808 protein-coding genes, 3 tRNA genes, 3 pseudogenes and 1 riboswitch (2 of these 815 running past the window's edge) are annotated in these 922,746 nt (G+C 36.8%); of the genes and pseudogenes, 478 read left to right on the top strand and 336 right to left on the bottom strand.

Annotation, left to right across the window (positions count from 1 at the left end):
- The 10 genes from M2265_RS04345 to M2265_RS04300 form a co-directional block, all read left to right on the top strand.
- Window positions 1–484 carry the 3' portion of a helix-turn-helix domain-containing protein gene (locus M2265_RS04345; RefSeq protein WP_132767497.1) on the top strand. It extends 419 nt beyond the left edge of the window, so the window shows 484 of its 903 coding nt (coding positions 420–903); its start codon lies off the left edge, out of view; the stop codon is at window positions 482–484.
- 592 nt (window positions 485–1,076) lie between these two features.
- Window positions 1,077–2,081 carry an LLM class flavin-dependent oxidoreductase gene (locus M2265_RS04340; protein ID WP_132767499.1) on the top strand — a complete coding sequence of 335 codons (1,005 nt, stop codon included), beginning with the start codon at window positions 1,077–1,079 and terminating at the stop codon, window positions 2,079–2,081.
- Window positions 2,082–2,214: 133 nt separating this feature from the next.
- Window positions 2,215–2,508, top strand: a complete 294-nt coding sequence (locus M2265_RS04335; RefSeq protein ID WP_132767501.1) for a thioredoxin family protein — start codon at window positions 2,215–2,217, stop codon at window positions 2,506–2,508.
- Window positions 2,509–2,529: 21 nt separating this feature from the next.
- Window positions 2,530–3,162, top strand: a complete 633-nt coding sequence (locus M2265_RS04330) for an FMN-dependent NADH-azoreductase (RefSeq protein ID WP_132767503.1) — start codon at window positions 2,530–2,532, stop codon at window positions 3,160–3,162.
- Between the two features lie 380 nt (window positions 3,163–3,542).
- Window positions 3,543–4,091, top strand: coding sequence for an OsmC family protein (locus M2265_RS04325; protein ID WP_132767505.1), 549 nt, complete (start codon window positions 3,543–3,545; stop codon window positions 4,089–4,091).
- Window positions 4,092–4,232: 141 nt separating this feature from the next.
- Window positions 4,233–4,931 (top strand): DsbA family oxidoreductase, encoded by a 699-nt coding sequence (locus M2265_RS04320; protein WP_132767507.1) that lies wholly within the window; start codon window positions 4,233–4,235, stop codon window positions 4,929–4,931.
- Between the two features lie 47 nt (window positions 4,932–4,978).
- Window positions 4,979–5,365, top strand: coding sequence for an OsmC family protein (locus tag M2265_RS04315; RefSeq protein WP_132767509.1), 387 nt, complete (start codon window positions 4,979–4,981; stop codon window positions 5,363–5,365).
- Window positions 5,366–5,434: 69 nt separating this feature from the next.
- Window positions 5,435–6,190, top strand: coding sequence for an SDR family NAD(P)-dependent oxidoreductase (locus M2265_RS04310; protein ID WP_132767511.1), 756 nt, complete (start codon window positions 5,435–5,437; stop codon window positions 6,188–6,190).
- A 420-nt stretch (window positions 6,191–6,610) separates the two neighbouring features.
- A complete protein-coding gene (locus tag M2265_RS04305) occupies window positions 6,611–7,054 on the top strand; it encodes a hypothetical protein (RefSeq protein WP_132767513.1) in 444 nt (147 codons plus the stop codon).
- 463 nt (window positions 7,055–7,517) lie between these two features.
- On the top strand, window positions 7,518–8,219 hold the full coding sequence (locus M2265_RS04300) for a hypothetical protein (protein WP_132767515.1): 702 nt from the start codon (window positions 7,518–7,520) through the stop codon (window positions 8,217–8,219).
- Between the two features lie 302 nt (window positions 8,220–8,521).
- Here M2265_RS04300 and M2265_RS04295 read toward each other — a convergent pair whose 3' ends face one another.
- Window positions 8,522–9,022 (bottom strand): hypothetical protein, encoded by a 501-nt coding sequence (locus tag M2265_RS04295; RefSeq protein ID WP_132767517.1) that lies wholly within the window; start codon window positions 9,020–9,022, stop codon window positions 8,522–8,524.
- A gap of 589 nt (window positions 9,023–9,611) precedes the next feature.
- Here M2265_RS04295 and M2265_RS04290 point away from each other — a divergent pair.
- From M2265_RS04290 to M2265_RS04280, 3 genes are read left to right on the top strand one after another with little or no spacing between them, the layout of a single operon-like run.
- Window positions 9,612–13,163 (top strand): SusC/RagA family TonB-linked outer membrane protein, encoded by a 3,552-nt coding sequence (locus M2265_RS04290; protein WP_132767519.1) that lies wholly within the window; start codon window positions 9,612–9,614, stop codon window positions 13,161–13,163.
- A gap of 11 nt (window positions 13,164–13,174) precedes the next feature.
- The gene (locus M2265_RS04285) at window positions 13,175–14,533 is read left to right on the top strand and encodes a RagB/SusD family nutrient uptake outer membrane protein (RefSeq protein WP_132767521.1); all 1,359 of its coding nucleotides are present in this window, start codon (window positions 13,175–13,177) and stop codon (window positions 14,531–14,533) included.
- 17 nt (window positions 14,534–14,550) lie between these two features.
- A complete protein-coding gene (locus tag M2265_RS04280; RefSeq protein ID WP_165905812.1) occupies window positions 14,551–15,804 on the top strand; it encodes a TlpA family protein disulfide reductase in 1,254 nt (417 codons plus the stop codon).
- Window positions 15,805–15,885: 81 nt separating this feature from the next.
- Here the strand turns inward: M2265_RS04280 and M2265_RS04275 are convergent, their stop codons facing one another.
- The 3 genes from M2265_RS04275 to M2265_RS04265 all read right to left on the bottom strand — a co-directional run bounded on the left by M2265_RS04275 (window position 15,886) and on the right by M2265_RS04265 (window position 18,205).
- The gene (locus M2265_RS04275) at window positions 15,886–16,113 is read right to left on the bottom strand and encodes a hypothetical protein (protein ID WP_132767525.1); all 228 of its coding nucleotides are present in this window, start codon (window positions 16,111–16,113) and stop codon (window positions 15,886–15,888) included.
- 548 nt (window positions 16,114–16,661) lie between these two features.
- Window positions 16,662–17,648 (bottom strand): helix-turn-helix domain-containing protein, encoded by a 987-nt coding sequence (locus tag M2265_RS04270; protein ID WP_132767527.1) that lies wholly within the window; start codon window positions 17,646–17,648, stop codon window positions 16,662–16,664.
- Between the two features lie 170 nt (window positions 17,649–17,818).
- A complete protein-coding gene (locus M2265_RS04265; RefSeq protein ID WP_132767529.1) occupies window positions 17,819–18,205 on the bottom strand; it encodes a hypothetical protein in 387 nt (128 codons plus the stop codon).
- Window positions 18,206–18,560: 355 nt separating this feature from the next.
- Between M2265_RS04265 and M2265_RS04260 the strand changes: the two genes are divergently transcribed.
- From M2265_RS04260 to M2265_RS04220, 9 genes are all read left to right on the top strand, one after another.
- The gene (locus M2265_RS04260; RefSeq protein ID WP_264599340.1) at window positions 18,561–19,442 is read left to right on the top strand and encodes a LytTR family transcriptional regulator DNA-binding domain-containing protein; all 882 of its coding nucleotides are present in this window, start codon (window positions 18,561–18,563) and stop codon (window positions 19,440–19,442) included.
- Between the two features lie 110 nt (window positions 19,443–19,552).
- Window positions 19,553–19,924: a helix-turn-helix domain-containing protein gene (locus M2265_RS04255; RefSeq protein WP_132767533.1), complete on the top strand. Its 372-nt coding sequence runs from the start codon at window positions 19,553–19,555 to the stop codon at window positions 19,922–19,924.
- A gap of 441 nt (window positions 19,925–20,365) precedes the next feature.
- The gene (locus tag M2265_RS04250) at window positions 20,366–21,007 is read left to right on the top strand and encodes a DUF6266 family protein (protein ID WP_132767535.1); all 642 of its coding nucleotides are present in this window, start codon (window positions 20,366–20,368) and stop codon (window positions 21,005–21,007) included.
- Between the two features lie 67 nt (window positions 21,008–21,074).
- Complete coding sequence (locus M2265_RS04245; protein WP_132767537.1) at window positions 21,075–21,530, top strand: DUF5675 family protein; 456 nt, start codon at window positions 21,075–21,077, stop codon at window positions 21,528–21,530.
- A gap of 120 nt (window positions 21,531–21,650) precedes the next feature.
- A complete protein-coding gene (locus tag M2265_RS04240; protein WP_132767539.1) occupies window positions 21,651–21,875 on the top strand; it encodes a hypothetical protein in 225 nt (74 codons plus the stop codon).
- A gap of 619 nt (window positions 21,876–22,494) precedes the next feature.
- On the top strand, window positions 22,495–23,076 hold the full coding sequence (locus M2265_RS04235; protein WP_207902328.1) for a Crp/Fnr family transcriptional regulator: 582 nt from the start codon (window positions 22,495–22,497) through the stop codon (window positions 23,074–23,076).
- Window positions 23,077–23,166: 90 nt separating this feature from the next.
- A complete protein-coding gene (locus M2265_RS04230; RefSeq protein ID WP_132767543.1) occupies window positions 23,167–23,874 on the top strand; it encodes a DUF5131 family protein in 708 nt (235 codons plus the stop codon).
- A 169-nt stretch (window positions 23,875–24,043) separates the two neighbouring features.
- Window positions 24,044–24,424: a VOC family protein gene (locus M2265_RS04225; protein ID WP_132767545.1), complete on the top strand. Its 381-nt coding sequence runs from the start codon at window positions 24,044–24,046 to the stop codon at window positions 24,422–24,424.
- Between the two features lie 35 nt (window positions 24,425–24,459).
- A complete protein-coding gene (locus M2265_RS04220) occupies window positions 24,460–25,224 on the top strand; it encodes an MBL fold metallo-hydrolase (protein ID WP_132767547.1) in 765 nt (254 codons plus the stop codon).
- A gap of 140 nt (window positions 25,225–25,364) precedes the next feature.
- Here the strand turns inward: M2265_RS04220 and M2265_RS04215 are convergent, their stop codons facing one another.
- Window positions 25,365–25,697 carry a winged helix-turn-helix transcriptional regulator gene (locus M2265_RS04215; protein WP_108160939.1) on the bottom strand — a complete coding sequence of 111 codons (333 nt, stop codon included), beginning with the start codon at window positions 25,695–25,697 and terminating at the stop codon, window positions 25,365–25,367.
- Between the two features lie 113 nt (window positions 25,698–25,810).
- Here M2265_RS04215 and M2265_RS04210 point away from each other — a divergent pair, with 113 nt between their 5' ends.
- The 9 genes from M2265_RS04210 (at window position 25,811) to M2265_RS04170 (ending at window position 32,174) form a co-directional block, all read left to right on the top strand.
- Window positions 25,811–26,707: an SDR family oxidoreductase gene (locus tag M2265_RS04210; protein WP_132767548.1), complete on the top strand. Its 897-nt coding sequence runs from the start codon at window positions 25,811–25,813 to the stop codon at window positions 26,705–26,707.
- Between the two features lie 17 nt (window positions 26,708–26,724).
- On the top strand, window positions 26,725–27,114 hold the full coding sequence (locus M2265_RS04205; RefSeq protein WP_132767550.1) for a nuclear transport factor 2 family protein: 390 nt from the start codon (window positions 26,725–26,727) through the stop codon (window positions 27,112–27,114).
- 36 nt (window positions 27,115–27,150) lie between these two features.
- Window positions 27,151–27,327 (top strand): helix-turn-helix domain-containing protein, encoded by a 177-nt coding sequence (locus M2265_RS04200; protein ID WP_132767552.1) that lies wholly within the window; start codon window positions 27,151–27,153, stop codon window positions 27,325–27,327.
- Between the two features lie 100 nt (window positions 27,328–27,427).
- A complete protein-coding gene (locus tag M2265_RS04195) occupies window positions 27,428–27,841 on the top strand; it encodes an OsmC family peroxiredoxin (RefSeq protein WP_132767554.1) in 414 nt (137 codons plus the stop codon).
- A gap of 195 nt (window positions 27,842–28,036) precedes the next feature.
- Window positions 28,037–28,579, top strand: a complete 543-nt coding sequence (locus tag M2265_RS04190) for a cysteine hydrolase family protein (RefSeq protein WP_132767556.1) — start codon at window positions 28,037–28,039, stop codon at window positions 28,577–28,579.
- Between the two features lie 546 nt (window positions 28,580–29,125).
- Window positions 29,126–30,235 carry a hypothetical protein gene (locus tag M2265_RS04185; RefSeq protein WP_132767558.1) on the top strand — a complete coding sequence of 370 codons (1,110 nt, stop codon included), beginning with the start codon at window positions 29,126–29,128 and terminating at the stop codon, window positions 30,233–30,235.
- A 138-nt stretch (window positions 30,236–30,373) separates the two neighbouring features.
- The gene (locus tag M2265_RS04180; RefSeq protein ID WP_132767560.1) at window positions 30,374–30,748 is read left to right on the top strand and encodes a hypothetical protein; all 375 of its coding nucleotides are present in this window, start codon (window positions 30,374–30,376) and stop codon (window positions 30,746–30,748) included.
- A gap of 144 nt (window positions 30,749–30,892) precedes the next feature.
- Window positions 30,893–31,273 (top strand): hypothetical protein, encoded by a 381-nt coding sequence (locus tag M2265_RS04175; protein WP_108160931.1) that lies wholly within the window; start codon window positions 30,893–30,895, stop codon window positions 31,271–31,273.
- Between the two features lie 31 nt (window positions 31,274–31,304).
- Entirely contained in the window at window positions 31,305–32,174 is an 870-nt protein-coding gene (locus M2265_RS04170; protein ID WP_132767562.1) for a helix-turn-helix domain-containing protein, read from the top strand.
- Between the two features lie 112 nt (window positions 32,175–32,286).
- On the opposite strand, the gene M2265_RS04165 is transcribed toward M2265_RS04170, so the two are convergent.
- From M2265_RS04165 to M2265_RS04125, 9 genes are all read right to left on the bottom strand, one after another.
- The gene (locus M2265_RS04165; RefSeq protein ID WP_243655354.1) at window positions 32,287–32,781 is read right to left on the bottom strand and encodes a c-type cytochrome; all 495 of its coding nucleotides are present in this window, start codon (window positions 32,779–32,781) and stop codon (window positions 32,287–32,289) included.
- 43 nt (window positions 32,782–32,824) lie between these two features.
- Window positions 32,825–33,790: a transporter gene (locus M2265_RS04160; protein ID WP_317126519.1), complete on the bottom strand. Its 966-nt coding sequence runs from the start codon at window positions 33,788–33,790 to the stop codon at window positions 32,825–32,827.
- A gap of 129 nt (window positions 33,791–33,919) precedes the next feature.
- A complete protein-coding gene (locus M2265_RS04155; RefSeq protein ID WP_132767564.1) occupies window positions 33,920–34,984 on the bottom strand; it encodes a cytochrome-c peroxidase in 1,065 nt (354 codons plus the stop codon).
- 3 nt (window positions 34,985–34,987) lie between these two features.
- Window positions 34,988–35,869 carry an MbnP family protein gene (locus M2265_RS04150; protein ID WP_132767566.1) on the bottom strand — a complete coding sequence of 294 codons (882 nt, stop codon included), beginning with the start codon at window positions 35,867–35,869 and terminating at the stop codon, window positions 34,988–34,990.
- Window positions 35,866–36,963 (bottom strand): cytochrome-c peroxidase, encoded by a 1,098-nt coding sequence (locus tag M2265_RS04145; RefSeq protein ID WP_243655355.1) that lies wholly within the window; start codon window positions 36,961–36,963, stop codon window positions 35,866–35,868. Before M2265_RS04145 ends, M2265_RS04150 begins: the two co-directional genes overlap by 4 nt.
- Window position 36,964: 1 nt before the next feature.
- Window positions 36,965–37,831, bottom strand: coding sequence for an MbnP family protein (locus M2265_RS04140; RefSeq protein WP_132767568.1), 867 nt, complete (start codon window positions 37,829–37,831; stop codon window positions 36,965–36,967).
- A 42-nt stretch (window positions 37,832–37,873) separates the two neighbouring features.
- The gene (locus M2265_RS04135; RefSeq protein WP_132767570.1) at window positions 37,874–38,719 is read right to left on the bottom strand and encodes a FixH family protein; all 846 of its coding nucleotides are present in this window, start codon (window positions 38,717–38,719) and stop codon (window positions 37,874–37,876) included.
- 30 nt (window positions 38,720–38,749) lie between these two features.
- Window positions 38,750–39,409 carry an SCO family protein gene (locus M2265_RS04130; protein ID WP_207902331.1) on the bottom strand — a complete coding sequence of 220 codons (660 nt, stop codon included), beginning with the start codon at window positions 39,407–39,409 and terminating at the stop codon, window positions 38,750–38,752.
- A gap of 188 nt (window positions 39,410–39,597) precedes the next feature.
- On the bottom strand, window positions 39,598–39,903 hold the full coding sequence (locus tag M2265_RS04125) for a hypothetical protein (RefSeq protein WP_264599339.1): 306 nt from the start codon (window positions 39,901–39,903) through the stop codon (window positions 39,598–39,600).
- A 461-nt stretch (window positions 39,904–40,364) separates the two neighbouring features.
- Between M2265_RS04125 and M2265_RS04120 the strand changes: the two genes are divergently transcribed.
- Complete coding sequence (locus M2265_RS04120) at window positions 40,365–41,075, top strand: type 1 glutamine amidotransferase domain-containing protein (RefSeq protein ID WP_165905813.1); 711 nt, start codon at window positions 40,365–40,367, stop codon at window positions 41,073–41,075.
- 483 nt (window positions 41,076–41,558) lie between these two features.
- Here the strand turns inward: M2265_RS04120 and M2265_RS04115 are convergent, their stop codons facing one another.
- Entirely contained in the window at window positions 41,559–41,750 is a 192-nt protein-coding gene (locus M2265_RS04115) for a hypothetical protein (protein WP_084825366.1), read from the bottom strand.
- A gap of 174 nt (window positions 41,751–41,924) precedes the next feature.
- A complete protein-coding gene (locus tag M2265_RS04110) occupies window positions 41,925–42,533 on the bottom strand; it encodes a hypothetical protein (RefSeq protein WP_132767573.1) in 609 nt (202 codons plus the stop codon).
- 207 nt (window positions 42,534–42,740) lie between these two features.
- On the opposite strand from M2265_RS04110, the gene M2265_RS04105 reads away from it, so the two are divergent.
- Complete coding sequence (locus M2265_RS04105) at window positions 42,741–43,190, top strand: hypothetical protein (protein ID WP_132767575.1); 450 nt, start codon at window positions 42,741–42,743, stop codon at window positions 43,188–43,190.
- Between the two features lie 352 nt (window positions 43,191–43,542).
- A complete protein-coding gene (locus tag M2265_RS04100) occupies window positions 43,543–46,239 on the top strand; it encodes an alpha-L-rhamnosidase (protein ID WP_243655356.1) in 2,697 nt (898 codons plus the stop codon).
- 346 nt (window positions 46,240–46,585) lie between these two features.
- On the opposite strand, the gene M2265_RS04095 is transcribed toward M2265_RS04100, so the two are convergent.
- Together M2265_RS04095 and M2265_RS04090 are read right to left on the bottom strand one after the other, a co-directional pair.
- Window positions 46,586–47,641, bottom strand: coding sequence for a serine hydrolase domain-containing protein (locus M2265_RS04095; protein WP_132767576.1), 1,056 nt, complete (start codon window positions 47,639–47,641; stop codon window positions 46,586–46,588).
- A 190-nt stretch (window positions 47,642–47,831) separates the two neighbouring features.
- A complete protein-coding gene (locus M2265_RS04090) occupies window positions 47,832–48,161 on the bottom strand; it encodes a DUF6122 family protein (protein ID WP_132767578.1) in 330 nt (109 codons plus the stop codon).
- Between the two features lie 409 nt (window positions 48,162–48,570).
- Here M2265_RS04090 and M2265_RS04085 point away from each other — a divergent pair, with 409 nt between their 5' ends.
- On the top strand, window positions 48,571–49,017 hold the full coding sequence (locus M2265_RS04085; RefSeq protein WP_132767580.1) for a nuclear transport factor 2 family protein: 447 nt from the start codon (window positions 48,571–48,573) through the stop codon (window positions 49,015–49,017).
- A 59-nt stretch (window positions 49,018–49,076) separates the two neighbouring features.
- Window positions 49,077–50,882, top strand: coding sequence for a serine hydrolase (locus M2265_RS04080; RefSeq protein WP_132767582.1), 1,806 nt, complete (start codon window positions 49,077–49,079; stop codon window positions 50,880–50,882).
- A gap of 62 nt (window positions 50,883–50,944) precedes the next feature.
- On the opposite strand, the gene M2265_RS04075 is transcribed toward M2265_RS04080, so the two are convergent.
- The 3 genes from M2265_RS04075 to M2265_RS04065 form a co-directional block, all read right to left on the bottom strand.
- The gene (locus M2265_RS04075; RefSeq protein WP_132767584.1) at window positions 50,945–51,484 is read right to left on the bottom strand and encodes a GNAT family N-acetyltransferase; all 540 of its coding nucleotides are present in this window, start codon (window positions 51,482–51,484) and stop codon (window positions 50,945–50,947) included.
- Between the two features lie 109 nt (window positions 51,485–51,593).
- Window positions 51,594–52,442 carry a sialate O-acetylesterase gene (locus M2265_RS04070; protein ID WP_132767586.1) on the bottom strand — a complete coding sequence of 283 codons (849 nt, stop codon included), beginning with the start codon at window positions 52,440–52,442 and terminating at the stop codon, window positions 51,594–51,596.
- 224 nt (window positions 52,443–52,666) lie between these two features.
- Window positions 52,667–53,746, bottom strand: coding sequence for a hypothetical protein (locus M2265_RS04065; protein ID WP_132767587.1), 1,080 nt, complete (start codon window positions 53,744–53,746; stop codon window positions 52,667–52,669).
- Window positions 53,747–54,207: 461 nt separating this feature from the next.
- Here M2265_RS04065 and M2265_RS04060 point away from each other — a divergent pair, with 461 nt between their 5' ends.
- From M2265_RS04060 to M2265_RS04035, 6 genes are all read left to right on the top strand, one after another.
- Complete coding sequence (locus M2265_RS04060; protein ID WP_132767589.1) at window positions 54,208–55,512, top strand: Gfo/Idh/MocA family protein; 1,305 nt, start codon at window positions 54,208–54,210, stop codon at window positions 55,510–55,512.
- A gap of 26 nt (window positions 55,513–55,538) precedes the next feature.
- On the top strand, window positions 55,539–55,670 hold the full coding sequence (locus tag M2265_RS04055) for a hypothetical protein (RefSeq protein ID WP_262708402.1): 132 nt from the start codon (window positions 55,539–55,541) through the stop codon (window positions 55,668–55,670).
- Window positions 55,671–55,900: 230 nt separating this feature from the next.
- Window positions 55,901–56,257, top strand: coding sequence for a response regulator (locus M2265_RS04050; protein ID WP_132767591.1), 357 nt, complete (start codon window positions 55,901–55,903; stop codon window positions 56,255–56,257).
- A gap of 537 nt (window positions 56,258–56,794) precedes the next feature.
- The gene (locus M2265_RS04045; protein ID WP_132767592.1) at window positions 56,795–57,142 is read left to right on the top strand and encodes a RagB/SusD family nutrient uptake outer membrane protein; all 348 of its coding nucleotides are present in this window, start codon (window positions 56,795–56,797) and stop codon (window positions 57,140–57,142) included.
- Between the two features lie 23 nt (window positions 57,143–57,165).
- A complete protein-coding gene (locus M2265_RS04040; protein ID WP_132767594.1) occupies window positions 57,166–59,877 on the top strand; it encodes a GH116 family glycosyl hydrolase in 2,712 nt (903 codons plus the stop codon).
- Window positions 59,874–60,440, top strand: coding sequence for an RbsD/FucU domain-containing protein (locus tag M2265_RS04035; protein ID WP_132767595.1), 567 nt, complete (start codon window positions 59,874–59,876; stop codon window positions 60,438–60,440). The genes M2265_RS04040 and M2265_RS04035 overlap by 4 nt, the downstream gene beginning before the upstream one ends.
- Before the next feature lie 147 nt (window positions 60,441–60,587).
- Here M2265_RS04035 and M2265_RS04030 read toward each other — a convergent pair whose 3' ends face one another.
- Together M2265_RS04030 and M2265_RS04025 are read right to left on the bottom strand one after the other, a co-directional pair.
- Complete coding sequence (locus tag M2265_RS04030; protein WP_132767597.1) at window positions 60,588–61,259, bottom strand: DUF6624 domain-containing protein; 672 nt, start codon at window positions 61,257–61,259, stop codon at window positions 60,588–60,590.
- Between the two features lie 141 nt (window positions 61,260–61,400).
- On the bottom strand, window positions 61,401–62,012 hold the full coding sequence (locus M2265_RS04025) for a hypothetical protein (RefSeq protein WP_132767598.1): 612 nt from the start codon (window positions 62,010–62,012) through the stop codon (window positions 61,401–61,403).
- A 209-nt stretch (window positions 62,013–62,221) separates the two neighbouring features.
- Between M2265_RS04025 and M2265_RS04020 the strand changes: the two genes are divergently transcribed.
- Together M2265_RS04020 and M2265_RS04015 are read left to right on the top strand one after the other, a co-directional pair.
- Complete coding sequence (locus M2265_RS04020) at window positions 62,222–62,698, top strand: hypothetical protein (protein WP_132767600.1); 477 nt, start codon at window positions 62,222–62,224, stop codon at window positions 62,696–62,698.
- Window positions 62,699–62,970: 272 nt separating this feature from the next.
- Entirely contained in the window at window positions 62,971–63,666 is a 696-nt protein-coding gene (locus M2265_RS04015) for a hypothetical protein (protein WP_132767602.1), read from the top strand.
- Window positions 63,667–63,792: 126 nt separating this feature from the next.
- On the opposite strand, the gene M2265_RS04010 is transcribed toward M2265_RS04015, so the two are convergent.
- Window positions 63,793–64,065: a hypothetical protein gene (locus M2265_RS04010; RefSeq protein WP_132767603.1), complete on the bottom strand. Its 273-nt coding sequence runs from the start codon at window positions 64,063–64,065 to the stop codon at window positions 63,793–63,795.
- A 105-nt stretch (window positions 64,066–64,170) separates the two neighbouring features.
- Complete coding sequence (locus M2265_RS04005; protein ID WP_132767605.1) at window positions 64,171–64,716, bottom strand: hypothetical protein; 546 nt, start codon at window positions 64,714–64,716, stop codon at window positions 64,171–64,173.
- A gap of 254 nt (window positions 64,717–64,970) precedes the next feature.
- On the opposite strand from M2265_RS04005, the pseudogene M2265_RS26925 reads away from it, so the two are divergent.
- Window positions 64,971–65,198 (top strand): annotated as a pseudogene (locus tag M2265_RS26925) (phosphoethanolamine transferase domain-containing protein); the annotation flags it as partial.
- A 270-nt stretch (window positions 65,199–65,468) separates the two neighbouring features.
- Here the strand turns inward: M2265_RS26925 and M2265_RS04000 are convergent.
- Window positions 65,469–65,678, bottom strand: coding sequence for a hypothetical protein (locus M2265_RS04000; protein WP_132767608.1), 210 nt, complete (start codon window positions 65,676–65,678; stop codon window positions 65,469–65,471).
- A 233-nt stretch (window positions 65,679–65,911) separates the two neighbouring features.
- Here M2265_RS04000 and M2265_RS03995 point away from each other — a divergent pair, with 233 nt between their 5' ends.
- The 11 genes from M2265_RS03995 (at window position 65,912) to M2265_RS03945 (ending at window position 80,497) form a co-directional block, all read left to right on the top strand.
- Window positions 65,912–66,949: a sensor histidine kinase gene (locus M2265_RS03995; RefSeq protein ID WP_132767609.1), complete on the top strand. Its 1,038-nt coding sequence runs from the start codon at window positions 65,912–65,914 to the stop codon at window positions 66,947–66,949.
- Complete coding sequence (locus M2265_RS03990) at window positions 66,946–67,707, top strand: LytR/AlgR family response regulator transcription factor (protein WP_132767611.1); 762 nt, start codon at window positions 66,946–66,948, stop codon at window positions 67,705–67,707. Before M2265_RS03995 ends, M2265_RS03990 begins: the two co-directional genes overlap by 4 nt.
- Window positions 67,708–67,881: 174 nt before the next feature.
- Window positions 67,882–68,916, top strand: a complete 1,035-nt coding sequence (locus M2265_RS03985; RefSeq protein ID WP_132767613.1) for a DUF6268 family outer membrane beta-barrel protein — start codon at window positions 67,882–67,884, stop codon at window positions 68,914–68,916.
- Window positions 68,917–69,070: 154 nt separating this feature from the next.
- Window positions 69,071–69,688, top strand: a complete 618-nt coding sequence (locus M2265_RS03980) for an RNA polymerase sigma factor (RefSeq protein ID WP_132767615.1) — start codon at window positions 69,071–69,073, stop codon at window positions 69,686–69,688.
- Between the two features lie 65 nt (window positions 69,689–69,753).
- Entirely contained in the window at window positions 69,754–70,728 is a 975-nt protein-coding gene (locus tag M2265_RS03975) for a FecR family protein (protein ID WP_132767616.1), read from the top strand.
- Between the two features lie 127 nt (window positions 70,729–70,855).
- Entirely contained in the window at window positions 70,856–74,503 is a 3,648-nt protein-coding gene (locus M2265_RS03970; protein ID WP_243655357.1) for a SusC/RagA family TonB-linked outer membrane protein, read from the top strand.
- Window positions 74,504–74,516: 13 nt separating this feature from the next.
- Window positions 74,517–76,169, top strand: coding sequence for a SusD/RagB family nutrient-binding outer membrane lipoprotein (locus M2265_RS03965; protein WP_132767618.1), 1,653 nt, complete (start codon window positions 74,517–74,519; stop codon window positions 76,167–76,169).
- A gap of 30 nt (window positions 76,170–76,199) precedes the next feature.
- Window positions 76,200–77,396, top strand: a complete 1,197-nt coding sequence (locus tag M2265_RS03960; RefSeq protein ID WP_165905814.1) for a purple acid phosphatase family protein — start codon at window positions 76,200–76,202, stop codon at window positions 77,394–77,396.
- Window position 77,397: 1 nt separating this feature from the next.
- Complete coding sequence (locus M2265_RS03955) at window positions 77,398–78,258, top strand: glycerophosphodiester phosphodiesterase family protein (protein WP_132767622.1); 861 nt, start codon at window positions 77,398–77,400, stop codon at window positions 78,256–78,258.
- Between the two features lie 159 nt (window positions 78,259–78,417).
- The gene (locus M2265_RS03950) at window positions 78,418–79,956 is read left to right on the top strand and encodes a SulP family inorganic anion transporter (protein WP_132767624.1); all 1,539 of its coding nucleotides are present in this window, start codon (window positions 78,418–78,420) and stop codon (window positions 79,954–79,956) included.
- A gap of 70 nt (window positions 79,957–80,026) precedes the next feature.
- Entirely contained in the window at window positions 80,027–80,497 is a 471-nt protein-coding gene (locus M2265_RS03945) for a DinB family protein (RefSeq protein ID WP_132767626.1), read from the top strand.
- Between the two features lie 52 nt (window positions 80,498–80,549).
- Here M2265_RS03945 and M2265_RS03940 read toward each other — a convergent pair whose 3' ends face one another.
- The 4 genes from M2265_RS03940 to M2265_RS03925 form a co-directional block, all read right to left on the bottom strand.
- Window positions 80,550–81,509: a helix-turn-helix transcriptional regulator gene (locus M2265_RS03940; protein WP_206368235.1), complete on the bottom strand. Its 960-nt coding sequence runs from the start codon at window positions 81,507–81,509 to the stop codon at window positions 80,550–80,552.
- 168 nt (window positions 81,510–81,677) lie between these two features.
- Window positions 81,678–82,676, bottom strand: a complete 999-nt coding sequence (locus tag M2265_RS03935) for an ATP-grasp domain-containing protein (protein ID WP_132767630.1) — start codon at window positions 82,674–82,676, stop codon at window positions 81,678–81,680.
- A 14-nt stretch (window positions 82,677–82,690) separates the two neighbouring features.
- Window positions 82,691–84,529, bottom strand: coding sequence for a flavohemoglobin expression-modulating QEGLA motif protein (locus M2265_RS03930; protein WP_132767632.1), 1,839 nt, complete (start codon window positions 84,527–84,529; stop codon window positions 82,691–82,693).
- A complete protein-coding gene (locus M2265_RS03925; protein WP_021191141.1) occupies window positions 84,516–85,301 on the bottom strand; it encodes an N-formylglutamate amidohydrolase in 786 nt (261 codons plus the stop codon). Before M2265_RS03925 ends, M2265_RS03930 begins: the two co-directional genes overlap by 14 nt.
- 126 nt (window positions 85,302–85,427) lie before the next feature.
- Here M2265_RS03925 and M2265_RS03920 point away from each other — a divergent pair, with 126 nt between their 5' ends.
- The 24 genes from M2265_RS03920 (at window position 85,428) to M2265_RS03805 (ending at window position 120,486) form a co-directional block, all read left to right on the top strand.
- Window positions 85,428–86,444: a ligase-associated DNA damage response exonuclease gene (locus M2265_RS03920; RefSeq protein ID WP_132767633.1), complete on the top strand. Its 1,017-nt coding sequence runs from the start codon at window positions 85,428–85,430 to the stop codon at window positions 86,442–86,444.
- Complete coding sequence (locus tag M2265_RS03915) at window positions 86,441–88,039, top strand: ATP-dependent DNA ligase (protein ID WP_132767634.1); 1,599 nt, start codon at window positions 86,441–86,443, stop codon at window positions 88,037–88,039. Before M2265_RS03920 ends, M2265_RS03915 begins: the two co-directional genes overlap by 4 nt.
- A complete protein-coding gene (locus tag M2265_RS03910; protein ID WP_132767636.1) occupies window positions 88,036–90,516 on the top strand; it encodes a ligase-associated DNA damage response DEXH box helicase in 2,481 nt (826 codons plus the stop codon). Before M2265_RS03915 ends, M2265_RS03910 begins: the two co-directional genes overlap by 4 nt.
- Before the next feature lies 1 nt (window position 90,517).
- A complete protein-coding gene (pdeM, locus tag M2265_RS03905; RefSeq protein ID WP_132767638.1) occupies window positions 90,518–91,180 on the top strand; it encodes a ligase-associated DNA damage response endonuclease PdeM in 663 nt (220 codons plus the stop codon).
- A 352-nt stretch (window positions 91,181–91,532) separates the two neighbouring features.
- On the top strand, window positions 91,533–94,724 hold the full coding sequence (locus M2265_RS03900) for a SusC/RagA family TonB-linked outer membrane protein (RefSeq protein ID WP_132767640.1): 3,192 nt from the start codon (window positions 91,533–91,535) through the stop codon (window positions 94,722–94,724).
- Window positions 94,725–94,738: 14 nt separating this feature from the next.
- Window positions 94,739–96,637 carry a RagB/SusD family nutrient uptake outer membrane protein gene (locus M2265_RS03895; RefSeq protein WP_132767642.1) on the top strand — a complete coding sequence of 633 codons (1,899 nt, stop codon included), beginning with the start codon at window positions 94,739–94,741 and terminating at the stop codon, window positions 96,635–96,637.
- A 24-nt stretch (window positions 96,638–96,661) separates the two neighbouring features.
- Entirely contained in the window at window positions 96,662–97,849 is a 1,188-nt protein-coding gene (locus M2265_RS03890; RefSeq protein ID WP_132767644.1) for a DUF5000 domain-containing lipoprotein, read from the top strand.
- A 20-nt stretch (window positions 97,850–97,869) separates the two neighbouring features.
- On the top strand, window positions 97,870–99,045 hold the full coding sequence (locus M2265_RS03885; RefSeq protein WP_084825391.1) for a DUF4998 domain-containing protein: 1,176 nt from the start codon (window positions 97,870–97,872) through the stop codon (window positions 99,043–99,045).
- A gap of 15 nt (window positions 99,046–99,060) precedes the next feature.
- On the top strand, window positions 99,061–101,082 hold the full coding sequence (locus M2265_RS03880) for an alpha-galactosidase (protein ID WP_132767646.1): 2,022 nt from the start codon (window positions 99,061–99,063) through the stop codon (window positions 101,080–101,082).
- Window positions 101,083–101,102: 20 nt separating this feature from the next.
- Window positions 101,103–102,143 carry a GntR family transcriptional regulator gene (locus M2265_RS03875; protein ID WP_132767647.1) on the top strand — a complete coding sequence of 347 codons (1,041 nt, stop codon included), beginning with the start codon at window positions 101,103–101,105 and terminating at the stop codon, window positions 102,141–102,143.
- 22 nt (window positions 102,144–102,165) lie between these two features.
- Complete coding sequence (locus M2265_RS03870; RefSeq protein ID WP_132767649.1) at window positions 102,166–103,761, top strand: solute:sodium symporter family transporter; 1,596 nt, start codon at window positions 102,166–102,168, stop codon at window positions 103,759–103,761.
- A gap of 11 nt (window positions 103,762–103,772) precedes the next feature.
- On the top strand, window positions 103,773–106,025 hold the full coding sequence (locus M2265_RS03865) for a glycosyl hydrolase family 95 catalytic domain-containing protein (protein WP_132767651.1): 2,253 nt from the start codon (window positions 103,773–103,775) through the stop codon (window positions 106,023–106,025).
- Between the two features lie 130 nt (window positions 106,026–106,155).
- Window positions 106,156–106,617, top strand: a complete 462-nt coding sequence (locus M2265_RS03860; protein ID WP_132767653.1) for a hypothetical protein — start codon at window positions 106,156–106,158, stop codon at window positions 106,615–106,617.
- Window positions 106,618–106,784: 167 nt separating this feature from the next.
- The gene (locus M2265_RS03855; protein WP_132767655.1) at window positions 106,785–107,555 is read left to right on the top strand and encodes a hypothetical protein; all 771 of its coding nucleotides are present in this window, start codon (window positions 106,785–106,787) and stop codon (window positions 107,553–107,555) included.
- Window positions 107,556–107,754: 199 nt separating this feature from the next.
- Window positions 107,755–108,654 carry a helix-turn-helix domain-containing protein gene (locus M2265_RS03850; RefSeq protein WP_132767657.1) on the top strand — a complete coding sequence of 300 codons (900 nt, stop codon included), beginning with the start codon at window positions 107,755–107,757 and terminating at the stop codon, window positions 108,652–108,654.
- A gap of 191 nt (window positions 108,655–108,845) precedes the next feature.
- Window positions 108,846–110,003 carry an efflux RND transporter periplasmic adaptor subunit gene (locus M2265_RS03845; RefSeq protein ID WP_132767659.1) on the top strand — a complete coding sequence of 386 codons (1,158 nt, stop codon included), beginning with the start codon at window positions 108,846–108,848 and terminating at the stop codon, window positions 110,001–110,003.
- 22 nt (window positions 110,004–110,025) lie between these two features.
- On the top strand, window positions 110,026–113,190 hold the full coding sequence (locus tag M2265_RS03840; protein WP_132767661.1) for an efflux RND transporter permease subunit: 3,165 nt from the start codon (window positions 110,026–110,028) through the stop codon (window positions 113,188–113,190).
- Between the two features lie 32 nt (window positions 113,191–113,222).
- Entirely contained in the window at window positions 113,223–114,641 is a 1,419-nt protein-coding gene (locus tag M2265_RS03835) for an efflux transporter outer membrane subunit (RefSeq protein ID WP_243655358.1), read from the top strand.
- A 221-nt stretch (window positions 114,642–114,862) separates the two neighbouring features.
- A complete protein-coding gene (locus M2265_RS03830; protein WP_132767664.1) occupies window positions 114,863–116,188 on the top strand; it encodes an inositol-3-phosphate synthase in 1,326 nt (441 codons plus the stop codon).
- Window positions 116,189–116,253: 65 nt separating this feature from the next.
- Window positions 116,254–116,967 carry a nucleotidyltransferase family protein gene (locus tag M2265_RS03825; protein ID WP_132767666.1) on the top strand — a complete coding sequence of 238 codons (714 nt, stop codon included), beginning with the start codon at window positions 116,254–116,256 and terminating at the stop codon, window positions 116,965–116,967.
- A complete protein-coding gene (locus M2265_RS03820; RefSeq protein ID WP_132767668.1) occupies window positions 116,964–117,872 on the top strand; it encodes a hypothetical protein in 909 nt (302 codons plus the stop codon). The genes M2265_RS03825 and M2265_RS03820 overlap by 4 nt, the downstream gene beginning before the upstream one ends.
- Complete coding sequence (locus tag M2265_RS03815; protein ID WP_132768925.1) at window positions 117,865–118,800, top strand: CDP-alcohol phosphatidyltransferase family protein; 936 nt, start codon at window positions 117,865–117,867, stop codon at window positions 118,798–118,800. Before M2265_RS03820 ends, M2265_RS03815 begins: the two co-directional genes overlap by 8 nt.
- Window positions 118,781–119,782 (top strand): lysylphosphatidylglycerol synthase transmembrane domain-containing protein, encoded by a 1,002-nt coding sequence (locus tag M2265_RS03810; RefSeq protein ID WP_132767670.1) that lies wholly within the window; start codon window positions 118,781–118,783, stop codon window positions 119,780–119,782. Before M2265_RS03815 ends, M2265_RS03810 begins: the two co-directional genes overlap by 20 nt.
- Complete coding sequence (locus M2265_RS03805) at window positions 119,779–120,486, top strand: HAD family hydrolase (protein ID WP_132767672.1); 708 nt, start codon at window positions 119,779–119,781, stop codon at window positions 120,484–120,486. The genes M2265_RS03810 and M2265_RS03805 overlap by 4 nt, the downstream gene beginning before the upstream one ends.
- Window positions 120,487–120,571: 85 nt before the next feature.
- On the opposite strand, the gene M2265_RS03800 is transcribed toward M2265_RS03805, so the two are convergent.
- On the bottom strand, window positions 120,572–122,677 hold the full coding sequence (locus M2265_RS03800) for a hypothetical protein (RefSeq protein ID WP_132767673.1): 2,106 nt from the start codon (window positions 122,675–122,677) through the stop codon (window positions 120,572–120,574).
- Window positions 122,678–123,054: 377 nt separating this feature from the next.
- On the opposite strand from M2265_RS03800, the gene M2265_RS03795 reads away from it, so the two are divergent.
- Window positions 123,055–126,192: a GH92 family glycosyl hydrolase gene (locus tag M2265_RS03795; protein WP_132767675.1), complete on the top strand. Its 3,138-nt coding sequence runs from the start codon at window positions 123,055–123,057 to the stop codon at window positions 126,190–126,192.
- 84 nt (window positions 126,193–126,276) lie between these two features.
- Here M2265_RS03795 and M2265_RS03790 read toward each other — a convergent pair whose 3' ends face one another.
- The 3 genes from M2265_RS03790 to M2265_RS03780 are packed head-to-tail and all read right to left on the bottom strand — an operon-like array spanning window position 126,277 to window position 128,821.
- Window positions 126,277–126,906: an NAD(P)H-dependent oxidoreductase gene (locus tag M2265_RS03790; RefSeq protein WP_132767677.1), complete on the bottom strand. Its 630-nt coding sequence runs from the start codon at window positions 126,904–126,906 to the stop codon at window positions 126,277–126,279.
- On the bottom strand, window positions 126,903–127,859 hold the full coding sequence (locus M2265_RS03785; protein ID WP_207902334.1) for an alpha/beta hydrolase: 957 nt from the start codon (window positions 127,857–127,859) through the stop codon (window positions 126,903–126,905). The genes M2265_RS03790 and M2265_RS03785 overlap by 4 nt, the downstream gene beginning before the upstream one ends.
- A gap of 14 nt (window positions 127,860–127,873) precedes the next feature.
- Window positions 127,874–128,821, bottom strand: a complete 948-nt coding sequence (locus tag M2265_RS03780; protein WP_132767681.1) for an NADP-dependent oxidoreductase — start codon at window positions 128,819–128,821, stop codon at window positions 127,874–127,876.
- 83 nt (window positions 128,822–128,904) lie between these two features.
- Here M2265_RS03780 and M2265_RS03775 point away from each other — a divergent pair, with 83 nt between their 5' ends.
- Entirely contained in the window at window positions 128,905–129,738 is an 834-nt protein-coding gene (locus tag M2265_RS03775; protein ID WP_207902335.1) for an AraC family transcriptional regulator, read from the top strand.
- Between the two features lie 88 nt (window positions 129,739–129,826).
- Here M2265_RS03775 and M2265_RS03770 read toward each other — a convergent pair whose 3' ends face one another.
- Window positions 129,827–130,327 carry a hypothetical protein gene (locus M2265_RS03770; protein ID WP_132767683.1) on the bottom strand — a complete coding sequence of 167 codons (501 nt, stop codon included), beginning with the start codon at window positions 130,325–130,327 and terminating at the stop codon, window positions 129,827–129,829.
- A 289-nt stretch (window positions 130,328–130,616) separates the two neighbouring features.
- Here M2265_RS03770 and M2265_RS03765 point away from each other — a divergent pair, with 289 nt between their 5' ends.
- The 4 genes from M2265_RS03765 to M2265_RS03750 all read left to right on the top strand — a co-directional run bounded on the left by M2265_RS03765 (window position 130,617) and on the right by M2265_RS03750 (window position 135,020).
- The gene (locus M2265_RS03765) at window positions 130,617–132,371 is read left to right on the top strand and encodes a sensor histidine kinase (RefSeq protein ID WP_132767685.1); all 1,755 of its coding nucleotides are present in this window, start codon (window positions 130,617–130,619) and stop codon (window positions 132,369–132,371) included.
- 4 nt (window positions 132,372–132,375) lie between these two features.
- Complete coding sequence (locus M2265_RS03760; RefSeq protein WP_132767687.1) at window positions 132,376–133,134, top strand: LytR/AlgR family response regulator transcription factor; 759 nt, start codon at window positions 132,376–132,378, stop codon at window positions 133,132–133,134.
- Window positions 133,131–134,666, top strand: a complete 1,536-nt coding sequence (locus tag M2265_RS03755) for a TlpA family protein disulfide reductase (RefSeq protein ID WP_132767689.1) — start codon at window positions 133,131–133,133, stop codon at window positions 134,664–134,666. Before M2265_RS03760 ends, M2265_RS03755 begins: the two co-directional genes overlap by 4 nt.
- A 117-nt stretch (window positions 134,667–134,783) precedes the next feature.
- On the top strand, window positions 134,784–135,020 hold the full coding sequence (locus M2265_RS03750; protein ID WP_132767691.1) for a hypothetical protein: 237 nt from the start codon (window positions 134,784–134,786) through the stop codon (window positions 135,018–135,020).
- An 89-nt stretch (window positions 135,021–135,109) separates the two neighbouring features.
- On the opposite strand, the gene M2265_RS03745 is transcribed toward M2265_RS03750, so the two are convergent.
- Window positions 135,110–135,805, bottom strand: coding sequence for a tetratricopeptide repeat protein (locus tag M2265_RS03745; protein WP_132767693.1), 696 nt, complete (start codon window positions 135,803–135,805; stop codon window positions 135,110–135,112).
- A 307-nt stretch (window positions 135,806–136,112) separates the two neighbouring features.
- Here M2265_RS03745 and M2265_RS03740 point away from each other — a divergent pair, with 307 nt between their 5' ends.
- The gene (locus M2265_RS03740) at window positions 136,113–136,976 is read left to right on the top strand and encodes a GLPGLI family protein (protein ID WP_132767695.1); all 864 of its coding nucleotides are present in this window, start codon (window positions 136,113–136,115) and stop codon (window positions 136,974–136,976) included.
- 14 nt (window positions 136,977–136,990) lie between these two features.
- Here M2265_RS03740 and M2265_RS03735 read toward each other — a convergent pair whose 3' ends face one another.
- Complete coding sequence (locus M2265_RS03735) at window positions 136,991–137,350, bottom strand: bleomycin resistance protein (protein ID WP_132767697.1); 360 nt, start codon at window positions 137,348–137,350, stop codon at window positions 136,991–136,993.
- Window positions 137,351–137,559: 209 nt separating this feature from the next.
- Here M2265_RS03735 and M2265_RS03730 point away from each other — a divergent pair, with 209 nt between their 5' ends.
- Entirely contained in the window at window positions 137,560–139,863 is a 2,304-nt protein-coding gene (locus tag M2265_RS03730) for a WG repeat-containing protein (protein WP_132767698.1), read from the top strand.
- 53 nt (window positions 139,864–139,916) lie between these two features.
- Window positions 139,917–142,397: a WG repeat-containing protein gene (locus tag M2265_RS03725; protein WP_165905815.1), complete on the top strand. Its 2,481-nt coding sequence runs from the start codon at window positions 139,917–139,919 to the stop codon at window positions 142,395–142,397.
- A gap of 130 nt (window positions 142,398–142,527) precedes the next feature.
- Here the strand turns inward: M2265_RS03725 and M2265_RS03720 are convergent, their stop codons facing one another.
- Window positions 142,528–143,997 carry a sulfatase family protein gene (locus M2265_RS03720; protein ID WP_243655359.1) on the bottom strand — a complete coding sequence of 490 codons (1,470 nt, stop codon included), beginning with the start codon at window positions 143,995–143,997 and terminating at the stop codon, window positions 142,528–142,530.
- A gap of 236 nt (window positions 143,998–144,233) precedes the next feature.
- On the opposite strand from M2265_RS03720, the gene M2265_RS03715 reads away from it, so the two are divergent.
- Entirely contained in the window at window positions 144,234–145,106 is an 873-nt protein-coding gene (locus M2265_RS03715; RefSeq protein ID WP_132767702.1) for a hypothetical protein, read from the top strand.
- Between the two features lie 104 nt (window positions 145,107–145,210).
- Here the strand turns inward: M2265_RS03715 and M2265_RS03710 are convergent, their stop codons facing one another.
- Window positions 145,211–146,278: a DUF6688 family protein gene (locus M2265_RS03710; RefSeq protein WP_132767704.1), complete on the bottom strand. Its 1,068-nt coding sequence runs from the start codon at window positions 146,276–146,278 to the stop codon at window positions 145,211–145,213.
- Window positions 146,279–146,535: 257 nt separating this feature from the next.
- Between M2265_RS03710 and M2265_RS03705 the strand changes: the two genes are divergently transcribed.
- Both M2265_RS03705 and M2265_RS03700 read left to right on the top strand, forming a co-directional pair.
- The gene (locus M2265_RS03705) at window positions 146,536–146,928 is read left to right on the top strand and encodes a hypothetical protein (RefSeq protein WP_132767706.1); all 393 of its coding nucleotides are present in this window, start codon (window positions 146,536–146,538) and stop codon (window positions 146,926–146,928) included.
- A gap of 163 nt (window positions 146,929–147,091) precedes the next feature.
- Window positions 147,092–148,507, top strand: a complete 1,416-nt coding sequence (locus tag M2265_RS03700; RefSeq protein ID WP_132768930.1) for a PLP-dependent aminotransferase family protein — start codon at window positions 147,092–147,094, stop codon at window positions 148,505–148,507.
- A gap of 316 nt (window positions 148,508–148,823) precedes the next feature.
- Here M2265_RS03700 and M2265_RS03695 read toward each other — a convergent pair whose 3' ends face one another.
- Together M2265_RS03695 and M2265_RS03690 are read right to left on the bottom strand one after the other, a co-directional pair.
- Window positions 148,824–149,654 (bottom strand): aminotransferase class IV, encoded by an 831-nt coding sequence (locus tag M2265_RS03695; protein WP_132767708.1) that lies wholly within the window; start codon window positions 149,652–149,654, stop codon window positions 148,824–148,826.
- 320 nt (window positions 149,655–149,974) lie between these two features.
- Window positions 149,975–151,003 carry a hypothetical protein gene (locus M2265_RS03690; RefSeq protein WP_132767710.1) on the bottom strand — a complete coding sequence of 343 codons (1,029 nt, stop codon included), beginning with the start codon at window positions 151,001–151,003 and terminating at the stop codon, window positions 149,975–149,977.
- Between the two features lie 402 nt (window positions 151,004–151,405).
- On the opposite strand from M2265_RS03690, the gene M2265_RS03685 reads away from it, so the two are divergent.
- The 6 genes from M2265_RS03685 (at window position 151,406) to M2265_RS03660 (ending at window position 162,237) form a co-directional block, all read left to right on the top strand.
- Complete coding sequence (locus M2265_RS03685) at window positions 151,406–152,281, top strand: helix-turn-helix domain-containing protein (protein ID WP_021190526.1); 876 nt, start codon at window positions 151,406–151,408, stop codon at window positions 152,279–152,281.
- 64 nt (window positions 152,282–152,345) lie between these two features.
- Window positions 152,346–153,512: an iron-containing alcohol dehydrogenase gene (locus tag M2265_RS03680; RefSeq protein WP_021190525.1), complete on the top strand. Its 1,167-nt coding sequence runs from the start codon at window positions 152,346–152,348 to the stop codon at window positions 153,510–153,512.
- 535 nt (window positions 153,513–154,047) lie between these two features.
- A complete protein-coding gene (locus M2265_RS03675) occupies window positions 154,048–157,296 on the top strand; it encodes a SusC/RagA family TonB-linked outer membrane protein (RefSeq protein ID WP_132767712.1) in 3,249 nt (1,082 codons plus the stop codon).
- Between the two features lie 13 nt (window positions 157,297–157,309).
- Window positions 157,310–158,830, top strand: a complete 1,521-nt coding sequence (locus tag M2265_RS03670) for a RagB/SusD family nutrient uptake outer membrane protein (RefSeq protein ID WP_132767714.1) — start codon at window positions 157,310–157,312, stop codon at window positions 158,828–158,830.
- A gap of 79 nt (window positions 158,831–158,909) precedes the next feature.
- Window positions 158,910–160,085, top strand: a complete 1,176-nt coding sequence (locus tag M2265_RS03665) for a YdcF family protein (RefSeq protein ID WP_243655361.1) — start codon at window positions 158,910–158,912, stop codon at window positions 160,083–160,085.
- Between the two features lie 97 nt (window positions 160,086–160,182).
- Window positions 160,183–162,237 (top strand): glycoside hydrolase domain-containing protein, encoded by a 2,055-nt coding sequence (locus M2265_RS03660; protein WP_132767718.1) that lies wholly within the window; start codon window positions 160,183–160,185, stop codon window positions 162,235–162,237.
- 71 nt (window positions 162,238–162,308) lie between these two features.
- Here the strand turns inward: M2265_RS03660 and M2265_RS03655 are convergent, their stop codons facing one another.
- On the bottom strand, window positions 162,309–162,437 hold the full coding sequence (locus M2265_RS03655; protein ID WP_021190091.1) for a hypothetical protein: 129 nt from the start codon (window positions 162,435–162,437) through the stop codon (window positions 162,309–162,311).
- A gap of 184 nt (window positions 162,438–162,621) precedes the next feature.
- Here M2265_RS03655 and M2265_RS03650 point away from each other — a divergent pair, with 184 nt between their 5' ends.
- The 3 genes from M2265_RS03650 (at window position 162,622) to M2265_RS03640 (ending at window position 166,806) form a co-directional block, all read left to right on the top strand.
- Window positions 162,622–163,557 (top strand): proline dehydrogenase family protein, encoded by a 936-nt coding sequence (locus tag M2265_RS03650; protein WP_132767720.1) that lies wholly within the window; start codon window positions 162,622–162,624, stop codon window positions 163,555–163,557.
- 93 nt (window positions 163,558–163,650) lie between these two features.
- On the top strand, window positions 163,651–166,131 hold the full coding sequence (locus M2265_RS03645; RefSeq protein ID WP_132767722.1) for a phosphocholine-specific phospholipase C: 2,481 nt from the start codon (window positions 163,651–163,653) through the stop codon (window positions 166,129–166,131).
- A 210-nt stretch (window positions 166,132–166,341) separates the two neighbouring features.
- The gene (locus M2265_RS03640) at window positions 166,342–166,806 is read left to right on the top strand and encodes a GyrI-like domain-containing protein (protein WP_132767724.1); all 465 of its coding nucleotides are present in this window, start codon (window positions 166,342–166,344) and stop codon (window positions 166,804–166,806) included.
- 155 nt (window positions 166,807–166,961) lie between these two features.
- Here M2265_RS03640 and M2265_RS03635 read toward each other — a convergent pair whose 3' ends face one another.
- The 3 genes from M2265_RS03635 to M2265_RS03625 form a co-directional block, all read right to left on the bottom strand.
- Complete coding sequence (locus tag M2265_RS03635; RefSeq protein ID WP_132767726.1) at window positions 166,962–167,801, bottom strand: DUF5694 domain-containing protein; 840 nt, start codon at window positions 167,799–167,801, stop codon at window positions 166,962–166,964.
- A gap of 300 nt (window positions 167,802–168,101) precedes the next feature.
- Window positions 168,102–168,794 carry a DUF1080 domain-containing protein gene (locus M2265_RS03630; RefSeq protein ID WP_132767728.1) on the bottom strand — a complete coding sequence of 231 codons (693 nt, stop codon included), beginning with the start codon at window positions 168,792–168,794 and terminating at the stop codon, window positions 168,102–168,104.
- 287 nt (window positions 168,795–169,081) lie between these two features.
- The gene (locus tag M2265_RS03625) at window positions 169,082–169,696 is read right to left on the bottom strand and encodes an MCP four helix bundle domain-containing protein (protein WP_165905817.1); all 615 of its coding nucleotides are present in this window, start codon (window positions 169,694–169,696) and stop codon (window positions 169,082–169,084) included.
- 210 nt (window positions 169,697–169,906) lie between these two features.
- Between M2265_RS03625 and M2265_RS03620 the strand changes: the two genes are divergently transcribed.
- From M2265_RS03620 to M2265_RS03610, 3 genes are all read left to right on the top strand, one after another.
- The gene (locus M2265_RS03620; RefSeq protein WP_132767732.1) at window positions 169,907–171,028 is read left to right on the top strand and encodes a vWA domain-containing protein; all 1,122 of its coding nucleotides are present in this window, start codon (window positions 169,907–169,909) and stop codon (window positions 171,026–171,028) included.
- 65 nt (window positions 171,029–171,093) lie between these two features.
- Window positions 171,094–172,560 (top strand): sigma 54-interacting transcriptional regulator, encoded by a 1,467-nt coding sequence (locus M2265_RS03615; protein WP_132767734.1) that lies wholly within the window; start codon window positions 171,094–171,096, stop codon window positions 172,558–172,560.
- 278 nt (window positions 172,561–172,838) lie between these two features.
- Complete coding sequence (locus M2265_RS03610) at window positions 172,839–173,363, top strand: hypothetical protein (protein WP_132767736.1); 525 nt, start codon at window positions 172,839–172,841, stop codon at window positions 173,361–173,363.
- A 990-nt stretch (window positions 173,364–174,353) separates the two neighbouring features.
- Here M2265_RS03610 and M2265_RS03605 read toward each other — a convergent pair.
- The 3 genes from M2265_RS03605 to M2265_RS03595 form a co-directional block, all read right to left on the bottom strand.
- Complete coding sequence (locus tag M2265_RS03605; protein ID WP_132767738.1) at window positions 174,354–174,587, bottom strand: TIGR04139 family peptide modification target; 234 nt, start codon at window positions 174,585–174,587, stop codon at window positions 174,354–174,356.
- Window positions 174,588–174,952: 365 nt separating this feature from the next.
- Window positions 174,953–175,981 (bottom strand): helix-turn-helix transcriptional regulator, encoded by a 1,029-nt coding sequence (locus M2265_RS03600; RefSeq protein WP_132767740.1) that lies wholly within the window; start codon window positions 175,979–175,981, stop codon window positions 174,953–174,955.
- On the bottom strand, window positions 175,981–176,961 hold the full coding sequence (locus M2265_RS03595) for a helix-turn-helix transcriptional regulator (RefSeq protein WP_132767741.1): 981 nt from the start codon (window positions 176,959–176,961) through the stop codon (window positions 175,981–175,983). The genes M2265_RS03600 and M2265_RS03595 overlap by 1 nt, the downstream gene beginning before the upstream one ends.
- A gap of 404 nt (window positions 176,962–177,365) precedes the next feature.
- Here M2265_RS03595 and M2265_RS03590 point away from each other — a divergent pair, with 404 nt between their 5' ends.
- The gene (locus tag M2265_RS03590) at window positions 177,366–177,854 is read left to right on the top strand and encodes a hypothetical protein (protein ID WP_132767743.1); all 489 of its coding nucleotides are present in this window, start codon (window positions 177,366–177,368) and stop codon (window positions 177,852–177,854) included.
- Window positions 177,855–177,935: 81 nt separating this feature from the next.
- Here the strand turns inward: M2265_RS03590 and M2265_RS03585 are convergent, their stop codons facing one another.
- On the bottom strand, window positions 177,936–178,160 hold the full coding sequence (locus tag M2265_RS03585) for a DUF1456 family protein (RefSeq protein ID WP_232789260.1): 225 nt from the start codon (window positions 178,158–178,160) through the stop codon (window positions 177,936–177,938).
- A 332-nt stretch (window positions 178,161–178,492) separates the two neighbouring features.
- Window positions 178,493–178,810, bottom strand: coding sequence for a hypothetical protein (locus M2265_RS03580; RefSeq protein ID WP_132767745.1), 318 nt, complete (start codon window positions 178,808–178,810; stop codon window positions 178,493–178,495).
- A gap of 313 nt (window positions 178,811–179,123) precedes the next feature.
- Between M2265_RS03580 and M2265_RS03575 the strand changes: the two genes are divergently transcribed.
- The 6 genes from M2265_RS03575 to trxB all read left to right on the top strand — a co-directional run bounded on the left by M2265_RS03575 (window position 179,124) and on the right by trxB (window position 185,642).
- Complete coding sequence (locus M2265_RS03575) at window positions 179,124–180,128, top strand: NAD(P)H-dependent glycerol-3-phosphate dehydrogenase (RefSeq protein WP_132767747.1); 1,005 nt, start codon at window positions 179,124–179,126, stop codon at window positions 180,126–180,128.
- 6 nt (window positions 180,129–180,134) lie between these two features.
- Window positions 180,135–181,034, top strand: a complete 900-nt coding sequence (gene hemF, locus M2265_RS03570) for an oxygen-dependent coproporphyrinogen oxidase (protein ID WP_132767749.1) — start codon at window positions 180,135–180,137, stop codon at window positions 181,032–181,034.
- A 19-nt stretch (window positions 181,035–181,053) separates the two neighbouring features.
- Complete coding sequence (locus M2265_RS03565) at window positions 181,054–182,307, top strand: M16 family metallopeptidase (RefSeq protein ID WP_132767751.1); 1,254 nt, start codon at window positions 181,054–181,056, stop codon at window positions 182,305–182,307.
- On the top strand, window positions 182,297–183,601 hold the full coding sequence (locus M2265_RS03560) for a M16 family metallopeptidase (RefSeq protein WP_132767753.1): 1,305 nt from the start codon (window positions 182,297–182,299) through the stop codon (window positions 183,599–183,601). Before M2265_RS03565 ends, M2265_RS03560 begins: the two co-directional genes overlap by 11 nt.
- 92 nt (window positions 183,602–183,693) lie before the next feature.
- Window positions 183,694–184,644 (top strand): 3'-5' exonuclease, encoded by a 951-nt coding sequence (locus M2265_RS03555; protein ID WP_021190300.1) that lies wholly within the window; start codon window positions 183,694–183,696, stop codon window positions 184,642–184,644.
- Between the two features lie 47 nt (window positions 184,645–184,691).
- Window positions 184,692–185,642 carry a thioredoxin-disulfide reductase gene (trxB, locus tag M2265_RS03550; RefSeq protein ID WP_021190301.1) on the top strand — a complete coding sequence of 317 codons (951 nt, stop codon included), beginning with the start codon at window positions 184,692–184,694 and terminating at the stop codon, window positions 185,640–185,642.
- Between the two features lie 71 nt (window positions 185,643–185,713).
- On the opposite strand, the gene rnhA is transcribed toward trxB, so the two are convergent.
- On the bottom strand, window positions 185,714–186,217 hold the full coding sequence (rnhA, locus tag M2265_RS03545; RefSeq protein WP_021190302.1) for a ribonuclease HI: 504 nt from the start codon (window positions 186,215–186,217) through the stop codon (window positions 185,714–185,716).
- 107 nt (window positions 186,218–186,324) lie between these two features.
- Here rnhA and M2265_RS03540 point away from each other — a divergent pair, with 107 nt between their 5' ends.
- From M2265_RS03540 to M2265_RS03495, 10 genes are all read left to right on the top strand, one after another.
- Entirely contained in the window at window positions 186,325–188,166 is a 1,842-nt protein-coding gene (locus M2265_RS03540; RefSeq protein WP_132767755.1) for an alpha-L-fucosidase, read from the top strand.
- Between the two features lie 42 nt (window positions 188,167–188,208).
- Window positions 188,209–188,655, top strand: a complete 447-nt coding sequence (locus M2265_RS03535) for a hypothetical protein (RefSeq protein WP_132767757.1) — start codon at window positions 188,209–188,211, stop codon at window positions 188,653–188,655.
- 14 nt (window positions 188,656–188,669) lie between these two features.
- Complete coding sequence (locus M2265_RS03530) at window positions 188,670–189,371, top strand: SIR2 family NAD-dependent protein deacylase (protein WP_132767759.1); 702 nt, start codon at window positions 188,670–188,672, stop codon at window positions 189,369–189,371.
- Window positions 189,372–189,548: 177 nt separating this feature from the next.
- Window positions 189,549–191,174 (top strand): beta-N-acetylhexosaminidase, encoded by a 1,626-nt coding sequence (locus M2265_RS03525; protein WP_132767761.1) that lies wholly within the window; start codon window positions 189,549–189,551, stop codon window positions 191,172–191,174.
- Window positions 191,175–191,184: 10 nt separating this feature from the next.
- Window positions 191,185–192,687, top strand: coding sequence for an alpha-L-fucosidase (locus M2265_RS03520; RefSeq protein WP_132767763.1), 1,503 nt, complete (start codon window positions 191,185–191,187; stop codon window positions 192,685–192,687).
- Between the two features lie 86 nt (window positions 192,688–192,773).
- Window positions 192,774–193,898: a DUF2891 domain-containing protein gene (locus tag M2265_RS03515; protein WP_132767765.1), complete on the top strand. Its 1,125-nt coding sequence runs from the start codon at window positions 192,774–192,776 to the stop codon at window positions 193,896–193,898.
- Between the two features lie 4 nt (window positions 193,899–193,902).
- The gene (locus M2265_RS03510; RefSeq protein ID WP_165905818.1) at window positions 193,903–194,763 is read left to right on the top strand and encodes an energy transducer TonB; all 861 of its coding nucleotides are present in this window, start codon (window positions 193,903–193,905) and stop codon (window positions 194,761–194,763) included.
- Between the two features lie 129 nt (window positions 194,764–194,892).
- On the top strand, window positions 194,893–196,782 hold the full coding sequence (gene htpG, locus M2265_RS03505) for a molecular chaperone HtpG (protein ID WP_132767769.1): 1,890 nt from the start codon (window positions 194,893–194,895) through the stop codon (window positions 196,780–196,782).
- 115 nt (window positions 196,783–196,897) lie between these two features.
- A tRNA-His gene (locus M2265_RS03500) sits at window positions 196,898–196,971 on the top strand.
- Between the two features lie 243 nt (window positions 196,972–197,214).
- On the top strand, window positions 197,215–197,901 hold the full coding sequence (locus M2265_RS03495; protein ID WP_132767771.1) for a hypothetical protein: 687 nt from the start codon (window positions 197,215–197,217) through the stop codon (window positions 197,899–197,901).
- A gap of 139 nt (window positions 197,902–198,040) precedes the next feature.
- Here the strand turns inward: M2265_RS03495 and bglX are convergent, their stop codons facing one another.
- The 5 genes from bglX to M2265_RS03470 all read right to left on the bottom strand — a co-directional run bounded on the left by bglX (window position 198,041) and on the right by M2265_RS03470 (window position 209,601).
- On the bottom strand, window positions 198,041–200,329 hold the full coding sequence (gene bglX, locus M2265_RS03490) for a beta-glucosidase BglX (RefSeq protein ID WP_132767773.1): 2,289 nt from the start codon (window positions 200,327–200,329) through the stop codon (window positions 198,041–198,043).
- Between the two features lie 33 nt (window positions 200,330–200,362).
- Window positions 200,363–201,709 carry a glucoamylase family protein gene (locus M2265_RS03485; RefSeq protein WP_021188400.1) on the bottom strand — a complete coding sequence of 449 codons (1,347 nt, stop codon included), beginning with the start codon at window positions 201,707–201,709 and terminating at the stop codon, window positions 200,363–200,365.
- Window positions 201,710–201,795: 86 nt separating this feature from the next.
- Window positions 201,796–203,223 carry a RagB/SusD family nutrient uptake outer membrane protein gene (locus M2265_RS03480; protein WP_132767775.1) on the bottom strand — a complete coding sequence of 476 codons (1,428 nt, stop codon included), beginning with the start codon at window positions 203,221–203,223 and terminating at the stop codon, window positions 201,796–201,798.
- Window positions 203,224–203,242: 19 nt separating this feature from the next.
- Entirely contained in the window at window positions 203,243–206,356 is a 3,114-nt protein-coding gene (locus tag M2265_RS03475; protein WP_132767777.1) for a SusC/RagA family TonB-linked outer membrane protein, read from the bottom strand.
- Between the two features lie 359 nt (window positions 206,357–206,715).
- A complete protein-coding gene (locus tag M2265_RS03470) occupies window positions 206,716–209,601 on the bottom strand; it encodes a transcriptional regulator (RefSeq protein ID WP_132767779.1) in 2,886 nt (961 codons plus the stop codon).
- A gap of 621 nt (window positions 209,602–210,222) precedes the next feature.
- Between M2265_RS03470 and M2265_RS03465 the strand changes: the two genes are divergently transcribed.
- Window positions 210,223–210,936 carry an HAD family hydrolase gene (locus M2265_RS03465; protein ID WP_132767781.1) on the top strand — a complete coding sequence of 238 codons (714 nt, stop codon included), beginning with the start codon at window positions 210,223–210,225 and terminating at the stop codon, window positions 210,934–210,936.
- Between the two features lie 172 nt (window positions 210,937–211,108).
- Here M2265_RS03465 and M2265_RS03460 read toward each other — a convergent pair whose 3' ends face one another.
- Complete coding sequence (locus M2265_RS03460) at window positions 211,109–211,720, bottom strand: hypothetical protein (RefSeq protein ID WP_021188397.1); 612 nt, start codon at window positions 211,718–211,720, stop codon at window positions 211,109–211,111.
- Window positions 211,721–211,816: 96 nt separating this feature from the next.
- Window positions 211,817–212,311, bottom strand: a complete 495-nt coding sequence (locus tag M2265_RS03455) for a hypothetical protein (protein ID WP_132767783.1) — start codon at window positions 212,309–212,311, stop codon at window positions 211,817–211,819.
- A 250-nt stretch (window positions 212,312–212,561) separates the two neighbouring features.
- On the opposite strand from M2265_RS03455, the gene M2265_RS03450 reads away from it, so the two are divergent.
- From M2265_RS03450 to M2265_RS03440, 3 genes are all read left to right on the top strand, one after another.
- Window positions 212,562–212,765: a hypothetical protein gene (locus tag M2265_RS03450; protein WP_031287256.1), complete on the top strand. Its 204-nt coding sequence runs from the start codon at window positions 212,562–212,564 to the stop codon at window positions 212,763–212,765.
- A 21-nt stretch (window positions 212,766–212,786) separates the two neighbouring features.
- A complete protein-coding gene (locus tag M2265_RS03445) occupies window positions 212,787–213,455 on the top strand; it encodes a DUF421 domain-containing protein (protein ID WP_232789261.1) in 669 nt (222 codons plus the stop codon).
- Between the two features lie 169 nt (window positions 213,456–213,624).
- Window positions 213,625–214,098 (top strand): ferritin-like domain-containing protein, encoded by a 474-nt coding sequence (locus M2265_RS03440; RefSeq protein WP_132767787.1) that lies wholly within the window; start codon window positions 213,625–213,627, stop codon window positions 214,096–214,098.
- A gap of 108 nt (window positions 214,099–214,206) precedes the next feature.
- Here the strand turns inward: M2265_RS03440 and M2265_RS03435 are convergent, their stop codons facing one another.
- Together M2265_RS03435 and M2265_RS03430 are read right to left on the bottom strand one after the other, a co-directional pair.
- Window positions 214,207–215,250 carry a DNA topoisomerase IB gene (locus M2265_RS03435; RefSeq protein WP_132767789.1) on the bottom strand — a complete coding sequence of 348 codons (1,044 nt, stop codon included), beginning with the start codon at window positions 215,248–215,250 and terminating at the stop codon, window positions 214,207–214,209.
- A gap of 96 nt (window positions 215,251–215,346) precedes the next feature.
- Window positions 215,347–215,595, bottom strand: coding sequence for a Rho termination factor N-terminal domain-containing protein (locus M2265_RS03430; protein WP_132767791.1), 249 nt, complete (start codon window positions 215,593–215,595; stop codon window positions 215,347–215,349).
- Window positions 215,596–215,891: 296 nt separating this feature from the next.
- Here M2265_RS03430 and M2265_RS03425 point away from each other — a divergent pair, with 296 nt between their 5' ends.
- Complete coding sequence (locus M2265_RS03425; protein ID WP_132767793.1) at window positions 215,892–216,089, top strand: hypothetical protein; 198 nt, start codon at window positions 215,892–215,894, stop codon at window positions 216,087–216,089.
- 107 nt (window positions 216,090–216,196) lie between these two features.
- On the opposite strand, the gene M2265_RS03420 is transcribed toward M2265_RS03425, so the two are convergent.
- Entirely contained in the window at window positions 216,197–216,409 is a 213-nt protein-coding gene (locus tag M2265_RS03420) for a hypothetical protein (protein WP_021188388.1), read from the bottom strand.
- A gap of 414 nt (window positions 216,410–216,823) precedes the next feature.
- Between M2265_RS03420 and M2265_RS03415 the strand changes: the two genes are divergently transcribed.
- Window positions 216,824–217,402 (top strand): hypothetical protein, encoded by a 579-nt coding sequence (locus M2265_RS03415; RefSeq protein ID WP_132767794.1) that lies wholly within the window; start codon window positions 216,824–216,826, stop codon window positions 217,400–217,402.
- 33 nt (window positions 217,403–217,435) lie between these two features.
- Here the strand turns inward: M2265_RS03415 and M2265_RS03410 are convergent, their stop codons facing one another.
- The 3 genes from M2265_RS03410 to M2265_RS03400 form a co-directional block, all read right to left on the bottom strand.
- Window positions 217,436–219,322, bottom strand: coding sequence for a PAS domain S-box protein (locus tag M2265_RS03410; RefSeq protein ID WP_132767796.1), 1,887 nt, complete (start codon window positions 219,320–219,322; stop codon window positions 217,436–217,438).
- A 99-nt stretch (window positions 219,323–219,421) separates the two neighbouring features.
- Complete coding sequence (locus M2265_RS03405; protein WP_021188383.1) at window positions 219,422–219,607, bottom strand: hypothetical protein; 186 nt, start codon at window positions 219,605–219,607, stop codon at window positions 219,422–219,424.
- A 259-nt stretch (window positions 219,608–219,866) separates the two neighbouring features.
- Window positions 219,867–220,127 (bottom strand): SemiSWEET transporter, encoded by a 261-nt coding sequence (locus M2265_RS03400; protein ID WP_206368250.1) that lies wholly within the window; start codon window positions 220,125–220,127, stop codon window positions 219,867–219,869.
- Between the two features lie 589 nt (window positions 220,128–220,716).
- Here M2265_RS03400 and M2265_RS03395 point away from each other — a divergent pair.
- Window positions 220,717–221,493, top strand: coding sequence for a tryptophan-rich sensory protein (locus M2265_RS03395; protein WP_132767798.1), 777 nt, complete (start codon window positions 220,717–220,719; stop codon window positions 221,491–221,493).
- A gap of 29 nt (window positions 221,494–221,522) precedes the next feature.
- On the opposite strand, the gene M2265_RS03390 is transcribed toward M2265_RS03395, so the two are convergent.
- Window positions 221,523–222,245 (bottom strand): MBL fold metallo-hydrolase, encoded by a 723-nt coding sequence (locus tag M2265_RS03390; protein ID WP_132767800.1) that lies wholly within the window; start codon window positions 222,243–222,245, stop codon window positions 221,523–221,525.
- Between the two features lie 238 nt (window positions 222,246–222,483).
- On the opposite strand from M2265_RS03390, the gene M2265_RS03385 reads away from it, so the two are divergent.
- Complete coding sequence (locus tag M2265_RS03385; RefSeq protein WP_132767802.1) at window positions 222,484–223,353, top strand: DMT family transporter; 870 nt, start codon at window positions 222,484–222,486, stop codon at window positions 223,351–223,353.
- A gap of 105 nt (window positions 223,354–223,458) precedes the next feature.
- On the opposite strand, the gene M2265_RS03380 is transcribed toward M2265_RS03385, so the two are convergent.
- Both M2265_RS03380 and M2265_RS03375 read right to left on the bottom strand, forming a co-directional pair.
- Window positions 223,459–223,674: a hypothetical protein gene (locus tag M2265_RS03380; protein WP_021188379.1), complete on the bottom strand. Its 216-nt coding sequence runs from the start codon at window positions 223,672–223,674 to the stop codon at window positions 223,459–223,461.
- Window positions 223,675–223,731: 57 nt separating this feature from the next.
- A complete protein-coding gene (locus tag M2265_RS03375) occupies window positions 223,732–224,211 on the bottom strand; it encodes a hypothetical protein (RefSeq protein ID WP_132767804.1) in 480 nt (159 codons plus the stop codon).
- A 257-nt stretch (window positions 224,212–224,468) separates the two neighbouring features.
- On the opposite strand from M2265_RS03375, the gene M2265_RS03370 reads away from it, so the two are divergent.
- The 3 genes from M2265_RS03370 to M2265_RS03360 all read left to right on the top strand — a co-directional run bounded on the left by M2265_RS03370 (window position 224,469) and on the right by M2265_RS03360 (window position 225,445).
- Window positions 224,469–224,990 carry a ferritin-like domain-containing protein gene (locus M2265_RS03370; RefSeq protein WP_206368252.1) on the top strand — a complete coding sequence of 174 codons (522 nt, stop codon included), beginning with the start codon at window positions 224,469–224,471 and terminating at the stop codon, window positions 224,988–224,990.
- A gap of 65 nt (window positions 224,991–225,055) precedes the next feature.
- The gene (locus M2265_RS03365) at window positions 225,056–225,208 is read left to right on the top strand and encodes a lmo0937 family membrane protein (protein ID WP_021188375.1); all 153 of its coding nucleotides are present in this window, start codon (window positions 225,056–225,058) and stop codon (window positions 225,206–225,208) included.
- A 36-nt stretch (window positions 225,209–225,244) separates the two neighbouring features.
- Entirely contained in the window at window positions 225,245–225,445 is a 201-nt protein-coding gene (locus tag M2265_RS03360) for a hypothetical protein (RefSeq protein ID WP_132767806.1), read from the top strand.
- Window positions 225,446–225,691: 246 nt separating this feature from the next.
- On the opposite strand, the gene M2265_RS03355 is transcribed toward M2265_RS03360, so the two are convergent.
- On the bottom strand, window positions 225,692–225,886 hold the full coding sequence (locus M2265_RS03355) for a cold-shock protein (RefSeq protein ID WP_021188372.1): 195 nt from the start codon (window positions 225,884–225,886) through the stop codon (window positions 225,692–225,694).
- A 592-nt stretch (window positions 225,887–226,478) separates the two neighbouring features.
- On the opposite strand from M2265_RS03355, the gene M2265_RS03350 reads away from it, so the two are divergent.
- Both M2265_RS03350 and M2265_RS03345 read left to right on the top strand, forming a co-directional pair.
- Window positions 226,479–227,918: an SDR family oxidoreductase gene (locus tag M2265_RS03350; RefSeq protein ID WP_132767808.1), complete on the top strand. Its 1,440-nt coding sequence runs from the start codon at window positions 226,479–226,481 to the stop codon at window positions 227,916–227,918.
- Between the two features lie 69 nt (window positions 227,919–227,987).
- Window positions 227,988–229,070, top strand: a complete 1,083-nt coding sequence (locus tag M2265_RS03345; RefSeq protein WP_132767810.1) for an NAD(P)H-dependent flavin oxidoreductase — start codon at window positions 227,988–227,990, stop codon at window positions 229,068–229,070.
- A 52-nt stretch (window positions 229,071–229,122) separates the two neighbouring features.
- Here M2265_RS03345 and M2265_RS03340 read toward each other — a convergent pair whose 3' ends face one another.
- Window positions 229,123–231,288, bottom strand: coding sequence for an ATP-binding protein (locus M2265_RS03340; protein ID WP_132767812.1), 2,166 nt, complete (start codon window positions 231,286–231,288; stop codon window positions 229,123–229,125).
- A 428-nt stretch (window positions 231,289–231,716) separates the two neighbouring features.
- Here M2265_RS03340 and M2265_RS03335 point away from each other — a divergent pair, with 428 nt between their 5' ends.
- Window positions 231,717–234,401, top strand: coding sequence for a PAS domain-containing protein (locus M2265_RS03335; RefSeq protein ID WP_132767814.1), 2,685 nt, complete (start codon window positions 231,717–231,719; stop codon window positions 234,399–234,401).
- 138 nt (window positions 234,402–234,539) lie between these two features.
- On the opposite strand, the gene M2265_RS03330 is transcribed toward M2265_RS03335, so the two are convergent.
- Window positions 234,540–235,286 (bottom strand): dienelactone hydrolase family protein, encoded by a 747-nt coding sequence (locus tag M2265_RS03330; protein WP_132767816.1) that lies wholly within the window; start codon window positions 235,284–235,286, stop codon window positions 234,540–234,542.
- A 421-nt stretch (window positions 235,287–235,707) separates the two neighbouring features.
- On the opposite strand from M2265_RS03330, the gene M2265_RS03325 reads away from it, so the two are divergent.
- From M2265_RS03325 to M2265_RS03295, 7 genes are all read left to right on the top strand, one after another.
- On the top strand, window positions 235,708–236,937 hold the full coding sequence (locus M2265_RS03325) for a hypothetical protein (protein ID WP_132767818.1): 1,230 nt from the start codon (window positions 235,708–235,710) through the stop codon (window positions 236,935–236,937).
- 276 nt (window positions 236,938–237,213) lie between these two features.
- Window positions 237,214–237,612 carry a hypothetical protein gene (locus M2265_RS03320; RefSeq protein WP_132767820.1) on the top strand — a complete coding sequence of 133 codons (399 nt, stop codon included), beginning with the start codon at window positions 237,214–237,216 and terminating at the stop codon, window positions 237,610–237,612.
- A 162-nt stretch (window positions 237,613–237,774) separates the two neighbouring features.
- Window positions 237,775–238,713: a ketopantoate reductase family protein gene (locus M2265_RS03315; RefSeq protein ID WP_132767822.1), complete on the top strand. Its 939-nt coding sequence runs from the start codon at window positions 237,775–237,777 to the stop codon at window positions 238,711–238,713.
- Between the two features lie 177 nt (window positions 238,714–238,890).
- On the top strand, window positions 238,891–239,385 hold the full coding sequence (locus M2265_RS03310) for a GNAT family N-acetyltransferase (protein WP_132767824.1): 495 nt from the start codon (window positions 238,891–238,893) through the stop codon (window positions 239,383–239,385).
- A 53-nt stretch (window positions 239,386–239,438) separates the two neighbouring features.
- Window positions 239,439–240,338 (top strand): class A beta-lactamase, subclass A2, encoded by a 900-nt coding sequence (gene bla, locus M2265_RS03305; RefSeq protein ID WP_165905819.1) that lies wholly within the window; start codon window positions 239,439–239,441, stop codon window positions 240,336–240,338.
- An 843-nt stretch (window positions 240,339–241,181) separates the two neighbouring features.
- On the top strand, window positions 241,182–241,625 hold the full coding sequence (locus M2265_RS03300) for a hypothetical protein (RefSeq protein ID WP_132767828.1): 444 nt from the start codon (window positions 241,182–241,184) through the stop codon (window positions 241,623–241,625).
- A gap of 195 nt (window positions 241,626–241,820) precedes the next feature.
- Window positions 241,821–242,927 (top strand): serine hydrolase domain-containing protein, encoded by a 1,107-nt coding sequence (locus M2265_RS03295; protein ID WP_132767830.1) that lies wholly within the window; start codon window positions 241,821–241,823, stop codon window positions 242,925–242,927.
- Between the two features lie 161 nt (window positions 242,928–243,088).
- Here M2265_RS03295 and M2265_RS03290 read toward each other — a convergent pair whose 3' ends face one another.
- Window positions 243,089–243,826 carry a hypothetical protein gene (locus M2265_RS03290; protein ID WP_165905820.1) on the bottom strand — a complete coding sequence of 246 codons (738 nt, stop codon included), beginning with the start codon at window positions 243,824–243,826 and terminating at the stop codon, window positions 243,089–243,091.
- 595 nt (window positions 243,827–244,421) lie between these two features.
- Here M2265_RS03290 and M2265_RS03285 point away from each other — a divergent pair.
- The 12 genes from M2265_RS03285 to M2265_RS03230 all read left to right on the top strand — a co-directional run bounded on the left by M2265_RS03285 (window position 244,422) and on the right by M2265_RS03230 (window position 253,222).
- Entirely contained in the window at window positions 244,422–245,747 is a 1,326-nt protein-coding gene (locus M2265_RS03285) for a hypothetical protein (protein ID WP_132767834.1), read from the top strand.
- A gap of 9 nt (window positions 245,748–245,756) precedes the next feature.
- Window positions 245,757–246,167 carry a Dabb family protein gene (locus M2265_RS03280; RefSeq protein WP_132767836.1) on the top strand — a complete coding sequence of 137 codons (411 nt, stop codon included), beginning with the start codon at window positions 245,757–245,759 and terminating at the stop codon, window positions 246,165–246,167.
- A 29-nt stretch (window positions 246,168–246,196) separates the two neighbouring features.
- Window positions 246,197–246,673: a hypothetical protein gene (locus M2265_RS03275; protein WP_243655362.1), complete on the top strand. Its 477-nt coding sequence runs from the start codon at window positions 246,197–246,199 to the stop codon at window positions 246,671–246,673.
- A 123-nt stretch (window positions 246,674–246,796) separates the two neighbouring features.
- Window positions 246,797–247,483 carry a response regulator transcription factor gene (locus tag M2265_RS03270; RefSeq protein WP_132767838.1) on the top strand — a complete coding sequence of 229 codons (687 nt, stop codon included), beginning with the start codon at window positions 246,797–246,799 and terminating at the stop codon, window positions 247,481–247,483.
- The gene (locus tag M2265_RS03265) at window positions 247,480–248,853 is read left to right on the top strand and encodes a sensor histidine kinase (RefSeq protein ID WP_132767840.1); all 1,374 of its coding nucleotides are present in this window, start codon (window positions 247,480–247,482) and stop codon (window positions 248,851–248,853) included. Before M2265_RS03270 ends, M2265_RS03265 begins: the two co-directional genes overlap by 4 nt.
- A 114-nt stretch (window positions 248,854–248,967) precedes the next feature.
- A complete protein-coding gene (locus M2265_RS03260; protein WP_132767842.1) occupies window positions 248,968–249,195 on the top strand; it encodes a hypothetical protein in 228 nt (75 codons plus the stop codon).
- Window positions 249,196–249,320: 125 nt separating this feature from the next.
- The gene (locus tag M2265_RS03255) at window positions 249,321–250,034 is read left to right on the top strand and encodes a DUF4397 domain-containing protein (RefSeq protein WP_132767844.1); all 714 of its coding nucleotides are present in this window, start codon (window positions 249,321–249,323) and stop codon (window positions 250,032–250,034) included.
- 370 nt (window positions 250,035–250,404) lie between these two features.
- Window positions 250,405–250,740, top strand: a complete 336-nt coding sequence (locus M2265_RS03250) for an antibiotic biosynthesis monooxygenase family protein (RefSeq protein ID WP_132767846.1) — start codon at window positions 250,405–250,407, stop codon at window positions 250,738–250,740.
- A gap of 23 nt (window positions 250,741–250,763) precedes the next feature.
- Window positions 250,764–251,171 carry a GNAT family N-acetyltransferase gene (locus M2265_RS03245; RefSeq protein ID WP_132767847.1) on the top strand — a complete coding sequence of 136 codons (408 nt, stop codon included), beginning with the start codon at window positions 250,764–250,766 and terminating at the stop codon, window positions 251,169–251,171.
- A gap of 41 nt (window positions 251,172–251,212) precedes the next feature.
- Window positions 251,213–251,671 (top strand): GNAT family N-acetyltransferase, encoded by a 459-nt coding sequence (locus M2265_RS03240; RefSeq protein WP_165905821.1) that lies wholly within the window; start codon window positions 251,213–251,215, stop codon window positions 251,669–251,671.
- 437 nt (window positions 251,672–252,108) lie between these two features.
- Window positions 252,109–252,309, top strand: a complete 201-nt coding sequence (locus tag M2265_RS03235; RefSeq protein WP_021189210.1) for a hypothetical protein — start codon at window positions 252,109–252,111, stop codon at window positions 252,307–252,309.
- Window positions 252,310–252,496: 187 nt separating this feature from the next.
- Window positions 252,497–253,222 (top strand): hypothetical protein, encoded by a 726-nt coding sequence (locus M2265_RS03230; protein ID WP_132767851.1) that lies wholly within the window; start codon window positions 252,497–252,499, stop codon window positions 253,220–253,222.
- Window positions 253,223–253,568: 346 nt separating this feature from the next.
- Here M2265_RS03230 and M2265_RS03225 read toward each other — a convergent pair whose 3' ends face one another.
- Window positions 253,569–253,874, bottom strand: a complete 306-nt coding sequence (locus tag M2265_RS03225) for a winged helix-turn-helix transcriptional regulator (RefSeq protein WP_207902336.1) — start codon at window positions 253,872–253,874, stop codon at window positions 253,569–253,571.
- Between the two features lie 140 nt (window positions 253,875–254,014).
- Here M2265_RS03225 and M2265_RS03220 point away from each other — a divergent pair, with 140 nt between their 5' ends.
- Window positions 254,015–254,620, top strand: a complete 606-nt coding sequence (locus M2265_RS03220; protein WP_243655363.1) for a nitroreductase family protein — start codon at window positions 254,015–254,017, stop codon at window positions 254,618–254,620.
- A 199-nt stretch (window positions 254,621–254,819) separates the two neighbouring features.
- Here the strand turns inward: M2265_RS03220 and M2265_RS03215 are convergent, their stop codons facing one another.
- Window positions 254,820–255,707: a LysR family transcriptional regulator gene (locus M2265_RS03215; protein WP_165905822.1), complete on the bottom strand. Its 888-nt coding sequence runs from the start codon at window positions 255,705–255,707 to the stop codon at window positions 254,820–254,822.
- 125 nt (window positions 255,708–255,832) lie between these two features.
- Here M2265_RS03215 and M2265_RS03210 point away from each other — a divergent pair, with 125 nt between their 5' ends.
- Window positions 255,833–257,044 (top strand): MFS transporter, encoded by a 1,212-nt coding sequence (locus M2265_RS03210; protein ID WP_132767857.1) that lies wholly within the window; start codon window positions 255,833–255,835, stop codon window positions 257,042–257,044.
- Complete coding sequence (locus M2265_RS03205) at window positions 257,037–257,552, top strand: GNAT family N-acetyltransferase (protein WP_243655364.1); 516 nt, start codon at window positions 257,037–257,039, stop codon at window positions 257,550–257,552. Before M2265_RS03210 ends, M2265_RS03205 begins: the two co-directional genes overlap by 8 nt.
- Before the next feature lie 301 nt (window positions 257,553–257,853).
- Here the strand turns inward: M2265_RS03205 and M2265_RS03200 are convergent, their stop codons facing one another.
- The 3 genes from M2265_RS03200 to M2265_RS03190 all read right to left on the bottom strand — a co-directional run bounded on the left by M2265_RS03200 (window position 257,854) and on the right by M2265_RS03190 (window position 262,764).
- On the bottom strand, window positions 257,854–258,489 hold the full coding sequence (locus M2265_RS03200; RefSeq protein ID WP_132767859.1) for an MgtC/SapB family protein: 636 nt from the start codon (window positions 258,487–258,489) through the stop codon (window positions 257,854–257,856).
- Between the two features lie 550 nt (window positions 258,490–259,039).
- Window positions 259,040–261,061, bottom strand: a complete 2,022-nt coding sequence (locus M2265_RS03195; RefSeq protein ID WP_132767861.1) for a BCCT family transporter — start codon at window positions 261,059–261,061, stop codon at window positions 259,040–259,042.
- A gap of 266 nt (window positions 261,062–261,327) precedes the next feature.
- A complete protein-coding gene (locus M2265_RS03190) occupies window positions 261,328–262,764 on the bottom strand; it encodes a mechanosensitive ion channel family protein (RefSeq protein WP_207902337.1) in 1,437 nt (478 codons plus the stop codon).
- A gap of 498 nt (window positions 262,765–263,262) precedes the next feature.
- Here M2265_RS03190 and M2265_RS03185 point away from each other — a divergent pair, with 498 nt between their 5' ends.
- Both M2265_RS03185 and M2265_RS26920 read left to right on the top strand, forming a co-directional pair.
- A complete protein-coding gene (locus M2265_RS03185) occupies window positions 263,263–265,524 on the top strand; it encodes an inorganic phosphate transporter (RefSeq protein ID WP_132767863.1) in 2,262 nt (753 codons plus the stop codon).
- Between the two features lie 117 nt (window positions 265,525–265,641).
- Window positions 265,642–265,806, top strand: coding sequence for a heavy metal-binding domain-containing protein (locus tag M2265_RS26920; protein WP_132767864.1), 165 nt, complete (start codon window positions 265,642–265,644; stop codon window positions 265,804–265,806).
- Window positions 265,807–265,872: 66 nt separating this feature from the next.
- Here the strand turns inward: M2265_RS26920 and M2265_RS03180 are convergent, their stop codons facing one another.
- Complete coding sequence (locus M2265_RS03180) at window positions 265,873–267,849, bottom strand: ATP-binding protein (RefSeq protein ID WP_132767866.1); 1,977 nt, start codon at window positions 267,847–267,849, stop codon at window positions 265,873–265,875.
- Between the two features lie 90 nt (window positions 267,850–267,939).
- Here M2265_RS03180 and M2265_RS03175 point away from each other — a divergent pair, with 90 nt between their 5' ends.
- From M2265_RS03175 to M2265_RS03155, 5 genes are all read left to right on the top strand, one after another.
- A complete protein-coding gene (locus M2265_RS03175; RefSeq protein ID WP_132767868.1) occupies window positions 267,940–268,122 on the top strand; it encodes a hypothetical protein in 183 nt (60 codons plus the stop codon).
- 257 nt (window positions 268,123–268,379) lie between these two features.
- The gene (locus tag M2265_RS03170; RefSeq protein ID WP_132767870.1) at window positions 268,380–268,676 is read left to right on the top strand and encodes a hypothetical protein; all 297 of its coding nucleotides are present in this window, start codon (window positions 268,380–268,382) and stop codon (window positions 268,674–268,676) included.
- Between the two features lie 4 nt (window positions 268,677–268,680).
- A complete protein-coding gene (locus M2265_RS03165) occupies window positions 268,681–269,136 on the top strand; it encodes a hypothetical protein (RefSeq protein WP_132767872.1) in 456 nt (151 codons plus the stop codon).
- A 392-nt stretch (window positions 269,137–269,528) separates the two neighbouring features.
- Window positions 269,529–270,614, top strand: coding sequence for an ATP-binding protein (locus M2265_RS03160; RefSeq protein WP_132767874.1), 1,086 nt, complete (start codon window positions 269,529–269,531; stop codon window positions 270,612–270,614).
- A 133-nt stretch (window positions 270,615–270,747) separates the two neighbouring features.
- A complete protein-coding gene (locus M2265_RS03155) occupies window positions 270,748–271,473 on the top strand; it encodes a hypothetical protein (protein ID WP_132767876.1) in 726 nt (241 codons plus the stop codon).
- Window positions 271,474–271,730: 257 nt separating this feature from the next.
- On the opposite strand, the gene M2265_RS03150 is transcribed toward M2265_RS03155, so the two are convergent.
- Both M2265_RS03150 and M2265_RS03145 read right to left on the bottom strand, forming a co-directional pair.
- Window positions 271,731–272,888 (bottom strand): zinc-dependent alcohol dehydrogenase, encoded by a 1,158-nt coding sequence (locus tag M2265_RS03150; protein ID WP_132767878.1) that lies wholly within the window; start codon window positions 272,886–272,888, stop codon window positions 271,731–271,733.
- 87 nt (window positions 272,889–272,975) lie between these two features.
- Window positions 272,976–273,980, bottom strand: coding sequence for an SDR family oxidoreductase (locus tag M2265_RS03145; protein ID WP_132768943.1), 1,005 nt, complete (start codon window positions 273,978–273,980; stop codon window positions 272,976–272,978).
- A 511-nt stretch (window positions 273,981–274,491) separates the two neighbouring features.
- On the opposite strand from M2265_RS03145, the gene M2265_RS03140 reads away from it, so the two are divergent.
- Window positions 274,492–275,013, top strand: coding sequence for a ferritin-like domain-containing protein (locus tag M2265_RS03140; protein ID WP_132767880.1), 522 nt, complete (start codon window positions 274,492–274,494; stop codon window positions 275,011–275,013).
- Between the two features lie 259 nt (window positions 275,014–275,272).
- Here M2265_RS03140 and M2265_RS03135 read toward each other — a convergent pair whose 3' ends face one another.
- Together M2265_RS03135 and M2265_RS03130 are read right to left on the bottom strand one after the other, a co-directional pair.
- Window positions 275,273–275,494, bottom strand: coding sequence for a hypothetical protein (locus M2265_RS03135; RefSeq protein ID WP_132767882.1), 222 nt, complete (start codon window positions 275,492–275,494; stop codon window positions 275,273–275,275).
- 96 nt (window positions 275,495–275,590) lie between these two features.
- Complete coding sequence (locus tag M2265_RS03130; protein WP_132767884.1) at window positions 275,591–276,091, bottom strand: RNA polymerase sigma factor; 501 nt, start codon at window positions 276,089–276,091, stop codon at window positions 275,591–275,593.
- A gap of 415 nt (window positions 276,092–276,506) precedes the next feature.
- Between M2265_RS03130 and M2265_RS03125 the strand changes: the two genes are divergently transcribed.
- The 3 genes from M2265_RS03125 (at window position 276,507) to M2265_RS03115 (ending at window position 278,186) form a co-directional block, all read left to right on the top strand.
- Complete coding sequence (locus M2265_RS03125) at window positions 276,507–277,190, top strand: DUF6766 family protein (RefSeq protein WP_132767886.1); 684 nt, start codon at window positions 276,507–276,509, stop codon at window positions 277,188–277,190.
- Between the two features lie 341 nt (window positions 277,191–277,531).
- Window positions 277,532–277,858 (top strand): response regulator transcription factor, encoded by a 327-nt coding sequence (locus M2265_RS03120; RefSeq protein ID WP_132767888.1) that lies wholly within the window; start codon window positions 277,532–277,534, stop codon window positions 277,856–277,858.
- A 28-nt stretch (window positions 277,859–277,886) separates the two neighbouring features.
- Window positions 277,887–278,186 carry a response regulator transcription factor gene (locus tag M2265_RS03115; protein WP_132767889.1) on the top strand — a complete coding sequence of 100 codons (300 nt, stop codon included), beginning with the start codon at window positions 277,887–277,889 and terminating at the stop codon, window positions 278,184–278,186.
- An 87-nt stretch (window positions 278,187–278,273) separates the two neighbouring features.
- Here the strand turns inward: M2265_RS03115 and M2265_RS03110 are convergent, their stop codons facing one another.
- A complete protein-coding gene (locus M2265_RS03110) occupies window positions 278,274–278,846 on the bottom strand; it encodes a hypothetical protein (protein WP_021187905.1) in 573 nt (190 codons plus the stop codon).
- 200 nt (window positions 278,847–279,046) lie between these two features.
- Here M2265_RS03110 and M2265_RS03105 point away from each other — a divergent pair, with 200 nt between their 5' ends.
- From M2265_RS03105 to M2265_RS03095, 3 genes are all read left to right on the top strand, one after another.
- Window positions 279,047–279,889 (top strand): hypothetical protein, encoded by an 843-nt coding sequence (locus M2265_RS03105; protein ID WP_132767891.1) that lies wholly within the window; start codon window positions 279,047–279,049, stop codon window positions 279,887–279,889.
- A 364-nt stretch (window positions 279,890–280,253) separates the two neighbouring features.
- A complete protein-coding gene (locus M2265_RS03100; protein WP_132767893.1) occupies window positions 280,254–280,463 on the top strand; it encodes a hypothetical protein in 210 nt (69 codons plus the stop codon).
- Between the two features lie 206 nt (window positions 280,464–280,669).
- Window positions 280,670–281,305, top strand: a complete 636-nt coding sequence (locus M2265_RS03095; RefSeq protein WP_132767894.1) for a hypothetical protein — start codon at window positions 280,670–280,672, stop codon at window positions 281,303–281,305.
- A 535-nt stretch (window positions 281,306–281,840) separates the two neighbouring features.
- Here the strand turns inward: M2265_RS03095 and M2265_RS03090 are convergent.
- Window positions 281,841–282,527, bottom strand: coding sequence for a TraB/GumN family protein (locus tag M2265_RS03090; protein ID WP_165905823.1), 687 nt, complete (start codon window positions 282,525–282,527; stop codon window positions 281,841–281,843).
- Between the two features lie 560 nt (window positions 282,528–283,087).
- Here M2265_RS03090 and M2265_RS03085 point away from each other — a divergent pair.
- The 3 genes from M2265_RS03085 to M2265_RS03075 all read left to right on the top strand — a co-directional run bounded on the left by M2265_RS03085 (window position 283,088) and on the right by M2265_RS03075 (window position 287,585).
- Window positions 283,088–284,869, top strand: a complete 1,782-nt coding sequence (locus tag M2265_RS03085) for a hypothetical protein (protein ID WP_132767898.1) — start codon at window positions 283,088–283,090, stop codon at window positions 284,867–284,869.
- Between the two features lie 199 nt (window positions 284,870–285,068).
- Window positions 285,069–286,832 (top strand): hypothetical protein, encoded by a 1,764-nt coding sequence (locus M2265_RS03080; RefSeq protein WP_132767900.1) that lies wholly within the window; start codon window positions 285,069–285,071, stop codon window positions 286,830–286,832.
- 303 nt (window positions 286,833–287,135) lie between these two features.
- Window positions 287,136–287,585, top strand: a complete 450-nt coding sequence (locus M2265_RS03075) for a heavy metal-binding domain-containing protein (RefSeq protein WP_132767902.1) — start codon at window positions 287,136–287,138, stop codon at window positions 287,583–287,585.
- Window positions 287,586–287,620: 35 nt separating this feature from the next.
- Here the strand turns inward: M2265_RS03075 and M2265_RS03070 are convergent, their stop codons facing one another.
- Window positions 287,621–288,121 carry a GNAT family N-acetyltransferase gene (locus M2265_RS03070; protein WP_132767904.1) on the bottom strand — a complete coding sequence of 167 codons (501 nt, stop codon included), beginning with the start codon at window positions 288,119–288,121 and terminating at the stop codon, window positions 287,621–287,623.
- A gap of 343 nt (window positions 288,122–288,464) precedes the next feature.
- Between M2265_RS03070 and M2265_RS03065 the strand changes: the two genes are divergently transcribed.
- Both M2265_RS03065 and M2265_RS03060 read left to right on the top strand, forming a co-directional pair.
- The gene (locus M2265_RS03065; RefSeq protein ID WP_094772536.1) at window positions 288,465–288,698 is read left to right on the top strand and encodes a hypothetical protein; all 234 of its coding nucleotides are present in this window, start codon (window positions 288,465–288,467) and stop codon (window positions 288,696–288,698) included.
- Between the two features lie 30 nt (window positions 288,699–288,728).
- Window positions 288,729–288,968 (top strand): hypothetical protein, encoded by a 240-nt coding sequence (locus M2265_RS03060; RefSeq protein ID WP_132767906.1) that lies wholly within the window; start codon window positions 288,729–288,731, stop codon window positions 288,966–288,968.
- 173 nt (window positions 288,969–289,141) lie between these two features.
- Here M2265_RS03060 and M2265_RS03055 read toward each other — a convergent pair whose 3' ends face one another.
- Window positions 289,142–290,749 (bottom strand): TlpA family protein disulfide reductase, encoded by a 1,608-nt coding sequence (locus M2265_RS03055; protein ID WP_132767908.1) that lies wholly within the window; start codon window positions 290,747–290,749, stop codon window positions 289,142–289,144.
- Between the two features lie 186 nt (window positions 290,750–290,935).
- The gene (locus M2265_RS03050; RefSeq protein ID WP_132767910.1) at window positions 290,936–291,793 is read right to left on the bottom strand and encodes a hypothetical protein; all 858 of its coding nucleotides are present in this window, start codon (window positions 291,791–291,793) and stop codon (window positions 290,936–290,938) included.
- 835 nt (window positions 291,794–292,628) lie between these two features.
- On the opposite strand from M2265_RS03050, the gene M2265_RS03045 reads away from it, so the two are divergent.
- From M2265_RS03045 to M2265_RS03020, 6 genes are all read left to right on the top strand, one after another.
- Window positions 292,629–293,519, top strand: coding sequence for a helix-turn-helix domain-containing protein (locus tag M2265_RS03045; RefSeq protein WP_132767912.1), 891 nt, complete (start codon window positions 292,629–292,631; stop codon window positions 293,517–293,519).
- Between the two features lie 146 nt (window positions 293,520–293,665).
- A complete protein-coding gene (lysS, locus tag M2265_RS03040; RefSeq protein ID WP_132767914.1) occupies window positions 293,666–295,162 on the top strand; it encodes a lysine--tRNA ligase in 1,497 nt (498 codons plus the stop codon).
- 526 nt (window positions 295,163–295,688) lie between these two features.
- Entirely contained in the window at window positions 295,689–295,814 is a 126-nt protein-coding gene (locus M2265_RS03035; protein ID WP_021187954.1) for a hypothetical protein, read from the top strand.
- A complete protein-coding gene (locus M2265_RS03030; protein ID WP_084825554.1) occupies window positions 295,807–296,592 on the top strand; it encodes an Rpn family recombination-promoting nuclease/putative transposase in 786 nt (261 codons plus the stop codon). Before M2265_RS03035 ends, M2265_RS03030 begins: the two co-directional genes overlap by 8 nt.
- Window positions 296,593–296,635: 43 nt before the next feature.
- Window positions 296,636–296,845: a hypothetical protein gene (locus tag M2265_RS03025; RefSeq protein ID WP_132767916.1), complete on the top strand. Its 210-nt coding sequence runs from the start codon at window positions 296,636–296,638 to the stop codon at window positions 296,843–296,845.
- An 18-nt stretch (window positions 296,846–296,863) separates the two neighbouring features.
- A complete protein-coding gene (locus M2265_RS03020) occupies window positions 296,864–297,256 on the top strand; it encodes a hypothetical protein (RefSeq protein WP_132767918.1) in 393 nt (130 codons plus the stop codon).
- An 80-nt stretch (window positions 297,257–297,336) separates the two neighbouring features.
- On the opposite strand, the gene M2265_RS03015 is transcribed toward M2265_RS03020, so the two are convergent.
- Entirely contained in the window at window positions 297,337–297,795 is a 459-nt protein-coding gene (locus M2265_RS03015; protein WP_132767920.1) for a DinB family protein, read from the bottom strand.
- A gap of 364 nt (window positions 297,796–298,159) precedes the next feature.
- Here M2265_RS03015 and M2265_RS03010 point away from each other — a divergent pair, with 364 nt between their 5' ends.
- Window positions 298,160–299,038 (top strand): PDDEXK nuclease domain-containing protein, encoded by an 879-nt coding sequence (locus M2265_RS03010; protein WP_317126527.1) that lies wholly within the window; start codon window positions 298,160–298,162, stop codon window positions 299,036–299,038.
- A gap of 397 nt (window positions 299,039–299,435) precedes the next feature.
- On the opposite strand, the gene M2265_RS03005 is transcribed toward M2265_RS03010, so the two are convergent.
- Both M2265_RS03005 and M2265_RS03000 read right to left on the bottom strand, forming a co-directional pair.
- Window positions 299,436–300,269, bottom strand: a complete 834-nt coding sequence (locus M2265_RS03005; protein WP_021190527.1) for a hypothetical protein — start codon at window positions 300,267–300,269, stop codon at window positions 299,436–299,438.
- A gap of 248 nt (window positions 300,270–300,517) precedes the next feature.
- Window positions 300,518–301,429 (bottom strand): hypothetical protein, encoded by a 912-nt coding sequence (locus tag M2265_RS03000; protein ID WP_132767921.1) that lies wholly within the window; start codon window positions 301,427–301,429, stop codon window positions 300,518–300,520.
- 489 nt (window positions 301,430–301,918) lie between these two features.
- On the opposite strand from M2265_RS03000, the gene dinB reads away from it, so the two are divergent.
- Together dinB and M2265_RS02990 are read left to right on the top strand one after the other, a co-directional pair.
- Window positions 301,919–303,097, top strand: a complete 1,179-nt coding sequence (dinB, locus tag M2265_RS02995; protein WP_132767923.1) for a DNA polymerase IV — start codon at window positions 301,919–301,921, stop codon at window positions 303,095–303,097.
- Complete coding sequence (locus M2265_RS02990) at window positions 303,087–306,023, top strand: DNA polymerase III subunit alpha (RefSeq protein WP_132767924.1); 2,937 nt, start codon at window positions 303,087–303,089, stop codon at window positions 306,021–306,023. The genes dinB and M2265_RS02990 overlap by 11 nt, the downstream gene beginning before the upstream one ends.
- 160 nt (window positions 306,024–306,183) lie before the next feature.
- Here the strand turns inward: M2265_RS02990 and M2265_RS02985 are convergent, their stop codons facing one another.
- Together M2265_RS02985 and M2265_RS02980 are read right to left on the bottom strand one after the other, a co-directional pair.
- Window positions 306,184–307,029, bottom strand: a complete 846-nt coding sequence (locus tag M2265_RS02985) for a nucleotidyl transferase AbiEii/AbiGii toxin family protein (RefSeq protein WP_243655365.1) — start codon at window positions 307,027–307,029, stop codon at window positions 306,184–306,186.
- A gap of 103 nt (window positions 307,030–307,132) precedes the next feature.
- Window positions 307,133–307,702 (bottom strand): DUF6088 family protein, encoded by a 570-nt coding sequence (locus M2265_RS02980; RefSeq protein WP_132767928.1) that lies wholly within the window; start codon window positions 307,700–307,702, stop codon window positions 307,133–307,135.
- Window positions 307,703–308,407: 705 nt separating this feature from the next.
- Here M2265_RS02980 and M2265_RS02975 point away from each other — a divergent pair.
- The 3 genes from M2265_RS02975 to M2265_RS02965 all read left to right on the top strand — a co-directional run bounded on the left by M2265_RS02975 (window position 308,408) and on the right by M2265_RS02965 (window position 310,501).
- A complete protein-coding gene (locus M2265_RS02975; protein WP_132767929.1) occupies window positions 308,408–308,881 on the top strand; it encodes a hypothetical protein in 474 nt (157 codons plus the stop codon).
- Between the two features lie 69 nt (window positions 308,882–308,950).
- Entirely contained in the window at window positions 308,951–309,751 is an 801-nt protein-coding gene (locus M2265_RS02970) for an SOS response-associated peptidase (protein WP_132767931.1), read from the top strand.
- Between the two features lie 18 nt (window positions 309,752–309,769).
- Window positions 309,770–310,501 carry a hypothetical protein gene (locus M2265_RS02965; protein WP_132767932.1) on the top strand — a complete coding sequence of 244 codons (732 nt, stop codon included), beginning with the start codon at window positions 309,770–309,772 and terminating at the stop codon, window positions 310,499–310,501.
- 226 nt (window positions 310,502–310,727) lie between these two features.
- Here M2265_RS02965 and M2265_RS02960 read toward each other — a convergent pair whose 3' ends face one another.
- The 7 genes from M2265_RS02960 to M2265_RS02930 all read right to left on the bottom strand — a co-directional run bounded on the left by M2265_RS02960 (window position 310,728) and on the right by M2265_RS02930 (window position 320,962).
- Window positions 310,728–311,324: a DNA alkylation repair protein gene (locus tag M2265_RS02960; protein ID WP_132767934.1), complete on the bottom strand. Its 597-nt coding sequence runs from the start codon at window positions 311,322–311,324 to the stop codon at window positions 310,728–310,730.
- A gap of 309 nt (window positions 311,325–311,633) precedes the next feature.
- Entirely contained in the window at window positions 311,634–312,263 is a 630-nt protein-coding gene (locus M2265_RS02955) for a hypothetical protein (protein ID WP_132767936.1), read from the bottom strand.
- A gap of 17 nt (window positions 312,264–312,280) precedes the next feature.
- The gene (locus M2265_RS02950) at window positions 312,281–314,446 is read right to left on the bottom strand and encodes a DEAD/DEAH box helicase (protein WP_132767938.1); all 2,166 of its coding nucleotides are present in this window, start codon (window positions 314,444–314,446) and stop codon (window positions 312,281–312,283) included.
- Window position 314,447: 1 nt separating this feature from the next.
- Entirely contained in the window at window positions 314,448–315,761 is a 1,314-nt protein-coding gene (locus M2265_RS02945; protein WP_132767939.1) for an ATP-binding protein, read from the bottom strand.
- Window positions 315,758–318,010 (bottom strand): tellurite resistance TerB C-terminal domain-containing protein, encoded by a 2,253-nt coding sequence (locus tag M2265_RS02940; protein ID WP_165905824.1) that lies wholly within the window; start codon window positions 318,008–318,010, stop codon window positions 315,758–315,760. Before M2265_RS02940 ends, M2265_RS02945 begins: the two co-directional genes overlap by 4 nt.
- A 252-nt stretch (window positions 318,011–318,262) precedes the next feature.
- On the bottom strand, window positions 318,263–320,080 hold the full coding sequence (locus M2265_RS02935) for a DNA translocase FtsK (RefSeq protein ID WP_132767943.1): 1,818 nt from the start codon (window positions 320,078–320,080) through the stop codon (window positions 318,263–318,265).
- A 168-nt stretch (window positions 320,081–320,248) separates the two neighbouring features.
- The gene (locus M2265_RS02930; RefSeq protein WP_132767945.1) at window positions 320,249–320,962 is read right to left on the bottom strand and encodes a hypothetical protein; all 714 of its coding nucleotides are present in this window, start codon (window positions 320,960–320,962) and stop codon (window positions 320,249–320,251) included.
- 134 nt (window positions 320,963–321,096) lie between these two features.
- Between M2265_RS02930 and M2265_RS02925 the strand changes: the two genes are divergently transcribed.
- On the top strand, window positions 321,097–321,237 hold the full coding sequence (locus tag M2265_RS02925) for a heavy metal-binding domain-containing protein (protein WP_132767947.1): 141 nt from the start codon (window positions 321,097–321,099) through the stop codon (window positions 321,235–321,237).
- Window positions 321,238–321,256: 19 nt separating this feature from the next.
- The gene (locus tag M2265_RS02920; protein ID WP_132767948.1) at window positions 321,257–322,378 is read left to right on the top strand and encodes a hypothetical protein; all 1,122 of its coding nucleotides are present in this window, start codon (window positions 321,257–321,259) and stop codon (window positions 322,376–322,378) included.
- A 337-nt stretch (window positions 322,379–322,715) separates the two neighbouring features.
- On the opposite strand, the gene M2265_RS02915 is transcribed toward M2265_RS02920, so the two are convergent.
- Window positions 322,716–323,234 (bottom strand): hypothetical protein, encoded by a 519-nt coding sequence (locus M2265_RS02915; protein ID WP_132767950.1) that lies wholly within the window; start codon window positions 323,232–323,234, stop codon window positions 322,716–322,718.
- Window positions 323,235–323,485: 251 nt separating this feature from the next.
- The gene (locus M2265_RS02910; protein ID WP_132767951.1) at window positions 323,486–324,058 is read right to left on the bottom strand and encodes a hypothetical protein; all 573 of its coding nucleotides are present in this window, start codon (window positions 324,056–324,058) and stop codon (window positions 323,486–323,488) included.
- Window positions 324,059–324,646: 588 nt separating this feature from the next.
- Here M2265_RS02910 and M2265_RS02905 point away from each other — a divergent pair.
- From M2265_RS02905 to M2265_RS02895, 3 genes are read left to right on the top strand one after another with little or no spacing between them, the layout of a single operon-like run.
- Window positions 324,647–326,248 (top strand): TlpA family protein disulfide reductase, encoded by a 1,602-nt coding sequence (locus M2265_RS02905; protein ID WP_132767953.1) that lies wholly within the window; start codon window positions 324,647–324,649, stop codon window positions 326,246–326,248.
- A gap of 10 nt (window positions 326,249–326,258) precedes the next feature.
- Complete coding sequence (locus tag M2265_RS02900; RefSeq protein ID WP_132767954.1) at window positions 326,259–329,462, top strand: SusC/RagA family TonB-linked outer membrane protein; 3,204 nt, start codon at window positions 326,259–326,261, stop codon at window positions 329,460–329,462.
- Window positions 329,463–329,480: 18 nt separating this feature from the next.
- Complete coding sequence (locus M2265_RS02895; RefSeq protein WP_132767955.1) at window positions 329,481–330,854, top strand: RagB/SusD family nutrient uptake outer membrane protein; 1,374 nt, start codon at window positions 329,481–329,483, stop codon at window positions 330,852–330,854.
- Between the two features lie 33 nt (window positions 330,855–330,887).
- Here M2265_RS02895 and M2265_RS02890 read toward each other — a convergent pair whose 3' ends face one another.
- Both M2265_RS02890 and M2265_RS02885 read right to left on the bottom strand, forming a co-directional pair.
- Window positions 330,888–331,139 carry a hypothetical protein gene (locus M2265_RS02890; protein ID WP_132767957.1) on the bottom strand — a complete coding sequence of 84 codons (252 nt, stop codon included), beginning with the start codon at window positions 331,137–331,139 and terminating at the stop codon, window positions 330,888–330,890.
- A 602-nt stretch (window positions 331,140–331,741) separates the two neighbouring features.
- Entirely contained in the window at window positions 331,742–332,485 is a 744-nt protein-coding gene (locus M2265_RS02885) for an SDR family NAD(P)-dependent oxidoreductase (RefSeq protein ID WP_132767958.1), read from the bottom strand.
- 103 nt (window positions 332,486–332,588) lie between these two features.
- On the opposite strand from M2265_RS02885, the gene M2265_RS02880 reads away from it, so the two are divergent.
- Complete coding sequence (locus M2265_RS02880) at window positions 332,589–332,942, top strand: winged helix-turn-helix transcriptional regulator (protein ID WP_132767960.1); 354 nt, start codon at window positions 332,589–332,591, stop codon at window positions 332,940–332,942.
- Window positions 332,943–332,995: 53 nt separating this feature from the next.
- Here M2265_RS02880 and M2265_RS02875 read toward each other — a convergent pair whose 3' ends face one another.
- Entirely contained in the window at window positions 332,996–333,538 is a 543-nt protein-coding gene (locus M2265_RS02875) for a hypothetical protein (RefSeq protein ID WP_132767962.1), read from the bottom strand.
- Between the two features lie 544 nt (window positions 333,539–334,082).
- Between M2265_RS02875 and M2265_RS02870 the strand changes: the two genes are divergently transcribed.
- The 27 genes from M2265_RS02870 to M2265_RS02740 all read left to right on the top strand — a co-directional run bounded on the left by M2265_RS02870 (window position 334,083) and on the right by M2265_RS02740 (window position 357,055).
- Window positions 334,083–334,934: a hypothetical protein gene (locus tag M2265_RS02870; protein WP_132767963.1), complete on the top strand. Its 852-nt coding sequence runs from the start codon at window positions 334,083–334,085 to the stop codon at window positions 334,932–334,934.
- A gap of 103 nt (window positions 334,935–335,037) precedes the next feature.
- Complete coding sequence (locus M2265_RS02865) at window positions 335,038–335,979, top strand: hypothetical protein (protein ID WP_132767965.1); 942 nt, start codon at window positions 335,038–335,040, stop codon at window positions 335,977–335,979.
- A 6-nt stretch (window positions 335,980–335,985) separates the two neighbouring features.
- The gene (locus M2265_RS02860) at window positions 335,986–336,705 is read left to right on the top strand and encodes a LytR/AlgR family response regulator transcription factor (RefSeq protein ID WP_132767967.1); all 720 of its coding nucleotides are present in this window, start codon (window positions 335,986–335,988) and stop codon (window positions 336,703–336,705) included.
- Window positions 336,706–336,740: 35 nt separating this feature from the next.
- Window positions 336,741–337,052 carry a MerR family transcriptional regulator gene (locus M2265_RS02855; RefSeq protein ID WP_132767969.1) on the top strand — a complete coding sequence of 104 codons (312 nt, stop codon included), beginning with the start codon at window positions 336,741–336,743 and terminating at the stop codon, window positions 337,050–337,052.
- Window positions 337,053–337,242: 190 nt separating this feature from the next.
- A complete protein-coding gene (locus M2265_RS02850) occupies window positions 337,243–337,443 on the top strand; it encodes a hypothetical protein (protein ID WP_132767971.1) in 201 nt (66 codons plus the stop codon).
- Between the two features lie 79 nt (window positions 337,444–337,522).
- Window positions 337,523–338,167: a DUF6266 family protein gene (locus M2265_RS02845; protein ID WP_132767973.1), complete on the top strand. Its 645-nt coding sequence runs from the start codon at window positions 337,523–337,525 to the stop codon at window positions 338,165–338,167.
- 58 nt (window positions 338,168–338,225) lie between these two features.
- Window positions 338,226–338,759, top strand: coding sequence for a DUF6266 family protein (locus M2265_RS02840; RefSeq protein ID WP_132767975.1), 534 nt, complete (start codon window positions 338,226–338,228; stop codon window positions 338,757–338,759).
- Window positions 338,756–339,160: a DUF5675 family protein gene (locus M2265_RS02835; protein ID WP_132767977.1), complete on the top strand. Its 405-nt coding sequence runs from the start codon at window positions 338,756–338,758 to the stop codon at window positions 339,158–339,160. Before M2265_RS02840 ends, M2265_RS02835 begins: the two co-directional genes overlap by 4 nt.
- A gap of 457 nt (window positions 339,161–339,617) precedes the next feature.
- Window positions 339,618–339,839, top strand: a complete 222-nt coding sequence (locus M2265_RS02830) for a hypothetical protein (protein WP_132767979.1) — start codon at window positions 339,618–339,620, stop codon at window positions 339,837–339,839.
- Between the two features lie 385 nt (window positions 339,840–340,224).
- Complete coding sequence (locus M2265_RS02825; protein ID WP_132767981.1) at window positions 340,225–340,446, top strand: tautomerase family protein; 222 nt, start codon at window positions 340,225–340,227, stop codon at window positions 340,444–340,446.
- Between the two features lie 43 nt (window positions 340,447–340,489).
- Complete coding sequence (locus tag M2265_RS02820; protein ID WP_132767983.1) at window positions 340,490–340,888, top strand: YybH family protein; 399 nt, start codon at window positions 340,490–340,492, stop codon at window positions 340,886–340,888.
- A 10-nt stretch (window positions 340,889–340,898) separates the two neighbouring features.
- Window positions 340,899–341,861, top strand: a complete 963-nt coding sequence (locus tag M2265_RS02815) for a zinc-binding alcohol dehydrogenase family protein (protein ID WP_132768945.1) — start codon at window positions 340,899–340,901, stop codon at window positions 341,859–341,861.
- A 20-nt stretch (window positions 341,862–341,881) separates the two neighbouring features.
- A complete protein-coding gene (egtD, locus tag M2265_RS02810) occupies window positions 341,882–342,874 on the top strand; it encodes an L-histidine N(alpha)-methyltransferase (RefSeq protein ID WP_132767985.1) in 993 nt (330 codons plus the stop codon).
- Window positions 342,875–342,893: 19 nt separating this feature from the next.
- Entirely contained in the window at window positions 342,894–344,072 is a 1,179-nt protein-coding gene (egtB, locus tag M2265_RS02805) for an ergothioneine biosynthesis protein EgtB (RefSeq protein WP_132767987.1), read from the top strand.
- Window positions 344,073–344,145: 73 nt separating this feature from the next.
- The gene (locus tag M2265_RS02800; RefSeq protein ID WP_132767989.1) at window positions 344,146–345,027 is read left to right on the top strand and encodes an alpha/beta fold hydrolase; all 882 of its coding nucleotides are present in this window, start codon (window positions 344,146–344,148) and stop codon (window positions 345,025–345,027) included.
- A gap of 168 nt (window positions 345,028–345,195) precedes the next feature.
- On the top strand, window positions 345,196–345,798 hold the full coding sequence (locus M2265_RS02795) for a Crp/Fnr family transcriptional regulator (protein ID WP_243655367.1): 603 nt from the start codon (window positions 345,196–345,198) through the stop codon (window positions 345,796–345,798).
- Window positions 345,799–345,925: 127 nt separating this feature from the next.
- A complete protein-coding gene (locus tag M2265_RS02790) occupies window positions 345,926–346,642 on the top strand; it encodes a hypothetical protein (protein ID WP_206368262.1) in 717 nt (238 codons plus the stop codon).
- Between the two features lie 127 nt (window positions 346,643–346,769).
- Window positions 346,770–347,576, top strand: a complete 807-nt coding sequence (locus M2265_RS02785; RefSeq protein ID WP_132767990.1) for an SDR family oxidoreductase — start codon at window positions 346,770–346,772, stop codon at window positions 347,574–347,576.
- Between the two features lie 80 nt (window positions 347,577–347,656).
- Window positions 347,657–348,568 (top strand): helix-turn-helix domain-containing protein, encoded by a 912-nt coding sequence (locus tag M2265_RS02780; protein ID WP_132767992.1) that lies wholly within the window; start codon window positions 347,657–347,659, stop codon window positions 348,566–348,568.
- Between the two features lie 123 nt (window positions 348,569–348,691).
- Window positions 348,692–349,270 (top strand): TetR/AcrR family transcriptional regulator, encoded by a 579-nt coding sequence (locus M2265_RS02775; protein ID WP_021191733.1) that lies wholly within the window; start codon window positions 348,692–348,694, stop codon window positions 349,268–349,270.
- A gap of 38 nt (window positions 349,271–349,308) precedes the next feature.
- The gene (locus M2265_RS02770; protein WP_132767994.1) at window positions 349,309–349,926 is read left to right on the top strand and encodes a hypothetical protein; all 618 of its coding nucleotides are present in this window, start codon (window positions 349,309–349,311) and stop codon (window positions 349,924–349,926) included.
- A 52-nt stretch (window positions 349,927–349,978) separates the two neighbouring features.
- Window positions 349,979–350,758 (top strand): SDR family oxidoreductase, encoded by a 780-nt coding sequence (locus M2265_RS02765; protein WP_165905825.1) that lies wholly within the window; start codon window positions 349,979–349,981, stop codon window positions 350,756–350,758.
- Between the two features lie 92 nt (window positions 350,759–350,850).
- A complete protein-coding gene (locus M2265_RS02760; RefSeq protein WP_132767998.1) occupies window positions 350,851–351,849 on the top strand; it encodes a saccharopine dehydrogenase family protein in 999 nt (332 codons plus the stop codon).
- 108 nt (window positions 351,850–351,957) lie between these two features.
- Window positions 351,958–352,506 carry a DNA-3-methyladenine glycosylase I gene (locus tag M2265_RS02755; RefSeq protein ID WP_031289291.1) on the top strand — a complete coding sequence of 183 codons (549 nt, stop codon included), beginning with the start codon at window positions 351,958–351,960 and terminating at the stop codon, window positions 352,504–352,506.
- Between the two features lie 4 nt (window positions 352,507–352,510).
- The gene (locus M2265_RS02750) at window positions 352,511–352,861 is read left to right on the top strand and encodes a hypothetical protein (protein WP_021191739.1); all 351 of its coding nucleotides are present in this window, start codon (window positions 352,511–352,513) and stop codon (window positions 352,859–352,861) included.
- Between the two features lie 2 nt (window positions 352,862–352,863).
- On the top strand, window positions 352,864–353,184 hold the full coding sequence (locus tag M2265_RS02745) for a MazG-like protein (RefSeq protein ID WP_021191740.1): 321 nt from the start codon (window positions 352,864–352,866) through the stop codon (window positions 353,182–353,184).
- Between the two features lie 631 nt (window positions 353,185–353,815).
- Complete coding sequence (locus M2265_RS02740) at window positions 353,816–357,055, top strand: response regulator (protein WP_132768000.1); 3,240 nt, start codon at window positions 353,816–353,818, stop codon at window positions 357,053–357,055.
- A gap of 244 nt (window positions 357,056–357,299) precedes the next feature.
- On the opposite strand, the gene M2265_RS02735 is transcribed toward M2265_RS02740, so the two are convergent.
- Window positions 357,300–358,220 carry a hypothetical protein gene (locus M2265_RS02735; protein WP_243655368.1) on the bottom strand — a complete coding sequence of 307 codons (921 nt, stop codon included), beginning with the start codon at window positions 358,218–358,220 and terminating at the stop codon, window positions 357,300–357,302.
- 730 nt (window positions 358,221–358,950) lie between these two features.
- On the opposite strand from M2265_RS02735, the gene M2265_RS02730 reads away from it, so the two are divergent.
- The 6 genes from M2265_RS02730 to M2265_RS02705 all read left to right on the top strand — a co-directional run bounded on the left by M2265_RS02730 (window position 358,951) and on the right by M2265_RS02705 (window position 367,067).
- Window positions 358,951–359,202, top strand: coding sequence for a hypothetical protein (locus tag M2265_RS02730; RefSeq protein ID WP_132768003.1), 252 nt, complete (start codon window positions 358,951–358,953; stop codon window positions 359,200–359,202).
- A gap of 32 nt (window positions 359,203–359,234) precedes the next feature.
- The gene (ligD, locus tag M2265_RS02725; RefSeq protein WP_132768005.1) at window positions 359,235–361,934 is read left to right on the top strand and encodes a DNA ligase D; all 2,700 of its coding nucleotides are present in this window, start codon (window positions 359,235–359,237) and stop codon (window positions 361,932–361,934) included.
- Window positions 361,935–362,008: 74 nt separating this feature from the next.
- Window positions 362,009–363,538, top strand: coding sequence for an FAD-dependent oxidoreductase (locus M2265_RS02720; RefSeq protein ID WP_132768007.1), 1,530 nt, complete (start codon window positions 362,009–362,011; stop codon window positions 363,536–363,538).
- 269 nt (window positions 363,539–363,807) lie between these two features.
- The gene (locus tag M2265_RS02715; protein WP_132768009.1) at window positions 363,808–364,296 is read left to right on the top strand and encodes a ferritin-like domain-containing protein; all 489 of its coding nucleotides are present in this window, start codon (window positions 363,808–363,810) and stop codon (window positions 364,294–364,296) included.
- Window positions 364,297–364,306: 10 nt separating this feature from the next.
- Entirely contained in the window at window positions 364,307–364,858 is a 552-nt protein-coding gene (locus tag M2265_RS02710; RefSeq protein WP_132768011.1) for a ferritin-like domain-containing protein, read from the top strand.
- Between the two features lie 19 nt (window positions 364,859–364,877).
- Window positions 364,878–367,067 carry a catalase gene (locus M2265_RS02705; protein WP_132768013.1) on the top strand — a complete coding sequence of 730 codons (2,190 nt, stop codon included), beginning with the start codon at window positions 364,878–364,880 and terminating at the stop codon, window positions 367,065–367,067.
- Window positions 367,068–367,135: 68 nt separating this feature from the next.
- Here the strand turns inward: M2265_RS02705 and M2265_RS02700 are convergent, their stop codons facing one another.
- Window positions 367,136–367,609 (bottom strand): ankyrin repeat domain-containing protein, encoded by a 474-nt coding sequence (locus M2265_RS02700; RefSeq protein ID WP_132768014.1) that lies wholly within the window; start codon window positions 367,607–367,609, stop codon window positions 367,136–367,138.
- A 451-nt stretch (window positions 367,610–368,060) separates the two neighbouring features.
- Here M2265_RS02700 and M2265_RS02695 point away from each other — a divergent pair, with 451 nt between their 5' ends.
- From M2265_RS02695 to M2265_RS02685, 3 genes are all read left to right on the top strand, one after another.
- Entirely contained in the window at window positions 368,061–368,225 is a 165-nt protein-coding gene (locus M2265_RS02695) for a hypothetical protein (protein WP_165905827.1), read from the top strand.
- A 139-nt stretch (window positions 368,226–368,364) separates the two neighbouring features.
- Window positions 368,365–369,984, top strand: a complete 1,620-nt coding sequence (locus M2265_RS02690; protein WP_132768016.1) for a fimbrillin family protein — start codon at window positions 368,365–368,367, stop codon at window positions 369,982–369,984.
- 168 nt (window positions 369,985–370,152) lie between these two features.
- Window positions 370,153–370,620, top strand: coding sequence for a PA2169 family four-helix-bundle protein (locus M2265_RS02685; RefSeq protein ID WP_132768018.1), 468 nt, complete (start codon window positions 370,153–370,155; stop codon window positions 370,618–370,620).
- 247 nt (window positions 370,621–370,867) lie between these two features.
- On the opposite strand, the gene M2265_RS02680 is transcribed toward M2265_RS02685, so the two are convergent.
- Window positions 370,868–371,098 carry a hypothetical protein gene (locus tag M2265_RS02680; RefSeq protein ID WP_132768020.1) on the bottom strand — a complete coding sequence of 77 codons (231 nt, stop codon included), beginning with the start codon at window positions 371,096–371,098 and terminating at the stop codon, window positions 370,868–370,870.
- 410 nt (window positions 371,099–371,508) lie between these two features.
- Here M2265_RS02680 and M2265_RS02675 point away from each other — a divergent pair, with 410 nt between their 5' ends.
- Window positions 371,509–372,366, top strand: coding sequence for a bestrophin family protein (locus M2265_RS02675; RefSeq protein ID WP_243655369.1), 858 nt, complete (start codon window positions 371,509–371,511; stop codon window positions 372,364–372,366).
- Window positions 372,367–372,534: 168 nt separating this feature from the next.
- On the opposite strand, the gene M2265_RS02670 is transcribed toward M2265_RS02675, so the two are convergent.
- Together M2265_RS02670 and M2265_RS02665 are read right to left on the bottom strand one after the other, a co-directional pair.
- Window positions 372,535–373,011 (bottom strand): PA2169 family four-helix-bundle protein, encoded by a 477-nt coding sequence (locus tag M2265_RS02670; RefSeq protein ID WP_021191750.1) that lies wholly within the window; start codon window positions 373,009–373,011, stop codon window positions 372,535–372,537.
- 111 nt (window positions 373,012–373,122) lie between these two features.
- Window positions 373,123–373,632, bottom strand: a complete 510-nt coding sequence (locus tag M2265_RS02665; protein ID WP_132768021.1) for a DinB family protein — start codon at window positions 373,630–373,632, stop codon at window positions 373,123–373,125.
- A 253-nt stretch (window positions 373,633–373,885) separates the two neighbouring features.
- On the opposite strand from M2265_RS02665, the gene xth reads away from it, so the two are divergent.
- The 13 genes from xth to moaCB all read left to right on the top strand — a co-directional run bounded on the left by xth (window position 373,886) and on the right by moaCB (window position 386,718).
- Window positions 373,886–374,662, top strand: coding sequence for an exodeoxyribonuclease III (gene xth, locus M2265_RS02660; RefSeq protein ID WP_317126523.1), 777 nt, complete (start codon window positions 373,886–373,888; stop codon window positions 374,660–374,662).
- A gap of 1 nt (window position 374,663) precedes the next feature.
- On the top strand, window positions 374,664–375,098 hold the full coding sequence (locus tag M2265_RS02655) for a tetratricopeptide repeat protein (protein ID WP_132768023.1): 435 nt from the start codon (window positions 374,664–374,666) through the stop codon (window positions 375,096–375,098).
- Window positions 375,099–375,387: 289 nt separating this feature from the next.
- Complete coding sequence (locus M2265_RS02650; RefSeq protein ID WP_132768025.1) at window positions 375,388–375,981, top strand: (2Fe-2S)-binding protein; 594 nt, start codon at window positions 375,388–375,390, stop codon at window positions 375,979–375,981.
- On the top strand, window positions 375,978–376,955 hold the full coding sequence (locus M2265_RS02645) for an FAD binding domain-containing protein (RefSeq protein WP_132768027.1): 978 nt from the start codon (window positions 375,978–375,980) through the stop codon (window positions 376,953–376,955). The genes M2265_RS02650 and M2265_RS02645 overlap by 4 nt, the downstream gene beginning before the upstream one ends.
- Window positions 376,956–377,016: 61 nt before the next feature.
- A complete protein-coding gene (locus M2265_RS02640) occupies window positions 377,017–379,224 on the top strand; it encodes a xanthine dehydrogenase family protein molybdopterin-binding subunit (RefSeq protein ID WP_132768029.1) in 2,208 nt (735 codons plus the stop codon).
- 78 nt (window positions 379,225–379,302) lie between these two features.
- Window positions 379,303–380,433 (top strand): XdhC family protein, encoded by a 1,131-nt coding sequence (locus M2265_RS02635; RefSeq protein ID WP_132768031.1) that lies wholly within the window; start codon window positions 379,303–379,305, stop codon window positions 380,431–380,433.
- 8 nt (window positions 380,434–380,441) lie between these two features.
- Window positions 380,442–381,422: a GTP 3',8-cyclase MoaA gene (gene moaA, locus M2265_RS02630; RefSeq protein WP_132768033.1), complete on the top strand. Its 981-nt coding sequence runs from the start codon at window positions 380,442–380,444 to the stop codon at window positions 381,420–381,422.
- Window positions 381,422–383,185, top strand: coding sequence for a gephyrin-like molybdotransferase Glp (gene glp, locus M2265_RS02625; RefSeq protein ID WP_132768035.1), 1,764 nt, complete (start codon window positions 381,422–381,424; stop codon window positions 383,183–383,185). The genes moaA and glp overlap by 1 nt, the downstream gene beginning before the upstream one ends.
- Before the next feature lie 6 nt (window positions 383,186–383,191).
- Complete coding sequence (locus tag M2265_RS02620) at window positions 383,192–383,926, top strand: sulfite exporter TauE/SafE family protein (RefSeq protein ID WP_021191760.1); 735 nt, start codon at window positions 383,192–383,194, stop codon at window positions 383,924–383,926.
- Window positions 383,927–384,043: 117 nt separating this feature from the next.
- Entirely contained in the window at window positions 384,044–384,274 is a 231-nt protein-coding gene (locus tag M2265_RS02615; RefSeq protein WP_132768037.1) for a MoaD/ThiS family protein, read from the top strand.
- A 1-nt stretch (window position 384,275) separates the two neighbouring features.
- Complete coding sequence (locus M2265_RS02610; protein WP_132768039.1) at window positions 384,276–385,373, top strand: HesA/MoeB/ThiF family protein; 1,098 nt, start codon at window positions 384,276–384,278, stop codon at window positions 385,371–385,373.
- On the top strand, window positions 385,374–385,802 hold the full coding sequence (locus M2265_RS02605) for a molybdenum cofactor biosynthesis protein MoaE (protein ID WP_132768040.1): 429 nt from the start codon (window positions 385,374–385,376) through the stop codon (window positions 385,800–385,802). It abuts the gene before it with no gap.
- 1 nt (window position 385,803) lies between these two features.
- On the top strand, window positions 385,804–386,718 hold the full coding sequence (moaCB, locus tag M2265_RS02600) for a bifunctional molybdenum cofactor biosynthesis protein MoaC/MoaB (protein ID WP_243655370.1): 915 nt from the start codon (window positions 385,804–385,806) through the stop codon (window positions 386,716–386,718).
- A 10-nt stretch (window positions 386,719–386,728) separates the two neighbouring features.
- On the opposite strand, the gene M2265_RS02595 is transcribed toward moaCB, so the two are convergent.
- Window positions 386,729–387,859, bottom strand: coding sequence for a cysteine desulfurase family protein (locus M2265_RS02595; RefSeq protein ID WP_207902339.1), 1,131 nt, complete (start codon window positions 387,857–387,859; stop codon window positions 386,729–386,731).
- Window positions 387,860–388,133: 274 nt separating this feature from the next.
- On the opposite strand from M2265_RS02595, the gene M2265_RS02590 reads away from it, so the two are divergent.
- The 4 genes from M2265_RS02590 to M2265_RS02575 all read left to right on the top strand — a co-directional run bounded on the left by M2265_RS02590 (window position 388,134) and on the right by M2265_RS02575 (window position 392,068).
- Window positions 388,134–388,592 carry a (2Fe-2S)-binding protein gene (locus tag M2265_RS02590; RefSeq protein ID WP_132768046.1) on the top strand — a complete coding sequence of 153 codons (459 nt, stop codon included), beginning with the start codon at window positions 388,134–388,136 and terminating at the stop codon, window positions 388,590–388,592.
- 40 nt (window positions 388,593–388,632) lie between these two features.
- Window positions 388,633–389,274 carry a hypothetical protein gene (locus tag M2265_RS02585; protein ID WP_132768048.1) on the top strand — a complete coding sequence of 214 codons (642 nt, stop codon included), beginning with the start codon at window positions 388,633–388,635 and terminating at the stop codon, window positions 389,272–389,274.
- A 31-nt stretch (window positions 389,275–389,305) separates the two neighbouring features.
- On the top strand, window positions 389,306–391,528 hold the full coding sequence (locus M2265_RS02580; protein ID WP_132768050.1) for a xanthine dehydrogenase family protein molybdopterin-binding subunit: 2,223 nt from the start codon (window positions 389,306–389,308) through the stop codon (window positions 391,526–391,528).
- Window positions 391,529–391,615: 87 nt separating this feature from the next.
- On the top strand, window positions 391,616–392,068 hold the full coding sequence (locus tag M2265_RS02575) for a nuclear transport factor 2 family protein (protein WP_132768052.1): 453 nt from the start codon (window positions 391,616–391,618) through the stop codon (window positions 392,066–392,068).
- A 114-nt stretch (window positions 392,069–392,182) separates the two neighbouring features.
- Here M2265_RS02575 and M2265_RS02570 read toward each other — a convergent pair whose 3' ends face one another.
- The gene (locus M2265_RS02570; protein WP_132768054.1) at window positions 392,183–393,976 is read right to left on the bottom strand and encodes a glycoside hydrolase family 15 protein; all 1,794 of its coding nucleotides are present in this window, start codon (window positions 393,974–393,976) and stop codon (window positions 392,183–392,185) included.
- Window positions 393,954–396,218: a bifunctional alpha,alpha-trehalose-phosphate synthase (UDP-forming)/trehalose-phosphatase gene (locus M2265_RS02565; RefSeq protein WP_132768056.1), complete on the bottom strand. Its 2,265-nt coding sequence runs from the start codon at window positions 396,216–396,218 to the stop codon at window positions 393,954–393,956. The genes M2265_RS02570 and M2265_RS02565 overlap by 23 nt, the downstream gene beginning before the upstream one ends.
- 671 nt (window positions 396,219–396,889) lie before the next feature.
- Here M2265_RS02565 and M2265_RS02560 point away from each other — a divergent pair.
- Window positions 396,890–397,393, top strand: coding sequence for a CinA family protein (locus M2265_RS02560; RefSeq protein WP_132768058.1), 504 nt, complete (start codon window positions 396,890–396,892; stop codon window positions 397,391–397,393).
- 8 nt (window positions 397,394–397,401) lie between these two features.
- Here M2265_RS02560 and M2265_RS02555 read toward each other — a convergent pair whose 3' ends face one another.
- Window positions 397,402–399,582, bottom strand: coding sequence for an ATP-binding protein (locus M2265_RS02555; protein WP_132768060.1), 2,181 nt, complete (start codon window positions 399,580–399,582; stop codon window positions 397,402–397,404).
- Window positions 399,583–399,949: 367 nt separating this feature from the next.
- Here M2265_RS02555 and M2265_RS02550 point away from each other — a divergent pair, with 367 nt between their 5' ends.
- The 5 genes from M2265_RS02550 (at window position 399,950) to M2265_RS02530 (ending at window position 402,868) form a co-directional block, all read left to right on the top strand.
- Entirely contained in the window at window positions 399,950–400,564 is a 615-nt protein-coding gene (locus M2265_RS02550) for a hypothetical protein (RefSeq protein WP_021190108.1), read from the top strand.
- A gap of 2 nt (window positions 400,565–400,566) precedes the next feature.
- The gene (locus M2265_RS02545) at window positions 400,567–401,223 is read left to right on the top strand and encodes a response regulator (RefSeq protein ID WP_021190107.1); all 657 of its coding nucleotides are present in this window, start codon (window positions 400,567–400,569) and stop codon (window positions 401,221–401,223) included.
- 150 nt (window positions 401,224–401,373) lie between these two features.
- Entirely contained in the window at window positions 401,374–401,595 is a 222-nt protein-coding gene (locus tag M2265_RS02540; RefSeq protein WP_132768062.1) for a hypothetical protein, read from the top strand.
- Window positions 401,596–401,606: 11 nt separating this feature from the next.
- Window positions 401,607–401,771, top strand: coding sequence for a hypothetical protein (locus M2265_RS02535; protein WP_165905828.1), 165 nt, complete (start codon window positions 401,607–401,609; stop codon window positions 401,769–401,771).
- 212 nt (window positions 401,772–401,983) lie between these two features.
- Complete coding sequence (locus tag M2265_RS02530; protein WP_132768064.1) at window positions 401,984–402,868, top strand: SDR family oxidoreductase; 885 nt, start codon at window positions 401,984–401,986, stop codon at window positions 402,866–402,868.
- A gap of 74 nt (window positions 402,869–402,942) precedes the next feature.
- On the opposite strand, the gene M2265_RS02525 is transcribed toward M2265_RS02530, so the two are convergent.
- The 5 genes from M2265_RS02525 to M2265_RS02505 form a co-directional block, all read right to left on the bottom strand.
- Window positions 402,943–403,407: a hypothetical protein gene (locus tag M2265_RS02525; protein WP_021190310.1), complete on the bottom strand. Its 465-nt coding sequence runs from the start codon at window positions 403,405–403,407 to the stop codon at window positions 402,943–402,945.
- A gap of 44 nt (window positions 403,408–403,451) precedes the next feature.
- Window positions 403,452–403,958 (bottom strand): pyridoxamine 5'-phosphate oxidase family protein, encoded by a 507-nt coding sequence (locus M2265_RS02520; RefSeq protein WP_132768066.1) that lies wholly within the window; start codon window positions 403,956–403,958, stop codon window positions 403,452–403,454.
- A gap of 90 nt (window positions 403,959–404,048) precedes the next feature.
- Complete coding sequence (locus tag M2265_RS02515) at window positions 404,049–404,309, bottom strand: hypothetical protein (RefSeq protein ID WP_132768068.1); 261 nt, start codon at window positions 404,307–404,309, stop codon at window positions 404,049–404,051.
- Window positions 404,310–404,452: 143 nt separating this feature from the next.
- Complete coding sequence (locus tag M2265_RS02510) at window positions 404,453–404,683, bottom strand: hypothetical protein (protein WP_132768070.1); 231 nt, start codon at window positions 404,681–404,683, stop codon at window positions 404,453–404,455.
- Window positions 404,684–404,814: 131 nt separating this feature from the next.
- Window positions 404,815–405,327 carry an RNA polymerase sigma factor gene (locus M2265_RS02505; RefSeq protein WP_132768072.1) on the bottom strand — a complete coding sequence of 171 codons (513 nt, stop codon included), beginning with the start codon at window positions 405,325–405,327 and terminating at the stop codon, window positions 404,815–404,817.
- Between the two features lie 391 nt (window positions 405,328–405,718).
- Between M2265_RS02505 and M2265_RS02500 the strand changes: the two genes are divergently transcribed.
- Together M2265_RS02500 and M2265_RS02495 are read left to right on the top strand one after the other, a co-directional pair.
- Window positions 405,719–405,979 carry a hypothetical protein gene (locus M2265_RS02500; protein ID WP_132768074.1) on the top strand — a complete coding sequence of 87 codons (261 nt, stop codon included), beginning with the start codon at window positions 405,719–405,721 and terminating at the stop codon, window positions 405,977–405,979.
- A 52-nt stretch (window positions 405,980–406,031) separates the two neighbouring features.
- Window positions 406,032–406,577: a DUF4142 domain-containing protein gene (locus M2265_RS02495; protein WP_132768076.1), complete on the top strand. Its 546-nt coding sequence runs from the start codon at window positions 406,032–406,034 to the stop codon at window positions 406,575–406,577.
- 119 nt (window positions 406,578–406,696) lie between these two features.
- Here the strand turns inward: M2265_RS02495 and M2265_RS02490 are convergent, their stop codons facing one another.
- From M2265_RS02490 to M2265_RS02480, 3 genes are all read right to left on the bottom strand, one after another.
- Entirely contained in the window at window positions 406,697–407,197 is a 501-nt protein-coding gene (locus tag M2265_RS02490; RefSeq protein ID WP_132768078.1) for an RNA polymerase sigma factor, read from the bottom strand.
- A gap of 479 nt (window positions 407,198–407,676) precedes the next feature.
- Window positions 407,677–408,261, bottom strand: a complete 585-nt coding sequence (locus tag M2265_RS02485; protein ID WP_165905830.1) for a hypothetical protein — start codon at window positions 408,259–408,261, stop codon at window positions 407,677–407,679.
- A gap of 201 nt (window positions 408,262–408,462) precedes the next feature.
- Window positions 408,463–408,708 carry a hypothetical protein gene (locus M2265_RS02480; protein ID WP_132768080.1) on the bottom strand — a complete coding sequence of 82 codons (246 nt, stop codon included), beginning with the start codon at window positions 408,706–408,708 and terminating at the stop codon, window positions 408,463–408,465.
- 228 nt (window positions 408,709–408,936) lie between these two features.
- On the opposite strand from M2265_RS02480, the gene M2265_RS02475 reads away from it, so the two are divergent.
- Window positions 408,937–409,449 carry a GNAT family N-acetyltransferase gene (locus M2265_RS02475; RefSeq protein WP_132768082.1) on the top strand — a complete coding sequence of 171 codons (513 nt, stop codon included), beginning with the start codon at window positions 408,937–408,939 and terminating at the stop codon, window positions 409,447–409,449.
- 106 nt (window positions 409,450–409,555) lie between these two features.
- On the opposite strand, the gene M2265_RS02470 is transcribed toward M2265_RS02475, so the two are convergent.
- Window positions 409,556–410,935 (bottom strand): arginine decarboxylase, encoded by a 1,380-nt coding sequence (locus M2265_RS02470; RefSeq protein ID WP_132768084.1) that lies wholly within the window; start codon window positions 410,933–410,935, stop codon window positions 409,556–409,558.
- Between the two features lie 215 nt (window positions 410,936–411,150).
- On the opposite strand from M2265_RS02470, the gene M2265_RS02465 reads away from it, so the two are divergent.
- Window positions 411,151–412,317 (top strand): MFS transporter, encoded by a 1,167-nt coding sequence (locus M2265_RS02465; RefSeq protein ID WP_021190323.1) that lies wholly within the window; start codon window positions 411,151–411,153, stop codon window positions 412,315–412,317.
- A gap of 506 nt (window positions 412,318–412,823) precedes the next feature.
- Here M2265_RS02465 and M2265_RS02460 read toward each other — a convergent pair.
- The gene (locus M2265_RS02460; RefSeq protein ID WP_132768086.1) at window positions 412,824–413,198 is read right to left on the bottom strand and encodes a DUF6713 family protein; all 375 of its coding nucleotides are present in this window, start codon (window positions 413,196–413,198) and stop codon (window positions 412,824–412,826) included.
- A 290-nt stretch (window positions 413,199–413,488) separates the two neighbouring features.
- On the opposite strand from M2265_RS02460, the gene M2265_RS02455 reads away from it, so the two are divergent.
- Window positions 413,489–413,869, top strand: a complete 381-nt coding sequence (locus M2265_RS02455) for a DoxX family membrane protein (protein WP_132768087.1) — start codon at window positions 413,489–413,491, stop codon at window positions 413,867–413,869.
- 77 nt (window positions 413,870–413,946) lie between these two features.
- Here the strand turns inward: M2265_RS02455 and M2265_RS02450 are convergent, their stop codons facing one another.
- The gene (locus M2265_RS02450; protein ID WP_132768089.1) at window positions 413,947–414,756 is read right to left on the bottom strand and encodes a GNAT family N-acetyltransferase; all 810 of its coding nucleotides are present in this window, start codon (window positions 414,754–414,756) and stop codon (window positions 413,947–413,949) included.
- Window positions 414,757–415,029: 273 nt separating this feature from the next.
- Between M2265_RS02450 and M2265_RS02445 the strand changes: the two genes are divergently transcribed.
- The 3 genes from M2265_RS02445 (at window position 415,030) to M2265_RS02435 (ending at window position 417,683) form a co-directional block, all read left to right on the top strand.
- Entirely contained in the window at window positions 415,030–415,866 is an 837-nt protein-coding gene (locus M2265_RS02445; protein WP_031288480.1) for a sulfite exporter TauE/SafE family protein, read from the top strand.
- Window positions 415,866–416,246, top strand: a complete 381-nt coding sequence (locus M2265_RS02440; RefSeq protein WP_021190329.1) for a DUF1634 domain-containing protein — start codon at window positions 415,866–415,868, stop codon at window positions 416,244–416,246. The genes M2265_RS02445 and M2265_RS02440 overlap by 1 nt, the downstream gene beginning before the upstream one ends.
- A 504-nt stretch (window positions 416,247–416,750) precedes the next feature.
- On the top strand, window positions 416,751–417,683 hold the full coding sequence (locus tag M2265_RS02435; RefSeq protein ID WP_132768091.1) for a hypothetical protein: 933 nt from the start codon (window positions 416,751–416,753) through the stop codon (window positions 417,681–417,683).
- On the opposite strand, the gene M2265_RS02430 is transcribed toward M2265_RS02435, so the two are convergent.
- Window positions 417,680–418,072, bottom strand: a complete 393-nt coding sequence (locus tag M2265_RS02430; RefSeq protein WP_317126524.1) for a helix-turn-helix domain-containing protein — start codon at window positions 418,070–418,072, stop codon at window positions 417,680–417,682. The genes M2265_RS02435 and M2265_RS02430 overlap by 4 nt on opposite strands.
- A 150-nt stretch (window positions 418,073–418,222) precedes the next feature.
- Here M2265_RS02430 and M2265_RS02425 point away from each other — a divergent pair, with 150 nt between their 5' ends.
- Together M2265_RS02425 and M2265_RS02420 are read left to right on the top strand one after the other, a co-directional pair.
- Window positions 418,223–418,900 carry a YceI family protein gene (locus M2265_RS02425; RefSeq protein ID WP_021190332.1) on the top strand — a complete coding sequence of 226 codons (678 nt, stop codon included), beginning with the start codon at window positions 418,223–418,225 and terminating at the stop codon, window positions 418,898–418,900.
- A 159-nt stretch (window positions 418,901–419,059) separates the two neighbouring features.
- Window positions 419,060–419,986: a DsbA family protein gene (locus M2265_RS02420; RefSeq protein ID WP_132768093.1), complete on the top strand. Its 927-nt coding sequence runs from the start codon at window positions 419,060–419,062 to the stop codon at window positions 419,984–419,986.
- Between the two features lie 218 nt (window positions 419,987–420,204).
- Here M2265_RS02420 and M2265_RS02415 read toward each other — a convergent pair whose 3' ends face one another.
- Window positions 420,205–421,083, bottom strand: coding sequence for an AraC family transcriptional regulator (locus tag M2265_RS02415; protein ID WP_132768095.1), 879 nt, complete (start codon window positions 421,081–421,083; stop codon window positions 420,205–420,207).
- 143 nt (window positions 421,084–421,226) lie between these two features.
- On the opposite strand from M2265_RS02415, the gene M2265_RS02410 reads away from it, so the two are divergent.
- The 8 genes from M2265_RS02410 (at window position 421,227) to M2265_RS02375 (ending at window position 434,857) form a co-directional block, all read left to right on the top strand.
- Entirely contained in the window at window positions 421,227–424,718 is a 3,492-nt protein-coding gene (locus M2265_RS02410; RefSeq protein ID WP_132768097.1) for a PVC-type heme-binding CxxCH protein, read from the top strand.
- Between the two features lie 14 nt (window positions 424,719–424,732).
- On the top strand, window positions 424,733–425,470 hold the full coding sequence (locus M2265_RS02405; protein WP_132768099.1) for a ThuA domain-containing protein: 738 nt from the start codon (window positions 424,733–424,735) through the stop codon (window positions 425,468–425,470).
- 20 nt (window positions 425,471–425,490) lie between these two features.
- Entirely contained in the window at window positions 425,491–426,600 is a 1,110-nt protein-coding gene (locus tag M2265_RS02400) for a Gfo/Idh/MocA family protein (RefSeq protein WP_207902343.1), read from the top strand.
- Window positions 426,601–426,610: 10 nt separating this feature from the next.
- Window positions 426,611–427,474: a sugar phosphate isomerase/epimerase family protein gene (locus M2265_RS02395; protein WP_021190339.1), complete on the top strand. Its 864-nt coding sequence runs from the start codon at window positions 426,611–426,613 to the stop codon at window positions 427,472–427,474.
- Complete coding sequence (locus M2265_RS02390) at window positions 427,471–428,994, top strand: MFS transporter (protein WP_132768101.1); 1,524 nt, start codon at window positions 427,471–427,473, stop codon at window positions 428,992–428,994. The genes M2265_RS02395 and M2265_RS02390 overlap by 4 nt, the downstream gene beginning before the upstream one ends.
- A 100-nt stretch (window positions 428,995–429,094) precedes the next feature.
- On the top strand, window positions 429,095–432,274 hold the full coding sequence (locus tag M2265_RS02385; RefSeq protein WP_132768103.1) for a SusC/RagA family TonB-linked outer membrane protein: 3,180 nt from the start codon (window positions 429,095–429,097) through the stop codon (window positions 432,272–432,274).
- Window positions 432,275–432,303: 29 nt separating this feature from the next.
- Window positions 432,304–434,172, top strand: a complete 1,869-nt coding sequence (locus M2265_RS02380) for a RagB/SusD family nutrient uptake outer membrane protein (RefSeq protein ID WP_132768105.1) — start codon at window positions 432,304–432,306, stop codon at window positions 434,170–434,172.
- A 16-nt stretch (window positions 434,173–434,188) separates the two neighbouring features.
- The gene (locus M2265_RS02375; protein WP_132768107.1) at window positions 434,189–434,857 is read left to right on the top strand and encodes a DUF3823 domain-containing protein; all 669 of its coding nucleotides are present in this window, start codon (window positions 434,189–434,191) and stop codon (window positions 434,855–434,857) included.
- A 66-nt stretch (window positions 434,858–434,923) separates the two neighbouring features.
- Here M2265_RS02375 and M2265_RS02370 read toward each other — a convergent pair whose 3' ends face one another.
- Together M2265_RS02370 and M2265_RS02365 are read right to left on the bottom strand one after the other, a co-directional pair.
- Entirely contained in the window at window positions 434,924–436,654 is a 1,731-nt protein-coding gene (locus M2265_RS02370) for an ABC transporter ATP-binding protein (RefSeq protein ID WP_132768108.1), read from the bottom strand.
- A gap of 103 nt (window positions 436,655–436,757) precedes the next feature.
- Complete coding sequence (locus tag M2265_RS02365) at window positions 436,758–438,509, bottom strand: ABC transporter ATP-binding protein (protein ID WP_207902347.1); 1,752 nt, start codon at window positions 438,507–438,509, stop codon at window positions 436,758–436,760.
- Between the two features lie 244 nt (window positions 438,510–438,753).
- On the opposite strand from M2265_RS02365, the gene M2265_RS02360 reads away from it, so the two are divergent.
- Both M2265_RS02360 and M2265_RS02355 read left to right on the top strand, forming a co-directional pair.
- On the top strand, window positions 438,754–439,542 hold the full coding sequence (locus tag M2265_RS02360) for a carbon-nitrogen hydrolase family protein (protein ID WP_132768110.1): 789 nt from the start codon (window positions 438,754–438,756) through the stop codon (window positions 439,540–439,542).
- A gap of 239 nt (window positions 439,543–439,781) precedes the next feature.
- Entirely contained in the window at window positions 439,782–441,401 is a 1,620-nt protein-coding gene (locus M2265_RS02355) for an NADP-dependent glyceraldehyde-3-phosphate dehydrogenase (RefSeq protein WP_021188556.1), read from the top strand.
- A 167-nt stretch (window positions 441,402–441,568) separates the two neighbouring features.
- Here M2265_RS02355 and M2265_RS02350 read toward each other — a convergent pair whose 3' ends face one another.
- From M2265_RS02350 to M2265_RS02330, 5 genes are all read right to left on the bottom strand, one after another.
- Complete coding sequence (locus M2265_RS02350) at window positions 441,569–441,985, bottom strand: DUF1801 domain-containing protein (protein WP_132768111.1); 417 nt, start codon at window positions 441,983–441,985, stop codon at window positions 441,569–441,571.
- 3 nt (window positions 441,986–441,988) lie between these two features.
- A complete protein-coding gene (locus M2265_RS02345) occupies window positions 441,989–442,840 on the bottom strand; it encodes a TraB/GumN family protein (protein WP_132768113.1) in 852 nt (283 codons plus the stop codon).
- A 108-nt stretch (window positions 442,841–442,948) separates the two neighbouring features.
- Window positions 442,949–443,344 carry an OsmC family protein gene (locus M2265_RS02340; protein WP_207902349.1) on the bottom strand — a complete coding sequence of 132 codons (396 nt, stop codon included), beginning with the start codon at window positions 443,342–443,344 and terminating at the stop codon, window positions 442,949–442,951.
- Window positions 443,345–443,349: 5 nt separating this feature from the next.
- Window positions 443,350–444,237 carry a pirin family protein gene (locus M2265_RS02335; RefSeq protein WP_132768116.1) on the bottom strand — a complete coding sequence of 296 codons (888 nt, stop codon included), beginning with the start codon at window positions 444,235–444,237 and terminating at the stop codon, window positions 443,350–443,352.
- A 385-nt stretch (window positions 444,238–444,622) separates the two neighbouring features.
- Window positions 444,623–446,209 carry an ABC-F family ATP-binding cassette domain-containing protein gene (locus M2265_RS02330; protein WP_132768118.1) on the bottom strand — a complete coding sequence of 529 codons (1,587 nt, stop codon included), beginning with the start codon at window positions 446,207–446,209 and terminating at the stop codon, window positions 444,623–444,625.
- A gap of 479 nt (window positions 446,210–446,688) precedes the next feature.
- Between M2265_RS02330 and M2265_RS02325 the strand changes: the two genes are divergently transcribed.
- The 6 genes from M2265_RS02325 to M2265_RS02300 all read left to right on the top strand — a co-directional run bounded on the left by M2265_RS02325 (window position 446,689) and on the right by M2265_RS02300 (window position 454,057).
- Entirely contained in the window at window positions 446,689–447,111 is a 423-nt protein-coding gene (locus M2265_RS02325; RefSeq protein WP_132768120.1) for an HYC_CC_PP family protein, read from the top strand.
- A gap of 87 nt (window positions 447,112–447,198) precedes the next feature.
- Window positions 447,199–448,593 (top strand): TolC family protein, encoded by a 1,395-nt coding sequence (locus M2265_RS02320; RefSeq protein ID WP_132768122.1) that lies wholly within the window; start codon window positions 447,199–447,201, stop codon window positions 448,591–448,593.
- Window positions 448,594–448,606: 13 nt separating this feature from the next.
- Window positions 448,607–451,750, top strand: a complete 3,144-nt coding sequence (locus tag M2265_RS02315) for an efflux RND transporter permease subunit (RefSeq protein WP_132768124.1) — start codon at window positions 448,607–448,609, stop codon at window positions 451,748–451,750.
- A 13-nt stretch (window positions 451,751–451,763) separates the two neighbouring features.
- Complete coding sequence (locus M2265_RS02310) at window positions 451,764–452,861, top strand: efflux RND transporter periplasmic adaptor subunit (RefSeq protein WP_132768126.1); 1,098 nt, start codon at window positions 451,764–451,766, stop codon at window positions 452,859–452,861.
- A 13-nt stretch (window positions 452,862–452,874) separates the two neighbouring features.
- Window positions 452,875–453,318: a hypothetical protein gene (locus tag M2265_RS02305; protein WP_132768128.1), complete on the top strand. Its 444-nt coding sequence runs from the start codon at window positions 452,875–452,877 to the stop codon at window positions 453,316–453,318.
- Window positions 453,319–453,505: 187 nt separating this feature from the next.
- Window positions 453,506–454,057, top strand: a complete 552-nt coding sequence (locus tag M2265_RS02300) for a dihydrofolate reductase family protein (protein ID WP_132768130.1) — start codon at window positions 453,506–453,508, stop codon at window positions 454,055–454,057.
- Window positions 454,058–454,105: 48 nt separating this feature from the next.
- On the opposite strand, the gene M2265_RS02295 is transcribed toward M2265_RS02300, so the two are convergent.
- Window positions 454,106–454,792 (bottom strand): hypothetical protein, encoded by a 687-nt coding sequence (locus M2265_RS02295; RefSeq protein ID WP_132768132.1) that lies wholly within the window; start codon window positions 454,790–454,792, stop codon window positions 454,106–454,108.
- 264 nt (window positions 454,793–455,056) lie between these two features.
- Window positions 455,057–455,383 (bottom strand): hypothetical protein, encoded by a 327-nt coding sequence (locus tag M2265_RS02290; RefSeq protein WP_132768134.1) that lies wholly within the window; start codon window positions 455,381–455,383, stop codon window positions 455,057–455,059.
- Window positions 455,384–455,599: 216 nt separating this feature from the next.
- Here M2265_RS02290 and M2265_RS02285 point away from each other — a divergent pair, with 216 nt between their 5' ends.
- Together M2265_RS02285 and M2265_RS02280 are read left to right on the top strand one after the other, a co-directional pair.
- Window positions 455,600–456,241: a DUF4272 domain-containing protein gene (locus M2265_RS02285; protein WP_132768136.1), complete on the top strand. Its 642-nt coding sequence runs from the start codon at window positions 455,600–455,602 to the stop codon at window positions 456,239–456,241.
- 57 nt (window positions 456,242–456,298) lie between these two features.
- A complete protein-coding gene (locus M2265_RS02280; protein WP_132768138.1) occupies window positions 456,299–457,399 on the top strand; it encodes a hypothetical protein in 1,101 nt (366 codons plus the stop codon).
- A 102-nt stretch (window positions 457,400–457,501) separates the two neighbouring features.
- Here M2265_RS02280 and ubiE read toward each other — a convergent pair whose 3' ends face one another.
- The gene (gene ubiE, locus M2265_RS02275; protein WP_132768140.1) at window positions 457,502–458,233 is read right to left on the bottom strand and encodes a bifunctional demethylmenaquinone methyltransferase/2-methoxy-6-polyprenyl-1,4-benzoquinol methylase UbiE; all 732 of its coding nucleotides are present in this window, start codon (window positions 458,231–458,233) and stop codon (window positions 457,502–457,504) included.
- Window positions 458,234–458,278: 45 nt separating this feature from the next.
- Window positions 458,279–458,872 (bottom strand): TetR/AcrR family transcriptional regulator, encoded by a 594-nt coding sequence (locus M2265_RS02270; RefSeq protein WP_132768142.1) that lies wholly within the window; start codon window positions 458,870–458,872, stop codon window positions 458,279–458,281.
- 53 nt (window positions 458,873–458,925) lie between these two features.
- Here M2265_RS02270 and M2265_RS02265 point away from each other — a divergent pair, with 53 nt between their 5' ends.
- Window positions 458,926–459,111 carry a hypothetical protein gene (locus tag M2265_RS02265; RefSeq protein WP_021188542.1) on the top strand — a complete coding sequence of 62 codons (186 nt, stop codon included), beginning with the start codon at window positions 458,926–458,928 and terminating at the stop codon, window positions 459,109–459,111.
- Window positions 459,112–459,329: 218 nt separating this feature from the next.
- Here M2265_RS02265 and M2265_RS02260 read toward each other — a convergent pair whose 3' ends face one another.
- Window positions 459,330–459,452 (bottom strand): hypothetical protein, encoded by a 123-nt coding sequence (locus M2265_RS02260; protein ID WP_262708405.1) that lies wholly within the window; start codon window positions 459,450–459,452, stop codon window positions 459,330–459,332.
- Window positions 459,453–459,679: 227 nt separating this feature from the next.
- On the opposite strand from M2265_RS02260, the gene M2265_RS02255 reads away from it, so the two are divergent.
- Window positions 459,680–460,444: an NADAR family protein gene (locus M2265_RS02255; RefSeq protein ID WP_243655372.1), complete on the top strand. Its 765-nt coding sequence runs from the start codon at window positions 459,680–459,682 to the stop codon at window positions 460,442–460,444.
- A gap of 1,015 nt (window positions 460,445–461,459) precedes the next feature.
- On the opposite strand, the gene M2265_RS02250 is transcribed toward M2265_RS02255, so the two are convergent.
- A complete protein-coding gene (locus tag M2265_RS02250; protein ID WP_132768144.1) occupies window positions 461,460–461,735 on the bottom strand; it encodes a hypothetical protein in 276 nt (91 codons plus the stop codon).
- 170 nt (window positions 461,736–461,905) lie between these two features.
- The gene (gene folE / locus M2265_RS02245) at window positions 461,906–462,580 is read right to left on the bottom strand and encodes a GTP cyclohydrolase I FolE (protein ID WP_206368275.1); all 675 of its coding nucleotides are present in this window, start codon (window positions 462,578–462,580) and stop codon (window positions 461,906–461,908) included.
- Between the two features lie 154 nt (window positions 462,581–462,734).
- Between folE and M2265_RS02240 the strand changes: the two genes are divergently transcribed.
- From M2265_RS02240 to M2265_RS02230, 3 genes are all read left to right on the top strand, one after another.
- Window positions 462,735–463,526 (top strand): ZIP family metal transporter, encoded by a 792-nt coding sequence (locus M2265_RS02240; RefSeq protein WP_132768145.1) that lies wholly within the window; start codon window positions 462,735–462,737, stop codon window positions 463,524–463,526.
- 13 nt (window positions 463,527–463,539) lie between these two features.
- Window positions 463,540–464,238, top strand: a complete 699-nt coding sequence (locus M2265_RS02235) for a hypothetical protein (RefSeq protein ID WP_132768147.1) — start codon at window positions 463,540–463,542, stop codon at window positions 464,236–464,238.
- A 248-nt stretch (window positions 464,239–464,486) separates the two neighbouring features.
- Complete coding sequence (locus M2265_RS02230; RefSeq protein WP_207902351.1) at window positions 464,487–464,900, top strand: hypothetical protein; 414 nt, start codon at window positions 464,487–464,489, stop codon at window positions 464,898–464,900.
- A gap of 114 nt (window positions 464,901–465,014) precedes the next feature.
- On the opposite strand, the gene M2265_RS02225 is transcribed toward M2265_RS02230, so the two are convergent.
- A complete protein-coding gene (locus M2265_RS02225; RefSeq protein ID WP_132768148.1) occupies window positions 465,015–466,592 on the bottom strand; it encodes a Na+/H+ antiporter in 1,578 nt (525 codons plus the stop codon).
- 292 nt (window positions 466,593–466,884) lie between these two features.
- On the opposite strand from M2265_RS02225, the gene M2265_RS02220 reads away from it, so the two are divergent.
- Window positions 466,885–467,514 carry an NAD(P)-dependent oxidoreductase gene (locus M2265_RS02220; RefSeq protein ID WP_132768150.1) on the top strand — a complete coding sequence of 210 codons (630 nt, stop codon included), beginning with the start codon at window positions 466,885–466,887 and terminating at the stop codon, window positions 467,512–467,514.
- An 86-nt stretch (window positions 467,515–467,600) separates the two neighbouring features.
- Here the strand turns inward: M2265_RS02220 and M2265_RS02215 are convergent, their stop codons facing one another.
- The 3 genes from M2265_RS02215 to M2265_RS02205 all read right to left on the bottom strand — a co-directional run bounded on the left by M2265_RS02215 (window position 467,601) and on the right by M2265_RS02205 (window position 470,538).
- Window positions 467,601–468,659 (bottom strand): class I fructose-bisphosphate aldolase, encoded by a 1,059-nt coding sequence (locus M2265_RS02215; RefSeq protein WP_132768152.1) that lies wholly within the window; start codon window positions 468,657–468,659, stop codon window positions 467,601–467,603.
- 388 nt (window positions 468,660–469,047) lie between these two features.
- On the bottom strand, window positions 469,048–469,821 hold the full coding sequence (locus M2265_RS02210) for a hypothetical protein (RefSeq protein WP_132768154.1): 774 nt from the start codon (window positions 469,819–469,821) through the stop codon (window positions 469,048–469,050).
- A gap of 93 nt (window positions 469,822–469,914) precedes the next feature.
- The gene (locus M2265_RS02205) at window positions 469,915–470,538 is read right to left on the bottom strand and encodes a zinc-ribbon domain-containing protein (protein WP_132768155.1); all 624 of its coding nucleotides are present in this window, start codon (window positions 470,536–470,538) and stop codon (window positions 469,915–469,917) included.
- Between the two features lie 504 nt (window positions 470,539–471,042).
- On the opposite strand from M2265_RS02205, the gene M2265_RS02200 reads away from it, so the two are divergent.
- The gene (locus tag M2265_RS02200) at window positions 471,043–471,936 is read left to right on the top strand and encodes a hypothetical protein (protein WP_132768157.1); all 894 of its coding nucleotides are present in this window, start codon (window positions 471,043–471,045) and stop codon (window positions 471,934–471,936) included.
- Between the two features lie 285 nt (window positions 471,937–472,221).
- Here M2265_RS02200 and M2265_RS02195 read toward each other — a convergent pair whose 3' ends face one another.
- Window positions 472,222–472,623: a RidA family protein gene (locus M2265_RS02195; protein WP_165905831.1), complete on the bottom strand. Its 402-nt coding sequence runs from the start codon at window positions 472,621–472,623 to the stop codon at window positions 472,222–472,224.
- A 186-nt stretch (window positions 472,624–472,809) separates the two neighbouring features.
- Window positions 472,810–473,610: a helix-turn-helix domain-containing protein gene (locus tag M2265_RS02190; protein ID WP_132768160.1), complete on the bottom strand. Its 801-nt coding sequence runs from the start codon at window positions 473,608–473,610 to the stop codon at window positions 472,810–472,812.
- 184 nt (window positions 473,611–473,794) lie between these two features.
- On the opposite strand from M2265_RS02190, the gene M2265_RS02185 reads away from it, so the two are divergent.
- The 7 genes from M2265_RS02185 (at window position 473,795) to mgtA (ending at window position 480,827) form a co-directional block, all read left to right on the top strand.
- Entirely contained in the window at window positions 473,795–474,232 is a 438-nt protein-coding gene (locus tag M2265_RS02185) for a GNAT family N-acetyltransferase (protein ID WP_021190628.1), read from the top strand.
- A gap of 57 nt (window positions 474,233–474,289) precedes the next feature.
- Entirely contained in the window at window positions 474,290–474,736 is a 447-nt protein-coding gene (locus M2265_RS02180; RefSeq protein WP_132768162.1) for a GNAT family N-acetyltransferase, read from the top strand.
- 321 nt (window positions 474,737–475,057) lie between these two features.
- Entirely contained in the window at window positions 475,058–475,477 is a 420-nt protein-coding gene (locus tag M2265_RS02175; RefSeq protein WP_021190626.1) for a cupin domain-containing protein, read from the top strand.
- Window positions 475,474–475,902 carry a putative quinol monooxygenase gene (locus M2265_RS02170; RefSeq protein WP_132768164.1) on the top strand — a complete coding sequence of 143 codons (429 nt, stop codon included), beginning with the start codon at window positions 475,474–475,476 and terminating at the stop codon, window positions 475,900–475,902. The genes M2265_RS02175 and M2265_RS02170 overlap by 4 nt, the downstream gene beginning before the upstream one ends.
- Window positions 475,903–476,145: 243 nt before the next feature.
- Window positions 476,146–476,541: a hypothetical protein gene (locus tag M2265_RS02165; protein WP_132768166.1), complete on the top strand. Its 396-nt coding sequence runs from the start codon at window positions 476,146–476,148 to the stop codon at window positions 476,539–476,541.
- A 741-nt stretch (window positions 476,542–477,282) separates the two neighbouring features.
- The gene (locus tag M2265_RS02160) at window positions 477,283–477,984 is read left to right on the top strand and encodes an MgtC/SapB family protein (protein WP_132768168.1); all 702 of its coding nucleotides are present in this window, start codon (window positions 477,283–477,285) and stop codon (window positions 477,982–477,984) included.
- Between the two features lie 131 nt (window positions 477,985–478,115).
- Window positions 478,116–480,827: a magnesium-translocating P-type ATPase gene (gene mgtA / locus M2265_RS02155; protein WP_132768170.1), complete on the top strand. Its 2,712-nt coding sequence runs from the start codon at window positions 478,116–478,118 to the stop codon at window positions 480,825–480,827.
- A 233-nt stretch (window positions 480,828–481,060) separates the two neighbouring features.
- Here the strand turns inward: mgtA and M2265_RS02150 are convergent, their stop codons facing one another.
- On the bottom strand, window positions 481,061–481,558 hold the full coding sequence (locus M2265_RS02150; RefSeq protein WP_132768172.1) for a hypothetical protein: 498 nt from the start codon (window positions 481,556–481,558) through the stop codon (window positions 481,061–481,063).
- Window positions 481,559–481,977: 419 nt separating this feature from the next.
- Here M2265_RS02150 and M2265_RS02145 point away from each other — a divergent pair, with 419 nt between their 5' ends.
- From M2265_RS02145 to M2265_RS02135, 3 genes are all read left to right on the top strand, one after another.
- A complete protein-coding gene (locus tag M2265_RS02145; RefSeq protein ID WP_132768174.1) occupies window positions 481,978–482,430 on the top strand; it encodes a hypothetical protein in 453 nt (150 codons plus the stop codon).
- Window positions 482,431–482,550: 120 nt separating this feature from the next.
- Complete coding sequence (locus M2265_RS02140) at window positions 482,551–483,072, top strand: hypothetical protein (RefSeq protein ID WP_132768176.1); 522 nt, start codon at window positions 482,551–482,553, stop codon at window positions 483,070–483,072.
- A gap of 232 nt (window positions 483,073–483,304) precedes the next feature.
- A complete protein-coding gene (locus M2265_RS02135) occupies window positions 483,305–484,363 on the top strand; it encodes an ankyrin repeat domain-containing protein (protein WP_132768178.1) in 1,059 nt (352 codons plus the stop codon).
- Window positions 484,364–484,567: 204 nt separating this feature from the next.
- Here M2265_RS02135 and M2265_RS02130 read toward each other — a convergent pair.
- Window positions 484,568–484,640 (bottom strand) — tRNA-Lys (locus tag M2265_RS02130).
- A 140-nt stretch (window positions 484,641–484,780) separates the two neighbouring features.
- Entirely contained in the window at window positions 484,781–485,071 is a 291-nt protein-coding gene (locus M2265_RS02125) for a DUF1049 domain-containing protein (RefSeq protein WP_132768180.1), read from the bottom strand.
- A 169-nt stretch (window positions 485,072–485,240) separates the two neighbouring features.
- On the opposite strand from M2265_RS02125, the gene M2265_RS02120 reads away from it, so the two are divergent.
- Window positions 485,241–486,599 carry a hypothetical protein gene (locus M2265_RS02120; RefSeq protein WP_132768182.1) on the top strand — a complete coding sequence of 453 codons (1,359 nt, stop codon included), beginning with the start codon at window positions 485,241–485,243 and terminating at the stop codon, window positions 486,597–486,599.
- Window positions 486,600–486,751: 152 nt separating this feature from the next.
- On the opposite strand, the gene M2265_RS02115 is transcribed toward M2265_RS02120, so the two are convergent.
- The gene (locus M2265_RS02115; protein ID WP_132768184.1) at window positions 486,752–487,063 is read right to left on the bottom strand and encodes a hypothetical protein; all 312 of its coding nucleotides are present in this window, start codon (window positions 487,061–487,063) and stop codon (window positions 486,752–486,754) included.
- 83 nt (window positions 487,064–487,146) lie between these two features.
- Entirely contained in the window at window positions 487,147–490,266 is a 3,120-nt protein-coding gene (locus M2265_RS02110) for a heavy metal translocating P-type ATPase (RefSeq protein WP_132768186.1), read from the bottom strand.
- A 176-nt stretch (window positions 490,267–490,442) separates the two neighbouring features.
- Between M2265_RS02110 and M2265_RS02105 the strand changes: the two genes are divergently transcribed.
- On the top strand, window positions 490,443–490,769 hold the full coding sequence (locus M2265_RS02105) for a hypothetical protein (protein WP_021191415.1): 327 nt from the start codon (window positions 490,443–490,445) through the stop codon (window positions 490,767–490,769).
- Between the two features lie 964 nt (window positions 490,770–491,733).
- Here the strand turns inward: M2265_RS02105 and M2265_RS02100 are convergent.
- The 7 genes from M2265_RS02100 to M2265_RS02070 all read right to left on the bottom strand — a co-directional run bounded on the left by M2265_RS02100 (window position 491,734) and on the right by M2265_RS02070 (window position 498,962).
- Complete coding sequence (locus M2265_RS02100) at window positions 491,734–491,973, bottom strand: hypothetical protein (protein ID WP_132768188.1); 240 nt, start codon at window positions 491,971–491,973, stop codon at window positions 491,734–491,736.
- A 54-nt stretch (window positions 491,974–492,027) separates the two neighbouring features.
- The gene (locus tag M2265_RS02095; protein WP_132768190.1) at window positions 492,028–492,753 is read right to left on the bottom strand and encodes a ThiF family adenylyltransferase; all 726 of its coding nucleotides are present in this window, start codon (window positions 492,751–492,753) and stop codon (window positions 492,028–492,030) included.
- A gap of 3 nt (window positions 492,754–492,756) precedes the next feature.
- Window positions 492,757–493,413, bottom strand: a complete 657-nt coding sequence (locus tag M2265_RS02090) for a TatD family hydrolase (protein WP_132768192.1) — start codon at window positions 493,411–493,413, stop codon at window positions 492,757–492,759.
- A 66-nt stretch (window positions 493,414–493,479) separates the two neighbouring features.
- The gene (locus tag M2265_RS02085; protein WP_132768194.1) at window positions 493,480–494,766 is read right to left on the bottom strand and encodes an anthranilate synthase component I family protein; all 1,287 of its coding nucleotides are present in this window, start codon (window positions 494,764–494,766) and stop codon (window positions 493,480–493,482) included.
- Window positions 494,767–494,769: 3 nt separating this feature from the next.
- Window positions 494,770–496,047, bottom strand: a complete 1,278-nt coding sequence (locus M2265_RS02080) for an adenylosuccinate synthase (RefSeq protein WP_132768196.1) — start codon at window positions 496,045–496,047, stop codon at window positions 494,770–494,772.
- 126 nt (window positions 496,048–496,173) lie between these two features.
- Window positions 496,174–496,662 (bottom strand): Fur family transcriptional regulator, encoded by a 489-nt coding sequence (locus M2265_RS02075; RefSeq protein WP_021190674.1) that lies wholly within the window; start codon window positions 496,660–496,662, stop codon window positions 496,174–496,176.
- Window positions 496,663–496,745: 83 nt separating this feature from the next.
- Window positions 496,746–498,962 carry a RelA/SpoT family protein gene (locus M2265_RS02070; RefSeq protein ID WP_132768198.1) on the bottom strand — a complete coding sequence of 739 codons (2,217 nt, stop codon included), beginning with the start codon at window positions 498,960–498,962 and terminating at the stop codon, window positions 496,746–496,748.
- A 149-nt stretch (window positions 498,963–499,111) separates the two neighbouring features.
- Between M2265_RS02070 and M2265_RS02065 the strand changes: the two genes are divergently transcribed.
- From M2265_RS02065 to M2265_RS02045, 5 genes are all read left to right on the top strand, one after another.
- Window positions 499,112–499,750, top strand: coding sequence for a DUF4294 domain-containing protein (locus M2265_RS02065; protein WP_231576973.1), 639 nt, complete (start codon window positions 499,112–499,114; stop codon window positions 499,748–499,750).
- A gap of 13 nt (window positions 499,751–499,763) precedes the next feature.
- Window positions 499,764–500,258, top strand: a complete 495-nt coding sequence (locus M2265_RS02060; RefSeq protein ID WP_021188193.1) for a glutathione peroxidase — start codon at window positions 499,764–499,766, stop codon at window positions 500,256–500,258.
- A gap of 67 nt (window positions 500,259–500,325) precedes the next feature.
- Window positions 500,326–501,051: a bacillithiol biosynthesis deacetylase BshB1 gene (bshB1, locus tag M2265_RS02055; protein WP_132768963.1), complete on the top strand. Its 726-nt coding sequence runs from the start codon at window positions 500,326–500,328 to the stop codon at window positions 501,049–501,051.
- A gap of 73 nt (window positions 501,052–501,124) precedes the next feature.
- The gene (locus M2265_RS02050) at window positions 501,125–501,505 is read left to right on the top strand and encodes a diacylglycerol kinase family protein (RefSeq protein WP_132768200.1); all 381 of its coding nucleotides are present in this window, start codon (window positions 501,125–501,127) and stop codon (window positions 501,503–501,505) included.
- The gene (locus M2265_RS02045; protein WP_021188195.1) at window positions 501,496–501,939 is read left to right on the top strand and encodes a GNAT family N-acetyltransferase; all 444 of its coding nucleotides are present in this window, start codon (window positions 501,496–501,498) and stop codon (window positions 501,937–501,939) included. Before M2265_RS02050 ends, M2265_RS02045 begins: the two co-directional genes overlap by 10 nt.
- On the opposite strand, the gene M2265_RS02040 is transcribed toward M2265_RS02045, so the two are convergent.
- From M2265_RS02040 to M2265_RS02015, 6 genes are all read right to left on the bottom strand, one after another.
- Window positions 501,936–502,226 carry a hypothetical protein gene (locus M2265_RS02040; RefSeq protein ID WP_132768202.1) on the bottom strand — a complete coding sequence of 97 codons (291 nt, stop codon included), beginning with the start codon at window positions 502,224–502,226 and terminating at the stop codon, window positions 501,936–501,938. The genes M2265_RS02045 and M2265_RS02040 overlap by 4 nt on opposite strands.
- An 82-nt stretch (window positions 502,227–502,308) precedes the next feature.
- Entirely contained in the window at window positions 502,309–503,544 is a 1,236-nt protein-coding gene (locus tag M2265_RS02035; RefSeq protein WP_132768204.1) for a PQQ-dependent sugar dehydrogenase, read from the bottom strand.
- Between the two features lie 73 nt (window positions 503,545–503,617).
- A complete protein-coding gene (locus M2265_RS02030) occupies window positions 503,618–504,427 on the bottom strand; it encodes a phosphate ABC transporter ATP-binding protein (protein WP_132768206.1) in 810 nt (269 codons plus the stop codon).
- Window positions 504,382–505,236 carry a PstA family ABC transporter permease gene (locus M2265_RS02025; RefSeq protein ID WP_132768208.1) on the bottom strand — a complete coding sequence of 285 codons (855 nt, stop codon included), beginning with the start codon at window positions 505,234–505,236 and terminating at the stop codon, window positions 504,382–504,384. The genes M2265_RS02030 and M2265_RS02025 overlap by 46 nt, the downstream gene beginning before the upstream one ends.
- Window positions 505,229–506,125: a phosphate ABC transporter permease subunit PstC gene (pstC, locus tag M2265_RS02020; RefSeq protein ID WP_021188200.1), complete on the bottom strand. Its 897-nt coding sequence runs from the start codon at window positions 506,123–506,125 to the stop codon at window positions 505,229–505,231. Before pstC ends, M2265_RS02025 begins: the two co-directional genes overlap by 8 nt.
- A 1-nt stretch (window position 506,126) precedes the next feature.
- Window positions 506,127–507,098 carry a PstS family phosphate ABC transporter substrate-binding protein gene (locus M2265_RS02015; protein WP_132768210.1) on the bottom strand — a complete coding sequence of 324 codons (972 nt, stop codon included), beginning with the start codon at window positions 507,096–507,098 and terminating at the stop codon, window positions 506,127–506,129.
- A gap of 145 nt (window positions 507,099–507,243) precedes the next feature.
- Here M2265_RS02015 and M2265_RS02010 point away from each other — a divergent pair, with 145 nt between their 5' ends.
- Genes M2265_RS02010 through M2265_RS01985 form a run of 6 tightly spaced genes read left to right on the top strand, consistent with a single transcriptional unit; the run spans window position 507,244 to window position 513,585 of the window.
- Window positions 507,244–509,346: a HEPN domain-containing protein gene (locus M2265_RS02010; protein ID WP_132768212.1), complete on the top strand. Its 2,103-nt coding sequence runs from the start codon at window positions 507,244–507,246 to the stop codon at window positions 509,344–509,346.
- Between the two features lie 15 nt (window positions 509,347–509,361).
- Window positions 509,362–510,120 carry a uroporphyrinogen-III C-methyltransferase gene (gene cobA, locus M2265_RS02005; protein WP_132768214.1) on the top strand — a complete coding sequence of 253 codons (759 nt, stop codon included), beginning with the start codon at window positions 509,362–509,364 and terminating at the stop codon, window positions 510,118–510,120.
- Entirely contained in the window at window positions 510,121–510,702 is a 582-nt protein-coding gene (locus tag M2265_RS02000; protein ID WP_132768216.1) for a bifunctional precorrin-2 dehydrogenase/sirohydrochlorin ferrochelatase, read from the top strand.
- Complete coding sequence (locus tag M2265_RS01995; RefSeq protein ID WP_021188202.1) at window positions 510,692–511,393, top strand: phosphoadenylyl-sulfate reductase; 702 nt, start codon at window positions 510,692–510,694, stop codon at window positions 511,391–511,393. Before M2265_RS02000 ends, M2265_RS01995 begins: the two co-directional genes overlap by 11 nt.
- Window positions 511,394–511,404: 11 nt before the next feature.
- Complete coding sequence (cysD, locus tag M2265_RS01990; RefSeq protein WP_132768218.1) at window positions 511,405–512,295, top strand: sulfate adenylyltransferase subunit CysD; 891 nt, start codon at window positions 511,405–511,407, stop codon at window positions 512,293–512,295.
- 45 nt (window positions 512,296–512,340) lie between these two features.
- Window positions 512,341–513,585, top strand: a complete 1,245-nt coding sequence (locus M2265_RS01985) for a sulfate adenylyltransferase subunit 1 (protein ID WP_165905833.1) — start codon at window positions 512,341–512,343, stop codon at window positions 513,583–513,585.
- Between the two features lie 99 nt (window positions 513,586–513,684).
- On the opposite strand, the gene M2265_RS01980 is transcribed toward M2265_RS01985, so the two are convergent.
- From M2265_RS01980 to M2265_RS01970, 3 genes are all read right to left on the bottom strand, one after another.
- On the bottom strand, window positions 513,685–518,244 hold the full coding sequence (locus M2265_RS01980) for an efflux RND transporter permease subunit (RefSeq protein ID WP_132768220.1): 4,560 nt from the start codon (window positions 518,242–518,244) through the stop codon (window positions 513,685–513,687).
- A gap of 23 nt (window positions 518,245–518,267) precedes the next feature.
- The gene (locus tag M2265_RS01975) at window positions 518,268–519,377 is read right to left on the bottom strand and encodes an efflux RND transporter periplasmic adaptor subunit (protein WP_021188205.1); all 1,110 of its coding nucleotides are present in this window, start codon (window positions 519,375–519,377) and stop codon (window positions 518,268–518,270) included.
- 110 nt (window positions 519,378–519,487) lie between these two features.
- Complete coding sequence (locus M2265_RS01970; RefSeq protein WP_132768222.1) at window positions 519,488–519,865, bottom strand: hypothetical protein; 378 nt, start codon at window positions 519,863–519,865, stop codon at window positions 519,488–519,490.
- A gap of 916 nt (window positions 519,866–520,781) precedes the next feature.
- Between M2265_RS01970 and M2265_RS01965 the strand changes: the two genes are divergently transcribed.
- A complete protein-coding gene (locus M2265_RS01965) occupies window positions 520,782–521,312 on the top strand; it encodes a YceI family protein (RefSeq protein WP_031287132.1) in 531 nt (176 codons plus the stop codon).
- 40 nt (window positions 521,313–521,352) lie between these two features.
- Window positions 521,353–521,694, top strand: a complete 342-nt coding sequence (locus M2265_RS01960; protein WP_132768224.1) for a HopJ type III effector protein — start codon at window positions 521,353–521,355, stop codon at window positions 521,692–521,694.
- Window positions 521,695–521,760: 66 nt separating this feature from the next.
- On the opposite strand, the gene M2265_RS01955 is transcribed toward M2265_RS01960, so the two are convergent.
- From M2265_RS01955 to M2265_RS26915, 3 genes are all read right to left on the bottom strand, one after another.
- Window positions 521,761–522,999: an efflux RND transporter periplasmic adaptor subunit gene (locus M2265_RS01955; protein ID WP_132768226.1), complete on the bottom strand. Its 1,239-nt coding sequence runs from the start codon at window positions 522,997–522,999 to the stop codon at window positions 521,761–521,763.
- 5 nt (window positions 523,000–523,004) lie between these two features.
- Window positions 523,005–527,327, bottom strand: a complete 4,323-nt coding sequence (locus M2265_RS01950) for a CusA/CzcA family heavy metal efflux RND transporter (protein ID WP_132768228.1) — start codon at window positions 527,325–527,327, stop codon at window positions 523,005–523,007.
- Window positions 527,328–527,412: 85 nt separating this feature from the next.
- Window positions 527,413–527,724 carry a DUF6660 family protein gene (locus M2265_RS26915; protein WP_409049524.1) on the bottom strand — a complete coding sequence of 104 codons (312 nt, stop codon included), beginning with the start codon at window positions 527,722–527,724 and terminating at the stop codon, window positions 527,413–527,415.
- A 168-nt stretch (window positions 527,725–527,892) separates the two neighbouring features.
- Here M2265_RS26915 and gdhA point away from each other — a divergent pair, with 168 nt between their 5' ends.
- On the top strand, window positions 527,893–529,224 hold the full coding sequence (gene gdhA, locus M2265_RS01945; RefSeq protein ID WP_021188209.1) for an NADP-specific glutamate dehydrogenase: 1,332 nt from the start codon (window positions 527,893–527,895) through the stop codon (window positions 529,222–529,224).
- A gap of 85 nt (window positions 529,225–529,309) precedes the next feature.
- Window positions 529,310–529,558 carry a hypothetical protein gene (locus M2265_RS01940; protein ID WP_021188210.1) on the top strand — a complete coding sequence of 83 codons (249 nt, stop codon included), beginning with the start codon at window positions 529,310–529,312 and terminating at the stop codon, window positions 529,556–529,558.
- A 268-nt stretch (window positions 529,559–529,826) separates the two neighbouring features.
- Here M2265_RS01940 and coaD read toward each other — a convergent pair whose 3' ends face one another.
- From coaD to M2265_RS01925, 3 genes are read right to left on the bottom strand one after another with little or no spacing between them, the layout of a single operon-like run.
- Window positions 529,827–530,297 (bottom strand): pantetheine-phosphate adenylyltransferase, encoded by a 471-nt coding sequence (gene coaD, locus M2265_RS01935; RefSeq protein WP_132768230.1) that lies wholly within the window; start codon window positions 530,295–530,297, stop codon window positions 529,827–529,829.
- A 3-nt stretch (window positions 530,298–530,300) separates the two neighbouring features.
- Entirely contained in the window at window positions 530,301–530,834 is a 534-nt protein-coding gene (gene rsmD, locus M2265_RS01930; RefSeq protein ID WP_021188212.1) for a 16S rRNA (guanine(966)-N(2))-methyltransferase RsmD, read from the bottom strand.
- Window positions 530,825–531,622: a DUF3822 family protein gene (locus M2265_RS01925; RefSeq protein ID WP_132768232.1), complete on the bottom strand. Its 798-nt coding sequence runs from the start codon at window positions 531,620–531,622 to the stop codon at window positions 530,825–530,827. Before M2265_RS01925 ends, rsmD begins: the two co-directional genes overlap by 10 nt.
- A gap of 93 nt (window positions 531,623–531,715) precedes the next feature.
- Here M2265_RS01925 and M2265_RS01920 point away from each other — a divergent pair, with 93 nt between their 5' ends.
- The 3 genes from M2265_RS01920 (at window position 531,716) to M2265_RS01910 (ending at window position 536,266) form a co-directional block, all read left to right on the top strand.
- On the top strand, window positions 531,716–533,134 hold the full coding sequence (locus tag M2265_RS01920; RefSeq protein ID WP_037524810.1) for an ATP-dependent DNA helicase: 1,419 nt from the start codon (window positions 531,716–531,718) through the stop codon (window positions 533,132–533,134).
- A gap of 90 nt (window positions 533,135–533,224) precedes the next feature.
- Window positions 533,225–535,711 carry a S9 family peptidase gene (locus tag M2265_RS01915; RefSeq protein WP_132768234.1) on the top strand — a complete coding sequence of 829 codons (2,487 nt, stop codon included), beginning with the start codon at window positions 533,225–533,227 and terminating at the stop codon, window positions 535,709–535,711.
- 3 nt (window positions 535,712–535,714) lie between these two features.
- A complete protein-coding gene (locus M2265_RS01910) occupies window positions 535,715–536,266 on the top strand; it encodes a hypothetical protein (RefSeq protein ID WP_132768236.1) in 552 nt (183 codons plus the stop codon).
- 107 nt (window positions 536,267–536,373) lie between these two features.
- On the opposite strand, the gene ruvB is transcribed toward M2265_RS01910, so the two are convergent.
- From ruvB to pdxH, 5 genes are all read right to left on the bottom strand, one after another.
- Window positions 536,374–537,396: a Holliday junction branch migration DNA helicase RuvB gene (gene ruvB, locus M2265_RS01905; RefSeq protein WP_132768238.1), complete on the bottom strand. Its 1,023-nt coding sequence runs from the start codon at window positions 537,394–537,396 to the stop codon at window positions 536,374–536,376.
- Between the two features lie 21 nt (window positions 537,397–537,417).
- Window positions 537,418–538,143, bottom strand: a complete 726-nt coding sequence (locus tag M2265_RS01900; protein ID WP_132768240.1) for a polyprenol monophosphomannose synthase — start codon at window positions 538,141–538,143, stop codon at window positions 537,418–537,420.
- A 239-nt stretch (window positions 538,144–538,382) separates the two neighbouring features.
- The gene (locus M2265_RS01895) at window positions 538,383–539,579 is read right to left on the bottom strand and encodes an NADH-quinone oxidoreductase subunit D (RefSeq protein ID WP_132768242.1); all 1,197 of its coding nucleotides are present in this window, start codon (window positions 539,577–539,579) and stop codon (window positions 538,383–538,385) included.
- A 24-nt stretch (window positions 539,580–539,603) separates the two neighbouring features.
- A complete protein-coding gene (locus M2265_RS01890; RefSeq protein WP_132768244.1) occupies window positions 539,604–540,095 on the bottom strand; it encodes an NADH-quinone oxidoreductase subunit C in 492 nt (163 codons plus the stop codon).
- 3 nt (window positions 540,096–540,098) lie between these two features.
- On the bottom strand, window positions 540,099–540,752 hold the full coding sequence (pdxH, locus tag M2265_RS01885) for a pyridoxamine 5'-phosphate oxidase (RefSeq protein ID WP_021188222.1): 654 nt from the start codon (window positions 540,750–540,752) through the stop codon (window positions 540,099–540,101).
- A gap of 129 nt (window positions 540,753–540,881) precedes the next feature.
- On the opposite strand from pdxH, the gene M2265_RS01880 reads away from it, so the two are divergent.
- On the top strand, window positions 540,882–541,448 hold the full coding sequence (locus M2265_RS01880; protein ID WP_132768245.1) for a YqgE/AlgH family protein: 567 nt from the start codon (window positions 540,882–540,884) through the stop codon (window positions 541,446–541,448).
- A gap of 214 nt (window positions 541,449–541,662) precedes the next feature.
- Window positions 541,663–542,112 carry a cold-shock protein gene (locus M2265_RS01875; protein WP_021188224.1) on the top strand — a complete coding sequence of 150 codons (450 nt, stop codon included), beginning with the start codon at window positions 541,663–541,665 and terminating at the stop codon, window positions 542,110–542,112.
- A gap of 61 nt (window positions 542,113–542,173) precedes the next feature.
- Here the strand turns inward: M2265_RS01875 and M2265_RS01870 are convergent, their stop codons facing one another.
- From M2265_RS01870 to M2265_RS01860, 3 genes are all read right to left on the bottom strand, one after another.
- A complete protein-coding gene (locus tag M2265_RS01870; protein ID WP_132768247.1) occupies window positions 542,174–543,682 on the bottom strand; it encodes a carbon-nitrogen hydrolase family protein in 1,509 nt (502 codons plus the stop codon).
- Window positions 543,683–543,824: 142 nt separating this feature from the next.
- Window positions 543,825–544,154 carry a DUF3467 domain-containing protein gene (locus M2265_RS01865; RefSeq protein ID WP_021188225.1) on the bottom strand — a complete coding sequence of 110 codons (330 nt, stop codon included), beginning with the start codon at window positions 544,152–544,154 and terminating at the stop codon, window positions 543,825–543,827.
- Between the two features lie 37 nt (window positions 544,155–544,191).
- The gene (locus M2265_RS01860; RefSeq protein WP_021188226.1) at window positions 544,192–545,307 is read right to left on the bottom strand and encodes a M42 family metallopeptidase; all 1,116 of its coding nucleotides are present in this window, start codon (window positions 545,305–545,307) and stop codon (window positions 544,192–544,194) included.
- Between the two features lie 189 nt (window positions 545,308–545,496).
- Between M2265_RS01860 and lgt the strand changes: the two genes are divergently transcribed.
- Window positions 545,497–546,321: a prolipoprotein diacylglyceryl transferase gene (lgt, locus tag M2265_RS01855; RefSeq protein WP_132768249.1), complete on the top strand. Its 825-nt coding sequence runs from the start codon at window positions 545,497–545,499 to the stop codon at window positions 546,319–546,321.
- A 175-nt stretch (window positions 546,322–546,496) separates the two neighbouring features.
- Here the strand turns inward: lgt and M2265_RS01850 are convergent, their stop codons facing one another.
- The 3 genes from M2265_RS01850 to M2265_RS01840 are packed head-to-tail and all read right to left on the bottom strand — an operon-like array spanning window position 546,497 to window position 548,683.
- Window positions 546,497–546,829, bottom strand: a complete 333-nt coding sequence (locus M2265_RS01850; protein ID WP_132768251.1) for a hypothetical protein — start codon at window positions 546,827–546,829, stop codon at window positions 546,497–546,499.
- Complete coding sequence (locus tag M2265_RS01845) at window positions 546,822–548,111, bottom strand: FecR domain-containing protein (RefSeq protein WP_132768253.1); 1,290 nt, start codon at window positions 548,109–548,111, stop codon at window positions 546,822–546,824. The genes M2265_RS01850 and M2265_RS01845 overlap by 8 nt, the downstream gene beginning before the upstream one ends.
- A gap of 44 nt (window positions 548,112–548,155) precedes the next feature.
- Entirely contained in the window at window positions 548,156–548,683 is a 528-nt protein-coding gene (locus tag M2265_RS01840) for an RNA polymerase sigma factor (protein WP_132768255.1), read from the bottom strand.
- A 295-nt stretch (window positions 548,684–548,978) separates the two neighbouring features.
- On the opposite strand from M2265_RS01840, the gene M2265_RS01835 reads away from it, so the two are divergent.
- Both M2265_RS01835 and M2265_RS01830 read left to right on the top strand, forming a co-directional pair.
- Entirely contained in the window at window positions 548,979–549,464 is a 486-nt protein-coding gene (locus M2265_RS01835; protein WP_132768257.1) for a MauE/DoxX family redox-associated membrane protein, read from the top strand.
- A 19-nt stretch (window positions 549,465–549,483) separates the two neighbouring features.
- Window positions 549,484–549,750, top strand: a complete 267-nt coding sequence (locus tag M2265_RS01830) for a hypothetical protein (RefSeq protein WP_132768258.1) — start codon at window positions 549,484–549,486, stop codon at window positions 549,748–549,750.
- Window positions 549,751–549,810: 60 nt separating this feature from the next.
- On the opposite strand, the gene M2265_RS01825 is transcribed toward M2265_RS01830, so the two are convergent.
- Genes M2265_RS01825 through M2265_RS01815 form a run of 3 tightly spaced genes read right to left on the bottom strand, consistent with a single transcriptional unit; the run spans window position 549,811 to window position 557,215 of the window.
- Window positions 549,811–551,121, bottom strand: a complete 1,311-nt coding sequence (locus M2265_RS01825; RefSeq protein WP_165905835.1) for a TlpA family protein disulfide reductase — start codon at window positions 551,119–551,121, stop codon at window positions 549,811–549,813.
- A 13-nt stretch (window positions 551,122–551,134) separates the two neighbouring features.
- Window positions 551,135–552,502 carry a RagB/SusD family nutrient uptake outer membrane protein gene (locus M2265_RS01820; RefSeq protein WP_132768262.1) on the bottom strand — a complete coding sequence of 456 codons (1,368 nt, stop codon included), beginning with the start codon at window positions 552,500–552,502 and terminating at the stop codon, window positions 551,135–551,137.
- 21 nt (window positions 552,503–552,523) lie between these two features.
- Window positions 552,524–557,215, bottom strand: a complete 4,692-nt coding sequence (locus M2265_RS01815) for a SusC/RagA family TonB-linked outer membrane protein (RefSeq protein WP_132768264.1) — start codon at window positions 557,213–557,215, stop codon at window positions 552,524–552,526.
- A gap of 614 nt (window positions 557,216–557,829) precedes the next feature.
- Between M2265_RS01815 and M2265_RS01810 the strand changes: the two genes are divergently transcribed.
- Window positions 557,830–558,234 carry a helix-turn-helix domain-containing protein gene (locus M2265_RS01810; RefSeq protein ID WP_132768266.1) on the top strand — a complete coding sequence of 135 codons (405 nt, stop codon included), beginning with the start codon at window positions 557,830–557,832 and terminating at the stop codon, window positions 558,232–558,234.
- A 24-nt stretch (window positions 558,235–558,258) separates the two neighbouring features.
- Window positions 558,259–558,636 (top strand): helix-turn-helix domain-containing protein, encoded by a 378-nt coding sequence (locus M2265_RS01805; protein ID WP_132768268.1) that lies wholly within the window; start codon window positions 558,259–558,261, stop codon window positions 558,634–558,636.
- Between the two features lie 510 nt (window positions 558,637–559,146).
- On the opposite strand, the gene M2265_RS01800 is transcribed toward M2265_RS01805, so the two are convergent.
- Window positions 559,147–562,452 carry a carboxypeptidase regulatory-like domain-containing protein gene (locus M2265_RS01800; RefSeq protein ID WP_132768270.1) on the bottom strand — a complete coding sequence of 1,102 codons (3,306 nt, stop codon included), beginning with the start codon at window positions 562,450–562,452 and terminating at the stop codon, window positions 559,147–559,149.
- Between the two features lie 323 nt (window positions 562,453–562,775).
- Entirely contained in the window at window positions 562,776–563,456 is a 681-nt protein-coding gene (locus tag M2265_RS01795; RefSeq protein ID WP_132768272.1) for a prolyl oligopeptidase family serine peptidase, read from the bottom strand.
- A 165-nt stretch (window positions 563,457–563,621) separates the two neighbouring features.
- Here M2265_RS01795 and M2265_RS01790 point away from each other — a divergent pair, with 165 nt between their 5' ends.
- Both M2265_RS01790 and M2265_RS01785 read left to right on the top strand, forming a co-directional pair.
- Window positions 563,622–564,851 (top strand): metallophosphoesterase family protein, encoded by a 1,230-nt coding sequence (locus M2265_RS01790; RefSeq protein ID WP_132768274.1) that lies wholly within the window; start codon window positions 563,622–563,624, stop codon window positions 564,849–564,851.
- Window positions 564,852–564,856: 5 nt separating this feature from the next.
- On the top strand, window positions 564,857–567,895 hold the full coding sequence (locus M2265_RS01785) for an AAA family ATPase (protein WP_132768276.1): 3,039 nt from the start codon (window positions 564,857–564,859) through the stop codon (window positions 567,893–567,895).
- Between the two features lie 90 nt (window positions 567,896–567,985).
- On the opposite strand, the gene M2265_RS01780 is transcribed toward M2265_RS01785, so the two are convergent.
- The 6 genes from M2265_RS01780 to M2265_RS01755 form a co-directional block, all read right to left on the bottom strand.
- The gene (locus M2265_RS01780; protein WP_021190213.1) at window positions 567,986–568,291 is read right to left on the bottom strand and encodes a hypothetical protein; all 306 of its coding nucleotides are present in this window, start codon (window positions 568,289–568,291) and stop codon (window positions 567,986–567,988) included.
- A gap of 64 nt (window positions 568,292–568,355) precedes the next feature.
- The gene (locus M2265_RS01775; protein WP_132768278.1) at window positions 568,356–569,012 is read right to left on the bottom strand and encodes a DUF937 domain-containing protein; all 657 of its coding nucleotides are present in this window, start codon (window positions 569,010–569,012) and stop codon (window positions 568,356–568,358) included.
- Between the two features lie 129 nt (window positions 569,013–569,141).
- On the bottom strand, window positions 569,142–569,936 hold the full coding sequence (locus tag M2265_RS01770) for a M48 family metallopeptidase (RefSeq protein ID WP_132768280.1): 795 nt from the start codon (window positions 569,934–569,936) through the stop codon (window positions 569,142–569,144).
- Window positions 569,937–569,987: 51 nt separating this feature from the next.
- A complete protein-coding gene (gene plsY, locus M2265_RS01765) occupies window positions 569,988–570,635 on the bottom strand; it encodes a glycerol-3-phosphate 1-O-acyltransferase PlsY (protein WP_132768282.1) in 648 nt (215 codons plus the stop codon).
- Between the two features lie 16 nt (window positions 570,636–570,651).
- Window positions 570,652–571,506 (bottom strand): carboxylating nicotinate-nucleotide diphosphorylase, encoded by an 855-nt coding sequence (gene nadC, locus M2265_RS01760; RefSeq protein ID WP_132768284.1) that lies wholly within the window; start codon window positions 571,504–571,506, stop codon window positions 570,652–570,654.
- 67 nt (window positions 571,507–571,573) lie between these two features.
- Window positions 571,574–571,975, bottom strand: a complete 402-nt coding sequence (locus tag M2265_RS01755; protein ID WP_165902319.1) for a DUF4783 domain-containing protein — start codon at window positions 571,973–571,975, stop codon at window positions 571,574–571,576.
- Between the two features lie 246 nt (window positions 571,976–572,221).
- Here M2265_RS01755 and gpmI point away from each other — a divergent pair, with 246 nt between their 5' ends.
- Window positions 572,222–573,754, top strand: a complete 1,533-nt coding sequence (gpmI, locus tag M2265_RS01750; RefSeq protein ID WP_132768288.1) for a 2,3-bisphosphoglycerate-independent phosphoglycerate mutase — start codon at window positions 572,222–572,224, stop codon at window positions 573,752–573,754.
- A 1-nt stretch (window position 573,755) separates the two neighbouring features.
- On the top strand, window positions 573,756–574,316 hold the full coding sequence (locus M2265_RS01745) for a hypothetical protein (protein WP_132768290.1): 561 nt from the start codon (window positions 573,756–573,758) through the stop codon (window positions 574,314–574,316).
- 83 nt (window positions 574,317–574,399) lie between these two features.
- Here M2265_RS01745 and M2265_RS01740 read toward each other — a convergent pair whose 3' ends face one another.
- Window positions 574,400–575,056, bottom strand: coding sequence for a tetratricopeptide repeat protein (locus tag M2265_RS01740; RefSeq protein WP_232789279.1), 657 nt, complete (start codon window positions 575,054–575,056; stop codon window positions 574,400–574,402).
- Window positions 575,057–575,406: 350 nt separating this feature from the next.
- Here M2265_RS01740 and lon point away from each other — a divergent pair, with 350 nt between their 5' ends.
- Complete coding sequence (gene lon, locus M2265_RS01735; RefSeq protein ID WP_021190219.1) at window positions 575,407–577,875, top strand: endopeptidase La; 2,469 nt, start codon at window positions 575,407–575,409, stop codon at window positions 577,873–577,875.
- Between the two features lie 198 nt (window positions 577,876–578,073).
- Here lon and M2265_RS01730 read toward each other — a convergent pair whose 3' ends face one another.
- From M2265_RS01730 to M2265_RS01675, 12 genes are all read right to left on the bottom strand, one after another.
- Window positions 578,074–578,220: a hypothetical protein gene (locus M2265_RS01730; protein ID WP_021190220.1), complete on the bottom strand. Its 147-nt coding sequence runs from the start codon at window positions 578,218–578,220 to the stop codon at window positions 578,074–578,076.
- 508 nt (window positions 578,221–578,728) lie between these two features.
- The gene (locus M2265_RS01725; protein WP_165905836.1) at window positions 578,729–580,648 is read right to left on the bottom strand and encodes an alkaline phosphatase; all 1,920 of its coding nucleotides are present in this window, start codon (window positions 580,646–580,648) and stop codon (window positions 578,729–578,731) included.
- 99 nt (window positions 580,649–580,747) lie between these two features.
- Window positions 580,748–582,325, bottom strand: coding sequence for a RagB/SusD family nutrient uptake outer membrane protein (locus M2265_RS01720; protein ID WP_132768293.1), 1,578 nt, complete (start codon window positions 582,323–582,325; stop codon window positions 580,748–580,750).
- 11 nt (window positions 582,326–582,336) lie between these two features.
- Complete coding sequence (locus tag M2265_RS01715; protein ID WP_207902353.1) at window positions 582,337–585,429, bottom strand: SusC/RagA family TonB-linked outer membrane protein; 3,093 nt, start codon at window positions 585,427–585,429, stop codon at window positions 582,337–582,339.
- Window positions 585,430–585,502: 73 nt separating this feature from the next.
- The gene (locus tag M2265_RS01710; protein WP_132768297.1) at window positions 585,503–586,558 is read right to left on the bottom strand and encodes a FecR family protein; all 1,056 of its coding nucleotides are present in this window, start codon (window positions 586,556–586,558) and stop codon (window positions 585,503–585,505) included.
- Between the two features lie 369 nt (window positions 586,559–586,927).
- Window positions 586,928–587,530 carry an RNA polymerase sigma factor gene (locus M2265_RS01705; RefSeq protein ID WP_132768299.1) on the bottom strand — a complete coding sequence of 201 codons (603 nt, stop codon included), beginning with the start codon at window positions 587,528–587,530 and terminating at the stop codon, window positions 586,928–586,930.
- A gap of 456 nt (window positions 587,531–587,986) precedes the next feature.
- Complete coding sequence (locus M2265_RS01700) at window positions 587,987–588,727, bottom strand: thioredoxin domain-containing protein (RefSeq protein WP_132768301.1); 741 nt, start codon at window positions 588,725–588,727, stop codon at window positions 587,987–587,989.
- Window positions 588,728–588,798: 71 nt separating this feature from the next.
- A complete protein-coding gene (locus M2265_RS01695) occupies window positions 588,799–590,424 on the bottom strand; it encodes an arylsulfatase (RefSeq protein WP_132768303.1) in 1,626 nt (541 codons plus the stop codon).
- Window positions 590,425–590,445: 21 nt separating this feature from the next.
- Complete coding sequence (locus M2265_RS01690) at window positions 590,446–592,038, bottom strand: arylsulfatase (RefSeq protein WP_132768305.1); 1,593 nt, start codon at window positions 592,036–592,038, stop codon at window positions 590,446–590,448.
- Window positions 592,039–592,070: 32 nt separating this feature from the next.
- The gene (locus tag M2265_RS01685; protein ID WP_132768307.1) at window positions 592,071–593,537 is read right to left on the bottom strand and encodes a RagB/SusD family nutrient uptake outer membrane protein; all 1,467 of its coding nucleotides are present in this window, start codon (window positions 593,535–593,537) and stop codon (window positions 592,071–592,073) included.
- 11 nt (window positions 593,538–593,548) lie between these two features.
- Window positions 593,549–596,605: a SusC/RagA family TonB-linked outer membrane protein gene (locus M2265_RS01680; RefSeq protein WP_132768309.1), complete on the bottom strand. Its 3,057-nt coding sequence runs from the start codon at window positions 596,603–596,605 to the stop codon at window positions 593,549–593,551.
- Between the two features lie 572 nt (window positions 596,606–597,177).
- Complete coding sequence (locus tag M2265_RS01675; RefSeq protein WP_132768311.1) at window positions 597,178–597,828, bottom strand: DUF1349 domain-containing protein; 651 nt, start codon at window positions 597,826–597,828, stop codon at window positions 597,178–597,180.
- A gap of 95 nt (window positions 597,829–597,923) precedes the next feature.
- Between M2265_RS01675 and M2265_RS01670 the strand changes: the two genes are divergently transcribed.
- Window positions 597,924–598,688 (top strand): response regulator transcription factor, encoded by a 765-nt coding sequence (locus M2265_RS01670; RefSeq protein ID WP_132768313.1) that lies wholly within the window; start codon window positions 597,924–597,926, stop codon window positions 598,686–598,688.
- 334 nt (window positions 598,689–599,022) lie between these two features.
- Here M2265_RS01670 and M2265_RS01665 read toward each other — a convergent pair whose 3' ends face one another.
- The 6 genes and pseudogenes from M2265_RS01665 to M2265_RS01640 form a co-directional block, all read right to left on the bottom strand.
- On the bottom strand, window positions 599,023–599,967 hold the full coding sequence (locus M2265_RS01665; RefSeq protein ID WP_132768315.1) for an aldo/keto reductase: 945 nt from the start codon (window positions 599,965–599,967) through the stop codon (window positions 599,023–599,025).
- A gap of 207 nt (window positions 599,968–600,174) precedes the next feature.
- Window positions 600,175–600,612 (bottom strand): nuclear transport factor 2 family protein, encoded by a 438-nt coding sequence (locus M2265_RS01660; protein WP_132768317.1) that lies wholly within the window; start codon window positions 600,610–600,612, stop codon window positions 600,175–600,177.
- A gap of 488 nt (window positions 600,613–601,100) precedes the next feature.
- Entirely contained in the window at window positions 601,101–601,571 is a 471-nt protein-coding gene (msrB, locus tag M2265_RS26910) for a peptide-methionine (R)-S-oxide reductase MsrB (RefSeq protein ID WP_262708415.1), read from the bottom strand.
- Window positions 601,572–601,631: 60 nt separating this feature from the next.
- Window positions 601,632–602,093: pseudogene (gene msrA / locus M2265_RS26905) on the bottom strand (peptide-methionine (S)-S-oxide reductase MsrA); the annotation flags it as partial.
- A gap of 125 nt (window positions 602,094–602,218) precedes the next feature.
- A complete protein-coding gene (locus M2265_RS01645; protein WP_132768321.1) occupies window positions 602,219–602,668 on the bottom strand; it encodes a DUF417 family protein in 450 nt (149 codons plus the stop codon).
- A gap of 358 nt (window positions 602,669–603,026) precedes the next feature.
- The gene (locus M2265_RS01640) at window positions 603,027–603,578 is read right to left on the bottom strand and encodes a sigma-70 family RNA polymerase sigma factor (RefSeq protein WP_132768323.1); all 552 of its coding nucleotides are present in this window, start codon (window positions 603,576–603,578) and stop codon (window positions 603,027–603,029) included.
- 317 nt (window positions 603,579–603,895) lie between these two features.
- Here M2265_RS01640 and M2265_RS01635 point away from each other — a divergent pair, with 317 nt between their 5' ends.
- From M2265_RS01635 to M2265_RS01610, 6 genes are all read left to right on the top strand, one after another.
- Window positions 603,896–604,882 carry a glycoside hydrolase family 18 protein gene (locus M2265_RS01635; protein WP_132768324.1) on the top strand — a complete coding sequence of 329 codons (987 nt, stop codon included), beginning with the start codon at window positions 603,896–603,898 and terminating at the stop codon, window positions 604,880–604,882.
- Between the two features lie 44 nt (window positions 604,883–604,926).
- Window positions 604,927–606,156, top strand: a complete 1,230-nt coding sequence (locus M2265_RS01630) for a DUF5009 domain-containing protein (protein WP_132768326.1) — start codon at window positions 604,927–604,929, stop codon at window positions 606,154–606,156.
- A gap of 191 nt (window positions 606,157–606,347) precedes the next feature.
- Window positions 606,348–606,974 carry a carbohydrate-binding family 9-like protein gene (locus M2265_RS01625; RefSeq protein WP_165905837.1) on the top strand — a complete coding sequence of 209 codons (627 nt, stop codon included), beginning with the start codon at window positions 606,348–606,350 and terminating at the stop codon, window positions 606,972–606,974.
- A gap of 100 nt (window positions 606,975–607,074) precedes the next feature.
- Window positions 607,075–607,296 (top strand): hypothetical protein, encoded by a 222-nt coding sequence (locus tag M2265_RS01620; protein ID WP_132768330.1) that lies wholly within the window; start codon window positions 607,075–607,077, stop codon window positions 607,294–607,296.
- Between the two features lie 57 nt (window positions 607,297–607,353).
- Window positions 607,354–607,824, top strand: coding sequence for an OsmC family protein (locus M2265_RS01615; RefSeq protein ID WP_132768332.1), 471 nt, complete (start codon window positions 607,354–607,356; stop codon window positions 607,822–607,824).
- A 120-nt stretch (window positions 607,825–607,944) separates the two neighbouring features.
- Window positions 607,945–608,472 carry an STM3941 family protein gene (locus M2265_RS01610; protein ID WP_132768334.1) on the top strand — a complete coding sequence of 176 codons (528 nt, stop codon included), beginning with the start codon at window positions 607,945–607,947 and terminating at the stop codon, window positions 608,470–608,472.
- 244 nt (window positions 608,473–608,716) lie between these two features.
- Here M2265_RS01610 and M2265_RS01605 read toward each other — a convergent pair whose 3' ends face one another.
- From M2265_RS01605 to M2265_RS01565, 9 genes are all read right to left on the bottom strand, one after another.
- Window positions 608,717–610,534: a RagB/SusD family nutrient uptake outer membrane protein gene (locus tag M2265_RS01605; RefSeq protein ID WP_132768336.1), complete on the bottom strand. Its 1,818-nt coding sequence runs from the start codon at window positions 610,532–610,534 to the stop codon at window positions 608,717–608,719.
- 15 nt (window positions 610,535–610,549) lie between these two features.
- Window positions 610,550–613,912 carry a TonB-dependent receptor gene (locus M2265_RS01600; RefSeq protein WP_243655374.1) on the bottom strand — a complete coding sequence of 1,121 codons (3,363 nt, stop codon included), beginning with the start codon at window positions 613,910–613,912 and terminating at the stop codon, window positions 610,550–610,552.
- Between the two features lie 248 nt (window positions 613,913–614,160).
- Window positions 614,161–615,258 (bottom strand): FecR family protein, encoded by a 1,098-nt coding sequence (locus tag M2265_RS01595; RefSeq protein WP_132768340.1) that lies wholly within the window; start codon window positions 615,256–615,258, stop codon window positions 614,161–614,163.
- Between the two features lie 53 nt (window positions 615,259–615,311).
- The gene (locus M2265_RS01590; protein WP_132768342.1) at window positions 615,312–615,854 is read right to left on the bottom strand and encodes an RNA polymerase sigma factor; all 543 of its coding nucleotides are present in this window, start codon (window positions 615,852–615,854) and stop codon (window positions 615,312–615,314) included.
- 343 nt (window positions 615,855–616,197) lie between these two features.
- A complete protein-coding gene (gene prfH, locus M2265_RS01585; protein WP_132768344.1) occupies window positions 616,198–616,821 on the bottom strand; it encodes a peptide chain release factor H in 624 nt (207 codons plus the stop codon).
- Between the two features lie 4 nt (window positions 616,822–616,825).
- On the bottom strand, window positions 616,826–618,217 hold the full coding sequence (locus tag M2265_RS01580) for an RtcB family protein (RefSeq protein WP_132768346.1): 1,392 nt from the start codon (window positions 618,215–618,217) through the stop codon (window positions 616,826–616,828).
- A 464-nt stretch (window positions 618,218–618,681) separates the two neighbouring features.
- Window positions 618,682–619,185 carry a hypothetical protein gene (locus M2265_RS01575; protein ID WP_021188363.1) on the bottom strand — a complete coding sequence of 168 codons (504 nt, stop codon included), beginning with the start codon at window positions 619,183–619,185 and terminating at the stop codon, window positions 618,682–618,684.
- Window positions 619,186–620,124: 939 nt separating this feature from the next.
- Window positions 620,125–622,542 (bottom strand): TonB-dependent receptor, encoded by a 2,418-nt coding sequence (locus tag M2265_RS01570; protein WP_243655375.1) that lies wholly within the window; start codon window positions 622,540–622,542, stop codon window positions 620,125–620,127.
- A gap of 562 nt (window positions 622,543–623,104) precedes the next feature.
- Window positions 623,105–623,473, bottom strand: coding sequence for a winged helix-turn-helix transcriptional regulator (locus M2265_RS01565; RefSeq protein ID WP_132768348.1), 369 nt, complete (start codon window positions 623,471–623,473; stop codon window positions 623,105–623,107).
- A gap of 83 nt (window positions 623,474–623,556) precedes the next feature.
- Here M2265_RS01565 and M2265_RS01560 point away from each other — a divergent pair, with 83 nt between their 5' ends.
- Entirely contained in the window at window positions 623,557–624,960 is a 1,404-nt protein-coding gene (locus tag M2265_RS01560; protein ID WP_132768349.1) for an MFS transporter, read from the top strand.
- Window positions 624,961–625,066: 106 nt separating this feature from the next.
- Entirely contained in the window at window positions 625,067–625,891 is an 825-nt protein-coding gene (locus tag M2265_RS01555; RefSeq protein WP_132768351.1) for a YncE family protein, read from the top strand.
- 211 nt (window positions 625,892–626,102) lie between these two features.
- Here the strand turns inward: M2265_RS01555 and M2265_RS01550 are convergent, their stop codons facing one another.
- Both M2265_RS01550 and M2265_RS01545 read right to left on the bottom strand, forming a co-directional pair.
- Complete coding sequence (locus M2265_RS01550) at window positions 626,103–627,353, bottom strand: MFS transporter (RefSeq protein ID WP_132768353.1); 1,251 nt, start codon at window positions 627,351–627,353, stop codon at window positions 626,103–626,105.
- 69 nt (window positions 627,354–627,422) lie between these two features.
- Window positions 627,423–628,367 carry an SGNH/GDSL hydrolase family protein gene (locus M2265_RS01545; protein ID WP_132768355.1) on the bottom strand — a complete coding sequence of 315 codons (945 nt, stop codon included), beginning with the start codon at window positions 628,365–628,367 and terminating at the stop codon, window positions 627,423–627,425.
- A 345-nt stretch (window positions 628,368–628,712) separates the two neighbouring features.
- Between M2265_RS01545 and M2265_RS01540 the strand changes: the two genes are divergently transcribed.
- The 11 genes from M2265_RS01540 (at window position 628,713) to M2265_RS01490 (ending at window position 637,024) form a co-directional block, all read left to right on the top strand.
- A complete protein-coding gene (locus M2265_RS01540) occupies window positions 628,713–629,090 on the top strand; it encodes a hypothetical protein (RefSeq protein ID WP_132768357.1) in 378 nt (125 codons plus the stop codon).
- A 256-nt stretch (window positions 629,091–629,346) separates the two neighbouring features.
- The gene (gene xpt, locus M2265_RS01535) at window positions 629,347–629,982 is read left to right on the top strand and encodes a xanthine phosphoribosyltransferase (RefSeq protein ID WP_232789282.1); all 636 of its coding nucleotides are present in this window, start codon (window positions 629,347–629,349) and stop codon (window positions 629,980–629,982) included.
- A 587-nt stretch (window positions 629,983–630,569) separates the two neighbouring features.
- A complete protein-coding gene (locus M2265_RS01530) occupies window positions 630,570–630,953 on the top strand; it encodes a hypothetical protein (RefSeq protein ID WP_132768359.1) in 384 nt (127 codons plus the stop codon).
- Between the two features lie 187 nt (window positions 630,954–631,140).
- A complete protein-coding gene (locus M2265_RS01525; RefSeq protein ID WP_132768361.1) occupies window positions 631,141–632,268 on the top strand; it encodes an NAD(P)/FAD-dependent oxidoreductase in 1,128 nt (375 codons plus the stop codon).
- Complete coding sequence (locus M2265_RS01520; protein WP_132768363.1) at window positions 632,265–632,978, top strand: methyltransferase domain-containing protein; 714 nt, start codon at window positions 632,265–632,267, stop codon at window positions 632,976–632,978. The genes M2265_RS01525 and M2265_RS01520 overlap by 4 nt, the downstream gene beginning before the upstream one ends.
- Window positions 632,975–634,027 carry a type III polyketide synthase gene (locus tag M2265_RS01515; RefSeq protein ID WP_132768365.1) on the top strand — a complete coding sequence of 351 codons (1,053 nt, stop codon included), beginning with the start codon at window positions 632,975–632,977 and terminating at the stop codon, window positions 634,025–634,027. The genes M2265_RS01520 and M2265_RS01515 overlap by 4 nt, the downstream gene beginning before the upstream one ends.
- Before the next feature lie 6 nt (window positions 634,028–634,033).
- The gene (locus M2265_RS01510; RefSeq protein WP_132768367.1) at window positions 634,034–634,468 is read left to right on the top strand and encodes a 3-hydroxyacyl-ACP dehydratase FabZ family protein; all 435 of its coding nucleotides are present in this window, start codon (window positions 634,034–634,036) and stop codon (window positions 634,466–634,468) included.
- Window positions 634,465–635,736, top strand: coding sequence for a beta-ketoacyl-[acyl-carrier-protein] synthase family protein (locus M2265_RS01505; protein WP_132768369.1), 1,272 nt, complete (start codon window positions 634,465–634,467; stop codon window positions 635,734–635,736). The genes M2265_RS01510 and M2265_RS01505 overlap by 4 nt, the downstream gene beginning before the upstream one ends.
- A 4-nt stretch (window positions 635,737–635,740) precedes the next feature.
- Window positions 635,741–635,995 carry an acyl carrier protein gene (locus M2265_RS01500; RefSeq protein ID WP_132768371.1) on the top strand — a complete coding sequence of 85 codons (255 nt, stop codon included), beginning with the start codon at window positions 635,741–635,743 and terminating at the stop codon, window positions 635,993–635,995.
- Entirely contained in the window at window positions 635,992–636,498 is a 507-nt protein-coding gene (locus M2265_RS01495; protein WP_132768373.1) for a 4'-phosphopantetheinyl transferase superfamily protein, read from the top strand. Before M2265_RS01500 ends, M2265_RS01495 begins: the two co-directional genes overlap by 4 nt.
- A 79-nt stretch (window positions 636,499–636,577) precedes the next feature.
- Window positions 636,578–637,024, top strand: coding sequence for a DUF1572 family protein (locus M2265_RS01490; RefSeq protein WP_021188340.1), 447 nt, complete (start codon window positions 636,578–636,580; stop codon window positions 637,022–637,024).
- 696 nt (window positions 637,025–637,720) lie between these two features.
- Here the strand turns inward: M2265_RS01490 and M2265_RS01485 are convergent.
- The 3 genes from M2265_RS01485 to M2265_RS01475 all read right to left on the bottom strand — a co-directional run bounded on the left by M2265_RS01485 (window position 637,721) and on the right by M2265_RS01475 (window position 639,288).
- Entirely contained in the window at window positions 637,721–638,251 is a 531-nt protein-coding gene (locus M2265_RS01485) for a DUF1697 domain-containing protein (RefSeq protein WP_207902355.1), read from the bottom strand.
- A 65-nt stretch (window positions 638,252–638,316) separates the two neighbouring features.
- Window positions 638,317–638,814 carry a GNAT family N-acetyltransferase gene (locus M2265_RS01480; protein WP_132768377.1) on the bottom strand — a complete coding sequence of 166 codons (498 nt, stop codon included), beginning with the start codon at window positions 638,812–638,814 and terminating at the stop codon, window positions 638,317–638,319.
- A 21-nt stretch (window positions 638,815–638,835) separates the two neighbouring features.
- Entirely contained in the window at window positions 638,836–639,288 is a 453-nt protein-coding gene (locus M2265_RS01475) for an Lrp/AsnC family transcriptional regulator (RefSeq protein WP_132768379.1), read from the bottom strand.
- A 131-nt stretch (window positions 639,289–639,419) separates the two neighbouring features.
- Here M2265_RS01475 and rocD point away from each other — a divergent pair, with 131 nt between their 5' ends.
- The 5 genes from rocD (at window position 639,420) to M2265_RS01450 (ending at window position 646,329) form a co-directional block, all read left to right on the top strand.
- Window positions 639,420–640,688 carry an ornithine--oxo-acid transaminase gene (rocD, locus tag M2265_RS01470; protein WP_132768381.1) on the top strand — a complete coding sequence of 423 codons (1,269 nt, stop codon included), beginning with the start codon at window positions 639,420–639,422 and terminating at the stop codon, window positions 640,686–640,688.
- On the top strand, window positions 640,685–641,653 hold the full coding sequence (locus M2265_RS01465; protein WP_132768382.1) for an arginase: 969 nt from the start codon (window positions 640,685–640,687) through the stop codon (window positions 641,651–641,653). The genes rocD and M2265_RS01465 overlap by 4 nt, the downstream gene beginning before the upstream one ends.
- A gap of 256 nt (window positions 641,654–641,909) precedes the next feature.
- Window positions 641,910–642,950 (top strand): sensor histidine kinase, encoded by a 1,041-nt coding sequence (locus M2265_RS01460; RefSeq protein WP_132768384.1) that lies wholly within the window; start codon window positions 641,910–641,912, stop codon window positions 642,948–642,950.
- Window positions 642,940–643,626, top strand: coding sequence for a LytR/AlgR family response regulator transcription factor (locus M2265_RS01455; protein ID WP_021188335.1), 687 nt, complete (start codon window positions 642,940–642,942; stop codon window positions 643,624–643,626). The genes M2265_RS01460 and M2265_RS01455 overlap by 11 nt, the downstream gene beginning before the upstream one ends.
- 165 nt (window positions 643,627–643,791) lie before the next feature.
- Window positions 643,792–646,329, top strand: a complete 2,538-nt coding sequence (locus M2265_RS01450) for an outer membrane beta-barrel family protein (RefSeq protein ID WP_132768386.1) — start codon at window positions 643,792–643,794, stop codon at window positions 646,327–646,329.
- A 109-nt stretch (window positions 646,330–646,438) separates the two neighbouring features.
- Here the strand turns inward: M2265_RS01450 and M2265_RS01445 are convergent, their stop codons facing one another.
- Entirely contained in the window at window positions 646,439–647,278 is an 840-nt protein-coding gene (locus tag M2265_RS01445) for a universal stress protein (RefSeq protein ID WP_132768388.1), read from the bottom strand.
- A gap of 768 nt (window positions 647,279–648,046) precedes the next feature.
- On the opposite strand from M2265_RS01445, the gene M2265_RS01440 reads away from it, so the two are divergent.
- Together M2265_RS01440 and truA are read left to right on the top strand one after the other, a co-directional pair.
- Entirely contained in the window at window positions 648,047–648,583 is a 537-nt protein-coding gene (locus M2265_RS01440; RefSeq protein WP_132768390.1) for a YfiT family bacillithiol transferase, read from the top strand.
- 88 nt (window positions 648,584–648,671) lie between these two features.
- Complete coding sequence (gene truA / locus M2265_RS01435; RefSeq protein ID WP_132768392.1) at window positions 648,672–649,472, top strand: tRNA pseudouridine(38-40) synthase TruA; 801 nt, start codon at window positions 648,672–648,674, stop codon at window positions 649,470–649,472.
- Between the two features lie 64 nt (window positions 649,473–649,536).
- Here the strand turns inward: truA and M2265_RS01430 are convergent, their stop codons facing one another.
- The 13 genes from M2265_RS01430 to M2265_RS01370 all read right to left on the bottom strand — a co-directional run bounded on the left by M2265_RS01430 (window position 649,537) and on the right by M2265_RS01370 (window position 666,242).
- Window positions 649,537–649,887 carry an ArsC/Spx/MgsR family protein gene (locus M2265_RS01430; protein ID WP_132768394.1) on the bottom strand — a complete coding sequence of 117 codons (351 nt, stop codon included), beginning with the start codon at window positions 649,885–649,887 and terminating at the stop codon, window positions 649,537–649,539.
- A 10-nt stretch (window positions 649,888–649,897) separates the two neighbouring features.
- Window positions 649,898–650,440 (bottom strand): YceI family protein, encoded by a 543-nt coding sequence (locus tag M2265_RS01425; RefSeq protein ID WP_132768396.1) that lies wholly within the window; start codon window positions 650,438–650,440, stop codon window positions 649,898–649,900.
- A gap of 111 nt (window positions 650,441–650,551) precedes the next feature.
- The gene (locus M2265_RS01420) at window positions 650,552–652,891 is read right to left on the bottom strand and encodes a GAF domain-containing protein (RefSeq protein ID WP_132768398.1); all 2,340 of its coding nucleotides are present in this window, start codon (window positions 652,889–652,891) and stop codon (window positions 650,552–650,554) included.
- A 74-nt stretch (window positions 652,892–652,965) separates the two neighbouring features.
- A complete protein-coding gene (locus tag M2265_RS01415) occupies window positions 652,966–654,075 on the bottom strand; it encodes a metallophosphoesterase (protein WP_084825382.1) in 1,110 nt (369 codons plus the stop codon).
- Window positions 654,076–654,078: 3 nt separating this feature from the next.
- Window positions 654,079–654,954: an SdiA-regulated domain-containing protein gene (locus M2265_RS01410; RefSeq protein ID WP_132768400.1), complete on the bottom strand. Its 876-nt coding sequence runs from the start codon at window positions 654,952–654,954 to the stop codon at window positions 654,079–654,081.
- Window positions 654,947–657,004 carry a polyphosphate kinase 1 gene (gene ppk1, locus M2265_RS01405; RefSeq protein WP_132768402.1) on the bottom strand — a complete coding sequence of 686 codons (2,058 nt, stop codon included), beginning with the start codon at window positions 657,002–657,004 and terminating at the stop codon, window positions 654,947–654,949. The genes M2265_RS01410 and ppk1 overlap by 8 nt, the downstream gene beginning before the upstream one ends.
- Window positions 657,005–657,007: 3 nt before the next feature.
- Complete coding sequence (locus M2265_RS01400) at window positions 657,008–658,159, bottom strand: Pycsar system effector family protein (RefSeq protein ID WP_132768404.1); 1,152 nt, start codon at window positions 658,157–658,159, stop codon at window positions 657,008–657,010.
- Window positions 658,160–658,422: 263 nt separating this feature from the next.
- Window positions 658,423–659,646, bottom strand: a complete 1,224-nt coding sequence (locus tag M2265_RS01395) for a hypothetical protein (protein ID WP_132768406.1) — start codon at window positions 659,644–659,646, stop codon at window positions 658,423–658,425.
- An 11-nt stretch (window positions 659,647–659,657) separates the two neighbouring features.
- Window positions 659,658–661,112, bottom strand: a complete 1,455-nt coding sequence (locus tag M2265_RS01390; protein ID WP_132768408.1) for a RagB/SusD family nutrient uptake outer membrane protein — start codon at window positions 661,110–661,112, stop codon at window positions 659,658–659,660.
- A gap of 10 nt (window positions 661,113–661,122) precedes the next feature.
- Window positions 661,123–664,251: a SusC/RagA family TonB-linked outer membrane protein gene (locus M2265_RS01385; RefSeq protein ID WP_132768410.1), complete on the bottom strand. Its 3,129-nt coding sequence runs from the start codon at window positions 664,249–664,251 to the stop codon at window positions 661,123–661,125.
- A 179-nt stretch (window positions 664,252–664,430) separates the two neighbouring features.
- Complete coding sequence (locus M2265_RS01380; protein ID WP_021188320.1) at window positions 664,431–664,853, bottom strand: hypothetical protein; 423 nt, start codon at window positions 664,851–664,853, stop codon at window positions 664,431–664,433.
- Between the two features lie 93 nt (window positions 664,854–664,946).
- Complete coding sequence (locus tag M2265_RS01375) at window positions 664,947–665,321, bottom strand: DUF1304 domain-containing protein (RefSeq protein WP_021188319.1); 375 nt, start codon at window positions 665,319–665,321, stop codon at window positions 664,947–664,949.
- A 78-nt stretch (window positions 665,322–665,399) separates the two neighbouring features.
- Complete coding sequence (locus M2265_RS01370; protein ID WP_132768412.1) at window positions 665,400–666,242, bottom strand: universal stress protein; 843 nt, start codon at window positions 666,240–666,242, stop codon at window positions 665,400–665,402.
- A 392-nt stretch (window positions 666,243–666,634) separates the two neighbouring features.
- On the opposite strand from M2265_RS01370, the gene M2265_RS01365 reads away from it, so the two are divergent.
- The gene (locus tag M2265_RS01365; protein WP_132768414.1) at window positions 666,635–667,309 is read left to right on the top strand and encodes an epimerase; all 675 of its coding nucleotides are present in this window, start codon (window positions 666,635–666,637) and stop codon (window positions 667,307–667,309) included.
- 155 nt (window positions 667,310–667,464) lie between these two features.
- On the opposite strand, the gene M2265_RS01360 is transcribed toward M2265_RS01365, so the two are convergent.
- The 3 genes from M2265_RS01360 to M2265_RS01350 are packed head-to-tail and all read right to left on the bottom strand — an operon-like array spanning window position 667,465 to window position 670,282.
- A complete protein-coding gene (locus tag M2265_RS01360; protein ID WP_264599376.1) occupies window positions 667,465–667,737 on the bottom strand; it encodes a hypothetical protein in 273 nt (90 codons plus the stop codon).
- A complete protein-coding gene (locus tag M2265_RS01355; RefSeq protein WP_264599338.1) occupies window positions 667,677–668,879 on the bottom strand; it encodes a Gfo/Idh/MocA family protein in 1,203 nt (400 codons plus the stop codon). The genes M2265_RS01360 and M2265_RS01355 overlap by 61 nt, the downstream gene beginning before the upstream one ends.
- An 11-nt stretch (window positions 668,880–668,890) precedes the next feature.
- Complete coding sequence (locus M2265_RS01350; protein ID WP_132768416.1) at window positions 668,891–670,282, bottom strand: DUF1080 domain-containing protein; 1,392 nt, start codon at window positions 670,280–670,282, stop codon at window positions 668,891–668,893.
- A 685-nt stretch (window positions 670,283–670,967) separates the two neighbouring features.
- Between M2265_RS01350 and M2265_RS01345 the strand changes: the two genes are divergently transcribed.
- Window positions 670,968–672,908 carry an oleate hydratase gene (locus tag M2265_RS01345; RefSeq protein WP_132768418.1) on the top strand — a complete coding sequence of 647 codons (1,941 nt, stop codon included), beginning with the start codon at window positions 670,968–670,970 and terminating at the stop codon, window positions 672,906–672,908.
- A gap of 90 nt (window positions 672,909–672,998) precedes the next feature.
- On the opposite strand, the gene M2265_RS01340 is transcribed toward M2265_RS01345, so the two are convergent.
- On the bottom strand, window positions 672,999–673,799 hold the full coding sequence (locus M2265_RS01340) for a helix-turn-helix domain-containing protein (protein WP_132768420.1): 801 nt from the start codon (window positions 673,797–673,799) through the stop codon (window positions 672,999–673,001).
- Window positions 673,800–673,867: 68 nt separating this feature from the next.
- Between M2265_RS01340 and M2265_RS01335 the strand changes: the two genes are divergently transcribed.
- Window positions 673,868–675,007: an Atu1372/SO_1960 family protein gene (locus M2265_RS01335; RefSeq protein ID WP_132768422.1), complete on the top strand. Its 1,140-nt coding sequence runs from the start codon at window positions 673,868–673,870 to the stop codon at window positions 675,005–675,007.
- Between the two features lie 202 nt (window positions 675,008–675,209).
- On the top strand, window positions 675,210–675,716 hold the full coding sequence (locus tag M2265_RS01330) for a GNAT family N-acetyltransferase (protein WP_132768424.1): 507 nt from the start codon (window positions 675,210–675,212) through the stop codon (window positions 675,714–675,716).
- 44 nt (window positions 675,717–675,760) lie between these two features.
- Here the strand turns inward: M2265_RS01330 and M2265_RS01325 are convergent, their stop codons facing one another.
- Window positions 675,761–678,418, bottom strand: a complete 2,658-nt coding sequence (locus M2265_RS01325) for a DUF5916 domain-containing protein (RefSeq protein WP_132768426.1) — start codon at window positions 678,416–678,418, stop codon at window positions 675,761–675,763.
- Between the two features lie 422 nt (window positions 678,419–678,840).
- On the opposite strand from M2265_RS01325, the gene M2265_RS01320 reads away from it, so the two are divergent.
- On the top strand, window positions 678,841–679,944 hold the full coding sequence (locus tag M2265_RS01320; protein ID WP_132768428.1) for a hypothetical protein: 1,104 nt from the start codon (window positions 678,841–678,843) through the stop codon (window positions 679,942–679,944).
- Window positions 679,945–679,973: 29 nt separating this feature from the next.
- Here M2265_RS01320 and M2265_RS01315 read toward each other — a convergent pair whose 3' ends face one another.
- Complete coding sequence (locus M2265_RS01315; RefSeq protein ID WP_132768430.1) at window positions 679,974–680,315, bottom strand: Rieske (2Fe-2S) protein; 342 nt, start codon at window positions 680,313–680,315, stop codon at window positions 679,974–679,976.
- A gap of 70 nt (window positions 680,316–680,385) precedes the next feature.
- Here M2265_RS01315 and ychF point away from each other — a divergent pair, with 70 nt between their 5' ends.
- Window positions 680,386–681,486 carry a redox-regulated ATPase YchF gene (ychF, locus tag M2265_RS01310; RefSeq protein ID WP_021191342.1) on the top strand — a complete coding sequence of 367 codons (1,101 nt, stop codon included), beginning with the start codon at window positions 680,386–680,388 and terminating at the stop codon, window positions 681,484–681,486.
- 56 nt (window positions 681,487–681,542) lie between these two features.
- On the opposite strand, the gene M2265_RS01305 is transcribed toward ychF, so the two are convergent.
- Window positions 681,543–683,201, bottom strand: coding sequence for a GLPGLI family protein (locus M2265_RS01305; RefSeq protein WP_132768432.1), 1,659 nt, complete (start codon window positions 683,199–683,201; stop codon window positions 681,543–681,545).
- A gap of 663 nt (window positions 683,202–683,864) precedes the next feature.
- On the opposite strand from M2265_RS01305, the gene M2265_RS01300 reads away from it, so the two are divergent.
- The gene (locus M2265_RS01300) at window positions 683,865–684,455 is read left to right on the top strand and encodes a riboflavin synthase (RefSeq protein WP_132768434.1); all 591 of its coding nucleotides are present in this window, start codon (window positions 683,865–683,867) and stop codon (window positions 684,453–684,455) included.
- Between the two features lie 20 nt (window positions 684,456–684,475).
- On the opposite strand, the gene M2265_RS01295 is transcribed toward M2265_RS01300, so the two are convergent.
- Both M2265_RS01295 and M2265_RS01290 read right to left on the bottom strand, forming a co-directional pair.
- The gene (locus M2265_RS01295; RefSeq protein ID WP_132768436.1) at window positions 684,476–686,284 is read right to left on the bottom strand and encodes a chloride channel protein; all 1,809 of its coding nucleotides are present in this window, start codon (window positions 686,282–686,284) and stop codon (window positions 684,476–684,478) included.
- A 6-nt stretch (window positions 686,285–686,290) separates the two neighbouring features.
- A complete protein-coding gene (locus M2265_RS01290; protein ID WP_021189329.1) occupies window positions 686,291–687,229 on the bottom strand; it encodes a hydrogen peroxide-inducible genes activator in 939 nt (312 codons plus the stop codon).
- 143 nt (window positions 687,230–687,372) lie between these two features.
- Between M2265_RS01290 and M2265_RS01285 the strand changes: the two genes are divergently transcribed.
- Complete coding sequence (locus M2265_RS01285; RefSeq protein WP_132768438.1) at window positions 687,373–689,538, top strand: S46 family peptidase; 2,166 nt, start codon at window positions 687,373–687,375, stop codon at window positions 689,536–689,538.
- 78 nt (window positions 689,539–689,616) lie between these two features.
- On the opposite strand, the gene M2265_RS01280 is transcribed toward M2265_RS01285, so the two are convergent.
- Complete coding sequence (locus M2265_RS01280; protein WP_132768440.1) at window positions 689,617–690,843, bottom strand: NAD(P)/FAD-dependent oxidoreductase; 1,227 nt, start codon at window positions 690,841–690,843, stop codon at window positions 689,617–689,619.
- A 141-nt stretch (window positions 690,844–690,984) separates the two neighbouring features.
- Here M2265_RS01280 and M2265_RS01275 point away from each other — a divergent pair, with 141 nt between their 5' ends.
- Entirely contained in the window at window positions 690,985–691,311 is a 327-nt protein-coding gene (locus M2265_RS01275) for a hypothetical protein (protein ID WP_132768442.1), read from the top strand.
- 77 nt (window positions 691,312–691,388) lie between these two features.
- Here the strand turns inward: M2265_RS01275 and M2265_RS01270 are convergent, their stop codons facing one another.
- The 3 genes from M2265_RS01270 to M2265_RS01260 all read right to left on the bottom strand — a co-directional run bounded on the left by M2265_RS01270 (window position 691,389) and on the right by M2265_RS01260 (window position 696,011).
- Window positions 691,389–693,998: a BamA/TamA family outer membrane protein gene (locus tag M2265_RS01270; protein ID WP_132768444.1), complete on the bottom strand. Its 2,610-nt coding sequence runs from the start codon at window positions 693,996–693,998 to the stop codon at window positions 691,389–691,391.
- Between the two features lie 257 nt (window positions 693,999–694,255).
- Entirely contained in the window at window positions 694,256–695,473 is a 1,218-nt protein-coding gene (locus M2265_RS01265) for a DEAD/DEAH box helicase (RefSeq protein WP_132768446.1), read from the bottom strand.
- Between the two features lie 238 nt (window positions 695,474–695,711).
- Window positions 695,712–696,011: a DUF2892 domain-containing protein gene (locus M2265_RS01260; RefSeq protein ID WP_021189673.1), complete on the bottom strand. Its 300-nt coding sequence runs from the start codon at window positions 696,009–696,011 to the stop codon at window positions 695,712–695,714.
- Between the two features lie 106 nt (window positions 696,012–696,117).
- Between M2265_RS01260 and M2265_RS01255 the strand changes: the two genes are divergently transcribed.
- Together M2265_RS01255 and M2265_RS01250 are read left to right on the top strand one after the other, a co-directional pair.
- On the top strand, window positions 696,118–696,906 hold the full coding sequence (locus tag M2265_RS01255; protein ID WP_132768448.1) for a sulfite exporter TauE/SafE family protein: 789 nt from the start codon (window positions 696,118–696,120) through the stop codon (window positions 696,904–696,906).
- 63 nt (window positions 696,907–696,969) lie between these two features.
- Window positions 696,970–697,812, top strand: a complete 843-nt coding sequence (locus M2265_RS01250) for an ATP cone domain-containing protein (protein WP_132768450.1) — start codon at window positions 696,970–696,972, stop codon at window positions 697,810–697,812.
- A gap of 179 nt (window positions 697,813–697,991) precedes the next feature.
- Here the strand turns inward: M2265_RS01250 and ispE are convergent, their stop codons facing one another.
- From ispE to M2265_RS01220, 6 genes are all read right to left on the bottom strand, one after another.
- Window positions 697,992–698,807 carry a 4-(cytidine 5'-diphospho)-2-C-methyl-D-erythritol kinase gene (gene ispE, locus M2265_RS01245; RefSeq protein WP_132768452.1) on the bottom strand — a complete coding sequence of 272 codons (816 nt, stop codon included), beginning with the start codon at window positions 698,805–698,807 and terminating at the stop codon, window positions 697,992–697,994.
- A gap of 45 nt (window positions 698,808–698,852) precedes the next feature.
- The gene (locus M2265_RS01240; RefSeq protein ID WP_237682737.1) at window positions 698,853–699,266 is read right to left on the bottom strand and encodes an NUDIX hydrolase; all 414 of its coding nucleotides are present in this window, start codon (window positions 699,264–699,266) and stop codon (window positions 698,853–698,855) included.
- A 96-nt stretch (window positions 699,267–699,362) separates the two neighbouring features.
- Entirely contained in the window at window positions 699,363–700,091 is a 729-nt protein-coding gene (locus M2265_RS01235) for a menaquinone biosynthetic enzyme MqnA/MqnD family protein (protein WP_132768454.1), read from the bottom strand.
- On the bottom strand, window positions 700,084–700,710 hold the full coding sequence (locus tag M2265_RS01230; RefSeq protein WP_021189679.1) for a histidine phosphatase family protein: 627 nt from the start codon (window positions 700,708–700,710) through the stop codon (window positions 700,084–700,086). The genes M2265_RS01235 and M2265_RS01230 overlap by 8 nt, the downstream gene beginning before the upstream one ends.
- Window positions 700,711–700,718: 8 nt before the next feature.
- Window positions 700,719–701,918 carry an aminofutalosine synthase MqnE gene (gene mqnE, locus M2265_RS01225; protein ID WP_132768456.1) on the bottom strand — a complete coding sequence of 400 codons (1,200 nt, stop codon included), beginning with the start codon at window positions 701,916–701,918 and terminating at the stop codon, window positions 700,719–700,721.
- A 98-nt stretch (window positions 701,919–702,016) separates the two neighbouring features.
- Window positions 702,017–703,840 (bottom strand): ABC transporter ATP-binding protein, encoded by a 1,824-nt coding sequence (locus M2265_RS01220; RefSeq protein WP_132768458.1) that lies wholly within the window; start codon window positions 703,838–703,840, stop codon window positions 702,017–702,019.
- Between the two features lie 192 nt (window positions 703,841–704,032).
- On the opposite strand from M2265_RS01220, the gene M2265_RS01215 reads away from it, so the two are divergent.
- The 4 genes from M2265_RS01215 to M2265_RS01200 all read left to right on the top strand — a co-directional run bounded on the left by M2265_RS01215 (window position 704,033) and on the right by M2265_RS01200 (window position 709,333).
- Window positions 704,033–705,202: a pyridoxal phosphate-dependent aminotransferase gene (locus tag M2265_RS01215; protein WP_132768460.1), complete on the top strand. Its 1,170-nt coding sequence runs from the start codon at window positions 704,033–704,035 to the stop codon at window positions 705,200–705,202.
- Between the two features lie 12 nt (window positions 705,203–705,214).
- Complete coding sequence (locus tag M2265_RS01210; protein ID WP_243655377.1) at window positions 705,215–706,057, top strand: prephenate dehydrogenase; 843 nt, start codon at window positions 705,215–705,217, stop codon at window positions 706,055–706,057.
- Window positions 706,058–706,461: 404 nt separating this feature from the next.
- Window positions 706,462–706,576: riboswitch (SAM riboswitch) on the top strand.
- A gap of 228 nt (window positions 706,577–706,804) precedes the next feature.
- On the top strand, window positions 706,805–708,112 hold the full coding sequence (locus tag M2265_RS01205; protein WP_132768462.1) for an O-acetylhomoserine aminocarboxypropyltransferase/cysteine synthase family protein: 1,308 nt from the start codon (window positions 706,805–706,807) through the stop codon (window positions 708,110–708,112).
- A 39-nt stretch (window positions 708,113–708,151) separates the two neighbouring features.
- Window positions 708,152–709,333 (top strand): homoserine dehydrogenase, encoded by a 1,182-nt coding sequence (locus tag M2265_RS01200; RefSeq protein ID WP_132768464.1) that lies wholly within the window; start codon window positions 708,152–708,154, stop codon window positions 709,331–709,333.
- A gap of 596 nt (window positions 709,334–709,929) precedes the next feature.
- On the opposite strand, the gene radC is transcribed toward M2265_RS01200, so the two are convergent.
- A complete protein-coding gene (gene radC / locus M2265_RS01195) occupies window positions 709,930–710,619 on the bottom strand; it encodes a RadC family protein (protein WP_132768466.1) in 690 nt (229 codons plus the stop codon).
- Window positions 710,620–710,807: 188 nt separating this feature from the next.
- Between radC and M2265_RS01190 the strand changes: the two genes are divergently transcribed.
- Window positions 710,808–711,266, top strand: coding sequence for a peptidylprolyl isomerase (locus M2265_RS01190; RefSeq protein WP_021189688.1), 459 nt, complete (start codon window positions 710,808–710,810; stop codon window positions 711,264–711,266).
- A 23-nt stretch (window positions 711,267–711,289) separates the two neighbouring features.
- Window positions 711,290–711,691 carry a DUF5606 domain-containing protein gene (locus M2265_RS01185; RefSeq protein WP_132768468.1) on the top strand — a complete coding sequence of 134 codons (402 nt, stop codon included), beginning with the start codon at window positions 711,290–711,292 and terminating at the stop codon, window positions 711,689–711,691.
- A gap of 66 nt (window positions 711,692–711,757) precedes the next feature.
- Here the strand turns inward: M2265_RS01185 and M2265_RS01180 are convergent, their stop codons facing one another.
- Window positions 711,758–712,798 carry a quinone-dependent dihydroorotate dehydrogenase gene (locus tag M2265_RS01180; RefSeq protein ID WP_132768470.1) on the bottom strand — a complete coding sequence of 347 codons (1,041 nt, stop codon included), beginning with the start codon at window positions 712,796–712,798 and terminating at the stop codon, window positions 711,758–711,760.
- Window positions 712,799–712,849: 51 nt separating this feature from the next.
- Here M2265_RS01180 and M2265_RS01175 point away from each other — a divergent pair, with 51 nt between their 5' ends.
- The 3 genes from M2265_RS01175 to M2265_RS01165 all read left to right on the top strand — a co-directional run bounded on the left by M2265_RS01175 (window position 712,850) and on the right by M2265_RS01165 (window position 717,062).
- The gene (locus M2265_RS01175; RefSeq protein ID WP_132768472.1) at window positions 712,850–714,766 is read left to right on the top strand and encodes an ABC-F family ATP-binding cassette domain-containing protein; all 1,917 of its coding nucleotides are present in this window, start codon (window positions 712,850–712,852) and stop codon (window positions 714,764–714,766) included.
- Between the two features lie 72 nt (window positions 714,767–714,838).
- Entirely contained in the window at window positions 714,839–715,651 is an 813-nt protein-coding gene (locus M2265_RS01170; RefSeq protein ID WP_165905838.1) for an SDR family NAD(P)-dependent oxidoreductase, read from the top strand.
- A 10-nt stretch (window positions 715,652–715,661) separates the two neighbouring features.
- Window positions 715,662–717,062: an AMP-binding protein gene (locus tag M2265_RS01165; RefSeq protein WP_132768476.1), complete on the top strand. Its 1,401-nt coding sequence runs from the start codon at window positions 715,662–715,664 to the stop codon at window positions 717,060–717,062.
- Window positions 717,063–717,158: 96 nt separating this feature from the next.
- Here the strand turns inward: M2265_RS01165 and M2265_RS01160 are convergent, their stop codons facing one another.
- Genes M2265_RS01160 through M2265_RS01150 form a run of 3 tightly spaced genes read right to left on the bottom strand, consistent with a single transcriptional unit; the run spans window position 717,159 to window position 721,014 of the window.
- A complete protein-coding gene (locus M2265_RS01160; RefSeq protein ID WP_021190497.1) occupies window positions 717,159–717,815 on the bottom strand; it encodes an MgtC/SapB family protein in 657 nt (218 codons plus the stop codon).
- Window positions 717,816–717,829: 14 nt separating this feature from the next.
- Window positions 717,830–720,205, bottom strand: a complete 2,376-nt coding sequence (locus M2265_RS01155; RefSeq protein ID WP_132768478.1) for an endonuclease MutS2 — start codon at window positions 720,203–720,205, stop codon at window positions 717,830–717,832.
- Between the two features lie 14 nt (window positions 720,206–720,219).
- A complete protein-coding gene (locus M2265_RS01150) occupies window positions 720,220–721,014 on the bottom strand; it encodes a DUF4296 domain-containing protein (protein WP_165905839.1) in 795 nt (264 codons plus the stop codon).
- Between the two features lie 73 nt (window positions 721,015–721,087).
- Here M2265_RS01150 and M2265_RS01145 point away from each other — a divergent pair, with 73 nt between their 5' ends.
- The 8 genes from M2265_RS01145 (at window position 721,088) to M2265_RS01110 (ending at window position 728,105) form a co-directional block, all read left to right on the top strand.
- Window positions 721,088–721,780: a YggS family pyridoxal phosphate-dependent enzyme gene (locus M2265_RS01145; protein ID WP_021190495.1), complete on the top strand. Its 693-nt coding sequence runs from the start codon at window positions 721,088–721,090 to the stop codon at window positions 721,778–721,780.
- Entirely contained in the window at window positions 721,773–722,225 is a 453-nt protein-coding gene (locus tag M2265_RS01140) for a GNAT family N-acetyltransferase (RefSeq protein ID WP_132768482.1), read from the top strand. The genes M2265_RS01145 and M2265_RS01140 overlap by 8 nt, the downstream gene beginning before the upstream one ends.
- A 24-nt stretch (window positions 722,226–722,249) precedes the next feature.
- The gene (locus M2265_RS01135) at window positions 722,250–723,050 is read left to right on the top strand and encodes a DUF3298 and DUF4163 domain-containing protein (protein WP_021190494.1); all 801 of its coding nucleotides are present in this window, start codon (window positions 722,250–722,252) and stop codon (window positions 723,048–723,050) included.
- Between the two features lie 27 nt (window positions 723,051–723,077).
- On the top strand, window positions 723,078–724,340 hold the full coding sequence (locus tag M2265_RS01130; RefSeq protein WP_021190493.1) for an aspartate kinase: 1,263 nt from the start codon (window positions 723,078–723,080) through the stop codon (window positions 724,338–724,340).
- Window positions 724,341–725,522 carry a class I SAM-dependent methyltransferase gene (locus tag M2265_RS01125; protein ID WP_132768485.1) on the top strand — a complete coding sequence of 394 codons (1,182 nt, stop codon included), beginning with the start codon at window positions 724,341–724,343 and terminating at the stop codon, window positions 725,520–725,522. It begins immediately after the preceding gene.
- A 53-nt stretch (window positions 725,523–725,575) separates the two neighbouring features.
- Complete coding sequence (locus M2265_RS01120) at window positions 725,576–726,568, top strand: LLM class flavin-dependent oxidoreductase (protein ID WP_132768487.1); 993 nt, start codon at window positions 725,576–725,578, stop codon at window positions 726,566–726,568.
- Window positions 726,569–726,630: 62 nt separating this feature from the next.
- Window positions 726,631–727,446 (top strand): hypothetical protein, encoded by an 816-nt coding sequence (locus tag M2265_RS01115; protein ID WP_132768489.1) that lies wholly within the window; start codon window positions 726,631–726,633, stop codon window positions 727,444–727,446.
- 116 nt (window positions 727,447–727,562) lie between these two features.
- Window positions 727,563–728,105, top strand: a complete 543-nt coding sequence (locus tag M2265_RS01110; RefSeq protein ID WP_237682739.1) for a DUF1345 domain-containing protein — start codon at window positions 727,563–727,565, stop codon at window positions 728,103–728,105.
- 167 nt (window positions 728,106–728,272) lie between these two features.
- Here the strand turns inward: M2265_RS01110 and M2265_RS01105 are convergent, their stop codons facing one another.
- The 4 genes from M2265_RS01105 to M2265_RS01090 form a co-directional block, all read right to left on the bottom strand.
- Window positions 728,273–729,583: an ammonium transporter gene (locus M2265_RS01105; protein ID WP_132768493.1), complete on the bottom strand. Its 1,311-nt coding sequence runs from the start codon at window positions 729,581–729,583 to the stop codon at window positions 728,273–728,275.
- A 247-nt stretch (window positions 729,584–729,830) separates the two neighbouring features.
- Window positions 729,831–730,154 carry a thioredoxin gene (gene trxA / locus M2265_RS01100; RefSeq protein ID WP_021190487.1) on the bottom strand — a complete coding sequence of 108 codons (324 nt, stop codon included), beginning with the start codon at window positions 730,152–730,154 and terminating at the stop codon, window positions 729,831–729,833.
- Window positions 730,155–730,263: 109 nt separating this feature from the next.
- On the bottom strand, window positions 730,264–734,688 hold the full coding sequence (gene dnaE / locus M2265_RS01095) for a DNA polymerase III subunit alpha (RefSeq protein WP_132768495.1): 4,425 nt from the start codon (window positions 734,686–734,688) through the stop codon (window positions 730,264–730,266).
- A 225-nt stretch (window positions 734,689–734,913) separates the two neighbouring features.
- Window positions 734,914–736,365: a PLP-dependent aminotransferase family protein gene (locus M2265_RS01090; protein WP_132768497.1), complete on the bottom strand. Its 1,452-nt coding sequence runs from the start codon at window positions 736,363–736,365 to the stop codon at window positions 734,914–734,916.
- 86 nt (window positions 736,366–736,451) lie between these two features.
- On the opposite strand from M2265_RS01090, the gene M2265_RS01085 reads away from it, so the two are divergent.
- The 3 genes from M2265_RS01085 to M2265_RS01075 all read left to right on the top strand — a co-directional run bounded on the left by M2265_RS01085 (window position 736,452) and on the right by M2265_RS01075 (window position 738,434).
- The gene (locus M2265_RS01085; protein WP_132768499.1) at window positions 736,452–736,898 is read left to right on the top strand and encodes a GNAT family N-acetyltransferase; all 447 of its coding nucleotides are present in this window, start codon (window positions 736,452–736,454) and stop codon (window positions 736,896–736,898) included.
- A gap of 85 nt (window positions 736,899–736,983) precedes the next feature.
- Window positions 736,984–737,688 carry an AAA family ATPase gene (locus M2265_RS01080; RefSeq protein ID WP_132768501.1) on the top strand — a complete coding sequence of 235 codons (705 nt, stop codon included), beginning with the start codon at window positions 736,984–736,986 and terminating at the stop codon, window positions 737,686–737,688.
- Between the two features lie 11 nt (window positions 737,689–737,699).
- Entirely contained in the window at window positions 737,700–738,434 is a 735-nt protein-coding gene (locus M2265_RS01075) for a YggS family pyridoxal phosphate-dependent enzyme (protein ID WP_132768503.1), read from the top strand.
- Between the two features lie 55 nt (window positions 738,435–738,489).
- On the opposite strand, the gene M2265_RS01070 is transcribed toward M2265_RS01075, so the two are convergent.
- Both M2265_RS01070 and M2265_RS01065 read right to left on the bottom strand, forming a co-directional pair.
- On the bottom strand, window positions 738,490–739,011 hold the full coding sequence (locus tag M2265_RS01070; RefSeq protein WP_243655378.1) for an OmpA family protein: 522 nt from the start codon (window positions 739,009–739,011) through the stop codon (window positions 738,490–738,492).
- 144 nt (window positions 739,012–739,155) lie between these two features.
- Window positions 739,156–741,339 carry a glucoamylase family protein gene (locus M2265_RS01065; RefSeq protein ID WP_132768505.1) on the bottom strand — a complete coding sequence of 728 codons (2,184 nt, stop codon included), beginning with the start codon at window positions 741,337–741,339 and terminating at the stop codon, window positions 739,156–739,158.
- Window positions 741,340–741,499: 160 nt separating this feature from the next.
- Between M2265_RS01065 and M2265_RS01060 the strand changes: the two genes are divergently transcribed.
- The 4 genes from M2265_RS01060 to M2265_RS01045 all read left to right on the top strand — a co-directional run bounded on the left by M2265_RS01060 (window position 741,500) and on the right by M2265_RS01045 (window position 744,624).
- On the top strand, window positions 741,500–742,453 hold the full coding sequence (locus M2265_RS01060) for an acetyl-CoA carboxylase carboxyltransferase subunit alpha (RefSeq protein WP_132768507.1): 954 nt from the start codon (window positions 741,500–741,502) through the stop codon (window positions 742,451–742,453).
- A gap of 219 nt (window positions 742,454–742,672) precedes the next feature.
- A tRNA-Lys gene (locus tag M2265_RS01055) sits at window positions 742,673–742,745 on the top strand.
- A 312-nt stretch (window positions 742,746–743,057) separates the two neighbouring features.
- Complete coding sequence (locus M2265_RS01050; protein WP_132768509.1) at window positions 743,058–743,912, top strand: EamA family transporter; 855 nt, start codon at window positions 743,058–743,060, stop codon at window positions 743,910–743,912.
- Window positions 743,913–744,129: 217 nt separating this feature from the next.
- Entirely contained in the window at window positions 744,130–744,624 is a 495-nt protein-coding gene (locus M2265_RS01045; RefSeq protein WP_132768511.1) for an SRPBCC family protein, read from the top strand.
- 99 nt (window positions 744,625–744,723) lie between these two features.
- On the opposite strand, the gene M2265_RS01040 is transcribed toward M2265_RS01045, so the two are convergent.
- The gene (locus M2265_RS01040; protein WP_132768513.1) at window positions 744,724–745,347 is read right to left on the bottom strand and encodes a hypothetical protein; all 624 of its coding nucleotides are present in this window, start codon (window positions 745,345–745,347) and stop codon (window positions 744,724–744,726) included.
- 176 nt (window positions 745,348–745,523) lie between these two features.
- Here M2265_RS01040 and M2265_RS01035 point away from each other — a divergent pair, with 176 nt between their 5' ends.
- The 6 genes from M2265_RS01035 to M2265_RS01010 all read left to right on the top strand — a co-directional run bounded on the left by M2265_RS01035 (window position 745,524) and on the right by M2265_RS01010 (window position 749,673).
- Entirely contained in the window at window positions 745,524–746,591 is a 1,068-nt protein-coding gene (locus M2265_RS01035; protein WP_132768515.1) for a 2,3-butanediol dehydrogenase, read from the top strand.
- A 505-nt stretch (window positions 746,592–747,096) separates the two neighbouring features.
- A complete protein-coding gene (locus tag M2265_RS01030) occupies window positions 747,097–747,465 on the top strand; it encodes a DoxX family protein (RefSeq protein WP_021191581.1) in 369 nt (122 codons plus the stop codon).
- A 5-nt stretch (window positions 747,466–747,470) separates the two neighbouring features.
- Window positions 747,471–748,112 carry a YdeI/OmpD-associated family protein gene (locus M2265_RS01025; protein ID WP_132768517.1) on the top strand — a complete coding sequence of 214 codons (642 nt, stop codon included), beginning with the start codon at window positions 747,471–747,473 and terminating at the stop codon, window positions 748,110–748,112.
- An 88-nt stretch (window positions 748,113–748,200) separates the two neighbouring features.
- Complete coding sequence (locus M2265_RS01020; RefSeq protein WP_132768519.1) at window positions 748,201–748,521, top strand: ArsR/SmtB family transcription factor; 321 nt, start codon at window positions 748,201–748,203, stop codon at window positions 748,519–748,521.
- Between the two features lie 2 nt (window positions 748,522–748,523).
- Window positions 748,524–748,994, top strand: coding sequence for an SRPBCC family protein (locus M2265_RS01015; protein ID WP_132768521.1), 471 nt, complete (start codon window positions 748,524–748,526; stop codon window positions 748,992–748,994).
- Window positions 748,995–749,091: 97 nt separating this feature from the next.
- Entirely contained in the window at window positions 749,092–749,673 is a 582-nt protein-coding gene (locus M2265_RS01010) for a YdeI/OmpD-associated family protein (protein ID WP_132768523.1), read from the top strand.
- A 77-nt stretch (window positions 749,674–749,750) separates the two neighbouring features.
- Here the strand turns inward: M2265_RS01010 and M2265_RS01005 are convergent, their stop codons facing one another.
- Window positions 749,751–750,821 carry an SDR family oxidoreductase gene (locus tag M2265_RS01005; protein WP_132768525.1) on the bottom strand — a complete coding sequence of 357 codons (1,071 nt, stop codon included), beginning with the start codon at window positions 750,819–750,821 and terminating at the stop codon, window positions 749,751–749,753.
- Window positions 750,822–750,919: 98 nt separating this feature from the next.
- Window positions 750,920–751,501 (bottom strand): Crp/Fnr family transcriptional regulator, encoded by a 582-nt coding sequence (locus tag M2265_RS01000; protein WP_132768527.1) that lies wholly within the window; start codon window positions 751,499–751,501, stop codon window positions 750,920–750,922.
- A gap of 133 nt (window positions 751,502–751,634) precedes the next feature.
- Between M2265_RS01000 and M2265_RS00995 the strand changes: the two genes are divergently transcribed.
- Complete coding sequence (locus M2265_RS00995) at window positions 751,635–752,138, top strand: DinB family protein (protein ID WP_132768529.1); 504 nt, start codon at window positions 751,635–751,637, stop codon at window positions 752,136–752,138.
- A 157-nt stretch (window positions 752,139–752,295) separates the two neighbouring features.
- Here the strand turns inward: M2265_RS00995 and M2265_RS00990 are convergent, their stop codons facing one another.
- From M2265_RS00990 to M2265_RS00980, 3 genes are all read right to left on the bottom strand, one after another.
- Window positions 752,296–752,874, bottom strand: coding sequence for a hypothetical protein (locus M2265_RS00990; protein WP_132768530.1), 579 nt, complete (start codon window positions 752,872–752,874; stop codon window positions 752,296–752,298).
- 68 nt (window positions 752,875–752,942) lie between these two features.
- On the bottom strand, window positions 752,943–753,941 hold the full coding sequence (locus M2265_RS00985; RefSeq protein WP_132768532.1) for an LLM class oxidoreductase: 999 nt from the start codon (window positions 753,939–753,941) through the stop codon (window positions 752,943–752,945).
- A gap of 320 nt (window positions 753,942–754,261) precedes the next feature.
- On the bottom strand, window positions 754,262–754,561 hold the full coding sequence (locus M2265_RS00980; protein WP_132768533.1) for an ArsR/SmtB family transcription factor: 300 nt from the start codon (window positions 754,559–754,561) through the stop codon (window positions 754,262–754,264).
- A gap of 175 nt (window positions 754,562–754,736) precedes the next feature.
- On the opposite strand from M2265_RS00980, the gene M2265_RS00975 reads away from it, so the two are divergent.
- From M2265_RS00975 to M2265_RS00965, 3 genes are read left to right on the top strand one after another with little or no spacing between them, the layout of a single operon-like run.
- Window positions 754,737–756,152 carry an aldehyde dehydrogenase family protein gene (locus tag M2265_RS00975; RefSeq protein WP_132768535.1) on the top strand — a complete coding sequence of 472 codons (1,416 nt, stop codon included), beginning with the start codon at window positions 754,737–754,739 and terminating at the stop codon, window positions 756,150–756,152.
- Window positions 756,153–756,194: 42 nt separating this feature from the next.
- Window positions 756,195–757,046, top strand: coding sequence for a helix-turn-helix domain-containing protein (locus M2265_RS00970; protein ID WP_132768536.1), 852 nt, complete (start codon window positions 756,195–756,197; stop codon window positions 757,044–757,046).
- 28 nt (window positions 757,047–757,074) lie between these two features.
- Window positions 757,075–758,193, top strand: coding sequence for an MBL fold metallo-hydrolase (locus tag M2265_RS00965; RefSeq protein ID WP_243655379.1), 1,119 nt, complete (start codon window positions 757,075–757,077; stop codon window positions 758,191–758,193).
- Between the two features lie 106 nt (window positions 758,194–758,299).
- Here M2265_RS00965 and M2265_RS00960 read toward each other — a convergent pair whose 3' ends face one another.
- Complete coding sequence (locus tag M2265_RS00960) at window positions 758,300–758,686, bottom strand: VOC family protein (RefSeq protein ID WP_132768538.1); 387 nt, start codon at window positions 758,684–758,686, stop codon at window positions 758,300–758,302.
- A gap of 152 nt (window positions 758,687–758,838) precedes the next feature.
- Between M2265_RS00960 and M2265_RS00955 the strand changes: the two genes are divergently transcribed.
- Together M2265_RS00955 and M2265_RS00950 are read left to right on the top strand one after the other, a co-directional pair.
- Window positions 758,839–759,735: a helix-turn-helix domain-containing protein gene (locus tag M2265_RS00955; protein WP_132768540.1), complete on the top strand. Its 897-nt coding sequence runs from the start codon at window positions 758,839–758,841 to the stop codon at window positions 759,733–759,735.
- A 90-nt stretch (window positions 759,736–759,825) separates the two neighbouring features.
- Window positions 759,826–760,827: an aldo/keto reductase gene (locus tag M2265_RS00950; RefSeq protein WP_132768542.1), complete on the top strand. Its 1,002-nt coding sequence runs from the start codon at window positions 759,826–759,828 to the stop codon at window positions 760,825–760,827.
- A 174-nt stretch (window positions 760,828–761,001) separates the two neighbouring features.
- On the opposite strand, the gene M2265_RS00945 is transcribed toward M2265_RS00950, so the two are convergent.
- Complete coding sequence (locus M2265_RS00945) at window positions 761,002–761,778, bottom strand: hypothetical protein (RefSeq protein ID WP_132768544.1); 777 nt, start codon at window positions 761,776–761,778, stop codon at window positions 761,002–761,004.
- A gap of 322 nt (window positions 761,779–762,100) precedes the next feature.
- A complete protein-coding gene (locus M2265_RS00940; RefSeq protein ID WP_132768546.1) occupies window positions 762,101–762,853 on the bottom strand; it encodes a hypothetical protein in 753 nt (250 codons plus the stop codon).
- A 539-nt stretch (window positions 762,854–763,392) separates the two neighbouring features.
- Here M2265_RS00940 and M2265_RS00935 point away from each other — a divergent pair.
- Complete coding sequence (locus M2265_RS00935; protein WP_317126525.1) at window positions 763,393–765,219, top strand: right-handed parallel beta-helix repeat-containing protein; 1,827 nt, start codon at window positions 763,393–763,395, stop codon at window positions 765,217–765,219.
- A gap of 175 nt (window positions 765,220–765,394) precedes the next feature.
- Here M2265_RS00935 and M2265_RS00930 read toward each other — a convergent pair whose 3' ends face one another.
- From M2265_RS00930 to M2265_RS00900, 7 genes are all read right to left on the bottom strand, one after another.
- Window positions 765,395–765,985, bottom strand: coding sequence for a hypothetical protein (locus M2265_RS00930; RefSeq protein ID WP_132768548.1), 591 nt, complete (start codon window positions 765,983–765,985; stop codon window positions 765,395–765,397).
- Between the two features lie 56 nt (window positions 765,986–766,041).
- Window positions 766,042–767,328: a DUF4375 domain-containing protein gene (locus M2265_RS00925; protein ID WP_207902360.1), complete on the bottom strand. Its 1,287-nt coding sequence runs from the start codon at window positions 767,326–767,328 to the stop codon at window positions 766,042–766,044.
- A 38-nt stretch (window positions 767,329–767,366) separates the two neighbouring features.
- The gene (locus tag M2265_RS00920) at window positions 767,367–768,671 is read right to left on the bottom strand and encodes a DUF2931 family protein (protein ID WP_132768550.1); all 1,305 of its coding nucleotides are present in this window, start codon (window positions 768,669–768,671) and stop codon (window positions 767,367–767,369) included.
- Window positions 768,672–768,891: 220 nt separating this feature from the next.
- Window positions 768,892–769,839 (bottom strand): nitrilase family protein, encoded by a 948-nt coding sequence (locus M2265_RS00915; RefSeq protein ID WP_132768552.1) that lies wholly within the window; start codon window positions 769,837–769,839, stop codon window positions 768,892–768,894.
- 85 nt (window positions 769,840–769,924) lie between these two features.
- A complete protein-coding gene (locus tag M2265_RS00910; RefSeq protein ID WP_132768554.1) occupies window positions 769,925–770,752 on the bottom strand; it encodes a helix-turn-helix transcriptional regulator in 828 nt (275 codons plus the stop codon).
- A 13-nt stretch (window positions 770,753–770,765) separates the two neighbouring features.
- A complete protein-coding gene (locus M2265_RS00905) occupies window positions 770,766–771,392 on the bottom strand; it encodes a hypothetical protein (RefSeq protein WP_132768556.1) in 627 nt (208 codons plus the stop codon).
- A 341-nt stretch (window positions 771,393–771,733) separates the two neighbouring features.
- Window positions 771,734–773,908 (bottom strand): S41 family peptidase, encoded by a 2,175-nt coding sequence (locus M2265_RS00900; protein ID WP_132768558.1) that lies wholly within the window; start codon window positions 773,906–773,908, stop codon window positions 771,734–771,736.
- A gap of 372 nt (window positions 773,909–774,280) precedes the next feature.
- Here M2265_RS00900 and M2265_RS00895 point away from each other — a divergent pair, with 372 nt between their 5' ends.
- Complete coding sequence (locus M2265_RS00895; RefSeq protein ID WP_132768560.1) at window positions 774,281–774,850, top strand: hypothetical protein; 570 nt, start codon at window positions 774,281–774,283, stop codon at window positions 774,848–774,850.
- A 57-nt stretch (window positions 774,851–774,907) separates the two neighbouring features.
- Here M2265_RS00895 and M2265_RS00890 read toward each other — a convergent pair whose 3' ends face one another.
- Window positions 774,908–775,432 carry an ExbD/TolR family protein gene (locus tag M2265_RS00890; protein WP_021191605.1) on the bottom strand — a complete coding sequence of 175 codons (525 nt, stop codon included), beginning with the start codon at window positions 775,430–775,432 and terminating at the stop codon, window positions 774,908–774,910.
- A 377-nt stretch (window positions 775,433–775,809) separates the two neighbouring features.
- Between M2265_RS00890 and M2265_RS00885 the strand changes: the two genes are divergently transcribed.
- The 4 genes from M2265_RS00885 (at window position 775,810) to M2265_RS00870 (ending at window position 778,469) form a co-directional block, all read left to right on the top strand.
- The gene (locus M2265_RS00885) at window positions 775,810–776,058 is read left to right on the top strand and encodes a hypothetical protein (RefSeq protein ID WP_132768562.1); all 249 of its coding nucleotides are present in this window, start codon (window positions 775,810–775,812) and stop codon (window positions 776,056–776,058) included.
- Complete coding sequence (locus tag M2265_RS00880) at window positions 776,055–776,552, top strand: RNA polymerase sigma factor (RefSeq protein ID WP_132768564.1); 498 nt, start codon at window positions 776,055–776,057, stop codon at window positions 776,550–776,552. The genes M2265_RS00885 and M2265_RS00880 overlap by 4 nt, the downstream gene beginning before the upstream one ends.
- A 12-nt stretch (window positions 776,553–776,564) precedes the next feature.
- Entirely contained in the window at window positions 776,565–777,251 is a 687-nt protein-coding gene (locus tag M2265_RS00875; protein WP_132768566.1) for a hypothetical protein, read from the top strand.
- 480 nt (window positions 777,252–777,731) lie between these two features.
- Window positions 777,732–778,469: a sulfite exporter TauE/SafE family protein gene (locus tag M2265_RS00870; RefSeq protein WP_132768568.1), complete on the top strand. Its 738-nt coding sequence runs from the start codon at window positions 777,732–777,734 to the stop codon at window positions 778,467–778,469.
- A gap of 177 nt (window positions 778,470–778,646) precedes the next feature.
- On the opposite strand, the gene M2265_RS00865 is transcribed toward M2265_RS00870, so the two are convergent.
- The 4 genes from M2265_RS00865 to M2265_RS00850 form a co-directional block, all read right to left on the bottom strand.
- Window positions 778,647–779,750: an L-dopachrome tautomerase-related protein gene (locus tag M2265_RS00865; RefSeq protein WP_132768570.1), complete on the bottom strand. Its 1,104-nt coding sequence runs from the start codon at window positions 779,748–779,750 to the stop codon at window positions 778,647–778,649.
- 232 nt (window positions 779,751–779,982) lie between these two features.
- Window positions 779,983–780,273, bottom strand: coding sequence for a DUF3861 domain-containing protein (locus M2265_RS00860; RefSeq protein ID WP_021191612.1), 291 nt, complete (start codon window positions 780,271–780,273; stop codon window positions 779,983–779,985).
- Between the two features lie 6 nt (window positions 780,274–780,279).
- The gene (locus M2265_RS00855; protein WP_132768572.1) at window positions 780,280–781,263 is read right to left on the bottom strand and encodes an aldo/keto reductase; all 984 of its coding nucleotides are present in this window, start codon (window positions 781,261–781,263) and stop codon (window positions 780,280–780,282) included.
- 188 nt (window positions 781,264–781,451) lie between these two features.
- A complete protein-coding gene (locus M2265_RS00850) occupies window positions 781,452–782,231 on the bottom strand; it encodes a helix-turn-helix domain-containing protein (RefSeq protein ID WP_132768574.1) in 780 nt (259 codons plus the stop codon).
- Between the two features lie 95 nt (window positions 782,232–782,326).
- Between M2265_RS00850 and M2265_RS00845 the strand changes: the two genes are divergently transcribed.
- The 4 genes from M2265_RS00845 (at window position 782,327) to M2265_RS00830 (ending at window position 787,016) form a co-directional block, all read left to right on the top strand.
- A complete protein-coding gene (locus tag M2265_RS00845; RefSeq protein ID WP_132768576.1) occupies window positions 782,327–783,655 on the top strand; it encodes a TolC family protein in 1,329 nt (442 codons plus the stop codon).
- Between the two features lie 11 nt (window positions 783,656–783,666).
- The gene (locus M2265_RS00840) at window positions 783,667–784,710 is read left to right on the top strand and encodes an HlyD family secretion protein (RefSeq protein WP_132768578.1); all 1,044 of its coding nucleotides are present in this window, start codon (window positions 783,667–783,669) and stop codon (window positions 784,708–784,710) included.
- Between the two features lie 2 nt (window positions 784,711–784,712).
- Complete coding sequence (locus tag M2265_RS00835) at window positions 784,713–786,302, top strand: MFS transporter (protein WP_132768580.1); 1,590 nt, start codon at window positions 784,713–784,715, stop codon at window positions 786,300–786,302.
- 189 nt (window positions 786,303–786,491) lie between these two features.
- The gene (locus M2265_RS00830; RefSeq protein ID WP_132768582.1) at window positions 786,492–787,016 is read left to right on the top strand and encodes a YceI family protein; all 525 of its coding nucleotides are present in this window, start codon (window positions 786,492–786,494) and stop codon (window positions 787,014–787,016) included.
- 85 nt (window positions 787,017–787,101) lie between these two features.
- Here the strand turns inward: M2265_RS00830 and M2265_RS00825 are convergent, their stop codons facing one another.
- Entirely contained in the window at window positions 787,102–789,228 is a 2,127-nt protein-coding gene (locus tag M2265_RS00825; protein ID WP_132768583.1) for a catalase, read from the bottom strand.
- A gap of 429 nt (window positions 789,229–789,657) precedes the next feature.
- Between M2265_RS00825 and M2265_RS00820 the strand changes: the two genes are divergently transcribed.
- Entirely contained in the window at window positions 789,658–791,211 is a 1,554-nt protein-coding gene (locus M2265_RS00820) for a discoidin domain-containing protein (RefSeq protein ID WP_132768585.1), read from the top strand.
- Between the two features lie 139 nt (window positions 791,212–791,350).
- Here the strand turns inward: M2265_RS00820 and M2265_RS00815 are convergent, their stop codons facing one another.
- The gene (locus tag M2265_RS00815) at window positions 791,351–794,245 is read right to left on the bottom strand and encodes a triple tyrosine motif-containing protein (RefSeq protein ID WP_132768587.1); all 2,895 of its coding nucleotides are present in this window, start codon (window positions 794,243–794,245) and stop codon (window positions 791,351–791,353) included.
- A gap of 173 nt (window positions 794,246–794,418) precedes the next feature.
- Between M2265_RS00815 and M2265_RS00810 the strand changes: the two genes are divergently transcribed.
- The 4 genes and pseudogenes from M2265_RS00810 (at window position 794,419) to M2265_RS00795 (ending at window position 801,114) form a co-directional block, all read left to right on the top strand.
- Window positions 794,419–797,472: a SusC/RagA family TonB-linked outer membrane protein gene (locus M2265_RS00810; RefSeq protein ID WP_132768589.1), complete on the top strand. Its 3,054-nt coding sequence runs from the start codon at window positions 794,419–794,421 to the stop codon at window positions 797,470–797,472.
- A 24-nt stretch (window positions 797,473–797,496) separates the two neighbouring features.
- Window positions 797,497–798,084, top strand: a pseudogene (locus tag M2265_RS26900) (RagB/SusD family nutrient uptake outer membrane protein); the annotation flags it as partial.
- Between the two features lie 24 nt (window positions 798,085–798,108).
- Window positions 798,109–799,047 carry a RagB/SusD family nutrient uptake outer membrane protein gene (locus M2265_RS00800; protein WP_264599336.1) on the top strand — a complete coding sequence of 313 codons (939 nt, stop codon included), beginning with the start codon at window positions 798,109–798,111 and terminating at the stop codon, window positions 799,045–799,047.
- Window positions 799,048–799,050: 3 nt separating this feature from the next.
- A complete protein-coding gene (locus tag M2265_RS00795; RefSeq protein WP_132768592.1) occupies window positions 799,051–801,114 on the top strand; it encodes a glycoside hydrolase family 16 protein in 2,064 nt (687 codons plus the stop codon).
- Between the two features lie 98 nt (window positions 801,115–801,212).
- Here the strand turns inward: M2265_RS00795 and M2265_RS00790 are convergent, their stop codons facing one another.
- The 4 genes from M2265_RS00790 to M2265_RS00775 all read right to left on the bottom strand — a co-directional run bounded on the left by M2265_RS00790 (window position 801,213) and on the right by M2265_RS00775 (window position 804,895).
- On the bottom strand, window positions 801,213–802,223 hold the full coding sequence (locus M2265_RS00790; protein ID WP_132768594.1) for a metallophosphoesterase family protein: 1,011 nt from the start codon (window positions 802,221–802,223) through the stop codon (window positions 801,213–801,215).
- A gap of 102 nt (window positions 802,224–802,325) precedes the next feature.
- Window positions 802,326–802,622 (bottom strand): winged helix-turn-helix transcriptional regulator, encoded by a 297-nt coding sequence (locus M2265_RS00785; protein WP_243655380.1) that lies wholly within the window; start codon window positions 802,620–802,622, stop codon window positions 802,326–802,328.
- 90 nt (window positions 802,623–802,712) lie between these two features.
- Window positions 802,713–803,732 carry an LLM class flavin-dependent oxidoreductase gene (locus tag M2265_RS00780; protein WP_132768597.1) on the bottom strand — a complete coding sequence of 340 codons (1,020 nt, stop codon included), beginning with the start codon at window positions 803,730–803,732 and terminating at the stop codon, window positions 802,713–802,715.
- Between the two features lie 20 nt (window positions 803,733–803,752).
- A complete protein-coding gene (locus M2265_RS00775; protein ID WP_132768599.1) occupies window positions 803,753–804,895 on the bottom strand; it encodes an LLM class flavin-dependent oxidoreductase in 1,143 nt (380 codons plus the stop codon).
- A gap of 329 nt (window positions 804,896–805,224) precedes the next feature.
- Between M2265_RS00775 and M2265_RS00770 the strand changes: the two genes are divergently transcribed.
- From M2265_RS00770 to M2265_RS00735, 8 genes are all read left to right on the top strand, one after another.
- Complete coding sequence (locus M2265_RS00770) at window positions 805,225–805,980, top strand: NADPH-dependent F420 reductase (RefSeq protein ID WP_132768600.1); 756 nt, start codon at window positions 805,225–805,227, stop codon at window positions 805,978–805,980.
- A 321-nt stretch (window positions 805,981–806,301) separates the two neighbouring features.
- On the top strand, window positions 806,302–807,120 hold the full coding sequence (locus tag M2265_RS00765) for an SDR family NAD(P)-dependent oxidoreductase (RefSeq protein WP_132768602.1): 819 nt from the start codon (window positions 806,302–806,304) through the stop codon (window positions 807,118–807,120).
- A gap of 64 nt (window positions 807,121–807,184) precedes the next feature.
- Complete coding sequence (locus tag M2265_RS00760) at window positions 807,185–808,081, top strand: helix-turn-helix domain-containing protein (RefSeq protein WP_132768603.1); 897 nt, start codon at window positions 807,185–807,187, stop codon at window positions 808,079–808,081.
- A gap of 166 nt (window positions 808,082–808,247) precedes the next feature.
- On the top strand, window positions 808,248–809,006 hold the full coding sequence (locus tag M2265_RS00755) for an SDR family NAD(P)-dependent oxidoreductase (RefSeq protein ID WP_132768605.1): 759 nt from the start codon (window positions 808,248–808,250) through the stop codon (window positions 809,004–809,006).
- Between the two features lie 275 nt (window positions 809,007–809,281).
- Window positions 809,282–809,851: a Crp/Fnr family transcriptional regulator gene (locus tag M2265_RS00750; RefSeq protein ID WP_243655381.1), complete on the top strand. Its 570-nt coding sequence runs from the start codon at window positions 809,282–809,284 to the stop codon at window positions 809,849–809,851.
- Window positions 809,852–809,935: 84 nt separating this feature from the next.
- Window positions 809,936–810,325: a RidA family protein gene (locus tag M2265_RS00745; protein ID WP_132768606.1), complete on the top strand. Its 390-nt coding sequence runs from the start codon at window positions 809,936–809,938 to the stop codon at window positions 810,323–810,325.
- A gap of 251 nt (window positions 810,326–810,576) precedes the next feature.
- The gene (locus M2265_RS00740) at window positions 810,577–811,320 is read left to right on the top strand and encodes a nucleotidyltransferase (protein WP_132768608.1); all 744 of its coding nucleotides are present in this window, start codon (window positions 810,577–810,579) and stop codon (window positions 811,318–811,320) included.
- Window positions 811,321–811,356: 36 nt separating this feature from the next.
- Window positions 811,357–812,061, top strand: coding sequence for a metallophosphoesterase family protein (locus tag M2265_RS00735; RefSeq protein WP_243655382.1), 705 nt, complete (start codon window positions 811,357–811,359; stop codon window positions 812,059–812,061).
- Between the two features lie 238 nt (window positions 812,062–812,299).
- Here the strand turns inward: M2265_RS00735 and M2265_RS00730 are convergent, their stop codons facing one another.
- On the bottom strand, window positions 812,300–813,307 hold the full coding sequence (locus M2265_RS00730; protein WP_132768611.1) for an OmpA family protein: 1,008 nt from the start codon (window positions 813,305–813,307) through the stop codon (window positions 812,300–812,302).
- A gap of 150 nt (window positions 813,308–813,457) precedes the next feature.
- Window positions 813,458–814,303, bottom strand: a complete 846-nt coding sequence (locus M2265_RS00725) for an AraC family transcriptional regulator (RefSeq protein ID WP_132768613.1) — start codon at window positions 814,301–814,303, stop codon at window positions 813,458–813,460.
- A gap of 88 nt (window positions 814,304–814,391) precedes the next feature.
- On the opposite strand from M2265_RS00725, the gene M2265_RS00720 reads away from it, so the two are divergent.
- The 12 genes from M2265_RS00720 (at window position 814,392) to M2265_RS00665 (ending at window position 833,883) form a co-directional block, all read left to right on the top strand.
- Window positions 814,392–815,579 (top strand): MFS transporter, encoded by a 1,188-nt coding sequence (locus M2265_RS00720; protein ID WP_132768615.1) that lies wholly within the window; start codon window positions 814,392–814,394, stop codon window positions 815,577–815,579.
- Window positions 815,580–815,837: 258 nt separating this feature from the next.
- Window positions 815,838–816,869, top strand: a complete 1,032-nt coding sequence (locus M2265_RS00715; protein WP_132768617.1) for a helix-turn-helix domain-containing protein — start codon at window positions 815,838–815,840, stop codon at window positions 816,867–816,869.
- A gap of 109 nt (window positions 816,870–816,978) precedes the next feature.
- Window positions 816,979–817,443, top strand: coding sequence for a nuclear transport factor 2 family protein (locus M2265_RS00710; RefSeq protein ID WP_132768619.1), 465 nt, complete (start codon window positions 816,979–816,981; stop codon window positions 817,441–817,443).
- A 13-nt stretch (window positions 817,444–817,456) separates the two neighbouring features.
- Window positions 817,457–818,620, top strand: a complete 1,164-nt coding sequence (locus M2265_RS00705) for a nuclear transport factor 2 family protein (RefSeq protein WP_132768621.1) — start codon at window positions 817,457–817,459, stop codon at window positions 818,618–818,620.
- Window positions 818,621–818,683: 63 nt separating this feature from the next.
- Window positions 818,684–818,824 carry a hypothetical protein gene (locus M2265_RS00700; protein WP_165905840.1) on the top strand — a complete coding sequence of 47 codons (141 nt, stop codon included), beginning with the start codon at window positions 818,684–818,686 and terminating at the stop codon, window positions 818,822–818,824.
- A 242-nt stretch (window positions 818,825–819,066) separates the two neighbouring features.
- Entirely contained in the window at window positions 819,067–819,930 is an 864-nt protein-coding gene (locus M2265_RS00695) for a flagellar motor protein MotB (protein ID WP_132768623.1), read from the top strand.
- Between the two features lie 365 nt (window positions 819,931–820,295).
- Complete coding sequence (locus tag M2265_RS00690) at window positions 820,296–820,976, top strand: hypothetical protein (protein ID WP_132768625.1); 681 nt, start codon at window positions 820,296–820,298, stop codon at window positions 820,974–820,976.
- Between the two features lie 53 nt (window positions 820,977–821,029).
- Window positions 821,030–821,767, top strand: a complete 738-nt coding sequence (locus M2265_RS00685) for a hypothetical protein (RefSeq protein ID WP_132768627.1) — start codon at window positions 821,030–821,032, stop codon at window positions 821,765–821,767.
- A gap of 12 nt (window positions 821,768–821,779) precedes the next feature.
- Window positions 821,780–825,337 carry a hypothetical protein gene (locus tag M2265_RS00680; protein WP_132768629.1) on the top strand — a complete coding sequence of 1,186 codons (3,558 nt, stop codon included), beginning with the start codon at window positions 821,780–821,782 and terminating at the stop codon, window positions 825,335–825,337.
- A gap of 18 nt (window positions 825,338–825,355) precedes the next feature.
- Complete coding sequence (locus M2265_RS00675) at window positions 825,356–825,820, top strand: hypothetical protein (RefSeq protein ID WP_132768631.1); 465 nt, start codon at window positions 825,356–825,358, stop codon at window positions 825,818–825,820.
- A 2-nt stretch (window positions 825,821–825,822) separates the two neighbouring features.
- Window positions 825,823–826,239, top strand: a complete 417-nt coding sequence (locus M2265_RS00670) for a hypothetical protein (protein WP_132768633.1) — start codon at window positions 825,823–825,825, stop codon at window positions 826,237–826,239.
- A gap of 24 nt (window positions 826,240–826,263) precedes the next feature.
- A complete protein-coding gene (locus M2265_RS00665; protein ID WP_132768635.1) occupies window positions 826,264–833,883 on the top strand; it encodes a hypothetical protein in 7,620 nt (2,539 codons plus the stop codon).
- Between the two features lie 77 nt (window positions 833,884–833,960).
- Here the strand turns inward: M2265_RS00665 and M2265_RS00660 are convergent, their stop codons facing one another.
- Window positions 833,961–834,641 carry a hypothetical protein gene (locus M2265_RS00660; RefSeq protein WP_132768637.1) on the bottom strand — a complete coding sequence of 227 codons (681 nt, stop codon included), beginning with the start codon at window positions 834,639–834,641 and terminating at the stop codon, window positions 833,961–833,963.
- A gap of 243 nt (window positions 834,642–834,884) precedes the next feature.
- Between M2265_RS00660 and M2265_RS00655 the strand changes: the two genes are divergently transcribed.
- The 3 genes from M2265_RS00655 (at window position 834,885) to M2265_RS00645 (ending at window position 837,581) form a co-directional block, all read left to right on the top strand.
- Entirely contained in the window at window positions 834,885–835,460 is a 576-nt protein-coding gene (locus M2265_RS00655; RefSeq protein WP_132768638.1) for a hypothetical protein, read from the top strand.
- Window positions 835,461–836,129: 669 nt separating this feature from the next.
- A complete protein-coding gene (locus tag M2265_RS00650; RefSeq protein ID WP_132768640.1) occupies window positions 836,130–836,906 on the top strand; it encodes a sensor histidine kinase in 777 nt (258 codons plus the stop codon).
- Window positions 836,907–836,924: 18 nt separating this feature from the next.
- Window positions 836,925–837,581: a response regulator transcription factor gene (locus tag M2265_RS00645; RefSeq protein WP_132768642.1), complete on the top strand. Its 657-nt coding sequence runs from the start codon at window positions 836,925–836,927 to the stop codon at window positions 837,579–837,581.
- Between the two features lie 295 nt (window positions 837,582–837,876).
- Here M2265_RS00645 and M2265_RS00640 read toward each other — a convergent pair whose 3' ends face one another.
- Window positions 837,877–838,848: a hypothetical protein gene (locus M2265_RS00640; RefSeq protein WP_132768644.1), complete on the bottom strand. Its 972-nt coding sequence runs from the start codon at window positions 838,846–838,848 to the stop codon at window positions 837,877–837,879.
- A gap of 35 nt (window positions 838,849–838,883) precedes the next feature.
- The gene (locus tag M2265_RS00635; protein WP_165905841.1) at window positions 838,884–839,480 is read right to left on the bottom strand and encodes a DUF4468 domain-containing protein; all 597 of its coding nucleotides are present in this window, start codon (window positions 839,478–839,480) and stop codon (window positions 838,884–838,886) included.
- 103 nt (window positions 839,481–839,583) lie between these two features.
- Between M2265_RS00635 and M2265_RS00630 the strand changes: the two genes are divergently transcribed.
- Window positions 839,584–839,751 (top strand): hypothetical protein, encoded by a 168-nt coding sequence (locus tag M2265_RS00630; RefSeq protein WP_165905842.1) that lies wholly within the window; start codon window positions 839,584–839,586, stop codon window positions 839,749–839,751.
- Window positions 839,752–839,911: 160 nt separating this feature from the next.
- Complete coding sequence (locus M2265_RS00625) at window positions 839,912–840,865, top strand: 1-phosphofructokinase family hexose kinase (RefSeq protein ID WP_132768648.1); 954 nt, start codon at window positions 839,912–839,914, stop codon at window positions 840,863–840,865.
- A 159-nt stretch (window positions 840,866–841,024) separates the two neighbouring features.
- On the opposite strand, the gene M2265_RS00620 is transcribed toward M2265_RS00625, so the two are convergent.
- The gene (locus M2265_RS00620) at window positions 841,025–841,495 is read right to left on the bottom strand and encodes a hypothetical protein (protein ID WP_132768650.1); all 471 of its coding nucleotides are present in this window, start codon (window positions 841,493–841,495) and stop codon (window positions 841,025–841,027) included.
- Between the two features lie 446 nt (window positions 841,496–841,941).
- Between M2265_RS00620 and M2265_RS00615 the strand changes: the two genes are divergently transcribed.
- The 4 genes from M2265_RS00615 to M2265_RS00600 all read left to right on the top strand — a co-directional run bounded on the left by M2265_RS00615 (window position 841,942) and on the right by M2265_RS00600 (window position 844,673).
- Window positions 841,942–842,418: a GNAT family N-acetyltransferase gene (locus M2265_RS00615; protein WP_132768652.1), complete on the top strand. Its 477-nt coding sequence runs from the start codon at window positions 841,942–841,944 to the stop codon at window positions 842,416–842,418.
- 5 nt (window positions 842,419–842,423) lie between these two features.
- Window positions 842,424–842,942, top strand: a complete 519-nt coding sequence (locus M2265_RS00610) for a GNAT family N-acetyltransferase (protein WP_132768654.1) — start codon at window positions 842,424–842,426, stop codon at window positions 842,940–842,942.
- 268 nt (window positions 842,943–843,210) lie between these two features.
- Entirely contained in the window at window positions 843,211–843,828 is a 618-nt protein-coding gene (locus M2265_RS00605; RefSeq protein ID WP_132768656.1) for a hypothetical protein, read from the top strand.
- Window positions 843,825–844,673, top strand: a complete 849-nt coding sequence (locus M2265_RS00600) for a hypothetical protein (protein WP_132768658.1) — start codon at window positions 843,825–843,827, stop codon at window positions 844,671–844,673. The genes M2265_RS00605 and M2265_RS00600 overlap by 4 nt, the downstream gene beginning before the upstream one ends.
- Window positions 844,674–844,729: 56 nt before the next feature.
- Here M2265_RS00600 and M2265_RS00595 read toward each other — a convergent pair whose 3' ends face one another.
- The 5 genes from M2265_RS00595 to M2265_RS00575 all read right to left on the bottom strand — a co-directional run bounded on the left by M2265_RS00595 (window position 844,730) and on the right by M2265_RS00575 (window position 848,920).
- A complete protein-coding gene (locus M2265_RS00595) occupies window positions 844,730–845,380 on the bottom strand; it encodes a transcriptional regulator (RefSeq protein WP_132768660.1) in 651 nt (216 codons plus the stop codon).
- A gap of 246 nt (window positions 845,381–845,626) precedes the next feature.
- Window positions 845,627–846,451: a hypothetical protein gene (locus tag M2265_RS00590; protein WP_132768662.1), complete on the bottom strand. Its 825-nt coding sequence runs from the start codon at window positions 846,449–846,451 to the stop codon at window positions 845,627–845,629.
- A 179-nt stretch (window positions 846,452–846,630) separates the two neighbouring features.
- Window positions 846,631–847,071: a toxin-antitoxin system YwqK family antitoxin gene (locus M2265_RS00585; protein WP_021191375.1), complete on the bottom strand. Its 441-nt coding sequence runs from the start codon at window positions 847,069–847,071 to the stop codon at window positions 846,631–846,633.
- Between the two features lie 199 nt (window positions 847,072–847,270).
- Window positions 847,271–847,582 (bottom strand): helix-turn-helix domain-containing protein, encoded by a 312-nt coding sequence (locus M2265_RS00580; RefSeq protein WP_132768664.1) that lies wholly within the window; start codon window positions 847,580–847,582, stop codon window positions 847,271–847,273.
- A 102-nt stretch (window positions 847,583–847,684) separates the two neighbouring features.
- Window positions 847,685–848,920: a hypothetical protein gene (locus M2265_RS00575; protein WP_132768666.1), complete on the bottom strand. Its 1,236-nt coding sequence runs from the start codon at window positions 848,918–848,920 to the stop codon at window positions 847,685–847,687.
- Between the two features lie 289 nt (window positions 848,921–849,209).
- On the opposite strand from M2265_RS00575, the gene M2265_RS00570 reads away from it, so the two are divergent.
- The 4 genes from M2265_RS00570 (at window position 849,210) to M2265_RS00555 (ending at window position 851,299) form a co-directional block, all read left to right on the top strand.
- Window positions 849,210–849,605 (top strand): hypothetical protein, encoded by a 396-nt coding sequence (locus M2265_RS00570; protein WP_132768668.1) that lies wholly within the window; start codon window positions 849,210–849,212, stop codon window positions 849,603–849,605.
- 273 nt (window positions 849,606–849,878) lie between these two features.
- Window positions 849,879–850,460: a hypothetical protein gene (locus tag M2265_RS00565; RefSeq protein ID WP_132768670.1), complete on the top strand. Its 582-nt coding sequence runs from the start codon at window positions 849,879–849,881 to the stop codon at window positions 850,458–850,460.
- A gap of 270 nt (window positions 850,461–850,730) precedes the next feature.
- Complete coding sequence (locus tag M2265_RS00560; RefSeq protein ID WP_132768672.1) at window positions 850,731–850,952, top strand: hypothetical protein; 222 nt, start codon at window positions 850,731–850,733, stop codon at window positions 850,950–850,952.
- A gap of 119 nt (window positions 850,953–851,071) precedes the next feature.
- A complete protein-coding gene (locus tag M2265_RS00555; protein WP_132768674.1) occupies window positions 851,072–851,299 on the top strand; it encodes a hypothetical protein in 228 nt (75 codons plus the stop codon).
- 93 nt (window positions 851,300–851,392) lie between these two features.
- Here the strand turns inward: M2265_RS00555 and M2265_RS00550 are convergent, their stop codons facing one another.
- From M2265_RS00550 to M2265_RS00535, 4 genes are all read right to left on the bottom strand, one after another.
- Window positions 851,393–852,643, bottom strand: coding sequence for a TlpA family protein disulfide reductase (locus M2265_RS00550; RefSeq protein WP_132768676.1), 1,251 nt, complete (start codon window positions 852,641–852,643; stop codon window positions 851,393–851,395).
- Window positions 852,643–854,007 (bottom strand): RagB/SusD family nutrient uptake outer membrane protein, encoded by a 1,365-nt coding sequence (locus tag M2265_RS00545; protein WP_165905843.1) that lies wholly within the window; start codon window positions 854,005–854,007, stop codon window positions 852,643–852,645. Before M2265_RS00545 ends, M2265_RS00550 begins: the two co-directional genes overlap by 1 nt.
- 7 nt (window positions 854,008–854,014) lie before the next feature.
- A complete protein-coding gene (locus tag M2265_RS00540) occupies window positions 854,015–858,622 on the bottom strand; it encodes a SusC/RagA family TonB-linked outer membrane protein (protein WP_132768680.1) in 4,608 nt (1,535 codons plus the stop codon).
- A 114-nt stretch (window positions 858,623–858,736) separates the two neighbouring features.
- On the bottom strand, window positions 858,737–859,429 hold the full coding sequence (locus tag M2265_RS00535; protein WP_132768682.1) for a hypothetical protein: 693 nt from the start codon (window positions 859,427–859,429) through the stop codon (window positions 858,737–858,739).
- A gap of 939 nt (window positions 859,430–860,368) precedes the next feature.
- Between M2265_RS00535 and M2265_RS00530 the strand changes: the two genes are divergently transcribed.
- The 5 genes from M2265_RS00530 (at window position 860,369) to M2265_RS00510 (ending at window position 869,728) form a co-directional block, all read left to right on the top strand.
- The gene (locus M2265_RS00530) at window positions 860,369–860,989 is read left to right on the top strand and encodes a hypothetical protein (protein ID WP_132768684.1); all 621 of its coding nucleotides are present in this window, start codon (window positions 860,369–860,371) and stop codon (window positions 860,987–860,989) included.
- A 276-nt stretch (window positions 860,990–861,265) separates the two neighbouring features.
- Window positions 861,266–862,123, top strand: a complete 858-nt coding sequence (locus M2265_RS00525) for a DUF2971 domain-containing protein (RefSeq protein ID WP_132768686.1) — start codon at window positions 861,266–861,268, stop codon at window positions 862,121–862,123.
- Between the two features lie 221 nt (window positions 862,124–862,344).
- A complete protein-coding gene (locus M2265_RS00520; RefSeq protein ID WP_132768688.1) occupies window positions 862,345–863,160 on the top strand; it encodes a hypothetical protein in 816 nt (271 codons plus the stop codon).
- Window positions 863,150–866,584, top strand: coding sequence for a DEAD/DEAH box helicase (locus tag M2265_RS00515; RefSeq protein WP_132768690.1), 3,435 nt, complete (start codon window positions 863,150–863,152; stop codon window positions 866,582–866,584). Before M2265_RS00520 ends, M2265_RS00515 begins: the two co-directional genes overlap by 11 nt.
- 618 nt (window positions 866,585–867,202) lie before the next feature.
- On the top strand, window positions 867,203–869,728 hold the full coding sequence (locus M2265_RS00510; RefSeq protein WP_132768692.1) for a DEAD/DEAH box helicase family protein: 2,526 nt from the start codon (window positions 867,203–867,205) through the stop codon (window positions 869,726–869,728).
- A 127-nt stretch (window positions 869,729–869,855) separates the two neighbouring features.
- Here M2265_RS00510 and M2265_RS00505 read toward each other — a convergent pair whose 3' ends face one another.
- The 9 genes from M2265_RS00505 to M2265_RS00465 form a co-directional block, all read right to left on the bottom strand.
- Complete coding sequence (locus M2265_RS00505) at window positions 869,856–870,530, bottom strand: M48 family metallopeptidase (protein ID WP_132768694.1); 675 nt, start codon at window positions 870,528–870,530, stop codon at window positions 869,856–869,858.
- 1 nt (window position 870,531) lies between these two features.
- The gene (locus tag M2265_RS00500) at window positions 870,532–873,732 is read right to left on the bottom strand and encodes a type I restriction endonuclease subunit R (protein ID WP_132768695.1); all 3,201 of its coding nucleotides are present in this window, start codon (window positions 873,730–873,732) and stop codon (window positions 870,532–870,534) included.
- A 10-nt stretch (window positions 873,733–873,742) separates the two neighbouring features.
- The gene (locus M2265_RS00495; RefSeq protein ID WP_132768697.1) at window positions 873,743–875,053 is read right to left on the bottom strand and encodes a restriction endonuclease subunit S; all 1,311 of its coding nucleotides are present in this window, start codon (window positions 875,051–875,053) and stop codon (window positions 873,743–873,745) included.
- A 1-nt stretch (window position 875,054) separates the two neighbouring features.
- Complete coding sequence (locus tag M2265_RS00490) at window positions 875,055–877,946, bottom strand: type I restriction-modification system subunit M (protein ID WP_132768698.1); 2,892 nt, start codon at window positions 877,944–877,946, stop codon at window positions 875,055–875,057.
- The gene (locus tag M2265_RS00485) at window positions 877,947–878,153 is read right to left on the bottom strand and encodes a helix-turn-helix transcriptional regulator (RefSeq protein WP_132768700.1); all 207 of its coding nucleotides are present in this window, start codon (window positions 878,151–878,153) and stop codon (window positions 877,947–877,949) included.
- Between the two features lie 518 nt (window positions 878,154–878,671).
- Complete coding sequence (locus M2265_RS00480) at window positions 878,672–880,606, bottom strand: DUF262 domain-containing protein (protein WP_132768702.1); 1,935 nt, start codon at window positions 880,604–880,606, stop codon at window positions 878,672–878,674.
- 1 nt (window position 880,607) lies between these two features.
- On the bottom strand, window positions 880,608–881,948 hold the full coding sequence (locus M2265_RS00475; RefSeq protein WP_132768703.1) for a DUF262 domain-containing protein: 1,341 nt from the start codon (window positions 881,946–881,948) through the stop codon (window positions 880,608–880,610).
- Between the two features lie 104 nt (window positions 881,949–882,052).
- Window positions 882,053–888,004 carry a DEAD/DEAH box helicase gene (locus M2265_RS00470; protein ID WP_132768705.1) on the bottom strand — a complete coding sequence of 1,984 codons (5,952 nt, stop codon included), beginning with the start codon at window positions 888,002–888,004 and terminating at the stop codon, window positions 882,053–882,055.
- Between the two features lie 6 nt (window positions 888,005–888,010).
- Complete coding sequence (locus M2265_RS00465) at window positions 888,011–891,040, bottom strand: hypothetical protein (protein ID WP_132768707.1); 3,030 nt, start codon at window positions 891,038–891,040, stop codon at window positions 888,011–888,013.
- Between the two features lie 808 nt (window positions 891,041–891,848).
- Between M2265_RS00465 and M2265_RS00460 the strand changes: the two genes are divergently transcribed.
- Window positions 891,849–892,241 (top strand): hypothetical protein, encoded by a 393-nt coding sequence (locus tag M2265_RS00460; RefSeq protein ID WP_132768708.1) that lies wholly within the window; start codon window positions 891,849–891,851, stop codon window positions 892,239–892,241.
- Window positions 892,242–892,348: 107 nt separating this feature from the next.
- On the opposite strand, the gene M2265_RS00455 is transcribed toward M2265_RS00460, so the two are convergent.
- Window positions 892,349–894,727: a DUF3883 domain-containing protein gene (locus tag M2265_RS00455; RefSeq protein ID WP_132768710.1), complete on the bottom strand. Its 2,379-nt coding sequence runs from the start codon at window positions 894,725–894,727 to the stop codon at window positions 892,349–892,351.
- A 238-nt stretch (window positions 894,728–894,965) separates the two neighbouring features.
- Here M2265_RS00455 and M2265_RS00450 point away from each other — a divergent pair, with 238 nt between their 5' ends.
- The 9 genes from M2265_RS00450 to M2265_RS00410 all read left to right on the top strand — a co-directional run bounded on the left by M2265_RS00450 (window position 894,966) and on the right by M2265_RS00410 (window position 904,004).
- Window positions 894,966–896,231, top strand: a complete 1,266-nt coding sequence (locus tag M2265_RS00450; protein ID WP_078704261.1) for a site-specific integrase — start codon at window positions 894,966–894,968, stop codon at window positions 896,229–896,231.
- Between the two features lie 665 nt (window positions 896,232–896,896).
- Window positions 896,897–897,274, top strand: coding sequence for a single-stranded DNA-binding protein (locus tag M2265_RS00445; protein ID WP_113264893.1), 378 nt, complete (start codon window positions 896,897–896,899; stop codon window positions 897,272–897,274).
- Between the two features lie 44 nt (window positions 897,275–897,318).
- The gene (locus M2265_RS00440) at window positions 897,319–898,392 is read left to right on the top strand and encodes a DUF932 domain-containing protein (protein ID WP_113264894.1); all 1,074 of its coding nucleotides are present in this window, start codon (window positions 897,319–897,321) and stop codon (window positions 898,390–898,392) included.
- 52 nt (window positions 898,393–898,444) lie between these two features.
- Window positions 898,445–899,044 (top strand): PRTRC system protein E, encoded by a 600-nt coding sequence (locus M2265_RS00435; protein ID WP_078704255.1) that lies wholly within the window; start codon window positions 898,445–898,447, stop codon window positions 899,042–899,044.
- 27 nt (window positions 899,045–899,071) lie between these two features.
- Window positions 899,072–899,290 carry a PRTRC system protein C gene (locus M2265_RS00430; RefSeq protein WP_037438461.1) on the top strand — a complete coding sequence of 73 codons (219 nt, stop codon included), beginning with the start codon at window positions 899,072–899,074 and terminating at the stop codon, window positions 899,288–899,290.
- A 17-nt stretch (window positions 899,291–899,307) separates the two neighbouring features.
- On the top strand, window positions 899,308–900,471 hold the full coding sequence (locus M2265_RS00425) for a hypothetical protein (RefSeq protein WP_113264896.1): 1,164 nt from the start codon (window positions 899,308–899,310) through the stop codon (window positions 900,469–900,471).
- Window positions 900,468–901,187: a PRTRC system protein B gene (locus tag M2265_RS00420; RefSeq protein ID WP_120181048.1), complete on the top strand. Its 720-nt coding sequence runs from the start codon at window positions 900,468–900,470 to the stop codon at window positions 901,185–901,187. The genes M2265_RS00425 and M2265_RS00420 overlap by 4 nt, the downstream gene beginning before the upstream one ends.
- On the top strand, window positions 901,187–901,993 hold the full coding sequence (locus tag M2265_RS00415) for a PRTRC system ThiF family protein (RefSeq protein ID WP_113264898.1): 807 nt from the start codon (window positions 901,187–901,189) through the stop codon (window positions 901,991–901,993). The genes M2265_RS00420 and M2265_RS00415 overlap by 1 nt, the downstream gene beginning before the upstream one ends.
- 475 nt (window positions 901,994–902,468) lie before the next feature.
- Window positions 902,469–904,004, top strand: coding sequence for a SulP family inorganic anion transporter (locus tag M2265_RS00410; RefSeq protein WP_073075561.1), 1,536 nt, complete (start codon window positions 902,469–902,471; stop codon window positions 904,002–904,004).
- A gap of 199 nt (window positions 904,005–904,203) precedes the next feature.
- Here M2265_RS00410 and M2265_RS00405 read toward each other — a convergent pair whose 3' ends face one another.
- On the bottom strand, window positions 904,204–905,244 hold the full coding sequence (locus tag M2265_RS00405; protein ID WP_073075575.1) for an IS110 family transposase: 1,041 nt from the start codon (window positions 905,242–905,244) through the stop codon (window positions 904,204–904,206).
- A gap of 322 nt (window positions 905,245–905,566) precedes the next feature.
- Here M2265_RS00405 and M2265_RS00400 point away from each other — a divergent pair, with 322 nt between their 5' ends.
- A complete protein-coding gene (locus M2265_RS00400; protein WP_120181104.1) occupies window positions 905,567–906,418 on the top strand; it encodes a hypothetical protein in 852 nt (283 codons plus the stop codon).
- Between the two features lie 2 nt (window positions 906,419–906,420).
- Here the strand turns inward: M2265_RS00400 and M2265_RS00395 are convergent, their stop codons facing one another.
- The 8 genes from M2265_RS00395 to M2265_RS00360 form a co-directional block, all read right to left on the bottom strand.
- On the bottom strand, window positions 906,421–906,804 hold the full coding sequence (locus M2265_RS00395; protein WP_078704250.1) for a response regulator transcription factor: 384 nt from the start codon (window positions 906,802–906,804) through the stop codon (window positions 906,421–906,423).
- Between the two features lie 271 nt (window positions 906,805–907,075).
- Complete coding sequence (locus M2265_RS00390) at window positions 907,076–907,375, bottom strand: helix-turn-helix domain-containing protein (protein WP_132768711.1); 300 nt, start codon at window positions 907,373–907,375, stop codon at window positions 907,076–907,078.
- Complete coding sequence (locus M2265_RS00385) at window positions 907,356–907,667, bottom strand: helix-turn-helix domain-containing protein (protein WP_078704248.1); 312 nt, start codon at window positions 907,665–907,667, stop codon at window positions 907,356–907,358. Before M2265_RS00385 ends, M2265_RS00390 begins: the two co-directional genes overlap by 20 nt.
- 31 nt (window positions 907,668–907,698) lie before the next feature.
- Window positions 907,699–908,133, bottom strand: coding sequence for a hypothetical protein (locus M2265_RS00380; protein ID WP_132768713.1), 435 nt, complete (start codon window positions 908,131–908,133; stop codon window positions 907,699–907,701).
- A 30-nt stretch (window positions 908,134–908,163) separates the two neighbouring features.
- Complete coding sequence (locus tag M2265_RS00375; protein ID WP_078704228.1) at window positions 908,164–908,799, bottom strand: conjugal transfer protein TraD; 636 nt, start codon at window positions 908,797–908,799, stop codon at window positions 908,164–908,166.
- A 2-nt stretch (window positions 908,800–908,801) separates the two neighbouring features.
- Window positions 908,802–909,206, bottom strand: a complete 405-nt coding sequence (locus M2265_RS00370) for a DUF3408 domain-containing protein (protein ID WP_078704227.1) — start codon at window positions 909,204–909,206, stop codon at window positions 908,802–908,804.
- A gap of 12 nt (window positions 909,207–909,218) precedes the next feature.
- A complete protein-coding gene (locus M2265_RS00365) occupies window positions 909,219–909,986 on the bottom strand; it encodes a ParA family protein (RefSeq protein ID WP_120180741.1) in 768 nt (255 codons plus the stop codon).
- 290 nt (window positions 909,987–910,276) lie between these two features.
- Entirely contained in the window at window positions 910,277–910,585 is a 309-nt protein-coding gene (locus M2265_RS00360; RefSeq protein ID WP_131829027.1) for a hypothetical protein, read from the bottom strand.
- A gap of 101 nt (window positions 910,586–910,686) precedes the next feature.
- Here M2265_RS00360 and mobA point away from each other — a divergent pair, with 101 nt between their 5' ends.
- The 7 genes from mobA (at window position 910,687) to M2265_RS00325 (ending at window position 917,876) form a co-directional block, all read left to right on the top strand.
- Entirely contained in the window at window positions 910,687–911,118 is a 432-nt protein-coding gene (gene mobA, locus M2265_RS00355; protein WP_088161961.1) for a conjugal transfer protein MobA, read from the top strand.
- Window positions 911,119–911,125: 7 nt separating this feature from the next.
- Complete coding sequence (gene mobB / locus M2265_RS00350; RefSeq protein ID WP_088161960.1) at window positions 911,126–912,412, top strand: conjugal transfer protein MobB; 1,287 nt, start codon at window positions 911,126–911,128, stop codon at window positions 912,410–912,412.
- 261 nt (window positions 912,413–912,673) lie between these two features.
- The gene (locus M2265_RS00345) at window positions 912,674–913,042 is read left to right on the top strand and encodes a DoxX family protein (protein ID WP_088161959.1); all 369 of its coding nucleotides are present in this window, start codon (window positions 912,674–912,676) and stop codon (window positions 913,040–913,042) included.
- 157 nt (window positions 913,043–913,199) lie between these two features.
- Window positions 913,200–915,203 carry a conjugal transfer protein MobC gene (gene mobC, locus M2265_RS00340; RefSeq protein WP_198386151.1) on the top strand — a complete coding sequence of 668 codons (2,004 nt, stop codon included), beginning with the start codon at window positions 913,200–913,202 and terminating at the stop codon, window positions 915,201–915,203.
- Between the two features lie 186 nt (window positions 915,204–915,389).
- Window positions 915,390–916,064, top strand: coding sequence for a response regulator transcription factor (locus tag M2265_RS00335; protein ID WP_088161957.1), 675 nt, complete (start codon window positions 915,390–915,392; stop codon window positions 916,062–916,064).
- Window positions 916,061–917,329 (top strand): sensor histidine kinase, encoded by a 1,269-nt coding sequence (locus M2265_RS00330; protein WP_165905844.1) that lies wholly within the window; start codon window positions 916,061–916,063, stop codon window positions 917,327–917,329. Before M2265_RS00335 ends, M2265_RS00330 begins: the two co-directional genes overlap by 4 nt.
- A gap of 70 nt (window positions 917,330–917,399) precedes the next feature.
- On the top strand, window positions 917,400–917,876 hold the full coding sequence (locus tag M2265_RS00325) for a YncE family protein (RefSeq protein WP_132768714.1): 477 nt from the start codon (window positions 917,400–917,402) through the stop codon (window positions 917,874–917,876).
- 279 nt (window positions 917,877–918,155) lie between these two features.
- On the opposite strand, the gene M2265_RS00320 is transcribed toward M2265_RS00325, so the two are convergent.
- The 4 genes from M2265_RS00320 to M2265_RS00305 form a co-directional block, all read right to left on the bottom strand.
- Window positions 918,156–918,377 (bottom strand): hypothetical protein, encoded by a 222-nt coding sequence (locus tag M2265_RS00320; protein ID WP_132768716.1) that lies wholly within the window; start codon window positions 918,375–918,377, stop codon window positions 918,156–918,158.
- 2 nt (window positions 918,378–918,379) lie between these two features.
- Window positions 918,380–919,483 carry a porin gene (locus tag M2265_RS00315; RefSeq protein ID WP_132768717.1) on the bottom strand — a complete coding sequence of 368 codons (1,104 nt, stop codon included), beginning with the start codon at window positions 919,481–919,483 and terminating at the stop codon, window positions 918,380–918,382.
- The gene (locus M2265_RS00310) at window positions 919,480–920,118 is read right to left on the bottom strand and encodes an MBL fold metallo-hydrolase (RefSeq protein WP_207902364.1); all 639 of its coding nucleotides are present in this window, start codon (window positions 920,116–920,118) and stop codon (window positions 919,480–919,482) included. The genes M2265_RS00315 and M2265_RS00310 overlap by 4 nt, the downstream gene beginning before the upstream one ends.
- 103 nt (window positions 920,119–920,221) lie before the next feature.
- Window positions 920,222–920,563 (bottom strand): ribonuclease Z, encoded by a 342-nt coding sequence (locus M2265_RS00305; RefSeq protein ID WP_132768719.1) that lies wholly within the window; start codon window positions 920,561–920,563, stop codon window positions 920,222–920,224.
- Between the two features lie 516 nt (window positions 920,564–921,079).
- Here M2265_RS00305 and M2265_RS00300 point away from each other — a divergent pair.
- Together M2265_RS00300 and M2265_RS00295 are read left to right on the top strand one after the other, a co-directional pair.
- The gene (locus M2265_RS00300) at window positions 921,080–921,550 is read left to right on the top strand and encodes a YncE family protein (RefSeq protein ID WP_132768721.1); all 471 of its coding nucleotides are present in this window, start codon (window positions 921,080–921,082) and stop codon (window positions 921,548–921,550) included.
- Window positions 921,551–921,787: 237 nt separating this feature from the next.
- Window positions 921,788–922,746 carry the 5' portion of a TolC family protein gene (locus M2265_RS00295; protein ID WP_088161954.1) on the top strand. Its footprint extends 340 nt past the window's final position, so 959 of the gene's 1,299 nt are visible here — the first part of the coding sequence; the start codon lies at window positions 921,788–921,790; its stop codon lies off the right edge, out of view.

Below are 922,746 nucleotides of genomic sequence, written 5' to 3'. Positions count from 1 at the left end.
TGAGTATATCGTCCAAATGCAGACTGAACTTAAAGAACAGGATAAATATGGTCAGGAAGAATTGCTCAGACTTTATCTTAAAGCATTTTTAATTCAGGTTCAGCGTCGTAAATACCAACTTGAAGAACTAAATAAGGGCCATGCACCGTTTATTGTGGACGAAAAACGTACCCAATTGATCCACTTTGTCAATCTGATTGAAGAGAACTACACCAAAGGACTTCCTGCATCTAAATATGCGGAAATGCTATTTGTTTCCCTCAGAACTCTCTCAAATCTTACTTTGCAGCTGCTCAATAAAAAACCATCTGAAATGATCCATGAAAGGATTGTACTGGAAGCAAAAAGATTATTACTACATTCAAAACTAAATGTGAATCAGATCGCAGATAAAATCGGTTTCGAAGACTCATCTTACTTTATCAGATATTTTAAGAAATATACCAATCAGTCACCAACATCTTTTAGAAAATCCTTTCAATAGTATTTTCAGTAATAGATTTTAAATACCATGGCTATTGTATAACGTATTAAGCAGCATCCCAAGAGATTAATTGAGTGACTGGTCAGTTCTTCTTTTGAGCAAAGGAAAAGTCCACAATAGCCATTTTAGGTTTTTATATGCAATTAAAAATGTTCATATAGAAAACTACCAAATCCTAATATCAAGGTAAAGCTATCACCATTTCCACACCGGCCTTTAAATTTTAAAAATTCATCTTTAGTAAAAGCTGGGGCATTCGTTTTAATGGGGCTGTATATCGTTTTCTAAAATAATTCCTCAAATTCTCTTAATTGTAGTTGTCTCGTTTTGAATGCTATACAGGTGATGTCGATCCATCATCTGCGCGTATAATCTTGCTAATAAGTACCACTTGTTTTCAGTTTTGTCCATTTTCTTGATGCTTTCCAGCAATTACCTTTGTAGTATTAAATTTTAAGACAGATGAGTACTGATCTTTGAGATCCATGTTCTTTATTATTTTTCGATTATGAACAAATAATAGCATTTCAATAGTAAGAAAGAATATTAAACTCATCAGCAGCTGTAATTAATTATTAAAAAGAGGAAAATTATGATCCCTATATCATTATTAGAGTTAGCGTTTATTGGAGAAGATAGCAATGCTCGTTCTACATTCGAAAAAACAAAAGAACTGGCCCGATTGGTCGATACTTTAGGATATAAACGTCTCTGGTTAGCCGAGCACCATAATATGGCTCATGTTGCCAGTACTGCAACATCAGTTTTGATTGGACATCTTGCTGGTCATACGCAAAACATACGTGTAGGATCGGGAGGTATTATGTTGCCAAACCATTCACCTCTGATTGTCGCCGAGCAATTTGGAACCTTAGCACAACTTTATCCCGATCGGATTGATCTGGGGTTGGGCAGAGCACCCGGAAGTGATATTCAAACTGCTTTGGCAATCCAGAAGGATTTTTTCGAGCAATCTCAGCGATTTCCTCAGAATGTGGAAGCACTTGAAATGTATTTTTCCCATAAGAATCCATACGCCAAGGTGCGTGCTTTTATAGCCGAAGATACACATGTTCCGATCTGGATCTTAGGATCGAGTACAGAAAGTGCAGCTTTAGCCGCATCCAAAGGATTACCCTATGCTTTTGCCGGTCATTTTGCTCCTAGACAGATGTTGGATGCATTTGCTCTGTACCATCAAAATTTTAAACCTTCTGAATTACTGAAACAGCCTTATACGATCGCCGCTATAAATGCTACAGCTGCAGATACGGATCAGAAAGCAGAGAGGCTGTCAACAAGTTTGCATCTGATGTTTCAAAGTTTAGCACAAAATGCAGGAAAGTTTTTACAACCGCCAGTAAATTCCTTGCCGGAGCTATTAGATAGCATGTCTGAGCAGGTACGGTTACAAGTAAAGCAAAGGACAGCCTGTTCTTTTGTGGGAAGTAAAGAGAAAATTAGAGACGAATTAAAGGATTTTATAGCGCAAACAGGTGTGGACGAATTGATGATCCATTCACCTATCTATGACCATCAGGAAAAATTAAAAAGTATGATGATCATGAAAGAAGTAATGGATGATTTAAATCGTTGAGAATCCCTTTTTCCGTAATCAGGTAATGCTTGTTTATAATCATATTTAATGACTCACATGATCATTATACGCAAAAAATATCCAGCATAGCCTTAATACAATACAACTGTTAATAATTTAAAAATATAAAACAATGGATTTAGCAAATAAAATAGAATCGGAACAATTGACCATGGTTAATTTTCATGCGACTTGGTGTCCTCCATGTGTGGCCATGAAGCCAAATTTAGATGAAGTGGTTGCGGAATTTGATGATGTTATTCATTATGAACGTGTGGATATCGATAAATATCCAGATTTAGCAACTCTATTTGAAATCAGAAGTGTACCAACTACGATGCTTTTCAAAAATGGAGAAATGAAATGGAGACATTCCGGTATCGTACCTGCTCATGAACTAGGTCAGTTGGTAAAAGATAATCTTTAACATTATATACTTGAAATAAATATGAAAAGACTACTGCACATCATCAGCTCACCGAGAAAGGAAAATTCTAAATCAGGGGCCATCGCTCAGGAATTTATGGAACAGTATAAACTGTTGAATCCGGATGCTGTTATAGATGAACTGAATCTGTGGGACTTAAGCATTCCCACTTTTGACGGGGACAAAGCTGTGGCCAAGATGACTTTCTTCGGTGAAGGTACATTAAATGAGGAATTAAAAACATCTTGGGATAAAGTTGTGGAGGTAACAGAACGGTTTTCCTCAGCAGATGAATACCTGATCACTGTTCCGATGTGGAATGGAGGTATTCCATGGGTATTGAAACACTATATCGACACCATCTCACAGCCGGGTTTGACCTTTGGCTTTGGAGAGGACGGTTACTTTCCCTTATTGAAAGATAAGAAGGCTTGTGTTATTTATACCTCAGGTGTGTATGGTGCGGGTGTACCGATTGAGCTAGGGCTTGATTTCCAGTCTACTTATTTCAATTGGTGGTTAGGACTTGTTGGAATTACTGAAGTTCATTCCGTTAAATTTTTAGGAAATCTAGTGAATCCCGATACTGAAAAGGAGTTTTCTAATGCCTTGGAGTCTGCTAGCCGTATTGCTGATGAATTTTTTTCACAATAGCTAATTTATGCTTGATTTGAAGAATTTAGCTCTTATAAAAGATTTCTGTGAAGGAGTCAAGTGAGCTATTTATTCTGTTCTTATCGGAAACTAAATTACGTCATGCAAAACAGTAAAAGGCCTCTTGATAAAAAGGAAGTTTCCCATAATTTGGGGAACTTCCTTTTTTTATAAGTGCCAGGTATCTAATGATTTGATTTTTCAATCAAGTAGATTCGAATGGTTCGACCTATCTTTTCGCCAATATATTTTAGAAAGGAAATTTGAGTATCTAAAAGGGTGGAATCGAATCAATAAGTGCTATTTGTTTTCAGTTTTGTCCATTTTCTTGAAGCTGTCTAGCCAGTACCTTTGTAGTACAAAATTTAAAACAATTGGTTATGTTAAACAATGTAAATTTAGAAGCATTAGGAAATTATGTAGAAGTAATTACTAACAAACCTGCTGAAGCAATTGCAGCATTAGGTGTAACCGCAACCTGGAAAGGTGGTGTAAATACTGAAATTACCACTCATAGTAAAAAGATAGGAAGCGCTTTCGTAGAAAAACAATTCAAATATCAGATCGGGGAGCCTACAGAATTGTTGGGAGACAACCTGAATCCGAATCCTCAAGATTATATTTTAGGCGGTTTAGCCGGCTGTATGATGGTGGGTTTTGTGGCAGGAGCTACCAATAAAGGGATCAAGCTTGACAGTGTTAACTTAACTATTGTAGGTAACCTTGATCTCCGTGGATTTTTGGAAGTTGACCCGAATGTTTCAGTTGGATTTAAAGAACTTCAATTCAATTTTGAAGTTACCGGTAGCGGAACCGAAGAGGAGTATGCTGCTATTGCGGAACATGTACGTAAAGTATCTCCGGGTTACAGAACTATCGCAGAACCCGTAAAAATCAGTATCAATAAGAGCTTAAATGCTGTGATGTAGTTCAAGGTATGACAAGATTAAAAGAGTACCAACAACGATGCTATTCAAAAATGGTAAGATGAAATGGAGACATTTCGGTGTACATCAGCTTACTGAAATCGTGAATGAGAATCTCTAAATAAACTTAAAAATAACTAGACAATGAAAATACAGGTATGGTCGGACATCATGTGTCCTTTTTGCTACATCGCTAAGAAAAATTTTGAGCAAGCGTTAGCAGGTTCTTCATTCAAAGATGAAGTGGAAGTAGAATGGAAAAGTTTCCAGTTGGATCCTACTTTAAAAGAAAGCTCTGGAACTTTGAGTATCAGTGAGTATATGATGAATCGTAAAGGTTTTTCTAAAGCTCACCTTGATCAGTTTTTGAATCAATTAAAAGAAATGGGTAAAAATGCCGGTGTGACTTTTAATTACGATCAGGCCATTGCTGCCGATACTTTTCCTGCTCATAAGTTATTGCATTTGGCAAAAGAACATGGTAAAGCCGATGAGATGGAGGAGGCTTTGTTTAAAGCTCACTTTGTTGACGGAAAAAATATTGCGGATGTTGAATTTTTGGTATCCTTTGCGGAGGAGCTGGGCTTAGATCCTTCAAAAGCCCGAAAAGTATTAGCTGAAGATGAGTACAACTATGAAGTGAAACAGGATATCATGGAAGCACAAAATCTAGGAATAACAGGTGTACCTTATTACCTTCTAGATGGTAAATATGCTGTTTCAGGAGCGCAGCCTGTGGAACTTTTTGCTAAGGCCCTTGCACAGACCTACCAAGAAAGCATTGTTGATCTGTCAGAAGAATCTGGAGATAATATGTGTGGAATTGATGGATGTAGCATCTAATTTCAACATATAAGTCATTTCGTATTCACTATAAAAAATTAAATAAAATGTCACAAATAATAGCAACTACCTACGAAGGTAAATATCATTCAAGCACAAAATCACCATTAAGCACTGATCCAATCCAAGTCGATTTAAAATTTGGTCCTATTGATCTTCTTATGGGTTCATATGCAAGCTGTATGCTTGGAACAGTAGATTTTTATGCCAGAAAAAAAGATTTCGAAGTAAACGGCTCTAGAAGCGAGTTATCTTATGAAATGGCCGCAGAAGGAGGACAAGTAGGAACGATCAACGTGAAGTTGTTCTTTGATAAAGACTATACAGCAGAACAAAAGGAATTGATTGAAAATTCAGCAAAGAATCTATGTCACGTTGGCAACAGTCTTAATCCTGCAATTATAAAAAACTATGAATTTACTTACGGAGCTTAATCCGAAGGTAAGATCTCATAAAATAGATTTCATCTATTTCCATGACGGAAATAAATAAAAAATATAAAAATGGAACAAGCATTAATCGTAGGTGGTTCAACCGGAATAGGTAAATCCACAGCAGAATTATTAATTGGAAGAGGAGTAGAAGTTGCACTAGTAGGAAGAAGTGTCGATAGCTTGAATAAAGCTAAAGCAGAATTAGAAGCAAAAGGCGGTCAGGTGAAAATTTACTCGGTAGATCTTTCCGATATGGATGCTGTGGTTGACTTTAACGGAAACCTAAAAAATGAATTGCCAAATTTAAAGTACTTGGTTAATGGGGCTGGGCATTATAACCCAATTTCATTTTTTGATCATACAGAGAAAGACTATGATAGTTTTCAAACCTATACCAAAGCTTTCTTTTTCATTACACAAGCAGCAGCTTTAATTATGAAAGAAAATAAAAGTGGATCAATTGTAAATATTGGAGCGGCATTGATGCATCACGCACTTAAAGCAGGGCCGGCATCAGCCTATATGGTAGGAAAAGCCGGATTGGTAGCACTTACAAAACAACTGGCAATAGAATTAGCGGAATTTAACATCAGAGTCAATTCTGTCAACCCAGGATTTGTGGTTACCCCGATATTCAAGACATTTATGCCAGAAGATAAGATAGCTGAAAATCTAGCTTCATTTGATGCATACCATCCATTAGGAGGTGTTGGTCAACCGGAAGATGTTGCGAAGACAATTGACTTTTTACTTTCAGACCAAACAAGCTGGGTTACTGGAGCAACTTGGACTGTTGACGGAGGATTATTAGCAGGTCAAAACTAAATTTTAGTCCATTTCATATGGGGATTATTACGAAAGCGGCTGTACATTCATGTACAGCCGTTTTTTTGATGGAGTAAAGCAAACATTTTACTTCCGTACTTTAATAAACAAAAGTAAAATCTAAATTAACAGATAAGATGTAATTATCTTTTTAACTATCTCAATATGAGTTTATATTACATAATTTGATCATCGCGTAGCAATACTATTGCAATATTATAACCACTGGCAGCAAGAAAATAGACAAAGGGTTATTTTATCGCCATATGGATCAAGGAGAATGGTATTAAATAAAGTATTGATCAAAAAGTACCATTAATTTTCAGTTTTGTCCATTTCTACAGGATAGGATTTCTTTAGTTTTGTATAATCGGTTTCCACAAAGGAACAGATATTTAAATTACTTTAAAATATTTTATAATGAGAGCAAATTTTTTAGCCACATTGTTGTTGCTAACAGTTTTAATCTTCAGTTCAAATTACAGTCAAGCGCAAACCCAAACATTAGGAGCTAAAGTGGAATACAAAGGGTCAAGTAAAAAGCTTGCCGTTATGGTTTCAGACGTTCTACATTTTAATGTAAGTATTGAAACTATAGAATTACTTGATCTGAAGAAAAATGGATTAGCTTTTGAAATTGTGATTGTTGGTAAGTTAGCTAGAGAAATTGTTGAGAATGAAGAGCTAAAACAAGCTATTGATAAGGCTGAGAAAGTAGGTGCAAAATTGGTTATTTGTGAATATGCCTTAGATCTACTAAAAGTGGACAAATTGAAATTAGACAAGCGTATCCATATCACTCCTAATGCCTTAGTTTATATGTTTGAATTGAAGGACAAAGGATTTAATACCTTAGTTTACTAATAAAGGTAATAGCATTTATTTTTTCGTGAGTTACAATATGGTCGAACATTCAAGTTTTTTGTAAAAAAAACACTGATAAATAAAAAATAATTGAATTTCAAACCTATAATTATCAAGCTGATTTATTTTCCTTTGCTAATTTGGATCATTTAAAAAAATAGAAAATGGGATTAAAATCTATTCAGTTAACAACTGGCTAAATCGGTAAGGTTTTTTCAACACGAGACACTGTTGATGATAACAAGGTCGATAAAGATGTGGTAAATGATGAGTAGATCTGCCGTTGGTCACGTTAATTACGTGGAATACTTTGCTAGCAGTTTTTCTATCTACCATTATTGTTATTGTAAGTTTCTGTGTATCTTAAGTACCTGGATCACTAATCAGAAGAAAAAAATAGAGTTGTGGTGGCTTTATTGATTTAAAAGCTCGGCTTTATGTCGAGCTTTTATTATTTTTAGATATGGAAGAAGAAAAATTTGATAAGGTATTAGGAAAGATTTATTTACTTTATTATAAATCGAAAATTGCTTTGGGCGAAGCTCACCTTATGCGTAGTCCTAAAAATTACTTGCAAAAATTTAAGATAAATCTACCTTTTAATTGTGATTTAGATATTTTAGACTATCTGATTACAAAAAGATCCTCAATCCACAGTGAGCTATCAAATAAGAGCTGGATTTTATATGTTCTTGAGATTACTAAAATTCTTTCATATAATGAGTCATTTGGAATAGGTAAACTTTATAATCAAATTCTAAATAAAAATATTAAAGTTAATATTTCACTAGATTCTTTTAAACCAATATTAGCATTAATTGATACTCAAAACAAAAACCCTGTAGTTGAAAATTTAAAAATTTTACGTGATAAACATTACGCTCATACTGACACGGAAGTTGAATGTTTGACCAATAGGTTATTTCCTACATATAATGAAGCTTGGGAACTTATGTTTTTAGTAGAGGATTTTTTAACAAATATTTATTCTGAAAGAGATTCAGATATTGATTTGGGCATCGACAGACATTTGTTTAGTTATTTGAGTGAGTTTAAAATAACTTACCAGTATTTCAAAATGATAGATGATATGGTTGAAAAAAATCTTTTGAGACGTTATTTTAGTGAGGAAAGATGTCATGCCTATTTTAATTCACAAGAATAATTTTTTAAAAAGAACAACTTTGCTAAGTAGTTTATTGCGCTTGGAATGCTACAGGCCTGATACATTCCTCTCTGATAGCCCAAAGTTCGTCAAGAGAGTAAGGAATTTTTATTGCCTTAAACCCATGGAGTGAGGTATTCTCGATGAAACTTTACTTTGAAATCAGTTATTTGTTCTGCTTGCATTTCGATTTCTTTTAGTATATCGAGCTCAAATTTAGTTTCGTTGATAGTTATAAGGTTTTGATATTTAGCTATCTGCTCTTATAACTTGGATTCTTCTTCAAAATTTAGATAAGTCTATTATTTGATTGAAAGATAATAGTTTTTAGTACCAATTCTTATACTTTTTAAAGAATTTAATTTGACAATAGGGCGCAGAATATCTGTTAAATCTTTATTTGTGAGATTAAGTTTTAAGTATAATTCTTGTTGATTCAGCTTTTCAATGATATCTTTTATCGACTTTTTTGTATCGAAAAAATTAGAAGTAATTAAACTATCTACACCGAATTTGATATTTTTAATTCGTTCAAGGTCTGCTTGTAAATTTTTCTTAGGTAACGGCTGGTCTGTCGCAATGTCTGGGTAAAATTTACGGGGAGATATTCCGAGATCAAGAGCAATGGCATTTATTTGATCTTGCGTATACATTTCAGGTCTATTAGGGTTTTCTATGTGACCAATATAACCTTCTGTTACATCTAACAACATTGCAATATACGATTGTGTTTTTTCAAAGTTGTTTCTAATCTGGATACTGTTTTTTACAATTTCAAGTTCATATTGTGATTTCTTAGACATAGCAAAAATATTTTTTGCAATTTCTATAGTTATTACTATATTTGTCTATAGTAATAACTATAGAAATTTAATTATGTATGATTAAAACGTAAATAAACTGTATTTTCACTTTTCTATTCCTTTAGGAAAAATAGAAGGTGTTTACTTGTATGATCTCGTTCGAGCAATGTGGTAATTGATTAGGACACGAGTAGTAAGTAGACACCTCGGAACAATGATATTAATTATTGGGCCGAGGTCTTACTGATTGTGTCTGGTAGTTTTACTACCCCCGATTACCACCGGGAGCTCGAACTTTCAGTAGCCTCGGCCTAATTGATTTTTGACCTTGAGGCTCTAAAAAATTAGAGCTATGAACAAAAAACAAACCACCAAAAACATCATCAAGCCGGCAGATTAGATCTGTTGTGCAAAGTCACTATGTTGACTATCTATTCAAAATGCAATAATGTAGACCATTATATAACCAATTGACGACGACTTAGAATTGCATTTTTTCCATTTTATTTTTTAACTATTGAAAGTTGAATAGGGTGCTTATTGCTTAATTTTTAGCTCCTTATTCACTCTCAGTATAAATCTTTAAAAAATGCAAAAAACTTGCAATAGGGATAGCTATGTGCTGTACCAAAGGAAATTTACTGTCCTAAATCTTGAGTTATATTTTGGTCTTCCATCAAAAACAAACCAAAAAATAAACACATTGAAAAGTTCTATACTACAAATTGAAAACGTTAGACATGATTACGCTTTACAAGAGCATAATCAACTTACGGTTTCACATATAAAAACACATTGGAAGCTAGCGCTATGTATCCTGCTTTCTCCAATGCTGCATGCCTTTAATCTACTGTTATGTTTATTAAAGGCTATTAAAGTAATTGCGATATCCTGTATCATGATTATCGCAGTATTTCATAGTTTATGTTTATCAGCTCAGACACCCCGCAAGGACAGCGGGGTGAATGGGCAGGTAAAATATGAACTTACTGGTGGAGTTGTCTCTTCCAACGATGGTACACCACTACAAGGAGTGTCAGTCCGAGTCGAAGCCGAGAACTTACAGATTAAAACTTCCAAAGATGGAAAGTTTCAATTGACGGTCCATCATAAAAGTGGAAAGATCAGATTCTCATCTATCGGCTTTAAAAGCCAACAAGTTTATTATACCGCAGGAGTATTAATCACTGTGAGATTGATACCTGAAGATCATAAACTAGAAGAAGTGGAGGTGGTATCTACCGGGTATCAGAAAATACCGAAAGAAAGAGCAACCGGTTCTTTTGAATTTGTCGACAATAAACTTTTTAACAGGAAGGTATCGACAGATTTTATAAGTAGGCTGGAGGATGTAGTGCCGGGGATATCATCAATTAAGGTTTCATCAGCTAATAGAGAAAATCTATTGAATGTTAATATTCGTGGGGTTAGCACTTTAAATTCAGATAAATGGCCCTTGGTTGTTGTTGATGGTGTACCGTTTGAAACAAGAAATTCTGATCTAGGGATTGGTCTTTTTAACACTATAAATCCTAATGATATAGAAAATATTACTGTGTTGAAAGATGCCGCTGCAGCATCAATATGGGGTTCCCAATCGGGTAATGGCGTGATTGTGATTACCACTAAGAAAGGCAAGTTTAAACAATATAGTCAATTAGATTTTAATGCCAATATCAGTGTTAAGGCTAAACCTAACCTATATTATTATCCTCAGATAAGTACATCCGATTACATTGATGCCCAGCAATTTATCTATGATAAGGGGAGATACAATGGGGAGTTTAATGCCTGGAATTATAATCCTCAACCTGCTGTATGGCTGATGGAACAAAAACGTACTGGTGAAATATCTGAATCACAGTTTGATATAGAAATAGGGAAAATGAAAGGTATTGATTTAAGAGATGACTTTTTGAAATACATCTATCGTAATAGCGTAAATCAACAGTACAATTTACAATTGCAGTCAGGAAGTGAAAATGTAAATACTCTTTTTTCAATGGGCTATGATAAAAATTTAAAAAATGTCATCACGTCAGCATATAAACGGCTTAATATAATGTCAAATACCCAAGTAAAGCCAATTAAGAATATGTTACTGGATATTGGTCTAAAATATACGGAATCAAAAAATGTGGAGGCTTTATTCCCAGTGGAATATAATCGTTTAGGAAAAGGAGTACAAAATTATCCATACATGCAACTGGCTGATCAATATGGTAATCCAATAGCTATGAATATTAGCGGATTAAATCCTGTTTTTATAGATACTGTTGCAGGTGGTCGTTTGTTAGATTGGTCATATACTCCACTAAATGAATTAAATGAATCTAAGAAAACCCAAATGGTTCGAGAGTTTGTTGCACGGGTAAGTGCTTCATATAAGTTGGATTTTGGTCTGAATTTAAAGGTGCAATATGCTTATCAGCGATCATCTAACCCCATGGAAGAATGGCAGAGTATAAGAACATATCAGATGCGTGATCAAATTAATTTTCATACAGTGTGGGATGACAAAACTCTTCATTATAATTTACCTAAAGGAGACTATAAGGGTATAGTAGGTTTAAATAGCTATTCCCATCAAGGAAGATTTACTGCAGACTGGAATAAGAAATGGAATGATAGACATGAGTTAATTCTTATGGCGGGAGGTGAGATTTTAAAGAAAGGCAGAGATATCACTTTATCCCAATACTATGGCTATGATCCTGAATCTGGAAGTTTTAAATCTGTTCAGTTTGGTCGTGAAGTTCCCTATTTGAATGGAAAAAGTGGTGTGACAAATTTAATAGATAGAAATGTGTATGAATCATCACAAAATAACTTTGTATCCTATTTTTCTAATCTCAGCTATACTTATTGGGACCGGTATATATTAAGCGGAAGTTTTAGAAAAGATGCCTCCAATTTGTTTGGCGTTAAAAGTAATGATCGGGGACAACCGTTTTGGTCAATTGGTGGAGCTTGGATTCTTTCAAAAGAGAAGTATTTGCAGAAAAGTCCGTTTGATTATCTGAAATTTCGTGCAACATTTGGCTATAATGGCAATGTAAACAATTCAGTATCTGCATATCCTGTTATTACCATAGAAAGTGAAGCGCACTATTTAACCAATCAAAACTATGGTGTGATTATGACTCCTCCTAATCCTAGCTTACGTTGGGAGCGAGTTGGGATTACGAATTTGGGACTTGATTTTGCTTTAAAGCGAAATATTATTTCAGGTAGCGTTGAATATTATGTGAAAAATGCGAAGGATCTAATAGCACCCGATCGTATTGATCCAAGTACTGGATTTACAAATCTCATGGTAAATAGTGCCAATATCCGGACTAAAGGTTGGGATATTGGATTAAATGCTACCCTTCTTAAAACCGGTCATTTCGAATTAAATAGCAACTTCGTATTTTCATATGCCCGAACAAAGGTTTTGAAATCTTATGTGCAAAAGGAAATTGGTCAAGATTATGTTAGTGTGTCACAGGGCCAACGGATAACTCCTTTTGTAGGGATGGATCTAAATAGTTTGCTTACCTACAAATGGGCTGGTTTAGATGCTGAAACAGGGGAGCCTCAAGTATATCTGAATGGCGAAAGGTCAAAAGATTATTCCTCGGTTTTGGCGCAAAATGTCAATGATCTTGAAAATCACGGGTCATCTGTTCCGCTATATACTGGAAGCTGGCGCAACAGTATCCGGTATAAAGCTCTTGAACTGTCTTTTAATATTTCCTATCAGTTGGGACATAAATTTTTAAGGAGCTCGTTTGATAATAGTCTATTCTTAAGTAGCAATATCGGTCATAAGGATTACGCTTTGCGTTGGCAAAAGCCAGGGGATGAGCTAACAACTGATGTTCCCGCTTTTAGCTATCCAGCGACATTAGGAAGTCAAGTTTATATGCGCTCATCTGCTCTGTTAGAGAATGGTGGACAAATCAAGCTCCGTGATATCCAGTTTAGTGTCAGTTTACCTTTTACTTCTGGTCTGAAATTGAAAAATTGTTCTATTTATGGTTACATACAAAATGTTTGTACAGTTTGGAGAGCAAATAAACGGGGTATCGATAGTGAATACGGCATCAATATACCTGACCCCTTAATGTCTTCACTTGGGTTTAGATTTAATCTTTAATAATATTTATCATGAAGATCTATCAATTTATTTTTAGCATATCTGTTATGCTACTATTTGGAAGCTGCAATAACTTTCTTGATGTTAAACCTGATGTTAAAATGGTCATCCCTAAAAGTTTGACAGATGCTGAGCTCTTACTGAATGACTATAATACAATGAATGCCGGTTATCCAATATTTGGGGAATGGTCTGCAGACGAGTATTATATAACTCCAGAGACTTTTGACGGCAAACTGAATATTGACCAACGTAATGCATATACCTGGAAAGATGCAAATTATGATGAAACGGCACAATGGCAAAGACCGTATAAAACTATTTTTAATGCTAATCAAGTGTTGGAAATTATAAACAAATTAGGTTTCGAGGGAAAAAGTGAAAAAGCGACAAATCTTTCAGGTATAGCTCATTTCTATCGAGCTTTTGCATTTCATCAATTAGTGGAGGTATACGCACCGACTTATCAAAAGGAGACAGCTACCACAGAAATGGGAATTCCACTAAGATTGGTTCCTGGTATTGATGAAACGTCTACGCGTGCTTCGTTACAACAAAGTTATGATCAAATAATCCAAGATTATAACATTGCAGCACACAAATTACCAATCAGCGAATCGATTAAGGGTAGACCTTTTCGGGCATCGGCATATGCCGGTTTAGCGAGAACATATTTAGTAATGCGCAACTATCAGCAAGCATATAAATATGCAGATTCCTGTTTGCAATTGCAGGCAGAACTCATGGACTTTAGTAAACTGAATCAAACAGAAACGTTACCGATTAACCGGTTTAATGTGGAGGTCCTATTTGCCGCAATCTCAGTAACTTCCGGTCCAATGCATCTGAATAATGGTTTGGTTGATTCCATTCTATATAGGAGTTACTCGACTTATGACATAAGGAAGTATATCTTCTTTCGTAAAAATACTTATCCCTTGGATTCTTATAGTTATAAAGGTAGTTACGATAAATCGATGGCTAATTTATTCGTTGGTTTAACGACAAGTGAAATCTATTTAATTAAAGCCGAAGCAGCTTGTCAGATTGGACAAATAGAAGAGGCAAGACAGTTGCTAAACTCTCTGCTTGAGAATAGAATCGATAAAAGTCATTTTGTAGCAATTACAGAAAATAATCCGAATGCACTTTTGCATCTGATACTTCAAGAAAGAAAAAAGGAATTATTATTTCGAGGCCGTAGATGGTCTGACTTAAAAAGGTTAAACCTAGATCCGAGATTTCAAAAAACATTAAAAAGAGTAGTGAATAATATAGAATATCTACTTGAACCGAATAGCCGTAAATATGCTTTTCGACTACCTCAATCAGTAGTTCTCGTAGGAAAACTACCGCAAAATATCCGTTAATCTATAATAAAATGAACATGAAAAAATTAAAATTATTCCTCTTATCATTCTTCTTATTTATAATGACAAGTACTTTATATGCGCAGGCAGGTAAAAATATAGATTTGAGCAAAGCCCTTAAAGTGGGAGATACATTTATCCCACCAAACGAAATACAGAAGATGCGTGGTACAGGAAATGTGATCGATTTGGATGCAACGGAAAATAAAGTTATAATTTTAGATTTCTTTGATACCTTTTGTGGCACTTGTATTCAATCGATGCCGAAACTGCAACAATTACAAGATAAATTAAAGAGTAAACTGCAGATTATTAATATTGCCTGGCAGGATAAGGAAATATTGGATAAATTTTTTGCAAATAATGCTTTTTTAAAAGAAAATAAAGTCAATCTACCAGTTATCTATAGTGATTCCTATTTAAAAGAACTCTTTCCGCATCAGAGTGCACCACATGTTGTTTTTCTGTACAAAGGAAAAGTACAGGCCATAACGGGTAATAAATTGGTGACAGAGGATAATGTTCTTGCCCTTATTAATAATGGCAGGATAGATCTTCCACTAAAGGATGATTTTGGTAAGGTGAATCTGTTGGGACAAGCTAAAAATGAAATGCAAATAAAGGGAATGGTCATGCTGTCTGGTTATCAAAATGGTGTACCATTTGAATCCTTTAAAAATCAAAGAGATAGTGTATCGGGTTTACAAAAAATATCTTTTTATAATGTCTCCATTTATAGTGCAGTTTTATCAAGTTGGGCAAAGATTAAAATGCCTAATTACATTCCAAGACCAGAACGATTGATACTGAAAGTGAAAAATCCCGATCGTTATGAAGATTTATCGAATCTGGGTGATATTTGGGAAGTGCAAAACGCGATATCATATGAACGTTTGGATCCAGTTTTAAGATCTGATTCGGCTCAAGCGCATATTGTTTTAAATGACTTATATAGTTTTCTTGGGATTCGTACTTACAGAACAATGAAAAATATTGAAAGTCTTATTTTAAAACCCTGCGAAATAAAACCATATTTAAGACAACCGGGAGCAAAGGTGATGAATTATGATAATAGTTCCGTTCTAGCAGTAATGACAGATATGAGTGGTAAATATCCTCCTGTTTTGGATATGGTCAAAAGTAATGAGAAAATAATATTGGAGAAATATAGTAATCTGGAAGAATTAAATGACCAGCTTGCTAATTATGGTATTAAAGCTGAGATTGGAATAGGGGAACAGGAAGTATTGGTTATTGAAGAGATTAAATAAAGGATAAAAATATAGGGTATGATGATTCATACCCTATTCTAAATTTAGCGAACGCTTATGTTGTAAATGTCTATAAAAGACTTATCTCGCTTTTAATTTGACATTCGTACCATTCACCTGATTTTGTAATGAATTAATGATTTCATTTTTTAAAGCATCGGTGATTATAGGTTCGTTATTACTGTCGGCAGAGGCTTGTAGCGCGCACATTTGTTGTGTAGCTCCAGGACAACTAGGTTGTGTCGGAACTGGTGATGAATAATGGGTGGGATCCGATGGATCTGACCCTGTGAATGGAAACCAACTCATAATTGACAAGTTTTAAGTTTTTATTATGACATAAATATTTCGTATATTCATATCGGTTCAAATCGGTCTACCTGTGTATAACAGGCTGGCCACATAAGAGCTTCCGCGCATCGGAGGCTTTTTTATATTAAAGTGGACTTTTATTTCCTGCCCCGGCCACCGGGGAATGTCGCAAATTTGCGACGGTATCTTTTGATACCTGTTCTGTTAATCATGACATTATTTCAATTATATAAACCAACCTTTTATTTTTTAACTCTCTAAACATTACAATATCTAGCCTTTTCAATTTTCTCCGACCTTCTCTATTTTCTAACTCTTATACAATCTTTATCAAAGATAGAGCACATAAGTAGGTGCGCGTTAGGCTGAATGTTGTCTTTGAGTAAGCTATATGTTGTCAACAGTTCCTAACTATTGCTTTCTCAATTCTAACCTAAATCAAAGATAGAGGGTAATAGTAGGTGAGTGTTAGGCTGTATGTGTCCATTGACTGAGCTATATGTTGTTAGGGGCGAGTGGTGGGGTAGAGGCTTTGTGCTTTCTTTTTAGTGTTTTTGATATTGCGCAAGGGATTGTCCTTTCATCTTTTTGAAAAAACGGTTGAGTTCACTAAGCCCTGCGAAATTCAATTCATAGGCAAGACCCGATAGGTTATTGTGAAAATGATCGTATTCTCGTAATATCCTTTCAACCAGCAGTTCATTGCGGTAGGTTGACAGGCTGCAGTGGTAATATTCTTTATGAAGTTTATAGAGCCGGCTGCGGTCTACCTGTACACTTTCTGCGAGGTCTCCGATAAGAGCTTTGTTGCCGTATTGGTCAATAATGAGTCTCAATATTTCCCGGACATGTTTGATAATAGTAAGCGGTGTATTGATGGATCCGTCTCCCATCATGATTTTGAGTCTTGATAATTTGATCAAGTAAATCTGGTGCCGAATCAAAATATGCTCATTGTCCAACACTTTGGGGTTTAGATTCTGGAATATCGCATCGAGCTCGTATTTCGTTAATGTGCCGATCAAGAAATCCACACTCTGCATCGAAATACTATTGCCGGTACGCTTTGCCTCCACTAGAGGCATAACAAATTCAAAGCTCCGCGCAATGTTGGGACGGAACAGACCGGCATCGAGTGTGATGCCTCTCACGATGTAATGTCCAATGGGTAGCTCTAAGTGAAAGTCCGCAACGGCTAGGTAGAGATAAGATGCTCTATTTTGGTTCAGGGTTAACTTGATATCAAGCAGCTCATCATGCATGATCAGTGGCTGCTCGCCAATTTCAATCGGATAGCACAGGTGGAGATCTGGTGCATGGGATCGAAAAGTGACAGTAGTTGCTTTACTGATCCAAAATTCGAAATAATGAAGGTAGGCATATCGTCCATCGAAAGTCTGTTCGGCAACCAGGTTGCCGTCAAACTCCCAATAATATGTCTCTGTATTGCGCATGATATAGCTGATTTCTACTTTTGGGTTCATCACTTCCTTTGCCCCGAAGGGTAGGTTTAAAGTAATGGTTCTTTTCATAATAGACTTTTGTTAATTTATATCTGGTCAGATTGTTTAGGTCTTTTTTTATAAAGCAACGGAACGCTTGTTTCGTTCCGTTGCTTTATTTTTGTTGAAATTTTTGATGTTCAAATACACATTTACCTGGTATGGCGGGATGGAAATAACATCGATCGCAAGGTCATTTATTAATAGCTGATTACAAAGACAAATTCTCCCTCAGCTTGAAGTGCTTCACCAGTAGCAGCACTGCTGTTAATGGGATTGTGTGACTCACCTCTTTTTACTCCTAACACACTGACACCTGGACCAGGCTTTTCAGGTTTGACCAGTCTTATCGGCAATTCAAGTGTTAAGGTGAGTGTAAGCTGGTTGCTTATAACGAAAATAAAATCATCATCCAGTGCATCTAACCATTCTTCCTGCTCGCTTGTAAAGTAAAACATGGATTTTAATGTAAGCCTGAATGACTGCTGAAGTGCTTGAATCTGTTGTTTTTTTTGAAAATCATTTTGTGCGTAAAATTCGAGATTCCATACTCGAACACCTTCGGGTGTAAATTCTTTCTTTTCCATTTTAGTTTTGTTTTTTTAAGATTCTTAAATTTCGGTTTACTATTATGGGTTTGCAAATAGTTAAAATGGGTTTTTTACCGAATAGGGAAAGAATAAATACCGAAAAGGGAAAACATAAAATTGATAAAAACAACAAAGTGACTGCTGCAATTTCCTGCGTAATTGATATATTGTTTCCTATTTTTTAATTACGAATGTATTTTGCTTATCTAAGCTCATTTAATTATCTTTGAGTTAATCCTAAATTTATGTATAGTATTATCAATTTTATCTTCAACTATTTTTAGTCAAAATTATAACAGAACATTGAAATGTAGTTAACCTCATGTTATGAAGCGAACTGTAAAAAAAAACCATGTGGCTCGTATTGATTCTGCTCAGTGTTGCAGGTGGTCTTGTGATGTATCTCATCAATGAGCACGAAAGCTTATTCGAAATTTTAGATGATCAATATCTGATTAAAAATCTAAGTATCAGCATTGCCTCTGTCGCACTTTTTTTGCTAGTCTCTTATCAATCCAGCAGGTTAGTATCGAAGTTTGTTCCATATCATCAGTCAAAAGTTGCGCATTATTCATGGTATTTTGTTTTACAATTCTTGATCAGTGGGGGCTTAAGTTTGTTTACTGCAATCTTCTCGGCAACGGTGATCGTGTATGCAAATAGCGGCAGATGGTTGGGCAATACCTCTTACTTTAGTGTTGACATTTATTTTGTCCTTTTGTCTACTGTATTTGTTCAGATTGTACTGTTCCTGATTTACTTTTTTGTTAGTAGCGTGCAAGGCCGGCATCGATCTGAAAAGCTTACAGTGCTCTTAGAATCGGAATATATCAAATTATTGCAAGAAGTTGCTGTCCGCAAACTCGAAATGGATAGTCCGGCTCCTGAAAAGCAATATCTACAGGAATTAGATGGCATTGATCTAACCGATATTAATTATATCTATAGTGAACAAAAGATTCGCTACATCCAAAGTGAGGTTCGGGGTAAAACCATGTTTGAAGGGTTGACGCTCTCTGAATTAAGTAAAGTGTTGCCTTCGGATCAATTTTTTTTGGCAAGCCGGCACCTTATTATTAACCGCAGTTCTGTTAAATCTTATAAAATATTGAGCAACTATAATATTGAACTGGAATTAGATCCACCGTTTCATTTGAAAACGACTTTAAGTGAAACAGTAACAAGATTTTTTAAAACCTGGTATATGCGCGGGACGGATGATTTGGCCGATTAGGCGAAAATATAGATTGCAAGTTTGATGGTTTAACTTGCCAGTTCCGGACATTTTGCGCTGGGGCCGGTATCACTATGCTGTTTATCGAACAGCCGCAAACATATTGAATAATGAAAAAATGGTTACTAAATATACTTCAATGTATTCAAGATATCTATCAAATTCTGAAAGAAATAAAAGCGCTCTATAATCAATTTACAATAGTTACTGCTCATCTACAAACAATTATCCGACTCATAGAAAACTATAATCAACTCGCAGAAGAACGTGAAAAAACAGTTGACACTGATCAGCACCAGCGAGAGATTAAACTGTTAGATATAGGACAGGTAATGAAGATACTAAATATATCAGAGTCAACTTATTACCGATGGGTGGAGAATGGAGAGCTTCAACCTAGGAAAAAAGGCAAGCGCCACTATTATTATTTATTTGATTTGCAGGATCAAATCGCAAAATGCAAGTTGAAAGGTCGGCTCTAGTTCTTCGACTGCTGTTTGACTCCTGTTCGAGAGAGCTTCGAGAGGTGTTCGAGAAGTATTCGAGACAGGTTCGGGACTTGCTCGGGACTTGCTCGGGTGAGGTTCGACTGCTGTTCGACTGCTGTTCGACTGGGCTTCGACAAGTTGCCGAAGCCCAGTCGAACACTTGCCGATAAATGGTCGAAGCAACCTCGACTCAGCCTGCTGACTAGGTCAAACTTTAGTCGAAAAGCAGTCGAATATTTTTGCTTTATGTGTCGCTATTTTTAATATTTACACCTTTTACTTTTCTATTTATGACAGAGAATGAAAGTCTTTCCTATCATGTGCTATCATGCCCTGTCATCACTCGTATTTTCGTGTTTTCGCCCCTAATTTAGCTCTCGATATCAGTAAAAACCGGCATGCAGGTTATAGTGTAAACAATTGAAAATTAGAACAATGGCAAGATTTTTAAAAGGAATTGTAGGAGCATATTCGGGTAAAGTGGGAAGTGTAGTGGGAAGCTCATGGAGAAGCGTAGATTATGTCAAATCGCTACCTAAATTTACGGGGAAAAAAGCAACAAATGGACAAATTGCTCAGCGCACAAAGTTTGCTCTGGCCGTAGCTTTTTTATCACCGATCAAAGATCTACTCAACCTGGGTTATTCGGATAAGCTGCAGGGCAAGGCGACGGGATATAACAAAGCGCTGCAGGCAGTGCTTAGCAACGGTATCTCGGGTGTCTATCCAAGCCTGGAAATTGACTATTCGAAAGTGGTGATCTCCAAAGGTGCTCTTTCCAATTTAATGGGCGTAGCATGGGCGGAAATCAATGCTGGCGAGCTGGAGCTTTCCTGGTCTCCGGAAATTAACAAGTTCAATGCTTTCGCTGACGATTCAGTAGTGCTTCTTATGTACAATAGGACGAAGAATTTCTTCAGTATTATGGAGTCCGGAACGCGGTTGGATGCGACCTTATCGCTGCCTTTACCGGCAAGTTATTCTGGTGATACTTTGGAAGGCTGGATCTTCACGGGGCACCGTGATGGTGTCAAAACTTCATTGAGTTTTTACCTGGGTCAGCTGGTATTAGCATAACATGTAGCTCTGTTTTTAGGGAGGTGAACCCTTGGTTTGCCTCCCTAATCTCTAAAAATCAAATTCCATGAATTTAACATTAATCCGTGTCAAGCAAGGGAAGGAAAGTACCTTGTCTGAACTGTATCTCGATGGACAGTTTGTCGGCTATGGTCTGGAAGATGCTGTCCGTAAAACTAAAATAAAAGGGAGCACTGCTATTCCTGCTGGTAAATACCGACTTGGCCTGAATACTTACGGCGAGATGAACGCGCGCTATTCAAGAAAATTTCCGAAAATCCACTGTGGGATGATCGAGATCATGGATATCCCGAATTTTAAGTACGTCTATATTCATATCGGTAATCATATCGGGGATACGTCCGGCTGTGTGCTGGTTGGAAATAAGATGGCCTTAGTGGATGGCGATTACGAGATCTATCAATCTAAAAAGGCGTACGTAGCGCTCTATGAGAAACTGGTGGAGATGATGGTGAACGGAGAGGTGTTTATTGAAGTGATCAGTAAACGAGTAACGCAGTGACGAGTAACCAAGTGACTGAGTAACGCAGTAACGGAGTGTGTTTCTAACCTTGTAACTATCTCACTTCCTAGCTGATTACTAACCTACTCACTCACTTTCTAACCTTCTAACATTAAATAAATGAAAAAGATAATTCAAAAAATAAGTGCGGCGTTGCAAGTGGTCTTGTTGGCGCCGATTAAACTGCCGGGAAAGGCATTGAATATTATTAAATACATCGCATTGGGTCTTGGTGTGGTGGAGACGGTGCTGGATGATAAAGACAAAAAAGGAGAGGAGGAGTCACCACCACCAGAGCAGATACTTCGAAATAAAGAAAGGGAGGTGCGGGATGAAAGGCAATGATATCCGGATCGGTACTTTAGGGGGTACGCTATGTTCCATCTGGGCGAGCTTTTCTCTTGGTGATGTCATGCAAACTGCTTTGATGGCGGCATTAGGTACAGTGGTCAGCTATATGACGAGTAGGCTTTTGGGAAGAATGCGACGCAAATAGTCTAAAAGAATAGGCTTATCTATTGTTGGATAAGCCTATTCTTTGTCGATCGTATATTTACTCTGTCAAATACATATCAGAGAAAAAATATGATACAGAGGATTACAATTAACTAGATAAGTGCCGTTAAATAAAACTTGTTTGTTCAAACGGACGATTTAGTATAGGAGAAATTCGGTAATCCTTTTGTCGTAGCTATTAAAACTTTGATCCTTATTTGTTGGTCACGGTTAAAAGAGAATTCGGGACACCAGTTTGCTGTTTTTTTTATGTTAAGAAATAATCTTTTATCGTACTTATTAAGAGCCTGCCTTTTAACAATGGCAGGTTTTTTTAACAACTTTTTTGGCAACTCACTAACATGATATTACGAGTTACAATATTATCTATTATTTTGTACATTTATGGAAGTTTAACCCGTTGGAGTTTTAGTATATGCATCAGGAAACGCAAGATAAATTTACAACAATGATTGATTTTTTTAATTCAATCATTCCATTGAAGGAAGAAGAAAAGGATTTGATCCGGCAATACTTCCATTTGCGTTTCTATAAGAAGCGAATGTATGTACTTCAGGAAGGAGACGTCTGTCAGTATCTCAATTTTGTACTTTCCGGCTGTCTGCGGATGTATAAAGATGATGAAAATAACAATCCACATATCTTACTTTTTGCGACCGAAGGTTCTTGGATCAATGATTTGGATAGTTATTACGAAGAAAAAAAATCGTTGCTGAACATTGATGTTTTGGAAAATGCCGAATTACTCCAGATCAGTCGAGCGGATATTGTAAAGTTGTATCTCAGTGCACCTAAATTTGATAGGATTTTTAGAATTCTCACAGAGAAAAACCTTGTTCTCTTGCAAAATCGAATGTTGGAGAATATCAGTTTGTCTGCTGAGGACCGTTACTACAATTTTTTATCCAATTATCCCGACCTCATCAATAGAATACCGCAGGTACATATAGCATCTTATCTCGGTGTCTCAGCCGAATTTATAAGTCGCTTAAGAAGCCGAAGGGCTAGAAATCCTTTAATGGGAAATTGATCCGGATCAATAGTATTTCTTGATCTGGTTCTACGTCGCGTGAGCAACCTTGTCCGTAAATTTGCATAATAAAGTAAATTTATTTTTATTATGGAAATTGTTAATATAAGTAAGTTGATAAAAACCCTTAATCCAGTAAATGGATGTACTGCAGGGTGTGTATATTGTTATGCACGAAAAATTAACAACAGATTTAAAATTACTCCTGATTTTGAAATCCCCGAATTCAGTCCACATCGTTTAAAACAGATCAAGCAAACTAAGAAATCCCAAATCTACTTCATGACAAGTATGAGTGATTTCTCAGATTGGCACGAAGAGTGGAGAACAATTGTTTTTGATTACATCAAAGATTTTCCACAGCACATTTTTATATTTCTTACGAAATTTCCAGAACGTATTCATTTCCAGACCGACCTTAAAAATGTATGGATCGGAGCAACAATTACGGCAAAGAATGAAAAACGAAGAATTGATGCGCTGAGAAGCAATATTAATGCTGTAAATTATTTTATCACATTCGAGCCATTGCTTAATGATCTAGGAGAGCTTGACCTGCACGATATCAAATGGATTGTTATAGGTCCGGAAACAGGAAACAGAAAAGGTAAGGTTACTGTTAAAAAAGAATGGGTGGAAAATATTATTAGACAGGTGGATAAGGAGAATGTTTCAGTCTTTATGAAAGATGGTCTTGCGTCTATTGTAAATTTAGCTGACATCCGCCAGGAATTACCTTTTAATGATCTGGCTGAAAATAAAGAAGAAGAGCTGCAGATTTCATTTGATTTTCAATAGCTAGAACCTTGACGAATAGATCGAATGTTGACCTAGATCAATATTAGAAATTGATTTAGGTCAAGCCGTACTATTAAAACTCGTTCGTAAATTAGTTAGAATTAAATTTTAAGCTTTTCAATATATCAACTAAGAAGTAGACAGAATCTTTTATTTTATAAACAGCATAATGAAAACACGAAGAAATATTGGCGGCTGGTTTGAGATATATGTCGAAGATATCCAACGGGCGATGGATTTTTACCAGTATGTTTTTGATGATGTAAACTTTATTGACCTTTCAAAGGGGGGGAGCCAGATGCAGATGTTTGAATGGGAAGATCACTATCCCGGAGCAGGAGGTGCATTGGTAAAAATGGAGTTTAATAAACCTTCACCAAATGGAACTGTTATTTACTTTAATTGCGATGACTGTGCGGTCCAAGAGGCCAGAGCCCGTGAAAAAGGTGTGGAGATTGTCGCTTCAAAAACGCAACTTCCCCACTTTGGCTTTTCAGCGCTCTTGAGAGATAGTGAAAATAATACGATTGGACTTTACTCACTTAAGTAGAAAAGAATTAGAAGGACACATTTAAATAAATTGATATGAAATTACAACAAATTAGAAATGCAACAATGGTTGTTAATTATGGTGGTAAGAAATTTTTAATTGACCCTATGTTATCCGATAAAGGAACATTACCTGCTTTTCCACATCCCGCAAGTGGTGATGAGCGTGATAACCCTTTAGTAGAACTGCCAGTATCAATAGATGAGCTGTTAGAAGATCTGGATGCCGTATTTTTAAGTCACCTGCATTATGATCATTATGATGATGCTGCAAAAAAAATCCTACCTAAACATATAAAAATTTATGTTCAGGATGCTGCTGATAAAAAGGAAGTTGAATCTGCCGGTTTCACAAATGTTGATGTACTTACTGATGGAACTGAGATAGACGGAATTCAATTATTTCAGACCCAGGCCCAGCACGGATTTGGAGAAACATTAAAATTAGCAGGAAATGTACATGGATTTGTCATGAAGCACATTGAAGAAAAAATATTGTACTTCATTACAGATTCAGTTTGGTATGAAGGAGTACAGCAGGAACTTGAAAGACATACTCCTGACATTGTAGTTGTAAACGGAGGTGACAATCAGTTCGTTGGCGGTGGCCCATTGATCATGGGTAAACTAGATATCAAAAAGGTGCATGAGACTGTTCCTGAGGCAACTTTGGTGGTAAGCCATATGGAGGGTGTAAACCATAATACATTATCTCGAAGAGAATTAAAGCAGTTTCTTGCTGATGAAAATATCTCGGAGAAAGTATTGGTTCCAGATGATGGACAATTTTATGAGTTGTAGTCTAGTATCAACTATGTATAAATGAGAAGATCCCTGTACTTGTTATTGTAAACATGCATAGGGGTCTTTTTTTTAGTAAAAATGAATTAAATTACTTCCTTTTGCTCCGTCTATGGTAGTCGTGATCTCTAAATTTATTCTTAAACTAAATTTTCCAGACCAAATTGAGCCAGTTGATCAACTATGGGCAGGGTTTTCAATCCTAATTCGGTTAGTGTATATTCCACTTTGGGAGGAACTTGATGATATACTTTTTTAATCACCAATTTATTCTCAACCAGCATATTTAATTCTTGAATGAGCATCTTTTCACTGATGCCGGTCACTGTTCTTTTTAGTTCGCCATACCGCACTGTATTTTCGTTGATCTGAAACAGGATCATCAGTGTCCATTTTCCAGCCAACAGAGATAATGACGCTCTTACAGGGCACCTCTCGTCACAAGGAGCAGTTGATTTTAATTTTTTTTCCATTGATATTCAGCTATTCTAACCATTTGGTAAGTACCAAACTATTTGGTAAGTACTTGTGCAAAAGTAAGTTAATTATTAGATTTGATCAAGATATAGAAAAAAAATATTAGCAAATGAGAATTTTAGTATTTGGAGCTACGGGCTCACAACAGTTCAATGTAATTGGCGAAGCGAAGAAAAAAGGTGCAGAAGTATTTGCTGCGACCAGTTCAGAAAAAAGTTTTGAAAAATTAACTCAAGCAGGTGCAACACCGGTATTGGCAAACCTGAATGACGCAGCCAAAATCCTAGAAATTACGCAAGGTATTGATGCTATTGCTTTTATGATTCCTGTTTCATTGCCGAATCCATTTGATGGTTTACAATATTCAAAAAATGTGATTGATGCAGCGAAAGCAAATGGAGTTAGTAAAATTGTTTGGAATACAAGTGGTTGGTTAGAGTCTCAAAAAGTAGGTTCTCCGGTAGATGACGTGAAATTGGATGTTCGAGATTATTTGAAAAATAGTGGAGTGGACTATGTTATCATCGAACCTACTATCTATATGGAAAATATGATGGGTGCATTTTGTGCACCGTTTATAACAAATGAGAAAAAATTGGCTTATCCTACTCCTGAGGCCATGCCAATTGGGTGGATTGCTTCTAGAGATGTGAGCGCTTTTGTCGTTGAAGCTATTTATAATGTTGATTTAAAAGCAGATGCTTTCAAAATCAGTGGTATGGAAAACCTAAAAGGGAATGATCTGGCGACGCAGTTTTCTAAGGGAGTAGATGAAGAAATTGTGTATTATCCTCAAAAACCTAATGAATTTGGTGATATATTAAAACCGTTTGTGGGAGAAGCAGGTGCAGCTAGTGTTGCAGCATATTACGAGAATCTTCAGAACGCAACTGAATTTCCACCTAAGTTTAATTCGAAAATGAATGAAATCTTGGAAAAACTTCCAGTGGAAATGACTTCGTTAGCGCAATGGGCTCATGATAATAAAAATTATTTCATTAAATAGTTATTAAATTCCAATATATGGAAGCGAAAGAAGTTGTTGCATCATACTTTGAGGCATTGGGCAAGGGTGAATTAGAAAAAGCACTTTCATCATTTACGCCAGAAACTAGATGGTGTCAGCCGGGAGACAATAAGTTTGCCGGATTGAAGAATAATCTCAGTGAAATTATCCAAATGTTTCAGGGCATAATGAGTCACACATCGGGGAATATGGTTGTGAAACCCAACGGAAATATGTTGGAAAGTGGAAATCTGATTGCAGTTCCAGTTTGGTTTACCGCAAAAACGGAAACTAAAGTTATGGATTTGGGCGGTCTTGACCTTTTCGAAGTAAAAGACGGAAAAATAATTCAGGTTTGGACATTTTCAGATGACCAGTCTGTGGATGATGATTTTTTTGGTAAGTGATATCTTAAATAATTTAAAATCGAATCTACAATCTATATGGAAAATATGATGGGCGCATTTTGTGCCCCGCGATTGCTTGCCAATACAGATCTTACGGTAAAGGAGATTGCTGTCCAGCTTGGATATGATGACCAATCTTATTTTGTCCGTTTTTTTAAAATACAAACAGAAAAATCACCTATTGAATTTAGAAAAATACAAAGCAAAAACTAAAGAATGGGCAAAATGTCCTATACAATGTGCCCAATATCCATTGTATGAAATTCTAAGAGCCGGTAACTTTGTACTATAAAATTTTATTAAAATTAAGTTTATGAAAACAAGTGTTAAAGCCGTTTGGCAAGGAAGTTTTAAACAGGGAAACGGACAATTGGATATTGAAAATTCGAAATTGAATAGCATAGCATTTAAACCTTCTTACGCTAAAAATGATGGCAGTTTTAGCAATCCGGAAGAATTGCTGGCTTCTGCTCACGCTTCGTGTTATACAATGACATTGGCTTATATCCTCGGAGAAAACGGACTTTCTGCCGACACTATTGAGACAAGTATTTCGCTGGTGATAAGCAACAATGTTATCAGCAATTCCAATTTGACATTACAAGCTAAAATTCCTGCAATAGCTGAAGAACAGTTCCAAGTTTTTGCACAGAAAGCCAAGGAAATGTGTCCGGTCGGCAATGCTCTTAAGATTGATATTTCTTTAGAGGCTATACTGTTAAAATAAAAATTGGTTAACCAAACAGAATACTTTTCAGCCCGTTTATTTTTATTGAACCAGGAATATTACCGATACTTTAATTGCTAACTGATGCTGTGGTTAAATGTTTATTTATCAAAATGGTAGTTTAATAATTCATTCTGGTATAAGTTAGACCTAAGTTTAGCGTTAAATTTGAAGAATAATATAAATAAAATAGTTATGAGTAAAGCTTTGATTATTATAGACGTTCAAAATGATTATTTTGAAAATGGTGCTATGGAATTGGTTAACCCTATTCCTGCTAGTGAAAATACAAAAAAATTGCTTGAGCACTTTAGAAAAGAGAACTTGACTGTAGTACATGTACAGCATGTATCTCCAGAAGGTGCACCATTTTTTGCACCTGGTACCAGTGGTGTTGAAATACACGATAATGTAAAGCCATTGCAAGGCGAAAAAGTAATTACCAAGCATTATCCAAATAGTTTTCGTGACACTGATCTGTTAGCATATCTGAAAGAGAACAATGTTACTGAACTTGTGATTACAGGTATGATGACCCATATGTGTGTAGATGCTGGTACTCGCGCTGCATTTGATTTTGGGTTTGATTGTACGGTGATCAGTGATGCCTGTGCAACTCGTGACCTAGAAATCAATGGTCAGCATGTAAAAGCTGCTGATGTACATCATGCTTTTCTAGCGGCATTGTCATTTTTCTATGCTAAAATTCAGGATACTGAAGAATATTTGTCAGCATAGGTGTTCGGTCAATACATAGTATCAATACCGATTATAAAACGCAAAAAAAGGGTCCAATAAAATGGACTCTTTTTGCTGGTGTTTTTTATAATTATTGCGACTTACATGGAAGGGATTAATCACTGTATTTTAATTCTAAAAGCGTTGGCTGACTATGTAAAAGATAAGGGGATTGTCGATAAAGTAATCATACCTGCCGATGAACAAATAATAGTTCTTTAAGCGATGTCCAATTGTTTTTTTAGATATAAGCATGTATATTCATGCTAGAAGGAGCACATGTATCATGTGCTCCTTTCTATATATCATCGGTTGGATATATGGTTGTCAAGTACCATCGATACGTTGGAAAATTGCCGTTTTATTTATTTAAATGATCTATTTATACAGACTATTTCCATGTGTTTTTGATCAATCTATACATCGATTTGAATAATAAAACTATGTGCACGAAAACCGAAATCTATATACTCCAAAAGCGTCTAATTTTGCGATTGAATCTGATTTACGTAAATCAACTATTTTTTATTTTTTAATTGAAAAAAAATGTGCAATCTTAAAACGTTATCGCTATTAAAATTAGGAGTAATGACGCTATTCTGTTTAGTCGCGATATCCTGTACTAAGGATACGATAGTCAATGGTTATCTACCTCCATTACCTATACCGGATGGCGTTTCCGTAACCTATGGTGACACCCTTTCTTATCAACTTCCTGAAGAATATAGCGCCGATGATATTTCGTTGGAAATAACTGTCGACCATCCTGGTCAACAGGTCGATAAGGATCACTCTTTGTTGGATCTTGTAAAGCAGTCAATTAAATTTGATCGTGAGCATTCAAGGATGTTTATTTATTCTGGTAAATTATATCCAAACAATACGTTTTCATCCGAATTTCAGAATACGATCCCAGAAAATTACCCTATTATCATTACTTCTAAAACTGAAAATGGTTTAAAGGGGTTTTCAAAAAAAATTAATCTGGTTGTAAACCCTGCTCAGCTTTATTTAAAAAATGAACCAAATGCCACAGTGGTACTGACTCCATATTGCCTGTACAACGATCCCCAAAATACATTTGATCTGGTAGTGGATAACTTCAATATGGAAGGTGCAATTTTTCAATTTGATCCTTCATACGGCAATAAAGATCAGCATGTCAATATCGTCAATAATCAGATTGTGGTATCTGATAAAGCTGGTGATCCGAATAAAAAGAAAGAATGGGTATATACTTTGAGACCAATACTTTTCAAAAACGGTTATAAATTGGCAGAAAGAGATCTTAAATTATCGATATTGCCAGAACCTAAACTGTTTTATGGGATCTATTATCAGGACTTTGACTTAACGATCATTTACAACCGTTTTGTTATCCCTTTGGGTAATTCTTTTAAATCTGATGCCCCGGTGGTAAATCCTGGACGGTTTAAAGGCAAATTTAGCATTAAAGCCATCACTCTAAATGATAATGGTTTTAATGATAGTAATGCTATTTTTTCTATTGATGAAACTTCTGGAATCATTCAGGTAAAGAAAAACAGTTCTTTAAACGAGGGAACATATAAGTTGATTATTGAAAGTAAATCTCCAGAAGGAGTAATGCTTAGTACAGATTTTAATTTAGTGATGCAAATTCTGTCCGATAATTAACAACGTAGATCAGGATCTATATAGCCTCAGAAGTAGGCTATATAGATTTTAAACATCTACTGAAGTACATGAAAAAAGTACTGCGATTTAAGTCAAGATGTTTCTAAATTGCTTAAAAATAGCGTATATTTGAACTTTATGAAAAGAGTACTTTTATATTTCCTATCTGTCCTCATGCTGTTTCAGGCATGCTGGGGAGTCGTGGTTGTAAGTGCTTTTTATATCAATCGTGATTATATAGCGCAATATCTCTGTGAAAATAGAGATGCTCCTCAGTTGCATTGCAAGGGCACATGTGTATTGATGAAGAAAATGAAAAAAGCGCGAGAAGATGAAAAGAAAAATATAGAAAATAAAATAAAGGAAGCGCAAGCCTTTGTTTTAATACCATCTACCGTGCTTAATATGCCTGCGATTTTTGTCGATCATACGACAAATACAAATTTTGATATGCGCCATTCTCATTATACTTTTAATCGTATTAATCGTATTTTGCGACCACCTAGCTGCTAATATCCTCATCTAGTCTTTCTGACTATTTATTTCGCTATCTCATTTTGAAATAAACCGATAGCTATACCCTTATTTATTTTGAATTTCTCGTGCTTGATAATTAATATTCAAGACTGTAGAACGCTATTATTTATTAAGTTTTTAATGCGCGCTAAATTATCGATACTTCTTGTCTTAGCCATTTTCATACAAGCAACGAGCTGTACCTGGATCTGTATGGGTTTTGAGCTCAATAAGGATTATATTACAACCCAATTATGCATTAATCGGTTTGAGCCGGCAGTGACCTGCAGTGGATTCTGTTATATCGATAAGCAGTTGGAAAAGGAAAGAGACCAACAAGATCCTGCTCCTAAAGCGAAGCAGATCGATCTGAATATTTATCTTCCTTTGACCTGTTTTTTACTGAAGTCTGACGAAGACTTTACTGATTTACGTGCTGCACATTTGTTTTTTCAGCGCTATCTTGTATTGGAGGGGACGGATAGATTTATTTTCAAGCCACCCATTTTGTTTTTTGTATAGTCGATTATCTCACTTTGCAATTACATTAATTATGGTTATAAAAACAGAAAATATTAACACAATATCATTAAACAATATTGATCCCGATCATATTGGCTTAATCGTATACAATCTAAAAGATGACTATAGTTGTCTTCAAAATCTGCATCTACCAAATCGAAGAACATTTTATACGGTTATTTATTTAACATCAGGACTTATTACGTTGAATATTGACAAGTATAACTGTCAATTACAGCAACAACAGGTTATGTTTTTCAGCCCTAGTACCGTATTGAGTTTGTTGACAGAAAATGATCAAAAAGACGGTTGGGTTATTTTATTTGAAGAGCATTTTTTTACGCAACGGTACAACGATAATGTACTGCATCATTTTTCATTTTTAAAAACGCAAAAGATGCAACCCCAAAATGTTGCTGTTGAACAGCAATTAGGTTGGCCTATGATTTTAGAAACAATGCATCGCGAATATTTATTTAGCCATCCTGACGCTAAAAATATACTGCGTTCCTACTTGAATATTTTTTTGGGAACACTCAGCCGCAATGTCAATACTGAAGGAACTGAAATACCAAAAAATGAAAAAGAGGAGAAGGTGATCTCTTTTGAACGCTTGATCAGCGAGCAATTTGCGCATGAGCGCTTACCTTCATTCTATGCTGATCAGCTTTTTATTTCCACGAATTATCTCAATCGTTTGTGTCAGGAAAGGAGAGGGATATCTGCTGGCCAACTGATAAGGGAGCGCGTACTGATGGAGGCTGAACGCCTCCTCATTCATACCTATAAGAATATTTCGGAAATCTCTTTTGAACTTGGTTTTGAAAATGTATCCTATTTTATTACTTTCTTTAAAAAGAAATATGGTGTGAGTCCTGAAGAATTTAGGAAAAAGCAGTAACCATTTTGCAGAACAGAAAAGGGATGAAATTGATCAATATTTCATCCCTTTTTTTGTTTTTATCAATTCTTACCGCCAGCTTTTTTAATGATGTCGGATGTGAAATTTCTTTCTATTTCGAATCTTCTTGTCTCAGGTATTCCAGAATTGCAATTGCTTCTTGAGGGTTTAAACCTAGAGCCGCCATTGCTCCATCGTAAGATTTGCTGAGTGCTATTGCATCTGCATCTTCTGCTAGCATCTTATCAGGGGTCAAGATCATGTTCATCATCCATTCTGGCGTTCTTTTTTTTGTGACGCCATAAAGTGCTGGACCTATTTTATCTTCCTTGATTTCATGACACATCGTACACTTAACAATGAATAATTTATTGCCCTCATCGGCTAATTTTTGATCGAATGGTTTGTGTTCAAAACTCGTGATGCCGCCTACACCTTTATTTCCTTCTTTTAGAAAATCATTTACTTGAAGCGTTACTGGAGTGGGTTCTTCAACAGCAGGTTCGTTTTTTTTTGCACCTGAGTCTGCAGAGTTGTTAGCATTACATGCAACCATGCTGAATATACAGCATGATACGAGTATGGATATGGAGCTAATAGATTTCATAGTATGTTATTTTTTTAGAGTTTAAGACAATCTTTTTGCTTTTTTAAAAGCTGTAGGACAAATGGGTCAGAAACCGATCGCCAGCTTCTACACGCCCGCCAGCAAGATTTTGGCTTAAAGGGGATTGATAGTTACCGCCGAATGATATTTTTCCGATATTGACTTCTATACCTATAATTCCTGTGGTGGAGTTTCCGCCAGACTGTGCGACATCATATTTTCCAAAGACGACATCCTGTGGCTGTGTCTCATAAGTGACACCAGCATTAGGTGCTATTCGTACCTTATCGCGTATATTAAATTTATAATATGCGAGTGCATTGGCAGTGAATTTATTGGCGTATCTGTAATCGTATTTGTTTTCGGTGTTCAATTTGTATGTGGTATTGACATTCAGACCTAGATCCATCAGCCTTACATCATAGGCAAGATTGAACATAAAGTCTGTACTGGCGGTACCCAATTGAAAGTTATTTGGTGAGTCCTGAGCCGCATTACTGCGTTCGCTTGCATCGTACTTGCCCGTAGGTGCTTTTACACCTGCGCCTATCCATAACGAGTGGACGAGCATTTTGTTGGATGCGGTGCCTTTCGCTTCTTCAAAAATTTTGAAATAGCCCATTGCTACGACATCACCCATTCCATTTTTCTTCCCCTGCTCTCCGCTGCCTTTTATGGTACGCGTGTTGAAGTTATAGGGCAAAATTGCCATTACCCGCCACCGCTGACCGATATTCCATGCACCCCACATTTCCATGCTCTGATAGGTTTCATCGGCGGTAATTGGCGTGCGATTGCCGGTAGGTCCTAAGTGTGTGAGAAGCGATTTATGTTGATAGCGAAGCCCAATAAAGCGTTTATTGAAGTCTGGTAAAATACCAATGTAATAACTGCCGACACCACATCCACAGATATCACATGCTTTTGAGATAGGGATCATCAGTCCGCATGCTAATACGGTCAATAGACCGTATATCGTATTTTTTTTAAGGTGTTTGTATGTATTCATTTGTCGCTGTTTTTATGATAATATGTCGAAAATTGTATATGCTTGTCATCTGTGCTTACTGTTGATCTACATGTTAAATCCGATATAGGAACGTAAGAAGAGGACCAATGCTGCTTGAAAATCAGATGATCAATTGACAACAAAGCCCGAATTTATTTCGGGTTCTGCCAATAGCTTATTGGTCAAGAAATCCCGGTCATCTAAAGTTTTTAAAAATGCAATCAGATTATCTTTTTCACTGTCACTCATTTTTATACCTAACGATCCATCCGCTTGTCTAAAAATGGGGTCAAGGGTAGGGGAATCAACCATTCCTGTCCGGTAATGTTCAATAACCCGATTTAAGGTCAGAAAACGTCCATCGTGCATGTAAGGTGCGGTATAGGAAATATTACGAAGGCTAGGCACTTTGAATTTATATCTATCGGCGGGATTTAAGGTCACAGAATCTCGACCGGTGTCGTTAGCCCGATTAGGAGAAAGTCCATTATTACGGTAGCTTCTATCGGTAAACAGGGGCTCGTTGTGGCAGGATGAACAGTTTTTTTGGTAAAAAAGATAGCCTTTTTGTTCTTGTTCAGTAAAGGCATATCCTGCTTCTTTGCGCATCACATGATCGTATTTAGCATTGTTGCTTACAGCCATTAACATATATTGCGATAGGGCTTTGAAAAAGCGTGCATCGGTTATTTCATCTGTCCCAAAGGCTTTTTTAAATAGCGCAGGATAATCAGGATGTGCTCTTAATTTTCTAAGCACATTGGGTACTGTTTCATCCATTTCAACAGGATTTGTGATCGCGTTGACTGCTGCAAGATCTAAATCAAAGACACCTCCGTCCCAAAAGAATTCTTTTTGCCAAGCCATGTTCATAATAGGCATAGGATTGCGTATGCCTAGCCGATCATCAATACCGTGACTCACATCGTGACCATGATGGGTAAATGCTGCAGACTGGATGTGGCAACTGCCACAGGCAACGGTATTGTTACGGGATAAGCGCGGTTCGTAAAAAAGACGCTTGCCCAATTCAAAGCCTTCTTTTGTAATCATGTTTCTAGAAAAATTATAAGTTGGCTCAGGAAAATTACTTGGTTTCAAGAAGCCTGTGAAGAGGTCAGGAATTGAGTCTTCACCTTTTTTGCATGCCCATACGAGGGCAACAATTCCAATTAGCACAAATATTTTTTTCATCAGTTATAATTCATCTTCACTTTTCACAAAATTTTCGGTATGATCATGTGTGAAAAAATGCGGGAAATTGTTGGCAATATTCACACTGTATTCACTGAACATGACATTGGGATGCTCCACAATACTGAATGTGTGTGGACCATTGAATATTTTCATGATATCGACAAATAGGTGGACGTTACTGCGTAACCCTTCTCTCACTTGTGCTGTTCCTGCAGTTTTCAGATCTACTGTAATGGTCTTGATATTGTTCAAGGTGGGGGCATTGTAACCTCCAAACCCACCGATATGATATTTGAACTGTTTATTTCCAGTGGGATCTCCTTGTTGATTGTCGGAGATCAAATCGCAGTAACCTTCCATCTTAAAGAAGATATAACCGCTGTTCCATCCCCAGTACATACCTCCACCTTCGTGTCCTTCTTCTGGATTAAATGATAGTACGCCAGTCCGTTTTTCTACAGGCATCGAACTTCTTGCACTGTCTACACCGATGACAAATTCAACTTTTTCATAGTTTCCTTCGGGCACTTTTACTTTGGTGAAACGTGTGGTACGATCGGCTGCGTTTACTAAAAAATAACTGTCATCCTGAGGTACTGTATAGCTACTGCCATCTGCTTTATAGAGCTTGATGTTGCTGATGAAATATTGCAACAATTTAATTCTAAAGGATTCTCCCTTTGCATTTTTATAAACTCGGGGTTCGAAACTCAAAGTTTCTTCGCCCATTATATTGTCAAATTCGATAGAGAATTGTCCAGTTTTTTCTTCATCGGGGGTAGGTGCTTCAGTTTTGCTGCATGCTACTGTTATTGTTAATAGCAGGATTATCATCGCTGTAAGAGCGGTTCTACTGCCTACATTTGTTTTGTCTTTTTTCATTTCTTATTTGGATTAGAAAAATTGGTTTCATTTAAAAATATATCGTCTGTCAATGCTTCTAGAAATGATTTTATTTCTGTCATTTCTTTATCGCTCATGGCTATGCCAGGATTTTCATTTTGATCGTAAAGAAGTCGGTCTGTTACCGGACTATGCTTAGTACCAGATCTGTAGTGCTGCAACACCTGATCAAGCGATTTAAATCTTCCATCGTGCATATATGGGGCAGAGCGTGTTACGTTTCTTAGTGTTGGTGTTTTAAAGGCACCCAGATCTATCGGATTAAAAGATATGCGATAACGTCCGCGATGTATCCATTCGTTGGAGTCATCGGTAAAGTCATCATCAATACCGTTATTATGGAAAGCATTGTCTGTGAACAGTTCTCCACTATGGCATGTCCCACATTTTTGTTTTACAAGATGCATTCCACGTAGTTCCCCTGCGGAAAGGGCTTTCAAATCTTGCCCACTTCGATAACTGTCATAACGCGAATTGCTCGATATCAAGGTTCGCTGAAATTGCGCCAATGCTTTTGCGGCACCTTGTGCTGATGGTTTTTCAGCAAAAGCTTGCTGAAATAAGTTGACGTAAAATTCACTAGCTATCAGCCGGTTGGCCAAAGTGACTAAGGACATTCCCATTTCGTCAGCATGCGTAAGCGGTCCAAAGGCCTGTGATTCTAGATTTGTTGCACCACCGTCCCAAAAAAATCCTTGATCAGCCCATGCTAGATTAATCAATGTCGGAGAATGCCGCTCAAGTGTTTTTCCTGATACACCTGCAGCCGTAAGTGGCACTCCATCTGCAAATGCTCGTTCTTGATGATGACAGCTTGCACAGCTTACCTGCATATTTGCAGATAACAAGGGGTCATAAAAAAGATGACGACCTAGATTTACTCCTTCAACCGTCAGGGGGTTGTCGAGCATCTTTGTTGGTGCCGGAAAATGGTCCGGGACTTTTAGCATCAAAGGAGTAGGAGTTTGATCCGGTAGCGGATTGTCCACTTGTACTTTACAACATGAGATCGTGCACAAGCTTAACACTATGCTTGTGAAAACTCCTACTATTAGTCCTTTGCCTATCATCATACTATTTTGCTATAGCAGTCGAACTTGTGCTTTTTAAGGTGATGGCCTTGGTAAGCAGATTGTCTTTTAACTGGGTCATGAGCTCCTTTTTGGATGCGCTGATCAATCTGTTGGACCATGGGTTTTCGATATCGATTACTTTTTTGACATCCAATTCTAAGTTGATATTTGATTTCATCTGCGCATTAATAGTGATCGCTTTATCTAGTTTAATTTCTTTCTCCGTATAGAGATCATTGGAAGCGAAGTCCCAAAAGAATGTTTGTAAAGCAGGAGCTTCCGGAGCTGCTTTTACCCAGGTCATTTTTCCATTTACCACAAAAAACTTATAACTGGTGAACCACATCCAATTTTCAAAAGCCATACCATTTAAGGAGGATAATTCGCCAGCACGTAGGGTTAAATTATCGTTGTATTTTGAATCTACTCCGACCGCAAATTTTATAGCAGTATAATCACCTGCTGGTATAGAACTTATCTGCACCTGTTCTCTTTTATTTGCAGGATATTTTTTGTCAAATGATCCCTCTTGTACAGGAATTTCCACATTTTCTTCGATGAGGTAGTAGGATTCTGGTACTTTGAATTCTTCGCCAGCAGCATTGACTAAACGAACGTTGCTGACCCAATAACGAAGCTGGCTGAACTCATATTTTAGATCAAACTGACCAGTAGCATTGCTGAGTTTGAAATCGTATGCTTTGTTCAATTCGAAGTCAGCGTCACCATATCGTGCATCAAAAACCAATGTTGTACTTCCTGGGCCAGAATCAACTGAAGTTTGAACAATTGTTTCTTTTTCACATGCTGTCAATAATAGGATGCAGGAAAATAGGCTAAATGCTCCTTTTTTTGAATAGTTTTTCATTTTATTATGTTATAATTTGTTTTGTTAAATTTTTGTGATTTATTATTTGATTTTGATAGGATAGACCAAACTATCTTGTGATACTGTTTCCCCATTTTTCAAAAGCTTAACTTTGATAACCCAGTCTCCAGACATCGTGAAATTGACTAAGCCGGAATAACGGCCATTTCCCTTGCTTTCAGCATCTTTATTCTCTGGAGAGCCATGTTTCATAGCAGGCATAAAAGGTTCTACTGCTATGGTATATCCATCTAGATTGGTAAAGGTCTCTTTGTCCATTTTGTGTAAGGCAAATTCGATATTGTGCTTACCTGACTCGACCTCATTAGGAATTAAACAGGATACGAATACGCGATCATCTGTCGTTGTTCCTGTAGCTATAGTGCGGGGTATAGTCGCTTGTTGTACTGGGAGGGCAAAAGTCAAGGTATCTGTTTTATCTTTTCCTTTGAGTAAAGTTTTGAATAGCCATCCTCTCCCCATATCCTTCATATTGGCCATGATAAATACCATATCAGCTTGAAAAATGCCGTTTCCTTTGTTGACTAGAGCGTCATAAGGTCCACCATGGGACATCATTCCCATATCCATTGTGATTTCGTAATTTACTTCTTGGTCATTTATTGGATTTCCTTTTCCATCTTCTAATCTCAAGTATAGGCTTTCAAATTTATTGGTTAGACTATCTGGTGTCCAGAGTGATACTTGATGACCTGCAAAGGTTGTGTCTCCAAGCATGATCATATTGGAAAGATCTATGCTATTTGAAGCATGTTTATTTTCTGACTGTGTTGCAGTTGATTTCGTCATATTATTGCAGCCGTAGAAAGATGTCTGTACTAGAATTAATGTGATGTAAAGGATCGTTATTTTTATTATACGCTTCATAATTGTTTTTATTAATGTTGTTGAAATAGGTTATCGCTGATCCAATAATTGTTGAATATCTTGTATGGCAACTTTTACGGAGTCCATCTCAATACCACTGTAGACACCTCTTATATGCCCTTTTCCATCTACGAGTGTAAATACACCACTATGATCAAAACCACCTGGTGCATCTGGGCTTTCTGTGGCAAATGAGAAATAACCTGCGGCTCCCGCAATGTCATATACTGTTGCTTTTGGGCCATTGACAAATTTCCATAGGTCTGGTGCGCCCAGTTTTTGAGCATAGGTTTTTAAAACCGATGGCGTATCATGATCTGGATCTATGGTATGCGAAAGGATGGCAAAACGTGGCTCGTTCTGAAAATGTTTGGCTACCTCAAGCATGTGTTTGGACATGATCGGACAGATGGTAGGGCAGCGAGTGAAAAAGAAATCGGCAAGATATATTTTACCTTTTAAATCTTCATTGCTGATCCAGTTACTATCTTGATCCACAAAACGAAATTGGGGTATACGATGATAGCTTGTATCACTTTGTGTAATACCATCTTTTGAAGTGGAAATGATTTCTTTCTCCCCTAAAATGGGCAGTTCTTTATTTTGGCTAGATGATGCGCATCCTACCATACCCATGAACAGCGCAATAGATGCACAGCCAAGAAGTGTATGTTTATATTTTGATAACATTTATCTTCGTGTTATGACTAATGATTTTTTATATGGCTAATCTGTGCAATAGCTATTGCTCAAAATGAATACGATACAGCGTATCTATTCAAAATAATGAATAGCTTGTACTGGAGCCTATATAGGTATCAATTAATGTGAAAAATGAAAAGACTCAAATGACAGATGATGTCACTTGTTTTTTGCAGCTAGATGGAAAAGAGGGGTGGGTGGAAGATTGTTTCTGCAAAAAGGAAAGTATAGCTCATATCTTGTGGATAGTGCTTGGTAATACGTCGTGCAATGCGATTATTTTTCGGAAATTCGAAGGTGTCAAGATGATGAATAGAAGCTAACTGCTCTAAGTTAACGGTTGCTTGTTTTGCTTCTTTTTCAGCCTGCTTCTTCAGCTTTTTCATGAGTACACATTGACCTTTACAATGCATGGTAGGTTTATCAATGTTTTCACACGATTTGAGGTATTCTTTTGTGTTTAATTTGTAATCAACGAGCATACCTATTCTACTAAACGTCTGGAATAAGAACGTTAGCAGGAGTAAGAATATGGTCAATTGTTTCAAATCAGTGAAATTTTCAACAAATATACCGCCCTATAATCTAATGTAGTTTTGATTTTCGTGCACATTATGTTGTGTTTCGGGACAACTTTGGGTTGTATCAGCAGTTCTTTTTGAAACTATTCTAGAATGCACAAAAGGTGCTTTGTGAGTAGTTAATTTTTTTGTCAGGTATTGTATATTATCAAATACATGACAATGGGTCTTGCACCGTGTTGGGTGATTTTTGGTTAAAGTAAACTGTGATGGAATGAAAATCCTACTGTTGTGCAGATGTTCATTAAGTGATATTTGAGGTATTTATTGTCCTAGATCGGGTAGTATGCCTGCAAACTTTGCTTTGTTCGAATTGTTATCTCTGTCTATTGTCATCCATGTTTACTTAAAGGATTTTTAAAATGGAAAATAAACGGAATATACTCATGATATTGAGCTCCCATGATAGAATGGATGGGACAGATAGTAAAACTGGGGTGTGGTTAGGTGAAATGACAGAACCATATTATAAATTTGAAGAGGCCGGATATCAAGTTCTTTTGGCCAGTCCATTGGGAGGTGAACCACCTCTTGATCCGATGAGTAAGTTAACCGAACACTTGACTAGTGATAACCGTAAGTTTCTGGATGATGAAAACGCACAGCAAAGATTTAAGAATACCGTTCAACTGGAAAGCGTTCAATCTTCTGCCTTTGATGGTGTTTTTATTCCAGGAGGGCATGGTCCTTTATGGGATCTGGCTCGACATCCTGAGGTGTCACGTTTACTGACGGACTTTATCAAAGAGCATAAACCGATCGGGGCTGTGTGTCATGGTCCTGCGGCTTTAGTCGCCCTTGCACAAACAGATCCTGATTTCTTGGTTGGTAAGCACGTGACTGCTTTTACCAATATGGAGGAAAATCTCGTGATGCGAAGTGATTATATCCCTTTTAAATTAGAATCCAGATTAAGAGAATTGGGAGCTTCATTCAGCTCGGCTCCGGTACCTTTTGTACCGCATGTGGTGCGCGATGGAAACTTGGTTACCGGGCAGAACCCACTATCCGCTGGTCCAACAGCGACGAAATTGATTGAAGTGCTTCAAGAGATAAGTCCTAAAGATATTTAATCATTAAGAAATGATAAGATTAGGGATGAAAGGGATGCTGTGTCAGTTAGAACGTTATTATTCTGTAGTTTTTTTTCAATGCAGTAATTGTATCACGGGTAATACAGAAACTGCTTTTACTTAAACAATTACTTGAAGAAAAATATTCCGCAGCCGCTGAAGCCAAAGATATTTTTATTCTCTAAATTTTGGGAGCTTTTATTTTTCCAATACTTAAAGTTCTAAAGGTTCAATCGAGGTGATTGAACCTTTTTTATGAAAATAATAGCGAACACTGTTTCATATATTTATTCGTTCCCCTAACTTTTTTTACATAAAGCTTCGTTTATTTTATTAAAATTATCAATGTTGTCCCCGCAGTTTTAATGAAAAATTCTGTCGTAAATCACTATAATAACTTTCATTCAAGCCTTTCTAAAGCGTTTTAATCGCATCTTATTGTTTTGGAAAGTGCTTATGCTCTTAATTGATATTTTAAAATAGTTAGCTTCTGAAAATTAGGTAAAGAAGTGCTACAGCAGGGAAGATGAATATGCCCAATATGACAGAACTGATGGGTTTTGCAAAATTCAATGTGTATCCGTGTATACTCGAGCGTGTTTTAGGTACTAATAGACGAGGGTCTGAAGGGTTATAATAGAATACACCGAACTTATAATTTTTTAAATTATCCATTGTTTGTAATTAATGATTTATAATTATGCGTGATAAAGCCTTTAAGTACAGCCCTAAACCCGCTTTTGGTTTCATACTAAAGGTAATATATTTCAAGGTTAATTTCAAATTTTGTTGCATTTTAATTGATTATGCCCATTGTGGACAATTAGATTTTATTTCCTTGATGAAATATTAAGAAATCCATGTAGCGTTATGTTTAACGACGATCCATTTATCTTTAATTTTGTTAAGGATAAAATTTGATCCTCCTCCACAAAGAGGCCCGCAATTGTAATCTAGGGATACAAAGGCTTTTTTTCCATTATGTGATAAGATAGGTATGTGGAAATCATATCTTGAAAAATAATATTCTGGCATTTTTAATTTATTACCGTCCAATACTTTATATACAATAGCAATTTCCTTTGGTACAAAAACCGTATTTAAATTGTTTGTTTGATTAAAATATCCGATAGAATCTAGAGCAGTATTACCTATTACTGTAAGTAATTCATTAATTGTTACACCATTTGGTGATGGTGGTAATTCATCATTAAGTGTATCAATTGAAATTTTGATAAATTGATTATTGATAAATGCTTGGGGTTTATTAGTTTTCATTAATTCATGGTATGAAGAATCATAGGTCAGTATAGCAAGTAATATCTCTTCATAATCTTTTTCTAAAGAGATATGGTTAAATGAGTTTTTTTTAATGTTTTCATTTATACCGGTTTGCTTCTCAATTTTATTTTGGCAAGCGAATAGAACGAATAAAAACGGCAGAAGGTATACTTTCATAAAAATTCTTTTAAAGGGAGATGATAAAATTAAAGAATTTTCATAATATAAATATGGTTCATTGATTAGATTGTTCGATTGTGAACATGTAGTGTCCGATTATGGTTAACCTGTTGTTTTTATTATTTCTCAACGACTTGTTAGTTAAGGAAATATGTTTTTGGTAGAATAGTTGGCATTGAGATTCATGAAAAATATAAATTAAAAATGATTATTCAATTTATTGACTCTACTCTTGGAAAAATCACTAATAATGCATTGATTATTTTATTCAGTTTGTTGTTCATGCTAGCATATGATCAGCAGGAGAAAACGATAGCGAGCACAAAGCTTGATGAAGGAGTTGAAATACTTAATTTTTTCTTGAGGGGTACTTATGGATTTGATGCCAGTTCTGAAGCTTCTCGAGCTATTGATCGAATTGTTGAGGATGATGCATCTTATGAGAATCACAAACTGATAAGCTTTTTTACGAAAATAAGGGCGGGAAATAGCATTGACTATAATGCTGTGATGAGCCTAAAAATATATTATGATTATGATTTAAATTTAAAAATAGTTTATAACGATGGATCGTCTGAAGCACAATGGAATAATTATAACGCGATCAAGTATTTAAAGTTATTGCAGTATTTCATGGTATCTGCGTTTTACTGAAAGTGATATAGGTGTGGCGTTATTGTGATATATTGAAGATGTTACGATCAACTATGCGTTACTTTTTGTAGATATTGTTGAATTCAAGTTATTAATAATTGATCATCTATAGATTGTGTGTTTTTTGGATCTATAATATCCAAAATCAAATATTTGTATTGTTAACGGGCAGGAGCAGGTTGGTACGGGACAGTTATTGTATCAATAATGGTTATATTTGGTCTGTTTGCATACTATTTGGAACCCGTTTTATCTACGTCTAATTATAATTTGCTAGCATAATCTTTTTGAGGTTGATGTCTTGGAATGCGCGTTCCTATAGCTAATCTGAAAAATTGATAAACCTAGGCCAATGATGCATACAAGTCATACGCATATTGAAAAGATGAATAACAATAAATCAAGAATGAAAAATATACTATTGCTGGTGGGCTTATGTGCTTCCTGCAATCTTTATGGTCAGAAAAAGGGAGCTGACTTTGAACCTATCGCACTTCAATGTGAGCATCTGGTCAATCCATTGGGTATTGATGTGGAGCAACCCAGATTTACCTGGATGCTGAAAGACGATCGGCAGGGGGCTAAGCAAGTGGCCTATCAAGTTATAGTGGGAACTGACTCATTGTCAATCGTCAATAATAAAGGAAATATCTGGGATACTGGCAAACTGATGAAAGACAATATTCTTGTCCGTTATGCGGGTAAAGATCTTCATGCTCTGACACGATATTTCTGGAAAGTTACAGTATGGGATAAGGATGGAAAACCAAGTAGTTCGGACGTTGCTTCTTTTGAAACGGGCATGATGTCAAGGTTCAACTGGAAAGGTGCATGGATTAGTGATCATGCCAACGAAAATGATAAACCCGCACCATATTTTCGTAAAAAGTTTACAACGAATAAAACGGTTAAGTATGCTCGGGCTTACATTGCGGCAGCAGGTCTTTATGAGCTTTCTTTAAATGGAGCTAAAGTTGGGAAAAACATCCTCGATCCTATGTATACACGCTTTGATAAAAGGCTGTTGTATGTTGTCCATGATGTGACTGCGCAGATTAAAAGTGGAAATAATGCAATCGGAGTGATACTTGGAAATGGTTGGTACAACCATCAGTCACTTGCTGTATGGGATTTCAACAATGCGCCGTGGCGCAACCGTCCTACATTTTGCATGGATTTACGTATTGTATATACCGACGGGACGGAAGAGACAATCTCATCAGAGCGCGATTGGAAAACTTCTTCAGGACCGATTATATTCAATAGCATCTACACCGGTGAACATTATGATGCGAGATTGGAGCAGAAAGGATGGGATGAAGCGGATTTTGATGATTCAAAATGGAATGGTGTGCGGTATCGCAGTGCACCTGCTGATTTGATTGTGGCGCAACAGACGGTTCCAATCCGTATGGTAAATACTTTTACGCCCAAAAGCGTTAAAAGAATAGATGATAAAACCTACGTTTTTGACCTGGGGCAGAATATGTCAGGCATCACTAAAGTGAAAGCCAGTGGGACAGCAGGAACGGTATTAAAGATTAAACACGGGGAACGATTACATCAAGATGGGCGTCTGGATCAGTCTAATATTGATGTTTATTTTAGAGGTGACAAAGAGACTGATCCTTTTCAAACGGATATTTTAATACTGAGTGGCAAAAAGCAAGATGAGTTCATGCCAAAGTTTAACTATAAGGGGTTCCGTTACGTAGAGGTGTCCAGTAGTGAACTATTGGACTTAAAAGATCTGCATATTACATCGTATTTTGTCCATAGTGATGTGGCTGCTAAGGGTGAGGTTAAGACGTCGTCAAAGTTGGTCAATGATCTTTGGAAGGTTACTAATAATGCGTATTTATCCAATCTGATGGGGTATCCTACGGATTGTCCGCAAAGGGAAAAGAATGGCTGGACAGGTGATGGCCATCTGGCAATCGAAACAGCATTTTATAATTTTGATGGAATTACTGTCTATGAAAAATGGATTGCCGATCACCGTGACGAACAACAGCCCAATGGTGTTTTACCAGATATTATTCCAACAGGTGGCTGGGGATATGGTGATGCAAACGGGCTGGACTGGACCAGTACAATCGCAATTATTCCATGGCAGGTATATATGTTTTATGGCGATAACAGGCTTTTGGAAGATTCCTACCAGAATATTAAGAATTATGTCGATTATGTGGACCGTATCAGTCCGCAAGCATTGACTACTTTTGGGCGTGGAGACTGGGTACCTGTTAAGTCTACCTCAAATTTAGAATTGACATCGTCCATCTATTTCTATGTGGATGCGACAATTCTAAGTGCTGCCGCGAAAATGTTTGGAAAACAGGATGACTATGAGAAATATGATCGCTTAAGTAAGAAAATCAAAAAGGCGATCAATGAAAAGTTTCTGAATATTTCTACAGGAATTTATGGAAGTGGAACGCAGACTGAATTGAGCATGGCCCTGCACTGGGATGTTGTTCCTGAAGATGTGAAAACAAAGGTCGCTTTTAATCTGAATAAAAAAGTTGAGGAATCCGGTTTTCATCTAGATGTTGGTGTTTTGGGAGCAAAGGCATTGTTGAATGCGCTCAAAAACAATGGTTATGAGGAGTCCGCTTATAAAGTAGCTGTTCAAGATTCTTATCCATCTTGGGGATGGTGGGTCGTTAACGGAGCTACTACGTTACTGGAGAATTGGGATCTTGATGCTAAGCGAGATATATCGGATAACCATATGATGTTTGGGGAAATAGGGGGATGGTTTTTTAAATCTTTGGGTGGGATTTTACCAGATCCTGAGCAACCTGGATTTAAACATATTCTGCTGAAGCCCATATTTCCGAAAACACTGGATCATTCCGAGGTTACACATGTTTCGCCGTATGGTGCTATTGTATCTAAATGGAAAAAGAATAAGAATATTGTTATTTATGATGTAACGATTCCGGCCAATTCGACCGCGACTTTTTCGCCGCCTAGCAATGCAAAAGATCAACAAGCGGTGGAGCTTGTGGCCGGTAAGCATCAAATAAAGGTGCAACTATTATAGATAGAGATGCACCGGATGTTACTTTTTTACTGTGAATCTATATCCGGATACTTGTACTGTTACTAGCAATTAAGACCGTTTTGATTATTCCAAACGTTATTGAAGTTATGAGCACAGTATGGCGGAGTTGTTGTCGAAAGGTATGTGATTACTTATCGTATTGAAAGTTCTAAACTGTTCTGTCATTCAGAATAAATACGCTTATCTATGATTGGGTAAGCGTATTTATTCTAGTAGTTTTTAAATTTGCGGAGCTATTTATAAAATGTGTATTTATCAGGTTTGAAAATGAATACTTCATTGCCCACATTTACGCTTGAATAGCCATGAAGTTTAGGTTTCATCTTCATTTCAAAAGATTGCTTTCTTTAATGATTCTTCTGATTTCCTGTTCAAAATGATAGGCAATATCAAAATTTTCATTCCCTACATTTTCCATTATGATAACACTGGTTTTTGTTTTTGGATAGTATAAATTAACCGCCGTAAAACCTTCTGATGGGTGAAATCCTGTATGGCCAATTTCAGCAATACTGTCTTTATCATTTATTCGCAAACCATAGCCGTAACCAATAGGATTTTTACTGAAAAGCTGATGTGTGTTGGTTATAACATAACTTGTCATCACTTTGTAGGTGGTAGGTTTTAGAACTTTTCCCTGATGTAAACATGCGTTCCATTTTGCAAGATCGGGTGCAGTAACAATTAAGTGACTGCCAAAAGTATGGCTAGCATCAAAACTTAATTGTTCGTTGCGTCTAAAAGTTCTGTCTTGTAGCACGGTATGTCCTTTTGTTAGTAATTCGCTATTGATTTCATTTGGATAATAGCTATCGTTCATGTGACAATTTTTAAATAGTGCTGTCACTAAAGCTTCAAAACTTTTCCCACTTTGCTTTTCAAGAACAAGTCCCGCAACATAATAACCCACATTAGAATAATTGAATGAAGATCCTGGTTTAAATTTCAATGGTTTGTCTATATCGTCGCTGTATAATCCTGAAGTGTTGTTGAGCAGTTGATGGACGGTGACGGTATCCGCCCAAGTATATTTCAAATCAGGCAAATATTTACGAATAGGTTTTTTCAAATCAATTTTCCCCTTTTCTACTTGCTGTAAAATAAGTGCTGCGGTAAATTGTTTGGCTATGGACATGGTAGAAAACTTGTCGTCCATTTTTAAGGGGATCTCTTTGCTGTAATCAGCTCGTCCATATGCTTTTGCATATTTTGTTATTCCATTTTGTTCAATGTAAACTGCTCCATTAAAATCTCGTGGACTTTTAGTTAGCAGTAAACTATCAATTTTTGTTGAATAGTTGTCTTTTAATTGTGCTGATGAATGGCAACTTGTCAATAGAACTGTTGTTGCAAGAAATATTAGTTTTAAAATTGGCTTCATTTAGCTTCGGGATATAAATATCAAAGTCTAGTTTTTAATGTCGGTCGATAATAGGTACTGAACGCGAATCAGTTCTAAAAAAATGGTTTTAGTATGCTTTTGATGTTATGATTAATAGTTGCGCTCTTTGTTTTGCTTGTGATCATCAATGGTGTAATTGTCTAATAATTACCTTTTAAGATCTTGTTGATCAATGCCATTGACAGTCTTGCCAGTCTGTTAACATATGAAAGAGTAAACCAACCGCAATAATTCGGGTTTTAGGAAAAAAGAGTAAGATAAAGTATACTGCAATTGCATAATAGGAGTGAAGTGGATGAAAGCCTATACTGCAACGATCTGGTGCGAATATTGGAGTCGCTAACAAATGATCGAGATCAACCAGCATTGTAGCAATCATAATTAACCAGGCACGTTTCCATTGTTTTCTAAAAAACACATACGAAAGTAATCCTGGAGCTAAAAAATGTAAGGTATAATGAATGAATGTCTGTAGGTAATGTAATGTCTCAATATTCATTTAATAAACAAAATAAAGTGATAGATGTAGTTTTTCGGCCTCTCTAATTTCTGCAAATATAAGGATCAAAAAGTAAAATATGGAAGGAAATCACATCCTGATTATCGGTCTTTTTTACTGGAAGAAGGACGACCAAAGATGACGTTTGATCCTACATAATGTAGAATTATTATTGAAGTGATCAGTAGCATTATCGCCCTCATTAATCGTTTCCTGTATAAATTTTGGAAAGTATCGCTATTTGGCGCAATTGCAATTCAGGTTGATGTACATATTCTCACCTATAAATTCCGTGTATTCACCGAGTTTTTCCTGAGCTTAGTCTAAATGTCATCGTGTTTGATTGATTTACAAACTATTTTTGAATCAATAAAAGAACGACTAACCATCAATATAAAATAAAGACATTATGAAAACTTTAGCAAACACATTCGTAGCAGTAGCCTTGATCGTAGTATCGACTTTCACTATGGCAACCGCAAAACCAAAAGTACCGAATAAAAAAACAGTTGTCAATCTATCGACAGCAGCGCTAGCTATCGACCATTACGTAGCGATTATGACTGCGGGTGAATCAGCAGGGCTGGAAAAACTTTTTACTTCAGATTTCACCCAAAAGATAAACGCAAAAGAAGGGCGGACCAATAGTCGTTCAGAAGTCGTCTCATTCTTAAAAAAACAAAAAGGAGATCAACTGAACTGTAAAACGAGTACCATAATCGTAGAGAATTCCGCTGATTATAAAGTAGCGAGAATAACAATGCAATTTGAAGGATTTACTAAGAATGATCTTGTAACTTTGGTCAATGACGGCGGTAACTGGAAAGTCTCCCAATCGATTACTACATATCAGTAATTCATTTGCAAATCATAAAGGAATTCAGTGTTCAATTTTTACTTTTAGCCAAGATAAATATGATGATTATAAAACCGCTCTCCCTTACAATTATTCTCGGAATGTTGGTAGGAACTGCTTCTGCACAGACCCACATGACGATTCAGGAAGGTATTTCCAAGGTCGAAGCTGGATTAATCCCACCAGTCCGTTTTGAGGGCGAAGCTTCTTGGGATATCGTTTCCCGGATGCAGTTTTATAACGTTCCAGGGGTGAGTATAGCTGTTATCAAAGATTCAAAAGTTATCTGGAGTAAAACGTATGGCTATGCAGATCTTGATTCTAAAACGCCAGTAACTTCAAAAACGCTTTTCCAGGTAGCTTCGATGAGTAAGCCTGTAAGCGCTTATGCGGCTTTGAAAGCCGTGGAAGAGGGAAAGTTAGACCCTGATAGTAATGTTAATGTATATCTGAAGTCATGGAAAGTTTCTGAAAATGAATGGACTAAATCGAAAAAAGTTACACTAAAAAATATTGTGAGCCATACTGCTGGTTTTACAGTAAGTGGATTTCCTGGTTATAAGGTAAGTGATCCTCTTCCTACTGCTGTTCAAGTGTTGAATGGCGTAAAACCTTCCAATACCCCTGCAGTTTTTGTTGATAAGCTTCCGGGGGCTAATTTTCGATATTCAGGTGGTGGATATACGGTGATGCAACAGATGCTTTCGGACCTCGAGGGGAAAGATTTTACGTCTATTATGCGTGAAAAAGTGCTTCTCCCTCTTGCTATGCACAACAGCAGTTTTGCACAGCCACTTCCAGCAGCACAAGCACAGTTCACAGCTACAGCCTATGGTGTCGATGGACGTAAAGTGGAGGGACGATACCATATTTATCCGGAGCAGGCTGCTGCGGGTCTGTGGTCTACGGCCGAAGATTATGCTAAGTTTGTCATCGATATTCAAAATACACTTAGTGGCAAAAGCAGTAGGGTAATTTCCAAAAAAATGGCAGAAGAATTTACGAGTCCGTTTATTGAACCTTTTATAGGTTTGGGCATTTTTCTAGAAAATTACAACGGAGAGGTTTATGTGACCCATGGTGGTTGGAATGAGGGGTTTAGTAGTAGCTTTATTGGAAGTAAAACAAGCGGTGACGGAGTTGTGATTCTTACAAACACCAACAAACCACTGTTTATCAATGAGCTCGTGAGATCCGTTGCATTAGTCTACCATTGGCCCAATTATATTGCACCAACTAATCAAATTCTGCCGTTAAGTCAGCATGATTTAAATGCTCATTTAGGGAGCTACAAGTTTGAAAAATATGGTTTTATCAAAGTCTATAAAGAAAATGGTAAACTGATGACAGTTCGCAATGTGGATGCTCCGGTGGAACTTATCAAAGTTGGAGAAAATACATTCGCTATGCGAGACTGGAATTTCAAGGTGAGTTTTGATATGGATTCAAGTTCTGGGAAAAAAGAACTTGTACATACTTTAGCTGATAAAACTGTTCGATCTAAAAGTCCTCAGATCGGCAGCGATGAAATTATACCCTTAGCATTAATTTTAGAAGGTCATTTTGAAAAAGGTGTAAAGGCATATCAAAAGGCAAAACAAGAGGATAGCCTACATGAGCAGCTTTCAGAAGGCTTTCTGAATGGTACAGGATATGAACTGCTCCATCAGAAAAAAAATGCTCAGGCTATTGCTGTTTTTAGCATCAACACGATCTTGTATCCAGAGAGTGAAAATGTCTACGATAGTTTAGCTGAGGCTTATCTCAAAGACGGACAGAAAGGAAAAGCAAAGCAGAACTACCGAAAAGTACTTGAAATCAATACTAAAAATGAAAAAGCCCGTAAAATCTTAGAAACGTTATAATCTTGAATGCCATAGTCAGGAAATTAAATTTAAGACTATGGCATTTAAACCTGTTTTTATGATTATGGTCTTAACGTGTAAGTAACTATATTTTCTATGTTTACGTGTTTGTTGTTATAAGTCTGGTTTTCAAATACAAAATTTAGCTTTTTCAATATTGCTACAGAACTGCTATTATCTGATGAAGGAAATGCCGTAATTACTGCTGCCTTCAAATTATTGAAAGTGAATCTAATAACGGCCTGTAAAGCCTCTTTCATATAGCCCTTTCCCTGAAATTCTGGTAACATTTCATAACCAATCTCGACCATATCAGATTCATGATCAAAGTTCCAGCAACAGACCGAACCGATTAAAGTATCATTGTTACTTAAGGTGATCACCCAGTACAGACACTCTTTCTTTTTTACCATTCCATTGATTCTTTCAATGTAATTGACTGCCTGTTTTAAAGTCGTCGCATTGTCCCGGCCAACAAAATTGTTTGTAACTGGATCGGAATGTAGTTTATAAATGAAGTTATAATTCTTCCTGAATATTTTTTTTAATGTTAACCGTTCTGTATGTAGCGTTGGAAAATCTGTAAAATTTAAGTTCAGCATATGTTCTGTTGAAATGATTAAAAAGGGCTTTTTAGAATTTCTTATTTAATACATGTATTGGAAAACTTTTTTTTATGATAAAATCAAACGTTATTATTTTTTGTGCTACTTATGAAATACCAAGAGCTTTCATTTTTATTAAAAATTCTTCTTGAGAAATCTCTCCAGAACCAAATCTGTGTTGCAAGAGCAGCTTATTTTCATTTTCAGTCATAGGTCTTTTATATAGATCTTCTACTCGTGCTTTTTCATTTAATAATGGTGTAGTTATGTGCTTTAATTTGGCAAAAGCCTCATAATATCGAACCCCTAATATTCTTTGAGATTTTGCATCGAAATGAAGCTGATCTTCATTTGCAGTCAAATTTTTGGCTGTTACATAATAACAATGTGCGTGTGACTGTGCATACTTTAACAATTCTTCATTGACTTTGGGGTAGCTTGTAAAATATTGGCCATAAAGCCCGTTTGTTAAGAAGTTTCCAATCTCACCAATAATCAAAGGCAGATGCGGAGCGTCCAATTGTGAGCGTAATTCAGCTATTATTTTTTCAAATTTATCACTATAATGTGCCGCAGTGTGGGCAAAACTATCGTTCTCGCCCTGATGCCAGAGTATGCCTGCTAAGTGGCTGCTGCGCATCGCTAACTTGGCCTGCGCAACTGCATGATCAAAAAGTGCACCTCCAATAGACCAGTCATCTAGGCTTGTGCCGCCATCTGCACAGGGGATGAGTCCAATTTCAAGTTCTTTGTTGTGCGCTTGCCATGAGGCTGCGAATGAAGAACTAAGGCCAACCCCTGCGGTAGAGCGGTCATTATGGATAGGTTCAAACATGATCTGCCACCTGCCATTCCGTAAAACTTTAATATTTTCATTTAATATCTGAGGTACATCATTTAAGTAACCTCGGCCTGCCATATTTGATTGGCCAATGAGTAAAAAAGACTGTATCATTTGACTGTATTCAATTATTCCTTATTATAATATCAAACCTATAGGAAAAATACGATATAAATGTAATAGCGATGAATTTTTTAATCGCTAAAGATGTTAAAGTAATTGCAAGGAACTGAACTGATGCATGTCTTAAAAAAGGTTTTGAAAGTAAAATAAAAGGTGCGGAATTTATTATCCCGCACCTCGTTAATTGTTTGCATCGTATTAATAGTTCTCACTTATTAATACCTGACTTGCAATGCGATCTCACCTAAATCAGCTAGGTCGGTCTGAGTTGTAAATACAACGCGACCTTTTTTAGACAGTACTTCCCAAGCGATATTGCTAACAATATCATCTATGGCATCTTCTAGGTTCGCATCGTCAACGAGATCAAATGTTCTTTCGTCTGTCATGACTACAGGCTGGGAAAAATCATTATTAATAATTAGAAGTTCCCCGCGACCATCCAGGGAAGCTTGATAGATTTCTTGCAAATCCGTCAGTACTTTACCTGTTCCTACGGCTTCTTTCATCTGACTGATGGCGTCGGTACGTTGCTGCTTTTGTAATGTTTCAATAATCTCCCAAGATTGCTTTACAATTTCATGAGGAGCAACGTGATTATAATTTATTGGAGCATGTCCAATATAGGCCGCTGGTATATCAGCTACTTCTTGTAATTTGACATAATTATCTTCTGTACTGATGACCACACAAGCCAATCCGGTATCGTGATGCAGTTTTACGAATGCCTTATCGACGGTATTTAAATATTCACGCACCATATTATCTACTTTCCGGGCATTACTGGCTTGATCTGCGTTGGCCACCTGAAGCGTATTCTCCGGAAAGGGAAAGTCATCATTCTTTATTTCAGTAACTATGCTATCATTTACGGCTTCATAAATTTGTACACCACTTTGTGATAGTAACATCAGCAAATAGTTTGTACTTCTATTATAGGATTTGATAAGTGAGCGAACAGCGAATCTTTCGGAGATATGTACGCCTTCATGACTTGTTTCCCATGCTGATTTTATTATTTCTTCGGTATCATTAGAGAGAAAAATATGGAGACTGTCCAGATTATAATTGAGATCGATCTGCGTAGTTATCGTTTGTATTTTTTCCAATAGGGGGACTATTGTTTTTTTATCAAACGTTGTTGTTAATCTATCTTCGGCTTCTTTAAGTAAATTCTTCAAGGAAACTGCATCTGTGATGTTATCCGGGTGAGTACGATGCGTATTCAGCGAGATGGTTACACAAGGATTACTTTTTACATTGGCGATTTTCTGTAATTGTTCTTTTAATATCATAACTTTTACATTTTATTTATCAGAAATTTAATTTGAAACTGATAATTGTTGAGTGTTTTGTTAAGATAGTTAAAAAATGTTTAATATCAAAGAAATCAGGGTACAATAATCACATTTCAAAGCTTGAAATTCTATTATCAAGCTATCTGAAAATAGCATTTTTATGTGCTCCAGGCCAATTACATCATGGACTATAGAGCTTCATACAGCCATGCATGCAGGATATGGATTCTGTGTGGTTGGTCTTATTGATGTAGCAACTGATAAAGCATTGGTTTTGAGGATGCAGGAAATATGCGAAATATAATTGATATATTTCAATTTGATATTTTTTTTGTTTTTTTGGAATAAAATATGGTTCTTTATGTATTAAATGTCTTTAAGACAAATAAACTAGAATGATGCACACCCTTTGTATTATCGCTCGATCAACCAAATTAACCAACAAATTTTAAACAATTATGACTAACACATCAAGAAGAAAATTTATTAAGAACTCGACAGCTGTCGTTACAATAGCTGGTCTAACTTCTATATTTCCTAAGCTATATGCTTCAGTGGGTGCAACGCAAAAAATTCGTGTTGGTGCCATTGGTATTAACGGTATGGGATGGTCCGATTTGAATGCGATCCTTAAACATCCAGACGTTTTCTGTACAGCACTTTGTGATGTGGACAACAATGTTTTACAGAAGCGGATAAAAGAGCTTGAAGGAAGAGGTATTTCGGTAAAAGGTTTTAACAACTACCGTGATTTATTAAAAAGTAAAGATGTGGATGTCGTGGTTATCGGTACGCCTGATCATTGGCATTGTTTACAGATGATAGAAGCTTGCCAGGCGGGGAAAGATGTTTATGTTGAGAAACCATTGGGTAATTCGATCGCTGAATGCAGGGCGATGGTGGATGCAGTAAAGAAAAGTAAATCCATTGTTCAGGTAGGGCAGTGGCAACGCAGTCAACAACATTTTCGAGATGCAGTAGCATTTGTGCATTCCGGAAAGCTGGGTAAGATCCGCTTGGTAAAAGCTTGGGCATACCAAGGTTGGATGAAAAGTATTCCTGTTAAACCTGATGGGCCGGTTCCAGCAGGTGTGAATTATGACTTGTGGTTGGGTCCTGCAAAGAAACATCCTTTTAATCCGAATAGATTTCATTTTGATTTTAGGTGGTATTGGGATTATGCTGGTGGCTTAATGACAGATTGGGGTGTTCATATGCTTGATTATGCACTGCTAGGGATGAAGGCGACTAAACCGATTTCAATTATGGCATCTGGAGGGAAGTTTGCTTATCCTCAAGATGCAGCCGAAACTCCAGATACGCTAACCACGGTATATGAGTTTGAGGGTTTTAATGTGCAATGGGAGCATGCTACAGGTATTGACGGTGGTCCTTATGGAAAGGATCATGGCGTGGCTTTTATTGGAAACAATGGTACTTTAGTGCTTAACCGAAGCGGTTGGGAGGTCATTCCTGAAAAGGGTCGCATGGATGGCATTGCTTTTCAGCGTTCAGTTGATGACGGCTTGAATCTGCATGCGGTTAATTTTATTGAAGCAGTGAAAAGCAGAGATTCATCGACTTTGAACTGTCCTGTGGAGGACGGGGCTGCAATCGCGATATTTTCGCAAATGGGGAATATTGCCTATCGTACGGGAAAGAAGATTTATTGGAACCAAGAAACCTGGTCTTTTGGTACTGAAGATGCTGATAAATTAATATCGGCATCTTACCATAATGGTTATAAGCTACCTACAATTTAAAATAGTATGATCAATTTATTTTTGTAATGCCAGCATACAGTGCTGATAACAGTAAGATGTTGTATGCATTTGAATCTATTAAATGGGGGGGCATTGAACATGAAATTAGAGACCAGGTACTTCCGGCTTTAACTAAACCAGATTTTTCGATGTTATAAATAGATTAGAATGTTTATAATTGTTACTTGGCAATAGAACGCGAGATGTTGATGGCTCTATAAAAAATTTTCTAATTATCCTACTAGTGTGTTTATGTTAAACTTTTGTGATATAAATTTAACTATACATTTTATTGATTGTCAATTTGTTATCATGTTTAAAAGGTGTTGATTAGGTCATTAGAATATTAATTTTATATCTATATATTTGTGTCAAAATTGTTGGAAATATGAAAAAAAAGGTTGTGCTTATTCAGGATGATGAAGATATCCTTGAAATCATGGATGAAGTTTTGACGGATGAAGGCTTTGATGTTACTTCATCATTAACAACCGAACCCATTGAAAATATCGACAAGATCGAACCCGATGTTGTGGTAGTAGATGAGCATATTCGGGGAGGGAAGAAAGGTACGAAAGTGATAGAAGAGTTGAAAAGTGATCCAGAAACAGAGGATTTATCGGCCGTGCTTACTTCAACATCATATGATTTGCCTCAAACAGCAAAAGATTGTAAAGCTGATGACTATATCGAAAAACCGTTTGATCTGGATCACATGGTTGATGTTGTCAAAAATAATTCTTAACGGCGGAAAATTTAAAGTTTGTTCCTGACATGATTTTATATATAACTGATTTGAACGTTTTATTGTAAACATATTAATCTGTTGAGATTTAAATAAGTTCAAATGGCTTATGATAGAAGAAGGAGATACAAATAGTATCTCCTTCTTCTATTTCAGGGGTATACTTCAAACTGAAAGGTTTTTATCATTTTTCGATCAAAATAACTTTCTTTATTCTTATTTCTTTAATCGTGTTTTGTTACTAAGTTTGTGGACGTTAGGTAAAATTGTACTGCTAATAAATGGGCAAGGGATGCGATTTTAAAATCTGTATAAACCTTTTACGTTTATTTAATACTATAAGTTCATCGAATTTTAGTAAATCATTTTACGATCTGAAAGTACAATACAATAAGGGAAAAAAGGGAATTTCCTATCTGACCAAGTTGTGCTCTTAATGATTTTATAGCTCTTTGGTGTAGCTTATAAGTACCTTTTATTGAAATTTCCAAAATTTCGGCAATTTCTTCAAATGAAAGCTTTCTGCAGATCAAAACCATGATTGATCAGATTAGAAAGAGGGCAGACCTATCTTTATTAAGCAATAGTGATTTGTCAGATCAGGCTGTTATGCGTAAATTGATTCGGGAAGAAAGACGGCATGAGTTTGTTGCAGAACATAAGCGATATTTTGACATATTACGCTGGAAAATTTCGGAAGATGTACTGAATAAAAATGCAGAGGGTATCAACAGTAATCAGAATGATCTGATCGGTAACTGGACTAAACCGAGATTTCTTGCCCAAAACCGAAAATTTGAAAAGAGTAAACATTACCTATGGCCAGTCACACAGAGTTCAATTGACAAAAATAAAAACCTACTGCCTCAGAACACAGGATGGTAATAAGGCATGATAAACTGTAAATAATGAACAGAAGAAATTTTTTAAGGAATTCAAGTTTAATCAGCTTGGGTGTTTTGGCGACACAGTTTCCGGCATGGTCCCGCAGCATTTTTGCATGGGAACAACCCATTCATAATATTGAAGCCGATAAGGCTATAGATCCCCAATGGCTAGCTTCACTATATGAGCGTGGAGAAAAAATCAAGTACTTTAAAAGTAAAAATGAGCTCAAATATATCGGTATGCCTATTGGAGGACTTCATACTGGTACTGTCTATATCGGGGGAGACGGCCGGTTGTGGCTGTGGCAGATTTACAACGAATCTTACGATGGTATGAAGGAAGGTGTAGAACCGAAAATAGTGCTATGGAACAACGGTAAAGAACAGGTTCGGATTCGTCCAAGAGATGGTTCTGCTTATATTGAGCCGGCTATTGCAGATAATCTACGCATACTGGAACAGGGATTTGCAATCTCTGTTTATTATAAGGGTAAGCAGTTGATAAAAGAGCTCCGCGAAAACCATTGGGACGAAATTGTATTTGAACCCTCGTACCCGACGTGTACAGTAACTTACAGTAGTGCTGATTTTCCGGTTGATGTAAAGCTTACGGCTTATTCTCCTTTTATTCCGTTGGATATCGAAAATTCTTCACTGCCTATGACTACGCTGCATGTTGAAGTCGTTAATAAAACTGATCAACCATTGGATGTACTGATTAGTGGCTGGCTAGAAAATGGGGTTCATAAGAATAGAAAAGACTTTTCATCGGTCCGTAAAGTGTCGGTTTCGAAAGATCTTATTGATGGGAAGGCTTTATTTTTCGAATGTCAACAGGTTCCGGAGAAAGATCTTATAGCCAGTGATTATGGCTCTATGGCCATATCGTGCCAGCACAGTGATGCGATTGCTGTAGCACAAATTAAAGAATGGCCTATAAACCCTGCTGATCTAATCAGTGAAGCAGGGTCTAGCAATATCGGTTTTAATGAGTTGCAGGTGGGGAGTCTTACAGTTAAAAGAAAGATACCTGCTGCTACAAAGGTTAAAATCTCTTATGCGATAAGTTGGCATTTTAACAATGTTCATCCTAAGCTGAAGGAAAGAATTAAAGATGCTCAAAACGGTTATTGGTACGGAACAAAGTTTAGTAATGCTTATCATGTACTGGAGTATTATAATCAGGAGAGAAATAAACTGGACGAAAACACATTATTATGGGCTGATACGTGGAATGACTCGACGCTTCCGTACTGGTTCCTGGACCGCACTTTTGTTAATATCGGAACTTTGGCTACAGCCAATACGTATCGGTTCGCAACGGGCCGTTTTTGGGGCTGGGAAGGTATCGGTGCTTGTGCAGGAACCTGCACACACGTCTGGCAGTACGGACAGGCCATGGGACGTATATTTCCAGAGCTGGAGCGTAATCTGCGTGAGATCACGGATCTTGACATTGCCTTTAAACCAGAGACTGGGGCGATTATTTTTAGAGCCGAATATGAAAGCCGTCCTGCTATAGATGGGCAGGCAGGTGTTGTACTTCGTTTTTACCGGGATCATCAGATGTCTAGAGACAATGTTTTCTTGAAGAGAAATTGGGCTAATTTAAAAAAAGCGATCCAGTTTATCATTGATCAAGACAAGAACGGTGACGGTATGACCGATACACCTATGGAAAATACGCTCGATGCGGTCTGGGAAGGTGAGATATCATGGATTGTAGGTCTTTGTCTGGCTGCTGTACAAGCTGGAGGGGCAATGGCTACGGAAATCGGAGACAGGAGTTTTGCAAAATTGTGCTACGATTATGTCAAGAAAGGCTCTGTGAATATGGATAAAGAACTCTTTAATGGTGATTATTATATTCATCGTCCCAATACAGAATCTGGCCGTAAAAATCTGGGTTCTTACAACACTTGCCATATTGATCAGGTGTATGGACAGGCATGGACTTTTCAATTGGGGATGCCCCGTATCAATGATCAAAAACAGACATTGGCGGCTTTACGTGCTTTATGGAAGTACAACTTTACAATGGATGTAGGCCCTTATATCAAAACGCATTTGAATGGTCGTCCTTATGCTCTTTCCGGAGAGGGGGGGATGGTGATGAATACCAACCCTAAAAATGAAGCGAAAGCTTATGGGGAAAATGAAACCTGGCAATTGGGTTATTTTCATGAATGTATGAGCGGATTTGAACATCAGGTAGCCGCGCATATGATGGCAGAAGGTATGGTGGAGGAGAGCTTAGTTTTGACCCGGGTCATTCATGACCGTTACCATGCTGCAAAGCGGAATCCATTTAATGAAATAGAATGTAGTGATCATTATGCCCGTGCCATGGCAAGCTATGGTACATTTGTGAATGCTTGTGGATATGCGTATCATGGTCCTAATAAATACTTGGCTTTTGCACCGAAGGTATTGCCAGAAAAGTTCAAAAGCCCTTTCACAACAGCGGAAGCATGGGGAAGTTATGAACAGATTCAACAAAATACTGAACAGACAAGTCAGCTGTCTGTGGCTTATGGAAATTTACAGTTGCAGAAGCTTTCGATAGGTAAGGTCAGAAATGAGCCTGTGCAAAAGGATCGACTAAAAGCAGTTCTAAATAATAAACCCCTAAAATTGTCGAGAGTAGAGGACGCTTCGGGTACGTTAACAGTAACATTTCAGAAGGAACTTCAACTGAACAAGGGGGATTTACTTCAGATTAGCTGGTCATGATAAGAAGATTGAGAACTATAATAGTATTGCTGCTGATACTTTCTTTAGTCGCTTGTCAACCCGCCAGTGTTCAGCAAAAGGGAAGCGTAAACAATAAGGATTGGCAACAAAGGTTAGAAGAGAAGCTGCCTTTGTTGGGACATCGGAACTGGATTTTGATTGTTGATAAGGCCTACCCAGCACCTAATAATTCGGATATTGTGATGATCAATACGGGAGCAGAAATGATGGATGTGCTGCGCGAAATGGACAGTATATTTCAGATGCAGGCTCATATCAAACCGATTATCTATCAGGATGCAGAACTCGATTATCTGGATGAGGGTTTAGTAAAAGGTGTAGATAAGTATAAAAAGGAGGTTAAAGCCCTCTGGAGTAAATATACTGTTCAGGATATTCCACACGAAGCGATATTCAAAAAAATAGATGAGGCATCAAAACTGTTTAAAGTGGTTGTTCTTAAGACGGAATCATTACAACCTTACACCTCGGTATTTATAGAGCTTGACTGTGGCTACTGGGATGCTAAACGGGAGGACTCACTAAGGTCACGTATTCGTTAAATATTTAAGGTTTTTTTGTCTATTAATAATTCTAAAGACATAATTGATAAAAGCGCCTTCTTTATATAGAAGGCGCTTTTGTGTGCTCAACTGAACTTAATCTCATTAGGAAAAATGCAGTTCTTCATGAACGTGAGGATTTTGTGGTTACTGTTTCATTATTTTTATAGCTTCTTTTATCTCAGGTAAATCCGTATTGTACTTTTCTATATTCCATCCAGGTACATATTCTACCATGGGTGGAAGTCCCATAGCTGCTCTTCTTTTGTCAAGATTATTAATGTCCATAATTGGATAAATAAAATTTTTCTTAGTCTTTTTGTCGGTGAATCCTTGACTTCCGTACGGCTGTTCTTGGCCTTTTCGGACGGCAATTCTATCTTTTAAGATGGCCAAATTACTAGAAAAGGTTTTACCGTTCTTTTCAGCCTCCTCGACTATTGGTAGATACTTTTCCTGAATAGTTAAATTTGCGTGCTGAATAACTAAAAATAGACCTTGACTGGCAAACATACCGATGTCCTGTGGTCCCATCCAGCCATCATGGTCAAGTATTTTTGTAACTGTTATCAGATTGAGCGAATCTGCAATTCGAATATTATTGGATGCAATGGCTAATTCATTTTTATCGGCACCATTTCTAGTAAGTTGTATATACTGTTTTCGATATTCTTGATCTTTAAAGAAGATCGAATCCAATTCCAATGCTACCTCTTTTTTGAATTTGGTGCTGTCAATGTTAAATGAAGTCACCTGTGCATATGAATTTGAAAACCCTAAAATGTAACTTGCTAAAAGTAATATTATTTTTTTGTCCATATATATGTTTATTTTAATTGATAAAAGGAGCTTTTTACATTTATGTTTGGAAGGTGATCGTTTCAATTTATGCATTGCTGTCAAAAATGATATTTTTATTGATGATTTTTATGCCATAGGTCAATAGTTCGCAGTACTGATTTAGGACTCAATCTGAAGTGCAAGTATTGTTTTTCCATTATTTGATCTGTAGACTAAAATGCTGGAAAGAACTAAATCTGCTATATCATGCCCCCATATTCCGTATTTACCATCTGTTTCATTTCGATTGTACATGGTCGTCCTTTTCTCCAATGGAACCGTTTTCACGGAAGCACTATTTTCTTCTTCCTCATAGAGGATGTAATATTGTTTACTGATTGCATGTAATAATTGTTCTCTCGTAAAACCCTTTTCTGATGTTATCGTGAACTTATATTCCTTGTTTAGGGGGTAGTCTATAAGTATTTCTACTGAAGAGTTGTTCAATACAATTTCATCCTTATTATGAAGATTGGCCATGTCAGCTTCGGGTTTTTCTAATTGTATCCAAGGAATGAAACCATCTTCATAATCATTTACATTATCTGTTTTTACTTGAAAATCAATCGTGTAAATCAGGTCTCCAAGTGTTGAATAGTCTTTGTTTAATGATAACTGTTCTTTTTGCTCTATGATTTCTGCTGGATCTTTATGATTAATCGCATGCTGTCCATGACAATTAATGAATACAAAAAGTGAAATGATATAGAGTAGGTTCTTATTGCTAAACATGTTACTTGATCTATAATAGGTATTATAAGCTATATAAATATAGGAATTGATTTCTTTAAAAATCACAAGACCATGAAATTAAGTTTGTAATTGTAGGGGAATTAAAAGCAGTAGCTTGTCAATGGTTGTATTTAAAGTAAAGCGTTAACTTCAAGGTTTTCTCTTGAACAATATGGTGTTTTTAATTGTTAATACTTTAAAGTATAATTATGGAAGAAGATAAATTAAATATGGACACCCGTATTATCGCTTATGATAAGCATTATGGGTTTGTTGAAAATCCGAATGATTTCAACTTTGATTATAATCCCCATCGTCTCATTGTCAAAAATTATGCTTTGAGAAAGAATGATAGAAAAGCGTATGAGAGTTATCTGACTACTTTTTTCCCGGAACTGGCTGCGATCGAATTAAAGAATTTTGATACAGAAGTTAATTACATCAGACATTTTGACAATGAGGAGCTTGCTGCCTGGTTGGCTAGCAACGATATACAAGTCGTAGAATCTGATATTAGTTGTTCAGATCCTGATGCAATCTTTAAAATGGTCTATGTTCCTGAGTCTGAAAGCCCCACGTCATATGTTATTAAGGAGGAGGACTTTATATTGAATAGAATATTGCCGGGAGACCTTATTAAGGAACCGAATAAAACATGGATCAACATTAAAAAACCTAAATTCTAATTTAAGTTCGTGATTACATTATCATTTCTAATAAGAATATATTTGGACGGTAGGTGCGGATCCTAATTTTCAAGTATATTCTTTAGTATATCAGGTTGGTTTAGTGTTTTTTATTCTCTTTCTTTTAGATAAACATTAAATTGGTTTCTTTATTAATACCACAATTGATAAATCTGTTGCAACTTCAAATCTAGCATTCCATGGTTGAAATAAGTCTTCTTTGGGAAATAGTATTATTATTACATTTGCGACTAATTATCTATTATTAATTTATGAAAAAAATAATGTTCTTCCTCTCATTATTTGCGGGGATGATAACGACGCACCAAGTTAGAGCTCAAGAATTGAAAGATTATGTGATCACGATGAAAGGGGATACGATTTATGGTGAAATTAGTTCGGTAAAAAGCAATAAGGTCACAATGCTTGTTGACAGTGAAAAGAAAACTTATTATCCGCCACAGCTTTACCGTATCTATAATCATAAAAAAGAGAAGCATTATGCAACTTCATTCATTGAAGTGGGGATTGAGAAAATTAGAGATTCTGACCCAAAAATGTATGTCATCAAGGAAAAGGTTAAGTTGAAAAAGAAACCGCTCTTTACGGAAATACTGCATGATGGTGATATTATAGTTTATAACTTTAGAAAACAAAGTGGTGGCGGTATGATAATGGGTGCTAACGGTAAGATGATGAATGGTTTTTCAACATCAAGTAATTATTATTACGCATTGAAACGTTCCACTGGTGAAATTGCAGAATTGAAAATTTCAGGTTTACTTATAGGTAAGATGTCGAAGAAAAATCGTTATCTTTATTTAGCAAAAATGATTGCTGATGAACCTGAACTTGCTGCAAAACTTGAAAATGAAGAAAAGCTGAACTATGATTTGTTCTCCAATTATATTAGAGAATATAATGCGATAAAAAAAGCGAATGATGTATATCCTATAATGATATTTTAATTTTAAATACATAAAGAGTACTTCCGGGGCTCTTTATGACAATATGATTTCTTCAGAAAGAAAGTGCAATCCCAGGATTGCACTTTCTTTGGTAAAACCCCCGATATAGTGCGGGGTTTATTGTGTTTAAATGATGTTCGTGTTTTTTAGTGCAAGTAATACAAGCGCTATAACCGCCCAAATGATTCCCCAATATTGCACAGGAATGAACCACATCTCGTGGCGCGCATTCTTATTCATTATTATACCAAGAATAAACAGTATCGGTGTCGAAGCAAGTACACTGTATAGGAAAAGTTGCAGACTTGAATTTCCATTGGTTCCAAAAAAATAAATACTAACCAATATTGCACATACAGGAATAAGAAGGGCAATACCCCCCCAGCCTTTATAAATCATTATGATAGATTTTGAATATTAATAGAGATTCTGAAGTTTGTAACTTCTGTTGGATTTCTTTTGTAATATGATGCCTCACATTAATTATAGTTGAATTGACTGAACTTAATCCCACTTTACATTCAGGTTATTTTCGGTTGCAAATTCTTTTCCAAGCGCTGTTAGTGACATGAGACGCCTTTCAAACTCAACGTTGTATTTTTTCTCAATTGATGTTATAATTTCATCTTTTTGTTGCTGGGGAGCTTTCGTGTCGCATAATTTTGCATAGGTTGTATACTCATTTTTATATACCGGTAATACAAATTCATAAAGAGCAATAGCTTGTTTTTTGATTTCTTCTCTATCATCAGTATTAGTTGATAGTGCATTTAGATCCTTAAGGACTTTTTCCAAGTAAAGAATTTTATTCTGAATAACAATTGATGCCTCATCGCCTTTCTTTTTACTTGAGGGGATGTCAGGATACTCAATCGTATTGTCATTAAGCTGTTTTGCTAATCTGGGCGTTCCAAAATCTGATATGGTATTGGTATTTAAAATCGCTACACCAAAGAATTTATCTGGAGTTTCAGAACAGGATTGTAGGACAGAAAATATCAGAAAGAGTGTACAAAGTTTGGTAAATAGTGATTTAAAGGAGTTCTTCATGTAATTGTTTTTTTGTAATAAAATTATCTGTTTTAATAATAGATTTCCCCTAAGAAATCAAAAATTGAGCCATCTAATTCCATAATTTCCTATGGTTAGGATATACTGCTCATATTAAGTGTTTTTAATTTGTGATATAATTCGTTCAATTATAACTGGAAATAAATATATTATTCAAAGTTGTAGTACTTTAAGTGATCTTAAGCGGAATTATTTAAAATTATTTTGACGCTTAATCCTCTTGTTTTTATCTCACCTGTTATCTATCGCGTCATGTCGGAAAATCTTTATTGGTATTGTTCTTTAAGACTGCTTCCATTGGGTGTTTACTTTGTGGATACTTATGGCGTATATTCGATAAAACGATGATTGGCAATATACTCAATACTAACTATAGTGAATCAAGAAGTTTCTTTCTAATGAAGCTGCAATTTTATATACCTTTTTGGATATTGGATGTGACTATGACAAAATTATGTTGACCGGAATTAAAGAAAAGATTTTGGCCAGTAAAAAACAAGTACACGCATGGGGTTTCAATAAGTATTATGCCCAAGGAAGAGTACGAAATACCTTTATCGTTTGCGTATCGGATGGTTCAAAACATGTGAAGCTCAATAATATGCTATCTCGAACCATGTGTTCTTTATTGTTCTGAGTTTTTTAGGAGTATAAAATTTAAATTATGATGACAGTATGATTGTTTTTAAGTGATTATGAACCTTAAGTGTAGTTGATTTCAAGGAAACCATTTAATTTAAGATCTCACAAGTATAGCCCAATTCTTGAAGGCAGGTGATGATGCAGTGGTTTTTAATTTCTACATTCTCGATCCGTAAGATATTGTCGCAGTCATCAAGATCGAAGTTAATATTATAATCAGGATTTTCTTTGGAAAGAATGACAGCTAGAAGTTTTGCTTCTTTTTTGTTTGTTACATTTGTTTTAAATATCTGTACCATAATTATTGCATATTTTGATAACCAAATATAAAATATTACGTTCTTTTTTTGATGTGAAAAAATGCAGAAACGGACAAATTGAGGGTTGAAACGTTGACGGTTCACGGCCAAATATGAGCGCCTCGCATAAATAATTGATTTATCGCACAGATATAATTGTATTTTTGAACTAAGCAAAAGTGAGAAGAAAGTAATCAAATTTTAATAAATCTAAAAGCTAAAAAAAAGTTCAAATGTCATTATATCGGTTACCCCTAAAAGGTCTTATTCGTCTAAATATAATCATCAGTATCTTAATTGCTACACTGATCATGATTTTTTTGGTGGCCGTTAAACATGATACCACCGACATTTTATACCGATTTATTCAAGGGATTGTTTTTACTTTCTCCGTTAGCTTTGGTAATCTTTTGTTGATTAGAACTTTACTTTTCAGAAATAAAAAACAGATCAAATTTGGACGGGCCTTATTTTATATGTCGAGCTATCTTTGGACTATCATATCGTGGAACTTAGTCATAGGTCTCTATTTTTTGTTAACTGGGAATGGCTGGGAGGGTGCCGGTGGAGAATTGCGGGCTTACGTAATGGCTTATCTCGCTATTTTTCTTTTTAACACGATTGTTCTTTTGATTCAAAACCTGTTTATCTTTCAGTACCAAAGTTCATTGGATGCGATCGAGAAATTGCAATTACAAGCCAATGTTAGTGAAGCGACTAATCTACTATTAAGACAGCAGATACAACCTCATTTTTTATTCAATGCATTGGCTACTGTTAAATCATTGTATAAGGAAGATACTAAAGTAGGAGAAACATACCTGGTGCATTTAGCAACTTTTCTACGTTCTTCTATTACAAACCCAAAAGCGCAACTGGCCTTTGTGGCAGATGAAATTGCATTTAGTCTCAGCTATCTGCATATGCAAAAAATAAGGTTTGGAACTTCTTTAATTTATGAGATCAATATTTCGGACCAGATCCGCAAATCTTTATACTTACCTTATTTTTCATTACAGCCCTTAATCGAAAATGCTTTAAAGCATAACGATTTTACAGAAGATAGTCCAATTATGATCCGAATTTTTACTTCTGATGGTTTTGTTATTGTTTCTAATAATATGCAAGCACATGGACAAAGGGAGCCATCAACAGGAAATGGCCTGTTCAACATTAAAGAACGGTACCGATTACTAGGTGATGAACAAGGGATGAAGATAACTGCAGATGGGAAATTTTTCAATGTACATTTAAAATTGTTGCAGCCATGAAGATCGTTATTATAGAAGATGAAAGAATTACAGCTAAGGATCTGGAACAGACATTAATAGAAATTGATCCGGATATAGAGATCGTGGCGGTGATCAGATCTGTAAAGGAAGGCCTTACGTATTTTAGTCACCAACCCGACCCCGCGTTGATATTCAGCGATATCCGCTTGGGGGATGGATTGAGTTTTGAAATTTTGAAACAGGTTAAAGTCCCTGTTATATTTTGCACGGCCTATGACGAGTATGCGCTGCATGCCTTTCAGGTAAATGGTATCGGCTATGTGCTGAAGCCGTTTACTGAAGAGTCTGTAGCTGCTGCATTGACCAAATACAATGAACTGACCCGAGCAAATGAAACCGAAATCGGTCGGCAGTATGAAAAAATGAAGGATATATTTGAGACCGTGAGACCAAAAATTTCATCCTTGCTCATCCACTATAAAGATACAGTCATACCAATCCGGATTTCTGATATCGCGTTGTTTTGTCTTAAAAATGAAGTGCTGACGCTTTATACTTTTGATCATAAAAGATATTATCCGAATATGAGTCTCGATGAATTAGAGGAATTACTTGGAGATCTATTTTTCCGTGCAAATAGGCAATACCTGATCGCCAGATCGGCTATAGTGCATGCTTCCAGTTTGTTGTCTCGCAAAATGTCGATTCATGTCTCGATCAAGCATGATGATATTATCACCATAAGCAGGGAAAAATCACCTCAATTTTTAAAATGGCTGCAGGCTAGTCCTGTATAATTATAGATAGGAATTTAGAAACTGATTTGGCAAGAAAATTCATCTTCACTTTTGATTGCCTTAATACTTAATTTGAACGCTTCACCTGCAAACTACTCCTGTTTTTTTTAGCCTTGGAATATCTTCGCATCGGTAAACTTAGTTTAAAGTGACCGATTTCTAAGCAAAAAAAAAATGATGTTCAAAATTTCTTTATCCCTTCTGGTTTCGTTTCTATTTCTGACAGATCTTTTCGCTCAGGATATACGAAGTACGGACCAAGCAACTCTATCAGATTCTCTAAAAGGAATTGCTATGGCAGAGCATGCCGCATTAATGTACCCAAAATTACGCCAGTTTACCATCACCCATGAAGAAAATGCATTTGGCCAAATTACTTCTGCTATGCATGGAAATAGGATTTTTGAAGGTAAATTTCGAACCTCCCGAACATATATCAATATGAATGTCCCGATTATGCAACGTGCCAATGATAATTTGATAGGGAGCTTGGGTGTTATCCATCAATTTTATGATTTGCATGATGTTAGAAATTATGATGCAGCACATGTGGTATATGATCAAAGAACTTATATCCCGATGATGTCTGCTGCGCTGACCTATATGCATAAAGATTCACTTTTTGGCAGACCGGTCAATTATATGGCCCATTTAAGTGGAATATTTGATCCTTCGATGTCTAGGGCACAACTTACATTCACAGGAATGGCGAATTTTGTTTTACGCCAAACAGCCAATTCGAGGTTGACGGCAGGTGCTGTTCTGGTTTTAGATCCCGCAAGTCCTGTTCCTTTCTTTTTGATGCTGAATTATTTTAGAAGATTTGAAAATTTAAATATGGATTTGATGATTGATCTTCCATATCGATTGGCTTTGCGAAAAGCAGTGAAAGAGCGTACTTCCTTTACCTTCTTTAATGAACTGCAGGGCAGTAATTCTTTCTTTAAATTTTCTGACCAACAAACGACATTGACCAATGACTATACGTTCTCAAATCTAGAAATAAAATCGGGATTGATGGCCGAATATCGCTTGACTAAAAAAGCTGTTGTCAGTCTGAGTACCGGTGTTAACTATGCGGTCAACTCCAGGATAAGGGAGGGAAGTGCTGAGCCTAACGATTATTTTATCAAAAACAAACATCAAGCAGTACCTTTTGTGCAGGTTGGTATCTCTTTGCTTCCTTTTTGGAAAGGCGTAGGTTTCTAAGTATTATTGACCGTACATCGTGATCATGCTTATCCTTTTATGGGAATAGGCCTTGAGGAGTTTCCATTATCCTAAGGCTATTCCCATAAGCGTATCGTAAGGTTGATGGTAAATTAATATTGGCGTAATATCTTCGACCTATCTTTGTCAGGTCATGTCTACCCAAAACAAGAAGGAAATCTTTTATTTGTCTCTATTTAAAAATGGAGATCCGCGAGCGTTTACCTATTTTTTTGATTCTTACTGGGAAGAGTTATATACAGTAGCTTACCGGCATTTGCAGGATGAAGCGATTTCAAAAGATATTGTTCAGGAAGTATTTATTCAGATTTGGGAAAAACGCCACCTGCTTAAGGAGGATTACGAATCGTTAAAACCTTATTTTTTTAAGGCAATAAAGAATAGGATCTTAAATCATTATGCAACAGAGAAAGTACGCGAAAACATCATGGAAAAGATGTTGTACCGGATGGATAAGTTTACAGCCTTGACCGATAATACACATGCGCAATACCAGGAACTAGAAAATATAGTAGATCGCTCTGTAGCCAGGTTACCCAAAACCATGCAGGCTGTATATCTTTTGAGAAATGATAATTACTCCATTCAACAGATTGCTCAAAAACTGAGTATTGCAGAGCAGACGGTCAAAAATCATCTGTATGAAGCAAAGAAAATATTGAAGCAAGATCTGACGCAACGATTCGCCGACCATGATGATATTTTACTCGTTTTAGCGAGCACCTATCTATTTCATAATTTCTTAACCTAAAGAAAACAGTTTCTTAAAGTATTTTGAACCTCTTCACCTGTAGTAAGTAAAACAACAGCACACAAGTGAATTTAGAAGAGTTTAAAAATATAATACAGCGTTACCTGGCAGATAAACTATCTGATGAGGAAAAAAAGAACGTCGATAGCTGGTATGATGAGGTGTCTTCTGGTACAACAGATCCTTTTACAGATGAACAGCATAAAACCAAAGTAAAGGAAGCGATATTCGCGGCATTTCCTCCTGCCATTCACGCAACTAAAAAACAGGCGCGCGTGGTACGGCTCCGCTGGATTTCTATTGCAGCTTCAGTTTTGATATTCGGTGTTTCAGGTTTGCTACTCTATCAAAGGTCGCAGCCTTTCCGTCAAGATACCACGGCGGCTTCAATTGTGTTCACACAGATTTCGACGCGCCCAGGTGAACAAATGGAGTTACAACTTCCAGATCATTCCACCATAATGCTAAATGGAAATACTCAGGTTCGCTATCATGAACAGGAATATCTGCAAAGCCGAAAAATTTATCTGGATCAAGGAGAAGCCTTTTTTAATGTGCAGCGCGATACACTACATCCGTTTTCTATCGAAACGGGAGCATTGACCATTGCTGTGCTCGGTACTTCTTTTAATGTCAATAATTCCGAGCAATCAAAAAATATTACCATTGCTGTTAAAACGGGACGTGTGCGTGTCGGGAGCAAGATAAATCCATCATTACACGTGCTTACAGCAGGAAAAAGTTTACAATATGAAAAAAATCTGGGGAGCTGTAAACTGTTTGATACTAATGCTGATCATGCCGATATCTGGACACGTGGAGGTATTTTAATGTCTGGCGCTAATTTTCAGGAATTGCAGGAACTTATTTACAACCGTTATGGCTTGATCTTACGCAGTGACAGCTTGTATACAGATCGTTTTAGCTATTCACTGCTTTTACCGCAGGTAAAATCGGTCGATCAGCTTCTTCATATGATCTGTCATATTCACCAAATTAATTTTAGGAGGGAAGGAAATGAAATAATACTACATCACTAAACTTAAAACAGTTAAAGTTGGGAAACGGGGGGAGTTTCTCAATAGAAAAGTGCTCATCTGGCAAACCGCAAAATCGACCAGTGAGCACCCTTAATTCATGTTAAATGATAAACATTAATGCAAATATATGTATAAAATTACGAAGCTCAGCACATTGGCTGCTGCATTAGCTTTCAGCTCATTTGTATTTATCTCTGAAGTTACAGCAACTTCAATTCATGCCCATAGCAGGCAAGTTAAATCAGAAGGAATCAATATCCATCTAAAAGCAGGTAATGCTTCGCAGGCGCTCATGCTTCTATCGCAGCAAACTGGTCTCGGTATCGGTTATGACAAGCAAGTTTTACAATTGGAGAAAGTTCTGGTAAAAGAGCGTACTTTTCAAAATGCAAGTTTTGAAGAAGTATTGCGCTATATTTTTAGAAATACCAATATCCAGTCAAAAAAGGTAAACGGTGCTGTTGTTTTGGTGACCGAAGAAGTGCAGCAGACCTTTAATTTGCGTCTGCATGTCAGCGATAATGCACTCAAGCCAATTGCTGGGGCATCTATTAAAATTAGATCTAACGGTCAAAGTGTGCTGACCAATGCTAAGGGAGATGCTCAATTGAAAGTTCCGGCGGGTACTTATAACATCTTGGTTAGCCATATTTCTTATGGAACCAAGGAAATAAGTGCGCTAAAGATAGATGCCAATTCTGCTGGGGTACAGTCTGTCATTTTAGAAGAAAATAAAAATGAACTGGGAGAAGTGGTCGTCACAGCTCTGGGAATCAAACGGCAGGACCGTTCCCTTGGGTATGCTGTAGGTACAGTGAAGGGGGAAGATCTGAATCGGGTGAACAATGATAATTTTATGATTGCGATGGCAGGAAAAGTTCCGGGGGTTGCGATCAGTGCCACAGGTCCTACGGGTTCTTCGGTGAGTATGGTGATTCGTGGTGCTTCATCACTTAGTAGTGACAATCAGCCTCTGTTTGTCGTTGATGGCGTACCGATAATGAATCAGCTCAATAACATCGGCCAAATCGGTGATGATAATAAAGTCGATTACGGCAATGCGATCTCCAATATCAACCCAGAAGATATTGAAAACATATCTGTTTTAAAGGGACCCAGTGCCGCGGCTCTGTATGGATCGCGAGCTGGTAATGGCGTTGTTTTGATCACAACCAAAAGCGGTAAGAATGCGGAGAAAATGACTATAAACGTGACCAGCAATACCGTTTTCGATATTCCGTATCATTACATTGACTTGCATAACAAATTTGCAAGTGGTACCATGCCCTGGAAACCCGGAGATCTTGCCGGCGATCTGAAGATTGAAGAGGAATCCAGTTATATGGTGGGGCCTGCTCTGGATAAAGGGTATAAGGCCATCCAATGGAATAGTCCACGTGATGCCGATGGAAATCAGATCCCGACAGAACTAAAGTCTTACCCGAATAATATTAAAAATTTTGTACAGACTGGAATAACGAGTACCAATGGCATTTCGTTGGCTAATCGCAGTGAGCGACTCGATTATCGTTTTTCTTATTCTAATATGAACAATAGAGGGATTGTACCTAACGCCGATTTGTTTAGAAATACGTTAAATATTAATGCAACGATGCGTCTACGGGATAATCTTTCATTGGGAATGTCTCTGGATGCGAGTCGAAACAATTCAAATAATCGTCCAGCTACCAATCGCGGAACAAATCCTTTGCAGGCGGCATATGAAGTTGCACCTCACATCAATATCTTGGATCTGAAAGATTATTGGATGCCTGGACAGGAAGGGTTACAGCAACGCTCGCAGTCAATTGGAAATTTTAATAACCCTTATTTTTTAGCCTATGGTGTCAATAATGGCTTTGTGCGCGATCGCGTATTCGGAAATTTACGTCTGGATTGGAACATTCGGAAGGATTGGAATATGATGGTGCGCTATGCGACAGATGTGTACTGGGAGAATCGGGAGACTAAAATACCCTATAGCTATACCAATGAACCACGAGGTGCCTATGGTATTGTCAATCTGATGAATATGGAACAGAATATTGATTTTCTGACTACTTATAATAAAAAGGTAGGCGACTTTCATGCAACAGGATCGCTTGGTGGTAATCTCCGTTATTCTAAATCAAATTCGGTACAAAATGCCTCTAAGAATGGTGCTGGCCTAACCACTCCTGGTTTGTACAGTCTTTCCAATATCAGTCCGCTGAACTTGGATTTTGCAAGTAGTCTTTCAGAGCGTGCTGTCAATAGCATTTATGGGTTGATCAATCTTAGTTATCGGGATATGGTATACCTGGATTTGACAGGTCGAAATGATTGGTCAAGTACTTTACCCGCCGCCAACCGTTCTTACTTCTATCCGTCGGCATCCCTGAGCGTATTGGCCGACCGTGTTTTTACGTTGCCAAAGGCTGTGAGTCTCTTCAAGTTGCGGGGTGGTATCGCTCGTGTAGGAAATGATACCGGAAGCTACAATTTGTTTAATGTGCTGAGTAATCCCGGAAGCTGGGGTGATGTGTTGCGTATCACACGTTCTGGAAAGCTTCTTTTACCCAATCTTAAGCCAGAACAGGCTACTTCTTACGAGGTTGGTGCTGATATCGGAATCTGGAAAAACAGATTAAAATTTGAAGGAACCTACTACACGCTAGACAATAAAAATCAGATCATTTCTACGACATTACCGAGCTCGAGCGGATTTAGTTCGAGAAATATTAATGCCGGACTACTGAGTAGTAAGGGGATAGAACTGGGGTTGTCTGGACGTCCCATTGAAAAGGAAAACTGGACTTGGGATTTGGGTGCTAACTGGTCACGTAATCGTACACGTATCAATGAGCTCTCGGAGGGTGTTGAATTTCATACTTTCTGGACAGATGGTCGAGGTGGAGCACGTACCTATGTAGGGGAAGAGATAGGTGATCTGTACGACTCTAAACTCGTGACTGTTGAAGATCCATCATCTCCCTATAACGGTTATCCTATTTTAGATAGAAATGGTTCTTGGCAGGCTGTACGTATTAATAATAGCCGTAATAAGATCGGCAATTTTAATCCTGATTTTAGTATGGGTATTCAGTCCTCACTGCGTTATAAAAAATGGACAATGCACCTTGCCGCTGATCTGCGTTTCGGAGGTAAATTTATGTCTCAAACTTACCGCTATTTTGAATCGAACCTCACTACACAACGGTTTTTGGATCAGTTGATCAATCCAAATGGACTGACAGGAGAGTCATTACGGAATTATTTGATTGAAAATGATCTGGTCCGCATACAAGGCAATCGTTATCCTATTGTTGGAGGGCCAGGTGATGAATATGGGGGCTATCCTGTCAGTGTAGGTGGAAATGTTGGAAATTTCGGCGTATTCAATCCAGGAGTTATTGCTGAATACGATGCTCAGGGTAATATCAAAGGATATAAGGAAAATCTCGGAGGTGAGGGGACAAAGTATATCGCTTATTCAGACAATTATCCTTGGGATTTTATGAATGCAGCCACATTTGACGCATCATTTATCAAATTAAGAGAACTGTCCTTTAGTTATGATTTGAAAGGAAAATGGCTTACCCGTATGGGCATCGATGGTGGAAGTGTAGGGGTCTATACGCGTAATTTACTTTTATGGACAAAGGCTAAGGTCGGAATTGATCCAGAAATGGCATTTCAATCTGAGGTCGGAGTCGGTTTTAAGCAGGGGATAGAGCGTTACAACGTGACTCCTTGGGCTATGCCTATCGGATTTAAAGTTAATATCACATTTTAATATAAAGCCAACAATGAACAATTATTTTAAAATTATAAAAATAGCATTATTTGTATCCACCATAAGTTTTTGCTTGTGGAGCTGTAAAGATCTCACGGAAATCAATATCAATCCAAATGGTGTTAGTGAGGAAGACGCAAATCCAAATTTACTTTTACCTACTATACTTGCTGGTGCAGGAAGTAAATATAATGATCTCAGTTTTACTGATCTAGGTGGTGTAGTTCAATACACCCAACTGGATGCCTGGTTTGATTCGCACAATGATTATGAGTGGACTGGGGGGATATTAAGTTGGGATGCTTATTATGGATTCTTACGGGATAATGAATTGATGCGTCGCCGGTCTGAAGAATTGGGACTTGATTTTCATCATGGAGTTTCACTGGTCATGCGCGCTTATCTGTTTGGCTTGATCACAGATTTGTGGGGCGATGCCCCTTATACCGATGCGTTGAAAGCTGAACAGGGCGGAGTGCAGTACAACTTCCCAAAGTTTGATCGACAAGACGTGATCTACAAAGGAATAATTGAAGAGCTGAAACAGGCAAATACCCTATTTTCAAAATCAAATGGCCGTTATGATGTTTTGGCAAGTGCAGATATCTATTTTGGGGGTAATGTCGCAAAATGGCGTCGTTTTGCGAACTCATTGGCGTTGCGTTACTACATGCGAATCGCTGAAAAAGAAAATACATTTGCTAAGCAAGGAATAGAAAATATGCTAGCTCATCCGGCTGATTTTCCCATAATTACATCTGCAGAAGATGAGGTTTTGATGAGTTTTATGGGAAATAATGCATCAGATTCTTGGCCTTCGAATACCGTTTATGATGCAAGTGGGAGTAATTTTCGCCGGATGAAAATGTGTGCAACACTTGTTGATCGCTTGCAAGCTCTTCATGATCCACGCATTGCAGTTTGGGCCAAAAAGGTGGAAATCCCGATTGAGGTTCGTACGACTGAACCAAATGGAACGGATAAAATTGTGAACGGTGTACGCATTGTTTCGCCCGATGTGGTGAAAGGTATTGCGGTGGATGTGGATGCTCAATATGTAGGGCTACCACCCAGTGGTTCTAAAAATCCATCGGCTTATAATCTCAATCCGAGTCCTGGACAAACGTCGATGAATCCGCATGTTTCTTACCTCAATGATGGCTATAAAGCAGCTAAGGGGGGAATACTGAAAGCTCGACTACTCGCGGCATCTGAAGTGAGTTTTATATTAGCTGAAGCGGCATGGAAGGGATGGGCATTGCCAGAGTCTGCAAAGGCCTATTATGAGCAGGGTGTACGCAATTCGCTCGCTACCTGGGGCAAAGAAGATGCGTATAACGTATATATCCAACAGCCTGGTGTCGCCTTTAATAACACCCAAGCACAGATTATGGAGCAGAAATGGATTTCTAACTGGTCAACAGCAACGCAGGCTTGGTTTGACTATAGAAGGACGGGCTATCCGCAATTGAAAGCTGGGCCTGCTGCGATTCGTTCTCAATTACCATTACGTATTCCATACATGCAGAATGAAATGAGTGTGAATCAAAAAAATGCAACAGAAGCATTGGCTAGAATTGAAAAAACGGCCTACTCACAAGCAGATAATGAAAATAGTGCATGGTCTAAATCTTGGTTGTTACAAGGAACGAACAGGCCATGGTAATTTTATATGTACACCATTAATATTGATGAAATGATTTTAAAGAATTTAATTTTATCCTTGAGTCTGTGCTGTGCCCTATATACAGGAACAGCACAACCGAGCGATCGAGGCCTATATCCTGATCGTATCACGTTGACTTGGTCAGATCAACCATCAACGACACAATCTGTAAGTTGGCGGATAAATGGTTATGCGACTAAAGCTGTGGGGCAGGTTGTAGAGGAGCAGAGCAGCCCTGATCTAGAGAAATCTGCACAGACAGTATTAGGTGTAACGAGTCCATTGAAAATTGAAGGTCAGACTGCGGATAACTATGGACAGGTTTCGTTTCAAGGCCTAAAGCCTGGTACAATCTACACCTATCGCGTAGGGGATGGTAAGAATTGGAGTGCGTGGAATCAGTTTCGTACGGCTGATGTAAAGGGTGATTTTTCATTTATTTACCTGGGCGATGCGCAGAATGATTTACGCTCGAAATGGTCCCGATCTATTAGAAAAGCTTTTCAACAGGAGCCTAATGCACGTTTTATTGTCCATGCTGGCGATTTGATAAACCGTTCAAACAACGATAGCGAATGGGGGGAATGGCATGAAGGAGCTGGATTTATCCATCAGATGATACCTGCTGTACCCACACCAGGCAATCACGAATACCGCAGAGACTCTATGGAGCAGCTGGTCTTAGATCCGCATTGGAAAAAGCATTTTAATCTTCCTAAAAATGGACCAAAGGGAATGCAAGATGCGGTCTATTATTTAGATTATCAAGATGTGCGCATGATCTCTTTAAATTCGCAATTGATCATGCTGGATTCTATTGCTGCTAAAAAACAGGAACAATGGTTAACAGAGGTTTTGGCATCTTCAAAAGCCAAATGGAATATTGTGGTGATGCACCATCCGGTTTATTCAACTGCAAAGAATAGAGACAATACCATTCTTCGAGAACGTTTTAGACCTATTTTTGAAAAATATGGCGTAGACTTGGTTTTGCAGGGACATGATCATACCTATGCACGAGGAACAGCTGGTAAAGTTCGTCCGGTATATCTCCTTTCTGTAGCAGGACCAAAGATGTATGGTTCCGATTCGGAACGTTGGATGGAAGTGTCAGGTGCGCAGACGCAGCTCTACCAAGTTATTCGGGTTACGGACAGTAAACTTATCTTTTCAAGTTATAAATTGAATGGACAATTATTTGACTCATTTGAACTAACTCACAAATAACATGATACATGTATTAACTATTTTTCGAGTTCTGTTAATCGTTTCAAGTATTTTGTTTTCAGTTGCTTATGGTCAATCTGATCGTTTGCTAGCCAAACTGTCGGAAAAAGAACAGCATATTGCTGCTCACCGTGGGGCACATAAGGAATTTCCTGAGAATTCAATCGCCTCCATTTTGGAGGCGATCAGGTTAGGAGTTTCTGTTGTTGAAATCGATATTCGCAGTACCAAAGATGGTGTGTTGATCTTGATGCATGATGCAACGGTAGATCGCACAACAACAGGTAAAGGAAAAGTGAGTCAGCTGACCTATGCTGAAATACAAACCTTGTATTTACGGGATACTCCAGCAGGTGCTGCCTCTAACTGTCATATTCCAACGCTTAAGGAAGTACTACGCTTATGTAGAGGTAAAATTATATTGGATATAGATTTTAAGGAAGAAAACGAAAAGTATGTGGCAAAAACTTTTGAATTGATTGCTGCAGAAAATATGGAAGATGAAGTTCTGTTCTTTTTATACGATCACCGACTTATCGAAAAGTTTTATAAGCTCAATCCTCGTATCACTCTTTTTCCTCGTGCACGGAGTATGAAGGATCTGCATGAGATACTAAAATCCAAACGGACTTCCATTATTCATATTGATGAGTCTTTCGATAATTATAATGAATTAGTAAAGCTTAAAGATCAGGGTGTTATTTTGTGGATGAATACGTTGGGCGATATAGATGAAAAAGCTCTTCGTGAAGGAAGTACTGTTTACGAGATCTTCCTGAAAAAATACCCTTATGTTAGGATTATACAGACGGATAATCCATCTCTCTGGAAAAATATGCTTTCGGGAATGCATCGTCAGTAAAGATTTTCGTAGGATGCGATTTAACAGCTAATCATTTGCGCTACTATTTTTTGATTCAAATGCATCATGCTCTTGTTGCAGTTTCAATGCTAATGAAAAAGAATATAAAATACACAAGGATCTGCGGATGCTTGTGTATTTTTGCAAAAAATAAGTTCAATGAGCGCAATACTTCGATATTTAAATCCACATGGTAAAATAAACTATAGAGTAGAGATTTTGGCAGGATTGACTGTGGCGATGACCATGATTCCAGAATCATTGTCATTTGCTATACTAGCTGGTCTTTCTCCTTTGACGGGTCTCTATGCCGCGTTTATAATGGGCTTGGTCACGGCTATTTTGGGTGGGAGACCGGGAATGATTTCTGGCGGTGCAGGAGCAACTGTCGTCACACTCATCGCGTTGATCAGCATGCATGGTGTTGAATATTTGTTTGCTACTGTTGTACTGGCAGGTATTTTGCAGTTTATGGTAGGAGCTTTCAAATTTGGGAAGTTCGTCCGACTGATTCCGCAACCCGTGATGTATGGCTTTCTTAATGGTTTAGCTGTAATTATCTTTATGTCTCAGGTCGAGCAGTTTAAGATTGTAGATTCTTCAGGAGTAACACATTGGTTATCGGGTGCTTCAGCCTATATTATGTTAGGGCTTACTTTATTTGCAGCATTAGTGGTCTATCTATTCCCTAAGATTTCTAAAGCGATTCCAGCATCATTAGTAGCCATATTGGCCACCTTCTTACTCGTGTATATTTTTAAGATCGATACCAAAACAGTGGGCTATATCGCTTCTGTTAAAGGAAACTTACCGGCATTTCATATTCCTTCTGTACCCTTTACTTGGGAGACACTAACTATTATCTTTCCATTTGCGCTGGTTATGGGCTCTGTGGGGATGATTGAGTCGCTTTTGACCCTATCAATGGTCGATGAACTGACAAATACGAAAGGAAACGCTAATAAAGAAGCTATGGCGCAGGGAACGGCGAATCTGGTAAATGGATTTTTTGGAGGGATGGGAGGCTGTGCTATGGTGGCACAAACGCTAGTTAATATTAATGCAGGGTCCCGTTCACGACTTTCCGGTATTATCGGTGCCCTCACAATATTGACGATCATCCTGATTGCTTCTCCTTTTATTGAACAGATACCGATGGCTGCTTTAGTGGGGGTAATGATGGTGGTGGCTATAGGAACTTTTCAATGGATTTCTTTCCGTATTATCACTAAGATGCCGAAGTCTGATGTAATCGTCGGTATGCTTGTCGCACTAATTACGATTGTGTTGCACAACTTGGCTTTAGCTGTACTGGTCGGTGTGGTAATTTCGGCACTTGTATTTGCTTGGGATAATGCAAAACGTATTCGAGCGCGAAAAACGATTGATGAAGCCGGAAATAAGGTGTATGAAATTTATGGTCCGCTATTTTTTGGGTCAGTAGCTGGATTTTTAGAGAAATTTGAAGTCAATGAAGACCCTGATCTTGTAATCGTTGATTTTAAGGAAAGTAAGATTACAGATATGAGCGCTATAGATGCCGTTAATAAACTTGGATACAAATACAAAAGTCAATCTAAAACACTTCGCTTACGCCATTTGAGTGCCGATTGTAAAGCCATCATGAGGAAAGCAAACAGTCCGGTAGAGATTGAGGCTTCTGAAAATGATCCGACTTATAAAGTAATGCCAAAATAATTTTTTACTGCTGACAATAGGCTGTCACTATTGCTTGTAATTTTGATTTATCAATTAAAAATAAAGCGATATGAATACAGTAGCAGTTATTACCAAAGAAGAATTATTGAAACATTGGTTAGGTCATAGAAACCTGACTAGAAGAACGATCGAGAAGTTTCCTGAAGCAGAGCTTTTCACTTATGCTGTGCCTGGTATGCGTACATTTGGTGAATTGGCAAATGAACTGATATCGATTGCTGTTCCCGGTTTAACGGGTATAGTCAATAGACAGGTGGAAGCATATGCTGAAGCAAATAAGTATACAAGCAAGGCCGCCATTTTAGAAGTGTGGGATCAGCATACGGAAGAGCTTAAGCACTTATGGGCGCAACTTAAAGAAGAAAATTTTCACGAGACATTTAATTTGTTCGGTCAATATGAGTTTCCTGTCATTGAAAATATTTTATATTTTATCGATAATGAGATTCATCACCGAGCGCAAGGATATGTTTATCTGAGAAGTTTGGGGATTGAGCCGCCATTCTTTTGGGAGCGTTAATACCGCTAAAACTTACGACCTCCAAGGAGCAAGCTGCTCTCTGGAGGTTTTTTTATGCCAGTCGTTCTGCCTGAGATTTCAGTAAGGACCTTACCGTGTCTTTTAAAGATTGGGGGCTAATAATGTCTGCACGGTCACCGAACATCATATACCAGCGTGCGAATCCCATGTCAGCATTTTTGACATCAAATACCATTTCGACCATACCATCATTCAGGCTTTCTTTTTTAAAACCAAAATATTTACGTTCCCAATGTAGATAATGCGCAAATTGTGGATCGACATGAAGTACTACGCGCGTAAAATTGGCTTCCTTTTCTCGTTCTGCGAGATATTGTTCAAGATCAGGATGTTGTTTAAATTGTAATTGATCCAATATTCTAATGTTAGAGATGCGATCTGTACGGAACTGTCTATAATCGTTTCTTACCAAACAGAAAGCATAGATGTACCAATAATTACTTTCATGAAACACACCGATCGGTTCTATGTCACGTACGCTAGGTTCTTGCTGATAGGTAGCCTGATAGCTAATTTCCAATACATTTTTCTGGGCGATGCATTGAAATAGAGTCGTCAAAGTATTGGGGAGTGCTGAGCTCAGCTGATTATGCGAAATAGATTTCATGACTACATGTTTATCAATAGTTTCCATCCAATCCTTATCGGAACTCCGTATAATCGCCTTCAGCTTATAGATGGCCGAAGAGAAATGATCTTTCATTTCCTTATCGATAAATTTAAACACCAGCTTCTCAGCGGCTACAAAACTCGTGATTTCTGCTTTTGTGAACATCATTGGAGGAATCTTATAACCCTCAACCAGTTCGTAACCTAATCCTGCTTCACCAATGATTGGAATGCCTGCCGCAGTCAGGCTTCTAACGTCACGGTAGATGGTCCGTAAACTGACTTCAAAACGGCTTGCTAGTTCTTGTGCTTTGACCGTTTTTTTGGATTGAAGTTGAATTAATATTGCTAGTATGCGATCAAATCGATTGAGCTGTTCCACTGTGATGTTTTCTTCTGAATGCTATTAAATATGGGTTTAAGATATAGAATAATTTTTGAAGACAACGATTGAAAGGGATAAATTTATTCGAACCTTTTGGTACACATCCTATTGAAAAAACAAGGCATCACGTGTGATGCCTTGTTTCAATAGGAATGCTGTGCTACCTTATTTTTTGATTGTTGTTTCTTCCAGATCCTTGATGATAGCAGTAGCATAATCTTCACCATTAAGTTCTGATGCCTGTAGCAGTGCGCCAGGACTAAAAACGTTGATTTCCATTATTTTGTCACCGATAATATCCAATCCTACGAAATACATCCCGTCCTGCATCAGTTTGTCGGCCACTTTCTGTACCATTTGCAGTAGCGCGGGACTGATCTCAGCAACTTGGGCTTTGGCTCCCTGGTGGATATTGCTCCTCAATTCTCCCGCTGATTGTACTCTGTGCACACTAGCGTATTTTCCATTAACGAGCAGGGGTTTCCCATTGAGTAGGAAAAAACGGATATCGCCATATTGTGCATCGGGCAAATATTCCTGAGCGATTAAATAACCGTCGCGACAGATCACCTCAACAATCTGTTTGAGGTTTTTACTTTCCTGCTCATTGACTAGAAAGACATTTTTTCCCCCCGAACCCTTTAAAGGTTTCAGGATAATTTTATTGTTTTGCTCTTCAAAAAACTGCTTCACGTCATCGTAATTTCGCGTCACGATCGTGTTGGGACGGATTTCTTCGGGAAAGTTTTCGAGGTAAAGTTTATTTTCCGCATCAACGAGAGCGCGTGGATTATTAAGTACGCGTACACCAAGATTTTGTGCGAGCTGAGCAAACTGTAATCCCATAGATGCTGCCCAAGGCCTATTGATCATGTCAAGAACGGGGTCAAATCGCAGCCAAATAATATCTAGCTCCCGTAACGATATTTTTTCCTTGGCGGTAGACCGTAATTTATCAATCAATTGATCGGTATCTGCTATACCATCGATCTGATGTACTGCACGGGCATGAGCGGCTATTTTATCCTGATCCAGGTAAACAAAATCAGCAAGACCGATGTAATAGACGGAGTGGCCACGTAGGAGCGCTTTGTAGGCTAACAATGTTGTTGTGAAACTGGCCTTTTCTTTGTGTGTCTGATTGATGATGAATGCGATTTTCATATAGGAAAGTGCTTTTAATGATTTGAAAGGTTGAAAATATTGTCTCCTGATTTGATTTTTTCTAAGTTCTGTAAATAAGGTTCTGCCAGGTAGCGTGGTTTTAGGATCGGATTGTTTAATAATCCTCTTTGTGTTAATTCTTCAACAATGGGGATATAGTCTTCCCGGATTTTACCAATGAGCAAAGGAGAGAGCTCTCTTCCCTCACGGATATAGGTAATGATGCTCATGAGGCCTTTTAGATAGAGAGCATCTTTTGTTAAGCCACCACCGCGGTATACTCTGGTGCAGATATGAAAGGCTATTTCTTCTGTGAAATGATAATGATCTACCAATAAGAAGAAGGTATCGCTGAAATTATGCCCTGCTAGCATATGGTGTACTGCCACTACACGTGCAGCTATAATCCTTAGACGGTCTCCGCTAAGCTCGTTGACCATGTATTCGGAGAATACAGCAAGTCCTTCCTGCAATTGCTCATAACCGGGTACACCCAGGCTGAACAGTTTAAATGGCTGAGACTTGCCATTGAAATAGGTAACAATGTGGGTACCTACTTCATGCTGTATGAGGGCAATGGCCCTGCTCGCTTCAACCTCATAATATTTGCTGATGTTCAATACACCTCGGTTGACCATGATGCCTGTGATATCTTCGCGGATCCGGACGCCGGTCTCCAGTGAAGGAAATTGTTGTCTGAGATAATGAAGCTCTTCCTTTGCCAATTTGGCGAATTCGGTTGCATTGATCATTTTTTTTGGAGGCACCGGCTTCTTGCTGTGTTGTTCGTATACCAGTAGTATAGCCTTTGCGGTTTCCAGTAAATTGTCATTGACATTTCCGAATACTTGGAGGCTGCCGTGCATAAAGCCTTCATTGCCACGATCAATCAGCATGGTCATCATAGCATCAAGTTCCTTACGTTTATCCCTAAAAAGATAAGCGATAGTCGGATCATCAATATCTTCAATACGTAGATTATAAAGATTGCGTTTCACCAGCTCCGGATCTATTGGCATGGGTCTATATCTAAATTTTGGCGATTTTAAAAATTTATCTTTCTTAAATTGTAACCATGCTTCACGGGTATTTAAAGGACTGACTAAGAGCAAAAAGTCGAATTTCTGACTTTCAGAAGCTAAATTCTGATCGATTTCCATAATAAGGGGTTGCAGTTCAGTTGTCTTGAGCATCCTGAACTGTGATACCTTTAATGATGTATATAGTCTGATAAATTCAAGAAAACTCTTGCGTAAACTTTTTGTAAATATTTCACGATAATTGCGCAGAATGAGCGGATATACCTTTCCAGTCGTGACATCATTATAATGCGGTTTCAGTGCAATACCCATGTAAAGTAATTGTTTAAATTCCTCTGCCAATGGATTGATAATGGGAGTTGTATCTCTATTTTTTGGTGACTTTGTCTCTTTTTTTATAGCAGTAGACAAGAACATATTCTGTTCATCCGATTCTAAATCTTTGATAAATTTTTGAGCAATAGGAAGTGCTGATTTCTGTGAAATATGGATGGCGACGTCTGTATCCATCTCTTTATCCTGCCAGATTTCGATCAATTGACATGCACCAAATTCATCTATAAGCTGTCTTATTATTGGCGTGATCACCGCATTGAAATCCAGATCTGATGATTTGCCTACTAAAGAACAAGATTCCGATTTAACCAAAGTGGAAATCATCTGATCTTTGCCTTCTACAGGGATCCGATAAACCAAAAGTAGCGGAATGATGCGTTTGAGAACAAGTTTACTATCTTTCGAAAACTGTATATGAACGGGCTCTTTTTGTATGATGGATGTAACTGCTTTCGTAATCGCTTTACTTTGATCCATAGTGACTTTGGTAGCTGTTTTTGATATACGATACAGAAGATCGTAATAGTTTTTTTAATGACTCGATATGATCAAGATTAGGAGTTCCTGTCCATTCATTCATAAAGTCTTTACGAAACTCAATAGAAAGTACACATCCTTTCTGACCATATTTACTGGTGACCCATTTGGAAAGATAACCACCTGAAAATTTGACGTTCTCACGTACGTCGATCTGGTTTTCATTTATATTGTGTTCTTTCAAGTATTTTACAAATGAGTCGATCAAAGGCCTCCAAATACCTTTATTGTTGATCGTTCCAATATTTATCTCTGGATTTGCGTAGGTGTCGACTGTTTCATCAGGACCCGATCGTTTAGCATTGTAACTATGGATATCATAAATGATAAAATACCCATTTTGCTGAATGCTTTTTTCAATCATGCCCGAAAGAACTTTTTGAATATAATGATAAGATTGTTTGAGTTGTGCTAAGATTGTCTTAGTAGGAGGTTGCTTCCATACATTAAGCCCCCATGCCTGATCAGGGCGTAGATATACGGAATCTTGAATAGGTCTATTAAGGTCTACTTGGAATCTAGAGGTTTTAATAATCAGCCGATTAGTATCTAGATCTGTCAGCATACCCGTGTAAGGATCCTCCTCTCGTAATCGTTCGGATTCTGAAAGACTCATGATAGGTGATAGTTGTGGGGCAATCTGATGTCCATCATGTATAGCTAACGCTAGAACTGGTCCACCTTTTTCTTCCAATACATATTCTATTTCCATATTATTCTTTGCTTAAATTAAGTAGATCGTATATCTAGTAAACAATTTCGTGGACAAATAGTTTGAATAGTTGCTCATCAATATGCGATGTAAACTAATTCGCGGCATGCTTGTTATTAGAAATATATGGGATTGATAACTTTTACTAATCGCGGTATTTATTGTAAACAAGGTGATTTTTACGTGGACCCCTGGTTGCCGGTAGATTATGCTGTAACCACGCATGGACATGCAGACCACGTGCGCTGGGGCAATAAATACTATCTGTGCCACCATTTGACAAAGGCGATTATCAAATGTCGTATAAGCGAGGATCTGGTTGTCGAATCAATGGCATATGGGGAGAAAGTTTTTAGAAATGGTGTTCAGATTTCTTTTCATCCTGCTGGACATGTGATTGGCTCTGCTCAGGTTCGTCTTGAATATAAAGGTGAAATCTGTGTAATTTCTGGAGATTATAAAGTAGAATTTGATGGCATTAGTACGGCTTTTGAACCGATTAAATGCCATACGTTTGTTTCTGAAAGTACATTTGGACTTCCTGTATACAACTGGTTGCCTCAAGATGTCCTATTTGACGATATCAAGCATTGGGCAGCACAAAATAAAGAAAATAATAAAACGACCGTGCTTATTGCTTACAGCTTGGGGAAAGCGCAGCGTTTATTGCATAACCTAGCAGGATATCTGCCGATCTACGTGCATAATAGTATTGGTCGACTCAATGTAGCTATTGAACAGGCCGGAGTTACATTGCCTCCCTACAAAACAATAACAGCGGATATGAGCAGGGATGAGCTACAAGGGGGTATTTTAATTGTTCCACCGGTCATGCGAGATAGCAAGTGGATCAAAAGTTTGCAGGGTGCTGCTGTTGGTATCTGTTCAGGATGGATGCAGGTGCGTTCGCATCGAAGATGGCAGAGCGCTGATGCGGGATTTGCACTGAGCGATCATGCCGATTGGAATGGATTGATCACGGCCATAAAAGCAACTGAAGCTGAAAAGGTTTATGTAACGCATGGTTTTACATCGGTCTTTTCCCGTTATTTGACCGAGCAGGGAATACCTGCTGAAGCAGTGACAACACAATTTGGCATTGAGGATGAAGAAGCGGTAGCGGAGAAAGGGGGTGATCTTTGAGAAAGTTTAGCCGTTTAATTTCCAGACTCGAACAGAGTAATAAAACTAATGATAAATTAACTGCTTTGGTTGACTATTTTTCTGAAGCGGAGGATGCCGATAAAATTTGGGTTATTGCTTTGTTTACGGGGAAGAAGCCTAAAAGAACGATCAGTACCAACTTGTTGAAAGAGTGGATCACCGAAATCACTGGATTACCCACCTGGTTGTTTGTAGAAAGTTATCACAATGTTGGCGACTTGAGTGAAACGATTGCTTTGCTTTTGCCTCCTTCTACATCCACATCCGATATTCCATTGCATCAATGGATATTGGCGTTGAAGAACTTGTCGGACAGTAGCAATGAAGATAAAAAGGAATTTGTTTTCAACGCTTGGGAAAAGCTGAGTACGCAAGAAAGATTTGTGTTTAATAAGCTGATATCAGGTAATTTTCGTATCGGTATCTCATCTAAAAATTTAATTCACGCGCTCGCAAAATTATCAGGTCTGGATACCAATCACATCACGCATAGCATTATGGGAAAATGGGATCCTGAGAAAATTTCTTTTGGTGACTTGATAGGTGGTTTGCATGTTAATACTGATAGTTCCTGGCCTTATCCTTTTTGTCTGGCATATCCGATCGATGTGCCTGTCCATGAGTTAGGATCGGTGGATAATTGGCAGGCAGAGTGGAAATGGGATGGAATCAGAGGGCAGATTATTAAGCGGAATGATGAATTATTTATCTGGTCACGTGGGGAAGAACTGGTAACAGACCAGTTTCCAGAATTGCACGTTGCTTTATCTGGTCTGCCAAACGGTACCGTAATCGATGGTGAAATATTGGCTGTACGTGAAGGCGAAGTATTATCGTTTAGTACTTTACAGCAACGGCTCAATAGAAAAACAATCAATAAAAAACAACTGGATGAGGCTCCTGTCGCCTTCTATGCCTATGATGTATTGGAATATGGCGGTATGGATTATAGAGCTGAACCGCTCCATAAAAGAAGAGCTGTGCTCGAAAAGTTATTGCCAATAGCGGAGACAATTTTGACGGCTCCGATTGTTCCTTTTGATTCTTGGGAAAATTTAGTTGTAGAACGGAAAAAGTCTCGCGAACTGAATAGTGAAGGCATTATGCTGAAACGTCAGGATTCTTTGTATCATAGCGGTAGAAAGAGAGGAGATTGGTGGAAATGGAAAATAGAACCTTTTACCATAGATGTGGTGATGATTTATGCGCAAAAAGGAAGCGGGAGAAGAGCTAATTTTTTTACAGACTATACTTTTGCAGTACGCGACGGAGATCAGTTTATTACGATCGCGAAAGCTTATTCAGGTTTGACGGATAAAGAGATTAAAGAGGTCAATAGTTTTGTGGTCAAAAATGCCATAGAGAAATTTGGCCCTGTACGGACTGTAAAACCAGAACTGGTATTTGAGATTGCTTTTGAAGGAATAGCAGTTAGTAAGCGTCATAAAGCAGGGCTTGCGCTACGTTTCCCCCGAATTGTGCGCTGGAGAAGAGATAAAAAAGTAGATGACATCAATACGCTGGAAGATCTGCAGATACTATTAGAATCAACTATGAGGGATAGTGAAAGATGAAAAAAACGGTAGGCTATCAAAAAGTTGTGAAATGGTTGAAAACCCGAAAAAGAAAACCATTCCCCTTTCAAGAAGAGACATGGGCATCTTACTTGGAGGGATATAGTGGTTTAGTCAACGCACCTACCGGATTTGGTAAAACCTATTCTGTCTTTCTGGCACCCATCATTGCTTATCTGAATGAGGAGGGCAATGGAAGTAAAAGAAAAGGGAAATTGGGCTTGCGTGTAATCTGGATCACACCATTACGTTCATTGGCAAAAGATCTGGCACGTGCGATGGAAGAAGCTTTATTTCAGCTTGATGTTGACTGGAGGGTCGGCGTGCGGAACGGCGATACTTCAGTATCTGAAAAGCAGAAACAAAAACGAGCCATGCCACAAGTATTATTGATCACACCAGAAAGCTTACATTTACTTCTGGCTCAGAAAAATAACGATAATATCTTTGATGATCTAACCTGCATAGTTGCAGATGAATGGCATGAATTATTAGGCACTAAAAGAGGTGTCATGGTTGAGCTGGCGCTATCCCGAATCAAAGGTATGGTAAGTTTTAGGGAAAACAGGACGCTTCGCATCTGGGGAATTTCGGCGACAATCGGTAACCTCGAAGAGGCTTTAGCGGTTTTGCAACCTGATCATCAAGTGTTGAAAATAATTGTAAAAGCGGCAACTGAAAAGAAGATCCAGATTCAATCGATTATCCCTGATACCATCGAAATGTTACCTTGGGCCGGGCATCTGGGGATAAAATTGGCCGATAAATTAGTTCCTGTTATCAAAAAGAGCAAAACGACCTTGGTTTTCACGAACACCCGAAGTCAGGCAGAGATCTGGTTTCAGCATTTACTGAAGATCCATCCCGATTTTGCGGGTCAGATGGCGATACATCATGGTTCGATAGATTATGAATTACGCAACTGGATTGAAGAAGCATTGCATACGGGAGTATTGAAAGTTGTGATCTGTACCTCATCTCTTGATTTGGGCGTGGATTTTAAACCGGTTGATAATGTGGTGCAAGTAGGGTCACCAAAGGGTGTAGCACGTTTTTTACAACGTGCCGGAAGAAGTGGACACTCACCCTTTGAAACGTCAAAGATCTATTTTATGCCGACCCATGCGCTCGAACTGCTAGAAGTCGCTGCGATTAAAACAGCGGCTAAAACACAGCAGATTGAAAGTAGAGAACCTTTTATCCTGCCTTTTGATGTTTTGTTGCAATACTTGGTAACTTTAGCTGTAGGAAATGGATTTGATAATAAAATAATTTTTGAGGAGGTTAAGAATACCTATGCCTTTTCTGAATTGTTGGCTGAAGAGTTTGACTGGTGTATGCAGTTTATTACACAAGGAGGCTCAAGTCTGCAGGCCTATCCTGAATTTCACAAAGTGGTGTTCGACGAAACAGATGGCTTATGGAAAGTAACCAATAGGCAGATCGCAATGCGTCACCGCTTGCATATAGGTACTATTGTGAGCGATGCTATGCTGAAGGTTAAATTTATGACCGGAGGTTATGTGGGTATGGTTGAAGAGTATTTTGTGTCAAAACTAAAACCGGGTGACCGTTTTAATCTCGCAGGTAGAAGTTTGGAGTTTGTAATGGTCAGAGATATGCTTGTGCTTGTTAAAAGAAGTCAGCATAAAAAAACCATAACACCAAGCTGGCTGGGGGGCAGATTGCCCTTGAGTTCTAATTTAGGTGCTATCCTGCGTCAGAAATACAGTCAGGTATTGGTCGGAGAACATGAAGAGGAAGAGCTTAAGGTGATGAAACCCTTATTCGAATTGCAGGAATCGATTACACATGTACCTAGGGCGGATGAGTTTCTAGTAGAATTAATACATACGAAAGAAGGATATCATCTTTTTGCTTATCCATTTGAAGGGCGATTGGTACACGAGGTTATGGCGGCACTTATAGCCTACCGAATTTCAAGATTGATACCTATTACTTTTTCAATAGCGATGAATGATTATGGTTTTGAATTGCTGAGTGATCAAGAAATACCGATGGATGATGCTATTGTCTATGACGTTTTTTCTCCCGATAACCTAAGCGCAGATATCAGTGCCAGTATCAATGCCACGGAGATGGCAAAGAGAAAGTTTAGAGATATTGCCTGTATTTCGGGACTGGTATTTCAGGGTTATCCCGGTAAATATTTAAAGAATAAGCAGATTCAATCTTCTTCCGCTTTGTTCTTTGATGTTTTTGAATCCTATGATCCCAAAAATCTCTTATTGCGTCAGGCTTATGATGAAAACTTTCATTATCAGCTCGAAGAGCCACGTTTGTTGCATGCGCTGAATAGAATACAGCAAAGTACCATCGTTTTAAAGTGGGCAGAGCGTTTTACTCCATTTTCTTTCCCGATCAAAGTGGATAGTATGCGGGAGAGCATGAGTTCTGAAGAACTCGAAGCACGAATTGAAAAGATGAAGGCCGCAGTGTTTAAAAACTTGGATTAAGATGTACAGAATTATAAAAAGAGGAAAAACGATCATCCTGGATAAAGACCGGGCTCTCTATATACCGGAATATCACATGCTGGTCATCAGTGATATTCATTTAGGTAAATCCGGACATTTTAGGAAGGAGGGATTACAGATTCCTAAACAGGTGTCCGATACCGATATGCTGCGCCTGGATAAACTATTGGAAGTTTATAATCCCAAAACCTTATTGGTAACAGGTGATATGTTTCATCACGATCATAATCTGGATCTGGAAACATTTCGTGAATGGAGAAAGAAGTACGCATCATTAGAGATTATTCTAGTGAAGGGAAATCATGAAAGATTACCCGTTCTATTCTATGAGGAACTCGCCATAAAACTGTTTTCAGATTACTATGAACTGGGTGAGTTTTGTTTTGTTCATAATAGAAAAGATGCACCAGATCGGGGAAAGTTTATATTTTCAGGACATATACATCCAGGTATCTTGTTAAAAGGGAAGGCCCGACAACGGATAAAATTACCTTGTTTTGTCTTTGATGATACGGCGGCACTTTTACCTGCTTTTAGTTTGTTTACAGGATTGTCTCTTATCGAAGTTACTAAAGAACAGGAAGTTTTTGCGATAACAGCTCAACGGGTACTCCCAATGGGAACACGCAGAGCTGAAATTTGAATAAACTGACCTCACTAATCTTATTGCTATTCTATTTCTGAGCAATGATTTCACTTAAAAATAAAGGGTAACTCAAATTAACCCTTATCAAAATAATAGATCGTATTTCTGATTTGATGTAAATTATTTATAATATTATTTACTTCTCAATACCTGTGTTTTTTATGTCCCTATAAAAAATAGCAACCAAAACCTGTCGCATTTTAAGTCAATTAAATCCTTTTCGAAGAGTAATAAGAAATAAAAATGTTTGGAGATATGAAAATTTGTTTATACTATTGTAGTAGGATAGAATAGTATAGACTCCTGTGCTGCTTCATCTCATAAACCAACTATAAAATAATAACTAATTATGAACGATTATTTGTATCATCAATTCTGTAAATGGCACAGATTAGGTATTGTCTTTTTTTTCTTACTCATTTCTAACCTTGCATGGGGTCAATCACCATCATTTGAATTAAAAGGTATCGTACTGGATAGTGTGAGTCAATTGCCAATTTCAAATGTTACCATTGCAATAAAAGGAAAAAAAGCATTAGTATCCACAGATTCGCAAGGGCAATTTTTAATTAAAGAAGCGCATATTGGCGATGTTTTGCAATTTACTTCAGTCGGATTTGAAAGTAAATCCGTTAAAGTTGAAAATCAAACTAGGTTAACCATTTATCTCGCATCTTCGAGTTCTAGTTTGGATGAAGTGACTGTTGTTGCCTATGGCACGCAAAAGAAAACCAGTATGGTTGCTTCGATCACTTCGATCAATCCCAAAGAAATTAAAGGTCCCACTTCCAATTTGACTTCTATGTTGGCGGGGCGTGTTGCCGGTTTGATCGCTTACCAGCGAAGTGGTGAGCCCGGTAATGACAATGCATCTTTTTTCATCAGAGGTGTTGGATCATTTGGAGCAGGAAAAAAGGATCCACTGATCCTGATTGACGGAATGGAATCTAATACAACAGCATTAGCAAGGTTGCAACCAGATGATATTGCCGGGTTTTCAGTTTTGAAAGATGCCGCAGCTTCAGCATTATATGGAGCTAGAGGTGCAAATGGGGTTGTGCTTGTCAATACAAAAAGTGGTATCGTAGGAAAGGCTAAGTTTAATGCACGATTTGAAAATTCAATCTCGACCAACACGCGTAATTTTAAATTTGCAGATAATATTACTTACATGAAGATGGCCAATGAGGCTGTCTTAACGCGCGATCCTAGAGGTACACTTCCTTATAGTCAAAATAAAATTGACCATACTGAAAATGGTGACGATCCACTTCTATATCCGAACAATAATTGGATAGATCAATTAATAAAAGATCACACCAATAATCAACGTTTTAATTTTAACGTGTCTGGTGGTGGAAATTTAGCGCAATACTATGTTGCAGGTACTTTAAATAGTGATAAAGGGATTTTAAAAACGGAACAAGGGAATAGTTTTGATAATAATATTAATTTAAAGAATTACTCGCTACGTTCAAATATCACGCTTAATATTACGCCTACAACGACAGGGATTATTCGTACATCTGCTCAATTTGATGATTATACCGGTCCATTAGGTGGATATGATAAATGGGGTAATTTGATCAACGGCGGTCAACGTGTCTTTCGCGAAGCGATTTGGTCTAATCCGGTGATGTTTCCAGCCATCTATCCGTCGTCTTATTTGCCTTATTCGACACATCCGTTATTTGGTAATAATTATATTCCAACAACTAAGACCTTGTATAATAACCCATATGCTAATATGGTAAATGGTTTTCAGGAGTACAATAGTTCAACTGTTAATGTACAACTTGAACTAAAGCAAAACTTTGACTTTCTGACAAAAGGTTTGTCCGCGAGATTAATGGCTTACACGCAACGCTACTCTTATTTCTCCGTTATGAGAAGTTTCAAACCGTTTTACTATAATTTAGTCAAGATACCGGGAACTGATAATTCGATATTAAGTCTGCTGAATGAAAATGAAGGGACAGAATATTTAGATTATAATCAAGGTAATAAAATATTGAATACGACTACCTATGGAGAGTTTGCTCTTAACTATAACCGTACGATAGGTGAAGATCATGATCTAACCGGGATGTTGATAGGTATTATTCGGAATTATCAAACAGCAAATGGAGGAGATCTGCAAGCTTCTTTGCCCGCACGAAACCTTGGCGTATCGGGACGTGGTACATACGCCTTTAAGAATAAATATCTTTTCGAGTTTAATTTCGGTTATAACGGATCGGAGCGTTTTTCTAAAGATCATCGGTTTGGATTTTTTCCATCATTTGGTGTAGGTTGGAATCTGCATGAAGAAAAAATGTTTGATTTTATGACTTCTTCTGTCTCGAGATTGAAATTTAGGGCCACATATGGTTTGGTTGGTAATGATCAGATCGGAGATGAAAATGACCGGTTCTTTTACCTGTCTCAGGTCAATCCAAACAATAGCGGTAAGGGATTTTCATGGGGAAACAACTGGGATTATTCTAGACCAGGCTATTCTATATCGCGTTACGAGAATCGTGATATTACCTGGGAAAAAGCAACAACATTTGATGCCGGATTTGATCTGAATTTAAAAAACGGTTTAGGTGTCGTGTTTGATTATTATGATTCAAAACGAACTAATATTTTAATGGTGCGCTCTAATATTCCTTCGACTACTGGTTTTCAGGCAAATATCCATGCCAACCTAGGTAAAGTGCAAAGTAGGGGATTTGATCTAGCATTAGATTACAATAAATCTTTTGAAAACACGTGGTGGACACAGTTAAGGGGAAATATGACCTATGCCACTAATAAATTATTGGTCAATGAAGAGCCTAATTATCCTGATAATCTCAGTTACCTCACACATTTAGGACTTCCGATAAAGCAGGGATATGGATTAATTGCAGAAAGACTATTTGTTGACGATATGGAAGCCGAAAATTCGCCATTGCAAAACTTTGGTGGTGCTTTTAGAACAATGGGAGGTGATATCAAATACAGAGATGTAAATGGCGATGGTAAAATAACAGATTTGGATAAAGTGCCAATTGGTTATCCTACAGATCCGGAAATCATCTATGGTATGGGATTTTCAGTTGGTTTTAAAGGATTTGATATAAGTGCATTTTTACAGGGTTCGGCACGGTCTTCATTTTTTATTGATCCGGGTAACATAACACCATTTGCTATAAATGGACCTTATCAAAATGGACTGTTACAAGAAGTGGCGAACAGTTATTGGTCCGAGGACAATCAAGATACTCGTGCATTCTGGCCTCGGTTGACGGATGGTTTTAATAATAACAACAATCAGTTTTCAACATGGTGGATGCGCAATGGTGCTTTTCTGCGCCTAAAATCTGTTGAGCTGGGTTATAATGTATCGGATAAGTTTCTGACCAGACTAAAGATGTCAAATGTTCGCTTTTATGTCAATGCGATGAATCTCGCAGTATGGAGCAAATTTAAAATGTGGGATCCGGAAATGGGTGGTGAGGGCTTAGGATACCCAGTGCAAGCGGTTTATAATGTGGGTATTAATATTGGATTTTAAAAAAGAAATGTATCATGAAAAAGTTAACTATATTAAAATCAGTGATTGTGTCAGGGGTATTGTTTCTTCAAGCTTGTAGTTATTTAGATGTTGTACCCGACAACGTTGCAACTATTGATAATGCTTTTACGATGCGAAGTGAGGCCATTAAATATTTAGCAACCTGTTATTCTTATTTGCCTCAGGATGGTGATCCGACGCGTAACCCGGCTTATATGGCTGGAGATGAGTTTTGGTTAGACTATCCGACGCTCAGTATTGATGGGACGAACTGGAATATTGCCAGAGGTAACCAGAATGTCACGAACCCCTATGTCAATTATTGGGATGGCGCAATGTTTAATGGGATTCGTGACTGTAATATTTTTTTGGAAAACATACGCAATCCGGAAAAGGTACGGGACTTAACCCAAGATGAAAGAACGACCTGGGAGGGAGAGGTCTTGTTCCTAAAAGCTTATTATCATTTTATGTTGATGCGCCATTATGGCCCATTTCCGATTATGGATGTCAACTTAGATGTAAACACGTCTATAGAAGCTGCTAAAGTCAAACGTCAATCGATCGATGAAGTTGTTGATTATATTGTTAAAGTATTGGATGATGCTATAGTCAAGCTTCCCAATACCGTACAATCGCCTGTTACTGATTTAGGTCGTATTACCAAACCTATTGCTATGGGAATAAAAGCCAAGGTACTTTTGTATGCGGCTAGCCCTTTATTTAACGGTAATAAAGATTTTGCCAATTTTAGAAATGTCGATGGCAGTCTATTTTTTAATCAGAGTTTTCAAATCGAGAAATGGCAAAAGGCCGCACAGGCTGCAAAAGAAGCAATTGTAGCCTGTGAGAGTTTAGGAATTGGTTTGTATAAATTTCCAGGAACGGTATTCCCTTTGTCAGATACCACAATAACGCAGATGAGCATCAGAAATGCTGTGACTGAAAAATGGAATAAAGAAACCATTTGGGCTAATCCAACTTCTCGTGCTTGGCAGATGCAGTATTCTTCAATGGCACATATTGATCCTAATAATTCTGGAAATAATAGTGTTCATGGTACTTTAGCACCTACAATAAAAATAATTGAACAATTTTATACGAGTAATGGTGTGCCTATAGAAGAGGATAAAACCTTAGATTTTTCTAATAAAAATCAGCTTCGGAGAGGTAACCATAGTGAACGTTTCAATAATATTGAAAATTACCAGACGGCACGTCTGCACTTTGACCGTGAAAATCGCTTTTATGCAAATGTTGGATTTGATGGAGGCGTATGGTTTATGGAAAACAGTCCGAGCCGTAGTGACGAAAATACATGGACAACTCAACTACGCTTAGGGTTATTTGGAAGTGGGATTTCCATCCCCATCACGACATACTACCCAAAGAAACTTGTTAACTGGAAATTTGCTTTTAAGGATGGCAACAGCTCCCATATAGAGGAATACCCTTGGCCAATATTAAGACTGGCAGACCTTTATCTGATGTATGCAGAGGCTTTGAATGAAAGTCAGGGTCCTGCTGAAGATGTTTTTTTGTATTTGGATAAAATTCGAGCTAGAGCGGGATTGAAAGGTGTTAAAGAATCTTGGAGTCAATATTCATTTAATAGTAATAAACCAAATACAAAAGACGGTTTGCGACTGATCATCCAACGCGAACGAAATATAGAGATGAGCTTTGAAGGCTCAAGATATTGGGATTTAAAAAGATGGAAGCTCGCTGCGCAGGAACTGAATAAGAATATAACCGGCTGGGATCGAAACCAAGATAAGGACCATCCCGAATTGTTCTATAAAGAACTTACTTTCTTTCAGCAGCGTTTTGTGGCACCGCGTGATTATTTCTGGCCAATCCGCGAAAATAACCTGCTTGTTAATCCCAATTTAGTACAAAATCCAGGATGGTAGTATGATCTTAAATCTGAAGAAATTATGAAAAATTTAATATATGTCAAAAATATAGTGCTCTTGATAGCCTTACTATTTGCTGTAAGTGGATGTAAAGAGGAAAAAGGTTGGAACCTGCTGGAAGATGATCAAGCTAAACCGGGTGTTATCACAAACGTATCCGTGACCAACGGTTTTGGTAATGCCACGATTCGTTATTCTTTACCAGAAAGCGATAATTTGCTTTATGTCAAGGCAACTTATCAAATGGCTAATGGCGAAAACCGCGTCGTTAAATCATCGCAGTACAAAAATGAAATTCTTATTGATGGATTTCCCGATACACAGAAGCATGTTGTTAAACTATATGCTGTCAGTAAAGCTGAAATTGCATCTGACCCCGTTGACGTTACCGTTGAACCAAAAACGCCAATTTTTGATCTCGTATACGGTCAGTTAAAGGTTGTCGAAACTTTTGGTGGTGTTCGCATCACATCTATCAATAAGGAAAAAGGAAATATTGTTATTGTTCCTATGGTGGATTCTCTAAATAATGGGGAGTTCCTTCCTTTGGATAATTATTATAGTCAAGATTCAGTAATACTTTACAACATACGCGGATTAAAATCGAAGGAAATGAAATTCGCATTTTACATTCGTGACCGATGGCTCAATACATCAGATACGCTCTATAAAACATTGAAACCGCTGGAAGAAAATCTTTTTGATCGTCAGCAGTTCAGTTCATTGCGTTTGCCGGGTGATGCTCAAGTTTTATATGGTACAGTTGAAAGTATGTGGGATGGTAATATGAATCCTTCAAGATGGCCTTCTCTTTATACAGTAGAAAGTGCCGGTACTCCGCAGTCTTTAACTTTCTCGGTCGGAAAAGAAGCAAAGATGAGTCGGATTGTCGTGTTCCCGAGGAGAGAGAACGGATTCTATGATAAGGGGAATCTCCGTGATTTTGAAGTTTGGGCAAGTAATAATCCAAATTTAGATGGTTCTTGGGAGTCCTGGACCAAATTGGCAACTTGCACAGTTCGAAAACCTTCTGGAACACCATCAGGCACAAATACCAATGCAGACGAAGTCTATGGTATAGCGGGCTGGTCATTTGACCTTCCAGAAGACGCACCTAAATATAAATATTTAAGGATTAGAAATCTTCGCAATTGGAGAGGCAGTTATTTTATGCAGATCGCTCAAGTACAGGTCTGGGGTGTTTATTGATAATTAAAAAAATAAAGAATATGAAACTATATATATTCGTACTATCCTTATTTGGTGCTTGGATGTTGGCATCCTGTTCTAAAATGGATGATTTTACCAAGTACACAAATGGCCAAGAGCAAATTTATCCTGCGAAATTAGATTCCATTAAAGTCCGATCAGGTAAATATAGGGTACAGATTGAGGGTGTTTTTCGGGTAAGTACAGGAATCTCCGAAATCCGTGTCTATTGGAACAGTAAACAAGACTCCATGCGATTTCCGGTTCAGCTGAAGAACGCAAATGATACCGTTCGTTGCTTGATCGAAAACCTGCCTGAAGGACCGATGAATTTTGAAGTCAGAACATTAGATCCTCAAGGAAGATTATCGATACCAACAAATCTGGTGGGATCAATCTATGGCGAGCGATATCGCGAAGGATTATTTCAGCGTTCTGTAGTGCAACAAAATTTTGTTGCAGGTCAGCAGTTGCAATTGGTAACACAGGATGTTGCCGCTACTATGGGAGCTGACGCTATGCGTATCAAGTACAAAAAAGATGATGGAAAGATGATCGATACTTTAGTGAAAACAAAATCCCAGAATGCACAAATACTTCTTTCTCATTACGCACTTTATAGTGAACTGTCTTATCAGACTATTTTTAGACCGGATAGTAATGCGATCGATACTTTCGTGGTACAGCCGACGAAGTTAATACCCAAGGGAGATATTACGGCCTGGTATTTAAAAAACTTTAAGAAACCTTTTACATCTGTTGCTTATGATGGAAACCGATGGGGTACGCTGAATGATTGGATAACAAATTCAAGTATGAAAAATCACAATGGTTTTGGTGGTTTTGCTTCTGATGATGGGGGAGTGGTCAATGTGGAAGCTGGATGGGGAGCTCCTGCTATTGTAAATGGTAAAATTGAACAACAGGTTACACTTCTTCCTGGAAAATACAGATTTTTCTGTACTTTGTCAGCAACAAATTATGATCAACCTCCTGCATATCTGGTAATCAGTAAATCGAATAAAACTATCCCCGATTGGGAACAGATTAATGATGCACTATTGTATACAGAAGTGAAATCTGATGGGATTTATTTTGATATTAAAGAGAAAGTAACAGTCAATATGGGAATGCTGCTTAATTTTCAACCTGATCATTATATGAAAATTGATGCTTTTCAAATCACATTACAATAATAGATGATATAAATTATGAAAAAAATTTTAGGAATATTTTTAATACTCGCCACTTCTCTTCAAGTACAGGCTCAAATATTTGAAGTAAAAAAAAATGAACTGGTATTTAAATACGACCGGGGAACAGGGAAATACAGTGTGTCCCAAAATAATAATTTGATTATAAAAGATGCTGTTTCTTATGCAATTCTTTCAGATGGCACGCGTGTCAGTTCTGAAAATCTGAACGGAGTTTCAAAAATAAGTGAACAAGTTGTTGCTGATGCTTTAGGAAAAGGGAAACAGTATACAGTATCTTCAAAAACTAAAGCCGGTATAGAGATGAAGCAACATTTTTTTCTATACGACCAGAAACCGATTATTTTAGTTCAATTGGAAATTAACGGAAAAAACATAGCAAGTAATGATATGTCTCCTTTATATATGCAGGCGAATATAAGTGGACTTGGTAAAGCATTATATCAAGTTGCAGTACCTTTTGATAATGATACTTTTATTTCTTATGAAAATGAATCCCTTTCAAAAACAAATAAAGTAAGCGCTGAAGTGGGTGTTGTTTATGATAAGAATAGTAATCATGGATTGGTTATCGGTTCCTTAGACCAGTCTGTCTGGAAATCGGGTATATCCATTGGAGGAAATCAAAATAATTATGATTTTCTTGCAATAAAAACAGGATTTACGGATGTTAATATTACGCGAGATTCTATGGGACACGGGTTTATAAAAGGCAATCGTATTATTTCGCCGAAGTATTTGATTTCTTATGTGAAAGATTGGCGTGTTGGAATGGAGGACTATGCAAAGATCCATCGCCAACTACAAACACCTTATGTACAGCAGTGGACAGCTGCTACGCCTGTTGGTTGGAACAGTTGGGGCGTGATTCAGGAAAAAATTAATTTTCAGAATGCTACCGCTACTGCACAATATTTTGAAAAAGATATTCCTCATTTTCGCAATGCAGACGGTGATGCTTTTATTGATTTAGATTCTTTTTGGGACAATATGACACCAGGAGGTATGTCGGGAGATTATAGTCAACTTGAAAAATTTGTACATTATTGTGACTCTTTGGGTCTTAAACCAGGTGTATACTGGGCTCCTTTCACCGATTGGGGACATGGCAGTGGACCTAACCGAACAGCGGAGGGAAGTTCTTATAAATTTGGTGATATGTGGACCAAAACGAAAAGTGGCTATCACAACTTGGATGGTGGACGTGCTTTGGATCCTACGCATCCGGGTACATTGGCACGTATGGATGTCATATTGGGTAAACTGGTTGCGTGCGGGTTCAAGATGATTAAAATAGACTTCTTGTCACATGCTGCTATTGAGTCGACAGGGTTTTATGATAAAAATACGTCTACTGGAATGCAAGCCTATGCTGTTGGAATGAAACATCTGGTAGATGTCTTGAAAGGCAAAATGCTTATTTATGCGGCGATCTCTCCATCATTAGCAACCAATCAATTTGCTCATATGAGACGCATAGCATGCGATGCATGGAAAACGCTCGACCAGACTGAGTATACACTGAACAGTGTGAGCTACGGTTGGTGGCAAACGTATCTGTATGATTTTATTGATGCTGATCACCTGGTCTTTCATGACGAACCGGAAAATGTAAACAAGGCAAGATTTCTTTCCGGTATTGTTGCAGGTACGATTATCCTTGGCGATGATTTGTCGAAGAAAGAAAATTGGCAAAAAAACATGAATGTTTATCTCCAAGATTCAGAAATATTAAAGGTCATAGCAGATGGTAAAAGTTTTAGACCAGCTGGATTTGTGGAGGGAAAATCTGCAAACCAATGCTATTTTAAGAAATCGGGTAAGTATCTTTATGTTGCTATTTTTAATTTTAGCAATGAAAAGCAACATGTTGCTGTGGATTTCACACTCTTAGGTTTGAATCCTGCGCAACAGTATGTGGCAGAAGAATTATTTACCAAAACAAAGCAGAACATAAAATCTGATTTGCCAATTGCATTTAATGAAGGAGGCGGTAAACTTTTTAGAATCACCCTTTAACTCCTATTTAGTATTTATATATGAAAATATCCACAGAAGAAAATAGTGCAACTTTAATCGCGCGGATAAAACGGTTAGAATCATTAAATACACTTTCTAAACATGAGTGTATTGTTCAAGGTGTGCTGGATGCTATCGATGCAAATGAGCTAGAAGTGCATTCCAGTCTTCCATCAGTCAATAATATGATACATTACCTCGGATATGCCAGAGAAACTTTTTCAAAGGCATACCGGGATCTTATAGCGCATGGAGTTGTTGAGTCTAAAAATAGAAAAGGATATTTTGTCGTAAGTAATAACACCCAGATGAAACAAAAAGTGGCTGTCGTGTTGTATGCTTATGATACATTTCAAGATACGTTAGTATCGGAATTGCGTTCAAATCTTCCAGAAGAAGTATCCGTCGATTTATTTTTCCACCATAATAATATGGAGACTTTTGAAGATATTTTTAATCGTATCCAGGGAAAATATACGGTTTACATTGTAGCTCCTATTGAAAATAAAGCTTCGGTCCAGCTATTAAGATCCATATCTCCTTCAAAGCTTTTAATTATTGATCGTTTATTGGATTTAGGCGACGAGTATTCGTACATAGCTCAAGAATTTGAGAACTCTACTTATAAAGTTTTTGAACAGCTGTATCCTAAAATAAAAAAGTATAGAGAAATTATCTTTTATTTTAGAGAAAACACAGCAGAACCCAATGAAATCAAAAATGCATTTCTGAAATTTTTGGATAAGTATCAAATAAAGGGGCATATTGAAAAACAATATAAGCCCGGTAATTTAGAAAAGGATACGCTTTATTTTACGATTCACAATCCAGAACTGTACCTGATGCTGAAAGATATTTTGCAAAAAAAATGGAGATTAGGAAAGGACCTGGGGATTCTTTCTCATAATGATGATGTCATCAAAGAAATCATAAGCGGGGGGATTACAACATTTTCCACCAGTTTTCATACGATAGGTCAAGAAGCTGCAAAATTTGTTTCACAGCGGGTCCCTGTAAAAATGATTGTACCGACTGAGCTGGTAGATCGAAAATCACTTTAACAGATAAGGTAGACAAATTGATATGATAGTTGCAAGTTTTTGCTTTTTTACGGTTTTAGTAGCATTATGGTCTCTGTTAAAGTATAAATCGTATTATACGACTACATTAAGCGGTTTTTTTCTAGCCGGTAAAAGTAATAGCTTCTGGATGGTTGGATCTGCACTTCTGTTGACCAACCTAAGTGCAAATCAATTTATTGGTGAAAACGAATCTGTTTACATTAACAACTTATCTGTTATAGGATGGGGAGTGAGTTCGGTGGTCGCCATGTTAGTCGTTTCGGAGTTTCTGTTACCGATTTATTTCAAACATGGTTTTCGAACCATACCCGATTTTCTATCGCTGAGATTTAATGCGAAGACCAAGTTAATCGTTTCCGTACTTATCCTTGTTGGCTACATCGTTAATTTATTACCTCCAGTTTTGTATGGAGGGGCGTTAAGTTTGGCAATCATGTTTGATGTACCTGCCTATTTTCAGATTAGTTATTGGCAGAGTATCTGGGTACTTGTCTGGGCTTTAGGAATTATTGGTAGCCTGTATAGCATATTAGGTGGATTGAAATTAATTTCTTTATCTGATGTCAGTTTAGGTTTGGGACTATTTTTACTTGCTCTGATAATTCCAGTATATGCATTTTGGTATCTGGGCAGTGGAAACATATGGGAAGGAGTTCAGCAAGTATTTCTGAATAAAACAGAGCACTTGAATGCCGTGGGAGATAAACACGATGCGGTACCTTTTTCGACGCTCTTTACCGGCATGTTATTGATCAATTTCTACTACTGGGGTATGGAGCCATACATCGCCCAACAAACCTTAAGTGCAAAAAATTTAAAGGAAGCACAGAAAGGAATGACACTGGCCGCAGGGGGCAAATTATTGATGCCCTTGCTTATTAATCTTCCAGGACTTCTGGCCATACATCTCTTGCCAAAAGTTGAGCCCTCGGCATCTGTATTTCCTAATCTGATTGTTCATATTTTCCCTGATATTCTTGTTGGTTTTTCACTCGCACTTGTTTTTGGTGCCGCTATGACTACATACACTGCGGGATTACAAAGTTGCGGTAGTTTATTTATATTTAATATCTATAAACCTTATCTGAAGCAACGTAATATCATCGTGTCGGAAAGCCAGCTCGTAAAAAAAGGCAAATATTTTGAACTCATCATTTCTTTGTCAGCCATGTTTATTGCACCTTTTATCCTTTTTGCACATGATGGTTTCTATACGTATTTGCAGACGGTTTCAGGACTTTTTAATATGCCTATTTTTACGATCATGATGATGGGTATTTTATCCCAAAGGGTAACCCCAGCGATGGCTCAACTGGGACTGTTTTTATACATGATCAGCTATTTTACCCTTGTGTTTATTTGGAAACTAGACCTGCATTATCTGCATTTATTTGCCTTATTATTTGTCATTATAGCGATTATTATCTGGATAGGCAGTAAGGTAACACAACCTCATTATAAATCCACTTTTCAATTTGAATTTTCAGGATTGGATCGTACTTCCTATTGGAAAGGAAGGCATTTGGTCGGTACCATCCTAATTTTAGTGATGATAGCGATTTACATTGTTTTTTCACCCTTGGGCCTAGCCCAATAAATCTATTTTTTATGTTAAAATCACAAAGAGCATATATATTCATTGTAGTATTGATATTTTTTGTAAAAACGACTGTTTATGGCCAGCAGTATTTTCTATGGGATGATCAACCTGCTAAGGATTGGATGACTGAAGCTTATCCGATCGGAAATGGTCGTATTGGTGCCATGATATTCGGAGGAGTGAATCAAGAACATATTCAATTTAATGAGAACAGTCTATGGACCGGTAACGAACAGGAAACCGGAGAATATCAGGCTTTTGGGGAGGTGTTTGTTGAATTTGGACAGGTTGGAGCAAAACCTTTCTCAAACTATAGCCGAAAATTAGATTTAGATCAGGCCTTGCACCATATCACATACAATCAAGATAATCAAAAAAGAAGCCGCAGATACTTCGCTAGTAATCCGGACCAGGTGATGGTAATGGAATACACAAATGAAAATAAAAAATCACTAAATGCAACCATCAGACTTAAAGATAGTCACGGCAAACTAACAAAATCGATAGCCGGCGATTTGGTGTTCAGTGGTGTACTGTCCAATGGTATGGAATATGCTGCACGCCTCCACGTGAAAACGGAAGGGGGAGAGGTTTTGGAGACAAAAGGAGAGGATGGCGAAATATTTATCCAGGTTCAATCGGCAGATAAAATCGTTATACTTTTGAGTGCGGCGACAGATTATGCCAATACTCGGTCTACGAATTGGAAAGCGAATGAAAAGCCATTAGAAGCGAACAAGAGATATATTCAAGAGGCTGCTAAATATCATTTTGATCAATTACTTACCAGACACTTAAAAGATTATCAATCACTTTTTGCTCGAGTACAGTTACAATTGGGGACTGAAGATTTATCGCAGGAGCTAACGACAAAAAAACTGCTGCAGCACTATAAGCAAAAGCCATCACCGGCGCTAGAATCCCTTATCTATCAGTATGGGCGCTACCTGCTTATAAGCTCTTCTCGTAAGGGCGGACTACCCGCCAATTTACAGGGATTATGGAATAATAGTAATACCCCTCCATGGCGATCAGATTACCATTCCAATATCAATGTGCAAATGAACTATTGGCCTGCTGAGGTTGCAAATCTAAGCGAATCTGCATGGCCATATCTGGATTACATCAATAGTATGCGCGAAGTAAAGAAGGAAAATACACAAAAGGAATTTCCAGGTGTTCGCGGTTGGACGGTTCGTACTGAAAATAATATTTTTGGAGGAGAAAGCTTCTCCTGGAATACACCAGGCAGTGCATGGTACGCGCAGGCACTTTGGGAACACTATGCATTTAATCGTGACAAAGCGTATTTAAGAGATTTTGCTTATCCAATATTAAAGGAAATATGTCAATTTTGGGATGATAGACTTGTTCGTCGTGATGATGGAACTGTAGTGGCCCCCATGGGCTGGTCACCTGAACACGGACCTACCGAAGATGCTGTGAGTTACGATCATCAGATCATTTTCGACCTTTTTACGAATTATGTTGAGGCCTGTCAAATTTTACAAATTGATAAAGCATATGGCAAGCATATCGAAACACTTCGCAATGCATTATTAAAACCAAAAATTGGAAAATGGGGGCAGTTGCAAGAGTGGGAAACCGACCGTGATGATCCTAATGATAAGCATAGACATGTTTCTCATTTGTTTGGCCTATATCCAGGACGACAAATATCTAAATGGGAAACTCCAGAATTAGCTAATGCGGCAAAAGTAACACTAAATGCGCGAGGAGATGAATCTACAGGATGGTCTATGGCTTGGAAAGTAGCATTTTGGGGTAGGTTACAAGATGGTAATCATGCTTACCAGATCTTGAAAAATTTTATTAATCTCGTAGGAGGTGAAGGGATAGATTACGATAACGGCGGTGGGGTATACGCGAATCTGCTTTGCGCACATCCACCATTTCAGATTGATGGTAACTTAGGTTATGTTGCCGCTGTTAGTGAAATGATCGTACAATCACAGAATAATATGATCGAGTTATTGCCAGCATTGCCAGATAATTGGAAAGATGGTAAAATTAAAGGATTGAAAGCTAGAGGAAACATTTTGATTCACGAATTGATATGGAAAAATAAGGAGGTTGAATCTGTTGTTTTAAAATCTTTAGAGCATCAGACTATTCAGCTTTTGAGTGCAACTGTACTTAAAGACGCAAAATTGATGAAGGAAGTTAACGGTAAGTATATATATCAGATACAATTAAAACCAAATCAGAGTTTAAAGCTCACTAAGGCAGTTAAAAATTGATAATATAGAGTATTCCTTATGCTTATGTCAGGTATTTGGTATAATATTTGGGTGTAGAGCTTTAAAAAAAGAATACACTGCTACTTTTAATCTTTAATTTGAAAGTAGCAGTGCTTAAATAAAGTGATATATGAAAAGCATAATTTTTTTGGCAGTTTTGCCATTGTCCATTTTAGCAAGTTGTACGTCTGGTAGCAAGGGGAGTGAAGAAACTAAAACGGGTGATTCACTAACGGTAGAATTTATTGGTTCAGCACCGTTAGATATAAAAAATCCAGAAGGTAAAGTACAATTATATGCTGTTGCAGAGAATATAGCTGATGTACCAGCAACATTATTGGAAGAAAAAAATATTCAACAGTCTGGCGTTCCTTTCACAATTGATTTTGTTTTACCAAAAGATCATAAATCGCATATAAAGCCTGCGGTAGCTGCACATGAAGCAGTCAAATATTATGTTACTGTTAAATGGGATTCGGATGGTAACGGAAAAGTAGAAAAAGGAGATATTATGATTGACTATGACAAACAGTTCCCAAATGTAAAACTTGGAGCAGGCAAGCAACAAGTTTATTTGACCGTTATTAAATAATAGTGAGGTAGCACCGATCGTATGTATATATCCATTAATGCTATTTTAAATTTAAAATGATAAGTTTCTAACTGCTTTTCAGAGTAAATAGTAACTATTTTTATGAATTGTGATTTAGGAAGTATCATTATTTTAAAAAAATTGATAACCATTTAACGCTAGAAAATATGAAAAAAATAATCACATTATCGTTTGTTATTTTGACGATGATAAGTTGTAGGAATAGGGATTCAAAAACTGAAAACCGTAATGCTGCTTTTGAAGAAATAACAGGTAAAACAGTTACTTTCTCAGAGCCGGCATGTTATGCTTACAATGACGGCAATAATCATATTTCGTTGGAATTTACTGATATAGGACCAACTCTTAAAGGAAACCTTACGTACGCTTTCGCCGAGAAAGATAAGAATACTGGAACTTTCGTAGGGCAGCTGAAGGATAATGTGCTGCTCGCAGATTATACTTTCCAGTCAGAAGGAGTAACTTCTGTTAGGCAGGTTGCATTTAAAGTAAGTAAAGACACATTGATTGAAGGATATGGTGATATGAATGCTGAAGGGACGGCTTTCAAAGATATAAATCATTTGAATTTTACCTCAACTATGCCCTTGGTAAAAGGAGATTGTGCTGAAAAAAAACAAGGTTGCCTGTTTGAGGATGGAAAATCATACTCGGAATTGGAGCAAAGGTGCATTACATTAGCCACTTTAAAAACAACCTTAAACCCTTTGAAGGATGGGGCAAGAACGGAAGGTAAACAAGCCTATGTTTACTTTAGTTCGGACAATTCTAAAGCTGAAGTTTTTTTGCCCAATTCTAATAATGGTATAGTATTGGAAAAAAAAGGTGAAGGAAACTGGGTTTCTGGAAATTATATCCTCATGGCATGGAAAGGATATGTGTTACAGGATAAAGGTGTAGCTGTTTACGGCGGATAATTATTTCAGTTTAAAATACAAACAATTACAGCAACCTTACATGAAAGGTTGCTGTTTTTTTATGCTTATCATTGTAGTATAACAGCTAACCAATATGTATGTTTGACTTTTGACAGAAAATTGTCAAAAAACAAAAAGAGTAAAACAAAACTTATTTTAAATTTTAACTTAGACATGCTCTTTGTTAGCGTTTAAGATTATGGATCGTCGAATTACATTTTTTACTTTAAAGGAGTTTGTTGCCGAGCAGATGAACAAACAACAGTATGAGGGATTTACTATCTGTCATTTACAGAAAAGTAATATGACTGACATTCGCTCTTATGAGCCTATGCGCACTGACAGTTTTGGAATGAGTATTATCCTAAAAGGAAAGCTCGGCATGCGGATTGGTTTTTCTGAACAGGAAATCCAGGAAAATATGGCATTCTTACATTCACCGACTACAATTATTGAGTTTTTGGAAAGGAGTGATGATCTGGAAATGATCAGTTTTATGTTTTCTTTAGATTTTGCTAAAAAAATAGGCATGTTTTTTCAAGGCAGATCGTCCTTAGATTTTTTGTTTGACAATTATTTAAAGGTATTTTCCTTACGTGAACCTGTAGTTAAGCGATTTGTAGTTTATCTAGAACATTTAAGAGAAGTTAATCTGAGTCCTACACCAACTAAACATCAGGCGGAAATTATTAAAAGTACTTTTGCACTACTCAACTACGAAATAGAATCAGAACTTATGGATCATGTTATCGGTCAGGTAGTACTCAGTGGCCGAAAAGAAAAATTATGTTTGGATTTCATTACGCTGGTGGTAGATCAATTTCACGTTCACCGTTCAGTCCAGCATTATGCCGATTGCTTATTTGTGAGTCGAAAATACCTCAGCAGGGTTATAAAAGAAGTTACAGGGTTAAGCCCGCTGCAGATTATTGAACAAACATTGATGGCTGAAGTGACAGCTAAATTACGGTCTAATTTTTACTCAATCTCAGATATCATGCAACAATTGAATTTTAGTGATTTACCTACTTTTAGCAAATTCTTTAAAAAGAATACAGGTCAATCCCCGATTCTGTATCGTAAAGAATTATTAACTTAAATTTATCCCGAACTAATTTAGTGTCTTTTTGACAAGTTAAAGCTCCCTTTAGACTTTTTAACCGATTTAGTCAGATATATATTTGTATTAATTGTACATGAGGAGAAAAGATGGGGTCTGAAGTCCAATATTTTAGTGACTAACCCTTCTTTTCGAATCTTTAAATATAGCGAGAACATAATATATTTTAAATGAATCGGAAATTAGTTGTTCAATCAACATTGCTAGGCTTAAGCCTAGGATTCCTAACAAGTTGTGGTCAAAAACCAAACCAGGGAGGGGAGGCACCCGCAGCCTTAGAAGTTCCAGTGATGATACTTCAAGAAGAAAATGGAATATTAACAAAAACTTATGCAAGCAGCATTGAAGGAGTTGTAAATGTTGAAATCCGTCCACAAGTTTCCGGTTATCTGGCTAAGATCTTTGTTGATGAAGGTGCATTTGTCCGGGCTGGGCAGACTTTATTTCAAGTGGATGATCGTACCTATAAAGAGCAGTATAAAAATGCGCAAGCATCTATTTTAGCAGCTAAGGCGAATCTGTCCAATGTTAAAATAGATCTAGATAGGAAAAAAGAATTAGTAAGTAATAAACTCGTATCTAATCTACAGGTTGACCAAGCACAGGCAACGTACGAAGGTGCCCAAGCAGCTTTAGCGCAGGCAAATGCCGTTTTTGAAACAGCGAAAATTAACCTTGAATTCTGTACAATTAAAGCTCCGGTCAGTGGCACTATAGGTCGTATTCCTTATCGATTAGGAAGTCTCATTAATCCTGCTGCAGTCGAACCCTTAACGCTCTTATCAGATACGCATGCCGTATTTGCATATTTCTCAATGAGTGAAAACGATTTTGTTAATTTTCAGGCAGCATTACCGGGAAACTCTGTTGCTGAAAAGTTGAAGCAAGCCGCTCCTGTAACTTTAAAAACAGCTAATGGACAGGACTTTCCACATTTAGGAAAAATTGATGCTATTGAAGGTCAATTCGACAAGAATACAGGTTCGATCAGTCTTCGGGCAAAATTTGAAAACCCGCAAGGACAATTACGAACAGGAAACACAGGGAAAATAGCATTAGATCAACATATTGAGCAGGTTGTTGTGGTTCCGATCACAGCAACGACAGCCATTCAAGATAAAATTTATGTCTTTACGATCAGTAAAGAAGGAAAGGCGGTACAGACGCCAATTGAAGTAAGTGGTAAACAAGAATCTCAATACTTCGTCAAATCAGGTGTTACAGCAGGTGATCAGATAATTACAAATGGACTTAGTTTCCTTCAGAATGGTATGCCTGTTAAGGTGAAATCCGCAACCACAGTAAAAGATAGCGTGAATAAATCTTAACAACCATTTATCCTTAGTCATTATGTTAAAAAAAATAATTAAAAGGCCAGTATTGGCTACAGTTATATCCATATTGCTGGTTATTCTGGGGGTCGTGGCTATGCTCGGTTTACCCATTACCAAATTTCCTGAAATCGCCCCACCAAGTGTGACCGTCATGGCGACTTACCCAGGTGCCTCTGCCGAAGTAATTGCAAAGGCAGTAGCACCGCCATTAGAAAATGCCATCAATGGTGTAGAAAATATGGACTTTCTTACTTCTACATCGAGTAATGACGGTAGTTTGATGATTACTGTTGTTTTTAAATTAGGAACAGATCCGGATCAGGCCGCAGTAAACGTACAGAACCGAGTATCGCAAGCAACCAGTATGTTACCTGCAGAGGTTAATCAGATCGGTGTAAGCACACTAAAAAGACAGAATAGTATGGTGGCCATGGTAACGCTATACTCCGATGATAATAAATCAGACGAACTTTTTATAGAGAATTATGCTAAGATTAATATTGTTCCAGAGTTGAAGCGTATCACAGGAGTCGGTGATGCACAGGTATTCGGTAACAAAGATTACTCGATGCGCGTTTGGCTCAATCCAGCTCAGATGGCTTCCTATGATATCACGCCGCAAGAAGTGTCTGCTGCGATCCAGACTCAGAATATTGAAGCTGCTCCAGGAAGATTTGGAGAGAGTACCAAGGAAGCTGTAGAATATGTCATCCGATATAAAGGAAAGCTGGCTGAAGCAGCCGATTACGAAAATATTATCATACGCGCAAATGCAGATGGTTCCGTGTTGCGTCTGCAGGATGTGGCTAAAGTTGAGTTTGGGTCTTACACCAATACGGTTGCCACAGCGTATAATAAGAAACCGGCGATTATGATTGCCCTTTATCAGACAGCTGGTTCAAATGCCAATGCCGTCGAGATAGAGATGCAGGAACGTTTACAGGAGCTTTCAAAATCGTTTCCCGCAGGTATTAAATATACTACGCCGTACTCTTCGAAGGAATCTTTAGATCAGTCTGTTGCTCAAGTTATCACCACCTTGCTAGAAGCTTTTGTACTCGTTTTTATTGTTGTATTTATCTTTTTACAGGATTTTAGATCGACATTAATTCCAGCGATTGCAGTTCCGGTTTCTATTGTTGGTACATTTTTCTTTATGCAACTGTTTGGATTTTCGATCAATCTACTGACCCTTTTTGCACTCGTACTTGCAATTGGGATCGTTGTCGATGATGCCATCGTTGTCGTAGAAGCAGTACATGCTAAAATGGAGAAGAAAAAGTTAAATGCAAAAGCGGCGACAATGTCTGCAATGAGTGAGATCACAGGCGCTATTATATCCATTACGCTTGTGATGTCGGCAGTATTTATACCCGTTGCTTTTATGGAAGGCCCTACAGGTGTGTTTTATCAACAATTTGCTTTGACCTTGGCAATGGCAATTCTGATCTCAGCAGTTAATGCACTAACCTTAAGTCCTGCATTATGTGCGTTATTATTAAAATCACACGATGGGCATCATGAGGAGAAGAAAACAAATTTTAAAGAACGTTTTTTCGCAGGATTTAATGCAGCTTTTAATAAACTGACATTTCGTTACGGTAAATCTGTCCTTTTCTTAATAAAACGTAAAACTGTGGCATTCTCAGGACTGGCAGTGCTATTGGTATTGTTTGTATGGATGTTCCGTACCACACCGACAGGTTTTATACCCGATGAGGATCAGAGTTTTTTAATGGCCATGGTCAATACGCCACCAGGTGCATCTTTAGATCGGACAACTAAAGCCATAACCGATGCAGAATTAGAAATTCAGAAACATCCTTCTGTAGAATCGGTGATCAGTATTTCGGGTTTAAATATGATGAGTTTTAGTACTTCATCTTCTGCAGGGGTACTGATGATACGCTTGAAACCACTCAAAGAAAGGGGAGAAGTTAAAGATATCAATCAAATTTTAGTTGCTCTTCAAGGACAGTTACAAGGAAATCAAAGTGCAAACTTCTTTGTATTGGGTATGCCGACTGTATCGGGTTTTGGTAATACTTCAGGATTAGAAGTTGTTTTACAAGATAAGACCGCTGGCAGTTTAAGTAAATTCAGTGAAACGGCCAATGGATATATGGGCGCATTGATGCAACGACCTGAGATCGCATTTGCCTTTACCACATTTAATGCATCCTATCCACAGTATGAAATGGTTGTTGACGAAATGAAGGCCAAACAGCTTCACGTGAATGTCTCCGATTTAATGACCTTGATGCAAGGATATTACGGAAGTATGCAAGCATCCGATTTCAATCGTTTTGGAAAGTATTACCGTGTTGTCATCCAGGCATCTCCTGAGTTTAGGTCAGATCCTTCCTCTTTAGATGGAATTATGCTTAAAAATCAATTGGGCCAGATGGTACCGATTAACAGTTTAGTACAATTAAAACCTGTATCTGGTCCAGAAACAGTAGAGCATTTTAATTTATTTAATGCCATTAACATTACCGCGATGCCAAAACCTGGGTATAGTACTGGTCAGGCGATGCAAGCTATAGATGAAGTTAGTGCTACTTTTTTACCCAATGGTTTTGCGCATGATTGGAAAGGAATGAGCCGTGAAGAAAAATCATCCAGTGGCCAGACTGCTGCTATTTTTGGATTATGTATTGTTTTTATATACTTCTTGTTATCAGCTCAATATGAAAGTTATATTCTGCCATGGGCAGTTTTGATCAGCATTCCCTGTGGTCTGTTGGGCGTATTTGTAGGAATTGGTTTTGCAGGTCTATCCAACAACATCTATGTACAGGTTGCTTTGGTTATGTTGATCGGACTTTTGGCCAAAAATTCTATTTTGATTATTGAGTTTGCTATTCAGCGCAGACGCGCAGGAAAGAGTATCGTAGCCGCCGCTGTTGAAGGTGCAAAGGCAAGACTTAGGCCGATTTTGATGACATCACTTGCGTTTATAGCAGGTTTGTTGCCGTTGCTGTTTGCAGTAGGGCCTTCGGCGATCGGGAATCATTCCATCGGTTATGCTGCAGTATTTGGTATGCTTGCAGGAACTGTATTCGGGGTGTTTTTAACACCGGTCTTGTTCGTCGTGTTTCAGTACCTGCAGGAACGTATGAGTGGAAAGCCTGCGGAAGAAAGCGATTGGGAGTATGAAGAAACAGAAGTTTCACATTAAAAGTAAATCAAATGTTAAGCATTAACATAAATATGAATAAAATAAATATGACTTGCCTGTGTCTCACCTTAATGGTAACGGCTGCCTGTAAGTCTGTGAAATATGTTCCTAACCCAGTTGCATTACCTGCAACATTTACGCAGGATAATCGAGTTATTGAAAGTGATAGCAGTTCCATTGCATCACTGTCATATAAAGAGTTCTTTAGTGATCAGATTTTATTAGATCTTATCGATACCGCGCTTGTGAACAACAATAATCTACAGGTGGCTATTAAACAGATTGATATCGCAACCGAATCTATGAAACAGGCAAAATGGGGTTATTTGCCACAGATTGGATTGTCAGCAGGAACGGGAACGGTAACCAGACCATCTGATAATAGTATGAATGGTATGATGGCTGGTCAATTTATGGGAAAAAAATACATGGAGGATTACACAACTGCAGTAAATATTTCTTGGGAGGCAGATATATGGGGTAAGATCAAGGGACGTAAAGAGATGGCGCTGTCCAGTTATTTACAGACTCAGGAAGCCAGTAAGGCAATTCAAACACGCTTGGTTAGCACCATCGCACAGGGATATTATAACCTGCTGATGCTTGATTTGCAAAAAGATATCAGCTTGAAAAATTTGAGTTTAATCGACAATATTTTACAGATGACGCGGGTACAGCATGCTCTGGGACTCACGACACTTTTAGCAGTGCAGCAACAAGAAGGTAACCGAGATCTTGTGTTAAAATCTATTCCGGTATTGGACGAGCAGATTATCATTCAGGAAAATGCTTTGCAGGCATTGGCAGGTCGCATGCCGGGTCATATAGAAAGAAAAACTTCTTTAGTCACTTTAAAGGCAAAAGATCATCTCGCAACAGGTGTTCCTGCTATGATGCTGGCTTTACGTCCGGATGTAAGAACTGCAGAACTGGAAGTCCAAAAGTCATTCGCACAGGTGCATGTTTCTAAAGTAAGCATGTACCCGAGTTTAAATATTACAGCACAAGGAGGATTAAATGCTTTTAAAGCAAGTGATTGGTTCAATATCCCAGGTTCGTTATTTGGAGCCTTAACGGGTTCACTGACGCAACCAATAGTACAAGGTCGACAGCTAAAGACAGCTTTCAATCAGGCCAAAATAGCAAGTGCACAGGCGGAAATTCAGTTTAAAGAAAGTGTATTACTGGCAGTAGGTGAAGTATCCAATATTCTAGCCAGTATGGCATCTTTAAAAGAGCAGGAAGAAATATCACGCGGCCTGGTTGCCCGCAATCAGGAGATGATTCGAAATGCCGATATTCTCTTTAAGAATGATATGGCAACGTATTTAGAGGTGATAGCAGCGCAGCAAAGTAAGTTGCAGGCCGAACTCGATAATGCAGCTATTAAGAGTCAAAGGCTCTACACCGAAGTCAATTTATACCGTGCCTTAGGAGGGGGTAGACATTAAAAGAATAGTACGTGGTAAGTCTATTATATCTGTTTAACGATTGTCCTGAGCCCTAGCGCTTAGGACATTTTTAACAGTGAAAAGATAATTAAATTTTATTTAAACACAACAAAATCAAGTAATAAGTGTTTAACGATGTACTCTGGTAGCTTAAGACCAGAAAATCAATAATAACGAGAATTCTAATCCATTAATTTTAAATATCACTTAAATACAACAAAATGAAACAACAAGTGAATGAAGCAAAAGGTAAGCTGGGAATATTAATTCCGGGTTTGGGTGCAGTAGCCACCACATTGATCGCAGGTGTCGCAGGTATCAATAAGGGGTATTCAAAACCCATAGGTTCAGTATCACAATTGAGCCGCATTCGTTTAGGAAAACGTACAGAAGATAGAAATCCTTTGATTAAGGACTTCGTACCCTTGGCAAAATTAGAAGATATTGTGTTTGGAGGATGGGATGTATATGCCGATAATGTCTTTGAAGCAGCTTCAAAAGCACGTGTTTTAGAACCTTATCAATTGGAGCAAGTACGGGCGGAGTTGGAGCAAATTAAACCTATGAAGGCTGTTTTTGATCGTAATTTTGTTAAGAATCTCGATGGACAGCATATTAAAGAGGGACTTACACGAAGAGCTTTGGCCGATGCTGTACAAGCAGATATCCAGAACTTTAAAAAAGAAAATAACTGTGACCGTATCGTAGTACTTTGGTGTGGCTCAACTGAAAAATATATTGAAGGAAATGCTATTTTTGATAGTCTGAAAAATTTTGAAGATGCTTTGGATCAAAATGATCTACGTATTCCACCTAGTATGATTTATGCATATGCAGCTTTAAAGCAGGGCGCACCTTATGTTAATGGCGCACCAAATTTAAGTTGTGACGTTCCTGCCATTGTGGAGTTAGCACAGTTGATGCAAGTAGCAATAGCGGGAAAAGATTTTAAAACAGGTCAGACTTTGATGAAAACAATTGTTGCTCCCGGTTTACAGGCTCGCGCATTAGGAGTTGAAGGCTGGTTCTCAACCAATATTTTAGGAAATAGAGATGGACTTGTATTAGACGATCCGGAAAATTTCAAAACAAAAGAAGTCTCCAAGCTAAGTGTGCTTGAAGAGATTTTGGATGCTAAGAAAAACCCAGAGTTGTACGGTAATCTATATCATAAAGTACGTATCAACTATTACCCGCCACATGGCGATAATAAAGAAAGCTGGGATAATATTGACATTTTTGGCTGGATGGGATACAAAATGCAGATAAAAATTAACTTTTTATGCCGTGATTCTATTCTGGCTGCGCCTGTCGCATTAGATCTAGCGTTATTTATAGATCTGGCACAGCGTGCAGGTATGTTCGGTATCCAAGAGTGGTTATCGTTCTATTTAAAATCTCCACAGACTGCTCCTGGATTACCTCCAGAGCACGATATTTTTAAACAGCTCATCAAGTTGCAAAACACGTTGCGCCATATGATGGGGGAAGATCTGATTACACACTTAGGTCTGGATTACTATCAAGAGCTAGTGGATAGCATGTAACGCATTATACAATTTACAACACCCTTGAAGTATTTTTAAATACTTTAAGGGTTTTATCAATTAAGATGGAGTACGCAATTATAGCTGCCGGTGAAGGGCAGCGATTAAAGAAGGAAGGATTTAAAAAAGCAAAGCCTTTGTTGCCTTTGTTAGGTGTTCCGATGATCGAGAGACTGATCAATATTTTTGCCGCGCAGGGGGCCAGATCTGTTTTCATTATTATCAACGGAAAGAATAAAGAATTACATAAGTTTTTGGTCAAACATGAATTTAAAATTCCTATTCATTTGTTGCTCAAAGATACCGTGAGTTCCTTACATAGTTTTGTTGCTCTGCAAGAAGCATTTCCCCATTGGGATTCCTGCTGTCTTACAACAACAGACACGGTGTTTGAACCGGATACCTTTGGCCAATATGTAGAGGCATTTCAACAGGGAGATATGGACGGATTATTTGCTGTTACTCCTTTTGTTGATGACGAAAGCCCTTTATATGTGACCGTAAATAGCGATAATAGAATTGTTTGTTTTTCAGATAACAAATATCCGCAGGCAGCATTCGTATCGGGTGGTATTTATTGTTTACGAAAGAAGGCCATGCAGGCTGCTGTTGAATCCTTAGCAGCAGGCAATCAGCGCATGCGAAATTATCAGCGATTCCTTATCGATAAAGGATTTATGATCAAAGCGTATCCTTTTGCCAAAATTATTGATGTGGATCATTTACATGACAGGGAGACGGCTGAATATTTTTTAATGGAGCAAAAGAGCCAATCATGAGAGTATACGCAATACTAAGGAAAAATGATTTCTCGCCAAATCATGTTAATAATGATACAGCAATTTTTCAAGCAGTAATCGGATTACTGGAAAAAGAAGGTGTCAATATCACCCAGGTAACAGAAGATGATTTTCTTTCTCTGAAAGGTTATCAAAAAGAACCCATTATCACAATGGGAAGATCCAAAGCATTAGTGCGTTATTTGCAAGAGCTGGAGCGTAATGGCGTTTTGATTATCAACTCATCATTTGGAATCCAGAGCTGCTATCGGACTATTATGACTGAAAAACTGTTAGAAAATGATGTGCCTTATCCAGCGAGTGTAGTTGTTAATACCCACGATGATATAGGAGACCTGTTTGATCATTATGGCTTACCGGGTATATGGATAAAAAGAGGCGATTTTCATGCCGTTCATAAGGAAGATGTCAGTTTTGTAAGCACTAAGGACGAAGCAAATAATATATTGGCAGAATATGCTTTGCGTGGTATTGATGACGCTGTCGTATCGCAACATTTATTTGGCGATTTGGTAAAGTTTTATGCAGTCTCTGGAACCGATTTTTTCTATTGGTTTCATCCTTATGATCTAAATCATCATAAATATGCCGCTTATGAGCAAATAAACGGTGCAACAGCACATTACCCTTTTGATAATGAGGCTTTGAAACAGGCAGCGGAACGAGCAGCTGAAGTTTTGGGAGTCACTATCTATGGTGGAGATGCTATCGTACAAGCTGATGGAAATTTTCATATTATAGATTTAAACGATTGGCCAAGCTTTGCGCCTTGCAGAGAGCAGGCCGCAGAAGCAATAGCCACTCATATTTTTGGAAAATTTTCTGAATTTATAGATCGGATGATCTTTAATGAAGAAGATAAAGATGATCGGAATTATGTCTAAATCAGAACATACATTATTTGAACAGTCACTCAAATCGAATGACACAGAAGAGCGAATCGATATTTGGTTCTACAGGCCGATAGGTTACCGTATCGCTAAGTTTTGTGCCCGAATAGGAGTGACACCCAATGCCGTGACGATCACCAGTATATTTTTTGGTGTAGGAGCCGGGATTCTGTTTTATTACGGTGATTTATGGATCAATATCATCGGCATGTTATTATTGGTATTTGCCAATTCTTTAGACAGTGCAGATGGACAGTTGGCCAGGATGACTGACAATAAAAGTCGGTTCGGAAGAATTTTAGATGGATTTGCGGGTGATTTCTGGTTTGCGGCCATTCATATTGCTTTATGTTTACGCTGTATGAATGAAGGTTGGTCTGCCTGGATTTGGGTACCAGGTGTTCTAGCTGGAGTATCCCATGTATTTCAATCAGCAATGGCTGACTATTATCGCAATGTCCATTTGTATTTTATAAAGGGAAAAGCAGGTAGTGAACTAGATAATTCGAAAGAGCTTCAAGCAGAGTTGGACAAAATGAGCTGGAAGAAAGACTTCTTTCAAAAATTCGTACTGAATGGTTATAAGAATTATACCACCATGCAGGAGAATTTTTCGCCAAAACTGCAACAGTTATTGCAGATGGTTAAGCGTAAGTATGCCGACCAGATGCCAGCATCATTTGTCAACGCATTTCGTATCCGTAACCGTCCATTGATGAAATATACCAATATCGTACAGTTTAATACACGCGTACTGTTTTTGTTTCTATGGATCTTTATTGATCAGGTCTGGTTATATTTCTTTTTTGACATGTTTATTTTAAATCCGATACTGATCTATATGTGTAAAAGGCAGGAGCAAGTAAGTGCTCATTTCATCGATCAATTAGCGACAAATCAATATGATGAAAAACATATATAAGCTTATTTTCTTGATCATTGGAATAGCTACACTTGCTTATATGATTTTCAGTATTGGTCCAGTAAATATTTGGAACAATCTGTTGCAGACCGGGTGGTGGTTTGTGCCCATTTTGCTAAGTTGGTTGGTGATCTATGTAATGAATGCTTTTGCTTTTAAATCAATCATTGAAGAACCGAACGTTCCTGAAACGAAACTGCCCTTTATCAAAATTCTACAGTTGACAGTAAGTGGCTACAGCATTAATTATGTTACACCCTTTGTCGCTTTAGGCGGCGAACCTTACCGGATCATGGAATTGAAACCACATTTGGGAGAAGCAAAAGCGAGCTCCTCGGTGCTGCTGTACGGTATGGTGCATATTTTATCGCATATTGTTTTTTGGCTGGTTTCCATCTTTTTGATTCTAGCAGTAGTGCCCTTAAGTGCGAGCATGCTGATCGTCTGTTTATTTATTTTATTCTTTGGACTCGGTATTTTTTGGTCCTTCTCAAAAATTTATAAACGGGGATTTACAGTCACTATCGTACGCTTTTTTCAAAAGATTCCATTTGTAGGTAAGTACGCTCGTACATTTTATGAAGATAAAAAAACAGTACTCGAACATGTTGATCAGCAGATCCAAGATTTATATACACAGCGTAGACCACAATTTTTTGTAGCACTCTTTTGGGAATTTTTCGCTCGGGTTGTCGGTTGCGCCGAACTTTATTTTATTGGAGTAGCACTGGGACTCGATATGAGTGTGATTCAGGCTTTTATAGTTAGTTCAGGATCTTCGCTTTTCGCTAACCTGATCTTTTTTCTACCTATGCAATTGGGTACACGTGAAGGAGGATTGGCAATGGCAGTCACAAGTATTGGTTTCCCGGCATCAGTAGGTATATTTATGGGATTGGCAACCCGTATCCGTGAAATTATTTGGATTGGTATAGGGTTGATTTGGATGAGTATTGTCCGCAAAGATTATAAATTAAGATGAAGAAAATAACAGGTATAAAGGGATTATTATTTGATTACGGCGGAACATTGGATACCAATGGAAGACATTGGGCAGCTGTTTTTTGGGAATATTATCAATTTTATGGAGTAGCGACCGATAAGTCAGGTTTCTACGATGCATATGTATATGCTGAACGAAAAATGGCTACAAATCCTATTATAAAGCCACTTTTTAATTTTAAAGATGTGCTTTTAGCTAAGATAACAGCACAATTTGAATATTTAAATATGACCTCTCAGGTAGATAGTGTCGGATTGCAAATTGTTAATGCCTGCAATAAACTAGTAGAAGATTGCCTTGATCACGTTAGGCCATTACTTGATACTTTATCGAAACAATATAAAATGGTGATGGTATCTAATTTTTATGGAAATCTGGAACATGTTTTAGAGCATTATCAGTTGCTGCATTATTTTGAGGCAGTTGTCGAATCTGCACGAGTTGGAGTACGTAAGCCTAACCCTGAAATCTATACTTTAGGTGTTTCAGCTTTAGGTATACCTGCAAATGCCTGTCTGGTGATTGGAGATTCCTATACCAAAGATATGGAACCAGGAAAAGTGAACGGTTGTCAAACACTTTGGTTGAATGGAAAAGGTTGGGAGGAACAACCGCTTCATTCAACTTCATCAGCAGACTATACCATAACAGATATAGCACAACTGAAGGAATTCTTGGTATAATTCCTTTTGTTGTATTTTGGAAATCTCCTTCACTGTTGGCTTTCTTGATTTCCGCCGACAGTGATTGGAGATTTTTATTTCGCTATTATTTTAGTGCTGGTAAAGGATTGAATCCTTCGGCACGAATTGACCAATTTCCATCCTTAGGGAATCCAGGATTTTTTGAGGATGAACCATCCCAACCACCGGCCATCATGGCAATTGCAGTTAGTAATCCACCATTTGATGGAAAATAGGGAAATGGACCACCGGTAGCTAAACCATGCTGGTCAAATTGAAAATTATTACTAGGGTGTAGTAGCAAATCGATCGCCAGTTCCGGATAGCCACAACGAGCGGCAGCCATAGCTAGCATGGGAAAGTCCCATCCCCATGTGCGATCAAAGTTCCAGGTTTCCAACACTTTTTTAAGTGTAAGTTTGAACGTTTCTGGATCTACACCATCTCCAGGAAGCATACCATAAGTACCAATTAGTCCAGGGTGTTCGTAATTATATTTTTCCCACATGTCTGGTATATTTTCATAAGTTTCATATAAGCCATTTTTTTGAGGTAGGGGGGCGAGTTTATCCTGTACATTTTTCCATTTTTTATTTATTGGCATGCCAAGTCGCTCGCGCCACTGTTGTGCTAAGCGTAGTCCAGTACGCCAATAGCTTAATTCAAATGTCGGGTTTTTGGTTACTAATGGATCAGAATTTTCCGATACTAAGTATAGAGGAGGACCTAAATCAAATTGATTTTTTGTTTTGTCATACGAAGCATAATCTGCCATAAAATCTGCAGTTGCAAATACCACATCTCTCCATTTCGTTAATGTTTCCTTGTTCGTATGCAATCGGTAATCGAGTTCGGCAAAATAAATGGGATGGGGTTGTTGCCATACAAGTGTCGCATGAATTAAGTCTGGCCATTCTCGATCGATATCACCAGTACACTTGGGCCAGCGTACTCCTTGATATCCTTGATTGAGTGCCCTTTCTGTTGATGTTTTTAAAAAATTTTGATATGTCGAAAGACTTTTATCCCACAATGCCCATCTGTTCCAGAGCGCATAATGTACGCCATGCCACCAAATCATTTCAAAATGGAAGCGACCAAACCAGCCATTATTGACCAAACCACTTTCTTGTGGAGGTAAAGAGCCCGACTCATTTAGTCGCATCAGGTATTGCGATAGTACAATTCTCCGTTCCAACTCTTTCCATCGCTGATCTTTGCTCTCAGATAGATCGATAGCAGCTCCAGAATTCCAGAATGCTTTCCATGATTTTTCACTTTCTTCAAAAAGGTTTGAAGTGATGGGTATCTGAATATCGTTAGTTTGATTTGAATAGAAACAAGTGAAGGAAAGTTTTGCTGTATCTTTGGGTATAAGTTCAAAACGATGCATTTGTTTTGTCTTTATCATCTGAGCATCAGTCGCCCATTTAATGGAAGCGCTATAATGTGTGCTATTCATTGTACGGTCTATACGTACAGAATTTTTTTCTAAATTATGAAGTGTGGAGGTATGTTGATCACCGCCATCATATACACCTAGGTAATTCTCATACCCCTGTTCTATGGCATAAGGAAATGCAAAGAAAACGGCAAGTTGCCCCTTCCCGATAAGTGCACTTTCAATCGATACCCCAATTGCATCGCTATCTGGGTGACAAGCTGTTTTAACATGGACTGGTATACCTTCAAATACAAAACTGCTGCTAATGATTCCTGTCCAGAGATCAACTTCTTGATGGGTATGTGAAATATCATTCCGATTTGCCAGTTTACCATCATTTCGAATTAGTTTGAAACCTATACGTCCTAAATTGAAACGATGCGGATTTGCTGCAAGCCAGTTGGATAGTTGTTCCTGTTTTGGATTTGGAAGATCGTAAGGAACATCTTTGCCATTGGTTTTGAGAGTAGTCTTTTTGAAGTCACTTTCCTTCATACCTTGTGGTAAAGGACTACTGTGCCAACTCCAGTTTGATAAAGTGTTAAATGGTACAAATGTTTGTAAACCGGTAATATCCACTGCAAAAGCAAATTCACCATTACCAACCTGTGCTGGACTCAACAGATCAAGTTTGTTGGTTACAATCCGATGTCTATCTACTACTGCTTTTCGATCAATAGCAATTTGTCCAGAGGTTTGATGTAGAAAAAAAGGTATACATAGTAAGCAAAAGAAGAATCTTTTCATTATAATCGGTTTTGGACAATAAGATAAGGAATAAAACCCATTCCATTGTTAATCCAGTATGAATAAAAGGCTGTAATTTTTAATTTTTATAAGTATGTATGTACAATCTAATATTTATCCTTGCATATGTACGTACAAAGTTTTATTATTGTATTATAGATGAGACGCGTGATGCATATTAAGTGTAGTTAAATTTTAATTATACCTGCATGGCATCGATTGAAAAATCGATATTTATTTTAAATCTTGTCAAATAATTACCTTTTAAACCAGTGATGATTGTGTCTATTTTTAATTGAATATTTTCGTGTGATCCCATTTTTGAATTCGATCAGAAAGCAGATATTTTTTTAAGGATAACCAATAAACTAAACAGTATGAATAAACGAAATAAATTTTTAGTAGCAACAGGATTATTTTTTCTTGCTTTTGGACAGGAGGCCTTAGCACAGCAAAATGTAATTTGGCAATTGGGTAAACCTGATGGTTCGAGTGCAGAATTTGCATTAGCACCAGGAGATTATAAGAATTTTTTGGCTCATGATATGGGATATGAAGACAGACAGGTGATCATTGGTCAAAGCCAGCTAAATACGGAATTGCCCTATGTTCTTCCAGGGCCCGCAAACGAGTGGGGGGGTACAGGGCCTACTTCAGGTTTACGGACTCATTTCCTTAATTTCTATTACGCTTTGGATAAAGCATCTGGCAATGAGCCTTATGTATTGGAAGTAGACCTTGTGAATTCGGATCCTAAAAATCATCCAACCTTGCAGCTATCTATTAATGGTCGAAATTATAATTATGATATTACTAATGGAGCCGGTACAGGACAACCTGGAGTTGGAGCTTTGGGGAAGAAGAAGCTCATCATAAAACCTGATCCGTCTGTAATTCGCGCAGGATATAACCATATTACTTTAACAGTTTTGAAAGGTGGATGGGTTGAATTTGATTCTTTTCGTTTGCTAGGGCCGGCAAATTCAAAATTGATCACAAATTATGATGCTTTGGTAAAGCAGATCAAGGTTGCTGATTTCGAATCTAATGGTCCTAAAGGACGTGTGCAGAATCTTTTGGTAGAGGTGCTTCGTCTAAAAAATGCCCAGCGTATCCGGGTTCTTATAGATGGTAAATCCGTCTATCAAGGAAGTTTAGACAAGGGCTTATCCATGCTAGAAGTTCCCCTTGATCCCGTAAAAAAACGAAAGCAAAGTATATGTGAAATTTACATCAATGATAAATTAACAGATCGTTTGCAGGTGACACGAGAACAGAAAAGACTTGGAGGTGCCTCCGACTATGTTAATACCATGATTGGTACAGCTCATTCGCGATGGATGATTGCCCCGGGACCCTGGATGCCATTTAGTATGGTGAAGATCAGTCCTGATAATCAAAATATTGGTTGGCAGGCAGGTTATGAACCCTCAATAGAATCGATCGGTTCCTTTAGTCATATCCATGAATGGACAATGGGAGGGTTAGGAACCTTTCCGACATCAGGAAAACTGCAGGTTAAGGTCGGAGATCAATACGACCCCGAATCAGGATATCGCTCACAGATTGATAAGACAACCGAACGTGCTCCATTAGGATCCTATCACGTCAATTTGACCGATCACGATATCGATGTGGACATCACACAGACAACGCGAGCAAGTTTTCAACGTTATACTTTCAACAGATCCGATACAGGCCGGGTGATGATCGACCTCAAAGCTAACGGCGAGTATCCTTACCAGATTTTAGATTATAAACTAAAGAAAGTATCAGACACTAAGATCATTGGGTATAGCAGTCAGCTATCTGAAAATGTGTGGTCTACCGATGCAAAACAAGATTACATTGTTCATTTTGCAATCGAGTTTGATCGTCCCATTATCAACTTCGGAACATGGAAAGGTGACCAGGTCAGTTCTGGCCAAGATGGCGAAGGTAAGCAGGTGACAGAAGCCGGCATGTTTGTTGAATTTGATGTCAGGAAACAAAAAACAGTTCAATTGCGCACAGGCATATCCTATGTTAGTATCGAAAATGCCGAAGAGAATTTGCATCAGGAAATCACCCAACCTTTTCAATGGTCTTTCGATCAGGTTGTAGCACATCAACACGATGTCTGGAATGAGTTACTCGACCGCTTGGAAATCACCTCCGACGATTATTTGGAGAAAGAGAAATTCTACACCAATATGTACCGTGCACTTGCCAGTAGAAACACATTTAGCGATATTAACGGGCAATGGCGAGATTCACGTGAAGTAGTTCGTACACTCACGAACAAGAATGATCTAGCACTTGGATGTGATGCATTCTGGAATACCTTTTGGAATCTGAATCAATTTTGGAATTTGGTGACTCCTGAATGGTCAAACAAATGGGTTAAATCACAATTAGCGATGTACGATGCCGACGGCTGGTTAGCTAAGGGACCAGCAGGAATGGAGTATATACCAGTGATGGTTGCAGAACATGAAATTCCGCTGATCGTCGGAGCATATCAGATGGGAATTCGTGATTATGATGTAGAAAAGGCTTTTACAGCCGTTAAGAAAATGCAGATGACCAGCCCGCTGAAATTTGAAGGAGGATTTGCGGGCAATAGAGATCTGGATGTGTATTTAAAATATAAATATGTACCATCAGATCTGGGCCGTTTTTCCAATAGTTTAGAATATAGCTATGATGACTGGACGGTAGGTCAATTTGCCAAATCATTAAACAAAACTGACGATTATGCATATTTTAATGACCGGGGAACCTGGTGGAAAAATGCAATCGATCCATCAACCGGCTATGCCCGGATGAAAGATTCAAAAGGCGAATGGTTAAAAGACTTTGATCCATTCAAATCTGGAGCAAACCATCATTACGTAGAAGGTAATGCATGGCAATTAACCTTCTTTGTCCCTCAGGATCTACCTGGGCTTTCCAAATGGATCGGTGAAGATGTGCTGTTAAAGCGATTGGAATGGGGATTTGGAGAAAGTGAAAAATGGCGTTATAATGGGCCAAATGATCAATACTGGGATTACCCCGTTGTACAAGGTAATCAGCAATCGATGCATTTTGCCTATATTTTTAATTACATGAACAAACCTTGGCTCACGCAAAAATATAGCCGTTCTATCGCCGAAAGGTATTATGGACAAGGCATTTCCAATGCCTATCTCGGTGATGAAGATCAAGGACAGATGAGTGCATGGTATATCATGACTGCAATCGGTTTATTCCAGATGGATGGAGGTACGCGAAGCAATCCGGTATATGAAATTGGAAGCCCCATGTTCAAAGAGATCAAAATTAAACTGGATAACCGATACGGTAGAGGAAAGCAATTCGTGATCAAAGCCAATAACAGCAGCAAACAGAATATCTACGTGCAGGCCGCAACCCTGAATGGAAAGAAACTTGATACATTTTATTTTGATGCTTCCGAGCTTCTGAAAGGAGGAGAGCTTGTCCTAGAAATGGGGTCTGAACCAAATAAACAGTGGGGGCTTATGCATCATTAAACCATTGATTCAGGTAGGTTATGTATAACCATCATTAAAAAGCTCATCTGCAATAAAATACAGATGAGCTTTTTAATGATGTGTTCATCCAATATATGGGATGCTATCATCAGCTACTATGCCGATAGGTAGCGCTTTTGCATCATCTATCGCTAAATCTGCAACATCGTTTAATGCTTTCAATCGATCAGCTTCATCAAAATTTTCAAGAGGTCCAATAAAACTACTTTGAATCGAAGTGATACCACAGTATTCAAGAATACCATTTTTTAATTGAATCAATCCACTGGATCCATAAACCTCTTTATAAGTTTTTAGGTTTAGATCACCCACTGTGGTTATGATTCTAGCAGTCTTGTTTTGAAGTAAACCCACATTTAGACCCTGTTTAGACTTTCTAAATGTAATACCGGGTAGAAATGCTCGGTCAAAAAAACCTTTCATCAGAGCAGGCATGCCGAGCCACCAGAGTGGATGAATCCATACCTGATGCTCACCCCATTGAATGGTTTGCAGCGCTTGGAGCAGATCGGGCTCCAGTTCCATTCTCTGCCTATAGCCAAATTGTAAATTAGGATTAAAGTCCAAATCGGCAAGAGCAATATAACGTACTTCAGCACCTGATTCTTTCGCCGCTTTGATATAAGCATTTGCCAGAGCACTATTGAAACTTAATTTATCCGGATGCCCGTTGATAACAACTATTTTTTTCATTTTTTCTGATTGATAATTTTCTTAAACAGTTCGATTTGCTGTGCATAAAAGGTTTCCGATAATAGACAAGGGAAAAAATCAAAGGCATGTACTGCACCTTTTATTTCCAATAATTCGACCGAAGTGCCAGCTAAACATAATTTTTCCGCGTACAATTTTCCTTCATCTTTTAAAGGATCAAATTCACAGACAACGATGGTCGCATGGGGTAAATGATGAAAATTAACTTCATGCAATGGCACCCCGTATTTGGGGACATGAGTTCTTACGTTCCATAAATAATGCTTCCACATCCATGTAGCCGCTATTTTTGTTTGCATCGGTGCTTTTGCTAAACTGTCCATCGATGGACTCTTCAACGTATCGCACATAGGAGGATAAAGTAAATATTGATGTTGGATCATCTTATTCTTTTTATCCCGGGCTAGGTGAGTAATCGATGCAGCGATTGTCGCACCTGCACTGCTGCCACCGATAATGATCATATTTTTATTTCCGTCCAGTTTGCTCACATTTTCATAGAGCCATAATAAGGTATCGTAGCCGTCTTCAATAGCTGCAGGAAAAGGATATTCTGGAGCTAATCGATAATCGACAGAAACGATAAGCATACCCACTTCAAGTGCTAATTCAAAGAGTATAAAATCATACTGCTCCGGAGTTCCATATATAAATGCGCCACCATGAAAATATAACAATACCGGTAAATCTTGCTTAGCTTTTGGTTTGTAGATTCTCAAACGTATCGGTTCTTCAGACTGGGAAGAGGGAATTAGCATATTTTCAACAAGTAATTGCTCTGGTATAATCAAAGGCTCTTCGTTTAAAGACAAACGTAGTTCTTCCGCTCTGATTTTTGTAGGATCGTTTTGTAGCAGATATTCATATTTTATTTTACTGTAAGGACTAGCAGCAATAGCCTCTAATAATTCTGGATCTATATTCCCCAACAAGATTTCAAATTGCTTTAAAATTGTACAACCACTTTACCTACCGTTCTCCCAGATTCAATTTGCAGATGCGCTTCTCTCATCTGATCAAAATTGAAAACATGTGAGATATGAGGTTTCAGAATACCCGTTTCTAATAAATGCGCAATTTGTTGCATAGCCGCTCCATCACTATAGACAGACATAAAAAAGCAGGCGTGAAGATTTTTTTCACGAGCTTTTAACTCATCATCTTTCGTATGTCCCGATGGCAGGGCTACGATAGTGCCAAAAGGTTTTAAAACCTGAACTGACTTTTGAAAATTAGCACCCCCCAGTGACTCCAGTACAAAATCGACATTCGAAAGGACCTGTTCAAATTCCGTTGAGTTGTAATCAATATGTTCATCAGCCCCTATGTTGAGCAAGAAATCACGATTCTGTACCGATGATGTCGCGATGACATAAGCGCCCATATATTTTGCTATCTGTACTGCGAAATGACCAACGCCACCAGATGCGGCATGGATCAATACGACATCATGAGTGCGCAGTTTTCCATATGTGGTAAATGCTTGCCACGCTGTTAATGCAGCCAAAGTACTGGCAGCAGCTTCAATATGACTGATCCGATTAGGTTTCAAGGCAAGATGCGATTCTGGTGCCGCAACAAATTCAGCATAAGCACGTCCATGTCCGACGAAATTGACCATTCCAAATACTTCATCACCAATCCCAAATTTTTTAACCAAACTTCCAACCTCTATTACCACTCCAGAAACATCCCATCCCAAGATCAATGGATCATACCTGATTAAATCTTCTGCAAGAGGAGCTTGTCTACTGCGGACCTTAACATCCACAGGATTGACACCAATTGCTTTTACTTCAATCAGTACTTCATCCGGTTTTAATATAGGCTTTTCAATATCCTTATAAATCAGATTTTCTACCTCGCCAAATTTTTCTAACACAATTGCCTTCATATCTTAATTTTTATTAGCAAAAATAGACTGAAAAAGGAGGTGAAAACAGGTACAATTAAGTGTTATTTGGGTACCTTTGCATCATGGCAAGAGAAAATATCTATCAATCCTTAGAAGTTTTTTACGAACAAGTTTCAGTATGTCCTTTACGTGATCGACAGTTTAATTTCTTTGAACTCGTATATGTTATCTCCGGCAAAGGAAAACACGGTGTCAATGGAAATAAATTTGATTATTTTCCAGGAGACTTATTTCTTTTGACACCACATGATTGTCATGAATTTGATCTCGATGGAATGAATGAGTTTATGGTCGTACGCTTTGGCGAAAACTACATAAAAGAATATCAATGGAAAAGCATCGACCATATAGAATGCTTATTATACAATGCCTCTCATTTGTCGGGATCTGTGCTCGTCAATAAGGAAGACAAGCAGATGGTCAGCTTGCTGATGCAAAATCTTCAACAGGCATGCGAAGAGCATGGGCATTATAATGAAGATTTGAGAAGACATCTGGTCAATGCTATTATTGTCTTAGCAGCAAGGAATATTGCGATTGTTAAACCAGAGCATATTTCACAGACTGCAGATACACGCATACTGCAATTATTGGATTATATACAGGAAAATATACGGCAACCCGAATTTTTAAAAATAGGAGTAATGGCCGAAAAATTTGGACTATCTTCCACTTATCTCGGAAGCTATTTTCGTAAACAATGTCATGAATCTATACAACAGTATATCTCTTCCTATCGGATCCGCTTAATAGAACATCGATTAAGGTTTAGTGATAAAAGAGTTCATGAGATTGCACATGAATTTGGATTTGCGGATGAAAGTCATATTAATAAATTTTTTAAACGCCATCATGGACTGAGTTTAAAAAAATATAGAGAGAAAACGGCTGGATAACAAACCAGAAGCAGATATTTGAACGTAAGCTTATTGATTAAGAAAGAACTGAGTATGTAGTGTATTAAATTTACGGTGCCCCAATATACTAGTTCGTTATTTTTTCACTTGAAATCATTTTTAAAATAGGGTTATCTTGACTATAAGGATTATTGACCAATGTAATTGAGTCAGCCGCATTAACTAAAAATTCAAAACTATATTTATCATCATTCGTTACAAACTGCCATAGTGTGGTGTCATTCTCACCTCGTAACGTATATCTTTTACCTTGTGCTACGACCAATTTTTTATTCCTGTTATCATAGATACTGATAGAGAACTGTCCATCACCACTATATTCTTGATTTAGAACGATTAATGTGTATTGCGAAGATGAAGAAGCTTTTCCTTCAAAAGTACGGATCAATAATTTTCCCAGAGTGGAATCAGTTTTAACCGGTTGTATGGCGGTTAAATTGCCGATTATTGAACTATCTGTCACTTTGGATAAGCTATCAGTTGTCTTTTTATCGTTTACTTTAGTCTTTTGATTTGTACATCCCAAGGAGATTATACTTAAAAAAAGGAAGGTATTTCGTATAGTCATCTGTTTACGGAATTAATCTTATAAATAGTCTATATTTGCGCTCTTTAAGGTATTTTATTTTTTTAAGTACTTCTCACAAGGCACTTTCGAGCATGCTCTACACTTTATAAATATAACAAATTAATGCAAAAAAATAGGATGTCTGTCTTGATATTTAATTGATCAGGATTTAAATCTTTAAAGGAATATTTTACTTTTTTCTCCAGATACTCAATACATCCTGCCAATTGCTCATTTTGCTTTTTCATTCCAAATAATTTGAGCATTTTCGATCCATAAACCAATAGAAATGAAAAGAACACTTTTATTATTGCTGCTACTTTTATTTTTTAAAACCTGGGCACAGGACCAGCAGGGGAATGACTACTTTTTCGGAGATAATTTTCATTTTCATGGTTTTTCAACAGATAAGCGGATGATGGTACGCAATGATATCGTCTATGTCAAATCAGCTAAATATTTATGGCATGTCTATGGTAATTTTGATAATAAAGTAAAATTACCTGGAGCTGGCCTGAATAATGTTCCCAATTCCCCAATATTGCTTGGTATAAAATTGAGCCCTAAACTTAAAAACTATTTTACGGCACCTGTTCAAAACATATCCAAAGTCTACTATAGTTATATTGTACCCGATAGTTCCGATGCTATCATTGTCGCAATGGGGATTAATAAAGATAATTATAAGGATTATGTCTACCGGGTCGTAGAGCATGATAGCATCGAACTAGTACCCTGGTCTTCGATACCTAAATTGTCAATGGAGTATGGAGCCAAAGTTCCTTATGGTGCTATAGGCACTTTTAATTATCCCGGAAAACAGATCCTTGTAGAGGTCAGGAATAAGAAGAATTACGGCATCAGAGATGGTTATATCATTGACTGGCGTAAAAATAATCACCCCGTACTGAAGCAGCTGGTAGCAAGAGGATCAGGAGAATATGGGTATTTCAATGTATTAAACGACTCTTTGAATAAGGGGCAGGTTCAATCCTATGATACGCATACTGGAGTTCCGGTAGGATGGACCTTTCAGAAAGATAGTATTACTGAATTTGATCTAGAATTTGACAAGCATGAGACCGTTCCATATTCCATTCATTTAATTAAAAATAGCAATGGTCAGGTGGATACACTTCGTCTGGAGTGGTGGACACAGTTAGACAAGTTTACCATTTCAAATCAATATTTGAATGAAGTAGGTCAGTATGAACTGCTGGTGCATAAAACCGGAGATCTTTCGGAATATAAAGATAGCGAGATCTTGCGCATATCCTATCGAATAGTGCCGACAGCAATAAAGACCACACAAGCGGTGTGGCCTATCATATGGCCCTATCTTTTAGCCGGTTCAATTATGGTATGCGCTGGATTCTTCATGATGAGGTCTCGAAGTCGGAGAAAGATGAAACAAGTACAGCAGCAAAAGCAGGCGGTTACACTACAGATCAAGAATATTCAGGCACAGTTAAATCCCCATTTTATGTTCAATGCTATCAATTCCATTCAAAATTTGATTCAAAAGAATGATTTGATCGGAACCAATCATTACCTAAGTAAATTTGCATCGGTTACTCGCGCAACATTAGAAAATGCAGAAAAAGAAATGAACCCACTAAGTGAAGAATTACAATTATTGGATGATTATTTACAAATGGAACAGTTAAGATTTGGTTTTCATTATCAGATAGAAAATAAAATTTCTGTTCATGCAGATCTCATTGAAATACCAACTATGTTATTACAGCCTATAGTTGAGAATGCCGTAAAACATGGTATCGCTATATTAGGAAATACAGGTATGATCAGTATTATCATTGATCAGCTCGGACAGACCATGCGTATTTGTGTCGAAGATAATGGAGCCGGATTTGATTATACGGTTGAAAATAATGAAAGTGGATATGGTCTTCGATTGAGCAAAGAACGTCTAGATTTACTTAATAAGCTTTATCCAGAAAATATATTTCATATTGAGATTAAGACTACTAACAATAAAACTCAGGTCTGTATCCTGATTTCTAACTGGATTTCTAAAAATTAAGAAGATGATCAGATATGTAATTATAGACGATGAGGTAAACAACATCGAAATATTAAGTTCTTATTTAGAAAAGTATAGGGATAATCTACAGTTGGTCGGTACAGCTACCCATGCTGACGAAGGTGTTTTACTGATAAAAAATACACAACCGGAGTTAATTTTTCTAGATATTCAAATGCCTCAAAAAAATGGTTTTGATCTGTTACAGGAAATAGGAGAGCGTAGTTTTGAAGTGATTTTTGTAACGGCTTATGATAAATTTGGAATTCGGGCTGTTAAGTTTTCAGCATTGGATTATCTGCTCAAACCATTGAATATACAAGAGTTGGAAGAAGCATTGTATAAAGCCATTGAAAAAATTAGGCAGAAGAAATACAATGCCAATCTGGAGAACTTAATCCAGAATCTCAATAACAAGCAACATGATGAAGATAAAATTGCTTTAAGTACTGGAAGAGAAACCCGGTATATTCCCGTCGCTCAAATTGTTCGATGTCGTGCAGATGATAATTATACCGAGATCTACCTGTCGGAGGGAGAACCAATTGTGATCAGTAAGACCCTTAAAGAATACGATGAAATGTTAAGTCAATATGGATTTATAAGAACACATCAGAGCCATCTCATAAATCCGAAGCATGTGTTGGGGTATACCAAAGGAGATAATCCGGCAGTTCATATGCAACATAATATTTTGGTACCGATTGCCAGACAGAAAAAAGAATATGTATATCAAATTTTAAACCAGATTATAAAACCATGAAAACTCTTATTATTTACTTTTTTAGCATCGTTTTTCCAATAGCTTTATTTGCTCAGGGAAAAACTCATCCAATGCCACTTACAGATGCGGCTTTTGATACACAATCTACTCATCAGGTACAAGCTCAGATAAAGGGAAGAGTGTTACATGCAAGCCCGCCCGATCTCGAAAGAATTACGATTAAATATAGCATCGTGAATGCGGGAAATCCTTTTCAATCAAGTTATACAACCAAAGTAGCTCTAGATGGCACTTTTAGTATTGTCATACCAGATAAATTAATGAATCAGCAAATATGGTTCACGTTTGGAGAATATGCATATATCTGTATCTATTTAAATGAAGAACTGGAGCTCACTTTCGATCTGGACAAATTGAAAAAGAAATTTGTTTACTGGAATGACGAAGGAGTTACTTTTGGTGGTAAAGATGGTAAAAAAAATGAGGTGATGAATAATTATATATTATTCGATAAAAAACATAATGAAAGTTTTTCAACGAAATTGCAGGATCTAAATAAAAAAGATACAGCATTCTTAACCAATCTAGATAGCTTATTTGCTGTTCAGGATCGTGTTAATGACATGTTCTATACTACATATGGCGATACTTATCAATATTTAGTTGAAAGTGAAACAGCGGCCAGTTATTATGAAGAAAAATTGAAATATTTCCTTGAAAACAATATTCAAGTAAAACAGATAGAAGACTTACTGACTCCTGTTTACGCGATATCAAATAACTCACGCACATATATACAATTTTTGAATTATTATGTAAGATCCTCTTTTAAAACTACCGGTCAAAAATATAGTCCTGTCAATCTTGCTAATTACTGCGATAGCATATTACCGGCAGCTTACGCAGATTTAATCAAGTTACAGCTAGAAGATAGAGATGTTAAACTTCAGCGTGATCTTTATAAACAATTAGCAACGACCCTGCATTTCAAGTGGTCTAGCGAGTATGTACGATCTCAGATTGCCATGTTGAACAGTAAGATTGAGAAAATTGATTCAATCAACCAGGCATCAACTGTTAAAGAAAATGTCAAAGAAAATGTTGCATCAACGCTTGGAAAACATATATTAAAAACCGGATCTGGAGCATTACTTTATATTGATGAACATCAATCTGGGGCTGATTTTTTGCGAGATTTGAAATCTACATTTCCAAATAAAGTTGTTGTAATTGATTTTTGGGCAACCTGGTGTATCCCATGTATTCAAGCAATGCCTTATAGTAAAGAGCTACATAAACAAGCAAAAGAAGCTGATTTACCAATTGAATTTGTCTATATCTGCACATCATCCCGTTCAAGTGAAGAGAAATGGAAAAATAAAGTGCTTGAAATAGAGCAGCCCGGTATTCATGTATTTGTTAATGAAAAGGTGACAAGCGAAGCGATGAATTTATTTAATAAAGGTGGTTTTCCTTCGTATATTATGCTAAAACCTGATGGAAGCTATGATTCCGAAACGATCACCAGCATGCAGGGATTATCGTTAGATATGTTGAAAGCACAACTCTGATTCAGAGATCATGACGAATAGGATGATCATGTAATTCAGACCATTTATTATTATCTTTTGTGTTAATAGTTTAAAATGCCTTTACTCTTCGTATCTTTGTCCCATAAATATAATAACATGCCAAGAGAAACAAAAAGAGGGCTATATCAAGGAATAATTGAGCAAGACGAAAAGGGTAATTACTTTTGTGGTCCATATTTATTGGACTATCAGTTAGTAGAACTTCATTTTAGATTAGGAGATAAAGTAAGCCTTAAAAAAGTAATTGGTAATACCAGTAGAAAAAGTTTTGATGATTATCCTCAAAAATCAATCAAGTTCTCGCTAGCTGGAGAAGACCATGATGAAGATTAGTCATTAAATTATACAGATCAGCTGCGATATCCTCAATGTTGATCTGTATCTTAAATCTTTTCCTCATCATAATCCTTATCTACACCATATCAGTAGGAGTTATGGGAATTTTTTAACATCGCTTGGATATTCTGGGCACTTCTGTGATCTCGGTCTATGTTAGCCATATTTAAGAGTTTTCTTGCTTTTGAAAGAGACCTGGGTAAGTGAATTCCTTCCAAATACAATTTTGCCAATATATAATTAGCCTCTTCAAATTCGTAGGCGGAATAATACTTTTCTAACCTTAAAATAGATTTATAATAACAAATTGCCCTTTTAATGTCCTGCTTGGTTCCAATTCCATAATAATAACACGTTCCTATTTCTAATGCACAATATTTACCCATATTGTCCGCTAGATGATAAAACTCAAATGCTTTTTTATATTTCCCATTCGTAGTATACAAACGAGCTAAATTAAAAGCACCTAAACAGTCATTTGCTTTAATCGCTTCTTTATATAGTTTTTTTGCTAGCGCTTCGTTTTTGTCACAGGCATACCCAACAGATAAATAATTGGCGTAGCTTATCATAGCTTGTTTGCTACCATTCCTATAGGCCGCTTCTGTTAAATCGAATGCTTCTTTTTTATCTTGTTGCAAGATGGGTTCTTCATCAATCCATAATGCATCATCATAATAATTTGCAAGTAAATATTGACTATCTGAATCTCCATGTTGAGATTTATGCATAATTTCTTCCAAATCTTTAAGTGAAAAACGCTTACTTTTGTATCTGTACATGATGTGATGTGTTATAAAACAATTTCAATTTACATAATTCTAAAACACTTTTATAGTACAGCTTTCCGCAATATTTGATTTATAGTCATACACTTTACCCTCAGTTTGAAAGCTTTCCCCTATTGATTATTAATTTTTTGTTACTTTATTCTAGAATTTATTATTTTTAACAATCTTATTATTAACCCTAGTACATACTTTTTTATGTGGTAAATAATTTTGTCATTACAGGAGAAATTGTTAACTTCAAAAAACCAATGTTTTCAATGTGTTTAGAAAGTAGACTCAATCAATACTCCACATAAATATGAACTTAAATAAACGCGTAAAATTATTATCATTATCAGTTTCAACTGTTGCATTGCTTTTCAGTACGGCTATTTATGCCCAATCTGATCGTTTGAAAGTACATAAAAAGGTACTGTATAATATGACTTTTCAAATGGATAGTTTAAATACAGCATCTAAAACTACCGAGTTGACCGAGTTGCTGTTATCAGATACGGTTTCTTTATTTAGAACACTTCATAAAGCTGAGCAAGATGCCACTTATGCAGCTTATATTAATAATAAAGTTATCCAACTTTCTGCACCAGTGGTTATGACAATTGGAAAGATCAATAACCTGAATTATCAAATATTAAAATCTAATACTGGACAGATCAAAGTCTATGATGAATATTCAGGCAGCAATTTAAATCATGTTAAAGAAATAAATTATTATACAGAGCCTGCTACAGCAATGGACAGTTGGAAATTATCTTCAGACACAATTACCATTGATCAGTTTCTTTGTCAAAAAGCTGAAATAGACTTTGGCGGTAGGCATTGGACAGCTTGGTTTTCAACAGAAATTCCAATATCGGATGGGCCTTACAAATTCGGGAAATTACCGGGACTAATTTTAAGATTAGAAGATTCAAGTAAAACATGGAAATTTGAATTTCAGTCTATTCAAAATGTAGACGAGGATATAGAATTAAACAAAAAAGAAAATGTTGAAATTAAAAAAATCAACAAAGATAAGCTGTTCAAAGATAGAAGGTACTATCAAAAAAATATGCTTTCCATAATGGAATCAAATGGCGGAAGTATTGCTGAGGATAGAAAAGCGGCTCAAGAAAGGTTGAATGAGGTGATAAGAAAAGATAATAATTGGATTGAGCTTTAAATTGTATTATAAATTCAATCGACACCTTGTCCAAAAGTTAATAGATTGTTGTCAGGATCGAGCAACGAAAATTCTTTTTGCCCCCACGATTTAATTTCCAGAGGAGCATTTGGATGAATAGCGACATTATTGTCTAAGAACTGCTGATAAACGGTCTCAATATTGTCCGTTCTAATGTAAACCTGGCCATAATTTTCTTTCGGATCAAGTTCTTTAAATTCAAAAAAGTGAATTTCAATACCTTCTTTGAAAAGCATTAAATAACCTTCATAGTCGTGGTCGCCGAAAGTTTCAAAACCTAATTGCTTGACATAATAGTCTTTTGTTAGCGATTTATCGCGCATAGGTAACTTCGGATGTATTGCTGTTAGCATAGTTTTATTCTTTATTTAGCGATGTTAAACCTGTATGTATGACTAGAAAACTTTAACATCATATATACTGTATGTATAAAATTAACGATTTATTTTTGAACAATGATATACAGCCATTAATTATGAGGATGTTAAAAGAATAAAATTAGCGGATTTCAGGGGTGTATTTTTCGGTTGAAAATCTAGATATTTGGAGAAACGGGTTATCAATGAAGCATATTCTTATTTTTTCACTCTTATTATCAACTGTTTTAGGTTTTTCGCAGACAGTTCAGACTGCAGATGCGATAGGCTTCGGAGGTTCGATGTCTCCTTTAGTAAAAGTCAAAAAAGATAGAAAAGAATATTTTTATCATCTGGATGGCAATCATTTCATAGATGATGTGGAAGAACATGATGCAGATCTATTTGTTGTCGTGAAGAAGGGGCATTATGGTGTCTTGAATGATAAGGGAAACATGGTCGTTCCTATCGATTATGATGAAATTGAGCTCGCTACGGAATACGAAGGACAGTGGTATGCGGGAATACCATACGATTACAAATACATCATTTTAAAAAAAGATGGTAAAACCGGAGTCGCTGATGATAAGGGCAACATCATTATTCCCTTAGAATTTCAGAATACCACAGTTATTAATAAAAATAGTATTGGAATTGCCAAAAATAATCTTTGGGGCTGGGCTTCAGCCTCTGATGGTAAATTAGTACATGAGCCTGAATATGAATATATCACAAAATTTTTTTCTGACGAGTATGTGGAGGTTCGCACGGCGGATAAAAGTGGACTTGCCAAAGCTAGCGGGCAAGTTATCATCCCCGTCGAGTATGATGACTATTTAAGGTATATCGTAGGGGGGCAGCAGACCTATATTGAGGGAACAAAAAATAAACAGCTTTATTTAATGGATACTACAGGTACCATATTACTTTCAGGAAATACGGACTATAAAGCAATTAAAGGATCAAAGCTTCTGATATTTAAGCAAAAAGACTTGTTTGGAGTTATTGATCCCACTACCCAAAAAGTAATTGTATCGCCTGCATTTGAATCATTGGATCCTTTTATTAGAAATCTGGGAATAGCCAAAAAATCCGGTAAATACGGAGTGGTTGATATGCAGGGAAAAACACTTTTGGATTTTCAATTTGAGGAGATAAGATTTTTAGCGGCAAATGGCCATCATAAATATGACACCGGCTCCGATGCATTAACCGAGAAAATGTTGGCCAGAAAACCTCCAGAAGATGTCAGATTGAAGTTAATTTATGAGCAGCAGATAAACCAGGCACCCTATTTTATAGAAGTCACGAAGGCTGGAAAAAAAGGGCTGTACAGCTGGAACGGAAAAACAATTATCCCATGTGGTAAATACAAGAATATACAATTTCACTATTACAGAGGTAAGTCATTCTTTCTTGTAGACTCCGAACTAAAATCTGGAATTGTGGATGAAACTGGAACCGAAATATTACCAGTTCAATACACATTTAATGATTCTTATCAATATTCCAAAGAAGCAGTACAAAACGAATTCGATCTCGCGAATCGTTTTATTGTATTCTCAGAAGGAAAAGAAGAAGGAAGTATTGCATTAAAAATTGGATTGTTTGATCTGGATCAAAACGAGATTATTTTTGCAGCGCATGAACAGTATATTACATTACTGAATCACCGTTTCTTTCTACTGCGGAAACTGATTGCCGATTATAATTACGAGTTTTTACTCTATGATATCAAACAACGTAAGCTTCGTAAATTAGGAGCTGATATTACCGATGTACATGTGGTGAATGACAGTTTTCTGCAGATCGAAACGAAAGAAGGTGTTTATCAATTGACCACTTTTGATGGTACGAAGATCTATGCGAACCCTTCATGGAAGGTAGAGGGTAATTATCACCTTATTCGTTTCCCCAATTATAATAAGCATACTTTGAGTGGGTTTTATTTTGGGCTGAAAAAGATATATGCGGGAGAAGGAAATCTTTTTATTGATACCTTAGGTCAGGAGAAAAGATTTACGGGCATTGATCAAGTTGATTGTTTTTACGATGGATATGCTGTTGCAGCAAAGAAGATCGAAAACAAAGAAGCCTCTAGTGGATTCAAATACTTGAAAGGAATGATTGATTTGGAAGGTAAAACAGTCGTTCCATTTGAGTATAATGAAGTGTATGCCGCTGGCGCAGATGCTGAAATGTTAGTTTTTGCTAGAAAAGATAGCCAGATGTTAGTACGACGAGACGGTACGGTTATTTTAGGAGCAGAATACCATGACATAGAGACAAGTAGTGCATATCCTAATTTTACCTTTGCGAAAGGGAGCAAGTATGGATTGGCAGATTGGGCTGGTAATATCCTTGTAGCGCCCCTATATGATGATATTCGTAGGAATTATGAAGGAGATCAAAAAACCTGGCCCTTATTGGTAAAAGAGGGTGACTGGTATTACTTCGTTGGGAAAGATGGTCAAAAGTATTCCATAAAAGCAAAAGAATGCTCTTATTAATCTAAATATAATCGCTTATGACATCATTTTCATCATATTTAAAATACAAGAATTTGAATTTTATACTTACTACATGCTGTTTTGCTGCAACACTTTGTTTTTCAAATCCTGCAGCAGCACAAATAAGCAGTTCATATGTTGAAGAAGATCGTATGGCACCTTTTAGAAATGGCTTCGCGAAAATAACAGATAAAGGTCGGGTTTATTATATTAATGTGCATGGGGAGAAAATTGAACTTGCAGAAACTACCCCCGTAAGTTTTAACGATGCGTATTCAGTACAAGATTATCAACGTGAGATTAAAGAGGAAGCAGATTTTCTTCCAAAAAGTGTATTGAAGTATCTGAAAAATGGAAAAATCGGAATTATTTCGCCAAAAGGAGATCTTTTGTTAGCAGCAGACTACGATGATATTGATATCGAATTTCGGCAGTTCTGGAAGGTAAAGCGCAATGGAAAGGTCAGCTTATTTTTAGCTGATAAAACTTTTTTACCTTATTTCGATGATATCGGATATTTAGATGGTGAATATTTTGATGTTAAACAAAATGGGAAATGGTATTTATACAGTAAATTGCAAAATAAAGTAACGACCAGTCAGGGCTATGATGCATTTGATTATTGTGGTGGATGTGGCAATGGTTCAGCCTATGTATATGCACAGCAAAATGGTAAGTGGGGAGTCATGGATTGGAGTGAAAAAGTGCTCGTTCCATTTAAATACGAGCATGCACATTGGAATATGCGGAGTGATAACTGGGTGGCTTCCTTTTCAAAAAATGGACAACCGCTTATCATACATATACCATCAAAAAGAGAGTTTGTTGATGCCAAAATATTAACAGGTGTTTTACTTGTAAAAGAAAATAACAAGTATGGTGTATACGGGCAGGACGGTGATCTGAAAATACCATTTGATTTCGATAATATCGAACTGCCTAACGATAATTCATATTTAGGTTATTATGGAGAATATCTGTTGACCACAAAACAGCATAAAAAAGGAATTTCAGACCTAACAGGGTCAGTTATTATACCAAATGAATATGATGATATAAAAGTATACGACGATTATTTTGTTGTTAAAAAACAGCAAAAGTCTTATCTGATGGATAAGACGCGGAAGGTGCTTTTCGAAATCGAGAATGGAGAAATAACACATGTCAATGATTACTTTTACTCATCCGGCAGTAATAACCTAGCTACTTTTAAGATTAAAAAAGGCGCATATTATGGTTTGTATTTTGCCAATACAAACATCTATATTGAGCCACAATATTATAAGATTGATCTTTTTAAGTTTAAGAACAACGAACCAAAAGAGCAATATATCATTACCGAGAAAAATAAAATCTCCAGCCTATTTGATCAAGATGGACACCTGATGTTAAGCGATTTTGAAGGGATTTCCGAACTCTATGATGCGCCGAAAAATCTGATGACATTCATCAAAAATGGACAAATGGGCATTTACGATTTAGATACCAGAAAGGAAATCATTCCACCCGTTTACGATAGCTTTATTATGGGGAAATTCGGGAATAGAAACCTTATAAAAGCAAACAATGTCCGGAAAAAAGATGCAGATGATATGGATAATCAGAGTAGTGATCTGTATGATCTTGCAGGAAAAAAGATATTGGAGACAGCTATTCAACGAATAGACACCATAGGAGTTAAATACTGTTTAATAAAAGATATAAAAGGAAAATACCTTTTACTCAATATGGATGACATGGAGCTGCAGGCGTTTGATTATCAATCTGTTTATCCGATCAATAATCCCAATCTTCTATTAGTGTCGAAAAATGACAAAACCGGGGTTCTTTATGATATTAAGGCAAAAAAAGAATTCAAAGGAGCATTTAGTGTAACCTATGTAAAAGAAGGTTATCTGCCAAAGGATCCCGGTAAGGAAACGGTGATCTTGCCCTTTAAAGGTGACATGGCTTTGCTGTACAACGAAAAAGGATATGGCTATATCAACAATACGGGTGAGGTAATCGTCTCACCGAAATATGTTTGGGCATTTGATTTCCGGGGCGATGCCGCTATGGTATGTCGATCTGAAAACTCAGACAGCCGTGCACTGGTTTTTAAAATGGGTTTTATCAATAAAAAGGGAGCATTGATCTTTCCCCTGACATATGATCTCACAAATTCTAGGCTAAACCACGAAGAATCTGTGTTTATTAATAATTCAGTCTTTTTACCAAAAGTAAACGGTAATGAATATCTGTATGGATTGGGAGATCTTACCACAGGAAAAGAGGTGTTACCGGTTGAATACACACAGATTCGGGCCCTTCAGAATGGAACTTATTTTCTGCTTCAAAAAAATAACAAATTTGGCATATCGGATGCTAAAGGAAATGTAATCGTGCCTATTGAATTTGAAGAAATCTTATTTGATGCACCCACCTTCTTCGATTCACCTTTAGATACAAAGCAAAACATCTTCCCGTTGCTGGTTTATCAGGAAGCAGTCTGGAAATATATTGATGAAAAAGGAGATTATCTCAAAATAAAATAAGAGTTTTAGATTAAAAAAGTCTTGTAAATTCTCACGCTGTGAAAACAGCTTCAATTATCAATTGAAGCTGTTTTTTATAAATAATTAAAGCATAATATGATTAAATTTAGTGATGAGTGTATATCCTAATTTAATTTTTCTCTTGCTTAAATAATGCCTCTAGTATGGCGGCTTGTTCCTGAAATTGATCGAATACATTTATTTCTTCCGCAAGATCTTCTTTAAGATTGTAGAGTTGAGGACCATTTTTTCCAAATGGAGGTATATACTTCCAGTCTCCAGATACAATAGCAAGGTTGCTATATCCTTCTTGTATCAATGTCATTCTTCCTTGTTTCGCGTTGCCAACAAAGGTATCCCATAAATTTTGACTATCAGATGCTTGTCCATCTGGAAGTTTTTGATTGAAATAACTGGCAAAACTGGCAACGAAATCAATCTGACAAACCAATTCTTGACTTACACCAGGTTTAATGTGTGCGGGCCAGCTGATAATAAAAGGGACACGGGTTCCACCTTCATATAGGTCCGTTTTCCATCCCCGTAGTGGACCTGCGGGACTGTGAATTCCGTTTAGTTCTTCTGCTTTATCAGCATATCCATCATCCAGTACAGGGCCATTGTCACTGCTGAAAACGATCATCGTATTCTGTTCAATACCAAGTTCATGAAGTTGCTTTGTTATTTGACCAACGATCCAATCCATTTCCAAAATAGCATCACCCCGATAACCTAAGTTGCTTTTACCCTTAAACATGGTGGCAGGCATTCGCGGCACATGAATATCATGCAGTGCAAAATACAGGAAAAATGGTTTCTTATGATTTTGCGCTATGAAATCCTGAGCTTTAGCTAAAAACGTAGTTCCCAATTCTTCGTCTGTCCATCTTGTTTGTTTTCCACCGGACATATAGCCAATTCTTCCTATACCGTTTACGATCGTATGGTTATGACCAACAGAAGATTGTAACTTTAACAATTCAGGATGTTCCTTTCCAGTAGGATCATTTCCTATTTTATTTTTATAATTCACGGTAATAGGATCTTTAGGATCCAGGCCTATTATCCGATGGTTCTCCATAAAGACGGTCGGAACTCTGTCAGCTGTTGCAGGAAATATATATGAATAATCAAACCCGACCTCATTTGGCCCTGGTTTAATATCCGCATTCCAATCCTTATTAATTTGGTCACCTAATCCTAAGTGCCATTTACCAATGATAGCAGTGGTATAACCTTCATTTTTAAATACCTTAGGCAAGGTAATCTGATCTGTTGGTATAATCAAAGCTGCATCTCCGGGAAGAATATTTCTTCCCGGTTTTCTCCAGGGATACTGACCGGTCATTAAACCGAATCTGGAAGGAGTACAGGTTGCAGAGGTTGCATGTCCACGCGTAAATCGCAGTCCATTTGTGGCCAATTTATCTGTATTTGGTGTCGAAATAGCCTTTGCACCATAACAGCTTAAATCACCATATCCCAAATCATCTACGTAAATAAAGATAACATTTGGTTTGCTCTTTTTATTTTGTGCAATTATACTAAGCGGAATAAAAATACCCGCGATCATAAGGGTTAATAAATGTCTTTTTTTCAAGGTATAGTGTTTCGGTTCAATGCAAATATAATAATCAATCTAAGAAAATTGTGAAATGCTTTCAGAATAAAATCGGTGTAATAAGCGTATAAATAATTGGAAAGGACAAATAATATTATTTTTACTACATACTACAACGGTTTTTTATGAAAAAACGGTTAAAATATTCACGATCAACTTGTAATATAAAGCTTTAATTCTTATTTTTGAGTAGACTCCCAAGTAAGACTTAAATTATGGTTAGAAAAATCTGCTTATTACTTTTAACAAGCTGTTTACTAATTTCATGTTCTGACAAAGAACTTGGTTCACTTGTCGACGAAATTGATGTCGAACATCCTACTGGCGAAGAAGAAAAAGTACCGATCAGAATAGTTGCAGATAAGAGCAATCAAAATTTCTACGAGATGGTGATGTTTGAACTAAAAGATAGTACTTATAATGGACCAAACGGATCAATGCTAATTCCCTTAAAATATCAAAATTTAGATTCGCTCACATGGGAAGTTGAAGGAAGTCCCAAGAAACTGAATCTTGTCGTTAAACAATCCGGAGGATATCGGTTTACTACAGCTTGGGGGCATTATTTTTATTTACCAGGAAATTATAAAACCTACTTAAAGGGGTATAGAGGAAAGGACTTAGTTGTAAAAGATTCTGCAACAATCCGTATTTCTGGCGATGGAGACTTTTTGCACGTTAAATGGAGTGAGCTGAGTGGTGATCCGAATGAAAATATTGGCTACACCAACAATGGAACACAAGATTATGAATTTCAAGTCTACAGCAATAAAATCGGTAAAGAAATTTTCTCGAAATTAAATGTGCGATTTGAGCATTTGGATTATAGGAAGTTTAATCCTGAAATAGGAAAACGAGAACTGGAAGTTTTTACAACATATATATCCTCCCTATATGGAGAACCTAAATATGATGAAACCACTAAAGGTATCCATGCCAAGTTCAAAAAGCTTTTTAGGAAAGGTGTAAGAGCGGAGCAGGTGATCAAGATCTGGCTCGGTAAAACTTCAAATATGGCTCTTTTAAAGAAAGAGTCCTGGAAGGAAGATGGATTTGGCTATGAAATCCATGCTGAACCAAATCATTAAATGGAATAATAAAATTTGATCACAATTATACATGTTTTACATTTTAACAGTAAAAACAAACATGATAACGGCGATCTATAGTTGACTTAAAGCGCTGTTAGTGTTTATAAAGCATATTGTTTAGCGATCTTCTCTTCAGGTTTTTCAGTGAATAAATACAGACAAAAGATAAAAAAGTACTCCAGAGGTTTCATCAATCTGTATACCAAATTAGATTTTTGAGGCGTATTAATCTTTTTTGATAAAGGATAACCAAAACGATCATAAAATCTTCTGATGACTTGATGTACAGATGGAAAATGATCTGAAATTAGTTCTTCGAAAGCATTGGCAACGAGTAGTTGCCTGTTGACAACAACTTCATTTCCATGCCTTTTCCCTAAACGAAGTGGTTTTACAATCGTTGGATCTCCACAAACAGCTACAGTACATAAATAATGTCCCCTATGATCTAAAAAAGGTGGGTGAGTTTTGCTTGAAAAATTCCATGTAGTCGTTTCCGTAAATACTTTTGTTATGGAATTTACTTCCTGTCCAAATAAAACCAATATTGCAACAATAATCACAAAAACAGGAATAAGAAAGACGAGAACGTAAACGGGTTGATGGCTCACATTCGCCATTTTCATGTTCAGGTTGTTAAGAAATTTATTCGAGTAATGTTTATTTGTTGCGGATATAGCTTCTTCTCCGATACATCTAAAAATTAAAATAAACGCCGTTACCGTATATGTGACGGGTAGGAAAAAGAACAACCAGGAATCGTAGAATTGCGTATTCGATGAGATCTGTAGTAAGACAGCAACGCTCATAATTATTCCGATAATGACAAAGATCAGTGACAGTACAAATAGAAGTGGAGGTGCTGATCTTCCTTTTAACCATAGCTTTATAATTCCAAACATGGCAAGTGCAAAAAAAGTAACTAATGTCAAGCTATGTTCTAAAGCAAATGGCGAGTAACCGCCGTCGACAATATCTATTGCTTCCTTATAGTGCGAGCCATAAAGCATAAGTCCGAAAACAAATAGTAGAATCGAAATACAAAAAGCCACAATGATAAGGTATTCCGTAATTTTAGTAGAGGTATTAGCTTTCTTTCGCAACTGTTTATAAACCCAAAATCCTAGTAGTGGAAATGAAATTAGAAAAAATATGATCAGAAACTCCATTGGCTTTTCTACTTTAGTTTATAGTTAAGGGGTACAATTTTTCATGAATATAATCAAAATAAGGAAAGGTATTGCGTTCTCAATGAGTTTTATTACTGATTATATTCTTTTTCCTAGATGCCGTTTTAAAATGTGTAAAATTAATGGTTAGGACTTTTATAAAAAATACTAGCTGTACCTATGAAAATTAGTATTTCTGTATCTGTACCCAAAGAAATAGAGTCTTTAAATTTGCTTATCACCAATACAACAAGAAGATGAAGACTAATGAAATTAATGGATTTAAGATTGTAAATTTTTATTTGTCCGAACTCAGCCCTGTGGTTTCTTTATATAAAAAACACAAGGAGAAATCCGATTTTGAGGGAAAGGACGCAAGGATAAATATTTTGACCGCCGAATTTGGACTCCCTTTAGCTGTGATCATGCAGGCTAAAGAAGTTATTGGCTATGCATCTGCAATTATTAATCATTCAAACAAGGTGGAAATGACTTGTTACTTTTTATCAGAATTTCATCAAGTCGAATTTAAGGAAGCATTAGAAATCAAAGCAAAAAGAAATTTTATCCAGACATTCGGAGATGATGATCATAGCATCTCTAAACTTAAATTGGCGATTGAACGACTTATTGATTGGCTCAACCTTTAAACTGAATGAAAAAGTGAATATTTAAAACATATAGCATAGGTGCTGTTGGATACATATGATATCCTAAAATATGTAAATTGCAGCGTGTTCAATATCCAACAATTTGAAGGCAGTGAATAATAAGAAAAAAATAGCGGAAGATAATTTATTAGCATATAAGTCCATGAAGAAAGAATCCTTATACCTCAAGATTGCTCATATTATTGAAGAACAGATTGTCTCCGGAACGATGCAATTAGGTGATAAACTCCCTTCGCTGCGTGTGGTTCAGAAGATGTATCATGTGAGTATCAATACGGTTAAACAGGCCTTTCTAGAGTTAGAAAGCAGGTCTCTGATTGAATCTAGACCTCGATCCGGTTATTTTGTAAGTAAAATAGCGCAACGACGTTTATCACTTCCCTCAGTTAGCCGATTACAAGCCCCGAATAATGAGCATGACCAGGAAGATCTTATTGATAAAGTTTATAACTCGCTAAAGAAGGAAGATCTGACACAGTTCTCTTTAGGCGTTCCTGCACAAAGTATGCTACCGATAGCAAAACTAAATAAAGGAATTGTGAATGTGATACGAAAACTTGACGACGGTGGGACCAGTTATGAACCTGCGCAGGGAAGTATCAATTTAAGAAGAAGCATCGCTAAATGGAGCATGGAGTTTGAAGGACAACTTACTGAAGAAGATCTGGTGACCACTTCCGGAGCCATGAATGCTATTTTTAATTGTTTGTTAGCCGTGACAAAGCCAGGTGATACGATCGCAATGGAAACACCTGTATACTTCGGGACAATTCAAATAGCCAAGTCACTTGGACTTCATGTGATCGAAATACCTTCCCATCCGATTTCTGGGATCGATATGGACGCATTAAAGAAAGTTATTTCTAAAATAGATGTATGTTGCTTCACCGCAAATTTCAGTAATCCATTAGGCAGTCTTATGCCAGAAGAAAACAAAATCGAACTGGTGAAGATGCTTACAGAACGAAATATACCGTTGATCGAAGATGACCTTTACGGTAACCTTTACTTTGGCACCAATAGACCTAAGCCCTGTAAAGCCTTTGATGAAGCTGGAATAGTCATGTGGTGTGGTTCCTTTTCAAAGACACTTGCACCGGGGTACCGTGTTGGGTGCGTAGCGCCAGGGAAATTCAAGAAGAAGATCATCCGGCAAAAACTGCTGCAGACCATCTCAACACCTGTTTTATATCAGGAGGTTATTGCAGATTTTATGGAGCATGGCCGTTATGACCACCACCTTCAAAACTTTAGAAATAAGCTATATTCAAACTGCTTTCAGTACCAACGCGCTATCGAAGAATATTTTCCTGATAATACAAAAATATCACAACCTCAAGGCGGATTCGTACTCTGGCTTGAATTGGATAAGAGAATTAATACAGCGTCCTTGTTTGATAAAGCCATCCGTCAGAATATAAGCTTTGCACCAGGTAGAATGTTTACACTGCAGGACCGTTATCATAACTGTATGCGGTTAAATTTTGCATTAGAATGGAATGATCGGATCCATGCCGATTTGAAACGGTTGGGTACGATCGTGAAGAATGCATTTTAAACATTTCTTATGATTAAGATCCTACGTTAGTTCATCAAGTTCAATTTCATCTTTCTTAGGCCCAACCCCCAATAATGGTTTCAATTTCACGATCCAATATAAGCACCTTTTAACAACCTTCGTTGCTTCATATGCAGTTACGAGCCCCGATCACTTTCGATGATATATGTTACATATTGCTCCATGTCAACATAATTTAGTTTTTGAAGTTAAGAAATTTTGAACAGTTTAAACTTATGTTTTAAACTTGCTCTAGCTATTACTGAAATGATTTTTATAGATAATAGTTTCTCCCGATTTTAGAGATAATAATAAGTTATGAAGGATTGTAAACCAATTCCTGCAGCAGTTCTTGTAGACGCATTGTAAGAGGACCCACTTGTTTGCCAAATTCTTTATATCCCAATAAAGTAGTTACCGGAGTAATATTTTTGGTAGTAGAACTAATAAATGCCTCACTTGCCGATGCGATTTCCTCCACGCTAATGTTACGAACTTCCACGTCCATGATGGTTTTTGCCAATTGGATAATTTTTTTACGTGTTATACCCTGTAAAACATCGTCACCCGCAGTTAACAATTTGCCATCTTCACTTATTAAAAAGAAGTTAGCACGCGGACATTCCGATATCAAGCCGTTTTGTATGTAAACCACATCGTCAGCCCCCTGCGATTTAGCTGCCTTAAGCGCCTGTATACCCATAACATAATCGATAGATTTGACGAGACTAAATGGACGGTGATAGTGAAAAGCAAGTAGTTTCAAACCTGTACTTTCCAACACTAAATTTCTTTTTAAAGCTTGCTGACTGATAATTAAATTGGGCTCAGCAATACTATACCCATCACTACTATACCCTCCAGTCAATAAAATTTTAATCCCAGAATCTGGAATAACATTCGCTTCCATTAAAGTTATTATTTGAGCTCTCAATTCATCTCTGGAGTAATTTACTGGTAGATCCATCAGATTTGCCGATTGAAAAAAGCGATCAAGATTATCCTCTAGAAATATAGGAATACCATTCACCGTTTTGAAAAAATCAAAAATACCGTAGCCGCGCACAATAGCAAGATCCGTAATTGATAATTTAGCTTCGTTTTCAGGAATTAATTTTCCGTTGAAGATCACATAGAGCGTTTGCATAAACTTTTTTATATTAAATTTTCAGCGAATACAAACCTATACAATCTTATAGTGAAAAACAAGCTGTAGTTGCTTGTTTAAAATGATCATTTTAAATTAAAAAATTTCTTTTGGATTAAGAATCAACAGTATTATTTTTATAAGTTGTTTTAAAGTGCAATTTGAGTATTGTTTAAATACTTAGAGCTCTTTGTGCCAAACAGCTCTAAGTAAAATGTTTACGATCTTCTTTTTGTGTAGTTTGGAAGGTGTTGATACTTATGATTAGAATCGTTAGTAAAACCATTTTTAAAATTGTATTTTGAAGAATTTGTAATTATTTATAATCCTAAATATGAATTATAAGCTTCGATAAGAGCTTGTTTCTTTTTTTCATCCTTTACAAAATTATATATAGGTACTACACCGTCATTTCTAAAAAAATCAATTAGCGTATTGTTTTTTTCTGAAAAATTATTCCATTCTTGGGAAACAACTTTTTTACCAGTATAATTCGTTACATCGATCATCCATGAATTGGTATTTTGATTACTTCCGCCGATAAATTGAATTGATAAGTTCTCTTTTAATGGTACTTCATCTTGAGGTTTATCTGTCCACATAGAGGGGCCAGGTATAAAATATTTATTAATTGTTGGTGACAACCAGCTCCCAGTATGAGTTTGTTGATTATTACGATAGAGATAATCCATTCGTTGTCCAACTTTAATTCGTTTTAAAACATGAGTTCCATAAAGGGAAATGATTTCTGTGGCCGTTTTTGTTTCAAGGTCCTTTTTGAATTGGGCGGTTACATATTTATATTCAGTTTCGACAAAATTTAAATCATATATTTCAAAAAAAGCAAATAATATGACTTGCGAAACTCCTTCATAATGATAGGTTAATGATTTAAACGTGGTGTCATTCTTAAATGATGATTCAAAAGTCTCTTTAAAAATATGCTTATATTTAGCTATTTCATCGCTACTCAAGCCAGCTCTTTCACCCATAGTTCTGATACATTCTTCCCTTGTTCCACTTATTTCTAGTTCAGGACCACCCATTGAAACGAAACCTGACGAGATCCTTCCGTTATCATTATGAAGGGCTTCAATATCGATTACTTTGTTTCTTGTAAATGCCGGATGTGCATATTTACCAGTAATATCATAACCATAGCCAAGCATAAAATATTTTTCCGTAGGATCTATTCTTTTCCAATTTATAATTGAAGTATCTGATAGATCTATTCCTGTAAAATAAGGATTAATTTTTTCTTCGCGAATGACTACCTTATCATCAGTTGTTTTATTGCATGAAGCAAATAGAAATAAAGAAAGTGCGAAAAGAGGTAATTTACGTATCATGACATTATTTTGTGAGTCAAAGATAAAAAAACTTCTTTAAATATTACATATTTATTGAGTAATTGGTTATTATGTTGATTATTTTGTAAATGTCAATATAATCAATTTTCGTTTTGATAAATTTATAATCTTACATTTTTGCTGTTTGAGATTTTGCAATCTGGTAGACTGATAGCGCATAATTTTTACTTATAGTATGAAATAAGAAGAAAACGCAATGCTCAATGAGTGTGATTTAAACCATATTATAGACTAAATGATGGATGTTTTTAGATTGGAGTCATGAGATCCGATATTTAAATATTCTTTTGGACAATTAAAGGTTTAGATTTTTTTACGTTTAAGTGTTATTAGTTTTTTTAGATTTACCGCCCAGTTGTATAATAAACAAAGTTAAAGGTTTTGAAGAAATTAAAGATAAAAGATAATCAGCAGAAGAAGGAAGACCAAGAATTGTCTTTTAGAGTATTTGATTTGACCGATGAAAATTTGGATCAATATACAGAAGCGCATAAAAAAGATCATTTTTGCATCTATGTGATTGAAGGAGGAACTATGCAAATGAGTGTAGAAGATGAAATTCATAACCTCAAATCAGGTAAAATAGCGGTAATATTTCCAGAACAGGTGAGTTTAATCTCAAATCAAAGTATAGATCTAAAGGGTAAAATCATCCTATTTGAAGAAATATTATTCTGTTCCGATATTTTAAAAAATGAATTGAGTACATACAATGTTAATCTTTCTACCCAACTCAATTGCACGATGCTTGCTGCAAATGATTTTCAGCGTAGTTTAGGAATGATAGATATTATTCAAGATATTTATCAAAATCCTAGTCTTGTTAAAAAAGAGCAAGCAAGATTTTATATAAAAATATTCTTATTAGGGTTGATTGAATCGGTCCATGGTCTACATCCTATATTGTATCAAGAAAGTACAGATAAGCCCATTTACATTCGATACAAGAAATTGTTAAATATCCATTATAAACAACATCGTACTGTTCAGTATTATGCATCGCAATTGATGATCACAACAAAAAAGTTAAATGCCATTACTAAAAAACATTGTGGCGATACTGCTATTGAAACCATTCATCATCGCATTTTAATTGAAATTAAGCGACAGTTGACATTCTCAGATCTATCGCACAAAGAGATTGCTTTCGATCTAGGTTTTAATTCACCGTCAGCGTTGAACAAGTTTGTACGATCAAAATTAAAAGAAACACCAACACAACTGCAACAAGAACTGTCGCAAATGTATAACGGATAGTCCCATTTGTATAACAGTGCTAAGTACAGCTCATGTAATTTTGTCAAAACAAAAAAACAGAAAAATGAGTAAATTATTTATTGCAGGCGAGGTTTTCCATGGTGCTGGAAGTCTTGACGAATTGAAAAATATCCAAGGTAAAAAAGCTGTAATTGTAACAGGTGGCAATTCAATGCGTAAAAGTGGCACACTAGATAGAGCGATTTCATTTCTTACAGAAGCGGGCATCGAAGTCAGCATTTTTGAAGGAGTAGAAGAAGATCCTTCATCAACAACTTGCCTTAAAGGTGCAGAGCAGATTCAAGCTTTTCAACCCGATTGGATTATTGGATTAGGAGGCTGTTCCGCTATTGATGCTGCTAAGATTATGTGGGTTTTCTACGAATATCCAGATATCGATTTTGATAGTATTATAAAACCTTTTACCGTTCCAGTATTAAGAAATAAGGCCAAGTTCATAGCCATTCCTTCAACAAGCGGTACAGGTACAGAAACAACAGGTCTTGCTGTAATTACAGATCGCGAGAAAGGTGTCAAATATCCAGTCGTTTCTTACGAACTTACACCTGATATAGCTATTGTAGACGGAGAAATATGTGCATCGATGCCAGCTCACGTTACCGCAAATACAGGTCTTGATGTATTAACACACTGTGTTGAAGCTTATGTTTCCAATATCGAGAATAATTATGCCGATGCATTATCAAAAGGCGGATTAGAACTTGTATTTGACAATCTAAAAGAAGCTGTGGTTCATCCAGATAACATTACAGCTCGTCAAAATATGCATGATGCCTCTTTTATGGCAGGTTTAGCTTTCAATAACGCTTGGTTAGGTATTGTACACTCTTTATCACATCAAGTAGGTGCATTATATGGTATTCCGCATGGTGCTTCCAATGCCATTTTTCTACCCAATGTCATCCGCTATAATGCACAAGAAACTGCACGTTACCCAGAGTTGGCTAAAATAATTGGAGAGGAAACAGCAGAAGGTTTAGCAGTAGCTATTGAACATTTACGTTCGGAGGTGAATAACAAGGGTTCAATCAAAGATTTTGGTATCTCTAAAGAGATTTGGGAGAAAAACTTAGATTTTATTGCTCAAAATGCTTTAGTTGACCCATGTACAGGTTTTAATCCACGTGTACCTTCTTTAGATGAATTGAAAGCGATTTATAATGCTTGTTACGAGGGTGTTGTGTTTTCAGAAGAAGTTCTAAATGCTTAATTAATATTATAATTTAAAACGTTTTTTTACAAACATAAAAAAACGTTTTAAAGGTCTGGAAAAGCAGGGAGTCAAGATGATTCCCTGCTTTTTTTATTAATATGTATTTTATAAAATATCAAGCCAATATTTGATTCGACTTTATAAAATTATAATCTCTTCATAGCGTGTTTTTATTGTATTCCACAAGATCGAAAAGATATATTTTTTGATGTGAACGAGCAATATAGTCGCGAACAAGCAAAACGATCTTACTATATCTATAGTAAGATTACTTTTATGTGAAAATTATTAAAAAAATATCCTAACTACTGTTAGTTTGATCTATTTTGATGTTTTTGTTGCCATATAAAAATGATTTTGCAACTAAATTTAACTTACATATTGTCAAATAATGATTTTTTTGTAGGAAAAGTTGTATTTCCTATTGCTACGCACACGATTGTTAATCATTTCATAAGCTTATGATAATCCTCACTTAACACTCAACCTATAGCTTTGCCGCTAATCAATCTTATTTGTAAAGGCAAAACTCATGTACTTTAAATCATCTAGACTATTGTGGCTGTTATTACCACTTACATGCCACTCACTACCTACAGAAGCAAGCAATTTAAGAATAGCATTGTTGAAAAGTGAACTTAACATTCAACAGCAGCTATCCGGAACCGTGCTCGATGAAGCTGGTCAACCCATTATTGGCGCGACTGTCCGCAATTTGCGCACCCAACAAGACTATCAGACAGATCATAACGGTCGATTTGTGATGGACGGAAAAGTCGGAGATACCATCTCTATTCGATTTATTGGATATACGACCACACAACAGACCATTACTTCCCAAAGTGGATTTCAGATTAAGATGACCTCAGAAGGGCAGCAACTCGAGGAAGTAATGGTTTCCATAGGTTACCAAAAAATCCGTAAATCTGATGTGACAGGAGCTATTGCAAGTGTAAAAGCAGAAGAACTCAACCTGACATCACCTAAGCTGTCGCAAGCTTTAGTCGGTAAAATAGCAGGTGTGCAAGTTATGCAAACGAGTGGCGCGCCTTATGAAGGAACAAAAATTAAGGTACGTGGAATGGGATCTATCAATGCAGGATCGGATCCTTTGTATGTCATTGACGGCTATCCTTCGGGAAACAACTTAAATATCAATCCAAATGATATTGAAACCATTGATGTCCTTAAAGATGCCGCTTCTGCCGCAATCTATGGTTCTCGTGCCGCTGGCGGTGTTGTCCTTATTACGACCAAACGAGGTAAAGAAGGTCGTAGTAATATCGATTACGAAGTATTAGGTGGTTTTGGACAATTATCAAAAAAGATAGATCTATTAAATTCTGAAGAATTTATCGATTTACTGATTGATGGTCGAAATAATGCCTATAAAGATTTAGTTACAGGAAGAGGATTGGTTTGGAATGAAAATATGCGTTTAGATAGCAATGCCGACCGTGTTGCTCGCGTAAGTAATGCCGGTTCAGTATCGATTCCAGAAGAATACTACGATTTTTCGACAGGTTTGGCCAAGAAAGCAAAATATGATACCGATTGGCAAGATGCCTTATACCGAAATGCACCTTTTCAAAGACACAATATATCTGCCTATGGTGGAAACGATAAAAACAGATACTTTTTAAGTACTTCATATCAAAATCAGGAAGGTATTATGTTGGGTACAGGGCAGGAGGTTTTTAATTTTAGAGCCAATACCGATGCTAAGGTAAGTAAGCGACTTACTGTCGGAGCCAATGTCTCTTTCACCTACAACGATAACAACGAAGTGACCACAGGCCGCTATGATAGGAGTCCTTCTATGGCCGCATTAATTTATTTACCTACACTTCCTGTTTATAATGAAGATGGTAGTTACGCTAAATTTTTGATGGCAAATCTTTCAGGTAACAACTATGGCGTCCAAAATCCAGAAAATCCATTGGCCTACGTCACTGAGATCAAAAATAACAGACGCGGAAAACGCGGTTTATATAATGCTTTTGCAGATTTCTCAATCTTTGATGGTTTGAGCCTAAAAGTAAATGGTGGATTAGCAACTTATGACGAGAAGTACGATTATTATAGACCTACAAGTATTTCAAATGGTAATAATGCACCCTATTCAAATTCTGCAAAAGCCGCAGCATATGCCGACGCCAATACGCTTAGTGAAATTGATAAGTTAGTTGAAACGACCTTAAATTATAATAAGACATTTGCAGAAAAACATCAAGTGACAGCCCTGTTAGGTTATTCGGCTCAAAGGACAGATATCGATTACATGTCTGTTCGCGCCAATGGATTTCAAAACGATGCTATTGAAGAGATTACCAACAAAGGTGCAGATCCATCAAATTTTCAACTACTCGATGCATATAAAAGAATTACAACACTGCAGTCGTATTTTAGCCGCGTAAACTACAGTTATGCATCCAAATATTTTCTATCTGCATCTTTCCGTACGGATGGTTCATCTCGTTTTGGACCTAACACCAAATGGGGAACATTTCCTTCCGTTTCTGCAGGTTGGACCATCTCTAAAGAAGATTTTTATGATGCATGGCTAGGAGAGGGGTCTACTGCGAAGCTAAGAGTAAGTTGGGGTAAAAGTGGAAACAACAATATTGGTGAATATAAGGCTAAAACCACATACAATTCACCTACAGGTGTGATTATTGGTGACAAAGTGGAAACATCACTTGCTCCCGGAGATTTACGTGACCCTAAATTGGGTTGGGAAACCACCTCACAATACAATGCTGGCTTGGATTTAGGACTTTTCCGAGGACGCTTGAATATTATGAGTAATATTTATTTGAGTCGTTCGTCCGATATGTTGTTCGATCAACCGATCACCGCAGTATCAGGAGCAACAACGATCTTGACCAACTTGCCTAATAGTAAAGTTGAAAACAAAGGATTTGATCTTCAACTCGATGCTGCCTTAGTGCGTAAAAAAGACTTTGATTTAGGTATTAGCGGTAACATCAATGTCAACCGCAATAAAGTACTGGATCTTGGTGGCGGATCTACCATTATGACAAATGGGGCAGAACGCTCATATATCACGCATATTACACAAGAGGGCAGTCCTATTGGTATGTTCTACGGATTCAAAGTATTGGGAGTAGCTACCGAAGAAAACTATAAAAGTGTTGCCCCATCTGCAGGATCAACTAATCCTTTGCAACCAGGAGATCTTTATTTTGAAGACGTTGACGGAAATGGCATTGTGAATGATGAAGACAAACGTGTTATCGGAAGTCCACATCCTGATTTCACCTACGGATTTGCGATTAATACACGTTATAAAAACTTTGACTTGAGAGCCTCATTCAATGGATCACAGGGAAATAAAGTATTGGATGGTTACGACTATTACTTATATAATATGGAAGGTTCAGGCAATCAATATGCAGACGTTGCCCAACGGTACAGATCGGCATCAAACCCAGGCAATGGTGAAGTATATCGTGCTTCAAGGGGTGGTACGCAGAGCAACAGCACCCGTCTATCTACTTTTTACCTACAAGATGGATCTTTCCTTAGGATGACCAATATTATATTAGGTTACAGCTTACCAACTGCAACTGCCAATAAGTTAGCTCTTTCAGGTGTAAGGATATCCGCAAGTGTAGACAATCCATTTACCATTAGCAAATATAAAGGTTACAATCCAGAGCCCGACTACAATCAACGCGGTAATCTGACTCCTGGGGTAGATTACGGTTTGTATCCTTTGGTGCGTACATTCAATCTTGGATTAAAAGTTACATTTTAAAAAATCGATTATCATGAAAAAAAGATATTTATTACCCTTCGTTCTTTTAGCACTATCCTCCTGCGATAAAGGTTTTTTAAATCAGGATAACCCCAACGCGGTTACTATTGGCGCATATTTCAAGTCAGAAAACGACGTTTTATTGGCTGTTAATGGTTTATACCAAGCATTACGCTCGGGAAGCACTATCGGTGAGTCCAGTGCGCTTTACAGTGAAGAGCGTTCGGACAATACAGGCCGTGATGATAACCAATCTAATGCAGGCGAACCCTTTCAGTTTAATGATTTCTCCATACTACCGAGTAATTCCTATATCAAAACACATTGGTCAGCGATGTACGATGGCATTGCACGTTGCAATACTTTATTATCCAATATCGACCGTGTAACATTTGCCGACAATGCGGTCAAAGAACGATACATTGCCGAGACCAAGTTTGTTAGAGGCCTCTTGTATTTCCATATGGTACGCAAATTTGGTGATATTCCGTTGTCAACCGTCGAGATCACGACTAAAGAGCAAGCGGCCGAAATTGCGCATAGACAGAAAGAAGCTGTTGTCTATCAGCAGATTGTTGCCGATTTGACAGAAGCACTCAACAGCAACCTGCCCAATGTACAGTGGCAGTATGCCGTAGGTCGCACTTCCAAGGCCGCTATCAATGCTATATTAGGACAAGTTTACCTGACTATGGGAGCTACATTAACGGGTGACAAGCAGGCTAATTTTAAAAAAGCAGAGCAATATCTCGCGGCATCATACGGCATGCGTACTTTTGGCAAACTCACTGAGATCCCTTATGCAGATGTTTTTGATGTCAGTAAGAAAAGCACCTGTAAAGAATTAGTTATGCAAGTTCAATATTTACAAGGTGATCAAAACTACAGTTCCAGTATTGCACGCAATAATCAGGCAAGGGGAGAAAACATCAACTCCAAATTTGTATCAACCGGTATCGGAGGCAATGTCAAGCATGATCTTGTAAAAGATTATGAAGAGCAAGATTTACGTAAAAGTTTCTCTATCAAGTTTGCAGAACACGCTCAGGTTAAAGATTGGTTTATTACCAAATTTAGAGACAACAGCGAAGTAGCTGGTACCGAAGGAAGAGGGGGGAATGATTGGATATTAATTCGTTATGCTGACGTGATGTTGCTCTTAGCAGAGGCAAAGATGAATTTGGGTAAAGATGCAGAAGCGATTGCTTTACTCGATGAAGTTAGGCTTCGAGCAGGCTTACCAGCATACGCAAGCTCAAGAACTAATGCTAGCTACGTCTCTAAATACCCCACATTGAAAGATGCTATTTTACACGAACGTCGTGTAGAACTTGCCTTTGAAAATCACAGATGGTTTGACCTTATCCGTAATTACGATGCAAACGCTCTGGTCGATTATTTTAAAAAGAAGAATCAGTCCGATTATGGAAATGCCAAGCTATCCAATATCTCGATCAAGGATCGCTATTATCCGATTCCATTTGACGAGTATAAGTTAAATCCTGAGAAAATGTATCAAAATACAGGATATTAAAAAGTAACAAATCATTCTAATGATCAATACCATCACCATATGGCTTCTCACCCTAGGTATATTCTTTTCGAGTGTATCCTTGGGTCAGGAGTTTCATAGCGATAGAACCCCACAAGATTGGGTGATCGCCAAGAACTATTACGCCACCTATATTTTAAGTCAAGACAGCGTATTGACGGAAGAATTATTATCTCTGCCTGAAGTTCAAAATCTACTAAAACAGCGACATACGCGCTACCTCAATAATACTAAATGTGCAGACGTCGCCTGCTTTGTGGGTGCTTTCAAGTGGAAACAAGAGGAGATTGATCTCTTGGTCAACATTTTTGTTGCAAACACTAAAAGCCAGATAGGGCAATCATTCCGCAAGCGTCTGATGGATTCACAGACCTATGGGCTGTCACAAGGAAAGAAAGCCGATGAATACCTTGCTAGAGCCTTTAGGAAGGATCTAGAAGCAATGAACTATGTTATCGATGTTTATGCCGGAGGTAGGAAACCAAATTATCCTCGTATTGATTCGATTTCTTTTAATATTACCAATAAATCATATCTATACTTGCTTAAAGATGTGGCCCAAGACGTTCTCAAAGATGTGCAACAACCTAAGTTAGCCTTCTACGAATCACTTTGGACAGCTGTTAGGCTATTGGAAGTCAACGAAAGATGGGACGTGGCACAATTGGAACCTTTGATGGAGTTGGAAAATAAGAAAGCATATGAAGCGATCCGAAAAACAGATTTTAGTCGCTATCCTTACAGCCTGTTATTGACTTTAGGAGCAGGACCAGATCAATACGGTCAACCTATCAGCCCCGGCGGAATGTTGCGTTCCAGAATGGCGGCACGGAGTTACTTCGATGGATTGGCTCCCTTTATTGTGGTTTCAGGTGGGCGGGTACATCCCTACAAGACACCCTATATCGAAGCATTGGAGATGAAAAAATACCTGATGCAGGTACTCGGTGTACCCGAAGAAGCTATTTTGATCGATCCACATGCGCGCCATACCACCACCAATCTACGTAATACTTCCCGAATCCTGTTGACTTATGGATTTCCGCAAGATAAATTTGCAATTGTTAACAGCAGTGTACCACATATCGATGCCGTTCAAAATATGGCCGATCGCTGCATGCGAGAATTAGGATATGTTCCGTATGAGCTTGGAAAACGCATCAGTGACGTCATTGTGGAGTTTAAGCCTCGTATAGAATCTCTAACTATAAATCCGGATGAACCGCTAGATCCTTAGCTGTTTTGATTCTTTCTTCAATTTTTATATATTCCCATTGTTCAACCCATAATTACAGTAATTTACAGGTCTCTAAAAGAGACCTGTAAATAGCGTTATGAAAAAATACTTGAAACAATTATCGGCCAGCTTTCTAATAACATTAAGTCCTGTCTTGGTACTCTACGCACAGTCAAAGACTGAATTGACAAATGTATTTTTAGGATCTTCCGGAGATCACGGGCAATTATCTCCGGCAGCATCTTCACCTTTTCATCAGATGAGTATCGCTCCTCAAACCTATCCCACGTTGCATATGGGTTATGAGCACCTAGCTAAAGAAATACTGGGGTTTACCCACAATAGATTTGAAGGTGTAGGTTGTAAGGGGAGTGGAGGTCTCATTTTGGTAAAGCCATTTCTGGGACATCAGGATGATGGCACACCTCTGATTAAAGAGCAGGAAAAGGCCGGACCCGGATATTATGATATTGCCTTAAAGGATCGTATAAAAGCACAATTTGCCGTGCATGAAAACTTTGGAATTCATCAATATACTTTTCCTGAAGGAGAAAAAGGACTGACATTAGATCTTGCACATGCATTCAATGGTGCATTTGTATCGAACACCTATACCATTGACAAGAATGGTATCATCAAAGGAACTGTCAGATCAAAAACAACCTGTGGTGTAGGTATTTACAGCGTGCATTATGCAATCTCCGCCACATCTGGCAACCTTTGGACAGGAACGGATAATCTCTTGACGCTTCATCTAGAAAAGGAGGTGAAAAAAACAATATTACGGATCGCTTTTTCTGCTGTAAGTCCAAATTATGCTGAGGCCACTTTAAACGTTAATAGCAATAAAACTTACGATCAGGTAAAAACTTCTTCCGATAATCGCTGGGAAAGTTATCTGTCAGGTATTATAGTCAAAGGAGATCCTGAGCGCGAGAAGCTTTTCTATTCGTTGCTTTATCGTACCCTTCAGTCGCCCTATCAGATTGATGAATCAGACGGCACCTATAGAGGCACAGATGGACAAGTTCACCAGTCCAAAGGCAGACGTTATCATGGATGGGCCATCTGGGATAATTACAAAACACAGTTGCCCCTGTTAGAACTGCTCTATCCTAAACAGTATCAGGATATTGTTTCTTCGGTTTCAGATCTTTATCGTTATGGAAAATTTGATTTTGCGGGACCAAACGAGCCAGCAAATTCTGTTCGAACAGAACACGCTGCGGTAGTGCTTTTAGATGCCCATAAAAAAGAATATGATATAAATCTAACCGCTATCCGTGACTCCTTGTTGCACGACACGCTGCGTTTTGATTTTTCAAAACCAGATAAATATTTAGAAGCCGCTTATGATATGTGGGCTATGGCAGGTTTACTGCCAGAAGACAGTAAGCATTACCTGGACCGGGCAAGTAGTTACAGAACAGTTTGGTTAAAAGAATTTAAAGATCTCAATCGTCCGGATGTAGACCGTATGTCAGCAAGAAATATGTATCAAGGTACAATCCGTCAATACCGCTGGAATGTACCCTTTGATATGCAGGGATTAGTAGATCTGGCGGGAGGTAAAGAAGCATTCACGGAACAATTGAATGATTTTTTTGATCATCATTACTTTAATCGCGCCAACGAACCCGATATACAATCACCCAAATCCTATTATGCCAGCAGTAAGCCATCACGCTATCAATCATTGATACGGGAGCTGGCTCTAGATACGGTAATACAATATTACTTTAATGACAATAGCCGTGGTATCGATCCCTTCATAGATCGAATCTACAAGAACCAACCTAAAGCATTTGTACGTACCATGGATGACGATGCCGGCGCCATGTCAGGCTGGTTTGTATTGACGGCACTGGGTCTACATCAGCCTTTGATCGGACAGCCTATTTATTATGTCAGCGTCCCTTTATTTCCAGAGATCGTTGTACAGCGGGGAGAGCAGAAACTTAAGATTAAGGTGCTCAACTATAACGATAAAAACAACTATGTCAAACGGATTTTGCTCAATGGTAAAGATATCAACAGAATTTGGTTACATCATGAAGAACTTGATAAAGGTGGATTACTGGAGATAGAAGCCAGCGCCGAACCTTCTACTTATGGTACAGATAATATCTGGGTTTCAGATCTGAAAGAATGAGATTAAAATCTGATTGATAAAGCACCGTTTGAAATCACCAAACGGCAGCTTTATCGATTTGGTATTGAAATTTAGCCCTCATCGATTCTTTTATAAGTATTCGTAGCAATATCCTGATTCCCTGCAAAAGGAAAAAACACGAGAAAGCCACCTGCTGTGGTTTCTATCCCATAATCACTTAACAATTTGTTTTTAATCATTCGTCAAAAGAAGCTCACGTTAAACAGTTAAAGATAAAAATTATGTCGGAATTATTTAAAGTACAACAGAGGAATGTTAATACGTTATGCCGTATTTCGACTGGCAACATGCAGTTGATAAAAAAAATAATATTCTAATTCCAATAATTAGTTTATAATTGCTATTCATTATAAAAAAATGATTATGAATAAAGACTTATTACAGATTGGTGCCGAAGCATTGAGAAAAGCCGCGCTAAATGAAGATTCCAAAGCCTATATATTAGCAAATCCTGTTTTGTTCCAACTTTTTAAAAAAGCAGCTGATCGATACATCGGCGGTGAAACTCTTGAAGAAACGATTGTTAAAGTTAAGGCTTTAAATAACCTAAAAGCTTCAATAGAATTTATGGGTGAAAGTACCCGAACAGAGCAGGAATCAAATGCCGCCACCGAAGAGTTTATTCGTATCTGTAAACAAATCAGATTACTACAGTTGAATTCGACAGTATCTTTAGATCTGTCACATATAGGATTAGCAATATCTCAAGACCTTTGCTTACATAATTTAGATGCAATTTGTCAAGAAGCATCCAAATCTAGTATTGAAGTTATTATCAGTGCAGAAGGAACTGAAAGAACTGATGCAGTCCTAAATACCTATCAAAAAGCAATAAAAAACTATGATCAATTGGCAATTACCCTACAGGCATACCTCTATCGTACAAAAGATGATTTTAAAGAGATAATAAAAGAAACCGGAAGAATCAGAATTGTAAAGGGTGCTTTTGAAACAGCTAGTGGACTCTCCATGCCAAGAGGTGAGATGCTAGATGATGTTTATTTAAGCTATGTTGATCAGTTACTGGCGCAAAATCATAAATGTTCAATTGCTACACATGACAAAAATATACAAGCACATGCTCAAATATTGATTGAGAAGTACAAGCCAACGAAAGAAAACTATGAGTTTGAAAGTCTCTATGGTATTTGTAATGATCAACTTCTTCAGCTTCAGGAACAAGGGTACCAAACCAAACTCTATTTTGTTTACGGAAAAGAATGGTACTTATACTTATGCAATCGGATCGCAGAATATCCGATGAGTATATTTCAAGCCTTGAATGATATTACAAAATAGGGTACAAGAAGCGATCGCATGTTTGCGATTATGAGAAAAGTTGAATTCATGGGGCTGATTAAAGAATGATGATTTAAAAGAATAATTTATAAAATGGATAACAGGAGAGATTTTCTAAAAAAAGCGGCGATGCTAACAGGTGGTATGTCCTTGTCGCAACTGCTACCTCAATCTATTGCTAAGGCCATGGCTATAGATCCTACATTAGGGAGTACGTTTTATGATGCAGAACATGTTGTGCTGCTTATGCAAGAAAATAGATCATTTGACCATGCATTTGGTACCCTAAGGGGAGTTCGAGGATTTAACGATCCACGTACTGTCCGTCAGCCCAATAACCAGAAAGTCTGGTTACAGACGCAAGCTGATGGTAAAACATATGCTCCTTTTCGACTGGATATTAAAGATTCTAAAGTCACCTGGATGGGCTGTCTGCCACACAATTGGACAGACCAGACCGATGCCCGAAATCTGGGTAAAATGGATCGCTGGCTGGATGTCAAACGTTCAGGATTTAAAGATTTTAAAGAAATGCCCTTAACATTGGGCCATTATACGCGTGAAGATATACCTTTCTACTATGCAATGGCCGATGCATTTACCATCTGCGATCAACATTTTTGTTCCAGTCTAACAGGCACCAATCCCAATAGGCTTTATTTTTGGACAGGCAATATCAGAGAAAAACTGACCGATAAAGCACTGGTGTGGAACGGAGATTCCGAGTTCAGTGGTAAAGCCACATGGAAAACTTTTCCTGAACGCCTGACAGAAAGCGGAGTGGATTGGAAAATATATCAAAATGAAATATCCTCCAGTAGTGCCGGTTACAGTGGTCAAGAAAACAGTTGGTTGGGGAATTTTGGGTGTAATGTAATGGAATATTTCCCTCAATATGCTGTCAAATATAGCAAGCGTTATCAAGATCTATTGATAAAAAAAAGAAAGCAGATCGACGCAAAGCTTGAGGAGCTAAAAGAAAAAGATATAGTAACTGGGGTAGAGTATGATAAATTGCAAAAGCAACTGCAAGAAACCTTAAAAGAGCAAGAGCTATATACGGACGAAAACTTTGAGAAGTTAAGCGCGCACACAAAAGAAATCCACCGACGTGCATTTGTCAATAACAGTGCTGCTCCCGATTATATGGAGCTCGAGCAGATGGAATATCAAGAAGGCGATGAGACCCGTCACCTCCAAATACCGAAGGGTGACATCTTGCATCAGTTTAGAGAAGATGTCGACACAGGTAAACTGCCAACAGTATCTTGGCTGGCGGCACCACAGCTTTTCTCGGATCACCCCGATTCACCTTGGTTCGGAGCCTGGTATGTCAGTGAAGTTCTGGACATCTTAACCAAAAATCCAGAAGTATGGAAAAAGACTATCTTTATCCTTACTTATGACGAAAATGATGGTTATTTTGACCATGTGGCACCTTTTGCGGCGCCAAACCCTTATCGTCAAGATTCAGGTAAAGTTTCTCAAGGCATCGACACACGGTTGGAATATGTAACAAAAGAAGAGCAATATCATCCCGAAAGCGGCCGTGAAAGTAACATCGGCCTGGGGTATCGTGTACCGATGATCATAGCTTCTCCATGGTCTCGTGGAGGTTGGGTAAATTCACAGGTGTTTGACCACACCTCACCATTACAGTTTTTAGAGCGGTTCATTAATCACAAAACACGCTCTGATATCAAAGAGACTAATATTACAGCATGGAGGAGGGCCGTTTGTGGAGATTTAACCTCCGCTTTCAGACCATATAACGGCGAAGTGATAGCAAAACCCGAATTTGTTCAGAAAAAGCCATTTATTAAAAGCATTCATCAAGCACAATTTAAAGATGTGCCCAAAGGATTTAAAGTCTTAAATCAAGCTGAAATAGAGCAGATAGAGCAAGATTCTCGAACTTCGCCCAACTTCCCGAAACAAGAGAAAGGGAATAGAGATTCATGTGGGCTACCTTATGAACTCTATGTTGATGGATATTTTGATCAAGAAAATGCAGCATATAAAATCTCCTTTGAGTCTGCAAATAGCGTATTCGGTGCCGCATCAGCAGGAGCAGCATTTACGGTTTACAGTGAAACTCCTTATCATAATGAACAGGGGAGAAGTTGGAACTATGCTACCGTCGCAGGAGACCGATTGTCCGATAGTTGGTCATTAAATGATTTCGAAAAGCCTGCTTATAAATTGAGCGTTTACGGTCCAAATGGTTTTTTTCGAACATTTACCGGAGGGAAAGAAAATCCGAAAATTAAAATTTCTTGTCGTTACGAACGTGATAAAAAAGGTAAAGGATTGACAGGCCGATTACTGGTCGAGATCGTGAATCAAGAAGACCGTCAGGTTAAAATATTGCTTCAAGATAACAGCTATGGACAAGCGGTACGTAACATGAAGGTGCGTGCCGGTTCGACCTCGGTTGCCATAGTTGATTTATCCAAACAGCATTTTTGGTATGATATAAAGTTAAGCTGTAATGGGTACTTGAACTATTTTGAACAGTTTGCCGGACGTATTGAAGTTGGGCAAAACGCGAAAAGCGACCCATTATTGTCATAAAAGTCGCAACGGTCTTTCCATTATTAAACAAAAAGCGTCATACATCTCAAATTGTACGGCGCTTTTATTTAGGTGCAAACTAACAGCGTATCATTCTATATATATGATTCCTTTTAATCGGGCATAAGTTTAATTTAATGTCGTTATTACTGCTGACATACTGCTGTCAGTCGCCATCGTTATCTTCGTTTAAATATTAAAAATCAAAAAATGAACAACATCACCATTCAAGAAAAGAAGATTATCGGTATGGCCATTCGAACTACCAATGAAAATGGACAGGCTGCAAATGATATCGAATTATTATGGCAAAAGTTTTGGAAAGATGAAACCATACATCAACTTGAGCAAAAGGTAAGTAACGATATCTATGCCGTTTATACAAATTATGAAACAGATTTTACGGGCTATTACGATACCATTATCGGATATGAAGTAAACACGTTAACGGTCGTTCCAGAAGGACTTAAAGGGTTAGTGATCGAAGGGGGAGACTATGCTGAATATGTGTCCAAAGGAAAGATGCCAGAAGCTATATTCAATACCTGGCTGGGCATTTGGGCTGATCAAGAATTTAATTCAAAAAGAGCTTACAAAGCAGATTTTACCGTACATGGTGAAAAATATAATGATGGCCCTGAAGCCGAGGTAGAGACCTATATCTCTGTTAAGTAGTGATCTTTATATTTTTTGCAGCAGTACCAAAAAATATAAATAAGATAGTATAAAAATAAAAAGCCGTTTGGAATGACCAAACGGCTTTTTATTATGGCAAATATACTGGCTTAAGAGTCTAATAATATTTCACAATTCTGTAGGAAGAGTTTGACTTACTTAGCATCGAAAACCTGTGTTAAGTCAACAAGTTCAAAGTTTTTGTCGACCTCAAAAAACTGTCTTAGTATAGCAGCATGTCCACTACCCACCAGAACAAGAATAGTTTTGGTATGAGGTTTTAATTGATTCTGAATATTAGCGTACATAACCAAATTCCTTTTATACCAGTCAGTAACAAGATTGGACCCTAAATAATCCTCATTAGTCATCACTTTATTAGCAAATGAAATATAAAAACCAATGTTTTTATCTAAGTTGGACTTTTTATTTATACATATAAATATATCACTCAGATTGCTTTTTTCTAGGCAGTTATCCGACAAAGAGGCATTAATTTTACTGAATTCTTCTTTCAAAGCTGGATTTGCATTCACCTCTTTTAATAAAATATCAAATCTCATTTCTATCATACTATCAATAGGATATAATTCTTGGTGTTCTAATTTTTTCGCTAATCTATAACCTAACTGAAAAGTTTCACCTTCGATATAATATCTTTTTAACCGTTCTCTTTTTATTGTATCTGTGAACTTGTGATATTGATCTTTTAAATATGATTGGTAGTTTGCATTCAATTCGTTCTTTTTGTTAAAATTACTCTCGACAAATATTTGATCGGGTTTATAAGCAGATGTCTTAATTTTATTCGTAATTTCTTCTAAATCTTGTTGGCTTTCTTTAGATAATATATTTCTGTCTTTTTGTTTGATCATATCATTTCCAGGATTATTAAAGTGATAAGTTCCTAATAATATGACTTTTACTTTTTCTTGAGCCGATACAAATGAGAGTTGAAAAATTAAGAAAAATAAGATGAAGTTAATTTTGCCCATGTTTATTTATATTTATTTAAGTTATTGATTTTTTGCAAATATATAAAATCACTTGCTTGTTAAATATAAAAAAGGGTATAATTTATAAAGTAAATGGAGCCTTTTCGGATCTGGAAAGAGTTGCGCCTGAGACTATCGATTTTGAATGTAAACAGTAAATCTGAACAGAATGCTACAAAGTGTCATCAATCTAGAAAGCCATTCCGTTAGGAATGGCTTTCTAGATTTTATAGCAGCGAACTAACTATTGCAAATGCATGATTACTTAGACTTGCATGAATGCTTTGTTGCTATTATCATTTATTTAGAAAGATGCGTTATTGGCGTTAGTAAAACCTTACGGAATTCAACTTCAGCACCTTCAGCTTGAAGCGCAATCTGACCACTGTTTGCGGTACAGTCGTAACCTTCATTTACAAGGTCACCATTTACCCATACTTTTATCTTCCGGTCTAAGCATTCAATCCTCATACTGTTCCATTCACCAAGAGGTTTCTCAGAATTGTCGGTAAGATTCAAAATCCGACGTTTTTTATCTTCTGTAATGCCCCATTCAGCAGGTTCACCTCGACGCTCAACCATATTTGGTACTTTAATGTCCTCCACAATACACCAAAAGTCTCCCGCATTTTCATGCATCATCTGTACTTCAATAGATTTTGGAAACATTCCATAAAGCGCGCGTGGAGTAGAGGCATGCACCAGTACACCGCAGTTTCCTGATTTTCCTGCAAAACGGTATTCGACATCCAGACTATAGTTTTTATACGACTTATCGGTTATAATATGGCCATTTGGATTACCCATACTTACCAGCATCCCATCTCTGACAAGAAAAGGGCTTTTTACAGTCGTATTTTTGTCCATTTCTGGAACATCGATATGCCAGCCAGCTAAGTCCTTGCCGTTAAATAGGTTTTTTGATTGCGCACACGAAGATAGGGAAAACGCTAAGCTGCTGACAATAAAAAGAACAGAATAATAAAAGTTCATATTTGGTTTAGGTTTGAATGATTATCGTTAAAACAAACATACATAATAATTTTCATAGGAATAAAATAGGAATATTAGTTTTTACTTAATATTTTGAAAAAACTAACTCCAATAAATTATCAGTTCACAGTCCAAAAAATCGAAGATCTGAAAGTTTCTATATCTGATCGTAAAATAAGAATTAGTTTTGTTTATAAAAGTCATGAAAATGATGTATTTACATTGAAATCTCGCAACTCAATCTATTTAAAAACCACTAGGTCTGGGGAATGAATTTGGACTTTCGATTAGTTTAGGTTATGATCCTTTGGAACTTTTGCACCCATCTCCACTTTAGCGGAAAATACCAAAATTTGAATTAATATTGCAATAACAATTAGGATCACGATTTCGATGTAAGACATTAATCTACTTCTACTCGTCATACTGATTACTTCGTCCAGCTTTACTTTTCCTTCTTCCAATTGAATCGAAGACAATGTTTCTAAAGTTTGTCGTGCTTGTTTGCTGATCTCAATAGCTTTAGCATGATCTGTGGCATTAACATTTTGCGCTATTTGTTGAATGTAGATTTTAAATGTATTAAAATTGACGTTTTCTTTATCTGTAAGCACAGTTTTTTCATAAAGTGTAGTGATTTGCTTGATTTTATCTAGTTCCAAATTAACGTCTTTAGATGAATATTGAGGTGCAGATAGTAAGACAAGCAATTTCTCCATGCGATTTGAAAGCTTGTGAATATAATCAGCCACCACTAATCGATCCGAGTATAAAGATGTTACAGATTCGTTAATTCTTTTGACCAAGTGTTGCTCTTGAATATTGGTCAACATCACTAAACAAAGGACAGAGAAAAACAACATCGCAGCCTTAATTTTATTTTTCACTGTAAAAGTCCACATTGGTCGTATATTTTGGTAAAAAAAACTGAAGAATAGCAATTTAATAAAAATTAAGCTAAAGAGGAAAAAGTTGTTTTTATGTTGAGTCTTTAAAACGAAGACCATATGGTTTATGATTCTTTATAAGGATTTATATTTCGTAAATTCAACTTTCGAAGTTATTCCGATTACAATATGCGAATAGCTTCTTTATGCTAATAAAATGAATCCATGAACAGCACGAAACGAAATAAGGGTTTTATCTTTAAGCAATATGACGAGCCGTTTCAAACGCCTTTTGACAAATTATTTGATATTTTCAAAGAGCTGATTACTCACACCTCCGGTGATTTTGATGAAGCTATTGATTGGTTGCGGCAATTGGACAAAGAATTTAAACTGACAACTCCAGCATATACCATTGATGATTTCATTGCAGATCTGAAGAATAAAGGATACATCAGAGAAAAATTGGAACTAGGCGGCAATGGTAGCTCTTCTATTACCTCAAAGCTGGAAAAAGCCTTACGGCAGCATGCCTTAGATCAGATTTTTGGAAAGATGCGAAAAGGAAAGTCCGGCAATCATAAAACTAATCACCAAGGGCGGAGTGACGAAAATATGGGCGATTTCAGAAATTATCAGTATGGAGATAGCCTCGAGAAAATAGCCTTGACCGAGAGCCTTAAAAATGCGCAGATTAATCATGGAATAGGAGAGTTCGCCTTATCAGAAAATGATCTCGTTGTCGAAGACACCCAGTTTAAATCACAGATGAGTACCGTGTTGATGATTGATATCAGCCATAGTATGATTCTATACGGTGAAGACCGGATCACACCCGCAAAGAAAGTGGCCATGGCTTTATCAGAACTTATCCTGACTCGTTATCCCAAGGACTCACTTGACATCATTGTTTTTGGTAACGATGCTTGGCCTATAGCGATAAAAGATCTACCTTATCTGCAAGTAGGACCATTTCACACCAATACGGTCGCAGGCTTGAAGTTGGCGATGGAGATCCTCAGACGTAAACGGCATGCTAACAAGCAGATATTTATGATTACTGATGGAAAGCCGAGCTGTTTAAACATGCCCGATGGTAGTTACTATAAAAATCCGATGGGTTTAGATCCTTTTATCACCAGCAAGTGCTATAGTATGGCCGCACAGGCCAGAAAGCTGGGAATACCCATTACAACCTTCATGATCACTTCAGATCCCTATCTGCAGGAATTTGTTGACGAATTTACGGCTTCAAATCAGGGAAAAGCTTACTATACAGGACTTGGAGATCTTGGAGAAATGATTTTTGAGGATTACGAAGAAAATCGCAGAAAAAGAATACGATAAAAAATTACGTTAACAATAACAGGATATACATCTTGCGCAGTATTTGCGCTTCATTATAAGAACATATGGATTACACGAAGATAACAACATTTGGCACACTGAAAGCTTCTGGCTACAAACCGAAGACAATAAAAGAAGAATTGCGTCAGAATCTGATTACAAAGATAAGCAACGGCGAAACTGTATTTACCGGAGTACACGGCTACGAGGATACCGTTATTCCAGAACTAGAAAGAGCTATCCTCTCCAAACATAATATCAATTTCCTTGGTCTTCGTGGTCAAGCAAAGACACGTCTAGCCAGGCTAATGATTAATCTATTAGATGAATATGTACCTGTGGTACAAGGCTCTGAAATTAATGATGATCCCTATAACCCAATATCGCGTTATGCTGTAGAATTATTAAAGGAAAAGGGTAATGATACACCAATCGATTGGCTTCATAGAAGTGATCGCTTTGCAGAGAAACTTGCCACACCGGATGTAACTGTCGCAGATTTGATCGGCGATGTAGATCCGATCAAAGCCGCAAATCTGAGACTGAGCTATGCAGACGATCGTGTGATTCATTTTGGCATGATTCCACGAGCGAATCGCTCGATATTTGTTATCAATGAACTGCCCGATCTTCAGGCGAGAATTCAGGTAGCACTTTTTAATATATTGCAAGAAGGAGACATCCAGATCCGCGGATTTAAATTACGTCTGCCGTTGGATGTCCAGTTTGTGTTCACTGCAAATCCGGAAGATTACACCAACAGAGGAAGTATCGTAACGCCCCTCAAAGACCGGATAGGATCACAGATATTAACACATTACCCTGAAACAGTAGCGATTGCAAAAACCATTACTGCTCAAGAAGCTAACCTAGAAGCTGCACAAAAGGAACAAATATATGTTCCAGAACTGGCTCGTGAATTGATTGAGCAGATCAGTTTTGAAGCCCGCAATAGCGAATATGTTGATGAAAAAAGTGGTGTCAGTGCGCGTATGAGTATTACCGCATTTCAAAACTTATTAAGTACTGCCGAACTGCGGATGCTCAAAAATGGAGCTCCGGCCACAGCAATAAGATTGAGCGATTTTATGGGTATTGTGCCGGCTATAACCGGTAAGGTTGAGCTCGTATATGAAGGTGAGCAGGAGGGAGCCGGTACTGTGGCAATTCAGTTGATTGAGAATGCCGTTAAAAGTATATTTCTTACTTTATTTCCAAAAATTGAGAAATTTGAAAAGGAAAATGAACGCTATCCCTACGATGATATTGTCCGCTGGTTCTCGGAATCGGAGGGTATTGAATTATCCGATGAACTCACTGATGTAGATTACGAACATGCATTGGACGAAGTGACACCTATCCGCAGTTTGATACAGCAGTATCAGCCACAGACGAAGCCTGAAGATTTCTATTTTCTGACCGAATTCATCCTATGGGGACTTACGCTCAATAACAAGTTAAGTAAATACAGAGTAGGTAGCGGTTTGCAGTTTCAAGATAAGTTTCAAGAATATTTGAGAAACAATCTATAGCAAGCTAGCACTGGAAAATCATATATTTTTTTCATTACTTACGTAAATGATGAAAAATATGCTTTGTTTTATTTGCTGTTTATTATCTTCACCGGGCGAGCTATGATGTAAAATTTTGATTCTAAATTTTGATAATATTAAAAATCAGCAAGTCACTTATATTGACTTGCTGATTTTTAACTTTTAGTGATTGTAGGCGCTCCTCCAAATCTGAAAACAATAGAGTCTTTTTTTAGTAAGAATTGGTGGAAATAGTAAACTTTATATGAAATGCAGTGATGAAAATAGATTATGCTTTTGTTGTATTTTTATATGCTTATATAAATCAAATTGATTTGTCTTTGGATAGAAGTAGATGGGAATCCATTGATAATTTGAGGAATTTTTATAAAAATCAAATTTCACCCAAAAATATTGTTGCTTATCTAATGAATAGATTGAATCTAGAAGTCGAAAAAGTGGATAATTTAATTTTTCTTAAGGAAGAATCTTTCTGGGTGAGAATTAAAGATTCCTTGCTGTCTTCTTTTAAAAGAAATATATTTTTGGAACAAGATAATGTCTACTTTTTGTGTAACAGGCTACTTCTTTTTGATCAATTTTTAGAGATGGATATGCAAGTTCATCGACTAGAATTAGAAAAACTAAGAATAGATTTCTCGAAATTAAATTTTGATATATTAATGTGGAAATTAACCAAAAAAGATCGCTTAAGGGCATATAGAGTAGAACATTTTTTACAAAACACATCCGTAAATACTCTTTCTATCAGTGAATTTAGTAAGAACTATTTTAAAAATTAACTTGATCTCCTTCGAATAAATTGAAGTCTATTTTTTGAAAAAATTAGTGTTAATATCCGCCGTTCATTATCATTGGCAAAAAATGAGAAGTAAGATTAAGAAAATCAGCGTTCAAATTTAATTTTTATCATTTATTATAGAATAATATTAATAGAAATGGAAGATTCAGTAATAGAAGGGTTTCTCCAAAGAATTTTAACTCATTAAAAAAATATCAAAATTTATTATGCCTCATAGCTTTTATAAATTTATCGATTGCATTGGTAATGGAATTTCCTTTTTCTTTTGAATCAATAAAAATGATGATTCAGACTATCTCATTAACTTTATTTTGTATTTGCATATTTTTGTTTATTCTGATTTCCATAATATTGAGAATTTCCAAAAGAATATCTTATTGCTATATAAATAGAAGTGTTCTGTATTTAAAAAAAGATAGTTGCCCAGAGGAAATCAGTATGGATAAAATCAGTTTAAATATTAGTTTATCCAATCTAGCTGAAAAAGATTCGTACTTAGATTGTGGACATTTTATAGAAATTAGCACTTCAGAGGGCAAATCCCAGTTTCCAATAAAATTTAACGCCAGTCTTCTATATGTATTTCCGGAATCTAATGTGAATTTTTTTCGTAAAAGCCCGATTTTGATGTGTGAAACTAAAAAATTACTTAAAAACTTACCAAATTTGACTTGGGCCACTTCATAGCAATTTGGAGAGGTTATTAAGATAACGGTTTATGTGATTTTACTAGAATAGCACTGAAAAAGAATTATTTTTTACAATCATATTTTGGTCATCATATATAAGTAGTAAATGAAGACTTCGCATTTTGGTAGACTTATTATTTTATTAAAAATCATCCGACAATCAAATATGTAGTTCCTAGGAAGAGTACATATTTGATTGTTAATCAAAGAAGAGCTGCTCTTCTTAATTCTATTTGATTTTTTCTAAAATAGGATATTTAGATAATATATCCCTAAGTTTATTACCACGTATTAGCTTCTGAACAATCTGAAGAGTTGTCCCAAATTCTGCCAGCAAATGCCCCATATTGATCATAAGTATCAATATCTTGTTGGCCTTGCGCATTCAGGAAGTTCGAATAAACGACTGAAGCGCCAATAGAACGACGGCCACCTTGTAGCATTTCCAAAGCTGTTTCATCTAACTTATTGTTTTCTAGTGAAGAGAAGCTCTTCATTCCACTTAACTTTTTCATAATTAAATTTTAAGATTTTATTAGCGATTACCTTACCCTGACCTAAGAGCTTTTGTTGCAATTGCTAGTTATTAAATCTAAAATTCGTTATATAAAGCAGGTGAAGCAAGCGAATTCTGATATTCGATGGTTTTAAAACTATAACTGTCGTTTATTTATGGATATTCGTTATAGAAGATATATTTTCGATAATTACTATTGGATTAGTGGTTGGTTTTCGGTATTCATGGTCTACCAATGCTCTTCTTGTGATTATTTTATATCAAAAAAATGCTAAAGGAGAATTTGAAGGACTCTTTAAGTCAGTCTCTTGGCGAAAAAGTCATTCATCATGGGGAGAGTATTGCGACACACCATCGACTACATTACTCTGTCGCTTTCTTGCGATTACTCGAGGAAACAAAATCCTCATTTGGAAGTACACCATATCTCTTTTTATAAATAGCCGAGAAATAGTCAGATTTTGAATAGCCCAGAGCATACGCGACTTCATATATGGTATTGAATTGACCACTTTTTACCATTTCTTTTGCTAATAACAACTTTTCAGATAGAAAGAAGCTATTCGGATTGCATTTATATATTTTTTTGAATAATCGGGTATATTTAGTCACAGACATACAGGCTATTTCGGCTAGCTTTTCAGTACCTGGAAATTTTTCAAACAACTGTTCCATGAGGTAAACTTGACTATTCACAACTTGTTGTACATCAAATTCAGATAGCTTACCTACTACAAATTTCTGTTCACTTAACCTTTCAATAAGACTTCCAAAAGCCTGTAAGGCGGCTCCTTTGAGAAATAGTTCGTAGGAACTGTCTTCATATTGACGATCTTTCAGTTTTAGAAGTAACACCCGGGTACGGCTATCCATGTGACTATAGAAATATATGGTATTCTTTTTCGCATACGTCTTTTCAACTATAGACTCTGGAACGATATTGCCCAGATGTTTATGAAGAAGCTGTTTCGAGATCAGTAACCGAAAAGAATACATTCGTTCTGAAATTGGGGGAATATAAGTACTGCTCAAACCCGCATCAACAAGCCCCATTCCTAATTTTGAATGATAACCAACTTTATTCTTCGTATCATTGACTTTGTGGATGCTGATTTGGTCACTGATATCATAGTATGCAATGCAGAAATCACCGGATGAGGCAACTTTAGTAAAGGATATGCTTTGATGAAAGGTGAGGTCTACCACAAGAACTGTCAAGCCAGGAATGACCTCCATAAGATAAGAGCCACCGCTAGCTAAATTTTCAGGAAAAACCAATTGCCGTTGATTAAGGTATTTTGCTCCAAGTTTTTCGATAAAATCTTGCCTCCAGTCTGTATCCATCGTTACCGTATGAGAAAATTGAATACTATTTTTTGCAGATGCCTCCATTATAATTTTGTTAAGTAGTCCTTGGGTAAAACGCCAAAGTAATTTTTAAAGAGATGTGTTAAATTGGATGCGGTTGGGAACTGCAGTTCGTGGGCGATTTCTCCAATGTTATAGTTCCCGCTTACTAATAGATCACGTGCCAATTCCAGCTTATTATGAAGGTAAAATTCATAAGGAGTAAGACCTGTGATCTTTTTATACAATTTTTTAAATTTTGTTTCGGACATAAAAGCCTGTTCAGCAATTGTTTTGATTCCCGGGAAAGAATCTTTAAGCTTACTGATCAGAAATTCCTGAGAGGAAATGATAGCAGTAAAATCAGTGTCGTTAAGTTTACTGACAACAAGGTCTTTTTTGATCAGTTCATCAAGATATTCTCCCAATAAATTATAGACCGTTGCACTAAGAAACAAATCAAAGGTTAGCGGGGCAATATTGCTATTTCGAAATTCATTAATATATTGTAAACTATTATTGCTCATGATATTATAGTGAAATATCGTATTTTGATTCTGATCAAAGACCCGATTGATCAGTTTTTTTATATGTCCAGAACCAATTAAATATTCTTTGAGAAGTGTTTTACGGAGGAAAATGCAAAAGTTGTATGTCTTGGTTCCAGCTTTAACACGGTAGTCGAGGTTTACACTGCTCTCAACAATGGCAAGATTGTAATTCCATCTTCCCATTGCCAATGCGTCATTATTTGTGATGTGAGACGAGTCCCCTTCAGTGAGATTAAAATAGATGCCAATAAAATCTGAATTTGTATTGCGGAGCTTAAAGTGAATATCTTGGTGGTAGAGGACATCTGCAAACATAACAGTGATGTCTGGATTTACAGATAGCACATAGCGGGTTCCGGTATGGACGGTATCCGGAATTAGCATATGGTTACCGCTAATGTATCCACCTAAAGCTTTTGCCATTGGCTCTACCCAGTCAGTTTCTATACCAAACTCATGAATGATTTCTTTCATATGTAAATAATGACTGTTTTATGTGACTAAATATTTTATAACAGCTGTCGTATCCAATGGACTAGAATTTTGTTAGGTTGTTCTGTTTGTACTCAGGTTAAAAACCTTGATTTATAACGTATGAAAATTGGTACATGATACACTATACTTCTTGAAATATTGCTTTATAATGAAATACTAGCCTATAGTTCTGATTATTAGTGCAATTATTTGACCATTATTTAAATAGTTGCAGTAAAAAAGTGTGTTAAAAGACTAAATTTTTATATACGTTTTTGGACAGAATCATAAATTAAGTGAAAATTGGTCTTCAGTTGATATTTTATAACGGTATGCTGGTATTCCTTCTTTGGAGTTGCATGTAATTTTGTCTTAAATAAAATTAATACATAAATATAAAGAATATGAAAACAAGAAAGATGCTCGGTCAATTATTATTAGTCTTAACAATAGCAATAGGAATTACAGCTTGTAGTAAAAATGATGCTGACGAATTGACTCCTCCCACAAATGCAATCACATCTGTAAGATTAGTATTTACAGATAGTACAGTCCATGAAAAATCAGCTGGATCAAAGGTAGATCTTACAAAAGTTGCTTCGGTAAAAATAAAATATGCAGTTACTGAAGGAGAAATAGGTATAAATGTAATAAGGGAAGCAACGCTGATGGTAAAAGGCGATAGTTCAAAAGTAAGTACTTTTGATCTTAAGACATTAACTTTTAAAGGAGGAAGTAAACTTACAATTTATGGTGCAACGTTATACGATAACAAAGATAAAGTAGTAGGGGGATGGTCAAAAGCGGACAATGATGCCTTTGAAGTAACGAGCCCCGAAGGTGTAGTGGTTATGGAGCGTATTTATGGAACTGTAGGTTTAGAGCGATTATAATCGTTAAGCTTATACTAAAATAGTGTCGGAAGGTGATGCTTTCGACACTATTTTGCTTTTATTTATACGTTAAAGATTATATTATGCCTTCTGATCATTATTTTTAGTTCGAGGGCCACGGTTATAGATAATTAATCCATTTAAGAAGTTCCGAAGTAACTGGTCTCCGCAAGGTTTGAAATTTGGATGATCTTCTTTACGGAATATGGCACTTAATTCCGTTTTTGTTGCCCTAAAATCGACTAACGCTAATACATTAATAATGTCGTCGTCCGTGAATTTTAAAGCTACTCGAAGCTTTTTCATGATATCATTATTGCTCATCTTATAAATATGTTACCTTAAAATTTTCTATATTTTATTATTCGTGCCCAAGCCAAAACGCTGTTAGAACTGAATATTCCTGTCAAACTTAGATATATTTGTCTTATAATACAATTATAATTACACCTTATATTAAACATAAATATCGGTTCTTTACAACAAATAATAATTATTTCTTGTGCGAGATCGATAATATGTCAGTGTATATGAATGGATTGAGCAACATTCAAGAGTAAATCATAATCAATACTACTGTAACTATAATTGCCCTTAAGTGTAAGGCAGATCTTAATTTAAATATTATACACAGTATTTTAATTATCCTTAGACTTTACAAATAAAAGATATGCAAGTCGTTGTTGTGTAAAATCAGCTTTAGGATAAATATCGCGTATAAGGTTTTTACAATCTTCGGCACTGCAGCCGGTGTCTAACCGAGCGATGTATTCAGTGATATCTTCTAGATTGATGTATTTGATTGCCACAAGAGTGGCGCAACCTTTACTTTCTTCATTTAATGTAATCTCAAATACTTGCCCAGTCTTATACCGTTCATTGGGCATCCGTAATGTTGTAAATGCCTCGCAGTCCAATTTATTATTCCAGTTTTTCGAAAAGTTAATGTGTTCCATTTTGGTATTAGCGAGTAGTTATAGTGATATGCCTATTTGTAGAGTCCGTACTCAGTACAAATATAGGTACATATAGGTATGCTTTAAAATTTGGTCATTTATTCTTTTAATAATATTCATCTATCACATTACGATTTAAATGAATATTTGTATAAGCCATCATGATCGCCAAATGACATGTTTTCATGAGTCTGTTGGAATTTCGTCAAAAATGACCTATTTTAAGGCATAATATACCAAGTTAGGATACAGGTGAATGTTAATTATTATATAATTAAGTATATTTGCTCAAACTGTCTAGTAACAAAATTTAATGCAAAAAAATAGAGTAGGGCTTATTGGTAGTGGTAGTTGGGCTACAGCAATGATTAAAATGCTGGGTGACAACGTCGTTGAAAAGGATATACATTGGTGGGTCCGTAAACAAGAAGATGTTGACTATATCAAAAAGCATAAAAAAAATCCAAGTTATTTAAGTGCTGTTGAAGTAAAACTGGATACAGATCATATTTCAACAAATGCAAGAGAAGTAATTCAGGTATCAAATATTATTATTTTGAATACACCTGCCGCTTACTTGAAAGCAGCCTTAAAGGATGTGACAAAAGCAGATCTGGAAGGAAAAATTATTGTTTCTGCCATAAAAGGTATCGTACCAGATGAAAATCTGATCATTGGCGATTATTTACAGGAGGTATACGATGTCTCTTTGGAGAATATTTTAGTTGTCGGTGGACCATGTCATGCAGAAGAAGTGTCTTTGGAGAAACTATCTTATTTGACTTTTGGTTCCAAATCTGAAGAAAATGCGAAGTTAGTAGCATCTTTACTGGAATGCCGGTATATAAAAACAATCATTTCGGACGATGTGTATGGGATTGAGTATGGTGCTGTATTGAAAAATATTTATGCATTGGCCGGAGGAATATGTCATTCATTAGGCTATGGTGATAATTTTCAGGCGGTTTTAATCTCAAATGCAATCCGTGAGATGGAAACGTATGTCGAGACCATTGATCCAAATCCGCTTCGCGATATAAATAAATCGGCGTATTTAGGCGATCTTTTGGTAACAGCATATTCGCAGTTCAGTAGAAACAGAACTTTTGGGGCGATGATCGGAAAAGGCTATAGTGTACAGTCTGCCCAGCTCGAGATGAATATGGTAGCAGAAGGTTACTATGCTTCTGCATGTATACAGCATTATATGCGTAAGCATCAGATCGCCTTACCTATCTGTGAAGCCGTTTACCAAATCTTATATCAGCATAAATCTGCTGCAACAATCATAAGCCAACTGGCTGAAAAATTAAGTTAATTCAAGATGATCGATAGATTAAAAATCGCTGAAACTTATAAAACAATTCAGGACGAAATATGTCAAGCACTTGAAAAGCTTGATGGTACCGCTAAATTTGAAGAAGAAATTTGGGAACGTGATGGCGGCGGCGGTGGCCGTACAAGGATTATGCAGCATGGCAATATCATTGAAAAAGGTGGGGTGAATTTCTCTGCTGTGCATGGAAAATTGCCGGAAATGATCAAGAAATCATTTGGTGTCGATGAAGATGAATTTTTCGCTACAGGTGTATCAATTGTTATTCATCCAAACAATCCATTCGTTCCTATTAGCCACATGAACATCCGTTATTTCGAATTGAATGATGAAATTCGGTGGTTTGGCGGAGGCATTGATCTTACACCGCACTATGTTATTGAAGAAGATGCACAATTTTTTCATCAACAGTTGAAAAACGTATGCGATATCCATCACCAAGATTTTTACAAAGATTTCAAAAAATGGGCAGATGACTACTTCTATGTACGCCATCGTGAAGAAACACGTGGTATAGGTGGGGTTTTCTATGATAAACTAACACCTGAAAAAACAGGTCTGTCATTTGAGGAAATTTTTCAGTTCTCATGTGACCTTGGACGTACATTTGCACCAACATATACCGAGCTGGTAAACAAAAATCGCCATAAAGACTATACAGAACACCATAAAAACTGGCAATACCTCCGTAGAGGAAGATATGTTGAATTTAATCTTGTTTGGGATTCAGGAACGAAATTTGGTCTTGAAACCAATGGACGTATCGAATCCATTTTAATGAGTTTACCGCCACAGGCAAATTGGGCCTATGATTTTCAACCAGAAGAAGGCTCGGAAGAAGCCAAAACACTTTCTCTTTTGAGAAAAGATATCAATTGGATACAATAAATTAATTTAAATAACCTGAATGGTTTCTTATCAGAAATTTGAACTAGAAAATGGTCTTCGCGTACTTGTTCATGAAGACAATAACACAGCAATGGCCTGTGTCAATATACTGTATGATGTCGGTGCGCGGGATGAATCTCCAGACCAAACGGGATTTGCACATTTATTTGAACACTTGATGTTTGGTGGATCAGTCAATATTCCTGACTATGATACACCTTTGCAACGTGTGGGCGGTGAAAACAATGCTTTTACAAGTAACGATATTACCAATTACTACATCACGCTACCTTCTTCAAATCTAGAAACGGCATTGTGGCTGGAATCAGATCGTATGCTGAGCCTTTCCTTCTCTGAACAAAGTTTGGAAACACAAAGAAGTGTTGTATGTGAGGAGTTTAAGCAGCGTTACCTCAATCAACCCTACGGTGATGTATGGTTGAAATTAAGACCCTTAGCTTACCAAGTACATCCGTATCGCTGGGCAACGATCGGTAAAGAACTTAAACATATTGAAGATGCAAAAATGGAAGATGTAAAAGCATTTTTCAAGAAGCATTATACACCACAGAATGCCATTATGGTCATTGCAGGTGATGTTAAGTTTGAGGAGATCAAAACACTGGTAGAAAAATGGTTCGCAGATATTCCTGCAGGAAATAAATACATGAGAAATTTACCTCAAGAACCAAAACAAATAGCAGAGCGTAGGGAAGTGGTAGAGGCTGATGTACCACTTGATAGTTTGTTTATATCTTTTCATGCACCTGCACGGATGGATGAAAACTACCATGCAATGGACTTAGTATCAGATCTACTCTCTCGAGGATCATCTTCTCGTCTATACCGTCGTTTGGTAAAAGAACAGGAACTATTCAGTGAGATCAATGCCTATGTGATGGGAAGTATCGACCCCAATTTATTCTTAATTGAGGGAAAACCATCAGACGGCATTAGTCTGGAACAAGCAGAGGAAGCCATCTGGAAAGAACTGGATATCTTAAAGTCTACACCTGTTCCGGCAGAAGAGCTTGAAAAAGTGAAGAATAAGATTGAGTCTACACATGTATTTGCCGAATTGTCGATCTTGGATAAAGCCATGAATCTAGCATATTATGAGCTACTTGGTGACGCCAATGAATTAAACAATGAAACAGCCAAGTATTTAGCCGTTCAATCAGAACATATACAGCAACAGGCAAACGAAATATTTAGAAAAGAAAACGCATCTATATTGTATTATAAATCAAAGGAGGTGGCAAATGCTGAATAGAGCAGTAGCACCTGAAGCCAAACCGATTGGTGATATTCATTTAAAAAGCCCAAAAGTACTTGCTTTCAACAATGGAATTCCTGTTTATGTCTTTCATTCGCCTGATCAAGAATTGGTACGCATTGAGTGGATTTTTAATAATGTCTTCAATGAAGATGAAAATCCGCTCCTAAATAGTGCCCTAAGTGCTTTGTTAAAGGAAGGAACAAAAAACTATAACAGCGCTGAGATTGCGGATAAAGTCGACTTCTATGGGGCTTTTCTAATGCCAGAATACGGATTTGATATCACTTCGCTGACATTGTACACATTAAATAAACATAGTAATGTGTTATTACCTTTGATCAAGGAGATTTTAACAGAATCAGTTTTACCGCAGAAGGAACTGGATACCTATCTCAGAAACAATAAGCAAAAGCTTCAGGTTTCTCTTCAGAAAAACGATTATTTAGCGAGAAGAACCTATTATAATCATGTTTTCGGTTCTGGAAACCGTTATGGAAAAACGCCCTCTTTAGAAGAATATGATTTGATTTCTAGAGATGCTTTAATCGATTTATACCATAAGCAATTTACTCCATCTAATTGTCGTTTAATTATTTCCGGTAATGTATCTGAATCTTTGCTCCAAGAGCTTAGCTTATATTTTGGTGATCAATGGCTGGCTACAGATGAGGTACCATTGACCGAACCGAATTTAACTGCAGATACAGGACAATTGATTTATGACGAAAGAGCAGAGGCATTGCAATCTGCCATACGTATCGGTATGCCGAATATAAATCGTAACCATGTGGATTATCCCGCTTTGCAATTTGTAAATACGTTACTGGGCGGTTTTTTCGGGTCAAGGCTCATGCGTAACATTCGAGAAGAAAAAGGCTATACTTACAGTATCGGTTCAGCTGTGGGTTCTTTAAAATATGGAGGTTTTCTGACTATTGCGACAGAGGTTGGTGTAGATGTAACCGATGCGACATTGACGGAAATCGAAAAAGAAATTGAAATTTTAAGAACAGAATTAGCGACTGTAGAGGAATTGGACTTAGTGAAAAATTACCTCTCAGGATCTATGCTAGGTTCTTTAGAGAGTATTTTTTCACATGCAGATAAGTTTAAAAATGTGCTACTTGCTAACATGGATTTGACTTACTATGACCATTATATGAATGAAATCAATGCGATGACTCCTGAAAAAGTAAAGGAAATCGCTATTCAGTATTTTGACTATAGTAAGATGATTAAAATTGTGGTTGGAAAAATGAAAACCCTAGAATTAGTCTCTGAATTGTAATTAAAGGCTGACAATAAATAATAAATCATTCATACTTTGTATTTTTGTTGTATACAATGATGTATGGAACAATTTAATAAATAAAATTCGTAATGGAATTGAAACTCAAGAAACCTTTAGCATTCTTTGATTTAGAGACTACAGGAATCAATATCTCAGCAGATAGAATTGTTGAAATATCAATATTAAAGGTGTTGCCTAATGCTGAGGAGCAAGTATATACGAAGCGGATAAACCCGCTTATGCCTATTCCTGCAGAATCATCCATGTTCCATGGTATCTATGACGAAGATATTATAGACGCGCCAACATTTCAAGCGATTAGTCAAGAAGTAGCAGATTTTATTGGTGACGCAGATTTAGCGGGTTATAACTCCAATAAATTTGATATCCCTATGCTAATGGAAGAATTCCTACGTTCAGGAGCTGATTTTTCGTTGGAAAATCGTGTTTTTGTTGATGTACAGAATATTTTTCATCAAATGGAACAACGTACTTTGAAAGCCGCTTATAAATTTTATTGCAACGAAAGCCTGGAGAATGCACATAGTGCAGAAGCAGACGTAAGAGCTACATATGAAGTTTTGAAAGCACAGTTAACCAAGTATGAAGGTGCTGTGTATGAAGATAAGCATGGTAAACAATCTGTACCTGTTGTAAATGACGTCGAAGCATTGTCAGATTTTACAAATATGACAAAACCAGTGGATTTTGCAGGACGTATTGTGTACAATGAAGATGGAGTAGAGGTCATCAATTTTGGAAAACATAAAGGACGTCCGGTTACAGAGGTTTTTGATGTAGAACCAAGTTACTATGCGTGGATGCAAAATGGCGACTTCCCACTTTATACTAAGAAATGTTTAGAAATAATCTGGAACCGTCATCGCTCAGCTAAAAAAGCAGCAAAATCAACAGAACCCATTCACGCGGCTGAAGATAAGAAGCAAGCTAAAAAAGAATTTCAAAAGCAAGAAAATAAAAGCCAAGCAACAGCGATCACAAATGATATGTTAGCAAGTCTAAAAAATAAATTTGGTTAGGTCATAGTACTCGTTAATTAGAAAACAATATTTTATAAAATAATATTATGTCTCAAGAAATAGAACACCTACAGTGTTTAATAATTGGTTCAGGACCCGCAGGATATACAGCAGCGATTTATGCAGCCCGTGCTGATATGAAACCTGTTATCTATACAGGGATGGTACCGGGCGGTCAGTTGACGCAGACAACAGAAGTGGATAACTTTCCTGGATACCCAAAGGGGATTACAGGACCGATCATGATGGAAGATCTACGTATGCAAGCAGAACGTTTTGGTACTGATGTCCGTTTCGGATATGCAACTAAAGTTGATTTTTCTGGTCCGGTACATCAGGTTGAAATCGACGGAATTAAAACTGTTACTGCAGATACAGTAATCATCGCTACAGGTGCAACAGCAAAATGGCTAGGACTTGATAGCGAACAAAAGTATAATGGTTTTGGTGTATCTGCATGTGCAGTATGTGACGGTTTTTTCTTTAAAAACCAAGAAGTAGCGATTGTAGGTGCTGGTGATACGGCAGCTGAAGAGGCTACCTATTTAGCAAAATTATGTTCTAAAGTACATATGTTGGTGCGTCGTGATGAATTTAGAGCTTCTAAAGCAATGGTTCACCGCGTGATGAATACACCAAATATCGAAGTACATTACAATTCGGAAACCAAGGAAATCTTAGGTGACGGTCAAGTGGTAACAGGTGTTCGTGTTTTAAATAACAAAGATCAATCTGAAAAAGTATTGGATGTAACAGGATTTTTTGTTGCTATTGGACACAAGCCAAATACAGAACTTTTCAACGGTATCTTAGATATGGATGAAACAGGTTATTTAATTACACAGCCAAATACGACGGCAACGAATATTCCAGGTGTATTTGCTTGTGGAGATGTACAGGATAATGTATACCGCCAAGCAATTACAGCTGCAGGAACTGGTTGTATGGCTGCTTTAGAAGCAGAGCGTTATCTAGCCGCTAAAGAGGATGTTGCGTAAATAATACGTAATCACATAAAAAGGCCAGGAAATTATTCCTGGCCTTTTTTATACCATATTCTTTAAAAATTTTATAGCTGAGCTTTAGCTTCTTCCATTTCATATACTGAATCAATCTTCCAAGAAGATTGATCTTTCGAAGCTTTTACAGCCAACTGGTCACACCGCTCATTTAAAGGATGGCCAGCATGCCCTTTTACCCATACTAATTTAACCTGATGTAGTTTGTATACCTGCATCAATCTTATCCAAAGATCTTTATTTTTCTTTCCTGCAAATCCTTTTTGAATCCAACCATATACCCATTTCTTGTCGATGGAATCTATAACATATTTGGAATCTGAATAGACTGTAACCTTTTGGTTGAGATTTTTTAAAGCTTCTAGACCAACTATTACCGCCATCAGCTCCATGCGATTATTAGTGGTCTTACGATAACCACCAGAAAACTCTTTCTCAATCAGTTTACCTTTATACGCTTCATTATCACCCGTATAAACTGTCCTTAATATCGTACCGTAGCCACCTGGTCCTGGATTACCGCTCGAAGCACCATCCGTGTATAATTCAATCATCAGTACAAAGATAAATTATTAAGCCAAAAAACCGACTTTAAGTTTGAATTGAACGAATAAATTCTTACTTTTCACCTTTTTAAAACCTGATATTTCAATAAGTAACTATGATTCGGAAGAAGTCAATATTAGCAGTGTTGTTTTTAGCGCTTTCTAGCTACAACGTTTTTGCACAAGAAACTAAAAACAAGAATGAGGACGTAAAAAAAATGGAATGGTTTGAAGATGCAAAATTAGGCATTTTTATCCATTGGGGAATTTATTCGGTTAAGGGGGTTTCTGAATCTTGGGCTTTTTTCAATAACTATATCAGTCATGAAAATTACATGAAACAACTTGGTGGTTTTACAGCCAACCAATATCAACCGGAAGAATGGGCAAAATTAATTCAGGAATCCGGAGCAAAGTATTCGGTCATTACAACACGTCATCATGATGGTGTATCTCTTTGGGATAGCAAATCGAATAATGCAATTACAACAGCGAAAGATGCTGCTGCTAAAAAGGATGTTCTGACGCCTTTTGTATCGGCACTTCAGAAGAAAGGTCTTAAAACCGGATTGTATTACTCATTACCAGATTGGAGTCATCCAGATTATGATGTCAATACGAGAATAAAAAAACGTTATAACGTAGGCGATGATGCCAATCGGTGGAATAAGTTTGTTAATTACTATCAGGGACAGTTAGCAGAATTGTCTAAAGCATATAAGCCAGATCTAATTTGGTTTGATGGCGATTGGGAACACAATGATCAGGAATGGCGTGCAAAAGAAACATTGACGCAATTGCGTAAGTATAATCCAAATATCATTATCAATTCCAGACTGAATCAACATGGTGACTATGATACTCCAGAGCAGGGTATTCCGGTTGTAAAACCTGAAGCACGCTATTGGGAGCTCTGCTATACCATGAATGACTCTTGGGGATATCAGCATTTTGACCATCATTATAAAACTCCAAACATGATCGTCCGTACTTTGGTAGATTGTATTTCAATGGGCGGAAATCTTTTATTGGATATTGGCCCCAAAGCCGATGGGACAATACCTACAGAACAGGTGCAGATCTTGAAAGAATTAGGAAGATGGACTTCTAAACATAAAGATGCGATCTACGGAACGCGTGCAGGAGTGCAATCTCGGTTTTGGAATGATAAAAATGCTTTTTCTAAAGATGGAAAAACATTATACATCTACTTGGATAACGTAAAAGATAAATTAGTTTTACAAGGTCTGAAAACCAAACCTGCTTCAGTTAAATTTGTTGGAAACCCAGATAAGATAGATTATCAGTATGATGACTATACACTGGAATTAAATCTACCTACAGCTAATTTCGATCCAGCTGTAACTGTTGTAGCCATTACCTTTAATGAGAAGCCAGCTATTGATTTGGAAAGAAAAGAAGTGAGTTATACTGCTTATGAAATTGCAGGCCAAAGTCAAGTAGCGCATGCAATTGCAACAATTAGTAAATCTACAGCCATAGGATCCAATTTGTTTAAAGACAAGATCAGTGCAGACGGCGATATATTAGATAAAAACTTAAAATTTACAGCTGCCGAAATTAAAGAGTGGGTAACGAAAAATGCAGAAATCTTACATGATGCTGAAGCTGGAATTGCTGATGGACACTACGCGGGATTAAGTGCACTATCTAAAGATAAGCAGACACTTTATCTTTTCGTTGAAGGAACTCCAACGGGGCCTATTGCATTAAAGGGGCTTAAGAATACCATAGCACGTATACGCATCGTAGGTGAAGGTTCTATGATCGGACATGATATATTCAATAAATTATACTGGAGCTCGACACCAGGTATTGTGTATATTGATGTTCCCAAAGAACGGATCGATAAAAACATGACAATAATTGCTGTTTTATTAGATAAACCAATTGAATTGTATCGAGAGCACGTAGGAGCTATTGAAAGTAATTTATAAATTTGTAAAGAGGCAATTAAAAATGCCTCTTTTTTTATGACTATGAAATTTTTATTACCACTGTTATTTTTACTACTGCTAATTTCCTGTAATAACGGAAACGGAAGTAAAGCGCAAAAGCAACGTGCCGATTCACTTGCCCTGGAAGTGGTAGAGCAACGCTTGGATATTAGAGATCTCGCAAATTCCGATCATTTCATGTATTATGAGGATAGCCAAGCTCAAAATACAACTGATATAAAGAAACTTACTGGAATCGAAAAAATAAAAGCTAAGGTAGTGGCTTATCGGATCTATAAAAATCTTAGTTTGGAAAACAACCGTTATGTTTTTAGAGCCAAATCTCCCTTAGAATTGCATATACCGAATAAGATTTTTGTGAGTTTTGAAAGAGCATTTATAACATCCAATAATAATGTCATCAGCAGTAAAGACTCAATTAAATTGGAATTGCCCACAAATTTCCAAGATTCGGTCTTAACTTGGTAGTAGATAATGAAGATATGAAGAAGAAAATCATTGTATTTACCGGAGCTGGTATCTCAGCAGAAAGTGGCATTAAGACATTTAGAGATGCGGATGGATTGTGGGAGGGCCATGATGTAGATGACGTTGCTAGTATTGATGGCTGGTACCGTAATCCCAAACTTGTTCAAGATTTTTATAACATGAGGCGACAAGTCGCTATGCAGGCTAAACCGAATGCTGCACACCAAGCTTTAGTTGTTTTGCAGAAATCATTTGATGTACAGATTGTGACGCAAAATGTGGATACACTACATGAACGGGCAGGTTCTGATCATGTACTTCATTTGCATGGAAGATTAGATCAAGCTTGCTCATCAAAAGATAAAAAGTTAATCTATCCAATTGACGGTTATGAGATCAAAATGGGTGACTTATGTGAAAAAGGTTCTCAATTAAGACCTAATATAGTATGGTTTGGTGAGGCAGTTCCAAATATGGAGACCGCCATTTACATGGCACGAGAGGCCGACATAATGATTGTTATCGGGACCTCTTTGGCAGTATATCCAGCTGCTGGATTAGTTGATGTAATAGCACCTACATGCGATTTATATGTTGTTGATAAACAAATTAACACATCGCGGATACCCAAAAGAGCCAGTACCATAGAAAGTACTGCATCGGAGGCAGTTCCATATCTGGTTGCCCAGCTAATAGAGCGATATGCTATTTTGTAAGCAATTCATTACGCTAACGTTTTCGTTGTTTGCACAATCGTTTGCATCCTCGATATTCCCTGAGATGATCAGCAAGAAGCATATATTTAAATTTTATAAATCGAATTAATACGTTGTTCTTTCTGACCACACCTTGAGAAAATCAAGGCGTAGTCGTGATAGGTTTAATAAAATTTTATGATCACAAAAAAACTGGGCAAAGCAGCAGCATTTATCGTCTTGCTTACGATTAACTATAGTGTTACGAAAGCACAGCTATCCCTAATTCCGAAGCCAGATTTTATACAGATGACGGAAGGGTCGTATTTCTTCCCTTCATTAAGTAAGATACAAATCGGAGATGAGGCTTTTGATACGGTTGGTCGGTATCTTCAAAAGCAGCTTTTATCAAAATTTGGTTATACAGGACTTATCCATCATGATAAAAAACAGGTTTCAGCAATTCAATTTGTTCGTAAGCAAAATCTTGAAAGTGAGGAATATGAAATTAAGACAGCGAGCAGTACGCTAATTATTTATGCAAGCTCTCCTGCAGGAGCTACCCATGCCGTCAGTTCGCTTTTGCAAGCATTTGGCTTTGGAAATAAATCTGCGTCTGGAATCACTATTCCTGCTTTTGAAATCAAAGATAAACCAGCATATCCGTGGCGAGGTTTTATGTTAGATGAATCACGTCACTTTTTTGGAAAGGAGAAGGTGAAATCCATTTTAGATTGGATGGCATTTTATAAACTCAATAAGTTCCACTGGCACTTGACTGATGAGCCCGCTTGGCGATTAGAAATCCAAAAATATCCTCTATTAACATTGGTCGGTGGTATTGGCTCCCAGACTGATCCATATGCTCCCGCGGCCTATTATACGCAGGCAGACATTACAGAGATTGTAGCTTATGCACAAGAAAGGAGCATCGAAGTCATTCCTGAAATCGATATGCCCGGCCATGCCACAGCGGCAAATCTAGCTTATCCCCAATTAAGTGGTGGTGGAAATGATAAACACCCAGATTTTACTTTTCATCCGGCGAAAGATATAACGTATTCTTTTTTAACTCAGGTGTTGAGCGAAACAAAAGCGCTGTTTCCTTCTTCGGTAATACATCTAGGGGGAGATGAAGTATCATTTGGCAGTGAGGCATGGAATTCAGATACCAAAGTGCAGGATTTGAAGCAGAAACATCATCTCAATGATAACAAGGCGGTAGAAAATTACTTCATGCGTCGCATGGCAGATTCGCTAAAAACAATGGATGCCACTTTGCTTGCCTGGGATGAAATGGTAGATGCCGATTTATCAAAAGAGAAAACTATATTCATGTGGTGGCGACATGATAAACCTGAACAGTTAAAAGAAATATTAAAGGCTGGCTATAAAACAATACTGACACCAAGATTACCGCTTTATTTTGATTTTGTACAGGAAGAATCACATAAGTATGGACGAAAATGGGGAAAGCTATACAATCCTTTGGAAAATGTTTATAATTTTTCTCCGGATAATTACGCTTCGTTGACCACCGAGAAAAATCAAATCTTAGGCATTCAGGGTAATTTATGGACAGAAACAGTTATCAATACCAATCGATTGGACTATTTAACTTTTCCACGATTAGCCGCTTTGGCGGAGGTCGGATGGACAAAAAGTTCAAATAAAAATTACGTGCAATTTTCAGAATCATTAAAAAAACATTTGAACTTGTACCGTGAAGCAAATTTATACTACTACGATCCATTTACGAATGCACATCCTGAACCTGTGGTGATAAAAAAGACACAACGTGCTTATATTGATAATCCTGAATAACCAACTAAATATGAATAACTTATTAAAAAAGTCTGTACTTGCTGTGGCATTGTTAGCTACAGTTAATTCAATACAGGCACAATGGACTGGACCTAAAATTAAATCAACAGAAATCAAAGAAATTAAGTATGGACCGTTGTCACCTGCCAATCGGACAGATGAGGCAATGGTTGCATTCCGCAATTATGGATTAGGTCAATTTATACATTGGGGTCTCTATGCAATACCGGGTAATGAATGGGAAGGAGTGAGTGCCCGTGGTGGTGCAGCAGCATCCGAATGGATCCGTTCATGGAGAGGATCATCAGCTCCAAAAGATTGGGTGAATACGTACGACAATCTTTACAAACAATTTAATCCCAAAGATTTTGACGCAAAGCGTTGGGCAAAGCAGGCAAAAGACATGGGAGCAAAGTATGTAATTTTTACGACAAAGCACCACGATGGTTTCGCGATGTGGCCAACCAAATATTCCCCTTATAATATCAGTAAAACACCCTATAAAAAAGATATAGTCAAAGAGGTAGTAGATGCTTATACTGCAGTAGGTATCGATGTTTACCTTTATTTCTCTGTATTAGAATGGAACAATCCAGATTACATGGGTAAAGAACCTAAAACGGAAGAGGAAAAGAAAAAGTTTGATAAATTCTTGAAATATACTAGAAATCAGTTACTGGAGTTGATGACAAATTATCCACAGATGAAAGGATTTTGGTTTGATGGCACTTGGGATCAGTCTTGGATAAAGTCTTATGATTTTACTTATAATCTTGAAAAAGAACTTCGGGAAAAGCACCCTGGTCTTATCATCGGCTCCCGTTTCCGAAATGATGAATTTGGGAAACGTCATTTTGATTCAAATGGTCAGATGTTGGGCGATTATGAACAAGGTTGGGAACGCAAATTGCCGGGAGATATTACTTGGCTAGAGGGACGTGATTGGGATTGTGTGATGACAATTCCACCAAACGGCTGGGGATACATGAAAGATTGGTCGGGTATTTATACCAAAACGACAGACGATATTATCGATATGCTGACCTATTCAGCATCCCTAAGTGGTAATTTTGTTTTAAATTTCGGTCCAGATGGCCAAGGAAATATGCATCCTGAGGAAGATAAAATAGCAAAAGAGCTTGGTGAATGGATGAAAATAAATGGTGAAGCAATTTATGGAGCCAAACATGCTGGGATGACCACTTCTAAACTAGGATACTTCACTAAAAAAGCTGATAACTTATACCTCACAGTTTTCAACAGGCCCGTCAACAATATTGTCCGGATATCTGTGCCCAAAACTGCGACAGAGGTTCCTGTGTCTGCCACGTTATTAGCGAATGGACAAATGTTAGAGGTGCGTCATTCAGATCTTGGTATTGATCTCGATAAAAACACCTATTATGACGTGCTATTGCCCAAAAGTTTCCAGTCGAATCAAGCGTTTGTCATTAAAATGAAAACCGGCGCACCTAAAGGAAAAGCAGAGAAACTAATGGATGCTAAGATGTAAAATCTATTATAAACGTCTAAAAAAGCCAAAATTTAATGATTTTGGCTTTTTTTTATTACTTTTAAAAATCAATTAATGCACCGCAAATGTTCAAAATATTAGTTACCATTTTTACTTGTACTGTTTTATTGTCATGCAACAATAACAACAAAAATCAAGGAACAACTTCTCAACAAACAGAAACAGAAAATAGCACAGAAGGAAAAAATCAACAGGTCGTACTGGATTCTACTGAAGCAAAAAGGATATTGGCACTGCCGTTACATTGCCTTGAACAGGAGTATCCAAATAAATTGGGGCAGGTCATCGGATCTGCTAAGGATCTAAAATCACCAAAACAATTACATCCCATTTTTTATGGCTGTTTTGATTGGCATTCATCCGTTCATGGTTATTGGTCCATCGTTAAAATATTGAAAACATTTCCTAATCTTAGTGAAAGTAAGCAGGTGAGACTGATCTTGAACGATAAAATAACTAAAACGAATGTTGATCAGGAAATTGCTTTCTTTCTAGACAGTAATAACACAAGCTTCGAACGCACCTATGGATGGGCGTGGCTCTTGCAGTTACAGGCTGAATTATTGACTTGGAATGATGCTGAAGGGAAACAGTGGGCCACAGCATTGCAACCTTTGGCAGATCTGCTCGTAAAACGCTACGAGGGGTACTTGCCTAAACTCGTTTACCCAATTCGTTCGGGACAGCATGATAACACCGCTTTTGGATTTACCTTATCAATGGATTATGCGAAGGTAACGCAAGATACAGCTTTTCAAAATTTAATTACACAACATGCAAAGCGCCTTTTTATAAACGATAAATCCTGCTCGCTCGCATATGAACCAAGTGGTAGCGACTTTCTTTCTCCTTGCTTAGAAGAGGCATTGTTGATGACAAAAGTTTTAAATGATGACGAATATAAAAAATGGCTAAAAGGCTTTATGCCTGATTTGTTTGTTAAAGAGTTTAAGTTAGAGCCGGGTATTGTTAAAGACCGTACGGATGGTAAGCTTGTTCATTTAGATGGACTGAATTTTAGCCGTGCAACTTGTCTAAATGGCATCGCGACAAAATTACCGGAATTAAATCATTTACATCAACAGGCGAATAACCACCTCACTTACTCGTTGCCAAATATCAGCAATGATGACTATATGGGCTCGCATTGGTTAGGAACTTTTGCATTATATGCTATTACACATCAGTAAGTTTATGATCAAGTTTATTTTTTCGATTATAATCGCATTGAGCATGATCAGTTCATGTAGCCCGATTTCTTTAAATAAGAAGGAGAGTGCTGCCGATGTTGTCGATCAGCATCCTTTACCACCTAAAGGTATGGATGAATTTATGCGCTATATTGGAGATAATTTTCATTATTCTAAGGAGATGATCGATAATCAAATTTCAGGTTTGGTGGAGATCTCATTTGTGGTTGAAAAAGACGGATCAATAGTCGACATGAAAGTTGAAAAAGATCTGGGGTTTGGTACGGGGGAGGAAGGAATACGGCTCATCAAAGAATATGGCAATTGGAAACCTGGTTATCAAAAAGGTAAACCCGTCAGAGTAGCCTACACACTTCCGATACGTTTAAATTTAATGGAAACTTCTGAAGCACCGTTGATTAATGAATCTATTAAGACGATATTTGATATGCCCTTATCGTGGAAAAAAGATGAAATCATCGGATTCGTAAATCAGAAGAAATTGTCCGTTCATGATCAAGGTCATACTGTTTTTGTTCCCAATTATAAATTCAAAGATCTAACAGCCAATTTTTTTGGAATTCGCGCTTCAGACGAAAAAAAGGTCGATGAGTTTGCACTCATGTATAAATTTTCTAATGATGGAAAAGACGAGATAATCTCTAATTACAATCGTTTTTTGCAAGAATTGATACTCCTTTATGGAGAACCTTCGCTTATAAAATTTAGGAAAATAGATCAGGATACCGATTTGAACCAATTGGAAGCAAATCCTGTTATTTGGAACTGTACAAATGCAGTAATTTCAATAGCATTTGATAAAAATGCAAATGAATTGTTGACGACAATAAAAAATAAAGATTAAGTCAAGCAATGAACAGCCCTGATATTGTCATTTTAACTTAAAATATGACATCTTGTCTCAAATTGACTGTTTGGAATATAGATTGATGTTTAACTGTGAAATCAATTAGCAATTAAATATAAAATATATATGAACACAGAAAAAGGATCTATTTCAATCCACACGGAAAACATTTTTCCTGTCATTAAAAAATTCTTATACTCTGATAATGAGATCTTCTTACGCGAGTTAGTTTCAAACGCGGTAGATGCTTCTCAAAAAATAAAGCGCTTAGCTTCATTAGGTCAATACCAAGGTGAAGTGGGTGATTTATTAGTTGATGTAAAACTTGATGAAGCAGCAAAAACGATTACCATTTCGGATAATGGTATCGGTATGACAGCTGACGAGATTAAAAAATACATCAATCAAGTTGCCTTCTCAGGTGCAACTGAATTTATGGAAAAATTCAAAGAAGCAAATGATGCAAATGAAATCATCGGTCGATTTGGATTAGGTTTCTATTCCGCATTCATGGTTGCTGATAACGTTGAAATCGAAACATTATCTTACCAAGATGGGGCAGAAGCTGCGCATTGGACATGTGATGGTAGTACTTCGTATGAAATTTCTGAAGGTACACGTACGACACGTGGTACTGATATCATTTTACACATTAATGAAGAGTCTTCAGAATTCCTAAGTCAATCGCGTTTACAGGAGATCTTGGACAAATATGCGCGTTTCCTTCCTGTAAATATCCGCTTCGGAACGAAAACAACTTCTGAACCAGATGGCGAAGATGAAGAAGGAAAACCAAAATATAAATCTGTTGAAGTTGATAACATCATCAACAACACAAGCCCAGCTTGGACCAAAGCTCCATCTGAACTGACAGATGCAGACTATTTGGCTTTCTATAAAGAGTTGTATCCATATTCAATGGACGAACCATTATTCTGGATCCATTTAAATGTTGATTATCCATTTAATTTAACCGGAATTTTATACTTCCCGAAAATTAAAAATGAATTAGAAATTCAACGTAATAAAATCAAATTATACTCACGTCAAGTATTCATTACCGACGAAGTAAAAGATATTGTTCCTGAATTTTTAATGTTGTTACATGGTGTAATCGACTCACCGGATATCCCGTTAAACGTTTCAAGAAGCTTCTTGCAGGCAGATAGTAACGTGAAAAAGATCAACAATTATATCACTAAAAAAGTAGCTGATAAGTTGCAGGAAATCTTTAAAACGGATCGTAAAGGTTTTGAAGAAAAATGGAATGATATCGGTCTATTTATCAAATATGGTATGTTGAGCGATGAGAAATTTGCTGAAAAAGCAAATGAATTCTGTTTATTGACCAATACAAATAAAGAGAACTACACAATTAAAGAGTATTACGAAAAAGTAAAAGATATTCAAGTTGATAAAGATGGAAATATCATTTATTTATATACCCATGATGCTGCTCAACAAGATAGCTTTATTGCTACAGCAAAAACAAAAGGCTATGATGTATTGGTTTTAGACGGACCTCTGGATACGCATATCACTTCTTATTTGGAACAAAAAGGAGGTGAAAAGGTACAGTTGAAACGTGTAGATGCCGATGTCATCGATAAGTTGATTCAAAAAGATGAGAAGCAAGAATTGTCAATTTCTGAAGAAGAATCTAAACAAGCCTTATCAATCTTTGAAAAAGCAATCAGCCGTCCTGACATGAAAGTTGAAGTGGATGCCTTATCTGCAGAAGAATTACCAGTATCAGTAACGATCGATGAATTTATGCGTCGTATGAAAGATATGGCCAAAACCAATGGCGGTATGAACTTTTACGGTAACTTACCTGATAACTATAAGGTAACGGTAAATGGTAACCACCCACTGGTAAAACGCATTTTATCAAGTACTGAAGAAGAAGGTGCACAATTGGCAAAACAAGCGTTTGACTTGGCTTTATTATCACGCGGTTTGTTAACAGGTGCTGCATTAACATCATTCGTGAAACGCAGTGTTGAGATGATCTAATAAAAATTAAAAAATAATAGCTTAATCCTCATTACGATACGTTGTAATGAGGATTTTTTGCTTAAAAACATTTGGAGTATATCAAATAAAATTCTACTTTTGTAGCACAAACACGGTAGATGTAGCTCAGTTGGTTAGAGCATCGGTTTGTGGTACCGAGGGTCGTGGGTTCGAGCCCCATCATTTACCCAAAAGGCGAAAGATTTATCTTTCGCCTTTTCTTTTTTTAAACTTTTATGATACTCAAAATCCGATATAAACGATATGTTTGTAAATGCACTCGAGTGGTTTAATTCTTGCATTGCTATACTTAAGGTTATGATTTGAAACTTAGTATTAAGAATGGTTATCTTTATTACGAAAGATTGTAGCCGTTTCTAATAAGTAACTAATTCGACAACCAGCAATTATAAGTGATTAGTATCCGATATTATGAAAGAATTCATTAATAAAAATCCAAAACTGATATTTGTCATACCATTAGGTATTTTTCTGCTTCTTGGAATCCTGCTATTATTTTTCGCCGTGAAATATCCAGAAAATGTACCGGTCTATGGATGGATTACCATTATCCTGTTTGTACTTTTGCCAGCGATCTGTATTTATGGTTTTATATTTGGTTTCCACTTATCTGAAAAACAACAGCGATCTAGTGAAGCACATCGGAATATTATCACTTATTCAAAACAAGAAATTTGGATTCATAAGCCCATAGTTGACGGCACCTATAGCATTAATTGGTCTATTATTGACAAGATCGTCTATTTCGATTATCCCGGCGATGATCATGCTTATTATACCTTTTATCTGAACGATTTCCCTGAATTTATTAAAAATGAGAAGCAATGGTGGTTAAATAGACTATTTCCGGTGAATGTAAAGATGAGAAAGTTTACTCTTTATAATGATTGTCAAAATTTTTATGATTTACCGGAGAAGTTAAACGAATATTTAAATGTGGTTACTGATATTGATTTTGCAGATCCGCGTAAAGGAATACTCATATCGAAGAAAGAGATCTATAAATCTGGATATACTGAAACGATTGAACATTGGCAGCCGAGTCGTGATATCAAATGGGAGAAAATTTTATTTCAAAGATCTGACAACAATGCGTAGGAGCGAAGAGCGAAACGTTCGAAATGGTAGATCATTTACTACCCTATAAGATTAACAATAAAGATCGATGAAGGCTTAATAAAATAAAAAAGGAGCTATCCGGTTAAAGATAACTCCTCTAATATAAGGGGAAATGATATTATTTTAATTCAAATTTAGTAGCTAAAAGATCCTGCGAATTTTTACCGATAAATAAGGTGAAATCTCCCGGTTCAGCGACAAACTTGAGATCGTTATTATAGAATTTTAAATCTTCTTCCGAAACAGTAAAAGTTACGACTTTAGATTCTCCAGCTTTTAAGAATACTTTTTGAAAACCTTTTAATTCTTTAACAGGACGTGTAATTGAACCAACCAGATCTTTAATATAAAGTTGAACAACCTCTTCACCGTCATATTTACCCGTATTACGCAACGTCACCGATGCTTGGATGGATTGTCCAGCTTTAAAAGAAGACGTATCCAATTTCAGATCTGAATAATCAAATGTTGTATAACTCAAACCATATCCAAATGGATAAAGCGGGCTATTGATCACATCAATGTAGTTAGATCTAAATTTTTGGAAAGAACCACCTTCTGCTAATGGTCTTCCAGTACTTTTATGTCCATAATAAATAGGTAACTGACCAACATTTCTAGGGAAAGTTGCCGTTAATTTACCTGAAGGGTTAACATCTCCAAATAATACCTCAGCTACAGCAGCTCCAGTTTCAGATCCACCAAACCATGCATTTAAGATAGCAGGAACATGTTCATCTTCCCAAGTTAAAGTCATCGGTCTTCCTGCAAACAAAACTAAGACAACAGGTTTTCCTGTTTTTAATAGCGCTGCTAAAAGACGTTGTTGAATAGCCGGAATACCAATCTCTGTACGGCTAGAACTTTCACCGGACATCTCCGAAGATTCACCTAATGCTGCTACAATCACATCTGCTTGAGCAGCAGTTTGTAACGCTTCAGCAATAATATCCGACTCAGGTCTATTATCTCTAGGGATCGTACGTCCAAACATGGTAGCATGTTCTTGATAAACAGGGTCTTCAAGTAAATTTGAACCTAAATGTGTAACGATTTTCACTTGGTTGCCCAATACCGACTGCATACCCTCAACCAAAGAAGGGGTATTCACTAAGTCAGAGCTTACTGACCATGTGCCCACCATGTTCGCACGTGTATTCGCTAATGGACCTATTACAGCAACTGTACCTTTTTTCTGTAAAGGAAGAAGCTGCTTGTCATTCTTTAACAAGACAAATGATTTAGTAGCCGCATCACGGGCAACTTTAAGATTTGCAGGCGTCAGTAACTCGGTTTTAGCACGATCTTCATTACAGTAACGGTATGGATCCTCAAATAAACCTAATTTATATTTAGCCTCTAATACTAAACGGCATGCACGGTCTATATCAGGTTGAGAGACTTTCCCTTCTTTTAAAGATTTTTTTAAGGTATTTAAAAAACCTTCAGAAATCATATCCATATCCACGCCTGCTTTTAACGAAAGTGCAGATACTTGTTGTAAATCTCCTAAACCATGATCCATCAGCTCTGCAATACCGGTATAATCTGTAACCACCATACCGTTGAATCCCCATTCCTTGCGAAGAACATCAGTTACTAACCACTTATTAGCTGTTGCCGGGATACCATTGATATCATTGAAAGATGTCATAACTGTACCTGCACCAGCTTCTACAGCCGCTTTGTAAGGAGGGAAGTATTCATTGTACATGCGGTGCAGACTCATATCTGTGGTGTTGTAATCTTTTCCAGACTCCGCTGCACCATACAAAGCCCAGTGCTTCACACAGGCCATCATGGTATTGATTGCTTTTAAGTCATTGCCCTGATAACCTTTAACCATCGCGCTTGCAATCTGTGAGCCTAAGTAAGGGTCTTCTCCGGAACCTTCCGAAATTCTTCCCCAACGGGCATCACGAGAGATATCGACCATAGGAGAGAAGGTCCAGTTGATTCCATCTGCAGTAGCCTCTTGGGCTGCGATACGTGCAGTTTTTTCGATTAGAGGGATATCCCACGTAGCTGAAAGACCTAATGGAATTGGAAAAGTAGTTTTATAACCATGGATGACATCTAGACCGAAGATCATCGGTATTTTAAGTCTTGTTTTGTTGACAGCAAGTTCTTGAGCAGCACGAATTTTTTTAGGTGTAGTCATAGAAAAGATTCCGCCAATTTGACCAGCAGCAATTTTTGCTTCAACTCCAGTACTGGCAGTGGCACCTGTGGTCACCTCGCCTGCAGTAACTAGATTCAGCTGGCCAATTTTTTCGTCAACTGTCATTTTTTTCATCAGTTCTGAAACAAACTTATCCATTTTGGGATCTTGTTTGTGCGCCGGCTGTGTGAATGCCAGAGTCGGAACTAATGCAACAGCGACTAATAGGGAAGTCCATTGTTTCATGTTCTAGTAGTTATTTGTATGTGAATAAAATGCTTATAGATTCGGACCTTTAAAACCTAAGTTCTTCAATCCTGCTTTAACTTCGGGAGCCTGCATAAATAAATTCCAGATCAATCCAGTTCTGTAATTTTCAATCATGACAACAATAGGTCCCTGGTCAATTGCTAGATAACGCTGTGGATACCAGTTTTCTGTTTCTGAAAAAGCATCATAAAATCCATATTTACCAAAAAGCTCTGCACCTTTTTGTTCATAAAAATAGCGCATCGCTTGCAAACTCTCTTTAGGAGCATATGGAATTGATGATAGCGCTGCTGTAGGAGAAATAACACCTTTATCATTATCAGGATGGTGAGCATCGTATCCCTTTACAGAATAGCTCGCGGTCAATCCCCATGAGTTTTCGCCATATCCTTTAAATTGATGAGGATTTTGTTTAGCGTATTCAATGTTAATTTTAGTGTGATTAACGTTCACTTTCCAGTAATCAGCATATTCATCTTGTAAGCCCTTCGGATTTAAACCTAAGTAGGAGTAATGAGACCAGAATAGTGGACCGACAGCATTTTCAGGTGCATTGTGTTTTAGCACCAGTGGAATTCCAAACTTCTCAGCACTGGATACGATTGCACCACTTCTTGCCCAACCTTTATGATAAGTGGAGGCAGGGATTGGATGTGTCGGTGAGCTCGCGCCCAGCACATAGCTGATCAAGCATTCATCATAACCCTGTATCGCATGATTCATACCCCAACCATGTGTTGGACTCCAGTGCCAGTACAGAACATCTTTGCCATTGCGAAAGAAATTCCAATCAATACCTTTCCAAAGTGCGTCTGCTTTTTCAGCGACTTGTTTTTGTTGGTCGTTTCCATTTTGGTAATACTCACGTAGACAGATTAAGGCCTGGGCCATAAAAGCAGTTTCTACGATATCGGCAGCATCATCCTGATTTCCAAAAACCTTCGATTTTCCAGTAGGACCATCGATCCAGTGTGACCATGCGCCATGGTAACGATCGGCTTTTGCCAGAAAATCGACAATGCGATCAAACCTTTTAGTCGCTTCTTCAGCAGAGATAAAACCACGTTCGGCAGCTACGATTGTAGCCATTATACCAAATCCGGATCCGCCGACAGTGACAACATTAAAATCATTCAACGGATATTGACCATCGATATGGATTCTTTCCCTTGCCATTCCCGAATTAGGTTCTGCACCTTCCCAGAAATAGTTGAAGGTTTGCTTCTGTACCAAAGTCATTAAAGAATCATCAGAAATACTGGTCTTTTGCAAGGTCTGAGGTGTTTTACACGCAGTAATGCTTGTACCAATTAAGATTAAGCCTAAGATAAGCTTGGGATTAAATTTTAATTTCATAGTAGAGTAAGTAGAGCGATGGATATTAAAGAACTGGGACTTAGTGCTAATAAGTCCCAGTTTCGATGTTTTATTAAGATGTTGGCTTAAAAACCAGGATTTTGCACCATATCTGGTGTTTGTGTTAATTGTTCATATGGAATTGGGAACAAATAGTTTTTGTCGGTGAATGTTTTTCCATCCGCTTTCATAGCTTCAGAGGCTTGTTTCGTACGAACTAGATCAAACCAACGATCGTGCTCAAAAGCTAATTCTAGACGGCGTTCCTTCCAGATTGCTTTGCGTAAGTCCGCTTGATTGATCGCTGTGGTATTAGGCAATTTAACCCGAGTACGAATGGTATTAAGAGCAGCTGTCGCTTCTCCGGTGTTGCCCATTTCATTAGCTGCTTCTGCTAAGATCAAATATACCTCGCCTAAACGTAAATAGCGTACATTTTTATCCCCATCAGCCGCACCTGCATTTGCCGATGAGTATGCTTTCTCATTGTACATTGGATTTTCAACTCCTGTTCCAACAACACGGCCATCCCACAAAGTTTCTCCACGGAAGATAATGGTCGCGTCGCGACGGATATTATCTTTTTCCGCATTAAATGCGTTTAACAAATTCTCAGATGGTGTGTTGAATCCCCAGCCCCAGCCGGTAACACCACGTGCACCCTGTACTTCAGAATATTGTTGAACACCATGTGCAATCGCTTCTCCACGCGCCTGGAATTCAAAGATCGACTCGGTACCATTCTCAGAACTTGCGCGCCAAAGAACTTCGTACTTCGATTCCAAACCATATTGACCGGAGTTAATCACTTCTTTCGCTAACGTGTAGGCCTCATTCCAATTTTGATTGTATAAATATACTTTTGATAATAAAGCTTGCGCGGCGCCTTTGGTAGCACGACCCAGATCTTTAGATTCATAAGCAGATTTTAAAGGCAAAGCGTCTATAGCCTCTCTTAGATCTTTAATGATATAAGCATAAACTTCAGCTTTAGGCGCACGAATTATTAAATCCTGCTCTTGGATAGGGACATCACCCCAGCCACGCACTAAATAAAAATAATTTAAGGCGCGTAAAAACTTAGCTTCACCGATTAATCTATTTTTATAAGTTGCATCTTCTATCGTTGATGATTGAGTCACTTCAATAGATTGCGTGGCACGTCCGATTGATTTATACCAATGTGACCATAATGCTCCAAAGGAACCGGATGAACTTGTATACTCTAATCTGTCGATTTCTTGTTTGTCACCTCCTGGATCGGTTGGAGAAGAGCCTTTGTCGGCATTATCAGAAAGCATATCCGTAATCGCAACATAAGAAAAGGAGTAATTCCAGTCTGTAAACATACCGTAGATTGCATTCACATAACCCTCCGGTGTGAACGCTTGTTCCTTATCAGCTTCTTCTACAATTTCTTGAGAAGGAACATCTAAAAATGCTGAATCTTTACAGGCAGACATGCTCAAACCTGCTGTTAAAATTAAGGCTATATGTAATTTGTTAAATTTCATGATTTTTAATTTTTAAAAGTTAGAATGAAACATTGACTCCGAAAATAAAATTACGTGTTGTTGGATAAGCCGAAAGCTCAATTCCCGCAGTTTCCGAAGGAACACCAGAATTTGCACCTGTTATTTCAGGAGAGAAACCTGTATATTTTGTGAAAATAAAAGGGTTCTGTGCTGTTACGTACATTCTAATTTTAGAAGTTGAATTGTATAATTTTGGAATGGTATAACCTAATGTTAAGTTATTGATTCTAAAATAGGCTCCTGACTCTAAATAGTAACTGGAAGCTAAGGCATCATGAGCTGCTCCAGGATGTGTATTAGACGTTCCTGCGCCAGTCCAGCGGTTATCAAAAGTTTCTTTAGTTACGTTCTCACCACCATTAACACGGGTACCTTTTAGACCATTGTAAATTTTATTTCCTGCAACCCCATAACCTTGAGCTGTGAAATCCCATTTTTTATAGTTGACACTTAGATTTAAACCAAATGTCGAAGAAGGAAGATATGATCCGTGGAATGTTTTATCTTTTGCGTCGATAACACCATCTTCATTTTGATCTTTGTATTTTAGGTACCCAGGTTTTGCTCCGGTTGTTGCAGCGCCATCTGCAATTTCAGCTTCGTTTTGCCACACCCCAACTGCTTCGTACATGTACCAAGCATAAATAGGTTGATTAGCTTTTAACTGTTTTGTAAGCTGACCATTATTTAAACTTCCTCCCTCAGTACCATCATAGGCAGGTTTAACATCCTTTAAAGTATTTTTGTTGTAAGAATAGTTACCACCAATACTATAGGATAGGTTTTCATTAATTTGATCGGTCCAATTTAAACCAATCTCCACCCCTTGATTTGATACTTTTCCGCCATGATCAAAATATTTTTGAGAAAATGGCGAATTCAATAAAGGTTTTACTTCTAAAATAGCATTAGTGTTGGTCTTATTATAATAATCCACATTACCACTTAAACGGTTATTTAATAAGGTGAAATCAACTCCTAATCCTGATTCTTCAGTTACTTCCCATCTTAAATTTCTCGCTGGACTTCCATATGCTGCTCCAAAAACAAGATCTTGGTTCGGGCCAAAGACATAATTGTAATTATCGGATCCTGGCGATGATAATATCTGAGAAACGTTCAAAGGGATGTTTTGGTTACCTAGTCTACCCCAGTTTGCCCTTACTTTTAAGAAATCGATGCCTGAGCCTTGCATAAAGCTCTCATTGGATACGGTCCAACCCGCTCCAAAGGAAGGAAAGATGTCAAAATATTCGCCAGATGCTTTAAATTTACTAGATCCATCACGACGTACAGTAGCAGTTAAATAGTATTTTGAGTCGTAATTATACTGTGCACGAGCAAAATAAGAAATTAATGCAGTAGGTGTGTAAGAAGTTTGTCTAATTTGCTTCTCTTTGTTTTTTGCTAAGTCAATATTCCAGTATTGTGATTGAGTAGGAACATCATATCCGGTCAAATCAGACATATTTCCGATATCGACTTTCTCTCTTGAATTTCCTAATGTTGCATCTATATTATGCTTACCGAAACTTTTTTGGTAAGAAACAAAATTTTCCCATACCCATCTGAATGTTTCTGTTTTAGCAATATTTAAGCTATTATTTGCATAGGTCAATGAATTCGGGTTTTGTGCTTTTAATCTTTCAAATTCTGCAGCAGTATTGAGAGGATCTGTATTTAAGTAGCGATCCTTGATATCATTAAAACCTCTATTTTGTGAAAAGTATTTTGTTACGCCCAAGCGAGAGGTGAATTTTAAGTCGCTGGTGATCTGGTATTCTGCTTGAAGTCCACCTTGGATGCTCAGATTCTTGTTATACTGCTGTTGCATTTTGTTCTCGTAAACAGGATTGCCCACATCATTTAACCTTCCTCCCTGCTGACCTGCAGCCAGAATATATGTAGCCTCTCCGGTTGTTTTATTGTATATAGGTCTTCCGTAGCGTCCGTTTTCATACATAACAGGAACTAAGGGTGACTGACGGTAGGCCGCATCAAAAGCACTTAGCGGTTTATTACGGTCGTTAGCAAAAGAGATGTTTAAAGTCTGACTAAGTTTTAATTTATTATCAAAGAATTTGTAGGTATTATTATTACGGATCGTGTTACGTACATATTGAGAGCCTTCCGTAATTCCTTTTTCCGTAAAGTTGTTATAACTAAAGAAATAATCTACTGCATCTGAACCTCCAGATAAGCTAACGACGTTATTGGTCACTATACCAGTCTGTAAAAGTTCGTCGTACCAATTGGTATTGTTTTTTTGATTTAATGCTAAAGGAGATCCATTTTTTTCAACTACTGCTAAGTTTTCATTGTAATGGGTCACATATTCATTCGCATCAGCCATTTTAACACGGTTTAGAATGCCTTTGGCACCTACATAACCATCATACGTAATCTGAGCACGTCCTGCTTTCCCCTTTTTAGTTGTCACTAAGATCACACCATTTGCGGCACGCAGACCATAAATAGAAGCCGATGAAGCATCTTTTAGGACATCGATAGAAACGATATCTGCTGAGTTGATATTGGTGATATTTTCGACTGGAAATCCATCAACAATATACAATGGATTACGACCACCTGAAGCTGTTCCTAGACCGCGGATAATCACTGTTGGAGCAGAACCCGGAGCTTCATTAGCAATGATGTTAACACCAGATATCTTGCCCTGTACAGATTGAACAGCATTCAATGCCGGTTGTTTTACAATGTCACTTGAAGTAACACGGCCTATAGAACCAGTTAGATCGACTTTCTTAGCTGTACCATAACCAATAACCACGATTTCATCTAAAGCCGTATTTTGTTCTTCTAGATTGACTTGTACATTGTTCTGTTGACCAATTACAACTTCTTTTCCATCATAACCGATATAGCGGAAAATTAAAACCTGATTAGGGTCTGCTGTAATTTTAAATTCTCCATTCGCGTCAGATTGCGTAGCAACGCTAGTTCCTTTAACCGCAATGGTTACTCCTGAAAGTACAGCGTTTGAAGATTTAGCTGTAATTTTTCCAGTAATCACTTTTCCACTCTGTGCATAAACTGACACATTGAATTGGCAAAATGCTGGGAGTAATAGTAATGTAAATAACTTCCTCATAGGTGTGACTTTTGTGTTATTTTAATTTATCAATTCCAATTAATCTGAATGTTTGTTAACAAAATTTAACCCTTTCATTAAATTTTGATACAGCAAAGATGTGATGTAGTATGCGAAATGTATAATTTAACACTTATACATTAATACATCACCATTTGAGCTAAACGTAAAAATTCAATTTAAAGAAATAACTTTGCTGATAGTCAGATTATTAAAGTAAGTGATATATTACTTTATTTAATACTAAGTGTTTAAAGCACACTATAGCGCGTGAGAGGTAATGATGTAGTGTTTTAGTGTGTTTTAATAACAAAATGATCTCATGTCGTAGATAGGGTTCCACGATTAAGGGCATTTTTCTAACTAATATTCATTAAAAAATCAGTTAAATTCTGTTCAGTTGTTATATTCAATTTTTTACGTAATCGGTAACGTCTAATCTCGACACCACGTGTCGTTATATTTAATAAGCTGGCAATTTCTTTACTGCTCATGTTCAACCTCAGATAGGCACAGAGTTTTAAATCATTGGGCATTAATTCGGGAAATTGATGCTTTAACTTTTTAAAGAAATTCTCATGAGTTTCATTAAAACTCTGCTCAAACAGATGCCAGTCCATATTATCTTCATAAGCATTTTTAAGGATCTTGGCCACTTTTTGTAATTGCTCAGGTTGCAGTTTATTTCCATTTTCATCCTTCAACTGTAATAATTCGTGATTCAGTGCATTTAATAATTCATTCTTTTGCACAATATTCATCGTAGCATTAGTCAGTTCCTTATTCTTATTATATAATTCCTGTTCCAGTTGCTTATTTTTAATTTCGATCAAGTGTTGCTGTGCTCGGATTGCTTCCTGCTTTAAAAGTTCCTCTTGTTTAAGCAAATAAGCCTTTTTTACCTGTTTCTCATGTTTAATTAGCTTTTTGTTGTACCATTTACGGACTTCTTTTATTGCTAAAACCAGTAATATTAAATACCCTAAATAAGCATACCAGGTTCTATACCATGGAGGTAGGATTTCGATTTCAACTTTTGTTTCCTTAGTGATAAAACCGTTTGGCAGTTTTGCACGAATTGTAAATATATACTGACCAACTGCCAGATTCGTAAACTCCTTGTAGGGTAATTTAGACCAATCAGACCATTCCTCCTGCGTGTTTGTTAATTTAAATTGATATTGAACAGCAGTTTCAGTGTAATAAGGTAGCGCATAAGATACTTGTATACTGTTGTTTTTGTATTTTATCTCAACTATTTCTTTATCATTATTAAAATCTATACTGTCCGTTGAGAAAAGAGATCTAATATTCCTGATGAGGGGAGCCGGCACATCAGTGGGTTTAAAATTATCCCTTCCCAAATTGAGCAAAGAGAAGCCATTATCGATACTGATCAGGTATTGATTAGGATTGAGAGCCGAGATATTTTCATAATATTTCATCATATTATCTTCTAGAGAAGCTAATTTGATGGAATCAACCCGAATTTGCCCTCCTTGTAATAAATCGACTAAAGCAATTCTGGTTTTATTAATAAACCAATAGCTATTATTTCCTGCTGGTATGATCTTATTTGTTTTGGAGAATGTGCCCAATTTGTTGTTTAATTGATGATAGGGCGTGAATTTATCAATAAGCTCATCATAAACATATAGCCCACTATCAGTCGTAAAAACATTGATGGCGGCCAATTTGTAAACACCTAAATAACCCGATTTGGGTAAACCATTTTTTTGGGCATAGGGTTTAATCTGTTTAATAACACTAAAATCATCTGAAAATTTAAGTAGATTCAGTTCATTGTAACCTGCCGCCCAAACCGAATTTTTACTTTGTGTTTCTAATAATTGTACGCCAGATCTGAAATTAGGATATTGCGTCTGATAAGTTAATGCATTAGGTAAACTATTAAATAGGGACACACCTGTATAATTTCCCTGTAGTACATATGGTGCATGAGGGGAAAGCAGTTTGATAACCCAACCACCTGTTTTTGGTGATAGTAAGGACATCGCTGTACCTTGAATTTGAAAGGTACCTGTATTATGTCCACATACCAATACGTTATTGATTACTTCTAGATTCCATACTTGGCCCTGAGAGCCATGGATCATCTTAAAGTCTATAGACTGATATTTTTTGTTCGGATTCCATGAAGTATAAAATAGACCTTGGTTAGTCCCTAAATAAAGATATCCTTGGTAAATTTTTGCAGAATAGATGGTACCAAGTTTTCCTGAGTTATCCGAATAATAGTAGAGATCAGCATTAATCGCAATGCGGTCAATACCATTGTCCAGACCAGACCATATATTTGACTGTTTATCTACTGTTAAACTAAGAACGGTATTATTTTGCAAACCAACACTTTTATTAATATGCTGAACAAAAGATCCATTTTCATCAAGAATGTAGATACCGTTTAAGATCGTTCCGAATACGTAATAATGGTTGAGTAGCTTGATCCCATTGTTGATCTGTACATTTTTTAATTCTTCATTGATGTCATTTTTCCAGGGCGTTATTTCTCCAGATTTGCTCATTAAAAATAATCCGCCTTTAGCTGTTCCAATTAAGAATGACGCTGCATCAAAAGGAAGAATACTTAAAATGTTATGTCCCTTTAACTGCTCTTTACCCGAAACAGGAATGAGCTTATTATTTTTTAGTTCATGAAGTCCACTCGGTATTTTTTCTACGAAAATTCTCTTATTTGCTTGAAATGCAAATAGAAAAGGCTCTCCATCTTCAGTAATAGTTTTGATCTTTTCATTTTCATAAATATAGATCGTAGAGAAAGATTGGAAGATAATCCGATGGTCTTGAATGATTATTTTCCAGATCTCATCATTAAGATCTTTAAGTAAGCGCTTACTTATGGAATGGTAGGTTAAACGACCATTATTATTTTTCAGCCAATAGCCAAATTCTGATTGGCCTCCCGTATAGATTTTCCCATCTGGATGTACCTGTGCAACACGGACGATACCTTTATTAGGATGAGGATAGAGATTCCAGTATGCGCCATCATACTCTAATAAACCATCAGAATTAGCGGCGTAAATCAGACCATTCTGATCGACACTCAAGCCCCAGTTTTGATTGCCGGCTTTGTAAGTAGATTTTGTAAATTGCTGTACCCAAGGGCTAGCGAGATATTGAATATCATTGGCCTTGCTTTCACCAAAGAAGATCCCGAAGATTATAAAAAAAAGAAAAAATATTTTAAATAAAAATTTCATGCACAAAATTATGTTTGCCTTAGCAATAATTCTACCATGCTAAAAAGACGAAAGTGTCTCTGAGCGTATTTATGTAATAGAAATTGAAAGAATTATTCCCTAGACAAATTTAACAATAAATTTAGCTGTATGAGTCATTATAAAGTATTAAGATGTCTATTCAGCAATTCCTTAAGGATCTAAGCACACCGTTTTCGAAACTTTTAGCTACTCATGATCGTGTTTAAAAATAATTAATAAAAATTTAACATAAATTTTGTTTAGTTTTAATGAACAAAGTTTAGTTTTGTTAAACATATAGAAATGTGAGATCGTATTTGAAGGAAGATTGTTGTGTAACAGGGCTCATGTAAGTTCATACATAACTGTATGGAAGGAAATTAAAGGCTATAATCGACTTGTTTTTAGATTAGAACCTTTTCTAAAAGGTTTGTTTTACATCCTCTTGACAGTATAGCGCCTGTAAATACTGAGAATAAGGAATACGGACATGCTTTGAGGACAAAGGTGGAAATTAATTATCATTGAGTTTTAAATGTAGCCGAAATAGGCATAAAGGCCTCATACAGCCTATATAGATTGATTAAAATAAATAATAGCATAATAACACAATAGAAAGATATGGAAAGTAAAATTAAGATGGTCGTATTTGATATGGCGGGAACAACTGTTAATGAAGATAACATCGTTTATAAAACACTTAGAAATGCAATCAATAGCGTTGGTGGTTTTGATCTTAGTTTAGAAGAAGTTTTAGAGCATGGTGCAGGTAAAGAAAAGTTGGAAGCTATAAAAACTATCTTGAAAAATAGTTTAGATTTAGAAAATGATCAATTGGCAACAGAGATTTTTCAATTGTTTCTTGTGCAGCTTAAAAGTGCTTATGAAGTGGAAACCATTTATCCATGTACTAATGCGGCAGCACTTTTCATAAAGTTAAAAGATATGGGTATTTTAAGAGTACTTAATACTGGATATGATCGATTGACAGCAGAATCATTATTGAAAAAACTGAATTGGGAAGTAGGTAAAGACATTGATCTTCTCATTACTGCTTCGGATGTTGAACATAATCGACCAGAACCAGATATGATTCAATTAGCAATGGCGAAGATGGGTATTACCGATGCTTCAAGAGTTGCAAAAATTGGCGATTCAACGATTGACATTCAAGAAGGACAAAATGCAGGCTGTGGATTGAGCATAGGTATCACCACAGGAGCACATACCGCTGTACAATTGGCTACTGCCAATCCGGATCAGGTTATTAGTGATCTGTTGGATATCCTATCTGTAATTGAAAACTATAGTAAGAACAGTACCGCAGTATCATAAAAAAACTGATGCTGTGATTTTTAGAAATGAAGATCACAGCATCTTTATTCATAACGAGGGTTTATTTTAATGATTATGCAGTCTTTAATATGCCTGATTAACGTATGATCCTTAAAAAGGAAACAAGCAGAAGTATTTTGAATATTTGTAAATCAAAGCATCTGATTTGTAATTACACTTCTTTAACATCATTAGCAAAACCTTTAATAAGGGCCTTCCATTGCGGATAAGATGCCCCCAAAACCGCACCAAGTCCTACCATAAAGTTTCGGACATTATCGATGATATGCGTATTTTCGGTATTTAAAACCTCATTTCGTCCAGCATACTGAAACAATAAACTGTTATTTCTTTGCTCAACAATCAAAGTCGAAGTCGCTATTCCCTCAAAAAAATGTGCTGTTTCTTTATTTTCAGGATCAGTAGGATCTGGACATGGCTTTAGACTGACTGATAGGATTTTAAATTCGGCCATTTCCTTAGATTCCATATGCACAACGTTAACCCAGTCATAACCTTTTGTTCGGGGTAATCCAGGTCCTGGAATATCAATTTTGATGTAATCGTGTAACTGAAGTGGACGATGCAATTCGAGACCATTGTTGTCAACAAGCTTAAATACCGCCGCAGGAAGTTCTGCAATTTTGTGCCATTCATTGACCGCCAATAGGTTGTAGGATGCTATAATAAAAGCCTCGCTGGCAATTTCAGTGCTTGTAAACTCAACTGTTTCAAAACAGTCAAGTTTATTGCCTTCTTTCTGGGTTGGAATAATATTCTTCATCTTTTTAATAGAATAACAATTAAAAATGAACTTATGTTCATGTGAATCAATAGATTTACTTGGGTTGAGGAACTATCTGATTTTGTAATTTCTCCATTATGTAGAAGTATAATAGACCCAACCCTGCAAATTTTCATATGCATCTGCCTGCTTCAGATCGATTAAAATATTACTATCCATAAATAAGAGGCGTTTTGTGTCCGTATTTAAATCGTAGATAGGATAGAAGATGGCATTCTCATTTGGAAGTTCTACATTACTCTGTAAAGCAGTATAACCCTCTGCAAGTAAATTGTCAATAAGTGTTGGAGTAATTGCGTTAAGGTATCGCATCATCTTACCAATCCATTTCTTTTCGTTTTCTTCATTGCCAGGGTAGTGTTCAGTTGTAAAATCTAAGATTAATTTTTCGCCTTCTTTATCCAATCCATCTCTGATCATGCGCAATCCCATGCACCTCGTTTCTTCCTGATAATAATCATGTCCATACTCAAATTGAATATCACCTGCAATGGGGCTATCTTCAATTTTTGCTCGAAGTGCCATCTGGCGATTCAGCAATTCATGTACATATGCATAAGTCTCATCCATAGTGATTTGATTTATAGCTATAACGTATTTATGATGTCATCACCAAAAGAACAATTCTGAAAGACTAAAAGTTTGTTTAAGAATACTTTAGGATAAGTAGAAGGATACGTGATGCACGTTTAAAGTATATTTTTGAAGCATTGATCAGGTATACTGTCGTTAATTTCAGGTATTTGTTACGGTAATTGAAATACAAACTTTTGACATAGCACCACGTTATATCATTACAATAAACTAAATGAATACGATTATGGCTACTAAAAATGAAAATGCAAAAGTCGGTATTGTTGATAAGGACAAGCAACCGAAGAAAAAGAAAACAATTACCTCAGTTGTAGATAAGAGAAATAAAAAGCAGGAAGGTGACGGGGAGGCCGGCGTTGATCCTCAAAATGATCAATTGAATGATATGCCAGAGCCAGATACATTTCCTCGTGAGCAGGTAAAACCTTAGTGCAGAGGACGTATGTTTGAAATGAAAAAGATAATTTGGGAAGGCGCGGAATGGGATTTCCTTTTAGAAATTGTGGGACGGTCAGTCATCATGTTTATCCTGATATTGGTGATTCTTAGGCTTTCAGGAAAAAAAGGTGTAAGGCAATTAACGCTTTTCGAGGTGGCGATTATTCTGAGTCTCGGATCGGCGGCTGGTGATCCCATGTTTCAAGAAGAATTACCCGTTATTTATGCCTTTGTTGTATTATTTTCGGTTATCATTATCTATAAATTTATAACTTGGTTATCATCAAAATCGGTGTTTATCAATAAGATTTTAGAAGGCGAAGCGATGGTAGTTGTGAGGGATGGAATGTTTGATTTAAAACATGAACATGATGGTGACTTTTCAAAAATGGAATTCTTTTCCGAACTACGTAATCAGTCGGTTGAACACTTAGGTCAAGTGAGAATGGCCTTATTAGAAATTGATGGTTCGATGAGTATTTTATTTTACCCAGAAGATGAGGTGAAGTATGGTCTGCCTTTATTTCCAGATGATTATAAAAAAGTTGAATCATTTCAGTTATATGACTTTCACGCCTGCATGTATTGTGGTTTTATCGAACAATTGCATAATAGAGAATCAAAATGTCCACGATGTAGACATACAGAATGGAGTAAAGCAATCAACACAAAACGAAATTAATCTATTCTTTTAAAGCCATCATGCATGCTTCAGTATTTCCCCTAGGGGTTATAAATACGATTCAAATGTTCTAAATACCCGAAATGATTATGATTTAAACTATTTCTGCCTTGAGGTTGTTTTCTAGATAAATCAAGAGTTTTAAATTTATATTTCAAAAAATAGAGCTATGGAAAACAGAGCAAATGATCCGGCAATTATCAATGATCTGATAAAAATTAACAACGATAGGATAGCTGGATATAGAGAAGCATTAGATCTAGCACATAGTATGCGGATCGATGATCTAGGTGGTATATTTGCCAAATATATCCTGCAGTCAGAACAGTTTATTACCGAGCTTACTCCATATGTCACACTTGAAGGTGAACAACCTACAGACAGTACGTTGTTGAGCGGTAAACTTTTTAGACTTTGGATGAATATAAAAGTTAATATTTCGGGAAATGATCGTAAAAGTCTATTGGAAAGCTGTGAAAAAGGAGAAGATGCTTTTAAAGCTACCTATAGGAAGACCCTTGAAGAAGATCGGGAGGCTTTATCCATCCATGTGGTCAGCTTAATTGAAAATCAATTAAGTAAACAATTGGTTGCGCACGACCAGATTAAATTGTTACGAGATACCATTTCCGATACGATTTAATTATATCAAGCGTTTAGTATAAAAAATCATTTCAATATTGAGGTTAACAGGGAAAAGGGGCAATTGCCCCTTTTTTTTATAGTTTGCACGATGATCAAATGTAATAGGTTATTTTTCACAACGTGATCTGATAAATTTCAGCAGCGCTTTTTCGGTCGCACCATCTGTATTTTGCACCATTTTCCGTTTAAGTTTTAATAATTCATTTTTTAAATCACCATCTACATACTGTTTCTGCAATTCCGGATGAATATAATAGTTCCTTGTAACTGATCTGGTATTGCCGAGTTGTTTAGCGACATGATCAAGGATGGTGACCAGTACTTTTTTACGTTCAGAAATAAGTTCGCCATAAGGCTCATTAGCCATCATCATAAAGGCAAGCGTGCAACCTGCCCATGTACGAAAATCTTTACAGGTATAATCTTCTTGCATCGCTTGTTTTAAATAGCGGTTCAGATCTCCTGAATCAAGCCGTTGAATAGCACCATCATGATCGTAATATTGAAAAAGCTCCTGACCGGGGATTTCTTTGACGTTTTTAAGCATTTTAGCTATTTTTGCTTCCTTGATATAAACCTGCTGAAGTACGCCTTTTTTCCCTTTAAATTTAAAAAAGATTTCATTTTTGTCAATTTTGACATGTCTGTTTTTCAATGTGGTGAGCCCATATGAGCCGTAGTTATGTTCATAGGATTTGTTTCCTGCACGTATGTAAGTTGCATTCATGGTAGAGATTGCAATCGCACAGACTTTTTCTTTGGATAATTTCTTTTTCCGTAGATCTTTCCGCAATTGCGTGCGGAGTAATTTCATCTTATTTGCAAAGCCCAGTAAACGATCAAATTTTTTGACATTGCGTATGGTTGACCAGTCCAGATGATAAATATATTGCTTCCTACCACGCTTATCAATACCTGTTGCCTGTATATGACCATTTTTAAATTTGCATATCCAGACATTTTCCCATGCTGGTGGGATCACAAGAGACGCTATCCGCTTTAAGGTATTTTTATTTTTGATTGGCTTGTTCTTGGATAGATAAGTGAATTTGCCTTTTGTATATGTGCGGCAATAACCAGGTTCCGTATCTGTAACGTAACGTAGATTTAGAGCGACAGATGGGTGAGATGAAGGTGTTAATGTTTTCATGTGCTCCAAATTTGTGAAGGAAATGTTTTGTTAATATTCAATTCCGCCGCCACATGTAATATGCGGAAGAAATTATTTTGATTAATTGAAATAAATTTAATGGTTCCTAATAGCCTTTATCAGTTCATCTTTTTTCATTGAATGCCTACCGGCTATGCCAATTTTTTTTGCTTCTGCAAGTAGATCCGATTTTGTCCTCGAATCCAAGTCAGTAGCTTCTCCGCCTTTCTTGCTGGCATCCGGAGAATTTGCAATTCGTGCGGATTTTTCCTTACTCATTCCTTTCTTGCGTAATGCTTCATATTGAGCATCGTCTTTAATCTGTTTTCCGTGATCTTTTGCCATTGTTTTACATTTTAAAGTTTACATTACTCTCTTCTTAGCTGAGATTTCCCAAAGTAAGAACGGCTTGAAACGAACAATGTTTAAGAAGGCGCTTCGAATGCGTAGTATTTGAAAAAAACAGGTATTTTCTTACTCTTCTGGACAGAAAGTTATGATTTTATCAATCAGGTATTTTGACTTGTAGTCTCACGTACATACAATGATTTCTTACCAAATTATACCTGTTTTAAAATATTTTATTAACCACTTTTATTTCACTTTGTTTTATAATAGTATTTCCGTTATAACTTTTAAATATGAAAAACCTGATTGTACTTTTATTTATTCCGGTCCTGTCATTTTTAGGCTTAGTGATTAATCTGCTTATTGCTATGCTAACCCGTATCAGACTAAGGGCATATTCATTTTTTAAATCAGAAGACAAGGGTAAGAAAAATTTTATTACTGCAGTCCTGATTAATGGAATTTACAATAGCGACATGATCTTTATTTAACAATCGGCCATTAAGAATGCATCGTATTGTGATTATTATCATATTAATGAACCATTTAGGTAAATTTCAAATTATTAATATAAAATTAGAGTGAAGCTGGTAGATGATCACGTATCGTGATCATCCATAAGTTTTGCGATATTATTATCAGCTTCCTTTTTTGCAAAATGTTCTCGCGCAAGCTTTAGTCCTATTGCAATAGCCGTTCCTTCACTGGCGCCTTCTTTTAATAGCGCATTCGCAATTTCTACAGCTTTATCACGAATTTCAACGGGCTGGTTTTTATAGGACGGTGGATAATCATTGTTGTACCAGGGCATAAATTCTCCTTTCTAATAGTTAAATAAACAATATCAAAGCAATGAGTTCCAGAAAGTCGGTGACTCACTAAAATCTTTTGTGAACTGTAATTGAATAACACATAAGCGCTTATAAAGTTGATTCTTATATTCCAGATAAAAAAGAAATTATAAATTTTCTTCAAAAACCGTATAAAAAAGCAAACAACTTGAATTACAGATTTGTTCTATAATAACAACAAACTACTATGAAGTAAAATTTTTTATTTACCTAATCTCCTACATGTTATGCGATTCACTTCCTTATCCCGACCCTTACTTCTAGATCTCAAGTGCAGAGGATATAACTTATTGACGTCCTATAATTCTCTTGATTTATCTAACTCGACATGGCAACCTCTCCGGGTTCACAATGTACACGAATATCTTCTACAAATGAATTTTAATGGAAGTAATACTTATCTAAAAAAGCCGACCATTCTCGTAATAGATCAGGTTTTAACACACATAGATGATAATAAATTTGGTGGAGAAGTATTTGTAGAAGATGATCATTCGCAACGTTTGCAGCAGAAATGTAGACTATATGATCTTCGTTATCATTTCACAGCCAATCCAGAAATTTACGATTTTTCATTCGATCCACAACGGCTACTGATCCGGAATCATGCCTTACGTACGGGTGACCACGACATTTATTTTAAATACCTAGCGATGTACTATCAGGAGCATGTGACTTATGAAAGGCGGGATATAGAAGAACTGACCGAAACGCTAATGTGTCTGGATGCAAATCAAGCTGAAAAATGGTTTAAAAAGCATCATGTAACCGTTATGGAATCAGATATTTGGATATGCGACGAAGATGCTATTCTGAAAGTACTTGCTGTGAAAGAGCATGACCATCATTGGGGAATTTTAGATGATACAGAGGAAATGATCTATAATCTAATTAACCCGCAAGAACTCGTGTTATTACGTGATATTTTCTGGATAGATCCCAGGATAATTTAATGACTAATTGGACGTTTCTATTTATGTTTATTCCTAGCTAGGGATTGGATCACCGATCTCATCAAGTGAAAAGTAGAAGGTCGTTCCAGATCCTTTCTCGCTTTCTACTTCAATTGCTGAATCATGATAACGCAGGATCTCAGAAACAATGTAAAGCCCGATGCCGAACCCTGATATGTGTGCAATTTCATCATTATCAACTCTGTAGAAACGGTTAAATAACTTTTCTTGATCTTCTTTAGCAATTCCGATACCTTCGTCACTAACAAACAATTTGACTTTCCCGTCTTTTTTCTCACAACCAATCGTGATGGTACCACCGGCAGGTGAATATTTTATTGCATTTGAAATCAAATTGGTAAAGACCTGTGCTATTTTATCATGATCTGCAAAGATTGTAATTGGTTCTGCGCAGGCAAACTTAATTTTATGCTTAGATATCATCAATTGCGCTTCCTCTCGCACTTCCTCAAATAAAGATAGAAGTGTTATGGACTCTTTATTTATTTGCAATTGATCTTCTTCAATCCTGGCGAGGCTGAGGAAATCCCGTATCATGGCAATCATTTTTTTAGATTGGGTTTCAATTTTGTTACTCATCTGTTTACCCAGATCATTTTTATTGTCCTGGTAATTTTTCTGCATGATCTGAGTAAATAATAAAATGGAGGTAAGCGGAGTTTTCAGTTCATGGCTCACCATGGAGATAAAATCATTTTTCCTCCTTTCTTCCTGTTTTTTTTCAGAAATATCCCTAGCAATTTTTGAAACTCCTATTATTTGACCAGCACTATCCCTGATGGGTGATATGGTTAGAGATACGTCCAGCAGCTGTCCCGTTTTAGAGATACGAATAGTCTCAAAGTGTTTTAATGATTGACCAGCTCGTAATTTCGCAAGGATATGATCCTCTTCACTTTTGCGGTTTTCAGGAATTAACTTCAAAATAGGCTGACCGATTATTTCACCAGCTTTAAACCCAAATAATTCTTCTGCTGCAGCGTTCCAGCTTGTTACGATGCCTTCTAAAGTTTTACTGACAATGGCGTCATTGGAAGAATTAACAATTGCCGCCAGTTCAGCATTTTTAGTTTCCGAATTTTTAAGTTCAGTAATATCAAGTACCGAACCAATAATTCTATGCATCTTATTTGTATTATCCATATAGGTAGCTCCTTGAACGCGTATCCATATGGTACTATTTTTATCGCTCTTTAATACCCGGCATAGAAAATCAAAGTGTGAATTGGAACTGCTTTCTTTTAGCTTTTGTATTATAAAGTTAACGTTATTTTGATCCTCTGGGTGAAGGAGCTCTAAAATGTGGTGGTAGTTAAGGTCATTGAGGTGTAGCCCAAGAATTTTTTCGGCTTGTTTAGAAATATAGAGTTTGTTTTCTTCAAAATCCCAGTCCCAAGTGCCTAGATCAGTGGCCTCAATGGCCAGTCTAAGTCGTTCTTCACTCTCTTCCAGTAAAGTCATGAGCTTGTTTTTCCTTTTTTCTTCTTCAACCAGCGGCGTTACATCTTTTGTAAAACAGCGCGAATGTATAAACTTTCCATCTTTGAAAAGTACATTTGAACTGATTACAACATACTTAATAGAACCATTTTTACATTTCAATCTTGCAGGAAAATCCCGTATGGTTTCTTTGGCGGTAAGGCGGTTAAGAATTTCTTCGATTACTGCTGCATCCTTATGGAAATCACTGATCGGATGGCCAATATATTCTTCTTTGTCATAACCCAGTAGATCTAATTCTGCTTGGTTTGCCCAAATAATAATCCCGCTCTCATCCACCCAATGTAATGGGACAGAACCATTTTCAATAAAGTCGGAGAGTTCAGCAACGCGATTTCTAAGTTCATTATTTTCCTTTTCCAGAATTGCTAAATTATCAGATATATCAATCTTATTCATGCTGTACGTCTCTTTTTGTATTTAAAGATAAAGAATAACTGCACAATTATGTACTAATAGTCATATAAATTAGCAATTAAGGAAGTTTTTGGAATTGCATTACGCTTCGTCCTTGGTGTTTTTAACCAAGCCTATTCCAGAGAAGAAAAAGATTAGTCCAATAATTCCGACTACGATGAGCGTCGTATAAGCCGTACTCTTATTAACCAATTCATAGCCCGTATAAATCATTCCTACAACACCTAATAGCGTCAGTATCGTTCCGAAAATTCGTTTTACATTCATCTTTTTTTATTATAAGTGATTTTTTTTGAAATTTTATCTTACCAACATCATACTTCCACCCAGAATAGTAAACTGTTATGGATAGCAATTAAGATTACCCTTATTCGGTTGCTGTCTTTTGGTTGCTAGTCATGGTTTTTGTTTCGTATTGGTTTTGATGCATTTCTTATACAACAACTGATAAAGCAAAAGGTTCGAGTTTTAGAGATTAGTAAAAAAGTAAATAGGTAATAAGGAGAGAAGATCCTAGTTGCTATACTTATTTGTCCTTAAATCTCAGGTAATAACTCAGTAAAAACAAATTGACTAGGACAGCAAAAGCGTTTGAAATAATAATCGGTAATTCATTCTTTATTATTCCATACCACACCCATAAGGATAAGCCCGTTATCAGAATAATGATCATGGGCAAAGAAAGGTCTTCAACGGTTTTTTCCTTAATCACTTTTAAAAGCTGAGGCAACATGGATATTGATGTTAAAATTCCGGCAGTGATTCCGATTAAATTTTCTAGGATCATAATTTTTATTTTTATAAAGTGCGTGAATATCCATTTTCTTTATGTTCGCTTTCGTATTTGTACCGTATGTTTAAATTAAATACGGGTTTTAGGACGCATTGTTGAAAATAAGAAGTAATAGTTATTAATTTTGATATTCGGTTCATCACCGTGCTATTAATTTGGTATATAAAAGGGTCTCAGCTTTGAACAGGCTGTGACCCTATTTTTTTGGCGAAACTATCTTGCTATAGAAATATGATGGTTTTCAAAAAGATTTACCAGGTAGAGCAACGTGTAAAAGTTATGTTTTACTTAAAATAAAATTCATGCTTCTCAGTGAGAATTATACAATTGACTAGAATTGCTTACGCTATCTTTCTGCACTAGGCAAAGTCTCGAATTCATCGAAAATTTGAATACAAATTCATTTGATCCCATCTTAATTATATTTCTTTTATCACTTTAGAACCTTTTTAGGATCAAAAAAGTTCGATGAAGTTGAAATAAATTGGCAAAAGAAGCTTTGATCCCATGAGGTGTAAATTTTAACATATGAATGGCAAACGACTACGTTGTTTGATTGTTATTGAATTATAATCAACATACTATGAAAAATATTACCCTTGCGATTACTAATCTTGTGGCTTTATTAACTACGATCGTTATTAATTACTTATCAAATACCGGTTTCATAAATGGCAGAACAATGAAAACTGTTTCCGATGACTATCATAACTTTTTTACTCCCGCGTCGTTTGCTTTCTCTATCTGGGGACTGATTTATTTGCTTTTGATCGGTTTTGTTACGTATTCATTTTTCATATTGAAAGCAAAGAAAGAGAGCCAAATTATAGATCGGGTAGGAGCATGGTTTACGGTTTCATGCCTGTTAAATAGTATATGGGTTATTGCTTGGTTGACAGATTATATCGGAATTTCTGTATTATTGATGATTTTGTTACTGCTAACGTTATTGAAGATTGTTGTGAATGTTAACGTAGCACTGACTAATCCTCCATTTCGTATTGTCGCATTCGTTTGGTGGCCATTCTCGCTATATGCAGGGTGGATATCGGTTGCATTAATCGCAAACATAGCCGCTTATCTCGTTAAAATCGATTGGAATGGATGGAATATTTCACCGGTATACTGGACAATGATCATGGTAATTGTAGCGGGTATTGTTAATGGTTTTATGACCTGGAAGCGTAATATGCGCGAATATGCTTTAGTAGGAGTATGGGCATTAATAGCTGTAGCGGTTGCCAATAGAGATAACGGAACAGCTATCTTCCTTGTTAGCATGGGTACTGCAGCAGTTATTGCTACAAGTTGCTTGATTCATGGCATCAAAAACTTTCGCGGCTTTGGAAATGAAATTTAAACAGCAGGATTAAATGGTCAGCTTAAATTTTAGAACTCTAAGATAGCTCTTTTCATGTCGTGATACAGAAGCACTTTCCAATGCTGCGCTTTTGCAAGTTTTTCCCATTCAGTACGTTGCTCCATGGCTTTCTTACCATCGAAATCGCTCTTAAATGCAATTGGATATTTTAAATAGCCTGCTGTTGGGAGGTTATCAGCACCGTAGAAGGCAATGCTTTCTTTGTCGCGAATTAAAAACACCTGATGAAAGGGCGTATGGCCGCCTGTCACTTCAAAAGAAATTTCTGAGCATATAACACCTCTATCATCGTCCATCCAAACAATGGTGCCATTTTCGGTAATAAAATCCAAAATGTCAAAATCAAAAGAGGGATTATTGGTCTTACTTTTAGCAAAAAGATATTCTCTTTTCTGTATATAAATCTTTGCATCAGGAAAATTCAGAAACCATTCATTTCCTTGTGTATTGACTAAGCCAGCAATATGGTCTTTATGGAGATGTGACAATAAAATAGTTGTAATACATGAGGGATTGAAACCGAGGGCTAGTAGGTTATTAAGTATTACGGGAGATCCTTTATGATATCTCCCTAGCCCTGCATCCAGCAAAACAACATGATCCTCAACCTCAATTAGAAAAGGCTGGACAGCCATTTTAAGGCCTGTCGCGCTTGCTAATTCTTCCAAAGGAGTAAATACCTTGTTTTTGTCGACGCAGAAGTCACCATCTTTTAATACATGAATTTTCATATAACAGCAAAATACTTTTATTCAGGGATATTAGCAAGCAGAAAAATACTATATCTTGCTTATGTTTAATAAAAAAAAGTTATTTTTGAATCAATCATGAATAGAAAAAGTAGCCTTCCTCCTCCAATAGCGTAATGTCCTATTAAAATAGATTGACATACTTTCGGCTGATAAGCCGTGTGCATCAGTATGTCAAAAATTTAGATATTAACTATAAAAAAGAAATACGCTCATTTTCATGAAAAAATCATATTTACGCTTACACATTGCTGTTATATTAGCCGGTTTTACGGGAGTTTTTGGTAAATTAATATCCTTAAACGAGGGTTTATTAGTGTGGTACCGAGTACTTTTATCAGCAATTATATTGTTCTTTGTTTTAAAGTTTTTTAAAAAAGATATCAAGCAGTCGATGCCCGAAAAACTTACTGTAAGTTCTGTAGGCATGTTAATTACCATCCATTGGATATTTTTCTATGCCAGTATAAAATATGCAAACATATCAATCGGAGTGGTCTGTTACTGTTTGACAAGCTTATTTACAGCAATTTTCGAACCTCTGATCAACAAAAAACCTTTTTCAGTCCCACAGCTTTTATTAAGTTGCCTAACTTTATTAGGCATCAGTTTAATATTTCATTTTGATTCATCTTATCAGCTTGGGATATGGCTTGGAGTTATATCAGCCGCATTTGCAGCATTGTATACTGTATTTAATGAGCGGTTGGTAAAAAAGCATGATAGCATCGTCATCAATTACTATCAAATGGTAGGAGGGACAATCGGTTTGGGAATACTATTACCATTTTATCTCTATTTTTTTCCAGTGACAACGTTGCTTCCTTCTACAACAGATCTACTCTACCTATTATTGCTAGCCGCTTTTTGTACCGTCACGTTGTATGTCCTGTTTGCGGAAGTTTTACGGGTAATACCTGCCTTTACGGTTAATTTAAGCTTCAATTTAGAACCTATTTATTCCATAATCTTAGCATTTATATTTTTTAATGAGGGTAAAGAGGTCAATACTTCGTTTTATTTAGGTTGTGCTTTTGTTATGTTATCTGTTATCTTACAGAGTGTATTTTCAAAACCAAAGCAGGTCTAAAGGTAAGAGCCGATTGCAATTGATGTAATCGGCTCTATTGTTGTGTTTTAGATTATTTTGTAACCTTTTGTGTGTCGGGCTATTCAGCTCGGTAAAGGCAACAACTTATTCCTGTATTCTTTTGATGGCATCTGAAATATCAAGTTCAACGTTGTTGTCATCAAAAAATGCATCTGCTACATCAGCGGAAGAAATCATAAAATATTTTTCATTTTTAGAATTAATAAAAGTTGTTTTCACCACATTAGCTCCATCTATCAGCAGATTTTCACTAAATGTAGGAGTAAGGTCGTAAGTGTCTTCGTTTAAAATATACAACATCGCTATAATTTTTAAGTTTACTAGAATAATAAAAAGACTTTTCCAACATGAAGTTGCTTATGATCCTGTATGTGGCAATTTAATGTTTATCCACACCGGATATGGGAATTCTAATACATCAAGCGGTAATATATGATGGAGTATCAGGTGATCCTTTGCTAAGTAGTTATCTACATCATCTTCAGCAGGGATTGCAACAACCTTAAAAATGGCATCTTTATCTGTCGAATTAATATCCGATTGCAATAGGCGTACATTATAATCGATCAGCCATCTCGCCAATTCATCCTTTCCGAATCTTTTGAGATATAATAACTCCTTATCATAATTTAAGAGCTCTTCCTCTTCCTTATCAGGAAAAAAAGTATTGAGGAATTTAGCGTAAAGAGATTTATCCTTATTTCGTAATGTGTAATTTTTAATAATTAATCGCTGCTGACTATAATCAAAGCTAAAAGTTTTAGGTTGTTCTAGAGCCTCATAATACTCCTGATAGTTGATAAGTCGACCTTCCAAATTCATTTTTTCCTCTTCCATATATGTATTATTTTATAATTGTCATCTATAAAACAAATAGGACAAGAAGTGGTTTGCTTTTTTCTTATCAATTTTTCTTATATATTATTATTCTTAATAATACTTCGCTTTCAAAAGTCATTTGAAGACGAAGTATTAAATTTTTTATAACGAGATTTTTACCTAATATCTTCTTTTTTATACGCGTTCTATATTTCGTAATGAACTATTATCTGTCCCATAAGTTATTAGTGTAGTTTAAATTAAAACTTAAGATCATGGCTAAAAAAAACAAAGATGGCGAAATGCCAAATGCGCACTTACATGAATTATTTGTAGATGAGTTGAAAGATATTCTGGGTGCGGAAAAGCAACTGCTTAAAGGTTTAAAAAAGTTAGCAGACGGAGCTCATAGTGATAGTTTAAAAGAAGCATTTAAAACGCACTATAAACAGACAGAAGGGCAGATTGAAAGATTAAAAGCGGTATTCTCGAGTCTGGATATGACCGCTCGTGGTAAAAAATGTAAAGCGATGGAAGGCCTATTAAACGAGGCTGATGAAATTTTGGAAGAATTCCAGGATAGCCCTGAAGTACTGGATGCTGCTTTGATCGCCGCTGCACAAAAGGTGGAGCATTACGAGATTGCAACCTATGGTTGTCTTGTTACTTATGCGAAATTGATGGAACACAGTGAAGCAGAAGAACTGTTAGCGGCTACATTAGCGGAGGAAAAGGATACAGATGTATTATTGACTGAAATTGCAATGAGCGAAGCTAATCTCGGAGCAGCAAAATAAATTGATCAAGAACAGGCCGGTATATACTACCGGCTTCTTAATTTTAAATCTAATATTACTTTACTATGGGAAATATATTATACACAATCGCCGTAATTTTGATAATTATTTGGGCGATCAGTTTTTTTGGAGGATTTTTTACTGGTGGGATTATTCATATTCTATTAGTGATTGCCATCATCGTTATTTTATTGCGTGTTATCCGAGGGGGTGTTTAATCCCCCTTTATAGCTGAATTTTAGATTTTTAGTGCTATGAGAAAACCCGATATTTACAAGGAGTTAAATAATGGTAGACAATTTTTAGCTTGGATATTACATGATGATTCAAAAATTGTTGAAATCAGAAGCCCGGTTATAGTGGATGGCTTAATCGTAAATGTTGAAGTTGAGCGATATCATGAAAATAGAAAAATAGCGGTTTTAGAAATGGAGAATCTTTTAAATAAAGAATAGTATCATTGGCTTTAAGTTGCTTATGCTCAGGTTTCTATCATAAATGTGCATTGCCGCTAGATGAATGAGGGCCAATTGAATACAGTTTTTTATGAGTTTGTAGAGGTTTCGCAGGATAAGCATATGAGATATGCACCATACTATTTGTGGGTGGGAGTGGTTATTGTAAAAAATGTAGTTAATTAGCATAATTGCTAATCACTACATCAGAAATAGAGAGAATTACAATATAATTCCCCAATTCTTTTATCTTGCTACGCGTACATTGAATGCGTTAACACCTTTTTGACCGTTTTCTACTTCATAAGTAACACGCTCGTTTTCACGGATGTCATCTAGTAAACCTGTTGAATGTACAAATACATCTTGACCACCATTTGATGGTGTAATAAAACCGAAACCTTTGGTAACGTTAAAGAATTTTACTGTTCCTTCTTGCATTATATTATAGTTTTTATTAAAAATTATTTAATTCTGTGCCACCCTTCATGTCATAAGATATAACTTGATAACTTGCGGAAGTCGATCGATCTGCTAGCAAGAAAAGGATGTATGTATTAGTAAAGGTTGATTGGAATCAAGCTCTACAGAGTACTGCGCACTTTTTATGAATAACAAAAATCGGCAAGTGATGTGGTGAATGATCACGTAAGGTACTTACTGGGACTAAATAACCACTACAATGCCCGATACTATCTCAAATATAAATATAAATAAACTATAATCAAATTATTTTTTCAAAAGTTATCAGTTTTTATTTAAGGTAAAATTGAAAAATACATAAATTAAATAGCAGAAGACTTACTTTTACCGATACAAATTGTTATTATCTTTACTTGGCGGAATGGAAATGTGAACGTACATTACTCCATGTTTTAGATGTCCAGTACAAGATCTATCATGTACATGGGGCATGGATAATACTTATTGACGTTGTATTTAACGGGCTGACTCTTGAACGATCACAGGACGCTTGAAGATAATTCTATTACGAAGTGGTGGATTATATGTTTCTTAATGAAAATCTTTACTGATGAAAATACTATTGACAGGAGCCACGGGTTATATTGCTCAACGCTTACTTCCAGTCTTGCTTGACAAAAAACATCAAGTTGTATGCTGTGTTCGTGATGTGAATCGCTTTGATAGGAGCAAATATGAAGGTTTTGATTTTGAACTGATAGAGGTCGACTTTTTGAAGAATGATTTTTTGGATCAAATTCCGCAGGATATTGATGTCGCTTACTATCTGATGCATTCGATGTCATCCTCAGAAAACGATTTTACAGAGGCCGAACTTACTGTAGCTGCTAATTTTAAAGCAAGTATCGAACAAACAAATATTAAACAAGTTATTTTTTTAAGTGGTATTGTTAATAGCAAAGAGCTTTCAAAACACCTGCAATCACGTTTAAATGTTGAAGAACGTTTACAATCGCACCATTATGCTTTAACTACTTTAAGAGCTGGAATTATCGTAGGGTCGGGTAGTGCGAGTTTCGAGATCATAAGAGACTTGGTCGAGAAGCTACCGGTTATGATTGCTCCGAAATGGTTAAAAACAAGGTGCCAGCCAATTGGCATTCGTGATGTCCTCTCATTTTTAGAAGGAGTGCTTATGAAGGAATTTACCTTTAATAGAACCTATGATATCGGTGGGCCTGATGTAATGACATATAAGGACATGCTACTCCGTTTCGCACAAGTGCGAAAACTTAAACGCTGGATCATTACCGTTCCTGTCATGACACCCAAGTTATCTTCTTATTGGCTATATTTTGTTACCTCTACTTCGTTTCCATTAGCCAGTAGTTTAGTTGAGAGTATGCGGGTAGATGTAATAGCAAAACCTAATGATCTACAGGAAAAAATTAATGTAAAACCTATGCGTTATGAACAAGCTATTGAATTGGCCTTTGGTAAGATCGAACAAAATCAAGTCATATCGAGCTGGCGAGATGCACTGAATATAGAAAGGTATCCCAACAGCTTTGTTAAACTTATTGAAGTTCCGCAAGACGGGTGTTTTAAAGATGTCAGATCAATGAAAGTGGATGATGTGGATCTTGCCTTGCGTAATATTTGGTCAATAGGAGGGAAAACAGGATGGTATTATGCAGATTGGTTATGGGGTATTCGTGGATTTTTGGATAAACTTGTTGGCGGGGTTGGTTTACAAAGAGGAAGAACAAATTCAGATACGTTGTCTACAGGCAGTGTCATTGATTTTTGGAGAGTAATTCTTGCAGATAAAAAAGAACGTAGACTACTGTTATATGCCGAAATGAAATTGCCAGGAGAGGCCTGGTTAGAATTTAAGATTGATCAAGATGATACGTTTACCCAAACAGCAACTTTCCGGCCATTGGGTATATCCGGCAGATTGTACTGGTATTCTGTTTTACCTTTCCATGCTTTCATTTTTAAGGGTATGATGCAAAACATAGCAAAAAAAACGACTAAAAAGATGTAAAATTATGCTTTATATTTGTTTATGAACCTCTTAAATAAGATGTAAAGCTGGAATTTAACACCCCATATCATGAACTGGAAAAATAATATAACCAAACTATTAGACGTTGAGTATCCCATTATACAAGCACCAATGTTTGGTGTTACAACTCCAGCAATGGTAGCTGCGGCGACTAATGCAGATTGCTTAGGTACTCTTGCCTTGGGCGACCTGCCTGCTGAAAAATGTATTGAACATATTCGCGCAACAAAGCAGTTGACAAAAAATAACTTTGCGGTGAATATTTTTGTAAATGATATACCTGAACTGACGGATGCGTTAAGAGAAAAATATACTGAAACCAAAGATTTTATTGAAAATATTGCACGTGAGCACCATCTCGATGTTCATCTGCCCAGCATTGAAGAAATACAGATCAATAGCTATCATGACCAAATTGATGCTCTTATTGCGGAAAAATGTAGGTTTGTAAGTTTCACTTTTGGTAATCTTGACGAACCAAGTATTTATAAGTTAAAAAATAATGGCACCATGCTTCTGGGAACCTGTACATCTGTTAGCGAAGCGGTTATTTTAGAAAAATCTGGGGTTGATATTGTTTGTGTGCAGGGACTTGAGGCTGGCGGACATCGGGGTAGTTTTAGTAGCGATGACATACCTGCCATAGGAGGTTTATCTTTGTTACCTCAAGTTTATGATAGCGTCAATATACCGATTATTTATGCAGGAGGTATCTACAATGCCAAGACCTTACTGGCTACGCAACTCCTGGGAGCACAAGGATTTCAACTCGGAAGTCTCCTCTTGGGATCTTCAGAAAGTGCGTTAGAACAATTTGAAAAACAGCGTTTAAGGGATGTCGATGAAACAGCTATTGCGCTTACTAAAAGTTTTTCGGGACGTTATGCACGAGGTATCAAAAATGTTTTTACAAATCTAGTAGATGAAGGACATATATTGCCTTATCCTTATCAGAATAAGTTAACCGGCGAACTGAGAAGAGTCGCAAAAGCGAACAATAATAGCCAGTTTGTTAGTATTTGGACAGGTCAATCTAATAATGGGTATAGTGGGAAATCTACAGCTGAAATTATTCAAAAGCTGATCACAGAAGTGGAGAGTTTATATAGCATTAAAGAGGATAGAAAATAAGGAGATACGATTTCTGATCGTGTTCCTTAAAGATCAAGACAAGAAGAATACATTATTCAGCATTCTGAAATATAATCTCAAATGTTGTTCCTTTTCCTACAGCACTTTCAACCCTAATATCCGCTCCTAATCGATCAATAATTCTTTTTACAATAGAAAGTCCGATTCCAGAACCATCATATCCTGAGGAATTTGAAAGTCTTTGAAAGATATCAAAAATATTATTTTCTTTCTGAAGATCCATTCCAATACCGTTATCTACAATAAAGTAGGTTACCATCGTTCCAGATTGTTTACTGTATACTTCAACTTTTGGATTTTCTTGCTTACTGCTGTACTTAACCGCATTTCCGATAATATTTAAAAAAAGTTGGTAGATCAGAGTTCTCTCGCCTCTTACAGGAATAATTTCCCCCATTTTAAAATCCAGACCATCAACGCCGTATTGATTTTTCGCAATATCAGTAATGGAAATGATATTACTTTTTGGATCCAAGATTTCAAGGTTTAATGCAACCGAATTCGATTTGGATAATTCATGAACCTTATCGATCATTTCGGTAATAAGTGCTGATGCATCTAATATATTGTTCGCCAGTTTAAGTAAAAGCTCCTTTGGAATATCATTTTTCATCAATAACATCTGTGCTCCCAGTTTGATGGATGACAAAGGATTTTTAAGATCGTGTGTCAGCGTATAGCTGAAAGTATCGAGCGCATTATTAGAACGGACAAGATCTTTGTTCAGTTGTTCAATTTCGGCATTCCTTTTGGCTATTGCTTGTTGAATAAGGAATATAATACGTTCTAAGAATGATATCTCGATCTTAAGCCATGGTGAGGATGTATTGCCCGTTATTTGTTTCCATGCATCAAAAGAAGTTCTTGGAGAAGGAAAGGTTATTTTTTTTGTTGCATCGTACTGAAGATGCTTTTCAGGTTTTCCAGCCCATATCTCTTCTATTAAGCGCTCTTTACGGAACAGGTATATTTTCCAGTCTGATTGTGGTAATATCTCCGCGGCCATCACACCAGGAAGGTGGTTTATGCCACTGCTGAATTTAAATTGATTGCTGGAAATTATTCCAATGTCATTTTTTATGAAATTATGGATTTCTTGCAATTGATTTCTGTCGGGAATTATGCCGAAAGATTTTTCATTTTTAGCATATTTTAAATACAGTCCGTCAGCATTCATGATGTGCATGATCTTCTCGCCAAACGATTCAAGAACATCATGTGTATCTCTGTTTATTAAAAGATCACCTTTTAGATCTTTCTCTAGAATATGCATTGTATTCTGCAATTCTATATCTTTTTTTAATAAATTAGAAATATGATGATTCGTTGCGTATTGGGTCAAAAAAGTACAAAGATGCCTCTGTGCGAGATCCACATGTAGTGGTGTTTTATTCTGACAAGTAACCAATCCCCACAATTTTCCATCTTTTATAATAGAGAAGCTTGCACTGGCGCTAACTTTAGAATTTCTTAAATATTGGAGATGGATGGGAGAGAGCGCTCTAATGCTCGTTTTTGTTAAATCGATATCCGCGCGATCATTACTGATGATTTTATGTGTAGCTCCATCTATATCTGCAGTATGTCTGGCAAGAAAGATGGTGTACAATTCGCGGGCCTGCTTGGGTATATCAAATTCAGGATAGCGATAACCTAACAGTGAATGTATGTTTTCCGATTTTGATTCTGCAATAACCTTCCCGCTGCTGTCTTCCAAAAATTGATAGACCATCACCCGGTCATAATTGATAATCTGGCGTATGATATTCGTAAGCGATTTCCAGATATCTGTTTTATTTTCTTCTAAGTATTTAGCATAATAATACAATCGATTAGGTTTTAACAGATTTTTATTGCAGATCTCCGCTTCCACATAGGTATGATCATTATAGCGATAAATACTTAAATCATAATTTTCATTATTGATAATTATTTTTTCTGTAAATCTGTAAAAAATAGAGGTATTGAAACTATCTTCTACGGTTTCAAAGACTAATTTGTCATTGCCCGTTAATGCAGCTAGAATGATATCGATATTAAGATCTAAATATTTTTCTAAAGGAGTATTAGACAGTAAAGTAACATTCTCACTAGCAGCTATGCATCTTTTATCGTTATTGAACACAAATAGAAAACCGAGATCCTGAATCAGACCACATAGTGTAATTTTCTCATCTTCACAATCTAAAAATTCCATAAGAGCTATTAAAAACGTTCAATAATATATTATTGTTATTTTGATGTAATATCGAGGAGGAATTAGATTTTTTTACAAGCTTATTCTTTCAGAATATTATTTCAATCAGAAACAGAGAGTAAATTTAAGAAATAAAAATGAAATCATTTTAAGCGTCACCCTGATCGTACTACTATAATACGAATTAAAACGTGCGGTAAAAGTATAAATACGTATATTTCACAAATTTTTTATTTATAGTTCTACAATAAAGATATTCATGATATTTTTGACCAGCAGAACATAGCATAGCAGTTTTTTTGACATTGACCGTTTATATTATTTGCCTAAGAAGGGCAGGCTTTTGGACTTTACTATAGCATAATAGCAAATTTTTGATACATCTCCTGCGCGACAATCAGCTACTTTCGTATTTTATTTTGTAATGAATGAATTTTAATGATAACCATCTACTAAAAGCCTTGGTAGACACTGCACCATCTGGAATTTGTATTCTCAATTCGGACGGTTTTATCGCCGAATTAGCCAATGAGAAGTTTCTCCAGATAGCAGGTAGAAGGGAAGAGGATTTAATCGGTAAATCTTACTGGGAAACCTTTTCAGAAGTGAGGGAGCAATATGAGGATATTTTATGTCATGTTGTTTCCAATAATAAGGCCTATCATGCCGATCAGGTGCCAATGATTCTTATGCGCAATGGTAAGCAGGATCTTATTTATGTAACATTTGTTTATGCACCGATGGTAGATCTTGACGGTAAAGTGCATAAGGTAGCGATCTGGGTTCAGGAAAATACGAAAGAGGTAATGGAACGTGAAAAAGATACCGCTTTTAATAATGCAATGAAAATAGATCGTGACCGTCTGCACGATTATTTCCTTCAGGCACCTGTTGGGATTAGTGTCATGACTGGCGAGAATCTATTAATAGAATTTGTAAATCCCAATTATCAAGCCATGTTGCCAGGTCGCTCACTTGTTGGCCGCCCGTTTTTCGAATCTCTTCCCGAAATTGTTGATACCGATATTGCACAAGCTTTAACCGATGTCTTTAAAACAGGTCTTCCTGTTTCTTTTCGTGATCGCTTAGTCGCTATTTCAAAAGAAGAAGATGGACCGACAACAGACCGTTATTTCGATTTTAGTTATGTTCCCCGGTTTGATTCTAACGGAAAAGTAGACGGGGTTTTTAATTTTGCTTTCGAAGTGACCGCGTTCGTTCACAGCAGAAGAAAAGCGCGACAGGAAAGTAACAACATGGCACAGATACTGGATATGCTACCCGCTTCTGTAGTCGTGATCCGGGGATTTGATCTTGTTGTAGAAATGATTAATGACTCCAATCTTGCCTATTGGAAGAAAACAAGAGAAGAAGTGATCGGTAAACCCTTTCTTGAAATCCTTCCTGATCTTGCCGACCAACCTTTTGCAAGTCAGCTTCGTCAGGTCATGGAAACAGGGCAGGTGATCGATGTCAAGGAAAGTCCGGTTATTTTTACAAACGCTGATGGATCGATCAGAGAAACCTATGTAGACTATACCTATCAACCCTTATCGGATCTAGATGGAAATAGAAATGGTGTGCTGGTGATGTCTTTCGAAATTACGGACCGCGTTCACGCAAGAAAGCTATTGGAGCAATATGCAAACGAGCTTACAGCAACAAATGAACTGCTTGCCCAAAGTGAATCCAGATTTAAGTTTCTCATTCAAGAGGCACCCGTGGCAATTGGAGTCCTTCAGGGTAAAACACTGATCGTGGAGACCGCTAATGAAAAAATACTTGAAGTCTGGGGTAAGACCAGGGAAATTGTGGGCCTTCCATTGGCGTCCGCATTACCTGAACTTGATGGTCAGCCCTTTCTTGAAATATTGGATGATGTATTTGCAACAAGAGAACCATTCTATGCTAATGAAATACCAGCATTGCTTGAACATGGAGGGAAATTAAAACAATTATTTTTTAATGTCGTCTACCAGCCTATTTTTGATCAGCATGATAACGTTTCTGATATTGTAATTGTAGCAGTTGATGTAACCGAGCAGGTAAATTCACGAAAAGCATTAGAGATCAGCGAGCAGCATTTTCGCAAGTTATCTGATCTTGTTCCTGTTAAAATATCCAATGCACTTCCAAACGGAGAAGTAACTTTTTTCAATCAGGGATGGCTTGATTTTTCAGGACTGAGTTTCGAAGACCTCCGTGATTTTGGTTATTTTCAGATGATACACCCGGATGAAATAGAGAATTTTCAACAAGGGCTCTTACAAGCATCCAAAACTGGAGTTCCATTTATTTCGGAGATGCGGTTTAAGAATAAAGAAGGTCAGTACATCTGGCACATTAATATAGCTTCTCCTGTACTCGATGCTCAGGGTAAGTTGATCATGTGGGTCGGCTCTACCACAGATATTCAGGCAATCAAAGAAGAGGAGCAACGGAAGAATGATTTCATCGGCATGGTTTCTCATGAATTAAAAACCCCGCTTACATCCTTAAACGGTTATCTCCAGATCTTACAGTTGAAGTTAAAGCAGGATGATGGTTTAACATTCGCCGAGCATGCGTTAGAGCGTTCACTAAAACAAGTCCGGCTAATGACCTCCTTGACAAATGGTTTCTTAAACGTATCACGTCTGGAATCTGGAAAAATGCACATAGAAAAATCAACATTTGATCTTCGTGGATTATTTAAGGAAACCTGTGATGAATATCGTATTCTATTTCCGAATAATAAAATCACATCCAAATTTAGTGACGAAGAAATTCCAGTTTATGCCGATCGGCAGAAAATAGCACAGGTATTTAACAATCTGATCGGAAATGCAGTCAAGTATTCACCAGCAGCTAGTGATATTTGGGTAACTGTTGAGCAAATTGGTACAAGGGCACGGGTTATGGTATCTGACCAGGGCATCGGCATAAAACAAGAAGATTTATCAAGGCTTTTTGAGAGATATTACCGAGTGGGCGATACGACTGTTTCTGGATTCGGTATTGGGTTATATCTAAGCATGGAAATTATTGAGCGCCATGGGGGCAAGATCTGGGCAGAAAGTGAATTAGGAAAAGGTTCTAAATTCTTTTTTGAACTGAATATATATCAAAATTGATAAAAAAGATCATTTTGCGATCTTCCAAACAGCTATCGACAATAATTTTTCATTAAGGATTTAAAAACAGAAGGTATTCAACAGAACAATGACAGGAGCTATGCACAGTGCAATGAAATCGAATCAATTTCCTGAAATCTATAGCTGTTTACTAAATAGCCATTTCTGAAGTTCATCTGTTAGTAAATAAGGGATTACAATGTTGTTATGATCGAGATTTTTAAACGTTGTGAAGACAAGCTTGGCATTACCATCTAATTTTTTGTATAATACTTCGCTTCCGCTGTATGGATTACTTGTGTCTTTTTCTCCATGAATTAGCCAAATATCCTTATGCTTTAGTTTATCAAGGTTTGATAAGTCAGGAACAGCGGCTATAGAAACTATTGCGGCAAATTTTTCAGGGGCTAGGTTGATCAAATTTTGAGCTGTTGATGCGCCCATAGAATAGCCAATTAGATAAATTCGATTCAAGTCAATATTGGGATGTCCCTTTTCTAGTTTTTTAATCAGAGTCAAAATTTGAATAGCATCTTTTGATGGACTAGCTGTCAACATCCCTTCCGCATTCTGCGAATAGGTAGAGGAACGCTGTTCAAATTGAGGTGCTAATACAAAGCAATTAAATTTGTCAAAGATATCATCCCTTACCCAAGTTCGTGCTAAATGTTCCAATTGATTTTTGTTATCATTGCCTTGTCTTGAAGAATTATGAAATGTAATTACAAGCGGATATTTTTTAGTTGTAGTAAAGTTCTTTGGAAAAAGGAATCGATAGGGGATTTTAGTACTTTCATTTGTAAATACTTTTTTTTGAAATATATCTACGGGTAATGCGCTTAGTATATTTCTAGTCTCTGTAAACCTGGTGCTATCAATAGACATTTCGTTAAATAAATGTGTTTGCGCATGGGAAAAATTGCAAATGAATATACTTAAAAAAATGATGATTTGCAGTTGGATTCTGTTGTTATACATTTAGTTTTCTATTTCGGTTGACTAAATTACATTTTTTTATTAATCTGAATATATCAGATTTTGTTTACGAGCAGCTTAATCAACCTCACGATGGTTGGTTACGATCAAAAGACATACTCCTTCAAAAGGATTATGTGAATTGGAGTGCAATGAGCGTGAAGTGTAAACAAGTAAACCTGATCAAATCGTAAAAGGGATAAAACGTATTGTAAATAACTTCTTGTTTTATCATTTCATACATTAATTTAGTCCTTGTTAAGGATTATATCTGAGCCAGTAACAATAAATTACCAATAGTTTAGATCATTAAAAATTTAGAAAGATAAATATGAAAAGAATATATCAAATAATTATTATACTTTTTTTTCTAACCAGCAGTAATTGTTCAAATGGTCAATCCAAGCAGGAATGTCTTGATATGCTCAATGATAATCTACTGTTGCTTGATAACTTCTTGCATGCCGATAAATATGAACCCTCGGATCTCCGAGATTTACGGGCTAATTTTAGTGATCTGCAAGATCTGACGCAAAATGATAGCAAGATAGAGGAAAGCTATTTTTTTCCCAAAGGATATCCGCCAATAACAAAATATGTATATCCTAATACATTAATTGAAATCCGGTTTGATCGATTTAATATATCCAATATCCTTGGAGATGGATATAATTTTACCTTAGATTTCTTAGATAACATCCCGGATGCAATTTTTAAAGTAAAAAAAATATACTTTTTAGATGGAACAATCGAAGGGGGCGAAGACATTTCGGTTGATAAAATAATTTCCCCGCAATTTGGTCATCAAACGTTGGTACTTAAAGGCACAAAACCAATCAAAAGCTTTGATTATAGTATGGAGACCAATTTAAGCAAGGAAATTATTTATGAAATTAGTACAGCAGGACAAACCATACAGACCTCTGCAGGGCAAATCGAAATCGTACACTATGGCAATGGATATGTACGCGTCAAAGTTCCTGAATCAATGCGGCATGTCATAAAAATTGAAGCAGAAAATGCACAGGGTCACAAATTGTCAAAAGTGATGTCTGGAAATGGAGCTGCTTATAAAAGTGAGTACCTCAGACCTTATATAGCAGCTATTAAAAATGCCATAACACAACTTGAGAATGATAAAATTACATGTGCAGAAGCCTATAATAAGTTTTCATATGAGCAGATTATTGCAGACTTACAGCGCAAGGAGAACTCTTTGTTTCTAACTGAATATTTTGTTTCTGATTTTAAGAAAGCATCTATCGTATTTTGGGATAAAACACAATTAGACAGAAAGCACTATTTGCGTAATTCCGTTGACCAGTCTGATGGAGTGCCTGAAACCTTTTATGAAAGATGTGCTTGCGCTGTCGCACAGGATAAAAAGACCGAATTATTTGGAATTATTGGTTTGGATGGAAACTGGATCATCGCACCAAGTTTTTTAAAATTAACTCCCAACTGGGGAAATAAGAATTTATTTAGAGGACAACCATCTGATGAAGAGAAGAGTTATGAATATAGGTATGATAAGGAAAAAAAATCCTTGACCAAAATGTAACCCCTTCCTAAGTAATAAGCGACTCTAAAGAATACATACAATAAAAATATCTCCTTTCTTTTGGCATTATATGGAAGTGTCCTATAGTTTAGAGGAAATGTATGGGTAATGATATCAACAAGTACGGCATTACCTTCATTAATCAGTATATCTTTATTCCTAGAGAAATTGCTTTGATAGCGTTTCATGCAGATAACTTACCATCTCCGGGTTAATTATAAAAATACATATATGGCTCCGTTGGTATGATATTTGGTTTAAAAGAGAAAACTTTATATGGAAAGAGCTATTAAAATATTTTTGATGGTGTGTGTCGTTAGTTTTATTTGCGGCAGTTGTTCAAAAGAATCTGATTCAGATTCATCAAGCTATCAGATCACTTACACTTTAAAGGGACCTGCCACAACGGCACAAGTTCAATATACCCCTACAATTACAGATCCTTACAATATTCCAGATAACTATGAAGAGATTGTTAGCGTTCCTTGGCAAAAGACAGTAACATTGATAGATGCTGTGGGGGGAGCAGGCTTTTCCGTATCCATCGACGGCGGAATACCCGGAGCGAAATATCAGATGTCAATTCTAGGTAAAGATGGTAGTATCTTAAAAGATGGAGAGTTGGTTCTGGATAATGAAGGCTATGGGGTCTTTTTGATAAACTATTATAAATAGTTAAAGAGATCAATACTAAAATAGAAATGAATAGAAAAGAGCTTATGAAATTTACAATTCATAAGCTCTTTTTCTATACTTTGATTTTATTTATAAAATTGACAAAACTTAGTTTATATTCACTTTTGATTATTTTTATTGATAAACATAGTTAAACAAACAATGGAACAGCATATATTAATTGTGGGATTAGGCGGAGTAGGCGGGTATTTCGGTGCCATGTTAGCACGAAAGTATGAAAACAGCGATATTTATATTAATTTTTTGACACGTGGAAATCACCTTAACGAAATACAGCAACAGGGATTAACTGTTGTTTTGGAAAAAGAGACCTTTACAATCAAACCTTATAAAGCTTCGGATCAGGTGGAAGAGTTCAATACGATGGATTATATATTCCTATGCACCAAATCGTATGATCTTGAAGAGACAGTGAGTTCGTTACATACATGTGTGGGCCCAAGCACAGTTTTTATACCACTGCAGAATGGCGTCGACAGTAAAGAGCGTATTAAGAAATACTATCCAAATAATTTAGTTGTCGATGGTTGCGCCTATATTGTATCTCGTTTGAAAGCGCCCGGAGTTATTGAAGTAACGGGGAAATGGGGTACCATGAATTTTGGATTAGATGGAGAACATGATGTACGGCTAGAAAGGTTACATGATCTTGTTCAAAAAGCCGATATCCATGTGAATTATTCAGATAAAATAGAAAAAATAATATGGGATAAGTTCATATTTATATCTTCTATGGCGACGGCTACCTCTTATTACGATTGCTCGATTGGTCAAGTTATAGAAGATCCAGAAAAAAGGCATGCTGTTATTAGGCTTATTCAAGAAGTTGAAGCCTTAGCACTACGAAAAGGGATTGTGGTTTCAAAAGATATTGTGAATGAAACGTTATATAAAATGGAACAGATGCCCTATGATGCGACATCATCTATGCATACAGACTATATCAATAAAAAACCACAAACAGAGCTGGCATCGCTAACACATTATGTCATTTCTGAATCCACGAAGAATAATCTTCCAACAATAGTCTATCAGTGTATGTATGATGACCTTCAACAAAAGACAATGTCTGATCGTTAATTTTCGAAGATATTTAATTTATATCAATTCAAAAATTAATATAGTATATAAGCAGCGGGTCATTATATGTGGCCCGCTATCTAATAAGATCAGTCCCTACAACACGCGTCGATAAGTTTTATGAAAGTTAAAGTAGAAAAGCCACATGCGCGGAGTTTCATTTTAGAAATATAAAATATGCAGATAACCTTAGTCAAATATGTAGCAGCAGATTTTGATTATTTCAAAAGACTGGTCAGTGATTTGGAGACAATGAGATACATAACTGGAATCGAGTGGGAGGAAATCGAGGCTAGATTACAGTTTGACGCAATGCTTGAAATCAATGCTGTAGAGGAAAGTTTAGGATTTTTTAAGGTAGTTAATCAGAAAAACGAATTTATAGGAAATTGTTCATTGGAATGCTATAAATACGATGCTGCAATTCTTGAAATAGGATATGTTCTTAAGAGAGAATTTTGGCGAATGGGTTATGGATCAGCAATTCTACAACGGCTCGTCCATAAAGCTAATAATTCATTCCCAGGCATGGATGTGATTGCCATTATCGATCCAGAGAATCAGGCATCAAGAAAATTACTTGAGAAGAATGGTTTTGTTTGTTATTTTAAGGGGGTGGAAGACAGTAAGTTTGCTGAAAAGTTTATCCTTAAAAATTTTCACACATACTAAACCAACATTTATTCGTTTTTTATACTTTTACTTTTATGGTCAATTTCAAAAATATGAAGTACATTTTAGTTGTACTATTGTTTATTCCACAGCTGATGCTCGGTCAACAAAAGAAGTTTATTCAGCAACTTCAAGAAAGGATAAAACACATTATAGATACTACTGGAGGAAATATCGGAGTAGGGGTACAGGGAATGGATTTTAAAAGTGGTTTCATCATAAACGGGAACCATGAGTATCCAATGATGAGTGTTTTCAAGTTTCCGCTTGCTTTTGCTATTCTAGATAAGGTAGATAAGGGCGAACTGAAACTCAGTGATAAATTTCATATGCCGAAAGCATCTTTGGATACCAACACATGGAGTCCGATGGTAAAAGATTTCCCTAATCAGGATCTTGATGTCACTTTAGCTGATCTGTTAACTTATGCCGTTTCAAAGAGTGATAACAATGCCTGTGATTTTCTATATACAAAAGTCGCTGGTGGCCCAGTTGCGGTAAATCAATATCTCCATCATGCAGGTGTAAAAGATATCTCGATCGTCTATACCGAAGGAGAGATGGAAAAAGATTGGGCGTTACAATATAAAAATTGGTGCAAACCTGCAGGAGCGATTAAATTGCTGCAGCTCTTATATAACCAGCAATTACTCTCAAAAACGAGCAACGATTTTCTTATCCAGATAATGAGAGAATTGCCTGATTGGGGCAAAAGAATTACAGTTCTTCTACCACCAACAGCTGAATTAATTCATAAAACGGGTGCGTCAGGAGTTAACAAAGAGGGGATAATGGCTGCATTTAATGACATCGGTATTATCACATTACCCAATGGTCAACATCTCGCAATAGCAGTATTTGTCTCTGATTTTAAGGCGCCCCAACAAAGAGGCATAAATGTAATTGCAGCAATTTCGAAGGAGATCTGGGATTACTATGCATCAAATCCATAAGGAGAACCATAATTTTTTTAGTAATGGCTATCTTTAATGAAAAGTATATGCCCTTCATAAACATCAAAGGGGTCTAATTTTCATTAGACCCTTTATCTTGGCGTTTAACTGCACAGTAATTTTTGTGTTTCTTATCGTTTCCTCTTTTTTGTTTCGTCATCCAAAAGATTATGGGTCAATTGGATTTATTACTGTACTACCGTCATTTATCATTTTACACTTTTTTGGGAAAGTATGTTTGTTATTGTTTCTTATAAAAAGAACACCTGTTGCCTAAAATAGTTTGAAAAAATTTGAAAGAATTACATCAATCTATTTCCTTCATTCATCGAGTTTTCTTTAATAGTTGGTCAGAGGCATTTAAAGCAGTTTTTAATTGATTATTTTAATATGCGGTCAAATGTTATGTGGCACCACCAGAAAGTCTTTCGGTAATATCTTGTTCTACTTGTGGCCGTATAAACGCTTAGCATTACGGTCATCATCAATTTGAAATGCTACAAAACCTTGCAATTTAAGTTCATTATTGAATTCTGAAATTCTGGAGACCATTTTCGTTTCCATCGGTAAAAGTTAAGAAAATCAAATTTAATAGTCGTTATTACAATTTCACTATAAAACGATTTGTATTTTTTAAAATTCATATTTCCACTCTTTTGAGACGTAGCTAAAACTACGGATTCCAATAAATCCAGTTGTTTCTATATATGAAAACATCATAATCATGAACTTTTTAAACATTAATTTTCCCTTATTTGAGAGTATTCTATTGCATTATTAATTTAAAGCTTTATTTTTGTGGTTGTTACATTATAATGAACAGGATTACAAAGTTGTTTTTTGATGATGGATAATAATTGTGATTTAATCTTAGGATCATTTTATACTAAAAAGTTAGTAGATCAACTTCAGCTTTCGATGTGTATATTTCTAAATAAAGAAAGACGTAAGGCAATTGGTTTATTTTTGGCGGCAGATAAAAATGAAGAAGGGGAATTATTAATTAGTTACGTACAAGATAATATTGGTAAGCCTTTATCACTGATTATAAATAAAGATGTGGTATTAAGCAATATCAATCATAAAAAAGAAAACTTTTATTATTGGCAGGGCACTGTCGGTACAATTCGAAGTTTGTTGCAGCTATTGGATTTCTATTGTATTAATGAGTTAGGCCAAAAACCTGTTATTTCAATTGTTAGTCATCCCTTTGTTATCGAAATCATGCATATGTTAGAGGAAATTGAAAAGAGAAATCTGCAGATTGAAGCAAAGCTAAAGCTTTAAATTCGTTTGGATACTAAATATCCGACGTTAAAAATTGAAGCTTTGATGGACAAAAATGAGCTAATCCTTTTCCTTTGTTGGCCAAATAAATTTTTAACTGAAGTCTTTTTTAAATAAGTTTCAATACGATTTGGTCTTTAGTAAGTAAGTTGTATATTAGATAATTAACTGTTTTCGCCTTTAAATTCCTTCTATATGAACAGAAATCAATTTGTATTCATTTTTATGGCAATTTGTATGCTGACCATGTTGTCAAGTTGTAAATTTGGTCGTTTCATATGGTATAATTTTGCAGACATTGATGATTACAAAATTTTTCCCACCCGGGAGCTACAAGCTTCTACAAAGCCTTTTACTTTCTATACTGCAAGTAAGGAATCGGTTCCGAGCAATAGAATATATGAAGAGGTAGAGCTTTCGTTTGATAATTTTTTAGATCAGACAAAATCTGTCGCTTTTTTGGTTATCCGCAATGATAGTATTCTTTATGAACGTTATTTTGATGACTATGATACCGCTTCAATTGTGCCTTCGTTTTCTATGGCTAAGTCCGTTACTTCGATGCTCATCGGTTGTGCCATTGACGACGGGCTTATCAGTTCTGTTCAAGATCCGGTAAGTAAATATGTCCCTGAAATGGCAAAAAATGGATTTGATAAGGTGACGATAGAGCATTTGTTACAAATGACTTCAGGTCTTAAATTTAATGAAGGTTACTACAATCCTTTTGGAGAAGTCGCCACATTTTATTATGGCCTTGGTTTGCGCAAGAGTACCGAGAATCTAAAGCTGGAAGCAGAGCCCGGAACCCGCTTTGCCTATGCGAGTGGTAATACCCAGATTTTAGGGTTGGTGCTGGACCATGCATTAGCAGGAAAATCAATTACTGATTATCTGCAAGAAAAGATATGGCAACCAGTAGGGATGGAGTATGCTGCCTCCTGGAGTATCGATCAAAAGAAAGACGGTATAGAGAAAACCTTTTGTTGCCTGAATGCGCGGGCACGTGATTTTGCAAAATTGGGACGGTTGTACCTTCATCAGGGGAATTGGGAAGGAAAGCAGTTGGTTCCCGCAGATTGGGTGAAGGAATCTACACGAGTTGACAGTACCGGTGGAAGCTCTAAAAACTATCAGTACCAATGGTGGTTGCCTACACAGAATGGCGATTTTATGGCGCGGGGTATCCTTGGACAATATATTTATGTGAATCCACAAAAAAACTTGGTTATCGTTAGACTGGGACACAAAGTAGGCACCAATTGGAGTGAAGAGTTTGTACGCCTATCTGATGAATATTAAGGTGGGCTACTTTCTTTCTAAAATTCACCTATCTCAACAGTTTTAAAACAAGGAGGCTTGGGGTAGGATTGGTATTCCTTGAGTATTCATCAAAATTATAGAGAAGCGTTATGCTATCCAATATTGAAATTACCCAAAGTACTAAGGAAGTGCTCATTTTTTTACTGCTTAACAACCCTGTTGAATTCCTCCAATAGTATTTCATTTTCTGTTAAGACCATATTTTCTATATGAAATTTCTGATTGCGAAATTGCCAGTTACGTGTTCCGTCAATAACTTTTGTTAAGTCCATTTTCTCGACCCTTACAAGTTCTTTATGAATATCGATCTTTAGGAAAGTCTTAGATGCAGGTGCAAACGTTTTAATTTTCTTTTCTTTACCATCTTCTTCTGTAGTCATGCTGTTAATTTCCAAAAGCAAAAGATGATCATAAATATGGTAATGGCAGAAATACGTTCTTTTAACATCTGTTTCCTGTATTATAGTAGCTTGGCCAAATGTTGTAAACTGAATTAAATCATGCGATGAATTCGGACCTTTGAACCAGTATTGGTCTGTTGTTAACCCAACGGTTCTTCCCATTTCGATTACATTCAAGCGATCATTTCCAAATAATACCGCTACTCTGGTATCGTTAAAGTCTTTCAACGTTAATTTGCTCGGAGTTTCTTCTTTAGAGACAGTTAGTCCGCTGCTATACTTCTTGTTTACACGCAGCCTAATTTCTTTTATATAGGGATCGTAGGTGTACGTTCCTTCACTGGTATTTACAGACCATATAGCACCAGAATATCCATTGTTGTAGACAAAACTTCCATCATCAGCAAAATAAAAGTTTTTAAAGAGTGGGCCTTTAGACCATGACCAAAATTCATTAAATAAAAAGCTGTTTTTCATTTCAAATGTATTTTTCATTTGTCCATACGCTACCATATTTAGTAGGAACATTAATTTTAGTAAACAAATTTTTATCATCTTTAAGCATTTAGTGAGCATGTCTACTCGTGAATCCCTTTACCAAAATTAGGATTATTTGACCCATTTCTATCATGCTACTATCCAATGGTATAAGTGCAAATATAGTATATATCACCAAATCATCTAAAATTTGTAACCCTTAATGCAGCGAGTAGCATCACTTTACTTTTGTTCAATACGTAAGGCCTGAAAGCAATTCTTTAATCATCTTAGCGTTTCCCTATTCATTTTATGAAAGTCCTAATAGATTTGTGTACAGATCTACTAAAAAATCAAGGAGCTCGACGATTAAATTTTTTTTCAATTTCATTAAAATTTAACGTTTTTTTCTCAAAGTGTATTATTCGTTTTTTGTAAAAAACCTAAATAAAGATTTATCTGAATACATAAATCTTTGCAATGCCTATTTAAAGCACCTTATTAATTCATATTTCTAATAGATTTCTAATTATTTGCCTCTATATTCCAAACTAAATTTGTCTTAACAAAAGAATCAAATTAAAGACAGATTATCATGAATAAAAAGCCGCTATTAGCGTCGTTGTTGTTGACCGTAGGTCTAACTGGTATACATACAAGTAATGCGCAGACAAATGATTTTGGAAATCCAAAACTCATACACTATCTAAATAAGGAGCATACCCGTTATGTTAGCTTCAGTGGCTATGCAGAACTTTGGGCACGTTACACACAATTAAATCCAGGCAGTCTTGTTAATAATGAGCAGGTAGGTAGTATGTCCGATTTGTCCCTTCGTCGCATTCGTGCCAAGATGACGTATAAACCAACTGAAAATTTATATTTCGTATTACAGATGGGGCCTACAAATGTTAATGTGAACAGTAAAAATAACACCTATATGGATTTACTTGATGCGTATGCAGAATATAGCTTTAGTCCAAAGCTTGCAATAGGTGCCGGACGTTCGACCTGGAGAGGACTATCCCGTTTTACAACAGGCCCGCAAGCAACTTTGCTCTATGATCTACCTCTATATGCTACATCAAACACCGGCATTACCGATATGACTGTTCGTGAGATGAGTGCTTATATTAAAGGTCAATTGGGACGATTTGATTATCGCTTAGTCCTTGCTGATCCCTATACCGCTACGACTGCAGATCCAGCATTGAATGTTGCTAAATTCAGTAAAAATGAAGCCCGCAAAGATGTATCCGGCTATTTTAGATATGCCTTTTTTGACAAGGAAAATAATGAAACACCTTTTAATGCAGGAACATATGTAGGAAAGAAAAAGGTGTTAAGCGTAGGTGGAGGTTTTGAATATATGCACAATGCATTATGGCATTTAGATGCTGATAAAGCAATACAAAATGATGATATGAAAAGTGTTGCTCTTGATGTCTTCTATGATGCTCCTGTTAATAAGGAAAAAGGAACTTCTATCAGTGCATATGCTATGGCCATGCACAATGACTATGGCCCTAATTATATCCGGTTCTCTGGAACAAATAATCCAGCTACGGGAATAGTTGCAGCGAATGCAAGTTTAAATGGATCCGGAAATGCATTACCTACTGCGGGAACGGGTAATACATTTTATGCCCAAATAGGAGGTACATTACCTTATTTCAGTCGCAATAATCACAACCTGCAACTACAGCCAGCAGTCTCCGTACAATTTGCAAACTACAATGCTTTAAAAGATAATAGTGCAATATACGATGCCGGGATATCGCTATTATTTCACGGAAGTAGTAGTCGCTTGACTTTTGATGCACAAAATAGACCAATTTATAATTCGAATGCGGTAAACGAAAGTTTGGTAACAGATCATAAATGGGCATTTATTCTTAAATATCGAATTGATTTTAATTAAATATATAACATGAAAAGGAAAAATTTCATACAAACATTAGGAACAGTTGGCGTCTTAGGCGTTACAAGTTCTACCTTATTAGCTGCTGATCATAAAAAAAAGAAACCTGTGTTTTTTCATTATTTACTTTTTTGGTTAAAACCTGAGCTTTCAGTAACGCAAGTTGAAGAATTTAAAGAATTTTTTGAAGGACTTAAAAAATTGCCATATGTCAAAAATGTGCGTTACGGCAAACCAGCTGCTTCAAGTCCACGTACGGTTTTAGATAATAGCTTTACCTATAATGCAGCTATGGAATTTGATAGTCTCGAGGAGCTGGAAGCGTACGGCAAATTACCACAACATCTTGCTTTGGTGGCTAAGTACAAGCCCTATTTTGACCGTATGATGGTTCATGACACTGTATTTGAAAATTTGTAAAAAAATAATAGATCTTAAAATTAATAAAAATGAAAATTATCTCGAAAACAGTACTATTTTTCTGTTTAGCATTTATTGCTCCATCTTTACATGCTAAGGAAAATCATCGAAACATCAAATCGGTAAAAGTTGAAGAATGTGAAGGTAAAATGCCTGCTATTCGATTAATCAATAATGCAGATGGAACTTGTACTTTTGAAAAAGGCTATATTCCAACCTTGAAACACGCGAGTACAACCACTTTTTGGTCGAGCAATAAGACCGAAGATTGGGAGAAAAATGCACATCCAGCTCCAAGACGTCAATACGTCGTAACATTAAAAGGCAATATTCGCTTTAAGGTGAGTGACGGCTCTACATTTTTGATCAAGCCAGGTGTTATCTTACTTGCTGAAGATTTAAAAGGTAAAGGCCATAGTTGGGAAATGGTACACTCGAAAAGCTGGGAACGTTTATATATACCAATACAAGATGGAGCTGACGATCTGTTTGTCTCAGATCACTAATCAAATGAATCATTAACTTTTGCTTTCCTTGCTGTTAGGTACATCAAGGAAAGCAATTGTATGTCACTATTTATCTGAGATTTCAAGATTTATTTTATTTAAAAAGTATCTACATTTGTTAATATGAGGGTATTAGTTGTAGAAGACAATCAACGGGTGTGTTCGGTATTGCAAAAAGGATTAGAGAGTCAAAACTATCAGGTAAATATTGCGCTTGATGCTGAATCAGCTTTAAAACAAATAAAGTTGTTAGATTACGATCTTCTTATTATTGATATCATGCTTCCTCGTATGAGTGGTATAGAATTGAGCAAACGTATGAAATGCACTTATCCTAAAATCCCGATTATCATGTTGACAGCCCTAGGTCAAATCGATGAAAAAATTGCAGGATTTGATGCAGGTGCAGATGATTATATGGTAAAACCTTTTGATCTTCGCGAATTATATGCCCGTATTGCAGCTGTTTTAAAAAGAAATAAAGAGTTTGGCAGTTGGGAAAATAATGAATCTTTAAACTATGATTCTTTAACACTGAATTTGAGAAGTAAAAATGTGAGTCGCGATCACATCGATATTAAATTGACTCCAAAAGAATTTGACTTACTTGTATTTTTTATGCGGCATCAAGAAACTTTATTGAGCCGTGATGAGATTGCTAGAAATGTATGGGGAAAGAATTTTGATACCGGAACCAATTACATTGATGTTTATATCAATTATCTCAGGAAAAAAATTGATAAAGACTTTATTACTAAACTCATTCATAACAAATCGGGGCATGGTTTTATCTTATCAAATAAAGAATGAAAATAGCTTCTCGTACTTCCTTAGTATTAACGTTATTCTCTGCGGCGATACTATTTCTTTTCGCCTACAGTATCTATTTCTTTTCTGAAAAAAATAGAGAGGAAGAATTTATAGACCGCTTGCGGTATAAAATTACCTGGCGTGCTGAATTTATTTTTGATGCCAAAGTCAGTGAAACGCAACTGCGTCAGATTCATGAACAAAATAAAAAAAAGATTAATGAAGCGCAGATAACAGTTTTTGATAATCAATTTAAAGAACTCTTTGTTGATGTTGGCGAACAACATTATGATCGTGCCTTATTAGAAAAGATTCGGAATAAAAATTTTATGACCTGGAATCAGGGCGATGAGCTCTTTATGGGCATGCATTATCCTTTTCAAGGTAAACAATACTATCTGATTGGACATGCATACGACCAGACAGGTTATGCCCATATGCAACGTTTGAAGCAGCTCCTCATCAGTATTTATTTTGTTGCCATTATTTTTATATTTATAACCTCTTTTTTCTTTGCCCAGTACATTTTAAAACCCATCAAACATATCATTAATGAAATACGGGATGTCTCCGAACATAATCTTAGTAAAAGGGTATATTATCGGAAAGCAAAGGATGAGCTCTCTGAATTAATTGATACCTTTAATGGAACATTCAATCGATTAGAAAAGTCATTTAACAACCAAAGGCATTTTGTTTCCATTATATCCCATGAGTTTCGTACTCCCTTGTCAGCTATGATTGCAGAACTCGAACTCGCAAAAGAGCTAAATACAACCTTAGCAGATTACCAGCATTCTATTGATACCGCTTTATTAGATGCTAAGGAAGCAACAATATTATCCAGTTCCTTATTGGACTTTGCCCGTGCCAATTATGATAGTTCAGAAGTTAGCTTTAGTTCTTTGAGACTGGATGAAATTCTTGTAGAATCAAAATTTATGGTCCAGGATAAAGATAAAGATTACCGTGTTAGCATATCTTTTAATTATGACCTGTTGCATAATGCAGAGGATCAAGATGAAATTTTGGTCATGGGAAATGCCTATTTACTTAAAGTAGCTTTTGCTAATTTAATCGAAAATGCCTGTAAATACAGTTCAGATAAACATTGTCTAGTAGATATTATATACCATGAAGGGATAGCTATTGTACAGGTTTGTGATAAGGGGAGAGGCATTTCGTCAGAAGACTTACCACATATTTTCGAACTTTTTTACCAATCTGCATCTTCGCCAGGTCAGCATGGACATGGTATTGGACTTTCTATTGTTCAGCGAATTATTGATATGCATAAAGGTCAATTACAGGTGCAATCCGAACTTGGTCAAGGCTCTACATTTACGGTACAATTTAATAGAATTTCTTAATTTGTGGGAAGGATAAACGTTATCGACAATTTTATTCAAACCTTACCAAGGTAAACCATATTCAATTCGGTCTCAAGAGATGATATTAACACATTTGTTTTAATTTGTAAAATTATGTCAAGATCAGTACGGAAAACGAAAATATTTGGAATTACAAACGCAAAGACAGAGAAACAAGATAAGAGAAGATGGAATAGAACTTTTAGAACAGTTTGTAGAAAATTAATTCGCCTTGAAAAAGAAGCTCCTGTTAAAATTCACAGTATCACTAATGTCTGGGATGGTGCAAAAGATGGAAAACGATACTTTAAAGATGCCACAATAAAACATATGCGAAAATAATCCGTCATACCGTAATCACGCAATTTTTTTATACAATATGTAGCACTAGCTGTTGCACCCCCGTTTATTATGATAACACTAGCGCAATGTGTATTTTTTAAATATAAGATTTAAGTTAACATATTATGAAAAAATACTTAAGATTACTAAGTTTAATAACTGTTGTTACTGCAGGAATTTTTGTGACCAGTTGCAGCAAAGATAAGGACGATCATCAACCTGTACCAGCAGCTTTATTTACGATGGTAAATGGATATAGTGGAGCAAAGGCTGTACTGTATTATGCAGACCGAAATATCCTTCAAAATCCTAATTTTCCGCTGTTATATAAATCGCAGAGTAAAGTAGCCCTATATCCGGGATCACGCAAAATAACCGTTACTGCTGGAGAAGGTAATTTGATCGATAGTACGATTGTGGTTAAAGACAGTACCATTTATAGTTCTTTTCTTTACGGAAGTAAATTAAAGCCAGTACAGGCAATTACGACAGACCGCGTCAACAAAGAGATCAAAAAAACAGAATCTGGATTACGCTTTTTTAATTTCTCTGAAGGTAGTGATCAAGTAACGCTTCACATCGGAGATCAAGCAGCGCCTGCAGCATGGACCGACCGTGCTAAAGAAACACAGCAATCTGTGACTGCAAATGAAGGTTTTATCGCACAAAAAAGTGGCACTTTCACAGTAGTTGCTAAAAATAAAGCAGGTAAGACGCTCGCAACACGTGAGCAAATTAAATTAGCTGAAAATCACTATTATTCTTTTATTCTGGTCGGTGATCCAGCTCAGGACAGTCAATCCGTATATTTAGGGTTAGTAGAGCAACATGCAAATTAGTCAAATTTAATCTCATCTATTTTAAAAGCAAACAAAGCCCTTATTTAACCATAAGGGCTTTATTTTTAGAGTATAAAATTATAAGAGCTTCATATACGCCTCGTTTAAATCATATGCCGGATAAAAGCATCTGGACTATCCGCTTTATTCAAACTGGATGATAAAGAAAGTCTTTTTTTAAGATAAATTTACATCGGAAGGAATGAAGCAATTGACTTGGCAATCAAAATATATAAGTTGCTGTCTAAGATAGAACCTTCAAATTATTCAACCTTTATCGGACAAATGATTTGCTGGTCATTTATAATATTTAGGTCAAGTAGCTGCATCCAAATATTGCAGCGATTTCTCATTTAATAAAAAAGAAGATATGATAGCAGTAATATTTGAGGTAGTTCCCAAAGAGGGAAAAAAAGAAGAGTACCTGAACATAGCAAAGGCATTAAGACCAGAGTTGGACAATATTCCGGGATTTATCTCCATAGAGCGGTTTCAAAGTCTTGTTGACCCCAAAAAAATTCTTTCACTTTCGTTTTGGGAAAATGAAGAAAGTGTGAGAGAATGGCGTAACCTTACGAATCATAGAAACGCACAGCAGGCAGGCAGAAGTTCGGTTTTCGACGACTACAGGTTACGTGTAGCAGCAGTAATTAGGGATTATGGTATGACTCCACGAGACGAAGCTCCTGCAGATAATATTTTTTAACGTAACCATAAAAAAATCTGAAAATGCTAACATACCAAATTGAAGATACAGTCGGAGCAGAGGAATTTAAAGAAGTATTAATAAATTCCACACTAGGAGAGAGACGACCAGTCGATGAGCCTGAGAGAATAGCAGGAATGCTTAAGTATGCAAATCTTATTGCCACCGCAAGAGATTCTGGAAAATTGATAGGTGTAGCAAGGTCTTTGACTGATTTTGTTTACTGCACCTATCTCTCAGACTTAGCAGTCGATGAGAACTATCAAAAGATGGGAATCGGAAAAGAATTAATACGTCTTACAAAAGAACATAGCCCAAAAGCAAAACTTATTTTATTAGCAGCACCAAAGGCTGTGGGTTATTATCCTAAAATTGGTATGACCCAATGGGAACAATGCTACGTATTGGATAATGTTGAGGATTTAAAATAAGTTGTCAAAGGATAATGGAAAAGTCTGTAATAATTAGGGAAATGCAAAAGGCGGACATCCCCGAAGTATTAAGATTAATGGAGGCAATAGTTGTTTTTGAGGGGGACACCGATTTTAGTCTTACGGAAAATGACCTGTTGAAACGTGGTTTTGGTGATAGACCCGAGTTTGGGGCAATCGTTGCACAAGGAGAGAAGAACCAGCTCATAGGCATAGCAGTTCACTATAACATTCCTTTTATGCATAACCACAAACCTTCATTGATGCTCAAATGGCTGTACGTTGATACCAATCACAGAGGAAAAAGTGTAGGTCGAAAATTGCTTAGGGGTCTTGCACAATATGCCATGAAACATGGATATAAAAAATTCAACTGGTTTGTACTCGGAAGTAATGTTGATGCCCAAAAATTCTATCAAAGCATTGGAGCAAACCCTGACAATAAATGGATTCGCTGGACAATTACACCGGACAATATGGTGCAACTGTTCAAAGAATAATAACAGTTTTTCTATTTTCTGAAATTCATATCTGGATAGCCATATTCTGAAGGATGATTTTACTAAATCCGCTCATGTACATGCCGTAGAACTAGGGTTGAAAGAAGCTGTCTTTACAGATAACAGCAAATGCCATGGTATACAACAGTTATTAGAAATAAATTTCGGCTATCGGATCTTCAACAACCACTTTCGAGAAGAAAAGTAGGATAAGCGTATGTACGAAACTAAGATTATAGGGCTACCTAAGTACACAACTACCTTACAAGGAAAGATCTGATCCATATATCCTCTTTACCCTTGAACATGGTCGCGTATGGACTTTCATCAGCGACTGCCAGATACAAGAGAACGTTAAGGCTCTAACTTATCAGTAGAAAAAACAAATGTACACTTTAGTTTGTTTAATAATAAATATATTATCAATTAAAGTAACAATGAGCCGAAATATATCACTCCATACTGATCTGCAGATCGTAAAGAAAGCATTCCCTAAGTTGCGAGACGAGCTTAAGCCACTCGAATATGACTACCTTACTTTGAAAACGATCAGGTCATTACTTTTGCCGAATATCCCATTATTTATAAAGACAATGAAGGAGCGGAGTTATGATTACGTGAAATGGAGTGGTGAGTAGTAAACATATCCGGTGTCTTTGAACTTCGAAAAGTGCACGGATGGGACAAGAAAGTTCCCTATTTTATGGGAGACAAAAGAAAAGAAATCTTTTATAACCCAGGACGCTATCAATGATCAAACTTCCTCCTTTGGGACAAGATGACCTGATACAGCAAAACTTGTTTTAATTATATCAATAAGATTTTATGAAGTTTGTACCCTTGAGCCAACTCATACTTTTAGATTTAAAGCGGAGCGGTTATAACATTTTGACATCTAAAAATCCAGTTGAAGACGAAAACCCAACATGGTATCCGTTAACTGTGGCTGATGTTAATGACTACTTGTTAAGCCTGGACTGTGAGGGGAGCATTTTTCCAATGCAAGAGTCTGCTCTGTTAGTTATTGAAGACGCCCTTAATCATATAGATGAAGTGCAGTTGCAGGGCGAAGTATTTATTGAAATAAACCATTTACAAGAATTACAGGATAAAATTAATTTTTATGGCAAGCGATACACATGTATTTCCGATCGGGAATATTACGATTTTGCATTCGATCCAAAGCGGGTTCTCGTGCGTAATTATGCCTTGCGGACTGGCAATCATCTCCTATATTTTGCTTATATCAGCTTAAATTATAACAATCATCTTCTAGGTGAAATCAAAGATCTTGAGGATCTTACCGTTTCGTTAATCTGCTTAGATCAAGACCAGGCTAGGGAATGGTTTAATACACATGATATTACTATGGTGCAATCAGATATCTCGATATATGACAAGGATGCTATTTTAACCATTTTTTTACGTAGAAAGGATCAAAAAATAACGATTCCTTTAGAAGATAAAGATGAGCTGGTTTATAATTTAATGCACACAGAAGACCTATTGCAACTCCGTGACCTATTTTGGATAGATCCTAGAATAAATTAGCGGTTCATTATTTTAATATTCATCCAAATTTTATTGCGAGATTTGGCCAGATCTCGGGCTAATATAAGATTATAGATGCGGTCTCCATCTGCCACGTTATATTCTGCACTTTCAGATTAATGTATAGAATTGTTAACCTATTTATCAGTGTTAGAGGGCTCCATTTTTTGTTTATTTCGACCACGATATATAATTAGTAATTCGTTCAAAATACTTTTATCTATTGCGTAGTCATTGATTAATAGTTGCTCTAGACCATTTGGATGTTTGTAAGTTAAATAGAATTATGAATTTTCATCAATGACTTTTCCGTTTTTGTTGATATACCATAGTTCAGTTTTGATGGCTACTTATATTCTACCATGGTTATTTTCTTATTCGTTTTTGCCGCTTCATTTCCCCACTCAGCTATAGAGTGAAGTAAGGGAATAAGTGTTTTACCAAAATCAGTCAGCTCGTATTCCACTTTTAAAGGTGGCTTGCTAGTATAAACGGTTCGGGTAATCAATCCGTCGGCTTCCATTTCTTTTAATTGCAGACTCAACGTTCTTTCGGTTATAACATAACAAGCTTTTCTCAGTTCGCTGTATCGTTTTTTTTCGATTAAATGAATGAGTATTGTTGCTTTCCATTTTCCACCTATATACTTCATTGTGAGGCTGGTATTGCAAGGGTATTGCTTATCGTCTATATTATACATCTGTTACTATCAATTTTGACCGTTATTGCAAAGGTAAAACACTATACTTAGTTTTGCAACATTAAAAAGTATAGTTTAATCTAAATGTAAAAATGATGAGTTTTTTAGACCTTGCGAAACGTAGATACGCAACCAAAAAGTATTATCCGGCGAAAAAAGTTTCGGCAGAGCAAATTGAGGAGCTGAAAGAGATAATACGGTTAAGTCCGTCTTCCATTAACAGCCAACCTTGGAAATTTACATTTGTTACAAACGAAGTCGTAAAAAGGGAACTGGCTTCCAAATCCTATATGAACGAAAATTCGATTAACGATGTTGGTCTTTTAGTTGTGTTCAGTGTAATGGACGATATTGAACATTTTGAGCAACGCAATATTTCCATTTTGCCTGAACTTTGGCGGACGGCTTTTTACGAACCAATTGTAAAGTCGAATGGTGATATAGCCACAAAATCATGGATGGAAAATCAGGTCTATCTTTCCTTGGGCTACTTTTTGAGTGCGTGTATCAGTATGGGATTGGATGCTACGCCGATGGAAGGTATTGACCGCAGTGCCTATAAAGGGATTTTAGCACAAGACGGTTTTTCTCCGCTATTCGCTGTTTCGGTAGGTTATGCCGATAAAACTGATTGGGCTCACCCGACTATTTTACCAAAATCACGTTTTGAATTGGACGAAGTGGTGCAATCCATCTAAAAAGATGAATAAATACCTTTAGTTTGGTTTTCAAAATTGCGTTAGCACCTTTTACATCTGTTCACATTTAGGTTGTTCATTGGTAAAGGGTGCTTTTTTAAACCGTTTTAGTTTAAATTACGAGATCTGTTTTTGTAAGCATCCTATCAATCAGTTAAACGACTATCTAAACTCGAATGGTGTCTGGTTCGTTTTGTTTTTAAACAATTTGCTGAACGACTGCTGATAACGTTAACATTTTTTTAAATTCTTTGACAGATTCCGTTTCATAAGTACCTTTTAATGAAATGATCTTTGCATATCTCATCAAACCTTCATCCTGAATGGCAATAGAAGCCAACTTAGTCCCCAAAATACTTGGTTTAATGAAGATACTGTACCAATTTCCTGAGTTGACGAGTCTAATAGCTGTGGGTATATCATTGACTTCAATCGTAAATTTTGGACTTAAACCTTTTGCTGAAAAAGCCTTGTGAACGGTATGAGTCATATCATATCCCATTGTTGCAATAACCAAAGGAAGTTTGCAAATCTCTTCGAGGGTAATATTAGTTTTATAGGATACTTCCGTACCCGCTAATGCTGCCAGTACCATTGGACAGCTGAATAAATTTTTATAAGTAAAATAGGGGGCTATTTCGGTTTCATGAAGAGCCAAAACAAAATCTACCTGAGCTTTTTGAAGCTTCTCATACAGACTGTGGGAAGGCTCATAGATAACTTTAATTCTTATTTGAGGAAATTTTTCTGCAAAATCTATTAAAGTTTCGACAAAGAAATCCTTAAGACCATAAGCAACACCTATGGTTATCGTGCCAAACTTTATCTTTTTTAAATCTTGGAGCATCAATTTTCCATCTTCAGCTTTTCTGACACTCTGTTCGGCATATTCAGTAAATAATCTACCAGGTTCTGTTAGCGTTATTTGCTTGCCAATACGGTTAAAAAGAGATACATCCAATTCCATCTCCAGTTGTTTGATTTGCTGTGATAATGTACTCTGGCTGATATTTAAGCGTTTTGCAGCTTCAGTAAAACTCAGTAATTCTTGTGCTTTAAGAAAATATTTAAGTTGTCTAAGTTCCATTTTACTTGTATGATTTGCTCGTCCAAAGGTATAAAAAGTATCATTAATCCATCGAAAAAACCGATCGATGTGATAGAATAAAAACGTTTTGCCGATTTGAAAAAAGGACAGAGATTTGTCATTATATGAAATCAGCATCTGAGTCTATAGAAAGTGAAAAGTTGGACTTTTTTAAAGTTCTGAATTTGGGTATAGCGCAAATCGTACTTTGGGGAGGTTCGTATTTTTTACTGTCTGTCTTAGCAAAGGACATTATAGCCGAAATGAGCTGGTCTTATCAGCAAGTTTATGGTTGCCTTTCACTTGCCCTATTGGTTTCAGGATTGCTGTTACCTTTAGTGGGTAGGACTTTACAGCATACTGATCGTCATGATGTATTACTTTTTTCGGGATTAGTGATGGCGATAGGTTTGGTCATCATCGGCAGTTCAAGTAATTTTCTGATGTTTGCTGCAGGTTGGGTGATTATCGGTACAGCAATGGCAATGGGTCTATATGATGCATTGTTTGCTGCAATTGGTAAAAGATACAGTTTTAACGTAGCAAAGTCAATTGTTTGGATCACTCTGGTATCTAGTTTAGCACCTTCTGTTTCTTGGATATTTACCAGCTATATTTTGGATATTTTTGGATGGAGAAATACCTGCTATACATATGCCATATTGTTGATCATTACTATATTCCCGATTCATCTGTATGTTTTCAAAAATAAAGAAGGAAACAAAAGCATACTAAAGGATAAGACCTTGGAATCCTCAGTCGAGCTCTTACGTTCTAAATTGTATTATTTATTATCAGCAAATTTTACTCTTGGTGCGGTCATAACCACCACCGTTATCATACATTTAATCGAAATATTATTACACGGCAAGACCGAGATGTCAATGGTGTTAATCGTAATTGCTTTTTTAGGACCAAGCCAAGCTATGGCACGAGTTATTGAGTTGATCATTGGAAAAAGGACCGCTATTGAAATGTCTTTCATTTCTACTACAATCATTTTTTTGGGTATGATATTGATTTTTGTATCCCCAATACTTGCAATACCAGGAGTAATAGTATTTGGTATAGGAAACGGGATGCGTTCAGTTTTGAGAGGAACATTGCCATTATCTATTTATGGTAGGGATAATTACGCCTTGATTCTTGGAAGACTTGCAAGGATGCCGTTACTAGCACAAGCAACAGCTCCTTTTCTTGGAGGATATCTTATTCAACAATTTGGTATGGTAATTTTCTTATGTGTAATCAGTTTTATGGCAATCGTAAATATTTGTTTAATTGCACTAATTAAACAAACAATAGAACAGTATAAATTAATTTCAATCCATGAATAATATGAAATATTCTTTTAGACAGGCTACAGCAGGAGACGCTTTTCAAATTTGGAAAATTTTAGAAAAAGCGATCAATAGACGAAAAGAAGATGGTAGTACGCAATGGCAAGATGGCTATCCCAATCTATGTGTTATCGAAAATGATATTAAGAACACTTTTGGTTACGTATTGGTTGATAATGATATTATCATTGGTTATTGTGCTATTTTGATAAATGATGAACCAGCGTATGCTAAAATAAATGGATCTTGGTTGACTAATGGTGATTTTGTGGTTTACCACAGGGTTGCAATTTCTGAAAAGTATCTTGGTCAAGGATTGGCTCAGATAATGTTGCAGCATATCGAAGATTTTGCACTTAAACATAATATTTATAGTGTAAAGGTTGATACTAATTTTGATAATACGGGCATGCTTTGGATATTGCAAAAAATGAGCTATCACTATTGTGGTGAAGTAATATTCAGAGGAAGTCCAAGAAAAGCCTTTGAGAAAATTTTAAAATAAGGTAGATTAAATTGTCTTCGTAATCGTAGCATTCAGAGGTTTCCGACTATTGCATCATATTTGAAAAATTTATCATGGAAGCCAAGTTTCAAAGGAATTGACTACACTGATCAGTTTATACTTCCCAAAAAAGCTTAATCCATTTGGATTACATTTGTGAAATTGATAAGTGACTTGCAAACGTTATAAAAAAAAGTAATAGCAGTCGATTTATTTTTAATTCGTTATCTGTGACAAACCTTGCAAAGGGAAATATTTGAACCCATCTAGCGTTAACATCAACGATCAGCTTTTTGTGGAATTAAGAGAAGCTTAAGATTTCTGATCGGGTAGCAAGTGTTTCGCTCATCTCTAATAAGTATTTCTTTTTGCCTGATACTTTGAAGTTTACTATTAAATGATCGTTTTCTTTTACAATTTCCATCCGTTCTAAAGTAAGTCCTTTTGTATTTAAAATATTTTCCAATTGTGGGATCTGATTAAAGTCAGGATCACGAAAGGTTACACTCAAGAGCTGTTCTTTTTGTAGTTGTGCAATCATTCGTTCCACTCTGGTAACCATTAATAATACTCCAAGAGTAATTAAAGTTAGGCATAGCGCAAGCGCGTGATAACCTATTCCTGCTGTCATTCCGATTGCTGCAGAAGTCCAGATTACAGCAGCAGTCGTCAAGCCACGAATAGAAATTTTGTCTTTAAAAATCACACCTGCTCCAATAAATCCAATACCTGTAATAATATTTGCCGAAATTCGGTCATCAGTACCTGCACCATGCTGGGAAACAATGGTGAAAATTGTCGAACCCAGTGAAATTAGAATTATTGTTCGAAAGCCGGCAGACTTATTCTTGTATTCCCGCTCAAAGCCAATGGCTCCTCCACATATGATAGAAATAACCATTGCTACCATGTCTTTAATTTCTACTGTAAAATCCATTCGTAAATTTTCTTATATTTGTTGCTTCTTTTAACTGTTTTGACTGAGTGTGTTAAGGTTGCAAAAGCAATTAGCTATTTTGCAAACCTATTTACAGAGATGTCCAGGAATCAAGCCCGTATTTGTTCAGAGACATTTCGGTCAATATTAGTACAAGTCGTAAAAACTGCGACCCATTTCATTTCTGTATAATGATGAAATTATTTGAAATATATAGTTCACGAATATAACTAAATCAGTTGAAAATTATATTCTATGATATGTTTTTAAAAGGCAGCTGATAATGTTTTGAGTCTGAATATTTATTGGTAGGTCACTGAACTTGTCCCACCATGTCGTCCGATCTTTATAACCATTCATCTAGCCTGTGTTCTTTCTATCCATTGACTTACAGACATAATAAATCTATTTGTTCCGGCTTCTTGTCCAATTACCCCGAATTCGAGGTAATTAAAACTTGAATTATTTTTATCAATAGCATTCGGATTAAAATAATAGATAGTTAGCTTTCCTAAAGCTATTAGTTTTTTATCATATTGCATTGTACATATTAACCTTGATCTTTTAAATTACTCCCTATGAATATCGCATTTTTCTCATCTGATGATAGGGACAAAAAACGTTCATACTGTTTCAGCACATCACTAATAATTTCGTTTTTCGTAAAATACTGAATGTCATAACCCTCGCGTTCGTCACCAAAATAAGTCATGGGTACATGTGTTTTCATTGTACCGATATCGGGCGCATTTTCTTCTTCACGTAAAAAGTCTGATATTTTTTCGAGTTGACTTTTTACGCCATATCGAAAATCAGTCATAGCATCGTGCTTGATTTCGATTTCAACAGATGAGGGGCTTTCAGATTTTAAATTTACAGTAGCGATAATCCCTTTAGAACCAAATTCTTCAGCGAGTTCTTGGAAAGCGGGAAACACGGTATTTTTTAAGTATGCATCTATTGTATTTCGGTCTTTGTAGGATAGAATACGTCCTAAGCGCTCTTTCCAGTATTCACCGGACCAATTGTTTGTGGAGTGCGAAAATTCACGCGCATGATATTCAGTATCGATGGTGAGTGCTTTCATGAGACAGTAGCAAAACAATAACATAATGATAGAAAAGGGGAGGGCTGTGATCAAAGTCATTGTTTGTAAAGATTTTAGGCCGCCGGCATTTAGAAGTACTAAAGCAAGTATGGCCAGTAACACCCCCCAGAAAATATACTGCCATTTAGGTGATTTTGCGGCATTGTTTGAAGAAATGCTGTTCATCACATAAATGCCCGAATCGGCTGATGTCACAAAGAAAATGAAAATTATAAAAATGGAAAGTATGTTTGTTATCTGTTGTAGCGGAAAGAATTCAAAAAATTTGAAAAGAAGTACATCAGTATTAGCAACTATAGCGCTAAGAGCACCATTAGCCTGGTGTTGATCCATCCATATGGCACTATTGCCAAATATAGTCATCCACATAAAATTAAATACTGAAGGTATAATGAGCACAGCACTGATAAACTCCCTAATTGTCCTTCCTTTGGATATTTTAGCGATAAATAGACCTACATATGGAGACCAGGATATCCACCAGGCCCAATAGAGTATAGTCCAATTGAAGAACCATTGCTGACGCTCGGGTTCATGTGCATGGGTATTAAATGTGAGATGAAAGAAGGCATTAATATATTCACCTAAACCTTCAGAAAATGTTCCCAATAAAAAAGTAGTCGGACCTAAAATAAGGACAAATAATATCAGAACCAATGCCGCTATTATGTTTATTTGACTTAATATTTTAACACCTTTTGTAACTCCAGATGTAGCCGACAGAATGGCGATGGTCATGATTACGATGACGATGATAACCTGATACATAAAATTACTTTCTGGAATTATTCCCAGATGTACTAAGCCGGCAGTGAGCTGCACTACACCAAAACCCAATGTGGTTGTAATACCAAAGAAAGTGCTGCACAAAGCAAACATGTCAACAATATCGCCAGCGCGACCTTGTATTTTGTCTTTTAGTATTGGATAAAAACAACTTCTTAATGATAAGGGTAGTTTATACCGATACGTGAAATAAGCGAGTGAAAGTCCTACGACTCCATATATTGCCCAAGCATGTATACCCCAATGGAAAAACGTGTATAATTGAGCGTCTTTAGCACGTGCAGCGGACGTTAGTCCGGCTACCGAGGGATCTGTGTAGTGGGACATCGGTTCTGCGACACTGAAGTACATTAATCCAATACCCATACCGGCTGCAAATAACATAGATATCCATGAGAAAAAAGAGAACTCAGGTTTCGTATCATTGGCACCTAATCTTATGCTTCCATATTTGCTAAATATTAAAAAAAGTAGGAAGAGCACAAAAATAGTTACAACCATGACATAGAGCCAGTTCATATTTTCAAACAAGAAAGTTTTTAGAATATTCAGGTAGTAATTTGCTCTCACCGGGAAAAAGCTTGATAAAAAAGTAATACCAAGTATAAAGATGAGACTGGGTAAAATAATACCAGGCACAAAGGTGCTCTTTAGCTTTAAGAGATTAGTTAATTTCATTAAAGTTTGATTTTAAGATTCAACGTATTAAGCTTATGTAGTTGAAATAAAATAATGTTGTGGTCTGTTTTTGTTGTTAATATTGCATGATGTCAGTGGGGTATTTTCTTCATATTAAAAACCCATAATACTAGAACGGAATCACTCCAAATAAGTTTTCATTCTTTTCAGAATTTTATAAGTAGATCTTTTGCTATGGCAAAATCTTTTAGAAATAGGTTGCACTAATGAATTGAATATTTTTTTAGCTCCAGATTAAAGAAATGCTACCGTATGTTCTGGGGCTTTGAAATTGATGGCACATGTTTTTGATTTAAATGCATCCGAACATCATCAGATGCAGGCAGTTCAAAGACTTCTAAGTCAAAAGATTTAATAGCTGCAAATAAATGATCAAAAATATCGGACATCGTATCCTCAAAAAATGACCATTGTGTTCCTTTAGTAAACATATACAGTTCCAAAGGAAGTCCATATTCATTTGGCGCCAACTGACGCACTAATAGGGTTAATTCCTGGTGAATGTCTGGATTTTGTATTGCATAGGCTTTAATATAGGCCCTGAATAATCCAATATTTGTCATTCTTCTCCCGTTTACAAGAACTTTGGGGTCAATTTTGTTTTTTGTATTATATTCTTTTATTTCTCTTTCTCTTTTTTCAATAAAAGGTGTTAAAAGTACAATCTTTTTAAGTTCCTGAATTTCTTCATCGCTGAGATACCTAATGGTGGATATTTTGATATAAATGGATCTTTTAATTCTTCTTCCTCCGCTTTCCTGCATACCTCTATAGTTTTTGAAGGAATCGCTCAGCAAGGTATATGTCGGTATGGTAACAATTGTCTTGTCCCAGTTCTGCACGCGTACATTGTTTAGATTTATTTGGAGTATATCGCCATCAACACCATATTTAGGCATTTCTATCCAATCTCCAACACGTACCGAATCATTAGCAGAGACCTGTATACTTGCTACAAAACCAAGAATGGTATCTTTAAATACCAGCATCAAAATAGCAGAGGCAGCTCCTAGTGAAACAAGAAATGACCAAGGAGAATTTCCTGTAATTACAGAAACAATAAGAGTTCCAACAACAAATATCAAAAATATCTGTAACACCTGAATATAACTGTCAACAGGTTTATCTACAAAACCTTTAGATGAACGAAGTATATCTCTTGCAGTCTTTAACAGTGCATTAGCCACACCATAAATAGCGAAGATCATCAAAATACCAAGCAGTTTTGTTAGTACGTCTATAAAAGAAGGGAAGCCGATAAATATGTTAGGTAGAAACTGCTGTGCAATTGCTATCAATATAAAACGGCTTAAGTGAATCTGGACCTTATTTTGAAATAATTTATCATCCCAATTAGTTTTACTTTTTTTAATAAACCTGGTAACGATTGAATTGAAAAAGAAACGTAGAAAATAATCTAAGAACAGCAAGAAGATAAAAGATACAATAATGAGAAAAGTGGCACTTAGAATATGTGCTGTTTTATCGTGTACTCCTATTGTCTCAGCAAGGTTAAATGTCCACTGGTAGATTGAACTTGTTGTTTGTCCGGTAATGTTAATACTATTTGATTTCTGCATATTAACAAACAAATCTACAAAAAAATAAATAGATGGTTTTTTGATCTCATCTACAGAGTTCTCATCTTTAGATCTAAAGTGATTGATTTTGAATTTGTACATTACAATCTCCAATCTACGGGATCTGGACAGCTTTTTCTACCTGTAAAAGTAAAAATCAAGAAATTGATTAATAAGCAGGAGGGAGATCATGTATAGATAGACCTCTAGAAGGATAATTATGCCATCGATGTCCCAAGCAATTTTCGCTTTACTTATTGGATGAGCCCGGTGTTTTTGCATATTTTTCAACCTATTCGGAAGGCGAAAAGAAAACGATCATTGAAGGGATTTATGCAGCTAAAACTGAGCTGAATTATATGATATGGAGAATGATCTAAAGCAGTATAATAATTCGTTGAAATAGCCGGATTATTCAAGTGTAGTTGAAAAGACAGTGATGAAACATTGTGCTATTCTATTATTAGAATAAATACCTGAAAACAAAATACTTTAGCATAAGTGGATAGTTAATCCTATTCAATATTAACAAAAGCAACACTTAACATTAACTTAATATATGGCTCACCTTTTGTTCATACCTTTGCAAAAATAATAACTATGGACAATTATTTATATCTCGTAATTATTACGCTGATCACTTTAGGGATTATCGACCTCATGGTCGGCGTAACCAATGATGCTGTCAATTTTTTAAATTCGGCTATTGGCTCCAAAGCTATTTCTTTCCGCCTGATCATGATTCTCGCTAGTGCGGGTATATTGTCTGGGGCGGTTTTCTCAAGTGGAATGATGGAGATTGCAAGAAGTGGAATTTACGTTCCTGGTATGTTCAGTTTTAATGATGTTATAGTTATCTTCCTCGCCGTCATGATTACAGACATCATACTCCTTGATGTATTTAACTATTTCGGACTCCCGACCTCTACAACAGTATCCATCGTCTTTGAGCTACTAGGGGCTGCGGTCTGTCTAGGACTCTATAAAATAGTAAGTACCTCAGGCGATTGGTCAACGCTTTCACAGTATATTAATACAGAGAAGGCCTCCGAGATTGTTATCAGCATCCTCTTATCCGTGGTCCTGTCCTTCACTGTAGGTATGGCGGTACAATACCTTTCTCGACTCATATTCACCTTTCAGTACGAACGTAAGATCAAATCCTTCGGAGTTATATTTGGAGGTATCGCCTTAGCATCCATAAGTTATTTTATCCTGATTAAAGGAATGAAGACCGTTTCTTTTATCGATAAAGCGACGAAGGAGTGGATTAACATGCACGAGCTGCAGTTGATCTTGGGAAGCTTTGTGCTGTTCACGGTCTTTAGTTTTATACTTATCAGGTTAAAAGTGAACATCCTTAAGGTCATTATCGGTGTTGGTACATTCGCTTTAGCTTTATCCTTTGCAGGAAACGATCTGGTTAACTTTATCGGAGTACCTGTAGCAGCCATTCAGGCCATCGGTTTCTTCCAGGCATCTGGTGGCAATCCGGACACCTATATGATGTCAGAATTAGCTTCGGCGGATATTGTTGCCCCAGCTTGGATATTATTTATCGCAGGTGGTATCATGATGATTACCTTATGGACATCTAAAAAAGCCAAAACCGTTATTGAAACGGAAATGAGTTTAAGTAGTCAAGACGGTGGTTCCGAAAAATTTGAGCCTAACACCTTATCACGTTGGATAGTACGCGGCTTTGTAAATATTGGAGGAGCAATTAGTTATCTGATGCCACGAACCTTACGATCTCGTTTAGATAGCCGTTTCGAAAATACTTCCTTAGGGAAAAAGAATAAGGAGGAGGAGCCAATGTTTGACATGGTGCGCGCTTCTGTCAACCTAATGGTGGCCAGCAGTCTTATTGCTTTAGGAACATCGATGAAGCTTCCTCTGTCTACAACCTACGTCACATTTATGGTTGCGATGGGAACTGCTTTTGCCGACAGAGCTTGGGATAGAGAAAGTGCAGTATACCGTGTCTCTGGTGTATTCCATGTCATCGGAGGCTGGTTTCTTACTGCTGCTACTGCTTTTGCGGGTGCGTTTATCATCGCATATTTACTTAAAATAGGAGGGATTATTACCTTTGTTGGTGCACTTATATTCTTGGCCATTCTCTTAGTATTTAATGCTAAAAGCCATAAAAAGAAAGTCGCAGCACAGGCAGAGCGTAAATTGAAACTTGGTAGAGAAGATATCCATACCTTACAGCAGGTTTCTGACGCTAGTGCCAATCAGATCAGTGAAGTTTTTGCCAAGTCCAATATCTTCTATAAAGAGATTGTAGACGGTCTTACCAAGAACGATTTGACGACGCTTTCGATGAACAAGAAATTGATTAAGAAATTCTTGCGTGATCTGGATTCGACCAACGACAACCTTTACAACTTTATTCGCAATCTGGATGACACTTCCGTTAAAGGAAGCAGATTCTACATTATTTCCTTAGGTTATCTGCAGGATATCGTCGAGAATCTTTATGTAATTGCTGGCAATGCACACAATCACGTCGATAACAACCATAAACTGCTTAAGGAATATCAGGGGAATGATCTGAGGTTAGTTGCTGATGAGCTGGGTAACTGGTACGCTGAAGTATATAGTTTGTATAAGCGCCGTGACTTCTTAAAGCTTGATTCAACCATGAAACAGCGCGATCAGCTTCAGAAGGTTATTAACGATCTTTTGGACAAGCAGATTGACCATATCCGGACAACAGAAAATAGTCCTAAGAACAGTAAACTTTACTTCTCAATCCTGTTAGAGACAAACGAGCTGATCAGCTCTACATTTAAACTCTTACGGTTATTCAAGGAGTTTGAAGAGTTCAAAATGAACAATAAAAAACAAAACTAACATCAGTTAGTTATCAAAAGCCCGAGGTTCCTTCGGGCTTTTCTTTTTTTTAACAATTATTTTTTTACAATTTGCTGTAATCTACTGTGACGATAGTCAGGTCAAGGATGGTTTTTTTTGTTTAATATCATCGATGGGAGAGAAGTCCTGCGTTATTTTGATCCGATTTCAGCAACAGCTGTTAGTGGAGCCAATCCTTTGAGTGGGAGCGAAGCTAGCTTTGTAAACCTCTTCGGTGGCCGCTCCCGCAATTATGAAAACAAAAACTATAAAAGAGCGTAGTGGAGTCTTTAAAAGCAAAATGTAGATAGCTTTTAACTGGCAAAACTATCGGAATTTCAGACGGCGTTATGGGTTGAATGGTAAGATAAAGGAGAATATACTTCCTTCATTTTTTACACTCTGGACCTGAATGGTTCCATCATGCAGTTCGATGATTTCTCTACAAAGATAAAGTCCAATACCGAACCCCGATATCACGCCGCCACTAGTTTCCTTCACGCGATAATAGCGATCGAATATCCGTTGCCGATCTTCCTCAGCAATCCCTTTTCCAAGATCTTGAACATTTACTTTTAAACTGTTATCGTTGGCAGCATAATCTACTCTAATCGTCGATCTGAGAGGCGAATATTTGACCGCATTTCCAACAAGGTTATGGAGTACCTGCGCTATTTTTTCACGATCTGCATGTATCATTATTTTTTCAGGTGCTTTAAACAGAAAATGATGAGTTTTGATCGTCGACAGCACTTCATCTTCAATTTCGGCAAACAGTGATTGAAAATCAAAAACAGTTTTCATTAGATGCAGCTGACCCGAATCAAGCCTGGATACGTTAAGAAACCCATTAATCATGGTGTTCATATATTGTACTTGCTTTACCGATTTCCCCAGCATATTTTGCGACATAGGATCTTTTGTAGGTAAGTCCATCCGTTGCAGTATCTGCAGATAAGCCTTAAGAGAGGTAAGTGGTGTTTTCAGTTCATGGCTTACCATTCCAATGAAATCATCTTTTCGCTGTTCCTCTTTTTTTTGTTCAGTAATATCCCTCAAAGTACCATTTAAGCTGAGTGGATTACCTTTACTATCATAGAAAACTCTTCCGTTGGCCTGCAGCAGTCTAATTTTTTTATCAACATTATTTTGAATCCGATATTCTATGAAATAATGACCATCAGAATCTTTACTTAACACGTGCGCGATGGCCAGCGACACCCGATCCCGATCTTCCGGTAAAATAACTGCGATGGCCAGAGAGAGATCCATGTTTTCGTCCGATGAAAGTCCAAACCATTTCTTAAGAAGCGTATTTCCGGAAAAGAGATTTGTTTCAGTTTGGTAGTAGAAGGTCGCGAGCTCGCCCGCATCTACTGCTAGGTTCAGCATCTGTTGATCCTTTTCATTCTTTTTACGCAGCATTACCTGCTGGGTAATTTCTTCAAGAATGACCAAAACACCTGAAATACTGCCGTCATGAGAAAATATAGGCTGATAGATGGAATTAACGATCGCCTCTCTCAATCCGGCTTTATCAAGCAGTTTTACTGTAAATTCTGTGTTTATCTTAGGCTCACCACTTTGGTATACGTGTTTAAGCCAATTGTTAACAGGCTGTGCCCGCATTTCCGGACGGGCACTTTCGTGCGGATATCCAATGACTTCGGACTCCTCTCGTCCCCATATCTTAAGAATCGCAGAATTGGCGATTTCAATATGATGTTCAGGCCCTTTTAACATAGCGATTCCAACAGGCGCCTGTTCTATAATTGTACGAATGTATTCCCTGCTGTCGGCCAGTTGCTTGATATATCTATTGAGCTCTTCGTTAGTAGATGTCAATTCTTCAAGAGTCGCAGCCATTTCTTCGTTGAGCGCCTGCTCTTTTTCTTCTTTATGTTTGATCTGCTCTAAAAACTCACGGCGAGAGGTCACCTCCAGTGCTGTATTCAGTATGCACCAAGTTTTATTGTTTTCATCAACAAGAGCTCTATATTCGTAATCGAAATAATCAAGCGTCTCCTTTCCGTTCTTTATTAACTTTGCAGGAGCCGAAGAAACAGAATATGTTTTCCCAGTACGCCACACCTCTTGCAGCAGCTCTAAAAAAGGCTGTCCTTCCAATTCAGGAATTGCCTCAATTAAGGGTTTGCCTATCACAGAAGCGTCTTTGCCCCAAACCTCCAGCATTCCTTCATTAGCAAAACGGATGATCATATTCTCACCGCTATAAATAGCTGTAGGTGAGGGCGAGGAAGCCAGTGCCTGAATAACTAAATCAGAGCTAAAGGGAATCATATTTGGACTTTCTTGGGAATTCATTACAAACAAAAATATGAAAGATAATTCATTTATATATAATGGTTTTAAAATATGATTTTAGTCTAACGACCTATGCCTTTATGGATACAAATGGACAATACTACAGCCGAATTTATATCCATATCTCAACTGTCCGAATTTGTACCCCTGTTATTCAAAGAGATGAATGAAATATTGGAGGATCAAGTATTTATAGATAGTCAAGCCGCGCTCTTCCGTTATTTCGATTTCCTGGACAAAGGTCAAGCTATAGCAAGTACAGATGAGCAATGAAGCAATTTGGAAAGATGATTATTCGTGGCGGATATAAAGATATTTGTTGGTGCATAATTATTTTTTCTTGATGTGGAATGGTAGATAAATGTATTCGTCAACCTTTAGATCAATTGCTAGCAATTCTATTTATCACCCTTTAGCAAATAAAAGATTTCTTCTATCGAATAATCAAGTGCATCATGCGAATAGATATCTTCTGAAAAAATTGATTAAACTAATTGTATTTTAGTGGTAAGTTATACGTTAAAAAGCAAATGAGAAAAAAATTAATCAAGCATTTATTTGTAAGACTTTTAATTGGTGCAGCACCTATGGTTTTTTTTGCAATAGGAATGTTTGCTAAAGGACAGAGTGGCAACAATGGTATGTCGCTAAACTTGGAGAAATTTTTACCGGTTTGCCTAATTTTAATTTATGTTTCTTTTCTAATTATTGAAGGGCTTAATCATTTTGTAAAAGGTAGAATCGGTTATGGATTGTGTAGTATTAGTACAGTTGTCATTTTAGTTGTGGTATTTTTATACATTATGTATTTAGAACATCTGGTATGAAAAAATGCTCAAAATATTTATTTTACTGATAGATTTTATAGCAAGATCTGTCGCGCATATATCGAAAAATATCGAAGCTATTGGCAATATTTATCATGTAAGTCCCAAATCCGAAGACAATATTACAGTTGTTGATTTTTTTGAAATTCTTCAAGATGAATTGGGTATAGAATTGGAAGCAGTACCCCATAAGGAATGGCTTTCTTTGTGGGAGTCGGATGAAGATAGTCCACTCTATCCACTTTTAAGTTTATTTGCTTTCAAAGTACATGATGATAAATCTATCATTGAGATTCATCAAAATACACCTAATTTTGATATCAGCAATACGTTAGCATTCCTATCGAATAGCAACATTCAAACCACTAAAGTGGTTAAAGAAATGTTATCACATTATTGTAAGTATTTGGGAGTTTTAGAAATGAACTCTTATCTATCCAATTCGCAAGAAACGGAATAATTTGTTTTATATAAATCTCATTAAAATAGAACGTCACTTTACAAAGATGAGATATATCATGATACCAACAGTTCAAAACCCTTATGTGACACATGTTAATTTCCCTATCATCATCTGTTCGAATTTTATGAAGTGGTGAACAATTGGTTTACCATTATCTAGCATGACCTTGCCAATTGCCAAATTTTGTAATCGTTTCGACCTCAACTTGCAATTTTAAAGTTTTAATAGTAGAATTGCCCGGTTAAATTCATATTTTAATTCATAAAACTAATTAAAATATTTCTTTTAATAACCGTTTATAATTTTTGACAACATATTTCGTTTATATTTGTTTATACTTGATCCCAACCTAGACCGAAAAGTATATTTATTATTAGATATATAAGAACATGAATTCAAAAACTGAACAGTTAAAAGAGCTGAGTCAGCTTAATGACGAACTCGAAAATTATTTCAGAAATACGATTATACCACAGCTTTTTGTGGATGCAGATCTCCTGTTACGTAAGTTTACACCTCCTGCTATGAAGCATTTCGTGCTTAAAGAAGAATTTATCGGAATGCCAATAGCAGATATCCAGGATAATTTTAAATATCCTAACATAATCAATAATATTCACTCCGTTATTGCTACGGGAAAAATGCTGGAGAAGGAAATCCAGACCACAGATTTGCGCTGGTACCAGATGAATATATTACCCTATATTACCTTTCGGGAAGGTAAGACAAATGGTGTGATTATCACTTTTGTAGACATCACTGCACGAATTAGAGATTTAAAAGAGCATGAAAAGCTGATTTTAGAACATGAATTGTTATTAGACCAGCTCGCTCATGATATTAAAAGCCCTTTAGCAGGTTTAATGCTCACATGTGAATACTTTAAAGTACTTCCAGAAAAAAAGAGCACCAAATTCTTAAAGATGCTTGCTAATCTAGAATGCGGACTATCCAATATAAAAAGAGTACTTTCAGATTTCACTGAAAGCCACTGGGGAAAACAAAAATATCAATCGGCAACGGAACTAGTCGATTTACCTCATATATTGGATGATGTCATGTTAGCATTAGCGCCACAGATTTTAGAATTTAATGCTAAAATAGTTCATAGATTTGAAATCACAGAGATCAATTTTGTGAGACGTAAGCTTCGTAGTGTGCTATATAACCTATTGAGCAATGCGATTAAATATACACCGGTAGATCGTAAACCTGAAATAGCGATTTACACCTTTGAAGAAGATGGGTTTATGGTTATCAGTGTTACAGATAACGGAATAGGTATGTGCAACGAAGACTTATTAACTGTTTTTGAAAAATTTAAAAGAATATGTGCTTCTGTCGAGGGTACGGGAGTAGGGTTATATTTAGTCAATACTATTGTTAAAAATGCAGGTGGTAAAATTACTATAACAAGTACACCAGGTGTTGGGTCAGAATTTAAAGTTTATTTAAAATTGGACAGTACTCAATAATTTTTAAGATTTATAAGTCTAGGCTTATTCTCTGAAATCATCGGTATCAATCCTATTAATAGTCAGATGTGCCACCCTTAGACAGGATGGCCCTATGCAGCAAAGTTTGTTTTAGTTATATGAGTAAAATCTTATGAAATTTGTACCCCTGAGCAGAGTCATACTATTAGAATTAAAACGTAACGGTTATAATATTTTAACATCTAAAAATACAGTTGACGACGAAAACCCAACGTGGTATCCGTTAACTGTACCTGATGTTGATGATTATTTGTTACAGCTAGACTGTAGTGGAAGTATTGTTCCTGAGGAGGAGCAAGTGCTATTAGTAATTGAAGATGCACTAGACAATATACATGAAGGTCAGCTTCTGGGAGAAGTATTTATAGAAATAGACAATTTAGGGGAATTGGAGGATAAGATTCAGTTTTATGGCAAGAAGTATCAGTTTATCTCAGATCCAGAATATTATGTTTTTTCATTCGATCCGAAGCGGGTCTTAATTCGCAATTATGCCTTGCGGACTGGAAATCATCTTCTTTATTTAGCTTATATTGGCGTAAATTATCCTACCCATATCATCGATGAGATTCGAGATCTTGAAGATCTAACCCGTTCCCTGATTTGTTTAGATCAAGAACAGGCTAGAGAATGGTTTAGCAAACATGATGTTACTATGGTACAATCAGATATTTCGATATTCGAAAAGGATGCTATTTTAACTATATTTTTACTTGGAACGGAGCAACAAATAAAGATTCCTTTAGAAGACAAAGACGAACTGATTTATAATTTGATGCACATAGAAGAGCTACTTCAACTCCGTGATCTATTTTGGATAGATCCGCGCATAAATTAACGGATCATAATTTTAGTATTTTTGTCTCAGTTAGTCCAGTTCATTAAGGGTTCTATTATGGGTATATATTGTTACATATTGTTACATATCTAAATTTAAAACATCTCGCTTTAGTTTTATTTCCATTCAGGGAAATTGAATTAAAAACGAAAAGGGCTTATGATTATAAAAATTCATAAGCCCTTTTTTTAAAGATAGTTTTTCATTGCCCTTGAAATACTGACCATCTTTTTTATAACCATATTTAAGAAATATAGTTAAGGTTTAAGTACCACCTTTACACAATCTTCTTCTTTTTTATCAAAAATTTTATAACCATATGCTGCATCATCCAGTGATAGGCTATGTGTAATAATATCATCAAGTACAACCTTGCCATCATTAACCAGACCAATAAGTTTGTCAATATAATTCAGTACAGGAGCTTGACCCTGCTTTATGGTGATGCCCTTATCAAAGACCCGGTGGAGGGGGAAGTTATCGTAAGTCGAGCCATACACGCCCATGATTGATACCGTTCCCATTCTTCTTACCGCCTCAAAGCAGAGATCGAGTACCTTCATCGAGCCCATTTCAAAATTGACGGTTGCTTTAACTTTATCCATAAAAGTACGTTCTGGTTCAAATCCAACTGCATCTACACATACATCAGCCCCTCTTCCTTCAGTCATTGCCCGTATTGCTTCTACGACATCGACTTCATTAGGATTAAGTATTTCAACGTTGTTAACAGCTTTGGCTTTTTGAAGCCTATAATTTAACGGATCGATAGCTATAACACGTGCTGCACCATTAAGCCATGCTGCCTTCTGTGCCATTAGTCCAACAGGGCCAGATCCGAAGATAGCTACTGTTTCCCCGCCCTTAAGTGCGGCCCAGTCAATTGATGACCATCCTGTAGGAAAAATATCCGTTAGGAAAAGAGCTTGTTCATCGCTGAGATGATCTGGAATTTTACGTGGACTAATATCAGCGTAAGGAACACGCACATACTCTGCCTGGCCGCCAGAATAACCACCATACAGATCGGTGTAGCCAAATAATGCCCCACCTTTCTGGTCCATCAAATCGCCATTAGGACCGTAGTGTTTAAAATTTGAGTTTTCACATGCAGGAGAAGCCTCATGTTGACAGAAGAAACACTGTCCACACGAAATCGGAAAAGGCACAACAACACGGTCACCACGTTTAAGGTTCTTAATTGCAGATCCAACTTCCTCGACTATCCCCATGAATTCATGGCCCATGATGAGAGGTTCTTTTTGAGGAACTGCACCGCTCAGAATATGTAAATCCGAACCGCATATCGCCGTTGATGTGACTTTGAGAATAACATCTCTGGAATCAAGAATTTTTGGATCAGGGACATTGTCGACTCGAATATCACCTGGTTTATGGAATACTGCTGCTCTCATATATTTATACTTTAGAGTTTATTAATCAAATTTTGTATTTTATTGCCACTATCTTTCTCTACCCATATTTGCGAGCAGAATGCTGCATTATGGTTGACCTCCGCCACCAGCAGATCCATAAATCTGTCCTGTGGCATAACTGGCATCATTGGCTGCAAGCTGTACATATATGGAAGCCAATTCTGCAGGTTGACCAGGTCGTTCAAGTGGTGTGTCACCGCCGAAATTGACAAGTTTTTCCATTGTTGCGCCGCCGCTTACTTGCAAGGCGGTCCATATTGGACCTGGAGCTACACCGTTAACACGGATTCCTTTAGGTCCAAGCTGTTTTGCCAATGAGCGTACAAAACTTGTATTGGCAGCCTTTGTTTGTGCATAATCGAATAAATCTGGAGAAGGGTCTGTCGCTTGCACAGAAGTGGTAGCAATAATAGAAGATCCTGGCTTTAGATGGGGTAGAGCTGCTTTAGTAAGCCAGAAAGGAGCATAAACATTGGTTTTCATTGTAGCATCAAAATCATCCGAACTGATGTCAAGAATAGATGGTCTAGTTTGTTGTCGACCTGCATTGTTGACAAGAATATCAAGCCCACCAAGTCCATCTACAGCCTCTTTAACCAATTTTTTACAAAAATTTTCATCTCGCAGATCACCAGGAATTGCCAATGCTTTGCGGCCTTCTTTTTTAATCAGCGTAATGACCTCTTTGGCATCAGCTTCTTCAGCAGGTAAATAATTAATGGCTACGTCTGCACCTTCCCGTGCGTAGGCAATCGCAGCAGCTCTGCCCATTCCGGAGTCGCCACCTGTGATCAATGCTTTACGTCCTTTTAGTCTACCTGAACCTTGATAAGACGTTTCGCCATGGTCTGGTCTAGGACTCATTTGGCCAGCAAGTCCTGGCCATGGCTGAGATTGTTCTTTAAATGGAGGTTTGGGAAACTTCATTCTCGGATCTTCCATAGCATATTCAAGTTTTTGGACATTTGACGCACCCGCGTTTCCCACTAAAGGTGTAACTGCTAATGTAGCAATTCCAGCTCCTATACTGCCGATTACTTTCCGTCTACTGATTTTGTTTTCTTCCATCATCATAGCATTAGATTTTATTAATAATTTCTGGATGTTTCTGACGTTCAACACAGTAATGAAGATCGTCGTATAAACGCATTTTAATTTGCAGCTTTACCATCCAATCAAGTTTTTTTATTCTATCATAAAATAAACATGCGGAAACACTTGAAAGTTGTAAGGTTAAATACTGGTTTTAGCGATTTATATACCCTTATTGAAGGAATAAGGTGATATCAAAACTATAGATTTTAATAAAATATATTCCCCAGAAATTAACATTTAATTGGTCCTACACATATTTCGATATTAGCTTATACATAATGACGCTTTCGAAATGGTCGTTTAAATCTAACGATCTCGGAAGTAAAATATTTAGATCATGCGATCTTTAAGAATGTAAATGTAATTTAGAAAACCGTAGTTTTTACCTGACATTAGAATTTTATACCCAATATTAATCATCGGCTAAACTATAACCTGATTCAAGCGGTTCTTACTGTATCTAAATATTAAATTAAACTATAAGATTATGGCTAGACAAAACAAATCTAACGAAATGCCAAATGCACATTTACATGAGTTATTTGTCGATGAATTAAAAGATATCCTAGGTGCTGAAAGACAATTGCTAAAAGGACTGAAAAAATTATCGGAAGGAGCACATAGCGATACACTGAAGGAAGCTTTTAAAACACACTATAAGCAGACCGAAGGCCAGATAGAAAGGTTAAAATCAGTATTTTCCAGTTTAAATCTGACCGCGAGGGGTAAAAAATGCAAAGCAATGGAAGGTCTCTTAAACGAGGCTGAGGAAATTATGGAAGAATTCCAGGACAGTCCCGAGGTGTTGGACGCGGCCTTGATCTGTGCAGCTCAGAAAGTTGAGCATTACGAAATTGCAAGTTACGGTTGCTTGGTTACTTATGCCAAATTGATGGAACACTCGGAAGCAGAAGAACTTTTGGCTGCTACACTTGCCGAAGAGAAAGAAACGGATGTTCTCCTAACCGAAATTGCGATGGACGAAGCCAATGTCGAAGCTGCTCAGTAAAAGTTTGACGGATAAAATTTTTAAATAAAAAAGCTGGTTCTATGTAGCCAGCTTTTTTTATTTTTAACCACCAAAAGTTAAACAATTTGTTCAATTTCCCTTAAGATTGAAATCTTTATCACCTACACATACGTTTAAAAAAATCTCCAAGCACTAATGGTGATAACATTGTCTTGGAGATTAAAATATACAAACTACGTAATAAGCTAAGTTTAGTAGAGCAAGAGAGCCGTTTTCTTACCAGAGGATTGATGTTTCCTTATCGAGTGGTTGGGAGGACACCATTTGATGATTCCGCCGAATTTGAATCTCGGTACTCAATGGTGCTACTCGTATCTTGCATGCTGGTATCCGGATGCAAGCCTGTATCCGAAGGCAAACTATCCATATTATTTTGATCTTTATTATTTGTACTATTACCACAGGCTGATACTAAATTTATACCCATTAGAGCAACCAAAATAAATTTCATTTTTTTCATGATTAAATTGTTTAGTGAAACCTTATTATTATTTTATCGAGTTATAACTTACTGTACAGATTTTGATCCTAACGATGCTTTGTCAGCAACCTCGTATCAATTGATCTCATACATTTTCAATTTTTGCTTTAACGTTTTTCTAATGACATGGATGCGCGATTTAACCGTTCCTTCAGGAAGATCATAAGTTTCCGCTATTTCCTGATATTTGTAGCCTTCCAGATATAATCGAAAGATGTCTGCATTTTCCTGCGATAAACATTCGAGGGCTCTGTTTATATCATCTTGTATGGTCTTGTTTTCTGTTTGATTGGTTGCTAAACTATCGAAATAATCGGTATGAACGTACTCATCGTAGATAGCACTTTTGCGCTTTTCGCGGCGGTATTGATTGATGTAGATATTTTTCATAATGACATAGAGCCATGTCATTAATTTAGGATCATTGATAAATTTATGAATTGATTTTAACGCCCGGATAAAGGTTTCCTGAACCAGATCTTCCTTTTCATCATAATCGGATGTAAACTGACTGGCAAAGTGGTTCAGCTGTTGTCTTTTTTCTTGGAACAAGATATTTAAATTTACATTTTCCATATAATTTACCTTATTAATATATTACTTAATTGATATTAAAATAACGTCTAATAAGCTATAATGGTTTAAGCTCGATAATCGTGAGGAGAAAAAAATAGCACAATGTGTATAAAATACGGTTGATGGTGTTACGACAAAAAATGTGTATCATTTCAATTCCAAAGTGGTTTTTGAATTGGTTGATCTTTTTTAAAGCATTTGAAAGTGAAAATGAAAATAGGTGTTTGTTTTTACTAAATACGCATTTAACACATAGTTGGTGTAACACACAAAATTAATACTTTACGTGTTTAAAAACAGGTTCTTATGTAAAAAATACTTTAAAATTATAATTAATGAACTTTTATACGAGATAAGGGATTCTTTGGTTAGAAATTTAAACAATATACCTATCACATTTAGTAAAAAGAGTAAGATGGAAAGTTTACAAAACAAAAATCAAAAAAAAACCTTTATGTATCGCAACAGTTTGTCTATTGTATTTATAGCGCTGTTTGTTATCGCGATAGGGGCACAAGTTTATTTTGGTTGGCAGGAACATAATCAGGAATTAGTTGAGCTGGGAGCACCATCCATAGCGTTGACCACCTATCTAACTAGTGGGCATTTTTTTTCGGCAACTTTTGAAAATTTCCAAAGCGAATTTTTACAGATGGCCTTATATGTTATACTTACCATTTCGCTCAGGCAGATTGGTTCCGCCGAGTCAAAAGATATCGAAAAACCCGAAGAAGTAGACCGAGACCCGGACCCCTCAAAGCCGGATGCTCCCTATGCTGTAAAACGCGGCGGCTGGAGATTGTCGATTTACCAAAATTCCCTCTCTATTGCTTTTGTCTTGCTATTTCTTCTCAGTTGGGCAGGACATCTATACGGCAGTTTTATGGATTATAATCAAGAGCAAATCCTTAAAAATGAACCCGAGAAAACTTTAAGCGATTTTTTAAAAGAACCTCTTTTTTGGTTTGAAACATTTCAAAACTGGCAAAGTGAATTTCTATCTGTGGCATCAATTGTAATTTTAACTATTTTTCTCCGTCAAAAAGGTTCTCCTGAATCCAAGCCCGTGGATGCCGGGCATCTGGAAACAGGTAAATAAGGACCATATCTTAAAGCTGGACATGGTTTCTTTTGGTAAGACCGTACATTTTCCACCCATTTTGGTTCAACATCCTTTAAGAGGCACAGTCATCTGCCTCATCCAAGGAAAGGAGCTATCTCCGTAGGCGCCTCGTTTAACTTAATTTTAAAGAGACGCCATTAACTATCTTGAGAATGTTGCTTTTTATACAGCTCTACCAATTATCAGCAGACAACAAACATTACGGCTTTTCATTTGTAATATTATTATTACAAATAAGAGTGCTGTACGCTGTTATTCGGTGATGATTTAACTCTTCAGTGTGGCAATCTTATATTTTTTTACTAAAGAAGATTAAGATGATTAACATTATTTTAGCTGATGATCACGATGTTGTACTGACCGGTATGAAATTATTAATAGAATCTCAACAGGATATGACAGTTGTAGGAGAGGGCAAGGATGGTCATGCTGTATTAGAGATTTTGGAAACAAAAAATTTACCAGATCTACTTATTACAGATTTGAAGATGCCAGGTATGGACGGCTTGGAACTGGTCCCTCGGGTAAAGGATTTGTATCCGAGTCTAAAAATCATTATTCTTAGTATGGAAGATGATATTTCAAATATCATGAAAGCTTTCAATTTAGGAGCGAATGGGTATTTAACGAAAAATGTAGATTGACGAATTGTTTTTTTGCATTAGGCAAATCATGAAAGGTTTACAATATGTATGTGCTGAAATGACATTATCAATCCTTTCTAATCTTCAGAAATATCCAGCTACATATCAAGAGCCAAAGCAAATTATAACAGAAAGTGGACTGACAGAAAGAGAAATTGAAATATTACATCTCATCGGAGAAGGATATAGCAATATCGAAATTGCAGATAAACTTTTTCTGAGCAAACGTACCGTAGAGGGACATAGACAACGTTTACTTGAAAAGACTGCTCTTAAAAATACCGCCTCTCTGATTAAATACGCCGTGAACAGCGGGCTTATTGCTTAGACTGAAGTTTCATTTATTTCTATTAACTACCTTGCTGTAGGAAGCTCTCCCTTATATATAAATATGCCATTCAGAGCTTATGTTTATTTAAGGATCTTTAAATATGTGATTAGCTTTGGCCTTTTGTGTATGAAGTAAGTTTTTAAATTCATCTATCTGTGTGTCGAATCCAGGAGCGCGATTCTTGGTTAGTAAGCGCTGGGATTCATGGATTAAATTATAGATCAGTATTTTATCGCTCTTCTTATCTAATAATAACGAAATGGTCTGGATGCGCTGACTGATTTTTTGTAGTAAGCGCTCAGCCTTGTCTTGCTGTGTAAGCGTATTATTTTTTTCAATTTTTTTCGTTGTAACTTTTTTTTGGAAAGCATCTTCTGTCGATGCACCGGGTATATGGTTTACAGGTAGGGTTTCTGCAGTAAATGCTTGGATGACAAGTTCAGTTTTATTTGCTGCATTCTCAAATCTTCTGCTACTACTTACGTGCCAGCCATCGCATGCGATACAATAGTAGCATCTAGTTGGTGCAAATCCCGATTCTTCAATCATCTCAGCATGATTAAACTTAATAAAGTTCTGGGCTTTATTTTCCGTTTTAAAGAATATTTTAAATCGTTGCGCATCTTTACAGTAAGCTCGGCTTTTGGACGGTCTCATAAGCTGGTCGTTTATATATATTAACAGATTTCTTAGTTTTATATCGGTTTAGGTAATATACGAATAATATCTTTGATAAAATTTTGAATTGTAAGAAGTTGAAGATGACATTGTTATTCTCTGGCTTAAGTCTTAATCCGGTGATTTGAAGCAAAATAGATTTTTGTAGCGCTCATATCCGCACCGATCCTTTTCAAGAAATGTATCCAGATGCCGATGCTACGTTTGATCTCGGACGTGGATTGACTTTTATGGACAAAGAATTGTTGGGGATCGTTCCCTATCGTGAGCGTAAAAAAGGGAAGCGTGTGGCAGATCTTCTGGTCAAGGTTTATTTAAAAGACGGAAGCGAGAAGTGGATTTTGGTGAATACCGAAATCGAAGGCGGACATGATTCGGATTTCTCACATCGTATCTTTCAATATTTTTACAGGCTATTAGATCGTTACCGTGTCCCTATGGAGACCATTGCTGTTTTTACTGGAGGACGTTCGCAGCCATGTACTGATGAATACCATTTTACAGTTTTCCGTACCTCGTTACGCTTTCAGTATTTGAGCTATCAAATTTTTGATCATGACGAATCAGAGCTACTCGGTATGGACAATATATTTGCTTATATTGTCTTGGTATGCCAGAAAGCTTTAGATGAAGATAAGATTCCAGAGCAGGAGCTCGCCGAGCAGCGTAGTACAATCGCACGAAGGCTTATCGAGACCAATAAGTATAGTAAAGATCGTATAATGAGCTTTTTAGTTTTTTTAAAGAGTTTTCTTTTTATACGAGATAAAGAAATAAATAGTAACTTTGATCAATACATTTATCAAGTGACAGGAGGCACAATTCAAATGGGTGTAATAGAAACAATCAAACGACAAGAAAGAGAAAAGGGAATCCAGACTGGTAAAGCTAAAGGTTTTGCCGAAGGCGAACGTAAAAAAGCCCTTGAGACAGCTTTAGAATTCAAGAAAATGGGCTTGCCTATTGCAGATATTGCAAAAGGTACAGGTCTTACCATTGAAGAGATCGAAAAACTGAAATAAAACTCAGATCATATAAAAAACGTATACAGCCATTCTGTTAAGAATGGCTGTATACGTTTAATACCATCCTTACGGCTTCCCGTATTTTTTAATCAAACCGATCACCACAAAATCCCATTTCAGCAACAGCTGTTAGTGGAGCCAATGCTTTGAGTGCAATCAGGAGCCAGCTTTGTAGTTTACTTAGCAGATTCCTTTGGGATTTTTCGTTGCGCTCTCCCGCAATTATAAAAACAAACTTCAGGAGCTTTATAAGAGCGTAGTAGCGTCTTTAAACAAAATACCCGTAACTACCGGAAAGATGCCGTTATAGGCTTCAGCGCCAATATTGATGAGCTCTCAGGCAAAGGAAAACCGATAGTTTATGATCACCGCTATCGATACACCAGTATTGCTCAATCAGATTAAACATATACAAGTAGAATCAGTAGGTGGAGATATCGATGGATCTGTTATTAAGCTTGATGATAGAGCGCCCTACCGGTATCTTTACCATGGACAATGCGACAGCCGAGTTTATAGCCACATCCCGATTGACCGAATTTGTACCCTTGCTATTCAAAGCAATGAATGAAAGAGTGGAGGATCGAGTATTTAAATACTAATTTTTTTTCCATAATTGAATCCTCCATTATAAAACCATCACCAATATCAATGTTCTCTTCGCCGACTTTCTTAAAACCTATACCCCTATAAAAATCGATAGCAGAATTATCTCTATTCACATTTAAAGAAAGACTGTGATTTTTGTTTTTCATTGCAATATCTGTAATTGTTTTCATGTCTATAGATCACTTATTTGATCACGCTAATACGCGTTACGTAATCAAACAGTTAAATACTATTAATGGTAGCTTGAGTAAGATAAAACGAACGATTGATCATGATATAATGCGACTTCATTTTTTCAAATCTGTTGATGAAATAACTAGAAGAGCTTTTGTGCGAGATGATAGTGCTCTTTTGTTTTCAGAAACACGTAATTCTTTAGATATATCGATAGATCATCTCCTAGATTATTTAGTTGGACGAATGTTAACAGTGGGTTGGATAGAAGTTGATCAAGATATTAAATCCGATAAGGAAGTATGGACAAAAATGTTTAAATATTATTTTGATGAATTTAACATTTCTACTTTTTTAAGCTCCCGTACTGTAAAGACCAAATATGATGAGATACCATTTGAACATACCTGGAAAAATGGTCATATCAATTTTTTTGAGTCTGTAAACTTTGATCTTCAAAAAGAAGATACAATTAAGAATAAGGTACGTCGTTGGGCAGGCCAGATTGATGAGCTTAAAACTGTAGGAGAAGATTTACACCTTTATCTTTTGGCTAATATGCCTGATTCAAATGACCAGATGAGTACGTATATTTCATCGTTTTATCAGATAAATCGACAGATAATATAAAAGTGGATAACATTACTTTTTCGGAAGCAGATAAATTTGCGAAGGAATTAAACGAAGAGATTTTAACTCATGAGGATTAGTTTATTATGTAATCCGATCGAAGGAATGAACCTCAAGCGCGTGAAATTACAAACGCTAAGGCACATTCAGTTTTAAGCAGGCTCTTTGAAGTTGATGTTCCTGATAATAAAGGAAATCTCTGAAAAATGGACAATGCCAATGCACAATTGGGACTGACCATATCAAAAATATATATTAAATTTGGTGATAGACTAAAGCTGGATTTAAACTTTTAAAGAGAAACCAATGGCACAGTTGCTGGTACACTCACTTATTATAATTAGATTCAATTCATGAAAAGTTTTCCTAATTTACAATTGTAATCGTAAATCCTTTACTCTTCAATTCATCAAATATATTATTTTTATTGTCCATCGCATTTGTCAATTCTAAGGAAAACAATGCTCCACCATCTTTTATTTCTGAAATTAATTTCGATATTTTTTTAATGTGATTTTGTGCAATTGTTGCATTCTTATTTTTTGGAGCTTAAAAAACTACTTTTAGCAAACAGTTGCTTAAGGGATTCTAGATTTTCAATTTCATAAAGATGTGCTTTTTCTTTTATTTCTTCTGAGATTTTAGGCTGATTATTTAATAACTCTATTATTTCAGCGATATAAAAATCTGTACCAAAGGAATTTAAATAGCCAAAAGTCTCGTTGATGTCAAGTAATTCTTTTGTTGGAATTCCATGTTCGTCTGCATATCTTCTAAAAATCTGTTGCACAACACTTGGAGTATTACATTCAGGAGAGACTTTTTTCATTAAAAGATTGTAGATTAATAATGGCTTTAATCTATTTAAAACTTTTTCATCCATATGCTGCTCTGACATCCTATTTTTCAATTTTAGGTAGTCATCAGCAGAAAGTAATTTTTGTATAGATGGTTCACCTTTTTTTAACATAAGAAACCCCTCGCTCAAATTGTCATATTTTTTATTACCCAGAGCATTTTCAGTATAATATACTTTGATTTCCCGAGATAGCCCAGAAGCCTTATTAAGAACTTTAGCAGGAATATCACAAATGCCAGAAGTTGTTAATACTATGTAAGAACTATTTTCAACACCATCTTTTGATATTTCCCAAACCAGCGAATTATTATTTGTATCCTGTGCTTGTGCATAAGAAAAAGCACTCAGCACTATTAAAATCATGGAATAGTTTTTTATTGTCATTTCGTTTATAATTAATATTATATTAATGTGCTTGGAGACTCTCTTTCTGCAAACCTTTACTCGGACTATAATTATTGGTATAATGAAGCACAATTGCTTGTATCAATAAAACTTGTTTAGGAGAATTTTTCCCTTGTTAGAATCTAAAAGTACATTTTTTTTCCTGTTTAACAAGTACTTATCTTTTACTGATTCTCTGTTTTGAAAGAAAGCTTTTGATTGTCCTCCGTTTTCTGTGAAGTGTATGCTCCACCTCCGTAGAAATAGAATACAGAAGAAATCTTATTTTCTACCTGCTCCCTCAAAACATGCGGGATGATCTTGCACAGTTTTTCCGATTATTTGCTCAATCCACTTCTTTCAAAATAAAATACATTGCCCTATCTTTTAGTTTTTCTATGGTAAGCTACTATAAGATTTAAATTGAAATTTACTGAACGTAAAATTTATTATATTTTAATTTCTTTATAGTGAATTAATTTTGCTATCTTAAAGGTTTTATATCAGCTGATAAATATTATTTTATTTAAAATAACATTATGAACCAACAGTCATATAGCCAAGATTCAATCTTACAAGTTTTTTTCAACGATAAGCCAGAGGTTCCAGAGTCTGGGAAAGATTCTAGCTTCCAAAACCAAGATCCCGACTTGAATTTCAAGGAATATATTGTTGGCAACTCTACGATTAAAAGCCATTACGTTTTCGGTAAAAATGCCACGCTGCAAAAGTCATCCTGCTTTATGGAACATGAACAAGCAATATATGCTGTTCCAGCACAGCCCGTTGTTACATTTCATATACAGGTGTCTGGAAACAACAAGATGAAATTTGTCAATGGGCAAGACGGGAGACTGATTAATGAACTGCAATATTGTTTATTATGGCAGAATGATCGAATCCTATCTTATGAACTATCGCTATATGAGGCAGATTATTGTAGTTTACATTTCCGGCCTAGCCACTTTTTAGAGATGTCACACCGCATCCCTCTTTTAACAGAATTGGCAATGGAGGTCACTAGATCTTCACACAGTGCGCTCGATTTCTATGTCGGCAGGGCTGACGAGGGACTGCTAGCTTTTATTGACGCTATATTACTTGAAGTTAGGCACTATCATATAAGCGACCAGCGCTTTACTCATTTATGTGAATGCCTATTACTCAAGTCCATGGAGTTGCCTGTAGAGGTACAGCCTTTTCCAATAGATGCCTTAAAACGCACTTCGAATAGTGCTTTCTCAGATTTGGATGACGATACATTTACGGACGAGCAGAAGTTAAGGTTTGAATCTATTTTCCGTTATTATTCTAGAGATGCGTTGATAGCGAATTTTTATACGATCAAGCAAGAATATCTATCGCTGAAAGAAGAACGCGCCAAGAATAACGCCATTATGAAAGAGGTTAAGGACTGTTATCACAGTGTTATGGGAGATTCTGCCGATCTTTTGGCGGAGAGCTATTTCTGGGTAGCTGTAAAGATGGAGGAACAGATGAAAAGGTTCAATTTAACCGAGAAAGAGAAAGGTACGTTGGTAGAAGCGATCATTACTGTCTGTGACCAGTCTTTTGAACTGAAAACACCTCGTGCCGATCAGCTGCAATTTTACACGAATTATACTGGGCAAACATATGTCGGCGATGTGGGTATGCAAGAGTTTGGGGAAATATTAAATATGTTTATCCCGAATATGAATCTCCCAACGGATAAATTGGATGGAAGCAGGGAATCCAGAGCTATTTTGGATCAATATATACAAGATAGTTGCAGCTTTACACCGCTATCGCATATAACAGAAAAAGGAGAAATGGATAAACCTCCGAAAGTCGTTGAACTTTACCACATGCTAATGCAGCGGATGGCAGATGAGCTTACCATAACCGATACAGGCGACTTCCAAAAGAGCGATCTTATTCGAATTCTTGATCATGCCTACCAACTAAATGACCTTTCCCTATTGCTTATGGTTGAGATTGAGCAACTGACAGATGATGGAGATTATGTTGAAAACCAAAAGTTCAATAAAATATGTTTGTGGCATTCGGTACTTGAGGAAGCCATCGATGAATGGTATGATACAGGTTTTTCCAAAGAAGAAGAGCTGATAAGCAATTTAATGCCTTTATATTTTCAATCACCAGATAAAATTAAAGCTGTGGAGCGTAAAGTGATGGAAACAAAAGCAATATACGATGCTATGGTACCAGTTCTTGTTGATGTGGGCTTTACTATGGAATCCCTTCTGAAAAAAAACATCTTTTTACTAACCGCCGAGTCATTGATCGTTGCAGCGGAGAATCCATATAAACAGAAGTAAATAAAAGTAAATATTATAAAAATAACTTCTTACCTCACTCTTCCGATTTTATTTTTAAGTTCAGAGTGAACATGCAAGCTAACCTATATTTTTTAATCGTACACCAAAGCTGTACAGTTAAATCGTAATTAGTTAGCAAGCAACGTTGTAAGAAAAAGCTAATTTTCAAATTTTATAAAATTCATTTAATCAATTAGATATGAGCGAAAAATCTTTACTGAAAGTATTCCTAAATGACAAGCCAGTCGTTCCTCAGGATAAGCTAAGTCTTCATATGTATGAAACTAGTACAGATGTTATTTTTCACACTGTTGATCATGTGTTTGATGATGCACAGTTGACAAGCCATAATTTTTTGAGCAAGGATGTGAGTATGCGCGCATTTAAGTTCGAACTTAACAAGCCCATTACCCTCTATTCAATTCCATCGGATCCAGTACTAACCTTTCATTTTCAGGTATATAATAGTCAAAAAACCAAGTTTGTACAGGAAGATAAAGGCACGTTACTTTTTGAGCAAAATAACCAGATATTCTGGCAAAATATGGAAACTGTCAAGTATGAATTTGAGCAAGGGTTATTTAGTCATTTTAACCTGTTTTTCAGACCTCATGTAATTTTAGAATTGGCGGAAAAGCACCTGGTTTTACGGGAACTGGCTATGGAGATCGCAACCAGTAAACGCACTGATCTAGATTTTTTTGTTACTGTTGCAGGAGCGGATATAGATGTATTGATCGATCAAATATATGATGAATTTCATCAAGCTTTCGTCAGTGAGAGAAGATTTAAGCATTTGGCAGAATGTCTGCTGCTATGCAGTATGGGTATTGATATTACTGTTGATCCTCCTGCTCCAGGTGATATAAAAAAGAATGATGAATTTTTAGATCTTGAATCAGATGTTATAGGTATATTGGCGCGACAAGAGTTATTTACAGAAGACCAGAAACATTTTATTGCTCAGTATAAGTATTTCACTAAACAAATGCTTTTAGACGACTTTAATTTAAAAAAGCAAGCCTATATACAAAGGAAAAAAGCTGTTCGTATAAAGCAGAAACACCTTGCAAAGGTAAAAGAATGCCATTATGAAATAATGAATGATGTCTTAAATGTGCAGGCTTCAAAATTTTTCTTGATGGCAGAGCTCATTGATCATCAGGTTGATAAATATGAATGGAATAATCAGGAAAAAGCAATAATAGGAAAGGTTATTATTTTAGCATGCCGATTTGCTTTCCAAGATGTTCCGCCTTTAAAATTTCAGATAGAGCTCTATAACAAGTGGAGTGAAAAGCCCTATATGAACCCACTCGGTTTTAATCATTTTAAAGAACTGCTAAAAAAAATTAAACCCGAATTTACTATTGATCTACCTGATTTGGAGGTATCCTACGAAAGTCAGGCAATTTTTATGGATCATGTGCAAGACCTATTTGGATATAGGCCTTTGGACCATTACAAAGGACTAAAAAATATCGAAAAACCGAAGGAGCTGACTGTACTTTATCAGAGGCTTATGCGAAAGTTCTTGGATGAAATCTCCATTAGCGATGCAGGCGAAATTACAAAAAGTGATGTGATCCGTATTCTGGATTTTAGTTATGACACGAATGATCCAATCTCTATGTTGATGCTCGAAATCAAGCATTTTTCTGACGATAAACAGTATGTCTTTGCACAGGATTCAGATCTTCTGAGCGGTTGGTTATTGGCTCTGGCCACATATGATGTCGAACTGGATGAACAACTGTTTTTATTGGAACATGATCCGCGATTTGAGCTGATTACTGTTTACAATAATTCTCCTAAAAAGATGGGAGCCGTCGAGGAACATGTTAAGCTTGAAAGAAATCTAATTTTGCAGCAGACTGACTTAGTTGATAAGCACATTAAGCATCTCAAGGAGTGTCAAAGTAAAAATATGCTATTGAATATTATAAACCTCTTCAATTGTTGATTATTTTGAATACAGCTTTTAATAGCTGGGGCAAATTTTCATGATATCTCCTTGTGTAATAGAGATTCAGGGCAAATATTTTGCTGAAGAAGTTTATTGTTTTTGTCAGCAAGAGCCTATTCTTACTGTTGCTTAAGTAGGAGACAGTAAACTCAATTAGCTTTACGAGGGCTTGGGGTTTATTTATATGGAACCCCTAAGGGCTCTGTCATTCCGTGAAGATAAATTATATATGATAAATTGATTAACTTTAGAGCAAATTGCTGAAGGTAACGGGCTTACCATCGACGAAATTGAACAGCTTTGAGTGAAATAGGAGCGGGCTTCGTAGGATTTTTCGTTGGGCGCTCCCGCAATTATGAAAACAAACTTCAGGAGCTTTATAAGAGCGTAGTAGAGTCTTTAAAGCAAAATGCACGTAGTTATCTGGCAGATGCCGTTATAGGCTTCAGTGCCATATTGATGAGCCCTCGGGCAAAGGAACACGGATCGTTTATAGTCACCGCTATCGGTGCACCAGTATTGCTCAATCAGATTAAACATATACAAGTAGAATCAGTAGATGGAGATATCGATGGATCTGTTATTAAGAACAAAGTCAAAGCAAGCTTGATCATAGACCGCCATACCGGTACCTATACAATGGACAATGCAACAGCCGAGTTGATAGCCACATCCCGATTGACCGAATTTGTACCCTTGCTATTCAAAGCAATGAATGAAAGAGGGGAGGATAGAGTATTTAAATACTAATTTTTAGTATATATGATTACGATAGACTCCTAAATTTAAACTAATTTTTTTTCCATAATATAATCCTCCATTATAAAACCATCACCAATATCAATATTCTCTTCGCCGACTTTCTCAAAACCTATACCCTTATAAAAATCGATAGCAGAATTATCTCTATTCACATTTAAAGAAAGACTATGATTTTTGTTTTTCATTGCAATATCTGTAATTGTTTTGATGAGTAATTTTCCGACACCCTTTCCCTGTGATGCAGGAAGAATGTAGATTTTATGAATTTTTGTTTTCGATAAACCTTTATAATTCAATTCGTAAGAAGCATAGCCCAAATGCTTTATTTCATCTTTTACGATTAGAAACTGATGGCTCTTATTTGTGGTCTGTTCAGATAATGCATTTGTGCTGTACATCATATCAAGCATATAATTGATCTGTTCCTCTGATAAAATAAGGCCGAAAGTATCTGGCCAAGTTTCATGAGCGATCTTTTGGATAATAGGATAATCACTTGAATTTGCAGTATAAATAGTAAGCATGATTATTTTGAATTTTTAAAATCTTTATTTTTTATTATCATATAGTAATTGTTTAAATATAATAAATCATTGGTATTCAAGGCGAAAAAAATAAACCGCAATAAAACTAAAAAATATAGCAAGAAAAAGCTAATATATTTAGTTTTATTATTTATCTTTGGATATTGAATAAGGATGGACACGATACAAGATAACCGGTTGCTCAACATTCTTTCGTGTTCATCCTGTTCAATATTAAATTAAAGCAGGGTAGGGTTCTGTAAGTTCACTTTATAGTAAAGAGACTTAAGATCGCAATGTCACCTCTGTTGGAAGAAGGCAAAAATGATAAATATTAATTGCGATGAATGTACCATTGACAATCGAGATCTTGAAGGACTTAAAGCATAAGGGATATAATATCCTGAAGTCCGATAATAGTGTGGATGATGTTATACAACATTTTGTCCCAACAAAAGTAAACGACCTATGGGCGTTTATGAGTGAATTTAAGGAAGAGTCTGCGACAGTAGTGATCGAGCAGATCCTGGATGTACCCGAAGAAGTGTTAGAAGGGAAATTCTTGAGGGTTTTCTGATTGATCTATTAATTTTTAAAAACTATACAGATGAATTTAAAGCAAATACAGCAAGAATATATACTCAATCATCCTGAAGCTGTAAAAATTGCAAAAAGCAGAGCACAGCTAACTTTTAGACAGATTGCAGGGATCCGAGAGTCTGCCTTTAGCATCTCCCAGTTATTTACCATAGCTGATGGTGAAGATATTATTAGACAAGGTTTTGCTAGATGGCCAGATGTCATCGCAGTAGAGTTGGAACTGCTGAAGAAGAGATTGGCCGATTAATATGTGGTGATTGGATATTTTTCTTCTCATCCTAGAAGTTTTTAAAAAAAAGAGAACATTGACGCTTGACTTCTGAAAATTGACTAGGCAGGTGTTCAAGAATCAGAATTATGATCTAAAAAACTCCTTCACTAATCTTCGGATTTTATTTCTAGCTGCAATCGAAGTGCGCATCAAATTGCCTCCATCAATTGATCATTAAAAAGTTGTGGATAATTTTTAGTGAGTTCAGATTTCCAATTATGCATTTGGAAATCATCATTTCTGATTGTACCATCCGGGTCCATCAAAACATACCTAGGGATACCGTTAAACTTAAATAGTTCGCGCAATGCCATATACTCATCTGCAGATACTCTATATGATTCAGACATATCATTTTCAACAATATAATTCTTATAAAAATCCACATCTGGTGTACCTACATTATCCGTTACGAAGACAAATACCAAATTCGGATTATCTTTGAGTTTTAACCGTTTTTCCTTCATTGATTCTATGCCTTGGCGACACGGTCCACACCATTGTGCCCAAAAGTCGACAACCACGACCTTGCCACGATATTTATCTGTCATCTTGGTAAAGAGTGCACCAGCAGGAGTATTTGGTAATAAATAACCGTCTTTGGATATTTTTACACGCTCCGCCAATTTAAGTGCTTCATTTTTTAAATCTTTATTGGTTAATACTGTTAACAGATCATCTGTCAGATTTGTAATCTTTATGGTGTCTGTAGCATAATCTAATTTAGACTTCAAGGTACGCAATTTAGCAACTTCTGTAACTAAGGTATTGGCTATTGTCGGATTAAACTTTTTATTTGCCGAATCCAACACCAAGTATAGGTTGCCTTTAAACTGACGATTCAAGGCATTATAATACTCTTGCGTACGAAAAAGTGGTGAAAATTCGAAGAGATTGATAAAACTTGAAAATTCATTTGGTACCAACAAAGCAAAATCGTTTAGGTTTAACCGAGTCATAAAATCAAAATAATCGGTCGGAAGAGGTTCTTTAAGAAAAGAATTTTTAGGATCATCTCTAAAAAGACTTTTTTTGGACATTTGGAGATCCATTAATTGTGTCGCATAGTAAAGTGCAATATCTGTATGGATCAGATTTTTTAATTTGGGTAAAAATCCGGATTTCCTAAAACGTACGTCTACTTCATGTTGCACCGAATCCCAAGCAGAAATAATTTGCATTTTTGTTTGTGAAATAGGTTGTTCCTTCAATATCTTTTCCTGATTTTGATAGAAAGCTCGAGGATTCTTTCCCCAATCAAAATCTTTTAATTGCTGGTTTTCGACAGCAAGAGGCCCCTCAAAACCTATTAATTCTAAGTTTTGATCTTGAGTAACTTTGAATCGCAAAGCTAACGTTTGCCCAGGTTCAATATAAAATGTAAACCTGTCATTTCTATATTTTATATAGGAAATTTCAGGATGTGTCACAGGGTAGCTCGCTTCAAAACGACCATCAGGAAAGATCTGAACGGTAGTTGGATAATCTTCCCAAGTCAGCTGATTGCTACTATATATTATGCCACTTGTAAATTCCGATTTAGGATTATAACCCTCAATAAATCCAATTAGTCTTACGGTATCAAATTGGAAGAAATTGTCCTTATAACTTACTTTATTTGTTTTTACTTTAGCCTTTGCTAGTTCTTTTAATATCCAGCTGTTCGGATCGGGTTCAGCTGATTGGTTTAGTGACATCTGTGCAGTAGCACAATACAAAGAGAATAAGGGAAAAAAAAGGCACAATAAATATTTCATAATTTCAGGTTATCGGTGGTTATAAAGTTAAATAATTTTAACGAAAAAAAGAATATAAAATCGATTTTTTTATTTCCCTTTCCAATATGTGAAATACAGTAAATAGTTATTAGCGGTCAGTAACGTCCAAATAAAATTATATGATCAAAGAGCATAGTTGCTTGTACACTCACGGATTTAGATAAGTTAGTTTCCTGTGTAGTTTCGCATTGTTTTTGGAAGTAAAATTTGTACACTGCCATCTTTTTTTAATTTAATAAACATTTTTAATTTCGTGTCCATCGGCCTTCCGCTGTTGTACATTATTGCTGCTCTCCACTTAGGTTTATACTTGCCAAAATCTCTGTTCCTGTCCAGAAAAACAGCCCTTTCAGCAATATCGTTAAGCTCAGAGTTTTTTCCTCCAATTGATTTTACATCTGTAACCTTTCCAGTTTTTAAAATGATTATTTCTAACACACAAATAGAATCATTAACAGCATCCGATTGGATTACACTTAATTCTTTTGCAATCTGCTGTTCCCGTGCCTCTATACTGCCCAAATATTTTGCAGGATAACCCCATAATGGCATTATCTGTCTGTAGAAGTCTTTATGTGTAGTAAAGTAATATATAGTGCTATCTCTATAAATGGAGATTTTACTTAAGTAATTTATCTCATCATTTTTAGGTAGATTTTGAGGATGTATGTCCTTGATAGATGGTAAATGAAGCCACGGATAATTTTGATTTAAGATATATTTATCACCCTCAAAATTTAGATCAAAATAATAGTTATTTTCTATATGCAGAAAAGATTGTGAAGTATCTCCATTTTTTCTATCAAATATTGTGGTCTCTTTTGTAAATAATTTAGTGAAGAATGCTATTTCATTTGAATATCCTATATCGATATGAGTTATATTATCATCTTTAATACTGTTCCTTTCAGAGGAAAATATTCTTGTTTCAAGGAATTCATTGTAATCCCGTTTAGCGATTTTGTCTTGTGATAATACATTTAATGACAGTAAAAGAGTGCAGAAAAATAGGAGATATTTCATATACAATAAATGTTATTATAGATTATAGACAATGATTTGGATGTCATTACAGATTAATAGATTCTCCTGAATTTCTTTAAGCTCCATTAATTTTCTGTTTCGAATTGAATAAAACAATATCCCAACTCATTAAGGTGATATTATATGGAAGTATTATATAACTAATATAGTATAAATTTAACAAATCATTGGTATTCAGAAGGTATAAATAAAAATAGATAAAAACTAAAATTTATAGTATGTAAAAGCTGATATATTTAGTTCTATTATTTGTCTTTGGATATTGAATAAGGATGGACACGCTTCAAGATAACCGGTAGCTCAGCATTCTTTCGTGTTCATCCTGTTCAATATTGGATCAAAGCAGGGAAGGATTCTGTAAGTTCGCTTTATAGTAAAGTAATTCAACTGTGTTACCCGATAACAAGCGTTTAACATCTGGATAATATTTAGGATTTTATAAAGTCGGATTCAATAGTGATTACAGCTTTTAGTTTCTTGGCAATTCTATGAACTGATCATCAGTCAAATTTCTATAACAACAAGACTGTGATGTAATCAATATCGCTACGTCAGTTATACAAGGTCACTTGCATTAATTTAGGAGACCTTTCTATTTTTATTACCCAGTCATGGTATTCAAGAATTAGCTCCAATGAGGGCCTTCTCAATATATCTTCTCTTTTCCAGATCTCTGGAACCTTTCGAATAACAATCTAATGTGTTTTACCTAAGACAATTGTAGCACGGTATGACAAGACGAACAAATGCATTTAATATTTGTTGGTAAATAACGAATGTTTTTATTAATTTGTAGTGTAATAATGATGTGATTATGGTAAATGTATCGATAGTAAATTTCAAAGATATTCTTCGTTTCAATCAAGAAGCTATTTACGATTTTGAAGAGAGTATTCTGGTAGCAGATGTAGGTATTCGTGATTTGCATATTACTCGCATGTTTCCTATAAGAACATCTTTTTTTATGTTCGTCCTCGTTGAACAAGGCACTATGCGTATTGAGCTCGATTATAGCATTCATCATTTATCCAAACAAGATTTTCTTCTTATCCTACCCGAGCATATCTATCAAAGCATATCAGGTAGCCCAGATACCCGATATCGACTTATTTTTGTAGAACAGGCATATTTTGAGACAATGAACAGGTCAAAAAACGATGTGCTAAAAACTAGTTTTTTAAATATCCGTAAAGATCCTGTTATCCATCTTTCAGAGGAGGAATTTAATGTACTCGCTTCTTGTCATGAAAGACTAGAGCAGCGAATGCCGGCCATACATCATTTCAAGAAAGATATTATTAATGCACTCTTGCTGGAATATGTAATCGAGGCCGAAAACATGATGATAAATCATCATGAACATCAGGTAAAACAAAGTAATTTAACCAGGCAGGATATTATTTTTCATAATTTTTTAACATTATTGAAAAAAGATGTCATCCATCAGCACCATGTATCATTTTACGCTGATAAGCTATATATCACACCCCAGTATTTAGCTTCGGTATTAAAACAGCTTACAGGTAAAGGAACTAAAGATTGGATTGCTGATGCTTTATTGGTTGAAGCAAAGATTATGCTCCAACACTCACAGCAATCTGTACAGCAGATATCCGATGCTCTTAATTTTTACGACCAATCCACATTCGGTAAATTTTTCAAAGCACGTACCGGGCAAACTCCCAAAGCATATCAGAATCTATAATTTTTAACTCCAAGTGTTCACGTACCTTCGATTATTACCAATAATGTACTGTTAATTCACACCTATTACCGTATTGATTTGAGATTTTTGTGTTTTATATATTCCTTCAGTATTAGAAGAGAAATATAGCATAATGAAAGTAAAATATGGAATTGAACGAACAGGAAGTAATTCGTCGTGAGAATCTCGAACAATTACGAGAAATGGGGATAAATCCTTATCCAGCCGCAGAATTTAAGATAAACGCTACGACATCCGATATCAAGCAGGGTTTTAAAAAAGATGAAGTAAAACAAGTCACTATTGCCGGCCGTATCATGAGCCGTCGTATGATGGGAAAGGCCGCATTTGTAGAACTGCAGGATCCGTACGGTCGCATTCAGCTTTACATCAACCGTGATGATATCTGCACAGGTGAAAATAAAGATTTATATAACATCGTATTCAAAAAACTATTGGATCTAGGCGATATCATTGGTGTTGAGGGACATGTGTTCAGCACCAAAACTGGTGAGATCTCCATTCATGTAAAACAGTTGCAGGTTTTGTCAAAATCACTACGTCCTTTACCTGTTGTAAAACATAAAGAGGGCGTTGCATACGATGCGTTTCTTGATCCTGAACAGCGTTACCGTCAACGGTATGTTGATCTTATTGTTAACCAGGGAGTCAAAGAAGTTTTCCTTAAAAGAACGAAAATCTTTCAGTCAATGCGCCAGTTTTTCATTACGAAAGGTTATTTAGAAGTTGATACACCAGTTCTTCAGTCCATTCCTGGTGGTGCAAGTGCAAGACCTTTTGTTTCTCATCATGAAGCATTAAATATACCTTTATATCTGCGTATTGCCAATGAATTGTACTTGAAAAGATTGATTGTCGGCGGATTTGATGGCGTATTTGAGTTTTCACGTAATTTTCGTAATGAGGGTATGGACCGTACCCATAATCCCGAATTTACCGTCATGGAGATTTATGTCCCTTATAAAGATTACAACTGGATGATGGCATTCACAGAGCAGCTATTGGAAAGGATATGTCTTGAGGTTTTGGGTACAACTGAAGTATTGATGGGAGATACTGTTATCGATTTTAAAGCACCTTATCGACGAGTAACCATGGCTGGTGCCATACAAGAAAATACGGGTGTGGATATCAGTAATATTACCGAAGAAGAATTACGTCGTACTTGTATTGCCCTCGGCATAGCACAAGATGAAAGTATGGGTAAAGGCAAACTAATAGATGAAATTTTTGGGAAGACCAGCGAAAAGAAATACGTGCAACCGACTTTTATTATTGATTATCCCATAGCAATGTCGCCACTATGTAAAAGTCATCGTGATGATGCCTCATTAACAGAAAGATTTGAGCTTATCGTCAATGGAGTAGAATTATGTAATGCTTATTCGGAATTAAACGATCCGATCGAGCAGCGCTTAAGATTTGAAGAACAACTTCTGCTTCAGAAAAAAGGAGATGATGAGGCTATGTACATTGACCAAGATTTTCTACGTGCATTAGAATATGGTATGCCTCCCACATCTGGGATGGGTATTGGTATGGATAGGCTAACGATGTTACTTACCGGCCAAACGACCATACAAGAAGTATTACTATTTCCGCAGATGAGGCCAGAAGCATGATTTAATTTGTCTTCTGGATAGTCAGTAATGATTACAATATTGTTATTCACGAAATAAGTTTTTAAAAAGTCATAGCCTGAATCAATATGGTCAAACATTATGCGTCTAAAAACAACACCCATTGGTGCATCTGTATTTGCAAGTTCAGTTGCACCTATTTTTTTGCTGTCAAGAATTATGTCGTAAAGTTTTATTGTCATTGCTCGCGTGGATGCAGTTTGGAGGTTTTTACTAAGACCGATTTAGTGACTTTGGTAAATGACGAAGGTAACTGGAAAGTATCTCAATCGGTCAATTCGTATAAGTAAGCAAGTTTAATCGATATATTAAGTAGAAGCCATGTCGTAAGATATGGCTTTTTTTGTGTCCGGAAAGCAAGACTAGGTTAACATGTTAATGCTTTTGTTGCTTGCTAGCCGACAGCAAACGTTTAAAAACGACTACAAACGTTTAATAACCGGCTAATAATTTTAGTTTTCCTGATGCTTGCTTAGCAATATTAATTATTTAAGCAAAGCATATTATTATGAAAAAGACAAAAAGTAGCATGGGCAAGTATGTTGGTTTTAGTGGCGACTGGAGCTTTAAATTCTATTTTGGCAGGGAAGAAAATAAGCCGATTTTAATTTTGATTTTTAAATGGGCTGTTTGAGGGAGAGAAAGTTATTCAGGATCTTCATTATCGGCCAGTGGAGCAGGGTGGCGATGTTGAAAATGAGCGTAAGGTTATTTTCGATCTCTATTGTACCGGTATTGATGGGGAGCATTTCATTATAGAGATGCAACAGCTTTATCAAGATTTTTTTAAAGATCGGACCGTTTTTTATACATCCAGGCTTATCAATAAACTTATACCCAGGGGCTATAAGGGAAATACATACGAACTTCCCGAAGTATATTTTATTGGTATCTTAGAATTTGAGTTAGGAGAAACAGAACCGGGAAAGTATTTTTACGATGTTGCTCTTTGCGATAAGCAGAGTAGTCGTGTTTTTTATGAAAAGCTTGGTTACAAGCTCTTAGTATTACCAAATTTTAATAAGAATGAGGTTGATATAAAGACAGATATGGATATGTGGCTATATCTATTGAAAAACATGAGTAAACTTGATAAAATACCTGATTTTTTGGATAAGCGGGTATTTGGTCTTATCTTTGACATAGGCGAAGTCGCAAAATTAACACCGGAGGATAAGATGGCATACGAAGCAAGTTTAAAACATAAGCGTGATGCAGAGAATACCTATTCTACTGCTCAGCGTCTTGGACATGATCGAGGTTTAAAAGAAGGTTTAAAAAAAGGTATTGCTCAAGGCCAACATCAAAATGCTATTGAGACAGCTTTGAAATTTAAAAATATGGGTTTACCTTTAGAACAAATTGCTGAGGGTACCGGCCTTACCGTCGACGAGATTGAAAAACTGAAATAAATCAAATAGGTCATATAAAACACATAAAGCCATTCTGTCAAGAATGGCTTTATGTGTTTTATACCTTCCTTACGGCTTCCCGTATTTTTTGATCAAACCGATCCCCACAGAAAATCCCATATCAACAACAGCTGTTATTGGAGCCAATGCTTTGGGTGCGATCCAGAGTGAGCTTCGCAGATCGTTTGTGGATTCTTCGGGGGGAGCTTCCGCAATTATGAAAACAAACTACAAGAGCTATATAAGAGCTTAGTGGAGTCTTTAAAGCAATATGGTAGCTACCGGGCAGATGCCGTTAGAGGCTTCAGCGTCAATATTGATGAACTCTCGGGCAAAGGAATCCCAATCGCTTATGATCACCGCTATCGGTACACCTGTATTGCTCAACGAAATTAAACATATACAAGTAGAATCAGTAGGTGGAGATATCGATGGATCTGTTATTAAGAACAAAGTCAAAGCAAGCTTGATCAGGGAATGCAATACCGGTATCTATAACATGGAAAATGCTACAGCCGAGTTTATAGCCACATCCCGATTGACCGAATTTTTACCCTTGCTATTCAAAGGGAAGAATGAAACAGGGGAGGATCAGGTATTTTTCGGTCAACTTCGATCTTTTCATCTGTTTTCCTCCTATTTAGAATTAGTAATTCATCTCTGAATTCTATACTTTTAAAATGTCCAATTTTTTGGAGGAGGTCAGAGGTCAATCTTTTTGAGGGTAAAACGATAGGGAATATGCTAATGTTGCTTTCGGACAAAGACAATATAATCTGTGCTGACCGGCTCAAGACCATTCTTTCTCATCTCTGTTGCTATTTGAGCTCTATGATAAGTTCCGTGATTAAAGGTATGTAGCAATATCTCTTCAATGGAGTTTACAAATTTATCATTTTTAGTGTTTTTATATTGAATGCTATGTTTGTCATAATCGTTGTGTTTTTTGATCTTTTCACCTAAGCCAGCTGAAGCCAAATTATGGTATTGTTCGCATTCCATAATACTATGTTCATCCCAAACGCCTAGGTATGGTTTTTCACCATTTAATCTACTTAACCAGATTATTTGTGCATTAACAATATGACTCATTAGTCGTAAACAGGAGGGAGGAATTATACTTCCTTGAGATTTTATTGTACTGATGACAGATTTATTGGCCCAGTCATTATATAACCATAAATGTTCAATCGGATTTGACATTGTAAATAAATTACTTTGATTTAAATATACGCAATAATTTCTCTAAGAATTCATTTTGTGAACGGACTTCTTATTTACTTTGGGCAGTGATTACTTTAAAAAAGATGGATAGCTTATCATTTTATTATAAATGTGTTATCAAGCCAAGTGGAGTAGGGCTTACCATCGACGAGCTTGAAAAGCTGTATAGCAATATGTCAATTAATCATAGCAAATATTCAAACCTAAATAATAAATTGTAATTTTACAATATATTCAAAATGCAATGGAACAACGTTTTATAGATGTCATTCAGCTAATCAAACAATCTCGTATCAAGGCGATAAAAGCAGTAAATACTGAGCTGATCAATCTATATTAGAATATTGGCGAGTACATTAGTAAGCGCATAGAAACTACTGAATGGGGTCAATCTGTTGTAAAAGAATTGGCACAATATATCCAAAGAACGGAACCAGAAATAAAAGGCTTTTCTGATAAGAACCTTTGGCGTATGAAGCAGTTTTATGAAACCTATAAAGATTTTCCGAAACTCTCAGCACTGTCGAGACAATTAAGTTGGTCGCATAATTTGGCTATATTTTCTCGTTGCAAAAGCATAGAAGAAAGAGAATTTTACCTTAATATTTCTAAGCAAGAAAACTATAGCTTTCGTGAATTAGAACGTCAAATATCAACAGGTTATTTTGAACGTACCATGATTGGGAATACAAAACTCTCAACAGTGTTGAGAGAATTTAATTTTGGTATAATTAATGCGTTTAAAGATAGTTATATTTTTGATTTTCTGAACCTTCCAGAGCCATATAACGAAAGTGATTTACAAAGAGGTTTAATTCATCAAATGAAAAATTTCATTTTAGAATTAGGAAAAGAATTTTTGTTTATTGCCGAAGAATATAAAGTACAAGTTGGGAATAGTGATTTTTATGTTGATTTATTATTTTATCATCGAGGATTACAATGTCTGGTCGCTTTTGAGTTGAAAGCCGACAAGTTTAAACCCGAACATTTAGGACAATTGAATTTCTATCTCGAAGCTCTAGACCGTGATGTAAAAAAAGATAATGAAAATCCTAGTATTAGCGTTTTACTGTGTAAAGATAAAGATAGTGAAGTGGTAGAATATGCTCTAAGCAGAAGCCTTTCACCCACAATGGTTGCCGAATACCAAATGCAATTACCTGATAAAAAATTACTACAGCAAAAACTGCACGAGCTGTTTGAGAATAATCAAGCATAACAGCAATAAAATGCAGTGGGAACATGATCATAAAAAACGTATAAAGCCATTCTGCCAAGAATGGCTTTATACGTTTTATACCTTACGGCTTCCCGTATTTTTTAATCAAGCCGATAATCACAAAATCCCATTTCAGTAACAGCTGTTATTGGAGCCAATGCTTTGAGTGCAATCCGGAGCGAGCTTTGTCTTGTTTGCTTCGCAGATCCCTTCGGGATTCTTCGGTGGGCGCTCCCGCAAATATGAAAACAAATTACAGGAGCTATATAAGAGCGTAGTATATGCCATCACTATTAAGTAGTACATATATCCTAATTTTTGATTCTTTAGGTCCACGATCTATAGTAGCTGGAAGCCAGTTTACATTATTCGATCTTTACAACTCCCTACGTTGAGATTATCGATTATAACCACAGGTAAATACTTTTAAAGCGCCATTTTGGACTTGTGCAAAAATTTCAATATAGCTTTTCACAATTCGACCTCCTAGTATCCTTGGCTGCCATACAGGTCCAGACTGCTGTAGTGAACGAAGTATTTGGTTGCCTACTTTGTCATTACCCATTAACATTTGCATATTGTTTATATATCCTTTCTGATCAACTATACCTTTAAAAAGATAATGAGTTTCTTTATTTATATTTCTAATGCCAGGAATATCCTTATTTAAATTTTCTTCTAAGACAGCGTTACCCTTTTTGTAACTAGCATTGAATCCTTCATAAGGGATACTGGAAAGTTCACGTTGAACTTTTGTTCCTTTATGCAACCATTCTGTTAGCATGTATTTTAGACTATCTTTTGTCAGTATTGCAGTTATTGTGTAGTTTATAAGTTCATTTTTTTCATCATATTTTTCATCAATTATTTTTAAGTCATATATTGGATAATCTGGTATTTTTAAATTGGGATAGTCTCTTTTTAAAAGGAATAAATCACCTGGAAATTTTAAATAGAAGTAGGATTTTCTATTTTGTCCGGCTTTCTTATTTTCATATTTAAAAAAAAGTTCTATAGGTTCATTTTTGTCGTAGTTAATAATTAAACTATCTAAATCTTGATTTTTTTCAAAATAATCTGAGTGACAATTATTTAATCCGCTAATAGTCAGATCTTTTAGTCTGTGAGATTGAGCAATACAAAAGTTACCATTTAGAAATGTAATGGTAAGTAGTAAAAACAAAAATATTTTCATAAATTTTTGTTCTATATAGTATTTTCGGTTAGTCATATATTAAAAGTTATATTGTGTAATACACAATATTGTAGGAATAAAGATTTGTATCATCACCAGCTGGAATATAATTTTCTGTAAAAGCTGTGAATGATACGTTGTCTTGAATACTATCATTATCCGTTTTTTATGAGTGTAATTATCTGTACCATTTACTATTGCTGAATTTGCTATAAATCGATCCCCTGAAGATTTATATCTGTATCTATATTCCAATGATCAATTTTTGGTCAATGCATTTTAACTTAATTATTATTCAATAATTTCGCTAGTTTTTTTGGTGTACTAATACTCATTGTCCCGTCATCATTTTTTTCTTTTATGAAACATTCATAGTTTCCATTAAAATACCAAAAGAAATCAAGAGTTATATTACCTGGGTCTTCATCAAAACATTGTTCAACTGTCGGATAGATTGCTACGATAACGTCTAAGATATCAGCTTCTGAAATGGGATATAGAAATGCAGTTCCTTTTGTTGGTAAAGCAATCAAAGTTCCAAATTGTCCAATAGTGAAGTCTAAATCTTGTTCAATTAATAATGTATATGAACTTGAAAAGTCGCCATTAAGTAATACAAAGACATAGTATTTATCTTCATATGTGTATTGTTTAATTTCTATTTCTTCTTTTCTTAAGTTATTTTTTGCAATTTCAAATAATTGGATCTCATCTACTTCCCAAAGATGTACTTTGCTTTTTTCTACATAATGAAATTGATCTTCAAAGTCAAAGACCAAAAATGTCAATAAATTGGGATAGCTTTTTTGATAAACGAAATCTTCATTGTTGGGTAAAATATCGTCTGCTTTCAGTAATATTTTAAGAAATTGCTTTGCATAATCAAAATCCTTGTAAAGGTAGGTGTATGCTTTTGATTGGTCTTTTAATTTACTGAAGTGCGTTTGTATTACAATATCTTGTTCCTCATTATTTACTTGTAGGTATTTCCTTAGAAGGTTGTCTAAATAGAAATGTGCTTCTAGGCTGTTTTCTTTTTCATACACAATGTCACCATTGTTAAAGCTTATAACTTTATAACCTAGATACTTAAGTGTTAACAGACATTTCTTCAGAAAGATTTCATAAGATTTTTCGTCTATAAGGTTTGAGTAATCTTCAGGAAGAATGGTTCTCTTTTTAAAAATATTAAACATTGTCTATTTTTGCGATCAGTTTTAAATTAATGCCAAGAACAATGTTGGTGAAACAGAACTTTATATTACCCTTGTCACTTACTCATGTATTGGTAAAACTAATATATAAAAAAATGATCAATGTTCGTAAAAACTAATATAACACTCACATAACACAAAATTTATTTATGTTTCTTCTTGTCTTAAATCCCAACTCTTCAAATCTGATGATAAATGAATCAAATGCACGGATGAGGAATAGTTTTTTCGCAAGAATAGGCATTTTCGTAAACGTTTACAGTTTTATCGTCAGTCACTAAATCCTCAATCTTTCCATTTAAAGATCATTTCTTATATCGTGTTTGACTAAATATTTTAGTCTTGTAATTCAGCTGTTTATCAAAATGTGTAAATTTCACACTTATTTTAGCTAAATATGTTAGTATATTTGATCGAGTATTTATACCTTTAAAGTATAAACAACACGGGATAGAGATGATTTTTTAGGAAATGGAACGGAATATAGTGCATTGTGATCTTGACACATTTTTTGTGTCCGTAGAGCGTTTGCTCAACGTAGGGTTGGTGGGTAAACCAGTGCTTATCGGTGGGACTTCCGATCGGGGTGTGGTCGCATCCTGCTCGTACGAAGCCCGGAAGTATGGAGTACACAGTGCCATGCCCATGCGGCTGGCCCTGCGCATGTGTCCCGAAGCAATCATTGTTAGGGGCGACCATGATCTGTACAGTCATTATTCCTCCATAGTCACCGAGATTATCGAAGAGGTGACGCCAGTGGTTGAAAAAGCCAGCATCGATGAGCATTACCTCGACGTGACCGGTATGGACCGCTTCTTTGGTTGCTGGCAGTGGACGCAGGAATTACGGCAGCGCATTATAAAAGAAACAGGATTACCCATCAGCTTTGGACTGTCCGTCAATAAAACCGTCAGCAAGATCGCTACGGGTCAGGCTAAACCGTCCGGTGAACTGTTTGTCAACAGCGGTACCGAAAAAGGATTTTTAGCACCGCTTTCCATACGGAAAATTCCGATGGTAGGCGAGAAGTCCTATACGTTGCTCCGAAATATGGGTATCAGCAAGATCGGCACCCTGCAGCAGATGGAAGCCTTCACCATGAAACATGTGATGGGGGAGAATGGAGTCACCATCTGGCGAAAAGCAAACGGTCTCGATGATTCCCTTGTATTGCCATTTCGGGAGCAGAAATCCATGAGCAAGGAAACAACTTTTCAGCAGGATACCATTGATATGGATCTCCTACGCCGTACACTGATCGGTATGGTCGATACCCTTGCATTTGAGCTTCGCAAAGATCAGAAACTCACCAGCAATATCACGCTTAAGATTCGTTATAGCAATTTCGATACCCATACCCAGCAGGTCAAGGTAGCCTTCACCAACTCGGATAAGCTTATTACCGAAAAAGTAATGGCACTTTTTAAAAAGCTGTACAGCCGGCGCATGCTTATCCGCCTTATCGGGATTAAGTTTTCCAACCTCATCTATGGCGCCTATCAGACCGATCTGTTCAATGACAGCAGTGACGAAGTCAACCTGCTACAGGCCATGGACAGGATCCGCATGCGTTACGGTAGCCAGTACCTGATGAAAGGTATCTGCGCTCCAGAACCACCATCAAGGAAAGGAGGTGACCATGCTCCTTAATCTGCACAGCTATTACAGCTTACGCCATGGTACGCTCAGTCTCGACGAACTGTTGGAAGGCATGCTCGCCAATGGCTACGATACTGCCGTGCTCACCGATATCAACAACAGTACCGGTTCCATAGACTTTATCCGCAAAGGCCAGCAGGCAGGACTCAATATTCTGGCCGGTATGGAATTCCGTCAGGACGACACCTGCTGTTTTATCGCCATTGCACAAAATGAAGGGGGCTTTAGCGAGATCAATGCCTACCGTACACAGCTCAACTTCGAGAACGCAAAAGTTCCATTGCAGGCTCCAGAGTTCAAGGAAGTATTTGTCATTTACCCGTTAGAGCGCATGGGCAGTTTTGCGCTGAAAGACTACGAATACATCGGTATCCGTCCGTCGGAGCGAAGTAAAGCCATCCTGATGGATAAGCAGTTGCTTTCCAAAGCCGTTATACTGGCACCCGTAACATTCCGCACAGCAGATCATACCTTTCATCGGCAGCTCAGAGCTATTGATCACAATCTGTTGATCTCACAGCTCTCGGACGAACAAGTAGCACCTGTCGATGAAGTTTTTGTGCCCAAAGCACGGCTGATGAAAATCTATGCCGATCTGCCACAGCTCTTGCACAACACCCATCGGCTGTTGGCACAATGCCGCTTTCAGATGGATTTCCAGAGCGTTAAGAACAAGGCCACCTTCACCGGAAATCGGTACAACGATAAACAGCTGCTACTCAAATATACCGGAGACGGATTTGAACACCGCTATGCCAAGAACGACCCCGTAGCCCGGGAACGTATAGCACGCGAACTCGAGATCATCGAACAGCTCAATTTTTCCAGTTACTTTCTCATCACCGATGATATCTGCCGTTATGCCCGTCATCGCGATTACCATTACGTAGGTCGCGGTTCCGGAGCCAATTCCGCAGTTGCTTACTGCTTAGGTATCACCGATGTCGATCCCATTGCCCTCAAATTACCTTTCGAACGTTTCCTAAATCCCAAAAGGAAAAGTCCACCCGATTTTGATGTTGACTTTAGTTGGCGGGACCGTGACGATATGTACGACTATATTTTCAACCGTTATCAGCACGGCTATACCGCCCTGATGGGAGCCATGAGCACCTTTCGGTCGCGGAGCATCCTGCGTGAACTCGGCAAAGTCTATGGTCTTCCCAAATCCGAAATTGACCGTCTGGTACATGAGCCCGAGCATATGCTCAATAAAAATGAAGTGACCAATACCATCTTGAGCGTCTACAACCGTATGGCCGATTTTCCCAATCAGCGAACCATCCACGCCTCCGGAGTGCTTATTTCCGAACAGCCATTGGTCAGTTATTGTGCGCTCGACTATCCGCCGAAAGGACTGCCGACCATGCAGTTTGATATGTATGTTGCCGAAGAAATCGGATTTGAAAAATTCGATATCCTATCCCAACGCGGTATCGGTCATATTAAAGGCTGCCGGGAGATCGTGCATGCCAATCAGGGCATCACGATTGATACCCGTCAGCCAAAACGTTTTTTCGAAGACCCCCATATCGCCCAGCAGCTTCGCTCTGCCAATACCATCGGCTGTTTTTATATCGAGAGCCCCGCCATGCGGCAGCTGCTCACCAAACTGCATTGTGACGATTACCTTACGCTCGTTGCCGCATCCTCGATCATCCGGCCAGGAGTGTCCAGTAGCGGGATGATGGCTGCCTTTATCCAGCGGCACCATGACCCCAGTCAGGTGGTATATCCGCATCCCGTATTCAAAGAGCAGCTGGAAGAAACCTATGGCGTCATGGTTTACCAGGAAGACGTGATGAAGATCGCCAATGCTTACGGTGGGCTGGATATGGCCGATGCCGATGTCCTCCGTCGTATGATGTCCGGTAAATACCGAAGCAAAGATCACCTCATCGAGATCGAGGGGAAGTATTTTGACAACTGCAGAGCAAAGGGGTATGACGAAAAAGTCAGCCGGGAGATCTGGCGTCAGATGGAGAGTTTCGCAGGATACTCGTTCAACAAAGCCCATTCCGCTTCCTTTGCTGTCGAGAGCTATCAGAGCCTCTACCTCAAGACCTATTTTCCACTCGAATTTATGGTCAGCGTGCTCAACAATTATGGCGGTTTCTATAACCGCAAAGTCTATGTCAACGAAGCCCGTGTCGCGGGCGCTACCATCTGTCTGCCCTGTATCAACCGGTCGGAGTATCAGACCAGTATCCATGGGAGCGATATCTATCTCGGTTTTGACTGCATGCAGCACGTAGAATCCAAACAAGTTGAACGATTAATAGAAGAACGCACACGTAATGGACTTTACCAGAATCTTGAACAGTTTATCAGACGAACAGGTACTGGGCTCGAGCAGTTGATCATTCTTATCCGTATCGGTGCATTCCGCAGTTTCGGTAGCAGTAAGAAAGAACTGCTCTGGGAAGCACATCTTTTGCTGAACAAGCACACAAAAGCGAGTCCAAGTGCCGAACTGTTTGAATCCAATAGCCGTAAACCCGTTTTGCCCCCTTTGGATAGTCATATCCTGGAGGACTATTATGATGAGATGGAGCTTATCGGTTTCTGTGTCAGCGGTACCCTGTTTGATCTTGCCCGGAGTGATTTTCGGGGCGATGTGCAGAGCCGTGAACTGATGGATCATGTCGGTAAGACCGTTCGTATGGTAGGTGATTTTGTGGCCGAAAAGTTTGTGAAGACAAAGCGTGGTGAACTGATGAAATTCGGGACCTTCCTCGATATCGAAGGCAAGTTTTTCGATACCGTGCATTTTCCGCCCACGTTGGCGCAATATCCTTTAAGAGGAGCCGGCATCTATCTTATCGAAGGGAAGGTCGTGCAGGAGTTTGGCTGTCCGTCACTGGAAGTGATCCGCTGTGCCAAGATGCCCCTTAAGCCAGACCCGCGGAGTATATAGCAGTTCAAACTATAAAACATATGGGAATGAGCAGCATATAATACTGGTGTCTTATTCGAAAGTTTGTTGGTAGATACGAAAGAGATATACAATTAAAATAAATTGCACCAGGGATAACCCTTTATTTTATCTCCATACGATTGTGATGGACAAATAAAAATTATAATTTTTCAAGGTGTATCTTTAATAAATCAAGTATAGTTTGTAAATCAATCTGTCCACTGTAGTAAAGTGCATTGCTTTTAATATACAGTTGATTGAGATGTTCTTTTACTTTACTATCTTCTAATAAAAAAGCTTCATTTTGTGCAATTGGAATAGCAAAATCCAAATTAGGGAATCTACGCTTTTTATGAGCTAAATATTCGGGAGTTCCAATGAAATCTATTACTACTTGTTGATTAAGAAGTTGATAAACATCATAATATTGACGCATAAAATTCACTTGGTTGTCTCCTGAACTTTGCATATTCCTAAATTTTGTCGCTATTGTTTGCAGTTTTTCTACAAAAGTATAACACATATCATAACATGCAACTTGTAGCGCTCTATTATCTGTTAAATCAATCGATGCTTGTACCGCTTTCTCAAATGCCCATGATGATATATCTATAGGACTATTTGGGGCTACATTATCAAATCCTACTTCTAACAGAATACCCTGTTTTAATCCTGGCAATTCGTTAAAAAAGGAATTGTAAATTAACCTAATTCCTCCACTTCGGTAATATTGAGTATCATCAAAAACAGTATCCCTTTCAATGCCTATTATTCCATCTATTTTTATTTGATCGGCTAAGCTTTCATAGAAAGCTAATCTTTTTGCAACATTTTTTGGATTGGTATTTTTCGGATTTTCATTTATTCCCAAAGCAGCAGCGGGGTGGATATGTATGTCAATATCTTCTGAAAATCTATCAATTATTTTATAAGCTTTAGATAGGGAAGTACCGCCTTTTAATTCAAATTGAAAGCCTAGTATTTGAAGACCATATAAGCAGTGCATAATCCAATAATCCTTTTCGATCAGTATCGGATCAATTGCTCGTATTTCAGATTCTGCCAGGATAAGATCTTTGAAGTTCTTGTGCTGATGTAGATACATAGTTCTATACTAGTTCATTTATTATTTTTTTAGCTTTTATAGAGCCATATCTATCTGCATTCTTTTTAAGAAGCTCTTTATTAAATTGCTGTACCCTTGACTTTAGATTATGTAATAGGGTTTGCTCGTCTTCTTCCAAGCTTTTTAAATTGTTTAATAAATCAATAACTAAGTATTCGGATGAAAGCTGTTTTGGAAATTTGGACTTACGTCTAAACTGATAAACTTTATTTCCAAGTTTGACATCTTCATGCTTTTTATGATTATATATACTTTTACTATTATACAATTGTGTTGTTCCCAATCCTATTGAATTGTAATAATTGGGAGATGTTATTAAAAAATCATCACCTTTCAGATATTTCTTTATGACATCTTTCTCTTCGGGAACCGAATCTCCAAAAACTGTTTTTTTAGGAGCATAGTATAAGCCTTGAGCTAGTTTTTTAAGACTACCTTCTTGCACTAGGATAGCTAGATCACGATCTATTGATTTTGATGATTTTGCCAAATCCTCTCTACGATAGACTTGTCCTTTTCGTATTGATTTTTTTAAATTATCCAACTTATACATGAATCAAATGTATGAAATAAAATTCAAATTTCATGCAAAAATATTTATATTTTCATTTTTAAAATGTTTTTAAGTTGTTGTTTTCAAGTGTTCTATATTGTGGGTGATCCGCTGTGCCAAGATGCCCCTTAAGCCAGATCCACGGAGTATATAGCGGTAAATGCCGTGAAATTTCTATTGATATTCCTTATATTCGTATCAACAACACAATACCGTTATGCTATACATTCCATTTGAACAGCTCACCCGTGGTCCTTTCAGGAATTTCTGAAACAGGGCTATCGTCAGTTTTTGTATTAATTAAACTTCACAGATACCTTTGTTATAATCAATTCCAAGAAATGAGAATATGATAGTTTTGTAGGAAATTCTTCAGGCTTTATAAGATCAGAATTAATATGGTGATGCAATGATTTTTGATATGTATCGTTTTCAAAATTACTGTTTTGTAATTGGTCAGACACTGTCTGACTAATTAGATAAACTTTGTAGCAGATACGCTCCGTTGGTATCTCTTTCAAAGTATCGTTGCCAGAACGACTACATTGTCGCTCCAGTTCTAAAATCTTATTTAAACCTTATAAATTCAAAACAAAATACAATTGAGTCATCCATAAATGATATTAATCAAAGTTTATATTGAAGAATTTACACGCAGACTAAACCGTCATTTTCTTATATTCGTATCAACAACGCGATACCGTTATGCTATACAATCCATTTGAACAACTCACCCGTAGTACCTTTCAGGAATTTCTGGAACAGGGTTACCGTGATTTTGTACTGCAGCGGTTCGAGTGGCCCGATGTTGTCAAAGGGACAGGTTTTCTGCTTTCGCCGTATTGGTCAGCCGAAGAAGCTCATGCCCATGCTGCAGAACTGGGCCCCAAAGAAGGGAAAGCCATACAGATACCGGCAGACGCACATAGCATACAGCAGTTACTGGAAACCAATTCAGGCTATCGCATTTTCAATAATCGCTTTCGCGAAGAAAAGTGGGACAAGCGCATGTTGCGCATGTACGAAAGCAAGATTGTCGGTTACCTCCGTAACCAGACCACCTTCAAGAGGAAAGATCCGATCGATATCCTCTTTACCCTCGAGCATGGCCGCGTATGGGCGATCATTACCGATGGTAAGACACAAAAAAAAGTTAGGGCTATTGATCTCATCAGTTAATAGCCACAGGCAAAACAAATGAATACATCACCGTGTTTAACAATAAACATACTATCAATATAAAGAACTATGTGCTGGGACATATCACTTCATACCGATCTTGAAATCGTCAAGAAAGCATTCCCTAAGTTACGGGACGAACGCAAACAGCTCGAATACGACTACCATTATTTTGAAAACGTGCAGGCCATCACCTTTCCCGCATATCCCATCATCTACAAAGACAAAGAAGGCGAGGAGCTGGGCTTACTTGAAATGGAGTGGGGCGTATTGCCCACCTATATCAAAGATCCCAAAGAACAGGAAGACCGCCGTCGCAATATGATCAATGTGCGGAGCGAGCGGATCCTTGCCGATAGTAAATCCTATTGGCATAGACTCAAAAATCAACGTTGTCTTATCCCCGTATCCGGTACCTTTGAGCACCGTAAAGTACACGGATGGAAGAAGAAAGTACCCTATTTCATTGGAGAGAAAGGAAGAGAAATCTTCTATATCCCAGGATTGTATCAATGGCATGAGATCGTTGATCAGGAAGGAGAGATCCATAAAATAGGAAGCTTTGGTATGCTCACACGTGAAGCCAATACCGTGATGGGCCAGATCCATAACGATGGGCCGAACAAAAGGCGCATGCCCTTATTCTTAACACCTGAACTCGAGCAGCAATGGCTATCCGCCAAAGATGAAGAAGCGCTGATACCTATTTTCAATTACGAAATCTCCGATCAGGAACTGGATTATTATCCCGTTTACACTTTAAGAGGATATCCCAACAGGCCAGATGGCAAGCATCGGTACGAACCCTATCAATGGTCAGATCTGCCACCTTTAGGACAGGATGGACCCATGCAGCAAAGTTTGTTTTAGTGATATGTGTAAGATCTTATGAAGTTTGTCCCCCTGAGCAGAATTATACTATTAGAATTAAAGCGTAACGGTTATAACATTTTAACATCTAAAAATACAGTTGACGACGAAAACCCAACATGGTATCCGTTAACTGTACCTGATGTTGATGATTATTTGTTACACCTAGATTGTAGTGGAAGCATTGTTCCTATGGAAGAGCAAGCGCTATTGGTCATTGACGATGCACTTGCCAATATAGATGAAGGGCAGCTTTTAGGAGAAGTATTTATAGAAATAGATCATTTAGAAGAATTGGAGGATAAAATTCAGTTTTACGGCAAGCAGTATAAGTTTATCTCCGATCCAGAATATTATGTTTTTTCATTCGATCCGAAGCGGGTTTTAATACGTAATTATGCCTTACGCACTGGCAATCATCTTATGTATCTAGCTTATATTGGCGTAAATTATCCCACTCATATGATCGATGAGATGCGAGATCTTGAAGATCTAACCCGATCCCTGATCTGCCTAGATCAAGAGCAGGCAAGAGAATGGTTTAACAAACATGATGTTACTATGGTACAGTCAGATATCTCGATATATGACAAGGATGCTATTTTAACCATTTTTTTATTTGGAACGGATCAACAAATAACGATTCCTTTAGAAGAGAAAGATGAGCTGGTTTATAACTTGATGGACATAGAAGAACTACTGCAACTCCGTGACCTATTTTGGATAGATCCAAGGACCGAATTTCTTTAGCCAACTAAAATAATAACAGTAAAAAGACTCTTTTCACAAATGTTTAGGTTCAGGCGAGCTGAAGAGCAAAGTTTTGTCTAAATATTTTAGATTGATGTGATGAAGGTCAGGTTACTTTGAAAGTTAAAAATTGGAGAATAGTAAATGGTTAGTACGACGTTTGTAATTTCTAAAGCAAGTTTGTAGATATAGAGGAAATTATAATGATCTCATTTTAGAAGCCATCTTACTTGTAGATCAATTTCTGAATAAATACTATTTTTTTGTCCGCCAAATTCCAAGTTGAAACTTCTTGATCTACCAAATTTTTATGCTTTTTACTGATATCCCGCAAAGAATTACCGATTGATCTTCGTAAATATTCATTATCGTCTGACCTAAATTTTGCAATCAGTTTAATGGCATTTTCAGGATTCTCTTTGAAGTAGGGTCTGTTTGTCCAAATTCTTAATCCTTCGATAACGGCTCTTTTTACATTGGGATTATCATCGCTGATCCATTTTTCAATTTTGGGCAAAGATTTCTGATAGCCAATAGTGTGACAGTAATAATCAAATGCTTTGGCTAACATTTCCTGTACTCTCCAGCTAACATCCGTTGCAACTTTAGTCTCAAGGATTTCAAGTGCGTTTTCATATTCAACTGACAATTGCCCTACAAGATAAGTCGCCAACATTCTGATCTGATAAGCGTCATCATCTAGCAGCTTTTTTGCAAATTCCATATGATTGATTGAAATGTCCTTTAATATAAGATCACCTGCTTCAATGATATGTTTGAAGCCGTGTTCAATACTTTTTAATTTTTCAATGTTTGCATCCATTGTTTTTAATGTAAATAATTTCTACTTATAAATTCATTAGTTATTAATCCTTAACAGCCGATTATTTTTTCATCTTTTACCAAGAGATACCACTAAAGCAGGGATTGTATCACATTTCCAACAGTGTAAATGTGATCTTCATAAATTACTGTTGAAATTTCAGGCCAGCGTTCATGAAAACACTTAATTGCTCTGTCATTATATTCTGGATTTTTTTATTGATTTGATTTTCATTTTTACTTCACATAAAATAGGAACAGTTTGTTTCGAATGTTTACGATTTCCCTTTTTCAAGAATATAAATATAGCCTATCGAAAATACTTAATCTCTATAAGTCGTCTATGTTCTGAGAATCGACCTTCACGTCTCCATCTTACAAGACCAGTATTATCGAATACTACATTGTTATCTTTATTGTATACCCAGTCGAAATTCAGCTGATCCAAAATAGGTAAATTTCGGTTGTGTATAATGGATATTTGATCCTTTCTGTTGTTTTTAGAAAATTCAGCACCATTACTTATCAATTCGTCGATTTGAGTGATTATTAGATTATAGTTGTCGTAGAATTCTATAGCACCCTCGTATGTATCGATATCAGGAATTTTTATATTTGCTAGAGCCTTTATATTCTTGATAATTTCTATGTCTGGAATCTCACTTTTATAAAAATTACATCCTGTAACTACTTTGCTTAAAGCTGAAATGCTATAAATGGTTCCGTTGTAATCATTAATCATATCATTTAAAATTAACGCTTCGATGCCAGATTTTATGCTTACAGCTAAGTGTTTATTGCTTGTGCAGATTGCAAAACTTTTATTATATTGGAGACTTGAGTACTTATTCAGCTTTAAGCTTTTAAGATCCTTAATCTTTAAGGCTATTGTCGAATTATCCGTGTCAATTTCTACGAGAATTATATGTGTAATAATCATAACAGAAAAATTTTGATTTATGCGTCTAGTACAAAATTTTCCAGACTATCATTATTATACGTTTTGACATAAACCCATCGAACTGAGTTTATAAACTTTACTGCTCCCTCGAAATCATACCGTCTAGTTTTTAAAAGCTCTACCTGCTTATCTTTAGGGAGAAGTATTGCCCATTTTGCAAAACTCAATATCGCTGGATTGGTATCGATCCGTAATGCTAGATGACGATCTAAATCTGTCACAACAGCAAGTAGCTTTGGAGCAGACCATTCAAATCCCTGGTCTAGATCAATTTCAAAACAGGCTGCCGGGTCAAGGTGCCGGAATTCTATACCTGCCGCTGATAAAATAAATTTTAATGTATCAAATATCTTTGACCCCTGAAAGGTGTAAAATTTGTAGGAATTTTCGCCAATTAAAAGCGGACGATCATCTTCCAAACTCTCAATAGGAATATCTTGAAATACCTGGCGCATATCATCTAATTTCGCTGTGCAAGTTTCATCAAGTTCAGGATGAATAGACGAGGTCATCAAAAGTTCGAGCATTTTCTGCCTAACCAAAGGATGCGTATTACCCGGTTCACCACCAAAAATCGGAGGTTTACCATCGTTAGTCGGTTTGACAAATATTTTCCTGCTTCTAAAGTCTATATCAACAACTTTCCAGATCTTGGCGGCCAATAAAATATTATCTTCGATCATGATCGGCGAGGAGGAGGGAAGATCACCGATGGATTTGCCATCATGTAACACCTTAAAATGTATTTCAGTGGCAAATACTGAATAAAAATCCCGAGAATTCACAATGCGTTCACCCTCGAGCCCTATGATAACCTCTTTGCCCAACTGTTCAAGCATATCAGTTTCGATAAGGTGACTTAAAATAGCTTCAAACTCTTCTGATGTGATATCCTTAAATGCAAAGTTTTCCTCGAGCTCGGTTTTTAAAACCGGAATAGATAAGCAACTATATTGTTTTACTACAGCCAATAGCTGATGCGCAAATAGATCAAACGCCTTTGATGCTACGAAGGGCGGCTCTATAAATTCCTGCTTATAAAGTTCCCAGCAAGCCAGGGACTGTAGCAGGCTCCATTTTCCAGTTGCATATAACAGTAAAGAACTTGCTTGTCCATCCTTGCGCCCGCTTCGACCCACACGCTGTATTAGTGATGCTATAGAATGCGTAGCATCTATTTGAACTACTTTTTCTACGCTTCCGATGTCAATACCGAGTTCAAGTGTCGAGGTGCAGGATATCACAAATGGATGATACTTATTTGTTTTCGCAAAATGTTCAATCCATTCCCTCAACTCACGATCGACTGATGAATGGTGCGAATAGTAAGCCGTATGTCCATTTACCTTTTCAGCAATCCTTTTAAGTTTGACAGCTACCTCTTCAGCCCGGCCACGGCTATTGGGAAATACCAAAACTTTATTGGAGTAAGTTTCTTTGTATAGATCTTTCAGAAGGTCTATTGAAAGTTGATTTGGTAAACTCTCGAAAAATCGGAAAGAAGTAGTCATGCTCTTTGCGGTTCGGTCACGCAGTACAACAGTGGCCTCTGGATAGCCTGTCATAGATTTAGCTTCATCGAAATCTCCGAGTGTTGCTGATAGGCCTACGATGGTGGGCTTCACGCTAGCACTTTTTTGAATGCGGTGCAATATAGATTTCAGTTGAATACCTCTGTCTGTACCGATAAACGAATGAATTTCATCAATTACGATATATTTCAGATCGTTGAATAAGATCCTGACGTTTTGAGGTTTATTGACCAGCATGGCCTCCAAAGATTCAGGTGTAATCAAAACTACGCCGTTAGGATCTTTAATCAGATGCTCCTTTGCTGTTCTATTTGCTTCACCATGCCATTTAGTTACTTTGATATCTAGATAACTGCATAGGTCTTCCACCCGCACAAATTGATCATTAATCAAAGCGATCAATGGGGAAATGTATAAGACTTGAACGCTCTTGCTCCGAGGACTTATTTTAGATAGGATAGGGAGGAAGGCAGCTTCCGTTTTACCAGAAGCCGTTCTGCTTGCCAATATCACATTGTCATCGCTCTTCATGATTTTACTGATTGCAGCGACTTGTATCGGTCGAAGACTTTCCCATCGCTTGTCTTTCACATAGCGTCTGATAGGTTCAGAGAGCAGTTCAAATGCCATATTATAGTTCCTCTATACTGTCTAATAAAACATCGACCGGGCGTTCATCCTTTATTTGAATATTGCTAAAGAGCGAAGCTTTATCCAATTCCGGATTTTGACGCAGGATGCTCAAAATATTTAGAAAATCACGTATTACTTCCCTTGGTGTCAAAAATTCACTTGCACCAGGTTTATTATATATTTCCTCCATAAAATTTTGTATCTCACTGTTAGAAATATCAATTTCCACCTTATAATGAAACTCAAACACATCTTTAAGTTTGTTGAGCAATACAAATATTTCGTTATGATCGATTGGCATCAATCGGATCACCGGCTGTGCAAAATCGCGTATCTGCAATGTTTCAAATTTATTTGTTTCTAATCTTGATTTTAAAGCTTGATAACTAAATAGACCACGACGCTCATTTTCAAGAAACTCACGCGTACCCGCTATATTGATAAATAAGTTGCTGACTTTACCTTGGAAACAATCGTTATAAATTGTTAGTATCTTTTCATAGTTCTTTTCACGCATAGTCGATGTAGAGATCTTATACAGATTGATAGCTTCATCCAGATTAATCATAAAACCACTATATCCCATGCTGACAAATAAGGCTGTGAAATTTTTAAGCATGTCGTAGAAGTTCAAGTCGTTGATCACCTCACGGACACCAAGATCTTGTCGCGCCTCAGTCTTCGTCTTATATTGCCCCTTTAACCATCTTAGGGCATTTCTTTTAAGTAGCTCATCATCATTTATATATCCTTCATAGTACTTCATGATGACGCTTGCTAAATCAAATCCACCGACATCAGTCAATTCATTGATTGACTGCATAATCTTGTTTTTCACCAATTCTACATATTGCTCTTCTCTTATTTGGACAAGAGAAAGGTTATTTTCCGAAGCAGTAGAAGCAACAACTTGCTCTATCCACTTTTCCAGTAAAGTTGCTAGAGCACCACCCTCAGGTTTGGTCTGTATAGCAATGTTATCCATTAGAGCTGTGTACAGCACCAGCGCTTTACCATCATTTGAATACAGGCGATTGTCAGGTGTAAAGTCAGCTGTTGATACCACAAATTTTTGTTTTAATGCTACCGTGTTAAGTAGATGTAGCATAAAAGATTTTCCCGAGCCAAAATCACCGATCCAGAATTTAACCATACTATGACCATTTTTTACATCGTCCAATGCTTTGATAAATGCATCGACTTCATCTGAACGTCCTACGGTAATATGTTGTACTCCGATTCTTGGCACCACGCCACTGAGTAGTGAGTTGATAATTGCGGTTGCTTCTTTAGGCTTTACTGTTAGTTTCATGCTTTAATAATCATTTTATAATAATCCTCATTCATGTCCATATATTCTTCGTCGCGCTCTTCGATGAGCGTATCGTCTAAAATTTCATAACAAATTTCGTTGACGTCATTAATAATAGGGCCTGATCGCAGGCCTCTTGCTTTACAAAAATCTGTTATCTGCTCCTGAGTCAGTTCAAAACTATTGGTTGTGAATAGACCGATCAATTCACGCTGATCTAATGACAGATCAATCTCTTCAATAAATGGGTGAGCAAGGTCAGATTCGACTGTCCCATGCTCTGTTTCCATTGACACCTTCTCCATAATCATTTCTTTTAGAATCAGGGTATCTTTTACTATTTCTTCTTCGTCTTGCAGGTAGTTATTTAATAGCTCAACAGTACTTTTATCTTGTTCTTGTACGGTTTTTATAGCGTCTATATTCAATTCTATTTTTCTTCGAATTGGTGCATATATAGAATCTACTTTTTCGATTGCAGAGGCGAGATCGCGATCCTCTTTTAATTGTTGTATAATGTCATTAAATGCCTGTTCATGATGATCATTTTTAAAGAGTGACTTATGTATTGTTTTTGTTAACTGTTTGTCATCAATTTTATCCGATTTTAGATCAGCATTTAGATAATATAGATAAAGCTTTATAGCCTCCTGTTTGTCAATAGTGTAGGCAACCTTGCAAGCTTCGTAATAGATGTTCTCTGCTGATGAATTTTTTTGATTTTCTTTAAAAAGCGAATGAATTTCTTTTGCAAAGTCCTCAATGTTGTCACTGTTTAATTCATATTTTATTGTATCAAATTTAGATTTCCAACGCGTCGTATTCATCCTGTTCAATTCGATCTCAGTTACCATGTCTGGATCTTGGATAGAGGTTCTTAGGTTTTCTAAAATCTTATTGACATCAAGCCCAATTCGTTCTTCAAAAATAGGACTTAAGCCCTTAAAGTATTGGATAAAGTCAGACGAAACTTTTCGCTTATGATGCCATTTCTCCCGAATCAGGTTTTCTGCCCGTTTGAATATTGTATAGTAGACCTGTTTTTCGAAATATTCATTAACATGATTTTGCCCGTAATAATCTTGGAACAGCCATTCGCCATCCCTAGTTTCTTTATGGATTCTTCGTGCGTTATCAGAGAGGTTTTCAATCTCTATTTTTAAATCAGATCCCTTTTTTGTTAGCGTAGCTTTTAGTTTTTTGACACAACTGAGAAAAAGGGTAATGGTCTCTATACAGCAGCCTTCAACCTCAGTGAAAACATTATTTACTCCAGATAATTTATTGACCAGGGCAACTTGTGCTTTTGACAACCCCATTTTGTCTTTATAACGTTTACCAAGTAAATAGTCGTCATAGTTGTAATTATCTTCAAATCTTCTTTCAGTATTTTCTTCAATAGGTTTAATAATCACTTTTTCTTCTTCCGCTGGAAAAAGATTAGAATCATCTAAACGCGCAAGTAATTCTTCGATATTTAAATCGTTAAGAGATGGAAAACTTGTACCCGTGTTCTCGCTAGTAAATTGTTGAGTTGATATAATTTTTTCGTGATGATCCGGAATATCAATGATATTACTGTTTATTACTTCAGAATTGTTACCTACTATTAATTGATCTAACATAGACTGGATTTCATGATGCTCTTGTGGATCGCTTCTATTATCTTCCTTTTGAATTGGCATTTCTAATTCAGTAGGTCTATGATCAATAGTTTCCTCGTTAATTTTTAATACTTCTACCTCAGGTAATTGCTGAACAGGGGGTATGATATTATCCATTACTACATTTTTATTTTCTTCTACGGCTAAATGGGAAAGTTTCTCTTCCTTCATCGGTGGAATAGGGGGTGTAGAAGATGTTAAAGAGTGTGTTTTAAGTGTGTCAATAGCAATTCTGTATACTTTGTAAACCTTATCTGTACTACAATGACGGTTTTGCAATAATCTGAACGTAAGATTATATAACACATTTGGTCCGACTTTACTATTGAAAAATTTTTTAAGATCATACTGTTCCTTAATGGAAAGTTTACGTAGCGCAAGTGCAGCAGTTTCCAAAAAGTTATTTGGTAACTCATACTGACAATTTTGTGTACTTAGGTAGTTCCGCCAATCTTCTCCATAGTAGAAAATCGCTGTCTTCATTTCCCCTGATATCGGTTTTTCATCCGCTCTTATTCGGGGTATGGATTGGCGCTCCTGCTTTTTGTTTTTTTTACTTGAAGCAACCAAAGCAATAATAATCACAATTAATATTATAAAAAAGGTCCCCATTAACTTTTCATACTGAATGCCTGCAATAATGTTGGATAGAAGTTTCTGTAAAGAACTCCAACACGGTTAATAATTCTGTTTTCTAATTTATCAATGTTTTTCCGTAAAAGCAATATTCATTCATTAATATTTAACAATTTGTTGTAACAAAAGTATCGATTGACTGTATGTAATTTTTACGGTTAACCGTATGTAGTAATTTAGTTGATTGGATTAACAGCGTATTTACAGTTTACTCATCCAATAGAAGAAAGCAGTTACGGCAATCAAAATGACTAAATATAATAATAGCTTGCGACTGCTTTGATGTGGTGTATGTAGTTTATTTATATTTTTAGGGAGAGCGGATTTGGTTTCATCATTTTTATCCCCGTGCACTTTTCGTTCAATAGGATTATTTATGAAGTTTTTATCCTTATCGGATGAACCTGAGGGCGTATCAATCTCGTAATTATTTTTTGCAAGTGAGTCTAAATATAGATTCAAAGTGTATTCATCAGGATATAAAACCTCTCTAGCCTTACTTCCTTCAAATGGACCTACTATACCTGCTGCTTCCAGTTGATCCATGATTCTACCGGCTCGGTTGTAACCTAGCTTAAGTTTACGTTGTATTAAAGCTGTTGACCCCTGTTGGTGCATAACTATTAATTGCGCAGCCTCTCTAAATAGTTGATCTCTCATCCCTATGTCAAAGTCATCAATACTTGGCGATTCTATTTCGTATATAGGTAATAGATATACAGAAGGGTAACCTCGCTGCTCACTTATAAATTTACAAATAGCAGCTATAAAGTTATATTCGACATACGGTTGAGTACCTTTTCCTAGTCTTTCCCCCTGTTCATAGATTAATTCCCCAGGAGATGCTAGTTTCTCAGCACCAACACGATCTAATATTTTTTTTGATTCATTTTGAGACATCAGCTTCATGCCGATACGCACACTGAAATTAGCTCTCAATTGAGGTGTTATGATGCGCGACATAATTTGGCTTGTTACAGCGAGTAGATAGATTCCTGTATAGAGATTCATCTGGGTAAGTGCTATAAGCGATTTGATCGTATTTTCATCTAAAAATGTCTGAATATCATCCATTACTAACACAATGTTAGGGAGGTATCTATGTCCTAGATTAGGATCAAGAGTTCTATTTATGAATTTGTTATTATAATCCTCAACCCCTTTAACCCCTGCTTTTTGAAACAAATTCAATCTTTGCTCACACTCTAATATAATTGCATCAATAGTTGAGCATACTTGCTTTCCTTCCACTAAAGGTGTTTCTACACCTGGTAAAGCTGCTAAGAAATGTCTCTCCAATATAGCCAACGTATTATAATCAACAGGCTTACTTCTGCATATCACGAGTTTTAATTGTGCCGGGTGGTATAAATACAGCCACATGACCAACTGATTATAGACGAATTGCGTTTTGCCAGAAGCTATGGTACCTGCTAATAAAATATTAGGATGATGGTAAAGCTCACGAAGTTTTAAATCTTCGGAACCATCAAGAAGAAGAGGAAGTTTATACTGAGAAGCTTCTTGTCCCATTTTTGAAAATAAAGGCTGGAGTAAACTTGGCAATAATTCTAATGTTGGATATTGGTAACTAGATAAATCCATCTTTTCATCATATACTCCAAATTGTTCTAATAATGCCACCGGATCAGTAATTACTGAAGGATTCTGGTAGTATTTGACAATCGTTTGGATAAGCTGTTTGAGATCTTCCTCTTGATATTGTTTTTCTGCAATGTCAAGCAATTCTAAGAGTGAAGCGGCAGATTCTTTTCTCCATAAATCCTCACTAGAATCACTTGTGGTTTTACTCAATATTGCATCTTTAGTAATGGGTGTCCCAAAATAGTTATGTAACTCTTCTATGTATTCATTGATATTAGTTTGATTTTGGGATGGCCAATCATTCATCGCACTTACAAACAACGTAGCTATCTCTTTTAGAGCATGTTCATTCGAGTCTGCTTCAATAAGATTTGTTAATTGATCTATGTTTTCAAGTCTCGCTTCGTCTTTCATAGTTTCCTACCATTATTTTTTAATCGTTTCTATTTAAGTTGATTTGGTCGTGATCTTTTATTTCTATATAAGATTTAGATGTTCATAATTGGTAATTAAAGATAACATTAAATTCTGCTTGTTTCGTCTTCAGTTTTTTTTAAATAACTATTCAATATATTTAGAATACTAATCCTTCAACATAGGAGGCATTGGCCAGTTATGTTCCAATCCTTCGAGAGCTATTGCTTTTAATCTTTTTTCATCAATATTATATTTTTTTTGGATTGTGAATTTGAGTTTTTTTACTAATTTTTTTTGATAATCGTCATTCTTGTCAAAATTATTAGTACTCGTTCTCGGATACTTTTTGTCTGCCAATTGCATTGATTTATCTTCAGCCTCGATAATCTCTTTGAATATCATCTTTCTATCATTTAGAGAAAGTGATTTGCCTTCGTCTTGTGCAAGGTCGTTCTCGATGTTAGTTTTAAAATTCTGTACGGATATAGTAGGCCCGTTTTCAATTTTAGCTTTCGAAATCCGGGCAATCCATTGTCCCATACCACTCTCGCTATGTTCTAAGGTCTGAAACAAAAATAGATTGATAGCATTGGGACGATAGCTGGTATTTCTTATTGAATCGTATATATGGAGTAGAAGTTGCCTATTCTTTTCTTCATTTAAACCATCGTCATCTTTTAAAATGATATTCGCCCTGTATAGAGTCCTATTTGAACTTGTAGAAATTGTTGGTGGCAAAATTTCATATCCAAGAAGTTTTATTTGGTCATTTTTAATGGTATCTATCGATGAGCTTGTATTTACCTCACGACTTGAGTTTATACAGTTGGTGCATAACATTGCTACTAGAGGAAATAAATAAAGAATACTGTATTTCATAAGATGATATATAAAACCTTTAAGGTTACATCAAAATTATTGCAATTAATCTGTATATAAATACGGCTTCCCGTATTTTTTAATCAAACCGATCCTTTATTTTCGGGCTTTTAAAATAGTATTTATCATAGATCATGATCGTTACCATTACCAATACCATTGAGGGGAGAGAAGTCCAACGATATTTTGATCCCATTTCAGGAACAGCTGTTATTGGGTCCAATGCTTTAAGTGCAATCCGAGCAACTGAAAATTGGACTGTTATCACCGTATAAATCTTAGATTAGGCTAATTATGGAAAGCGATCTAAAATATTCTTTACAAACTATCTTCATCTTAGTTGGTCAATATGACCGTTATGCAATATTTGACTTTAAATTTGGTTCAAATGCATATAAAAAATATGGGGCAACTGTATATGGATATATTATTTATACTCCTTCTGAAAGAGCTGATTTGAAAACTGAAATTAACTCCGATCAGATTGGATATGATGATGGTCTGATTTTTCTAGATGGTGCTTTACAGGATGATATCATCAATCAATTGTTGAAGAGTGACGGTTTTTATGTAAAAGATATTCATCGGGTAAGCACACTTGATTTAAAGCCAATTAGTAACCAATATGACAACACTGATATCAAAGTTATTCCAAATACTATAAATGTTAATTTTAGTCCTATAATGTTTGATGCAGAACGGATGCAACTGCAGTTATTTAAAAATCGAATTAAAATAGGTATTCCATTGATTCTTGAAGAGAAAAGACAATATTATGGGCTGAAATTATTATTGGAACATGATCAAGTAACTGAGGTAGAGAGGAAAAATATTTTGACTAATCCTGCAACGAATCAATTTTATGATGATGTTATTATTACAGCACTTAAATCTATCGCTGAATATGATGATAAAGGAAGTATTATTAGGTTTTTACTGAATCGATCACTAGCAAATCGAAGAATAGAACGAACTAAATTTATTTGTAATCATTTGGGTATTGCTCAAAAAAATATAGATAAACTTAAGGTCGAGAATGAACAGGCCTGGATTGAATTGATGAGATTAGTATATGGTTTTGAAGCAGAGACATTAACTTTGTGGGGATGGAGGCACCATATTTATTGGGATTTTGAACGATTTATTCATATATATCTTAGACATTATAAAAATTTTTTAATTAATGAATCTTCGAAGGGACAGGGGACAGGTTTTCAATACTCCTTAAAAGATATAAGAAGAATTATTTCCATTGTTTTGGACAGTAATCAGGAGATAATTGAAAAACGTCTAGATCAGAATTTGGGATTTCAAATTCAAAAAGATAAAGGTTACTATTATAATGGAAATTATTATTCGCTCAAGATTGCACCAGATGGAAAGTTGATGCAATTTCATCCACAAGATAATATATAATAAAAATACGCTACTTCCAGAGAATATTTTCTCAATTGGTGGGAGTGTACCACCAACTATGTCATTGGTTACACTGTATCAGGGCGACAGTGTAATAAAAACGATTGCCAGCATTCTAGGAATGAGTAAGAAACGGTTCGGTCCTTCCTAAAGAAGGTGGCCGAAGGGCAAAATGAGAACAATAATTTTAGATAAGCATTCAATTGGTCTTGTTTAGCCTGAGGCTGTGGGGATCGAAACAACTTCTTCTTAATTCTAGATCTATAATTGGTTTAGCCGATTGGTGTCCCGTCGGCTTTTTTATTAACCTGGGCTATAGCCAAATTTTTTAAATTAATTATTGAATATTGAAATCTTTTCGTATGCTTTGGATAAGATTTTCTTTTAAATTTGAGTATTTTTCACCTCTAGTAAGCTCTGATAATTTTTCCATGTATTGCTCAATTTTAGAGTTTTTTATATCTAATTGTTTACTAAAATGATTTTGAATAGATAAATCAAATACTTGCTGGAAATCATTTCTAATTTCAGAAATATTTTGCTTTATGATATCATTAAAGAAAATAGCTCCATGTTCATTTAGTCTTATAAATTTATTAAATTCATCCATTATTTCCTGTTGGGAAAAGTTTGAATTATCGCCTGCATGCCCATAATTCACAACCTTAATTCTAAGATTTTCCATTGATTCAAGAATAGTTTTATATAAATCTAATTTCTCTTTAAATATTCCAGAATATGCTATTTTATATGATTCAAGCCTTCTATCTAAATCTTTTTTTACCATTGATATATAAATTGCATTTGCAACCACAGCTGCAACAGCAGAAACTATAGGAATAATGAAACCATCCATATTTAAATTATAATTGTGAGTTTAAATGTAAGAATTTAAAAAGAATACTCACGTAAAAAAATTGATAACATTAATGCAGAAAATCTACAAGATACAATCAAGCAATGTTAGCGGATAAATTAGGTGTCAATAGAAGAATATTAAAAAAATCTAGGAGTGTAAGTGTGTCAATATGTCATGCCGTTTTTATTGTCATTAGTAGCGCGTTTCTTTAAATTCGATGTTTTGTAGTGTATTTATACCAGTGACTGCTACGTATTGTCAACCCAGTAGACATCAACAAGTCTTTTCCCAAAATCTCCATTTTTCAATTTGATTGGCTTCTTTTCACTTTTTAACGTTTTCTTGGTAACTGCGTACCGAAGTGCCTTAGAAAGCTGATCATCAATGTATGATTTTTGAAACTCTGTTTTGATATATGACTCTATTTCGTTAAGAAATCTAGGCTTTTTAAGGAAGTCTGATTTAACAAGAACTTCCGAAACAAAAGCATCTATACTTCTGTCAGTTTTGGAATGTAAAAAGTATTCGGGATTATCTTTATTATCCCGTTTGAAGTTAACGACCGCTTCCGTTTTGGCGATACTTGAGGGGATAGTAACATTCAAATTAAGAATCTTAGCACCTTTAATCTCTAGTTTTTTACCAATATGTTCGGCAAGCGTGTCATTAAAGGGTCTAGACTGGTTAATAATTCCATAAATATGAGAGACATCTCTCTCTACAAACTCGGCGAAACCAACAGGCGTCATATCAAGAATATTCATGATTTGAGACAATCTCTGTGCTAATTTCTTATTATAAGTTTCATCTTGGTCTAACATTAAACAAAGACCGATAAAAAGTTACGCTAATAATTATCATGAAATTACTTTTTTTGTAAAAAATTTTATGTATATTTGTTGTAATACTTAATTGATTTATACCTTTTTAGGTATGGTAGTGTAATTAACGAGTCTCGTTTCCCAAGTCTCACAAATAAATATCGAACACGAGAGCGGTAGATTACACCCAATAGCCTTTATTTTGCTATATTAGCAATATATAAAGGCGTGGGTGCTATCGTTTGAAGCTGATTTCGAAGGCGTGAGACCCAGGGAATAATGCTAGATAGTATCCCACGTTTTTATTTCGAGGGTATGAGACTCATCATTTATAATTTTAAAAAGATGAGTATGTCAAGATTAGAACAACTCCAGAAAAACATCATTAAGCCAGCAGATTAGATCTGTTGCGCAAAGTCACTATGCTGACCATCCATTCAAAATGCAATCACGAAGCCGATTTTTAACCTTGATGTAGACCAATAATTGCATTTTTTCCAATTTATTTTTTAACTATTGAAAGTTGAACAGGGAGCATATTGGCAAATTTTTAGCTCTTGATTCACTTCCAATATAAACATTAAAAAAATGCAAAAAACTTGCAATAGGGAGAGCTATGTGCTGTCCCTAAGGAAAAGTACTGTCCTAAATCTTGAGTTATTTTTTGGTCTTCAATCAAAAACAAACCAAAATATAAACACATTGAAAAGTTCTATACTAAAAAGTGAGGACGTTAGACATGATTACGCTCTACAAGAGCATGATCGAGCTACGGTTTCATATATAAAAATACATTGGAAGCTGGTGCTATGGATCCTGCTTTCTCCTATGCTCCATGCCTTTAATCTACTTGTTTGCTTATTAAAGGTCATTAAAGTAATTGCGATACCCTGTATCATGATCATCGCAGTATTTCATAGTTTATGTTTATCAGCTCAGACACCCCGCAAGGACAGCGGGGTGAATGGGCTTGATCAGATTATTCCACTTAAAGTTGGAGATACTGTCCCTGATGAGCTTTGGGATATGCCAATACAAGTCATTAATGAGCTTGAAGATAAAAAGAGTATTAAGTTAAGTGATTATAGTAACAAGAAGCTAATACTGTTAGATTTTTGGGCCACATGGTGTGGCAGCTGTATCGAAAAATTTGGTGAACTGCAGAAAATTCAGCAAGATTATGATGGGGAGGTTGTTATTATAGGGGCAACAGAGGATGTTAAAACGAGGGTGGAAAAATTTTTCGAAAAAAGGGGTAAAAATGATTATAAGTTGCTTACCACTTTTGGTAGTAAGCTACTGGCTTCTTATTTTCCACACAAAATGATTCCGCACTATGTGTGGATTACCGCTGATCGGAAGGTCGCGGCCATTACTTCTGGCGAATCTGTATCGCTATCCTCCATCAAGGAATTCATTCAGAATGGAACGACACCAGCATCCAATAAATATGATATGGATATTCAGTCTCCTTTGTTTTTATCGGAGCACTATCCAACACAAAATCCTTTAATGCATTATTCAATATTGACAAAAGGAAGTTTTAGAGGATATCCGCAGGGAAGTAAATTTAGATATGATAATAATAGTGTCATTGGAAGATCATTTACCAATACCTCCTTATTACTAATGTACGAAGGCATCGCTAGAGCACTTTTTGAAGAAATGAACGATCGTTATACGGGTAAAAGAATTGTTTTATCTGTCAAAGACCAGTCGCTCATAAAAGAAGGGGAGTATAGTTTCGATTTTATAAACCCACCTGCTAGGTCATCCACTCTGTACTCCGATATGCTGAAGACACTGAATAATTACTCCGGCTATTATGGAAGGATAGTACCTAAAGAACGAGATTGTCTTACATTGGTCGTTACTGATTCTGTCCGATCTCGTATTCTGATCTCAAAAGGGGGCAAAGGAAAGAACACCCTATTTCGTCATGATCGATCAGAGCTTAGCAATCAACCTATTCAAAATTTTATTATTCGGACCGAAGATCTGGATTTTATAAAGCTGCCAATATGGGATATTACGGGCATCAAGTATAATGTCGATATAGTATTTGATCAAAAGATAACATCTTTAGAGGCACTACAAATTGAATTAGCTAAGTATGGACTTGGACTCCAACAGACAGTTAGATCATTGAACACCTTTATTTTAACGGACAACATAGACCTTGACTATTAAATACTGAATCATGTTAAAAAAATACAGCAGCATAGTTGTCCTATACTTAGTATTTTGTTGGACAACTGCATTGGGACAAAGAATAATTAATGGAAAGGTAATCTCGGATCTTGATACGACACCTTTATTTGGAGCAACAGTGTTAATAGATGGTAAAACGCGGACAAGTACCGACAAATCGGGTGCTTTTTTAGTACAGACCAACTTAAGGGACACCGTTCTAACAATAAATTATATTGGATTTATACCTTTCAGAGTTCAATTACAAGCTCTGAAAGATAATAGCACGTTCAGATTGACGAAAAATGAAGCGGTATTGGATGAGGTACAGGTCAATACAGGATATGAGATTTTGTCAAAAGAAAAAACTACAGGTTCATTCACAAAAATAGGTCCTGAACTATTGGAACAGCAGGTTAGTACTAATATACTTGACCGACTGGAGGCTGTCACCAACGGAATCATGGTTGATAGAGGTACAAATGCTGGAGGTAGAATTACGGTAAGAGGAATCAGTTCAATTCGTGGACCAAAAGAACCTTTGATTGTGCTGGATAACTTTCCGTACAATGGGGACCTTGACAACATAAACCCGAACAATATTGAAAGTATTACAGTTCTTAAAGATGCTTCAGCTTCATCCATCTGGGGGGCAAAAGCCGCCAATGGCGTGATTGTGATCACCAGCAAAAAAGGAAAGAAAGGACAGACATTTGGAATAGACTTTAGCTCCAATACAACTTTTGGAAATAAACCTGATCTGTTCTCCATACCGAATATTTCAACGACTGATTTTATTGATGCGGAGTTGATGCTGTATGAAAACGGCTATTATAATTCATGGATAAATTCTAGCAATAAAATGCTCTTGTCGCCTGTAGTGGAAAGGTTGATATATAATGATCAAAATGAAAAGGGCGAAAGGTCTAAGGCATATGTAGATATTGATAAATTAAGAGATCGTGATGTCAGAAATGATTATTCCAAATATATGTATCAAAACTCCGTCAATCAGCAACATATGCTTTCCTTAAGTGCAAGGGCTGATAAGATTTCCAACCTGTTATCCATAGGGTATGACCGCAATAAAGATGTTTTGGATGCTAATTTTGAAAGAATAAATGTCCGAAATTTTTCAAGCTATAAACCTATAGCGTCGCTGGAATTAAGTACAGAACTTTTATACACTAAAAAGCAACAGCGTAGCGGCAGACCAAGATATGGCGCTATCATACAAAACGCTAGCGGCATACTACCATATACTTCTTTTGCAGATGAAATGGGTAATCCTATAGCTATAGGAAAAGTCTATCGACAATCTTTTATCGATAATATAGTCGATCAATACAATTTGTTGGACTGGAATTACTATCCTCTTGAAGATCATAAACATACTAGATCTGAGAATGGAGTGAACGACCTATTGATTAATGTAGGCATTGATTACAAGCCTATTGGAGATCTGAATTTATCATTTAAATATCAATTTGAGAAACAGTCCGGTGAAAATAGACTGAATAATGATATTGATAGCTATTATACCCGCGATTTGATCAATAGTTTTACTGAGATCAATAGCAATGGTGGGTTGAAATATAATATCCCTGTCGGTGGAATATTGGATAATAGTTTTTCAAACTCAATTTCCAATAATTTTAGAGGACAGTTGTCTTATCTAAATAAGTGGAAACGACATGAATTCAGTTCGCTGATAGGAGCGGAGTTACTGACAAGAAGCAGCACGGGTAATGCAAATAGATTATATGGTTTTAATAAAGATATCCTCACATTTGGAACGGTAGACTATAAGACTCAGTATGCGCATCTAATTACGGGAAGCAGACAATTTATCAAAGATAATTCCAGTATTTCTGAGTTTCATAATAACTTCCTTTCATTTTTCGGAAGTTTCGCTTATAATCTTAAGTCTCGATATTTCGTCACATTGAGTGCAAGAAGGGATGCTTCTAATCTCTTTGGCTTAAGAACTAATGATCAATGGAATCCATTTTGGTCTGTGGGAGTTGCCTGGAAACTCTCCGATGAATCTTGGTTCAAACTGAATGAGCTTTCACTTTTAAAGATCCGTAGTACAATGGGATCAAGTGGAAATATTGATCCAGCAATGAGTGCGGTCACTACGATCCAGTATTTGAATAATTCACCCTATACTGGCGATCCGTTCTCAATTTTTGTTAACTATAACAATCCTGAACTCAGGTGGGAGACAGTTAAAAACTTAAACTTTGGGCTAGATTTCGCAAATAGAAATGACAGGATCAGCGGTAGTTTAGATATTTACAATAAGTATGGAAGTAATCTTTTTGGCAGTTCACAGCTCGACTATACAACAGGGATTTCAACTTTAGTAAAAAATACCGCTTCAATGACCGGCAAGGGATTAGATATCCAATTAAATACAGTTAATCTAGAAAAATCTTATTTAAACTGGAAGAGTACTTTAAATTTTAGTATTTATAAGGATAAAGTGACCGAATATTATCTTGGTACACAAGCAGCAAGTAGTTTTCTTTCCTCTGCTGTTCCAATTTCTGGAATAGAAGGGAAACCAGTATACTCCATCTTTGCCTATAAGTGGGCAGGCTTGGATCCGAATACCGGAGATCCAAGAGGGTATTTGAACGGAGAGGTGAGTACAGACTATCGTGCATTGGTAGGGAATGGTACCAAGATTGATGACCTTGTTTATTTTGGATCGGCACTGCCTACTTATTTTGGTTCTTTTCTCAATTCGTTTTCGGTTAAAGATTTTACTTTAAGTCTGAGTATTTCTTACAAAATGGGGTATTACTTTAGGAAAAGATCAATCAACTATCAGAATCTTTTTTCGAGATGGATTGGAAATGAGGATTTTGCCAATAGATGGCAACATACGGGAGATGAACAATCGACATATGTGCCATCAATAACATACCCCGCTTCTACGCAACGGGATGCATTTTATGGAGGAAGTGAGCCCTTGATTCGTAAAGGAGATCATGTCCGATTTCAATATATTAATTTAGCATATAGCGTTCCTGAAAATATAGCCACGAGGCTTTATCTTAAACATATCAAGGCTTTTTTCAATGTGAACAATATTGGTGTGATATGGAGAGCAAATAAGGAGAAAATTGATCCTGACGCCTATTACATGGATTATTATATGCCAACTCCAAAGAGCTTTACGCTGGGCTTAAAACTAGATCTCTAACTATTAAAATAAGATAATATGAAACATATCTTAAAAATGATAATCGCATTAATGCTATGCGTTAGCTTTTATTCTTGCAACAAAATATTGGAAGAGAAGTCTGATAATAAGCTTGTAGTTCCTACGACGCTTATGGATCTACAATCTATCTTAGATAATGCTTCAAGAAATGTGTTTTCAGATCCTGGAGAGGGAGAGGTGAGCAGTGACGACTATTATCTTGCTGAAAAGGATTATATGTCATTGACAAGTGAACAATATAGAAGAATGTATACTTGGGAGGCTGATTATATCTTTGAAGACCGGAGCAATAGTTGGACTTACAGCTATGCTTCGGTATACTCGGCAAATACCGTATTGGAACGTATACAGGAAATTCAGCGGAATTCAGCTAATGGAAATAGCTATGACGATATTAAAGGGCAAGCATATTATCTGCGAGCTAAATCTATGCTACAGCTGGCGGCATTGTTTCTTCCAGCCTTTGATGAGCAATCGGCCCAGAACGATCTAGGTCTTCCGATAAGGCAGAAAACAGATTTTAACATTCCGACAACACGTAGTTCAGTTAAGGAAACATACCATGCAATTTTAAGTGATTTAGAGCAGGCAACGATTTTATTACCGATTACCCCAAAGCATGTGATCAGATCTTCCAAGCCCGCGGCTTTCGGACTTTTAGCTCGTACTTATTTATGGATGCGTAAGTATGACCAAGCAGAAGTTGCCGCAAGTTCTTGCCTGCAGTACTATAATATTTTGTTAGACTACAATAAAATTAGTAATGCACCTGAATACCCATTTAGCCAGTTTAATGGTGAAAGTATTATCTTTTCGGTAATCGGTATGCCAACGAATATACTACAACCGGATATTGCTAGAATCTCTGATGAGTTATATAGTCAATATAAAGAAGGTGACCTCCGAAAAGAGCTTTACTTTAAGAAAAATAATGATGGAACCGTTCGGTTCAGAGGTAGTTATAGTGGAAATTTGACCTTGTTCGGTGGAGTTTCTACTAATGAAATCCTACTTATAAAATCCGAATCATTAGCAAGACAAAGCAAATACCTAGAGGCTCTAGCTACATTACGTGAGTTAATGGTTAAAAGATGGAAAGTGGGCTATGTTGATGATCCATTGATAGAAGGTAAAATAAATAATGCAGACGAGGCACTTGCTGTAATTTTAAAAGAAAGACGGAAAGAACTCTTGATGCGTGGACTTAGATGGATGGATATTAAAAGATTGAATAAAGAGGGACAGAATATAAGTTTGAGGCGTTTTATTGGGGGTATCGAGTTTATACTTAAACCAAATGATAAGAGATACGCTCTAGCAATTCCAGAAGATATTATTTTACTGACTGGAATAAAACAAAACCCACGATAACTCGTGGGTTTTGCCCCTAATTATATAAGATTATTAATTACGCTTTGAGGCAGCATATATATCTCGAATATCGGAACCCGATTTTCCGTCTAAAAAGGTTTGCAGTGATTCTTCATCAGGTGCATTTTCTACTGGAAGTTCACATGGTAATTCTGAACCCACGTTACAGTTAGGATGAGGAGTCTGCGAATAGTTCGATGCATCCTCAGCTTCTGCTAGAGAGCTTCCCTGAAAGTACCACGTGGTTGACAACTTAGGCTCTTCTGTTTCGATTTGTTTGTCCATTGCATTTACTACGTAAAATGCTCCAACAATTAATGCAAATAAAGTGGCGACAAATAGTCGCGTGTTTTTTAATGTAATCATAACTAGTAATGCACTTAAGTGCTTTGAATTCTTAAATTTGGTTATTTGATAAGCTTATTATTTTGTGCGCTTCGAGCTTGTCATAACGAAGCTTTGCCTTGAAGTGGACATTGATTTCCTAGAAACCCAATAATCCAATTTATGGGGAAGGGTGCAAATTTTTTCTTGTACTGTTTCATAATTTGTTTTTTTCATGAGCAGATCGGAAAAAATGGTATGGATACAATTATTTTTGTGTTTTACAGGACAATTAATTATTTCATCCGATCTGCTATTACAAATATCAGCAGCATTGACTGTTATATTTTGGGAATTTGGACACTATGTTTTGGGAATTGTAACCCAAAATGCGGGGTGTTAAATCCCAATAAATGGGGGTTTTTTCTATATTTTTTGCATTTGAAAGCATTAATTGCATTCTAACATGTTGGTTACATGATTATATTTTTCAGAGGTATACACAACAAAGCCGCTGTACTTTTACATACAGCGGCTTTGTTGTGAAATTTTCAATCTCATTTTTATTTCATGGCATAGGTAATATAACCACCATCTACTAAAAATTCGGTTCCGTTGATAAAGCTTGCTTTATCGGAAGCTAGAAAAAGTACTGTGTTTGCAATTTCTTCTGGTTTTCCGATACGCTGAAGTGAAGTGGCAGCCGCCAGATGATTCATCGCTTCTTGAGGTACCGCATTTTGCAGCCCAGGGGTTTCAATAGGTCCCGGACTAACCACATTGACACGGATATTTTTAGATGCTAGCTCATTGGCTGCGATCTGCGCTATTTTATTTAATGCACCTTTTGTTGCGGAATACACTGAAGATTCTAAATTAGACGCTGTAGCAACGGTAGAAGAGGTAAAGATAACGGATGACCCTGTTTGAAGGTGGGGAATCAGTTTTTGTAAGGTGAAGAAATGTCCCTTAACATTGGTATTGAACTGAGCGTCAAAGTCAGCTTCTGTAACTTGCTCTATGGGAGCAAAGGTTGCTATACCGGCATTCAGAAACAGTACGTCAATCTTGATATTGTTTTCCGTTACTAGTTTTTCAAGAGCGGCGATTCCTTCAAGATTTGATGTGTCTGATAGGACGGTTGTTAATCTCGGGTTATCGATCTGACGAGCAGCAGCCTGTAGATTATCTTCTTTTCTTCCTGTTATCCATACATTTGCTCCAGCTTCGATAAAGGCAGTAGCTGTAGCGAAACCAATTCCTGTGGTTCCGCCTGTAATTACAACGTTTTTATCTTTAAAATTCATTTCTAAATTGTTTTATTTACTGCAACAAATGTATTGTGTTTTTATTTACTTTTGTAACTTGGTAACTAAAAGTAACAGTAACATTTGAGTAACTAGGTAACTTATGGAAGAATATAATTGCACCGAAGAAATTAATAAAAATCAGATCAGGGCTGTACATGATACAATGGATGTTTTAAATGGTAAATGGAAAATATCTATAATGTCTGCTATCTGTTATTACAATAAGAGAAGATTCTCTGATATTTTGAACGATGTCAGTGGCATTTCCAACAAAATGCTCAGTAAGGAGCTAAAAGAACTGGAAATGAACAAGCTGGTGAGCCGTACAGTTGTGGATACACATCCTGTAACAGTGGTATATCAGCTTACGGACTATGGCAATACGCTAAGAACTATTATTGAGAGCCTTGCTGCATGGGGTACTGAACACCGTAGGGTCATAACAGGTAGATAAACTGTTGCGACCTTTAAGCTGTAATTTGAAAACCCTGCATATGGGTTAACAAGTTATTCTCTTTCCCGAAGCATCCGGCGAAGCAGCTCTTCGCCGATCCCCATAAATCGGGCTAATTCTTTGTGCTTGATATATTGGCGTATGTTCGGATATTTGTCAAACACAAAGTCATATTTTTCGGGATTGGGCAATGAAAGCAATTTTGCCCGATAATCGAGATATTGTTGCTGTTTGTCCATAAGGCTGGCGTAGATCGGGAAAAGCTTTGGGTTTTTCGAATTGATCGTATACAACTGTTTCCGTGTAGTCATGAAAGTCCGGCAGTCACTCAGCGCGATAAACTGATAGTCATGCCTGTGGTAGGGTATCATAAGCGATTCGCCACTAATGGCATACCGTACCGGACAGGTCTTTTCATACTTTCCAAATAAACCCTCGGCTATGAGGTAAAGCTCCCCCCAATTGTTGGTCAGGTGCTCGCCTTTTACAAAGCGGATCTCCTCAAATACATCCGTTAGTTCAGGTATGGCAGATACCCATTCTGAATGCATGTCCTTTAAAAAACTGGCTAAAATCTCTTCTTTACTTTTCCTCATGGCTTATTTTTATAATGGTTTTCTGGCTAAAAAAGACCTGTAAGATATAAAATGCTTTGTTATAAAGGGCTATTCAGGGAAAACTAGCCTATATGAGGGGTGAATGTTTCAATACGAGGGATGAATAGTTGCTTCAAGTGCGCTTTATAGTGACTGCAACCATTCACAGTGGCCAATCAACTATGTTTCCCTCAAATCCATATTCACCAAAATCTTCTGCATTTTTGGATATCAGCTGATGAATTAATGTTTACTACAAAATTTAAAAATTATGAAAAATGACATGCAAACTAGTGATGAAATTTTATTGGAAGGTTACACCTTCTTCGACCTGCTGGATAAAGAACCTATACTAGGGGATATCGATGATGATAAATGCTGGCCGGTATCAATTTAAAGAATTGAACTTTTCACTAATCGATCCATCTGCCGCTATAGGTGGATCGGTTTTTAATCTCGAGATATGAAGGAACAAGAAAAAAATAATTTGAAACGTCTGCTGTGGCTGGGCAATGTACATAGCTTCTTCCCGGACAGATCTGCAATGGATTTGCAACAGGGTTATAACCAATGGCTTTGTCACAAACAAGCGTTCCAAAAGCTGTATGCTAAAATGGATCTTGGTCTATTAAAGGAAGATCTGGACAGAGCTCCACGTGTAGATCTAAAAGCAGGGATCATGCTCACCTTTCATTATGGACCGTATCGCTTAGTACCACGATACCTGTTGGCTATGGGTTACAAAGTGACGCTTTTAGTATCTGCAGATGTGCTGCTACGTGAAGAAACTGATAACCGGCGAGAGCTGGCCAGCATGGGTCTGTCTAAAGATTGTTTTGAGTGTTTGGATGCCCAAAATCCAATGGTACTGCGCAAGCTTTGTCACGCTGTAGAGACCAAGCGGATGGTCGTAGTATTTTTAGATGCTCATGAGTCCCTGGCAAATAATGCTGACAAGGATCGGGAGGGAAAGCTGAGGATAGTATTTGGTGCACATTATTTCTATTGGCGAACTAATATACTAAAGTTAGCCCAACGTCTTGGCATCTCGGTATCTGTCGCGCATATGGAAGTGAGACAACAAGGTGACCAACAATCATGGCAAATGCGGATGCCTCAAATAGTGCTCAGCACCGCAGATAAAAATCGACAGGATGCCTTATTAAAAGCGTTTGAGGTATTACAGCAAACTTTTCAGGACATGATAGCTGACGACTGGACCGCTTGGGAAAATTGGACACTGTTGCATCGGTATACAGTGGTTAAAAAGCAAAATAAAGCTGCTTGTATCAACAGCACCGGCGGTTGGTTAATGCCTTTTACTTTGGGGCATAAAGCTTATCTATTTGATATAGCTACTAAAGGCTTTTTTGAAGTGGTTTGTAAGAATAAATAATATTTTGTAATTTAGGTTAACCTTAAACCTTTTTATCGTAATGTATACACGTATTAAAAACACAACATATCTTTATAATTTATATTATCGCTGTTTGCTGGTTATGTCCATTTTTTTAATGGTGATTTACATACGCAATATCGGTACATTCACAGGCCAACCAATTTATGTTTTTCCACTATTTGTAGCGCCATACCTCGTGTATTTCTGTATATGCTATGCGCTGTTTCATTTAAGTGTGCGCTTTCGTTTAAGACAGCTCGGTTGGTTGGTTCTTTGTGCTGCATTAGTTTTAGGCAGTTTTTGGATCGTCAAATCTTATTATTACACGCTACTACCTACAATAAAGGTAGTTTTTTATTCTGCTTGGCAGAATAATCATCAGGGGATATTATTAAATAAAATCAGTCAGGGTTTATTCTATATTTTACTGTTGATCGTTGTAGACTATTTCGTCTTTAAATGGTTAAAAATTAAAATTCAAAGTACGCGTCTCGAACGTATGATGAGGGACCGGGCGGATAGCAGTTTGCTGTCGGGCCATTTTTTACGTCGGCTATACCAATTGGCATCTAAAGGAAAAAAGGAGGTAGATGTGGAGGTCCTGGATTTCTTTCAATCGATAAGCAACAAGTTGGTAGCGCAAAATGTAAGAGTAGCATTGGAAGAGGAATGGTATTTTGTAAAACGCATGGTTGCTTTGTGTCATGATCGCCATTTTGAAATTAATGGGGAGGAACATGTATCGCAACAGATCTGGAATCGCTCCGTGCCATCACTTTCACTGGTGACGTGGATTGAAAATGCTGTAGCCTACAGCATAGATGGCGCAAATAATCCGATTACGCTCACCTGGATCAATCAACCTGATAAGCTTGTGTTGGAAATCAGGAACAGGATGCACACCACAAGTATAAAAAGAGGGACTGGTAATGGGCTGAGACTGGTGAACAGACTCTATGAATCGTGTAAAAACGATCGTGTAGAGCTGCAATATACCATCGAGAAAAACACCTATTTTATTGTCAAATTATCATTTTTTTAATAGCTCATGCCTAAATATACCATTGTAGTCATTGATGACAATAAAGCGGATGCCGACAGCTTAGTACAACATCTAAAAGAAATTGATGATGTAGGTCATATTGAGGTCTTTTATGATGGCGTACAAGGAGCAAAGTACCTGCTTAAAAATAAGCCGGATATCTTATTCCTGGATATTGAAATGCCGAATATTTCAGGCCTGGAGCTGTATACCTTATTGCCGGAAAAGGAGCGGCCTGCGCTTGTTTTGGTCAGTGTCCATACGGAATTTGCGCTGGATGGATTTAAATTAGCTGCGGTCGATTATCTGCTGAAGCCGGCCAAATATGCTGATGTCACCAATTCCTTTTTGCGCTGCTTAAAGGTCATGAATGTTTCGGTCAATATCTATACGCAATATGAGCCGGAATACTACCTGTTTGAAGTGAAAAATGTTTACTCGAAGATTGTTCATTTTAAAAATATCATCTATATTACCAGTGCTGATAATTACGTTGATATCGTGACCCGGGACGAAACGATCACCGCGCGTATTACCATTGGCAGAATCGAAAAGATCATGCCCAAGTCCTATTTTGTACGGATCCACCGTGGGTTTATTGTCAATTTCAGGTTCGCAATTGAAGTACAGGATAAAAAGCTGATTCTTTCGGAGGGTCCGGAGACTGAACTTCCGATCAGCAAGAGTCGCAAACCGAATATCAGCGGCTATGATAAATTGGAATAAACGGCCTATTCTTTTATAAATCTAAATATATAACTATGCGTAAAAATCGCTATTTGAGGGGCTTTCTCGTAAGCCCGGGGTATTCCTATGCCCAAAAATTAATTTTGTTGGAGCTCCTAGCTACCAAGCGTAAGTTGGCCAGCTATCTTGAACTTCGTGAGCAGATGGAGGAGGACAACATGCTGTTGCGAGATGCGGACTATGTCAAATCTTACGTGGGTATTTCGACAGAAACGCTCTACCGTCTGCAACGGGACGGGTATATCTGCGTTGCCAAACGCACCCGAAACAAACGCTATTATCGTGATGTAGATGTGGAGCGTCTGCGGAAAAGTTACCGTGGATAGCGTAAAGGATCGCCCGATCTTTTGCTATTCTGAACTACATTTTGCAATTCGTCTCTCTTTTTGGGGGACGAATTTTTTGAAAATTGTACCCATCTTTCAGCGTGACATGATTCTTATTTTCTTATAACCAACTTCTGCTTTTACTTCAGTTTTCTTCGACCTGGCTTCGGGATTTCATCGGCGGGTATGCATGAAATCTCGAAGCGCACCCGAGGCCGAGCCGATAAAATGGTGGAATTGGTTAGGAATTAATTACCTGTTGATGTCTCATTTTTTAAGTGAATTTTGCAGTGGTTTTAACCTCAAGTTTTGTTCAAGTCGGCAACGTATCGGTCAAAATACCGATGCTCTTCGGTCAGGTATCGGTCTATCATTACATATCTATTTGTAATTGTTTTTTAGTGTTTTATGTTTGTTATGTCAATCGATAGTACCGGTATAAAAGAGATTGATTTTAATTAAAAAAAAATATGGGAACAATCGTAAATGGAGCAAATGGAGGTTTTAAAGGTAAAGCCGGCTCAGTAATAGGAAGTAGTTGGAAAAGTATCAACTATATCAAGGGACTTTATAAAAAGAGATCAAAGCCCGCTTCAGAGTTGCAGATGATGCAACAGGAAAAATTCAGAACATTGATGCGGTTTCTGCTTCCCATCAATATGTTTTTGAAAATCGGTTTCGGACGTAAAAATACGGAACGTTTAACGCCGATCAATGCAGCTTTTCAGTTTAATCTGAAGCAGGCCATTACGGGTACGTATCCGGCCTATGCCTTGGATTACTCCAAGGTCAGCATATCCGATGGCGGATTATATGGAGGTGGCACAGTGTCTGTAGCGCACGCCGCAGGTGAGCTTACTTTCACCTGGGATCCGACCGCCAATGATACTTTTGAGACTTTTGGTGATGATATGGTCTTCGTGCTGGCATATCATCCTGAAAAAGATGAGTTCATGTCTTCACCGGCTCCGAGTACTCGGGCAAGTGGGGAGATCAGCTTTATTATTTCAGAACATCTTCAAGTAGGTATCGTACATACCTGGATGTTTTTAACCAATAGATCTAAAACTAGAGTATCAAAAAGTGTATATCTGGGAGAGGTATTACTTAACTAATTAAAACCCCGGGTCAGGCCTATCCGGTCTGACCCTTTTTTCTAAGGTATTTTAAAATATGGCAAAAAGAATCGTTAGTCCTGCTCAGGAGAGCGTAAGGACTGCATTTAAAATGGCTGTTGCTTTTTTGACTCCGCTGAAAGGGGTGATCAAAAAAGGTTTTGCCGAAAAGGCTAGACGTAAAAAATCGGTTGCGTCAGCTTTGGCGCTCGGGCATGTGCTGCATTCCGCAATAAAAATAACGGATGGTAAGCCTCAGGTTGATCCGTCAGAGGTCATGTTAAGCGAGGGTGCATTGGCGACTATTCGGGTAGAGCAAATCGTACGTTCTACTGATCGTATAGAAGTGCTGCACAACTGGTTTCCTTCAGACTTTAGTGCTGGAGATGATTGTCTTACGCTTTGTGCTTATCAGCTCGACAAGGGTTATGCTTTTGTGAATCAGCAGATCTGGCACCGACAGGAAGGAAAGATAATCGTTCAGTTGCCAAAAGGTTTTCAGGACGACGGCCTACATCTATATCTCATGGCTAGTGACCGTTCGGGAAGCAAATATTCCCGTTCTCAATATTTAGGGTATTCAACAAAATGAAAACAAAACATATCCTGCTGCTCCAACGGATTTATGGAGCTAAGGGAACAAATGGAACCATTACATACAAAGGCGAGCACATCTGCCATACCATCGAACTGCCGGATCGTAATAATATTCCCCGCATAAGCTGTATCCCCATAGGTCAGTACAAACTGGAGAAGTGTCGTTATCCAAAACATGGGGAACAGATCGGTATTCCGCATGTATTAGGACGAGAAGCGATCCTGATTCATGCTGCAAATGATGCTCTTAAAGAGCTCCTAGGGTGTATTGCTCCGGTCACAACATTGACTGGTGAAGGTAAGGGTGATTTCAGCGGAAAAGCATTGGCGAAATTAAAGGCTTTAGTCTACGAAATGTGGGATAAAGGGGAAGAGGTTTATTTGGTGATTAAATAGTGACGGAGTGACCAGTGACCAGTGACCAGTGACGAAGTGACCAGTGAAGAAGTGAGTTACTTGTTGTTGTGCCTCTGTCGCTGGCACAGGGCGAATTACTTTTTTCGTTAATGATTTGATTTAACGAGGTACTCAAGTGTCTCTTCAAGAGTTTTCTTGATAAAAAGTAATCAAAAGCCGACCGGAGGGAGACCATGGATACCGAAAAAATAAACATTAATCCATAACATCAAGGCTGCATTCCTTTATGCTATTTCACCTTGAATAGGCTAAATGAATTTAAACTCGTTTCACTCAGACAGAAATTCATTTTTAACGCCTCTTCATCGGTGAAATTACGCAGTCGGAATACTATGCCTTTTGGGTTAAGCCTGCGGCTCTCTGGAGTAACCAGTGACGAAGTTATAATTTACTTACTCACTTACTCACTATTTTCTAACCTTCTAACATTAAACAAATGAAAAAAATAATTCAAAAAATAAGCAGAGCACTACAGGTAGTATTGCTGGCGCCGATTAAATTGCCGGGAAAGGCACTAAATATTATAAAATACATTGCTCTGGGTCTTGGTGTGGTGGAGACTGTGCTAGAGGATAAAGACAGAAAAGCAGCGGAGGAATCACCACCAGATCAGATCCTACCTAAAAAAGAAAAGGAGGTAAAGGATGAAAGGCAATGATATCCGCATCGGTACTTTAGGCGGGACACTCTGTTCGATTTGGGCAAGCTTTTCTATTGGTGATGTGCTACATACTGCCTTAATGGCTGTTGTCGGGACTGTAGTCAGTTATGTGACCAGTCGGTTACTGGGAAGAATGAGGAAGAAATGATAATTACAGGAGCATGCTTGTCTGTTGCTTGCTCCTGTAATTATATGAAGAAAGCACAAAACTTCTTGAACTAGTTTAAGGTTATTTCTTAAACTAGTTTATGGGTTTAGGTTCTTTTTTGTTCTCACTTTTGTAGAAGTAGATCGGAAGCTGAGAGATGAACCTATATTACATGCTTCGATCTTAATAGTACAGTTGATAAATGATTTATTAAAACTTTAAAAGAAAATATATATGCCACACGTAGTTGTTAAAATGTATCCTGCAGATTCGGAGGAACAAAAAGTAAAACTTGCCGCAGAGATTACAAAAGTAATCATTAGTGTTACAGGAAAACCAGATGCTGCTGTATCAATTAGAATTGATGAAGTATCTGAAGATAAATGGATGCAGGAGGTTTATAACAAAGAGATAATTCCGCACCTAGATGATCTTTACAAAAAACCCGGATATTAATCATATCCGGTATTATTAGAGTTTAAATATAAATATATCCGCTATGGAAAACCAAATAGAAAACCAAATCGCCGAAGTATTAAAGGGATATGCCCTTGCAATCAATGATGCACAGACAGCATCAATTGCGGCGTTCTATTCTGAAGAGGGGCTGTTCATGCCCGAGGGTTTTAAAACATTAACGAAACAAGACCTATCTCCCGAAAAATCATCAAATTTTCTTAGGAAAACTGATTTTAAGATTGAATACACCATTGAAAAAATTGAGGTGGAAGAAAATTTTGCATTTGTATCGGCGACAGCAAAAACCAGTAAGAAAGAAAGCGCTACGAATGATGCTGTGATGAAACAGACCCGTGATTTATTTGTGTTGCGAAAAGAAGAAGGTAGCTGGAAAATATACCGTTATATTTTCAATAACAGTACAAGTCACATCATATAGTTCGAGTAGGATGAAGGCAATTGTTTTATATCAGACCGGTGCTGCCGAAAATTTAAAACAGGTGGATCAACCCTTACCTGGGGTAAATCCTGGTCATGTTTTAATAAAGGTGAAGGCTTTTGGATTGAACCGCTCTGAATTGATGACGCGGAAAGGACTCTCTCCCGATGTTTTATTACCACGTGTGTTAGGAATTGAATGTGTAGGAGAGGTTGAACATGATCCTTCCGGCCAATTAAGGAGGGGGCAACAGGTGGCGGCATTTATGGGGGGTATGGGACGTGATTTTGATGGCAGCTATGCTACATATGCAGTTTTGCCGTTGTCCATTATTACTCCATTTGAAAGTAAGCTTCCATGGGAATTACTTGGGGCACTTCCAGAAATGTTTCAGACCGCTTATGGTTCTTTACACGCTGCGCTTAAAATACAAAGCGGAGAAACGCTTTTAATCCGTGGGGGAACCTCCTCTGTAGGGCTTCTTGCTGCTCAGCTTGCCAAGGCATATGGACTGCATGTGGTATCTACCACACGAAGCTCTGATAAAGAGAAATTTCTTTTGGATCATGGTGCCGACCTGGTCCTGATCGATGACGGGAACTTAGCCATGAAAGTTAAAGGTCTACCTGAAATTGACAAGGAGCTGGAACTCGTTGGTGCTGGGACTTTAAAAGATTCTTTACAATGCGTTAAACTAGGAGGAACCGTGTGTATGACAGGGATGCTTTCTGAAGAATGGTCTATACCCGATTTTGCTCCAATGGAATTTATTCCAGCAACGGTAAACTTAACTATTTATGACAGTGGGCAGTTTCGCGTAGACGGTCAACATTTTCAGACGTTTGTTGATGATATTGAAAAGGGTTTGATTGCTCCTGTTATTAAACGAGTTTTTCAATTTGAAGAAATTGTGGATGCGCATGTTTTTATGGAAAGTAACGCAGGTGGCGGTAAAATAGTTGTACTGGTCTAAATATTTAAAAATTTTTGAAAATGGAGTTATCTAGTGCAATACAAAATAAATATCATGTTACTGGTAAAGGCGCCGAAGAAAAGTTTCAGGCGGAAATTATCGCGGGCTTAACGGGTAATCCTAAACGGCTTCCATCAAAATATTTTTATGATTCTTTTGGCGATAAGCTGTTTCAGCGTATCATGGATATGCCAGAATATTATCTGACGAGATGTGAAATGGATGTATTCCGTAGCAAGACTGCCGAACTCGCCGCAGCGATTTCAACACATGGAGAACCTTTTGATCTGATTGAACTTGGTGCCGGTGATGCCACGAAGTCATCCTACCTGTTGCAATATCTGATAGATAGTAATGCCGACTTTTCTTATATGCCGATCGATATTTCCAAAAATATCTTAACGGTTTTAGATAATAAGCTAAAAGGAGCAATGCCTTTACTGAAAATTACCTGTCTACAAGGTGAATACTTTGATATGCTTGAGGAGGCGCAACGCCTTTCGAAACGTAAGAAGGTTGTTCTTTTTCTGGGCAGTAATATTGGTAATATGGAGTTAGCAGAAGCGCATGAATTTTGTAAACAACTAAATAGAAAGCTTGCTAAAGGTGATATTATCTTAATTGGATTTGACCTGAAGAAAAATCCACATACAATATTAGAAGCCTATAATGATAAAGCGGGTATTACTGCTGCTTTTAATCTCAATCTCTTGTCGCGTATAAATCGTGAGCTTGGAGCTGATTTTGATCTAAAGCAATTTCAGCATTATCAAACCTATGATCCTGTGACAGGTGCCTGTAGAAGTTTTTTGATAAGTCTCCATGATCAGATGGTCCAAATTGAAGGGCATACTCTATCATTTTATCGGGATGAGCTGATACATATGGAAATTTCACAGAAATTCTCTTCATCTGAAATCAAACAACTTGCTCACGATACTGGTTTTAAAAGTATGCGTGAAATAACGGATGACAACCATTGGTTTTTAGATGCCGTTTGGCAAGTAATCTAACTTTAATCCATTTGTAATTATGACAATACGAAAGACAGATCGTTTATTAACTCTAAAATCACGGTATTCAGCGGTACGCAAACATAGTGTTTCTATTTGTACACCGCTTCAAATTGAAGATTATGTTGTACAGCCCATCGGCGACGTAAGTCCACCGAAGTGGCATCTGGGACATACAACCTGGTTCTTTGAAACCTTTATACTGCAGCCAAACTTTCCGGATTATAAACCATTTGATCCTCAGTATAACTTTGTATTCAATAGTTACTATGAAACGATCGGTGCCAGAGTGATCCGGACAGATCGTGGTAATTTGAGTCGTCCTTCTGTTGAAGATATATACCGGTACAGAACTTATGTAGACAGCAAGATGCAATTATTTTTAGAAAGTGATTGTATGACAGCTGCTTTGGAATATCTGGTGGAATTGGGGCTCAACCATGAACAGCAGCATCAGGAACTTTTGTTAACAGATATAAAATTTATACTGGGCCATAATCCGTTGTTTCCAGCATATAGTCAGGAAATTAATTTATACCCAACCAATCAAGATCCGGCTTCGATGATTAAAATTAATGCTGGAGTTTATGAAATAGGATTTTATAAAGAAAGCTTCTGTTTTGACAATGAAAAGGGGCGGCATCAGGTATATCTCAATGATTTTGAAATAGCCAGTGCACTTGTTACAAATGCGGAATATCGGGAATTCATGGAAGATAATGGTTATCATGATTTTAGATACTGGCATGCAGAGGGATGGGACTGGGTTAAGCAAACCGAAACCGCAGCTCCTTTATACTGGCATTTTATAGACGGAAAATGGATGAACTATACTTGTAATGGTCTGGAAGAAGTTAAAATGGATGAAGCCGTTTGCCATATCAATTTTTATGAGGCTTCTGCCTATGCTGCCTGGAAAGGATTTCGTTTGCCTACAGAAGCAGAATGGGAAATCGCATCAGAACATTTTAACTGGGGGCAGCGATGGGAATGGACCGGTAGTGCTTATCTTCCTTATCCAGGATTCAAGAAAGAGGCCGGTGCAGTGGGTGAGTACAATGGAAAATTTATGATCAATCAGATGGTATTGCGCGGAGCATCTCTTGCGACACCCAAAGGGCATAGCCGAAATACCTACCGCAATTTTTTCCATGCAAGCCAGCGTTGGCAGTTTACGGGAATTAGACTTGCAAAATAGTGTTTTTACGCTTAAATACACAGATCGCAATAATATCAACTTTATTAAATAATGGAACTACAATACAACTAAAATGAATAGAAAATTTCTAAAACATATTATTCTGACAGCTTGCATTTCGCTATGCTTTCTGGGATCATCCTATGCACAAGTTGCAAACGATATGCGTTATTTTATGCAGGGTGAAGGTACAAGTAGTCAGATCACATACGGAAATAATGCTGTAGCGGGACATTATGTTCAGTCTGGAGATGCTAAAATTTATTATGAGCTCTATGGAAAAGGTAAACCCATTGTTGTTTTACATGGAGGGATTGTTGGATCTGCTCTTGAAATGGGTCAGTTTATCGATAGTTTATCGCGCAATTATCAGGTTATTGCTATTGCTACACGTGGGCATGGTAAGTCCGAAACAGGTTCGGTTATTCCTAGTTATGAGCAGAAAGCGGATGATGTCGCTGCTGTTATTCAGGAAGTAACCGAAGATAAAGTAATAGTACTGGGTTTTAGTGATGGCGCTTACACCGGATACTATTTTGCTAAGCATTATCCTGAAAAAATTAGTAAGCTTATTGCGATTGGTGCCGGAGAATGGAAACAGGGATTCAGATCATTTGATATGACCCTCGAAAGACTTTCTGCTATGGACACGCAATTCTGGAAACAGCAATTGGCTTTGAGACCCAATCCCAACACAACGGAACAATGGCTAAAAAGTGTTAATCGTTATTATAATGGTTTAACTATTGGAAGTCCAATTTTCGAAAAGATTTCCTGTCCAGTTTTGATTATGGCAGGGGAGAAGGATCAGAACGCACCACTTCATACTGTGTTAGATGCGTACCACATGATTCCACATGCGCAGTTAAGTATTATACCCAATGCACCGCACCCGGCATTTATTGCCAATTTTCCTGCAGTGTGGGAAAGTATGGTCCCTTTTATGAATCAATAAATACCGAAAGAGATTTTGGTAAATTATTGATTCGTCAAAGATGCAGTCTACAAGGACTTTGAACTATACTATCAAAAAAATATATAGCAGATAGATGATTGTAAGTGCAATATGCTGGAGGTTGTTCATCTAGAAATGATATATTTACGTATACTAAATGCGAATTAATTGGAACAGCCATATACAGAACAGCTATTTGTTAGATTGATAGATCATTTTAAGCAATTTTTTCATCTTAATAATACTGAACAAGAAGAAATTGAAAGACTTTTTACATCGAGGGTAATCAAGCGTAAGCAATATTTATTACAGGAGGGTGAGGTCTGTCAGCACTATTCTTTTGTTGTGTCTGGATGTTTTCGGATGTTTGCCGTTGATTCCAATTTCCGGGAGCATAATCTTCAGTTTGCAGCTGAGGATGATTGGATAACGGATTTTCAAAGTTTTTACGACCAATCACCCAGCAAATTGTATATTGAAGCGATTGAACCTTCAACTGTCCTCCAGATAAAGCATGAAGATCTGCTTTACTTATATATCAATTACCATAAATTCGACCGTAATTTTAGAATCATTACCGAGCGGAAATTGATCGATTACCAAAATCGGATATTACAAAATATTAGCTCTACAGCCGATGACCGCTATGAGGCGTTCTTAAAGCAATATCCACATCTGATCAATCGTTTACCCAATACACAGATTGCTTCTTATTTAGGGATTACTTCGGAATTTCTAAGTAAGATCCGAAAAAAAAGTGTTGGTAAATAGTCATCTTTTCATATTAGATCTGAGTTCGTTTCAGATTATTTCTTAAACTAGTTTATGGGTAGTATCCGTAAGAACTATTTAATTTTGTGTCTTAATGCATTGTCGTAACGAAAACAACGTTTCAAATATGATAAAGAATAGAACACAGCAGATTAAAACTCCTATTGTTAAGCGCATGGTATTTGTGCTTATATTAGTTTTTACAGTATTTTCGATGACTAAAGCTACGGCACAGCAGATTAAGCTAGATGAGGATCGTTTAACTGCTGTACAGACGTCAATGTCGATTACACAAATTAACGGTAAAAAAGCTGTACGGGTAGTGAAGTCTGCCGCAGTCAAAGAAGATGATGAAGCAACTTATGTTAAGATCAATGATTTCAATTTTAAAAATGGCGTGATCGAGGTGGATGTGCTGTCACGTTTGCTTCCTGATGCACCAGCACACGCCAGAGGTTTCATAGGTCTTGCTTTCCGTATCAATAAAGATGATTCAAAATTTGAAAGCATTTACGTACGCCCTACCAATAGTACAGCAGACGACCAGCTGAGAAGAAACCGCACCATTCAGTATTTTTCTTATCCTAATTTTAAGTTCACACATTCCAGAGCAACCGCTCCGGGACAATATGAATCTTATGCGCCAATAGCGCTTGATAAATGGATAAAACTAAAGATTGAGGTAAATGGTAATCAAGCCAAATTATTTATTAATGGCTCGAAGCAACCATACTTAATTGTAAGCGATCTAAAAATGGGTGCTGATCAATCCGGATCTTTAGGGCTTTTTGTCGATATAGGCACTGAAGGATTTTTCAGGAATCTGAAAGTTACTTCCAGATAAATAAAATGTCCCATAAATGAAACCGTACATGCTAAGATGTCATTTTGGCTAACAATTTATGATTTTTGGCGAATTTAAGATATTACGGAATGTTCAATTTTGTATGGTACAATTAAAACAAAAGACCATGCAAAAAACAATTTTTATTACGGGAGCTTCGTCGGGATTAGGAAAAGCAGCTGCTAAATTATTTCAGAAGAATGGATGGAAGGTAATTGCAACGATGCGAAAACCTGAAGAAGAAAAAGAATTAACGGAACTTCCGAATGTATTTGTCGTGCAATTGGACGTTATGGATATGGTAAAAATTAAAAAAACTATCTCAGAGGTCTTGAAAATCCATGAAATTGATGTGGTCTTGAACAATGCCGGATATGGGCTCATCGGCCCATTAGAAGCTTTTACAGATGAGCAGATCCAGACGCAGATCCAGACGAACTTAGGTGGTGTAATTCACGTAACAAAAGCCTTTGTTACGTCTTTTAGAGAAAGAAAAAGAGGCACATTTATTAATGTGACCAGTACGTTTGGTTTATTAGGATATCCTACCTGTTCCATTTACAATGCTACTAAATTTGCAGTTGACGGATTTTCAGAGGGATTGGCATATGAATTGGCGCAGTTTGGAATTAAAGTAAAAGTAGTTGCTCCGGGGGGCATGCAAACCGACTTTGCAGGAAGATCTTTGCATGGTGCGATGCATACTGCATATAGTGAATTAATATCGAAAGTAAGTGAAGGCTATAGTGAAGATCAGGTTGCAAATTACTCAAAAGCAACAGCTGTTGCTGAGGTGATCTATGAGGCGGCGATTGATGAGAAGGATCAGATGCGCTATATTGCTGGGGATGATGCGATCCAACTTTATAACGAGCGACTTGATTTAACGCCTGAGGGTCAGTTCGAAAAGATCCGTTCCCAGTTCATATTTTAAACAGGTTCTGTATTTTCCTGTTTCAGCAATACCTTGGACTGGGACAGGATTTACTTTTATAAATTTCTTAAATTTGTCTTATGAAAAAACTGCCGGTCGTATTTAATTCTTTATCTCAGTTACATAAAGCCATGGGCCAACCGGTTCCTTCGCATCCTCTTGTCAGTATCATGAACTATGGTGATGCACAGTTTGATCCAAAGGATTTCGAACAGGGTATTATTCTGAACTTTTATAAAATCTCATTCAAAACCAGTTTTTCTGGAAAACTGAAGTACGGTCAAGGCTACTACGATTTTGAAGAAGGAGGTATGTCTTTCATCGCTCCTGGACAATTATTGAAGATGCAAGATGAAGAAGCTAATTATGAAGGTATGACCCTGCATTTTCATCCGGATTTATTAACCCACTATGCGCTAAATTCGAATATTAAACAGTATGGATATTTTAGCTACGCAGCTGCTGAAGCATTATATCTATCTGAAAAAGAGAAGGTAACGATTCTTGACATTTATTCATTTATACAAGATGAACTGAATGAACGTATTGATAAATTCAGTCAAGATGTTATTATTTCTCAGATTGAATTATTGCTCAATTATGCCAATCGTTTCTATGATCGTCAGTTTCTGACGAGAAAAGTAATTAACAATGATATTCTAAGTCGATTAGAATTGCAGTTGCAAGACTACTTTAATGAGGACAGGTCAGTGATTATAGGATTACCATCAGTTAAAGATATAGCACAGAAAATGAATGTTAGCCCGCGCTACCTGAGTGATCTGTTGCGAAACCTGATCGGATTAAACACGCAACAATTTATCCATGAAAAAGTGATTGAAAAAGCAAAAGAATATCTGGCAAAAGACGCTTTAACCATAGCTGAAATTGCCTATCGTTTAGGTTTTGAACAACCACAGTCCTTCAATAAGCTTTTTAAAAAGAAAACCACTTATTCTCCTTCTGCATATAAGAAAAGCTTACAGCATTGAGCGTATAAATACTGAAAAATAGAGGAAAACTGCAGAATAGAAAATCTAAGATTGTCAAAATGATAATAATTAGACAATTTCTGAAATGAATGTTTCAGAAAATAATTATCTTTGTAATCTATTATGGCAAGAAATATTGAATTTGATGAGCAGTTAGCAGTATCCAAGGCAATGGATGTCTTTTGGAAAAAAGGGTATAATGGTACTACCATGAGAGATCTAACTGAAGCGATGGGTATCAATAGTAGTAGTCTTTATAATACTATCGGTGACAAACACGAACTTTTTGTAAGAAGTATTAAACATTATACAGAATCTAGAATGAAAGCTGCAGTAAAGCAGTTAGAAATTATCAAATCACCGCTGAAGGCAATTGAAAAATTTATTCAATCTTCAGTGTATGCGATAACAAATGATCCGAATAGCTGTCTGGCGATTAAAACAACTTTTGAAGTTGCGACGCATGATGAACAGGTACAGAAAGTTATAAAAGCGGATAATGATTTTACTTATAATCTTTTATACAACTTAGTCAAAAAGGCAATTGATAGCGGAGAAATCAGGATACACCAAGATGCCGCAATGCTAACGGATTATATTATAAATCATTTTAGCGGCTGGCATGAATCATTTATTATCCATAAGGACAAAACACGAATCAAAAATATGGCAACATTCTTAATCAAACAAATAAGTCAATAATTTTATTTGTTTTAATCTGAAACAATTGTTTTACAATTATGAATATATCAAAAAAATACAGTACTTATTTTACGGCATCTGAAAAGCCTGAAATAGTGGAAATAGGGCAGGCTAGCTACGTTTCAGTTCGAGGACAGGGAAGTCCCGGTACCGCTGTCTTTTATCAAAAAAAACAGGCAATCAAAGAATTTGTTCATGCATTAGAGCTCAAATATGCTTTAACAGCCTGTTCATTTACTAGCCGTATAGTGGAAATATTTTACTGGTTTGATGAAGAAGAGAGGGCAGATGTAAATATTGGAAATTTCTATACTACTCTTGATCTAAGCTTACTTCATTATCGTATTGCTATTCGAATCCCAGATTATATTACTGCGGAAAATATTGTTGAAATAGCACGCAATAGAAAAGATATCTTTATGGTCGAGGATTTTGAACTTTTTAACTATACCGCTGGAACATGCGTCCAGATTCTTCATTTAGGTCCTTTTGCCGAAGAACTGCAAACACTACCCGTGCTTCAGCAATTTGCTTCGGATAAAGGTTTAAAAAAATCAGGGATGCATCATGAAATTCATCTAACAAATTTTGAACAAGGACAGAGCCAACAACACCTACAGACTATTCTGCGTGATCCTGTGATAAAACAAGCATAATTTTTTTACCCATATCTGAAACAAATGTTTCAATATTAATAAATAATCAATCATGAAAAAAACAGAAACACTATCTGGTAAAGTAGCTTTAGTAACCGGAGGAACAAAAGGTATTGGAAAAGCCATTGCAGACAAGTTGGCTTCTAATGGTGCATTAGTTGTTGTTACAGCAAGGAAATCACCCGATACAGACATTAAACATCATTTTATAGCTGCAGACTTAACAAATAATAGCGATATAGCTGCGCTATCATCCAAAATAATAGCGGAATATGGTATACCGGATATCTTGATTAATAATGTTGGAGGTACTTCGTCTCCAGCTGGAGGCTTTAAGATGCTTAGTGATGAAGATTGGAATAGAGATATCGAGCTCAATCTGATGGCCGCTATAAGACTAGATAAAGTTATTGTGTCTCAGATGATGGAAAAGAAATCTGGTGTTGTTATTCATATTTCTTCAATAAACGGAAAGATTCCTTTGCACGAATCCAATTTTTCCTACGGAGTGATGAAGTCCGCTTTAAATGCTTATAGTAAAACGCTTGCTAACGAAGTTTCCAAAGAAGGTATCCGGGTAAATACGGTTTCTCCTGGAATGGTCAGGACAGAAGCTATGGAATCTTTTTTGGAAAGCTACGCAAGTTCTATAGGAAAAACCAAAACGGAAGCAGAACAACAGGTAATGGCTGGCCTTGGTGGGGTACCTATGAACAGATTGGCAGAACCTGAAGAAATTGCTCATACGGTTGATTTTTTGGTATCAGACGGTGCTGGTTACATTACCGGAGCAAATATCTTGGTCGATGGGGGTACGTTTCCAGTTGTATAATCAGCATTAAAAGTATGAAATATAGTAGAAATGATATAACGTAATCTTTCCCTGTATTTCGTTTTCATAATAATATTTTAAAAGAATTAGACATGACCCAAAAGAAAAAAATGCTCCTTTATGGAGCTACAGGATATACTGGTAAAATCATTGCAGCTAGAGCAAGAGAATTAAATATTGATTTTGAAATAGCTGGACGTGACAAGAGCAAAATTCGTTTTTTATCGAATGAACTAAATGTTGGATACCATGTTTTTGAAGTACATGATAAGAGCTCCTGGCAGATTGCGTTGGCTGATAAACAGGTCTTGATCAATGCTGCTGGACCATATGCCTCCACAGCCAGACAAGCAATGGAAGCATGCTTGAAAGCTGCTGTCCACTATTTGGATATCAGTGCGGAATTAGAATCTTATCTTTTGGCAGAGTCGTTTGATGACAGAGCTAAAGCAGCAGGAATCCAACTCATATCCGGGGCAGGTCTTTTTGTAAGCTATGATGCGATTGTTGCCCATTTATCTAAATTAGTAATCGAGCCCGAATACTTGAGTGTCGGTTTTCGTCACTATGGTGGATTCTCCAAAGGGTCAATTTTAAGTAGCAAAAACATTGCAGATTTGGGTATATTAGTTCGTAAAAACGGTGTAATTATTAAGAATCCAGATCCTAGATCTAGGATATTTTCATTTGGCGATGAAGATGTAGCATGTATACCGACTTCTTTGGGAGGAATTATCCTGAGTTATAAAACTACAGGTATTCCCAATATCGAAGAATATTTCTCTTTAAAACTACCTGCTATGGATTTACCGGAGTTAACATCTGAAAATCTTCCGGACGGTCCAACAAAAGAAGAACGAGCAGCAGGACGAAATGGAATAACGGCAGAGATTATAGGAAGAGACGGTGAAGTAGTGAAAGCATATCTTGATACTCCATCGGGTTATGAACTTACACCACTTTCTGTGATAGCAGTCGCAAATCGTATATTAAGTGATGATTTCAAAATTGGTTACCAATCACCAGGTTCTGCCTATGGAGAATATATTTTAAATGATATTCCCGACGTTAAGTTAATTGACCTAGCTTAGTATTATACTAGAAATTGTAAATATGGCAACGAAAACCACCATTTAGACGAATTTTAAGCACTTAGATGTAATCATCTTTGTATCAGTATAAATTTTAAATATTACGTTATGAGTTATTGCGAGTATATTTCAACGATGATAGAGCCTCGACGAAGTCTTCATCAAAAGTATCATGATCATTATTACGGTTTTCCTATACATGATGACAATGAGCTTTTCGGGCGTTTGATTATGGAAATTAATCAAGCAGGGCTGAGCTGGGAAACGATCTTAAAAAAAGAGGACAATTTTCGTAAGGCGTATGATAATTTTGATTTAAAAAAAGTAGCATCCTATTCAGAAAAAGAACAGCAACGCCTTTTAAACGATCCAGGAATTATCCGCAATAAATTGAAGGTGAATGCTGCTATTGAGAATGCAAAAACTATTGTAATACTGCAACAGGAATATGGCAGTTTTGAAAAATGGCTAGAACTCCATTATTTAAATACTAAAGAAGAATGGGTAAAACTTTTTAAGAAAACATTCCGTTTTACTGGCGGTGAAATTGTAAATGAGTTTTTAATGAGCATCGGTTATTTACATGGTGCACATACTGAAACATGTCCAATTTATAAGAAAATCTTAACAATTACACCTGTATGGGTTAAAAAATAAACAAATGGATATAAAACAGTTTATTACTGCATGGATTGCTGCGAGCAATTCATTCAATACTGAAAAATATCTCTCATTTTATTTACCTGAAGCGATCTTAGATGATGTGTCTTTAGGAATAAAATTTGAGAAATATGATGGTATTAAGGTATATTTTGATAAATACTTTATTGGGTATAATACGCAGATAGAAGAAATGAATTTAATGGAAATGGGACAAGAGCATGTATATCTGGAGGTACGATTTACAGGTGATTTTCCAGAAGGCAAAATCGGGGGATCATTTGATATCAAATTTAAAAATGGTAAAATACTGTTTGTGAAGGCAGATTTGTTGCAATATAAAAATATATAATCATGGAGAAAGATAATTTTGACGAAATCATTCGTCGCTCAATAGAAATCAGGAAAAAGTACCACGAGCTGGAGATGATGCATCATGGAAGCGAATGGACTTGGGAAGAAGATGCTTTAGCTTACTTAACCGACGCTGGACTGATCGGTCGGAACATTATGTCGCAACAGAAACGCTGGCCCAAAATTGGTTCGGAACCTGAACTGGAGCATAAACTTGGTGAAAATATTTGGTGGTTGATCGTATTAGCAGAAAGATCCGGTATCAATATAAAAGATGCTATTCAGAATTTTCTGACTAAAACAGAAACACTATTGAAATAAAGCTGTCTTTTAATTCGTGAATTAATGGTATGTCGCGCTGGGGTTACGTTTACTGGAGACAATGCTGGATATTAAATTTGAAAAGGAGATTCTGTCAGGAGTCTCCTTTTTGATATCATAACTAGCATTTTCATGATATCAGATTGTCGTCTTTGTTTCTAGTTATGTTGTTCGTATTTCGATTAAGGACGATAACTAAATAGCTTTAAATAACATGAATTTAAAAGAAGCGACGGTATGAGAAATATCCTTTCTTTTTTTACTCCTCTGACTCGGTATATGTTCATTAGTATTTATTAACAATGATTTACATACAGTGTAATATCATTGTACTATATATATGTATGCTAGCCTAAAAGGTAATCGAAAAAAAAAATTGGAAATACTACATAAATATTAGTATTTTAATTATCGTTATAATGTGGTTGAGTGCATAATATAAATTATTTTTAAATTAATATCTGCGTAGAATTCATTATCTTTAAAAGTCATTATAACATTTTTAAAAAATTGTCGTGCCTGCTACTTCTTTTGAAGAAAAAGCAGACTGTTAGACAGTTACTTATGACTTAATATGCAGTTATAAAAACCTGAAGTCTTAAAATTATTGATAATACTTGATATTGAAGTTATGAATAAGGGACCAGTAAAAACAAATGAGTCGGAGCGATTAGATGCACTATATAATTACGAAATATTAGATACACAGCCCGAAGAGGATTTTGACCGTATTACCAAGATCGCTTCGCTGGTGTGCGGTGTACCTATATCACTGATTTCCTTAATTGATGAGAACCGGCAATGGTTTAAATCCCGGGTTGGCCTTGATGTCGGAGAAACTTCCCGAAGCTTGGCATTCTGCCAGTATGCCATTAAAGATCGTAATTTTATGGAGGTTCCAGATGCTCAACAAGATGAACGATTCAAAAATAATGAGCTTGTTACCTCGGATCCCTACATCCGGTATTATTTAGGATTTCCTTTGGTTGATCCAGACGGTTTTGCTCTGGGAACGCTTTGTGTTATAGACACGGAGCCTAAAGACTTAAGTTCAGATCAAAAACAGGTGCTGTCGCTGCTTCGTGATGAGGTCGTGTCCCTGATTATCAATCGAAAAGAAAAAGAAAGATATAAAGAAAGCGAACGGGAATTAAAAGCATTTTTTGATAATTCCCAAAGTCTGATGTGTACGCATGATCTGGAAGGTAATCTGCTTAAAGTTAATAATGCGAGTGCATCTATCTTAGGTTATACTAGAGCTGAAATTGAAAAACTGTCTCTTTATGATATTATTCCTACTAAAGGACATAAAAATTTAGATGCATACCTCAACCAGCTTGTTAAAACCGGTACGGCAAAAGGAGAGATGCGCACTAAAACAAAGTCGGGTGAATTACGTATCTGGTTATTCAATAACATTCTGCAACCGAATGGTGATAAAAAACCGTATGTCATCGGTAATGCTGTTGATATCACAGAACAGCATTTTCTTGAGAAAGATTTAAAAAATACTCAGGCGATGTTAACGCGGACAGGAAGAGTGGCCCGAATAGGTGGGTGGGAGTATAATCTGCTTGAAAAGCATCTGACCTGGTCTGATATAACAAAGGAAATTCATGGTGTTCCACCTAATTATCAACCTGATATCGCTCAAGGATTAGATTTTTATAAGGAGGGTGACAGTCGAACAAAAATAAGCCAAGCTATTGATGAGGCTATTACTAAGGGGATTTCATGGGACCTGGAGATGGAGATCGTCACGTTTACAGGTGAAGAACTGTGGGTACGGGCACTTGGAAATGCGGAGTTTGATAATGGTCAATGTATTCGTTTATATGGTACTTTTCAAGATATTGACAAACGTAAGCGTATTGAAGCTGAATCTTTAAAATCTAAAAAGTTACTGGAGGATGTTCTGCAAGCGACATCTGCTGTAGGTATTATTGCGACAGATAACCACGGATTGATCACCCTGTTTAATAAAGGTGCAGAAAATCTTCTTGGTTACAGCAGTGTGGAGATTATCGGCAAATTTACACCTTCACTTTTCCATTTACAGGATGAGATTCGGATACGTGAGAATGAACTGACTATGGAATTGGGACATCCAATAGCAGGATTTCGCGTTTTTGTTGAAAAACCTGAGCTCTATGGTGCCGAGCAGAGAGAGTGGACTTACGTAAGAAAAGATGGACAATTATTATATGTTTCGCTTGCGGTTACTGCCATTCATGATGTTGAAGAAAATATTATCGGTTATCTGGGTATAGCGACCGATATCAGCAAGATTATACATCAACGTGAAGAATTGGAAAAAGCAAAAGTTCTTGCTGAACAGGGTAGTATTGCGAAATCTGAATTTTTAGCAAATATGAGCCATGAGATCAGGACACCTCTCAATGGAATTATCGGTTTTACAGACTTGATGACCAGAACCACGCTCGATGATACCCAACGAGAATACCTGTCAATTGTAGATCAGTCCGCTACTTTACTGTTGAGTATCATTAATGATATTCTCGATTTTTCAAAAATTGAAGCCGGGAAGCTGGAGCTGGATATTGATAAATGTGATCTTTATGAATTGCTGACGCAAGTGTGCAATTTTTTAAATTTTCAAGCGCAGGGAAAGAATCTGGAATTTTACCTTAATATCTCGACAAATGTTCCGCAATATATCTGGGTGGATTCCCTTCGAGTTAAGCAGGTATTGATGAATCTACTGAGCAATGCTAAGAAATTTACGGAGAAAGGTGAAATTGAGCTACGTGTCGATTTCTTATGTAGGCAGGATGATCTGACCAGCTTGCGCTTCAGTGTCCGGGATACGGGCATTGGTATAAAAGCAGAAAAACAGGAGAAAATATTCGATGCCTTTTCTCAAGAAGATGCCTCGACCACAAAACGATACGGTGGTACGGGCCTGGGACTAACTATTTCTAATAAACTGCTGAAGATGATGGGTAGCGGGCTAAAGCTTGAAAGCACATATCTTGTTGGGAGCCGTTTTTATTTTGATCTCAGTGTGCGCTATGATGATGGTGAAGTACGTGAATGGCTAAATCTGCAAACTATTCGAGAGGTATTGATCGTGATCAATGGTGCTGCTAGCAGAACGCTTTTAGCACAGATGTTAAAATTGCAGCATATTAAAGTTTCCGAAGCGGCGAATGGTTTTGAAGCGTTGCAATTGTTAATGAAAGGAAATCAGTACGATGTTATTATTATTGACAATGACCTGCCAATAATGAACGGTATGGAAACCATCAAAAAGATGAAAGAAAAATTATTTAGTATCGACAATAATCACGCTGTGATACCGATCTTTGATTCTAGCGAGGGAAGTATGAGCAGCATCTGCGCATCCTTAGGTATCCGGCATTGGCTTGAAAATCCGGTAAAACTTGATGATCTGTATACTGTTCTTTCAAATATAGAAGCTCAGGAGACTGAAAAAGACATTATTCCCGTTTCTCAGGATTCACGCAATGGAGAAGGCCTTAAAATTCTTATTGTTGAAGATAATGAATTTAACATACGTCTTGCAACTATCTTGATCCGGAACATCATACCGGAAATCGAAGTTCTGGAAGCTAAAGATGGAAGACAGGGGCTTGCAATCTTTAAGGAAATGCATCCTGATCTGGTTCTGATGGATATTCAGATGCCTGCTATGAACGGCTATGAAGTAACTGAAGTAATCCGTAAGGAAGAAGTAGGAGCTAGAACACCTATTATTGCTTTAACAGCTGGAAATGTACTAGGAGAAAAAGAAAAATGTCTATCGGCAGGAATGGATGATTTTGTTGTTAAACCTATAATTGAACAGACATTACGTGCCGTATTGACCAAATGGCTTCATTGGGAATAGTTCGTTAGAACCGATTAATTTGTTAAAATTTAAAAGTAAGGATAAAAAATAATAGCATCTGGTGATCTTATGGTATCATGACGGGATGATCGGATATAAAACTTTTTTAGGTCTTGATCATAGTTGCGCCAGTGGCTTTCTTTCAGAAAATACCCGGTTTTTTTTGGCCGGATATTTTTTGTAAAAAAGTTTTCACGAAAAAGCTGTGTCGCTATTTTGGAAACTATTTGTTAACCGTAATTTTTTATTTCAGCCTTGTTAATGCTTTGGAATTTTTCAATAAAAAAACATATTGAAAATAATCTGTTGTAACAGTGCCTTTTTGAGGTACAATATTTTCTCCAAAAACTCTCGATTTTATACTGATTAGGTGTTGCGATTTTAGAAAGGGTGAGTTCTCTGAATTTAACTTAAATAGAGTAATTGAATTTGGTTTACTCAATTCTTTTAAATCATTGATTCCCTTTACAAGTTGTAATGGACCATCTGCATTACTCCAATCCACTCGTTCATTTTCTGGCGTGGGAAATTGCGGAATTTTAGGAAGGTACATTTCGCTGTCTAAGGTATAGCTAACAAAACTCGTGGTTTTTATACCCGATTTTTTTAGCTCAGAAGCGAATGTTTGTTTTCCATTTTCAGTTGTGTTTTGCAATACATGGAAATAACCAAAAAGACCATAGAATTTTTCATTTTTAAGTTTTAAATTTTTGATTGAATTCTTAAAATTATTGGCCATTGCCGAATCTCTAGCCACTTTTGAATGGTCATCAAAATCTTTGTCAACTCCTATTACTGTAATTCTTGATGAGTCGGTTAGTTGTTGATTATAATCATAAATAGCATTCCATTTTTCCAAAAGCTCCTGACTTGATTGTTGCGGAATTCTTTTACGGATTGCCAATACAACGTCCTTTAAGGTTTCTTGATTTTTGATACTATCTGTCAGGAAATTATTCAGTTTTGTAGCTGTTATGCTATCCATTTCTGCAATGTAATATTTAACACCCACTTTTTTATTTAAGAAAAAAAGCAGCTCCCTGTCCAATGTCTGATTGTCAGCGTAGCCATGAATTTCTCCCAAAAGGAAAACCTTTGATTGATAAAAATCATCATCAAATAATTTGTCATTAATTGAATTTGTGATTTCCGTACTATTTTTCATCAGATAGCTTATATTATCCTCATTTTTAGATTCTAAAAATAATTTATTGCTGATAAAAAAATATAAGATAAACAGTAAGCAAATACTTAAAATAGTGATCGATGTGAACTTAAGGACTTTTAAAAATTTCTTCATTGTGTATTTTGTTGATTTTTTGATTCAAAAGTATTGTCAATGAAACGAATACTTAAAATTAATTACTGATTGTTATTTTTGAACAGTCTTTAAATGTGATCTTGGCTAGAGTTACCACCAAAGGTCTTGGTATTTACGTTTGTATCGAAACTATTTGTACAGGAAAAACTACTGATAAAAATCGCATTTAGTAATAATCTTCTCATTTTTTTTAAGGCCATTTTTTGGTTAATGTTGTACCCACACAAATATCTGAAAGTTTTACTAAACAGACAAATCAATCATTTATCTATATTTCAATAACTTATAAAGTTATACGTTTGTATTGGTAAGTGGTTTGTCATCTGTGCAACATAAATTTGTGCAGTATTGAGCCACGTAATGTGGACGAGATGTATGGAGCAGAATGAGCTAGATTTAACTGCAGTAGGAGGTATATCTTATGTTGTGGTTGCTTCTTCGGATCAGACTTTCGTACAGTGGTTTATGCCCGTTATGGCGATAAAATACCCGATTTCATGATCATTAGAACTATACGCGTAATAGGTGTGTTCTTAGATCAATATGGAACCTGGTACTTATTTATAATTACGGTATGTCATTAAAAGAGCCAATTTTAAAAATTTTAGTAAAACAGTATGCCCCATTAACATTGATGGAGCAGAAATTCGGACGGTACGATCTGATGTTTAAAACGGATGATGAAGGGAGGCCAATTATGCTTTTTATAGGGAAGAAGAATTCTAACGGAAATATTATCGGAGACCGATATGCCAGAAGACTAAAAATCGACGATGAGGGCAATACCGTCAAAGATCATTGGGAACATAAAGGTAAGGCTACTTAGTGGTTTCTTTTTCAACGTATAACTCATGAATTATGACTTTAGATAAATATCGTGAAAAACGATCTCAAAAGAATACGCCAGAACCTTTTGGCGGTAAGTCTTCTGGTAAAGAATTAAGATTTGTGGTACAAAAGCATGCTGCTTCCCATCTGCATTATGATTTCCGCCTAGAAATGGATGGTGTTCTTAAGAGTTGGGCTGTACCAAAGGGGCCATCGCTCGATGCTGATATTAAACGACTGGCCATGATGGTCGAGGATCATCCTTTAGATTACCGGAATTTTGAAGGCGTGATTCCCAAGGGACAATACGGTGGTGGAACAGTCATTGTTTGGGATGAAGGAACTTATGAACCTGCTGATTCTGTAGGTGGCGATGTCAAAAAACAGGAAAAAGAGCTTTTAAAACAGCTAAAAGCCGGTAAACTTAAATTTAAGCTTAACGGCAACAAATTGAAAGGCGAATTTGCCTTGGTCAAGGCGTATGGCAAGGCTGAAAATAGCTGGTTGCTGATGAAGCTGGACGATAAATATGCGAGTGATAAAGATATCACCCTAAAGGATAAATCTGTTATTTCTAAAAAGAGCATCGCACAGATGGAAAAGTCCCCGGATCGTGTTTATGGACAAAAAACAACCCAGAAAAGTAGTTCCAAAGATAAGCCTGCTGGCAAGAAAAAAGCTTCCGCAAGTATCGAAGAAAAACTTTCGACTTCGGATGAAACTGAGGGTGATGATATCGACCTAGCGATGCTTCTAAAAAAAACGCCTAAAAAAGATTTCTATGAGCATGTCGAGCCTATGCTGGCCACACTGACTGATCAACCTTTTGATGACGATGAGTGGCTTTATGAAGTGAAATGGGACGGTTACAGAGCTGTTTCTTTTTTAAATGGCAATAAAACAACTGAAATTAAATCTCGTAATGATAAGAGTTTTAACGAGAAATTTTACCCCATCTATGAAGAGCTAAAAGCGATGAAGCTGGAAGCTATTTTGGATGGTGAAATTGTTGTTGTGGGTGAGAACGGGCATGCCAATTTCGGTGCACTGCAGAACTGGCGTAGTGAGGCGGATGGAGATTTACTCTATTATGTATTCGATATTTTATGGTATAAAGGAAAGGACCTGACCAAATTAACTTTAACTGATCGCAAAGCAATACTTCATGAAATTTTATCAACGAGCGAAACCATTAAGTTGAGTACGCCATTTTATACTTCAGGGATCAAGTTTTTAGAAACTGCAAGAGAAATGGGGCTGGAAGGGATTATGGCAAAACGTAAAGATAGTGCTTACCATGTACATGCTCGAACAAAGGACTGGTTAAAAATTAAAGCAAATAAGCGGCAGGAAGTTGTTATTGGAGGCTTTACAAAAAACGATGGTTCAAGTAAAGTATTCAGCAGCATTCTAGTGGGCGTATATGAAGGGAAAAAACTGGTTTACACCGGTAAGGTGGGGACTGGTTTCAGTGACAAGCTGCAAAAAGAGATGCTGGAAAAGTTTAATCAAGTAACTGCTGATAAATCTCCATTCAGTACAGAACCTGATGTCAATAAAGCCTCTAGATTCCGACCTGACCCGCCACATGCAAATGTCACCTGGCTAAAACCAAAACTAATCTGTGAGGTTAGTTTTACCGAAATGACGACAGATGGCGTGATGCGTCATCCTTCATTTATAGGATTGCGGGAGGATAAAGATCCAAAAAGTATTGTTCTGGAAAAAGAGGAATCTACCAAGAAGATTGTAAATGATTCAAAGAAAAATATTATTGTTGCCCAAGGTAAGATGAAACGAAAAACTTTATTAAATCCGACAGAAAAAACGCAGGTCAAAAAGGTCAATAAACAAGATCTGAAGTTTACGAATCTGGATAAGATTTTTTGGCCAGATGAGAAAATTACCAAGCGCGATCTCATCAATTACTATTACCAGATCGCGCCTTATATATTGCCCTATCTCAAAGATCGGCCTCAGAGCATGAACCGCTTCCCTGATGGTATAAAAGGAGAAGGTTTCTATTTTAAGAATGTGGCAGACAGCGCACCCGAATGGGCTGAAACTTACCTATATAAAAGTGAGACAGATCAAAAGGACAAACTGTACCTTGTCGGGAAAGATGAAGCGACCTTACTGTATATGGCCAACCTGGGCTGTATTGAAATGAATCCCTGGAATAGCACCGTTAAAAAACCAGACAATCCGACGTTCTGCATTATTGATCTTGATCCTGACCAAAATTCATTTAATCAGGTTATTGAGACTGCCCAAGTTACCAAGCAATTGCTGGATGATATGGGTGTGCCAAGCTATTGTAAGACTAGTGGATCTACGGGTCTTCACATCTATATTCCCTTGAATAATAAGTATACCTACGAACAATCCAAAGAATTTGCACGCGTTGTCGTAACCTTGATCAATCGGGAACTTCCAAATTTTACGAGTCTAGAACGTACAGTAAAAAATAGGAAAGGACGGATGTACCTGGATTTTCTACAGAACAGACCGCATGCAACTATTGCCTCGGTATACTCAGTAAGACCTAAGCCAGGAGCGACTGTTTCGATGCCTTTATATTGGGAAGAGGTAAAAAAAGGTCTTAAGATGAGTGATTTTACCATATTTAATGCGATTGAAAGACTGGAAAGTGTAGGTGACATTTTTAAACCTGTACTTGGTAAAGGAATCGATCTCAAAAAAGTAATTGATAAATACTCAGCAGAATAGGTAAATAGCACCGGTAGTTACTGTTTTTCACCAGTAAAATAATCGGTTATCATGTACATTAAAAGAAAGAATCCATGAAAAGAGACGGATCTAATTTAAGCTATTGGCAAGATACAAGTCAATTGAATGATCATAAAGACACAGTAGCACAACACGATTATGATGTAGTCATTATCGGTGCGGGTATAACCGGAATTACTACGGGGTTAATGCTGCAAAATGCGGGTAAAAACTGTTTAATCTTAGAAGCTAAAACCATAGGATTCGGAACAACTTCGGGTACTTCGGCACACCTGAACACTGTTCTTGATACGCCTTACTATGATCTGATTTCCAACTTTGGTAAAGAAAATGCCACCTTAGCAGCCAGTGCGGCAAAAGAAGCCTTGACAATAATTTCCAATCACGTGCAACAGTTTAACATTTCATGTGACCTGGAGCATTGCAATGGCTATATGTATGCTACTAATGAAGATGAAGAGAAAGAATTAAAAAAAATATATGACGCCATTCTGGAGGTAGGTTTACAGGCGACCTATGTCACTGATATTCCTGGACCGATGGATATGACAAAAGCCATAAAGTTTGAGAAGCAGGGACGTTTCCATCCTTTGGAATATCTGAAAGTGCTTTTATCCCAATACGAAAATGCTGGTGGCGTAATTCAAGAAGGGGCAGCAGTCAATGAAGTCAAAGAAGAGAATAATAGACAAAAAATAACTGTTGGCGACGATCATCATTACTATGCAGATGCTGTGGTTTATGCTACCCATACGCCGCCGGGGATTCATCTCTTAACGTTTAAACTTGCTCCTTATCGAAGTTATGTCATGGGATTTCAGCTGGAAGATGAGCATCAATATCCCGATGATCTCATTTACGATATGCAGGAACCTTTTCATTATTTTAGGAAAGCTACTTATCAAGACCAAACGATCTTATTGGTTGGCGGACAAGACCATAAAACCGGTCAACATCCTAATCCCGAATTCAATTTTGTAAAATTGGAAGCATTTGTAAGAAAGCATTATGCTGTAAGGGCTGTGCTGTATAAATGGTCTTCTCAGTATTACGAAAGCACGGATGGGCTTCCTTACATTGGTTATTTTCCTGGAAAGAAATCAAAACAGCAGTTTGTAGCAACTGGATATAGTGGTAATGGAATGATTTTCGGAACATTATCCGGTAAAATTATTGCAGATCTTATTATAAATGGTACCAGTGAATATGAACAACTGTTTTCGCCGGGGAGGGTTAAGCCCATTGCTGGGTTTTCGAATTTTATTTCGGAAAACTTTGATGTTGCTAAACATCTGATCATCGATCGCCTTGCCGTTGATAAAATTGATGGCTTAGCTGATCTTGCTAAGGGAGAAGGGAAAATTATCGATTATGATAAACACACTTTAGGCGTATATAAAGATGATGAGGGAACATTATTTGCCTTAGATCCCGTATGTAAGCATGCTGGCTGCATTGTGCAATGGAATAACACCGAAAAAAGCTGGGATTGCCCTTGCCATGGAGCTCGCTACGCACCAAATGGGGAGTTACTTACGGGGCCTGCTACGGAGGGCCTATCTACACATAACCTAAAGAAGTAGGTGGTAAGATTAAAAATGAAGCACTGCATGGTTAATAATAAAAAACAAATTTGGCTCGTAACAAGAATGCTATGACCTTTATTTGTTTACTAAAATAAGCTACATGGTTGTGCAAGCTTTTTAACAGTTTTATTTGACTAAATCTATGTTCCGTACTGGTGATTAATACGTAACTCTTGTGTAAATACCCGAATTAGAAACTGTATTGAACTATCGATTCTAAGGTATGTTCTTTTCCTATAACTGTTAAATCAACTAAAAAAAACATTATGGAAAATAATTTAAACAATCCAGACGTCATCCTAAACAATCCAGACATCGTCAACGACTTAATTAAAATTAATAATGACCGTATAGCGGGTTATAAAACTGCCTTGGATCTTGCGCATGGTTTAGGTCTTGATACGCTTCGTCATATGTTTGCAAATAATATTTTGCAATCTGAACGCTTTATTGATGAACTCACACCCTATGTGCTTCAAGAAGGAGAGCAACCAACAGAGGAAACCATGTTAAGTGGTAAACTTTTCAGAATGTGGATGAGTGTGAAAGGAAATATTGTCGGAAACGATAGAAAGAGCTTGCTTGAAAGTTGCGAAAAAGGAGAGGATGCTTTTAAAAAGACGTATAAAAAAACGCTCGAAGAGCATGTCAACGATTTATCAATGGAGGTCTGTAATATCCTGTTAGATCAATCGAGTAAGCAATCTGAAGCACACAACGAAATTAAAAGTTTACGCGATAATGCCTCCAAATAAATAAAATGTTATGAAAAACGAAACTGGAACTATCCCGAAATTTAAAACTAAATCATCCATTACTGCAGAGCCGGCATTGCTTGAGCTCTTTATGGATGGAATCATGGATCTGTATTGGGCAGAAAACCATTTAGCCAAAACGTTGCCAAAAATGATTAAAGCAGCTACTTCTCCAGCTTTAGTTGAAGCCATTACTAATCATTTGAAAGAAACTGAAGGGCATGTAACACGTCTGGAGCAAATATTTCAGCTGATGGGCAAAGTACCAATTGCTAAAAAATGTGATGCAATGGAAGGTTTAGCTAAGGAGGGCGAGGGGATTATTGAGAGTACAGAGCCCGAATCTGCAACGCGCGATGTTGGTATCATACTGGCCTCTCAAAAAGTTGAACATTACGAAATTGCTAGTTATGGTGGTTTATTGCAACTGGCCATTACCTTGGGATTAGCAGATGTTGCCACTTTACTTGAAGAAACTCTTGAAGAAGAGAAGGCTGCAGATAGTTTGTTAACAGAAGTTGCTGAAGATGATGTTAACTATACTGCAGCGGAAGAATCATAAATTATTTAAATCTATGGTGATGAAAAAAAATGATATTCAAGACCAGTCTGCGGTTTCAGCAGAAAATGATAAGATTAAATCTCTAGCTCCTCATACAGTAGATGCAACAGGAAAAATGATGACTACCGATCATGGCTTAGCCATTAATGATGATCAGAATTCGCTTCGCGCCGGAGATCGTGGTGCTACGCTGCTTGAAGATTTTATTTTAAGAGAAAAGCTCACGCATTTCGATCATGAACGTATCCCTGAGCGTGTTGTTCATGCCCGGGGCTCTGGCGCTCACGGCGTATTTAAATTATATGAACCGTTGGAAAGTGTCACCAAAGCTGGGTTTTTAAATGACACTGAAATTGAAACTCCTGTATTTGTTCGTTTCTCAACAGTAGCTGGCTCTAAAGGATCTACCGATCTGGCGAGAGACGTGCGCGGATTTGCGGTTAAATTCTATACGCAAGAAGGAAATTTCGATCTTGTCGGCAACAATATGCCTGTATTTTTTATCCAGGATGCGATGAAATTTCCAGACCTTGTACATGCTGTCAAACCTGAGCCAGATAATGAAATTCCGCAAGCGGCATCAGCGCATGATACATTTTGGGACTTTATTTCAGTAATGCCCGAATCTACCCACATGATTATGTGGTTGATGAGCGATAGGGCTATACCGCGCAGTTATCGGATGATGGAAGGTTTTGGTGTGCATACTTTCCGTTTTATCAATGCTAAAGGTGAAGCAAATTTTGTTAAATTCCACTGGAAGCCTTTATTGGGTGTACATGCTGTAGCCTGGGATGAAGCGCAGAATATCTCCGGCAAAGATCCTGATTTCCATAGAAGGGATCTCTGGGAAGCAATTGAAAGTGGTGCGTTTCCAGAATGGGAATTAGGGGTACAGATTGTGGCAGAAAAAGATGAATTTAAGTTTGGCATTGACCTCTTAGATCCGACCAAGATTATTCCCGAAGAACAGGTTCCGGTACAACGGATCGGAAAGATGACCTTGAATCGCAATCCTGATAATTTCTTTGCTGAAACGGAGCAGGTGGCATTCCATGTCGGAAATGTAGTGCCGGGTATTGATTTTACAAACGATCCTTTGTTACAAGGTCGCTTGTTTTCTTATACCGATACGCAATTGATCCGGTTAGGTGGACCAAATTTTCATGAGATCCCAATCAATCGCCCCATTGTTCCTGTTTATAATAACCAAAGGGACGGTTTTATGCGTCAAACGATTAACCGAGGTAAGGTCAGCTACGGACCAAATTCATTGGGTAATAACGATCCGCAGCAGGTGAAAGAAGCCGATGGTGGCTTTACTTCTTATGAGGAACGCATCGATGCCAGAAAAGTAAGAAATAGAAGCAAAAGCTTTCTTGATCATTTTAGTCAAGCGAGGTTGTTTTTTTACAGCCAATCGGAGCCCGAAAAAAACCATATGATCGATGCTTTCAGTTTTGAACTCGGTAAGGTTAAAACGGTAGCTGTTCGTGAAAGAATGGTCGGCATCCTGTCACTGGTTGATAAGGGATTGGCCGCCGCCGTCGCTTTCCAATTAGGTCTTAAAGTGCCTGAAGTGTTGGAAAAACCTGTTAACCGTAGTATACCGGCAGATGGAAATTCGGACGACTATAAGCCGATACAGGTGGATGGTGAAGTAAAAAAGTCACTGGCATTAAGCATGGTAAATACGGTGAAGGATAATATCAAGAGCAGAAAGATTGCTTTCCTTGTCGCTGATGGGGTAGACACGGAATCACTATTTTCGGTCAAAGAAAGAATTGTTGCTGCCGGAGGTGTTGTTCATATTATAGCTCCTAAACAAGGGGTGGTCGTTGCTTCCGATGATACTCCTGTACCGGTCGATGAAAGCTTTTTGACCGCGGCATCGGTATTATATGATGCTGTCTATGTACCTGGTGGAACCAATAGTGTGGCTACACTGGAAGCTGAAGCAAATGCCGTTCACTTTTTAAATGAAGCATTTAAGCATTGTAAAGCCATTGCAGCTGATGAACAGGCTCTACAGGTACTCGAGGCGACTTATTTCTTTAAGAAAATACCGGAAGATTTTTCTGAGGAATCTGTTTTGGCAGAAGGCGTGGTTGTGCGTGAGAATGGGGAGGCTATTGCTCCATTATTTATTAAAGCGATAGGACAGCACCGTTTTTGGAACCGCGAAAAAGCAAGATTGGTACCCGCATAATGCGGTTAGAATTATTGTCATAAAAATACCCGGTCATGCCGGGTATTTTTATAATAACAAATGAGCTTTTAATTTTGTAATATCTCTAATGCTGCATCATTACCTTGTTGAGCAGCTAGATCCGCAACTGATAGGCCTCTAGTATCGAGAATACTTTTATTAGCACCTCGCTCTAATAAAAGCTGTAGCACCTCGTTTCTTCCAAACATAGCTGCAAACATGAGCGCAGTTCCTCCATTTCCATGTTGTAGATCGAGATTTGCTCCATGATTGATCAGTAGTTCGGCAATATTCTTATAACCTTTAAATGCCACGCCCATCAGTGCACTATTTCCGCCGTTATCCTGTGCATTAACATGTGCGCCTGCGTTTAATAATAATTGCGCGGCTTCATATTGGTTATTATAACAGGCAATGATAAGTGGCGTATAACCTTTATCATCTCTACTGTTAAGATCTACTTTCTGACGAATCAGTTCTTCTAGTACTTCTATGTTGCCTACCCGTGCGGCATGAATAATAATGTGCGCATCATGTATCATATAATTTTTATTTAAGTCTGTCCTTTTATTTAAGTTTAACGTCCTGCTTCCTACAGAAATTTAGTGCCATCATCCCAAAATCCTTTATTTTCTCTTCGCAAGCTATTACTGATAGCTTACAATGAAAAAGGCTAGCCTAACATACTTATGTATAGTGGATTCCTGATTAACAAGAAGTACAAAATTTCTCCATATCAATAACAAACTATATCTGTTTTAGTTGCCATAAAAATTAAATAACGGTATTTCATACGAAAAGCACAGATTATTAAAATAATCAAAGGAGGTGCGTAAAGCAATGATCACTTTATATATTTTAGGAGTTGGGATCTGATGAAGGGATTTATACGTGTTTAAATAAATATTGTAAAAACTTTCAAAAATAAAGTAAATTTAAAATTTTAAATAAACCATTATAAGTAACTATTTAACAATTCACTAATTGAATCACATGAAAAAACGAAAAAACAATGTTTATGTTGTACCAACTATACAGGTATTACAAGTAGAGTTGGAGCAGGGGATAGCCGCGGGATCTCTATTAAACGCACCTGAAGAGCCTATTATTAATAATTGGGAATCAGAAATCGGAGGCACTCAAAATCAAGATTTATAATTGCACCAGGTTATAAAACGTGACGCACGGATTTCTAAATAATGAGGGGACATTGTGTATATGTTTTGTTTTTAATAGCAAAACATACAGTAATATAATATAAATCTTATGTTCCTCAAAACAAAACCATTTCCAAATTATGAAAAAAACGACCCATTACCTCTTGATTTTTTTAGGTATAAGTATCTTTGCCTCATGTTCAAAAGAAGGTAATAACGAAGCTCCTGTCACAGTAAACGAAACCATGCTGGTGGTTACTGTAACCGGTATTAAGGAGGTCCAAAGTTCCACAGGTCTAGGACAGAAAAATAAAGCCAAATTAACGGCGAAGACCCAAGTTTCTAAAATAATACAGCATAACGCATTTGATGTACAGGTGAGCATGCGTGATGAAATACTACAACGACAATTCGTAAAACAAAAAGGAGTTTCAAATAAAGCAACATTGACAGGTCCTCAAGCGGATGTTCCTGCTAGCGGAATAACTTATCGGCTCTACCTCTTCAAAAAGGATGATGGTGGCTTTGTCAGCTCCGCGGCTCTTCGTTTTGGAACTCCTGGACAACTCCAGGTGTCCCGAGGTACAAGCTACACCTGGCATGCGCTGTCCTATAATAATACAGAGGAAATTCCAAATATAACAGGAGAAAACAGTATTGTTACGCTCCCTGAGAATAAAGATGTGCTGTACGCTTCGGGAGAATTTACGGTACCAGATACCGAGAATGCCCAAATTGCACTACCAATTACATTTAGTCATAAATTTGCACGACTGGCCGTGGAAATTAATGCTATGGGATTATTTGCTGATATGACAGCCTTGACAGCGGGAGTAAAAATAGGCGCCGGTTCTGCTGGAACAATTAATAACGGAGCGCTGGATATAAAAACCGGGATCCTTGTGCCACGCGATATCAACCACAACTTGTCAACTCTCCAAACCAGAGACTTTATTGATATTGAAAGCGGTTTTCAGGATAGAAAATTAGCTTACTTTTACGTTCCAGTGATGCAGGGTAATGAAGATCTTAAGGTTGATGTGCAAATTAATGGTTTAAGTATACGTTTGGATAATGGCACAATACGTAATTTCGATGAGAATCTCCTTGCTACTCCTTTTACTTTCCAACAAGAAATTGCCCTGATTGAAGAGGGTAAGAGCTATTATTGCCTATTCAATATTTTAGAATCACCAATAACAAAAAATGGCTTACGCTGGGCAAGGCAAAACCTTTACGTACATGAAAATGCGCATAACCCATACCGATTTTTGCATACTCATCAATCTACTGCAGTGAAATCAAGCTGGAAGCCTCAGGAACTGATTGATCAAGGTGATCCATGTTTAAATGTTTATCCCCAAGGTACATGGAAAATGCCCTCACAGGAGGAAGTAAAAAGTTCCATAACACCTATTGGGTATATTAATAATTTTCCTTTTCTGAATGATTCACAAAGTGGTTTAAATTATTATGAATTTGCTGCCAGCGGTACGGCTTCCCCTTATCCTGATAATACTCTGCGATTTAATATTACACCTTACAGACCGCTACCAGAGAAGAATTCCAATTATTGGACTTTACCATTTCCGTATATTGGTGATGGAGGTGATTTAGAAACGTACATTATCATGTTAAATGGTGATCGACTCAATTCAAGATCAATTACGATTTCAAGATTTACACAAGGTGGTGGTATAACATATCACAACATTAACTATCCAGCAGGATTTCCAATTCGTTGTGTAAGAGTGTCGTAATTGATCAATCGGAAGAGGTGTTTTAATTTTCTATCGGCGTAATTATTTTTGAAATCGTGGTATATACGGAATTTTTGTGTTAATACTTGAAAATCAAAGTAACGGTGAACTCCTGTTACGATGGGTTGTTTTTCTTGTATAAATATTTATAAAGTAACTCAATGTATTATGGAAAATCATTTGAACAACCCAGAAATTATCAATGACCTGATTAAAATTAATAATGATCGGGTGGAAGGTTATAAAACAGCATTAGATCTTTCGCATACACTAAGTTTAGATAGCTTACAGCAATTATTTGCAAAGTATGTCTTGCAATCGCAACATTTTATTGAAGAGCTGAAACCTTTTGTGGTTTTGGAAGGTGAACAACCGACCGATGCCACTATGCTGAGCGGTAAACTGTTCAGAATGTGGATGAGCGTAAAAGTAACGATTGCAGGTAATGACAGAAAAAGTTTATTGGAAAGTTGTGAAAAGGGAGAGGATGCGTTTAAGGACACGTACAAAAAAATTCTTCAAGAGGATAATGATCAATTATCTATCGAGGTGAAAAATATACTTTTAAAGCAGTTGGATAAACAGCTGGAAGCACATGATGCCATTAAAATGCTACGTGATGAAGTAACATTGTAAAAGTTTTAACTAATTTATAAATATGAATGTTATCATTTAAAATATAAGGTCCTGTCGAAGTAGGTATTTAATCGGTAATTTTATTTTATATACTGGTATTACAATCTTTGTTTTGTTAACGTATATTTTTATTCTTAATTTTATAATACGGTTCATCACCGTGTTCATTAAAGTGGTTAATAGGATAAAAGGCTGTAGTATTTTCATACGCAGCCTTTTATTATTTTTAATATTTGAAACCGCCTACTTATTTTTTAGAATCGATTGGCATGTGGTCCATGGCCCCTAACTTCGCAATACCATCGTCTTCTTGAATTTTTGCAAAATGCTCTTTGGCTAATTTCAGCCCGATCGCAATAGCAGTATCTTCAGGAACACCTTCCTGTAGCAATGTATCGGCCATTTCAATGGCTCTAATACGGATATGAGTAGGCAAATTTTTATAAGTTGGCGGATAGTCATCATTGTACCAAGGCATAGTCCTCCTTTTTTTTATGAGATTTTACTAAAATATCGTTGTTATCTAGGTCTATAACAATTAACCATATAGGAAAGTTGATTTTATTTTAATTAAATAGTAGAAGTAAGTGTTGTAGAATCTCTTCGAAAAATCAAATCAGTGTGCTGTTGAATTGTTTAGGACTGCTTAACTTACGTAAATTATGTTGGGTTGATGCGAGATTTTAAATAATGGTACCAAGAGTGAACCATCAAAATACTGATTTAGTATGAAAACACTCTTTTTTGAAATATTAATGATATTCTTTGAAATACTTGTACACAGATCGCTACAAAATTCAAAACAAAATAGCCTTGGCGGAAACAGATATAAATAAAGTTTGTTAAGCTATTATGATCTTAAACTCTTCTAAAATTCCCTTTCGTTATATGTTTAACAAAGTTAAAAGGGAAGTGGCTTTGGTGGCCATTATCGGCTTAATTTTTAATGGATTGACTTATATTTTACACGATAAGCTTCCGAATATGCCCTTGGGGGTTCCTGCATTTTTAGGTACCGCCATATCGGTTTTATTGTCTTTTAAAATGAGCCAGTCGTACGAAAGATGGTGGGAAGCACGCAAAGTATGGGGCGCTATTGTTAATGACTCCCGGTCGCTTGTCATCCAGATGCAGAGCTATCTCGCTCCTGAATATGCAGGGGTGATAAAGGATATTGCTTATAAGCAGATTGCCTGGTGCTATGCATTAGGGGATTCACTTCGCGACCTCAACCCGTTAGCAAGACCATTGGAGTTGACGCAGGATGAACTTGATCTATTGCAACAGCATCGCAATGTGCCCTTGGCAATTACCCAGTTGCAGGCGCTTGCTATCAAGGATCTGTCCGAAAAGCAGGCAATTCCTGATTTTTTCCGTGTTCAGTTGGATCAAACCTTAGTCAGGCTGGTGGATGCGATGGGTCGGGCTGAACGGATCAATAATACCGTATTTCCGGTTACTTACCGCCTTTTTCTTCACGGAGCGATCTATCTCTTTCTGATTACCTTATCGATAGCTATACAGGATGTCAGCCCGATTTTCGAAATTCCGCTATTGGTGCTGATCGCAGCATTGTTCTTCCTGGCAGATAAGACGGCCTATAATCTACAGGATCCTTTTCGCAATCGGCAAAGTGATGTGCCCGTAACCGCGATAGCACGTAATATTGAAATCAATATCAAACAATTGCTTGGAGAAGAACATATTCCTGAGCCCTTGAAGCCAAAGACATTTTTTATACTGTAGTGGTGGGAATAGGAGTTCGAAGATCAGGATAGCAGTTCCTAGGATACGGAGCTAGGAAGATCAATTCACGTATTGAAAAAATAGCTATAAAAGCAAGCATCGGTTGGTGCTTGCTTTTTTTTGTGCATGGCCACCTTTCCAAATCATCTTAAAGAATCAATGCCGTAATTACGGACAATCCGCTAAATTTTTGTCCCGCAGGCTTTTAATATGATCATGAGCCTGAAGCTGCAGTATCGCCTGATGCCGAATGAGATGTTCTGCTTCTAATGTCAGCACTTCTTTTTCTTCTAAAGTGTGATGATACACACGCTTGTAGATGTCTTCTCTTTTTTCGCAGTCATTTAAGATGCTCTGGATCGTATTCTCAACAAAACTATTCTTCAGATCCAGCCACATGTTGCGTAATTTGCTCGATATAGTTGTGCTTAGCTGTGGAAATTCGCTTGCCTCATAAACGAAGGGTTTGAGGTCTGTAATAAATTGTTCAGACTGATCCCGGTATTGCCTAAGGTACTTATCAATATCGTTGTGCGTATCTTTTGGTAACAGTTCAATATATTTGGTATAACCCGCAATTCGGTCATTATTGGCCTCTACTAAATTATTTAACAGATAGGCCTGTTCCTGCAATAAATTTTCCATCGTATATGCTCTTCATGTTTATTTAATAAACAATCTAAAAGAATGTTAGTTCATTATTTAAACTTATGGTGAATGTTAAAGGGTAAAACATGCCATGAAGCTGAAAGATGATTATGCCATCTGATTGATTTCGCGCATTTTTAAGAATTTAATCGTTATGCCCATCTGTCCGAGATGGTATAGATCATGATGGATAAGTCCTGTTACTAAATATTGGTAATCGTGTGGAAATGCAGGATCTGCATAAGGGTAGGGTGTCGATAGAAATACATCGTCTTTGCCTTCCAGAAAGTAGATGATGCTTTGTTGTGTGCCGTGAAATTCCAGAAGCATATTTTTCCATTCTTTTTTGGCAAGTTCTGTATTGGTTCGCCAATTTGCGGTATCGGTCATTTCAAGTCCACGGGGATTTCCTTGGAGACGGCTGAGGACTTCCTTTCGCCATTCTATCAAATGCGACATCAATTCGGCGATGCTGTGCATGTCCGGAAGCGGACGCTCGAACGCTGTCATTTCATTTACTTCAGCAAGCTTCTTTTCGAAATTTTCATCGATCCATAGATCAGCACTTTCGATATCTCGCAATTGCTGCATCATATTAGTTATCAGTACTTTTTCCATGATTTTCGTTTTAAGTGGTGAAATACTAACTGTTATTACCCTACCTGCATCGGATCTCGACCCTCTAGCAAATATCAGTATTCATCTTATGTAGGCTCCTTTTAAAGCCTTGATATTAAAGAGTACACTAGATAGTCCACTTTTGTTCTCTAACCGGGATAATAATGTTTTTATTTCAATACCGTTGTCGGTCAAACTTTGGTGAGCGGTGTTTGTTTTAATGTGAAGTGATCATAATGATATATGCTAAGTCATGATTAAAATAGCAACCTATAATATCAATGGTATTAATGGCCGTCTACCTGTATTGCTTCGATGGTTAAAGGAGGAATCTCCTGATGTCGTTTGTCTGCAGGAATTAAAGGCTCCACAGGAGCGTTTTCCTATACAGGCTATTACCGACGCTGGTTACAAGGCAGTATGGCATGGTGAAAAAAGCTGGAACGGTGTTGCAGTGCTTTCTAAATACGATATCACAGAAGTCTCACGCGTATTGCCTGGAGATAAAGACGATACCCATAGCCGGTACCTAGAGGTTATTGTCAATCAGCTCGTGATCTGCTGCTTGTACCTGCCTAATGGGAATCCCTATCCAGGACCAAAGTTCGACTATAAAATCAACTGGATAAAACGGCTAACCAAGCGAACTAAGGCCTTGTTAGCAATGGAGATTCCCGTCATCCTTATTGGAGATTTTAATATCATTCCGACGGAGATGGATACATACAAACCGGAAAAATACACCGATAATGCTTTGTTCAGAATTGAAGTTAGGAAGGCATTTGAGCATCTTGTAGCTCAAGGATGGCTGGATACTATACGGAAATTATTTCCGGATCAGAAGGTATATACCTTCTGGGACTATTTGCGGCATGCATACAGCCGGAATGCCGGTCTCCGTTTGGATCATATTTTACTTAGTCCCTTATTGGAAGACAGACTTTTAGAAAGCGGAATCGACAGGCATGTAAGAAGCTGGGAGAAAACAAGCGACCATGCACCGGTCTGGATATGTTTAAAAGAGCAATAGTATGAAAGCTATTCGTATTTCTCTTAATGAGCTCATGAAAATAGGTAAACAGCAAGAAATAGATGGTGATTCTAATGGCGCTATAAAAAGCTATAGGGCAATAATTGGAAAAGATCCATTACATGTGCAGGCATATAATAGACTCATGATTGTATACCATCGCCAAAAAAAATATAAGATGGAAATCGCAATTATAAAAAAGGCACTTCAAGCTTATGAGAAGGATGTGCAGCAGGATCTTTTAGCTTGGAAAAGTGAAAATAGTACATCTGCAGCTCTTAGTCACAATTTAGCTAAAGCATTGGGTCTAGTTGATGACAATGGTTTTCCTATTTTCGAAGAACCGCAGATAATGCGCTGGCGTAAACGTTTAGCGAACTTGGAGCGGAAAATAAAACTAGAAAATGATCCTCGTAAAAAAAAGAAAGTTCGCTAAAAGAATTAACCTAGCCACTTAGTATTATTATTACATGAGATCTTAAAAAAGTCCTCAGCTTAGGATCAGTAATATTGGTAGCAGAAACAGTAATATATGTACTTATTAATTGCGGGCTATTCATGAAATTTGAAATAGGTAGAACAATATTTTTTAGTTATGCGTAACGGTCGCCGTTTAATATAGGCATATGAAAACTTTTAACTGCTTTAATTTGTTCTAAAGTTATGCTTTGGCTACTTAATTTGGCTTTACTGTTCAATGGTAAGGACAAAAAAATATTCCAATTATGAAGAAAAACAGTAATTTCAGCAGAAGATTTTTTTTAAAGACCACTGGCGCCCTTACTTTACTGGCGACCCTTCCGGCTTCTTTAAAAGCGGCCTACCTACAGGTGAAACAATTTATTGTTCCTGCCAAGCGCACAGTTCCTTTGACGTTACAGGTTAATAAAAAGGCTTACACGCTTGATTCGGATACAAGAACTACCTTGCTGGATCTTTTGCGTGAAAACCTTGGCCTTACCGGTACAAAGAAGGGCTGTGATCACGGTCAATGTGGCGCCTGCACGGTCCATGTGGATGGCGTAAGGGTTTTAAGCTGCCTGACTCTTTCTGCCTCTACGGTCGGAAAAGAGGTAACCACGATTGAAGGAATTGCCGATGGTGAGCAACTGCATCCGATGCAGGAGGCTTTTATTGCATGTGATGGTTTTCAATGTGGCTATTGTACACCCGGGCAAATTATGTCGGCTATTGCCTGTGTAAAAGAGGGTCACACGCATTCCGTTGAGGAAATTAAAGAATTTATGAGTGGCAATCTTTGCCGCTGTGGAGCTTATAACGGTATTGTTCAATCTATTCAAAAAGTAGCGCAATCATGAAACCTTTCGAATTTATAAGAGTAACCAATACCAAAACTGCACTTTCTCATAAAAAAGATCATGTGCAGTATATCGCGGGCGGAACAAATCTGGTCGATTTGATGAAAAAGAACGTGCATCTTCCGGATACTGTTGTAGACATTAATGATGCGCTTATTCGTACAATAGATACACATGACAAAAATATTCATATCGGTGCTATGGTTCGCAATACTGAAATTGCGACCGACGCGAAGGTATTAAAGGATTTTCCGTTGCTTGCAAAAGCTGTTTTGGCTGGAGCTTCTCCGCAGATCCGAAATATGGCTTCTACAGGAGGTAATATCTTGCAACGTACCCGTTGTCCATATTTCTACGATACCACGACCCACTGCAATAAGCGTGAACCGGGTACCGGATGCAGTGCATATGCTGGAGAAAATAGGATGAGCGCCATAATTGGTTATAGTAAAGATTGTGTTGCTGTACATCCATCTGATCTCTGTGTCGCATTTGTTGCATTGGATGCTGAAGTACACGTGATCACAAAAGATCAAAAAGAGACTGTTATTCCGTTTCAGGAGTTTCATCGTCTTCCGGGAAATGATCCTCATCTGGACAATAATTTACCGGATCATGCTTTAATTTCATTTATTAAAATTTCAGAAAATCCATTTGCGAAACATTGTGCTTATCTTAAGATCAGAGACCGGGCTTCTTATGCCTTTGCTCTGGTTTCGGTAGCTGCTGCACTGCACTTGGACGGTGACCGTATCGTTGAAGCTCGGCTAGCCTCTGGTGGTGTAGCACATAAGCCTTGGCGCTGGCTGGAAGCTGAAGAGTTCTTGATCGGTAAAAATGCCACTGCTGCTGTATTTAGTGAGGCCGCCGCCATGATTGTCGCGGATGCGCATCCCTTGGCACAAAATGGTTTTAAAGTAGGCATGCTGAAAGGTGCTGTGGAATCTGCACTGGCACAATGCCTGCTGGCTTAATCTGTAGCAAGGAATAACGTTTTTTAATAAAAATGAATGGGTTTTTACAAAATAATGTAAAATGAAAGACTTGAATCAACAAAATATAACCATACCTGAAGGGCGCGTCGAAGCACGGGATAAAGTGACCGGGAAAGGAAAATATGCAGCCGAATATGCGGTGGATAAGATGTGCTATGCTGTTTTAGTGGGAAGCACGGTTCCCAGTGGCAAAATTAAAAATATTGATCTGTCCAAAGCGAAACAAGTAAAATCTGTACTTGGTTTTGTATCCCATCTGGAAAAACCTGCAGTTCCTGGGTTTGCGACGGAGGCGTTGATGAAAGAATCGCGTTTTGGTCTTCCTGTATTTCATACAGACACCATTTATTTCAAGGGACAGCCGGTCGTACTGGTTATGGCGGAGACACTTGAGGATGCCACTTATGCGGCATCGCTGGTAGAGGTGCAGTATGAAAAGACAAAATTTAATGTTGATTTTGACTCTACCTACGCACAGATCCCACTGCACGAAGCGGGTAAAGAACGCGGAAATCTCGAGAGCTGGCGAGATGCACCTCATGTGGTGGAGGCCGAATATGAAATTAAAACGGAGGTACATCACCCCATGGAAATGCATGCCACGATCGCTGCATGGACTGGTACCGATCATCTAAAACTCTACGACAAGACACAGGGAGTGAATAATGTACAACAGGTGATCGCTCCTTTGTTTAATCTGAAAAAGGAACAGGTGGAGGTCATGAGCGAATTTGTCGGTGGTGGTTTTGGCTCTGGTCTACGGGTTTGGCCTCATGTGCTGGCTACCGTTATGGCAGCCAAACAGGTGGGACGTCCCGTAAAATTAATGCTGACAAGACCGCAGATGTTTATCGGTACCGGTTATCGTCCTGCTTCCTGGCAGAAAATTAAGCTTGGAGCAGATGATCAGGGAAAATTTATGGGTATCCATCATCAGGCCCGTAATGAAACATCGTTATATGAACGGTTTTCAGATCAGATCACACGGATAACGCGTCTGATTTATGATTTTGAACATCTTAAGACTGAGGATGCACTAGTGCCGTTAAATATCAATGCAGCGACCTGGATGCGTGGTCCCGGTGATTGTACGGGAGATTTTGCAGTTGAATGTGCCATCGATGAATTGAGCTATAAATTGAATATGGATCCCGTAGCGATCCGAGCAAAAAATATTGCTGTAACGCATCATCCGGATTCTAAATTACCCTGGTCATCAAATTATTTAGTAGATTGTATGAACTTAGGTGCCCAGCGTATCGGTTGGGAAAAGCGGAATCCACAACCTAATAGCATGCAGGATGGCGACTGGTATATTGGCTACGGGATGTCTGTGGGAATGTGGAATGCCGGACGAAATAAAACGAGTGCCGCCATAAAAATGAAAAAAGATGGAAGTCTGATCATTCAGACTGCAATGACCGATATCGGTACAGGAACAGGGACGGGTATGAAAAATATTGCCCATGAGATAACCGGGATTCCGAAAAATAAAATAACAATCGAACTTGGTCATTCAAATCTCCCTCCAGCGCCCAGCCAAGGTGGAAGTACTGGAATGTCTTCTGTAAGCGGGGCTGTTGTGGAAGCAGTCCGTCTGCTGAAAGAAAAGCTGTTAGCCTATGCCGCTAAACAAGACCAAAGGTTCAAGGATGTACAGGAAGATGTCTTAGTGCTGTCTGAAACTGGTTTATCTTTGAAAAATGATACAACTGCAACTATTCCTTTGGATACCTTGTGGAAGCAAAATAACTTAGATGAATTAGTGGTAGAAGCAACCTCAGGTCCCGGTGAAGAGCGTAAGAAATATGCTTTTTGCTCGTCTGCTGCTCATTTTTGTCAAGTAAGGGTCAATGTGAAAACGGGAAAGGTCATGGTGACAAAAATGGTCTGTGTGGCCGATGGAGGTAAAATTGTAAATGAAAAAGCGGCGGCCAACCAGATGTCAGGTGCAGCTGTAGGTGGTATAGGAATGGCACTTATGGAAGAGCGGCTGCTGGACACGCGGATCGGTGGAGCTATTGCTGATGATCTGGCAGGGTATCATTTTCCTGTTAATGCCGATGCACCGATAATTGATGTCAGTTTTATCGGTAAAGCCGATCCCAACATCAATCCGACAGGGGCAAAAGGTTTAGGTGAGGTGGGAATTATCGGTACTGCCGCTGCAATTGCGAATGCGATTTACAATGCCACGGGCAAAAGATTACGCAGTTTACCCATTACTCCTGATAAAATATTAAGTTAATCATAAACATTAGTTTAATTTATTTATTCTTTTGTAGTATAAGTTTTTATATAATTGTTTTAATTTGAATTTTGTTTGATGAGTGAATTAAAAACCATAATTGCCGCATACGATACCGCTGAAGCGCAGGGTTATAAAACTGTGCTGGCCACAGTGGTTAAGGTAGAGGGTTCATCCTACCGGATGCCAGGTGCACGCATGCTGGTATCCGAATATGGAGAGATGACCGGAGCGATCAGTGGGGGATGTTTGGAAGGTGATGCGCTTCGCAGGGCGATGCTAGCGCTCCAGCAGCAAACTAATAAATTGGTAACTTATGATACCACAAATGAAGCCGATGCAACCCTCGGTATACAATTGGGCTGTAATGGTATTGTACATCTACTATTTGAATATATTGACCCGAGCGATCCTCAAAATCCGATTGCCTTATTAAAAAAAACAACCAATAAACGGGTACCAGCACTTGTGGTCACGATCTGCTCATTGGATCGCTATGCTGAGCAGCCCGGTACATGTGGTATACGACTGGAAAATCAAACCGTTTTAAGAGCCAATCCGCTTATTGCAGGTGAAGATATGCTTGCTTATATGGAGCAGGTATGCAGAAGTAAGGCAACGATGCGAACGGTTTTAGAATATAAAAATGTGGATTATGAGCTATTATTGGAATACCATATTCCGCCAATTCATATGGTCATTGTGGGGGCGGGAAATGATGCACAACCGGTAGCTGCGATGGCGGCTATGCTTGGCTGGGAAGTAAGCATTGTTGATGGTAGGGCCAGTCACACAGCAGTTGATCGTTTTGCTGCAGCAAAACAAGTGATCACTGCAGCTGCCAGTGAGTTTCTGCATCAGATCGATATCGATGCCTATACCGCAGTGGTTTTAATGTCGCACAATTTCAATTATGACAAAGATCTTCTCAAGCATTTACTACAGACATCTGTTTCTTATATTGGCTTATTAGGACCTAAAAAACGGTTTCAACGTTTGCTTAACAAATTACAAGAAGATGGTTGCATCATAGAAGAAGCTCAGCTGGCAAAAATGCATGGCCCTGTCGGTCTTGATATCGGAGCTGAAACTTCGGCGGAGATTGCACTCTCGATTATTGCGGAGGTAAAATCTTTTTTCCACAGCCGATCTGCGGCATCTCTTCGTGACCGCGCAGCTAAGATGCACGAGAATATTCCAATCCTTTAATCATTATTATGCTATTCGATAAATTTGGCCGTCAACATACTTATCTCCGTATATCGCTTACGGACAATTGTAATCTGCGCTGCTTTTACTGTATGCCAGAAGAGGAGTATGCTTTCGCCGCGCATGCCAAACTGATGCAACCCGATGAAATTTTATCGATCGCTAAAACTTTTGTATCGCAGGGGATTACAAAAATACGCTTAACAGGTGGGGAACCATTTGTACGGAAAGATGCAGCTCTGATTTTGGCAGGACTGGCCACCTTACCGGTGGAACTGACCTGTACCACCAATGGGGTTAGGGTAGATGCTTTACTGCCTGTAATCAAAGCGGCCAATTTTAGCAGTATCAACATCAGTCTAGATACCTTAAATACCGAAAAATTCCATAAGATAACAGGCAGAAATCTTTTTGACCGTGTTTGGTCAAATATTGGTCTGTTGCTGGAATCCGGAATAACCTGTAAATTGAATGTAGTGGTAATGAAAGGGTTGAACGATAATGAAATTATTGATTTTGTCGCGCTTACCGAAAAATGGCCATTAGAGGTACGTTTTATTGAATTTATGCCTTTTTCTGGTAATAAATGGACCAATAATCAGGTGTTTACTTTGCGGGAAATAAAAGATGTGATCCAAAAAAGTTATACCATCCACGAACAGGTGGGGAGTATACACGATACAGCAAAACATTTTCATATCGCAGGTCACCGTGGATCATTCGCCGTCATCAGTACCATGAGCGAACCTTTTTGTGCAGGCTGCAACCGGATCCGTTTAACGGCAGATGGTAAATTGAAAAATTGTCTCTTTTCTACTCATGAAACAGACTTACTTACCGCCTATCGGCAGGGACAGCCAATATTACCGTTGATACAAGCGAATATCGAGGCAAAGGCTTTTGCTCTAGGGGGCCAATTAGCCACTGATTTTACGCAAATAGATGCGGATAAATTACAAAATAGAAGTATGATAACTATTGGAGGATAATGCAGGATACAGGTATAATAATATTAGCAGCGGGTAGTTCCTCACGCTTAGGGACTGCAAAACAACTTCTGGATTATCAGCAGAAGCCATTAGTTCAACATGCTGTAGAACAGGCGATGTCGAGTGACCCTGCTTGTGTGATCGTAGTGGTGGGCGCTGATGCCGAGGCCGTTGCAGGAACACTTGTTGACCATGATGTAAAGATCTGTTACAATGATGATTGGTCTACAGGAATGGCCTCGTCTATCAGGAAAGGAATAGAGGCGTTATTAAACGATCATCCATTGTTAACTCGGTGCATCTTTTCAGTATGTGATCAGCCCTTTCTTGAGGCTCATCATTTTATGCAATTGCATGAAAATCAGTTGGAAAGTCAGAAAGGGATTATTGCATCGGCCTATGCGGATACCTTGGGCGTGCCGGTGCTGTTCAGTAACTTTTATTTTCCATTATTACAGCAGTTGCAGGGAGATCAGGGTGCTAAAAAAATCATAGCCGCATATCCTGATGATGTTGTTGCAGTTGCTTTTGATAAGGGATCAGTCGACATTGATGAACCTGCTGATTTAAGATATTTAATACAGGAAATGGTTTCAGTATCGGAAGCAAAAGCGATCATTAAAAAACATGCCCATTTTGTTCGCACTGGAATAAAAACTTTATCTGAGTCTTTAGGATATACTGTTGCAGAGCAGATTATATCAAAATATGATATTCCTGGTTTTAGGCAGTCTTCGATGGATGGCTATGCGTTGAAATTTGAGGACCACAATAACCGATTGGAAATTGTGGGCGAAATGCGTGCTGGAAAACAGTCGGATGTAACGCTATTGTCCGGACAGGCGATGCGCGTCTTTACGGGTGCACCCATACCAACGGCGGCAGATACCGTGGTCATGCAGGAACGGGTATATCGCGAAGGAGATTGGATCACGGTTGCTGATGAGCAATTAACTCTTGGCATGCATGTCCGTGAAAAAGGTAGCGAAGCCGAAAAAGGCACATTGGCCCTTGCACAGGGAACTGTATTGACGCCTGCTGCACTGGGTTTTTTAGCAGGTATCGGCTGTGAGAAGCTGCTGATTTTTGAACCGCCAAAAGTTGCCATCATTGTGACAGGTGATGAACTGAAGGAATTGGGTCAGCCACTTTTCTTTGGACAGGTATACGACTCAAACTCGATTCAACTACGTGCTGCACTTCAAAAAGCAGGTATCGAAACGGTTCAGGTTTTTCACGCTACAGATGATCCTGCCGCATTGGAAAAGATCTTGGGACAGGCATTGTTAGCTTCGGATCTGGTGCTGCTGGTGGGAGGCGTGAGTGTGGGTGATTATGATTTTGTGGTGCAAAGTGCTCTGGCGCAGTCGGTGCGGCCTCATTTTCATAAAGTGAAACAGAAACCAGGAAAACCATTGTTTTTTGGAACTAAGGATGAAACAGTGGTTTTCGGATTGCCAGGAAATCCTTCTTCAGCGCTAACCTGTTTCTACCTGTATGTTTTACCGGCTATTGACCGGATGATGCAACGACCTGATTCCGTTTGCTACAGCAAAGCCGTGACTACAGTTGATTATCCAAAAAACAGTGGATTAACACATTTTATAAAAGCTCATTCAATGGAGGGTAAGGTATTGCCCCTGCATGCGCAGGAATCTTATCGTCTACAATCTTATGCCCAGGCCAATTGCCTGCTCGTGATACCGGAAGAATCTACTGGTATTGTGGCAGGTGAAGAAGTCCAAGTAATCGTATTGCCTTAAAAATCTATGGATACCGAAATTTTTTTTATTATTTTATTTATTGTTGCTTTTTTATATGCCTCTGTTGGGCATGGCGGAGCGAGCGGTTACCTGGCTTTAATGGCTCTTTATGGCGTGGCGCCGCAAGAAATGAAACCTACAGCGCTGTTTTTAAATTTATTTGTTTCCTTGACTGCCTTTATTCAGTATTACCGCGGAAATCATTTTAAGAAAGAGATTTTTATACCCATAGCGCTGGCATCTATACCTTTTGCTTTTCTGGGCGGTATGTTATCGATCGATGATCATCTTTATAAAAAAATATTAGGAATTTTACTGTTGCTGCCGATCGTTCGATTTTTCTTTTTTAAGAATGTGGAAGACGATCGTCTGGTACCTCCAGTAAAATGGATTTCGATATTGTTGGGTGCTTTCATAGGGCTTCTGTCAGGAATGATCGGTATAGGTGGAGGCATAATCCTTTCACCTATTTTGATCTTGTTGCTATGGACCAACCAAAAGCAAACGGCGGCAATCAGTGCCGCATTTATTTTTGTCAATTCTTTGGCTGGACTGGGAGGAATGTTGACGCAGGGTATTACGTTGACTTCCAATATGATTTTATATATTGTGGTAGCATTCAGTGGTGGGCTTTTGGGTGCTTATTTAGGTTCTAAAAAGTTTAATCAGGATGTTTTAAAATATGTACTGGCAACAGTGTTACTCGTTGCCGCCTATAAATTGCTCTTTACTTCGGCATAGCTGCGCGGTAAGAAAGCAATAGTGATTAGAATTGGATAGATGTGTCTTGACTTTTGACGAGCATGATCCCTATGGGATGTCTCATCAGATAAAAAGAATGCTTAATTTGAATAAGAGATGAATAAGATTAAAGTACTTGCATTTGGACCGCTTGTAGAAATTATAGAGAAAGAGTTCTTTATGGAAGCAGTGGATACGGAAAATTTGTTAACAAGTTTGATCCAGCAGTTTCCTTTACTCGAGAACCGTAAAATGGTGCTTGCAGTGAATGGAAAGATTACAAAAGAGGTGGTTCTGTTACAGGAATCAGATACGGTAGCACTTCTGCCACCATTTTCGGGAGGGTAATATGCATTGGGATCCACGATATGAGCGGCATTACAGTTTACCAGGTTTTGGTTATGAGGCGCAGGAAAAGCTTACCGCGGCTCAGGTACTTGTTGTCGGAGCTGGAGGTTTAGGCTGTCCGGTACTGCAGTATCTGACTGCGGCAGGTGTAGGGCGTATCGGTATCGTTGATTTTGATTCGATAGAACTGAGTAATCTGCAACGCCAGACCCTATATAGCACCGCAGATCTTGGGCAGTTAAAGTGCGCAGTTGCTGTGCGGAAGCTAAGCGAAAATAATCCGTCTATCACAATCGTTGGACATCCTGTTTTGCTTGATGATAGCAATGATAATGCTATTGTTTCACAGTATGATATAGTTGTTGACTGTACGGATAATTTTGCGGTACGTTATATTATAAACGATTGTTGTACACGTTTGAAAAAACCGCTTGTTTTTGCGGCGATCTATCAATACGAAGGGCAGATAGCAATCTTTAATGTCGCTGATGATGATGGAACTGTCTGTCATTACCGCGATCTATTTCCACAAGTCCCGAGTGCTGAAGAAGCTCCAAACTGCTCAGAAAATGGTGTATTGGGTGTTTTGCCGGGGATTATCGGACTGATGCAAGCCACCGAAGTGTTGAAGTTAATAACGGGTATAGGAGAGCCCTTGGTCAATAAGTTAATGACTTTTAATGTTTTGACCTATCAGTCCATGATCTTATCGATCACTCCGAATTCTGAAAGGGCTAAAGTTTATGCTACAGAAAAGAGGGTGGCTACTCAGCAGGACCGACACTTGGGACAGGATATCAGTTTGATCTATCCGCATGAAATTGAATTCTATCTGCAGGATAAAAACGTCAGTCTGGTTGATATCCGGGAAACCTATGAGGAACCTCCATTTCCGATCGCGACACAGGAGATCCCTTTGTCTGCACTGTTTGACCGTTTGGATGAATTAAAGACCGCACATATTATTATGGTGTGTCAAAGCGGAAAACGCAGTTTACATGCCGCGGGAAAGCTGAAAGCGCATTTCGGTTCCGCAAAGAGGGTAAGTCACCTGGCGGGTGGCATTATTTCATATTTAAGTACTAATAAAGCAGAATAAATGAAAAATATATTTGTGCAGGGAGCCATTTCGCCACATCAGATCGCGAAGAGTATTGCAGCACATAGCAGTAAAACAGCTATCGGTGCCCACGAGTTATTCTTGGGACAGATCAGGGCCGATGTGGTAGACGGTAGATCCGTAGCCGCAATTGAATATACAGCTTACGAACAGATGGCTATAGAAAAAATGGATACCATCAGAGAGGCAATGTTTGCCAAGTATAAGCTTATCTGTATGCATGTGTACCATAGTTTAGGGACGGTGCCTACTGGACAGCTGTGCCTTTTTGTATTCGTATCTTCTAAACACCGTGCAGATGCGCAACAGGCTTGTCATGAGATTGTGGAGCAGATTAAAAAGGAACTTCCGATCTGGGGAAAAGAACTATTTGAGGACGATACACATCAGTGGAAAAAAAATAATTGAGATGGTCGATATTACACATAAATCCGCTACGTTGCGTAAAGCGGTAGCAACAGCATCTGTGGTTACTTCACATGGCCGAACGGTAGATGCTATCAAAAATGGTCAGGTTCCAAAGGGTAATGTTTATGAGTTTGCCCGTGCGGCGACGTTGCTTGCCATAAAAAAAACAAGCGATATCATCCCGGACTGCCATCCGTTGCCGATTGAATATGCGGCAATAGATTTTGAGATTGAAGAACTTACAATTAAGATTTCGGTAACTGTGCACACGATCTATAAAACCGGTGTAGAAGTCGAAGCGATGCATGGTGCTTCTGTCGCCGCACTGGTGCTGTATGATATGTTAAAACCGATCGATAAACATGTTGAAATCGGCTCGATTCGTTTATTGCACAAGTCGGGCGGAAAAAGTGACCATGCGCATCTGTTAGAAAACAGGAAGATCAAGGCAGCAGTTGTTGTTTGCAGTGATTCGGTCTATTCAGGTGAAAAACAAGACCGCTCGGGATTTGTATTGCAAGAGTTACTGGAAGATTATGGTATAGACGTCGTACGATTTGAGGTTGTGCAAGATGAAATTGATGCTATTCAACATCAATTGACGGTTTCCAGGGAATTAGGGGTCGATATGCTGATCTATACGGGTGGGACTGGAGTGTCTTATCGGGATGTTACGCCAGAGGCTGTGGAGCCTTATTTAACCAAGAAATTGCCGGGTGTAATGGAAATCGCAAGACAGTATGGACAGCAATTTGTAAAAACTGCTATGCTTTCCAGAGCGGTCGCAGGTTTTGCAGACCGAATGCTGGTCTTGACCTTGCCAGGGTCAACAAATGGTGTGAAAGAAAGTGTGAAAGCTTTATTTCCACAGATACTGCATGTTTTTCCTATTCAGGATAATCAGGGACATGGATAGCTTTTTAGCGCTATGCACGAAGTTTGGTCACAATTTTCTTGATCCTATCCAAGGTATAATCGATGTCATGGTCAGTTGTAAACCGGCCTAAACTAAACCGTATTGCACTGAGATTATCTTCATTCTTTAGTCCCATAGCCCGCAATACCGGAGAAGGTCTGTTTGTTACGGATGAACAGGCTGAGCCACTGGAAACAGCGATATTGCCCAGGGCTAGTATCATTTCTTGGGAATGGAGACCGCGCAAACTGATATTTGTGGTATTGAATATACGTTTGTCCAAGTGGCCGTTCACAAAAGTCTCATTGATTTCCAAAATGGATTTTTCCAAGGCATCGCGTAACTTTAAAATCAGTTTATTCTGATTTGCCATCTCCTGGTTTGCGATGGCAGCGGCAGTTCCAAGTCCTACAATACCCGGGACGTTGAGTGTGCCACTTCTCATACCTTTCTGTTGCTGACCACCATGCAGTAATGGTCTGAGTGATCCGACAGCAGGATTGGTATATAAAGCGCCAATACCTTTGGGACCATAAAATTTATGTGCTGAAATCGGCATAAAATCGATTTGCATCTGCTTTACATCGATAGGAATCTTGCCGACAGCCTGCGTTGCATCGCACAGAAACCATGCTCCGGCCTGATGGGCTAGGGTGGCAATTGATGGTATATCTTGCATAACACCTGTCTCATTGTTCACAAGCATGACACAAACCAGCGCCGTATCTGTTGTAATGCTATCCTCCAGCGTTTTTAAATCGATGATGCCATCTTTGTCTACAGGCAGATAGGTGACAGCATATCCCTTAGTTTCCATGTAACGACAACATTCAAGTACGGCATTGTGTTCTGTGGATGCACAAATGATATGTTTGCGGTGACCATAGGTGAGCCCCTTTATCGCCATATTGATCGCTTCTGTCGCTCCTGAAGTAAAGGTTAGTTCGCTTGTATGGCAGTTAATTAAATGGGCAAGATCTTGCTGAGCAAAATCAATTTCTTCCTGAACCTGCAATGCGAAAAGATGGGGACTGCTGGGATTGGCGTACTGCTGCTTGAAAAAGGGCAACATCCGTTCTAATACCCGATCATCAACGGGTGTAGTGGCATTATAGTCGAGGTATACGATTGATGACTGCATAGCCATAAATGTACTGAATTAATTTGAGAGGATGGGTCCAAAAAGCATCGTTTTGCTTGTAATCAACAACCCCATTTACGGATTCTTCTACCAATATTACTGTTTTGTGCTGTGCTCGATAATGTATAGGTGAAAAATACATATTTTTAAGACTAAGATCATGATGTGATGGCTTTTGAAAGTGGAGAGCCAAAGCATCTGAAAGAAAGAGGATAAGCCCAAAATAAACAAATGATGAATACAGACTGTTATATAACAACTAACATACACAATTATGGAAACCATTCGCATTAACAAAAAGGAATACGAGGTCGTTATTGATAAAGAAATGCCACTGCTGTGGTTTTTACGTGATGTCGTCGGTTTGACTGGAACAAAATACGGCTGTGGAGTAGCACAATGCGGTGCTTGTGTGGTCCATATGGACGGTGAAGCGGTAAGATCCTGTGTTACAAAAATGAAACGCGCAGTTGGCAAAGAGGTGATCACGATTGAGGGTCTTTCTGAAAAAGGTGACCATCCATTGCAAGTTGCCTGGAAAGATGTGGATGTGCCCCAATGTGGTTACTGTCATGCCGGTCAAATCATGTCGGCAGCTGTATTATTACGTGAACGGCCGAATCCAACTGATCAGGATATTGATGATGCCATGACCGGAAACATCTGCCGTTGCGGAACTTATTCTCGAATTCGTCAGGCCATACATCATGCTGCATCATTGCAAAAGAAATAAATGGTTATGTATAGATGTGTAATCTGCTAAAAAATAGCTCATGAAAATATTAAAAAATATAAGAAGCAAAGGTACTTACAAGCTTGCATTGACTTTGGGTGTCATCGGTCTGTTTTTAACGGTTCTGGTTTCTGCTTTTACAAGTGATTCCCGATCTGAAAATACATTAGAACCGAATATCAGGGTCAAGAAAGATAGCATACAGTCTGTTGAAGCGTTTAAAAAAGTATATGCTGTGCTACAGAGTCCCCGATGTGTGAATTGCCATCCAAGCGGTGATATTCCGCTTCAGGGTGATGAGCGCAAGTTGCATGCGATGTTTCCGAAACGCGGGCCTGAAGGAAAAGGAATGCTGACCATGAAATGTAATAACTGCCATCAGGATGAAAATACAACAGGATTGAAAACTCCGCCAGGAAGTCCGAATTGGCATCTTCCACCTGCGGATATGAAAATGGTCTTTGAAGGAAAAAGTGCATATGAATTGGCTAAGCAGTTGGTAGACCGAAAACAAAATGGAAATAAAGATCTAAAAGCATTGATAGCGCATGCGGATGATGGATTGGTAAAATGGGGCTGGGAGCCCGGAGAAGGAAGGACACTGCCTCCGATTAGTCATGCTGCTTTTAAAGAAGCTTGGATTACCTGGTTGACAACAGGTGCTTATGCTCCCACGAAGTAATTATTTTTTCAAAAAATCAAAGAAATAAGCGATGACAACAGATAAAACGACGCTAGGCAGAAGATCTTTTTTAAAAGCCGCGCTTTTAGCAGGTGGCGGAATGATTTTACATTTCAACTGGCCGGGTGCTGGAGCGATGGCAAGTGAGCCAGGACCAGTAGCCGATGCTATAATTGAATTGAACAGCTATATCAAAATTTACCCAAATGGTGATGTACTATTATTTAATCCCAATCCTGAATTTGGACAGAATGTAAAGACATCTCTTCCGATGATCCTCGCAGAGGAACTGGATGTAGCCTGGGAGAAAGTAACGGTGGAGCAGGCTGATTTTTTTCCAGAAAGATATGGACGCCAGTTCACTGGTGGTAGTCAGTCGGTTCGTCAGGCTTGGCCGGTGTTGCGAACAGCGGGAGCTACTGCACGGCAGATGCTCATCATTGCAGCTTCTGAAAAATGGGCGGTACCGCTAAGCGAAATTCATACAGAAGCTGGTGTCATTTTCCACAAAAAAAGTGATCAAAAAATAACTTACGGTGAAATTGCCTCTCAGGCAGCCCAAGTTCCGTTACCAAAAGATGTGAAGTTAAAGGATGTGGCTGATTTTAAAATAATAGGTTCGTCAAAGCAGAATGTGGAACTGGATAATATTGTAACTGGTAAACCCTTGTTTACCAGTGACTATAAGCAGGAGGGTATGCTGATTGCTATGATTGTACATCCTCCAGCCTTTGGGCAGGAGATCACAGCGTTTGATGATACTGCAGTACGTCAAATGCCGGGGATAAAGGATGTTTTTCTGATTGAACCGCTCGCAAAGGACTATACGCGCAATTATTTTGATACGATGAGTTTCGGCAGCTTAGCTGTAGTTGTGGGTACTTCTACCTGGGAAGTGATGCAAGCAAAGAAAAAACTGCAATTGGAACTGCAAACGGCCTCAAAAAGGAAGAATAAAGACACGCTTCAACTGGAGAGTACAGCTGGTCATTATGCAGATATGGATCGATATGCGAAGATTCCAGGGGAAGTTAAACGTAAGGACGGAGATCCGGATGCTGCATTTAAAAATGCTGCCCGCATCATTGAGCGAACGTATACAGCACCATTTTTGGTTCACAATACCATGGAGCCCGTTTCCTGTTTTGCTCATGTAACGGCAGATCAAGCGGAATTATATGCGCCTATCCAGGCACCGGAGGTCATCACAACGACGTTGGTGGCCCGATTGGGGTTGCCTAAAGAAAAGATAAAGATTAAGCTCGCCCGTATGGGTGGCGGTTTTGGACTCAGGGCTTATGGACATCATCTGGTGGAGGCCGCCGTGATCTCTCAGAAATTAAATGCTCCTGTGAAATTGATGTATACCCGTGAAGATGAAGCGACCTATGGTATTTACAGACCTACTTACAGTGCAACATACCGGGCGGCTTTAGATGAAAATAACCAGTTGATCGGATTTCATGTCAAGGCTGGGGGAATACCGGAATCTCCGCTACATGAAAATAGATTTCCGGCGGGAGCGGTTGATCATTATCTTGCCGAATCCTGGGCGGTTGATTCCGACATCACGATCGGAGCTTTTCGTGCACCGCGATCCAATTTTATGGCTAGCGCAGAGCAGTCATTTTTGGATGAACTGGCTGTTGAAATGAAAAAAGATCCGATCGATTTTCGTCTGGAATTACTTAAAAGGGCGAAAGAACGTCCTGTTGGACAACGTAATGATTATGATGCATCAAGGTACGCAGGTGTCCTGCAATTGTTGAAGGAGAAAGCCAGTTTACTAAAAAAACCCGATGGTACAGGGAGAGGCATTGCGGCTTATTTTTGCCATAATACCTATGCCGCGGCTTTGGTCGATATAGGCGTTAAGAATAATGAACCCTATGTTGTACAGGCGATTGCAAGCGTCGATTGTGGTATTGTGGTAAATCAGGATGCAGCCGTCAATATGGCGGAAGGTGCGGTGATTGACGGTATTGGAAATGCACTATACGGAGAACAATTGTTCGCAGATGGAGTACCGCAGAAAAGCAACTTCAATACTTATCGGATCATTCGTATGAGTGAGTGTCCAAAACATATCGAAGTTCATTTTGTGCAAAATCAGGAAAACCCCACAGGTATGGGAGAGCCGGTATTTCCGCCGATGTTCGGTGCTGTTGCCAATGCTCTTTTTCACCATACTGGTAAACGATACTATAACCAACCTTTTATGAAACAATACTTAGCTCACGGAACGCAGGGTTAATTCTCTATTAGCCTTTCGTCTAATTGGAGGATTGATCGTATTTATGAAAATTAAAGAACATCAGTTTTAAAATAAAAACAATAAAAAATGAAAAAAGCTATTTTTGGATTACTCTTATTTGTCTTGACAATACAGTTGTCTTTTGCACAAAAAATGAATGCAGTAGAAGAAGTGAAGGAACTGTCGAAATTGAAGTGGCAGTGGATGGCTGATAAGAATGTCGATAAACTCGCAGCATTATTCGATGATAAGTCAAAGTTTGTTCATATGAGCGGAACATGGAAGAAGAATGAAGAACTCGACATTATAAAAACCGGTAGAATCTGGTATAAGAATGCCGCTATTCATGATGTAGCGGTCGAGATCGTAGGCGATGTTGCAATTGTTTGGAATAGAATTACCTTAACAGCTGATGTGCGTGGAAATGATGCAGTAACGGAGTTTACGGTAACGGAGGTTTACAAAAAGCAAAAGAAAGATTGGAAGATGCTGGCCATGACGTTTAGCAGTGTGCGTGATACGCATAAAATCGAACATTAAATAAGAACTTAAATTTTATACAGCAATAAGTTTTACAATATAAAATGACATAATAGAAATTGAGCGTAAATCTCTTTTTCTATTATGCCATTTTTCTAATCATTTCATTATAGATTACAAGAATGCAGGGTGATCCAGTTTAACCGCTATGCGGTTTGCTGCATTGACCAGTCCCACATGACTGTAAGCCTGTGGGAAATTGCCCCATTGACTACCGTCTTGCTCATCGACATCCTCACTGAATAATTTAAGGTGATTGCCGTAACCGATCAGCTGCTTGAATACCTGTTGCGCTTCTTCCAAACGCCCTACACAGGCCAGTGCTTCCACATACCAGAAGGCACATACTAAAAATGTTGATTTCGGTTTTCCAAAATCGTCTTTATGCAGATAACGGTAAAACAGCCCATTTTCTCCTTTCAGCTCTTCTTCCAAAGCTTCGAGGTGACGTTTTGCTTTATCACTAGCGGGATCTAGATAGTTCATCATGATCAGCTGTAGGGTAGAAGCATCTAAATTGGGGTTTTTCGTAGCCGTTGTGTACACACCGCGCTCTTCATCGTAGCAGCTTTCAATATGCACACTGGCGCGTTCCCGTAATTCTTGTGCCTTAATTTTGATTTCCTCAAAACCGTACTGTTCGGCAATTTTTAAAGCTGCTGTCGCACCGGCCCACTGAAACAGATTGGAATAGCAGTGTCTGTTTTCAAAATTCCGGAATTCCCAGATCCCCGCATCGAACTCATCGATGGTGCTTTCAATTTTCTTCAGAATATAGTTGGTCCAGGATTTGGCCAAACCGGTATTCTGATGACTGAAGCGGTGGTCGGTAAACATCGGCAACAGGGCAAGCAGTGCCTGTCCGTAGACATCATTCTGAATGTGCTCAAAAGCCTGATTACCCAAGCGTACGGGCTTATTTCCTAAGTATCCTTCCAGATGATCCAGTGTGGTTTCTGTCAGCTGATGCTGACCCATGATGCCGTAGAGCGGTTGCAGCCGTCCGCGATCGGTCTGTGTAATGTTGGCAATGTAAGAGGCGTATTTCTCCATCTCTTCAAATTGCCCGATGTGGCTCAGGGCAGTCAGTACATAGTAGCTGTCCCGCAACCAGCAGTACCGATAATCCCAGTTACGGCCACTTCCCGGATGTTCAGGAAGACTTGTCGTACTGGCCGCGATCAAAGCACCTGTATCTTCATATTGATGCAGCTTGAGCACGAGTGCAGAACGGATCACTTCTTTCTGGCAGAAGGACGGTATAGAGGCATTTTTTACCCAACGTTGCCAATAACCTTTGGTTCTGCTTAAAAAATCTTCTGCGGTACGTTCAATCGGAGCCTCAAATGGGCTCCCGAATGTCATGACCAGATAAACCGTACTGCTCAGCACATGTGGAATATCATCGAAAAAATGGCTGACCGGCATATTGGTGGCCAAGCGCATTTTGATATCCTCCTGTTCAAATTGGATATGGTTGCTGCCTCGGTTTTTCGTGAATCCCTGTTTTCCGTATTGATATTTGGGTGTACAGCGCACACGGATCTTTGGCCTACCGGTGAGCGGTTCTACTTTACGCACCAGCATCAACGGTTTGTAATAGCGTTCGTACTGCTCAAAACGTGGGGCAAAATCGGTGATCCGATAACTGCCTTCTTCGGTTGTCAACGTCGTACATAAAATATTGGTGTTTTCAATATATTGCTGATCGGTATTCGTGATTTCTGAAGTGGGGAGGATCGAAAATTCACCGCCATTCTCCTTGTCCAATAAACTTCCAAATACAAATGAATCTTCAAAGGTCGGCCAACATAGCCAGGTAATATTGCCGGTGATATTGACATGGGCAATGTAGGAACAATTGCCGATGATACCACTATTATATTTATGCTTCACTGTTTTGGTCATAAGTTTCAATTTTTTTAATTTCTGAATCTGATCCGTTGATCTGTTGTTGTTTTACTCTATTGTAAGCAAAGTATTCTATAAGCTGAACGGCTTCTTGCTGTGTATCTACATAAAACTGCGCCGCGGACTTTTTATTGCCCACCTTGATGGTAATCGCATCGGCAGGGAGCTCTAAAAACATATCTTCATCCGTAGCATCATCACCGATTGCAAAGATAAAATCGGGGTTATAGCTGTTGACAATTTCCATTGCTGCTTTACCTTTATTGAGCTCACTATTTTTGACTTCAATCACTTTATCGCCCATTAATAACTGTAAGCCATGCTGTTGTACTAAATAGCGTAAGCTCTCCACTAATTCCAGCGCGCGAAGCTGCCCAAGCCCAGGCTGTGCTTTACGGTAATGCCAAGCTAAGGAATAAGATTTTTCCTCAATCACACAACCAGCTGTATTGTTGGCAAACTTGCTCATGATATGTTTCACCGGGATTTTCCATCGCGTAGATAAGATTGCACCGCTTTGCCATTTGTGCGTCGGATAGTTGCTCCATGCGCCATGTTCTGCTACCAGAAAATACTGTCTATCGGAAAACCAGGTGTCGAGTGTCTCATGTGGTCTGCCACTAATAATCACGACTTGACTGGCATCATTTTCTTGCAGCAGATTTAAGGTGTCGTAAAGCGATTCTGTTGGTATTGCCGCAGCGGCATCGTTTTGAAAACCGATCAGGGTTCCATCGTAGTCGAGGAAGAATAACCTTCTGGTGGCTCGGTTATATTGATCGAGTATCGCGAGTTTGGTCTGTTCATTGATTCTTCGGGCCATTTCATTCTGCTGAAATAACTTGATTTCGCGGAGCCTGTTGAAAAATAGACGCACCCAGTGTCTAACATTAAATTTCTTGACAATTTCAATGCTGTCATTGAGTCGCATACGCTGTTCAGAAACGGGCATCTGTAAAGCTTTATAAATGGCTTCGGTAACCTGATCTGTTGCATTGGGATTAATATGGATGGCCTGTGTCAATTCTTTTGCCGCGCCTGCCAGTTCGCTTAAGATCAGCACACCATCGGTATTCTCCTTACTGGCGATATATTCTTTACACACCAAGTTCATACCGTCACGTAACGAAGTGATCAGGCAGATATCTGCTGCCACATACAAGGCCGATAATTCCTCCAATGGAAATGAATTGTAGAAATAGGCGATTGGGGTCCATTCATTGTTACCAAAAACAGCATTGATATGGCCTACAGTTCGGTCTATTTCATCCAGTAATTGTTTGTACTGCGCAACATGATCCCGTGAAGGAACTACGATCATATAAAGAACTACCTGTCCTTTTAACTCTGGATATTTAACCAATAAATTTTCGTAGGCGAGCAAGCGTTCAATGATGCCTTTGCTGTAGTCAAGGCGATCGATGCTGAGTATTATTTTCTGATCTTTATAATAATCTTTTATTGCTTGCGCCCGTGTCTGAATGGGCTCGCTATTGGCGAGCTGCGAGAATTTATCAAAATCGATACCCATCGGGTAGACCTCAGTAAAAATACTTCTTCCATCTGTATGCAGGCAATTGTTCTGAACATTTAGGCCAAGAATATGTGCACAGGAATTCAAAAAGTGCTGGGTATCATTGAAGGTATGGAATCCGATTAGATCGGCACCAAGCAGTCCGTTTAGGAGCTCATTGCGCCAAGGGATGCTCCTAAATACCTCATCATTTGGAAAGGGGATATGTTGGAAAAAACCGATTGCAATAGTAGGATACGATTTTCTGACTAATTGCGGCAGGAGCATTAATTGATAATCATGGATCCAGACTTCATCTTTTTCCTGCACATTTTGCTGATCGACTACTGCTGAAAATTTTGCATTCACTTTTTGGTACATTTCCCAGTCCGGCGTGCGGTATACAGCATAAGATGGTCTATAATGAAAAACGGGCCATAAGACTTCATTCGAAAATCCTTCGTAGTATCCTTTTAATTCCTCTTCGGTCAAAAAGACTGGAATAAGATTATGTTCGGCCAATCCTTGGGTAATGATCTCTTCTTCTTGTGTATTTAAGGGAATAATTCCGGGCCAACCAATCCATATGTTTTCATCGCTCTTGTAAACGGAACCTAAACCTGTTGCCAGTCCACCTTCACTTGGGATAAACTGAAGTTCATTGTCTTTACGTTCAATACGTATGGGTAATCTATTGGAAACGATAATTGTTCTTTTCTTATACATGGTTTTCTCAGATTTTGGACGATCTTGTAATGTGTAGGCCGTCGGTTTTTAACGCGCTAATTATTATTTAAGTTTTGTGCTACAATGGGGTGTTTATTATTTGGATAAAGCCTGGACTACTGCACATTTTTGTTCCATGCTGCAGGTTCAATGCCCATATCTTTTTGTAGACTGGCCTTGGACAGGGAGGCAAGTCATCTGTTTTTAGTGTTTTGAATAGTGTTGATGTGTTCATAAATATATGATGTTCTATAGTATTTTGCGATCTCGTGCGCCTGGAGAGGCTTTATACGGATTGCTTTAAATCACAGCTGTATACAAGCGAATTTCCAGCCAAAAAAGCGTTTAAAAGTTTAATAAAAGCCATCTTTAATATAGCGGGTATTTATACCTGTTGTATAGTCATTTTATCTATAGGGATGTGACTGATAGTGTATTAGCAATATAGTCTTGCTCCTAAAGGACCTTAGGCAGTGAAACGTCTTTGGAAATGTCAGTATTATTTGCGTGCTGGTTGCCAAAATTGGGTATTTATACCCCCTGAAATAGTGCGGATCTCTGCTATTAAAATAAATATTATCCTATCTGGAAATGTCTATAATGAACTATTGGGGTGTCCAAGTTGTTTGTAAATAAAGTTTTCACTTCATCACCACTAACAATTAACATATATGATGGAATATATTGATACGACAACATTAGACAAAGTTGGTCAGTTTTTAAAAGATAACCAGCTCAAGGTCTTTATAGGAGAAAGTATGACGGGTGGTTTTCTCGGCAGTGTGCTGAGTATGCAGACGGACTCTGGATCTTATTTCTTAGGAGGAGTGACGAGTTATGCGACAAGTGTCAAAAAGTCTTTGTTGCAGGTGGATGATCATAGCATTTCTTACTTTACTCCAGAGTCATCGGAAGTCACGTTTGAAATGCTGGAGGGGCTTAAAAAATTAGTGGAGGCCGATGTTTATGTGGCGATAACCGGGATGGCTTTTCCGGATTCATCCACTGAACATCAAGCTGAGGTGGGCGATATCTTTATAGCCATATGCTTTAGTGGTATCCATATGCGAAAAACACTGCACTGTGTAGACTGCGATGCTGCCCAGATTTATATCACCGCAGTCAACCATATTATCCATGAACTGTACCGGTTCACCCTTGATCTGGATGATTAGCAATTTTTTTACAGATCATCTAAAAGCATACTGGGTGGGAATTCTTCAACAATAGGGAAGTAGAGGTAAACGGTCGTTCCTTTTTCTTCTTCAGAATCTATTTTGATGGTTCCCCCTAATCTTTCCATAATACGCTTCACTAAGGAAAGACCTACACCTGTTCCTTCGATGTGATCCACATTTTTTCCCCTTTTAAAAATCTCAAATATGCTGTGCAGGTTTTCTTTGGGAATACCGATACCCTGATCTTTTATCTTATAACAGACCTGCTCATCTTCAAAATAGCTGTCAATGTGAAGCTTTACGCCGGCGGTGCCAGGACTGTACTTGATCGCATTGCCGATGATATTACTGAAGATCTGATACAAAGCACTTTTCTCACCCCATACCGGAAGCAATTTACCGTAATCAACCGTTGCTAAAGCGGGATTGTGCAGGATAATACTTTCTTTATAGATCTGATCCAATGTGTATGCCATCGGAATCGGATCTTTCGTGAAGGTTCCGGTTTTACGTTGGGAAAGTAACACGACATTGTTGATGATACTTTCAATACTTTCCGTGCTGGCGATCAGATTGCTGTACCATTTTTGCAGTGCTGCGGGATTGAGAGACTGTTTACTGTTCTGTAAAAATTGGATCCCCATTTTGAGAATGGATAATGGATTTTTTAAATCGTGGGAAAGTGTAAAGGTTAACATCTCCAATTCATTGTTGAGTGCTAACAGCTGTTCACTCCATTGTTGTTTGTCTTTTAATTTTCCAACAATGGATTCCTTTAAAATTTGATTTAGGCGTAGTACAAAACTGATTTCGACATCGTTCCAAGGGGTAGCGATATCGTAATTAACACTTTCAGTGAGGTCTATCTGTTTAATCCCATCGTTGCCATCTGTTTCCGGAGTGACATGCATCTCCATTACATTGCTCACGGTTTCTTTTCGGAACCAAATCAGGACCTGATCACTCAAAAGCCCTATCTTAAGATACATAAGCCCTGCAAAAGGTAATTGTCCTTTAATCTTTTCCCCATGGCTTTCTCTAAAATTATTATCCTTAAATAAGGCTTTTTCGGAGTGGGTCTGAATAAAGGTTATGATCTCATATAGCTGTCCTTTATTCGGACAGATCCCGTGAAAATAAACATCACCCTGATTAAATATGGCCAGACCGTCTGCATTGACCATGTCCATGATGGTACCCATATGTTGCACAAGGGCACAATTGGCCGTCTTGTATTTTAACAAATCAATTTTCAGATTGACTTCCACGTCTTTTAGAAGTTTGCCTCGCTCCAACAGATCCTGATTGATGTAGTTTTCATATTTACTGGTGGCATTTTGGATCATAAAAGTACAGAGCTTTCGTTGCTGCAGATCGATATTCTTTTCTTTGTGATGATGCCCAATTAAAAGCCCCCAAAACTGTCCACCTACATGTATAGAAAAAAACAGGGCACTTGTAACTTCCTTTTCCGATAGGAAGAGCCGGTGCAGTTCAGGAACTGGAGCCAACTGACTCTCCAGTAGATTGATCTTTGGATCAATGGAATAGAACTGTTGCTGGTTATCCCGTAGATTGGGACTATAGCGGTATGAACACATGCTGTAATAGGGGAAAACCTCTTTCGGCATAAAGCTTTTCGAGAATTCCATATTCCTGTAATATGCTTTCCCGTCTAACGTATCTTCTGCAATGACCTGGCTATAGCCCGTTTCCTGCACCTGAACGACAAATACATGGTCATAATGAAGGATCCGGTTAATAGCGTGGCAGACCAGATCCCAGTTGTTGGGTTTTATGGTGTCTAAAAGGAAACTAAACTCATTTATTTTTTTTGCCGAAGTATATTTTTTATACTGCTCCTCCCATTCGATAAACAAATGATCATCGTGTAAACTTAATTTGAGATAGATTCTTTTATTTGGTAATTTGAGGGGCAAGATCTGTCTCGGATATTTTTTATCCCGTATATTTTCCAATACCTGACATATTTTTACAAAATGTTTTCCAAATAAATCAGCAAAATAGAGATCAAATTTAGATCCTAAAATGAGATTATGTTCTGTTTGATTGACCGTATGAAGAACATTTTCGCTTACTCCTGTGATATGAAAATCAAAATCAAGGACAATGAGACTACCAAATTGTTGAATAAAGTTAATGGGTAAAGGCACGTTGTTTTCCATTTTATTAATTGCGTTGGAGCATGCTAAATTTAATAAAAAAAATGAATTACTTCCATCAGTGGAGGCAGTATTGAATTATTAATTCTTAAAAAAAAATTAAATGTTTCCTAAATATAAGGATTAAAATAGGAAAAACTCTTTTTTTTATTTTAATCAATTTTTTATTTGATTTTTTTGTTTGAACATTCATACACATTTTTAATTGAAAATGAATTCTTTATGCGACATAAATCTTAGAATCAGTTTTCAGCGTATATATACGTATTGTAATTAAGTATTAATTTTTGTAGTAACGGTGCGATCTTTGCTTAAAGCTATCTGCATCTTTAAGTGTTATGCAAATAACCTTATTTCATGACATCAGAGTATGAACAAACGGGAGGAATTTTATAAAATAGTAATCAAGGAATATGAGAAGCGGAATTTGAAGTATGGACAGGTTCTGAGGGAAAATATTGCCCAGGATCTATATGCAATACGCTTGAATTTGCAACGCTATGCGATGGAGCATGGTAACTCGGTTGAGTTGGATAATACCAAAAATATGGTCACCGACACGATCAGTAAAGTACAGCATTTATCAAACATTTTGTTAAATGGTGTTTTACGTGACTTTGGATTGAAAAGAGCCTTGGAAGATCATTTTCTGGTTAGCAATCCAAATAACGATATTGCTGTGGATAAGCAAGTGAACGACTTGGATTTTAGCTGTCAGTTGCTCATCTTTCATATGGTCAGGTATGTTGTCTCGGCAATTGTAACAGATGAACTACCATTTTTAGGGATTCATCTATATGCCGATGATCATGATTTATATCTTGAAGTATATGGACTTAACAATAATTATATAGATAAACTTAAACAAAGCAATAGTAAAAAAATTAAAAAACTGCAAAACCGCGTTAATCTGCTTGAAGGATCACTAACATTTGCAAGTGACAATCAAGAGAATAAGATAGTAGTTATTGTAAAACTAAATTAAATATGGTTAAAATTGTTATAGCTGAAGATCATCTAGTTGTCCTCAATGGAGTGAAACTATTATTGGAATCGCAATCTGATCTGGAAGTTATTGATCAGGGAACGAATGGTAATGAGGTATTGGAAATCATGAGCAAAGGGAATATTCCAGATGTTCTGATAACCGATATTAATATGGCAGATATGGATGGGCTGGAACTCATATTGAAAGTGAAATCGCAGTACCCGTCTGTAAAAATAATTGTTCTCTCCATGTTGAATAGTTTACAGCATGTACTGCAAGCTTTTAAGAATGGTGCGAATGGCTATCTCGTCAAAAATGTAGGATACGAGGAAATGCTGTATGCCATTAGACATGTTGCCAATGGTGGACAGTTTATCTGTGAAGAGATTGGAGGTATCATGCTCGATACTTTACAGAAGTCACCAACTGCTTTCTTAAACATTGAACAGATCATGGAGAAGATGGGGCTTTCGGAAAGAGAGATGGAAGTACTGGAGCTCATTGGTGAGGGATTTACGAATATGCAGATCGCTGATAAACTATTTTTAAGCAAACGTACTGTAGAAGGGCATAGACAAAATTTACTTGAAAAAACCGGTGTGAAAAATACCGCTGCGCTGATTAAATATGCGATTAGAACAGGTTTAATGCAATAATGGAACAAAGAAGGTTAACAATAATAATAAATGAAAGGGAGCACAGGTATTAATACCTGTGCTTCTTTGTTTTAATGCGTATATCGTGATATTGAGCAAACAATCACCCTGATACAGTCGTTATTTATGTATACATCAATTTATAACACTATGAAAAACTTCAAATTAGCGGCATTATCGGGAATTATAGTTTTAGGTATAATGGGTTCATGTCAGAATGACTCAAAAAGTAACAACAGTGAAGGTAATAGTAGTACAATTGCTCCCTCTGCAGGTGATGAAACACGCTACAATTTAAGCGAACAGCAGGAAATGACTTTGCAGGGCGATACGATTAAAATAGATTCTACAAAAAGTGATTCTATTAAATAACTTAAGAAATCATGGAAAACAATTTTGATAACAAGACTAATTTCTCAGAGGAAGAAGTCCCAAAGGAAGCACATGAAGAACAGGGTGATAAACCTGCTGCCAAAACGATCCCATGGGCAATTTGGATTGCAGTAATTGTCATGATCATTGTCTTCCTTTATATGTGGCAACGATAATTTTGACATCAGGCATTCCACATCGGCATTGTTTTAAATCTTTAGGTTGTTAGCGCCAACCTAAAGATCAGGTAAAGCACAGTGCTGATTGTGGAATGCTTGCTTTTTGCACGCGCACAATACGATTCTTATAACCCAATATAAGAAGTTATACCTACCTGCTTTAATCTCTTGTATTGGGAAGATTAACAAGTTCACTAAAAATTATTCTTATGAAAGTTACGACATCAAAACATCCTGCGTATCCGCAACCGCCATTTAAGAAACAGGATCAGCCTGTGCCGGGCGTATCCAAGAAAATGGATCCCGTGCCCGACCATGGAGAGAAATCATATATTGGAAATAATTTGCTAACCGGGCAGGTCTGTTTAATCACCGGCGGAGATTCAGGTATCGGCAAAGCGGTTGCCATAGCCATGGCAAGGGAAGGTGCTGATATCGCAATTATCTATCTGGATGAGGTCGAAAGTGAAGATGCTGCAGATACAGCGAGCTGGATTGAAAAGGCTGGAAGAAAAGCACTGCTGATTCAAGGAGATATACGGGAAGAATCTTTTTGTGAGTCCGCTATTGAGCATACGATCAAGGAATTTGGAAGACTGGATATTTTAATTAACAATGCGGCCTATCAGATGAGTTATCAGTCTGTGACCGATATCTCTGCCGAAGAATGGAATAAGACATTTGAAACAAATGTGAGCGGGATGTTTTATTTGACCAAACATGCCAAGCCACATCTTCCCAAAGGTGGGAGTGTGATCAATACGACTTCTGTTAATGCTTATGATCCTAATCCATCTTTGTTGCCCTATGCAGCGACAAAAGCGGCGATCCAAAATTATACCGCCAGCCTTGCCCAGCAATTTTTTGAGGATGGTTCAGATATCCGGGTCAATGCTGTTGCACCCGGACCGGTGTGGACACCATTGATTCCGAGCACCATTCCTGATCATGAAAAATTTGGAGCCAATACTCCGATCGGCCGACCTGGCCAGCCTGCAGAGCTGGCACCTATTTATGTATTTTTAGCGTCAGCCGCAGCTTCTTATATTTCGGGAGCGACAATACCGGCTACCGGAGGACGTGTCACCATCTAGTATGATGCATTTATAAACACACAAAAAAAGCTAGCATTTATAAAATGCTAGCTTTTTTTTATCTGACCGGAAGACTACACTGCTCCGCGTGCGGCAGCTAGACAGTCATCACCATATTTTAAAATATGATCTTTATCCTGAGCAGAGATTTTCTTTTCTAAGAATGCTTTCTCCACATCAGTTCTGTCCTCAATGATATCTTTTTCGGCTTCAACAATATCATCGTTTGTTTTCGCATTGATGCGATCTACAATTGACTTACCTAAGTCTGAAGCCAATTCTTTTGCTTTACTATTTGATAATGCAGGCATCGCAATTTTAGCTACTGCTGCATTTGCCGCGGCCATATTGGAATAGACTGTTTTTTCCATATCAATATTTGCTGCTTTATCAGAAGCTTTTTCAGCATCAGTGGCAGCATCCATTGCTTTCTCTTCTGTCTGTTCCATTGCTTTTTCTGCTTTTTCCTGTGGTGTGTTGTTACATGCGTATAGTGTAGCGGCAGATAACGCCATTGTCAATAATGCTACTTTTCTCATAATATATGTGTTTTTGTGAATTTCTACTTTTTTAATACTACCAGTTATACCAGGATGTCACCTTCTCTTCCTTGATCACCCAGATCGCCACCTATGGCATTAATCAGTGTGACGGCATAGGAAACAAGTTTATGATGTTTGGTATCCCAGTAATGTGCCTTTTCAGGAACGATCTTAAATAAAATGATATTGGGATCTTCACGGCCTTTTTCAAACCAACCTTCTACAAATTTATTCCAGTATTTGTCAATTCTTTGCTGATCATCGACGGCTTTCGCACTTCCGTATAAAGCAAGGTACTCCATGGAAGAAGGATCTGAAAAATACAGCTGTACTTGTTTGTCCTGATTAATATTTTTGTATTTATCGCTTTCTTTTGATGCAAGAAACCAGATATTGCCCTGATCATCCACTTCTTGAACACTCATCGGAGTGGATTCGAATGGTGGCTGTTTCAGATCGGTACAGAAAAAACAATAATTGATGCCTTCGGCAAGCTCTTTGATTTTTTGTCGAGCTTCTTCTCTGTTTATAATATTCTCTTGACTCATGTTAATGGCGTTAAATGTTTGTTTAAAATGATATATGGATACCTTTTGCGATAACTAGCAATAAGGAGATACAGATTGATCTCGAACTTGTTATCTTCTGGATTTTAATAAGTCGGTCGGACAAGAGCTTTTACCGCCATCCAACATGGCTAGCAATCCACTTTTTTTATGATTTGATTCGCAGTATTTCCATATCGCTAGGGCTACAATTGCTCCGCCTAACCAGAAGAGATTCTTATTACATTTTGCTTTTTTCTCTTTTCTAAAAGCTTCTTTACCATAACGATGTGGGGAAGTGCCACTACTTTCGTTTACTTGTTCAAATTCTTCTTTTAATTGTGAGTTTTCCATGATTGAATCTTTTTTGTTAACTATTGCGCTTCTTTAATAAAACAACCGGTGATGGGTAAAAGTTTGTTTTAAACTTAAAAACACATTTTTTTGATTATATATCCAGTTGTTTTAAGGAACTTATTTCTACTTCAGTAATCATCCTATTTTGAAGTAGGAGGGACTGTACCACTTGGTATATTGGAAGTTGTATCCCGGTAGTTGACCGTGGTGGAGTCCTGATTGACGCTATCTGGATAAATGGGATTTCCCTGATCATCGATCGTGTCTGAATATTTTTTATCAGCGTCTTTATTATCATTATTGGCATTGCCACATCCTGTGACCATAGCCAGGCTTATAAAAGCTCCTAAAATTAGGGACGTCATGTTCATGATTGAATTGTTATGTTAAAAAATTATGATCTAGTTTATTCATCTATTTTGATCGATCGCCCACATCAGTGAGGTGATCAATTATTGTGATGACTTTTTGATGAAGTTGTTTCCACCGCAATGCCCTGGAATCAGGATAGCTGATACATCTTGAGTTTCTGTTGCAAAGTCTTTCTCGTCTGGTGAATGCGTGATTTAACTGTTCCTTCCGGTAGGTTAAAGGCTTCGGCAATCTCGTGATATTTATAACCATCGAGATAAAGCTTAAATATTTCTGCATTATCGGCCGATACGCTTGCCAGCGCTTTTTGAATATCATCCTGTATCATTTTGTCTTCATTTAAGTTTTTTGATACGGTATTGAAATAGTCTGTATGAATATATTCTTCATAGATTAAATGCTTACGTTTTTCTCTTCTATACTGGTTGATATAGATATTTTTCATAATCACATACAACCAGGTCATTAATTTTGGATCATTGATGAAATTATGAACTGATTTTAACGCCCGAATAAACGTTTCCTGTACCAAATCCTCTTTTTCATCGTAATCATTGGTAAATTGGCTAGCGAAATGATTCAGTTGTTGTCTTTTTTCCTGGAATAAGACATTTAAATTTGCATGCTCCATATTATCCTCCATTAATTTAAAAGTGTTACTAATTTAACGGTCATTTGGCATTAAAAGTTTAGCCTTTAATAGGGTATAGCTAATGGTTTTATGGGGCTAGGTATAAGTACCACTGTGGTCCGTACGGTCAAAATCTGCATCATTTCTGCCATAGATCATATTTTTAACAATTAAAGATTTTCCCTGACCGATCGTATCCATAGTGAAAGGGGTGTTTGTTCAAAGCGATTGCGCATTTACCACATACGCGGTATAACACATAAAATCAGTCATTTATAGGTGGAAACACCTGTTGTGTCGGTGTGAAATACCCTTAAAGTAATATGAATTGAACTTTTACCTGTTCGGATTGATTCTTTATTTAAGAGATCATAACGTATTACTTAATTAAAAAAGGAGTAAGATGGAAAATTTAGAAAACAAAAACCTTCAAGAAGGAGAGATGACCAAGGAGATCGAGGAAAAAACCGCTCAATTGCCTTCAAAAGTATTCTTATGTGCAGCCATCACGGCCATGATCGGCGCAGCAGCTTTAAAATGTGTCGGACACAAACATAGTGCAGTATTTGTCGGGCAATGGGTAGCACCGTTTCTGCTGTTTGGAATTTACAATAAGATCGTGAAAACTCAGGGACACGATCAGCAGGATAATAAAAATGCATAAGGTATATTCTTACTATAGATGAAGATAAATCACTAATATTCATATTAAAATCATGATCAGAAATTTAAAATTATGGGGTATATTTCTAGGAATTATTTCCCTGTTAGCCTTTAAACAGCAAAATGCTGAACAGGAATTTATAACGAAAGCTTATATGTCCAATCAATATGAAATTGCTATTGCTAAACTGGCCAGTGAGAGATCGAATAATGATGCGGTTAAAAATTATGCAAGCATGTTGATCGATGACCATCAAAAATTAATCGGCGATTTGCAAAAGATGTCAAGTACACTTGGCTTTACATTGACGGATGGCCTGGATGCCGATCATCAAAAGAAGTGGGATATGGTAAAAGGGAGTGACAGTACCAGCTTCGATCAAGCTTTTAAAGATGAGGCGATTGCCTCCCATCAGCAGGCGATCGATTTATTTGAAAAAGCAAGCAGCAATGAGCAGATCAAAGATGTCGGTCTTAAAAACTGGATCATTGGTACCTTACCTTCTCTTAAAGCACACTTGGACCAAGCCCGTGTATTAGTGGCAAATGGAGCAACTGAAACAGCTTCGACTATTCCGCCGTATACTAAGGGGGGATAGTGAAGAAAAGAATTAAATTTTATAATAAGCTTAAGTCATATTTAGATCACGTTAAGAAGGTATTTATGCTTTCCTTAACGTGATTTTTTTGGCAAAAGGTTTTCCCTCTTTACCCAATCTTATGCATGATCATACATCTTCAACTTTTGCTGCAGCACTTTACGCGTCATATAAATGCGTGACTTGATGGTGCCTTCTGGAACTTGAAGCAGTTCTGCAATTTCATGATACTTATAACCATCTAAATGCAAACGGAAAATCTCTGCATTTTCGGTGGAGAGGCTATCAATTGCTTTTTGGATATCTTCGTTAATCATTTTTTTTTCTGATAAATTAGTACTTATATATGCACTGGAATCAGCGTGTAAAAAGTAATCATAGATCACATTTTTTCGCTTTTCTTTTCGATATTGATTGATGTAAACATTTTTCATGATGACATACAGCCAGGTCACCAATTTAGGATCATTTATAAATTCATTTATGGATTTTAATGCCCTTAAATACGTTTCTTGTATCAGATCTTCTTTTTCGTCATAATCTGATGTAAATTGACTTGCAAAATGACTCAGTAATTGTCTTTTTTCCTGGAACAAGACATTTAAATTTACATTTCCCATCTGGACCTCCTTCTTAACACCAACTTGATCCTTTTATAACGTTAAATTTAAGATAATAGTTTGATAATAAGTAAGGTAAAGGGTATGAAATGTAATAATACGTATAAAGTGCAAGAAGTGTCTTCTGATAAAAAAGGGGATGGTTAGCATTTTTACCTAGATATCATCCATTTTAAGAACTTTGTAAGAAAGAGGTCAGATTTATAGAAAAGGTATTTAATACTTATAAAAGTCAGAGTCTCTCCATGTGGGTCAAGAGCGATCTCTATTGTGGTATCGACCTTTGGTTATACCGACTAGCTGGTTAGGCATATATGGTCGTCTGTTGTACATTTATATAGCTTGTGATTAGATTTTACCATGTAGATCAGGACATACGGATATGACAACCTACATGGTAAAAAATGTGTACTTAAAGTTTTCATCGATCGGATTGACTTTTATCAGGATAGCACCTTGATCATCGACTGATTTAGCGATTACAAGAAATTGCCTCGATTATCTTCCGTTTCAAGCCCTTCTGCTTCCAGATCCTGATCATTATGATCGAAATCTTTATTTTCATTATTATTTTGATCAGAGAAATCTCTTTCTTCCAAAAATTCATCTTGGTCTTCTTCCGGAAATTCGCTCGGTGTATCTTGTCCAAGATCATCTTTTTCCTCAACCGGTAACTCATCGTCAGGTTCTATTTCTTCCAGTTCATCTTCATCTTGATCAGGAAGTTCCAAGGGATCTTCATCTTCAGGATCAATGTCACTTTCATCGGGACGTTGATTTAATGGATCGATGGGGTCAATTAAATCATCACGATCTCTGCGATCATCACGATCCTCATCCTCTAAAGCATCTTCATTCAGTCCTGAATCTTGATCATCTGCTTCGTCCGGTACAAAATTTGGATCTTCTAACTCCGGATCAGGATTGGAGGATGGATTTTCTGCCTGCTTTTGCTCGCGAAGATCGTTTTCATTGTTAACAGATCTTTTCGGGTCCGTATTGGTAAGAATTGCTGCAATAATAAGACCTAGTCTTTTTGTTGCTGTTGTTTTATTTAAGTCCATAGTTCTAATTTTTTATGATGTGATTTGTAAGAAGAACAGCTTTCAGAATGAAATAGTTGGTTCGTTAAATACCTGAAATATTGGAGAACTACGCAGGTGGTTTGCGAGAAAAGGGTAATCGCATAAAAAAAGAATGCAAGTTTACTTTGCATTCTTTTTTTATGTGTATGTGCTCGATACTAGCACGATAAAGACAGTTTTTTAAAGGAAGTCATCTTCCTGTTCAAGTTCATCCTCATCAGGTATTTCTTCTAAAGGATCGGGTTCCTCGAAATCGTCATCATAGAGTTCTTCATCTTCCTCCAGTTCGTCGTCATCCTCGGGACCTCTGTTTCGTAATGTTGTTGTGTTTTCGTTTGCGAAAGATTGATTCGCATTTCCCAAAATTGTTGCAATAATAAGACCTAGTCTTTTATTCGTTGCGTTTTCTTGTAGATTCATCATCATGATGCTTTTTTAGCTCTATAATTGATTAACAAATGACATTGCTAAATTGTTGTGTCATTACGACTTTAAAAAGGTAAAAAATAGCTTCAATAAAATGAAGATAGGTGATTTGATATATTTCTGTTTATCTTCGGTACCTAAGGGAAGGCTAGGGCTATGATGGATGATTAGGTTCCAATACTTTGATTATTCATTTCAAGTGCTACAAGCGACAATAAAATGTTTTTTATGACAACTACAAGTCCACAAATTGGAAACGATAATTACGCGGAGCTTTCGGATGAAAGGATCCTATTGAGAAAAGTTGAAGCAACGGATATTCCAGCTCTTGCTGCAATATCTTTTTATGACGGCATCCAGGCTTCGGACATCGCGATGGCATTTGCTATGCAAACAAAGATTGATCAAGATATCCTGAATGGAAATTCATTTCACTGGTGTATAATTGACCGGCTTAGTGGACAAGTGGTTGGCACGTGCGGTTACTACCGGGGGTTGGAAAGTGGGGAGGGGGAACTGGGTTGTGTCTTGTTATCTCCGTTCCGTGGAAAAGGATACATGTCTCATGCGATGCGGCTGGCAATTACATTTGGTCAAAAAAGCCTCAGATTAGGTCGTATATGGGCGGTGACAACGAAGGGAAATTTGCAAGCGATAAAACTATTAGAACGTTTAAACTTTATAAAAACCGCCGATCACGATGATGAGATTGAATATGAATTAACGAATTTATTAAAATAGTACGAGCTAAGCGCTGTCTTAAACACGCTTTACTACTATTTATATAAGGGTATTGATCGATTCTTCTTTCAATACCCTAGTTAAAATGAAAAATTGTAATTGTCAATTAGCGATATCCTAAAATTTGCAGGAGCTGATCGCTCGTCTGTTTTTCTGAAAATGTTGTAAATTCAAGTTCATCGTTGTCGCCCTGATCAATAATAATATGTTTTGGAGATGGAATCAAGCAATGATTGACACCTCCGAATCCACTTAATGCTTCCTGATATGCGCCTGTATGCATAAATGCCACAAACTGTTCCTGATCTGAGTGAGGCAGCATAACGGTTTTATGTTCCTTGACATTCGGATAGACATCTGCACTATCGCATGTTAAGCCCCCTAGGATAAAAGGTCTATTTTCTTCCTGGAGATTATTCACGGCAAATACCGGATATTCTTGCTGTATGGCCCATGTATCCGGGAGATGGGTAATAAATGAACCGTCAATAATCCCCCAATTTATCTTTTCACCCTGTTTTTTCTCCTGTATTTTGAAAATAGTTGTGGTTGCTTCAGCGACGGTGTATTTACCAAATTCGGTCACGATATCGGGTTCTGGCACACACTCTTGCTGACAGATGCCTAAAATCGTTGAAACGATACGTCTCACTAAATATGGAATGTCAAAATTGTCATTTGCAGTACTCTGAAAAGGCATACCTCCGCCGATGTCGAGTGTCGTTAAATGAGGATTTAATCTTTTTAATTGGCAATAGAAGCGAACGATCGCTTCGAGAACGTCCCAATATTGATCATCAGAAGACAGTCCATTTTCATTAAAAAAATGCAAAGTGGTCAAGGTAATCCGCTGGTTATGTTTAATATCGCGCTGATAGCAGGTGATAATATCTTCCGGAGATAAACCAAATCTGGATTCTTTGGGATAAGCGCTTAAAAAACTAAGATTGACTCTAATACCGACATTCAGGCTTATATTGCTGTTTATGTTGTTGCAATAATAGATCAACTCGCTAGGACTATCAACCATCGGGGTAACTGCACAGTGGTTCTGTTTGATCAGAGACATAATGCCCCGTTGATAATCGGAAGTCTTATAACCATTGCATATAATTTTAGTTCCCTTTTTCACATGCCCATCTTCAATAAGCGACTGTATTAAATCAATATCGTAAGCGGAGGAAATCTCAATACCGATATCCGCTTGCAAGGCTTTTTTGATGATATGCTGGAAATGTGAACTCTTTGTACAGTAATAGTACGTATAAGTGCCCTGGTAAGATGTTTTTCTAATGGCCTTATTAAAATTTGACTTCATGTCATCGATCTTCTCCAGAATGGAAGGAAGATAGGTGAATCGTAAAGGCGTACCCTGTTTCTTGGATAGTCTGAATAGATCTATGTCTCTATAAAATAATTTAAAATTTTTTATATCGAATGCATTAGGCAGATTAACCTCCTGATGGATCAATAGTTTTTCTTTCATTCACAAATACCTGTTTTTAAAAAATTAATGCGAATATATCACAAATCTAAGCGTCACTTAAGGTAATAAATGTATAATAAATAGTACTTTCTAGGGTTTGTTTTTTATGTTGCCACCGAATCTCTTTTTTAACTCAATGTGTCAAAAATATTTCCAAATGTTTATGTTTTTTCCAATTAAGCTCCTTAAGTTTGCCTGCTGTTATATAATTTGAAATGTCAATAAACAAACAGAATAAATGGATTATTCCTGTCATGTCTTTTTCAGCAGGAACTATTGTTGCTAATGTCTATTATAGTCAGCCTATTTTAAGGAATATTGCTGAAAGCTTAGGGAAATCTGAAAATGCCGTGGGTAAAATTGCGGTGCTTGCTCAGCTGGGTTACGGATTAGGGATGTTCTTCTTACTACCCTTAGGTGATAAATTAAATCGTAAAAAACTGATTTTAAGCATTTGTCTCACTCTTATCGTGATGCTTCTTATACTTGCGAATACTACTAATTTTACGTTATTGCTTGTCCTTAGTTTTATTATCGGTGTTTGTTCTACACCTGCACAAATAATTCTTCCTATGTCGGCAGCTTTGGGTAAAGAAAACCGTGGTAAAAATGTCGGTATTGTGTTTAGTGGCATCCTATGTGGAATTTTGGGTTCACGCTTATTGAGCGGGGCTTTGACTGATCTATGGGGTTGGCAAAGTGTATTCCTCTGTTCAGCAATTTTGGTATCCATAAGCAGTTTATTACTTTTTTTCCTTTTACCCGAGATGCCTGCTAAATTTAAGGGAAGTTACTTTGGCTTACTGAAATCAACGATTTCACTGATAGGGCAGTATAAAATACTTCGACAGGCTTCTTTATTGGGATCTTTCACTTTTGGGGTGTTTTGCTCTTTTTGGACTACGTTAACCTTTCATCTGAGTGAAGAGCCATTTCATTATCCTGCATCTACCATTGGCCTATTTGGTCTGATCGCTATAGGAGGTGCGCTAGTTGCACCCTATTTTGGAAAAATGGCGGATAAAGGCCAAGTGTTTAAAAACTTATATCTTACCGTAGGGATGTTGTTCTTGAGCATTTTGGTGATGTGGTTTTTCCCACATTCGATCTGGGTTTTGATCATTGCTATATTTTTCCTGGACATCGGTGTTCAGGCCACTCAGATTACAAATTTTACCCGGATCTATTCGTTGGATGAACAAGCGCATAGTCGCCTGAATACGGTGTATATGACCACTTATTTCATAGGTGCCGGAACAGGTACCTTCTTCGGTCTACTAAGCTGGTCGTTAGGAGGGTGGGATTTTGCGCTCTCGCAAATGCTGATCTGGAGCGCTATAGCTTTAGGGATTGTTTGGTTATCGAGTAAAAATAAACTTTAAGATACGGTGTATCTGTTACACAAGGCAACCCCTCAGAGATAATTTGAGGGGTTGTTTTATTTAAAAGATCGATTCCACTACAACAGGTCCGAAAAGTTTGCCGATGCATCTGATATGAACCCGTTAAGATTTAAATAATCTGATGTAATATGGTGTGTGTGGGTGTATTTTCTTAAAGATGCGATAATTAATGTAAAATTTTATTTTAAATTTCCTCATGATAAGAAAAATTGTTTATGTTTGCTTTATAATGATTTATGGTGCGCAGGCACAGAATCTATTAAAAAAACGATATTACCAAAACCATTATAGAAAAGAACCCCTCAAATCGCTATAGAATCCAATTCTATAGCGATTCTTTATTTGGTACCCGTTAAGAACAGTATGGATAAGCGCTGACATGCTTTTTGAACATTCATTTAAAATTATATTAAATATTTATGGCGCTAATTTAAAGTAGTTTATGTGTTTTACTTTTACTTATTCTTGATGAATGAGTACCCTTACTAAAGTAGCAAATCGAGCGTACCAAAAACTGCTATTCCAGTAATTATTGTCCAAGATATCCAATCTTTAAACTCATTTTTTTGATGTCTGAGATAGAGGAGGTGCAATACAAAATGTAAGACCGCAAAAATATCAAATCCCATGATGAAATTTTCTGAGGGTTCCGTAAGTCCCCATATTATGAATAAAAAAAGTGGGATATGAGCCAGTATAAATATAGGATATCCCCAACTTTCCTTTAGCAGTGCTAACCCTGGGAAAATACGCCACTCCTTACAACGTACGGCATCCATTTCGTGCATAAAAAAAAGTACAAGTGCGAGATAAAAAAAAGAATGTGCGATCATATTATCCATTAAGTTGTGCTTATCCATTTATGAAAAATAAGCTTATCAAATATAAGGGCTTACTTTAATATGAGTGCATTTTAGAGTAGTAAAAGTATAATCCTGTTAGCTGTTGTAAACAGATTGTTTATGTTCTAGTGGTAATTCCCTTTATATTCAATTTAATACAACATAGATAGATAATAAGTTCCCTAAAAAGATTAACGCTAAAGTCTAATTTTTTTAATCCTGTCATCAAAAAAAATGAACATCCGATAGAACAATAATGGGATCATGCTGTTTTTATAATCTGAAATTATAACTTAAATTAAATGACCATGAAAAACAAGATTCTTTTCGTATTATGCTTATTGACAGGCTTAATGTTTATCAATGCCGGCTTGGATAAATTTTTTCATTACATGCCTATGCCGAAGGATATGCCTGAGAAAATGATCAACGCAGGAAAGGCATTTATGGAAATCGGGTGGTTAATGCCACTGGTGGCGTTCGGAGAGATCACAGGCGGTTTACTATTGATCTTTAGTACAACGCGAGCGCTGGGAGCAGTTATTCTAACGCCAATTCTGACCGGTATTTTGTTATCGAACATCACTACCGCACCATCAGGTTTACCTATTGCGCTTGTTCTGGCTGCAATTGTTCTTTGGGTTATCATCGAAAACTGGCATAAGTATCTTCCTATGCTCCGCAAGTAGTAAAATAAGAGTCTATTTGTGTCTTTATATGTTGATATCCCGATCAAAAGGCACAAATAGCTTTTCAGTAAGCTTGATTAACCGATATTTCCAGCAATACGGTTATATATATGTTCAAATTTGACCGCTATCTCTCGACCGATATACATGCGTTTAGCGCTGGCATAAGGTTGATACTGATGCTCCTGTAAAAAGGCTTGTGCGGCTATATTCTCTTTCGGTACGACCACAGTTGTCTTTGCTTGTAAGTGAAATTCTGTAAGTTCCTTACCTGCAGCTGGATGAATAGCTATGATTAAACCTTCCCCGAAGGTCGGTAAGTAATATCCTGCAAGGGAACCATCGATGACATAGAGGTAAGAAGACGCTAAATGATCTTCGAGCTCCCAGGCTCTATTTTCTCCAGATACCAAACTGTCCAATGCCAACATTTGATCTTTATAGATCGCATTGTAGCTGCTGATATGCGGATTAGCGACTTGGCCTAGAGGAATAGTGACATCCTTAAAAAAGAGATATTCGGTATCTGTGATGAAACCGATACTTTCGTATACTGTTGCTCCCAGATCTGTTGCGATCAATTGAATACTAGTACAATTCTCCGCTTTTGCCGTTGCGATGAGCTGTTGTGTCATCAGCTTTCCATAACCTTGTTTTCGATGATCGGGATGAACAATAATATGTCCCAGCCAAGCAACATCTTGATGAACGATAACCGATCCTATAGCTACGATTTCTTGATTTTCAAGAAGCTTGATGGGGATACCGTATTTTTGATTGACATAATATTCAAATTTGGGTATTATATCATGCCAGCCCTCAGGTTGTAAGTTAACAAGCTGTGCGAAATCACTTGATACGATCGGTTCGAAACTTAAATTGCTCATTTGCGTATACAATTTTTGCGGTTTTAATTAAACGAATGTAATACTTTAAATTTATTTCAAAAAGCAGCGGTGTTTTTTGATGACGGTTTGATCTATAAAAATAGGAGGAGCGTGTTAGGTATAACTCGCAATTTCAGATTAGGGCTGGATTTCTTCATATTAAAGAACGATTAGAATAGCGAACAGATTTCGTTCAAGAATAATATATTCTCTACCTTTGGCTCTTTAGGCAAGAAAGTCCAGGTGGCTTTCCTGCATTTAAATTTTGCAAATATGACTGTTTTAACGTTTACACTCATTATGCTCCTTGGAGCCATATGTGCAGGTATTATTGGTTCGCTTTCCGGGCTTGGTGGTGGAATTGTGGTAATACCTTTGTTGACTATTCTGCTTGGAGTAGATATCCATTATGCGATAGGAGCTGCTTTAGTTTCCGTAATTGCGACATCTTCGGGATCTGCCGCCGCATATGTTAAGGAAGGGATCGCAAATATGCGGCTCGGCATGTTTTTAGAGATTGCGACTACTGCAGGTGCTGTTGTCGGTGCACTTATCGCAACATCGGCTCCCAGTTCGCTTATTGCCGTATTATTTGGTCTAGCTTTAATCTTTTCTGCGGCAAACTCGCTCCGGAAAAAAGAAGAACATATCGTAGAGCAGTCCAGTAAGCTGGCGATCAGCCTCAAGCTACCTTCTACCTATCCTGTAGTAAAGGGCACAGAGGTGTCTTATGGCACAAAAAATGTCATCGGCGGATTTAGTATGATGGGACTTGCCGGAGTGCTTTCGGGTATGCTGGGAATAGGATCGGGGGCTTTTAAAGTAATCGCGATGGATACCATTATGCGTATACCCTTTAAGGTGTCGACCACAACGAGTAATTTTATGATGGGCGTGACTGCTCTAGCAAGTTGCGTGATTTATCTGCAGAAAGGGTATGTTGTCCCTGATATCTGTCTTCCGGTCATGATTGGTGTCCTAATAGGCTCGATGATCGGTTCCAAGATATTGATGGCGACAGATCCAAAGAAATTAAGAGTATTTTTTGCTTTTATTATTTTCTTCTTGGCTTTTAACATGATTTATAACGGTATTAAAGGAAAATTCTAATGCAGATTACAGATAAAACGATACAAAGAATTATTGGAGATGTCTTAAAATACGGCGTAAGAACAGTATTGGCGATCAGTACCATCGGCGGATTGATCTTTCTTTATAACCATGCGAATGAACAGGCTGATTATGCCCGATTTACAGAAAATGATCGAAGTATTATTGAAGTCGTATCGGATGTTTTCAGTGGAGTCATCAACATGCAAGGACGTTCGATTATATTTTTAGCGATCATCATTCTTTTTTGTACCCCATTGATCCGATTATTACTTTCATTGGTCAGCTTTATCATCGAGGGTGATAAACTATATGTCTTCATCACGACGCTAGTGCTGATCATAATTGCCTTTAGTATGTATTTCGGATTCGGACATTAACAACTTTGAAAAATTCTGAAATGAATTTTTTTAAAATATAAAATGAAAAGTTCTCCAAAAGGGAGAACTCTTCTATATAAAGGGTACTTAATTGTCTATTTTCTAGCCTTTTTTATTTTTTCTTCTATAGGCATATCCAAAATTGCCATAAGTAATAAGTAATATCCTTTTTTTAATCCTAATTTTTTCAAGTTTCCATCTTGCTTTTTCATGATTGATAATTTTTTAGTGCTTACTAGATATAACTATGGGATTATTTTCAAAGCATATGCCATTTTCTTGTCATGATACGAAGAAGCGTATTTTTTTAGCACCATTTACGTATTTAGATTTCAGCTATGTTATTTATACTTGACGCATGTACGATTTATCGCTTTATTGTGTGCTATTCATTACAATTTTATAACAAAAAGTTTTCATTAACAGTCGATTATTGCTTAAAATAATGCTAAATTGCTAACAGTATTTTTATAATGTGTATTTACCTATTATCTTGTAACTCCGATGATGCTAAACTATTCTAAATTCTTGACTACCTGCTTGGCCGCTGTCCTTATTTTTTCGATGAGCGCCTGTGATAAAGAAGATATGGGGCAAAAAACAGCATTATTTAATCCAGACTATAAGAGTATTCAGGTCAATACAGGTTTTGTAGACAATGGTATTGAAATCAATGCTAGAGAATGGTCCGTAGCCTATGTTAAAGATGCGCTTTCAGGAGAAATACTTCAGGATATAAATGATAATCCAGTTGTCTTAAATGCTGCAGGTACTGTTGAAGTGGCCGGTGGCTGGTTGAAATTAGAGAAAATAGCAAGTAGTCATCTGCTTAATCTAACATTAAAAGAGAATTTCAACGCAGAACCCAGAAAGTTTGTAATCGGAATAGCGGCGAATGGAACGGAAGATGAACTTTCTTTCACACAGAGCAGAGGTGCTGGTTATGAGATTGTGAAGAAAGAAATCATAGAAGTACCTGGAAGCCGGAAAGAGTTTACAAGTGATGAAGGCTGTTATACCATAACGCTTTCTAACAATACCTCCACGGCAAAAAATATGGAAACGGTTGCCATCTTTAAAGACGTCAATTACATGTCCGAGTTCAGTAGTACTGATGAAGACGCTTTTAAATGGATAAATGCTCAGGATTCACTTATATTTATGGGTGAAATCTTGAAAGACGGGGCAACATACTGGTCGAAACAAGTACCATATAAAGAAGGGAAATTTTTTGAACCTTATATAAATTCTGGAAGCAAACAAACGTTATTAGTACAGCCGTATTCAAATATTCAGGTCAAGGGAGAGATCAAATACCTTACAAGGGAATGCCAATATACGTTTACGATTAAAAATCAATCTTCTGGGCATTTATTTGATGTATCGGGCACCTGGAAGCAAAAAGTACCGCTATTGCCAATTACAAAGATTTTTTAATGTTCCTCAACAGGGACATTTTCATTTTGTTTTTTAAACATTGCGTTTCTATACGCTTCACCCCATTTTGCAATTTCGTCGATAATAGGTTCTAATGTGCGGCCGTATTCGGTCACTTCATATTCAACGGTAATGGGTTTTGTATTCATAACCGTACGACTGATAAGGTGATTCATTTCCATGTCCTGTAATTCCTTCGAGAGCATCTTGGCGGCAATACCATCCACTTCACGCAACAGATCCATGAATCGCATCTTTCCGCCTTCCATCAACGTTCCCAAAATATGAAATTTCCATTTTCCGGATAAGATTTCCATGGTATCAGTGATCGCAATAATCCGAGCTTTACATCCTGATCTATTGTTAATGGTTGGGTTTTTCTTCATCATCTTTTATTACAATACAAAATTACGCTGTAAAATTACGGAAACGATTATTGGTTTCCTATAGGAAAGTAGTTTCAAAAAGGAAACCAATAGCATTTGTATACTAATCCTATGTTATTTTTGCACAAGATTTATATAATTAATAATTTAAAAATGAAAAAAATAGCAATCTTAGCAGTATTCGCTTCTGTCATCTTAGCTTCATGTGGTGGTTCAAATGGTGATAAAGCTCAAACAGGAACAGAGCAACAAGTTGCCGAACAAAAAGGTGCAACTTTTGCAGTTGATACAGCAGTAAGTTCAATCAAATGGAAAGCATATCACAAAGGTGGATTTGATCCAAGATTTGGTACATTGAAAAGTGAAGGTACTGTATCTGTAGAAGCAGGAGCGATCACAGGTGGATCATTTGTTATCGATATGAATTCAGTGACAACAGACAAGAGTGCGGTTGATCCTGCAAAATCAGGTGGTAAAACTGCAGCTGATTTAGATGGTCACTTAAAAACGGGTGATTTCTTTGAAGTGGAAAAATATCCAACAGCTAAATTTGAAATTACAGCAGTTACAGCTTTTGATGCTGCTAAAGACAAAAGTGTCATTGCGGATGCAACAAACATTATCAGCGGTAACTTAACAATCAAAGATAAGACTGTGAATGTTACTTTTCCAGCAAAAGTTAGCGTAACGGATAATGAAATTAATGTACAATCTAAATTCACAATCAACAGACAAGACTGGGGATTAGCGTACGGTACTGAAGGTGATCCTAAAGACTGGATGATCTCTCAAGAAGTAGATATGGAGCTGAATATCGCTGCAAAAAAATAATTTTATAAAAACACGCTTTAAAAAATTAAAGCGTGTTTTTTTTACTGCGAAGTAGCTATACTGCGCGGTCAATAGGTCGGACCTTTTCAGGGCTTAGCGGTATCTTATGCTGTTTCGATATTGCATGAAATTTGACTACATAAACCAAATAAACCGAACATGAAGAACGAGTCTAATCATAATCCACTTTTGTGCGATCCTGAAATAGGTAGCTGTGAAATGCCAGTTTTAGCGTATGAATCAGCAGCAGTACACCCTCTTGAACAAACAGATAAACCCCTTAAAGTCATTTATTTCACAGATCCCATATGTTCTTCCTGTTGGGGAATTGAACCACAATTGCGGAAACTAAAACTTGAATATGGTGATTGCTTATCCATGCACTATCATATGGGCGGTTTACTGCCCGACTGGAACTATAACAGTGGGGGAATTAGTAAACCTAGTGATGTCGCCGGGCATTGGGACGAGGTGAGTATTTATTATGATATGCCGATTGATGGTGATATCTGGTTCGAAGATCCTTTAGACTCTTCTTATCCGCCTTCTATTGCTTTTAAAGCAGCACAATTGCAGGATAATGATCAAGCTATTCTGTTTTTAAGAACATTGCGAGAAATGGTTTTTTTACAGAAGAAAAACATCACTAAATGGGAATACATAGCTGCGGCGGCAAAAATGGTCGGGTTAGATGAAGTTCAATTATTGTCAGACTATCAAAAATCAGCGCCTGTTCAATTTGAAGAAGACCTTAAATTGGCGAGAACATACGGTGTAAGAGGTTTTCCAACACTTTATTTTGAGGATATGCATGGAAATCGCGAGATGGTGTATGGCGCGAAACCTTATGCTTTTTATGAAGCCGCAATTTTAAAATTAAATCCGACAGCTATAAAAGGAACTTATCGTCAGGACTGGAAAAGTATTTTTTCTACATACAATTCGCTGACTGCTAAGGAATATGCTGTGCTGACAGATACGCCAAGATCAGCAAGTGAGGAACTGTTGAACGAACTTATCGCAAATAAACTGTTGCAAAAAAGCACAACAAAAAATGGTGCTATCTGGCATCTGAACATCTCGTAGTCATTCTCAGAACAAGGTACTACGTTGTGTATGGCGTGATATAGCGTTTTAAGCTAATACTTGTGCTGTGGATGTCGAAGAACGGAACTATTTGATCGGATTGGGATCGCACAGTCGCAGGTATAACCTGCTAGCAGACTGCACCAATTAAGATAACGTACGATGTTTTTATATAGGCAGGATTTTAGTGCATAAAAACCTGTTTATATAAAAAGGGCTTAAATGAGGTTTAGAAAATTATCCCGATACTGCCGTGGCTGCAGGCCTATGACACTCTTAAACTGCTTATTGAAGTTGGTTACTGAAGGATAGCCGCATTCGTAGCTGACTGTTTCTATGGAAATACTATCGTCTTTTAATAGTTTGCAGGCGTAGTTTACTCTTATTTCCTTCAAAAAGTCCGAAAATGATTTGTTGAGGCGTGTCTTAAAGTATCTGCTAAAAGAGGTACTGGTCATATTTGCAATTTCTGCAACTTTCTCCAGACGGATCTGCTGATCAAAGTTTTTAATCACGTAGTCATAGACCTTGTGTATCCGCTCGGTTTCGGCCTGTTTATAATTTATGGCTTCATCAAACTCATTGATGTAACGACAGTCTGTGGACAGCACTAAAGTGTCCAATATTTTCAATAGGAGAATTACGCTTTCCAACCCATCCTTATGTAATAATTCAAACATCATCCCTCCAATAATATCTCTAGTTTCCCCCGTTATTTCGACCCCGAGATTGCTGGTGAGAAAGAACTTTTTGAGCCTGAAAAATTCTTCCTTACCGTAGATTTCTTCAGCAAAGAAATTGTTATGAAAGTAGATCACTATAACCGACGTATCGAGCTGACTGTCCTTTTTAAAATAAGACAAATGATTTTTCCAGACATGGGGTAGATTGGGACCAATAAATACCATATCGTTTGCATGAAACGGTTGCAAACTATTGCCTACAATTCTGTTTCCTTCCCCTTTTATTACGTACGAAAGTTGAAATTCCGGATGTGCATGAAAGGTTGGATCAAAATGAGGTTCATTGATTTGTTTTATCGAAAAAGTTTTATTCTCTGGAATAAGCGATTTTGAAATAACTCTCTTATCTAGCATTATGATTTCAGTTTATTGGGGTAAATATAGTTAAAAATGATACAATATGTCTGAAACTTGATAAAAAAGCTAAGTTCCAAGCTACTTCATATCTCTATATTTGCTTATAACAATTATAGATAAATCCAAATTTCAACTAAATCATGAATAATATTTTAAGAGTTTTACTTTTATTTTTAGTGTTTTTGACCTCTTGTAGAGCTGATGAACCGAGAAGGGCAGAGGTACTATTTATTGGTGCTGGAAATAAGCAATCTTCTAATCAAGCGACCTGGTTATCGGTCGAACTTTTTAAATCGGGCATCAATCTAACCTATACCGACACCTTAGCAAGTTTAGAATTTGATTATTTAAATAAGTTTGATGGGGTTGTCTTATTGGTGAATGAAAAAGAGCTCAGTGAAGAAAAGGAGCAGGCATTAAAGAAATTCCTGAAAGAAGGAAAAGGGGTTGTGGCCTTGAACTCATCTGCTAATTCATTTCAGAATTCCGAATGGTATACCAACTTGGTACAAGGTGGTTTTACCGACGCGGGTGATGGGCAAGCAATTGTTACAATAGAAAACGCCAAACATGTACTGGATTCATCCATTAACACCATTCAGGTTAACAATGAAAAATACATATTCAAGAAAAAAACAGATCAAACTGTTATCGGTAGCGCTGCGATAGATGGTTCAAAACAAAACTACATCTGGTATAGTGAGGAAAACGGCGGTCGTTTTTTATATCACGCGTTAGGTAAGCATGATGATACCTGGAAAAATCATCAGTTTCTAAGAACGGTCAGCAGTGCGGTCTGGTGGTCACTTGGAGAGCAGGTTCAAAGTATGGTGAATAAATTGGCTATTCCGAATGTAAGCATATATCCCGATTCCATATCCGATTTTACAGCACGTTATGATGTTCCTAAAGTGCAGGATCCGCTTAGTCCAGAACAGTCGATGAAACTGATACAGAAACCTGTGGATTTTGAATTAAAACTTTTTGCCGCGGAGCCCAATATTACCAATCCGATTGCGATGAGCTGGGATGAAAAAGGCAGATTATGGGTCATTGAAGCTGTTGATTATCCAAATAGTTTTGAGGAGGTGAAAGGTAAAGGAAATGATCGCATCGTCATCTGTGAAGATACCGACGGCGATGGTGTTGCTGATAAATTTACGGAATTTGCTAAGGGCTTAAATATTGCAACAAGTTTAACTTTTGCCAATGATGGTGTTATAGTGGCCATGGCTCCCAATTTTGTTTTCTTAAAAGATACCGATGGTGATGATGTGGCCGATCATGAAGAAATCATTATGACCGGTTGGAGCAAAGGAGATACGCATGCCGGTCCATCAAATCTGCAATACGGATTTGACAACAAAATCTGGGGTGTTAACGGATATGCAGGTTACAATGGTATTGTTAACGGTGAAAAGCATATTTTCTCTCAAGGTTTATACCGACTTAACCCAGATGGTTCGGATCTGGAGTATTTAGCTACAACCAGCAATAATACTTGGGGTCTTGGTATTTCGGAAGATAATAATGTCTTTGTATCCACGGCAAATAACACCCATTCTGCTTTCTATTCGATGCCGGAGAAGTATCTACAGCGACGTGTTGACAATATTCCTGGCGCTAATCCAATCAATTCAATCCAAAAAATTGACGGGCATTATGAGGTTCATGCTTTAACACCAAACTTAAGACAGGTGGATGTTGTCGGCGGATTTACATCAGCGGCAGGCCATCAGATGTATACCGCACGGGATTTTCCACAGTCTTATTGGAACAGTGTGGCCTTTGTAGCTGAACCTACGGTAAGATTATTACATAACGCAATTATTGAAAAAGATGGTGCCGGTTTTAAAGAAAGAGACGGCTGGAATTTACTGGCAAGTTCTGATGAGTGGTTTGGACCTGTGCATGCTGAGGTAGGACCAGATGGTGCTGTGTGGGTTTTGGATTGGTACAATTTTATCATTCAGCATAATGTTTTTGTTCCGGCGCAAGCGCCATCAGAGAAAGTCCTTCCTTTTAAGGATCAGGTTGGAGGGCCCGGAAATGCATTTGAAAGTAATCTGAGAGACAAAAAGCATGGCCGTGTATATCGCGTTTTATATAAAAATGGCAAGCATAATGAAAGTTTCAAACTTTCAAAAGATAATCCCAAAGGACTTATCGAAGCTTTAAATAGTAAAAACAAATTTTGGAGAACCCATGCACAGCGGCTTTTAGTAGAGCGGAAAAATGCGGATGTTGAACAAGATTTGATTAAAATAATCAACAATAAATCGGTAGATGAAATTGGATTGAATGCACCTGCTATACATGCTATCTGGACTTTAAAAGGTTTGGGTCTTCTAACAAAGAAAGAAGTGAATGATGCATTATTAGCCGCATTATCGCATCCATCTGCCGGTGTGCGAAAAGCTGCTGTTCAGGTACTGGATTTAAATGCTAAATCTTTTGATCAAATAGCACAGTCTAATATTTTTAAAGATGAGAATCTCAATACTAGGCTTGCCGCTTTTGTTAAAATTGCAGATTCCGCTCCTTTTGCCGCAGTTGCTCCTGTATTAAAGGCGGCAATCAATGATCCTGTCAATGCAAAGGACAGGTGGTTATCTCCAGCTTTATTTGCGGCGATCCAGACCAACCATAGTCATATGTCGATGGTTGCTGATCAGTCTTCAACAAATACTTATCAACAAGCTGTAAACCAAGCGCTAGGTGAAGAAATTTATACACTTGGTAGAAAAAACCGTGTTCAGTTTTCACCAAATGTGGCTGATAAGAATATCACGATTGAAACAGCAGTATTACGCCGTGATCAGGATGCTTTCAAAGGATTAATTATTGGGCAAGGTGATGCAAAAAATGGCTTTGCTTTATACATGCAGGGTAATAAAATATATTGGGACGTATATAATAATGGTGAAATACAGCGTATAGCAGCTACAGACGGAATCGGAAATGGATTTAAAGTTAATGCGAGCATAACAGCAAACCAAGGATCTAGTCTTTATATCAACAACAAATTGGTCGGTAACATCAAAGAGGTCAAGCCGTTCAATAAACCACTGCGTGCATATCTGCGGTCGGGAGAAGATCTGGATGAATCTGTTGCGCTGACCAAGTACGAGCATGGATCTGAATTTATCGGAAATATCAGTGAGATCAAAGTAAAGCTTCAATTGAATGGGGAGCATGCGCATCACCATATGCAGCGCGCAAGTCCTGTGGAAGTGAATCAAAACGAGGCACCTGCTGAAGTCATTGTGATCAAAGCGGTAAAAGATATTATGCAGTATGATAAACGGTCCATTACGGTGAAAGCAGGAAGGCAGATTACTTTGATCATGGAAAATCCGGATGCAATGCCCCATAATTTAGTGATCATCAAACCTGGTACAACAGAGATCGTCGGTAAAGCGGCAGATGCCATGTTGCAAGCGTCTTCGGCAGCTGAAAAAGACTATGTTCCTGAAGTCAGTGAAGTGCTGTTTCATACCAAATTGGTAAATCCGGGGCAAAGCTATACGCTTAAATTTCAAGCCCCTAAAGAAAAAGGTGAATATCCGTTTATCTGTACATTCCCGGGACATTGGAGAGGAATGAACGGAATAATGAAAGTTGTGGAATAATATAAACGAAACATATGAAAAATAGAATGGTAATGCTATTACTTACTATAGTAGTAAGTAGTATAGGAACTTTATGTGCCAAAGCAAGTGTACATTCACTCCCTAATGCGCAAAAAAAGAAGAATATACTGGTTGTCGGTGGTGGTGGATCGCATGATTTTAATCGCTGGTACAAAATCGAGGATACACAGCTGATCAATACCATTGAAGGTGTACATGCGACCTATACAGACAATACGGATTCAATACGCTTTTATTTAAAAACGACAGATCTTTTGGTTTTGACCAATAATCAACCGATCCCAAAAGCTTCACAACTGGCGATTGAAAAGTTTATTGCACAGGGTAAACCGCTAGTGCTTCTGCATGCTGCAGTTTGGTACAATTGGCAAGACTGGCCTCAGTACAATTTGGAATATGTAGGTGGAGGAAGTAATAGCCATGAAAACTTCCAAGAATTCAAAAACCTGGTGGTGAATACGGCGCATCCGATCAGTCAAGGCATTTCTCCAGAATTTACATTCAAAGACGAACTGTATCGCCACCAACCGGATGCTGCCGGTAAAGGGATTGATGTACTGGTCATCGGTCAGTCTTTAGAAACGGCTAAAGTATACCCGGCTGTATTCACGGTCAATCATGATAAATCAAGAATAGTAGGAATTACATTGGGGCATGATGAGCACAGTCATCTGAATAAAGACTATCGCAAAATTTTAATCAATGCAATCCATTGGGCATTAAATATTTAAATCAACATAAAATAATCAAAATGAAAAAAATCACTGTCGTTATCGTAGGAATGGGTTTTGGAAAAGAATTTATTCCCATTTATCAAAAGCATCCCCATATTAAATCTGTCGGTGTTTGTACCAGAAATCCTGAAACACTGCGAGAATTAAAAGAAAAGTTCAATCTAGACGATAATTTACTATTTACAGATTTTAACGAGGTCATTAAAAGAGGTGATGTCGACGCCATCCATGTGGTGACACCTGTGCCGGAGCACGCAAAAATGACATTGGCATCATTAAATGCGCATAAACATACCGCATGTACCATACCGATGGCCATGACCGTGGCGGACTGTCAGGCTATCGTTGAAGCGAAGAAAAGAGTCAATAAAGTTTATATGATGATGGAGACAGCCTTATATACCCGTGAGTTTCTGTACGGACTGAAACTTGCTGATACGGGGAAATTAGGAAAAATACAGTTTGTTCGCGGTTCACATATTCAGGATATGAGTATGGAGGGCTGGGCTGAATACTGGAAAGGTTATCCACCGATGCTGAATGGGACACATGCCATTTCGCCATTATTACGTATCAATAATACCATAGCGGAATCTGTGGTTTGCCACGGTTCAGGTCAACTAAGTGCTGATCTTGCTGCCCGGTATAATTCACCGTTTGCAGTGGAAACAGCCACCTTTAAGCTGAAAGATTCTAATGTGGTCGCCGAGGCGACAAGATCATTATTTGATGTTGTGAGACAGTACCGCGAAAGTTACGATGTGTATGGTGATAAAATGTCTTTTGAATGGGAGCAGTTACAGGATGAGCAACATGTTATATTCGACGGTGGTGAAAATGCCGTACGCATGGAGGCGCCGGATACAGACGATTTATTGATTCCGGAGATTGCAGACTTTACTAAAAGGGAAAGAATAGATGATCCAAATCATGTTTCATTTTTACAGGGAGCAGGTCATGGGGGTTCTCATCCACATTTAGTTCAAGAGTTTGTTGCAGCTATTGTGGAGGGAAGAGATTCTGCCGTTGATGCGGCCTTAGCGGCAAATTATACCTGTGCTGGTATCTGTGCCCATGAATCGGCGATGCAGGGTGGAGTCAGAATCGCAATCCCTTCATTTGATTAAATGTAAAGCTATGAAAATAGGAATAAGCTCTTTTGTATGGGTATCACCTTACACAGCAGATCATATTGATATTCTTTATAAAGCAAAGGATTATGGCTATGATGTCATGGAGATTGCTGTCGAAGATGTAGCATCAATTGATGTGAAGCAACTGAAGAAAGTGGCGCAGCGTATTGGTTTAGATTTATCTGTGAGCGGTGCATTTGGTACAGAAAGAGACATTTCAAGTGAACATAGCGCATACCGTAAAATTGGTCTTTCTTACATTAAAGATTGTATACAAATCGCTAATGAATTAGAAAGTCCAATTTTTGGAGGACCGCTTTATGCTGCTGTTGGAAAAACACGATTAGTTTCAAAAGAACAGAAGGAATTAGAACGGAATTTCTGTTTAGAAAATCTGCTTGAAGCAACGCAGTATGCAAAAGAACAAGGTATTGTATTGGCATTAGAGCCACTAAACCGCTTTGAGACAGATATGATCAATACAGTCGAGCAGGCTCTGGAATTGATCAATCAGATTGATGATCCTCACTTAAAGATCTTGCTCGATACATTTCATGCTAATATTGAAGAGAAAAGCATTTTAAAATCAATCCATCTTTTAGGGGATAAACTTGCTCATGTTCAGGGTAATGAAAATGATCGCGGAACACCGGGAACGGGACAGGTAGACTGGTCCGGAATACGCGATGCATTAAATGAAATCGGGTATCAGGGAAGTGTCATTTTAGAAACCTTCGGATCGCCTTCCAAAGAACTGGCCCGTGCGGCAAGTATCTGGCGTCCATTAGCAGAAAGTTCAGATATTTTAGCCCGGGATGGAGCGAACTTTTACACAGAAATTTTCAAAAATAATCCATTACAATTATGACCGCTACACAAGATATAATCCAGCCAGACAATCATGCTAAAAGTACCCTTTTTTGGGGTTGCTTTATTGTACTGGTGGCATCTGCCTTTGGTTTTGTTTTCAGATCCTTTCTTATGCCCACATGGGCAGTTATGTTTGATTTGAGTAAAACACAGCAGGGCGAAATCTTTGGTGTTAGTTTCTGGCCATTTGCACTGAGTATCGTTGCCTTTAGCTTAATTATTGACCGGATCGGCTACAAAAAGTCCATGATCTTTGCTTTTATCTGCCATTTGATTTCGATCGTGCTGACTATTTTTGCTACTGGTTACTGGATGTTGTATGCAGGAACCTTTTTCTTCGCATTAGGAAATGGTGCTGCCGAAGCTGTGATCAACCCCGTTGTCGCATCGCTGTATCCGAAAGAAAAAACCAAGTGGCTGAATATTTTACATGCCGGTTGGCCTATGGGCATTGCGATATCGGGTCTGTTAGGCATTGGCCTTTTAGCACTGGATATCAATTGGCGAATCGTCATAGGTTTTATTTTGATTCCTGCAGTCGCGTACGGCGCATTGATCATCAACCAAAAGTTTCCAGTAAACGAACGGGTCAAAGCTGGCGTTGGCTATTTGGACATGTTAAAAGAAGTTGGTGTTTTAGGAGCGCTGATTATCGTTGTATTATGTGTTTTTCAGCTGGGCAGTTTATTTAGCTGGGATTATAAATTCAATATTGTGCTCAGTATCGCCATTGTAGCCATATTTGGTTATTTCGTGCGGTCGTGGGGGAAGAGCCTCTTTGTGCTATTGCTACTGGCGATGGTTCCTTTGGCTACCATGGAGCTTGGTACCGATAGCTGGATTACCGATCTAATGACGCCAGAAATGAAAAAAATGGGTTTTCAAGGAGGTTGGGTGCTTGTATTTACAGCGGTGATCATGACTGTTTTACGGATGTACAGCGGTACAGTTGTTAAATTTCTGTCACCCCTGGCGCTCTTATCCATAAGTGCGCTCGTCTCTGCTGTCGGTCTGCAGTTATTATCCGTTTCTTCCGGGATTTATATTTTACTGGCAGCTGTTCTATATGCTTTTGGAAAAACCTACCTATGGGGTACGATGCTGGGAGTTGTTTCCGAACAATTTCCTAAAGGTGGCGCCTTAGCTTTAAATATTACGAGCGCAGTTGGGCAACTCGGGGTAGGAATTATCGGCGCTGTTTTTCTGGGTTTTATACAGGACAGTAATATTGATAAAAAACTAGCTGATTATGACCATATTCAGCAGACACATTACCATGAAAAACTGGTGACAGGCACGAGATCGAGCATATTCGGGGACTATAAAACGATTGATTATTCACACTTGTCAACGTTAGACGAAGCCAGTCAGCAAGTTGTGGAGCAGATGGAAAATAAAGCCAAGAAAGCGGCGCTATCCACTGTTTCCTTACTGCCGAGCGGTTTATTTGTCTTTTTTATATTATTAATTATTTATTTTAACAAGAAAGGAGGGTACAAACCAATAGATATCATTTAATTAAATATGCATCTTATAATTGAAAGACTATTTAAAGTGTTTTTGCATTCACCTATTTGCAAAAACACTTAAACTTTATAACCAAAATAAATTTAAAATTATGATTAAGTTTTTCTTTAAGATTAAATTCCTTTTGAAGGTCTTTAATCTAAAAACAGACTATGCGCCTTATTTTTTTATACTCTCGAGTATATGTTCCATAAACCTTGCATATGCACAAAATAAAGACGTAAAAGGCTCGGTCAAAAGTTCGGATGGCACTCCCTTGCAAGGCGCGACAGTTTTAGTCAAGGGAACTACCGCTGGAACATCGACCAACAATACGGGGGTGTTTTCATTAAACATGAATCCGACTAATGCAACATTAGTGATCAGTCATAAAGGCTATGAAACGAAAGAGATCCAGCTCAATGCTTCTTCCCAGAACCTGGATATCACTTTAGTATCCAGTGCACCTGAATATATTGACGAGGTTGTCGTAACGGGTTTTGGACTAACGCAAAAAAAGGAATCATTGACATCTGCCATTTCAACATTAGGATCCAATGATATCAAACGATCCACTGCTTCAACAACTTCAGGAGCTTTGGTCGGTAAGATCCCGGGGTTAAACTCACGGCAATCGGATGGCCGTCCCGGTGCTGGTACAGCCTTACAGATCCGCAATATGGGTGATCCATTATATGTCATTGACGGTGTTCAAAAAGATGCTGGTCAGTTCAATAACCTTGATTTTAATGATATCGAAAGCGTTTCTGTACTAAAAGATGCATCGGCCTCTATTTATGGTGTACGAGCGGCCAATGGAGTTATTGTGGTCACAACAAAAAGAGGAAAAAGAAATTCCGCTAATACAGTCAATCTAATCGCTAATTACGGATTTCAGAATTTATCTACCTTTCCTAAAGCTGCAGATGCAGTCACCTACATCGAGAACTATATCCAATCGGAAACTGTGCAGGGAATCAAAGATTATAAATATTCGCGCACAGATCTCGAAAAATGGAAAGCGGGTACAGAAAAAGGCTATGTACCATTTGACTGGTATGATTATATCTGGAAGACTTCACCACAACAGTATTATTCGGTCAATGCTTCTGGAGGCTCCGATAATATTAATTATTACTTCAGTGCAGGTCATATGAACCAAGAATCTATGATTGTTAATTATGGTGGTTTTAAACGGACCAATGTGCAGATGAATGTGGATGCGCAGATTTCCAAAAAACTTAAAGTGGGCGCTTCCCTTAATGCGCGTTACGAAAACCGGACGAATCCCGGAGTGCCCGGTGGTGACGATTATTGGTTGCCAATTTTTGCTACTTATCGCAATTTGCCAACTGCTAGACCATTTGCCAATGACAATCCTAATTATCCGACCTTAACTTCTACCGATCCAGGTACGAATTTCGCCTGGTTAAATTATGATTTATCTGGAAAATATACGGAAACATGGCGTGTTGCCCAACTAAATTTCAATGCAGAATATGATATCATAGACGGATTGAAAGCAAAGGCTTTGGTGGGGTATTATTATGCAAATCAAAATCTGAATAACCATGAATATACCTATAAATTGTATGGATACGATGAAGCTAATGATACCTATCCGGTGATTTTTGAAAATAACAATCCATGGCGCGAAAGAAGAATGGGGCATAATGAAGAGTTAACATCCAATTTTCAGTTGGCTTATACAAAACTGTTCGATAAGCATAATTTGAATGTGATTGGTGGCTTTGAAACCATTGTCCGTCATACGCCAACGACATGGGTGCATTCCATTCCGACAGCCAATTCGTTGAACTTGATCGATTATGAAACAATGGACACCTATAACGATGATGGAAATAGGACAGAAGGTCGATTAGGTTATCTGGCCCGTATTAATTACGATTATGACAGTAAGTATCTGATTGAAGTTTCGGGTCGATACGATGGTTCCTGGAAGTTTCCTCCAGGACAGCGTTGGGGATTTTTTCCTTCGGCCTCATTAGGTTGGAGAGCCTCTGCTGAGAGTTTTTGGAAAGATAATTCCATATTGAGTAAAATCAATGATTTTAAACTGCGTGCATCTTATGGTTTGCTGGGCGATGATAAAATTGAAGTGAATAATACTGCTGTTTATAATGCATTTGATTATTTACCAGGTTATGATTATAAGTCAGGGGGTGCTGTAATTGATGGAAAATATGTTATTGGCTCACAACCCAGGGGGCTACCAGTGACGACATTATCATGGATTAGAGCGAAAATATTGGATATCGGGCTAGATTTTGCCCTAATCAACTCTAAACTGACAGGAAGTTTTGATTATTTCAGAAGGTTGAGAACTGGATTACCAGCAAGAAGATATGATATATTATTGCCGTCGGAAGTGGGATTTAACTTGCCGTATGAAAACTTAAATTCAGATATGCATAAAGGTGTTGAAGGGATGATCAAGTGGTCAGACCGTATCGGTGAATTGAGTTACAGTGTCGCTGCGAATGCAACTTACTCTAGATTTTACGATTGGAACCAGTATAAACCGAGATTTAGTAACTCCTGGAATGTGTACAGAAATTCAATCAATGAGCGTTTCGGTTACATCAACTGGGGACTGGAATCAGCAGGTCAGTTCCAAAGTTGGGAAGAGATTGCAAACTGGACAGTTGATAATGATAGAGAGGGGAACAAAACTTTAAGACCAGGAGATATTAAATACGTAGACCAAAACGGTGACGGCGTTATCAATGGATTGGATGAACGTCCAATTGGCTACCGTCAAGATGCGACTCCGATTTTGAATTTTGGTTTTAATTTTTCATTCGGCTATAAAAACTTTGACTTAGCCTTTGACCTAACTGGCGGTGGTCTGAATTCTTGGTACCAGGATAATGAGCAAAGAAATCCATTTCATGATGGGGGTAATAATGCACAATACTACATGGAAGACACCTGGAGACTTGCTGATATATATGATGCAAACAGTGAACTGATACCTGGGAAATACCCCATGTTACGGATCGGCAATACATCGCATAGTAATTATTGGAACAGTGATTTCTGGAAGCATAATGTAAAATACATCAAACTTAGAAATCTTGAGTTTGGTTATTCCCTTCCGGAGAGCTTCCTGAAAAAAGCGAGTATCAAAAGAGCAAGGGTCTATTTTTCGGGACAGAATCTATTGACGTTATCTAATGTAAAAGGTGTGGATCCGGAGATCAACGCAACAAGTGGTCTGGTCTATCCGACAACGCGGATCTATAATTTTGGTCTAAACCTGACTTTTTAATTAAGGCTGTTAATTTAAAAATGATAAATATGAAAAAGTTATTCAGTAATAAAATTATATGGATCGCGCTGATCGGTTTACTATCTACCGGTTGCAATAATATACTTGACCAGGACCCGGATAAGATCATCAGTGATGAACAGATTTTTAGTGATGAAATCATGATCAATTCTGTTTTAGCTAATTTCTATGGTCGAATGCAAGATAGCCCAAATCCATCGAATCCTGATCAGCGCATTCAATGGGGACAAAACACCTCAGACTCTTATGGCTATACGATTCTCGACGAGGCCGGAAAGTCGGATGGTGGTCCAGACAATATACAGAACTATGCGGACGATTTATGGCGGGTGTACGAATATACCTTAATTCGAAATATCAATCAGTTTTTAGCTGGATTGCGGAGCACAAATGCACTCAATATGACTAAGAAATTGAGTTATGAAGCAGAAGCTCGTTTTTTAAGAGCCTGGGTTTATTTTAATATGGCGAGAGGTTTGGGCGGTATGCCGATCGTGGGTGATGAGGTCTTTGAATATACACCGGGAGACGATATTACGGCACTGCAATATGCAAGATCAACAGAATCGGAGATGTATACCTATATCATTAAGGAAATCGATGAGATCCATGCCAACTTGGGTGACAGTCCGACGATAAATGCGGGTCGAATAAATAAATGGGGGGCATTAATGTTAAAGGCAAGGGCAGCTGTGTATGCCGGATCATTGGCGAATTATAACAATAAGATGCCCAACCCGATTAAAACAACAAATGGTGAAGTTGGTATCGCAGCGTCTGAGGCTCAGAAGTTTTACGAATTAGCACTTGTTGCGGCAGAGCAGGTGATCAATGGCGGTAAATATCAGCTCAGCCTGAAGAAACCGGATGATCTAAGCCGGAATTTTTACGAAGCGATTAATCTCAAAGAGAACAATGTGGAAGTGATATGGGCCAGAGATTATAAATATCCGGGACAAACGGTAGAATTTACCAAGAATAATATTGCGCCATCGCTGGCGGAAGATATTGACCGTGCATATGCAGGCCCTATTTTAAATCTAGTTGAAGATTTTGAATATATCAATGATCGAAATGGGGTTTTAAAAAATAAAGATGCGAACGGTAATTATATCTTCTATGATAATCCCTTAGCTATTTTCCAGGATAAAGACCCAAGACTAAGTGGTTCTATTATTTTGCCTGGATCGGTTTTTAAGGGCGAGGTGGTTACTTTGCAAGCTGGTCAGAAGATATTGCAGGGCGGATCTTACGTGACTAAAATAGGCCAGCCTGGAACAAGTGATGCTAATGGTCTAATCACTGCGGCAAATGGGCCAATTACCTCAAACTTGCAATATGTCAATAAATCAGGCTTCTTTTTCCGGAAATTTTTAGATGAAAATCCCGGAGCTTCAACAAGAGGCCGTAATAGTGAAATGTGGTTTCCGCGGTTTAGATTTGCTGAAGCCGTCATGATCGCCAGTGAAGCGGCTTTTGAGTTAAACAATATGGGTAAAGCACTAGGCTATCTTAATCAGATCAGATCTAGAGCAGGGTTAAAGGCATTAAATACGATGTCTCTAGCAGATATCGTGCAGGAAAGAAGAGTCGAATTTGCATTTGAAGATCATCGGTACTGGGATTTAAAACGATGGAGATTGGCCGATAAAATATGGAATGGATCTACGCAAAATCCGGATGCTATACAGTATGCTTTGTTTCCCTATAAAGTTGTAGCTCCGGGAAATGTTAATCATGGCAAATGGGTTTTTGATAAACAACCTTTTACAAATTCACCTAATCCGCGATTCTTCCAAATGAAGAATTATTATAATTTCATCAATCAGGACTGGATTAATAATAATCCTAAAATGGTTAGAAATCCGTATCAATAAAACTAAATCAAAGAATATGAAAAATATATTGATTATTATGACTGTACTGTCATTACTGTTTTCTGCTTGTGGTAAAGATAATTATGACCAACCTACTTCGACAATAAGTGGGCAGATTAGCTATAAAGGAAAGCCGATTGGGGTCAGAGGGACAGGTGAGGTTGTTAAATTACAGCTTTACCAAGAAGGATTTGAACTCAATGCTCCAGTTCAGGTTTACGTAGGCCAAGACGGAAGTTTCAAGTCTAAAATTTTTGATGGCAAGTATAAACTAATCGCCACTAATAATAATGGCCCTTGGTTAAACAGTACCGATACCGTTCGATTTGAATTGAAAGGGAGCACGACTGTCAATTATGAAGTGACTCCTTATTACACCATTGAGAATGTAAAGTTATCCTTAGATGCCAACCAAAAGCTAACAAGCAGTTTTACAATCAACAAGGTTTTTGACAATGCAAGTGTCAATTATTATATGTTGCTGGTTAGCCGTACGGCCTTTGTCGATGATGCTACAAATATTTTCCGAAAGGATTATCAAGATGGTAAAATGGAGATCAGTTTATCAGAAGATCTCAGCCAGTTAAAAGAAGTGAGTGGAAGCGGACCTCTTTTTGCCAGAGTAGGTGTTCGGGCAAATGCTGGAGATCAAGCTGTCTATTCAGAAATAATAAAAATTAAATAGTTGATGCAGTGATATTGTGTTAAAGACCTCATGATTCATGAGGTCTTTTTTTTAAAATTCTTCAGGTTAACTATCCTTATTCACTTTCCATCCATTTGATTTCTGCTGTATTTCCCACATTTTTCTGTAAATACCATCCTGTTCCACTAATGCTTCATGTGTTCCTTTTTCTGCAATACCGCCATTATTCAATACAATGATCTGGTCTGCATTTTTAATGGTAGCCAATTTATGTGCAATTACAATTACGGTTTTAGCTTTTACAAGTTCCTGTATGGCATGCTGGATATAAATTTCATTTTCAGGATCGAGACTTGCTGTGGCTTCATCCAGCAGTATAATCGGTGCATTTTTCAATAATGCACGGGCGATGCTGATGCGCTGTTTTTGACCTCCTGAAAGTTTACTGCCACCTTCACCCACCATGGTATCCATCCCTTTCGGAAATTCCCATACGAAATCCAGTATCTGTGCTTTATCGGCCGCATCAATGATTTCTTCTAGGGTTGCGTCTGGTTTACCAATTTTGATGTTGTTATAAACAGTGTCGTCAAAGAGATATACATCTTGAAATACTTCGCTGATGAGTGTATAATACTGATCTTGATGAATATCGCGAATGTCTATGCCGCCGATTTTAATGCCGCCGGTATTGACATCCCAAAAACGGGCAATGAGCGAGGCAATTGTTGATTTTCCAGAACCAGAATGGCCTACCAAAGCGAGCATTGATTTTTCAGGAACATTAAAACTCAGATTCTGAACGGTTAACTTATTTTGATAACCAAAACTAACATTGTCGAATATGACATCATATCGATTGGGGACAGCTTCTTTTCCCGTTTCCATGGTAGGTGTTTCCATAATAGCAACAATACGGTTGAGACTTTCATTCATGTATCGAAGCACCAGATAATCGACCATGACCACTTTAAGCGGGTTGTATAAATTATAGCCCATAATGAGGAACGTAATTAATACGGGAATGGTGATGGTATTGTTGGATAAATAGTATAATCCTAAGGCGACCATCAAAATAAAACCGATCTCGAAAACAATGCCTGCTGTGACAACAAACGGACCGGGAATAGCCTCCATACGGATACTTTTTTTTCTCAGATCTTCAAATGAATTTTCCAATCCCTTATGCTTCTCACCGGTTAATCCATAAGACTTTAAATGTCGTATGCCCTGTACATATTCTAAAAATTTTGCTCCAACAGTATTCCGGGCCGCTATTTGTTTTTTCCCTAATTTGCTGACGAAATAATTGGCCAAATATAAAAAGGGATAAATGAGTGGCAATGCTGCTAAGAGACAAAGAGCTAATCTCCAATCATAGATAAATAGGAAAATAGAAAGCACCGTGGTTCCAAAAATAGCAGAAGCCAGATTTCCAACGCTATGCCCAAAAATACCTTCAAAATTTGATACATCCTGCAGAACAATGGATGCAATTTCCCCTGGATCACGTTGTTTGAAGAAACCAAGGGAAAATTTCTGGATGCGATTTCCTAAAGCAATACGAAGTTTTGTGGACAGGTCATAGACCCATAAGTTGGATCTGACCATCGACTGCGATGCAATAAAAAATTGCACGACCAGCATGACAGCCATAAGACCTACTACCGTCCATATTTTATGTACATCGGGTTTAGGAGAAAACAATTCCCATATGATGACCAGTAAAATTGCTGAAGGAGCGGCAATGAACAGGCTATGGAGTATTTCCCAAAGTATGATTTTACGCGTATCTTTTCTGTTAAAAGCGGTAACGTATTTTAGGTTCTTTATCATGTTTACTGATTTCTATTGTATGCTGTAATAAATTGAATGAATGATTGCCCTTATCATGCGAACGAGGAGGCGGAATTTTATGAGGCAAAATGACCCATGTGCACTAGATCACAAATTCCTTTGCTCTGGTATGGGCATTCCACATGCGTCCATACAAGGCGCTGTTTTCTAGTAATTCATCATGTTTTCCATTATCGATTAATTCACCATGATTAAAAACTAATATTTGGTCCGCATCTGTAATTGTACTCAATCGGTGCGCAATGATTAATACTGTCTTATTTTTGATCAACTGACTAAATGCTTGTTGTATTTTGATTTCGTTTTCGGGATCAGCAAATGCTGTGGCTTCATCTAAAATTAAGATAGGCGCATCTTTAAGAATAGCTCTGGCTAATTGAAAGCGCTGTTGTTCACCACCACTTAAATGTACACCGGACTGTCCGAATAAGGTGTCGTATCCGTTGGGTAAGCTCAAAATTAAATCGTGTATCTGCGCCGCTTTGGCCGCATCTTCAACCTCTTCACGGCTTTTTTTCATACCCATACAGATGTTTTCATACATAGAGTCCTGAAACATAAAGCTATCCTGAAATACGAATGAAACCAGACGCATGAGCTGTTCTGTAGGATAATCTCTGACATCAATACCGCCGATACGTATTTCACCCTTGGTGACATCCCAAAAGCGGGCGAGCAATTGTCCGATGGTACTTTTTCCTGCCCCCGAAGGGCCGACCAAAGCTGTTATTGTTTTTTCAGGTACTGTAAAATTAATATTTTGAAGTCCCCAGTTTTTGTCTTGATAAGCAAAACTTACATGTTCAAATGTAATGGAGTAGTCGATAGGGGGCTGTATAACTGTATTTTCAAGTAAATGTTCTGTATACAGCAGTTCATCGATCTGTTCAACACCGCGATTGATGATGGATATTTGTATACCCATATTATTGAGGGCAAACAATGGCTTAATGTACCCTGTCCCTAAGATCAGAAACAATAGAAGCGTGGCTAGAGTTACACCATTTTGAAAATAGAGATACAGTCCGAGAGCCAATACCGGTAACATCGCATTGCTCGTGAAACTCATAAATATAGCGAAACCGGGCGTACTGCTTTTAACCCATTCGCCCACAAATTTATTGAACCGTTTTACGGTGTTGCCATACTTGTCAAATGTTTCTGCAGACTGACCGAATATTTTCATGACAGGCATAGCTCTGACATATTCTACAATACCGGCATTCATTTCTTCTAAGGATTGATGATAATCCTGAATCAGTTTTTTATTTCTCCCACTGTACATTTTTGGTAGCATAACGGCTAAAACTAAAAGTGGGACACAGCTGATTGCAGCCAGACGCCAGTCCTGAAAAAAAAGATAGACAATCGTTATGATGGGTAAGGCGATACCTTTTACAAAATCGGGTATTTGATGGGCGATAAAATTTTCAATGCGTTCAACATCATCAGAAAGTATTTTTTTTAATGTTCCTGAATTACGGTTATTGAGATAACCCATCGGTAGTTTGCCGACCTGAGCGGTGATAAATTTACGCAGTTCAAATAATATATTGTACGCTGCGATATGGGATAATACGCCTGATAGAAAAAATACAAGCATACTGATTATGGCCGCTAAAATAGCATAGATGATATAGGTATTGACTAAGCTGAAATTGATGTTTTCTTTCGTGAGTTCACGGATAATATAAAAAACAAGCACATAGGGCACTAAGCTCAGTAGGGCATGCATGACGGATAGAAATCCTGAGACAAATAATAAACCCTTTTTTCGGCTGGCTATCTCAAGCAGACGGGCGATACCGCTTTTTTTATTTTTTTCTTCTTTCATTTGATTCGTGTTATGGTAACTATTATTAAGAATAGTTCTACATAATATTACTGTTTGGGCAAATATAGTGTGTTAAGCTAATCCGGGAAGTCTGTTAAAGGGAGTAAAAAGTCCTTGAAAGGGAGAAGTTTTTCTTACGTAATAAATCGATCAGGGTTTATTTTTTTTATATTTATGTAAGCCTTTGTTACTGAATATTTATTACCTTCAGCATGTTAACTATTATCTTCCATTAGCAACGATCATGAAAATAGCACTTGCATCACCACCTTTCCCTAGTTCAATAGATCATGGCCTTCAACTGCTCGAAAAATTTGCAGGCGATGCCGCACGCGGAGGTGCGGAAATTATCTGTTTCCCCGAATCATTTATACCGGGCTATCCAGGTATGGGTTATGCTTTTGAAAGCCGTACTCCTGAAGCATTACAGATGGCTTTGAAAAAAGCAAAATTCATTGCAAAATCGCATAACATTGCGCTTGTATTGCCAATGGACGGATATATTGCCGATTGTATTTATAATTTGGCTTATGTCATATCGGGTACGGGTGAGCTTTTAGGTTATCAGACTAAAAATCAGCTTGATCCAAGCGAAGATGAACTGTGGACAGCAGGAGTGGCGCGTAAGGTTTTTGAAATAAACGGATTAAAATTTGGAATAACGATCTGTCATGAAGGCTTTCGTTACCCCGAATCTGTGCGATGGAGTGCATGCAATGGGGCTCATATCGTGTTTCATCCGCATCTAACAGGCAGTAATGAAACAGGTCAACACTATCATACATTCGGAGCGAAGGAGAATCCCTATTATGAAAAGGCCATGATGATGCGTGCCCTGGAAAATACCATTTACTTTGCCAGTGTCAATTATGCCTCCACTTATCAAGAGTCTGCTTCAGCTGTAATTGCACCGGATGGTTCCTGTGTTAAGCATCAGCAGTATGGAGAAGCGGGGGTTTTAATTGTTGATATCGATCCAGCCAAAGGTTCAGGAATGTTAGCTAAAAGATTCAAAAGCAATTTATATTTATAAAAGGTTAAGTACTGTCTTTCAATTTTATCGGTATCTGAAATGCTGATTTAATTCAAAAAAATCAACTTTGTTATAGATAGTGTAATAAATACACAATTATATTAGCAAAATTTAAATTAATTGTATACCTTTATGATAGAGTAATAAGGGAATATATATTTTTTTTATCAAAGTAATCTGTTTTTCCAAACATTACCACTAACCTTTTTCATTAAAATAAAGTAAATTAAAAAAGAAAAATGAACTTAGACCTAAAGAGCATTTTTTATTCTGAAGCGGATATTCCGTCAGAATTTAATCTAGCTGAACAATTGGATCAACGTGTTTTCCTTTCAAATGGAGCGTTACTTCCTTGGGCAGGAGAGGTGAACGAAGTGTTTTCGCCTATTTGTATACAGACAAAAGACGGACTTCAGCGAAAGCGCATCGGTAGCTACCCGGTATGTACAGTTAAGGAATCGATGGAAGCATTAGATGCTGCCGTAAATGCTTTTGACAACGGACGTGGCGAATGGCCGACGATGAGTGTTGCCAACAGAATTGCCTGTGTTGAGCGTTTTACACATAAAATGTTAGAACAAAAGGATACTGTTGTTAAATTAATTATGTGGGAAATCGGTAAGTCGTATGCAGATTCTGTAAAGGAATTTGATCGTACCGTAGAATATATCTATGCCACTATCGACGCTTTAAAGGATATTGACCGCGATTCATCCCGCTTTCAAATCGAGCAAGGAATTATTGCCCAAGTGAGAAGATCACCACTTGGTGTGGTACTTTGCATGGGACCTTTTAATTACCCGCTGAACGAAACTTTTACAACGTTGATCCCCGCTTTGATCATGGGTAATACGTTATTATTCAAACCACCTAAGCATGGTACTCTTTTACACTATCCGTTGTTAGAGGCTTTCCGTTCTAGTTTTCCTAAGGGAGTTGTCAATACCATTTATGGTAGAGGAAATAAAATCGTACCGCAACTGATGCAATCTGGCAAGATCAATGTGCTGACTTTGATCGGATCAAGCAGAGTTGCTGATGAGTTAAAAAAGCTTCATCCTAAAGTGAACCGTTTGCGTGCAATTCTAGGATTAGATGCCAAAAATGCGGCTATAGTAACCCGTGATGCTGACTTAGACCTTGCAGTCAAAGAAACAGTATTGGGTGCGCTATCTTTTAACGGTCAACGATGCACTGCGATTAAAATCGTATATGTGCACCGTAGTCTAGCTCAGGAATTTTTGAAAAAACTGACGGAAGAAGTGTCACGACTGAAGTATGGTATGCCTTGGGAGAGTGGAGTAGCACTTACACCGCTTCCTGAAGTGAATAAACCAGCTTATTTAACAGAGTGTATTGAAGATGCAAAACAGTTCGGAGCGAAAGTGATCAACCCGAATGGTGGTGAAGTATTGGAGTCATTTGTTTATCCGGCTATTGTTTATCCTGTCAATGAGCAGATGAAATTATACCGTGAAGAACAATTTGGTCCAGTTGTTCCTGTTGTTCCTTTTGATGATCTGGAAGAACCAATTGAATATTTAATCGGATCCTCTCACGGACAGCAGGTGAGTATATTTAGTAATAATGCGGCTGTTATTTCTTCTCTGATCGATCCTTTGGTCAATCAAGTAAGTCGTGTAAATATCAATTGCCAATGTCAACGTGGACCGGATATTTTTCCATTTACAGGAAGAAAAGATAGTGCTGAAGGAACGTTGTCTGTTGTCGATGCGCTAAGATCTTTTTCTATCCGATCATTAGTTGCTACTAAAAATACAGAGCACAACAAAGATTTGTTAAATGATATTGTGAGTGAAAATAGATCTAATTTCTTAAGCACCAAGTATATATTTTAACGATATGACAGCTATGCTCATCCCGATCGGGAGAAGCATAGCTGTGTGTTATTGTTATAAATCGGGGCGTCTCCTTTGCAAATTTAAGTACAGACTTGTACGAAAATAGCTTGGAATCAGAACGGTAACTATCAAAAAGGCGAAAGATTATCTTTCGCCTTTTACTGTTAACTATATTTCTTTTTTACTGCTGCTACACCATCCTCTACGATCTTTCTGAGAACAGCTTCATCAATATCAGAAAGCCGTTTGACGTATATACAGGATTTGCTCATTTTATATTTCCCGAGTTGCTCAAGATCATATTTTTGTTCATCATCACAGGTATAGAGATACAATGATATCGCAGGTTTTCTTGGAGAAAAACCGACCAAAGGCGCATCGCCTTCATGGCCACTGGCATATTTGTAATGGTAGCTGCCAAAACCAATGATACTTGGTCCCCACAAAGTTGCGGGCTGTGCTGTAATCTCTTCCATAATTTCGATCAGCTTATAACTGTCGACCCTTTTCTGTTGGTCAGGTATCTGTTCAATAAATTGCGTAACAGATTCATCTGTGGGCACTGTTTTGTTCTTCGCCATATTTTATAAGATAGGAGTGAGCTTATAACCTTTCGCAGTTAAGAGTTTCAATAAACCTTCATTGCCAACCAGATGTCCTGCACCGACTGCAAATAGATGCGAAGATTGCGTCATCTTAGCGGGCATTTTGTTGATCCAATTGTTGTTCCGTTTCGTTAAGAAATCAGCTTGTTCTTCTTTGGACATATAACTGCTGTCATAAATTACTGTTTCCAAATCTTTTAGGTTTTCGGCCTTATAGGCAGTGACCATCTTATTCGATACAGCTGGCATTTCATCAATTTTTTCAAGGTATTTTAGTAAATCGGATGCCTTAAACATACTGTTTAACATGTCGATCTGAAATTTCAGTGTTTCTAAATCATCAATTTTTTTGTTCGCTGACGCTGCTAATGTCTGGATATCCGCCTCCATGGTTTTGACATTTCTAGGGTCGGAGCAATTCATTGATTTTAAACTCAAGACAGAAACAAAGACAGCAGGGGACATCATCTCTAACATTTTGACGGATAGGCCCTGGGAAATCAGAATGCTGTCAATTTTTGATAGTTCACCCTGACTTAATCCTTTCAGAAAACTCGTGTCAGGTTTCATCATTTCAGGAATTAGTGCTTTGTTTTCTTCTGATGCAAGATTTACTTCGAAAGTCACAACATCTACCAGTGGGATTAGGTTTTTAACTTTATCTTTTAATATATAATCGTCCTCACACATAATGTGCATCGTACCCAATAAATAAGAGTCTTTCTTTAATCCATTTCCTGATATTTTCCACAGGACGGTATTATCTTGTGCGTGAACAGTAAAGGTGGCTACGATAAAGGCTATGATAGCCATAAGGCATATTTTTTTCATATAAATAAGTTTTTAATACACTATAAGTATGTGAAAAGCATAAAATGTTACAGCGTGATAGCAAAAAAGCTTTATAAATTAAATTATAAAGCTTTTTGAGGTATTTTTTTACGCTATCACTCGCGTCTCGACGGTTACTTGTGAAAGGAGTATTTTATGAATGGGGCAGGCATTGGCGATCGCTTCAATGCGCCCCTTTTGTTTATCATCAAGATTGCCTTGATAGCTAATTTTTCTGATAAATTTCGTTTCTTTTTTATCTTCTGACTGTTCAATATCAACTTCTACATTGATAGGTCCGATATCCCATTCCTTTCGGTCAGTATACATTTTTAAAGTAATGGCTGTACAGGATGCCAAAGATGCCGCTAATAACTGCTGCGGATGAAATCCGAGGTCAAGTCCACCTTTTTCTTCTGGTTCGTCTACAATAATGCTGTTTTTTCCTGCAGTTACTGTTGTTTTATATTTATCTATACCGATAGTAGCTTTAGCGCTATTCATGATGTTTATTTGTTTAAATAAAATTCTGGAAGTGGAATATTTCCTGTTTCATTCGGAACTTCTGGAAATCTATTGTTGATCCAGTCTTGCTTTGCTTGTTCTAATCTTTCTTTGGAGAAGCTCACAAAATTCCATAAAATATACCGTTCCTCGGGTAAAGGTTCTCCTCCGAAAATATAGATTTTTGAATTTTCACCGATTTCAAATTCGCATAATTTAGCATCTTTAGCGACCAATAAATGTTTAGATTCAAATGTTGTTCCGCTATCTGTAATGGTACCATCTAAAATATAAAGACCCGATTCGCCGTATAAATCGTTGCCAATGCTGATCTTTGCCTTGTTTTTCGATTTAATTTCGATGAAGTATAGTTTGCTGTATACAGATACAGGTGATTTTTTTCCAAAGGCTTCACCCGCAATTAAGGTATAGCTGACCCCATTTTCATCTTCCCAATGCGGTAAATCTTCGGCATTAGTATGTTCAAAAGATGGTTCGCACTCTTCAAGTTCTTTTGGTAATGCTACCCAGATCTGAAGGCCATGTAACACTTTATCGGTATGTCTTAAGTATTCGGGAGTACGCTCAGAATGGGTTACGCCTTTACCCGCAGTCATCCAGTTTACAGCTCCGGGTTTTATCTCCATTTCGGTACCAAGACTATCGCGGTGCATAATTGCTCCTTCAAAGAGATAGGTTAGGGTTGATAAGCCAATATGAGGATGTGGACCGACATCGAGGTTTTCATATTCATTTAATGCCGCAGGGCCCATATGATCAATAAAAGTAAAAGGCCCAACCATTCGCTTTTGACGAAAAGGCAATAAACGACCAACCATAAAATTGCCGATATCTGCGGCCCGCTCTTCTATAATAATACCAATGTTAGACATAGCTATGTTATTTTAAAATCTTATTGTATGAAACAGTTGTCATGTATTTTAGTTTTGGTGTCAGCAAAACCATATTGAATAGGTTATCGCTAGAGATACTGATAAATACATGCCAGAGAACGCCTCGTTCTTCTGCTAAAGATAAGTACTTGTTTTATTTATATTATTGATCTAGATTAAGAAAATGACGGCAACCAGCAATTTATTTAAAATTCAGGAAGTTTATCCATGATATGCCTCCTATAAAAGAACAATGCCAGATTTTTGTATGAAGCGTGGTGGTACAGTAATCATACGTTACTTTAGGAAAAAGATAACTTTTCGACTCCACTTACAATAGGTCTGACGTGGAGTCGAAAAGCCAATTTTTATAATGCCAAATAAACTAGAGCATGATTGTTCGCTCGATATTGATCTCCTGTAAAAAGTACTCATCATGAGATACGACCAGTATGGTACCCTGGTAAGTTTTTAAAGCGGTAGTCAATATTTCAATATTCTGTATATCTAAGTTATTAGTCGGTTCATCCATAATGATGAGATCGGGTGCTAGATTCTGAATGGTTAAGCAACATAGGCATAGCCTCATTTTTTCTCCACCACTTAGGGTATTGCATCGCTTATCCCAGCTGTCTTTACCCAATAAAAATCGATTTAATCTGATTTTGATCTCATGCTCCTGTAAGCTAGTATCATTAAATACCTGTACCTGATCATATATGGTTAGATCATTGTTAATCATGGAATAATCTTGATCAATATACACGGATTTATGTGCTGCACGATACACTTCACCTTGGTAATCATGGATCTTATTGAGCAAGATCTGAATAAGAGTTGTTTTCCCAGATCCATTTTCTCCTTTTAAAGCAATACGTTCTGTACTTGAGATTTCAAAATCTAAATTTGTATTCCAAAGTGGCTTTCCATTAAAATTGCCATTCAGCTTCTTTACTGTAAAGAGTTTTTTGCCTGCGTGTAAATTGGAGTCCGTTAGACCAAACTTTATTTTATCAATATCTGGAATTCCCTTTCTTAAGCTCTGCAACTCCTGAGATAGACTCGCACTTTTTTCATGATGCGTATCTTTTATTTTAGCGGTGCTTTTTTCAGCATTATTGCGCAAGGTATTCATCATGATTCGGGAAACGCCTTCTTTCTGTTGCTTATTCTTCCCTCTAGCATCTAATTTTTGTTGCCGCTCTATGGTCTCGCGCGCCTTGATCTTTGTTTTTCTGATTTCTTTTTCGACATGTTTGATGTCATGATGCAAGGCCTCTTGCTTCATCTTCTTTTCTTCCAGATAGAAATCATAATTACCGGCATAGTAAATCAATCCAGAAGAGGTCAATTCGTACATGGAATCGAGTTGATTGAGCAAAGATCGGTCGTGACTTACGATAATCATCGTGCTGGACGAAGAACGGATGAATTGATACAGCAGCTTACGGCTCATGGCGTCTAACTGATTGCTTGGCTCATCGAGTAAAATCAGTTTGGGCTGGTGAATACTTATCCCTGCTAGAAAAACTTTCGTTTTCTGGCCACCGCTCAGGCTGTCTAGTTTTTGGTCCAAAGCGAGATCAGTTAATTTCCAGTAAGACAATGCTTCCTGACATCGATCTTCAATGTTCCAATCATCATCGAGTACAGTTAGATTTTCTTCTGTTACAATTCCTGAAAGTATGGCATGAAGTGCACTTAACTTATGATCGATTTTTAATGCCTGCGCTACCGTTAAATGATTGTACTGACCGAATAGCTGCGGCACGTAATATAAGGTGCCATCAATACTTTTTTGGCCATGAGCGGCGGTTAATTCACCCGCAACGATCTTTAACAGTGTGGATTTTCCGACACCATTGTTTCCGATCAAAGCAACTTTTTTATTGTCCTGCAAACTTAGACTGATGTCCTGAAACAGCACATCTTTATTTTGATGTATATATGAAATGTTTTGTAAAATAAGCATAATTTCTTTTTTTAGCATGAACGATCGTGCGCATGGAGTATGCGTCACATTAATTTTTTGCAAAAAGAAATTATTTATTACATGGATATGTTGCTTTTTAGTTACTGATGCAAATCTAGATAATTTTGTGCGGATATGAAAACAAATTTTTGTGGCTGTTTATTTTTTGCACGACAAAACTGACAGATTTGTAATCTCCAGTCTTATGATTTCACTTCGGGTCATCGGCTTTTCTATTTTATACTAGTGCTTACTTTACAGCTATTTAAGTATTCTTATTGCTGTTTTACGGCAAGTCATATTCCTCATAAAAGAAAAAGTTTAGATATCTTATTTAGTGGTGCATTTCTAGGGTATAATCACGTAACGGTACTTTATTAGGGTGAAGCTCGGTGCAAATTTCATAAAGTTTTACAAGATTTACCCATAATGTTATAAAAATCTAAGTTGCATATTGCGCTAGCTTTGCACCAAGTATTATGAAAAAACTATTCGTCATATTCCTCTCATTCGTTTACCTGATCTTGTCCTCGGGCTTTGCTCAGTATGCGCATTTTTGTATGGGAACCGCAACGAAAGAAGTAACCTTAACGAATATCAATCATAATACCAATACGCCTTGTGCCATCTGTGCTTCTAAGGAAAAAGGACTGGAGAAGAAAAAGAAGAACTGTTGCAAAGTAGAAACGCAGATCTTTAAGACTGATAAAGCTTCAAGTAAACAAGCTGGCTTTGATTTTTCGCTAAAAATTTGGGGAGATGTTATTCCCAACCGAACATTAGGTGCTGTTTTCGATAAACTATCGATCACTAATGTCTCTAATAATCCTAATTACCTGTCCGACAGAATACTTCCCCGGACAAATCCCCTCTATATCTTACATTGCATCTATAGAATATAGAAAGTCATGTATTGAATTTGACATTTACCATTCCCAATGAAGAGGAATCGGTACTCATTCTTTATATAACTTTTTAAACTTTCGTCTATGAATCTTAAATTCATGGCGTCAGTAGGCTTTATGCTTGCTCTTAACTCATCGGGTTTTGGACAAGTACTAAACTTATTTGATGCATTGCAACGTGCAGTTGACCAGCATGATAAAATAAAATCAAAAAGAACTCTTGTTCAGTCTGCTGAACAGAATACTATTTTTCAAAACAAACAATTTCTTCCCGATGTGACCTTGGGTGCACAGCAAAGTTATGGAACGATCAATGCACAAAACGGGCCCATGTATGCTCATGGAGGTTTAGCTTCTGCCGCAACTTCAATGCCTTTGGCTGAACAAAATTGGAATGCTGCTTTTGGGTCTCTGTATTTTGCTAACGTCAATTGGAATGTATTCACCTTTGGCAAAAAAACAAATCAAGTGGCACTTGCCCGTACAAAGGAGCAGAATGCAACTGCTGATGTCGATCAGATCATATTTGAACATCAGGTCAAAGTTGCGGCGTCCTATCTTAATCTATTGGCGAGCCAACGTATTAAATTTGTTCAGGGTAAAAATACAGAACGTGCCCAGGTGTTTTTTGATATGACCTACAGTCGGGCAACAAGTGGTTTAATTCCAGAAGTTGATGTTTCGCTTGCGAAAGCAGAGGTCTCTCATGCGAGATCGTTAGAAATCAAATCTTACGATAAAGAGCTGGCCTATTCAAAACAGCTTGCCGTTTTGTTGGACGATAATTTTCAAACGTATGAACTGGACAGTGTATTCAATACCAGTGTACCTATTATGCTATGGGATCAAATTCAAAGTAAAGTAGCGAGGCATCCTTTATTGGAATTGCAGCAACGCAAGATTGATGAAAGTGCGCAATCTGAAAAATTTATCCACAGCCATAAAATGCCCAACATCAATATTTTTGGTGTGGTGCAGGGACGTGGTTCAGGTTTTTATTGGAACTATGTCCAGGATAACACCGCATATTCATCTTCCTATTTTAAAGGTGCAGGAATTCAGCGTAGCAATTACCTTTTGGGAGGTACATTGAGTTGGAATTTGACAAATATCTTTCGGTTTGACAGTAAAATAAAGGAGCAACAGTTTCAATCCCAATCCTTAAAGCAAGATTATACTTTATTGGAGAAAGAACTGAATGCGCAAACCAATTTAGCGAAAGTACAGTTTCAAAATGCGGTCGATAATCTTGAAGAAACAAAAGTACAGCTCACCGCTTCACAGTTAGCCCATCGTCAACATACAGCATTGTATGAGAATGGTCTTACAACATTGGTTGATTTCACACAGGCATTGTACAGCCTCAATAGGGCTGAGGTCGATTATGAAATTGCCCAAAACAATGTTTGGCAGGCGATGCTGCTATTAGCATCTGCACAAGGAGATATTTCGATTTTACTTAAAGCGACTCAACACTAATTTTTCTTCGAAAATGAATTTAATCAGATTTGCACTTCGCAAACCAATTTCCATCATGGTTATGGTATTGGGCCTTTTATTCTTCGGAATACGGGCAGCAAAAGATATACAGGTAGATATTTTACCTGAGATGAACTTACCAGTGGTTTATGTAGCTCACTCGTTTAACGGCTATACGCCACAACAGATGGAGGGTTACTTTACCAAGATGTATGTCAATATGATGCTTTTTACGAATGGAATAAAAAGTATTGAGACGAAAAATACACAGGGATTGACATTGATGAAAGTCAATTTTTATGAGGGTACTGAGATGGGAGAGGCTATTGCGCAGCTGACAGCCCTCTCCAATCGCTCGCAGGTATTCTTACCGCATGGTGCTCCGCCACCTTTTATCATTCGGTTTGATGCTTCATCACAACCGGTAGGTCAATTGGTTTTCCGCAGTGAAACCAAAACGAATAATCAGCTGCAGGATATTGCCAATTTTACAGCACGGCCTTTCTTGATTGCCATTCCGGGGTTAACAACAGCGCCACCATTTGGCGGAAGTCCACGGACAATTGAAATTAATATTGATCCCAATAAACTCCGTGTACACCAGCTTTCGCCAGAGCAGATTGTGGAAATCATCAGTCGTCAGAACATCACATCACCTTCAGGAAACGTGTATATAGACGATATCAACTACTTGACACCGACCAACAATACCTTAAAGACGGTCGAAGAGTTTGGCGATATTCCATTATTCAAAGGACAGGTTGATAATGTATATTTAAGAGATGTTGCAACTGTTAAAGATGGTGCAGATATTACAGCTGGCTATGCCTTGATTGATGGCAAGCGTTCGGTATATATCAATGTAGCCAAATCAGGAAAAGCGTCAACTTATGATGTCGTACAGAACCTTAAAAAGGTCATTCCTAATATTCAAAAAAACCTCCCTGATGATGTGAAGATTTCTTATGAATTTGATCAGTCAGTCTATGTGATCAATGCTGTAAAAAGTCTGATTGTAGAAGGGGTCCTGGGAGCATTGCTAACGGGTTTAATGGTGATCCTATTTTTAAGAGATATGCGTGCCGCAATTATCGTGATTTTAACAATTCCGATTTCCATTATTTCAGGTGTGCTTTTTCTTAAATTATTTGGACAAACCATCAACATCATGAGTTTGTCGGGATTAGCGCTAGCCATCGGTATTCTGGTGGATGAAAGTACGGTCACGATCGAAAATATCCATCAGCACTTTGCAATGGGAAAAACAAAAGCAAGGGCCATCTGGGATGCCTGTATGGAGATCGCTTTCCCTAAATTATTGATCTTACTTTGTATTCTCGCCGTATTTGCACCTGCACTGGTGATGACGGGGATACCGGGATCACTGTTTATGCCACTGGCTCTTTCAATTGGATTTTCTATGATCACTTCTTACCTGATGTCTCAGACTTTTGTGCCGATCATGGCCAATTGGATGATGAAAAACAATCATGTAGCGGGTGAAGTGCATAAAGAAACAGCTTTCGATAGATTTAAAGTTCGCTACTCGAATCTGTTGGAACGATTAATGGCGAGTAAGAAGATCATTGTCTCCATCAGTTTGGTGCTGATCCTAGCCCTTGTTGCTGTTATGTATCAGTTTACAGGAAAAGATGTTCTTCCGAACGTCAATTCGAGCCAATTCCAGGTGCGGATAACTGCGCCTGAAGGAACGCGAATTGAAAAAACGGAAGAAAAGGTAAAGGCCGTATTGCATCAATTGGGTACTTTGATCGGGAAAGATAAAATTGCGATTTCCTCTGCCTACGTCGGCTTACATCCATCCTCATTTGCGGTAAGTCCCATTTATCTTTATAATGCGGGTCCACATGAAGCATTACTTCAGGTAGCGCTAAAAGATTTTAAAGGGAATTCGGATGTCTTAAAAGATGAAATAAGAGCGCATCTCAAAAAAACGATGCCAGAACTTAAGCTTTCTTTCGAACCGATCGAATTAACCGAAAAAATATTAAGTCAAGGTGCGAATACCGCTATTGAGATCCGTATTTCGGGTATGATGAAGAAGATGAATGCGATGTCTGCCAATAAATTGATGGTGAAGCTTAAAGAATTGGATTACTTACGTGATGTCAAAATACCACAATCCATGAATTACCCAGCTCTGGAAATTAATATTGACAGAAATAGAGCCGCACAGTTAGGCTTAGATGCGCAGGATATTTCGAAGTCTTTGGTCGCCAGTACTGCTTCTTCACGTTATACAAGTAAAAATATGTGGGTAGGCGGTATGATGGGGATTGCTTATGACGTGCAGGTACAAATGCCTCAAAATATTTTAAACAGCCAAGATGAACTGGCGAACATTCCGTTATCTAAAAATGCGGACAGACCTGTATTAGGCGATGTAGCAACCATAACACCTGTTAAAACATTGGGCGAAAGTTATAATTTGGGAACAATGGGTTACACAACTGTAACAGCCAATGTACATCAGACTGATCTTGGCCGAGCTAAAAAAGATGTACAGGCAGCAATTGATTCTTTAGGTGAACTGCCAAAAGGTGTGAATATACAAGTAGCGGGTATGGCTCCAGTTTTAGACGATACCATGAATAGCCTAGCGAGCGGATTACTGATTGCAATCGTGGTTATCTTTTTGATGCTGACAGCTAATTTTCAATCCTTCAAGGTTTCACTGACCATTTTAACCACAGTCCCTTTCGTGGTATTTGGTTCTTTGGTTTTACTGAAATTGACCGGATCAACTATCAATATGCAATCTTATATGGGGATTATTATGGCAGTAGGTGTTTCAATTGCCAACGCTGTACTATTGATCAGTAATGCGGAGACATTGCGGTTAGAAAATAAAAATGCCATGCTGTCTGCTATTACAGCAACGGGACTGCGTATCCGTCCGATCATTATGACCACTTTGGCGATGACAGCCGGTATGTTGCCGATGGCAATTGGATTTGGAGAAGGTGGAGATCAAGTGTCACCCTTAGGTAGAGCGATTATTGGTGGACTGGTAGCTTCTACTTTTTCCGTACTCATCATTTTACCCTTGGTATTTGCTTGGGTATTGGGTAAAACTAAAGTTCAATCACCTTCTCTAGATCCTGAAGATGAAAACAGTGTACATTTTAACAATTAGAAAACAGAAAAAAATGAAAAACTTAATTTATATAACACTTGTATCGGCATTTATATTCACGAGCTGCGCTGAATCTAAAAAAGAAAATAATGAAGAGCAGAAAAAGGAAATGGGGGGTATGATGATGATGAATCCTTTCGAAACCGTTCCTGTGAAGAAAATTAATCCTTTGGTTATCCTGAAACTAGCGGGTGAATTGCAACCTGATCAGAACACAGAATTGTTTGCTAAAGTAAACAGTTACGTTAAAAATATCCGTGTAGACATCGGTGATCGCGTTTCTGAAGGACAGATCTTGATGACTTTAGAGGCTCCTGAGATCCAGTCGCAGGTAGCAACTGCTAAAGCGAAATTTAAGGCCCAGCAAGCTGTTTATGTATCAACGCTGGCCACTTATGATCGCATGGTTAGAGCCAATCAGACTGCGGGCGCTATCGCGCGCGACGCAATGGATCAGATCACTGCCCGGAAATTATCGGATCAGGCACAATTGGCCGCCGCAGAATCAGCGTATCATGAAATTAGGAATATTGACGATTATTTAGTGATCCGCGCACCTTTCAGTGGTATCATCACGGATAGAAGTGTTGATTTGGGTGCTTATGTGGGACCAATGGGTAAATCACCGTTGTTAGTGGTTCAGAATAATCAGAAATTGCGCCTGAATCTTTCCATACCAGAAGCAAATACTCCTTTTATAAAATTGGGGGATACCATTCAGTTTTATGTGAGATCGCAACCGCAACATAAATATTTTGCTAAGATAAGCCGTAAGTCGGGTAGTCTTGATTTAAAATTGCGATCGGAGAAAGTTGAGGCAGATTTTATCAATACCAATAATGCTTTGAAACCTTTTATGATAGCCGAAACACAAATTCCTTTACAAAATAGTGAAGCGACTTTCTTTGTCCCAAAATCTGCCATTGTAGAAAGTAATATGGGGATGTATGTCATTGCTGTTGAAGGTGGAAAAGCAAGAAAGATTGCGGTAAGCAAAGGACGTGTGATGCCTGAGATGGTTGAAGTATTGGGCGAATTGGCAGAAGATACAGTGATCCTTAAAATGGGCAATGAAGAGATTCAAGATGCTTCAGCAATTCCAAATAAATAAAATATTTAAAATCATGATAAAACAATTCAACAAAATAGCGGTGGTGGCAATAGCTACCATCGTACTGGTATCCTGCACGAATGAAGCACCGAAAGAAGCGACCACGATTAGTGGTACACCGGCTCAAAAGCATGTTCAGGTTCCAGCTCCTGCAGGAACTTCAACTCCTAAAAAGGGAGATCAGGTACCCAATAATCTGGTCTGTATGGTGAATGATGCCTATATGGGCAAACAGCAACTGGAAGTTCCGTTCGAGGGTAAGCTATATTACAGTTGTTGCGAGATGTGTAAAGAGCGTATTCCAAATGATGCCAAGATCAGAATGGCGGTCGATCCTCACACTTTAAAGAAGGTAGATAAAGCAACGGCCTACATCGTGTTGATCGGAGATCAGGATGAAGTCGCATATTTCGAAAGCAAAGATAACTACGATGCGTTTCTAAAAGCTTCGCAATAGGAAGTAGAAAGAAGGATAAAAGGTGCTTTTCATTGACTTGAAGAGCACCTTTTTTAGATCTGTATTTTGGACGATTCTATGTAAATAGCTGTGTTACTTATGGGCAAAGTGAGATTTTACCATTCAAAATTTGTATTTTCATATTGGTATTTCAGAAAACGAGCATTCATATAAAATAAGAGCGGTAATGAAGAAAGTAATTGCAGCGATCAATATGACACTTGATGGTGTTTTTGATCATACGGCCATACAACCGGACGAAGAAGTTCATCAGCATTATACGGATTTATTAAAGGATTCAGAGGTCATTCTATATGGTAGAATTACATTTGAGCTTATGAAATATTGGCAGACGTTTTTAAAAGATCCTTCAGAAGAAAAATCGATGAATGACTTTGCCATAGCAATAGATCAGATTTCAAAAATAGTCTTTTCGAATAAACTGAAAGATACGGATTGGGATACCGCTAGATTAGCAACTCAGGATATTGAAAAGGAAGTTTTAGTTCTGAAAGAAAGTTCTGAGAAAGATATTTTACTGGGCAGCAGGAGTATGATTAATCAACTGATGAAATGGGATCTGATTGATGAATACCAGTTTTGCGTGCATCCGCTTATCGCAGGTAAGGGCTTGTCATTGTTTGAGGAAATGCATAATCGAACTTTATTGAAGCTCATCAAAACGAAGATCTTTAGTAGCGGTGCGATCATCCTTTACTATGAACCGTTAAGGGGGTAATTGTATTTTATTAATTCGTATTATTCAATATTTCTCTATTTGAATCGATCAGAAATTTATAGTTTTCCTCAATTTATCATTCATTATTTTTACAATTTTTCCCGTACCAATTATCCTGCTTCCTTCACGAAATTCAAAAAACATTCCTTCTTCCAACCTGCCACTGAAATATTCTTGTCCAATAATTCTAAGGGTAGCTTTAACTTCCTCCCCAGGATATACAACTGTCTTATTAATAAAAGTCTGTTCTCCGGATGTTTGCATGTCGTCAAAATCAAATTTTACTTGTGGTCTATATTTTGAAAAAGCTGGAGTTGATCGACCTCCTTCTTCCAGAGTTCTATAAGTTAATTCAGCAACAAAATCAATCATTTTAATTTTATTTTGGTAATAAATGATTATTTGTTCGATGATATAAGAAAAATCAGATCGATTATAAAGTACTTCTGCATATTCAATCATTTCTATTAATGAACTTCCAGCTTCACATCTCCAAGCATCGAGAGATGTGGAACCGATAGCATTCTTTCGGATTTTATCTATTGTAATAGGCTTACCAAAATAACTTTCAAACTCTTGTATAAATTCCGATATTTTTAATGAGTGAGCATTAGGCCAATCATTTAATGCATTGATCAATAAGGATGCTGTTTTATTAAAGCTATCATCATTTTGATATAATTCGGTTAAAAAGACCAATTGATCAAAAGTTTCAAACTTGGTTTTATTTTCCATAAATGCTGTTGTAAATTTATTTATCTTTTTTATTTTAAAACTTTTTAACTTGTATAATAGCATTTAGTATTCTCTAAACTTCTTTACATTATCCAAATAGAATAACTCGAAATAAGAAGAATGTTACCCTAATGAATAGAAAACATCATTAACTATGATAATTTACTGAGGTAAAGCCATACTGCTCATCATAATAAATAGGGGTCTCATCATTAATGCTAATATTCGATTCGTAAAGGGTGTTTGCATTATTACATGATGTTTTTATTTATAAGCGTAATAACAACTTTGACTGTAAAGGCGTTTTAAATTTTTTGCAGATACCCAATGATACTTATTTAACATAAACTTTTCAAAAGCTTCAAAAGCAATAAATGTAATCACTGTCCCTGAATGAACTGGGTTTTCTTGTACATAGCGATTTCCCATTTTATTCACAGCCTTACAAATTAAATGACACTCTTCCAGTTTTTGTGCACTTAAATTCGGAAATACAGTTGACAATCTTTCATTGATCGGTTGCAACCAGTTTTCACCAAAGTCCATTGAAAGTTCTAGAGCGTAGTTTAGTATATCAATTGTTAGTGGCATCTGCTTCATTGATAATGATTGTTTTCTTTATAAAGCTACCAATAAGCGCTCATGAAAGCAATATGTAGTTAAGTACAATCATAAATTAATGCATATTCTCTTCTTTATCGTGTTTGCAGATACTATCTTAATCTGTATTTTCGTTTGAGAAGAGAAATGACTTCCATGCTTAGATCATTATCAAACTATGTTTACTATTATAATTGACAATATAAAATGACAGAAGAACAAAAACATCAGATAAAATTAGAAAACGATAAAATAATTAAAGATAAAGGTTATCGTGTTAATGATTGGCTTCCCATTTTAGAGACATCTTCTTTTCGGACATTGGATGAAATAAAAGGCAGAATGTCGGTTATGAATGCGCTCATAAACATTGCTTTTGAGGCTCCAGTTTATATTATTAAGGAATGGCTTGAAAACCAAAATCTTCTAGTATTTCTTTCAGATGCTGAAAAAGAAATCTTAGAAAAAGACAATGATGAGCTAACGGATATCGAAATTAATAGCCTGAATTGGTATTTAGAGAGTTTATGGGCTTTAATGTGGGCAACTGGTATGATTGAGCGTCTAGAAGCAGAGGACTATGTCGGTGATCATATGGTCTCCCTGTTACCTAATTTACAACATGGTGAAACGAATATTAAGCTTGAGCGTTTGCCAGAAGTACGTACAGAGATAGAGCTATATACGATGCTGGATTATTATTATAGATTGCATTGGTACTGTGTAGATGAAAGACTAAATGGCCGTCAAGCTAAGTTAAATGAAGGGCTGATCTATGAGCGACGGAAATCTTTGGAATGGGCATTCAACCGCGAAAATGACTGGGATAATGTTGAAATGGGAACGTAAAAACCAATATTTAGTTCCGGCTTTTTCCTAATCACTTTAAAAATAAGATTGAAATAAATGACACAGAGAGCAGCTATACCATGTCCTGAATGTGACAGAGAAAAATATTTTGAGGGACTGTGCTATTCTTGCAAAAACAGAAAGTTGCGAGAACATTATGAATCGATGAGCAGAGGCCAGATTCTTGAAACGGTTGAAAATATTATTGCAAAAATTGAAACCATTGACAAATGGGAAGAAGTCTATAAAGATTTCTCTGGATTACTGGCTTATCAGGACATTGATACAAGTAAAATTGCTGACGCAGCATTTCAAAAAAAGATATTTTATCCGCCAACCTTATATAGAAATGCATCAGATGAAATCCAAGATCAATTAATCGCATTAATCTGTACACCTGATTGTGCATATGCAGGCCATATATTAAGTTGTCTTGCCGTGGTAGGTGGTGAAAAAGTAAGAAAGACTTTCTATGAACTGGAGAAAAATCCACTGCCTTGGCGTAAGAATCTGTATGTAGATCCTTCATTTTATGCCGCATTGGGCGGATGGACTTTTGATCAAGCAGGAAACAAGGTTCAACTTAATTATGAAACGTGTTATTCACTTTTAGAAGGTGAACAACATGAAGATAATGCAGTCAAAGTAGCTGTGTCAAAAAATGAGAATTGTCAGATCTGTAATTGTCAAACGGTCGATATTTTAACCCTAAATGGAAACGACGAACGGCTATCATTTCTTAGATTACCAGGGCTTGTAAAAATTCCAATATGTCCGAATTGTGCAAGTATGTGTGAAAAGACAAAAGTTCGTTACCAAATTGATGGAGCGAGCACTTTTGAGATCGTAGAACCGTATACAGAAGAAAACTATTTGTCGTCAGCAGATTTTAAAGAATTGACAACAAACAAACTGGCGCTATCAATTTCAAAAAAACCTGTATATTTCGCATGCGGAAATGATGATGTATCAATAATAGGAGGGAACGCAGAATGGGTGCAGGATTGGCAATATGAAAATTGTCCTGACTGTCAAAAGAAAATGAAATTACTAGCGGCTCTTTCTTGGGATCAAATCATGAACGGTTCAGAAGGAACACTTTATGTTGAAATTTGTACAGATTGTTCTCTTGTCGTAACTTTTCACCAACAAACGTAATGAAAGATTAGTTTTTGTTCCAACCGCGAAATATAATCCCATAAGTGGGCTTCCTGTTGAATTGTGCTGCTGATCTTCATTTCAGCAGGAAGCCAGCTTTTATTATTGCTTTTTACCAACATAAATGGTAGCTGCACCAAAAAGTTGTGGATAGGCTTTTACTTTAACAAAGCCGGATTCTTCCAGTATGCTCAAGAATTTATCTCCAGAAGGGAAGTTTATAGCCGATTTGGATAGGTAAGCATATGCATTTTTATCTTTGGAAAAGATTCGGGCTATCTTTGGCATGAGGTGTTGCGTATACAGGAGGTATCCAAATTTTATTAATTTATTTGAGGGAACCGAAGTTTCTAAAATAACAATCGTTCCGTCAGACTGCATTACTCTATACATTTCTCCAAGTCCTTTTTCAAGGTTTTCAAAATTCCTTACACCGTAGCTGATATTGACTATATCAAATGAACAATCAGCAAAAGATAGAGATTCAGCATGCTGCACTTCAGTGTGAATGCGTCCGTCTAATTTATTGGCACTAATTTTTTCATTTGCGATCTTAAGCATTCCTTTAGAGATATCAACGCCGATTATATTTTCAGCTTGCGTCTTTCCTAAAAGAATTGCCATATCGCCAGTCCCGGTTGCGACGCCAAGTATGTGACGGGGATGACATTCTGAAACTATTTTTAAAACTTTACGTCGCCAACTTTTATCCATCCTAAAGGTGATAATATTGTTTAGGAGATCATACTTTTCGGAGATGGTATCAAACATGTGTTCAACCTGTTTACTTTTTCCTTCTGTCGAGTCTAAATAAGGTATAATTTTCGAGTTCATATTTTTTAAATGATGCCGATCCAATTTAAGTTGAATTATTATTAGTTACTCTGGATGTGTGAAATAGGGATACATTAAAGCCTTGATGGAACTGACATAGGATTCATACGCCTGGAGACCTTCAAGTTTTTCATTAATCAAGTTATGTGAGGGCCAAAAGTCAACTACAATAAAAATATTGTTGATCAGATAATCCCACACTTCTTCAGGGATATCATTTCTTAAGACTTTCTTTTGAACCATCAAGTTAAAGAAACGTTTGGTTTCCTTTTTTTGTTTAATCACTATTGCGGCATATGATTCGCGGATTGAAGGGATCCATAAGGAGATTTCAACAAAGTTTATAAATATAAACTGATAACGAGTGAGGAGATTATAAAAATCTTTGAAAATAGTAAATACTAATTCCATGTCAACACCTTCTACATAGTTTTCAAGAGATGCCATTAGCACATCTGATTCTTTAATCAGACGGTCAAATAAGGCTTGTATGATATCCTCCGTATGTTTGAAGTGGTAATGTAAATTCCCTGCACTGATACCCATTTCTGTGGCGATGTGTCGGGTACTGGTATTACGAAGACCTCTGGTATTAAAGACCTGCAATGAAATTTCAAGAATGCGTTCTTTTGTATTCATATTCAAAATTAGAACAAAAGTTCTAATTTTGAATATATTTTTTACTTTTGTGTATGAAAACGCAAAAAGAGAACTGGTTCATAAGAAATCTTAAAGATATTCGAGAAACTATTTTTGGTTTTAATACCACAGATAGTACTTTGAAAAGAGCCAGTAAAGTTATGGGATGGTATATGTTTTTAACCTTGATGACATGTGGAATAGTCGCTACCTTGATCGCAATTTCTTTTGCACATTAAAGCAATACTTATCTGACCCATTTTTGCTGTTTTATGGTCTATCGTGGATTCTTATCCGATATTGCAGGCAGACAGGACAGCCAATCCCAGTTTTAAATAACTGGTTGACAGATTTTGTCTTTGTTCCATTAATCGCATATATCGCATTTTGCATTGGCAATCTCCTTTTAACTTTATACAGCACACCCCATTATTATCCATTATATCAGATACTTGTATTAGCGTTTTTCGTTTCCATTGTTTTTGAATATATCATGCCTCAATACACCAATTACAATGTCAGTGATCCAATAGATACCCTGTGTTACTTCGTAGGTGGATGCTTTTATTATTTCTGTCATCAAAATTATTTGAAAAGTAAATTTAGCTAACGATTATCCATAAGATTCTTGATTAACACGAAAGGACATAATCTAATTTGGAATATTTCACCCTTTCTTGAAACAGAAAAAATAAATGTTTTTTGGGAATTAATGTTAGATATTATCTAAATTGAACACACTCTAAGATACGGCATAATAAAATTTAAAAATCTCAATATCAATTGGATAGACTAGATAGCGTCAAAATGAAGATAAAATACGATATAGATTGGTTAATTGAAAGATTTGAAAGTGGTGAGACCTTGAAATATATTTTCTTTTGGGGACATGAAAATAGACATAAAGATGTGGTAAGTAAATCTTGTTTTAGCCAATGGTTTGATTGCCCTTTTAAGGTTGACAGTGTTAATTATAAAACTTCTGAACACTGGATGATGGCTCACAAAGCTCTACTGTTCGGTGATGATAATCTTTTTGATAAGATCATAAATTGTGAAAAACCTGGAGAAGCAAAAGAACTAGGCAGACAAATCCTAGGCTATGATCAACACATCTGGAATGAGCATAAATTTGAAATTGTAAAACTGGGAAATATACATAAATTCAATCAACATCCAAGATTAGCAAATTATCTTTTGCAAACAGAAAATAGAATTTTGGTAGAAGCAAGTCCGGTTGATGTAATTTGGGGAATTGGTATTGCTGTAGATAACGATGATATTGAAAATATTTATAATTGGCGTGGAGAAAATCTCTTAGGTTTTGCATTAATGTATGTGCGTGATTTTTTTAAACAATTTGGACATTTCAAGCCACTTGAGAATTCCATTCAACCGCCGTGGAAGAAATTCCCTAATATGGATAGTAATAATATGTTTTGGAGGATGGGAAAAGGAGAGGACTATCTAACCCAATTTTCAGAATATTATAATGGACTTGATGACAGAGAGAAAATGATTTTTAAAATGACGAACACATGCCCATATGAATGGCAAAGCTTTTATGATTAAGTAATTATGATGCGAATTCGACTTTAAGGAAAATAGATAATTAAGTTAATAAAGGAACTAGGATTCAAGGAGAAGATAGCTGCGGTAATTAAAAATCAATTTAGAAATGAGTAAATATAAAATCTGGATTACTATCTTCATTAATTTAATGATAAGTGCTTTGTATTTTAAACAGATTTTATATAGCGGAAATCTGCTTCCGCTACTTAAAACGAAAGAAATATTACTGACACCATTTTTATTATTTTACACAGTATTAGGAATCGTAACCTGTCTTTTTCTAGATAAAAAAATAGTTAAAAATCAGCATATTACTGCAGTTATTTTATTGATTGTTATACTTGGTTTTTTGATTTTCCCAGTTTCGTTCCTACATCATAGAAGGGGATACGAACTTGCACTACCGTTCCTATCAACCCTTGTAGAGCCCATTAAAGTCAAGTACTTATTTGGCCAATCTATCAAAGTTTTATTGCAGAAAAACATTGTTCTGATGGTGATCAGCTTTTGCTTGCTCTTTTTTGTATCCTTCTTTTTTAATATGGATTCGACCAATTATCTTTATGCTTACGGAGGAATGTATTTTCTGATGTTGGCAATTCTAGACTATTACTTTCATCAAATAAAGTTCAGCTCTCAACCACATTGATTGTTTAAGACTACAATAGTTAACTATGGTTTTAGCGACATGAAACTACATTCAATTGAAGCAGTAATAGATCCCGAAAATGTGGCCTGCCAAAGTATTAGAGAAATGTAATTTTATTAAAGAAGGATATTTTAAGGAAAATGAGTTCTACAACGGACAATTTTTGGCTACTGTCATTTATTCGAAAATAAATGGATAAGTAACATACTACGTATGAAGAAAAAAAATCCATGTACATTACATGGATTTTTTCGCTTTAAAAGCATATTTCATTGTCCTTTCTTTGAATGAACAGGTCACATTAAATATGCTTCCTGATATCGTGAGCAAACTATAGGCAGTCAAGCATAACTGTTAGTCTCTAAATTATTTCAATTCAATGATTTTATTATTATCCGCTTCTTTAACCTCTTGTTCAATCGAAATCGTAAGTTTCGAAAATATCGTAAATGCTAATAGTACGATAAGTGCAACCGGAAATATAATTCCGATAATTATTGCAAAGAGCAATGAAATGCTCAAGTACACTTTTCCAGTACTAGAAGAAACTTTTAATTTAGAATTTTTTAGCGAATCAAATGCTTTTTGAAAACCATTTGTGATTGTTTTGCTATTGATGTCGAAGATTGTTTTAGTTTTCATGATAAATCTGTTTATGTATTTGTTTATGATTCAAAAGTAGCGCTATTGCGTTTCAAAGCTTAGTGGAAATAGGTGGATGAAGGAAGAAAATCGGTAAACCATTATTTTTTAGCGGTCAGTAAGAATAACTATATAGCTCTTTAGTATTTAAACATAATAGATGTTATGATCTATTTTAATAGGTTTAAAAACTCATTTCTCTTTGTCTCTGAAGAGAAAATGCCACCATATTCAATGGAAGTTGTACTACTTGTACTGTCCTTAATACCGCGGGCAGATACACAAAGATGCTCGGCATGGATCACCACAATGATATCATCGGTCTGTAAAGCAGATTTCAATTCATTATATATCTGCAAGGTTAATCTTTCCTGCACCTGAGGTCTGTGTGCATAATAATCGACCACACGATTAATTTTAGAGAGACCGATTACCTTATTCTTTGCAAGGTAACCGATGTGTGCAAGTCCTACAATGGGCAAAAAATGGTGTTCACAGGTTGAATTTACTCGGATATTCTTTTCAATCAATATTTTATTATAATCATATTTATTGACGAATGTAGAAAGCTTTGGCTTATTTAAAGGATTGAGACCATAGAACAATTCCTTTATGTACATTTTGGCGAACCTGTAGGGCGTGCCACTTAAACTGTCATCATGTAGATCTAATCCAAGTTCCCATAATATTTGTTGAAAAAGCTCGGAAATGCGATTCATTTTCTCTTCATCAGTTCTGAGAAATGCATCCGGTCGTAAAGGCGTTTCGATAGAAGTCATGGCATGTTGATCTCCGATATCCTCTGTATTGGAGATTGTTTCTGTTTGTGATAATGAATTCATCATGATTTATACTGTTGTTATAATAATTCGAAGTGCTATTAAATATTTAACAAATATAAATCTAAATTCTTCAAATGCAACTAAATTGCTTTTGTGAATTATCTTATCTATATTTGAACATTGATAATCCAATTGACATTTTTAATTATTATAATAAATGAATGCTATACTTATTGTTTCTATACTTTTTTTATCTCCATTTATAAGTGGAATTTCTGTTTTATCAGTCAAACGGGATCGTTCAACATTTTTAAAATTGATTCTTTCCTTCAGTGGTGCCTATCTTTTTGGACTGACGATACTTCATCTTATTCCGCACGTGTATGCAGATGCGTCGGAGCATATGGAAACCATTGGACTGTATATACTTGGCGGTTTCCTGTTCCAGCTTTTGTTAGAACATTTCTCCCAAGGAGTGGAGCATGGACATATACATATGAAGAAGGAAAATATCAATTCTTTTCCAATAGCTATTATGTTGAGTTTATGTGTCCATGCTTTTTTAGAAGGTATGCCTTTGGTTAGTGCACAGCGTCAACATCTTGTTTTTGGTATCGCGATCCATCATATTCCAGCAGCATTTGCATTGGGATCTTTACTTCTGGCCTCTCAAGTTTCAAAAAGAACATTACTGATTGCTATTTTCGTATTTGCTATGATGACTCCAGCAGGTTTTTTGACCAGTCAGTTTATCAGTCAGCATGCTGTGGGTGATCTTGCACAATATTTTGATAAAATTATGGCTGTAGTGATCGGTATATTCCTTCATGTTTCCACTACAATTCTTTTTGAGTCCGGATCTGCAGACCACCATGTTTTCAATAAAAAGAAGATGATTGCAGTATTGTTGGGAATAGTATTATCACTGAGCAGTTTAATCATTGGCGGACATGATCATAGCCATTCTGAACATGATCACCATAATCACGAATCACATCACGAACATTAAAAAAAACTAAAGAATGAATACAATGAATTACAAATTATCGATTCTCTTGATGATCCTCATCTTCCTAATTGGATGCAATAATTCTCAAACTGGCATAAGTACGATTAAAGTTGGGAAAACAGGTAATGAGGTTAACGCGTTTATTGGTCAAGATCTCCATTTTAAAACAAATATTTACTTTCCTGAAGGAATTAAATTGCTGACAGTGAAATTTGAACCAATAAAAAAGACAGATTGGTCCTATGTGAAGGATTATACTACCGATGTCAAACAACATAATCAATATCATTTAAGCGGGGTTATACCTATTCCAGTGTATTTAGCAGTCGGAATTTATAAATTATGTATCAAAGCAGTTTCGGAAGTAGGAGAAACTGCAGAGGAGGAAACTGAGATCAATCTAAAAGTAGATAGTTCGATGCCATTTGCGTCGAAAATTGATGTAGGTCTTAATGCGAAGAAAGATAATCTGCATCTGGAGTCAGAAATTACTGCCTCCAAAAAGATTAAAAGTGTAAAGGTTCAGCTTAAATGGGGTTCATTTTCCAAAACCTATACTTATAATACAGGTGCGATGATCGGCGCTCTACAACATACCTTTCATGAGCATCTGGACCTAAAACACTTTAAAAATGGGAAATATGATGTTATCTTCATCGTAGAAGATCAGGAGGGGAGACTATTTGAAACAAAAGGAGATTTTATAAAATAACAACGCTCATAATTTTTCATACTCATTTTTAGGAGGTTACTTGATTTAGTAATATCTACCAATGCCTAAGATAGTTTGTAATGGCTAAAGTCTTAGGCTGTGAAATTTGTAGTCAATAGAAAAGTTTGTTTAAATCTTTATATTGACTGCAATATATTATCGATCAGTCACGACAATGGCACAGCAATTATCCATATTTAGACTTATTTTTTCAAATTTTCCAAGTAAAAGCATTTTGTCTATTATTCTTGAACCATCAGCGATATCCTGATCGAAACGCTCGATTAGGGCTACGTTATGAATTGCGTAATCCTCAAGATGGAATCTATTATTTCATTTATAACGATAAACAACAGCTTGTGCAGGAGGGAAAATATACAGCACAGTATATTTATGAAGGACTAACATACGATGGGAATTTCTATAACACAAAAAGATATTTTTATAAAAAGAATGGACGTCTGAATAGTGTACATTATCAAGAAGACGGCAGAAATTTCAAATTAGAACAATTTGCTAAGGACGGGCAACTGACTAAAATAACCTATTTCAATAAGAAAACAGGCGAAAAAGAAAAGATTGAAATTTATAAAAACAAGAAACTAAAAGAAACCCGGATTTATACAGCCTTTAAGACTTATCGCACGGTAAAATCTTTTTAATATTTAGCTTTACATCAGTAGCTTAGCATATGCAAGATAACATATGCTAAGCTTATGAATCAAAAACGTTATGATTGATCATGTTGTTACGGCATTGGAATTATGGTCAAATACCTAACTTTTCATATTCAATCTTTCTTCTTGAAGATCGAGCAATCGAAGATGTTTCCTGATAATTTCTTCATCTAACAGAAGCTCCTCGCGGTTTTTATTGATAAGCCATGTTCTTTGCGTTTCGATTATGTCAATATAAATACTTCGATATTCAGCGAAATTAATGATGATTTCAGAACTGCTCAATTGATTTTCATATTTTTGCAATTGATCTTTCAATGTTGGAAAACTATCTATTTTGTGAGCATAATCTTTACGGATTTTATCTACTGCCACTTGAGCAAGGTTGTTCTGAATTTCATAATCGATTTCCTTTTCACTTCGAGTAAAATCCTGATCTATTTGAGGGAATTTCCTTAATAAGAAAGGAAGCGTAAGTCCCTGGACAAGTAATGTTAAAAGGATGACGACAAAGGTGATGAAAAGTATGAGATTTCTTTGAGGGAAAGGAGTTCCGTCCGCTAAAGTCAGGGGAATTGAAAGTGCCGCGGCCAATGAAACAACACCTCTCATTCCGGTCCAGCCAATGATTAAAGGAGTTTTCCAGCCAGGGGATTTGGCATCAGCAACGGTAATGTAATTTCTCATAATTAAAGTCGTTATCACCGCCGCATAACCGGAGAAAATTCTAACAAGAACCAGCACTACAGTAACAGCTATTCCATAACCGATTGCTGTATAAATATCAGTATCTCCCAAACCAGAAACAATTTCAGGTAAATCTAAACCAATGAGCATGAAAACAATTCCATTTAACAAAAAGCAAAAACTTTCCCAAACTGTTACAGTACGAATTCTAGATGCACTGCTCAAAAAATCATGACTACGATAAGATAGGAATAATCCGCCACTTACCACCGCCAAAACTCCCGACGCATGCAGTTCCTCCGCCGCCAAATACATCGAGAAAGGGGCGATAAAAGTGAGCAAAATATCAGTATTAGAATCTGTCGGAAGTATTTTATGCATTTTCAGAAAGATGTATGCAAGTGCAAGCCCGATGCCTACGCCACCAATGCACATCCATACAAAACTTCCCGCCGCTTCGTACCATACAAATTGCCCGGTTGCCGCAGCAATCATCGCAAACCTGAAAATGATTAAAGAAGAAGCATCATTCAGCAAACTTTCGCCTTCGAGGATTGACGCCAATCTTTTAGGCACCTTCACAAATTTTAAAATTGCTCCAGCACTTACTGCATCAGGTGGTGAAACGATTCCGCCCAATAAAAAACCTAAAGCTAAAGAAAATCCGGGGATGAAATAATTAGCGAAGACGGCTACCGATAATGCCGTAAAAAAAACGACTACGAAAGCGAAACTGAAAATAATTCTGCGCCATCGCCATAGCTCTTTCCATGAGGTTGACCAAGCGGCTTCATACAGCAGCGGTGGTAAAAAAATGATAAATATTAACTCTGGTTCTATTTTTATTGGGGGTACTCCCGGAATAAAACTTATTGAAAGACCAGCTAATACAAGCAAAACAGGATACGCAACCTGAATCTTTTTCGCCAACATGATCAGCATGGTGATCAGCAGCACCAAAAAAAGATAAAATTCGAAATTTTCTAGCATGTGTAAATTTTAGTTACATAAATATATATTAAATTTTTAGCAACATTTACAACCTATTTAAAATTTAAATGAGTTGTAAATGTTGTCATAGAAATAATGTGTGATGCATTTTTCCAATTTCCATATTTATCCAGCATCTAATAGTTTGCGGTGTAAAAGATTGTTGCTATAATTTTTATTCCGTACAGATTAAGCAGATCCGGCCTTCATTACCAACTATGGTATTTTTAAACAATTAAAACAAACAGTAAGGTCGAGCTGTATTACTTATTCACGACAAAAAAATATCATTATGAAAGTTGCCATCATCGGAGCATCCGGATTTATCGGATCAGCTATTTTAAATGAAGCGCTGAGTAGAGGTCATGACATAACCGCTATTGTCCGAAAACCAGAAAAAGTAACGGTTTCCAACCCACGTCTTAACGTCAATAAAGGAGATGTTATAAAAGAAGAGGAGTTGGTCAGCCTTTTGAAAGGAAACGAAGCTGTTATCAGTGCTTACAGCGCAAATGACTCATCGACCTATGTAAAGGCTATCACAGCTATTATTAATGCTACGAAAAAAGCAGGTATTACGCGATTATTAGCTGTTAGCGGGGCCGGAAGCCTCGAAGTAAAACCCGGAGTACAATTGTTAGATACTCCAGAATTTCCCGCTGAATGGAAGGACGGTGCTACTGCTACACGTGACGCATTTGATGTTATCAAACAGGTGACCGACCTGGATTGGTCTGTCTTGAGCCCAGCCATGGTGATCGAGCCCGGCCCGCGTACAGGTGTTTTTCGCTTAGGGAAAGATCAAGTGTTATTTAATGATAAAGGAGAAAGTAAGATTTCTACAGCCGATTTCGCAGTAGCTTTGCTCGATGAGCTGGAACGACCCGCACATATCAAACAACGTTTTACGCTTGCTTATTAAGCTTGGAATAATTTTAGGAATATATATTAAATAGGAAACAATGCTGTAATGTATCATAACAGCACTGTTTTCCTATCTGATATACATTATGCGATTGAAAGGGTTTCATCCAGGTAAATATCTTGTATCGCTCTAAGAATTTCTATGCCATCTTTGAGCGGACGTTGAAAAGCTTTTCTACCCAATATTAGCCCTGTGCCTCCGGCTCGTTTGTTTATAATCGCTGTTCTAATAGCCTCAGGAAGATCGCGTTCACCTTTCGATTCACCTCCTGAATTAATAAGACCAATTCTGCCCATGTAGCAATTTGCTACTTGATAACGGCAAAGGTCAATAGGATGCATGGATGATAAATCCGTGTACATTTTAGGATTGCTTTTTGCAAAATTAATGGTAGTGAATCCGCCGTTATTTTCCGGAAGTTTTTGCTTAATGATATCAGCCTGTATGGTTACACCTAAATGATTGGCTTGACCTGTAATATCTGCTGCAACTTCATAATTAACGTTATCCTTAGTAAAACTATTATTACGGGTATAGCACCATAAAATGCAGGGCATTCCTAACTCATGAGCTCTTTCAAAGGCTTCGGCAACTTCTACAATTTGCCTGTTTGAATTTTCTGAACCAAAGTAAATCGTAGCACCTATTGCAGTTGCCCCTAAGTTCCAAGCATCTTTTATACTCCCAAACATAATTTGATCATACTTTGTAGGATAAGTAAGCAATTCATTATGATTTATTTTAACGATAAATGGAATTTTATGTGCATATTTTCTAGCCATTATAGCAAGATTCCCAAAAGTTGTTGCAACAGCATTACAACCACCTTCGATAGCAAGCTTGATGATATTTTCTGGATCAAAATACAAAGGGTTCGGAGAAAAAGAAGCACCAGCAGTATGTTCTATCCCTTGATCAATTGGCAATATTGATAAATATCCGGTATTAGCCAGATGTCCATGTTTGTAGAGTGCCGCAAGATTTCTAAGTACCTGAGGATTGCGGTTGCTTTGCAGGAAAATCTCATCGATAAATTTTGGGGAGGGAAGGTGAAGTTGTTCCTTCAAAATTTTTGGTGTATTAAAGCCTAGCAGATTTTCGCCTTCGGCACCTAATTCTAATAAAATATTTTTATAATTCATAACGTGATGATATTATTATAAATAAAGTATATTGAGATAATATGCAGTGATTTAAACTGTTATTACAATTAAAGTTAACTAATGATTTCGATAGTCCCTAGTTTTTAACATATTATTTGAAGGTTAATTTACAGTCTTAATTAAAAAGACATCTTGTGCAGGATTGCATTCGGAATAAGAATTCTAATAAAAAAATTCAGTGCAGAAGTTTTTGATTCAAAGGGTATAGATGATGATTGGGAAATCGAACATCATCATGCTTTCCAATACCTTACATAGGTCATGATGAATACATATCAGATAGTTGCTTGAGATCTCAGGTTAAAGAAAGTAGAGGTATAGCTCATACCAAGCACTTCTAGCTATTTAAAACCGGCTGATTGGTTTTCTATTTCAAATTCGCGTTTTTGAAATCAAATGGTATCTGCTCAATCGAATTCTCATTTTCGATCATCAGTTCAATTTTGATTTCCTCTTTTTCGGTTGCTGCCATATCTTTTTTCAATTTAATCAGCTTATATTTAATATTTGTACGCTTATCTGTCAAAGTGAGGTTATTGTAACCGTGGTCTAAGTCTTCATTAACAGCTATTATTAAATCTTGATTTTTAGTAGATCGATACGCATACATTAAGTCATAAGACTTGAAATCAATGCTTTTATAATCCTCCCCATTATTGGTTTTATACCTAAAATCTGGAAATGTTTTTTGTATGTTGGCAGAATCTACAATTGAAAAATAAACGGTTGGATTTGCTTTTACTACACTTTTATCTATTAAATTGATGTTTTTTTCTAAACCTTTTAGTTTACCCAAATTGAAATACGATTTTTTATTTTCTGATGGCTTGAAGTATATGATCGTGCCTTTAATATCAATTTTATGATATTTTTTATTTTCCTCAAGTTCGTACCTTGCTACAACATTAGCTCGTCTGAAAGAATTTTCAAATATATTATTGTGCAAAATTTGTCCCTTATTATAGGTCGCAGTAAGCGTATCTATTTTAATCAGGTGAAATCTGTCGTTGGGCTTATTTTCAAGTTCTAAACTTATCTCAATTTCATTGTACATCTTAATGGTGTGAGATAGTATTACTTTTTCTTGTGAATAAAGACAAATAGGAATCATTAAAACTAAAAGAGTTGTGAGATTTTTCATTTATACTTTGGAAATCATTAAAATACTGCCATTGCTTCATTTAGTTATACTTAGAGATCGATCGTGAGTAAACGATAATTTTTTAGCCGTTAGTTAATCCCTCTTGATACTATAAATCTTACCAAATTTACTATTTGTATCATGTTGCATTGACTTTATTTGATCTTTAGTAAATTTTATCGTTGCGTCTGCATAATCATTTTTATATTTCTTTAACAAGTCGGAAAGTCCAGAATACTTTTTCGTTGACATACTATGTGTTTTAAAAATCAAAGTATCGCCTTTTACTTCATAAACCTTATACAGCGTATAAGTATCATTTTTTTCTATTTTGTATAGATCATCAACTTTTGGATTTGCTAAATATTCAGTTTCATTAACCGAATTTTGATAAATAGTAAAGATGATCATGCAACATAACAATCCTATAACAAATAATCCAAAATAATGTGTAATTGGTCTCTTTGCTTTGGCAGATGCCATGAAATAGTCTTGCTTCATTTTTGGACTCATTTCATTTGCATATAGAATTTGTTTGCAATGACTGCATTGGCTCATTCCTTTTTTTGAAGTTGGAAAAATAGGAATCCAAAAAATATGAAAATAGCGGGCTAAAAATAAAAAAGTAACAGTCCCTTTGCTATTGCAATTCTCACAGTCGTAAGACAGCATTTCTTTTGAATTTAAGATCTTTGCTCTTGTTCCAAATATTATCATAGCCTGATTTTATTAGGTTTTATTTTTCCGGATTCTATTCTTTAGTTATTTTAACAGTCCCGTACGACTTTTAGTTTTTATTGTATAGTCCGCTAGTGCATTATTGATATTTTCTGCATTTGGGCAGTTATACTAGTAATAAGTTTTAGAGTAGCGATCTAAAGTGCATCGTTGCTGTTAGCAGTAATAAAAATACATTTAATAATCAAAACCAAGCAGTAGATTTACAATTCGCGAAACATGTTTTACAATTCGTGTAATAAGTCAGTTTATTTCCTTAAACAGATTTAATAACAGTATTTTAGTAAATAGAAGCTAGTTCGAAAATTGCGTTTTACGAAGCAAAGTCTACTTGTATATACGGATCAGGTAGTATACTTTGGCAAAATATATGCGCTGTAAGAATATGGATGCGAAAGAAAAAAATGGAAAGTGCAATTTTACAGTAAATTACATCAATACTTATTGTATATAGACATCGTTATCAATGATTTATTTAGGCTTATGAAAAGTATAAACGTATTACTGGTTGTAGTTGTTTTGTTGTTCCAGACCTTGTGTTTGGGACAAACTCAAGAACATACGAAAATAGACTTCATTGTTACTAATGATTATATGTCCGAAAGAAATCTTTCTTTGATGGGAGGGCCGATCCCAGTAAATTATAAGAAAGAGATTAAAGAAAGTTTACGAAATAGTTTTGTTGAGTTTTATGATGACAATAACAATATTACAGCGGAAAAATACTACAATAAAATAGGTGCATTATATCACACGAATCAAAATTTCTATGACAGCAAGAACCGATTAGAAAAAACACTTGAAATCGACGAATTTAAAAATGACACCTGCGTCATTCAGTATCAATATACGGACAGTTTAAATCTAGTGGCCCATAAACAAGTTAGTCGTTCATGTTCAAGTAATTTTCTCGATTTTTATTATAGCTATAATGAAAAAGGTCAGAAAATTAAAGAAGTACTGCATGAGAACAACACTTTCCTCCGTAAAAAAGTCATTCTGGAAATTTCTAAAAATGATAGACAAATAAGCTCGTATGATCAAGCAAACCGTTTATCAAATTATCAGTATAAGTATAATGACAAAGATCTGCTTATATACGAAAAACGTAAAGAATGGGATTATGTCCAAAAAGGAGAATATTTTGAAATTGGTGGCGAATATGAGTATTTGTATCAGTATGATAAAAATGGCAATTGGATAGAACGCATTAAACAAACCTATTGTCCAGCAAAGAAGAAAGTCGCAACAAGTAAAAAAGTGGATAACAAAAAAAGTCTAGTTAAAACAGAAGAACCAAAACTCCTCGAAAATATTGATTACAATTGCGAACCTGAAATCAAAGAGAAGCTGATCAGAAAAATATATTATAAGTAGAAATTTCCTTAAAAACAGAATGGTTATTTTCAGCGAGAGTTTCAATATTTACTCTTAAACGATCGAATCCAACGTATGTCAATCGAAATCTTGTTAAATTACACTGGCAAATATCTGGTTTTGAAAATATGGATCGCTCATTGGACTATAAAACAGACTTTCTGTGGTATTCTTATCGCAATCAACAGATTTGTGGGACTCTTAAATAAATTAAAGAACCTCCAGCTTAAAAAATAGCAGAAGTTCTTTAATTTAAGTAGTAAGAATAACCTCAGCTTCGAATTGTTATTGTTGAGCAGCCCAGATTTCAATTTCAATTTTAAGTTCCTCAAGTCCTAGTCCCTTTACATAAGCAATGGTCATCGAGGGATAGACTTTCCCGAATAATTCTTCCCATTTTGCATTTAGAAAGTTCCAGTCAATCTCTTCCGTAGCCCAGATGTTGACTTTTATAACGTCATCAGAAGCTAAATTTTGACTATCTAGAAGCTGGCCTATATTTAGAAATGTATATGCCACCTGTTCATTTATAGAAGATGGAATGGATCCATTATTATCAATACCTATCTGACCAGAAAAAGTATATAGATTGGAATTTTTAGGAATGATTGTAACATGTGAATAGTTCCCGACAGGTGCCGGAACATTTTTAGGGTTTAACCTCGTTACTTTTTGCGTGTTTTTCATACTCATTTTTTTAAAATAAAAACTATAAATTTTGTGAAATAGTGATGCAAATCTATGTTATGGAAGATCTTAGCTATTTCGAGTACAAAAGTATAGGTGATATTTATTGTAGAATTGGATAAAACCGACAGTTCTACATAAAAATGATTCAGATTGGTAAAGAAAGCATTTAGAGGATGGATTTGATCATTTGGAAGCATCCCATAGAGGGAAATTCAGCAACTTTTCGTTTGCATTAAGCATGAATCTTTCAGGGTTGGTCCCAGTAAATCCTTTGAACTCTCTAATATAATGAGATTGATCAAAATACTCGTTTTGATATGCGATTTCTGTAAGACTGTTAAAATCAGCTTGTCGTAAGATGTTTAAACCAGATTGAAAACGCATAATTCTTGAAAACATTTTTGGAGGCATACCCACATATTGTTTTATTAATCGCTCGAGCGAGCGTTCCGACAAATTCATTTCTATTTGAGTTTCTTTAAGCGTTTTTCCGTTTTGAAGAAATAAGGATGCGATTGTAGCTTTCTCAGTATTGCGCTCTACTTTGCTTATGTGTTTTAATAAAAAGTTGGAGATAATTTTAATCTTTTGCTTTAAAGAGACTGCATTAATAAGTTGTTGAAGAATTGGTTCTGTTATAATATCTTCTAGCGGAACTTTTTGATCATTAAATTCGAAAGCATCTACATTAAAAATAGTTTTTAAAGCTGTTGGCTGTAAATAAACTCCAATAATCCTAAAATTACCCATAACGCGATGCTCTGTGAACTTAGTTGACTGCCCTTGTATATACAACTGCGGTGCTGCCTGAGCATCCATATCAAAAAAGAGGTTTGGCTTTTCTTGAAAGATCAATGTAGGTATGCCATCTGGGATGATCTTAAATGACTTAACGCTAAAATTATCTGTGTCGTCTTCCAATACCCAAAAATATCGGATGTAGTCTTGTAAAGAGGTTTCTGGAAGGAACTCTTGATAATGCATTTGTTTTTCTTTTAAAACTTAAAAATACAAAAAATGATGAAGAATACGGAAATCCTTTTCTTATGATCCAGCATCTTTTCAAAGCTTCTATAGAGTCTTATGTTTCAGTTTATTTAGGAGTTTTCGTTTATAATTATCATTTTTAATCAAATAAATTGAATTATACTTTTTGCAATAAAAATTTATGGAATTATCTACATCTATTAGAAGAATCGAAAGCACAGATTTTGACTTTGTTTACGATTGCTTGTGTGCACTTGAAAATGAAATCTTAGATAAAGAAATTATTGAAGAGATATTCAATAACAATATTAAAAACCCAAATTATTATTATTTGATTGCTGAAAATTTAGATGGGAAAATGGGATTTATAACTTTCCATACGCAGTATCTGTTACATCATAGTGGACTGGTCGGCGAAATTCAAGAATTCTACGTAACACAGAATTTCAGAAACAAAGGAATAGGGCGAAAATTGATTGATGAAATTATGGAGATTGCTGATCAAAATAACCTAAAAAGTATTGAAGTAACCACAAACAAAAAGCGAATTGAGAATATTGCCATATATGAAAATCTTGGATTTAACCTGTCTCATAATAAATTTACGATATACAAATAAGCTAACGTGAACACAATTCCTAGAAAATGCAATAATAACCAATCATTAAAAATTAAAATGAAATTTAGAGTAGCAAGAGTCGGAGATATCCCGCAGATACAAGTTGTGAGAAATGCCGTCAAGGAAAATATGCTTTCAGATCCTAATCTGGTAAGTGATGAGGACTGTGAAGATTTTTTAATAAGAAGAGGGAAAGGCTGGATATGTGAAATTGACCAGAGGATCGTTGGCTTTTCAATTGTTGATCTAGTTGACTATAATATTTGGGCATTGTTTGTACATCCAGACTATGAAAAACAGGGCATTGGAAAACAACTGCACGATGTTATGCTGAATTGGTATTTCAATAAAACAAAGCAAACTGTTTGGCTGGGAACTGCACCCGGTACAAGAGCTTCAATATTTTACAAAACTGCGGGTTGGAAGGAGGTGGGTATGCATGGAAAAGGTGAGATCAAATTCGAAATGACATTTCAAGCTTGGAAAACCTTAAATTCTGATTAACAATATGACACATGATTAATATATTGATTTTAAATTTATTGATTTCGTTTAATTAAATTGATAGTTTATCTATTTTAGGTGTCAAAGAGCTAGTTTAAATTTATATAACACCGATCAGTGTAATGATAAATCAGTAAAATTGGTAAGAGATTCCGTGATTTATATACCATATATTTTCTATTAAATTAGGATTTTTGTACTGGGTGTAAATAAATAGATTGTCAAAGACCTGAGTTAAAAACAATAACTATCATAGAAGGTTATACCTGTAGTCATGACGACCGAAAGCAATTTTCACGTAACACCAATAAATAGAAGGATATGGAACAAATAATAAATGAAATATTTGAAAAGGGAAATCAAATAACCAATGGATATTTTACAGGAAATGCATTTCTAAATCTGTTGCAAGAAAAAGATGAAAATAATGATTTTGCCCTCGGCAATGTTACTTTTGAATCTGGAGCAAGGACAAACTGGCATACACATCCAAGAGGTCAAGTATTGATTATCACCGATGGTACAGGTATTTATCAAGAAAGAGGTCAAGTCGCCCAGTTGATTAAAAAAGGGGATATCATCAATATTCCTGAAGATGTGGAGCATTGGCATGGCGCATCTGCAGTAAGTGGCATGATCCACATTGCGATCACCAATTATAAAGATGAAGAAAATGTGACCTGGTTACAGGCTGTTTCAGAGGAAGAATATGCTATTGCCAACAAACAAATACAAAGATGAAAAATATATTCAAATTACCATTTTTGACAATCCTGGTGATGCTAATAAGTAGTCAAATCATATTTGCACAAAGCTCAGTTCAGGATACTACGATTAATAGCAATAAACAATTGGTACGAATTTCAGAAATTGAAGTGTATCCGAAAGATTTTGATGCATACTGTGCTATTTTAAAAGAAGAAGCAGCTGCCTCTGTAAAATTAGAACCAGGTGTAGTAGCCATTCTTCCGATGTACATTAAAGCTGATCGATCACAGATCCGTATTTTGGAAATTTACGCCAACGATGAGGCTTACCAGCAACATCTGAAAACTCCACATTTTCAAAAGTATAAAACAACTACGCTTACCATGGTAAAATCATTGAAACTACTTGACATGGCTGTATTAGACAAGGAAACAATGTCTGATATATTCAAAAAATAGAGGAGCAGCAAACTGTGGAATGACATCAACTTTGTGTTTTTATGATCAAACTTTAAGATAGCTGAAGATTTGAATTGATAGCTTAATACTTAATGAACTTAGTTCTGCGCGATTAGTGTAAAGCAATATAATCGGAACATGACAGCGGTGATCATGATACTTTTAGATCGATGTCGGCGCCGCATTCAGGTTCTGTCATCCTACTTTCTAAAGGTTTAAACGGAAATTCTTATATTTAACGTTATGCTAGCCTTTAACAAGATCTTTCTTTTTCTAATCATTTGGTTTTTATACCCATCAAACGGCTATAGCCAAAAATCTGTCACGATAACACAGCTCCAAAAACAATATGGTGGAACATGGATTGACAGAAAAACAACCAGATGCCTGCAGATAACTTTTGATAATGACCGATTTGCAACGATCATCGACTGGACCTGTAAATACCAAAGTCGAGAGCATGGCGATGTCTACAAGGCATATATCAAGAAAGACACATTGGTCATGCCCGAGGATAAGGATCACCATGCACCTTACAGTGAAATTACGATAGAAAACAATAAACTGATATACCGGACTAAGTTTACCGGTATACAGAAAATATCAATCTGGGATAAACAAGTATTTTCCCGGAAGTAATACCTTTGTGCATTTAGCCCATTTGCAAAAATTTACAAGATGGATGAGTAATTTCTATTTTTGGGAACTTAAAAAAGCTTGTCAAATTTAAATCTAAGCTATTCACCATCTTGTTTTCACTTCATGAGTAATAGGTATTATTGAAGTAGATATTCCTAATGCGATGACTCCCTATCATAGGCCTGACTATAAAAGATTTTAAACCTAGAACGGAAATTTTATCTCCTGCTCAATAATCGTTGTACTAAATCGTGACTCGATAACCCCTGTTGTACATAGTGGTCCTACGCTGATCAGTGAAATTTCACATTTATCTTCTCTCCAAATTCTAATAAATTTCTAATAAATTTCTGTTGATCCTCTAATGGCGTGTTAGCGGTATGCATTTTATATTTGCAACACATTTAAACAAAAACAATATGGACTCAGGCCTCCATTCAAAGACACAAGAGATAATTATTTAATTGCCCGCGAATCATCATAACCTTGTTTTATGCCGATTGCAGGCCTAAAACAACGTTATGTTTCATTTTTCAAAACTGTTTAAAAAATATACACACGATCTTGTCGTGTATGACTGCTCAGTAGCTTCAGTTATAAGACCAATGATGGTGGTCGCTATAGTGGATCGCATCTGTGACAAGCAAAATTACCCTTTCAGGTACCTCTTTTTAAGATTATCATCCTCACTGTTGTATACGGTTAGGTATAGCCTCACACACACTAAAAATAGGAGGGCCAATGACACTATTTGAATTTATTTTAAGATTATCTATCGCATTTGCACTTGGTGCAGCGATCGGCACTGAACGTCAATGGAGACAGCGGATGGCCGGACTAAGAACCAATATGTTGGTATGTCTTGGCGCCTGCATGTTCGTTTCACTTGGGGTGAAAGTTGGCGGAGATGCTTCTGGTAGAGTAATATCTTACGTCGTAAGTGGCATCGGATTTCTTGGTGCAGGAGTAATAATGAAAGACGGTGTGAACGTAAGGGGACTAAATACAGCAGCTACCCTGTGGTGCTCAGCTTCCATAGGAGCATCCTGCGGATTGGGTTTTCTTTCTGAAGCCACCATCTTTACCGTCTTTCTGATCATTACGCACGTGGTGATGCGTCCTTTAGGTACAAAGTTAAGCCGTATACCTGTAAATAGTGCTGATAATCCAGTCGCGTATCTCTTAATTATAAAATGCAGACAAGATGTGGAGAATCATTTGAGAGTATTATTACTTCAGTTCACTGGAAGTGATGAAAAACTGTTGTTAAGATCGCTAAAAAGTACTGATGATGGAGACGCAAGCAGAGCAATAATAATGGCTGAAATACTGGCAAATAGCAATGAAGATGCGATTATGGAGCGGATTGCGGGACGATTAACGATTGAACATGAAGTTTCTGAAGTGAGCTGGAATAAAGCTGGTATGGAGAATGATCTTTAGCCCCATCGTACATAGATTAATAACCCAAGGACCAATATCCAAAAACTAATAATAATTTAAAATATCTGATAATGATTGGTGTGATATCGCTTCATTTCCAATTGTATAACTAATAATATCTATTTAATACCATGATTAACGTAAAAGAGCGCTTAAAAGATAAAACGATTACTGACAGAAGAAAAATTATGTCAAAAGGTAGTGATGAGGCTGCTGCGACCAAGCTGCAAAATGTTTCAAGATCGGATCAGGATTTTTATTTCGCCATGCTGGAAAGCCATATCGGCGGTTTATCTTCTATACAAGCCAAAGAGAGGTTAAGTAGATTTGGCTTTAACGAGTTGCACCATGAACAAGCGCCTACATGGATAAAGCAACTATTTCAGGCATTTATCAACCCCTTTATTGGCATACTTCTTATTATTGCCACGATCTCCTTTATATTGGATGTATGGTTGGCCAGTCCCGGGGAGACCGATTATAAAACGGTTGTAATGGTCGGTATTATGGTGATGGTAAGCTCTCTACTCAGGTTCTTTCAAGAATACAGGAGTAATCGGGCCGCTGAGCAACTTAAAAGCATGGTAAAAACTACCGCGACAGTTGTAAGGAATATGACTGAAAAGGAAGAGCTTGATATTAAGAAATTAGTGCCTGGGGATGTCATTTTGCTTTCTGCGGGAGATATGATTCCAGCAGACTGCCGTATCGTAAAATCTAAAGATCTCTTTGTAAGTCAATCTATGCTGACAGGAGAGTCTTTGCCCGTAGAAAAGAGAAGTTTGGCTGTTCGGGACGCTGAAGAGAAACCACTGGTAGAGCTGGATAACATCTGCTTTATGGGAACCAATGTGGTAAGTGGTTATGCGACAGCAGTTGTCGTCAATACAGGAAATCAAACTTATTTTGGCTCACTCAGTAAAGTTATTGTGGGTAAACGTGCCGAAACAAATTTTGATATCGGGGTTAATAAAGTGAGCTACCTTTTGATCAGTTTTATGGTTGTCATGGTGCCCTTAATCTTCATGATCAATGGATTCGTTAAAGGAAACTGGTGGGATGCACTGCTTTTTGCAATTGCCGTTGCCGTAGGTCTGACCCCGGAAATGCTACCCATGATCGTAACTGCAAATCTTGCAAAAGGGGCAGTGAATATGAGTAAGCACAAAGTGATTATCAAAAGGCTCAATGCCATCCAGAATATTGGAGCAATGGATGTACTGTGTACAGATAAAACGGGTACGCTGACTATGGACAAAATCGTTTTGGAAAGACACTTGAATATTTTCGGACAGGAAGATGAAGAGGTACTCAAATGGGCTTATCTGAATAGTTTTCATCAAACAGGCCTTAAAAACCTGCTCGATGTTGCTGTTCTCGAACATGTCGAATTACATGACTACCTGAAAGTGGAAGAGCATTTTTTAAAAGTCGATGAAATTCCTTTTGATTTCCAAAGACGTAGAATGTCTGTTGTGTTAAAACAACGAAATGGTAAACATCTGCTCATCTGTAAGGGAGCGGTAGAAGAAATGCTTAATTTGTGCAGTCACGCCTTTGATCCGGGAGATGATAAACAGCTACATATTCAATCAGATCAGGTAATGCCTATGGATGAAGCGATGCGGAAGATGATTTTAAGAACTTCAAATAAACTAAATGAAGCAGGGCTGCGGGTTTTACTGGTTGCTATACGTGAATTTGATGACAGAGCACTGAATTATTCTTTAGAAGATGAGCAAAATATGACGCTCACTGGATTTATCGGTTTTCTTGATCCTGCTAAACCTTCCGCTAAAGCAGCAATTGAAGCTTTACAGAAGTTAGGTGTGAATATTAAAGTATTGACAGGTGATAACGAGATTGTCACAAAGAAGATATGCCAAGATGTAGGTATTCCTTTTGATCAGGTACTTTTGGGGGCTGAAGTTGAAAAAATGACTGATATGGAATTAAAGGAACAGATTGGAGAGGTTTCTATTCTGGCAAAATTAAGTCCGGTTCAAAAATCTCGGGTTGTTAAAATACTTAAAGAAAAAGGTCATACAGTTGGTTTTATGGGTGATGGTATTAATGACGCAGCCGCACTTAGAGATGCCGATGTAGGGATCAGTGTCGATACAGCGGTGGATATTGCTAAAGAAAGTGCTGATATAATTTTGCTCGAAAAAGACTTGATGGTTTTGAGAAAAGGAGTAATTTATGGGAGGAGAACTTTTGGAAACATCATCAAATATATCAAAATGACTGCGAGTAGCAATTTCGGAAATATGTTCAGCATGTTGGGCGCCAGTGCTTTTCTGCCATTTCTACCGATGCTACCGGTGCAAATATTAGTGCAAAATTTACTATATGATGTATCACAGGTATCTATTCCATGGGATAGAATGGATGAAGATTTCATTGAGAAACCTAAAAAATGGGATGCTTCTGGCATTAAAAGATTTATGCTTTATATTGGCCCAATTAGCTCCATCTTCGATTATGCGCTATTTGCAGTTATGTTCTTTGTTTTTAAAGCGAATAGTCCAGAACACCAAAGTCTATTTCAGAGCGGCTGGTTTATTGAAGGACTACTTTCACAGACATTGATTGTTCACATGATTCGCACGCGAAAAATTCCATTTATCCAAAGTTGGGCTACTGCGCCTGTAGTGGCGTTAACTTCACTGATTATGGTTATCGGAGTATTAATTCCGTTTTCACCTTTTGCAGGTGCATTATATATGCAACAATTGCCACTGAGTTATTTTCCTTGGCTTATAGCCATACTAGCTTCTTACTGCACACTGACACAGTTTGTTAAAACATGGTATATCAAAAAATTCAATCAATGGCTATGATAACGCAATAGTCAAATGGCTTAATCCGTTTAAGAATTTGTTTATCAATGTTGTATTGCTTCCTATCTATAGGGCTTTATCGGACTCAGGGATCATTTGAAATGTTAGTCGCTAAGACGTTGTATACATACGTCTTAGCGTTTTAAAGAAGCGATATTATTCCTCATTTCCACTTCAATTGTTTCGCTTTAGCATTTATCGTAAAAAATAAATAGAAGATCTTTTTAAAACGATCACATTTTTACAACTAAAACAAGTGGTACTATACTTCCATTCTGCTTATATATATCCCAACCATAATTTAAAATTTTAAGTCCTGTTATAGGATAAGAAAAAAGGCGACAGGAATCTTTACTTTTTTCCTTTAAAATGGTGTATGAGAGGATGATCGTTTCTTTTCCTTGAATCTGGATCTTAAAACTATGGTCTCCAGGGGTATCGTTGAAGAATATAATCTCCATAAATCCATTCATTGGTGAATTTTCTGAACCTTTAATGATACGCCAGTCATAGAATGGTGTGCCAGTTTCTCCAACACTGACACTTTTATTCTTTTCGCCAAAAGCATCTGTCAAGATAAGGTTGGAACCACTTTCCTTATCTGTGAAGGTAAGGCCAATGCGTCGATGAGGTGCTTGGTTTAAAATATTATCACAATTACGGTTTTTTTTACAGCTTGCTATTAAGCAAAAAGTTGCAACTAGGATTAAAATTGGTGTAATTAACTTCATATTCAAGATTATAATAGATAAAGACACTGAATTATCCTGCTTGTGGTAATTTTTTAAATAAATATATTCGTTGATTTATGATCACGATAGGGATGGATCAATCTCTTGATTGCAGCTGATAGGATTTCTGACATTTCACCGTTTTTTAACCTACTGTGATTGATAGAATTGACAATACCTACAATTTCTTAATTATTTGGCATAGCTTTGGCAATGATTTGATCAGTAAACAGCAAATAAACTATTTATTATACGATCGTCTTTTGTAAATACACAAATATTCGACTAAGTTCATTTTAGAAGTTTGTTTTTACATCATGACTTAAATAATAGAAAGTAGTATTGTACATTTAATGCATTAAGCATGCATAATCAGAATTTTCAGTTGATATACCTTAATAATTATTTAAAAGGATAGCATGAAACCAATAATGCTTTTGATGACAGTATATGTCCTTTTCTCTTGTAGTCATGGTGCTAAAATAGAGGCTACTCATAATGCAAAGGACCACAATTGCGACTGTGAAAAGACGGTCGGAATAGACCGTGTTTTATTTGCCACGAACATTCGGTTGAAAAATGAGAAAAATAGGAGGGTATTGCTGTTTAATTGTGCTACTGTTCATACTGGCATTGCATCTATTAGTGATGCCGATGGTAAGAATGAACGTGAAAAATTCATCTATGACTTGGATTGTATCTCTGCAATAGAACAAAGTCAGGAACTGTCTGATGATTTTAGATATTATACGGAATCGATGCAATCTTCCGAAGATTTTTTTCAAAGCCTGAATGAGGGGAAGAAGTTCTTTTATGAGCTTACTTTTGAGAAGCAAAAGATCAAATCAATCTTAAAAGTGGAATTAGATTGAAAAAACTGTACCCCTGGATAGATCGAGTAAAACGGGATCAGGCCAAATGAATATAAAGTTCACGACGTGAACACTACAATAAACTAAGAATACTAACTTATTAATTTTAAATTATTCGTCATGGGAACACTATTGTTAAGCGGAACGTTTCTCTACTTATTATCTTGGACAGGCCAAAATAACCTTGCAAAGTATCCATATGCAGATTCAGTCGTTACCGTTCAAGTCGAACAAAAACAAGAAAATAAACCGGTCATGATTTTAGAGGCATTTCAGATTCTGGATAGCGATGGCGGTTCTGCAGAAGCTGTATTAAGTATGGACAAGGATGGAAAGTGCTATGTGGGTAAAGAGTTTATCGGTACTATTACGGCAGCAGGAGAATTGAAGTCCGACACAGGAGAGCTATTGGTCCATTTAAAAGGTAATGAGTTACTGTCCAGTGACGGAAAAGTTTCACTCGTCATTAAAGAAGACGGTACAATTTCAAATGGCTCTGGTAAAGATATCACTTGGGGAACGGATGGTATATTAAAAAATATGGAATTGAGTCTAAAAATTGTTCCTGTAGACAGTAAAGCAAAAAGAGCGGCTTCCCTTCTCGTATATTCCTTTTTTGGTTCCACAGAGACGGAAGTTTAGAAATAGGGCTTCAATTTGCGATCGCATGACAGATCAAAAAAGTAGGAGCGACATTTATAATTATGTAATGCTGCTAACAGTAAAATACGCGACTTTGACGGCGAATCAAAGGAATGGGAGTAACACAATTAAAATTTTGTGTTAAATTTGGATTAGAGAAATTGTAATACCGAATTTCGTAAGGGTCCAAAACATTGGCAATAATTTTTATTGAATCCGAAACCGATAAATAATGGCAAAAAAGAAAAAAACGCTTCCGAAAAATTTCAGTGAATTAATTACTGAAAATAATATAGACAATCTTAAAAAAGTATTTGATACGTGTGAATTCGATGCAAGAGGTGGTTATGGAAAAGCAACAGCTCTTAGTTTTTTTAATGTTCCGGATGAACTTGTTCGCTGGTTGGTGCAAAGCGGAGCAGACATCGAAGCTGTCGATAGTTATGGACGTACGGCACTGCATCAACATGCGATGATGCGAAGTGGCAAGTTAGCCGTCTTCTTAGAATTGGGCGCGAATGTCAAGGCAGTGGATAGCTATGGGGACACACCGCTACATTTTGCGGCTGGAAGTAGTTTTAATGCTTCATCTGTCAAACAACTTGTAGCCTACGGTGCAGATACCAAAGCGCTAAATTCATATAAACAAACGCCCCTCGAGCGAGCTTTAAGTAGTGCAAACAATATTGACATTGTACATTTGGTGGAAATATCGCGAATATTACTGCAAAGTGAATCCGAAATCACTCAAAAAATGAAGGATGAAATTACTCGAATAGGAGAAGGTTTTGAATTTCATCGGAAGAATTTTAATAAAGACTATTTACAAGAGACAGACCAGGCGTTAAGCAAACTCTATGAGATATATCAAGTTGCACCTGTCAAGAAACGTATTATGCATGATGGTGTATCACCAATAATTGCAAATGGAACAACCTGGGAGAAACAATTTGAAGAATTGTGGGAGTTTTTAGTGCCATCAAAGGGAAGCGCTGACACAGTGCAAGGGGAGGTTGTGCGAATTGCAGGGAAAGTACGTGATGAAATATACCGTAATGGGGGTGGAAACTGGAACATTGATTTTAAAAAAATGTTGGATGCATTTTACCTGCACTTAACTTCTGAGCATGCTTTACCTGCTACTGAACTTGAAGAGGCAAAGACTTATATCAAAGATATTCGTAATACTGGATTTGCTGATGATCTTAATTGCCTATGTGAACTTGCAACGAACTGGGTACGTCTAAATCCGACACCAATTTTGCTTAATAAGCCAAATTACAAGAGATAAATTAAATCACTACAGTCGACGTTTCTCACGACATTTCATTCTATTAAAATAAGAAAAGCTAATCAAAAGATTAGCTTTTCTTTTGTGATGCCGTTCGGATTGGCTCAACTCCGCAGTTCCCGTGAACATCCTTGAGCCTCTAGCGGATCGAATCCTAATATTTTTAAACAAGAAAAGCCAATCTTGCGATTAGCTTTACCTCTGTGATCCCGCTGGGATTCGAACCCAGGACCCATACATTAAAAGTGTATTGCTCTACCAGCTGAGCTACGGAATCTTACTCTTTTTTTGAAGTTTCCTTCGTTGTTTGGAGTGATGCAAAGGTAGAAAAAACTAGCATACAGTGCAAATAAAACGACTATTTAATTACAAAGTCCTTTCTTGTCCTTTCATTTATAGGGAATTAATTTTTTAAATTTAAGAAATATAATCCCGATCTTCATTACTTAAAGTTGAATTTGGAACTGAAGATTGTTCAATTTCTGATGGATTAGCTGGATTTACTTGAATCACTTCTGTCTTTCTTTTCTTAGGTCTCAACAAAATAGCCCCAATGATGATTCCGATAAAAAGAGTGATTGCTATAATTGAGGATAATGCGAAGATGTGCTTACCAAAAAACCAAAATTCTACCGGAGCAGTGTTCTGCATAAAAAAAATCGTAATTATGACGACTAAAATTAAAAGTATGATCGTTTTGAAATTCATTTTTCGCGTTTTTATTTACCAAAAATAATCATTGTCATTGATACTTTATATTCTTAAAGGTGCAGGATCTATTATTCGCTTTGATAACGATCTGAAGACTAGAATGAATATTGCACACGGTTACTAAATTAATTAACTTGTATTAATATATAAATAAACTTCTATAAGCATGTATGACCGTCTAAAAAAGTTATTGTCACCGCTTTTTATCTTCTGCCTCGTACTATTGATTGCCAATGATTTTTATATGAAAGCAACTTTCCACAATGCGTTTACGGGAAAACTTTCTGATTTCTGTGGGTTATTTATTTTTCCTATTTTTTGGTCAACGATCTTTCCCCTTCATAAATTATGGATCTTTATCTTTACCGGAATATTGTTTGTCTTTTGGAAAAGTGAACTTGCCTCAGGACTTATAGAACTGCTGAATATCTTATTTAACATCCAACGAACGGTCGACCTAAGCGATCTTATTGCGTTGCCGATGCTGTTTGTAGGTTGGTTTTACATAAAAAACGATTCTATCGTGTTGATTGCTGATTCCTTAATAGCAAGATTAAGTACTTTGATTGTCGCAGGTATTACAATTTTCGCTTTCTGCGCAACTAGTCAGCAAAGGTATATCCAATCTTTTGATCAGCCACAATATGTCCTCTTAAAATCAGCTACAGTTCCCGATTTAAATTTATATGATGAATTTGAATTTTATCCGAAGGATTCTCTACTTGTGGTTAAGGTCAATCATTGGTATATTAATCGGCCCATTAGAAACGATGATTATAACAAGAATCATTCACTTGAAGATCTAGATAAAAATGTTGTAGCTAGGCTAGCAGATAGCACCACTGTAATTCCTTACGGAAAAATAACTACTCTGATTATTAATACAGCGGAGGGTGAGGATTTTTTAAGATTTAATGGGGGTCGCCTCGATGGTAAATTTAGTAGAAAAGTAAATGATAAATTAATCATTGAAGGATTTTACAAAATGGGGGTAGAAGACTCAACTTGGACTTTTACTTCCGGCGATAGCGATAACGTCGTCGTACAAACATTTGTAAATGGAGAACGGACAAGTGTCAAGCAGTTTGATCATGGTAAATTGGTTGCTAAGACTCATATTAATACCAGAGCAGATACTATCCGAAATACATATGTTCAGATCAGTATTATGATTTTGATTATCATTTTCATGATCCGATTTTTAATCAAGAATTACCGTAATACATTTCCTCAAGAACTTGAACTAAAATTAGTTTGGAAATGGTTAATATGTCTTATATCGCCAATATTTGTCTGGCTATCCTACATTGGAATAAGGATTTTGCTCATGGATTTCAATGAAGATATTTTTGTGATATTAGCATCATTTTTATTTATTTCTATAGTTGTGTGCCCGCTTATGTTTGTTGTTGTATTTTGGATCAAATTACGGAAGGAAATGGATATCTTGTTATACTGCCTAATATTTGGACTTTTATGTAGCATATGGACTTCATGTGGTACACTAATAGCTCTGTATAATTAGTTTTTGTCAAAATTTGACGATGGTAATGCTCTTATCTGATTAAAAAAATTGAAATTCTGAATGGAGATTAAAGCAGAGACTATAGTATCAACAGAAATTTATCCGAAAATTTTGAACCTCTCCATAATGTACCAAAAAGGATCCGATAGAACTTAAATGCTACTATTTATGATCTTTTTTAATTTCTTAAATAGGAAGCGAACAGCTGCGTAAGTAAGCAAGGAGAAAGCCAGATCTATTGCAAACGCCATTAACGAATAATTACTGAAATGCTGCATTTGACCTGTAAGCAGACTTTGTCCTGCACCTTCACTGTAGTACGTTAACGGAAATCCTACTGTAGTTAAACCATCATAGGCCATACCATTGTGGTAAGAAAGCCAACTCAGTAAAGCGAAGATCAGTAGCGTAGCTAACAGATAGGCCAATACTTTTTTATAGTTACTATGAGGTTCTTTGTACATGATCATTTAATTTAGAAAAATAGCCTCTTTTTTAAGAGGCTATTTTTTCAGCTGTGATGGACAGCTATATGTTTTATTAAAATTTATTTCGCATCGATATTGACCGCATTCAATCGTAATGAATTGAGGATAACGGATACTGAGCTTAGGCTCATTGCTGCGGCAGCAAGCATTGGCGATAACAAGATACCAAAAGTAGGGTATAAAATACCTGCTGCAATCGGAATGCCTAAAACATTATAAAGGAAGGCAAAGAGTAGGTTCTGTTTAATATTGCGCACTAATTTATGACTCAGTATTTTAGCTTTGGCAACACCCATTAAGTCGCCTTTCAATAAGGTTACTTCAGCACTCTCGATAGCCACATCAGTACCTGTACCCATTGCAATACCTATATCTGCCTGTGCTAATGCTGGAGCATCATTGATACCGTCACCAGTCATTGCGACTACTTTATTTTCCTGTTGCAGCTTTTTAATCTCCATCAACTTATCTTCTGGTAGCGCTTGTGCTTTAAAGTGTTTAATACCCAGTTCATCCGCTACAGCTTTAGCTGTTTTGGCATTGTCACCGGTTAACATAATCACATCAACACCATGATCCATCAGGTAATGGATAGCCTGTTTTGCCGTATCTTTTATTTTATCAGCAATAACGAGATAACCTAACAGTGTTGTTCCTTTAGCTAAGTAAGATACTGTACGGCCTTTTTCCTGTTCTACAGCAACTTGTTCTTTAACGCTTTCGCTGATCGCAATACCATCGTCCAATAACAACGATTCATTTCCAAGAAGCACTTTATCATTGGCAATATAACCAATAACACCTTTACCGTTTATGGTATCAAAACGATCTGTCTCTTTTAATGTTAGTTTTGACTCCTTTGCTTTCTTCACTACCGCTTCGGCTAAAGGGTGGGAGCTATTGGCATTCACTGAAGCTGCCAAGATCAACAATTCATCAACCGTACTGTCTGATGTACTGAATACCTCTTCCAAACTCGGCCTTCCTTCGGTTATGGTTCCGGTTTTATCTGTCACCAGTACATTCACTTTATCTAGCTTTTCGAGCGCTTCCGCATTCTTTATCAAGATACCATTTTTTGCACCTTTACCGATTCCGACCATGACCGACATCGGTGTTGCAAGCCCCAGAGCACATGGACAGGCTACGATAAGAACCGCCAAAGCATTGGCTAAGGCAAAGGCCAGTTTAGATTCTACTCCATAGATCATCCAGACGACAAATGTTAAAATAGCGATGGCAATTACTATAGGAACGAATATGCGGGATACACGATCGGTTAACTTCTGTATTGGTGCTTTACTTCGGCTTGCACTATTGACCATTTCAATAATTTGTGCCAATAGTGTATCATCACCGACACGGTTGGCTTTCATTAAGAATGACTGATTACCGTTAATCGTTCCAGCACTCACTTTATCACCTTCATTTTTATCGACAGGAACCGGTTCCCCCGTTAGCATGGATTCGTCAATCGAGCTATGTCCAGAAGTTATTTCTCCGTCTACAGGAATCTTTTCTCCTGGTTTAACGCGTAAAATTTGTTCTAACTGGATGTCTGCGACCGAAATTTTCTTTTCCACTCCATTTTCAACTAGATTAGCTTCTGCAGGAGAAAGTTTTATAAGTTCTTTAATAGCTGAATTCGTTCTTGAATGTGCTTTCGCTTCCATTAGTTGTCCCAATAGTACCAGCGTTAAGATAACGGCAACAGACTCAAAATATAGTGCAACCTGACCATGATGACCTAATAATGCATCCGGAAATAGGGATGGAAAGAATAAAGCCACTACGCTGTATAAAAATCCTGCTCCGGCACCTAGACCTATTAAGCTGAACATATTTAAGTTCCAAGTTTTGAAAGAGGTCCAAGCACGCTCAAAAAACATCCAAGTGGCATAAAAAACAACTGGAATGGTTAAAAATAACTGGATCCAGCCTGACATCTTTGGTGTGATGACTTGCCCGATCGGGTTGCCAGGAATCATTTCACCCATTGATAATATAAATAAGGGAACGGTGAATAACAGTGCTACCCAAAATTTCTTTTTCAGTGTTTGATATGTGTGATCATCTTCCTCTGTGTTGGCATTTGCTACTAAATCCATACCACAGATGGGACAAGAACCCGGTTTGTCACTTTGAACTTCTGGATGCATCGGACAGCTGTAAGTTAAAGCTGCTTTCTTTTCTGGCATTTTCTCTAAGTTCATACCACAGACTGGACAGGATCCTGGTTTATCATACAGTTTCTCGCCCTCACACATCATAGGACAATAATATTTACCCGCTGAACTGGCCGTGACCTTTGGAGTGCCCACTTTTTCATGCGAAGAAAAGCCTGTGGATTTAGTATCATGGTGATGCTTATCTGCTTTATCAGCTAAAGATTCAACTGGAACGAGAAACATACCACAAACAGGGCAGGAACCTTTTTGGTCGTAAGTTTTATCATGACCTTCACAAAACATAGGACAGATATATTTACCTGATGGTGCGCCTGCAGTTTGGACTGTCTGTTCGTCTTTATTTTTTGATGAACAGCAAGAGGCGTTCGCACTTTCATCCTGTGTGTGTTTATTTTCCGATAATGACTCAACAGGTACTAAATGCATACCACATATGGGGCAGGAACCTTCTTGATCGTACGTTTTATCATGACCTTCACAGAACATAGGACAGATGTATTTACCTGATGACTTGTCCACCGTTTGGTTTATCTGTTCTCCGTTATTTTTTGATGAACAGCAAGAGGCGTTTGCACTTTCATCCTGTGTATATTTATTTTCCGATAATGATTCTGCGGGTACTAAATGCATACCACAGACAGGACAGGAGCCCGGTAAATTGTACGTTTTATCCTGACCCTCACAGAACATGGGGCAAATGTATTTGCCTGAAACAGCTACTGCACTTTTTTTCGATTGATCATCTGCTTTATGATAGACTGAGTTCTTTCCGTTGTGATGACTATTGTTTTGCACAATGTGGTAATCACCAATTTCTGAAAGTGCTTTATTGCATTCATTTACATCAACACGATCTTCACTATCAATAATGACTTCCGGTGGATCTAACGTAACAGTAGCTTTTACACCTGGTATCTCATTTAGCTTATCTTCGACATTTGTGCGACATCCATTGCAAGTCATGCCGGATATTTGATATTTTTGATTCATAATCTGCTTTAAATTAACCTATACAAATATCCCTCTTTAGACAAAAATTAATGCTGTAACATTTGAGGTTTAAATTATAAGATTTTAATTAAGCAAGAAATATCCTTTAAATGGATATTTAGCTATCAGTAAAAGAACAAAGAAATTATTACTTTGTTTGTAAATGAAAATAGACCATGGATTCAAATCATAACAGAGATAAAAGAGACAGCTCGGGGCGGACTTCTCATATTTTAAATACTTCAGCCAATTTACTGGGAATTTGTTTTCTGGTCTTAACGACAATAAAAACGATGAAACTCACAGAGGGAAGTTTAATTGATGAATGTGCCGCTATTGCTATTTTCATATTTATGTCCAGCTGTATTATTTCCTTTATTGCGATGAAAAGAGGTGATCTAAGGGAAGTTAAAAGACTGGAAAATATTGCCGATATCATCTTCTTAACAGGCTTATTTGTTCTGTTTGCTGCTTCTATATTACTTGTGTTTAATCTGATATAGCGGTATGACATGACAGTCAATGCTAATTCGGTTTTTAACCGTAAATTATTGCACTGCAGCCACCATTTATTAAGGGTAATAGAATGCGAAATTTCTTCCAATATCGTTAGGTAATGGTTCGTAACTTATTCGCCCTTTCTTCGGAAAGGCTTCGGGAATTGTCTATTGTGCCTCTACTGTTTGTATACTGTTTGTCTACCTTTCCTCTACATAGACAGTAGAGGCGGAGTATAGGCATAGTACAGAATTAGTATAAACTACCCGAGGAAGGGGCGAAGCAGACCCGAAGGGCAGTCAAATAAAACTCGAATTTGCGGAGAAAAGTTCTTGCCGTAGATAACTTGATCTTTTTTTTAGTGATGTATAAATTTTATGCTTTATTACGAAGAATGTATAAGCTAAAAGTCCAAAGAAGTCCGTGAAAGTCCATGGAAGTCCGTAAAAGTCCTTAGTCTTCTTGAGAATGCTTGCACAACGGCTCGATAATGATAGGGAACAACTTCGGGATTGATTCGGGTGCGCTTCGACTGTTCTTCGACTCGGCTTCGACCATAAGACGAAAACGAGTCGAATAAATGGCGAACAAAATACGAACCAGTTTGCTCGCAATCTCAAAGAAATCCCGAACATCTCTCAAAAAAAAGTCGATCATTCCTAATCTATTATTAAAACATACAACAGATCGCCATCACTATATCTTTACAATAGATCAGATTACTTGAAAACAAGTGATTTAAGCAATTTAATCCATCAGGATAAATCTTTGCTAGATTGATCTAACAGAACTCTTTAAATCGCTTAAAATTAGCTTCAATATAAAGCAGTTAATTTTCAGAATGTGCTGTTCTATAGATATATTGATCAATAGATTGCAACAGTAATTTCAAGGATATATGCCTCAGAATCTTATTGCAGAAAAAAGTAATGTTTAAATGCCTTTGAAAATAATAGGATTGTTAGAAAATTACATAAACAGCATAACCTCAGGATGTTTGAGGATCGTTTTGATCAAAGGTTTTGTTTCTCCCTCAATAATGGTTTTGTAGTGCGGTTCTGGAATGAAAAGTTTAAAGGTTTTCTTTTCAATTTTTATGACAAAAATTGCACCGTGTACCACCTGCTTATCATCGATAACCATTGAAAATTCATCAACCGGTTGATTAGCAAGCTTATTCTTTTCAACTAATTTTATAAGTTTTTCCATAGCCAAAACTACATATTCTCGTCAATATAATGCGATATATTGACGAGAATATCATTAATTTTTAGCGATTAAATCTCTTAATGCAACGGAAGCAATTGCTCCTCCAAATGCAGCTGGCAGATAAGACATCGTTCCGTATGCAGATTTCTTATAGTTACTGCCATCGGTATACAATAGGGATGCTTTATCTGGCAATTCTGTAGAAAATACTGCTTTAAAACCACTTCTTATCCCATGTTTATATAACTTTTTACGGATATGATGAGCAAGTTTACAATTATAGGTTTCTCCGATATCTGCAATTTCTATTTTTGTAGGATCCATTTTTCCCCCAGCTCCCATAGAACTTACAAAACGAACTTTACGCTCTAGAGCCTGACGGATAAAAAATAATTTTGGCGTGATACTATCAATTGCTTCCACTGCATAGTCGGGATTAAGATCCAATAGATCGGAAATCTTTTCAGGAAGAACGAAATCTTCAACAATAGTCAAATCCAGTTCAGGATTTATAGATAATAACCGATCGCGCATGATCTGTGCTTTAGATTGACCATGGTTGGTTGCCAATGCTGGTAACTGTCTGTTTCTATTAGAAGGATCTACAGTGTCGCCATCAATGATGGTCATTTTGCCAACACCGCCACGGCAGATAAATTCCGCTGCAAACGATCCTACGCCTCCCAATCCCAAAACCATGACATGAGAATTTGCCAATTTTTCTAAAGCTTCACGCCCCACTAATGCCTCTGTACGCGATAGCCAAGTTAAGTCTTTCATATTTTACTCAAATACAAGTTGATAGTTTCTTATTATGTTTTCTTTTAATTCATTTATCGATATCTTTTTCAATTGTGCTGCATAAGCGTACAATTCTCTGATATCGGCATGCGCATCATCCGTTTCCAAAAAAAGCTGTTCAAGAGGAGTCGCTACAAGCGTTTCATCTAACTTTCCCGTGAGAATTGATGAACCAAACGAAAGGTAATATCCTTTTTTAAGCAATTGCTCAGCAAGTTCTCGATTCTTATTAAATCCATGAAAAATGATGTGACCTGTGAAATTTTCACTTTTTAAAACTTGCTGTACTTCGTCAAAAGCACGGACGCAATGAATGATCAATGGCTTACCGTATTCTTTTGCTAAGCTAACTTGTTTTTGAAAAACGTCTTGCTGCACATTTAGGGGCACAGATATTACTTTATCCATACCACATTCCCCGACAGCTAGAATTTCATGATCACGAAGCAATTCTTGCAGGATCGATATGCCTTTAAAAGGGTCACTTTCACTGATGTGCCATGGGTGTAACCCCGCAGTTACTGGCGGTAAATAATGATCATCTGGATCAGCATTCAGTATAAGATTAAATACGTCAAAGCGTTCAGTCTCTGACGAGTGATGCTGATGGGTATGGATATCAATGTATATCTGTGTCATAATCAGGCGCAAATTTCAGAAAAAAAAATGATGTTTGAGAATTTTATCTACTAAAGATATAGATATTTATTGAATATGTGTATCAAGAACTTGCAACATACCATTTGCTTTTAACAAGCATTCTTGATATTCGTCTTCAGCATTTGCCTGAACGGTAATAGCACCGCCTGTCTGAAAGGACAGGTATTTACTTTGTGCATTGTATAAAATGGTCCGGATCACAACATTGAAATCAAAATCACCTTCAGGACCGAAATAACCGATGGATCCTGCATATAACGAGCGTCTTGTTGCTTCAACTTGATCACAGATCTGCATGGCAGCAATTTTAGGAGCGCCGGTCATTGAACCAGCAGGGAAGGTATTTTTAATAACTTCAACATCCGCTACTTTTTCATCGATTTCACAGGTAATGGTCGAAATCATCTGATGAACGAGTTTAAATGTCTGAATTTCGAATAGACGATCTGCTTTGACAGATTTTGGTACTGCGCTTTTCGTGAGATCATTGCGAACTAAATCTACAATCATCACATTTTCAGCAATTTCTTTCGTAGAGTTTAACATGCCTTGGACGATCTTTTGATCTTCTTCAGCAGTTTTTCCTCGCTTTGCAGTTCCTTTTATAGGTTGGGAAATGAGCTGTTGATTCCTTTTCGCCAGAAATCTTTCTGGAGATGCGGAAAGGATGTAATTCTTGTTGAATTTAAAAAATGCCGCAAACGGCGTAGGGGAGATGCTGTTCAATTTTTCAAATGCCGCTACGGGATTTAAGTTGACCTGGTCAGCATAAAACTCCTGGCAGAGGTTGACTTCGTAAATATCTCCTCTTTGGATATGATCTTGCATTTTATTAAATGCAAGCATGTATTCAGCCTTAGACCATCTGGTCTGTATCTGGCCATCAAAACCCACAGAAGCGGTCTGCCATGTAAAATCTAAAATGGTTTGATAGATTTGAGCAGGATTTTCAGCTGTTATCCAAACGGTATTTCCAATTGTTTTGATCGTAACTGCAGGAACAAAGAAATAGGCTAATGGAAATCCTAAAGGATCATCATGATGTGTTTCCAGTTCTTCGATTTCATTTTTCAGATCGTACGAAAAAAAACCAGGAATATAAGTATCTGGATATGTGTCTATATATTTTTGAACATCCTGAAGTGTATTACCGGAAGTCGAGGTATAAGAGGAAGTTGCTTTTACTGCAATTAAGCATTCAAATGCACTCCACTGATCGCTATGTCCATTGGAATGGAGATAAGCTACTTCATCAAATTGCGCTGCCCATTGCAGCGCTTTTTGATGAAAATTATTCGTTGAATCTATAACAAAATTGTCTTCGACCCGCATTAACTATTTAGTCAATTTTAATGTTTGTTTACGATCTGGACCAACAGATAGGAACGTGATAGGCACTTCTAATGCTTTCTCTAGATACGTAATGTAATTTTGTAATGCTGCAGGGATTTCACTTTGTTGCGTGATACCAGTCAGATCTTGATTCCAGCCGTCGATTTCTTCAAGAATAGGCTCAGCCTCGTTCGTGATAATCTCATATGGCATGTAATCGATTACTTTTCCTTCATGTTTGTAATGTGTACAAACTTTGATTTTTTCGAAAGTATCCAACACATCAGCTTTCATCATGATCAATTCGGTAACACCGTTTAACATGATGGCATATTTTAAAGCAGGAATATCAATCCAACCAGTACGACGTGCGCGACCTGTTGTTGCTCCAAATTCATGACCTAATTTACGTAAGTTTTCACCTACTTCATCATGTAGTTCAGTCGGGAATGGGCCTCCACCTACGCGAGTAGCATAAGCTTTGAAGATACCATATACTGCACCAATTTTATTTGGAGCAATACCTAAACCGGTACATGCGCCCGCTGTAGTTGTATTTGAAGAGGTAACGAATGGATAAGAACCAAAGTCAACATCTAACAAAGTACCTTGAGCACCTTCCGCCAATACTTTTTTACCATCCTTTAAATATTGATTCACTAAATGTTCTGAATCAACATGTGGAATAGTTTTAATGAATTCGATAGCAGCTAAGAAAGCTTCTTCTTTTTCAGAGAAATCAGGGATTTCACCGTAGTGTGATAAAATAGAAAGGTGTTTTTCTCTCAATTTTTCGTAACGCTCTTTGAAATCTGGCAATGTAGTATCACCCACACGTAGGCCATTACGACCTGTTTTATCCATATAGGTAGGACCAATACCTTTTAAGGTAGAACCAATTTTACCATCACCCATTTTAGATTCTGAAGCAGCATCTAGTAACTGGTGAGTAGGAAGGATTAAATGCGCTTTACGAGCTAACACTAAATTTCCTTTACCTACTGGATCAAATCCAGCAGTTTTCAAATTGTCTAGTTCTCTCTTTAAGATAATCGGGTCGATAACAACACCATTTCCGATTAGGTTAAGAGTTCCTTCATTGAAGATACCCGAAGGGATCGTGTTTAAAACGAATTTTTTGTTATCAAACTCCAATGTGTGTCCGGCGTTAGGGCCGCCTTGGAAACGAGCAATTAAATCGTATTGTGGACAAAATACATCAACGATTTTACCTTTACCTTCGTCTCCCCATTGTAAGCCCAAAAGCACATCAACTTGCATAGCTTTTAAAGTATTGTGATTAAGAATTTATGTTAATTTTTTGAATTATCTAAAAACAAAATGTTCAGAAAAATGAGCAAATCATTTTCTGAACAAATGTACTATTATATTTCGCCAATCCTGAGATTAATTTGAAATAACCTCTTCTTTTGCTTTTGAGGCAGCGATTTTTTGTTGGCAATCATTACAAACACCATACAGATTTAACGAGTGATGTTTGATATCGAATTTTAATAAATCACCCATTAAGCTTTGAATCTGGTTGATACGTGGGTCACAAAATTCCACCACGATATTACATTCAATACAAATGACGTGATCGTGTTGTTTAAAGCCATAGGATTTTTCAAATTGAGCCATATTGCGCCCAAATTGATGTTTAGTAACTAAGTCACAGGATACCAACAATTCTAACGTGTTGTATACAGTGGCACGGCTAACTCGGTATTTTTTATTCTTCATATGGATGTACAATGATTCTACATCAAAGTGATCTGTACGGGAATAAATTTCTTCTAAAATAGCATAACGCTCTGGAGTTTTTCTTAGATTTTTATTTTCTAAGTAAGCTTCAAAGATCTTTTTTACTGTTGCGTAATTTTCAGCTGCGTTCATATTAATCAATAAGATTCTTTACAAATTTACCAATTTTGATTCAATTATTGTAGTATTAAAAAAATGTGATATTCAGCTGATGTTTAACTCTCAGATTCATATCGTGAAACAGTGGTAATGCCGCGCACTTGTTTAAGCGTTTTCATTAGATTTTCCAATTGTTCTGTATCATTTACAAAGACCATAATATGCCCTTCAAAAATTCCTTCGTTACTGGTAATACTTAAGGAGCGAATATTAACTTTAAACTCCTGAGATATGACGGTGGTGATCTTATTGACCAAACCAACATCATCGATACCGACAATACGTAATCCGGTCAAGAAAGATACATCTGTTTGGGATGTCCACTTAGCCTTCATAATGCGGTAACCGTAGTTCGCCATTAATTTGGATGCATTTGGACAGCTGGTACGGTGTATTTTTATACCATCGTTTACAGTTAAAAATCCAAATACATCATCTCCAGGTATTGGGTTACAACAAGGAGCAAGGGTGTAATCGATTTTCTGCAAATCATCACCTAACAAGAGGGTATCCTGATCTTTTTTACTGAATTTCTCTACTAAACCACCAATATGTGTATTAAATTGGGTGTTTTGGGTACTCAGTGTCGCATCGTTGTTTTTTTCGTGCGCCACAAATTCGCGCAATTGTTTAATATCAACGAGTCCTTTGGCTACATTATAAAACAGATCCTGCGAACTTGGAAATTTAAGGAAATTCGCAATTTTATTAATATTATCAGTGTTATAGGTAATCTTTAACGTTTTCAGCTTACGCTCCAGAATTTCTTTACCATCTTCCGCCACACGACGTCTTTCTTCTTTCAGTGAAGAACGGATTTTGGATTTTGCTTTTGCTGTCACGACAAAATTCAACCAGTCTTCTTTTGGTGTCTGTTTGCTCGAAGTTATGATCTCTACTTGATCACCATTTTGCAAAACATGACTTAAAGGCACCAATTTATGGTTGACTTTTGCACCGATACAGGTTGCTCCGATATCCGAGTGGATTTCAAAGGCAAAATCTAATGCAGTGGCTTCATGTGGCAATTGAATAAGGGCTCCTTTTGGCGTGAAAATAAAGATCTCATCGGAGAACAAATTCATTTTAAAGTCGTCCACAAAGTCCAGTGCATTCTGTTCCGGGTTGCTCAGTACATCTCTAATTTTTTTGATCCACTGGTCTAATCCACTGTCCGAATTGGATTCTTTATATTTCCAGTGTGCCGCAAAACCTTTCTCCGCAATTTCATTCATGCGGCTGGTTCTGATCTGAACTTCAACCCATTGACCGCGAGGTCCCATAACCGTGGTATGCAGAGATTCATAACCATTACCTTTAGGTGATGATACCCAATCTCTTAGACGGTCGGGGTTTGGTCGGTACAGGTCGGTTACAATAGAATACACTTTCCAACACTCTGTTTTTTCACGCTCATCATCGGTATCGATGACAATACGGATCGCAAATAAATCGTAAACCTCTTCGAAAGGAATCGATTTTTTACGCATCTTGGTCCAGATGGAATGAATGGATTTGGGTCTGCCGAAAATTTGCGCCGTTATACCTTGTTCCTGTAATATTTCTTGCACAGGCTGAATAAAGTCGGAGATAAATTTCTCTCTTTCCGCCTTTTTTTCGTTAAGTTTTCGAGCGATAAACTTGTAGGTGTCGGGATCTGTAAACTTCATGGATAAGTCTTCCAGTTCAGACTTGATCGCATATAAACCCAGTCTATGTGCCAATGGCGCATATAAATAACTGGTTTCTGAAGCGATTTTCAATTGCTTATCACGTGCCATAAATTCCATGGTACGCATGTTATGCAGGCGATCCGCTAGTTTGATCAAAATAACACGGACATCATCTGCCAATGTTAATAACATCTTACGGAAATTTTCTGCCTGCATGGAACTGTTCGGATCAAAAATTCCTGAAATTTTTGTCAGTCCATCAATAATACGACGCACTTTTTTACCAAACATCTGCTCGATCTCATCGAGTGTAATGTTGGTATCTTCAACCACATCGTGTAAGAGGGCACAAACTATTGAAGTTGTACCTAAACCAATTTCTTCTGCAGCAATCTGAGCTACGGCAATCGGGTGGAAAATATAAGGTTCGCCAGATTTTCGACGCATTTCTTTGTGACTTTCTAATGCGAGATCAAATGCTTTTCTGATCATCTGCTTGTCACCTCGTTGCATCGTTGGTTTACATGCGCGTAGTAATGCTCGGTATCTTTTACGTATTTCTTTATTTTCTGCTTCTATATCAATCACATAATCTTTCATAAACTTGCAGTTGCATTATGATTTTAAAAATACATTTCTTAAATTAGTTATTGTTAATTTAAAGGAATAAATAGTAAACCCGATTTATTTTTATTAAATGTAATAATTTTTTAATACTATTGACAAAAAAAGACAATTTTTAAATTGTAATGATCAGAATAAACTTACGCTGGATACTATCTTTACTTGCTTTTATCCCTTTTTTGGGGATGTCTCAAGCACTGACAGTACCGCTCTACGGGGAGGGGCAGCAACAAGTAATTGAAGAGTATAATATGACCACATTAGAGAGTGGCGAGCGGCTTCCTTGGTTCTTAATTCCAGAGGTCAAAATATCAAAACCAAGAATATGGACTTCGGAAGATGCTAAAAAACAGTACCTAAGGCTAAGACGAAATGTGTTAAGGGTATTGCCTTATGCTATTTTTGCTCAAAAAAGATATGATCAGTTAGACCGGGAACTTGCATTGGTTTCTGATAAAAAAGAACAGAAAAAGCTGATTGAAACATGTGAGAATGAAGTGAAGTCGATGTTTAATAGGGAAATTAAAAATATGAGTATTACACAGGGGAAAATTCTCATTAAACTTATAGACCGACAAACAGGACATTCGAGCTATGAAATGGTGAAACAGATGAAAGGTGGGTTATCTGCTTTTTTATACCAAGGGGTAGCTAAAATATTTGGACATAACCTAAAAAGTACTTACGATCCGAGAGAAGATTTTGAAATAGAAAATATCATTAGAGAATTTCAAAAAACGAGAAGAGATCCACAGTATTTTTAAAAATTATTAATTTATGAAGACAGTTTATGATTTTAAAGCCCTACAGTTCAATGGTCAAGAAAAATCATTAGCTGACTATAAGGGAAAAGTATTGCTCATTGTAAATACGGCCAGCCAATGCCTGTTTACGAGCCAATTTAAATCCTTAGAAAAACTTTACCAGACCTATAAAAATGATGGTTTTGAAATTCTTGCTTTCCCATCTAATAATTTTGGAAAACAGGAACCACTAACTGGTTATACATTAGAGACTTTTTGTAAAATTAACCAACAAGTTCATTTTTCTGTTTTTAAACGTACACATGTCATTGGCGAATATGCCTCGCCCTTGTATCGTTATCTGGCTCAAAAGGAGGAAAATGGACATGTTTCGAGTAAACCACTATGGAACTTTCACAAATATCTGATCAATAAAAATGGAGAGGTAGTAGACTATTTTTACTCAACAACCTCACCAACGGCGTCTAGAATCAAAAAACGTGTTGAGCAATTATTATCTGAAGGGTAGAAAGAACGAAATGTTTACTACTTTTGTCTATATTTAGTTGGTTAAACATTGAAAATAGACTCGCATGATAAAACTTGATTTATTAGTAATTACTGTGCATCCGGATGATGCAGAATTAGGGGCCGGAGGTACAATAGCAAAATATGTTGCTGCGGGTAAAAAAGTAGGTATTGTAGATCTTACGAGAGGGGAACTTGGTACTCGCGGTACTGCTGAAACCAGAGATCGTGAAGCAAACGATGCAGCAGCAATATTGGGCTTAACGGTAAGAGATAACTTAGCGCTACGTGATGGTTTTTTCAATAATAGTGAAGAAGATAAGCTTGCTGTCATTCAGGCGATCCGTAAATATCAACCAGAAATTATAATCACAAATGCCATTACTGACCGCCATCCTGATCATGGTAGAGCAGGTCACATGGTGAATGAAGCATGCTTTTTGGCAGGTCTAAGGAAAATAGAAACGATAGCAGACGGAATTTTACAAGAAGCTCACCGTCCTAGATTGGTGCTGCAGATGATTCAGGATTATTATATTAAACCTGATATTGTACTGGATATTACGGATTATTATACGATTAAGGAAAAATCAATACTAGCGTATAAAACACAGTTTTATACAGGCGAAGACACGAATCTCGACGAACCGCAGACCTATATTTCGAATCCCGATTTTATGGAATCTACAGCTGCAAGGGCGCGAGAATTTGGTAGATCGATACAGGTAAAATATGCTGAAGGGTTTACGGCAAAGAAAATATTAGGTGTTGATGATATATTTCATCTGATTTAATTTAAAATAATCAAATAAAAGCCGTTTCTTTATTATATTAAGAAACGGCTTTTGCTTTTACAGCATATATTACATGAAAAATCAACACTTCTCGCTACAGGATCGAATAAAAAGTTTTGCATATGCATTCAATGGTTTCAAAATACTGTTGATAGAAGAACATAATGCGCGCATTCATGTAGCGGCAACTATTGTGACCATTGTTGCTGGAATTTACTTTGATATCGCTGCGATTGAATGGATGATCATCTTACTCTGTATTGGTGCTGTTTTTGCGCTTGAAATAATTAATTCCGCTATTGAAAATCTTGCGGATCTGGTTTGTCAGGAAAAGAATGATTTTGTAAAAAAAGCGAAAGATCTAGCAGCTGCCGCAGTATTAACAGCAGCGATCGTTTCTGTGGTTATAGCAATGTTCATTTTTGTTCCAAAAATAATGGCGATATGGTTTTAATTAGGGCTTATGAGCTACGGGATCGGGATGTCGTACTCAATATTATGCAAGAAAATATTCCAGCTTACTTTGCTCAGGATGAAAAAGAGGATTTGAAGTATTATCTGGATTTCGAGATGCAGCAGTTTTTTGTTCTTGAAGTAGACAATAGAGTGGTGGCATGCAGTGGCATTACCGTTGAGCTGGAAGAGCATAGGGCTGTAATCTGTTGGGATATGGTCCTTCCTGCAGAACAGGGTAAGGGATATGGCAAAAAGTTGCTGGAACACCGTATAGCAATTTTAAAAGAGCTGAAAACGATCGACCGCATCATTGTCCGTACTTCGCAACGTACTTATCTATTTTATCAGAAAAATGGCTTTGTTTTAAACCAGATTGTAAAAGATTATTGGGCGAAAGATTTTGACTTATACAGTATGGAATTGCTCTCTTAATCAAGTAAATTAAATAAAAAAGAGATCAATATAAAAAGAGGGATAATTAGAGCGGCAATAATATTGAATCTGAATTTTGGAATTTCGTTTTTACGGTATAAGAAAACAGATTCTACTATTAAATAGATAATCCATAGCAGCAAAAAGATTCCCATATAAAAAATTATAGCTAAGCTATCGGCTGTACCGCAACGTCTATTTGGATCTAACTGGGACAAACCGATGGGAATGGCCATAAATAAAAGAATGATCAATGCGACTATTCTGATTAGAACGTGTTTTGTCATACAATCTTTTTTTATTAATACACATACATAAAAAAAGGTAACCTTTCTGGTTACCTTTAGCTGTTTTTTACAATCGAAATTGTTATTTCTTTTTGTCAATTTTGTAAAGACGTCCTAAATCTGTAATGGCATAAAGCGCTCCATCTTTACCTTGTGTGATATCTCTGAAGCGTTGTCCTTCTTTTGCTAATAACCTTTCTTCGCCTACGACTTTATTATCTTTAATAACTAGACGGGCAATATGCGTACTGCTTAGTCCACTGATGAATAGATTGTTTTTCCATTCAGGAATGGCATCTCCTGTATAGAATGTAATACCGCTAGGTGATAATACGGGATCCCAGTAATAAACCGGTTGCTCTAATCCTTCTTTTTGTTGGATAGGTTCTCCAATTTTTTCACCACTGTATTCTAAACCGTAAGTAATGATTGGCCAGCCGTAGTTTTTGCCAGGCTCGATACGGTTTAGTTCATCTCCACCGCGAGGACCAAATTCTGTCTCCCATAAATCGCCCGTTTCAGGATGAAGTGCCAATCCTTGAACATTTCTATGTCCATAACTGTAAATTTCTGGTCTTACATCTGCTTTCCCTGCAAACGGATTACCCGCTGCTGGAGCGCCATCTGTTGTTATTCTAACAATCTTGCCTAATCCTGATTTTAGATCTTGTGCCTGAGGTCTGGTGGCTAAATCTGAACGTTCACCCGTACTTACAATTAAATTGCCTGATTTATCAAATAGGATACGCCCACCATAATGTAGTTTACCTTTGTACTTTGGTGTAGCGCGGTAAATAACTGCGACATTTTCAACTGTCTTCTCATCTGCGGCTAATTTTCCTTTACCGACGGCTGTTAGGTTTCCTTCAGCACTTGGCTCAGAAAAAACAAAATAGATCATTCGGTTTGTTTCAAAATTAGGATCTATCGTTAGTCCCAATAAACCACCTTGACCATCTGTATCCACTTTAGGTAGACCTGTTATCGGTTCAGAAACTTTACCGTCAGCAGTTGCTATTCTAAAGGTTCCTTCTTTTTCGGTAATGAGTAAACGTCCGTCCGGCAAAGACGCAATTCCCCAAGGAGACTTCAATGTTGTATTGAGTACAACTCCTTCAAATGGTGTAGTGGTTTTTACACCGGCGATACGGGTCTGGCCTTCAAAGGCAGGTTTATATTTTGTATTTGCCGCATTCGTTTCTACAGCAGGATATATACTATCTACTGTATTATTGTTCGTTTCAGCACCTGTAGTACCGTTAGAACAAGAATATAATGCGAAAGAACTAATCAGGATTGTGGCTAATTTACTTTTCATAGACAAATTGAATTGTTTCATATCATATAAAAATATAAATAATTTATTTAAAAATTACATGCAAAGCGTTTTATCATGAAATAAAGCCTTTTACATACTGACGTGTAATTTCATGTTTGGGATTTAACAGTACTTCTTCTGTTTTTCCAAATTCAAGAATTTCGCCGCCATAAACAAAAATGATATAATCAGAAACACGGCGTGCTTGTCTCAGAATATGCGTAACCAACACAATGGTATAATCTTTCTTGAGTTCAATAAGTAGATTTTCGATCGTCTGCGTCGATATTGGATCTAATGCAGAGGTTGATTCATCGCCTAATATAATCTCAGGCTTGACGGCCAGCCCACGTGCCAGGCATAGGCGCTGCTGCTGCCCAATGGAAAGTCGTGTCGCGGATTGATCCAGCCGATCTTTCACCTCTTCCCAAAGTCCGACATTCTTCAACTGTGTTTCTACGATCTCATTTAATTCCTTTTTTCCTCTTGTCCCATGGATGCGAGGGCCATAAGCGACATTGTCATATATCGACATCGGCAACGGAAATGGTTTTTGAGAAAGTAAGCCCATTTTTTTTCGAATATGTGTTACTTCGGCATTTGGGGCATATATATCTTCGCCATTGACAAATACAGAGCCTGAAACCTGAACTCCTTTCGTATCATCAATAAGTCGGTTTAAGGTTTTCAGTAACGTCGTTTTCCCACAACCAGAAGGACCGATGATCGAGGTAATGCTGTTATTAGGCAACGACAGATTGATGTTTTTCAAAATATGATGACCGTCAATATGAATATTCAAATCCTGTATCTGAATATGCGGTTGAATAGCCGGTCTTACAATTTGTGTTTGTTCTGTTTCGATGATAGGATGTGCGTGCATATGACAATAATTAGAATAATAAAAGTTAAGATAAGTGCTGATGCGTAAGCACGGCCTTGAACTTCTGGAATAGGACTGCTCAACTGGAAGAAGATCGCTAATGGCAATGTTGCGGCGGGTTCGTCAATATAACGGGGTAAATTGTCGCTAAATCCTGTTGTTAACAAAACTCCGGCAACATCTCCGATAGATCTTCCAAATGCAAGTAAGATTGCGGTAAATATTCCTTGTTTAATGTGTAAAATAAAAACTTTTGCGACTTCCCATTTGGTCGCACCTAAAGATAAAGTAACATGTTTTAAGTCTGTGGGAACTGTTTTGATGATTTCATCGACTGTTCGCACCACAATGGGTATCGTTAGCAGTGTAATGGTGATAATTCCACCTAAAAGGGATGCGCGGATGCCAAAATAAACCATAATGGTAAATCCTACAGCTCCATATACGATAGAAGGAATTCCGTATAGGATATCAAACATTAATTTCGAGTACTGCGCTAGTCTCGATGATGTTTTGATATATATATTTAAGTATAAGGCGATCGGCACACCGATTAAGGTCGCCAATATAGTTGCTACACCTGCAAGGTATAGGGATCCTAATATGGCATTTAAAATACCCCCTTCTTTACCCATGTAAAAGCCGCCCTTTGGTAATTGACTCACCATTTCCCAAGATAAATAAGGTAACCCTTTATATAAGATGGTGCCGATTATAAAAAAAAGTGAACCGGTAACCAACATTCCGGAAAGATGCATGAAACCTTTTGCAACTTTCTCTTTAAAAAGTCTTGTTTTAAGATTATCCATTATGCTTGCCCTCCAATCTGTTTAATATGATGCGTGAAATGAGGTTGAATCCGAAAATAATAACGAAAAGGAGTAAGGCTGAAAACATCAGTGCCGAATCGTATAATGGAATTGACATCATTTCCCCAAAATTGTTTGCAATGAGTGCGGGAATAGGATAACCAGCATCAAATATGGATGTCGGTATTTTGGGAACATTACCACAGACCATCAAAACTGCAATTGTTTCGCCGAATGCTCTGGAGATCGCCAATACAATTGCTGCTATTATACCAGGTTTTGCTCTTCTAAGTATGACTTTTTGGGCAGTTTCCCATTTGGTAGCGCCCAAAGACAGTGATGCTGCTTTAAGTTCTGCCGGTACCGTTTTTAAAACCTCGACCATAATGCTGATCATGATCGGGAAAATCATCACTGCGAGTACGATTCCTCCAGCCAAAACAGTGTAACCCGAAGTAGAAACCGCAAAAATGGGCGCAATATAAGATTGTATTGCAGGTACGATAAATAATACACCCCAAACCCCGTATAACACAGGAGGAATGGCTGCCAGAACATTGATAAGCGGTAATATGACATTTTTCAAGGTGTCTGACGCATACTCTGTTAAGTAAATAGAGGTTAAGATACAAAGTGGGCATGAAATCAATAGCGCAACCAATGTGACACTGAGTGTGCCCATAATAAAGGGTAGGAAACCAAAACTTCCTTTCATAGGTGCCCACACATGATTTGTCAATAGTTCAAGAATGTTAAACGATTCAAATAAGGGTACTGATTTAAAAGTCAGTCCGATACCGATTATAATGACCACTGAAAGTGAAATGAGCAACAAAACAAAACTGACCTGTTTTGCGATTGCATTTTTTAATAACCTTGTTTTTAGCATATTACAGTTTAATCAGTTCTTTATTAATTAACGACTCTGTTAATGGCACATATCCATTTTCCAATAAATAACTCTGCGATTTTTTCTTTAGCACAAATGAAATGAATTCTTTAACGAGCAAATTATCAGGCTTCCCTTTTGTGATAAACGAAAGATCTCTGGCTGGTGGGCTAGGGTAATGGTTGTTACTCACAGCATCCGTTAAATCATCTATGGTACTATAAAAATCTTCGTTTTCACTGATGTGCCCATCTGCATTTAGATCGATTGGCAAGACATCAATTTTATCCATAACTTTTTTTGTTTTTAAGTCATAGACGTAATTGATGTTGTTAAATCCTATGGCATTTTTATCGTCTTTAATTGCCTGTGCAATTCCTGGATCACCAAAGATTCCCACGCCTTTTAAATCCTCCTGCTTACTTTTAAAGAAATTTGCCCAAGTTTCAGCGGCACCGGCGGCATCAGCACGTGTGTACACGATCACCGGATCTTTTGAAAATCGCGCGTCTATCTCGTTCCAGGTTTTATATTTTTTATTGATAAAGATATTTTTGAGTTCCGCATGGGTCAAACCACGTTCTTTAAGTAAGGTATAATTTGGATTTTCGGCATTAATGGTACAGATCACAGCATCTTTAGCAACATGGATAGGAAAGGCGCCTTTTGCTATTTCCTGTGGATGAAGATCGCGGGAAATAAGTCCGATATCGACCATACCGGTCAATGCATCTGCAATTCCTTTGCCTGCTCCGCCAGCTGAAATATTAAAACGCACATGTGGATGTTCCTTTTTAAACTCTTCACTCCATAAGACTACTAAAGGATAGAGTGCAAACGCTCCAGATAAGGAAATATTACCTTCAAATCCTCTTTCTTTTGTATAGCCATTCTCTATTTTAGGAGCACACGCGTTATTCGTAAGTAACAATAATAAGCTTAATATAAGTATATTACGGTTGTTTTTTTTCATTTTATCTATCTCTATAGGATTGGTCTACAATAATATTTTTGACAAATATATATTAATTTAATAGATTTTATAGATTATATAGTTTTTTTTTCTACTTTTGAACCAAATAGAAGAGAATACAGACCAATAAATAGAATTTCAGCATATGCAAAGTTTCCGTACAGAGCTTGAAAACCCTGTGGTTGAGCAAGAGATTATTGATTTAGAAAAGAAAATTAGACTTTTTCAGGAAGGGAAAATTACGGATGAAAAATTTCGTTCATTGCGCCTTGCAAGAGGGGTTTACGGTCAACGTCAACCTGGAGTGCAAATGGTGCGTATTAAATTACCTTTTGGAAAAGCAACTTTCAAACAAGTGATTAAAATATCTGATGTATCGGATGAATATGCGATTCGCAATCTGCATATCACGACCCGTCAGGATATTCAGATACACTTTGTTAGTCTAGATCGCACACCAGAGTTATGGGCCAAATTGGCAGAGGATGATATTACTTTACGTGAAGCCTGTGGTAATACTGTGCGTAACGTAACGGCATCACCTACAGCCGGAATAGATCCAAAAGAACCTTTTGATGTTTCTCCGTATGCGCAGGCCGTTTTCGAATTTTGTTTAAGAAACCCGATCTGTGCGGAAATGGGTCGTAAATTTAAAATGTCATTTTCTTCATCAGATGATGATACTGCTTTTTCATATATCCATGATCTTGGCTTTATTCCTAAAATACAACTTATTGATGGTAAAGAAGAACGTGGTTTTAAAGTTCTGTTAGGTGGTGGATTGGGTTCTCAACCTTTTCTAGCGCACTTGGTACATGAATTTTTACATGAAGATCAGTTGATTCTGTTTGTTGAGTCTTCTTTACGTGTATTTGACCGCTATGGCGAGCGTAATAATAGAAATAAAGCACGCTTTAAATACCTGATCCAAAAATTGGGTATTGATGAAGTGTTAAGATTAATTGCTGAGGAACGCGTTGCTAATCATGTAAAATCTTTTCAGATCAACCGCGATACGATCACGCAACCGACTCCACCGGATACAGATGCCGTGGAAAGTTTATCTTTGGATTTAGATCCGAATTACCTGATCTGGAAGTCAACAAATACTTTTGAGCAAAAGCAGCATGGTTTTTATGGTGTATTTGCTAAAATATCTACTGGTGATCTTCCAACTGAAAAAGCACGAGTTTTGGTTGCTGGACTGGAAGGTCTGGTTGCCGACGAAATTCGTTTCACTCAGAATCAGGGATTGTTGCTTAAGTATGCTACCGAGAAAACGCTTCCTCATATTTTTAAATTATTGACGAAGCTTGAGTTGGCTTCTCCTGGATTTGAAAGCACGTCTGATGTGACGACCTGCCCAGGTACGGATACATGTAATCTGGGTATTTCAAACAGTACAGAGATGGCACGGGTTATTGAGTCATACATTCGTGATTTTTACGCAGATTTTGTTTACAACCGTGAACTGAAGATCAAAATTTCAGGCTGTATGAACTCTTGTGGACAGCATGGATTGGCGCATCTGGGTTTTCATGGAAGTTCTGTAAAAGCAAACGGTAAAGTCGTTCCTGCTGCACAGGTCATGATCGGTGGTGGTACTGTTGGTAATGGTGTAGGTCGTGTGGCCGAAAGAATTATCAAAGTACCTACCAAAAGAGTGCTGCACGTGGTTGACCTGGTTTTAACGGATTATAAAAAGAATGTTCAGGAAGGTGAAAACTTTCATGCTTACTATGACCGTCAGACCAAAAACTATTTCTACACCTTATTGAAACCTTTGGCTGATCTAACAACACTATCTGATGATGAATATATTGATTGGGGTCATCAGGAAACTTTTGAAACAGCGATCGGTGTGGGTGAGTGTGCGGGTGTCATGATTGATCTTGTTGCTACTTTGATCTTTGAAGCTGAAGAAAAAAGAGCTTGGGCGGTTTCTGCTCTTGAGGAGAAAAAGTATGCGGATGCTATTTATCATGCCTACAGTACTTTTATCGGCTGTGCTAAAGCATTATTATTGGATAAAGGTGTTAATGTGAGTTCACAGCATGCTGTGATCCAGGAGTTCCAAGCGCAATTTGTGGAGCAACATATTTTTGAATTAGAAACTACGTTCCCAGAACTGGTTTTGCAAATAAATAAGAATGAGCCTACTCCAGAGTTTGCTGAAAACTACCTTGAGAGCTTGAATACATTCTTTAACGCAGTGTATGAGTATAGAAATGCGGTGAAAGTTAATTAATGAGGAGGATAGAAGATGAATATTAAACCAAAAGTAACTTTGGTCGGAGCGGGTCCTGGTGATCCTGAATTGATCAGCTTAAAAGGTATAAAAGCGATAAAGGCAGCGGATGTAATTTTATACGATGCTTTAGTGGATGAGAGTTTATTGGATTTTGCCAGTGCAAACTGCACGAAGGTATATGTTGGGAAAAGAGCGGAACAGCTTTCTACTTCACAGGATCAGATCAACCAGTTACTGGTCGATTATGCGCTGACTCATGGTCATGTGGTGCGATTAAAAGGCGGAGATCCATTTGTATTTGGACGTGGTGGTGAAGAACTTGATTTTATTAATCAATATGATATCGAAACAGCGGTTATTCCGGGTATTTCCTCTAGTATCGGATTAACGGGCCTGCAAAAGATTCCTTTAACTTATCGCGGTATAAGTGAAAGTTTTTGGGTGATAACTGGTTCTACAACTGAAGGAAAACTCTCAGAGGACTTGTATGCAGCTGTTAAAACAAATGCAACAGTAGTGGTGCTGATGGGATTTGGTAAGCTAACAGAAATAGTCGCATTATACAAACAGCATGGTAAAGAAAATCTGCCTATTGCATTGATTCAAAATGGCTCTATGCCAAATGAAAAAATTATTATCGGTACGATTGACGATATACTGGACGAAACTCAGGAAAAACGCATTGGTGTACCGGCTATTATTGTTTTGGGCGAAGTTGTTTCTAAGCATCCGAATTTTAAACATATTATTGAAAAATACGCAACTGTTTAAATGAATACGCTATTTCCAATTTTTGTCAAGCCAGATCAGATTCACATTTTATTAGTTGGAGGTGGACCGATCGGGTTAGAGAAATTTCAAGCAATCATTCAGAATAATGATAAAGCGCATATAACAGTAATTGCGACTAAAATATGTCATGAATTTAAAATCATCATGACGCAATATAAGCATATCGTTTTTGAAGAGCGTGATTTTGTGGAATCGGATCTTGATGAAAAACATCTCGTGATGCTGGCAACAAACAATCATGAACTTAATGATCAAATAAGAGCGTTAGCGAGTTCAAAACATATTTTGCTAAATGCGGCAGATAAACCGGAACTATGTGACTTCTATCTTGGATCGATCGTTAAAAAAGGTAATTTGAAAATTGCGATTTCAACGAACGGTAAATCCCCGACAATTGCAAAAAGAGTAAAGGAGTTTTTACAGGAAATGCTTCCTGAGGAGATTGATGAAACATTGGAATTGATGAGCCAATTGCGGAATCAATTAAAAGGTGATTTTCAGTCAAAAGTCACGGCGCTGAATAAACATACAAAATCATTAATTGAGAGAGATGGAAATTAGTGGAATTAAAGAACTTTTATCAGGAAAACAGGGAGCGGATCTGCTTCAGGTTATTACTGAACAATATCCTGATCAGGTTGTATTTTCGACATCTTTCGGTATCGAAGATCAGATTATTACAGATTGGATAGGAAAGAGCAAAGTGAATATCAGGGTTTTTACTTTGGATACGGGAAGACTTTTTAAGGAGACTTATTCGTTATGGAGCAGAACTGCTGAGCGCTATGCGCTAAAAATTGATACGTACTACCCGAATACCGAAAAGGTTCAGGAATTTGTTTCTGAAAAGGGGCCGAACTCATTTTATGAGTCTGTTGAAAATAGAAAATCTTGTTGCTACATACGCAAAATAGAGCCTTTACAGCGGGCTTTGCGAGGTGCCAAAATTTGGATAACAGGAATTAGAGCGGAGCAATCGGCGAATCGTCACGATATGGAGTATATCGAGTATGATGAGGGGAATAATATTATCAAAATTCATCCGCTATTTGACTGGACTTTTGAGATGGTTACCAATTATATTAAAAGCGAGCGTATACCTTACAATATACTGCACGATAAGGGTTTTCCGAGCATCGGATGTGAGCCCTGTACCCGGGCTGTTCAGGAGGGTGAAGATTTTCGCGCCGGCCGATGGTGGTGGGAAGATCAGAGTAAAAAAGAGTGTGGATTACATGTGACAACAAAATAAAGCAAGATTAAATGGATTATTTAGATCAACTAGAAGCAGAATCAATCTATATATTACGTGAAGTGGCCGGGCAATTTGAAAATCCTGCGCTCTTATTTTCTGGTGGAAAAGATTCTATTACTTTGGTTCATTTGGCATTAAAAGCATTTAGACCGGGTAAATTTCCTTTTCCACTAGTGCATATTGATACAGGTCACAATTTTCCGGAAACCATTGCATACCGCGATTGGTTAGTAGAACAGATCGGTGAAAAACTGATCGTAGGACATGTGCAAGATAGTATCGATGCTGGTAAAGTTGTTGAGCAAAAGGGAAAAAATGCCAGCAGAAATGCTTTACAGACGGTGACTTTACTGGATACAATTGCTGAAAATGGTTTTGACGCCTGTATTGGAGGGGCACGTCGTGATGAGGAGAAAGCAAGGGCTAAAGAACGTGTATTCTCTGTTCGTGATGAATTTGGACAGTGGGATCCGAAGCGCCAACGTCCTGAATTATGGAATATCTTTAACGGAAAAATCAATAAGGGCGAAAATGTCCGCGTATTTCCAATATCAAACTGGACTGAACTGGATGTTTGGAATTACATCAAACGGGAGAATATTAAACTTCCAAGTATTTACTTCAGTCACGAGCGTGAAGTGATCACCCGGAATGGCCAATTAATGGCAGCTGCGTCTTTCTTAAACATCGATGAAGAGGATGTTGTGGAAACAAAATCGGTCCGATTTAGAACAGTCGGTGATATGACCTGTACTGCAGCTGTGGACTCGCAGGCTACTGCCTTAGATGATATCATTGCAGAAATAAAAGCTTCTACAGTAAGTGAGCGTGGTGCCCGTATGGATGATAAAGTTTCTGAAGCGGCAATGGAAGACCGAAAAAAACAGGGATACTTCTAAGGAGCAATGCAATAAGGTTTGGTGACTAATACAAAAATCTAGAAAATGAAAATTTTAAAATTTATAACGGCTGGTTCTGTTGATGATGGTAAAAGCACATTGATCGGCCGTTTATTATATGATACAGATTCGATACTGGACGATCAACTGGAAGCGATAAAAAAGGCTAACCGCAAAAATAATGATGGGACTGTGGATCTAGCAATTTTGACCGACGGATTGAAAGCTGAACGTGAACAGGGAATTACGATCGATGTTGCTTATAAATACTTTCAAACAGAGCACCGCAAATTTATCATTGCTGATGCACCGGGACACATACAGTACACACGCAATATGATAACAGGGGCTTCCAACTCTGATCTCATCATTATATTGGTCGATGCGCGTAAAGGGGTTATTGAGCAAACAAAACGTCATTCTTTTTTAGCAAAACTACTTGAACTTAAAAAAGTTTTAGTGTGTATCAATAAAATGGATATGGTGGATTATAGCCAGGAAGTGTTTGAAAACATTAAAGCTGATTATCAGACCTTAGCGGAACGTTTAAAATTGACTGATGTTGATTTTATGCCGGTTTCTGCACTAAAAGGTGACAATATTGTGCATCCTTCGGAACATTTGACTTGGTATGAGGGACCTTCTTTATTGTCTTATCTTGAGACGATAGAATTTAAAGAGGCAGATCAGCAAGCTTGGCGTTTACCGGTGCAATGGGTGGTAAGGCCACAGACCGAGGAGTTACATGACTACAGGGGATATGCTGGACGTGTTGTTGGCCATGGTCTAAAAGTAGGAGATGATGTGCTCATTTTACCTTCTTCTATTAAAAGTAGCATCAAAAGTATTGAACTGGCTGGAGTAGATTTGCAGGAAGCGGAAGATGGCCAGTCGGTTATTGTCCATCTTGCAGATCATGTTGATATCAGCCGTGGTGATACCATTGTAACGGCTCAAAATTCGGGTCTGGTGGAACGTAATTTTGAAGCGAATATCTGCTGGTTTGACAACAAGGCTCTGGATACGAATCAAATTTATTTGTTTCAGAATTTCGGTAGAACGACAAAAGTGAAAATAAATGAAATCATTCATAAAGTGGATATCAACAACCAGGAATATAAGTATGGTGAAGGGATAGCTCTTAATGATATAGGCCGTGTACAGATTAAGGCCGCTGAAGATATCTCGTTTGATCTTTACCAGGATCACCAGGCAACCGGCAGGGGTATTATCATTGACCCGCGCACTAACTTAACAGTTGCGGCTGTTATGATTGAAAGCGTTGCTTAGCAGGCGAGGGGGATAGAAAGTCAAGTAAATTACTTTTTAATTAACATGAAAAAGGGTGGCCAATAAGGCCACCCTTTTATCATTAACATTTTTTTATTCTTATTTCCAACCTCCACCTAAGGCTTTGTATAACACTAATTGATTTAAGATCTTTTCTTCTAGAATATTGACCTGCTCAATTTGAGCAGCAAGGGATTCTCTTTGACTGGTGATGATCTCTAAGTAATTGATACGGCCTGCCAAAAATAAATCATGAGCGGAATTTACGGATGATTCTAAAGCAACGACTTGTTCATTTTTGTGCTGAAAGCGTTCAATAATATGATCTTCTGTCAGCAAGGCATTGGATACTTCGTTATAAGCCTGTAAAACAATCTTCTCGTAATTCAAGAATGAAATACCATAATTTCCTTTGTACTGTTCATACTGCGTCTTTAATTCTCTTTGATTAAAAATCGGAGCTGTAATGCCACCGAATAAACCGTAAGTTGCCGATTTATTGATGTCAATCAGTTTATCGAAGCTAAATGAATTTAAGCCGATAAAAGGAGATAAGACTACTGCGGGTAAAAAAGCAGCTTTCGCAGCATGAACTTCATGCATGGCCGAAACCATCTGATGAGAGGCTTCGCGGATATCTGGTCTCAATGCAAGCATTAATGCGGGATCTCCAGAAGCCAATTTATCAAACAGATGTACTTCTTCCAGCTGAATTGCAGTACGTTCAATAGGCTGATTCACACGTCCAATAAGGAAATTGATGTGATTTTCGAGAATACTGATTTCTTGCTTTGTCTTAGCACGATCTGACTTGGAGTTTGCTAGAATAGCTTTAAACTGCTGAACAGCTAATTCGGTCGCTCGACCCGCTTCTTTTTGTACTTCAATAATAGCTAAGGCTTTTTCCTGCAGTTTTAGATTTCTTTCAAAGACTGCTAACTGATTATCCAGACTGATGAGCTGATAGTAGGCAGAACCAATATTGGTCACCAATTCGGTCGCAATCAATTGCTTTGCTTCAAGCTGTGCTAGATAATTCTCGTACGATGACTGTCTCAGATTTTTTAATTTGCCCCATACATCGATTTCCCAAGAACTGCGCAGTCCTACAAAATAATCTGGAATAGCAGGTGAAGGAATCTTTTCGTCTGATTTTAAGTTTTCTGAAAAGTTACTATCGTAGTTACCAATGCCTTCTTCGGTATAAAAGCCATACTTTGTCAAACCTGCGCCAACTTCAGCATTTACTTTTGGAAATAGCGCAGCTTTTTTCTGTTTGAAGCTTGCTTGAGCAATCTCAATACGCTTTATCGCCATTTGTAAATCATAGTTATACAGTAATGCTGAATCCACAAGGGCAATCAGTTTTTTATCTTCAAATACTTTTCTCCAAGAAATCTGACCTATCGAACTATCGGTTTGCACATTTGCCGGCGAAAATTTTTCGGGCAATGCTGTCGCTTGCATCGGTGTCAGCTTTTTAGGAACAGAACAGCTCGATATTAAAATAACAGCAAGCACAACAGAAACTACTGTTGCTAATTTCTTCTTCTTAACTTTTGTTGTTCTTTTTGAACAGAGAACATAAAGTGCAGGTATAATCAAAACACCGATTATGGTTCCGATCAACATACCTCCAACGGAGGCGGTACCAATTGTTCTGTTACCGATAGCACTTGCTCCAGAGGAGAACATCAATGGAATAAGTCCCGCCACAAAGGCAAATGATGTCATTAAAATTGGTCTTAGACGTGCTATAGCACCGTCGATCGCAGCCTCCACAATGGACATGCCCTGTTTGTTTTTGAGTACTGCATATTCGACAATCAAAATCGCATTTTTCCCTAAAAGCCCAATCAGCATGACGAGTGCCACCTGTGCATAAATGTTGTTTTCTAATCCCAATAACTTTAAGAATAGAAACGCTCCGAACATACCGGCGGGAATACATAAGATAACAGGTAAGGGCAAGAAGAAACTTTCATACTGCGCCGCCAATAGTAAGTAAACAAACAATAGTACTAAGGCGAAAATGTAAATAGTCTGATCGCCAGAAGCAATCTGCTCTTTAGTCATACCTGACCATTCAATACTATAGCCTTGCGGTAAGCTCTTCGCAATCTCCTGAATGGTTTCAATTGCTTGTCCGGTACTGAATCCAGATGCCGGCTGCCCATTGATCATGGCGCTTGTAAACATGTTATAGCGTGTAATCTGTTCCGGTCCAAATACGCGCTTCATGGTAATAAAGGCTGAGTAAGGAACCATTTCGCCATTATCGGTTTTCACAAAAAGATTTAAAACATCTTCGGGCTGTTTCCGATAATGTGCGTCTGCTTGCACCATTACTTTATACATCTGTCCATAACGAATGAAATTGGTGGCGTAGAAGCTACCCATAAGTGTTTGCAATGTATTCATTGCATTATCCACAGATATTCCTTTCTTGGCCGCTAAATCGTAGTCAATTTCCAACATATACTGCGGAAAGTTAACGTCAAATCCTGAAGAAACGCTTTCTATAGCTTCGCTGGCGTTTAGTTTATTCATGAATTCTTCCAATACAACAGCTGTTTTATTGAGATCTTCAGTTCCTGTTTTATCCAGTAAACGAACCTCAAAACCTGCGGCATTACCAAAACCGGGAACGGTAGGCGGAGGGAAGAACTCGATCTGTGCATCTGCGATATGTGCTGTTTTTTCTTTGAGTTCATTCATCACATCATCAACTGTCTGCGCACGGTCTTCCCAAGCTTTTAAATTGATCATTCCCATACCGTAGGATGAACCTGATACTTCTGTCAAAATACTATATCCGGCAAGTGTTGATACCGTTTCTACGGACTCTAAACTTCTTGATATACGATCTACTTCATCTAACGCTTTCTCTGTTCTATCAACTGTGGCTCCTGGAGGTGTTGTTACACTGACATAGACCATACCTTGATCTTCTGTGGGAATAAAACCGGATGGTAGGATCGCACTTGTTCCCCAAGTTGCTACAAAAGATAATACCAGAACAAGTACTGTAAGTCCGCGACGGCTTACGGTTTTCGATAAAAATCCACGGTATTTTCCAGCTAATTTATCGTAAGCTTGATTGAATTTTTTAAAGAAACGTGTCATCCAGTTATTTTTCTCTTTCTGATCGTGTGGATTTTTTAACATGATCGCACAAAGTGCGGGTGTTAGTGTCAGGGCATTGATACCGGAGATAATAATAGCTGAGGCCAATGTGAGCGAAAACTGTCGATAAAAAATACCGACGGGTCCATCAAGGAAGGCCACGGGTATAAATACGGCTGACATGACCAAAGTGATCGCAATTACAGCAGTACCCACTTCTTTCATTGCCGCTAACGTAGCTTCCATAGGTGGAAGATTTTCCTCTTCCATTTTGGCAAATACGGCCTCGACGACGACAATACCATTGTCAATTACAATTCCGATCGCTAATACGAGTGCAAATAGTGTCAATAAGTTGATTGAGAATCCGAGCATCTGCATACAGAATAGTGAACCGATCAAACTCACCGGAACAGCTAAGATCGGGATCAATGTCGCTCTAAAATTCTGTAAGAATATAAATACGACAATAAACACCAATAAGAATGCCTCAAGCAGGGTTTTGATAACACTGGATATCGATGCATCTAAAAAGCGGGAAACATCATAACCCATTGTATATTTCATACCTGCCGGGAATGTGGCTTTTTGTAATTCCGCCATTCTATCTTTAACACGTTTGATAACATCTTGTGCATTGGATCCCGGCAATTGCTTTAACATGATGGAAGCCGAAGGTCTACCATCAGTTTTAGAAACCATTTCGTAATCTAATGAGCCGAATTCGATCTCAGCAACGTCTTTTATACGGATAATAGAACCATCTGCATTTGCCCGAATAGGTACATTGGCATATTCTTCCGGTTCCGAGAATTTTCCCGGATAACGAAGTACATACTGTTGCATATTGACCATTTTATCCGAACTGATACCGGTCTGACCAGGGGCAGCTTCGATATTTTGTTTACGAAGGGAAGCAATTAGTTCGTCGGTTGAGATGTTGTAAGCCGCTAACCGATCAGGTTTAACCCAAACACGCATCGCGTAATCACGCATACCCATAATTTGAGCAAAACCAACGCCTTCAATACGCTTTAGTTCCTTTAAAACATTGATATCTGTAAAATTGTAAATAAAGCGTTCATCAGCAGTTTCATCTTCAGTATACAGATTGAGATACATCAACATACTGTTTACCTCTTTTTCTGTGGTAACACCTGCGCGTGTCACTTCCTCGGGAAGCTCATCTAATACTGTTGTTACCCGATTCTGCACATTTACTGCGGCAATATCGGGATCAATTCCAACTTTAAAAACGACTTGAATGAGTGTTGTTCCATTGTTAGTGGAAACGGTATTCATCGAGGTCATACCTGCAACACCGTTGATCGCACGTTCCAGCGGAATGGCAACAGCATTGGTACTGACTTCCGCATTTGCTCCTGTGTAATTTGCGGTAACAACGACCGACGGAGGTACAATATCTGGAAACTGGGTAACAGGTAGTGTAAATAAGGCCAATAATCCTAGTAACGTTATAAATAATGAAATTACCAACGATAGGATAGGCCTTTTTATATAAACATCAAACATAAAATATTTTTAAAACAAAGTTTTTATAACTTAACAGGGATTACTTCCACCTTCATACCATCCTTCAAGGATTGTACACCTTCGTATACGATCTGATCTGTATCAGACAAACCTCCATTCACGATATAGTAATGCCCGACACGTTGGCCAGCTTCAAAAGATTTCATCGAAACAGTTTTATCTTTATTTAAGATATAGACGTAAGTTTTATCCTGAATTTCAAAAACAGATTTTTGATGTACAAATTTGGTATCGCCGGTCTGTATTGGAACAGAGATTTTACCTGAAGCACCATGCTTTAACATGCCCTGCGGATTTGAAAACCTAGCCCGTAAAGATATTGATCCTGTGTTCTTCTCAAATTCACTCTCAACAATGGATGCCTTTCCAGGATATGGGTACGGATTACCGTCAGCGAGGATCAGTTTTACATCTTTGTTAAAAGAGTCTTTGTTAAACGATGAGTCAGATACAATACTTAAGTACTCATTTTCGGAAATGTCAAAGTATACATTTACTTCGTTAAGTGAGGAAACAGTCGTTAGTAAAGAACCTTGCTCTAAGAGTGATCCTTCTTTTAGGGGGATACGATCAATCTTACCATCAAAAGGAGCACGTACTAATGTGAAATTCAACTGCGTTTTAGCTTGTTGCATGATCGATCTTGCTTCTTCGACCTTTGACTCCGCAGCTGTATATTGTAATTTAAGTAATTCGACTTCTGTTTTACTTACGATGTTTTTCGCGGCTAGATCTTTCGTACGTTCTAACTCAAGAACCACTTTTTTGACATCTGTAAGTGCTGCATTAAAGTTGGCTTTTGCGCGCGCATAATCGGCTTTGTATTCTTCATCACTTAGTCTGAACAATACTTGACCTTTCTTTACTGCGGCACCTTCATCCACATAGATGTGTTCTAAAAAGCCACTTAAACGTGATCGAAGTTCAATATTTTTGACTGATTGGATATCAGCAATATAGTCTTTGTAAATTGTGGTATCCATAACAACTAAATTGGATACAGGTACTTTTTTAGGAGCTGTACTTACCTGTTTATCATTGCTTTTGGCTGTGCAGGCAGATAAAATTGCTAGGCATGACAATGCATACCAAGACATGGAACGTGTTTTCATATAAAAAATAAAATGTTAACGAATAGAATAAATCAATATAAAATATTGATTATTAGAAAATTAGACTCTTAAAATCTAATTTAAAATTAAAAAATAGGGCAGGGGGTAAACTAGAATAAACTGTATCGGTAGAGATACTGATAGTAACCTGATAAGCAGGCATTTTTCTTACTGTAAAGCGGGTGCTTTTTCTGTTTTAAAATTGATAATGCAGAATAAACAAGTCCCAGAACGAAAATAAAAACGGATAAAATCTGAGGATTAAAATTGAAAATACGATAATCGTCAAACTGAACTTCAGAATCTTTTTCAGGAACTTCAATGGGAATATCCAACACATCGTCAAGAATAAATTCAAGTAATGAATCTCCGGTAAAATATTGTGTGGAAATATTTGATGCACGCGTATTGGTATTGACGCCAGCCTGATAAAAAAGGATGTTCAAGTAACCAAATAATGCCAAGAAGTGAAATATTTTAATCCACATAAAAAACAAATATATAAAATCAAATAGTTATGCTGGAACAACCACGTAAATATTACAAAAGAAAAACATTGTCTTAATATTTGATGTAGCTGTATTTTATCAAAATTCCTAATCGCTGAGATTTTAATAAAAAAAAATGAACGGACCATTGTCCAGATAATCAAAATCTCAGAGATGGTTTTTTAGAATATAATTTCGCTGTTTTTTGTAAAATGTCCGAATTTAAAAATTTAATGAAATTCACATTTTTCATTTCGATTATTGATCGATCCATTTCGACAGGAAATTTGTGAACAGTTTTATTTAGAGTTCATCTTGTTTGAATTGTATTGAAGTTAGCCACATAAGATGAACAGTAATATGCAGGTGGTATTTTGATTAAGTCATATAGATCAATATTGATTGATTCTTTAGCACAATAAGCCTTTGGTGGTTATATCACATGAATAAGGGTCTTGTAAATAAAATATTTCCACGTATAAATGAAACTACCGCCATTATATGGAGCTCTTGTAAATGAGCATATTATTAAGTCATATAATTTATATTATGTTAAATAGAAATTATATGATCATCCCCTGCATACATTTATATCTAAAATTTGTTTACCAAAAATGACTATTTCGCAACATCGTATTTAAGTTCATCTAGGTGTTTTTTAACAAATTATTACTGCGCTATATCAAGCTACTACAGTACAATTTATAATCTTCAGAATCTTTTGAAGAATGGTTTTATACGGGATTTTGATTCATCTATGACAGCTAGGTATATCGATGTCGATTGTTTTAAATTTCATTTCTCTAATGCTATCAGATTGATTCTTTTCGATTCATAATACCGTTATATGCTATTGAATATCATGCTTTTATTTTGTAAATTAGATCATCAATGTATCTGTAAATGTGTAAATCGTATGAAAAAATCAAAATGGATTATAGACTCTGCCCACTCCTCGGTACAATTTCGTATTACTTATTTGGTAATAGCCTCTATTAGAGGAAGTTTTAACACTTTTAACGGTTTCGCTGAATGGGGTGAGCATTTTAAAGAAGCCTCTATACAATTTAATATTGATGCAAACAGTATCAATACAAATGTGGAAGAAAGAGATAAACATTTGAAAAGTGCTGATTTCTTTGATACAGCACAATACCCGACAATCTCATTTAAATCCACTAGTTTTAAAAAGATTAAGGGTGAGAAATTTCGATTGGAAGGCCATTTAACCATGCATGGTCATACAAAATTGGTGGAGCTACAAGTGGAATATAATGGTAAAATAATTGATCCACAAGGTCAGGAAAAAATTTCATTTGAGGTGACCGGAAAAGTGAGCCGATGGGAATTTGATATGAAATATAATTCAGTTTTAGAGGCCAATAGTCTCTTGATTGATGAAGATATTGATATTTCAATTCAATTGTTACTCAATAAAGAGCAATAAATTTATTATTTTGCGTGTGTAAATTAAATATTGTATCAAAATGGCACACGAACTTTTGGCAAAACTGGCGAATAAAGAAATTATTTTTTCAGATGTTTTGAACTACATAGCAGCTCGTTATGAGCACACCCCTACTGCATTTACGAATGGAAATCAAGTAAATCAAGAGACGGAAAATCAAGGCAGTGCAAAGATTCTTGCTTTTGCTAGTTTAAACAATTTAGATAAAGATCAGACTCTTGCCCTATTTGCGGAGCATTATGAGGCTGTTTTAAATGATCCTGATGGTGATAATCATCAAAACATACGTCAATTTATGATTAGTGGCTGGGATGGCGTATCGTTTAGCGGTGTTGTTTTAACGCTGAAATTAGAGGCCTGATAATAAAAAAGCCGTTATTTTCATAACGGCTTTTTTTATGCAATAAAACTTGGAACTTGTCATTGATTAATGCGAATGTTCTCCGGAATTAGTCATTTTGGCTAATAAAAAGAATGCCCCTTTTTGAACAATCTTCGTATGTTCATCTAATTCTTTTATAGGAGTAATTGCGGTATATCCTCTTGAGGAAACTCCTTTAACAACCGGAACTCTTTCATATTCGTTACCTACTTCTCCATGGTTGTGGTCCGCATGATCTTCGTGACTATGGGTATCAGCTTCTTTTGGTTCTGATCCATGTACTTTATGGTCTTCCTTTAATATGAAAATGTAATCTTTACCTTCGGCACTTACAATACAATCTGTGGGAACAGCAAGTGATTTTTCATCTCCAATAACAACTGTACCTTGAACTTGCATGCCATTAATAAGTCCTTCTTTGTTGCCTAAAACCTGGGCATGAACTGCGATTGCATTGGTCTCTTTTTCAAAAGCCTGTCCGAGCTGATCTATTTTTGCTTCATATGAAGCATTAGCGTTGTTAACAGGAGAAAATAGAATTTTTTGCCCTTTTTTCACTTTTGAGAAATCTTTTTCATATACATACATATCCACATGCAATGCATCATTATTGACAATTTCTAAAATTGGTGAAGACGCCTCGATACGTGTTCCAATCAATCCTTGAATCGAAGCCACCACTCCCGAGATTGGCGCCTTAATCGTAATTTGTGAAGAAATGTGCAAAGACCCTCCTCCGGATGACAGCTGTCGTGACAAACTGTTCTTTTGAGCTTTCAAATTGGCCAGTTCGACCTCAACTTGCTGTAGCTTTTTTAAAGGTGCGGCGTTTCCTTCTACCAATTCCTTCTGACGGTTGACTTCAATCTGAGTTAATGAAATCTGATTGTTAATCAGTTGTAATTGCTCTTGCATTTTAATCAGATCTGGATTGAGCACTTTTCCTAAAATCTGTCCTTTCTTAACAAAATCTCCCGGTCTAGCGTAAAGTTCTTCCAAGACTCCACCATATACAGATGTCACGTAGGCTTTTTTATCATTCGGCACATCAAGCACACCATTGAGTACTAAGCCATTACTTAGCATCTGATAGGATAAATTTGTATAGGTTAATCCTACCTGCTTTTCTTGGGCTGCTGTCAATGTAAGCGCCTCTTCCTCATGCTCTTGCTCCCCTTTCTCTTCTGTTTGCTGTTTTTCAGTTGAAGTATTGGTTTGACATCCTAGAGCGATTACGCTACTAGCAAAAAATAAACTATATCGAATTAAAAACTTTAGTTTCATGATACTTAATTTGAATGGTAATATTGATATTGAATCACACTTTGATTGTACGCATTCAAAGCTGTTAGGTAATTTATTTTTATATCAATGGACTGTGATAGAAATTGGATAAGATCTGCGTAACTGATTTCACCACTTTGATAGGCTAAATTGGCAGCTTTCATAATGCCCTCGGATTGCTTTAATCCTGATTGTTCATAAAACTGCAATTGCTTCTCATTTTTGGTGATTTCCTTCTTTGCATTACCTTGTTGCGCTGTAAGGCTAATTTTCAGCTGCTCCAATTCTTGTCTTTCTATTGCCGTCTCCAATTCAGCTATTTTAACTTTATTATGGTAATATTTATTAGAGAATAAAGGCATATTCATCGTTAGTGATATACCGGTAACAGGATTCCGTTGTCCCCAAAGTTTTTGGGAGAAAGCTCTACCAGAAAAATCTGGCAACTTGGTTTTTTGCTCCATTTTGGTATTTGCTTCAGCCATCTCTATTGATTTCTGCTGTATTTTAAGCAAAGGATGATCACCTATTGAATCTGGCAATTGAAAAGCACTTATTTTTTGCAGCGCACTCTTGATCGGTAAAATCAAGTTGTTGTTATTTAATAAAACGCTGAAGTTTTGTGCGGCAATGGCTAAATCCTGCTCATTTTGTAGCATAATGGTTTTATTTTCTTGCCATTTTGTTTCTGCTGCCATCTGCTCCAAACCGGCGGCTTCCCCTGTTTTTACCCGAAGTTTTGCGGATTCAAATAATTTTTGATGTGTACTGTCCAGCTGTAGAAAGAAAGCTTGTCTAGCTTCTAGATAAATAAGCTGATAGTAATTTAAAGATACATCCCTTATCAGTTGTTTTTTCGCATCTTCTCTTTGCTCCAAAACCATTTGGGCATTCTTTTTTAAAAATTCTTTTCTAGCCTTATAAAACCCTGGCCAGGCGAAATCTTGACTTAACCCAACTTTCCATAATCCATTTGGCTCTAAAGGGGAGAAATCTTCATTCTCTACAAAAATTCCTGTTTTGCCATCGAAAGATTTCTGTTGGTCAATCTGTGATTTTTCAAGTTCTAATGCCGTGTTTTTAAAATTGAGATTGGCGTCCAAAGCTTGTGCTATAGCTTCTTCCAATTGAATCCTTTTTGGATTTTCTTGCGCTAAACTTATTGTAGAAAGTGATAAGAAAGCCAGCACTAATGATGTTATGATTGTCGATTTCCCTATTTTCATTTTCTTAGTATTAAAAAATAAGACATATAAACAAGGTAATACAAAAAGTGTCAAAAAGGTTGCAGACAACAAACCTCCTATGACAACTGTTGCCAACGGTTTTTGTACTTCTGCTCCAGCTCCTGTACTTAGAGCCATTGGTAAAAACCCTAATGAAGCCACTGTCGCAGTCATCAACACTGGTCTGAGTCGAATTTTTGTCCCTTCCCATACCCGCTCAAATACATCGGAAATTCCTTCCTTCTCCAATTGATTAAATGTGGAAATTAAAACAATACCATTCAGTACAGCTACTCCAAATAATGCTATAAACCCTACACCTGCGGAAATACTAAAAGGCATATCGCGGATTAATAGTGCAAATACTCCACCTATTGCACTCATAGGTATGGCTGTGAAAATTAGTAAGGATTCTTTAATTGACCTAAAAGTCAGGTAAAGTAATATAAAGATAAGCAACAATGCGCCCGGGACTGCCAGTGCTAATCTTTTAGAAGCTGCATTTAGATTTTCAAATGTCCCACCGAAAGTATAGTAGTAACCTGTTGGCATCACATCCATCTTTGTCAGTTTTTCCTGAATCTCATTTACTACTGAAGTAACATCGCGCTCTTTTATATTAAATCCGATCACGACAAGTCTCTTCCCTGATTCTCTGCTGATCTGTGCAGGGCCATCTTTTATACTAATTGTTGCCAGTTGGCTCAATGGAATCTGATCTCCATCCCCAGTTAAGACTGGTAGGTTTTCAACATCGGCCATTGACGTTTTATATGCGCTATCTAAACGAACAACAAGGTCGAATTTCCTTTCATTCTCATATATCGATCCTGTGCTTGTGCCAGCGAAAGACATAGCAATAACTTTATTTAAGTCCTTGACTGTTACGTTGTGCAGGGCTAACTGTGTTCTGTTGTAAACAATCGAGATCTGTGGTAGCCCTGTTGTACGTTCAATCTGTGGTGCTGAAGCTCCTTCAACACTTTGTACAACTTGACCTACACGACTTGCAATCGTTGCAAGTGAGTCTATATTTTCACCAAATATTTTTATGGCAACGTCCTGTCTCACACCTGTCATCAATTCATTAAATCGCATCTGAATAGGCTGCGATGCTTCAAAGAATACACCTGGAATGACGGAAAGTGAATCAAGCATGCGCTCTGCTAGTCCCGTATATGTATCCCCGGATTTCCATTCTGACATTGGTTTCAAGGTGATAATCATATCTGTTGCCTCGGGCGGCATTGGATCTGTCGGGATTTCGGCACTACCTGTTTTGCCTACAACAATTTTTACTTCGGGAAATTTTTTAATAATTTTCGCAGCCTGCATGGATGTTTCTATACTCTGTGAGAGTGAAGATCCTTGTGGTAAAATACAATGAAATGCATAATCTCCTTCTTGTAATTGCGGTATAAATTCACTACCCATTTTACTAAATAGGAAGCCGGAAAAACCTAAGAGTGCTACTGTTAATAATAATAGTGTTCTTCTTATGCGGACAGCCTTTTGAACTAATGGTGCATACCATTGTTGCAATTTGGCCATCATCTTATCGGCGAAAGTAATTTTGTGGTGAGGCTTTTTGGATAAAAACAGTGCACTCATCATCGGTATATAGGTGAGTGATAATAATAGCGCTCCTATAATGGCAAAGCTAACGGTTTGCGCCATAGGGCCAAACATTTTCCCTTCGACCCCTACCAGTGTTAATATGGGTATATAGACAATGAGGATAATAATTTCACCAAATGCGGCGCTATTTCTGATTTTTGAAGATGATTGGTATACTTCCTCATCCATCTCAGCCTGATTCAGGACATGCTTACTTTTTCTAAGCCCCAGATGATGCATAGTTGCCTCCACGACAATTAAGGAGCCATCGACAATTAAACCGAAATCGATAGCGCCCAGACTCATAAGGTTGGCACTTACCCCAAATAAACGCATCATTCCTAATGCAAACAACATTGATAATGGAATTGCCGAAGCTACAATTAAGCCTGCTCTCAGGTTTCCTAGAAAAATGACTAAAACAAAAATGACGATCAGGGCACCTTCAATCAAATTTTTCTCAACCGTTCCAATAGCACGATTAACCAGATCTGTTCGGTCTGAAAAAGCTTCAACTACAACATCTTGAGGTAGAGATTGTTTAATTCTTTCGAGTTTTTCCTTTACTGCTGCGACTACTTCTGCGGAGTTCTGGCCTTTTAGCATCATAACAATGCCGCCTACGGCTTCTTTTTCTCCATTATAAGTCAGTGCACCATAGCGTACTGCAGCACCTTCACGTACTTCTGCGACATCCCTAATATAAATAGGGAAGCCATTTTTATTTTTTACGGCAACATTGCCGATATCTTCCATGGATGTCAAAAGACCAATACCCCGTATAAAATAAGCACTGGGTTTTTTATCTATATATGCGCCACCTGTGTTTTGATTATTTTCTTCCAGGGCTGCAAATATTTCATTGATTCCGACACCGGTAGCTTTTAATTTATAAGGATTAACAGCAACTTCATACTGTTTTAGTTTTCCACCAAAACTATTGACTTCAGCAACACCAGGCGTTCCATATAGTTGTCTGGCGATAATCCAGTCTTGCATTGTTCTGAGATCTGTGGCAGTATACTTTGATTCAGCCCCTTTTGCAGGATGAATAACATACTGATAAATTTCACCAAGCCCCGTACTAATCGGCGCTAATTCTGGACTTCCGAGACCTTCCGGTATATTTTCCTTTGCTTCCTGCAGTTTTTCGCTGATCAATTGCCTTGCAAAATAAATATTGACATCATCGTCAAAAACTGCGGTAACAACTGAAAGTCCAAATCTGGATATCGAACGTAATTCTACCAGATCCGGTAGATTTGTTAATTTTTGTTCGATCGGATATGTGACGAATTGCTCCACCTCTTGCGTTGCTAAGGCCGGAGAGCTTGTGATTATTTGTACTTGATTATTGGTAATATCTGGGTTAGCATCTATGGGAATGTGCAATGCACTCCATAGTCCCCAGATGATCCATATCAGTGTAAAGAGTCCGATAATAATTTTATTACGGATACTGAACCTGATGATTGCGTTCAACATAATATTTTACTTAAAATAGCTATACAAAATGCTCATCATGAAGATAAGCGAATGAAAAGTAGTCAACTAAGACTTTATCGTAAAATTATGCGAGCTGGGGCGGTTGCCAAATACTAGAGTAATCAAACGAATATAAATTGGTTTCGTACGCAATTTTTCGTTTTGATTCTAGTAATACTATAATAAAGGAAATGGTATTTGTTTGTTCGATATTCAATACAGTAGAACAACAAGAGCAGATGCAAAAAGGTGAGCAATAGTCCTGATGTTCATCAGAATGACCCTTATCTTGCGTTCCGGTTATGTGTATAGCCGTGGCCTCCTGCACTTGGTCTGCACAAGGAACCATCGTTAACCCGATGAAGTATAAGCATAATATATAGACGAATATCTTCAAATTTATCGATTGAATCTACTACAAAAATAATAAATTAATCAAGAATATGAAATTAAACGGCTATTTTTAATTTTCACACATAACTGTAAGTTTTTATAAAAAAAATGTAATGAAATAAGATTAATTTTTATATATTAGCAATTCAAAAGGGAAAATTTACTATAATACATGTCAAACACTTTTAACGAATTCATAAATTACGTTGAGAAACGCAATCCGAATGAACCAGAATTTCTACAAGCTGTACAAGAAGTTACAGAGGATTTAATTCCATTTATTTCTAAAAGTCATCCAGAATTACTTAAGCTGAAAATTTTAGAAAGATTAGTTGAACCTGAGCGCGTTATTTCTTTTCGCGTTGCTTGGTTAAATGACAAGAACGAGGTTGAAATCAATAGAGGTTACCGCGTGCAGATGAGTAGTTCTATAGGTCCATATAAAGGTGGATTACGTTTTGCTCCTTCTGTCAACTTAAGTATCTTAAAATTTTTAGCTTTTGAACAGGTGTTCAAAAATAGTTTAACAGGTTTACCTATAGGTGGCGGTAAAGGCGGTGCAGATTTTAATCCGAAAGGAAAGTCAGATGCTGAAATCATGCGTTTCTGTCAAAGCTTTATGACCGAGCTGTTTAGACATATCGGTCCGGATACAGATGTACCAGCTGGAGATATCGGCGTTGGAACACGAGAAATTGGTTATTTATTTGGCCAGTATAAAAGATTGCAAAATGCATTTACAGGCGTATTAACAGGCAAAGGAAGTTCTTGGGGTGGATCTTACACGAGACCGGAGGCTACTGGTTATGGTTTACTTTATTTTGTTGAATGCATCTATGATTTCAATAATCAGGATTTAAAAGACAAAATCGTTGCTATTTCAGGTGCTGGAAATGTAGCGTATTACGCTGCTGAGAAATCAATCCAATTAGGTGCTACGGTAATTACGCTATCAAATAGTCAAGGAACAATCTATGATGAAGAAGGAATTACTTCTGAAAAATTAGCGTACATCGGAACTATCGGACGTGATTTAGATCAATATGTGGTTAAATATCCGAATGCAAAGTATTTTACAGACAAAAAGCCTTGGGCGTTTAAATGTGATATTGCGCTACCTTGTGCTACTCAAAATGAGCTAACAAAAGAGGATGCGTTAACATTAATTGCTAATGGCTGTCAATGTGTAGCTGAAGGTGCTAATATGCCTTCAACAGCAGAAGCTATCAAAGTCTTCCACGATGCGAAAATTAGTTTTGCACCAGGGAAAGCTGCTAATGCAGGCGGTGTAGCTGTATCTGGCTTAGAAATGTCGCAAAATTCTATTCGCCAACAATGGACTAAAGAAGAAGTCGATTGTAAACTAAAAGATATCATGGTTAATATTCACAAAACTTGTGTTAAATATGGTCATGACAAAAATTACATCAATTATTTAAAAGGTGCAAATATTGGGGGATTCCTGAAAGTTGCCCGAGCAATGACTGAACAAGGCATCGTTTAATTTAACGTTGTATTTTTTCCATATAAACGGTTAATCCCTAAGTGGGATTAACCGTTTTTTTATTTACTTTGTAAAAAATAGCAACATGAGAATATTAGCAGAATTACCACATCCTGATTGTAAGATATCCATCTTTGGTATGAATCAAAAGTTCATCATTAAGTTTGAACAAGGGACATTGGAACAGTCATATAAGATTGCAGAAACCGATATCGTAGGCGGTGTGAATGGTGTCTTCGAATTACTGGATGAAACCTTTATCGCGGAAGTATTAAACCACTTCAGTATCATGCGTAAATCCTTTATTGTTGCCTTTGATCGATATGATTCATAGGTTAATAAATTTGATACAAATCACTTATTATCAATTCATTAGAAATTGATAACATCTAAAACAAAATTAAATTTGGTCATAAGGTATGCGTATTTCAGTATTTTCTACAACATAGCTAATTTAGTTGTACCTTGAGTATATGTAATCTGTGTAAAGTATTGTAAAACAAAGAGCTACATAAGTCCGCAAAATATAATTTGGTTTAATAAATAAGTGCTTTTAACAAAAAAAAGGATATCCGACTGGATATCCTTTTTTTTTACGTTAGCTATTTATTTTTCAAAAAATCATCTATTTCGGGCGGAACCATTTGAGCAATGGAGCCCTTATTTTTCCAGACATCCCGAACGATAGTCGAAGAGATATGGGCAAGTCCACTCCTGCTCATCAAGAAATAAGTTTCGATCTGCGGAGCTAACAATAAATTGTTTTGTGCAATGCTATTTTCAAATTCAAAGTCAGCAGTATTGCGAAGTCCTCTTAGCAAGAAATTCGCGCCGACCTTTTTACAGAAATTAATCGTTAACCCTTCAAATGAAACGATTTCAATTGCCGGATGATCTTTGAAAACAGCCTGGATCGTATATAACTTGTCTTCTACAGTTAATAAGCCCTGTTTGGCACTATTTACTCCAACTGCGATATAAATCTTATCAAAAAGAGGTAAAGCACGCTCAACTAAGTCTTGATGTGCTAATGTAAAAGGATCAAAGGATCCTGCAAAAACCGCAATCTTCATAATTTAAATAGTATAAAATGAAAATGATGAATATCCATACTTTCGTTTTTCAATAAAATTTGGATGTGGATCCATTTCCCGGGTGGAAGGATGTTCAATAATCAATAAGCCTTCTTTATCCAAAAGTCCGCTATCTAAAATAAGGTGTGCCAGCTGCGGCAGTTTTGGAATATCATATGGTGGATCAGCAAAGATAAAATCAAACTTACCTTTGGCTGTTTGAATATACTTGAATACATCTGCTTTTTTAGCTTTTATAGTGGATATGTTCATTTTCTTTGCTGTATCCGTAATATATTGAACGCATTTAAAATGCAGGTCTACTGATTCAACTGAAGCTGCGTATCGAGAAGCTAATTCAAAACTGATATTACCAGTACCTGCAAATAAATCTAAACAATTCAGTTCATCAAAATCCAGTCGGTTTTGTAGAATATTAAACAAAGCCTCTTTTGCGATGTCTGTAGTTGGTCTTACTGGTAAGTTTGTGGGTGGATTAAGACGTATACCACCATATTGCCCTCCTATTATTCGCATAGTATCGCGTCAAATAATGTATTATATTTTTTAAAATTGATTCCTTCGATATCCTTATTGATATGAGCCTTACTTTTAGATTCTAAGTGCGCTATGGTTGTCGAATATCTTTCTAAACATTTACGATAGGTATCGTTAGGTATTTCGCCTGATATCAATACTTTAGAAACCTGATCAGTTAGTGAAAATTGTTGTATAATATTTAAAATGTAGTAATTTAAATCATCTGCAAAATGCACATCAAAAGAATTATACAACATAAATTGCCCATTTTGAAACAAGTATAAATCTACCAAATGATCGGATACAAAATGTACACCTAAAACGGAACCTCTAATTGGAACAAGATCTTGCGCCTGATCTAATATAATGCAGAACTCAGGGAAAATTTCTGCATCAGGGAAAAGCGCTTTCCATCTATTATATAAGATGAGATCGTATTCAAATACGGCAACAATTCCCAAATTTTTCATTTCATAGGTGTGAATATGATTGGGAACATGTTCTACCAAGTATGGTGCATATTCGCTTAATCGATCTTCTTGAAAAACCTCCTTAGGAATGAATGTTAAACTTTGATGAGGAATGACCACCTTAACATATCGAAAAGGTAAACTTAGGATTTGAGTAGCATCCAATTTTGGGTTTTCAGCGTCATATTCTAGCAACAGATTCAGATTTAACTGCTTGTCCGTAACTGCAATTACATCTTTGCTAAAACCCGCTTTCGCAGATAAGGTGTATTCTGGCAAAAAATGGATATTAAACTTCTCCGATATATAATTCATATTTATGCTTTCCAAATTCAATTATTAAATTGTACAACCTAACAAAATTAACTTTTCTAAACGATAAGACAAACCTTTTAGATAACTTTGATGGTGCTTATTAAAGATTTATTGATCCAACGCTTTCCTTGGACAGCGACTCCGCAACAAAATTCTGTTTTTGAACTGTTAGCTCAATTTCTGAGTTCTTTTCATACGCAAGATTGTTTTGTATTAAAGGGCTATGCCGGAACAGGTAAAACAACGATCATTTCCGCTCTAGTGAAAACCCTTCCTTATATCAAGAAGAAAGCGGTCTTGCTTGCTCCTACGGGTCGAGCGGCAAAAGTAATGAGTTTCTATTCGGGTAGACCTGCACTGACCATCCACAAGAAAATATACCGTAAGAAAAATGCGGTTTCTTTTCAGCTGGATTTCACTTTAGCTGAAAACCTGCATGAAGATACATTATTTATTATCGATGAATCTTCCATGATATCGAATGAAAGCGTCAACATGTTTTCGAAAAGCTTATTGGACGATCTTGTGAAATATGTACGAAGCGGTAAAAACTGTTCGATCATGTTTGTGGGTGATACCGCCCAGCTACCGCCGGTGGGTCTGTGGGAAAGCCCTGCTCTTAATCCGGCTTATTTAGAGCATGAATTTTATTTTCACCCTTATACCTTCGAATTGACAGATGTTGTTCGGCAACAGAAAAGTTCTGGAATTCTTTTTAATGCGACAAAGATCCGTCAGGAAATAAATCTTGAAGAGCTGGAAGGCACCTACCCTTTCCCTAAATTCATAACAAATGGATTTAAAGATATTTACCGAATGACAGGTGAACGTTTAATTGAGGGAATTAATTATGCATATGATAAGTTCGGAATCGAAAATACAATGATAATCTGTCGTTCCAATAAGTCTGCTAACTTATACAATCAGCATATCCGTAACCAGATTCTATTTCGAGACGAGGAGATTACAGGTGGGGATCATATCATGGTCGTACGCAATAATTATTTTTGGCTTCAAGATAATGGGATTGAAAATGGCTTTATTGCTAATGGTGATATGGCGAAAATAAGAAAAGTAAGCAACGTGCATGAGCAACATGGATTTCGGTTTGCGGATATTACTCTTGAATTTATGGATACTCAAAATCAAGAACCAATAACCTGCCGTGTTATTCTGGATAGTCTCTATACAGACAGCCCTAATCTTCCTTATGAGGAACAGAAAAAACTGTACGAGGCAGTGGCGCTGGATTACGAAGATATTTTCTTAAAACAGGATCGACTGGAAGCGATTAAGAAAGATCCCTATTATAATGCGTTACAGATAAAATTTGCTTTTGCGATTACCTGTCACAAGGCTCAGGGTGGACAATGGCCAGCTGTTTTTGTCGACCAAGGCTATTTGACAGATGAAATGTTAACTACCGAGTTTTTAAGGTGGCTATATACTGGAATTACCCGGGCTACAGAAGAGCTCTTTTTAGTCAATTTTAATGAAAAGTTCTACTCTTAGGGCTCTTTAACTAAAATTTTACAAGACTTGCTTCTTTCTCATGTGATTACTTAATACTTTTGATTTATAAATTTCACATAAAACTAAAGAATGAATAAGATTTACTTATTCTTAGGACTGTTGCTATCATGTTTTTATGCTACAGCCCAAGAATCAACCTCACCACCTAAAGCAAACTACCTGTTAGCGTCAAAATTTTCGCCAGATAGGCTTAAGAAAATGATTTTTTCTACTACGGTTAAACCAAATTGGATAAACTTTTCTGATCGCTTCTGGTACGATTTCACTACACCTCAAGGAAAAAACTGGTACTTAGTGGATCCTGCTGCCAATAAAAAGGAAACACTTTTCGATAATGAAAAATTAGCGGCACAAATTACGAAGATTGTAAAAAATCCATTTGACGCTCAACATCTGTCTCTTCAGAATTTAAGATTTACAAAAGATGAGAAGAAAATCAGATTTGAGGTTGCCAGTACGAAAGATACAGTAAAGTCCAAAGAAGAGATTGAGAAGCTGAAAGTGAAAACTGACACAATAAAAAAGAAGCTTTTCTATTTGGAATATGATCTGGCAACACAGAAAGTCATTGAGCTAAGCGATAAATCAAAAGAGAAACAGCCTCTATCATGGGCAACCTTCTCTCCTGATACCAATACCGTCTACTTTGCTAAGGACTTTAATTTGTACTGGATGGACCGCGCCAATTATGAAAAAGCGGTTAAGAATGAAAAAGATTCAACAATTGTAGAACATCAGATCACTAAAGATGGCGTACAATATTATGCTTGGGCGGGTGATGAATATAGCACCACTACAGGAGACGATAAGAAAGATGAAGATCTTGTGAAGCGCAAGCGTGTATGGATGAACTGGTCTCCTGATGGTAAGCATTTTGTTATTTCACGTAAAGATAACAGAAGTTTAAACCCGTTATGGGTGATTAATAACGTAGGAAGTAAACGTCCTACTTTAGAGACCTATAAATACCAGATGCCAGGTGAAGTAGATTCTACGGAAACTCAAATGTTCATCTTCAAGGCTTCTGATAAAACTTACAAACAGATAAAAGTTGATGCTTTTAAAAATCAAACGATAAGTAATTGGTCTAAAACCACAGATAAAAATAGCTATAAGGGTGATTATTTTATCAATTACTGGTTAGGGTCCAATGATGCATTTTACATCGCTCGTTCTAGCCGTGATTTGAAACGTATCGATTTGATTAAGGTTAATATAGACGGATCAATTAAAGTGTTAGTTGAAGAGAGATCTAACGTTTATCAGGACATCAAAAAGCCTTTATTAATTAATAATGGTGCTGAGTTTATCCATTGGTCACAACGTGATGGCTGGGGACATTTTTACCTGTATGATAATCAAGGTAATTTGAAACAGCAGTTGACAAGTGGATCTTTCAATTGTGAAGAAATTACAGGATCTGATATGGCAACAAGAACGTTGTATTTCACGGCTAATGGTCGAGAAAAAAATGAAGATCCGTATTATTTACATCACTACAGTGTGGGCTTTAATGGTGGAAATCTAAAATTATTAAACCCAGGAAACTTTGATCATCAGGTTGATGTCAGTGAAAGTTCTCGTTACTTTGTTAATAATTTTTCTAGGGTAAATACAATTCCAGAAATCGCTTTATACCATACAAATGGTAAGAAATTAATGACCTTAGAAAAGGCGGATCTATCTTTACTTTTTGCTGCTGGTTATAAGTTTCCGCAACCATTTAAAGTAAAAGCTGGTGACGGTATTACTGATCTATATGGTGTTATGTATAAACCATTTGATTTTGATAGCACCAGAACTTATCCCATTGTGGAATATATCTATCCTGGACCACAAACGGAGGCTGTAAATCAGTCTTTTGGTAGAAGCATGGATAGAATTGACCGATTAGCACAATTTGGCATGATTGTCATTACAGTAGGTAACCGTGGTGGTCATCCTGCTCGATCACAATGGTACCATACATTTGGCTATGGTAACTTAAGGGATTATGGATTGGAAGATAAAAAGGCCGCTGCTGAACAATTGGCAGACCGCTACAAGTTTATTGATATCAACCGTGTTGGTATTACAGGACATTCGGGTGGTGGATTTATGTCAACTGCAGCAATGTTGGTATATCCTGATTTCTTCAAAGTAGCCGTTTCTGGTGCTGGAAATCATGAAAATAACATCTACAACAGATGGTGGAGTGAAAGACATCATGGTGTAACGGAGAAAATTAGTGCCAAAGGCGATACTACATTTGCTTATCAGATCGATAAAAATACAGACTTAGCAAAAAATCTTAAAGGTAAGCTTCTTATTGCAACTGGTGATATTGATAATAATGTACACCCGGCTAATTCTATTAGAATGGTGAACGCTTTAATCAAAGCAAATAAGCGTTTTGACTTCTTGCTTTTACCTGGTCAACGTCACGGATTTGGTGATATGACAGAATATTTTTTCTGGAAAATGGGTGACTATTTTGCAGAATACCTAATCGGTGATTCAAAAATTGAAGAAGTCAATATGACTGAAATGAATAGAGAAATACCGTTGAGTAGATAATCAATGATTACAAAACAAAAATTAGAAATTTTTTCCGCTATCTATACTCAGTATCAGGTAGCGGATTTTTCTTTGGATATTTTACAAGGAATATCTTTACTTGATCTTTTGGCGCTGTCTACATATGAAGCGGATAAGCAACTTGCCTTTAGAAGCGCCTGGATGTTCGAAACCATTGTTTTAAAAGATAAAGCATTGCTTGACAAGCGTAACTACCAAATGCTGATTAAAAATCTGACAGATTTAAATAATTGGAGCTGCGCTAGAAGTTATAGCAAAGTATTAATGTACATCACCTCTCCAAAAGTAAATCATATCCGCTTGTCTGATGAAGAATATGATTGCATAATTGACGTCTCTTTCAAATGGTTAACTGATCCAAGTTGTCCGGTTGCTGTAGCTGCAAATTGCATGGATATTTTAGATCAAATGAGTAAAAAATATGCGTGGGTTAAAGAAGAACTTTATGCACAGGTCGAATATTTATTGAGAATAAACCCTACTCCAGCGATTAAAAGCAGGAGTTTGAAAATTTTGAAAAAGTACATCAAATAGGTTAAACTAAAATGCTATGACTTGCTTTCGCTCTCTTATCTTCAAGATTTAAGAGATGTCCACCATCATCATAGCATTTAATTACTATTTTTAAGATAACTCTAGCACTAAAATAGTGTATGACCTTTATGTGAATATGCTCGCCCTAGGTGTCTAAAAGCAGCTTCAGTACATTCTCTCCCTCTCGAAGTTCGCATTAAATAACCTTCTTGAATAAGAAAAGGTTCATAAACTTCTTCAATTGTACCTTCATCTTCTCCTACGGCAGTAGCAATGGTTTTTAAACCAACAGGACCTCCTTTAAATTTATCTATGATGGTGGTCAGAATACGATTATCCATTTCATCTAAACCATTTTCATCCACGTTTAGGGCATTAAGTGCATATTTTGCTATCTCTCGCTCAATAGAACCTGTTCCTTTTATTTGTGCAAAATCCCGTGTTCTTCTCAACAGGGCATTGGCTATACGCGGTGTTCCTCTGCTTCTTCTTGCAATTTCATAGGCACCTTCATCTGTAATGGGTGTTTTTAGGATATCTGCAGATCTCAGTACTATGGTGGTCAATAACTTAACGTCGTAATATTGTAATCGCGCATTAATCCCAAATCGCGCACGTAATGGAGATGTTAATAGTCCTGAACGTGTTGTTGCTCCAATTAAGGTAAATGGGTTAAGCGATATTTGCACAGATCGTGCATTTGGTCCGGTCTCCAACATGATATCGATCTTGAAGTCTTCCATTGCTGAATAGAGGTATTCTTCAACAATCGGGCTTAACCGGTGGATTTCATCTATAAATAAGACGTCACCCTCTTCCAGATTGGTCAGTAATCCCGCCAGGTCACCGGGTTTATCCAGAACGGGTCCTGAAGTAATTTTAATACCTACGCCCATCTCATTGGCGATAATATTAGAAAGTGTCGTTTTACCCAATCCTGGAGGGCCATGAAGTAATACATGATCCAAAGACTCACCTCTTAATTTTGCAGCCTTAACAAAAATATTAAGATTCTCTAAAATTTTCTCCTGTCCCGTAAAGTCCTCAAAAGCCTGAGGTCGCAATACACGTTCAATGTCTCTGTCTGTATGACTTAAGTTTTCCGCATTTGGATCTAAGTGTTCATTCATTTACGCTTTCCTTTCTTCAATTTAATTATACTTTCTCGTCCAACTTGAAATCTTTAGTTGAATAACACCAAAAAAAGCTTCTTTAAAAATACTGGTACTCATTTTTGAAGTACCTTCTGTCCGGTCTGTAAAAATAATCGGTACTTCGACCACATTAAACTTATATTGTATCGCCGTAAATTTCATTTCTATCTGAAAGGCATAGCCCACAAATCGAATTTTATCAAGCGGTATACGCTCAAGAACTTTCCGTCTAAAACACACAAAACCGGCTGTAGCATCTTGGATATTGATTCCGGTGATAAACCGTACATAAACAGATGCGAAATAGGACATCAAAACCCTATTCATCGGCCAATTAACGACATTGACCCCTTTGATATAACGAGATCCGATACTCATATCTGCACCATCTAAGCAACTTTGTCTTAAACGAATTAGATCTTCAGGATTATGGCTAAAATCTGCGTCCATTTCAAAAATAAACTCATATTCTCGTGCTAATGCCCATTTAAAACCATGGATATAAGCAGTGCCAAGTCCTAATTTCCCTTTGCGTTCCTCAATGAACAAACGTCCTCTGAATTCCGCTTCAAGCGATTTTACGATTTGTGCAGTCCCATCTGGAGAACCATCATCAACGATTAAAATATGAAAAGGTACTGAGAGTGAGCATACTTTGCGAATTATTTTTTCAATATTCTCTTTCTCGTTATATGTAGGTATGATAACTAAACTATCGGCCACTTTAAAAACATTTTGTGTGTGGTAAAGTTACTAATTTTATTGGGATTTTGACGTTCGTTTAATTGGTATAATGAGGTGTTCTGCAAAATAAAAAAGTCCACTATTTTGCAATAGCAGACTTTTATTAACCAATTATAAACTTAAATTATGAGACTACAAATATAGGATAAAGGAATGGTAAACCAAACTAATTTGCGGGTTGATGCGTCTTGATAACACAAAAATTACAAATACAGCGATTAGCGATCGACTTCACCTAATACGATGTCCATAGAACCCAATATAGCGATCAAATCCGCAATTAAGGTTCCTTTTCCTAATTCAGGTAAAACGGAAAGATTGTTAAAACTCGGACCTCTTGCTTTCACACGCTTAGGAATGTCTGTCTTTTCTTGTGTTACAAAGTAAAATCCTAATTCACCTTTCGGATTTTCTGCTCTTACATAATAGTCCTGTGCTTTTAAATTCACCTTTTTAGGTACAAGTGCTCTTGGGTCAAATGTATCTGTACGCGGAAATTCTTTTAATAGTCTTTCCAAACATTGTTCGATAATCTTAACAGATTCTTTTACTTCATCGACCCGGATTTTGTATCGGTCCCAGCAATCTCCGAGCGCTCCCATCTCTCCTTTTCCAACAGGGATTTCGAAATCAATTTCTGGATAAACAGAATAACCGTCAATTCTTCTCAGATCCCATTTGATTCCTGAAGCTCTTAACATCGGACCAGAAACACCATAATTGATCGCGACATCTGCAGGCAACACACCAATATTTGCTGTTCGGGATATGAAAATCTGGTTCTCGGTCAACAGTTCATCGAGTTCGACCAATTTTGGTTTAAAATAAGTTACAAATTCAGCACACCTTTCTTCAAAACCTACTGGTAAATCGTAAAATAAGCCTCCAACCCAAATGTAATTATAGAGCATGCGTGAACCGGATACCCATTCAAGCATATTCATAATATGCTCCCGATCTCTAAAACACCACATAAACGGCGTAAATGCACCTATATCAATTCCATAGGTACCGATACCAATTAAGTGCGATGCTATTCTATTTAATTCGCAGACCAGTACACGTATATATTCAACTCTTTTTGGTATTTTATCGTCGATACCGAGCATGCGCTCTACCCCCATTACAAATGCATGGCTATTATTCATCGATGATAAATAGTCCAGACGATCTGTAAATGGAATACTTTTACCATAATTCATTGATTCCGCATGTTTATCAAAACAGCGATGCAAATAGCCTAAATGTGGAATGACTTCTTTTACAAGCTCTCCATCTGTAATCAATTGAAGCCGAAGCACGCCATGGGTAGATGGATGTTGCGGGCCCATATTAATAATCATTTCTTGAGAGCCAATGCTATCTAAATGTTGTTGGTATTTTTCTAAAGCTGCAGTATACTTCGTATGCGACATATTTTTGGTTATCCAGTTCTTATTTTATTTAATTGCTATGCCATGATAACTTTCAGGGTCTTGATAATCCTTTCTTAAGGGGTATCCTTCCCAGTCATCAGGGAGTAGAATACGTCTAAGATCAGGATGATTCGTGAAAAATATGCCCATGAGATCAAAAGCTTCCCTTTCATGCCAATCTGCAGTTTTCCACACTGCCGCTAATGATGGTACTTCGGGTAATTGCTGTAAATCACGATCATTTGCAACGGCAACTTTTAACACCAAAGTGTGTTGGTATGGTATAGAGGTCATATGATAAGTTACCAAAAATCCAGCATCACCTAAATCAACTGCCGCAATATTATTTAAAAAATCAAAATAGAAGCCTTCTTGATCCCTCAGGTAATAACAGATTTGTTCTAAAAATGCTTTATTAACAAATAAAGCAGACTGCAAACCCGATTCCTCAATTTTTTCGATAGCCTCTTCCCCGAACTGCGCAGTTATTGATTTTGAAATTTCGTGTATATTCATATACTATGGTGCTAAACGGGTTATTTTCCATGAATCTGAAACTTTCTGAAAAGCAATCCGATCATGCAGGCGGCTTGAACGCCCTTGCCAGAACTCCATATATAGTGGTTTAATTAAGTATCCTCCCCAAAATTCGGGACGAGGTACTTGCTCCTGGTCTTTAAATTCTTCTGTTAGACCTGCCACTCTTTCTTCTAAAAAAGTACGGTTTGGAATGGTATCACTTTGAGGTGAAGCAATAGCGCCAATACGGCTTCCTTTTGGTCTTGACTGAAAATATTCATCAGAGTCTTCTACTGGTAATTTTTCTATCAATCCCTCAATACGTACCTGACGTTGCAATTCTGGCCAGAAAAATAGTACGGCAACATGAGGATTAGCATCCATTTCTGTTCCTTTACGGCTATTAAAATTTGTAAAAAAACTAAAACCGTTCTCTTTAAGATCTTTAAGCAAAACAATTCTGGAAGAAGGTAGGGAAAACTCTCCTACGGTTGATAAGACCATTGCATTGGGTTCAAGAACCTCACTATGAACAGCTTCGTTAAACCATCTTTCAAATTGCACTAAAGGATCATTGCTTACTTCGCTTTCACACAGATTACCTAATGCATAATCTTGTCGAATAGCGGCAATATCTTTATGTTCGATTGCCATGACTTTGATTTTTTGTATGTCACAAACATACTAAATTCACTTATTTTTATCGACTAATCTAGTATAAATTAATCTGCAAAATGACTTTGGCATTAATTTTATTGTATAATAAGTCTAATATGTATCGCAATGTTTAACGAACTTGACCCAAAGGCTGGCTGTTTATTAATATCTGAACCTTTTATGCTCGACCCGCACTTCGAAAGATCTGTGATTTTATTGTGTAATCATAATGAAAAAGAAGGTACTTTAGGATTTATTCTAAATCATAAGGTTGTTGGCTGTATCGGTGATTTGGTTCAAAAAATAGCGAATTGCACATTTCCACTACATATTGGTGGACCTGTAGCACAAAATGAGGTATTCTTTATCCACTCAAGATTTGACTTATTGTTAAGTGGTGACGAAATTCGTGAAAATATCTATTTCGGCGGAGATCCAGAATTGCTATTTTCACTTATTAATGATCATAAGATAAAAGAAGATGAAGTCAAGTTTTTCTTAGGGTATTCGGGCTGGCAACCAGAGCAGTTAGATAAAGAAATTAAGGAAAATAGCTGGGCTGTACAGAACAAGTTTTCAACGGGATTGGTGTTTGAAAAAGATACAGAACTACTTTGGAAACAATCTGTTATGAGTCTGGGACCCAAGTATGCTCATGTGGTTAATTTTCCGCAGTCTCCTAGTCTAAATTAAATTGTAATTTTTATGAATAATATATAATATTCACTATTTTTTAGTATATTTGTGTCATTAAGCAGAGTCCTTACGTTTTAAAACATATCAATTTTATCTTAATTCGAGATATGGCTTTCACCTTTGAATTTATTTAATGCGCTGACTTTTGTTTACTTAAACTGCTATAAATTGAGTAGTTTAATATGGTTTAATATTAATTTTAAATAAATAAATGAGTAGTTCAGAAAGTTTTAGCAAAAAAGAAAAAGAGAAGAAAAAGTTAAAAAAGAAACAAGATAAGGAACAAAAGAAAGAAGAACGAAAAAACAATACCGATAAAGGTAAAAGTTTAGAAGAAATGTTTGTTTATGTCGATGAATATGGAAATATAACTTCTACTCCTCCTGATCCAACAAAAAAAACAAAAATTAACGTAGAAGATATCGCGATATCAACTGCTAAATATGAAGCAAACCCTGAGGATTTAATCAAATCTGGTATTGTGAATTTTTACAATACAGACAAAGGTTTTGGTTTCATTCGTGATCTCAAGACTCAGGATAAAATATTTTTCCACGTTAATGGTCTGATTGATGCTGTTAAAGAAAACGACAAAGTAACTTTTGAAACTGAAAAAGGATTGAAAGGTATGAATGCCGTAAATGTTAAATTGCAAAAATAACATTCAAGGTTAACGATATTAAAAAAGGGATTTAATTCATTAAATCCCTTTTTTAATATCGTTATTTTAACAATTTTACTTCATAAAGATCCTTTCGTCGATCCTTCATCACCTTGACGGTTCCATATTCATGCAGGTCACGAAGTGCATATAAATCGACATCTGCAATTAGCACCATCTCGGTGTTTGGCGTAGCCTCTGCTTTTATCGCATTATTTGGAAAGGCAAAATCCGAAGGTGTAAATACGGCCGATTGTGAATATTGGATATCCATATTATTGACCCGAGGTAAATTTCCTACAGATCCGGCAATAGCCACATAACATTCATTCTCAATTGCGCGAGCCTGTGCACATGTTCTAACACGGATGTAGCCATTCTGTGTGTCTGTCATAAAGGGTACAAATAAGATCTGCATTCCTTGATCGGCTAGAATACGGCTCAATTCTGGAAACTCAACATCATAACAAATCAGCAAACCTACTTTCCCGCAATCTGTATCAAATACTTTCACTTCATTACCTCCGGTCATTCCATAATATTTACTTTCATTGGGAGTAATGTGAATCTTTTTAAATGAATCCAGTTTACCGTTACGGTGACAGAGGTAAGATATATTATATAGTTTCTTGTTTTCCATAATGGGCATGGAGCCAGCAATGATATTGACATTATAGGAAACAGCAAATTGTTGGATTTTATCAATAATTTCTGATGTCTTCTCTGCTAGTTTTTCCATTGCCAACCTTTCAGGCAATTCATTATACGGACTCATTAACGGTGAATTGAAAAATTCTGGAAACATAATAAAATCTGTTCCATAATCGCTCACGGTATCAACAAAAAATTCAATTTGATCAAAAAAAGCATCAATATTGTCAAATAAACGCATTTGCCACTGTACTAAACCTAATCGAATGGTTTGTTTGGTGGTAGAAATAGAACGTGTTTCTGATTCGTAATAGATATTATTCCACTCCAATAGGGTTGCAAACTCCATCGATTCTGAATCTTCGGGAAGGTAATGCTTCAATATCTTTTTGACATGAAAATCATTGGACAATTGAAAGGTTAACGTTGGATCGAAAATTTCTTTACGTTTCACTTTTTCAATATATGTCCTTGGACTCATTTTATCTGAATAATTGTGATAATTGGGGATCCTTCCTCCTGCTACGATAGATTTTAAATTCATCTGCTCACACAGTTCTTTACGTGCATCATATAAGCGCCTTCCTAATCTTAATGCACGATGATCTGGATGTACAAAGACTTCTATACCATAGAGTGTGTCGCCATCGCTGGTATGTTTTGAAAATTTTCCGTCATCAATAATTTCATAATAACTATCGTATATATTACTTTTTTTTGAGTTTAAAATGATGGAAAGTGCGCAAGCTACAACATGACCGTCGATTTCTACACATAATTGTCCTTCAGGAAACATATCGATTAAATCGACAATATTTTCTCTTGTCCAGACATCTCCTACTCCTTGGTAAGCTTCGGTCATTGACCTTCTCAAATCAACATAATCTTTCTTCGTCAAGTTCCTGACTTGAATATCCATATAATATAATTTTAGTTATCTAAATTTAAACAAAATTCAAGCCTAAAAGCACAGTTCATGCGATATAAAAGAAAAAGAGCTAAAACCTACGGCTTTAGCTCTTTTGTAGAAGCTTATTTATTGCATTTTACAATGCGAAAAATTACGCTTGACCAGTTGTTCCACCAAATGGGAACGCAACAGTTGGATCACCACCGATTACTTCTGCATCAGCAGTTTGGTTTCCAGCAGCAATAGCGTCAAAGCGAATAACATTATCTTGTAATGCACCTAACAAACGTTTAGCATGTTCTGGTGTCAAAACGATTCTAGATTTCACTTTAGCTTTCGGCACACCTGGCATTACACGTACGAAGTCAATCACAAACTCTGTGTTTGAATGTGTAATGATCGCTAGATTTGAGTAGATTCCTTCTGCTACTTCTTCTGTCAACTCGATACTCAATTCGTTTTGATTTTGATTATTTTCCATAAAATTTATTATAAGTATTTAATATATGTTATTCTTATTATTTGCTAAAAGTTCTAAAGTCCTGTCCTGCTTCAATATTCAATAATGTTTCATAGATCAGGCGGATGACATTGTCGACATCTTCTTTGTGCACCATCTCTACAGTAGTATGCATGTAGCGTAAAGGTAATGAAATCAATGCAGATGGCACACCTCCATTACTGTATGCAAATGCATCGGTATCGGTACCTGTAGAACGTGATGATGCTTGACGTTGGAAAGGAATTGCATTTTTTTCTGCTACCTGAACCAATAATTTGTTTAAATTAATCTGAACTGCCGGAGCATAAGATAATACAGGTCCTCCTCCAGATGATAAATCACCCTGTGTAATCTTGTTAATCATTGGAGTCTGAGTATCATGTGTCACATCTGTAACGATCGCAACATTTGGTTTGATACGCTGTGCAATCATTTCAGCTCCACGTAGACCGATTTCTTCTTGAACAGAGTTTACGATATATAAACCAAATGGTAATTTCTTTTTATTTTCTTTGAGTAAACGCGCTACTTCAGCTATCATAAAACCACCAGCACGGTTGTCCATAGCACGACCTACATAATAGCGATCGTTGAGGATGCTGAACTCATCTTCATAAGTAATAACACAACCTACATGAATACCCAAAGCTTCTACTTCGTCCTTGGAAATACAACCACAATCTAAAAAGATATTTTTTAATGTAGGTGCTTCTTCTTTCTCTCCTGAACGTGTATGTATTGCTGGCCAACCGAATACCGCCTTTACAATACCTTTATCAGTATGGATATTTACTTTTTTAGATGGTGCGATCTGGTGGTCGGAACCACCATTGCGAATCACATAAATTAAACCGTCCTTCGTGATATAGTTAACGAACCAGGAGATCTCATCAGCATGTGCTTCTATAACAACTTTATAGTCAGCTTCTGGGTTGATAACTCCTACAGCAGTACCGTAGTTATCTGTGAATGTTTCGTCCACATATGGCTTTAAATAATCTAACCATAAGCGCTGTCCCTCCCATTCAAATCCAGTTGGTGACGGATTATTAATATATTTTTCAAAAAAAGAAATCGAGTCCTTTGTTACTATTGAAATATGTTTATTTTCTTTCTTCTTCTTGTCTGCCATGCTCCTAATTTTATTTCCGATGTCAAATTATGAAAAATTATAGTAACCACAAAAGTAAAAATTGAATTTATTTCATCTGTGCCCATATTGGGCACTTTTCTTGCTTTTTTAGCTTTATTCCGATGCAATCATGAGCTGAAAATGATTTTAAACATTATATTTACGCTTGTAAAAAAATTAATAGACAATATGGAGAATTTATTCAGCGTCATACATTGGAATTTAGATCCTGAAATATTTAAAATTGGCACTTTTGGTCTTCGTTACTATGCTTTATGCTGGTTAGCGGCATTTGCGGTATCGTATATGATCATGCTTAAAATATTCAGAAATGAAAATAAGAGTCAAGAATTATTGGATCAATTGAGTATTTATATCTTTCTAGGAACTTTAATTGGCGCTAGATTAGGACATTGTCTATTTTATGAATTTGATTATTATAAAGATCACTTATGGGAAATGGTATTACCATTTAAATTTGTAAATGGTCAATTTCAAATGACTGGATTTGCAGGTTTAGCGAGTCATGGTGGCGCAATTGGTATATTGGTCGCATTATACTTATTCTGCAGAAAAACGAAAACAAACTTTCTTTGGCTCGCAGACCGCCTTGTAGTGGTTGTGCCAATTGCAGGAGCCTTCATCCGTTTGGGTAACTTTTTCAATTCGGAGATGATCGGCACACCTACAGACAAACCCTGGGCCATTGTTTTTGATCTTATAGATCAAGTGCCTCGTCACCCAGGACAACTTTATGAAGCTATTGCCTATATCATCATCTTCTTTATTATTGTTTACTTATTCAAAAATAAAAAGTTGCAAAAACCTGGTGCATTAATGGGACTCTTTTTTGTCTTACTTTTTTCTGCTCGACTTTACCTCGAAAGTTTCAAAATTGACCAGGAAGCATTTGAACAAGGAATGGCTTTGAATATGGGACAGCTCCTAAGTATTCCTTTTATATTAGGAGGACTCTATTTTATGTTTAGAAAGCCTAAAGTAGTAAAACGTTAATTAGAGGATCTTTAAGATTGATATAAAAAAGCTTAGCATATGATGTGCTAAGCTTTTTTTATGTGAAATAATTTAAAATTATTATTTGGTTTTTTTTGTATAATTCCCAAAAGGAAAACTACAAAATGGATTCCAATATACCCTCATCATTTTTTTATGACGATTTTACATTCATTTATTCGAAATATTTTCCATGATATTTTTCTTTTTTCTGTTGATAATCATATGGATGCTCCTTTGTAATGTGGTATCCTTCACAAAACTCACAGGAGTATACGTATCGTGGAGTTGAACTTTTCGCTCCAAAACCTTTATTGCGGTGCTTTCTGCGCACAGATTTTTCCAACCATTTGCTAATCCTCCATTTAAGCCAGTGAATAAAGAAAGTCGCTTCCGCTACACTGTTAAACCGTACCTTGCCGGTTGCTCGGCATTTTCGTCTCTCGACCACTTCATTAATTTCGATATTGTAAAACACCGTGTCTAAAAAATGTTTATAATTACTCATTATGTTTCCTCCTTTCAGTCATTGCGATCTTATTCTTTTTATCTTGTGGGCAGAAACTGAGCATTCCTCTTTCTTCGTACAAAAGCACACCTGCATCTTTGATAGCACTGTAAACCTCTTCTTTAGCACTCTGATAATGTACAGATGTTGTGATAAACTTATTCTTCGGAAGACAGTCCCATTGCTTGATTGTAAATCCTTCCCAACGGCTCATTTCTTCAACAAAAGCACGCAATGGAATATTTTCATAGGTGCGGACTTTACGGGTCCACATTTTTGCCATTTCAAAATTCATATCCGCCATACGGAATAGCGTGTCTTTAGGCACAATGGATTTATCCAACCAGTCGGCCATCAGGACCCCAAGATCGCGAGGACTATGCAGTCTCTTACTTTTCTTAAGACTATACGCGTATAGATCCAACTTTCCATTGTTGAGTACTGTCTTGGTCGATTCTTTTACCGATTTAATCACAAAGTCACTCGAAGTCGAAGTCACTTTACCTTTCACAGTACCGACAATAAATGTCTTCTCACTGGTTGAAACATAAGCCTCGCCTATCAGATCAATGTAAGCTATGTCCCTTTTCTGTATAGGGTAGCGAAGCCAGGTCTGTGCATTCATCCTGATACGCGTACCATCTTCAGTCTCCAGTACACATTGCTGTCTCGCCTCCGTATAGATCTCTAGATTTGCGATCGTTGGCGCTTCATGATTCCCTGCCCTTCTCTCAATTTTTAACACACCCTCTTTGGTCCTGCTGATCAATAAATCCCCTACCTGCTTGATTCTGCCGACATGATCAGGGTAAACTTTAATCCAGGTCGACTTACCGACAAGAAGCATACAGGAAGACTCCTCAGAAGGAATATCTCCATCATTAGCAAAGTGCAGACTGTTGTTTCCAGCTGGAAGAACATACGTAACCTCCTGCCTTAAAGCAAAATAAATTAGCGTAGCGAGTCCAAAAAATAAGAGGGCAGCCACGGCAACAGCCAAATAAATTTTTTCTTCCTTTTGTACTTTAACCACTTTTTCCTTTTCGGCTTTTAAGGCTTTTGCTTTTTCGATGATCGCATCAACATCCGGTTGCCAGTCCTGCAGAATACCTTTGGGCACTTGTCCGCCCAGTCCCCGCAACACCTCTATAACCATAAGCTCATATTCATCTTCAGAATACCGTATCTTCTCACGCTCCAACAACTTCTCTTCCTCCACAGTTAGCTGTTCCAATAACTGCTTTTTGATTAACTCTTTTATATTTATATCTGTGTGTCCCATTGTGTATAGTTCTAATGCATGAATAACTCAATTAACTATTCCGATCAACGCTTTAGTAGCTTCCGGATCTTCCTTTGTGCAGAACTCAGCAAGTTCCTGACCCGTTGAGCCTTGAGATTATGGACTTTTTCCAGCTCCTTATTATCCATTCCGTCCACTTTAGAAGCTATAAAAACCTCTTCTTCCCGTGGTGTAAGCTGTTTTACGTGCTGCAGCAGTTCATCGAGCGTCTCTTTATAGACCAGATCTGTATCGGCCTGTTCAGAACTGCGTAGGTTTTCATGATCTTCAATCGGTTCTTTTAGTCGTATTCTTTCGGACCGAAGCGTACTAAGTGCTGTATTTCGGGCAATGACCATTATCCATGCAAAAGGGTCTTCCAATTCCCCTATCTTTTTATGATCCGTCCATATCGCGATCAGGGTAAGTTGATAAACATCTTTTACCAATTCATCATCATTCTGGATGCAACGGCTTATCTGCTTCACCAGCTCAGGGCCATGCAGCCCAATGATAAGCCGGAGTCCCAGATCCGGATCATCAATTAATATTTTAAATGCTTCATTTTCCATGCCTTAGGTTTTATGTCCTTTTTTCAACGATCCTTAACTTAAAAAGTGAAATTATTTCACTGATAATCAATTAATTAAAAATTAAATGAAAATACAGGGGGTATAATTCCCATAGTTGGGATAGTTATATATAGAAGACAATAAATTTATAAACGGGTAAAACAAAGATAAGACACAAAAACCAAACAAACAAATATAAATATCTGATTAATAAATAGTTGCGACATATTGGCGACATGAAATTGAACTGCAGTAACTTAACGGGTTATTGGTAAAAAGGAAAAATATAGCAGACATGAAAAGGATAATAACACATATTGAAGCATTAGCTAAATCGAAGGCTGGCAATACAATCCTCAAAACCATACGGATTCTTTTGATTGGATTATGGGCATATACTATCGCAGTAAAGCTTGGCAATATGGCGTATAATATTGATAGCATGCATAAGCAGTTTTTTCCAGCTCCTATTGCGACTTTCTTAGCCTATTTCGTTCCGGTGCTGGCAATAATTTCCCTTGTTTTTTTAGTATTTAAGCTTAAAACTGGACTGTTATTATCAATAGCCTATCTTACTGCTATCATCCTTTTTATTACAGTAGTATTATCTGAAATTATAGCTAAAGAAACGTGTTCATGTGCAGGAATATTCAAGCAGTTAGATTATAAAGGTCACCTTATTTTTAGTCTGATCATGTGGACTTTAGCTGTAATTGCATTATATATTTATCAAAAAAATAAAGCGGGTATGCCGAAAACCGCTACCAGAGTAGGCTCATAACCAATAAACTATCATCATCATGATGAAAACAACATTTAATTTTTGGAGAGTAATGGCAGCAGCTGCTATTATGTTCTCCGCAGGAGTAGGTTACGCAGACGCAACAGCAATGCAAACTGCAACACACTACAATGTAGAACCAGATGCAAATAAACCGGCAGACTGGCAACCGATCACTCCGGGAAGCCCTGGAGAAAATGCATGCACCTCTAGCCCAAGGGAATGTAAAGCTATCGAAACAAGTCCGGGCCTATTTGATGTCGTCACATTTGGTAATCTTATGTAAATGCATCTATTAAAAAATGATCCCCAGCTTAAAAAACTGGGGATTATTTTTTATCTGTACTTACTTGCAATCTGCTACCACCAGCTTGTCATACCAGGCCACTTTTTTATTCACCTGTAAACCATAGGGAAACAAAGCAGTATTAACTTGTTCGAGCGAACCCAGTCTACCACAAAGTTTGAGATTAATTTTGTCAGAATAGTTTGTCCCATCAATAACAGGAATTTTTGAATTTCTAAATACTGACGATTCAAAAAAGATCATCAATGAAACCACATCCCTATCTACAAACACTTTACAATCATTATCTACAGCCGATTGATCAATTTCTTGGTTAACCTTGCCTTGTGTTTCCGGATTTTCATCTATAAATTCCAGCACCAGACAAGTATCCCTTGTTCTTACGAGGCTTGCTTCAAATTGTGGAAAAGCATCCTGAAGATCAAGAGCCATTTTTTTAAAAAGATCATGTCCTACCCCAACAACAACTTCATAACTGACACCATATTTCTCTAACCAATCTTCATATTCCATTCCGACCAGATTCGAACCTTTAAAATACGCATCATCAGAGGTAATGTCCACTGCTGCTTCATTAATAAATGTTCGTGAATTCCCATAGGCAACTCTATAAAAACGTTCTAAACTCATATTCACTCCCGTAAATCGTTTTTTATGGAGAGAAGAGTCCAGAGTCACATTACTGTACCCCCCTGACGGTCCTAATGCATCCACATACCCCATCACAAAAGAATAGCTATTTACATTTTTGAAATCCAGCTGCTCATCATTATGTAAAAATTGGAGTAAACTTTTTTTATAGCGATCCAATTGCATTACTGTTTTATCAGCCTTTTTACGAAGATTAATAGTCCCCTGATTTACCGCCGATTCTACTGCTTCTCTCGTTACCTTTTCCGTGATAGCAATTACTTTACCATTTTTAATCCATACGTAGTGTGGTATTAGATAATGAGGAAACAATTTATAGAGTAACGTATCTGCGTACAGCTTAGCGGTTTGATGCACATATAATCCCACTTGTCTACGCTTTTTAAAAAATTCTAAAACAGGAGATTTTGCTTCTTTGGTCACCGTAATCACTTTCAGCTTATCTATATACTGCATCGCAAGACTATCCATCATCGGCATTGCCTTTAGACAGGCACCACACCAGGTGGCCCAAAAATCAATGATCACAAGCCTATCGTTGCTCAGATTTCGCAGATTAACGGTGTGCTCCTTACTATCATATACATTGTTTAAAATAATGTGCGGAATTTCATCACCCACGTCAATATTAACCAACTTATTCTGTGCGTGAGATAAAAGGCTAATAAATAACAGTCCTAAAATTTTAATATATTTCATATCATTTACATCTTTAATTTCTCTCATTCTGTTTCAATCCGGAAATGAGCACTTCTTCCGCTGGGATTGCAAATACATATCTGTTACTATTTGCAGGCAATGCATAAGGTGCATTCATATAGGTTCTAGATAGATTGATTTTGGTCTCATCGTTCCTGTTCAATCTTTTTAAATCTGTCCATCGACTCCCTCTGCCAACCAATTCCTTCTGGCGCTCCCTCAGTATCCATTGCAATAACTGCTTCTTATCTGTCGGGGCATTACCCTGCATCGTTTTATTTTCAAACCGATTTTTCAATAATTTCTGCATGACCGCTACACTTTCATTTTGGCGATCAAGGCGAGCCAGACATTCTGCTTTTATAAGCAAAACTTCATCGTTTGCCATACCCGTAAAATGATATTGGGAATTGCCCGAATAAGTACCGGTATACAGTCTTTGAGCATTAAAAAACAGCTGTTTCCTACGGTCACCATCGATGTAACTTTTATACAATTGATTTTCAACCTCAACACCCGCTATCCCAACCAAAGGAACATTGCTACTTGTAAAAAATATTATTTCAGGATGAGTATTAAGATTGTATACCGAAAAAGGAGAAGCATCTGATAATTTTAGCAGATTGAAGTCAACTATAGAATCATCAATTGCCATACATTTTTCCGAAGCCAATAGCGCTTGTTCATAATTCTGCACATTGAGATGCAATCGCGCTTTTAAACTATAGACTCCTTGCACAGAAGGACGGGTCTTGATTGACGATTTTTCTGCCAATAAAGGCAACGCTTTTGTTAATTGGTCATTAATAAAACCATATCCTTCCAATAACGACTCCCGCTTTATGGACTTCGGATAAATACTATTCGTAACAAGTGGCACCCCGAGTTGACTTTCGACGGTGGGGTCATATCCTTCAGCAAAATCTTGCAAAAGCTGGTAATGAGCCCAAGCCCTATAAAAGAGTGCACTACCATATAAATTTTTCCATTGCTCTTCATTTCCCCCATAGTTCTTCATCCCATCCAGAGTTTCTAAGGCGATATTGGTATACATAATCTGCTGATATGGCAAATCCCAAGGGGTAATATTAAAATTTGTAGGATCAATATCTGACTTCCACATATACAGATTACGCTGTACTTCCGAAACTGACAACAGCTTATCGTCAGTATAATAAAAATCACCATCCGAAATCAACCGGAAGTAATCCGTACGGTTCATGATGTCAGCATTGTCCAATAATGCGGTAACATCTTGAAGTGTTTCCACCACAACTTGCTGTTTCTGTGGTTTGACATCCAAAAATTCATTTTTGCAGGCAACTGAAAGTAATATAAGGAACAAGCTGATCATATATTTAATTTTATGATTCTTTATCATAATGATTGTATTCTTAAAAAGTTAAAGGATTATATTAGCACCCACACTGAAAGTGCGAATAGGCAGAAAGTCAACATTTGCAAAATCTGGATCATACGATATTTTAGTTTTCTTCCACAACAATCCCAAATTATTGGCATAAACGTATAAACTCAATCGGCTTATACTTTTCAATTTCCAACTTCGAACTGGAAAATTATATTCAACACGAACATCTTGTAATCGGATATGATCAGCCTTTTGAATATGTAAAGCTGCATAGCTAAAATATGCATCTCTACCAGACACCATATTTACAGGTATTGAAGGTATATTAGTAATCAACTCATCTCCCTTTTTTTTCCATCGGGAGGAGTAATCTCCCTGTACAACCTCTCCCCTCAATAGATTATCAAAAGATAAAGTGTTACTCTTAAAATAATAGCCCCCTCTGTAGGAAATATTAGCCGAGAGAGACCAATTATTCCACTCTATATTATTGCGAAATGCACCAAACCATGTTGGACGGACGGGACCATGGTACGTTAAACTTTCGATACTTGCATTTTGCAATATGCTGGAGTAGTCCTTAGATAATTGTCCATTTAGATAACCCGTCGGGTCACCATCCTGCGGGTCCAACCCACCCCAAGGCAAACTGTACAGCGCCCATAGCGGACGACCCTCAACTGGATATGCAGAAGTACCATCCGATCCGCTCAGGATACGTGTTGCCGGTACAGCATTACCACGATAAGAAACAATCTTATCTTTGACGGTATTGAACAAAAGCTGATTGCTCCATTTCACTTTTTTATTGATCGGTACCGTGTTCAGTACCAGTTCAAAGCCTTTAGCATTAGTACGCGCGTAATTCCCTGTTTTTGTTTTTATACCCGCTGTACCCGGAGTTGGAATTGTACCGATCACATCGTCGCCGTCTTTATTGTAATACTCCGCAGAACCTGAAATTCGAGATCGGAATAATGAAAAATCGAGTCCTATATTTGAAGTGGTGATTTTCTCCCAGCGCAGATCCGGATTTCGCGGTGTCCTAATACTCGCATATGGCAGTTGCGTTAATCGATCTTGCGGATTGTAATATGCGGTTGTGTAAGCGGTCAATGTTTTATTGATATTCCCACTTCTGCCATAGGTTGCTCTAAGGTATAGTCTATCGATAGCTTTTATATTAAAAAAACTTTCATTGCTGATATTCCAGCCTAAGCCGACCGAATATAAAGGAACACGTTTTTGGTTGGCATCAACTCCAAATAAATTGCTCTCATCAAAACGCAGACTTCCGGAAAAGGTATACCGACGATCGTAGGCGTAAGAGAAATTGCTGAATACAGATCGAAAACGATCGATAGTACCCGTCTCGATATCCATAAACGGAATGACATTAAAAGTACTATAGGCATTGAGATAACTGGTGTAATAATCCTTATAGTTGACTGATTGACTTATTCCAATTCGTTCGTCATATCCATAAGATCTAGTTGTGTTTGCATCAGCACGTTGATCGCGAATTTCATAGCCCATAATACCATTAAACTCATGCAGGAATGCCACATTAAAGTTAAGATCAACTTGTAAACGCAAATTATGTGCTTGTGAGCGAAGGTAGTTCATATCTAAGATGCCTCCCATCGGAATGGGATAAGAGAGGCCATTGGTTGTAGAATTCCGCTGTGTAAACCGGTTGATCATATCACGTGTATAGTAGCTATCAACGTTATTAAGCTGCCTATTATTAATAATTCCATTCCAATATTGATATTGCGCATTAACATTTATTCCCTTTAATATTTGATAACGAACACCGGCATCCATTCGGAGATCATTGGCTTTACTGGTCTTATCATTATTATCCCGATCACGCAACGGATTGTAAGACCAGTCCAATAAACCATCGTCTGCTACAGATTGGAGATATCTCCAACGATAATCTTTGGTTACTTCCAGTGGCTTACCACTGTCGTCAGCAAGTCTGGCATACGGAAATATTTTTGAGGTAGGAATATTACGGTAGCCCATATAGTTTATCTCGGTGAGTCCATTGCTTTCATTACGCTGCGCTGTGAAAGAAGCCTGTCCTGAAAACACTAACTTCTTATTCAGAAAAGACCAGCTGTTTCCCACTATACCCGTTAGGCGGCTGGCAAGATTCCCTATTACTTCGGTCTGATTACGATCATAACCCACAGAAGCATGATAACGATTGGCGCCATTACTTCCCTGTGTACGAAAAGCATATTGTTGCTTAACAGGTGCCCGATATAAGTACTTTTCATAATCTGCCCGTATATCATATCCTTTCAATTTTTCAATCTCCGCTTCAAGAGCTGTTTTCTGAGCAGGATTGTCCCGTTGACGTATAAACAGCTCTACCGCTGGATTCAGAGGTGTTTTTGTAAGAGAGATCTCAAAATTCTTATAAAAACCCCTATCAAACAGCATCCGTTCTATTTCAATAAAATCAGCACTCGATATCATAGGTTGATAATGTAGACCCGGGGTTTGCCCTACAGTGACGTTGACATTGCCTTGCACCTGGTTTCCAGCTAGGCCACCTGCTTTTTTTGTCGTGATCACGATCACGCCGTTTCCGGCACGGGCACCCCATATCGAGGCTGCAGCAGCATCTTTCAATACGGTCATACTTTCAATATCATTAGGATTGATATTATTGATATCTCCTTCATATGGAAAATTGTCTACTATGATCAAAGGCGACGCATCAGAAAATATCGTATTTTGCCCCCTTATTCGCATTTGGGCAGCCCCACCTTTACCATTATTGAAGATTAAGCCTGGAGTGACGTCCGCCAGTCTTTCCAGCACATTGCTCCCCACCTTTCTATTAAAGAGTTTATTGTCTATCTGAACAAAGCTCCCGGTCGCTCTTTCTTTCGGTATTTTCTGATATCCCGTAGATACCACTTCTACTTCGTCAAGTTGATTTTCGAAAGCACTTAGTTGCACATGCAATGATGAATTTGCAGTATAATCCAGCTCTAGGGTTTTGTAGCCGACAGATGTGAACTTCACTTTGCCCGTACGCTGAGCGACAGCGATACTGAAAGAGCCATCTTTCTTGGTCGATGTCTTCACATTATCCGCTTCAACACGAACGGATACAGCCTGTAAAGGCTTCTTATCTACAGTCGAAATAACCGTACCCTGCAACACATTATTTTGCTTCCCTTGACTTTGGGCGGATACCGATCCGAACGTTATCAACAACACGAAGATCAATGCCACAGAAAACCTTGATTTTAGCAATCGATTCACAAAACGTTCATTCACAACATCTCTTATACTCTCTTGTACTTGATTTGAAAAGCATTTTAAGCGATTAGATAGATTATTAATGCATAACCACTCAGATGCCTGGCAAAAGAAATTGGATCGCTTAAATCCCCTTATTTTGGATAATGCGCTTTCGGTGTAGGGATTAAGTATGGATGAAGCATAGATAAAGCGTTGATAGTGCGTTAGTAGTGCGTAAACGGGTACCGTTTTACGCACTATCCATGCATTACCAGTACTTAACATACGCATTACGGACGCTTGGGCAACACATGGAAAACTAAATCCAAATACTTGCCTAGCATAAGCCAGTTCAAGCACTGCTAACCTATTAACCTCACTAGCTCTTTGGTAGCTCTCCAGTACATTCCCAGTACCTTTTAGGTACCTTGTCAGTAGGGCATTCGTGAATAAACCGTACACTAACCGTACATCAAGAACGATTTTAGCAAGTACATTCTTCATGAAAATCATAAAAAAAGCAAAGCCATCGCTTCGGATCTTGTTGGAACTTTCTTTTAACCTTCTTTTACCCTTGTAGTACGTTTCCCCGTAACTGCACCACACTTGCACCATAGTTGCACCGTCCTTTTCCTGGTGCAGGGACGAGAGAGGTACGGTGCACATACGGTGCAACGACGACTGGAGGTAAAACAAGGTCCGAAGCGGGTCAAAAGGAGGTATATAGCGGGTACCTGCCATAAAATGCCTCAATTTGATTTTTGCCACATCCAGTAAACTTTTACTAACTTTCTTTTCCCTGTCTTTACCCCTTTTTCTACTTCCACTCAGGTTTTGCTCGACTATCCTTCGACTTTTCATGCACTGTAGCCGATGAAATCCCGATGCAGACTCGAAGCCCAGCCGAAGAAACTTAGAATTTGGTGTTAATTTGGTCAGGAAAAAATCAGGATTTATTAACCTTCTCATTTTTCTAGTTTTTCTTTGCTTACCTTCTGCTATTTTTGTGGTATTTCCTTGCTTGTTTATTACCAATTCATTGCCGTTTGTCTGGCATTTCATTACCGATTGTTTACCGTTGAGAGGCTTATTGTGGCGCATTTCCGGCTCTCTTGGTGCAGATTGGTTTGTATTTCGTTTACTTGTTCTATGCTGATTCTTTGTTTTTTCTCTGGTGAATTGAAAAACAACAGTCGAAGAACTGCCATATGATTTCCGAATCAGTCCAGAACCAGTCCCAGCATTATCGCGAAGGTTTTTCAAGCCTTCACGGAAGCCATAATGACTCACAAAAACAGCATTAGTTGCATGTGCAATATTATTTTCAAGCGCTTTGTTAGTAATAGAGTATTCGGGTAATACCTCGTGTTTACTGCACTTGTTTTTTATCCTATAAATGGATTGAATAATACCCTTCAAGTAGGCATATACTCTCCCATCCTTATAAAAATTGTTCATTTCTAAGGTTTATAATTTTGGCATTTACCTGAGTACAGTAGATATCCAGAACAGCTTCCAAATGAAACTAATCAGGAGCTCGTAAGATTGCGCCTAGGCTATAAATAAATGATGGAATCGAAAAGCGTTAAATGGTCATCATAAAGGTAATATATTGGTCTACGGTACGCTTTCATCGATTAAGTCATCGTAATGACTTATAATCGTATAAGATTATGGGGGGATTAATTTTCTTAAATGGCTTTGTTGTATTATCATAACTCGTTATTGGTAACGAGTCTACTTTCGGCTAGATGCTATTTAACTATAGCTGGGCTCTACAACCGCGCTATAAGGATTCGACGCCTGCAAATACGGTATACAGTAGAGGCCCATATGCTATAGTATGCCCCGAAGGTACATAAAATATCAATATGGGCATTAATACTACTGCCTCGATTTGCTTTAATTGTCGAATTTTATAGCCGAGACTCTTTTATTAATGCCTAAACAAACACAATAATACTTATCCTTTTCTCAATATTTATAAAAGATAAATAGTATAATCAGCAGCATTCATTTTGTAACTCACAGGAACATTTTGTATATTTACAATAATTATATTATACCAAATTATGATTACTGAAAGCAATGACAACGAGATTTTTACTACCATAGGTAAAAACCTACATACAGTTCGACACTCTTTTAAATTAACACTTGAAGCAGTTGCATCTGAAATAGATATTACCTATCCAGTTCTAAGTAAAATTGAGAATGGTCGATACCTGGGGCTTAGTATTGTATTATTGAAGAAGTTATGCAATTATTATAAAATTACGATAGCTCAAGTTCTAGATATAGAAGGGCATCAAATTTTTAATTATTCACAATATATAAATCAACCTGCAGGTAATCATTCTATGACGAATAACATAGCAGATGGATATGAACTAGCTATTCAGTCACTTAAAGAACAAATCGAGTATTTAAAAAAACAAAATCAAGATTTGCTAAATAAATTATTAAACACAAAATAGTAAATTTGACATAAAACAGTAGAGATGATAAATAATAACATTGATATAATAGCTCTTATCAGAATAGCTGGTAGAAATATTGAAGCCCTTCGTAACATCAAAAAGAAATCTGTCGAATCTTTAGCACAAGAACTGGGACTAACCAAGGAAGAATTAATTGGAATTGAAGAAGGTATTGTTGAGGATTTATCGCTTAAAAAATTATCAGAGATAGCTAATTATTTTAATTGCACTTTACAACAGTTATTAGATCTTCAAATAGTCCAAATACTTAATCATAGTCAATATATTGCTGGTGGTGACCGAGAAGTGAAATATACGCAGGAATTAAAAGGTGGTTATGATGAGTACATCAAACATCTCAAAGAAGAGATTCATGAGTTAAAGAAAACAAAATCATAAAGGTAGAGATGAATATTCGGTATTAAAGTTATATTTCAGAAGAAGACTGTATCGCCATAGAGAATTGTCAATTAAAAATCAATTATACTTAAGCAAGTATTTTAGGCGATTTATGAAAAATTGATCAAACGTTATTAGTTCAAACATCTGGATCAATAAATTATAATCTAGGAACTTACAGTAGAACCATCTATGCCGACAAATACTTTGAAGGCGAAGAAAAAGAAAGATAGTATTATATTTAATAATCTAAAATGCCGTTAATTACTAAAGATTAAACAATAAGTTGTTGATCTTGTAAGGATCAAATATATCATGTTTTTGAGGAGCTAATTTTAGAAGAAAACAAAAACAAAATTTGATAACGCAAAATCTTCAAATTTCTGAATCATTCTGCTTGGTGATTTATATTTAAAAAATGGTTTATAATAAGATCTGAATTATTTAATTCCAAGAAAAAAGGGATTTTGCAAAATGCAAAATCCCTTTTTTAAAAATTAATTTTATAGTTTAATTAAATTTAAATTTAATTCCAAATTGCATATAGTATGTTGATGTAATTGTTTCGTTTACTCGTGTTGTAGCTCTAATTACATCTCCATTTGCTCCATTCAATCTAAATGTTGGATTAACATTTCCTTGAACATCTAATCCAGAAGTTGAACTTGTACCTGACATATTCGTAGGAATCAACAATAGATTATTACTTGTCTTAAATACGCCCCAATCCGAGTTAAACAAATTTCCTATATTAAAGACATCCCAGAAAAACTCCAAAGAATTTTTACCTCCAGCTATTCCACTAAATAGTTCTTGCGAAATTCTTAAATCAAATTGATGTCTCCAAGGCATAGTACCACCATTCCTTTCAGCATATTGGCCTTTTCTACTTTTTAGGTAATCATCACCATCAACCATAGCAAAAAATATATCTGACTGCTCTTTTGCGGTATACGCTTTTCCTCCGTAAATTGATCCCGGTGATGCAGCAATATCTACAAAATGGATTTCAGATGCATCTTTAGGAACATAAATGAGATCATTGTTCTGTCCATCACGATTAAAATCAGCAGAGTAAGCATAAGAAACCCGTCCTGTTGAAGAGCCTGAATAAAATACAGTAATAGCAGTATTTAAATTTTTAATCCATTTATTTGTATAAGAAGCTGAACCAACTAGTCGATCAGGTAGCACATTATCAGTATATCCCAAGGTTGGAATATTTGAATTTCCGATGGACTGATAGGGTAAAGACCATAGATTAGCTATTTGACTTCCGGAACCATCTCCGTAGTTTTTAGCACCACTTCTTGTATATGCCAGAGAAGCGGAAAATCCATCTTCAAAAGTTTTAGCCAACTGAGCAGTAATAGACCAATAATGACCTCCCTTTTGGTTTGACATTTGAATAGCAGAAAATGCGCCTTTACCAGTTGAAGATGCCTGCCCTTTATCTAATTTATTGATGTATTTATCTATGTTTGCATCGCCATATATAAAGCGGTGATCTGCATATCCGGCAATATTCATTTCCTTAGGATCTGCCAAGTTCACGTTTCGAGCAACAACAGCATTAATATCTTTATTGTAAATACCCTCTAAAGTTCCGACCAAACCAAAAGGTAATTTATAATCCACAGCTAAACTCGATTTCCAAGTAGACGGGAATTTTAAATTTGGATCCATAACTGAAATATTCGATGATGAAATGGAAGTAGTCGGGTCAGCAATTGTTGAAGGATAGTTCGCTTTAATATCAGGACTAAAATCAGGCACATCATTTCCTGATTTTGTTACAGAGGCTTGTAGCATCCCTGAGTCACCTGACTGCGATACGATCCATACAAATGGAATACGACCTGTAAAAACACCTGTTCCCCCGCGTAGCATCAATGAGCGATCACCAAGCATATCATAATTAAAACCAAATCTTGGCGAAATCATAACTTTTGTCTTTGGTAAAACACCTGTATTTACTTTTAATCCATCAGCAAAGGTTAAAGCAGAAATTAGAGGGTGCTCTTTAACTTGACTCACATCTGGATACCCTGGAAGTTCAAAACGTAAGCCTCCAGTTAGTTTCAATTTGTCGTTAACTGTGAACTGATCCTGAACATATAACGACCATTGATTAAATTTAAAACCTGGAAAAGCTTGAGAACCATCTGATGTTAGTGGATATGTCAATGCATAATTTGACGCCTTAACTCCATTTTTGAAATCATCCCATGAGTTAAATAAATAATATCCCGCACCAAAACGTTGAAATCCATTTTTAACATCACTTGATTCAAATTGCAAACCAGCTGTAAAATCATGATTGTTTAAACTATAATTTAAATCATAATTCGCCGTCCAAGTTTTTACCGATCGTAAATTGCCATATGAAAACGGTTCGTATCCAAAGGTGGTGATTACATTATCTCCTTGTTTAATATCTACTAAAGGAAATAACCCTCCATTTACAGAACGTGGTTCATCTTGGTTTACATAAGAAATTCTTGCTGAACTATTTACATTACCAAGTTTACCTGTATATTCAAGGGTGGCAGAATATAAATTTGTTTCTTGAAAATAGTTTGAATTAGAAAAATGCAAAGCATTACTTCCGGTGCGGCTTATTCCTGATACACCTGACCCAGTGTAAGAATTACTGATTGTAGCAGGAGTCTTAGCTTTTACCTGATTATATCTGAAATTTATCTTATGATTGTCAGCTATATTCCAGTCAAGACGAGCAAAAATTTTGTCATTGTTACTTTTATTAGAATACCCTTGATATGGTCCCGTATCATAACCATACTTATCCTTAAGATAAGATGATACTTCATTCATAAAAGTTTCGGTCGGTCTAGCCACATATGAGGGAGTGCCCGGCGCTCCAAATTGATTTGATGGTGACGATGCAATTTTAACTGGTCCTGGTTCCTCAGTCTTATTTTGTTCTAAGTTTACAAAGAAGAACAATTTATCTTTAATAATTGGTCCTCCTAAACTTACACCATATTGTTTTACCGAAAGTTGATTTACAGGAGTTAATACATCACCAATTCGAGTACCTTGTTGTTTGTCAGAACGACCAGTGTAAAAAGCTGATCCAAAGAACTCATTTCTACCTGATCTAGTAACTGCATTTATTGCTGCTCCAGTAAATCCAGATTGTCTGACATCATATGGAGTAACATTAACTGAAATCTGTTCAATAGCATCAATAGAGATTGGGGAGCCATCAGCAGGCACATTACTTCCTATCCCAAATTGATTATTAAAATTAGCCCCATCTAATGTAAAGTTATTTGATCTAAAATTACCACCGCCAATTGATGTTCCGTTTGCCTGAGGTGTTAATCGTGTAAGATCATTAACACTTCGTGTAATAGAAGGTAATGTTTCAATTTGTCGTCTCCCTACGATTGTCGAAGCACCATTCTTTTCACTCTTGAGTGTGTTTCTACCGGTGATCACAACCTCATCTAAATTAGTTGCAGATGATCCAAACACTGGATTAAGAACGAAGGCTTCACCTAATTGTAGATAAATGTTTTCATACGTAATTGGGTCTTGGCCAACATATGTAACGATTACAGTGTACGGACCACCCACACGCATATTCGCTAAATTAAAACGACCAGCAGCATTCGCCGCGCTCGAATAAACCGTGCCGGATGGCACATGTGTTGCTTTGATAGTGGCTCCTGATGTAACTTGGCCGGAGGATTCTTTCACAATTCCAGTCACACTACTCGTAGTAACTTGAGCATGAATGGTACCATAACTTGCTAATACAAGCGCAAAAAAGAGTAAAGGTCTTTTCATAAAGAAAATTTTTGTTATAAATATGCCTCAAAAGTATAAAGAGAATTTAACATTGAAAGCACTTAACAAAAACTTAACCTACTCATAACAAGAGTCTTCAATTGGATGCATTTTTATTTAAATAAGTAATAATTGATAAATTGAGAATTTTAACAAAAATTAACATTCGTTTTTATAATTATTATAATTGATGCATTCAATAATTGCAAAATAGACAATGCAATCGATTGTCATAATGGATCATTTTGGAGCAAAATAATTTTGAAAGTTTACCTGTTTTGTAATATTAATCTCTAAATAAAACAAAAAAACAAGTTAGGTGTTTAGGATCCCTTCCTCGTATGCTTGAACAGCCATTCGTAAATTTCATCTTGATGGAAAAGGCGTTCCACGCTCCCATGTGTACCACCTGGAATTATAGTCAACGTTACATCAGCTTCAGGATCTGCTTTCTTAATTGCATTGACTATTTTTTTTGATTCTGACAAGGGTACAGCACGGTCACGATTTCCATGTTGTACCCAAAGTGGCACCTGACTTAGGTTGTCGGCATACTTAACACTTCCACCTCCACATATAGCTACTGCCGCTGCGATACGATCTGGATATTTACCTGCTACATCCATTGTGCCGTATCCGCCCATACTCATTCCGCAGATATATACCCGATCCGGGTCGGCGTTATAATGTTCGATAGCATAATCCACAATCTCAATAACTTTATCAGGATCCCATCCGCCTCTTGACTGTGGGGCGATTACAATACCAGAAACCTCCTGACCTTTATTCATCGCATAAAGTACGCCATATCGTTTAACACGATCAAGATTTGTACCCGACAGACTCCTTCCGTGGAGAAATATCAAAACGGGCTGTTTATCGCCTGGCAGGTTATCGATCTGTTCTTCTTCTGGTAAATTCAATAAAAAGGGATAGGTCGTCTCCCCTTTAATCGCCTTTAGTTGAGCATATACTTCATTATTCCAGATGCTACAGATTAGCATGAAAATAATACCTAAAAGCCAAAAATTACGTTTATGAGAATTGTTTATCGTATGCATAAGAAACAAAAATACATTTTATTCTGAATCAGCAAAATAGATATTAATATTAATTAACTTCTTTTTTATAGAAAATTCGAGGTAATTTTAAGTTTTCACAAGTAAAACATGTCGCTAAAAATTTTACATACAGCCGATTGGCATTTAGGTAAACGATTGGATTATTTTTCCAGATTTGATGAACAAAAAGAAGTACTGGATGAAATTGTTCAGATAGCAGATCAAGAACAAGTTGATCTTGTTATTGTCGCTGGAGATCTGTTCGATGCGTTCAATCCACCTGTCGAAGCTATTGAACTCCTTTATAAAACACTTAAACGCTTAACGAAAAATGGTTCCAGACCTGTCATTGCCATTGCCGGAAATCACGATTCACCGGATCGTGTAGATGCTCCTGATAGCCTTGCGAGAGATTGCGGAATTATTTTCGCGGGTAAACCCAACATGAAATTTAATCCTTATCAGGTTGAGGGCGGATTTGAAATCACTAAAGGAGATATCGGTTTTCTTGAAATTAAGCTTCTAGGTCATGATTTCCCAATTCGTCTCCTTATAACTGCCTTTGCTAACGAACATCGACTCAAAGAATATCTTGGTGAAGATGAACAGATCGGGCTCAATGAAGTTTTAAGTAAAAAATGGAGTTCGCTGGCCGATTTATACTGCGATGATCGAGGCGCTAATATTTTGGTTTCACATTTATACATGAATAAAAAGGGAGGTCCTATATTAGTGGAGCCAGACGGCGAAAAACCTTTGCGTATTGGTTTTGCAGATACTGTTTATACGGAATGTATTCCTCCTCAAATTCAATATACAGCTTTAGGTCACCTGCATCGCTACCAAGAAGTGGGGGGACATCGTGCACCAGTTATCTATTCGAGTAGTCCACTTTGCTATTCTTTTTCCGAAGCAGGGCAAGATAAAAAAGTGGTGATTGTAACGCTGGAGCCACACAAAGAGGCGGTCTATAAAGCGATCAACATCCTATCTGGAAAAAAATTAATACGAAAAAAATTCCATTCTGTCACAGATGCTATTGATTGGCTTACAGTGAATCAAGATTGTTTAGTTGAACTAACACTTGTTTCAGAAACATCTTTAACGCAAGGTGAAAAGAAACGTATTGAAGATAGCCACCCGGGCATTATCTATATCATTCCTGAAGTAAACAGTAGTGCTACCTATCAAAGCGAACCCATATCCAGAAGAAGTAAAAGTATTAACGAAAATTTCTCTGATTACTTCCGATATCGAAATAATGACCAATCTCCATCGGAGGAATTGATAGCGCTATTTAACGAAGTACTGGGTACTCAAACTGAAAAGGAGAATTAACGATTATGTTGCCATTATATCTATCCATAGAGGGATTATATTCCTATCAATCAAAACAAGAAATAGATTTTACTGCTTTGACAGCGGCCGGTCTTTTCGGAATTTTTGGAAAAGTTGGTTCTGGAAAATCAACGATTCTGGAAGCCATTACTTTTGCCTTATTTGCAAACACAAACCGGTTAAACAGCAACAACAGAGCCTACAATATGATGAACTTAAATTCCAATCAGTTGCGGATTGAGTTTCATTTTATTGGAAAAGAAAATAAGAAGTATGCGTTTGAAGCATCTTGGCGAAGAAATAGCAAGCAGTTTGAAAAAGTTACGACACCTGTACGAAAAGCTTATGTTTTTGAAGGTGATGAAAAAATACCACTTGAAAGTACCGATGCTGAAACTATATTAGGCATATCTTACAAAAACTTCAACCGTACAGTTATTGTGCCTCAGGGGCAATTTAAAGAGTTTCTTGAGCTTAAGGGAGCTGAACGCTCGGGCATGATGAAGGAACTTTTTAATTTAGATCATTATGATCTATTTTATAAAGTCGCTTCTCTAAGTAAGGAAACAGAACTGAAACTCCAAAATATTTCCGGCGCAGTACAAACTTTAGAGGATTATACAGAGGAAAGTATAGCTGAATTACTTTTACAATTGGAGAATGAACAATTGAAGCTCCAAGAAGTCACAAATAAACATCAACAATTAGATCAGCAACATCAAAAATTATTGGAAGTTCAACAGTTCCATAAAGAAATAGCTATACAGAAGCAAGCTTTTGCTCAATTAAGTGCCGAACAAGGTACAATTGAAAATTTAAAGAAGCAGATTCTGTTATTTCAAAAAGTTGATCGTATTTTTAAGCATGCGCTCGATAATCTCGCAGATCTACAGACAGAGGAGTTCCAGCTAACACAAGATTTTGCTCGAACGAAACATCAATTAAATGCAGTCCATACAGCACTGTTAACAGCAAATAGTGCATATAAGATAGTAGAGCAGGATTTTAATCAACTCGATAATAAAAGAATTGCTGTTGAGGATATGAGAAATATTGTTCATATTTTAAAACTGCAAGTTGATATCAAAAAAGAAGCTGAACGATTAGCTAATGGACAGATTGTGCTGCAAGGTGTTGACCAGCAGATTTTAAATAAACAAACGTTAGTTCAGGAAAAACAGCAAGAAATTACCAATCTTAAAGCAAGCCGTGTTGCAAGTAGTTTATTAATGACTATAAATGATTGGTATTCAAAACAAGAGCAATATATTAAAACGCAACATGATTTAGAAGCAGATTTAAAAATTAAGCGAAAGGATTATCAGGATATCATACTTCAATTCGAAAAGGAAAGCCTCACTCCTACATCCTGGCGAGAGAAACTTACTGAAGATGAGAAGAGTGCATCTATTTTACTGGAAAGAATTCAGTCGGATGAAAATAAAATTCAGGTAAAACAGCAGTTAGCTAACTTTTCTCATGCTTTGACAGCTGGAGAAGCCTGTCCTTTATGTGGTTCCGAGCACCATCCACATATTATGCAAACAGAGGATGTTTCTGAGCAATTGGTTAAACTTAAATCTGAGAAAACTCATGTGCAAGAAACAATACTGCAAATTCAACAGCGTCAACAACGATTCATCCAACTAGATGCAAACCTGATAACATTGCAAAGGGATATAGATAAAAGTGTCGAAAAGTTGAATACGCTAACGATAGAATTAAATCATCACCTGACTCAATTCACGTGGACTAACTTTCAGCACAATGATCGTACAAGTTTCGATCAATGGAAATTGCAGGCTGAATCCATTGAACAGGCCTGTACACTAACAGAATCGACTTTAGCAGCAATTCAAAAGGAATTAGATGATCTAAAGATTAAAAAGGAAAAATACAGTAATGGTTTGAATAGTATTGCTCTTACTAAATCTACACTTGAAGGACGATTAAGTATTCATGAACAACTGATTAAACGATTAAAATTATCGGAATTCGAACAATTTGAAATATCTGAAATTGAAATATTGATTACACAATCACTTCAATCAATAGACCATATAGAGCAGGAATACAATAGGTTGCTAAATGAAATTAATCAATTCAATATTTCTATAGCATCACTTTCTACAACAAGCAATACGTTAGAAATGCAATTAAAGAATAAGCAATCTAAGATAACATTGCAGCAGAAGCTGCTTGAAGAACTGTTGCAACAGCATGATTTCGTGTCTCTTGACGCTGTAAAAGAAATATTAAAACAGCAATATGATCTTGAAAAAGAAGAATTACGTATCAAACGATTTGAAGAGCATTTTGCTATTGTTAAGGCCAATCTGGTACAATTAGAGCAGAAAATAAATCAGCAAGCTGTTGATATTTCCCAGATTACAAAAATCAGCCAAGATCTGCAATTGGCAAAAGAAGCCAAAGAAATGCTGATAGGTCAATTGCAATCTCTCAAAGATCAAATTCTAATTTCAAAAAAGCGATACGCTGAGAAAGTAGAATTGCAAATTGCTTTCGATAAATTGGCACTTCGGAATAAGAATTTAAGTATTTTATCAAATCTCTTTAAGGGGAATGGTTTTGTTGATTACATTTCAACTCAATACTTAGAGGACCTATGTCATATCGCCAATCATCGTTTTGAAAGACTAACTCGAGGTCATCTGAAACTAATCATCAATAGTGAAAATGATTTTGAAGTAATGGATCATTTAAATGGTGGTAAATCACGATCTGTCAGGACATTATCGGGTGGGCAATTTTTTCAGGCATCTTTATGTTTGGCTCTAGCACTAGCGGAGAGCACGCGTAGTCTCAATCAGAATGAAAAGAATTTCTTTTTCATTGATGAAGGATTTGGAACTCAAGATACTGAATCTGTCAATTTAATTTTTGAAACTTTAAATGCCCTTCATAAAGAAAATCGTATTGTAGGAATTATCTCTCATGTTGATGAATTACAGGAGCGCATCCCTGTTTCAGTTAAAATTGTGAAAGATGAAGATTTAGGAAGCCTGATTCTACATGACTTTTGAGTGCTAGAACAAGAACACATTACTTATAAAGCGCTGTGATCCTCTATAAATAGAAAGAGAGGTCAACACCTCTCTTTCTATTTTACAGCATTAAATGCTCTCTTTGTGGGCAATTTCGAGGTTTATTATCACATCTCTTATATCACCTTCCACAAAGGATAAATTTCCAATGACAAAAACACCTTTATTTGAACCGTTTTTCTCCGTGATTCCATAAACTGTGTTTTCGTCATCCGGATTCGAATCTCCTTCATATCGATAAATATAATCAATCTTATAATTAGATGGATTTGCAATCAAAGAATCCAGTTCAATGTTATAATCTATTGTATACCCCGCTTCTTTCAACTTCTCTAGGGCAACAGTAGCTGAGTCATATTTATTTCTATCTTCCATAATCTTGTATCTTGATCTTTAATAAAATAACAATTGGAACAGCAAAGTGTTTTTTATCATCTGGTTATTTTTTGGTAAACATACCAACAATATCATCTATGGCACTACCATCTTTATTCTTATCAAAAAAGTCGGAGATCTTGTCGGTCAATCCTCCTGAAGTAGTTGCGGCTGTTGGTTCATTTTTATCAGCACCGAATATATTCCCGATTATACTCCCTAATCCTCCTCCAGAACCCGTATTGCCACCTAAAAAGCCTCCCAGCAGATCACCTAAAGGATTACTCGTTCCATTTTGCGCTGCATTTGCTTTTTCCTTACCCAAATAACCCATAACAATAGGTGCCAGGGTAGCCAGTACTCCTGTAACCTGAGCCGAACTAAATCCACTTTTCTCCGCTAATCCAGAAGCAACATATTCAGTCTTGCTGCCAAAGATGTGCTGCACGATCTTGTTGCCATCTTCTGTAGGTCCCTGTTCGATTACCTCATCGACATGATCCAATATTTCACCGTTATGTTTTGTGTCTAATGCATCAGCAAAACCTTTAGCCTGACTGGTGTCGTCCTTACTTTGATTATATTTAATTGCTCCCGCGATCAAAGGAACCGCTATTGCTAATATCCAAGTTGCTTTGGTGCTGTCAATTCCCAGCTTTTTGGACAATCCTGCAGCCATTTGATTACCAAGGCCACCTGTAATTAAATCTGTCATTCCCATAATTTCATCTGTTTTAATTGCGTTTAGAAATTCAAAACAATAATTAAGCCAATGAATTGGATTAACCCGAGCTGATTAGCCACAAAAAAAGAGGTTACTAAACCTCTTTTTTTCTAAATTATATAGAAACTATCTTTTATAATACTTTAAAGCCTCTGGAAGCATCTTTTGAATATCGCTGATACGTCTTGCATCACTCGGGTGCGTACTTAAAAACTCAGGTGTACCTTTAGATCCACCACTTGCCATGCGTTCCCAAAATTTGACAGATTCAGCAGGATTATACCCCGCCATTGCCATGATGATAAGCCCCATGTGATCGGCTTCAGATTCATTTCCACGGGAGTATTTTAATGAAGCCAACTGACCACCTATTCCATATGCGTTATTGATGATTCCTGCATAGCTACTTCCAGATGTTGCCACTCCAATAACGGCTCCAACAGCTTGCTTTGCAAGCTGTTGAGACATTTGCTCCTTTGAGTGACGTGCTATTGCATGGGCAATTTCATGCCCCATTACTGTCGCTAATCCAGTTTCATTCTGCGTAACTGGAAGAATACCTGTGTATATAGCTACTTTTCCACCGGGCATACACCATGCATTGACTTCATCGCTTTGCACCAAATTAAACTCCCAACTGAAATTAAATTGATTTGCTATACCTTGCTGCGTAAGGTATTGATTAACGGCTATCGCCAGTTTATTACCAACTTTTTTAACTAAAGTTGCCTGACTTGTACCTGTAATTACTTTTGTTTTTGAGGAATTTAAAAATTGTTTGTAAGAAGAAGCCGCTTGTTCCTGAATTTCACTATCACTCACCAAACTCAACTGCTTACGTCCAGTAATCGGCACAGTCGAGCAGGATGCTAAAGTAGCTCCAATCAGGAACATACTTGTATATTTAAAAACCTTTTTCATATTTTAAATGTTAAACACTGCATTAGATTGTACCCAACGCAATTCCTATGCCTAAATTTTCTTCTTTTTATTCTTGAAAAGATAAACTTTAGATTCGTGTCCCTTTAAGAGGCGTTCGATATTCTTTTGATGGGTAATCAATATCAATGCGCAGATCGCTATGCCATATAATAGAACTGAAGGAATAGATGTTTTAAATAAGAAGGCTATGCTAAAAGGAAAGGTAAAACCTGCCATTATTGAACTTAATGATACATAATGCGTTGTCAACAAGATTACAATAAAGACCGTAACGCAAAGTAATGCGGCGGGAGCATGAATTGCGAGGATCATGCCAAAGAGTGTTGCCACTCCCTTGCCTCCTCTAAAGCCAGCAAAGACAGGAAATAGATGTCCTAAAACAGCAATAACACCAAGTGCCAATTGATAGTTAACAAATTGGACATTACTGGTACTTTGCCCCGCTTCTATTAAATAAGCTAGATTTGTAGACGTGAACCCTTTAAAGATATCGACGAACATCACCACAGCACCTGCTTTTGGTCCCAAAACGCGAAAGGTGTTGGTTGCACCGGCATTACCACTTCCATACTCTCTAACGTCAACGCCATAAAATGCCTGTCCAAACCATACCGCAGTTGGGATTGAACCAAATAAATAAGCTAGTACTACTGCACTTACTAAATAAATAGAAATCATTAATTATTGTTAAATCCTAAACTAATTTGGCCTTTAAGCTTAAATCCAAACTTTTTACAGAATGCGTCAATGCTCCAACCGAGATAAAATCTACTCCGGCTGCTGCATATGCTTGAAGTGTGTCTTCTGTAATTCCTCCAGAAGCCTCAGTGACAAATCTTTCTGCAATAATATCGACAGCTTTCTTCACATCTGAGGGACTAAAATTGTCTAACATGATGCGGTCGACCTTGCCAAAGGTAATAACTTCAGCTAGCTCCTCAAAATTTCTAACCTCAATTTCAATCTCAATATGCTTATTTAAGGTGTCTCTGTAGGCATTTGCGCGAGTTAAAGCCTGCGTGATACCTCCACTGTAATCAACATGATTATCTTTAATTAAAATCATGTCATACAAGCCAAAACGATGATTGGTTCCCCCTCCGATCTTTACCGCTTCTTTCTCTAACAAACGTAACAAGGGAGTTGTTTTGCGCGTATCTAATATTTTCGTTTTTGTTCCGGCTAATAATTTCGCATATCGGTTTGTGGTTGTCGCAATCCCGCTCATGCGTTGCATCACGTTTAAGATCAAGCGTTCGGCAATTAGGATACTATGGATTTTTCCTTTCAGGATTAAGGCTATATCACCAATTTTTACACTCGCTCCATCATGAATTAGCACTTCATGAGCAAGTGTAGGATCTATTTGATTGATAATTTCTAATGCAATCTCTACCCCAGCAAGTATACCTTCTTCTTTAACAATTAATTTAGCCTCTCCAGCTTTGTCTTTAGGAATCGTTGAAAGTGTTGTATGATCACCATCTCCGACATCTTCTAGAATTGCCTGTTGAACGAATTTTTTAATATATTCTTTTTTTTCCATCATGAGTCCTCACAAAATATGTAGCGAAGATGGAAATTTAAATTTTATTCAAGAAAATAATTTGGAATTATTATTTAGAAGCCTGTTTTTCAACTCTAAATTCTTCTATAGTTTGTGTAGATTTTGCCGAACTTATCTTCACAAAAACTCGAAACAGATTTTTATTACTGGTAAGTTGATATACGTAATAACTGTAATTGGTTTTATTTGTAATTTTCTGTATTAATTTTACTGCACCTGGTTTGTTTTTTGAGAAAAATGACTCTAACAACATTTCAGCCTGAAATTTAGAATATTGGCCATCCTCACTTAAGATTGACAACGTTACATTTGTCGCAAAATACCGTGCTATATTTTTAGCATTCCCTGCTTTCAATTGCAGCATTAAAGCATCGTTAATATCAGAAATAAATAAAGAAGATTCATACATTGGTAAGTTGTTCTTGTCAATATTATTCGCTGATATGCGCATAGTTATACACATAAAAAGACTTATAAAAAATAGGATCTTTTTCATTAATTATAGAAATTAAACTCTGTGTAGTTCAAGAACTTACCCAATAGTTATTGTGTTAAAGACTAGCTTTGTGATTTGGTAGATGATTCACATAAACAATGCCAAATTTATATAAATTTTACATTAAACAAACTTTAATTCTTCATTACATTCCTCATAATCTTGAATTATCAGTTGTTTTAAATTATATTTGCTTATATAATTATGGAAAAAAAAGTAGCACTATTAATCCTAGACGGATTAGGATACGGAAAAGAAGATCAATCTGACGCAGCATTTGCGGCAAATACTCCTTACTTGGATTATTTGAAGGCGAACTACCCCAATTCAAAACTAGTAGCTTCTGGTGAAGCTGTTGGTTTACCTGAAGGTCAAATGGGTAACTCTGAAGTTGGACATATGAATTTGGGCGCAGGACGTGTGGTTTATCAAGAATTAGGCCGCATTCATAAAGCTGTTCGTGATGGTATTTTTAATACGGACATCACTATTCAAGACTCCTTTAAATATGCTTTAGCAAATAATAAGAAGGTTCATTTTATCGGTTTATTGTCCGACGGTGGCGTTCATGCACATACAAGTCATTTACGTGGTCTATGTGATGCTGCAAAACATGCTGGTTTAACTTCAGATCAGGTATTTATACATGCTTTTCTTGACGGACGCGATACAGATCCAAATTCTGGATTAAACTATGTGAAAGAATTGCAAGATTTCCTACCTCAGTCTGTCGGTACTCTTGCGTCAGCAATCGGTCGTTATTATGCAATGGACCGCGACAACCGCTGGGAGCGTGTAAAACTTGCGTATGATTTGATGGTACATGGTAGTGGGACTGAAACTAAAGATTTACAACACGCTATACAAGAATCATATAATCAAAACATTACAGATGAATTTGTGCAACCGCTTGTTTTGACTAATGCTGCAAATCAACCTGTTGCCACAATTCAAGATGGAGATGTCGTAATCTGTTTTAATTTCCGAACAGACCGAGGACGCGAGATTACTATTGCTTTAACGCAAAAGGCGTTTCCAGAGTACGACCTAAAACCATTGGATCTTTATTATATTACGATGACGTCATATGACGAGACATTTAAAAATGTTAAAGTCATCTTCCATAAAGACAATTTAAATAATACTTTAGGTGAAGTTTTAGCAGCTCATCATAAAACACAGGTACGTATCGCAGAAACTGAAAAATATCCACATGTCACATTTTTCTTTTCTGGAGGACGTGAACAGGAGTTTGATGGAGAACACCGTTTGTTGGTACCCTCTCCTAAAGTTGCGACTTACGATTTACAGCCAGAAATGTCTGCTCAAGGCATTACTGATGCTATTATAAAAGATATTGAAGAAGCGCAACCAGATTTTATCTGTCTGAATTTTGCAAACCCAGATATGGTCGGACATACGGGTGTATTTGACGCGGTAGTAAAAGCGGTTGAAACAGTAGACAATTGTACTAAACAAGTTGTTGAAAAGGGTTTACAATACGGATATTCATTTATCATCATTGCAGATCATGGTAATTCCGAATTTATGGTCAATGCTGATGGATCAGTTAACACTGCTCATACAACAAACCTTGTTCCATGTATTTTGATCGATAAGGATTATAAAAGCATTAAGGATGGTAAATTGGGTGATATAGCGCCTACTGTATTGAAATTACTAAAAGTTGAGATCCCTGCCGAAATGGATGGCGAGGTATTGATTCAAGACTAATATGAAAAATAAACGTATAGGTAACGCACTCTCTTTATTAATTATAGGGGGTGCGCTCCTACTATCGTCCTGTCAAAACGACAAAACGGTGCAAAAGCAAGTAAAAGGATCAACTCTTTCTCTGGATTCATTTTTTAATTCTGAAATTGAAAAGTTAACAAAATTGAATCCAACGGTTGAAAAAACGGTCATTAAAGACTCCGATGAGGAAGTGAAATCTTTGAAGATCCCAAACTGGCAAAATGAACTCAGTGGATTTATAGCTGCTGATATTACAAAAAATGCTGATGCCAGTTTGTATAATTTTAGAGAAGAAGATTGTCAAACAATTTATCAGGCCAAAGATCCCGGATTAGCGATTCAGTATCTCGCTGTGGAGCATGATTTAAAAGGTAAGATTAGACAGGTTGTCATTGAAAGAAAAGTAGACAATAGCTTATATTCAAGTGAAGAAAAACTTACGTATGATGTTGACTCTATTTATCAAATTGAAAAAAATCAGGATATTCTGATATTAGGAAAAAGTCATTATAAAATTATAGGAAAGTTTCTGAATCACTAAAATTTAGAAACCTCTCCTACATCTCAAGTAATTACAAAAAAAAACACCATATCGCGATATGGTGTTTTTTTGTTTTTGAAAGATTACTTCAAGTTATCTCTGTAAATTTTAGCTTTTTTGATTTCTGTTTGAATGTCTTTACGAGAAGCATCAAAAGTTAAAACTTTTTCAAAATCTTTTACTGCGTTGTTATAAGCATCAGTTGCAACTGCTTTATTGTAATTCGCAACTCCGGAAGTTCCAACTAAAATACCATAGTCACGGAAAGCTAGCGCTCTATTTTGATAAAGCTTCACATCACTTGCATTTAATGCAATCGCTTTAGAATAATCTTCGATAGCAGATTTTAATAATGCTTCACGAGCAGAACTGCTCAATTTTGTAGATGTTTGAGTCGCTAAATTATTATTTGCTTTTCCTTTAAAATAGTAACCGTTTGCATTTTTACTGTCCAAAGCAACTACTTTTCCGAAAGACTCTGCTGCCTTTTTAAATTCGCCATTCTGAAATTGAGAGTAACCTAACATATATAATACATCTGGATCTTTACTTTCCACTGGCAAAGACTTTTCTAAGTAAATTGCTGCTTTTTTGAAGTCACCATCCAATAGTGCTTTTTGACCTAAACGAACATTTGGATTCGAATGCTCTTCCTGTTTTGCTGTCTGTGCAAAAGATGAAAGTGACATCAAGGCAAATGCACCAGTAAATAAGCCTAATTTAATCGATTTAAGAGTCATATTTATTTAATTACGTTTCAATTTAAAGTATTTAATTCATATTCAACCGCTTAGTTTGTGTTGTTGAAATTTCGTTTTACTTGACTTCAACATACAACGCTAAATGCGTATTCAATATTACAATTATTATGCCTATTTACACAATAATAAATTGAATAATGTGACAAAATTCACATGTCAGACTGTCTTTTTTTCTTAAAGCACTGCATTAATGGATCATTCGTTTTCAAATAATAGGTTGGCATCTTACTTGCAATACCCTACATTCACAAATTTAAAATAACTTTTTATCAGAATTACGACATGTTGTCATAAACTGACATAAAAATATTAATATACCTTAACATAATATGAGCAAATTCGAAACATTTGATTTCAATCAGGCGATTCCCATTATATCTGAAGATACCGAATTCTTTCCATTATTAAGTCAACAAGATGAAGATGACATGCGCAATGCAGAGATTCCGGAGTCACTATCGATTTTGTCTTTACGCAATACAGTTTTATTTCCTGGAGTAGTTATTCCAATTACTGTGGGTCGGGATAAATCAATCAAATTAGTTAAAGACGCTTACCAAGGAGATAAAACAATAGGTGTTGTAGCTCAAAAGGATATGTCTATGGAAGATCCTACTATTGATGAGCTTTATCAAGTCGGAACTGTAGCACACATCATCAAAGTTTTACAGATGCCTGATGGTAATACAACGGTGATTTTACAAGGTAAGCAACGTTTTAAATTGCTTGAAGCTGTTCAGACCGAACCTTATCTAAAAGCTAACGTTGAGAAATATAAGGAAGAGAAACCGAAGTCGACTAAGGAATTTAAAGCCTTAATAGCGACTTTAAAAGAGATGGCTCTTCAAATTATTCAACTATCGCCGAACCTACCAAGCGAGGCAGGTATTGCCATTAAGAATATCGAGAGTCCGACTTTCCTTATTAACTTTATTTCTTCTAATATCAATGTTGATTTAATTCAGAAACAACAGTTATTGGAATTATTAAATGCTGATGAGAAGGCTCGCCTATTATTAGAGTTATTAACTTCTGAAATTCAAATTTTAGAACTTAAAAACCAGATTCAAAATAAAGTACGAATAGATTTAGATAAACAACAACGCGATTATTTCTTAAATCAACAGTTAAAGACGATTCAAGAAGAATTGGGCGGAAACACGCCCGATTTAGAGATTATCGAATTGAAAAAAAGAGCATCAAAGAAAAAGTGGAATGAAGTTGTTGCTAAGCATTTCGATAAAGAAATTGAAAAATTAGCACGGATCAATCCTGCTGCCGCAGATTATTCTGTTCAGATCAATTATTTAGAATTATTACTTGACCTTCCTTGGAATGAGTTTACAAAAGATAATTTTGACCTGAATAGAGCACAAAAAGTACTGGATAAAGACCATTATGGGTTGGATAAAGTTAAGCAGCGTATTATTGAGTATTTGGCCGTATTGAAATTGAAAAACAATATGAAGGCTCCTATTTTATGTTTAGTAGGCCCTCCGGGAGTCGGTAAAACATCATTAGGGAAATCTATTGCAAAAGCATTAGGCCGTAAGTATACTAGAATGGCCTTAGGTGGTGTGCGTGATGAAGCAGAAATCAGGGGTCACCGAAAGACGTATATTGGTGCAATGCCAGGTCGTATCATTCAATCTTTGAAAAAAGCAGGTGCAGCGAACCCTGTATTTGTATTGGATGAAATTGATAAGATGAGTGCTGACTTTAAAGGAGATCCATCTTCTGCCCTATTAGAAGTTTTAGATCCGGAGCAAAATACGAGTTTCTATGATCATTATGTTGAGATGGAGTACGATTTATCTAAGGTCATGTTTATCGCTACAGCTAACTCCTTAAATAATATACAACCAGCTCTCTTGGATCGTATGGAGATTATTGAAGTTAATGGTTATACGATCGAAGAAAAAATTGAAATTGCCAAGAAACACCTTATTCCGAAACAGCGTGAAGCACATGGATTAACAGCAAAGGATATTTCGTTGAAATCTAAAATTATTGAGAAAATAATTGAAGAATATACGCGCGAATCTGGTGTACGTGGTTTAGAGAAAAAAATAGGTTCTACTGTTCGTGGTATTGCAACTCGCATTGTTATGGAAAAAGAATACAATGTCAATATTAATGATAAGGATCTTGTAGAGATTTTAGGTGCTCCTATTTTTGATAAAGATAGTTATGAAAATAATGAAGTTGCTGGTGTTGTTACAGGGTTGGCCTGGACTTCTGTCGGTGGCGATATATTGTTTATAGAGTCAAGTTTGAGCCCAGGTAAAGGAAAAATGAGCTTAACAGGTAACTTGGGCGACGTGATGAAGGAATCAGCTTCCATTGCAATGGCTTATCTACGTTCGCATGCTGAAGAATTTGATATTGATTACCGCGTTTTCGATCATTGGGATGTACATATTCACGTTCCAGCAGGAGCTACACCGAAAGACGGGCCTTCGGCAGGTGTAACCATGTTGACGGCATTAACTTCCCTATTTACACAGCGTAAGGTTAAAGAAAACTTAGCAATGACAGGTGAGATTACTTTACGTGGAAAAGTTCTTCCTGTTGGCGGTATTAAGGAGAAGATTTTGGCAGCTAAACGAGCGAATATCAAAGAGATTATTTTATGTAAATCTAATCAAAAAGATATTGAAGAGATCAAAGAGAGTTATATCAAAGATATGAAGTTTCATTATGTGACGGAAATGGCTGATGTCATTGCGCTCGGATTATTGGATAAAAAAGTCAAGCACGCAAAAGATCTGACTAAAGGATTAGAGCCAAAGAAATAGTCAAAATTTTTCTAAAAATTAAAAGCCGCTATAAATAAATTTTTATAGCGGCTTTTACATGTAGACACATGAGCAACTCTGACTAGACGTCGACATACCTGAAATAATTAAATAAAAGATTGGAAAGGTCTATAAACACAAAATGCTTTCCGTTAGGAAAAGCAAGTGTCTAATTTGTGATTTTAAAAGCGTTTAGAATTATTTCTCAAGCTTGTCATTTTCTTTTTTCAATGCTACGGGACGATCTTCTTTGATTTCCGTTTCCATAAAACCCCAGTTAGTCATGTAATACATGTATGGGTTTTGTTCAATTTTTGATTTTCTTGTTCTTTCTCTTTTTATCATATATATATTGTTTTGATTACTTCATATCATTCAAATATCGAGCCAAACTATCCTTAATACTGTTTATTAGTAATTATGAGTGTTCCTGCTGTTCTTTTGTAAGGATTACACTTAACACTTACAAATTGTAAATACTCGAAATGATACCACTTATTTTCAAGGCTAGAATAAGTGCTGTTAAATATTAGTTTTGACTTCTTTAATACCCAAAAGTTTAATTGACAACTAAAAACAGCTATTAGATAATATGATTTTTAATGATTTACAGCAACTATACATGAAGGTGGATGTGCAAAATTGTATTCTTTAGGGGGAATCTTATTTCTACAATCATCAGAAGATGTAGATAAATGCTCAAGAATATACGCTTATGGTGAAGGTATCATAATGAAGAGATAATTTTTAAAAAATTTACACTAGTATCAGATTTTGTTATATAATAAACCGGCCATTTAATAAGAATGAAATGCCCAGTTTATTATATACAAGCTTATTTTTGATAATTCAACTACTGCTGTATTGCGCCTAAGACTTGTGCAATTTTTTTAAAAAGTTCGGTATTCTGATAATAACCCAAAAAGTTTTGAGCCCCGGGGCCATATGCCATTACAGGCACCATCATCGCACTGTGATCATTAGACGCAAAGCTGGCTTGTATACTGCCTGTTTTTACATCAGCATCTAATAAAGATAATGCGCCAGTTTCATGGTCTGCTGTTACCACTACAAGTGTCTCACCATTCTGATCAGCATAACGAAGTGCTTCGCCGACTGCCTGATCAAAATCCAAAGCTTCTGTTACCACATAGTTTAAATCTCGCGCATGGCCACCATAGTCAATCTGAGCCCCCTCGGCCATAATAAAGAATCCACTGCCCATTCCATGAAGTTTACTGATGCTCGTTGCGAGCAATTCTTTTAAAATAGTACTTCTACCATCTTTGACAGCTACCATATCTTGTTCATTAAAATAAGCTACTGTTTTCTCTGATTTGGCGTTTTTTAATTCGGTTAGGTTATCAACAACTTGATATCCGGCTTGATTTAATTTTTTTTCCAACTCATCTTTTCTTTCTTTCTCCCGATAAGGTCCAGGTAGTTCACCTGCCAATATTTTAACATCCTTATTCTCGATGAGCGCTTCTGTAATTGCAATGGATGCATTTCGGTCTATATTTGACGCATAAAATGCTGCGGGAGTCGCATCCGAGGCATCCCCTGTGGATAGTATTCCGCTAACCTTTCCAACTCTTGCTAATAGTTCAGGTAATCGCAGTAACCTATTGCCAGATGTGTCTACGCTTACCGAACCGTTATATGATTTATGCCCGGTAGCAATTGCTGATCCCCCAGCTCCTGAATCTGTATTACCTGGACTGGCTGATGCTGTTAAAGAGAACCCTACATGTTTCATCTGAGCCATATGCAACTGACCACGGTTGGCAACCATAGCAGCTTGAATATGACCTAATCCCATACCGTCTCCTATTAACAGAATCACATTTCTGACTGTACCCTTACTCCCATCTTTTGCAAAATTAGGTTGATACACAGCGTATGGTTTATTTGTCGTAAAACGTGAACTCTCCAAATCATTTAAATAAGCTTTTAGCACATCAGGATGATCTGTATTTAACCAGGTAACGCCCATTTTTTCTAATACTATCCACGTATTGACACTCTCAGGTGCACCCCAGAGACGAAATGGTTTACCCCATTTTCGTGCCTTTGCTCCTTGCTGTTCAATTTTCATTTGCTCTTGCTTCGTTGGCACCCCTTTCCCGTTCCATTGCGTATAGGTTCGTAAATTATCGCTCATCATAGCTACCCGTTGCAGTTGCTGGCTGGTGTATGTGTTTTCAAATCTACCGTCAAAGGATATGTAGTCTGGATAGTTTTTAAAGAGAGCAGGTGACGGCATATTGCCACTGATGACAATTTGAATAGCATATTTATTTTGTTTGGGATCTACTAGGTAACGATAAGGTGCTAACAGGTTTACTAATTTTGGCATCATAATCTGAAAATCTTCTTTCAGATCTAAAACCAGCTGTAAGTTTTTACTGCTGTCAGCAAAGGGATGTTGCTTATTTTGTTTAAATAAGTTTGCCAAAGGCTTTATATATAGATTTTCCAAGGTTCGTCCTGCTTTGATATCTTTAGCCTCATGCGCAACATATAAGGTATCATCTCGTAGAAATAGGTCTGCTTCAATGGATTCCATTCCCGCATAATAAGCACGTAACATGGGAATATCCTGTTCATAATCATTATGACTATGACCACGGACCCGAAGTGCATGGTGCTGTTGATGCGTACTATACATGAGTTTATCAAAACGATTAACAGCTGTAGGTGTTTCCTGCGCATCAAGTCTGACCATTATCCCAACTAATGGCAGTATTAATAATAACTTAGCAAATTTCATTTTCATTCTTTCTATTGGACAAAAAACGACAGACCTGATCACTCTTTCGCATCTTTCTAGCCTGCCGTCTTTGTGATTTAAGTTATTTGTAGGATAATTTTACCATCCCTCATTTTGACTGATCCCAGAATTACTCAAATCTGATGGCGGAATTGGCCATACATGATGAATAGCAGGATTAAAAGTTCGGGCAGGCCAAACTTGTACTATGGTGTAGCTAGAAGTTGGATCAGTTTTAGCAATATGTTGCCTTCCGGTTGCTGGTCGTGCATAGGCCGCTTGGGCATCACCCCAACGAACCAAGTCACTATGCCTATCGGCATATTCTGCAGCAAACTCTGAACGACGCTCTCTTTTTAAATTAACCATTGTTGCGCCACTTATTGCAGGGAGCCCTGCGCGGTTACGTACCAAATTAATCTCCACATCTCCAGATTTCCCTTGTTTAATCTGCGCTTCGGCTTTCATCAAAAGAATATCTGCATAACGGATTAAAGGAATATTTAGATCAGAAGTCGGATAATCTCCACTTGGATTTAAATGTTGATCCTTTGGAAAACGGAAAGGTTGCATATACTTTTTGAACTGAAAACCAGTTTGAGAATTAGACGAATAATATTTCCGATCCAATCCAAATAACGTAAATGTATCGTTAAATTCAAGTATGGTTGCCTTTTTACGATTGTCACCTGATTCGAAAGCGTTATACAATTCTAAAGTGGGGTGAAAATATCCCCAACCATTATAAAGTCCATAACCTGTATTTTCAAATAATACAGCCGGCAATATGGAACCCTGAATTTTATTAGAAACTACAGAAAAGATATATTCAGATGAAAAATTGTTTTCGATGTAAAAGACGCTTGCAAAATCTGTTTCTGGTTTTCCTGTATTAATTAATTTACGACCTGATCCTGAGTTGGTCACCATATCGCAGTACTTAACAACTTGCGTCCATTTACTCTCGTCATATCGTGCCCATTGTAAATTTGTTTTGGCTAAATAGGCATAAGCAGCGTCCTTATGCGCTCTTCCTAAATCACCTGCTCCATATGTGTTGACAAGTGGCAATAGCTCTGCTGCCTTTAAAAGATCCCCTTCAATCTGTGCTAAATTCTCTTTTACATGCGTCGGTCGTACAAATTTAATTTCATTCATATTTGCATCTGTAACGATGGGAACACCAGCACGTTGATCTCCATAATATTGTGACAAATAAAAATAGGCATAACCTCGCATGAAATATGCTTGTCCTAATACGTGTTTTTTTACATTATCGCTAATGCTCATAGCTGGTACTTTAGTGATAATGGTATTTGCACGTTGTATGATCTGATAAAATTTCTTGTACATACTATTAATACGGCTTTCAGCACCTGTAGCAGTAAAATTACGCACTGCTGCTGATCCTGCATCTGTACGTCCTGTTACCATATCGTCCGATGCGTTGATAAACCAAAACAAACCTCTTCCGAACATATTATCGTCATTGAAATGTTCATAAAGACCATTACTGGCAAAGATGGCATCTGCTTCTGTCTTCCAGAAGTTTTCATTAGTAATTGATCCTTTTGGAGTCAGATCAGTAAAACTCTTGCTACAGCCCTGTATACCTATACTCAATCCTACTAATGCTATTGTAATGTATTTGTATTTTTTTATGGATGGTGTTTTCATGATTTTCATTCTTAAAAATTAACATTTAATCCTATCGTGTATGTCTTGGCTAAAGGATAATTCGCTACATCTAATCCAATACTGCCGACCTCTGGATCTATACCAGAATAAGAGGTAAAGGTGAACGGGTTTTCCGCAGAAAAATAAATCCTAGATTGCAGTTTATTCAAAAACTTAGGTAAGTTATAGCCAACAGTAATGTTTTTTATACGAAAATAATCGCCACTTTCAAGGTACCAATCTGATATCGTTCCGTAATTAGCATTTGGATCTTTAGAAGAAAGTGCTGGAATATTACTATTTAGATTATCCGGCGTCCAGGCATTTAGGACACGATTATCCAGATTATAACCCTGTAAGCCCGCGTTATAGGCTGTGAATTTATATCCGTTAAAAATTTTTGCTCCTGAAATACCATAGGTTAATACATTTAGATCAAAGTTTTTATAATCTAAATTAAGGGCAAAACCATAGGTGAACTTAGGAACCGCACTACCCATATATACACGATCATCAAAACTGATTTTACCGTCACCATTTGTATCTTCGAATTTTAAATCACCAGGACGTGCAAAGGGTTGAATAAGCTTACCATTTAGACTATGCGCCTGTACTTCTGCTTCAGAATTAAATATTCCGGTATTAGGAATCAAATAGTATGAATATAATGCTTGTCCTGGCGTAGACCGATATGGAGACAGTATGCCTCGAACATTATCTCCGTGTTCAATAAAGTCACTTCCTAACCCATCAATATTTAATACCTCATTCCGATTGAAAGCGATATTAGCATTTAAACCAAGTTTCCAATCTCCAAATTGATGATTATATTTTGTACTGAATTCAAATCCTTTGTTCATAATATCACCTGTATTACTTGTAGGGCCTCTCTGCATACCTGAATGTGGATCGGGTTGAATTTCATAGATCATTCCGATGGTCTTTTTACGATAATAATCTGCTGTAAAACTTAACTGACGAAATAAAGTCATATCTAGGCCGATATCCCATGATTCAGAAGTTTCCCAGATGAGATTAGGATTACCTTGTTTGATCATTGCAAAATGGCGTACCAAAAGTCCTTCCGACCCTAAAGGTGTGACAGTACCGCTATTCAAAGGTAAGTTATATGCGTACTTATCTACTGATTGAATATTTCCAATCTGGCCCCAGGAAGCGCGTAGTTTTAAATCATTAATAAAGTCACTTTTAAAAAATGATTCTGAAGAAATTTTCCAGGCTCCCGAAATTGATGTAAATACATCCGATCGATTATTTATTGGTAAGCGTGAACTGCGATCCTGCCGGATACTTGCTCCTAAATAATACCGTCCTGCATAATTGTAATTAACACGAGCAATAGCAGATGTTAGTGCATCTTCCCAGACATCACTTGTTGGAATTCCTGGTATAGATTGTGCATTCTCGATATATTGATACCAATCGTCTTCCCGTTCAAATCCCATTCCCTGAATGTAGTATTGTTCATACTTTGTTTTCTGGGCAGAGTATACTGCTACAGCGTCAATCTGGTGATCACCAAAACGTTTCGTATAATTCAATTGCTGATCCCAAATCCAACGATCTGTACGAGCTTCTTCTTGCGTCAAATAATTGTTGCCATTTGATCTTCCAATTTCTGGTATTTTGGGATCAAATCTTTTTAAAGAATACCGATTTATATCCAAAACAAAATTAGATTTAAAGGTTAAACCATCCCATAAATCCACTTTGGCAAAAACATTACCATTGAGGTTAAGTGTCGGATTGTTAACTGTTGGACGTAGAAGTAAAGCTACTGGATTATAAGTATCACCATATGCAGATGAAAATTGCGATAAATTAAAAGGAACAGTACCGTGAAATAATCCTTTCTCATCATATACAGGTGCTGCAGGATTCATATAAATTGCATTGATGATCGATCCACTATAACTGCTAGATGTATTTGTACCTCGAGCGGTGGTATGGTTGACATAAAAATTTTGTCCTAATATCAATCGATCAAAAAAATCAAATTCGGATTTCAAACGATAAGCAAAACGTTTGTAACCTGTATTCAGCAATAAACCTTCCTTATCGTGATAACCAAATGAAGAATTATACCTGGATCGTTCTGATCCACCAGACACCTGCGCATTTGCATTTAAAATATTCCCTGTTCTGAAGATTTCATTCATCCAATTTGTGCGGGTTTCCTGTCCCCAAGGATTTAATGTCGCATTATGACCATCGGCAGGATTCACTCCATCTCTTTTCGCTGCATCATTATAGGCCTGGGCGTATTGTGTCGCGTTCAAAGCAGTCGGTAGATTACTCGCATTTTGCCAACCTCGATACAGATCGACACTTAGTTTGGGCGCTCCAGCTTTACCGCTTTTAGTTGTGATCACGATAACTCCAGATGATGCCTGAGCTCCATAGATAGCTGCAGAAGCTGCATCTTTCAAGATATCCATGCTTTCAATATCATTTGGATTGATAGGTCCGCCATAATAGGGTGCTCCATCGACTACATAAAGTGGCGATTCGGCGTTTAGTGTCCCCATTCCTCTAATCATCACTTTAGGCATTGCCGAAGGATCGCCACCTGCAGACATCACCGTTACTCCTGCAACATTTCCTTGCATCAGATCTGCCACGTTAGTTAATGGACGAGCAACATTTTCTGCGACATTAGGTAAAGAGCTTACAGCAGTTGTTAAATCTCCCCTTTTTTGCTGACCGTAACCAATGACAACCACCTCATCAAGAGCTGAAAGTTGCTCTTTCAATGTAATCAAAATTGAGTTACTATCACCACTCTTTATACCTTTAAGATCTTCCAGGTAAGATTCGTACCCAATCATGGAAACCTTGATCTTATACTTCGCATCTTCATTTAATTCTTTAAATACAAATACACCTTTTTGATCTGTCGATATACTCGTGACAACTTGTCCTTTCGTATCTAAAAGTACAACCGTCGCTCCTGTTTTGACAACACCATTATTATCCATAATGGTACCTCTTATTTGCCCATTGGACTGGGCATAAGATTGCAGAGCAACGGAGATCGATAGCATTGTCAATAATGCTCTTAACTTCATCGGGTTTCTTTTCATTTCATTTAGTCTTTTAATTTGTAGGTGGTTTGTACCGCATGAACTAAAATTTAAACGGTATTATTTACTTCTTTTATTGCTTTTTATTTTTAATGATTATACTGTTATTGCTATGGGTATAGGTAAGTTCATTCATCTGACAAATAATGGATAGCATAACATCCAGTGGATAATGTTCTTCAAATTTCCCAGTAAAGGATAGTCCTTCAAGAGATACCTCTTCTAGATTAATGATTACACCCTTTAGTTTTTCAATCTTAGAAAACACCTGTGGAAGTGGCGTCTGATCAAACTGCAGGCCACCCTCTTGTTTATGTTCGTCTGATTTCACGTTGTCCGCTAATTTTAGATTGTTCGCTTTTTCTTGTCGATCAACTAATAAAGCTGTTTTAAAATGATCATCAATCAATAACTGTTGTCCAGGCTTGAGCACCTGATCTTTCATTTCAAATGGACTGCGATTCGTTGATTTCACAACTATTTTCCCAGATATTAACCTAACCGATAATTTACTTTTAGTATAACTATCGACTGTAAATTCAGTACCAAGTGCCGTTGTTGTATAACCGTTGGCGGATACAATAAATGGTCGTTGCGCATCATGGGCGACATTAAATCTCGCTTCTCCAATTAGTGTCAGGTTTCTATCGATGTTTCCATATTCTTTTGTATAATAAATATTACTGTTAGGGGATAAAATAATCCTAGATCCATCTTTCATTTTATAGGTAAGCGTATCTGTACTGCTGTTGGCAAGTTCATATATGAGTGGTTCTGGTATTTGTACTGTTGTAATGGGAATAGGCAAATTTGTTTGGACAAAGTGATACCCAAATATTCCCATAGCCAATAAAATGGAGGCGGCAATAGACCAGCCTATTTTTAAACGACGTCGATTAGGTAATGCTTTGATCACTCCCATTTTTTCATGAATACCGAATAACATCTGTTGATACTCTTCTTCTGTTGCCAATTTTTCGTTTTCATGTACTGTTGCAAAATCATTCCGAAGTTCCTCCATTAGAGGGTGTTTGGAATCTTCTAAGTCGGACAATAGTTTATGCTGATCCTTTTTAGAAAGTTTTCCTTCCCAAAAACGAGTAATTAAATTAAGAATCTGTTGCTTCATCAATAGTAAATACACAAGAAATTTCCAAAGGGGATGCTTTTGTTGTTAAGAAATTATTAATAAAACATCAATTAAACATGTGGATACATCGCTTAATACTAAAGACATGATCACATATGAGAAAGATTATATTTGAGCCTTAATGTAAACGCAATACTCTTCCTTTTATACTTATCAAAAAAAGACAAATAATCTTTGGGAGAGATGAATCACCCAACGTATTTAAAAAGAAATAATAATTCGAATTTTACGGAGGTACAAAGGATTATTTTTTTTGTAAAAAAGCCTTTTGTAAAGTTATGAAGCGGTCTACTATGATTCTGATCAGAATGTTCCGGAGATAAGGCAATAAGGAGTGGATAAAAAAAATTAAAGATTCGCGAGAAGAAAGACGATGAGTAATGATCTTTCTGCATAGGCAGGGTATTGCTTAGCGACATATTCTCTAATGGCTTTGTTCGATTGTTTGAGATAATCTGCTACCGATTGTGGGCTAAGTCCTAAAAGATCAGCTACATCTTCTTTTGTGCGCCCCTCATAACGACACAATTTAAATACTTCCCGTTTTCTTTTTGGTAATACGGCAACGGCTTCTTCCAAGATTTCCATTTGCTTATTGAAAATTTCTTCCTGAATACTGCTATCTTCCTCGGCATAAATTTCTTCGGGATAATTGGCAATATACGCAACTGATTCTTTCAACTTACTGCGTAGAACATTCAGCGATTTATTATAACTAACAACAAATAACCAGCCTCCAACAGGACGATCTACCTGTATCTTAAATCGATTCTGCCAAAGCGATAAAAAAACATCTTGCAACACTTCGGTCGCTAATTCACGATTATCGATTAATTTTAGAATATTTGCATGTACAGGTTTATGATACCGCGCATACAATGCATTGAAAGCCTTTACGTCTCCCCTCGACATTGCTACGATTTCTTCAATTTCTGTTACCGTTTTATTCATGTTAATTGATATGTTTTATCTTCTACATCTGTGGTTTTGTGGTTTGAAAACCACGGGCAAATTTATTTAAAAAACAAACAGCTTAATCCTTTTAGGAGGTTATCAAATTGTTAAGAATATAGGTTGTTTCTGGTAATTAAATAATTGGTTACTTATCGTAAATATACAAAAATGATCTACATTACAAAATAAGATTTATGCAGTTAAATGGATGACTTGAACAAGGGTAATGCTATCATTCTGAAATTATATTTCATCACTATCTGAGAGAAGCGAATTGCAAAAGGTGTAAGGCAGATGGAGAAAGGGAAATTTACATATACTATGAATACATGGGAATTTAAGTCACTAAAACCTGATTTTGGAAAACAAGACAGAACTAGTATACAAAAATAGCTAACCTGTACTATACAGATTAGCTATTAAAATCATAATGCTTATAGCAGGTCAAGACCACTACTTGACACTTGCAGCTACAATTTCTGCAACGGAGGGAATACCTGTTTTTTTCCATATAGGTTCACCATTCTTATAAAGAATTAATGTTGGTATGGAAGTTATTTTAAAATCTTTAATTATTTCAGGATTTGCATCTATTTCTACTAAAATTGTTTTGATATTATTTTCCGTCTTGCTGTTGATTGAATCTAATACTGGTATTACTTTTTTACAAGGCGGGCAATAGTTTGATCCGAAGTCAACGAGAACATATTCCTGAGATTTCAATGCTGTTTTAAAATCAGCCAATAAAATTCTATTTTTATTTACAGTTGCTACCTCTACTGGATATCCTGCTCCGATCCAAGCTGAAATACCAGGTGCCAAAACATAGATCTTTGTAAATCCACGTTCTGCGAGTAAATTAGCGATTTTTGTAGATCGCCCGGTTTGGATAGAATAGATAAAGACTGGTTGACTTTTGATTAATCTACCCAATTGCTGTTCATAACCTTTAACGGCAGGATCGATCTGACGAGCTTGTGGTAAATGTGCCTGTTCATATTCTTCAGCACTGCGAGCATCTAAAATCTGAGGCTTATCCTGTTCGCTTATTTTTTCATGAAATAACGCCGCTTTTACGCGAAAATCTTTTTGTTCTCTCTTCTCCTTCTCTATCGGAGATGATTGGTTTTGTCCTTTGCCATCAAACACTGTGATGACCAATAAAATTAGGATTAATGTAATCTGTTTTTTCATTTGTTAAACACGATATAAATGTCGAATTTTCTTAAATTGTTACGAGTTCATTTTTTAGAAAAGATAATTCACTAGAAACGGAAAGCGGGTGCTGCTATTTCTTGTGTCTTACTTTTTCTAAATTCTTTCATAGATACCGGTTCACGATCCTCAAGTTCGGCGAAATCAACAACACCGTTATTTTTAGCCCATTTGAAATATGCTTGAGATAATTGGGATACCACATCATGATTTTGGCTAGCAACATCTTTTATTTCAGTAGGGTCGTTTTCTAAATTATACAATTCCCATTTATAAGAGGGCCAAGTTGAGATCAACTTCCATTTGCCTATTCGAGCCGCGCGATTACCGGCACGTTCCCAGAAAAGTCCTTCAGGTCTGTCAATTTTATTCTTATCATCAAAAATAACAGGTAACAGATTTTTACCTTTTAAATCATTGGTTTTTAAACCCTTGTATGTTTTTGGATATGTCGCTCCTGCTAAAGCGTAGAATGTTGGTGCTAAATCAATAATATGTCCCGTCCCATTTTTAATGGTATTTGCCTGTATTCGATTAGGAAACCAAGCTATAAATGGTGTATTAATACCACCTTCATATGTGTAATCTTTAAATGCTTTATAAGGTGTGTTGGAAGCATATGACCAGTTTTTACTCTGTGATTCATACGAACCTGTAGTGCCTACAGGCCCTGAGTTTATTCTTGCGCCATGATGCCACTTCACCAAATCTTCAGCCGGAGCTCCATTGTCAGATAAAAAAACAATGAGTGTATTATCCAGTTGATTATTGTCTTTCAATTTCTGGAGAAGGTGACCAATACTCTGATCTAAGCGGTCGACCATAGCGGCATATATTTCCATTTTCTTTGCCCACAATTGACGTTGATCAAAAGATAGTCGGTCCCAATCGTAAATATCTTCATCACGTATTGATAATTTGGTATCAGGTGTAATTAAACCTAACTCCTTCTGACGTTTAAATCTTTCTTGACGAATTGCTTCCCAGCCTTTATCGTATTTCCCCTTATATTTTGCAATATCCTGAGGTAGCGCTATTAAAGGCCAGTGTGGAGCTGTATGAGCTAAATAGAGGAAGAAGGGTTTTTTATCATCTTTTACTTGATCCAAAAATGATAAAGCATGTTGATTGATTACATTGGTAGCATAGTTTTCAGGAAGTGGATATCCTTGTGCATCTGTTTCACCTTTAAAACCCGGCGCACCTGAATCAGAACTCTTTTCATCCTTTGGAAATACGAGATCAAAACCACGCTGCCAAGGAAGGCTCGTCCCTTTGCCAGATACATGCCATTTGCCGGATGTGATGGTGTTATAACCGTTTTCCTTCAATACTTCAGCAAGGGTTAGTGATTCTTGATTAATATATCCTTCATAAGCAGGTAATCCGAGGTCATTAGAAAAATAGCCTACTCCAGCTTTATGCTGATACTGCCCTGTCAATAAAGACGCACGAGTGGGTGCACAAATGGAATTATTATAGAACTCGCGTAACCGCAATCCTTCTGATGCAAGCCGATCTAAGTTGGGGGTTTCAATCTCACCTCCGTATGCGCCAAGATCTGAATAACCCAAATCATCGGCTAAGATTAGTACGATGTTAGGCTTTTTTTGCTGTGCTACACCAAGTGTCGTTAGGCTTGCAGTTAAATATAATATGGAAAATATTTTTTTCATGGTAATGTTTGATTTTAAATGTTAGCGAAATGAGGATTGTCCTTTGATTCGGTCATAATTGACAACGTCGTTTTCCTTTGCCCATTTTCGATACAGTTCTTCAAGCTGTTTTACAACTTGAGGATTCTGAGACGCGACATTATGATTCTCTCCTCTATCTGTATCGATGTCATATAACTCTACATTATTCCCGTTACGATAGGTAGACACCAGTTTCCATTTTCCGAAACGGACAGCTCGATTGCCGGCACGTTCCCAAAATAAAGCTTGATTACGCTCCACCTGTGCCAGATCAGTATTTAACAGTTTTCTAAGGCTGACTCCGGGAAGTGTATTGGTAGCGGTCCCATAATTCGTATTTGGGTACTTTGCTTGGGCATAATCATATAATGTTGGAGCAATATCAATTAGATGTCCAGTTCCTCTTTTAATGGTGTTGGCTTTTACTTCCCTAGGGTACCAAACAATAAAAGGAGCGCCAATACCGCCCTCGTATGGGTTATCCTTGTAACTTCTTAATGGTGAATTTCCCGTTTGTGACCAATTGCTATTTTGCACATCATAAGATCCTGCAGAACCAACAGTACCCGTGTTTCTGCTTGTATAAATACGGGCTCGATCACCACCTTGTGCACCATTGTCAGACAAAAATATAATGATTGTATTGTCATCAACTTTTAACTCTTTTAGGGTCTGACGAATCTTACCGATACTTTGATCCACACGATCAATCATACCTGCAAATACTTGTTGTCTTCTTTTCCAGTATTGTTTTTCATCATAGGTTAATTTATTCCATTCTTGCGTTAATGTATCTTTAGCACTTATTTTCTGCTTCGCAGGGAATACGCCTTGTTTAATAGCGTTTTCATATCGTTTTGTGCGTAAACTGTCCCAACCAATAGTATAAGTCTCCTGATACTTTTGCGTTTCTTCTTCTGGTGCCTGTAGAGGCCAGTGTGGTGCATTAAAGGCTAGGTATAGAAAGAATGGCTTTTTATCATGATGTTGCTCTTTCAAAAATCCAATTGCCTGATCGGTAATTTCATCGGTCAGATATCGATCTTTAGGTAAGTAGAAGGGTTTATTATTCTTGTACAAAGGCACTGTCGCTTGAGTAGAATCGCTGATTTCATAAAAATTAGACGCACCTCCTACAAAATTGAACGACCGTTCAAATCCTCGTTGTGCTGGCCACTGATCGTAATCGTCCCCAACATGCCATTTGCCTGATATAATAGTGGAATAACCTGCCTTTTTTAAGACTTCTGCCAACGTTGGCGATTCTTTATTCAAGAAACCTTGATATGCAGGAAGTCCAAGGTTTACATTGAAATAACCTAGTCCTGCCTTATGGGCATATTGCCCTGTCAATAAAGATGCTCTTGTTGGAGCACAGATCGAGTTGTTATAAAATTCTTGAAAACGAGTTCCTTGAGATGCCAATTCTGTTAGATTTGGGGTATGGATATCAGATGCACCATATGGTTCAATATCTGAAAAACCGAGATCATCGACCAAGATCAAGATCACATTTGGACGTTTGTCCTGGGACCATCCAGCGAGGCTGCTTAAAGTCATTAAGAGCGTCAATAAATAATAGTTTCTTTTCATTATGTGAAATTTTTAATGAATGTGAATTGATTTTAATTATTAACCCAATCTGGATGCTGTTTAAGATTTGGATTTAAATTCAGTTCGCGTTGTGGCGTGGGAAAATGAATATGTCTTGGAGCCGCATTGGTTTTACCTGCGGCCTTTAGTTTTGCAACATAATAGGTTGCCCCTCTGCGCGCTAAGTCAAACCACCTTTGATATTCAAAAGTTAACTCCTTCCTTCTCTCTTCAAATACTGCTTCTCTAAAATCATCTTTACTTAAATTTTTTTCGATATCACCTGTTGCTGCACGCACTCTAACTTTATTTAGAAAAGTCTGTGCTAGTAAAGTTGATCCATTGAGCTCATTTTCAGCTTCTGCCAATATGAGCAATACTTCAGCATAACGAATAATGGGTAAATTTTTAGATGATTGACTTTGGTTGCCTACTACGCTCTCATCATAATATTTATTAAATTGAGGTTTTGCAAGTGCATAATACTTACCATCGACCGGAGAAATCATCCCTGTAGTAAATGTGGTATTTAAACGTTTATCCTGTTTAGAAAAAGTACCATATAAACCACCTTCAGCATGCCAAGCATCCGCATAGTCACCATTAATACCCGGAATATCCGCAGGTGCAGATCTACTTGCAAGCGAATTTCCCTGATATCCACTGTTCCCTTTGAATTGTGCAGAGAAAATATGTTCAATACCGTTTTTCTTATCGATATTAAATACATCCGTAAATTCGGAAAACAAATCATATCCCTCTTTATCAATTACATCCTGTGCTTTTAATTTTGCATTTGACCAATCTTGTTGTGTTAAATATACCTTTGCCAGTATACTTTTGGCAGCTCCTGATGAAGCTCTTCCTTTATCGTTGTCACCGTAAGATTTATAATTGGGTAGATTTTCTGCATCTTTAAGATCTGCAATAATTTGGTTATAGACTTCTTTTTCAGAAGCCTTGGTCACATAAAGTTCTTCCGTGCTAAGTGATGTTACAGGTTTTAGAACTAAAGGAACGGGACCAAACCAACGAACTAAATTAAAATAATGCAGTGCTCTTAAAAACTTGGCTTCATTAATTAAACGCTTACGGATTGCGTCATTAATCTTTTCAGGTGATATCAAAGCGATGTATTCAATATTTTGATTTGAAGCATTTATAGCGTCGTAACTTTGTTTCCACAATTGTTCCATACGGTCATTCGATGCATCGTGTGTCAAGTTACTGATCGCACGTACATGTGCATTCCGCGCTCTTGGTCCAGCTTCATAATCATCAGTAGCCATTTCTACTCCAATTTGAAAAAGACTATTATAGATGGACTGTCCGCTTTCATATAGTTTTCGATATGTTCCGTTAACAGCAGAAACAGCTTGATTTTCATTCAGATAAAATTGCTCAGAAACCAGTAGACTTTCCGGTTTCTCATCTAATTTTGAGCATGATACGATTCCAATCAATAATGTGGATGCGAATAATATATTTGTAATTTTCATGTACCTCTGGATTAAAATGTTAAAGAAAGACCTACTGTGAGGGAGCGTGAAGCTGGATAAATTCCAGAATCTGTCCCTATCTGTACGTTACTACCTGATGTCACTTCAGGATCAAAACCTTTGTACTTACTCCAGGTAAGTAAATTTTGTCCAGATAGGTATACGTTCACATTGGATATTCGAGTAGCATTTAATACATGTTTAGGAATGGTATAGCCAAATTGAAAAGACTTTAATCTGACAAATGAACCATTCTCAACAAACTGATCTGAAAAAATTGGAGCAGGATCTAATTTCGCTCTAGGATAGCTTTGACTGGCATTTGTTTCAGTCCATCTGTCTAAAGCATCTGTTGATGCATTTTGTTGTCCCGTAAACATTTCCAAGTTTTGACGATTGACATTAAGTAACTCATTGCCAACTGTTCCTTGTATTAAAAAAGTAAGATCAAAGCCGCGATAAGAAAGCGTATTGGTTAGTCCAAAAATAAAATCTGGTTGTGCATTTCCAATGATGCCACGGTCATTTGCTGTTGTAAATTTACCGTCACCGTCGATATCTTTGTAAAGACGATCCCCAGCTTTTGGTATGGCATTTCCAGTAAATAAACCTTTAGTTGATTCCTCTCCTTTTTGTAAAATTCCATCGATCTGTGTGCCATAAAAAGCTCCGAGAGGTTCACCAACTTTAATGATATAATTTCCAGAAATATAAGATTGTGCTCCTGTACCAATGGTTAATACTTGATTTCGATTGAATGAAAAGTTCACATCTGTATTCCATACAAATTTTCCATTTAGGTTCCTGGTTTTCAAGCCAAATTCAAATCCTTTGTTGGAAACTGAACCAAAATTCTGTAAAGAAGATGCATAACCTGATGTCCATGGAATTTCAACATTAAGTAATAAATCGGTGGTTTTTTTGTAGTAGTAGTCTAAGGTAAACTGTAGTTTACTGTTAAATAGCGCAATATCAAATCCTCCATCATACTGATAGGTCGTTTCCCAACCTAAATTTTTATTTGGTATACGTTGCGAAGCAAAACCGGTTACTATTTTATTGCCAAATAAATAATTTAAGTTATATAATGTCGAAAGCGACTGATACTGACCGATCTCCTGGTTGCCTGTAGTTCCAAAACTAGCTCGGATTTTTAAATCATTGACTGCACTGAACGTTTCTTTAAAAAAGCTTTCGTTGCTAGCTCTCCATGAAAAAGCTAAAGAAGGAAAATTTCCCCATTTATTATCAGCTCCAAATCTAGAGCTACCGTCGCGCCTGATACTGGCTGATAAATAATATTTATTGGCATAATTATAATTTACACGAGCCAGATAAGAATGCAGTATCCAAGAATAAGCATCGGAATTTGGACGGACAAGGGTTGATCCACTTTGCAGACTGTTATACAAAAGATCATCCGTTACGAAATTTTCAGCTCCCGCGTTGAAGGTCTCATTCTTCGCTTCCTGTTGCGTAAATCCAACTAAAGCATTTAAATGATGATCTTGAAAAGAAGTGGTATAGTTTAACGTATTTTCATTCAGCCATGAATATGAATCTAGATTACCTAAATTTGCTTTTCCATTGTTACCTGCCCCCTCGTAGATGTAAGAAGGCAAATAAAATTTATCGGTCCTATTGTTTAAATCTACACCTAATAGCACTTTCGCTTGAAGCCCTTCTATAATATCATATTGAGCAAATGAAGTTCCCAAAATGCGTAATGCGTTTGATGTATTGGTGGTTTCTTTTAATGTTGCAATAGGATTTGCAAAAATGTTTTCAAACGGATTTCTTAATGTGTAAGATCCATCGGCATCATATATGGTTGCGGTTGGAGGCATTATCAATAATGCATTGACAATTCCTGATGGTGCAATTTGAGATGTTGTTCTGTTAATTGAAAAATTAGCGCCAACATTTAAGCGCTTAAAAGGATTAGCATTGATATTGGAACGGAAACCTAAACGTTTAAAATCTGTATTTCTAATTACTCCATCTTGGTCAAAATAATTAGCTCCAATAAAATATTGCACCTGTTCAGCTCCACCTGATAAAGATAATTGATGATTCGTAATCTGTCCATTTTGGAAAGCTTCTTTTTGCCAATTTGTTCCTGAACCTAATTGATCGATTTTGTCTTGTGTGAGGTACTGAAATTTTCCCAGATTCGGATATGCATCATATAAGGCCTCATTGCGAAGAATAGCAAAATCTGGAGCTGTTAGGACATCTATTTTTTTTAACACCTGTTGTTGTCCTATACTACCATCATAGTTCAGTTGTACACGACCTGCTTTACCTTTCTTAGTTGTCACCAATATTACGCCGTTAGCACCACGAGAACCGTAGATTGCTGTTGCAGCAGCATCTTTTAAAACTTCAATACTTTCGACATCACTTGGATTGATGCTCGACATGGGATTGACAGGAGTTCCACTACCTACTCCAGTACTCTCTGTTTGATTATATATGGGAAAACCATCAATAACATATAAGGGTTCATTTCCCCCCTGAATAGATGCGCCTCCACGAATACGGATACTGACACCACCGCCCGGCTGCCCAGAAGTTTGCGTAACCTGCACCCCTGATATACCACCTTTCAAAGTCTGATCTAGCGATGATACATTCTGTTTCAATAAAGACTCATTTAAGGAAGCAACTGATCCCGTCAAATCGCGGCGTTTCTGCGTACCATAGCCTACCACTACGACTTCATCAAGATCTTCCGTAGTAGGGCTTAATTCAATTACAGTAGGTGATGTATTGATAACAATCTTTTTCTTTTCATACCCGACAAAAGATACAATCAGCGTAAAAGGGAGTTTTTGACCTGTGACAAATTGAAACCGCCCATTTCCATCTGTTTTTACACTATGTGTTACTGCTTCCAATTGCACAGTGACACCTTCAATGGGTTCTTTACTGGAAGCATCGATAACTGTACCAACTAAGGAGGCATTTATTATCGGTTTAGGTTCTATTTGAGCATACAGCGAATTCAGGCTGTGTATTAAGAACAAAATAAGTATAGAATACCGAAGTACTCCTAATTTTTTCATAGTTTTACGGTGTTTAATAGTGAATACTTACAAGTGCCAACGCCAATTGAAGACTTGTGGTTCATTATATCCAAACTTGGGGGAGCGTTAAAGCTTCCCCTATTTTTTTAAAGAAGATTTTTTGAAATTAGATGCACATTCGCATCCAGCAGGAAGGGAAATTAAAGGAAACATAATCAGTCACGGAGACTGCTCTTGTAGATGGGTTAGTAAGATTGTTTTTCATAAACTTTGTTAAATAATGAATATTAATTTCGGTTTCGTTTGCCAACGCCAATTGAGTAACGATAAGGCAAATATAAAAATAAATTTAATAAAGTCTACTAACTAAGTAGATTTAATGTAATTATTTTTAAAACCTGAACTAAAGCACCATATAGCATCGTTTATTAATCATATTATCTGTCAAACAAATTTTTATATTAGCAACAATGCCAATGCATTAACATCAAAAAAGGAAATGAAAAATCGGATAAAGCTAATCTGTAGCTATTATCCGATTCAGTTATTAAATTTTCACTAAAAATACAGGGGTACTTCTATTTTTTTATTGGTGCATGAACATGTACCATTTAGTTTGCATGATTTTTTAACCACTCTAAGCGTCTTTGATCAGCAAGATGTTTCACTTCGAAATGCTCAAATGTTGCATTAAAACCATTACCATCAGGACATGCCGCCATTAAGCCCACCATAACAGGTGTATTATCTTGTAAATAGGCATTACGCATTAAAGTATAACTTTTATCATCAAAAGAGTAAAATATCTCTACAGCATCCAACCTCCTTACAGCTTTTATCCATACGTATGGAATGGCTTTTTCTAGACTGATGATACTCCAATCACTGGTGCGGTGTGTCACGACAGTACTTAAATTGTATTTTCCATCAACAAACTCGATTCCTGCTTTAATATAATTTTCTTTATCAATCCGTAGCATCAATCCCATCTGATCAAATCTCGCTTTATAGTCAGCAGAAATTTTTACTTTTGTCTCAAACTCACCACCATAAGTTCCATAATAAAATGGAGCATCGTCAACAGTAAATCCATAATGTGATATACGCCAATAATCACTCTGGGGTGTTACGAACATACTCAGCGTTTGGTCCTTTACCTCCCACTTTGCCGGTTCATTAAACCACTGCATTTTCGTTAGATTTTGTGCCATTGTCAACTGTTGGCAAAGGACAGTCATCATAAGTAGTATTAATTTCTTCATCTCTGTATTCAAATAATCTTATAATTTTTTACTTTAGCAAAGGTATACGAGCGTTTAAAGATTATCAATACTGATAAATAACCATTTTTTAAGATATGAATAACATTGCAGGAGTTCTTAACGAAAAGCTTTTAGAGCAAGTATTTGAGCAAGAGCCAGATCCTCACAAACTGCTTCAGCAATGTCAATATATTGCACAATTTTATGCTCATATTGAAAATGCGATAGCGGTTTTGAGTGATCTTAAAAATGACAAAAGCTATATCTACAACGGGGGGCTTGCCCAAACACTAGGATTATCAGATCATGATTCAGAGATTGATTCCATATGGGAAGATGCAATTTTCAAGCTTATTCACCCTGATGATCTACTACGGAAGCATATCCTTGAATTGCAATATTTTCATTTTATAAAACATATACCTCTTACTGACCGTCACAATTTTCATGTCATTAGTAAGATCAGGATGTACAATCAGGAAGGTCAGTATATATGGATATCCCATCGCATGTATTATGTTCAGAATTCACCTAATGGCAGTATTTGGTTAGCCCTATGTTTATACAATTTTGCTCATTTGTCCGATAACACAGAGTCTTACGAGGGCTTTATTGTGAACAGTGTTACAGGGCAAATTATTCAACCTGAAAAACAGGAAAGTAGCAATTTATTATCCAAGCGAGAGATAGAAATTCTTAGTTTAATAAAAATTGGCAGACGCAGTAAAGAAATTGCTGATGACCTCTCCATCAGTATTAATACTGTCAATCGACACCGACAAAATATTCTTGAAAAACTTCGTGTTACGAATTCAATTGAAGCATGCCGGATCGCATCTTCTTTAAACTTGTTTAAATAGTTGATATAGATGACCTATTTTCCTAAGCGATATAATTTAAAATCGGCGTCAAATTATTTCTTGACGCCGATTTTAAATAAGATTGCTATAATAATAAATCCTAATCCAGTTAATATGGGGGGTAATAGATTTCCTCTAATTCCAAAGTAAATCATCAATAAAGCGACTATAATGAGCAGTATAAGTAGTATGGTCTTCATATTTATGTATTGAGCAACACAGTGTGTTATCATAAAGCTACTTAAAAAATAATTAGACAGATCCTTTACTTTTTAAACATCCGTAATTTATACCATTATAAATAATATTCTTACCATTAGTACCAAAATCTCAATTATTTACTGACCTCATTCAATAATGCTAAATCTTCCTGATCTAAAGTGATTTTAGGAGCATCAAATAGCGTTTTCAACTGATTATTACTCGTTGCGCTTACTATTGGTGCTGTAATTAATGGATTGGCCAGTAGCCACGCTAAGGCTATTGTTGCTGGTTGTGTATGATATTTCAATGCTATTTTATCAAGAGCTGACAGCACATTTAATCCCTCAGCATTTAAATATTTCCGCACTCCTTCACCACGCGCACTCTTGTTAAGATCTGATTCATTTCTATATTTTCCTGTTAGAAATCCGGCGGCTAATGACCAGTATGAAAAAGTACTTAAATCATATTTTTCAACTAAAGGTGCGTAATCCTTTTCAAAAGTAGTGCGTTCCATCAAATTATAATGTGGTTGAAGCGCTACATATTTCGGAAAATTGTTCTTCTCAGCAACATCAAAAGATTCTATCAATCGCTTAGGGGATAGATTAGAAGCTGCAATATAACGAACTTTACCAGCCTTAATAATTTCGTCATACGCAGATAATGTTTCCTCAATTGGTGTTATTTGATCATCAAAATGCGTATAATACAGATCGATATGGTCTGTACCTAAACGCTGTAAAGATTCATCAACGGATTTCAAGATATGTTTTTTACTGATATCAACAGGATGTTCTTTTGTTTCAGATCCCACTTTTGTTGCAATGACAATATTTTCTCTGTTATTACGTAGCGTCATCCATTTTCCAATGATAGTCTCAGACTGGCCTCCTACTCCATTCACCCACCAAGAATATGTATCTGCAGTATCCACAAAATTAAAACCTTCATCTACAAACGCGTCTAAAATATCAAATGATTCTTTTTCATCTAAAGTCCATCCAAAAACATTACCTCCAAAATTGATCGGAGCAATTTCTAAATCTGTATTTTTAATTGTTACTTTTTTCATGTTTATTCAAATAAATATTTCAGTAAAAATAACTTATTCACATTTTAATAAATTCATCAGTTTGTCAAGATGTTGACTCTTTAGTTCTAATAAAGTTATAATATCTTAGAACAAAAAGAGTAATATTATAGAAATGTATGTCTAATAGAAAAAGCCATATCTAACGATATGGCTTGATATAAAACCTATATTTTTCAGTGAAATTTTCTATTTATATGAGGTGACGGAGTCCGTTATTTTCCAAGTCCCCTTATCGTTGATTAAAGTTACAATGTCAATCTTGGTAAAGCTATCGAATTGCATGATCACTTTGGCAATAGCGTAGTCTTTGGAGGTTTCTAAAATCTGTGTAGTAGTCTTACAGTTTAATCGCTCTCCTTTTTGCTTTTTAAAGAAGTTAATAAGTTCTGATCGACTATTTGTTTTTGCATGTGTCCCTTGGACTTTCTGATTAAAATCGCTTGCAAACAACTGCTCTAATCCTATTGATTGTCCTTCGGTAATGATTTCTATATATTGACCAATTGCTAAGTTAGCTGTAGAAAGATTAACCATACTTTTTTCTGGTTTATCTGCCGCCATAGTAATGCTACCTAAAGTTACTAATGCTACCGCTGCGAATGTTTTTACTAACGTTGTCATCATGTTTTATTTTTTAGTACTCGTTTGTTGTGCTTTAAATGAGTAGATTTTTGGATAATTTTTCCCTTAATAATTTCCTTTAACTTTCTGATTCAAAATTAAGACAAACAACGTATATTGTTTATTACATTTAGATTAACAATATATTAAACTCGCTAAAAAACAGTATACTGAAGGTGAATAGACAATCCATCATTATTAAAGTAAATGACGTCGCGTGAATGCATGTTATAAATTACGGCCCTGTTAAATGTATATGAATAGATATTTTAAGCGGTTCGAGGGAAAAATAAATAGATAAAAAAAGAGAGTAAGTTCATCTTTAAAATATCTTACTCTCTCTGAGATTATCTATAATAATTTTAACACATCGCCTATTTAATGATAACACTTATATAAATAACTTTATCATGTACGGATGATCTTATGTATAAATTTCCATCCTGATAATTCGAAAATGATTATAAAATAAAGAACTACCTAACAACATGTTATTTAATTGACTTCTGATCTTTTTTCTCTAACAATGCGATATACTTAGCATAACCTTTCGTAGCCATTTCATCTTTAGGAATAAATTTGATAGATGCACTATTGATACAATATCTTAAACCTCCTTTATCTGCTGGACCATCATTAAAAATATGTCCTAAATGTGCATCGCCTGTCTTACTGCGCACCTCAGTACGTTCCATTCCGTATGAATTATCCGATAGTTCCTTCACTATTTTCTCACTAATCGGTTTTGAAAAACTTGGCCATCCACAATCCGACTCAAACTTATCTGAAGATATAAACAATGGTTCGCCTGTAGTCACATCAACATAGATCCCTTCTCTAAATTCATTCCAGTACTCATTATCAAAAGCTCTTTCGGTAGCGTTTTTTTGCGTTACATTGTACTGGATATCCGTAAGTTCTTTTTTTAAGGTTTCTTTATCCTTTTTTTTATATTCCCCCACTTTGACAGGATTTGCCTTCTTTGCTAATTCAAATAAATCTGCCCCTATATGACAATAGCCTCCAGGATTCTTGTCCAAATAATCTTGATGATATGTTTCTGCATCATAAAAACTCTTTACAGGTCCAAATTCTACCACTATTTTCTTTTGCGGATAAGCCCTCCCTAATTCCTCAATTTTTTGATGTACTAAACTTTCATCTTCTTTATTGGAGAAAAAAATACCTGTCCGGTATTGGGTTCCTATATCATTCCCTTGTTGATTTAAAAGTGTTGGATCGATCGTTTTGAAAAACAAGTCAATTAACAGTTCTAAATCAATTTCTTCGGGGTCATAGACAACTTTAACGGTTTCTGCAGCTCCTGTTACACCTTTAGAAACTGCCTCATAAGTTGGTTTTACAACTGTTCCATTCGCATATCCTACTTCTGTAGCAGTAACACCTCTTACTTGTTTAAAAAAATGCTCTGTACCCCAAAAGCATCCTCCTGCAAAATAAATTTCTTTTGTTTTACGATTCATGTCGGTTGGTATTTTATTTAGTGGCTCTATTGTCTTTTTCTTTAAAGCAAGACCCATTGCCATCAATGTGACAACTCCAATAGAACATATCAATATTATTAATGTATTTTTCATTGTTTTATGTTTTAAACTGTCTTATAACTTACCAAATGCATACCAAATCCTAGATACATCAGATCTTTAAGTATAAAAAAATCTGTATAGGGTACGCCATCTATAATCTTCCACATATTTGGTGTCGTGAATAAGTAACTCAATGTCATCAGGAATATGACGCACATTGCAAATCCTGCATATTTTTTCAGTTCGTCAAATTTTAATGTCAGAATCAGTAAAATTGCTACCAAAATTTCCACTACACCAACTATATTCGATACGGTTTGCACACTCAATATGGTATAGATCCAAGCCGATAGTGGATGATTTTCTATCAGTGGTTTAATCGCATTTGCCTCCGTAGGTGTAAACTTAAATATTCCTATCCAAAGTAAAATAAGAACTGCTCCTCCAAACGAAATATAGTAACCTAACGAAGACCCTATATTTGGATCATTATTTTTGTTTTTTGCATGCATTTTGATTGATTTTAAAGTTCAGTGATGTTTCTTTACATCAATAGTCGCTGATACTTTCAAATCCTGACAAAAAAGATTAAGTTTTAATTTTACTTTTTATTTTACTTTTAAACTCCTGTATATCATTTTCATGAATAACCTGATTATGCCCTTTATTCAGATTGTTGCGCAAAAGTGTATCCATAAAAATAAACTTTCTCTCATAAGCGCGGCACCATTTACAAATAAAAAGATGTCCCTTTAATCTTAGTCTTTGAATTAATGATAATTCGTCAGCATTTTGCAGTTCAATTAACAAAGTCGTCTCAGAACAAGAGAGCAGTAAAAAGTGTATGGTTCTTTTTAACATAGTAATGTTTTAATTTTGAGTATTAAACCAATTATTTTCCAAACAGGCCCGTAATTGTAAACGACTTCTCTGAAGTATTTTCCAAAGGTTAGTCGTTGTAATTCCGGTTTCCTGACAAACTATAGCTGCCTTTTTTTCTTCGAGATAATAAAGCTTTACAGGGATTTTCCACTTTAAAGGAAGACCTTCTAAACACTCTTCCAAAGCAATATGGAACTCTTTGTCATCCAGCAGATTTTGTTCTTCGTTCCACTCATATAGTATATCATCACTTTTCCATGATCCTGATTCATCAAAAAAATAATCCAAACTGATCTGATCGTTATGACGGTACTTTTTACGATAGAAATCAGCAACTTTATTCTTTAAGATCCGCATGAGCCAAGTTAAGGGACTACTATTACCCTTGAAGTTAGTATATGACTCAAAGGCATTTATAAAAACATCTTGTACCAAATCCTCGGCATCTTCTTTATCAGACACTAAATACATTGCTCTTTTTAATAAGGGCAGACTGTATTGGTCAATCCACCTATTAATTGTCTCTATCTTTTCATTCATGCTGCGATTCAAATATACTGGTTTATAAAGTTAAAGAATAAACTTCTGACTTCTATCAACATTAACCGGAGGATGTAAGCAGATTGGGTAGATTAATGCTAGATAAAAGGATGTTTAAATATACTTTTCATTTTAGTTCAGACAATTTATCTTGTTAGAAAAAAAGATATAGAACGAATTGATTATCAACAAATAATATATTATATTTACAGATAGGACCAACCTAACATTAAAAAAAATCTAATATATTGAAACTTATGCTAATTAAAAAGAATGAGAAATCGTGTATAGCGTTTTTTTCCTTTCAGCTTATTATTATGTTAATACTGCTAATATCTACTGTCTCACCCATTTTTGCGAAAAAGAAACCTAGTAAGGTTATAGTCGCCTATGTAACTTCCTGGACATCAGATATACCCGATCCAACACAGATTACACATATTAATTACGCATTTGGTCATGTTAATGATGCTTTTAATGGTATTCGTATCGATAATGAAACACGGTTACAATCGATTGTCGATCTGAAGAAAAAATATGCTCATCTTAAGGTATTATTGTCGATCGGTGGTTGGGGAAGTGGCCGATTTAGTGAGATGGCCTCAGATAACACTAAAAGAGAGCAATTTGCCAAAGATTGTGCTCGAGCTGTCAAACAATTTCATTTAGATGGTATTGATATTGACTGGGAATACCCTACTAGTTCGGCCGCAGGTATATCTTCCCATATTAATGATACCCATAATTTTAGTTTATTGATGAAAGCGATTAGAAAAGCTATTGGCACTAAAAAATTGCTAACTATGGCTTCTGTGGCAAGTGGTAAATATGTGGCTTTCGATATAGTTGCACCTTATCTAAATTTTGTCAATATCATGACCTACGATTCCGGTAATCCTCCTTACCACCATGCGAGCCTATACCGATCAGCATTGTCTGGTAATACAACATGTGAAGAAGCAGTAGCAGCACATATTACCGCGGGGATGCCTGCTCACAAACTTGTTTTAGGAATACCCTTTTATGGAAGAGGAAATAAGGAAGAAGTTAAAAGTTTTATCGATTACAAAGACTTATTAAAGCTACAAGGATTGGAAAAAAAATGGGATGATGTTGCAAAAGCGAATTACATGGTCAATCAACAAGGAGAATTTGTTTTGTCCTATGAAAGCCCCGAATCCATCAGGCTCAAGTGCGATTTTATAAGAGCAAAAGGTTTATTAGGAGCTATGTATTGGGAATATGCTGGTGATACAGAAGAAGGAATACTTCGAAGTACAGTTTATTCAGGAATATTCGAGTAATCAACAATTGAACATAAGTACAGGAATAACCTTATTGTGAAAGAATGGAAAAGCAAAGTTTATTTTATCATAAGCGGAATCCAGCAATTGATATGATTCGGGCACTGACCATGTTGATTATGATCTTTGTTAATGATTTTTGGAAAATTCATGACGTTCCCCATTATCTTGAGCATGCTGCTTATGGAGAAGATTTTATGGGGCTAGCAGATGTTATATTTCCATGCTTTCTTTTTTCTGTCGGTTTATCCATACCTTATGCAATCGAGATACGGTATACTAAAGGATATGAATCGCTATCGACAATAAAGCATATTTTGTCCCGTACATTTGCACTTTTGATTACTGGAGTTTTTATCGGAAATTCCGAAGCCGGGCTAGCGGCAGACACTCCTTATTCAATCGCTATCTATTGGGTACTGATGATCCTAGCTTTTGTTGCCATCTGGAACGACTATTCAAAGGTTACGAATCATCGAATACAAGGCCTGATCCCCATCTTCAAAATAATAGGTGTACTCATACTTCTCTATTTAGCAATTAGCTTTAGAGGAGCAAATGGATCTGTATTTTCTTCGAATTGGGGTATTCTTGGGATGATTGGTTTTTCTTATTTCTTTTGTGCGACTGTTTATTTACTATTTTCTGATCGACAGAAATACCTATTTTACATTGCTGTCATCCTTATTTTGATCGCAATTCTTAAAACGCCATTAAAAGCAGAGTTTGGTGGAACTTCAATCTTAAATCTACCAAAAGGTAATTTTATTGACGGATTCATTGCACTATTTCATATCGGCAATGGCGTATTAACAGCTTTCACCATGGGTGGTGTAATACTCAGTATGTCACTTGCTAAAATGGAAAAATTATCTAAAAGCATGCAATGGTTCTATATCATTTTATCTGGGTTGATCAGTTTAGCGATGGGACATTTCTGTCATCAATATTGGATTGTAAATAAAATCTCGGCGACATTACCTTGGTTATTTTATGTCTTATGTATTTCTCTCTTGACATATACTTTAATGGATATCTTAACCTATTATAACTTGACAGGATGGTTTAAATGGATCAAACCAGCTGGTACAAGTACACTTACTACTTATTGTATACCTTATTTGTATTATGCAGCCTCTAGTTTAACCTTAATTACATTACCCGATCAATTAACCTCTGGGTTGCCAGGTCTTCTTAATTGCTTTCTTTTTGCTATTTTAGTAATCTGGACAGCTGGCCTTTTTGAAAAAATGAATATAAAACTACGGCTATAAAACATAGAAAATATGATTATGTTGTGTTCTAAATAAGCTTTGATACCAGCACCATAGCTGACTTAAATATTTACCTTATATCTATAATGAGAAATTCGATTCGAGCTGTACTTATTTTTTTCGCGGTATTTACAACATGTAACTTAACTGCCCAAGTGCATAACAGGTCAAAGTCTTTAACAGTAGTGAGATTGAAAACGGATATAGCTGATCCTAAAGATATCCCTCTTTTTTTTAATAAAGCGGCTATTACCTATCAAGCTATTGATCAGGTGAATTGGTCTACATATCCCTATAAACCGCAGGTTAGTTTTGCTATTGCATATACCGATAAGGCTTTATTAATTCATTACCTAGTGGAGGAGAAACATGTACGGGCTGTTACTAATCATGATAACGGGAAAGTATTTCAAGATGCATGTGTTGAATTTTTTGTCCAACCTCAGGCCTCTGATTTAACCTATTATAATTTTGAATTCAACTGTATCGGAAAGTTATTAATGCAGGCAGGTAAGCCTGGAAAACGTGCATTGCCCACAGAACCTATATTAAACAGTATCAAGCGATGGTCCTCTTTAGGTAGCGATCCGATCAATATTCAAAATCAAACAACCTCTTGGCAACTAGCTGTCATCATACCATTAACTGCTTTCTATTTAAATCCAATGGATTCATTTGCTAATCAAAAGTTTAAAGGGAACTTTTATAAATGCGGTGATAAATTGGAACAGCCTCATTATTTATCTTGGTCTCCTATTCATTTACCGCATCCACAGTTTCATGCTATAGATTTTTTTGGAAATATAAACTTTCAATAAAGATGAGTTAGATCTTTCGTATTATGTCTCTCATCCTATTTTCTTAGCAAGAACTTTATAAAACCTAATTCTGATGTAGTTTTCAGGTTTAAGCACTGATATGATCAAATTTAATCCAGGACCTGTATTTAAAGTAACCCTAGAGCATAATAAACTTTATGGACAGGTTGGTCATGATAAAAAAGAACTTGTACCCTTTGCAAAACATAAATTCTTCGCGCAAGACCTAGATTCTTCCCCTATCTTTCAGATTGATTCCAAAAACAAAATCATTGGTTTAAACAAAATTCAGAATAGTGAAATGAAAGCACATAAATTGTAGTCAAATTAGTGTTAATATTGGATATCTAGTATAATGGAGTTAAATTTGAAATAAAAAATGGCGTTCAAGCACATCTTTAAAGTAGCACTAAGTTGGTTTTCAACAGAGAAGGTAGCTTCTACTAAATCTAAAGTTTATAGTAAAAGCCATCACATTTCTATTGAAGGGAAAAGTGATCTGGCAATCTCTGCCGCTAAAGCTTTCAAAGGGGATCCAAGTCTATACAATCCAGAAGATCTCTTGCTGAGTAGCTTAGTTTCATGCCACATGATGTCTTATCTTTATCTTTGTGATCAAAACAACATTGAGGTCATCTCTTACACAGACCATGCAGAAGCTATATTAGAAGTTAATTCAGATGCTAGTGGCCGTTTTGTGGAGGTAATACTAAAACCTGCAGTGGTTATTTTAAATCCGGAGCAAATTGCATTAGCGTTAGATTTGCACAAAAAAGCTAATCAACTTTGTTTTATAGCCAATTCGTGCAATTTTCCTGTAATGCATAAGCCGACATGCCTCGCAGAATAAAAATATAATAGGTACTTTCCATAAAAGACAGGTATATAAATAACGCATATAACTTCGCAATTTTCTTGGGTATATGATAAAATTCTTTACTTTCGCTGTTCATTAATACATACATGATATATGAACAAAGAAATTAAAATCTTTAGAGATACAGCTAAAAGCAGAAAGTTATTAATCAGTTCTGGAGCGATCTGTCTAGTCCTGGGCATTGTATTTATTTATGGATTAGGCACTTTTGACGATATTTTCAAAGCAAAGGTAGCAGTGGCTAGTGGGGCTGTATTTTTGATTATGCTGATTTTCGTGATAAAGAGTATCATAAATATGAATGATAAGTCTGCAATTTTTGAATTGAATGAAAATACTGTAAGCGGAAAAACCTCACCTCTATCAAGAGGTATTGGAGCAATTAACTGGAAAGATGTTACTGGTTTAGAGGTTCAAAAAGTTGGTGGCGATACTTTGGTGGTTGTATACTTAACGAATGTAGCATATTACCAAACAAAACTTTCCAAGATGTTTTGGAATATGGCTTTTGATAAACAATCTCAAGAATTACAGATCATGTATTCTGCTTCCGAAATTGATATGAGCATAAATGAACTCTATGACTTGTTTGTATCTTACTGGAAACAACAAGTTGCATAGTTATTCATTTTCGATAATAATATGAATGGTCTCCTGTAAAACCATCATACTATAATAGAAACCTTCATTTCCGATTCTGCGAAAAGACTTTTATGGCACTATTATTTAATTAAGGTCGATCTAATAAATTTCCAAATTTAAGAAAAATACAAAAATAGAGAAGGCTTATCCCATCACAGATAAGCCTTCTCTTAATTACCTTCTTAATCTTCTCTTAGGGTTATGTAAGATCGATTATTTCCTACTATTGTTCCCAACCTAATGTTTGCACTAAGTTACTTCCACTTAACACCATTTGACTATTGGCGATAGGATAATAGTAGTGCTTATTTTTAATAAAGTTTTTCTTATTATCCCTAGCAACAGTAAACATAATATGTCCATTACTTCCATTCTCTAGGTAAATGCTATTATTATTACCATTTGCATCTTTGAGGTAGTAAAGTGTAATGTTCTTCAGTTGTTCTGGAGTAAACCCAGCAATAGGACCTGTATCTTTCGCCGATTCTAATATAGCTATATCGGGATTCCCGTCACCGGTGACATCCATTGCACCTAACGCCTTTACATACATACCTTGCTGTTGATCTGCAAGACGTTCACCAACTTCCCATCTAAAAATATCACGATAGCGCTGGCCTTCACATGCTAATTCAACCCGTCTTTCTCTTCTAACTTCTAAAATTAGTCCAACATTTCCTTTTACATTAGGATAGTACTGTTGTAATATAGGATCTACAGCACCCATCGCTTCACTTAAAATCATAGGAGGCATAGCAACACGCGCTCTTAGTTGATTGATCGACTTATCCAGATCTGCTTGACTATTCAAAGTTCCAAGTTCTGCTTTAGCTTCTGCATAAATTAATAGGACTTCAGCATATCTAAATACAAATGCATCCGTGTAAGAAGCTTCCCAGCTAATCATTTCGGTAACTTCCGGATAAAATTTAATCTGATTATACCCACCTAAAGTTGGCTTCAAACGATGTGGTGTCGTTGCGTCAATCGATTGAAATCCAGGCTTCATGAATGTTTGCTCAAAACGTGGATCTCGATTTGCAAATACTTCATTGACATTTTTTGTCTTATAATTTGGTTGATTTGTAAATCTAGTCCCATCTTTCATCAAATAGCTTTCCATCAGTGTCTGGCTTAAAGCCCATTCATAATCCAATACCGTATGCGTATTCCGTCTCATATTCAAATCTTTATCGTAATCGATAAACATAATAGTTTCCGGATTTGCCTGAAGATTTTGACTGATAAACAAGTCTCTGTAAGCTCTATCTACACCACCGGCTTTACTGATCTGGAAGCCACCCTCATTTATGATTTTCTCCGAAGCAGATACTGCTCTTTCTAGAAACGTTTTAGAACTAGCAGCCAAACCTAAGTAGGTATGATATTTACGGTATGTACCTTCTTGCAGTGCAAACTGTGACAGCTGTGCTAAAGCAGCCCATTTAGTTACAGTCGATTTGTGTCCGTCAGGTTTTATATGGGCTGCTGCAAATTCTAGGTCAGCCATAATAGAATCAACCACCAAAGCTCTACTATCTTGCTTCTTATGTAGCGGTTCAATATCTGCGGTATTCAAAGTGTGTCCATACCAAGGTACATCATTATACATATTGACTTTATCAATATAGAACCGTGCACGGAAAAATTTGGCTATGCCGACATAATGATTCACTTCCTCTGCACTGGCATTCTTAACGCGTCCATAATTTTCTAGAAAAAAGTTGATCCCACGCAAAGTGGACCAGCTCCAAACACTCGCATTTTGAGGTGTTATACCTCCCCTCATCATTTCATCTATAGCGCTTCCTGAATTATGATGGGCCAAGTTATCCGTTCCGATATCTGCGATCGGTGAACTTAAAGTATTGTAAAAACTATTTGTATATGTTTTTAAATCTGTAATATTATTGAAAAAAACTTCTTCAGTAACTGATGTAGTAGGATATCGATCCATAAAATCATCATTACAACTTGTGACTAGGGCAAACATACTCATTAATGTACCCCCGACGATTATCCATCTATTTATATTTTTCATGATACATTTCATTATTTAAAAATTAAAATTCAAGCCCAAAGAATATGTTCTTTGAAATGGATAAGCAGTTCTATCCCCTACAATCTCTGGATCTAAATAATCCATCAATTTCGTAAATTCAAAAAGATTTTCGCCGCTGGCAAATAAACGAACGCGATCCACTCCCCATCGATCTGTCAACGATTTTGGAAAAGTATAACCGACCGTAATATTTTTAACCCTTAAATAGCCCGCATTTTGTAAATATTTAGTTTGTGTAGCTGCCAATTCGATTCCACTTTGCTCAGCTACATAAGATTTAGGTCTAGGCAAGTATCCATTTGGATTATCTGGCGTCCAGTGATCTAAATTAAATTTTGTCAAACTCGCCCAAGGTTGAGCATAGATACCCCAAAAGTAATGGTCGCCTCCAGGAGGATAATAATTTCTCTTACCGACACCTTGCAAAAATATACGAAGGTCTATACCATTCCATGCCGATGTTAAATCAAGGCCATAATTGTATCGCTGTCTTGAGTTACCGATCACTTTATAATCACCATGATTTGCTAATGTCCAATCACCGTTATTGATCTTTCCATCTCCGTTTATGTCCGCAAATTTAAGATCACCTGGCTCGAGGCCTCTTGTACCCGGATAAGAAGTAACATCATTCTGATCAGCATGTGCCTCTATTTCTGCTGCTGACTGAAAAAAACCTAATGTGGTCAATCCCCACATTTCACCGATCTCCTGTCCTACATAGTAATCATTTAAGTTATTTTTAGGATTGCTAAATTTTTCTATGTAAGCACGGCTGTCAGCAAGATTAAATCGAGTTGCAAAGGAAAGAGGTTTAGAACCGACCATAAACTCTTTATTAAAACCAAGGGTTAACTCCCAACCTTTTGTCTTTAAATCTGCTGCATTTTCTAATGGTACTCCGGTACCGAGAACAATAGGTAACGTACGACCCGCAGTCAGCATATCTTTTGTCATACGTTGATACAAATCAAATGATCCAAAAAATTGATTACCAAAAAGGCCGATATCTACTCCGAAATTTGATTGTGTAACTGTTTCCCAAGTTAACGTAGGCGAGACCAAACCAGGACTTGTTACATAAGCAGGGCGTTTACCATCTAACACAATACTTGTACCTTTTCCCATATTTGCGATATATGGATAATAGTTATCACGCAGATCTTGATTAGCCAATGACCCATAGGATCCGCGTAACTTCAAATTTGAAACAGACGCACTTAGCGGAGCAAAAAAGTTCTCCTTTGAAATCACCCAAGCCCCAGAAACTGATGGGTTAAATGCAAATCGATCTTTTTTAGGAAATCTTGAAGAACCGTCATATCTCAGATTTGATTCAAAAATATATCGCTCTTTATAACTGTAGTTAATTCTAGCAAATGCACCTCTGACCGACCATGCATAGTCAGATGCACCAACTGAAGGTGTTTCTCCTGTGGCTAGTCCAATAGTAGGCAAAGAATTGGCAATCAATTGATCACGTGAGGCAGAAAACGACTCATAAATACGTTCTTCCTGATTAAAACCAACCATTAATGAAAAATAGTGATCCTTTAATGTCTGTTGGTACTGTGAATACACATTATATACATTATAGCGGGTTTCATCACTTCCATTTGAAGCTGAGCTATTGAAAGCTTGGCGTTTGATAACACCTGGACCTGTACTAAATTCCAGTGGCACCACAAAATAATGACTTTTACCGGATACCCTTCTAAATGTTGCATCACCATTTAAAGTCCAAACATTTTTTAGTAGATCGATCTTAGCTCCAAAACTGCTTTGAAAATCATTGACTCTGCGAACACTTCTTCCTCCATCGGCAACAGCACCGATCATACTTACACCGGCTTCTGTATAGGTTCCGTCAGGATTGCTTACCGTATTTAATGAGGGCTGGCGGTTAACATTATGCCAATAAAGATAACCTTGATCAATAGCAGATGGTTGGTCATATTTATCTGCAGTATAGGTTGTATTATTAGATAATGTAAACCAATCAGTTAATTTATAATCTCCCTTAGCTCTAAAATTGTAGCGATCATAGGTATCTGGACTGATTCTGAGCATACCATTTTGTCTATAATACTCTCCAGAAAGATAAAATGAAGACTTTTCATTTTTTTGAGATATATTGATGTTGTTCGTGTAAGAAGGCTGAATATCTTTATATACTTCTTTGAACCAGTCTGTTGAACCTAAATAGATATAAGCATTAGGATTTTTTGGATCCACAATCACACGTGGTAATGAAGGATCATCATTTAAAGCTTTACCATATTCGAGCATCCTTTCATCATAAAGATTATACCAAGGAGCACCCATGATATTCCTATACTTCATGACTTCATATGGATTATCTTCAATGTCGACCGTTCTAGTTATTGCTTTAGCTGCAAAAATTGAATTGGCGGCTACTTTTATCTCTTTAGTTGTTCCTGTTTTTGTCGTTACTAAGACCACACCAAAAGCAGCCCGGCTACCATAGATTGCTGCAGATGCGGCATCTTTTAAAACCGTAACACTAGAAATATCAATGGGATTCATTCTGTTTAATTCATCATTTGTGGCCGGAACGCCATCAATCACAATTAATGGTCCACCGCCAGATAATGATGTATACCCCCTTACATTAATCCCAGGTGAACTATTTGCTCTACCACTCGTAGGCGTTATGTTTAGATTAGCCATAGCTCCCTGTAGCCCAGTGCCAACATTAGTAATCGGTCTGCTATCCAAAAACTTTTCACTGATCTGGTCAACAGCACCAGATAAATTGACTCTTTTTTGAGTTCCATAACCCACGACAATAACTTCATCCAAGTGCGACTCTGCGCTTTCCATTCGGATATTGATCACCTTTTGATTTGCAACCTGAACCTCTTGATCTTTGTAGCCTAAAAAACGGAAAAGTAAAATGCCATTTTCTGGTACACGAAGAGAAAACCGTCCATCTGCATCTGTCTTTGTCGAAAGGCCAGATACTCCCAAAACGGATACAGTTACACCCCGCATAACCCCAATAGAATCACGCACTGTACCAGATATTTCAATATCTGTTTTATTTCTTTCAGTAATAACGATTGTCCCCCCCATTATCTCAAATGCAAGATTTTGACCTTTTAGTGCCCGATTTAAGACGGTTCGAACATCTGATTTAGAAACAGACACATCTACAAGATCGGTCTGCTCCAGTAATTTTTCATCGTAAAAAAAACGCAATTTAGTCTGCTTAGATATCTCTTTCAGCACATGCTCTATCTTCGCATTCTTCATCGAAATATTTACATTCTGAGCATATCCCGATGCTTGGGCCCCGAGTGTAAACAACACAACCAGCATACAAATTAACTTCATAATTAGCAGGATTTTAAAAACATAGGCATAGGGTCGACTCCTCCGATCATCCCGGATTATTATAGGAGAAAAAAAATTCATAACTTTGAATAGTTAAAGGTTGATTAATCTATAGAATTCACATTTCAATAAATTGCCTTTTTCCATTTGGGAGTGCGTCAACACTCCCTTTTTTTATGGATCTGGCCGTAAACTAGTATTTGTTAGGTTTCGATCATATCATTCAAATTTTAAGGTTTATAATTCTGTTATTTTATAATTACTTTTCGTCCATCAATTTCAAATTTTTTCTTAGTCACATATGCCAATGAATTTAGAATTTCGGAAAGTTTCAATTCACGACTTAAAGAGCCTTTATAAGATGAATTTAAGGTCAAAGCTTCAGCATTAATAATTTCAACATCATACCATCGCGCAATCTGTGATAAAATATCTTGAAGATTGTTGCCGTCAAAATAAAACTCTCCTCGTTGCCAAGCTATATGTTTTGAAACATCTGTTTGTTGGATTTTAATTTCATCACCTTTTATCAAAGCCTCTTCTCCCGGAAGCAACTCATGTTCGTGATTTCCTTTTAGAATCTTTACTTTACCTTCAACAAGAGTTGTATTCACTTGATCTGCATAAGCATTAATATTAAAACTTGTACCTAGAACTTCAACAGTACTACCTTCGACTTCAATGCGGAAGGGCCTATTCTTATCCTTTTTCACTTCAAAATAAGCTTCACCTGTGAGCTTTACCCGACGCTCTTTTACACCAAAAGCATCCGGATAATCTAGTGTAGAAGAAGAATTTAACCAAACCAATGTACCATCCTCTAATTCCAATTTATATGTGCCAGCATTGGGTACTTCTATAAAATAGTTGCTGGAATGCGGGACATTACTCTTACTTAGTTGATGGACTTTTATTTCACTTTTTTTACCCTTATAAGATAGATAAGCATAAGAAGACCCAGGCAGGATATCATTTTTATAAGTTCCAGTAGAATCTGGTATTTGTGCTGCCAAATGGACTTCCTTTAATTGAATATTATTTTTCACGAAGTATAATGTAGCAATACTCACGAGCACTATAACAGCGGCCGCTACGGAAAATCTTTTCCAGTCAAACATCTTTCTCACTGGATTTGAATCAGAAGTAACATCTAGTTGATCCATTACGATAGATTTTGATCTACCTAATGATTGAATCCGTTCGGTATCCGAAGTCTCTTGAGACTGGTCATCTTCAATTGAATAAAACCAATTCAAAAGCAGTCTATGTTCTTCAGGTGTACATTGACCATCCAGATATTTCTGAAGTAATTGTTTTTGAGAATCTATGGGTTTATTTTCCTTCATACATCCTTATAACCCGACTTTGGGTGAATAAGTACCGAAAAAAAGTAAAATAATTATTTGAGTTTAAATTTGAGTCTATTCAGCGCCATAGAAACATTATTTTTGACAGTCTGCTCAGATAAAGAAAGTTGATTGGCAATGTCTTTTATTGACATATCTTCACTCCTGCTGAGTCTAAAAACAGAACGCATAGTATCAGGCATACGAGACATTTCATTTTCTAAAAGCCTTGCAAGTTCTTTAGCGATCAGTTCATCTTCACTGGTAGTGCCGATAAGATATTGATCTTTATTAATCTCAAGATAATCAAGATGACGATTTCTTTTTTCACTTTTAATAAGCCAATCAATCATCTCATATTTGGCCGCTTTAAATAAGTAAGGATAAATGGAATCACCCACTTCAATTTTGCTTCGTCTATTCCACATAGAAATAAAAACTTCCTGTATTATATCTTCGACATCTGGAATAGATTCAATCCGCTTTTGGATAAAACGAAAAAGAATATCCGAATATCGATCGAATAAAATTGAAAAGGCCATTTTATTGTCCTTCTTTAATTCCTCAAACAATTCGCTATCAGACCACGTCTTCATGATTTCTTACTCTTGATCAATTTAAATTGCATACTAGAACTTTACATTTCTTCAGTTGCAAAGTTATAATTGGTGTGTTAAGATAGCGTTAATATAATATTTAACAAAAAACAAATCACATTTTTAATCTGGTTTTTATTAAAAATATTCATTAATCAACTAAAATGTAGTGATCTATCGATGCTACGGTTTTACATAAAAATGAAATAATTCCGGACTAAGACTGCTTATTTAGATAAATTAGTACCTCCACATATAAAATGCAAATTCTAATTATAGTACAAAAGCCCTAGGTATTTAAACATAGGGCTTTTGAACAGTGATTCATTTCCATCTATCAAATTTATAATGAACCTTTGAATTTGATACCTTTAAAAACCCGGATGGGGTTACCACGCTCTATTTCAGCATGATTATGCCATTGGAGGTCTTTTTCTTGCTTAACAGTCAGATCCTGCATATTCATGATCTTTAACGCAAGACGTTCTGTTGCTAATTTTTTATTTTGTAATTGGGATCTTGTATCCATTGCTACGACCATTAACCCTGTCGGCATATGAAGTGCGCGAACAGCAGAACTAACTTTATTTACATGTTGTCCACCAGGTCCCGAACTTCGTATCATTTGATAAAGAATATCATCTTCCGAAATTGCTACCTCATTCTTCTCATTAACAATAAACAAAGCAATGAACCAATTTTTTCTTTTATGAAAAGTACGAAATGGACTTGTACAAGTCCATTGCAAAGAACCTGTCCACGATTGAAGAAATATATCGATATCGTGTCCTGTTAATTTACAAATTGCAGATCTTATTAACTCCCCCTCACTCTGCTCTTGACTCACAATAGTCACCAATATCTGCTTTTCTAATGCTTCTCTTTTAAAAATACTTAACACCTTTGTAAGGAAAAAGTCACACTCCTTGGGTCCTTTTCCTGAACTTAATTGAATATATACTTCCATTTTATTAACTTTCCATACGAACAAATTTTGGTTTGAAAATTCCCAAAACTGTTACTAATTCTTTTTGATAACTCATCACTTTTTCAATATCCTTATAGGCCATCGGTGATTCGTCCATACTGCCTCCGATAACTTGAACACCAGCATCGGCTAATTTTTTACTCATTGCTGTTTTGGTAAAAAGGGATTTTGCATCAGCTCTCGAATATAATCGTCCCGCACCATGTGAAGCGGAATTTAAACTTCCCACATGTCCCAAGCCTTCTACTAAGTAGCCTGGTGCGGTCATCGATCCGGGGATAATTCCCAAAACACCTTTACCTGCCGGCGTCGCACCTTTACGATGTACAATACATTCCTGACCACCGACCATTTCCTTCCATGCAAAATTGTGATGATTTTCGATTGTCACTTCAATACGCTTACCCAAGGCCTTAGCAATCCGCTGATGGATATTTTCATGACATGCTTTTGCATAGTCTCCTGCCAAATTCATTGCTAACCAATATTCCTGCCCATCATGTGTATTTAGGTCTAACCAAGCAAGGTGCTGTACTTGACGTGGTAAAGGACATTGCTTTTTAGCCAGATATGTATAATGTTTTGCAATATTTGCTCCCAATCCACGAGAACCACTGTGTGACAATACGGCTAAGTATTCACCAGCAACAAGTTTCCATTCAGGTTTGGGGTGTGTAAGTTCAATAATTCCAAATTCAACGAAATGATTTCCACCACCTGAGGTTCCCAGTTGCTTATAAGCTTTGTCTTTCAAGCTTTTTAAAAGCGGGATGTCCTGAAATTCGGATCGATAGAATAACTCATGGTCACTTTTGTTTTTATGCGTTTCATACATTCCAAATTTTGTGTGTTCTGATAAGATATTTAAGAGCATCGCATCTTTCCCTCTTATGAACGAGGCTGGCAAATTAAAAATAGACATACTCATACGACATCCAATATCTACACCAACACCATAAGGAATAACAGCCTGATGTGTAGCTAAAACGCCCCCAATAGGTAGACCATATCCCGAATGTGCATCGGGCATTAATGCGCCCGCGACTGCAACAGGAAGTTTTAAAGCATCATAGAGTTGAAATTTAGCCTTTTCATCAATCACATCTTCTCCAAAAATGGAAAATGGAGCGCGCTGTTTCAATAACTCCTGCATTTTCACTTCAACAGGCTTGATCAAACCCTCTGCTAACTTGCCCCAAATCCCATGATGATGAAAGATGCTAGGGTTAGACAATACCGCACTTAATTCTTGTAAGACAGCTTCTTTCTTCTCACGCTTTCTATAACGTTGTATTTGATTTAAACCAATATTTATTGTATTATTTTGAGGAAAACCTAATTTTATGAGGTCTTTCCCTGAGATTTTACTTCCCATGATTGTATTATAAAATTGAAAAATGTGTTAAAAAAACACAGTGAATATTTGGAAACAAGTTCCAATAATTGTCAATTCGGGAAAATTTGCATGTAAAATATAGAATAAACAAAAAAGCCCGAATTATCTTCGGGCTTTTAATATAATGATTTGATAGAATCCTTTATATCTGGGCACGAAGAACCATGACCGCATCTTTTGCAGTAATGTTAATGGATGTTATAGTAACTATAGACATTTTTGTGTTCTCCGTTTAAAGGGTTATTATTATTTATCGTGACAAATATATTATTTATTTTGAATTAAGTAAAAATTATTTTAAAAAAAATAATACGGCAATGCCTTCTTCTTCAAAATATTCTAAAAAAGTGCTTGATATACACTATTACAATTTTTATTTTAATAGAAAAAATACTAAAATCACTTTCCGAAATTTTTCACTAAATAGATTTATTACAAATTGATCAATTAATGTCTAAAGTCTGATATGCTTTTGCAAGATTGACTAGTTCTGGTAAAGCTCTGAAAGTAAAATAAGCGATATCATCATCTTGTCTTTCCCGAAGAAGTTTGGTATAAGCATTGACACTTGCATTAATATGTTCCAAAAATAACTTGTTCCACTTACTTTCGGACTCATCACTGTAATATAAAAAAGATTTCTCTCCTGCTTTCCAGATCTGCTCAAACTGATTTTGATCTAGATCAATGGTTTTACCCTTGATAATGTCGACCAATATCGGTTGTGTATTTTTATAATAATTTCTGATCTGTTTGCATAATACAAGTATATCCTTATTCTTACTGTGTTTTTCCATTAACTGTGTCATCACCAGCCCCTCAGTTCTCATAAAAACAATGTCTCGCAGTATATGCTCATCTTTATAATCCTGCGAAATAACAGCCGAACTTTGAAAAAGTAAAAATATAGTTATGATAATTGAGTATGTTTTTGAATGTGCTTGCATACGATTTGAATTAATGATAAATATTGGGTTGTCACTATTTTACTATAATGGAAGCAATAAATGTGCTTTCTTTTGACAATCATCATTAAAACAGGTATTTATAATAATAAATAAAGAATTTACCACCTTTAAATGTATTTTTACTTAGAAAATTTTTTAAAGTCCAATGTACAAGTCTACTACACGACATCGAGACCAAGCTACAATTCTATTATCTTCCTATATTTTCATCATTATATGTAATTATCCTAGATTTAATAATTTCTATAAAATTCATGAACATAAATCCATTAATAAACGAATGCTAAAATATATAGCAACTACATTACGCTTAAAAAAGACAAATTCACAACTTAATATTATACTAATTATTTTAGTTTTATTTCATTTTTCAAATTAATTTTAGAAGGATTTTTGCACTCAAAAATTGAACTAATTTATTTAGTATTCGGAATCTCATTTTCTCTAATAAATGAGATTAAAAAGAGAAATTAAAATAGCTAACATTTTTAGTTTAATTGATAAACTAACTTATTTTCAATAAGATATAATCACAAATACTTGTGTTTCATTTTTAAGTCATATTATTAAAAGCACTATGAATCCCTTTAAAATCCATATTTAAAATATGTATAATAAGAAGATTTGCCAATGTTATTTTGAACAAAAAAATATGTGTTCGAAAGACAAGTTCATCCATTTAATTTAGATACTTTGCCAGTACTTCACCTATCACCATCTACTCCGCTATAAAAATACTTTACCCTCTGATGCAAGTAAATTCCATTTGAAAAATTTAAAGTCCTTTTTTTTCAACCTCAACACAGGTCACAGGAAAGCTTATAATTATATTTTCGATGTTTTTGTCGTAAACATAACTAGTAGCGTCAGAGGGTTTAAAACAATATAATATCGTAATCAAAAAAAATCCAACCTAGACTATAACTGTATTTTGATACCTAATGAAATATTACGCCCAGGAAGCGGCGCGAGGTATTTCAACAATGAGTTTTGAGGGCGTGCTTCTACATTTAGCAAATTATGACCCGATAAGTAATATGTAAAAACATACTCCCTAATTTTAAAAGAATAACCAACTTGTGCGGCGAGTAATGAATAAGATGGCATCGCTGGCTCAAGATTTATATTTTTCCCAAGGTAGCGTTGCTTTAAATAATGATCAAAAGTTGTATTCCAGTAAAAACTGTTCAAAGTCATCGTCGTAGATACGCCATATCTACTTGTTGGCAAATTAGGCATATAGTCGCCCTCCGCCCAAGTACGCATTTTATCATCAGCAGTATTTTTATTTTTGACAAGATCTGCAAAAGTATTTAACTCAAAACTATGTTTATCTTTCCATTTAAAATTATAGGAAGCTTCCAATTCCCATCCTTTGATTTCTGTATCAGAAGCACGCCACTCTTTCACCAGAAAACCGCCGGAACGAGATATACCGGTGTGACCGAGGTAAATATAATTATCATAATTGCTACTGAAGTATGTTGCTGCCAGATGGAATCCACCTAAATTTAATCCCGTACCAAGCTCATAAGATCTTGCCGTTTCTTTACTCAAACGATCATCTCCATTTTCCTCTACCAAAATTGCAAAATGGTCATTTCCCGCATACAGTTCGTTGACCTCTGGAGCACGCTCAGCATGAGAATATGACGCCTGAACATAAGCAATATTTAATAGATGATAACGAATATCACCAGAAAACTGATTCAGATCAAAATCTCTTGGTGTCAATTTTCCACCGGCCATGCCTCTACTGGGTGTGTAACTGTTATCAGAAAGAACACGTCTAGCCACCCAGTCATGACGATAACCGAAATTGACTGTAAATAAATTATGTTCATATTTCTGCAATACAAAAGCTCCCAATTCTCTACTTAGATTGTTGGGAAGATATTTCTGTTCCCCTACCCCATCCATCCGTATAAATGAAAAATCTAAACCACTTATAGCTGTCCAATCTTTACTGAACTGATGAAGTAGCTCCGATCTTGTCGTATGTCTACGTGTATTAAATTTGTTCACCTGATAAATACCGACAAGTTCACGATCATCAGCAAATTGCATCGAATAATTAAATTTTATTTCCGTTATTTGTGAAAAAGATGGTTTAATAGCGCTTTCCATTGATAGGATATGTGACCAAGCACGGGTATTGACGGGTTCATATATTGGAGCTGGCAAAACAACATCATGACTATGTTTTGGTTTTGCCGCTTGTGCAAATCCTGGCACACCATAATAACCTTCTAGAGCCCGGTAACCAATTCCCACGCTGTAGTTTTCTTTAATAAAGCTACTCCCAATATTAACCGAGCGGCTTTCAGCATGACTATTAGGCATAATACCACGAGTAACCGGAACATAATCTGTTATACCGTGAACAACTTGTGTGTAAAGGGCTGTTGCTGGGTCCTGCCCAGCAATGTATTGGTCATTAGTAGGATTAGGAACCTGCTTACCACCAATAAACGAGTATTGCTGAAAAGTATAAAGATCGGCCTCGGACAATCCCCAATCGGGGTCATTCATATGGTCTTTTACAAATTGACTAATATACGGATATAAGGACAGGTTGCGGATAGTTTCCCTATCTACGTGTACCTGTGCCATTGTTTCTGTCAAGTGATCGATAGTCGGGTCGTACGCAATAGGAGCTTTTGTATTTGCGGGAATCTTCAGGTTTTTATGACTCTGATTCATTCCTCCTATATTCCAAACCCAGTGTTTCCCAAGATTGCCGGCAATTTGTAAGGCCTGGCGATTACCACTATTAGTTCCAATTTCAACAATTGCTCTTCCTGACGATTTTTTTGAAAGTAATGACTGTGGAACGGTATTATCCTTGAGATCAACAGCTCCACCTATTGCCTTGCCACCATATCGTACACTTGCAGAACCTTTATAAATATCAATACCACTTAAATTATCCATATCCAGATTGACATTCAAATTAGGACTCATCCCAGAAAGGTCATGCATGGAAATTCCATTGCTAAGTATTTTTACTCTATTACCGCTTAAGCTCCGAATCATAACGCTTCCAGAATTTGGTCCAAAAGAAGCATTTTGCACACCAGAAATATGACTGAGACTCGAACTCAAAGTTTGTGTCTGGATCTGATCTAGCTTTTGTCTATTAATTTCTACGCGACGAATATTGTTTGTTTTTATGCCTATAACCTGTGCACTTGGAAGTTTTATATTTTTCAAAGTGTCAAGAGGTGTCTTAATTTGTCCCGAACTTTCCGCACAGAATAGTAAAAATGCGATGAAAAGAGGATAAGCAATAGTATTATTTGAGGTCATCATACCTTGTTTTACATATATTTTCATGCAAAGGTATAAAACAATACCGCTAATGCAACATAATTGCATTAGCGGTGAGCGATAATTATTTTCTCTTTTAGTTAGTAATACAGTTGGAGATTTTTAAAAAAAGTGAGAACATGCTTATAAACCTGCTCCTACTTTACTAAAAGACGGTTTTTAAATTGCTTCAACAAAATTTAAAATTATATTTATTCCTCAGATTAAATTTTTCTATGGTACTTATTATCCCGATCCAAATCATACTGTGATACAGAACCTTCTATTTATCAGAGTTTCAGCGACACCTCAGCTATATCTAGAAAAGTATAAGGCAAGCTTTTCATTAGTGCCTACCTAGAAAACTGAATTCCTTATAAAAATAGCAGAGGCATATTTTCAATCAACGTCAATACAGGTATTGTGACTGTACTAAAAGTGAAACATTGGAAGCTATAACTTAACAGATTTTAATTAAAACCCTTAAAATTATCGATATGAAGTTTACTACTGACCTCACTATGGTGATGGCCACTGAATCATAAAAGGTTACGCAAGCTCGCATTTTAATCAACGATAGATTACCTGCTTATCTCATTTTATAGGCTTCCCACCATTCATCCAACATGTCGATAACCGGCAGAATCGTTTTCCCCATTTCACTCAATTTGTATTCGACTCGTGGAGGTGATTCGAGATAAACTTGTCTACAGATGATACCATCGCGTTCAAGCTCACGTAACTGCAACGTTAATGTTGTCTGGGCCATATCTTCCATGTCTCTTCGTAACTCGCCGAAACGCTTTGGGCATTGCTGTGCGATGGTTTTAATTAGCAATACCTTCCATTTTCCACCTATAATTTTAAAAATTCCGTTGACATCGCAACAACTTTCCGAATTTTTGATTTTTTTTTCTTCCATAAGCCACTTATACTGAGCATTAGTGCATAAAACCATACTAAGTATGCATCTTATAACTACTTGATATCGCTAATTATCACGCTTAAATTTGATAGATAAAATTACTAAAAACAATTGATATGCGTTTCCAAATTACCGATTTACTCAAAGTTTCCGTGCTCTCTGCCGGCATATTTTTATTTGTGGTCGATCTCTTCATTATTAATGTATCTTTACCAACCATGCAGAAATCACTGCAACTCAGTACCAGCGATACTCAGTGGATCATTATTCTTTATGTCATTGGATATGCCAGTCTGCTCATCAGTTCCGGGAATGCGGGTAATTATTATGGCAGAAAAAAGATGTACCTCATCGGCATGCTGGGATTCACGATTTCGTCATTTATATGTGGCTTTTCTAATCATATCTTTATTTTACTGCTTGGCCGATTTTTACAGGGCGTAAGTTCTGGTATTATGGTCCCACAGGGAATTGCGTTGGTTACTTCACTCTTTAAACAAAAAGAGAAACGCACTCTAGCACTTGGTATTTATGGAAGTATAGCTGGTATAGCATCCGTACTCGGGCAATTGTTAGGCGGTATCCTGCCCGATCAGTCCTGGATGAGTGACAGTTGGAGGTTGATTTTTTTAGTAAATATTCCTGTAGGCATATTGGCACTATTGTTAGTTTATATCATCATTCCTTCTTTTAAACCTGATGTTAAAGCAAAAGTCAGTTACACGCCCATCATCCAACTGTTTGTTTTATTGATTGGATTAATCTGTCCCCTTATTCTGGGGCCTGAGTTACACTGGCCGGTATGGACCATAGTGCTACTTATTGTCTCAATCTTTCTCTTAGTTACATTTCTGCAGCAACAAAAAAAACGAGAACAGTATGGACTTTCATCTCTTATCAATTTCTCATTATTCAAAAACAAAACCTTCAATATAGGTCTAGGGGCCGCATTTAGCTATTATATGGTACAGGATGCTTATTTCATTATCAATTCTAACTATTTGCAAGTTAACAAAAACTTTACACCTACCATGACGGGTATCGCATTTGTATATCAAGGCATCGGATACGTCCTAGCGAGTATTATTGTAAGCAAACATGTTCAAAAAAATGGAAAATCAGTTATTTTATTTGGATTAGCAATCATGGTTGTAGGTTTAATAGCGCATTTGTATATTTATAATCAACCTACAATAACCATCCATCAGATCCATATCTTATTTTTCTTTTACGGCTTAGGTTGCGGTACTGTACTACCTTCACTTATGACAATGGCATTGAAGGATATTAAGACTGATTTAATCGGTACTGCATCCGGCATTTACCTCACCATTCAGCAGGTTTCTATCTGTATGGGTATTGCATTAGTAGTGGGTATTTACTTTCACAATCAAAATACAACACTTTTAGATATAGAAAACTTAAGTCATGCTTACAGCATAGCAACTCTCACTTCGATTACCTTATTAACATTTGTGATTTTTTTTATCTCGCTCTTACCATACAGAAAACAAAAATAATGAAGGGAAAAAAACTTCGATCACTAATCTGCTTAAAATAAGACTTCGTAATTTACATTTTTTTATTTATTTTAAACGCTTAAACCATTTTGAAGCAAAAGTAATTATGAAAAAATCACTCAATCTAGCACTAGCTTTACTATTAGGGTTCTCTGCCAATGCCCAACACAAACTTGATAAAATATGGGAAACAGATAGCATCATCAATCTACCTGAGTCTGTGCTACCCGATACGGAATCCGGAATTTTATATGTGTCAATCATGGGAAACAGTGCTGATGAGAAAGATGGAATCGGCGGTATCGGCAAATTGGACATGAACGGAAAAGTGATGGACCTAGAGTGGATTAGCGGACTTCATGCACCAAAAGGTTTAGCTAAGCACGGTAATACACTTTATGCTGCAGATATAACTGATGTTGTAGTTATCGACATACCTTCTAGTAAAATACTTCGTAAAATTCCAATTTCCGAATCCGTATTTTTAAACGATATTACTGTAAGTGACAAAGGTGTAGTTTATGTTTCAGATACACGAACAAAAAAAATTCATCAGATCATCAATAATAAACCAAGTATTTATCTTGAAAATATTAATGGAGTCAATGGATTAAAGGCGATTGGTAAAGATCTTTATATCGCCGGTGGTGATAAACAATTACTTAAAGCTAATGAAAAGAAAGAAATCACAGCTTTAGCAGAACTACCTTGTGGAGGAGATGGTATTGAGCCAGTCGGCAATGGAGATTTCGTATATTCCTGTTGGGGTGGCTACATTTATTATGTATATGCTAATGGCAAATCAGAATTACTTTTAGATAGCACAACAGAAAAGAAAAATACAGCAGATATCGGTTATGATCCTATCAAGAAGATCGTTTATGTACCTACGTTTTTCAAAAAGAGCGTTGCTGCTTATCAACTAAAATAACATATTTTATTACACCTTTTTTAATAATACTATAGTTGTTTGCAATTACTTTAAACAACTATAGTTTGTTTTTTTTGATCCATAAAATAATTTTGCCTAGATAAAGTATATTAAAAATACATCTGATAAAGGATCTATCGTCGATTTAAGTGCTTTATAAAAAATACGCTATAAGTGTACAAGCTGCACTAAACATGTTAAGTTTTAAAATTTATAACGATGACTTCGTGACTTTTCTTTGTCCAGTTTCGTTAAGAAAAAACGTTAAGATAATAGCTAGTATTATACCCCCTATCCAGAATAATCCTGTCGATTGAAAATGAGATGATTTGTTTATTCCTAAAGACAGCGTTTGTCCGAAAAACTTACTAAATATAGGATTTAATAGCGTAGTTACACTAAAAGTTATAAAGTTCATCGCTCCGGTAGCGCTACCTTTAACCTCATCTGGGTTAGACTCTTTAATAACTGAATAAGGAATCATTGCAGCTCCTGAAGCAACACCAAATATAAAATTAGTAGTATATACAGATATCAGATCTGGAAAAAAAAGAATCTGGCCAATTGCTAAAATCATAACCACAGCACCAACTAAAAGAACTGGCTTGCGCGCACCAATTTTATCCGTTATATAACCCAATAGCGGGCAACCTAGTACCCATCCCATAGGAATCATGGCACTTGCAATTGTTGCAGCATGAAAACTAAAATCTTTATCCTCCTGAAAAAAAGCCACACCCCAGGTCATGGCAAATATCGTTGTAGGAGCAAACAATAACCCTGATATCAAACCACATAACCAGGACTGAGGATTAGAAAAAACAACCTTATAGGGCCATAAAATACCTTTTGAATCTATGGTTTTCACAGATGCATTTTTATCTTCATTTTTCGGTATAATAAGTAACAGGCCGAAAGCCACTACGATAGTGATCAAACCAACTCCTAACCAAAAATCGCTCGTTTGTAGTCCTTTTTCAACCCACGGTCCAACGACAAACTGTCCAGCAGAGCCTGCAAGCATACCTACACATTGTGTAAATCCTATGGCAGTAGCTAGCGACTTCGCAGAAAATCCTTTTGAAGCAAGGTACACACATCCCGGAAAGGCAAATGCACAGCCAGCGCCTTGTAATAACCTGCCGGCATTACCAGCAAAAGAACTGGAGAGTACAAAAAGCAGGCAACCAAGACCTAAAATCAATGTACCTGTAAACAAAGAATATTTAGCCCCAAATTTATCAAGAGCAAGACCCGCCAATAAACTAACGATAGAATAGGTGTAATAGTAGGTGCCTATAATACTAATAAGATTAACCGATGTTACGTTAAATTGTTCAGCCAATTGGGGTAACATGACTGCAGGAGATGAACGGATAACATAATCTAAAAAATAGAATAAAAGTCCAAATATCCATGCAATAACATATAATCTGGTTGATGATACTTTTTTTAGTCCCATATTACTTCTTTTATCTATATAAAGATAAGAAATTTTAAACCACCGAATTCACCTAATTATATTAAATAATTAATCATGTTTAATCAATAATGAAATTTGTTTTTCTAAATGCTTATTTTGCTGATTAGCCTGTTCCATGGTCAAGCCAGAGGGAATGCCAGGTCTTTTATGCTTAGTATAGCGCAGCAAGGCTAGTTTCATTAGTTCTTGTTTCTTAAGAACAGCCTCATACAACTTGGGTAAATAAGTATGCTTAGCAACGTACTCATCCCACTTGATCACTTGCGGAAATGTAGGATTAAGATAGGAAATAATTGACCTGGCCATTAACCAGTGTCCCTCCTGCTCTGGATGTATACCATCCGGAGCCAGCTTATACGTGGGATCAATCCGTCTTCTGGATTCTAAGTATTTTTTCATGGGAAAATGAAGATCTATAACTTCCCAATTTTTATTCTTCCGCTGTTCTAATAGCCAAGTTGAATATCGATCCAATACTTGATTATATCCGTCAAGACCAAGATCTGGATCATCATGAACGGGCGGTGTAATCAATATAATCCGTTTTACACCACTTTTAAGCGCCTCCATATATAATTTTTCTATACCGTCCTGATAAGCTTTGAAACGCACACTGTCAAAAGGGAGATAAATGCCGTCATTCATTCCGTAACATGCAAAAACAACATCAGGTTTGATCTTCTGCAATATACTTTCCAACCGATCGAATAAACATGGTCTTGCAAATTCACCGTTCGCATGATTGTCCTCACTAAGCCCAGAAACAGTCTCACTTGGAAGCCCAAGGTTAATTATTGCAGTACCTTTTATAAAATGACTACTTAGAAGAACACTTTCTATCATCGCGACATATCGACCATCATAGGTGATGCTATTTCCAAGAAATAAAATCTTTTCGGCTCGATTCAAATGCAACAGAGAATTAGATTTTTGTTGCGCAACTAAAATCGAACAAAAAAAACTAACAATTATTAAAAGAGTATAATTTTTCATAAGTGGTATATTTATCAGGGAACTTTGTAAGTTAAAAATTTTTGCTATTTTCAATTAAAATTATGATGTTTAAATAATTTAAAGAATATGATCTGATAATTCTATGTCCAGAGACTAAATATAATATATTGGCTGGTAATTAATAGATTATTTTTGATTAAAATCCTCCAATTTTTGAAGTTAAAAAAACAATAGTAATCACCATTTAGTACTTTTAAAAAGTTTGATGGAATTAACCAAATGAGCTTTTGCTCTTAAAAATTTCCTCGGTTTAGACCAGGACTTAAAACAGAAAAATTTAATGTTGATTTTGCGATTGTCAAATCGCATATTTAACTTACTATTATGAACAAGGAAATTCAGGATTATATTATTACCTACTATCTGGATCTGATGTCGCCCGAAGAGAAGCTTGCATATAAACATGCTCATTCCACGCTAAAACTAGATGGCAGTGAAAATTTAGAGAAAATGCAACGAATATACCTGAAGACCGGATGGCTTACAAAGGATCAAACCGTATTGAGTCTTCTTAACAATGGTTTAGAAAAATTCAATGAAAATACGGCAACCCGCATATTGCGAGACCACCACCTGGATATCGTTTTCAATTATTGTCCAAAATGCCACAAGCTAGCCCGGACACCAACAGCAAAGCAATGCCGTTTTTGTTTTCACGACTGGCATAAAGAAAATAACAATATAACTGACTGTGATTTATAACTAAACACGTAGATTAAGATGCTTTGCAAAAAAGCACCGCTACATTTGAAGCATTCTTGAAACAACATGAAATCCCAATATTTCAGATATCTCCACTGAGACTAATAATTAATTTCCAGCTATTTTTATAAAAGGATATATGCATTATTAAATTTTAATGCAATTAAAGAAGATGAAATATTACTTATAGCAATTCTAAAAATAAGTTCTATTTAAATAGTATCTGTAAACAAGAGAGCTAAAACAGAAAACAAAGATGAATCTAAAAGTGGCTTTGTTTTCATTTTGTTCAACTATCTTTGCTTTGCATTATTATTTTAACATGAAATTACTAAAAGACCGAATCTTAAAGGATGGTAAAAGCTTTGAAGGCGGAATATTAAAAGTTGATAGTTTTATAAACCATCAGATGGACCCTATTCTTATGAAATCTATAGGTGTAGAGTTTGTCCGTCGCTTTGGGCATCTACCAATTAATAAAATTATAACGATTGAAGCAAGTGGCATTGCTCCTGCAATAATGCTTGGATATTTATTAGAACTTCCCGTGGTATTTGTCAAAAAAGCTGTTCCGAAAACAATGAATAATATGTTAACGGCCTCGGTTTATTCTTACACCAAAGATAAAACATATGATATATGTGTAAGTACTGACTTCTTAACTAAAACTGACCAGGTAGTTTTTATCGACGATTTCTTAGCCAACGGAAATGCTTCTATTGGTGTTTATGAACTGGTAAAGAAAGCTGGAGCCACCATGCTGGGTATGGGATTTATTATTGAAAAATCTTTTCAAAAGGGAAATGAGCGCCTACAGGAATTAAATATTCAAATAGAATCTCTCGCACGTATTAAAACATTAGGTGATAATCTTATCGAGTTTGAAGACTAAAAATTACCTCATTCTAATTTCATCTTCTGGCATAACGCTATAGCATCCAGCTATGGGGATCAACATTCATCATTAGTATTAAGAGGCTTTAGTTTTAACACTATAGCCTCATTTTTAAGCTTGTGAAAATCATTTTAGTCCTTCTTCTCATGAAGCGGAAAGCCACTACATCTTTGTTTTAAACAAACAAAAGTATTTCTAGTCATACTTAATATTAAAATCCTAAATTGTTTATATGATACTTTCAAAGCTTATCATATGTATACTTTTATTCAATATTTTACATTTCTGTAAATCAATATCAAAATAAATTATACAAACCGGTTTTGATATCTACTAATTCTAGTCTATTAATAATTTACAAATAAATACGTCTTTTTAAATGAAACAAAATCCCCTTCAAAATTGTTGATAAGACGTAAACTCCTATAATCTGCATTTTTATTAAATGGCTTATATGATGATGATTACAGATGGCTAAAGAGCGATTTATGCTGAAAGATAAGAGATCTGTATAATAATTATGAAGTAATTTGTCATGAAATCAGGTTATAATAGATCGTAACCAGTAATTAAACGATATGAATATGATAGAAAAAACAAAAATTGGTATCTGGATGGACCATTCATTTGCCAACTTGATGGATTATTCAATAAATCCTATGCAGACTAAAACTATTGAATGCAACTTTACCCATGAGGATAAGGAAGAGGCACTAAAACGTAGTGAAAGTGTCATGCATAATAAAAAACAGAATGAGCTATCCGAATATTATAAAGAAATAGCTAAAATAATCAAACAGTATGATGAAGTACTCATTTTTGGTCCAACTGATGCAAAGATTGAGCTATACAATACTATTAAAGATGATCTAGCATATGCTAAAATTAAAATCGGAATAAAACCTGCTGATAAAATGACCGAAAATCAGCAATACGCTTTTGTTCGAACATATTTCACCTCTAATTAATATTGAACGGATTCTTAAAACATCTGAGGGGAGACAAAACTTGATCAGCACTAAACTCCCCCTCTTGTATGATGTCTAAAAGGTAAATAAAATCAATATCAGTTCCTTTCATCGTCCTTAAAAAACTTTCACCTATTCACTAAACACTCCAAAATTTATGATATTCCTGTTTTATAGCTAAATATATATGAAGAAAAATGCTGATGTTATTATTATTGGTGGTGGCCTTGCAGGTTTAACAGCTGCATTACATTTAACAAAAAAAGGATTAAATGTCACATTAATTGAAAAATATAGTTATCCTCGTCATAAAGTCTGCGGGGAATATCTTTCAAAAGAAATATTACCTTATTTGAATTGGTTGAACTCAGACATTTTACAAGTATATCCAACAAATATTAACACACTTATATTTACTCATCAAAATGGTAAAACTGCAAAAGCAGACTTACCGTTGGGAGGCCTTGGCATCAGTAGGTATTCGCTGGATAATTCTCTATATCTACAAGCAGTAAAAATGGGATGTACCGTTATTAAAGCTACAGTAACAAAGGTAACATTTAATGAAAATGCATTCACAGTGATGACCGAAAATCAGATTTTAATAGCAGAAATCGTATTGGGAGCATTCGGGAAACGATCGAACGTGGATCAGGTCCTAAAACGTAATTTTATGAATAAAACTGCCCCGTGGCTAGCCGTAAAAGGACATTATTCCGGAGAATTTCCTGATGATGTAGTAGCACTACATAACTTTAAGGGTGGTTATTGTGGTATTACAAAAGTTGAAGACAATACTATAAATATGTGCTACCTGGCTGATTTAAAATCATTTAAAAAGCACAAGAATATAACAGAATTTGAACAAAATGTTCTTTACAAGAATAAACACATCAAATACTTTTTTGAAAATAGCACATTACTTTTTGATAAACCACTTACAATAAGTCAAATATCATTTGATAAAAAACCGATCATCGAAAACCATATATTAATGATCGGTGATACTGCCGGCCTTATCCATCCCCTCTGTGGCAATGGCATGGCCATGGCTATGCACAGTGCTAAAATTTCGTCAGAGCTAATCGTCGACTATTACACAGGTAAAATCGTATCCCGAAAATTATTAGAAAAAAAATTCACACAACAATGGAAACAAAATTTCGAAAAGAGACTCTTAATCGGAAACCTGTTATCGAAAGCACTTCAACATCAAACCATCACAATAGTATTGATCAGGATCGCAACGATGTTCCCCTCTCTTCTTCCTTTGATAATAAAGCAAACACACGGTAAAGCAATAACAATCAAATGAGAATAAATACCGATAATAGGACAGAAAAAACCGAATTAATGGATGATTTTTCACTCCAAGGTGAAGAATTACGAGAAGCTCTAGATAAAATTGCACGCATCAATCAATTTCTTGGAGGCAATAGTATTACACTTAATGGCGTAAAGCAATTGTTAGCACACGTTGATCGATCTAAACATATCACTGTTGCAGATATAGGTTGCGGTAACGGTGATATGTTACGTATGTTAGCCGAATACGGTATTAAGAACAATATTAATTTTAAAATGATCGGTATAGATGCAAATGAATATACGATCAACTATGCTCGAAAATTATCAACAAGCTACGCTAATATTGACTATGTATGCACTGATATATTTGAAGAAAATTTCAAGACATTAAAATACGATATTGCACTTTGCACCTTAACTATTCATCATTTTACTAATGAAAAAATAATAGATTTAATTACTATCTTTAGTCATAATGCCTCTGTAGGAATAGTTATAAACGATTTACAGCGCAGCAAATTTGCTTATAGACTTTACCAAATGGTATGTTTTGTTTTTAGATTAAACAGGATGTTGCAAGAAGATGGATGTACATCGATATTGAGAGGATTTAAAAGAAATGAACTACAAAGTTTTGCAAGAAAACTAAATTTAAAGAATTATACCATCCAATGGAAATGGGCCTTTCGTTACCAATGGATTATACCTAAACTATGAGTGTAAAGATCGTAACTGTTGCAAAACAACTGCCGAAATATTCAAGCGATACAGTTGAAATACTTCCTATGCTAGATACTTGGCTTTATGGACAAGAAACACGTTTTATAAAAAAAGTAAAAAAAATATTTGAAGGTGCGGCAGTAAATACACGGTATTCAATTATGGATCCTATTGAAGTATTTACAGCAACTTCTTTTGAAGATAAAAATAACATTTACAGCCGTGAAGTTATTATCCTTGGTGAACAAGTGCTTGAGAAAGCACTTAAAAAAGCGGGATGGGATCCAAGCACCTTAGACTATATTATTACTGTAAGTTGCACCGGTATTATAATCCCTTCTTTAGATGCGTATCTTATAAATAAACTGAAACTACGACAGGATATCGTCAGATTGCCAGTTACAGAGATGGGCTGTGTAGCAGGAGTATCGGGTTTGTTATATGCCAAAAACTTCCTCAAAGGCAATCCTAACAAACGAGCCGCAGTAATAGCGATTGAAGCTCCGACTGCTACATTTCAACTGGATGATTTTTCAATGTCAAATATTGTAAGCGCGGCTATTTTTGGTGATGGGGCAGCTTGTTGTCTACTTTCTTCTTATGAAGAAGATTATGGTCCCAACATACTTGATGAACAGATGTATCACTTCTTTAATACGGAGCATATTATGGGATTTAAACTGACCAATAGTGGTTTGAAAATGATACTTGGCACTGAAGTTCCGGATACCATAGCACAACATTTTGGTGATATTATACATCCGTTCTTAAAGAAAAATAATTTAGAAATCAGAAACATAGACCATATGATATTTCATCCCGGAGGAAAAAAAATCGTAATGACGGTCGAAAAACTATTTTCAGAATGGGGTAAAAATATTGATCACACAAAAGAAATATTATTGCAATATGGCAATATGTCAAGTGCAACTGTTCTTTACGTCCTAGAGCGCGTCATGGATAAAAATCCCATACAGGGAGAATTAGGGTTGATGTTAAGTTTTGGTCCAGGATTTTCTGCCCAAGGGCTTTTATTAAAATGGTAATGTACAATGAACGTAAAAGATATTATAGCAAAATTACCCTATACTAAACCATTTTTATTTGTCGATGAGCTGCTTCATATTGATGAAAATGGAAGTATGGGTACATATACCTTCGATGAAAATCTAGATTTCTATAAGGGACATTTTAAAGAAAAACCGGTTACTCCTGGAGTGATTTTAACAGAAACTATGGCGCAGATAGGTCTTGTTTGTCTCGGCATTTACCTTCTTAATAATGAGCTAAAAAATACTTCAATTGCATTTACATCTGTCGAAATGCAATTTTTAAAACCTGTATATCCAAATGAAAAAGTTACTGTAATTTCTCAAAAAATATATTTTAGATTCGGCAAACTCAAGTGTAACATCAGTATGAAAAACGAAGCCGAACAGATTGTTAGTCAAGGTATATTTTCAGGAATGTTAACCACTGAGCTATGAACCGAGTTGTAATAACGGGATTAGGGGTCGTTGCTCCAAATGGAGTTGGCGTACCTGCTTTTACCGATGCTATTAAAAATGGTATATCTGGAATACGCCAGGATGAACAATTACAGCAATTGCAGTTTTCTTGTCAGATCGCAGGAAAACCCCAAATTACAGATGAAATAAAGTCAGCGTATTTTACCGATCTTGAACTTAGAGGTTTTAACAGTAGCGGAATACTATATGGCGTCATTGCAGGTGTTGAAGCTTGGAAAAATGCCGGACTTCCGATAGAAAATAATAATGAGCCTGATTGGGACAGTGGAACTATATTTGGATCAGGAACATCAGGCATTGATAAATTGCGCGAAAGTATCTATAAAATTGATGATTTACAGACGCGTAAACTTGGTAGCAGTGTTGTTGCTCAAACTATGAATAGTGGTATAAGCGCATATCTGGGCGGAAAATTAGGACTAGGAAATCAGGTAACCACGAATTCTTCGGCATGCGCAACAGGGACCGAAGCAATAATAATGGCCTATGAGCGTATAAGATCAGGAAAAGCAAAACGCATATTAGCCGGCAGCACTTCAGATAGCGGCCCCTACATTTGGGCTGGATTTGATGCTTTAAGAGTTTGCAGTTCTAAATATAATGACAATCCTGAGGCAGGCTCCCGTCCTATGAGTGCAACAGCAGCAGGATTTGTACCTGCATCCGGTGCAGGAGCACTAATTATTGAGGACTTGGAAAGTGCGCTAAAACGAGGGGCAAATATTTATGCAGAAATTCTAGGTGGTAGTGTAAACTGTGGGGGACAGCGGGGAAATGGTACGATGACTGCTCCAAATAGCAAAGCTGTTCAAAGATGCATTATTGATGCTCTCAAAAACGCAGCTATTTCAGCAAATGATATTGACGCAATCAATGGTCATCTTACAGCAACTGCTAAAGATAGTATTGAAATAGAGAACTGGACAAAGGCATTGGGCAGAAGTCATATTGATTTTCCCTACGTCAATTCATTAAAGAGTTTGATAGGACATTGCCTCAGTGCTTCAGGAAGCATTGAAAGTGTAGCTACAGTTCTGCAACTTTATCATGGGTTTTTATTTGGAAATACAAATTGCGATGATCTACATCCAGAAATAGCAACTCATATTGATGCCTCAAAAATACCGACAAAATCTTTTAACATTAATTTAAATGTAATAGCCAAAGCTAGCTTTGGATTTGGTGATGTGAATGCTTGTGTAATATTTAAAAAATTTGAAATTTAATCTTATGAATAAAGAAATGTTGATAGGTAAGTTAAAGGAAATTATAAAACCTTATACCACGAATTTAGAAGCATACGAAAACCTAAATGAAGACACCGATTTTATTAATGATCTTAACATCAATTCTGCAAATCTGGTAGATATTGTACTCGATATTGAACAAATATTTGATGTTGTCATCGATAATGCTGATATGGAACGTATGTTAAACGTGAGAACAGCCGTCGAAATTATAGAAATCAAATTAGCGCAGAAGTGATTGGTAATGATATCATAGATATACAGAAATCCCGTCAAGAAAGTAATTGGAAACGACATGGGTTTCTGGAAAAACTATTTACAGAAGAAGAACAGTGCTTTATAGCCAATAGTTCTGATCCAGAAATTATAGTATGGCTGATGTGGAGCATGAAAGAAGCTGCGTACAAAATCCTAAATAGACAGACAAAAAAAAGAGAATTCATTCCTAAGAAACTGATTTGTAAAATATTATCACAAACCTGTTTTAGTGCAACTGGTCAAGTATTTTATAGTGGAAATATCTATCATACAAGAACTTTTTTAGCTGATGATTTTATCCATACTATTGCTGCTAATGACTTAGAAGATCTAGATCTCGTAGTGGAAATAGACAAAAAAGAAATGCTAAAAGATATAAATGGAATACCTTGGTTATGTATTACAAACTCAAATCAATATAAAGCAGCTTCAAATAGCAACCATGGTCGCTTTGAAAAGACAGTGACAATTAAAAGTAAATAATTCTAAATCAGGATCAGTTTAATTGCGAAAGTTGCTGAAACCATTTTTAGACAAGGAAAAACTTTAATGATAATTAAATATGCTCACGAATACATTAGTATCCCTTTTTGAAAGAGATCTGAAAAAATTAATAACTGAAATAGAACTTTATGAAAATGAATCCAATATTTGGCGGATTGAGAAAAAGATCTTGAATTCAGCGGGAAATTTAACCCTCCATTTAATTGGTAACTTAAACACTTATATAGGTAAAGAGATCGGGAAAACTAACTATGTAAGAAATAGAGATCTTGAATTTTTAGAAAAAAATGTTCCGAGAAAAGATCTAATTACGAAAATAGAAGATACAATTGAAACCATTAGACTTGCACTAAGCCAAATAGCAGATGAAGAATTAGATAGCGAATATCCCATTTTAGTGTTTTCAAAAAAGACTTCAACCGAGTTTTTTTTAATTCACCTGACAACCCATCTCGCTTATCATCTCGGACAAATAAATTATCATAGACGTTTAATCGAAAGCTAAAAAAAATTAAATAAGTTGAATTTCAATATCAAAAATCCCAAATAAAAATTAGCAATTTAATAACAGAAAGACCAAAAATAAAAATCCGGCTAACTGTTGCTGATTATTTTCCTGCAAGGTTAAGTTGGATACTTTTAGTCACAATAGGTTTGATTCTAATGACTTGTAAAAGTTTGGGAGAGGCAGATGAATATGACAACTTGATTAATATTATCAAATTAGGGTAATTTTAGGATATTAAAAAAAGCCATTCTTAAAAAGAATGGCTTTACTATTTATGTAAATAAAGGTAGATTTATTTCAATTTCCAGATCAATCCCATCATAATCCAACATTCTTAATATAATTTAAAACGAGGTCTAATTACGCTCCTTCTAAACACTGTAAATGCGCAGGTTGTTTAATAGCAAAAATGAGACCAAAGAAGCTATCTATTAAAAAATAATTATTGTTTTGCATAAAAATGTTTCAGTAAAGCTTACAAATAAAAAACGCAGTAATTTATCGTATTAGATTATTGGAGGAATAATTGTTTTTACCGGAATGTGTTTAAGTCTGAAATATATAAAAATTGACTACTATTCTTTAAAATAAAGTTAATAATCTCTTTTCTATTAACTTTGTAAGTCATACTGTTATTATTATAACTTATAAGGCCATTACAAGGGATTTCCTTTCAAATAGTTCTTAACCACATTACGAATTCATCTTCTTTAGAACCTTTTCAAAAGTATTAATATTTCTACTTGTAAATTGATCTCTAAGTGTCTTTTTACCCAAAATCTTTCCAAATGCTGAATCAAGCGTGTTTCCTTTAGGGACCTGCCAGTAGAAAATATGATTAACTATTTCTGCGCTCTCATTGGTATTTTGTGTCGCGTACTGAAATTCAGCCATTAAAACTGTTTCTATTCCAGTATCTCCGACAAATGCATAGATATGAAAATCCGTAGTCTTTTCAAAAGGAACACTTTCCCAATATAATACCGTATCACGCTCCGACTTTATAAATAAAACAGCGTCGTAAGAAAAATAAGCTGACATGGACTTTTCCAAAATTAACTTTAATTCGATCTCGTTTTTATGTGATGAAAAAACAATATTACCAGATGCGATTATGGACCTAACATTCTGCATTCCTGCATCCCTAAAAACCTGACATACATCAGTCATCTTCATGTTGGTTCCTTTGACATTTACACCCCTCAGAAAAGCACAGTACTTCATAATTCTTAAAAAATTAAGTCAAAATACATACGATACATCATTATACGTTTATTTACAAATAGGACTCATTCATCAACTTGCAATTTCTTCAATATTAATTTCTCAGTTGGTAAATCGTCTTCAATCCCAATAAAATAACTTTCAAATCCAAATTTTTCAAGTAATTTTTTAGAAGCCATATTTTCTGGATCAATAATTCCAATAACCGCTAAATCAGGATATAAATTATGCGCTACATCTAGTAATTTTCGACAGATTAAAGATCCTATTCCATTTCTCCAAAAATTCTTTTTTATAATATAACCTATTTCAAGAATGCTCTCATCATGCTTATATCGCTCCAACTTGCAATCTCCCACAAATTCATTTTCATCAGTAAGAACCTTAAAATATCCTAATTCACGTTCCTTCTTATTGATTTCAAGAATACGATCGAACTTTGCTCTAGCCTGATTTTCATTCAATCCATTTCCAGAAATATATTTCATTAAATCATCTTCACAAACAAGTGTTTTGAAAGAGTTAAAATCTTCCGGTCCATACTTCTGTAAGTTTATTTTCATTATCTTCTATGATAAAGTGATTTATAAAACAATATTACGTCTAAAAGCACAACCCAGCTCGATAATAGTCTCCGTTTTGGCAATACCTGCAATACTGTCTATTTTCTCATACAATAATTGTCTCATATGCTCATGATCTTTAGCGATGATCTTTAAATATAGCGTATAGTTTCCAGTAATATAGTAACATTCTGTTACCTCAGGAATTTTATGAAGCTCCTCAATTATTCTTTTTGAATCATGATCTTTTTCAAGAGATATTCCAGTAAAAGCTCCCCAATCGTAACCCAATTTTTTTTCGTCCAAAACAGGCTTAATTCCCGTAAGAATACCTTGATCCATAAGGCGTGTAATACGCTGATGGACCATTGTATTGGAAACTCCTAGCTCTGTAGCTATAGCAGAATACGCCATGCGTCCGTCTGCTTCGAGCTGTTTCAAAATCTGTATATCAAAATCATCCAAATGATTCATGGTTATTTTTAATTATTAAGTTTAGAGTTAAATTAAATTTAATAAGCTACTAATTGAGTGAATTTAAATCCATATTAGGCTATTAAAATTAAATATCGTACATTTATTTCATAATTCCAATTACAAATAATATGGCAGACTTAACAAATTTAGCAAAAAGCAATGCATTCATTGCAAAGGAAAATAAATATGGTGCCCACAATTATCATCCCTTACCTGTGGTTTTAGCAAAAGGGAAAGGAGTATTTGTCTGGGATGTTGAAGAAAACCGATACTTTGATTTTCTTTCGGCATACTCAGCGGTAAATCAAGGACATTGTCATCCAAGGATTATTAAAGCCTTAACCCAACAAGCTGAAAAGCTTACCTTAACTTCTAGAGCATTTTATAGTGATAAATTAGGTGATTTTGAAGAGTATCTTTGTAATCTGTTTGGTTATGATAAAGCTTTAATTATGAATTCCGGTGTTGAAGCCGTAGAAACAGCCATGAAGTTATGCCGTAAGTGGGCTTACTTAGTTAAAGGGCTTCCTGCAAATCAAGCCAAAATAGTCTTCGCAAGTGGTAACTTCCATGGTAGAACAATATCCGTAATTTCTGCTTCAAATGATGATTCGGCAAGAAAAGATTTTGGACCTTTCTTAGATGGGGTTACACAAGTGCCTTATAACGACGTTCAAGCATTTGAAGAATTACTAAAAAATGATACGAACATTGCTGGGTTTATTGTTGAACCCATTCAGGGCGAAGCTGGAATTATCGTTCCAAGTGATGATTATCTTTCTCGTATAAAAGCACTTTGCAAAGACTACAACGTATTATTTATAGTCGATGAAATTCAAACTGGTATTGCAAGAACAGGAAATATGCTAGCCTCTTTTGATATTAAAGATACCAATTCAAATACAAAGCCTGATGTTTTAATTTTAGGAAAAGCACTTTCTGGAGGTGTACTTCCGGTTTCTGCTGTTCTAGCAGACGATTCTATTATGCTGACTATAAAAGCTGGAGAACATGGTTCAACATATGGTGGGAATCCCCTAGCCTGTGCAGTATCCATGGAAGCTCTTCAAGTGATCATAGATGAGGATTTAGCATTAAATGCTGAAAAAATGGGTAAAATATTCAGAGAAGGCCTTCAAGAAATGATGATAAGATGTCCCATAATTAAAGAAGTCAGAGGAAAAGGATTATTAAATGCAATTGTAATAGATAGCAAAGAAGAAGATAATACTGCTTGGGAAATTTGTCTAAAATTTAAGGAAAATGGATTATTAGCCAAACCTACTCACGGTAATAAAATTAGATTAGCTCCCCCATTAGTAATAACAGAAGATCAAATTACGGAAAGTCTATCAATTATAGAAAAATCACTTCATCAATTTGCACAAAAAATATGAATAGATCGATTAAATTAATTAAAAATAGATCGGATATTGGAGCAGGTACCCGCGGTTCCGACCTAGGGATTGACGCTATCGAAATTGCTGCAATTAATAAAGGAAGTCAATACTTCAATAACTATAATTTTATAGATATACAAACGCGCAATAACACAGTTTATGATCCGCTTGTTAATCCATTTGGTAAGAGAATAAAGCAGGTCTTACAGCAGTGCAAATTATTGGCAATAGCTGTTGAAGATAGCTTACTAGAAGAACAGTTTCCCCTGGTTTTTTCAGGAGACCATTCATCTGCAATTGGTACCATTAGTGGTATAAAGTCGGCATATCCAGAAAAAACATTAGGAGTAATATGGATAGATGCCCATGCTGATTTACATTCACCCTATACCACACCTTCTGGTAATTTACATGGAATGCCTTTAGCGGCGGTATTAGGGACGGACAATTTAGAAAATCAAATTAATAATGTTGATGCAGAAACCAAACAATATTGGAATAAATTAAAAACAATAGGAACTTCCCAAGCTAAAATAATAGCAGAACACCTGTTCTACTTTGGTGTTCGCGATACCGAATTACCAGAAGAAAATCTAATTGCGGAACTGAATATAAAAAAATACCAAGTAGAGCAATTACGTGATATGGGAATAAAATCCTGTGTTCAGAGCACCCTTCAGCAATTGGAAGGATGTGACCATATTTATGTTTCATTTGACGTTGACAGTATGGACAGCGAGCTAATTTCTAACGGTACTGGTACACCAGTACCCAAAGGATTTAATCAAACGGAAATAACATCATTGCTTCAAGAAATTATTGCATCTAATAAAGTGGTTTGCTTAGAATTTGTAGAGGTAAATCCCCTTTTAGACAGTCAAGGGAATAGAATGGCAGAGGTTGCGTTCGAAATTTTAGACCAAGTGACAGCATCTATTGAAACTTTAAAATCAGTATCATAATTTCGATATGATTTCTTGGAATTGAACAATTGAAAATAAGAATTATTAGTTTCTAATTTCAATTGTTCAATTATTGTTATGCAGAGAATTCGCAACCATTTAACCCAATATACAATGATTCAGCATGTAACATTCTAATTAAAAATTTGTAACATTGTTACTATAAGTATTTAAGATACAAAATAAAATGGTAAGATAAATTTAAACTGATCTACTATTTGTTATATACCTTAAATATATTGGCTAAAAAAATGTTATGATCGGCAAATTTTTCAGAAAATTCTATTTAGACATAGTCATCTGGACCATTTTATTGTTACTTCCCTTTATCACCTATCTCTATCAACCAGATAAGATTTCGGAGTTTAAGCCCTACTCTGCTCTATCTCATCTAGCCAATATAATATTTTTGGCAACAAATTTTTATTTACACTGCTATTATGTCGCACCAAAATACTTCTTTACACGCAGAAAGTTTCTGGTGCTTTTAATTGCTTGTGCTTTTTTATCCTATGTCGCGCTAAACTATGCTATTGTATACTTTAATCCTAATGGAGAATTGGCACATTTCACAAAAGAAAATATACTTTTCGTACGACTAGTGATCGGTCCTGGAATTATATATTCACTTTGTTTAATTACCTCATCCATGATTTTTCTATATGGGGAACAGGCCAGGCAAAAAGAATTAAATAAGCAGATTGCTTTGGAGAAAACAAAAGCAGAATTAACAATTCTAAAACTTCAGATCAGTCCACATTTCCTATTCAACACCCTTAACAACATCCGCTGGTTGATCCGTAAACAATCACCAGATTCTGAAGATACGATCGTCAAATTATCCGAAATATTGCGGTACATTCTCTATGAAGTTGATGGTGCAAAAGTAGAGCTCTTTAAGGAAATCGAGCATATGCAGAATTTTATTGCCTTACAAACACTCCGTCTTCCGATAGCTGGAAATGTGGATCTCGAAATTGAATCTAATCTAAAAAATAGATTGATACCACCTTTACTATTTATTCATTTTGTAGAGAATGCATTCAAATATGGTGTAGACAGTAAAAACAGTCCAGAAATCAAGTTTCAATTCGCACAGATTCCAGGCGGTATAATTTTTAAGTCCAGCAATAAAATACTACAGCATACAGAACTTCGAACAAGTGAAGGAATTGGATTAACCAATGTTCAGCGTCGCTTGCAACTGTTATATCCAAATCGTCATGATCTTTCCATTACAAAAACGGATGACGGTTATTTCCAGGTACTACTCAAATTGATGACCGATGAAAATTAAATGCTTACTTATAGACGACGAACCATTTGCTTTAAACATCTTAGAAGACGATTTATTAAGCTTTGACAAGGTTGAAATACTGCACAAGTTTAACTCGCCAATCGATGTCGTCGATTACTTGAGAGATCATGAAGTCGATCTGATTTTCTTGGATATACAAATGCCGGAAAAATTAGGAACACAATTTATCCGCGAACTTACTAATCCACCTTTATTTATATTCACTACGGCATATCATCAATATGCTGTGGAGGGTTTTGAATTGAATGCAGTGGATTATCTATTGAAACCAATTGCAAAAGAAAGATTGACTAGCGCTATTCGAAAGGTTGAAGACATTATGCTTTTACGAGCAAATCAAAATAATATAGTAGATCACATCGTCGTCAATGTTGAGTATAAAAAGATTAAAATATTTATCAATGAAATAAGTTACATAGAAGGATTAAAAGATTATGTTAAAATCTATATGGTAAATCGGAATGCTCCACTTCTTACCCGTAGTAACCTAAGAGGTATGGAAAAAATTCTGCCAGTAAAAGATTTTTTAAGAATCCATAATTCATATATAGTAAACAAAAATAGAATTCAGCACGTCGCTCTAACGAAATTAACACTTCCTGAGATTGCACTGCCAGTAGGCAAAAAATATGTTGGAAATATCGAAATTTTCTAAATTAAATTCTCTTGTCGATACTAACATTTGTTTCAATAACTTCATTCGTCTACACATTTACGCTGTCTGTCTACAGATCATTGTGTAGATTAAAAATCCTTATCAAATTTGTCATATATCAGACCTCTATTAAAAAGGGATAAACAAATCGATAAAAAAAGAATAATGAAAAGATATATATCAACGCTTATTGTAGCAACTACAATATCAACTGTGCATGCTCAAAATACCGCTGAAAACTCACCTACAAACGTAAATAAGTCTGAAGGTACAATCTTTGGTCAAATTATAGACAGTCAAGGAAAACCTATTTCAAAGGCTTCGATTAATCTCTTTCAGGTTATCAAAGATCAAAAAAACAATCAGGAAAGAGAAATATTAATAAGAAGTACAAGTTCGCTGGAAAATGGAAATTTTAACTTTTCAGCTATTTCTAATACCAATAATTGGAAATTAAAAATCAGCTCAATAGGTTACGCAACGCTCGAGCTAAATGTTGATCATAGTGATGATAAAAAAGTCTTAAACAAAAATATAGGAACTATTGTACTTAAAAATGACAATCAACAACTTGCAGAAGTAACTGTCACAGGTCGAAAGGCTTTATTGGAAATGGATATTGATAAAAAAGTATTCAATGTGGAAAAAAACATCGTAGCAACTGGCGGTACTGCTATCGATGTACTTCGTAATATGCCATCTGTACAAGTAGATATCGATGGAAATGTCAAGCTCAGAAATGCTGCACCAACCATTTTTGTAGATGGAAAGCCTACAACACTTTCACCAGATCAGATCCCCGCAGATGTCATCGAAAAAATAGAGATCATCACAAACCCTTCTGCAAAGTACGATGCCTCAGGAAGTATGGCTGGAATTTTAAATATAATCCTTAAAAAAAATAAGAAAACAGGATATAATGGTATGGTTACCCTAGGTGGAGATCGATTTGGCGGAACTAATTTTATGGGAAGCCTCAATGCACGTCAAAACAAATTAAACCTGTCATTTACAGGAATGAATATGCGAATGCGTACGAATACTGAAGGAGATAGTCATAGAACGAGTAATATAAATAACATAAATTCAACTGTAGATCAAGATATTGAAGGAAAAACAAAAGGTATGATCACTTTTGGAAGACTTGGTTTAGATTATGATTTCAGTCCACGAACTTCATTATCAATTGCCGGAGTTTTGGTTGAAGGGAAATTTCGTCCAAATGAAGAAACCCTAATATCAACACAATCTGGAGGAAAAACCTCATTAAGCAATCGAATTTCGGAATCCGAACGAAGCTTTAAACCAAGAGGTCTACAGGCCGGAATAGTGCAGAAATTTAAAACAGAAGGTGAGGAATTAACTGTTGACTTTAATTATTTCGGAGGTAATAATAATTCAAACGGTCTTTACACCACAAATTATCTCAATGATATAAACCAGATAACAGGCACAAAAAAACAACAGAACATCGGTTCTGGAAATAATAAATTTATTACTATCCAAACGGACTATGTTAAGCCTTTCAAAAATGGAATGAAATTGGAGACCGGTCTTCGTGCCCAAATTAATAAATTAAAAAATCTCAACGATAATTCAATACAAGATATTGGTGAAAAAGACTTTAAAAATATTTCTTCAGCATCCGCTAATTACGATAGTAAAAATAGCGTTTATGCCGCTTACGTTTCACTCGGAGGAAATTTTAAAGATTGGGTATCCTATAAAATAGGTCTACGTGCTGAAAACTCAACTTATAATGGAGAACTTTTAAATACTAATGAAAAATTTAAGAACAATTATCCATTAAGCCTATTTCCATCTGTGTTTTTAAGTAAAAAACTGACCGAAAAAGATCAAATCCAGATGAGTGTCACGCGTCGCGTGAATCGTCCTAATTTTTTTCAAACGATACCTGTTATCGATTATACAGACAGCTTAAATATTACGAAAGGTAATGCCGATCTTGTTCCTGAATTCACGACTTCTGGCGAGCTTTCGTATAGTAGAACACATGGAAAAGGCACTTTTTTAGCTTCAGTTTATTATAAATCTACCAATAATTTGATTACCAGATTTTTGACTCAGGAATTAAATCCAGTAACAGGCAAGATGGATTTTATAAATACCTATATTAATGCCAATTCTAGTAAAAACTATGGTGCAGAATTTACATATACCAATAATCTTAAAAAATGGTGGGATTTAACCGCAGACCTTAATTTCTATAATTCAAAAATAGAAGTTGACGACAGTACCCCGTCTGAAGCAATGTGGACAGTATTTGGAAAATTGAACAACACCTTTAATGTTAAAAACAATTGGAATCTTCAAGTCGCATTTGAATATCAAGGCAAAACAAATATGCCTGTCACACAAGGTCAGTCATTTGGTCCTCCAATGAATCAAGCACAAAGCTCATCCCAAGGATACATCAAACCTTTTTATGGTGTCGATCTAGCTCTCAAAAAGAGTTTCTTAAAAAATCAAGCTGCCTCAGTAACTTTAGCTGTGAATGATATTTTCAGAAGCCGAGGTAATACAATTGTATCTTCAGGAGAAGGGTTTACACAATCTTATTATCGACTTTCAAATCCTCAACTAATCAAATTGAACTTATCTTATCGCTTTGGAAAAATGGATATGAATATGTTTAAGAAAAACAAAAATCAAAATTCGATGGAAGGAATGCAGATGCAGTAATCTACCCGTACAATAACAAATAGAGGGGTGTATATAGATCTTAATCTATATACACCCCTTTACTTTATTTTAATCTAATTGATTTAACTTACAAAAATGAAGAAGTTGATTAAGATACTAACATTAAAATAGGGACCTTGGCATTAACTGCCAATTTTTTTGAGGCACTTTTTTGAAAAAACGAAGCGATAAATCCAAGTTTACGGGGTACAGTGATCAATACATGAATATTATGTTCTTGAACATATACATTTAGTTTCTCAACAAAATCTTCGCCTTCCAAATAAGAGTAAGTCGGTTCAAGACTATCTAAACTTGCATGCAAAAAAGATTGTTCCTCAATTAAATCAGCTGCCTTATGCTTCCCTTGAACACTTACATTTACAACATACCATCTTAAAGATAACAATTCTTGTAAATGAAATATTGTTTTCACGGGCAATCGTTCATCTAAATGCATTAGATCCACTGCAAGGATAACATTTTTAAAGATATGTACTTTATCCATATCTGGCACCAATAAAAGGTTATACAGATGTGCCTGTATCAGCTCATTGGTAATAGTACCAATACTATTTTTACCATTATCATCATTTCCTCTCATGCCAGCAATAACTAGGTCAACATGCCTCTCTTCGGAAATTCGCTCCATGCCATCTAAAACAGTAAAACTATCATGTCTTGTATGGACGTTTGTAGCTGGTGAAACATTTAATAATTCCTGTTTCAAAAGAAGCATTTTTGAGTCTACTGCCGCAATATCTGTTTCATCTACAAGAATTGGTGGCGGTATAAACTCGCCAACATAGTAAAATCCTCCATTTAGATACCCTAAGGAGTGGTATATGATGACTTTTTTTATAGCTGTTTGCTTAGCAAGGGTCAAGAGTTGATCGAAAGCATGTCTAGCAGGAACAGAAAAATCGGTTAAAAAAACAATTGTTTCCATGATCGTGATTTCTTGTAATGTATACTCGATTACTAAACAACCGAATCTTATTTTTAGTTTAAAAATTAAGAAAATAATACACATTAATCTAAATGCATAAATAAATATTCCGAATAAACTAGAAATGTCTTATGACCGATTACGCAAGTTGTTTCATATTTATAATTAGTTTTTCGAACCGAAATTTGCTAATTTTAAATTTTTCGGTTTTCAATTATTGGTCTGTACCTATAGTTTATAGTAAAATACGTTGAAAACCTGGCAATTGTCTTTAATAATTATATAAAACTTATGTACATATATAATATCCAGTGGATCCTTAAATTTATTTTTAATTTAGCTATAATCATCCTGATCGGTAGATTCTTCTATGCTCCTTTTGATGATAAGTTAGTTGATACAAACCTTGTTTACATATTACCATGTATTGGATTAATCAGTAGCTATTTATATCTCTCAGCTTGGTTTGGTTGGAAAAAGAGCTTTTACATCATACTTTATTTAGTAGCATACCTGATCTTCATGGGATATTTTTTGCTAAATCATCTATTGCCAAAATGGGTTGATAATACAATAATAATCTTAACTGTATCTGTAATAGGTTATTTTTGCTATCGCATTATTAATCGTATTATTAAAACAATGATTTATCGCTGTAAAGGAATTAAGAGCCGTATTAATACATACGTAATTCGAAATAAAAGAAATAAGTGATCTTTTCAGGAAGCTCGAGAATGACGTTAAAAACATAAGAACTTATACATAGATATGAAATCTAATATCGATAACCTGAAGTTTCCAATTGGTAAATTTATTGCGCCAAATACAATAGATAATGGAACGATAACAAAATGGATTGGAATTATACAATCTTTCCCAGATCTTCTAAAAAAAGAAGTTCAAGAATTATCGGAAGAAGCATTACAAAAAACCTATAGACCTAATGGTTGGTCAATAAGACAAATAATACATCATTGTGCTGACAGCCACATGAATAGTTTAATCAGATTTAAACTAGCTTTGACAGAAGATATACCCGTTATAAAACCATATGCTGAAGATCTTTGGGCAGAACTTATTGACTCAAAAGAACTTGCTATTAATTCTTCTATAAATATGCTAGAAGCTCTACATTACCGCTGGGTAGTTTTACTACAAAATATGACACCTTCGGATATGGCCAGACAATTTAGACATCCTGATTCGAACGAACTCATTAATATTAAAACAAATATTGGACTGTACGCTTGGCATTGTGAGCATCATCTTGCACATATTAAAATCGCAAAAATGAATAAGGAATAGTCAATTTAAAATATTATGAAGGTAATAAGTTTTTTATAAAAATAAGCTAGCATTTTTTTGTAAAATTGCATTAAATTAAAAAGGTAAATTGAGATATTTTTTCCATATCGCCTATCAGGGTCAGAATTATAATGGTTGGCAAAGACAACCTGATGTAGAAAGCGTACAAGAAGTTTTGGAAAATACACTCCATAAAGTATTAAAAGTACCAACCACCATATTTGGTTGTGGCCGTACAGATGCTCAAGTCCACGCTAGTCAGTACTTTTTTCATGCGGATATTGAGAAAGAATATGATTTCGACTTATTATTTCGACTCAATAAGGCTCTTCCTGATAACATCGCCATTTACGATATAATAAAAATGGAAGGTAAGCCGCATGCTCGTTTTGATGCAGTGCATAGAGAATATGATTACTTTATTCACACGTACAAAGATCCTTTCTTAAGCAATCAAAGCTCATTATACTTATATCCCAAATTAAATTTAGACAAAATGAGTGAAGCTGCAAAATTGCTCTTAAAATATAAGGATTTTCGTCCCTTTTGCACACATCCTGATAAAAATGAACATACAATCTGCCACGTAACAGCTGCAGGAATATTTGTCAATACAAAAGGTGATAGAATTCGGTTTAATATTTCCAGTAATAGATTTTTAGGTAAGATGATCAGAATTCTAACCGGTAAACTTTTAAAAATAGGTAATGGGGAACTAAGTATTGATGAATTTGAAAATCATTTAATTACATTAGAACTTCCCAAAATATTGAGACCGGCCCATCCAATAGGTTTGTATCTATCCAAAGTTAACTATCCATACCTAAATCTTCCACCACGCACTGATTTTTTAACACCTTCCCAAAGTTCCGACTGGATTTCTATTTAGATACTCAATATTAAAAAAAATAAAGTATGCAATCCTATCTAGATACTTTTCATAACAAATAATGTTAACCTTCTGATATTAGTGTTATTACTTTATCAATCGGTCGACCGATAACGGCCTTACCATCTTTTACAACAATAGGACGCTCAATTAGAATAGGATACTCCAACATAACGGAGATCCATTCTTCATCCGAAAGAACAAGATTTTTAAACTTTTCTTGAAAAATTGATTCAGTACGTCGTATCAGCTCAAGAGGTTTTAATTGAAGTAAAGTGACCAGCTCAAGCAATTCATCTTTACTAGGAACATCTTGAAGATACTCCCGTATTGATAAATCTACATCTTTCGATTTCAATAAATCTAATACAGCACAGCTTTTACTACACAATTTGTTATGATATATCTTTATCATGATCCAAAATCTAGAGTATTATATCTTTTTTAATCACTTGAACTTCAGCACTAATTCGTACTTCATCACTAACCACAATATTACCAGCTTCTGTAACAGCATCCCATGTTAAACCAAATTCCTTACGACTAAGTTGCCCGCTTAAAGAAAAGCCTGCTTTTGTTTGGCCATAACTATCGACCACAATCCCGCCAAACAAAACTTTTAATGTAATAGCTTTGGTAATATTTCCTATTGTCAAATTTCCGGTTAGTTGCGCTTCATCCCCGATTCCTACATATTTAACACCAGTAAATTCTAAATAACGGTAGGCTTCAGCATTAAAAAAATCAGCTGACTTCAAATGTTCGTCTCTTTGTGTATCATTGGTATTGATAGAATTTATCTCCGCTTTAAATGCTATATTCTTAGCGGTATTAAAATCATTAGAAGTAGTTTCAAGATCAAGTGTGAACTTACCACAATAACCTGTTATCGTTGTAATCATTAAGTGTTTCACTTTAAAAGCGACTTCACTATGACTTGGGTCTATTGACCATTTGTATGTTGCCATAAACTGTTATTTTAATTAATTAGGTAGATATCTAATAATTGCAAAAATAAGGATTACTAAAAATCTAAAAATTGATTTAGATCATTTGTTTGATACGTTTAGTATGCTACTTTAGGCTAAATTAATTCCTATTCTCAACGCTTGCAATCCTTTAACACCCTGTAATTCTTCCAATTCCAATTCTTCTAGATCATCTAATAAAGATCCGCTCTTTTGTAGATATTGAATATATCCTAAATATTCTTTTTCCTCGCGCTTTGTAAAATAGACAATAGCAATTTTACCCGGCTGAGTAAGGCGTTCGTTCGAACCTTTAATAGTCACTTTATCGATTCTCTTTTTTATAATCTGATAGCGAATATTATAAGCTCCCTCTACATCAAATCGGTGTTCATCTGTTCTAAAATTAATATCGATCAACGTAGCATTAACAAAAATAAGCTGCGTTGTTAGTAAACGTTTCTCCATTTGATCCAACAGACTATGTGTAATTTTTGCAATCGCCGCCATTGACGTCAATTGCCAAAGTCGGATATTTTTTAAGTATATCTCATTGAACTTTTTGTCTGGAGCGATAGATTGGCCTATGTAAATATCATATTCAATACCATCTGATCTAAATTTTTCAAAATAACAAGGGTAAGAATTTTGCAATTCCTTTTCAAATAACTCCAGATAACCACTTATTCCACTATTAATTAAACGTATCGATTTTTCTAAAACATTACGATTTTTATAAACAACCCCATTTAAAGGATGGATAGCATTTTCATATGCGGCAATAATCGGATGAGATTCTTTTAAATTCTCCTTAAAATAAGTGAGAACTTCAGCCACATTTTGATTAAAAAAGTCATTAAGCTGAATCTGCATACTATCCATTAATTCTTCATTAATTTCCTGTAACCATCTTCGGCAGTTGAAAATCATTTCATCAAGAATAACAATACTATTTAAGTGTTTCAATTGAATTAAGACATTCTCCAATAATTCTAATTGAACAATCATGTCCTGAAAAGCCGCCTTATTTCTTTCAATAGTTGAATTTCGAATATCGATGGCACCGTACAACGGATATATTTGTTCAAATTTAATATCACCAACAATAGGTTTAGGTTTATCTTGTTCTATTCTTTGTAAATATTCCCAAGCCTCTTGATTAAACTTCCACTGTACTGCTGATTGAAGAGATGTAAATTTTTCCTTTATAACCTCGTTTATTTTTGTCTGAAACTCAACAATTTCATCTTTTAGCAACTGTGCTAGTAAGGTACTTGCACTAAATATTCGAGCCAAAATCTGTTCATCAAGAACTGCATCTGTTTTTGTAAAGACTTCGATAACACCTACGATCTCTTTATTATGGGCTATGGGAATCAATGCATAGTTGACGATGCCCAGATCTTTCAGTCGTTCCCAAAGGAACGACATAGTTTTATCTTCAATAGGAAAATCTTTACTAAAAACAAGAATTTGGGGTCGCTTAATAAATTCATCCAGCAACTCTTGAATACGTTGCTCACTTCCTTTATTAATTTTTAATAAATCCAATAAAGCTGACGTTTTCTTTTCTTTAAAATCAAATACGACTTTGTTATTCAACTTAAAAAAAGGTAAAAGAGAAAATTCAATAGCAGGATTTCCTGCTAATGTTCTTAAAGCCATAATCACGTGTCCATAAGAATCTGCTTCATCAATTCCCCTTATAATGATATTTTTTATATTTTCAAGCGCCTGTTGTTCAGTAATATCAGTAACTGTTAAAATAGAAAAACCATCCATTTTGATTTTATTCAATGGAATCAAAGTTTTTATTATCTCAAAATTTAATGTTTTTGAAAACTCATCAATTACTTTTATCCGATCAAAAACAGGTAAATTTCCGATTACTTTTACATCTACAAAAGTATGATCGATATTGATCCGGTAATACTTTTGTAGTCCAGTCAATGCATCGATAAAGGAATGAATTATCTCAAAATGCTTTGCAGATTTTATCCCATATAACCTTTCTAATATAAATGAATACAACATCTGGATTTTCTCAGAAAACCCAACAGAATCATGTGCTAAAGCAAGTTGATTATCACATCTATACTGTTCAAGTAAAGCATAGAATTTATCTGTTCCAAAACATATTTTTTGTCCTAAAGGAAAGCCCAATGCCCAATAAGTGTCCTCATCATCTTGTAATACTGGATTTAAAGATGCATGAATTAATCTAAATTCGTTTTCAAATTGGTGAATATTGTGCTTATCCAAAGGACCATATTTTGCAAATGCTTGATTAAAATCCTTTAATACACTAGCTAAAAAGTTCTTTTTAATTGATATTTCATTTTCACCTTTTCTTTTCAGATAATTCAAAAATGGGTCAAAAGAAAGGTGGGTTTCAATTTCAGGAAATTGATCTTCCTCCTCATTTATTATAGTAAATAATGCTGATTGCATATTAAAAAAATTAAATTACTAACACGACCCATCACATTTAAGATGGGAATGTGATGCAGAGTAGATTCAGTTCGTTATTTATTTGTGATTTCTGTTTTATAAGGTATCCGGTATGCATAATCTGCCTTAATACCCTTATTATCGTAAGTATAATAAGTAATCTGAGTACTTCTATCCAATAATAGATCCACAGTAACAAAACCCTGCATTGAATTTTTATAAAGTAAGTTACTATTACTTTTTATAGATGAGCTTTTTGCTCCAGAACCGCTAACAATTTGATATTGATCTCTTTTTTTTATAAACTGTAAGCCGTGATCGTGACCAGATATGTAAACATAATTCGGAACTCCCTCAAATACCGCATTTACTTGTAGTTTTAAACGTTTGTAATCCGAATGATTCATATCTTCAGGATTTGAAAACACTGTTGATCTCATTAATGGATACAATGATCCAATTACAGGTAATGGAAGGTAAAAATTTTTATTCAATATTGTAAGTGGAAAAATATGGTCCTTCCACGAATAGTAACCCGCATGAACACCGTATGAATAGAAAGGATGATGTGAAGCAACCAAAATTGTTTTATTCTTATTCTTATGAACCAATTCCTTCAGTTTTTCTATAACTTTAACTTCAGAATCACAGCCACATCTAATATTTGTATCGATCTTTTCATGAGGAAAAAGCCACCATTCACTATCATAGGCAATAATAACCAGATGATCTGAAATAGGAATTTCTACCGGATCAGGACAGCCATTTTTAGGAACTAATTGCAAAAGTGAATCTTGTTGTGCATCCAGAAAATTTCCTTGAGCTCTGATCTTTGCTAGTCCCTGTTTCCCCATCTTATCCCAATCATGATTGCCGGGTATAAAATATACTGGCGCATCAGCTGCTCGCATAGGTTCATACTGTGACCTTAAGATCGATGCTGTTTCCAATTCTTCCTTACTACCGGGTAGCCCCATACCACTGGGGTAGATATTATCCCCCAAAAACATAACAGTTGTCTTCCCTTTTAAAACCAGTGCGGCGGCAAGTGGAATAATCGTTTCCTGTTTAAAATTAATCTCACCGGCATCACCAATAAAAATAACTCGGTTTACTACACTATCTTGTGCAAATACCCCAGTCATTAAAAATGAAAGAAGTGTAACACATAAAAATTTCAACATCTTTTAATTCAATTTAAATTTTAATAATGTTGCTTTATTTGCTTTATCTCCACCCTCATTACCAATGTATAAACTGCCCGAATCATCAAATGCAATAGCTTCAGGCTGATTAAAAAGTGACGGATCTAATGGAAATGCGCCAACCACCTCCCATTTGTCATTTGCAACAACTAACATTTTATTAATTGAAGACAAAATATACCACTCGTTTGTCCGCTTGTTTTTAGTCAAAGCTGATGGCCGAAACTGTTTTCCTTTTAAACTACTAATTAAGTCAATTTGTTTCTCATCAATTTTAAATTCCCCTTTTTTGAAAAAATCACCCTCTTTAGAAAGTCCCAATACATAACCAGTAACTGTGCTAGACGATTTATCAACAGCACATTTCTTACATATAATATACAATAAACTGTCTGATTGAGAGGCCGCTAGTGATTCATATTCAGCTTTAGGAATCAGGTCTTTTCCTACTTTAACATTTGTAGCTTCCCTTTGAAGTATATCACTGTAAGGAAACGAATAGACTGTACCTTTACTTTCTAGCACTACAATATATCCATTACTGATGGCAATTCCCTCGTAGTCACCTTTCTTTGCAAACTTGATCTGCTGGTACTGGTGTTCACCTGGCGCAAAATAATACACCAGACCATTTTCATCCTCGTTTGCAAAGATATGTTTGGAGCTTTCTGCAGGAAATGCTATTCCAGATAGTTCATGAAGAGCATCTGGTAAAAATAATTTTTCTCCTTTATTGAAATCATAGCCCTTTGGACTCCTATAAACTTGAGTAGTTTGTGCACATGCTGTCAAGAAAAATAGACTAGCAATAGGCATACATATCAATAATAATTTTCTACCATTCATTTCCTTACTCATTTAGTTGTTTACAATAATCATAAATACACTCTTGGGCGCGAATACCTTTATCAACAGATCTTTCGATGGAATCCATATGTTCATCCAGAACTTCAGCAGACGTATCGTCTTCCAATTGTATAGCAATAATTGTTTGAATCTCCTTTTTTAATCGTCTATTAACAATCGGAAAACAAACTTCTATCCTATTGTATATATTACGGTGCATCCAGTCTGCCGATCCTAAATACACCTGTTCTTGACCATTATTGTTAAATATAAAAACTCTACTATGTTCTAAGTATCTATCTACAATACGTCTAACGCTAATATTTTCACTTAGACCGGCAACACCCGGTATTAGACGACAGATACTCCTGACTATTAATTGAATTACCACTCCAGCTTGACTTGCCTCATACAACTTTTGGATCATGCCCTTTTCTTCTAAATTATTGACCTTAATAATAATCCATGCTGGCAATCCCATCTTTGCAGATGCAATTTCCTGATCGATGAGCTGCATAAAACCTGCTGCCAAATTATATTGTGACACCAGTAAATACTTGAAATGGGTACTATAATAGGAAGTTTGATCTCGTCTTTTTTTTAACACATTAAACACCTCCATTACTTCTTGTAAGATTTCTTGCTGAGCAGTCAATAAAACATGATCAGCATACCTATGGGCTGTTTTTTCATTCAGATTGCCCGTAGAAAGTAAACCAAAATACTGGACGGCATTACCTTGTTTTGTTTTTACTAAAGCAATTTTAGCATGCACTTTTAAATTTGGAATACTATATAGTACATTTACACCTGCTGCTTTTAATTTCTTTGCCCAATAAATATTATTTTCCTCATCAAATCTCGCTTTTAATTCCACGAAAACAGTTACTTTTTTTCCATTTTTGACTGCATTTAATACTGCATGTAGAATTTTAGAATCACTAGCTACCCGATACATGGATATATATATTTCTTCCACATCTCGACGAACCGCTGCCTCATTAAAAAATCTAAGCACCACATCATAAGACTCGTAGGGAGTATTAACGAGGATGTCTTCAACACTAATTTCATCTAACAAAGATAAAAATGAAGATTTAAACCGATAAGGTATTGGAGGTTGAGGTCTATATTTCCACTCTTTTTTATCAATCGGAAAAGAAAAAAAATCTTTTAGATTATGATAGTTACCTCCTTTTATACAACTAGATTTGCGAAGTTTAAACAACTTAATCAATGCACTTAAAAGATCATCTGGAAGATCTGGCTGATAGAGTAAACGTGTTGCTAGCCCAAAATCTCTTTTTCTGATCTGCTTTTCAATTTTCAGAAGCAACGAGCCTTCAAATTCATTATTTAACTCCAACTCTGCATCACGAGTCACCTTAAATGAATACATACCTGTAATGAAGTGATCTTTGAAAATATCTGGAAAGTTTTGCCTAATAATATCGTCAATAAAAACAATATAATTTTTATCTTCAGTGGCAACATAATAGAATCTGGAAACTTGATCCGACGGAATAGAAATCATTCCCAACTTATCAAGTTCCCCTTCTTTGAAAGTAAAAACAAAATAAAGTTGATTGTTTTTTGGAAAAAAAGTGACATCTTCAATAATAGATATTTCTAAGTATGATGCAATCCGTTCATAAAAATAATCTTTAGTTTGGTTAACAATAGTATCGGGGATTGTTTCATTATAGATGAAATGAATGTTAGCTGATTTTAAAGCAGGAATGATTTCACTTACCAAGATACTTCCAAAAAGAGATAACTGTTTTTTTATGCGTAACTTGACCTGTTTATAAATTTTAACGTCTTGCGAGTCATTATCTATGTTTTCCTGATGTTTAATCTTTTTCAAAGCAAGCAGTACGGGCATTCTAACCCGATAAAATTCGTCCAGATTTGAAGAGAAAATTGCTAAAAAATTAATGCTCTCTAATAGCGGAACTTGTTTTTTACCTGCTTCTCTCAAAATACGCTCATTAAACGATAACCAGCTCAAATCACGATTATAAAGACGTGTACTCACTTCTTCACTTTCAATGTTTAGCATACATTAGGAATTAATCAATACAACAATAATAAACGCACATACGGATACAATCAACCCGTACATAAAAATATTATAAGCTAATCGAAGTAATTTGAACTTTCTGCCCAACACAACACCCTGAGAATAGACATCTTTTATTAAAGTACTATACAGATAATCACGCTCTTCCATCATAAGTTTCATTCCGCTATTATAACTCTCTAGATTCATTCTGTAAAAGTTACCAAAAAACAACAAATTGACCTTTTTACTTTTCAAATCTTCATCGGTGTATTTTCCGTCCGGAACAGATGGTCGCGTTGCCAAAATAGCAATCACCATAGTTGCTAAACTAGTAAATAATAAAATTGATGTAGGAAATATTAAATGAGCATTATTGTCTAATTTACGTAATAGGAGCGCAATAACAACAGATAATATTATCGAATTAACAGTGATTAGGATATTGGATTTATTATCAGCCATATCACTTAAACGCTGATTATTAGTCGAGGTGATGCGAAACATTGTCTCAATCCCTCTTTCAGGTCTCCCGTTCTTTTTTTCTTGATCAGCAGTTCCAGAATTTTCTTTTTGTTTCAAAACCGTCATATTCTGCTGCTTTTTATTCTCTAGTAAATTACGACCATAATCCGTATGATAATGATGATCTTCCATTAATTTAATCGTATTTTTTCGCCACTCATCTTTACTCACTACATATCCACAAGCTTTCGCTTCTTGACGCATCAATTTATTGCGGGCATCAAAGCGATCGCTGCCTAAGTGAAATAAATCAGCATCACAAACAATTTCTTCCAATAGATTCTTTGGTGATTGCGGTAATTTTGTCGCTAATATACAGCCAGACACAGACTGAATAAAACTATCATCAACATCTTTTGAATGAAGGAAATCTGAAGCAATGGCCGCACTCCTCTCTTCATGACTATCTTTGCCATGAACACAATAACCAAGATCATGAAAATAGGCTGATAACGTTACAATTGCGGTGTCGCGCTCTTCAAGATTATAATAACTTGCCATTTTCTGAACTGCATCCACAACCTCCTGCGTATGTGCATCATTATGGAAGCTGAATTTTGAAAGGTCATGTTCATCCATATACTTATGTACAAATTTGGCCGTTTCCTTTATCAATTGAGAGTAGTCCATAAAATATAAATTAGTTTGGGTTGATCGTAATCAATACTGATTCAATATACATTACTATTATTTAAAGATAAGAATTAAATAATATCTTCTTAAGATCCATCCAAACAAAGATCATTTATTTTTGGCAGATATGGATGAAAATAATCATCCTAAAAGATACGATAAATAATAATATTACATTTTTCAAAAAAAGCTGAATACATTTTTGTATCCGGCTTTTTTTATCATTATTTATAAATTAAGGTTACATATAGCATTTTCTATTATTTAAACTGATTTATAGGTTTTGATACTGTTCTCAGTTTCGTAACATTATTTTGTAATTCCACCCATGCAAAATATACCTGATCTCCTACAAGCTCCATCTGAGGAAAACCACTCTTTCTACTAGATGAAAGTTGTGTAACTTTTCTCAACGGACCGGTTGTACCATCTTTATTAACGAGCATCGCATATAGATAAGTTAAATCACCTTCAGTTTGCATCCAGCTTACTATCGCTTGGTCAGTATCAACAAGGGCTACATCAACACGCCCAAGTACACCCTTGTTACTGATCAATATAGGATCCATAAACTGCTCTCCACCATTACCTGAAAACACCAGTTGCACACGAGGAGTTTCATCTGATGCAGTAAACCATGCAACCGCTAAAGTATTACCAATAGCAGCTGATTTTGGTCCATTTACAGGACAACCCTGGATAAACCAATTATCGGCATGAATAGGAACCGGTTTAGTCCACCCATTTCCCAGCTTTCTTACAATAACAATATCACGTATATTATCAGAAGTACAGTCTCTATACAGTACCACCGGCCCATTTGCTGTTAGGCTAGTAGTCGTTTGACAGCAAGTACATGCACTGTCATCAACAATAGTTTCATCTTTTATTTCACCCTGAGCTGTTACTTCCGCAACCCTTACACTCATTGTTCCACTATGATGTCCATGAGCATGAGCATCAGTAACCATATTTCGACCATCTAACCAAGTAACCAAAAAACTACTGTCACGATAAGGAATCATAGATACAAATCCATGTTCAGTAGCCGTATGGTCACTGTGCAACAATTTATAATGAGTAGATCCTTGATGATCAGAAACATTAAATTTAATATCATAAGCCATCTTACCTGTGGTTGAGAGTTGTAGATAATGACTCAATATCTTCCCTTTATGCATAGCAAGCATAGGATAATCGGCCCAATTCACAAACCAGTTTTTACCAGAAGCTAGTAGTACCTGTGGTTGCCATTTCCCGTTTTGAAGCTTACTGTACCGTAAGCTAGGATTCGAGTTTGATACTGTATCTACCCAAGATAAATATAATTGCCCCGCATAAGACGTTAGATGTGGCAGAACAGCATTTGATCCTTCTTCAAATGGAATTTCCTGAAAATCAGTTTCCTTTTTCAGCTTATTATCACATGCAGACAGCAATAGTATCATATATAGCAATCCAATTATTTTAATTGTATTTTTCATAAGAATAACTTTTAGTAACCAATAGTTTGTTTCATTCCACTAGCGCTAATTTCATTAGCCGGAATCGGATAGATCATTTTTACAGATATAGCTGGTATATTCAAATTTTTACTATTAAGTCCAGTATTGATATGATCAGTTAGCTTCCTTTCTAAAGCCGTTCCAGTTCTGATCAAATCATAGATTTCATGCCCCTCTAGTGCTAATTCTTTCCGTCTCTCCTTTGCAATTCTATTTAATAACCCCACACCACTTTCAGTAGCCCTATCCCGTTGAAAATCGCCAGTTCTTCGTTTAATCAACATATTTAAATAACGAAGTGCAGCTTCTTCTCCTCCTGTGGCCCCATTTGCACAAGCCTCAGCAGCAATTAACACAATCTCTGAAAGCCTGATGACAGGAATGTTATGAATACTTAAGCCAGACCCACCACTTCTATTGATGTATTTCACAAAAGCATTCTTCGTCCCTTCCTTATCAGTCAATAGTAGATTAGCACGTGGATCTGCAACATATTCCTTCAGTAAATCACTAAAAGTCTGTGTCGCTAAAATATCTCCCTGTCCCCCTGCTCTAAAATCAAATTGAGCACCTAAACCATTACTCCCCGGCGAGTTATCATTTGTGACACTTAGCTCAAATATTGATTCAGAATTATAATCTGAAAAAACATAATTCGTCAATCCCATCAGTTTTTCTTCAGGTATAACTTCCATTACTTTTTGAGCATAATGAAGTGCCATCTGCCAATTCTCTTGATACAAATATACTCTTGCCATAAGCGCCTGTACTCCAACTTTAGTAATATACTTGGAACTCCCTGCTGCGGGAACACTCTCCTTTAGCAAAGTTTCAGCCATCAGTAAATCGATCAAGATCTGATTGTATGTCTGTGCCAGGGTTCCCCTTTCAATAACCACCTCATTTGGTGTAAGCTTTAATGGAATCCCCTGTGACTTTCCTTTATCCTTTATCCATGGATATGCAAATGTTCTGGAAAGATCAAAATAGACCATTCCACGTAATGCTAAAGATTCAGCTTTAATTTGTGCACGAAGTGCATCATCACCAATAGCACGATCTATATTAGCCAAAATTAGATTGAGGTTGCCGATTACTTTATAACATTGCAACCATAATATCGACGCACTACCGTTGTTATTACCACTTTCTTCATAACGATATTCGATCTGTTCATAATTTCTTGGATTGTATATGGTTTGTACGAATCTAAAATCTGCACTTTTTACGGCAGATCGCTTATATAGCACTCTTCCCAAATAATTACCATTTGAAATTTCATTATATGATCCCGCGAGCAAGCGTTTTAACTTGTCTACCGAATTGATCACCAGTTCCTCTGATATGACATGATCCGGCTTTTGATTTAATAAGTCCTTCTGACACCCCATAAGGATTGTCAAAATCAGCATAAAAGCTCCACTTATATAGTATTTATTTCTCATGTAAGATATCTTATAATTTGAATTGAACGCCTATTAAAACACTTCTCGAAGTTGGCGTTTGAAATAAATTGACTCCATTAGTAATTGCTTCAGGATCAAAATCGTCTAATTTTGTCCATAAAAGCAGATTATCGCCTTGAATAAAACAGGTAGCACCTTGCAAAAACCTAAATTTATCCAAATGATAGCTCAACCGTATATTTCTAACCTTTAAATAATCGGCATTATATAGATGTCTGGTAGACACATCATTTGAAAAAGTATTATTACCATTAATGCGTATCGGTACTTTTGAATCTGGATTAAGTGGGGTCCAAGGGTTCAATTGAGCTTTTGTGCTTGTAAACTGTGGTAAAAAACCATCATCATCACGTTTAAATGCAGTCCAATCATAAGCTTTGCCTCCAATTCCATAATTTAACAATACATCAAGACTAAATTTTTTGAAATTAAATTGATTTAAAAAACCTCCTTGAACCTTTTGTACAGCGTTTCCGAAAATTCCAAATCCGGCCTCCTCTGCATTTGTCGTCAGCTCGCCTGTTCTTCTTCCATCTTTAAGAACATGGTAGCTTGCCAAACCATTTTCATGGTTTACTCCAGCATAATCTCTTAGATAAAATGAATTTAAGCTTTCGCCAACTTTAGTAATAAGGGGATTTTGACCGTTGGATGAACTATAGGTCGGAATAAGATCAGATGGTAACTTAGTAATTTCATTATGGAGGATGGTCCCATTAATACGTGTATCCCACTTCAAGTCCTTATGGTCAATTACTCTGTATTTCATACTAAATTCCCAACCCCAATTCTTCATTTCGCCATAATTTTGCAATTGGCTAGTGAATCCTGTAGTTGAAGAAACTGGTATATTTAACAATAAATTGCTCGTTTTTTTATTAAAATAATCTAATGTAATATCTAAAGTATTAAACAATCGCGCATCTAAACCCAGATCAATATTTTTACTTAGCTCCCAAGATAAATTTGGATTAGCTAACTGTCCATAAGACAATCCCGATTCCGAAGCATAAGCCTTACCTGCCGTCGTGAAAAAACCTAAAGAAGCATAAGAAGCTGGCGGCAGATTTCCGTTAGTCCCCATACTTCCTCTAAGTTTTAAAAGATTAATTTTATTATGATTAATAAAATTCTCATCAGAGATTAACCATGCTCCCGAAACCGACCAAAAATTACCCCAACGGGAATCTTTTCCAAATCGCGATGAGCCATCACTTCGTATACTTCCAGAAATAAAATATTTATTGGATAAATTATAATTCAAACGACTGAAATAAGAAATCAAAGCATAGTTATCCGATTGACCATTCCATGACCACAATGTTCCAATACTGCTCGAAGACAACAATTCATTATCCAAAATATCATATCCTGAATTGTTAATGGACTTCATTTTGGATTCCTCTGCCTCAAATCCAGCAAGAATATCAAAAGAATGCTTATTTATCCTATTTTGATAAGACAATATATTAGAAGTCATTAATTGAGAGCGCTGTCCCTGAGCAACATAAAGCGCCCCATTCCATTGTCCTCCTCCAGCTCCAAATACTTTATTATCATATAAAGTCTCTTCCAGACTTTGATGATCAATACCTAAAGTTGATTTAAATTTAATTGAATAAGGCAATACTAATTCTGCAAAGGCTGAACCCCTTAACCGCAAATCTTTATTTTCATATTTTCCCACTTCAATCACTCCGATAGGGTTAGCATTTTTTTCAATGAGATTTGGTAGGTCTGCTATTCCCTGATAACCGGTTTTATCATATATAGGAGCTGCCTGCGGCAAGACCCTAGCCATAAATAAAGGATTTAATCCGCCAACGTATTCTGAATCATACTGTCCGCTATTACGGTCTGATTGAGCGACAGATAGATTAGCTCCAAAGTTTAACCATGATTTAGCCCTATTCTCCATATTCAACCTACCGGATTTTCGTTCGAGGTCCGATTTGATAATCGTACCATTTTGTTTTAGATATTCACCCGATGCGTAAAAAAGAGTCGACTCATTCCCACCACTTGCAGCAATAGAGTACTGTTGTGTAGTTCCTGTTCTGTAAATGGCATCTAACCAGTTTGAATTCGCATCATCATGACCATAAACGGAAGAATAATCTTTTTGAGCCAAAGATTGATAATGTTGTAACAACTGTGAATCGTTATAAATACGGGTATAATCCGATCCTTCATTATTTTGAATATATTGATTCACCTGACCAACTTGCCAAAGCTGTTTAAAGTCCTGATTTGAAATAGTCTTCTCTTTAGTTAGATTAGAAAGTATTCCGCCTTGCGAAAGTACACTGAGAATAGTTTCCCCCTTACGTCCTTTTTTTGTCGTGATTAAGATAACACCATTTGCAGCTCTTGAACCATACAGAGAAGCAGCGGCCGCATCTTTCAAAACAGTAATACTTTCAATATCATTTGAATTGATAGATGTAAGTGGATTAATTTGATTAACGGCACCGTTACCTCCTATTTTTGAATTGTTATCACTGTTCATAACAACTCCATCCAATACATAAAGAGGTTCTCTAATTCCATTAATCGAACCCATCCCCCTAATCTGAACACTCGACTTACCACCAGGTTGACCGGTAGTATAAACATGAAGACCTGTTACATTTCCCTGCAATGAAGTCTCAAAACTTACCGCTGATGTTTTAGTTAAATTATCTGCTTTTATCTCCTGTAACGAGCCCGTGAAATTACGCTTATTGGCACTGCCGTATGCAGTCACCACAACTTCATCAATAATACTCGACTCCTCTTCTAGCGTAACCAAAACTTTATGCCCTGCATTAACTTGGATAAGCTTATTTTTAAAACCAACTGCAGAAAATTGCAATGAGGGAGTATTATTATTAGTTTTTAATGAAAATTGACCGTACTGGTTCGTTTGAGTGCGATTAACTGTTCCCGCCTCGACTACAGTCACATGAGCAATTGGCTTACCCTTAGCATCCTCAACGGCCCCAGTAATCGTAATCTGTTTAAATAAAATCTGGTCTGGATATACTCCTGCAAATAGCGTCCGACTATTGATCAATTGCAATGTAATGATCAAGCCGAGCACATAACCTAGTCCCATAGGACTTTTAGATAGTGGCATAATGACATAAAATACTTGTTTGGCTCACATGACAGTCGCTTACATTATAGTTCATATAATGCAACAAAAAACTTCATAATCGGAACCATCCAATTGTTAAAACTGATGTAAAATAAGGCCTGTAGCCATAGGATACTGAATTGAAGTTCTCTAAAACTTCAATTCAGAAACAAAATATTTTATGTAAACTGGGGAGGACGAAAAGGATTTCCTAGATATATTTTATGATAATAAACTGGGATATAAGCAACTTTAATAGATTTTTGTATAATAGGACTTAAGAAACAATGTTGAATTTCTTTGATCCAATCAACTTGAACCATTGCATTATCAACCGGAAGGCGATCAGATTGTTCCTTTTTCTTGGATTCTGCGATTTTCTTAGCCAAAAAACAAGTACCATCACAATGCAACATCGGTTTATCTTTGTTCACACAAAAATACTCCTTGATATAGTCGACATTCGCCAAATAAAAAAGCGTAGGAACAAACGGTTTCATTAGAAAGACCATAGTCATTGTCATAATAAAAATTCGTCCTAGATTCATTCTTTGTTGTAAGTCAATTTGGGCAAAAATAGCTTTTATAAATATCCAAAACAAAGATTATCTATTAAAAATAAATAGCAAATACTAAAGTGAATATTCACACAAATAAATACAACAAAATATATAACAGTTAATTATAAAACTTTTCTAACTTAATAATAGAAGTATAATTCCAATCAAAGCTGGTAATGCTTGCTTAAAAAAAATACCTTTTTCTGCTGTTGCACCCCCATAAATACCCGCTATAAAAACACAACTTAGAAAAAACAAAGCTATATTATGTTGCCATAAAGAGTCTCCTATTAAAAGCGACCAAAAAAGACCAGCAGATAAGAAGCCGTTGTAGAGGCCTTGATTTGCGGCTAGAACTTTGGTATCCTTAAATAAGTGTTTAGGTAAAGATCTAAATGTTTCCTTACCCTTGGTTTCCCATGCAAACATCTCTAACCATAAAATATAAAGATGTTCTACAGCAACAATACCAATCACAATTTTTGCTGTAATTCCAATAATTCCTTCCATATAAGTAATATAAAAATGAATTTAATCAATATTTTTTAATAAGAGGTTTATCAATAATATATAGTAAGAAATTAACACTTACCTTTTATGCATCAGTAATAATGGAATACTGGTATTTAATGTTAACTTTTTTGTTTCGCTTTTATGAAATAAATTTTCTAAAAAACCTCTTTTAAGAGGTACTGCAACAATGAGCCCAACTTGTTTAGACTGTGCAAATTGTAGTAAAACCGGCACGGTATCTTTACTTTTTAAATAGTGAAACTCAGGATTGAGATCATCGATAAGCTCATGTAAAACGGTCTGCTCCTGTACTAAAGATACCGCATCCATATCATTTTCCTCACCAACATTGACTACAAAAAGATGTGCGTTTAGATCACGTACAAACTCTTTTAGCTTCTTATAAGGAAGAATTTGAACAATATTTTTTAGGTCGCAAGCCAGCATTACATTATCCATACGATATGATTTCGAGTTTGAAGGAACAAGCAGAAGATCTAAACTATGGTTTTTCATTAAATGGGCAGGTATTTTTCCAACACTGTTTTTACCCCCATCATCACTTCCATTTATACCTAATACGACAAGATCAATATTCTTCTCCTGTACGATTTCATGAACAGCCTCAACAACAGGTTTAGAGTCAATCAGAACATCGATCTCGACATCTTGCAATACTTCTAATAATTCATTGCGTAATTTTTGAAGTGTGGCAATTGAATTTTCAAATAATTGATGTTCATCACCTAAAATAGGAATTTTAATCCCATCAGGCACCAATGTGTCAATACCTTGGGGGCCAAATGAATGATAAATCAATATCCGTTGTATACCAAGCTGTAATCCATTTTCTTTGATATAACCTATTGTTTGCTCTGTAGCGGAAGAAAAATCGGTGAGAATAAGAATAGACTTCATAATCAAATCATTTAATTGATAGCTACATATTCATTTTACTAGAAAATAATTGACCAACAAATCAATATTTTCCACATTAAATATCCACACAACAATTATGCCTGTATAATGAACCTAAACAATATAACACAGTAAAAATGACAACGATTATATTAAAATAAATCATCGAATCGAGTACTGGCTTTCATTGATTATAATACTAATTTTCATTAAATTAGTAATGAACTAATCTATGAGCAAGATCAATGGATTAATATTGGTCCTTATAAAAATTTAGGGAATATACTTTCAAATCAGAAAAGAGCATGTTCGACATCTCATTAAATCATTAATGAACGATCATAAATGAATTCAAAACTATACGTACACTCAATAAACGAAACCACTACAAAATGACTAATTCCAAAATTAAAGTGATCATCACCGGCGCAAGTGGAATGGTCGGAGAAGGTGTCCTACAGGAATGCATTGCTGATGATAAAGTTCAAAGTATTCTTGTCATTGGTAGAAAACCTTGTGGATATTCGGGAGGGAAAATTAAGGAAATCCTGCACAGCGACTTTAGTACTATCTCCGTTATTTCTGATCAATTAAAAGAATATGACGCATGTTTTTTCTGTGCCGGAATTTCATCTTTAGGCATAAATGAAGATCAATTTACCAAGATTACTTATGATCTAACCTTAAGTTTTGCAAAAACCTTTGCTGAGGTCAATCCCAATAGCATATTTTGCTACATATCTGGAGCGGGTACGGATAGCAGTGAAAAAGGGAAACAAATGTGGGCAAGAGTAAAAGGAAAAACAGAAAATGATCTTTTGAAACTTCCTTTTAAATCTGTTTACAATTTCAGACCAGCATTTATGAAACCCAATAAAGGGGCTAAAAATGTAAAAGGATTTTACAGAGTAATTAACGCTATTTTTCCATTATTGAGAGCATTCAATAAAAACTATTTTTTAACGTTACAAGAGGTAGGAAAAGCGATGATAAATATTACTGTTAACGGATATCCATCACATACTATAGAAGTTAAGGATATCGCAATTCTTGCTAATAATAAATAAGGAGAATCCAATTTCCCTTAGTTCCTATTAAAAAATATTATTCACTAAATATGCACCACATAATTATTTTACATATTTATCCCCTATAATCCAATAGAGCAATTTGCGATTGCTCTATTGGTATTATTCGACAACAACTATCTTTCAAACTAAGGCTACATGAGATAATACTCCTCCCACCCTTTTGCAGGTGGAGGGCCGGCCAATAAAGCATTAGCAAAAATGTCATTGACAATTTCGTTCTTTTCAGAATCAAAAATAAGCTTTGTATTTAAACGCTGTGCAATAACACCTAAACAAAAAACTTGACTCAATGGCCCGGCTATTTCAAACGGCGATCTTGTTTTTTCTTCACCTTTACATCCCTTTAAGAAATTAGCAAAATGGTCTGATGGCGAATTTGGTACCACAGGTAACTTTGACTGCAGTTCTTGCGCTTTAGATTCTGGAATGATTTGTAACGTACTTCCATGTGAACCGCCTTTAAATAGAAGATCTTTACTATAGATAATTTTACCTGGTTCAATTTTGCTGGTTCAAGCTTCCCTGTACTTGGTGCAGGAATATTTGGATCTAATCCTGAAACACCATAACCTTCAGGTATCGGAGGAAGATTGTTCAATCCATCGTACCAATTAATATCTACTGCAGGCATTCTCCTTCTTTTTGGAAAATGAAACTTAAGTGTAGAAGACATCGGAAAGAAATATGAATTATGTCCTTCCAGATTAACGGCTGTAATTTCAGTAGGTAAACCCAGATTAAGAAATTCATGAGCAGTATCCAATATATGTGCTCCCCAATCACCAAGTGCGCCCATGCCAAAATCATACCAGCATCGCCATTGCCCATTGACGAAATCTTTATTATAGTCATGCCCCATAGTCTGCATCTGCCACAGATCCCAATCCAATGTCTGAGGAACAGCTGTAGCAGCTGGAAACCTTTTCATATGCACATCCCAACCATGCCATCTACGAGGCATATTCATGTGTGCATCAATACGCGTCACATCCTTAATAATTCCAGCATCTTTCCATGCTTTAAATTGAAAATAATTAGCTTCCGAATGTCCCTGATTACCCATCTGCGTGACTAGCTTGGGGGATTTCTTTGCTTTATTTGTCATCAATTCAACTTCAAGAAAAGTTCTTGCCATAGGTTTTTCTACGTAGACATGCTTCCCAAGATCTAAAGCTAACATTGTAACCGCGAAATGGGAAAAATCAGGTGTTCCAATACTTACAGCATCAATCTGATTAGACATTTTATCAAACATAATTCTGAAATCCTTAAATCGGGGTACATCAGGAAACATCGAAAGAATCTCCTGTGTATGTTTAGCGCCCAGATCAACATCGCAAAGGGCAACAATATTACATAAACCGGTCTTATACAACGATTTGATGATTTCTCCAGCTCTGTTTCCCAAACCTACGCAAGCTAAATTAACACGTTCATTAGGCTTCGCCAAATTAATGTTTCCAAATACACTATTTGCCATTAATACAGCTCCACCCGCTAACGCAGATTTTTTCATAAAACTTCTACGCGATAAATAATGATTCATACTTTTATAATTTAGTTACTAGCATTGATTTTAATACTTCGGAATGATACTTGATCGCCATGATCCTGCAATAGAATATAACCTTCATTAGCCTCTCCAAAATTCACCCAATCCTTATATTTGCTTTTTGCAACCAAGTCCTTAAATTCTTTAGAACCTCGTTCATAGCTCAACATTTTAACACCATTCAAATAGTGTTCAACTTTATTATCGGCAGTCACTACAACACGACCTCTATTCCACTCACCAATTGGTCTGCGAGCACGTCCATCTTGATTTGATGTCATCAAATCATACAGTGAAGCCAATGTACGATTGCCATCTCTACCTAACTTTGCGTCTGGATGCAACTTATCGTCCAACACCTGATACTCCAAGCCTATAGCAGATCCTTTTGTCTTCTCTTTGAGTGTTACAAAATATTTAACGCCGCTATTAGCTCCCGGACTGAGTTTAAATTCAAATGATAGATCAAAAACCTTATATTTATCTTTTGTCACAATATCACCACCATTAGTGGACTCACCACCATTGGACTTCAAAACCATTAATTGCCCATCTTTTACTTCCCAACCCTTTTCCGGAAATTTTGCCCCATTAACACTACGCCACCCATTGCTGCTCTTTCCGTCAAATAGCAATTTAACTCCATTTTTTTTCTCAGAAGCAACTACGTCGTTAGGTTTTAGATTTACGATGTAAATATCTCTAGGAAAAGCACGAGATTTTAAATTAGAAGTTTGGATCTTGATATTTTTAAAGTAAACCTTCTTTCCATCTAATTTCTCAGGTATACTATGTACTTGTAGACCTATAAATCCAGATCGGTCAATTGTATCCACGACATAGGAGACCGGAATATCATTTACCCAGGTACGTAACTCATCTCCAATAGCTTCAATGCGGATATGATTATATTCTTCTTGCTTATAAGCCTTCTTTGCATTTTCATTTAGATCCAGCGGATAAAGCCAACTACGACGTGCCTCATCATATATTCCACCAGTCCATGATCTTGAAGTAGGATCAATTTCAACCTGACGACCATACACCCGGCCAAGTCCGCCATACGCAGTAGGGTCTAAATGACTCCGTGTCTGAATACCCGAATTTGTTTGGTCTCCCTCAAGTTTCACATCTAGCTCTAATATAAAATCACCGTATTCCTTATCGGTGATTAAAAATGAATTAGGTGTCCCTTTAGTCATCCGTCCAACAATAGCATCCCCTTCTACAGAATAGGGTGCCTTGCCTCCTACAGATTTCCAGCCATTTAATGTTTTCCCATCAAATAGACTCATCCACCCTTTTTCTGTATCTGTATTCATCTGAGCATATGAGAATACGCCATTACTTAACATTGCACCGATAAAGACTGCTTTGACAATTGCATTTTTTTTCATTGGAATTATATTTTTAAACAAGATGAATCACGTATAAAGCATGAATTGATCTATAATAGTTTCACCTACATAATTAGTTATTGAGCACAAGGCTCATTTTATTCATATTTAATCAATATGATCAGGACAATCACTATATGTTTTCACATAAATTGCAATGATAAATGCTTTAGTAAAAACAATAATTAAAGAATCTATGAAATTAACTCATAAATATGATTATTGATCAAGAAATAATATAAAACGGTTTACAATTGAAAACATACATCATGGTAATTTTTCAATCAGTTGGTTTATCATTTTATTAAAATTAAAACAATAGTATCAATTACATATCTAAAAATCCACCAAAACAAATTAATTATTTACGAAAACGTTTGAATATGTCACTTATAACACATACTTACATTTCATATGCTACACTAAAAAAACAAATTAGCGCATTTAAATAACCGCAAAAAGATGAATTTACATTAATTAACAATTATTTTAAACAAAAATCTATTAATTACTGTTATGGAATCAGTAGCGATAGTGAAAAAATATTTCATTAAGTAAGGTACTTAAAAAGCATCAATTAACATATTAAGCGAACCAGATTAGCTTAGATTTTAGAATGGAAAAATAATTTTAAAAAGAATGCTCATTATTTAGTAAAAATTAGAAATAAGAAAAAATCAGTATCATGAAAGAAATCACCTCAAAATTTGAAAAAGTACTTAATGCATCTAGTTCTTATGGTAATGTAAATCACGAACCCGATTCAAGCAAAGAACAACAGCGAAATACTCCTCAGAAATCAATGCCATTTTCCGATCAAATTGGTAATTATCAACGCAATAAAGGTATTCCCCCAAAATCGTATCAAAATAGTAAAGTGTATATTATTGGAAGTGGTATTGCAGGTATGTCGGCCGCTTACTATTTCATAAGAGATGGACATATTCCTGCAGAAAACATAGTCTTTCTAGAGCAACTTCACATTGATGGCGGTTCCCTGGACGGATCTGGGAATGCTACAGAAGGATATGTGATTCGGGGAGGACGAGAAATGGATATGACCTACGAAAATTTGTGGGACATATTTCAAGATATTCCTGCTCTTGAAATGCCTGAACCTTATTCAGTTCTTGATGAATACCGTTTGATCAATGATAATGACTCCAACTTTTCCAAAGCACGGTTGATCCATAACAATGGAGAAATTAAGGACTTCAGCAAATTTGGATTAGCAAAATTAGACCAGCTTGCTATCATTAAACTTTTATTAAAGAAAAAAGAAGATTTAGACAATATCACGATATCGGATTACTTTAGTGAATCATTTTTGAGCAGTAATTTCTGGACTTTTTGGCGAACCATGTTTGCTTTCGAAAACTGGCATAGTTTATTGGAGCTAAAACTATACATGCATCGCTTTCTACATGCTATTGATGGGCTAAATGACCTATCTTCGCTTGTATTTCCAAAATATAACCAGTACGACACCTTCGTTACACCATTACGCCGTGTATTACAGAAAAAGGGCGTTAATATCAGATTAAATGTATTAGTTAGTGATCTACATATTCACAGCAATACGGAAGGGAAAACCGTCGAAAGTATCATTACTGAACAAGATGGAAAGGAAGTAATCATTCCAGTAGGAAAGGAAGATTTTGTGATCGTTACTACAGGCTCTATGACCGAAGATACGTTTTATGGCGACAATAAAACAGCACCCATTATTGAAATCGATAACAGTACAAGTGGACAAAGTGCCGGATGGAAATTATGGAAAAATCTCGCTGCTAAGTCGGAAGTATTTGGAAAACCAGAGAAATTTTGTAGTAATATTGAAAAGTCATCGTGGGAATCAGCTACATTAACTTGTAAACCTTCTGCTTTAATTGATAAACTGAAGGAATATTCGGTAAACGATCCATATTCTGGAAAAACAGTTACTGGAGGTATAATTACGATTACAGATTCCAATTGGTTGATGAGTTTTACCTGCAATAGGCAACCCCATTTCCCTGGACAACCTGACGATGTACTCGTTCTATGGGTATATGCATTGTTTATGGATAAACAAGGTAACTACATCAAAAAAACAATGCCAGCATGTACAGGAGATGAAATTTTGAGCGAATTATGTTTTCATCTAGGTATTGTGGATCAATTGGATGATGTGATTAAAAACACCATAGTAAGAACCTCATTCATGCCATACATTACCTCCATGTTTATGCCTCGCGCCAAAGGAGACCGCCCAAGAGTAGTCCCAAATGGTTGCAAAAATTTAGGCCTTGTGGGGCAATTTATTGAAACAAATAATGATGTCGTGTTCACCATGGAAAGTTCGGTGAGAACAGCACGAATCGCAGTATATGAATTACTGAACCTGAATAAACAAGTTCCAGATATTAATCCTTTACAATATGATATCCGCCACCTCTTGAAAGCGGCTAAAACTTTGAACGACGATAAGCCTTTCGTTGGAGAAGGTCTATTAAGAAAGGTGTTAAAAGGTTCATACTTTGAACATATTTTACCAATAGGAAGTAACGAAAATGATGATCATGAATCTTTTGTGCAAGAACAGATCACCAAGTTTAAAGACTGGATAAAAGGTATAAAAGGCTAATCAGCAACATGAAATCCAATGTAATTACAACAGTTACATTGGATTTTTTATTTTAATCATCGCAAACGATACAGTTAAAAAGAGATTTTCTTAATATTTCCTATTTGGATGATTTCGCATAATGGAATAATAAGACGCTGTAAAAGCAGCTAAACTTTTATATCCAACCATAAAACCGATTTCACTTAAAGTATGTTGTTTCCTATCTATGAGCTCAATACTCTTGAGCACCCGAATAAGTTGTATGTATTTTTTTAAGGTTATTCCTGTTTCCTTTTTAAACAAACGCTGCAGTGTACGGATTGACAATGTGGACTGCGCGGCAAGTTCTTCAATTTTAAGGTTTATAGTATAGTGATTATTTATATAATTGCAAACAGACAACAAACGTTGATCTCCAGGTACAGGTATTTGTAAGTAATTGCTCTCTTTGCAAAAATTAGGCAGGCTAATCTGCAATGCTTTTAAGAATATAGCCTGCTCTTCATCCTCAGTAAGAAGTTTATTCCATTTTGATGCGTACCGAAGCATCTCTATTAAAACAGCCGGTGCAGGAAATACATGAATGTCCTGAAAAAAACTGTTTTCTAAATCAGATTTAAATAAGACGACCATAAGTTTCACCTGTGAAGCTTCCGAAACAACACGATGTTTGAGACCCGAAGGAATCCAGATAACATGATTTTTAGGAACAAGGTATATATTACGATCCAGATGAAAATACTGGTACCCCTCTTCTACAAAAGTTAATTGACTTCGCGCATGAAGATGCTCATGTTCATCATGTTGCCAATTATCTTCATACCAAACATACATATCCTTTGGAATAAGATCTACATAGATTCCTTTACCTTGTTCCGTAAGTCCGCATTTCGATCTGTCGTTTTGCATGTTGTTTTTGGCAAATTTACTAAAAATGACTTACCTAATTTTGCAAGTGAACATAATAATTAAGATCTATGATTAACTTACGTAATATATTAATCGCATTAATATCAATATTTTCAATTGTAGCACACGCACAACAAAAAAAAGCGCGTGTACTTGTACTCATACATTCCGACAATGGAAGCACTTATGAGCTCGCTAAAGAATTTGCAAAAGGACTAGAAAGTTCCAATCAAGCAGAAGCAATTATCAAAATGGTTAAAAAAAATGAGCATGCAAAATTAAAAGAAATTCCTGTTGCTACCCCAAATGAACTTTCATCATATGATGGAATAGCTTTTGGTTCACCCATTTATTTTGGGAACATGAGTACTGCTATGAGCGAATTTTTATCAATGACTGTCGATCTTTGGACAAAACATGGTTTGGAAGGTATGCCTGCTACCGTTTTCATGTCTGCAGGTAGCGGCGCGGGTAAAGAACTAGCCATTCAATCCATTTGGAATAGCCTCGCTGTACATGGGATGATACTCGTTTCAAATGGCATTCGTGGTAATGAAAAAATTGACGTCAAAATTCCACAAGGTAACACGGTATTGGGTACAACAAGTCTTTCCTCTGCAAAAAATGTCGAAAGACCAAGCGAAAGTGAGCGCTATTTAATTAAGCTCCAAGGTGAAAATTTTGCCAAAATTGCACTTGCCTTAAAAGGCACCTTCTTTAAGAGCACTGTTCCTTTGTTAGAAAATAAAACAACAGTTGCATCAACATTAAAACAAAAAAAGATTACACTACCAGAAGTTCCCCGACCAGCAGGTAATTACAAACCTTACATTCGTACAGGTAATTTAATCTTCATCAACCAGGTAGCGTTAAAAGACGGAAAGATTCTTAACCCTGGAAAATTAGGAAAAGAACTCAACGAACAACAAGTAAAAGAAGCGACCAGAACAACAATGCTGAATGTGATAGCTGTGCTAAACGAAGCTGTTGGCGGAAATCTCGAACAGGTTAAACGCTGTGTTCAGTTAACTGGAATATTCAATACACCCGAAGGTTATACCAAGCATGCTGACTTAATGAACGTAGCCTCTGATCTTACAGTTGATGTTTTCGGAGAAAAAGGAAAGCATGCCCGCGCAACATTTGGTGCATCTTCCATTCCTGTAAATTCTGCTGTTGAAATTCAAGCTATCTTTGAAATTGACTAAAAAAATTAAGCTTCATTGTTCATCAGCTAAAAACTTCCATTTGGTCCTAGAGCTTATAGAAATCTGGTGGATCCCTATCTTTTTCAATTGAATCCCATTATCCTTGCCCTGTTAAAGGAAAAAATAAAATATATTTGCCACAGATCACCAAATGATGTTACTAAAGCGAAAATAAGCAGGTACATCAGAAATTTATTTAGAAATGGAAATAAGAAACAGCACAGCTCATGATATTGAGGATATCTTCAAAGTTTACGAACAGGCCTCAGCATATAAACTACAAGTTGGTAATAAAGGTTGGAAGGGGTTTAAATTAGCTCAGGTACAAAAGGAGATCGATGAAAATAGACATTTTGTTATACTAGAAGGATCAGTTGTAGCTTGTACATTTGTACTTACTTTCAAAGATGATGTTATCTGGAAAGAATCTGCTAACGATAACGCAATTTATATTCACAGAATAGCGACAAATCCTCTATTTAGAGGAAATTCTTATGTAACAAAAATCGTCGCTTGGGCTAAAGAATATGCAATTGCAAATGAAAAAAAATTCATTAGACTAGATACTCATAGTGGGAATGATAAAATAAACAACTACTACATAAGCTGTGGTTTTATATTTAAAGGAGTAAGTCAAATTAAATGGACCCCAGAATTACCTGAACATTATAAAGAAGGATCATTTAGCTTGTTTGAGATAGCATTATAAAAAAACTATTCGCTTCTTATCCTCAGCAAGATAAGAAGCGAATACTACATATTGATCCAATAATTGATCTTCATCATAAAAGTATTGCTTGCGGGTAACCCAAACATCCGATCTAGATTATTTCCCCAGCCGGTTTGATAAATCTCGTCACGATTAGATCGATTATGTTCCCAGACAAGATACAAAGTAGATCCAGGAAGATACTCCCAGCGCGCAACTAAGTTTGAGCGAAATTCATTAAAACTAAAGTTTGGATCTTTGAACTTTAGCACATGGTTTCCTTTATCAACTTCATAAACACCTGAATTAAAACTTATTTCCTCTGCAGTAAACGTTCTAAAACGATCCTCATAAGTGTGAGAATTTGTATTCGCGGCTTCTTTAAAGTGATCATATTTAGCAACTGAAGTGAAAGGAGAACCATAATATTGAATTGAAATATCAGGTGTTAGATTCATCTGCATATTTAAGGTAATACCATAGGTTTGTTGTTTCATACGCCCCATAACATAGGTCGTGCGATCTGTACTGTTTTCCGTTGGTAAAATACTATTTACATATTGCAGATTATCTTTATTCCATGCATAATTTAGCTGTCCTGTAAGACGAACATGGTCCCCTAACCGGAAGATCATACTTGGGTGTATTGCATTATACCCTGTCTCCTGTTCCAAATAGTGTCGCCCATTATAATCTAATTTAAAAACGATCCGTTTTGCACGATCTGAACTAACCATTACATTAGATTCAAAATTAGAATTCAATCTTAAGTCTGGCCCTCCACGAAGTTGACGGCTATCAATGGTATTCCAGTTAAAGGTTTCCTTGATATCCATTTCGATACGACGTTTCGTACTTAAACTCCTCCAACGGAGTGCAATATTATTATTAATAGCCTTTCCACCATAATTCCACATATTTTTCTGCGTTAGATTAATTCCTGCAAAACGAAATGGGCCCCATGGATCTGTTTTTCGATAGGTGATCTCAGATTCATTAAATTTAAAATCAGATTGACGAAGATACCCCACATTGTTAAGATCGAATCCCGGTGATGACCAACTAAAAGTTTCTGCAAAATTCCATTGCGCATTTCCTCTCTTACCCACTTTTACATAACCACCTGTACCTTGTAAGGTCTTCTTATCCGGATCTAAATTCAGATACCCCGAGCCTGATTCACGTTGATAATAGTGGGTCGCATTCATTTTCGTATTAAGGATCGCATCCGCTGAGCCATGTAAAGTACTGAACATACCTTTTGCATCGATATAGTAAAGACGCTTAGCAAAGTACTGCGTAAAATCAACTCCACTTGTGAAAGCATTTTCAACCATTGCATCTTCCAGATGTTTTCTTCCTAACTTACGATTTACCGAAGTTACCATACCACCTAATAGCGTATTACCTTCCCAATTTTTTTGTACACGAGCCACCGTATAATTGGTTAAAGGCTCTGTAATCTCTTTATCGGGTTCACCATTTCGCATCACTTTAGAATTAGTCTCCGCAGTAATGCTTTCCAGAAACCCAACTGTAACACCATTTCTGTTCGTGCCCGTTAACTTCATAGCACCTAAAATGGGAATAGGATTTGGTGTGCTCGCAAAACTTGTCAGATTATCTATATTTTTGGGTTGATAAGTAGGCATTGCTCCTATTCTACGGGAGTAAAACATCATCCCCTCTTCATTATTATCAAACTCCAAAATATGTTTACCTTCAAGAAAAAAAGGTCTCTTTTCATCATAAAAAATCTCGAAAGCAGATAGATTCATGACCGACGGATCCAGTTCAACCTGACCATAATCTGGATTTATAGTCATATCCAGTGTAAAATCATTCAGTGCAAATTTCGCATCTAAACCCGCAGTGGCTTGCCACCTGCTCCCTTTCTGAAAAGGGCTGTTAGGTACTTTCGGATTTCGGACAAATTTGCTCATCGTGTATGGCAAAAATTCAATTCCTCTTGGCTTTGGCAAGTCTGTCATACCGTGCATCTCTCCAAAAGAAAAAACATGTCCATTATTTTTTATTGGAATTAAACTCCAATTCTGGACCTCATTATTTCTCCGAATGATACGCCTTACGTGTAAACCCCAAATACCATCTTCATTTTTCTGATTATAACGTAATTGACTAAAAGGAATCCTCAGTTCTGCCGTCCAGCTTGAATCTGCAAGGTCGATATTCGTCCGTCCTTCCCACACAGTATTCCAACTCAGATTGACAGATAATTTATCCGTCACCGTCAAATCTGTCTTATTTCCCCCGAGATTAACATTAAATTCAGATGCCACACGATAATCATGATAGGTGTCAAATGCAATACTGATCAAATCTCCATTACTGTTATCATCGCGATTACCAATAAATGCATTCATGGTTTCCGGGTGTACATCCTTACAATAAACTCCTACATAAACATTTTCATCATCATAAAATATTTTCATCCGAGTCCATGAGGGTGTATAAACGCGTTCAAAAGGAATTACCTGAGAAAACTTTTCCGACCATTCTCCCTTATCCTTCCATATAGTTTCATCCAGTTTCCCATCAATTCGAGGCTGTTCTCCTGTAAGTTTTGTAATATGATACGCTCTTTTATAAGCGCTGTCTAAAGAAACGACCTCTTTTCTTTGATCCTGAGCCTGACATAGACTATGGATGAACAAAGAAGCCAGGAAACAATAATATTTCATAATTATCCAATTATTTTTGTAGGTTCTATATAATATTGGTGTTATATATAAGTCAATCGACCAAGTTAAATAAAATAAATCATACTATAATTGAATTTGCAACAGATTATTAAGATAACTTCCTTTGTTAAGAATTAAGATTCATAAAAAGCATACCGAACTCAGTTCCTAGCATCAATCTATAAACATCCCAACAATATTTCTCGCAAGTAAATGGAAAATTAAATGAAAACACTATCTTAGTAATCAATAGCTAATTATTTAAACCTTTTTATGATTAATTCCACTAATAACACGACCATATACTGGAGTTTTGGAAAAAAAAAGGATTCCGTTTTTCTTTCGTTTTTATTTTATTATTTATAGTGATATGTAATAACGGTTCATTCCCTCTCTTCAGCTTCATCAATAGACCATTGATTATGCTAATGCATATCTGTACACCATGGTTTTCGAAAAATATATTAAAATATCAATACGACTATTCCATTTTCTCCAACGGTAGCGGAGATACTTCTTTTGACTGGGTAACACTTCTGATATTAGTTATCATTGGAGTTCTGGGAACCATCATTTGGACCTTGATAGATACAAAAAGAAATAATTACAATAAGTGCTATTATTGGTTGACGGTCTTTATTCGCTATTACATTGCATTCATGCTCATCAACTATGGTGTAAGCAAATTGATGCATGCGCAAATGCCGCCTCCAGGATTGACCAAGCTTATGCAACCTCTAGGTGAATTTTCTCCAATGGGATTGGCATGGAATTTCTTTGGTTTTTCGAAAGGATACAATATTTTTATTGGTATTGTGGAGATAATGGCAGGCCTACTCCTGTTTAGGAAAACAATGGTTTTAGGCGCTTTAATCACAGTGGCTACAAGTTTAAATATAATGGCCATAAACTATTTTTACGATGTACCTGTAAAGTTGATGTCAACTGCACTAGTCTTATTATCGGTATTTTTATTACTTCCATATCTCAAATCTTTAACAGACCTTTTTTTCAAAGGCGAGTCTAGTCAACTTAAGCAAATTAATAGGCCAGTGTTCAATAGAGTATGGAAAAAGTGGGTTGCATCGATATGCAAAGTCTTAGTGATTATGCTGTTTATCTCAACCCAGCTATTTGGTGTTTTTAATCAAAAAAAAATAATAGCACAATATTTCAAAAAATCGCCATTGTATGGTATCTATCAAATTGACACAACTTCAGAAAAAAGAGTTAGCATACCCAATGATTGGTCATTTCTAATCTTTGAATATGAAGGAAATGCACGAGCTCGTGATAATTTTTACAATGTACAACGAATCGGAGTCGGCTTTAATACATCAGAAAATAAGATGACCTTAAACAATTACACCTTTGATTATAAACTGGAGGAGAATGGTGATGTGCTATTAAAAGTAAAAATAAAAGAGCGATTGGAAGAAATCAGACTTAAAAAAAGAGATCCGAAAACATTTGAGTTAATGAATCGTGGTTTTAACTGGATACAGGAATATCCGCACAACAAATAATCGTATCCAATCATTAATCAAAAAAACTCTTATTTAAATAGCCTGCTAAAGAAAGAACCTGAAGATTCAATGGCAACATACAATTCTTCATTTTCAACTTTAGTAGGGTATATCTTAATAAAATCCCCTTGTCCGGGACAACCTGTGCCACTTGTCAAATTAAATCTATGCCGGTGATAAGAACAAACAATCTCTTCACCTTCGCACCAACCCGTTACAAATGAAGCTCCCGCATGTGGACATTTCCTAGAAAATGCTTTCCAGCCATTTGCATTATGCAAAATACACAACCGGGTACGCCCCGCTTCTACCTCATAAATTCGGTCTTCAACATAAATACTCGCCTTATCGATCTTATACCATTGCAACATAATTAAAGATACATAGAAAGTTTCGACTTATTTTTTATCTTTGCGTAAATTCAAAAAACTAGCATATTTTATGGCTTTACAATGCGGTATCGTTGGATTACCTAACGTAGGTAAATCAACACTATTTAACTGTTTGTCTAACGCTAAAGCACAAGCGGCAAACTTTCCTTTTTGTACTATTGAACCAAATGTTGGGGTTATCACTGTTCCTGATACCCGTCTTAATAAATTAGCTGAATTGGTTAATCCTCAAAAAATTGTTCCAAATACAATTGAGATTGTTGATATCGCTGGTTTAGTAAAAGGCGCTTCTAAAGGTGAAGGTCTTGGTAATCAATTCTTAGGGAATATTCGTACAACAAATGCAATTATTCACGTTTTACGTTGTTTCGATGACGGCAATGTGATCCATGTTGATGGATCTGTAGATCCTATTCGTGACAAAGAAATCATTGATACTGAGTTACAGTTGAAAGATTTGGATACTGTTGTGAAACGTATTCAAAAAGTAGAAAAAATGGCCAAAACAGGTGGAGATAAAGATGCAAAACGCACTTACGAAATCTTATCTATTGTAAAAGACCATTTAGAAGCTGGTAAATCAGCTCGTACAGCACCTCTTGAAAAAGACGATTTCGATTTCATTCAAGATTTAGCATTACTAACTGTAAAACCTGTATTATATGTGTGTAATGTGGACGAAGCTTCTGTCAATACCGGTAATGCTTATGTTGACCGTGTAAAAGAAGAAGTTAAGGATGAAAATGCACAGGTATTAATTATTTCTGCTCAGATTGAATCGGAAATTGCACAATTAGAAAGTTTTGAAGAGCGTCAGATGTTCTTAGATGATCTAGGTTTAGCAGAATCTGGTGTTTCTAAATTGATCGTGGCAGCTTATTCACTACTGGACTTAGCAACATACTTTACTGCTGGTGTGCAGGAAGTTCGTGCTTGGACAATTGAAAAAGGATTTACAGCCCCACAAGCAGCAGGTGTTATCCACACAGACTTTGAAAAAGGATTTATCCGTGCAGAGGTCATTAAATATAATGATTTTATCGAATTAGGATCTGAGGCAGCTTGTAAAGAAGCTGGTAAATTATCGGTAGAAGGAAAAACATATATTGTTGAAGATGGTGATATTATGCACTTCAGATTCAATGTATAATTAATATTAAAATAATTAGAAAGGGCTGAAAATAAATATTTTCAGCCCTTTTCGTTTTAGTCATATAACAATACACCCGATACATTCCAGCTGCTGAAGCTTGTTCCCTCGCTTTCGCCTTGCGGAATATGAACACGGACAGTATGCTTTCCAGCTTTAAGTTTTCCTATATCGATAAAAATAGGATAAGTTACCGTTCCTGGACACCAATTAGAACGACTCAAATCCGAAGAAGATAGACCATTAGCAAAATTTCCGGAAGCAGGATTACTTAATCGATATGATCCACAATCATTACGCCATGGTGTAAAGCTAAATAACGGCACTTCGTTAAGAAATATACGATTTGTTTTAGGGACAAATTCATCACCATTCCCCCATCCACCATGTCCAGTAGTAACATAGCGCAGTTGAACATTTTCCGCATCCTCCTTCAACTCAAAAGTTACTACCAAACCTTGATCCTTATTGAACATCGTTCCGTACTCCTGCCCACCCATTTCCATTACATTAGTAGTATTAAAAATTGGCAGTAATTTTTTTAATGATTGGCTTCTATCAAACCCCGGATGTACCGTCAATTCAAGACTTATCTCATGGCCATTTTTATCATAATTTCCAATAAAAGCACCTACATAAACTTCCTGATCACTGATAGCCCCCGCAAGCTCGCTGATATCCTGTCTATATAATACAGAATCTTGCCAGGTCTTGCCCTTCAATTTTAAATAATTAAATTGACTCACACCAAAAGGTGTAAAGAAGCGCATAAGCTCTAAGATAGGAGAATAAATAGCCGTACGGATCACACCTTGGTATTTTTTACCATTGCCATTATCATAAAACGGTAGCGTATTCATCCCTTTTTGCATACCATCTAAAAAAGACAGTTGCTGATCTTGAGGAATAATAAAAACAGAACCTGTACGATCGTAAGCGTCACCTTTAGATTTTTCAGTCAATTGCACAAATACAGTTTGTCCTGGATTAATCTTTGGAATTTTTACTTTTTTAACAATGACAGTACCATTTGCAAATCTTAAAATACTATCCGATTTACTATCATCGGAGAAGCTGATCTTTTCATTTTTAAAGACAGGAACTTGTGTAAACCTGCTTTTCCACAGCTCATCTTTATAGGTCAAATCATCAACATAAACCAATGACTGAGGCAAGTTTAATGACGTTGGCCATTCCTTTAGTTTTTCAATTTTACTTGCTGTTACTGCAGAATTACCATTACGGACTACTTCAAGTACAAAGCCAAGGTTCTGCCCTAAATCTGAAGGACCACCTTTTACCTTCAGCTCGGTCGTATACCAGATATCAATGCTATTCGAGTTTACACTAGTTTTTGCCCTATAGCAAGTATAGCCTAATATTTTTTTAGTTTCCTTAGTAATTTCCAAATTTTGTTTATTGATCGCATTGGAATCAATTGTACCTATTTGTTTCATTGCATTGACCCGTGTCATCTTATAATAAGCATTTGAAGGTCTTTTAATAACAAAAATCTCATAAGGCATCTTCGCTTCACCGCTCATAATCTTACGGCTTGTAATCACTGTTTGCTCGGCATTTGCATAAACTAAAGTCGGATCCTGCGATTCCATAACTTTATTGTTACTGGAACGCTGATATTCAACTAAAATGCCTTTCTGAGCATAAAGTGATTGGAAAAAAAAGAGAGATAGAAATAGATATAATATACGCATAGTATGGAATAAATGATTAATCTTCAAATTTAAAAAAATGATTGATAATATGGCTATAAAATAGAAAAGCCTGAGAGAATCGAGCGATTTCCCAGGCTTTAAAGTACCTCTTGAAAGAGGTAATCAACCTAAACCTACGTCAAAGGTAAAATATATTTATTATTCTTACAAAATAATTATTTGAACACTGAAAAAATAATAAGGAAATATAGTGTAAAACGATACGTTATTTATTATTTTTCAATAAAAAATAATGCTAAAAATACCATTACTGCAACTCTTTTAACCAGTAATAAGATATCAGTATGCCCCATTTGATATGGTGTAAATCCAACACAATAACTTTTTTTGAATAAAAAACAGTGAAATCGAATTAAAACCTATATAATTAGAAAAATGACAATATTAAAACTTAAAAGATAAATAATATCGCTATAAATAAATAAAGGTTTTCAAACGGGGAGAATGAAAACCTTTAAAACCAATTATAAACCTAAATTATGATGCAACAAAGATAGTGTATATATTACACTATAACAAATTATTTATTCTTATTTTTTTTAATAATATTAAATTGTAGTGATTTTACTACAATTTAGAATGATTCTAAGTGTTTTTATATCCTCAGATTATCTTTATCTTTGTATAAAATCAGAAAAACACATGTTTACAGGAATTATAGAAACCTTAGGAAAGGTCAAAGATATTGTCAAAGAAGATACAAATATTCATTTGTATATCGAGAGCCAGATTTCCAATGAATTAAAGATAGATCAAAGTGTAGCCCATAACGGAGTTTGTTTAACCGTTGTTGGAATTGAAGAAAATTTGCATCAAGTAACTGCAATTGATGAAACACTGCAAAAAACAAATCTTCAAGATTTAAAGATTGGCGATGTCATGAATATAGAACGTTGTACGCAGGCCAATGGGCGTTTTGACGGACATATTGTACAAGGTCACGTTGATCAGGTAGCAACATGTATTAACAAACAAGATCAAGATGGAAGTTTCGTATTTACATTTCAATATGATCCAAAGCTTCAGAATATCACAGTTGAAAAAGGATCTATTACAGTAAACGGGATTAGCCTGACTGTAGTTAACTCTAAAATTGATCAATTTTCTGTCGCAATTATCCCCTACACTATTGAACACACAAACTTAAAAAATGTAGAAGTAGGTACAAAAGTAAATCTGGAATTTGATATCATAGGCAAATATGTATCAAAAATTATGGCTTTGAGAGGTTAATCTCAAAGCCATATTTTATGTTACTCCAAATAATGTCCTTGTCGCATCAGCAATGCCCTATACTTATTAAAGACACTTGATTTCGATACAAAACCGAGATAATTCCCATCCTTATCAATCACTGGTAATATCCATACATCATCTTTTTTCATCTTGAGCATGACCGACTCCATATCTTCTTCATGTATTTTAACAAGATCAGTAGGTGTTTCCGCTAACTTACTAAAAGGTTGGTCGATACCTTCCTCCTCACCCAACAAAATAGAAAATAAGCGTTCGCTATATAAGATACCTAGCAATTTGCCCTTTTCAGTAACAATAGGAAAAATATTACGCTTACTGTGAATAATATCAGATTGTCTCATTTTAGGGGTTTCTTCAGGTCTTAGTATGACAAAATTAGTTTCTAAAACATACCTTACCTTCATCATACTTAATACAGATCGATCCTTGTCCTCGTAAGACAGCAAGTCTCCTGAATCAGCTAAAACTTTCGTATAAATAGAGTATTTCAGTATCGATCTATTAATTAAATATGAAATGGAAGTGACAAGCATTAGCGGTACCATCAATCCGTACCCTCCAGTGATTTCTGCGATTAGAAAAACACCTGTCAATGGTGCATGCATGATTCCACTCAAGGCGCCGGCCATGCCGACCACTACAAAGTTAGGAACATTCAATTCTGTTATTCCTGTCAGATTGACTCCATAAGCAAAAGCAAAGCCCAATAGCCCGCCCATCACCAGACTAGGACCAAAAACACCGCCGTTTCCACCACCATTAAGGGTAAACAGAGCGGCAAATGATTTGGCAAAAAGAGTTAAGACCGAATAAGCTAATATTACAAGCCCGATATCCTGATAATCTGCAAATAGACTATTCTTAACAATGGCATTAAATTGACCATTCAATATTTGCTGAATCGCAATATATCCTTCTCCGTAAAGAGCAGGGAAGATAAAGATCATCAACCCCAATGATATGCCACTAACCCACACCTTATTGTAAGGATTTTTAATATTAGTAAACCAATTCTTGACAATACTGCTGATCTTCGCAAAATAAACAGAATATCCACCAACCAATAAAGCTAACAATAAGTAGAAAAATAGTGCTGATACCTCCCACTCCGTACTAAAAGTGTGAAATAGGGGTTCACTATATAATGATTGTGCAACTACCGATGCCATTGCAGCCGAAATCAGTAACGGAATAAGCACCGGAATAGAGAATTCCGGTAATAAAATTTCGATGGCGAACACCATCCCTGCTAAAGGGCTGTCAAAAGCGCCTGCGATACCAGCTGCAGCCCCACAAGCCAATAGCATCGTCACCTCTTTATATTGCAAGCCAAAAAACCGTCCCGTATTAGATCCGATGGCAGATCCACTCATCGCAATAGGTGCCTCTAATCCACAAGATCCTCCAAACCCAACGGTTATAGCCGAGGTGACTATCTGCGAATAGACATTGTGAACAGGAATCTGACTCGATTTTCTGGAAATGGCATAAATAATCGGTGTTATACCGTGCTCAAGATGTTTCGCCTTTAGCACCTTACGCACATACAAGACACTCAAAAGAATACCTAATAATGGGAAGAATAAATAGAATGAATATTTATAATGCCAATCCACATCATCCTGTAAGGTCGAAGCAATAAAGTGCGTTAATGCTTTTAACACAGAAGCAGCTACCCCACCTATAATCCCGACTACAAAAGCTAAAATAATGATAAAGTTTCGATTCGAAATTTTATGCATCCGCCAATGATTAAGCGCATCTAATTTTCTATTAAGCCTGCCTCTTAATGTTTTACTATTCATTTTATATTATTGAAAACTTAGAACCTCTTTCTTTTTCTTTGATTTAAACTTCTCCGGTATTGCTTCCATAATCTCACGCGATAACGCTTCAATAGCTTGTTTTTTGACAAAATTCTGTGTTGTTACAAGACTTATTTCACGGACAGGTTCCGGAGCTTTAAAATAACGAATCCGGTTTAGCTGATCTTCATTATAATCTACAATAGATAATTCGGGTAATATTGTAATTCCCGAATTGATATCCACCATCTTTTTTAAAGTCTCTACACTCCCGGTATTATATTCAAAACGACCAGAACTATCATAATTATGTTTATGATGGCAGATGTTTAATACCTGTCCACGCATACAGTGACCTTCATTCAATAACCAAAGCTTATCCTCTCCGATGTCATCAGAGCTCAACATCTTTTTACCGAAAAGCGGACTGTTTTCCGAAATATATGCCACAAAGTTTTCATAAAAAAGTGGCTTTTCAATTATTCCTGCTTCATGTAATGGTGTCGATAAGATCCCGCAGTCCAAAAGTCCTACTTTCAACTCGTGAACAATTCTTTCGGTGGTATACTCCCAAATTTGTAATTGCATTTTGGGGTATTTATCCATAAACCGTGTTAGAACCGTCGGTAACAAATAAGGGGCTATCGTCGGAATCACTCCTATACGTAACTCTCCGTCCAATTCACCATTTTCATTTTGGACAATCTCCAAAACTTTTTTACTTTCTATCAGAATAATACGAGCTTGTGCAATTATCTTTTCTCCAATTTCAGTAGGGATTACAGGTTGACGGCTTCGGTCAAAAATTTTAACTCCAATAGACTCCTCCAATTTCTGGATTTGCATACTTAACGTGGGCTGTGTTACAAAACATTTTTCGGCAGCGGCTACAAAGTTTCTATATGTATCAACGGCGACTATATACTCTAATTGAATGAGCGTCATCTTATCAATTTTATTTATACAAAAGTAACAAACATATTTCATACCAAATGATCGAATCGCGATCGAAAGATATGTACTTAATATTTTTTATCTTTGAGCTTCGATCGGACAGAACAATCCTATTTAATAATATATAAACAAACATGAAGTTACTGAATACAAAATCCTGGAGTTTACTCCTACTTTTAGCAACAGCTGCCCCTACTATCCATGCGAAATCTCCTGACGAAGGAATGTTTCCTCTTAGCGAATTGAATAAAGCGGGATTGAAAAATGCGGGACTAAAAATAAATGAAAAGCATATCTATAATCCAGGAAAAGTTGGACTAGTTGATGCTTTAGTACAAGTAAGCGGATGTACGGGTTCATTTGTATCAGGAAGTGGATTGATCATCACGAACCATCACTGTGCATTCTCAGCAGTACAGCTTGCGAGTACTCCCATCAACAACTATCTTAAAAATGGTTTCGTAGCACAGTCACATGAACAAGAAATTGAAGCAAGAGGACTAACTATACGTATTACAGACTCTTACGAAGATGTTTCTGAGAAAATTCTGGCGGCAGTTGCACATATCACGGATCCATCCGAAAGAATAACAATTATTAAGAAAAAGCAACAAGAACTGGTAGAACAGGCTCAAAAACAGGATCCAACGATCAAAGCTGAAGTTTCTGAAATGTTTATCGGTAAGACATATGTACTATTCCGATATAAAACAATTGAAGACGTACGCTTAGTATATATTCCTCGTCAAAACATCGGAGAATTTGGAGGTGAAACCGACAACTGGATCTGGCCAAGACATACAGGAGACTATTCATTCTTACGTGCTTATGTTGGTAAAGATGGGGCATCTGCAAAATATTCAAAAGAAAATGTCCCTTACCAACCGAAGAAGTTTTTAAAAGTAAACCCAAAAGGTGTTAATGAGAATGATTTCGTCTTCATTTTAGGTTATCCAGGTAAAACATTTAGACACCGTCCTGCGCAATATATTCAATATCAACAAAATTTTTTACTGCCTTATGTTTCTAATTTGTATGAATTTCAAAATGAGCGCATGTACGAAGCAGGAAAAACAGATAATGATGCCGCCCTTTACTTAGCGACACGTATTAAAAGAAACGCTAATGTTTTAAAAAACTATAAAGGAAAACTAAAAGGTCTTCGTAATATTGATTTAATAAATACCAAAATAAAAGAAGATCAAGCGCTAAGTACTTTTATCAATAGCAAATCAGATTTAAAAAATAAATATGGTACTCTGATGGATGATATTGATGGCCTATACAAATTAATCAATCAAGACGTCTACAAGGAAATGTGGATGAATAATATCTACACGAGCACGAGTTTAATGCGCGTTGCAAAAGAGATAAATACGTTTAAAGCAGCGATGCTACAACAAAGTACATCACAAGATCAAAATGCTTTTTTTGAAGCTAATATTAATAAGTTAAAAACAAACTTAAAAGGTATCTACGAAAGCTACAGCATGTATGCAGATCTCCGTATCTTTGCTAAGATGCTAGCTGACGCACATGCTTTCCAAGGGAACAATCAAATCGAAACAATTCAAAAACTGAAGTTCCAAGATAATAATCTTGCAAGTGCATATGCCGGGGAGCTTATTACAGAATCGAAATTAAATAACAGCGCAGCAGTATTTAATGATATTTTATCAAATAGGACTACTCTATTGGCTTATTCAGATAACCTAATGAAATTTCAATCGTCACTAGAACAAGATATTCAGCAATTTGCTGTTGAGCAAAAAAGAAGAGATGGAGTGTTAAATAAATTGATGGGAGATTATGTAGCAGTTAAGGAATTGTACCAGTCTAAAAACTTTATTCCTGATGCGAACTCCACATTGAGACTAACATTCGGAAACATAAAAGGTTACTCTCCTGTTGACGCTACTTACATGAAGCCATTTACAACACTAGCAGGTATTATACAAAAAGGCAATCTTGGAGAGGCAGATTTTGAATATCCAGCTGAAATAAAAACTGCTTGGGAAAACAAGAATTTTGGACCATATGTTAAGAAAGAACTGAACGATGTACCTGTTAATATGCTCTATAATATGGATACGACCGGAGGTAATTCAGGATCTCCTATTATGAATGCATATGGCGAATTGATCGGAGTCAATTTTGACCGCTCATACGATGCAACCATTAATGATTTTGCATGGAACGATAGTTATAGCCGTTCGATAGGTGTTGATATCCGTTACGTACTATGGGTAGCAGACAAAATTGACAATGCTCAATTTATATTAAAAGAAATGGGTATATAAGTATCACCTGCAACAAATAATAAAAGGCTTATCGTATTTCCGATAAGCCTTTTATTATTATTTAAATCTCAAACCAAACTATAAATCTCCATCGTTTGTTAATCTTCCAAACCCAAATATATCCGTACGGTAGTCTTTCTTTCCCAAAATTATATTTCGGATCACCTGTGCGGCAATCATACTAAATGTAATACCATTTCCGCCATATCCCAATGCATAAAGCATTCTTTTTTTACCGGGCCAGCTACCGATAAATGGCAAACCATCTGCTGTAGAAGAGAAAGTACCACACCACGCCATATTGACATCGATAGCAATATCCGGATATAATTTATTGAATTTTTTGACCAGTTTTTTAACTTTTCCCTTTAACAAACGGTCCCGTTTATCAGGGTCTCTAAATTCCTCGTCTTCCCCTCCCATCATGATACGATTATCTGCGGTTGTACGCATATAGAAATAAGGTTCCGCAGTTTCCCATATTAAACTTCTTTCTTTCCAAAATTGACCTGTATGAATAGGCTTAGAAACTAAAGCATAGGTTGAATTAAGATTCATAACCTGTTTTGGCAAAAATTGACCCGCCTCAAATCCTGCGGCAATGATCACGTATTTACAGTGAATCTTAAACCCATTGTTCGTCAATAGTTCATACCCATTTTTCACTTCATGATAATGATCGATCTGAACTGGAGAAAAAATTGGAAGTTGATGTTTTTTTTGATGATACTTAAGAATACCGATCGCAGACTTATAAGTATCCATTTGTGCAGATGTATCATTATATAATGCGCCAAGACCTGCAATTCCATATTCCTTCTTTAATGCTTTCCTATTTAATAAACGAACAGGAAGGTCATGTTTCACCCTCGCCTCATATTCATCTTTAATACTACTCCATCCTGCTTGATCACTTGCCAGATAACATGTTGAGACACGTTTAAAATCACCCTTCACACCTGTTTTCTCAAATACTTGCTCGATATCTGTAATAGACCTTAAACTTGCACGATAAGCGCCAACTGCACGAGCTTCTCCGATGTCCTTAATCATTTCATGAAGAGGAACATCAATTTCATATTGCAGCTGTGCTGTACTAGCAACCGTACTGCCATTTGATACGATTCTTTTATCAAAAATAGCACACTTTATACCGTGTTCACAGAGCTCGTGCGCAACTAGTGTTCCTGTAATACCAGAACCAATAATTGCCACATCAATTTCATAATCATTTTCTAAGGGATTGTTATAATCGTAAAGCGCATTTTTAATAATCCAAAAAGGTAATCCTGCGTATAAATCCATAAATTGTATTTACAATTACAACATTGGGTTTGGCAATTTGTTTTTTCTTAAAAGAAAAACAACACCAACAAATGAAAATAATAATTCGTATTTCCTAAAATTCAATTAGATTTGAAGGATCATTAACAGTAAATCACAGACATGAATTATCTCTATTTCTTATTATTTTGGATTTGTCAGATCGTTTCAACTATTATTTTTAAATATGGCGGAATTCACCCAAAATACCACTGGTCAGCGTTAGTTGCGGGTAATATAATTCTAATCACTGCAAGCTGGTTTCTCATTCAATTATTCAAAACATTTCCACAGCCGATTGTAATTGCCTTGTGTTCAGGGGGCACATTTTTAACAGTTCAGCTGGCGATGGCTCTTGTTTTTAAACAACCTTTGACCTGGATGCAGATCCTTGGTTCTACAATCATTGTAATAGGAATGGTGCTGGTGACCTTTGGTGGAAAAGAATAAGCAGTCTAAAACGATATTCTCCATGAATTGTATCAAACTCAGTGTTTTGCAATCCATGGAGAATATTTTAAGTAATTTTAAAAACGAAGACCAATACTTAAATAAGGACGAAATCCTTCTTTTGAAAAACCTCCAACAGCCTGAATAACTAAAAGATCAGCAGGAATAAAATAAAAGCCACCGCCATACCCCATGTGCCAGCGACTAGAGGATTCGTTTTTCATCCAAACTCTACCCACATCGTGAAAACCAATAAGTCCTACAGTGCCAGGAACCAAATAGGAATCATAACTAAAAACTTTAAAACGTAACTCAAAATTATTATAGAGCATAGTTTGTCCACTCAAACGTTTCGAGTTAAAGCCACGAAGGCTATTTTCACCTCCTAAGTGCGCATATTGAAAGATTAATGGATCACCGATCAGTGTTTCAAATCCAGTGCGATTGGCAAGAGTTATCCAGTCGCTTTCATTAGTCTTATAAAAGTTGAAAATAGATCTTAATCTTATAAATTGATTATCATTACTATTTAACTGTGACTTTGCCTCAATAAGATTATCCCAGAAAATACCTTTTTTGGCATTATCTTTTTGATCACGACTATCGTATTGAACAGATCCTAGAATTCCTGTAAAGAAAAACTTACCAAATACAGGTATAGCTGGATTTTCTGCGGCATACTTTTCAAAAAAATGTCCCTCATTAGCTTCTTCATGGCTCATAATAAATTCTGAAGAAGAACCCATCTTCCATTTCCAGTTTTCAGCAAATTCTCTCTTCAATAAAAAGTTGGCATAAATAACGTCATATCGGTTTCTATAATATTGAATCCCACGTTCTTTACGCTGTTCATAATCTGTATTATTTCCCAAACCAAAAAAGTTTTCTTGGTTTTTAGGTCCATCAGATTCCAATTGAATCAAGAGGTCATTTTTATTCCATATCGATTTAATATCGGCATTATATTTAAAACTAAAGGACTTGCGTCCAGTTGTATAATGCGCCCAAAACTCTTGTTTAAAAGCATAAGGTTCTTTTCGAAAGCCCTGTTTTTCGATCAAATAACCAGCCCCGAACAAAAGGCCTTTATCTACTCCATATTGTAAAGAAGCCAACACACCGGTGCGATCATATTTGAAACTATTTCGATCATAACGATGCACTAAGGTATCATTTGACAATTTTAGATTTATAAAAGGCGTGTTCTTAAAATTAGGTTGAACTTCCTTATCATCATAAATATAAACAAGTTTACCGTTCTCAAAATTAGGATCTATGCGGTAATCATCCTTCCCCTTACCCCCTATCAACCGAAGCTTTATTTTCGATTTATTTTGACCACGAATATCATATACATCTGAACCATCAAGCCCATAAATCCGTAATTCTTTTGTCTCCTTCGGAAGGAATGTTCTTTTAACCAGTTTCCTTCCTTCAGATCCATCTTTCCTTTTATTTCTGATTTCTAGCTCAAGCGAACCGTCAGTATGATAGTTAAAATATAAAAACTCATTCTTAGCTGAAGTGGCGATATCAACGTTCTTTGCTAGATCACCATAATAATCTAAAGCAGTAGACATCAGATTATCTCTTCTAGCACGTATATGACCCTTAAGCTGTTCTCCACCCAATCGTACAATAGTATCTGGCATCTGTGCTATTGCTTCATCTATGACGGCATCAGTAACAACCGTTTGTACAAATTTGATTTCCTCTTTCCAATCCTTTCGATCCAAATGGTTTAAGAAGTAACGGTCAAAATGCCTTTCATTAAAATTCCACTGACCGACATTGCGAATATGATCACCAAAAGGTTGCAAGTGCGCTTTCAGCCACTGCATGGATAGTAATACCGGAAGTATACCCGATGTTTTATAATATACTTTATCACGATCTCTTGGTACTGGACTATACACTTTCTTATCGTCAATCTTTTTAGAATCCCATCGCCAATTATCCTCATGACGATCCCAATCTCCTAAAATGAAATCAAGTAGTCTTGCACGCAATGTTAAACGCTGATCCACTTGAATATCATTATCTTCCTCCAACTTTCTTTGCGCTTTAAGTGTATTGTCAGTTTTCGCATCTTCATCCTCCAAAGGTACTCTTGGCTCAAACATATAAGCTCTATTTTTAAATACAGCACGGTGTTCTTCTAAACCAGGATCATCACCAACAAAGACCAGTTCTGGACTAGCATGTGGGATTTTTAATACACGATTAAAAGTCGGTACAGTTAGCGCTCCAAATGGATGAGCAATTGAAATTTGATCCTGAACAATATCCTTTGCAATCGTATTTCTCAAATGTTCAGGCAGACTCCTTTCTGGAAATTTATTAATAGACCTCAAAACCCATTCTCTACCCGTACTGTCTCTTAAACGTAGCGATTGTGTTTGCATACCTCCACCAAGCTTGACAACAGTAAGACCGCCAAGTTCCTTTTGAAGATGCATGACCCGCATTTTAACCGGCGTATTGTATAGTTCACGATAAGAATCACCTAACCAGAAACGATGCAACTTACTCACTTGATCATATGTAGGATCGATCATGGCAACTGCCGAATCACCTTCCATTTTAAATGACGACTGCCCACATACATGAGATACATTAGTGATGAACAATAGTGTACTTACAATGCTGTAGACATGCTTTTTAAGATGAAGGTTTTGATTATTCATACGGTAATAATTAATACGAGGTCAATTTTGAAACTAAAATACAGTAAAAAATTTAATTGCACTTCTGCTTTTCAATAGAAGTCAACAAAAATCATCACATTTGGTTGTAAGAATAGTGTTATAGGACTTGCCTTATACTTTTTCTTTTACAAATTACAGTATAACTGCAGCACTGCACTTTGGATGTTTTGCCATAAAAATGCCCCCAGAAAGCATCTAACTCTTCGGGGGCAAACCTAAATATCAAATTCTTTTAATTAATCTTTCTTAACGAACTTCTTGAATTTTTTCTTTTTAGAAGGTTTCTTCTTTTGATCAGAATAACGTGTTGGATCATAAACCGGTCCTGCAGAAAAACCTTCGGGTAAATCCAATTTTTCTATACTTGAACCGATAAGCTCTTCAATTTTTGCAAACCGCGGCTGATCTTTCTGATTTACGAAAGTAATAGCTGTTCCTGTTGTCGCGGCTCGTGCTGTACGGCCAACACGGTGGATATAATCTTCAGGATCTGGAGGAACATCATAATTGATAACCAAACTGATACCGACGATATCAATACCTCTAGAAATCACATCTGTACCAATTAGTACGTTTATTTGCTTTGCTTTGAAACGATTCATGATATCTTCACGTTGTGCTTGCTCCAAATCAGAGTGGAATGCTTCTACTGCGATACCGCTTTTATGCAGATCAGTACTCAACCGTTTGACAAACTCCTTTTTGGAAGCAAAAATAATCGTACTCGTATAAGTTGGATTAGTAAGAATATGCTGTATCAATGCCGTCTTCTGGTCATCATAAACCATATAAACTTGTTGATTAATTCCTTCAGAAGGTTTTGATAAGGCAATATTAATCTCGGTCGGATCATGTAAGATCTGCTTCGCCAATGTCCTGATTTTACCTGGCATCGTCGCTGAGAATAAAAGATTCTGTCTCTTTTTTGGCAAAAAGCTGATGATCTTCATAATATCTTCATGAAATCCCATATCGAGCATACGGTCTGCTTCATCCAATATGAAATGTTTTACTTTATTAAAATGAAGTTTTCCTGATGCTAAATGCGCTATTAAACGTCCAGGAGTAGCAACAATAATATTTGCTCCTTCTTTAATTGCTGTCCGTTGCTGTTCATAATCCATGCCATTTCCACCACCATAAACAGCAATTGAAGTTGCCCCAGTGAAATAGCCAAGCCCCATGATTTGCTGATCAATTTGCAAAGCGAGCTCTCTGGTAGGAACTAAAATTAAAGTATTTATATAATCGGATTGTTCTTCAGCTATTTTATGTAAAACAGGCAATAAATAAGAAGCTGTCTTCCCTGTACCAGTCTGCGCGCAAGCGATCAGATCTTTATGTTGCAACACAACAGGTATGGCCTGTTCCTGTATGGGTGTTGCATCTTCATATCCCATGCTATCTAAGCCTTCTTCCAATGAAGGTGCTAAACCAAATTCTGTGAATTTCAATATTTTTTTCTTTTACTGTAAAAATCAGGATAATGTAGGCTTTTTTTTCTAATTTACCGCATAGAAAATCCAAAAGATTGATTTTTTACTGGAAAATTCATGAATTAGCTGGGAATTATTAAATTAATTTAATGCTAAATAAATAATTGAAAAAATCTACGTAAGGTAATGAATTAAAAAAGGTCCAATACGTTACATATTAGACCCCCTCTGTATAAACCTAAATTAGAAATGCGAATTAGTCTTTTTTCACAAAATAGCGATGCTCAATAACTTCTACACGTTCTACATCGTCTTCAATGGCTTTTTTTATTGCACATTTTCCAGTTATACCACGGTAAACTAAAGCACCACCCAAAGATAATCCAGAAAGTGCCGTTAGTGGATGTTTAATCAAATACCGAACACCCGCACCTAATATAAAACCTCCAGCCACAACAGAAAGGATACGTTCTGAAGTCTCAATAGTACCATTCTCACATTCTTCGTCTATTTTACTTTTTACTTTGCTTATTACTTTATCTACTATCGCGCCCATATGTATAAAATTTATAAGTTCTTCTGTAATTAATAACAAGCAGTACACTATTTTGTTTTTGTTTACTAATAATTATTCCGTTCTTTGGCCACACAATGTTGCAACGATGGAAATTATAGGGTACACTTTGTCTATTTTCATCGGTATCACCCTCGGATTAATCGGTGCTGGTGGTTCCATATTGACAGTACCAGTCTTAGTCTACCTATTCCATATACATCCTACACTAGCAACGTCCTATTCCCTATTTATTGTTGGAAGTACAAGTTTCATAGGAAGTTTCATCAAAACAAAGGAAAAATGTGTAAATTTCCGGGCAACATTATACTTCGGAATTTCCTCTGTTATCGTTGTACTTTTAGTCCGTAAAGTTTTACTGGTCCATATACCCGAAGTTATTCTAGAGATCAACCATTATCAGCTTACAAAATCAACGTTAACCATGATCTCATTTGCTACATTGATGCTCGGATCTTCGTGGAGTATGATAAAAAACAAGAAAATTCAATCTAGCCCTCAACATCCAGTTAAACAACATACCATTAAGATGATTGCATGGGGCATTGGAATTGGACTTGTAACCGGTTTTTTAGGTGCTGGAGGAGGATTTCTGATCATACCGGCCTTAGTTATATTGCTTCATATGCCTATACGTATAGCAATAGGCACATCATTATCAATCATTACGATCAATTCTCTTATTGGTTTTCTTGGCGATATCGATCATATAACGATAGACTGGAATTTTCTGTTCAAGCTGCTTACCATAACAACCTTGGGTGTTGGAATAGGAAATCAACTTCAGAAAAAAATTCAAACAGATCATCTAAAGCCCATATTCGGCTGGTTTATATTTATTGTTGGTATTTATATTTTAATTAAAGAACTCTTTTAGCTACTTTTAATAGCAATGGCAAGTAAATTGCAGGAGTACATTAAACTGTAACCATAATCTAATATGCTGGTAAAAAAATACTCTGGAGAACTAGTTCCATTTAACAGTGACAGCTTACGTCATTCTTTAACGCGATCTGGTGCCAACAATGAACAAGTTGAAAAAGTTTATACACAAATCAAAGAAAAACTATTTGACGGGATAAGCACAAGAGAGCTATATCAGTTAGCTTTTGAAGCCCTAAAATCACAAAGAAATTCTTTTGCAGCTCGATATAGCCTAAAAAAAGCACTTCGAGAATTAGGTCCTGAAGGTTTTTATTTCGAAAAATGGATCGCACGCTTATTTCAAGAATATGGTTTTGAAAGCACCACAGGACAAACAATCCAAGGCCACGCAGTTTCTCACGAGATAGACGTTGTTGCATCGAAAGGAAACGAGATGTTGGCCATAGAGTGCAAATTTCGAAATGATATAGATGCGAAAATTTCAGTGACAACTCCCATGTATTTCTTATCCCGATTTAAAGATATCAGTGATATATCCTATCATTTCTTCGGTCAAAATAAAAAATTCACGCAAGGATGGCTCGTTACCAATGCCTATTTAACTTCAGACTCCAAGGACTTTGGTAAGTACTATAACGTCAATTTTCTTTCATGGGACTACCCAACAGACAATAGCATAAAAAAAAGAGTGGATAAAGCTGTTTTTTATCCTGTAACCTGCCTCACAACCCTTACAGATGTAGAAGAGAAAACTTTATTACAGAACCAGATCATACTCGTGAAAGATATTATCAATAATAAAGAAGCACTCAAGTCGCTAAAATTAGACTCCGAAAAGTTAAGGTTAGTACTTGAAGAGGCTAGAGAATTAATTGACTATAAACTTGAAGAAGAGTAAAATCAAAGCTTTAGTACGCACCTACTTAGCCTTCAAAACCAAAATAAAGTTCTTATTGTCGCCTTATTCTTTAAGAAATAAAGCGACAATAAGATATAAAATAATCTACTTTCAATAATCTACTAACAGAAAAAAATCAACACATTTCTTCCAATTCCATTAAGAAAATTAGATAACACTTATGATAGATCAATCGGATAATAAATATCACCATAAATTTTTAAATCATCCAGCACAACAGGATTTTCAAATATTCCAAACACAGAAGAACCTGAGCCCGACATCGCGGCATATAATGCGCCAGATGAATACATTGCATCTTTAAGTTCCTTAATTTTAGGAAATTGCTCGAATATAGTTAGTTCAAAATCATTGTTCAGATAATACTTCCATTCCTGGATTGGCAACTGAATAATGGACCTTAAATCAAACTCAGGAGTTTTGGCAGCAACTCCGCTATAAGCCTCAACGGTAGATATGTGAATATTAGGATTCACTATAACAATATAGTATGCGCTCAAATTGACCTCAATAGGAGCAAAATCAGTCCCAATACCAGTTGCATACACCGGTTTATTTTCAATAAAAAATGGACAGTCTGCGCCCAGCTGCTTCGCATAATTTTCCAGTTGTACAACAGATAGTTGCAGCTCAAATTGATCATTTAGCATTTTAAGCACATAAGCTGCATCTGCAGATCCACCACCCATCCCAGCTCCGATTGGTATTCTTTTTAATAAATGAATAGCAACCGAAGGAATATCAAAATCTTGTTGAATTAAATGATATGCACGCTCACATAAATTCATACCCTTTCCAGGGATCACAATACCCTCCGACGAAAAAGTTGTACTACCGGAACTTAGTGGAACAATTTCAACAGCGTCATACAGGTTAACGGGGTAAAAGATCGTCTCTAAATCATGATAACCATCAGGTCGCTTACCTACAATATGAAGACCCAAGTTTATTTTAGCATTTGGAAAAGATAGCATAAAAGATATTTAATAAAGATCAGTGATAAAATTATGGATTCTATGTTAATATTCAAAAGTACCTGCTAACCAGATAGGAACTGTAAATTCTTCAATGAGGTGTGCTAATTTATAATTTTTATAATTATCTACGGTCAACCAAGTTGCTTCTTCAAGCTCTGCCTGTGGTATTATAACTAATTTTTCCTTAAACTCTATTCTAAAAACCTCACCTCTAACGAGCGTATCAGCTTCATTAACTGCTTCGGTTTCATGAAAGCCCATATATTCTAAATCTCGTGATAAAATATCCAGATCTAATTCTTCTTTTAGCTCGCGAATAAGGGCTTGAGAAGATAGCTCACCTTTTTCAATTTTACCACCAGGCATCATAAAATAGGATGAGCCTTTTTTTCTTACAACCAAAAGCCTATTATCAGCATCAACAATCATTGCACCTGCTAAATAAATCGTATTCATAGTTTCTCGTTTTAAGATGCCATAAGTGGCATCATGTTATAAAGTAAAAAGCGACTATTTCCATAATCGCTTTTTATATATTCATTTCTAACACTATTATGTATCTAAACCTTTTAAAAGTGTTAAATATCTTTCAATAGCTTCTCGCTTTTTAGCTGTAAGATGATAGTTCAAACTTGATGTAAGATAATGACGGTAATCAAAATCTTTATATTCAGGCAATCCTGGAATCACAGCTTCAGAATGTGAAACTCCCAGTTTTAAAGCTTCATTAAATGAAGTGATAAATGCTTCCGGTAACTGCTTTTTACTGACCCAAACTGCGAACGCAAAAGGAAGACCTGTAAATTCTTTCCAGGTAAGTCCAAGATCGTAAACATAAGGGACTTCATTCTTTTTGCCAAATGTTCGGTCTCCTATCAAGACATAAGCATCCGCCTCATCTATATTGGCAACAAGTTTAACTTGACGCTTCCAGTGATGCTTTAACAACACGCGTGCTAAACCATTAGAAGTGCGTGATTGCTGATCCAGATATAATGTCTGGATTTCTTCAATCGGTTTATGGGAAAAAATAAAAACCGAATCAACAGCCCCCTCCGTACCGATACAGTAGTCGGTGATGATATGCGCTTGAGGAAGACTTAATAACGCTGCTATAGGAATAATACCCAAATCAGCTTTATCATCAATTACTTTCTGGGCACATACACTCGGATTATCCAAGCTCAATTCGATCTGATCTAAAACTGCAGATTGTCTAATCCCATTTAAAAACGGCAATGTATTCGTATACGAAACTGCCGATACTCTCACTTTATCCATTTGTCAATACCTCTAGATGTTTCGTATTATAATAGTCAATGATTTCAAATTGATCATTATCATACGTTAATTTATATAAGGCAGTGTTTGTATGAGGAAATTCATCCATTTTTGAGGCATCTACACCTGTCAATAGGCAAAGAATAATACGTAAGGCACGACCGTGCATACAGACAAGTACGGTTTCTTCATGCTCTTGTTTAACCATATGTGCTATGGCATCACTTTGACGTAACATCAATGCATTAGGAGATTCCCCCTCATCTACACTGACATCCAATTCACCATTTTTCCATGCTGATACCAGCGCATTGAATCCACTCATGATAGATTCGTCTTGCTCTTTACCTTCGTAGATTCCCCAACTAATTTCATCTAAGCCCTCGAGCTCTTGCCAAGAAATACCATCTTTAATAAAAGATTCTACTGTTTGATGTGTTCTCAACAAGGTTGAGGTATAAATTTTATCAAACGGGATATCTTTATAAGCATCATAAAAAGCTTGAGCCTGTGCCAATCCCGTTTCATTTAGAGGAGAATTCACGCCACGTCCCTGAACAATACCTTTCAAATTCAGATCAGTTTGTCCATGGCGAATAAAATAAAAAGTCTTTTTCAAAATATGTCTTAATTATTTACAACAGGAAGTGAATAATAATTCTTCTTCTTGCTATCGTCTTCAAAAACCACATCCTTGTAATCTGTGACAACATGATATAAGGTATCACGCTCTATTGGATGACGTCCTACCTTTCTAATCAACTCAACCAACTGTTGCGTCGACATACCGGGATTCTGTTCCTCCGCTCCTGCCATACTGTAAATCTTCGTCGTATCATCCAGTGTTCCATCGATATCATCAACACCAAATGCTAAGGACATTTGTGCAGTATCCCTTGAAATCATTGCCCAATACGCTTTTATATGATCAAAATTATCTAGATAAATACGTGCTATCGCATAATTTCTTAAATCTTCAATCACAGAAACCTCAGAAATATGTGACATTTGATTTTCTTTATTTCTAAATTTCAATGGAATAAAGGTTTGAAAACCGCCAGTCTTATCTTGCAACTGACGAAGTCTTTCCATATGATCTACACGATGCCAAAATTGCTCGATATGACCATAAAGCATGGTTGCATTGGTATGCATTCCCAACTTATGTGCCTGTTCGTGGATATCCAACCACTGTTCAGCAGTACATTTATCATGGGCAATCTGCTCTCTGATCTCTGGATGGAAAATTTCAGCCCCACCACCAGGCATCGAATCCAAACCACAAGATTGCAAATACTTCATACCTTCATAATGACTCAATTTAGCCTTTTTGAAAATATAATAATATTCCACAGGAGTCAATCCTTTAATATGCAATTCCGGACGATGTGCTTTACATTTTTTAAAGAACTCCGCATAAAAATCAAGATTTTGCTTCGGCACCACACCACCTGTAATATGTACTTCCGTTACAGCTTCATCATCATACTTCTTCACGATATCCATCATGCCTTCCACATCCATTTCCCATCCTTCAGCACGTTCCTTGATCATACGGGAATATGAACAGAATTTACAATCGTAAACACATACATTAGTAGGCTCAATATGAAAATTACGATTAAAAAATGTGATATCCCCGTGTCTTTTCTCACGAATAAAATTCGCCAAAACACCTAAATAACCCAATTCGGCTTTTTCATAAAGGTATACCCCTTCATCAAATGTGATGCGTTCCTCTTGCAACACTTTATTCGCTATATTTCTTAACTCACTATCCAAAAGCGGATTAGAAATTAAGAAATTTAATTTTTCTTTAGCATCCATTAGCATGTCTCCTAGTCTATAACAAATGTACCAAAAACAAGGCTAAATTCGTAGAATTTAGCCTTGTTTTTGGTACTGCAATATATGTTGAACAACAATTAATCTGTGAACTGTTGCATATCTATTAATTTCCGGTATAAACCCTCCTGCTGAATCAATTCACTATGGCTACCTGATTCCACAATTTGACCAGCATCAATTACGACAATTGTGTCGGCGCTCTGAATCGTACTTAGACGGTGTGCAATAACAACTGTAGTACGATTTTCCATCAACTTATATAAGGAATCCTGAACTAATTTCTCAGATTCAGTATCCAAAGCTGATGTTGCTTCATCAAGCAACATAATGGGAGGATTTTTTAAAACAGCACGGGCAATACATATACGTTGGCGCTGTCCTCCAGAAAGTTTAGCCCCTCGATCACCGATATTTGTTTCATAACCCAATTCTGTTTTTAAAATAAATTCATGAGCATTCGCGATTTTTGCAGCAGCTTCAACCTCTTCCTGCGTAGCAGAAGTATTAGAGAAAGTAATATTATTAAAAATCGTGTCATTAAACAAAATGGATTCTTGATTAACTACTCCAATCATCGTGCGCAAAGACTCTTGATCGAGATCTCTTAAGTCTATTCCGTCAAAAAGAATCTGACCGCCGGTAACATCCATAAACCGTGGTATCAGATCTACCAGTGTAGATTTACCGCCCCCGGATGGGCCTACTAGCGCAATTGTCTTACCTTTTTCAATAGTCAAATTGATATTCTTCAAGATGTTCTTTTCACCATAAGAAAAATCGACCTGTTGAAATTCAATCGCTTCTTTAAAATCAGTAACTTCCTTAGCATTAGGCTTATCAGTAACTTCACTTTTGGTATCAATCAATTCCAGCACACGCTCACCAGCAGCAATACCATTATGAATATTGCTAAATGCATCAGTTAATGCTTTTGCAGGACGCATAACTTGGGAGAATATCGCGATATATGCAATAAATTCCGACGCACCAAATTCATCACTACCTGACAAAACTAAATTTCCCCCATATAATAAAATAATCGCCACCATGATTACACCTAACAATTCGGATACTGGCGAACCCATTTGTTGACGGCTCGCCATAGCACGCATAATACCGGCATAACGATCGTTCTCATCATTAAAACGCTTTTTGACAAAATTTGTCCCATTAAATGCTTTAACAATGCGAGCACCCGATAAGGCCTCATCTAAAAATGAAATCATATTCGCATAGGAGGTTTGTCCTGCGATAGCTTGCGCCTTTAAATTCTTAACAATCTTCGATATAAAAAATGCAGAAACTGGGATAACTAACATCGCAAAAAGAGTCAATTTGGTTGAGATCGCAAATAACGTGACTAAATATGCAATAAGTTGAAGTGGTTCTTTAAAAGCTACTTGCAAAGTACCTGTAACAGAAAACTGTACCACCTGAACATCTGAGGCTATTTTTGAAATAATATCTCCTTTTCTTTGACTGTTAAAATATCCTAAGTGCAGATCCATCACATTATCAAAAACAGCTTTACGCAAATTCAACAAAGTGTGAATTCGTAAATTTTCCATAATGCGTTGAGATAGATAGCGAAACAAATTACTGATGAAAACAGAAAAAATAATTGCAATACACACATATTGCAATGCTTTATAAGGGCCAAACTCTTGATTGGCAAAATTTGAATAATAGTTGAAATAATCCAAGGGATTATAACCATCTGGCTTTACCAAAACCATCTGAATAGCAGGTTCTTCCTTAAGAAATAAGGTATTTAACAAAGGAGCCAACATCGCCAAGTTTAACGTACTGAATACAACTGTAATTAATGTAAAGATAATATACGGAATAGCATATTTCTCAATGGGTTTGGCAAAAGAAAGTAATCTAAAGTATGTTTTCATTTATGATATTAAGGTAGCAAAAATACTAAAATTACGCGCAATATATAAGGAATACTTTAAAGGAATGAAATCTTGCACTTGGATGATATTAAAAATTTAATTCAATAAACACCAATTTAAACGACATTATACTAGTATTTTAATAGAAAAAGCCTAATTTAGTCCTTGTAAATTGTAAAATACCAGAACATAATGCAAATAGAAGTTGCCAAAAGGTTGCAACAAACCGAAGAATATTATTTCTCAAAAAAATTAAGAGAGATTGATGAGCTCAATAAAGCAGGTGCTCGCGTGATTAATTTAGGCATCGGAAGCCCCGACTTACCTCCTCACCCTGAAGTTATTCAGACCTTGACGACAGAAGCGGCTAAAACCAATGTACATGGCTATCAAAACTATAAAGGTTCACCTGTTTTGAGGCAAGCTATTGCAGATTGGTATCAACGCTATTATCAGGCAACATTCAATCCAAATACAGAGATTTTACCTTTAATAGGTTCTAAGGAGGGCATTGTTCATATTTGCATGACTTATTTGCAAGAAGGTGATCACGTATTAATACCAAACCCAGGATATCCTGCTTATGCCGCCGCAGTGCGACTAAGTGGAGCGTCCGCAATCACGTATGATTTATCTGAAGAAACGGATTGGTTACCTAATCTTAAAAAGCTTTCTGAAAGCGACTTGTCAAAAGTTAAATTAATGTGGATCAATTATCCACATATGCCTACTGGTTCTAGTGCAAATGAAGCATTTTATCATGAGCTGATTGCTTTTGCAAAGGCTAACCACATTTTAATCTGTCATGACAATCCTTATAGCTTTATCTTAACAGACAGACCTAAAAGCATTATGTCTATTGAAGGAGCGAAAGATGTTGCCTTGGAACTTAATTCATTAAGCAAATCCTCCAATATGGCAGGATGGCGAATCGGTATGTTAGTGGGTGCAGAGGCGCGAATCAATGAAGTATTACGTTTTAAAAGCAACATGGATTCGGGAATGTTCTTACCAGCTCAATTAGCAGCGGCCAAGGCATTGCAGTTGGATCAAACATGGTATCAAGATTTAAATGCAATCTATCACGAAAGAAGACAGTTGGTTTTCGAAATCATGAACCTGTTGGGTTGTACATATAAAAAGAATCAGGTCGGTTTATTTGTGTGGGCCAAAATTCCAGATAATTACGAATCAGGCTACACGTTAAGTGATGAGGTGTTAGATCTATCACGTGTCTTTATTACTCCCGGGGGTATATTCGGAAGTGCAGGAAACGCCTATATTAGAATAAGTTTATGTGCCTCAGCTGAAGTGTTAAATGAAGCAATTGCTAGAATAAAAGAAGCAAAAGGAACGAATTAAGATTGAAATAAAATGATGAATATAGCCATTATTGGCGTCGGGTTAATTGGTGGCTCCGTCGCCATGAAACTAAAAGAAAAGAAATTTTGTGATCAGGTATTTGGTGTTGACAAAAGTGATGCTAATTTAACAAAAGCATTGCAAATTGGATTCATTGATCAGAAAGCAACATTGGAGGAAGCTCTAGAAAAATGTAAAGTGATTATTTTAACGGCTCCCGTTGATGCTATTATCACATTAGCTCCCAAAATATTAGATTTAGTGACGGATCAAGTTATTATTGACATGGGTTCTACTAAGCTTAATATCTTACAATTAATCGCTGAACATGCCAATCGTGGTCGTTATGTTGCTGCTCATCCTATGGCAGGTACTGAATATTCAGGCCCAGAAGCGGCACTACCAAACTTGTTCAAAGATAAAATGATGGTTTACGTTGAGGCATTCAAATCTGATGAAGATGCTTTCGAATTAGCAGATTCCATTACTGAACAACTGGAAATGCGGACATCATTTATGACTGCAGAAGAGCATGATACACATACAGCTTATGTTTCGCATATTTCCCACCTGACTTCTTTTGCTCTTGCTCTAACTGTTTTAGAGAAAGAGAAATCGCAGGGCCGGATATTTGAATTGGCAGGATCTGGTTTTGAATCAACGGTACGCTTAGCAAAAAGCTCACCGGATATGTGGACACCTATTTTTAAACAGAACAGAGTTAATGTACTCGAAGTCTTAGAGGAAAACATCAAGCAGCTGCAGGCTTTAAAAGATGCCATCCAAGATGAAAATTACAGTCAATTACACAAATTGATTAAAAAATCAAATAAGATTAAACGTATTATTAAATAAAAACCACTTGCTCCAACTGGCAAAGGCGAATTATTGTTTCATACAAAGTAATTTGAAGAAAGCATAGGAACTCACAAGGTTCCTATGCTCTTTTTATAAAAAAAACGATCACAGGATCATCGCTCTGCTGTTGTCTGTTTAACATCGTATGCTTCAGTTATATTGCTTTCAATTACTTATATGGATTTCATCCACGACGTATAAACATATCGGAATAAATAAATGCTGCCCCATCAACTACCAATACTTACATAATAGTGAGAGCTTACGATCAATTACGAGTAGAATTAGAGGTATTTTCTAAGAAATAGCATAAAATATTTTGGTTTGTAAAAAGCAAGGCATATATTTGCAACGTAGTTCAAATAGAAATACATCTAATCAACACCTCTTAATCAGGTCTTGATTTATAAAGAAGTGGCGAGAGACTGGCTCAATGACCCACTGGCAACCTTCAAAATACGTTTGAAAAGGTGCCAATTCCTGTCCAAAGTAATATTGCTTTGGAGGATATAAATGAAACGACAAATGATAATAACATTACAACAAAACAAGAAGGTAAATTCTAGCACCAACGTAACAGATACAAATATTCCATCAAAACAGATGCGAATGCTTTTGCACATGTTTACGTTTTCTTGTTAATCAATCTTTTTTAAAATTTATTGATTTCAAGTACATATCCATGTGCACAATCTCACCCCTATTTTATATTAACGAATCTTCAACTAATTAATTATAACTACAATGTCTACAAATAAAAATTTAAAATTCGAAACACTTCAAGTGCATGCTGGTCAAGTTGCCGATCCAACAACTGGAGCGCGTGCAGTACCTATATACCAAACCAGTTCATACGTATTTGAAAATGCAGAACATGGAGCGAACTTATTTGCTTTAAAACAATTTGGAAACATCTATACACGTCTGATGAATCCAACAACAGATGTATTTGAGAAACGTATTGCTGCATTGGAAGGCGGTATCGCCGCTGTAGCAGTCGCTTCTGGACAGGCTGCACAATTCATTGCATTAAATAATATCGTAGAAGCTGGTGAAAATTTTGTTTCCAGCAGTAATGTATACGGTGGTACATATAATCAATTTAAAGTAGCATTTAAAAGAATTGGTATTGAAGTACGTTTTACTAAAGAAACAACCGCCGAGGAGTTTGAATCACTAATCGATGAAAACACAAAAGCTTTATACTTAGAAACAATTGGAAACCCAAGTTACGATATCCCAGATTTTGATAAGATAGCAGCTGTCGCTAGAAAACATGACTTACCACTTATCGTAGACAATACTTTTGGAGCTGGTGGATATCTATTTAAACCTCTTGAACACGGCGCTTCTGTAGTTGTAGAGTCTGCAACAAAATGGATTGGTGGTCACGGTACAAGTATTGGTGGTGTCATCGTAGATGGTGGTACTTACAACTGGGGAAATGGTAAATTCAAACAGTTTTCTGAACCTTCAGAAGGATACCATGGATTAGTTTTTTCAGATGTTTTTGGCGTTAATGGCCCATTTGGAAACATTCAATTTGCAATCCGCGCACGTGTTGAAGGACTACGTGATTTTGGACCAGCTATTTCACCCTTCAATTCATTCCAATTAATCCAGGGCCTAGAAACATTATCGCTTCGTGTTCAGCGTCATGTAGACAACACATTAGAAATTGCGAAATGGTTAGAAGCCCATCCGCAAGTGGAAAAAGTGAATTATCCAGGGTTAAAAAGCTCTCCTAGCTTTGCAAATGCGCAAAAATATTTAAAAAATGGATATGGTGCTGTTCTTTCATTCCAAATAAAAGGTGACGTGACAAAAGCCGATGCTTTTATCGATAGCTTAGAGCTAATAAGTCATCTCGCAAATGTGGGTGATACGAAGTCATTAATCATACACCCTGCGGCGACTACACATCAACAACTGAGCGAAGAAGCTCAAAAAGCAGCAGGTGTGTTTGTAGGATTGTTACGCTTATCTGTAGGTATCGAACATATTGACGATATCAAAGCAGATTTACAGCAGGCCTTCGATAAAATAAAATAATTTCAGATAGCAATATTATATAAAAGCGTAAAAACGAATATGAGTAAGAAATTAACGATTGGAATGTTTGGATTCGGAGTTGTAGGACAAGGATTGTACGACATTATCAAGACTAAAAACTTAAATTTAGAAATTAAAAAATTTGTCATCAAGAACGCTGACAAAAAAAGATCATTACCTGCTGAATTATTCACAACAGATGCTGAGGCTATTCTTGGTGACTCTGAAATCAATACCGTAGTAGAATTGATCGATGATGCTGATGCGGCTTACGCACTGACTGTTCGTGCATTAAAATCTGGAAAAAACGTTGTTTCTGCAAATAAGAAAATGATTGCCACGCATTTAGAAGAGTTAGCGGCAATACAACAAGAATACGGAACAAGTCTACTATATGAAGGTGCAGTATGCGGAAGTATTCCAATTATCCGCAATTTAGAAGAGTATTATGATAATGAATTATTACATGCCGTGACCGGTATTTTTAATGGCTCCTCTAATTTTATATTGTCTAAAGTCTTCAACGAAAATCAACCTTATGGAGATGCGTTAAAAGAAGCGCAGGACCTAGGTTTTGCTGAAACTGATCCTACATTAGATGTCGGTGGTTTTGACCCTAAATACAAATTAACAATCGTAGCTGCTCATGCTTATGGTATCAATGTAAATCCTGATGACGTGTTTAATATTGGTATTGATAAGTTAGGGGCTCAAGATATTCGTTTTGCAAAAGAGAAAAATTTCAAAATCAAATTAATCCCTACCGCTCGAGAAATCGATCAAAATAAAGTGGTTCTCTATGTCATTCCTAAGTTTATCAGTTCGGAAAACATTTTGTTCAATGTTGAAAATGAAAACAATGGTGTACTTGTAAAAGCGGCATTTGCAGATGAACAATTTTTCTATGGCAAAGGTGCTGGTGGCCATCCTACAGGATCGGCAGTATTATCTGATATTACAGCGCTACGTTATGACTACAGATATGAGTACAAGAAGCATTTAAATACAGATGCATTATCATACAGTACCGATCATGAAATCAAGGTGTACTTGAGATATGAAGATGACAGCCTAGTTGAAAAATTAGGTTTCACAAAAATTATTGAAAGATATTATGCTCCTGATTTTAAGTACGTGATCGGAACAATCAATTTGCAGAAAATCACAGATCTTAAATCTGAAATAAACCAAACAGGAAATTTCATTGCTGAAATTGCCTAAATTAATAAAAAGCACCGAATACCAACCAATCCTAACACTTGCTAATCACAAGTGAAAAACGTTGGATCTACTTGTAGGTTCAACGTTTTTTTTATCTATCATCAACCCAATTCACTTCTATAAACTCCGCGATGCAGCTACTACAAATCATGACTTATATTTAACAATTCAGGTATTTAATTATTGACACTACTTACAACATAATTAGGCTCAAAAACTATTTAAACTGCTATTTTTTGTTAAAAAATAGCATATTTAGAACTATAATAAATATGTGGCAGAAAATTTGCTTAATATCGTTAATATCACTATATTGTGATGTTACTAAAAATATTATAAATTATGGCTAAGTGGTTAACAATTCTACTGATAATGGTAGGCAACTTGGTTTTTGCAGATACCAATACAATTAATGCACAAGAACACTCGAATTCAAGTTATATAATTCTTGCGGTTGTTGCCTTGTTGGCAATAATCTACATTCTATATAGAAGACAAAAAAGAAAATTTAACGATTAAAGGCATAAAGGGAAGTTTCACTTCCCTTTATGCCTTAGTGTTTCCATATCGAATATCATCCTCCCGCCAATCATAGGTCATTCTAACAGACCTTCATCACGAAAACTATAATAGCCATTGTCTGTAAAAATAATGTGATCATTGACCTTAATATCCATTATCCTAGAAGCCTCCGCAATCTTTTTTGTCAGAATTTTATCCGCCTGACTTGCTTCACGCGAACTAGAAGGATGATTATGAATTAATATCATTGAATGAGCTTTACAATTAAGAGCATTTCGCAGGATAATACGGACATCAACTGGAGTAAAATCATTGCCTCCACGACCTATTAATTGTTTATCCAGCACTTTACAGGCTGTATTTAAATACAAAACCCAAAATTCTTCGTGGGGAAGATCTTGTAACTGGGCCCGAAAATATTCATAGACCCGCAGACTACTGTTTAACAAAGGTTTTTCAATATATTCAGCTTCCTTTCTTCTGCGTCCCAGTTCAAGTGCAGCGACAATCGTAATCGCCTTAGCTTCTCCAATGCCTTTAAACTCACAAAGCCGCAATACCTCCATTTTGGAAAGACTATCCAGATTGTTTTGAACACTGGATAAAATACGTCTGCACAACTCAACGGCAGTTTCTTGCCTTGAGCCCGAGCCAATAAGAATAGCGAGCAACTCTGCATCAGACAGTGAACGACGACCTTGTTCCAATAATTTCTCTCTAGGACGATCTGCCTCCGCCCAATCCCGAATGACCAGTTTGCTCATATCACAATAATAAGGTGTAAAAAAGGTTTATATAATCTACTAATTTAATCATAAATTTAAAAACTTAAAATAATTAGTATCAATTATTTAAATAAATTTTAGCATTTCAGAGCATATATGAGCGTGCTTTCTTTTTTTCAAATCGTTTTGAAATCTTATATTTGTAATTGAACATTTATTTTAATAAAATGAGTAAAGCGATTATTAAAACAGAAAAGGGCGACATGACTGTACAATTTTATACAGCAGATGCTCCAAATACCGTTGCAAATTTCATCAAATTAGCTAAAGAAGGATATTACGATGGATTAAGTTTCCACCGTGTGTTACCTGACTTTGTTATCCAAGGTGGATGTCCAAATTCACGTGAAGGTGCTTCTGGTATGCCAGGAACAGGTGGTCCAGGTTACAAAATCGACTGTGAACTAACGGGTGAAAACCAATTCCATGATAGAGGCGTATTATCAATGGCACATGCTGGCCGTAACACTGGCGGATCTCAATTTTTTATCTGCCACAGCCGTAACAACACTGCTCATTTGGATAGAAATCATACTTGTTTTGGAAAAGTTATTGAAAACGTTGATATTGTAGATGATATCCGTCAAGGTGACCGTATTTTAAGTATTGAAGTTATCGAAGACTAGTTCTCAATAAGAAAAAGTGTATTATGAATTTAAGAGCATTAGTTTCTGTAACAGGAAAACCAGGATTGTTCAAATTAGTTGGACAAAATAAAGGCGGATTTATTTTAGAGACTCTAGACAGCGCTAAAATTAAATCGGTAGTAAGTTTATCTTCTACGAAAATGGCAACATTAGAAGACATTACAATTTATGGCGAAGAAGAGGAAATTCGCTTATTGAATGTTTTTGAAACAATCAAAGAAAAAGGATTAACTGTAGATCCTAAAGCAGATGGTCAAGCATTACGTGATGCTTTCCGCGAAATTGCACCAGGTCACGATGAATCTCGCGTCTATTCGTCAGATATTAAAAAAATCTTTACATGGTACAATATCATTAAAGATTTACCTTTATTTGAAGAAGAAGCACCAGCTCCTTTAGTATAATTTAGGATAAAAAAAGAGAGGGTCCTAACATATGTTAAGACCCTCTCTTTTTTTATCTTTAGTTTTCTACTTTCCTGCTTGAACAATTCCTTTACAGATATCCGATATCAAAGCTGGTCCCTCATAAATAAATCCTGTATAAATTTGAACAAGACTAGCCCCAGCATCAAGTTTTTCAATTGCATCTGCCGCAAAATGAATCCCGCCAACACCAATAATAGGAAAAGATCGGTTTGATTTTTCGGAAAGATAGCGAATGACTTCTGTCGAGCGCTTGGTCAAGGGAGCTCCACTAACCCCTCCCATTTCTTTAACTAAATTTTCATCACTTTGAAGCCCCTCTCTAGATATCGTAGTATTTGTTGCAATAACACCAGCAATACCTGTTTCCTGAACAATTTCAACAATATCATCCAATTGACTATTTGTCAAATCTGGAGCAATTTTAAGAAGAATAGGTTTCTTATTTGATTTTCGTTTATTCAATTCCTCGAGCGTATTTAAAATATGTTTCAGAGGCTCCTTTTCCTGCAGATCACGAAGTCCAGGAGTATTTGGAGAACTGACATTGACAACGAAATAATCAACATAATCAAAAAGTGCGTTGAAACAATAAATATAATCATCTACCGCCTGTTCATTTGGAGTGATTTTATTTTTACCGATATTTCCACCGATTAAAAGTCCTTTACGATCTTCAGTAGCTAAATGTTTAAGACGATTAGCCGCAACGTCAGCACCTTGGTTATTAAAACCCATACGATTGATTAATGCCTTATCAGGAATTAAACGAAACATCCGTGGTTGATCATTTCCTGGTTGAGGTCGTGGCGTTACAGTACCAATTTCAATAAAACCAAAACCAAAATTGGCCATATCAGTAATGTATTCGGCATTTTTATCAAAGCCTGCAGCCAATCCTACGGGATTTTTAAATTTAAGGCCAAATACTTCGCGAGCCAAATTCGGATTTTCATAGGTATACAGACTGCTTAATAATTTTTTAGCACCCCAGATTTTTGAAAACATTTTTAATCCACCAGTCACCGTATGATGAGCAGATTCAGGATCCATTGAAAAGAAAATAGGTTTTACCAACTTGTACATATGCACAAAGGTAGGCAAAGAAGAAGAAATTTCATTACTTTTGCAATCGAAATGATATCAATAAATAACTTAACATTCGAAATAGGCTCTCGCGCATTGTATGATGAGGCCAACTGGCATATTAAACCTGGAGATAAGGTAGGTCTAATTGGAGCCAACGGTACCGGTAAATCTACTTTGTTGCGATTGATCGTAGGACAGTATACGCCTACTTCAGGAAGTATATCGATGGCGAAGGACTTAAAAATTGGTTACCTAAATCAAGATTTATTATCTTATCATTCTGATAAAAGTATTTTACATGTAGCAATGGAGGCGTTTGAGCGCCAAAATCAATTACATACTGAAATAGAAAACTTACTCCAAAAATTAGAAACAGACTATTCTGACGATATTCTAAATAAATTAAGTGACAAGCAGATGGAATTCGAAGCTTTAGATGGCTATAGTATCGAATTTAGGGCTCACGAAATTTTAGCGGGTTTAGGTTTTTCAGAAGATGAGCAGAAACGTCCGTTAGCGACCTTCTCCGGTGGATGGCGCATGCGTGTCATGCTGGCAAGAATCTTATTGCAGACTCCAGACATTTTATTGCTGGATGAGCCTACCAACCATATGGATTTACCTTCTATTAAATGGCTGGAAAATTACTTGCAAGGGTTTGAAGGTGCGATCGTCATCGTCTCACACGACAGGTACTTCTTAGACCGTATTATTAAAAAAACGGTAGAATCCCGCAAAGGTAAATTAACGCTGTACGCTGGTAATTACAGTTTTTATTTGGAAGAGAAAGCACTAAGAGGTGAAATTCAGGCTGGTCAATTCAAGAATCAGCAAGCGAAGATCAAACAGGAAGAACGTTTGATCGAACGTTTCCGTGCGAAAGCCTCAAAAGCAAAGATGGCACAATCCCGTATTAAGGCTTTAGATCGAATGGAAAGAGTGGAAGATGTTGATGATGATAACCCAACAGTAAACTTTAGCTTTAAGTTTTCAAAACCATCGGGAAGACATGTTGTTACCTTAGAAAATGTATCTAAATCTTATCCAAACCTCGAAATTTTAAGAAATACGGAGGGGATTATTGAAAAAGGTGATAAAATTGCCTTGATCGGTGCCAATGGTAAAGGTAAATCGACTTTGTTACGTATTGTGGCAGGTGCAGATACGGAGTATGATGGAAAATCTGAACATGGCCACAATGTATTGCAAACATTCTTTGCACAGCATCAATTGGAAGCCCTGCATCTAGAAAACAGCATAATTGCAGAGATGCAAGCTTTTGCGCCTAAACACACAGAAACCGAATTACGTTCAATCTTAGGCTGTTTTCTATTTTCCGGTGATGACGCATTCAAAAAGATCAAAGTCCTGTCTGGAGGTGAAAAATCACGTGTTGCACTTGCAAAAGCATTAACAGCTGATGCTAACTTCTTAGCACTAGATGAGCCTACCAATCACTTGGATATGCAATCGGTTAATATTTTGATTCAAGCACTTCAGCAATTTGAAGGTACCCTAATTGTAGTTTCTCACGATCGTTACTTTTTGGATAATGTTGCCAACAAAATATGGTATATCGAAGATAAAGAAATTAAAGAATACCCAGGTACATACCAAGAATTTGAAGAGTGGAATTCAAAACGTGTGATCAAACCTGAAGAAAAAAAGGTCGAGAAAAAAGTTGTAGCAGAAGAGCCTAAAAAAGTCAAAGTTGCTCCTTCTGAAGATAAATTTAAACTGATCAGCAAAAAGAATAAAGAATTAGCGGCACTAGAGGTTAAAGTAGCTGAAAAAGAAGTTCTTCTAAAAACACTGGAAACAGAATTAGCAAAAGAAGAGATCTATTCCAACGCGATCAAATTACAAGAACATACGCGTAATTATAATTCCTCTAAAGCAGAATTAGAACAATTGCAAAAAAATTGGGAAGATTTAGCTGAAGAAATTATGGAATTGGAAGATTAATTACACTCACTTTATTAGAAAGGTATACAATAGGCAGGCTTATTGTATACCTTTTTTTATTATGAAAGAATTGTGAAAATAAACTGGATCGAAAATATCTTATACCCGAAAGTATTTTTAAGTAGAAGGAAAGCCACAAAGTATTTCCAAGGAAAAACTATTTTAATCACCGGAGCAAGTGAAGGTATTGGAAAAGCCTGTGCAATACTTCTTTCCAAATTCCATGCACATCTCATCTTAGTGGCTCGATCGCAAGAAAAATTAGAAGAAGTAAAAGCAATTGCTACCCAAAACAATTCCACTGCGTGCATCTACGTTACAGATCTATATCAAGAACAACAAATAGATCAACTTATTGAATATATTCATGCAAGACAGATGAAGGTAGATATATTTATTTCTAACGCAGGTAAATCGATTCATCGTAGCTTAACAAAATCCTTGCCGCGCTACCATGATTTTACAAGAACCAACATGCTGAATTATTTGGCTCCAGTGAAATTGACATTAGCACTTACTCCTATTCTATCACAGCAAAAAGGTCAGATTATTAATATTTCTGCGCTAAATGTTTTGCTCCCACCTGCACCACACTGGGCTGCATACCAGGCATCAAAAACAGCATTTGATCAATATTGCCGATCAAACCAATCTGAATGGAAAAAAATGAATGTAAAGCTAAAAACAGTCTACTTACCATTGGTAAAAACAGAAATGATAGCGCCTAACGATCGTTATAAAAACTTTCCTGCCATGCAAAGTAGTGAAGCAGCCTTACGTATTATAAAACTCATCTTAGGTACTGATAGTTATTCTAGGCCATGGTGGTCTCCCTTTCCTATAACAATCGGATTTTTTATTCGAAAAATATGGGATAAATTTTAACCATATTCCTATGAGATTACGACAAAAAATTGATTTCGCTATTCAAGTATTTAAATCCATCCTATATACGTTTCAATCAGGTGTTAATTTATTTTCTTTATTGAAATCAATTCGGAAAGCAAAAGATTCCTACTTAAATGATGGTAATCGTACCATAACTTACGCAGCTCTGTATGATGAAACCTGTCTTACGATTGAAAAATTAAAAATAGTACCCAAAAACAAGCTATCTTCCCGAGTCATTCTCATCGCAGACAACAGTTTCAATTTTATTAGCTATCTATTTGCCCTTTCCGCACTTTCAAAAGAGGTAATTATCATGAGTTCCCAATTATCCGATCTCCAATTAGAGAAAATTTTGGAAAATTATCCCCAAGTTCTAATGCTAACAGATAACAAAGATCGATTAGAAAATCTACGTACAAAGTCTTTGATCTATTCTTTTGCGGAAATTAATGCATGCGTCATCAATAAAGTCTCTCATAAAATAAGACGAAACAATGGTAAAATAACAATTTTAAGTACAGGTTCTTCAAATATTCCAAAACCCATTGAACGTAAACTCAATATCTCAAAAATATGGAGTCCATTTACAGAATTAATTTCAAAACTTGGGCTACTTAACTATTCCTCTACTTTCATTACAGTTCCATTTTATCACGGTTATGGTCTTGCAAGTTTGATTTTAGCACTATTTTTAAAGCACAACCTACACTTCACCACAAAATTTAGCGCTAAATGCATTACTCAATTCACGAACAACAGAATAGACTGTTTGGTTCTTTTACCTTCTATGATTCCCAAATTCATTGAAATAGATCAAAATGCACTGGGCCTGTTCCGATGCATTATTTCCGGAGCAGATAAACTAGAAGCAACATGGGTATCATGTATTCTAAATCAATATACCGAGACGAACATATATAATCTCTATGGAACCACAGAATTGGGAATCTGCAGCATTGCTACCCACACTGATTTAACAAACAATAACAATACGATTGGCCGATTTCTAAAAGGTATCGAATACCACTTGCAAGCAGATCAGCAGCTCAAAATAAGATGTCCATGGATACACGATCAGTCTAAAAATCAATATGTAAGTACTGGAGATCGCATACACCAGGATAAAAACGGATTTTTATATTATCTTGGCAGAACAAACTCTTCATTTAATATTGGCGGAGAAATTATTCATTTTAGTGAATTAGAAGAAAAAATAAACAGTTATGAATCTGTTGCCAAAACTAGAATTCTCGTGTCTAAAAATGAAATGATGATAAGCGAATTGAATTTAGAACTTACCTTAAAAAAAGATTCGGCATTTAATGAAGCAGAATTTAGAAAATGGCTCAATAGGACATTCCCTAAATACTTGCAACCAAAGTCCCTTCACTACAACGATAATTAATCCGTTCGGCTACAATAAAAAACCCTCAACACAGCACATCTATTACCACCTATATATCAACAAATTAAAGATATATTTGTAAATAAAAAATTAAGATTAATTATAATAAAATTCCTTAATCGGCTCAAAATGGATGAGTCTTTCATTGAATTTATTAATGTTCTCCATCTTACCAGATAAGTCATAGATCACAGCCAATTCACCACCTAGCTTTTCAATAGTTTTCCGATTGAATTTCACCTTAAATTTTAGAGCCTCATTTTCGAAATTCGTAACCTGTTCAAAGTCACAATCCATAAATCGTACATGCACAGTACGAATTAAATAATACCGCGATAGCATCAATTCAATTTCCTGAAATAAGGATAAGATAATAACCATGAAGAAAGTAAAAAACATTGCTAATTTTGTTTCTCCTATTCCCGAGATCATACCTAACCCTGCTGTTGACCATATCACGGCGGAAGTCGTTAAACCTTTTACCGACAGTTTTCCTTTAAAAATAACACCCGCACCGATAAAACCAATACCAGTAACGATATTAGCGGCAATACGATCATCACTCCCATTGCCACCCATCATTTTTGAAACAACAGTAAAAACAGCTGAACCAAAACAGATCAAAACAATCGTTCTAAATCCAGCTGCTTTATTTCTATATTCCCGCTCAAAACCTATTATAGCGCCACAAAATATGGCAACCAGCACATTCCAGATGTATTGATTATCAAAGAAATTCAGCAAAGAGTCCATAATTGACGAACGTATTATAAATATGCATAAGTAATACCATCACCACCACGGTCCTGATGTTCGTCTTCAAATCGGGAAATATGGCTGTATTTTCTTAAATAATCACGGATAAACTTTCGTAGAATACCATCCCCTTTACCATGGATAATTTTTAAAGAAGGGTACCCGATCATCACTGCTCTATCCAATACTTTCTCCAACTCATACAGCGCATCTTCGGTGCGCATACCGCGAAGATCAATCTCAGGATTGAAATCAGCTACAGCATGTGCAGAAAGTGTCTTAGATCCAGCTTTTGCTGCTTTCTTCAAATCTTTACCCGCTAACTTGATAACATTTTTGCGCTTCTGCACCGTTCTCAGTTCACCCATTGCTAGAATAAGATTGTTTTTTGCAACCTCTAATACAACAGCCTCATTTTCCGAATCGATAATCTTTACCCAATCGCCAACAGCAATTTCCTCTGTTAAATCAGCGGTAGCAATAGGTTTCTTCTCGATCTTTTTATCCTTAGGTAGTATGGTCGAGAATGAACGATCCAAATTGGCGCGAATTTCCTTAGTCTTTTCTTTATCAGCCTGAGCAGACTTAATCTCTGCTACTGTATTTTCAATTAATTTATTAGAGTTTTTTAAGAGTATCTGGGCTTCTTCCTTTGCTTTTTTGAGAATTGTCTTTTTATTCTCCTCCAAATAAGATTGTAAATCCTCGTATTCAGATTTTATGCGGATCAATTCCTTTTCTCGTCTTGTTATAGCAGCTTTTGTATCAAATATTTCCTTCTTTTCGCGCTCCAGATCTACCAAAAGCGTATCTACTTTTTTCTGATGGTTTCCAACCTTCTGTTTTGCTAAATGAATAATCTCTTTATTCAATCCAATTTTTTGCGCAATTTCAAAGGCGTAAGAACTCCCCGGTTTTCCGATCTGCAAGATATAGAGCGGTTTCATGGCGACATTATCAAAAAGCATCGAAGCATTTTCTAAACCAGGTGTTTGATTTGCAAATACTTTCAGGTTCGAATAGTGCGTCGTCACCACACCGCGAATGTTCTTTTTATTTAAAGTTTCCAAAACAGCCTCAGCAATTGGTCCTCCAAATAATGGATCAGTACCCGTACCAAACTCATCAATTAATATAAGCGTTCGAGCATTCGCAAACTCTGTAAAATACTTCATCTTAGAAAGATGAGCACTATAAGTACTTAAATCACTCTCTATCGACTGATCATCACCAATATCTGCAAAAATTTGCTTATAAATCCCCATTTTGGAGTGCGCATCAGCGGGTATTAACAATCCGGATTGCAACATGAGCTGCATCAATCCTACTGTTTTCATACAGACAGATTTACCTCCAGCATTAGGTCCTGACACCACGATAACCCGCTGTACATCGTCGATCTTGATATTTAGAGGAACGATTGTCCCGCGGTCGTGCCCAGCATTTAGTGTCAGTAAAGGATGCCGCGCATTCACTAAATTTATTTCAGCCTCTTTGGATAATTCAGGCATTTCCGCCTCAATATCTAAAGCAAAAAGTGCCTTCGATCGAACAAAATCTACCTTAGTAAGTAAGCCATCATACGAAAGCATCAACGGTATATGCGGTCTCAATTTGGTTGTTAACTCGACTAAAATACGTATAATCTCACGTCGTCTTTCAAACTCCAAATCTCTAACCTTATTGTTCAGGTGAAATACTTCTTCAGGCTCTATGTAAGCAGTTTGTCCCGTAGCAGATTCATCATGAATCAGTCCTTTTACTTTACGTTTATTCTCAGCTAAGATAGGAATACAAAGACGGCCGTCTCGAATAGTCAAATTACCGTCAGCTGTCCATCCACTGTTCTGCGCGCTTTTAAAAATGATATCAATTCTTTTACGTGCTTCCTGTTCTGCTTTCAAGATGCTTTGAGAGAGATCAAGCAACAGGCGTGAAGCATTGTGCTTCATTTTACCCCGATCATCAATGATCATTTCAATATCACGGATAATCTGCTTTTCAATAGGAAGATGTTCAAACAGTAATTCTAAATTAGGATACTGCCCTTCCCGATCATTGAAATATCGGATGATAGCATAAACAGTTTTCAACGAAAGAAGCACACGATAAAACTCCTCCTCCATTAAAAAGGCGCCTTCGACTTTAGCTTTTTCAACTAAAGCACGAATAGGATATAAATGATCAACTGGCAAAGCATCATCAGTTGTTAATAAATCTTTAAATTCATTCGTTTGACGTAAAAACTTGTCTATCTGATCAAATCGGGTTTGTGGCTGTATCTTATCAACCAAATTACGCCCCGACTCACTGATACATTTTTGTTTTATCAATTCCTTAATCTCGGCAAAACCGAGCTTATCACTTGCGTTATTAGGATAAATCATGTTTCTATTACTATTTATTTAACCGGTTCTGGAGAAAGAATCTCCGTTTTTTGTTTGACCTTTCGGTCCAGTAAAAGAGGTTGTTTAACCGGATTTTTCACCTCCTTTACATCAGTTTTAAGAGGTATATCTTCAGAAGCCTTGACCGATTCAAGTTTAGGTCCCTGGCCATTTCGTATGGATTTGGCCTCAACTTTCTTAGTAGCAGTCGAATCGCTTTTGGAAGTAGCTGGTACAGACATATTTTTAAGTAAGAATGTGCCTAGATTCAAATTACCTTTTAAACCCGATTTATTATAAAATTCTTGCGCGGCCTTTTTGTAATCCCATTTTACACTATCTTGTTTATAATTTAGGATTAGTTTTTTCTGCGACTCATAAAGTTCTTTAAAATCATTTATGCGAGTTAAACTATCTTGAAAATGTGCATTCTGTATAGAATCTTTTCGTCGAATAGAATCCATTCTGACCTGGTCAGTTTTGATATAACCGTCATTCATATTTTTCAGATTCTTACCGACCTCCTCATATATCTTGTTCATCACTTCGGCATCACTACCATAAAAAGAAAGATTTTTCTTAAAAGAAGTGGAATCCAAATCATAATTTTTGAACGTATTGTCATATAACGGAAATATAACGCGCTTTGCACTATCCGAGTTTAATGTTGACAGATAAGCATCAGTTATATAAATCTCCGTTAGGACCTTCACAAAATCCTTTTTTGGAATAATATCTTTCTCATTTGTACTTTTACAAGAAACAAATAAAAAAATCAGAGCAAGTACATTCAGTATTAATCGTTGCATTTCGTAATTTTGTACAAATTTATAAAAAGGCCTGACATTTGTCACCCTTTGAATTCTTAAATATACAATTATCATGAGTATTGCAAGCAACCTAGAAGCGATTAATTTAGAAGTTAAAGCGCTCGGCGTTCAACTAGTCGCTGTATCAAAAACAAAACCGAATGAAGATATCATGGAAGCCTATGAAGCTGGGCAACGTGTTTTTGGTGAAAACCTTGTTCAAGAACTTGTTGAAAAATATGAATCTCTACCAAAAGATATCGAATGGCATCTTATTGGTCACTTGCAAACAAATAAAGTTAAATACGTAGCTCCCTTTGTGACCTTAATCCATGCTGTTGATTCTTTCAAACTTCTGAAAGAAATCGATAAACAAGCTGCTAAAAACAAGCGTGTGATCGACTGCTTACTTCAGGTACACATTGCTGAAGAAGATACTAAATTTGGTTTTGACCATGCAGAATTAATTGAAATGTTACGCGATGAGGAATTTTTCGCTTTAAAACATGTCAACATCCGTGGCTTAATGGGTATTGCAACCAATACAGAGAATGAAAAAGAGATCAAAGAGGAGTTTTATGAGCTAAAATCATTATATGATGGCATCAAGGCAAGTTTCTATCGTAAAAACGAAAGTTTCGATACGCTGTCGATGGGTATGTCTTCTGATTACAAATTAGCAATAGAAAAGGGATCTAACATGATCCGGGTGGGAAGTACTATTTTTGGAAAACGCGTCATCAAACATTTTAAAAACAATGACTAAAGCGATTATTAGAACTGCTGTTGAAGCAGATTGTCCTGCAATGCTGGAATTAATTAAAGAACTTGCCATATTAGAAAAAGCACCCAATGAGGTAACGGTCTCTATGGAAGAGTTTATTGACGCCGGATTTGGAGAAAACCCAATATGGGGAGCTTTTATTGCAGAATTTGATGGGAAAATCGTCGGAATTTCACTATATTACATTCGTTATTCCACTTGGAAAGGAAGAAGGCTCTATCTTGAAGATTTAATTGTGACAGAAAGTATGCGTGGCTATGGAATTGGCAAACAACTTTTCGAAGAAACTATCAATTACGGCAAATCTAAAGGATATCAAGGCATGGTTTGGCAGGTTTTGGACTGGAATGAACCTGCTATTCAATTCTACCGAAAGTATAAAGCGGACTTCGATGCCGAATGGATTAATGTATCGATAACATATTAGAACAGAAAAGGACGGTTAAATTACATGAAACCAAAATACTATTTCAACCCCTCGATCATTTTTGCATTAATTGCCATTACTTCATGTACTGGTAACGATACGGCAAAAGAACAAAAGAAAGCTAGTGGTGATACGCTTCATTATGACATGAAAGAAGTGCATCGGTATAGCAACTTTTTTGTGAAAGAAGGTGAAAAAATAGACACAACATTCTTCAGAGCTAAATATCCACAATTCAAGGATACCGTCATCAACACATTACTCAATCAATCGATTAATTTAGAAGGTGATTCGGAAATCAGTATTTCAGCCAAAAGATTCGTCGATGCATATGATGAATATGTAGAAGAAAATAGTGGCAGTTCTTCCGCAGCTTGGTTTCGGGATTTACAGGCAAAAGTATATCAAAATACCCCTAAATTTATCAGCATAGAAACCAACCAAACCGAATATACCGGTGGTGCTCATGGTGACCATTTTACTCTTTTTACACATTATGATATCAATTCAGATCAAAAAATAACATTAAACGATATCATAAATGAAGAAAATCAGAAAGAATTGATTAAAATTGCAGAAAAATACTTTCGCAAACTGGAAAATCTATCTGACAAAGAATCTTTAAATGACAAGTTCTTTTTTGAAGCTGGCAATTTTGCCCTTGCAAACAATTTTGCTTTAGACAAAGAAGATCTACTTTTCTATTACAATGTATATGAAATTAAACCCTATTCTGGGGGAAACACAGCACTAAAAGTGCCATATAAGGATATAAAACACTTGATTTCAAACAAGGGTCTAGAATATATCAATAGTATTAATTAGCAATCAACCTCAACGTAATCCTATCCGATGCAAGTTTTTAAATTTGGTGGCGCATCAGTCAAAGATGCTGAAAGTGTAAAAAATTCAGCACATATTATCTCTAAATATAAAGTGGACGCTTTATTGGTCGTCGTATCGGCCATGGGTAAAACCACCAACTTATTAGAAGACGTAACAAAAGCATATCACCAAAATACAGGTGAAGCATTTGAAATACTTGAAAAAGCCAAAGCATTTCATTATAACATATTATCCGGTTTATTCGAAGATTCCAATCATCCTATATTTGATGAAATCGCCAATTGTTTTGTCGAAATCGAATGGATATTAGAAGAAGAACCACAAGATTCTTTTGATTATTTATTTGATCAAATCGTTTCTACGGGTGAAATCGTTTCTTCCAAAATTCTAGCGGCTTATCTCAATCACATTGGTGTAAAATCCCAATGGCTAGATGCCCGCAACTACATCATGACCGATAACACCTATACCGAAGCGCAGGTTAACTGGGAAAAGACAGAAGCTATTATTCAAGCTGAGATCCCAAAAATCCTTAGCGAATATATCGGGGTCACACAAGGATTTATAGGCTCGACATCCGAAAATTTCACGACAACATTAGGTCGTGAAGGATCAGACTATTCGGCAGCAATCTTTGCAGCATGTTTAAATGCTGAACACGTGACAATTTGGAAGGATGTACCAGGTGTACTCAATGCCGATCCAAAATGGTTTGAAAAAACTGAATTGATACCTGAATTATCTTATACAGATGCAATTGAATTGACCTATTATGGAGCAACCGTTATTCATCCGAAAACAATTAAGCCACTTCAGAATAAAAATATCCAGTTAAATGTGCGGTCGTTCCTTAATCCGGAAGTGCCAGGAACTAAGATCAAGAGCACAAATGTATCTTTACCTGTACCATCGTTTATTTTTAAGGTCAATCAAATTTTGATATCCATTTCACCGCGTGACTTTTCATTTATTGTAGAAGATAATCTGCGCGATATTTTCAATTTGTTTCACCAATTCCGCATTAAAATCAATATGATGCACAACAGTGCAATCAATTTTTCAGTTGCTGTAGACGATACCGGTCAAAACATCCTGGAAGTACTGGACGAATTAAAGAAAAAATTCAAAGTCAATATTGAAACTGGTCTAGAGCTTATCACCATCCGTTACTATAACCAAGAAACAATCAATAGAGTTTTAGTGGATAAACAGGTGATCAGCGAACTGAAAGATACCTATACTTGCCAGCTTCTTGTAAAAAAAATATAAATGAATACACTTATCCTTCAAAAGGAGGTTCAAGATTTTATTAATCAAAATGAATCAGAATCTTCCGCTAAATTAGCGCTAAAAAAATCTCCTTTTGAAGGAATTACCTCGTCTGAACTTGCGACACAAATAGATGGCAGACAGCGATGTCGCAAAAAAATTCCGCTTTGGGCAGAAACAGCGAACATATATTACCCCGATAAATTAAACTTAGAACAATGTTCTTCGGAAAAAACAGCGATATTCAAAGCATCACTAATTCCGGAAAACGTCACTTTAATCGATATCACGAGCGGCTTTGGTATTGATGATTTTTACTTTTCAAAAAGAGCTAAAAAAGTAATTTCCTGTGAGATCAATCCGCAACTTGCACTCATATCTCAATACAATGCCAAGCAATTACAAGCTAAAAACATAGAAGTTATCGCTTCAGATGGAGTAGACTATATTGCTAAAAATAAAGATCTTAACATAGGGTATATATACATAGATCCTTCCCGCAGGGTGGCGCAGCAAAAAGTTTTCATGTTGAGTGATTGCGAACCCAACATCGTTTCCTTACAGGAAAACTTTCTACAAAGAGCAGCCCATATCATGATAAAAGTTGCTCCTCTTCTGGACATCACAGCAGCATTGTCTGAGCTAAACCATGTCAAGCAAATCTATGTCATTAGTCTCCAAAATGACTGTAAAGAGCTACTTTTCATTCAAGAAAGAGATTTTTCTGGTCAACCAGAGATTACCGCTGTCCGTATTTTTGGTGACAAAACACAACAATTCACATTCACACAGGCAGAAGAAACTGAAACGGTCACTTCATTTTCAGCACCGCTGCGTTATCTTTATGAACCGGATGTATGTCTTACTAAAGCTGGTGCTTTTAAGAGTATAACCAAAGCATTTGATCTTAAAAAACTGCACCAACATACGCACCTATATAGTTCAGAAATTTACCAAGAAGATTTTTTAGGAAAAATTTATGAAATCATCGAAGTTATTCCGTTTTCCATCTTCAAAAAATCAAAAGAAAAATTAAGAACAAACGCTGTAGCTAGAAATTTCCCTTTAAAAACAGAAGTACTAAAAAAGAAATTTAAAATTATGGACGGCGGTGAATTACATAGTTTTTTTACTACAGATCATACAGGAGAACTGATTGTCATCCACGCGACACGAAAATAGTAAAGCGACAATACCATTACATATTTTCCTAAAATAAAGCATAATTTTATTATATGAGAAATATTGCTTTATCAGCTTTAGATCTTGCGCCAATCAAAAAAGGTTGCACAACGTCAGAAGCATATAACAGAACCATAAAAATAGCGCAACATATTGAGCAGTTAGGATATAAAAGAATCTGGGTAGCAGAACACCACAATATGGAATACATTGCCAGTTCAGCAACCTCGCTCGTTATTCAGCACATCGCAGCAAACACCAAAACCATTCGTGTTGGATCTGGAGGTATTATGCTACCGAACCATTCGCCCCTTGTCATTGCAGAGCAATTCGGTACCTTAGAGACTCTTTATCCAAATCGTATTGATCTTGGATTAGGCAGAGCTCCTGGAACGGACCAAGAAACAGCAATGGCATTACGTCGCAATAATTTTAATACAGCATACCAATTTCCACAGGATGTTGCGGCACTGCAACAATATTTTAGTGACAGTAATGTTGACTCCAAAGTAAGAGCTTTTCCGGCCGAAGGTCTAAACGTTCCTTTATATATTTTAGGATCCAGTACAGACAGTGCCGATTTAGCCGCCAGCCTTGGACTACCCTATGCATTTGCCGCACATTTTGCACCGGCACAACTGGCTCAAGCAAGTGCCATCTACCACCAGAACTTCAAACCGTCAGCTAGTCTTTCAGCACCATATTTTATTGTTTGTGTCAATGTAATTGCCGCGAAAACAGTAGAAGAAGCCGAATTACAGTCAACAAGTGTAAAAAATTTATTTGCGGGGATTCTAACCAATACAAGAGCACCATTGTCACCTCCAACATTTGAGGTTATTTACAAAGGGATTCCAAGTATTGAGCAAGCCGCAGACAATATGCTTTCCTGCAGCTTTATAGGAGACAAAGAGACCATCAGAAAGGAATTGGAACCGTTCATCGAAAAACTACAAATCGATGAACTTATGGCCATATCTTATATTTATGATGATCAAAAATGTCTTGACTCGTTCCGCATATTGAAAGAAGCATTAACAGATTAAGAAAGTTTATTTACATCGTGCATTAAAATTTCTATATTTAATTATTCAAATTATAATGCACGATGAAATATTTAAGCCTTACAGCACTATTTATAACACTTATTTTTCAGTCCTGTCAAAATCAGAGTCCGGTTAATAAGACAATTCCTAATGACACTGCCGCTAGTGAAATAACAAGCGACACAAGTGCAGTGAGCAGGCCTAGCATCAAAACCTCTACCAATAAAGAAGCATCCATTTTCATGATAGATACCTATCGGATTTATGACGATTCAGAAGATCCGAGCAAAATTTTAAATGATGGATGGCTAGATCTTTATGAGGAAAAAGGAGAATATTACCTTGCAAAGGTCGATTATAAAATAGAAGATGGATTCAGTGAGTGTGCGGGAGTACCCACGAAAGGAGTAATTTCAAAAAGAAATTCCATCCTATTTCTCAATTTCCCTTTTTTAAAAGCAGGAAAAATTGAAAATCTAAAGATTACCAAAGCTGAAATATGGCCTAAAGAAACTGTTCAGTATAATTTTAACAACCAAAAATACTTGTTAAAAGGATATGGTGACATTGTAGGAACCAATATTCAAACAAATGAGCAAAACCATGAAGAAGTCTTTCACGATGTTAAGAATTATAAATTAACATGTTCATTCAACGGAAACTCAGAGATAAATATGTTCAAAGCTGACCAATTTAATGACACTTTTATCAAAACATTATTTGTAGGAGATATTGATCGTGATGGAAAACTTGATTTTATTATTTCTACCCCTACCAATTACGAAGAAAACAGTATTATGCTTATCCTTTCGTCTCAAATAAGAGATAACGATATGGAGAAAAGCAGCTATAAGCAAGATGTGCAATTTGATTGTTAAAGATGAAAATAAAGGCGATCATACAGGATTTCAATCCGGTTCAAAAATGTATATTTTCATTTTCCTTTAGCATCCTAACAGCTGTTATTTGCTATTGTCTAAATATAAACCTCTTAATGAGTGCTATACTTTTTTGGATTACCTTTAGTTTGAGTTACAGCGCTGTGTCGTGGTTTATCTTTTACCAGATGCCCGTAAACCGAATTGTTAGAAAAGCGGCATCCGAAGACGGAAGCCGTCTATTTGTATCCATTTTTATTTTAATGGCAAGTTTTGCCTGTTTGTTCGCTGTACTTCTCATTATTATCACAGATAGTACGACCGATATGCCCAAGGGCGCAAGCATCAGCATCTGTGTATTAAGTATGATGAGCTCTTGGTTTTTGGTACATACGACCTATGTCTTCCATTACGCACATCTGTACTATGCAGACGGTGCCACTGGTAAAGGATTGGATTTCCCAGGAAATGAAAAACCTGATTATATGGACTTTGCATACTTTTCATTTGTGCTCGGTTGTACATTTCAAGTTTCTGATATTGAAGTTTCGTCACGAAAAATTAGAAGAGTGGTTCTGTTTCATGGATTACTCGCTTTCGCTTTAAATACATTTGTTGTTGCATTAACAATAAATATTATTTCCGGCCTTATACATTAACCAAAAAATTTGTACTGGCTACAGACCCTTTCTGGACCAATACAAAAAAATCAAATAGCATATCGTTCTAAAAGCGAAGCCTTGTTACAAAATGCCCATTTAAAAAGAAAACGCACCCATCGAGCGATGGTGTGCGTTTCTAATTGAAAGGGAATTGAAAGGAATCTTTATAATTTCTCTGCATGTTGTGAAATATCCATACCTAATAACTCCTCCTCTTCAGATGCACGAAGGGGTGAAATCAGATCTGTTATTTTCAACAATAAGAAAGCAACAATTAAAATAAAAGCAGCGGACGCAAACAAACCAATTATATGCGCCTTAAATAGGGTTATTTCACCAAAAAATAAACCATTATGCTCAACAGCACCATTAATTTTTTTATGAGCAAATACGCCTGTCAAAATCATCCCTACAATACCTCCAACACCATGACAAGGAAAAACATCTAACGTATCATCGACCTTTGAACGGGTACGCCAATCGACCACAAGGCGACTTACAATTGCCGCTACAGCACCAATTACTAATGAATGCGGAACAGTTACAAACCCGGCGGCCGGCGTAATCGCAACCAGACCCACTACTAGACCAATACAGGTTCCCATTGCAGATGGTTTAGTACCACGGATAGCATCAAAGAAAATCCAGGTAAGTGCAGCTGCTGCCGAAGCCGTCATTGTTGTTGATAGTGCCGTCGAAGCAAGGCTAGAAGCAGAAAAGGCAGAACCGGCATTAAAACCAAACCAGCCAAACCACAGCATACCGGTACCGAGCAATACATAGGTTACACGTGCAGGTGTATGATGACCAGGCTCTCTACCCTGTTTTAAGTAAATCGCTGAAGCCAGTGCTGTTAAGCCCGCTGACATATGTACGACAGTTCCTCCGGCAAAATCCAAAACACCCAGCTTAAACAATAAGCCATCAGGATGCCAGGTAGCATGTGCCAAAGGAGCATATATGAAGACGAAAAATAAACAGATGAACAAAATATAAGATGTAAAACGGATACGCTCTGCAAAAGCCCCCGTAATAAGCGCCGGTGTAATGATCGCAAATTTCAATTGAAACATAGCAAACAGTGCAAATGGAATCGTTGGAGCACCCACCCAAGGTTTACCATCAATTACATGATCAAACATAAAATACGTCATCGGATTACCGATGAAACCTCCGATACTATCTCCAAATACTAAACTAAAACCAAAAACAACCCAAATAACACTAACAACAGCCATACAGATGAAACTTTGAAGCATCGTTGAAATAACATTCTTCTTTCTAACCATTCCACCATAAAAATATGCTAAACCCGGTGTCATAATTAGCACTAATGCCGTTGAAGTCAACATCCATGCTACATCAGCTCCATTATATTCATAATTTCCATCATTTTTAGGTAAAGAAGGAAAAAATAGTGCCATTAAAACTATTATTACCATAAAATAGAAAGGAATCGCTGTTTTTTTAATCATTTTTAATTGTTTTGTTAATCAATATCCAAATTAAGGCAAAAATTACAGTAAAAACAATATTTATTTCAAATATTTTAAAATAAAACATCAAAATTCTACAAAAACACAAACAACAACAAATATATAATGCATTTTACTAAATATAAAACAGAAAAAGGGGGTAGAAACTTAATTCTACCCCCTTTAACAAGACTTATATAACAAAAAACTACATTTGTCTACTTGATATTATCTTAATAATACTTGCTTAAGCACCAATTTGCTTATCCAGTTTCTCACTTAGCACTGATTTTGGCACAGCACCGATTTGTTTATCGACAATCTCACCATTTTTGAAGAATAATAACGCAGGAATATTACGAATTCCAAAACGAACTGAAATTTCTGGGTTTTCATCTACATTTACTTTTCCGATTACCGCTGTATCAGCATAATCCTTAGCCAACTCTTCTACAATTGGACCTACCATACGACATGGACCACACCACTCTGCCCAAAAGTCAATTAAAACTGGTTTGTCTGATTTCAACACAACTTCTTCAAAGTTGCTATCTGTAATTTCTAAAGCCATATTTTTATTTTTTTAACCGAAGTTATTTGATAATTATTATTTACTCATTTATAAGAACAAATATAATAAAGATGTCCGTAATATAAGTGTAATATTAAATTGACACCATTTAATTCAATCGGTAATTTACACCTTCAAACTGCTCTATAGCCTCTAAGAACTCATTTGTCAAGTTGATACGCTTTAATTTCGCAGGCATCTCAATAGAAATTTCATCCTGCGGATCCCAAATTTTGAAACGCAGTTGACAATTCGGAACCACCCCTTCGATCTCATTTGAATCCAACACTTGCTTCATCTCCTCCAAAAATAGATCATTTAATGCTGGCAATGCAATATTAATGGTGAAAATTTTAGCCATTTTCTCTCTCAAATCCGACAATAGCTGAATACCCTTGATCTCAAAACCCCAGTTCCCAACTTGTTTAAACCTTTCCTGCACCAAACCTCGGAGCTGCACAAAATAGCCTTCTTCGAGATACCCCTTGAACTTCACATAATCTTCACCAAAAACCATTATTTCATAAGAATCTGAATAATCCTCAATAATGAAAGAACCAAAAGGCTTACCCGATTTTGCAATACGATGGTTGGCAAGAGCAATAATACCACCGATAACAACCTCCTTATTTTTTATCCGATTAAAATCCAACAAAACATCTTCTTCAACTTCAGAAGCCTTAACCTTATTGATTAACTGCAGATCACTCACTTTGTTTTGACAGAAATGCTTAATCTCAAACTTATAGTTATCCAAGGGATGACTAGTCAGATAAATACCGATTACCTCTTTCTCGTACTTTAATTTTTCGATCAAACCCCATTGTGGGCAAGAAGCCAATACAGGTTCTGGAAGCTCAGCTGCGCCATCTCCGCCAAATAAACTTACCTGAGCCGAATTTTCATTTTCCTTGAATCGCTGTGCAAACTTAATCGCTTTTTCTAAACCAGTCGAATTATCTTCACTGTGAAAATATTGAGCACGATGCATATTTTGAAAACCATCAAATCCACCTGCATAAGCTAAACTTTCAAAAGCTTTTTTATTAGCGGCACGCAGATCAATCCGTTTTGCCAAATCAAAAACCGATTTATAGGGTCCCTTTGCACGTGTCTGTACAATCGTATCAACCGCTCCTGCTCCCACACCTTTAACAGCTCCCATTCCAAATCGGATCGCACCACGATCATTCACAGTAAATTTATAATGTGACTCATTCACATCTGGAGCCAATACTTCAAGTCCCATGCGCTTACACTCCTCCATAAAGAAAGTGACCTGTTTGATATCATTCATGTTATTTGAAAGTACAGCTGCCATGTATTCCGCTGGAAAATGCGCTTTCAGATAAGCAGTTTGATAAGCAATCCAAGCATAACAGGTCGAGTGCGATTTATTAAAGGCATAACTTGCAAAAGCCTCCCAATCTGTCCAAATTTTTTCTAATACTTTCGGGTTATGTCCCTTTTCAGCAGCCTGAGCAACAAACTTAGGTTTCATCTTATCCAAAACCGCTTTTTGCTTCTTACCCATAGCTTTACGCAACACATCGGCATCACCTTTGGAGAACCCTGCCAATTTCTGCGAAAGAAGCATTACCTGCTCTTGATATACAGTAATACCATATGTTTCCTGCAAATACTCCTCACAAGCATCTAGATCATAAATAATAGGCTCTGTCCCGTGCTTACGCTTGATAAAACTGGGGATATACTCCATTGGTCCAGGTCTATAAAGGGCATTCATAGCAATTAAATCCGCAAAAACCGTTGGTTTCAGATCTTTCATATGCTTCTGCATACCCGGAGATTCATATTGGAATACCCCAACCGTTTCCCCTCTTTGGAATAACTCGTAAGTCAATTGATCATCAATAGGAAATTCATCGGGATCTAATTCCAGGCCATTACTCAACTTCACGTTAGCGACCGTATCCTTTATTAAGGTCAATGTTTTTAACCCTAAAAAGTCCATTTTCAACAAACCTGCAGATTCAACAACAGAGTTATCAAACTGTGTCACATACAGATCTGAATCTTTTGCTAATGATACAGGAACAAAATTAGTGATATCGTCAGGAGTAATAATTACCCCACAAGCATGGATACCTGTATTACGCATGGAACCTTCCAATACGCGGGCCTGCTTAATCGTTTCCGCTTCAAGACCCGCACCTTCCGATATGGCGATCAGACGATTAACAGCTTCCAGTTCATCTGCGCGCAAAGTCTCTTTCAACGCTTTTTCATCCATATTGAAGATCTTTGCCAGCTTCAAATTTGGAATCAGTTTTGCAATTTCATTGGCTTCCTGCAAAGGCAGATCCAGTACACGAGCCGTATCTTTAATAGACGATTTGGCAGCCATGGTACCATATGTAATAATCTGGGCTACTTGCGAAGCTCCATATTTATCAATTACATACTGCATCACGCGACCACGACCCTCATCGTCAAAGTCAATATCAATATCGGGCATCGATACACGATCGGGATTTAAGAAACGCTCAAATAGCAAATCGTATTGTATCGGATCCAAATTTGTAATCCCTAAACAGTATGCTACAGCAGATCCAGCGGCAGAACCACGACCTGGACCAACAGAAACGCCCATTTTACGAGCTTCAGCAATAAAATCCTGTACAATCAAAAAATATCCAGGATAACCGGTCTTCTCAATGGTAGTTAACTCAAAGTCCAGGCGCTCCATGATATCGTCCGTTACACCCTGCTTGTAACGACGCTTAGCTCCTTCTATAGTTAGATGTCTTAAATACTTATTTTCCCCCCTCTTACCATGATCTTCCTGATCTTCTGCAACCTGAAATTCCTCAGGGATATCAAAAGCCGGTAAAAGAACGTCACGGTATAAAGTAAAGATTTCAATTTTATCGACGATCTCTTGAATATTGATAATCGCATCTGGTATATCCTTAAATAGCTTCTTCATTTCTGAAGCAGGTTTGAAGTAATATTCCTGATTAGGTAATCCAAACCTAAAACCTCGCCCCCGTCCTTTCGGTGTGCTCAACTTTTCACCATCCTTCACACACAACAAAATATCATGGGCGTGAGCATCAGGCTTATTGATATAATAGGTATTATTCGTCGCAATCAGCTTTACATCATGTTTACGAGCCAAACTGACTAGCGTCGTATTTACGCGGTCTTCATCCTCCTGACCATGGCGCATCATTTCAATATAAAAATCATCCCCAAACTGATCTTTCCACCAGATCAAAGCTTCTTCAGCCTGATTTTCACCGATATTAAGCACTTTATTGGGCACCTCTCCTTGAAGATTTCCAGACAGGACAATTAAATCCTCTTTATATTGCTCAACAACCTTTCTGTCAATACGAGGTACATAATAAAACCCTTCCGTATAGGCTACTGAGGCCATTTTAGCCAGGTTATGATAACCTTTTTTATTTTTCGCTAAAAAGACAATCTGATAACCATTATCTTTTCTTTTCTTATCAAAATGATCATCACATACGAAAAACTCACAACCCACAATAGGTTTGATTATTTTCTCCGTAGGACTTTCTCCAGCAGCTTCTAATTCTTCATTTTTTGCTTTCGCCGCTTTATTATGATCGCCTACTTTAGAAACAAAATGAAAAGCACCCATCATATTACCATGATCGGTCAATGCAACAGCTGGCATGCGATACTTCGCAGCAGTATCCACCAAATTAGCTATAGAAATTGTTGATTGCAGGACCGAAAACTGAGAATGATTATGTAGATGTGCAAAATCGGCATTTTCAAAATCATTCAGCACATCATGATCAATCACAACTTCTTGACCACCACTTGGCTGACTGCGCTTTCTAATTTCATCCGAAGCCGCCTTCAGATTCACGTGCTTTAAACCAACAGTTGGAATTACTGATGGGTTCTGCTGTTTAAAATCTACAAAATACCCTGTATCAGTCTGTAACTGATCAACAGTAAAAACTTCCCTTCTAACTAATTCAAAAAAACAACGTGTAGTTGCTTCCACATCGGCAGTTGCATTATGTGCTTCAGCAAAGGGAACTCCAAATAGATACGAATGAAGTTCAGTTAAATTTGGTAATTTAAAACGACCTCCACGTCCACCAGGCAATTGCAGTAAAGCAGCTGTAACCTCAGTACAGGTATCCAAGATAGGCATTTCACCCATAGGAGATTGAACATCATAACGATAGAACTCGCTACCCATAATATTCAAATCAAAACCAATATTTTGACCTACAATAAATTTGGCTTTAGCTAATGCTTCATTAAACTTAACCAGAACATCTTGAATGGGAACACCCTGTTCTGTCGCTAACTCGGTGGAAATACCATGAATTTTCTCGGAGTCATAAGGAATATTGTAACCATCCGGTTTGATCAGATAATCCTCATGCTCAAGCAGATTACCCATTTCATCATGTAACTGCCAAGCTATTTGAATACATCTGGGCCAATTATCAGTATCTGTAATCGGCGCATCCCAACGTTTGGGTAATCCTGTTGTTTCCGTATCAAATATAATGTACATACCTTAATTCTTTATTCTTTCCTAAACAGCTAAATATCAACAACTAAAAGACTTTCAAACAGATTAAAACAGACCTGTTTAAAAGTTTACTAATTTACAAATTTATTCCTCACTAAAGCTGAAAAACAAGTCATTTTACTAAAAAAAATAAGCTCATTTTTCATCTTTTCGCCTGCCCTTATCCTGTTCAAACAAAAACTGCGTTGTGCAAAAAAAGCAATGAACTTAAGCCATCTTTTTAAAAGCTTTTACTAATTCACTAACAGCCTGATCTAATTCATTTTCAGACAAGGATGCAAAGCCAAATCGAAATGCATTTTGAGTTTCATCGATACGAACAATTTCAAGCGAACAGTTCAAAAGTAAATCATTCACCAAAAAAGGAGGCTTTAACCGAACCCAAATGGCCATTCCACCAGCAGGCAAGGAGAAATAAATATAATTACCTAATCGATCCCGTAAAAGCTGATCCAAATAATCCCTTCGTATTTTATAGCAACGTCGTGCTTTTTTTAAGTATCTGTTCAACTCCCCCTCTTTAATCAACTCGGCTAAAGCATGTTGCATATAACCATCTCCTCCCACATCAATGATCTTTCTATAGGCAGTACACTGCGCAATGAATTTTTCTGGAGCAACCATAAAACCAATACGGATCGAAGGATCTAAGATTTTGGAAAAAGAACCGATATAGATAACATGCCCCTGATGATTACTACTAGCCAATGGTAAATAAGGAGATGAGGTATAATGATAATCATAGTCATAATCATCTTCAATAATCACAAATCCATACTGTTCAGCTAATGCTAATAATTTCATTCTACGCTCTACCGAAAGCGTAACTGTGGTGGGATAATGATGATGTGGTATAACATATATCAAGCTGATTTTTTTCAACTTACACCAAGCTTCCACGGCATCCGTATCAATACCATCCTCATCAACCGATACAGAAATAACTGATGCACCGGTATCTTTAAAAACCTGATTTGCCAATGGATAGTTGGGTTCACCAACAAGCACATGCGAACTATTATCCAGTAAAAGTTGTGCCGCCAAATATATACTCATTTGCGCTCCATGAGTAATCAGCACATGTTCCACCCCCATAGTGAGACCTCTAGATTCGATCAGATGATTCGCCAATTGCTCGCGAAGCTTGCGCACACCTTGCCCCGTACCAATATTTGCAATCTTCGAAATTGTTTTTCGGTTTGTAAAAGTCCGATAAGTCTTCAATAAATCATCAATTGGTGACAATCGTATATCAGGATATCCGTCATCAATAAGCACCTTATCAAATCTTTCCGCGATTTCAACCGACACTTCTGGCTGAGATTTTTTATACGAAATGGGAAGATCTTTTCCGTACCCCGTACGCACGAATGGCCTATTCCATTTTTGGGCCTTCAAAATTGGGATAAAGTTTGAAACAGCAACATATTTACGCGGTTCCACAATAATCCAGTCCTGGGACTGGAGCTCTTCGTAAGCAGCGATCACTGTTTTACGGTGAACAGCAAGATTTTTTGCCAATTCACGACTGCTGGGTAGATGTGCCCCAGGTTTTAAAACCCCATCGCTGATCGCATTAATGATTGAAATCGAAATCTGCCTGTATAGGGCAATATTACTCGATTTATCAATGGTTATAATATGTTCAAAAGGAAGCATACTGGACTACTTAATTACTTAAAACTGGAGCACAAAGGTAGTCCTATTTAAGAGTAATTTTGTCATAACAATTAAAAAAAGAAAATATGAAATCAGAAATTAGACAAGCAACATTAGCAAACCTTGACGAAACAGCAGTATTATTTGATTTATACCGTGTTTTTTATCGTCAGCAACCAGATCTTGAAAAAGGAAAAGCTTTTCTTAAAGAAAGATTTGTAAATAGCGAATCGACGATCTTCTTAATCTATGTGGATAATCAAGCAGTAGGATTTGTACAGCTTTATAAACTTTTCCATTATACCAAACTAGCTAAACAATGGTTATTAAGTGACTTGTATGTACACCCGGACTATCGCGGCCAAGGTCTGTCGATCGCGCTTATTGATCGCAGTAAATTATGGTGCGAAGAAACAAATGCTTGTGGACTAATGCTGGAAACAGAAAAAACAAACGTAGTCGGCAATAAGTTATATCCGAAATGCGGATTTGAATATGATGGATTACACAATTATTATCATTGGTGGAAATAAGTATACTAGAATGGCGAACGTAAAACGTTCGTCATTCTTCAAAAATTAAACTCAAGCTTTATTCAAAAATTAATAAATTGCCACCATGAATATTTCCGATCTGATTATTACTAAGAACGAGCAGACTGAACTGGCTAATATTTTTCTTAATAAAGAGAACAATGCTTCCATACAGCAGTTAATAAAAGAATATACCTACAGCGAAGAGCTCCTTCAATACGGACTACCTGTAAACAATAAAATCCTCTTGCATGGAAGTTCCGGATGTGGTAAAACAACAACAGCCAAAGCAATCGCGCAAACACTGGGAAAACCTATTTTAACACTAAACCTCAGTACAATCGTCTGTTCCCGCATTGGCGAAACATCACAAAACATAAAGCAAATATTTGATAAAGCGGCCCGCGAAAAGGCTGTCCTATTCCTAGATGAGTTTGATCAAATTGCAAAAGCAAGAGGTAATGACGACAAAGATGTTGGGGAGATGAGACGTCTGGTAAATACACTGATTCAACTCATCGATTATTTACCACAGACCGTATTACTGATCGCTGCAACGAACCATGTATCTATTATAGACAAAGCATTGCTACGCCGATTTCAATTACAGATCAGCTATGATTTACCATCACAGTTAGAATTAGACAAGTATTATGATACGCTTATCGAAAAATTCCCTGCAGATATTAAACTGTTTCAAAGAAAATACGAGATATCCTACGCAGAAGCTCGCGATCATGCTTTCACACAAGTTAAAGCAAGTCTGATAGCAAAATTGGAAAAACAATAAATCACGATGATATGACTAACACAATCTTAGAGAATCTGAAAGTAATTGAAGTTAAAATCAAAGCATGTTGCCTACTATACAATCGTGACCCCAAAGAAGTCAAACTATTGTTAGCGACTAAAACAGTTCCGGCAAATCGTATAAAAACGGCTTTACTCGCAGGATATACATTAATTGCAGAAAATAAAGTTCAAGAATTAAGGGACAAATATGACGATTTAAAAAATATCCCGCATACCAATCATTTTATAGGCCATTTACAAACCAATAAAATCAAATACATACTCCAGCATGATGTCACTTGTGTGCAATCTATAGACCGGTTTGATCTAGCCAAAAAAATAAATCAAAGATTACAACTTGAAAATCGAACGATAGACATTTTAATCCAGGTGAATACTTCCATGGAAGAAAGTAAATTTGGCATATCACCTGATAAAGCCATTGATCTGATACGACAGATAGCCATATTAGAAAATGTAAAAATTAAAGGGCTCATGACCATTGGTCTATTCAGCGCAGAAGAAGATAAAATTCGTGCCTGTTTCCGATTATTGAAAAACCTCCAGCAAGACATTATCAAAGCTGAAATCCCTGGCGTCGAAATGACAGAATTGTCCATGGGTATGAGTGGCGATTATGAAATTGCTATTGCCGAAGGAGCAACAATTGTACGCATAGGGACAGCAGTATTTGGAAAGCGGATATATCCAGACTCCCACTATTGGAACGAAAGTAAAAACTAATATCACAAAAAAGGCTTTCCAATGAAAGCCCTTTATATCCTGTTATAATTAAGAATTATTTTGCGTCCAAAATAATAACCTCAACTCGTCTATTCTTTTGACGACCTTCTGGAGTTTTATTATCTGCTACAGGTTTAGTCTGACCAATACCCTTTGCCGCGATTCTAGACTCTGCAATTCCAGCATCTACCAAAAACTTTTTAACCGAGTTAGCTCTCTTTTCAGCTAACCATTGGTTATACTCCACAGTACCTGTCGCATCTGTATGCCCATCAACACGGATCTTACTTTTATTTTCTTTTAAAAGTGTTGCCAATTTACTCAATTCCCCTTTAGCTTTTTCTGTTAAATAAGAAGAGTTTGTCGGAAATAGCAAATCTGATGAAATCGTAAATTTAATTCCTTCATCTGTACGAGTAGCATCTTCAAAATCACGTTTAACGTTTTTCAATCCATCATCAGTACCATCAATACTAACAACAGCACCTGGATTAACAATTACAGCTTGTTGTTTACATGAAAACAAAGAAATTGAACAAAGCAAAGCAACAGCAATACTATTTATTTTTTTAATCATCGAATGTTTAGATTATTTATGATAAGCAAAAACTAACTGTAAAGATATAAAAAAAAGTGAACTCAAGAAAAACAGAAAGGGATACAGATCTTAGACATAACGCTACAAGATCTTGTATCCCTTTAATTCGTTCAGCAGTTTCGCTTATTTCTTATGATAGATCTTTTTAATAGTTGCATTAATCTCCGGTATCTGGTTATACAATTTCCAGATCAATCCAGATTTTGCATTCTCCATTAAAACAGCAACACTCGCCTGATTTTTCGCATTAAAACCATCGGAAACATCATTATTTTTCAAATCAATCCAAGATCTAAAACCATATTGGGTAAACAGCACCTTAGCATATTGATCATAAAATTTGCGCAAAGATTTTTGACCGATCTCCTGTTCGAAAGCAACAGCCGAAATTGCGATTGCTGGATTCACTAAATAATGCCCCACGCTATCGCTCGGATTCTGTACTCCCCAAATATCTGTATAACTAGATCCCAAGTTTAATTCATTATCCCTTCTTTTATAAGCTAAAATATAATTACTTGCTAGCTCACCATAATCGACATAACCATCGTATTTTCCGCTCGGATCTAAGGTTAAAAATGGTTTATAAAACTCAATCAAACTTTTATTTAAATCGCCAATTGCAATTTTTTTACCATACAGCATATGTTTTTCAAAGATCAAACTATCTTCAAAGGATACGGGGGTAGCTGGTTGTACCTGCGGTATGATAAGCCCACCATTCATATGTGAAGCAGCTCCTTGATCAACTGTCGATGGAGATAAACGAAGTAAACTATCCGCTAGAGGTAATTTTTTAGCATATCCATTCAGGTAACTCGCTTCCGTCAATGGATAAGTCGGAGAAGACATCGCTAATAAATAAGCACTTAAACCATCATTCAGGCCGTTTAAAACTTTAGACTGATAGGTGCTATCTACAGCTGACCACCGATCCATCAGTGCATCAGGATTTGACTTTGATGTTAGCTTTTGCCAATTCACCCGCTTCCATAATTTCGTTACATCCTCTCTAAAATTGTGTTCATCAGCAACATCCTTTGAAAAATATTCCCGAGCAACAAGCAATCCTTCCATAAGTTTCGTCGTCGCTTTAACATCATACATCTGTACGCCATCAGTATAAAATGGCACGCCTTCCCTTCCATCATAAAATGCCGTAAATACACCCTCATGATGCTGAGCCTTGTTTAAAAACTTGATCATCCTACTCAAACGCAACAATAAAGCTTGACGCGAAATAACATTGTTTTCAGCACCAACCAATAACGAAAGAATTGCATAACCCGATTCTTCTATAGAAACTATAGCCTTCTTATTTGATTTATTTGGTAGAAAAAGACCACTGTTGATATCATAGTTCTCAATAAAATAATTGACATTTGTCAATTTGATTAAGTTCGAAAGCTCTATATCACTAGCAGGTTTGGTTTGAATTTCTTTTACAGTAGAGAATGGAGATTCCAGATAATCAAAATCTACCCATGCGATCTTATAATAGTATTTCTTATTATATTCTTCTACAAGATCATAACATTTTTGCATAAATACCGGTCGTATGGCAATCGGCTTAAAATCAACGTTATCCGTTGATCTGTAAATTTTTATATACCGGATACTTGGTGTTAACGGCAGTTGCCATTGAAGCTCCACCTGCTTATCAATACTGGAGACCTGTGACAGAATAGCTCCTGAAGACAATTTGACACGAGAAGGATTTTTAGGCAAAAACTCCAATTGATCTAAAAACAACTGATGCGTCATCTCATCAGTTCCGTTTTGATGAAAAACCACTTCAGAAACTGCTTCCCCTGCTTTTAAATTTCCAAATTTTGACAAGGGTATCTCTATATTAAGCCAAGTATCATGATCAAAGTCATCTATAAATGGGGAAAGTTCTAAAATATTAGTTTCAGAACCATTTTGAAGCAATTGAATTTTCGGAAGAGTTTTTTCTTTCGTATGCGGTGTTTGCACATACATTTTAATTGTCAGCACATCACTGGCCAGGACCTGATAATTGATCTTATGGCGATCATTTAGTAAAGCAACCTTCCAATTTCCAGCATTTGATGACAAATAACGGAGTGAAAGTGAATTTCCTGGAGTAAAAAATAAAGAATCTGTAGTCGGTAAATTTTTCTTTACATTCTGTACCCAACTGTCTCCCGAATATTCCACCAAGCTTTTGGCATAGTTACCTGACAAGAGACTGTTCTCAAACACAACTTCAGGATAAGTTTGTGCAGACAAGGCTGTTGCAGTAGAAATAGATAAACCGATTATGAATAGTAATTTTTTTGACATGCGCATAAATTGATAATAAACATCAAACAAAAAGTAAGCCATCTATACTTTAATGAATCACAAAAGTAATAAAGGATTTCCAATGTAAATGTCATACGTAATTTTAATTTCGGAAAAAATGCACTAATTTAGCCATCTGATTTTTTCATAACAACTTTATATGAAAACTACATTTGAATTTGAAAAGCCAATTGCAGATTTGCAATTGCAGATAGAAAAAGTGGAACAAGTTGCCGTAAAGACGAAAGTCGATATGAGTGCAACTGTGTTAGAGCTACAAGAAAAACTAGCGAACGCTGAAAAAGAGATATACGGTAATTTGTCTGGTTGGGAGAATGTGCAGATGTCGCGTCATCCGGAGAGACCCCAAACATTGGATTACATTAACATGATCTGTGATGATTTTATTGAATTACACGGAGATCGTACTGTAAGAGATGATAAAGCCATCATTGGTGGATTTGCATCGATCGGAGGTCAATCAGTTATGGTTATCGGGCATCAAAAAGGAAAAAACACCAAAGAGCGTCAATACCGCAACTTTGGTATGGCTAACCCTGAAGGATACCGTAAAGCTCTTCGCTTAATGAAAATGGCAGAAAAATTCAACAAACCTGTCGTTACATTGATCGATACAATGGGTGCATACCCAGGTTTGGAAGCTGAAGAAAGAGGTCAAGGAGAAGCCATTGCACGTAACTTACTGGAAATGTCGGTACTAAAGGTGCCTATTATCTGTGTAGTAATCGGTGAAGGTGCTTCTGGTGGTGCATTGGGTATCGGTATCGGCGATCGTGTATACATGCTAGAGCATACCTGGTATTCTGTCATCTCTCCTGAATCTTGTTCCTCTATCCTATGGAGAAGCTGGGACCACAAAGAAAAGGCGGCAGAGGCGCTAAAATTAACCTCTAAAGACATGTTAGGTAATGGTCTTATTGATGGTATCATTAAAGAACCATTAGGTGGAGCACATCAAAACCCTGAATTAGCGGCCGAGTTATTAAAAGCAAAATTGGTTGAAGATTTAGCGATTTTGATCGCCAAAGACGAAGATGTTTTGGTGGACGAACGTATAGCGAAATTTAGCAAAATGGGTGTAGTAGTTGAATAGCACTACCATTCACAACAAAATAAAAGGGGCGCTTTAATAAAAAGTGTCCCTTTTATTTTGTCCCGCCCCTCTCCAGTACAGAAAATAGAAAAAATAAGATTTTAAAAAAGAATACGTTACAACATATTTCAAAAAAATTAGCAAATATATTTGTTCCCTTTGCTAGATTTTTCTAGCTTTGCATCACTCCAAACAACGAAGGAAACTTCATAAGAGTAAGATTCCGTAGCTCAGCTGGTAGAGCAATACACTTTTAATGTATGGGTCCTGGGTTCGAATCCCAGCGGGATCACAAAAGAAAAGCTAATCTTATGATTAGCTTTTCTTTTGTATAAAACGGTTAAATTCGAATATCACTCCCTGCTTCTATCAATCAATCATTGGAACTTGTAATGCTATAAATGATACGATCATCAGCTATACCATTTACAATAAAAATGAACTTGATGCAGTCATCTGTTGACTGCTGTTATGTAGAAATAAGATATAAATATCAAGAGTGCATAATCATACGAGTAATTCCAATGCTCATTATTAAAACAAACGAAGCGTAAAGAATTCATTAAGTACAAGTGAAAACTTTCCTGACAAATAATTTATTCTAATGAAAAAATCAAATAAGGCCATATCAGCGGCATTACTATCTATGGTCAGTGTCCAAGGTGGTGCCTCTATCGCTAAACAGCTTTTTCCTGCCATAGGAGCAACAGGAACAAGTATGTTGAGAATTGGCCTGTCTACCGTATTGCTAAATATTATAAATCGTCCTAAATTCTTTCAATTCACGAAACAACAATGGTTATATTGCGCTATTTATGGAATAGGAATTGCCGCAATGAATCTTATTTTTTATTTAGCCATCCAACGCATCCCCTTAGGGCTGGCTGTAACGGTAGAATTTATAGGTCCACTTTTTCTAGCCTTATCTTTATCCCGAAAATGGCTAGACGTCCTTTGGGGATTAATCGCTTGTGCTGGTATTCTATTTATCGTTCCATGGCAAAGTAACAACATTGACTTAATCGGACTTCTTCTCGCATTTCTAGCGGGTATATTTTGGGCAGTTTACATTGTTATGGGAAGCAAAGTGACCGGCATTATGCCAGGAAAAGACGCTGTAAGCACGGGAATGCTATTTGCAACCCTAATTATTATCCCCTTTGCCCTATGGGATGGTGGTATTTTTAGTCTTACCCCAATGCTGTTTTTAAAAGGACTGGGCGTCGCTGTACTTTCTAGCGCAGTACCATTTTCACTAGATTTAGTGGCTTTAAAAAGACTTCCAGCAAAAACATTTAGTATTTTAACAAGTTTGCAACCGGCATTTGCCGCCCTATCAGGTATGATATTCTTATCAGAACGTCTTACACCATTACAATGGATTTCCGTTGCTTGCGTTATAAGTGCAAGTATGGGCGCTACTATTTTCAGTAAAACGAAACAACAGATCGAAGAATAATTAAGAACGATCTATCCTACATACGAACAATATCACAAAAGCGCTATCTCCCGATAGCGCTTTTTTTATGTCAATCGAATAAGAAATAAGTTATAGAAACAAATCGACCATAAACTAAAAGAAATAAAATCAATGAAAATCCGTTAAAATAAACGGATATATTATTTTATCTTTATTATCGACATCATATCGTCACTCAAAATCTAAATTGATTACCATGAATAATTTCGATTGGACATCATTTACAAAACGTATCGCGATTAAAGCCTCTCTTTCCGAGATTTATGAAGCTTGGTCTGTTGCGGCGAATTTAGAAAGATGGTTTTTGGAACGTGTCATTTTTCGTGATGCGGCAGGAAATCAGCTTGAACAGATCAACCCAGAAGAAAGCGGCATGCAGTACGATTGGTATTGGTACCTGGATCCGACGCCCATGCATGGAGAAATCCTTAAAGCAAATGGTAAAGATTTTCTCCAGTTTACATTTGAAGGTACCAGTATGGTTGATGTGACATTAAGTACACTTCATGAGTATGTTATCGTAGAATTACGGCATCACCATATTCCACAGGACGATCACTCAAAGCAATACATTCGTCTGGGATGCTCTAATGGTTGGGCATTCTATTTACATAATTTGAAATCAGTATACGAAGGAGGTCTCGACCTTCGTAATAAAGACCCTAGAATCGGTAATATGATCAATAACTAACAAACACCAATAAACCAGCTTTCAACGAAAGCCAGTCAACCTTTTATCACGGCACTACGGAGGAACAACGCCGTATATGCTGGTCGTTATCATCAATACCTAGTCCTGCAGCAATTCCATTTCTCTTTTCAGGTTTTCTTTTGCCCGTACTTCAAAACGGTTATAAAAATAATCTGTTTTAAAAATCCGGTCCATGGACAGAAAATGAGTTAATGCTTTCTTGCGACCAGAGTGGTACTGTACATCTGGATAAATCTGATATTCCAAGCGGATATTTGTATAGTATTTTGCATATTTCTCCCATGGTTGTCCCAAAATAGAAAGATCAGCATCAGTAAAATAATTTGTGTCCTGATCGTTAGAAATTAAGTGCGATTTTGTCGCCAGGATCTGTTCGGTGCATGTCAAGATAATTGCTTCGGAAACAGCAATCTCTTTCATCCGTTTTACGGCAAAATGAGCACTTTCATCTTCATTATTCTGTTTTGACGCATCGTAGATAATATCATGATAATAAAGTGTAAACAATAGAGCTTCCCAATTCTTGATTTTCTCTTTTACAGCCGTAAGTTCAAGCAGCAGATTTTCAAGATGATCTAAAGTATGGTAATGTCTGAGAGTATCACCATAATAGGCTTCTACCTCCCTCCATAAGGAAGCGATCAATTGCTCATCTTTCGTATAATTTTTCAATAGCCCCACAAATGTTTCTTTAAGTATCATCGCTTTTAGATTATCATCATGTTACCGAGCATATCTGATGCCACAGATTAATAAGTTATTATTCAACAAATGAAAATGATGACATTCATCAATTTATGTGACATCTATCACCTCAAACATCTTGGCACGCCGGCAGTATTTAAGTAACTTAGTATGAAATTAAAAAGCATAACAATATGGATAATACAATGAAAGCAGCACGATGGTATGCCGCAAAAGATATCAGGGTAGAATCAACGGAGATCCCAGCTCCAAAAGCGAAACAAGTTAAAATTTCAGTTCAGTTTGCAGGAATCTGCGGCTCCGACTTACATGAATACGTCCATGGTCCACAGCTCATCCCGGTGGCCGCACCCTATCCGCTCAATGGACACCAGGGTACAACCACATTAGGACATGAATTCTCCGGAATTATTGATACCGTGGGCGAAGGTGTACATCATTTAAAAGTTGGCGACCGGGTAGTCGTAGAACCAATCTTTAAAAAATTTGATAGCCCCTTTATTGCAAACGGAGAATACAACCTGTCAGAACCATTAGGCTTTGTTGGCCTATCTAGCAATGGCGGATTTGCTTCTTACGTTGTAGTAGAGGATTATATGGTGCACAAAATACCAGACACTATGTCCTTCGAGAAAGGTGCATTGGTAGAACCCGCAGCAGTAGCAGTTTATGCGGTCATGCAAAGTAATCTAAAAATCGGCGGGACTGTTCTAGTTTCCGGAGCCGGTCCAATTGGTTTATTATGTGTTCAGGCGGCCCTGGCAGCCGGAGCTAGTACAGTTATCGTAACCGATATCGCTGACAAACGTCTTGAAAAAGCAAAATCTATAGGTGCTACCCATATTATCAATGCGAAAGATGAAGGTATACCCGAAAAAATTAAGACCATAACAGGTCTCGGAGTAGATGTTTTCCTTGATTGCGCAGGTGTACAAGCCTCCTATACAACGGGTATCACGAGTTTAAAAAATGGAGGAACCGCTGTATTAGTAGCACTATTTGGAAAACCTGTTACAACTGATGCGCTCGATCAAGTACTTCGTGAAATCACCATTAAAGGAATTATTGCCTATCGCAATATTTTCCCGCAAGTCATTGCACTGATCGATAGCGGTAGGATGCCGGTAGAGAAATTGGTTACACGCAAGATTGTTTTAGATGAAATCGTCACGAACGGATTTGAAGCCTTAGTTAACGATCCTACTGAAGTTAAGATATTGATTGATATACAAGCAAGCTAAATTTAAAAACAACAGCCCAAAAGTTGGTTCAAAAATAATCATCAGGAATAAACAGCAAAGCCCAATCGAAAGATTGGGCTTTTTAGCTTTCGGACCAAAGAAAACAACTTTAAACCCTATTCGTTAATTATTAAACATTTCATAACCTCAAAAAACTACCAACCTCGTGATCAACACCATTAATTAATAAAAATTCACCAATATCCAACCGCACGTGATCAAAATAATCTAAAATTCTTGGAAAAAATTTGCGTAGTCAAATAACTACACTTACATTTGTAGTCAAATGACTTCATAATTTAAAACTAACCAGTACTATGGAGATTTGGAACATAAAAAACCGATATATAATTGAAGAAATCGTATAGCGTTGTACTTTTTTAATACCCGAACCGTAAAGATCAAACAATGGATCGAAAACTAACATGCGATAAATAAGGTATTAAGTAACCGCTCAAGTATAAACAGATCAACATACGAATTGTACCGATTAAAAAAACACATTATGAAAAAGAGAGATAAAATCATCTATTGGTTTTCTACCATTTGGCTAAGTTTAGGAATGGTGTCAACTGGAATTGTTCAGATCATCCACATGGATGAAGAAGTTAATAAAATGAAAGATCTAGGCTATCCCTCCTATTTTCTCACCATTATCGGTATTTGGAAGCTACTAGGAGTAATTGCCATTCTCCTTCCAAAACTCCCAGTAGTAAAAGAATGGGCATATGCAGGATTTTTCTTTCTAATGTCGGGCGCAATTTTCACCCACCTTGCAGTTGCTGATAAAGCAGTCACCTATTTTGGTCCTGCGCTGTTACTCCTGCTCACGATTATTTCGTGGTATTTCAGACCAGTTGAACGTAAAGTCTAGACCAGATGAAAATAGAACTGAATCCAGGAGTTGACAAATATTTGATAGATGGCTGTATGCGTTGCAAATATGGCGGTACACCATTATGCAAAGTCAATAACTGGAGGGAAGAATTAGAAATGCTCCGCCAAATTGTACTGGAAGCGGGTTTAAAGGAAGAAATAAAATGGGGTGCACCCGTATATACCTCCAAAGGAAAAAATATAGTTTCCGTTGCTGCATTAAAACAATCCGCCAATATCGGTTTTTTTAAAGGTGTATTATTATCCGACGATCATAAAATCTTAACCCAACAAGGTAATTTACAATCGGACAGGATCATCAAATTTACTAATATAGCAGAAATCAAAAGATTAGAAAATACCTTAAAATCGTATATATCCGAGGCCATAGCGATAGAAGAAAGTGGTCAAAAGGTAACATTTCAAAAAAATCCAGAACCTATCCCCGAAGAACTCCTACAGCTATTCGAACAAGACTCTAAGTTAAAAACAGCATTTTACGCATTGACACCGGGGCGGCAAAGAGGATACATCATTTATTTTTCACAACCCAAAGTAGCACAGACAAGAATTGGAAGAATTGAAAAATACCGACAACAAATTATAAACGGTATAGGATTAAACGATAAATACAGTTCCAAATAGCGTTAATAAAACATGATCATAAACACATCAAGCAATGACAGGACAGATCATAATAGATTGAAGTGTTAAAGCGAAAAAGACCATAACAATGAACTTAAGAAGAGACGTTTTTCAAGCCCTTGCCGATCCGACAAGAAGAGCAATATTGCTACTGGTTGCCTCACATGCGATGCCTGCTGGAGCCATTGCTTCCAATTTTGACACATCCAGGCCCACCGTTTCTAAGCACCTGCAGATTTTGACCGAATGTGAACTCCTAAAACCTGAGCAAAATGGCCGGGAAATCTATTACCATCTCAATCCGCAAAAAATGAAAGAAATTGCAGATTTTATCGAACCGTTCCGCCAGATGTGGGATGACAGATTCAATAAATTAGAAGCCGTAATGAAAAACTATATAGCCAAATAATCATGGAACAGAAAACAAAAATCAGTGCCGAACATGACAAACAAGAAATCATCATCACACGCGAATTTGATCTTCCTCTAGAATTGCTTTTTAAGGCATATGAAGATGCCGATCTCTTTGAACAATGGATGGGTACAAAAGTACTGAAACTGGAAAACAAGAAACATGGTGCCTATGCATTTGAAACATCACACGATGGCACTGTTGTGTTTCGGGCAAACGGAACAATCCATGAATTTGTACCAAACGAAAAAATCACAAGAACATTCGAGATGGAAGATAGTCCATTCCCTGTTCAGCTTGAATACCTCACATTTGAACCCTATACAGATGCAAGCAGTAAACTTACTATCCAGATTATTTTTAAATCTGTTGCTTTTAGAGACCAGCTGCTCAAGATGCCTTTTGCACAAGGCATCAATATGGCGCACAACCGGTTACAGGAGATCTTAAATACACAGAAACAAGATTAGGACAACTCAATCTATTAACAGACCGTTTCTTTGTCTATGAATTACTTCTAGCTGTTCCAGACAATAAATCAGGTCTTATACCTAAAAAACAACCATTATGAACACACAGGTAGAACATTTCTTTGAAAAAACACAACAATGGTCCGAAGAGTTCAATTTACTTCGCGATATCATTACTGAAAACAAATCCTTAGAAGAAGAATACAAATGGATGCATCCATGCTACACGCTCGATGGAAAAAACATCGTTCTTATTCATGGATTTAAAGAATATTGCGCGCTCCTGTTTCATAAGGGAGCTTTACTCAAAGATCCTGAAGGTATATTGATCCAGCAAACAGAAAATGTACAGGCAGGCAGACAGATCAGATTTAAACATATAGCAGAGATTATCACGCTAAGACCAGTTATCCAAGCTTACATACGGGAAGCCATTGAGATCGAAAAAGCAGGATTAAAAGTGGAAATGAAAAAAGTGAACGACTACCCTATTCCTGAAGAATTCCAGCAGGCACTGGCACAAGATCAAGAATTAAATACAGCATTCTATTCCCTAGCACCTGGACGACAAAAGGGATATCTATTTTATTTTAATCAGGCGAAACAATCCAAAACACGGCAAAATCGAATTGAAAAATATTATCAGCAGATCCTTGACGGCAAAGGGATTGATGATTAAAGGCCAGTAAAACCGAGCCCTCTATCACAAAATAAAGAAGCCCGGTTTTACTATCCCTTACCACCACATCAATCTAATTATTGGGGTATCACATTCTCTGCCCGAAGACGTTCAAACAAGTGGATAAATGCTTCTTCGGTATTCTGGTAAGCCGTAAATCCCAGTTTTCGGCTATTGGCCATATCCACCATCACTTCGATAGGTCTGCCCAGATCAAGATCTGTATGCCATGGTGAAGCCAATTGAAAAAGTTCATGCTGTTCCAGTCCATACTCCTTTACCATATCAGACCACAATTGACCATCATTTTTAAGTTGTTCGGCAAGAGGCCTCGGCTCTCCATGAAATCCTTCAGCCTCAATGCCGAAATATGACGCGATGCGCTCCCATAACCAACTCCAACGAAAGACATCGCCGTTCACAATATTAAAAGCCATATTTTTAGCTTCCTCAGTCGTCGAAGCCCAGATTAACTGCTTCGCCAGAACACCAGTATCCGTTACATCCGAAATTCCGTTCCATTGCGCTTCCGAGCCCGGCCAGATCAATTTCGCCCCTTTTTGTTTACAAATACTGGCATATACGGCAAGCGTCACCCCAAGATTCATCAAATTACCGATCGCATGCCCGATAACCGTATGCGGCCTATGTATACTCCACGTAAATCCATCTCTAGCCGAAGCTTCATATACCGCATCTTCCTGAGCGTAGTAAAAATTGGGATGACTTAGTCTAGGCTGTTCTTCCCGAATAGGTGTATCAGGAAACACACCCGTAGCTACGTATGACTCAAAAGGACCTAAATAATGCTTTAACCCCGTTACCAAAGCCACATGTGCAACAGTTTTCTTTTCAGACAGAACATCGAGAAGATTACGGACAAGAGCACGATTTACAATAATATTTTCTGCCTCATTGTCTTTCCGCATCCATGTTGTAAAAAACACATGTGTTGGGTAAACATTTTCAAGTGCGATCTTCAGATTTTCAACATCCATAAGATCAGCTTTTACCGGAATTACGCCGTTATCAGTTTGACCGGGATGACGTGCCAGACCATAAGTTTGCCATCCATGACCAACAAGCTCCTCAGCCAAACGACTTCCCGTGATCCCTGTTGCGCCAACTACTAATGCAATTTTATCCATTGTTATATCTCTTTAAATTTCTACAACAAAGTTCGCCGCATTAAAAACTGAAAGAGATGATACAGATCAAGAAATTCCATTGATCCAGATCAATGGAATTAATCTGTAGATGCAATTTTCTTACGGATTCTACTCAGGGTTTCAGGAGCCAATCCCAGATAAGATGCCACCAGATGTTGCGGCACACGTTGCATAATTTCAGGACTAGCCTGTAGCATACGCTGAAATTTTTCTTCAGCAGTATAGCTGTTCGAACTGATCAGGCGTTCATCTTTTGTAACCAAACTATTTTGATAGAGCATTCTAAAATACCGCTCCATCACCGGGACCTCTTCCATCAATTGTTCATAATCTGCCCGCGATAAAAGCAGTAACTCTGTATCTTCAATAGCATCTATATAGAGAATTGCCGGTTGCTGATTAATAAAACTTTTAAAATCAGACACCCACCAGCCTTCCCAGCCAAACAGGCTGATATGCTCATTTCCTTTCTCATCCAAACGGTACGATTTGATAAGACCTTTTTTCACAAATGAAAGATGCGTACAAACAGCCCCTTCTTCCAAGATATATTGCTTCTTTCTGATTTTTTTGAATGTAAAAAAAGAAGCTATCGCCTCTTTGTCACCACGAGAGAGCGTCACTTTTTTTTCAATATGAGAAAATAATACTTCTAACATGAATTTTCATTTATAGCGTCTTCAAACTTAAATAAATTTGTTTTATTTACCCCAGAAAAACCTCCTAAACACCAAACATATTCATGCATGCATCTGTTTTTATAGCCGATAAAAAAACATTAAACCCAAAGACATGATCATTCAATATTTGACAACCGAATTCGAACAAGAGGTCAACAACACCCGTAAATTACTGCAGGCAGTGCCTGAAAAAGACATACACTACAAGCCTGCAGATATTTCCTGGACAATGGGAGAACTGGCACAACATATCGCAACCATTTATTATTGGTACGTAGGCACATTTACAGAAGATGTATATGATATGGCCACCGATCATCTTGAGCGCGGTGCACCTGATGATATCAAAGCCACGCTCGAACTTTTTGAAAAAAATGTAGCACGAGCCAGAACCGCTCTATCAACACTTACAGAAGAAAAACTACGCGATCACTGGACAATGAAAGCAGGTGAACGCATACTCTTAGGCCCAATGGAAAGAGGCATTGTGGTACGAGGATTCCTTTTTAATCATATTTATCATCATCGCGGAGAATTGATTGTCTACCTTAGAGCAACCGGAAATAAAGTGCCTGGACTGTATGGTCCTACTTACGAAGACAGCAAAAAGATGTAAACGCAAGTCATGCCGCAGTAGAGCGAAATTTTTCATGCAGATCAGTTACAAAACTAAAATGACAGAACAAATTAATCCCATACCAGACCTACCCAATGATAGATCTGCTATGGGATTAATATTAACTGTTCTTTCAAGACAAAACGTGCCACGAAAACTAATCCTTTTCGTCGCTTAGTTTAAAACCTTTTACAATTTTCTGACCAGGCATATGAAACTCCAAAACCAGACTATCTGGCGTATCCTTTACGACATCCAGGCCGATCACACTTTCATATCCCACCTTAAGATTATCATTTTTCAGGAAATCAGCATCGGTAAACAAAATCACCTTCTCAACAATTCCTTTATTTTCAATAATCTGTAACCGCGGACGGGCCATCACACTTTGAATAAGCTGTACTCTATATTTCCCGGTATCTGGTGTATAGTACGATCGTCTTTCCATGCCCGTACTTGAAAATAGAATACCAAAAAAAGGCAACATCATCGCGGCTATGCTAAACAATAGCCCCAATACTAATACGATACAGTATATTTTCGTATAAATACTTTTCCAGAAAATAATTAGAAATGGAAGCGTAGTGAGTAACCATATCCAAAAGACCAAGCGGTCACTCCAATACCCCACCAAACTGATCTGCCACATCAGTATAACCGTAATATCGACCAACATGATCAGTGAGATCAGCATATAAGCGATATAAAACTTTTTTCTACTTGTCACTTTTTGCATAACTCCATTAGAAAACTTAACGATAACTTCATTATCGGCTAAAATAGAATTATTCTCCTGAAATTAAACTATGGGATCATATTAATATGACTTGCCTTCACTAAGGAAGGAAAATACGGCAACACTTCTGCTCCCAGCTCATCAATAACATCGACAATAGGTCTCTTACTGAATTGAATCCCTAAGGCAGCATGATTGACACCCGCTTCCTGCCATTCATGTAACAGTTCCAATAAACCATTCCTTCCTGTTTTAAGCACAAATCCACCCTGCAATGGCGTTCGCGGAAAATTGGGATCTTCCGTTAGTTCAATCCATTCATTGGTCATATGAGGCTTAAAAATCTGATCGGGAATTAAGTCACGCCAAGCTTTTATCTTTTCTCTCAACGGCCTAACATGTAATTTCGACGTTGTTGCTCCCGGATAAGTAATCCAGCCATCCCCATGTTCAGCAATCCAAGAAAGAGGCTGTTGACTGCCACCGGTTATTAAACTCGGAATATATTCTTGAACGGGTTTAGGGATAAGATCCAATCCGTCAATGTGGGTCAGCTCAGACTTAATTTTTGGATAATGTTCCTTATTTAAGCGTCGAAAATCCTGTAAAACCTGTCTAAAACGTTCACCTCGATGCTCAAAATCTAATCCAAATGCAGGAAATTCAATCGATCTATCCCCCGATCCTACTCCTAGCAATAATCTGTTATTGGATAGCTGATCTAAAGAAGCGGCTGTCTTTGCTAAAGAAATCGGGTGCCAGAAAGGTAAAACAATACTTCCTGTTCCTAATGCAACCCTGCTTGTCTGTCCGGCGATAAAAGATAAATAACTAAAAGCATCATACACTTGACCAGCATCACCAAAACTCGGATCAAACATCGGAATATCACGAACCCATATCGACGCAAAATCTAAGCGATCGATCTGTTTTATATATGCCATATGCTCCTCAACTAGGGGAAGCTTTCCGCTATATACTTCTAAGGGAAGAAATAAGCCAATAGTCAACACATCTGGAGCAAATACACGGTTAAATGCATGGTGATTTTCAAAGTTTCTTATCATGTTCTAAAAATTTAATATAAAAGCCTTATATGATTTCGATATATCTAGATTTATAGATGTACCTAATTAAAAAAAGGAAGGCTTCTTACCTTCTGAAATGAATTATCAAATAAAATGAGTTGTATGTATAGACATTAATATGGTCAATAGCTTATTTAGAGATTGTGTTCAGATCCGGATTTCCTTACAGCACCGTAACTGCATTAAAAATTGATCCCTAAAATCGACAAAATATTTCGATATATCTAGATTTATAGATATACTTGAGTAAAAAAAATGAAGATATTTATATCTCCATCCATCAAATAAATAATGAATAACTACAGCGTATTCTTGATATAAGAAGCCAATTCCTGAAGTTTTTCCTCATTTCTCTTATAATAAGTCCACTGTCCCTCCCGTACAGATTTCAACAAACCACAATTCACCATCGATGTCAAATAAGATGATATCGTTGATTGGGACAAACCTGCCTTCTTTTGGATGACGCTCATACAAACACCATAATCCGTTACCTCCGGTTCAATATCTTCGGCGATAAAATTAGCATGCGGATTTTTCAACCACTGCAATATCTGTAACCGATGTTCATTTGCTAAAATCTTAAAAATATCAACCATATCTATATATCTAATAATCTCGAAACAAACATAACAATTAAGCGCTCCATATTTGTTGTCTTTATGTCATCTTGATACATTTATTAATGAGCTTTTCAACAAAGCAACATTGAGCTTTTTAGCAAAACAGCCTCTTTATAATCCCGCTAACTTTGAATAAACAAATCAGCAGAACATGAAAAAGATAAATCAGATTTATGTAAACGGTGCCTTTATCACACCACATGGGACAGAAACTTTTGATCTCATCAGCCCCACTACTAATGAAAAATTGGGTGAAGTTACCCTTGGGGACGAAATGGATACCCATATTGCGGTCCAGGCCGCAAAAGAAGCATTCAAAACATTCTCTAAAACAAGTAAAGAAGAACGTATTGCTTATCTGGAAAAACTACATCATGCTGTCAGTAAGCGCGAAGAAGAACTGATTGCTATTATGGTCGAAGAATACGGCGGAACTTACCAATTTTGCCAAGCCAGTGTGCAGATTGCGATCGCGGCATTCCCAACAATGATCGAAACACTTCAAAACTATGACTTTGAAAAAACTGTTGGACAATCACAGGTTCGTATGGAGTCATTAGGGGTTGTCGGCATCATCACCCCCTGGAACGCCAGCAATGGTTTTATCTGCAGTAAGCTTGCCACAGCTATTGCTGCCGGATGTACCGTCGTCATCAAGCCCAGCGAAATGAGTGCCCAACAGACACAGCTTATTGCCACATGTTTCCATGAGGCGGGTTTACCTAAAGGCTTATTCAATATCGTAAATGGTCTAGGAAATGTTGTAGGCGCCGCAATAACCAATCACCCCGATATTGCCAAAATATCCTTCACAGGTTCAACTGCGGTTGGCAAAACAATTGCTAAAGGCGCAGTAGATACAATGAAACGTGTCACTTTGGAGCTTGGTGGTAAATCCCCGAATATTATTTTAGAAGATGCCGATTTAGAAACCGTTATCCCCATGGCTATCTATGGCGCTTATATGAATAGTGGTCAAGCCTGTATTGCTCCTACCCGACTGCTAGTCCCTGCGAGCAAACTAGATCAGACCAATGCTTTAGCACAAGCCACCATCGCACATGTAAAAGTCGGTAATCCTGCAGATCCAGATACCCATGTAGGACCTATGGTAAGCCATAAGCAATATGAAAGAGTTCAACAGTTCATTCAGATTGGACTTGATGAAGGAGCAACGTTACTAACAGGAGGTCTGGGTAAGCCAGCAGGTTTGGAAAAAGGTAACTTTGTTCAAGCCACCATCTTTACAAACGTTCGTAATGATATGCGTATCGCACAAGAAGAAATATTCGGTCCCGTCCTCTCCATCATTCCGTACCAGAATGACGAAGACGCTATTTCCATTGCAAATGACACCACTTACGGTCTAGCGGCATATATCAGCTCACCAGATCTTGCACGTGCCAATCGCATAGCATCACAGATTGATGCAGGAAGAATCTGTATCAATGGCTTTAAACATGATCCACAGGCTCCTTTCGGAGGATTCAAGCAGTCAGGTATCGGCCGAGAGTTCGGAACTTATGGATTAGACGCATATTTAGAACCCAAAGCAATTTTAAGCTAAATAGCTAAAATTCAACATCCTTATCTTAAATTTGCATCAGAGATGGAAACAAAAAAAGACAACATTCAGGCATCGGGCATTGCTTATTCGTGTTATGCGACAAAAAGCAGAGAAGGAGAACACTTCGTCCAAGAATGCACCTTCACCTATCAGATAGCTGGTTCCCTGGTGCTGAATGATGGAAATCAAACCTACATTTCCAATGCGGGAGCATTTCGTCTGGTAAGGAGAAATCAATTGTTAAAATTTATAAAGGAACCGCCTGAAAATGGCGAGTTCCGATCTTTGACTATTTTTCTTGACCAGCAGACATTAAAAGATTTCAGTCTCGAATACGGCATTAATGCGGAACAAAAACAATATGATCAACCTGTCTTGGATATCGAAGATCATGTACTGTTGCATAGCTATTTTCAATCTTTGATGACGTATCACCAGACCCACAGTTTTGACAATCCCAAACTCGTTCAGATTAAAATGAAAGAAGCGATATTACTCCTCCTACAGATCATTCCTGAACTCAAAAATGTATTGTTTGATTTTACCGAACCGCATAAAATAGACTTAGAAAACTTTATGAACAAAAATTACCATTTTAATGTTCATTTAGAACGATTTGCCTATTTAACAGGTAGAAGTCTGGCAACCTTTAAAAGAGATTTTGAAAAAACATTCAATACCACACCTGGACGCTGGTTGCTGCACAAAAGACTACAAGAAGCATATTACCTTTTAAAAGAAAAAGGTAAGGCAGCCTCAGACATTTATTTGGAATTGGGATTCGAAGACCTTTCCCATTTTTCATTTGCCTTTAAAAAAGCATTTGGCGAGGCTCCTTCAAAAATCATGAATCGATATAGCCCGGTCAATACCGCTTCTTTCAACAGCATGTAATTAAGCCTAACCATTCAGCACCCCCTACATGAAAATATTTTATAAAACTATGCTCATCACCCTCATCCTTATCATCGTATTCGTTGCGATTATCGTCCTGTACATGCAACAGCCCAAATTTGGTCAAGTACCAAGTGGCGCTCGGCTTGAATTAATTAAGAAATCACCCAATTACAAAGACGGTAAATTTGTCAACTTTAGCCATACCCCTCAAATCGTTGAAGATGCAAGCTATGCGAGCGTACTCTATGATTACTTTTTCAAAAAAATAGACCGGAAGAGTCCATTGGAAAATATACCGACCATAAAAACAGATCTGCAGAACTTGTCCCGCAAGGAAGACGTATTGGTCTGGTTCGGTCACTCCTCTTATTTTATGCAAATAGACGGAAAACGCATGTTGGTCGATCCCGTATTCAGCGGAAGTGTCTCTCCTGTTCCCGGAACCAATAAATCATTTAAAGGAACAGACATTTATACAGTAGAAGACCTACCGGAGATTGACTATTTATTCATTACCCACGATCATTATGATCACCTGGATTATGAAACCATTATCAAATTAAAAACAAAAACCAAGAAAGTAATCTGCGGACTTGGTGTGGGTTCACATTTGGAATACTGGGGTTACAATCCTCAAGATATAATTGAAAAAGATTGGCATGACAGCATTTCACTCGACAGTGGATTTACCGTATACACAACTCCTGCAAGACATTTTTCAGGTCGGTCTCTTCAAAGCAGCAAGACACTTTGGATGTCCTATGTAGTACAGACGCCAACGATGAAAATCTTTATCGGCGGAGACAGTGGCTATGACACCCACTATGCGGCTATTGGTGAAAAATTTGGTCCTATTGATCTAGCTATTCTAGATAATGGGCAATTTGACAGCACTTGGCGTTACATCCACCATCTCCCTGAGGAAGTATTAAAAGCAGCAAAAGATCTGAAAACGAAGCGTCTATTTCCGGTGCATAACTCCAAGTTTGATATCGCCAATCACTCTTGGGATACGCCATTAATTCAGATTACCGAATTAAATAAAGAAGCGCATATTCCATTGATAACACCTATGATCGGTGAAGCGGTGTTGCTAAAAGACGATCAAAAGCAGTTTAAACAATGGTGGGTAGGCAGAAAATAACGGACTAAAAATAATAAGTAGCATCGGACTGTAAAGAAAATAAATTATTTATAGTCCGATACAATAATCATAATTTCAAATAAATGCTATCGAAATTCATGTTCTTTTACATATGAAAAACATTAAACCGATGGCCATCAGGGTCCGCAAATACAAAACCATAATATCCCTTTCCAAAAGCTGCAGGCTTAGAAATCAATGTTCCACCAGCATCTTCCACCTCAGTAGCCCAACGATCCGCCTCTTCTGTACTTGATGCGGCAAGCGTAAAAATGATTTCATTAGATTTGGATGTATCTGCCATAGCCCCTAACATCGCCTCGCGAAGGATATGCTTTAAGAAAAAATGGATTACAAAATGATCTTCACCAAACAGAAAACTTGTCAGATCTGCTGATCGCCCATTCGGTTGAAAACCCAACGCAGTATAAAATTTTGTTGTCCGGTCTAAATCGGTCACTGCCAAATTAGACCATATCTTTTTTGGATTCATACGCTACTATCTTTTATATCTATTATAAAATTAAGCAAATCAAATTCTATTCTACTTCTCATAGGACAAGTAAATCACATCACCTCCTTAAACCTTTCATTTCCGCACAAAAGGATGACACTTAATTTGTTTGAATTTTATATATTTACACCATGAAACAAGCAGAAAGTGTCAATGATTTTTACAGCCGCTTGCCAAGTCATGCACCCACTCATGTGCCATTGGACAATGCAGGCATCGGTCATATCAATGTTTTCAGTCGAGAGACCTGCGCAGTTGTAAGCCCCTATAGTAGACGTGATTTTTATAAAGTTTCCCTGATCATTGGTAAAGGAAAGATTTATTATGCCGATAAATGGATCCAGATTGATGGTCCAGCACTGCTTTTTTCGAACCCCATTGTCCCCTATTCTTGGGAAGCTGAATCCGAACAACAGTCCGGTTGGTACTGCCTCTTCACAGAAGATTTCATTCAACATAGTGAACGCACAAGTCAGTTGCACGACACGCCCTTATTTCAGATCGGATCTAATCCCATTTTCTTCCCAAACGAAGCCCAATTAGCGGAGTTGTCCTTTATTTTCCAGAAAATGCAGGCCGAGATGTCTTCCACATACGCTCATAAATACGATGTATTGCGCAGTTATCTGCACTTGATCATTCATGAGGCAATGAAAAACAATCCGACGACCAACTTTCATAAGTATGTGAATGCTACTTCTAGAATATCAGCCTTATTTCTCGAACTACTGGAAAGACAATTTCCGATAGATTCTCCAGCACTCGTACTCAAATTGAAGAACCCAGCAGATTATGCCACTGCACTATCCCTGCACATCAATCATCTTAACCGGTCGGTCAAAGAAATAACGGGTAAAACCACTACAGCACATATCGCCGCACGCATCATCAAAGAAGCAAAAGCTTTACTGCAGCATACCGATTGGAATATTTCCGATATCGCCTACAGTTTAGGTTTCGAATACCCCTCTTACTTTACACTATACTTTAAAAAACACACCGGCATGGCACCCACACAGCTGCGGTAGATTGTTTGATTATTATAACAATCTGTTTGATCGTTATAAGTCAGTTTTTGAGACCGTGCGCTACATTTGTATAAACAAAATGAGAACATCATGAAATACAGAAAACTCGGAACAACAGACGAACAGCTATCCGCATTAGGATTGGGTTGCATGGGTATGAGCTTTGCTTATGGACCTACGGACGATAAAGAGAGCTTAGCCACATTAGAAAAATCCCTTGACCTGGGCATCAATTTCTGGGATACCGCCGACATGTACGCAAATGGAGCAAATGAAGAACTGATCGCTAAAATTTTAGTCCCCAATCGGGAAAAGATCTTTATTGCTACTAAATTTGGATTTCGCTTTAAAGATGGGATTGCAGGACCAAGCAATGCCGCCGGAACTTATTTTGACGCTTCGCCCGCATGGATGAAAATTGCCGTTGAGCAAAGTCTCAAGCGACTTAAAATTGATACCATCGATCTGTATTATGCACATCGTGTCGATGCCAATATCCCTATTGAAGAAACTGTCGGTGCAATGGCCGATCTCGTTAAAGAAGGAAAAATACGATACCTTGGACTGAGTGAAGCTTCGCCGGCATCATTAAGAAAAGCACATGCAGTACATCCCATTTCTGCACTCCAAAGCGAATACTCCCTGCTAACCAGAGATGTAGAAAGCGAGATTTTGCAGACAACACGTGAACTTGGGATTTCACTTGTGCCCTATTCACCTCTGGCTCGTGGTTTAGTAACCAATACGCTCCAGATGGATACCCTTGCAGCCGATGATTTTCGAAAATCTTTACCACGCTATCAAGAGGAAAACATCGTCAATAACAATAAACTGGTGACCGGATTTGCGGCATTAGCCAAAAATATAAATTGTACACCCGCACAACTTGCTTTAGCATGGGTCTTAGCACAGGGCGAAGACATTATCCCGATTCCCGGAACTAAAAAAAGAAAGTACCTGGAAGAAAATGTAGGTGCAATTGATGTTCAGCTAACACCCGAAAATTTAACGGAAATTAATAACCTGATCCAACGATACCCCATCTTGGGAGAACGTTATAACGAAGGATCCATGAAACTTGTGAATCAATAATCATAGGGAATCGGAAGAAACCCAAATGTATTGCTTTTCAGTGCAAAGGCGCACTTAGAGGTTTGCACAGACCGCTTTATTAAGAATAAAGGATCGTTAAACAATAAAAAAAAGCAACTTTAAAAGTTGCTTTTTTTTTATTGTTTGAAATTACTTATCTAATTTTAAAAACTATTAAAATGTAAATCCGTAAGTAAACCCGTTTCCATATTTGAGAGCCCTTATTCTAAAATATCCACCCGTAACGCGAAAGGTCTTCTCCTCATTATCGTTAAATAAATTAGCATCAAAAGTTCCTTCAACCCATACAAAATTTGTGTCTTTGATTTCTTCCACTTTTAGGATCTTAAATTTCGAATCAAGCTGACTTTCTGCTGTAAGCTTTGATTCTTGGTTCATGGTTTTACTGCTAAACGTTGAGCCAAAACCAACTCCTTTTACTCCCATCTTAAGGGCTACCCCCTCCTGTTTACCTCTGCGTCCAAAATCTACAGCATAATTGTAATCTCTTTCCTGATAAAATAAGGCAGATTTTCGAGGATAATACATACCGCCTGATTCCAACATTTCTGATATTTTATTATTTTTTATAAAATAAAAGCGAGCAGTAATATCTCGATCGCCAAAACTATAATTAGAGACAGAATAATATTGCACTGAATCTGGTGCACCGATCCAGTACCGATGATCTGGAGCAGAATGATACCAATTCGCAGCTGTATCACTCAATCTCAAATTAACGCCCTGATTACCATGTCCACTTCCGGAAGCAATATAATCATCAGAAGTAAACCCATACTGTTTTCCATTGAGAACAAATGAAATACTATCTAAAAGCATAGCTGGCTTTGCCTCTTCTATGATTTCAGGAGTTACTACTGCTTCCGTTTTTTCACATGAGCTAGTCAACAAAAGCGCCATAATCGGCAAAAGAATATAATATTTATTCATATTTAATTTTAAAAACTAAAAGATAACATTTTTTTCCTCAAAAAGTATAATTTTACACACTAATCATACGACAGTCTGTACCTTACATATATAAAATATTTCCTAACAAAAACTTAAAACATAGGCTTTAATAAAAAAAAACTCATTCATTTACCCAACTGTCCGCCTCTTCGATAAGGGATACAAAAAGTGTAAAGATCTTTTGATAAGATTTTAATAGATCTGTCATCGCCCCTAATGATATGTTTGTTAAGAATATGCCTTAAGAAAATGTGGTTATTGATTACTGCTTTGTCAAAATACTTTTGCCAAAGCAGTAAACTTAATAAGTGGATCTATTACCAGATCTGTACACCTTACTTCTAAAATAACCATCAGTCACACGAACCACCTTTTGCTCTTGATCATCAAATAAATTTACTTCAAATTTACCTTCGATTATAACGAGCTTAGTTCCTTTTATTTCTTCCACTTTGAGTATTTCAAACTTGGAGTCATTTTGACTAGTGGCATTCAGTTGTGTTTCAAAACGATTAGCTAGTGTACTAAAAGACGTTAGTCCTCCTAAATCTTTTAAGGATAATTCAATAGCAACCCCCTCATCCCAATTCCTACGTTTAAAATCCATAGCATAGTCATATTTACCTACTTTATAGAATATTTTATCTTTTCGAGGCACTAGCGTATTACTATCTTCCACCAATTCTATTTCCTTATAGTTTTTTACATAATTAAATTCAATAGAACCTCCTGGAAAATAATTCGTATAACTTGTTGAATATTGTATAGAATCGGGTGCACCTACCCAGTATAGATCTTTTCCTGCACTACCGTATGTCCATTTGCCTTTCGTATCACTTAACCTCAAGTTGGCACCTCCATTCCTATATCCATACTTTTCAATGTCACTATCTACTTCTGTGGTATAGTGTTTTCCATTGACATAGAATGACACACTATCAGATTTCGAATACAAATCAACCTCGACTTTATTTTCTTCTAATGTTTCTGTTTTTTGACAAGCGCTCGCTAATAAAATAATTGCCAGAGGCAAAAGTTTATAGTATCTGTTCATTCCAATAATTATTTTGACCCCAAATATACAACATTATTTTTCCTACCATCGAGATATTTAAACATTATTTCAAAAGCCATCAAAATCATGAATACTAAACTCGATAACTAAAAACAAACGTCAACTACTATCACGCTATTAATTCATGCTTATCTTCTTATCTCAATAACCAGAGTTGTAAAAATCAGAATAATAGATTTGGCGGTAATTTTATTAAAAATGAAATTCTCCGATCATCAAAATCAGTAAGGAAATAAACATATGCTCCTGATGAAGGAATAAAAAATATCGGCAATGACAAACGTTTGCATGACCGTTTTACTTAAAAAAAACAGAAATAAAAACAGGTCTGTCGATCAGCTGCATTTGTTTGAGAACACGTATTAATCTGATTACAATGGCCGTAAATGCATTTTTAAACCAATATCCGCTTTGAAATCCTGATCTATTAAACTATGTTTGTACATAATATATCGGACATAAAGCCCCCAATATAAAACCTTAAATCTTTTAAAAACCGAACTTACTAATTTATTAAAATGACAAATTGGTTCAGAAAAAACATGTCGGTCGTTATGATCGCTTTCATCAGCTTTCAGGCACAGGCAAATTCTACGCCCAAAGTCTACGACTTAACAAAGTATGGCATCAACCCCAATACGGGGAAAAACAGCAGTGCAACCCTCAATCAAGCGATTCAGAAAATAGTTACTGAGGCTGGAAAAGGTAATCCTATAGTAATCAAATTCAAAAAAGGACGTTACGATTTCCATGAAGAAGGAGCACAAAAAAGAACCTATTACATCTCCAACCATGATCAGGACAATCCTAAGACCGTTGGTATTACCTTAGAAAACCTCAGCAACATCACCATAGACGGACAAGGCTCAGACCTGATCTTTCATGGACGTATGTTACCCCTTGCATTGGTTGAAAATCAAAACCTCAGCCTTAAAAATCTGCATATCGACTTCGAGCAACCCCAGATCTGTCAGGTTAAAATCTTAGAAAACGATACCCAAGCAGGTACAATCACGTACCAGACTGCTCCCTGGGTCACTTATACCATCAAAGACAGCACCTTCTACAATACCGGTGAAGGTTGGGAAATGAAACCCACCTCCGGTATCGCTTTTGAAGAAAAAACAAAGCATATCGTGTACAATACCAGTGATATCGCAGTGGGCACAGCACATGTAGCAGAAATATCAAAAGGAATCATCAAAGCCTTCAAGTGGAAGAATTCAAAATTAATACCCGGAACAGTCGTTGCCATGAGAAGCTGGCATAGACCTAATCCCGGTATTTTCGTGCACAAAGGTAAAGACACCAGATTAGAAAATATATCGGTTCACTATTCCGAAGGAATGGGTCTGTTGGCACAGCTGACTGAAAACATTTATTTAGAAAAATTCAATGTCTCATTAAGAGGGAAAAACGATCCCCGTTATTTTACAGCACAGGCAGATGCAACCCATTTCTCAGGCTGTAAAGGTGTGATCATATCCAATAATGGACGATATGAAAACATGATGGACGATGCAATCAATATTCATGGTACTTATCTCAAAATCACACAAAAACTGGACAATAAAACCGTACTTGCAAAATACATGCACGAACAGTCCTATGGTTTTGACTGGGGCTATGCGACCGATTCAGTACAGTTTATCCAATCCAAAACAATGGAGCTCTGGGACAATAAAAACAGTATTCAATCCATCGAAGTAATCCGTAAAAAAGATAGCGATCCGATCCAGGATTTCAAAATTGTATTCACAAAACCCTTAGATGATTACATCGATCCAACCAAATTGGACATCGGTATTGAAAACCTGACGTGGACACCAAAAGTAGAGTTTAAAGGCAATACTGTACGAAACAACAGAGCACGGGGTGCACTGTTCAGTACTCCTCAAAAGACCGTAGTGGAAAATAATCTATTTGATCATACCTCAGGAACAGCCATTCTTTTATGTGGCGATAGCAACGGCTGGTACGAAACAGGTACATGCCGTGATATCACGATCAAAAACAATAAGTTTATCAATGCTTTGACCAACATGTTCCAGTTTACCAATGCGGTGATCTCCATCTATCCTGAGATTCCTGACTTGAAAAACCAGCAGAAATACTTCCATAGCGGTATCAAGATCGAAAACAACTATTTTGAAACTTTTGATAAGCCAATTCTATATGCGAAATCTGTAGATGGCATTACTTTCAATAACAATACGATTAAGACAAATAAGGAGTATCCGGCATTTCACTGGAACAAAAAGGAAATTTTGTTTGAGCGCGTTATCAATGCCAATATCAAAAATAATACGATTGATGGTAAACCTTTCGTTTATCCTGCTAATTAATCGCAGCTTATAAAAAGTAAAAAGGCCAATCTCAATACAGGAGATTGGCCTTTTTATTTCTTACCCTATCCCGAACGGATTCAGTCACAGGGATCATTATGAGAACTGCAGATTCAACTGATCGAGCATCAAAAATAATTCATTTTCCATCTATGTACATGACATTGGTCAAAAGCTACTCCTGTTGAATCCACTCAAATTTACCGTTATTCATGTAAATGATCCCACCACCACAGGCTTCTGCCTGATGGATAAAAACACCATCATGCGGTAATTTAATTTTATCCTTTTCATCGACCTCATCTTCTGTCATAATTTCACCTTCATCACTCACATTATTATAATAGACCTCTCCTCTCGGCGCTTTTTCAAAAATACCGACCCAGTCAATATCATCAAATCCCTGACCTAAAATATCCTGTCCCATTCCTAGATAAGTAGTTTTTTTGTTGCCGAAAGACACTTTAAGACCATATTTATGATTTATCGTATTTTGAACGATATGCACAGTATCCAAACGACTGTCGCCATCCATATCACAGACAACAACATTGGGATCATGTTTTTTAGAAATCACGATGGTATCAGGCAATACCGTTCTTTTATCTGCCTGCATAACCAGGGAATCACGTATAACGAAAGTGCTGTCCTGATCCTCAGTCCTATTGTGTGCCGTATCTGCAGCTTTATTCTGGCAACTCCACACCGTCAATATTATACCAGATAACAAAACAAACAGTCCCAACCAGTTTATATTTCTCACCATAGCTTCATGATTTTAATTTCTAATAACGATTATGATATAGAAAATTATCGGATTACTTAGCTGCCACAAGCAATATAATACGTCGGCACACCATCCACTTCTGTAGGTTCTTCGGCAATACCCTCGAAAAATACATGGTCGCCAAGTTCCTTATTTGCCTGTTGATTATGTGCTTTCATCAAAAATTCCAAAGCGGTAAAATTCTTATCATTATCGGCTTTAAACTGAGCTACAATCTCGACCTGATATCCTTCATCATCGGCCTCCCCATCAAAAATATCCTCATCCTCCGAAATCAGACGTTCATTCTCCAGCAAGTCAGATGGTTTCATGATCCAGGCTTCATATTGAATCTGCACCGCTGAGGCGTCAAGCACGATCTCATTCGGATTCCATCGCTCGGCCGACCCGAAAATATCTTTTTGGTATTGCATTACCTCCTCATTAAATAGTGCTGCATCTGTGTACGCTTCCGATGAAAAAGACCAGGCAATCTGATTTAAAGTCGATTTACGTTCCGTATTTCCTTCATTATTATCCATTAAATCCGCGTAAACTGTAAATGTCTTTTCAATAATCTGATCTTTATTATCCCAGTACTGTAGATCCAGGACCTCAGAAATTTCATGCTGTTCAGCATCCGTTAGATAATTCGGAATATCCCACAACTTCTCTATTTCTTGATTATCCTCCAGATGTTCAATAATTTCATATTGCTTTTGTATAATAGCTAATGACTCCGTTGCTTTTAAGCGCATCAATGCCCTTACCGCATGGCCATAACAAGCCGTTCCCCAATTACAGAAAAACTGCAGAAAACCGCCATTATACATATCCATTTCAAGTTTCCAAAGTGCTGCCAATTCCTTTTCGTGCTCCGACAGGGCGTTCCAATCGTTCTCATTATTGCTGAGCTTATCAACAAATTGTGAGGTAAAATCAAACCATTTTTTATCCAGATCAGCACCATCATTCGTAGGAGGTTGCTCCATTTTATTTTTCAGCTCCTGAACACACCATTCCTCAAAATTCTTAGCCGTGCTATCCCCTAACGCGGCACTTTTTTGAAAATAAGGCAATGCCTTTTCATATTCCTTACCATAGTAGTAAGCATAGCCCACCCTAAAATTCCACAAGGGATCTTCCGCTCCTGCCGTACTTTCCGACAGTAAAATATCAAGCGCTTTTCCGTAATCCGAAATATTATTATACGCCCGTCCCAGCATGTTTTTCAACGTATAGGTTAATTCCGATGCCGGCAGTTGTTCAAGCGTCTCAATAATTTGACGGTGCTTACTTTTCTCATGCCATAGATTGAGCTGTTCAATTAATTTATCGTCCATTTTTTAGTTTTAATCATTACCGTTAATACGATCAAATTTTAGTCCGCTTTTAATTTTAACGGAAGCTCTTCCAAATTATTTTTAGCTGTTATCTTTTCTATTTCACCTTGCTTATTTATTTTACAGGTAACAACTACTGTTATTTTCTGTTTACTCATCTTAAGCTTCTCAAACACACTAAACGTATTTTCCTCATCTAAAGCAACATAATCACGCTTTGTTTTACCATCAGGTCCAGTCGAAGTTAAAAACAAAGAAGAAGGTAAAGCATGCCTTGGAAAATCCTGTTCGGGCAATAGACTGTCGATGATGGTCACCTGCTCACCATTAAAAAATTCAACTTCCACCTCCGGATTAACCAAATCAGCATCCTTCACAAACTGAAGACGCCACGCATAGGGTGTGCGATATTTTTTACGCCATTTATCGTATGCCTGCGGATTAGCCGCTGTATGTGTCTGCTCAACCCACTCTTTTGATGCACGAAGTCTTCCCAATTCCTCCTGAATCATCTGACGTTGACCAAGTTCAATCTCCGTACTATCTATTTTTTGTGCCTGATAAAAACTCACTTCGACAGCATTTCCCCAATTTCCGCCAACCCATAACGCCGCATCTCCTCCCGGTGCCAATCCGACAATAATTTCATCATAAGTCCGATGGAATACGCCATTGTGATTCTTCGCTTCAAACCCCTTCTTAAACAGGGCACTTATTTTTTCTTTATCCAGGGCCACATTAAGTTTATAATAACAATCTTCCACAACAGAATACCAGGAAAGACTTAAGCTGTCCGGCATCACCAGAGCACCCTGATCCGAACTCATAAAAGTAGACGTACCTATCCCCCAGCGACTATCGTAAAATTTATTGTCAATATCCGGAAAAGCATTATTTCTGCTCCACGATTCAATAAAAAAACGACCTTCCACCACACGAACCGGATAGCCTTCAGGATTGGATATTGCCGGTTCCCATTCGTATTTTTCAGAATTGCGCCATTTCCGCTCAACCGTCATTTCAGACCGGGAAACCGTCGTATGCTTAAGAATAAGTACGATATTCGCAATCACGGCAATCAAACAGTAGATACCGATGATCCACATTTGCTTGACGGTCAATTCTTGGCCCTTTGTACCGGTACCACAAATGATCAGTAGCACAATAAAGTGGAGTATAAACTGAGACAGTAGAATCACAACCCCTAACAGGTTGGCAAAACTAGCCCATATACCATGCGTTTCAAATGCAACACCATCTCCAAGAAAGAGATAAAACAAAAAACCAAAGCCCGTAAGCGCACCGGCTATTAGCAGGATTTTATGGAGGTGTATTAAAGTCATGCTGTTCTTATCTTGATGAGCGGTATTGAAAGATTAAAGTCTTAAATATAAATTGGTATTAGCGGCAATAGCCAGTACTCAAATATACACAACTCCTCTTGATTTCAAAATCGCAAAAAACGGTACCCAGGCATGTTTTAAACATCCTGGATACCGTCCCTTAATCAGCCAGTCTTAAAAATAGGTGTCACGGACAATTTCTTAATTGCGAATAGGCCAGCTACTTATCCAGCCACACCACCTTTTGCTCACTCACATGTTCTTTTCCTAAAATATCTCGGTACAGTGTAGGCTTCCTTGCCTTGATATATCGGTATCCGCCCGCTTTCACCAACTTATCGGCAGTTAGTTCCGCTACGCAGATTTCATTATCCAATGAACGGCATTCCGCCATAATATCACCATAAGGATCGATAATCATCGCACAGCCATTCTTCAACTGATCGTCATCCATACCGATAGGATTTGAAAAAACAGCATATATGGCATTGTCATAGGCACGTGCAGGTAACCATTTCATCAGCCAGCTGCGGCCTTTCAGCCCGTCAAACTCTTCCCGAAGTAACGTAGCATTTTCTTGTTTATTTTCCCATAATTTGGCATCTACAAATCCAGCACCCGGACGTGTTGAAGGTGTACACATGGTTACATGCGGCATAAAGATCACCTGCGCACCAAGTAAAGTCGTCGCTCGAACATTTTCAATAATATTATTATCATAACAGATTAAGACCCCACATTTCCAGCCCTTGATCTCAAAAACGGTATAAGCTGTTCCCGGAGAAAGATGCGGATTGATAAACGGATGCAGTTTTCGGTGTTTCGCGATCAGACCTGTTTCATCAACACAGATATACGCTTTAAAAAGATTACCGGCAATATCTTTTTCAAAAAGGCCGGCCAAGATGGTCATTTTATATTCTTTAGCGATTGCTGTTAATGCGTTTACTGATGGACCATCAGGGATCAGCTCCGCGAGCTCCAGCATTTCCTCACAGGAAAGGTTGCGGGCAAAGGTATAACCGGTAATCGAACATTCATGAAAAGCAACCACATCAGCTCCCTGTTCTGCCGCTTCAGCAGTAAGCTTTTTGATCAGGTCAAGATTATAAACCTTATCTCCACTTCGATTTTCAAACTGTACACTGGCAATTTTTAAGTTTTCCATTGATTTCTAATTTTTTAAAACCATTAATGATTCAAAATTAGCGGGACAAACACGCAATAAATTGGAAAAAACCGACAATATCGTTTTACAGCACCTGCATCAGGTTGATCGCAAGAAGATGATCATGATGGCGATATTGCATCGGGGTAACCCCTGCCTGACGCTTGAAACAATTATTCAGATGCGCCTGATCATAATAGCCACAGGCATACACAACCTGAGAAAGGTTAATATCTGAAGAAGATTTTTGCAATGATTTGAGAAAATGCTGGAACTTGATAACATCTATAAATTTCTTAGGAGCGATTCCGACCTGTTCCTTAAACTTCCGCTCCAATTGCCGTTCCGTTACCGGCAGTTTTTGGATCAGGTCAGCAACAGCAATCATTCCGTTCGCTTGATAAATCAAATCTAAAGCCCCATGCATAAGACCATCTTCCTTTTGAAACCGATTCACGCGGCATATCAACAGCTTTTCGATCGCTTTTATCGCTTCAGAAGGGCTTTTAGAACTCAATACCTGCTCCTCCATATCACTTCCCTCCTGACCAAAAACAGTACGCAAAGGTGTAATGGTATTGTTCAATTCATAAGCCGATAAGTTCGTCAGCGCATGCAGACCATGTGGATGGAGAACCACAATCAACATATCCAATTTTCCGACCGACTTGATATCATTAAAATGTGTCATCTGTCCATAAAGAAAACTATGCGGCTGTTTACTTCCTGATTCACAAGCATTCACCTGTAAGAAAGGATCTTTAAAGTGAAAGACCAAACCCGGATTGCCATCCGAAAACAAGCGGTAATCGGCATACCCATCATGATCATGCTTGATGATGAGGTAGTGTTTTACAATAGCGGAAAGCATCAATGACGGATAAAGCTGCATAATCTCAATAGATAATTTCACAAAGGTAAACCATTTATTCTGATGGAAGAAACACCTTCGGATCAAAACCTTCCAGATAATCAATTTTCCAGATACCGTTAGCTAACAGAGCCTTCGTTTTGTAATTAAAGCCATCTCCCCACGACCAGTTGAAAGTGGCCAGATTGTTGGCAAAATTTACATCTCTTAATATGATCTTTTCCCAGAAATTATCTGGATTATCCTGACAGTTGCACCAGGGATTTGCTCCGTTACCAAATGGCGGAAGTTCACCCACATACCATACCCACGATTTGTTTCGGAGTTTCTCGTCGATGATCAAGCCTATTTTATCATAATTGGAAATAAACTGATCCGTGAATAGATTTGTTGCCCGCAGTTCGTTGATTCTCTTTTTATGTATTTCCAGATCAAGTCCCGCATAAACACTATCCGTCTCTTTCAGTTGCAACGGTTCAAAATCCACATGAGTGCTCTTTGTTTCATTCCATTTATACAGTTCTATTACTTTATTATGTAAGTCCCCTATCAAGAAGACCCCGTCACTTGTCCGGGCTGTTTCCTGTTCTCTTCTTTTTGATGCCCCAGCATTCCCATGCTGGTTACAGGCAGAAAAGAGCACTAATGCAAGTAATACGGTGGTTAATTTCGAATATTTCATGTTTATGATCAACTTCATTAAGATTTACTATATAACGATCCTTTAGACTTTACCGCTGAACATCAAATAGTTAATTGCTGTGTTAAAATTAACATATTTCACTATAAAACATACGTGCTATTAAGTTTTAATAAAATAAACCATTAAACCTATGACAATAACTAATCTGCCATCCTTACACGAACATCTCGTCTAAAGATGACAGATTTATATATCCTGATTATGTTGATCAATTAAACAAATGACTAAATCCTATTTAAAACGAAACACTATAGTTTCCCAGTTCCCTCAAATCAATTTATCTAATACACCTTTTAAACATGGCATGAGATTCCATGGACCTACTTCTTCAAATATTCCAAAGCAGCATTCAGAACTTCATCTTGCCCCGCTTTGATTCCTTTTATCGTTGGTGACACCAAGTGATCAATCTTTATTCCAACACGTTGCGTTTTACTTTGGTCAGGATAATAAACACCAAGTCCTGTTATCGATGTTTTCAGATTGCCCGGTAAATCAATGTAACTCACATTTCCATCCGCACCGGCAGTTTGAGATCCGAATACCTTTACACTTGGAGAAGTTTGATAAGCCATAACATGATATTCGGCCGAGCTTTGCGTATCTTCATTAACCAAGACTGCTATCTTACCTTTATAATAATCGTTTGTTTCCTTTCCTACCTGAAGTGCGGAACTCATAATAAATGTACCGGGCTGACTAAGATTTGTATTTGTAAAACGTACGAAGTCGGTGGATTTCGGAAGTAATAATGCACCTAGTTTGAAGACCAAAAAATCTCTCGGGTAGTTTCTATTATCAATAACAACACCTTTAACTTTGCTCCATTCATCCATATTTTCTTCTAGCATCTTACTTGTCAACAAACTATGCTTGATATACAGGATATTATTATCCAACATTTTATAGGCAACAGTATCCGTCTGTGGAGATCTAAACTGATTCAACGGTACTGCAGGTACATTCACTTCCATTTCTCGACCATTACGGATTAGCTTTATCGGTACTAGATCACTATTACTCATCATTAATCGTGCTGCAAATTCCCGATTTGTTACTGCTTCATTCGGTGTTGCTATGTAAGTCCAGACAGAATCTTTAATCTCTCCTATCTTTTTATTTTCCTTACCCATCAATACATCACCTACTTGAAGCACATTGACACCATCATTGACGGCTAACAGCCTGGTCACAACAGCCTTACCTTCCACGATGCGAATCTGTGCAGGAAGATGGTATGTACCATAATAGCTTTGCAACGCCTTTGGTCTACTCCACAATCCCGTATGAGCATCTTTAACCCGTGACAACATTTTCAAGACAGCTAATCCATAACTCTTATCATCACGGCTCAAAATCATTTCGGGTACAGATATTTTCAACACTTCATTCCAATTAGGTTCTGTAAGATCTTTATTCGGTGAAAAATATTCGACCATATTCCAGAAACGAAAGAGCGTCAATAAACGAAAACCCGCATCTGCACTTTGGATATTGTCATATTTCTTTTCATTATGAAAAAGTACATTACCTATCCCATTTGCAAAACTAAAATAGTGATGCTTATCAAAATTAGTGTAACGAATACGCTTCAACTTATCTTTCAAATCCTTTTTGAAAGATAGCTTATCGATCCAGGAATAGTCTACTTCGTATATCATGTGCTCCATTTTAGGTTTCGGGTAGTCCTGTGTTGTACCCAAACTATCCAAAAGAGTTGCATAGTAAGCTTCCACGGTTTGATTATCCTGAGCTGTAATAACAGCATGAATAGATTTAAATAGGTATTGATCCCAATCCAGCTTACCTTGTGCTACAGCTGGATGTCTGTATTTCAGAAAACCCCAAATTCTTCCCAGATCAACTAACCTCTGATCGATTTCAGGACTATTATTGAAATCTGTAATACCTGATTCAACTGGATCTTTTTTTGCAAATGGAACAAACTTGCCGGTTTCTTTAGTGATATCCTTTCCGTCTACGGTAACGATAACATCATCGAACCAAACCTTCCCTTCACCTGAAAGGAAGAATGCCAAAGAAATACCTTCAGTCTTATCCGGGTTTAACTTTGCCGTCACCGTAAAGTTTTCCCAATCTTTTGTACCCCTCACTTCGCGCTTTGCCATATTGTCGAAAAAGATTTCCGGATCTATTCTTAACATAACGTTTACCACAGAACTGGCGGTTACATTTTCACGCTTAATCATGACAGACAAACGAATGGAATCACCCTTTAAATTGGAAGGAAGTCCCACCATAACACCTCCAAAACCACTGCTTTTTTTAAGGCTTTCCACTCTTAAAGAGCCTTTCCCATTATAATACACATCGTGATCAATAACCGTTTTAAAAACAGTGCTGTCACCGAGTCTATACCAAGGGCGAGCAATTGGTGTCTCGAAAGAAAAATTAAAACGTTCCTGACTCCAGGCAGGAAAACCCAAGCTCAGGAAAAAGACAGCAAATAAAATTGCTAATGAGGTTTGTTTCATAATTTAAATTTGCATTAAATTAATAAATTATATCATATTTAACAACATTTAATTGCTTACTTGGCATTTAAATAAAATATTACAAATAATTGTTTTTACAAAATTGATAAAATTGACCGAATGAAAATTCCCTTAATATGGATAAATGCATAATGAATATGCATTTAAAAAGGCATTAACACGAATAAACCAAATCATACTAACATAAAAATTAACTTTGGTTCAAAAATTACATGATATCGTAATGGAGATAAGATCAAAATTATGAGCAAGTTCATCCTTCAAAAACTTCCCTTAAAAATTAACATATTTCACTATAAATAACTACCTTCAAGAAAGATTAAATCAATAGAGCCTGTTAACAATAAAAATATGATGAAACAACTAGCTATACTCCTTATACTAGGATTCAGTATGGGTACAGCCGATGCACAGATTACCAGCATTTCGGTCAATAAAGCCAATTTCGAACAATCTGGTTTTCCCTTCAAAGGAAAAAGAGTGCTACAGGTAGAGCATATCACCACAGCAAATGAAGATAATTTTATCGTATTCTCTAAAGAACAACGGAATGCAGATCCCGATCACCTCTATATCCAGCAGTTTCAAAAAAATAACGACAAATGGACTGTTGTTGCCGAAGACCATGTTTCAGAAAAAGATATTGTCACTTCCGTCTGGGATGCCCGCAAAGCTTTTTTTGATGCCGATAAAGATGGAAAACTAGATGCTATTTTTGTCTATTCACGACACCCAAAAGGTAATATGGAAAAACAGCTTAGCTGCATCGCACTTGTACTCTACAACAAACAGTTTTACAGGTTACAGGCAGATCAAACAGATGGCTACAAAAAGACTACATACTCAGATAATTACAGTCAGTTGCCTGAAGTGATCAAAGCACAGGTAACACAATTCTGGGAAAAACTAGATAAGGATTAAAAACATAGCGCTTCGTCTGTATCGGACGAAGCGCTATGCGGAAATTTCAAAAATAAATTATAGAGAAGCTAAGACCATCTTTTCTTCATCTGCCCCTATTTTACTGATGGTATAGCGTTTAATATCGACATGCTTCATTTCGTCCAGCGCCTGTACCACATCCACCGCCCGTGCTTCCTTACTTGGTTTGATCAATACGATCATGTCCTTGCCATCCGCCTTTGCAGGGATCTCCAATTTCATGCGATCCAATACTTTTCTTATCCCATTCTTACTGAGGTCAGTGAACTCCGGTTTCGAGATCGGATGGTTAAAATCGCCATGATACCACATCAATCCTTTGTCGGTTAACAGAAGCGATACCACACGCCTTTCATCCAATAATATCGGTTCATGCCCAGATTTATCAGGCATTGCGATATCTAGACGATGAGGTTTATTTAATGTTGTCGTCAGCATAAAAAAGGTGATCAATAAGAATGCAAGATCCACCATTGCTGTCAGATCGACTTTAGGAGCCAGTTTTTTACTTCTGATTTTCTTTTTTCCTGCTTCCGGTTGTTTTTGATTTAGCTCTGCCATGATGTTCTAGATTAAATGATAGAATTGGTTAATACTCATCTTTAAGATGCCAGCATCAATCATATTCCATATTATTTTTCAATAAAAAAGATGCATGATCAACATTCATCATCCAGTACTCCGAATATTTTAAGCTTATTTTTTCACGTAAATAACAGCATTTCAGCGGGTAATAACATGCTAAAATCAACTAATCCATTCGCTGATCACTCCTACCCAAACACCCGATTGATCACCCTATGAGGCTGTGATTGAAGTGCTTTATACAATCTACAGTCAAAATCTAGCCGAAAAGAAAAATATTTGGTGTACAACTGTGATTTTTTGACACCCACTGCGAATAATTAAGGAAATAAGTTTAATTAATATTTTTAACAATGGAATTTTCAATAACTGCTGCCACTTTAAATCGTATGCTACCGAAGTGGGTAGCACCTGTTTTCCATCATTGGAAACCGTACTTTCAGGCTACTAACATCCAGCTTTTCTGGTCGAGCAGAGCAAAGTTCGTTTTAGCAAACATTTCTGCGCAAAGCCTTATTATGGATAAAGCAAGAGATAAACACATCAGGTATAACCCAACAACTTTACGTAAAATTAAGAGTTGGCATGCGCACTTATCATGAACAAGCAGAAACAAAAAGAATTCTTTCAGCAAATAATTGAACAGCACAAAGGAATTTTGTTCAAAGTTGCCCGTGTGTATTGCCATGACGAGCATGACAGGGATGATCTGATGCAGGAAATGATGATACAGATCTGGCAATCTGTTCCGAGATATAAAGAGCAGTTTAAAATATCAACCTGGTTATACCGTATCTCACTCAATGTCGCGATTTCCTTTTATCGGAAAAACACAACGAGGGCAAACCGATTCACGGTTCTCAATGAGCAGACATCAGATTTATACAATGAAGAAAAAGTAGAAACAGAACAGCAGCTTGACTTATTAGTACAGTTTATCAGCGAATTGAGAGAATTGGACAAAGCCCTCATATTGATGTATCTGGAAGACAAAAGCCATCACGAGATGGCAGAGATTTTAGGGCTATCCGTCAGCAATATAGGAACAAAAATAGGACGCATCAAGGATAAATTAAAAACAAAGTTTTCACAATAAAACCATAAAGAAATGAACGAGTTAGAATTAAAAAAGCTTTGGCAAACCGCACAGGAAAAGTTGGATACTAACCTGGCTATCAGCACACAAAATACAGCAGCTATTACGCACATAAAAGTGGCGCATTTCCTATCATCAATGAAGCCTGTCAAGCTTTTTACGATCTTAGTGGGGGTCGTCTGGGTCGGTTTTTTAGGAACACTAGTCGTTTACTTATTCTTATACGCTTTCCCTAAAACAAATCTCTTTTTTCTATTTTCAGCTACGGTGCAAGTCATACTGTCGGCCATTGCATTGATCACCTATAGCTACCAGCTTATCACCATTTATCAGGTCGATATCAGCGGCCCCATCTTAGAGACACAAAAGAAAATAGCTCATTTAAAATCAACCACCTTATGGGTCACCCGTCTACTTTTCTTACAGTTACCGGTCTGGACCACCTTTTATTGGAATGATAGCATGCTGGACAATGGAAGCTGGCTGTTATGGTTTTTACAGGGCAGCATAACCCTTGCATGCACTTATCTGTCCATTTGGCTTTTCATCAATATCAATTTTGAAAATAGGGATAAGAAATGGTTTCGCTTTATTTTCAACGGCAATGATTGGACACCCCTACTAAAGTCAATAGAACTTTTAAAACAGATTGATGCCTATCAAAATGACAATAAACCACAGCAAAGCAACCTGAGTTAAATCCTTAATAAATCCCACCATTCGGCTATTCGACGATTGTTATGCAATAACATTTGTTCGCATTTTTCTTCATCTTTTTATTAAACCGAAAAGATGAAGAAAATAAACAAATTAACGACATTTAGCCACCAATTAACACCTCAAAACCGGCTATTATTTCGTATATTTATCATCTAAGAATAATGCATCTTGAGGCCTTCAAAATAGACATTTAAACAACCTACACCCCATATTTGCAGGCTGTTTTCACTGCGTTTTTTTTATCCTTGTAGAATATTCGCAGACGCAAAAAAATACTGTTGCGGGAACTTGAAAAATAAGGATATATTTTGATCCAAAGCAGTACATGAACACGGCTGCCAAAAAATTAAAAATAGGAACTCTTACTTGTCAATAGACCCTATTCGCAGGATACATTTCTTAAAGAATAAAACATCATAAGCTGTGCACATACGGCACTAATTAAAAAACAACATACAGATGGATATCATACTGATCAAAGTACTGGGTATAAATTTTATTGCAACATTAGTCAGATCGACATTTGGATTCGGCGAAGCCTTAATCGCAGTGCCGTTATTAAGTTTTATTCTCCCGCTCGATATTGCAGTTCCCATGTCCGTCATGTTATCCGTCGCTATTGCCTTATTGGTCGTCGTTCAGGATCACAAAAAAATAGATGTTAAAAGTACCAAATACCTCGTACTTGCCGCATTGATCGGCCTGCCAGCCGGTTTGGGTATGCTGCTGTATGGCAACGATAAATTGATTAAAATCGGATTGGGAATATTACTAATTGCATATTCAATCTATGCCTTAACTGCTAAAAACACACAGGCTAAAACAGCAGATCATAACAGCTTATGGCTCTGGACCTGTGGTATAGCTTCAGGTGTATTGGGTGGAGCCTTTGGCATCAACGGTCCTCCGCTCGTTGTATACGGAAAAATCAAAGGCTGGAATCCCAGCGAATTTAGAGCAACCTTACAAGGTTATTTTTTACCTGTCAGCTTCATCAGCGTAGTCGGTTATTATTTTAAAGATCTCATCACAGAAGAAGTTGTCCTCTATTTCTTAAAATCAATACCCGTTATGATTCCGGCTATCTATATCGGCAGATGGTTAAACCACCGGATCGAACATAAAAAATTCTTTATATACGTGTACATCGGATTGATCATAATCGGCCTTGTCTGTATTATCAATACATTTATATAAACATTGTACAGTTATCTTTGGAGCGCTACAGACTGTTATTCTCGCATAATGTTCACTTGCATAAGCTGCTTTTACGTAATACCGTATCCGTACAAATCGATATCCACAGCAAGAAAGCAGGAATCAATCTTGTTGTGGCAAATTTAGTCGGATTTTCAAATAAGATTGACTCCAGATTTAAGGTAATTGGACTTTGAAGACACGATACGGTAATTCCGTTCTGTTCTTTCCATTGCTCCAATTTGGATCCTGTGGAAGTTGAGCACAAGAAAAATACAGAAAGCCATCTGTTCCGATGCCTAGTGAATCTGGCCAGAGTAACCTTGAATCCTGTACTAAAGTATGCAACTGACCATCTGGACTTAAATACTTAATGGTATAGTCCAAGGAATTGGTTAAATAAATATTGCCCTTTTTATCGGCAATCAGTCCATGTGTTACACCCACATCCCCCATATCTTCAACTTTCGACTCCAATTCTTTCTCGGTCAAAGATTCATCGGTCAAATATTTCGTTTCGATGCGATATAAATGTGTTTTATTAATCGGTTTAAAATAAAAATATTTAAAATCATGCGTTAAAGCAATACCATTCACATTTGACATAAACGGTTTACCGTTTTTATCCCGCATTTCCACTCCATCATACACAAGTATCAGATCAGGATCGGCTAAAGTAAAAGATGTCTTTTCTAAAACTTGACGTGTTTTCCCTGTTGCTAAATCCAGTACAACGATTGCCGCTTGACCAGGATCTGATAGATAGGCTTTATTCTTTTGGACATCAACACGCACATCGTTCAAACCCGATTTAGATTTATCCAGATCATCAAAGTTGTAGCGCTTCTCAACTTGATTTGTCCGGGTATTGATTTTTAATAATTTGAACTGCCCTTCTGCAGCTTCACCTTTATCACCAAAAATAGAACCTGATGGTGCAGGTTTCGAATCCAATACCCAAAGAAAATCATTCGCATCAACATACAAATCCTGGACGCTCACAAAATGCCCGTTTTCTTCGCCCGGTTTATTCCATTCTTCATTCGGATAAGGAACACGCTCACCGTTCACAATTTCTGTTAATCCGTACTGATAATCGGTATTTTGTTTCGGAAAAGCCACAAATAGCCGATTAGCAGTGTTTACACTTACGCCAATGGCCCGATATTTCCCAAAAGAAGCGGCTTCTATCAGCGCATCGCTGTGGTATTGCTGAGCTAAAGTATGATCCATAATTCCGAATAAAGTCAGTACAAAGACCATGTTATTGATCCATTTCATTATTTTAATCTATTTTAGTTTAAGTACAGTCCAATAAGCATTACAACCGTGCGTAATGCAAAAAAGCGATAGCAAAGCAACTTGCAACATTTAATTTCCACTGATAGCAAATAGCTATTCCATAAAATCAAGAACCTGTGCTAAGCACATCTTTTCCTGTTTTATACAATTGGTATCGCGCAAGCTGAAAGGCATGTGATCACTGCTTTGCTATAGCCATTCCGCTATCCTTTTAACTACTTTTCAATTTCTTCATAAATTCTAAAATTGCCGGACGTAAATCCTCAAACAAAGGATTTTCTTTGTTTTTCAGCATAACTTCCGTAAACAATTTCAGTCCCAAAGCAAATTCAGTCGCTGTTTCCTTATTATCAAAAATCTGTTTCGAACTGATCACCTCAAAAATGTTGAACAGATCATCATGATTATCAAAATTTAAATGTAAAGATTTTGTTCCCGCATCCCCATTCTTCAGACTAACTTCTTTTAATTCTAATTGATAAGCATTATTTCTTTTTTCCATAGCTCTCTAAAAATTACTAACAAATTCATTAATGGTATCTATTTCTTCTTGACTTAAATGGATCGCAATTGCCTGCGCATTTTGAACCGCTTGATCTGCATTCCTTGCTCCTGCCAAAGCAATAGTAATCCCCGCTCTTTCTATGGTCCATCGCAACACCAACTGGGCTAAGGTAGCATGATGCTCATCAGCAATCGGTTTTATTTTCGCCAGTAAGTCATTGGTCTTAGCAATAAATTCAGGCTGAAAATGCGGTAAATTTGCACGGTGGTCTCCTGGTTGAAATTGATAATCCGTTGTTATCTTACCTGTCAGTAACCCTCTTTGTAATGGACTATAAGCTAAAATCGATTTATTGTTCACCACACAGTAAGAAACGGTTTCCTCTTCAATACCTCGATTCACCATACTGAAAGGAACTTGATTAGATACCAATTTCAACGTTTTTTCAGCTTCCTCCATTTGTGAGGCACTATAATTACAGACACCGGCATAGCGCACCTTGCCCTGTTCAATCAACCGGCCTACGGCTTCAAACGTTTCACTTATTGCAGTTGTCGTATCGGGCCAGTGAATTTGATACAGATCAATATAATCTGTCCCTAGACGGCGTAAACTCTGTTCACATTCGTAAATAATACTGTCCTTCCCCGCAAACTTGTAGATATCGATCGCTTCACCCGCATTGTTTTTACTATGCATTGCTAAATTCCCCTCTGCCAGATCCCAACGCATGCCAAATTTGGTCAATAGCTGGACCTTATCCCGCGAAATTCCCTTAATCGCCTCACCGACGATTTCTTCACTCGTTCCCTGACCATAGATCGGTGCAGTATCGATAGCCGTTACACCGACATCATAAGAAGCTTTGATCGCTTCGATTGCATCGTTTCGATCCGTACTGCCCCACATCCAACCTCCAGCGGCCCACGCACCGAAAGTAATCGCTGAAATCTCTAAATCACTATCTCCTAATTTCCTGTATTCCATTGTTTTTTATATTTTATGTTCTAAAATTCTAATTCCTTGATCATATTTCTCACTTCAGTTTTCCGACCGGCTAAGGTCATACTCTTATAAAACAGTTAATTTGGGATGTTGTTTCCTGCTAACCTGAATATCGTCGTAGCTCAACTCAAAAAACGATTTGCCTAGCTGCCCACATATTAGAGCGAAACTTACATCGTTTTAAAATCAGTCGGACGCATATTGGTCAGCTGGGAAAATGTATTACTGAATGCCGAAATATTCGAATAGCCCACTTCATAGGCAATTTCGGTAATCGTAAGATCCGTGTCCTTCATCAATTCCATCGCACGGATCACCCGGAGCATTTTCACATACTGCACAATAGAAATATGCAATTTGCTTTTGAACAACCGCGTTAAGGTCCTTACACTATAGCCAAAAGTTCTGGCAATGTCCTCCAGCGCCAAAGATTCACTTATTTTCGAACGTAAATAGTTCGTGATAGCATTCAGACGGGTGTCATCAGTAACCGGAAGCTGAATTGCAAATTTCTTCAGATGCTCCTTCGGCAACAGATTTTTCACCGTATTCAAAAACTCAAATTCCCAGGACCCCTGAAAAAAATCACCCTGCCATTTTTCACTGAAGACGAGCATTTCGGACAAGAGCTTACTCACCGGATAAATCCCCAGTTCATCGTAAAAACCAGCATCACCCTGACTGGGGTAGTAAAAATTGATAATTTGTAAATCCTTGGTATTGAACATCAGATTATGGGAAAAATGGCCCGGGATCCAGATATAATGATTAGAAGGAATATAATAGTCCCTTTCCTGAGTCTGCAGGTAAGCAATCCCACCGTAAACCAGTAAAAGCTGCCCCTTATCATGCTGATGGGCGAGCAATTGCTGTTCCGTCTGTTGACGAATCACCAAAATCGAATCGGGATTCTGATCGATATTCTTAATGAGCTGCTTCAAAAGATCCATATGGCCCAATTTAACAAACCTTAGGCTAATTATATAAAACACCTCCTCTTTTCTTCCGATAATTTTGCACAAAGATTATTATACAGCATACAAAAATGAAACAGTACCCCTTTTTAATCATCGCATTGATCGGCAATCTTTTCCTCACCCAGGCTTCTTTCGCACAAGCTCCTGATAGTACCTGGACATTGGAAAAAATATGGGATCTCGCCGCAAAGCAGAACCGGCAGCTGCATCTGGCGGATTTAAGTGTACAGGAAAGCAGAACCATTATCCAGGAAGCACGGGACAAACTGCTTCCCGATCTGGCAGTATCCGGAAATTACGCCCTTAACTCCAAATTTCTAATTTACGACAATGGTCTCTTTTCAAAACCGCAGGATGTTCCCGTTTCCAGTTATGGCTATGGCTTTGGTTACAACCTGGATTTCAATATTTACAATGGTGGAAGGGATAAACGAAATATCCACATCAAACAAGAAGAGCAGCAGCGCAGACAAGTTGAATTTGAACTGCAACATGACAACATCAAGTTTGCCATCGCCCTAGTCTATTACGAACTGTATAAGTATCTACGCTACCATGAATTTCTGCAGACAGAAATCAAAACCGAAAAACAGCAGCTCAGCAGCATCCAAAGCCTACATAAAAATGGTGTCGTCCTCAAAAGTGACGTCCTACGTACTTCGGTGAAGCTCTCCCAATTGGAACTCAGTTTGTCGGACGTGGAGAAAAACGTAGTGCTGGCCAAACAGCGTCTCAATATACTCATCGGAAGAAACGAAACCGAACCACTGGAAATTCCTATTCAGGAAATCGTGAACTTAGATGCTGGCAACCTGGCAACTTATGCAAGCTATCAGGCAGAGGCCCTCAGTCAATCGCCGGAATTTAAAATCACCCAAAGTGATATCAAAATCAGCGAGCTTCAGATCAAACAGGCAAAATCCACCTTGCAGCCTAAGATCTCCCTGTATTCACATTACAACTACACGTATCCCCAGGTATCCTTTTATCCCTACTCCAACGATCCCTGGGGCTATGGACAGACCGGTATCAAGATGCAGTTTGCGCTAGACAACCTCTACAAAAGCAAGCATACCATCGCACACGCACGCAATCTCAGCGAACAGCAGAAAGAAAAAGCAAACATCAAAAAAGATGAAATTTCGGTCAGGGTCAAAGAAGCATTCCTGCAACAGCAACAGGCACTCGAAAGCGTCACAACAGCAACCGACAATATCATCCAGACGACCGAAACTGTGCGGGTCATCCGAAACAGCTACCTCAATCAGGAATCCCTACTCACCGATCTGCTCGATGCAGAGAACATCCTGCTGGAATCAAAATTTAATTTAACACAAGCACAGGTCAATCTAAAATTAAGCCATATCAAGCTTCTGCTGATTACAGGAGCACTTTAATTGTAAACACCATGGACAAAAATAAAACAGATAAAATTGTAGTCGCGATCACCAAATGGTTAGGCATCTTATTATTGGTCGGTATCAGCAGCTGGTGCGTCGTCTATTTCTGGAAAGGATATCAATTCGAGCAAACCAACGATGCGCAGATCGATGCCTACCTCTCACCCGTAAACGCAAAAGTCGGTGGATACATCAGCAAGATTTATTTCCAGGATAACCAACAGGTAAAAAAAGGCGATACCTTATTGCTCATCGAGGAAAGTGAATACGGACTGAAACAGGAGGCCGCATTGGCCGAACTGATGAGTTCACGTGCAAAACTCCCGATCCTCAGTGCCCATGAAGATACCCAGCTCAAGACCATCGAAGTAATCAAAGCACATCTTTCCGGATCAAAGGCAAAACTAACACAGCAACAAAAAGAATTTAACCGCTATCAGAACCTGCTAGCTGAACAATCCACCACACAGCAGAAATTTGATCATGTGGAGGCAAACTTGGCCATCAATCAAGCGGACTATGATGAATCGCAGGCTAACCTGCAGGTTGCGCAGTCCAGACTGCAAGATTTCAAAGCCCAGCGATCGGCGATTGAGGCCGAAATCCGGATCAAAGAAGCCCTGCTCAAAAGACAGGAATTGGATGTCCGCTACACCGTGATCACCGCACCTTTTGATGGGCAACTGGGTAAAAAAAACATTCAGGAAGGACAATTGGTACAACCGGGACAAACCTTAGCATTTCTCACCAATGATACCGAAGAGAAATGGGTCGTGGCCAATTTTATGGAAACCCAGATAGGCAACCTACATATCGGAAATACGGTCAATATTGAAGTCGATGCCTTTCCCGGAGAGCAATTCACCGGAACCATCCAGTCCATTTCCCCCACTACCGGATCGCGCTACTCCCTGTTACCTCCCGATAATGCCACAGGTAATTTCGTGAAGATCATCCAGCGCATGCCTGTCCGCATTAAACTAAACGAAAGCCAAGGGCTAGCCAAACTCGCTGCCGGCATGAACGCACATGTATATGTGGTAAAAAATTAAAGATGCAAGCACACAAAATTCCTTTATTTAAACACTGGGTATCCGAGTGGCTGGCCAGATCCGTTATCTTCGCCATCCTGATGACCTGCTTATTCAGTTTTGCCCTCTACAGCAGTCCTGTAACCGTGATGGGCTATTATGGTGTAGCACCCACAGATGTACAATATGCCATGGTACTCATCTATGGATCGACGGTCACATTTCTGGCCCTCGATTCCCGTATTGTGAAATACTTCACCTCACGCAAATACCTCTTGATCGGATTAGCGACCAATGGTATCTGCACATTGATCTGCTTCCATAGTAAAAGCTGGCCCCTCTTTCTCATCTGTCAATTTGCACAGGGCATCACCTGCGCACTGCTATCGGGTATTGTACTCCATCTGGTGTTCCCCAGACTGCATAGCACCCGGGCCAGAGTCATCGGGTACACCATCCTCTATGCTGGCATTCAGATTTCTATTCCACTATATTCCATCTACTGCAGCATGGTGCTTCATTATCTGGATTTCAACTGGCTGTTTTACGGAGCCAATATCTTACTGCTTCTGCTCACCGTTACGGTATTGATCACGATAGATGCCAAAGCAAGATTGCATAAAAAGATACCGCTCTATCAGGTGGACTGGATCGGCTACCTCTTCTATACCAGTTTTGTACTGCTCTTGGGCTATATCCTCATTTACGGCAGGCAGCTGGGCTGGTTCAGCAGTACCCTGATCTGCCAGCTGGTTCTGGCCGCAATGTGCATCCTCATACTTTTTATCATCAGAGAAATGCGGTTAAAACGTCCGTTGATTAATCTGCGGATTTTCAAAGCGAAAAACTTTGTTATGGGTCTTTTACTGCTTTTTGTATTTTACCTCTTCAAAGGGAGTACAGGACTGACCTACAGCCATCTGGAAACGATCTTAAAAACCGATCCTTTACATACCATTCCCATTTGGTTGGCTGTCATATCCGGAACAGTACTGAGTATGTATGTAACAGCGCGCTTTATACTATTGGGAACCCATCTGATTCGGATGATCATCGTCGGATTTATCATCATGGGCTTGTATTATAGCTATATGCTGCTCTTTATTTCCGTGACCGGATCGACAGCAGACTTTATACTGCCTATGTTTATCTATGGTATTGCGACGGGAGTTTTATTTGTGCCTATCGTCACCTTCACAGCATCCGCTGCTCCTGCTAAAATCGCTGTAAATGCATCACTCATCGGTATTCTGGCTCGATTTATCGGATTTTGCAGCAGTATGGCAATTAACAACGAACTGCAGTTATTTACCCGGGCCGCGGTTCAGGATCAGGTACGCCATGCGGTCAACCAGATCAATCCGCAGTTGCCCCTTACCTTGCAGCAGATCGAACAGACCTATCAAAATGCAGGTAATGACGGCTTAAAATCGCAGGTGGCCGCCAATGCCTTCTTCAATACCATGCTCAAAGAACAGATCCTCGCCCGCGCAAGCCGCGATTATTATGACCTGATGCTTACCGGAGTCGTACTGGTCATTATTATTCTGATCTTTTTACCCAAACTGCAGCAGGTGGTACTGAGATTGACAAAATTCAATGTTCCTTATTAGATCTGAACAGATGTGCAAAAATAAATCGAAACCAATACAGCGCCTCTTTGTTTACCTAATGTCAGAAGGCAAAGCACATGTACGATATTGATCTAGGTCAAGAATTATAACGGTGTTAACCCTTATTTTTGTAGCAGAATATTAGAGAAGAAAATAAAAAATTTATAAACAAATTTAAACATTAAAGTTATGGCAAATTGGAGTTTAGACAAAGCACACAGTGAAATAGAGTTTAAAGTAAAACACATGATGATTACTAACGTAAAAGGTCAATTTCAAGATTTCGACGTTACGATAGATAGTGATTCAAACCATTTAGAAAATGCCAAAATAGACCTGACCATTCAGACAGCGTCTATCAACACGAAAAACGAACAACGTGACGAGCATTTGAAAAGTGCAGACTTTTTTGATGTTGCGGCCAACCCGACCATTACATTTCATGCTACGAGCAGTAAAAAAGACGGTGATGATATTAAATTAACAGGCGATCTAACGATCAAAGGCATTACCAAATCCGTTACATTCGACGTGGAGTTCGGTGGTGTAGCAAAAGATCCTTGGGGTAATGAAAAAATCGGTTATACCGCTACCGGGAAAATCAACCGTCAGGATTTCGGATTAACTTGGAACGCTGCTTTAGAAACAGGTGGATTGATGGTGAGCGACGAAGTAAAATTCCAAGCAGATTTTCAGTTCATTGTGACGAAATAAGCAACATATACCCTTATAAAAAAAGTCATGCTCCCATCAGAAGCATGACTTTTTTTGTATATGCACGAGATCGATAGTTCCCGCACTAAGCAGGCACTTTCCGTACTTTCTCCCTATCCCATACCCGGTGACCTTTCATCGCTTTGATAAAGTCTGCCGTCAGGTTATTTTTTGATTCGAGTACCACGCCGGCATCTTTTTCCTGCTTGGCGATATACGATCCTGCAATTAATTTTTCAGCACCTTTAGCAAAGGCCAAAGCCTTACAATGTCTAAATCCTTCGTTGATAAAATGGATATAATCCGGCTCATCCTCCAATGTTGCAACCGAATCACCATCGGGTGTATAGAATGCATCATAACAGACCGAAGCTTCCGTCAGATAAGTATGCTGGATTTCCGCTTCTCCACCTTCCTTAAACTTCACGTTACCCGTATGTGTCGAGATCAGAACGGCCTCAGCACCCTCCGCTTCCAATGCTTTTTTCATGACATCGACCGATGCTTTGCTCACACCATCTGCCACTAGAAAAGCCACTTTCCGAGTTTCAATCGTTCCTTCGCCCGGAGCGGTAGCCATACTCAATGCGGCAGATTTCTCAACCTCTGGCTTAGGCGCTTTCACCGGATATTCCGGATGGTTCTGACGCGCAAACTGTAACGTCAGTTCATCCAGTTGCTCCGGAGGTGTCAATCCCAGATTGGCACCCACTCTTTTCGCCAGTTCCTGATCGATCTGATTTAAGATCGCCAGCTCCCTTGTACGGATCGCTACCGAATTGACTTTCGATAGCTCAAAGCTATAACCACTGATGATATGTTCCTTTTCAGGTGCTGTCTGCGAATTGAAAAACAAGCGGGCCTGTGTAAAGTGATCAGCAAATGACGAAGACCTGCGTCTTACTTTATAGCCATCCACTTTTTCTTCATGACTCTTAAAACCGGTCTCGCCTTTTAACATGGCCTGATAGGGACAACCGCCACCCAAGCTATTTGGGAAATAGCTGACGTTGCCTTTCAGGATATCCTGTCTGCCAAAACCGTCTTTTTGATTGTTATGTTTTCCGTTGACCGGTCTATTGATCGGAAGCTCATGAAAATTAGGACCTCCCAATCGGTAATTCTGTGTATCTGCATAAGAGAATATACGTCCCTGCAATAAAGGATCATTGGTCAGGTCAATACCCGGTACCAGACGTCCTGGATCAAAGGCTACCTGCTCGGTTTCTGCAAAGAAATTTTCCGGATTACGGTTCAGTGTCATCGTTCCGATAATCGTTACCGGAATTAATTCTTCCGGAATGATCTTCGTTGCATCCAATAAATCGAACGAATATTTCTGTTCATCCTCTTCCGGTACAAGCTGTACACCCAGGTCCCACTGTGGAAAATTACCCTTTTCGATATTCTCCCACAGATCCCGGCGTAAGAAATCCGAATCAAATCCCGATAATTTTTGCGCCTCGTTCCATGCCACCGAATGCACTCCCAATTTAGGTTTCCAATGAAACTTCACAAAAGTGCCTTTGCCTGCTGCATTGACAAATTTGAACGTGTGGACACCAAAACCTTCCATCATTCTAAAAGAACGTGGAATAGCACGGTCGGACATTGCCCACATCAGCATATGTGCAGATTCAGGCATCAAAGAAATAAAATCCCAGAACGTATCATGAGCCGATGCGGCCTGAGGCATCTCATTATTCGGTTCTGGCTTAACAGCGTGGATCAAATCCGGAAAGTTCATCGAATCCTGAATAAAAAATACCGGAATATTGTTACCCACTAAATCATAATTACCCTCCTCCGTATAGAACTTTACTGAGAATCCCCTTACATCGCGCGCCAGATCAGTCGATCCTTTAAAGCCCGCAACAGTTGAAAAACGGATAAATAACGGCGTTACCGTACCTTTCTTTAAAAAAGCGGCACTGGTATATTGAGAAACATCTGCTGTCGCTTCAAAAACACCGTGAGCACCAGAACCTCTTGCATGTACCACCCGTTCCGGAATCCGCTCGCGGTCAAAATGAGCGAGCTTATCTTGAAAAATAAAATCTTCTATAAGTGCAGGGCCACGTTCTCCTGCTTTGAGCATATTGTTGTTATCATTGATCGGAACTCCATCATTCGTCGTCAATACCCGATTGGCATTGTCAATCGTATGCTCCTGAATCTGTTGCACTTTTTTGTTTTCTTGTTGCTTAGCCATGTTTAAATAAAGTTATGGATGAAGATTAGAACATGTCGGTACCCTTCACATGACCGACACTATTACTAGTAACAACATAACCTCCGATTTGTTTCCAAAGATCCCCAGCGCAACAAGCCCCGACCGAAGACTTAAGACTGAGCAACAGTCTTGATAGCGTCAATTTAAAGGTAATATAGTTTTAATAAAAGGTAATAAACTTGCATTTTTATTCATTTTAACCTCCTATTTTTAACCTAATCATTTGTTTCGTCAAATAATCAAGCGGAAGATTTTTTAACGAAACAGGTGACAGTCAGAGCAAGATCACGTACAGCAATTGCCTAAATCCGTACATATACGGTTCGTCCCGAATAAGATGCAAGTACCCGTTTTTTCAATACGATCATTTAGAATAACCCATATATACTTTAACCAAAAACAACTGTTATGAAAATTTACCATCTCGTACTTGCAGTGGCCCTCTTATTCGGTTCCTGTAAAAGAACAGAAATTCTCACCCGTATTGATGCCAATACGAACACCCTCGACACCGTCTACACTTCAGACCACCCCTACAACCTCAACGTCGTCTTGTTTGTCCCATCGGACATGGTTCCCAATCCCGATTACGAAAGACGTATCAGCGAAACACTGATCTACCAACAAAACTTTGTCAAAACCTGGATGCAGCATTGGGGACATAGCGACAAAACCTTCGGATTGTTAAAAAATGCTTCCAATAGGGTCAAAATCCATGTTGTACAGGGCAATCTTCCGACTTCCTCCTATCCGTATGAGGGTGGAGAATCGGCTATGTGGCAGAAAATTACCACGTATTTTCAGACCCATCAAAAATCCAGTGACCATTACCTGATCCTGACCACGGTCAATAAGTTCGGTGAGCAAAATGCGCCATACTATGGCATCGGAACAAAATGCTACGGCATCGATTTCCCCGATATGGAAATCGCCAATATGAGCCGTACAGATACAGCTGGGCTGGCTTCTTCCTGGATCGGAGGCAATACGCATGAGATGATGCACGGTCTCAATCTGCCACATAATGGCGGTCTGGTATCGCAGAACAACCTCTACGGTACACCGATCATCACCGGAAACGGTGGTACTTTTGTCGTAGCACCGACTTATTTAGATGCCTGGGATTGTGCCGTACTGAGCCGCGGACAGGTGTTCAGTACCACAACACGTTCGGACTGGTATGCCGCTGCCAATGCGAAAATCACCAAATTGAATGCCCGCTATGACGATGCTATACAAAAAGTAATTGTATCCGGACGGTTCAGCAGCAACAAAAAGGTGGACTTCATCGGCTTTACCAACGATGCCAAGCGCAGTGCCGGAGATGGAAACTACGACTCGGAAAACTGGGTAACCACCCCGATCGGTGTGGATAGTTTTTATACCGAGATCGCCATAACCGAATTCAAAGACCGAAGCAACCTACAGAATGATTTTACGATCAGCCTGATCCATGAAAATGGCTACAGACATTGGAACAGCTACAGTTATCAGATGCAGAACGGTAAACCCGATATTCAGTTTGGCGACAGACCCGAATACAATAAAGCAAACTGGAGTATCGTTGCCGTAAGTTCTGAAGAGACTCAGGCAGAAAGCGGTCAGGCTGTCCATCTCATCGACGGAGATAAAACAACGCAATGGGTGAGCCGCTGGACGGGAGCAAATTCTACCCATCCGCATTTCTTTACCATCGATATGGGAGCCTCAAAACCGGTGAACCACTTTACCTTTGTACAGCGCTCTGGAGGAAGCAAACCCAAGAATATTCAAATTCAGGTCAGTACCAATAACAGCACCTGGCAAAATGCCGGCAGTTATGTGCTCCCGGATGCGGCAGGACCTGCCTACGTGACTTTACCCAATAGCCTAACCTTCCGTTACTTTAAAGTGACGATTTCAAGTGCCACCGATGGCACCCAATGGGCGGCGCTAAACGAAGTGGGCACCTATCAAGATTAACCTTAATTTCATCAAAAAAGCTCCTGAACGGATCCGTTCAGGAGCTTTTTAAATATATAGCTAGCAACAGGCTGCGTCACAAGCACCAGATCATTCCCTTTTCTTTTACCCAATGAAAGAAAACCAGGCTTAAATGCCTCTAGATTTCATTCAAAAAATCACTTAAAGACTGATCTTTTCCTACTGGTAGTTTTTTACGTAAACGGTACCGGTGTATTTCAACTCCTCTGACCGTAATATTCTGCAACTGCGCGATCTGCTTGGTGGTGAAATTCAATTTCAGATAAGCACAGACTTTAAGATCATTCCGTGATAACCCCTCGTGATTGGATTTCAGCTTATTCAAAAAGCCATCATTCAGTTCATCAAAATGCAGCGCAAACTGATCCCAGTTGGCACTATTTTTCTCCACATCTTTCAGTAAATTGTTGATCCGTTTTAATTCCGAAGCCTCTTCCTCACTCCCTTCTATTTTTGCCAGTTCATCACGGACTTTAACAAGCGTTCCCGAATTTTCCAAAAGCTGCATACTCGCACTGGCCAGCTCTTTCGTTTTCACCAGGACTTCCTGTTCCAGCTTTTCATTATTGAGCTTTACAATTTCCTTTTCGCTCTTTTCGATTTCCAGCTGATGGATGTAGCGGAGCTGTGCCATTTTCTTCTCATATTGAAGCTGTTGCTTTTTCCAAACCTGCTTTTGCACCTTAAAAAAGAGATAGATGCTCAATGCTCCCAATAGAATATAGACCAGCTTTGCCCAGATACTCAGATACCAGGGTGGTAGAATCGTAAAATCATAGCTAACGGTCTCGGAGATCTGATTTAAATTGTTTCGAACCCGAACCTGAAAACGATACTTTCCACTTGGCAGGTTGGTATATGATTTTTCAGCAATATTCTCCCATGTGGACCAGTTCTCATCATAACCGACCAGTTGATAGCTGAACTCCATATGTTCATGGATACCAAAACTTGGCGAAGAGAAAGCAAACTGAAAAGAATTGAATTTGGAGGCCAGCTCCAACTGGTCCGCACGGAGCTGCTCGTAAGTTCCGGTTGCATTTTTGGTGAAATACCCGGCAAATAGAATACTGTCCTGCGCTGATTTTGCCGTTACCTGCGACAATAGCACAAGTGGTTTCCGCGCTTCCTGAATATATTTTTCATAGTTGATATGGATGATCCCTTTTTCAGCACCGATATAGATGTTGTTTTTATCATAGGTATTGATATGATCAAATCCCGAAGTATTCATGCCTTCAATTTCTGGAAATTTGATAAGCTGATAGCTCTTATTTTTTGTATCAAATTGTGCGACCCCGACGTATTTATCTGTACAGTACCAGATATTGCCCTCTTTATCCTCCTTTAGATAGCGGATCGTCAGACCATCAAATTCCTTATAATCAGCAGACTTGACAAACGCATTTTTGGTATAATCGTAGGTGTACAGCCCCTTTTCTGTGGCAAAAACGATCTGATCCTTAATCTTGAACACAAAATTCTGATAGTCTGACGGTAAACCATTCTTCTTCGTTAATAGAACAGCATCATATGCATGACGGTCTGCCGCCAAGCGTATGCGGTAAATGCCACGATAAGGATGCGAGGCCCAAATCGTTTTCTTCTCGTCCAATTCTAAAAAGCGATATGAATCCACAAACCCGCGCAACTGACCGCCGGACTGAAAAATACCGTTTTGATAATTTAACAGCTCTAAACCCTGATAAGTACCCACCAGAGCCTGATTTACCGGATAAACGGAATTCAATGGCAGTACATTCCAGGTACCTGTCCGATTGGACAACGGCAGTAAAGCTTGATCCTGAATCTGAAACAATCCTTTATTGTGCCCCAGTAATAAGCGTCCGTTCAGTTCTTCGAGCAACCAGGCCTCGCCACCATCACTTTTCGGAAAAAGTGAAAAAGAACTCAACGAACGGCTCTGATCTTTCAGCCCTTTGCTGATAGGTGCCACATATACCCCGTTGGATGAAGATAAATAAAGCTTATGATCAAAGATCAGCGACGATAGCCCAGTCACCTCATTTTCAAGATTGGGACGCAGATACCGTACCGCAGATCCGTACGAAATCACCGAAATCCCATTGTCACTGGCCACCCAGATATTTTTTTGCTGGTCCACAAATACCGCTGAAATATTCTTGTTCACCAAACCTTCCCGAATACCGATGCGTTGAATCGTTTTCCCATCGCGATCACGGATATGACAGCCCTCTTTTGCATTGCCGACAACGAAGGTGGAGTCATCGATACGTGCGGCAGATGGCGTATAGCTATCATCCCAGTGCTCCTTATTCAACTGTAATAACACCCTGTCCTTCAATAAGTAGTTCTGGTTATTTAAAGTAGATACCACGATCCGCTCTTTACCAAGCGGAAGCATTGATGCGATTTTCATTTCGCGGTAAGGCAACGTTGCCAGCACGGGTGACCAGTGGTTATTCCGGTAGACTAATAAGCCATTTTTTTTATCTTGCGCAAAGAGCGATTCACCCACCTTGCCCATAAAATACCATTCCGCAGCGGCGGGATGTACCGCTATTTTTTGCCCTTTGAGTTCAAAAATGACATTCGTCGCTCTAAAGAAAACAGACTGCCCAAAAGACAGCGTATTCCAGATGTCAGCAAAATTGCGGTATTCTTCCGGAATCAGGGCTTTCAGTGATGTATACCTCAGACCACCCTGCTCGGCTGGTTCGAAGTAACCGAAATCTCCCTGACCGCCCACATAGATCCGATCATGCTGATCAATCCATAACGAACGGATAATGGTATGGTTGGGCAATGCATACGATTTCCAGTACCGGCCATCAAAAGTAATCAGCCCTTCACTGTTTCCAAAATATAGGATGCCCCTGCTATCTTGTTTAATATCCCAAGTCCGGCTACCTCCGCCATACACGGTTTTATTATAGTTATTGACCAGCGGTAATCCCAATAAATTTTGTGCCCGTAATGAAATGGGTGTTATAAAAAAAACGAAAAAATAAAGGACTGCGAGATACTTCATACAAACTGTTTATAAGGGTTGACGTACAATTGACGTACCCCAAATATAGCGATTTTAAACGCATTAACGCAACATGAAGTAGTAATGAAGTAGTGTTTAAATTTAACTTATGCCCATCTAAATCTAATTTTGAGCTAATTATAAACATTCCTAAATTTTTTAATTCAGCAAGCATGAAAAATAATGTTAGCATCATGGCAAGTGTTGCTCTTCTGTCTTGTCTTACCCATACGGTAAGTGCACAGAGCAGAACGATTACAGGTAAAGTCACAAATGAACTGGGGATTCCGCTAGTGGCAAGCATTACCTTATCTGGAGGTTCCAAAATTGGAACAAGCAGCAACGAGAACGGAGATTTCTCCCTCACTATTCCCCAAAACACCAGTTATTTGACCGTCTCTTCTTTGGGCTATGAAACCAAAACAGTCGCCATCACCGGCAATGCCGTCAACATCCAATTAAAGGCTAAAGCCGATTTTAATCTGGATGAAGTCGTGGTAGTCGGTTACGGTACACAGCGCAAAGGGGATTTAACAGCACCTATTGCGACAGTTAATATGCAGGATATGGCCAAACGTACGGTTTCAAATTCGATGGATGCCCTTCAGGGTGCCGTTGCAGGTGTACAGGTTGTCAGCTCGGGAGCTCCGGGATCAACACCCTCCGTGCGCGTCCGCGGTGTAGGTTCATTCAACAATGAAAGCCCGCTGTATGTTGTCGATGGGATGTTTATGGATAACATTGATTTCCTAAACCCCAATGACATTGCCGATATCTCCATCTTAAAAGATGCATCCGGTGCTGCCATCTATGGTGTCCGTGCCGCAAATGGGGTTATCCTCGTGACAACCAAAAAAGGAAGTCTTAATATGAAATCGCGCGTCACGTACAATGGATTTGCAGGCTTTCAGACCCCGACCAATGTCTTAAAAATGGCCAATGCACAACAGTATGCCAACTATGCCAATGCGACCGGAAATGGTGCCTTTGTCAAAAAATCAGTTGAAAAATATGGTGGTACTGAGACTAATCCGGCCATGGATACCGATTGGTTCGATGAACTATTGCGTTCAAAAGCACTCATTATGAACCATAATGTGGATATCATGGGCGGCAGTGAAAAAATTACCTATGCCTTTGGTCTCAACTACGTCAAACAAGAAGGCATCATGGATGCTAAAAACAACAATCAGAAGTTTAATATGCGCATGCAGGCCGATGCTAAGGTTACAGATTGGCTGAAAGTTGGGTTTATGGCACATTTAAATAATTTTAAATCCTATCATCCCGATAATGCCGCTTTCCGTCAGGCGTATTTTGCATCGCCTTTATACCCTGTTTACGATCCGTCCATCGAACTTTCAAAACCTGAAAAGTTCGGTTCCAGTACCGCCATCGGTATGCAGTCAGGATTTTGGTACAACAATCCGATCGCTACAGCCTTCTACAGAAACAATCAGACTAAAGGATTTCAGATCCTGCCTAGTTTCTATGTAGAGGCAGAACTATGGAAAGATAAAATTACATTCAAATCACAGCTTAGCCAGCGCTATCAATCAACGCATAACATCGGCTATAACCCAATCTATTACATCGATAACGACCAGCGAAATGACCGTTCTTTCCTGCGTTCGGCACAGGCCCGTAACAACAACTACATCTTAGATAATTTACTGACGTATAAAGATGAAGCTGGCAAACACCACTGGTCAGTCCTCCTGGGACAGTCAACACGTGAAGACCGCTGGCGTGAAACCTGGGTACAGGCCAATGATGTACCTGACTCGGAAGAGTTCTGGTATGTTGGTGTTGGTGCTCAGGGAATCGGATCGGCCACGGGATATGGTGAAAGGGGTTCTCGAAACGCGGGAATATCTTATTTTACCAGAGGAACGTACGATTATGACAACAAATACTTATTGACCGCTACCTTCCGTGCGGACGGAAGTTCCAAATACCAGACCAAGTGGGGCTATTTCCCATCTGTGGGTTTAGGATGGGTGCTGACCAGAGAGAAGTTTATGGAAAACCAAAAGCTTTTCAATCAACTGAAACTCCGTGGAAGCTGGGGTAAACTGGGCAATGACGGTATCCAGCCCAATGCAGGCTATGCAACCGTATATTCCGGAAACAATTTCTCAGGCATCTTTGGTAGTGAGGGCAGTACTAACGGAACCCGTATTCCGGGATACCGTGTTGGCAGGTTCTTTTCACAGGTCCGTTGGGAAGTGGTGGAAGAATGGGATGGCGGTATCGATTTTGCCTTGTTGAACAACCGTCTGAGCGGTACATTAGACTATTACCACAGAACAACCCATGATCTTGCCTTCAGCAGACCTATTCCATTTTCGTGGGACCGTGTATATGGAAACTGGGGCAGTGTCGCCAACAGCGGATGGGAGCTTTCCCTTCAATGGAAAGATAAAGTCGGTGCATTGGGCTATTCCATTGGCGGAAATGTAACGACATTGAAAAATACCGTTAAAAATCTGGGCGGACTTGAGAATATCATGAACGGCTTTCCGGAATGGTCAGCAGAATTTCCGGCCAGAATCCAGATCAACGAACCCATCAACTTTTACTATGGTTATGAAGTAGCAGGCGTGTACCAAAATCAGGCGCAGATCGATGCCGATCCGATCGCAAAGGCATACAATCAGCAAAATCCAAACGCCCCTATTTTACCGGGTTATCTCCAGTATAAGGATCAGAATAATAATGGCGAACTGGATGAAAACGACCGTATCAATCTCGGAAACTACCTGCCAAAGATCACCTATGGTTTCAACTTGGCATTCGATTACAAAAAGTTTGACCTAAGCGTCGCCTTTCAAGGGGTGAGTGGCAATAAAATCCATAACCTCAACCGGGCTATGCGCAGAAAATACAATCAGATGAATGTGGATGCAGCCTTTGTTGATAAACTATGGACAGGTGAAGGAACAAGCAACACCCATCCATCGGCAGCAGGTTCGGTGGCTTCATGGAACCTACAGGCAAGTTCATTCTTTGTCGAAAGTGGCGCTTACCTCCGCGTACAAAATATTCAGTTAGGTTATAGTTTTGACTTCCCGAAAATGCCAACCCGCATATTCGTTACGGCAGATCGACCTTTTATGTTTACCAAATACAATGGTTTTACACCGGAAATCGGGGAAATGGGATTTGATGCCAATGTATATCCAATTGCATCCACCTACAGCCTAGGCGTCAAAGTTTCCTTTTAATTTTTAACCTTACTTTCTAATCTTATGAATACCTTTAAATATATCCTCATAGCAAGCTGTATAGCAGTACCGTTATCCATGACGAGCTGTAAAAAGTTTTTGGACAAGCCTCTTGAAAACCAGCAGCGTTCGGAAGAAATCGATTACAGCAACCCTGCGCTTATGTATGGCCCCGTTTCTGGCGTATACCGCTCGGCAGCCGATGACAACCTGGTCCATTGGATCGATCTATCCATCCGCTGCATGCGCGATGATGATTACCTGCAGGCTGCTCCCAGCCCCAATGATAATCCGGAACTCATGGCCATCAAAAACTTCCAGAACGATGTAACCGTGCAGTCGTACTGGGGACTGAACCAATCGTGGATCAGTTATTACAGCCTGGTCATCGCGGCCAACAATGCCCTGATCGAACTGGATAATTTCGCGGCAAAAATATCGGCCGGCAACAGCAAAGACCTCAACCTCAATAAGCAATACAAAGCGGAGGTCCGTTTTCTGCGTGCATACGCCCACCTGATGGCCTCCCGCCTGTTCGGAAACGTGCCTATCTTGATCGACAGTGAAAATATTGGACGCCTGGCAACCATCGAAAAAAGCACTGCGGCCCAAGTAAGACAATTTATCATTGCCGAAATGAATGAATGCATCGAAGCACTGGAAGATGCACGTCCGAATCAGTCCATCCATATCGGTGCCGTGACCAAATATACGGCACTGCTCCTCAAAGCCAAAGCCGCAGCAGATCTTGCCGGTAATGATAACAGCAGTCCGCATTGGGAAGAAGTCTTGGATGCGACCAATAAGATCATTGCGAGCAATAAATTCTCCTTATATCCAAACCTCTACGAGCTCTTTAAGCTTCCCGGAAAACTGGCCAATGAATCCCTATTTGAACTGCAATATTCTGATTTTGGCGTAGGTACAGGCGATATTGTACGTCCCGGAGTAGACTGGGGAACATTCTTTAGGTGGCAGGGACCGTCGGGCGATCAAAAAGGAAGTCCCATCTCCGGAGCGGGCTGGGTACCGCCATCTCAAAATATTGTCGATTTCCTAACGAACCGTGGCGATGTTGAACGCTTGAAAAACACGATTCAGTACTGTGGCATCAACGGTAATCCTGCTACTTCGGTTACTACCCCGAGCGGTGATGTGGTCTATGGCAATCCATTCGGTATCAAATATTTCAACGGAAAAGCGTATCTTCCAAAAGCACAGATGACCGAAGGACGTATGGAATATGGCGCCAACAATAATGTTCGTATCTTACGTTATGCAGATGTACTGCTTTTAAATGCGGAAGCAAAAGTACGGAAAGGACAAAATGGCGACGAACCGTTCCGATTGGTACGCGAAAGGGCTAAATTGGGTGCTATTGCCAATGTGACGCTAAACCAGATATTAGACGAGCGCAGAGCAGAATTTGCCTGTGAATGGTGGGGTGAACGTTTCAATGACCTGGTCCGTACCGGTAAAGCAAAAGAAGTATTTGGCGCTAAATTTATTCCTGGTGTGAGTGAATCATTGCCTATACCGCAAACGCAGATCGATGCTAACCCTAATTTCAGATAAATCATGATGCATATAAAAACAGGAATTTTATGTTCCCTGCTCCTTTTCAACGTACAGCTGGCGGTATCGCAGGACAACGAACCCGTCAAAACCGTCATCGCTAAAGAAAACGATGGTTACACCATCAAGCGTGACGGTCAGCCGTATTTTATCAAAGGCGCCGGTGGCAGCAATTATATGGATCGTCTAAAAGCGTATGGAGGTAACTCCATACGTACTTGGAACCCGCACAATGCGGGAAAAATATTGGACGATGCCCATCGCTTGGGACTTACCGTGACTTTAGGACTAGATGTACGGGCCGAAAGACATGGATTTGACTACAGCAACCCCGAACAGGTAGCGCAACAATTGGAGGGCATCCGTAAGACCGTCCTGCAGTACCGAAACCATCCAGCGCTTTTAGCCTGGGGAATCGGCAATGAACTGAACCTCCATTACAGCAATCCCAAGGTATGGGATGCGGTCAATGCGATTGCAGTAATGATTCATGAACTAGACCCTAATCACTTGGTGACAACCATGTTGGCAGGGATCAACCAAAAGGAATTTGATTATATTCAGGAGAAATGTCCGGCTATCGATCTGATCGCTGTTCAGGTATACGGAGGTCTCGCGTCCGTACCGCAACAGATTAAAAGTGTCGGCTGGACTAAACCTTATATCGTGACCGAATGGGGGCCTACAGGGCACTGGGAGGTGACACAGACACCTTGGTCTGCTTCCATAGAAGAGAACAGCAGTGAAAAAGCGGCGGTCTACAAAAGCCGTTATGAGGCCTCTATCGGCACAGACAAAAACTGCTTAGGGTCTTATGTTTTCTTATGGGGTCAGAAACAAGAGCGCACCCCCACCTGGTACGGACTGTTCACCGAAGCTGGTGAAGAAAACGAAGTGGTCGATGTGATGCAATACCTCTGGTCAAAAAAATGGCCTGAAAACCGTTCTCCACATGTATCGTCCCTCCTGTTAGATGGAAAAAAGGCGGCTGACTTTGTTTATGTCGAACCGGGTAAAACTTATCCCGTTGCTGTGTCTGTAAGCGATCCGGATGGCGACAAGTTAACGACACGCTGGGAGCTTCTGCACGAAAGTACCGACCTGAAAGAAGGTGGTGACCGTGAAGAAAGACCGAAGGCTATCCCAGGACGTGTGGCAGATGAGGGGCAGCAGCACACACAGCTCACAGCTCCTGCAGAAGAAGGCGCATACCGGTTGTTTGTCTATGTTTCCGATGGTCACAACAACGTAGCTACGGCCAACATCCCTTTTTACGTAACAGCTAAAAAGTTAAATACAAGTGCTTCATCAACCCAGAAAAATGCCTACCGCTTTTCGACTGAACCTGTCTGGGCCGACGAATTTAATTATGAGGGCTTACCCGACACGACCAAATGGTCGTATGATGTAGGTTCAAAATATAACGGCTGGGGCAATAATGAGGATCAGTATTATGTTGCATCTTCGCTAAAAAACTCAGTTGTCGGTAAAGGGGTCTTAAAAATCAAAGCTTTAAAAGAAAGCAAAGGTGGTAAACCTTACACTTCTGCCCGATTAGTGAGCAAAGATAAAGGTGATTTCCTGTACGGCCGCTTTGAAGCCCGTGCAAAATTACCGCGAGGACGAGGCAATTGGCCTGCGATCTGGATGCTACCGACAGCATCAACCTATGGCAACTGGCCCAACTCAGGGGAGATCGATATCCTGGAACACGTGGGGTACGATCAGGATGTGCTCCATATCTCCACCCATACCAAAGCTTATAACCACAATATCAACACCCAAAAAACAGCAACAACAAAAGTAGCAGGTGTTTCCGATGATTTTCACCTGTACCGTGTGGATTGGACGCCCGAATATATCAAAGGATTTATCGATGATCAGGAGATTTTTTATGTTGAAAACGAACATAAAACCTTTGCCGAATGGCCCTTTGATCAAAAATTTCACTGGCTGCTCAATTTAGCCATCGGCGGAAATTGGGGCGGTAAACATGGAGTTGATGACAAGATATTTCCGAATGTTTTTGAAATCGATTACGTCCGAGTATATGAACTATTACCTTAGATCATATTTATTATACAGCTATAATAGAGCACATAACAGCTAACACAATAATTTAAAAGACCTTTTCAGCTATGGGCTGAAAAGGTCTTTTTGTTATACTACTTCGAGAGGTCGATTCTGTTTAAGCTCCCGTTAAATCCCGAAACCTGAGCAGGTAAATCTTCCAGTTTAACTTCATGCTTATCATCCGCTCTTATCGCGCTGACTTTTACCGAACCCTTATTTTTTATATTTTTCGGGATTTCAATAAAGCCATAGGACTTATATGGAGCCTCATGATGCCCCAATAAAGAACGAGGCCCTCCACCCAGACAACCGCTATGATATAAAATCACCGATTCCTTTTTAGCAGGGTAATACACATGTTGATGACCAGATAAATACAGGTCTACCTGATTTTCTTTCAAAAACTGCAAGGTCTCATCAGCATGCTCCAGAACTTCTCCTGGTTTATTTTTACTTTCAACAAGTGCATATAAAGGCAGGTGACCTAATACGATTTTAAATCTCGCCTCTTTAGCCACAGGGCTATCCAGCTGCTCCTTCATCCAGCTTTTCACTTTATCTGGGATTTGAGATGATGAAGCATCCCAGGAAATAATGAACACATTATTTTTTAAATAAGAAAAGTAATACGGAAAATGACTGCTCTCGATGAAAGTTAGATTGACATCAGCTTTATGATTAGCCCAAAATGATGCCGAAACTTCACGATCCAGCACAAAATTGGGAGATGCATCATGATTGCCCATCGTAAATCCAAATGGTACTCCAGAAGCCTTTATAGGTTGCAGAACAGCCTGATCAAATCCCTTCCACATAGCCTGAATAGCCTCTCTCGTTAAAGTCTTCTTTTGTCCTGCAACCATATCGCCACCGCACAAAATAAGATCTGGCTTTAATGTTGAAACACTTCCCACTAAATCCAACACTTCCTGACTGTAAGTCGTAGATCCATAACTATCATTTAAATCCGATATAACTAAGATCTTCAGACTTTTATTTTGCTGTTCCTTGATGATATCCTTGTCAGAAATCTGAGAAAATGCAGGATGAATAAAGATGATCAGCGCAAAGCAGCAAAGTAAAGCCAATAAATTAGATTTCATATGTTAAGGTTTGAAGTACTAGTTTCAAATGTAAAACTATAATTTTATAATCCAGTTAAAAACGGAAATCATAGCCAGCAGCATTTTTAACTTCAGAAAATATTACTCCAGCACCTTTTTCTTATGATTAATACCCCAATCCTTCAGTGCATAGATGACTGGAGTCAGCGTATCGGCATATTCCTCCAGCTGGTAGGAGATCTTTACCGGATATTCCTCGATAACAATTCTCCTGACCAGCTTATGCTGCTCCAGATCTTTCAGTTCTTTTGCCAAAACTTTGGGCGAGATCCCGGGAATACTCTCCTGGATATCCGTGAAACGATCATTACCGACACCAATGGATATAATAATAGGTATTTTCCATTTACCATTGATAACATCCAACGTGTCGCGCACCGGTCTTATGGTTTCTAGACAGTCACAGTGAACTTTTTTTTGTGCCATTGTTTTAGTTTTAAATATAATGAAAAGCTGATTAGGTTAATGTTAATCCGTGCTATCATCGGCATTGATTTCGCTCATGACTTCAGCAAACAATTCGGTCGACTTGATTCGATCCTTGAAATCATAGATTGTCGATACGACGATCAGCTCATCCACTTGAGTTTGCTCAAGGAACGCCTTAGTCTGTGCTTTTACAGCTTCCTTAGTGCCCACAAATGAGTATTTCAGCATCTGATGTACACTTGGATGATGGAAAATATCCTGCAAATCCTCCGTCATTTCTGTTGGTGGATGCAGCGGTTGAGAATTTCCGGTCAAGATACCCAAAAACATTCGGACTACTGATGTAAACAATTTTTGTGCTTCTTCATCCGTTTCAGCAATAATCACATTAACACCTGCAATCGCATAAGGTTTCTCCAGTACTTCAGAAGACTGAAACTCTTCCCGGTAAATTTTTAATGCCGATATTAAATGATCTGTCGCAAAATGGCTTGCAAATGCATAAGGCAATCCTTTCCGAGCGGCGAGATGCGCACTATCGGTACTTGATCCCAAAATATAAATCGGCACATCAGCACCTTCTGCGATCGGAGCTCTGACTTTACCCGTACTGTTGGATTCTGAAAAATAATGTTCAATTTTCTCAATTTCTGCAGGAAATGAGTGCGCAGCTTTCATAAAGTCCGAACGGATCTCCTGAGCTGTCAGTGTATCTGTACCCGGAGCTCTTCCCAGACCTAAATCAATCCGGTTCGGATAAAGATGCGCCAATGTTCCAAATTGCTCTGCAATAATCAAAGGCGAGTGATTGGGTAACATAATGCCACCCGACCCTACTCTTATTTTACTGGTGTTTTCGGCTACATATAAAATTAATAGCGAAGTGGCACTGCTGCCTACCGAAGCCGAATTATGATGTTCCGCAAACCAGTAACGTTTATAATTATTTGCTTCTGCTACTTTAGCCAGTTCCAGCGAATGCTGTAATGTCTGTCCAAATGTACTGCCTTCTGAAACGATGGCAAGTTCTAAAATGGAATGAGCGATATGTTTTTTCATGTTTTATATTTTTGAATTCATTAAATCCCTTGATGCTTTTGAAAATTTCTGAATGCTGGTTTTGGAAGTTCGAGATTTCCGCGTAGCGTTGTTTCTTCGTACTCCGTATGGAAAATTCCGCGTTCTTGTAAAATAGGAACGACCAGTTCGATAAAATCTCGGAGACCGTAGGGATGATCCTGTTTAATGATCAGCATATCCATTATTCCCTGTTCGTACCATTCATGAATTTCATCAGCTACACTTTCGGCAGACCCTAAAAACAACGGTGGAGCAATTCGCTGATACCGATTCAGGACAGCCAGCTCCATATATTTCTGATGCGCTTCAGCATCCGTTCTTCCCACGATCGGGTTTTGCGAAGTGGCGATGATAAAATTGTCCTGGTTTCTTTGTTTCTCATCCAAATTTCTTCTCAACGCCATAGCGGTATGTTTTGTCTCTTCCATGGAAAAGCCTCCTATAAAAGCACCATCTGTGTAAGTAGTCGCAATATCAACGAATGTTGGCGAGCTACCTGCGGTGTATAGAACAGGTCTTCCCTGAACAGAACGGCTTATATTCAAAGGACCTTCAACAGAAAAATATTTTCCCCTGTAGTTTGTTAAATGCATTTTGTGTGGATTCAAAAAGATTCCATTTTCTTTATCTCTTACAAATGCATCGTCCTCATAGGTGTCCCACAAGTTCCTTATAATTTCTAAAAACTCGATATGCATGGGATACTGATCTGCTTTCGACAAATGACCCCGACTGAAATTGACCATCCCTCCCGGATTGGAAGTAATGGCATTCAGTGACACTCTTCCGCGGCTTATTTTATCCAATGACAAGACCTGACGCGCAATATTATAGGGATCTGTATAAGAACTTGAAGCTGTTATAGAGAGTCCTATTCGTTCGGTTTTCATCGCTAAGGCAGACATAATAGAAACTCCCTCGAACATACTCAGATAATGTGGAATATTCCCGGGACCAACATGACTGACATCAATCAAAAATAAACTTTCAAATTTGGCATCTTCCGCAAGTTTAGCCTGCTGAACGTAAAAGTCGATATTTTCGCCTGCGTCTGATGGCATATCCGGATGTTGCCAAGAAGTATGATTCCATCCAGGTCCATCAATTATCGCAGCGAGCTTCAATTTCTTTTTATTACCCATAATATCTGGTGATTTATATAAAAGGCGCCATCTCAATTCGAGATTTTCTAAAGTATTGATCGCACCTATTTTACACCTTGCAAAATTACAGCAAAATTACTAACCAAAAGATAGTAGTTACCTAAAGGAAAGTGAAATTTATAAAGGGCAATTAGAGCACTTCTAGCCGTTTAAATCCAAAAGTCTGCTTTCCTTCAGGAAAGGCCTATACAAATGATAGTGAAATAGCGATAACTTTGTGCTGTGCGAAAGATCATTCCGAACAGCTTTTGAAGAGAAGGCAAATGATAGCATGAATACAAGATAATCCATATTAAAATAAGGAGCAGATGAAAATAGGAATAATAGGTACCGGTGCAATAGGCGGAACAATCGCTAAAAAAATGGCTGCGGCTGGTCACCAGGTGAAAATTAACAATACAAGCGACAAGGATAAATTGAATGCGCGCGCTCAGGAATTAGGTGTTACAGCTGCCGATCAAAAGGAAGTGGTGAAGGATGTTGATGTGATCATTTTAGCGATACCGACCATAGCAATCCCGAAATTACCTCAAGATCTTTTTGCAGACGTTCCTGAAGAGGTCATTGTGGTCGATACCTCCAATTATTATCCCTTCCGTGATGCTGATATTGAAGAGATCAAAAATGGAAAAATAGAGAGCATCTGGGTATCTGAGCAATTGGGAAGAACGGTAATCAAAGCATTCAACAATTTATTAGCGGAAACGCTTATCAGTGGCGGAAAAGATGCGGGAGCCGAAGACAGAATTGCCATGGCTATAGCGGGTAATGATGCCGAGGCAAAAAAAGTAATTGCGACATTAGTTGATCAAGCGGGATACGATGTCGTTGACGCTGGCCCACTTTCAGAATCCTGGAGACACCAACCCGGAACGCCAGCCTACTGCACAGAATTGAATGCGACAGCACTAAAACAAGCATTGGCGGACGGCGTGAAAGATGATGCACCCATTTTGAGGGATAAAGCTATTGCCGAACTTTCAGCTATGTCTAGCTATCCTTCCCATCCAGAGGTTGTAGAATTCAATCGAGCATTGTTTGAAAAAAATCCAAAAACAAAGTAAAAAGTACTAAAGTAAAAAAACTGAGAGGCAAAATCCCTCTATATAATTTATGAGGAGATTTTGTTTTTCATCCAACTTTTCAAAAATAGATCTTGCGTAGAGATTTTTGATCAATATAAAATGGGATGCTGCTGTTTATCAAAATAACACGTGCATTTCATCAGTTTTTAATTACAAAATAGCAATCACGGCAACTACAAAATTGAATTTGATCGCTAGTAAAAGTTGGTAAAAACGTTTCATTATTGCCTACTTTTGTATCATAATGGCAGGTAAAAATTTGCGGAAATTTGTCCATATCAAATATTTAAAAATAATAGAATGGCAAAGACAATTTTTATAACAGGCGCATCCCGTGGATTCGGAAGAATTTGGGTAGAAGCATTTTTAAGACGTGGCGACAATGTGGCTGCAGCTGTTCGTAATCCTGAGACTTTAGCAGAACTGAAACAAGAATTTTCATCAAATCTTTTGGTTCTGAAACTTGATGTTACAGACAGAATTGGAAATTTTGAAGCAATTGAAACCGCAAAAAACCATTTCGGAAGTATCGATGTACTCATAAATAATGCAGGTTTTGGACACGTTGGAGCTGTAGAAGAACTTACCGAGGACGATGTTAGAGCACAATTTGAAACCAATGTATTGGGTTCATTATGGATGATTCAGGCGGTATTACCAATTATGCGTGCGCAAAACTCGGGTCAGATTATTCAGCTTTCAAGTGCTTTGGGATTAAATACAGTACCATTAATGGGTCTCTACAGTGCCACTAAATTTGCAATTGAAGGGCTTACAGAAACATTGGCCAGCGAAGTAAGTGGTTTTGGCGTTAAAGTCACGATCGTAGAGCCATCCGGATTCGCCACCGATTTCTTCGGAAACAATTCGCTTGCGGTCAGCTCAACAGTTTCTGCTTACGATACCATAAGAAAAGGTTTTTATGAGCACGCAGAAGACCAAGATTCGGGCAATCCAAATGCCACGGCTACAGCTATCCTAAGTTTGGTTGATGCCGAAAATCCACCATTAAGACTGCTGTTAGGCAAAAACACATTCAACTGGACACAACATACTTACACCGAGCGTCTTAAAACCTGGGAATCTTGGCAAGATATCGCAGTAGCAGCACACGGTTAACAGAAATTTAAAATAAGCAGAATCTTAATTTTCTGAAATCTATTTTTAATATGGCTTTAAAAAGATGGACCATTTCAACAAAATAAGTGAACTTCACGAGGCTTTCGGTATTAATCCTCCCGAAAACCCACTTTTCAGCGTAGTTTATGGGGAACAAGATATGTGCAAGGGAAATAATAAACTTGAATTTTCTTCTGGATTTTACATCATCGGATTCAAAAAATTGAAATCGGGAAGCATGTCTTATGGTAAAACTAAATATGACCACGACAGGGGTTCGCTGTCATTCATAAAACCGCGTCAGAAAGTGGCATTTCAAAATGTTATGCTAGAAGAAAAAGGCTTTCTAATTATTATCCATGAAGATTTTTTAGCCGGAACAGCCCTGTATAACGAAATCAAGAAGTACAGTTATTTCGATTATGAAGTCAATGAAGCCTTACACCTTTCTCCTGCAGAAGAGAATATCATCTGGAATTTGTATTTCAATATCGAAAAAGAGTACCATAATAATACGGACGAGCTCAGCAAATCAATTATTATCAGCCATCTGGACTCATTATTAAAATACGCACAGCGATTTTATAAAAGACAATTCATCAACCGGAAGCAGTTAACCGGTGCGACAGTTACAAAGTTTAATGCCTTGCTCGTTGCTAACCTTGAAGAACGAAAAACAAAAGAAATCGGATTGCCGACAGTCGCTCTAATGGCAGAAAAATTAAATATTTCTTCTCGTTATCTAACCGATCTACTTAAAGAAGAGACAGGGAAAACGGCACTAGAGCTTATTCATCTTTTTTTAATCGGTGAGGCAAAGAATTTATTGACTGAAGGAGAACTCAATATCTCTGAAATTTCGTACCTGCTAGGCTTTGAAAATACCACGTATTTTTCACGTCTTTTTAAGAAAGAAGTTGGGCGTACACCTAATGAATTTAGAGGAAGCTTCTTAAATTGAAAATATAATTCTCTGATAGTAAAAATAATGCCTCCACGATTTTTCTTGAGTCTAAAATACAATGCGGTAAATAACGACTTCTAAAATTAACATTAAAAAAAAGCAAACGTATAAAAAAAACACACTGCGTTTTAGAACATCATCATAATATATAAAACAATAAAAAATGACACATAAAATAGCATTAGTAACGGGTGCAAGCCGTGGATTGGGTAAAGATTCGGTTTTGCAACTTGCAAAAAAAGGTTTCGATATTCTCTTTACTTATCAAACCAAAAGAGAATTTGCCGATGAGGTGGTAAAAGAAATTGAAAGTATCGGACAAAAAGCATATGCATTATCACTTGATATCTCAACAACGGCAGGTTTCGATCAATTCACAACAGAAGTGAAAAACATCTTGGACACACAATTTTCTTCCGCAAAACTGGATGCACTCGTAAACAACGCAGGTATAGGGATCAACCAGAGCTATGAAACGACGACAGAAGAAATCGTCGATCTCATGACAAATATCCATTTCAAAGGTCCATATTTCTTAACGCAGAAACTATTACCCTTACTAAATGACGGTAGCAGTATTGTGAATATTTCTTCAGGTTTGGCAAGATTTTCATCTTCAGGGTACTCTGCTTATGGCGCTATGAAAGCAGCGATTGATGGTTTATCAAGATACCAAGCTTTAGAACTGGGACATAGAAAAATAAGAGTCAACTCTCTTGCTCCAGGTGCCATTGAAACAGATTTTGATGGCGGTGTTGTTCGTGACATGTCAGACGTAAATAAATACTTAGCTTCCGAAGCAGCTCTAGGAAGAGTAGGTTTACCGGATGATATTGGAAGTGTGGTCGCATTCCTTTGTTCCGATGATTCCAAATGGATAAATGCGCAAAGAATCGAAGTTTCAGGAGGATATAGAATTTAATCTACCAAAAACATGCCTAAGAAAAAGCCCATTTCAATGACTGTTGAATGGGCTTTTCTATTCCTATGCTTGATTTTAAAAGAAATTCGAATGGTGATACAGCATTTCTGAGAGATAAAGCTATTGCCGAACTTTCAGCGATACCTAGCTATCCTCCTCACCCTAATGCTGTTAAGTTCAATTGATCATTATTCGCTTGAGAAAATAAAGCAATCATTTTATAACTTGGTATACGATGCATAACTTGCAGGTGACTTCAAATATTATAATCTTACATGAATGCTATAAAAGATAAACTGCGAACACATATTGAAAAAATCATCAGCCTCTCGGATGCTGAAATTTCATCAATATTCGATCATTTTACATTTCAAGAATTTAAGAAAAATGAACTGATCATAGCAGAAGGTCAGCCGGTTAAACATGTCTACTTTGTACTTTCAGGATTAGTAAAGCTCAGCTACAACGATAGCGATGCCAAGGAACATCTCATTTCTTTTGCAATGGAAGACTGGTGGGAAACAGATTTCGTAGCCTTTTATTCCCAGAGCCGCGCTACCTTATCGTTAAAATGCATTGAAAACACACAAATGCTTTGCCTTACCCTAGAAAATTTTGAGAAGCTATGTACGCAAATGCAAAAGATGGAGCACTTTTTCCTTAAAAAATCAATTGCTGGACATATTGGCTCGCAACAACGTATTTTATCATTTCTTACTTCCAGTGCAAAGGAAAGATACGAGCAGATCATTAAAAACCAGCCCTCTTTGATACAGCGAATTCCCAAAACATTGTTGGCATCCTATCTCGGCGTATCCCGCGAAACATTGAGCCGCATCTTATAAGACATTTGAAAACTGTGATATTTGTCACACGCTCATATAAAGCAACATCTTGATCTTTGTACCATACTTTAATAAAACATTAAAATGGAAAAAAAGATCATTAATCCATGGACTTGGCAAGATGCCCGAAGCTATGTCCAGGCAGTAGAAGTGAAACATGTTGAAAGCACCTTGTATGTATCCGGCCAGACAGCGATCGACGAGCATGGAATTTCAAGTGATGAGCATATGCGCGTCCAACTGCAGAAGACATTGGAAAATCTTGAAAAAGTAATTCGTGAAGCTGATTTCCAACTCAAGAATATTGTCAGGCTCAATATCTACACAACAGACTCAGCGGCATTGTTTGAAAATTTTGATCTTTTCCAGGAATGGATCAATCGCAACCAAATCAAGCAAACAAGTACTGTACTTGAAGTACAGCAACTATTTGAAACCCTAAAAGTTGAATTAGAAGCTACGGTTGTTAAATAGCAAACCATAGAGCCAAAGATCCACCCGATGGAATTTCCAGCTTATCACTTTTTTATCATAATTCCTTGTAAGGCCCTGCTCACAAGGAATTATGTGGCTTTACTCCTTTCAAAAATTTAGAATGATTCATTTAATTAAGTACATTCAATAAGCACTAACACGGATTCCTGAATGCTGACTTGTTAGCTACCAAACTAATGGGGTTGTGAAATTGTTGTATTCTAAACGATATCATTTACTAAGTATACTATATGCTCACAACGGACAAAGAAAAACGGGAATCAGGAGATTTTTATAAAGACGCACTACTCCTCTTACAGGAGTGTGAGTGTCAGTTTATGTTAGGCGGTGCTTTTGCCATGTTCCACTATACGGGCATCTTTAGAGACACCAAAGATTTGGATATCTTCTGCAAGAGCAGTGAATATCCTAAAATTCTGAAACACTTTGCCGAAAAGGGTTATCAAACCGAGCTGACGGATGTAAGATGGCTTGCAAAAGTCTTCCACGGGGATTATTTTATCGATATTATATTCGATACCGTAAACAATATCTGTACAGTAGACGACAGTTGGTATGAGCGGGCACCAAGCGGACATTTTGCAGATGTACCTGTCAAATTTATTCCCGTAGAGGAACTCCTTTGGTGTAAAATTTATGTGCAGAACCGAGAGCGTCACGATAGTGCAGACATCAACCATATTCTGTTGAAATATGGAAAAAATGTAGATTGGGAATTACTGCTGAAACGCTTAGACCCACACTGGCACCTACTGTTGGCACAATTGCTTATTTTCCAGTTTGTCTATCCTTCAGACTATAGGGAGATCATTCCGCAATGGTTATTTGACGAACTGATGAGAAGAGCTGCAGAGCAATATGACCTTCCCTCTCCCGTCGAAAAGGTATGTCGGGGTCCGCTCATCGACCAAACCCAATATGAGGTAGATGTAAAAGAATGGAATTACAAATCATACACGATAACGACAATATAATCTATGGAAGTACGCAAAAAAACGAGAATCGCCGCCATGGCGGATATACATGTTCGTGTTTCAGACAAAGGATTGCTCAGGGGCATATTTGAAGAATTAAATGAAAAAGCTGATGTACTGGCGATATGCGGTGATCTGACGGATACCGGAGATGAAGAGGAAGCTGTTGTACTGGGTGAAGAGTTAAAAGCATTACGCATACCTGTTGTCGGCGTTTTAGGCAATCATGATTACGAAAAAGGCAGACAGAAAATCATCAAGCAAATTCTGACTGAACATCATATGACTATTTTAGATGGCGAATCTATTGTCTTAGCCGATGTTGCATTTGCAGGAGTAAAAGGATTTGGAGGTGGATTTGATCAGTATATGCTATCTATTTTCGGGGAAGATATGATGAAGCAATTTGTGCATGAGGCCGTCAATGAATCTTTGCAGCTTGACCGCGCATTGACCCGTCTAGAACAAGAATGTCCTCATCTGCCTAAAGCCGTACTCCTACACTATGCACCGATAAAAGATACCGTTGTAGGTGAACCCGAGCAGCTGTTCCCTTTTCTTGGCTCATCACACCTGGCAGAACCCTTGACCAGAAGACAGGTGTCGATTGCCTTTCATGGTCATGCACATGGCGGCACACTCAGCGGTCATACCACAAGTGAAATCCCCATATACAATGTCGCTCTTCCGGTATTAAAACGGGAGAAAGAGGGTCAGTCCTATTTAATTGTAGAAGTTTAAAATTTTCTGATCAAAAAAGGCATTAGGCAACGACCTTATTACCCTTCGTCTTTTTAAATTCTGATAAGCTCATCTGATGCCGTTTTTTGAAAAACTTATTCAGATGGCTTTCATCCGAAAAATAAACTCTGTAACGATCTCATTAGCATTAGCAAGCTTTCCTTACTCCTGACTTATACAATGCTTAAAAATAACCAACTATTTGATTAATGTTACACCAATAGCCGGACGAGAATTATTAGTTTACTTTGACTAACTCCACACGCCGGTTTTTAGCTTTATTAGCTTCCGAATCATTTGCTACCAAAGGTCGTTCTGCTCCGAAACCTGTTGCTGACAATCTCGATTTATCAATTCCTTGCATTGTCAACAGGCTCAATACCGCATGGGCACGATCGTTTGAAAGTTTTTTGTTGTGCGTGGCATCACCCGTATTATCAGTATGTCCTTCAATCGCAATTTTTAAACCTGTATTATTTTTTAATGCTTTAGCAATTTCATTCACTAAATCCTTACCATCAGCAGAAACATTCGCTTTATCAACATCAAAGTTAATGTATAAGATCGATTTGCCCTTTTCAGATAAGTCTTTCGAAATCTCGTCTGCCGTGACCTTTGTTATTGTCTGCTTAAAAGCATCCTCTTGAAGAATATTGAGCTTTCCGGCTGCATTATTTGAAGAAAACTGAATGTAGATATTTCCCTTATCTTTTGTACGAACAACATAAAACTTAATATTTTCACCCTCATAGCCGATATCGCCCTCATCACCTTTATTTGGATCTTTTTTGTTATAGCGTTCATATTCCTCTTTAGTAATTTCACCATCAAATATCTTAACAGCACCAATAGTAGTCATATAGTCCGCCATACTTTTTTCAAAATACCGCTGCGCATATTCCTCCCCCTGTTTTGCGGCAACATTAACTTTATATAATTTACCTTCAAATGGTGTCATAATGCCATTAACCGGAAAAAAACAAACATCAAACTTTTTTTGTAAGGGCTTATTCTGTTCAATCAACCCTTCAGGTAAGGTGAAAAATGGGAAATCACCCAAATCAGCATTTGAATAGGATACTTTCTCGATATTGAAACTTTCATTTGCATCATTATTTGCCTGATCAACGGTTGAGACCTGCTCTTTCTGTTCCCCGCCGTCTCCGCTATGTTGATTTTCTTTCGTTTTTTGATTGCATGAAATCATCATGGTGCTTAAAGCTAATAAAAGTGCTGTTCTTTTCATTTTATTATAATTGAAGTTTAACGTTAAAGTTCTGCATAAATAATTAAAAAATCAATATTCTTCAGAAAGATTTAGAATCTCCAAGCCCTACTGATGCTCATCTTAAATGAAAATTAGATCACTTTAAATAGTTTTGCTGTCCACTTTTCCTTAAACCGCAACCTTATTACCCTTCGTCTTTTTAAATTCTGATAAGCTCATCTGATGCCGTTTTTTGAAAAACTTATTCAGATGGCTTTCATCTGAAAAACCAAACTCCGTGACGATTTCATTGACACGCATATCACTGAACAGCACCCGGTGTTCAATCAAGCGCATTTTATAATTCAAAATGTACTGCTGAATCGTTTCTCCGGACTGATTTTTAAAGTAACTGCCCAGATAGGTTTCTGAAAAACCGAATTTCTTCGCGATCACAGCAACTTTCAATAATGCGGGATCATGGATGTTGCCTTGAATATAATCAATAATCTGAATGACCCTTTTATCCGAATTGGAGGTAATCTGCTCCGCTCGCATCTTGGAAATATTTCGTGCTGCGATGACAATCAAAGCATTCACGTAATTCAACGTCAGCTCATCCTGATACAGATCCGGATGGTGGATACCATGAAGCAGTGACTCCACAATCGAATTGACCAAAACAACATCAGGCTTATTCTGTAAAATACAGCCCGACAAAAAAGAAGCGCCATACAGCAGGCATTCCATGGAATTAATGCTGTTCCAAGGGTAGTTTTTCACATAACGTTCACTGAACTTCACAAGCAACAGATCCGTACTTTCCAAGATTTCCAGATGATGCTGATCATTTGGTGTCAGGAGAATCAGACTGCCTTTACTGTAAGAAGCCATATTGTTGTTGATGTTCAGAAATCCTTTTCCGGAAATAACATACACAATCTGAAAAAAGGAAAAATGCATATCCCGTAATGGACAGCTAGCACCCTGATGATATTCTACCTTGACCAATTCATCGATGTTCTCACGTTTCATAGGACAAAAATACCTAATTATCATGAAAATATACTGATTTTTCATAATTTTTCTGTTCAATTTTGCCATATATAAATTTTAACAAATAATGAAAACATCAATTTACGTCTTAGCACTTGGCGCTTTTGGCATTATAACCACAGAATTTGGGATCGTCGGCATCCTACCGACCATCAGTCGGCAATTTGCCGTATCCATCGATACGGCAGGTTGGCTGTTGAGTGCCTTTGCGATCACCGTCGCCGTTTCCTCCCCTTTTATCACCTCATTTACGACCAAGATAAACCGAAAGCTATTGCTCTGTCTGGTCATGAGTATCTTTGTTTTTTCAAATTTAATTTCTGCCTTTTCGACCAACTTCACGATGCTGATGGTCGCCCGTATCTTACCTGCGATCCTGCATCCGCTATTCTGGAATATCGCCATCGCCATTGCATTTAAGGAAAAGGGTGCAAAGGGCGTTTCCACCGTTATGCTGGGGTTAAGCTTAGCGACGGTACTGGGTATTCCCCTGACCACCTATGCCGTAGATCTGTTCCAGAACTGGCAGGCTTCCTTTTTCCTCAGTAGCGCGATCAGTTTAATCGCCTTTATCGGTCTATTGCTCTTTATTCCTTCTATGCCGGCCGATCAGGCGATATCGACCAAAAATCAGGTCGAAGTGTTGAAAAGCCCGCTTCTGTGGCTCAATCTTATTTCGACCATAGCCACTTTAGCGGCCATGTTTGCGAGTTATACCTACCTGACCGCCTATCTGGAAGAGATTACCAAGATGGACGGTGCGCAGATCAGTATGATGCTGCTCCTTTTCGGTGGCATGGGAACATTAGGAAACTGGCTCATGGGACTGGCCCTGAACCGCAATGTACTCTTAACAGCCAGGCTGTTTTTAATACTCTTAGTGACGGTACAGATCCTGGCATACTATTTTGGCGGACATTATATTCCGATGGTCATCATCGTATCCCTTTGGGGAATGATCCATACCGGTGGGTTTTTGGTGTCCAATATCCGCACCACGCAATCTGTTCCCCATCATGCCTTAGAATTTGTGAACAGCTTACTGACTTCCTCTTTTAATATCGGAATTTCCTTAGGGGCATTTCTAGGCGGAATAGTCAGTATACATTTTGGTGTTCATCATGTATTATGGGTGAGTATCCTGTTGCTATCGGTGACGTTTATCCTAAGTTTTGTAAGCTTTCCGAAGAAGATTTCAGAAAACGAAGAAGAAAACCAATTGGACAGAGCTGCATCAGCCTGCGTACATAGCTAAATTAAATGAAGGTTATATTATAAACAAAGAGCGCTTTCATATAGAGGCGCTCTTTGTTTATAATTGACACAATACCCATAAAATTGCTATTTTATCGTAATAAAAACTTGAACTCCTAAAAGGTGCAGTCAAGTTTAGTATAATACAAACCAAAAACGCTAGTAAAGGTATAATTGTAACGAAAAAAACACGATAATTTATAAAAACTATCAGCTAAAATTTCACTATTTTAGCTGAAACATATTTTTAGTTCAATCCATGACAGAGCCTAATCAATTGCTTTTCTTTTTTAGTGCATTAGGTGCTTTCAACGGTTTGCTACTTTCTCTTTATGTTGCGATCAATACAAAGAAAAAGGTTTTTGCCAACTATTTTTTAGCTTTCTTGTTACTGGTGCTAAGTATCCGGATTATCAAATCCGTCTTTTTCTATTTTAATCCTGAATTATCCAATATTTTTATTCAGATCGGCCTTTCCGCGTGCATTTTGATCGGCCCGTTCCTGTTTTTGTATCTTAAATCTTTTTCCACCAACAAAAATTCCAGTTGGGTCGTTCATATCCTGCCGTTTATCGTGGGCATTACAATTTTAGGAATTGCCTATCCCTACACCGAACATCGAGGCGTCTGGAGCCGCTGGATTGTCCTGGGAATTTACCTGCAATGGCTGGTTTATATGATCGCATCATTTAAATACCTGATACCGATTTTAATGAAAATAAAGGCAAAAGAAAAATTAATGGATTTCGAGGTTTGGTTGCTCAGTATTTATACAGGTGTTGCCATTATTTGGTTTGCTTACAAATTTGGTGCTTACGCCTCTTATATTGTGGGGTCATTGTCTTTTTCTTTTGTTTTCTACTTAATTCTGTTACTTATCATTTTTAGAAATAGCCGGGAAACTACTTTTTTCCAGGAAAAAGAAAAATACAAAAACAAAGAAATTGATACCGAAACATTAGATCTCATGCATCAGAAACTCGCTATCATCGTTGATCAGGAATTGTTCCTGGACCCCAATTTCACCCTTGAGACCGCAGCAAAAGAACTAAAAGTGACAAAGCATCTATTGTCGCAGTATATCAATGAAACCTTGGGAAAATCCTTTTCCAACCTGATCAAAGAATATCGGATTGAAAAAGCAAAACAATTATTGGAAAAAGAAAGCAATTACACCATCGAAAGTTTAGGTTATGACAGTGGCTTTAGCTCGAAGTCAACTTTCTTCACCGCATTTAAAAAAATCACCGGCTCCACTCCTGCTGAATATCAAAAATCACAGTCCAAATAAGTTCTATTTTATAACATCGAACTTCTTATTTATAACCTAAAACCCCTTTCAATAGCCTTTCTCAGATATTTGATCTTATTAATTTTAACAATTTCAAATCATTAAAAAAATGAGAAAAGTACTATTATTTATCGGGCTAATTCTGTTGATGCTACAGGTTAACGCCCAAACTGATGAAGCCACTAACGATTGGCATTTGGTTCAAAAAACCCTAAATCTCTACTTAGACGGAATGGGCACGAGCGATTCCATCAAGGTTTCCAAATCTTTTCACGATTCTTGGCAATTGAAATATTTTGAGGATGACAAGATAAATATCATCAAAAAACCAAAATATTTGGAACGTTTTGACAGTGCTCCCCATGCAAAATCGGCTAAATGGTCAGGACGTATTGTTTTTATTGATATCACCAACACTGTTGCCGTCGCAAAAGTGGAAATCAGCACAACAAAATTGCTGTTTACCGATTACTTTAATCTCATGAAGACCAGTGACGGCTGGTATATTGTCGATAAAATTTCGACCAGAAGTCCGCACAGAACCTTAGAAACCCCAACTGCTCCAGCAAAATAAAAATCGATCTAACATGACAAAACTATTCATATTGCTACTTGCTATTGTAGGTTTGAATGTAAACATTCACGCGCATATAGATTTGAATGTCAGTATTCAAACACAACATAAAATCTTGTTTGTTACCTCAAATCAGGATTTTTACGGAAATACCAAGATCAGTACGTCCAACCATTTCGGTGAAATTATTCATCCCTACGATGTTTTTATAAAAGCGGGTTATCAAGTTGATTTCATCAGTCCCAAAGGTGGCGCAATCCCTCTAGGTTACCTCAACACTTCCGATAGTCTCCAGAAGAAGTACCTGTATGATGCGTTGTTTATGGATAAATTGGAACATACATTGAAACCAACCGAAATAGTAGCAGATAATTACACCGCCATTTTTTACAGTGGTGGTGGCGCTGCCATGTTCGGAGTAGCGGAAAACCAGACCATTCAGCAGATCGCTAGAGACATTTATAATAAGAATGGCGTTATTTCCACCCTCTGTCACGGAACAGCCGGTATAGCTTACTTGAAGGACCATAACGGTAAATCGCTTTATGCAGGAAAAAAAATTACCGGCTTCCCCGACAAATTTGAAGATACCGAGATGGATTATTACAAAGCATTCCCGTTTTCAATAGACCAGGCGATTCAAAAAAATGAGGGCAATTTTGTTTATTCCGACAAGGCTGGAGATGGCTTTTATATAGTCGATGGCAGATTTGTAACAGGTCAAGATCCAAGTTCAGCGACGTTAGTGGCTAATGAAGTGGTGAAAATTTTAAACAAAAATATAAAAAGTACCACTCCTGTTATGCAAACCGATTCAGAGCAAGTAACAGCAACACTTCTGCATTACCTAGAGGGAACAGCAAACGGACAACCAGAAAGGCTTCGCAAAGCCTTTCATCCCAATTTTAATCTATACACCGTAGCAAAAGATTCTTTATGGACACGCTCCGGTCAAGAATACATCTCAAACATAAAAGTTGGAGAAAAAGTAAATAGAATCGGGAAAATTATCTCCATTGACATTGAAAAGGATGCCGCCATTGCCAAAGCTGAAATTGTAATTCCCAATGTGCGCAGGTTTACCGATTATTTCTTACTCCTAAAATATAAGGGTACCTGGAAAATAATTCATAAAAGCTATTCGTGGATAGATTTACCCCCAACGGAAAGCAAGTAAATGATCTGATCTATTTTCTGGCTCTATTACTTTCAACTGGATCAGCACTTTATCATGACTTTTATGGCAACAGAATTAAATAATGATCGCAGGTCACTACGCTGCAATATAAAAAAACAGCACTTCCAGACGGAGGTGCTGCTCTTATTAATGATGCATTATGAGTCTTTTTCTACGATGAATTATCCAGCAATCATCACTTAATTTTCGGTTGCAGAGAAGCAGCTCATCATACTTTTGCTATAAACTTTTGTTTGCTAAAATAAGAAACGATTTTCTACGTTTATGATTGTATCTATGAATTAACATCAGCTTGTGAGCCAATAAGGCATCAATTTTGTGTTATACTATTGGTCTGGCTAGAGACGTAATAAAAAAAGGTAATCGACTATTTTTATTATATCTCCGAGATGCCTGTCAAGCATTAATTTTTAATTTTAAAAACTATGAAATATCCGTTAATTATTTGCGCTCTCCTAGCGCTGGCAACTTTAGGATCAAGTTGTACCAGTAATAAAAAATTTGCCGCACTACAAGCAAGTTACACCCAACTACAACAAAGTAATCAAGACCTAAGTAGCCGCTTACAGGCATCTGAAAGTGATTTAAACGGTTCAAAAATCAGAATTAAGAGTCTAGATGAGCAGATTGCTTCCGAAAAAGCAAATGTTGCTGCTTTACAGACAGCGTTAAACAACTGTCTAAATTCCAGCACGCAGGGAAATGCAAATGTTTCGAAACTTGTCGATGAGATTAATTCATCCAACAAATACATCCAGCAGCTTGTCAATAGCAAAAACAAAAGCGATTCACTTAATTTAGTGTTGACCAACAATCTGACACGCTCCCTAAGCAGAGAAGAAATCAGAGATGTTGATATCCAGGTATTAAAAGGAGTCGTCTATATATCCCTTGCTGATAATATGCTGTACAAATCTGGAAGCTATGAGATCTCAGACAAAGCAGGTGAAACATTAGCGAAGATTGCTAAGATTATCACCGATTACAACAGTTACGATGTATTGATTGAAGGTAACACCGATAATGTGCCTATCAGCATGCCTAATATCCGCAACAACTGGGATTTAAGTACGTTAAGAGCTTCATCCGTGGTGATGGCTTTGCAGAACAATTATGGAGTAGATCCGAAACGTTTAACCGCAGCGGGACGTGGCGAATATAATACCATCGCACCTAACGATAACGAAGCTGGAAAAGCAAGAAACAGAAGAACACAGATCATCATTACCCCTAAGTTAGATCAGTTTATGGAACTTATCGGTAAAGCCCCAGAAACAAGTCTGGACTAAATAATTGATGGTTTACAGCTGCAACATTTGTTATTCGAATGGCAGCGAAATCCAACAAGAAAAAGCTAATCGAAAGATTAGCTTTTTCTTGTTTAAAGACCTTGATTACCGATTACTGATCGTATTCTATTTATCAATAATTTGTTTTAAGAGCTTATTAAGATGGATATCCTGTCGTGAGCTTGCTGCAATTAAAAAGCTTTAATGCATATACATTTCATGACAATTTCCGTCCAGTATGATGAATTCCAGCTTCTTATATTTAGGTAAAAGCGCTTAGACAAAAGGCTGTTTTCAGCTTCTCAGCATTTAACTATAATATTCAATTTAGTGGTATAATAAACTTAACATTAAAACACTAAATCATGGAACTACAACTTACTGATACCCAACAGGGCATCATCCAATTATCCGGTTCGATTATCGACGGTACCACGGTAAAAATTAATTATAATGCTTTACCAGGAGCTCATCCTGCAACAATGGGTTACTTTGTTGCCATCTGGCAAGGATCTCAAATCCAAGCATTAAGTGAAGCGCTAAATACACAAAAAATTGAAGTTGACAATCAGGCGGGTACAACAAATTTCACCGGTTTATCAATACAAACTCAAGATTACATTATCGGTTTTGGCGTAAATCTTGACGCCGGTACTACGATCTGTTCTACCCTAAGCGTAACTAAAGCTGCTCAACCAGGTGATCCATTAACGCCCTATTTAAGTACAGTTACGGTATCTGTAGATGGAATAGGCTCTAATTCGCTAATTGCTAGATATCAGACACCGCTCTATAATGCACCTAAAACAAATGCAAACTGGATCGCTTTATTTCCTGGTCCCTTTACCGCAAATTGCTTCACTGGCGCTAATGTAATTGCGAGTGCTAATGCCACATCTGATAGTAACGCAGGTATAATTTCTATGAATAATATACCGAATGGACTTATTCGTTTCCAAACCTACACAATTGTTTATGGAATGAGCTTAAAATCTGGTTCACCTAACTACAACGACATCATTAGTTATTATACTTTCACAGTATAACACATGATAAAAGGCCCAGATATAACTATTTGGGCCAACTTTTAAAAAGAATCATGAAGATTAAAAAGGGCTTATGTTTTACTTTTCTGTTTCTGCAATTCATTACCCTTCAGGTTTTAACTGCAAATGGGCAAAGTACATCAATTCTTGTTCAACAAGATTCTTCGATACAAAGTCAAACTTCGATCAATGGGCATATGGTTACTGGCAAAATTATCACGATAAAATACAATACGATGTCAGGAAACAATCCGCTTAAAAATCAAAACTGGGTCGGTATATGGCAAGGAAGTCAAATTTTGTACGACTCGCCGCCTTTGCATAAAGCCTATATTTTAGGGACGACCAGTAGTGGTGATTTTGCTTTCGACTCCTTATCCATACAGAAAAATGAATATATCATTGGTCTTGGAAATGGAAGTAATACCAGCACAGTTTCAGCAACACTTTATTTTAAAGCAGCTGCTGAATTTTTCGAACCCGGACTTTCCTTTTGTACAACATTGGAGGTTTTAGAAAGAGGAGATAATTACTTAGTTGTCAAATTCAATACGCCTCTAGGAAATATTCCTGTTAAAAATAAAAACTGGATCGGAGTATGGAATGGTGAGACTTTTTTAAGTGATTGCAAAAACCTGATTAAAAAGCAAACTGTCAATTCCACTGTGAGCGAAGATGTTATTGCGATAAACAACCTCGATTTAATCCGGGGAACATGGTACACCATTACTTATGGTACAGGACCTGCTTGGACAGATATTGTTGCCTCTTACACTTTTATAAATCACTAAAATAAAGACCCGATGAGCATTATATTTAAAGCTACTCAAATTCCAGGATTGTACAGTTATGTTACTGCTACAGAATGGCGGGCTTGTTTTTTACCCAAATTAAGTACAGCTCCATCAGTTACACTAGCCGACAGCTTTAATCAACATGCCAGTATTTATATTTTTGCCTTAGAAGCACCAGACTTAAATAACCAATTCATTCAAAAATTATATACCCTTTTAAAAACCAATTACCCTTTCTATCAACAACAAAGCGATCATTGTTTTGTGTGGCTTAACCAGGGAGGAAACCCGGATGTCATAGCACAGTACCAGTTTGCACAAGCCCTTATATTTGACAATTCTTACAGCATAAAGAAAAATCCGGTTACGGCATCGCAACAATTATGGTTTAATAACAGCAACTATTTTGCTGTTGCTCCTTACAGTCAGGTAAGCCTGAATAAATCTCTCGATGGCTTTATTATCCAAAGGATTCCTATATCCGTTCCATATGATTATGGTTTATACCTAACCAATGTTTTGAGTACTATGGCACCTATACCTTTGGGTAGTATAGCACGAAAAAATGCGAACCCCTCTTCAGAAATACCTTTAACTATTTTATTGAACAGTGCTGGCAGTTCAATTCAGTATAGTATTTCCTTTCCCTTGAAATTTGATAAACCACAATATTATCAAATTGAACAAGATTTATATCCTTATAACGGTAAAAATTTATATACCATTATGCCCACTGGTTTAAAGTATTATTTTGGCCCAAAGAACGGTATGACCGAAATGACCTATTTGCTTTTCAACAATACAAATCTGCTCAATTTCACTGCCAGATTTCATCCCGGCGCTATCTTCAGTCCAGATTATACAAGTTTTAGATTCGAACCGTCTTCACCCCTATACACAAATATCCCGACAACCTATGGTAAACTCTTAAACGTCGAAAGCACTGCAAATTCTCTTCTTGTCTTTAGCAAATCGCCCGATGATGCCCATACCGGTAAATCAAGATACTACTGGACCATTGCAGGAGACTTTATATTAATGGATGCAGACGCAATGGAGCAGACCATGATTCAAAACAGGCTACTTTGCGGAATTTCGGGAACTGAAACCATCAGTTTCACTGGGGAAAATAAAATTTATAAAGGTGACATCATTAATTTTAAAAACAATCAGCCAGCATATGCTCTGGTTTTCCCTATTCTTAATGACCAAAATGTAAAAAACGAATCACCGCTTTTAAGCAATGAATTTACCACAGCCTGGTTTTCGTTTAAAAAATCGGAACAAAATAACGCTACTCCTATTTTCTATCATTCGCAACCAGAAGGCGCCGCACTATTTAATCCTGGTGAAACACCGGGTATTTTAGGATATGCAGAAGTCCCATCCTCAAAACTGAACGAACATCAAAACGCATATTTTCCACTAGCCAGTTCTGCAGTCAGTAAACCCTACTTAGGGATGCGTAAAAAAGGTGACTCAGGTTACTACGATCAAGAAACTATCCGTCAATTTGAAATACAGATCTTAAATCCAGCGCGTAAACAAGCCATCGCTATTGCCAACCAGACTGTTAAACACCTTCAGAAAAAACGTATACAAGCAACAAGCACCAATAATGTAAATTTAAGTACTACTCCACAAGGATTGTTGGTTAACTTAACTGACGATCAATCTGTTTGGCAGAGTTTAACATTGGCCAATCCAACGGTTTCCACGGATGAAAATGAAATTCTGCAGCCTTTAATGTTTAAAAACATGGATACAGAAGGCAGCAAAACGGGTTTACAGGAAGCCTTTCAAACCAATGAGCAATTTCTAGTGATCAGTAACCCCGTTCCTGATCATATCGATTTCTACAACACCTATTTTCAAAATAAAATTGATATCGCAGCATGGCCATTTATACTGGATATTACAGGTCAAAATAAATGGACAGATAAAAACGGATTTAACAACATCGTTATTTTTAAATTTTGTAATTATTCCATTGAAGAACGAATTAAAAATCAAAAATTGTGGACAGATCCGTTAAACTTCAATAACCAAGAGAAAATACCTGCACTTACCAAATGGATATTAGATTATATTAATACCGCAAAACAGGCAGTAGTCAACGATAAAGAAAATAGTCCATTTTACAACTTTGTAAATATAGTCACCGATCCAAACTGGACTGGCATTATCTGTCTCCAGGTTACGATCGATTTAACCAGTTTGCCAAAAGAAATCAAGGCCATCATGGCAGGTATTGATACCTCTAGATTTACAGCTCATCACTTCGGTATAGAAGCTAATCACATTGGTTTAACTGCAGACAACAAACTGGACGCAAACTTTAAAAGTTCGATGTTTGGCCTCATTAATTACGTCAATGAAACTTCCGAATCACGTAATAAACTAAAAATAGACCCTCCAGTTAACTTACCGATTACACCGGGAGACTTTGACTTTAAAGTACTTGAATTACAAGTTATTTTTGACAAGTCGGTCATTAAAGACTTTAAGTCTAAAATTCAGCTTACGCTAAATACACTCTTTAACGAACCTGTCATTTCTGAATCTAATCCAAACAAGGATGCCATCAATCAATATAGCATTGTTATGAAGGGCCTTTACGATAAAAGAAATGGAAACACGGGTTATTCATTTTCCATAACCGATACCAATACGCTTACTTTAAGCAGTGTAGCCATCTCCGATGTAACCGTACTTGCTGTACAGTTGGCAACTGTAGATGAAACAGACACTGCAGATGTTACCTCCAGATTTTACATCAGCGGAAATTTAGCTTTCCAGCAGCTCGACAACTTTGATATGCTTTCCTATACTTCATTACCATGCAGCAATTTAATCTTGGATATGAAGTTTAATCTCAATGTGCTGGGATCAGACCATACCCCGACAAAGACATTTAGTTTTCAACCCGCGGGTATAGTTTTCGGTAAAAACGATGTGAAGACACGTCCAGATAGCCTTGTACCCCATTTTCCTCTTGATTTAACTAATCTATTGTACAATAGCCCTGCCACTGCGGCAAAAGATACACCAGCAGTAACACCAGCTTCCTTATCTTATATTCCTGTAGACGCTCCGCTGTCCACCTTACCCCTGTCCAGCACCTGGTATGCACTTAGATTTAATGTCAATTTAGGATCCATGGGTGCATTGACAGCTAAAATTGGCTTTAATGCCGAAATCTTACTCGCCTGGAGCCCTGGTCTAGCAGGTAACTGTGCACAGGTTTTCATAAAAATGCCTTTCAGTGGTAGCAAGGCTGACAAAGGCTTTAGCTTACAAGGTATTTTAAAGTTTGCTGTCGGTTCAATCATGTTTATCAACACAGCAGCTACAGATGGTCAAAAGACACAATATGCCATGGTATTTACACAAATCGGGCTTTCACTAATGGGATTAAAACTACCCAGATCAGGAAATACAATTTTCTATCTGTTTGGTAATCCTGATGGAAGCATTGATGATAAAACCAACGGCAATATAGGCTGGTATGGCGCTTATCAAGCAGAAAAAGAAAAAAAAGAAAATTTAAACAATATCATTTCATAACCTTTAAAACTAAAAAAAATGGCTTCTAAAAATTTAACCACAACCGGGACATCAACTTACGCAACCACGTATGGAGGTGCAGTCTATTTAACCTTTGGCGATTCGCAGATTATGCTGACAGCAGCAAATCTTAAAATACCTAGATTTTCCTATGTCTCCGAATCTTTTTATACGGCTGTTAGCTTAGGGCAGATCAAAGATGCGCTGATCCAGATCTTAAACAAATTTAGTGACGAAACAGGCATTTCAGTCGACACAGTTACTACGCAGATTGACAGCTTAAGCAATTTACCTGTATTAAAACAAATCTTAAAGTCAGAACTGGTGATTACAGAGTTTGTGATCCAGCCACCATCATCCGATACGGCAAAAGACGGTCGATACAGTTTTGGTATGGGTTTAAAATTGACCGAGGGCAATACACTTGGGCCCATCACACTCGATGGGGTTTCCTTCAATATTGCATTAACTCAAACCGCTTAAACATGTCTGAAATCTGCACCACCATAACGTTAGAGGGACGCGTCATTCCGTTAGTAGCTAAAACAGCCGAAAAACTGATTTGCTATTATACCGTGCCTTCCCTCTCTGCCGATCCTGTTATTTTTTCGGCGGCGGACAAGGCCATTACCAGCGTTGCCGAACAGTTAGGTGAAGCAGGAACATTTATTAATGCGCAGGAATCGTTAAACAGTATTACCAAAACAATTGAAGAGATCATTCCTGCGCTCAAGGTGCTAAAGGCATCTAACCAGATTGCCTTTATGCAGATTATCGAGATCCACCCTATCGACCAAATTTCTTTCCTAATTGCAGTGAAAATAAATAAAGGGGCATCACTTTTAGGAAACATAACTATTGATGGGGTTGGATTTCAAATTAAAGTCACCAGAACAGGCTAATACCATGGCCATACAATAAAACTTATGTCGTATCAAACTGCATATGGCGCCAGCATGTATCTAACATTTGCAGGCAAGCCACTTGTCCTTACCGGAACACTTTCTGATAATGAAACAAATTTCGAAGTGGACATGCCAACATTTACACTAGGCGAACTTATCAATGGTATTATCCATATGGTAAAGCCCAGCTATACCTTAAATTTTGATGCGCCATGGAGTTATATATTGAATGCCGAAATTAAAAACTTTAAACTAAAGCTAAAAGTCCCTTCTAAATCATCTGGCAAACCAATTGAATTTGGAATACAATACGATACAGCTATAAAAATACCAGGATTTGAGATCACCTCACTCAGCATCATGGCCCGCTCTATTCGTGATGTAAATTTTAACATGACAGGTAGTTTGGATTTTTTAGGGATAAAATATAAACTTGATGAATTATTTGGTCAGGATGGTGTTAATTTACTGGATCCACAGGGCATGCCGCAGCCAGCTCCTAAACCAAGTGTCTTTAAACTCAACTTTTTAGGTGCCGGTCAGCACTTAGAACTTGCAGATGCAGCTAAGTACAACCACGTCAATGAGGTTGTCGACCGTCTGCAAGAATTAATGAAGGAACCACCCCCAGGAACCGTTGTACCACCTTTTACGCAGGCTCTACATTTCAACAACAACAGTCAATGGTTATTTGCTATTGACGCTGTTATTATGAATACGGTTGCCTTTAAAATTGTATTTAATGACCCCGTACTCTATGGACTTTACCTCAGTCTTTCGGGCGAAAAAGCAAAAGTATTTGCCGGACTTGAATTTGAAATTTTATACAAGAAAATTACGGACGATATCGGGGTCTTTCAAATAGAATTGAAACTACCCGATAGTATCCGAAATTTAGAATTTGGAGCCGTATCCATCACACTTCCTGTCATTGGTATATGGATATATACCAACGGGAACTTCAAAATTGATCTGGGTTTCCCCTATAATAATGATTTTTCCCGTTCGTTCACCGTTCAAGCATTTCCATTCACAGGAGCTGGCGGGTTTTATTTTGCCGTATTAAACGGATCAACCTCATTAACGGTACCTAAAACAGATTTGGGTACTTTTAATCCTGTCCTTGAATTTGGTATCGGTTTAAATCTGGGTTTGGGTAAAACCTTCAACAAAGGTATTCTTTCCGCAGGCTTAACCCTTGTTTTTTATGGTATTGTAGAAGGTACACTCGGTTGGTTCAAACCTTATTCTCCCGACACTGTCCGTTCCTCAGATACCGATCTGTACTATAAACTGAAAGGGACATTTGGTATTGTGGGCCATATATTTGGTTCCGTAAACTTTGCTATTATATCAGCGACACTTGATATTATTGTATATGCGCAAGCCACCGTGACCATAGAAGCTGCAGAACCTATTTTACTTGCTTTTGAGGCTGGAGTCTCCATTCAGCTAACCGTAAAAATAAACCTAGGCTTTTTCTCCATCAAGATACACTTATCCTTTAGTGCCACTATCAGAGAGCAATTTACCATTGGTTCATCTGGTCCAGCGCAATGGAAGCCAATCTCAGCCCAAGGTTCTTTATACCGCTTGAACCATAATGAAACAACTACTGTTCCTTTGAACTGGAACAGTTTGGTGACGATAGATACTCCACAGCAATTGGATCTATACTTCATTCCTTTCTTTAGTGCTTCCAAACCAGAACAGGTACAAACAACAGTTGGTATTGCATCTCTTTTTGCAGAGAATGATAATCATACACCAATAACAAATTATGTCATTGATGAAAATTCGCTTCATGCCGACAGTACATTAAAACCATTTGACAAACTGTGCATCGGCCTCTTGTCATGGGCTCTCCATGTAGCATCAGCGCAACAACATGACACCTCTTTTTCTGATTTATTGAGCGATAAAATTTCTGCCCTGCAAATCGATCAGATCATTAACAACCTAAATCAACCAATACCAGAATCCGGAAATGCTAATTCATTCAACTATAAACAGCTTATTAATTTTATAAAAGAACTGTACGTGCTTAATCTAATTAAAGCACAGGCAGATCAGGAGCAAACGCTTCCGTTAACGGTTTTTCCAATGATTCCAGAATTGTTGATGTCAGATTCAGCACATAATGATGTCGTCAATTTTAACACCTTCAATACGGTCAATGAGCTGTACCTGAATGAAGTGTTAAAATTGGTATCGCAATTTACCGATAGCGACCCTGAAAACAGGATAGCTGTTCAAAGCGAACAGATCGAATCTATGGCTACGCTCATGTTTACAGATTATTTCCAGCTATTGATCAAATCACTTCTTCAATCGGCACAGGAAAACTTAGAAGTTTACAACTACATCTTGCCGAGTGATGCAGAAAACACACTTTACGCCATTGCCAATGAATTTAACGTGAGTGCCCTGTCTATTGTTTTAGCCAATAAAGCAATACCGGGAATTTTAATACCTGGTAAAAACATCCTAATCCCTGGTATTGCATATACATTAGCCGCAGCAGAAACCTTTGCTAGCTTACAGAAGTTATATCCATATACCCACACAGGTACAGACTGGAATACGGAATTCATTACCAACAACCTGAAAACCATGATGTTTCAGACAGGCGCTGGTATGGAGATCAATGGACATGACTACATTATTCTACCAAACGACACGTTCGATTCCATTAAAAAAAGCCATAAATTAACAATAAGTGAGCTGGCCGATGTAATGGAAAATAATAAAACAAAGCTCATACTGGAGACCTTTAGCCTTGTAACGCTGCCACACTTCACCGTTACGATCGACAAAGACAGTACATTCTTGTCATTTGCAACAACTTACAGCTTGGAGCTGGATGTAATTGCAGAAGCAAATCTTGAAGCAAATATTTTGCAAAATGGTGTAAGCTTCTTTATTACCAATGTACAATCCCTAAGCCTTCAAACTATTCTAAATGCTGTTTATCAAAGCAATGGATTCTCAAAAGCAGGTGGAAGCGCAAGCAGATTTGCCTTACATGGCCTCCGGTTGCCAGAAGTCATTGATGGCAATCCCGGTTCCGCATTACATGGATTATATGAGCTGACTGGACAGCAATTCACGATGCCCGTGATCGACGATCCTACTCAATTTAACTATAGCCTTACACTTAGTAAACCCACAGATCCGGAAATAGTCCTCAACTGGTTAATTTTCAACGGACAGAGCACCGATGTAAACAACATTGAATATGCTTTAATGCAGGAAGAAATAGATAGAATATACGCTTTCCAAACAATTGGAATAACCCCAAAAATTACGAAGGGACCATCCCCGATACAATTGTATCAAGATCAAAGTCGCGTATTTGCATTCTCTAACCCGATTGCCTGGAGTTCCTTTGGCCGCACTCCGATCCCATCAATTTGGAATTTTCCATCATCCCTAGCCGGAATTGGAAGCAGTGATCCTATTGTTGACTTAAAACTCGCGATGCAAACTAGACCAGATGCTGCACGTGAAGTTAATGCCTTACCACAAGACAGCTATTTCTATGGTACAATGGTTCCCATAACCATAAAAAAGGTCAGCGAACAGGCTAAAGAAAAAATAAACGAACGCACTTTCGAAGTATTTGGAACAGATGCTAGTGGTATTGAAACCTTAACAACGTTACTCAGAGCTGATCATATCGATACCCTACTGGATTCTGTAAGCATTTTATATGCCTCTAACCCTGATAATGACGAAGCACGAGCATTACGTTCTGATGATTTTAGCAAACTCTTATTGTTGCTCATCAACACAAATCTTTCTACCGAAACCAATCCCGATACCTTAAGATTTGCGGCAAGGTCAGAAAACAATAAAATAAGTAACACAACCGCAATTGATTTAATATCCCGCTTATGGAAATCCTCTTTGGTACGTACAGGTGGATACTATCTGTATTATGATTTAGATGGGGATACATTGCCCGAATCACTCTTTGATAAGAACGGAAATGGGGAAATTTATCTTTTGATTCAGTATAAAAACTTACCAAAAAATCAAGTTACTGCTTATATGAATATGGCAGGGCTCTATCAAACCATTGACACTTCGCAATCGCTTCTTTTTGGTGAGTGGCAGGCTGATCTGAAAACTGCAACACCAGCAGAGTTAAATCAGATGCTTATCAGAAATCAGATTATCAGAAACGCTGTCATTAAACCTGGAAATGTGGGTTTTGAACTGGACAGAGAAAATCCAGATGATTTATTTCATGCTGAAAAAGTCAATTCAGATAACTATGCTTACGACCTGCAGATCCAATATAACTTATTGAATTATGCTATTAGTGGTGATGGTAAACACTTTAACAGCTTACAATCTGTCACACCAGTTAGTCCGACTAAAGACCCCAATACAAGCAATAACGATTGGCATTATAGCAAAGCAATGCCTGTGCGTAAATTTTACAACGGAAAAGCTGCATCGGCCTACACCGGACTGGGTGAATCGGTAACGATAGATTTTAATTGGCAGGATAATTATGGAAACATCTTTAGTACACCATTGAACCAGGTAAGTTATAAAATTTTATACTTCGATCAGTTAATACCTTTTTCAACATGGCCATCGTTAACTACTGATTATTATTTCTTTAAAGCCGTAGCCAAAGATTCTGATGCCAATTTTAAATTAACATTCCATTTTACACCTGGCGCTAAGTATAGCTTTAATCCAACAGATCCTGACGTTCAAAATCTTAAGGCAGCCGTAGTCGCGCAGGCAAAAGAAAGTTTAAAAATTTACGCAGGCATCCTCGACCAGGTTATGCAGAACGATGTGAGCATTCATCTTAAAATATCGACAAATCCAGATGAGCTATATCCGCTCGCTCCGGCGCAGCAAGCGTTAAAGGACGGCGTGATTACCTTTATCAATACCACGACCGACTGGATCCAAACGTTTATTGCCGACCCAGATCTGTATAACCAATATCAGGCATCTGGAAATCATAACCCAAAGATTTACAATTATGATTATGTATTTAGCAGCTACATCAATCCTGTAAACCAGCAGGACATATTTGCACTAGCCGTCAATCTGTTCATTTCAAGATCAACGGATTTAATCGACCCTCAATTTATTTACGATAACAACGGCACAGCAGTGTATGCGCCAGGCGTACAACAGGTGATCAATGCCGTTAAACCTAAAGCATCTGATTTCCTTTCACCTAAAGGGACGAATACGGATGACAAATCGTTAGCACTTCGAGATTTTGCCTTAAACTTTGAACAGGCCTTCAGCAACCAGCAGTTTAAACTGGCAGCAACCTATGTCGGAGAGAAAAACAACACGTTAACCAATACACATAACGAAGAATTGTGGGTGGTTAGAATAAAAAATACCAACGATAAAACAACTGGTATCGCTTGTTCGGTTAATTACCATGAAGCAAACTATTATGCACCGCAACCACTGGCAAATTTCCTTTTCAGCTTACAGGATATAGAAATACATGATTTTGATTTCTATACCGGAAGTCAGACCGGAAGCAGCAATCGCAATTTTAGTGGGATCGATTCGGAAGTGTGGGCACAAAATTTTTTACAGAGCATCGAAACCATATTAGGCTCCGATCTGAGTTTACCGATTACGATGATAGACCATTTAAACGGAAGTTCTGACGACCAAGGGATTTTAGCAAAAATATTAAATGCTAAAAAGATTGTTGCTGATGCTATTGGCCTGCAGACTATCCCGATCCTTTTGAATCCGGATCAGCAAGAAAGCGGCTTAGCATTGGCATCTGAAAAAATAAAACAGCAACTGCTCATCAACCTGTACAATGGGTATATGATCAATACCGTGGTGCAGTATCGAGTAGATATGGATACACCATACCCAAATCAGACACAACAAATAGCGCCAAATTATTATGGTAAACCATTTGTTAATAACCAGGTGGCAGACGATGCAAAGAACTATTCATTCTCCACAGCGAAAATTCCACTTAAAAACTTTGCGGCAGCTCAAGAATCTTCAGCGTCTTACCTGACCTATACTTTTGAAGCTAAAACTCCTTCGCTATCATCGCATATTTCGGTTCCTGTTCAGTACAACATCACGCATGCAGAATTTAATATTCAAAAATTAAAAGAAGGAGCAACCAATTTACCTGACGATTTAGAAAACTACGAATTATCGGAATGGTTAAATTTCATTATTCCTTTCGATGCTGCTTTCAGCACCATGGCTAATACTGACATTCCTGTTCCACTGAGGCAATACCCCGCATTACCAGTTTTTGGAAGCCAGATTATTAATCCTAAAATAGCAGACACTGAAAAAGATAAAATTACGATAGAAGATGCCAAATTCAGCAATTTCTCATTCGACTATACATTAGATCAATTTATTGCACAAGACTGTTATAACTTTGAAGTTTACTTTAATGCTGATCCTGAAAAAATAGCAAATTTACAAGATTCTAAAAACCTAAGTGCCAAACAAAAAGCGTTGTTCGCTCAATTGGCCCAGTTCGAAACCGTTTCAAATGATTTTACAGATTATTTTAAAACAAATCTGCCCAATGTAAATAAAGATACGAGCAGCGATGAACTAAAAACATTGACCCAGATGCTCAGCTCCTACAGCGATTTAGTTAACGATGTCGGAGATGCTTGGCTCAACCTGTACACAAAAGATTTGAAAGCCAATTATGCAGCCATCTTGGAGGTTATCAAAGCCGTATTTCAGGTTACAGAATCATCTTCAGATAGTGATCCAACTACAGGTCTTTTCCAGATTGCTATAAGCAATTGGTCTGTCGTATCGGCTGATAAAGCAATTTCATATGTCTGTTTTCCTGAAGTTAGCCTGCCTGAGTGGACAGCAGAATGGTATTACAGCACTCAACTCAATGGCAATGATCCTTTACCTATACCACAGGGTCAAGATCCCGCTCAGTACGAACTGGTTATTTTGAGATATTACAAAATTAATAAAGGTAAAAAGGTGTACTTAAGCTTTACAGAAGGTGTTACGATAAGGTCACGAAGCATCACCTTTAAAGATCTAAGTGTATTGTTGATTCAAAATGCATGGGCCGGCTTATGGATTGAAAGAAACGCAACATTAGGCCAATACCCTACTGCGCCCGAGTTTATTTACGCTACACCGTTAAACAGGTTTAATAATCCAATTATGCCATCGTTGAATCTGAACAATACCTTTAAACTGCAGCCACCTGCTCCTGATCAAAAACAGTTAAAGCAATATATCTGCCACCTGTTAAGGAAGTTACTGCTTGCTCCTGACCAAAGCAGCGCAGCTGCCAGTTTAAAAATACTCGTACAATATAAATTTACAACAAGCGGAAAGCTTGGTGAAATGCCTTATATCAATTTACCAGTTCTTTTGGTACCGCCTACATTATTTACCAAAGCAGATGTTGATGGTAATGGCGAAGCTGTGAATGCATTAAATGAAACCATATTGAAGTGGTTCGCAGACACAAAACCTTTACTGAACTGTGGCGTCATTACCTTTTCAGCATTCTTCTACTCCAACCTCACAGGAACAACAAACAGTTTACCTTTGCTGGTTTTAAATAATCTGGAAATTGATGTCAATAACATTTCCGATATCAATCATCAGTAAGATGTGTACGTACACAGAAAAGCCCTTTCTTAAAGCAATAAACTTTAAGAAAGGGCTTTCTGTTTTTACCGCATCTTTTACGCGTTAGAGCGTATGTTGAAAAAGTTACGCGTTTCCTTTAATACATAATCAACGGAGGTATGTCTGGCGAAATAATCAAAATATTTATAAATATCATTGTGATTGGCACCATAAAATAAAACAATACGGTTAATATCTTGTTGATTTCCAGAACCTACGCATACAGCTAAGTAGCCAGCCACAACCATACTTCTTTGGGCTTTTGACAATTGCATACCAAAATCAATCATATTACCGTTTGAATTCACCGTTGTTAGATTTGATTCACGTACTAGCGGAATATCATCAGGCGCGTTGTACCTTAAGCCCCTTTCAAAAACGACAAGAGTTGGACTTAACGTAGGCGGCGTTGCATTCATGGCTGCCAGGTAGTTTTCTGCCCTTTGTCGATCCGGTTCATCAACGTGCGATTCGCCAAGTAAAACAATTGATGTTGATGTAGCCTGTTGAGCCGCAAAAAGACTTTGTACTTTTGCCGGAGTCGTCCGTGCTGGGTTGTCTGTCACTGTAGCACTTAGATCTGCACCACCGGGTTTATTCGTCGCCGCATCAACGAGCTCATTTACTGTTTCAAAAACAGCCCTAGTTACCTGCTTATCTGTTCCTGCCTCACCAGGATTAACGACATTGTTGTTAAATAGCGCCTTTGCATAGGTGCCTTGTACGATTAATTTCATAGTTTGAATAAGTAAAATGGTTTATAAAAATTTAATGAAATCAAATTTACTTACCTGTAGTCAAAGCCACTTGTGGGTTTTCACTGTTTTTAAAAAGCTATAAACAGGGTTTAAATCACCCGTAAAAACTTTTAAATTTTAAAAAAAGCCTTTTAATTAATTATTTTCAACAATAAAATTAAATAATTATAATTTGATTAACTAAAAATTTATTTTGATATTTACTTACATAAAAAACCTTTTATGAACCTCAGAACTAAATCTATTACTTTGGTCCTAGCAGCTCTCTGTCTAGCTGCATGCCAGAACAAAACCGTTAACGTTTCAAATGATAACGACTTTAAAGATAATTTGGACACCCTTAGCTTACAGGTCGCTGAAAATTATGTCCGAAACTACGCTAAACGTGCTGGTACGGTTGACTCAGTCTTTACTGAAGAAGGTATTTCTAAAATCAAGAAACTACCGGATACCCGCGCCGTATGGTTTAGTGTTGCGAGATTAAAAGCTTTAGTTGAAAAAATAGAAGCCGAAGGCGGTGATGGAATTCGTTTTTACTTTGCAACTTATGACAGTACTTACAATGCTAAAAGCAAGGAACATCAACCACCTCGACCTTACTGGAACCACAATACGTTAATTATGGTTTCGACCAAAGACAGTTTGAAAAGATACCATCGGGATTATTACAACGATAGAAAAGTTGGCGCAAATAACGGTATAAACGGTTTTATCATTGGCACTGTTCCTGAAAACCGTGGAGAGATGTGCCCACCTCCAGCAAATTGTAAGGATGTTGGAGCATTACTAATACATTAATAAGCCATAACCAACTCCCCAAAAAAATGATTAAAAATAACCGATGAGCATTTATTTGACAGTAAATACAATCGCGGAACTCATTTGCCTCCTTATTGGTTGTTTTTGTCTGTATAACGACAAAGAACCAATATGGAGGTTCTTTATTTTGTATTTAGTACTCATATGTCTTACCGAGATTTTCGCAATCCATATGCGCAAAGTATGGGAAATGTCCAATCTACCCCTCTACAACATTTTTCTAATAATAGAGTGTTTCAGCATTAGTGTCTTCTTATACAACTTATTTAAAAAATATACGGACAGAAGTAAATGGCTTATGACCTGGTTATCTCTTTTCATCATCCTTTACAGCGCAGAACTCTTCAGCAATCAATTTTCTAATTTTGCTTTTAAAACTGCAGCTGCTATTTCCTTTGTATTTGTACTGGCAAGTTTATACTATTACTATCTATTATTACGGGATGAAAAGTATGAAAAATTAGACTCCTATGCACCTTTTTGGTGGGTAAACGGAACGCTTATTTTCTATTTTGGCAGCACGGCACTTAATATCTTCTTTGACTACCTGATCAGGGATCAATTATCACAATTTCAGCACTCTATTCGGTATATTATTTTCAACGTACTTAATATAACTTTATACTGTTGCTGGTCATACGCTTTTATATGCAGATATCATCAAAGGAAATCCTCGTCTTAATCAGTATAATAACGGTTATTTTCTTAACGATCCCGTTATTTCTGATTGCTTATATCAGGCTTTACAACGAGCGGAAGAATAAACATGCGGAAGAAAAAAGAAACTTGAAAAGCGCGTTCGAAAACGAACTTCTAAAATCTCAAATAGAAGTTCAGGAACAAACTTTAAAAACCATAGCTTACGATTTACACGACAATATCGGTCAAATTTTGGGCTTAACTGTCATTACGTTAAGCTCTATTGATCTAGAAAATAGAGAAAAGGCTGCCGAGAAAATCAGTACTGCCGAGGAATTAACGAAAAGATCCATAAAAGCCATTAGGTCAATTTCGCGATTATTACATGGTGAAGAATTGTTAAGCCGCGGATTGACAGGGGCTATTGCATTTGAGTTGGAATGGCTGGAAAAATCAGAGCTTTTTACAATAACCTATCTCAACAACGCAAAAGACCTAAAAGCGCAACCTGAAAAGGAAACCATTATCTTCCGGCTTTTTCAGGAAATTCTAAATAATATCCTCAAGCACGCCCAAGCCACACAAATTACCATTAGTTTAGAATTATCGAACAACGTTTTAACGTTATCCCTAGCAGACAATGGTATTGGCTTTGAAGTAAATCAACAATATGAAGGCATGGGTTTGCAGAACATCCAGAAAAGAGCAGCAATGATTAACGGAAATGCCCTATTTAGTTCCAAACCTGGATCAGGTACCAAAATCGTTATTACTATACCTTATTAATATCTTATCTATTTTATTATGACTGCCGATAAAATCATATCAATCGCAATTATTGACGACCATACCCTCTTCCGTCAGGGCATGATCAGCCTGCTTTCTGAATTTAAAGAGATCCAGATTGTTTTTAATGCCTCCAACGGTAAAGAGATGAAAGATAAAATTGTATGCAATCCAATTCCAGAAGTTATTTTGATGGATATCAACATGCCTGTCATGGATGGTTACGAATCAACAAGCTGGCTGAAGGCAAACTATCCTCAAATCAAAGTGCTCGCTTTAAGCATGTTTGATGAAGATAAATCAATTATCAAAATGCTTAAAAACGGCGCAGGAGGATATTTGCTTAAAGAATCTAAAACAAGTGAGGTTGTAGCGGCGATAAAAACAATTAACGACCATGGCTATTTCCTTAACGATCTTGTTTCTGGGAGATTATTAAGAAATATTCAGGACAACAAATCCGGTCAAAATATTTTAGCGGATTTGAGTGCGAATGAAATTAAATTTTTACAGCTTTGCTGTTCAGAAGATACCTATAAAGAAATAGCTGATCAAATGAATTTAAGCCCCCATACGATTGATAATTACAGACAAAATCTGTTTCAAAAATTTGAAATAAAATCAAGAACCGGACTGGTGCTGTTTGCTTTAAAAAACGAGTTGTTTGTTTTATAAAACTGTAATCCGATAAAAAATAAGCCATCTCATAGTCAAGATGGCTTATTAAATTTTTATTTCCATCTGTTAATAGGGAAATTAGAAAGATCTTAAGTAGTCTATTAAAAACTAACAAAAATATACATTACCAATTACTGATCGTATTCGATTTATCAATAATCTGTTTTAAGAGCGTATTAAGATGAGCATTCTCTGGTGAGCTTGCTGCAATTAAAAAGCTTCAATGCATCTGACAAGGATCTCAAATTCAAGGGCTAAGTACTGCATCACATAACCACTAATAACCAACTTATTACGTATTATTATTTTTTAGGATATATTCCTTACTTTTTTCTTTAAACCAATTATTTAGCTTTTCAATTCTACTTTTATTGAAGTCCATAAACCTATAGTCAAGTGATGTCAAAGTATCCATTGCTGTTAAAAAATAAAATTGCTCTGCTTTTAGTTTCGTGTTAATTTCTTTCAGTAATAACTCTTCTAACATGGGCAAGGTTTGCAGAATTTCGGGATTCTCCCAAACTTTCATACAATCAAATTCCAATTTTTTCAACTTTGTGAGTTTAGCTAAGCTTGGTAAGGTCTCTACTCTTGTAGCACCAAGTCTTAAAGACTGTAAGTTGTGAAAGTCTGCCAAAAAATCAACATTTTCTAACATTTTTATCGAAGTAATGCTCAGGTTGATCAGGGTCTCCTTATTAATTTGGTTAAAATCACTTGACGTTATACAATTATCAATACTCAAATGCCTAATATTGTTCAAAGTTTTGAAAAAACTAAACGAATTAATTGTAGTAGATAAATGCAGATTAGTCAATTTATTACAACTTGACAAAGGCTCTAACGCCATAAATTTTCCTGTCAAACTAATATTGGTCAGATGATTTAATTTTTCAATAAAGGAAAGATCAAGCTTTTTTTTAGGTTCAAGTCGTAAACTTGTCAGTTGCACCATTTCTGCAACTTCTTGTAAAGAAGTATTATTAAAACCATTGAAATAAAGCTTTTTGACATTACCCATTTTTGTCAATAATGACAATTCTTCATTTGTTATGATGCGATTATCAGCAACACTCCAAACATGAAGTATTAAATCTGGTCTTACCTTAAAAACGATTTCATTTAGTTCTTTTAATACTGATAATTCTTCCGCTCCAAAAGCAAATGTTACAGAAGCATTAGGTCGCAATATTTGAATTGCATCATTCATTTTAACGTTTGTCCAAGGAACTCCGTTCATGGAATGAATCCATTTTTCTGCCATAACTTATCCTAACGAAAACCTATTTTAAACACTTATTACCAATTACTGATTGTATTCGATTTATCAATAATCTGTTTTACGATTGCATTAAGATGAGTATTCAGTCCATTGGTAGCATCTTCTAAAATCAATTTGCCATTTTGGTCATAAATCGCCACTCGATCGTTCTTGCCTTTAACAAGATTTAGCGTCGTCCAGCCACTATTGCCATAGCCTCTTCCAGCTCTGAAAGTTCCTTCGTACCATCTTTTAAGTTCAAAAGTAGGACTGTTGACCCGAATCTTGCCATCTTTAAAAAGAAAGGACAAGGTATACGACAGGTCATATTTATAATTCGTTTTTCCAAAACCACCACTGCTATGTCTCACAGGTATGGCTTTTTCTTCATATGCTGTCAGTGTAATACTTTCACCTTCCAGGACACTGAGACCTTTTTGAGGATTGCTGTACAGCGAATTTATGGCATTGAGTACATTCTTGTACAAATCCGCCTGTTTTACGTTAGGAACATCTACGACAGCAAAATCTTTATTGTCGTTGGATACAAAACCGTTGGCTGTTAGTTTAAAATATTGCGCAAAACTCAGCTGTGTAACCAGCAAAAGTATCACCATACCTAGCATTTTCTTCATATTCATCATCTTGAAAATTTTCAATTCTACCTTTGTTGCTGGATTCGTGATTTAAATCATGAATAATCCAATTTGGATCAACAAAAATATAATTATTTGTCAAATGGCAAAAAATAAGTTTTTAGAGATGCGTGATTTTCAGAAGGCCACGTTTTTATTTTATGGTAAATTACCAATCATTGATCGTTCCAGATTTATCAACAATTTGTTTTATAAGCGACCTGAAATATGGGCGAATGCACAACAGCCGTTTGGCAAAATAAAACACTAAAAACCGAAAGCATGACCGCTAAAAAGGTATTGCCAAAAGAGGGGCTGAAGGAAATCTATTAAACTTTTTAACTATATTTGAGTAGGTATTTCTATTAAATGGCGATGTTAAAAATCCCCGTGGCAACTTTATGATTCGCCAACAGCTAAATATAAACAAAATGTCAAAATCAGTCCTAACCATAACATTAAACCCCTGCATTGATAAAAGCAGTACGGTTAAAGGGCTTGTACCCGAAAAGAAACTGCGTTGTGAAGCTCCAAAATATGAACCCGGTGGCGGAGGTATTAATGTATCACGGGCATTAAAAAGATTAGGGATAGCATCAACTACAATTCTTACATCGGGAGGCAGGACAGGGAAACTTCTTGAAGAGCTTTTGCAAAAGGAAGAACTTGATATTTTGCCTTTGCCGGTTGGAAATGAAACAAGAGAAAACTTTATTGTTGTAGATACTTTAAATAATCAACAATTCAGGTTCGGTTTTCCGGGGCAACCTATATCTGAGGAAGAACAAATCAATATTTTAAGAACTATTGAAAGCATAAGTACTTTTCCCGAAATAACAATTATAAGCGGCAGCTTACCTGAACAAGTTAAACCGGACTTTATAAAGGACATTATTCAGATATGTAAGCACAAAAACAGCAAAGTCATTGTAGACACCTCTGGTAAAGCATTGGAAATAGCTGTGAACGAGGGTGTTTTTCTCGTGAAGCCTAATATTGGAGAGTTAGCAGCTCTTTCAGGAAAAAGCGAATTGACCGAAACCACAATGGATGAAGCCGCCAAAAATTTGATACAAAACGGTAAAGCGGAAATAATTGTTGTTTCTTTAGGTGCTAAAGGTGCTGTACTGTATTCTGAAAAAGGAAAGATACAAAAAGCTGCTCCGCTTGTGAAGATCCGTAGTACGGTCGGAGCAGGAGATAGTATGGTCGCAGGTATGGTTTCTGTTATGGTAAATGAGGGAAATGCGGAAGAAATATTGCGTATGGGCATTGCTTGTGGTACAGCGACCACAATGGCAGAAGGAACTGGGCTTTTTTTGAAGGAAGACGTAGATAATTTATACCAATATCTCCTCCAAAAGCATAAGGGCAATGGTAAATAATCAACCGGTTTAGATGTGAAAAATATGGTAAGATTACTCAAATAAAAAAGTCTTGCAGCATTTATGTGAATATCATCCGTGAAAACTTTATCATTAAAAAACCTTTTACATGATTGTAAACGTTTTTTTAAAGTACCGTCCATATGTCTTATTAAACTGCTATAACCCCAGTGAATCTTTGATCTGTTTGTTAGATTCTCTTAAAATTGAATCCACGTTTGTATAATTGTTTTCTTTGAAAAATTTATTATTATTGATCAAATCTTTTTGGATTAATTCATAATATTCAACAGGAATTCCTTTAGCTACAAATTCTTTTTCATTTAAGTTGAACACCATTTTGTTGTCTTTTACAGCAAGATTTTCATAAAGCACAATTGAAAGCTTTTTTAGCAAAGCATTTTGTTCTGGAGTTCGTAGACTATCAGGTGTCTGCTGCGCATAATGATAATCAGGTCTAAAATAGGGCTCTTCCTCCTTAGTTTTCGTTACTTTTTTATTTTCTACTGTTCTATTACTATTCTGGCAAGAGAATAATATTAAAATTATAAATGGAATAAAAATAAGCTTTTTCATACTAACAAGATAACCATTTTTATGTTGTTGCCTTCCAATTTGCTTTACCTCCATTAGAATCAGTAGTTTGAAAGGTAAGATTAACAGAGATATTTGAAATATCAAGACCTACATCTATTGAAGTCCATGATACATGGCTTCCTTACATATTTATGAATTGACTTTCCGAATAACAGGTTGGAATACTTCCGAACTTTCCATTTTGAGACTTTAAGATACTTAGCAACATTATCCATAACATCCGCGGAATCACTTTTAATGCACCACTATACAACTCACCATATTGTTACTTATGCAAAAAACGCATTAAATAATAGTAAAATAGCATTTTTTTGCATTAATACATTTGATACTTTTACACTTAGAAAGAGGATAAGGTATATTTAAAATTAGATAATAACTAAGCTTAAAATCACATCTATTGTATTTAGAATCATGATATACGAATTATCCCATAGATCAATTCAAATACAAAAAAACTTCAATTCAACATTAAAAATATGAATGTAAACCATCCAGAAATAAAAATACGCAAGGCAGTTGCTGCCGACAGTGAAAAGCTGTGGCTTCTGATGAAAGAATTGGCAGTCTTTGAAAGTTACATCGAATCTTTTGCTATTACACCAGATATCGTTTTAGAAAGTGGCTTTAAAAAAAGTCCTCCTGACTTTTACGCTATCGTTGCTGTAGATGGGGATTCACTCGTAGGTATGCTGGTATATTACTTTCTTCCGTATACGGCACAGAACAGACCGTCGATCTATTTAAAAGAACTATTTGTGGATACCAATTACAGAGGTCAAAAAATCGGAGAACAGTTAATGAACGCATTACGTATCGAAGCTGAGCATAACAACTGTGCACAAATAAAATGGACCGTAGCACCTTGGAACGAATCTGGAAAAAAATTCTACGAACGGCTGGGTGCAAATGAGAATACAGAATGGTTAAACTATGAATGGAACATTTCAAAATAAAAAACATGGAAAAAATCAATATAAAAAAGGTCACTTTAAGTGATATAAAAGATTTACAAAAAATTGGAAAACAAACGTTTTTCGAAACATTTTCCGAAAGCAATTCGGAAGAAAATATGAAAAAATATCTTGAAGAAGGTTTTTCAGTAGATAAGTTGACAGAAGAACTGACCAATCCGTATTCAGAGTTTTATTTTGCTTTAGATAACCAGGAAGTAATAGGATACTTAAAACTAAATGTTGGAGAATCTCAAACTGAAGAGCAGCATCACGAAAGCTTGGAAATAGAAAGGATTTACGTGCTGCAGGATTATCACGGAAAAAAAATCGGTCAGATTCTTTACGAAAAAGCACTACAGATCGCATTGGAAAGAAAATCTGAATATGTATGGTTAGGTGTTTGGGAAGAGAACCCGAGAGCGATAAGCTTCTACAAAAAAAATGGTTTTATAGAGTTTGACAAACACATATTTGTTCTAGGTGACGATGAGCAAACTGATATCATGATGAAAAAAATGCTGTAGTCATCTTTTAATATGAAAAGTAAAAATCTGTTTATACCGCTTCTGATTCTTGGAACAGCTTTTTGGGGCATTTCATTTCCGGTCACAAAGACTGCCATAGGGAGCGGGTCATCATAAAACTGGTTTTCTATAGACTTATAGCAAAATAAAATATTCCCAACAAAGAGAATTTAATTTTGTTAATCTATTTTACAATCACTACATTTATAAAGAAAACCAAATATGATGTAAGCAAAAATAGAGCTTTTAACTTTATAAGTTTAATGAAATGAAGATTCCCGCTATCAATATTCGATATATCCTTATATTTTTCCTAGGAGCTATCGTATTCCAATCCTGTACAAAAACAACGCCCGAAGAACCAAAAGTAATACCTCAGCCAGAACCTGAGAAAGGTCCAGACCCGATCAAGGATCAGACATATGTTTACAGCACGGAGAGCCTATTGGAATTTGGCCTTTATCAAAATAATGAGTTGCTATCTTCATTTGCACAAAGTGATCAAGATAAGAACTTCAAGAACCGTCCAAAATATTTCAGACCTCAGGCCATGACCCTCAAAAAGGATTCATTGTTTATTTCCAAAGCTGGTGGCTATAAGGAGTCGTATAAAATAAAATGGGAAAAAGAAGATTTGTTTATTTATCAGGATCAAGACAAGGATTGGAAACACTTTGCTACCAAGAATGACAAAAATGAGATCTCATTAAATATCGCACTCTATAACAGTCAATTAAAAAGTGAGAATTCCAATGCCCTCCGCTCGGGTCAGCTTTATAATCCATCGTCGATAAATGAAATATTGAGTGATAAAAGTAGAGCCGAAATGAAAACGATCTGGTTAAAAATCAAGGTTATTTATGTACCCGAAAATGTAAAGTCATGAAAGTAAAAATACTCATCATATTATTGCACCTATTTTGTTTAAATGTCATAGCACAAGAAGTCGACGATGACAGAGACAGGATTTTCACCAATAAAAATATTGAGAAACTATACCTGGGTGCAATTATGAAGATCAGTTCGCTCAATGCAGATAATTATGAATTTGTCGAAGCTGCAAACCTCCCGCCTGTAGACTATTTACAAACAACAGATGTCACGCTCATAGTTCCGAGCAAATCTGCGATGATCAAATTTATACTGAAAGATATTGAGGGCAATGACCTCTCAACAATAGTCAGCGAATCGTCACCCCATACCCGAAAAGTAGCATCGTATGAAAAGTTAGGGGCATTTTTTGGTCAAAAGATAAATCCAGAAATAATGCTTGCCGTCAACCCAAAAGCTAAAAATTCCAAACCGATTTATGCTGCAAAATTCACCAATCTTATCTATAGTTTAGATTGTATGCCTGATTATGCCAAAGCAAGAGCACATGTTGCTATGAAAGGTCGTGACCCACAGGACTATATGTATGTTGATGGAATCTCCTTTGGAAGAGCCGCATCAATTTTCATTGAGTCTGATGCGGACTATGAAACGATAAAAGCATTGATAGAAAAAAAATATTATAAAAGAGCAGTAACCGAGCAGGACGAGGCAATCTTGGCAAATTCAACCATTCATTTCCAAATTTCGGATACAAAGCAAGTAGACCTTCAGGACGGAGACCCCTTTGAAATCCTTCGTCATTATCTGACTACCCCTATCACAAAAGAGGATTTCCTAAGACCAATCTGGTTTACTGGAGCTGATTTAAAAGATGGCTATATGGTAGTTACACCGTAGAAATATTTGAACATGATCACATTTCAATGATTACAGCTTGGCACAAAGTATAAAACCTAATTACGCATTGGATAAGATGGCGCCGGATAATCCCTGTCGACATGCATTTTGTTGATCAAAATATCGTTGATCCGTTCACGCATGCGCTTATCATCGACCGAGATTTTTAAAATTTTGTTGCTATAATAGGTATCGCTTTTAAATTCGCTTTCTATTTTATTGGCAAATGTGGGAGCCAGCGATTTATATGCAAATGAAAGCTCAGTTTCGTTTTCTGCTATTTTTTTTACGGTCAGTGTCCAGATAAACCCGTATTCAAAAAATAAAAAGCTTTTTTTTATCGGCACAAACTGCGTTTTTTTGCCTTTTAACTTGTAATTATAGAGCATATAAATACTTGGTTTGGAAACGTCTTTTGCTGCCGCTGCGACCAGCTTATTATACTCTTTTTCGTTGTCAACAAGTATTTCAGTACTTAAACCTTTCTCCTGGATTTCAAAGGTAGCAGTAGTATCTGTATGCGCCAGGGCTTTAACCTCCATATCCTGATCAATGTACCAGCCGGGCATATCAGGGATAGCATCTTTTACACGTTCAAAACTTGCCTTTAATTTGGTTGGGAGCAATTTACTGGTCACCGTTTGCGCACGCAGACCATTCGCTGCAGCGATAAAAAGAAGCATTATACAAAGATATTTTCTCATCATGATTATATTCATTTAGCAATACTAAGAACTCCCGTAAATTACAAGTTTTATCGCTGGCAATCTATGACCAATTTATATTTGAGGGTCATCGTTTACAATTCGTAAGGTATTTGTCTCCATTCGTGCTCTTTGATATTATATACGCCACTACCCGGCAGACGAATTGTTGTACAACTTAGCATCTGATTGTCAGTGACAATGGAGATGTTTTCTTTTTTCACAACAGCTGTCACTCCCTAAATTGCTTTATTGTTTTCCTTTTGGAAGACTTAAAATCTCTTGGTTAAACTCTTTTGTCAAAACCGGTAACAAGTCATCATAATCGAACAACACCATTGGGGTAATTTGGATGTGCTCAACAGGATACCAATTTTTTGCAAACGTTAGTAAAGCTTGTCTTGCTTTTTCGATCTGCCCTGTCAGATAAAAAAGTCTTGCGGCATTTATGTGGATATTATCTAGGAAAATTTTAGCAGCAAACTTTTCATAATAGGCTAGACTTTCGTCCGTATTTCCTGACTCTAACATAAAGTGAAGCAGGTATTCCGCTCCTTTTTCACTATCAAATGTCAATTTTGGACGATACTGCTTCAGTTGTGCAATAAATTCCTCAGTTGATTTACCGTCATTTATAATTTTAATCGGTTTATCCCAAATACTCAAGATGTTTTCTCCCTTTAGTTTAGATAAATGACGTTCAATTTGAAACCTATAAGTGCGTATCTGATGTTCAGGTAAATTTAATTTTTCTTTTTCAATTAAGAAATTGCTGTAAAAAGTCTCTGCTCTTGAAATACTTCCCGTAATTAAAGCCGTATTCGTGTATGCAGAAAAGTGCTCACTTAAAACGTTTCCAGCATACCATTGGTCATTAAATGGCAAACCACTTTCATCGTTTGTCATCGCGATTTCGTAATTGCTGTTGAAGTAATTTATCTCCGCATGAACTATAGCTTTCTGAGGTTCAAAGCCTTTTATTTGCTCTAACTGCTCTAGACCAATTTCAATTTGTCCACTTCGTAAAGTGTCCAAAATATCTCGTAATTTTTTCGGTATTTTTACTATGCTCATGTATTTTTTTCAGTATGGATACTTTTCTAAATTAGATCTGTAATGGGCTTTATTTTCATATTATGGCTTCCTAATTTTCCCATTACTTCTCTAATGAGTTTTTCTCAAGAAAGTACAAGAAATAAATAGTTTTCATTAATTCCTACATATTGAACAGAGCTAGAATTCATCTTATGTTTCTAATCTTGTTTAACATCATTGAGATAATACTCCCGCTTATTAATAGACCCATCAGCATGGTATACAATGCACTCCCCATTTTTTCTTCCTTTTTTAAATTCTGTAGTTATCAATAATACTCCATCTGTGTAAATCTCTGTCATGCCGTCCAATTTCCCGTCCACGATTTGATTTCTAATGTAAATATCTCCATTATCATCGTAGATCGTTATCTCTTGGCTGCGATCTTTTCTAAATAGCGTTTTACTTCTAGCCAGACCATTGTCCGTAATCAACTGAGTGACAAGAAAACCATCTTCATAAACTGATGTTATAGCAGAGCCATCAACAGCGGTCCAGTTGAAAGCTCCAGAATATGGGGTCTTTGGATCATCCTCTCTATAGGTGATTCCATTCGAGATTATAATTTTAAATGGGCTATTTAAATTTTCTTTAGACATCTTTTATTTTTAAATAAGACAATGTTCACTCCTATTAATTTTGATCATCTTAAGCACGCATCAATCCCCTCCAGGCTCCTGTTGTACGACAATTGGTCATTTTAAATTACCGATTATGTTTTAAAAGAACAAGTTATCAAATTTAAATATAAAAAAAGTCATGCTTTCTTTTGATCGCATGACTTTTATACTAAAATCACTAAATTCTTCCTCTTCTCCTACCTTCTTTCATTTGTCTGTCCAGATCAGATAGACAGTAATAGTGTCGCTTCCCTTTTCTTCGCGGTATCAACTCCCCCTGTTTCACCCAACGGTAATAGGTCGCCTCCGAAATCTTCAACAGATCGATCACCTGATTGATATCCAGTAAATCAGACAGATGTGAAAGGTCGGTTTCCGCATCGGGAAGATCGCCTCTCGAGAGAGATGCTTCATACTGTTGCACAGATTTTTCCAACAATTGGGTAATGATCTCCAGCTGTTGGCAGATTCGTTCAATAAAACTTAACATAAAAAATGACTGTTAATGTCCGGTACCGAATCTATGGGGTTCCAGTTAACGGTTGCACAACCTGAAAGCCCAATACCTTACTGTTAAAGATAAATTTATCGCCTACTTATTTTTGCCAAATGTATCGTACAATCGTGCTGCATCCATTTTAAGTAAACAATCAGGTTTCCAAAAATTTTTGAAGCTGTCTCTAAAATGTCTAGACAGTAATAGTTTCTTCAATTTATGATGCTTCACCCTTTCGTCCAAAACATTTTGACAGAGATCATCGATCAATATATTGAATTTACCGACCCCAGCCACACCAGGTAAGAATTTTCCATTACAATACAACATATTTAAGGTAACATCTGCATTCACCGTCACCATCCAGGGATTACGAAACAGTATCGCGGCTTCCTCATCTTCTAAAACCCATTTTTCACCAGAAACGTAAACACCAAGATTATATTTTTGAAATTTGAGTATGAGCATCACTTCATATACCCGGCGCACACCTCCTGACGGCACAGCATGAGACAGATGCCTGTCCCAGATAAAATGCATCAATGTATCCATGATCCTCGACTCTGTCCACGCTAATGGCCATTTTCCATTCGCATCAAGTTCATATTTCTGAAGCGATGGAAACATTTTAGTAGGCTTCTCAGCCTCCTGATCGCTCAGAAGATCTAACTGCGTTTTTAAAGCTATATTTTCAGCTTTCATATCCTTAACCAGGTCATCATTATTTTCCTGCATATGTTTCAAATGCACATGATGTTGCAGCAGATTGTTATGATCGCTGGACAGTTCATGGTGGTGCTGTTGCAATTCTTGATAAGCACTGTCCAAAACCGCCCGTTCATGCAGCAAAGCATGATGATCCAGCAAGGCTTTTCTCGTATTATGAAACGGAAGAAGTGATGTTTGTGGACGAGCAAACAATAAACAGCAGTAACCAAGCAGCGGTGTAATGAAAAACCAGAAGTCAGCTCTAAAATAGGCCATAGAAAATATAGACTTGCCAGTCTTAAGACCTATTGCCACATGTAGTGCCATCATATGCAAGGCCACAATTACACTTGTTGCCAACAGTACAAATAATATAAACTGCCACTTCCTTTGTAGCTTGTATAAACTATTAAAGTCAGTATACCAAAAATTAATGAACCAGGACAACAACATGAGGTATACGAAAAGAAGTGGCACAGTCATGAGCACGATTGTGCGGAAAGGAACACTTTTCAATCGAGCCATGGGATCATGCCATGAACTACCCAGATTGATGAGCAAAGTACATAACAGAACACCAACAGTGTAAAACAAAAATTTGCGTAAAAATCGAGCAGACTCCATAAGATAAAGTAAGGTTGGCTATAGGCTTAAATAATACAGGCGACAATAAACATTAAATTTAAACATATTTATTGCGTATTACAATACTAAGAGTGAATTACGTAGTGAATATTAACTATTTAGAAGCAATAAGACGTTAAGTATCCACTTTATTACACATACAGCACATACATAAACATTTTTAATAATATACACTATAGTGTATATTGTGGAAATATCCCCTTAAAAGCCCTTGATGAGCACAATATTTGTTTTTTTATTTGTGGTTCATTAAAACCTAAAAACCAAAATGAAAAAAAATTTCGACAATGCAGGCGTTGCTTCATTTCATATGGAATTATTTCTAATGAACATTGTCCAACGTCAAGACATCATTGATCTAGCACGAACGGATCTTGCAAAATTGCTTTTAGATTATTTCGACATGAGCCCAAGCCAGCAAGCATACATTGCCACTATGACACCAGCATTTAAGTTGACGACCGGAAACGGTATTGCTGAAACCTGGGAATCGGGACAGTATATCCAATTTCAAAAAGACGCTAAACCTCCGGGAGACCATTACAAAGATATGGTCGTCCTCGACCCAAATATGATCATTAACACAGCTGATCAATCAAATCAAGAGCAGTCTGCCCCCATCCGCCTACCCATTTCCATCTGGATCAGATATCATCTGCAGTAGTTGCCCCGTTAAAGGAATATTGTACCGATCACAATTCCTTCCTTTAATCTCCCAAAAAACCAATAAACTACGAATAATGATTGTTTTGAGCTGATTGGAATAGCCCTATCATCGACCGGATCTAAAAATCCGGTCGGTAACGGGTTCTATAGTACTGATTGACCATGAGTATAACTAACCCATTTTTAACATACTACACGTTGGCAGGCAACCGTCTTTGAATAAAAATCTATTTTTCAAAGGCGATCAACTGTCCCTATAAATTTACTGATCATGCAAAGATTACAAGATTACTTTTCAGGCTATGTTGCATTACCCGAAGAAGTAATAAACTTTCTGTCCCAAAACGGTAAGATCAAGCATTACAAAAAAGAGGAGTATTACATCAGGGAAAACGATATAAAACATTCCTCAGCCTTTCTCCTTGAAGGTTTGCTTTCTTACGAACTGTTAAATAAAAAAATGAAAATCCAGATTGAGCGTATCGGCACTGTCAATCAATATATTGAAGGCACAAAACATCTTTACAGTCGATCATCTGCGGAGGTCGCTATTCGATTTTTAGCGGATAGCACCGTCTATGAAATCAACAATGAAATCCTCCAGGAAGGAATAGGACGATATCCCGAACTGAATCATCTCAACCATATTTTGAAACAACAGGCGCTCAATACGATAAAAGTATACATCCGTATTCCAAAATTAGACCGGGAAGAACGATTAGTATTTCTATATGCCAAGATCCCGCAGCTCATAGGAAAATTAACGGTAGATCAGATGTGTAGCCTTTTAGGATATACTGATCATCGGCAATACTATGCTGCTTTAAAATATTGGCACAATAAAGATCATTAGCAAATTAAAAGTTTGAGTTATAACACAAAGAGGAAAAGCAAAGCCGCTGTAATTTTGAAATAGATTATTGAAGCAATGATACAGCAAGATTATTAAAAATCAGGCAAATTGAAAGTTTGAGTTATAACACAAAGAGAAAAAACAAAGCTGCTGTAATTTTGAAATAAGAGATTGATGAAATAAAGAGATTGCAAAACAACCATGCCTCCTTAGTTCCAGAAGACTAAGGGGACTCATGAATCAACTAAGAAAAAATTAAAATAAACGATCATGCAAGAGCAGACAAATAGAAAAAGACAATTTGGAAAACCACCATACAGAAAAGGGTTAGCAGGTGTATACTATGCAACCACAGCGATATGCTGCAGGATGGCTGACCGAATTGGGCATCGCCATCATTCTTTGATAGGTAGCTGTTGTTGCGCTGGTCCAGTCCGAGATGCACATGGACGTAGATTTACGAACTTCCCCATTGGTGGGGGTACGGAATAAAACAAAACAGTGTGGTCGAATGAAACAATGTCCCGAAGCCACAAATACTGCTAGCACACTTAAGAGTGAGCTGGGGCCAATTACACCTAAATGAATTAGTTATAATAACGGAAATAGATATGTCCTGGTTCTCATTAGACTCCAATGGCAGCCCTATCGATCCAAATGACTATCAATTAGAAAGCACGCCTCCTATAGGCTGTGATGGTACTGATCAAATCTGTGCAGTGCAAGCAACACCAGGTCCAGGAAATATTCCTGTACTATCAGCGGCATTGAAAGATGAAATGATCACGGCATTACATAATAGGACAGCGTCTACTAATGTGAAGTTACGGACTGCATAGGTTCAGCCACTTAAAAAAATGCTTAGGAACTGGGTTCCGAAGCGAAATATAAAGATTTAGAACGGGGTAACCATTGGCTACCCCGTAACTGTTTTATTTGATCTCTTCAAAAAGCAACACTTCTATGGGTCGCTTTTCTTTTATAATTACTAAATCATAAGGTTTCAACTGTTGATTCAACTTCTCTAAGCTGGAGTAATCATCAATCTGTATATTCATCTTAGCACCAGCCTCATCTATAATTGGCGGAAAATTTCCCTGATAATCGATCATAAAAGCAAGTACATCAGTCCCCTCTACACCACCTTCACTTTCCAAACGTATGGGATCTTTATGCTTACTTTTTAGATGTTTAATAACTAAACAAGGTAATTCCTTTTTAGTCCAGTATACGTTTAAGCCAAAGAATGCATTGAGGTCATGAAGCATGATTTTAGCTTGTGCAGAATCCAATCTTCTTATCTGATCGATACGTTCATAAGTGATACCGTTTTTAAGTAACCACATATTCTTTCCAACATCACCTTTAACATATTGATATTTACTTGAATCTTTCACGTTCCAAACGATTCGATCATTTTTTAGTAAAAATGTCGGCTTTTTAATTTTACTCCAAGCAGCTGTATAAGCTCCCAGTATGTCCAAATTATAAAAGGTAGTCTTTTGCAGACCAGTTATAGAATCGGTAGCTATTTGAATCCCCGTCGTTTCTACGCCATCTTCATATCCAGATATCTTGAGCGAACCCAATACCTGATTTTGTTCCATTTCATTTTTAACAACACTCAAACCATCATTAAAATCCGACTTTAGCGGTAATTGGATAGCACCGTTCTTATATAAGGCTTCAACATTATCCTTTATTACAAAATCTGAATAGGTTACCGCTTGCACTTTATTCCGGTAGATCCATGCTGTATGCGGCACACCTGTATGCGGAAAATAACTGCGCAATAGATCAGCTGAATATATCGTTGATAAACTAACTTTGTTTTCCTTCAAGAAACTATTCGTTTGAAAGAATTTCTCAATTGTCTTTTGATCCTGCCAAGTCACCAAAATCACTTGCAGCTTATCTCCCAATTCGTTTTGGAGCTTCTGTAATTTCGGCATAGCCGCAATGCAATTGACACAAAAAGTATCAAAAAAATCCAGAATTACTACTTTATCACGGAACGAATTAATATCGATATAACTCTGTTTATAATTAAGAACAGGCTGAATTGGTATATCGGGCATCACCTGCCCTATTTTCAGTTCTTGACTACGGTCGATTTGTTTTTGTGCCCAGACTATTGGGCACAAAAGAATCATGATTGCTATTATTATCAGTTTCTTGTTCATTATCTTTTATTTTGAGGCATACCAGACTCTGAAATCACTAATTCTGGTATCAAGTGTGCATATTTTAAACTATTGGGTTCTAAACGATACTCCTTTCCATCGATAACACGTACCAATGTCTTTTTAAAGCGATCATCCTGATTCAAACGCTTCAGGTCAGACCAGCGCTGACCGCGAAATATCAATTCTTTTCGACGCTCTCCTAAAATTATGCGAAGCAATCTTTCAGGATTTTTTTCTACAATTGCTGTAAAATAATTGGCATCAATCCGATTTTTCAAAAGCATATTGATATCTGACAAAGCTTGGTTGACTTTACCCGTACGGACGGCTGATTCCGCACGAATTAAATACACCTCGCTGGTGGTCAAGCCCACAAAAGGCTGCGCATCCGAATTATCATAAGAACCCTTAAAGCCATAAGTACCCAGATCGGAATCATTAGGCTGAAAGAACAGTTTTTTCCTGTAATCATGGAGGTCATATTCCAGATATAGATTTGAATCCACATGAGCAACATACTGAGACAATATTGGTGTATACAATCCAATTGCAGGAAAAAGTACTTCTTTATTAAAACGTGCCATAGGGAAACCTGCTGACTGATCAAGCTCTTTATAATTCAACAGCTCATGCTGCAATTGCAAACATGAATCTGCGTATAAATGAGCTTGGGCATAATCCTGTATTTCCAAATATACACGGGCCAAGCCAGCATAAGCAGTTGCTTTCTGAGGCCTACCCTTCAGTGCAACAGAGATAGGAAGATTTGCAATGGCTACTTTGTAGTCTGAAATGATCTGATCATAACTTTCTTTTAAGCTAGTTCGTACGGATTTATAGTCCATCTCAGGTTTCAATCGCAGTGGGATACCCATTTCTTGAGAAGCGGTACTTTCCCGGTAAGGTAACGTAAAGGTAGTAGCCACTTGATGAAAGGCAAAAGCTCTAAAAAAATGAGCTGCACCTAATACGTTACTGTGCTTTTGAGCATCCTGATTTGGATCCAGCTTACGGACAACATCCAAGATCTGATTACTGAGATACACGACCTTATAGGAATTTTGCCATTGGTTGTTTAAATTGATCATATCGACAGCCCAGATATAGCTTTGCTTTTCTTCAAATTCCGATAATGACAACCAATCCGCTGTCTTCAGGAAATAATCATCATTTGCAATTTCTCCTAACGTAGGATAACCGGTATTCATTGCGGTATAATCATTCAATAACAGTTCGCAATGTTCTAAAGACTCTGGAATAGCCATTTTCTGATCCGGTTTCAGGTCCAGAAAGTTAGAACAGGAAATACCGAAAAAACCAACTATGACCATGAACATATATTGTTTTATTCTTTTCATCATCTTCATATTAAAGGTTAAAATTAATACCCAAGGATACTGACATCAGATCAGGGATCGCATCACCGTACTCAGGATCCAGTCCCAATTTATTCGCTCGCCATAGCGTGCCTGGATTTTGGATATAAGCATACAAACGGGCATTTTTTAAGCCTACACGTTTTAAACTATTAAATGCATAGTTCAATTGGATATCCCGTAATTTGACCTGACTGGCCGACTCTACCAGTGGAGAGGATATATAATAAAGATCACTGGCATATAAATTATTCGGATAAGTAAATGCAGGAACATTCGTTATTTTCTCATCACCAGGCTTCTGCCAGCGTAAACTATAATCGGTATGCCCGATACCGTTGTCGATAAAATAACGGTTATTAAAAGAATTCCTTAAAAATTTATGGCCTAATTGATAGGAAATATTAAAAGATAATTCGAAATTTTTATACGAAAAATTATTCCGGAACGAGCCAAAATAAACCGGTTGCAATGATCCATGATTTTCCAGATCTGCAATCGTCCCCCGATTGACAATAGTTCCATAATCATCGGAAACTTCACCATTTACATAACCACGAGGCATTCCGTTCTCGGGATCTAGTCCTGCCCATTTATAAGTCAGCAAACTATAAAGTTGCATCCCTTCTATTGGTGTCATTAACATATTATAGGGACCTGCGATATAGTCCTTTCCTCTATTACTGCTGAGATAAGATTTAACAACTTTTGTTCGATTAAAAGCGAAGACTAAATTAGAAGTCCAATTAAAATTAGCTCTCTTGACATTCACACTATTCAATGAAATATCTACACCTCGACCGTCTAAATTTGCAGAATTCACATTAAGTGAACTGTAACCCGTCGTCGGATCAATCTTTGCTCCTGCTATCAGATCTTTTGGACGTTTGATATAATATTCAACAGATCCCGTAATTCGATCTTTAAATGAAAAATCCAAACCTAAATTGAGCATTCCCACCCGCTCCCATCGTAGAGAGGGATTAGGTGGCGACTGCATACTCGCGTATGGCTGACCTGTGATATAATCAGGACTCGTCTGTATACTGATAATCGGATAAGCAGCCGTGCTGTTATTCACATTGCCGTTATACCCATAAGTAGCGCGCAATTTCAGTAGTGGAAATATTTGGTCATTGATAAAAGATTCTTTCGATAACACCCATGCACCTCCAAGAGACCAAAAAGGTTGCCCTCGATCATTTGATTTTACTCCAAAAAGATTTGAAGCATCTTTTCGGACACTACCACTGACAATATAACGGCTATTGTAGGTGTAAGATGCATTTGCAAAATAAGAAGTGTACCGATTTGTATAAGCGGCCAATTGCGAATAGTCATCCAAGAAAGTACCTCCGGCAATTCCATTTATTGCAGGAACCTGCTTACCCGTTTGCACAGGTTGGTGCATCAATAAATTGGGATCGTAACCCCAAAAGACAGAGGACATCATATCACTACTTACTTGACGAACCTCTGCTCCGGCAATTGCAGACACATGATGAAGTTCACTCCATGCTTTTGTAAAGTCCATCTGATAACGTAACTGATGCGTTTCATTATTCCGGTGCAGTGTATTCAAGTAATCCCCAACAGGAAGGTTCCATATTACTTTATCCTTATCCCAGGATGCTCGATAGTTGATTGTTTGTCTTAATTGTACAGCACCAAGCCCCTGCCAATTCTCAGTTGGTTGCGAAGCTCTTTGATAAGCATATAAGATAGATGCATTAAGATCTGGAGTAATTTGATACGTCCCCTTTAAATTCAAAAATATTTCCCTGATATTGGTCAGTATATGGGTATCATTAATCTCTTTTAATGGTCTATACTTCCAATCCAGCAATCTTCCACCTGCTACTGTATCTCTGAATATTGGGTTAAATCCAATTGCATCAGCAACTAAGGGAACCCCATTTTCATCGGCCAATTTTAAATATGGGTAATTCCCTTTTCCCCTCCCCATCACATTGTATCCGACCATATTCGTCTGTGCATCCTTTCTTTTCGACTCTGTGTACGTGATTCCAAGATCAAAACTCAGGTTTTTTATCGGTCGCACTTGTGTGTTGTTTTTAACTGTTAAACGGTTATAGGAAGAAGTCACCAGAGTCGCAAGATTCTTATCGTATCCAACAGAAAAAGAAGTATTCATCTTTTCAGAACCACCCCGCAGTTGCACGTTGTATTGCTGATTGACAGACTCCCGGTAGATGTATTTCTGAAAATCATCTCGCATATCAATACCCCGCAAAGCATCCAACTCTTTGTTCAAATCCATTTGATTCAAATCACCTTCCTTATTTTTTTTTAAAAGCTGAATTACTGGCGATAAGTATTGACTATATCGGTTCATGCGACTGTTCCAATATCCTTTGTCAAACAGTTCTTTTTCCAGATCGATATAATCTGATGTATTCATCTGAGGATAGTAATAGAGATCAGGTTTCTGCGCAATGGTCACATTACTATTCACTGAAAGTTGAAAGGGTTGATTGTATTTACCTCGCTTGGTCGTGATCACAATTACACCGTTTCCAGATTGCGCTCCCCAAATTGATGAAGCTGCAGCATCCTTTAATACGGTGATATTCTCGATATCATTCGGGTTGATATTATTAAAACTACCATTTAAATGATCAAAATTATTTTGATAGGGCACTCCATCAATTACAACTAATGGCCATACATTCCAGTCCATTGTACTCGTTCCTCTAATATTAATTCCCAATAATTTACCTCGGCTAGGCGTATAAGTTTTATTCGTAGATATACTCGGCACCACATCCTCCAGCCTACTCACAAAGTCTGTCGACACCTTCCTGTTAAACAGCTTATTATCCACAAACTCAAAACTCCCTGTCGCTCTTTCTTTCGGGATTTTTTGAAAACCGGTCGACACCACCTCCACTTCATCAAGTTGATTATCGAACACAGATAGTTGCACAGACAACACCACTCCGGAGGTGTATTCCAACTCCACTGTCTTGTAGCCGACATAGGTCAATTTGACTTTACCTTTTCGGTGGGCTACTGGTGTGCTGAACGAACCGTCTTTTTTACTAGAAACCTTGATATCTTCGGCTTCTACGCGCACAGATACTCCTTGCAACGGCTTCTTATCTACAGCAGAAATAACCGTTCCTTGCAACACATAATTTTGCTTATTCTGACCTTGTGCGCTTACCGTTCCGAAGGCCAGCATCAACAGTAAGATCATTACCGCTGGAAACGTTGATTTTAGCGATAGCTTTACAAAACTCTCATTCACAACATCTCTTATACCCCCTTGCACTTGATTTGAAAAGCATTTTAAGCGATTAGATAGATTATTAATGCCTAACCACTTAGATGCTTGGCAAAAGAAATTGGATCGCTTAAAACCTCTTATTTGAGATAATACGCTTTCCATGTAGGGATCAAGTATGGATGAAGCATAGATAAAGCGTTGATAGTGCGTCAGTAGTGCGTAAATGGGTACCGTTTTACGCACTATCCATGCATTACCAGTACTTAGCATACGCATTACGGACGCTTGGCCAACACATGGAAAACTAAACTTCCATATTTGCCTAGCACAAGCCAGTCCAAGCACTGCTAAGCTATTAACCTCAGTAGCTCTTTGGTAGCTCTCCAGTACATTCCCAGTACCTTTTTGGTACCTTTTCGGTAGGGCATTCGTGAATAAACCGTACACTGACCGTACATCAAGAACGATTTTAGCAAGTACATTCTTCATGAAAATCATTAAAAAAGCAAAGCAATTGCTTCGGATCTTGTTCGGACTTTCTTTTAACCGTCTTTTACCCTTGTAGCAGCTTTCCCTGTAACTGCACCACACTTGCACCGTAGTTGCACCGTCCTTTTCCTGGTGCAGGGACGGGAGAGGTACGGTGCACATACGGTGCAACGACGGCCGGAGGTAAAACAAGTTCCGAAGCGAGTTAAAAGCAGGTATATAGCGGGTACCTCCCAGACAATGCCTCAATTTACTGTTTGCCACATCCAGTAAATTGCTACTAACTTTCTTTTCCCTGTCTTGCCCCCTTTTTCTGCTTCCACTTGACTTTTGCTCGACTATCCTTCGACTTTTCATGCACTGTAGCCGATGAAATCCCGATGCCAAGTCGAAGCCCAGTCGCAGAAATTTAGAAGTTGGTGTTAAGTTGGTTAGGAAAAAATCAGAAGTTTCTAGCTTGAGTTCCTTTTGTTCGACTTCTGTTCGACTTTTGTTCGACTCCGCTTCGAGACGTGTTCGACACTCCTTCGAGTCTTGTTCGGGTGCTGTTCGACTGCGCTTCGACTGGCCTTCGGGAACTTGCCGAACAGCAGTCGAAGAACTGCCGAATGATTTCCGAATCAGTCCCGAACCAGTCCCAAGGTTATCTCGAACGTTTGTCGAACTTTCATCGAAGGGATATTGGCTGATAAAATCAACATTAGTTGCATGCGCAATATTATTTTCTGGCGCTTCTTTAGCAATAGAATATTCAGATAATTCCGTCTGCTTTTTGCTTAATAGCACACCTTCCCTTTCAGGCTTAAATAGTTTCCGGAGATAATCCCAGAACTTGACTATATATTGTATGATTATGTTCATTATTTTAATTTTTTGGACATAAAGCTTCACTGCTCCTTTTACTACCGAGGGAGACTTGATCATTTAGCCTTTTTCCCTCGGCAGCATGCGGAGATCACAGGTAGTGAAACTTTACTAATACTTTTCTAAGATTAATTCTTGGTTTTCTTTTACCGTTCTTTTGGCTTTAATGATCATCATAAGCTGTTCTTCCCAGATCAACTCTACAGACTCTCCTACTATGCTCAATACCTTGCGACTATCTTTTACGATGGTCAATCTTTCTAAGCTCACTTCTATTCCAAAGTGCTTGTTGAGATCGTTCAGTATCCGTTGTCGGTATTCTTCCCTTTCTGTCCGTGCAGGTACAGCCAGTTCATAACAATATGAAGAGATACTCTCCCCTTTCTCTAATGGTATAAACCGTTCTTTATGTTCTCCTAGCACCAATATTTGGTTAAGACGAAAATTAGCAGGCAGTCCCAAAGCAAAGAGATAAATCTCATACACGGTCATATTGATCAGTGAGATCCGCAGTACATCGGTATTGTCATTGCGCACAACCATACTGAAAGAATCCGAAGGCTCTAGCAGACGGATCATAAGCGAGTAATAACGCTGTGACGGTCTTTCCTTTATGACATACTTCATCGCCGATTGCGCGAAGCTTTCGGAAATTGGTAACAACGTAGTTTTAAAGAATCGTTCGGGTAAAAGAGTGATCATAGTTCGTTTTTTAATAACAGGAACACGATTTTCACGCAGATAAGAAGACATTACCTCTCTTAAGGTTAGCGCATAGCTATCCCAGTAGCAAGTATTTTGCATTTTTTTTAGTTTAAATTGGCTCCCTTAAAACCGAACTATTTGGATATGGCTCGCGCCGTAAGGAAACCAGTTAAAAAAATATTAAATCAAGAAAATGCAATTTTACGTCGTCGTCAATTGGTTATATAATGGTCTTCATTATTGCATTATTGGGGTTAAAGAACAAGAACCGACTTTCCATTATTGATGTAAATCAATAAAACTTGATGACAATAATTTGCTTTATGACTAGAAAAGTGTAATTTTAAGTTGCAAAACGTTAAAATCCGATCCAATTTAGCCTATGCAAGCAATTGTATATCAAGATGAAAGTCGGTAACATAAGCCATCATAGCATGGGAACAAGCTAGTTTTAACCTTATTAGAACGTCATTTTTAATATTAAGTATAGTCGCTACACCATGCTTTTACTAAAATGCGCCTTTTAGATTTGGAACAAAATCCCCTATCCTATTTATACTTATGTTTTACTAAACGCCCTATTCTGGCGGACAGGATATGTTCTTTATTACACTGAAATTGATGAACCGTGGACTCTGATCCTGGATCAGGTTTGTGGTGGTTCTGTGGGTGGTTTTGAATCGTTTCATCATAATTATTTTTGGTTATGTCGAACGATCATCTTTTCGAAGTGTCAATTTCCTCTTAAAAAGCAAGGGGTGATTGCACTCTAGATCTGAAGGTGACTAACCTCTGTCGTCTATATCTACACGAGACATGGACTCTACCCTCTAGAGCTTACGCAAATCACCCACATGCTTTATAAAGAATTACAAATGTAATAAACTTTTTGAGCACGGGGCGATATCACGGTTCTCTCGGGGTAATTTAGTCGTTTACAGATCGAGATACATCGTTCACAAAGGATTTAACCCTCGTGTTTTAATCGCTTAAACAAAGATAATCAATAAAATATAGAAAACAAATATATTGTATATTTTGACAAAAGAAAATTATAATCCCGATAAAGAATTTGCAGACAGAATCGTCGAGGCTTTGACTTTTTATCATTTGGAAGAAGCTGATCTGGGTAAATTGATTAATACTAATGCTACTGATGTGAGAAAAATAATCTCTCTACAGACAACATTAGGTCTGAAAAGAGCTAATAAAATTTCATCAGTTTTTGGCATGAAGTATCATCAATTTGGAAACCCTAGAACTAAACTTCATCCCAAAGAAAAGTTACCTGCAAGCACAATTGCAATAATAGATGCTCGATCCGAGAATGGTCCTTCAAGCAATATCATTGATACAGAGCTTGATTTACCTCTTCATACAATGAAAATATTAAGGGATTTAAAGATTACTGATGAATTTACTCCTACAGATATTCATGAAAAGTTACCAGATGAAGTAAAATCAAAAGCTGAAGCTAATCGAATAACAGTGTTATTTAAAACAGGTAGTTTAAGGAATTATGTCATTTACACAAACAGAAAGCAAGGAACTAAGCATATTTATAAATTTGTTTCTGAAGAAAGTAAAAAGATAATGGAAGAACTTTTGATTAAATTAGAAAAAAAGAAAAAAGAACTCAATAAAGATCAGATAATCTAGTTATAATAAGCTACTTCATGGGATTACAACATATTAACCCTTTGGGGTATTTTCATGACTTCCCTACTGAAGTCATATACCATGCGATATTTCGATCTTATAACGATAAATACTTATAATGGAACAATTTAAAATTGACGACGAAGTGTTTTATAAAGCCGACTCGACGCAAAAAATGGGTTGTTGAAAAAATAGATGATGAAGAGGTATTTTGCTCAACATTACTAAGAGATACTTTGAAACAAGTTAGATTAACCAAAATCATAAATTTTAAAAATGGGGTATAAATTCGGATTTAATAGTTACAACTTTGATATTAAACAAGAGAACTATGATAAGTATTATTTATTCAGATATTTCCCTTCGTTAAATAGATTGGAGAGCTTTTTAACGAAGGGAATTTATATGACTAGAGCTGATAAATTCTCTGACCAATTAGAATGTGTAGATTTTAACAATTTAGTTGAGATTAGCAAAAGAAAGAATGTTGTTAGTTTATTGCCAGAACACAATCCACATATGGATATTGGAGATCTACAAAATTACATTAATAAAACAATCAACGAGTTGGATGAAATAGCTGTCAATATTAATAATGAACAGCAGAAATACCATATTTCATGTTGGTATATATCTCAAAATCAAATCGAAAATGAATTAATGTGGAAATCATATGGCACTGATCATAACAATAAGCAAAAAGGATTTTTGATTAGGATAAGTTTAAAAGATTTAATGTCGAACATGATTATGTTAAAAAAATTAAACCCTGAACTTTCCAGCATTGTTTTTGGATCAGTAGCATATTACGATTTCAATAATGAAAAAAATATTCAAAAGATTAAGTACACCGGTTTTAGAAAACATTCTGCATTTAAAGACGAAAGTGAGTTTAGACTTATTTATAAGAACGAAAACCTTCCAATCAAGGATGATATTTTTTTAAAACTGTCAAAATCATTTTACAATGATATTAGTATAATTGCACACCCGGACTATGATCTTAATGATTATCATAAAATAAGGCGAAAAATTGAGACTGATTTCGAACAAAGCGTACAAATTTCAGAATTGTACATTTGGTATAAGTTGAAAAATAGGCTTCAGGCAAAAGATAAATTAGTTACTCAGTAAAATGTAGTTACAATCTAGCTGTTTATCTTATTTAGATAGGCTTTGACGGTGTGTTTACACATACTTGGGTGGCTAGCGATTGTTTTGATACCACTAACTATTTTATTTTATCTTTAATAAATGATTTAGGTGCTACTGATAATTCTTATTATTATAATTATGTTTGATAACAAAGATTATAATAACTTTAACCCAACTGATACCCAATAACTAAATCAACAATGCTCGACAAATGGCTTAATTATCAAGAAAGAGCGCCAGCGCCTTATAACACATTTCGAATTATAGATGTAAGTGAGAAAATTGTGGCGGATGACGAAATAAAAGATTATCTCGCCGATCAGCTATCAGATAGCTATAGAAATATTGCTTTCATGAAACTACATTTTGAAAATGAATTACCCTCTAAATTAACAGAATACATAGAAAGTTATCTTTTCCCAGCAGACACTGGTATTGCTAATAAAATTGTTAAGCCAGGCGACTTCGGCGAAATATTGGCAGCTCTTATTGTCGGCTATTTTGAAGGGTTGACTGTACCTATCAAAAAACTGCGTTGGAAATTTAATAAAGACAGGGCTGTTTTTTGCACTGATATGATTGCCCACAACAGTGACCAAAATATAACGGACATTCACTATTATGAAATAAAGACAAGACAGGGAATAAGAAAGGAGAATGGTTTTTACGTTACCGTAAATGCCCACAACAGTCTTGTTAAAGACCAGACACAGGCAAATCAGGGTATTGCAGACTTTTTGAGTAGACTAAGTTATGAAGAAGGCGACCTTGCTACCTCTATTAAATATGCTGATATTGTAAAGAATCCTGCAAACTATAACTCCCATTTCGAACTATTTTTTATAATTGAATCTACTGAGTTTATCAGTGATATACTGGATGATCTTCATGCTCTTCCACCATCACTTGCTCCATTGAATGTGACAATAGTGCTACTAAATGACTTCAGAATAAGGGTCGATGAATCCTATGCAAGAGCAATGACAATTTTTCACGATCACGTTTATGGCAAATAGCATGGAGACTGGGGAATATTACAACATAATTTCAAAAGAACTGAATCAGATAATAGAAGAGTACAAATTCAATAACTATAAGAATCAGATAGCGGCGAGAAAAATGAGTGTAGACTTCACTCGAACTTATTCTGAATCTTACTTATGGGATAGGGCCTTGTATTTATCAACCAATGGTTGCAATTTATTGCATTCAGGAACTGACCTGAAAACAGCAATCAATTCCATTAAAATTGCCGCGGAAATTTTTGAGGATCTTAGTGAAGTAAGTGAGGTATATGATAGAGACTATTGCCTAATTCTATCTGCATTATGCTTTGACATTTCGGGTTATCAGGCAAATGCAGTATGCCTGGTAAGAAAAACCGATAACTACCTGCTGACAACCGAAATGGAAGTTGAGCTTGATTTAGATAACTACATCATTGCTCAGATCAGACGTATCCTATTAAAACAGATTTACGATGCAAGAGCGAAAATTAATAATGATGTTAGCGAAGATATTGGACTCAAAATTTTCAACAAGGCAATTGCCAGTTGGTTTGAAACCATTCTCAACGGAACTGAAAATAACTATTCTATAGAGGTGAACGAATGTTATCTATACTTCCTGAAGGAAGGTAACATTTATCTTTCCCAGTTATTATTTCTTATCAGAGCTAGGGTAAGAACATACAGTGAACGATCTATATGGGAAAATTTAAAAGTTGTAAAAGACATAGGCATAAATACCATCTGGAATAAATATATCAAACTGCAGACCTACGATATTTACAACAGAGACAAAATAAAAGAGTCAGAAAAAAGACTATCAAAGTTTGAATTTTGGATTTCGCAACTAAGGGCACTGGATGCAGGGATTTTGTCTACTAGGGATAGCTATGTTATCCAAATGCCAACCAGTGCAGGTAAAACATTTATAGCAGAACTCGCAATCCTAAATTCATTAATTGAGGAACCGGATAGGAAATGTATATATGTTGCACCATTTAGGGCATTAACAAATGAAAAGGAAGTTGAACTTGCTGATTACCTCTCCAAACTAGGCTATTCAGTGTCTTCACTTTCTGGAAGTTACGAAATAGACGAATTCCAAGAGATGATATTGGAAGACACAAATGTATTAATCGCAACACCGGAAAAGATTGATCTGTTATTGAGAGTCAACCCTGGATATTTCGAGTCAATATCGATAATGGTAGTTGATGAGGGACACATTGTAGGTGAGATTTCATCTCGTGCAAGCCTTTTGGAATTTCTCATAATACGTTTAAAAATTCACGTACCTTCTTTAAGAACCATTTTCATATCAGCGGTGATGCCTCCTGAAAATGCGGATGAATATTCGATGTGGCTGAACGGTACTGCTGGACGCGTCGTTAGGTCTAAACTATTTCCTGACAGTGGTGTTGATGAAACATGGGAGCCAACAAAAAAGTGGATTGGGAGATTCGACTGGGTAGGTAATAATGGTACAATCACTTACAAGGATATTAATACCGAAAATGAAGACACCAGGATCAAAAGCAATGCCTTTGTACCAAGTATCATTAAGATAAAACAATATGAGAATACTTACCCAAGAAAAAACAATAAAGGTGATACTTGTGCTAGTATTGCTTTTGAATTGTCAAAAGATGGGAATTGTCTTGTATTTTGTTCCCAACCACGCTATACTAAATCAGTCGGGAATTCAATACTAAGCATACTAGAAAAGTTGCCCGAAGAGACCACCCCATTAGTATTAAGGATTAATCGTAATAAAGAGTCTTACTTCTTTGCTAAGAAATGGTTTGGCGAAGAGTCACACGTTACAAGGTGTATTGAAAGAGGGATTGGTATACATTATGGAGATATGCCAGAGGCTGTACGTCGAGCTGTAGAAACAGACTATTCCGACGGGAAACTGCGGATTCTTATTGCGACAAATACCGTCGGACAAGGATTGAACTTCCCAATCAAATACATTATCATCCATAGCACAATCATAAGCACCGAGGTTGACGAGAATAAGAAATTAATAATTAATAAAGTTAGTAACCGAGACTTCTGGAACCTTGTAGGAAGAGCTGGTAGAGCTGGTAAAGAAACTGAAGGTCAGGTGATATTTGTAATAAAAAGTCATACGGATAATATATCCTATGAGGAATATTCTGAGAAGGCCAACATTGAACCTGCTTTTAGCATGTTTTTTAATGTACTGAATGCACTTATTGAGAAAAGAATAAATGGCAGTCTTTACGAACAATATATGTCTTCACTGGCTGAGCCATATTTACTAAGTTTACTTGCTGAAGAAGTAATAGGAGATCTTAATGCAGAAAGCGCGATTGAACAGGTTCTTAATAATAGTCTCTTCAAAGTTCAGGCTGATAAGAGAAATATAGACATTACTCCGATCAGAAATTCGTTTACAAGAATTATGGCAAGTATTGAAGAAGAGGTTCCTGATGATTTGTTAAGGATCTTTAGCGAAACTGGATTTGCAGTAAAAAGCAATCTAGCAATACGTAATTTTATATTAACTAAAGAAGAGTTGTTATTCATTATCGCTACTGATGATTATCTATGGATGCTGGCTATGATTTTTGAACTATTTCACAATGGAGAAATAGAAGAAGTTACGTCCTATAAATTGGATAAAATAACTGGAGGCCCGAAAGACTATTTAACTATTGCTAATGGCTGGATAACTGGTGCCGAGATTGAAAACCTTATTATAGATTGGGAGGATATTTCTGACAAACCAGAACACCTGCATATTTTGTTATCAGAGGGTTTTTATTTTAGATATGCATGGGGTATTTCTGCATTCCTTACAATACTTACGCATCTTCTTCATGTAGAAGAAATGCCTGATGGAATTAAAAACCTATCGAGTTTTCTTAAGTATGGATTAAATAACTCAACAGCATGTTTGGCACGATCAATTGGTATTAAGAACCGTGATATTTCACTTAGATTATCTGATATATCCGGTAATCTGAATGGTAGAAACTTTATCAAATGGATTGCAAACCTTACGAATGAAGATATTGATGAATTCAATTTCAATACTTATGATGCTCAAAATATACTGACAACGGCATTTAAACTAAGCCCTAATAAATTTGATGGCACTCCTGAAACATTTAGTTTCTGGATTAAGGGAGTTTTCTTTAACGAAGAGCGTAGAAATGCAAGCCTTAATGTAACTATAGGAGATATTCTTAACTACAACAGGGAGCCCAATAATGATTTTGATCCCTTTGCTATAAAAATTACAGACTTGTGGCCTGACGACTTAGGATATGTTCCAAGGGAATTTTCAAAACTCATATCCGTTGAAATCGACATCAATCAAATAGATTACTTAGTTGAAGTACTCGAAGTATTACCACAGGAAAATTATAACGATATTTTAGTAAGAATGACCCGTAATTAATACCTGCTTATCAAACAAATAAGGATTATCTGTAAAAAAAAATAATTGATTAATAATCTATCATCTATGGTTGACAAAAGGAGATATGTTATCGACTCCTACGCAATTTTATTGATTTTCAACAGGTTTGTACTAAAAATAAATTCGCTAATATCTATGTTGGTTATAAAATTTGTTGAATTGACACTACCGAATTTGAAGACGGTTCAATTAAGAAAGATCTTACATAAAAGTTTTTAGGCTCTAATTGCAATTTACATTAAATCGAGTAACTAACTTAGTCGGCAGATAAAGTTAACTATTTACGCAACTTCATCTATTACATTATCTATAATTAGTCAGTATATGTCTAATCAGTATCGTTAATGAGACACAATTTATTAATCCATAATTCTATACTATGTAAAATAATCGAAAATATATCTGATTTCTCCTCCAGATAACTATGAGACCTATTATATAAAAATATATTTTCCAAATCAGACCAATAATTAAAAACGGGATTTCAAAATAATATACAGATTTACGGTTTCCCGTACTTATTCTTGACTAATTTGACATATCTTTTCGGAAAGATCCTAAAATAGAAAATATTATTGTCAAATATTAAATTTAAAAATGGTCGATTTTAAAAAAAAACTTAATAAGAATACTGTTGATAGAAAAACTAATCCAGTTGAAATTTACGATACCCTAGATAGAAGAAGTGTAACCGGTCCTCTTAGGCCAACACAAAAATATATACTTGAGGATTGGTTTAAAGATCATAAAGATAATAGGGATTTAATTATAAAACTTCATACAGGCGAAGGTAAAACCTTAATTGGTTTATTGATGCTTCAGTCAAAAATAAACTCGAACCAAGGTCCATGCATATTTATTTGTCCTAACAAATATTTGGTAAATCAAGCTATAGAAGATGCACGAAAATTTGGTATTCTTGTTTGTGAAATAGGTATTGATAATATATTACCTGACGATTTTATTAATGGAAAAAGAATTCTTATTACTCATGTTCAAAAAGTATTTAATGGAAAGTCTATTTTTGGAATAGGAACTAGAAGTAGTAATATTGGATCCATTATTCTGGACGATGCTCATGCCTGTATTGATGCAATTAAAGATTCTTTTACCGTAAAAATTGATAGAGCACACGAGTGTTATAAAAAAATATTTAATTTATTTGACACTTCATTATGTGACCAAGGGATGGGAACATATTTGGAATTATATCAACCAAATAACGATTCATTTCTTCCAATTCCATATTGGGAATGGATAGATAAATCGGATGAGGTAATGGAGATTCTGTCTTACTACAAAGAGGAGCAATTTATCAAATTTGTATGGCCACTTTTAAAAGATCATATTGATAAATGTCAAGCCTTTGTCTCAGGTAGCTATATTGAAATCTCATCAATACATCTTCCAATAGAGAAGTTTTCATTTTTCACAAATGCAAATAATAGAATACTAATGTCGGCAACGACCCAGGATGATTCTTTTTTTATTAAAGGTCTAAATCTCTCAGTTGAAGCAGTCAATTCCCCTTTGAAGGATGTTGATAAAATTTGGTCTGGAGAAAAGATGATTTTAATTCCTTCACTTATTCATGATGATATTACAAGAGATAGAGTTATTTCATTAGTATCTAAGCCTTCAGAAAATAGGAAATTTGGTGTAGTGTCTTTAGTATCATCTTTTACAAAAGCACAGCTGTATTTTAATCAAGGCGCTATAAATCCAAATACTAAAAGCTTAGCTGATGAAATAAAAAAACTAAAAAATGGAAATTTTGATAGATCCATTGTATTAGCAAATCGTTATGATGGTATTGATTTGCCAGATGAAAGTTGTAGAGTACTTGTTATCGATGGTAAACCTAACTTCACTTCTTTATCAGATAAATACGAAGAACAATCTAGAATAAATAGTGATTATAATAATATTAAAATAGCTCAGAAAATTGAGCAAGGATTAGGAAGAAGTGTTCGAGGAGAAAAAGATTATAGTGTTATTCTTATGATTGGTGCAGATTTGGTTAAATTTGTTAAAAGCATTCAAACAAACAAGTATTTTTCTTACCAAACTAGAAAGCAAATAGAAATAGGTTTAGAAATTGCTAAAATGGCAAATGATGAAGTTGACAAATATAAAGATAATCGAATTAAACAATTAGTTGATCTTATAAATCAAACCTTGCATAGAGATGAAGATTGGAAGGAATATTATACAGAGGAGATGAATTCAATTGATACTGCTAACGAAATAAAATATAATCATAAGATTTATGAACTAGAGAAAAAAGCTACTAAAAATTATTTTATTGGTGATTATAGCAAAGCAGCTGACACAATTCAAGAACTAATTGACTCATGTGTTTCTGATGACTTAGAAAAAGGTTGGTATTTACAATTAAAAGCAAAATACTTATACAACTTCAGTAAAATATCATCAAATGAACTACAAAAAAGTGCTTTCAATTTAAATTACGAACTATTAAAACCTAAGGATGGAATCACTTATCAGAAGTTGAGTTTTATTAACGAAAATAGAATTCAAAAAATTAAAGAATTCATCCTTAATCATAAAAGTTATTCTGAGTTAGCTCTAGAAGTAGAAGATATTCTTTCGAACCTAGATTTTGGAATTAGCCACGAAAAGTTCGAAAAATCGATACAACAATTAGGTAAACTACTTGGCTTTTTATCAGAAAGGCCGGATAAAGAAATTAAAAAGGGTCCAGATAATTTATGGTGCATTTCAGTGAATCAATATTTAATATTTGAATGTAAATCAGAGGTTGATGTTGATAGAATAGAAATTATAAAATCTGAGGCAGGTCAAATGAATAATCATTGTGGTTGGTTTGAAGAACAGTATGGAAGAGATGTAGTAGTGAAATATGCTATGATAATTCCAACCAAGAAACTTGCGTCAAATGCTAATTTTACACATAGAGTTGAAGTGATTAGAAAAGGAAAATTAAAAGCTTTAAAATCATCTGTAAAAAATTTCATTAAAGAGTTTAAAAACTATGATCTTAATAATATTACAAGTGAGAAGATTCATACTTTTTTAGAAGTTCATAAACTAGATAATAATTCATTAACAAGTGAATATAGTGAAATGTATACAAGATGATATAGACAATTTGGAATAGGAATTACAAAATCCAATTTGGAGTTGCTAACTTATTACTACCGACTAAGTTGGCAACTCCATTTAGTATTGAAGAGAAGTAATAATATGTCGAATCTTTTATCAATAATTAGAAATCAACCTCCAACAAATGCCCATTAATCTTTAACCAATTTTTAGCCTTTTGATAATTAGGTACTTGAATCGATAGTATGTTCCAGAAACGAGGTGTATGATTTTCTTCAATAAGATGTACTAATTCGTGAGCCACTAGATATTCCAAAACATACATTGGTGCTTTGATTATTCGCCAATTGAATATGATATTGTTATTCGGAGTGCAAGAACCCCAACGGTATTTCATTTGAGAGGTTTTAAATTCATTGAATTTGACACCTAAATTAGTTGCATACATTTTAGCTAATGGTTCAATTTTACTTAATGCTTGTTTCATATACCAAGCTTTGAATAATTTGTTAGCTACTCCTTGATTTTCTCTTGAAATTCTAAATCGTTGGTTAAATTCTATGCCTTCAATTGGTTCGTCAACTAATAATAATTGATAGTTTCTGCCTAAATACAATAGTGTTTCTCCTGATATAAATTCTTTTGGTTTTATATCAACTGGATACTTTTGTGCATGATTGATTTTTTCTTTTAACCATTGTCTTTTTGATTGAACTATTTCTTCTATCTTTTCTAATGACAAATTCAATGGAGCACGGACAATAATTTTCCTGTCACGTTCAACGGTGATGTTGAGTGTTTTTCTTTTGCTAAATTTTATTTCGTACTCTAACTGCATCTTATTCTGCTATCATTTTAAAATGATTGGTTTTTGAAAGCTCCATTATTCTTGAAATTAGTTCACTTCTTTTTTTAATAATATTTGGTAATTTATTGAATTCTGGCGATAACAACATTTTTTGTAATTCGGCTTTTAGTTTTGATTGTGCCGGAACACTATCCCAAAAACCTGTTAGTTTTATTTCAGTAACTACAAGATTAAAGATGTGTTGCGTTAGATTTACATTTTGTGCTATTTCATCCTCGTTTAATGCTCTATTATCGAATAACTCAGCTTTAAAAATACGGAATAAAGGCATTTGTTTTTTCCTGTCTAAACCATAAGTTTCCTCTTTTTCTCTGTTTTTTATTTTCTCACGTAGCTTTTCTAATTCTTCATATATAACTTTCCAATTCCCTTTAAAATTTTCTAATATCTTTTCTAATGCTTCCGAGAATGATGCGAATAATTCAGGATCTTCATCTAAATTAATATCTATGTAATGACGAATTGCGTGTTCTACTTCGGCTGCTTTAGTTTTAGTTCGCTCCTTATTCTTAACATTTTTAAGGAAATCATCCGCAATAATTGATATTGGTGCAATAGTTTGTTCAATACCTTTTGATTTAAGAAACTCATCCGCGATTCCTCTTAATTTTGGCGGAATACCTTTCATACTAAAACGATTGTCTCTAAAATGTTTGTTTGCTAAGGCATTAATCTCTGTAAATGATTTCCAATCGGTAAAAAATTCTAATGCTTCTTTTCTTGGTAAAACATTATTAAAACAAGTTGTCAATTTATTATATAGTTTAATGTATTCAAAACGAATATCTTCATCATAGAATACGTCAAAGAAAGCATCAATATCCGTTAAATCATCTAAACCTTGCTCTTTTAGATAATCCCATATTTCATTGTGCGCTTTTATTAGTTCATTTAATTCGGTTTCATCATCAGTGATACATTCTATGATTTCTTGTAGTTCTTTCTCTGCATAAGTATCTAATGCTCTTTTTAAATGATGTCCTACACCAACATAATCTACAATAAAACCTTTGTCCTTTCCTTCTGGTCCTATACGGTTTACCCTAGCAATAGTTTGTAATAAATTGTGGGCTACAACTACTCTATCCAAATACATTACTTGTTCGATTGGAGCATCAAAACCAGTAAGCAACATATTGTTTACAATAATAATCCCAACATTGCCATTTACCGTTTTGTCCTCTTCGTCTGTTTTATCAAATGGTAATTTAAAACGTTTAATACTTTTTTTATGATATTGTCCACTTGTAAAGGCTTTTATATGTATTTTATCGTTATGATTTCCAGAAATAACTACAGCTGTTTCCAATTGCTTTAAAACATCAATATTAACCAACATTGGGTTTGATATTTCTAACTCCGCTATTTTTGTTTTTAAGGCATTATCTATTGCTACTTTATATCTAACACAAGCTTCACGAGAATTACCTACGATTTGTGCCTTAAAACCTCCCGAAAAGATATGCTCCACATAATGGTTAACCATATTTTCAGCTTTTGCTTCAATAGTTTCAATGGCATCTAAATAGGCATCACGAGTACCAAATCCTAATATTTGTAAACGTTCCGTTAAAGTATATTCACTAAAAACATCTTCAAACTTTTTATCCATTCCTGACTTATTAGGAATTTCGGCATTATGTGTTAATCCTTCATAGACAATCTCTAATGTTACACCATCATCAATAGCTTGACGCATAGTGTATTTATCAATATAATCTTTGTATTTTTTTTCTGTTTTTCCTGTTGGTGTTCCAGTAAAACCTATTGAAGTTGCATTTGGTAATGCTTTATCTAAATTAGCAGCTAATAATGAATATTGAGAACGGTGTGCCTCATCGGTCATAATTAAAACATTTGCACTTGGATTAAGTTCTGGAAAAATTTGTAAACCACTTAAATCTCCATTTTCTTGAAATTTGTGTATCATTGCCATTACCAAATCGGAATTATCAGTTGCTAATAATTCTTTTAAACTTTGTCCATTTGGAGTAGCTTTTGGATTGATGAAATTAGCTGTTTTGATATTAAAACCAATACTTCCGCCTGTTTCTGATAATTGTTCTTCTAACTGTGTTCTATCGGTTACAAAAACAATTTTCCAAGAGAGTAATTCGGGTTTTAAACGCATTTCGCGCACCATAAACATCATTGTTAATGACTTTCCTGAACCTTGTGTATGCCAAATAATACCACCACGTTCTAACGGATTTTTGCCTTCTATTAAACGTTTGGTTGCTAATTTTACTGATCTGAATTGTTGGTAGCGTCCAACTACTTTTATTTTTCTGCCTTTATCGTCTATTTGAAAAACGGTAAATACTTGAATAATGTCTAACAAGTTTCTCAAATCAAGCATTCCTGCAACTAAACGTTGTTGGTCGTTTGGTGATGATTTTCCGTGTATTAAATCATTTAATGATTTTGGAAAGGGATCAGTCCAACGATAAAAATGTTTCTCTATGTTGGTTGTAATTGTTCCAAATTTTGCTTCTAAACTGCAGGTCGTGATTATAAATTGATTGTAGAAAAATAACTCTTTATTACCTTCTCTGCTATCGCCACGTTGTTCCGAATAACGCAACAATTGGTCAATGGCCTCCGGAATTGGCTCTTTTACTTTTGATGATTTTGCTTCGACAACAACAATAGGTAAACCATTTACAAACAAAACAATATCAGGAACAATATTATGGTCCGTACCAGGAATGTTTACTTTGAATTGAGAAATTGCTGTAAAAATATTATTCGTTACATTTTCAAAATCAATGTAACGAACCGTTGGACTTAACTCTCCTGTAATTTCATTTTTAGAAACGGTTGTGTTTTCTAACAATAAATCTAGTACTTTTTGATTGCTTTCTATTAAGCTGCCTTTTTCAAACGTAGTTATTTTGCGAACTACATCATCAATTTGTGGCTCGGTTAAAAAAGGATTAATCGTTTTTAAAGATTGACGCAATTTTGGTTGTAAAACCACCTCTGAAAAGGAAGTACGATAACTTTGTTGTGGCGTTTGTTGCAAAGCTAATTTTAACACTTCATTGTTGCCTAATGCCCAACCTAAATTTATTAATTGCTCCAAAAAAGGTTTTTCTACGTGTGAATACTCGTCTAATTTTAGACTTGAGCCCAAATTACCTCTGTACTTGTTATCGTTCGTTACTATCATTGGATGCGTTTTAATTTATTAAATGCGTTACTCTTTTTTTACCTGATAATAGGTCTTGCATTAATCCTGTTTTGGTGGATTTTAGTTTTGCAAGTTTTATTTCTTCACTTTCAATTTTAGTATTGATTTTAAAAATCATATTTATAAACATTTCAAGCTCTCGATCACTATTAAAAGAGGGTAATTTTATTTCCTTTATTTGAGTGTAATTTATGCCTTCCCTATTGCTACCATTAATATTTTGATAAATTTGATTTTGCCCATAAATAGAATTTAAAAAAACTGACAAGAAGATTGCTTTAGAACTATTACTATCTTTTAAACGAATAGCACATACGTGTTGATTAACATTGGCTTTAGGAAAATTATTTGGGACATAAGTAGCTCTTCCAATTGATGCTCCTGTTATATTTAAAAGTACATCATTTTCATTTAATTGACTACCTAACATTCTGATATTTATTTCATCATTAATGTATGCAACATCATTTAATTTAAAACCGTATGGATAAACATTTTGACTTCTAATCAGCATAATTCCTTCTTCTTGATATACATTACTACCACCTTTAGGTGTAACTCCACTTCTCAATCTTTCAGAAATATCATCAATGGTTTTACAACTCCATTCATTAGGTATTCTACCTAAAGGGCTATCTTTAAATTTATGTGTTTTTTCATTACGAATATTACCTTCTTCATCAGTTCCTTTTGTCAATAAATCTTGTATTAAACCTGTTTTAATACGATTATATTTTGCTATAATTATTTCGGTTTCAGAAATTGCTTTATCAACTTTTGATAAGATTTCAGCAATTTTATTTTGTTCCTTTGATGTTTTAGGAATAGTAATAAATAACTTTTTAAGATGTGTAGGACCTACATTTACTTGAGCACTACCAGTGCTCTGACTATATAAATTGTATAAAAAACTATTATCTTCTAAAAGAAAATTTAGAAAGTTTAAGCTCATAACATCTGTGTCTTTGGGCTTAAATCTAATTATCGATGTATTAAGCAAAAGTGGTAAATCACTTTTTTTTACAAAAGCTTTTTTACCTAATGTACCCGATGTTGAAACAATTAAATCATTTTCTTCAAGTTGAAAATGCTTATATTGATTCTGTGCTATTTCTTCACTCAAAAACTGACAACTTTCTTTATTAATTTTTCCATTTTCTATGCATCGAATATTAATAAAAGGAAAACCAACTTCTCGAAATAGGAAAGACATTAATCCTGGACCTTCCTGAAAAGAAATATATTCACTGAATTTAACTCTTTCCCAACCTTCAGGAATTAAAATATTACTTTCTTCCATCTTAACTCAAATATTTTAAATCAGTTAAAAAATCGTTTAATTCTTTCATTGTTTTGTTTCTGTCTTTTTCTATACTATCAGCAGAAACAAAGTATTTGTTAAAAAGGTTTTCATACGCGCCAATTAATGTTCTTTTTTCAGCATTTAAGTAACGTTGTAATTGGTTGTTTACAATATCAAAATGCTTTTTAAGAATTAGTTTTTGGGCTTCATCGGTAGTTATCATTCCACCAATTTCCGCTAATAAATTATCTAATTTATTTAATTTATTGGTAATAATCCCTTTGTCTTTAGTTAGTGCTGTAACTCGTTTTGCTATTTCTGCAATTTGTTTTTTAGCTTCTATTACTTTTGATAATTTCAATAGTGTTTCTGCTTCGTTAGTTTTATCCGCTTTTAATTCTTTTTCTAATGCTGTTACTGATTTTTTAATTTGCTCAAAATCTGAACTGGTTTTTAAATCAGTTTTGAAATCAACAATCAATTCATCGGTTCCAATATTCAATTTACCCAATTCGGTATCAACTGTTTTCAAAAGCTTAACACTTTCCTCTTTCTCTTCTTCTGAACCGTAACGTTTTAGAATTAATTTCAACTCCAACTCCGCATCTTTTACTTTTAAAGTACCTTTGATTTCTTTGATTTCGGCTTCCAATTTCAATATGGTTGTATTGATTTCTTGAAATGGTTTTGCCTCATTGAGTTTCTTCTTTTCTTTAACCAAATAATCAATATTCTTTCTAAATAGTTCTTTTACTTTAGCATTGGTTACTTTTTCACCTTCCTCTGCTTCGTATTCTAATATATTGATTGCTTCTTCAATAGCTTCCTCCAAGTTGGTTTCTTTTTCGGATTGACTTATTTCAAGATTTTCAATTTCTGTTTGCTCTTTGGTGAAAAATTCTGCAATAAGATATTCTTCAGGAATAAGTCCGGCATCCCAACCATTTTGCATTATGGTTTTTAGGTCATATTTGATATTATCCCACCAATTCACGAAAACTCCTGCGACTTGAAATTTATCCAACACACCAACTGGAACAAACTTTTCTTTAATGGTGTCCAATAATTCTTTTCTAACTTTTGGAATTTTGTCACCACCCAAAGAAATATAAGCTGCCATTGGTTCTGAAACCCTGTTTTCTTGAACAGTTTCTTTAACTGGAGCTAATGAAGAGAAATCTTCTTTTGCTAATTGCCACCAATCTGCCAAATGCAATCCCAAATCAACTAACGTTTTGACTACATTTTTATCTTCTTCAATTTGGCTTTTAATTTCAGCTTTGTCTGTTATAGCAAAGTCTTTGTATAGTTGATTTTTAGCTTTAAACAAAACACTACCATCGTAATTAAATTTTTTACAAATGGAGTTTTGTACTGCTTCAATTTCAGTTATTGGAATACCACCAACTAAATGCGCTTTTACATCTTCTGGTTCAGGTTCAGGCGTATTATCAACGTATCTTCTGATGTTTAAGGTAAATTCGTTTTCTTCAATAGTTTCTAAATCAACTAATTTGGAATATTTAGGTTCTTCTACTTTGTTTGTGAAAACATAATCGATTTTCTCAATATCCTCAGGTCGTAAGGAATTTTGTTTTTTACCTTCTGCAAAATCTTTGTCTGCATTAATAAAAAACACTTTATTCTTTAAGTTGTCAGGTTTGTTTTTATTTAAAATAATCACACAAGCTGGAATACCTGTACCATAAAATAATTGTGGTGGTAAACTTATAATTCCTTCAATTACATTATCCTTTAACATTCCCTCTCTGATTTCCTTTTCTTTTCCACCTCTAAATAAAACTCCGTGAGGCATTACAACAACAACTTTACCGTTCTTTTTACAACTTGCCAGCATATGTTGAACAAACATAAAATCAGCTTTTTTACCATCTTCTGGAGCAAAACCATAAGGAAAACGAGATTTGTACTTCATCTCGGATTCTTTGTAATTTTGAGAGAATGGAGGATTTGCAATTACTCTGTCAAACTGCAATAACTGACCATCTTTTTCATTTAATGGCTCTTCTAAAGTATCGCCATATTCAATTGTGTATTTTGAAATATTATGCAAAATGATATTCATTTTACATATTGCAACTACAGTCGGGTCCATTTCTTGGCCAAACAATTCTAAATTATTGGCGTCTTGTCCCTGCTCTTCTATGTACTGGTGTGCTTGAATTAACATACCACCCGAACCTGCTGTTGGATCATAAATTGACATTCCTTGTTCGGGTTTCATCAATTGTACTAATAACCTAACTACTTGGTTTGGTGTATAAAATTGTCCTCCTTTTTTTCCACCTTCATCCGCAAAGTGCTTTAATAAATATTCATAAGCTGCACCTAATAAATCAGGAAACTCAAAGTTTTCATTGATTAATGCTGGAAACGAATTGAAGTGTTCTAACATCTTGATAAGGTCATTGTTTTTTACAATTGCCTTCCCATCAACTTCTTTGTTGAAATTAATCCTACCTTTAAAAATACCTGATAATGTTTCAGAATTTGCATCTTCAATAGCATCTAATGCTTTGTTTAGCATTTGACCAATATTGTTTTTTAAATATTTTATAGGTGGTTGTTGGTTACCATTTTCATCTATAAACCCTTCATTCCATCTAGCTCTTGCAGGAACAAAAAAAGTGTCACCATAAGTTACTTTGTCTTCTAAAATAATTGCAAGCGTTTCTTCATCTAAATGTGCGTAATCATTTTTCTTGTAATGCCCTCGTTTTTGTTCAAATATATCAGACATTCTTTTTAAGAAAAGCATTCCAAATATAAATTCTTTGTATTCCGATGCATCCATTTTTCCTCTCAAAATATCTGCTGCTTTCATCAAGAAGCCTTCTAATTGTGAGAGTTTTATTTTATCGTTTTTCATTTACTTGTTTGAGTTCAATAAGTCTTTTATATTAATATTTAATAATTCTGCAATTTGAAGCAAAGTTTCAACTGGTGGCTGCACTTCATTTGTGCACCAACGAGAGACAGTAGTTTCATTTTTGTTCAATTCACCTGCAAGCCATTTATTAGTTTTGGCTTGTTCAGCTAGAACCGCTTTCAGCCTATTTATTGCTTTATTACTCATATTAATCTGCATTGTATGTTGATAAATCTACAGTTTACCTTTATAAAATAAAAGAGATATTTCTCTACGTGATGTAAACCAACGTTTTAAAAAATATTCAAGTTGTTTTTAAGACTAATTATATTCAGACCCACGTAAGCTTAAAAAAGCTCATTAAAATAACCTTTCTACAAATGATTTTATATCTATCTTAAAATGGATACGGAGGCTTAGTCAATAAGAGTAAAACTGCGTGAGGGCAATGGCCCTGTACCAGAAAAAGTTTAAGACATGTAGTGATTTATCTGGACAAAGAAACATCTTTCTTACAGAGAATCGGTTATACATTATTGACGAGCATCAAATGCTCCAGTTAGAAACAATTAAACATAGCGGATAACCTCGCTTTATAAGATTTCAGTTTCTATATTGGAAATCATTTTTATTCTTTTACCAATTTCCAGAAAACTATAATATACAACAATTTCTCTAGAAGTTGGCTATTACAATTTTTCGGTATTTGTTCTAAAAATCACAGTTTAATTGTTTTGAATAAAGCCATTGAACATAGCTACCACTTCTTGATTATGCTCATAAATATCTGTTTCACTCCATGTATCAGAATTGTAATTATTCATCATTACATATTGCTTCAAACTATCATAAGCCAATTGACCTCCTTGATTTAATTTAGCATAATAATTCCTTTTAGCAGTCGGCAAATGATGATTTAATTTTGAGTTTTTTTGATGACTTATTAAACACAAATTACCAAAAGAATGTAATGCTTTTTCATCCTCTAACTTTCTACCTCCAATAGGATTTTGGGGATAGTAATGCTCCACAGAACTTCTAAATGAAAATTCGAAGCTAGAGAATTTTCCGGTTTTATCATTTAACCATATAATATAGTCTAAAAAGTTAAATACTAAATTATTTTCAATAGATCCATATATTAATCCCATATTATCGTCAGTGATGATTGGATATTCTTCTAACAAGAAGTGATTTTCATATATCAAAGTGTAATAATCCAATTTTGATTGACTATCTCTATTTAAAAATCTAAAACAAACTAAGTCTTTCGCAAATTTCTCTAAATATAATTGATAGTTATTAACATTTATCTCCTTAGCATCAATCAAATAATATAAAACAGCATTTAGCCAATGTTTGTAAATCATTGTTGGGGTGGAAACATGAAACATTGATAATAGCATTACAATAATCTCATTTTCGCAATTAGCTTCATCTCCAAATGTATTAACATAAAATCCTTTTTTGCCATCATTTGATTTTAAGGTTAAGACGCTCCATCCTTCTTTATTAGCTAAAAACTGACGTTTTAATACATATTTATCCAGTAAATATTTCCCATTTAGCATTTGAAACATAAATTGTAATGCAAATTCTTTCGACAGAAGACCACTTCTCTTTATCTCATTTTTAAAAAAATATATCAATTTTTTATCGTCCAAAGTTGTTTCTTTATTCTTTGTGTAAACACGAAGTAATTGTAATAGAAAATTCTGAAAATTAACAGGTGAAGTGAATCTATCAGGTGTTTCATTTACATTTTCCTTTATATTAAATCTACCTTTGACTATAATTTCTTCTACAGTTAACTCTTGAAGTTCTTTAGTTTTACCATTTATATTATATTTAAGAAAAACATCTTGCAATTCATCTACATTTGCGAGTTGTAAAGTTGTCCAATCTTTTCCAAACAATTTTCTTCTTAACTTTGGTTCAAAACCAAATTGTACATAACGTTCCATATTACTTACAGCATCCCAGACTACATGAAATAGCTCCAAAAGATGTTTGTTATTAATATCTTCTTCATCATATAAACAATCTAGTAACATAGATTTGACCACTTCGTGTTTTTCGAGTTGCTCCCCTCTATTATTCATAATTTCAAAATAATGATTCAAATCAGTATCATAAGGAACTTCAACTTGTAATATTGTAACATACTCGCATAGATAATGTACAAAGTCGGCAATCATAATTTGATTCTCTTCTAGCTTGTTTTTTATATCTAAAATAATATGATCATAAGCTTCTTTTATTGTATTATGATAATCTTTATTAGAATCAAAAAAACCTGAAAATGAAAAATCTAATCCATTCTGAGATAACGGTCTGCTTTCAAATGATAATAAATTCTCTTTAAACCAGTCAATTACTTTATATTCATTTTGTAATACAGATAATAAAATTGAGAAAGTCGTAAGACGTTGTTGCCCATCAATTGTATCAAAAAAATGGGTTCCTTTTTCATTACGTTCAAATACAACTAAGGTACCTATGTAATAATTACGTTTTTCTGGAATATAATCGATGATATCTTGGATCAACTGAGATATTTCTGATCTACCCCAAGCATAATTTCTCTGATAAATAGGAATACGATATTTCGAGGTTGTAAACAACGTTTTTATATTAAATGTATTTATTTCGTGTTGCATATTATATATAATATAGTTTCGTCAGAATTTTTTCGATTTCTGGAATTTCTCTTTTCTTAGTGAAGTTGAAAATTGTAGGACGACGTAGTGCTTCCTGCGGTGTATAGCTATTTTTAATATCTAAAAACATATTTGAGCCCAAAACATGATTATCTACACTTTCAAACTGAATTGCATAATATTCTAACCGTAGTTTGTAAGACCAAGCAAAAAGCTTTTCTATGGCTAAATCAATATTGTGAGTACCAAATTTATCAATATAAAAAACTAAAATACATTCAAATAGTGTTCGAACATAAGTATCTCCTGTACGTTCCCATCCGTCATATTCTTTTATTACCTTTAAAATACTTCGTGATATTGAGTTTAGAGATGAATTATCCTTAATGTCATTAAGCATTAAATCAAACACCTTTTTGTAATGACTAATCATCTCAAAAAAACGTCTTCCATTTAAAATTGGTCCGTCTAATTGAAATGGATACGATTTTAAATTTAAATCTATCTGTCTATGATAACTTCCATTATATTCATCTGTATAATGGTGTAAAATTCTTAATGCTTCTGCATATTTATAATCTCCTATTTTACCAACGGTTACACCTTTAAATAAAAAAATTTTATTCTTATCAAATTCAGTTCCAGATTCCCCACGAGACCAAGAACGAATTCTAAACAGATATTCTGAGAACAATTTTGATAATTTATCAGATTGATAAGCTTCCCAGGCTGTGACATCATTCAATTTACTTTTTTCCTCATCAATGCTATATTCACGCAAATGATAGGCTTTTAAAAGATCGTGCGGCTCTAAATCTTTACCTCGTGAATTTTGCGCATCAAAAAACTGAAAAGCTTCACTTATATTATTAATTTCAAAATAAATCAACTCACAATGATGAAGAAAAAAACGTACAAAATCTTCATCTAAATTGGCTACATATCTACATGCGACCAGATAGTTATTTGCAATATTTTTCTGCGAAATTTCGTTACTAAATGAAAAACTTATTATTTTTGAAGATATACGATCTATCTCTTTTATAAGAATTGGATCCTTAAATGAAAAAACAGCTACAATAGCTTTGAATAAAAGCAAGCAGCTAATAGTTCTTTGTTGCCCATCTACGATATTGTATTCTGTTCCATCTTTATTAATTACTAAAGTACCTAATCTATAAGCTGTCTTGTTCTTAAACAGACTGATATCTTCAATTAATTGTTGAATATGGCGTTCTTGCCATTTATAAGGTCTTTGATAAACAGGTAATTTTAAATTCGAAAAAGTCAAAAGATCCTTTATTGCAATAATTTTAGTATGTAAACTTATATCTTCGTCCATATTTTATGCTTTTTTTATTAAAATCGATACACCAACTTAACTCTCCAGTCAGCAGCTCATACTTCATCCCCTTGTTTATTTTGGTAGGCTATACTCAATAAGTACTACTTTTTAACAATACTGAATGTATAAAGTATAGGGTTTTCAGTATTATATCCCTTAATACTAAATGTATCAAATGCACCAATATTACCATTATTATATTTTTTAAAACCATCGCAAAACCATCCATGCTCAATACCTCCATCTGGTCGAATTCGGATTATTACATCATCTGATTCAAATTTAAAATAACGATAATGAGGTAAAGTGTCATCAGAATGTATACCCACATCAGTTAACTCAAGATCCCAAGCATTTAAATTAATAAATGCATCACGATCGATATCAGAGGAGTAATTATGATGGATTTGATAAGGCACTCTACTATCCTGAGTATAAATTGGACAACTATAGAAATCAAACTCATTCAAATCAAGGTTAAACTCATTCTTTATAGATTCTATAAACTGAAACATAAGCATCACAGCCATTGGTGATTTACAATAACGATCAGAATAAGTAATATCAAATTTTTTATTCTGCATCACAGACCGTAAATCTAGTCTACTTCCTAAATCGTCGAAGACTTTAGCAAAAATTTTATTAGAAAGAATTCTCTGATTTCTAGTCATGATTATATGTGCTTCAGCAACATTTCCGTCAGTGGGGCGCGACCATTCTAGTGACTCCCGATTTATCTTAGATGTAGAATCTAGCTTATAAATTTGGCCGTTACCGGATGTAGCCCATTCACTGTTTAACGATTGAATAGTACCTTCTCGACCATAATAGCGAATGTAGGAACCATCTTGCAATTCAATTTCCACCAATAAACTTAATCCCGTATAATCATCTGAATCGTTTTCAAAATAGTTTACATAGTTTTCAGACTTTTTCAGATCTATATATTCATCTACAGACGGTTGGGCATCTCCTTTTCTTACTACGATTGATGCTTTACCTATCATTCTTGAAAAGCGAGCTATAAATGGTAACTCCTCGAAATTCCAGTTTTGGAAATCTCTCTCAACAAATAAGGTCAGTCCTTTTGGTTTCTTTCTTGTAACTATTTTATTCAATTCATCTTTTATCGGCTGTACCAATACAGAAAATCGATCATTTAACAAGTGTATTTCCTCTGGTACGATTTGATTAAGAGTTTGCTCTAACCATTCAATGGCGGAATGACGATCTAAACTATCCATATGCCATTGTGTACTTCGATCTATCAGACACTTTGTACAGGCAGCTTCGCAAGTACAGCTCGCTAATGTATGTAACGCTTCTTTAAAAATTTCAATTGCATAGAGTGAGAATTGAGGTGCATAGCCTGCTCCACCTTTTGCTGTGTCAAATATAAATAAGGTTGAATAATCCCTGTACTTCTTAATACCAAAGCCCAATTCTGAGGCTTCAATAGCCAAGTACTGTGCAAGTACCTTTACAAAAACACTTCCGAGTGTATATAAAAGCTTATGATCTGCTGTATAGGAATCTATATCGTCTTTAATCCTTAATTCGCAATAATCTGTTTGAAAACGACCTCCCAAGATAACATTTTCGCGTATCGCAAAAGCTTTATCATTTCCCGCGCAATGAGTATTATCCTCCTGATCTCCTCTTCTATTTTTTCCACCACGCAGTCGTGTATGATTTTGCAAGTCAGACGGACGTGTAGATGCTCGTCCACAGGTTAAACACACTGAGAATCCAGCGCCACTACCAACGTTATAATACAAAATCTCCGCATTAGAAGAACTGCTTTCTCTAATTTCAAAATAACTATTGGATGTTTCGGTCCACGGTAGTAGATTTATGAGCATTGGATCTACGTAGTGTACTTCTGACTGCTCTGTTATCTTACGTGAAGGTTGCGCATACATATCTACAGCAAAGCCTACAGGCTCTATCACTTGTGTAAATGGTGACGGTGCACAATCAGTTAACTTTATTCCTCTAAAAGATCCTTGTGCTTTACAGTGTGGACACTGTTCATTTCCCATGGGGTCTCCTTCTGTATTAATAATCTCCTGATAACCGCAACTTTCACAGGTACGTATTAATTCACGTACAGCCTCTGCGGTATGGTTAGATAGAATGACTCCTGCCGAAGTAAAGCTCTTTCCATCAATAACTACTCTTGTACCAGGTGCGTATTCCATTAACGCTCTTGTAATAAAATGAGATGGTCCCGTATCAAAATTGTTAGTATTATTAATTCTATCTCTATAATCTTGAGCAGTGGTATTGTCAAACGTAACCACGCCAGTTGGCATCCCCGCAGAAGGAAGAAAACCGGAAGAAACCAAATAACTTATCGCATTTTGATTAATAAAAGTAAAGTACTGACGTAGCACCGAACGTGTCGCTGGTCCGTCTTCACCAAACTCAGCGGTTAAATCCATAATTTTTTTCTGAAAACCTGCTATTTTTTGACAAGTTTCTTCCAATACATGTCCAAAATTTTCTACTACATTTCCAACTAATACAGTAATTGCCGCATCTCGCAAAGGTGTAAATTTCGTCAAATGTTTGACATGTGGTATATAATAATCAATAGACGAACTATTTAACCAATTATTAAATTGTTCTGCTACCGCTATACTTTCACCTTCAACCGGAAAAATATCCGATAACTTATTCATAATCGCTATACCGTTTGCATTTTCTTGGACATACTTTCCAAAAAAATAAGAATTGACATGGCGCTGTATGAGTCTTGTACTGTGAAAATCAACACGCGGAGCAGCAATAGCATGCTTCAAAGCCCAATCTGGCTCTCGCAAAACGTTGTTACCAATTGGTGTAGGACCACATGTGGTAAATGCCAACGATTTGGCTTCAGAACGACGCCCTGCTCGTCCTGCTCTTTGTAGATAATTTGCTGGACCTGGAGGAACGTTGTTCATCATCACAACTGAGATCCCTTTTAAATCTACTCCCATCTCCATAGTAGTAGAACAATTGAGTATATTAATTTTACCATCAATAAACTTGGCTTCCAGATCATTCAATCGAGATCTATTTTGTTGTGCAGAATGCTCTCCCGCTAGATAAATTGGCCTGTTACGAATAATACGTTCATGTAAATCATTCCACACCCCTTTTTTCTTTAAAATAGCGGAATTTTCTGCCATCCAACTCAATGCCAAAGTTTTATCCAGCACATTATTCGCCATATTAAATGGGTGTTCATAATGTGGGAATTTTATTTCTTCTTGTTTTATCCTGAATTGCTCAATTGTATCTGCGTTTAAATCACCACTAATCCAAGGTGAATATCCCCTAAAATGTCGATTAATCAAACGTTTCTTTACTGGGCACAACCAAACACTGTTAGTCAAACTAAAAACACTGCTCTCCTCTAATCTCAATTTGAAAGAATCATCTCCCATATTCCTAATCACATGTCTACTGACCAGGGTTCCCCATATGGCTTGCAGCAAACTATCTATGCGATCCTGATTCCCGGAGCTAATTTCTTCAAAATTGTGATAACCTAATCCTGCACATAATAGAGTGACAAAACGATGTTGTCGTTTTCTATTCGGATTAAAACTTGGCCATCGTGTTATTTTGTCAGTACGTTGATCAGTAGCGCTCGGATATATAGGTTTAGAGCGCATAAAGGCTACAGAATAATTATATAATGCAGGATCAAACTCAAAATGGAAGGGGTAGCGGATAATATAATCTGCCGCAATCTTTACCAAGTTTTTATATTCTTCTATATCAATCCCAAATTCACCACAAATAGCAGGTAAACTACACGCATCAACTGCTGGGTAATCAAGCCCAATCATACCTAAATTTTCAATAGATCTCGACCTTGGTAAACGTCTTGCAAACTCGTCATAAAGTATCCCTCTCAAATAATTGTTAAGGTTACCGGTGTCCTTATTCAAGCTGTTATTCCTTAATAGCACTGCTGCGTCACTTCTATTTCTTAAAAATTCTAAAAGAGAATCCCACCTGAGCACTTCTTTAGTTGATGATTGATCATGTTTATTTTTTATAGTTTGAATATTTTGATTGATACTATCATGCATATAGACAGGTTGATCAATTAATTGCTGTTTGAAATTTTCCAACTTTAACATATCTAAAGCAATATCTTCTACTGATAGTTTCGTCGATGAATTTAGCTCTAATAATTTATGATAGACCTGCGCACGAATCCAATTCGACTCCGTATCAATATTGAGTAAGGCCGATATTTTTGCTGTTCCTTGTCGACTGTCAGTAAAAGAAATGTATTTATGTCCATTCCATTGCATATCTTTTGTAATAGGCCTCATCTCTGGAGTCGCCTCCAGAAAGAGGTCAGCTAATATTCGATTGACAAAACTACTGCTTAATCTAAAATGAAGTGGATTTTCTAGATTGGAATGACAATGAGGACAGACACAAACCTGTTGCTCATTCAAATAATATAAATATGCACCTTCACCACAATCAAGTATCCCTTTGTATGCAATCTCAAATTTTGTAGCTTCATGAATATGTCTTTTTGGATCTTGCTTTGTAAAGAAAAATGTTGTTACATTTACAATTCCAACCTCTTCGTCATGACCTTCATCTTGTTCTCCACTATAATCATCAATATTAAAATTATCATTGACAACTGATGTCATTAGCTGGATTCGCTGATGACCACTTCTACCAGTAATACGATCAGCCATCATCAATTCATTACCACAAGAACGGCAGGCCACCAATTCAACCATAGGATGACCACAAGTGCAATGATGTGCTGCAAAAGTGGTAATCTTGCCATAAGGTGATTTAACTAGCTTTTCATCGGTACAATCTTTATTTGTACAGACATAAATACCACCTAAACTTCGTCCAAAAAAATGTCCTCGAACTGGTAAAATGGATTTGCCGGCCACTGTGCATTCGGCAAGTTCGTCAATAAGCGCAAGTGAGTCAGTTGTTTTAGAAACGTTAAATTTTTTGGAAATTTCACTTAGACGAAGACTGTCCTCTTTTCTGATTTTATAACGTAAAGCCTGAATCTCCTTAAAGTTGTATTGCGGTAATGGATTTTCGATCAGCTCTTCAAATTTCCGTTGCCCTGTAATTACCTCTATTTGAGACTGATCAATACCACAAAGCTTCGACATAAACTCCTTTAGAGATACTACTGCACTTTCGCCCTGTCCCACTGTCGCGGAAGTAATCGCAAATCGAATATCCTTAGCCTGAACCCCAAATGCATCTACTACTCTACGAATCAAAAGAGACATCTCTGCTGCTGAGGATCCAGTCAGAGTATGTGCCTCATCCATAACGATCCAACGTAAGGTACCCTGAGATTGCTGCAAAATAGGAACGTCCTTATCCCTTACCATCATATACTCTAACATGGTCGGGTTGGTAAACAAAATCGGTGGAGCATTTCGACGAATCTCAGCACGCGTCAAGATACGGGGATAAGCCGCTTCTTGCTTTTTATTCGGACCATCGTTCGGAGTATCCCCTGTATAAACAGCAAAATTAACACCACCAATCGCTCTCAACCAAGACTCCATACGCTTTATCTGACTATTGATTAAGGCATTTAAGGGATACAAAAAGATTGCCTTGACTCCACTTCCGTGAGTCCGGTGCTGATACAGATCGGCCAATATCGGAAGCATAAAACATTCTGTCTTACCAGAACCTGTACCAGTGGTAACCGCGATAGATTTATTCGCTTTCAAAAGATAATTCCAGCTTCTAACTTGGTGTTTATATGGATAAATATTGCTAGAGAATCGTGCATCCTCATCATTAATATCATTTAATGCCTTAATAAAATGTGTCCCAAATAAATCAGTCATTTCACCAAAGGCCTCCTCTCCTGCTTCCCATGGAAAACTATTCTGGATCACCGGCTCACTCATTAAGGGTTCCGCCTTAAATAATTCAAGATAGGCTTGTTGCATAGCTACATCACCAGTAGACCATAATGATAATACAGAATCTTTTAGTCTCTGATCGATATTATTGTAAATATTTTTATAATTCATAGAATTCTATCTTTTGTTTAATTGATTGAAAGAATAAAGTAACGCACCGAAATACCACATAGGATCTGTCTGCTTTGCATAAATCATATATCGGCGGATATACTCTACTTTTGTTAACCAAAAACTGCTGTGGTCAGTTAAAGATGTGATTGCACAAGCCACAGCTATTGGCGTGTTTATAATTAACTTTAAGCGTTCATCAGGTATATCTATTTTAATCGCATATGGGCTTAATCTTGGACTTTCCAATGGCATACCTTCCAATACCCTCTTACCTAACCGCCCCCGCATATCTACTAACATAGATTTGATAGCGTTTACTTCGACTTCATTTGAAACAATCGCTTTTCCAAGTTTTGGGTGAACTGAATTATAATACTCCAATAAAATTAGATGGTTAAAATCCTCTAATCCAAAACATTTCTGCCAACTGTCTATAGAGATCCAATGAAACTGAAACCCGAGGTCTAATTCAAATTGATTAACCCAATTTAAATTGCTACATAATTTATGAAGGAATACAAATGCTTTAGCTGCCAAACTTTGATCAATAGAAACAGCCCGAATAATATCAAACGTTGAAAATGGAATTTTAAAGTGACGAGCTATCGCATAGTACTCTCTAAACTTTTTCCATACGCCAGATTCATACCCTCCCTCTTGTAATGGCACCTGAAAACTTTCCAACCTAGCATAACGATCATTGTCAGTTGTTGTCTCTTCATTTATTGTAAGATTAATAAATCTCGGTTGGACCCTTATAGGAGATTCATTTGTTGAAAAAACAATAAATTTTGTCAATTCTGTTTTTGAACTATTTAAAACGTACTGACAATCACCCAAATACTCCAAATCAATAATCTGAATATCAGTATATGAACACTCTAAAGGAACTGCGACTAGATTGGCCTGGAGATCGACATTTAAATTCAGCAAAACCTGATCGTTAACAATCTGAGCTCGTAAATTCGCCTTATACTGCAACAACTTAAATGATTTAATAGATATCAATGAATCATTGGGACCAAGTTTGCTGATCTGGCAAATAATAGAATTTGAAGAGTCTAAAATATTTACAAGTTTAAATAACGAATTATAATAATCCTCAAATTCAACCAGTGAAGTAATTGCTTTGCTGATGGGATATGTTAATCGAATATGTTTATAGCGATTGTTCCAAAAAGTCGCAAAATAATAATGATCGGTTTTATCCGTGATGATACGGTATCCATACAAATTATCGACAAATAATTCTTCATCCTCGTTCACAGTTTTATTATCGGAATCAATAATCTCTAGTCCTTTAAAAGGACTAATCAAATTAAGTCTTAGTGTAGTGCCTTGATTTTGAACATGAATATTTAATCGAAGCACACTAGGTCTCTTCTCAATGTCATTGATTGTATATTTCAACGTGTTGTCATCCAACTTTTGGACTTGGTATAAGGGAGTAGATTCAGCCTGTATAGATAAATTTTCGGGATTAATGAAAGAGATTTCTATCTGGTTTAAATTGGAATATACTGTTCTATTGAATTGACCGATATTAAAAACTTTATCAAACTCTTCAATACCATCACAAACAAATTTTAATTCATATAAGCCCACTTCCCATATACCGTGGTTGTACGAAATCCACTCACTAGCTGATTTATATTTCCTATAATATTGCTCAATACCATTGTTAATTCTTGCACCAGTATTATTATAGAAATAAATCGTCGGTTTACGTTGAACTATTTTGTAATTGGCATCTTTGATCCAAGAAGGCATAACGCTATTGACAAACCAATCAAATTGAGGTTCTACTGTTAAGCTGAATTTAATCGTTTGCGGATAATTCCTCACAGAAACCTGTTTCTCAAACTTATATACCGCTATTTTTCCGTCTTGAATTTCGGTAATCTTAGAAGCTGTCTGCTCATCAACAATCCAATCTCTTGGAACCATTATATAAGCATGATCGATACTAATATTTCGCCGTTTTTCAAATATAAATCGGTTCTCTGAAATAGGCTTTAGCAATATTGGTTCTGAAGGATTAAAATCAAATAGCAGATGATTATTAATGGGATAATTAATACCGCTTTTACTGATCATTATTATTTCAGGTATTGAAAGCTCGCTTTTTGTAAAATCTTCTTCATAAAAGTGTATTTGTTTTACAAATCCAAAATTTGAAACATTATAGTAATTTCCCTGCTTAGTTAGAGTAGCTACTACACTACCATTGACAATCAATTTATACTCAGATTCGATTACATCCAAATCGATACCTAATAAAGTTTCCAGATCCTTTTGTTCAAATCTATTTGCGATATCAAAATCGAGAGAGATATTCGTAAAATTATCTTTTACGAGCCAATAAAACCTAACTTTACTTATCTTTCTGGTTGATTTGTACTTTTCTCGCGTAGTCAGCAATTCTGTTTTCAATTGCTTTAAATTGGCGTTATTGTCCAAATGGGAAAGGTAAGCTAAGTCGTCGTTCAGAATGGCCTGAACGATTTCCAAACAATTTTGATAGAAGTCATCATTTTGTGCAGACCTAGGTAAATAGGTCAGAGAACTACTTTCGTATATATCACTTAAAGAAGATACTTTGGCTTTCACAAGTTCATTTAGAAAAGCTTTAAAACTAGTTCCAAACTGTCCTGTCAAAACTTTTAAAGGCATCCCTCCTTGCATTAACATCGTTCTTAAATACAACGTATTGGTCTGTCGTATCCAGTTAATTTTGAGCAATGCAGCGCCCTCTCGAGCTAGCTTATATATATCTTCAGATGATAGAAAGGCATTCGAAATGTCAGCTGCGACTTTATCTTTTGTAACATAGCTACCTTCATATTTTCTCCTCCACCACTCAGCAAAATATAGACAATAGTCTCTCTTGTCGATTTTGGTTTTGGAAGTATTATCTTTTAAGAATTTCTCTAAACGAAGAAACTCTTCTTCGGTCACGTTATATGTCCATAATGGTACACCAATGTGGTTTTCTATACCTCGTGCAATTAATAATTTTCTAAATTCACTCATGATTGACCAAAGCAGCTTAAAGTATTAAAATAAAAGTCATAAAGGTTTTTTATAAAAAAATATAATAAATAAACATCATAGTAATACTGAAGACTTGAGGTTTAGAACTCTTTCATAACTTAGTTAGGATTTCCTCAAAAGAATCAATCCATCTAGAAACATTCCGCAATATAAACTGAAAATCAAATATTAAAAAATTAAAAGCAAAATAGTTTTGCAAGAAGTAGTTTCTCAATATTACCTAAATTTAAAAGCAAGCGTAACTCTTCAACTATTATTAGGTTTTTTTAAAGTCATTTTCTATTTAGACTAACCCAATTAAGTCAACTCTACAACTGAAACGCTTATAAAGTAAAAATACAGTTCACAATACCATATGCAATAACGTACAAAAATAAGTAATCAAATTGTGATATGGATACGGGAAACCGTAAGGTAAAGAAAAGGGAGGAACTGTTCGATTTATTAAAATTGATCCAAAACGACTGCTGATGTTCTTAATTTAAAGATATTTAATATCTGTCCTTCGATGAATCTGCAAAATTTCTGGAAATATACACTCCCTGAATATTCATCAAAAGTGACGTAGTGACGTCGAAAAAATCAAACTATTCTTTTTCCAGTGATCTCAAAAATACGAATCCTAGTATTAGCAAATTTTTGGTGTATAGATTTCTACTATATACATTTACTAAGATTATTTTACATAGTAGTATAGTCAAATATAATTTTTTTTCATTTACCAAAGGAATTGTCGTCAAACATTGTAACTTCGCAGTTCAAATCATTTATCTTATTATATTAATCTATGAAGAAAATAATATTTCTACTTACTGTTATTTGTTCCCTGTTCATTTTTGAAAATACATTTGCTCAGGTGTATGAACCTATAAATACTCCTAAAATTAAAGATGGCGAATACAAGGCTATAGTCAAATACAATAATTTTTCGACAAATGCGATGTCTACTTACGAGTTACTTATCACAATTAAAAGCGAAAGAGTTATTGCACTTCACTTTCCAAATGAAGGATCAATACATTCAGGCCAAAATAATAGTGGATATTCTTACTCAGGGGGTGCTTTAATCAAAAACTTAAAGTATGATAGGTCAGGAGCCATTTTTATTGATTCTGCTACGACAAGCATACAAGTCCGATATAAAAATGGCTCCACAGTAAGTTTTACTGTTTTAATTTAACCTCAAATTGGTTGCATGATACCCACCTACCTAATGTGCCAAATAAAAATAGATATGTTCGAGAGGATAATATTGTAGAATTATATCCTCCCGAACATATAATTAGTTTACAAATCATTGTACAATGCCAGACTCACAAATTCAATAATAGGATCAGCTGTCACATTATACACTCTGGCTATTAAATACTTTTCGGCATTCTCCATTAAGCTCAACTCATTACCCGAAATATATAGTGCTAGTTTCTCGATGTTTTTCCCATATGGTGTAGCTTTACTATCAACATAAATTTCTTTTCCTTCTTCAATAATCTTAAAATCATGATTCGTATAAGTAACTCCATTGATATTTCTCCAATAAACTTCAACAGAATCTGCAATCTTAAAACCGAAGTCTGTCTCTTCTAAGGGTTGATGATACTTGTTTGAATATATATTTTTCAACTTTTTAAGAACAGCTATCTCTCCCATTTTTCCTAAATCTTCATCTGACTGATTATAAAGCCTGTTGTTATTTCCCACATAACCTATTTCAAGTTCTTCAAGGTTTAAGAGATCTGAAGGAATTAGTGATATATCATACCCCTTCTCTTCTAGATATTCTAGACCATTAGTAAACGTCTCCAATAGCAATACGTTTAAGATCCGTTCAGCATAATTAACTTTTAAAAACCTGCCCAATGGGCCAACAAGACCATCAAGAACTCTAGGACTAAAACAGTCTCCTACATAATAAAAATCGTCACCCTCTGCCCATGAGCTTCTCTTCTGCTTATCTGAGTCATCGCCGTAGGACAAATAAATTTCAGCTGTTTGAAAAAATCTTATTTGGGACAACTTATTGCTTATCCGCTGGTATTCCAATTCCCAATCTTTATGGCTTTTTGACTTTTCAATTGAAACTAAAGCTACTAAAGCAGAGATATGTTTTATTTTACGCTTTAACGCCAAGATCTCAGTAGAATAATTTGGTATTTCCGCACGAATAATATCAATTATGTTTACGCCAAAAATTTTCATTAACTCAACAATACTCGTTTTTTGAGAGGATGAATAAACTAAGTTGGCCGCGCTAAATCCTTCAACTGTAATTATAGTTAATTCACTGGCATAAAGAAAATCAATACCATTTTTGGCCAATAGCTTATTGCTTTTGCTCCATAAACTAATTTTATCTTTATCAGACTCATGAAGTAATTCACTACTCATTTTTTCATAGATTAGATCAATACGACCCTTATCATCCTTATTCAATTCCCCTCCACTTGATGAGTATTTCTTCCATATTTCACTTAGAACAAGTAAATAATCGTCGATACTCAAAATTTCCTTAAAGTTTAAGAACTCTTTCCACTCGGGAGACAATACACTCCTGTAGTCCAAGACATTGAGATAACCGCTTCCAATACTGATATTGTCTTCGGTATTTAGTATTATTTCAGCAGCTTTTTTACATTCGTTATTTACTGTTGGAAAAATAGCTAAATTTTCAATTAGCCATTTACTGTAATTAGCAGGGCAACCATAACGTTCTAATGTTTCTTGGCCTATAAATTTATTTATAAAGCCAAATGATCCGCTAACACCCATTGCATAATTTGGTTTTAAATCCAATGGTGTTAAAATCGAAAATACCCGTTCAAATAATAGTTTGGAAAACGAATATGAATTAGCAAGTCCTAAAAAAGTAAGGCTATAAATAAAGGTGCTTGCAGGATAAAACTTATATTCACCAGAACCATACGTCCACCCACTATAAGAATTGTTATAAATATTTCCTGCGGTTTCTTGAATTTTGTTCAAAAAAACCGCATCGTGGCGGTTTATCCAATTTTCTTTTCTACTGAAATTTATTTTCTCTCCTATAACACCTACGTCCTCTTTAATACCAATCTTGATGAAAAAGCTCCCCCATTCTCTTTTGTCTATACTTTTTTCAATATAGTCTTTTGAAAGGTAAATATCGTTCTCAAATAAATGCTCAATCTTCAATTTAGGCTCATAGATATTAGAAAGATAAGCTGCTGAGGCTGGCAATAATTTACCTGATGAAGTAAGAATAGGTAAATTTTGTAGATCTGAATAATGAGAATCTCTCAGAATCTTATTAAGATGAGCTTTGAATATGTAGCGGCCTATTTCAATTGCATTACTTACAGTAACAAATTCATTTCCTCTTTGGATAATAGTTTTTTCAATAAACACCAATGAAGATGGCTCCTTTATATTTATCCGATGGGTAAGCCAACTCTCTATACCCCAGCGCCTCTTAATTTCGTCCATAACAAGGTGGTGAACCACACTAATTTTATCTACAAACTCTTCAGCATATTCTTTTGCAGGGAAATAGATGTCATTAGGGGATTTCAATTTTTCGTTTTCATCAAAAATAAAAGGAATATTTTTCAGTTTTTCATTAAAAGTATTTTTATTAATTTCCCCATCGATAGCACATTCTTTTTCATAAAAAAGATTAGTAGAAAGCAAAAATAAGCAAAACGGTTAAAACCGTTTATATACAATGCTTTATAAAACAGTAGTCTTAGTTTGGAACTCGGTGTCTGATAGGTTTTGGTCTTAAAAATACAAAGATAGGTTACTAATTCGTTACCGATTAGCAAAGGTAATTAAAGGTGTAACAGATTATATTTCAGTGTTTTGCCCTATTTTTCATATTCCCTTGTAACTCAATACAATTTAATTTTAAACATTAAACATTTGAGTTATGGAGCAGACAAAAAAATCTACGTTCAAATTACTTTTCTACCTGAAAAAGAACGAGCCGAAAAAGAACGGTAATGCCCCGATTATGGCACGTATTACTATTGATGGAACACCTAAGACTTTAGGAACAAAGTTAGAAATCAACCCAAATAATTGGGATTTAAAGTATGGAAGAGTTGAAGGCAAGAGTGCAAAAGCACTAGGTATTAACCAAAAATTGGATAATATACGGGCACGTATTGATACCCTTTATGAAGATATGCTGAAACACGAGGGTTTTGTAACGGCACAAAAGCTGAAACTTGCATTTCTCGGTGTTGGTATTATGGAAGATTCCTTGCTGAAAGTCTTTAAGAAGAACAATGACGATTTTGGGAAAATGGTAGTACAAGGAGAACGCTCCGAAAGTACCTACTACAAATACAAAATTGTCTATAACCACGTTACTGAATTTATCAAAAGCAGGTATCATCGTGATGACATGGCGTTCAGGGAATTGACGTGTGATTTTATCAGAGAGTTTGATTTCTTCCTTAGAATAGACAAAAAGTGCACACACAATACTGTTTGGGTATATACTATGCCACTCTATCGTGTTGCGGAAATAGCTGTCAAAAACGGTCTTATCAGGAAAAATCCTTTTGAAGATTATGAAATAGCGATGAAGGAAAATGACCGTAGCTATTTACTCAAGGAAAACGTTGAGTCCCTGTTATTACACAATCCTTCAAAACAAAATTATGAAATTGTAAAGGATCTTTTTGTATTCAGCTGTTTTACAGGACTATCTTATATAGATATTAAACAACTTAAAAGTACTAACATACAATCCTTTTTTGATGGTCACGATTGGATTATAAGCCGAAGACAAAAATCTGATGTTGCCTCTAATGTTAGGCTTATGGAAATACCCAAACGTATTATTGAAAAATATAAAGGTACTACCCGAAATGATTTTATTTTTCCTGTTCCAACTAATAAAATTTGTAATAGCCATATAGACAAACTTGTTCAAGAATTAGAGATTGTTACAGAACAAAAAGTAACCTTTCACACCGCAAGGCACACATTTGGAACAATGTTTTTAACAGAGGGTGTACCCCTTGAAAGCCTTAGCAAAATGATGGGACATAAAAACATTTCTACCACTCAAATCTATGCCAAGATTACCAGTCAGAAAATTAGCAAGGATATGGATTTGGTATCGCATAAATTTGCAGGAATGGAAGCCGCATTTTCTGAAATGGAGAAAGAGGTTATCATTTAGAATTTATATACACACAGAGCGAAGCAGGATTATGTCCTGCTTTTTTTATGCCCATACTTAATCCTCAAAAGCACATTTATTCCTCCAGCACCCATCCCATGCAATAAAAGAGCTTTGGCAGGATGACTTAATAAACCATACTGAAAAACTATCCAATCTTATCCCTCAACAAATATTTTCAGTACCGTTTACGTGGCCTCCAAAGCCACAATACTTTGAGATACTAAAATAAATTCTGCTAAATGTAATTGCAGGTTTTGTAATCATAAGGCCATTTCCTCAATGCCTTTTTCAAGTGCTTCCACATGATTTTTTATTCAAGAACCGATATGCTTTTTTGTTCCATTTCAAGAGCAAAGGTATTTCCGTGTTCTTAACGCAGAAACAAGGTCGTGCCTTCCTGGTTTGCAAAAAAAATCTCCACCCATTCGGGTCGTATTTTTTTGACAAAACCTTGTTCCTGCTAAACACTAACCTTTTTATGCTCGTGAAACGAAACAAAGCATACTCCGGCTCTTTAGACGAATAAAAAAAATGTCAGAAATGAAAAAATACAGCATTGGAAATGGCAAAAGAGTGAAACGAAACTTCAGCACCTCCTCTCATTGCCGAATAAATCAAGGGAAAAATCAGAACAAAATTAATAACGCAAAAAAGTAGAAATCATGAACATTACAGGAAGACTGACAAGAGATGCGGAAGTACGCACAACGTCACAGGACAAACAAGTAGTAAATTTTTCAGTAGCGACCAACGACAGCTACCGTAACAAACAAGGTGAGCGTGTAGAGCAAACAACCTATTTTGATTGCTCCTATTGGATAACCCCAAATGTAGCCAAGCTACTTACAAAAGGCACTTTGGTAGAACTATCGGGAAGAGTAAGTACAAGAGCGTGGACAGGCAATGACGGAGAGCCAAGAGCAGGACTGAATTTCCATACCTCACAAATCAAACTGCACGGCGGTGGCAAAAAAACGGAAACGGTACAAGCCACCACAGGCACAAACAATAATAAGACAGAAGACGACCTACCATTTTAACAACGAGTATTCAATCATTTTTTAACATCAAAATTTTAAGCATTATGGCACATAATATCAATTTCAACGAGAGAACAGGACGTTATTCATTTTTTAGCGTTCAGCAAAAAGCGTGGCACGGTTTGGGGCAAATCGTAGAACAGTACCCGACAAGCGAAGAAGCTATCAAGCACGCAGGGTTAGATTACGAAGTCGTAAAATCCCCACTATTTACAAAAGGTTCGGGCATTATCGAAACGGCTAACGGTATTGAGATAGGCAGTAGTGAATTGGAAGTACCTAACTATTTTGCTAACATACGCACCGATAACAATGCAGTATTGGGAGTAGTCGGAAAGGATTACCACATAGTACAAAATCGTGAAGCCTTTAATTTCTTTGATGCAATTGTAGGTGGTGGCGAGGGTATTCTCTATGAAACCGCAGGAGCATTAGGAAACGGAGAACGTATTTTCATCACAGCCAAATTGCCTGACTACATCCGTGTCGGTAATGGCGATGATGTTACGGAAAAGTACATCTTCCTAACCACTTCGCACGATGGTAGCGGAAGTATCACAGCCGCATTTACTCCTATCCGTATAGTTTGCCAAAACACCTTAAACGCTTCGTTACGCAGTATGACCAATGTGGTTCGTATCAAACATACTTCGGGAGCAAAACAACGTATAGAAAATGCCCACAAGATTATGGGACTTGCCAACACATTGAGCAACCAATTAGAGGGAATTTTCAATGAGTGGGCAAAAGTGAAGGTAACAGACCAAGAGGTTAAAAAGCTAATCCAATTGGCACTTTGCCCGAATAAGGAAACCTTTGATTTGCTAAAAAAGGGTGCTATGGATGAAATTTCCACCGTGTTCAAAAATACCGTTGAGGACGCATTTGCATACGCAATGATAAGCGATACACAGCAAATGGACACAACAAAAGGCACTTTGTTCGGAGCGTATAACGCTGTTACAGGCTACTATCAGAACGTGAGAAATTACAAGAATGACGAAGCCAAATTACAAAGCATTGTATTGGGTGGTACTGCTCAACTCAAATCACAGAAAGCATTTGACTTGTGTAATGGTTTTGCTTTAGATGGTGCAGAAATCCTAAACCTTAATTAAATAACAACAGGCTACCGCCTTAATCGGTGGTAGCCTACAAAATTTCATAACAATGAATACAAATTTTTTCAACCAGATACAGCAGTTGGACTTTACAGGAGTATTACAACTGAACATTTCAAAAGGAATAGAAAGCAACCTAATCGTAACAGTATTGCTTAACAACGAACAATGCGGAGATAGTGCCAAAAACGGTATTCCCCCATTGACATTTAACGCCACGCCCCAAGAGTTTGACGAGGGATTTTTTGAACAGATTACCAAACCTATACAAAAAATATCAGGCTTAATGGTGGATATGGAAAAATTCTTAAAGCAATTGGAAGAAGTTAAAAAACAATCGGCAATCGAGAAAGAAAAAGCCGAAAAGGAGAAAAAGGAAAAAGAAGCCAAAGACAAGAAATTTAAAGATGCTATAGTAAAGGCTGACGAGTTGGAGAAAGAGGGTAAGTTCCGTGAAGCGTGGATGAAAGTACCCGATATAACGGAGTTTCCCGAAAAAGCGGACGAGATACGCAAACGCAAAACATCATTATCCGACAAGTTTGCCACACCGAGCCTTTTCGGAACAATGGAAGAAGCACCACATGAATCGCCAGAGGAAGCAGTTACTGCCGATTATCCTATTGATGAAGCGGACGAAGAAGAATAAAAGTGTTAACCCCAAAATCAGAAAGTTATGTTATTAGCAACGCAATTAGAGCGAGTTTTCATACTCAAAGATAAAGGACAGGACATCAGACTGACCGACCCCGAACCACGTTGGAGCGTGGAAGCCGTAATGAATTTTTACGCCAATATGTACCCGATTTTGACAACCGCAAAAGTATCAGCACCACAAATAAAAGATGATGCAGTCGAGTACAAATTTGAGAGCGTAATGGGTACGAAAGGTTAAACCAAAATTTTAAAACGATGAATTATGCAACGCAACATCATATCGGGAACTATCAGCATACCCGAACAGAAACGACAACGGCAATTGCACCGACAGTTGGGCGAGTTTGCCAATTGGATGCAAAGACCAAAGGATGCAAACCAAGTGCAGAAAGACAAGCAGAAGTCCGTACCGATAGCAATGCTACCAATGGTATTTTAAAGTGTACGTTTCTGCCAAAACTGAAAACAGCAAAATCCGTACAGGCTTGTCAGAAAACGGAGAGGGATTTTCACAAGTCCCTTTCCAAACTTGCCGAGCATCACAGCATTGAGCCAATGCAGACCCAAGATTTTGAGTTTCCATACAATATAGTATTGTCTATGTGGGATATGGAAACCAAAGTAAAACGTACCAATATCAATTGGGAAGGTTTTAAATTGATACAGGATAGCAAGAAAACCTACTTTACAAGTGAGGAACGGTACAACACAGGTACAACCTTGTATTACATTCCAGTTGTGCCACTCTTTCAAATACTCAAAGACCAGAAGCGTAAAAAGACCGCACAGCTTTTACTATCAGTATGCAGTTATCTGTACCACATTGCCCAAATTCCCTATTACAGACAAGAAGAAAGTTATTTGTATTGGCTTTACGAAATGATGAACGATTGGGTTGAACAGGACGAGGAAACGGCAGAAACCGAAACCAACAAACGTGAGTTGAGAAATGCCGAATACATTGGCGATAAGGTGGAACAGAAGTTATTCAACCTCATCAATCTAAAGGTATTTGAAAAGCGTTTGAACCGATTTAAAAGTGTTGATACGTTCGATAGCGAATGTTGGAAAATTGCTCGCAATGCGTTTGCCCTTTATACTGAATATCCAAGCGAAAATATTTTCAGAAACGCAACATTGCCCGAAAAAGACCCTTATGATAATGACGAGAATGAAATAATCGGAATGGAAAAGTACATTTCATTTATTGCAGATACTAAAGGCTGGTTATACGAAAGTCTTTCAGATACAATCAACAATGAATTTAACGAGTACGGAGCAATGGAAGAGCCAACTATTTCCAAGCAATTTGACGGAAGCGAAATACCAACAGCCAACCTCGATTTTGAGAACCGTTTGTTTGATTTATTAAATGATTTGAGTGGATTATTATACGAATACAAAACGATAGAAAAATGAACACAACAACAGATATAACAGACCATTTCGGAACATTGTACCACCCAAAATCTGCTTTGGTTTTCTACGAAGCCAAAGGAACAGATACCGATATGTACGTGGAGCATTTTGATATGGATAGCAATGGAACGCCTATAAATGCCCACCCACTGACAGTAAAAGAAGCTAACATTTTGGCAAAGGCTTTACAGACGGATGAAGAAAAAAACACAGCCTTTTTAAAGCCAAAGGGAATTTTGCCTACCAACATTCTGCATATTAATCCGAGCGAAAAAGGTACGGTGCTATGGTACACCAAAACACAGCAAAGGCAGATATATTTTGTGGATAGTTTGGGCATACCCAACGGAAAGGCACAAGTACCGCCAATGCTTTGGTTAGCGAGCAAAAGCAGTCTTACGGTATTTGCTTTGGCAAGCGACAGAAGACCTACCGAGAAAACGCCATTGCATTACGTCCCATTTTTCAATATCTACGAAAAAGGCAACGTATGTATGGGTACTGTTAGTATTGACATTAAAAATTCGGCTTCGGTTGAGGAATTTATACAGGCTTGGGAACATTATTTTTTCAATTCCTATTTCAGCCATTCATTATGCGAAAACTTGACGAAAAAAAACATTGTAAACCTTTGGAAAGACCTTATCAACACAGACAAACCCTTTCCTAAAGAAGTATTAAAAAAGAACAACAAAACCCTTAAAAATCTATTGTGATGAATACAGCAAAAACAGCAATCCATTTTACGGACAATTATCTGCTAAATCCGACAAACCCGATTTCGGTAAACCTTATCGGAGCAGGTGGCACAGGCTCAAAAGTATTGACCGCTTTAATGGAAATAAACGAAAGTTTGATAGCATTAGGACACGCAGGGTTGCAAGTCCGCCTTTGGGATGATGATGTTATCACGAGTGCTAATTTAGGCAGACAGCGTTTTGCAGAAAGTGAAACAGGATTATACAAATCCGTTGCCTTGATCAATCGTTGCAACCGTTGGGCGGGTACAAATTGGAAAGCCGAAACGATAAAATTTGAAAAGGACAAGTTTGGGAGAATGCCCGAAAAAGCAAGGGCAATCATTACCATTACTTGTGTGGATAATGTACAGGCGAGGTTTGGCGTTGCTGAAATTCTGAAAGAACTAAGTTACCGCAGACACTATCAAGATGAGCCGAAATATTGGTTAGACTTTGGCAACAGCCAGCATACAGGACAAGTGCTACTATCTACTATCGGAGAGATAAAGCAACCCAATTCCGAGAAATACCAAACGGTGGCAAGCCTGCCATTTGTTACCGATGAATTTGGCGAATTGCTGAAGCAATCCGAACAAGAAGACAACACGCCAAGTTGCTCCCTTGCCGAAGCATTGGAATACCAGGACTTGTTTATCAATTCCTCATTGACACAAATGGGTTGTTCCTTATTGTGGAACTTATTCCGCAGAGGAATGACCGAATACAAGGGATTTTTTCATAATCTGAAAGATTTCCGTACCCACCCGATAAAAGTCGCCTGACCCGAAAAATCGGGCGGGCAAAAATGCAATTCCTCACTTTGGTCGGAAACGCATTTTTGCATTTAGAATAGGTGCAACCCCCTTGTCAAAATGCACCACTACACAATTCCCTTTCCTTACATTTTACCAAACAGGTTGCGAGTTTCTGCTTGGGATATTTAGTATCCCATTTGTTGTATTTAGCACTGACTTCTTTTCTTTTCACACAGCGACCAAAGAAAAGATTCTGTGTTGTAAAACAAATTTTTTTAGTTTTATTTCGTGTTAAATTGTGTACAATAACTATAAATTGTACTTTTGCACCACTCAATGAAAAGAACAGTACAAATATCATCCCAAGTTACTCCGCCTTGATCTTAGGCTAACTGTTATATTTCCCAATTTTAATTTATTGGTTTCTCTGTCGTACCCGAAGGTTTTACTTGCGTGTACCTACTTTTCTATTTACATTTTACAACTTTAAACATAAATCTTTATGCAGAAAATTATCAATTTGTTTGATTTCAAACAGAAAATTAATTACAAAAATGAAATTCTTGCGGGTCTTGCAGTGGCTATGACCATGATACCTGAGTCTTTATCCTTTGCTATTCTGGCAGGGCTTTCGCCTTTGACAGGGCTTTATGCAGCGTTTTTAATGGGCATTGTTACTGCAATCTTGGGAGGCAGACCCGGAATGGTTTCCGGAGGTGCTGGAGCAACGGTAGTCGTACTTATTGCACTGGCTGCATCACATGGTGTGGAATATCTTTTTGCTGCGGTTATATTAGCAGGTCTACTGCAATTTTCAGTAGGAATTTTTAAGCTGGGTAAATTTGTCCGCTTGATTCCACAACCGGTAATGTATGGTTTCTTAAACGGTCTTGCAGTAATCATTTTTATGGCACAGGTAGCTCAATTTAAAGTTGTTGAAAACGGGATAGAAGGTTGGATGCAGGGACCGGCGCTTTATCTAATGGCTGGATTGACATTATTAACTATAGCTATCGTATTTATATTGCCAAAATTTACAAAGGCGGTTCCAGCATCTTTAGTAGCAATAATAGTTGTCTTTGGTATTGTATATTTTTTCGGCATTGATACTAAAAAAGTAATTGATATCGCCTCTGTAGGAGGTTCTTTACCTTCATTTCATATCCCTGCTATTCCTTTTAGTCTGGAAACATTGAAAATTATTTTCCCTTATGCCTTGGTAATGGCAGGAGTTGGATTGATTGAAAGTCTGTTAACGCTTAATATGGTTGATGAAATAACCAGCACAAAAGGACAATCTAACCGTGAGGCTGCCGCACAGGGCATAGCCAATATCACCAACGGTTTCTTCGGAGGAATGGGTGGATGTGCAATGGTTGCTCAGACTTTAGTGAATATCGGAGCTGGAGGAAGAGCCAGACTTTCTGCAATAGTTGCCGCTATAGCAATCTTATTGATCATTCTGGTTGCAGGTCCTGTAATCGAGCAAATTCCAATGGCGGCATTAGTCGGGGTAATGATGATGGTAGCTATAGGCACATTTGAGTGGGTCAGCTTTCGAATTATTAATAAAATGCCTCGACACGACATTTTTATTGGTATGCTGGTAGCAGTTATAACTGTACTATTACACAACTTAGCTTTAGCCGTTTTGATAGGTGTAGTTATTTCAGCTCTTGTATTTGCCTGGGAAAGTGCCAAACGAATACGTGCAAGAAAGTATGTAGATGAAGATGGTGTAAAGCATTACGAAATTTTTGGCCCGCTGTTCTTTGGCTCAGCTATGGCATTTACAGAAAAATTTGATGTTGTAAACGATCCCGATGAGGTGATAATAGATTTCAAGGAAAGCAAAGTTGTAGATATGTCCGCAATTGAAGCCTTGAATAAAATTACAGAGAAGTATCACAAGGAAGGTAAAAAATTACATTTACGTCATTTAAGCCAAGATTGCAGACAGTTACTGAAAAATGCTGAAACAGTTATAGATGTGAATATTATAGAAGATCCTACCTACAAAGTAATGACTAATAAGTAACATTGGTATAATTAAGTCTACATCGAAAGCTATCAGATTTTTTTCTATAGTTTTCGATGTTTTTTTATGAATTTAAGCCTTTTACTTTTATACTGAGGTTAAATACTAGATTTGAATAAACGCAAAAATGGTTCGGAGGTTATAAGCTAAAGCTAGCCTCTAAAATAAATTATCGGTAAAGAATTAAGCTTCCCCTTGTTTATTCCGTTACTTCCTGAAACGGAATGATTTGATACTGGTGTTCTGACTTATAATAAGAATTGTTTTTCCATAAGATAAAAGTCAATTCTAGCAGTTTTCTTTGGATGGCAACTATAGCCTTCATTTTGATACCATGTTTTGATACCAATCTTAAGAAAATATCTCTGAACCTTTCATCAGTCCTAATTGCAGCTAATGCTGGAAAGTGCATTACCTTTCTTAAATTCCTATTACCCCGCTTGGAGATTCGAGGTTTGGATTTCACTGAGGTTCCAGATATCTTTTCTCTTACATCTAAGCCTGCATAACTAACCAACTGTCTTTTATTCTTTATTAACTCGAATCCATTTGTTTCGGCTATAATCGTTACAGCAGTTAGATTTCCAATTCCGGGAATAGAAGATACCATTTTCATCTTTTCCACTAGAGTTTGATCTTCTTTGATAAGTATAGCAATTTCTTCTCTTATCTCTTTTTCCTGCAAATCAATAAGTGCTATTCTTTTTTTAGTTCGTTGCACTGAGTTTTTACTTGATGTTGCGGAAGTACGTTCTGCATGCAGTTGATTTTTTAACATTGTTCGCTCCTGTACTAACTGCTCACGTTCCCGACAAAGCTGTCTCAGATCATTAAATATTTTTAAAGGAGGTAGCCAAACTTCCAACTTCCTTTCCAAACCGAATCTCGCAATGGCTTGTGAAGCACTCTTGTCAGTTATAGTTTTTATGTCAAGTGTTCGGGCATAATTACTGATCTTGTTTGGCAAAACGATACTTACTTGTTTTTTAATATTGCAAAGATAGTAGGCTAAGGATTCATGGTAGACTCCTGTAGCTTCCATTACGTAACGTACTTCAGTTGTAATTGACGTCTGCTTATTTACCCATGATACAAGACTTGAAAACCCTTTTTTAGTATTGGGAAATACTTTGTAGGCATAGACTTCTATGCTAATCTGCTCATCCATTCTACCAAGCGATACAACTAATTCATTTTGTGCAACATCAATTCCTACTGTCTGCTTTAATAATACCTTCATCTTATCTGGTTTAGGTAAGTGATAACCTTTCTTCATCTTTTCTCCTGACTGGATATACTGGCTATAAGACTCATTATAATGAGCAAATTCCTTACATTCTGTTCAGATTCTAAAAGGTTAAAGAAGAGGAGGCAGTCTCTTTTCTTGAATATACCATAAGGCTATTTAAAGCAAAATCTGCTCTCGCCCTTCTTCACTTAGATTATATTATACAAACATAGGAGAAGCAAAAGAACGTCGCATGATTAGATTTGATCGTCACATTAAAAATCGCGCCATATTATTTTTTAAATTTGACTATATCCTAAATAAAATAGACAATATGGAAAAAGCAGAAAAAATAAAGCAATTATTATCAAATCAATTTGAACAGGATTTATTTGAAGCTTCACTTGCTAGCCTAAATGATCGAACAAACAAACTTCGCTTTAATAATTTTGCATACTCTATAAGGGAGTTATCACGACATTTTTTATATAACCTTGCACCTGAAGAACGTGTGAAAAATTGTGTTTGGTTTAGTCCCGAAACTACTGACGGAAAGCCTACAAGAAACCAAAGGATTAAATACGCAGTTCAAGGTGGAATAGAAGACGCTTTATTAGATAGCTGGGGATTTGATGTTGACGAACTTAAAGACATGATAAAGGAGGTAAAAGAAACAATCAATACTTTAAGCAAGTACACTCATATTAATCCTGAGGTGTTCGATATTAGCGATTCTGAAGTTGAGCGTATGAGCCAAGATGTACTTAACTCCTTCATTGCTTTAGTAGAAACAATTGAGAACTATCGTGAAGATCTTAAACAATTCCTTGATGGACATATTGAAGAGCATATGATATCATCCGTTGTAACTAATTTTTTTGAGAATGTTGATCGGCTCGCACCTCATCATTCATTGGAATATAGTGAGGTGTCAGAATATCATATTTCAGAAATTAATGAATATGAAATTGTAGTGGAAGTCTTTGGAGATTTACATGTGATTCTTGAATATGGATCTAATAGAGAAAGACGTGAAGGTGATGGATTAGACTTGCCAGAAACATTTCCTTTTGAAACGAAGATACGCTATCAAATCGATGATGATTTTCCATCCACTAAGTTTGAGGTTGATGATTACGATGTAGATACTTCAAGCTGGTATGGAGATGATGAAGATGAAATATAGTCTTAAGCGTTGAAAATCAATTTCTTAAAATTCATAGTATCACTACCAACAAGAAGGTAACTTGAAAACCCTATATTTAAAATTGCCTTTCCTACTTTCTCATCATCAATATCACTATGGGCAATCAGTTTTATGGTTGGATATTTTGTCCTCAATTCTTGAAGCTGTGTCAGCACGTTCTTGTCGTAAAAATCAAGGTCAATAATGCAAACATAGGGAAGTTCATTCAATGAAAACAATTGCGATAGTCCATCTTCAATGCTTTCCGAACGAAATAAGACTTCAGTTCCTGAAGCGACAAGGTCTTGGCAGATACCATTTAAAATAGGGCTTTTGTCGTTGATAAATGCGAGAGTGATTTTTTGTTGTGCTGTACCAGTTTCCATAATATTGTCAGATTTTGAGTTAATGGAGTTTCCTGCACAAAAAGAAAGCGCAGGCAACTACACTTACCGCACATTGAGGTACTGGTATACCCGACAACGAATAAGCGAGCGCCCACGCCTATGGCATGAGCGTTCTTCCTTATCGTCCCGTTGTCTAAAAATTACCAGTTTTCAATGTGGGACTTAAAGTAAAAACACTTTAAGATTCTATATTTTATATAGCAAATATACTAAACTCATTCCTTTTTGAACAGATATAAGATACAAAAGGTTACCGTAAGCCTGTTTTATTGACTATATAATTCTGTTCCAAGATAGTCACGATATCACTTTCCTTGTAGATGATCTTTCCGCCAATCTGTATAAATGGCAATATATTATCATCACGGTACTGCTGTAAAGTCCGTTTGCTGATATGCAATAACCGGCACATATCCTCGCCGGATAGGTATATTTCTCCATTCATTACAGGACGGTAGTTTTTCAATATTTCTTCAATACGGTTTCTCAACTGCATTATTATCTCCTGATGGGCGATGATTTCTTCGGCTTCATTCGTCAGTAAATCCATTGTCATTGTTATTGTACGGCTGTCCGGCTTCGAGTAAAGCCTGTACGTCCGATCGTTTGTAATAATTCTTGCGGTTCAGTTTGGAATATGGCAATAAGCCTTTGTCCTTGTAGGTCTGCAAAGTCCGTTTGGTAATATCCATCATCAGGCACACTTCCTGGTTATCGAGCCACTTTTCTTCTTTGAAAATCGGAGTGTATTTCTGTACAACATTTTCGGTCATTTCCAAAAGTTCCCATAGCTCATTCTTCATTTCGTCCAATGCGGATTTTTGTATTGCAATAACTTCCATAGTTTGCTTGTTTTTTCCGTGGAAGTCTAAATTAAAGAGGCTTAATGCAGTTTTGGCAGTTGTGGTATTGATTGGCTTTGAAAGGAAGTGTTTGGCTTAAAACTAGGCTATTATCATGCTTTCTATTCCATCCCACTATATCCAATTCATACTGATTGGGAAACTGCACTATGATAATATCAGTAGGCAGTTCGGTCATTTTAGAAACATCGTCCTGTTGAAATTCGCGTTTTGTTGGATTATAGGGAATAACAAATGCCCGTCTGTCACGATCATAGTAGTCTTTTATTTCAGTAAAGTCTATGCCTTTGGATATAAAGTCGTCCTTTGGCCGTAGTTTGTTCATGCGTAAATCCACATAGAATGTATGACCTGCAATATCAATAGTAGGTAGTATGCCTTTATTCAAACGCAGATCAAGCAAACTGCCCGGTTCTATATTAGTATTTGGCAATCCATTTTCCATATTTTCTTATTTTAAAAGACAAAGGAAAGTCTATACAAACTCCCCAATGTCAAAATCACTCAAATCACTTTTCCGCAAAGTGGAAGAACTGTCTTCCGTTTCAGATGAAAGGGTGCTATCCAAAAGCTCGGCTATTCTTCGGGAAGCATCTTCCATAGAATTTTCCAATAGGCTGAATAATTCGGTTCCCTGTATTTTTTGAACTATGGCTATCGCTGTTTCCTTTTGGGCTGGTTCCAATTCTTCTTTTTGGAGCAACACCCCCACGGAGCTTAGTTCTTCAAAGGTAACCCCTTGGGCAAAACCGTCATCACCACCGGATATTCCGTACCTGTTCCATTCTTCTTCCTCTTCTTCCAAATCAGGTATCTTTCTGAAAACTTCGTCCAGCTCTTCCTGCGGAATTTGAATACCTACGTTTTCATTTTCGTCGTATTCAATGTCTAAATTAGCAGGGTTTATCTCCGGTTCCTGAATTTGGCGTTCAGTGGCAGTGTTTGGCACTGAAAGGCGTTCTACGGGTTTTGGTTGGCCCATAATATCGGGCAGGTTCGGATTGACTTTCTTCTGCGGAGGTTCTTGTTTCGACCTTTTATGAATGACAATCTTATCCTGCAATAGCAGTACAATGACAATCAGCAGGCATATCACAATTACTATTTCCATAGCTACAAAATGGGTTTAAAATGGTCGTTGAAATAATCGGTAATATCGTCCCCGTACTCTCTGAAATGATGTTCAAGAATGTTGTCAATGTAAGAGTAAAGCGTTGTTCTTTCCTCTCTTGTCAGTTGCACGATGCGGAGCAATCTTTCGTGGTATTCAGGGCGTATGTAAACTACCTTGCCGTTACGCCCCGATGGAAACCGATTGACCAAAAATGTTTCCTCGTAGTCCGCTTTCTTTGATGAACTGTTACGGGCTTTTTCCCTGGGCTTTGTTTCCTTTGGTACATCCTGCTTTTTGTTATTGCTCGGTGGAGCAACAGGCTCATCGCCGCTTATGACGTTCATAAGGTATTCCTCATCAACATTGGGCTTTTCAAAATCGTTGTTTTTGTTATCTGAAGCCATACTTTACTATTTTTATAGATGAGTGATTTTTAAAAATTCCTCGACAAACAAATCCATTTTAGTTGCTTTCATTAACTGTGGTTCGGCAGGCAGCAAACTTGACCGGAATACATAACTACCTGTATCGTCTGTTTCCTTTCGGAAACGCTTGCTATCCATTATCCTTGTTTCCATTATGGGCAGGTTGAGTTCCTTGATGACACTTTGATACACATCATACAAACCTGTTTTTTCCCTGCCGTCCACCTGGTTCCAAAACAGCCACATCTCTTGTTCGGGATTGCCCTCGTCCGTTTGGGGAAGTCCGAGAAAGGCTTTGGTAAAGCCCAATGTACTTTCCACTACCAAACGGTCGGCAGTAATGGGCGAAAAGATGAAGTCCATTTTTTTTAAAGTGGTCAAAACGCCTTTAGTATTGGCTGTTCCCGGCAGGTCGAAGAAGATCACATCTGGCACAACCGCCGACTGGCTTCTGTATTCCGATGCTTTCTCCAGAGCCGTTTCAGCTTTACATTTAATAATCGGGTACGCTTTTTTGTTGATTGCTTGAAACTGCTTCATTGCCGCTTTTTTATGGTAGTCGTTCTGCATTATGGTTCTCTTATCCCGTTCACGCATATTGGTCAGGCTGTGTTGCGGAAAGTCGCAGTCCATCACCAGCACATTAAAACCTAAACGGTAGTGAAGCACACTTGCCAGTAAAGTGGTCATTGTAGATTTTCCCACACCGCCTTTTTGGGTGGAGAAGCTGATTTTTAAAGTTTTCTTTGTTGTTTCCATTATTTAAAAATTTATTGTTACACACTTTATTTGTTTTGCAGGATTGAATATTGGTTTATCTGATTATTACCTCATTCCTATATTCCTGCATTCCCTTTTGGGTACTTTCCTGCATAGGTATCTGCTTTCATTTTTGCCTTGTAAGGCACATTCTTTAGCAAGTGGCAAAACTTGCAACAGGTAAATTGCTTTACCGCTTTTATGCTTTTACACTTTTATTGTTTTATGCTTTTAAAACCCTATGCTTTTATTCCAAACCGCTTGTTTGCAAACCTGATTTTCTTCTTTGTTTAGATACATTTTTTACTACCTGCACTAAAATTATACGGCAAATAAAGCGATTGATTTGCCCGCTGATTGCGGTGTGGCAGTGTTTGGCGTTCAAAGGCAGTGTTTGGCACTGCTATACAGTACAATGCTTTCGTAAACAGGGCTTTACTTTGTACAATGATTTTTATTAATGGATTTATGCAAAATTCTTTTGACAAATCGGAGGGCAACGGGAACGGCATCGAGCCGTTTTTCCCTGTTACATTTAATCCGTCCCGCAGGGCGGATTTTTGTGTTCGACAGAACACGGCAAGTTGTGTTTTGAGCATCTCGGAATGATTTCCGATGCTCAAAACAACTTGCCCTTTGCAGGGGGCAGAAAACACCTTCCGAAGTCAGGGTTTTGTATGGATTTTAAAATGGATTAGTGATGAACGATAATAACAAAAAGCAATTGAAAAAGACCGGACGCCGCCCCAAAGAAGACCCGGCGACCATCCGCTATACGATTTCCTTTAACGAGCAGGAACACGCCCGCTTTCTTGCCCTTTTTGATAAATCAGGTATGCAGGTAAAGGCGCATTTCATAACGTCCTGCATCTTTGACAAGACCATAAAAACCATTCAGATTGACAAGGGAACGGTTGATTTTTATATGCGGCTGACCTCTTTTCACAGCCAGTTCCGTTCCATCGGCGTGAACTATAACCAAATTGTAAAGCTGCTGTACAAGAATTTTTCCGAGAAAAAAGCCGCAGCGTTCCTGTACAAACTGGAAAAACAAACGGCTGAAATGGCGATGCTATGCCAAAAAATCATTCAGCTTACCGAAAAATTTGAGGAAGAATACCTAAAAAAATAATGTAATAGTGATAGCAAAAATTGGAAGAAGCGCAAATTTATATGGGGCATTGGCATACAATCAGCTTAAAGTAGAGAATGAAAACGGGCAGATTTTGTTTGCCAATAAGATGATTGAAACCGCAAGTGGTCATTATTCCGTGGCACAATTAGCCCAGTCTTTTGCGCCTTACCTGATAGCCAACCGCAATACCGAGAAACATACATTGCATATTTCGCTCAATCCTGACCCGAATGATAAGGTAAGTGATGACAAGTTTAGGGAAATGGCAGAACAGTATATGCGGGAAATGGGTTACGGCGAACAGCCTTTTGTCGTGTTCAAACATACCGATATTGACCGCAGCCATATACACATTGTATCGGTTTGCGTGGACGAGCAGGGTAAAAAGATTTCGGATAAATTCGAGAAAATGCGGTCTATGAATGTATGCCGTGAACTGGAAAGACAACACGGATTGATACCTGCAACCGACAAGGAGCGCAACCAAACGGATAAGGTTTTCCGTCCGGTAGATTATCGGGCAGGCGATGTAAAGAGCCAAATTGCTTCGGTCGTTCGCCACCTGCCGAATTATTACCAGTACCAAACTTTGGGCGAATACAATGCCCTGCTTTCCCTGTTCAATATTACCACCGAGAAAATCGAGGGCGAATTGCAGGGAAAGATACAGCAGGGCTTATTGTATATCCCGCTAAATGAAAAAGGCGAAAGAGCCGGGCATCCGTTCAAGGCTTCGCTTTTCGGAAAGAGCGCAGGGCTTCCGGCTTTGGAATTGCATTTTGCGAAATGCAAAACGGCTTTGAAAGATAGCCCTACCAAACAGACCCTAAAATCTGCCGTTACCATTGCCCTGAAAACCACGAGCGATGAACAGGCATTTAAAAAGCAGTTAGCGGAACAGGGTATTAACGTAGTCGTGCGCCGGAATGATACAGGGCGCATTTATGGTATCACATTTATTGACCACAATTCCAAAGCGGTTTGGAACGGTTCACGTTTGGCAACAGAACTTTCTGCCAACACCTTTAATGATTATTGGAACAATAACATCAAACCCGATATTAAAGAACCTGCCGTTTTACAACCTAAATTATCCACATCAAATGATGCGGATCTTCCTGCGGAAGAACCACACCATTTGTTCGACTTCTTAACTACCGACAAACACGAAGACGGTTTGATTGAAGCACTGGGCGGCTTACTGCCCGAAGCCCAGGGCGAAGATTACGAAGAACAGGAGTTTGCCAATAAGATGAAGAAGAAGCGCAAACGCCAAAGAGGTCAGAAGTAACTCAAACTCGTCATTCTGCAAACGTTTAACAGCATCAGCTTTTTACTATCTTTGCAAACTCTACCACAAATAGAACCATAAATGGAAGATATTAATCTTTGGTTAGACCAACCCAAAAAGGGTTAATCAGCAGTTAAAAATAAGGAGGTTTTGCTATGCGAAATCTTTTGGAGAGCAGCTTTGATTTTTTCAAGGCATATAACCTCTTTGCTCATCCATCAATATTTTCAACGACTATTTTTAACTTGATAAAGAACAAAAATGAATACAATTTTGTGGATAATACAGGCGCTTCTCGCTGTATTTTTTATTATGCCGGGTTTAGGGAAAATTACAGGCAGCAAAGAAAAGCACGTCGCAGACGGGCATTTAAAATCAAACAACTCTATCGTTCCAATCCGAATATTAGGAGTTCTTGAATGGTTAGGCTGTATCGGCATTATAATCCCGTGGCTTATTGGCATTGCACCGATACTAACACCTATGGCAGCAGCGGGCTTTTGTTTAATTATGATAGCAGGTATGGTTGTTCATACTAAAAAACAAGAATACAAAATGCTCCCGATGTTGATTGTTGTTTTTCTACTTTCAGCAGTTGTGGTATATTTTAGGTTCGCAGCGTTAGTATAGTAATTGAAAAAACATCCGAATAGAAAAGGTAGCGATTTGCTACCTTTTTCATTTTACACTAATCAGCCAAATACTGCCACAGAACGCCACTGGCTGCCACATTATTAGAGCCACTGCATAGAGCCTTTAAATTCACGCCCGAACATTAAAACTTAAAATAATGCAGGGAGAAGACGATTTAAGAGGGCTTGCCAAAATAATGGCTTTTATGCGGGCAGTCAGTATTCTTTTGGTGCTGATGCACCTTTATTGGTTCTGCTACGGTTTCTTTTTAGAACGTGGTTGGACATTGGAAGTAATCAATAAGATATTAGGCAATTTCGACCGGACGGCGGGCTTGTTTTCACACACCCTTTATACCAAAGCATTCGCTTTGGTTTTACTGGCTTTAAGCTGTTTAGGAACAAAGGGCGTAAAGAACGAAAAGATAACCTGGTCTAAAATTTACGTGGCGTTGGGCGTTGGCTTTGTGCTGTTCTTCCTGAACACACCATTGCTAAAGTTATCTCCGGCAATAGGCACATTCCTGTATATCCTTACTATCTCGTTAGGTTATATCGCTTTGCTGATGGCGGGCGTATGGATGAGCCGCTTGCTCCGTACCAACTTAATGGACGATGTTTTCAATAACGAGAACGAGAGCTTTCAGCAGGAAACCAAGCTGATGGAAAACGAGTATTCCGTCAACCTGCCCACCAAATTTTACTACAAAGGCAAATGGAACAACGGTTGGATAAACATTGTAAATCCTTTCAGGGCATCAATCGTGTTGGGTACTCCTGGTTCCGGTAAATCTTATGCCATTGTGAACAACTACATCAAGCAGCAGATAGAAAAAGGCTTTAGTATGTACATCTACGATTTCAAGTTTGACGACCTTTCGACTATCGCCTACAATCATTTACTGAAGCACAGGGATAAGTACAAAGTTCAGCCGAAATTTTACGTGATAAATTTCGACGACCCACGTAAGAGCCACCGTTGCAACCCACTCAATCCCGATTTTATGACGGACATATCAGATGCTTACGAAGCGGCATATACCATAATGCTGAACCTCAACAGGTCGTGGATACAGAAGCAAGGCGATTTCTTTGTGGAAAGCCCAATTATCCTTTTGGCTGCTATTATTTGGTATCTGAAAATTTACGAGGATGGAAAGTATTGCACGTTCCCACACGCTATCGAATTGCTGAATAAAAAGTATTCGGACGTATTTACGATTTTAACCTCATACCCCGATTTGGAAAATTATTTATCGCCCTTTATGGATGCGTGGCAGGGCGGCGCACAAGACCAGTTACAAGGTCAGATAGCATCGGCAAAAATTCCATTGTCAAGAATGATTAGCCCGCAGCTTTACTGGGTTATGACAGGCGATGATTTTACGCTTGACATCAACAACCCGAAAGAGCCGAAAATTTTGTGTGTGGGTAATAATCCCGACCGTCAAAATATTTATTCCGCAGCTTTGGGTTTGTACAATTCGAGGATTGTAAAACTGATTAATAAAAAGGGACAGTTAAAGAGTTCCGTTATCATAGATGAGTTGCCCACGATTTATTTCAGGGGACTGGATAACCTTATCGCAACGGCGAGAAGTAATAAAGTAGCGGTATGTTTGGGCTTTCAGGACTTTTCGCAATTAACAAGGGATTACGGCGACAAAGAGAGTAAGGTAATACAGAACACCGTCGGCAATATATTCAGTGGTCAGGTGGTTGGAGAAACAGCAAAGAGCCTATCAGAACGCTTTGGTAAAGTGTTGCAGAAACGCCAAAGTATGACCATTAACCGCAACGATAAATCTACCTCTATCTCCACACAGTTAGACAGCCTTATTCCGGCTTCTAAAATTTCAACGCTTACACAGGGTATGTTTGTCGGTTCTGTATCGGATAACTTTGATGAACGTATCGAGCAAAAGATATTTCACGCCGAAATTGTAGTGGACAATGAAAAGGTAGCCGCCGAAACAAAAGCCTATCAAAAGATACCGCAAATCTTATCTTTTGTAAATGAGCAGGGCGAGGACAAAATGAAGCAGGAAATTGAAAGCAATTACAAACAGATAAAATCAGACATCCTGAATATTGTTGTAAGTGAAATGGAGCGTATCAAGAATGACCCCGATTTACAGCATTTAGTGCAGCAGGGATAATTGGAAATGCTAAAAACAGCTTTAAACTCAATCTTCAATTTAGTCCTATGCCAATATATTTAGTATTTTTGTATAGAGAAAGGAATTGTAAAAAACACCATTAGAGTAGAAGGTTAATAATTTGTTCTACGCCGGGCAGATTCATCTCTCCAAAAATTCTACAAAATTGAACATCTAAATTGCGGCATGAACATATTAATCATAGAAGACGAAAAAGAGCTATCCCAAAATATAGCGACCTATCTTAAAAGCGAAAATTATGTCTGTGAGATTGCCTCGAATTATCATGAAGCAATCTCCAAAATAGACATTTATGATTATGACTGCATTCTCCTTGATTTGATGTTGCCTGACGGTGATGGTCTGAAACTATTGGAGATATTACGAAAAGAAAATAAACAGGCAGGGGTTATCATTATTTCTGCAAAGGATTCTATTGATGATAAGATAACAGGTTTAAAACTTGGAGCCGATGATTACTTGCCGAAGCCTTTCCATTTATCCGAATTGGGGGCAAGAGTATATTCAATCATAAGAAGAAAACATTTCGGAAGTTCAAATAGTGTCGATATAAATGAACTGCATATAGATTTGCTTGCAAAAACTGCCAGCGTACATAATCAACCCATACTATTGACCAAAAAGGAATTTGACCTTTTACTTTTTCTGGTTGGTAATAAAAACAGGGTCATATCCAAAGCTGCTTTGGCAGAGCATCTTTCCGGCGATATGGCTGATATGATGGACAATTATGATTTTGTCTATTCGCACATAAAAAATTTAAAAAAGAAACTTGCTGAAGCTGGCTGCGATGATTACATAAAAACCAGCTATGGTATGGGATATAAATGGGAAGCATGAACCGATTATTAAACAAAACACTATTATACTATTCTTTCTTTGCAACCATTATCCTGTTGTTGAGCGCACCGTTTATATACTGGACAATGGAAAGCCTGTATAAAGATGATGTGGACGAGGCTATTTTGCTGCGCAGGGATGAATTTGAAATAAACAATCGGAAAACGCTCCATATTAGTGATATTCCGGTATGGAATAAGTTCAACCGTGATATCCGCATTTTACCCGATACCGTAATTCAAAGCCCTAAAGACAGTATTATCCAACAGATATTTTATGATGAATTAGTTCCCGAATGGGAGCCTTATCGTGTCTTATATAAAGACGTTTCCATTGAAGGGAAACCGTTTGTTTTAATGATACGGTTAAATCTTGTTGAATCGGAAGATTTGATAAGAACGATTGTAAGGATATATCTCGGAATCCTTTTTGCCTTGCTTTTGGTTATCTTTTTCATTACGTTATTTGTTTCTAACAGGCTTTGGAAGCCCTTTTATGCGACCCTACGCCAAATTGAGCAGTTCAATATAGAGTTAAATAAGCTACCCCAATTTCCTGATACAAAAATCAAGGAATTTAATCAACTTAATAACAGGCTTACAACGCTGATACAGCAAAGTGTTCAATCTTATATCACTCAAAAAAAATTTACACAAAATGCCTCCCATGAACTGCAAACGCCTTTAGCCGTATTGCAATCTAAACTTGATTTATTGCTTCAGGACAATTCATTGCAAAAAGGACAGTTACAAATCTTGCATTCGTTGTACGAATCAGTTTCCCGGCTTACACGGATTAATAAAAATCTTTTGCTGCTGGCAAAAATTGAGAACAACCAATTTGCGGAGTTTTCTTCGTTTACGGTTAACGATATTGTGAGTGAAGTAATTCCCTATTTTACCGAGCAGGCAGATAGCAAAAAGCTAACAATAGAAACAACGTTTAAAAATATAATCAGCCTGAAAGCAAATAAAATATTAACGGAGCTATTAATCAATAATCTTTTCCTGAACGCTATCCGGCATAATATAGAAAAAGGAAAAATTACCCTCACATTGGACACAGGTCGTTTTATTATTGCTAACACCGGAATAGACCAGGCTTTGGATGCTGAAACGATATTTGAACGTTTCAAAAAAAATTCAACAGATACCCGCAGTAGCGGACTTGGACTGTCCATTGTAAAAGAAATATGCGACCTTAATAACTGGACTATCAGTTATACTTTTAAGGATTCTACCCATATTTTCACTGTCCGTTTTTAAATCCAGAAATTCTACAAAATGTGTAGGATAATTTTGTACTAAAAGTTTTACCACTAAAACAATATTAGAAATGAGAACTTTTAATACACCCAAAATCCTTTATATAGCATTATTGTCAATCGGCATGTCTTCGGCATGTAAAAATCATAAGTCAGGCAAAGAGGATAATAAACCCAAAAACGATGTTTTAACCATACAGGGGCATTCACTTTCACTCCAATCAACAATCAAACTGAATACCGTTAAGGGAGGGTTTGACCTGATGGCGTTGGATAATAAGGGACAGAGGTTATTTTTGTCAGCCCAAGACAATCATTCAGTTGAAATATTGGATATAAAGAATAATAAGCCGATAAGAAGCCTACCCGGTTTTGATGAACCAAAATGGATTGTTTATCGCCCCGAATCAAACAGGTTATATGTCGCAACAGGCAACGATGGGAAAGTTACAGTGTTGGATGCCACAACATACAGTACAGTTAAACCTAGAATCAGCGATAGACTAGTTAACGAAAGTGAATTATACAAAACAGCTCTCAATTTATGAAGGGCTAAGTATAAAATAGCCCCGTGGACTGTTTTAAAACGAAGAGCCAGCAATAGCAAGGCATGTAGTATGGTTTTAGAATAAATGAAAGAAGTATAAAGTAGAATTGCTTTGTAGTATTGGGCGAATGCTGATTCTGGGTTTAAAAGATTATTATTCTTACGAAGCGATAAGTGAAGTGAGTTACCACAATTACCTCTCTCCAAATACAACTAAAAAAAAGACCTATTACCACTAAAAAAGTGCTAACAGGTCTATCCCTAATTTTATTACTCTATTCTACAGATTATCTAACAAATCCTCCACTAAAGTATATCCTTCTATATACAAGTTTCTCTCCTCTTTATCAACAGCGATTACTTGCATTCGTATATTCTTTCCTTGGCGGATAAGAGCATCCACTTTCTTGGTTAGCAAATGGTCTTCCTCTATAGATAACCCTTTAAACAACTGCATAGTCTTGCTATCCTCGTCTATTAATAACTCATTATACTTTATCATACTTATAATTTAAATAGTGGTACCATCCATCTTACTCCAAGTGCTATCTGATGTTCATTCCTATCTGATTTTGCTACAGTGTAATTCTTATAGTCATAGTTCAGATAATTATACGCTGCGAACAAGCGTAGATTCTTAAAAGCTGCCTCGTTAAATGGATTGTATTCCACCGCAGTAGAAATTCCCTTTAAACCATAAGATACCGCATTATCAAGGTCATTTCTATAGTTATACATCACTTTTACATAAGGAGTTATCTTATTAAACTTATACTTAATAGAAGCAGTAGTCACATTATCCTTGACATAAGCCACTCCTTTAGTTACGGTATTCAAATCTGTAAACGCTGCATCAGCTACATTTCTAAAACCATACATCCAATCAAACTCAGCCATAAAGTTATTAATTGTCAACCTATTTCCTATCGTTATCCAACTATAATATTTCTTCGCATCATGTTGGAACAAGGCATATCCATATCTCGTTTTCAAATGTTTCTTAAACAACTCCCCTTCCCATAAGAACAAGCCTCCATAAGCCTTATTCTTATACGCTTCAGCACTAAACTGCTCCCCTTGAGAGACCATTTGCAATTTAAATGATTGTCCTTTTACTTTATAGGCAACACTAGCTCCAGGGCTGAATAATTCTATAGAACTAATAATGTTGGTGAACATATATAGATCAGCACCGTTATAAGACAACTCCGTAGAACCCCAAGCTGTAAACTGTTTTCCCATTCCCACAGTCCAGTGCTCATCGATATTATACTCTAAGAAAGCAAACTCTAAGGCATTAGAGGCTGTTGACTCATTTAACCGATAACGCAATGAGTACGTCAACTTATTATTGTAATTTCCTTTTAAGTAAACCCTTGATTGTACTAGTCTAAACTTGCTATCACTTGTACCTGCACCACTTGTCTTCGTCAAATTCTCGTACTTGGTATCAAGGAATACCTCTACATTATTTATTTTTTCTTGTGGAGTTACTGTCGGCGTAGGCACCAATACTCCTAATAAGGTAGTTTCTTCTTTTTTATCATCTTGTGCCATTGTATTTAGAGTTCCTAAAACAAGGGCACATAACACATACTTAATCTTCATAGCTTGGTAGGTTTTAAAAAGTAAATCTCCGTAGCTTCTGGCTCGTAAGTGATATCCTTATTCTCCACGACTGTTCCGTCATCTAGTGTTATATTTCCACCACTTTTAATCTTCTGATAATAACATTTATCTATACCCAAGTCCTCTATTGCACCAATGCGCAACTTGCGGTCTCCAGGTTTTGTTTCAAATTTATATCCATTGGTATATACGCGATGATCTAATGGAATAGTTCTCACGATTACTTTATCATCTTCGAAGACTACTCTACTCTCTTTACTCGTTTGCTCATGAAAGAACAACTTATATCCAGAATATGCATTACCTAATTTTAATTGTAATAGCGTTACTTCTTTTATGCCTTTTGGTCCGTAGATATGCAAATCTGACTGACGGTTAAGTAACATATATGTTGAAATCAATCCTATTAAACCAAAGAAGTGATCTCCGTGTAAGTGAGAGATAAAGATGTGATTAATACGTTGAAACTTTAGTTTATGACGCCTTAATTGTACCTGTGTTCCTTCACCTGCATCGATTAAAAACATATGCCCTGCTATCTCTAAAACTTGAGAAGTAGGGTTGGTTATCGTTCGTGGTGTTGCCGCATAACAGCCTAATATAGTAAGTTTCAATGTAGTTTTATTTTATATTTTGAGCTTGTAATTTACAAAAAACGACATATTAAGTCAAAAAATAAAAGGCTTAAAGTAAATTAAGCCTTTTATTTGTTTTATCTTAAAATCCCAAATCTCTTTGAATCTCATCCATTTCGATCAAATCATGTGCTTCTTGTAAAGAAGGAGCAATTACTAAATCTCCATCGAACTCGTTAAAATCTATCGACTCTATAACAATAATAAAAGACTTATTAGCCTCCTCCATATGGCTAATAGCTAAAGTTTCAAAACACTCTAAATCCTCTTCTAACACAGCATATTTAACACTAGTCAAATCTATTATTAAATTAGATTGTACAAGACTATACTCATACTGCTCTTCTAACTTTTTAAGAAATGTTACTATATCTTCCTCGTTACTTGTAACAATAAGTGTATGCCCTTTTTCTTTTATTTTCATTGTATACGCCTTAATTTGATTAAGCGAATATAAAACGAATATGAATATAATCATAGACTAGACCAAAAATATTACGGAAATATCCGTGCATACTACACAAGTAATTTCAAACGATTAACAATATTTGATTTACTTTATTTCTATTTTAACAGTCACAGGATTTCTCTAATAAATTGTCTCAGTCAACTAGTCAAAAAAATGGTTCTAAAACAATCAAAAAAACCTTTTCTTAAGCATCTTCACCTAAAAATAATGGTGTAAAATGAGAAAACAACTCTTTTTAACCCAGATTAAGTGACTATGAAGTAGAAATACTTTGCAGTATTTGGCTAATGCTTAATCTGGGTTAAAACCTTTTCATTTGAGGAAAAATGCAACAACCTACACTTTGATACAACTACACAGCGGCTTTATGTAGGCGTTGGGAAAACTTTCGGTGCTATCGGTGTAATTGACTGCAAAAACGATAAGGTTATCGGGGAAATTCGGTTAGCCGATTTTCCGAAGCAATTTGAGTTGGATAGTAATAAAATTTATGTCAATATTCCTTCAAAAAACATAATAGAAGTAATAGACCTGTCTGCAAATAAAGTGATTGCGAGATGGCGAGTAACCGAATCAACCGAAAATGTTCCGATGGCTTTGGATAAAATTAACCATCACCTTTTTATTGCTTGTGAACCGGGGAAATTTATCGTTTATAGCACTAAAACCGGAAAATCAATTGCCAGTCTTGACATTAGCAAAAATGCAGACGGAATTTATTTAGACCCGAAACATGCGCTCATTTATATTTCTTGTGCTGACGGATATATAGACGTAATTGAGCAAAAAGATAACGATACTTATATTGCTCTTGACAAAATTGAAACTGCTAAAGGGGCTGGAACTTCGTTGTTTTCACAAGAACTACAACAACTATATCTTGCAGTTCCCCAGTCAGAGAAAAATGTTGCTGAACTAAGAATATACAGCACCTCTAAATAAGCTGGATATTAACGCACGGCTGGTTAAATTCTTTACGCATTTCCTGTTTTTTATGTCCTTTTCCTAAATCCAGAAATTCTCCAAAATCGCAAAGATACCTTTGCCTTATAAATTAAATCAGCATTAGAAAAGCCATTTTTTGCATGGCAGAAATGGTCGCTACAATGGTAATGTGGCATTTAATAATGCGAAAACTGGAATGTACACACATTCAACATATTTATAAGAAAAGGTATTATGATTAAAAAGTTAGCGGTTCTTTCTGTGATAGTTTCGGTGCTATCGGTAGGAAAGACATTTGGACAGAAACAACTATCTGATTTTGTCAATCAGGCGTTCCAAAGTTCCCCCCTTGTAAAGACGAATGCAATTCAATCAGAAGCAAACAAACTGGATGCCCAAAGGATAGCTGCTTCACTAACAAAGCCAGTTATCGGTACTGAATTGAATTATTTGCTTGCCCCAATTTACTCCAATGACCCCGGCAATTCAGGTTTTAAATTAAATCCGCAAAAGACCATTCAGGATTATTACGGTTCCGATTTTTCGGCAACTAACGGCGGACTTTACAGAGGCGTTTTAACGCTGAATCAACCTCTTTTCAACAAACAGAGGGTAAACGCAGTTAATGAGCAGACCGCAGTATTAAATGAAATCTTAAACAACAATTCTGCGCTTAGCAAGCATGATTTAGAAAAACTTATTACAGACCAATATGTGCTTTGCCTGCAAGATGTAAACCAACAAGAAGCGGTTGCGCATATCAAAAAGATTATCGAGCAACAAATTAGTCTTACACAAAAATTATCTGCAAATGGATTGGGAAAGCAAGGCGATTATAAAGTTCTCGAAATAGAATTGAAGCAGCAGGAAACGGCTTTACAAACGTTGAAGAACAGCTATAAAGTTCATTTATTGGAACTATATAGTATCTGCGGTATTCCCGACACCGCCATTATAGAACTGAAGCCAGTCAATATAAGCATGACAACGCCCCGCAACGGGAATGAATCCGGTTTTACCAAACAGTACCAGCTTGACAGTTTAAGCCTCGCCACTTCCAAAAAGCTATTTGATACAAAATATAGACCCAATGTAAGTTTATACTCATCCGCAGGATTAAACGCTGTATATGCGCCTGATATTTACAAACGGTTTGGCTGGCAGGTGGGCATCCAATTTACCCAAACATTTTT

The organism is Sphingobacterium kitahiroshimense (assembly GCF_025961315.1).
Taxonomy (GTDB): Bacteria; Bacteroidota; Bacteroidia; order Sphingobacteriales; family Sphingobacteriaceae; genus Sphingobacterium; species Sphingobacterium anhuiense.
The sequence above is the reverse complement of the archived record's forward strand: the minus strand, read 5'-3'. Positions and strand labels throughout refer to the sequence as shown.

Excerpts from the sequence above, each read along its gene's own strand:
- M2265_RS04340 (WP_132767499.1), top strand. The coding sequence starts at position 1,077 with ATGATCCCTATATCATTATTAGAGTTAGCGTTTATTGGAGAAGATAGC.
- M2265_RS04335 (WP_132767501.1), top strand. The coding sequence starts at position 2,215 with ATGGATTTAGCAAATAAAATAGAATCGGAACAATTGACCATGGTTAAT.
- M2265_RS04330 (WP_132767503.1), top strand. The coding sequence starts at position 2,530 with ATGAAAAGACTACTGCACATCATCAGCTCACCGAGAAAGGAAAATTCT.
- M2265_RS04325 (WP_132767505.1), top strand. The coding sequence starts at position 3,543 with ATGTTAAACAATGTAAATTTAGAAGCATTAGGAAATTATGTAGAAGTA.
- M2265_RS04320 (WP_132767507.1), top strand. The coding sequence starts at position 4,233 with ATGAAAATACAGGTATGGTCGGACATCATGTGTCCTTTTTGCTACATC.
- M2265_RS04315 (WP_132767509.1), top strand. The coding sequence starts at position 4,979 with ATGTCACAAATAATAGCAACTACCTACGAAGGTAAATATCATTCAAGC.
- M2265_RS04310 (WP_132767511.1), top strand. The coding sequence starts at position 5,435 with ATGGAACAAGCATTAATCGTAGGTGGTTCAACCGGAATAGGTAAATCC.
- M2265_RS04305 (WP_132767513.1), top strand. The coding sequence starts at position 6,611 with ATGAGAGCAAATTTTTTAGCCACATTGTTGTTGCTAACAGTTTTAATC.
- M2265_RS04300 (WP_132767515.1), top strand. The coding sequence starts at position 7,518 with ATGGAAGAAGAAAAATTTGATAAGGTATTAGGAAAGATTTATTTACTT.
- M2265_RS04295 (WP_132767517.1), bottom strand. The coding sequence starts at position 9,022 with ATGTCTAAGAAATCACAATATGAACTTGAAATTGTAAAAAACAGTATC.
- M2265_RS04290 (WP_132767519.1), top strand. The coding sequence starts at position 9,612 with ATGCAAAAAACTTGCAATAGGGATAGCTATGTGCTGTACCAAAGGAAA.
- M2265_RS04285 (WP_132767521.1), top strand. The coding sequence starts at position 13,175 with ATGAAGATCTATCAATTTATTTTTAGCATATCTGTTATGCTACTATTT.
- M2265_RS04280 (WP_165905812.1), top strand. The coding sequence starts at position 14,551 with ATGAAAAAATTAAAATTATTCCTCTTATCATTCTTCTTATTTATAATG.
- M2265_RS04275 (WP_132767525.1), bottom strand. The coding sequence starts at position 16,113 with ATGAGTTGGTTTCCATTCACAGGGTCAGATCCATCGGATCCCACCCAT.
- M2265_RS04270 (WP_132767527.1), bottom strand. The coding sequence starts at position 17,648 with ATGAAAAGAACCATTACTTTAAACCTACCCTTCGGGGCAAAGGAAGTG.
- M2265_RS04265 (WP_132767529.1), bottom strand. The coding sequence starts at position 18,205 with ATGGAAAAGAAAGAATTTACACCCGAAGGTGTTCGAGTATGGAATCTC.
- M2265_RS04260 (WP_264599340.1), top strand. The coding sequence starts at position 18,561 with ATGTGGCTCGTATTGATTCTGCTCAGTGTTGCAGGTGGTCTTGTGATG.
- M2265_RS04255 (WP_132767533.1), top strand. The coding sequence starts at position 19,553 with ATGAAAAAATGGTTACTAAATATACTTCAATGTATTCAAGATATCTAT.
- M2265_RS04250 (WP_132767535.1), top strand. The coding sequence starts at position 20,366 with ATGGCAAGATTTTTAAAAGGAATTGTAGGAGCATATTCGGGTAAAGTG.
- M2265_RS04245 (WP_132767537.1), top strand. The coding sequence starts at position 21,075 with ATGAATTTAACATTAATCCGTGTCAAGCAAGGGAAGGAAAGTACCTTG.
- M2265_RS04240 (WP_132767539.1), top strand. The coding sequence starts at position 21,651 with ATGAAAAAGATAATTCAAAAAATAAGTGCGGCGTTGCAAGTGGTCTTG.
- M2265_RS04235 (WP_207902328.1), top strand. The coding sequence starts at position 22,495 with ATGATTGATTTTTTTAATTCAATCATTCCATTGAAGGAAGAAGAAAAG.
- M2265_RS04230 (WP_132767543.1), top strand. The coding sequence starts at position 23,167 with ATGGAAATTGTTAATATAAGTAAGTTGATAAAAACCCTTAATCCAGTA.
- M2265_RS04225 (WP_132767545.1), top strand. The coding sequence starts at position 24,044 with ATGAAAACACGAAGAAATATTGGCGGCTGGTTTGAGATATATGTCGAA.
- M2265_RS04220 (WP_132767547.1), top strand. The coding sequence starts at position 24,460 with ATGAAATTACAACAAATTAGAAATGCAACAATGGTTGTTAATTATGGT.
- M2265_RS04215 (WP_108160939.1), bottom strand. The coding sequence starts at position 25,697 with ATGGAAAAAAAATTAAAATCAACTGCTCCTTGTGACGAGAGGTGCCCT.
- M2265_RS04210 (WP_132767548.1), top strand. The coding sequence starts at position 25,811 with ATGAGAATTTTAGTATTTGGAGCTACGGGCTCACAACAGTTCAATGTA.
- M2265_RS04205 (WP_132767550.1), top strand. The coding sequence starts at position 26,725 with ATGGAAGCGAAAGAAGTTGTTGCATCATACTTTGAGGCATTGGGCAAG.
- M2265_RS04200 (WP_132767552.1), top strand. The coding sequence starts at position 27,151 with ATGGAAAATATGATGGGCGCATTTTGTGCCCCGCGATTGCTTGCCAAT.
- M2265_RS04195 (WP_132767554.1), top strand. The coding sequence starts at position 27,428 with ATGAAAACAAGTGTTAAAGCCGTTTGGCAAGGAAGTTTTAAACAGGGA.
- M2265_RS04190 (WP_132767556.1), top strand. The coding sequence starts at position 28,037 with ATGAGTAAAGCTTTGATTATTATAGACGTTCAAAATGATTATTTTGAA.
- M2265_RS04185 (WP_132767558.1), top strand. The coding sequence starts at position 29,126 with ATGTGCAATCTTAAAACGTTATCGCTATTAAAATTAGGAGTAATGACG.
- M2265_RS04180 (WP_132767560.1), top strand. The coding sequence starts at position 30,374 with ATGAAAAGAGTACTTTTATATTTCCTATCTGTCCTCATGCTGTTTCAG.
- M2265_RS04175 (WP_108160931.1), top strand. The coding sequence starts at position 30,893 with ATGCGCGCTAAATTATCGATACTTCTTGTCTTAGCCATTTTCATACAA.
- M2265_RS04170 (WP_132767562.1), top strand. The coding sequence starts at position 31,305 with ATGGTTATAAAAACAGAAAATATTAACACAATATCATTAAACAATATT.
- M2265_RS04165 (WP_243655354.1), bottom strand. The coding sequence starts at position 32,781 with ATGAAATCTATTAGCTCCATATCCATACTCGTATCATGCTGTATATTC.
- M2265_RS04160 (WP_317126519.1), bottom strand. The coding sequence starts at position 33,790 with ATGAATACATACAAACACCTTAAAAAAAATACGATATACGGTCTATTG.
- M2265_RS04155 (WP_132767564.1), bottom strand. The coding sequence starts at position 34,984 with ATGAAAAAAATATTTGTGCTAATTGGAATTGTTGCCCTCGTATGGGCA.
- M2265_RS04150 (WP_132767566.1), bottom strand. The coding sequence starts at position 35,869 with ATGAAAAAAGACAAAACAAATGTAGGCAGTAGAACCGCTCTTACAGCG.
- M2265_RS04145 (WP_243655355.1), bottom strand. The coding sequence starts at position 36,963 with ATGATGATAGGCAAAGGACTAATAGTAGGAGTTTTCACAAGCATAGTG.
- M2265_RS04140 (WP_132767568.1), bottom strand. The coding sequence starts at position 37,831 with ATGAAAAACTATTCAAAAAAAGGAGCATTTAGCCTATTTTCCTGCATC.
- M2265_RS04135 (WP_132767570.1), bottom strand. The coding sequence starts at position 38,719 with ATGAAGCGTATAATAAAAATAACGATCCTTTACATCACATTAATTCTA.
- M2265_RS04130 (WP_207902331.1), bottom strand. The coding sequence starts at position 39,409 with ATGTTATCAAAATATAAACATACACTTCTTGGCTGTGCATCTATTGCG.
- M2265_RS04125 (WP_264599339.1), bottom strand. The coding sequence starts at position 39,903 with ATGCTCGTTGATTACAAATTAAACACAAAAGAATACCTCAAATCGTGT.
- M2265_RS04120 (WP_165905813.1), top strand. The coding sequence starts at position 40,365 with ATGGAAAATAAACGGAATATACTCATGATATTGAGCTCCCATGATAGA.
- M2265_RS04115 (WP_084825366.1), bottom strand. The coding sequence starts at position 41,750 with ATGGATAATTTAAAAAATTATAAGTTCGGTGTATTCTATTATAACCCT.
- M2265_RS04110 (WP_132767573.1), bottom strand. The coding sequence starts at position 42,533 with ATGAAAGTATACCTTCTGCCGTTTTTATTCGTTCTATTCGCTTGCCAA.
- M2265_RS04105 (WP_132767575.1), top strand. The coding sequence starts at position 42,741 with ATGATTATTCAATTTATTGACTCTACTCTTGGAAAAATCACTAATAAT.
- M2265_RS04100 (WP_243655356.1), top strand. The coding sequence starts at position 43,543 with ATGATGCATACAAGTCATACGCATATTGAAAAGATGAATAACAATAAA.
- M2265_RS04095 (WP_132767576.1), bottom strand. The coding sequence starts at position 47,641 with ATGAAGCCAATTTTAAAACTAATATTTCTTGCAACAACAGTTCTATTG.
- M2265_RS04090 (WP_132767578.1), bottom strand. The coding sequence starts at position 48,161 with ATGAATATTGAGACATTACATTACCTACAGACATTCATTCATTATACC.
- M2265_RS04085 (WP_132767580.1), top strand. The coding sequence starts at position 48,571 with ATGAAAACTTTAGCAAACACATTCGTAGCAGTAGCCTTGATCGTAGTA.
- M2265_RS04080 (WP_132767582.1), top strand. The coding sequence starts at position 49,077 with ATGATGATTATAAAACCGCTCTCCCTTACAATTATTCTCGGAATGTTG.
- M2265_RS04075 (WP_132767584.1), bottom strand. The coding sequence starts at position 51,484 with ATGCTGAACTTAAATTTTACAGATTTTCCAACGCTACATACAGAACGG.
- M2265_RS04070 (WP_132767586.1), bottom strand. The coding sequence starts at position 52,442 with ATGATACAGTCTTTTTTACTCATTGGCCAATCAAATATGGCAGGCCGA.
- M2265_RS04065 (WP_132767587.1), bottom strand. The coding sequence starts at position 53,746 with ATGATATTAAAAGAACAATTACAGAAAATCGCCAATGTAAAAAGTAAT.
- M2265_RS04060 (WP_132767589.1), top strand. The coding sequence starts at position 54,208 with ATGACTAACACATCAAGAAGAAAATTTATTAAGAACTCGACAGCTGTC.
- M2265_RS04055 (WP_262708402.1), top strand. The coding sequence starts at position 55,539 with ATGCCAGCATACAGTGCTGATAACAGTAAGATGTTGTATGCATTTGAA.
- M2265_RS04050 (WP_132767591.1), top strand. The coding sequence starts at position 55,901 with ATGAAAAAAAAGGTTGTGCTTATTCAGGATGATGAAGATATCCTTGAA.
- M2265_RS04045 (WP_132767592.1), top strand. The coding sequence starts at position 56,795 with ATGATTGATCAGATTAGAAAGAGGGCAGACCTATCTTTATTAAGCAAT.
- M2265_RS04040 (WP_132767594.1), top strand. The coding sequence starts at position 57,166 with ATGAACAGAAGAAATTTTTTAAGGAATTCAAGTTTAATCAGCTTGGGT.
- M2265_RS04035 (WP_132767595.1), top strand. The coding sequence starts at position 59,874 with ATGATAAGAAGATTGAGAACTATAATAGTATTGCTGCTGATACTTTCT.
- M2265_RS04030 (WP_132767597.1), bottom strand. The coding sequence starts at position 61,259 with ATGGACAAAAAAATAATATTACTTTTAGCAAGTTACATTTTAGGGTTT.
- M2265_RS04025 (WP_132767598.1), bottom strand. The coding sequence starts at position 62,012 with ATGTTTAGCAATAAGAACCTACTCTATATCATTTCACTTTTTGTATTC.
- M2265_RS04020 (WP_132767600.1), top strand. The coding sequence starts at position 62,222 with ATGGAAGAAGATAAATTAAATATGGACACCCGTATTATCGCTTATGAT.
- M2265_RS04015 (WP_132767602.1), top strand. The coding sequence starts at position 62,971 with ATGAAAAAAATAATGTTCTTCCTCTCATTATTTGCGGGGATGATAACG.
- M2265_RS04010 (WP_132767603.1), bottom strand. The coding sequence starts at position 64,065 with ATGATTTATAAAGGCTGGGGGGGTATTGCCCTTCTTATTCCTGTATGT.
- M2265_RS04005 (WP_132767605.1), bottom strand. The coding sequence starts at position 64,716 with ATGAAGAACTCCTTTAAATCACTATTTACCAAACTTTGTACACTCTTT.
- M2265_RS04000 (WP_132767608.1), bottom strand. The coding sequence starts at position 65,678 with ATGGTACAGATATTTAAAACAAATGTAACAAACAAAAAAGAAGCAAAA.
- M2265_RS03995 (WP_132767609.1), top strand. The coding sequence starts at position 65,912 with ATGTCATTATATCGGTTACCCCTAAAAGGTCTTATTCGTCTAAATATA.
- M2265_RS03990 (WP_132767611.1), top strand. The coding sequence starts at position 66,946 with ATGAAGATCGTTATTATAGAAGATGAAAGAATTACAGCTAAGGATCTG.
- M2265_RS03985 (WP_132767613.1), top strand. The coding sequence starts at position 67,882 with ATGATGTTCAAAATTTCTTTATCCCTTCTGGTTTCGTTTCTATTTCTG.
- M2265_RS03980 (WP_132767615.1), top strand. The coding sequence starts at position 69,071 with ATGTCTACCCAAAACAAGAAGGAAATCTTTTATTTGTCTCTATTTAAA.
- M2265_RS03970 (WP_243655357.1), top strand. The coding sequence starts at position 70,856 with ATGTATAAAATTACGAAGCTCAGCACATTGGCTGCTGCATTAGCTTTC.
- M2265_RS03965 (WP_132767618.1), top strand. The coding sequence starts at position 74,517 with ATGAACAATTATTTTAAAATTATAAAAATAGCATTATTTGTATCCACC.
- M2265_RS03960 (WP_165905814.1), top strand. The coding sequence starts at position 76,200 with ATGATTTTAAAGAATTTAATTTTATCCTTGAGTCTGTGCTGTGCCCTA.
- M2265_RS03955 (WP_132767622.1), top strand. The coding sequence starts at position 77,398 with ATGATACATGTATTAACTATTTTTCGAGTTCTGTTAATCGTTTCAAGT.
- M2265_RS03950 (WP_132767624.1), top strand. The coding sequence starts at position 78,418 with ATGAGCGCAATACTTCGATATTTAAATCCACATGGTAAAATAAACTAT.
- M2265_RS03945 (WP_132767626.1), top strand. The coding sequence starts at position 80,027 with ATGAATACAGTAGCAGTTATTACCAAAGAAGAATTATTGAAACATTGG.
- M2265_RS03935 (WP_132767630.1), bottom strand. The coding sequence starts at position 82,676 with ATGAAAATCGCATTCATCATCAATCAGACACACAAAGAAAAGGCCAGT.
- M2265_RS03930 (WP_132767632.1), bottom strand. The coding sequence starts at position 84,529 with ATGGATCAAAGTAAAGCGATTACGAAAGCAGTTACATCCATCATACAA.
- M2265_RS03925 (WP_021191141.1), bottom strand. The coding sequence starts at position 85,301 with ATGGAAATAGAATATGTATTGGAAGAAAAAGGTGGACCAGTTCTAGCG.
- M2265_RS03920 (WP_132767633.1), top strand. The coding sequence starts at position 85,428 with ATGGGATTGATAACTTTTACTAATCGCGGTATTTATTGTAAACAAGGT.
- M2265_RS03910 (WP_132767636.1), top strand. The coding sequence starts at position 88,036 with ATGAAAAAAACGGTAGGCTATCAAAAAGTTGTGAAATGGTTGAAAACC.
- pdeM (WP_132767638.1), top strand. The coding sequence starts at position 90,518 with ATGTACAGAATTATAAAAAGAGGAAAAACGATCATCCTGGATAAAGAC.
- M2265_RS03900 (WP_132767640.1), top strand. The coding sequence starts at position 91,533 with ATGAACGATTATTTGTATCATCAATTCTGTAAATGGCACAGATTAGGT.
- M2265_RS03895 (WP_132767642.1), top strand. The coding sequence starts at position 94,739 with ATGAAAAAGTTAACTATATTAAAATCAGTGATTGTGTCAGGGGTATTG.
- M2265_RS03890 (WP_132767644.1), top strand. The coding sequence starts at position 96,662 with ATGAAAAATTTAATATATGTCAAAAATATAGTGCTCTTGATAGCCTTA.
- M2265_RS03885 (WP_084825391.1), top strand. The coding sequence starts at position 97,870 with ATGAAACTATATATATTCGTACTATCCTTATTTGGTGCTTGGATGTTG.
- M2265_RS03880 (WP_132767646.1), top strand. The coding sequence starts at position 99,061 with ATGAAAAAAATTTTAGGAATATTTTTAATACTCGCCACTTCTCTTCAA.
- M2265_RS03875 (WP_132767647.1), top strand. The coding sequence starts at position 101,103 with ATGAAAATATCCACAGAAGAAAATAGTGCAACTTTAATCGCGCGGATA.
- M2265_RS03870 (WP_132767649.1), top strand. The coding sequence starts at position 102,166 with ATGATAGTTGCAAGTTTTTGCTTTTTTACGGTTTTAGTAGCATTATGG.
- M2265_RS03865 (WP_132767651.1), top strand. The coding sequence starts at position 103,773 with ATGTTAAAATCACAAAGAGCATATATATTCATTGTAGTATTGATATTT.
- M2265_RS03860 (WP_132767653.1), top strand. The coding sequence starts at position 106,156 with ATGAAAAGCATAATTTTTTTGGCAGTTTTGCCATTGTCCATTTTAGCA.
- M2265_RS03855 (WP_132767655.1), top strand. The coding sequence starts at position 106,785 with ATGAAAAAAATAATCACATTATCGTTTGTTATTTTGACGATGATAAGT.
- M2265_RS03850 (WP_132767657.1), top strand. The coding sequence starts at position 107,755 with ATGGATCGTCGAATTACATTTTTTACTTTAAAGGAGTTTGTTGCCGAG.
- M2265_RS03845 (WP_132767659.1), top strand. The coding sequence starts at position 108,846 with ATGAATCGGAAATTAGTTGTTCAATCAACATTGCTAGGCTTAAGCCTA.
- M2265_RS03840 (WP_132767661.1), top strand. The coding sequence starts at position 110,026 with ATGTTAAAAAAAATAATTAAAAGGCCAGTATTGGCTACAGTTATATCC.
- M2265_RS03835 (WP_243655358.1), top strand. The coding sequence starts at position 113,223 with ATGAATAAAATAAATATGACTTGCCTGTGTCTCACCTTAATGGTAACG.
- M2265_RS03830 (WP_132767664.1), top strand. The coding sequence starts at position 114,863 with ATGAAACAACAAGTGAATGAAGCAAAAGGTAAGCTGGGAATATTAATT.
- M2265_RS03825 (WP_132767666.1), top strand. The coding sequence starts at position 116,254 with ATGGAGTACGCAATTATAGCTGCCGGTGAAGGGCAGCGATTAAAGAAG.
- M2265_RS03820 (WP_132767668.1), top strand. The coding sequence starts at position 116,964 with ATGAGAGTATACGCAATACTAAGGAAAAATGATTTCTCGCCAAATCAT.
- M2265_RS03815 (WP_132768925.1), top strand. The coding sequence starts at position 117,865 with ATGTCTAAATCAGAACATACATTATTTGAACAGTCACTCAAATCGAAT.
- M2265_RS03810 (WP_132767670.1), top strand. The coding sequence starts at position 118,781 with ATGATGAAAAACATATATAAGCTTATTTTCTTGATCATTGGAATAGCT.
- M2265_RS03805 (WP_132767672.1), top strand. The coding sequence starts at position 119,779 with ATGAAGAAAATAACAGGTATAAAGGGATTATTATTTGATTACGGCGGA.
- M2265_RS03800 (WP_132767673.1), bottom strand. The coding sequence starts at position 122,677 with ATGAAAAGATTCTTCTTTTGCTTACTATGTATACCTTTTTTTCTACAT.
- M2265_RS03795 (WP_132767675.1), top strand. The coding sequence starts at position 123,055 with ATGAATAAACGAAATAAATTTTTAGTAGCAACAGGATTATTTTTTCTT.
- M2265_RS03790 (WP_132767677.1), bottom strand. The coding sequence starts at position 126,906 with ATGAAAAAAATAGTTGTTATCAACGGGCATCCGGATAAATTAAGTTTC.
- M2265_RS03780 (WP_132767681.1), bottom strand. The coding sequence starts at position 128,821 with ATGAAGGCAATTGTGTTAGAAAAATTTGGCGAGGTAGAAAATCTGATT.
- M2265_RS03775 (WP_207902335.1), top strand. The coding sequence starts at position 128,905 with ATGGCAAGAGAAAATATCTATCAATCCTTAGAAGTTTTTTACGAACAA.
- M2265_RS03770 (WP_132767683.1), bottom strand. The coding sequence starts at position 130,327 with ATGACTATACGAAATACCTTCCTTTTTTTAAGTATAATCTCCTTGGGA.
- M2265_RS03765 (WP_132767685.1), top strand. The coding sequence starts at position 130,617 with ATGAAAAGAACACTTTTATTATTGCTGCTACTTTTATTTTTTAAAACC.
- M2265_RS03760 (WP_132767687.1), top strand. The coding sequence starts at position 132,376 with ATGATCAGATATGTAATTATAGACGATGAGGTAAACAACATCGAAATA.
- M2265_RS03755 (WP_132767689.1), top strand. The coding sequence starts at position 133,131 with ATGAAAACTCTTATTATTTACTTTTTTAGCATCGTTTTTCCAATAGCT.
- M2265_RS03750 (WP_132767691.1), top strand. The coding sequence starts at position 134,784 with ATGCCAAGAGAAACAAAAAGAGGGCTATATCAAGGAATAATTGAGCAA.
- M2265_RS03745 (WP_132767693.1), bottom strand. The coding sequence starts at position 135,805 with ATGTACAGATACAAAAGTAAGCGTTTTTCACTTAAAGATTTGGAAGAA.
- M2265_RS03740 (WP_132767695.1), top strand. The coding sequence starts at position 136,113 with ATGAACTTAAATAAACGCGTAAAATTATTATCATTATCAGTTTCAACT.
- M2265_RS03735 (WP_132767697.1), bottom strand. The coding sequence starts at position 137,350 with ATGCTAACAGCAATACATCCGAAGTTACCTATGCGCGATAAATCGCTA.
- M2265_RS03730 (WP_132767698.1), top strand. The coding sequence starts at position 137,560 with ATGAAGCATATTCTTATTTTTTCACTCTTATTATCAACTGTTTTAGGT.
- M2265_RS03715 (WP_132767702.1), top strand. The coding sequence starts at position 144,234 with ATGGTTAGAAAAATCTGCTTATTACTTTTAACAAGCTGTTTACTAATT.
- M2265_RS03710 (WP_132767704.1), bottom strand. The coding sequence starts at position 146,278 with ATGGAGTTTCTGATCATATTTTTTCTAATTTCATTTCCACTACTAGGA.
- M2265_RS03705 (WP_132767706.1), top strand. The coding sequence starts at position 146,536 with ATGAAGACTAATGAAATTAATGGATTTAAGATTGTAAATTTTTATTTG.
- M2265_RS03700 (WP_132768930.1), top strand. The coding sequence starts at position 147,092 with ATGAAGAAAGAATCCTTATACCTCAAGATTGCTCATATTATTGAAGAA.
- M2265_RS03695 (WP_132767708.1), bottom strand. The coding sequence starts at position 149,654 with ATGCAAACGCTCTATGTGATCTTCAACGGAAAATTAATTCCTGAAAAC.
- M2265_RS03690 (WP_132767710.1), bottom strand. The coding sequence starts at position 151,003 with ATGATACGTAAATTACCTCTTTTCGCACTTTCTTTATTTCTATTTGCT.
- M2265_RS03680 (WP_021190525.1), top strand. The coding sequence starts at position 152,346 with ATGAGTAAATTATTTATTGCAGGCGAGGTTTTCCATGGTGCTGGAAGT.
- M2265_RS03675 (WP_132767712.1), top strand. The coding sequence starts at position 154,048 with ATGTACTTTAAATCATCTAGACTATTGTGGCTGTTATTACCACTTACA.
- M2265_RS03670 (WP_132767714.1), top strand. The coding sequence starts at position 157,310 with ATGAAAAAAAGATATTTATTACCCTTCGTTCTTTTAGCACTATCCTCC.
- M2265_RS03660 (WP_132767718.1), top strand. The coding sequence starts at position 160,183 with ATGAAAAAATACTTGAAACAATTATCGGCCAGCTTTCTAATAACATTA.
- M2265_RS03655 (WP_021190091.1), bottom strand. The coding sequence starts at position 162,437 with ATGATTAAAAACAAATTGTTAAGTGATTATGGGATAGAAACCACAGCA.
- M2265_RS03650 (WP_132767720.1), top strand. The coding sequence starts at position 162,622 with ATGAATAAAGACTTATTACAGATTGGTGCCGAAGCATTGAGAAAAGCC.
- M2265_RS03645 (WP_132767722.1), top strand. The coding sequence starts at position 163,651 with ATGGATAACAGGAGAGATTTTCTAAAAAAAGCGGCGATGCTAACAGGT.
- M2265_RS03640 (WP_132767724.1), top strand. The coding sequence starts at position 166,342 with ATGAACAACATCACCATTCAAGAAAAGAAGATTATCGGTATGGCCATT.
- M2265_RS03635 (WP_132767726.1), bottom strand. The coding sequence starts at position 167,801 with ATGGGCAAAATTAACTTCATCTTATTTTTCTTAATTTTTCAACTCTCA.
- M2265_RS03630 (WP_132767728.1), bottom strand. The coding sequence starts at position 168,794 with ATGAACTTTTATTATTCTGTTCTTTTTATTGTCAGCAGCTTAGCGTTT.
- M2265_RS03625 (WP_165905817.1), bottom strand. The coding sequence starts at position 169,696 with ATGTGGACTTTTACAGTGAAAAATAAAATTAAGGCTGCGATGTTGTTT.
- M2265_RS03620 (WP_132767732.1), top strand. The coding sequence starts at position 169,907 with ATGAACAGCACGAAACGAAATAAGGGTTTTATCTTTAAGCAATATGAC.
- M2265_RS03615 (WP_132767734.1), top strand. The coding sequence starts at position 171,094 with ATGGATTACACGAAGATAACAACATTTGGCACACTGAAAGCTTCTGGC.
- M2265_RS03610 (WP_132767736.1), top strand. The coding sequence starts at position 172,839 with ATGAAAATAGATTATGCTTTTGTTGTATTTTTATATGCTTATATAAAT.
- M2265_RS03605 (WP_132767738.1), bottom strand. The coding sequence starts at position 174,587 with ATGAAAAAGTTAAGTGGAATGAAGAGCTTCTCTTCACTAGAAAACAAT.
- M2265_RS03600 (WP_132767740.1), bottom strand. The coding sequence starts at position 175,981 with ATGGAGGCATCTGCAAAAAATAGTATTCAATTTTCTCATACGGTAACG.
- M2265_RS03595 (WP_132767741.1), bottom strand. The coding sequence starts at position 176,961 with ATGAAAGAAATCATTCATGAGTTTGGTATAGAAACTGACTGGGTAGAG.
- M2265_RS03590 (WP_132767743.1), top strand. The coding sequence starts at position 177,366 with ATGAAAACAAGAAAGATGCTCGGTCAATTATTATTAGTCTTAACAATA.
- M2265_RS03585 (WP_232789260.1), bottom strand. The coding sequence starts at position 178,160 with ATGAAAAAGCTTCGAGTAGCTTTAAAATTCACGGACGACGACATTATT.
- M2265_RS03580 (WP_132767745.1), bottom strand. The coding sequence starts at position 178,810 with ATGGAACACATTAACTTTTCGAAAAACTGGAATAATAAATTGGACTGC.
- M2265_RS03575 (WP_132767747.1), top strand. The coding sequence starts at position 179,124 with ATGCAAAAAAATAGAGTAGGGCTTATTGGTAGTGGTAGTTGGGCTACA.
- hemF (WP_132767749.1), top strand. The coding sequence starts at position 180,135 with ATGATCGATAGATTAAAAATCGCTGAAACTTATAAAACAATTCAGGAC.
- M2265_RS03565 (WP_132767751.1), top strand. The coding sequence starts at position 181,054 with ATGGTTTCTTATCAGAAATTTGAACTAGAAAATGGTCTTCGCGTACTT.
- M2265_RS03560 (WP_132767753.1), top strand. The coding sequence starts at position 182,297 with ATGCTGAATAGAGCAGTAGCACCTGAAGCCAAACCGATTGGTGATATT.
- M2265_RS03555 (WP_021190300.1), top strand. The coding sequence starts at position 183,694 with ATGGAATTGAAACTCAAGAAACCTTTAGCATTCTTTGATTTAGAGACT.
- trxB (WP_021190301.1), top strand. The coding sequence starts at position 184,692 with ATGTCTCAAGAAATAGAACACCTACAGTGTTTAATAATTGGTTCAGGA.
- rnhA (WP_021190302.1), bottom strand. The coding sequence starts at position 186,217 with ATGATTGAATTATACACGGATGGTGCTTCGAGCGGTAATCCAGGACCA.
- M2265_RS03540 (WP_132767755.1), top strand. The coding sequence starts at position 186,325 with ATGATTCGGAAGAAGTCAATATTAGCAGTGTTGTTTTTAGCGCTTTCT.
- M2265_RS03535 (WP_132767757.1), top strand. The coding sequence starts at position 188,209 with ATGAAATTTTTATTACCACTGTTATTTTTACTACTGCTAATTTCCTGT.
- M2265_RS03530 (WP_132767759.1), top strand. The coding sequence starts at position 188,670 with ATGAAGAAGAAAATCATTGTATTTACCGGAGCTGGTATCTCAGCAGAA.
- M2265_RS03525 (WP_132767761.1), top strand. The coding sequence starts at position 189,549 with ATGATCACAAAAAAACTGGGCAAAGCAGCAGCATTTATCGTCTTGCTT.
- M2265_RS03520 (WP_132767763.1), top strand. The coding sequence starts at position 191,185 with ATGAATAACTTATTAAAAAAGTCTGTACTTGCTGTGGCATTGTTAGCT.
- M2265_RS03515 (WP_132767765.1), top strand. The coding sequence starts at position 192,774 with ATGTTCAAAATATTAGTTACCATTTTTACTTGTACTGTTTTATTGTCA.
- M2265_RS03510 (WP_165905818.1), top strand. The coding sequence starts at position 193,903 with ATGATCAAGTTTATTTTTTCGATTATAATCGCATTGAGCATGATCAGT.
- htpG (WP_132767769.1), top strand. The coding sequence starts at position 194,893 with ATGAACACAGAAAAAGGATCTATTTCAATCCACACGGAAAACATTTTT.
- M2265_RS03495 (WP_132767771.1), top strand. The coding sequence starts at position 197,215 with ATGAAAGAATTCATTAATAAAAATCCAAAACTGATATTTGTCATACCA.
- bglX (WP_132767773.1), bottom strand. The coding sequence starts at position 200,329 with ATGAAACAATGGACTTCCCTATTAGTCGCTGTTGCATTAGTTCCGACT.
- M2265_RS03485 (WP_021188400.1), bottom strand. The coding sequence starts at position 201,709 with ATGAAATTAAAATTTAATCCCAAGCTTATCTTAGGCTTAATCTTAATT.
- M2265_RS03480 (WP_132767775.1), bottom strand. The coding sequence starts at position 203,223 with ATGAAATTTAACAAATTACATATAGCCTTAATTTTAACAGCAGGTTTG.
- M2265_RS03475 (WP_132767777.1), bottom strand. The coding sequence starts at position 206,356 with ATGAGGAAGTTATTTACATTACTATTACTCCCAGCATTTTGCCAATTC.
- M2265_RS03470 (WP_132767779.1), bottom strand. The coding sequence starts at position 209,601 with ATGAAATTTTTATTTAAAATATTTTTTCTTTTTTTTATAATCTTCGGG.
- M2265_RS03465 (WP_132767781.1), top strand. The coding sequence starts at position 210,223 with ATGGAAAGTAAAATTAAGATGGTCGTATTTGATATGGCGGGAACAACT.
- M2265_RS03460 (WP_021188397.1), bottom strand. The coding sequence starts at position 211,720 with ATGAAGAATATTATTCCAACCCAGAAAGAAGGCAATAAACTTGACTGT.
- M2265_RS03455 (WP_132767783.1), bottom strand. The coding sequence starts at position 212,311 with ATGGATGAGACTTATGCATATGTACATGAATTGCTGAATCGCCAGATG.
- M2265_RS03450 (WP_031287256.1), top strand. The coding sequence starts at position 212,562 with ATGGCTACTAAAAATGAAAATGCAAAAGTCGGTATTGTTGATAAGGAC.
- M2265_RS03445 (WP_232789261.1), top strand. The coding sequence starts at position 212,787 with ATGAAAAAGATAATTTGGGAAGGCGCGGAATGGGATTTCCTTTTAGAA.
- M2265_RS03440 (WP_132767787.1), top strand. The coding sequence starts at position 213,625 with ATGGAAAACAGAGCAAATGATCCGGCAATTATCAATGATCTGATAAAA.
- M2265_RS03435 (WP_132767789.1), bottom strand. The coding sequence starts at position 215,250 with ATGAAAACATTAACACCTTCATCTCACCCATCTGTCGCTCTAAATCTA.
- M2265_RS03430 (WP_132767791.1), bottom strand. The coding sequence starts at position 215,595 with ATGGCAAAAGATCACGGAAAACAGATTAAAGACGATGCTCAATATGAA.
- M2265_RS03425 (WP_132767793.1), top strand. The coding sequence starts at position 215,892 with ATGAAAAACCTGATTGTACTTTTATTTATTCCGGTCCTGTCATTTTTA.
- M2265_RS03420 (WP_021188388.1), bottom strand. The coding sequence starts at position 216,409 with ATGCCCTGGTACAACAATGATTATCCACCGTCCTATAAAAACCAGCCC.
- M2265_RS03415 (WP_132767794.1), top strand. The coding sequence starts at position 216,824 with ATGAATTTTAATGGAAGTAATACTTATCTAAAAAAGCCGACCATTCTC.
- M2265_RS03410 (WP_132767796.1), bottom strand. The coding sequence starts at position 219,322 with ATGAATAAGATTGATATATCTGATAATTTAGCAATTCTGGAAAAGGAA.
- M2265_RS03405 (WP_021188383.1), bottom strand. The coding sequence starts at position 219,607 with ATGAATGTAAAACGAATTTTCGGAACGATACTGACGCTATTAGGTGTT.
- M2265_RS03400 (WP_206368250.1), bottom strand. The coding sequence starts at position 220,127 with ATGATCCTAGAAAATTTAATCGGAATCACTGCCGGAATTTTAACATCA.
- M2265_RS03395 (WP_132767798.1), top strand. The coding sequence starts at position 220,717 with ATGAAAAATATTACCCTTGCGATTACTAATCTTGTGGCTTTATTAACT.
- M2265_RS03390 (WP_132767800.1), bottom strand. The coding sequence starts at position 222,245 with ATGAAAATTCATGTATTAAAAGATGGTGACTTCTGCGTCGACAAAAAC.
- M2265_RS03385 (WP_132767802.1), top strand. The coding sequence starts at position 222,484 with ATGAAAAAATCATATTTACGCTTACACATTGCTGTTATATTAGCCGGT.
- M2265_RS03380 (WP_021188379.1), bottom strand. The coding sequence starts at position 223,674 with ATGTTGTATATTTTAAACGAAGACACTTACGACCTTACTCCTACATTT.
- M2265_RS03375 (WP_132767804.1), bottom strand. The coding sequence starts at position 224,211 with ATGGAAGAGGAAAAAATGAATTTGGAAGGTCGACTTATCAACTATCAG.
- M2265_RS03370 (WP_206368252.1), top strand. The coding sequence starts at position 224,469 with ATGGCTAAAAAAAACAAAGATGGCGAAATGCCAAATGCGCACTTACAT.
- M2265_RS03365 (WP_021188375.1), top strand. The coding sequence starts at position 225,056 with ATGGGAAATATATTATACACAATCGCCGTAATTTTGATAATTATTTGG.
- M2265_RS03360 (WP_132767806.1), top strand. The coding sequence starts at position 225,245 with ATGAGAAAACCCGATATTTACAAGGAGTTAAATAATGGTAGACAATTT.
- M2265_RS03355 (WP_021188372.1), bottom strand. The coding sequence starts at position 225,886 with ATGCAAGAAGGAACAGTAAAATTCTTTAACGTTACCAAAGGTTTCGGT.
- M2265_RS03350 (WP_132767808.1), top strand. The coding sequence starts at position 226,479 with ATGAAAATACTATTGACAGGAGCCACGGGTTATATTGCTCAACGCTTA.
- M2265_RS03345 (WP_132767810.1), top strand. The coding sequence starts at position 227,988 with ATGAACTGGAAAAATAATATAACCAAACTATTAGACGTTGAGTATCCC.
- M2265_RS03340 (WP_132767812.1), bottom strand. The coding sequence starts at position 231,288 with ATGGAATTTTTAGATTGTGAAGATGAGAAAATTACACTATGTGGTCTG.
- M2265_RS03335 (WP_132767814.1), top strand. The coding sequence starts at position 231,717 with ATGAATTTTAATGATAACCATCTACTAAAAGCCTTGGTAGACACTGCA.
- M2265_RS03330 (WP_132767816.1), bottom strand. The coding sequence starts at position 235,286 with ATGTCTATTGATAGCACCAGGTTTACAGAGACTAGAAATATACTAAGC.
- M2265_RS03325 (WP_132767818.1), top strand. The coding sequence starts at position 235,708 with ATGAAAAGAATATATCAAATAATTATTATACTTTTTTTTCTAACCAGC.
- M2265_RS03320 (WP_132767820.1), top strand. The coding sequence starts at position 237,214 with ATGGAAAGAGCTATTAAAATATTTTTGATGGTGTGTGTCGTTAGTTTT.
- M2265_RS03315 (WP_132767822.1), top strand. The coding sequence starts at position 237,775 with ATGGAACAGCATATATTAATTGTGGGATTAGGCGGAGTAGGCGGGTAT.
- M2265_RS03310 (WP_132767824.1), top strand. The coding sequence starts at position 238,891 with ATGCAGATAACCTTAGTCAAATATGTAGCAGCAGATTTTGATTATTTC.
- bla (WP_165905819.1), top strand. The coding sequence starts at position 239,439 with ATGAAGTACATTTTAGTTGTACTATTGTTTATTCCACAGCTGATGCTC.
- M2265_RS03300 (WP_132767828.1), top strand. The coding sequence starts at position 241,182 with ATGATGGATAATAATTGTGATTTAATCTTAGGATCATTTTATACTAAA.
- M2265_RS03295 (WP_132767830.1), top strand. The coding sequence starts at position 241,821 with ATGAACAGAAATCAATTTGTATTCATTTTTATGGCAATTTGTATGCTG.
- M2265_RS03290 (WP_165905820.1), bottom strand. The coding sequence starts at position 243,826 with ATGAAAAACAGCTTTTTATTTAATGAATTTTGGTCATGGTCTAAAGGC.
- M2265_RS03285 (WP_132767834.1), top strand. The coding sequence starts at position 244,422 with ATGAATAAAAAGCCGCTATTAGCGTCGTTGTTGTTGACCGTAGGTCTA.
- M2265_RS03280 (WP_132767836.1), top strand. The coding sequence starts at position 245,757 with ATGAAAAGGAAAAATTTCATACAAACATTAGGAACAGTTGGCGTCTTA.
- M2265_RS03275 (WP_243655362.1), top strand. The coding sequence starts at position 246,197 with ATGAAAATTATCTCGAAAACAGTACTATTTTTCTGTTTAGCATTTATT.
- M2265_RS03270 (WP_132767838.1), top strand. The coding sequence starts at position 246,797 with ATGAGGGTATTAGTTGTAGAAGACAATCAACGGGTGTGTTCGGTATTG.
- M2265_RS03265 (WP_132767840.1), top strand. The coding sequence starts at position 247,480 with ATGAAAATAGCTTCTCGTACTTCCTTAGTATTAACGTTATTCTCTGCG.
- M2265_RS03260 (WP_132767842.1), top strand. The coding sequence starts at position 248,968 with ATGTCAAGATCAGTACGGAAAACGAAAATATTTGGAATTACAAACGCA.
- M2265_RS03255 (WP_132767844.1), top strand. The coding sequence starts at position 249,321 with ATGAAAAAATACTTAAGATTACTAAGTTTAATAACTGTTGTTACTGCA.
- M2265_RS03250 (WP_132767846.1), top strand. The coding sequence starts at position 250,405 with ATGATAGCAGTAATATTTGAGGTAGTTCCCAAAGAGGGAAAAAAAGAA.
- M2265_RS03245 (WP_132767847.1), top strand. The coding sequence starts at position 250,764 with ATGCTAACATACCAAATTGAAGATACAGTCGGAGCAGAGGAATTTAAA.
- M2265_RS03240 (WP_165905821.1), top strand. The coding sequence starts at position 251,213 with ATGCAAAAGGCGGACATCCCCGAAGTATTAAGATTAATGGAGGCAATA.
- M2265_RS03235 (WP_021189210.1), top strand. The coding sequence starts at position 252,109 with ATGAGCCGAAATATATCACTCCATACTGATCTGCAGATCGTAAAGAAA.
- M2265_RS03230 (WP_132767851.1), top strand. The coding sequence starts at position 252,497 with ATGAAGTTTGTACCCTTGAGCCAACTCATACTTTTAGATTTAAAGCGG.
- M2265_RS03225 (WP_207902336.1), bottom strand. The coding sequence starts at position 253,874 with ATGAAGTATATAGGTGGAAAATGGAAAGCAACAATACTCATTCATTTA.
- M2265_RS03220 (WP_243655363.1), top strand. The coding sequence starts at position 254,015 with ATGATGAGTTTTTTAGACCTTGCGAAACGTAGATACGCAACCAAAAAG.
- M2265_RS03215 (WP_165905822.1), bottom strand. The coding sequence starts at position 255,707 with ATGGAACTTAGACAACTTAAATATTTTCTTAAAGCACAAGAATTACTG.
- M2265_RS03210 (WP_132767857.1), top strand. The coding sequence starts at position 255,833 with ATGAAATCAGCATCTGAGTCTATAGAAAGTGAAAAGTTGGACTTTTTT.
- M2265_RS03205 (WP_243655364.1), top strand. The coding sequence starts at position 257,037 with ATGAATAATATGAAATATTCTTTTAGACAGGCTACAGCAGGAGACGCT.
- M2265_RS03200 (WP_132767859.1), bottom strand. The coding sequence starts at position 258,489 with ATGGATTTTACAGTAGAAATTAAAGACATGGTAGCAATGGTTATTTCT.
- M2265_RS03195 (WP_132767861.1), bottom strand. The coding sequence starts at position 261,061 with ATGAAATTAACTAATCTCTTAAAGCTAAAGAGCACCTTTGTGCCTGGT.
- M2265_RS03190 (WP_207902337.1), bottom strand. The coding sequence starts at position 262,764 with ATGTACAAATTCAAAATCAATCACTTTAGATCTAAAGATGAGAACTCT.
- M2265_RS03185 (WP_132767863.1), top strand. The coding sequence starts at position 263,263 with ATGGACAATTATTTATATCTCGTAATTATTACGCTGATCACTTTAGGG.
- M2265_RS03180 (WP_132767866.1), bottom strand. The coding sequence starts at position 267,849 with ATGAATTCCCAAGAAAGTCCAAATATGATTCCCTTTAGCTCTGATTTA.
- M2265_RS03175 (WP_132767868.1), top strand. The coding sequence starts at position 267,940 with ATGGACAATACTACAGCCGAATTTATATCCATATCTCAACTGTCCGAA.
- M2265_RS03170 (WP_132767870.1), top strand. The coding sequence starts at position 268,380 with ATGAGAAAAAAATTAATCAAGCATTTATTTGTAAGACTTTTAATTGGT.
- M2265_RS03165 (WP_132767872.1), top strand. The coding sequence starts at position 268,681 with ATGCTCAAAATATTTATTTTACTGATAGATTTTATAGCAAGATCTGTC.
- M2265_RS03160 (WP_132767874.1), top strand. The coding sequence starts at position 269,529 with ATGAATTCAAAAACTGAACAGTTAAAAGAGCTGAGTCAGCTTAATGAC.
- M2265_RS03155 (WP_132767876.1), top strand. The coding sequence starts at position 270,748 with ATGAAATTTGTACCCCTGAGCAGAGTCATACTATTAGAATTAAAACGT.
- M2265_RS03150 (WP_132767878.1), bottom strand. The coding sequence starts at position 272,888 with ATGAGAGCAGCAGTATTCCATAAACCAGGTGATATTCGAGTCGACAAT.
- M2265_RS03145 (WP_132768943.1), bottom strand. The coding sequence starts at position 273,980 with ATGATGGAAGAAAACAAAATCAGTAGACGGAAAGTAATCGGCAGTATA.
- M2265_RS03140 (WP_132767880.1), top strand. The coding sequence starts at position 274,492 with ATGGCTAGACAAAACAAATCTAACGAAATGCCAAATGCACATTTACAT.
- M2265_RS03135 (WP_132767882.1), bottom strand. The coding sequence starts at position 275,494 with ATGAAAAAAATGAAATTTATTTTGGTTGCTCTAATGGGTATAAATTTA.
- M2265_RS03130 (WP_132767884.1), bottom strand. The coding sequence starts at position 276,091 with ATGGAAAATGTAAATTTAAATATCTTGTTCCAAGAAAAAAGACAACAG.
- M2265_RS03125 (WP_132767886.1), top strand. The coding sequence starts at position 276,507 with ATGGAAAGTTTACAAAACAAAAATCAAAAAAAAACCTTTATGTATCGC.
- M2265_RS03120 (WP_132767888.1), top strand. The coding sequence starts at position 277,532 with ATGATTAACATTATTTTAGCTGATGATCACGATGTTGTACTGACCGGT.
- M2265_RS03115 (WP_132767889.1), top strand. The coding sequence starts at position 277,887 with ATGAAAGGTTTACAATATGTATGTGCTGAAATGACATTATCAATCCTT.
- M2265_RS03110 (WP_021187905.1), bottom strand. The coding sequence starts at position 278,846 with ATGAGACCGTCCAAAAGCCGAGCTTACTGTAAAGATGCGCAACGATTT.
- M2265_RS03105 (WP_132767891.1), top strand. The coding sequence starts at position 279,047 with ATGTATCCAGATGCCGATGCTACGTTTGATCTCGGACGTGGATTGACT.
- M2265_RS03100 (WP_132767893.1), top strand. The coding sequence starts at position 280,254 with ATGATCACCGCTATCGATACACCAGTATTGCTCAATCAGATTAAACAT.
- M2265_RS03095 (WP_132767894.1), top strand. The coding sequence starts at position 280,670 with ATGTCTATAGATCACTTATTTGATCACGCTAATACGCGTTACGTAATC.
- M2265_RS03090 (WP_165905823.1), bottom strand. The coding sequence starts at position 282,527 with ATGATTTTAATAGTGCTGAGTGCTTTTTCTTATGCACAAGCACAGGAT.
- M2265_RS03085 (WP_132767898.1), top strand. The coding sequence starts at position 283,088 with ATGAACCAACAGTCATATAGCCAAGATTCAATCTTACAAGTTTTTTTC.
- M2265_RS03080 (WP_132767900.1), top strand. The coding sequence starts at position 285,069 with ATGAGCGAAAAATCTTTACTGAAAGTATTCCTAAATGACAAGCCAGTC.
- M2265_RS03070 (WP_132767904.1), bottom strand. The coding sequence starts at position 288,121 with ATGCTTACTATTTATACTGCAAATTCAAGTGATTATCCTATTATCCAA.
- M2265_RS03065 (WP_094772536.1), top strand. The coding sequence starts at position 288,465 with ATGAATGTACCATTGACAATCGAGATCTTGAAGGACTTAAAGCATAAG.
- M2265_RS03060 (WP_132767906.1), top strand. The coding sequence starts at position 288,729 with ATGAATTTAAAGCAAATACAGCAAGAATATATACTCAATCATCCTGAA.
- M2265_RS03055 (WP_132767908.1), bottom strand. The coding sequence starts at position 290,749 with ATGAAATATTTATTGTGCCTTTTTTTTCCCTTATTCTCTTTGTATTGT.
- M2265_RS03050 (WP_132767910.1), bottom strand. The coding sequence starts at position 291,793 with ATGAAATATCTCCTATTTTTCTGCACTCTTTTACTGTCATTAAATGTA.
- M2265_RS03045 (WP_132767912.1), top strand. The coding sequence starts at position 292,629 with ATGGTAAATGTATCGATAGTAAATTTCAAAGATATTCTTCGTTTCAAT.
- lysS (WP_132767914.1), top strand. The coding sequence starts at position 293,666 with ATGGAATTGAACGAACAGGAAGTAATTCGTCGTGAGAATCTCGAACAA.
- M2265_RS03035 (WP_021187954.1), top strand. The coding sequence starts at position 295,689 with ATGAAAAAGACAAAAAGTAGCATGGGCAAGTATGTTGGTTTTAGTGGC.
- M2265_RS03025 (WP_132767916.1), top strand. The coding sequence starts at position 296,636 with ATGGCTTTATGTGTTTTATACCTTCCTTACGGCTTCCCGTATTTTTTG.
- M2265_RS03020 (WP_132767918.1), top strand. The coding sequence starts at position 296,864 with ATGGTAGCTACCGGGCAGATGCCGTTAGAGGCTTCAGCGTCAATATTG.
- M2265_RS03015 (WP_132767920.1), bottom strand. The coding sequence starts at position 297,795 with ATGTCAAATCCGATTGAACATTTATGGTTATATAATGACTGGGCCAAT.
- M2265_RS03005 (WP_021190527.1), bottom strand. The coding sequence starts at position 300,269 with ATGACTAACCGAAAATACTATATAGAACAAAAATTTATGAAAATATTT.
- M2265_RS03000 (WP_132767921.1), bottom strand. The coding sequence starts at position 301,429 with ATGTTTAATATTTTTAAAAAGAGAACCATTCTTCCTGAAGATTACTCA.
- dinB (WP_132767923.1), top strand. The coding sequence starts at position 301,919 with ATGGAACGGAATATAGTGCATTGTGATCTTGACACATTTTTTGTGTCC.
- M2265_RS02990 (WP_132767924.1), top strand. The coding sequence starts at position 303,087 with ATGCTCCTTAATCTGCACAGCTATTACAGCTTACGCCATGGTACGCTC.
- M2265_RS02985 (WP_243655365.1), bottom strand. The coding sequence starts at position 307,029 with ATGCACTGCTTATATGGTCTTCAAATACTAGGCTTTCAATTTGAATTA.
- M2265_RS02980 (WP_132767928.1), bottom strand. The coding sequence starts at position 307,702 with ATGTATAAGTTGGATAATTTAAAAAAATCAATACGAAAAGGACAAGTC.
- M2265_RS02975 (WP_132767929.1), top strand. The coding sequence starts at position 308,408 with ATGCTATACAATCCATTTGAACAACTCACCCGTAGTACCTTTCAGGAA.
- M2265_RS02970 (WP_132767931.1), top strand. The coding sequence starts at position 308,951 with ATGTGCTGGGACATATCACTTCATACCGATCTTGAAATCGTCAAGAAA.
- M2265_RS02965 (WP_132767932.1), top strand. The coding sequence starts at position 309,770 with ATGAAGTTTGTCCCCCTGAGCAGAATTATACTATTAGAATTAAAGCGT.
- M2265_RS02960 (WP_132767934.1), bottom strand. The coding sequence starts at position 311,324 with ATGGATGCAAACATTGAAAAATTAAAAAGTATTGAACACGGCTTCAAA.
- M2265_RS02955 (WP_132767936.1), bottom strand. The coding sequence starts at position 312,263 with ATGATTATTACACATATAATTCTCGTAGAAATTGACACGGATAATTCG.
- M2265_RS02950 (WP_132767938.1), bottom strand. The coding sequence starts at position 314,446 with ATGGCATTTGAACTGCTCTCTGAACCTATCAGACGCTATGTGAAAGAC.
- M2265_RS02945 (WP_132767939.1), bottom strand. The coding sequence starts at position 315,761 with ATGAAACTAACAGTAAAGCCTAAAGAAGCAACCGCAATTATCAACTCA.
- M2265_RS02935 (WP_132767943.1), bottom strand. The coding sequence starts at position 320,080 with ATGAAAGACGAAGCGAGACTTGAAAACATAGATCAATTAACAAATCTT.
- M2265_RS02930 (WP_132767945.1), bottom strand. The coding sequence starts at position 320,962 with ATGAAATACAGTATTCTTTATTTATTTCCTCTAGTAGCAATGTTATGC.
- M2265_RS02925 (WP_132767947.1), top strand. The coding sequence starts at position 321,097 with ATGATCGTTACCATTACCAATACCATTGAGGGGAGAGAAGTCCAACGA.
- M2265_RS02920 (WP_132767948.1), top strand. The coding sequence starts at position 321,257 with ATGGAAAGCGATCTAAAATATTCTTTACAAACTATCTTCATCTTAGTT.
- M2265_RS02915 (WP_132767950.1), bottom strand. The coding sequence starts at position 323,234 with ATGGATGGTTTCATTATTCCTATAGTTTCTGCTGTTGCAGCTGTGGTT.
- M2265_RS02910 (WP_132767951.1), bottom strand. The coding sequence starts at position 324,058 with ATGTTAGACCAAGATGAAACTTATAATAAGAAATTAGCACAGAGATTG.
- M2265_RS02905 (WP_132767953.1), top strand. The coding sequence starts at position 324,647 with ATGCAAAAAACTTGCAATAGGGAGAGCTATGTGCTGTCCCTAAGGAAA.
- M2265_RS02900 (WP_132767954.1), top strand. The coding sequence starts at position 326,259 with ATGTTAAAAAAATACAGCAGCATAGTTGTCCTATACTTAGTATTTTGT.
- M2265_RS02895 (WP_132767955.1), top strand. The coding sequence starts at position 329,481 with ATGAAACATATCTTAAAAATGATAATCGCATTAATGCTATGCGTTAGC.
- M2265_RS02890 (WP_132767957.1), bottom strand. The coding sequence starts at position 331,139 with ATGGACAAACAAATCGAAACAGAAGAGCCTAAGTTGTCAACCACGTGG.
- M2265_RS02885 (WP_132767958.1), bottom strand. The coding sequence starts at position 332,485 with ATGAATTTTAAAGATAAAAACGTTGTAATTACAGGCGGAACCACAGGA.
- M2265_RS02880 (WP_132767960.1), top strand. The coding sequence starts at position 332,589 with ATGGAAGAATATAATTGCACCGAAGAAATTAATAAAAATCAGATCAGG.
- M2265_RS02875 (WP_132767962.1), bottom strand. The coding sequence starts at position 333,538 with ATGAGGAAAAGTAAAGAAGAGATTTTAGCCAGTTTTTTAAAGGACATG.
- M2265_RS02870 (WP_132767963.1), top strand. The coding sequence starts at position 334,083 with ATGGATTTGCAACAGGGTTATAACCAATGGCTTTGTCACAAACAAGCG.
- M2265_RS02865 (WP_132767965.1), top strand. The coding sequence starts at position 335,038 with ATGTCCATTTTTTTAATGGTGATTTACATACGCAATATCGGTACATTC.
- M2265_RS02860 (WP_132767967.1), top strand. The coding sequence starts at position 335,986 with ATGCCTAAATATACCATTGTAGTCATTGATGACAATAAAGCGGATGCC.
- M2265_RS02855 (WP_132767969.1), top strand. The coding sequence starts at position 336,741 with ATGCGTAAAAATCGCTATTTGAGGGGCTTTCTCGTAAGCCCGGGGTAT.
- M2265_RS02850 (WP_132767971.1), top strand. The coding sequence starts at position 337,243 with ATGAAATCTCGAAGCGCACCCGAGGCCGAGCCGATAAAATGGTGGAAT.
- M2265_RS02845 (WP_132767973.1), top strand. The coding sequence starts at position 337,523 with ATGGGAACAATCGTAAATGGAGCAAATGGAGGTTTTAAAGGTAAAGCC.
- M2265_RS02840 (WP_132767975.1), top strand. The coding sequence starts at position 338,226 with ATGGCAAAAAGAATCGTTAGTCCTGCTCAGGAGAGCGTAAGGACTGCA.
- M2265_RS02835 (WP_132767977.1), top strand. The coding sequence starts at position 338,756 with ATGAAAACAAAACATATCCTGCTGCTCCAACGGATTTATGGAGCTAAG.
- M2265_RS02830 (WP_132767979.1), top strand. The coding sequence starts at position 339,618 with ATGAAAAAAATAATTCAAAAAATAAGCAGAGCACTACAGGTAGTATTG.
- M2265_RS02825 (WP_132767981.1), top strand. The coding sequence starts at position 340,225 with ATGCCACACGTAGTTGTTAAAATGTATCCTGCAGATTCGGAGGAACAA.
- M2265_RS02820 (WP_132767983.1), top strand. The coding sequence starts at position 340,490 with ATGGAAAACCAAATAGAAAACCAAATCGCCGAAGTATTAAAGGGATAT.
- M2265_RS02815 (WP_132768945.1), top strand. The coding sequence starts at position 340,899 with ATGAAGGCAATTGTTTTATATCAGACCGGTGCTGCCGAAAATTTAAAA.
- egtD (WP_132767985.1), top strand. The coding sequence starts at position 341,882 with ATGGAGTTATCTAGTGCAATACAAAATAAATATCATGTTACTGGTAAA.
- egtB (WP_132767987.1), top strand. The coding sequence starts at position 342,894 with ATGACAATACGAAAGACAGATCGTTTATTAACTCTAAAATCACGGTAT.
- M2265_RS02800 (WP_132767989.1), top strand. The coding sequence starts at position 344,146 with ATGAATAGAAAATTTCTAAAACATATTATTCTGACAGCTTGCATTTCG.
- M2265_RS02790 (WP_206368262.1), top strand. The coding sequence starts at position 345,926 with ATGATAAAGAATAGAACACAGCAGATTAAAACTCCTATTGTTAAGCGC.
- M2265_RS02785 (WP_132767990.1), top strand. The coding sequence starts at position 346,770 with ATGCAAAAAACAATTTTTATTACGGGAGCTTCGTCGGGATTAGGAAAA.
- M2265_RS02780 (WP_132767992.1), top strand. The coding sequence starts at position 347,657 with ATGAAAAAACTGCCGGTCGTATTTAATTCTTTATCTCAGTTACATAAA.
- M2265_RS02775 (WP_021191733.1), top strand. The coding sequence starts at position 348,692 with ATGGCAAGAAATATTGAATTTGATGAGCAGTTAGCAGTATCCAAGGCA.
- M2265_RS02770 (WP_132767994.1), top strand. The coding sequence starts at position 349,309 with ATGAATATATCAAAAAAATACAGTACTTATTTTACGGCATCTGAAAAG.
- M2265_RS02765 (WP_165905825.1), top strand. The coding sequence starts at position 349,979 with ATGAAAAAAACAGAAACACTATCTGGTAAAGTAGCTTTAGTAACCGGA.
- M2265_RS02760 (WP_132767998.1), top strand. The coding sequence starts at position 350,851 with ATGACCCAAAAGAAAAAAATGCTCCTTTATGGAGCTACAGGATATACT.
- M2265_RS02755 (WP_031289291.1), top strand. The coding sequence starts at position 351,958 with ATGAGTTATTGCGAGTATATTTCAACGATGATAGAGCCTCGACGAAGT.
- M2265_RS02750 (WP_021191739.1), top strand. The coding sequence starts at position 352,511 with ATGGATATAAAACAGTTTATTACTGCATGGATTGCTGCGAGCAATTCA.
- M2265_RS02745 (WP_021191740.1), top strand. The coding sequence starts at position 352,864 with ATGGAGAAAGATAATTTTGACGAAATCATTCGTCGCTCAATAGAAATC.
- M2265_RS02740 (WP_132768000.1), top strand. The coding sequence starts at position 353,816 with ATGAATAAGGGACCAGTAAAAACAAATGAGTCGGAGCGATTAGATGCA.
- M2265_RS02735 (WP_243655368.1), bottom strand. The coding sequence starts at position 358,220 with ATGAAAAATAGTACGGAAATCACAAATTCAATTAATGACAAATTATTT.
- M2265_RS02730 (WP_132768003.1), top strand. The coding sequence starts at position 358,951 with ATGTCATTAAAAGAGCCAATTTTAAAAATTTTAGTAAAACAGTATGCC.
- ligD (WP_132768005.1), top strand. The coding sequence starts at position 359,235 with ATGACTTTAGATAAATATCGTGAAAAACGATCTCAAAAGAATACGCCA.
- M2265_RS02720 (WP_132768007.1), top strand. The coding sequence starts at position 362,009 with ATGAAAAGAGACGGATCTAATTTAAGCTATTGGCAAGATACAAGTCAA.
- M2265_RS02715 (WP_132768009.1), top strand. The coding sequence starts at position 363,808 with ATGGAAAATAATTTAAACAATCCAGACGTCATCCTAAACAATCCAGAC.
- M2265_RS02710 (WP_132768011.1), top strand. The coding sequence starts at position 364,307 with ATGAAAAACGAAACTGGAACTATCCCGAAATTTAAAACTAAATCATCC.
- M2265_RS02705 (WP_132768013.1), top strand. The coding sequence starts at position 364,878 with ATGAAAAAAAATGATATTCAAGACCAGTCTGCGGTTTCAGCAGAAAAT.
- M2265_RS02700 (WP_132768014.1), bottom strand. The coding sequence starts at position 367,609 with ATGATACATGATGCGCACATTATTATTCATGCCGCACGGGTAGGCAAC.
- M2265_RS02695 (WP_165905827.1), top strand. The coding sequence starts at position 368,061 with ATGAAAAAACGAAAAAACAATGTTTATGTTGTACCAACTATACAGGTA.
- M2265_RS02690 (WP_132768016.1), top strand. The coding sequence starts at position 368,365 with ATGAAAAAAACGACCCATTACCTCTTGATTTTTTTAGGTATAAGTATC.
- M2265_RS02685 (WP_132768018.1), top strand. The coding sequence starts at position 370,153 with ATGGAAAATCATTTGAACAACCCAGAAATTATCAATGACCTGATTAAA.
- M2265_RS02680 (WP_132768020.1), bottom strand. The coding sequence starts at position 371,098 with ATGCCTTGGTACAATGATGACTATCCGCCAACTTATAAAAATTTGCCT.
- M2265_RS02675 (WP_243655369.1), top strand. The coding sequence starts at position 371,509 with ATGTTTAACAAAGTTAAAAGGGAAGTGGCTTTGGTGGCCATTATCGGC.
- M2265_RS02670 (WP_021191750.1), bottom strand. The coding sequence starts at position 373,011 with ATGGAAAATTTATTGCAGGAACAGGCCTATCTGTTAAATAATTTAGTA.
- M2265_RS02665 (WP_132768021.1), bottom strand. The coding sequence starts at position 373,632 with ATGGAAAAAGTACTGATAACTAATATGATGCAGCAATTGCGAGATATC.
- xth (WP_317126523.1), top strand. The coding sequence starts at position 373,886 with ATGATTAAAATAGCAACCTATAATATCAATGGTATTAATGGCCGTCTA.
- M2265_RS02655 (WP_132768023.1), top strand. The coding sequence starts at position 374,664 with ATGAAAGCTATTCGTATTTCTCTTAATGAGCTCATGAAAATAGGTAAA.
- M2265_RS02650 (WP_132768025.1), top strand. The coding sequence starts at position 375,388 with ATGAAGAAAAACAGTAATTTCAGCAGAAGATTTTTTTTAAAGACCACT.
- M2265_RS02645 (WP_132768027.1), top strand. The coding sequence starts at position 375,978 with ATGAAACCTTTCGAATTTATAAGAGTAACCAATACCAAAACTGCACTT.
- M2265_RS02640 (WP_132768029.1), top strand. The coding sequence starts at position 377,017 with ATGAAAGACTTGAATCAACAAAATATAACCATACCTGAAGGGCGCGTC.
- M2265_RS02635 (WP_132768031.1), top strand. The coding sequence starts at position 379,303 with ATGAGTGAATTAAAAACCATAATTGCCGCATACGATACCGCTGAAGCG.
- moaA (WP_132768033.1), top strand. The coding sequence starts at position 380,442 with ATGCTATTCGATAAATTTGGCCGTCAACATACTTATCTCCGTATATCG.
- glp (WP_132768035.1), top strand. The coding sequence starts at position 381,422 with ATGCAGGATACAGGTATAATAATATTAGCAGCGGGTAGTTCCTCACGC.
- M2265_RS02620 (WP_021191760.1), top strand. The coding sequence starts at position 383,192 with ATGGATACCGAAATTTTTTTTATTATTTTATTTATTGTTGCTTTTTTA.
- M2265_RS02615 (WP_132768037.1), top strand. The coding sequence starts at position 384,044 with ATGAATAAGATTAAAGTACTTGCATTTGGACCGCTTGTAGAAATTATA.
- M2265_RS02610 (WP_132768039.1), top strand. The coding sequence starts at position 384,276 with ATGCATTGGGATCCACGATATGAGCGGCATTACAGTTTACCAGGTTTT.
- M2265_RS02605 (WP_132768040.1), top strand. The coding sequence starts at position 385,374 with ATGAAAAATATATTTGTGCAGGGAGCCATTTCGCCACATCAGATCGCG.
- moaCB (WP_243655370.1), top strand. The coding sequence starts at position 385,804 with ATGGTCGATATTACACATAAATCCGCTACGTTGCGTAAAGCGGTAGCA.
- M2265_RS02595 (WP_207902339.1), bottom strand. The coding sequence starts at position 387,859 with ATGCAGTCATCAATCGTATACCTCGACTATAATGCCACTACACCCGTT.
- M2265_RS02590 (WP_132768046.1), top strand. The coding sequence starts at position 388,134 with ATGGAAACCATTCGCATTAACAAAAAGGAATACGAGGTCGTTATTGAT.
- M2265_RS02585 (WP_132768048.1), top strand. The coding sequence starts at position 388,633 with ATGAAAATATTAAAAAATATAAGAAGCAAAGGTACTTACAAGCTTGCA.
- M2265_RS02580 (WP_132768050.1), top strand. The coding sequence starts at position 389,306 with ATGACAACAGATAAAACGACGCTAGGCAGAAGATCTTTTTTAAAAGCC.
- M2265_RS02575 (WP_132768052.1), top strand. The coding sequence starts at position 391,616 with ATGAAAAAAGCTATTTTTGGATTACTCTTATTTGTCTTGACAATACAG.
- M2265_RS02570 (WP_132768054.1), bottom strand. The coding sequence starts at position 393,976 with ATGACCAAAACAGTGAAGCATAAATATAATAGTGGTATCATCGGCAAT.
- M2265_RS02565 (WP_132768056.1), bottom strand. The coding sequence starts at position 396,218 with ATGTATAAGAAAAGAACAATTATCGTTTCCAATAGATTACCCATACGT.
- M2265_RS02560 (WP_132768058.1), top strand. The coding sequence starts at position 396,890 with ATGATGGAATATATTGATACGACAACATTAGACAAAGTTGGTCAGTTT.
- M2265_RS02555 (WP_132768060.1), bottom strand. The coding sequence starts at position 399,582 with ATGGAAAACAACGTGCCTTTACCCATTAACTTTATTCAACAATTTGGT.
- M2265_RS02550 (WP_021190108.1), top strand. The coding sequence starts at position 399,950 with ATGAACAAACGGGAGGAATTTTATAAAATAGTAATCAAGGAATATGAG.
- M2265_RS02545 (WP_021190107.1), top strand. The coding sequence starts at position 400,567 with ATGGTTAAAATTGTTATAGCTGAAGATCATCTAGTTGTCCTCAATGGA.
- M2265_RS02540 (WP_132768062.1), top strand. The coding sequence starts at position 401,374 with ATGAAAAACTTCAAATTAGCGGCATTATCGGGAATTATAGTTTTAGGT.
- M2265_RS02535 (WP_165905828.1), top strand. The coding sequence starts at position 401,607 with ATGGAAAACAATTTTGATAACAAGACTAATTTCTCAGAGGAAGAAGTC.
- M2265_RS02530 (WP_132768064.1), top strand. The coding sequence starts at position 401,984 with ATGAAAGTTACGACATCAAAACATCCTGCGTATCCGCAACCGCCATTT.
- M2265_RS02525 (WP_021190310.1), bottom strand. The coding sequence starts at position 403,407 with ATGAGAAAAGTAGCATTATTGACAATGGCGTTATCTGCCGCTACACTA.
- M2265_RS02520 (WP_132768066.1), bottom strand. The coding sequence starts at position 403,958 with ATGAGTCAAGAGAATATTATAAACAGAGAAGAAGCTCGACAAAAAATC.
- M2265_RS02515 (WP_132768068.1), bottom strand. The coding sequence starts at position 404,309 with ATGGAAAACTCACAATTAAAAGAAGAATTTGAACAAGTAAACGAAAGT.
- M2265_RS02510 (WP_132768070.1), bottom strand. The coding sequence starts at position 404,683 with ATGAACATGACGTCCCTAATTTTAGGAGCTTTTATAAGCCTGGCTATG.
- M2265_RS02505 (WP_132768072.1), bottom strand. The coding sequence starts at position 405,327 with ATGGAGGATAATATGGAGCATGCAAATTTAAATGTCTTATTCCAGGAA.
- M2265_RS02500 (WP_132768074.1), top strand. The coding sequence starts at position 405,719 with ATGGAAAATTTAGAAAACAAAAACCTTCAAGAAGGAGAGATGACCAAG.
- M2265_RS02495 (WP_132768076.1), top strand. The coding sequence starts at position 406,032 with ATGATCAGAAATTTAAAATTATGGGGTATATTTCTAGGAATTATTTCC.
- M2265_RS02490 (WP_132768078.1), bottom strand. The coding sequence starts at position 407,197 with ATGGGAAATGTAAATTTAAATGTCTTGTTCCAGGAAAAAAGACAATTA.
- M2265_RS02485 (WP_165905830.1), bottom strand. The coding sequence starts at position 408,261 with ATGGACTTAAATAAAACAACAGCAACAAAAAGACTAGGTCTTATTATT.
- M2265_RS02480 (WP_132768080.1), bottom strand. The coding sequence starts at position 408,708 with ATGATGATGAATCTACAAGAAAACGCAACGAATAAAAGACTAGGTCTT.
- M2265_RS02475 (WP_132768082.1), top strand. The coding sequence starts at position 408,937 with ATGACAACTACAAGTCCACAAATTGGAAACGATAATTACGCGGAGCTT.
- M2265_RS02470 (WP_132768084.1), bottom strand. The coding sequence starts at position 410,935 with ATGAAAGAAAAACTATTGATCCATCAGGAGGTTAATCTGCCTAATGCA.
- M2265_RS02465 (WP_021190323.1), top strand. The coding sequence starts at position 411,151 with ATGTCAATAAACAAACAGAATAAATGGATTATTCCTGTCATGTCTTTT.
- M2265_RS02460 (WP_132768086.1), bottom strand. The coding sequence starts at position 413,198 with ATGGATAAGCACAACTTAATGGATAATATGATCGCACATTCTTTTTTT.
- M2265_RS02455 (WP_132768087.1), top strand. The coding sequence starts at position 413,489 with ATGAAAAACAAGATTCTTTTCGTATTATGCTTATTGACAGGCTTAATG.
- M2265_RS02450 (WP_132768089.1), bottom strand. The coding sequence starts at position 414,756 with ATGAGCAATTTAAGTTTCGAACCGATCGTATCAAGTGATTTCGCACAG.
- M2265_RS02445 (WP_031288480.1), top strand. The coding sequence starts at position 415,030 with ATGACTGTTTTAACGTTTACACTCATTATGCTCCTTGGAGCCATATGT.
- M2265_RS02440 (WP_021190329.1), top strand. The coding sequence starts at position 415,866 with ATGCAGATTACAGATAAAACGATACAAAGAATTATTGGAGATGTCTTA.
- M2265_RS02435 (WP_132768091.1), top strand. The coding sequence starts at position 416,751 with ATGATGCTAAACTATTCTAAATTCTTGACTACCTGCTTGGCCGCTGTC.
- M2265_RS02430 (WP_317126524.1), bottom strand. The coding sequence starts at position 418,072 with ATGATGAAGAAAAACCCAACCATTAACAATAGATCAGGATGTAAAGCT.
- M2265_RS02425 (WP_021190332.1), top strand. The coding sequence starts at position 418,223 with ATGAAAAAAATAGCAATCTTAGCAGTATTCGCTTCTGTCATCTTAGCT.
- M2265_RS02420 (WP_132768093.1), top strand. The coding sequence starts at position 419,060 with ATGAAGAACGAGTCTAATCATAATCCACTTTTGTGCGATCCTGAAATA.
- M2265_RS02415 (WP_132768095.1), bottom strand. The coding sequence starts at position 421,083 with ATGCTAGATAAGAGAGTTATTTCAAAATCGCTTATTCCAGAGAATAAA.
- M2265_RS02410 (WP_132768097.1), top strand. The coding sequence starts at position 421,227 with ATGAATAATATTTTAAGAGTTTTACTTTTATTTTTAGTGTTTTTGACC.
- M2265_RS02405 (WP_132768099.1), top strand. The coding sequence starts at position 424,733 with ATGAAAAATAGAATGGTAATGCTATTACTTACTATAGTAGTAAGTAGT.
- M2265_RS02400 (WP_207902343.1), top strand. The coding sequence starts at position 425,491 with ATGAAAAAAATCACTGTCGTTATCGTAGGAATGGGTTTTGGAAAAGAA.
- M2265_RS02395 (WP_021190339.1), top strand. The coding sequence starts at position 426,611 with ATGAAAATAGGAATAAGCTCTTTTGTATGGGTATCACCTTACACAGCA.
- M2265_RS02390 (WP_132768101.1), top strand. The coding sequence starts at position 427,471 with ATGACCGCTACACAAGATATAATCCAGCCAGACAATCATGCTAAAAGT.
- M2265_RS02385 (WP_132768103.1), top strand. The coding sequence starts at position 429,095 with ATGATTAAGTTTTTCTTTAAGATTAAATTCCTTTTGAAGGTCTTTAAT.
- M2265_RS02380 (WP_132768105.1), top strand. The coding sequence starts at position 432,304 with ATGAAAAAGTTATTCAGTAATAAAATTATATGGATCGCGCTGATCGGT.
- M2265_RS02375 (WP_132768107.1), top strand. The coding sequence starts at position 434,189 with ATGAAAAATATATTGATTATTATGACTGTACTGTCATTACTGTTTTCT.
- M2265_RS02370 (WP_132768108.1), bottom strand. The coding sequence starts at position 436,654 with ATGATAAAGAACCTAAAATACGTTACCGCTTTTAACAGAAAAGATACG.
- M2265_RS02365 (WP_207902347.1), bottom strand. The coding sequence starts at position 438,509 with ATGAAAGAAGAAAAAAATAAAAAAAGCGGTATCGCCCGTCTGCTTGAG.
- M2265_RS02360 (WP_132768110.1), top strand. The coding sequence starts at position 438,754 with ATGAAAATAGCACTTGCATCACCACCTTTCCCTAGTTCAATAGATCAT.
- M2265_RS02355 (WP_021188556.1), top strand. The coding sequence starts at position 439,782 with ATGAACTTAGACCTAAAGAGCATTTTTTATTCTGAAGCGGATATTCCG.
- M2265_RS02350 (WP_132768111.1), bottom strand. The coding sequence starts at position 441,985 with ATGGCGAAGAACAAAACAGTGCCCACAGATGAATCTGTTACGCAATTT.
- M2265_RS02345 (WP_132768113.1), bottom strand. The coding sequence starts at position 442,840 with ATGAAAAAAATATGCCTTATGGCTATCATAGCCTTTATCGTAGCCACC.
- M2265_RS02340 (WP_207902349.1), bottom strand. The coding sequence starts at position 443,344 with ATGAATAGCGCTAAAGCTACTATCGGTATAGATAAATATAAAACAACA.
- M2265_RS02335 (WP_132768116.1), bottom strand. The coding sequence starts at position 444,237 with ATGTCTAACATTGGTATTATTATAGAAGAGCGGGCCGCAGATATCGGC.
- M2265_RS02330 (WP_132768118.1), bottom strand. The coding sequence starts at position 446,209 with ATGCTTATTTTACAAAACATTTCATATATACATCAAAATAAAGATGTG.
- M2265_RS02325 (WP_132768120.1), top strand. The coding sequence starts at position 446,689 with ATGAAAAAACTATTCGTCATATTCCTCTCATTCGTTTACCTGATCTTG.
- M2265_RS02320 (WP_132768122.1), top strand. The coding sequence starts at position 447,199 with ATGAATCTTAAATTCATGGCGTCAGTAGGCTTTATGCTTGCTCTTAAC.
- M2265_RS02315 (WP_132768124.1), top strand. The coding sequence starts at position 448,607 with ATGAATTTAATCAGATTTGCACTTCGCAAACCAATTTCCATCATGGTT.
- M2265_RS02310 (WP_132768126.1), top strand. The coding sequence starts at position 451,764 with ATGAAAAACTTAATTTATATAACACTTGTATCGGCATTTATATTCACG.
- M2265_RS02305 (WP_132768128.1), top strand. The coding sequence starts at position 452,875 with ATGATAAAACAATTCAACAAAATAGCGGTGGTGGCAATAGCTACCATC.
- M2265_RS02300 (WP_132768130.1), top strand. The coding sequence starts at position 453,506 with ATGAAGAAAGTAATTGCAGCGATCAATATGACACTTGATGGTGTTTTT.
- M2265_RS02295 (WP_132768132.1), bottom strand. The coding sequence starts at position 454,792 with ATGGAAAATAAAACCAAGTTTGAAACTTTTGATCAATTGGTCTTTTTA.
- M2265_RS02290 (WP_132768134.1), bottom strand. The coding sequence starts at position 455,383 with ATGCCACTAACAATTGATATACTAAACTACGCTCTAGAACTTTCAATG.
- M2265_RS02285 (WP_132768136.1), top strand. The coding sequence starts at position 455,600 with ATGACAGAAGAACAAAAACATCAGATAAAATTAGAAAACGATAAAATA.
- M2265_RS02280 (WP_132768138.1), top strand. The coding sequence starts at position 456,299 with ATGACACAGAGAGCAGCTATACCATGTCCTGAATGTGACAGAGAAAAA.
- ubiE (WP_132768140.1), bottom strand. The coding sequence starts at position 458,233 with ATGAACTCGAAAATTATACCTTATTTAGACTCGACAGAAGGAAAAAGT.
- M2265_RS02270 (WP_132768142.1), bottom strand. The coding sequence starts at position 458,872 with ATGAATACAAAAGAACGCATTCTTGAAATTTCATTGCAGGTCTTTAAT.
- M2265_RS02265 (WP_021188542.1), top strand. The coding sequence starts at position 458,926 with ATGAAAACGCAAAAAGAGAACTGGTTCATAAGAAATCTTAAAGATATT.
- M2265_RS02260 (WP_262708405.1), bottom strand. The coding sequence starts at position 459,452 with ATGACAGAAATAATAAAAGCATCCACCTACGAAGTAACACAGGGTATC.
- M2265_RS02255 (WP_243655372.1), top strand. The coding sequence starts at position 459,680 with ATGAAGATAAAATACGATATAGATTGGTTAATTGAAAGATTTGAAAGT.
- M2265_RS02250 (WP_132768144.1), bottom strand. The coding sequence starts at position 461,735 with ATGAAAACTAAAACAATCTTCGACATCAATAGCAAAACAATCACAAAT.
- folE (WP_206368275.1), bottom strand. The coding sequence starts at position 462,580 with ATGATGAATTCATTATCACAAACAGAAACAATCTCCAATACAGAGGAT.
- M2265_RS02240 (WP_132768145.1), top strand. The coding sequence starts at position 462,735 with ATGAATGCTATACTTATTGTTTCTATACTTTTTTTATCTCCATTTATA.
- M2265_RS02235 (WP_132768147.1), top strand. The coding sequence starts at position 463,540 with ATGAATACAATGAATTACAAATTATCGATTCTCTTGATGATCCTCATC.
- M2265_RS02225 (WP_132768148.1), bottom strand. The coding sequence starts at position 466,592 with ATGCTAGAAAATTTCGAATTTTATCTTTTTTTGGTGCTGCTGATCACC.
- M2265_RS02220 (WP_132768150.1), top strand. The coding sequence starts at position 466,885 with ATGAAAGTTGCCATCATCGGAGCATCCGGATTTATCGGATCAGCTATT.
- M2265_RS02215 (WP_132768152.1), bottom strand. The coding sequence starts at position 468,659 with ATGAATTATAAAAATATTTTATTAGAATTAGGTGCCGAAGGCGAAAAT.
- M2265_RS02210 (WP_132768154.1), bottom strand. The coding sequence starts at position 469,821 with ATGAAAAATCTCACAACTCTTTTAGTTTTAATGATTCCTATTTGTCTT.
- M2265_RS02205 (WP_132768155.1), bottom strand. The coding sequence starts at position 470,538 with ATGATAATATTTGGAACAAGAGCAAAGATCTTAAATTCAAAAGAAATG.
- M2265_RS02200 (WP_132768157.1), top strand. The coding sequence starts at position 471,043 with ATGAAAAGTATAAACGTATTACTGGTTGTAGTTGTTTTGTTGTTCCAG.
- M2265_RS02195 (WP_165905831.1), bottom strand. The coding sequence starts at position 472,623 with ATGAAAAACACGCAAAAAGTAACGAGGTTAAACCCTAAAAATGTTCCG.
- M2265_RS02190 (WP_132768160.1), bottom strand. The coding sequence starts at position 473,610 with ATGCATTATCAAGAGTTCCTTCCAGAAACCTCTTTACAAGACTACATC.
- M2265_RS02185 (WP_021190628.1), top strand. The coding sequence starts at position 473,795 with ATGGAATTATCTACATCTATTAGAAGAATCGAAAGCACAGATTTTGAC.
- M2265_RS02180 (WP_132768162.1), top strand. The coding sequence starts at position 474,290 with ATGAAATTTAGAGTAGCAAGAGTCGGAGATATCCCGCAGATACAAGTT.
- M2265_RS02175 (WP_021190626.1), top strand. The coding sequence starts at position 475,058 with ATGGAACAAATAATAAATGAAATATTTGAAAAGGGAAATCAAATAACC.
- M2265_RS02170 (WP_132768164.1), top strand. The coding sequence starts at position 475,474 with ATGAAAAATATATTCAAATTACCATTTTTGACAATCCTGGTGATGCTA.
- M2265_RS02165 (WP_132768166.1), top strand. The coding sequence starts at position 476,146 with ATGCTAGCCTTTAACAAGATCTTTCTTTTTCTAATCATTTGGTTTTTA.
- M2265_RS02160 (WP_132768168.1), top strand. The coding sequence starts at position 477,283 with ATGACACTATTTGAATTTATTTTAAGATTATCTATCGCATTTGCACTT.
- mgtA (WP_132768170.1), top strand. The coding sequence starts at position 478,116 with ATGATTAACGTAAAAGAGCGCTTAAAAGATAAAACGATTACTGACAGA.
- M2265_RS02150 (WP_132768172.1), bottom strand. The coding sequence starts at position 481,558 with ATGAAGTTAATTACACCAATTTTAATCCTAGTTGCAACTTTTTGCTTA.
- M2265_RS02145 (WP_132768174.1), top strand. The coding sequence starts at position 481,978 with ATGAAACCAATAATGCTTTTGATGACAGTATATGTCCTTTTCTCTTGT.
- M2265_RS02140 (WP_132768176.1), top strand. The coding sequence starts at position 482,551 with ATGGGAACACTATTGTTAAGCGGAACGTTTCTCTACTTATTATCTTGG.
- M2265_RS02135 (WP_132768178.1), top strand. The coding sequence starts at position 483,305 with ATGGCAAAAAAGAAAAAAACGCTTCCGAAAAATTTCAGTGAATTAATT.
- M2265_RS02125 (WP_132768180.1), bottom strand. The coding sequence starts at position 485,071 with ATGAATTTCAAAACGATCATACTTTTAATTTTAGTCGTCATAATTACG.
- M2265_RS02120 (WP_132768182.1), top strand. The coding sequence starts at position 485,241 with ATGTATGACCGTCTAAAAAAGTTATTGTCACCGCTTTTTATCTTCTGC.
- M2265_RS02115 (WP_132768184.1), bottom strand. The coding sequence starts at position 487,063 with ATGTACAAAGAACCTCATAGTAACTATAAAAAAGTATTGGCCTATCTG.
- M2265_RS02110 (WP_132768186.1), bottom strand. The coding sequence starts at position 490,266 with ATGAATCAAAAATATCAAATATCCGGCATGACTTGCAATGGATGTCGC.
- M2265_RS02105 (WP_021191415.1), top strand. The coding sequence starts at position 490,443 with ATGGATTCAAATCATAACAGAGATAAAAGAGACAGCTCGGGGCGGACT.
- M2265_RS02100 (WP_132768188.1), bottom strand. The coding sequence starts at position 491,973 with ATGGAAAAACTTATAAAATTAGTTGAAAAGAATAAGCTTGCTAATCAA.
- M2265_RS02095 (WP_132768190.1), bottom strand. The coding sequence starts at position 492,753 with ATGAAAGACTTAACTTGGCTATCGCGTACAGAGGCATTAGTGGGGCGT.
- M2265_RS02090 (WP_132768192.1), bottom strand. The coding sequence starts at position 493,413 with ATGACACAGATATACATTGATATCCATACCCATCAGCATCACTCGTCA.
- M2265_RS02085 (WP_132768194.1), bottom strand. The coding sequence starts at position 494,766 with ATGCGGGTCGAAGACAATTTTGTTATAGATTCAACGAATAATTTTCAT.
- M2265_RS02080 (WP_132768196.1), bottom strand. The coding sequence starts at position 496,047 with ATGCAAGTTGATGTGCTTTTGGGCTTACAATGGGGAGACGAAGGTAAA.
- M2265_RS02075 (WP_021190674.1), bottom strand. The coding sequence starts at position 496,662 with ATGAACGCAGCTGAAAATTACGCAACAGTAAAAAAGATCTTTGAAGCT.
- M2265_RS02070 (WP_132768198.1), bottom strand. The coding sequence starts at position 498,962 with ATGAAAGATTATGTGATTGATATAGAAGCAGAAAATAAAGAAATACGT.
- M2265_RS02065 (WP_231576973.1), top strand. The coding sequence starts at position 499,112 with ATGATCAGAATAAACTTACGCTGGATACTATCTTTACTTGCTTTTATC.
- M2265_RS02060 (WP_021188193.1), top strand. The coding sequence starts at position 499,764 with ATGAAGACAGTTTATGATTTTAAAGCCCTACAGTTCAATGGTCAAGAA.
- M2265_RS02050 (WP_132768200.1), top strand. The coding sequence starts at position 501,125 with ATGAAAAATCAACACTTCTCGCTACAGGATCGAATAAAAAGTTTTGCA.
- M2265_RS02045 (WP_021188195.1), top strand. The coding sequence starts at position 501,496 with ATGGTTTTAATTAGGGCTTATGAGCTACGGGATCGGGATGTCGTACTC.
- M2265_RS02040 (WP_132768202.1), bottom strand. The coding sequence starts at position 502,226 with ATGACAAAACACGTTCTAATCAGAATAGTCGCATTGATCATTCTTTTA.
- M2265_RS02035 (WP_132768204.1), bottom strand. The coding sequence starts at position 503,544 with ATGAAAAGTAAATTAGCCACAATCCTGATTAGTTCTTTCGCATTATAT.
- M2265_RS02030 (WP_132768206.1), bottom strand. The coding sequence starts at position 504,427 with ATGCACGCACATCCTATCATCGAAACAGAACAAACACAAATTGTAAGA.
- M2265_RS02025 (WP_132768208.1), bottom strand. The coding sequence starts at position 505,236 with ATGGATAATCTTAAAACAAGACTTTTTAAAGAGAAAGTTGCAAAAGGT.
- pstC (WP_021188200.1), bottom strand. The coding sequence starts at position 506,125 with ATGCTAAAAACAAGGTTATTAAAAAATGCAATCGCAAAACAGGTCAGT.
- M2265_RS02015 (WP_132768210.1), bottom strand. The coding sequence starts at position 507,098 with ATGAAAAAAAACAACCGTAATATACTTATATTAAGCTTATTATTGTTA.
- M2265_RS02010 (WP_132768212.1), top strand. The coding sequence starts at position 507,244 with ATGCAAAGTTTCCGTACAGAGCTTGAAAACCCTGTGGTTGAGCAAGAG.
- cobA (WP_132768214.1), top strand. The coding sequence starts at position 509,362 with ATGAATATTAAACCAAAAGTAACTTTGGTCGGAGCGGGTCCTGGTGAT.
- M2265_RS02000 (WP_132768216.1), top strand. The coding sequence starts at position 510,121 with ATGAATACGCTATTTCCAATTTTTGTCAAGCCAGATCAGATTCACATT.
- M2265_RS01995 (WP_021188202.1), top strand. The coding sequence starts at position 510,692 with ATGGAAATTAGTGGAATTAAAGAACTTTTATCAGGAAAACAGGGAGCG.
- cysD (WP_132768218.1), top strand. The coding sequence starts at position 511,405 with ATGGATTATTTAGATCAACTAGAAGCAGAATCAATCTATATATTACGT.
- M2265_RS01985 (WP_165905833.1), top strand. The coding sequence starts at position 512,341 with ATGAAAATTTTAAAATTTATAACGGCTGGTTCTGTTGATGATGGTAAA.
- M2265_RS01980 (WP_132768220.1), bottom strand. The coding sequence starts at position 518,244 with ATGTTTGATGTTTATATAAAAAGGCCTATCCTATCGTTGGTAATTTCA.
- M2265_RS01975 (WP_021188205.1), bottom strand. The coding sequence starts at position 519,377 with ATGAAAACACGTTCCATGTCTTGGTATGCATTGTCATGCCTAGCAATT.
- M2265_RS01970 (WP_132768222.1), bottom strand. The coding sequence starts at position 519,865 with ATGTGGATTAAAATATTTCACTTCTTGGCATTATTTGGTTACTTGAAC.
- M2265_RS01965 (WP_031287132.1), top strand. The coding sequence starts at position 520,782 with ATGAAAAAATCAAAATGGATTATAGACTCTGCCCACTCCTCGGTACAA.
- M2265_RS01960 (WP_132768224.1), top strand. The coding sequence starts at position 521,353 with ATGGCACACGAACTTTTGGCAAAACTGGCGAATAAAGAAATTATTTTT.
- M2265_RS01955 (WP_132768226.1), bottom strand. The coding sequence starts at position 522,999 with ATGAAACTAAAGTTTTTAATTCGATATAGTTTATTTTTTGCTAGTAGC.
- M2265_RS01950 (WP_132768228.1), bottom strand. The coding sequence starts at position 527,327 with ATGTTGAACGCAATCATCAGGTTCAGTATCCGTAATAAAATTATTATC.
- gdhA (WP_021188209.1), top strand. The coding sequence starts at position 527,893 with ATGTCAAACACTTTTAACGAATTCATAAATTACGTTGAGAAACGCAAT.
- M2265_RS01940 (WP_021188210.1), top strand. The coding sequence starts at position 529,310 with ATGAGAATATTAGCAGAATTACCACATCCTGATTGTAAGATATCCATC.
- coaD (WP_132768230.1), bottom strand. The coding sequence starts at position 530,297 with ATGAAGATTGCGGTTTTTGCAGGATCCTTTGATCCTTTTACATTAGCA.
- rsmD (WP_021188212.1), bottom strand. The coding sequence starts at position 530,834 with ATGCGAATAATAGGAGGGCAATATGGTGGTATACGTCTTAATCCACCC.
- M2265_RS01925 (WP_132768232.1), bottom strand. The coding sequence starts at position 531,622 with ATGAATTATATATCGGAGAAGTTTAATATCCATTTTTTGCCAGAATAC.
- M2265_RS01915 (WP_132768234.1), top strand. The coding sequence starts at position 533,225 with ATGAATAAGATTTACTTATTCTTAGGACTGTTGCTATCATGTTTTTAT.
- M2265_RS01910 (WP_132768236.1), top strand. The coding sequence starts at position 535,715 with ATGATTACAAAACAAAAATTAGAAATTTTTTCCGCTATCTATACTCAG.
- ruvB (WP_132768238.1), bottom strand. The coding sequence starts at position 537,396 with ATGAATGAACACTTAGATCCAAATGCGGAAAACTTAAGTCATACAGAC.
- M2265_RS01895 (WP_132768242.1), bottom strand. The coding sequence starts at position 539,579 with ATGTCGCATACGAAGTATACTGCAGCTTTAGAAAAATACCAACAACAT.
- M2265_RS01890 (WP_132768244.1), bottom strand. The coding sequence starts at position 540,095 with ATGAATATACACGAAATTTCAAAATCAATAACTGCGCAGTTCGGGGAA.
- pdxH (WP_021188222.1), bottom strand. The coding sequence starts at position 540,752 with ATGGCAATCGAACATAAAGATATTGCCGCTATTCGACAAGATTATGCA.
- M2265_RS01880 (WP_132768245.1), top strand. The coding sequence starts at position 540,882 with ATGTTTAACGAACTTGACCCAAAGGCTGGCTGTTTATTAATATCTGAA.
- M2265_RS01875 (WP_021188224.1), top strand. The coding sequence starts at position 541,663 with ATGAGTAGTTCAGAAAGTTTTAGCAAAAAAGAAAAAGAGAAGAAAAAG.
- M2265_RS01870 (WP_132768247.1), bottom strand. The coding sequence starts at position 543,682 with ATGGATATTCAAGTCAGGAACTTGACGAAGAAAGATTATGTTGATTTG.
- M2265_RS01865 (WP_021188225.1), bottom strand. The coding sequence starts at position 544,154 with ATGGAAAATAATCAAAATCAAAACGAATTGAGTATCGAGTTGACAGAA.
- M2265_RS01860 (WP_021188226.1), bottom strand. The coding sequence starts at position 545,307 with ATGGCAGACAAGAAGAAGAAAGAAAATAAACATATTTCAATAGTAACA.
- lgt (WP_132768249.1), top strand. The coding sequence starts at position 545,497 with ATGGAGAATTTATTCAGCGTCATACATTGGAATTTAGATCCTGAAATA.
- M2265_RS01850 (WP_132768251.1), bottom strand. The coding sequence starts at position 546,829 with ATGAGTAATTATAAACATTTTTTAGACACGGTGTTTTACAATATCGAA.
- M2265_RS01845 (WP_132768253.1), bottom strand. The coding sequence starts at position 548,111 with ATGGGACACACAGATATAAATATAAAAGAGTTAATCAAAAAGCAGTTA.
- M2265_RS01840 (WP_132768255.1), bottom strand. The coding sequence starts at position 548,683 with ATGGAAAATGAAGCATTTAAAATATTAATTGATGATCCGGATCTGGGA.
- M2265_RS01835 (WP_132768257.1), top strand. The coding sequence starts at position 548,979 with ATGAAAAGGATAATAACACATATTGAAGCATTAGCTAAATCGAAGGCT.
- M2265_RS01830 (WP_132768258.1), top strand. The coding sequence starts at position 549,484 with ATGATGAAAACAACATTTAATTTTTGGAGAGTAATGGCAGCAGCTGCT.
- M2265_RS01825 (WP_165905835.1), bottom strand. The coding sequence starts at position 551,121 with ATGAAATATATTAAAATTTTAGGACTGTTATTTATTAGCCTTTTATCT.
- M2265_RS01820 (WP_132768262.1), bottom strand. The coding sequence starts at position 552,502 with ATGATAAAGAATCATAAAATTAAATATATGATCAGCTTGTTCCTTATA.
- M2265_RS01815 (WP_132768264.1), bottom strand. The coding sequence starts at position 557,215 with ATGAACAATTTTTATAAGGATGGGAGAGTATATGCCTACTTGAAGGGT.
- M2265_RS01810 (WP_132768266.1), top strand. The coding sequence starts at position 557,830 with ATGATTACTGAAAGCAATGACAACGAGATTTTTACTACCATAGGTAAA.
- M2265_RS01805 (WP_132768268.1), top strand. The coding sequence starts at position 558,259 with ATGATAAATAATAACATTGATATAATAGCTCTTATCAGAATAGCTGGT.
- M2265_RS01800 (WP_132768270.1), bottom strand. The coding sequence starts at position 562,452 with ATGAAAAGACCTTTACTCTTTTTTGCGCTTGTATTAGCAAGTTATGGT.
- M2265_RS01795 (WP_132768272.1), bottom strand. The coding sequence starts at position 563,456 with ATGCTAATCTGTAGCATCTGGAATAATGAAGTATATGCTCAACTAAAG.
- M2265_RS01790 (WP_132768274.1), top strand. The coding sequence starts at position 563,622 with ATGTCGCTAAAAATTTTACATACAGCCGATTGGCATTTAGGTAAACGA.
- M2265_RS01785 (WP_132768276.1), top strand. The coding sequence starts at position 564,857 with ATGTTGCCATTATATCTATCCATAGAGGGATTATATTCCTATCAATCA.
- M2265_RS01780 (WP_021190213.1), bottom strand. The coding sequence starts at position 568,291 with ATGGAAGATAGAAATAAATATGACTCAGCTACTGTTGCCCTAGAGAAG.
- M2265_RS01775 (WP_132768278.1), bottom strand. The coding sequence starts at position 569,012 with ATGGGAATGACAGATTTAATTACAGGTGGCCTTGGTAATCAAATGGCT.
- M2265_RS01770 (WP_132768280.1), bottom strand. The coding sequence starts at position 569,936 with ATGAAAAAGGTTTTTAAATATACAAGTATGTTCCTGATTGGAGCTACT.
- plsY (WP_132768282.1), bottom strand. The coding sequence starts at position 570,635 with ATGATTTCTATTTATTTAGTAAGTGCAGTAGTACTAGCTTATTTATTT.
- nadC (WP_132768284.1), bottom strand. The coding sequence starts at position 571,506 with ATGATGGAAAAAAAAGAATATATTAAAAAATTCGTTCAACAGGCAATT.
- M2265_RS01755 (WP_165902319.1), bottom strand. The coding sequence starts at position 571,975 with ATGCGCATATCAGCGAATAATATTGACAAGAACAACTTACCAATGTAT.
- M2265_RS01745 (WP_132768290.1), top strand. The coding sequence starts at position 573,756 with ATGAAAAATAAACGTATAGGTAACGCACTCTCTTTATTAATTATAGGG.
- M2265_RS01740 (WP_232789279.1), bottom strand. The coding sequence starts at position 575,056 with ATGACTCTTAAATCGATTAAATTAGGCTTATTTACTGGTGCATTTGCC.
- lon (WP_021190219.1), top strand. The coding sequence starts at position 575,407 with ATGAGCAAATTCGAAACATTTGATTTCAATCAGGCGATTCCCATTATA.
- M2265_RS01730 (WP_021190220.1), bottom strand. The coding sequence starts at position 578,220 with ATGATAAAAAGAGAAAGAACAAGAAAATCAAAAATTGAACAAAACCCA.
- M2265_RS01725 (WP_165905836.1), bottom strand. The coding sequence starts at position 580,648 with ATGAAATTTGCTAAGTTATTATTAATACTGCCATTAGTTGGGATAATG.
- M2265_RS01720 (WP_132768293.1), bottom strand. The coding sequence starts at position 582,325 with ATGAAAACACCATCCATAAAAAAATACAAATACATTACAATAGCATTA.
- M2265_RS01715 (WP_207902353.1), bottom strand. The coding sequence starts at position 585,429 with ATGAAAAGAAACCCGATGAAGTTAAGAGCATTATTGACAATGCTATCG.
- M2265_RS01710 (WP_132768297.1), bottom strand. The coding sequence starts at position 586,558 with ATGAAGCAACAGATTCTTAATTTAATTACTCGTTTTTGGGAAGGAAAA.
- M2265_RS01705 (WP_132768299.1), bottom strand. The coding sequence starts at position 587,530 with ATGAATAAAACGGTAACAGAAATTGAAGAAATCGTAGCAATGTCGAGG.
- M2265_RS01700 (WP_132768301.1), bottom strand. The coding sequence starts at position 588,727 with ATGAAAAAACAGATTACATTAATCCTAATTTTATTGGTCATCACAGTG.
- M2265_RS01695 (WP_132768303.1), bottom strand. The coding sequence starts at position 590,424 with ATGAAAAAAATATTTTCCATATTATATTTAACTGCAAGCCTAACGACA.
- M2265_RS01690 (WP_132768305.1), bottom strand. The coding sequence starts at position 592,038 with ATGAAAAGAAACTATTATTTATTGACGCTCTTAATGACTTTAAGCAGC.
- M2265_RS01685 (WP_132768307.1), bottom strand. The coding sequence starts at position 593,537 with ATGAAAATTACAAATATATTATTCGCATCCACATTATTGATTGGAATC.
- M2265_RS01680 (WP_132768309.1), bottom strand. The coding sequence starts at position 596,605 with ATGAAAAAATTAGGAGTACTTCGGTATTCTATACTTATTTTGTTCTTA.
- M2265_RS01675 (WP_132768311.1), bottom strand. The coding sequence starts at position 597,828 with ATGAAGAAATTAATACTACTTATGATGACTGTCCTTTGCCAACAGTTG.
- M2265_RS01670 (WP_132768313.1), top strand. The coding sequence starts at position 597,924 with ATGAATAACATTGCAGGAGTTCTTAACGAAAAGCTTTTAGAGCAAGTA.
- M2265_RS01665 (WP_132768315.1), bottom strand. The coding sequence starts at position 599,967 with ATGAAAAAAGTAACAATTAAAAATACAGATTTAGAAATTGCTCCGATC.
- M2265_RS01660 (WP_132768317.1), bottom strand. The coding sequence starts at position 600,612 with ATGATGACAACGTTAGTAAAAACATTCGCAGCGGTAGCATTAGTAACT.
- M2265_RS01645 (WP_132768321.1), bottom strand. The coding sequence starts at position 602,668 with ATGCATGCAAAAAACAAAAATAATGATCCAAATATAGGGTCTTCGTTA.
- M2265_RS01640 (WP_132768323.1), bottom strand. The coding sequence starts at position 603,578 with ATGAATGAAAAGATAGAGACAATTAATAGGTGGATTGACCAATACAGT.
- M2265_RS01635 (WP_132768324.1), top strand. The coding sequence starts at position 603,896 with ATGTTAATACTGCTAATATCTACTGTCTCACCCATTTTTGCGAAAAAG.
- M2265_RS01630 (WP_132768326.1), top strand. The coding sequence starts at position 604,927 with ATGGAAAAGCAAAGTTTATTTTATCATAAGCGGAATCCAGCAATTGAT.
- M2265_RS01620 (WP_132768330.1), top strand. The coding sequence starts at position 607,075 with ATGATCAAATTTAATCCAGGACCTGTATTTAAAGTAACCCTAGAGCAT.
- M2265_RS01615 (WP_132768332.1), top strand. The coding sequence starts at position 607,354 with ATGGCGTTCAAGCACATCTTTAAAGTAGCACTAAGTTGGTTTTCAACA.
- M2265_RS01610 (WP_132768334.1), top strand. The coding sequence starts at position 607,945 with ATGAACAAAGAAATTAAAATCTTTAGAGATACAGCTAAAAGCAGAAAG.
- M2265_RS01605 (WP_132768336.1), bottom strand. The coding sequence starts at position 610,534 with ATGAAAAATATAAATAGATGGATAATCGTCGGGGGTACATTAATGAGT.
- M2265_RS01600 (WP_243655374.1), bottom strand. The coding sequence starts at position 613,912 with ATGAAGTTAATTTGTATGCTGGTTGTGTTGTTTACACTCGGGGCCCAA.
- M2265_RS01595 (WP_132768340.1), bottom strand. The coding sequence starts at position 615,258 with ATGAAGGAAAATAAACCCATAGATTCTCAAAAACAATTACTTCAGAAA.
- M2265_RS01590 (WP_132768342.1), bottom strand. The coding sequence starts at position 615,854 with ATGAAGACGTGGTCTGATAGCGAATTGTTTGAGGAATTAAAGAAGGAC.
- prfH (WP_132768344.1), bottom strand. The coding sequence starts at position 616,821 with ATGGAAGTATATATTCAATTAAGTTCAGGAAAAGGACCCAAGGAGTGT.
- M2265_RS01580 (WP_132768346.1), bottom strand. The coding sequence starts at position 618,217 with ATGGGAAGTAAAATCTCAGGGAAAGACCTCATAAAATTAGGTTTTCCT.
- M2265_RS01575 (WP_021188363.1), bottom strand. The coding sequence starts at position 619,185 with ATGCAAGCACATTCAAAAACATACTCAATTATCATAACTATATTTTTA.
- M2265_RS01570 (WP_243655375.1), bottom strand. The coding sequence starts at position 622,542 with ATGAAAATATATGTAAAACAAGGTATGATGACCTCAAATAATACTATT.
- M2265_RS01565 (WP_132768348.1), bottom strand. The coding sequence starts at position 623,473 with ATGGTTTTATGCACTAATGCTCAGTATAAGTGGCTTATGGAAGAAAAA.
- M2265_RS01560 (WP_132768349.1), top strand. The coding sequence starts at position 623,557 with ATGCGTTTCCAAATTACCGATTTACTCAAAGTTTCCGTGCTCTCTGCC.
- M2265_RS01555 (WP_132768351.1), top strand. The coding sequence starts at position 625,067 with ATGAAAAAATCACTCAATCTAGCACTAGCTTTACTATTAGGGTTCTCT.
- M2265_RS01550 (WP_132768353.1), bottom strand. The coding sequence starts at position 627,353 with ATGGGACTAAAAAAAGTATCATCAACCAGATTATATGTTATTGCATGG.
- M2265_RS01545 (WP_132768355.1), bottom strand. The coding sequence starts at position 628,367 with ATGAAAAATTATACTCTTTTAATAATTGTTAGTTTTTTTTGTTCGATT.
- M2265_RS01540 (WP_132768357.1), top strand. The coding sequence starts at position 628,713 with ATGAACAAGGAAATTCAGGATTATATTATTACCTACTATCTGGATCTG.
- xpt (WP_232789282.1), top strand. The coding sequence starts at position 629,347 with ATGAATCTAAAAGTGGCTTTGTTTTCATTTTGTTCAACTATCTTTGCT.
- M2265_RS01530 (WP_132768359.1), top strand. The coding sequence starts at position 630,570 with ATGATAGAAAAAACAAAAATTGGTATCTGGATGGACCATTCATTTGCC.
- M2265_RS01525 (WP_132768361.1), top strand. The coding sequence starts at position 631,141 with ATGAAGAAAAATGCTGATGTTATTATTATTGGTGGTGGCCTTGCAGGT.
- M2265_RS01520 (WP_132768363.1), top strand. The coding sequence starts at position 632,265 with ATGAGAATAAATACCGATAATAGGACAGAAAAAACCGAATTAATGGAT.
- M2265_RS01515 (WP_132768365.1), top strand. The coding sequence starts at position 632,975 with ATGAGTGTAAAGATCGTAACTGTTGCAAAACAACTGCCGAAATATTCA.
- M2265_RS01510 (WP_132768367.1), top strand. The coding sequence starts at position 634,034 with ATGAACGTAAAAGATATTATAGCAAAATTACCCTATACTAAACCATTT.
- M2265_RS01505 (WP_132768369.1), top strand. The coding sequence starts at position 634,465 with ATGAACCGAGTTGTAATAACGGGATTAGGGGTCGTTGCTCCAAATGGA.
- M2265_RS01500 (WP_132768371.1), top strand. The coding sequence starts at position 635,741 with ATGAATAAAGAAATGTTGATAGGTAAGTTAAAGGAAATTATAAAACCT.
- M2265_RS01490 (WP_021188340.1), top strand. The coding sequence starts at position 636,578 with ATGCTCACGAATACATTAGTATCCCTTTTTGAAAGAGATCTGAAAAAA.
- M2265_RS01485 (WP_207902355.1), bottom strand. The coding sequence starts at position 638,251 with ATGAAGTACTGTGCTTTTCTGAGGGGTGTAAATGTCAAAGGAACCAAC.
- M2265_RS01480 (WP_132768377.1), bottom strand. The coding sequence starts at position 638,814 with ATGAAAATAAACTTACAGAAGTATGGACCGGAAGATTTTAACTCTTTC.
- M2265_RS01475 (WP_132768379.1), bottom strand. The coding sequence starts at position 639,288 with ATGAATCATTTGGATGATTTTGATATACAGATTTTGAAACAGCTCGAA.
- rocD (WP_132768381.1), top strand. The coding sequence starts at position 639,420 with ATGGCAGACTTAACAAATTTAGCAAAAAGCAATGCATTCATTGCAAAG.
- M2265_RS01465 (WP_132768382.1), top strand. The coding sequence starts at position 640,685 with ATGAATAGATCGATTAAATTAATTAAAAATAGATCGGATATTGGAGCA.
- M2265_RS01460 (WP_132768384.1), top strand. The coding sequence starts at position 641,910 with ATGATCGGCAAATTTTTCAGAAAATTCTATTTAGACATAGTCATCTGG.
- M2265_RS01455 (WP_021188335.1), top strand. The coding sequence starts at position 642,940 with ATGAAAATTAAATGCTTACTTATAGACGACGAACCATTTGCTTTAAAC.
- M2265_RS01450 (WP_132768386.1), top strand. The coding sequence starts at position 643,792 with ATGAAAAGATATATATCAACGCTTATTGTAGCAACTACAATATCAACT.
- M2265_RS01445 (WP_132768388.1), bottom strand. The coding sequence starts at position 647,278 with ATGGAAACAATTGTTTTTTTAACCGATTTTTCTGTTCCTGCTAGACAT.
- M2265_RS01440 (WP_132768390.1), top strand. The coding sequence starts at position 648,047 with ATGAAATCTAATATCGATAACCTGAAGTTTCCAATTGGTAAATTTATT.
- M2265_RS01430 (WP_132768394.1), bottom strand. The coding sequence starts at position 649,887 with ATGATAAAGATATATCATAACAAATTGTGTAGTAAAAGCTGTGCTGTA.
- M2265_RS01425 (WP_132768396.1), bottom strand. The coding sequence starts at position 650,440 with ATGGCAACATACAAATGGTCAATAGACCCAAGTCATAGTGAAGTCGCT.
- M2265_RS01420 (WP_132768398.1), bottom strand. The coding sequence starts at position 652,891 with ATGCAATCAGCATTATTTACTATAATAAATGAGGAGGAAGATCAATTT.
- M2265_RS01415 (WP_084825382.1), bottom strand. The coding sequence starts at position 654,075 with ATGTTGAAATTTTTATGTGTTACACTTCTTTCATTTTTAATGACTGGG.
- M2265_RS01410 (WP_132768400.1), bottom strand. The coding sequence starts at position 654,954 with ATGAGTAAGGAAATGAATGGTAGAAAATTATTATTGATATGTATGCCT.
- ppk1 (WP_132768402.1), bottom strand. The coding sequence starts at position 657,004 with ATGCTAAACATTGAAAGTGAAGAAGTGAGTACACGTCTTTATAATCGT.
- M2265_RS01400 (WP_132768404.1), bottom strand. The coding sequence starts at position 658,159 with ATGGACTACTCTCAATTGATAAAGGAAACGGCCAAATTTGTACATAAG.
- M2265_RS01395 (WP_132768406.1), bottom strand. The coding sequence starts at position 659,646 with ATGAAAAATACAATTAAAATAATTGGATTGCTATATATGATACTATTG.
- M2265_RS01390 (WP_132768408.1), bottom strand. The coding sequence starts at position 661,112 with ATGAGAAATAAATACTATATAAGTGGAGCTTTTATGCTGATTTTGACA.
- M2265_RS01385 (WP_132768410.1), bottom strand. The coding sequence starts at position 664,251 with ATGCCACTATCTAAAAGTCCTATGGGACTAGGTTATGTGCTCGGCTTG.
- M2265_RS01375 (WP_021188319.1), bottom strand. The coding sequence starts at position 665,321 with ATGGAAGGAATTATTGGAATTACAGCAAAAATTGTGATTGGTATTGTT.
- M2265_RS01370 (WP_132768412.1), bottom strand. The coding sequence starts at position 666,242 with ATGAAGTCTATTCTTATTCTCACCGATTTTTCTTCCGCTACAGAGCAA.
- M2265_RS01365 (WP_132768414.1), top strand. The coding sequence starts at position 666,635 with ATGACTAATTCCAAAATTAAAGTGATCATCACCGGCGCAAGTGGAATG.
- M2265_RS01355 (WP_264599338.1), bottom strand. The coding sequence starts at position 668,879 with ATGAATCATTATTTATCGCGTAGAAGTTTTATGAAAAAATCTGCGTTA.
- M2265_RS01350 (WP_132768416.1), bottom strand. The coding sequence starts at position 670,282 with ATGAAAAAAAATGCAATTGTCAAAGCAGTCTTTATCGGTGCAATGTTA.
- M2265_RS01345 (WP_132768418.1), top strand. The coding sequence starts at position 670,968 with ATGAAAGAAATCACCTCAAAATTTGAAAAAGTACTTAATGCATCTAGT.
- M2265_RS01340 (WP_132768420.1), bottom strand. The coding sequence starts at position 673,799 with ATGCAAAACGACAGATCGAAATGCGGACTTACGGAACAAGGTAAAGGA.
- M2265_RS01335 (WP_132768422.1), top strand. The coding sequence starts at position 673,868 with ATGATTAACTTACGTAATATATTAATCGCATTAATATCAATATTTTCA.
- M2265_RS01330 (WP_132768424.1), top strand. The coding sequence starts at position 675,210 with ATGGAAATAAGAAACAGCACAGCTCATGATATTGAGGATATCTTCAAA.
- M2265_RS01325 (WP_132768426.1), bottom strand. The coding sequence starts at position 678,418 with ATGAAATATTATTGTTTCCTGGCTTCTTTGTTCATCCATAGTCTATGT.
- M2265_RS01320 (WP_132768428.1), top strand. The coding sequence starts at position 678,841 with ATGCTAATGCATATCTGTACACCATGGTTTTCGAAAAATATATTAAAA.
- M2265_RS01315 (WP_132768430.1), bottom strand. The coding sequence starts at position 680,315 with ATGTTGCAATGGTATAAGATCGATAAGGCGAGTATTTATGTTGAAGAC.
- ychF (WP_021191342.1), top strand. The coding sequence starts at position 680,386 with ATGGCTTTACAATGCGGTATCGTTGGATTACCTAACGTAGGTAAATCA.
- M2265_RS01305 (WP_132768432.1), bottom strand. The coding sequence starts at position 683,201 with ATGCGTATATTATATCTATTTCTATCTCTCTTTTTTTTCCAATCACTT.
- M2265_RS01300 (WP_132768434.1), top strand. The coding sequence starts at position 683,865 with ATGTTTACAGGAATTATAGAAACCTTAGGAAAGGTCAAAGATATTGTC.
- M2265_RS01295 (WP_132768436.1), bottom strand. The coding sequence starts at position 686,284 with ATGAATAGTAAAACATTAAGAGGCAGGCTTAATAGAAAATTAGATGCG.
- M2265_RS01290 (WP_021189329.1), bottom strand. The coding sequence starts at position 687,229 with ATGACGCTCATTCAATTAGAGTATATAGTCGCCGTTGATACATATAGA.
- M2265_RS01285 (WP_132768438.1), top strand. The coding sequence starts at position 687,373 with ATGAAGTTACTGAATACAAAATCCTGGAGTTTACTCCTACTTTTAGCA.
- M2265_RS01280 (WP_132768440.1), bottom strand. The coding sequence starts at position 690,843 with ATGGATTTATACGCAGGATTACCTTTTTGGATTATTAAAAATGCGCTT.
- M2265_RS01275 (WP_132768442.1), top strand. The coding sequence starts at position 690,985 with ATGAATTATCTCTATTTCTTATTATTTTGGATTTGTCAGATCGTTTCA.
- M2265_RS01270 (WP_132768444.1), bottom strand. The coding sequence starts at position 693,998 with ATGAATAATCAAAACCTTCATCTTAAAAAGCATGTCTACAGCATTGTA.
- M2265_RS01260 (WP_021189673.1), bottom strand. The coding sequence starts at position 696,011 with ATGGGCGCGATAGTAGATAAAGTAATAAGCAAAGTAAAAAGTAAAATA.
- M2265_RS01255 (WP_132768448.1), top strand. The coding sequence starts at position 696,118 with ATGGAAATTATAGGGTACACTTTGTCTATTTTCATCGGTATCACCCTC.
- M2265_RS01250 (WP_132768450.1), top strand. The coding sequence starts at position 696,970 with ATGCTGGTAAAAAAATACTCTGGAGAACTAGTTCCATTTAACAGTGAC.
- ispE (WP_132768452.1), bottom strand. The coding sequence starts at position 698,807 with ATGCTATCTTTTCCAAATGCTAAAATAAACTTGGGTCTTCATATTGTA.
- M2265_RS01240 (WP_237682737.1), bottom strand. The coding sequence starts at position 699,266 with ATGAATACGATTTATTTAGCAGGTGCAATGATTGTTGATGCTGATAAT.
- M2265_RS01235 (WP_132768454.1), bottom strand. The coding sequence starts at position 700,091 with ATGGATAAAGTGAGAGTATCGGCAGTTTCGTATACGAATACATTGCCG.
- mqnE (WP_132768456.1), bottom strand. The coding sequence starts at position 701,918 with ATGGATGCTAAAGAAAAATTAAATTTCTTAATTTCTAATCCGCTTTTG.
- M2265_RS01220 (WP_132768458.1), bottom strand. The coding sequence starts at position 703,840 with ATGAAAACATACTTTAGATTACTTTCTTTTGCCAAACCCATTGAGAAA.
- M2265_RS01215 (WP_132768460.1), top strand. The coding sequence starts at position 704,033 with ATGCAAATAGAAGTTGCCAAAAGGTTGCAACAAACCGAAGAATATTAT.
- M2265_RS01210 (WP_243655377.1), top strand. The coding sequence starts at position 705,215 with ATGATGAATATAGCCATTATTGGCGTCGGGTTAATTGGTGGCTCCGTC.
- M2265_RS01205 (WP_132768462.1), top strand. The coding sequence starts at position 706,805 with ATGTCTACAAATAAAAATTTAAAATTCGAAACACTTCAAGTGCATGCT.
- M2265_RS01200 (WP_132768464.1), top strand. The coding sequence starts at position 708,152 with ATGAGTAAGAAATTAACGATTGGAATGTTTGGATTCGGAGTTGTAGGA.
- radC (WP_132768466.1), bottom strand. The coding sequence starts at position 710,619 with ATGAGCAAACTGGTCATTCGGGATTGGGCGGAGGCAGATCGTCCTAGA.
- M2265_RS01190 (WP_021189688.1), top strand. The coding sequence starts at position 710,808 with ATGAGTAAAGCGATTATTAAAACAGAAAAGGGCGACATGACTGTACAA.
- M2265_RS01185 (WP_132768468.1), top strand. The coding sequence starts at position 711,290 with ATGAATTTAAGAGCATTAGTTTCTGTAACAGGAAAACCAGGATTGTTC.
- M2265_RS01180 (WP_132768470.1), bottom strand. The coding sequence starts at position 712,798 with ATGTACAAGTTGGTAAAACCTATTTTCTTTTCAATGGATCCTGAATCT.
- M2265_RS01175 (WP_132768472.1), top strand. The coding sequence starts at position 712,850 with ATGATATCAATAAATAACTTAACATTCGAAATAGGCTCTCGCGCATTG.
- M2265_RS01165 (WP_132768476.1), top strand. The coding sequence starts at position 715,662 with ATGAGATTACGACAAAAAATTGATTTCGCTATTCAAGTATTTAAATCC.
- M2265_RS01160 (WP_021190497.1), bottom strand. The coding sequence starts at position 717,815 with ATGGACTCTTTGCTGAATTTCTTTGATAATCAATACATCTGGAATGTG.
- M2265_RS01155 (WP_132768478.1), bottom strand. The coding sequence starts at position 720,205 with ATGATTTATCCTAATAACGCAAGTGATAAGCTCGGTTTTGCCGAGATT.
- M2265_RS01150 (WP_165905839.1), bottom strand. The coding sequence starts at position 721,014 with ATGCAACGATTAATACTGAATGTACTTGCTCTGATTTTTTTATTTGTT.
- M2265_RS01145 (WP_021190495.1), top strand. The coding sequence starts at position 721,088 with ATGAGTATTGCAAGCAACCTAGAAGCGATTAATTTAGAAGTTAAAGCG.
- M2265_RS01140 (WP_132768482.1), top strand. The coding sequence starts at position 721,773 with ATGACTAAAGCGATTATTAGAACTGCTGTTGAAGCAGATTGTCCTGCA.
- M2265_RS01135 (WP_021190494.1), top strand. The coding sequence starts at position 722,250 with ATGAAACCAAAATACTATTTCAACCCCTCGATCATTTTTGCATTAATT.
- M2265_RS01130 (WP_021190493.1), top strand. The coding sequence starts at position 723,078 with ATGCAAGTTTTTAAATTTGGTGGCGCATCAGTCAAAGATGCTGAAAGT.
- M2265_RS01125 (WP_132768485.1), top strand. The coding sequence starts at position 724,341 with ATGAATACACTTATCCTTCAAAAGGAGGTTCAAGATTTTATTAATCAA.
- M2265_RS01120 (WP_132768487.1), top strand. The coding sequence starts at position 725,576 with ATGAGAAATATTGCTTTATCAGCTTTAGATCTTGCGCCAATCAAAAAA.
- M2265_RS01115 (WP_132768489.1), top strand. The coding sequence starts at position 726,631 with ATGAAATATTTAAGCCTTACAGCACTATTTATAACACTTATTTTTCAG.
- M2265_RS01110 (WP_237682739.1), top strand. The coding sequence starts at position 727,563 with ATGAGTGCTATACTTTTTTGGATTACCTTTAGTTTGAGTTACAGCGCT.
- M2265_RS01105 (WP_132768493.1), bottom strand. The coding sequence starts at position 729,583 with ATGATTAAAAAAACAGCGATTCCTTTCTATTTTATGGTAATAATAGTT.
- trxA (WP_021190487.1), bottom strand. The coding sequence starts at position 730,154 with ATGGCTTTAGAAATTACAGATAGCAACTTTGAAGAAGTTGTGTTGAAA.
- dnaE (WP_132768495.1), bottom strand. The coding sequence starts at position 734,688 with ATGTACATTATATTTGATACGGAAACAACAGGATTACCCAAACGTTGG.
- M2265_RS01090 (WP_132768497.1), bottom strand. The coding sequence starts at position 736,365 with ATGCTTCCTTTTGAACATATTATAACCATTGATAAATCGAGTAATATT.
- M2265_RS01085 (WP_132768499.1), top strand. The coding sequence starts at position 736,452 with ATGAAATCAGAAATTAGACAAGCAACATTAGCAAACCTTGACGAAACA.
- M2265_RS01080 (WP_132768501.1), top strand. The coding sequence starts at position 736,984 with ATGAATATTTCCGATCTGATTATTACTAAGAACGAGCAGACTGAACTG.
- M2265_RS01075 (WP_132768503.1), top strand. The coding sequence starts at position 737,700 with ATGACTAACACAATCTTAGAGAATCTGAAAGTAATTGAAGTTAAAATC.
- M2265_RS01070 (WP_243655378.1), bottom strand. The coding sequence starts at position 739,011 with ATGATTAAAAAAATAAATAGTATTGCTGTTGCTTTGCTTTGTTCAATT.
- M2265_RS01065 (WP_132768505.1), bottom strand. The coding sequence starts at position 741,339 with ATGTCAAAAAAATTACTATTCATAATCGGTTTATCTATTTCTACTGCA.
- M2265_RS01060 (WP_132768507.1), top strand. The coding sequence starts at position 741,500 with ATGAAAACTACATTTGAATTTGAAAAGCCAATTGCAGATTTGCAATTG.
- M2265_RS01050 (WP_132768509.1), top strand. The coding sequence starts at position 743,058 with ATGAAAAAATCAAATAAGGCCATATCAGCGGCATTACTATCTATGGTC.
- M2265_RS01045 (WP_132768511.1), top strand. The coding sequence starts at position 744,130 with ATGAATAATTTCGATTGGACATCATTTACAAAACGTATCGCGATTAAA.
- M2265_RS01040 (WP_132768513.1), bottom strand. The coding sequence starts at position 745,347 with ATGATACTTAAAGAAACATTTGTGGGGCTATTGAAAAATTATACGAAA.
- M2265_RS01035 (WP_132768515.1), top strand. The coding sequence starts at position 745,524 with ATGGATAATACAATGAAAGCAGCACGATGGTATGCCGCAAAAGATATC.
- M2265_RS01030 (WP_021191581.1), top strand. The coding sequence starts at position 747,097 with ATGAAAAAGAGAGATAAAATCATCTATTGGTTTTCTACCATTTGGCTA.
- M2265_RS01025 (WP_132768517.1), top strand. The coding sequence starts at position 747,471 with ATGAAAATAGAACTGAATCCAGGAGTTGACAAATATTTGATAGATGGC.
- M2265_RS01020 (WP_132768519.1), top strand. The coding sequence starts at position 748,201 with ATGAACTTAAGAAGAGACGTTTTTCAAGCCCTTGCCGATCCGACAAGA.
- M2265_RS01015 (WP_132768521.1), top strand. The coding sequence starts at position 748,524 with ATGGAACAGAAAACAAAAATCAGTGCCGAACATGACAAACAAGAAATC.
- M2265_RS01010 (WP_132768523.1), top strand. The coding sequence starts at position 749,092 with ATGAACACACAGGTAGAACATTTCTTTGAAAAAACACAACAATGGTCC.
- M2265_RS01005 (WP_132768525.1), bottom strand. The coding sequence starts at position 750,821 with ATGGATAAAATTGCATTAGTAGTTGGCGCAACAGGGATCACGGGAAGT.
- M2265_RS01000 (WP_132768527.1), bottom strand. The coding sequence starts at position 751,501 with ATGTTAGAAGTATTATTTTCTCATATTGAAAAAAAAGTGACGCTCTCT.
- M2265_RS00995 (WP_132768529.1), top strand. The coding sequence starts at position 751,635 with ATGATCATTCAATATTTGACAACCGAATTCGAACAAGAGGTCAACAAC.
- M2265_RS00990 (WP_132768530.1), bottom strand. The coding sequence starts at position 752,874 with ATGCAAAAAGTGACAAGTAGAAAAAAGTTTTATATCGCTTATATGCTG.
- M2265_RS00985 (WP_132768532.1), bottom strand. The coding sequence starts at position 753,941 with ATGATAAGAAACTTTGAAAATCACCATGCATTTAACCGTGTATTTGCT.
- M2265_RS00980 (WP_132768533.1), bottom strand. The coding sequence starts at position 754,561 with ATGGTTGATATTTTTAAGATTTTAGCAAATGAACATCGGTTACAGATA.
- M2265_RS00975 (WP_132768535.1), top strand. The coding sequence starts at position 754,737 with ATGAAAAAGATAAATCAGATTTATGTAAACGGTGCCTTTATCACACCA.
- M2265_RS00970 (WP_132768536.1), top strand. The coding sequence starts at position 756,195 with ATGGAAACAAAAAAAGACAACATTCAGGCATCGGGCATTGCTTATTCG.
- M2265_RS00965 (WP_243655379.1), top strand. The coding sequence starts at position 757,075 with ATGAAAATATTTTATAAAACTATGCTCATCACCCTCATCCTTATCATC.
- M2265_RS00960 (WP_132768538.1), bottom strand. The coding sequence starts at position 758,686 with ATGAATCCAAAAAAGATATGGTCTAATTTGGCAGTGACCGATTTAGAC.
- M2265_RS00955 (WP_132768540.1), top strand. The coding sequence starts at position 758,839 with ATGAAACAAGCAGAAAGTGTCAATGATTTTTACAGCCGCTTGCCAAGT.
- M2265_RS00950 (WP_132768542.1), top strand. The coding sequence starts at position 759,826 with ATGAAATACAGAAAACTCGGAACAACAGACGAACAGCTATCCGCATTA.
- M2265_RS00945 (WP_132768544.1), bottom strand. The coding sequence starts at position 761,778 with ATGAATAAATATTATATTCTTTTGCCGATTATGGCGCTTTTGTTGACT.
- M2265_RS00940 (WP_132768546.1), bottom strand. The coding sequence starts at position 762,853 with ATGAACAGATACTATAAACTTTTGCCTCTGGCAATTATTTTATTAGCG.
- M2265_RS00935 (WP_317126525.1), top strand. The coding sequence starts at position 763,393 with ATGACAAATTGGTTCAGAAAAAACATGTCGGTCGTTATGATCGCTTTC.
- M2265_RS00930 (WP_132768548.1), bottom strand. The coding sequence starts at position 765,985 with ATGGTGAGAAATATAAACTGGTTGGGACTGTTTGTTTTGTTATCTGGT.
- M2265_RS00925 (WP_207902360.1), bottom strand. The coding sequence starts at position 767,328 with ATGGACGATAAATTAATTGAACAGCTCAATCTATGGCATGAGAAAAGT.
- M2265_RS00920 (WP_132768550.1), bottom strand. The coding sequence starts at position 768,671 with ATGACTTTAATACACCTCCATAAAATCCTGCTAATAGCCGGTGCGCTT.
- M2265_RS00915 (WP_132768552.1), bottom strand. The coding sequence starts at position 769,839 with ATGGAAAACTTAAAAATTGCCAGTGTACAGTTTGAAAATCGAAGTGGA.
- M2265_RS00905 (WP_132768556.1), bottom strand. The coding sequence starts at position 771,392 with ATGAAATATTCGAAATTAACCACCGTATTACTTGCATTAGTGCTCTTT.
- M2265_RS00900 (WP_132768558.1), bottom strand. The coding sequence starts at position 773,908 with ATGAAACAAACCTCATTAGCAATTTTATTTGCTGTCTTTTTCCTGAGC.
- M2265_RS00895 (WP_132768560.1), top strand. The coding sequence starts at position 774,281 with ATGATGAAACAACTAGCTATACTCCTTATACTAGGATTCAGTATGGGT.
- M2265_RS00890 (WP_021191605.1), bottom strand. The coding sequence starts at position 775,432 with ATGGCAGAGCTAAATCAAAAACAACCGGAAGCAGGAAAAAAGAAAATC.
- M2265_RS00885 (WP_132768562.1), top strand. The coding sequence starts at position 775,810 with ATGGAATTTTCAATAACTGCTGCCACTTTAAATCGTATGCTACCGAAG.
- M2265_RS00880 (WP_132768564.1), top strand. The coding sequence starts at position 776,055 with ATGAACAAGCAGAAACAAAAAGAATTCTTTCAGCAAATAATTGAACAG.
- M2265_RS00875 (WP_132768566.1), top strand. The coding sequence starts at position 776,565 with ATGAACGAGTTAGAATTAAAAAAGCTTTGGCAAACCGCACAGGAAAAG.
- M2265_RS00870 (WP_132768568.1), top strand. The coding sequence starts at position 777,732 with ATGGATATCATACTGATCAAAGTACTGGGTATAAATTTTATTGCAACA.
- M2265_RS00865 (WP_132768570.1), bottom strand. The coding sequence starts at position 779,750 with ATGAAATGGATCAATAACATGGTCTTTGTACTGACTTTATTCGGAATT.
- M2265_RS00860 (WP_021191612.1), bottom strand. The coding sequence starts at position 780,273 with ATGGAAAAAAGAAATAATGCTTATCAATTAGAATTAAAAGAAGTTAGT.
- M2265_RS00855 (WP_132768572.1), bottom strand. The coding sequence starts at position 781,263 with ATGGAATACAGGAAATTAGGAGATAGTGATTTAGAGATTTCAGCGATT.
- M2265_RS00850 (WP_132768574.1), bottom strand. The coding sequence starts at position 782,231 with ATGGATCTTTTGAAGCAGCTCATTAAGAATATCGATCAGAATCCCGAT.
- M2265_RS00845 (WP_132768576.1), top strand. The coding sequence starts at position 782,327 with ATGAAACAGTACCCCTTTTTAATCATCGCATTGATCGGCAATCTTTTC.
- M2265_RS00840 (WP_132768578.1), top strand. The coding sequence starts at position 783,667 with ATGGACAAAAATAAAACAGATAAAATTGTAGTCGCGATCACCAAATGG.
- M2265_RS00835 (WP_132768580.1), top strand. The coding sequence starts at position 784,713 with ATGCAAGCACACAAAATTCCTTTATTTAAACACTGGGTATCCGAGTGG.
- M2265_RS00830 (WP_132768582.1), top strand. The coding sequence starts at position 786,492 with ATGGCAAATTGGAGTTTAGACAAAGCACACAGTGAAATAGAGTTTAAA.
- M2265_RS00825 (WP_132768583.1), bottom strand. The coding sequence starts at position 789,228 with ATGGCTAAGCAACAAGAAAACAAAAAAGTGCAACAGATTCAGGAGCAT.
- M2265_RS00820 (WP_132768585.1), top strand. The coding sequence starts at position 789,658 with ATGAAAATTTACCATCTCGTACTTGCAGTGGCCCTCTTATTCGGTTCC.
- M2265_RS00815 (WP_132768587.1), bottom strand. The coding sequence starts at position 794,245 with ATGAAGTATCTCGCAGTCCTTTATTTTTTCGTTTTTTTTATAACACCC.
- M2265_RS00810 (WP_132768589.1), top strand. The coding sequence starts at position 794,419 with ATGAAAAATAATGTTAGCATCATGGCAAGTGTTGCTCTTCTGTCTTGT.
- M2265_RS00800 (WP_264599336.1), top strand. The coding sequence starts at position 798,109 with ATGAATGAATGCATCGAAGCACTGGAAGATGCACGTCCGAATCAGTCC.
- M2265_RS00795 (WP_132768592.1), top strand. The coding sequence starts at position 799,051 with ATGATGCATATAAAAACAGGAATTTTATGTTCCCTGCTCCTTTTCAAC.
- M2265_RS00790 (WP_132768594.1), bottom strand. The coding sequence starts at position 802,223 with ATGAAATCTAATTTATTGGCTTTACTTTGCTGCTTTGCGCTGATCATC.
- M2265_RS00780 (WP_132768597.1), bottom strand. The coding sequence starts at position 803,732 with ATGAAAAAACATATCGCTCATTCCATTTTAGAACTTGCCATCGTTTCA.
- M2265_RS00775 (WP_132768599.1), bottom strand. The coding sequence starts at position 804,895 with ATGGGTAATAAAAAGAAATTGAAGCTCGCTGCGATAATTGATGGACCT.
- M2265_RS00770 (WP_132768600.1), top strand. The coding sequence starts at position 805,225 with ATGAAAATAGGAATAATAGGTACCGGTGCAATAGGCGGAACAATCGCT.
- M2265_RS00765 (WP_132768602.1), top strand. The coding sequence starts at position 806,302 with ATGGCAAAGACAATTTTTATAACAGGCGCATCCCGTGGATTCGGAAGA.
- M2265_RS00760 (WP_132768603.1), top strand. The coding sequence starts at position 807,185 with ATGGACCATTTCAACAAAATAAGTGAACTTCACGAGGCTTTCGGTATT.
- M2265_RS00755 (WP_132768605.1), top strand. The coding sequence starts at position 808,248 with ATGACACATAAAATAGCATTAGTAACGGGTGCAAGCCGTGGATTGGGT.
- M2265_RS00750 (WP_243655381.1), top strand. The coding sequence starts at position 809,282 with ATGAATGCTATAAAAGATAAACTGCGAACACATATTGAAAAAATCATC.
- M2265_RS00745 (WP_132768606.1), top strand. The coding sequence starts at position 809,936 with ATGGAAAAAAAGATCATTAATCCATGGACTTGGCAAGATGCCCGAAGC.
- M2265_RS00740 (WP_132768608.1), top strand. The coding sequence starts at position 810,577 with ATGCTCACAACGGACAAAGAAAAACGGGAATCAGGAGATTTTTATAAA.
- M2265_RS00735 (WP_243655382.1), top strand. The coding sequence starts at position 811,357 with ATGGCGGATATACATGTTCGTGTTTCAGACAAAGGATTGCTCAGGGGC.
- M2265_RS00730 (WP_132768611.1), bottom strand. The coding sequence starts at position 813,307 with ATGAAAAGAACAGCACTTTTATTAGCTTTAAGCACCATGATGATTTCA.
- M2265_RS00725 (WP_132768613.1), bottom strand. The coding sequence starts at position 814,303 with ATGAAACGTGAGAACATCGATGAATTGGTCAAGGTAGAATATCATCAG.
- M2265_RS00720 (WP_132768615.1), top strand. The coding sequence starts at position 814,392 with ATGAAAACATCAATTTACGTCTTAGCACTTGGCGCTTTTGGCATTATA.
- M2265_RS00715 (WP_132768617.1), top strand. The coding sequence starts at position 815,838 with ATGACAGAGCCTAATCAATTGCTTTTCTTTTTTAGTGCATTAGGTGCT.
- M2265_RS00710 (WP_132768619.1), top strand. The coding sequence starts at position 816,979 with ATGAGAAAAGTACTATTATTTATCGGGCTAATTCTGTTGATGCTACAG.
- M2265_RS00705 (WP_132768621.1), top strand. The coding sequence starts at position 817,457 with ATGACAAAACTATTCATATTGCTACTTGCTATTGTAGGTTTGAATGTA.
- M2265_RS00700 (WP_165905840.1), top strand. The coding sequence starts at position 818,684 with ATGGCAACAGAATTAAATAATGATCGCAGGTCACTACGCTGCAATATA.
- M2265_RS00695 (WP_132768623.1), top strand. The coding sequence starts at position 819,067 with ATGAAATATCCGTTAATTATTTGCGCTCTCCTAGCGCTGGCAACTTTA.
- M2265_RS00690 (WP_132768625.1), top strand. The coding sequence starts at position 820,296 with ATGGAACTACAACTTACTGATACCCAACAGGGCATCATCCAATTATCC.
- M2265_RS00685 (WP_132768627.1), top strand. The coding sequence starts at position 821,030 with ATGAAGATTAAAAAGGGCTTATGTTTTACTTTTCTGTTTCTGCAATTC.
- M2265_RS00680 (WP_132768629.1), top strand. The coding sequence starts at position 821,780 with ATGAGCATTATATTTAAAGCTACTCAAATTCCAGGATTGTACAGTTAT.
- M2265_RS00675 (WP_132768631.1), top strand. The coding sequence starts at position 825,356 with ATGGCTTCTAAAAATTTAACCACAACCGGGACATCAACTTACGCAACC.
- M2265_RS00670 (WP_132768633.1), top strand. The coding sequence starts at position 825,823 with ATGTCTGAAATCTGCACCACCATAACGTTAGAGGGACGCGTCATTCCG.
- M2265_RS00665 (WP_132768635.1), top strand. The coding sequence starts at position 826,264 with ATGTCGTATCAAACTGCATATGGCGCCAGCATGTATCTAACATTTGCA.
- M2265_RS00660 (WP_132768637.1), bottom strand. The coding sequence starts at position 834,641 with ATGAAATTAATCGTACAAGGCACCTATGCAAAGGCGCTATTTAACAAC.
- M2265_RS00655 (WP_132768638.1), top strand. The coding sequence starts at position 834,885 with ATGAACCTCAGAACTAAATCTATTACTTTGGTCCTAGCAGCTCTCTGT.
- M2265_RS00650 (WP_132768640.1), top strand. The coding sequence starts at position 836,130 with ATGCAGATATCATCAAAGGAAATCCTCGTCTTAATCAGTATAATAACG.
- M2265_RS00645 (WP_132768642.1), top strand. The coding sequence starts at position 836,925 with ATGACTGCCGATAAAATCATATCAATCGCAATTATTGACGACCATACC.
- M2265_RS00640 (WP_132768644.1), bottom strand. The coding sequence starts at position 838,848 with ATGGCAGAAAAATGGATTCATTCCATGAACGGAGTTCCTTGGACAAAC.
- M2265_RS00635 (WP_165905841.1), bottom strand. The coding sequence starts at position 839,480 with ATGAAGAAAATGCTAGGTATGGTGATACTTTTGCTGGTTACACAGCTG.
- M2265_RS00630 (WP_165905842.1), top strand. The coding sequence starts at position 839,584 with ATGGCAAAAAATAAGTTTTTAGAGATGCGTGATTTTCAGAAGGCCACG.
- M2265_RS00625 (WP_132768648.1), top strand. The coding sequence starts at position 839,912 with ATGTCAAAATCAGTCCTAACCATAACATTAAACCCCTGCATTGATAAA.
- M2265_RS00620 (WP_132768650.1), bottom strand. The coding sequence starts at position 841,495 with ATGGAGGTAAAGCAAATTGGAAGGCAACAACATAAAAATGGTTATCTT.
- M2265_RS00615 (WP_132768652.1), top strand. The coding sequence starts at position 841,942 with ATGAATGTAAACCATCCAGAAATAAAAATACGCAAGGCAGTTGCTGCC.
- M2265_RS00610 (WP_132768654.1), top strand. The coding sequence starts at position 842,424 with ATGGAAAAAATCAATATAAAAAAGGTCACTTTAAGTGATATAAAAGAT.
- M2265_RS00605 (WP_132768656.1), top strand. The coding sequence starts at position 843,211 with ATGAAGATTCCCGCTATCAATATTCGATATATCCTTATATTTTTCCTA.
- M2265_RS00600 (WP_132768658.1), top strand. The coding sequence starts at position 843,825 with ATGAAAGTAAAAATACTCATCATATTATTGCACCTATTTTGTTTAAAT.
- M2265_RS00595 (WP_132768660.1), bottom strand. The coding sequence starts at position 845,380 with ATGATGAGAAAATATCTTTGTATAATGCTTCTTTTTATCGCTGCAGCG.
- M2265_RS00590 (WP_132768662.1), bottom strand. The coding sequence starts at position 846,451 with ATGAGCATAGTAAAAATACCGAAAAAATTACGAGATATTTTGGACACT.
- M2265_RS00585 (WP_021191375.1), bottom strand. The coding sequence starts at position 847,071 with ATGTCTAAAGAAAATTTAAATAGCCCATTTAAAATTATAATCTCGAAT.
- M2265_RS00580 (WP_132768664.1), bottom strand. The coding sequence starts at position 847,582 with ATGTTAAGTTTTATTGAACGAATCTGCCAACAGCTGGAGATCATTACC.
- M2265_RS00575 (WP_132768666.1), bottom strand. The coding sequence starts at position 848,920 with ATGGAGTCTGCTCGATTTTTACGCAAATTTTTGTTTTACACTGTTGGT.
- M2265_RS00570 (WP_132768668.1), top strand. The coding sequence starts at position 849,210 with ATGAAAAAAAATTTCGACAATGCAGGCGTTGCTTCATTTCATATGGAA.
- M2265_RS00565 (WP_132768670.1), top strand. The coding sequence starts at position 849,879 with ATGCAAAGATTACAAGATTACTTTTCAGGCTATGTTGCATTACCCGAA.
- M2265_RS00560 (WP_132768672.1), top strand. The coding sequence starts at position 850,731 with ATGCAAGAGCAGACAAATAGAAAAAGACAATTTGGAAAACCACCATAC.
- M2265_RS00555 (WP_132768674.1), top strand. The coding sequence starts at position 851,072 with ATGTCCTGGTTCTCATTAGACTCCAATGGCAGCCCTATCGATCCAAAT.
- M2265_RS00550 (WP_132768676.1), bottom strand. The coding sequence starts at position 852,643 with ATGAACAAGAAACTGATAATAATAGCAATCATGATTCTTTTGTGCCCA.
- M2265_RS00545 (WP_165905843.1), bottom strand. The coding sequence starts at position 854,007 with ATGATGAAAAGAATAAAACAATATATGTTCATGGTCATAGTTGGTTTT.
- M2265_RS00540 (WP_132768680.1), bottom strand. The coding sequence starts at position 858,622 with ATGAACATAATCATACAATATATAGTCAAGTTCTGGGATTATCTCCGG.
- M2265_RS00535 (WP_132768682.1), bottom strand. The coding sequence starts at position 859,429 with ATGCAAAATACTTGCTACTGGGATAGCTATGCGCTAACCTTAAGAGAG.
- M2265_RS00525 (WP_132768686.1), top strand. The coding sequence starts at position 861,266 with ATGGGGTATAAATTCGGATTTAATAGTTACAACTTTGATATTAAACAA.
- M2265_RS00520 (WP_132768688.1), top strand. The coding sequence starts at position 862,345 with ATGCTCGACAAATGGCTTAATTATCAAGAAAGAGCGCCAGCGCCTTAT.
- M2265_RS00515 (WP_132768690.1), top strand. The coding sequence starts at position 863,150 with ATGGCAAATAGCATGGAGACTGGGGAATATTACAACATAATTTCAAAA.
- M2265_RS00510 (WP_132768692.1), top strand. The coding sequence starts at position 867,203 with ATGGTCGATTTTAAAAAAAAACTTAATAAGAATACTGTTGATAGAAAA.
- M2265_RS00505 (WP_132768694.1), bottom strand. The coding sequence starts at position 870,530 with ATGCAGTTAGAGTACGAAATAAAATTTAGCAAAAGAAAAACACTCAAC.
- M2265_RS00500 (WP_132768695.1), bottom strand. The coding sequence starts at position 873,732 with ATGATAGTAACGAACGATAACAAGTACAGAGGTAATTTGGGCTCAAGT.
- M2265_RS00495 (WP_132768697.1), bottom strand. The coding sequence starts at position 875,053 with ATGGAAGAAAGTAATATTTTAATTCCTGAAGGTTGGGAAAGAGTTAAA.
- M2265_RS00490 (WP_132768698.1), bottom strand. The coding sequence starts at position 877,946 with ATGAAAAACGATAAAATAAAACTCTCACAATTAGAAGGCTTCTTGATG.
- M2265_RS00485 (WP_132768700.1), bottom strand. The coding sequence starts at position 878,153 with ATGAGTAATAAAGCAATAAATAGGCTGAAAGCGGTTCTAGCTGAACAA.
- M2265_RS00480 (WP_132768702.1), bottom strand. The coding sequence starts at position 880,606 with ATGCAACACGAAATAAATACATTTAATATAAAAACGTTGTTTACAACC.
- M2265_RS00475 (WP_132768703.1), bottom strand. The coding sequence starts at position 881,948 with ATGGACGAAGATATAAGTTTACATACTAAAATTATTGCAATAAAGGAT.
- M2265_RS00470 (WP_132768705.1), bottom strand. The coding sequence starts at position 888,004 with ATGAATTATAAAAATATTTACAATAATATCGATCAGAGACTAAAAGAT.
- M2265_RS00465 (WP_132768707.1), bottom strand. The coding sequence starts at position 891,040 with ATGAGTGAATTTAGAAAATTATTAATTGCACGAGGTATAGAAAACCAC.
- M2265_RS00460 (WP_132768708.1), top strand. The coding sequence starts at position 891,849 with ATGAAGAAAATAATATTTCTACTTACTGTTATTTGTTCCCTGTTCATT.
- M2265_RS00450 (WP_078704261.1), top strand. The coding sequence starts at position 894,966 with ATGGAGCAGACAAAAAAATCTACGTTCAAATTACTTTTCTACCTGAAA.
- M2265_RS00445 (WP_113264893.1), top strand. The coding sequence starts at position 896,897 with ATGAACATTACAGGAAGACTGACAAGAGATGCGGAAGTACGCACAACG.
- M2265_RS00440 (WP_113264894.1), top strand. The coding sequence starts at position 897,319 with ATGGCACATAATATCAATTTCAACGAGAGAACAGGACGTTATTCATTT.
- M2265_RS00435 (WP_078704255.1), top strand. The coding sequence starts at position 898,445 with ATGAATACAAATTTTTTCAACCAGATACAGCAGTTGGACTTTACAGGA.
- M2265_RS00430 (WP_037438461.1), top strand. The coding sequence starts at position 899,072 with ATGTTATTAGCAACGCAATTAGAGCGAGTTTTCATACTCAAAGATAAA.
- M2265_RS00425 (WP_113264896.1), top strand. The coding sequence starts at position 899,308 with ATGAATTATGCAACGCAACATCATATCGGGAACTATCAGCATACCCGA.
- M2265_RS00420 (WP_120181048.1), top strand. The coding sequence starts at position 900,468 with ATGAACACAACAACAGATATAACAGACCATTTCGGAACATTGTACCAC.
- M2265_RS00415 (WP_113264898.1), top strand. The coding sequence starts at position 901,187 with ATGAATACAGCAAAAACAGCAATCCATTTTACGGACAATTATCTGCTA.
- M2265_RS00410 (WP_073075561.1), top strand. The coding sequence starts at position 902,469 with ATGCAGAAAATTATCAATTTGTTTGATTTCAAACAGAAAATTAATTAC.
- M2265_RS00405 (WP_073075575.1), bottom strand. The coding sequence starts at position 905,244 with ATGAAGGTATTATTAAAGCAGACAGTAGGAATTGATGTTGCACAAAAT.
- M2265_RS00400 (WP_120181104.1), top strand. The coding sequence starts at position 905,567 with ATGGAAAAAGCAGAAAAAATAAAGCAATTATTATCAAATCAATTTGAA.
- M2265_RS00395 (WP_078704250.1), bottom strand. The coding sequence starts at position 906,804 with ATGGAAACTGGTACAGCACAACAAAAAATCACTCTCGCATTTATCAAC.
- M2265_RS00390 (WP_132768711.1), bottom strand. The coding sequence starts at position 907,375 with ATGGATTTACTGACGAATGAAGCCGAAGAAATCATCGCCCATCAGGAG.
- M2265_RS00385 (WP_078704248.1), bottom strand. The coding sequence starts at position 907,667 with ATGGAAGTTATTGCAATACAAAAATCCGCATTGGACGAAATGAAGAAT.
- M2265_RS00380 (WP_132768713.1), bottom strand. The coding sequence starts at position 908,133 with ATGGAAAATGGATTGCCAAATACTAATATAGAACCGGGCAGTTTGCTT.
- M2265_RS00375 (WP_078704228.1), bottom strand. The coding sequence starts at position 908,799 with ATGGAAATAGTAATTGTGATATGCCTGCTGATTGTCATTGTACTGCTA.
- M2265_RS00370 (WP_078704227.1), bottom strand. The coding sequence starts at position 909,206 with ATGGCTTCAGATAACAAAAACAACGATTTTGAAAAGCCCAATGTTGAT.
- M2265_RS00365 (WP_120180741.1), bottom strand. The coding sequence starts at position 909,986 with ATGGAAACAACAAAGAAAACTTTAAAAATCAGCTTCTCCACCCAAAAA.
- M2265_RS00360 (WP_131829027.1), bottom strand. The coding sequence starts at position 910,585 with ATGCTCAAAACACAACTTGCCGTGTTCTGTCGAACACAAAAATCCGCC.
- mobA (WP_088161961.1), top strand. The coding sequence starts at position 910,687 with ATGAACGATAATAACAAAAAGCAATTGAAAAAGACCGGACGCCGCCCC.
- M2265_RS00345 (WP_088161959.1), top strand. The coding sequence starts at position 912,674 with ATGAATACAATTTTGTGGATAATACAGGCGCTTCTCGCTGTATTTTTT.
- M2265_RS00335 (WP_088161957.1), top strand. The coding sequence starts at position 915,390 with ATGAACATATTAATCATAGAAGACGAAAAAGAGCTATCCCAAAATATA.
- M2265_RS00330 (WP_165905844.1), top strand. The coding sequence starts at position 916,061 with ATGAACCGATTATTAAACAAAACACTATTATACTATTCTTTCTTTGCA.
- M2265_RS00325 (WP_132768714.1), top strand. The coding sequence starts at position 917,400 with ATGAGAACTTTTAATACACCCAAAATCCTTTATATAGCATTATTGTCA.
- M2265_RS00320 (WP_132768716.1), bottom strand. The coding sequence starts at position 918,377 with ATGATAAAGTATAATGAGTTATTAATAGACGAGGATAGCAAGACTATG.
- M2265_RS00315 (WP_132768717.1), bottom strand. The coding sequence starts at position 919,483 with ATGAAGATTAAGTATGTGTTATGTGCCCTTGTTTTAGGAACTCTAAAT.
- M2265_RS00305 (WP_132768719.1), bottom strand. The coding sequence starts at position 920,563 with ATGAAAATAAAAGAAAAAGGGCATACACTTATTGTTACAAGTAACGAG.